The following is a 914,886-nucleotide window of genomic DNA, read 5'->3' as shown; positions in this document are numbered from 1 at the left end:
CGCCAGCAGATGGCCGAGCGTCCGGTGCAGGGCGAGGTAGCGCCAGCTGAAGAAGTCCGGCCGCCGGAAAACCTGCGCGTCGTGAATCACGACGAGATGGTCGCGGTGGAGTACGGGGCCGGAATTGGCGAGACTGACGAGACGGGTGCCGGCCGCGGCGCGCGCCAGATCGATCTGGTCCCACGCGTGCCCCTGCAAAGATCCGATCTGCTTGATGGCAATGCGGCGAAGACCTGGAAGCGTCTGCGCATTCGGCGGCGCAAGGATTTGCCACTCTGCATCCAGCAGTTGCTGCGGAGCCTCTCCGCTCGCGAGCAAGCGGTCCATCGCCTTGACGATCTCGGCGGCGTAGCGCTGCACGCCCGTGAGCGATTGTGACAGGAACCTGCCGTTGATGGAGAGTTTCAAAGTCGATCTTTTTCTTTGCGGGTTCTTGCGCGAACAATGCCCGAAGACTGAGCATCAGGCGCCGAATATACGTCCTATGACGTCTAGCACATGTGGCGCTATCGTCCGAGCATCCTTGCAGGCGGATAGCATGCGATGGTGCATGACGCCATCATGTTTCCTACACATTTCGATGCGCTTGCATGGGCGGACTGATTTGATGATTGTCGTGACTGTCCAAACCTTGCCTCTCATGTCCTGGTCTGGCAATGCTCCGCGGAATGAACGAGATGACAACTTTGCGGCCAGTGATCGTTACCGGTGCTGCCGGCTTTATCGGAATGCATGTTTGTGAACGGCTGTTGGCACGTGGCGAGCAGGTCGTCGGCATCGATGCAATCACTCCGTATTACGATCCCGCGCTGAAGCGTGCGCGTCTCGCAACGCTCGAACACCATCCAGGGTTCAAATTCCACAAGATCGATCTCGCAGACTTCGCCGCCGTGACGCGCGTCTTCGACGAGGTCTCGCCCGATCGCGTCGTGCATCTGGCGGCGCAGCCCGGCGTGCGCGCGTCGATCGACGATCCCATCACCAGCATCCGGGCCAATTGTGACGGCTTTGTCACCGTGCTCGAAGCCGGCCGGCGCCATGGTCTGGCGCATCTCGTCTACGCCTCGTCGAGTTCGGTGTATGGCGCCAACCGCACCTTGCCGTATTCGACCGAGCATTCGGTGAACCATCCGGTCAGCCTTTACGCCGCAAGCAAGAAAGCCAACGAGCTGATGGCGCATACCTTTGCGCATGTTCACAAGCTGCCGGTGACCGGGCTTCGCTTCTTCACCGTCTACGGCCCGTGGGGCCGGCCCGACATGGCCGCCTATCTGTTCACGCGCGCGATCTTCGCGAATGAGCCGATCAGGATTTTCAATAAAGGCGACATGTGGCGCGACTTCACCTATGTCGACGACATCGTCGAAGGGGTGATCCGCACCCTCGATCGGCCCGCGGCGCCGAATCCCGCGTGGAATGCCGAGCGGCCGGAAAATTCGTCGAGCTATGCGCCGTATCGCGTCTACAACATCGGCAACAACAGGTCGGTCAACCTGATGGAGTTCGTCGAGACGCTCGAGAAGATCATCGGCAAGCCGGCGATCCGCCAGCTGTTGCCGATGCAGGCCGGCGACGTCCTGGAGACGCGCGCCGACATTTCCGCGCTCCAGCGCGACGTCGGCTTCTCGCCGTCCACGTCGATCGCGGATGGCCTCGGCCGCTTCGTCGAATGGTATCGGAAGTACCACGGCGTCTGATCCCGCGGGCGACGGCACCTGCGTGTCGCCCGGGAATGCCGGCTCTTAAGCCGGTTCTTGCGCTGGTTCTTGCGCTTTTGACCGCCGGCGGCCTTGTCAGCGGGCGCGAACGGTGGTTATCCCGTCCCTCTGAACCTCTTTGACCCCGAACCAGGCGCGGGCCCATGGCTGAGCGGATCGCTCTCATCACCGGCGTGACCGGTCAGGACGGCGCCTATCTCGCCGAATATTTGCTGTCGCTCGGCTATGTCGTGCACGGCGTCAAGCGGCGCTCGTCCTCGTTCAACACCGCGCGCGTCGATCACCTCTACCAGGACCCGCATGTCGGCAACGTGCCGTTCCTGATGCATTACGGCGACATGACGGATTCGACCAATTTGATCCGCCTGGTGCAGCAGATCCGGCCGACCGAGATCTACAATCTCGCAGCCCAAAGCCACGTCGCCGTCAGCTTCGAGAGCCCGGAATACACCGCCAACGCCGACGCCATCGGCGTGCTGCGCCTCCTGGAAGCGATCCGCATCCTCGGCATGGAGAAGGAGACGCGGTTCTACCAGGCCTCGACCTCCGAGCTCTACGGCCTGGTGCAGGAGATCCCGCAGAAGGAGACGACGCCGTTCTATCCGCGCTCGCCCTATGGCGTTGCAAAACTCTACGGCTACTGGATCACGGTGAACTACCGCGAAGCCTACGGCATGTTCGCTAGCAACGGCATCCTGTTCAACCATGAGAGCCCGATCCGCGGCGAGACCTTTGTGACCCGCAAGATCACTCGCGGCGTCGCGCGTATCGAGGTCGGGCTGGAACAGACGCTCTATCTCGGCAATCTCGAAGCCAAGCGCGACTGGGGCCATGCCAGGGACTATGTCGAGGGCATGCACAGGATCCTGCAGGCCGACAAGCCCGACGACTTCGTGCTTGCCACCGGCGAGATGCGCTCGGTGCGCGAGATGGTCGAGCTGTCCTTTGCGCATGTCGGCCGCCGCATCGCCTGGCGTGGCAAGGGCGTCGAGGAGACCGGCGTCGACGAGACGAGCGGTAAGACGGTGGTGAAGATCGATCCGACCTATTTCCGCCCGACCGAGGTCGATCTCCTCGTCGGCGACGCCAGCAAGGCGCGCGAGGTGCTCGGCTGGACGCCGAAGCGCAGCTTTGCCCAGCTCGTCGAGGAGATGATGATGAGCGACCTGGCGGAGGCAAAACGGGATGCGGCCAGTGGCAAACGCACCGTTTGAGCTGAGGGGCAAGAGCGTCTACGTCGCCGGCCATCGCGGCATGGTCGGAGCCGCGCTGGTGCGCCGGCTGGCGCGGGAGGACGTCAACCTCGTCACGGTCGACCGGCGCGAGGTCGATCTCTGCAACCAGGCCGCCGTGTTCGACTGGTTCGCCAGGACGCGGCCGCAAGTGATCTTCCTCGCCGCGGCCAAGGTCGGCGGCATCGTCGCCAACAACACGCTGCGTGCCGAGTTCATCTACGACAACATCGCGATTGCCGCGAACGTGATCCAGGCCGCGCATCTCAACGGCGCCGAGAAGCTGATGTTTCTGGGCTCGTCCTGCATCTATCCGAAGCTGGCGCCGCAGCCCTTGCGCGAGGATTCCGTGCTATCAGGCCCGCTGGAGCCGACCAATGAGCCCTATGCGATTGCCAAGATCGCCGGCATCAAGATGGCGGAGGCCTATCGCAGCCAGTATGGCAGCGACTTCATCAGCGTGATGCCGACCAATCTGTACGGCCCCGGCGACAATTATCACCCTGAATTGAGCCACGTCGTCGCCGCCCTGATCCGCCGCTTCCACGAGGCGAAGGTTTCGGAAGCAAAGAGCGTCATCGTGTGGGGCACCGGCACGCCGCGGCGCGAGTTCCTCTATGTCGACGACATGGCGGATGCCTGCGTGCACCTAATGAAGACCTATTCGAGCGCGGAGCTGGTCAACATCGGCACCGGCGAGGACATCACCATCGCCGAGTTCGCGCGCGTCGTGGCCGCCATCGTCGGCTACAGCGGCGAGATCAGTTTCGACACCTCGCGTCCCGACGGAACGCCGCGCAAGCTGCTCGACGTCAGCCGGCTCGCCAAGCTCGGCTGGCGCGCGACGACCTCGCTCGAGGACGGCGTGAGACGCGCTTACGCGGCGTATCTCTCGCATACGTAGAATGCAACCAATGCATGTCGCGTATTTCAGGAGATGACCGCAACGCCTGTCACGCGCGGCGGTTAAGGTTTATTCGGTTCGCGAAGCAACCTGCCCTAATGTTGGGCGTGCGGCCGGATACAGAAATGGTCTAGGGTGTTCAGTGGAACATCCGTCTTCAACGGAAAGAGTTTTTCATGCGAATCGCGATGATCGGAACGGGCTATGTGGGACTGGTGTCCGGAGCCTGCTTTGCGGATTTCGGTCACGACGTCACCTGCGTCGACAAGGACGAGAAGAAGATCGCGGCGCTTCATCGCGGCGAGATTCCGATCTACGAGCCCGGCCTCGACGAGCTGGTCGCGACCAATGTGAAGGCCAAGCGGCTCGACTTCACCACCGATTTGTCGAAGCCGGTCGCGGACGCCGATGCCGTCTTCATCGCGGTCGGCACGCCCTCGCGCCGCGGCGACGGTCACGCCGATCTGTCCTATGTCTACGCCGCCGCGCGCGAGATCGCGCAGTCGCTGTCGGGCTTCACCGTCGTCGTGACCAAGTCCACCGTCCCGGTCGGCACCGGCGATGAGGTCGAGCGCATCATCCGCGAGACCAACCCTGCGGCCGACGTCGTCGTCGCCTCCAACCCCGAATTCCTGCGCGAGGGCGCTGCGATCCGCGACTTCAAGTATCCCGATCGCGTCGTCGTCGGCACCTCCGACGAGCGCGGCCGCAAGGTGATGGGCGACGTCTATCGCCCGCTGTCGCTGAACCAGGCTCCGCTGATGTTCACGGCGCGCCGCACCGCCGAGATGATCAAATACGCCGCGAACGCCTTCCTCGCGACCAAGATCACCTTCATCAACGAGATCGCGGACCTGTCGGAAAAGGTCGGCGCCAACGTGCAGGAGGTCGCGCGCGGCATCGGCCTCGACAACCGCATCGGCACCAAGTTCCTGCATGCGGGGCCCGGCTTCGGCGGCTCCTGCTTCCCGAAGGACACCAAGGCGCTGATCAAGATCGCGCAGGACTATGACGTGAGCCTGCGCATCGTCGAATCCGTGCTGGCCGTCAACGAGAACCGCAAGCGCGCGATGGCGCGCAAGGTCAGCCAGGCGCTCGGCGGTAGCTTGCGCGGCAAGACCATCGCCGTGCTCGGCCTCACCTTCAAGCCCGACACCGACGACATGCGCGATGCGCCGTCGATCCCGCTCGTCACCGGCCTGATCGACATGGGCGCGACGGTCAAGGCTTTCGATCCCGTCGGCATGGAGCAGGCCAAGGGCGAGCTGCCGAACATCACCTATTGCGAGGACGCCTATTCCTGCGCGCAAGGCGCCGATGCGCTCGTCATCGTCACCGAATGGGTGCAGTTCCGCGCGCTCGATCTCGGCCGGCTGAAGGCGGCCATGACCCAGCCCGTCGTGGTCGATCTCCGCAACATCTACCCGCCCGAAGAGATGCAAGCCGCCGGCTTCACCTACGAGAGCATCGGGCGATCGTCCCAGGCCTAAGCCAGTCGTTTGAAGTTCGGGTTCGCCCGCCTCATCCTGGGGCGGGCGAAATCGTTTCTGATGCGTTATGATCCGGTCGCATCAGGTCGCCGCGTTTGGCCTCGTTGCCGCGATGGAGATTGTCATGACCGACGACACGCACACGATCCGCAGTGGCGGGCTCACCGCGACCATCAAGGCACACGGCGCCGAGCTGTGCTCGTTGAAGAACGGCAGCGGTGTCGAATTTGTCTGGCAGGCAGGGCCGGCCTGGCCACGCCACGCGCCGCTGCTGTTTCCGATCGTCGGGCGTCTCGCCAATGACGAAATGCGGCACCGGGGCAAGACCTACCGGATGACCCAGCACGGTTTTGCGCGCGACAGCCGGTTCGCGTGGGTAGAGCGCGGCGAGAACCGTTGCACCCTGGCGCTCGAAGACAGCGAGACAACGCGCGCGCTCTATCCGTTCGCATTTCGCCTGACCGCCACCTATGCGATCGACGACGCTGGTCTCGATCTCTCGCTCACGGTCGTGAACACTGGCAAGGAGACATTGCCGGTGTCGCTCGGTGGCCATCCCGCCTTCAACTGGCCGCTTCAGCCTGGAATGTCGAAGGAGAGCTACGCGCTGACGTTCACGAACGAGGAGCCGTCTCCGGTTCGCCGTGTCGAGGGCGGACTCCTGCTCGCGGCAACGGATCCGAGCCCCGTCAGAGGCACCGTGCTTCCTTTGTCGGAATCCCTGTTCACCAATGACGCCGTCATCCTCGACCCCGTCAACAGCCATGCGGTCCGCTATGCGGCCGGGCAAGGGGGCGGGCCCTGGCTCAAAATGTCATGGCGCGGCTTTCGCGAGCTCGGCGTCTGGTCGAAACCGACAGGCGCGCCGTTCCTCTGCATCGAGCCGTGGCGCGGCTATGCCAGTCCCGTCGGTTTCGAAGGCGAGTTCAGCGACAAGCCTGGTCTGATGCACATCGCGGCCGGCGCGAACGAAGAACTGTCGTACCGGATCGAGGTTGGATCGTCCTGAAACCGGACGGCGCATCGCGCAGTCCTCAGACCTCGATTCGCGTGAGATCCTCGCCGAGCACGACGGGACCCGAATAGTCCTTCCTGACGTCCGCGAGCAACGCATCCAGCATGGCATCGTCGGTGCGCGGACGGTGATGGGTCAGCGCAAGCTTCTTGACGCCGGCCTTGGCTGCGATCTTGCCGACCGTATCGCCGCAGGCGATCGTGTATTTCGCGAGCCGGCGGAGATGGTCGTTGTTGATTTCAGGTGTTGCGAGAAAGCAGCACTGCACCAGTAGGTCGGCTCCTTCAGCCAGCCGCTCGAGACCGGGGCAGGGGACCGTGTCGCCGGAGATCGCGATGACCTTGCCCTCGGCTTCGAAGCGGAAGCCGAGACACATCCAGCGCGCGAGAAACGCCGGCGACATGTCGAGACCGTCGCCATGTGAGACGAGCTCGGCGCTGATCTTCCAGCGACCGGTGTCGAGGACGGGGCCGGGAATGATGTCCGTCGCGACGACCGGCTTCCATCCGCCAAAGGTCGGCTCGCCCTGATCCCGCCAAGCGATGTCCTTGTCGTAGACCTGTGTGATCAGCGTGTTGACGAGCCGTTCGGTATCGGGCGGACCGTAGATGCGCAGATCGTCCTTGCGCCCATGCATCCACGAATTCAGCATCACATCATAGAGGTCGCCGATGTGGTCGAAGTGGTGATGGGTGAGAAAGACCGTGTCGATGGCGCCGAGCGGCACGCCGGCTTTGTGGAGCTGCACCATGACGCCGCGGCCCGCGTCGAACAGGATATTCTCCTCGCCGAGCCTGATCAGCGTGGTCGTCGCCATGCGGCGCGGGTCCGGGCGTGGGCCGCCGGTGCCGAGCAGTATGACTTCCATGGCGCCTACTCCAGCGTGAAGCCGGTCGATCTGATCACGCCGCCCCAGCGTGTCTGAAGATCGCTCGTGGCGTACTTTAGATTCGAAGGCGTCAGCTAGACAAGTCGCGCGTCAGTGCAGACCGGCCACAGTGGCCGCGATGGTTGGCCGGATCGTTGACCGGTCCGATCCCGCGGACGTCAGGCGATGCGCAAAATCCTGCGCGCGCCGCTCGACCAGATGCCAGGTGGCGCGTGCGACGAGATAGCTGAGCGCGGCGGTGACGGCATAGGCGATCAGCAGCGAGACCAGTCCGTCCGTAAGCGGCCAGATCTGGCGCAGGCCGTAGATCACCGCGAAGTGCGACAGGTACATCGAATAGGAGTTGCGGCCGAGCGCCTCGATCGGCCGGCAGCGGATCGCGAGGCGGATGCAACCTGCAACCAGCGCGCCGAGCACGAGGTTGATCATCAAATAGTTGAATTCATGCGAGCCGGTCGCGCGGTCGGCGATGAAGGACAGCGCGATGAAGGCGGCAAAGATCGCGGCATCCGACTTCGCAAAGCCGTCGCGCAGCGAGAAGAACAGCGCGCAGCCCACGAGGAAGACCGGCAACTGGTTCAGGAAGCTGATGTGCAATGCGTTCCACACGAACGCTTCGTGGCCGGGACCATAATAGGCCGAGAACAGTGCGAAGGCCCACGGCTTGAACAGGCAGACATTGACGAGATGCAGCGCGATCGCGAGCGCAAGATAGAGGTGGCGGCGAGATCCGAAGGCCGTGATCACGAAGGGGAACACGAGATAGAACGTCATTTCCGCCGCGATCGACCAGTCGCCCGGCACGACGCTGTTGACGCTGTCCGGCCAGAAGCCGTGCAGGAATGTCGCGGTCAGGATCACCTGGAGCGGTCCGATGCCGTTGGGCGCGTTGTAGCTGGGACCCGTGCCGTTGACGGCGAGGTAAACCGGGATCGCGAGCCAGAACAGCGGCGCGATGCGCAGGAAGCGCCGGATGTAGAATTTGCGCGTCGGGTCGGTTTCGGTGCGCTGCGTCCACATCAGGCACATCGTCATGGCGCTGACGAAGTAGAACACGTTGACGCCGGTCCAGCCGCACATGAAGGCGAAGTCGAGGGCGTGGATCTTTGAAGGAAAGGATTGTGAGACGTGGATCGCCATCACGCCGACGATGGCGAGGCCGCGCAGGACGTCGAGCGTGTGAGAACGGCCGAAAGGCGTTGCACCTTGCTCGGTTCGTTCGGCGGCCAACCGGGCCTGCCCCTGCATCACGCCTGCTCCGTGGTTTCGCATCTGCAAGCGGAGACCATAGAGGCGCGGCCGGCTGTTTCGAAGCCGAAGCCTTTCTTTACGTTAACCAGCGGTTGAGTCTGATGCCGAATGTACGGGATCGGCGGTGTCGAGGGGGCTGGTCGTCGCTCGCACGCGCCACGCCGGCATGATGATGCGCGCGATGAGAATTGTGGGGCAATTCATACTTAATACGCCAATACCATGACCAATATTGTTCGGGCAGCACAACACGCCTAGTATTCCAGCAGGCAATCTCGGGGGCTCGAATAAGTCGTGAATGTTCGTTCACAGGACAGTGCGCTGCGCGACGACTTGAACTTTCAAGCCGCGCCACAAGCACACAGGACATCCAACAACGTGGTTGATTCCGCACGTCAGGAATTGAGGCCTGCCGGCCGCGAACGGCTGATCGTCGTCGAAGACGATCCCGTGACGCGGACGATGCTGGTCGGCTATTTCAGCGAGAACAATTTCGACGTGGTCGGCGCCGGCTCCTGCGCGGAATGCCGCCAGGCGCTGCGCTCGCGCACCGATCTCGTCTTCCTCGACGTGCAGTTGCCTGACGGCGACGGCTTCGAGCTCGCCAAGGAGATCCAGGCGACCAGCAACGCGGGCATCATCTTCGTGACGCGCCGCGACACCGACGTCGATCGTATCCTCGGCCTCGAGATCGCCGGCGACCATTACGTCACCAAGCCGATCAATCTGCGCGACCTGCTCGCGCGCGCGCGCAGCGTGCTGCGGCGGCGCTCGATCGACCGCAAGGCCGCGCGCAACCACAATTCGATCGCCTTCGGCGACTGGATCATCGACCTGACCCGGCGCGAGCTGCTCGGCAGCGACGGCAAGCCGGTGGCGTTGACGCGCGCCGAGTTCGATCTGCTCGCGGCGCTGGTCGGCGCCGACGGCCGGCCGCTCAGCCGCGACTATCTGATCGAGGTCGTCAGCAACCGCCAGGCCGAGGTCGATATCCGGACGGTCGACGCGCTGGTGGCGCGGCTGCGCCGCAAGCTCGTCGGCAGCGGCACGCCCGTGATCGCGACCGTCACCGGCGTCGGCTACAAGCTCGCGCTCAGCGAGCGGCTCTAGCCTTATCCGTCGAAAGATCCGATCACCCTCGCGCCTATCGCGCGCGGGCGCTCTGATCCGTCGATGTCCTTTGCGTCGCCCCGGCCAGCTGGTCATCGACCGCATACAGCGTGCAGGTCGGCGACCATTTCATGCAGGCGCTAAGCGAATCGCGCCGGGCGTCGTCGGCGGTCGTGCGGCCCGAACGCCAGCCGTAACCGCCGTTCGGCGACACCGCAAAAGCCTTGTGCGGCATGGTGCTGGCGAGATAGCGGGAGAATTCGGCGCGCGCGGCCTCGTTGAGCTGGCCCGGCGGCGGCAGCGGATCGGGAAGGCTCAGGATGTCATGGCCGAGCCCGCGCTCGCGCAGGAAGGCGTCGAGATAGGGCGTCCATTGCGGGCGGCCCACCACCGAATAGAGATAGTGGCCGTCATCGCCGTAAGGCGGCGCCGCAATGAATTTCGCGTGACCGCCATTGCCGCGAAATCCGTCATAGAGGCGGCGCGCGAGATCGGGACCGAAGAACGAATCGTTGGCCGCATAGACCCACAGCATCGGCACGCGCGAGGTTTTGCCGAACGTGGCGAACGCCTGCACCAGCCCGTCCTTGTTGCAGACGTCGTCGTCATCGCGCGAGCCGCGGCCGCCGGCAAAGCTGATCGCGGCGACGAGACCACTCGGTGCCTGCGCGGTCAGCGCGACGGTGGCAAGCCCGCCGGCGGAATGGCCGGCCGCGATCATGCCCGATGTCGTGACGTCGGCCCTGCGCCCCATCGCATCGATCGCCGCGCGCAAATCCGCGATCGCAACCGCCGCCGCCGGCAGATAGGTGGCATTCGCGCAAACGCCGACGCTGTCGACGCGCCCGCCGGGCGAGGTGCCATATCCGCGCCGCATCACGATCAGCGCGGCAAAGCCGCGCCGGGCATATTCGAGCGCGATCCCGTAATATTTGTGCGCCGACATGGTCGCGCGGTCGTCGAAACTGCGCGGCGAGCCGTGGTTGAGCAGCGCGAGCGGATAGCGCTTCGTTCCGGCCGGCCGGACGAGAAAGGCCTCCAGCCCCTGCGGCCCGGCCTCCGCCATCGGAATGCGCAGGTCTTCCGTGTAGAACTCCGCGGCCGTCGCATTGGTCACGATGCCAGCGGTCGCAAGCCAGGCCATCAGCACAACCAAGAGCCTGTGAAACAGCGTCATGCCCCGACTCGAAAAAGCCCCGATTTGAAAGACCATAGCATGATCTCAGGAACGGCCAGCCAACCGCGCGTGTTGTGCCCTTGGCGGGGGCCCGGCCGATGCTATGGTAATCCACAAACTCTGCACGACAGGACGAGGATATTTCAGTGGCTGATGTTGACCCCGCGGCGGGCAAGCTGGTCTCGCCGGACGCGCTCACCAATGTTCCGCGGCTGGTGACGGCCTATTTCGCCGGCAAGCCCGATGTCGGCGATCCCACGCAGCGGGTGGCGTTCGGAACCTCCGGCCATCGCGGCACATCGTTCAAGAACAGCTTCAACGAGGGCCACATCCTCGCGACCACGCAGGCAATTTGTGACTACAGGACAGAAAAGGGCCTGACCGGTCCGCTCTTCATCGGCATCGACACCCACGCGCTGGCCGAGCCGGCGCTGGTCAGCGCCGTCGAGGTGTTCGCCGCCAACGGCGTCGACATCATGATCGACAAGGACGGCGGCTACAGCCCGACGCCTGTCATCTCGCACGCGATCCTGACCTACAACAAGGGCCGCGCTAGCGGCCTTGCCGACGGCGTCGTCGTCACGCCCTCGCACAATCCCCCCGAGGACGGCGGCTACAAATACAATCCCCCGCATGGCGGCCCGGCCGACACCGACGCGACCTCCGTGGTCGAGAAGCGCGCCAACGCCTATCTCGCCGACGGCCTGAAGGGCGTGAAGCGCATCGACTACGCCAAGGCGCGCAAATCCGCGAACGTGCACGCCTACGACTTCATCACGCCCTACGTCGCCGATCTCGGCAATGTCGTCGATCTCGATCTGGTTAAATCCGCCGGAATCAATATCGGCATCGATCCGCTCGGCGGCGCCGCCGTGCATTATTGGCATCCGATCATCGAGCGCTACGGCCTGAAGGCCACCGTCGTGAACGAGGCGATCGATCCGACCTTCCGCTTCATGACCGTCGACTGGGACGGCAAGATCCGCATGGATTGTTCCTCGCCTTACGCGATGGCGAGCCTGATCGCGATGCGCGACCGCTTCGACGTCGCCTTTGCCAACGACACCGATGCCGACCGCCACGGCATCGTGACGCGCACCGGCGGCCTGATGAATCCGAACCATTACCTTGCGACCGCGATCTCCTATCTGTTCGCGAACCGCCCGAACTGGGGCAGGGATGCCGCGATCGGCAAGACCGTGGTGTCGAGCTCGATCATCGACCGCGTCGCCACGAAGCTCGGCCGCAGGCTGGTCGAGACGCCGGTCGGCTTCAAATGGTTCGTCGACGGCCTCCTCACGGGCGGATTCGGCTTCGGCGGGGAGGAGAGTGCAGGGGCCTCGTTCCTGCGCCGCGACGGCGGGGTGTGGACCACCGACAAGGACGGCATCATCCTCGGCCTGCTCGCAGCCGAGATCATGGCGAAGACCGGCCGCGATCCCAGCCAGCTCTTCAACGACCTCACTGCCGAGCTCGGGGTGCCGCACTATGCGCGCATCGACGTCGCCGCCACTGCGCCCCAGAAGAACATCCTCAAGTCCGTCACGCCCGAGCAGCTCGGCCTCAAGGACCTCGCCGGCGATCCCGTCCGCGCCACGCTGGGCAAGGCGCCGGGCAACGGCCAGCCGTTCGGCGGCATCAAGGTCGAAACCGATTTCGGCTGGTTCGCCGCAAGGCCGTCGGGCACCGAGGACGTCTACAAGATCTACGCGGAAAGCTTCCGCAGCACCGAGCACCTGAAGCGGATTCAGGAAGAGGCCCAGGCAGGGCTGAAGAAGGTGTTCGGGGCGTAGGGCGCCGAGCCCAGGACGACTCTTCGGTTGCTGCTCCGAGGAAGTGTTTGCCGCATTCTCCGCTGTCATCACCCGCGAAAGCGGGTGATCCAGTACGCCGCGGCCGTGCCGTGATGCGGAGGAGCTGCGGCGTACTGGATTCCCCGCCTTCGCGGGGAATGACTTCCGGTATAGTTGTATACATAACCAAGATAATAGGTATCCAAATACGCCATATTTAGCCTTGAACGATTCTACCTCTCCGCTATTGTATACATAACGTATTCATAAGCGCTTGGGAGAGCGACCCGTGACAAAACCCTTTCCGATGAACGCCTGGTACGCCGCGGCCTGGGACGCCGACGTCAAGCCGGCGCTGTTGCCGCGGACGATCTGCGGCAAGCATGTCGTGATGTACCGCAAGGCCGACGGCTCGGTGGCCGCGCTGGAGGATGCCTGCTGGCACCGCCTGGTGCCGCTGTCCAAGGGCCGGCTGGAAGGCGACACCGTCGTCTGCGGCTATCACGGCCTGAAATACAATGCGCAGGGGCGCTGTACCTTCATGCCCTCGCAGGAGACCATCAATCCGTCGGCCTGTGTCCGCGCCTATCCCGTGGTCGAGCGTCATCGCTACATCTGGCTCTGGATGGGAGACCCTGCGCTCGCCGATCCCGCGCTCGTCCCTGACATGCACTGGAATCACGATCCGGCCTGGGCCGGCGACGGCAAGACCATCCGCGTCAATTGCGACTACCGCCTCGTGCTCGACAATCTCATGGACCTCACCCACGAGACCTTTGTGCACGGCTCGTCGATCGGCAACGATGCGGTCGCCGAGGCGCCGTTCGACGTCACCCATGGCGAGAAGACGGTGACGGTGACGCGCTGGATGCGCGGCATCGAGGCGCCGCCGTTCTGGGCCAAGCAGCTCGGCAAGCCCGGCCTCGTCGACCGCTGGCAGATCATCCGCTTCGAAGCCCCGTGCACGATCGCGATCGATGTCGGCGTGGCGCCGACAGGTACCGGCGCGCCCGAAGGCGACCGCTCGCAGGGCGTCAACGGTTTCGTGCTCAACACCATCACGCCGGAGACCGAGAAGACCTGCCACTATTTCTGGGCCTTCGTGCGCAACTATCAGATCGGCGAGCAGCGCATCACCACCGAGATCCGCGAAGGCGTCTCCGGCATCTTCCACGAGGACGAACTGATCCTCGAGGCGCAGCAGCGCGCCATGGACGAGAACCCCGATCGGATCTTCTACAACCTCAACATCGATGCCGGTGCGATGTGGACGCGCAAGCTGATCGACAGGATGGTGGCGAAGGAAAGCGCGCCGCAGCAGCTCCAGGCCGCGGAGTAGGCCAGGTGAAAGCAGCGCCCGAGCGAGAGGTCGACCGCTCCGTCTCGCAGACCGTGAAGGCGCAGCTCGCGCTGCGCGACCAGATCCTGTCGGGTCGCTTACGGCCCGGCGAGCGCATCTCCGAGCTGCAGGCGGTGGAGACGACCGGCGCCTCGCGCACGCCGGTGCGCATGGCGCTGGTGCGGCTCGAGGAGGAAGGCCTGCTGGAGGCGATTCCCTCAGGCGGCTTCATGGTGAAGGCGTTTTCCGAGCGCGACATCTCCGATTCCATCGAGCTGCGCGGCACGCTCGAAGGGCTCGCCGCGCGCTTCGCAGCCGAGCGCGGCGTTTCCGCGCGCGAGCTCGAGCCGCTGAAGGAGTGCCTTGCCGCAATTGACGAATTGCTGCGCCAGGTGCCGATCTCGGTCGACGCGTTCTCATCCTATGTCACGCTGAACGCGCGCTTCCACGCACTGCTCACGGAATTGTCGCGCAGCCCGCCGCTGATCCGGCAGATCGACCGCGCTTCGGCGCTGCCGTTCGCCTCGCCAAGCGGTTTCGTGATGGCGCAATCGGCGCTGCCCGAGGCGCAGCAGATTCTGATCATCGGGCAGGAGCACCATCGCGTCGTGATCGACGCCATCGAGAACCGCGAAGGCGCCCGCGCCGAGGCCGTGATGCGCGAGCACGCGCGCCTCGCAGTGCGAAACCTGCGGCTTGCGCTGCGCAACCGCACCCATCTCGACCTCTTGCCGGCGCTCGCGCTGATCAGGACCGCAACCGACTAGGGCAATCGCCATGCGCTTCATCGAAACCTGGATTCCGGCAACGCTGGTCGCGACGCGCGATCTTGCGCCGGGCATCCGCGAATTCTTGATCCTGCCGGATCAGTTCGACGGCACGGCCTATCCGGTCGGCAGCCACATCAATATCAGCGTGACCATCGACGGCCTGCCGGAGACGCGATCCTATTCGCTGGTCGGTGAGGCGTCCTCGCGCGGATTCAGGATCGCGGTGCGCCGCGCCGAGGATTCCCGCGGCGGCTCGCGCTACATGTGGCAGCTCACCCCCGGGGCTCGGCTCGACATCACCCGGCCGGCTTCGCTGCTCGCAGTCGACTGGACGCGCGAAAACTATTGCCTGATCGCTGGCGGCATCGGTATCACGCCGATCCTTGGCGCCGCACAGGCGCTGGCGCGTCGCGGCGTTGATGTCACGCTGCATTATGCCGTGCGCTCGCGCACCGATGCCGCCTATCTCGACGATCTCGCCAAAATGCTCGGTGAGCGCCTGCTCGTTCACGCGAGCGACGAGGGCCGGCGACTCGACCTCGATGCGCTGTTCGGATCATTGCCGCAAGGTGCGCTGGCGCTGTTCTGTGGCCCGATGAGGATGCTGGATGCCGCGCGCCACGCCTGGATCGGCGCCGGCCATCCGCTTCCCGATCTCCGCTACGAGACCTTCGGCTCCAGCGGCACGCTGCCGACCGAGACGTTTCGCGTGCGCCTGAAGGGGACCGATGTCGAGCTCGAAATCCCGCGCGAGCGCTCGATGCTTGATGTGCTCAATGCCAGCGGACACGACGTGATGTACGATTGCAAGCGCGGCGAATGCGGCCTGTGCGCGATCGACGTGGTCGAGGTCGACGGCGAGATCGATCATCGCGACGTCTTCTTCAGCGATCACCAGAAGCAAAGCAACCAGAAGATCTGCGCCTGCGTCTCCCGCGCCCGCGGTACCATCACCGTGGACACGCTGCTCCGGGAAGATGCGGTCTGACCGGAGCTGGAAGGCGTACTCGGAAACCGCGATCAGCCTGAAGGCTCGCGCATCCGCCCTACTTTCGGAGCGGGCGGGTGCAGGTCGTCCTGGCGAGGCAGCTAAGGGCGGTGACGAAGCGGGCTTTGCAGCGTCAATGGGCCGGCAAGAGCGCTTCGTGCGGTCCACCAATCATGATAGGTTTGCTCTCGGCAATAGATGCGTTCAGCCGGTCTTGGACAGCAAGGGTGGAGGTTCTGCCATGAAATCCAATTCTGTCTCGCTGGCAGTCGATGCGTTCGCCACAGGGCGAGCTGACGCGCTGATTTTAATCGGCCGCATTCTCCTCGCGTGGGTATTCGTCGGAAGCGCGTATGGAGCAATATCCAACTTCAGCGGCTCTGTGGGGTATTTCAGGTCCCTGAATCTTCCAGCACCCGAGCTGTTCACGATGACGAACATCGTACTGGAAGTATTGATATCCGTTGGTTTGATATTGGGCGTCGGTACGCGCTACTGCGCAATTCTGACGTTTGTGTTCGTATTGGCGGCAACGGCTATTGCGCACCGCTACTGGGAGTATCCCGCGGGTGCGCAGCAGATCGGTCAATACAACCACTTCCTGAAGAATGTCTCGATCATGGGAGGCGCGATGTTGATCTTCGTCACCGGGGCGGGCCGGTTCAGTTTCGATCGGGCATCGTAGCCGAGATCACTTCAAGTCGGGCTTGAAAGCTTCCTCTATCGCGCGGCGGATGCTCTTTGAGAGCTGTTTCAGGGTCTTGCTCACGAGGGCGAAGAGAAGCATCAACCATGTCGCAAGCGCGGCACACCACAGCACGACTTCAAATATCTCAGGCATGATGATGCCCCTCAAAAATAATTACTTTGAAATGAGGCAAGTGTTGCTTAATGGGGCCGACACGGCAAGCCGTCTTGAGAGTGGTAGCGCGCCGAAACACTCGGAAACGCTCTCAAAACAGCGGACAGCCTTAGGTCAGGGATGCAGACCAACCCTATGACCGCGAAGACTGGCGCGGGATGCAGAACTGCCTGGCAGTGATTCATTTGCAAAGGGTGGCTTGAAGAAATTCTGCCCTGCGCGAGTCTGCTTCACCCCTGGAAGCGGACCGCCTCACATTTGCGAGTATTTCCCTACGCCGCGTAAGTCGCCCGCTGCTTTTTCGTGTTCAACAGCGCCAGAACGCCATCGGCCGACACCGGCCGGCTGATCAGATAGCCCTGCGCTTCGTCGCAACCGAACTGGCGCAGAAACTCGAGCTGGTCGGCGGTCTCGACGCCTTCCGCAACCACGCCGATGCGCAGGTCGCGCGCCAGCGAGATCACAGACTTCACGATCGCGGCGCAGTCGGGCTGCACCAGCATGTCGCGGATGAAGGACTGGTCGATCTTGATACGGCTGAACGGCAGCTTGCGCAGATAGGTGAGCGAGGAGAAGCCGGTGCCGAAATCGTCTAGCGCCACCGTGATGCCAAGCTCGAGCAGCGCGTTCAGGATTGACGCCGCGGAGCCGTATTTCGACAGCAGCATCGATTCCGTGATCTCGACCTCGAGCCGGTGCGGGGCGACCTTCGCGTCCGCGAGCGCCTGCACGATGGTCTGGAGGATGCCGGTGCTGTGAAACTGCGCGGCGGAGAAGTTCACGGCGACCCTGATGTCCTCCGGCCAGTCCGAAAGCGTCGCGCAGGCACGCCGGATCACCCATTCGCCGATCTCGTGGATCAGCCCGGTCTCCTCGGCGATCGGGATGAATTCGCTCGGCGGCACCAGTCCGCGCCGGGGATGCTGCCAGCGCAGCAGCGCCTCGAAGCCGGTGATGCGGTTCTCGCCGAGATCGAGGAACGGCTGGAACACCAGGAACAGCTCGTCTCTGGCGATGGCGCCTTCGAGGTCCGCTTGCAGCGCCTTGCGATCGCGTGACACCCTGTCATCGGCTTCCTCGAAGAAGCAGACCGTGCCGGGACCTGCTTTCTTGGCGCGATACAGCGCCGCGTCGGCATTCTTCATGATGTCGAGCTGCGTGGTGCCGTCGCGCGGCGCCAGCACGATGCCGACGCTGGTCGCGCCGGCGATCTGGCGGCCCTCGATCTGGAACGGTTCGTCGAAGGCCGCGACGAAGCGTTCGGCGATCTCGAGCGCATCCTCCGGCCGTGCCAGATTGGCCATCACCAGCGCGAACTCGTCGCCGCCAATTCGCGCGACGTGCTCGGCCGCGCGCGTGCAGCGTTGCAGCCGGCCTGCGACCTGGATCAGGAATTCGTCGCCGGCGGGGTGGCCGAACTTGTCGTTGACTTCCTTGAAGCGGTCGAGGTCGAGCAGGAGCACCGCGAATTCCTCGCCGGACAGGGCCATCCGCCGGAGCGCGGCTTCGAGCGTCTCGTTGAAGGCGAAGCGGTTGGGCAACAGCGTGAGGGGATCCTGCCGGACCGTGCGCTCGGCCTCGATCTGCCGGATCACGCGCCGCGCGAAAGCGAATGAATTGACGAACACCGCACGCAGCAGCACGCTGCCGTAAACCACCACCAGGATGGCCATCAGCACATAGGCGGGATCGCCGTCGCGGCCGAGGCAGATGGCGATGCCGACGAAGATGGGGCTCGTGAAAGCGATGGCCGCAATCGGGATCGTGGCGAAGGCTAGTGCGCCGCCGGCCAGCATCCCCGAGCAAAGGCAGGTGATGACGAGCTGGCCGCCGGTCGCGGCATTCGCGAAGAAGGCGACCGGGACGATGCCCCAGGCAACGCCGAGCACGAAGGCGTTGCGCACCAGCCGATGCATCGCCCGACGCGAAACGAATTGCGGTTTTGTGATCCGGCGCGAGGCGTGGGATTGCAGGCCGAACGCGATCGCGGCGCCGGCCACGATCGCGGCCCAGGCCAACGCAAACTTCCAGTCCGGCGAATGCCAGAGCGCGATGGCGAGTACGGCCGCGTTGCAGGCATTGGCAAGCATGATGCCGACGGAGTAGCCGAGCACCAGTGACATCTGATCGGCGCGGATATGTCCGGCGACGGCTTCGTCGGTTGCAGGACCGCCAAAGGCCGACAGATCGCCGGCGAACAGCCGCGCGAAATAGCTGGTCGTTTGAGTCCGCATTCCAGGGCCTAGCAGCATGGGCCGTTTGTCCGGCTCGATCAGGAGGATTCGCTGCAAACCTTTGACGAAATATGAATTATCCCCGCTGGCCACGATCGCCATGGCCACTTCTGCGTGTTCAAGCGAGGGTATCGATAACAAATCGATACAAATGCGGCGCCCCGCGTTACGGTTGTAACAGTGGGCCGATCGCAGAACGCGCTCGGCCTTCATGGTTCGAGACGCGCCGCAAGGCTGCGCTCCTCACCATGAGGGTCTAAGATGTTGCCGCGGAGCAGGCCTCATCCTGAGCAGCCCGCTGAAGGCGGGCGTCTCGAAGGATGGCCGCGAGGAGGCTGCCAGCCCGCTCTGTTGCCAAATGTGCCGAACGTCACCGCCCGAGCTGCTTCGGATCATAATAGAACCGTTCTTCGATCAGCTGATCGCCCTGCCAGGTCTGCCACGCGATCTCATCCAGCGTTCGGACGACGCCTTCGGCATTGGTGAAGCTGAACCGCCAGCGTGTCGCGACGTGATCGCCCTCGATCAGGCTCGGCCCGATGCGGACGGCCTTGACCTTCCTGGAGGCCGCGAGCACGCCGCGCTCCTTGGCGACGAGCTTGTCGCGGCCGACTGTCGGGGCGGCGTTGTTCTCATAGGTCGCGGCATCGGACGTGTAGTACTGCTCGATCGCTTCGACAAACTCCCCATCCTCCAACCGCTTCGCAAAAGCTTCGACGACGTCACGGCTCGGCATGGCGCACCTCACGATTAAAACAGACTGATAGTCGGTAAATACCGACCGGTAGTCGAAAAGTCAACTGGCCGGGTGCGACGAATTGGACTAGACGGGAGCGATGGCAAAGCAGGCGGAGCGGCGGGCGGCGACATCCGAGGCGATCCTGACGGAGGCGCGGCGCCTGTTCGGGACGCAGGGCTTTGCCGCGACCACCGTGGACGACATCGCGGCGGCCGCGGGCGTTGCCAAGGGCGCGGTCTATCATCACTTCAAGACCAAGGAGGTGGTGTTCGAAGCGGTGTTCGATTCTGTCTCGCGCGATCTCGTCGCCGAGATCGACCGCACCGCGCGCGCCGAGAAGGACGTGCTCGCCGCGATGGTCGCCGGCACGCAGCATTACTTTGCGGCGACCGCCAAGGGCCCGACAGGTCAGATCATCCTGCGCGACGGCCCGGCCGTGCTCGGCTGGGAGCGCTGGCGGGAGATCGACGCGCAGCATTTTGGCGGTAAGATGCCGCGCGCGCTGTCGGTGGCGATGGAGGCCGGCCTCATCGCAAAGCAACCGGTCGAGCCGCTGGCGCGGCTGCTGCTCGGCGCGGTGACGGAGGCGGCGGTCGCCTGCGCCGGGCGCACGGATATCGCAAGGGCAGGGGCGGAATATGCCCGTGCGTTCAAGTCACTGGTCGAGGCGCTGCGTCTACGCGCATGATTGTGCTAGTGACGAACCGGAAACGCCCACACCAACAAAAAGAACAGTAGCGCATGAACGCAAATTCCTCCCTCGCGCCGTCCGATCCTGAGTTCGACTACATCATCGTCGGCGCCGGCTCCGCTGGCTGCGTGCTCGCCAACAGGCTGTCTGCGAACGGCAAGCACAGCGTGCTGCTGCTCGAGGCGGGACCTAAGGATTCCAACATCTGGATCCACGTGCCGCTCGGCTACGGAAAACTGTTCAAGGAGAAGACGGTCAACTGGATGTATCAGACCGAACCGGAGCCCGAATTGAAGGGGCGCCAGGTGTTCCAGCCGCGCGGCAAGACGCTGGGCGGATCGAGCTCGATCAACGGCCTGCTTTATGTCCGCGGCCAGCACGAGGATTACGATCGCTGGCGCCAGCACGGCAATGCCGGCTGGGGCTATGACGACGTGCTGCCCTATTTCAAGAAAGCCGAGAACCAGGCGCGTGGCGCCGATCAATATCACGGCAGCGGCGGCCCGCTGCCGGTGTCCAACATGGTCGTGACCGATCCGCTGTCGAAGGCCTTCATGGATGCCGCGGTCGAGACCGGTCTGCCCTACAACCCCGATTTCAACGGCGCCACGCAGGAGGGCGTCGGCCTGTTCCAGACCACGACGCGCAACGGCCGCCGTGCCTCGACGGCGGTGGCCTATCTTGGACCCGCGAAGACGCGCAGCAATCTCAAGGTCGAGACCGAGGCGCTCGGCCAGCGCGTGCTGTTCGAGGCACGCCGCGCGGTCGGCGTCGAATACCGGCAAGGCACAACCGTGCGCCGGGCCCGCGCGCGCAAAGAGGTCGTGCTGTCGAGCGGCGCCTACAACTCGCCGCAGCTCCTTCAGCTCTCCGGCGTCGGCCCTGCCGATCTCTTGCGCAAGCACGGCATCGATGTCGTGCTGGACGCGCCGGGCGTCGGCCACGATCTCCAGGACCACATGCAGGTCCGCATCGTGATGCGCTGCTCGCAGAAGATCACGCTCAACGACACCGTCAATAATCCGTTTCGCCGCACGTTGGCCGGCGCGCGCTATGCGCTGTTCCGGAAGGGCTGGCTGACCATCGCGGCCGGCACCGCGGGCGCGTTCTTCAAGACCAATCCTCGCCTCGCTTCGCCCGACATCCAGGTGCACTTTCTGCCGTTCTCGACCGACAAGATGGGGGAGAAGCTGCATGATTTTTCCGGGTTCACGGCGTCGGTGTGCCAGCTCCGGCCCGAAAGCCGCGGGACCTTGCGCATCAAAAGCGCGGATTCGACCGCGCCGCCGGAGATCCGCATCAACTACATGTCGACCGAGACCGATCGCACCACCAATGTCGAAGGCCTGAAGATCTTGCGCAAGATCCTGAATGCGCCGGCGCTGAAGCCGTTCGTGGTCAGCGAGTACGATCCTGGCGCAAAGGTATCCACGGATGGAGAGCTGCTCGATTATTGCCGCGAGCGCGGCAGCACCATCTACCATCCGACCTCGACCTGTCGTATGGGCAATGACGCGCTGGCGGTGGTGGACCAGCGGCTGAAGGTGAGGGGGCTCGAAGGCCTTCGCATCGTCGACGGTTCGATCATGCCGGACCTCGTGTCGGGGAATACCAACGCGCCGATCATCATGATCGCCGAAAAGGCCTCCGACATGATATTGGAGGATGCGCGATAAACATTGCGCTGAAAGGACATTCGACTTGGCTACGCGACTGAAGATCGGCACACGCAAGAGCGCGATGGCGCTGGCGCAGACGGAAGAGATCGCGCGCCGCCTGACCGCCGCCATGCCCGATCTCGATGTCGAGATCGTCAAGTTCGACACCACGGGCGATCTCGACCAGACCGGCAAGCTGCTGCCGCATGGCGGCAAGGGCGGCGCCTTCGTGGCGCAGATCCGCGCTGCCGTGCTCTCCGGCGAATTGCAGGCCGCGATGCATTCGCTGAAGGACATGCCTGGCAACGAGGACACGCCCGGCCTCGTCATCGGCGCTACGCTATCGCGCGATCCCCCGAGTGACGCACTGGTGCTGCGCGATGGGGTGACGCTGGAAGCGCTGCGCCAGTCGCGCGGCAAGGGTTTCAAGATCGGCACCAACGCCGTGCGTCGCGCCGCCTATGCGCGGCGGCTGTTTCCCGATGTCGAAGTGATCCACTTCCGCGGCGCCGCTGACACCCGCGTGCGAAAACTCGACAATGGCGAGAAGCAGAAGTTGCCGGATGGCGGCGCGGTTGGTCCCGCCGATGCGCTGATCATGGCGCGTTCCGGTCTTGACCGCGTCGGCCTCTCGCACCGTATCGCCTATGAATTCTCCGCGGCGGAGATGCTGCCCGCGGCAGGGCAGGGCATCGTCGCCGTGGAATGTGCCGCGCAGGACTGGCAGACGCGGCAGATCCTGGCATCGATCGACGATCCCTCTGCGCACGCTTCTGCCGATGCCGAGCGCGAGGTGCTGTGGGTGCTCAACGGCCATTGCAATTCGCCGGTGGCGGGTTTTTCGACCATCGCAGGCGATCAGATGTCGCTGACGGCGTCCGTGCTCGACCTCTCCGGCAACACCATCATCGAAGCCTCGCACACGGGCCCCGCCAACCGCCCGCGCGAGCTCGGCCGTGCGGTGGGACTGGAGCTGCTGACGAAGGGCGCCGCCGAGATCATCGAGCGCAGCCGGCCGCGCTAAATTTTGAGAGCGCAGTACGTACAGCATCCGTCATTGCGAGCGTAGCGAAGCAATCCAGGCTGTCACCGCCGAGAGATTCTGGATTGCTTCGCTGCGCTCGCAATGACGGCGCGGAGCCTCAGCCCCGCACGCGCTTCAGCATCTGCTCGACATGGGCGATCGGCGTCTCCGGCTGGATGCCGTGGCCGAGATTGAAGATGAAGCGCCCTTGCGCAAAGTTCGCCAGCACGTTGTCCACAGCGCGATCGAGCGCAGCGCCGCCTGTGATCAGCACCAGCGGATCGAGATTGCCCTGCACGGCGACGCGGCTCTGCACGCGCTCGCGGACGAAGGCCGGCTCGGCAGTCCAGTCGATGCTGACGGCATTCACGCCGGTCGCCTCGACGTAACCGGGCAGTTGCGCGCCGGCGCCGCGCGGAAAACCGATGATCTTCGAATCGGGCACTTTTGCGCGCACGCCTTCGACGATGCGCCGGGTCGGCTCGACCGACCAGCGCGCGAACTCGGCCGGCGGCAGCACGCCGGCCCAGGTGTCGAAGATCTGCAACGCATCGGCACCGGCCGCGAGTTGCGCCAGCAGATATTCGATCGAGTTCTCCACGAGCACGTCGATGATTTTCGCAAACGCCTCCGGATGCCGGTAGGCCATCATCCGTGCCGGCGCCTGGTCGGGCGTGCCCTGGCCTGCGACCATGTAGGTCGCCACCGTCCACGGCGCTCCGCAGAAGCCGATCAGTGCGGTCTTGGGATCGAGCGCACCGCGCACGAGCCTGAGCGCTTCGAACACCGGTTTGAGCTTGCTGAAGTCGGCGTGCGCGGCGAGTGTCGCGACTTTTGCGGGATCATCCAGCGGCTCCAGCCGCGGACCCTCGCCAACCTCGAACCGCACGGAACGGCCGAGCGCATAGGGGATCACCAGGATGTCCGAGAAGATGATCGCCGCATCGAAGCCGAACCTGCGGATCGGCTGCAGCGTCACTTCGGCGGCAAGCTCCGGGTTGAAGCAGAGATCGAGGAAGCCGCCGGCCTTGGCTCGCACCTCGCGATATTCCGGCAGATAACGCCCGGCCTGCCGCATCATCCACATGGGCGGGGTAGCCTGGCGCTGGCCGGAGAGCACGTCGATGAAGGGCTTTGTCGCAGACTGGGGCACGGACGGTCCTATCAAGATTGAGGTTCCTGATACACTGCCGGAAGCCGGAGCGGAACAGTGGAACCAGCGCAAATGCACCGCGTTGACCTCCCAATCGAGGAGGACTCCATGGCTGAGACATTCAATCCCGCGCCGCACGACAAGCACGCTGATGATCTTGGCAAGGCGCTGGCCGCCGATCGCCATACCAGGCTTGAAGCCGGGCTGGAGGACAGTTTCCCTGCGTCCGATCCGGTCAGCGCTGCGCAGCCGACACCGTCGAAGGCCGATGCGGACGCCGACAGTCCCTCGCTCTGGGACAAGGTTAAGTCGATCTTCAGCTAAGGCCGACGTTCAGCGAGCGCCGGGGCGCTCGGTTTCCGATAGGGTCGCTAACGCATTGTTAGCGATCCAGCGACGCTCCAGTCCGTAGGAGTACGGGAAAACCCGCATAACGCTGCGAATGTCCTCAAGCGTTTCAGGGTTCAATAACAGAAGCGGTGGAAGTTCCGGCGATCGGAGATTTCTGCCGCATGACCGTCGCCTCACAAAGAGCCGGATGGAGCCGCCTGCCGTTGCGCGCGGCGGCGTTCGTCGTGCTCACTTGTGCGACCATCCTCGGCGTCAGCGGCTGGCGTGAATGGGCCGCGCGCGATGCCGTGCTCAAGGGCGCCGAGACCGAGATGGCGAATGTTGCGCGCTCGCTGACGCAGCATGCGGAGGACAGCCTCGACCTGCTGGATTCCGGCGTCGTCGGCGTCGTCAGCCGGCTGGAGATGGACGGCGCCGAACCCGCCACGATCGCCAAGCTCAGGAACCTCTTGGAGGCGCGCAAGAAGGCGATCGCGCGCATTCACAGCCTCGCCATTATCGACGACCAGGGCAACTGGCTGACCTCGCCGGGCACGATCGGCTCGACGCTCAGCGACGACGCTTTCTTCCGTCATCACCAGCTGTCCTCGAAACGGGAGCCTCATGTCGGCCATCCGGTGCGGAGCCAGCTCGATGGCGAATGGGTCGTCACCCTGTCGCGCCGCTTCAACAAGCAGGACGGCAGCTTCGGCGGCGTCGTGCTTGCGACCATCAGCGCGAACTATCTCGCGCATTTCTACGAGCAGTTCGAGCTCGGCCGCAACAGCTCCGTGGCGCTCGTGCATGGCGACGGCATGATCATCGCGCGCAATCCAAGCAACGACAGGTTCGTCGGCCGCAGCGTCGCCGACACCCCGCTATTCCGCGACGCGAGCCTGCAGCAGCCGGGCGGCGCATACCATTTCAGGTCGCCGCTGGACGGCGCCGAGCGCGTCAGCTTCTTCAAGCGCTCTGGCCGTTATCCGCTCGTCCTGCTTGCCATGGTCGACAAGGCCGAGCTGCTGGCGCCCTGGCGAGCCGCGGCGATCTCTCGCATGCTCTACGTGCTCGCGCTGGTCGTGCTGATCGCGGTCATCGGCGCGGTGCTGGTGCGGCAGTTGCAGCGGGGCCAGCGCATGGCCGCGGCCCTGGTCGAGAAAGAGGCGCATTTCCGCCTGCTCGCGGAAGGCTCCAGCGACATGGTGACCCGCATCGGGCTCGACGAGCGGCTGCGCTATGTCTCGCCCTCGTCGGTTCGCGTCGTCGGCTGGCGGCCCAATCAGCTGATCGGAACGCCGGCGCTCGCCGGCATCCATGCGGATGATCGGCCGCAGGTCCAGGCGCTCGTCGATGCCATGAAGCGTGGCGAAAAGGACGAGGCGCGCGTCACCTATCGCAACGCGCACCGGCAAAACTCGGAAGTCTGGCTCGAATCGACCATGCGGGTGACGCGCAAGGAAAACGGCAGCGTCGACGGGGTGGTCGCGATCTCGCGCGACATCACCGAGCAGAAGAAGCTGGAGACCAGGCTCGAGACGCTCGCGATCGAGGACAGCCTCACCGGGCTCGCCAACCGCCGCCGCTTCGACGAACGGTTGAAGGAGGAATGGGCGCGCGCCTATCGCGACCGCTCCAGCCTCGCTTTGCTGATGATCGACGTCGATCACTTCAAGGCCTACAACGACGAATACGGCCACCCCGCAGGCGATGCCTGTCTGCGCGTGGTGGCGAAGGTCATCGCGGCCGAGATGCAGCGCGCCGGAGATCTGGCTGCGCGCTACGGCGGTGAGGAATTCGCCATGCTGCTGCCGAACACCGATGCCGCCGGCTGCGCGCGGATCGGCGAGCGGATCCGCCGGGCGATCCGCGAGGCGGGCCTCGTCCACAGCACCAATCACGCGTCGGGCTGCGTCACCGCTTCGCTCGGCGGCGCGGCCTGCCGGCCCGCGCTGGAACGCACCGCCGGCGTGGGCTCGCTCGTCGAGGCAGCCGATCAGGCGCTCTATGCGGCGAAGCAGGGTGGGCGCGACCGCCTGATGATGTCGGTCGAGGTGGCGAGCCTGCTGCCGAAAGCGTCAGGGCTGTAGCTCATCATCCTCAATAATGCGGCGGGGGCTCGTTGGCGGGGCCCGGCGCATTCGTCTCGGCTTCCTGAAGTCGCTCGCCGAGCTCTGCGATCTTCCGCGTCAGCGCGTCGATCTGCTTCCACTGCGCGGTGATCGTCTGGTTGAGTGTCTCGATCGTATCGTCCTGATAGGCGATGCGCGTCTCCAGCGTGTCGATGCGTTCGCCCAGCGTCTTGATGTCACTCGTCACGGTCGTGCCCCAATTCCTGTTCGCGTAGGCCCCGTTCGCGCAAGCCATGACCGAGTGCGACGCGCTCGTCGAATACAAAACATTCGCCGCGCCAGCGGCTCTGCGCCTCCGGCACCTCTTCGAGATATTTGAGGATACCGCCCTTGAGGTGATAGACCTCGGCAAAGCCGCGCGCGAGCAGATGCGCGCTCGCCTTCTCGCAGCGGATGCCGCCGGTGCAGAACATCGCGATCCTGCGGTGCTTTGCCGGATCGAGCTGCTCGGCGGCAAAATCCTTGAACTGGCCAAAGCTCTTGATCTCGGGATCGACCGCACCCTCGAACGTGCCCATCGCCACCTCGAAGGCATTGCGGGTGTCGAGCACCAGCGTGTCGGGTGCTGCGATCAGCGCGTTCCATTCGGCGGCCTCGACGTACGTGCCGACCTGGCGCGTTGGATCGGCGGCCTCGTCGCCGAGCGTGACGATCTCCTTCTTCAGCCGCACCTTGAGCCGGCCGAACGGCATCGCCTCGGCGGTCGAGAATTTCAGCTCGAGATTGTTCAGCCGGCCGCCGAACAGGGCGCCGTGCGCGAGCTCGTGGACGAAGGCGTCGATCGCCTCGGGCGCACCCGCAATCGTGCCGTTGATACCTTCCTGGGCGAGCAGCACGCTGCCCTTGAGCGCGAGGCCCGCGCAGAACGCGCGCAACGGCTCGCGTAGCTCGCGGTAATCGGGCAGGGCGGCGAATTGGTAAAAGGCGGCGACCTTGTGGATCATGGCGGCTCGTTTAGCAGGCGGCCGCCGCCCAGAAAACCCGCATGGCCCCGGACGGCAAAAGGTCTATACGCCCAGCGGATGGCAGCTATTTCGCTGGTATGCCAGCATTGCCCCGGCGGGCTGGAATGTGTCATGTAGGCCCGGTTTTTCCGAGACGGCGCGCCCTCCGCGTCGACCGCCCAAGAGAGCCCCCCAAGAGAGCCCTGAGAGAGCAAAACTTCGATGAGAAACTTCCATTTCCCCGGCAGGTCCACGGTCCACGCCACCAACGCGATGGTCGCGACCTCGCATCCGCAGGCCTCCCTGGCCGCGATCGAGGTGCTGCGCGAGGGCGGTACGGCGGTGGACGCGGCGGTGGCGGGTTCGGCGCTGCTCGGCGTGATCGAGCCGCAATCGACCGGCATCGGCGGCGACTGCTTTGCGCTGATCCAGCCGCGCGGCGAGGGCAAGATCATCGCCTATAACGGCTCCGGCCGGGCCCCGAAGGCGGCGAACGCCGACTGGTATCTCGAGCGCAAGATCAATTCCGTGCCGCTGACCTCGGCGCATGCGGTCTCGATCCCCGGCGTGATCGACGCCTTCGCGACCGTGCTGCGCGATCACGGCAAGTTCGGCTTCGACCGCCTGCTCCAGCCCGCGATCAAGGCGGCGGAAGAGGGTTACGTCGTCGCCCCGCGCATCGCCTTCGACTGGAAGAACCAGTTCGAGAAGCTGAAGGGTGGCACCAACACGGTGCGTTACCTGTTGCCGGGTGGCAAGCCGCCGGTCGCCGGCGACATCATCCGCCAGGCCGAACTCGGCAAGACGCTGCGCGCGATCGCCAAGGACGGCCGCGACGCCTTCTACAAGGGCGCGATCGCGGAGGATATGGTCGAGACCCTGCGCGGGATCGGCGGCCTGCACACGCTCGACGATTTCGCCGCCCACACCACCGAGACGACGACGCCGATCGGCACCAACTACAAGGGTTACGACGTCTGGCAGTGCCCGCCGAACGGCCCGGGCGTCACCGCGCTCTTGATGCTCAACATCCTGTCGCGGTTCGACCTGACCAAGTACGCGCCGCTCAGCATCGAGCGCTTCCATCTCGAAGCCGAAGCCGCGCGCATCGCCTACATGAACCGCGAGATGCATGTCGCCGACCCTGAGCATATGAAGATCGACGTCGCCGAAATGCTCGCGAAGGGCTTTGCCGACGAGTACATCAGCAAGATCCGCATGGACGGCATGCTCGACCTGCCGAACGTCGCGCCGCCGATGAATCCCTCGACCATCTACATCACGGTCGTGGACAAGGACCGCAACGTCTGCTCGTTCATCAATTCGATCGCGCATTCCTTCGGCTCGGCGATCGTCTCGAACAAGACCGGCGTGCTGTTCCAGAACCGCGCCGGTGGGTTCCGCATCCAGCCCGGCCATCCCAATTGCATCGCCGGCGGCAAGCGTCCGCTTCACACGATCATGCCGAGCCTGCTCACCAAGGGCGGCCGCTCCGTGATGCCGTTCGCGGTGATGGGCGGACAATATCAGCCGGTCGGCCAGACTCACGTGGTGACCAACATCCTCGACTATGGCTGCGACGTGCAGGAGGCGATCGACATGCCGCGCGGTCTGCACTACGAGGGCCAGTACCAGCTGGAGGACAGCGTGCCTGCCGATATCGTCGAAGGCCTGAAGAAGCTCGGCCACAAGACCACCAGCGTGGTCGGCCCGCTCGGCGGCGCGCAGGCGATCTGGATCGACTGGGACAAGGGCACGCTCACCGGCGGTTCCGATCCGCGCAAGGACGGCTGCGCACTGGGCTATTAAGGGCCGAGGGCTGGAAACGATTGCTTCGTTGCGCTAGACACCTTCCGCCTCAAACGGAAGGTCTCTTATGCAGCGTTTCCAGCGCGCACTCTTCGCCATCATGTCGGCACTTGCGATCACCGTGATCGGCAGCGTGTCGACATTCGTTTCCACCACGGCCTCGGCCCAGACCGCAGGAAAACCCATGACCACAGCTTCAGGCTTGCAGACCATTGATAACGTTGTCGGCACCGGTGCCTCGCCGAAACCCGGCCAGATCTGCGTGATGCATTACACCGGCTGGCTCTACGAGAACGGCCAGAAGGGCAAGAAATTCGACTCGTCGGTCGACCGCAACGAGCCGTTCGAGTTTCCGATCGGCAAGGGCCGTGTCATCGCCGGCTGGGACGAGGGCGTTGCCACGATGAAGGTCGGCGGCAAGCGCACGCTGATCATCCCGCCGCAGCTCGGCTATGGCGCGCGCGGCGCCGGCGGCGTGATCCCGCCGAACGCGACTTTGATGTTCGACGTGGAATTGCTCGCGGTGAAGTGAACCTACGTCGTCATGCCCGGGCTTGTCCCGGGCATCCACGTTCTTTCCTTCGTGCAGCCAAGACGTGGATGGCCGGGACAAGCCCGGCCATGACGGATAGAGATCAGCGCAAAACAAAAAGACCGGCCTCGCGGCCGGTCTCTTCGCTTTCAGATTGACGCGCGTCACTCCGCCGCGCGCTTTGCCGCAGCCGCGGCGCGATCGATTGCTTCCTTCGCGGCGTCCTTGGCGTCGCCCATGGCCTGCTGGCCCTTGCCCTTCACTTCCTGGACCACGCCTTCGCCCTTCAGGCGATCGGAACCGGTGGCTTCACCGATGCCCTGCTTGGCCTTGCCGATGGCCTCGTTGGCGGTGCCCTTGATCTTGTCGCTCGTGCTACCCATGAAACTCTCCTTCCAGTTGGCTCGCGAAAACAACGCCTGCCGACTACGAGAGTTCCGATTTTGGGTATGGCTTGATAGGCCCGCTTTGGTTAGCTTGCCGCGCACGGAACCAACAGAAAGCAAGTCCCATGACCGGCCATGACCACACGCATTCCCACCATGACCACGATCATGACGATCGCTGGAAACATGACGGTGTGCGCGTCATTCCCGGCAATCAGCTCGATACCAATGTGCCGTCGACGGCCGGCATGGACCGCGCGGCCGCGATCAATTTCGCGCGCGTCGGCGCGCAGAAATTGTGGGCGGGCACGGTCAGCATCAAGCCGGACGCCAAGACCGGTGCGCATCACCACGGCCATCTCGAAAGCGTCATCTACGTGGTGAAGGGCAAGGCGCGGATGCGCTGGGGCGAGAGCCTGCAATTCACCGCGGAGGCCGGCCCCGGCGATTTCATTTTCGTCCCGCCTTACGTGCCGCATCAGGAGATCAACGCCAGCCGGGACGAGGTGCTGGAATGCGTGCTGGTGCGCAGCGACGGCGAGGCGGTCGCGATCAACCTCGACATCGAGCCGGTCGAGAAGCCCGAGACCGTGCTGTGGATCGACCCCGTGCACCGGGATCCCAACGAGAAGAAGTAAGGGCCTGAAAGCCTGCTGGTTCTGTGCGACAGAACCACGCAGGCACGGCCTTCAAAAAATATTCGGAAGCCGTGTCGGATGGCCGTCGGGCCATCCGTCCTTGGGCAGAACCCCGCCCAAGGAGCCTCCGATGCCCAAAATGATCTTCGTCAATCTGCCGGTGACCGACCTCAAGCGCGCGACGGCCTTTTACGAGGCGGTCGGTGCGGTCAGGAACCCGCAATTCAGCGACGAGACGGCGAGCTGCATGGTCTTCTCCGAGACCATCTTCGCCATGCTCCTGACCCACGACAAATTCCGCAAGTTCACGCCGAAGCCGATCGCGGATGCCAAGACCTCCAACCAGGTGCTGCTCTGCCTCTCGGCCGACAGCCGCGTCGAGGTCGATGACGTCGTCGGCAAGGCCGAGGCCGCGGGCGGTGTGGCCGATCCCAGCCCGAAGGACGAATACAGCTTCATGTACGGCCGCAGCTTCGAGGATCCGGATGGTCATATGTGGGGCGTGAACTGGATGGACATGGCGGCCTTCGCCGCGCAGTCCGACATGGCGAACGCCTGACCGAAGCCAACGAATATCGACCATCCCAAGAGGAGCATTCACGATGTCCAAGCTCGTGCCCTGCATGTGGTTCAACGGCGATGCCGAGGAAGCCGCGAAGTTCTACGTGTCGCTCGTTCCGAACTCGGAAATCACGCACGTCCAGCGCAACGTTTCGGACGGCCCGTCCGGCAAGACAGGCTCGGTGCTCGTCGTCGAGTTCACGGTGGCCGGGCAGCCCCTGGTCGCGCTCAACGGCGGCATGAAGGTGGAATATACCCACGCAATCTCGCTGATGATCCATTGCGACGATCAAGCTCAGGTCGACAGCGTCTGGAGCGCGTTCCTTGCTCATGGCGGCAAGGAGCAGCAGTGCGGCTGGATCAGCGATCGCTGGGGCGTATCCTGGCAGGTGGTGCCGAAGGTGATGTTCGAATTCCTGTCGAGCCCAGACAAGGCTGCGGCTGCGCGCGCGATGCAAGCCATGATGAAGATGGTCAAGCTCGATGTGGAAGTGCTGCGTCGCGCGTTCGAGGGCAAGTCGGCAGCGTGACGTCAACACAGGTGCTGTAGGGTGGGCAAAGGCGCAAAGCGCCGTGCCCACCATTCATCGACGATTGAGAGAGTTGGTGGGCACGCTCCGCTTTGCCCACCCTACGAAACCTTGCCTAGAGGCCTCAGTAATTAATCCGCAGCCCCACGCCGCCATGGATGGTGTTCCCCACCGGCTGCGGGCCCAGCGTGCCGTTGGCGAACAGGTCGACGATCCAGCCCTTCTGCACGCGGAAGCCGAGGCGGCCGCCATATTCGAACCAGCCCTGGTTGCCCATGGTCGGCACCACCAGGCCGTCGCCGGTCACGGTGGCGACGATGCCGCCATGGCTGGCGAAGGACTGCACCCAGCCGCCATTGATGTTGGTCTCGATGTTGCTGCCGAAGAGGTGCGTCCACTGGCCGCCGATCTTGACCAGGCTGGTGCGGTCGGTGCCGGTCGCAATGGAGGCGTCGAACGGATTGAACGCCACGGCGCTGTCCGAATAGCCGGAGACGCGCTGCCAGAGCTGCCAGACTTCGATCGAGGCCGCGAATTCGTCGCGCGGGGACACGCGGCTCATCCAGCCGGCACGGCCATAGACGGCGTAATTCGACGCGTTGGTCGAGCCCGTGACGCTCACCGGCCCGAGGCTGGTGTTGTAGTTGCGGGTGTAGCGCGCCTTCTCCCACGGCGTCAGGATGGTGCCGACGTCGAAGAACGGGCGCGACGAGCCCCAGTCGGTGAAGTCATAGCGCAGAGCGAACGCTCCGATCGGCGCGCTGGTGATATTGTAGCCGCCCTCGCTGTATTGCGTGTAGGCGATGCCGGCGAGCAGAGACAGGTTGTTGGTCAGCTCCTTGCGGCCGTGAATGCCGGCCGAGAACGAGCCGGCGGAGCCGAATGCGCTGATGCAGTCGCTGCAATTGACCTGCTCGTTGACGCCGAGCAGCACCGTGCCGAGCACCCGGTTGGTGATCATCTGGTTGAAGCGCTGGTTGGCGAGGCCGCCGATCGAATTGCCGCTGGAGTCCGCGCCGGTCGGGCCCGAAGGTGGAGGCGGTGGATACGGGCTCGGCGAGGACGACGGATAGGGGCTCGGCGAAGGCGAGGGGGGCGGTGTGGGTGTCGGCGACGGCGACGGCGACGGTGAATAGGTCGGTGACGGTGAGGGCGTCGGCCCACCGCATCCGGACTCGCAAGTCGCCTGCGCTGCCGCCGGTCGCGCATTGAACGCGAAGAACGCAAACGCAGCGGTTGCGGTCAGCGCGGCGGCGAGGACGAGGCGTCTGACGTCGAGTTTCGCCATCATCACCGCCCGCACAGCATGCCGTCGTCGTGGACGGCAGGCGTGATGGTCGGCGAGGCGTCCGCATACTGGTTGACCGAGCACAGCCCGGCGCTTGCGGCGCAATTGGCGGCAAAGGTCCAGGGCGGCGTGTTGGTCTTGGTGATGCTGACCTTGCCGCCGGCCGAGGTGATGATTGCAGTGTCGCCGGGCTGGGTGAGCTGCACGCACTGGGAGTTCGTCGTGCAGACGCTGGCGGCTCCGTCCTGGAGCACGACGACGGAGCGGCCGCGCTGGGAGAGGATGTCGAGCGTGGTGCCGCGCACGCCGATGGTCGCGAGCGGGGTGGTGATCTTGTAAGCGGTCTTCTCCGAATGGCCGGTGACGAAACGGAATGCGCCTGTGGTCATGCGGATCGCGACGTCGCGATAGCTGTGCTCGTCGTTGAAGACGGTGCGGTCGAGCTTCAGCGTGGCGCTCGGGCCAAGCGAGAGGTTGGTGCTGTCGGCCATGACGAAGCGCGCGGCGCTGTCGGCGCCGGTGCGCACGGTCTCGTCGCGCAGCATGCTGTCGCCGACACTGATCGGCGTCGTGGTCGTGGCCACGCGCACCACGTCGTTCTGGATCACGACGGCTTCGCCGACGCGCGTCTGCGCCTGCGCGCAGTGCGCCGCGCACAACGCGGCCGACAACAGAGTGGGGAAAAGCCAGAAACGCAAATTCATTTCGCAACCGATCGATATGTCCCTGATCGTACCGGATCGTGCGCGCTTCTGATGTGGCGAAATTATCACAAGCGGTGCTGGACGTGCGTTATGCTTAGTGACAGTTGCGGCAGAATGCGTTCAATGAAAAGTGCCGTCTTTGTTTTTCTCCGCGGTGAAGCAGATTTGCCACGCAAAATAGCCCCACAGCAGCCGTTCGAATTGCCCGCGGTTCCGAAGGTGTCGCAGAGCGCAGTGATCGCTGTCGCGATTTTCCTGGTCGCGCATCTCGCGCTGCTGATCGGCCTGACGGCGCCGGAGAAGTTCGTCTTCGACGAGGTGCATTACGTGCCGGCGGCACGGCAGATGCTGGCACCCACGATGTCGCAACCGATGCTCAATCCGATGCATCCGCCGCTGGCCAAGGAGCTGATCGCGGCATCGATCGCCGCCTTCGGCGACAATGCGCTGGGCTGGCGCTATCCGTCGACCTTGTTCGGCGCGCTGGCGATCGTCGCGATCTATCTGTGCGGGCTCGCGCTGTTCTCCGCGCAAGGGCCCGCGATCGCCGCCGCGGCGATCGCGGGCTTCAACCAGATGCTTTACGTGCAGGCGCGCATCGCCATGCTCGACATTTACGCGCTCGGGTTCGGCCTGCTCGCGATTGCCGCCTTCATGCACGGCTTTCGAAGAGAGCGCCCGCATGCGTTGTTCGCGCTCGCGGGCGCCTTGTTTGGCCTCGCGGCGGCTTGCAAATGGAGCGGCCTGTTTCCGCTCGGCATCTGCATCGTGATGGTTGCGGTGATCCGGCTGATGCAGGGCTGGCGCACGCTGTTCGCCGGCGCGACGCCGAGCGACTGGTATCGGCCCGATCTCTGGCCCGATCTTCGCGTGCAGCATGTCGCGCTCTGTTTTGCCGTGCTGCCGGCGCTGACATATCTTGCCGCTTTCGTGCCGCTCTACGGAGCGTCGCTGCCGGATCTGATCGAGGCGCAGCGCCGGATATTCGCCGACAACACTACGACCGCGATCGCCGGCCATACCTATATGAGCGCGTGGCCATCCTGGCCGCTGCTCGCGCGCCCGGTGTGGTTCCTGTTCGACAAGACCTCGGAGAACAATGTCTCCGCGATCGTCTTCCTCGGCAATCCGCTGGTCGCGTGGCCGGCGCTGCTCGCGCTCGCCGTCGTGCTGCGCGACTTTATCGTCGCGCGGCGCTGGGACGCGTTCCTGATCGCGGCGTTCTATTTCGGCTCGTGGCTCGCCTGGGCTTTGCTGCCGCGCACGCTCGGCTTCCTCTACTATTATCTGCCGGCCGCAACGGTGGCGTCGCTTGCGCTGGTCTATGTGCTGCGACGAGAGGGGCTGCCGCGCTGGCTGCTGTGGGCCTATGTCGGGGTCGCGGCGATCGGCTTTGCGGTGATGCTGCCGATCTCGGCGGCCTTCATCGGCACGTCCATGCAGACGTTCAACCGGTTGATGCTGTTCCAGAGCTGGATATGAAAGCGCCGCCTGTCACGATCGTGGCAGGCGGCGTGTTTCACGCGGCGATGACTTGAATTTCACTTGGACAATTTTACTTGGACGCCGTCGTCTTGGCTTCCATGTTCACGACCTGGACGCGGCGGTTGATCGGGTCGGCGCCGTTGGCGGTGTCCTTCAGCTTGGTCTTGCCATAGCCGACGGTGACGAGATCTGTGCCGTTGAGACCATAGTTCTGCACCAGGTACTTCTTGATGGTGTCGGCGCGCCGTTCGGAGAGCCCTTGATTGTACTCCTCGCCGCCGATCGCATCGGTGTGGCCGGCGACCACGAAGGTCGAGCCCTTCAGCGACGGATCGGACAGCGCCTTGCCGAGCGCCTGCACCGACGGCACCGACGTCTTGGCGATGTCGGCCGAGTTGTAGTCGAACTGGATCTCCAGATCGATCTTCGGCTTGGTCGCGGCGAGCTCGGCGATCTGCTCGCGCTCGCCCGTCGAGAGCGACCGGGTCGAGCGGTTGCGCACCGTGTTCAGGAACGTCGATTCCTTGGCCTGCACCGCCGGATCGGCCTGCGGACCGACGGACAGGCCGCGGGTCGCCGGCTTGGGCTTCAGCGCATCCAGAATCTGGTTGGCGGAGACGTTATCGCCGGCGAAAGCCAGGCCCGCCGTCATCGACAGCGCGGCCGTGAGGGTAATCGCCTTCAGTCCAAAAAACTTATCAAAACGGGTCATTGTCGAATCCTCGCTGTTACGCCTGATGGCGATTTGATGTTGCGAGCGTAGGGAAGGTTCAACAGCCTCGATGTGATGCGGGTCACATTCCAGACGACCGAAATGACCCGTGCATCCTCGCGCCGGCGCCGATCGGAATCCATGGCATGTCGGGCCAGCGGCGGTGCCCTGCCACCGGGAAGAAGCGCCGTCTCATTCGGCATCGACAGCTGAACCGGCTGGACTCGCAGCCCGCGCAGGTACAATCTTTTGGCCATTGTTCGTCACCAGCCGTATTGCCCGCTGCGTCAGCAGCCCAAAAAGCGACCGTCGCAGCGACTCTCAGCTCGGTTCGAGCAGCAGAAATCCCCGAGTGATCCAGATCACAGTGCGTCGTTGTGAATTGGATCAGATTGCTCTCATCGGATCGGCTCAGGTCGAACCGAGAGCAGCGAGGAAGTTTGGATCAGGGGAGAATGATCATGCGCTTCTTGATCGCAGCAATTTCAATCGCAGTATTTCTCGTCAGCGGCAACGCGGCCTTCGCGGACAAGCGCGTCGCCTTCGTGGTCGGCAACGCCGCCTACAAGAACGTCCCGCAGCTTCCCAACCCCGCGATCGACTCCAAGGCGATGGCCAGGGTGCTGCGCAATGTCGGCTTCGACGTCGTCGAGGGCGCCAACCTCACCCGCGATGCCATGACCGCGAAGCTGCTGGAGTTCGGCAAGAAGAGCGAAGGCGCCGACGTCGCGGTGTTCTTCTATGCCGGCCACGGGATTGCCGTGAACGGCGTCAACTACCTGTTGCCGGTCGACGCCGACCTGAAATCCGAGATGGACGTCAAGCTGGGCGCGGCGATCAATGTCGACCTCACGCTCGATCAGACCATGTCGGACGCGAAGGTGAAGCTCGTGTTCCTGGACGCCTGCCGCGACAATCCGTTCGCGGCAAAGATCCGCTCGGCCAAGGCCACCCGCTCCGTCAACGTCCAGACCGGTCTTGCCGAGATGAAGTCGGGCGAGGGCACGCTGATTGCCTTTGCCACCGGCCCCGGCCAGACCGCGCTCGACGGCGAGGCCGGCACCAACAGCCCGTTCACCCGCGCGCTCGTCGCCAACATTGCCCAGCCCGGGATCGAGATCCAGCAGGCGATGACCAAGGTCCGTGCCCAGGTCAGTGACGAGACCAGCAAGGGGCAATTGCCCTGGGGGCACACCAACCTCACGGGCAACGTCTATCTCAATCCGGTTGGTGTGCCGGCCGCGGCCACGACCGATCCGTCGAACGCACCGGTGTCGGCCGCGAGCAAGCAAGGCTCCGACGTCGAGCTCGAGTTCTGGCGCTCGATCAGGGACTCCAACAAGGTCGAGGAACTCAACGCCTATCTCACCAGCTATCCCAACGGCACGTTCAAATCGATCGCACTCGCCCGCATCGCGGCGTTGCAGGATGGTCCATCCATCACCACCCGCAATCTCTCGGCCGGGATCGATCCCGCGACCTTTACGGAAGAAGCCAACCAGGTGTCTGAAGACCAGATCGGTCTGGACAAGAACCAGCGCCGCGACGTGCAGCGCCGCCTCACCGGGCTCGGCTTCGACGTCAAGGCGACGGGCAAGTTCGACGATGAGACCCGTTCCGTGATGAGGCGGTGGCAGGCTGCCCGTGGCTATCCTGCGACTGGTTATCTCAACAAGCTCCAGCACAAGGCCCTGCTGTCGGAGATTGTCTCGACCCGCGCGGCCTCCTCCGAGCAGGCAGACGACGAGCCCGCGCGTCGCCGGTCCTCCGGCGGTGGCGGCCGGCGCCATTACGGCGGTGGCGGTGCCGGTCCGCCAGGCGGCCCCGGCGGTCTGTTCGGCGGTATGATGGGCGGGTTGTTCGGCCGCCGCTGAGCCGGCAGGCAAGCAACAGGCGGCCCGGTTCGGGCCGCCAATTTGTTCCGGAAACCCTTGCTCACCGATCGTCGCAAAGCCGTCGCGTGATGGCCCGCGTGCGAACAAGAATTCGGCCAGTTGGGCGCCTAGCAGGACTCCGCGTCCAACAACCGCCGAGGAAGGGAGCCGAGTTCAGTCCAGTGCCCAGGCCGAGTGATTACCAGTTCTATCGTGGCGGGCCGCAGGATCGGACAGTCTTTCTGAGCTCAATGCCCATCTATGTCGGTGCGGCGATGATCGCGGTGGCGATCCTGCTGTCCACGCTGATCACCGGGCTGAGCAGCCGTTATGTCGGCCTCGACGGTCCGAACGACGAGAACATGTGGCTGGTCGACCGCCTCACCGGCAGCGTCTATCGCTGCCAGGCGGAGGGGCGTGGCAAAGCGTCCTGCGAGCCCGATGTCGCCACAGGCAGCGTCGGTGACCGGCCCAAGGTGCAAAAGAACGGCAATTGAGGCCTTGCACCCTCGCAGCGCAGCCATGGCCAACACCGATATCAGCAACGGCAAGATGAAGAGCGCTTGCACGCATTACATGAAGGCGCAGAAGGCCATGTCGATGAAGTGAGGCGCGCACGGTTCGGCCGCGCTGTCAGCAGTTGGCAGCGCGGCTTTTTCTTGAGAAAGCTTCTTTGGCGTCTCTCTTTTTCCTGGCGCGAATCCGGCTACATTGCCTCCTGCAATGTCACGCGCGCCCAAACCCTTTCCGATCCCCACGACACAGGCCCGGCAGATCTGGCTGCATGCCCAGCGGCTGGACGAGCGCGCGCCGTTCGGGGAGGGGGCGCGCGCGGTGGCGGATGCGATCGACCATCTCGGTTATGTGCAGATCGACACCATCAACGTCATCGAGCGCAGCCACCACCACATCCTGTTCAGCCGCATTCCGTCCTACCGGCGTGCCGATCTGCGCCAGGCCCAGAGCGTCGACAGGAGCGTGTTCGAATACTGGACCCATGCGCTGTCCTACGTGCCAGCGAACGATTTTCGCTTCTTCCTGCCGGCGATGCGCGAGCACCGGCGCGAGGGGCACAAATGGTACGCCTCGGTCAAGCCGGCCGATACGCGCAAGGTGATGCGGCTCCTGCGTGCCGGTCCGCTGACGATCCGCGACATCGAGGACGACGTGCTCACCGAGAAGGAGCATCTCTGGCAGAGCCGAAAACCCTCGAAGCGGGCTTTGCAGCTCGCCTTCTACACCGGCGTCGCGACCGTCAGCGCGCGCCAGGGTATGCTCAAGACCTACGAGCTGATGACGCGGCACTTCGGCTGGGACAAGCTGCCGAGGCCGGCGTCAGCGAGAGACATCACGGCCTATCTGCTCGACCGCGCGCTGCGGTCGCAGGGCGTGGTCAGCCTGGATTCGATCTGCCACCTCGATGCGCCGAGCAAGAAGGCGATCGCTCAGCTGGTCGCCTCGCGCGTGCGCCGCGGCGAGCTCGTGCCCGTTGCGATCGAGGGCGCCGGCAAGCAGGAGCATTGGGCCGCGCCCGCGGCGCTGGAGCCGGGTGAGGGCGCCGCGCCCGATCTCGTTCACATCCTCTCGCCGTTCGATCCCCTGATCATCCAGCGCAAGCGCACCAATCTGTTCTTCGGCTACAACCATCTGTTCGAAGCCTATGTGCCGAAGGCCAAGCGCAAGCTTGGCTATTTCGCGTTGCCCGTGCTGGTGGGCGACGAGATCGTCGCGGCGCTTGACCTCAAGACCGATAGGCAGGTGAAGAAGCTGTTGATGCAGAAATGGACCTGGGTCGGGCAGGGGAAGAAGACGGCGGGGCGCAAGGAGCTGAAGCGCGTGATCGAGGAGGAGCTCGATCGCTTTGAGCGGTTTCAATTGGCGGAGTGAAGCGCGCTCGCCACGGCTTCGGTCTCGTAGGGTGGGCAAAGCGACTTGTCCGCCGTAGCTCGAAGAGCGAAGGCGGAAGCGTGCCCACCATCGTGGTCCGCGAAGGAGAATGGTGGGCACGGCGCTAACGCGCCTTTGCCCACCCTACAAGACCATCGACCCAAACGCCAAACGCAATCCCCACCCCATACGCCACCAGATTCCACAGCGAGAAGATCCGTCCTAACAGCAGCGCGCCCGCGGTGGTGAGCCGAAACGCATCGAGCCAGGGCGCATGCACCAGCCGGGAGAACTCGACGACGATCGCGATCGCCACGGCGATGGCTGCAAGTCGGCTCCGTGACATCCCCGGCAGCAACACCCCGACCAGCAGAAACACCATCGTCGCCCATAGCAGCGAGCCGCCATACTTCACCACGAAGGCGGGAAGCCCGAGCGGAAAGCCGTACCAACGCAACGACAGCCCGCAGGCGATGACCGCAAGAGCAAGGCCGGCGCGGATCAGTGATGTCTGTAGCGGCGCAACAGGTTTATCCGGTTGCGCCCCGTGCATTGCTCGCTCCATTGACTCTTTGCCCGCGATGCTCAAAACCGCAACCAGCCCATAAGAGCAACAACCCCGGGGGGAAAGCCATGAGCCAGACCACGACCTATGCCGGTTCCGCCGGCTCAGCCAAGTCGGAAATCGAGACCTCGACGATCCGCGCCATCTCCTGGCGCCTGATTCCGTTCCTGGTGCTGGCCTACTTCTTCTCCTATCTCGACCGCGTCAATCTCGGCTTCGCCGCGCTGACCATGAACGCGGAGCTGAAGTTCACGCCGCTGATCTTCTCCTGGGGCGCGGGCATCTTCTTCATCGGCTATTTCATTTTCGAGGTGCCGAGCAATCTGGCGCTGGAGAAGTTCGGCGCGAGCCGCTGGATCGCCCGCATCATGGTGACCTGGGGCATCATCTCGGCGCTGATGGCGCTGGTCAGCGGGGTGACGAGCTTCTACGTGCTGCGCTTCCTGCTCGGCGTCGCCGAGGCCGGCTTCTTCCCCGGCATCATCCTCTATCTCACCTATTGGTACCCGGCCGAGTATCGCGCCCGCTTCCTCGCGGCCTTCGCCATCGCTGTCCCGGTCTCCACCGTGATCGGTGCGCCGGTCTCGGGCCTGCTGCTCGGGCTCGACGGTGCGATGGGGTTGAAGGGCTGGCAGTGGTTGTTCATCATCGAAGGCATCCCCTCGGTGTTGCTGGGCATCGTCACCTGGTTCTATCTCACCGACAGGCCGGAGAAGGCGGACTGGCTCTCGGCCGATCAGAAGGCCTGGCTCAAGTCCAGGCTCGATTCGGAAATCGCGGCCAAGCAGACGGTGAAGCATCTGTCGCTCGGCGAGGCGCTGTCGTCGCCGAAGGTGATCATGCTGAGCCTCGTCTATTTCGGCTTCGTCGGCGCGCTCTATGGCATGCAGTTCTGGCTGCCGCAGATCGTCAAGGCGTTCGGCCTCACCAACGCCCAGACCGGCTTTGTCACCGCGATCCCGTATCTGTTCGGCACCATCGCCATGATCCTGTGGGCGCGGCATTCCGATGCGACGCGCGAGCGCGTGATGCATGTCGGCGCGCCGCTGCTGCTCACCGCCGTCGCGCTTGCCGTCTCCTCCTATCTCACCGATCCCACCATGACGATGGTGGTGCTCACTGTGGCGGCGATCGGCGTGTTCTGCTGCTTCGGCGTGTTCTGGACCCTGCCGACCGCCTGGCTCTCCGGCACGGCGGCGGCCGGCGCCATCGCGCTGATCAACTCGATCGGCAATCTCGCCGGCTTCGGCGGGCCGTACCTGATCGGCTGGGTCAAGGAAGCCACCGGCCAGACCTCGACCGGCTTGCTGGTGCTGGCGGTCCTGCCCCTGATCGCCGGCATTTTGGTTTTTGTCGGTGGCCACGAGAGCAAGCACGAGTTCGCCGGGCAGGGGCGGTAGAGCAGCACTCACCGCTGCGTAGCCCGGATGGAGCGAAGCGAAATCCGGGGCGCTCCGAGCTACAGCCTGCAGGCCCCGGATTGCGCTCCGCTCCATCCGGGCTACGGGCTCTCGTAGGGTGGGCAAAGGCGCGATTCGCGCCGTGCCCACCATTTTCCTGATTCCGGCAGGCATCGTGGGCACGCTCCGCTTTGCCCACCCTACGATCGCACCCTCCCGGCAACCGCCATCCAAATCCTTACCACCCCTTAACGATCACGCTTTCCTGATAACTGACGATTATTGACTTTTATCAGTGATTAGTCGACATTCCTCTCATTGCAGTCGCGGGAGTGTCCTCCGATGTTCGTTCGGTCAGTTTTGTCCAGCTATTCCAAGCTCTTGGCGGGTGTGTCGCTGGCCCTCATGGCCGCTGCGCTGGCCGGGTGCAATGACACCGTCGCTGAAAAGGCCGAGCCGCCGCGGCCGGTTCTGGTGGCAACAGCTCATTATGATGCCGAAACGCCCGAGCGCAGCTTCGTCGGCACCGTCAGGCCCCGGATCGAGAGCGATCTCGGTTTCCGGGTTGCCGGCAAGGTTGCCAAGCGCTTGGTCGAGGTCGGCCAGACCGTCGAAATCGGCCAGCCGCTCGCGACCCTCGATGAGGTCGATCTGAAGCTCCAGGCCGAGCAGTCCGTCGCCGAGCAGACCGCCGCGACCGGCGTGCTGGCCCAGGCCGCCGCTGCCGAGCAGCGCGCCAAGGATCTGAAGGCCAAGGGTTGGACTACGGATGCGGCGATGGATTCGAGCCGCGCCGCCGCCGACGAGGCCCGCGCGCGTCTGGACCGGGCCGTGCGCTCAGTCGAGCTGACCAAGAATTCTCTTTCCTACGCGACGCTCAACGCCGACGCCCGTGGCGTCGTCACCGCAACGCTGATCGAGCCCGGCCAGGTGGTTGCCGCAGGCCAGACTTCGATCCGTGTCGCCCGCTTTGCCGAGAAGGAAGCGGTCGTCGCGATCCCTGAGACGCTGGTCGGACGTGCCAAGTCGGGCGCCGCCAGCGTCACTCTTTGGTCGGAGCCGGACAAGAAATATGCGGCCAAGCTGCGCGAGATCGCGCCGACGGCCGATCCGTCGACGCGCACCTATCTTGCAAAGTTCTCGCTGCCCGAGGCCGACGACAAGGTTTCGCTCGGCATGACCGCGACGCTGACGCTGTCGGATGCCGCGACCGAGCGCGTCGCGCGGCTGCCGCTGTCGGCGCTGTTCAACGAAGGCGGCAAGCCCTCCTTCTATGTCGTCGACGACAATGGCGCCGTCACGCTCAAGCCGGTCGTGGTGAAGTCCTACGAGAGCAACGACGTCATCATCACCAGCGGTGTCGAAGAGGGCGCCAAGATCGTGGCGCTCGGCGTGCAGAAGCTCGATCCGAGCCAGCGGGTGCGGATCGTCTCGTCGCTGTCTTTCTAGAGTTTACGAGTCACGTCGTGTGAGGTGAGTTTCGGCCCAAGCGCAAATGCCGGGGCTGAAGCGGCGAAGCGATCCAGAACCTGCCCAGCCCCCTGGATTGCTTCGCTGCCTCGCGACGACGGTTTGAACAGAGTGGCTGTGGTTTTTTTGCAATTGGACCATCTTTGGAGAGTGCGATGAAGCGCTTCAACCTTTCGGCCTGGGCCGTCAGCCATCCGACGCTGGTCCTGTTCCTGATGATCATACTCGGCGTCGCCGGCTTCTTCTCCTATCAGAAGCTCGGGCGAGCCGAGGATCCGTTCTTCACGGTGAAGGTGGTCAACGTCTCCGTGATCTGGCCGGGCGCGACCGCGCAGGAGATGCAGACGCAGGTCGCCGATCCCATCGAGAAGAAGATCCAGGAGCTGCCTTACTTCGAGAAGGTGCAGACCTATTCCAAGCCGGCCTTCACCGCGCTCCAGGTGACCTTCCGCGATTCCACGCCGCCGAAGGACGTGCCGTATCTGTTTTATCTGCTGCGCAAGAAGCTCGCCGACGTGCAGGGCCAGTTGCCGTCGGGCATTCTGGGACCCGTCGTCAACGACGAGTTCTCCGACGTCGATTCCATCCTCTACATGATGACCGGCGACGGCGCCGACTATGCCCAGCTCAAGAAGGTCTCGGAAGGCTTCCGCCAGCGCCTGTTGAAGGTGCCGGGTGTGACCAAGGTCGACGTCTACGGCAACCAGGACGAGCGCATCTTCGTCGAATTCTCGCACGCCAAGCTCGCCACTCTCGGCATCACGCCGCAGGCGCTGTTCGATTCGCTCGCCAAGCAGAACAACGTGACTCCGGCCGGCACGGTCGAGACCTCGTCGCAGCGCGTGCCGCTGCGCGTCACCGGCGCGCTCGATGGCGCCAAGGCCGTCGCCGAGACGCCGGTCGAGAGCAACGGCCGCGTGTTCCGTTTAGGCGATATCGCCACCGTCACCCACGGCTATGTCGACCCGCCGAGCTTCATCGTGCGCCAGGAAGGCAAGGCCGCGATCGGCATCGGTGTCGTCACCGCCAAGGGCGCCAACATCCTCGATCTCGGCAAGGAGGTCGAGAAGGCCACCGCCGAGTTCATGAAGGCGGTGCCGCAGGGCATCGACGTCAAGCTCATCGCCGACCAGCCCAAGGTGGTCGAGCACGCCGTCGGCGAGTTCGTGCACTCCTTCATGGAAGCCCTCGTCATCGTGCTGTTCGTCTCGTTCCTGGCACTCGGCTGGCGCACCGGCATCGTGGTCGCGCTGTCGGTGCCGCTGGTGCTCGGTATCGTCTTCGTCGTCATGAACATGATGTCGCTCGATCTGCACCGCATCACGCTCGGTGCGCTGATCATCGCGCTCGGCCTGCTGGTGGATGACGCCATCATCGCGGTCGAGATGATGGTGGTGAAGATGGAGCAGGGCTGGGACCGTTTTCGCGCGGCCTCCTTTGCCTGGGAATCCACTGCGTTTCCGATGCTCACGGGAACGCTGGTCACGGCCGCTGGCTTCCTCCCCATCGGCTTTGCCAATTCCGCGGTCGGCGAATATGCCGGCAGCATCTTCTGGATCGTGGCGATCGCGCTGGTCGCCTCCTGGTTCGTGGCGGTGATCTTCACGCCTTATATCGGCGTCATGCTGCTGCCCAACATCAAGGTGCACCACAATCACGATCCGCACGCGGTCTACGAGACCCGCATGTACCGCGGCCTGCGCGCCATCGTGCAATGGTGCGTCAACCACCGCATCACCGTGGTGGCCGCGACCGTCGGCGTCTTCATCGCCTCGATCGTCGGCTTCGGCCATGTCCAGCAGCAGTTCTTCCCGCTGTCGGAGCGGCCCGAGCTGTTCCTCCAGCTTCGCCTGCCCGAGGGCACCGCTTTCAACGTCACCGAGAAGGCGGTGAAGAAGGCCGAGACGCTGCTCAAGGACGACAAGGACATCGAGACCTATACGTCCTATGTCGGCCAGGGCTCGCCGCGCTTCTGGCTCGGCCTCAATCCGCAGCTTCCCAACGAGGCGTTTGCCGAGATCGTCATCGTCGCCAAGGGCGTCGAGGCGCGCGAGCGCATCAAGGCCAAGATCGAGAACGCGGCTGCGGAGGGCATGCTGACAGAGGCGCGCGTGCGCGTCGACCGCTTCAACTTCGGTCCGCCGGTCGGATTCCCCGTCCAGTTCCGCGTGATCGGCCCCGACGCCAACAAGGTGCGCGAGATCGCCTATCAGGTCCGCGACGTCATGCGGCAGAACAAGAGCGTCAAGGACGTCCAGCTCGACTGGAACGAGCAGTCGCCCTACCTCAAGCTCGTCGTCGACCAGGATCGTGCCCGCGCCATGGGCCTGACGCCGCAGGACGTCTCGCAGGCGCTGTCGATGCTGATCTCGGGTGCGCAGGTTACCACCATTCGCGACGGCATCGAGAAGGTGGCCGTGGTCGCTCGTGCGGTCCCGTCCGAACGACTCGATCTCGGCGGCGTCGGCGATCTGACCATCACCTCGAAGAACGGCGTCGCCGTGCCGCTCCAGCAGATCGCCAAGATCGAGTATGCCCATGAGGAGCCGATCATGTGGCGGCGTAACCGCGACATGGCGATCACCGTGCGCTCCGACGTCGTCGACGGCGTGCAGGCGCCCGACGTCACCAGCCAGATCACGCCGAAGCTGAAGGCGATCAAGGACAATCTCGAGCCGGCCTACCGTATCGAACCGGGTGGGGCGTTCGAGGAATCCGCCAAGGGCAACGCCTCGATCTTCATCCTCTTCCCGCTGATGGTCATGGTGATGCTGACGCTGCTGATGTTCCAGCTTCAGAGCTTCTCGCGCCTGATCCTGGTGTTCCTCACCGCGCCGCTCGGCATCGTCGGTGCCTCGTTCGGCCTCAACGTCGCCAATGCCCCGTTCGGCTTTGTGGCGCTGCTCGGCCTGATCGCACTCGCCGGCATGATCATGCGCAACACGGTCATCCTGGTCGACCAGATCGAGACCGACGTTTCCCACGGCCTGACCCGCCGCGAGGCGATCGTGGAGGCAACCGTCCGCCGCGCCCGGCCGGTGGTGCTGACGGCGCTCGCCGCGATCCTGGCCATGATCCCGCTGTCGCGCTCGGCCTTCTGGGGCCCGATGGCGATCACGATCATGGGAGGCCTGTTCGTCGCGACCTTCCTGACGCTGCTGTACCTGCCGGGCCTCTACGCCCTGTGGTTCAGGAAGAGCCTGGACGAGGCGGGCACCCCCGAGCAGCCTGCCGCGCCGCAGCATGGGAGCGATGACCAGCACGCAATTCCGCTTGCTGAAGCGGCTGAATAAATGAGAAGACTGCTGATGGACGAGTCCTGACACATGACACTGGTTGCGGAACATATCGAAGGCGACACCCGGGATCGTATCCTCGAGGTGGCCGAGCGGCTGTTTCGCCAGATCGGGTACCAGAAGACCACGGTCGGGGACATCGCCAAGGAGCTCAGGATGAGCCCCGCCAATGTCTATCGCTTCTTCGAATCGAAGAAGGCGATCCACCAGTCGGTGGCGCGGGCCTTGATGGGCGAGGTCGAGATCGAAGCGCAGCGGATCGTGGCGAGGCCTGGTCCGGTGCTCCCGCGCTTCCGCGAGCTGCTCACCACCATCCACCGCATGAACACCGAGCGCTATGTCGGTGATAACAAGCTGCATGAGATGGTCGAGATCGCGATGCAGGAGGACTGGGACGTCTGCGTCGCCCATATGGAGTGCATTGCCGGCGTCATCGGCCAGGTGATCGCGCAAGGTACCGCGTCCGGCGAGTTCGAGGCGCCGGACCTGCAACTGGCCTCGATGTGCGCCTGCACCGCGATGATGCGCTTCTTCCACCCCCAGATGATCGCCCAGTGCGCTACCAAGCCGGGCCCGACCATCGACCAGATGATCGATTTCGTCATCGCCGGTCTGTCGCCGCGCCACTGACGGGCGCTGGAATTTCCCCTATAAGCAGGCCGACGTAGCCTGGATCAGGGGAAGACCTCGCCGTGACCGACAAAGACCTCTATTTCTACGAGCCCTCCAAGGGCCACGGCCTCAAGCACGATCCCTTCAACGCCATCATCGCGCCGCGGCCGATCGGCTGGATCTCCTCCCGCGACACCAAGGGCCACGTCAACCTCGCGCCCTACAGCTTCTTCAACGCCTTTTGCTACGTGCCGCCGATCATCGGGTTTTCCTCCACCAACTGGAAGGACACGGTGTCGAACATGGAGCAGACCGGCGAGTTCGTCTGGAATCTGACGACCATGGATCTCGCCAAGCACATGAACGCGACCGCCGCGCATGTCGGCCCCGAGGTCGACGAGTTCAAGCTCGCAGGGCTGACCGCCGTCCCCGGCAAGCTCGTCAACGTGCCGCGCGTGGCCGAGAGCCCGGCTGCCTTCGAGTGCAAGGTGTCCGACATCGTCCGCCTCAAGGGCGCCGATGGCAAGGAGGCCGATGCCTGGCTGACGCTGGGCGAGGTCGTCGCCGTCCATATCGACAAGGCCATGATCAAGGACGGCGTCTACCAGACCGCCGCCGCCCGCCCCATCGTCCGCGCCGGCCGTCGCGGCGACTACTTCGAGATCAAGCCGGAAAACATGTTCGAGATGGTGCGGCCGGACTGATCTGATCCGGGTTAAGCCACTCTCTCCGCATCGTCATTCCGGGGCGCGCCGTTAGGCGCGAGCCCGGAATCCATACTCCCGATGGTGGTTATGGATTCCGGGCTCGACGCTTGCGCGTCGCCCCGGAATGACGACAGGGCATTCAGCCCGATTCCCCTCCCCGGAACTGCCCCCACGCCCCGGCCGTTATGGCCCCCGGGGCGGCCGCCCGGCCGCGTCAATTCGCGTCTTTTTGCTCGCGAAGTGTTCACTTACCCCGGCCACTTTCCGCTAAAATGCCGATAACCGCGCCGATGCATGAGGTCAGCCATGAGCTTCCGCCGCGACACCATCACAAAGCCGATCTTCTCCTGGGCGCGCGGCGTGCTGCCAGCGATGTCCGACACCGAGCGCGAGGCGCTGGAGGCCGGTGACGTCTGGTGGGATGCCGATCTCTTCACCGGCAACCCGGATTGGTCGAAGCTGCTGGAGGTGCCTCAGGCGACGCTCACCCCCGAGGAGCAGGCCTTCCTCAACGGCCCGGTCGACGCGCTCTGCGCCATGCTCGACGAGTGGAAGATCTTCTGGGAATGGCGCGACCTGCCGCAGGAGGTCTGGCATTTCGTCAAGCGCGAAAAATTCTTCGGCATGATCATTCCGAAGGAGTTTGGCGGCCTCGGCTTCTCGCCGTATGCGCATTCGGAAGTGGTGCGCAAGATCTCGACCCGCTCGATTGCGGCGGCCGTCACCGTGATGGTGCCGAACTCGCTCGGGCCCGGCGAGCTTCTGATGCGCTTCGGCACGAAAGAGCAGCAGGAGCGCTGGTTGCCGCGCCTCGCCGACGGCCGCGACATTCCGTGCTTCGGCCTGACTAGCCCCGAAGCCGGCTCCGACGCCGCCTCGATGGTCGACACCGGCATCATCTGCAAGGGCGATTTCGAGGGCCGCGAGGTCATTGGCCTAAGGCTCAACTGGCACAAGCGCTACATCACGCTCGGCCCGGTCGCGACGCTGCTCGGGCTCGCCTTCAAGGCCTACGATCCTGATCATCTCGTGGGCAGCCAGGAAGAGCTTGGCATCACTGTCGCGCTGATCCCGACCAATCTGCCCGGCGTCAAGATCGGCCATCGTCATCTGCCGTCGATGCAAGTGTTCCAGAATGGCCCGAACTGGGGCCGCGACGTCTTCATCCCGCTCGACTACGTCATCGGCGGCAAGGAGAGACTCGGGCAGGGCTGGAAGATGCTGATGACGGCGCTTGCCGCCGGCCGCGGCATCTCGCTGCCGTCGCTATCGGCGGCCGGTGCCGCCTATGCCGCCCGCACCACCGGCGCGTATGCCCGCATCCGCGAGCAGTTCGGCATCTCCATCTCCAAATTCGAGGGCGTCGAGGAGCCGCTCGCGCGCATCGTCGCCACCGCCTACCAGCTCGACGCGGCACGCCGGCTGACCTGCGCGGCGCTGAATGCCGGCATCCATCCCGCCGTCATCTCCGGCATCATGAAGCTGCACGCGACCGAGCGGATGCGCACCGCGGTCGACGACGCCATGGACATCCATGGCGGCAAGGCCGTGATCGACGGTCCGCAAAACTATCTCGGCAATCTGCACCGCGCCGTGCCTGTTGGTATCACGGTCGAGGGCGCCAACATCCTGACCCGCAACCTTATCGTGTTCGGGCAGGGCGCGATCCGCGCGCATCCCTATCTGCTCGACGAGATGAACGCGCTTGCGGACACGAATCGCGAGCGCGGGCTCGCCGCGTTCGACAAAGCGTTCTGGAAACATGTCAGCCATAGCTTCCAGACGCTGTTGCGTGCGTTCGGCCGCAGCTGGAGCTTCGGCGCCTTCGCGCTTGCGCCGGATGCGGGCGATGCAACGCCATTCTACCGCCAGCTCGCGCGCTACTCTGCGGCCTTTGCGCTCTGCGCCGACATGGCGCTGCTCACGCTCGGCGGCGCGCTCAAGCGCAAGGAGATGCTGTCGGCGAGGTTCGGCGACATCCTCTCCGAGCTCTATCTGCTCTCCGCCGCGCTGAAACGCTGGCAGGACGAGGGCCGGCAGAAGGAGGATTTTGCTGCGCTGGAATGGTGCATGGCGACCGGCTTCAAGACCATCGAGAACCGGCTTGCCGAGATCCTCGCCAATCTGCCCAACCGTTTTGTCGCTGTTATCCTCAAGCTCGTGGTCCAGCCCTTCGGCGCGCGGGTGCTCGGCCCGTCTGACCGTGTCGTGCACCAATGCGCAAGTCTCGTGCTGGAGCCATCGGCCGCGCGCGAGCGTCTCACGCCGGATCTCGCCCATGTCGACGACGACGGCGGCTTTGCCCGGCTGGAGCGCGCGTTCAAGCTCGTTGCGGGCACCGATGCGATCGCCAAGCGCATGCGGGCCGCGCACATCCGCGACTGGAAGGATGGCGTCGCCAAGGGCGTGATCACGCAGGCCGAAGGCGAGCAGCTTGCGGCCGCTCATGAAGCCGTCACAAAAGTGATCGAGGTCGATGATTTTGCGCCCGAAGCGCTGTCGCCGATTTACAAGAAAACCGGAGATGTGCATCAGTTCTTCCAGGAACTCGGTGAACAGAGGGCGGCGAGCTGATGGCACGACCGGTTTTCATCGTCGACGGCAGCCGGACGCCGTTTCTCAAAGCGCGTTCGGGGCCGGGGCCGTTCACGCCGGTTGATCTCGCCGTGCAATGCGGCCGGCCGCTGCTGGCGCGTCAGCCGTTTTCACCCGATGATTTCGACCAGGTCATCCTCGGCTGCGTCAACGTGATCGCGGACGAGATGAACCCGGCCCGCGTCGCCGCGCTCCGGCTCGGCATGGGCGAGGACATGGTCGCCTTCACCGTGCAGATCAATTGCGGCTCCGGCATGCAGTCGATCGACACGGCCTACCGCTACATCCGCGAGGGTCATGCCGACATGGTCCTCGCCGGCGGCACCGAGGCGCTGAGCCACGCGCCGCTGGTCTGGCCGAACTCCGGTGTGCGCTGGTTCGCCGGCCTTGCCACCGCCAAGGGCGTGGCCGCGAAGCTCGCTGCCGCCTTCAAGCTGCGGCCGCGCTATCTCAAGCCGATCATCGGCCTCGAGCGCGGGCTCACCGATCCCATCACCGACTTGAACATGGGCCAGACCGCCGAGGTCGTCGGCCATCTCTTCGGCATCACGCGGGCACAGTCCGACGCCTATGCCGCCGAGAGTCATCGCCGGCTCGCGCATGCGCAGGCCGAAGGTTTTCTCAAGGGCGAGGTCGAGACAGCGTTCTCCCGCGACGGAAAATTCTTCGACCATGACGACGGCGTGCGGCCGGACTCGACGGCCGAGACGCTCGCAAAGCTGCGGCCGGTGTTCGAGCGCCCGTGGGGCCAGGTCACCGCCGGCAATTCGTCGCAGATCACCGACGGCGCCTCCTGGGTGATCCTCGCCTCCGACGCGGCGGTCGCAAAGCACAGACTGACGCCGAAGGCTGTCATCGTCGACAGCCACTGGGCCGCGCTCGATCCCAGCATCATGGGACTGGGACCCGTGATGTCCGCGACGCCGCTGCTTCAACGCAATGACCTCACCGTCAAGGACGTCGAGACCTGGGAGCTGAACGAGGCCTTCGCGACGCAGGTGCTCGGCTGTCTCGCCGCCTGGAACGACGACAAATTCTGTCGCGAGATCCTGGGCCTCGACGGCGCGGCCGGCGAGATCGACCGTGACAGGCTCAACGTCGATGGCGGCGCCATCTCGCTCGGCCATCCCGTCGGCACCTCCGGCAACCGCATCGTGCTGCATCTCGTCAACGCGATGAAGCGGCTCGGCACGCGCCGCGGCGTCGCGACCGAATGTATCGGCGGCGGGCTCGGCGGCGCCATGCTGATCGAGGCGGTGTGACCATGGATTCCAGGATCATGACCGCGCTCGGCGACCGCGTGCTGGAGCTTGGGCCCAGGCCCGCGACCGACAGCCCCTACAAGCACTTCAAGCTGACGCGCGATGCCGACGGCGTCGCCTGGCTGCTGTTCAACCGCGCAGATGCCAGCGCCAACACGCTGTCCGCGGACGTGATGGAGGAGTTCGATGCCGTGCTCGCGGCGATCGAGACCGAGCGTCCCGCGGGCCTCGTGATCCGCTCGGCAAAGCCGTCCGGCTTCATTGCCGGCGCCGACGTCAACGAATTCCGCGGTGCCAGCGATCCCGAGATGGTCGAGACACGCATCCGCGCGGCGCATGCCGTGGTCGATCACCTGGAAGCCTTGAGGTTGCCGACGGTCGCGGTCATCCATGGCTTCTGTCTCGGCGGCGGGCTGGAGGTCGCGCTGGCCTGCCAGTCGCGCATTGCGATCGACGGCGCGCGCTTCGGCTTCCCGGAGGTGATGCTCGGCCTGCATCCCGGCCTCGGGGGCACCGCGCGCTTCACCGCGCTGGTGAATCCGACGCAGTCGATGGCGCTGATGCTGACCGGCCGCACCATCGATGCGCGCCGCGCCAGATCGCTCGGCCTCGTCGATACCGTGACGCAGGAGCGGCACGTCCGCAACGCGGTGAAGGATGCACTGTTCGGCCGTCTGAAGCGGGCGCGTCCGGACCTTCTGACTCACGCGGCCAATTTCGGTCCCGTGCGCGGGCTGCTGGCCAGGCGCATGCGCTCGGAGGCGGCGAAGGCCGCGCCCCGCGAGCATTATCCGGCGCCTTACGCGCTGATCGATCTCTGGGAGACCCATGGCGGCAGCAAGGCCGCGATGCTGAAGGCCGAGCAAGCCTCGTTCGCCAGGCTGATGGTGACGCCGACCGCGCAGAATTTGATCCGCGTGTTCTTCCTGCGTGAGCAGATGAAGAAGACGGCCGGCGGCGGCAATTCGGTCAAACATGTTCACGTCATCGGCGCCGGCGCCATGGGCGGTGATATCGCGGCCTGGTGTGCGGGGCAGGGGCTGCGCGTCTCGCTCGCGGACATGAAGGCGGAGCCGGTCGCCGGCGCGTTGAAGCGCGCCGCTGAGCTTTACGGCAAGATCATCCGCAAGCCGACCGAGGTGCGCGACGCGCTGGATCGTCTGATCCCCGACATGGACGGCGAGGGTGTCCGCAACGCCGATCTCATCATCGAGGCGGTGCCGGAAAAGCTCGAGCTGAAGCAGAAGGTCTATGCGGGCCTCGAGCCGAAGATGAAGCCGGGCGCGATCCTTGCGACCAACACGTCGAGCATTCCGCTCCAGGATCTGCGCACCACGCTGGCGCGGCCCGATCGTCTCGTCGGCCTGCACTTCTTCAACCCGGTGTCGCGGCTGCAGCTGGTCGAAGTCGTCAGCCATGACGGCAACGACGCGCAGGTGCTGAAGGAGGCGCTCGCCTTCGTCGGCGCGATCGACCGTCTGCCGCTCTCCGTGAAGAGCTCGCCCGGGTTCCTCGTCAACCGTGCGCTGACGCCCTACATGCTGGAGGCGATGGTGATGCTGGATGAGAGGATCGACCAGCGCCTGATCGACGCGGCGGCCGAGCAGTTCGGCATGCCGATGGGGCCGATCGAGCTCGCCGACCAGGTCGGGCTCGACATCTGCCTCGACGTCGGCGACATGCTACGGACCAAGTTCGGCGATCTGCTCCCGCCGACGCCGGCCTGGCTGCGCGAGAAGGTCGCCAAGGGCGAGCTTGGCCGCAAGACGGGCAAGGGTTTTTACACCTGGAAGGACGGCAAGGCGGAGAAGGCGCCGTTGTCCGAGACCGGCCCGCGCGTCACCGACCAGATGATCGACCGCCTGGTGCTGCCGATGTCCAATGTCTGCGTCGCGGCACTCCGCGAAGGTATCGTCGACGATGCCGATGCGGTCGACGGCGCCATGATCTTCGGCACCGGATATGCACCGTTCCGCGGCGGTCCGCTGAACTACGCGCGCATGCGCGGCGTGGAAAATGTCGTATCCACCCTGCGCGCGCTGGCCGAGCGATTCGGCGGGCGCTTTGCGCCCGATCCGGGCTGGGACAATTTTAGGTGAGACCGACATGACCGAAACGTCCGACACCGAGCCGCGCGGCGATCTCTGCATTCGCACGCTGGCAATGCCCGCCGACACCAACGCCAACGGCGACATCTTCGGCGGTTGGCTGCTCAGCCAGATGGATGTCGGCGGCGGCGTGTTCGCATCAAAGCTCGCGCGGTCGCGTACGGTCACCGTGGCGATCGAGGCGATGAATTTTCGCAAAGCGGTCTATGTCGGCGATCTCGTTTCGGTCTACGCCAATCTCGTCCGCGTGGGCCGCACCTCGATGACCGTGCATCTCGAAGCCTGGGCGCTGCGGCGCAGGGAGCTCCAGCCGATCCTCGTCACCGACGGTCATTTCACCTACGTCTCGATCGATGATGACGGCCGTCCGCAAGCGATCCAGCGCAACGATCCGCCGATCGCGACGTAATCGCGCGCGACGCTCTGCCCTATCTCACGCAAACTTGCGGCACGCCAAACGCGGCGCGACTGAGTCACCGCGTCGCGGCTTCGCCAAGAACAAGTCATAAAACGGATGAGGTCCCGGCGTACTCAATTGCGTGTCGATTCGGGGTGGAAACGGCCTCAAATGCTCAGGAACCTTTGGGCAGGATTGCCGTTATTTGCCCGCACTGAGGAATCTACGGACCATGCCGGACAGCTACATTATTGAAGTCGACTCGCAAACCGCAGGTATCGTCGTTCGTTCTCAGGGAGGCTATTGTTTCTTCGCCTCGTCGCACCGCTTCAATCGCCTTGAAGGCCAGCTCTTCCGCAACGCACGCGAAGCCGAGCGTGCCGCGCGCAAGCTGGTTAACGGCGATGTGAAGGAAGCGGCGTAGGCGCCTTCCGCTGGTGATTTCTGACGCGCAAAGCGTGGTCGGAATTTTTTGCAGCCCTTGATGCCGCTGCCTTTTCCTTCTCCCTTCATGTCCGCCGAAGCCTTGGCGAAGGCGGATGTGGGAGAAAGTGGCGCGAAGCGCCGGATGAGGGGTTGTTTCCGCGAATTCAATCGTGAGAGGGTCGCCCGCGAGGGCAACCCCTCATCCGTCTCGCCGCTGTCGCCATAGCCGATGCAAAGCATCGGCGTTCTCAAGAACGGCGGCCGAAGGCCGCCTATGCCACCCTCTCCCACAGGGGGAGGGGGTAAGAGCGTCGATCACAACTTCGTCGCGGAGCGTGACAACAGCTTCCAATCGTCGCCCTGCTTCAGCCAGTTCATCAGGATATGAAGGCTGTTTGCCACTTTCTGTCCGCCGGTCATCATCTCGGCCAGCCAATGGAAGCGCACGATCGCGACGGGGCCGACGATCTTGATGGTCGGGTCCTTGTACGTAATCGACAGGAACTCCGTCTTGCCGTCGGTGGCGTTGGCGATAAAGGCCGCCTTATCCTCGAGGAAGCCGCTGGAATGGCTGTAGCTCAGATCGTCCGCGCACAGCGCGCGGAGGGCCTTCGGATCGGCCGCGATCTGGGCGAGGCGAAATGCCTCGACGTTTCTTGCCACCGCCTCGTGGTCCGTCGTGGCAGCATGGTCGCGATTCAGTGTCATCATATCCTCCGTCCTTGATCTTGCGCCCACTGTTGCAGCCGCACTTGATTGTGTCGAGCGCCAGGTCGCAATCGTCGTCGCAATACGCTGCATTGCGCCAGGCGGCGCGATTTCTGACGCGCAAAGCGTGGTCGGAATTTTTTGCAGCCCTTGATACCGCTGCCTTTTCCTTCTCCCCTCATGTCCGCCGAAGCCTTGGCGAAGGCGGATGTGGGAGAAGGTGCATAGGCCGCCTTCGGCGGCCTATGCTAAGAGAACGCCGAAGCAAAGCTTCGGCTATAGCGTCGGATGAGGGGAGCCTGAATCTGCGAATTCAATTGTGAGAGGTCTGCTCGCGGAGGGACTCACCCGTCTCGCCGCTACGCCGCGAGCCACCCTCTCCCACAGGGGGAGAGGGAAAGAATCGCAATCACAACTTCGTCGCAGCCCGCGACAGCAGCTTCCAATCGTCGCCCTGCTTCTGCCAGTTCATCAGGATGTGAAGATTGGTCGACACTTTTTTCCCATCGGCCGCCATCTCCTGTTCCCCCATCCAGTGGAAGCGCACGATCGCGGCGGGGCCGACGACCTTGATGGTCGGGTCCTTGTACTCGATCGACAGGAATTTTGATTTGCCGTCGGTGGCGTTGGTGACGAAGGTCGCCTTGTCCTCGACCTTGCCGTTGGAATGGCTGTAGCTCACCTCGTCGGCGCAGAGCGCGCCGAGCGCCTTGGGATCGGCCGCGATCTGGGCAAGGCGGAAGGCCTCGACCTTTTTCGCCACGGCTTCCTCATCCGCCGCGGCCGCCAACGCCGGTGCTGTGAGAGCAAGCGCGGAGACGGCAAGGGTTGAGACGGCAAGAGTCGAGAGAGCCAGATCGCGTCGGTTGATCGTCATCGTTTCCTCCTTTTTGGTCTTGCGCGGAGTGTTGCAGTCGCGCGCGACTTTGTCGAGTGTCGCGTGGCGGTCATGTCGATGCGTCATTGCGCGATCAGGGCTGCATTGATACGTGTTTCGCATTGATGCATCGTGCATTCGGGAAAGTACGGAAATGATCGAGGCCAAAGGGCAGGCGCGGGGGCAAGTGACGGGCAGGGCGCTGCTGTTCGACATCGACGGCACGCTGGCCAACACCGACCCGCTGCACCTCAAGGCGTTCAACCAGGTGCTTGGGCCGCTGGGCCATGTGTTCGATCACGCGCGCTTTTCGAGGGAGCTGCAAGGCTTCGCCAATGCGTCGATCGGCGAGCGCTTTCTGCCCGACGAAACCGTGGAACGGCGCGCCGTGATCCTCGGAGAGAAGGAGGTCGTCTTCCGCACACTTGTCGCCGGACAGATCGAGCCGCTTCCGGGTCTGATGGCGCTGCTCGACCGCGCGGATGCCGCCGGCATTCCCATGGTCGCCGTGACCAACGCGCCGCGTCTGAATGCCGAGCTGTTGCTCTCCGGTCTCGGCATCACGCACCGCTTCAGGGCGCTTGTGATCGGCGACGAGCTGCCGCACGGCAAGCCGCACCCGCTGCCCTATCAGGAGGGGCTGCGTTTCGTCGGCGGCAGCGCGACGGCTTCGATCGCGTTCGAGGATTCCCGCTCCGGCGTGCAGTCGGCGACGGCCGCCGGCATTCCGACCATCGGCATCCGGACGAGCCTCAGCCATGCCGACCTTGTTGGCGCCGGCGCGGTTGCCTCCGCCAGCGCGTTCGACGATCCGGAACTGCTCGCGCGTCTCGCCGCCGCGATGGCATGGTGAGAGGCTTTGTCCGTTAACCGTGATCGCTGAGCGCATTGACCGAACGTGCGAACCGCCGCACCATGCGCTTTCCTGATTTGAGGCCATCGCCGTGACCGGATTGACCCATCGCCAAGCCGAAATCCTCAACATCGCGCGCGCCTCGGGGCGCGTCATGGTCGAGGAGCTCGCGCGCCGGTTCGAGGTCTCGGCGCAGACGATCCGCAAGGATCTCAACGATCTCTGCGAGCGCCGCTCGCTGACCCGTATCCACGGCGGCGCCATCATCGCCTCCGGCGTCGAAAACCTCGCCTACGAGGCGAGGCGGTTCGTCGCCGCCGACGAAAAGAAGGCGATCGGTGCCGCGGCCGCCTCGCTGATCCCGAACGGCTGCTCGCTCTTCATCAATATCGGCACCACGACCGAGGAGGTGGCGAGCGCGTTGACCTCGCACGAGGACCTCCTCGTCATCACCAACAATCTCAACGTCGCGATGCTGCTCTATCGCCATCCCCGCATCGAGGTGGTGGTCGCCGGCGGCACGGTGCGGCGCGCCGACGGTGCCGTGGTCGGCTCGACCGCGACGCAGCTCATCGGCCAGTTCAAGGTCGACTACGCCATCATCGGGGCGTCCGCGATCGACGAGGAGGGCGCGCTGCTCGACTTCGACTATCGCGAGGTGCAGGTGGCGCAAGCCATCATCGCCAATGCCCGCAGCGTCATGCTGGTTGCCGACTCCACCAAGCTGCGCCGCAGCGCGCCGGTGCGCATCGCCCATATCACCCAGATCCAGACCTTCGTGACTGACCAGGAACTGCCCGAGCGCCTCGCCACCATCTGCCACAGCAAGGGCATCGAGGTGATGGCGGCAATGCCGAAGGATGCGGCGGATATCGATGATGCGCAGGCCGAAGCGCAGGATGCCGCGCCCGAAGCCGCGCCGGTGGTCCGGCTGAGATAGCGGCTTAGGCGTCGCTCCATGGGTCGAGCAGCGGAACGCCGAAGGCCGCAAAATCTTTCACATTGCGTGTGACGAGCGTGAGATCGTTGGCGAGCGCGGTGGCCGCAAAGAAGCCGTCCATCACGGACAACGCAACGCCATTGCGACGGCTCTGCGCCATCAGGTCGCCCCAGCGCTCGGCGACCACGTGGTCGATCGGCAGGATGCGCTGCGCGAACCGAGCCGGCAGGTCGTGGGCGAGCCAAGCGGCCAGCGCGGCGCGCCGACGGCCATCATCCAGCAGGGCGATACCGCGGCGAAGCTCGGCGATCGAGGCAGCGCTGATGAACGCGCGATCCTCATCGACCGTATCGAGCCATGCCAAGACTTTCGCGGAAGGCGCCGGCCGCTGAACCTCCGACAGCACGTTGGTGTCGAGGAGCAGGTTCACGGCATCTCGTCGCGCGGTTCGTCCTGCACCCGTTCAAGTTCGAGGTCGGCACCGCGCAGCGGCGAAGCTAGCAGGAATTCAGCTAGCGTGCCTTTGCGTGCCGTCTTTCGCGCCCATTCATCCGCGGAAACGACCACCGCATTGGGCCTGCCGTGTCGGGTGATGATCTGGGGGCCAGTTTGGGCGCGATCGACCACCTCGGACAGGCGTGCCTTGGCATTGGCGAGCGTCCACGTGTCAGTCGGGGGCGAATCGGGGGCGGTGCTGCGGTCTGTCATGCCGAATATAACTAATGTGACTATTATGACTATATTGGCTCTACGTGACTATTCAAGATCGTATTGCGGTTTCGATTGGCGTCCGAACTGCCCATTTCCACGGCTGATTGCCCACCAGAAAGTTCCTCTTTCACTTCCTTTCGCCTCTCTTTCATCTTGCTTTCGCTTTTCGGTGTGATCTAATCAAAAACGAAAGTAGTCGCTCGAAGGAACGAGCGGTCGCCGGGGGATGCGTCTATTGGAGCGTATTTTCGACCTCGCCATTATCGGAGGCGGTGTTAACGGCTGCGGCATCGCGCGCGACGCGGTGGGCCGGGGCAACACGGTTTTCCTGTGCGAAATGAACGATCTGGCGAGCGGGACCTCGTCCTGGTCGACCAAGCTGGTGCATGGCGGCCTGCGCTATCTCGAATATTACGAGTTTCGCCTGGTCCGCGAGGCGCTGATCGAGCGCGAGATCCTTTGGGGCATCGCGCCCCATATCATCCGTCCCCTGCGTTTCGTTTTGCCGCATCACGCCGGCCTGCGTCCGGCCTGGCTGCTGCGCCTCGGCCTCTTCCTCTATGACCATATCGGCGGCCGTCATCTATTGCCGGCGACGCGTTCGGTCGATCTCAGGCGAGACGAGGTTGGCCGTCCGCTGATCCCGAACCGCTACAGCCGCGCGTTCGAATATTCCGACTGCTTCGTCGACGACGCCCGTCTCGTCGTGCTCAACGCGCGCGATGCCGCGGACAAGGGCGCCGAGATCCGCACCCGCACCCGCGCGACGGATATCAAGCAGTCCGGCGGCATCTGGACCGTCAGCATGGTCAACACGCTGACCGGCGAGCGTTCGCAGGTCCAGGCCCGCGCGGTGGTCAATGCCGGCGGCCCCTGGGTCGAGGATGTGCTCGGCCGCGGCGCCGGCGTGAACGCGAAAGCCAAGGTGCGCCTGGTGCAGGGCTCGCACATCGTGGTCAAAAAGCTCTACGACCACGACCGCGCCTACATGTTCCAGAACGCGGACGGCCGCATCATCTTCGTGATTCCGTACCAGGACGATTTCACGCTGATCGGCACCACCGATCGCGATTATGACGGCGATCCCGCCAAGGTGAAGGCGACGCCCGAAGAGATCGAGTACCTTTGCGCCGCCGCGAGCGAGTATCTTGCCAAGCCGGTGACTTCAGCTGACGTGGTCTGGACCTATTCCGGCGTGCGACCGCTTTATGACGACGGCGCCAGCGAAGCCAAGGCCGCGACGCGCGATTACGTGTTCGAGCTCGACACACCCGGCGGCGTGCCGCTGCTCTCGATCTATGGCGGCAAGATTACGACCTACCGCCGGCTCGCCGAAGAGGCGCTGGAACGGCTCGCACCCTATCTTCGCAGTGCGAAAGCGCGCGAAGGCTGGACCGGCAAATGGCCGCTGCCCGGCGGCGACATGGGCGTGTCCGACGTCGACGGCCTGATCGCCGAACTCCAGCGCGGCTATCCCTTCCTCAGCCATGAGCATGCGCGGCGCCTCGCGCGCGCCTATGGTACCCGCGCCATCAAGCTGCTTGGCGATGCCAAGTCGGCCGCCGATCTCGGCCAGGCCTTCGGCGCGACACTGACCGAACGCGAGGTCCGCTACCTCATGGCCAATGAATGGGCGGTCACGGCGGAAGACATCGTCTGGCGCCGCTCCAAACTTGGCCTGCGACTATCTGCCGACGAGGTTGCCGCATTGAACGACTGGATTGCAACCCACGCTGTGCCGCAAAGTCCCCTGCTGGAAGCGGGAGGACGCCCATGACCGTGACGCTCGATCATGTGACCCGGACCGTCGAGGGGATACCGCACATCCGCGACGTCTCGCTGACGCTCGAGAGCGGCACGCTCAACGTGCTGCTGGGGCCGACGCTGTCAGGCAAGACCTCGATCATGCGGCTGCTCGCCGGCCTCGACAAGCCGACGACGGGCAAGGTGCTGGTCAACGGCAAGGACGTCACCGGCGTCGACGTGCGCAAGCGTTCGGTCGCGATGGTCTATCAGCAGTTCATCAACTACCCCTCGCTCACGGTCTACGAGAACATCGCTTCACCCTTGCGCGTGCAGGGCAAGCCGCGCGAAGAGATCGAGAAGCGCGTGGCGGAAGCCGCGCGGCTGCTCCGGCTCGAGCCGTTCCTGAAACGCACGCCGCTCCAGCTCTCCGGCGGCCAGCAGCAGCGCACCGCGATGGCGCGCGCGCTGGTGAAGGGCGCCGATCTCGTGCTGCTCGACGAACCGCTCGCCAATCTCGACTACAAGCTGCGCGAGGAGCTTCGTACCGAGCTGCCGCGCATCTTCGAGGCGTCCGGCGCGATCTTCGTCTATGCCACGACCGAGCCGACCGAAGCGCTGCTGCTTGGCGGCAACACGGTCTGCATGTGGGAGGGGCAGGCGCTCCAGATCGGCGAGACGCCGAACGTCTACCGCCGTCCGCAGACGCTGCGTGTCGCCCAGGTGTTCTCCGATCCGCCGCTCAACCTCGTCGGCATCGAGAAGAAGAACGGCTCTGTGCAATATGCGGGCGGCATCGCCGCGCCGGCCTCCGGTCTCTATTCATCGCTCGCCGACGGCGCCTATCGCGTCGGCTTCCGCGCCCATCAGCTCGCCCTCGCCAACGGCGAGACCGACCGCCACGCCTTCCATGCCACGGTGACGGTGACCGAGATCACCGGTTCGGAGAGTTTCGTGCACCTGACCCGCGACGGATCGAACTGGGTGGCAGTGCTGCACGGCGTGCACGAGTTCGAGCCTGGCCAGACCATCGATGCCGTGCTCGATCCCAATGATGTCTTCGTCTTCGACGCGGCCGACCGTCTGGTCGCCGCGCCGAGCTCGTAAGGGGGAGATGCGACATGGCCCGCATTGACCTCGTCGATCTCGCCCACTCTTACGGCGGCAATGATGCGCCGCAGGAAAGCTTTGCGCTGAAGCCGGTGACCATGACCTGGCGGCAGGGCGGTGCTTACGCGCTGCTCGGCCCGTCCGGCTGCGGCAAGACCACGCTGCTCAACGTCATCTCCGGCATCATCACGCCGTCGCGGGGGAAAATCCTGTTCGACGGCCAGGACATCACACCGCTGTCAACCCAGAAGCGCAACATCGCCCAGGTGTTCCAGTTTCCGGTGATCTACGACACCATGACGGTGGGGCAGAACCTGGCGTTTCCGCTGAAGAACCGCGGCGTGCCAAAGGCCGAGATCGACAAGCGCGTCGCCGAGATCGGCCGCCTGCTCGACCTTGAGCCCTATCTCAATCGCAAGGCGACGCGCCTCACGGCGGATGCCAAGCAAAAGATCTCGCTCGGCCGCGGCCTGGTCCGCTCCGACGTCGCCGCCGTGCTGTTCGACGAGCCGCTGACCGTGATCGATCCCGAGCTGAAATGGCAGCTCCGTTCCAAGCTGAAGGCGCTGCATCGCGAGCTCGACCTGACGATGATCTACGTCACCCACGACCAGACCGAGGCGTTGACCTTCGCCGACACCGTCGTCGTCATGCATGACGGCCGCGTGGTGCAGAGCGGCACGCCCGCCGAGCTGTTCGACAAGCCGGCGCACACGTTCGTGGGCTATTTCATCGGCTCGCCCGGCATGAACATCCTGCCGGCCGAGGTGAAGGGTCGCGAGGCGCGCATCGGCGGCAATGTCATCGCGCTCAACCGCAGCTATGACAACCTGCCTGCCGGCGCCAAGATCGAGATCGGCGTGCGTCCGGAGTTCGTCGATGCCGTCGCGCCCGCACCCGGATTGCTCAGTGCGAAGATCGACCGCATCGACGACCTCGGCCGCATCCGCTTCGCACGCGTCCGCATCGGCGAGGCCAAGATCGCGGCGCGCGCGCCGGCGGGCTTCACCAGCGCGGACGGTACCGCCGGGCTGAAATTCGATCCGGCGCACGTCCACGTCTATGCCGACAGCCTTCTGGTGGAGGGAGCCGCCTGATGGACAAGACCGTCAACCAAAAAGCCTGGTTCCTGGTGCTGCCGGTGTTCCTGGTCGTGGCCTTCTCGGCGGTGCTGCCGCTGATGACGGTCGTGAACTATTCGATGCAGGACACCTTCGGCAACAACCAGTTCTTCTGGAACGGCGTCGGCTGGTTCAAGGAGCTGCTCGATCCCTCGACCGATCTCGGCGGCCGATTCCTCGCCTCGCTCGGTCGCAATCTGTTCTTCTCGATGGTGATCCTCGCGATCGAGGTGCCGCTCGGCATTGTCGTCGCGCTGTCGATGCCGCGTCAGGGCTGGACGGTGGCGGCCTGCCTCGTCATCCTCGCGCTGCCGCTGCTGATTCCGTGGAACGTGGTCGGCACGATCTGGCAGATCTTCGGCCGGCCCGACATCGGTCTGATGGGCTATGTGCTCAATGCGATCGGCATCGACTACAACTACGTCTCCAACGCCGTCGATGCCTGGGTTACCGTCATCGTGATGGACGTCTGGCACTGGACCAGCCTGGTCGCGCTGCTGTGCTACGCCGGCCTGAAGTCGATCCCCGAGGCCTATTACCAGGCAGCTCAGATCGACGGCGCCTCGCGCTGGGCCGTGTTCAAGGCGATCCAGCTGCCGAAGATGAACCGCGTGCTCCTGATTGCCGTGCTGCTGCGCTTCATGGACTCGTTCATGATCTACACCGAGCCGTTCGTGGTGACGGGTGGCGGACCCGGCAACTCGACGACCTTCGTGTCGATCGAACTCGTCAAGATTGCGCTCGGCCAGTTCGACCTCGGCAAGGCCGCGGCGCTCTCGCTGGTCTATAATCTGATCATCCTGATCGTCTGCTGGATCTTCTATACCGTCATGACCAATGCCGGCGCCGAACGCAAAGTCCAGGCCGAGACCGAGCCGGCGACGGAGCCCAAGCCTTCGGCCGTGCTCAAGCCCGTGACTGCACTCAAGCCAAAGGAAGGAGTGGCCTGATGCACTCAATTCCCGGCCGCCGCGTCATCATGGCGCTGTTTCTGATCTTCCTGTTGTTGCCGATCTACTGGCTCGTCAACATGAGCTTCAAGACCAACGCAGAAATCGTCTCGACGATGACGCTGTGGCCGCATTCCCCGACGCTGCAGCATTACAAGCGCATCTTCACCGACGAGAGCTGGTACTCCGGCTACATCAACTCGCTCAAATACGTTGTCCTCAACACCATCATCTCGATCTCGGTGGCGCTGCCCGCGGCCTACGCGTTCTCGCGCTACCGCTTCCTCGGCGACAAGCACCTGTTCTTTTGGCTGCTGTCGAACCGCATGGCCCCGGCGGCAGTCTATGCGCTGCCGTTCTTCAACCTCTATTCGGCGATCGGCCTGTTCGATACGCCGTGGGCGGTCGCGCTCGCGCATTGCATCTTCAACGTTCCGCTGGCGGTGTGGATCCTCGAAGGCTTCGTCTCCGGCGTGCCGCGCGAGATCGACGAGACCGCCTTCCTCGACGGCTATTCTTTTCCGCGCTTCTTCATCAGGATCCTGGTGCCGCTGATCGCGAGCGGCATCGGCGTCGCCGCCTTCTTCTGCTTCATGTTTTCCTGGGTCGAGCTCCTGCTCGCGCGGACGCTGACCTCGGTGCAGGCAAAACCGATCGCGGCGATCATGACGCGTACGGTGTCGGCTGCGGGCATGGACTGGGGCCTGCTGGCCGCGGCCGGCGTGCTTACCATCATCCCGGGCGCCCTCGTGATCTGGTTCGTCCGCAATTACATCGCGAGCGGTTTCGCGCTCGGTCGGGTCTAGGGAGGCATCGATGGAATCTATTGCATGGATGGCCTGGACGCTGCCGACCGCGATCTTCTTCGTGGCGCTCGCCTGCACCCTCGCGGTCATGACGTACCTCGCCGCGGTCAATCCGGAAGCCGAGCGCGTCGGCGTGCTCAGCATTCCGACGACGCGGGGCGACCGCCTCTTCATCTCCCTGATCACGGCGGCCGTCATCCACCTTCTGTGGATTGCCTTCGCCGGCACCGATACACTCGCCACCCTGCCGATCGGCGAGGAAGGTTTTGAGATTTCGAGCCTCTGGCTCGCAAGTGGAATTTCGCTGGCCACGGCCGTGCTCATTTTTCGCACGGTCTGAAGCTCGCGAAGGGACGGCCAGATCCGGGGGCAACCCGGGCCTGTATAAAATTTTGTCGCTGCAACGGAGGAACAACATGCGACAGTTTAGGAGAAGGAAAGGTCCATTGACCAAGAATAGCTTTCTGACCATGTCCAGCGTCGCCGCCATCGTTGCGGTGTCGTTCGCCGTCTCGGCGCCGGTCCGCGCCGCCGACGACGCCGCGATCCAGAAGTGGATTGCGGAATTCCAGCCCTCGACGCTGTCGAAGGACGAGCAGAAGAAGGAGCTGGAGTGGTTCGCCAAGGCCGCCGAGCCCTTCAAGGGCATGGAGATCAACGTCGTCTCCGAGACCATCGCGACCCACGAATACGAGTCGCAGACGCTGGCAAAGGCGTTCTCCGAGCTCACCGGCATCAAGCTCAAGCACGACATCATCCAGGAAGGTGACGTCGTCGAGAAGCTGCAGACCCAGATGCAGTCCGGCAAGAACGTCTATGACGGCTGGATCAACGATTCCGATCTGATCGGCACGCACTTCCGCTACGGCCAGACCATCGCACTGTCGGACTACATGACCGGCGAGGGCAAGGACGTCACCGATCCCCAGCTCGACGTCAACGACTTCATCGGCAAGTCGTTCGGCACCGCGCCGGACGGCAAGCTCTATCAGCTGCCCGACCAGCAGTTCGCGAACCTCTATTGGTTCCGCTACGACTGGTTCACCAACCCGGACTACAAAGCCAAGTTCAAGGCCAAGTATGGCTACGAGCTCGGCGTGCCCGTGAACTGGTCCGCTTATGAAGACATCGCCGAGTTCTTCACGAACGACATCAAGGAGATCAACGGCGTCAAGGTCTACGGCCATATGGACTATGGCAAGAAGGACCCGTCGCTCGGATGGCGTTTCACCGACGCCTGGCTGTCGATGGCCGGCAACGGTGACAAGGGCATTCCGAACGGTCTGCCGGTCGACGAATGGGGCATCCGCATGGAAGGCTGCCGTCCGGTCGGCTCCTCGGTCGATCGCGGTGGCGACACCAACGGTCCGGCCGCGGTCTACTCGATCACGAAGTATCTGGAGTGGATGAAGAAGTATGCCCCGCCGCAGGCTCAGGGCATGACCTTCTCCGAATCCGGTCCCGTGCCGGCGCAGGGCAACATCGCCCAGCAGATGTTCTGGTACACCGCCTTCACCGCCGACATGGTGAAGCCCGGCATCGCCGTGATGAACGCGGACGGTACGCCGAAGTGGCGTATGGCTCCGTCGCCGCACGGCTCGTACTGGAAGGAAGGCATGAAGCTCGGCTACCAGGACGCCGGCTCGCTCACGCTGTTGAAGTCGACCCCGGCTGACCGCCGCAAGGCGGCCTGGCTCTATCTCCAGTTCATCGTCTCCAAGACGGTGTCGCTGAAGAAGAGCCATGTCGGTCTCACCTTCATTCGTGAATCCGACATCTGGGACAAGTCGTTCACCGAGCGTGCGCCGAAGCTCGGCGGCCTGATCGAGTTCTACCGCTCGCCCGCGCGCGTGCAGTGGACCCCGACCGGCAACAACGTGCCTGACTATCCGAAGCTCGCGCAGCTCTGGTGGCAGAACATCGGCGATGCGTCGTCCGGTGCGAAGACGCCGCAAGCTGCGATGGATGCACTCGCGGCCGCTCAGGACTCCGTCATGGAGCGCCTCGAGAAGTCCGGCGTGCAGGGCGCCTGCGGTCCGAAGCTGCACAAGAAGGAGACCGCCGAGTTCTGGTACGCCAAGGCCCAGAAGGACGGCACCATCGCGCCGCAGCGCAAGCTCGCCAACGAGAAGCCGAAGGGTGAGACGGTCGACTACGACACGCTGATCAAGTCGTGGCCGGCATCCCCGCCCAAGCGCGCGGAAGCGAAGTAAGCGGCACGTAGCGTCATCAAACACGAAAGGCCGGGAGCGATCCCGGCCTTTTTTCTGGCGGATGTCGAGAATGGCGATTGTGCCGACTACACACTCGCTGTCATCGCCCGACTTGATCGGGCGATCCAGTATTCCAGAGTCGTTCGTGAAGAACTGGCGGCGGCGCCCGGCTCAAGCGGTGTTTCGAGCCGGGACGGTCTCGAAGAAGGCTCGGATGATGACACGCAAGAGCTCTGCGAGCCATCGCAGCAGCAGACCGAAGTTATAGCCGGCGGCGGCGAGAACAGTGTTGATGCGGTCGCCGAGGCGTCCCTTGAGATAATTTCTGTCCATGCGGTGCTCGGCCTTGACGTGGCCGATGACAGGCTCGACAGCCGCGCGACGCTTCATCTCGCGACGGATGGAAGCTGTGACGCGGCGGACCTGACCCGAGATCCAGACCCTGAACCGATGCGGGTGGTTGTGACCGCGATATCCTTTGTCGACGTGGATACGGCGAGTCTCCACCCCGGTGAGCTTCTCCATGTCGGCGATTACGGGACCGAGCGTGTGCCCATCGAAGGGATTGCCATGCAGGGCCTTGGCATGGAGCACGAACTGGCCGCCCTTCGGAGACGTCACAGGGGTGGCGATGCTGACCTTGCAGCCGAACTCGTAGGGCGCGCGGGCCTTACCTTTGCCGATGCACTCAACCTCCGGAGCATGTAACGCATAGACCTTCGGACCGCGCTGATGCTGATCCTGGCTGCGCACCTGCTGCGCTAAACCGAGCAACGGGCCGAAGCGAGCTTCCAGCACCGTATCGCCATCAATCTTGCGGCGGATGTCGCGGATGATCCGGCCAAGCCGTGTCCGCAGGAACTTGAGCTGCCGCCGGGCGCGTTTGAACTGGTGGGCGTGGGTATAGCGGCCGGTCATGATGGCGGCGCGCTTGGCCAGGCGCAGATAGCTCTGGCGTAGCGGCACACGGTTGCGCTTGGCGAGCCCTACCAGCTTGGTGATTGCTCGATGCAGCAGCCGCGCGTCGGTCGGATGTGCAACCGCCTTGGGCTGCACTGTGGTATCGACGACCACCCGTTCCAGGTCCTTGGGACCGATGGCGCCGGTCTTGTGCGCCACTGAAAGACTTTCCTGGATCAGGGCGACGAGCTGTTCCTCGCCGAGCCGCTGCCGCCAGCGTGTCATCGACGATCGATCGAACGGCAGACGGTGGCAGAAGCTCAATTCGCCGCAGAAGTATTGGTAATAGGGGTTCTCGATCCAGCGAGCGCACAGCACCTCATCTGACAGGTTGTGCATGTGCTTCAAAATGAACAGGCCGGCGACTAGCCGCGTCGGCAAGCCCGGCTGGCCCGACCCTGCTTGGCACACTGAACTGAAGCGCTCATTCAGGATGTTCCAGTCGATCAGCGCTGCCAACCGCACCAGCGGATGACCCATGTCGATGATCTGATCAAGCGCCGGAAGCAACAGGTCTTTCTGGCGATCATCCCTCGGCTTGCTCATCGCATTCCCCAATGTCGACGACGCCGTCAGGGAATCACGAATCGCCCAAAAGCAAAATCCTAAAACGCAAGAAAGCGAGGTCCAACACCCCGCTTTCCTGCAAAATCGAATACTACATCAAGACAAATTCTGCTTATTTCTCAGATCAATCCGCATTCTTCACGGACGACTCCAGAAACGGTCGTGATTGAACCGAAGAGCCGCGGCGTACTGGATGCCCCGCCTTCGCGGGGCATGACAGCGTCATGTGTGGAGAGGAAATTACTCCGCCGGCTCGGTCGCGAGCGTCGGATAATCCGTGTAGCCCTTCGCGCCGCCGCCGTAGAACGTGTTCTTGTCCCAATCGTTCAGCGCCGCGCCCGTCTTCAGCCGCTCGACGAGGTCGGGGTTGGAGATGAACGGCTTGCCGAAGGCGATGAGATCGGCAGCGTTCGCGTCCAGCACCTTGGTGGCGAGGTCGAAGTCGTAGCCGTTGTTGGCGATGTAGGCGCCGGTGAAGCGCTTGCGCAGGCCCGCATAGTCGAACGGGGCGATGTCGCGTGGGCCGCCGGTGGCGCCTTCGACCACGTGCAGATAGACGAGCTTGAGTGCGTTGAGGCCGTCGACGATGTGATCGAACAAGGCCTGCGGATTGGAGTCGGAGAGGTCGTTGGCCGGCGTCACCGGCGAGATGCGGATGCCGGTGCGGTCGGCGCCGGCCTCGGCGGCAACGGCCTTGGAGACCTCGAGCATCAGCCGCACGCGGTTTTCGATGGAGCCGCCGTAAGCATCGGTGCGCTTGTTGGCGCCGTCCCTCGCGAACTGGTCGAGCAGATAGCCGTTGGCGCCGTGGATCTCGACGCCGTCGAAACCGGCCTCGATCGCATTCTTCGTGGCGCGCTTGAAGTCGTCGATGATACCGGGAATTTCAGACAGCTCGAGCGCGCGGGGCTCGGAGACGTCGGCGAAGGTGCCGTTGACGAAGGTCTTGCCCTTGGCGCGGATCGCGCTCGGCGCCACCGGGGCTGCGCCATTGGCCTGGAGATCGACATGCGAGATGCGGCCGACATGCCAGAGCTGGATGAAGATCTTGCCGCCGCGCTCATGCACGCGGTCGGTGACCTTGCGCCAGCCGGCGACCTGGTCCTCGCTGTAGATACCGGGCGTGTCCTGGTAGCCCTGGCCCTGCTGTGAGATCTGGCTCGCTTCGGTGACCAGGAGACCCGCGGAGGCGCGCTGGCCGTAATAATCGGCGGCAAGCGGGCTCGGCACGAACGTGCCGGGCGCGGCACGGTTGCGCGTCAGCGGCGCCATCACGAGGCGGTTGGCCAGCGTGATCGGGCCGAGCTTGTAGGTCTCTAGCAATTTGGTCGGACGGCTCATGGGAATGCTTCCAGGCGGTGACAGATCACGAACACTTGTGCATCGCGACATCAGGCGCAAGGGAGGAGCCATACGGAAAGTGCAGGCGAGCTACGCGGCCTGGTCCGCGTAGCATGATTCATGTGCAATCCCGGCCATGACAGCGGATTTGCGCTGCCACGGCCCGCGATCTCTCAGTTCGCGCCGAGGAAATCGCGCTTGCCGATCTCGACGCCGTTGTGACGCATGATGCCGTGAGCGGTGGTGGCGTGGAAATAGAAGTTCGGCAGCGAGACCCCGCTGAAGAACTGCTGGCCCTTGAGCGTCATGGTCCGGTCCGGGCCCGCCGGGAAGGTCACGTCCTTGGTGTCGGCGCCTTCGAACTGCTCCGGCTTGTACGATTTCACGTAGTCGATCGTCTTGGCGAGCCGCTGCTTCAGCTCCTCAAACGTCTTTTCCGTGTCGGGCATCGAAGGCACCTCGCTATGGGTCAGCCTGGCGCAGCCCTTGGCGGCGAAATCGCTGGCGAGCTGGATCTGCTTCGACAGCGGCAGCATGTCCGGGAAGAGGCGCGAGCCGAGCAGGACGCCCGGGTCGATCTTTTTGGCCGCGCAATGCGCCTCGGCTTTCGTGAGCAGACCGGTCAGGCTGTTCAGCATTTGCAAGTACGCGGGGACGACGGCGTCGTGAAAGGACATGTGATGCTCGCTTGTGAATGGGAGATCTCAGGAGAAACCTGAGCCACTCACATGGGAGCATCACGGAAAATTACAATCGCGAGAGCGGCTTGTGCGGTGCGAAAATTCTACCGGATCATCCCCGCCGGCTGCGCCTGGGCCGTACCGCCGCGCATCCGCGCGAGCAGCTCGGCGGTCGGCCAGGAATCGGCGGGCAGGCCGTATTTGATCTGCATCGCCTTCACGGCGGCACGGCTCTGCTGGCCCAGCACGCCGTCGACCTTGCCGACGTTGAAGCCGGCCTGGACCAGGAGCTGCTGCAATTGCTTGAGCTCGTTGAACGGCAGTTGCGCGACCGGTTGGGCCGGCTTGCGCATCGGAGCCGCGCCCGCGATGCGCGTGGCGAGATAACCCGCGGTGGTCGAATAGATCAGCGAATTATTCCACTCGGTGTAGGCCGCGAAATTCGCATACGCCATGAAGGCAGGTCCGTTGCGCCCCATCGGCAGCAGCACGGACGAAGCGAGATTGTCGTTCGGCAGCGGACGGCCGTCGGGATAGGTGACCCCCAACTGCGCCCATTTCGAGCGCGGCTGCTGCACCGTGAGGTCGGTCTGATCCCAGGGCAGGTTTTGCGGCACCTTGATCTCTTCGAGCCACGGCTCGCCGCGCCGCCACTTCAATCCGTTGGCGATGTAGTTCGCGGTCGAGCCGATCACGTCGTCCTCGCTGCGCAAGAGATCGCGCCGTCCGTCGCCGTCATAGTCGACGGCGTAGTTGACGTAATGCACGGGCAGGAATTGCGTCTGCCCGAGCTCGCCGGCCCAGGAGCCGACCATCTCGTCGGGTGTGAGATCACCACGGTCGATGATCTTCAGCGCGGCGATGGTCTCGTTCACGAACATCTCCGAGCGCCGGCAGTCATAGGCCAGCGACACCAGCGATTTCAGCGTCGGCAGATTGCCCATGTTGACGCCGAAATCGCTCTCGAGGCCCCAGAACGCAGCGATCACCGCCGGCGGCACGCCGTATTCCTTTTCGGCGCGCGCGAACGCAGCCGCGTGGCTCTTGATGTGCTGCTGGCCGTTCTGCATGCGATAGGGCGCGGCCATGCGGCCGGCAAATTCGGTGAAGAGCTGGCCGAACACGCGCTGGCCGCGGTCGCGATTGACGATGCCCTGGTCGTAGACGAGGTAGGGCGAGGCTTCCGATATCGTCCGCTGCGACACGCCGGCGGTAACGGCCTGCTTTTTCACGTCGGCCAGGAAGCGATCGAAGCTCGCGCCATTGTGGCACGAAGCCGCGCGCGGCGACGGGGTTGCGGCTTTGGGCGCGATGGGCTTGGCGGGTGGTGGCGCGAACTGGGCGGAGGCGGGGAGGGCGAAGGCGAGCAGAGCGGCGGCCGCGATCGCAAATCGGGTCTGGAGCATGAGCTTTCCGGCGGGGAGAAGGGCGCGTGTGGAATCTTGCTAAAGCTTAAGTGAATTGAGCGCCTCAAACCATCCCTTCGTCATGGCCGGGCTTGTCCCAGCCATCCACGCCTTTCGGGGCTTGTGTAGAGGAAGAACGTGGATGCCCGGGCCTTCGCCGCGCCGAAGCGGCTTCGGCCGCGCAGGCGGGACAAGCCCGGGCATGACGGAAATGCAATGTTGGGCATAGCCGCGGCCCCGCGACGCACCTTGAAACCTTGCACCCGGGCCGGGGTCATCCCTACCTGAATGGCGCCGGCCAGAGGTTTGCCCGCGGCCGCCCTGGGAGACGGCCATGAACTATCTTCGTACCGCAATGCTGCTCGCCGGCCTCACCGCCCTGTTCATGGGCGTCGGCTATCTGATCGGCGGCGCCGCCGGCGCCATGATCGCGCTCGTCATTGCCGCCGCGACCAATCTCTTCACCTACTGGAACTCCGACCGCATGGTGCTCCGCATGTACGGCGCCCATGAGGTCGACCGCGCCAGCGCGCCGGAGCTGGTCGGGCTCGTCGCCGAGCTTGCGGGCCGCGCCTCGCTGCCGATGCCGCGTGTGTTCGTGATGGACGAGGCGCAGCCCAACGCGTTCGCGACCGGGCGCAACCCGCAGAATGCCGCGGTCGCCGTCACCACCGGCCTTGTGCATCAGCTCAGCCGCGAGGAACTTGCCGGCGTGATCGCGCACGAGCTCGCGCATATCAAGCATCACGACACGCTGCTGATGACTGTTACCGCGACCATTGCCGGCGCGATCTCGATGCTGGCGCAGTTCGGCATGTTCTTCGGCGGCCATCGCGACAACAACGGCCCCGGCATCGTCGGCTCGATCCTGATGATGATCCTCGCCCCGATCGGCGCCATGCTGGTGCAGATGGCGATCAGCCGCACCCGCGAATATGCCGCGGACAATCTCGGCGCGCGCATTGCGGGCCAGCCGATGTGGCTGGCGTCGGCGCTGCTGAAGATCGAAGGCGCCGCGCACCAGGTCCCGAACTACGATGCCGAGAGAAACCCCGCGACCGCGCACATGTTCATCATCAACCCGCTGTCGGGCCATGGTGTGGACAATCTGTTCGCCACCCATCCTTCGACGCAGAACCGTATCGCGGCGCTCCAGCAGCTCGCGGCCGAGCTCGGCGCGCAGGCATCTCCGTCGGTCGGCGCCAACGAAAACTATCCGCCGCGGAGCCCGTGGGGGCAGTCGTCCTCACGCGGCCCTTCACCCGGTCCTTCCCGTGGCCCTTGGGGCTGATGCGGAACCGGCCGGAATCGCGCCCGGCTTTGTGACCGGCTTTTGTGACCTGGCGCACACAGGATGGTCCCGGCCGGTGTTAACACCATGGCGAGACTGTTCCTTCGAAAGGGGATGCGTGGCCGGTCCTCTGCCTGCCACGGTCGAAGATGACCAAAGCTGCGGTACCATTGTTGATCGTCCTGGGCGTGCTCATTGGCCTGTCCACGCACACGGTCGTCAATTGCGGGGACGAGGACGAGCCCGACATCTGCTCGGCGGTGATCGGATTCTCGCCGCTGCGGGGATCGCTGATCGCGTTCGCCTATGAAGGGCGCGGACGGATCGCGTTGCGCCACGGCGACTGGCGGCGGGCGATCGCGGATTTCGACGAGGCCATCCACCTCAATCCCAACCGCGCCTCGCTGTATCGCGACCGGGCGCAGGCGCGCCGGCAGAACGGCGACCTGGAGCTTGCCATCGAGGATTACGACGAGGCGATCGCGCATGATCCCAGGCACGCCGCGCCCTATCACCAACGCGGTCTCGCGCTCGCCGCCACCGGCGATCTCGATCGCGCCATCCTGAGCTACAACACGGCGGTCCGTCTCGACCCGTCGGATGCGCAGGCCCGCCTCGACCGTGGCCTCGCATTCCTCGCCCGCGGCCAGGCCGACGACGCCCGCGCCGATTTCGAAGCTGCTCTCGCGCTGCCGGCCGGCAAGGACGGCCGCACTCGCGACGCGGCCCGCGCCAAGCTCGCCGAGCTCGCGAGCGCCGAGCCGAACCAGGCCCCCGCGCCGAGGCGGTGAGATATCTAGAGCCGCATTCGCCGCTGCAACCCTCTCCCCTTGCGGGAGAGGGTGGCTCGCCGCGATAGCGGCGAGACGGGTGAGGGGTATCTCTCCACGATTGATCCTCTCGCAGACGAGTACGCGGCTAGAACCCCTCATCCGGCGCCATAGCCGAAGCTTCGCTTCGGCGTTCTTAAGAACGGCGGCCGAAGGCCGCCTATGCCACCTTCTCCCACAAGGGGCCTGTTGCGTTATCGGCTCTTGAGGCTGAAGACGTCAGGAGCGAGTGCCCTGGTCCCGGCAATTGCCTGGCAAGATCTGTAGTTGTCGCCCTGAGCGGGCAGCTCACGCGGCGATCGTGGCCCACCGCCTCATGTTGAAGGCGATCGAGGCGAGCAGGACTTGCCCGGTCGCCTTGATCAGACCGACGTAGCGGATGCAGGTCAGCCGCATGCGGCGTTTGAGAGTAGCGAAGGTGGTCTCGACCTGGGCTCGTCGACGCGCGATGAGGAGGTTGTAGCGTTTGAGCCTGGGCGGCAGTTCCGGGTGATGTCTGTTGGGCCGACGAGCGATGCGGGGCTTCTTGCCTTCCGCCTTCAGCCGGGCCCGTCGGGCATGGGTGTCGTAAGCCGCATCGGCCCAGACCACGGCTTCATCGCCGCGGATCAAAGCGTCCGCCGGTGTCGTATCGTTGACGTTAGCGGGTGTGGTCAACACCGCGCGGATCAAGCCGGATCCTTCGTCGACACCGACATGGGCCTTGTAGCCGAAGGTCGAGCCGCTTTTGCCCTGCCGTTTGGCAAACCGGGCATCAGGATCGTTTGAGGGGCGATCCTCCTTGGGCGGAGCCGAGACTGCCTGGATCAAGGTCGCATCCAGCATCGTGCCGCGCTTGAGGATCACGCCGGCATTCTCAAGCTGACGATCCAGTTCGCCAAACAGCTTCTCCAGCAGGCCTTGTTCAACGAGCTGGTTCCGGAAGCGGTTCAGGACCGTGTGGTCGGGCGTCGCATCCTCAAGGCTCAAACCGACGAAGCGCTTGAACGACAACCGGTCGCCCAGCGCTTCCTCGAGTTCGCGCTCCGAAAGACCATACAGCGACTGCAACAGCACAGCACGAAACAGCACCAGCACCGGATAGCCTGGTCGACCGGGCCCCCCTTCATCCCGCAAATGGCCGATCAGCTTCTCGAACCGGTACCACTTGACCAGGCCAGCCAGCCGATCCAGCGCCGCATTGGCGCCGGCTCCCTTCGGCATCAGCGCTTCCACAAAGCTCGGCTGTCCCGTCCGCTTGACCGCCATCGCTACCCTCCAAGGCTTTGCCCTAGGGAATCACAATTGACGAATTACGCAACAGGCCCACAAGGGGAGAAGGAAGAAAGTGCGCGCTTACTTCGCCTTCTTGGCTTTGGCCTTCTTCGCCTTTTTCACCGGCTTCTCCTTCGTCTTCTTCTCCACCTTCGCCGGGATCGGCGTGCTGGCGACGAGGCGCATCGAGCGGGCGTAGCTGTCGGCGACGTTGTCGGCGGACATCTGGAGGCGCTTGGCGGCGGCGGTGGCCTGCTCCATCGTGGCCTTGGCCATCATCTTGAAGCGGTCGCCGGTCTCCTTGCCCTTGGCCTTGGCCGCAAGGCCGTTGAAGCGATCCCGGCGCTCCTTGGCGCGGGTCAAAAGGCCCGTATGCAGCTGTCTGGCCAGTTGCCGGATCACGACATCCAGGTCGGCGTCCGCCATGTTGTTCTATCCTCTTAAAACGGTATCGATGCGGGCGGGACTATGCAGATCGGGCCCCGCCTTGGCAATTCCCGGCGGCGCGTCATCCGCAGCTTCCGGTTACCAAACCAAAAAAGCCGCGCATTTTTGCGCGGCTTTCTGGGGTGGCTTGGCGCAGACGCCTTATTTCAGCGAGGCAACCGGACCGCTCGCCGGTGCTGGATCGGGGTCGAAGCCGAACACGCCGACCAGATATTTGTAATAGTCCGGCATCTTCTCCTTGAGCGCCTCGCGCGACTTCGGGTCGTGGAATTCACTTTTGCCGGCCAGGAAGATGCTGGCTGTCACGGCAAAGAATTCCATGGGATTCTTCATCGCATAGGATTCCTTGGGTAACATATCCTTGGACTTGGCAAGGGCGTAATAGCCGATCACGCCCTTGTTGGCGTAGCCGTCCGGCAGCAGCCGCGCGTGATAGGCGTGCAGCAGCTCGTGCAGCAGCACGGCTTCCTTCTCGTAGCGCATCATGTCCGGCCGCAGCATGATCACGCCGAGGCCCGAATCGACCGCGAGGTCGACGGCGTTCGGATTGGTCCAGCGCTGCTTGTCGGGGTCCCAGACCGTCAGCGTCCGGGGTGCGGTGCGCTGGATGTCCGGCGTGACCCGGCCGTAGCATGCGGTCGCGGCGCCTTCGTCGAGGCAGGCCAGCTCGCTCGCGACGATCGGAACGGTATGGAAGAAGCGCAGCACGCGCGGCGACAGGCCGGAAGCTTCGACGACGTCGATCTGCTGCTTCAGATTGTCGGTGAGCTTGTCGACGTCCTTGCGCTCGGAATTCTCCGTCAGGTCGAACATGTAGCCGCGGTAGCTCTGGAAGCCCGGCGGCAGCGCCTGCGCTGCCCCGGCCGACGCGTCGAGCGATCCGGCATGGGATGGATTGGCGAAGAGCGCGCCCACAACGGTCGCGGTCAGCAGCAGCGCAACGCGCATGATGAACCCCCTGATGTCACTTCACCCGGCAGAATAGGCCGCCGCCGTTTGCGAAAAGTGAGTGGGGCGAGACTAAGGCACCGATGTTGAGGCGTGCTTAACCGTTGGTTGCAGATCGCGGGAATGGATTAGTGCCGGGTTAACCAAGCGTGGATTGGTCGCGCGCTTCGGCGTAGGATCGAAGCCGGGCACATGCCCGACAGCAATAGCCGGAGGAGGATGCCATGTATGCCGCCATCCGTCAGGCCAAGGCGAAAAGCGGGAGCGCCGAAGAGCTGGCGCGCCGCATCAAGGACGGCGCCGTTCCGATCATCAGCGACGTCGACGGTTTCCGTGCCTATTACGTCGTCTATGCCGGCGACGACACGGTCACCGCGATCTCCATCTTCGACAAGTTCGAGCAGGCGGAGGAGGCGAACCGGCGCGCGATCGCCTGGATCGAGAAGGATCTGGGGCCGCTGCTTGCAGGGCATGCGAGCGCCGCAGCCGGGCCGGTGATCGTGCATACGCTGGCGTAGGTGTTAGGCGGGTCAGTCGGGCCACATCTTCCGCTGTCATCGCCCGCGAAGGCGGGCGATCCAGTACTCCGTGACAGCAGTGATGGAGCCGATGGGCCGCGGCGTACTGGATGCCCCGCCTTCGCGGGGCATGACACCGGAGCCCCCTCACAGCTCCCGTGCATTCGAGAACGCGAAACTCGACACCCGCCTTGTCGTCTCATCCAAAATCAGCGTGCGCGTGATCGGCGGCTCGGCGCGCTGGGCGCAGTTTTCGCGTTCGCAGAGGCGGCAGTTGACGCCGATCGGCGTGCCCTCCGTTTTCTCCAAATCCAGGCCGGAGGCGTAGACGAGGCGGGCGGCGTGACGGATCTCGCAGCCGAGGCCGATGGCGAAGCGCGGCTGCGGCAGCGGATGCGGCGCGACGGGGCGTCGCACCATCTGCGCGATCGAGAAATAGCGCGTGCCGTCGGAGAGCTCGATCACCTGCTTCAACAGGCGATCCGGCGTGTCGAAAGTCGAGTGCACGTTCCACAACGGACAGGTGCCGCCGAATTTCGAGAACGGGAACGTGCCGGAGGAGAAGCGTTTCGACACGTTGCCGGCATTGTCGACGCGCAGCAGGAAGAACGGAATGCCGCGCGCGTTCGGCCGTTGCAGCGTGGTGAGGCGATGGCAGACCTGCTCGAAGCCGGAATTGAAGCGCTGCGCCAGCACGTGGATGTCGTAGTTCAAGGCCTCCGCCGCGGCGAGGAAGGCCGGGTATGGCATCATCACGGCCGCCGCAAAATAGTTGGCGAGCGTGATGCGGAACAGGCGGCGTGGCGCGTCGTCGAGCGGGCCGGCGCGGCCGATGATGGTCTCCAGGGCTTGCGCGCATTCGCCCAGGCCGAGCTGGAAGGCGAGCTGGAACGCGCGGCCGGGCGGATCGACCAGCTCGGAGATCAGGAGCTGGCGGCGATGGCGGTCGAAACGCCTGAGCGTCTCGCGCATCACGTCGACCGGCATGATGCGGGTCTGGATCGAATGCTTTTCGCGCAGGCGTGCGGCGAGCGCGGCATAGAGCCCTTCGGCCGGCACGTTCAGTTCGTCGCGAAGCGTCTCCGCGGCCTGTTCCAGCTCCGGAAAATAATTGCGGTTGGCCTCGATCAGCTCGCGCACGCGCTCGACGGGATTGGCCTCATAGCGCGTGCCGACGTCGCGGTCGGCCATGTGCGCCGCGGCCAAGGTCTCGCCCTGGCGGGCCTCGGCATAGGCGGCATAGAGCCGTTGCAGCGCATGGGTGACGCCGGGACAGAGTTCGGCAAGGTCGCGCAGTTCCTGCTTGGGAACGTCGATCTGGCGGAACAGCGGATCGGAGAAGATCTCGTTCAGCTCGGCGAAGAAGCGGTCCTCGTCGGCGGTCGCGAGGTCGCGCAGGTCGAGGTCATAGGTCTCGGCCAGCCGCAGCAGGATCTGCGCCGTCACCGGGCGCTGGTTGCGCTCGATCAGGTTGACATAGCTCGGCGAGATCCCGAGCCCCTCGGCGATCTGGGTCTGCGACAGCCCCAATTGCTGCCGGATCCGCCGGAAGCGCGGGCCGACGAACAGCTTTTTCCCCGAGACGGCGGGCATTTTCAGATCTCCCAAGGGTACGAGAAGCGCATCAAGGACAGGCTTATTGACCTATATTCTTTACAAGATTTACAAAATAACATCTATTACATGTTCTGATGTTACATGACATCACCATTCGAATACAAGGCCCCTGTACGAACTTCGCTTTCTGGCGTTTAGCTCATGACACGCATTTCGCAATGCACTGTCAAAAATGTCGATGACAAGTTGAGTTGTCATCAGCGAAAGGATCGAGCAGATGAATTACCAGCCCCGTGGCATCAACGCCCTGCAGAGCCCGGCCTCGTATCAGAGCGAGATCGAGGCAGCCCAGGCGCTCCTCAAGACCCAGCCGACCTGGAACGGGGTGTCCGCCGAGGCCGTCGCGCGCATGCGCCTGCAGAACCGCTTCAAGACCGGTCTGGACATCGCCCGCTACACCGCGGCGCTGATGCGGACCGACATGGCGGCCTATGACAACGATCCGACCAAGTACACGCAGTCACTGGGCTGCTGGCACGGTTTCATCGCCCAGCAGAAGCTGATCTCGGTCAAGAAGCACTTCGGCGGCAAGACCGATCGCACCTATCTGTACCTGTCCGGCTGGATGATCGCGGCGCTGCGCTCCGAATTCGGCCCGCTGCCCGACCAGTCGATGCACGAGAAGACCTCGGTGCCCGCGCTGATCGAAGAGCTCTATACCTTCCTGCGCCAGGCCGACTCGCGTGAGCTGAACGACATCTTCCGCAGCCTCGATAAGGCGCGCAAGGAAGGCGACAAGACCAGGGAGAAGGAGCTGATCGAGAAGATCGACAACTTCCAGACCCATGTCGTGCCCGTCATCGCCGACATCGACGCGGGCTTCGGCAACGCGGAGGCGACCTATCTGCTCGCCAAGAAGATGATCGAAGCGGGCGCCTGCGCGCTCCAGATCGAGAACCAGGTCTCGGACGAGAAGCAGTGCGGTCACCAGGACGGCAAGGTCACCGTGCCGCACGAGGTGTTCCTGGCGAAGATCCGCGCCTGCCGCCACGCCTTCCTCGAGCTCGGCATCGAAGACGGTGTCGTCGTGACCCGTACCGACTCGCTCGGCGCCGGCCTGACGCAGCAGATTGCCGTCAGCCACAAGCCCGGCGACCTCGGCGATCAGTACAACAGCTTCCTCGATTGCGAGGAAATCACGCCGGAGAACGCCCGCAACGGTGATGTCATCATCAACCGCAACGGCAAGATGATGCGTCCGAAGCGGCTGCCTTCCAATCTCTACCAGTTCCGTCCCGGTACTGGCGAAGACCGCTGCGTGCTCGACAGCATCACCTCGCTGCAGAACGGCGCCGACCTGCTCTGGATCGAGACCGAGAAGCCGCATATCGAGCAAATCGCCAAGATGGTCGATCGGATCCGCAAGGTGGTTCCGAACGCGAAGCTGGCCTACAACAACTCGCCGTCGTTCAACTGGACGCTCAACTTCCGTTGGCAGGTCTACGACGCGATGAAGGAAGCCGGCCAGGACGTCAGCAAGTACAACCGTGCCGAGCTGATGAAGCCGGAATACGACGACACGCCGCTGGCGAAGGAAGCCGACGAGCGCATCCGCACCTTCCAGGCCGACTCAGCCAAGCGTGCCGGCATCTTCCATCACCTGATCACGTTGCCGACCTACCACACGGCGGCGCTCTCGACCGACAATCTGGCGAAGGAATATTTCGGCGACCAGGGCATGCTCGGCTACGTGAAGAACGTGCAGCGCGCCGAGATCCGCCAGGGTATCGCCTGCGCCAAGCATCAGAACATGGCCGGCTCCGACATCGGCGACGACCACAAGGAATACTTCGCCGGCGAGGCTGCCCTGAAGGCGGGCGGCGCCCACAACACGATGAACCAGTTCGGCTAACGCACCACGCTATCCAAGAGGAGACTGACAATGACCAAAGGCAGCAATTTCTGGGTGATCGGCGGCGAGTTCGGTTCGATGAACTTCCACAAGCTCGTGGAAGGCTCCGCCCAGGTGCAGGGTCCGTTCAAGACCCGCAAGGAAGCCGAGGATGCCTGGCGCTCGGTCTCGGAAGAGAACCGCCACAAGGCCGGCGTCCGCTTCTCGATCGTGGAAGAGCCGTCGCGGGTCTCGGCCTGACGGCTGCCTGACTAATTAAGAAGACGTCCAAGGACGGAGGGTCCCATCCGGCGCAAGCCGGGTGGGATCGTCTGTTTTTGGTACAGGTCAATCGGCTGTGGGCGCCGTAAGTCTCTGGAATTGTGAGCCCTTTGCGGACCGTTTGGTTGCTGATAGGTTAATGGCGGAAAGTCGAGGACGAGGCCGACAATGTCAGAGCCTGAGACCAGCGGGACCCATCCCAGCCAGCCGCGCCCGGTGCGGCTGCGCGACGCGCTGCTGCGCGCACGGATCGAGGCCGCCGACCGGACCGGTGTGGTCGTCGATTTGCGCGACGCGGAGGTGGCGCGGCTGGAGATCCTCAACGACGCGCTCGATCCCCTGTTCGCGCAGGTGCCTGACCAGATCGACCTGTTCGATCGCGGCATCAGCCAGGGCGATACGCCCAGACTCTGGATCGATGTCGTCGCACACATCATGATGGGGCGCGACAAGCGGATGTACCGCTTCGTCCAGGACACCCGCTTCGGCCGTATCGTGCTCGCCGAATCGCACGACACCGCAGCGATCGTCGAAGCCGTGACGGACTACGTCGCCCGCCGCATGATCGAGCGCGAGCACGCCATGGTGGTGCCATCAGAGCCGAAGCCCGCGGCCGCCGAGCCGCCGCGCCGCTCGCGCCTCTGGCCGTTCGTGTTCGGATTCATTTTCGGCGCGGCCGCCTTGTTCGGCCTCGCCGTGCTGGCGGCCCTGCGGAGCTGGTGAGACGCTCGCCGTCGTCATTGCGAGCGCAGCGAAGCAATCCAGGAATCTTTCCGCGGAGAAGCTCTGGATTTCTTCGCTCGCAATGACGGCGAACTAGATCAACCTTGCCTGCTTGATCTGCCGGATCTGAAATCCGGATCCGAGGCCCCGCACGGTCTGCTCGCAGCGCCAGCCGGAATTGTCTTTCTCGATCGTGAACAGGTTATACGCTGCCGCCGGGTAACGCCCGTGGGCGAGCGCGGAGGCCGACGGCACGCCGACCGCGGGGATGTTGCCGTTGGGGCCTTCGAACCACATGGTCGAATGAATGTGGTCGTGCCCGTGCAGGATCAGCTCGACGCCGTGACGCTTGATCAGTGCCAGCAGCGCGGCCGCATCGGTCATCCGTTTCTGGCGCGCGCCGGACTTCAGGGGATGATGCACCAGCAGCACGCGGAAGGCGTCCTCGGCGGCGAGGCGGTCGAGGACCGCTTCGAGGGACGCGAGCTGATCGCGGCCGAGCGTGCCCGTCGCCATCAGCGGCAGGGTCGGCACCGCCGTGGACAGGCTGATCAGCGCGAGCGGCCCGCGCCGGCGTACGCCCGGAAAGCCGACACTGCCGTCATCGCCAGTGAGATAAGGCGCAAACGTCTCGCCGAAGCGGTGAGAGGTGGCGCGGACATAGGCATCGTGATTGCCGGGAATGGTGGTGACGCGGTCGGGCGGACCGACGCCGTCGAGCCAGGCGCGCGCCGGCGCGAACTCCGCCTCCAGTGCCAGATTGACGAGATCGCCGGTGACCGCGATGTGGTCGGGCGTCTGCGCCTGGACGTCGGCGACAAGCGCGTCGAGCACCTCGCGGCGCTGGTATTTGTGGCGGTTGCGCGTCCAGTTGACGTAGCCGAGCGCGCGCTTGCCCGCGAGCTCGATCAGCCGTGGCTTCGGCAACGGCGGCAGATGCGGGTCGGACAGATGGGCGAGCGTGAAGGGGGCCATGGCGCGCGATTGCCTCGCTATTCGTCCGCTGTAATGGCAAGGTCGCGAGAACTGTGCAAGCGGGGCCCGGACCGGGGCCTCATGGCAGTTTTCTTGGGAGTTTTCTTGGAAGCCTGATGGGGGATCGTCTGAACAGCGTCCGACGGACATTCGAACCGCTGCTGCGGCGAATCTTCCACGCCTATTTCCTGCTTGTCCGCGGCATGACGCTCGGCGTCCGCGCCGTGGTGCTGGATTCCGAGAACCGGGTGTTCCTGGTCAGGCACAGCTACATCACCGGCTGGTATCTGCCCGGCGGCGGCGTCGATCTCGGCGAGACCATGGAGCAGGCGATGCGGCGCGAGCTCAAGGAGGAAGGGGACATCGATCTCACCGGTGACGCGGTGCTGCACGGCATCTTCCTCAACAGCCACGTCTCCCGCCGCGACCACGTCGCGGTCTATGTGGTCAGGCAGTTCAAGCAGGATCGCGTCCCTGAGCCCAACCACGAGATCGTCGAATGCGGGTTCTTCGCGATCAATGCGCTGCCCGAGGGCACCACACACGGCACGCGGCAAAGGCTCGCGGAAGTGCTGGACGGCAAGCCGCCGACCGCGACTTGGCGTTGAAGCGATCCGGCCGAATCCTCAAGCCCGAACCGGCTGCCCGATCCCCAGCAAGTTACCTTCGCTGTCGCGGAACCAGGCACCTCGCTCGCCAGTACCCTTGCTCGGATAGTTGCCCGTGATCTCCGCAATTCCATCGACGGTCTTCAAGCCGGGCAAATCATAGTCCTCGAACGCCACGCCGCGTGTGCGAAGTTCGCGCACGGTTGCCTCGATATCCTCGACTTCCCACCCCATTTGCGTGTGCGTGCCGGATTGCGTCCCGGCCGAGACGAATATCGCAAACTCGCCGGCCGCGCAGACGTAGCGCAGCCCACCCTCGCGCTGCTCGACCGGCTCGAGCCCGAGCTTTTCCGAATAGAACGCCCGCGCGCGGTCGAGGTCTTTGGCTGGAAGCCGGGTTGCCACCTTCGCGTTCTTCAGCATGCCCGCTCTCCCTGTCTTTGCCTCGCGACGACGCTGGATTTCCTCGGCTACGCGCTCATGACTCGACGCCCCGACGGCCCTCCTTCGCCTGCAGCTCCAGCACCAGCAGGCTCTGCTCCTGGATCAGCGCGCAGTTCTGCCGCTCAAGCCGGTGCAGTCGCGCCGTCATGTTGTGCATGAACGCGAACACCACCAGGAACAGGGCGCCGAACATCACGACGAACGGAAACACGACGCCGGTCAGATGGCTGACGAGATAGGCCAGTGTCGGAAACAGCGTGAAGCCCGCGGGGATGATCGCCACCATGGACAGCATCAGGAAGTCGTAGAGATCGAACTTGCCTTGCATCGTCTTGCGCAGCAGCACCAGCATGTAGATCAGCGCAAAGGCGGAGACGACGACGACCGTCTCCGGACTTGGAAGGGCATCTGTCACGGCTGCCTCCTCAGAATGTTCGACGAGATGATGAGACCACAAATCGGAACGGGGACGCTCGGCGTCATGACGCCCTCACGAGGCGCGCGAGCAGGATATAACCGAGCACCCGGATCATGTAGCTCGCCGACTTCAATCCGTCGATCGAGCTGACGCCGGTCTCGCGCGCCCGCATCTCGACCGGAACTTCGCTGACCGTGAGGCCTGCGCGCATGGCCCAGGCCAGCGAGATCGGCTCCGGAAAATCCGTCGGATACGCTTTTGCGAAGAAGGCGATGGCGGAACGGTCGAGCAATCGCATGCCGCTGGTCGGATCGGTGATGCGGCCGCCGCTGAACAGGCCGTTGAGCGCAAGCACGATCAGCCTGATGCCGGCGCGCCGCATGCGCGTGGAGCAGAAACCGGCATGGTCGATGAAGCGGCTTCCGATGGTGATGTTGGTCGGGTCGTTGCGATAGGCCTCCAGAAGCGTCTCGATGGCGCGCGGATCATGCTGCCCGTCGCCGTCGATCTGGATGCAGAAATCAAAATCCTGACGCGCCGCGTATTTGATGCCGGTCTGCACGGCGCCGCCGATGCCGAGATTCTGCGCGAGGCGGGCGACCGGCGAGCGGCAGCTTGCCACCGCGGATGTCGCGTCCGACGAGCCGTCGTCGACGACCAGGGTGTGGTAGCCGCGGCCGGTTGCTGCGATCTCGCTCAGGAGACCGCCGACCGAGGCCTCCTCGTTGAAGCAGGGAATGATGATGAGGACTCGCGACGAGCCCTGCTGCGGTGCGGCAGCACCGCTGCGGCACGTGTCAGTTGAACCCAAGCCCAGTCCCGTATCGGCCACGTCTGCCTCACCTCCAGAATCCCCACTTTGCTATACTTGCCGGTGCTTTTCCTGTACAGGCGGCGGGCCATTTCAAGCTGCGGGGGCCGCCCGGCGAATGCCGATGAGAGCTGTCAAAGTATTTTTTTCAATTGTGTTTCTGGCAATTCTGGCCAGCAACATCAGGCTGACCTCGCATTGGAGCGAGAGCCGCGGCGTCTATGACGACATCTGCTATCTCAGGCAGGCGCATCTGTTCCAGCGCTTCGGCTGGCAAGGGCTCGACACCAGCCTCGCCCGTGAAACCGACGGCTATCTCGCGGCCAAGTTGCGAAGTATCGATTTTCCGAACTGGAACGAACCGACGCGGGCACCCTGCCACACCCAGACTGCCGACGGCAGCAAATGGGTGATGACGCCGCCGCCGGGCACGGGCTTCGTGCTGGCGCTGTTCCCGGAGGGGTTCCAGGTCGTTCCGCTCTATATGCTGGCCAACGCGATCGTCGCTGGCCTTGCGCTGTTCGGCATGTGGCGGGCGCAGGAGAAGGTCGGCTTGACGCTCGCCGCGTTGCTCGGCGCGCTCTCGATCTACTTCATGATCAATCCGACCAAGGCGAGCTATTCGATGGCGCCGACCATGGTCGTCTGCGCGCTGGCGGGTCTGTTCACCGCAAGACTGTTCGTCGATGAAGGCCGGCGCCGCCTGCTGATGGTCGCTGCCGTCGGCGTGCTGCTCGGCCTGTCCGCGAGCTTTCGGATCGCCAACGTGGTTCTGTCGGCCGGCTATTTCCTGTTCTTCGGATTGTCGTTCCTGATCTGGCGTACCCGCGAGACGTTCGTTTCAGGACTCGCGCTCGGCCTTTCGTTCCTCGTCGGGCTGTTGCCGGTGTTCGCGGCGAACCTGGTCAACTCAGGCAATCCGCTGGTCTCGGCCTATGGCGGCCAGGATACGGCCCCGCGGAGTCTCGACCCGGCCGTGCTGTTGGCCTATCTCCGCGACACGCAGTTCCCGTTGATCGTGATCGCCTGCGTCGGGACCGCGCTGTTGTGGCGCTTCGCCGGCCATGGCGGCGTCAGGAAACTCGCGTTGCTGGTGGCGGGCAATCTCGCGCTGAATCTGGCGTTCTTTGCCACGCATCCGGTCTTCACGCAGTACTATGTCATCCCGATCCTGATGCTGTCGCTCTGGACGCTGCTGTTCGCGGCCGTCCTCAGCCGCGGTCCGGCACAGGGTTTTATCGCCCACGAGGCCGATGGACCGCGGCCGTCTGAGATGTTATCCCGCATCTCGCATTGACGCGTTTTCCTGACGCGAACCTGAAACCACTTCGCTCGAAGACGCATGCCGACATGACCGATCTCTCGCTCACCATCCTTCCGGAAGCCGCCGGCGACGCCCAGGCGATCGAACGGCTGCACGAGCGCACCTTCGGCCCCGGCCGTTTCGTGCTCAGCGCTTACCGCATTCGCGAGCACGTCGACCATCTGCTCGATGTGTCCTTCACGGCCCGCATCGGCACGCTGCTGGTCGGCTCGGTCAGGCAATTGCCGGTGCTGGTCGGCGAGACGCAGGCCCTGCTGCTCGGGCCGCTCACCGTCGAGCCGCCGTTCCGCGACCGCGGCATCGGCCGTCTCCTGATGGAGCGCGCGCTGAAGGACGCCAAGGAGAAGGGGCACCGTCTGGTGCTGCTGGTCGGCGACGAGCCCTATTACAGCCGTGTCGGCTTCAAGCCGGTGCCGAAGGGCCGCGTCACCATGCCGGGCCCGGTCGACGCCGCGCGCATCCTGGTGTTCGAGCTCGTCGACGGCGCTTTCGAGGGCGTGTCGGGGCAGGTAACGCCCGACTGGAGCAAGGCGCGAGGCTAGGGCTACGATACCTCTTGCGGAGTATCCATGATGCAGGTGCGGCCCGCTGATGCCGGTGAAGTCGATCATATCGCTCAGCTGTGGCACGATGCCTGGCATGGGTCGCATGCCTCGCTTGCGCCGCCAGAACTGGTCCGCCTTCGCACGCTCCCGAATTTTCGCGATCGGCTGGCGGTCATGCTTCCCGACATCCGCGTCGTCGGCCCGGCCGGCGCGCCGCTCGGCTTCTGCGCAGTCAGGGCTGACGAATTGTATCAGCTCTTCGTATCGCCGAAGGCGCACGGCGCGGGCGTGGCCGCGGCGCTGATCTCCGACGCAGAGGCCCGCCTTGCCGCGCGCGGCGTGGAGCTGGCGTGGCTCGCCTGCGCCGTCGGCAACGCGCGCGCTGCGCGGTTCTACGAGAAGAGCGGTTGGCGCAACGCCGGCACCTTCGTGATGATGACGGACACCTCGAACGGGCCGTTCCCCGTCGATCAGTGGCGCTTCGAGAAGCGGCTGACGCGCAGCCCGTAGCCCGGAATTCGCTCCGCTCCATCCGGGCTACGGCTCACTCAACGCGCCTGTGCCGGGGCCCGCAGGCCCCGACTGAGTCGCGACTAGAACTTGAAGTTGGCGAACGCCCGCACGCCGATGCCGGGCATCAGAACCTCGTCCTTGGTGTAGGACACCGAGTTGCGGATGTTTTCGTTGAGGAGATTGTTGCCGACGATGCCGGCCGTCATCTCGCGCGCGCCGAACAGACGCGGATCGAGCTTGGTCCTGTAGCTGACCTCGGCCTTCAGCAGATTGTAGCCCGGCGTTGGCGTCTCCGCGATCACGGCGACGTTGTTCTGCGCGAAAGCGTGCAACAGGTTGACGCGCATCAGCCAGTTGTCGTCGCGCCAGAACACGCCGCCGCCTATCCGCAGCGGCGGAATGCGCGGCACGTTGGTGCCGTCGGTGAAGGTGGCGCGCACCACGTCGAACTGGTTCTCGATGCCCCAGATGCCGCCCTGGAATGCGCCGACGTCGAGCTGCGACTGGAATTCGCCGCCGCGGAAATTGGCATTGCGTTGCGAATAGACGGCCTGGTTCAACTCGGCGCCCGGCGTGCCGCAGGACGCAAAACTGTCGTCGCACATCACGCCGGTGAGGCGGCGAAAGATGAAATTGTCGAAATGCGTGTAGTAGACGGTCGCCTCGAACCGGAACGGCCCCGTCGCCTTGCGCAGTCCAACCTCGACCGACTCAGCGGTCTCGATCGTGAGGTTCGGATTGCCGATGTCGAACGTCGCGGTCGCATCATGCGCACCGCGCGAGAACAGTTCGGCCGGCTTCGGCGCGCGCTCGACATATTGTGCGGTGATGCTGCCGACCATGCCGCCCGGCAGGTCCTGCAACAGGCCGATGCTGCCGCTCTTCGGCGTGAAGGACGGATTGCGTGCGATGCCCACCTGCGGCGTGCCGTCGGGTAGATAATCCGGCGGGAAGTTCGGCGTCGTGCCGTGCAGCTCGACATGCTCGATGCGGCCGGCGATCTGGGCTCGCGTCGCGTCCGTGAACTTGAACTCGTTGAAGGCGTAAGCGGCAACGCGGGTGTTGTTGTTGGGGTCCCACAGGCCGTTGAACAGCGTACCGGGATTGTCAGGGCTCGGCGCGGTCAATTCCTGATGGCCGACCTGAAAGCCCAGCGCCGTCGTCACCTCGGCGAAGCGCGCGTTGAACGGCATCAACTGCACCTCGGTGCGGATCTCCTGCTCCTTGTTGGTGAAGGTCTGCCGCACACCGTCGGTGTTGGGATCGGCGGGATCGGCAAGGCCGATCTCGTTGTGTCGATAATCCGTGGCGCCAGCCCAGAAGCGAATGGTGTCGATCGCGGCGGCATCGGGCCGGTACTCGCCCTTGACGTTGATCTTGGTCTGGTGCGCGTCGATCCGGGTGTTGTGGTCGGCGCCGTCGATGCCGGGGATATGGTAGAGCGAGTCGTTCTGCGTGATCGACGCGCCGATATAGCCGCCCTGGAAGAAGTAGGAGCCGCCGATCGAGGCGCCGTCCGTGCGCGACGCCGAATTGGGCTGGCGCCCGTTTGTGATGGTCCGGGTCTGGTCGGTCAAATAGGGGTAGCTCGGGATGCCGTAATCCGTCGTGTTGCGGCCGTAGACGTCGGCATGGAACGCGAAATTGCCGGCGCCGGTGTCGAGCAGCACGCCGCTCTCGACACCGCGATCGACCGAGCTGAACGCGGAACGTGTCTCGGCCGTGACGCAGGGCGATGTCCCGGCGGTTGCGAGTGGCGCCTTCACCGGCATGCCATAACTCTGGAACGGCTGGGCACCGCAGGTTGGCAGCGCGTCCGGAATCCGGTTGTTGGTCGCGCTGACGACGCCGCCGATCGAGGTCGAGCCGTAGCGCAAGGCGGCCGGCCCGCGCACCACTTCGACCTGGTTGGTCGCGAGCGTATCGATCGGGACGAAGTGATCCTCGCCGAGATCGGATGCGCCGTTCGCATTGGTGCCGTTCTCGACGATGCCGACGCGGTTGACGTCGAGGCCCCGGATGATCGGCCGGCTGGAGGCGCCGGGCGCAAAGCTCGAGCCGGTGATGCCCGGCTTGGAGAACAGCAGATCGCCGAGCTGGCCGCCGCCCTCGCGGCGGATCTCCTCGTTCGGCACCACGGTGACGGTGGCGAACTGGTTGGTCACGATCGGCAGCACGCCCTGCTGGGGCGTGGCGGCCGTCGCTGGCGCCGCCGGCGTTGCTTCCGCCGTGCGTTGCTGGCCGCGCGACCGTCCGGTGCGCGCGACATGGACCGGGCTGCGGGTCGGCACCACCCTGCGCACGATCGGGCTCGGCGCTGTCACGGTGACGGCGGGGATCTCGGTCGACGATTTATCTTGCGCAGTCTGTTGTACCGGCTCTTGGGCGAGCGCCGATGTGGCGGCGGCGCCGAGCAGGAGCAGGCTTGCTCCACCCAGACGCTGCGCGCGTCGCAATTCAAATGACATAGTCCTGATTCCAGTCAGGCGCCGTCCGCAAGATTTGGTGCTGATCGGAGGCGGCCTGCCGTCGCAGCGCGACGGAATTCGACTTCAGCTTCTCCCGTGCGTTCGCCTGAAAGCGGCGAGCCGGGCGTGATCAAGTGATGTCTGGAGTCAGGACGCGGGAGGGGCGCGGGGCTGGAACGCCGTGCCGGCCGATTTCAGATGGACGAACTCGGCATCGGTGGTGAGCTGAAGCAGCTCGATCGCCTGCGGCAGCAGGAGCACAGGCGGCGTCGCGGATACGACGGTGCCCGCCATCGCGACGACGGCGCAGATCGCGCAATTGTCCTCGCCCGGCTGCTCCCGGTCAGGGCCGGCGGGCGATTGCTTCTGGACCGCGGCGCGGTCACTCGAAGCGATACTCTTGCCGTTGTCGGTCTGCTGAAGCGAGGACAGGGCGAGGGGGGTGGCCTGGGCGAACCAATGGCTGTGGCCGAACGTCAACGCGAACTGCACCAGCATCGCGAACAACGCGAGCCGGGCGCCGTGCCTGATATTCGACCGGAACCACTTCATCTGGAAAAGCCACCCCACATCGCGAGGATCAATTCCCCTGATCTCGTGATGTTATAATGTAACATCGCAGCATCGATCAGCGGATGTCAACAGCGAGCGGACCAACGCGCGCAGGCAGCCGAACCGATGTGTCGTTCGGGCAACTAGAGCGCGATGGGTTGAAGTTGAATCGAGTTGGGCCAACAGCGGGCTCTGTCCGTTCCCTCCCCCCTTGCGGGGGAGGGGCAGGGAGAGGGGTGCCGCACGGGGACTCTTTCCGTCGCGCAATCATACGCGATGCATCGCTAACAATCGGCACCTTTTGCTGGGCCACCCCTCTCCCTAGCCCTCCCCCGCAAGGGGGGAGGGAACGCACCGCCGTCGCGGTGCTAGGCGAGTCTCATCTCGCTTCGGGAGTTCAGCGCCCTTCGCGGACCCAGGTCGCGGCAAACGCGCCGAGCAGCAGCAGCAGGCCGATCAGGCCGGCGAAGATCGGTAGCACCCCGACGCCCTTCACGACGCTGGCGTCGCGCATCCGCACGCCCATCCAGCCATCGCCAGCGAAGACGCTCGCCGAACGCACCGGCACGATACGCGGCAGCTCGACGCTGGTGCCGTCGACCACGCGCACGGCATTGCCGCCGGTCGCCTGCGTCAGCGGCTTCAGGGTTTCGGTCGTCGAGGTGACTTCCGAAAACTCCTTCGGATTGGTCGGACCGACATTGATCAGCGCCTTCAGCGTGCCGTCGGTCGCCTGCCACAGGCCGAGCTCGCTGGCCGGCAGGCTGGCGCGCCACTCGCCGGGATCGGCAGGCGCGAGCGTCAGGTCCTGCGACACGCCCGACGGCGAGGTCACGCTGACCGGCTGGACGCTGTCCGACATGGTCTGGCGTACCACGACGAGGTCCTTGCCCTGCACCTGGAGGCGCAGTGCCTCTTCATCGAGGTCAGGCTGCTTCATCAGCCAGTGCGACATCCGCCGCAAGAGATCGAGATGCGGGCCGCCGCCTTCATAGCCGCGCGCCCACAGCCAGATATGGTCGGAGAGCAAGAGCGCGACGCGGCCCTCGCCGAAGCGCGAGAGGAACAGGAGCGGCTTGCCGTCGACGCCCGTCATCACCGGCGGGTTGACCGCATTGCGGGTGTCGACGGTGCGGAAGAACCGGCTCCAGCGCGGCGGTTCGCTCGCGGAGCCTTCGAGGCCGCGCGTGACCGGATGGCGTTTGCCGATCTCCGACAGATGCGCATAGAACGGCTTTTCGGTCACGCCGACGGGTTCTGCCGGCAGCACCGAATCCAGCGGCGTGCGCCAGATGCTGGTGTTGGAAGCATAGTCCGGGCCGGCCGAGACCAGCACCGCGCCGCCCGCGCGGACATAGCGCGCGATGTTGTCGAAATAGGCGATCGGCAGCACGCCCTGGCGGGCATAGCGGTCGAAGATGATCAGCTGGAATTCGTTGATCTTCTGCTGGAACAGCTCGCGGGTCGGAAACGCGATCAGCGACAGCTCGTTGATCGGCGTGCCGTCCTGCTTCTCCGGCGGACGCAGAATGGTGAAGTGCACGAGGTCGACGCTGGCGTCGGACTTCAGCAGGTTGCGCCAGGTGCGCTCGCCGGAATGCGGCTCGCCCGAGACCAGCAGCACGCGCAGCTTGTCGCGCACGCCGTCGATGGCGACGACGGCGCGGTTGTTCACCGGCGTCAGCTCTTTCTCGAGCGGCGAGGCCTCGATCTCGACGATGTTCGGCCCGGCATGCTTGATGTCGACGTCGACGCTTGCGCTCTGGCCGCTTCCCAGCGTGCGCTCGCCCAGGACCTCGCCGTCCCTGCGGATCGTGACCTTGGCGCGCTCGCCGGTGACGCCCTGGTCGTCGAGGCGATAGGTGATGGTCTGGGTCTGCCCGACGATGCCGAAGCGCGGCGCCGCCGTGATCGCGATGCGGCGGTCGCGCTCGTCCTTCTGCCCGGTGATCAGTGCGTGCACCGGCGCCTGGAAGCCGAGCCCGGCGGTGTTGGCCGGGATGTCGTGGACCCGGCCGTCGGTGATCAGGAACGCGCCGGCGACACGGTCGACCGGCACGTCCGACAGCGCGGTGGCCAGCGCTCCGAACAGTTTTGTGCCGTCGGTCTCGCCATCGGCCTGTCCGGCGTCGACGACGCGGACCTCGAGGCCCTTGATCTTCTTCAGGCTGTCGACCAGCGCTTCCTGCGCTTGCGCGGCCTCGCGATTGCGGTTGCCGAAATTCTGGCTCGGGCTCTTGTCGACCACGATGGCGGCGACCGAGGTGAGCGGATCGCGGTCCTCGCGGGTGAAGGAGGGATTGGCGAGCGCCAGCAGGAACAGCGCCAGCGCGGCCACGCGCACGGCTGCACCGCGCGCACGCGCCACCAGCAGCACGAGCGCAACGACCACGATCGCGGCGAGCGCGAGCCACAGGACGATCGTGGGAACAAGCGGCGTGAACGCAATGCCGTAATTCATGTCGATCCTATTGCCCCAGCCGTTCGATCAGGGCCGGTGCGTGCACCTGGTCGGCCTTGTAGTTGCCGGTCAGGGTGTACATCACGATGTTGGCGCCGGCGCGGTAGGCGAATTCGCGCTGGCGGGCGTCGCCGCCGGACATCGGCAGCATGAACTGACCGTCGAGCCGCTGCGCCCAGGCGCCGGCCAGATCGTTCGAGGTGATGATGATGGGCGAGACGCCGTCGCCGCCGCGGGCCGGCCGCTGCGCGCTGTCGTCGTCCTCATCGCGCGGCAAGGCCTCGACCCAGGTCTGGCCGGTGCTGAAACGGCCCGGGAAGTCGCGCAGCAGATAAAAAGTCTTGGTCAGCACGTGCTCGCGCGGCACCGGTTCGAGCTCAGGCACGTCGAGCGACGACAGGATCTCGCGCAGCGTCTGCATGCCCGGGGTCTGTGCGGCGCCGTTCTCGCCGGGCGGCGCTTCGATCGCGTCGCGGGTGTCGAACAGAACGGTGCCGCCCTGCTTCATGTAGGCGTCGATCTTGTTGATGGCATCCTGCGGCGGCTTGGGCGCGCCCGGCACGATCGGCCAGTAGATCAGCGGGAAGAAGGCGAGCTCGTCGCGTCCGGGATCGATGCCGACGGGATCGCCGGCTTCCAGCGCGGTGCGCTGCGCAAGGAATTGCGTCAGACCGGACATGCCGGCCTTGACGATGGAATCGACGTCGGCATTGCCGGTGACGACATAGGCGAGGCGGGTTTGCGACACCGCCTTCATGGCGAACTCGTCGGACGCGCCATCGGCGCGCGACGGCGCGGGCGCAAGCGACACCAGGCCTGCAAGCGCCAGCCCGACGACGATCATGGCTGTCGCGGCGCGCCGGCGCAGCAGCGCGGCGATCCCGCCGCCGAGCACCGCGACGATGATGGCGTCGATCAGGAACAGTGCGAGCGCCGTCGACAGCAGCCAGCCGCGCAGGTCGCGCGGCTCGGCATTGGTGTAGGTCGCGTGCCGGGCGCGCAGGCCTGCGGTGTTCAGCGCGGCGATGCGGTCGGAAGCGGCGAGCGTGTTCACGGCGAGCGGTCCTTCTGCCGGACCATAGAAGCCGGGCGGATGATCAGGCGTAGCGCGGTCGCGATAATCCGCAGGCAGCGGCTTTGCGGTGGCCGGTGGCGGGCCGAACGCGCCGAAGCCGTCGAGGATGTGCAGCGGCGCCACCGTCTCGGTGCTCGCCTCGGCCGCGACCCCGGGCCCGGGCTTGGCGGTGTAGCCGGACATGTCGACGACCCGGCGCAGCATTTCGACGAAGGTGCCCGACATCGGCAGGTCAGACCAGCGCATGTCAGCGCTGACGTGGAACAGGCTGACCAGGCCCTTGCCGCGATGCTCGCCGGTGACGAGCGGCGTGCCGTCTTCCAGCGAGGCCCAGCTCTTGGTGGCGAGCACCGCGTCGGGCTCGGCCAGGACCTGGCGGTTCACGGTGACGTCCTTGGGGACGGCGACGCGGGCAAATGGGCCGTTCGCCGCGAAGGCGGCGAGATGCTGCGGCTTCTCCCAGGTCAGGCTGCCGCCGAGCGTGCGGCCGCCCTTGCGCAGCTTGACCGGCACGAGATCGTCCTCGGCCTGCGCGAGCCTTGGACCGGCGAAGCGCACCAGCACGCCGCCCTGGTCGATCCAGGCGTTGAGGCGCTCGCGGATTTCAGGAGCGACGGTGCCGACATCGGCGAGGATGATCATCGGCAGCTTCTGGTCGAGGAATTGGGTGATGCCCTGCTGCGGCGAGCCCCGGTCGGCGAGCCGCACGTCGGCGAACGGCGCCAGCGCACGGGTCAGGTAGAAGGTCGGCGCCAGCAGCGGCTGCGCGGTCTCGCTGGTCGTGCCGGTGACGATGCCGATGGCGCGGCGGCGCCACCGCTTGTCGAGCAGCTGCACCGCGCCGGCCGAACGCTCGCCCGATATATCGAGCCGCGTGATGTCGTTGCGCAGCTCGACCGGCAGGTCGAACGAGGCTTCGGTTTCCTTGTCCTGCGGGCCGAACGAATAACGCGCTTCGCCGATCGGTGAGGACTTCTGGTCCAGCGCGCGCACGGTGCCGACGGCGATGCCGCTGTCGGTGCGCAGCACCTTCACCGTCATCTTGGCGGCGGCGTTCTCGGCGGCGACGAGCGCCAGCGGGGAGGACGTGCCGCCCTCGAACACCGTCAAGCTGCGATCTCCGATGGTCTTGCCCAGGCCCTGCACGAAATCCTCGCCACGGCCGGTATCGACGCCATCTGACAGCCAGGCGATCTCGCAGTCGCCGGTGGCCTTCAGGAAGCGGTCGATGGCGGTCAGGGTTTCAACGCGATCGATCGAGTAGGGCTTTGGCGCGAGCTGGCGCAGTGCGACGCGCGCCGCACCCGCCGGCATCAGGGTGATGTCGCGGTTCGGCTCGGACAGCGGCACCAGCGCGATTGCGCGGCGGTCGTTGTCGGCATTGGCGATCAGCTCGTCGGCGGCCCTGACCCTGACATCCCAGTGCGATGCGGCGCTCCAGCCGTCGTCGAACATGATCATCAGCGGCGCCTTGCTGCCGGCGGCGCCTGTTTGCGGATTCCAGATCGGGCCGGCGGCGGCGAAAATGACGAGCGCCGCAGCCAGGAGCCGCAGCGCGGTCAGCCACCACGGCGTCCGCGAGGGCGTCTCTTCGCGAGGTGCGATGTCGAACAGCAGGCGCGTCGGCGGAAACTCGATGCGGCGCGGCCGCGGCGGCATCACGCGCAGCAGCCACCACAGCACGGGCAGGCTGACGAGGCCGATCAGGAGCAGCGGTTCGGTGAAGGCGAGCGGCAATCCCATCATGCGGCCGGCCCCACCTTGATCGTCGTGGTGCGGGTGCCCGATTTGCTCACCTGCATGCCGGCATGCAGGAACAGCAAGAGCTCGGCGGCGGAGCGGTCGGTCGCATGGGTCGTGAACAGCCAGTTGAGTCTGCTGGTCTCGGCGCGGATCTGGTCGCGGTGCAGCGCGAGCCGCGCGGTGTAGTCCTGCGCCCAGCTCTCGGCGCGGCCCGCCGTGATCACGCCGAAGCCCTCGGGCTCGACGAACTCGACGCGGCCGGAATAAGGGAACGACTCTTCGGCGGGATCGACCACCTGCACCATCGTGCCATGCGCGCCGGAGCCGGACAGGCCCGCGAGCGTGGATTTGATCTCCGCGATCGGCGACCAGAAATCCGACAGCACGATGATCTCGGCGAGCGCGGAAGGCACGAAGGACGGCGGCAGGCTCAGCCGGTCGGCATCGTCATGCAGCATCGCCTGCGCCATCTTGTCGATGACGCTGCGGCTCGCGGTCGGCGCCATCAGTCCGGGAATGCCGACGCGTTCGCCGCCCGAGACCAGCAGCTCGGCCAGCGCGAAGGCGACGATCAGCGTCCGCTCGAGCTTGGATTCGCGCGCGGTCTTGGAGGCGAACGCCATCGAGGGCGAGCGATCGGGCCAGATCCAGACCGTGTGCGAGGCTTCCCATTCAAGCTCGCGCACATAGAGATGGTCGTCGCGCGCCGAGCGGCGCCAGTCGACGTTCTGCGCCGGCTCGCCGGAGACGAAGCGGCGGTATTGCCAGAAATTTTCACCGGAACCGGCGCGGCGCCTTCCGTGCAGGCCGTGGATGACGTTGGCGGCGATACGGCGGGCTTCGAGCACCAGGCGCGGCAGCGAAGCGGCGAGCGTACGGCTTTCGCCATCGGCACGTCGGATCGCGATGATCTCCTTCGCTGTGTGCCCGTTGTCTGCGGCCATCAACCGATCCGAGCCTTCAATTGTTTGATCACGTCCGGAATCGTGCGGCCTTCGGCGCGCGCCTGGAACGTCAGCGCCATGCGGTGCTTCAATATGGGCTCGGCGAGGTCGAGCACGTCGTCGATCGAGGGCGCCAGGCGTCCGTCGATCAGCGCGCGTGCGCGCACGGCGAGCATCAAGGATTGGCTGGCGCGCGGGCCGGGACCCCAGGCGATGAACTTGCCGGTCTCGCCGCTCTCCTCGCCCGGACGGGCCGAGCGGACCAGCGACAGGATCGCCTCCACCACGGAATCGCCGACCGGCAGACGGCGGATCAGCCGCTGCGCAGTGATCAGCGCATCTGCGTTCATCGATCCCTTCGCCAGCGTCTCCTCGGCACCCGTGGTCTCGAACAGGATGCGGCGCTCGGCGTCGCGATCGGGATAGTCGACGTCGATCTCCATCAGGAAGCGGTCGAGCTGGGCTTCCGGCAGCGGATAGGTGCCTTCCTGCTCGAGCGGGTTTTGCGTGGCGAGCACGTGGAACGGCTTCGGCAGGTCGTGACGCGCGCCGGCGACGGTGATGTGCTGCTCCTGCATCGCCTGGAGCAGCGCCGACTGCGTGCGCGGGCTGGCGCGGTTGATCTCGTCGGCCATCAGCAGCTGCGCGAACACGGGACCGGAGATGAAGCGGAAGGAGCGCTTGCCGGCGGTGCTCTCGTCGAGCACTTCGGCGCCGAGAATGTCCGACGGCATCAAATCGGGCGTGAATTGGATGCGCTTGGCGTCGAGGCCCAGCGTGATGCCGAGCGTCTCGACCAGCTTGGTCTTGGCGAGGCCGGGCACGCCGATCAGCAGCGCATGACCGCCGGAGAGGATGGTGACGAGCGTGTTCTCGATCACCCGATCCTGGCCGAAGATGACGGACGCGATTGCGTCTTTCGCCGCGCGAATCTGGCTCGACACCTGCTCGGCCGAACGGACGATTCCGTCTTCCAGTTTCTCGACACTTTCCGCCATCCGTCAGCTCCTTAAAGTCCGCCACGCGGCCTGCTTGCGTCGTCAGATCATCACAAGTCGCACATGGGCCCTATGCTAGACTTGCAGGAAGGCCATGTATTCGTTGAATTAACCTATCCCCACCTTATCGGCTTAGGGATATGTAGGGCATCACGAAGTGGCGACCTCCACACCGGGTTAATCCGGTGTGGAACCGCGCACCCGGGTACAACGTAAAACCTGCACCAATCGTGCCAACAGACAAAGTCAGGGCAAACCATGGCGAACCAAGGGCAGAGCGCCGATCGAGGTCTTGAGGGGCTGACTGCCGCCGCCAAAAGTGCCGCCGATGCCGAAGGCGCCAAGAAGGGCCTGCCGCCGGTGCATCTGTGGAATCCGCCGTTTTGCGGCGATCTCGACATCCGAATCGCTTCTGACGGTACTTGGTTCTACATGGGCACGCCGATCGGACGACACGCCCTGGTCCGCCTGTTCTCGACCATCCTGAAGCGCGAGGGCGGCAAGCATTTCCTCGTCACGCCCGTGGAGAAGGTCGGCATCCGCGTCGACGACGCGCCGTTCATGGCGGTCGAGATGCAGCAGGACGGCGAGGACAACCATCGCGTGCTCCGCTTCCGCACCAATGTCGACGACTGGGTCACCTGCGATGCCGCGCACCGGCTGCGCTTCGAGCAGGCCAGGGAGGGCGGGCTGACACCATACCTGCATGTCCGCGCCGATCTCTGGGCCAAGGTTACCCGCGCGCTCTACTACGATCTGGTTGACATGGGTGAGGAGCGGATGGTCGATGGCCAGCCGATGTTCGGCGTCGAGTCGGCCGGCGAATTCTTCGCCATGGCCGACGCGGAGCAGGTGAGGGCCGCACTTTGAACAAGCCTATCCTGAAGAGCGGTCCGGTCGTGATCGGCGCGGCCGATTTCTTCGCCCGATCCCGGGCGAGGCTCGGCTTCGACGTGCCGCCCGGCCTCTACGATCCGAACGTCATCCCCGCCTCGGGCGATCCCGGCACCGACAAGATGCTCGAGATCGTCGCGCGCGAGCAGCCGGTGCGGCCGGCTGCGGTCCTGATCGCCGTGGTCGACCGTCCCGAGCCGACCATCCTGCTGACGCAGCGCTCGGCGCATCTCAACGACCACGCCGGCCAGATCGCTTTCCCCGGCGGCAAGATCGACGCGACCGACGCCTCGCCGCTCGATGCGGCTTTGCGCGAGGCCGAGGAGGAGGTCGGCCTGTCCAGAGACTTCGTCGAGCCGATCGGCTATCTCGATCTCTACGGCACCGCTTTCGGCTTCCGCATCCTGCCGACGGTCGCCAAGGTGCGGCCCGGCTTCGAGCTCGCCATCAACCATTCGGAGGTTGATGATGCCTTCGAGGTGCCGCTATCCTTCCTGATGAACCCGGTGAACCACCAGGTGCACAGCAAGGAATTCCGCGGCATGGAGCGCTTTTACTACGCGATGCCGTTCGCGGAACGCTACATCTGGGGTGCGACGGCCGGAATGTTGCGTGTGCTGTATGAGCGGATCTACTCATCATGATCCGGCCGGTTCTGACCGAGATCGGAATTTTCCTCATCCCCTTTGCCGTCTATGCGCTGTTCCTGGCCGCCACCCGCTCCGGCCTGTTCGCGCGATCGTCCTGGCCGGTCACCGTCGTCGCGCGCCTTGTCCTGGCCGCGCTCGTGCTTGTCATCGCGGGGCTGATCGGCTTCGCGCATTTCTCCGGCGCCGCACCGGACTCGACCTACGTTCCCGCCCATATCGAGAACGGCAGGCTCGTGCCGGGCGTGGAAAAATAGGGGCTGGACCATGAGCGCAGAGCCGTTACTCGCCAATGCGCCCTGGCTGACCTCTGGCGGGACGGCGCGCGTCCTGACGCTGCTCAACGGCAACGGCGAGGAAGCGCGCGTGGTCGGCGGCGCCGTGCGCAATGCGTTGCTCGGTCTCGTGCCCGGCGACATCGACATCGCGACCACGGCGCGGCCCGACGAGGTGATGCGGCGCGCCAAGGCTGCCGGCATCAAGAGCGTGCCGACCGGCATCGACCACGGCACCATCACGCTGGTCATCGACGGCACGCCTTACGAAGTCACGACGCTGCGCGAGGACACCGAGACCTTCGGCCGCAAGGCCAAGGTCGCGTTCGGCCGCGACTGGGTGAAGGACGCCGAGCGCCGCGACTTCACCATGAATGGACTTTCGGCCGATGCGATGGGCGTCGTCTACGACTATGTCGGCGGGATCGCGGATGCGGCCGCGCGACGCGTGCGCTTCATCGGCGATCCCGACCAGCGCATCGCCGAGGATTTCCTGCGCATCCTGCGCTTCTTCCGCATCCACGCCGCCTTCGGGGCCGGCGAGCCCGACCGCGACGGCTATCTCGCCTGCATCCGCGGCCGCGCGGGTCTTGCGAGCCTGTCGGCCGAGCGGGTGCGCATGGAGATGCTGAAGCTGCTGGTCGCTCACGGTGCCTCTGACGCTGCGGTCGCGATGGCGGATGGCGGGTTGCTGCAAGCGCTGAGCGGAGGCGTCGTCTATACCGGGCCGCTGTCGGCCATGATCGCGATCGAGGGCGAGCTTGGCTTGCCGGCAAGCAGCACGCGGCGGCTCGCCGCGCTGACGGTCGCCGTGACCGAAGATGCCAAGCGCGTCGCCACGCGCTTGCGGCTCTCCAATGTAGAAAGCAAGGCGCTGGATTCGATGGGGCATCGCTGGTGGCGCTTCGCCACCAAGGACGAGGCCAATGCGCGACGGTTGCTCTACCGGCTCGGCGCGGAGCGCTATCACGATCGCGTGTTGCTCGGCTGGGCGCGGGCCGGCGGCGACGTCGGATCGTCGCGCTGGCGTGCGCTCGCCGAGCTGCCGCAGCGCTGGATTGCGCCGAAATTTCCGCTTCGCGCCGCCGACTTCATCGCCCGCGGCATGGCGGAAGGACCCGCGCTCGGGCATGTGCTGACGCTTGCCGAGGACGCTTGGCTTGCGGCGGATTTTCCCCTAGAGGAAGCCGCGCTCGCTTCCATCGCCGATCAAGCAGCGGCACGCGTCAGCCGCGATGAGAGAACGTGACCATCGTCTCAGGCTTCGCCGACATCTCGATCCTTCAGCTCCTGCTGGTCGCGTTGATGGCGTTGTTTGCTTCGATCATCGGTGGTCTCGCCGGCTACGGCACCGGCGCGCTGATGCCGCTCGTGCTGGTGCCGCTGGTCGGCGCCGAGCCCGTGGTGCCGATCATCGCGATCTCCGCGATCTTCACCAATTCGAGCCGTGCGCTCGCCTATCTGCGCTATGCCGACCGCCGCCGCGCGCTGATCGTGCTCGCCTGTGCGGCGCTGACGACCGCGCTCGGCGCCTACGGCTACACGCGGCTGACCAATGCGGGCGCCGCGCTCGTGATCGGCTCCATGCTGATCCTCAGCGTGCCGCTGCGCCGCGTGCTCCGCCGCCGCCAGGTCAGGATCGGCGACACCGGCCTTGCGGCCGGCTCGGTCGGCTATGGCGTGCTGGTCGGCGGCACCTCCGGCTCCGGCGTGATCCTGCTCTCGCTGCTGATGGCCGCAGGTCTCGAAGGCGCCGCCGTGATCGCGACCGACGCGATGATCTCGCTCGGCACCGGCCTCATCAAGATCTCGGTGTTCGGGCTGGCCGGCGCCGTCACCGCACAGGTGCTCGCCTTCGCGCTGCTGATCGGCGCGATTGCGATCCCCGGCGCATTCCTCGCAAAGGCTTTTGTCGAACGCATGCCGGTGCATATCCACACGGCGATCCTCGATGTCGCTGTCATCACCGGCGGGCTGGTGATGATCTCGGCGGCGGCAAGGTCGCTGATCGCATAGATGACTCCGGTCCGATTGGCGTTCGCGATGTCCTTTCAAGGACGGACATTCCGTCCCGATGCTTGCACGCCACCAAATGCTAGCCGAAACGGCCGATCCTGACTGCCGAGGGTTGAAAAGATTTCCGCCGATGACGGCCGTCGGCCGGTGGGCCAAGCAGGACGCTTTCTTACAACTGCAATCGGGCATGTCAGGACTGAAATGCTTCAGTAGCACCGTCGAGGCAGGTTTGAGACTTCATATCAACGGAAGCGGGCGCAGGCATGCGCACGCATCGTGGTCTCGACATGCACGGAGGAAGGTGAGGCATGGGACGATCCAACACAGAGTGCCAATGGCCTGAAAAAAAGTCGAGCAATCGGTCCAGGATTCAGATTGCCTTCCGGGAGATCAGTGCTGTTCTTGTTCTCTTTCCTGCTCTCCTGGGTCTTTCTCTCCCTTCCAGTGCATGGGCGCAGAGTGGGACCGAGGCGAAGCCGGACCGCATCAAGGCGAATATCTCGAGAGTCGACAGCGACTTCATTGAAGCCAATACGAAGAGATCCAGGGATTGGCCGACCGTCGGCCTCGACTACGCCGAAACGCGGTTCAGCAAGCTCAATCAGATCAACACTGACAACGTCAGGGATCTCGGGCTCGTCTGGAGTTACAATCTGGAATCATCGCGCGGCATCGAGGCAACGCCCCTCGTCGTCGACGGCATCATGTATCAGTCGGCCCCCTGGAATGTGGTCCATGCCATTGACGTGCGGACCGGAATAAAAATCTGGTCGTTCGATCCGGGTGTTGACCGGTCAAAGACCTATCGCGGGTGCTGCGACGCTGTCAGCCGTGGCCTCGCACTCTACAAGGGCAAGGTCTTCGAAGCCGCCTATGACGGGCGCCTGATCGCGCTCGATGCAGCGACCGGGGCCAAGATCTGGGAAACGGACACGCTGATCGATCACGATCATTCCTACACGATCACCGGCGCGCCGCGCGTCTTCAACGGCAAGGTCGTGATCGGCCAGAGCGGTGCCGAATATGGTGTGCGCGGCTACGTCACGGCCTACGACAGCGAGACCGGTCATCAGCTCTGGCGCTGGTTCACCGTGCCCGGCGATCCATCGAAGCCATTTGAAGACGCCTCGATGGAAGCCGCGGCGAAGACCTGGGATCCCTCAGGGAAGTATTGGATCAACGGCGGCGGTGGCGCGCCATGGGACTCGATCACGTTCGATCCCGATCTGAACATGGTCTATGTCGGCACTGGCAACGGCGGCCCTTGGAATCGCAAGCTTCGCAGTCCGTCGGGTGGCGACAATCTCTATCTGGGCTCGATCGTCGCGCTCAACGCCGACACGGGCCGGTATATCTGGCACTATCAGGAGACGCCCGGCGACAATTGGGACTATACATCGACCCAGCCGATGATCCTGGCCGACATCAAGATCGACGTTGTGCCGCGCAAGGTGATCCTGCACGCGCCGAAAAACGGCTTCTTCTTCGTCATCGATCGCACCAACGGCAAGTTCATCTCGGCGAAGAATTTTGTCGATGTGAATTGGGCGACGGGATACGACGCCAACGGACGGCCGATTGAGCTGCCGGCGGCGCGCGACGCAGATCAATACGAGTCGATTCCGGGACCGGACGGGGCTCACAATTGGCAGCCGATGTCGTTCAATCCGCTGACCGGCCTCGTCTACCTTCCGGCGCAGCACATCCCGGTCAATCTGTCGCCGGAAAAGTCGTTCGCGCAGAATGCTGCTGCGCCGGGCAAGCTCGGCGGCTTGCTGGGCGGGAATATCGGTTTCGTTTTCAACCCTCCGAAGTCGGCCCCATTCGGACGTCTGCTCGCCTGGGATCCGGTGCATCAAAAGGAAGTCTGGCGCGTCGAGCACGTGTCGCCGTGGAACGGCGGGACGCTGACCACCGCCGGCAACCTGGTTTTCCAGGGGACGGCGGATGGCCGCTTCGTCGCTTATGATGCAGCAAACGGAACCAAGCTGTGGGAAATGCCGACCGGCACCGGCGCGGTGGCGGCCGCCGCAACCTACATGGTCGACGACAGGCAATACATCTCGATTGCTGTCGGCTGGGGCGGATCCTACGGCCTGACGCACCGCGCGACCGAGTACCAGAACCCGGGAACGATCTACACATACGCACTCGGCGGCACGGCGAAGCTGCCAGCGTTCGTCAAATATCAGACCGAAGGTCTGCTGCAGGGCGTGAAGTATGATCCGAAGGACATCAGGGAAGGCGGCGAGATCTATGTCGCGGCAGCCTGCGTCGCCTGCCACGGCGTGCCTGGCGTCGGCCGCGGCGGCAACATCATCAATCTCGGCTACGCCAGCGCCGAAGAGATCACCAATCTGAGGCATATCCTCTTCCACGGTCCATTCCGCGACCAGGGCATGCCGGATTTCAGCGGCAAGTTGACGGAAGGGGACGTCGGGAAACTCCAGGCCTTCATACAGGGAACTGTTGACGCCATCAGACCGAAGAGCAGGTGATGAGTCAGCAGGCGCTGCGGCGGCGAGCGGCCCGTTCGACCGTGGCCGCTCATCACGCGCCTTTGTCGATCTTCACCCAGAGCGCACTGCCGAGCGTCGATGAGTTCCTGGCCGCGTAGGCCCATGCCGGCAAGCGCAATGGTGCAAGCGCAAGTGCGATCACGGCCTGCCCAATCCGCTGCGCTTTGCTTCGCGGCAGGCCGCGCACGAACTCACTGACGCTGCCCGGTTTCTCTGCACTGCGCAAAAAGCTGTCCACGATGTCTTCCCTGAGAAACTTCAGGAGATTGAATGGTTCCCGCTCGCAAATGCTCAATTGCAGGCCGTGTCGTCGACATACCGCGTCAAACGCGTCCTTCGTCCAGCGGCCAATGTGGTTCGGCGGCATGTCGATGAGCGATCCGTGGCCCTCCATGTAGTGCGTTCGGATATCATTCGGCACGGCGATGAAGACAGAGCCTTGCGCCTTGAGAAGGTATTTCAATCGCGCGAAGACGTCATCCACCCGGTCCATGTGCTCGAACACCTGAAACATGAAGATGATGTCGAAGGCCTCCTTCATCGGAGTGAAGCCATCCTCCCGAAGGTCGACCGAAAAGGTCTTGTAGCCTTTCGATCGCAAGGCCTGTTGCGCTGCTTCGTTGTAATCGACCGCGTAAATATCGGACGCGCGAAAGAGTTTGTCCTTGATGTGATCGAGAAAATAGCCAAACCCGGCCCCGACATCGATCGCCGTTTTTCCGGCAGTGCCGAGGCCGCTCAGCTCCTCGATCGTCCTCTCATACTCCCATTTCATGGTTGGATAGGAAGGGTGCGGCGCGGCCAGGTTATAAAACTCGGCGCCGCCCGCGACGAACGGATCTGCAAATCCGAATCCGCAATCCGCGCATTTGCGGATATCGCAGGTGTCGCGGCCCCAGAGCAGCGACAGGTGGCTTATTAACTTTCGAGAGCGATCCGGATACTGGCGCGGACTGACGAAGGATCGAGAGGCCTGATCTGCGGTCACTTCAAACAGTTTGGCAGTTGATCCACTGCCGCATGCTGGACAGGTGCTCATCTCTCCCGACCTCATTCAGGCCTTTCGGTGGAAAGTGGTTGCGACCAATTGTCTCGTCATCATTCAAATGAAGGTTGGCGGAGCGCGAGGTCCGGGGCAGTGGACAGCACAGGCGAGGCAGGCCGCTCGCGGCGCGAAGGCGCCTTCGGCTGCGCCGATTTCCTACTGCCAGAATCTGTCACTGGCCTGCGCTAGGTCTTCTTTCAGGGCATTTTTACTGAAAGGAAGACGATGAAAACCCAGAGCAACGGCCAGGCGCTGCAGATCGCCAAGACCTACATCGAGGCCATCGCCAGCAGGAGCGTGGATACGATTACTTCCGTGTCGGCGGACGACGTTGTTTGCACGTCGCCACGCGGGCGGATCGCCGGCATGCAGAAGTTTCGCGAATTCCACGAGGGTTTCGCCCGCATGATCAAGAAGGTCACGGTTCTCGCCGTCTACGGCGACGATGATCAGGCTGTCGTCGTTTACAGCGCGGACACCCATCCGGTTGCCAACGCCGTCGTCGCGGAACTCCTCAAGGTGAAGAACGGCAAGATCGCGTCGACCGAAGTGATCTACGACGCGACTCCGTTCGCCGCCTACACGGCGACCGTCCAACCGCACTAAGGCACGATCGACCATGAAACGGATTCAATATTACAGCTACGGCGGCCCTGAAACGATGAAGCTCGAAGCCTTCGAGCTGAAGGCTCCGGGGACCGGCGAAGTCGCGGTCAAGGTCGAGTTCGCCGCCATCAATCCCATCGATTGGAAGGTGCGCAATGGCTATCTCAAAATGGTGACGGGGAAGAAATTTCCGCGTGCCATGGGCAGCGATTTTTCCGGCATCGTGACCGCTGTCGGCGCTGGTGTCACGCGCTTCAAGATTGGCGATCCCGTATTCGGCATGGCGCAGATAAAGCATGGCGGCGCGCTTGGGGAAGCCGTCATCGCTCCCCAAACCTTCGTCGCCAGGAGGCCGGATTCAGTCTCGTTCGAGGACGCGGCTTGCCTGGCTACGCCGGGGGTCACCGCATGGAACGGCCTCGTGGACAAGGCTGCCCTGAAATCCGGCAGCCAGGTGTTCATCAACGGCTGCACCGGCGCTGTCGGCGAGGCCACGGTGCAGCTCGCAAAGATGTTCGGGGCGACCGTCGCGGGGACATGCAGTGCGCAGGCGATGCAGCGAGCCCGTGACTTGGACGTCCAGCCTCTCTTCGATTATCGGGCCACCGATCTGTCGAAGATCCGTGAACGCTTCGACGTAGTGTATGACACGGCGGGAACGATGGCGGTTGCTGCCGGGGTTGGCCTGCTTCGCGAAGGCGGCGTGTATCTCGATATCAATCCAGCGCCAATCAAGTTCATCCGTGCGATCTTCAACCGGAAACTCAAGCCGATCGTCTGCACCGCGCGGGCTGATATCCTTGACGGCCTTGCCGTCGCTTCGGCGAATGGAAAGCTGCGCTTGCCAGTTGCTGAGACCGTGCGTCTGAACGATGCGATCCCGCTCATCGCGGCGCTTGAAGCCGGGCACATGCTCGCCGGAAAGGCTCTGGTAGCGATGTAAATGCCGTCTGGGCCAGTAAAGCCCCGCCGCCCGTCGCCCGCGACGCCTACTGCCATTTTTTGGCAGGATTCGTGCTAGACTTGGTCTATGTCGAAGAGCCAACGATTATTCGACCTCATGCAGATCTTGCGGCGGCACCGCACCCCGGTGTCGGGCAACGACCTTGCGGCTGAGGCGGGTGTGTCGTTGCGAACGATTTATCGCGACATCGCCGACTTGCAGGGCTTGGGCGCACAAATCGACGGTGAGCCTGGCTTTGGCTATGTCTTGCAACCCGGCTTCCTCCTTCCTCCCCTGATGTTCTCGGAACAGGAAATCCAAGCCTTGGCGCTGGGCGCCCAATGGGTATCTCGCCAGACTGATGATGAGTTCGCGCTGGCGGCGCGTGACGCGCTCGCTAAAATTGGCGCGGTCCTTCCCTCGGAGCTGCAACACAAGCTGGACGACAGTGCCTTTCACGTAGGGCGCAGACCGAAGCAACCCGAAGCCGTCGACCTTCGCGTCGTGCGGCAAGCCATGCGCGACCAACACAAGCTTTCCATTGTGTATCGCGACCCGCAAGGCGCGAAGACCACGCGGATCATCTGGCCAATTGGCGTCGGCTTTTTCGATTCCCGGCGCATCATTGCCGGCTGGTGCGAAATGCGAAAGGACTTCCGCTCATTCCGGGCGGATCGGATAGAAAAGATCAAGCTCAGGACGGAACGCTATCCCGGTCGCCGTCGCGATCTCGTCAAGCAATGGCGGGCTCAAGTCGACGCGGAACGTCGCAAGACTCTCGGCTGATCTCACCACCGGGTCCGACGCCATGCCGACGAGCTATCACCTGCTGGTGCGCTTCACCATCGCCGGCGTGAGGGCCGCCTGACGCCTTCCGGGGTTAGAGCGGGCGCCGAAAATTACCGCGCCCGCTAGGCTCGAACCTTAATTTGTGACGGGCGCCGCCTTGCGGACCAACACTTCGTTGCCCGCCCGGCTGATTTCAAGCGCACGTGGCTGCTGGGACGTTGAGAGAACAACGCTTTGGCCTGGCGCAAGAACAGAGACTACGCGGATTGGCGTTCCCGTCTCGCCCTGAGCAAGGGTCGTCACGACGTGGAACCCATCGCGCTCAACGGTGTAATAGGCGACGCCGGACACCCCGCCGAGATCGATGCTCTTTGTCTGAATTGGCCTGAGGCTATCTGCATGAGCGGTTCCAAAAGCGGCTAAGGCTAGTGTGGCGGCTAAAAGGCTACTGCGGATTGACATGTTGATCTCCTTTAGCTGGGCGGTGGGCCACGCCCTCCGTTCCCTTGCCACATAAGATGGGCGGCCTATGCTCATTGATCAAACAGATTGGATCGATGATGGGTATCGATGCCGTCAATCTAAGCCATCTCGACCTAAACCTACTGGTTCACCTCGATGCCTTGCTTCGCGAACGTAGCGTCACGCGAGCTGCGGGCCGTGTAGGCATTGGTCAGTCGGCGATGAGCCACAACCTCGCCCGCCTGCGTGACCTGTTCGGCGACGAGCTTCTGACGCGAGGGCCCGACGGCTTGCGCCTCACTCCTCGTGCAGTGATGCTGGTAGAGCCGGTGCGGGCTACGCTGTCTCAAATCCAAACGATTGTCTCACGCGACGACGCATTCGATCCAGCGACGGCAGAGCGGACCTTCAGGTTCGGACTCCCAGACAGCATGGAAATCCTGGTCCTTCCCGCTCTCCTCGCACGCCTGCGCGAGGTCGCGCCTGGCGTCCATCTGCGGCTCTACAACATCGACTCGTCGAGACTTCTGGATGATCTCGATGCCGACGAACTGGACCTCGCTATTGGCTATGACGTCTTTCCTCAGGGCCAGATCCACCACAAGCGGCGTCTGCTGTTCAATGAGAGCTATCTGTGCATGTTCAACAAGGAGATAACGGGCATCACCGACGCCCAAATCTCGCTCGAAGATTATGTGCGGTTACCTCATGTTCTCACGAGCCTGCGGCCGGGCCGGACTGTGCGCGGCGTGGTAGACGACGCCCTTGAGAAACTTGGATTGCGGCGGACGGTTGTCCTGACCACGCCTCGCTTCCTCACTGTCCCTGCCTTGGTGGCACGCGCACCTGTCGTCGTGACAATGCACGCGCGGCTCGCTCGGTTGTTCGCCACAGAACTCAAGCTTAGCCTGAGCCAGCCTCCGGTGGATTTGCAGGACGTAGCTGTTTCACTGCTCTGGCACGCTTCCTACGATCACGATCCATCTCATGCGTGGCTGCGTCAGATCTTGGTGGAATTGGTCTCCGAGCTTTGAGCTGGCCGCTACCCGGCGTGGAGCGGTGCCGACTCCACAGGCCGCATGTCGCCTTTTAGCCCCTTAGCAGACGTTCCAGCGCCCTGGGTCGATGCCGGCTTGTGACCCAAAGCAGAAATCGCCGTTGAAACCAATCATTGCCCGTAATCCATCGGCACCTCACGCTCATGTGTCCCCGGCGAGGCCACCAATTCTATTGAATTACGATCGTAATTTAATATTGTGACCGTAATGGCATCGAGCTGAGCCGCTGTTGGGCGGCGGCCGGGTGCCGCCAAACAGCTCCTAGCGAGGATTTCATGGACGACACGACCACGGCCTCACGCCACGTCGCATCGCGACAAACCACAGATGTCGACTCGCTTGGGCTCGCAACCGCTGCAGCAGCGATTCGCAACGGCGACATCACCTCGGAGGCCTACACCGCGGCGCTCTTACAGCGCGCCCGAGCGCTTGCCGAGCTGAACGCCTTCATCACTATCGACGAGGCCGGGGTGCTCGCGGCCGCGAGGGCCGCAGACAAATCGCGTGCGGCCGGATCGGCGGCCCCGCTCCTTGGCGTGCCGCTTGGGGTGAAGGACAGTTATTTGACGAAAGGGCTACCTACCAGCCTGGGCGTCGAAGGCCTCGCTCACTTCGTGCCGCGCGAAGATGCCGACGCTGTCCGGGCCATTAAGGGGGCAGGCGCCTTGGTCTTCGGCAAGAACAACCTCGTCGAGATGTCATACGGCTTGACTGGTCACAACGCACGTTATGGCCAGGTGAAGAATCCGCACGCACGAGATCGCGTGTCGGGCGGCTCCTCGAGCGGCTCCGCCGCATCCGTGGCCGCCGGCATCGTTCCCGCGTCCTTGGGCGGTGACACCGTTGGGTCCATCCGGGTACCCGCATCGTTCTGTGGGGTCGTGGGCTTCAAGCCAACCACTGGACGTTGGCCACGCGACGGCGTTGCGCCGATCTCCCATACGCTCGATACGACGGGCGTGTTCGCCCGAAACGTCGAGGACTGCATTTTGGTGGATCAGGTCGTGACCGGTGAACAAGCTGCGGAGTTCTCCAACGGCGGCTACGACCTGAAGGGAGTCCGGCTGGCCTTCGCGCCGCGACAGTTCCTGGATCTGGTGGACTCGGAAGTCGAGACCCGCTTCCGCGAGGTGGTTCGGCGCTTGCAGGACGCCGGCGCCGAGATCGTTGAAGTAGATCTTGGCGACGATTTCAATTCCCTCGTCCAAACCGCAACATGGGGCATCTTCGCTCATGAGACGATGGGCGAAATTTCGGAATTTCTTCGCCGCCATGACATTCCGACCACGTTCGAGGCCATTTATGAGGGCCTTAAGCCCCAACTTCGGCAGGCGTGGGGGCACATCGTGCTGCCGGGTGGCGCAGGTGCTACCTCGGCAGAGGCCTATCAGACTGCGCTCGACGTGAGCCGGCCGGAAATCCAGCGCCGACTCAACACGGCGTTCGTCTCTCATGGGGCGCTGGTCATTCTGCAACCGACCACGCCCTGCACGGCGCCTTTGATCGAGGAGCAGGCGACCGTCCATATCGGGGGGCAGGAAGTTAGCTACCTCGCTTTGGCGAACCGCACCGTGTCGGCAAGCAGCGTGGGGTTGCCCGGTGTCAGCCTTCCTGTTGGCTTGTCTCGCGCGGGGCTGCCGATTGGGCTTGAGCTGGATGCCCCCTTAGGGAGCGACCGAGGGCTTCTAAACCTTGCCCGCGGCATCGAGGGCATCTTGGGCGCAGAGTCGAGTGCGATCTAACGTCGTGATCGACCAGCATCCGTTTTCAGTCGGTTTGGCCGCGATGATGTCGATCCAGTGGCCTAGCAACTTGATCGCGACCTCCAAGCTTTGCTGGAAGCGGCCGCAGCGTAAGGGCTGCGGGATATTGGTGGAGAGGAGAGAAGATGCGCTTCGAGAAAGGTCATAAGGCGGCGACGCGACGGCAGATCATCGATGTGGCGTCGAAGTGCATGCGCCGGAACGGCATCTCCGCCACCGGGATCGCCGGGATCATGGACGAGGCCGGCCTGACCAAAGGCGCATTCTCTCCGCACTTCGAATCCAAAGATGCGCTCGTTCGCGAGGCGCTGGCGAGCGCGCTCGACGACCAGCAACATCGCCTCGATGAGGATCAGCGGAGCGGCCCGGACCTTGAGGGCGCGATCCGGAGATACCTGAACCGTGCTCACCTCGAAGACCCGACGGGCGGATGCCCCTCGGCGGCGTTGCTCCCCGAAATCGCCCGACAGCCCCTGTCCACAAGGAAAGATTACGAGAAGGGGCTGCGAAGCTACGTTGCGACATTGGCCGCACTGCTTCCTGACGCAGATGCATCAGCGAGCCGCCGCCGCGCGACCGCCATCTTCGGCCTCATGGTGGGCACCCTTCAGTTCGCGCGGGCCGTGCCCAACGCTGCGCAGGCGGAGCAGATCCTGGAAGGCGGCGTTGAGGCCGCCTTGCACTTGGCACGAGCTCCCTCTCGCTAGATTAGGAAGCCGGGAGAGGCAGTCCCTCGAGGTCCGCTTCACCAAACAGAGCAGACACGGCGTCGCATTGTCCGCCCCGAGCAGCGAAGGGCGTCGCCGGCTCCGAGCGCAACGATTGGGCGATCTGATTCGCGCATTCAATCGCGCTTTGATGCTGCGTTGGTTTTGCTTCATGATGATTGGCAGGCCGCCAGTGCGGCTCAATAAGGGGGGTGTTGAAATGAGGAAGTTTTCGCTTGTATTGCTGTCGACAGTCGCTCTCGGCCCGATCACAGCCCAGGCTGCGGATCTGGCGCCGGTCCGTATGTCGTCGAAGGCTCCCGCTCAGGTGGGCAACTGGACGGGATTCTATATCGGCGGCAACGTTGGTTATGGCTGGGGCAGCTACGGTGCGTCGAACGCCACCGGGACAATCGTGAACTCGAATGGCGGTTCGGGCATCTATGCCTTCAACCCCGTGTCCGGCAACGGTAATGGGGTCACCGCCGGCATCCAGGCCGGCTACAACTGGCAGATTGAGCAGACGGTGCTCGGCATCGAGGCTGATTGGCAGTATCTCAATTCAAAGGCCAGCACCGGCAACTCGGCTATTGCTGTTCCCGTCTTCATCGGCGGCAATTTCAGCGGCAGCACGTCCGTCAGCACCGATTGGTATGCGACCTTCCGTGGCCGAGTGGGTTATGCGTTTGGGCCGGCGTTGCTCTACGCGACCGGCGGTATTGCGTTGGCCGATACCAAGGTCAGTGCGAACGCTACGGGCAGTATCGTCACTGCCCTCTTCCCGCCAACCCTGGGACCGCTGGGCTCCATGAGCGCTTCTGACAGCGCCGTCCTGATCGGCTACGCGGTTGGCGGCGGTTTCGAATATGCTCTGGGGGCAGGGTGGTCGGTCAAGGGCGAGTATCTGCACATGGGTTTCGGCACGAAAGGCTACAACTTGACCGGCTCGCTTCAATCGCCGGCCGGGTTGACGGGCGTCATCGCGACTCACGTCGATATCAAGCCGAGCTTCGACATCGCCCGCGTTGGTGTGAACTATCGCTTCTGATCAGCGGATCTGAAGACGTGAAGAAAGGGAGACTTCAGGTCTCCCTTTCTCGCAATCGCAGGCCGCTTAGGCGTGCCTACTCGTCATCCTCGTCTTCGTCCTCATCCTCGTCGTGATCTTCCACTTCCAGGCGGTCGAGCGCGGCCAGCGGCAGTGTCTCGCGGAACAGATCGCCTTCCGAGCCCATCCAGAGGCAGAGGATGTCGTCGCCTTTCACCTCTGCGACGGTCAGCGGCTGGCCGCCGGATTTCAGCATCACGACGTCGCCGGTTTTCAGTTCCATGGATGGTCCTTTCGGGGTTGATCGACGAGAGGGGAGGCTAGCAAGCCGTCATGACAGGCCGATCACGGGCTATGGGACCCGTGAATTGGCTGCGGCTTGCACAGACTGCCGAAACGTCGATGGCAGAGGTTCGAGTGGGGGATCGCTCGAGGTCACCAGGGGCTATTCCGTCCCAGGCGCGGCGATGATGGCATCATGCGCCTGTTTTGCCCGACGCGTCAAATGATTTCGTAAAATCAGCAATGCATTGCGTTTGCGGCAAGCTGTTGAAATTGCAGCAGCCGGCTACTGTGCATGGGGTTGTTTTCGATGTTTTGTTTTCGCCTGGGTTACGGCTGGTCCGGCACGAGTTCGGTCAGCGAGCGGATGATGCGGTCGGGCTTGACGGCCGAGCCTTCGGGCAGGCCGTCGCCATGCACGTCGATCCAGATCGAGTAGATGCCGAGGCGCTGCGGCGTCACGACTTCCCATTCCAGATTGTCGCCGATCATCCAGGTGTCTTTCGCGGTGACGCCGAGCGCCTCCATCGCGTGCAGATAGGCGCGCTCCTCGGGCTTGCCGAAACCGTGCTCGCCCTCGATCTGGATGTGATCGAAGCGATGCGTGAGCTCGAAGCGCTCGACCTTGGCGCGCTGCATGTCGGCGGCGCCGTTGGTGACCAGCGCGAGTTTGACGCCGCGTGCCTTGAAAGAGTCGATCGCATCATGCGCACCGGGGAACACGAAGATCGCTTCTTCGCGATAGGTCGTGAAGCGGTTGGCGAGGCGATCGGCGAGATCGTCGGAGAGGGCGCGGTGGCCGTCGGCGGCGAGCGCGGCGAAGCCGCCCCGCACCGTGAGCCGCCGTGCCTCGCCAAGCTTCATCCGCCACGCGGCTTCCGCATTCGCCCAGAAGTTTCGTGCGAAGGCCAAAACTGCGGTCGCGACCTGCTGCGGCGGCAGCGGCGCGAGCTCGTCGGCAAATTCTTCTGCGATCGTATTCCAGGCGATCTCGGGCCGGCCGTAGGCCGAAAGGATGGTGTCGTCCATGTCGATCAGCATGGCGCGCGGCAGCGGAGGCATCGCGGTGCTCATGGCCATTTCACCTCCGGCGGCAGCGACGACAGGATGGAGTCCACGTTGCCGCCGGTCTTGAGCCCGAAGATGGTGCCGCGGTCGTAGAGCAGGTTGAATTCGACATAGCGTCCGCGCCGGATCAATTGCTCCTCGCGATCCTCAGCGGTCCAGGCGCTCGCGAAATTGCGCCTGACGATGTCAGGGTAGATTTTCTGGAAGGCGCGGCCGACATCCTGGGTGAAAGCGAGGTCGGCGTCCCAGTCGCCGCTGTCGTGCCAGTCGTAGAAGATGCCGCCGATGCCGCGCGCCTCTTTGCGGTGCGGCAGGTAGAAATACTCGTCGCACCATTTCTTGTACTTGTCGTAGTCGGCAACGCCGTTCGGGCCCGTGCAGGCCTCCTTCATCGCGGCGTGGAAGGCGAGCGTGTCGGGATCGTCCTGGGTGCGCCGGCGGTCGAGCACCGGCGTGAGATCGGCGCCGCCGCCGAACCAGGCTTTTGTGGTGACGACGAAGCGGGTGTTCATGTGCACGGCGGGCACGTGCGGATTGCGCAGATGCGCGATCAGCGAGATGCCGGAGGCCCAGAACTTGGGGTCGTCTGCCGCGCCGGGGATCTGGGCGCGAAACTCGGGCGCGAATTCGCCGTGCACCGTCGAGCAATGCACGCCGACCTTCTCGAACAGGCGGCCGGACATCATCGACATCACGCCGCCACCGCCGGGCGCGCCGGTATGATCGGTGCGCTGCCAGGGCGTGCGTTTGAAGCGGCCGGCATCGCCCGGATAAAGGCTTTGGGGGGCGTCATCCTCCAGCCGCTCGAAGCTCGCGCAGATGTCGTCGCGCAAAGCTTCGAACCAGGCGCGGGCGCGCGTCTTGCGGTCTTCGATTGTCGAGATGTCCATGTCCAATTCCAAAACCGGTCTCGTAGGGTGGGCAAAGGCGCTCTTGCGCCGTGCCCACCATATTCACTGTCGTCTTGATTGGTGGGCACGCTTCGCTTTGCCCACCCTACGAAGTCTAACCCTGCGGACCGTAATAGGTGCAGCTCTCGTTGCAACTGTCGCGGTGGATGCTGACGCGGGTGAGCTTGCCGATATGCTGGAGCCGCTCCCAGACGAAGCGCGAGAGGTTTTCCAGCGTCGGTGTGCCCAGCGCCTCGATCTTGTTGAGGTATTTGTGGTCGAGCGTGAGCCGCACGTCCTCGATGGCGCGCTGGACGAGGCCGAGATCGACCACCATGCCGGTCGCAGGGTCGGGCGTGCCGCGCAACGTCACCTCGGCGCGGAAGGAGTGGCCGTGGATCTCTTCGCTTGCGGCGCCAAAGGTCGTCCCCGACAATGAGTGCGCCGCCTCGAAGCGGAACGATTTCGTCAATTCCCACATCTGTTCGAAAACCAATCCTATCTGATGCCGAGCGATTTATGCGTCTGCACGCTCAGCCGCCATTGCGGATGGCGCAGGCAATAGTCGATCGCACGCACGGTGTTTTGGGCAACCTCGGGTCCGTCCATCGGTTGCAGCGAGAAGCGTTCGAAGGCGAGACCCTCGAAGGTCTCGGGCGCGGCGAGGGCCTGCGGATAGACCAGCTTCAGCTCGTGGCCGCGGCGCTGGACGAGCTCGCTGCCGCCCTTGGGGCTGACGCAGATCCAGTCGAGCCCCTCAGGCGCCACAATCGTGCCGTTGGTCTCGACGCCGATCTCGAAGCCGCGGGCGTGGAGGGCGTCGATCAGGGCGGCATCGACCTGGAGCAGCGGCTCGCCGCCGGTGAGCACCACGTAACGGTTGCTGTCGGTGGCAGCCGTCCATTGCGCGGCGACGGTGTTGGCGAGTTCCGCGGCCGAGGCATAGCGGCCGCCGAGCGTGCCGTCGGTGCCGACGAAGTCGGTGTCGCAGAATTTACAGGTCGCGGCCTCGCGGTCGGCCTCGCGGCCGCTCCAGAGGTTGCAGCCGGCAAAGCGGCAGAACACGGACGCGCGCCCGGCATGGGCGCCTTCGCCTTGCAGGGTCAGGAAGATTTCCTTGACCGCGTAACTCAATGATCTCTCCTCAACATCTCAAACTTACGGGTTCCGGAGCTGCCGCAGCGCCTCGCCTGCGGCCATCGCCGCGGTCATGGCGACATTGAGCGACCGCAGCCCCGCCGTGATCGGGATCACCAGCCGCGCGTCCGCAGCCTCGACCACCGCGTCGGTGACGCCGGCGCTCTCGCGCCCGAATAGCAGGATGTCCGACGTCTGGTAATGAAAATCGCGGTAATCGGTGGCGGCCTTGGTGGTGAACAGCAGCAGGCGGTAGCCCTGTGTCGCACGCCATTCCTCGAATTTCGACCAGGAGTCGTGGCGGGTCACGCTGACATGATCGAGGTAGTCCATTCCCGCCCGGCGGAACAAGCGGTCGGAGAACGGGAAGCCCGCCGGCTCGATGATGTGGGCGGCCATGCCCAGGCAGGCACAGAGCCTGAGAATCGTGCCGGTGTTCTGGGCGATGTCGGGTTGGAAAAGCGCGATCTGCATGGGCTGTATCGGGGTCGGTGCGGGCCGGAAATGTCTCAATAAAACATCGCTGGCTGCGGAATTCGTGCATTGCACGCCCCCACGCCGTTAGCGGGCTTGCGCTCGCCCGGCAAGGGTGCCAATAGAACGATTCTGGACTGCTGTTTTCGCCTTGTTTCGGTGGGGACAAGTGAAGTTCTGCCGCCGCGGGGGGCCGCGGGCGCCGGCACACTGTTTTGGGGACCTTGGGGGCTCCCGGAACGGTTCCGTCGGCAGCATAAGAAGAAAGGGTTGGAATCGTGACGACAGCGTCTTCGGCGGACCATCCGACACGCCGTGATTTCTTATTCGTTGCAACGGGGGCAGCTGCAGCAGTAGGGGGCGCAGCTGCGCTCTGGCCCTTCATCTCTCAAATGAATCCTGATGCGTCGACCATCGCCGCCGGTGCGCCGATCGAGGTCGATCTCAGCCCGGTCGCCGAGGGGCAGGACATCAAGGTGTTCTGGCGCGGCAAGCCGATCTACGTCAGCCACCGCACCAAGAAGCAGATCGACGAGGCGCGCGCCGTCAACGTGGCGAGCCTGCCCGATCCGCAGTCCGACGAGGCCCGGGTCAAGCCGGGCCACGAGCAGTGGCTGGTCGTGATCGGCATCTGCACCCATCTCGGCTGCATCCCGATCGCTCATGAGGGCAATTACGACGGGTTCTTCTGCCCCTGCCATGGTTCGCAGTACGATTCGTCCGGCCGCATCCGCCAGGGGCCCGCGCCCGCGAACCTGCCGGTGCCGCCGTACCAGTTCGTTTCCGACACCAAAATCCAGATCGGCTGAGCTTCGGGCCTTCGCCCGAAGCTTCGCGCCGTCTCGTCGTTATATTTCCTCAGGATCGCATCATGAGCGGACCATCCGACTACCAGCCGAGCAATCCGGCCCTGCAATGGATCGAGCGACGTCTGCCGATCATCGGTCTCGTCCATTCCTCCTTCGTCGTCTATCCCACCCCGCGCAACCTGAATTACTGGTGGACCTTCGGCGCCATCCTCTCCTTCATGCTGGGGATGCAGATCCTGACCGGCGTGGTCCTGGCGATGCACTACACGCCGCACGCCGATCTCGCCTTCAAGTCGGTCGAGCTGATCGTCCGTGACGTCAATTACGGCTGGCTGCTGCGCAACATGCATGCCTGCGGCGCGTCGATGTTCTTCTTCGCGGTCTACGTCCACATGCTGCGCGGTCTCTATTACGGCTCCTACAAGGAGCCGCGCGAGGTGTTGTGGATCCTCGGCGTCATCATCTACCTCCTGATGATGGCGACGGGCTTCATGGGCTACGTGCTGCCGTGGGGCCAGATGAGCTTCTGGGGCGCCACCGTCATCACCAATCTGTTCTCCGCCATTCCCTATGTCGGCGAGAGCATCGTGACGCTGTTGTGGGGCGGCTATTCGGTCGGCAACCCGACGCTGAACCGCTTCTTCTCGCTGCACTATCTGCTGCCGTTCCTGATCGCTGGCGTCGTCGTGCTCCACGTCTGGGCGCTGCATGTCGCCGGCCAGAACAATCCTGACGGCGTCGAGCCGAAGACGGAAAAGGACACGGTGCCGTTCACGCCGCACGCGACCATCAAGGACGGGTTCGGAGTCGCCTGCTTCCTGCTGCTCTACGCCTGGTTCATCTTCTACATGCCGAACTATCTCGGCGACGCCGACAACTACATCCCGGCGAACCCGGGCGTGACGCCGCCGCACATCGTGCCGGAATGGTATTACCTGCCGTTCTACGCGATCCTGCGTTCGATCCCGAACAAGCTCGCGGGCGTGATCGGGATGTTCTCGGCGATCATCATCCTGTGCTTCCTGCCCTGGCTCGATGCCGCCAAGACCAGGTCGTCGAAGTACCGGCCGCTGGCCAAGCAGTTCTTCTGGATCTTCGTCGCGGTCTGCATCCTGCTCGGCTATCTCGGCGCGCAGCCGCCGGAAGGCATCTACGTGATCGCCGGCCGGGTCCTGACGGTCTGCTACTTCGCCTACTTCCTGATCGTGCTGCCGCTGCTCTCGCGCATCGAGACGCCGCGGCCGGTGCCGAACTCGATCTCGGAGGCGATCCTGGCCAAGGGCGGCAAGGCGGTGGCTTCGGTCGCCATCGCGCTCGTTGCCGCCGGCGCGCTGTTCCTCGGCAGCCTTCAGGACGCTCGCGCCTCCGAAGGCAGCGACAGGCCGCCGGGCAACAAATGGTCGTTCTCCGGCCCTTTCGGTAAGTACGACCGCGGCGCGCTCCAGCGCGGCCTGCAGGTCTACAAGGAGGTCTGCTCGAGCTGCCATGGCCTGTCCTACATCGCCTTCCGCAACCTCGCGGAAGCCGGCGGCCCCGGCTATTCGGTGGCGCAGGCAGCGGCGTTTGCGTCCGACTACAAGGTCAAGGACGGCCCGAACGATGCGGGCGACATGTTCGAGCGCCCGGGCCGGCCGGCGGACTATTTCCCCTCGCCATTCCCGAACGAGCAGGCGGCCCGTGCGGCGAACGGCGGTGCGGCGCCGCCCGATTTGTCGCTGATCACCAAGGCGCGCTCCTACGGCCGCGGCTTCCCTTGGTTCATCTTCGACTTCTTCACCCAGTACCAGGAGCAGGGCCCGGACTATGTCGCGGCGGTGCTCCAGGGCTTTGAGGACAAGGTGCCTGAAGGCGTCACCATCCCCGAAGGCTCCTACTACAACAAGTACTTCCCGGGCCACGCCATCAAGATGCCGAAGCCGCTCAGCGACGGCCAGGTAACCTATGGCGACGGCTCGCCGACCACGGTCGCGCAATATTCCAAGGACGTCACCACGTTCCTGATGTGGACCGCCGAGCCCCACATGGAAGCGCGCAAGCGCCTCGGCTTCCAGGTGTTCGTGTTCCTGATCATCTTCGCGGGCCTGATGTACTTCACGAAGAAAAAGGTCTGGGCCGACTCCCACTGAGCGGATCGAGACGAAAATGAAGAGGCCCCCGCAAGGGGGCTTTTTTGTTGGACACGAGCGTGTGTTGTTTGGCGCGATTGCCTATCGCTCGCTCAAACGCCAAAATACCGCCAACCGCTCCCCCAGAAACTCATCGGAGGACACCATGGGAACCACCATCACCTTCAAGCGCCCGGACGGCAAGGACGCCTCGGGCTATCTCGCCAACGCCGCGCGCGGCAACGCGCCGGGCGTGGTCGTGATCCAGGAATGGTGGGGCCTGTCGGATCAGATCAAGGGCCTGTGCGACCGCTTTGCGCTCGCCGGCTTCGATGCGCTGGCGCCCGATCTCTACAAGGGCAAGGTGGTGCCGTATCACGACACGGACGCCGCCGGCAAAGAGATGAACTCGCTCGATTTCATGGACGCCACCACGCAGACCGTGCGCGGCGCCACGCAATATCTGTCGCGCAACGGCGCCAAGGTCGGGCTAACAGGCTTCTGCCTCGGCGGCGCCGTCACCATCATCGGCGCGACCAAGATTCCGGAGCTCGCGGCCGGCGTCGTCTTCTACGGCATCCCGCCCGAGCAGGCGGCCAAGCCCGCCGACGTCAAGATCCCGCTCCAGGCCCATTTCGCCAACAAGGACGACTGGTGCACGCCGCAACTGGTCGATGCCTTTGAAAGCGGCATGAAGGCCGCCGGCAAGTCGCTCGAGCTGTTCCGCTATGATGCCGAGCACGCTTTCGTCAACGAGCAGCGCCAAGCCGTGCACGACCGCGAAGCCGCCGAGCTCGCCTGGGGCAGGGCGACGGAGTTTTTCCGGAAGCATCTCGGCTGATCGCCTGGAGCTCGGACGGCGCCCGCCCACCCTTGACGCCGTCCCCGCGCCATGGTGAGTATCCGCCCCATGAGCACCGCCGTCCGCCCAGCCCGTCTTTGGTGGCGCACCTCCTAAAGAGGTGGCCGGTGCGATTTCATTTCTCAAAATCGTCGAAGGTCGCCACGCAGTGCGGCGGCCTGATCGTTTGTCCTGTGTGGCGTTTCCTCGGCAAGTTTCGTAAGAGGACGACATGAACAGGACAGTCTTTGCCCTCCCGGCTCGAAGCGACTACGTGACCCGCGGCGGTCTCGCGATCACGCGTGTGGCGGAGCAGTTCACTGGCGGCGCCAACAGGCTCGACGATCTCATCAACCTGCTCGACCGCCGCCGCGGCGTGGTGCTGTCCTCGGGCACGACCGTGCCCGGCCGCTACGAGAGCTTTGACCTCGGCTTCTCCGACCCGCCGCTCAAGCTCGAGACCACAGGCGTCAATTTCAAGCTGGAAGCGCTCAATGAACGCGGCCAGGTGCTGATCGCCTTCCTCGCAGACGTGCTGCACGAGCCCTGCGTCGTGATCTCCGAGAAGACCGCCACGCGGCTTGCCGGCCACATCATCCGCGGCGATGCGCCGGTCGAGGAAGACCAGCGCACGCGGCGCGCCAGCGTGATGTCGCTGGTGCGCGATCTCGTCGCCGCCTTCTCCGCCAACGATGACGGGCTGCTCGGCCTGTTCGGCGCCTTCGCCTACGACCTCGTGTTCCAGATCGAGGACCTCGTGCAGAAGCGCGCACGCGAGCAGGACCAGCGCGATATCGTGCTCTACGTCCCCGATCGCCTGCTCGCCTACGACCGTGCGACCGGCCGCGGCGTGGTGCTGAGTTACGATTTTGCGTGGAAGGGCAAGTCCACCGAAGGCCTGCCGCGCGAGACCGTCGAGAGCCCGTACCTGAAGACACCGCGCCAGGGCTTTGCCGATCACGCGCCTGGTGAATATCAGGCCACGGTCGAGACCGCGCGCGCGGCTTTCGCGCGCGGCGATCTGTTCGAGGCGGTGCCCGGACAACTCTTCGCCGAGCCCTGCGATCGCTCGCCGGCGGAAGTGTTCCAGCGCCTCTGCGTCATCAACCCGTCGCCCTACGGCGCGCTGATGAATCTCGGCGAGGGCGAGTTCCTCGTCTCCGCCTCGCCGGAAATGTTCGTGCGCTCCGACGGACGCCGCGTCGAGACCTGCCCGATATCAGGGACGATCGCGCGCGGCACCGATGCGATCGGCGATGCCGAGCAGATCCGCCAGCTCCTGAACTCGGAGAAGGACGAGTTCGAACTCAACATGTGCACCGACGTCGACCGCAACGACAAGGCGCGCGTCTGCGTGCCGGGCACGATCAAGGTCTTGGCGCGCCGCCAGATCGAGACCTACTCAAAACTGTTCCACACCGTCGATCACGTCGAGGGCATGCTGCGTCCCGGCTTCGACGCGCTCGATGCCTTCCTTACCCATGCCTGGGCGGTGACGGTGACGGGCGCGCCAAAACTCTGGGCGATGCAGTTCGTCGAGGATCACGAGCGTTCGCCGCGGCGCTGGTATGCCGGCGCGATCGGCGCGGTGAATTTCGACGGCAGCATCAACACCGGCCTCACCATCCGCACCATCCGCATGAAGGATGGTCTCGCCGAGGTGCGCGTCGGTGCCACCTGCCTGTTCGATTCCGATCCCGCGGCCGAAGACCGCGAGTGCCAGGTCAAGGCCGCAGCCCTGTTCCAGGCGCTGCGCGGCGATCCGCCAAAGCCGCTGTCGGCCTTCGCGCCCGATGCGACCGGCTCGGGCAAGCAGGTGCTGCTGATCGATCACGACGACAGCTTCGTGCACATGCTGGCCGATTATTTCCGCCAGGTCGGCGCCGACGTCACCGTGGTCCGCCATGTGCATGCGCTCGACATGCTCAAGCGGAAGAGGTGGGATTTGCTGGTGCTGTCACCCGGACCAGGCAGGCCCGAAGATTTCGGGATCAAGAAGACCATCGATGCGGCGCTGGAGAAGAAGCTGCCGGTGTTCGGCGTCTGTCTCGGCGTGCAGGCGATCGGCGAATATTTCGGCGGGGAGCTCGGTCAACTCACGCATCCCGCGCACGGCCGGCCCTCGCGGGTGCAGGTGCGCGGCGGCCGCCTGATGCGCAATTTGCCGAACGAGATCGTGATCGGCCGCTATCACTCGCTCTATGTCGAGCGCGACAGCATGCCCGAGGTGCTTGATGTCACCGCCAGCACCGAGGACGGTGTCGCCATGGCGCTCGAGCACAAGACGCTGCCGGTTGCCGGCGTGCAGTTCCATCCGGAATCGCTGATGTCGCTCAGCGGCGAGGTGGGCCTGAGGATTGTCGAGAATGCGTTCCGGCTGGATGCGCGCGTTGATTGAGAGGCACCAATGACCTTTGACCACGATCTGAAGGCGAGCGTCCGCACCATCGTCGACTATCCCAAGCCGGGGATCATGTTCCGCGACATCACCACGCTGCTCGCGGATGCGCGCGCGTTCCGCCGCGCGGTCGACGAGCTCGTCAATCCCTGGGCCGGCAACAAGATCGACAAGGTCGCCGGCATGGAGGCGCGCGGCTTCATCATCGGCGGCGCGGTGGCGCATCAGCTCTCCGCCGGCTTCGTGCCGATCCGCAAGAAAGGCAAGCTGCCGCACACCACCGTGCGCATTGCCTACTCGCTCGAATACGGCATCGACGAGATGGAGATGCATGTCGACGCGATCCAGCCCGGCGAGCGCGTCATCCTGGTCGACGATCTCATCGCCACCGGCGGCACCGCGGAAGGCGCGGTGAAGCTCCTCCGCCAAATCGGCGCCAATGTCGTCGCCGCCTGCTTCATTGTCGACCTCCCCGATCTCGGCGGCGCCGCCAAGCTGCGCGCGATGGACGTGCCGGTGCGAACGCTGATGACGTTCGAAGGGCATTGAGCCGCGTCGCCACCCCGGCGATCGTCAGATCGCCTCGGCCTTCAATGCGGACCGCCAATGCAGCATGCGCTCCTTCAGGAGCGCGTTCCTGACGTAGTCAGTCTCCTCATTTTCCAGCCGCTCGCATTCGCCGAACGTCAGGCCCGCCTCGCCATGCGCGTTCCACGCAGCCTGGAGGGTACGGCAGGTGTGGCTGCCCTGGCGGAGCGAGAACCAGATGCGGTTCTGGATGGTCTGCAGGTTCGGCGCCTGGCCGACCCAGGCCTCGCCCGATGCCGCGCAGCGGACGACGTAGATGCCCGCAATGGTCTTGCGCTCCTTGTAGGCGGCGATGGCTGCCTTCCGGTCGATGCTCACGGGGGTGGGACCTTGCTGAGAGGGATACCGATCTCCGCCTCAATAGGCGCGGTCAGCCCCGCAGTCAATATTATCCGGGTAAAATTATCGCCTCAGGAGCTTTGCAGGATCAGGCTGAGCTCGAGCTCGCGGAAGGCGAGGTAGTTCCGCCGGGTCCACTGGTGCAGCTCGGTGGAGGCGTCCTTCTCCTGGCGCAGATAGCCGGTGAAGGAGAAGTTGAGCCGGTCGATATAGGTCTTGAGGAAGCCGGGTAGCGCGGGCAGGCGGAACAGCCGCCCGGTCGCCATCGCGGCCGGCAGCTCGCCGCGCACGATGTGCTCATTGTCCACCGTGATCAGGTTCATCCGCGGGATCTGTCCGCGCAGCATCTCGTGGGCGCGGGCCGAGACGCGGTCGGTGTCGGCGACGAACAGGATCATCGGCGCGACGTGCCGGCGTGCGGCCTCCTTCAACAGGCCGATCTCGTCGGTCATCTTGAAGAACTCGTCGAAGGCGTGGAAGCCGAGGTCGATCACCTTGGCTAGGCCGTCATCGACGATGACGCGGTCCATCAGCTGCATCTTGCCGTAGGTGTCGATCACATCAGCCGTTTCGGTGACCTTCGGCAGATAGTCGAGCAGCGACGGTTCCTTCAGGTTGACGTCGAAGGCCGCGACGTCGCCGTTCTTGAGCAGCAAAAATTCGCTCAATAGCCGCGCCAGCAGCGTCTTGCCGACCTGCGGGCGGGGCGAGCAGATGATGTAAAGGGGCGTCGCGGGCATCGACAGCTATATCAGGCGAACTCACCGTCCAATCCAGCCGTATCCGCCCGGGCTCTGCAACTATTTTTCGCTGTTGCGGGTGGCGGGCTTCGAACCGACGATGTCGGTCAGCCGGATCCGGTCGAACTCGCTCCAGACATTCGCCAGCCAGTGGCGGACATAGCCGCGCAGCACGAAGGAATAGTTCGCGGCTTCGTCGTTGATGCCCTTGTTGGCGACGAATTTCAGGAACGGGACGGAGGACACTTCGACCTGCTCATAGGCCATTTCGTTGAGCTTGGGGATGGTCAGCTCGGTCGCGTCCTTGATGCGGTGGAAGTAGGAATTGTAGGTCGCCTGGTCCCACTGGAAGAACTGGGTGTCGTTGATGAAGTTCTTCACCAGGAAATATTTTGCGCCGCCCATGAAGCCTGCGGTCTCGGCGATTTCGTCGAGCGACGCGATCGAGGGGCCCAGGATGTGGAACACCGCGAAGGTGATCTGGCCGGCCTTGGCTGCGTCGAGGAAGCCGATGTCGCGCAGCGAGGCCAGCGCCGGCGAGAGCAGGCCGGCGCGGACGTCGATCACGGTCACCGACGGGCTCGCCGCGTTGAGCGTGTCGAAGATCTTCATCTGGTCCGAGGTCGTCATCATGTCGACGATCTCGGTGATCTCGGGGTGAAAGCGCTTCAGGGTTCCGCGCGGCGACTCCGTGTCGAAGGCGCGCGTCGGTACGTTGTTGGCGGAAAAATAATCGAGCAAGGTGCGCGACACCGTGGTCTTGCCCACCCCGCCCTTGTCCGCGCCCACCACAACCACTGCCGGCTTTGCCATTGCTGTCCCCTAACGCGCCCTCCGATTGCGCCTTGCAATCGGTCGGGCCCCAAATCGATGTCCCAAGTCTGCTGTTGGGCGCGAACATGGCAGAAACAAGGGAGAATTCAAATCCTCGGCCTCTGGTTGTGGCAATTTCCGAGGTTTTTCCCAATCGCAACGCAACCCTTCGCAAGTCGCTTAAAATCCCGCCCTTAACGACGGCCCCATGGACCCATCGGATTGCCGGCTGCAGTTCCGGAGGGGGCGGGCACGGGCGGTGGACCGGCCGAGCTGCCTGCATCGTCCCAAGGCCCCTGGCGCAACGGCGGCGGGCCGTCCTGCCGCTTCACCTGTGCCTCAGGCTCGTCCGCCTCGTCGGGCGGCGGCAGCGGGCCGGGATCATGGCCGCCGGCGAACTTGACCAGCGCGTCGACCCGGGACTGCACCGAGGGATGGGTCGCGAACAAATCGGCAAAGCCCTCGCGCGGATTGTCGACGCAGAGCTCCATCACCGCCGAAGTCGCGCCCGGCAGCTCGCCGCGGTTCTCGATCTTGCGCAGCGCCGAGATCATGGCGTCCGGATCTTTCGTCAGCTCGACGGAGCCTGCGTCGGCGAGATATTCGCGCGAACGCGACAGCGCGAGCTTCACCACCTGCGACAACAGCCACGCCACCACGATCAGCACGACCGCGATGATGATCACGATCACCGCGCCGCCGCCGGAGCTCTTGCTGTCGCTCGACGACGAGGACGATCGCGACGATGAGGACGAGCCCGACGACCACGAGCCGCCGGAGCCGGAGCTCCAGTTGAAGCTCGTGAACAGGCGGAAGAACAACTCGCCGAAGAAGCCGACCACGCCGGCGATGATGACGGCGACGACCATGAGCTGGACGTCGCCGTTCTTGATGTGGGTCAGCTCGTGGCCCAGCACCGCCTCGATCTCCTTGTCATCAAGCGCATTGAGGAGACCCGTGGTCACGGTGATCGAATATTGCCGCGGATTGAGGCCGGTCGCGAACGCGTTCAGCGCCGGGCTCTCCATGATCTTCAGCTTCGGCATGGTGATGCCGCGCGAGATGCAGAGGTTTTCGAGCAGATTGTAGAGTCGCGGCTCTTCCTGCCGGGTGACGTCGTGGCCGCCGGTCACGGCATCGATCATTGACTGGTGGAAGAAATAGGCGATGACGATCCAGACCGCCGCCGCGATCGTCGCGAACGGCGCGGCGACGATGAGGTCGTGGAAAGCGCGGCTCAGATAGTAGGCGACAGTGCCATTGCTGTTGATGACGACTTCCGCGACCAGCGCGCCGGCATAGACCAGCACGTAGACCAGCATGAACAGGCCGGCGAGCAGCAGCATCGAACGAAACTTGTTCGAGGCGATGTGCGTGTAGAGACCATACGCGGCCATGACGCGATGCCCTGCCGGCCTATCGGCTCAACTCAGAACTTCACCTGCGGAGTGGCCTCGACTTCGGTGCGGCTGGCGCCGAGATCGAAGAAGTCCTTCTTGGTGAAGCCGAACATGCCGGCGAACAGGGCGGCGGGCATCTGCTGGATGCCGGTGTTGTACTCCTGGACCGCGTTGTTGAAGAAGCGGCGGCTCGCCGCGATCTTGTTCTCGAGGTCGGAGAGCTCACTGGCGAGCTGCTGGAAGTTGGCGTTGGCCTTGAGGTCCGGATAGGCCTCCGACAGCGCGATCAGCCGGCCGAGCGCGCCGGAGAGCTGGTTCTCGGCGGCGGATACCTGTGCCGGTCCCTGCGCCGACATCGCCGAGTTGCGCGCCTTGATGACGTCGTCGAGCGTGCCACGCTCATGCGAAGCATAGCCCTTCACCGTCTCGACCAGGTTCGGGATCAGATCGTGGCGCTGCTTGAGCTGCACGTCGATGTCGGCAAAGGCCTGGCCGACGCGCTGGCCCAGCGCCACCAGCCGGTTGTAGGCGCTGAACGCCAGGAACACGAGGACGACGATGACGCCGAGAACGATCCAGCCGGTCGACATGGAGAACTCCTGAAGGGGGAAGCAGGCGGGCGCAGCCTAGACCAAATTGGCACAGGACGAGAGCCCGGCGCAGAGGAAGGTAAGACTTGGTCGAATGGGGAACCATCCGAGTTCAAGGCAAAAGCGTCCGACGAAGTTAACTTTCGGCAATGACCGCGTCGCCCCAGCGCCAGCGCCGGGCGCTTGCATAGCCGGCCTTGTCGCGCCGCGGGACCTTGGTGATAGCGAGGCCGCCCTCCGTGCAGAGCTTTGCGGTGATCTCGGCTTTGCCGACATCCGGCGGCGCCAGCACGCGCGCGGCACGTGTTGCGGGCGCTGTCCGGGTCAGGGCGGTGTAGATGAAGCGCTCGTCCTCGAACGGCACGTCGGCGCCCTTGATCTGCCGGTGCGCCTGCGAGCGCGGCAGGCGTTGGCTGAAATGGCACCAGTCGGGCGCTACGAGGGGGCAGGGTTTTTCGTGCGGGCAGGGCGCGGCGACGTAGGCACCTAGCGCGATCAGCTGCTGGCGCAGCGCGAGGATGCGCGCGTAGCCGGCCGGTGTGCCGGGCTCGATCACGACCAGCGCGTGGCGTGCTTTCGCCCACATCGTTTCCGAAAGCTTGCGCTGATCGGTCTCGCTGAGCTCGCCGATGACGTAGCTCGCGACGACGAGATCGGCTTGCGAGACCTCGGCGAGATTGGCACCGGCGTCGCCCGGCAGATAGCGGCAATCGGCGAGACGTGTGCTGTCATGCGCCAGTTCGAGCGCGAGACGGCTGAGGGTGGCGTTGGCGTCGAGCAGGGTAAAATCCTGCAGCGACGGAAAGGCCTCAGCAGCGGCCCAGCTCGCGGTGCCCGGGCCTGCGCCGACGTCGAGCAGGGTTTCCGGGGCGAGGTCCGGCGCCATCTCGGTCAGCGCATTCAGGCTGGCGGCCACGGCCGCATAGGTCGCTGGCATCCGCGCCAGCGCGTAGGCGAGCGCATCGGCCTCCGACTTGATGGTGCCGGAGGTGCCGCCTGCGCGATAGGCGGTCGAGATTTTTTGCGAGCGCTGTGCGGCGTCGGTGCGGGAGAAGCCCTGAAGCTTGCCGTCGAGGGCGGCTTTCAGTTCGGCGGGGAGGGTGGGTGAGATCATTTTCTCATCGTCATGCCCCGCGTAGGCGGGGCATCCAGTATTCCGAGACGGCGCCGTGAACCGAGAGGCCGCGGCGTACTGGATCATCCGCTTTCGCGGATGATGACGTCAATAGGTGTGGAACGACCGGAGGCTCACGCCACGTTCTGGTCGAGAATGTCCACCGCCTCTGACAGGCTCACCGACACCAGTTGCGAGACGCCGCGCTCGGCCATGGTGACGCCGAACAGCCGGTTCATCCGCGCCATCGTGATCGGGTTGTGTGTGATGATGATGAAGCGGGTGTCGGTCGAGCTGGTCATCTCGTGCAGCAGGTTGCAGTAGCGCTCGACGTTGTGGTCGTCGAGCGGTGCGTCGACTTCGTCCAGCACGCAGATCGGCGAGGGGTTGGTGAGGAACACCGCGAAGATCAGCGCCATCGCGGTCAGCGCCTGCTCGCCGCCCGAAAGCAGCGACAGCGTCTGCGGCTTCTTGCCCGGCGGCTTTGCGATGATCTCGAGACCGGCTTCGAGCGGGTCGTCGCTCTCGATCAGGTGCAGCGCGGCCTCGCCGCCGCCGAACAGCTCGACGAACAGGCGCTTGAAGTGGTTGTTGACGACCTCGAACGAGGTCAGGAGCCGCTCGCGCGCTTCCTTGTTGAGGCTCTGGATGCCCTGGCGCAGCCGCTTGATGGCTTCGACGAGGTCATCGCGCTCGGTGACGAGGCCGGTGTGCTGGGTCTCGACCTCGCGCAGCTCTTCCTCGGCGCGCAGGTTCACCGCACCCAGGCGCTCGCGGTCGCGGCGCATCTTTTCGAGGTCTTCCTCGATGTCGTGCAGCGGCGGCAGCTCGGCGCCGGGCTCGATCTCGGCGAGGCCGGCAACGGCCTGCGGCTCGACCTCCAGCATGTCGCGGATCTCGCGCTCGATGTCCTCGAGCCGGCGCCGTGCGCCTTCCATGCGCTCCTCGGCGCGGGCGGTTGCTTCGCGGGAGCTCGACAGCGCTTCGAGTGTCAGCTTGGCGACGCGATCGGTTTCGGCCATCGCGGTCTCGGCCGAGGCGAGCGCGTCGGCGGCCATGCGGCGGTCGTTTTCCGCGTATTCGATCTCGGTGATCAGCGCGCTGCGCTTCTCGGCGAACACGGCGGGCGCGTTTTCGAGATCGCTGCGCTCGATCGAGACCTCGGTGATGCGGGTCTGGATGGTGTCGATGTGTGAGGCCGCACTCTCCTTGCGGTTCTGCCACTCGGTGCGCTCGGCGAGGATCGCCTGCACGCGGCGGTCGGCGAGCTCCGCTTCGCGCGCCAGCGCCTGCGCCTCGGCGCGGACCTGGGCGGCCATGCGGCGATGGCCTTCGATGTCGCTGCGGACGGCGGCGAGACGGGTCTCCGTGTCCTCGCTCGACGGCAGCTCGGTGATGCCGGCCTCGGCATATTCGTACGCGGCCTCGGCCTCGGCGCGGTCGGCGGCGAGGCGGCTATGGGCTTCCGACAGCGTCGCCTTGCGCGCGGCGCGGCGGCTGATCTCGCGTTCGGCCGTCGCATGGCGCTCACGCGCGACGTTGAGCTCGCGCTGGGCGGCGCGCCAGGCCTCGCGGCTCGCACCTTCGGTGCTGGCGGCCATCTGCAGCTCGGACTCGGCGTTCTCCAGCGCCTGACGCTTGATCTGCGCGTCGATGCGGGCCTGCTCCAGCTCGTTCTCGATGTCGACGAGGCGGGCGCGCTCGGCGAGGCGCCGTGCCGCACCGGTCGGGGCGTGGGCCGCGGCGACAAAGCCGTCCCAGCGCCAGACGTCGCCTTCGGGCGAGACCAGCCGCTGGCCGGTCTTGAGCTGCGAGACCAGTTCGGCGCCCCGCTCGCGCGGCACCACGCCGATCTGCGCCAGGCGGCGCGCCAGCTCGGCGGGCGCCTGAACGTGGCTCGCGAGCGGCACGACGCCCTCGGGCAGCTCCGGATCGCCGTCGGTCACGCCGGCATTGGTCCAGCGCATCGGCGCGGACGGATCGACCGGCGCGTCGAGATCGTCGCCGAGCGCGGCACCGATCGCCTTCTCAAAGCCCTTGTCGACGGTGATGCCGTCGATGATCGGCGGCCACAGATTCTTGGTCTCGCCGTTGACGATCTTGGAGATCGTGCGCGCCTCGGTATCGAGGCGCTGCACGCGCTTGTCGGCTTCGACGAGCGGCGAGCGTGAGGATTCCAGCGTCTGGCGCGCGGCAACATGCGCAGCTTCGCTGGCCTGGGCCGCGGCTTCCGAAGCGGCAAGGGTCTGCTCCGCGTTCTCGACCGTTGCGGTCAGCTCGTCGAGATCGCCGAAGCCGCCGGTCTCGTCGGCAAGCTTCTGCTCCTCGGCCGCGACGTTCGAAATCTCCTGGTCGAGCCGGGCGAGCTTGTCGCGGTGGGTGCGGACATTGGCTTCGAGCTGGTTGCGCTTGGCGGTGAGGTCGGCAAGCGCCGTGGTGAGCTCGGCGAACTGGTGCTCGGTTTCGGTCAGCACCGCCTCGGCTTCGCCGACGCGCTCGTCGACGCCGGAGCGCTTCTCGACCCGCGACTTGATCTCTTCCTTCAGCTCGGCGTCTTCGGTGTCGAGCCGCTGGAGCGCGACGTCGGCGTCCATGGTCTGCTGCTGGGCGCGCGAGATGTCGCCCTCGAACTGGGCGAGGCGCCGCTCTAGCTCGGCGACGCGCTCCTTGGCGCGCTCTTCCTCGCGGTCGAGCAGTTCGCGTGCATTGGTCAGGCGCTGCAGCCCGGCCGCGGCGCGCGCTTCGGCATCGCGCAGCGCCGGCATTTCGGTGGCGCGGATCGCCTGGATGCGGGCGGCTTCGGCCTGGTGCTGGGTGCGCTCGGCCATTTCGCGAACCGCGAGATCATGGGTCTGGCCGGATTCGTTGACGTCGGCATGCGCGCCGATCCAGCGCAGGTGGAACAGCGTGGCTTCCGCCTTGCGGACCTTGGCCGCGACCTCGCGATAGCGCACGGCCTGGCGGGCCTGCTTCTTCAGGCCTTCCATCTGGCCGGCGAGCTGGCCGATCACGTCCTCGACGCGGGTGAGGTTGGTTTCGGCGGCTTTCAGCCGCAACTCGGCCTCGTGGCGGCGGGCGTGCAGGCCGGCGACGCCGGCAGCGTCTTCCAGCACGCGGCGGCGCTGCTCGGGCTTGGCCTGGATGATCTCGCCGATCTTGCCCTGGTGGACGAGGGCGGGCGAGCGCGCACCGGTGGCGGCGTCCGCGAACAGGATCTGCACGTCGCGCGCACGCACGTCGCGGCCGTTGATGCGATAGACCGAGCCCGCCTCGCGCTCGATGCGGCGGGAGATTTCGAGCAGCTGGCTGTCGTTCATCGCCGCCGGCGCGGTGCGATCGGTGTTGTCGATCGTCATCGTCACTTCGGCGTGGTTGCGCGCAGGACGGTTGCCGGAGCCGGCGAAGATCACCGCGTCCATGTCGGCCGCGCGCAGCGACTTGTACGAGGTTTCGCCCATCGCCCAGCGCAGCGCCTCGACGAGATTCGACTTGCCGCAGCCGTTGGGTCCGACCACGCCGGTCAGGCCGGGCTCGATGACGAAGTCGGTGGCCTCAACGAAGGACTTGAAGCCGTGAAGGCGCAGGCGGGTGATTTTCATAAGCACGCATCTCTGTTGGCAGGCGCGAATCCCCCTGCCGGGACAATACCATGGAAGGCAATGTCACTCTCTGGGTGAGTCGCGCGAGGCGCCTCATGCGGTCGGACAATGGCCGCGGTGCGCCGCGAGGGCAACCGGCGAAAACCGCTTTTCCCAAGGGATTTATGCCGGGAAAGATACGGCTTTCGAGATGCGAATCAGGCGTTGAGCGGGGAAAATCAGCTCTTCAGCAGCGGATTGATCTTCTTGGCGAATTCATCGAACGAGGCTTCGCCCTTGATCTTCTCGCCGTTGATGAAGAACGTCGGCGTCGAATCCACCTTCAGAACGTCGCTGGCGTACTTCTGGTCGGCGGCGATCTTGTCGAGCAGCGCCTGGTCCTTCAGGCAGGCCTCGACCTGCTGCTGGGTGAGGCCGGCCTGCTTGCCGATCCGCGTCAGGGTCTCGGTGGTGTTCTTCAGCACCCAATCGTTCTGCTGGCGGAACAGCATGTCGGTGACCGCGAAATATTTCGACGCGTCGTCCTTGGCGATGCAGCGCGACAGCATCGAGCCGGCGGCGGCCTTGATGTCGAGCGGGAACTCGCGGAAGATGTAACGCACCTTGCCGGTGTCGATGTATTCCGACTTGATCTTGGGGAACACCTGCTCGTTGAACGCCGCACAATGCGGGCAGGTCATCGAGGCATATTCGGTGATGGTGACGGGGGCGTCCTTGGCGCCGAGTGCCATGTCGGGCAGCGACACGGGCTTGGCCACATCGGCGGCCGACTGCGCCATCGCCTCGGAGATGAACCGCAGCGGCGACAGCCCGGCGAGCGCGGCAAGACCGGTCAGCGACAGCATCGTGTTGAAGGCGCGGCGGGTGATGATCAAGGTCGGCTCCCGGATTGGTGTGGTCTCGCCCCAAGGTTCTTATCAAAGTTCCCGTTCAGGCGGCCTGTCGCTAGCTTGAAACGTAGTTCGAGGCAATGGCGAGCGACAGGGACGGGTTCAGATTACCGGCGGAATGAGGCTCAATTTCGCTTGATGGCGGCCCCGAGCCGCGCCAGCGCTGTCTTCAATTCTTCATCTTCGATGTCCCCCAGGCTCTCCGCCACCTTGGCCACCGATTTGGGATCCGGCGGACCGGGCCGGACCGGCGGCCGGGCGCGCGACAGGGGGGCCTGGCGGAAGGCGAGCTTGCCGACCGCGCTCCAGCCGAAGAAGCGATTGACCCGCTCCAGGATCACGTCGGCGGAGTGCTGGATCTCCAGCGCCATCGGCCCCTCGACCCGCAGCACCAGGGTCGCCGGCTCCTGCGGCTGGCCCTCGACCGGCCGCGGCCATTGCATCTTCAAAGGCTCGGCATGGGCCGCAATCTCCGGCCCGGCAATCTGCGCCCATCGGGTCACCAGCTCGCGCGCCGCAAAACCCTGCTTGGCATAGGCCTCGGCAAAGACGTCGTTGAGCAGCAGCGACAGCGGCTTGGCGCTGATGGGACCGGGTCTGGGAGGGAATTTGGACATGGACCCTTATAGCACCTTGGAGCGCAGGCCTCACCATTGGGGAGCGTTCCGCGAAGAAAGACGTGGATGCCCGCGACGAGCGCGGCCATGACGTGGAGAGGCCGGCGCGTTGCCGCTACAGTGAGGGCATGAGCCCCAAATCGGCACTAATGGCCAAGTCGGAACCAATTCAGTCGGAGGCATCGGCTCGCCCAACGCTGTTGCTCGCCTGGTACGACCGCCATCGCCGCCGTCTGCCATGGCGCGCGATGCCCGGCGAGACCTCGGACCCTTACCGCGTCTGGCTATCGGAGATCATGCTCCAGCAGACCACCGTGAAAGCCGTCGGCCCCTATTTCGAAAAGTTCGTCGCGCGCTGGCCGGATGTCACGGCGCTGGGCCGGGCGTCGCAGGATGACGTGCTGCGGATGTGGGCCGGCCTCGGCTATTACTCCCGCGCGCGCAATCTCCATGCCTGCGCGGTGGCCGTGACGCGCGAGCACGGCGGTGTGTTTCCGGACACGGAAGAGGGGCTGCGCGCGCTGCCGGGCATCGGGCCCTATACGGCGGCCGCGATCGCCGCGATCGCGTTCGACCGCCGCACCATGCCTGTTGACGGCAACATCGAGCGCGTGGTGTCGCGCCTGTTCGCCGTCGAGGAGGAGCTGCCGCAGGCCAAGCCGCTGATCCAGCAACTGGCGGCGACGCTGCTTGCGGACGCTCGCGCCGGCGACGAGACGTCTCGTGCTGGCGACAGCGCGCAGGCGCTGATGGATCTGGGCGCCTCGATCTGCACGCCGAAGAAGCCGGCCTGCTCGCTCTGTCCGCTCAATGAGGATTGCACCGCGCGTGCGCTGGCGACGCAGGAAACGTTTCCGCGCAAGGCGCCGAAGAAGAGCGGAACGTTGCGGCGCGGGGCTGCCTTCGTCGTGACGCGCGGCGGCGAGCTGCTGGTCCGCTCGAGGCCCGAAAAAGGCCTCCTTGGCGGCATGACCGAGGTGCCGGGCTCGGACTGGCTGGCCGGCCAGGAGGACGCGACGGCGAAGCAGCAGGCACCGGACCTGAAGGGGCTGTCGCGCTGGCAGCGCAAGGTGGGCGTCGTCACCCACGTCTTCACGCATTTTCCGCTGGAGCTGGTGGTCTACACGGCGAAGGCCGAAGCGCGTACGCGCGCGCCCGAGGGCATGCGCTGGGTGCCGATCGCGACCCTCGCCGGTGAAGCGCTGCCCAACGTCATGCGCAAGGTGATCGCACACGCGCTGGACCCTTCAAGGGCCCCACCTTCCTGACAGCACGCTGGCAGCAGCGCTACGCTATCAGCGCCCGATACGGAGGCTGCCAATGGTCAAGACCGCACTCAACAACTTTCCAAGGCCGCCCTGCGCCGAGCTGCTCGGATGGCGCCTGCTCGATGCCCGTCCGGAGGAGGGCTGGATCAGGCTCGCCTTCGAGGGCAAGCCCGAGTTCTGCAATCCGGCGGGCTTCATCCAGGGCGGCATGCTCTCTGCCATGCTCGACGACACCATGGGGCCGGCCGTGCTGGTGATGAGCGAGGGCCGGCTCTACACCACCACGATCAGCATGACCGTGAATTTCCTCAGCCCCGCAAGGCCCGGCCCGATCATCGGTGAGGCCAGGGTGACGCAACTCGGCAAGACGATTGCGTTCGTCGAGGCGAAGCTGATGGCGGAAGACGGCACGGTGCTGGCGACGGCGAGCGCCAGCGAGCGGCTGCTGGAGGCGGCGAGGGTGGTGGGGAAATAGTCGAGCCGCGCATTCCTCTTCCCTTCTCCCCTTGCGGGAGAAGGTGGCATAGGCGGCCTTCGGGCCGCCGTTCTTAAGAGAACGCCGAAGCGAAGCTTCGGCTATGGCGCCGGATGAGGGGTTTCTCTCCGCGAACTCAAATGCGAGTTGGACTCGCGGAGACGGACCCCTCACCCAAGCGAGTGTATGTTTGCCAGTGGTGCTGCCCTCTCCCGCAAGGGGCGAGGGCACATTAATGCGCATCTCGCTTCTTGCGCGAGCTCACGCTCCCATCCGCTTTGCATCCGCGCTCACGATCGGCGGCTTCGCATTCAGCGCCTCGACCTGGAAGCCGGCGACGCGCTTGTAGTTTGCGGCGATGTCTTCCAACTCCTGCTGCGACAGCACGTCGGTGACGATGTCGTAGCCGTCGGGCGCGCGCTCCTCGACGAGCTGCATCACCTGCTCGGGGCCGTTCTTGCGGTTGAGCAGGACGAGGTCGGTGGTCGCAGGCCTCCGCTCGGCCTCATAGGCGAGCAGCGCCGCGGTCGTCGGGCCATGCGCCAGGATCTCGCGGGTGATGGTGCGGGCATCGAGGATCGCCTGCGAGGCGCCGTTCGAGCCGATCGGGTACATCGGATGCGCGGCGTCGCCCATCAGCGTGACGCGGCCGAAGGTCCATTGCGACACCGGATCGCGGTCGACCAGCGGATATTCGTAGGCGTGCGGGCAGTTCTTGATCAGGCCGGGCACGTCCAGCCAGTCGAACTGCCAGCTCTCGAACCAGGGCAGAAACTCCTCCAGGCGCGCCGTGCGGTTATAGTCCTCGCGCCGCCACTGATAGGTCGGCGGCATGTGGCGCTCGGCAACCCAGTTGATCAGATGGTTGCCCGCCGCATCGGGCGCCTTCGAAATCGGATAGCAGACGAATTTCAGGATCTCGTGCCCGGCCATGATCATGGTGCGGCCGGTGAGGAAGGCTTTTGACGGCGTGACGCCGCGCCAGAGGATGCGGCCATTCCAGATCGGTGGTCCCTCCTGCGGATAGAGCTTTTCTCGCACGGCGGAATGGATACCGTCGGCGGCGATCAGGATCGCGCCGTCGTAACTGCCGGCAGCCTTGCCGGTCGCCCTGTCGATGAAGTCGGCGCGCACGCCGTTTTCCGTCTCGGTCCAGCCGGTCAGATGGTGGCCGGTCAAGATATTCTCGCGGCCGAGCCGCTCGATCGCGGTGTCGAGCAGGAGCTGCTGGAGGGTGCCGCGATGGATCGAGAATTGCGGCCATTTGTAGCCGGCTTCCAGCCCGCGCGGCTCGCTCCAGATCGGCTTGCCGTGCTTGGAGAAATAGGCGAGTTCGCAGGTCCGCACGCCGCTGGCGTCCAGTCTGTCCATCAGCCCGAGCTCGATCAGCTCGCGCACGGCATGCGGCAGCACGTTGATGCCGACGCCGAGTGGCTTCAGCTCGGCGACGCTCTCGAACACTTTTACGGGAACGCCGATTCCGTGCAGGCTGAGCGCAAGCGTCAGCCCGCCGATGCCGCCACCGGCGATGAGTACCGTCATGACAAAACCCCTCCGATTGCGGGCGTCTTGGCACAGGCGGGCGGCGGTGGGCAACTGCGAAGAGCAAAAGCACGGAGAACGTCGTGCTATGGACCTTGGGGACGACAGCCGTTAACTTCCAGCTTTCCCATGAGGTCCGACATGTTCAAGCTCTACTACGCCACCGGCACCTGCGCGCTCGCCACTTACATCACCCTGGAAGAGGCCGGTGCCGACTACACGGCCGAGCGGCTGAGCTTCAAGACCAACCAGCAGAACAGCCCGGATTACCTCGCGATCAACCCGAAGGGCCGCGTGCCCGCGCTGGTGACCGATCGCGGCGTGCTGACCGAGACGCCCGCGATGCTGGCCTATGTCGCGCAGACCTTCCCCAAGGCGAAGCTCGCGCCGCTCGACGATCCCTTCGATTTCGCCCGGGTGCAGTCGTTCAACTCCTATCTCTGCTCGACCGTGCACATCAACCATGCCCACAAGATGCGCGGCGCGCGCTGGGCTGCCGAGGAGAGCTCGTTCGCCGACATGAAGGCGATGATTCCGAAGACCATGGGCGCCTGCTTCTCCCTGATCGAACAGAAGATGTTCAAGGGACCGTGGGTGATGGGCGAGCAGTACACGATCTGCGACCCCTATCTCTATACCCTGTCGACCTGGCTCGAAGGCGACAGCGTCGACATCAACGCCACGCCGAAGATCGCCGACCACTTCAAGCGCATGTCCGACCGTCCCGCCGTGCGCAAGGTGATGGACGCGCAGAAGGCGTAGGAACGTAGCTCTCGTAGGGTGGGTTAGACGAGCAGATGCGCGAAGCGTATCTGCTCGGCGTAACCCACCTCTGTTTGTCTCCGCAGATGCAAAAGTTGGTGGATTACGCCTTCGGCTAATCCACCCTACGATAGCTTGCGCTTGGCTTGCTCCAATTCACGTCCCGTCTCCAGCATCAGTCGCCGCAGCCAGATCGAGCCGGGGTCCATCTGCGCGCGGGTCGGATGGAACATGAACTGCTCGTCGATCCCGGGGTCGAGCGGCGGCGTCACCGTGACGAGGCCGAGCTGCTTCGACAGCGCGGCGATCAGCCGGCGCGGCACGAAGGCGACGAGGTCGGTGCGGGCGGCGACGTGCAGCGCTTCGAGATAGCCTGACACCACCAGCGAAATGTGTCGCTCGATGCCCTTGGTGCGCAGCCAGGTGTCGATCAAATCCTCGCTGCTGCCGCGGATGATCACGCCGACATGGCGTGCGGCCAGGAACGTCTCGCGCCGCTTCAGCTTCGCAGCCATGGGATGGCCGCGCCGCACCGCCAGCGCGTCGCTGTCGGTGTAGAGCAGCTGGCGGTGAAAACCCTTGAAGGCGTTGCCGATCGAGATCACGAGATCGATGGTGCGGGCGAATTCTGCGTGGAAGATCGTCGACCCTCGCCAAGGCACGACGTCGATGCGGACGTTGGGGGCGGCCTGGGTGACTTTCTCCATCAGGGGCGGCATCAGCAGCTCGACCGCGAGATCAGGCATCATCAGGCGGAATTGCCGCTCGCTGCGCGCGGCGTCGAAGTCGTCAGGTATGAACAGCCCGCGCACCTGGTCGAGCGCCTGGGCCAGCGGCGCGCGGAGCGCTTGCGCCCGCGGCGTCAGCTCCATGCGCGCGCCGGTGCGCACCAGCAACGGATCGCCGAAGATGTCGCGCAGGCGTTGCAACGCATGGCTCGTGGCCGGCTGCGACAGCCCGATCCGAAGCGCGGCCCGGCTGACATTGGCCTCGCGCAGCAGCGCGTCGAGCGCGGTCAGGAGATTGAGGTCAAGCGAATTCAAATTCATGAGGCGAATAGATATCATATCCACTATCGATTTGAAGAATTCTTATCCGGCAGGGATGATCTCCGTGTTGCCACCAAACGGAGATGCCGCCATGAGCGCGAGCGCCAACAAGAAACTGATGCAGGATATCTTTGCCGCCGCCGCCAGCCCCGATCCGGCCGCACGCGACCGGGCCCTGTTCACCGCAAGCCTTGCCGACGATGCCAGATGGGTCGTGACCGGCCAGTATTCCTGGTCCCGCACCTTCACCGGCAAGGAGGCGATCCTCAACGATCTGCACGGTTATGTGCGCACCCGCTTGCGCAACCGGACCCGCACCGTAGCTCACCGTTTCATCGCCGATGGCGACGTGGTCGTGGTGGAAGCCAAGGGCGACAACGTCACGCCCGAGGGCGTTCGTTATGACAACGACTACTGCCTGGTGTTTCGCCTCGAGGACGGGAAGATCAAGGAGATCCGGGAATATTGCGACTCGACCCTGACCGAGAGGGCGCTTGGTCCGTTTCCGCAGACGCCCGTGAGGGCCGCGAGCTGACCGGATTGAGGACCATCTCGTCCGCCGACCGGTGCCGTCGGCCCCGTTCGGCGATGGTCGTGTCGATCTGGCGCAGGCTGATAGCGATCGTCGTTGTCAGGCGCGAGCGGTCCCAGGCCCGGTACCAGCTCGCCGCCATGAGCGAACGGGAGCTTCAGGACTGCGGCATGACCTGGGCGGAGATCGCGTACGAACTGAGGAGACCGGTGCGACGGAGTTAGACGAACGGACGAGATCCAGCCGCCGCCTGCCTCCCATTTTATCGGAGCCGGCGGAACCTTCGGGTTCCGCCGGGCGTTTGCTCGGTTCGGGGGCAATCGCGCCCCCGGCATTGCACGCGTTTGGGAAATTCATGCTGGCTGGGGTTTCGGACGTTTCAACACAGGTGGGCCGCAGCTTTCCCGGACTCCGCGAACGATTGAGAGATGCGACTGCGAATGCGCACCGCGAGCTCGATGCGCAGCTTTCGTCGTTCGACCTCACGGTCTTGTCCGGTTACCGCCGTTTCCTGCAAGCCAGCGCCGGCGCACTTCTTCCGCTCGAAGCTGCGCTTGTGCAGGCTGGCGTCGCCACGATGTTTCCGGATTGGCTGGAGCGGGCGCGTAGCGCCGCAATCGCGGCCGATCTCGGGCAGCTCGGCAGCGCCGCGCAATCCACCGTATCCGTGCCGCCGCTGACGCGCAGTGGCATGCTCGGCACGTTGTATGTTCTGGAGGGCTCCCGTCTCGGCGCAAAGTTTCTGCTGAAGGCGGTCGCGGATGCGGGCGATCCGCGCATCGGCGAGGCCACCGCGTATCTCAGTCATGGCGCGGGCAAGCGGCTCTGGCAGAGCTTTCTGGCGCAGCTTCAAAACGAAGAGGATTGCGACGCGGACGAGACGATCGAATCGGCACGTGTCGCTTTCGCGGCCTTCGAGCAGGCGGCGGACCGCGCATGAACGAGGCGGTCAATCTCACCAATTGCGATCGCGAGCCGATCCACATTCCCGGCAGCGTCCAGCCGTTCGGCTTCCTGCTCACGGTGCTGTCGGATTTCACGATCTGCATGGCCTCCGACAATGTCGGCAGCTTTCTTGGGACTGACGTCGCCGACCTGCTGCAGCAGCCGCTGTCGCGCGTCATCTCGGAAGCCGCCGTCGAGACCATTCGCGGCCGCGTCGATCATCTCACCGGCCCGGATACGACCGAGCGCCTGTTCGGTGTCGAGCTCCAGGCGGGCAAGCCGCCTTACGATCTCTCCATCCACTTCTCCGGCGCCTATCTGGTCATCGAGGCAGAGCCCAGCGTCAACGAGCCCGGCGTCAATTCCGGCGAGCTCGTCCGCCTGATGCTGGAGCGAATCCGCAAGACGCGCGGCATGACCGAGCTCGCCCGCGAGGCGGCGCGCCAGCTCAAGGTCCTGACCGGCTTCGACCGCGTCATGGTCTATCAATTTCATCCGGACGGATCGGGCGAGGTGATCGCTGAAGCTGCGGAAGCCGGCCTCGAACGGTTTCTCGGCCTGCACTATCCGGCCTCCGACATCCCCAAGCAGGCCCGCATCCTTTATCAGCGCAACTGGCTGCGCATCATCGCCGATATCAATTCGAAACCAGCCGCGTTGTTTTCGACGGCAACGCACAATGCGGGGCTGCTCGATCTCTCCATGAGCGTGCTGCGCTCGGTCTCGCCGATTCACATCGAATATTTGCGCAACATGGGCGTCGGGGCCTCGATGTCGGTGTCGATCCTGCGCGACGGCAAGCTGTGGGGCCTGTTCGCCTGCCATCATTATTCGCCGCGCTACATCTCGTTCGAGAAGCGCACCGCGTCCGAGCTGTTCGGGCAGATGTTCTCCTGGATCGTGGAGGGGCGCGAGCGCGAGGGCAATGTCGCCTATGAGATGCGCGCTCACCAGGTGCAGGAGCGGTTGATCGAGACCGCGGCCTCGCACGAGCACAGCCGGCGCGCGATCGTCGACTTCCTCGGCGACTATCGCGGGATGATCGATTGCGACGGCGTGGCGGTATGGTCCGACAACAAGATCACGCTTCAGGGCCAGACGCCGACCGAGGACGAGGTGAAGGAGCTGGTCGCCTTCATCAACCGGACCTCGCCGGGACGGATTTTCGCCAGTGCCGAGATTGCCAAGGTCTATGCTGCCGGGCAGTCCTTTCGCGACCGCGCAGCCGGATTTCTCGCCATTCCGATCTCGCGGACTCCGCGCGATTGCCTGATCTTCTTCCGGCGCGAGGTCGTGCGCTCAGTGAACTGGGCCGGCGCGCCCGACAAGGTCTATGACGAGGGACCGAACGGACCGCGCCTGACGCCGCGCAAGAGCTTTGAGCTCTGGCAGGAAACGGTGGCGGGCCAGTCGAAACCTTGGTCCACGGCCGACATCCGCATCGCCGAGAGCCTGCGCGTCACGCTGCTCGAAGTGATCCTGCAACTGTCCGACCTTGCCGCCCGCGAGCGTCGCGGCGCGCAGGAGCGGCAGGAGTTGATGATCGCCGAGCTTAATCACCGCGTCCGCAACATTTTGAGCCTTGTCCGCGCGCTGGTCGCGCAGAGCAAGGACACTGCAACTTCGGTTGAGGAGTTTGCCGGCGTGCTCGGTGGCCGCATCCAGGCTTTGGCCCGCGCCCACGACCAGATCACCAATTTGAACTGGGCGCCGGTTGCGCTGCGCTCGCTGGTCGAGTCCGAGGCCGGCGCCTATCTCGGCGCGCGCGCCGGCCGCGTGAAGATGGGCGGGCCCGACGTCGCGCTCGATCCCAAGGCGTTCGCGACGCTGGCGCTGGTCGTGCACGAGATGATGACCAATTCCGCCAAATATGGCGCGCTGGCCGATTCCACCGGCAGCGTCGAGGTGGTGTGGCGCCTCGATCCATCTTCCAGCCTTGTCATCGAATGGAAGGAGAGCGGCGGGCCGCCGGTGCAGCCGCCGTCGCGCCGCGGCTTCGGGACCACCATCATCGAGCGTTCCGTCCCCTTCGACCTTAAGGGCGAAGCCGAAATCCGGTTCGACCTGCTCGGGGTGCAGGCCAAGTTCATCATCCCGCCCAATTTTGTCGAACTGGTGCCATCAATCGGAGGAGCCGCCATGCGCGTCGAGGAGCAGCAACCCGCCCGTCCGCGAATTTCCGAGACCGCGCTGATCGTCGAGGACAATCTGATCATCGCCATGGCGGCCGAAGTCATCCTGCTCGATCTCGGTGCCCGCCATGTCGACACTGCGGCGAGCGTCGACCAGGCGTTGCGCGCGATCGAGCGCACGCGTCCGGGCTTTGCGCTGCTCGATCTCAACCTCGGCAACGAGAGCAGCATCAAGGTGGCCGAGAAGCTGAAGGAGATCGGCGTGCCCTTCATGTTCGCGACCGGCTATGGCGAGCGCGCGCCGATCCCGGAAGAGCTGGCGTTCGCGCCGGTGGTCCAGAAGCCCTACACGCTGGAAGTCGTCGAGAACGCGCTCGGCAAATTGCAGGGGACGGTCGCTCTATAGACATCCATCCCGGCGACGCGTGCAGCGCTCTGCAAGCGGCTGCGGGCTTTGCACCGAAACCTGCGCAACTGCCGATAAAATCAGCAGGTCCTGTGCGGGCCGGCACACACATGCGCGAAAAATCGGAAGGTTCAATTAACGAGTGTCCCTCATTGTACCGCGGTGCAGCGTGGGTGCCGAAAAGCGACTCGCGGCTGCCGGGGGTGGCCGTGACGATTGCCGGGGTCGTTCGTCCGCCCGAATTCACATGCACCTGGGTGGACAGTGGGAATGCCGAACTTTCGTTTGCGGATCAGGGGACGCCTGTACGCGGGTTTCATGGCCTTGGTGGCGGTTGGTCTCGTGATGGCGGTGGTCGCCATCTGGAATTTGCGGTCCGTGCAGGACCAGGTCGCAAAGGCTTCGGCATTTTCGGACAGCACGGCGCGGGTCCTGGAGGTCTCGACCCATCTTCAGGCGATCCAGCGCGCCAATCTGCGCTACATCTACGACGCCAGCGAGCCCGCAATGAAGGAGGCCGCAGAGCGTGAAACCGCGGCGACCGAGCTGTTGAAGGTCGGGGCGCAGGGAACGCTCTCCGAGGAGCGGCGGAAGCTCTACAACGATCTGATCGCCGACATCGCGAAAATGCGAAGCCTGCGTGACAATCTCGGCGACGCCGTCAACGAGGCGCGGACCGGCAAGGCGACGCTGCTGCCGAGCGGTGACGAGCTGACTGTCAAGATGGGCAAGCTGGTCGATGTGGCGCGCGCAGCCGTCGACGAAGACACCGGGGCCCTCGTTGCGGACCTCGAATCCAGACTCCTGCTCGTCCAGATCGCGAACTGGCGTTTCCTGGCCCTGCGCGACAGCAAGGGGCCCGCCAACTTCAGAACCAATGTGGACAGGGCGTCGCAGCGCCTCTCGGCGCTCGAAAAGAGCCCGCAGGCGACCGAACTGCGTACGACGCTCGCGCCGGTGAAGACCTCGCTCGGAATCTACAAATCCGCGTTCGAGACGACGTCGGCCGCGATGCTGCAGGCCGACGAGATCTACCACAAGAGCCTCGCGCCCCTCATCGTCGACAGCATCGCCAAGCTCAAGGTCGCGGAAGCCGCCTTGAAGAAGGACTACAAGGAGTCGCGCAGCCAGGCCGAAGCCGTGATTGACGGCACGACCACCGTGCAGGCGATCGCGGGCGGCCTTGCCACCCTGTTCGGATTGATCGTCGCCTTCCTGATCGCCCGCAGCATCGTCGGTCCCCTGACGTCGATGACGCGAGCGATGGGGCTGCTGGCCGGCGGCAATCTCGAGGTCGGGATTCCCGGGCGCGGCAAGGCCGACGAGATCGGCGACATGGCCAAGGCGATCGAGGTGTTCAAGACCAACATGATCGACACCGAACGGCTGCGCACGGAGCAGACCGAGACCGAGGCGCGGCAGGCGGAGAGCCGCAAGGCCGACATGGTCCGGCTCGCCGACCAGTTCGAGCAGGCGGTCGGCGAGATCGTCGACACCGTGTCGTCGGCATCGAACGAGTTGGAGGCGTCGGCGGGCACCCTGACGACGACCGCGACGCGCGCGCAGAATCTGTCGACCGAGGTGGCGTCGGCGTCACAGGAGGCCACGGCCAATGTGCAGGCGGTGGCGTCCGCGACCGAGCAGCTGTCCTCCTCGGTCACCGAGATCGCCCGCCAGGTGCAGGAATCGGCCCGGATCGCCAACGAGGCGGTCGGGCAGGCAAGCAGGACCAATGAGCGCGTCGGCGAGCTGTCCAAGGCGGCCGCCCGCATCGGCGACGTGGTCGAGCTGATCAGCACGATTGCCGGCCAGACCAACCTCCTGGCGCTGAACGCCACCATCGAGGCCGCGCGCGCCGGCGAGGCCGGCCGCGGCTTTGCGGTGGTCGCCTCCGAGGTCAAGGCGCTGGCCGAGCAGACCGCGAAGGCGACCGGCGAGATCGGCCAGCAGATTTCGAGCATCCAGGCCGCGACCGAGCAGTCGGTCGGCTCCATCCGGGAGATCAGCGGCACGATCGAGCGGCTGTCGGAAATCTCGTCGGCGGTGGCCGCCGCCGTGGAAGAGCAGGGCGCGGCGACGAAGGACATCTCCCGCAACGTCCAGCAGGCCGCCCATGGCACGCAGCGCGTCTCGATCAATATCGGCGACGTCCAGCGCGGCGCCTCCGAGACCGGCTCGGCCTCCTCGCAGGTGCTCTCGGCGGCGCGCTCGCTGTCTTCAGACAGCAACCGGCTGAAACAGGAAGTCGCGAAGTTCCTGGACTCGGTCCACGCTGCCTGATCGGCGCCGACCCGCAAAAGCAAAAGGTCCACGCGCATGCGCGTGGACCTGCCATGGCGGCGTGGTGGGATGAGGACATCGCTCGCGCGCGCCACCGCTTGATGTCCGGAATACGGTGGTGTCTTCGTCGGCTTCTCCGTATTCGACACCGGTAAAATACAGCCGCAATTAACAATTGTTCCGCATTGTACGGCAGCGCAGCGCGATTCTCGCAGGCGTGGCTGCAATGATCAGTCGTTGCAATCGCGCCAAGGTCGTCGGCTGCTTCTGCTTTTCTGCTGCAATGGGTGGACAGTGATGCCGAGCTTGCGTTTGAGAATTCGGGGGCGTCTCTACGCCGGATTTTCGGTTCTCGTGGTCGTTGGTTTGATCATGGCCGCGGTTGCGGTCTGGAATTTGTGGGCCGTCCAGGGCCAGATGGCGCGGCTCTCCGCGCTCTCGGACAACACCGCCCGCGTGCAGGAAATCTCGATCAACCTCCAGGCGCTGCGGCGTGCCAATCTGCGTTACATCTATGACGCCAACGAGCCGGCCTTCAAGGAGGCTGCGGAGCGGGAGGCGGCGACGGCCGAGCTGTTGAGGGCCGCGGCCAAGTCGACGGTCTCCGAGGAGCGGCTCAAGATCTACAATGGCCTCGTCGGCGACGTCGACAAGATGAAGTCCCTGCGCGAGCGCATGGGCGCTGCCGTCAACGAGACGACGAAAGGCAAGGCCACTTTGCTCGCCGGCGGCGACGAGCTCACCGCCAACACCGGCAAGCTGGTCGAGGCCGCGGGTGCAACCGGCGACACCAGCGTGACCGCCCCCGTCGCCGATCTCGAATCCAAGATCCTCCTTGTTCGTGTCTCAAACTGGCGCTTCCTCGCCGTCCGGGACGCGAAGGGGCCGGCGACCTTCAGGACCAATGTCGATCGGGCGCAGCAAGCACTCAAGTCACTTGAGGGGGCCGGTCTCCCGGACGAGGTCAAGGCCGCGTTCGGGCCGATCAAGAGTTCACTTTCGACCTACAAGGGGGCTTTCGAGACGACATCCGCCGCAATCCTCCAGGCCGATGAAATCTACCGCAATGAGATCGCCCCCTTGATCAGCGATAGCGTCGACAGGCTCAAGGTGGCGGAGACCGGATTGAAGGCCGACTACCAGAAGTCGCGCGCGGCCGCCGATGGCGTCATTGCCAGCACGACCTGGATTCAGGAAGTCGCCGGCGGCCTTGCGGTCCTGTTCGGCGGCCTCGTCGCCTTCCTGATCGCGCGCAGCATCGTCGGACCGCTGACCACGATGACCCGGGCGATGGGAGCCCTCGCCGGTGGCGATCTCAAGGTTGAGATCCCCGGCCGCGGAAATCGCGACGAGATCGGCGAGATGGCCAAGGCGATCCAGGTGTTCAAGGAGAGCATGGTCGAGACCGACCGCCTGCGCCACGAGCAGGTCGAGGTCGAGGCGCGGCAGGCGGAGAGCCGCAAGGCCGACATGCGAAACCTGGCCAATCAGTTCGAACGAGCGGTGGGCGAGATCGTCGACACCGTGTCGTCGGCATCAAACGAGCTCGAGGCTTCCGCGGGCACCCTGACCACGACGGCCAGCCGCGCCCAGGATCTGTCGACGGAAGTCGCCAGCGCCTCCCAGGAAGCCTCGGCCAATGTGCAGGCCGTTGCCTCGGCGACCGAGGAACTGTCCTCCTCGGTCTCGGAGATCGCCCGCCAGGTGCAGGAATCCGCCCGCATCGCCAGCGAGGCTGTGGGTCAGGCAACGCGGACCAACGAACGGGTCGGTGAACTGTCCAAGGCCGCCGCCCGTATCGGCGACGTGGTCGAGCTGATCAGCACGATTGCCGGCCAGACCAATCTGCTGGCACTGAACGCGACGATCGAGGCGGCGCGTGCGGGCGAGGCCGGTCGCGGCTTTGCCGTGGTCGCCTCCGAGGTCAAGGCGCTGGCCGAGCAGACCGCGAAGGCCACGGGCGAGATCGCCCAGCAGGTCTCCGGCATCCAGGCCGCGACGGAGGAGTCGGTCGGCTCGATCCGGGAGATCAGCGGCACCATCGAGCGGCTGTCGGAGATCTCGTCGACGGTTGCGGCGGCCGTGGAAGAGCAGGGCGCTGCCACACAGGAAATCTCCCGCAACGTCCAGCAGGCCGCTCACGGCACGCAGCGCGTATCGACCAATATCGGCGACGTGCAGCGCGGAGCCTCCGAGACCGGCTCGGCCTCCTCGCAGGTGCTCTCGGCGGCGCGCTCGCTGTCTTCAGACAGCAATCGGCTGAAGCAGGAAGTCGCAAAATTCCTGAGCTCGGTCCACGCCGCCTGAGCCGCAAACGCAAAAGGCCACGCGCATGCGCGTGGCCTCCAAAAGCTGCGTCGCGCGATCAGGCGACCTTCGTCGTCATGTGCTTGAACATGTTGGCGCGCGCCTCGTCGTCCATCTCGGCCTTGAAGGTGAACTTGTCCTTCAGCGCGATCGCGCGCGCCGCCGCCGGCCGCGCCGAGATCTCGTCCACCAGCCGCTTCACGTTCGGATAGCGCGCAAAGGCATCGTCGCCGAGCTTGAACGGCACCATCCGCGCCCAGCCCCACAGCGCCATGTCGACGATCGAATAGCTGTCGCCGACCATGTAGCAGCGGCCTTCAAGGTGACCGTCGAGAATCTTGTAGTGGCGATCGGTCTCGTACTGGTAGCGGTTATGGGCGTAGTCGTGGTTCTGGTCCTTCGGCGCAAAATGCTTGAAGTGCACGGCCTGGCCCGAATACGGCCCGACGCCGGTGGCAATGAACATCAGCCATGACAGCGTCTCGCCGCGGACGTTGGCGGCGGGAAGGAACTTGCCGGTCTTCTCGGCGAGGTAGAGCAGGATGGCGTTCGAGTCGAACACGATGGTGCCGTTGTCGTCGATCGCCGGCACCTTGCCGTTCGGATTGATCTTCAGATAGTCCGGCGCGAACTGCTCGCCCGTGCGGGTGTCGATCTTGACCGGCTCGAACGCCAGGCCGGCCTCTTCCAGATAAAGCGCGACCTTGGTCGGGTTCGGCGAACCGTTGAAATAGAACTTGAGCATGTTTGTCTCCCCAATTCCCTTTTTAGAGAATGAATGCAGCGTCGCGGCCTTCTGTGCCTGAACATGGCCGGGGAGAGCAACCGGCGAGTTTGCCGGGCGGTGTCTGCGCGGTACGCAGATCAGCCTGCGTAACAAAGGCCGATCGCCGCCGTAATGACGATTCAAGTCCGGCTGAGCCGTTCCCGCAGGAATTCAATGAAGCGCTGCGTCTTGGCTGGCAGCAGGCGCGTCTCGGTGACTGCGTAGACGGTGACGGGCGAGCCCTGCCATTGCGGCATGATGCGACGCAGCCGGCCATCCGCCACTTCGTCGGCCACGATCTCTTGCGGAAGAAAGGCGATGCCCGTGTCGAGCGTTGCGAGGCGGCGGATCAGTCCCACGTTGTTGAGCCGAAAACGGCCGCCGACGTCGGTCTGCTCCATCTGCGTGCCCCTGTGTAACGTCCACGCACTCACCTTCGTCATGCACAAGCATTGATGACGGGTGAGGTCCGCCGGTTCATGCGGCTCGCCGTTGGTCTCGAGATAGCGCGGCGAGGCGTAGAGATATCCCGGCATACGGGCGAGCGGCCGCGCGATCATGTGGGATGGCTCTGATTCTCCGACGCGGATCGCCAGATCGAACGGCTCCGATACGAGATCGACACGTCGCGGCGTCAGGTCGAATTCGAAATCGATGTCGGGATATTGCCGCGCGAATTCGGCGATCAACGGTGCGAGGTAGGTGTTCGCGAAATCCACCGGCAGCGAGACGCGGAGCATGCCGCTCGGCTGCGCCAGCATCCCGTCCAGTTGCTCATGCGCCAGGCGCGCCTCGTCCACGATGCGCTTGCAGCGCTCGAAGTAGATCTGGCCGGCTTCGGTCAATTCGATCTTGCGGGTCGTCCGGTTCAACAGGCGAAGCCCGATCTCCTTCTCCAACAGATCGATCCGGCGCGACAGCGTCGAATTGGGCATGTCGAGGGTCTTGGCGGCGCGACGGAAGCTGCGGGCCTTCGCGACCTCCACGAACAGCGCCATATCGTTCAACAACGCCATTTCATTATTCCATCAGTGGATCAATCAGTTCCATTTTACGGCATTTATTCCATTGAGTGGAAGGTCTATCTGCCCTTTGCTGACATTGCAGGGCAAGCCATCCATGAAACGCGTAGAACTCGACAAGAACCTGAAGGTGAATCCGCCAGCGCTCGAAGGCCTCAGGCTCGCTGGATTGAATGTGGCGGTGATCGGCGGCACCGGCGGCATTGGCCGGGCGTTCAGCCGCCAATTGGCGGCCAAGGGGGCGCGTGTCCTCGTCGTCGGCCAGACGTTCCGCGATCAGAACGTGCCGGGCATCGCATTCATGCAGGCCGATCTGAGCCTGATGCGAGAAGCCAGGCGGATCGGCCGTGAGCTTCCCGCCGAGACGCTCGACATCGTCGTCTTCACGACCGGCATCATGGCGGGGCCCAGGCGTGAGGTGACGGCGGAAGGCATCGAACGCGATCTTGCCGTCAGCTATCTGAGCCGCTTCGTCATCCTGAACGCGATCGCCTCTCGTCTTGGAAGGGACAGGGCCACGGCCACATTCAAGTCTCGGATATTCGTCATGGGATTCCCCGGGACGGAGCAGAGGGCCGATGTCGCCGATCTGAATTCGGAGCGGCGCTACAAGCGGTTCGCAGCCCACTCGAACACCGTGGCGGGCAACGAAGTGCTCGTCCTCGAGGCCGCCAGGCGCTTTGCCGATGTCGATGTGTTCGGCCTTAATCCCGGCTTCGTGAAGACCGATATTCGCGCCAATCTGTTCGGGTCGCGTGCGCTCGTCTCGCTGATCAACTGGCTGACCAGCTTCATGATGGTCGAGCCGGACGCCTATGCCGAGCGACTGGTGCCGCTCCTGGTGTCGCCTGATCTCAACGGCCGCAGCGGTGTCATGCTCAACAACAAGGCTGAGGCGATCCTGCCGAGCCCTTCGTCTGCGGAGCGATCCTATGCGACGGCGCTCATGGATGCCTCCGATCGATTGATCGCCCGTCTGGCGCCGTGAGGCCGCGCCTCGACGCTCAACTGGAATAGAGCAGGCCGACGACGGCGATGACGATCATCCCGGCGCCGACAGCGTCCAGCCGCATCGCGAGCCGCGTTGCGGCGTGCATGCTGGAGGCCCGCGCCTTGCGCTCCGATCCGCGCGCGTAGCCGTGCACGATGACGTCGTGATTGAAATTGTCGTGGGCCTCGTTGCTGCTGGCCAGCCCGACGCAGACCACCAGCACGCCGAAGATGGCGAGGCCGAAAAAGCCGAGCAGGGCGATCAGGAACATCGGAAACATGCCGAGCAGGAAGATCGGCAGCAGCGGCACCAGCAGCAATGTCTCGGACTGTCGTCGCATGGGAGCCGGACCGGTCAGGACGGGGCTGATCGGTGAAATCTAGTCCTGGCTGTGGCGGCATTCAAGGAGCCGTAGGGTGGGCAAAGGCGCGAAGCGCCGTGCCCACCGCGTCGCTTGCGGCATATTCCAAGGTGGTGGGCACGCTTCGCTTTGCCCACCCTACGGGACCGCGGAGAAAACTACTCCGCCCCGATCCCCGCACGGATCTCGGCGCGGAACTCGTCGATCAGCTTGAGACCCTTCTTGGTCTCGACATGCCAGAAGGTCCAGCCGTTGCAGGCTTGCGCCCCTTGCGCCACGGCGCCGATGCGGTGGATCGAGCCGACCTTGTCGCCCAGCATGATGGCGCCGTCGGCGCGCACGAGTGCGCCGAGCTTCTTCTTGGCGTCGAACAGCTTCGTGCCGGGCATGATCATGCCGCGCTCGATCAGCTCGGAGAACGCGACCCGCGGCGCTTCGCGCGCGGTCATGAACGGAGCGAGGCTTTCCTCCGGCAGCGGCTCGACCGCGGCGATGCGCGCTTCGGCGGCCTTCGCGTAGGTCTTGTCGCGCTCGAAGCCGATATAGGAGCGGCCGAGACGTTTTGCGACCGCGCCGGTGGTGCCGGTGCCGTTGAAGGGATCGATCACGAGATCGCCGGGTTTCGACGACGACAGCAGCACGCGCGCGAGCAGGCCTTCCGGCTTCTGCGTCGGATGCACTTTCTTGCCGTCGGCGCCCTTGAGGCGCTCCTCGCCGGTGCAGAGCGGGATCAGCCAATCGGACCGTGCCTGCACGTCCTCGTTGGCGGCCTTCAGTGCCTCGTAGTTGAACGTGTAGCCCTTGGCCTTCTCGTCGCGCGCGGCCCAGATCATGGTCTCGTGCGCGTTGGTGAAGCGGCGGCCGCGGAAATTCGGCATCGGGTTCGACTTGCGCCAGACGATGTCGTTCAGGAGCCAGAAGCCGAGGTCCTGCATGATCGCGCCGACGCGGAAGATGTTGTGATAGGAGCCGATCACCCAGATCGTCGCCGACGGCTTCATCGCGCGGCGGGCGGCAAGCAGCCAGGCGCGGGTGAAATCGTCATAGGCGGAGAACGAATCGAACTTGTCCCAGTCGTCGTTGACGGCATCGACATGGGATTCGTCGGGGCGCTTCAGATCGCCCTTGAGCTGGAGATTGTAGGGCGGATCGGCGAACACGAGGTCGACCGAACCGGCCTGAAGCTTCGACATCTCGGCGACGCAATCACCGAGGATGATGCTGTGCGAAGCGGACTCAAAATTTGTGCGGGGCGCCCTTGCAGACGCCCCGCGACGCGACACTACCATGACTCAAGAACTCTGACTCAGGCGACGCTGTCGGCGACGCGGGACCAAACAACCGACTGACCGTTACAATGGAGCGGCAAAGTAAAAATCGACTTAACCCGCCGCTTTGGTGAGCAGCCCTCGCATCACGCATTGTGCGCGTTTCGCTCTGCGCATTCGTCGTGTTTTCCAGTGTATTTCGTATTTCTTCGCGTTGCGGGAGCAGTCAGGTCGCCAAATTTCTCTCGGAAAAAATTGCACGACCCCGGAAAAAATTGCTGGCATCGGCATGCTGTCGCACTAGGCAATAATTGCCGAGCGGGATATTGATTAACGCATTGGAAATTTTACGTGTGTGGCGCGTTGAGCTTTCGCGCTTATGCGCCCAAATGACGCCAATTGAGGACTGAGGGAAACCCGCCATGCGTTATGATGATTTCCGCCGCAGCGACGACATTGAGGATCGCCGCGACGGCGGTGGCGGCATGGGCGGCGGCGGAGGCGGGTTCGGCCTGCCGATGGGCGGCGGCGGTCTGGGCATCGGCACCATCATCGTGCTCGGCCTGGTCGGTTATGCCTTCGGCATCGATCCGCGCATCCTGATCGGCGGCGCCGAGATCCTCACCGGCGGCGGCCAGGCGCCTTCCTACCAGACCGATCGTCAGTCGACCTCCGCCAAGCGCGGCGCGCCGACCGACGAGATGGGCAGCATGATCTCCGGCATCCTCGGCGAGATCGACGACCGCTGGAGCGAAATCTTCCAGGCCAGCGGCCAGTCCTACACCGGTCCGAAGGTCGTGCTGTTCCGCAACGTCACCAATGGCGGCCGCTGCGGCCGGGCAGAGTCGGCGATGGGGCCGTTCTACTGTCCGCCGGATCGTACCATCTTCCTAGACACCAGTTTCTTCCGCGAGGTCGAGACGCGCTTCCGCGGCTGCTCCGGCAAGTCCGCCTGCAACTTCACCACCGCCTACATCATCGCGCATGAGGCCGGCCATCACATCCAGAACCTGCTCGGCATCATTCCGCGCGTGACGCGGCTGCAGCAGCAGGCCGGCAGCAAGGCCGAGGCCAATGCGCTCCAGGTGAAGGTCGAATTGCAGGCCGATTGCCTGTCCGGCGTCTGGGTCAATCGCGAGTCGAAAAAGCGTCCGAACTTCCTCGAGCCCGGCGACATCGACGCCGCGTTGACCACGGCGAGCGCGATCGGTGATGACACGCTGCAACGCCAGGCCACGGGACGCGTCGTGCCCGATTCCTTCACGCACGGCTCGGCGGCGCAACGCAAGCAGTGGTTCATGACCGGCTACCAGCAAGGGACCGTCCAGGCCTGCAACACGTTCGGCAGCGGGTCGTAGTCGCCAGGACTTCGTGCCCCAGACGCAGCGCAGCGCTTCTTCAGCGGTGCGCTGCAGAGCCGGGGCCCACAATGCCGGTCTCTCAGCTCTGGGTCCCGGCTCTGCGACGCACCGCTGACGCGCTGCATCGCGTCCGGGACACGAGAGGAAGGACCAATGGCCTCGATCGACGAGTCAAAACAATTCATCCCGCTCAACATCGCGGTGCTCACCGTCTCTGACACGCGCGCGCTCGCCGACGACAAGTCCGGCCAGACGCTGGCCGACCGCCTCACCGCGGCGGGCCATCATCTCGCCGCGCGCGAGATCGTCACCGACGACGTCGAGGCGATCCGCGCCGTCGTCCGCCGCTGGATTGCCGATGCCGGCATCGACGTCGTCATCACCACCGGCGGCACCGGTTTTACCGGACGCGACGTCACGCCGGAGGCGATCGAGCCACTGTTCGAGAAGCGCATGGACGGCTTCTCGATCGCCTTCCACATGCTCAGCCACGCCAAGATCGGCACGTCGACGATCCAGAGCCGCGCCACCGCCGGCGTCGCCGGCGCCACCTACATCTTCTGCCTGCCGGGCTCACCCGGCGCCTGTCGCGACGGCTGGGACGGCATCCTCGCGGCCCAGCTCGACTACCGCACGCGTCCCTGCAATTTCGTCGAGATCATGCCGCGCCTGGACGAGCATCTGCGAAGGGCAAAGGCGCAGGGCGCGACGGTGTGAGTGCGTTGCTTTGACGCTGCTTTGCTGAGCTAGGCGCGGACCTCTTCCCTTCTCCCCTTGTGGGAGAGGGTGGCTCGCCGCGGAGCGGCGAGACGGGTGAGGGGTCTCCATCCGCACGGACCGCTCGGAGACATACCCCTCACCCAAGCGAGTTCGTATCTACTGGCGTCGCTGCCCTCTCCCGCAAGGGGCGAGGGCACAATCATGCGCATCGCGCCCGCTGCGACAGCGATAGCGACTAGCTCTTCCGCCGCAGCGAGCCCCACACCACGCGCCACATAGTCCGGCACGCTTCCGCGTGCAGCCGTCGTGCGCGGCGCTTGTAGAGATCGACGAGCTCTCCCGTGATGAGCGCGTGCCGCCGCATCAGAGATCGCGCTCCCAGGTTTCGCCGGTGAGGTTCTGGCCAAAGCTGCGATGCGGCTCGGTGGCGGTCAGCTTGAAGCCGGCATCCTGATAGATTTTTCGCGCGGCGACCAAATTGCTCTGCGTCCACAGCGTCATCCGCCGATAGCCGCAGGCGCGGGCAAAGGAGACGCATTCGGCGACCAGCCGTTGGCCTAGCCCCTGTCCGCGTGCGGCCGGATCGAGCAGCAACAGGCGCAGCTTGGCGACGTCGTCGCTGGCCTTGACCAGAAATACCGAGCCGACCGGCCGGCCCTCGATGTCGGCGATCCAGCAGCGCTCGCGCGAGGCATCGTAGGAGGTCATGTATTTGGCGACGATCTCGGCCACCAGCGCCTCGAAGCCGGAGTCGAAACCGTATTCGCTGGCGTAGAGCGCGCCGTGGCTCTGCACCACCCAGCCCATGTCGCCCGGGCGGGGCTCGCGCAGGGTCGCGCGCGGGGATGGCGTCCGCGGCATAGCGAGCAGCCGCTCGATCGTCTCCATCGCACCGGTGAGCTTGCTGCGCTCCTCATCCGGCAGCGGCCGCAGCATCGCGGCGACGTCGTCCTGGGACGAGCGTTCGAGCCTGGCGAACGCCTGGCGGCCCTTCGCGGTCAGGCTCAACTGAACCTGCCGGCGGTCGCTCGGAAGCGGCTTGCGCGCGATCAGGCCGCTCTCGTCGAAGTTCTGCACGATGCGACTGAGATAGCCGGCGTCGAGCCCGAGCGCGATGCCGATCTCCTTGGCCGACTGCTCGCCACCATGGGCCAGCTCGTAGAGCACGCGCGCCTCGCTCAGCGAGAACGGGCTCTTCAGGAGCTGCTGGTCGAGCACGCCGAGCTTCTGGGTGTAGAAGCGGTTGAAGGCGCGAACCGCCTGGACCTGGTCGTCAGCGACCTGTTCGGTCGAAGCGGGGCAGGATGGCGACGGGCTGGATGACGAAAGGGCAGATGGCATGGGTCACCTCGATAATTGCCATTGTCAAACAATTATTTGACTTTGGCAAGTATTAGATCGGTGACGTCAGCCGACCATGACGATCCGGCTGCGCAGCATGGTCCGGGACGAGCGGCCGAGCCGCCGGAGCAGCCGCGCCTCGGAACGGCGGGCCTGGGGCGGGTAGCCGCCGATCCGGTCGTAATGATCGCGCGCGATCAAGAGTCCCTGATCGCCGAGGGGGCCGACCAGTTTGCGCACCACGGCCCAGAGGACGTCGCGAAACCCGGTATCGGCATAAGGCGACCGTGTGTAGCGGAACACCGCCGCGCGATCCCTGCCGCTGGTCGAGACAGCCTGGATGAACTGGGTGGTTTCCTCGATCCAGCCGGTCTCCAGCACGGCGCCGGCCGGGAGGAACATCAGCCAGGGCGAACGGGCCTGGAGCGCGCCGGCGGCAAGCGCGGCGCCCTGCGAGGATCCCTCGAAGCCGATGAAACGGCAGCCTGCAACGTCCGCCACGCGCTCGATGACGCCGTTGCGGGTGCCGTCGACCAGCAGCACTTCGCGGATGACGCCCGCGGCGGCGCCGGGCACCAGCGCGGCGAGGGTTGCGACCGCCGTCTGCTCGACGCCTTCGGTCGGTATGATGACGCTCAGCATGATTGAGGCTTCGATGTCTGCACTTCGGGAGAAGCGTAGCTTGTTATGAATGTGTCATAAACACGCGGCGTCGCCGAGTGCAACTTTTCGCCGGTGTTCCGGCATGCGATGGTAGATCGCCGCCGGTCTATCGCAGCCGAATATGTCGTGCGCGGGGTGGCCCTGTTGCCGAATGTTTCCGCGAATGTCGTTTCCGTGAGCTTCAAACGGGGGCTTTCTCTGCCGATATGATCGGGGCGAGGACGGCACGTTCCGCAAGGCTGCACCGGCAGTCTGACACAAACCTTGTGACGGGAAAAACGTGCAACGCTCGCCGCGCAAAGTGAGATAGTCCAGTGAACGCCGATCAACTTCCCGTTGGCACCACGCCAACATCGCCGAAGCCGGAGGCCGCGCCGACCCTGCGGATCCGCGCCGTGATGCTGGGCGAACGCATCAATCCGTCCGGGCTCGAGCTTGGCGCACCTGTCTCCTCGACGCCTGCTGCCTTCCGCGTCCATGCCGGGCTCGTCGTGATCTTCCGCTACGGCGTCGTGGTGCTGATCGGCCTCCTCCCTTCGGAGGAGAAGGTGCTGATCGACAGCCTGAAACCGCGGGTGACCGGCGAGCTCAGCCCTTTTGAAGAGGAGATCGCACAGGCGCAGCTCTGCAAGGATGAGAACGCCGAGGCGATCCAGCCCGGCGGGCCGATCTGCCTCGCCAAATTCTCCGACGATCGGCTGCTGATCGTTGCGGACGCGCTCGCCAAGAGCACCTCGCTCGCCCGCGACGAGCGCCGCGTCGCCGCGGTTTTCGACGTGATCGAGCCCTTCGCGCGGGGGCTCGCCGAGCAGGGCCGCACGCCGCCCCGGCGCAAGGGCATCCTGCAACTGATCGGCAATGCGCTTCTGGTCCAGCAGCGCGTCGCCGGCCGTGTCGCGGTGGCCGAGAAACCGGACGTGCTCTGGGAGAAGCCCGAGCTCGACCGCCTCTATGCCCGTCTCGAAGACGAGTACGAATTGAAGGAGCGCCTTGACACGCTTGAGCGCAAGCTCACCGCGGTCTCGGAAACCGCCAACGCGCTGACCGACATCATCGACACCCAGCGCTCGCTGCGTCTGGAAATCGCAGTCGTGGTGCTGATCGTGATCGAGGTCGTGATCGGGTGCATCCAGATCCTGTCGGGCACGCATTAGACCGGCCTGAGATCGGCCTGCACGCCACTGTGCGGGCGGGGAACCGTCGTTCATGTAGATGAACGTTGATCCAAATCAAAGGCACGAAGCTCCAGCGCACGAGACTTCGATCGGACCCGCGGTCAACGCGATGTGCAGCTGTCCGCGGCTTCCTCCCTCGAAGAAGGAGTACGCTGATGTTGCGTCAAGCTCTCATCGCTTCGGCAGCCGCAGCTATGCTGCTTGTCGCCTTCACTCCCGATGACGCATCTGCCCGCGGCGGTCGCGGCGGCGCCATGCGCGCAGGAGGTTTCCACGGCGGTGCCGTGCGGGCAGGAGGCTACCGCGGGGGCGCGGTCGCGGCGCGTGGATATCGGGGCGGTGCTGTCGCCGTGCGCGGCGGGCGTTACGGCTATCGGGGCGCTTATGCAGGGTATCGCGGATATCGTTACGGCGTCGGTGCGGCGGCAGTGGGGGCCGCGGCGATCGGCGCAGCTGCGACGGGGGCCTACTACCGCAGCGGCTGCGGCTATGACGCTTACGGAAACTATGTTTGCCCGGGCGGGTACTCTCCGTACTGAGCGGAGCGACGTAGTTGGCCCATGGTGCTCGAAGCGCTGGCGAAATCGTTTGCTTTGCGCACCATGGTCATTTCGACAGTGGCGCAGCAGCGCTGCGACAAGTCATGGCCCGACAAGTCATGGCCCGAGAAGTCATGGCCCGCTGAAATTCTCCCACGGGGGAGAAGGGAAAGATGCAGCGGTCGACCGGGCTTTCATTTCACTCGCAGCACAGCCGCGCAATGCCGAGCGATCGTCAGCTCCTCATTCGTCGGAATGACGAACACATTGACGGTGCTGCCACTGCTGCTGATCCGCTCGCGTGCCGCGTCATTCGCACCCGCGTCAATATGCACGCCGAGCCACCCGAGCCGCTCACCAATCGCGGTGCGGATTTCCTTCGCATGCTCGCCGATGCCGCCGGTGAAGACCAGACAGTCCAGCCCGCCCAGCGTGGTCGCCATCACCGCGACCTGCTGCGCCGCACGGAAGGTGAAGAGCTCGACCGCCTGCCGCGCCGCCGCCTCACGGCTCGCCAGCAGCGTGCGCATGTCGGCAGAGATGCCGGAGACGCCGAGCAGGCCTGACTCGTGATAGAGCAGGTGCTGGACATCCTCGACCGGCATCCTCTCGTGCTGTTGCAGATAGAGCAGCACGCCGGGATCGATCGTGCCGCTCCGGGTGCCCATCACGAGGCCATCGAGCGGCGTCAGCCCCATCGTGGTGTCGACGCTGCGGCCATCGCGCAAGGCGCACAGGCTGGCGCCATTGCCGAGATGCGCGATGATGGTGCGCTTGGCAATGAACTGCGGCGCGATTTTCGCGAGGCGCCCCGCGACATATTCGAACGAGAGGCCGTGAAAGCCGTAGCGCCGGATACCGCGCTCTTCATAGCGCCGCGGGATGGCGAAGCGGCTCGCGGGTGGAGCCATGCTGTGATGGAAGGCCGTATCGAAACAGGCGATCTGCGTCAGTTCAGGCCGGATCGTGCTGATGATGCCGACAGGTTCAAGGCAGCGCGGCTGGTGCAGCGGCGCCAGTGGCGTCAGTGCGTCCAGCTTTGCGTAGACGTCGTCAGTCAGCTCAACCGGGCCCGAATAATCCGGCCCGCCATGAACGATGCGGTGACCGACGGCGCGCAGGCGGTGGTCGGCAAAACGCTCCTCGATGAAGCCGAGCACGTCCGCGAACAGATGGCCGCTGTCCGCATCGGATGCTTCCCTCTGCGTCTCGAAAAGGTCTCCGCCCGCGGGGCTTTTCACCACGAGCCGCGGCTTCGCCTCTTGCTCGTCGAGCAGGCCCTTGCAGAGCAGGGCAGGCTCGGCCGCCGCGATGTCGAACAGGCCGAACTTGATGCTCGACGAGCCCGAGTTGAGGACGAGGACCGACACCGTCATGACGTCAACCCGTCTTGCCCGGCCAGACCCAGTCGCGGATTTCAGGCATGTCCTCGCCGTGTTCGCGCACATAGTGCGAATGTTCGATCAGTTTGTCGCGGAACTGCTGTTGCACCTGCGCGGCCCTGGTCGCCAGACCCGGCACGCGCGCGATCGCCTCGATCGCGAGGTGATAGCGGTCGAGCCCGTTGAGCACGACCATGTCGAACGGCGTCGTCGTGGTGCCTTCCTCGGCAAAGCCGCGCACATGCATTCCGGCATGGTTGGTGCGGTTATAGGTGAGACGGTGGATGAGATAGGGATAGCCGTGATAGGCGAAGACCACGGGCTTGTCTGATGTGAACAGGCTGTCGAAATCGCGGTCGGACAGGCCGTGCGGGTGCTGGTCTTTCGGCTGCAGCGTCATGAGGTCGACGACGTTGACGACGCGGATCTTCAGGTCGGGCAGCGCCTTGCGCAGCAGATCGACGGCGGCGAGCGTCTCCAGTGTCGGCACGTCGCCGGCGCAGGCCATCACGACGTCGGGCTCGCCATCCGCATCCTCCGTGCCGGCCCAGGTCCAGATGCCGATGCCGGCATCGCAATGCGTGGCGGCGTCCTGCATCGATAGCCATTGCGGGGCTGGCTGCTTGCCGGCAACGATCACGTTGATGCGGTCATAGGTGCGCAGGCAGTGATCGGCGATCCACAACAGCGTGTTGGCATCGGGCGGGAAGTAGATGCGGACGATGTCGGCCTTCTTGTTGGCGACGAGATCGACGAAGCCGGGATCCTGATGGCTGAAGCCGTTATGGTCCTGCCGCCAGACATGCGAGGTCAGGAGATAGTTCAGCGAGGCGATCGGTCGCCGCCAGGGCAGATGCCGCGTCACCTTCAGCCATTTGGCGTGCTGGTTGAACATGGAATCGACGATGTGGATGAAGGCCTCGTAGCAGGAGAACAAGCCGTGGCGGCCGGTGAGCAGATAACCCTCGAGCCAGCCCTGGCAGAGATGCTCGCTCAAAACCTCCATCACGCGGCCGTCTTGGGCGAGATGCACGTCGTAAGGCTCCGTCGGCTCCATCCAGACCCGTTCGGTCGCCTCGAACACGGCGTCGAGCCGGTTTGACGCGGTCTCGTCCGGACCCATGATGCGGAAGTTGCGCGCCTCGGCGTTGAGGCGGATGACGTCGCGCAAAAATTTGCCGAGCTCACGCGTCGCTTCGCCGGTGACGCCGCCGGGCTGCGGCACGTCCAACGCAAAACTGCGGAAGTCCGGCAGCTTCAACTCCTTCTTCAACAGGCCGCCATTGGCGTGCGGATTGGCGCCCATGCGCCTGTTACCTTCGGGCGCCAGAGCCTGGAGCTCGGGAATAAGCGCGCCGCTGCCGTCGAACAGCTTCTCGGGCTCGTAGCTGCGCATCCAGTCTTCGAGGATTTTCAGATGCGCCGGGTTCTCGCGACAGCCCGCAACGGGAACCTGATGTGCGCGCCAAAAGCCCTCGACCTTCTTGCCGTCGACCTCCTTCGGGCCGGTCCAGCCCTTCGGGCTGCGCAGCACGATCATCGGCCAGCGCGGCCGCTCGACGCTCTTGCGGCCGTCGCGGGCATGCTGCTGGATCGAGCGGATGCTGGCGAGCGCGACGTCGAGCGCATCCGCCATGGCCTGGTGCATCAATTCGGGATCGTCGCCCTCGACGAACAGCGGCTCGTGGCCGAACCCGCGGAACAGGTCGCGGATCTCCGCGTCGCGCATCCGTCCGAGCACGGACGGGTTCGCGATCTTGTAACCGTTGAGGTGCAGGATCGGCAGCACGGCGCCGTCATGGGCGGGATTCAGGAACTTGTTTGAGTGCCAGGACGCCGCGAGCGGGCCGGTTTCCGCCTCGCCATCGCCGACGACGCAGGCGACGATCAGGTCGGGATTGTCGAATGCGGCGCCATAGGCATGCACCAGCGCGTAGCCGAGCTCGCCGCCTTCGTGGATCGAGCCCGGCGTTTCCGGCGCCGCGTGGCTCGGAATGCCGCCGGGGAAGGAGAACTGCCTGAAAAGTTTTCGCAATCCGTCCGTATCGCGCGCGACGTCAGGATAGATCTCGCTGTAGCTGCCTTCGAGATAGGTGTTGGCCACCATGCCCGGGCCGCCGTGGCCGGGACCGCAGATATAGAGCACGCTGACATCGAGCGCGCGGATGACGCGGTTGAGATGGGCGTAGATGAAGTTCAAACCGGGCGTCGTGCCCCAATGTCCGAGCAAGCGCGGCTTGATGTGCTCCGGCCGCAACGGCTCGCGCAGCAGCGGATTGTCGAGCAGATAGATTTGCCCGACGGAGAGGTAGTTCGCGGCGCGCCAATAGCGATCGAGCAGATCGAGCTCGCTGCTCCCTGAGGCCGATTGTCGTTGATTTGTCATGTTCCTGCTGACTTTCACCCAGCGATCGTCACCAACTTTGTTCCGGTGCGATTGATCCCTGTCCGGCATCGAACAGGATCGCCGCGACCGGTGTGTTGCGTGAGGTCAAAGGACCGCGCCCGAAATTTGGGCGGCTACTGTGCATGGGGTTGTTTTTCAGTTTTTTGTTTGTGTTCTTGATTTGTTCCTTTGGCGTGCTATCTTGGCTTCATGAGTCCAGCATCCTCTCATGCTCTCAAGCACCCGCCGGTCACGGCGCCCTCCGAGCCGGCGGGTGCGGACTCTGATTTTCCCGAACTGGCGGTCGCCATCGACAAACAGCGCAGGCGAGGGCGGGGCGCCCAGTCCAATGCCAGCGGCCGCTTCGAGGCCGAGGCCCGCGTCGCCTTCGACGATGGCTGGCAGAGCCTGGAGGAGCTGCCGCCGTTCAAGACCACCGTTGGCGTCGACACCTCGCGCAAGGTGATCACCCGCAACGAATCCCCCGATATCGGCTTCGACCGCTCGATCAATCCCTATCGCGGCTGCGAGCACGGCTGTGTCTATTGCTTCGCGCGGCCGACGCACGCCTATCTCGGCCTGTCGCCGGGGCTCGACTTCGAGTCAAAGCTGTTTGCCAAGCCCGAGGCGCCTTCGCTGCTCGAGAAGGAGCTGGCCGCGACCGGCTACGAGCCGCGGATGATCGCGATCGGGACCAATACCGATCCGTATCAGCCGATCGAGCGCGAGCGTAAGATCATGCGCGGCATTCTCGAAGTGCTGGAGCGCGCCGGCCATCCGGTCGGCATCGTCACCAAGTCGGCGCTGGTCGTGCGCGACATCGACATTCTCGCGCGGATGGCCAAGCGCAACCTCGCCAAGGTCGCGATCTCGGTCACCTCGCTCGATCCAAAACTCGCGCGGACCATGGAGCCGCGCGCGGCGACGCCGCCGAAGCGGCTGGAGGCGCTGAAGCAGCTCTCGGAGGCCGGCATTCCGACCACCGTGATGGTCGCGCCCGTGATCCCCGCGCTGAACGATTCCGAGATCGAGCGCATTCTCGATGCCGCCGCCCATGCCGGCGTCAAGGAAGCCTCCTATGTGCTGCTGCGGCTGCCGCTGGAGGTGCGTGATCTCTTCCGCGAATGGCTGATGGCCAACTATCCGGACCGCTACCGCCACGTCTTCACCCTGATCCGCGACATGCGCGGCGGCCGCGATTACGACGCGAAATGGGGTGAGCGGATGAAGGGCACCGGACCGATGGCCTGGACCATCGGCCGCCGCTTCGAGATCGCCTGCGACAGGCTTGGGCTGAACAAGCGGCGCTCCAAGCTGACGACGGATCACTTTGCGAGGCCGAAGCGGAACGGCGATCAGCTCAGCCTGTTCTGACCGGGAAGCGAAAGAGGCGTAGCATGAGCCAGGAACTTGCCGCGCCGGTGCCGCGGCTCACCGTCATCACACTGGGTGTGAGCGACATTCGCGCCAGCATCGCCTTCTATGACGCGCTCGGCTTCTCGCGTCGGCTGAAGGGGACCGGCGAGGCCGTCGCCTTCTATGATACCGGTGGTCCGGTGCTGGCCCTGTTTCACTGGGATAAGCTCGCGGCCGATGCCAAGTTGCCGGACAATCCGAGGCCCGCGACCTTCCGCGGCATCACGCTCGCCTGGAACTGCGCCACGCGCGGCGAGGTCGATGCGGTTCTGGCCTTCGCCGTCGGCAAGGGCGCGGCACTGCTGAAAGCGGCGCATGAGACCGACTACGGCGGTTATTCCGGCTATTTCGCCGACCCCGACAGCCATCCCTGGGAGGTCGTGGTCGCGCCGGGCATCGAGGTCGGTGAGGACCGGCGGGTGCATCTGGCAGAGTAGGCGGCTGGTCTGAATAACGGGAATTGTCCGGGGTTCCCGGTTGCGCCGGCCGGGCCGCTTGCGCACGATCCCGGCCATGATTCGGGACAAGTCGACCAGGAAGCCGACCAAAGACGCGCCAGAGAAGGGCGCGTCGAAGAAGAATGCCGCCAAGAAGGCAGCGCTTGCGAAGGCGGCCAAGGGGGCGGCCGGTAGGCAGCGCGCCATCATCGCCGTCGCCTCGCCGAGCTTCCGCCGCGAGCGCGCGCTGATCAAGCGTGGCATCTGGCCGGTTGCCGGCTGCGACGAGGCCGGCCGCGGGCCTCTGGCTGGTCCCGTGGTGGCGGCCGCCGTGATTCTCGATCCCGACCGCATTCCGCGCGGCATTGACGATTCCAAGCGCCTGACGGCCGAGGAACGGGAAAGACTGTTCGACAAGATCTGCGCCACCGCGCAGGTGTCGGTCGCCGTCGCCTCGCGCTCCCGGATCGACCGCGACAACATCCTGCGTGCCTCGCTGTGGGCGTTGAAGCGCGCCGTGGTGGCGCTGCCCGACACGCCGCGTCATGTGTTTGTCGACGGCCGCGATCGGCTCGACACCGCCTGCGACTGCGAGGCCGTGATCGGCGGCGACGGCATCGTCCTGTCGATCGCCGCCGCCTCGATCATCGCCAAGGTAACGCGCGACCGGCTGATGTGCGCGCTGGCGCAGGACTGCCCCGGCTACGGTTTCGAGCAGCACAAGGGCTACGCCGTTCCCGAGCACCTCGACGCGCTCGACCGCCTCGGCCCCACCGTCCACCACCGCAGCTTCTTCGCCCCCGTCGCCGCCGCCCGCGCCAAGCACATGCCCTGGACGGTCGAGCCGGTGCGGGACTTGTTTGCGGTGACCGAGATGGACGTGCAGGTGGAAGCAAGCGTTGAAATTGATGCGCCAGCGGGCCTCTAGGGCAGACGGTCGTTGCCACAACGCGCAGCGCCCTTTATCAAAACAGATGTGAGCGAATAGGGCCGGCTGGACGGGTTGGCTGCATCTTTCGGACGTTGTATGCGGTTTACCTCCCTGGTCATCGAGCTCATTCGCGCCCGGCCGCGGCTGATCGTGTGGATCGCCGTGCTGCTCCAGGCCGCGATGTGGCTGTTCGTGGCGCTGGTGTTCTATCGCAGCCCGCCCGGCACCCTCGCGACCCTGCTCGCCTTCGGGCGCGAGTACCAGGTCGGTACTGATCTGGGCCCGCCGCTCCCGGTCTGGCTCGCCGACATCGCCTATCGCGCCGCCGGCGGCCACATGTTCGGCGTCTATGTCCTCGCCCAGCTCTGCGAGGTCGCGACCTTCATCGCGCTCTATCATCTCTCCCGCGCCGTGGTCGGCTCACAGCAGGCGGTGCTCGCCGTGCTGCTGACCATGACGGTGCTGGCCTTCTCCTCGCCGGCGCTCGACTTTGGCCCGCTGGTGCTGGCGCGGCCGCTCTGGGCGCTGCTGCTGTTGCATTCCTGGCAGATCATCGGCCAGCGCCGCGGCAATGCCTGGTTCGCCTGGTCGATCGAGGCGGGCCTCTTGCTGCTGACGACGCCCGCGGCGATCTTCCTTCTCCTCCTGCTCGTCGTCTTCGCGATCTCGACCGCCGGCGGACGCCGGACGCTACGCGCGCTCGATCCGCTGTTCGCGCTGATCGTCGTCGCCGTGCTGGCGCTGCCCTATGCGGTCTGGCTGATGCGCGCCGAGACGCTTGTCATGCCGACCCTGCCTGAAGTCGCCGCGCTGAACGCCCGCGCGCTGCACGCGGCCTGGCTGCTCGGCGGGCTCGTGCTTGGCGCGGCGGCGATCCCGGCGCTGACCTTTCTCAATAGCGGCCTGTTCGTCGCCAAGGGCGAGGAAGCGCCGATCATCTACCGGCCGCCGGTCGAGCCGCTCGCGCACAACTTCGTCTATTTCTTCGCGCTGGCGCCTGCGCTCGGCGCGGTCCTGATCTCCGGGCTGCTCGGGCTCGATGCCGTCGTCGGCGGTGCCGGTGTCGTACTGGTCATGTCGGGACTTGCCGTGGTCGTGACGGCCGGGGACCTCATCGCGATGCGCCGCGCGCGGGTGCTGCGGACGGTGTGGGCTGCCGCCGTCCTGGCGCCCGCAGCCGGCGTCGTGCTCGCCGTGCTGTTTCTGCCCTTGACCGGCGCCAACGAGATTGCGACCTCGATGCCGGCGCGCGCGATCTCGGATTTCTTCGACGAGAGCTTTGCCCGCCGCACCAATCATCGCCTGCGCGCGGTCGCCGGCGAGACCCAGCTCGCGAGCCTGATCACGCTGCATTCCGGCCGGCCGCATCTCTTCATCGATGCTCAGCCCGCGCGCACGCCGTGGATCAATCAGGCCAAATTCAGCGAGACCGGCGGCGTCGTGGTCTGGCGCGCCTCCGACACCGCCGGCACCCCGCCGCCGGAAATCCTCGCGCGCTTTCCCGGCATCGTTCCGGAAGTGCCGCGCGCGTTCGAATGGCTGGTGACTGGCCGCCAGCAGTTGCTGCGCATCGGCTGGGCCATCGTACGGCCGAAGGGGACGTAGCGACAAACGCTGAAATCGTAGGGTGGGCAAAGGCGCAAAGCGCCGTGCCCACCATCAAGTCTATCCGTCGTCGACCTAGTGATGGTGGGCACGCTTCGCTTTGCCCACCCTACGACAGCTCGCTATCCCGCCAGCACCTTCGCGATCGCGCGCAGATCCTGCCAGGCCAGCCGCTTGTACGACGGTGAGCGCAAGAGATAGGCCGGGTGGAACGTCGGCAGCGCGCGGATGGTGCGCCCACCCGTCTCGTAGTCGAACCAGCGGCCGCGGGTGCGCATGATGCCCTCGCGCGTCGACAGCAGCGTCTGCGTTGAGGGATTGCCGAGCGTCACCAGCACGTCGGGATTCACCAGCTCGATCTGGCGCTGGATGAAGGGCAGGCAGATCTGCGTTTCCTGCGGCGTCGGCGTGCGGTTGCCGGGCGGCCGCCAGGGAATCACGTTGGCGATGTAGGCGGTGGTGCGGTTGAGCCCGATCGCGCCGATCATGAGGTCGAGCAGCTTGCCGCTCCGCCCGACGAAGGGCAGCCCCTCGATGTCCTCGTCGCGGCCCGGCGCCTCGCCGACGAACATGATGCGCGCCTGCGGATTGCCGTCGGCGAACACCAGCCGCGTCGCGGTATGCTTCAGCGCGCAGCCTTCAAAATTCTGCATCAGCTCGCGCAGTGCCTCGAGCGTCGGCGCGGTACGCGCGGCCTCGCGTGCGGAGGCGATCGCAATGTCCGGCGCAGGTGCGGCCTCGCCGCGCATCACCGCGGGCGCGGCAACAGGCCGTGGTGCCTCGACCGGAGGTGCGGCGCGCGGGGCCGGCGGCGGAGCATCCAATTCCGCCAGGCGGTCGACAGGTTCCTCCGCGAGCGCGCAATCGACCCCGGCCTCCAGATAGAAGGCGAGAAGCTCTCGGACGGTGGGTGCGGGCTCGGGGATCATTTGGAAAGTCAGACTTTTACTATATCAGTTTGGGGTGCCTTGCATCCCAGTGGAACGCATTTCCGTGGTTGTCCTACCCGGAAAAATCGGAAACAAGGGGGCGCAAATGACGAGGAACCGTCTCAAGGGCTGAGATCAGATGAGCACCGAAGAACTTCCCCCGCGCGAATCCATGGAATTCGACGTCGTCATCGTCGGCGCCGGCCCGTCTGGCCTGGCGGCCGCGATCCGGCTGAAGCAGCTCAATGCCGATCTCAACGTCGTCGTGGTGGAGAAGGGCTCCGAGGTCGGTGCGCACATTCTCTCCGGCGCCGTGATCGATCCGGCCGGGCTCGACAAGCTGATCCCGGACTGGCGCGAGGATTCCGACTGTCCGCTGAAGACGCAGGTGAAGGACGACCGCTTCTACTGGATGACGGGAGGCGGCGCGATCAAGCTGCCGAACTTCATCATGCCGCCGCTGATGGACAATCATCACTGCTATATCGGCTCGCTCGGCAATGTCTGCCGCTGGCTGGCGCGCAAGGCCGAGGCGCTTGGCGTCGAGATCTATCCGGGCTTTGCCGCCGCTGAGGTGCTCTATGACGAGCAGGGCGCGGTGAAGGGCATCGCCACAGGCGACATGGGCATCGGCCGCGATGGCAAGCCGAAGGACTCCTTTACCCGCGGCATGGAACTGCTCGGCAAGTACACTCTGTTCGCCGAGGGCGCGCGCGGCAGCCTGACCAAGCAGCTGATCGCGAAGTTTGCACTGGATTCCAAGAGCGAGCCGGCGAAGTTCGGCATCGGCCTCAAGGAAGTCTGGCAGATCGATCCCGCCAAGCACCAGAAGGGCATGATCCAGCATTCGTTCGGCTGGCCGCTCGACCTGAAGACCGGCGGCGGCTCGTTCCTTTATCACTATGACGACAATCTCGTCGCCGTCGGCTTCGTCGTGCATCTCAACTACGACGATCCGTATCTGTCGCCGTTCGACGAGTTCCAGCGCTTCAAAACCCATCCCTCGATCCGCGGCACCTTCGAGGGCGCCAAGCGGCTCGCCTATGGCGCGCGCGCCATCACCGAAGGTGGCTATCAGTCGGTGCCGAAGCTGAGCTTCCCCGGCGGCGCGCTGGTCGGTTGTGCGGCGGGCTTCGTCAACGTGCCTCGCATCAAGGGCGTGCACAATGCGATGGGCACCGGCATGCTCGCCGCAGAGCATGTCGCGGCCGCGCTCGCTGCCGATCGCGCCAATGACGAGATCGTCGACTACGAGAACGCCTGGCGGTCCTCGGCGGTCGGCAAGGACCTGTTCCTGGTCCGCAACGTCAAGCCGCTATGGTCGAAGTTCGGCACCGTGCTCGGCGTCGCGCTCGGTGGCTTCGACATGTGGTGCAACACGCTGTTCGGTGGCTCGCTGTTCGGCACGCAGTCGCATGCGAAGCCCGATCGCGCCACGCTTGATCCGGCGAAGAGCCACGCGCCGAAGAACTACCCGAAGCCGGACGGCAAGATCTCGTTCGACAAGCTCTCGTCGGTGTTCCTGTCCAACACCAATCATGAGGAGGACCAGCCGGTCCATCTCAAGGTCGCCGACATGAACCTGCAGAAGACCTCGGAGCACGACGTCTTCGCCGGTCCCTCGAATCGCTATTGCCCGGCCGGGGTCTATGAGTGGGTCGAGGAAGGCGCGAGCCCGCGCTTCCAGATCAATGCCCAGAACTGCGTCCACTGCAAAACCTGCGACGTGAAGGACCCCAACGGCAACATCACCTGGGTTCCCCCGGAGGGCGGCGGCGGTCCGAACTACGAGGCCATGTAAGCTAGGCCATGCAAGCCGGGATCATTGGACCAAAGCGATCGAGCCGGGGCCAATGTGACGTGCCCCCGGCATTGTGACGCACGTTCGCGTGAGAACCGGCCCGGGGTAGCGGTCCGCGGCCACGATAAGGCCATACTGGCAGCGTCTTGGGGCGTAGTCGGCCGATTTGGGGCGTGCGGAGGGGATCGCATGCCCGAATCCTTGCGGTGAAGCGCCAAAAGCGGCATTGTCGGCCCGACGGTTCCGGGTCCCCATGCCACCGGCCGCGTTCGCATGCGATACGGCCTACTGCTGCAAACCCAGGCACTACAACTCAAGGCGAGCCCCTGATGTTCTCAAATCGTTTCAACCGCTGGACTGTTGCCGCCATCGCCCTCATGGGCACAGCGATCGCGACGGTCCCCGGCGCGGTCCTGGCGCAGACGCCGGACCATCCGTCCGACACGGCGGCGCAATTCCCGACCCGGAACGATCTGAAGTCGCTGACGACCTCCGGCAGCTATCTCGCCGCCCGCCACGCCAGCGTCGAGCGCGACGCGGCCTCGGCCGCCGCATTCTACCGCTCGGCGCTCCGCACCGATCCCAAGAACAACGAGCTGCTCGATCGCGCCTTCATCTCGTCGGTTGCCGACGGTGACATCGACGAGGCGGTCAAGCTCGCCGAGCGCGTCCTGACCATCGACAAGACCAACCGCGTCGCGCGTCTCGTCGTCGGGGTGCACGATCTCAAGATGAAGAAATACGCGACCGCGCAAACCAACATCAACCAGTCGATCCGCGGTCCGATCACCGATCTCGTCGCCACGCTGCTGTCGGGCTGGGCCGCCTATGGCGCGGGCGATGCCAAGGGCGGCGTCGCCACCATCGACAAGCTCGCCGGTCCGGAATGGTATCCGCTGTTCAAGGACCTCCATGCCGGCATGATCCTCGAGCTCTCCGGCAAGGAGAAGGACGCCGGCGTCCGCTTCGAGCGCGCCTACAAGCTCGACGATTCCATGCTGCGCGTCACCGAGGCCTATGCCCGCTGGCTGTCGCGCAACAAGGATTCCGCGGCCGCGACCACCGTCTACCTGGCTTTCGACAAGAAGCTCGCCCGCCATCCGCTGATCGTGGAAGGTCTGCGCGACACCAAGGCCGGCAAGAAGATGCCGCCGCTGGCCGACTCCGCGCAAGCTGGTGCCGCCGAAGCGCTCTACGGCATCGGTGCCACGCTGACCCGCCGCGGCGGCGAGGATCTGGCGCTGGTCTATCTTCAGCTCGCGCTCTATCTCCAGCCGACCCATCCGCTGGCGCTGCTCTCGCTCGCCGATCTCTATGAATCGGTGAAGCGGCCGCAGATGGCGATCAAGGTTTATGAGCGGGTGCCCGCGACCTCGCCGTTGAAGCGCAACGCGCAGATCCAGCTCGCCATCGATCTGGATTCCGCCGACCGCACCGACGAGGCGATCAAGATCCTCAAGGGCGTCACATCGGACGATTCCAAGGATCTCGAAGCCATCATGGCGCTCGGCAATATCGAGCGCGGCCGCAAGAAGTTCGGCGATTGCGGCGCGACCTATTCGCGGGGCATCGACGTGCTGCCGGCCGGCAACGACAAGGCCAACAGCGTCTGGTATTATTATCGCGGCATTTGCGAGGAGCGCTCCAAGGAGTGGAGCAAGGCCGAAGCCGACATGAAGAAGGCGCTCGAGCTCCAGCCCGACCAGCCGCATGTCCTCAACTATCTCGGCTATTCCTGGATCGACCAGGGCGTGAATCTCGACGAAGGCATGAAGATGATCAAGCGTGCCGTCGAGCAGCGTCCCGACGACGGCTACATCGTCGACTCCCTCGGCTGGGCCTATTACCGCATCGGCAATTACGAAGAGGCGGTGAAGAACCTCGAGCGCGCGATCGACCTCAAGCCCGAGGATCCCACCATCAACGATCACCTTGGTGATGCCTATTGGCGCGTCGGCCGTACGCTGGAAGCGAAATTCCAGTGGGCCCACGCCCGCGATCTCAAGCCCGAGCCGGAGGAGCTTCCGAAGATCGAGGCCAAGATCGCCAACGGTATGACCGACGATTCGAACTCTTCGGCCGCGCAGGCGGACAAGAAGAAGGACGACGGCAAGGGCGGCTAAGAGCGCGTTTGGGGGCTGATCGCCAATGTCGGCGTTGATTGAAGAAGGGCGCGCGAAGGTCAATCTGAGCCTTCGCGTCGTCGGCCGTCGTGCCGACGGCTATCATGATCTCGAAAGCGTGGTCGCGTTTGCCGACTGCGCGGACCAGCTGACGCTGGAGCCGGGCGGCGAGCTGAAGCTCGTCACCACCGGGCCGCTGGCCGCGGCCTGCGGCGATACCGCGGACAATCTCGTGGTCAAGGCGGCCAGGCTCCTGGCCGAGGCCGTGCCGAACCTGAAGCTCGGGGCCTTCGCGCTCGACAAGGTGCTTCCCGTCGCGGCCGGCATCGGCGGCGGCTCGGCCGATGCCGCGGCGGCACTGCGGCTGCTCGCACGTCTCAACAATCTCTCGCTCGACGATCCGCGCCTGCAGAAGGTTGCGCTCGCCACCGGCGCCGACGTGCCGGTGTGCCTGTTCTCGCGCGCCTGCGACATGACCGGCGTCGGCGAGCAGCTCCTGCCGCTGGCGCTGCCGAGCATGCCCTGCGTGATGGTCAATCCGCGCGTGCCTGTTGCCACCAAGGACGTGTTCCAGGCGCTGGGCCTGCGCAACGGCGAACTCTTGGTCGGCGCAACGTCCGTTCTCGACGCTCCGGCGTGGCCCGAAGAGGGTGAGTCGATCGCCGATTGGGTCGACGTTCTCGAAACCGTGGCCAACGATCTCGAAGCCCCTGCGCTGCGCATCGAGCCTGTGATCGGCGAGGTGCTGGAAGCCTTGCGTGACTCCGCCGGCGTCAAGCTGGCCCGCATGTCCGGCTCCGGCGCGACTTGCTTTGCGATCTATGGCGCAGCGAGCGATGCGCATGCCGGCGCGGAAAAGATCCGGCGCACCCACCCCGGTTGGTGGGTGCATGCGGGGACGTTGAGCTAGGTTTTTCCGGGCTACGATTCTGCCGTAGGGTGGGCAATGCGAAGCGTGCCCACCAAACTTATTCTCGCAATCTGGCTGCGTGGTGGGCACGGCGCCTTGCGCCTTTGCCCACGCTACGGCAGTGGAGCTAGCCGCCGTCTTCGGCGAGCCCGAGAAACCGCCGGATCTCACTCAACACCTCTTGCGGCTTGTCATGCTGTAGCCAGTGCCCCGCGCCGGCGATGGTCTCGATGCGTGCCTGCGGGAAATAGCGCTCCAGGCCTGCGGCCCTGGCACCCGCGAGAAAACTTTCTCCGGCATTCAGCAGCAGCGTCGGACTTGTGATGCGCGACCACAGCGCGACGTGATCGTCCGGCCAGAGCCGGTGCGGCGCAGAGGCGCGCTGGTAGGGATCGAACTTCCAGCTATAGGTGCCGTCCTCATTCCGCCGCGAGCCGTGCGTTGCAAGATGCAGCGCGAGGTCGCGGGCGAGGCGCTTGTTGTGAAGCACCATCTGCGCGGCCGCGTCTTCGAGGGTCGCATAGCGGCGCGGCGTGCGGTCGTGCAGCCTGTCGAGCTGGCTGACCCATTTGCTGATGCGCTCATGCGTCGGCGCTTTGGGGGTGTCCGGCAACATGGTGACGCCGTCGAGGACGACGAGCTTCGTGACCAGCTCTGGGAACGACCCCGAAAAGATCAGGCTCACCATGCCGCCCATGGAATGACCAATGAGAGTCACTTGAGGCGCTGCGATGCTGCGAATGAGCTGGGCGAGGTCGTAGACATACTCGGTCAGCGCGTAGCTGCCGCCCTTGGTCCAGTCGGAATCGCCATGGCCGCGCAGATCGGGCGCGAGCACGTGAAAGTGCGGCTGAAGCGAGCGGGCGATGGCGTCCCAGCTCCGGCAATGATCGCGGCCGCCATGGACCAGGATGGCGACGGGCGCGCCGTGATTGCCCCAATCGGCATAGTGCAGCCGCAGGCCGTGGGACTCGTATGTGCGACTTTGCGGGGCAAGCATCGGGCGCCGATCCTTCGAAATGCCGGACGAGATAGCAGCACGACTGGAGTAGCCTGCTGCCGCCCATTCCACAAGCAAGCCGCAGGTCACGGGCGCTTCGGCGGCGAGCTCGTGCCGCCTAGGCGGCGCATGGCGCGTCGGCGCTGCCGGGTCTTGCGCATCTTCGCGTCGTGACAGCGACGCGCGGTGCGCGACAACGACCTTGTCAGGAGGCGATAACGCGACCAGGACATCATCCTCATCGAACTCTCCATCGCAACAACCATGGGTGAGCCGCGAGCGATGGGTCGTTCGAATTCCACGCGTTACATCTTGGTCATTACGGGTTGGAAAGTGTTTCGGGGCGATGGCGACAATGTTGCGCGCACGCCGTCATCGCGAGCCGATCGCTTCATCGAAATCGTTCATCGGTATTAAACCTGCGTAAGGCGCCGAACGCAGGACGCACTCATCGCCTCCAACGGATGTTAGGAGGTGAACATCATGAAACTTGTATCTGCGTTTGTCGGCCTTGCCGCACTTGGCGGGGTCACGCTGTCGAGCGGGGCTGCGTCAGCAGCACCGATCGAGGTGCCGACCGGCTATGTCTGCAATGAATGGGGCCATTGCTGGCAACGCCACTACCATGGAGGCTACTACCATCCGCACTACTGGGGTGGTTACGGCTGGCACCATCATTGGGGTGACGGCTGGCGCTGGCATCATTGGGCTCGCTGGCACCGCTGGCATCATTGGCACCACTGGTGAAATCTGAGAAAGGGGCTGCGGCCCCTTTCTTTTTTCGGTGGATGCCCGTCGGGAATGACGCGAGCTAGCCCTGCACCGGCCGCCGCGCCAGCGCGAGCGAGAGGCCAAGGCCGGCGATGAAGACGCCCGAGCCCTGCGTGAGACGCCGCATCAGATGTGGCCTGCCAATCAGCTGCGTGCGCGTTGCAGTTGCCATCAGCACGACGACGACATCGGCGAGCGTGTTCAGGATCACCGAGATCGCGCCGAGCACGATGAATTGCAGCGTGGGGCTCGATCCCGCGGGATCGAGGAACTGCGGAATGAAGGCGAGGAAGAATGCGGCGGTCTTCGGGTTCAGCGCCTCGACCAGCACGCCGTCGCGGAACGCGCGCCTGTCGCCGACGGGCTCGTTCTCCAGCGAGAGCGCGCGGCCGGCGCTGCGGAAGGTCTTGATGCCGAGCCAGACCAGATAGAGCGCGCCGATGAATTTCACGACGGCAAACAGCTCCGCACTGGCAAGGATGATCGCGGAGACGCCGAGGCTGCCCGCGACGACATGAACCAGCCCGCCCAGCGCGGTGCCCGCGGTTGACGCAAAGCCGCTGGCGCGTCCTTCGGACAAGGTCCGTGCCGCGACGTAGAAGATGCCGGGGCCGGGAACGGCGGCAATGAGACACGCTGCGGCCAGGAACAGCCAGAAATTCGTTTCGATCATCCCGGTTTGGTAACGAAGCGTGCCGCGATTACAAGGCCTCTCGTTCAGCCCATCCGGCGGAAGATCACGCTGGCATTCACCCCGCCGAAGCCAAATCCGTTGGAGATGGCGTTGAGCATCGGCATCGGCCGCGCGCTGCCTGCGACGATGTCGATGCCATCAGCGCCGGGATCTGCGTTTTCGAAATTGCGCGTCGGCGGCGCGACCTGGTCGCGCAAGGCGAGGACGGTGAAGATCGCCTCGAGTCCGCCGGCAGCGCCGAGCAGATGGCCGGTGGCCGATTTCGTCGCGCTCACCGCGATGTTCCGGTTGCGGCCGAACAGCGCGGCGATCGCGCCGAGCTCGCTTTCGTCGCCGGCCGGCGTCGACGTCGCATGCGCGTTCAAATGTTGCAAATCCGCGGGCGCAAGCTTCGCCTGGCGGAGCGCGATCTCCATGGCACGGCGGGCGCCGTCGCCATCGGGCGGGCCCGACGTCATGTGATAGGCGTCCGCCGTCGTGCCGTAGCCCACGATTTCCGCAATCGGGGAGGCGCCGCGCGCCAGTGCATGCTCCAGCTCCTCGATCACCAGGATGCCCGCGCCTTCGCCCATGACAAAGCCGTCGCGGTCGCGATCGAACGGGCGCGAGGCGCGCGCGGGCTCGTCGTTGAATCCGCTCGACAGTGCGCGGGCCGCGGCAAAGCCGCCGATGCTGACGATATCGATGCAGGCCTCCGCGCCGCCGCAGATCGCGACATCGGCTTCGCCTGCACGGATCATGCGCGCGGCATCGCCGATCGCCTGGACGCCGGCGGCACAGGCCGTGACCGGTGTGCCCAGCGCGCCCTTGTAGCCGTATTTGATCGAGACGTGGCCGGCGGCGAGATTGGCGAGAAACGAGGGGATGGTGAAGGGCGAGAGCCGGCGCGCGCCGCGCTGCTCGGTGATGCGCACCGCCTCCGCCATTGCCGGGAAGCCGCCGACGCCGGAAGCGATGATCGTCGCGGTTCTCTCCAATGTCGCCGCGTCCTGCGGCGTCCATCTGGCCTGCGCGACCGCTTCTGCGGTGGCGAGCAGGGCGAACAGGATGAAGCGGTCCATCTTGCGCTGGTCTTTTGGCGCGGCAGCTTGCGCGGGGTCGAAGCCGCCTTCGGCATCGTCGGCCTTGTCGGGCACGAGACCGGCAATGCGCGCGGGCAGTGCCTGCGACCATTCCGGCAGAGGGCGCAGCCCACTCTGGCCGGCGAGCAGCCGGCGCCAGGACAGTTCAACACCGCAGCCGAGCGGCGACACCGCTCCCATTCCCGTCACGACGATACGACGCATGTCAGTCTCCAGCCGGCGCAACGGCCGGGTTCATGGCTTTGAGCGAGCCGAGCCGCTTGCGCATCCCGCGGCTGGCGCGGGGACCCGGGACGACGACCGCATTGGCGAGGGTGATCGGACGCATGTCGGCGGCATCGACCACGATCGGATCGAACGGGCGAGCGTCGCTCCGATTCGCCAGCATGATGGATTCGCCCTTGGGCGCGAGATGCCTGTTGCCCCAGGCCAGCAGTGCCACGACCACAGGGAAGAAATCCCGCGCCTTCTCCGTCAGCACATATTCGTACCGCGGCGGCCGTTCGTGATAGCGGCGGCGGATGAACATGCCGCTCTCGGTGAGATGGGCAAGGCGCCGCGACAGGATGTTCGGCGCGATGCCGAGGCTTTGCGAAAATTCGTCGAACTTCGTCGCGCCCTGGAAGGCATCCCGCAAGATCAGGATGCTCCACCATTCGCCGACCGTCTCCACGGCGCGGCCGACCGGGCATTCCAGGATGGAGGGGGATTTCGGCTGCATGGCGGGAGCGTAGGAGAGTGGCTTGCAAAATGCAAGTCACTGGGCAGGCGGCGGCAGGTAGAGTGAGCGGTGAGGATGCGGAGGCGGGGCTGGCGGTGAGGTGCGCAGCGGGCGAGCGGTGAGTATGTGAAAGCAGGCTGGTGGTGGGATTTAAGGTAGCCGCCGGATAGCCGCTATCGTGCCCCGGACGCAGCGCAGCGCCTCTTGGCGGTGCGCTGCAGAGCCGGGGCCCATGTTGCGGAGAGCCTTGCGTGTCGCTTCCCGGCTCCGCGCAGCAGCGTTTCCCGCTGGAGCGCGTCCGGGACAAGAGAGGGAATGCGCCGTTGCCTAGCTCTCCGTCGTTGCGAGCGCAGCGAAGTAATCCAGACTGTTCCCGCGGAGGGATTCTGGATTGCTTCGCTGCGCTCGCAATGACGACGTGGAAAGAGCGTCAGCCTTTGTCGCCTAGTGCGACCGGGCCAGACAGAACGCGACCACCTGCTCCAGCGCGCTCTTCATCGGTGAGGACGGGAACAGCGCCAGCGCGTCGACGGCCATGGCGCCGTAGTGCTGAGCGCGGCTGAGCGTGTCCTCGAGCGCGCGATGCTTGTTCATCAGGCCCAGGGCGTGGTCGAGGTCGGTGTCGCCGATCTCGCCGCGCTCCAGCGCGCGGATCCAGAAGGCGCGCTCGGTGTCGTTGCCGCGGCGGAAGGCGAGCACGACCGGCAGCGTGATCTTGCCCTCGCGGAAATCGTCGCCGGTGTTCTTGCCGAGCTTGGCGCTCTTGCCGCCATAGTCGAGCACGTCGTCGACGAGCTGGAAGGCGATGCCGAGATTCATGCCGACCGAGCGGCACGCGGTCTGCTCCGCCTTCGGGCGGTTGGCGATCACGGGGCCGACCTCGCAGGCGGCCGCAAACAGCTCGGCGGTCTTGCCGCGGATCACGGCGAGATATTCGTCCTCGGTGGTCGCGGTGTTCTTGGCGGCGGCAAGCTGCATCACCTCGCCCTCGGCGATGGTGGCGGCGGCCGCGGAGAGGATGTCGAGCGCGCGGAGCGAGCCGACCTCGACCATCATGCGGAACGCCTGGCCGAGCAGGAAGTCGCCGACCAGCACGCTCGCCTCATTGCCCCAGAGCATGCGCGCCGACAGCTTGCCGCGGCGCATCTCGCTCTCGTCGACCACGTCGTCGTGAAGGAGCGTCGCGGTATGCATGAACTCGACGCTTGCAGCGAGCTTGATGTGACCGTCGCCGGCGTAGCCGGCGAGGTTGGCCATGGCGAGCGTCAGCATGGGCCGCAGGCGCTTGCCGCCGGAGGAGATGAGGTGGTTGGCGACCTCCGGGATCATGGTGACATCCGACCCGGTCCGCGACAGGATCGTGGCGTTGACGCGCTCCATGTCACCAGCGACAAGGGCAACCAGCTGTTCGATCGACGCGCCGGGAGTTTCGAAAGGTACGATGACGGCCACGCCGGTCTCCAATATTTGCCCCGGAGGGGCTATTCTGATGCAAATACAATAGAAACTGGCAGCGGATGCGGCAAGTGCCGCGGAACCATTGACATTTGCCGCTTTAGCCCCTTTCAGGCAGGAGACCTGCGTTTTGCGTGAACTGGTTCGGACCAACGACATGGTGCTGGTGTCGGCGATCGGCGCGCTGCTCGACGGCGCCAACATCCATCATCTGGTGCTGGACCAGAACATGAGCATTATCGAGGGCTCGCTGGGTATCCTGCCGCGGCGGATCCTGGTCCATGAGGATGACGCCCAGGAGGCCAGGGAGCTCCTCACCGAGGCCGGCCTCAGTCATGAACTGCGCGGCGATGATTGACGTCGTCACAGACTTCACCGAGGACGCCTTTCTCGGCGGGCAATTGCGCTTGAAGCAGAAGCGGTCCGGCCACCGCGCCGGGCATGACGCCATCCTGCTCGCGGCGGCGACGGAAGCGCAGGCGGGCGACCGTGTCGTCGATCTGGGCGCCGGCATCGGCACCGCCGGGCTGGCGCTTGGCCGGCGCGTCGCGGGAATCAGCCTCAGCCAGGTCGAGATCGATCCGGAACTGGCGGAACTCGCGCGCGCCAATGCGGCGGCGAATGCGATCGCCGCGGAGACGATCGTGCTCGACGTTACGGCCGACGCACAGGCGTTTGCGGCTAATGGCCTCGCGCCCGACAGCGTCGACGTGGTGCTGATGAACCCACCCTTCAACGATCCCGCACGCCATCGCGGTTCGTCCGATCAGACGCGCCGCACCGCGCATGTTGCGAGCGAGGAGACGCTGAATGCATGGGTGCATGCGGCGCGGCGCATCCTCCGATCGGGTGGCGCGCTGACCTTGATCTGGCGCGCCGATGGAATCGAGGAGGTTTTGGCAGCGCTGTCACGTGGTTTTGGAAGCCTGTCGATCCTGCCGGTTCACGGCGAGGCAGGACGGCCCGCGATCCGCGTGCTGGTGCGCGCAATCAAAGGCGGCCGGGCTCCGACGCGGCTGCTGCCGGGCCTCATGCTCAACGACGAGTCAGGCGTGCCTAAAAATCAGGTGAGGGAGATTCTGGAAGGGAGGGCGTTCTTGCCGCTGGCGGAGCCGCGACGGCCTACTGCGGAAGCGATTCCGACTGCTGCTCTTGCGGGGTCGTCAGACGGATCGCCATGAACAGCGCACCGACCAGCAGCAACAGCAGATAGATTTTCATGGTGTTCTCCGCTGCCTCATTGCAGCTTCCTAACGGGGAATCTGCAAAACACGTTCCGGGCACTTCCAATGACAGTCGCGTGATAAGAAATGGTTAAGCAGAGGTAACGGCATGGCCGAACAATTGAACGATCGTGAGGGTTCCGGCCTGGCCGACAAGCTCATGCAATATCTGCCGGCGCGCTTCCGTCCCGGCACGGCGGTGGTGCCGGTGGTGCGGCTGTCCGGTGTGATCGGTGCGGTGACGCCGCTGCGCCCGGGCATGACGCTTGCGGGCGTCGCGCGGGTGCTGGAGCGGGCGTTTTCGTACCGGAACGCCAAGGCGGTGGCGCTGGTGATCAATTCGCCCGGCGGCTCGCCGGTGCAGTCGCGCCAGATCTATCTGCGCATCAAGCAGCTCGCGGCGGAGAAGAAGCTGCCCGTGCTGGTGTTCGTCGAGGACGTCGCGGCGTCCGGCGGCTACATGATCGCCTGCGCCGGCGACGAGATCATCTGCGATCCGTCTTCCATCCTGGGCTCGATCGGCGTGGTCGGCGGCAGTTTTGGTTTCCAGGAGGCGATCAGGCGGCTCGGCATCGAGCGGCGGCTCTACACGGCCGGCGCGCACAAGGCGATGCTCGATCCGTTCCTCCCGGAAAACCCCGACGACGTGGCGAAGCTGAAGGCGCTCCAGCGCGAGATCCACCAGATCTTCATCGCGCTGGTGAAGGAGAGCCGCGGCGCGCGGCTGAAAGGCGCCGACGACACCCTGTTCACCGGCGAATACTGGGCCGGCGAGAGTTCGATCGCGCTGGGGCTCGCTGACGGCATCGGCGATCTCCGCTCAACTCTTCGTGCCCGCTATGGCGAGAAGGTTCTCACCCCTGTGATTGCGCCGCCGACCGGTCTGCTCTCGGGCCTTTTGGGGCGGAAATCGCCCGGTGCGGGCCAGCTTTCGGCCATGGAATCAATGGCCGGCCTGCCGGACGAGTTGATCTCGGCGGTCGAGACGCGGGCGATTTGGGCGAAATTCGGGTTCTAGGCGACACCCTCCCGCGCCATTTGGTCCGGGCCGAGCCAATTGCGGCGCGGCCCGGTCTGCGCAAGAATGTCTGTGGGGGCTGAGCACTAGACAAGGATCGACCGATGCCGCCGTTTGTCGCTTTCGCGGGCGTCCTGGGCGGGCTTGCCGTGGTCCGCTGGGCCTACAAGACCGCTGTCCGGATCAACCATGAGCTGGAGGAGATGCGCCTGTCGCGCGTCGCTGAAGCCGCCCATGCCGGGGATATTCAGAAGCTGAAACGTGACCCCGTGACCGGAGCGTATCGGCCCGGCTAGGTAGCGCCACTCGCGTCATGCCCGGGCTTGTCCCGGGCATCCACGTTCTTCGTACCGCGACCAAGGTCGTGGATGGCCGGGACATAGGCGAGCGGAAGTGACGCCGTCCTTCGGACGGCTATGCCCGGCCATGACGGAGCACAGGGCCGCTTTCCAGGCCCCCTTTGCCTTGATTCCCATCCCCGCCGTCGATACGGTCCCGCGCGATTCAACCCCCCCGCGAGAGCCTGATCTGACGATGGACGCCTCATTGCCCGCCCATATGCGCCCGGAACGCTCGTTCCAGGGCTTTATCCTCGCGCTCCAGCGGTTCTGGGCCGAGCAGGGCTGCGTGATCCTGCAGCCCTACGACATGGAAATGGGCGCGGGCACCTTCCATCCGGCGACCACGCTGCGCGCGCTCGGGCCGAAGCCCTGGAACGCCGCCTATGTGCAGCCCTCGCGCCGGCCCAAGGACGGCCGCTACGGCGAGAATCCGAACCGGATGCAGCACTACTACCAGTTCCAGGTGATCATGAAGCCGTCGCCGCCGAATCTTCAGGAGCTGTACCTGAAGTCGCTCGCCGCGATCGGCATCGATTCCGCCGTGCACGACATCCGCTTCGTCGAGGACGATTGGGAGAGCCCGACGCTGGGTGCCTGGGGCTTAGGGTGGGAATGCTGGTGCGACGGCATGGAAGTCAGCCAGTTCACCTATTTCCAGCAGGTCGCGGGATTTGAGTGCGCGCCTGTTGCCGGCGAGCTCACCTATGGGCTCGAGCGCCTCGCGATGTATGTACAGGGCGTTGATCGCGTCTACGACCTCAACTTCAACGGCCGCGAGGGCGACGCCAAGGTGACCTATGGCGACGTGTTCCTGCAGGCCGAGCGTGAATATTCGAAGCACAATTTCGAAGTCGCCGACACCGCGATGCTGTTCGAGCAGTTCAAGATGGCGGAAGCCGCCTGCCGGAAGTACCTCGACGCCGGCTGGCAAAAAAACTCAGAGTCCGGCAAGCGCGAGGCGCACCTGATGGCGCTGCCGGCCTATGACCAGTGCATCAAGGCGAGCCATGTCTTCAACCTGCTCGACGCGCGCGGCGTGATCTCCGTGACCGAGCGGCAGAGCTACATTCTTCGCGTGCGCGAGCTGGCAAAGGCCTGCGGCGAGGCCTGGATCCATACTGAAGCGGGCGGAGCGGCCTGATGCCCGATCTTTTGCTTGAACTGTTCTCGGAAGAAATCCCCGCGCGCATGCAGGCCAAGGCGGCCGACGATCTGCGCCGCATGGTCACCGACAAGCTGGTCGCCGAGGGCCTCGTCTACGAGGGTGCGAAAGCGTTCGCGACGCCGCGCCGCCTTGCACTGACCGTGCATGGCATCCCCGCGCGTCAGCCTGACCTGAAGACCGAACGCCGCGGTCCGAAAATGGGCGCGCCCGATGCGGCCGTGCAGGGTTTTCTGAAGGCGACGGGTCTAAACTCGCTCGACGAAGCCAAGATCCAGCGCGACCCGAAGGGCGACTTCTACATCGCGCTGATCGAAAAGCCCGGCCGCGACGCGATCGACGTGCTCGCCGAGATTCTGCCGGTCATCATCCGCACCTTCCCCTGGCCGAAATCGATGCGCTGGGGCGCGCGCTCCGGAAAACCGGGATCGCTGAGCTGGGTGCGTCCGCTGCACGCGATCACCGCGACGTTCGGGCCCGAAACGGAAGATCCCGATGTCGTCAAATTCTCGATCGACGGCATCGAGACAGGCCAGACCACCTACGGTCATCGCTTCATGGCGCCGGCGGCGATCAACGTACGCCGCTTCGAGGACTACGAAGCGAAGCTGAAGGCCGCCAAAGTCATCCTCGATCCGCAGGCGCGCAAGGACATCATCTTCGCTGACGCCAAGGAGCTGACGTTCGCGCAAGGGTTTGAGCTGGTCGAGGATCAGGTGCTGCTCGACGAGGTTTCGGGCCTCGTCGAATGGCCCGTCGTCATGATGGGATCGTTCGAGCCGGAATATCTCGCGATCCCGGAAGAGGTGATCCGCGCCACCATCCGCAACAACCAGAAGTGCTTCGTCGTCAGGGATTCCAAGACGGGCAAGCTGACCAACAAGTTCGTCCTCACCGCCAATATCGAGGCGGCCGACGGCGGCAAGACTATCGTATCAGGCAACGAGCGCGTGATCCGTCCGCGCCTGTCGGATGCGAAGTTCTTCTATGAGACGGACCTGAAGACGAAGCTCGAGGATCGGCTGCCGAAGTTCGAGCAGATCGTGTTCCACGAGAAGCTCGGGACTCAGGCTGCGCGCATCAAACGCATCGAACGTCTCGCCGCCGAGATCGCGCCTTTGGTCGGTGCCGATGTCGCGAAGGCCACGCGTGCCGCGCATCTCGCCAAGGCCGATTTGCTGACCGAAGTCGTCGGTGAATTCCCGGAAGTGCAGGGCTTGATGGGCAAGTACTACGCGCTGGCCCAGGGCGAGGATGCCTCTGTCGCCGCCGCGTGCGAGGAGCACTACAAGCCGCAGGGCCCCGCGGATCGCGTACCCACCGATCCGGTCAGCGTTGCGGTCGCACTTGCAGACAAGATCGACACGCTCGTCGGCTTCTGGGCGATCGACGAGAAGCCGACCGGCAGCAAGGACCCGTATGCGCTGCGGCGCGCGGCGCTGGGCGTGATCAGGCTGATCGCTGAGAACAACCTGCGTCTGTCGCTCATGAAGGTGGCAGCATCTGCACTCGCGGGCCTGTCGGTGAAGTCGGCCGATACGGAGAAGCTTCCAAGCGATCTCCTCGCCTTCTTCGCCGATCGCCTGAAGGTCCAGCTGCGCGAGCAGGGCGCACGGCACGATCTCGTCGACGCCGTGTTCGCCCTCGGCGGCCAGGACGATCTCCTGATGATCGTCCGCCGCGTCGAGGCGCTCGGCAAGTTCCTCGAGAGCGATGACGGCAAGAACTTGCTCGCTGGTATCAAGCGCGCCAGCAACATCCTCGGCATCGAGGAGAAGAAGGACAAGCGCGCGTTCGACGGTGCGCCGGATGCTGCGCTCTATGGCCTCGATGAGGAGAAGGCGCTGGCGAAGGCGATCGGCGAGGTGCAGGCGGAAGCAAGCGCTGCCGTCGCCAGGGAAGACTTTGCCGCCGCGATGAGCGCGATGGCAAAGCTGCGTCCGCCGGTCGATGCGTTCTTCGAGAAGGTTCGCGTCAACGACGACGATCCGAAGGTGCGTGAAAACAGGCTGAAGCTGCTCAACGAGATCCGCAGCGCCACGCGTGCGGTCGCGGATTTCTCGAAGATTCAGGATTGAGGCGGGGCCACAACAACGGTGTCATTCCGGGGCGTGCGAAGCACGAGCCCGGAATCCATTGAGCCGCGCGTGACGTAGAGAAATGGATTCCGGGCTCGCGCGAAGTGGCGCGCCCCGGAATGACGACCACACAAAAAAGCCCCGCCCGGCGGGGGGAGAACCGGGCGGGGCCTGATGTCCGTACTTCGCGATGCGCGCCAGCCTGATTGAAGTGACACGCCGGACATCGAGTTGATCGGAAGCGTTTTCAAGCGAAGTGGATACCGGTTCGCGTGAAGAAAACGCGTTCAGACGAGAATCTAATCCATCACCTCGACGACGCGCCGCGAGCGCGGCTCGACCAGCACGGTTGCGCCGTTTACGACGGTGTAGCGGTAGGTGGTGGCGCCGAAACGTTGCGGCACGTCATAATAAGTGACGCCGCTTTCAGGTAAGGTGGCGCCGACCACCACGCGATCCGGGACACGGAAGGCCGGCACACGTTGCTCGACGACATATTCGCGGAATGCCGGCCTCTGTTCGACCGCAATCGTCGGGCCGCTGTCGACGACAACAGGCGCGCGGCCAACGGTGAGACCGGATTGCGCAGACGCTGCGATCGGCGAGCCGAGCGCGGCGCCAAGCGCAGCGAGGGCGAGAATCCTGTTCCGCATGGGCAACTCCTTCGAACTGATTTCAGCCGGCGCTACTGGCGCGACCGGTTGCCAATGCATGTCCCCTTCGCAATGTTCCGGGAAAAGCCCTGCCGCATCAGCGGCAATTTCGGGCAGTTTTCGCGAAGCCGGGAACCTGTTCGCGCCTTGTGCGTCTCTACCCGCGGAACCCGGTCCGGTATGATCCAGCCGCGATTCGCCTCACGTCACGGAAAGACAATTCATGCACATCACCGTCGCCCACATCTCGCCGCTTCTGTCGCTGCTTGCGGGCGTGCTCATCCTGATCATGCCGCGCCTTCTCAACCTGATCGTCGCGATCTTTCTCATCATAAATGGTGCGATCGGGCTCGGATTGTTGAAGTGGCTCCATCTCTAGGCCTTCATTTTCCGGAACTCTTCGACTTGCGCGGGCCTGCCCAAAGTGGTGTAAGGCGCGCGATTTCCCTTTCCTCTCGCAGGTTGTGTGCAAGCTATGGCCAAAGCCGCCTCGAAGCCCAATAAAACTCCAGCGAAAACGCCAGCGAAATCAAAGTCCTCCGCCGCGGCGAAAGCCGCGCCGGCGGCTCGCAAGGCGCTCGCCAAGAGCACCTTGAAGAGCGCCCCGAAGCCGGTCGCCAAGGCGGCTGTAAAGTCGGCTGCAAAGCCCGCTCCGAAGCCCGCGGCGAAGGCTGCGACCAAGTCGGCTGCGCCGAAGGTTGCCGTGAAGCCCGCCCCCAAAAAGGCCGCGCCCGCCAAGGCGGCGCCAGCCGCGGCCAAGGCCGGCAAATGGGTGTTCACGTTCGGCGACGGCAAAGCCGAGGGCCGGACGGAGATGCGCGACCTGCTTGGCGGCAAGGGCGCCAACCTCGCCGAGATGGCCAATCTCGGCCTTCCCGTGCCTCCCGGCTTCACCCTCCCGACCTCGGTCTGCACCTACTTCTACGCACACGACAAGTCCTATCCGAAGGAATTGCAGTCGCAGGTTGAGAAGGCGCTCGACCATGTCGGCAAGTTGACCGGCAAGGTGTTCGGCGACGTCAAGAACCCGCTGCTCGTCTCCGTGCGCTCCGGCGCGCGTGCCTCGATGCCGGGCATGATGGACACCGTGCTCAATCTCGGCCTCAACGACGAGACCGTGGAAGCGCTGTCGGAACTGTCGGGCGACCGTCGCTTCGCCTATGACAGCTATCGCCGCTTCATCACGATGTATTCGGACGTGGTGCTCGGCTTCGAGCATCATCACTTCGAGGAAATCCTCGACACCTTCAAAGACAGCCAGGGCTATTCGCTCGATACGGACCTCAGCGCCGAGGACTGGGTCGGGCTGGTCGGCAAGTACAAGGACGCGGTCGCGCGCGAGACCGGCAAGGATTTCCCGCAGGACCCGCACGACCAGCTCTGGGGCGCGATCGGCGCGGTGTTCTCATCCTGGATGAACGCGCGTGCGGTGACCTATCGCAGGCTGCACGACATTCCGGAATCCTGGGGCACCGCGGTCAACGTGCAGGCCATGGTGTTCGGCAATATGGGCGAGACGTCGGCGACCGGCGTTGCCTTCACCCGCAACCCCTCGACCGGCGAGAGCAAGCTCTACGGCGAATTCCTGATCAACGCGCAAGGCGAGGACGTGGTGGCGGGCATCCGCACGCCGCAGGACATCACCGAGGAAGCGCGCAAGGAATCCGGTTCCGACAAGGCGTCGATGGAAGCGGCGATGCCGGAAGCCTTCAAGGAGCTGACGCGGATCTACACGCTGCTCGAGAAGCACTACCGCGACATGCAGGACATGGAGTTCACGGTCGAGCAGGGCAAGCTGTGGATGCTCCAGACCCGCGGCGGCAAGCGCACCGCCAAGGCGGCGCTGCGCATCGCGGTCGAGCTCGCCAATGAAGGGCTGATCTCGAAGAAGGAAGCGGTGACGCGGATCGATCCCGCCTCGCTCGACCAGCTGCTGCATCCGACCATCGATCCCGACGCCAAGCGCGACGTGATCGCGACCGGCCTGCCGGCCTCGCCCGGTGCTGCCTCCGGCGAGATCGTGTTCTCCTCGGACGAGGCGGCCAAGCTCCAGGCCGACGGGCGCAAGGTGATCCTGGTCCGCATCGAGACCAGCCCGGAAGACATCCACGGCATGCACGCCGCCGAAGGCATCCTGACCACCCGCGGCGGCATGACCTCGCACGCGGCGGTGGTCGCGCGCGGCATGGGCAAGCCCTGCGTCTCCGGCTGCGGCACCATCCGCGTCGATTACGGCCGCGGCACCATGAGCATCGGCTCCCGCACCTTCAAGACCGGCGACGTCATCACCATCGACGGCTCGCTCGGCCAGGTGCTCGCCGGCCGCATGCCGATGATCGAGCCGGAGCTGTCCGGCGAGTTCGGCACGCTGATGAAATGGGCCGACCAGGTCCGCAAGATCGGCGTGCGCGTCAACGGCGACACGCCGGAGGATGCGCGCACCGCGATCAAGTTCGGCGCGGAAGGCATCGGCCTGTGCCGCACCGAGCACATGTTCTTCGAGGAGACGCGCATCCGCACGGTGCGCGAGATGATCCTCTCCGAGGACGAGCAGTCGCGCCGCGCCGCGCTGGCCAAGCTGCTGCCGATGCAGCGCGCCGACTTCGTCGAGCTGTTCGAGATCATGAAGGGCCTGCCCGTCACGATCCGACTTCTGGATCCTCCCCTCCATGAATTCCTGCCGCACACCCATGCCGAGGTCGAGGAAGTGGCGCGCGCCATGAACACCGACCCGCGGCGCCTGGCCGACCGTGCGCGCGAGCTCTCGGAGTTCAATCCGATGCTCGGCTTCCGCGGCTGCCGCATCGCAATCGCCTATCCTGAAATCGCCGAGATGCAAGCGCGTGCGATCTTCGAAGCCGCAGTCGAGGCCGAGAAGCGCACCGGCAAGGCCGTCGGCCTCGAGGTGATGGTGCCGCTGATCGCCACCAAGGCCGAGCTCGACCTCGTCAAGGCGCGCATCGATGCCACCGCGAAAGCCGTGATGCGCGACACCAACACCAAGATCGCCTACCAGGTCGGCACCATGATCGAGCTGCCGCGCGCCTGCCTGCTCGCGGCCGAGATCGCCGAGAGCGCGGAGTTCTTCTCGTTCGGCACCAACGACCTCACGCAGACCACCTACGGCATCAGCCGCGACGATGCCGCGAGCTTCCTCGGGACCTACGTGTCCAAGGGCATCCTCCCGGTCGATCCCTTCGTCGCGCTCGACCAGGAAGGCGTCGGCGAGCTCGTCAAGATCGGCGTCGCGCGCGGCCGCAAGACGCGCCCGAAGCTCAAGGTCGGCATCTGCGGCGAGCACGGCGGCGATCCCGCCTCCGTCGCCTTCTGCCACGATATCGGCCTCGACTACGTCTCCTGCTCACCCTACCGCGTGCCGATCGCCCGTCTCGCCGCGGCGCAGGCGGCGCTCGGCAAGGCGATCGCGAGCCAGGCGTAAGCCGATTTGAAATGTTGAATGCGAAGAGGCGGGGCTAGGCCCCGCCTCTTTCATTTGAGGCGACACTCCACCCACACTTCATTTGCGAGCGCCCACACTCACTGTCATCGCCCGGCTTGACCGGGCGATCCAGTACGCCGAGGCCGTTGTGGTTGAGCGGACAGGCCGCGGCGTACTGGATGCCCCGGTCAAGCCGGGGCATGACACCGATGAAGCGGACACACTGCGCAAAAACAACGGAACTCGTCACGCGTCCCGTAATGATACGCGCGCGCAAGAGTTCCTTCACCATTCGCGTTGACCGAATGTTTACCGCTTTACGAGAGGCGGCGTTTACCAACGTGCATCATTGCCCGTGAAAACACCTGCAATCGCTTGAGTGTGCCGCACGCGCAACGCCGATTAACGCCCCGGCAACCTAAATTGGATATTGACGATAAAGATCGAATTGTACGGACGTACTGCGGTTCGATTTTTCTGGCGTAAGCGTAGCGTGAGCGTGTCGATGTCAGTGTTGCGTAACCATCCGAAGGGCGCGCGGTTCGCGTCCTTCGGAATCGGTCTCTGCATCTTCGCATTGATGCCGAGAGAGACCGGCTATCAGGATATCGCGTCGTTGCTGGCGCGTCAGCCCGGCGTCGCCGAGCGCTGGCAGAAGCAGGTGTTTTCCGCCGCGTCCTCGATCCAGCTCGCCACCTACAGCTTTTCCCGTCCGATCGGCACGTCGCTTCCGCAGAGCGCGATGGTTCGCCTCGCGAGCCTCGATGGTCGCGACGTCACCGGCGCGATCGGCCGCAATCCTGCGCTTCAGACGCCGCCGCGCTACCAGGCCGCCGATTTTCCCAAGGTCGATCGCTCCATGAAGGGGGATCGCCTCGCAAGCGTCACACCCACGCAGGCTCCCGAGACGACCGCACCATCGGCCGCGCCGGCACAGCAAGATCCCGCGACATCGAACAGCTCGGTGTTCGGCGCCAAGACCGCCGCGTTGCCGCAAATCATGTCGCCGGAGTCCGCGGCGGCGCTCGATCCCGAGCTTCAGGAAGCGCTGCGTGCGCCGCCGCTGCCGCAATATGCCAATCCGCCACAAGCCAGCGACGCAGCGCGCGCGTTCGCGGTCCAGCCGCTCGAGGCGCTGAAGCGGGCGACCCTTCCGGACGCAGCGCCGCGCGATCCCTTCCGCGTCAAGACCTCGAACCTGTTTTTCGGGAGCTCCTCGCTCGGCGGCAATCTCGAGAGCATCGAGAGCTGGCAGCCCGGCGCCGAGCCGCTGATCGTGATGCCCGATCCTGATATGAAGGTGACGGCCGCGCTGTCGCCGCCGTCGGCCGAGATCGCCAGGGACATCGAAAGCGGCGAGAGCGTCGCGCCGAAGGGCGAGGTCAACGCCGACAACCAGCGCGCCAGATCGCCGGCGGAGCGGCTCGCGCTCGACGACAAGTCGCGCGCAAAGGCCGAGAAGTGTCTCGCCGAAGCCGTCTATTTCGAATCGCGCGGCGAGGCCGTGCGTGGCCAGATGGCGGTTGCGCAAGTCGTGATGAACCGCGTCTTCTCCGGCAAATATCCGGACACCGTGTGCGGCGCGGTCTATCAGAACAAGCACCGCCATTTGGCGTGTCAGTTCACATTCGCCTGCGACAACAATGCCGATGTGATCCGCGAGCCCGAGATGTGGGAGCGCGCGAAAAAGATTTCGAAGGCGATGCTCGACGGCCAGATCTGGCTGCCCGAAGTGGGCAAGTCCACGCACTACCACGCCTACTGGGTGCGTCCGTCCTGGGTCGCCGAGATGAAGAAGATGTACAAGACCGGCGTCCACACCTTCTATCGCCCGCGCGCCTGGGGCGACGGCAGCGAAGAACCGAGCTGGGGCACCCCGGCCCAGACCGCCGCGCTCTCCGCCGAGCTCGCCCAGGAAGCCAAGAGCTCCGCCGAGATGGGTGTGAGCGAGCGAAGGTAATCATTCACGGAAGTTCGTCATGCCCGGGCTTGTCCCGGGCATCCACGTTCTTTGTGTTGCGAGGCGAGGCGTGGACGGCCGGGACAAGCCCGGCCATGACGGTGTGGCTCACGCCTCGATATCCAGCGCGCAGTCGAAGTTCGGCGCTGAATGCGTCAGCGCGCCGGATGAGGCGTAGTCGACGCCGGTCGCCGCGATGGCCGCGATCGAGTCCAGCGTGACGCCGCCGGATGCCTCCAGCTGGAGGCATCCCTCGTTGAGCCTGACGGCCTCGCGCAGCGTCGCGAGGTCCATGTTGTCGAGCAGCACGGCATCGGCGAGCCCGGTGCCGAGCACCTCGCGGAGTTGCGCGAGCGTATCGACCTCGATCTCGATCTTGACGAGATGACCGGCATGGGCACGAGCGCGCTCCAGAACCGGGCGGATGCCGCCGGCGACCGCGATGTGGTTGTCCTTGATCAGGATCGCATCGTCGAGCCCGAAGCGGTGGTTGAAGCCGCCGCCGCAGCGCACGGCGTATTTCTCCAGCGCCCGCAATCCCGGCGTGGTTTTTCGCGTGCAGCAGATGCGCATTTTGGTGCCTTCGGTGCGCGCGACATAGTCCGCCGTGAGCGTCGCGACGCCCGAGAGGCGGCCGACGAAATTCAGCGCGGTCCGCTCCGCCGTGAGGATGGCGCGCGCCGGGCCCGTGATCGTCAGCACGTGCTGGCCGCGGGCAATCCGTGCGGCGTCGCGGACATGTGCGCGCACCTCGATGTCGGGTGAGAGCTTTTGCAGCGTCGCCAGCGCCAGCGGCAAGCCGGCGATCACGCCAGACTGGCGGGCGACCAGGATCGCCTGCGCCTTGGTCGTCTCCGGGATCGTTGCAAGCGAGGTGATGTCGCCGGCGCGGCCGAGATCCTCGTCGAGTGCGCGATGCACGGCCTCGTCGATCGCAAGCGGCGACAGGAAGGCGTCGGGATAGAGCAGTGACGTCGGGGTGATCATGGGGGACTCCATCAGGCGGTCATCGGTCGGGCGGTGCGTGGCAGCGGACGCTCGCTCAGGCTCTCCGCGATCTCACGTGCCTCCGTGAGCGTCGTCGTCGTTCTCTGTGCCAGCGCCGGGACATCGGCCGGATGGTCGGAGCGGAAATGCGCGCCGCGGCTCTCGCGCCGGCTCCAGGCGGAAGCTGCGACGAGCAGGGCTGACGCCGCCATGTTGCGGAGTGCGATGCTTGCGGGCCCGCGTTCGACTGCGGCGAAGCTGCGCACGGCCTCCGCAAGCCCGTCACTGTTGCGGATCACGCCGACATGCGCGCTCATCATCGTTCGCAACCGCTTCACGGTGGCAGCGTCCGGCGTGCCGCCACGCGATGTCACCAACGCATCGGGAAGGCGGGCAGGCGAGGGGATCGCGCGGCCGGCGATGTCGTCGGCGATGCGGGCGGCGTAGACCACGGCCTCCAGCAGCGAATTCGAGGCGAGCCGGTTGGCGCCGTGCGCGCCGGTGGACGACACTTCGCCGCCGGCCCAGAGCCCGTCGATCGAGCTGCGGCCGCGCTCGTCCACTGCGATGCCGCCCATGTGGTAATGCGCCGCCGGCGCGATCGGGATGGCCTGCGTGGCGGGATCGATGCCGGCCGCGATGCAGCTTGCATGCACGGTCGGGAATTTGTCGGCGAAGCGCGCACCGAGCGCCTGCCGGGCATCGAGAAAGGCACCGCGCCCGGCCGCGATTTCGGCGAATACGCCGCGGGCCACGATGTCGCGCGGAGCGAGCTCTGCGAGCGGATGGAGCGCCGTCATGAAACGCTCGCCATCGCCGTTGATCAGCGTTGCCCCTTCGCCGCGCAGCGCTTCGGTTGCGAGCGGCGCCGGATCGCGGCCGACCATGATGGCGGTCGGGTGGAACTGCACGAATTCAGGGTCGGCGATGACTGCGCCGGCGCGCGCGGCGATCGCAAGGCCGGAGCCGCTGGCCTCAGGCGGGTTGGTGGTGACGGCATAGAGATGGCCGAGGCCGCCGGTCGCCAGCACCACCGCGCGAGAGGCCAGCAGGAGCGGACGTGCAGCGGGATTGCCGGCCTCGCGCAATTTAAGGCCGGTGACGGCGCCGTCCTCGGTCAACAGCGCTTCGGCGACGAGCCCTTCGATCAGTCGGATCGACGGCGTGCGGCGTACGGCCTCGCTCAGTGCCGCGATGATCGCGGCTCCGGCCCCGTCGCCGCGCACATGCACGATGCGCCGCGCCGAATGCGCGGCCTCGCGGCCGACAGCGAGCTTGCCTTCGAGGTCGCGGTCGAACGGCACGCCATAGGCGAGTAGGTCATGAATGCGTGGCGCCGCCTCGCGCGCGATGCCGAGTGCGACCGCTTCATCGACAAGACCGCCGCCGACGGCGATGGTGTCAGCGGCGTGCGCCTCCGGGCTATCGCCTTCGGCCACGGCCGCAGCGATGCCGCCCTGCGCCCATGCGGACGACGCCCCTTGTCCGAGCGGGGCGGCCGAGATCAGCGTTACCGGCCGCGGCGCGAGCTTCAGTGCACAAAAGAGTCCGGCGAGGCCACCGCCGACGATGACGACGTCATCGGTGCTGCGGGTGAGATTGTGGATGTTGTCTTGCATGTTCTGCGCTCAATTCTTCAGATTGATCATCCGCTCGACCGAACGCCGCGCGCGTTTCGCGAGCGCGGGATCGATCGTGACCTGCTCGCCAAGCGTGAGCAGGCTGTCCAGAATGTTGGCGAGCGTGATACGCTTCATGTGCGGGCAGAGATTGCAGGGGCGGAGCATCTCCACGTCAGGCAGCTCGGCGCGGACATTGTCGGCCATCGAGCATTCCGTGATCATGACTAGCCGCCGTGGCCGCCGCTCGCGCACCCAGTTGATCATGTGCGCGGTCGAGCCGGTGAAATCGGCTTCCGCCAGCACGTCAGGCGGACATTCGGGATGCGCGATGATCTGCACGGACGGGTCGGCGTCGCGATAGGCGCGCAGCTCCTCGCCCGTAAAGCGCTCGTGCACCTCGCAGGCGCCCTTCCAGGCGATGATCTTCACGTCGGTCTTCGAGGCGACATACGTTGCAAGGTAGCGATCGGGCAGGAAGATCACGGTCGGTGCGTTCAGGCTCTCGACCACTTGCACCGCGTTCGACGAGGTGCAGCAGATGTCGACCTCGGCCTTCACCTCTGCGGAGGTGTTGACATAGGCGACGACAGGCACGCCGGGAAATTTTTCGCGGAGCAGGCGAACGTCCGCGCCCGTGATGCTGTCCGCGAGCGAGCAGCCGGCGCGGCTATCTGGGATCAGCACCGTCTTGTCCGGGTTGAGCAGCTTTGACGTCTCCGCCATGAAGTGCACGCCGCATTGCACGATGATGTCGGCCTTCACCTTGGTCGCTTCGACCGCGAGCTGCAGCGAGTCGCCGCCGATGTCGGCGACGCAATGAAAGATCTCCGGCGCCTGATAGTTGTGCGCGAGGATGACCGCGCCCCGGGCCTGCTTCAGCTCGTTGATCGCCTTGATCGTCGGCGCCATCAGCGGCCACTCGATCGGGGGGATCACGTGCTTCACGCGCTCATAGAGCGGTGCAGTGGCCCGCTCGACGTCCGCAGTCCATTCCAGTGAGGGCTTCGGCAGCGCGGGGCCGGTTCGCGCTGCTATGGCGCGCGGAGGGGCGGGGACTTGGCCCTGCGGCCGGTTGGCAAAGTCGTCGGGGCCGTAAATTCCAGTGATGGGCATCGAAGCCTCCCGTGAATGCTAATTATGCTCCATGTGAGTATATATAGGGTCTGAGAAATCCGGCCGAGAGGGCCGGTGGGTCTCGCTAGAGCTCACATATACTCAATCTGAGTAAATCAAAGATAACACGCGCCTGAGCAGGCCGCTAGCCCCAGCCGCACACATTCCCGTCAAATCGCGCCCGGCGCGTCGGGGAGGGCCGCGATGAAACGCAATGCTCCGGCGGCAGCCCTTCGTGGAACGCAATCATTTTTGACTTGGGATCTTCATGCATTTGCATTAAACGCCTGACTCGCGGTTGCCTATTCCGGATCCGCCAGCGACTGATGAGGAACCCATGTCCACTCAAGCGGGCGAACTCGGTCCGGTCTCGCGTTCCTCCACCTGGCGCACCCCGGCGATCATCATTCTCTGCGGTTGTGCCATTGGCATGCTCGGCTTCGGCCCGCGCTCGGCGCTCGGGTTCTTCGTGCAGCCGATGAGCCACGAATTCGCCTGGGGTCGCGACGTGTTCGGCCTCGCGATCGCTTTCCAGAATTTGCTGTGGGGATTGGGCCAGCCCCTTGCCGGCGCGGTCGCCGATCGCTTCGGCCTGTTCCGGGTGATGTGTGTCGGCGCGCTGCTTTACGCCGGCGGCCTGCTGCTGATGCGCTATTCCTCGACGCCGCTGTCGCTGAATCTCGGCGCGGGCGTGATGGTTGGCTTTGGTCTCGCCGGCTGCTCGTTCAACCTGGTGCTGTCGGCCTTCACCAAGCTGTTGCCGGCCGAGAAGCGCGGCCTCGCGCTCGGTGCCGGCACCGCGGCGGGCTCGTTCGGGCAGTTCCTGTTCGCGCCCATTGGCGTCGCGCTGATCGACAATTTCGGCTGGCAGCAGGCGCTCACCGTGTTCGGCTTCCTGATGCTGCTGATCATCCCGCTGTCGCTGGCGCTCTCGACGCCGCCGGTGGCAACCACGGCCAACACGGCGCCGGCGGATGAGCAGACCTTTACGAAAGCGCTCGCCGAAGCCTTCGGCCATCGCTCCTATGTGTTGCTGGTGCTCGGCTTCTTCACCTGCGGCTTCCAGCTCGCCTTCATCACCGTGCATCTGCCGGCGTTCCTGGTCGATCGCGGCATCTCGACGCAAACCGGCGGCTGGGTGATCGCGGCGATCGGCCTGTTCAACATCATGGGATCGCTGAGCGTCGGCTATCTCCAGAACTCGCTGCCGAAGCGCTACATCCTCTCCGCGATTTATTTCACGCGCGCGCTTGCGACGCTCGCCTTCATCTCGTTCCCGATCACGCCGTTCTCGGCGATCGCATTCGGTGCGGTCTCCGGTCTGACCTGGCTGTCGACGGTGCCGCCGACCTCGGCGCTGGTGGCGCTGATGTTCGGCACGCGCTGGCTCGCCACGCTCTATGGCTTCGCCTTCGTCAGCCATCAGGTCGGCGGCTTCCTCGGCGTCTGGCTCGGCGGCATCGTGTTCGAAAAGTTCGGTTCCTATACGCCGATCTGGTGGCTCTCGATCCTGTTCGGCGTGCTGTCCGCGCTGATCAATCTTCCGATCGTCGAGAAACCGGTTCAGCGAGCGGTTGCGCAGCCTGCCTGATCGGCTAAACATCCCCTGAAACAAGTCCAGGAGTTCAGTCGTGGCCACATTCAAGGCGATCCGGATCGACAAGGCGGACAAGGGCACCACCGCCGCACTCACGCAGTTCGACGACGCCGAACTGATGGACGGTGATGTCACGGTCGGCGTGGAATGGTCGACGCTGAACTACAAGGATGGCCTCGCGCTCACCGGCAAGGCGCCGGTGGTGCGTCGCTTCCCGATGATCGCCGGCATCGATTTCGCCGGCACGGTTGAAACCTCCTCCCATCCGCAATGGAAGGCGGGCGACAAGGTCGTCTGCACCGGCTGGGGCGTGGGCGAGACCCATCTCGGTGCCTATGCCGAGAAGGCGCGGGTCAAGGGCGACTGGCTGGTCGCCTTGCCGCAGGGCCTGTCGGCGCGCGACGCCATGGCGATCGGCACGGCCGGCTTCACCGCGATGCTGTCGGTGCTGGCGCTGGAGAAGCACGGCCTGTCGCCGAAGAGCGGCCCTGTGGTGGTGACGGGCGCGGCCGGCGGCGTCGGCTCGGTCGCCACCGCCGTGCTCTCGAAGCTCGGTTATCACGTCATCGCCTCGACCGGCCGCGCCTCGGAAGCCGACTATTTGAAAGAGATCGGTGCGGCCGAGATCATCGACCGCAATGAATTGTCGGCGGCGGCCAAGCCCCTCGCCAAGGAGCGCTGGGCGGGCGGCGTGGACAGCGTCGGCTCGACCACGCTCGCGAATCTCCTGTCGATGACGAAGTATGGCGGCGCAATCGCGGCGTGCGGCCTGGCGGCCGGCATGGACCTGCCGTCTTCTGTCGCACCCTTCATTTTGCGCGGGGTGTGCCTTCTCGGCATCGATTCCGTGATGTGCCCGATCGAGCCGCGGAAAGCCGCCTGGCAGCGTCTGGCCTCGGATCTGGATCGGACAAAACTATCTGAAATTACTCATGAAATTCCGATCGAGGAAGTTTCGGAATGGGGCGCGAAAATACTCGCCGGCCAGGTCCGCGGCCGCATCGTGGTAAAAATTGTCTAACGGCGTTCAGACTTTACCAACCAAGCTGCTTCAATGTTGCCTTGGTTAGTATGGTAAGCAGCGGGTAAAGAGATAAGGCATCGCCCGCGCTGGGGTTGGTTCGGAGTTGAGCATGCTTGCGCGTATTGTGTTGGGGGCTGTCACGGCGGCAGCGACGTTTGTGCCGGCCATTGCAGGAAGCATGAACGCCGACGAGGCGCGCCGCTTCGTTGCCGGCAAGGTGTTCGCGTTCACCTGCTTCGACGGTACCCGCGGCGCAGGCCGCATCCTCGACGACCTTGGCGCCGCCGGCGCGGTGCAGTTCTCGGGCGCAGGCCCGGTGAAGCATCTCCGCCTGCCCGGCAACACGCTCCAGATCCGCGGGCAGAACGTCTGCGCCTCGATCAAGGGCATTCCGTTCGAGCCCTGCTTCAACCTGGAAAAGACCGACGATCGCAGCTTCCGCGGCTCGGTGTCGGGCATGGGCTTCGCCTATTGCGACTTCCACCACCAGGGCGGCAATCAGATGCTGATGGCGCGCGCCGTGGCGCGTCCGCGTTCGCTGCGCTCTTCGGAGCGCACCGGTTCGGTCGCTGCGTCCAATACTGAAGTCGCCGCGCGCGTCGAGACGCCGCGTGTCGAGAGCAGCCGGCTCGAGCCGGTGAAGTCCGAAGCCAGATCGGAGCCCGCCAGGAACGACGCTCCGCTGGAATTGCGCCGCTCGACCCAGTGAGCTGGCTGCGCGGGACCGCCCGCGCATTTTGTCGTTGAAAATATTCATCGGTCACCAAGCCGCCGCGCCGTAGTCATACGGACGGCGGCTTTCATGCCTTGGTAGCGACTCGCGTCCCAGTTTGCGCAGGGCCGGGGGGTGCAAGGGTACTACGATGTCGCTGTATTTCTTTCGCATCAGCACCGGTCGTTATTCCGGCGCCGCCGACCAGCCGTACGAGTTCGAGGATCGCGCCGCCGCTTGGGCCGAGATGAGCGAGGTCTGCGCCAACCTGCTCGGCAGCATCGCGCGCAACCTGAAGCCGAACGCGAAGTGGAGCATGGAGCTGCTCGACGAGAACAAGAAGCCGGTCTTCCGCGTCAGCCTGGTCGGTGAGACCGTGTGCTGATGACCGCGAACGGGCAACCGTTAACGGACGCCAGCGCGTGCAAATCCGCGAGTTCCATTTCATTGCACGTGAAAAGTGTGCAACTGCAGTAGTTTAAGCACGATTTCAGTATTTCTACCCAGGCTGCCGCGGCCACCCTTAACGTTAATGAGTAACCTCGCGGTTAGCCTTCCCGGACTGTTCACGCGCGTCGGCGCGGCAATGCGTATCCGGGGATTATGTCGATGATGTTCATTCAGAACCTGCGAATTGGCACCAAGCTCGCTGTGACCTCGGCACTCACCATCGCGCTCGTCGCGCTGATGATCGTCCTCCAGATGAACGGCGACGCTGCGGTTCAGAAGCTCAGCAATGGGGCATCGGGGCAGCAGTCGATCGCGCAAAGCGCCGCGGAAGCCAAGGCGTCGGTCCGCGGGATGCAGATCGGCATTCGTGACATCCTGAGCTCCACGTCGCCGGCCGAGTTGCAGAAGGCCGTCACCTATTTCAACGATCGGCAGACCGCGGCCCTGAAATTCGCGGACGAGATGGCGAAGCTGTCGCGCTCGCCGGAGAATCACAAGCGGATCGACCGCCTGATCGTGTTGGTCGGCAATTTCAGCAAGGGGCAACAGCAGATCGAAGCGATCCGCAAGCAGGAGCTCGCCCTGAGCGCGAAGAAGGACGGTGAAGCCGCAGCGCCGCTCGCAAAGCTCGTGGCCGAGGTCGACCGCATCCGCAAGGAGATGCTGGCGCCGATCAACGAAGAGATCTCGGAGCTGACCAACGAGATCATCAACTTTGCCAAGCAGAAGAGTTCCGAAGCCCGCGCCGAAGCCGAAGCTGAGGCCGCGTCCGTCGCGCGGACCTCGTTCGTCGCCGGCGTGCTGGTCGCGCTGGTTTTGATCGGGGCGTGCATCTTCTCCGTCTTCAGCATTGCGCGGCCCATGCGCGCATTGACGGCGGCGATGGAGAAGCTCGCCGGCGGCGATTTCTCCGTGGTGCTGCCGGGCCTCGGCCGCAAGGACGAGGTCGGCGAAGTCGCCGGTGCCGTCGAGAAATTCAAGATCGTGTCCGAACAGAAGGCGCGAGAGGACGCGGAAGCCAAGTCGCGGCAGGATCAGCTCGCGGCCGAGCAGCGCAAGTCCGAGATGCGCAGGCTCGCCGACAGCTTCGAAGGCGCCGTCGGCGAGATCGTCGGTACGGTGTCGTCGGCTTCCACGGAGCTTGAAGCATCCGCCACCACGCTCACCTCGACCGCGGAGCGCACGCAGCAGCTCACCACCGTGGTCGCGGCGGCCTCCGAAGAGGCCTCCACCAACGTGCAGTCGGTGGCGTCGGCAACGGAGGAGCTGTCGTCGTCGATCACCGAGATCAGCCGCCAGGTGCAGGAATCTGCGCGCGTCGCCAGCGAGGCGGTCGGCCAGGCCCGCACCACGACCGACCGTGTCAGCGAGCTGTCGAAGGCGGCGACGCGGATCGGCGACGTCGTGGAGCTGATCAACACCATCGCCGGCCAGACCAACCTGCTGGCGCTCAACGCCACGATCGAGGCCGCGCGCGCCGGCGAAGCGGGCCGCGGTTTTGCCGTGGTCGCCTCCGAAGTCAAGGCGCTCGCCGAGCAGACCGCGAAGGCGACCGGCGAGATCGGCCAGCAGATCGCCAGCATTCAGGCCGCGACCGAGCATTCGGTCGGCGCCATCAGGGACATCAGCGACACCATCGAGAAGCTGTCGGAGATCTCCTCGGCGATCGCCGCTGCGGTCGAAGAGCAGGGCGCCGCGACGCAGGAAATCTCCCGCAACGTGCAGCAGGCGGCGGAAGGCACCCATCAAGTGTCGTCCAACATCACCGACGTGCAGCGCGGCGCGAGCGAGACCGGCTCGGCGTCCTCGCAGGTGTTGGCGGCGGCGCAGTCGCTGTCCGGCGACAGCAATCGCCTCAAGCTCGAGGTCGGCAAGTTCCTGGGTACCGTTCGCGCGGCCTGACCAAAACCGCAGGGAGAGCCTTGCTCCCTGCGCAACTCTCGGAACGCAAGAGCGGCGTCGATCGCGGTGAAAACTCCGTGTTTCTACGGCAAACGTGGTTAAGGGAAGCGGAATGGTTTTTGGACGAAGTTCATGGGAATTCAGCCGCTTGAGCGGCAACGTCCATGAAGGATTCCAGTCATGCATTTTCTCGGCCGCTTCCGCATCCTGAGCAAGATCCTCGGGATCGTCCTCCTGCTGTGCGGGATCGGCGCCGCGATCGCCTGGATCGGCGTCTCCGCCCTCAGCGATCTCAGCGAAAAGGCCGACGTGATGTCGACCGCGGCCAAGCGGGCCCTGCTCGCCGCGCGCGCCAACCAGAACGTCATCGCGCTGAACCGCGCTGAATTCCGCAGTGCGCTTGATCCGCGTGACGACAATCGCCTCGCCGCGCGTGATGTCATCAACGCCCAGCTCAAGCAGTATCAGGAGCGTTTCGACGAGGTCAGCCAGACCCCGGACGAGAAGGCCAAGACGCTGCTCCCGGGCGTGCGTGAGGCGTTCTCGGCCTACAAGAGCCAGATGGACACGACGCTCGCGGCCGTCGATGCCGAGAAGTCGGCGAAGCTCAGCGACAGCGCAGACAAGCTGCGCGACATCGCGATGAAGAGCAGGACCGCTGCGGAGAACCTTCAAGGCAAGATCCGCGAACTCGCCGATCGGCTGAATACGCGTGTCGAGGAGAAGAGCAAGGAAGCGCGCGAGCAGTATGAATCGACGTCACGCTTCCTGATCATCCTCGCAGGCCTCGGTGTCATCATCGGCGGCGCGTTGGGCTTCATCATCGGTCAGTACGGCATCGCGCGGCCGATCCGCATGATCGTCGGTGTGCTCCAGGAGCTTGCCTCCGGCCGCTATCAGGTCGAGATCGCCGGCCTTGATCGCAAGGACGAAGTCGGCGAAGTCGCCAAGACCGCGGAAGTGTTCCGGGAGAACGGCCTTGCCAAGATCCGGATGGAAGCCGAGCAGAAGGAGATGGAGCAGCGCAGCGCGGCGCAGCGTCGCCAGGACATGCTCCGGCTTGCCGACCAGTTTGAAACCGCCGTCGGCGAGGTGATCGAGACCGTGAGCTCGGCCTCGACCGAGCTCGAGGCTTCCGCGACGACGCTGACCTCGACCGCGGAGCACGCGCAGCAGCTTGCGACGGTGGTCGCTTCGGCCTCTGAGGAAGCCTCCACCAACGTGCAGTCGGTGGCCTCGGCGACCGAGGAGCTGTCGTCCTCGATCACCGAGATCAGCCGCCAGGTGCAGGAATCCGCGCGCGTGGCGAGCGAAGCCGTCGGCCAGGCCCGCACCACCACCGAACGTGTCAGCGAACTGTCGAAGGCGGCAACGCGGATTGGCGACGTCGTCGAGCTGATCAACACCATCGCCGGCCAGACTAACCTGCTGGCGCTCAACGCCACGATCGAGGCTGCGCGTGCAGGCGAAGCTGGCCGTGGCTTCGCCGTCGTCGCTTCCGAAGTGAAGGCGCTTGCCGAGCAGACCGCGAAGGCCACCGGCGAGATCGGCCAGCAGATTTCCGGCATCCAGTCTGCTACCCAGGAGTCGGTCGGCGCCATCAAGGACATCAGCGACACCATCGAACGGCTGTCGGAGATCTCTTCGGCGATCGCGGCGGCGGTGGAGGAGCAGGGCGCGGCGACGCAGGAGATCTCCCGCAACGTGCAGCAGGCGGCGGAAGGCACCCATCAAGTGTCGTCCAACATCACCGACGTGCAGCGCGGTGCGAGCGAGACCGGCTCGGCGTCGTCGCAGGTGCTTTCGGCTGCGCAGTCGCTGTCCGGCGACAGCAACCGCCTCAAGCTCGAGGTCGGCAAGTTCCTCACCACGGTGCGCGCCGCCTGAGGGCGGCCGTCCTCACCCCATCGTCCGCCGATTGCAACCGCCGCGCGAGGACGCGTGGCGGTTCGCATGCGTCCGCAGCCGATGCCGCGGTGAGAAGGTCTGCACGGTTAACCTTCCGGAAAACCGATGCAGTCATGATCTCGCAATATTCGGGTGCCGAGTCGCCCTCCCTGTATTGCGTATCGAACGTATCGGAGCACATTCAATGAGCGGCTTCTCCATTCGCCTCACCCACAAGGTCATGGCGATCGGACTCTTCGGCCTTGTCGGTCTCGTCGTCTTCGGCGCGATCTACGAGATCGGCAGCCTCTCTCAGGACGCCTCCCGCACCGTTGCCAACCGCGCCCGCGCGATCGCTGACCTGAACAAGCAGCTCACGATCGAGATGCTGGAGGCGCGCCGCAACGAGAAGAATTTTCAGCAGCGCCGCAACGAAAGCTACGCCAAGGCCCATGCCGAGCTGATGGGACCGATCAACCGCGATTTCGACGAGGTCGAGCGGTTGATGGCGGCCGGCGGTATGAGCGCGCTGTCCGACAAGACCAGGCAGGCGCATGACGGCTTCAAACGCTATGCCGAGGATTTCAAGGCGCTCGTCGTGGCCGAGACCAGACTCGGGCTGAACGAGACGCTTGGCCTGTCCGGCTCGCTCCGCGCCGCCGTGCACGACATCGAGGTGAAACTCAAGGAGATCGACGATCCCAGGACGACGAGCTGGATGCTGATGATGCGCCGGCACGAGAAGGACTTCATGCTGCGGCGCGACCCCAAATACATTGCCGAAGTGAAGAAGGCCGCGGTCGAATTCTCCAAGGCGATCGAGGTGGTCGCAGTCCCGATGGCAGTGATGAACGACATCACGGCCAAGCTCCAGAAATACCAGTCCGAGCTCGCGGCCTGGGCCGAGACCGCGCAGCAGAGCGCTACGCTGGACGCGAGCATGATGAAGACATTCCGCGAGCTCGAACCCTCCATGGTCGAGGTGCGGACCGCCGTCGACGCCATGTACAAGCAGGCGGACGCCGCGGAGGCCGCAACGCGCGATGCCGTGCGCATGTGGATGATGATCGCCTTCGCGCTCACCGTCGTCGTGCTCGCCGTGGTCGGCTTTGTCCTCGGGCGCTCGATCTCGAAGGCGCTGTCCGGCATGGTCGGTGCGATGACGCGGCTGGCGCGCGGCGAGCTTTCGATCTCCGTCCCCGGCGTCGGGCGCAAGGACGAGATCGGCGAGATGGCCGGTGCGGTCGAGGTGTTCAGGACCAACATGGCGGAGGCCGAGCGGCTGCGTGCGGAGCAGGCCGAGGCTGACGCGCGCGGGCGCGAACGGCGCAAGGCGGACATGCACCGCCTCGCCGACGGGTTTGAAGGCGCGGTCGGCGAGATCATCGACACGGTGTCGTCGGCGGCAACCGAGCTCGAGGCGTCCTCCAATACGCTGACCCAGGCCGCCGAGCGCGGCAACGGGCTCGCCACGGCGGTGGCGGCGGCCTCGGAGGAGGCGTCCGCGAACGTGCAGTCGGTGTCGTCCGCGAGCGAGGAGATGACCACATCGATCTCGGAGATCAGCCGCCAGGTGCAGGAATCGGCCCGCGTCGCCGACGTCGCGGTGGAGCAGGCCCAGCGCACCAACGCGCGCGTCGCGGAGCTGACCAAGGCGGCAGGGCGTATCGGCGACGTGGTCGAGCTGATCAACACGATCGCCAGCCAGACCAATCTGCTGGCGCTCAATGCCACGATCGAGGCGGCACGGGCGGGCGAGGCCGGCAAGGGCTTTGCGGTGGTTGCGACCGAAGTGAAGGCGCTCGCCGAGCAGACCGCGAAGGCCACCGGCGAGATCAGCCAGCACATCGGCGCGATCCAGACCGCGACGCAGGATTCGGTCGGTGCGATCAAGGAGATCGGCGACACCATCGCGCGGATGTCGGAAATTTCCTCGGCCATCGCCGCAGCGGTGGAGGAGCAGGGCGCCGCGACGCAGGAGATCTCCCGCAACATCCAGCATGCCGCGCACGGCACCTCGGAGGTCTCCGCCAATATCGGCAACGTTCAGCGCGGTGCAGGCGAGACCGGGGCTGCGTCGGCCCAGGTGCATTCGGCAGCACAATCGCTGTCTCAGGAGAGCAACCGGCTGAAGAGCGAGGTCGCGCGCTTCCTGGAGTCGGTCCGGGCGGCCTGAGGTCGTCAGTTGCTCCGTTCGAGCCGCGCATCGCGGTGCGCCGGTGTGGCGTCGCGCGATGTCTGCTGCACTGCAACTAATAATTGCGGAACATATAACGGCGGCGACAGCGAATTCCGTAGTTTCACGTAGGTTCCTGTTAACGCCTGTTTGCAACTATGAGCGCAATCTTACGGGATAAAAATCAGCCAGCATTGTTGAACTGACTTCCGCCCTGTCGTCCGTCGTGACGATGGCGGCGCAGGTGATTTGCGCGTTGCTAGGTCTCATCGGGATTTGCTGTGATGTCGAAGTTGTCGATCGTGTTCAAGCTTCTGACCGTGTTGTCGGTCCTCGTGCTGTCGCTCGCCGGCGTCGGCGTGATGGCGATCGGCACCATGCAGAGTATCAATTCCCACACCGTCGAGATCGCGGAGAGCTGGCTGCCGAGCGTGCGTGCGCTCGGCTCGCTTCGCGCCGACATCAACGAGCTGCGCGTCGCGCTGCGCCTGCACCTGATGCAGGACACCGCCGAGGGCAAGGAAGCCGCCGAGAAGCGCCTCGCCTCGCTGCAGGCGCGCATCGACCAGACCCGCAAGGTCTACGAGCCGCTGATCACCTCGGCCGAGGAGCGTTCGCTCTATGAGCAGTGGAGCAAGGCGTGGGCCGAGTACCTGAACGGGGTGCAGGACGTCATGGCGCTGTCGCGCAAGGGCGTCGGTCGCTTCCCGACCGATGCCAACGAGCTGTTGCAGACCAAGGTCGCGAAGATGGCCCAGGCCGCCGACCCGCTGCTCCAGAAGGGCATCGAGATGAACAACCGGGGCGCCGAGCTGGAGACGAAGCAGGCAGCCGACAGCTACGCCACGATCTTCCGCGTGCTGGTCGGCATCATCGTGTTCTCGGTCGTGATCGCGATCGGTGCCGCCTATTATCTCGTGCGTGACGTTTCTCGCGGCATTGCCTCGATCATCCATCCGATGCAGTCGCTTGGCGAAGGCGACCTCTCCGCCGAGGTGCCGCATCGCGGCGAGAAGACCGAGATCGGCTCGATGGCGGATGCGCTCCAGATCTTCAAGGAGGCGTTGATCGCCAAGAAGGCCGCCGACGAAGTCGCTGCTGCCGACGCCGAGGCCAAGATCGAACGCGGCCGCCGCGTCGACGCCATCACCCGCAAGTTCGAGGCCATGATCGGCGAGGTCGTCGGCACCGTGTCGTCGGCCTCGACCGAGCTCGAGGCCTCCGCGACCACGCTGAGCAGCACCGCGCAGCGCGGGCAGGAGCTTGCGACCGTGGTCGCTGCGGCGTCCGAGGAAGCCTCGACCAACGTCCAGGCGGTTGCGTCCGCCTCGGAGGAGCTGTCGTCCTCCATCACCGAGATCAGCCGCCGCGTGCAGGATTCGGCGCGGATGGCCGCGGAGGCCGTCGAGCAGGCCACGCGGACCAACGACCGCGTCAACGCGCTGTCGCAGGCGGCATCCCGCATCGGCGACGTGGTCGAGCTGATCAACACCATCGCCGGTCAGACCAACCTGCTGGCGCTCAACGCCACCATCGAGGCGGCGCGTGCCGGTGAAGCCGGCCGCGGCTTCGCGGTCGTCGCCTCCGAGGTCAAGGCGCTGGCCGAGCAGACCGCGAAAGCGACCGGCGAGATCGGGGCGCAGGTCTCCGGGATCCAGGCCGCGACGCAGGAGTCCGTCAGCGCCATCCAGGAGATCGGCGGCACCATCGAGCGGCTGTCCGAGGTGGCGGCGGCCATCGCAGCCGCCGTCGAGGAACAGGGCGCGGCCACGCAGGAGATCTCGCGCAACGTGCAGCAGGCTTCGGTCGGTACGCAGGAGGTCTCGATGAACATCACGGACGTGCAGCGTGGTGCGATCGAGACCGGCTCGGCGTCGACGGAGGTGCTGTCGGCGGCGAAATCGCTGGCGACCGACAGCACGCGGCTCAAAGTCGAGGTCGCGCAGTTCCTGGAGTCGGTCCGCGCGGCTTGATCCTCAAGTGCTCGCCTGCGGAGCCGGCGGCGGTGCGACCTGCCGCCGGAACAGGATGCGCTGGTAGAGCCAGCCGATCGCGACCAGCACGATGCCGAGGCACATGAACGACAGCGCGCGGTAGACGCCTGTCAGCGTCGACATGTCGATCACGAAGGCCTTCAGGATCGTCAGCGCGATCACCGCGGCCGACGCCAGCCGTGCCCGCTCGGAGTTGACGAGAATGCCGACGCCGAGCAGCACCACGCCGAAGCCGAGCCAGCCGATCGAATAGGTGTATTGCTCCGCGCCCGTGGTGGCGCCGTAGAGCAGGACCGGGCCGTGATAGAAGCGGCGGATCTCCAGCGTCAAATAGGTCAGCGCGAACACCAGCGCAGCGCCGGCAATCGTGTTCGCATAGGCGACGGGGCGATGTCCGGCCACCGCATAGGACAGCAGCAGCATCAGCACCGCCGGGAGAGCGTAGCCGAGCAGCAGCAGGTTGAAGACGAGACCGCCGACATCGACGCTGGAGAGCAGCCACGGATTCTCCAGGATCAGCAGGCCGAACACGCTGATGAGCCCGGCGATCGCGGTGAGCGCGATTGCGCCGACATTGTGAACGATGCTGTGGCTCCTCAGCCGCAGCCGCTCCAGCCCGATCGCCATGGCGAGCGCGACGCAGACTTGCAGGGCAAATTCGAGCAGTGAGGGCGGCGACGTCATGCGGCCGCCGGTGGCAAGATGCCGGATCTCCATGAAGGCGAGCAGCGCGGTGAACAGGATCGCGGCGGCCTCCACGATGCGCAGCGGCGGATCGTCGCCGCGGCGGCGCAGGAAGATGCTCGCGCCCCAGAACGAGGCCGCCGGCAGGCCGTAGCCCCACAACAGCCAGTTGAAGATCGGCGTGGTGCCGACGGCATCGCCGACGATGCGTGGATCATAGCCGATGCGCGCGGTAACGATCGCGGCAAAGATGGCGGCGAGCCGGCGCAGGACCGGGATCGGCCGCTGCAGCGAGATCCAGGCCGTGCCGAGCGACATCAGGGCCAGCGCGATGGTGAGCCAGCCCTTTTCGAGGGCGAAGGTCAGCGCCAGTGCCAATGCGCCGAGCGTGCCGGTCGCGAACAGCGCGACGGAGGTCGCAGCGCCCGGCCGATCTTCGCGGCGTGCCAGCGCTTCGGTCGCAGCGCCGAAGGCCGCGGCGAGCAGCACCGCGAGGATCGCGAACGGGATCGAGCGGTCGAGATGGGCGATGCGCGCGTAGAGCGCAACGAGGATCGCGGTCGGCGTCGCAACGGCTGCCGCCGACCACACCACCGGAATGACCGCCGAGCTCGAGCGGCCCTGCGCGAGAAAGCCCGCGATGCCGAAGCCGGCAGCGAAGATTGCGGCCATCACCAGATGCAGCGTCACCGCGCCGTCGATCGCTGTCGGTCCGACGCCGGGCATGGGGCCGCCCGGCAGCACCAGCATGTCGGGATTGGCGCGCACCGCCCATTCGGCGAACACGATGAAGACGGTCGCTGCGGCCGCGCCCAGCGCGCCGGTCGCCGCCGGCGCGCGCCAGGCGACGAACAGCGTCGCACCAACCAGAAGCGTGAAGGCGATCAGCGCAAGGTCCGCATGCGCGCTCGACAGCACGATCAGCATCGCGCCGAACAGATAGGCGCCGAGGGAGCTCGACGACACCGGCTCGATCTCGCCGTCCTCGATGGTCGGGCCGAACATGAAGCCGCAGACCACGAGCAAAGCGGCGAGCACGAAGCCCGCGATCGCATGGAAGGCGTGCGGCGCGACCTGCAGTTCGCTGGTATCGAGACCCGGGAAGATCCAGAGCACGGCGAAGGCGATGGTCGTCACCGCGAGCCAGCGCCACAGCCGGATGTGCGCGAGGCCGAAGCTCGCGGCGGTGACGATCGCAAGATAAACATAGAGCGCCCAATAATCCGGCTTGCCGCTGGAGACGAGGATCGGCGTCACGAACGCGCCGACCACGCCGAGGCCCGCGAGTGCGGGCCCATGCAACAGTGCCGCGGCGAGCGTGCCCATCGCGACGATGCCGAGCAGCACGAAAGCGGTGGCGGGCACGAGGAAGCCATAGAGCGCATAGGCGGCGTAGATGGTCGCGAACGCCACGGCCGTTCCGGCCGCGGTGAGGATCGCGGGGATGTTGGCGATCGGCAGCGCCGCGATGTTGGAGATGCTCTCCTTGCGTCGCGACCATTCGCCGGCGCCCAGCAGCGCGGCTGCGAACAGCCCGCCGAGGAACACGCGCACGCCGGGGCCGACGAGGCCCGCCTCGATCGAATAGCGCACCATGAAGAAGCCGCCGAGCGCGAGCGCGAGGCCGCCGATCCAGACCACCCAGCGCGTGCCGAGCCGTTCCTCGAAGCCGGGCGCCGGCGCGGGCAAAGGCGGCGGTGCGTAGGCCTCGGTGCTCGCCGCAAGCGGCGGCGGTGCATCGGCTTCAGTGCTCGCTGCGAGCGGCCGCGGTGAAACCTCTTCGGTGACGAGCGGAGGCGGTGCTGCCTCGACTTCGGGCGCGAGCGGCGGCGGCTCGGCGGCCGTCGTCGCGGGCGCCTCGGCCTGCACCTGCGTGGGCATCAGCGGCGGTGGCTGCACCTGCCGCTGCGCGTAAAACATCTCTTCGAGCGAGGCGAGCCGGCGGCGCAGCTCGGTCGCCTGGCTGGAGGCCTTGATCGCGATCAGGACAGCGATGATCGCAATGATCAGCGCAAAGACGTCAAACGGGCCGTCGAACATAAAGCCTCCAGGCAACCGGCGGGCAGGGGCCGGTCACGCAAATCCTAGGATCTAGCGCCGGGAGCGTACGCGCAAGCCCGGCGCGGGTCGTTCCTGGAGCACGTCGCGGCGGAAGCGGTAGAGCGCCGCCGGCCGTCCGCCGGTCTGTGTCGACATCACCCCGGTCGGTTCGACCAGGGCTTCGGTTTCGACCAGGCGGCGGAAATTTTGCTTGTGCAGGTGCCGGCCGGAGATCGCCTCCACCGTGTACTGCAGTTCAGTGAGTGTGAACTCCGCGGTCAAAAGTTCAAACACCACAGGACGATACTTCAGTTTCGCACGCAGCCGCGCGATCGCGGTCGCGAGAATCCGGCGGTGATCGAATCGCATCGAGGTGCCGAGCGCGGGAAGCTCCTTGCGCGCCAATGCCGCAGGGCGGCCGTCGCGCCGCGCCTCCTCGATCAGCCCGGCCTCGTACAAGAGCTCGTAGCGGTCGAGCACGCGCTCCTCGTCCCAGGGCGCGCCGTCGAGACCGAAATAGAACCGCACGCGATCCCGGCGCGGCAATGCGCGTGTGGTCTCCGGCGTCTCCTCCTCGGCCCATAGCGTCAGCGCCGGGATGATGTCACGGGCGATGATCGCGGGCGGCTCCTCGCGCCAGTCTTCCCAGGGGAGGAAGCGATACCATGGTTCGAAGCTCGCGCCGGTCGCTGCGAGCTCGCCGCCCACCGCGCGCGTCAGCGCGAGATAGCCGATCGACACCATATGCGCACCGGTGTCGCCGGCCTCGGCATGACGACCACGATCGCCGAACGTGTAGAGCTGCTCGACATAGCCGAGCCGCAAGCCCGCCTGTGCCTCGACCCAGGCGCGCAGGCCGATCTCGAACGTGCGATGGCTCGGCGCATCGAACGGCCCGAACGGCAGGCCCGCCAGCCCATCACTGCTGTGCGCGGTGAGGATCAGCGGCTCATGATCCTCGATCGCGACGATCGCCGCGGTCAGGCCGATCTCGATCGGCGTCAGCTGCGTGTCGCTCATGCGGCTGATGTCGCAGTTGTCATTCGAGCTCGATCACGAAGGGGCGGCCCTCGACCATCATCGCGCCCGGGCCCATCTCGTCGAGCGCGCGCAGCATGCGGCCGTTGCGCCCAAGCGCGCGGTCGGCAAGGCCGACGATGCGGCGGTTCGGCGAGGCTATCGGCGAGGCCGCGCGGATCTTCTTGGCGATCTCGATCTCGTCGCGATCCGGATTGAGGGCGCAGACGGCCGCGAACGCGCTCGCAGTGGAGCGGCTGATGCCGGCATAGCAATGCACCACCAGCGGCGCGCTGCGGTCCCAGCCGCGCACGAAATTCAGCACCTGGTCGATATGAGCTTCGGATGGTGCGGTGAAGCCGTCCATCTCCTCGGTGATGTCGTCCATCGACACTTTGAGATGGTTGGCCGGCAGCACCGACACCGGACGTGCCACCTGCTCGACATTGGCCATGACGGTCAGCACATGGCTGGCCCTGGTGAGGCGGACGGTTTCGGGAAGGGCGGCGAGGGAACAGACGTGGATCATGGCGGACCTTTTTGCCGCTGATTATAGCGAGCGCTCGTACGGTGGGCAAAGGCGCATCGCGCCGTGCCCACCGTTTCGCACCGCGCACATTGCGGCTAGTTTGGTGGGCGCGCTTCGCTTTGCCCACCCTACGAAGGGATGATGCTACGCGAACACCGCGTTGAACCGCTCCAGAAACTGCTTCTCGGCCCGCGCCGCGGTCCAGGGCGTGAGGTAGTCGCGCCGGACGCTGTCGGAGAGGCCGGGGTCCCTGCCGAACAGGCGCTTCGCCTCGCTTTCGCTGAAGCCGGCGAGCTCGGTTGCCTCCAGATAGGCCGCCCCGCGATCGGCGGCCTTGATGGCTTGCGTGATCTCCTCGGGCAGCGCCGGCGGCAGGCCGAAGCGGATGTGGATGGCGCCGAGCAGGCGCTTCTCCACCGCCTTGTAATGGCCGTCGAGCACGGCCTTGAACGGCGAGATCATGTCGCCGATCACGTATTCGGGCGCATCGTGCAGCAGCGCGGCCAGCCGCATGCGCTCGTCGACGCGCGGCATCTCGTGCCGCATCACGGTCTCCACCAGAAGCGTATGCTGCGCGACCGAGAAGATGTGCGCGCCGGTGGTCTGCCCGTTCCAGCGCGCCACGCGCGCGAGCCCATGCGCGATGTCGGCGATCTCGACATCGAGCGGAGAGGGATCGAGCAGATCGAGCCGCCGGCCCGACAACATGCGTTGCCAGGCGCGGGATGCCACGTCGCGTGCCGTTTTCTTCGCGGTCATTTGGCCTTGAGGCGCGGCTTGCGCTGCGTCTTGCCGCAGCTCGCGTGACAATGGCAGTCGACGAGATGGTCGTTGACCATGCCGGTCGCCTCCATGAAGGCGTAGACGATGGTCGGACCGACGAATTTGAAACCGCGCGAGGACAGTTCCTTGGAGATCTGCGTCGACAGCGGCGTCGAGGCCGGCACGCTCGCAGTGGTCTTGAAATTGTTGACCTTGGGCCGGCCGTCCATGAAGTCCCACAACAGCTTCGAGAAGCCCGGGCCCTTCTCCATGATGTCGAGATACGATTTCGCGCTCAGGATCGCGCCGTCGATCTTGGCGCGGTTGCGCACGATGCCGGCATCGTTCATCAGCGCGTGCACCTTCTTGTCGTTGTAGCGCGCGATCTTCTCCGGCTGAAAATCATCGAAGGCTTTGCGGAAATTGTCCCGCTTGCGCAGGATCGTGATCCAGGAGAGGCCGGCCTGGAAGCCGTCGAGGATCAGCTTTTCGTAGAGCGCACGGTCGTCATATTCCGGCACGCCCCATTCGGTGTCGTGATAGGCGACATAGAGCGGGTCTTCGCCGGGCCAGGGGCAGCGGGTCTTTCCGTCGGGATGCAGGCGGGGGGCTCGGCTCATGCGATGGGCTGCTTCAGGGGAATGCGGACGACGTCGGGTTCGGCGAGCCGCACGGCGAGGCCGCCGGCGGTGAGCGGCTGGCCGGCATCGAGCGCGTCCGCAACGCGGTCGATGCGCACCAGCGCGATGCCCTTGCCCTGGGCGGACGAGCCCATCGTGCCGACCGGCTTGTCGCCGGCCATAACACTGACGCCGGCCTCCGGCGAGAGGTCATCGAGCAGCACCTTGACGCTGCGGGTGCGCGCGGTGCCGCGATGCTGCATACGCGAGACGACCTCCTGGCCGACATAGCAGCCCTTGTCGAAATCGACGCCGGCGAGGCGGTCCATGTTGGTCTCGTGCGGGAACGCATCGCTGTACATGAAATCGAGCCCGCCGCGCGGCACGCCAAGCGCAATACGATGCGCCTCATAGGCGGAGGCATCGACCAGCTCGGCGCCGATGAGATCGGACAGCTTCTGCTTGAGATCTTCGGGGATCAGGATGCGAGTGCCGAGCGCATCATTGCGCGGATCGGCGAATGCAAGGTCCGGCTGCGCCGCAAGCTGGCCGTCCCAGGCCGCGAGCACACCGAGATCGAGGTTTTCCACCGTGACCTTGGCGCGCAGCTTGTAGAATTTCAGCTTGGTGGCGAGGCCCTCGGCCAGCGCCTTCGGACAGTCGATCAGGAACCCGCCGCCATGGCCTGCGGGCACCTCTGTGATCAGGAAATCCACGATGATCTTGCCCTGCGGCGTCAGCAGCGCACCGAATCGCCCCAGGCCCGGCTTCAGCCTGTCGAGATCGGTCGTGATCAGGCCGTTGAGGAAGTTGCGCGCATCCTCGCCCGCGACCTTGACCACGCTCCGGTCGGGAAGAAACGCTGATTTCATGTGAAAATCTCTTGCGACATGTTGCTCCGGAACGTAAGCCCGCAAGGCATAAACGACAAGACCTCAAGCCCCGCGCTTGGGGATGAGAGAGGCCTTCAGCCATGACCCAGCGCTTCGATGTGATCCTCAAAGGCGGCACCGTCGTCAACCAGGACGGCGAGGGTGTTCGCGATATCGGCATCACCAACGGCCGCATCGCGGAGCTGGGCCCGCTGTCGCAGGCCTCCGCCGCTGAGGTGATCGACTGCAAGGGCCTCCACATCCTGCCCGGCGTGATGGACACCCAGGTGCATTTCCGCGAGCCCGGGCTGGAGCAGAAGGAAGACCTCGAGACAGGGTCGCGCAGCGCCGTGATGGGCGGCGTCACCGCCGTGTTCGAGATGCCGAACACGTCGCCGTTGACCGTGACGGAGGCCACCTTCACCGACAAGGTGAAGCGTGCCCATCATCGCATGCATTGCGATTTCGCCTTCTTCATCGGCGGCACCCGCGAGAACGTGCAGGATCTGCCGGTGCTGGAGCGCGCGCCCGGCTGCGCGGGCGTCAAGGTGTTCATCGGCTCGTCGACCGGCGCGCTGCTGGTGGAGGACGACGAGAGCCTGCGCCGCATCTTCCAGGTGATCCGCCGCCGCGCCGCCTTCCACGCCGAAGACGAATACCGCCTCAACGACCGCAAGTCGTTGCGCATCGAGGGCGATCCGCGTTCGCATCCGGTCTGGCGCGACGAGACCGCGGCGCTGATGGCGACGCAGCGGCTGGTCAAGCTCGCGCACGAGACCGGCAAGCGCATCCACGTGCTGCACATCTCGACCAAGGAAGAGATCGAGTTCCTGCGCGACCACAAGGATGTCGCGTCCTGCGAGGCGACGCCGCATCATCTGACGCTGGTCGCACCCGAATGCTACGAGCGGCTCGGCACGCTGGCGCAGATGAACCCGCCGGTGCGCGGGGCCGATCACCGCGCCGGCATCTGGCGCGGCATCGAGCAGGGCATCATCGACGTGCTTGGCTCCGACCATGCCCCGCATACGCTGGAAGAGAAGTCGAAGACCTATCCGGCCTCGCCCTCCGGCATGACCGGAGTGCAGACGCTGGTGCCGCTCATGCTCGACCACGTCAACGCCGGCCGCCTGTCGCTGGCGCGCTTCGTCGATCTCACCAGCGCCGGCCCCGCGCGTCTCTACAACATGGCCTGCAAGGGCCGCATTGCCGCGGGCTACGACGCCGATTTCACGATCGTCGATCTCAAGCGCAGCGAGACCATTACCAACAAATGGGTGGCGTCGAAGGCCGGCTGGACCCCCTATGACGGCGTTCGCGTCACGGGCTGGCCCGTCGGCACCTTCATCCGCGGCCGCCGCGTGATGTGGCAGGGCGAACTGGTGACGGCCTCGCAGGGCGAGCCGGTGCGGTTCCTGGAGACGCTGAAGCAGTAAGGGGCATTCTTTAGCCTCGTCATTGCGAGGAGCGCAGCGACGAAGCAATCCAGAATCTCTCCGCGGAGGCAGTCTGGATTGCTTCGCTGCGCTCGCAATGACGAGGGGAGAGAGCTACAATCCCTCGACAGGGAGAGTAGTCCATGACCCAACCCCTCATCACCACTGTGCAACTCGCCGCGATTCTCGGCGATCCCAACCTCCGCCTCTACGACTGCACGACCTACAACGAGCCTGTCCCGCCCGGCAGCGACGTGCCGTATCGCGCTGTCCCGGGCGACAAGACGTTCGCGGCCGGCCACATCCCCGGCGCGGATTTCTTCGACCTGCAGGGCGAGTTCTCCGACACCTCCGCGCAACAGCTCTTCATGATGGCTGGCGTGCCCCAGCTAGAGGCCGCCTTCGGTCGCCACGGCGCTGACGCATCCAAGACCATCGTGCTCTACAGCATCGGCACCATGATGTGGTCGACGCGATTCTGGTGGATGCTGCGCTCGCTCGGTGTCGATGCACAGGTGCTCGACGGCGGGTTTGACAAATGGAAGGACGAGGGGCGGCCGGTCGAGACGGGCGCGCCGAAGGGCTATCCCGCCACCACCTTCAAGGCCGTGCCGCGCGCGGGCTTCTTCGTCGACAAGACCACCGTGAAGGCGCGGATCGGCGATCCCTCGACCGTGATCGTCAACGCGCTCGGGCCGCAATTTCATCAAGGCCTCGAGCCGAGCCGCTACGGCCGGCCCGGCCGCGTGCCCGGCAGCGTCAACGTGCCCGCGGCCACGCTCGCCCAGGCCGACAAGACACTGACGACGCTCGCCGATGCCGAAGCGAAATTCGCGGCCCAGGGCGTTACGCGCGACAAGAATGTGATCTGCTATTGCGGCGGCGGCATCTCGGCGACGATCGACCTGCTCATGCTGACACAACTCGGCTACGACAAGCTGACGCTGTACGATGCCTCCATGGGCGAATGGGCGAGGGATCCGGCACTGCCGATCGAGACGGACTAGAGGACTCTCTTACCCTCCCCCCTCCAGGGGAGGGTAAGGAAGGAGGGGGAGTGTAAGGAAGAAAGTCGGGAACCTTTATCGCGGGCCCGCATCCAATGTCCGGAACGAATGGAAACAGGTGACCACCATGCAGCGGACCGCAGCCGGCCTGTCCGCCGGCGCCAGAGCATCGGAAGCCGAACTGATCGACCGCGCGCGGGGCCGTGACGAGGCCGCGTTGCGCGAGATCATGCAGGCCAACAACCGCAGGCTCTACCGTCTTGCGCGCGGTATCCTGCGCAGCGACAGCGAAGCCGAGGACGTGGTGCAGGAAACCTATGTCCGGGCCTTTACCCATCTGGACGACTTTCGCGGCGAGTCCGGGCTGTCGACCTGGCTGTCGCGCATTGCCATCAACGAGGCGCTTGGCCGGGCGCGAAGCCGCAAGCCGCATGTCGAGCTCAGCGCTCTGCCGGAAGAGGCGCTCGACGCGCAGATCATAAAATTTCCCGTTTCTCCCGCAGGCGATCCGGAAAGGACCATGGCCCAACGTGAAATCCAGCGCGTCGTCGAACGCGCAATCGACGAACTGCCGGATGTCTTCCGCATGGTCTTCGTCGCGCGCGTCATGGAGGGGATGAACATCGAGGAGACCGCCGATCTGCTCGGCGTCAAGCCCGAGACCGTGAAGACGCGGCTGCACCGTGCGCGCACCATGCTGCGCGAGAACGTCGAGAAGGAGATCGGTCCGGTGGTGATGGATGCCTTCCCGTTCGCCGGGTGGCGCTGCGAGCGGCTGACCGTATCGGTGCTGAAGCGGCTCGGCAGCGGCGGCTGAAGTTTTTCGGGAACGTTTGCGCGAAAATCCCATCCAATGCCTGTGAAGCAACGCCGGCAAACCGTCCGGCAGCACAGGAGTTTCAAACATGTCCACCCGATGGAGCGCGGCGATCGCCGCGGCAATTCTGTTGTCGAGCCCCGCGCTGCTTCGGGGCGCCGGCGCAGCCGACAAGCCCACCGATCCGCAGATCGCTCACATCGCCTACACAGCGGGCGTGATCGACATCAACGCGGCCAAGCAGGCGCAGAAAAAGGCCAAGAACAAGGACGTCAAGGCGTTTGCCGAGGACATGCTGCGCGACCACGAGGCGGTCAACAAGCAGGCGCTGGCGCTGGTCAAGAAGCTGAACGTTACGCCTGAAGACAACGATACCAGCAAGGCGCTGTCGAAGCAGGCGAGCGACAAGCTGGCTGAGTTCGACAAGCTGAGCGGCGCGGCCTTCGACAAGGCCTATGTCGCGAACGAGGTCGCCTACCACAAGGCGGTCAACGGCGCGCTGGAAACCCAGCTCATCCCGTCCGCCGGCAATGCCGAGCTCAAGAGCCTGTTGCAGACCGGCCTGAAGATTTTTCAGGGCCATCAGCAGCACGCCGAGCATGTCGCGGCCGAGCTGAAATAGGGGGTGTGGGATGAAGCCGGGACACCTCGCTTCGATCGCGCTTGCGGTCGTCTTGCTGTCGATCGTCGTCCCGGCGCGCGCCGCGACCATTCAGATCACAATGGAAAATCTCGTGGTTTCACCGGCCGAAACGTCCGCGAAGGTCGGTGATACCATCGAATGGATCAACAAGGACGTGTTCGCGCACACCGCCACGGCGAAGAACGGCGATTTCGACGTAATGCTGCCACCGAAGAAGTCGGCAACGTTTGTTCTGAATAAGGCGGGAACAGTCGATTATTACTGCCGCTATCATCCCAACATGAAAGCGACGCTCAAGGTCGCGCCGTGAGGGAGGAGGGAGTGCATTCCCGATCGTAGTGGGAATATCTCCCGGTCATCGCGAGACTAATGCTAGTCCGGGGGAGGCGGCTTCCGTGCGATAAACGCAGCAGACTTCGCGAACCTGTTCGCCAGATCCCGTTCGCCAGGTCATTCATCCGTAGACTGGCCCCGCCCGTGTGGCGGGGTCATTTTTCGCAAGCAGCTTACTGCCTTGCGAGAGTGACCGAGAATTCGCCGTTGCGGATGCGGCCCGGAAAGCCCTCGACGAATTTCGCCACCGCATCCTCGCCGTAGGTGCCGACGAGCTCGGCGAATGCCGCAAACAGGCTCGCCTGCGCCAGGCAGTCGCCGTCGACGCCATCATGGCGCGCTTCGGCCCAGGCCTCGTTGAGATAGCTCAGCGCGGCCTGTTTCTGCTCGTGATCGGGCAGCGGCGCGCGGGCGGGGGCGTAGGACACTGAATGGCTCATGAAACTCGATCAGGGCTGGGGCGCGATCCACGGCGATGCGCTGTACGAAAGGTGTAGCACGCGTATTAACGCCCGCTAGGCCACATCTTTAGGAACGGTTAACGGCTGTGAACAAAGTCGATGACAGGGTTCCAGATGCGCGTTCGCGTTCATCTCTCGTCATTCCGGGACGCGCCGACAGGCGCGGGCCCGGAATCCATCGTGCGTCAGAGTTGGTGGCCCGATGGATTCTCAGATGCGCAATTGCGCATCGTAGCTCGCGCTTCGCGCGCCCCGGAATGACGGAAAGAGAAATCAGTTCGCGTAACGCGCGGTGAGATCACGCGAGATCTTCGAGCCTTCCTCGATATAGCGGCGGATCGCCACCGTCGCGGCCGGCGTGCAGCTCCGATAGGTCTGCTGGAAGCCGTTATAGCCGCGGTTGAAGCCGGCGATCATGCGGGTGCGGCGCTCGCCCGAGGGGGTTTCGGCATCGATCAGCGCCTGCATCTCGCTGCGCCATTTGTTGCCCTCGTTGGACCCGCAGATGCCGCGCAGATAGTGCAGGCCGCCCAAAATCTCCGCCAGCCGCTGCAAATCGGCGTCAAACGGCGCCGCCACGTCCTGGGCCCTCGTGGGCACGGAGGCGCAGGCGAGAATCAGGGCAAAAATGGCCAGAAATCGCGTGGACATCGGCGGGGTGTATGCCCCCTCGGGGCGGAGGACGCAAGACGGGGCAGTCAGGGCCCGATCAGCCGGGCGGCCGACAGGATGACCTCCTCCAGCCCCCCGGTCAGCTTGAGGTCGCCGAGGCTCGCCAGGGCGCCGGGGGCGATCCAGCGGTAATCGTCGAGCTCGTCGTTGAGAGCCGGCTCCTTGGCCACCCAGCGGGCGGCAAAGGACATGATCAGGTAATGGCCGGCGCCGGGGGCGGTCGGCAGCACCTCGCGCCAGCCGGCGAGGCCGATGATTTCGATGGCGAGCCCGGTCTCCTCGTCGACCTCGCGCGCCAGCGCCTGGTGCAGCGATTCGCCGAACTCGACCCGGCCGCCGGGCAGCGAATAGAACCCCTTGGCGGGCGAGCGGGCGCGGCGGGTCAGAAGCACCTTGCCGTCGCGGAAGATGGCGGCGCTGACCGCGATCTGGGGGTGGGTGGGCTGGATGACCGCAGGCATATCTTCAACGACCCTTCAACAGCCCTTGGCTCAATTCGCCATGATGGTGTCGACGTCGGCTTCCGCGCCGCCATTGATGATGCCGCCGCAGGCCGCGATCAGCGGCTTGACCCAGAGCGTGGCCTGCTCGGCGAGGCGGACGCGGGTCGTATCCTTCTCGACCTCGCGCATGGCCGAGCCGACCGCTGTCAGGATCGAGGTCATGGTATCAGTGATGTGGTCGAACTGGGCGCGCACGTTCGGATCGGCCTTCTCATAGGCTTCGATGGCCAGATCCCGTGCCTTGAAATTCGACGCGGTGAAATGCTCGGCATAGGACAGCGGCGACCAGGTCAAAAAATCTTCGGCGCATTCCGGCATGTCCGGGACCATTTCCAGCAGCATCACGGCTTCATTGAAATGGTTGAGATAGTCGGTGGCAAGCCCGGTTCGCGGGTTGATGTTGGCCACGCGCAGCCGCTCGGCCCAGGCGGCGGCCTCGGGGCCCGTCTGTACATGCGTCCGCGCGGGTTGGGAGGCCTTTGAGCTCATCTGCCGCAGTGTTAGCGTTCGGGGTTAAAACGACCTGAACGGACCCTATATAGATCGCCAAGGATGTGTGGACGCTTCGTCATAACTTCGGCCCCCGCGGCTTTACGGCAACTGTTCGGCTACATCGAGCAGCCGAATTTCCCGTCACGGTACAACGTCGCGCCGACACAACCGATTCCAGTCGTGCTGCTCGAGAACGGCGCGCGCCATTTCCGCTTGATGCGCTGGGGATTGTTGCCCAGCTGGGTCAAGGATCCCAAGGGATTTACGCTCCTGATCAACGCGCGCTCCGAGACGGTGCTGGAAAAGCCCGCCTTCAAGAACGCGATTCGGAGGCGCCGCGGCCTGATTCCCGCCGACGGCTATTATGAATGGAAGACGGAGGGCGGCCGCAAGCAACCCTTCTTCATCCACCGCGCCGATGGCGAGCCGCTCGGCTTCGCTGCGGTATTCGAGACCTGGGTCGGGCCGAACGGTGAGGAGCTCGACACCGTCGCGATCGTCACGGCGGCGGCGGGCGAGGATCTCGCCGCGCTGCATGACCGCGTGCCCGTCACCATCAGCCCGCGCGATTTCGAGCGCTGGCTCGACAGCCGCGGCGACGATGTCGATGCGGTGTTGCCGCTGATGTCCACCCCGCGCATCGGTGAATTCGCCTGGCACCCGGTCTCCACCCGCGTCAAACGCGTCGCCAATGACGACGATCAGCTCGTGTTGCCGATCAGCGCGGAGGAGATGGAGGCCGAGGCAGAGGCAGAGGCTGCGAAGCCGAAGAAGGTCGCGCGGAAGGTTGCTGCTAGCTCGTCAGATGACGGGCAGGGGTCGTTGTTCTAGGCGGCGGTGCCGTAGGGTGGGCAAAGCGAAGCGTGCCCACCATCGTGTTTCAAGCAAGTGGATAGACGGTGGGCACGGCGCGTTGCGCCTTTGCCCACCCTACGCGATCTACACGATCTCTTTTGCCCTGAGCGCCGCGATCTCCGCTGCATCAAATCCCAGCTCGCCCAGCACAGCATCCGTATCCGCACCCAATTCCGGCGCCATCCGGTCCAGCCGGCCGCCGCCATGGGCGAGCTTGAAGCCGCTGCCGGCAAAGCGCAGGCGGCCGTAGGGCGTATCCAGCTCCTGGATCGCGCCGCGGGCCTGGATTTGCGGATGATCGATGACCTCCTCGACCTTCCAGATGCTGGCGCAGGGCGCGCCGGCATCTTCCAGGATTGTCTCCCACTCGCGCGCAGGCCTGGCCGCCAGCGCCTCCTCGATGATGGCGCGCAATGCGCTCTCGTTCTCGTTGCGCGCGAACCAGTCGGTGAAGCGCGGGTCCGACAGCGTGTCCTCGCGGCCGAGCGCGGACATCAGCGCGCGGTACTGCTTCTCGTTGTTGACGGCGAGCAGGATGTGGCCGTCGCCGCATTTGAACAGATTTGCCGTGGTCCGACGGCTCACCGCCTGGTTACCCGACAGCTGCTGGCGATGGCCGGCGACCGACCAGTCCGCGATCTGCCCCGAGAGAAACGCCATCGTTGCCTCCAGCATCGAGACGTCAATGAGCTGTCCCTTGCCGGTGCGGTCGCGCTGATACAGCGCGCTCGACACGCCGAATGCGGCCGTGGCGCCCGAGAGCACGTCGCACACCGCAAAGCCCGCGCGCGTCGGCCCCGTCTCGGGATGGCCCGTGATCGCCATGATGCCCGACAGCGCCTGCATCTTGCCGTCATAGCCGGGCCGCAGGCGGTCCGGGCCGGTCTGGCCGAAGCCGGACACGGCGCAATAGATCAGTTTTGGATTGATCGCCGACAGCGCCTCATAGCCGATCCCGAGCTTGTCCATCACGCCCGGGCGAAAGTTCTCCATGACGACGTCGACTTGCATCACGAGCTTCTTCACGATCGCGATCGCATCGGGCTTTTGCAAATCGAGCGTCAGGCTGCGCTTGTTGCCGTTGATGGCCTGGAACGCCGGCGCCAGTCCGCGCTCGGCCCATTCGCGGCTGAGCGGCGTGCGGCGCATGTCCTCGCCCTCGCGCCGCTCGACCTTGATGACATCTGCCCCCAGCAGCGCGAGCTGGTAGCTCGCATAGGGGCCGGCCAGCACTTGCGTGAAGTCGAGAATCTTCACGCCCTCGAACGGTCGCGTCACGTCGCTCTCCCCATTGTTTGTTGTTGTCGGAGGACGTCAGGCGGCGCGGTTGCCGCGCGCGATCTCCTTCTGCTTGTCGAATTCGGCGCGGCGGCGCGCCAGCTCTTCGGGCGAGAGCTGCGCGACATTGTTGTAGTCGAGCTTCCAGGACGCGTCCTCGCTCCAGCGCAGCGGCGACTGCATCGTGGTCTGCGGCCCGCTCGCGCTTTCCAGCAGCGTCAGCGCGAGCTCGAGTGTTTGCGCCTGCGAGGCGACGTCGTGCGGCTTGCCCGCCGAATTGCCGAGCGGGAAGTCCGAGAACAAGAAGCGCGGCACGGCGGCATGCTCGATGATGTCCTTGGCGCAGCCCATCACCACGGTCGGAATGCCGTTGGCCTCGAGATGCCGCGCCACCAGTGCGGTGGTCTGATGGCAGACCGGGCAGTTCGGCACCAGCACGGCGACATCGACCTTGTCAGCGAGGCAGCGCGCCAGGATTTCCGGCGCGTCGGTGTCGAGCGTGACGCGATGGCTCCGGTTGGTCGGCGCGCCGAAGAAACGCTGGCTCACCTCGCCGATGCGGCCTGCGGCAGATGCCTTCAAGAGCTGCGGCAACGGAAACCAGGTGCCGTTGTCGGTCGCCGTGGTGTGCTTGCGGTCGTAGCCGATGTGCGAGATGCGCAGATCGTGCTGCTTCGAGGTGTCGCCGTCATAGACCTGGTAGAATTTCGCCCCGCCATTATACGCCGCGCCCGGGCCCTGGTCGCCCTTGGTGGGATCGTAAGGCGCGGCCGTGGTGATGATCGTCACGCGCGATTGCGCCAGCGGTTTTTTCAGCGGCTGGAACGGCGCCTCGGTGTAATGCGCCCAGCGATATGGCGTGGTGTAGCCGATCGCGGTGTAATATTCGCGCGTGCGCTGCATATAGGGGACGGGGGAGTCATAGTCGGGCGCAAAGCCGAATTCGTCGTCGCGCGAAGCGGACATGGGGCGCGTCTCCTGGTTCTTGGTTGGGACCAGACTAGAGATAGTTTTGGGGTAGCTCAACCGGGGCGGGGCGGCGCAGGGCAGAATTGCAGGCTTAGTGGAGCCGATTGCGCTGTCTTCCCCTCTCCCCTTGTGGGCCTGTTGCGTTATCGGCTCTTGAGGCTGAAGACGTCAGGAGCGAGTGCCCTGGTCCCGGCAATTGCCTGGCAAGATCTGTAGTTGTCGCCCTGAGCGGGCAGCTCACGCGGCGATCGTGGCCCACCGCCTCATGTTGAAGGCGATCGAGGCGAGCAGGACTTGCCCGGTCGCCTTGATCAGACCGACGTAGCGGATGCAGGTCAGCCGCATGCGGCGTTTGAGAGTAGCGAAGGTGGTCTCGACCTGGGCTCGTCGACGCGCGATGAGGAGGTTGTAGCGTTTGAGCCTGGGCGGCAGTTCCGGGTGATGTCTGTTGGGCCGACGAGCGATGCGGGGCTTCTTGCCTTCCGCCTTCAGCCGGGCCCGTCGGGCATGGGTGTCGTAAGCCGCATCGGCCCAGACCACGGCTTCATCGCCGCGGATCAAAGCGTCCGCCGGTGTCGTATCGTTGACGTTAGCGGGTGTGGTCAACACCGCGCGGATCAAGCCGGATCCTTCGTCGACACCGACATGGGCCTTGTAGCCGAAGGTCGAGCCGCTTTTGCCCTGCCGTTTGGCAAACCGGGCATCAGGATCGTTTGAGGGGCGATCCTCCTTGGGCGGAGCCGAGACTGCCTGGATCAAGGTCGCATCCAGCATCGTGCCGCGCTTGAGGATCACGCCGGCATTCTCAAGCTGACGATCCAGTTCGCCAAACAGCTTCTCCAGCAGGCCTTGTTCAACGAGCTGGTTCCGGAAGCGGTTCAGGACCGTGTGGTCGGGCGTCGCATCCTCAAGGCTCAAACCGACGAAGCGCTTGAACGACAACCGGTCGCCCAGCGCTTCCTCGAGTTCGCGCTCCGAAAGACCATACAGCGACTGCAACAGCACAGCACGAAACAGCACCAGCACCGGATAGCCTGGTCGACCGGGCCCCCCTTCATCCCGCAAATGGCCGATCAGCTTCTCGAACCGGTACCACTTGACCAGGCCAGCCAGCCGATCCAGCGCCGCATTGGCGCCGGCTCCCTTCGGCATCAGCGCTTCCACAAAGCTCGGCTGTCCCGTCCGCTTGACCGCCATCGCTACCCTCCAAGGCTTTGCCCTAGGGAATCACAATTGACGAATTACGCAACAGGCCCCTTGTGGGAGAGGGTGGCTCGCCGCGGAGCGGCGAGACGGGTGAGGGGTATCTTTCCGCGAGCCCGCTTTTTCTGAATTTGCGGACGCATACCCCTCATCCGGCGCTTCGCGCCACCTTCTCCCACAGGGGGAGAAGGAAGAAAGCGTAACTCACCTGAAAATATGCAGCGCCGCGTATTGCAGCAGCATGATCGCCTTGGCGTCGATGATGCGTCCATCCGCGATCATCGCCAAGGCCTCGTCGATCGAGAGCTCCAGCACCTCGATGTCCTCGCCCTCGTGCTCGAGGCCGCCGCCGTCGCTGACCCGCATCTCCGGCTCGTATTCGGCGACGAAGAAATGCAGCTTCTCGGTGATGGCGCCGGGGCTCATGAAGGCCTCGAACACCTTGTGGACGTGGTGCAGGCGATAGCCGGTCTCCTCCTCGGCCTCGGCGCGGATGCGCACCTCGGGGGAGGCATCGTCCAGCACGCCGGCGGCCGCTTCGATCAGGAGATCGTCGTAGCCGCGGATAAAGGCCGGCAGGCGGAACTGGCGCACCAGGATCACCGTACGCCGTGCGCGGTTATACGGCAGCACGGCGGCGGCGTTGTCGCGCTCATAGGTTTCCCGGTGCTGCGTCTGCCACTCGCCATTGGCGCGCTGGTACTCGAACGTCGTGGTCTTCAGCGTGGTCCAGCCGTCCGAGAGCACGCGGACGTCCTTGATGCGGACGCGGTCGGAAATGGTCATTGCTGTTTTCCAGCTACGTTGTGGAAGCGCGGCCGTCGAGCCACTTCTGGAACATCACCGAGGTCGATTCCTCGAAACCCAGCGACTGGTAGAACGCATTGGCTTGCGCGTTCTCGCGGCGGACCAGCAGTTGCAGCTTCAAAATGCCGGCCTGCCGCAGCCAGTCCTCGGCCGCGACCATGATGACGCGGCCATAACCGCGTTTGCGCCCATCGGGATCGACCGCGACGTAATAGACCCAGCCGCGATGGCCGTCATGGCCGACCATGGCGGTGGCGACGATCGCGCCGCCATCGCGGCCGATCAGCACGGTGGAATTGTCGCGCCGCCGCGCCAGCGCGATGTCGGCATGCGGATCGTTCCAAGGGCGCGTCAGGCCGCAGCGCTGCCACAGCGCGACGAGGGGCTCGACATCGGCGTCGGTGATCGCATCGATCGTAAGTGAGACGCTCACAGCACCTTCCCCGGATTCATGATGCCGAGCGGGTCGAGCATCGCCTTGATCGACCGCATCAGCTCGATCGCGGTCTTGTCCTTCACCTCGGGCAACTCGTCGCGCTTGAGCACGCCGATGCCGTGCTCGGCCGAGATCGAGCCGCCCATGCGCAGCACGATCTCGAACACGACCGCGTTCATCTCGTGCCAGCGCGCCAGGTAATCCGCGGTGTTGGCGCCGATGGGCTCGCTGACATTGTAGTGCAGATTGCCGTCGCCGAGATGGCCGAACGGCACCGGCCGTGCGCCGGGGATCAGTTTCACGACGGCGGCATTGGCTTCGTCGATGAAGGCGGGCACGGCGGCGACCGGAACGGAGATGTCATGCTTGATCGAGCCGCCCTCCGGCTTCTGCGCCGACGACATCTCCTCGCGCAGCTTCCAGAAGCCGTTGCGCTGGGTGAGGTTGGCCGCGATCACGGCGTCGTCGACGATCTCGTCTTCCATGGCGCGGGTCAGGATCGTCTCCAGCGGCGTGCGGGCATCGTCGCCGGGCGAGGACAATTCCATCAGCACGTACCAGGGATGTTTTGCTTCGAGCGGGTCGCGCACGTCGATGCCGTGGCGGACCGAGAAGTCGACCGCCATCTCCGACAGCAGCTCGAAGCTCGTCAGCGCGTTCGCGGCTTCGCCTTGCGCGATGGTCAGCAGCTTCAGCGCCGCCGCCGGCGATTTCAACCCGACGAAGGCGGTCTCGATCGCCCGCGGCTTCGGAAACAGCTTGAGCGTGGTCGCGGTGATGATGCCGAGCGTGCCTTCCGCGCCGATGAAGAGGTTGTGCAGATTGTAGCCGGTGTTGTCCTTCTTCAGCTTCGACAACACGTTGAGCACGCGACCGTCGGCGAGCACCACCTCGAGCCCCAGCGCCATCTCGCGCGCAACACCATAGGCGAGCGCGGCGGTGCCGCCGGCATTGGTCGAGAGATTGCCGCCGATGGTGCAGCTTCCTTCGGCGCCGAGCGAGAGCGGAAACAGCCGGTCCACGTCGGCCGCCTTCTGCTGCGCGACCTGGAGCACGACGCCGGCCTCGCAGGTCATGGTGTTGGAGGCAGTGTCGACCTCGCGGATCTTGTCGAGCCGGCGCAGCGACACCACCACTTCGCCGTTGTGCGGCGTCTGGCCGCCGACGAGCCCAGTGTTGCCGCCCTGCGGCACCAGCGCGATTCCGTGCGCGGAGGCGAGCTTGCAGATCGCCGAGACCTCCGCCGTCGAGCCCGGGCGCAGGACCAGCGGCGAGCGGCCGTGAAACAGGTTGCGCTCCTCGGTAACGTAGGCCTCGATGTCGGCCGCGTCGGTGATGGCATGTCGGTCGCCGACGATCTTGCGGAATTGTTCGATCAGCTCTGGCGCAAGCGGCGGGGTGGCAGATTTATTGACGTTCATGCTCTTGTCTCTTGTTCGCTCTTATCTCTTGCGCATGATCTTATCGGAAAACCGCTGCATACTTTTCCGGATCATGCGCTATCGGGCGACCGCGGCCCGGCGCAGCCGGTCGTTGATGGCCTCGCCAAGTCCTTCTTCCGGCACCGCCATCACCGCGATCGCTCGCGGGCTCTTCGCATCGAGGGCGCGAAGATAGCCGAACAGATTGGTGGCGGCTTCATCGAGATCAGCCGCGGGCGACAAATTCATGACGGCGGCGGCGGCCTCCAGGCCCGGCAGGCGATCGGGGCCGAACGCCAGCAGCGCTTCGCCAGCTGCCACATCGCGCGCATTGAGCCGCACGCTGGCGCGCGGCGCGTAATGCGAGGCCAGCATGCCCGGCGCCAGCGGCTGGCTGTCGTCGCTCTCGGCCTCTACGGGTGGCCGCGCCAGCGGCGCGCCGAGCACGGCCTCGATCCGCTCGCGCGACAGCCCGCCGGGGCGGAGCAGCATCGGGACGTCGAAACAGCCGACAATGGTCGATTCGACGCCGACCGTAACAGGCCCGCCGTCCACGATCAGGTCGATCCGCCCGGCAAGGTCGCTTTCGACATGGGCTGCCAGCGTCGGCGAGACATGGCCGGAGATGTTGGCGGACGGCGCCACCACGGCCCCGCCGAAGGCGCGCAGGATCGCCTCCGCCACCGGATGGGCAGGAATGCGGATCGCGACCGTGTCGAGCCCGGCGGTGGCCAACTCAGCCACCGGACAGTCATCCGTCTTCGGCACCACCAGCGTCAGGGGCCCCGGCCAGAACGCTTCCGCAAGCCTCAACGCACGCGCGTCGAAACGCCCGATCCGGCGCGCGGCGGCGAGATCGGCGACATGGGCGATCAGCGGGTTGAAGGCCGGCCGCCCCTTGGCGGCGTAAAGATGGGTGATCGCGGTGGCATTGGCGGCGTCCGCCCCGAGCCCGTAGACCGTCTCGGTCGGAAACGCGACCAGCCCGCCGGCGGCCAAAATCCGGGCGGCAGCTTCCGCGCCGGCCGCGCCGGCCGGTAAAATCAGCGTTTCAAGACCCGTTTTCACAGGGACAAAATTCCTCATGCCGGCCGCTTGCGGTGCGTCAAACCCGACGCTATAAGCCGCCTTCTTGTCGGAGTGTGGCTCAGCCCGGTAGAGCACTGCGTTCGGGACGCAGGGGTCGCAGGTTCGAATCCTGCCACTCCGACCATTCTTCCAAAAGTCGACGTTTTCCAGAGGCTTGGCGGACCGGCCGCCAGCGCCTCGGGAGCGCCTTTTTGCAACGATTTTCGGAGCGGGTCCACGGCCGATTTGGCCGGGCAGGGGCATCTGCCGCGGCGGCATGGCTCTACATTCGCCGGCCGATGGTCCAATGCTGGACAGTAGGTCAGTAGCCTACCGCCGCGCCACCAGCACGCCCACCAAGAACGCCACCATCAGTGCCGGCAGTGGCGCCTCGCGCACCATGCCGCGGACGATGTCCGGCCAGTGCTGGTCCGGGACGAGGCTTGGAGACCTGACTTCAGCCATCGGTGTCATGCCCCAGTCCGAGGCAAGTTCGGCGATCTCGCTCGAGGCCAAACGCACGCCGTCGCGGACGCGGAAGATGGCGGCGTCGGATCGCTCGCGCGGCGCGAGCGCCATCAGCGTCGCGACAGCAGTGCGCAACGTCATCTCACCAAAACCTTGCAGCCTCACCGATTCCTCGGGATCGGATGTCATGCAAAATCCCTCACAGCGCGAAGTGGTGCGCGATGGTGAATGCCGCCGTCGCGCACAGGACCAGCGTGGATACCGCGCCGGCCACCCCGCGCGCGAGATGGGCTCGCGTCAGGTGCCTGGTCATGATCTTGCTCCATGCTCTGCATGGCAATAGCGGCGAGGAAGGTTGGTTCCTCGCGCGTCGCTCGAATCGCCCGACGCTCTACTTCCGCAAGAGCTCGCTCAAGGCCGCCGTCGCCTCGGCGCAGCGGATGTCGTCGATCTCGCGCGACAGGCTGAGCGCGCTGGATCTCAGTTCTTCGAGCCTCCAGCTCGCCGGATGTTGGCTTTCGAGCTGACCGAGACGTTTGTTCAGGTCATCCAGTCTCGATTGGAGCTGCCCGATGCTGGCGGCCCCATTCACTTTCCAAACGCGCTGTGCACGCATCGTAGTTCCCCTGCTAGTCTCACGGCGTTGTGAGCGGGGTTCGTGGCTGGAATGGGAGTTTCTTTTGTCCGGCTTCAGACGGTGGGGAACCGTTGCAAAAGGGCAACGCGGGTTCCCGCGCGTTGACCGGCGCGGACAGAGCTATCGCCCATCGCCCGCGCCCTTCTGTAGATGCCGTCGCGTTGCCTAGTCGGGCCCGGCACGATCCGCGTCAGGCGGCGCTCGGCCACCCGGTTGATCGCTTTTCAATGCGGCTTTCCAGGATCGCGATGCTCACCTGGAGATTGTCGCGCCGGGCTCTCAGGTTCTGCGCGAGCATCGGGTAGGCGAGATTGTTTGGATCGGAGATCCCGGCCCTCCGCTCTTCCTCCAGAATGTCGGCGTCGAGCATCTGCGTGCGCCAACGCAGATCGGAGATCAGGACGTGGAGCTGTGTTGGGATGGTCGCTTCGAAACGGGACGTCGATTGCATAGGATCGCCTCACTATGAAACAGACCCACTGCGGGTCTGAGGGATTGGCGGACGAGCAGCAAGGAGAGTGCCAGCGCGCCGGCTGAGGGCGAAGGCCTGCCGGGCGGCCGAAGGGGTGACACTCTCCCCTTCGTCATTCCGGGGCGATGCGCAGCATCGAGCCCGGAATCCATCGGGCCGCAGTTGCGCGGCGACATGGGATCTCAGATGCGCAATTGCGCATCATAGCTCGCCGCTTCGCCGCGCTCCGGAATGACGGTGGCATGCCCGGGTGTTTCGCTTTGCTGTCAACCCAATCGCGCCAAATATTCCACTTTACCGAAATTCGGAAATGGCGTATGTGTAGCCCATCCCGGCTCATTCGGCTCGTAATGTTTGGCTGGCTATTCCCGAACGAAAATGTGGGACTTAACCTTCCATTCGCCGTTGGACTGGTGTTCGTAAAGCTTAACGGTGCTTCCGGACAGCTTGGTCGTTTCCTCGCCTTTGACCAAGGAAGCTTTGAAGCGGGAGGTCACGTATGTGTAGTTCCCCATTGGCAAAACCTCAACAAGTTCAAGCTTGTGATTTCTGACGCTCGTTCCCCTTTTGGCAAAGAAGTCGCGTATCGCAGTCGCACCCGAAACGGGCGGTGCGCCGGGCGGGATTAGACTGGCATCGGTGGCATACATTGGCAGCAAGGCATCGAAATTTGGATCGTTGATCGCTGCATCCCATTGCGCATTGAGTTTCGTCATGTCCTCAGTGAGCGGGTCCGCCCGCGCATGGCCGATAGTGACGAACAACAGCACCAGCAGCAGCGATAAGCTTTTGCTCATGACTTTGCCCTCTTTGATCTGATCGTGTCCGCCAGTCGGGCGCGCCTATGCGACGCGCACGCTGGTGATCTGTGAATGGCTGGTTCTGAAGATCGCGCCTGCCAATGGCACCAAGGCTGCAATTTGAAGAGAAGCGGAGAGTTCGGCGTTTCTCCGTTTTGTGGGCAGCAGCTTCCGGCAAGCAAAGAGCGTGACGGTGCGGGGAGGTTACACGGTTCTCGGAATCATGCCTACGGTTGTTTTGGGTCAGAAAGCCAGCGAATGTCGGCCCCGAACGCGGCATCGTCGATGGCTCGCACCGTGTCGTGGTGATGACGTGATGTCCGCAATGGCTGGCGGCGACCGTCGAAGGATGGGCGGTCCCTCCGCAATCGGTCGTCAGGGTTCTTCAGAGGGCAAAAAGAAACGCGGGGACCGCGCCACCGCACCTATTGAGAATATCTGGTGCGAGAAAATGCGTGGTTGCAGTTGCAGGGGACGCCGGAACGTTCGCTATGCGCCGATAGCGAGCAGCGAGCGCTTTGCAGCGAAATGACGCGATGGGCCCAAAGGCGACACTCAAGAAAAGCCGCCAAGCGAGGCGGACTTAGACCGGCGTCTCCCGGCGGACTGGCGGTAAGAGTGCCAACGCAATGTAGGGGAGTGGATAAAACAATCCGCCCCAGATGAACCAGGCGGCCCTAGAGCGTCCCCTCTGTTCGGCATAGTTCGCAGTATAGTGCCCGCACGCAGAGATGAGGCTGAGATAAAGGATTGCAGCAACAATTAACGGAAACATGGGCCGGCTCCGATCACTGCTACGAATAAACATAAGGGATTTGGGTCACGGGGCAATACACGCCCTCGTCAACGAATGAGTTCAAGACCGCATGGCAAGGTCCGGTTAGGCGCAATCGCGCCCAAGGTCGACCAGCAGCAAATCTGGATATGGTCCGCTCTGCCGCCGGAAGCGAAAGTGAGCTATCCCGCCGCGATGCAGCAGGAATGACGCTGATGACCGAAACCGTCGCGCCCGTCGCCAAGCCTGTTCCTCGACCGCGATCCAGAAGCGCCGAGACCGTCAGCGCGTCGGCGCTGGCGCAGCACCTCGATTGCAGCCGGACCTACATCGGCAAGCTCGAAGCCGAAGGCGTAATCCAGCGGTAAGGTGACGGCTTCCCGCTCGATCAGAGCCGCGTCGCTTATCTGCGATACCTGCGGCGCGAGCGGCGGCAATCGTCGCGCAGTGAAGCCGATGCTGCGCACGGCGCGGCAATGACAGCGTGTTTTCGAGAACGCTGCAATCTCCTCATGCTGTTGCCGAAAGGCAACTGATTTATTGTTTCTTCGTTGAACTGTTCCATTTTGCGTTTACGCCGCAACAAACAGTTTTAGATTTGCGGTCTCCGGGCTGGGGCGTGTTTTACGACAGCGAATTTTCGAACCCGGAGGCTTTTCGAAATGATTTTGGAATTCCTCGCAATTTTTTCTCTCGTTCAGTTCGCCAACATAATTTCGCGACTGATCGGTCAGCGGAATGACGTACTCTCCTACGTTTCAAGATCAGGTCCTCACCGGTAAGTGTGGCAAAAGCGGCATTGCTGGCACCGTTTTGATGGCATCTATCCTGCATGGTGCGCGACGTAGCGATCTTGCGACCCGGCGCGCCATCGAGCGTGTGTGTTCGAGGTGCGCACAGAGATTGCCAGGGTCTAACAGGAGATGGCCGACAAGTGAGGTGAGCCGCCACTGGATGACGACACATGATGACCGCCGCTCAAGTCGCGACACAGGTCCTACGTCGCCTCCGTTGTGCCGGCGTGCCGGCACGCCATCCACCGCAATCTGTAGCGGCGTGCTTGTCCATCGTAGGCCGGGCGGAGTTGTTTGCTATTTCTGCTCCCCGCGATACTCTGACAATCGGCTGGGGGCCTTAGAATGTTCGATGTGTATCTTAACACCAGGCGAGATCTGTTGGTTGTGCGAAATGGTTTGCCAATTCCGCTTCCCGACGCGTCAGGCAGATGGCATAAGAAGAAAAAAGTAGCGAGCGTCAGTGAGAACATTAAGCTCGCCGTTCAGCGACAAGGCTACTACCTGCGCAAGCTAACGGACTTTAAAAAGCGTTAGCCCGCGAACCGCATGTGCAACCTCTACAGCATCGCGACGAACCAAGCTGCGTCGCCGCACTGTTTCGCGTCGCCAACCGATACGTCGGCAACCTCGCACCGATGCCCGGCGTGTTTCCCGACTATCCTGCGCCGGTCGTCCGCAACACAGACGCAGGATGGTGTTGATGCGGTGGGGCATGCCGCCGCCACTTCGCACAGGCGTGCTGCCAGTCACGCCCCGCTGACCCCGGCCGTCGGGCAAAACACCGGGTCATTCCGATCTGCGCCGGTGTCAAGCTGCGCTTGCAAGAATATTCCACTTTACCGAAATTCGGAATTGGCGTATGTGCTGCCCATCCCGGCTCACCAAGAGGGGCGATCTTGTGTCGTCACTGTCGCGAGCCGGGTTGCGGTGGACGCGGCAGCGTTGGGCGCGAAAAGTGCGGGCAGGGCGGATTGCTCTCCGTGAGCCCAAAGCTTCGTGCCGGATGAGCGGCGCTGTCAGGTTCGTCTCGTCTGTAAGTTTCCGGCTCCGTCGACAGGGCTGGAAAAACTGCGGCAAAATGGCGGGCCGTGCGTACGGCAAAACCGTGTGGTCCTGGCCGTCGTTGCTACGGTCAAGTGCTTTGCGAATGCGGCAGTCGCGTCAACCGGCGCGGTGTCGGTGACTTTCGCAAGCGTGAGGGAGGCCAGAAGGAACTCGGCTCCCGGGAGAGCACGGCATAAGCCGTCCGACCATCGCGCAGGGAAGGCCGAGTGATCGGCACCACCTGTATGCTGCTGTGCGGTTTCCTTGCGCTACCTTTCGCGCAGCGGACCGCGGGTGCGAGGTCAGCACCCGGCCTTCCCTGCGCCCTCTTGGCTTCGAGGGTGGAACGACGAAGCAAAGCTCGGGCGAGATGCGCCGCGAGAAGGCGATGGTGCGTCTGCAGCACTCGCTGTCGTCGCCCGGCTTGACCGGGCGATCCAGCATTCCAGAGACGGCTGTGATTGAGCCGAGAGGCCGCGGCGTACTGGATTCCCCGCTTGCCGCCTACGCTAAAGCTTCGGCGGACAAGTCGCTACGCTCGCAATGACGATGGGGAGAGAGCGTGCCCTCCATCCACCCCCATTCACAGCCACGTGCCTTGATTCGGGAACAATCATTCCCTATTATCCCGCAATGCAAAAAGCCGCGCGCCGTCCCCAGCCTGCTGCTCGTCCACCCGGCCGTCCCCGGGAATTCGACATGGACACTGCGCTCGACCGCGCCGTACGCGTATTTTGCGAGCGGGGTTATCATGCCACCTCGATCGGCGACCTGACCGCCGCCATGCGGCTTGCCACCGGCAGCGTCTACAAGGCGTTTCGCGACAAGCAGGCCGTGTTCCTGGCCGCTTTCGAGCGCTATGCCGTGGTGCGCCGGGAGCAGACCCGCAGCGCGGCCGCGCGCGGCGCCAACGGTCGCGAGCGACTGCGCCATATGTTGCTGTCCTATGTCGAGCACTCCCAGGGGATCGAGGGCCGTCGCGGCTGCATCGTGGTCGGCGGCGCGGTCGAGCTCGCCGCGCTCGATCCGGACGTCCGCGCCCGCGTCAACGCCCAGCTCGAGACCAACGAGGCCTTCATCGCCGGCCTCATTCGCGAGGGCCAGGCCGATGGCTCGATTCCCGCCCATGTCGCGACCGACGACACCGCGCGGCTGATGATCTGCATCACGCAGGGAATGCGCGTCGTCGGCAAGGCGCGCCTGCCGCTCGACGGCGAGCGCCTGGTCGGCGTCGCGATGAAACTGCTCGCCTGAATTTGTGTCATATTAGGGAATGATCATTCCCGATATCTGGAGTCTGTTGGAATGACGATGAATGCCACGATCGAGACCGCACCCGGGCCGGATGCGGTGTCGCAACGACTGACCTTCGTGCTTGCCGCGGCCTGTGGCATGGTCGCCGCCAACATCTACTACGCCCAGCCGCTGATCGCGCCGATCAGCGCCGCGCTCGGCCTCTCGCATGCGGCGGCCGGGCTGATCGTCACCATGACGCAGATCGGCTACGGCGTGGGGCTTCTCTTCATCGTGCCGCTCGGCGACCTCGTCGAGAACCGCGCGCTGATCTGCTCCGTCATCACGCTCGGCGCCGCGGCGCTGCTGGCCGCCGCGTTCGCCACCCACGCGCTGCCGTTCCTGATCGCCGCGCTGTTTATCGGCCTCGGCTCGGTCGCCGTGCAGATCATCATTCCCTACGCGGCACACCTTGCGCCGGAAGCCATTCGCGGCCGCGTCGTCGGCAATGTCTCGACCGGATTGATGCTGGGCATCATGCTGGCGCGACCGGTGTCGAGCTTCGTCACGGCAGCACTGTCATGGCACGCGGTGTTCTTCATGTCCGCCGCGCTGATGATCGTGCTCGCGGCGGCGCTGTGGACGACGCTGCCGAAGCGCAAGCCGGTTGCGCGCATGCATTACGGCACGCTGCTGCTGTCGATGCCGCATCTGGCCCGGACCACGCCGCTGCTCCGGCGCCGCGCGCTCTATCAGGCGAGCCTGTTCGGTGCCTTCACCCTGTTCTGGACGGTGGCGCCACTCCAACTCGCCAGCGAATTCGGCTTCTCCCAGCGCGGCATCGCGCTGTTCGCGCTGGCCGGCGTCGCCGGCGTGTTCGCCGCCCCGATCGCGGGACGGCTCGCCGATCGCGGCCATAGCCGCATCGCGACGCTGGTCGCCATGCTGCTCGCGGCCGCCGGCTTCCTGGTGACTTATATCGGCGCGGCCGGCTCGATGCTGAATCTCGCCTGCCTGGTCGTGGCCGCGATCGCCATCGATATCGGTGTCCAGGGGAACGTCGTGCTCGGCTTCCGCGCCATCTTCGCGCTCGGGCATGAGCACCGCAGCCGCCTCAACGGCCTCTATATGGCGACGTTCTTCGCCGCCGGCGCTGCCGGCTCTGCGGTCGGCGCCTGGGCCTTCGCGCAAGGCGGCTGGACGCTGGCGTCGGCCATTGGCCTTGCTCTGCCCGTCGCCGGCTTGCTCTATGCGGCGACAGAGTAGCGGTACGATCGTGCCCGCGGCCGTTTACCAAGCCCTGGATACGTAGCCTAGCACCGTGCGATTTCCGTCTCGCGGTTTCCCTGCGGCTGTAGTACTTTGGTCGCAAGCGAGCCCGGTTAACGGGCGGCAGGGGGAGGCTGATGAGGCGTGCGGGACTGGTTGGCGTACCGCGAGTACGGCCATGGTCGTGGCAGGCGTTTCTGCTCGGATTTGTCGTCGTCGCCGTGTCGGCCGCGCTTCAAGGCGTCTGCGTCGCACTCGGCGCAAAGCTCTATTTCGCGGCGTTCCTGCCCAGCCTGTTCGTGCTCGGAATCGTCGCGGGCGCGCCGGCAGCGGCGTTCGCCGCGCTGCTCACCGTTCCGCTGGTGTGGTGGGCGTTCATCCCGCCGTTCTTCCAGTTCATGCCGCTCTCCAGCGCGGGCGCGGATTCCATCAACCTGTTCTGCCTGCTCGCGGTGCTCTTGATCGGCCTTGCCGATCTCTGCCGCGAGACGATGGCAATGATCAGCCGCGGTGGACTGAAGCCCTCGGGCGAGAGCACGGCAACGAATTCGCAATAAATCCGCTTCGCGCGGAAGCGGCGCGTTGCGCCGGCGCAACAGTCCGGCAACCATCCGCGAGCTTGGCGCGCGCCGCTAACTTTTCGAAAAAGATTTGGCCGCAATTTCTCCCCCGGGAATGACGAGGGAGTTTTTGAACATGAACGGTCACGCCATCTTTGAGAATGTGCGCCGCTATCGCGGCATCGCATCGCTCTATCGCCAGACCGCTGCATTCCGCCCGGGCCAGAGCTGGTCGCTTCTGGAGCAGGCGAGCGAATGGGAAGCGCGGGCGCTGTCGGAGCTGGAAGCCTATTTCGCCGCGCGCACGGATTACGCCGCCGTCCAGCGCGCTGCCTGATCGTTAACCATCACAGGTTTTTGTATCCATGACGAACGGCGCGAACGACACGCGATGGGACGCAGACGTTCGCGCCATAGCCGTCAGAACCGGTAGCTCGCCTGAACCCTCACGGTGCGGCCCTGGCCGGGCGAGATGTTGTTGTTGCCGTCGGCGGACGCCCAATAGCCGCGGTTGAAGATGTTCTCGACCGTGAGCTGCGCCCGCCAGTTGGCATCGATCGTGGCGTAGACGCCGGCATCGAAGCGCACGAAGCTCGGCAGTCTCACCGTGTCATCCGACGATGCAAAGGAATCGCCGAAATAGATGATGCCGAGCGCGGCCGCCCACATCGGCGTGAACTGGTACTTGTTCCACCAGGCGAACTGATTGTACGGCACGAGCTGCACGCGATTGCCCGGCACCACGGTCGCCGACGTCGCGCTGGTGATCTTCGCATCGGTATAGGCATAACCGAGCGTGGACTGCCATTGCTCGGTGACGTAGCCGACGAGGCTCGCCTCGAAGCCGCGCGTCAGCGTGCTGCCGGAGGGCAGGAAGAAGCCGGGATTGTTGCCATCCGCGATCGGTTGGTTGGTGCGGTTGAGGTTGTAGATCGCGGTCGAGAACAGCAGCCTCGGATTGATGTTCCACTTCATGCCGACCTCGGTGTTCTCGAACTTCTGCGGCTGCAGGATCAGCGTGCCGTCGTTGAGCGAGGAGAACTGGTCGCCGGAGGCGGGCAAATAGGAGATGCTGTAGGCGGTGTAGACCGACATCGTCTCCATCGGCTTGAGGAGGACGGCCGCTTGCGGCGAGACCAGATTGTCGGTGCGGTTGCGGTTGAGGTTGGTGTTCATGTCCAGCGCCGACATCTCGAAGCGGTCGAACCGCGTGCCCACGATGAGCTGGAGCGCGCGTGAGAATTCGATGGTGTCGCGCAGGTAGCCGGACTCGACGTTCAGCGCATATTTACTGTTCGAATCCGGTGTCGTGACGCCATCGGTGTTGGTGCCGGTGAAGTGGTGGACGAAGGTGACCGGTCCGAAATAGGTCGGAGCGAACGGGTTCTGCACGATCGTGTTGGTACCGTTCGGAAAGACGCCGGTGTTGCGGATGTCGACACCGGTTTGGCGGCCGAACTCGGTGCCGAAGCCCACGGTGTGCGCGATCGGCCCGGTCCAGCCCTTGTAGGTGAAGTCGGTCTGGTTGAAGAAATTGTCGCGGTTAGTCGTGTGCTGATAGGCGCCAAGGTTGACCGCGGTGTCGGCTGCGTTGACGGCACCGGCGAGCGGCCCGCCGGTGGGATAGACATTCTGGTAGAACTTCTGGTAGTCGGCCGCCATCGTGCCGTTGCGCACCGACAGTCCGTTCTGGAAGTCGTGCTCGATGATCGCCATGCCGGTCTGCACCGTGGCTTGCGCGGTATTGAGGCTGGGGCTGCCGAAGAACGTCTGGAGATTGCCGTTCGGCGCGAACGGCGTCGTCGGATTGAAGCGCGTGACGCCGCCGGGAAGGCCCTGCGAGGGATTGCCGCGATCGGCGGTGCGGCCGTCGTGGTAATATTCGTAGGACAGCTTGATCTTGGTGAAGTCGTCGGGCTTCAGCGTAACGGTCGGGTTGATGCCGTAGCGTTCGAGATGGTTGAAGTCGCGGAACGCATCGCTGCCCTCGTAGAACACGTTCAGCCGGGCTGCCACGTTGTCGTTGACGGCTTGGCCCGCGTCGAGCGTGACGCGCCGGTCGCCCCACGAGCCCGTCTGCCCCGTCGCCTGGTAGATGCGGGTGCCATCGGCCTCCTTGAGGGTGCGGTTGAGCACGCCGCCGCCGGCGCCGCGGCCGAAGGTCAGGGCGCTCGGGCCCTTCAGCACCTCGATGCTTTGCGCGTTGTACAGGTCGCGGAAATATTGCACGTCGTCACGAAAGCCGTTGACGAAGAAGTTGGCGCTGGAATCGACGCCGCGGATGACGAGCTCGTCGCGATTGCCTTCGCCCTGGTGGACGGCGACGCTCGGGACGTAGCGCGTGACATCGGTCAAGCCCTGATAATTCTGGTCGCGGATCTGCTGCTGGGTGATGACGGAAAGCGATTGCGGGATGTTGACGATCGGCGTGTTCGACTTGGTGGCGACGGAGGTGCTGTTGGCGAAATAGCCGACGGTGCCGGTGCGCGCGTCCTGCGATGGCATGAAGGGCTGTGGCGCGGCGGTCGTCCCCGGCCGCCGTGCCGTTTGCGTCCGGCGGCTCCGCGTGCCGCTCGACCGGCGTACGGCCGAAGCGGGATTGGTACGGCGCTGTGCTTCCGGCGCGGTCACGGTGACGGATGGAATCGTCACGCCTTGTGCGGGCGTGGATTGCGCAAAGGCCTGCGGACTTGCGAAGAACGCAGCTGACGTCATCAGCGCGGTCAACACGCCTCCGATACCCGAAAAATTGCGCTTGGACATGTAGCTTGCGGCAGACAAAAGCTCTCCCGCGGCGGCGATGTGGCTCATCGCGCCCTCCCTGACTCTTTCAAAACTCGCCCGGATTCCCCATTGCACGGCCGGATGCGGGGCAAGGAGCATCCGTGCACGCGAAGTCACTGTGTGCATGAACAAAGTGACCGTGCGGCCATTCCGCGCAGGATGATTTGAATCGTTCGAAACTTGTCGGGTTCCAGGCGGTCACATGTTTCGGCGCGCCGGCAGGATCCGTGGCGACTACGGAGTTATCTCGGCGCCCGCGTGTGCTAGCAACAGGCCGATCGAGATCTCCTGCGTCGGCCGGGCCAAGCGATGACCACCTTCAACCGCATCTTCACGACGGAGCGTCTGCTCCAGATCATCGTCGTTCTGGCCGCGACGATCGCGATGAAGCTGATGGGGTGAGTATCGGCGGGCTATTGTCCGCCGAACTCGGGCACGTCGGGCAAATAGTTCGAGCCCTCGGAGCCGAGGAAATCGAACATCGCCTGCGCCGGTGGCAGCAGCACCTTGTCGCTGCGGCGGATCACGTACCATTGCCGGACGATCGGAAGGCCCGCGACATCGAGCACGATGAGACGACCTTCGGCGAGCTCATGCGCCACCGTGTGGGCCGAGATGAAGGCGATGCCGAGCCCGGCGATGACGGCCTGCTTGATGGTCTCGTTGCTGCTCATCTCCATGCCGATGATCGGCTCGAGATCCGATCTCTGGAACATGCCTTCCATCAGCGTGCGCGTCCCTGATCCCGGCTCGCGGGTGAGGAAGGTCTCGTGCACGAGGTCGGTCAGGTTGAGGCCGGAATCCTTCCCCAGCCAGTGTCCCTTGCGCGCGACGATGATGTGCGGATTGCGCCCGAGCTGACGCACGTCGACGCTGACGTCGGCCGGTGGCCGACCCATCACGGCGAAATCGAGATCGTAGCCGTGCATGGCCTCGCGGATCTCCTCGCGATTGCCGATCGTGAGCTTGATCTCGATCTTCGGATGCCGCTTCGAGAACGCCGCGATCGCATGCGGCACGAAATATTTCGCGGTCGAGACCGCGCCGAGATGCACCGTGCCGCCGGTCCGTCCAGCGAGCAGATCGAGCGCGCCCTGGCAGTCCATGATCGCGGCCTCGACGCGTTCGGCGAGCGCCAGCACCTCCTTGCCTGCCTCCGTCAGCAGCATGCCGTCGCCGGTCCGCTGCACCAGCGGCAGGCCGGCGAGGTCCTGGAGCTGCCGGAGCTGCTGGGTGACGGCAGGCTGGGTCAGGCCGAGCTGGCTCGAGGCCGCGGTGACGCTGCCCTTCGCCGAGAGCGCCGCAAGCGAGCGCAGCTGCCGGATCGTCAGATGCCGGAGCTGGGCCGCCGCATGGCCGGGGCCATTATAAGAAAATTCTTTGGCGCTCATTATGAATAGAAATTTTCCTTATTAAGCCGCCCCTGTCAATCTCCTCGCGTTAGGACCGACCGCACCGACCTCCAGCGGGGAGGGAACTGGATGCGGCGCCCGCAAGGGGATGGACGCAGATGACCGGGCAACTCAGGTTGGACGACCACCTTCAACGGTATTCCGAGACGGCGCCGCATGCGCTGGCAGTGGCAGCCGCAGTCGACGCCATCGCAGCGGCGGCGATCGAGATCGCCGACCTCATTGCCACCGGCGATCTCGCGGACGCATCGGGCCTGACCACGGGCCGCAACAGCGACGGCGATCTCCAGCGCGATCTCGACGTCCAGGCGGATGCGATCCTGCGCCGCTGTCTCAGCAGACTGCCGATCGCAGCGCTCGCGTCGGAGGAGATGCGCGAGCCGCAAATCGGCGACCGCGAGGCAAAAATCTGCGTCGCGATCGATCCGCTCGACGGCTCCTCCAACATCGACATCAACATGACCGTCGGCACGATCTTCTCGATCCTGCCTGCCCCGGATGACCTGGCTCTCGCCTTCCATCAGCGCGGCTCGGCGCAGCTTGCTGCGGGGTTCGTCACCTATGGGCCGCAGACCTCACTGGTGCTCACGCTCGGCGACGGCGTCGACATCTTCACGCTCGACCGCAGGGCGGGCTGCTTCCGCCTCGCGCGCAACGCCGTGCAGATCTCCGAGACGTGCGAAGAATTCGCGATCAATGCGTCGAACCGCCGCCACTGGGATACGCCGGTCCGCGCCTTCGTCGACGAATGTCTTGCCGGCGTCGAAGGGCCCGCCAACCACAATTTCAACATGCGCTGGATCGGTTCGCTGGTTGCGGAGGCCTACCGAATCCTCACCCGCGGCGGCGTGTTCCTCTATCCCTCGGACGCGCGCCCCGGCTATGGCGACGGCCGCCTGCGCCTCACCTACGAGGCGCACCCGATGGCCATGATCATCGAACAGGCCGGCGGCTCCGCCACGACCGGGCGCGAGCGCATCCTCGAGCTATCGGCGCAGAGCCTGCACCAGCGCGTGCCGCTGATCATGGGCTCGAGCAACGAGGTGCAGCGCGTCGAGGAACTGCATTGCGATCCGCTGCTGGTCGCCAGCATCTCCGCACCGCTGTTCGCGCGGCGCGGCTTCTTCCGGCTGTGAGCGAGGCGACCCATGTCCAGGAAGCATCCGATCATCTCCATCACCGGCTCCTCCGGCGCCGGCACCACCTCGGTCAAGAAGACGTTCGAGCAGATCTTCTTCCGCGAGAAGGTCAACGCCGTCTACATCGAGGGCGACGCCTTCCATCGCTATGATCGTGCCGAGATGCGCACGCAGATGGCGCAGGAGGCCGAACGCGGCAACAAGCATTTCAGCCATTTCAGCCCCGAGACCAACCTGTTCGAGGAGCTGGAGCGTGCCTTCCGCGACTATGGCGAGACCGGCACCGCGACGACGCGGCACTATGTCCATGATGCCGAGGAGTCCGCACTGCACGGTACGGCGCCCGGGACCTTCACCGAGTGGGAGCGGCTGCCGGAAAACTCGGACCTGTTGTTCTACGAGGGCCTGCACGGCGCCGTCGTCACCGACAAGGTCAATGTCGCGCGCTACGCCGATCTCAAGATCGGCGTCGTGCCGGTCATCAATCTCGAATGGATCCAGAAGCTGCACCGCGACCGCAGCGCCCGCGGCTATTCGACCGAGGCCGTCACCGACACCATCCTGCGGCGGATGCCCGACTACATCCACTACATCTGCCCGCAATTCACCGAGACCGACATCAACTTCCAGCGCGTGCCGACGGTGGACACCTCCAATCCGTTCATCGCGCGCTGGATCCCGACGCCGGACGAATCGATGGTCGTGATCCGCTTCAAGAATCCGCGCGGCATCGACTTTCCCTATCTGCTGTCGATGCTTCCCCACAGCTGGATGTCCCGCGCGAACTCCATCGTGTGTCCCGGCGCGAAGCTCGATCTGGCGATGCAGCTGATCCTGACGCCGCTGATCATGCAGTTGATCGAGCGCAAGCGAAATCTGAAGTGAACAGGGAGAGAATTCGATGAACATCTCCGTCCACGCTGAAGCCGACATCACGGCAGTCACACACAACGATCTCGCCAATGCCGTCCGCTTCCTCGCGGTCGACGCGATCGAGACCTCGCAGTCCGGCCATCCCGGTCTGCCCATGGGCATGGCCGATGTCGCGACCGTGCTGTTCTCGCGGTTCCTCAAGTTCGACTCCGCGCACCCCAACTGGCCGGATCGCGACCGCTTCGTGCTGTCGGCGGGGCACGGTTCAATGCTGCTCTATGCGCTGCTGCATCTCACCGGCGGCGACGTCAGCCTGGACGACATCAAGGCGTTCCGGCAGTGGGGCTCGAAGACGCCGGGCCATCCGGAATACGGCCACACGCCGGGTGTCGAGACCACGACCGGCCCGCTGGGGCAGGGGATCGCGACCGCGGTCGGCATGGCGCTCGCCGAGCGCATGGCCAATGCACGGCACGGCGACGGCCTGGTCGATCACTTCACCTATGTGATCGCGGGCGACGGCTGCCTGATGGAAGGCATCAGCCAGGAGGCGATCTCGCTCGCCGGTCATCTCCAGCTCGGCCGGTTGATCGTGCTGTTCGACGACAACGGCATCTCCATCGACGGGCCGACCTCGCTGGCCACTTCCGATGATCAGCTCGCGCGCTTTGCGGCGTCCGGCTGGTCGGTCCGCCATGTCGACGGCCACGACTCCGAAGCGGTTGCGCAAGCGATTGCCGAAGAGCGTGAGAGCACAAAACCGTCGCTGATCGCCTGCCGCACCATCATCGGTTATGGCGCGCCGGACCGCCAGGGCACCGAGAAGGCGCATGGCGCGCCGCTCGGCACTGAGCAGACGGCAGCGGCGCGCCGGACGCTCGGCTGGGACTACCAGCCCTTCGTGGTACCGATCCCGATCCTCAAGGCATGGCGGATGATCGGACAGCGCGGGCAGGTCGAGCGTCTTGCCTGGCTCAACCGCTACGAAGGCGCGACGGCCGCGCAGCGTGAGCTGTTCATCGAGGGCAAGGCCGTTGCCCTGCCGGAGGCCTATGCCCAGGCCTCGGCGAAATTGCGCGAGCGCTTTGCCAGCGAGCGTCCGAAGCTGGCGACGAGGCAAGCCTCGCAACAGGTGCTCGACGGCATTGCCGGGACAATTCCCGGACTGGTCGGCGGCTCGGCGGACCTGACGCATTCGAACCTCACGCATGCCAAAGCGCAGACTCCGGTGGCGCGTGGTGCGTTCGCCGGCGGCTACATCCACTACGGAATTCGCGAGCACGGCATGGCCGCCGCGATGAATGGCCTCGCGTTGCATGGCGGATTCATCCCCTATGGCGGCACCTTTCTCGCCTTCTCCGACTACAGCCGGCCGGCGATCCGTCTTGCGGCGTTGATGCGGCTGCGCGTCATCCATGTGATGACCCACGACTCCATCGGTCTTGGCGAGGACGGTCCCACGCATCAGCCCGTCGAGCATCTCGCGGCGCTGCGCGTCATCCCGAATCTTCTGGTGTTCCGCCCCGCCGACGCGGTCGAGACGCTCGAAGCCTGGGACTGCGCGCTTGAGGCGGAAGATCGCCCCTCCGTGCTGTGTCTGTCGCGTCAGGCGCTGCCGACATTCCGCAGCGACGTGCGCGGCAGGAACCGTGTCGCGCGGGGCGCCTACCTCATCGTCTCGCCGGACGGCGGTCGCGACGTCACGTTGATGGCGACCGGCTCCGAAGTCTCGATCGCGCTGGAAGCCGCTCGCCTGCTCGCGACGGAACACATCCGCGCCGCCGTGGTCTCCGCGCCCTGCTTCGCGCTGTTCGAGGAACAGCCGGAGGACTACCGCGCCTGTGTGCTCGGCACCGCCCCGCGCGTCGGCATCGAGGCCGCCGTAGTCGGCGATTGGCATCGCTGGATCGGCACTGACGGCGAGTTCGTCGGCATGCGGGGCTTCGGCGCCTCTGCGCCGGCGCCCGTGCTCTACCGCGAATTCGGCATCACGCCGCAAAGCATTGCCGAAGCCGCCCGGCGGGCGATCACCCGCGCCGGCAAGCCATAACAGGAGGAATCTTCGTGGCCCGTATCACCCTTCGTCAGCTGCTCGATCACGCCGCCAACCACGGCTACGCGGTGCCGGCGTTCAACATCAACAACATGGAGCAGGGTATTGCGATCATGCAGGCCGCGGCCGAGGTCGATGCGCCCGTGATCATCCAGGCCTCGCGCGGCGCGCGCAGCTATGCCGGCGATCTCATGCTCTCGCACATGATCGACGCGCTGGAGCGGACCTATCCGGACATTCCGCTCTGCATGCACCAGGACCACGGCAATGACGAGGCGACCTGCGCCTCCGCCATCGCCCACGGCTTCACCTCGGTCATGATGGACGGCTCGCTCAAGGCCGACGCCAAGACCGCCGCCGATTACGACTACAATGTCGACATCACCCGCCGCGTCGTCGATCTCGCGCATTGGGTGGGCGCCTCCGTCGAAGGCGAGCTCGGCGTGCTCGGCTCGCTCGAGCATGGTGGCGGCGAGCAGGAGGACGGCCACGGCGTCGAGGGCAAGGTCAGCCACGACCAGCTCCTCACCGATCCCGACCAGGCCGTCGACTTCGTCCGCGCCACCAAGGTCGATGCGCTCGCGATCGCGATGGGCACGTCTCACGGCGCCTACAAGTTCAGCCGCAAGCCTGATGGCGACATCCTGGCGATGCGGGTTGTCGAGGAGATTCACCGCCGCCTGCCGAACACGCATCTCGTGATGCACGGCTCCTCTTCGGTGCCGCAGCCGCTCCAGGACATGTTCAACCAGTTCGGCGGCGAGATGCCGCAGACCTGGGGCGTGCCGGTCGAGGAGATCGTCCGCGGCATCAAGAGCGGCGTACGAAAGGTCAACATCGACACCGACTGTCGCCTGGCGATGACCGCGGTGTTCCGCAAGGTCGCCGCGCAAACGCGCTCCGAGTTCGATCCGCGCAAATTCCTCAAGCCTGCGATGGATGCGATGCGCGAGCTCTGCCGCGATCGCTTCGAGCAGTTCGGCACCGCGGGCCACGCCAGCAAGATCAAGGTCATTCCCTTGAGCGAGATGGCGCGGCGCTATCGCGCCGGCGAGCTCGATCCGCGCATCGGCGCCCGCGAGTCGGTCGCCGCCTAATCATTCAGAGAGAGAAGAGCAGGAGAGAGCCATGAATGCACACGCAGGAACCGTCCGGGGCAAAGAGCGCTATCGATCGGGCACGATGGAATACGCGCGCATGGGCTATTGGGAGCCCGACTACACGCCGAAGGACACCGATGTCATCGCGCTGTTCCGCGTGACGCCGCAGGAGGGCGTGGACCCCATCGAGGCGTCAGCGGCGGTTGCCGGCGAATCCTCGACCGCGACCTGGACGGTGGTGTGGACCGATCGCCTGACCGCTGCGGAGAAGTATCGCGCCAAGTGCTACCGTGTCGATCCGGTGCCCGGCACGCCGGGCTCGTACTTCGCCTACATCGCCTATGACCTCGACCTGTTCGAGCCCGGCTCGATCGCCAACCTGTCGGCCTCGATCATCGGCAACGTGTTCGGCTTCAAGCCGCTGAAGGCGCTGCGTCTGGAGGACATGCGCTTCCCGGTCGCCTATGTGAAGACGTTCCAGGGGCCGGCGACCGGCATCGTGGTCGAGCGTGAGCGGCTCGACAAGTTCGGCCGGCCGTTGCTGGGCGCGACGGTGAAGCCGAAGCTCGGCTTGTCCGGGCGCAACTATGGCCGCGTGGTTTACGAGGCGCTCAAGGGCGGGCTCGACTTCACCAAGGACGACGAGAACATCAACTCGCAGCCCTTCATGCATTGGCGTGACCGCTTCCTCTATTGCATGGAGGCCGTGAATCGCGCGCAGGCGGCGTCCGGCGAGGTGAAGGGCACCTACCTAAACATCACCGCGGGGACGATGGAGGACATGTACGAGCGCGCAGAGTTCGCGAAAGAGCTCGGGTCGTGCATCGTCATGATCGATCTCGTGATCGGCTACACCGCGATCCAGTCCATGGCGAAATGGGCACGGCGCAACGACATGATCCTGCATCTGCATCGCGCCGGTCACTCGACCTATACGCGGCAGAAGAGCCACGGCGTGTCGTTCCGCGTCATCGCGAAGTGGATGCGGCTCGCCGGCGTCGACCACATCCACGCCGGCACGGTGGTCGGCAAGCTCGAGGGCGATCCCAATACCACGCGCGGCTATTACGACGTCTGCCGCGAAGACTTCAACCCGACCAAGCTCGAGCACGGCCTGTTCTTCGACCAGCACTGGGCGAGCCTGAACAAGATGATGCCAGTCGCCTCCGGCGGCATCCATGCCGGCCAGATGCACCAGCTGCTCGATCTCCTTGGCGAGGACGTCGTGCTGCAATTCGGCGGCGGCACCATCGGCCATCCCATGGGCATTGCGGCTGGCGCGATCGCCAACCGCGTGGCGCTCGAAGCGATGATCCTCGCCCGCAACGAGGGGCGCGACTACGTCCATGAAGGTCCAGAGATCCTGGCCAGGGCGGCAGAGACCTGCACGCCGCTGAAGGCTGCGCTCGAGGTCTGGAAGGACGTCAGCTTCAACTATCAATCCACCGACACGCCGGACTTCGTGCCGACCGCGTTGGAAACCGTTTGAGGAGATGAGATATGAAACTGACCCAGGGCTGCTTCTCGTTCCTGCCTGATCTGACCGACGACCAGATCACGAAGCAGTTGCAATATTGCCTCGCCAATGGCTGGGCGGTGAATATCGAGTTCACCGACGATCCGCATCCCCGCAACACCTATTGGGAGATGTGGGGCCTGCCGATGTTCGACCTCCAGGACGCCGCCGGCGTGATGATGGAGCTCGCCGAGTGCCGCAGGGTCTACGGCGACCGCTACATCCGCATCAGTGGATTCGACTCCAGCCATGGCTGGGAATCGGTGCGGATCTCGTTCCTCGTCAACCGCCCGCCGCAGGAAGCCGAGTTCGACCTGGTGCGGCAGGAGGTCGGCGGACGTGCGATCCGCTACACCACCGTGCGCCGGCCGGCCGCGCACGCGTCGACCTAGTCATTCCTCTCCGCGCGGAGCACTCCCTGCTCCGTTTCCTTGGCGGACCACTGCTTCGCCGCTCCCCCCGCGGCGAAGCTCTTTTCTTCGAGGTGCCGATGCTTGATGTCCCTCATGCGACGACCGCTGAAACCAGCGAGACCAGCTTCGATCTCCGCAAGGAGGCCGAGGCGGCCGGAATCACTGACACGCTGCAACAGCTCGAGCAGGAGCTGATCGGCCTCCGGCCGGTCAAGAACCGCGTGCGTCAGATCGCGTCACTGCTGCTGATCGAGCGCATCCGCCAGCGTGCGGGACTGGCATCGTCGCCCCCGACACTGCACATGTCGTTCACCGGTAATCCGGGCACGGGCAAGACCACGGTGGCGCTGCGCATGGCAAAGATCCTGCACGGCCTCGGTTTCGTGCGGCGCGGGCAGGTGATCTCGGTGACGCGCGACGATCTCGTTGGCCAGTATATCGGCCATACCGCGCCGAAGACGAAGGAGATATTGAAGAAGGCGATGGGCGGCGTGTTGTTCATCGACGAGGCCTATTATCTGCACCGGCCTGACAACGAGCGCGATTACGGCCAGGAGGCGATCGAGATCCTGCTCCAGGTGATGGAGAACCAGCGCGAGGACCTCGTCGTGATCCTCGCCGGCTATGGCGAGCGGATGACGAGCTTCTTCGCCTCCAACCCGGGCTTCCGTTCGCGCATCGCCCATCACATCGACTTCCCGGACTATGCGGAAGCCGAGCTTCTCGTCATCGCCGAGCTGATGCTGAAGGAGCGTGGATACCGCTTCTCGGCGGCGGCGCGCGGGGCCTTCGAAAAATACATCGCACTGCGCCGGACCCAGCCCTTCTTCTCCAACGCGCGCTCGATCCGCAACGCGGTCGATCGTATCCGCCTCCGCCAGGCCGATCGCCTCGTCTCCGATCTCGACCGCATGCTCGATGTCGCCGATCTCGAAACGATCGATCCGACGGATGTCCTTGCGAGCCGCGTTTTCAGCGGTGGTGCGGACGCGCAGAGGAGTGCGAAGTCATGACGGGAGAAATCCTCATCGCGCCTTCGATCCTGGCCGCCGATTTCGCGCGCCTCGGCGAGGAGATCAGGGCTATTGATGCTGCCGGCGCCGACTGGATCCACTGCGACGTCATGGACGGACATTTCGTGCCGAACATCAGCTATGGCGCCGACGTCATCAAGGCGATCCGGCCGGCGACGGCGAAGATCTTTGACGTGCATCTGATGATCGCGCCTGTTGATCCCTATCTGGAGGCGTTCGCAAAGGCAGGCGCCGACGTCATCACGGTTCATGCCGAAGCCGGCCCGCATCTGGACCGCTCGCTCCAGGCCATCCGTGCGCTCGGCAAGAAGGCTGGCGTCAGCCTGTGTCCGGCTACACCGGAAGCCGCGATCGAATACGTGCTTGATCGTCTCGACCTCGTGCTGGTGATGACGGTCAATCCCGGCTTCGGCGGCCAGTCCTTCCTCGACTCCCAGATCGAGAAGATCAGGCGCATTCGAAGCATGATCGGCGACCGGCCGATCCGGCTCGAGGTCGATGGCGGCATCACGCGCGACAATGCCGCCGCTGTGGCTGCCGCGGGCGCCGACACCCTCGTGGCAGGATCGGCCGTGTTCCGCGGCAAGAGCAGCGCCGATTATGCGGGCAACATCGCCGCCATCCGCGCTGCTGCGGAGGCCGGCAGGGTTCCGAAGCTGCAACATGGTTCGGCGCAGACGATCCGGGCCGGCGAGACCGCGCTCACCCGGTAGAATACGGCATACCGGCGTGGCAGAGCCGGCGTCGCACTGGTTGTACCATGGCGTGCCATTCCGTCCGAGGTTCTACAGGGCACGCTGCACGGCGCAGCGGGCCTTCCTCGCGCTAGAGTTCTGCGCAGAAATGCAGGGCAATCTCATCGGGTGGCCGGAATCGATCGAACGGTATCTTGATCTGATCGGCATCTCCGTCGCGCGCCAGCGCTACGCCTGGCCAATGAGTTCCACGTGGGGTTCTCCGATAGGAACCAATGGAGGCCTGCGCGTTTCCCAGACGTTAACCCAGGTTGCGCGGGGCGCCTCGCACGCAGTAAATGTTTTGCATAACCGCCATCGGCCTGACGTAAATCAGGGCAATAAGCTCAGTGAATGCGAGGGAGGGTCTCATGGAGAACGTACGTCGCTACCGGGCGCTGGCGTCTCTCTGTCGTCAGCAGGCGGCCTATCGGCCGCTCCAGAACTGGCAACTCCTTGGGCAAGCCGAACATTTCGAATACCTCGCCGAGATTGCGCTGAAGGCGCATTTCGACGCGTGCAATGCGCAACCCGAGGACGACGCCATCGCCACCGCGCCATTTGAGACCCCCGCCGCGGCGTGAGCGCGTCGGTCCGTTGCGGATCATCTCTCGATCAATGCGACATCAGCGTCGGGACCGTCATGGCTTCCAGCATGGCGCGGGTGACGCCGCCGAGGAAGCGTTCCTGCAACCGCGAGTGGCCGTAGCCGCCCATGACCAGGAGATCGAGGCTCTCGTCGGCGGCCAGCGACAGGATGGTCGGCTGGATGTCGGAGCGCGCCGCCGACAGGCTGACGGTGCGGGTCGACAATCCGCGCCGGCCGAGGTGTCTTGCCAGATGGCTTGCTGAGACCTCGTCGGGAACCGCGTCGGCTTCGTTGATCGTGATGATCACGATCTCCTCGGCGCGGGCCAGGAAGGGAGCGGCGTCGCGCATCGCGCGAGCGGCGAGGCGGCTGCCATCCCAGCAGATGCCGATCCGGTTCGCCCTGAATGACCCACGAAAGGTGTAGGGCAGGAACAGCACCGGTCCGCCCGCCTGGAACAGGATCTCGCCGGGCATATCATTGTCGAATGAGCCTTGCGCCGGATCGGGCTGCAGCACGATGCTGAGATCGTGGAGCCGCGCCATCTCGCCGAGCGAGCCGGCTGCGTCCGCGGGGATTGCGCCGAGCGGGTGGCAGGTGCAGGAGATGCCGGCGTTCGTGGCTTCGCTCCGAAATATCGCCAACGCGGCCTCGGCACGCTCCACCGCGCGCTCGCGCTCCATCTCGAACACCGCCGCTACGGCGGCACCGCCATCCAGGACATAGGCAGTGCTGCTCGCGACGTACCCGACGGCGACCGCGTCGACGTGTGCGTTGAGTCTCGCCGCGAGCGAGATCGAGCCGTCGATCACCGCGCTCATCGGGCGCTCGGTCGGGATGTGGACGAGAATGTCTTTGTACATGGCGCGCCTCCGGTGGACATCATCCAGTGGCCGCAGTCTATCACGGCGCACGGGGCCTGCGTTGAGCCGCATCAAATGTGCAGCCCTGATTTTCGCGGCACCTTTGCCAAGATTTAATCGGACGGACGGGACGCCGTAAGGTGACGATGTCCATGTTGGTTGCAAGGCGACTTACCCAACATGGACATTTCGACATGAACGATCACGTCAATTCCGACACCACCACGTCCCGCAAGATCTTGAAGCCGCGCCGGCTTGCGCTGCTGGGCACCGTGGCCGCGCTTGGCGTGGCCGTGCTCGCTGCCTCTCCCGCCTCTTCGCAGTTCGGTCTGAATTCCTTCATCGGGCCGGCCCAGGCGGCGGAAGCCGCCGCGACGCCGCCGGGCTTCGGCGATCTCGTCAGCAAGGTCAAACCCGCCGTCATCTCGGTGCGGGTCAGGATCGACCAGGACAATGACAAGAGCGCGATGCTGCAACAGAACCGGATGGATTCGGACGAGGATTCGCCGTTCGACCAGTTTTCGCGGCAGTTCGGCTTCCGCGGCCCGGGTGGCATGAACGGCATGCCGCGCCAGCGCCACCAGATGATCACGGGCGAGGGTTCCGGCTTCTTCATCTCCGCCGACGGCTATGCCGTGACCAACAACCACGTCGTCGATCACGCCGAGTCGGTACAGGTGACCATGGATGACGGCACGAGCTACACCGCGAAGGTGGTAGGCACCGATCCGAAGACCGATCTCGCGCTGATCAAGGTCGATGGCAAGAGGGACTTTCCGTTCGTCAAATTCTCCGACCAGAAGCCGCGCATCGGCGACTGGGTGGTCGCGGTCGGCAACCCCTTCGGCCTCGGTGGCACCGTGACCGCCGGCATCGTCTCGGCCAATGGTCGCGACATCGGCAACGGTCCCTATGACGACTTCATCCAGATCGACGCGCCGATCAACAAGGGTAATTCCGGCGGTCCGGCCTTCGACATGAACGGCAACGTGATCGGCGTGAACACCGCGATCTTCTCACCCTCCGGCGGTTCGGTCGGTATCGGCTTCGACATTCCGGCTTCGACCGCGAAGCTCGTCGTCGCGCAGCTGAAGGACAAGGGCTCGGTCACCCGCGGCTGGCTCGGTGTGCAGGTGCAACCGGTGAGCGCCGAGATCGCCGACAGCCTCGGCCTCAAGGAGGCGCGCGGCGCGATCGTGGACAATCCGCAGGACGGCAGCCCCGCGGCGAAGGCCGGCATCGAGGCGGGCGACGTCATCACCGCCGTCAACGGTACCGCGATCAAGGACTCCCGCGATCTCGCCCGCACCATTGCCACCCTGGCGCCGGGCACGTCCGTGAAGCTCGACGTCTTCCACAAAGGCGCGAGCAAGACGGTGACACTCGCCCTCGGCGAGTTGCCGAACGAGCGGCAGGCCAAGGCCGGCGAGGGCAAGGCGCAGCCGAACACCGGCACGCCGCGCCTCGGTCTCAGCCTGGCGCCGGCAGGCGACGTCCAGGGCGCGGGCCAAAAGGGCGTGGTCGTGACCGAGGTCGATCCGCAGGGACCCGCCGCGCAGCGCGGCATCCAGACCGGCGACGTCATTCTCAATGTCGGTGGCAAGGCCGTTGCCAATGTCGGTGACGTCCGCTCCGAGCTGGCGCAGGCCAAATCGTCCGGCAAGAACAGCGTGCTGTTGCAGGTGAAGAGCCAGGAAGCGACGCGGTTCGTCGCGGTGCCGCTGGCCTAAGCCTCGCGCTTCCCGCGGCAAACTCAAAAGGCGGCCTGCGGGCCGCCTTTTTCGTGCGCGTCTGGAAGATTCCCACAGGTGCCGATAACATTCTCGTTAACGGCAGCGTTGATGACGGGTTCGTCCGAAAAAGCCGCGTTCGCTCGTCACAGTTCGGAATCACGTGTTGGGCTTTGGCGTCAATGAAGACGCCCAGGCGAATTGCAGGAGTGGAACTTCGAACGCCCGGCCTTCTTGTGGAACCGGTGGTTCGCATTTGATCGGTGCCGACATGGATCGATTGAAGCTCTCGCTGAGGTGTGCGCTGCTTGTGGCGCCGCTTGTCCTGACGACCGGAAGCGCCCTGGGGCGCGACGATGGCCGCTACGCCAACTCGCCCCTGAAACCCTGGTTCGACAGCTTGCGCAGCCATCTTGGGCCCTGCTGCTCGGATGCAGATGGCTTTGCTGTATCCGACCCCGATTGGGAATCGCACGATGGGCACTATCGCGTGCGGCTCGACGGGCAGTGGGTGGATGTGCCTGATGAGGCCGTCATCACCGAGCCAAACCGGGCTGGCCACACCATGGTATGGCCGGTGAAGACTGCGTTCGGGATTTCGATCCGCTGCTTCATGCCGGGCAGCATGATCTGACGCGGGTGGGCGTTACCGCTTGCTGGATTTGCGCTTCGAGGTCTTCTTCGTTGTCTTGGTCGTCTTCCTGGCCGTCTTCTTGGCTGTCTTCTTCTTGGACGTTTTCCGCTTCGACGCCTTCTTCGGGACTTTCTTGCCCTTCGCGCGCGCTTCCGACAGGCCGATTGCGATCGCCTGCTTGCGACTCTTCACGCGTCCGCCACGACCGCCGGGGCCGCTTTTCGCGGTGCCCTTCTTATAACCGCGCATCTCGCGCTCGACATCACTGCTGGCGCTGCGTGAGTAGCGGCGTTTCTTTGCCTTGCGTGCCATCAACTCTCTCCCTTGGCCCGGGAAAGAACCGCATCACTGACCCTACGTTCCAAATGCGCTGGCCGCGTTCCTCAGAAGGAGTTCGCCAACTCGATCTCGTCTTCCAGCGCTCGAATGCGGCGCGCAGCCTCAGTGGAGGACAGAGCCCGATCGTATTGAGTGGGCTGATAGGCTTCCTCGCTCAGACGCTTCAGCCTCAGCCCCTGCGCTCTCGTCATCTGCTCCGTGAGGAAAACCCTGGCGTCGTATTTACCCTGAACCTGCATCTGGCCTCTCCGTTCTCAAATCGTCACTTGACTATATGTTCTTATTTTGTTCTAACAAGCCATGGACAACAGAATTAATGAAATTCGACGCAAAATCAGCGCCTTGAGGCTCGAGATGGCCGACATCGAGGTGTCTGTGCGCGACCTCGTCGATCGCGACCGCGACTGCACAGAAAAGGCCCTGGCGCAGATGGATCTGCGCCGGAAAATCAACCTGCTGATCGGCGAATGGAAGGCGGCCGGTGGCGGCGATGTCTTGCCTGACGTCCGCGAGCGGGTCCGCCTTCGTCCTGCAACGACATCCGGTAGTCCGCTGCGCGTGATCGCGCGCCGCTGAGAATTTTGGGAGCGTGCGGTGGAAGAAGACCCGGACACGTACCGGATTCTAAAACTGCGCGCCGAAATTCTCGAACTCGGCTCCGCCATCCGGCAATTGCAGCGCGAGGGTCTCGACGATGCCGCAGCGCAGCTCCTGATCGCACGCAAACGTGCACGGCTGGAGCATCTCGTGAAGGCGAATGCCACGGGACGGCCGCTTTAGCGATGCGACGCTGGAAGGATTCCCAATCTAGCTCCAAACTCCAGCTCCAAAGCGAAAGGCCCCGCGTCGCCGCGAGGCCTTTGATTGTCGGCCGGAGCTCACTTGGTGTTGCTCATGCCGCCCTTGTTGTTCGTCATGGTGCCGCCTTGGTCGGAGCCGGGGCCAGAACCACCTTGACCGGAGGGATCAGCGCCCTTGGAGGACTTGGTGTTGGCACCCGTGGTCTGCGACGAGGACATAGCGGATCCATGCTTGGCCTTATGCGACTTGGCCTGCACGGCGAACGGAGCGGCGGCGAGGCCGGTTGCCAACATCACGGTAAGAGCGAGCTTGGTGGTTTTCATGCGCGGGAACTCCCTGAGTTGAATTGACGCAGGCAGCCAACCGCCATTTGCTGCAGGAGTTCCGAACGAAATCGCCCGGTGCGCGTCACGCGCGCTTCAAAATTCCTTGTCCTCGGCGAGGATGAACACGAGGCCCGTGAGCGTTGCGCCGATCGCGAACGTCGTCACCAGTGTGATGATGAAGACCATGCCGGCCGAATGTCCGCCGTGGTTCAACAAATTTGCGACGGCCGGATTGAACAGGACGAGGGCGAGACCGAAGACAAGGCCGAGGGCTGCGCCCATCATCGCATGCGTCATCAGCTTGATGACGCCGGTCGGAGAGATGAGGCTCGGCGACTTTTTCCCGCGCATGGAACCGCCTCGCGGTGTGGCATAAAACGCATGCGACGATTGCGGGTTCCATTGTCATGACGATTTTGTCATTCCCCGCTTCATCCGACGTTCATGGCGGTCTTGCGAGGATGAATGCCATCAACACGGGAACATTCGATATGGGTAAGGTCGTCTTTCTCTATCGCTCGCTGGCCTATCGCAACGCGGCTGCGGACATGCTGCGCAAGGCGCGCAGGCTGCCGCGCGGCGCCGAGCGGAGCGCAGCCCGCCGTTACGCGCGGGCGCTGCGCGAGCTTTCGCAAACGGAAGCCTGGCTGGAAGGACGTGTCGCTGACGAACCGCAGGCGATGCAGAGCATGAGGGTCGCCGCGACGCGCTAGATCATGATCGGTTCTGAGTGAATCAGGGCCGAAGCTCCAGATTCCTATCTTTACGCGCGAACCGGAGCCCACTTCGCTCGCAAACGCGCTAGCCTGAGGCCCGCTGAAGGGGTTCGGACGGAGCCACGTCGAACTTGCTCGCGGCCGGCGGCGCTACGGTCTTCCGCGTCAGCGGCACCTCAAGGCGGCACAACAGGCCTTCGGCACGCCAGTTGAATTCCGCCTGTCCGCCGAGTTGCGATTCCACACTGGCAAGCAGGCTCCGCGTGCCGAAGCCACGGGATTTCGGCGTCCTCACCAGCGGACCGCCGGTTTCGTCCCAGGTCAGTGTGAGGTGGTCGTCCTCGACCTGCCAGCCGATCGCAAGCCGCCCAGACCGCGTCGAGAGCGCGCCATATTTCGCCGAGTTGGTGAAAAGCTCATGCAGCGCCAGCGCCAGCGTCTGCGCTGTCGCCGGCGCCAGCTGAACTTCCGGACCGGCCAGCTTGATCTGGCCGCCGAGCGAGTAGGGCGCGAGCTCCTCGTCGATCAGCCTTGAGAGTTCGGCGCCCTGCCAGCTCGACAGCGACAGGATCGTGTGCACGCGCGCCAGCGCGTTGATGCGCCCCTCGACGGCGTTGACGTAAGCCTTGACCTCGTCGGCGCGGGTGAGGCGCACGATCGATTGCGCCAGCGCCAGCGCGTTCTTGGCTCGATGATCCACCTCGCGCGCCAGCAGGTTTTGTCTCTCTTCCGCGCGTTTGCGTTCGGTGATGTCCACGGTGACGCCGCTCACGCGCACCACGCGGCCGCCCTGGTCCACCGTCGCGGCTGCCGTGCCGACGCACCAGCGCACCTCGCCATCGGGCCGGCTGACGCGAAACTCGCCTTCATAGGCGTGCGCGCCGGTGTTGAACGCGGCAATCGCCTGGCCGAACTGGTCGACGTCATCAGGGTGCAGCAGCGCCTGGATGTTGGCTGAGGTGACGTTGAAGGTCTCCGGCGTCACGCCGAAGATGCGGTACTGGCCTTCGTCCCACATCCAGTCGCCGTTGACCCAGTCCCAGTCCCACGATCCCATCTTGCCGGCGGCGATCGCCATGCTGCGCCGCTCTTCGCTCTCGCGCAGCTTTGCGGTGGAATTCTCCAGCTCGGCCGTGCGTGCGCGAACGCGGTCTTCGAGCTCCTGGTTCAGCCGTTCGAGCTCGCGTGTCTTGCGGTAGAGTTCGGCGAACACCTTGATCTTGGCGCGCAGCACCTCCGGCACGACCGGCACCGGGACGTAGTCGACGGCACCCATCTCGTAGCCGCGTAAGCGGTCGATATCGCTGACCTGAATGGCCGAGATGAAGATCATCGCGGTCTTCTGGAAGCGCGGATGCTCGCGGATCATCGCGGCCAGCTCGAATCCGTCGAGCTCGGGCATGCAGACGTCGACCAGGATCACCGCGATCTCGGTCTTGAGCAGCACCTCCAGCGCCTCGCGGCCCGATGATGCGATCACGAGGTTCTCGCCGAGTTCCTTCAGGATCACCTCGTAGGCGAGCAGCTTGGCCGGCTGGTCGTCGACGAGGAGGATGTTGACCTTTTCGTGGTCCATTCGCGGATCCAAACTCAGCGGTGCAGCCACATGCGGATTGCAAGCAGCAATTGATCGGTGTTGACGGGTTTGGCGAGGTAGTCGGACGCACCGGCTTCCAGGCATTTCTCACGGTCGCCCTTCATCGCCTTGGCTGTCAGCGCGATGATCGGAAGGCGGGCGAAGGCCGGATTTTCGCGAATGACGCCGATGGTCTGATAGCCATCCATCTGCGGCATCATGATGTCCATCAGCACGATGGCGATCTCCGGATTGGATTCGACCAGCGTTACCGCCTCGCGGCCGGTCGTGGCCGTCAGCACCTTCATGCCCCGACGTTCCAAGACGCTCGACAGCGCGAAGATGTTGCGGGCGTCGTCGTCGACGAGCAGGGCGGTCTTGCCGATCAGGTCTTCGTCGGAACTGTTCAGCTTCTCCAGCATGCGCTGCTTCTCGACCGGCAGTTCCGTGATGACGCGATGCAGGAACAAGGCGGTCTCGTCGAGCAGGCGCTCCGGCGATTCCACGCCCTTGACCACGATGCTGCGCGCCATGGTGTGGAGTTCCGCATCTTCCTCCGCCGAGAGCTCGCGGCCGGTGAAGACCACCACCGGAACGTTCGACAGCGCCTCGTCGTTGCGGATCTGGTCCAGCACCTCGAAGCCGCTCATGTCGGGCAGCCGCAGGTCGAGCACCACGCAATCGCAGGGTGCCTCGCGCAGTGTCGAGAGCGCGCCGGCGCCGGTATCCGTCGTCACGATCTCGATGTCGTCGTGATGCAGCAACTCGCGGATCGAGAGCTGCTCGGCCTCGTTGTCCTCGACGATCAGGAGCCGCTTGCGCCGCGGCCGCGCATATTCCTTGATCTGCGTCAGCGCGGCTGAGACGCCCTCGGTCGTGGTCGGCTTGTTGACGAAGGAGAAGGCACCGCGGGCCAGCGCATGCTGGCGGTCCTCGTCGAGCGTGATGATCTGCACGGGGATGTGGCGGGTCAGCGGATTGTGCTTGAGCTGGCTCAGCACCGTCCAGCCCAGCATATCAGGCAGGAACACGTCGAGCGAAACGGCCCGCGGCTGATACTGCTTGGCGAGCTCCAGCGCCTCCGCGCCGCGCGCGGCGACCAGAACCTTGAAGCCCTTGTCACGGGCGAGATCGACCAGCACGCGGGCATAATGCGGATCGTCCTCGACGATGAGCAGGATGGTATCGCCGGGCGCGAGGTTGAGGCGGTCGTCGGCAATCTGCTCGATGACGCGCTGCTGTTCGGGCGCAGCCGCTTGCAACGCCGGTGGCTGACTGTACTGCTGCGGCGCGGGTGCACGCGGCGCGAGCGTCGGGCCGGAATATTTCAGCGGCAGATAGAGCGTGAAGGACGAGCCCTTGCCGGGCGCGCTGCGCAGATGGATCTCGCCGCCGAGCAGGCTCGCGAGCTCGCGGCTGATCGCAAGTCCGAGACCGGTGCCGCCGTATTTGCGGCTGGTGCCGGCGTCCGCCTGCTGGAACGCCTCGAAGATCAGCTTCTGCTTCTCGAGGGGAATGCCGATGCCGGTGTCCGTCACTTCGAACGCGATCACCGCCGGCGCTGAGTTCAGCACCGGATGATCCGTGCCCCAGCCGCCGACCGCGGCGACGACCTTCAGGCGCACCTCGCCTTCGGCGGTGAACTTGAAGGCGTTGGAAAGCAGGTTCTTGAGAACCTGCTGCAGGCGCTTGGAGTCGGTGACGATGCTGCGGGCCAGGTTCGGGTCGACGTCGATCTTGAACGACAGGTTGCGGTTTTCCGCCTCGTGCCGGAACGGCCGCCCGACGGTCTCGAGCAGGTTTGCAGTCAGAATCTCCTCGGCGTCGACCGTCACCGTGCCGGATTCGATCTTGGAGAGATCCAGGATGTCGCTGATGAGGTTGAGCAGGTCGGTGCCGGCGCCATGGATGGTGCGGGCGAACTCGACCTGCTTGGCCGAGAGGTTGCCATCCGGATTGTCGGTGAGCTGCTGTCCCAGGATCAGGATCGAGTTCAGCGGTGTGCGCAGCTCGTGGCTCATATTGGCGAGGAATTCGGACTTGTACTTCGAGGTCAGCGCGAGCTCGGTCGCCTTTTCCTCCAGTGCGCGGCGGGCCTGCTCGATTTCCTGGTTCTTGCGCTCGACCTCGACGTTGCGCTCGGCGAGCTGCTGCGCCTTCTGCTCGAGCTGGTCGTTGGTCTGCTGCAATTCGCGCTGCTGGGTCTGAAGCTCGCCGGCAAGCTGCTGCGACTGCTTGAGCAGGCCTTCGGTCTGCATCGTCGCCTCGATCGAGTTGAGCACGATGCCGATGGAGTCGGTAAGCTGCTCGAGGAATGTCATCTGCGAGGTCGTGAACGAGGTCAGCGAGGCGAGCTCGATCACCGCCTTGACCTGGCCTTCGAACAGCACCGGCAGCACGACGAGGTTCTTTGGCGCGACGCGGAACAGCGCCGAGTTGATCGGCACCACGTCGGGTGGAATGTCGGCAATGACGCGCGGCCGTCTGTCGAGGGCGCATTGGCCGATCAGGCCGTCGCCGAGCGGGAGCACGCGCTGATAGGGATAGACGCCGTCGCCGGCATAGGAGGCGAGCAACAGGAGCCGCGGACTATCCTCGTTCTCGACCTGGTAGATCACGCCGGTATGGGCGTTCACCAGGGGTGACAATTCGGTCAGCAGCAGCCGGCCGACGGTGGTGAGATCGCGCTGACCCTGGAGCATGTTGGTGAATTTGGCGAGGTTGGTCTTGAGCCAGTCCTGCTCTGTGTTCACGTCCGTCGTGAGACGGAGGTTCGTGATCATCGTGTTGATGTTGTCTTTCAGCTCGGCGACTTCGCCGCGGGCGTCGACCTGGATCGACCGCGTCAGGTCGCCCTTGGTCACGGCGGTCGCGACTTCCGCGATCGCGCGCACCTGCGAGGTGAGGTTGGCTGCGAGCAGGTTGACGTTGCCGGTGAGGTCCTTCCAGGTGCCGGCTGCACCCGGCACGTCGGCCTGGCCGCCGAGCCGTCCCTCGACGCCTACCTCGCGCGCCACCGACGTCACCTGATCGGCGAAGGTCGCGAGCGTCTCGGTCATGTTGTTGATGGTGTCGGCGAGCGCCGCGACCTCGCCCTTGGATTTCACAGTGAGATTTTGCTTCAAATCACCGTTCGCAACTGCGGTCACCACCTTGACGATGCCGCGGACCTGCTCGGTCAGGTTCGCCGCCATGAAGTTGACGGTGTCGGTGAGGTCCTTCCAGGTGCCGGCCACACCGGGCACCTGGGCCTGGCCGCCGAGTTCGCCTTCAGTGCCGACTTCACGCGCGACGCGGGTGACTTCGCCGGCAAACGCGTTGAGCTGGTCCACCATGGTGTTGATGGTGTTCTTCAGCTCGAGGATTTCGCCCTTCACGTCCACGGTGATCTTGCGGGACAAGTCGCCGCGCGCGACGGCGGTGGTGACCTCGGCGATGTTGCGGACCTGCGTCGTGAGGTTCGCGGCCAGCAGGTTGACGTTGTCGGTGAGATCCTTCCAGGTGCCGCCGACGCCGGGCACGACGGCTTGACCGCCGAGCCGGCCCTCGGTGCCGACCTCGCGCGCGACGCGCGTCACTTCGGCGGCGAAGGAGCGCAGCTGCTCCACCATCGTGTTCAAGGTGTCCTTGAGCAGCAAGATCTCGCCGCGCACGTCCACCGTGATCTTCTTCGACAGGTCGCCGCCGGCGATCGCGGTCGCGACCTCGGCGATGTTGCGGACCTGGGCCGTCAGGTTCGAGGCCATGAAGTTGACGTTGTCGGTGAGGTCCTTCCAGGTGCCGGCGACGCCGGACACCTCGGCCTGACCGCCGAGCTTGCCTTCGGTGCCGACCTCGCGCGCCACACGCGTGACCTCGCCGGCGAAGGCGTTGAGCTGGTCGACCATGGTGTTGATGGTGTTCTTGAGCTCGAGGATTTCGCCCTTCACGTCCACGGTGATCTTGCGGGACAAGTCGCCGCGCGCCACGGCGGTGGTCACTTCGGCGATGTTTCGGACCTGGGCGGTGAGGTTGCCCGCCATCGAGTTCACGCTGTCGGTCAAATCCTTCCAGGTGCCGGCGACGCCGGGCACGTTGGCCTGGCCGCCGAGGCGGCCTTCGGTGCCGACCTCGCGCGCCACGCGCGTCACCTCGCCCGCGAAGCGGTTGAGCTGGTCGACCATCGTGTTCAGCGTGTCCTTGAGCTGAAGGATCTCGCCGCGGACGTCCACCGTGATCTTGCGTGACAGGTCACCGCCGGCGATGGCGGTCGCGACCTCGGCGATGTTACGAACCTGTGCGGTGAGGTTGCCCGCCATCGAGTTCACGGAGTCGGTCAAGTCCTTCCAGGTGCCGGCGACGCCGGGCACGTCGGCCTGGCCGCCGAGCTTGCCGTCGGTGCCGACCTCGCGCGCGACGCGCGTGACTTCGCCGGCGAAGGCGTTGAGCTGGTCCACCATGGTGTTGAGCGTTTCCTTCAGCTGAAGGATTTCGCCCGACACATTCACGGTGATCTTCTTGGACAGGTCGCCCTTGGCGACCGCGGTCGCGACTTCGGCGATGTTGCGGACCTGACCGGTGAGGTTCGAGGCCATCGAGTTGACGGAATCGGTCAGGTCTTTCCAGGTGCCGCCGACGCCGCGCACGACGGCCTGACCGCCGAGCTTGCCTTCGGTGCCGACCTCGCGCGCGACGCGCGTGACTTCGCCGGCGAAGGCGTTGAGCTGGTCCACCATGGTGTTGATGGTGTCCTTCAGCTCCAGAATTTCGCCGCGCACGTCCACGGTGATCTTCTTCGACAAGTCGCCGCCGGCGACCGCCGTGGTCACCTCGGCGATATTGCGGACCTGCGCGGTCAGGTTCGACGCCATCGAGTTGACGCTTTCCGTCAGGTCCTTCCAGGTGCCGGCGACGCCGAGCACGTTGGCCTGGCCGCCGAGCCGTCCCTCGGTGCCGACTTCGCGCGCCACGCGCGTGACTTCGCCGGCGAAGGCATTGAGCTGGTCCACGCAGGTGTTGAGCGTTTCCTTCAACTGAAGGATCTCGCCCGAGACGTTCACCGTGATCTTCTTCGACAGGTCGCCGCCGGCGATCGCGGTCGCGACGTCGGCGATGTTGCGGACCTGCGCGGTCAGGTTCGACGCCATGAAGTTGACGTTGTCGGTGAGGTCCTTCCAGGTGCCGGCCACACCGGGCACCTGGGCCTGGCCGCCGAGCTTGCCCTCGGTGCCGACCTCGCGCGCCACGCGCGTCACTTCGGAGGCAAAAGAGTTGAGCTGGTCCACCATCGTGTTGATGGTGTCCTTCAGCTCCAGGATCTCGCCGCGCACGTCCACCGTGATCTTGCGCGACAGGTCGCCGCGCGCCACGGCGGTCGTCACGTTGGCGATGTTGCGGACCTGGGCGGTGAGGTTGCCGCACATCGCGTTCACGGAGTCGGTCAGGTCCTTCCAGGTGCCGGCGACGCCGGGCACGATCGCCTGTCCGCCGAGCTTGCCGTCGGTGCCGACCTCGCGCGCCACGCGCGTCACTTCGGAGGCGAAGGAGCGCAGCTGGTCCACCATCGTGTTGATGGCTTCCTTGAGCTGAAGGATCTCGCCGCGGACGTCGACGGTGATCTTCTTGGACAAGTCGCCGTTGGCGACCGCGATCGTCACCTCGGCGATGTTACGAACCTGGTTGGTCAGGTTGTTCGCCATCGAGTTGACGCTCTCGGTCAGATCCTTCCAGACGCCGGTCACTTCCGGCACCTGGGCCTGGCCGCCGAGTTTGCCTTCGGTGCCGACCTCGCGCGCCACGCGCGTCACCTCGGAGGTGAACACGCCGAGCTGCTTGATCATGGTGTTGACGATGGTCGCCGACTGCAGGAATTCACCGCGCAGCGGGCGGCCGTCGACGTCCAGCTTGACAGTCTGGAGCAGGTCGCCTTGCGCCACCGCAGCGACCGCGCGCGTCACTTCGCGCGTCGGCCACAGGAGGTCGTTGATCAGCGTGTTGACGGAGCCTTCCATGTCGGCCCAGGAGCCGCTGGCGAGGCCGAACTTCACGCGCTGGCGGGTCTTGCCCTCGCGCCCCACGACCTGACCGACCAGCTCGAGCTGCTGCGCCATGCGCTGGTTGGCGGCGATGATTTCATTAAAAGTGTCGGCGATCTTGCCGTCGATGCCGAGATAGTCCCCGCTCATCCGCACCGAAAAATCGCCGCTGCGCATCGCCTGCAAGGCGAGCAGCAATTCCGGCCGCGAATCCGGGTCCGACATACCATTGGTTTTTGGCTTTGGGACGCGACGACCGGAGCGTGATGCAGTTCCGGGATCGAGGTCGCTCATACTGATTCCCCCGCGGCGTCGGCCGAATCCAAGGCGTGACGCAGTTGTCAAAATAGACCGTCAGCCAAATTCGAAATCAAGCGCCAACGTTGCAGCGCTTGGAATTGGAACCTGCCGTGCTCAGCCCGGCCAAAATAACGGTGAGGAGTGACGATGGTTCCATCCCGTTCAGGAAAAAGCCGGCCGGCCGCTGCACCAGAGCTCCGAGCCGTCCTAGGAGAGGGGGCTGGCGCGCCCAGCGGGCGCGGGGCTGTGACTGGCGACCCTGCCGCAAGCTCCGCCACGTCACGCGCTGATTCGCTGACCACGGGGACCGCGACCAGCGGCCGGAGAGCCAGCAGCATCATCCGGAAGACAAATAGGGCTGCTATTTATCCGCCATGGTGCGCTCCGCATCTTTCACCTGCGTGCGCAGCATCGGCAATTGCTCGCGCGCGAAGGCGGCGAGCGCAGGATTGTCGGGCGCTTTCAGATAGCGCTCGAGCAGGTTGATGGCGGAGTCATATTCGGGGATTTGCGCGGCATAGAAGCTTCTGACGTAAGTCGGTCCATCCGCATTTTCGGGCTCGACGAGGCTTGCGCTCACTGACGTCGTCTTGCCGGCGTGCGGCTCCGCACCGATCGCGTCCTGAATCTGCTTCAGGGTTTTGTCGCGCTTGCCCGCCTCCTCGGCGCGCAGGGCCGCGAGATTCTTCACCTCCGCATTGCCTTTCAGGTCGGTGCTTTCCAGCAGGCCCTGCTGGAAACGGCTGAAGCTATAGAGGCCGGTGATGACATCGGTTGCGGTCGGCACGCGGTCGCCGGCCGTTCGCTCACCCATATTGTCGGCGAACGCCGAGGTGCTGATGAAAGCCAGGATGATCGCGACGAGAATCCTCATGCATCTCCAATGACCGATGGCGTGCGAAGTTCCCCCGGCGTTACGATCCGGTAAGGGCGATTGCGGAGCGAGAGTTCCGTTCCCACATCTTCTGTATGAAACAGTCTGACATCTTCAGGGATAACGCCGACAACTGCCTTCAGCTCGCCGAGCGCGCGGAAGGGCAGCCCACCCACAAACGCTATTTGCGCATGGCGGCTGCCTGGACGGCATTGGCGAACGAGCAGGACTGGCTGGACGGTGAAATCCCGCCCGTAAAGGTCCGCGTCCTCCGAACGCAGGATGCGTGAGCGCTCTCATCTCTGTGAATCTGCGTGTGAGACCGCTCACGGAATGCAAGCAACCAATCCAGGATCATCCACGAACGGTCGATCGCGTTGATTTCGATTCCAGAAGGAGGTTTTGCGATGGCTCCACGTCTGGCTCTTCTCTCGCTCATTCTCGCCTTTGGCGTCTCGGTCGCGTTCGCGACAGTGACGACGGTGCGGCAGGTGCATCTGGAGAATGCATCGGCGGCGATCCACGCCACGCATAGTTAGCGCTGCGGGCCTCGCGCGCCGGAACATTCGTTGTGCCGGCGCGTAAGCGCTTCAGGACATCTGGAGAGGCGAGAGGACATCATGGCGCATTCCGACCACGGCATCGTCAAGGACAAGCGGGCGGAAGATCAACCGCGCGACAAGCAGCGCGCGCAAGCCGTGCACAAGACGGATTCGAAGGGCTCGCCGTCGCGCGAAGCAACGCGCGATCCCAAGCTCAACGACAACACCAAGACACCGGGCTCCGGCGTGATGCCGGACGATTCCGGCGACGCGCCGACCGGCTAGTTCTCGCGAGGAACGAATCCCTTCGCGACGAGTCGACGGATTGCTTCCGGCTGTCATGCCCCCGGTGCGCCGGAAGCAATCTCCAAGGACGGCCCTGGCACGCCACTGTGCCGGGGTCGTTTTTGCTTGGGAGAGACTCAATCCTCGGTGTCGCCCTCGGGCTTCGCCGGCGCGTGTCCTTCGGGACCGCGACCAAAGACACCAAACTCGCTTGATTTGATGCCTGCCGACGGGTCGATGCTCGTCTCGATGCCCGCGGCTGCGAGCCCGAACTTGAGAAGCTCTCGGACCGCCGCAGCGCGCGTCGGCATGCGGTGCTTGAATCGGAAATCATCGACGGCGGCCAGCTCTTCCGGCGAGAGCATAACCTGGAGGCGCTCGGCGCGAAGGTCATTCATGGTCGATCACGCAAAGTGAGTAAGTTGAGTAGTTTGCTCAACGAACGAGTTTGGCGCGAGTTCCACAAGAGTCGGAAAAATCGTCAGATTAGTAAAAATAATCAGTGAAATCAATAAGTTATTATTGAAACAACTCTGGCGGTGGCGCATTCTTTCGGAAGAGAGGGAGAACAGGCCATGACGGAGGAAGTCAGGTTACCCCGTAAGCTTTCCGAAGAGCCCGAGGCGCCCAAACCGGTGCGTCCGAGCCATCAGAAGGTCATCGAGCAAGTCGAGCGCTGGGCCAACAGCTCGGGGCTGCAACCACCGAGGACGGAAGATGCGAAGACGATCTGAGCCCCACACGTTCGAACAACGTCTCAAGGCAGAGCAGCTGCGGCTCGAGCACGAACTGTCGTGCTTGCCGGATGGACAGCAGCGCGATTCTGTTATGGCGCGCATCGATCAGCTTCAGACTGCTGCCGCGATGCATGATTTCCTGATGCTACCGGAGGCCGCGGCCGCTCGCTGATCGCCCCTGGCGACCGTGCTCCGTGTCTGATGCGACCACCAGAACATGCGCCGGAACGTTCGCTCGCAGACCCGGTTGGTTCACACGTTGGCTGAGTGGAGAATTGGGATGCTGATGCAAGACGAGTTGGACCGCAGCGAGATGGGCAGGTTGATCGGCAGCGACAAGGTCGAGGGAACATCGGTCTATGGCGCCGATCGCAACAAGATCGGTTCGATCGAACGCGTGATGATCGACAAGGTCAGCGGAAAGGTCTCCTACGTCGTGCTCGGCTTCGGCGGTTTCTTGGGCCTCGGCAACGACCACTATCCGCTGCCTTGGCAGTCGCTGAAATACGATACGGAGCTCGGCGGCTATGTCACCGGGATTACCGCCAAGACGCTCGAAGGCGCGCCGAAATACGACGAACGAAGCGACTGGAACTGGGGTGACGACGCGGCAGTCCGCGGCATCAACTCGTATTACGGCGTTCCCTTCGCGTAAGCTCCCATGGAAAGCGAGCTCCGATGAGCAAGGAACGGCCCACCGACTGGATGCCCCGGTCGAGGCGGGGCACGACACCTTTTGCTTGGCGCCACTCTACCCCACCGCTTCCTTCCGCCCCGGCCCCGCATGCACATGCACCTGTTTCGCATGCAGTGGCTCACCGCATTCCGAGCAGACCATCACGGGGTCGAACTCCTTGCCGCAAGTCTTGTGCTGGTGCAGCAGCGGGCGGCCGCGCTCGTCGCCCATGTGGGTGTCGCCCCAATGCACCATCGCCATGATGATCGGGTAGAGGTCGAGGCCCTTCTGCGTCAGGATGTATTCGTAGCGCTTGGGCGCCTCGGAATAGGGGACGCGGCGCAGGATGCCGAACCGCACCAGCTTCTTCAGACGCTCCGAGAGCAGGTGCCGCGTGATCTGGAGCGAGGACTGAAATCCCTCGAACCGGCGCACGCGTAAAAAACATTCGCGCAGGATCAGCAGCGTCCAGCGGTCGCCGACCACGGCGATGGTGCGGGAGAGCGAGCAGGGCTCTTCATCCAGCGTGTCCCACTTCATGTAGCGATCTCCGGCAAAGGGTAGTAAGTCAGAAAAAGGAACTGACTTGAATGATCAGCGCTATTCTCGCTGCAGGCTACCATTCACCCCTGTAGTTTGACAGTTCTATTTTAGAACTATAGCCTCCGGCTCAATCACATGCCGTTCCCACAGGAGGAGGTGACCTTGCCCAAGCGAAACGCGACAGCCGCCGTGATCGGGGCCGGCGATTTCATCGGCTCCGAGATCGCCAAGAAATTTGCCGCGGAAGGTTTCACGGTCTTTGCCGGGCGCCGCAACGGCGACAAGCTGGCGCCGCTGGTGAAGGACATCGAGGCCGCCGGCGGCGAGATTCACGCGCGCTCGCTCGATGCACGCAAAGAGGAGGAGGTCATCTCCTTCCTCAATGACGCCGACCAGCATGCGCCGCTCGAAGTCTGCATCTTCAACGTCGGTGCCAACGTCAATTTCCCGATCCTCGACACCACCGAGCGCGTGTTCCGGAAGGTGTGGGAGATGGCCTGCTATTCCGGCTTCCTGGCCGGCAGAGAAGCGGCGCGGCTGATGCTGCCGCGCGGTGGCGGCAACATCTTCTTCACCGGTGCGACGGCGAGCTTGCGCGGCGGCAGCGGCTTTGCTGCCTTTGCCAGCGCAAAATTCGGACTGCGCGCAGTGGCGCAGGCGATGGCGCGCGAGCTCGGGCCGAACAACATCCACGTCGCCCATCTCATCATCGATTCCGGCGTCGACACCGAGTGGGTGCGGCAGCGCCGGCTCGAAGCGCTCGGGGCGAATGCGATTGATAATCCCGATCTTCTGATGCCGCCGTCATCTGTCGCGGATGCCTATTGGCAGCTCTATCAGCAGCCGAAGAGCGCCTGGACCTTCGAGATGGAGATCCGTCCCTTCGGAGAGAAATGGTGACCGCGGAGCAAGACTGCGGCTAGACTGATCCCAATACAAACTGAAATCCGGGAGGCCCCTACGTGAAGACCGCGATCACCGAACTGTTCGGCATCGAGCACCCGATCATTCAGGGTGGCATGCATTTCGTCGGCTTTGCCGAACTCGCCGCTGCCGTCTCCAATGCCGGAGGGCTCGGCATCATCACGGGTCTCACGCAGAAGACGCCGGAATTGCTCGCGAAGGAAATCGCGCGCTGCCGCGACATGACGGACAAGCCGTTCGGCGTGAACCTCACCTTCCTGCCGACCTTCGCGGCGCCGCCTTATCCGGAATACATCGCGGCCATCGTCGAAGGCGGCATCAAGGCGGTGGAGACGGCGGGGCGCAGCCCCGAACAATACATGCCTGCGCTGAAGGCCGCCGGCATCAAGGTGATCCACAAATGCACGTCCGTGCGCCACTCCCTGAAGGCCGAGCGCATCGGCTGCGACGCCGTCAGCGTCGACGGCTTTGAGTGCGGCGGCCATCCCGGCGAGGACGACATTCCCAACATGATCCTGCTGCCGCGCGCGGCGGAGGAATTGAAGATCCCGTTCGTCGCCTCCGGCGGGATGGCGGACGGGCGCAGCCTCGTCGCAGCGCTGTCGCTGGGTGCGGCCGGCATGAACATGGGCACGCGCTTCATCGCCACCAGGGAAGCACCGGTGCATCAGAACGTGAAGAACGCGCTTGTTGCGGCAACCGAGCTCGACACCCGCCTGATCATGCGCGCTCTGCGCAACACCGAGCGCGTGCTCAAGAACGCCAACGTCGATCGTCTGCTCGAGATCGAGCGCGAGAAGGGCGCCAAGCTGAGCATCGACGACATCCACGACCAGGTCGCGGGCGTCTATCCGAAGATCATGCTGGACGGCCAGATGGACGCGGGTGCCTGGAGCTGCGGCATGGTCGCAGGGCTGATCCACGACATCCCCTCCTGCAAGGAGCTCGTCGATCGCATCATGGATGAGGCGGAAGAGATCATCCGCAGCCGCCTGATGGGGTTCCTGGACGGGACGGGTGCGGCGCGAAAGGTCGCCTGACACCGCCAAACTTCTTAACCACGGCGGCACTTGGCCGCTGGAATTGCGCGTGACGCCTCCTAAATAGAGGTAAATTACCCCTTGAAATAAGTGATTTCAGGAGGCGTCCGTGGTCCTGAAGAGCGTTTCTTTTGCAGTTGCCGTTGCCCTCGTGCTCGCATGGGGCGGCATTGCGCGCGCTGACGACTACAAGCCCGACGAATATCTCGGTCTCGATCTCTCCAAGGCGGTGCTGTCGCCGAAGCGGCTTGGGCCCGAGACGCAGTTCGCCCCGGTCGCGTTGGAGGCGAAGGGTGGCAACGAGGCGCAGGCGCGCGGCGAACCCATCGACGTGCCGAAGAAAGTTGCCGCCGAGCGCGTGCACGTGACCGGGCCGAAGGTTGTTCATGCCAGGAGCGCCCAGCCGCGCGGCGCAGCGCGCACCAAGCTTGCACATCGTCGCGGCAATCCGCTGGACGCGCAGGCGATGGACACCCGCATCCAGACCTGGCCGTGCCGCACCGGCGGCATCTGCAACTGGAAGCACTAGCCGGATCTCTCGCGTCATCCGGGCGTCGCAAAACCGTAGGCGCGGAGTCAAGAAACCGTCAGGATAGGAGTCAAGGAGCGCAGGCACCTTCCGTCGTGATTCGACGAAGGTTTCCTGAATGGCAACGCTCCGCGCCTCGCGCGCATGGACCCGGCGGCAGTTCCTGGTCCGCTCGACTTCAAGCCTCGCCGTTGCCGCGCTCGGCACACTCGCAAAGCCATCCATCAGCCGCGCCGCCGATCGCCCGCAGATCGCGGGTGGCATTCAGTCCGGCGATGTCTCGGATGGCTCCGCCGTGATCTGGGCGCGCGCCGACCGGCCCGCGCGGATGCAGGTGGAATGCGCGACCGTCGAGAGTTTCAAGACGATCATGGCGTCAGCTTCGCGCGACGCGCTGCCCGATGCCGACTTCACCGCAAAACTGCTGCTGAACGATCTGCCGTCCGGGCAGGACATCTTCTATCGCGTGCGCTTCGACGACATCGCCACCGGCATTGCCGGCGAAAGCCGCGTCGGCCATTTCCGCACAGCGCCGGCCGCAGGGCAATCGATCTCGTTCGTGTGGTCAGGCGACGTCGCGGGGCAGGGCTGGGGCATCGACATCTCGCGCGGCGGCTATCGCAGCTATCGCACCATGCTCGACAATCGCCCGGACTTCTTCATCCACTCCGGCGATCACATCTACGCCGACTGCACGATTCCCTCTGAGCAGAAGCTGCCGAACGGCGAGACCTGGCGCAATCTGGTGACCGAGGAAAAAGCCGAGGCCGCGCACACGCTGGCGCAATTCCGCGGCAACTACAAATACAACCATCTCGACGAGCATTTTCGCGCGTTCCATGCGGAGGTGCCGATGTTCGCACAGTGGGACGACCACGAGGTCACCAACGACTGGTCGCCGACCGGCAGCTATGACGACGCCGGCTATGAGGACGACGGCACGCCGCGCCTGGTCGCGCGCGCCCGCCGTGCCTTCTTCGATTTCATGCCGATCCGCGACGTCGGCGCGCGACAGGGCCGCGTCTATCGCAAGATCGCTTACGGTCCGCTGCTCGACGTCTTCATGATCGACATGCGCAGCTACCGTGACGACAGTTGGAACAAGGGCGAGGACCATCGCGGCTGGATTCTCGGTGCCGAGCAGCTCGCCTGGCTGAAGCGGGAGCTTGCCGCTTCGCGTGCGACCTGGAAGGTGATCGCGGCCGACCTGCCGATCGGCCTCGTCAGTCTCGATGCCGTCGCGCTCGGCAATGGAGCGCCCGATCGGCGTGAGCATGAAATTGCCGACCTCCTCAGCTCCATCAAGCGCGCCGGCATCCGCAACATCGTCTGGCTCACCGCCGACATGCACTACACCGCCGCGCATTATTACGATCCGAACAAGGCGCAATTCCAGGATTTTGAGCCGTTCTGGGAGTTCGTCTCCGGCCCGCTCCATGCCGGCACCTGGGGTCCGGGCGAGCTCGACAATACGTTTGGCCCGGTCGCGATGTACCAGAACGGCTGCAGCGAGGCGCAGGGGGAGAACCTCGCGCCGTGCTTCGGCCTGCAGTTCTTCGGCAGGGTCGATATCGACGGTGCGAGCGGCGTGATGACCGTGACCTTGAAAGACGTCGACAACCGCGACCTCTGGTCGGTCGACATCGTGCCGCAGCCGCAGGCGCGCCCGGCCGTGGTCGCGCAGCATTCGTGAGTGGGCAACTCTCTCCGTCGTCATGGCCGGGCTTGACCCGGCCATCCACGCCCTGCTGCTCGGCCCTGAGAACGTCGATGCCCGGGCATAGGCGAGCGGAAGCGACGCCGTCCTTCGGACGGCTATGCCCGGGCATGACGGTGGGGACGGATCGCGCATCCCAGCACTAACCCGATCTTGATTGGCCGCCTCGCGTCTCCTGCGCTATAGTCTCCATTCCCGCCACTTCTTTTCCATCACCGAAGAGTCTGCCCTTGCGGCCCCACCGCGTGTTCGGCGGCTGAAATACGTCAGGAGTTAGCTCATGGATCATCTGAAGACACAGGGCATCAGCATGCCCAAGCTCGGCCTCGGCACTTTCCGCATGCAGGGCGATGCCTGCCGCGCGGCGGTGGAGAGCGCGCTGTCGATCGGCTATCGCCACATCGACACCGCCGAGATGTACGCCAATGAAGAGCCGATCGGTGCCGCGCTCGCCGCGGCCCGGCTGCCGCGCGGCGAGCTGCATGTCACGACCAAGGTCTGGCACGAGAATCTCAGCCCCGATGCGATCCGCCGCGCCTTCGACGCCAGCCTGACCAAGCTCCGGCTCGACCATGTCGATCTCTACCTCGTGCACTGGCCGTCGAAATCCGCGAACTGGGGCGCGGTGTTCGAGACCCTGATGAAGCTGAAGGAGGAAGGGCGTACGCGGGCGATCGGCGTTGCCAATTTCACCACGGCGCTGCTCAAGATCGCGGTCGAGGACATCAAGGCGCCGATCGCCTGCAACCAGATCGAATATCACGCCATGCTCGATCAATCGAAGGTGCTGGCCTATCTCAACGCCAAATCGATCCCGCTGGTCGCCTATTGCCCGCTCGCGCAAGGACGCATCGCGTCAGATCCGGCGTTGGCCGAGATCGGCGCCAGGCACAACGCGACCGCCGCGCAGGTCGCGCTGAAGTGGCTGCTCGACCAGAACGGTGTCGCTGCGATCCCGAAGGCCTCGCGCCGCGAGAGCCAGCAGGCCAATCTCGATGCGCTGAAGATCACGCTCGACGATGCCGACCGCAAGAAGATCGCGGCGTTGCCCAAGGACAGGCGTTGCGTCAATCCAGGCTTTGCGCCGGTGTGGGATTAAAACTCGACGCTGAACGCACCGCCCTTACCCTCTCCCCTTGCGGGAGAGGGTGGCTCGCCGCGTAGCGGCGAGACGGGTGAGGGGTCTCCATCCGCGAGTCCAATTCTCATTGAATGCGCTGAAGCAACCCCTCATCCGGCGCTTCGCGCCACCTTCTCCCACAAGGGGAGAAGGAAGAAAGAGCGCAAAGAAATGGCCCCGCGAGGGGCCATTTCCATGATGTGTTACGCATCAATCCCAATGGTGACGGTGACCGCGCTTGACCACGACGACCCGGTCGTGATGGTGCCAGCCGCGATGCCAGCCGTGGTCGCGATGCTCGCGCATTTCGGCGCGGGCGCCGTAGCCATGATGGTAGCCGTTCTTGATCACCACCGTTTCGGCATTCGCCATCGTCGGTGCAACGATCGCGAGCGCGCCGAGAGCCGCAACCACATAACCAAGCTTCTTCAAGATGTCCTCCTCCAATGCAATGCACATGAGAACGGCGCATGTGTGCGAACGTTCCGGAGGAACTGGAAGAGAATTCTGAATGGATGTTCAGACAGAGCACGATTCGGAAAAGTGCGAAGCGGCTTTCCGAGCGATCATGCTCAAACGTGATGCTCAATCGCAGCGTTGCTGTGAAGGTGTCGGCGCGCCTGTCGCGACGTATTTGCCGTCCCTGATCGTGTACACACCGCGCTCGCTGCGATTGTAGATCGCGCGCAGGCTGCCATCCTTCGCCAGCAGCAGCCCGAATTCACGCGCCTGGTGCAGCGAGGGGAAGTAAACCATCACATTGAGCAGGCCCTCGGCTTCGACCGTGGCGGACACCACTTCGTTCTCGTCCCTGGCCTCGCCGAAATCGCGCCGGTACATCACCCGGCCGTCCTTCCTGATCTCGTAAGTCAACAGCGAGCCCTTGTCGCGGTCCGGCCGGGCCGCGCAATCGACTGCCCACGAGCCCAGCAGGCCCCATTGCTCGACCGTCGCCGCAAGCGTCTCGGCGCCGGCCGCTGGCGTGAACGCAATCCACAGCATCGCCGCCGCGATCCAGCAGCCCAGACAACGCGTCATGTCCTGAAAAACCCCGCCTCGAACAAGTCCAAGTGTAGCATCCCGCGCGCGATCGTCCACGCGAGCTGGCAATCGCGCGCGAATTTGATCCGCGTCAATGAGGCCGGTCGTATCAAGGGTAGGATGGCGCTCCCGAAGGCGAAGTTGGTGAGACCGATGCTGAATCAAGTCGTGGATTTCGCGGGCGAGGTACTGCCGGGGAGCTGTGCCGTGCCGCCTTATTCCGAGACCGCGTTCCTGGCCGAGCTGGGCGAGCGCTTGAGGTCCTCGCGCGCGCGGTGCGAGATGTCGCGCCGGGAGCTGGCCCGCCGCTCCGGGATTTCCGAGCGCTACATCGCCCAGATCGAGGCCGGCAAGGGCAACGTCTCGATCGTGCTGCTGCTGCGGCTGGCCTCCGCGATCCACGGCAGCCAGCCTCAGGTGGCCTAGAGCGAGCCTTAGGCGCGCTTCTCCACGTTGGCGCTGCGGGCCGGCACGCCGAACTCCTTGCGGCAGACCTCGGCCAGCACGGCGACGCCCTCACGGATCTGCTGATGCGAGGGGCTCGCAAAGCACAGCCTGAGCCGCGAGGAGGAATGGGGCTTGTTGGTCGACCATTCCGGCCCCGGATTGATCGAGACTCCGGCGGCGAGCGCGGCCTGATAGAGTTTCAGCGTATCGACCTGGTCGGGCAGCTTGACCCACAGGAAGATGCCGCCCTTGGGCTCCTCGAACTCGGCCGCCGTCCCGAACTGCTCGTTCAGCGCCTCCATCAGCGTATCGAGCTTGGTGCGCAGCGCCTTCGTCAGTGCCGGTACGTGGGTCGAAAAGTGCGGCTTGCAATAGGCGGCCAGCACCATCTGCTCCAGCGCGCCTGAGCCTGCATCCGTCTTCAGCGCCAGCATCCGCGACATCACATCCCAGGGCGCGACGATGAAGCCGACGCGCAGCGCCGGTGCGATCGATTTCGAGAACGAGCCGATATGGATCACGCCGCCGTTCGGGCTCATCGCGTGGATCGCCGGCGGTCGCTGTCCCGACCAGACGAGATCGGCGTAGCAATCGTCCTCGAAGATGGGCACGCCATATTCGGCCGCGAGCCGTACCAGTTCAGCGCGGCGGCTCTCCGGCATGATGCTGCCGGTGGGATTCTGCACGGTCGGGATGGTGTAAATGTACTTGGGCCGGATGCCGCGGCTCTTCAAATCGGCCAGCGTCGAGGCCAGCACATCCATACGCATGCCGTCCTTGTCGAGGGGGATGCCGACGACGTTGACCCCGAGCCGCGCCAGGCGGGTCAACGAGCCCTGATAGCTGTCCTGCTCGAAGATCACGGTATCGCCGCGTGTCAGCAGCGTTGCGTTGACGAGGTCGAGCGCCTGGAGCGAGCCGGAGACGATCAGGAGGTCGTCGACGGTGCAGTTGATGCCGGCGTCGCGCTTCAGTTTTGTCACCAGGAATTCGCGCAAGGGCAAATAGCCCTGCGGCCCGTGCGCCAGGCCGTAGGTCGCGAGCGAGCGGCCTTCCTTTTGCAAGGCGGAATTGGTCGCCTCGATCAGGCCGTCGAGCGGCAACTGCTCGGAGTCGTTGTTGCCACCGACAAAACTGTACTTGGCGAGGCCCGTCCAGCGCGCGGAAGGGGCCGGCAGCCCTGCGGGAAACAGGGGCGCGAAATCGAAGCTGGACGTCATGGGAGCGTTCCTCGTTTTGTTCTTGTTGAGCGACCGGCCTTGCGCCGGCGTGCCTTACTTCTTGCCGGCCGTCCTCGTCGGACGGCCTCTACTTCTTTGTGGCCGTCCGGGTCGGACGGCCCTGGCTGATGAAAGCGTAATGCGCATTGGCGACGCCGCCAACCATCAAGGCCTCGACCACGGGCTCGGCGATCTCGCCTGTTGCGGCCCAGTCGACAAGGAAATTGGCCCCGGTCCCCCCGCGCACATCGTCGGTCGGAATGAAGATCGAGACGGTGGCCAGAGGCTTCAGCGCCACCTGGCCCTTCAGGTAGGTCTCGACCTGCTTGCCTGCGGTGTCGAAATAGGCGATGCGTTTGACGATCAGCGGCTGGGTCTCGGAGGCGTTGTGAACGCTCAGCGTCACCGAGAAGTCGACACGTAGTTTGCCCTGGCTCATCGCAACGCTGGAATAGGCGGGCACATAGAACCCGCCGGAGACGGCGAGTTCCTCCTTCGGCAGTGTGGTGAGCGAATCGGCAAAGTTTTGTTCGATATTGACCTTGGATTGCGCGGCTGCGGGCGCGGCAGAGGCGAGGGGACATAGCAGCATTGCTGCGAAAAGCCCTGCTCGCATGTGACGAATTGCTCGCTTGCCGCGCCGCAACCTGGCCCTAGGGTGCGGCAAAACGGACCAATTTGGTATGCACGAACTCATTCGCGACATCACTCTCTGTATTCTGTTTGCCTGGATGCTGGGCCTGCTCGCCCATTTCTCCCGGCAGCCGCTGATCCTGGCCTACCTTATCGCCGGCTTCTGCATAGGTCCATTCGGTGCCGGCTGGGTCAAATCGCAGGAATCGATCAGCGTCATCTCCGAGCTCGGCCTGATCTTCATGCTGTTCATGATCGGGCTCGAGATCGACCTGAAGAAAATCGTGCGGGCGGGAAAGGTGATCCTGTTCGCGGCGGGCGGCCAGCTCATCGGCGGCTGCCTGCTCGGGGTGCTGTTCTTCGTCGGCATCGGCTTGTCGCTCGGCGGTGGGCATTTCGATGCGGTCTATCTCTGCGTCGCCTGCGCGCTGTCGAGCACCGTGATCATCGTCAAGGTGCTCTACGAGAAGCGCGAGCTCGACACGCTGCCCGGCCGCATCACGCTCGGTGTGCTGGTGCTCCAGGACATCTTCGCCATCCTGTTCCTGGCGGTGCAGCCGAGCCTCGCCAATCTCGAGGTCAGCGTCATCCTGCTGTCGATCGGCCGTGTCGCGGTGCTGGTCGCTGCCGCACTGCTGGTCAGCCGCTATGTGCTGCCGCGCCTATTCCATCAGATTGCCCGTCGCCCCGAGTTGATCCTGCTTGGCGCGCTCGCCTGGTGCTTCCTCGTCGCCGAGACCGCGGAGCGGCTCTCACTGTCGCGCGAGATGGGTGCGCTGATCGCCGGCGTCTCGCTGTCGACCTTCCCTTACGCCCTCGACGTCACCGCCAAGGTCACCACGCTCCGCGACTTCTTCATCACGCTGTTCTTTGTCGCGCTCGGCATGACCATTCCCGTGCCGGGCCTCTCCGTGATCGGGCTTGCCTTGATGATCGCGGCGTTCACGGTGGTGAGCCGCCTCGTCACCACCTTCGCCCCGCTCTACCTGATGAAGCAGGGCCTGCGCGCCAGCCTGTTGCCGGCCCTTAACCTCGCGCAGATCTCCGAGTTCTCGCTGGTGGTGATCCAGACCGGCGTCGCCGACCATCATATCGCGGCCGAAACGGCGAATGCGGCCTCCTTTGCCTTCGTGGTGCTGGCGGTGCTCTCGACCTTCGTGATGACCCGCAGCGACGAGATCACCCGCTGGGCGATCGGCCCCCTGAAGCGGATCGGCCTGCGCGACCTCGACCATGGCAACGGCCACGCCGAGGAGGGGCACGAGGGCGGCCACGGCGAGGCCCGCCGCATCGTCATCCTCGGCTTTTTCCGTGCGGCGAGCGCGCTGCTGGCCGAGATCGAACGGCAGGCGCCGGTGCTGCTCGAGCAGATCACCGTGATCGACTTCAATCCCAATGTGTACAAGACGCTGCTGTCGCGCGGCCTGCACGTGATCTATGGTGACATCAGCAGCGCCGACACGCTGCTCCATGCCGGCGTCGGCAAGTCCGAGATGATCATCCTCAGCGTGCCGGACGCCCTTCTCAAGGGCGCCAGCAACGAGAAGCTGGTCCGCCACGTCCGTACCCTCAACCCGACCGCCATGATCGTGGCCACGGCCGATCTTTTGTCGGATGTGAGCGAGCTCTACGCGGCCGGCGCCAGCTACGTCACGGTGACCCGGCTCAGCGACGCTCATGAGCTGTTTACCGTGATCGAAGCGGCCCAGGCTGGCCTGCTGGCCGACAAGCGGGCCGAGCTCGATGTCCGGCTCGGCGAGCGGCGCGAAGTGCTGCCCTGAAGGCGGCGCGGCCGCTTTCCGTCCGGGCCGTGTGCGCCTATATCCCTGGTATCTTCGGTGCAAGCCTTAGACCCGCGGGCCGGCCCGCCATCAGGCATATGCGGTTGCGTCCAGGACACTAGCGCTTGGGGCCAAGTCCGGCTAAGGCGTCCGGCGAAGCCTCCCGGCCATAACCGATAGAGATTGGGAAATGCCCGATAACGTTCAGGAAGTCTTGCAGGCCTTTGCCCGGGGTGAGCTCGTGGTCGTCACCGACGACGAGGACCGCGAGGGCGAGGGCGATCTGATCGTCGCCGCCTCGCTCTGTACCGCCGAGAAGATGGCGTTCATCATCCGCCATACCTCCGGCATCGTCTGCGCGCCGGTGACCACCGAGGACGCGCGCCGCCTCCGGCTCGATCCGATGGTGGCCCACAACGATTCCGCGCACACCACCGCATTCACGGTCTCGATCGACTACAAGCCCGACGGCGGCACCGGCATCTCGGCCGAAGAGCGCGCCTCGTGCTGCCGCGCGCTGTCCAATCCCAATGTCGGCGCCAACGATTTTGCCCGCCCGGGCCACATCTTCCCGCTGATTGCCAAGGACGGCGGCGTGCTCTTGCGCTCCGGCCATACCGAGGCCGCGGTCGACCTGTGCAAGCTCTCCGGCCTGCCGCCGGTCGGCGTCATCAGCGAACTCATGAACGACGACGGCAGCGTGATGAAGGGCGAGCAGGTCGCCCGCTTTGCGGCCCAGCACAAGCTCAAGCATGTCACCATCGCCGACATGATCGCCTACCGCCAGGTGCGCGAGAAGCTGATCGAGCGGGTCTCGACCTTCGTCACCGACAGCCCGATCGGGCCGCTTCAGGGCTATGCCTACCGCTCGCCGTTCGATTCCATCGCCCACGTCGCGTTCGTCTATAACGGCGTCGGCGACGGCAAGAACGTGCTGACGCGCTTCCACAAGCCCAACATCGTCAAGGACATCTTCACCGGCCATAAGCGCATGGCGGCAGTGCTCGAGCACTTCAAGAAGTCCGGCCGTGGCGTCTTGGTTTACCTGCGTGACGGAGCCGCCGGTGTCCCCGTTGCCCCGCTACCCGATGAGAGCGCGAGCGAGGCGGACCGCAACCGCCAGTGGCGCGAGGTCGGTGTCGGCGCGCAGATCCTGCGCGATCTCGGCGTCACCTCGATCCGCCACCTCACCTCGTCGGTGCACGACTACAAGGGCCTGTCAGGCTTCGGCATCGAGATCGTTGCCAACGAGCAGCTTGAAAGCTAGCGCTGTCATTCCGGGGGCGCGCGCTGCGCATCCCCGGGGTCCACGCAGAGCCATCCATCTGCAACGCAATTGCACTTGTTGCCGCGGCGCTTTACTTTGTCGGGCAAATTTTGACGGAACCAGACGAAAGGACGTTTCATGAGCGTGCGCCCTCAGACCAAGGACAAGCCGGCTGCGGCTTCTTTCCAATGGGACGATCCGTTCCTGCTCGACGAGCAGCTCACCGAAGACGAGCGGATGGTGCGCGACACCGCGCGCGCCTATGCTCAGGACAAGCTGCTGCCGCGCGTCACCAAGGCGTATCTCGAGGAGAAGACCGACCGCGAGATCTTCAACGAGATGGGCGAGCTCGGCCTGATCGGCATTACGCTGCCTGAGGAATATGGCTGTGCCAATGCGAGCTACGTCGCCTACGGCCTCGTCGCGCGCGAGATCGAGCGGGTCGATTCCGGCTATCGTTCGATGAACTCGGTGCAGTCCTCGCTGGTGATGTACCCGATCTACGCCTATGGCGACGAGAACCAGCGCAAGAAGTACCTGCCGAAGCTCGCCAGCGGCGAGTGGGTCGGCTGCTTCGGTCTCACCGAGCCCGACGCCGGCTCCGATCCGGCCGGCATGAAGACCCGCGCCGAGAAGGTCTCGGATGGCTATCGCCTGACCGGCAGCAAGATGTGGATCTCGAACGCGCCGATCGCCGACGTGTTCGTGGTCTGGGCCAAGTCGGCCGAGCACGACAACCAGATCCGCGGCTTCGTGCTGGAAAAGGGCATGAAGGGCCTCTCCGCGCCGAAGATCGGCGGCAAGCTGTCCCTGCGCGCCTCGATCACCGGTGAGGTCGTGATGGACGGCGTCGTGGTTCCCGAGGACGCGCTGCTGCCCAACGTGTCCGGCCTCAAGGGCCCGTTCGGCTGCCTCAACCGCGCCCGCTACGGCATCTCCTGGGGCGCGCTCGGCGCCGCCGAGGACTGCATGCACCGCGCCCGCCAGTACACGCTCGACCGCAAGCAGTTCGGCAAGCCGCTCGCCGCGACCCAGCTCGTGCAGAAGAAGCTGGCGGACATGGAAACCGAGATCGCGCTGGGCCTCCAGGGTTCGCTTCGCGTCGGCCGTCTGATGGACGAGGGCAAGTTTGCCCCCGAGATGATCTCGATCATGAAGCGCAACAATTGCGGCAAGGCCCTCGATATCGCCCGCGTCGCGCGAGACATGCACGGTGGCAACGGCATCTCGGCCGAGTACCACGTGATGCGCCACGTCCATAACCTCGAGACCGTCAACACCTACGAGGGGACTCACGACGTCCACGCCCTGATCCTGGGACGTGCGATCACGGGCATCCAGGCGTTTTTCTAGTCGCAGCGTTCTTCGGCCGCGGCTAGTTTGCTCCGCTGTCATCGCCCGCGAAGGCGGGCGATCCAGTATCCCAGAGACCTCGCCTTCGCCTCAGGCGCCGCGGCGTACTGGATACCCCGCTTTCGCGGGGTATGACGGCGAGGGTTGGGGCTGCAGTGCACAGGAAGTCCCATGTCCGACAACGACGACATCCCGTTCAACCGCAACTTTCCGCTCAGGGCCGGTGTCGTCGAGGAAGTCCGTCCCGGCGTGCGGCGCGTGCTCTGTAACAATCCGAGCCCGTTCACCTTCACCGGCACGGTCAGCTACATCGTAGGCCAAGGCAACGTCGCGATCATCGATCCCGGTCCGAACGACGAGGCGCACGCGGCGGCGCTGCTCGATGCCGTCAGGGGCGAGACGGTGAGCCATATCTTCGTCACCCACACCCATCGCGACCATTCGCCGAACACCGCGCGGATCAAGCAGGCGACCGGCGCGCCCGTCTATGCCGAGGGCCCGCACCGTGCCTCGCGCCCGCGCTTCGAGAGCGAGAAGCACAATCCGGAGTCCGGCGCCGACCGCGATTTCGCGCCCGATATCAGGATCGCCCATGGCGACGTCGTCGAGGGTGCCGGCTGGCGTCTGGAGGCCGTGGCGACGCCCGGCCACACCGCCAATCATCTCGCCTTCGCCTGGCCCGAACGGAAATTCAACTTCGTCGGCGATCACGTGATGGGCTGGTCGACGTCGATCGTGGCGCCACCCGACGGCTCGATGATCGACTACATGGAGTCGCTCGACCGCCTCGTCGCGCGCGAGGAGGATCTGTATTTCTCCGGCCACGGCCCGGAGATCCCGGACGGCCAGCGCTTCGTGCGCTTCCTGATCCGCCACCGCAAGGCGCGCGAAGCCTCGATCCTGCACCGCCTGGCCAAGGGCGAGGCCGATATCCCGACCATGGTGCGCGCGATCTATATCGGCATCGATCCCAGGCTGACGACGGCCGCCGGCTATTCGGTCCTGGCGCATCTGGAAGATCTGGTCGCGCGCGGCGTGGTGGCGACGGATGGCGATCCCGTGATCGGCGGTACGTATCGAATGGCGGGGGCCTAGCTTCTCGTCATTCCGGGCTGGATGCTGCGCATCGTCCTGGAATGACAGCGGGGCTACTTCTTCACCGTCTTCGCCGGTGCCTTCGGTGGCGCGACCGGCGTCTTCTTCACCGGTTTCAGCGCGTCGGCGTCGGCGGCGGTGTTGAGATCGTCGATGAATTTTTTGACGCGCGCGGCGTTGCTGCCGAGATCACTGTCGAAATAGCGCGACGCCGAGCGGATATCGACGCGGGAATCGTCACCATCGGGCACGACCCGGATCGAGATGTCCTCGCGGAACCCCATGATCGGCGTCCGTGCCACCGCCTCGATGCGGCCGATACGGCGCGGTGGCTGCGGCTCGCGCTCGTCGATGACGAGCCATTTGCGCTTGATGACGAGCTGGCGCGCGATCGCATAGGCCCGATCGACCGGGATCTCCAGCTCGATCGGCTCGATGTCCGGGTAGAACTGGCGCTGCTGCTCGGCCGAATAGAGGCCGGCATAGACCGCGGTGTTGGTGCCATCGCCGGTGCGCAGGTGCGCGAGCGCGTCGAAGCGCGGCGGGTCGATCGGGTTGGTGGTGATGTCGTAGATCGGCGGCAGCTTGCGGTATTGCAGGGCGAGATAAGCGGGATAAGCGAGGATCGCGCCGTTGATGAGGAAGGCGAGCAGGATGCGCCCCATGCCGCGCGAGCCGTTCTGCCAGATCGCGGCAAAGCCCGCGAGCCCAAACAGGATCGAGAGGCCGGCGATCGCGAGCCCGCCGAAGAACGTCATCAGCGCCGGTTTCATCTCCAGGAAGTCGAAGCGGACGATGATGATCGAGACCACCACCGCCACCACCGCGAACACGGCCAGATTACGCGCCCAGCTCGCGAGGCTGGACACGGGCTCCGACTGATAGGGAGCGGAAAACCTGCGGGCCATCGGGTGAAGCTCTGCCGGGGTTTTGGGCGATGTCGGCCGATTTGGCGCGACGATGGGCCGTTGAGACCACGGCCCGGGGGCAAATTCAAGGGTTCCGCATGCGCCCAGACCGTCATGCCCGGGCATAGCCGTCCGAAGGACGGCGTCGCTTCCACTCGCCTATGCCCGGGCATCCACGTTCTCCGTGCCGCGGGGCAAGGCGTGGATGGCCGGGACAGGCCCGGCCATGTCGTTATGGAGGCTTCAATGCGTCGAGCGCTCACGCCCTCCAGGGGAGGGCGGTACCGAGGGTTACGCCGCCGCGTTCGGGAAACGGTAATCCTTGAACTGGTCGCGTAGTGCGGTCTTCAGGATCTTGCCGGTCGCGGTGTGCGGAATGCCTTCGACGAAGGCGACGTCGTCGGGCATCCACCATTTGGCGATCTTGCCGTCCATGAACTTCAGGATGTCCTCGCGGCTGGCCTGCTGGCCCTGCTTGAGCTGCACGATCAGCAGCGGCCGCTCGTCCCATTTGGGATGATAGATGCCGATGACGGCGGCCTCCGCCACGGCGGGATGGCCGACCGCGAGGTTTTCGAGGTCGATCGAGGAGATCCACTCGCCGCCGGACTTGATCACGTCCTTGGAGCGGTCGGTGATCCGCATGTAGCCGGCCTCGTCGATGGTCGCGACGTCACCGGTGTCGAAGAAGCCTTCCTCGTCGAGGATGTTGCTGTCGACACGGTAATAGGCCTTGGCAACGGCGGGGCCGGAGACCTTGAGACGGCCGAAGGTCTTGCCGTCCCAGGGCAGCTCCTTGCCGGCATCGTCGGTGATCTTCATCTCCACCGCAAAGGGCGCATAGCCCTGCATCTGAAGCACGTCGAGCCGCGCCTCACCGGTCGCATTCTGGAACGGCGGCTTCAGCGCCGCGACGCTGCCGATCGGGCTCATCTCGGTCATGCCCCAGGCGTGGCGCACGTTCGAGCCCATGTCGAGGAAGGCCTTGATCATCGAGCGCGGCATCGCCGAGCCGCCGCAGATCACCATCTTCAAAGCCGGCAGCTTCAGATTGTTGGCGGCCATGTGCTGCAGCAGCATCAGCCACACCGTGGGCACGCCCGCCGTGTGCGTCACCTTCTCGGTCGAGAGCAGCTCGTAGACGGAGGCGCCGTCGAGCTTGGCGCCGGGCATGACCAGCTTGGTGCCTTGCGAGGGGGCCGAGAAGGCGATGCCCCAGCTATTGGCATGGAACAGCGGCACCACCGGCAGCATTGTCTCGGACGCGCTGGTGCCGAGCGCATCGACATTGTTCGCCATCAGCGCGTGCAGCACGTTGGAGCGATGCGAATACAGGACACCCTTCGGATCGCCCGTGGTGCCGGATGTGTAGCACATCGCGGCGGCCGTGTTCTCGTCAAAGTCCTTCCATTCGAACTTGCCGTCGGCCTCCGCGATCCAGTCCTCGTAGGCGACCACGTTCTTCAGCGTGGTCTCAGGCAGATGCGCCTTGTCGGTGAGCACGACGTAGCGTTCCACGCTTGGCAGCTTGTCGGCGATCTTCTCCAGGACCGGAACGAAGGTGAGGTCGGTCATCACGATGCGGTCCTGCGCATGGTTGATGATCCAGGCGATCTGCTCGGGGAAAAGGCGGGGATTGACGGTATGGCAGATGGCGCCGATCCCCATGATGCCGTACCAGACCTCGAGATGGCGCCAGGTGTTCCAGGCGATCGTTGCGACACGGTCGCCGAGCTTGATGCCGTCTCGCTCCAGCACCTGCGAGACCTTGAGCGCCCGCTTGTGGATTTCGCCGTAGGTGGTGCGATGGATCGGTCCCTCGACCGATCGCGTAACGACCTCCTGCTTGCCATGAATCTTGGCGGCGTGTTCGATGATCCGGTGGCAGAGCAGGGGCCAATCTTGCATCAAACCAAGCATTCAGACATTCCTCCGAGGTGGGCTGGACTTTTTATAGCTCTCAGCGCTGGGCCAAAGAATTGTCATGAGTTTTAGCCTGCCGGACTTTCGCCGCAAATGGTCTTGTCGCGGCTATATGTCCGCAGGCGCGGCAATGGTTACCGCTGCGCTCGGGCTGTCGCTTGTGCTGGCGGAGCGGGCAGAAGCGCGAAAATATGCTACGCCGCTGGATATCTTCGGTCTTGGTACACCACGGCCGCGCGCGAAGGTGCACTCCGCCAGGATACCGCTACCAAAGCCCCGCCCGGAGGAGGCCCCCCAAGCAACGGACGAGGCCGCGCCGGAGGCAGAGGGGAAGCCTTCCGCAGACAAGCCGAGCGCGACCAAGCCCGTCGAGGCCGCGCCGCGGCCCGAGAAGCAGCTCTCGGTCTGCCGGCTCGCCTTGACCGAGGAGATCGCCGTCGCGCCGTCCATTCCCGATATTCGCGGCCCCGGCGCCTGCGGCGGCGAGGATCTGGTGCGGCTGGAGGCGATCGTGCTGCCGGACAAGCGCAAGGTGGCGGTCAAGCCGGCGGCGATCCTCCGCTGCACCATGGCCTCCGCGATCGCCGATTGGGTGCGCAAGGACATGGTGCCGCTGGCGGCGAGCCTCGGCTCGACCATCAGCGATCTCGACAATTTCGACAGTTTCGAATGCCGAGGCCGTAACCGCATCGCCGGCGCGATGCTGTCCGAGCACGGCAAGGCCAACGCGCTCGACGTCCGCGCCATCAAGCTCGCCAACGGGCGGTCGATCGGCCTGACCGACCGCGGCATGCCGCGCGATGTGCGCGAGCGCGTGCTGCATTCAGTCTGCGCGCGCTTTTCCACCGTGCTCGGTCCGGGCTCGGACTGGTATCACGAGGACCACATCCATCTCGACCTGGCGCAGCGGCGCAACGACTACCGGATCTGTCAGTGGAACGTCTGGGATCCCCTGCCGCAGGTCGCCCCGTTGCTGCCGGCGGGACGGCCCGAGGAGGCGCCGCCGCGCGAGGTCGCGGCCAGGCCTGAGGCCAAGGATGGGGCCAAGGACGGAGCTGATGACGAGCCGGCGCAGAAATCCCCTGCGCCGGCGGACAAGTCGGCCGCCGATGGCACCAAAGCCGAGCCGCACAAGCCGGCAACAAAAAAGCGCCGGTAAAACCGGCGCTTTTGAATGTCCGAGAGCAGGAGGCGATCAGTAGCTGCCCGCCTGGCCCGTCTGGCTGCCGCCGAGCGCGAGGCGCGAATTGTAGGGCGAGTCGCCATGCTTCGGCTCGAGCACCACGACGATGGTGCCGACCTTGACGCGGCCATAGAGGTCGATCGCGTCTTCGTTGGTTAGGCGGATGCAGCCCGACGAGATCGAGGCGCCGATATATTCCGGCTGGTTGGTGCCGTGAATGCGGAACAGCGTGTCCTTGCCGCCGGAGTAGAGATACATCGCGCGGGAGCCCATCGGATTGTCCGGACCCGGTGCAACGTAGGTCGGCACGCCCAGTCGCGAAATCTCGCCCGGGGTCGGATGCCAGGCCGGCCACTCGGTCATGCTGCCAACCTTGGCAATGCCCGACCAGGCCATGGCTTCTTCGCCGACGGTGATGCCGTAGCGGATCGCCTTGCCGCCATCCATGACCCAGTAGAGGTAATGGTTGTCGGAATCGACCACGATCGAGCCCGGCGATTCCTTGCGGTGGTAATCGACGATGGCGCGGCGGAACGGCTCGGCGACGGGGGTGTTCTCGTACCGGACCTTGGCGAGGAGTTCCTTGTCCTTCGGCTTGAAGGCCTTGGTGTCGGTCGCTTCAAAATGTGTGGCCTGCATGCAGCCCGACAGCATCAGGCCAGCGGCCAAAATACCCAGCATAACTTTCAGCGACGACATGATTTGATTCCAATCGACAACAACTAGCTTTCGCGGGGCTTGAGACGCGCCCAAACCACGACTCCGTTGGGCCCTATTATCGTTGAAATCTGCCACAATTCCAGCGTTTCGGACCTTTTCCCGCGCTGCAAGAGCCGAGCTGTGGCTTTTTTGCCGCAAGTTTTGCGCTCCTGTGCTGGTTTTTAGGCAAAGCACGCCCGACTGTCGATTCCGTGCCACGGTTGGGCCACGGCGCCGCCACAAATGCAAACGCTCCGTTAATGTGCTTGTCATCATGAACTTGTCAGAATCGCGCTAAGGGCTGTCAGTCTGTCGCAGGCCCCTGCTGGAGTTGTGCATGTTTTCTGTGTTCGTTCCCTCCGACTCCTCCCTCAAGAAAGCGGTTGTCGAAGACCTCGCGGCGGTTCCGGAGCATGCGGTGTGGATCGACCTGGTCAACCCGACCGCGGCTGAGGACAAGGCGGTGGAGCGGCTCTCCGGTATTGCGATCCCGACCCGGGAGGACATGCAGGAGATCGAGATCTCCAGCCGGCTCTATATCGAGAACAGCGCGCGCTACATGACGGCGACGCTGATGTGCCAGTCCGACACCGACATGCCCCGGACCACGGCTGTGACTTTCATTCTCGGCGATCATCGCCTGGTGACGGTGCGCTACGACCAGCCCAAGCCGTTTGCGCTGGTCGAGGCCAAGCTGGCCCGGTCCTGCACGCCCGCGATCACCGGCGAGATGGTGCTGATGGAACTGCTGGACGCCGTGATCGACCGCTGCGCCGACATCCTGGAGCGCTGCGGCGCCGAGATCGACCAGGTCTCGCACGACATCTTCGAGCCGGAGAGCGAGCGCCACGGCCACGCCAAGCAATATTCCCAGATCCTGATCTCGATCGGCCGCAAGGGCGATCTGACCTCGAAGGTTCGCGAAAGCCTGGTGTCGATCGGCCGCGTCGTCACCTTCCTCTCCGCGGTGGTGGAGGGCGTGAAATGGTCGAAGGACATGCGCGAGCAGCTCAAGACCATGCAGCGCGACGTCGCCTCGCTGACCGACCACGCCTCCTATCTCTCCAGCAAGATCACCTTCGTGCTCGACGCCATGCTCGGCGTCGTCAATCTCGAGCAGAACAACATCATCAAGCTGTTTTCGGTCATGGCCGTTGTCCTGATGCCGCCGACGCTGATCGCCTCGATCTACGGCATGAATTTCAAGGCGATGCCGGAACTCGAATGGGTCCACGGCTATCCGATGGCGCTGGTGATGATGCTCGCCGCCGCGATCGTCCCGTACTGGCTCTTCAAGTGGAAGAAGTGGCTTTGATACCTACCGAGACCTTACGCCGTTCAACGAGACACGGTGGTTGGTGTCGCAGAATAGAGCGGGATTGAGGCCGCGCCGTGATGTGTGCCCGCCGCCCCAATTCCTCCGGTAAAATTTGAGCGGTGGGCTGAACGTTTGCGCGAAACTTGTCTGCGATAAGCAGCATGTTAGCCGCGAGGAACAGCCATGGTTGAAAAACACATAACGTCGCCCCGCAACGTCATCGATCTGGCGAATTATCGTCAGGTCCTGGCGAGCGGCAAGGCGTTGTCGATGTCGGCGCGCATGTGCCGGCACTGTGGTGCTCCGCTGCTCGACGGTGAGAACGACGACGACTGCTCGACTGCGTTCAGCACGGCCGCTCCGCGGCTGCGCGATCGGTCGCGTCGGATTCGAGTCGATTGAGGAACGGAAGGGTAAAGGCGATCCAGGTCCTGCGGCGGCGTTGTCTGGATCGCCTTGCTTCCCGCCCTTCGAGCGGGAAAATCATCTAGCGCTTCACGATCTGGGCCGTCGAGACGACGGTCTCGGCGATGGCGCCGTCGCGACTGAAGGGAGCGAGATGCTGCCCGACGTCGCGCAGCATCGCGTCGGCATTTTCGCCAAGCGCTTCCGGCGATGACGACGAGTAGGTGAGGGTGCGGCGTGTCAGGTCCTGCACACTGATTGTGTGGCTGGTCTCAACCGTGACGAGCTCGGTGGGCTGAAAGGCGCTGCCGCGAAAGAACGCCGGCAAGTCGCGATGGGTGCGCGTGCCCATGCCTGCCTCCTCCCAGAGCTTGGCCGGTGACCAGCGGCGGCGGACGTCGTTGTAGCCATCGAGCCACGGGTTGCTGCCGTCGGTGGCCGAGAACGAGGCGCAGATCAGAATTGCCCCATCGCGCGCGACCAGTCGATCGAGCCGCGCAAGCGTCGGCTCACGATCCATCCAATGCAGCGCGCGGCCGATGGTCGCGACGTCGAATGCGCCGATGTCGGGGCTAAGCGTCTCGACCTTGCCTTCGATCAGCGTGAGTGCGTGGCCTGCGCTCGCAGCCGCGCGTCGCGCCGCATCGAGCATGGCAGGTTCAGGGTCGACGCCGACGATGCGGCCGACATAGGGGCCGAAGCCGAGCGCCAGGAGTCCGGGTCCGGTGCCGAGGTCTATCAGGCTGCTCTGTTTGGTAAGACCAAGCTTATGCGCGACGCTGCGAAAGAATTCGCTCGGGTAGGGCGGCCGCAAATGCTCGTAGAGTGACGCAGTGCTCGCGAACCGGCCCATGCTTCGCCTGCCTGGCCTTACACGTGCTGGCCGCCGTTGATGTGGATCTCGGCGCCGTTGACGTAAGAGCTGGTGTCCGTGCACAGCACGTAGATGATCTTGGCGACCTCGTCGGGCGTGCCGAGCCGGTGCATCGGGATCTGCTGGTCGACGATCTTCTCGGTGCCCGGCGACAGGATCGAGGTGTCGATCTCGCCCGGCGCGATAGCGTTGACGCGGACGCCGACGCGGCCGAAATCGGAGGCCATTTCGCGCGTCAGGGATGCAAGCGCGGCTTTCGATGTGGCATAGGCGGCGCCCGCAAAGGGGTGCACGCGCGAGCCCGCGATCGAGGTGACGTTCACGACCGAGCCCCTGGCCGCCTTCAACTCCTCGATCAATCCCCGCGCGATCATGATCGGCGCAAAGAAATTGACGTGGAAGACGTGCGTCCAGGTGTCGAGGTCGGTGTCGACCGAGCCAAGCCGCGAGCCGCCCGGACCCTTCGGCGAGATCGCGGCGTTGTTGACGAGCGCATGCAGCATGCCGCCTTCGAGCCGGTTGCGGATGTCGGTGATCGCGCGCGCGGTGTCCAGGGGGTTGCCGAGGTCGACCTGGATGTGGTCCTCGGGGCCGGCGTCCCACGGACAGTCCTCGGGGAAGGGATGCCGCGAGCAGGTGATGACGCGCCAGCCCGCCGACGAGAACCGGATCACGGTGGCGTGGCCGATGCCGCGGCTCGCTCCGGTCAGGAGCAGCGTGCGGCGCGGCGCATTGGACGAATGCGGCATGGACATCTTTCAGGTCGGCCTAAGCTCAGGGATACATCCGCGTCTTGGACCATGGCTGGCCGGCCGCGTCACGGCGAAATTCGATACGGTCGTGCAGGCGGAACGGGCGGTCGTGCCAGAACTCGATACGCGAGGGCGTGATGCGCCAGCCGCTCCAGCCCGGCGGCCGCGGCACCTCGCCGATGATGTGCTTGGCCGCGACCTTTGCGATGGCCTGTTCGAAGGCGAAGCGGCTTTCCAGCGCCTCGGACTGCTTGCTCGCCCAGGCGCCGATCTGCGCCTGCTTGGGACGGGTGGCGAAGTAAGCGTCTGCCTCGGCGTCGGTCACTGGCGTCACGTTGCCGCGGATGCGGACCTGACGGCGCAGCGACTTCCAGTGAAAAAGTAACGCCGCCTTAGGATTTGCGGCGAGTTCGCGGCCCTTCTGGCTCGCGATGTGGCTGTAGAAGACGAAACCGTCGGCATCGAAGCCCTTCATCAGCACCATGCGCACGTCTGGCAGCCCGTCGGGGTCGACGGTTGCGAGCGCCATGGCGTTCGGATCGTTCGGCTCGCTCTTGATCGCCTCGTTCAGCCAGGCCTCGAACAGCGCAAACGGTTCGTCGGCGGCGGTGAAATCACCGGATGTTAAGGGTGTCTGGTGTTTCATCGAGGTCGTGTCGGTCATGTCCGGAGTCCGAATTGCGTCCCGCGGCCCAAAACGCGTTGTTGTCCGCTACCGCCCTATATAGGGCATGGGGACGCGTTGGCCTATCGGCGATCCGGCCGTCCGGCTTTGTCATGACAATGATTCTGATCGGGCTCGGCTCCGGCGGCTGCAGCTTTTCCCGCAACGACACCAGTGCCTACGCCAAGGCCGACGACAGCGACCTGACCGGCTCGATCGCGCGGCCGGCAAAGGACGCCCCGCCGACCGACACCGATCTTGCCTTCGCCCGTAACGCCGCCTCCGACGTCCTGAGCAAGGGCGACAAGGATTCCAGCCAGCACTGGGAGAATCCGGAAACCGGAGCGCGTGGCTCGGTGACGCCGATCGCGCAGTCCTACGCCGCCGAGGACGGCCGCAAGTGCCGGGACTTCCTGGCGAGCTACGTCAATGGCAGCACCGAAAGCTGGCTCCAGGGCGCCGGCTGCCAAAGCAGCCGTGGCCGTTGGGAGATTCATACGCTAAAGCCGTGGCGGAGCTAGGAATCGGCTCTGCGGCTAGTTGCAAAAATGCCACTCGCCTCCCACATGACCAGCAGATGGGGCGGGGAGCCCTTTGAACAATTCGATTTCTCTTGAAGGAGACGTGACGGATGCGCGACCCCTATGAGGTCTTGGGGGTGCCGCGGAGCGCCAACGCTGCCGCGATCAAGAGCGCCTATCGCAAGCTTGCCAAGAAGCACCATCCCGACAGCAACAAGGATGACCCCAAGGCCGCCGAGCGCTTCTCCGAGATCAATTCGGCGAACGAGATCATCGGCGACGAGGACAAGCGCAAGCAGTTCGACCGCGGCGAGATCGACGCCGACGGCAAGCCGCGCTTCCAGGGTTTTCCGGGCGGCGGCGGGCCGCGCGGCCGTGCGGGTCCCGGCGGGTTCGAAAGCTATACGTTCCGCAGTGGCGGCGCGGGCCCGGGCCAGGGCGGCGGCGCGTTCGAGGACATCCTCAACAGCATGTTCGGCGGGACGCGTGGTGCGCGGCCCGGGGCCGGCGGCGCCGGGCAGTTCGAATTCGACACCGGCGGGATCGGCCTCGATCTCGACGTCAATGTCGCGATGTCAGTCTCGCTGGAAGAATCGGTCAAGGGTGGCGAGAAGCGCGTCCGGTTGCCGACGGGCAAGGAGCTCAACGTCAAGATTCCGGCCGGCGTCACCGAGGGCCAGCAGATCCGGTTGCGGGGGCAGGGCGAGAGCGCTCAGGGCCATCCGCCGGGCGATCTCCTGATCACGATCAGCATCGCGCCGCACCCGTACTTCAAGATCGAGGGCGCCGACCTCAGGATCGACCTGCCGGTCACGCTCTACGAGGCGGTGCTCGGCGGCAAGGTCCGCGTGCCGACCCTCGGCAATGCCGTGGAACTGTCGGTCCCGAAAAACACCTCCAGCGGCCGGACCTTCCGCCTCAAGGGCAAGGGATTGCCAAAAGCCGGCGGAACCGGGGATCTCTTCGTTACCATCAGGATTATGCTACCGGACGGGAACGACGCCGAGCTTGAGGCATTGATGGAGAAGTGGCGGGACCAACACCCCTACAATCCACGTAGCGGGCTTGGCTAAGGCATGATCCGGACCCGGGGGGCCGCGTGAGCGCGAGGCGTTCATTTGGCGTTCAGCGGCTTTCCGAAAAGATCATGCGCAGAGAAAACTGCTGAAGCGTGAGCCATCGCGCTTTAGGGCGAAGTCGCAACTGAAGGGGGTTCTCCCAGAAGTCCAGAGCATCTCTCGACAGATGATGCTCGTCATATGCCTGAGGCGTGAGAGCGCCTCTCGGCCCATGTGGTTCGACGTGTCGGCTGTCCGGCGGGGCAGTCGATAATAGGTGCGGCCTCGAGAGGGGGACCAGCGCGGTACCAAAAACCCCAATCGAGGCCGCCCGCGTCGATCGGCGGATCGAACGCTACTCATTTTCTCGTGAGCATCCGGTGCGATAATGAGACGCACCCATGTCTTGATTCCAAATTTTCAATGTCGGAATCGAGGCACCGCCTTCAAGCGGTTGCTCAGGTACCGTTTTTCTCGGCTTGGTCGTAGACCGCCTGCGCGACCTTGGTCAGGCGATCGCGATCGCTGCCGCCGCTGACGACGTAGCCGACGCCGCGCTCGGCCCAGAACAGTGCGCCGTCCTTGTCGGCTTTGGCGTAGCGCATCTGAGTCGCGCCGGTCTCGGTCTTGGCGGTGTAGATCGTGTACCGCTCGCCCGAGGCGCCCTCATACATCAGGAACGACGCCGGACCGTTCGGCCCCGGCAAGAGCCGGCCGCCGACGAGCTTCAACCCGCTCGCCTCCAGGTTCGGCGCGAACACGGTCCAGCCGCAGCGCCTGGTCAGCCAGGCCTGGAGATGGTCTCGCTCGTTGCCGCCGACCTCGACCGGGTGGCGAACCTCGACGACATAGAGGCGGTGGGCGTCGAGCGCGTCCGCTGTAAAGCTCTGGAAGGTCGAGGGGGCGTTGGCGGCGCCGTGCGCCACCCAGCCGGCGGTGCCGCCGGCCACGAAGGCGACCAGCACAGCCGCCGCGGCGCCATAGAACCATTGCCGGGGACGGCGCTCCAGCCGCTCGAGCTCCAGCCGGGCCGGCACCGGCTCCTGGACGACAGAGTCGTAACGCGCGTGCAGCATCTCGGCCATGGCGCGCCAGGACTGCACGCGTCCGGCATCGTCAGGGTGTGCGGCAAGCCAGGCCTCGACGTCGGCGCGGCGCTCGGCCGGCAGCTCGCCGTCGACATAGGCGTGCAGCTCGTCTTCGGTAATGGGAATATTATGGTCGTTCATATCGATCGTCTCTGGCTCTGCGGCCCAAAATGTCTTTCGCGGTTCAACTGCGCTGCTTCCCACTCCATGCAGGCGAAGCGACCCGCGCGATGCATCAACACTGCCATCACTTCACCCGCTTGAGCGCCGGGCGCTCACCTTCCAGCGATGCTTTAACGTGGGCTCTCGCCCGCGCCAGGCGCGACATCACGGTGCCGATCGGCACGCCCTGGATGTCGGCGACCTCGCGGTAGCTCATGCCCTCCAGCATCACCAGCAGAAGCACCGAGCGCTGCTCCTCGACCAGCGTCGCCAGCGCCTTCTCGATGTCGCGCCCTTCGGCCTCGGTCCCGCTGGCATCCGGATTGTTCTCCGTCAGCTGCGTGAATTGCGGGCGCCTTGCCAGCGAGCGCCGCCGGTTCTTGTTGAGGTTGGTCAGGATCGTATAGAGCCAGCTCCTGACATCGCCTCCGAGGAACAGGCGCTCCGAACGCAGCGCCCGCACCAGCGTATCCTGCACCAGGTCGTCGGCCGCATCCGCATCGCGCGTGAGCGCGCGGGCGTAGCGGCGCAACGCCGGGATCATGGCTTCCACACTCTGGCGAAACGCACTCATGCCGTCTTGACGTCCTGGTGTCCGGCGCGAGCGCCTCAATCATCATAACACCCGAACGGAACGGCTATTCCGGCGCTTGAAACAGCGTTAACGCCGCGTATTAGGACTGTACCGCGAAGGAGGGCTGGTGTACCTCCAGACCTCAACGAGAGCTCGACGGGACGCTCAAAAATGTCGCAGGATTCAGGTCTGATACAGGGACTGATGCAAGGCAAGCGCGGGGTGATCCTCGGCCTTGCCAACAACCGCTCGATCGCCTGGGGCATCGCCAAGGCATGCCACGCAGCCGGCGCCGAGCTTGCCTTCACCTATCAGGGCGATGCGCTCAAGAAGCGCGTCGAGCCGCTCGCCGCCGAGATCGGCGGTCTCGTGCTCGGCCATTGCGACGTCACCGATGCTGCCACCATCGACGCCGCCTTCGCAGTGCTGAAGGAGAAGTGGGGCAAGATCGACTTCCTGGTGCACGCGATCGCCTATGGCGAGCAGCTTGATGGCCGCTACGTCGACACCACGCCGGAGAATTTCTCCAAGTCGATGCTGATCTCCTGCTACTCGTTCACCGCCGTGGCGCAGCGCGCCGAGAAGCTGATGACCGATGGCGGCTCGCTCATCACGCTCAGCTATTACGGCGCCGAGAAGTGGATGCCGCACTACAACGTGATGGGCGTGGCGAAGGCTGCGCTGGAGGCCAGCGTGCGCTATCTCGCGGCCGATCTCGGCGAGAAGAACATCCGCGTCAACGCGATCTCGGCCGGCCCGATCAAGACGCTCGCGGCATCCGGCATCGGCGACTTCCGCTATATCCTGAAGTGGAACGAGAACAACGCGCCAATGCGGCGCAACGTCTCGATCGAAGACGTCGGCGGCAGCGCGCTGTATTTCCTCTCCGATCTCGCGCGCGGCGTCACCGGCGAGGTGCATCACGTCGATTCCGGCTATCACGTGCTCGGCATGAAGCGCCCGGACGCGCCGGACATCTCGTTCGGCGGCAAGGACTAGCTTATAAATCTGGAATGCCCGTGCCCACGATCTATTATCTTCGCCACGGTGAGACCGAGTGGAACGCGCTCGGGAGGCTTCAGGGCACCAAGGACGTTCCGCTGAACGCGCGTGGACGCGGTCAGGCCGTGCAGGCCGGCGGCGTGCTGGCGGATCTTTTCAAGCGCGACGGCAAGGACAAGGCGGCGTTACCCTATGTGTCGAGCCCGCTCGGGCGTGCACGCCAGACCATGGAACTCGCGCGCGGCAAGCTCGAACTGCCGCAGGCCGACTACGCGCTCGACGATCGCCTGCGCGAGATCGGCTACGGCAGCTGGGAAGGGCTGACGCTGGCCGAGAGCGAGGCGGCCGATCCGGACGTCTACGCCCGGCGCCTCGCCGACAAATGGACGGTCGGCCCCGCGGACGGGGAGACCTACGCCGATGTGCAGGTCCGCGTGCGGGCCTGGTACGACGAGCTCCGGACCGATACCGTTGCGGTCGCCCATGGCGGGACTTGCCGGGCCCTGATGGTTTCGCTCGGCCTTGAGACGCCGGCCAGCGCCGCCGAGCTCTATATCGAGCAGGGCGCCGTCTACGTCTTCCGCGACGGGCGGCTGGAGAAGTTTAGTTAGGCCGGTTCGCCGTCATCCACGGTGGCTATGGGTTTGACCCCCGGCCCCCCGCGCGTTACCACACGCCGGACCCGACCCAGCGAGCAGCGATGTCCTTCAACACTTTCGGCCACATGTTCCGCGTCACCACCTTCGGCGAGAGCCATGGGGTAGCGATCGGTTGCGTGGTCGACGGCTGTCCGCCCATGATCCCGCTCACCGAGGCCGATATCCAGCAGGATCTCGACCGCCGCCGGCCCGGCCAATCGCGCTTCACCACCCAGCGCCAGGAGCCGGACCAGGTCAAAATCCTGTCCGGCGTGATGGCGCATCCGGAGACCGGCGTGCAGGTGACGACGGGCACCCCGATCGGCCTGCTGATCGAGAACACCGATCAGCGCTCGAAGGACTATTCCGAGATCAAGGACAAGTTTCGTCCCGGCCACGCCGACTTCACCTACGAGGCCAAATACGGCCTGCGCGACTATCGCGGTGGCGGCCGCTCCTCGGCGCGCGAGACGGCAATGCGCGTCGCTGCGGGTGCGATCGCGCGAAAGGTGCTGCCCGACGTCAAGGTCCGCGGCGCGCTGGTGCAAATCGGCCCGCACAAGATCGACCGCGACAAATGGGACTGGGACGAGATTGCGAAAAATCCGTTCTTCTGTCCGGACAAGGACAAGGCCGCGTTCTTCGAGACCTATCTCGACGGCATCCGCAAGAGCGGCTCGTCGATCGGCGCGGTGATCGAGGTCGTCGCCGAAGGCGTGCCGGCAGGCCTTGGTGCCCCGATCTACGCAAAACTCGATTCTGATCTCGCGGGCGCGATGATGACCATCAACGCGGTGAAGGGCGTCGAGATCGGCGCCGGCTTTGGCGCGGCGGAGCTCACCGGCGAAGAGAACGCCGACGAGATGCGCACAGGCAATGATGGCACGCGCTTCCTCTCCAACCATGCCGGCGGCGTTCTGGGCGGCATCTCCACCGGACAGCCGGTGGTGGTGCGCTTCGCGGTGAAGCCGACCTCGTCGATCCTCCAGCCGCGCCTCACTGTCGATCGCAAGGGCGCCGACACCGAGATCTTCACCAAGGGCCGCCACGACCCCTGCGTCGGCATCCGCGCCGTGCCCGTCGGCGAGGCGATGATGGCCTGCGTGCTCGCCGATCATTTCATTCGGGATCGCGGGCAGGTCGGCCGGTAGGGCATTCGTGTCGCGGTACTAGCCCACCGCGCAGCTTGACGTCCCCACAACTTCGTCCGCAAATGCGGACATGCAAAACTCCGAGATCCAGCGCATCACCAACTGGCTGATCGACGGTGCGAGGTCGTCCGGGACCCCTTCCGAGATGATCGCCGAGGTCTGCGAGCATCTGGTCGCGGCCGGCCTGCCGCTGTCGCGGTTCGGCATCTTCATTCGCACGCTGCATCCGGAAATCTTCGGCCGCAACTTCATCTGGCGGCAGGGCCAGAAGGTCGAGATCGGCACCGTCGATTTCGAGATCCTGGAGACGCCCGAGTTCGCCCGGAGCCCACTCCGGATCGTGTTCGAGGAGGGGCTGGAGGTCCGGGGACGGATGGACGATCCGGACAGCAAGCGGTTTCCGTTCCTCGACGACATGCGCGCCGAAGGCGTGACCGACTACCTCGCGATGCCGATGCACTATCTCGACGGCTCGATCCATGCGACGAGCTGGGTCACGCGGCAGCCCGGCGGCTTCAGCGACGACGACATCGCGGCGATCCGGACCCTCGGGGCACCGCTTGCGCGCGTCAGCGAGATCATCAGCCTGCGCCGCACCGCCGAGATGCTGCTCGACACCTATGTCGGCAACCGTGCCGGCGCGCGCATCCTCGGCGGCCAGATCCGCCGCGGCCACAACGACACCATGCAGGCCGCGATCTGGCTCTCGGATCTGCGCGGGTTCACTGCGCTGTCGGACCGGCTGCCGGCCGAGACCGTGGTCGAGATCCTCAACCAGTATTTCGACTGCCAGGTCACCGCGATCCGGGGCCATGGCGGCGAGGTGCTGAAATTCATGGGCGACGGCCTGCTCGCGGTGTTCCCGATCGACGAATATGTCGGCGATGCCGCCCATGTCTGCACCCGCGTGCTGGAGGCCGCGCGCGAATCCCGCGCCAGCGTCGAGGCGCTCGCTTTCCCGGTCGGCGACATCGTCGAGCGCTTCCGCTTCGGCGTCGCGCTGCACGTCGGCAACATCCTCTACGGCAATATCGGCGGCGGCAACCGGCTCGACTTCACCTGCATCGGCCCCGCCGTCAATCTCGCGGCAAGGCTGGAGAAGATCACGGGCCGGCTGGGGCGGACCGTCGTGGTCTCGGAAGTCTTCGCGAACGCCTGCCGCCATGACTGGCGCGAGCTCGGCGAATTTCCGATCGCGGGATTTTCCAAGGCGCAGCGCGTGTATGGGCTTGCCGAAGAGACGCCGGTGGTGATGGCCTGAAAGTCGATGCATGATCCCGCATGTGAGACGATGGGTATGCTTGGCACTCTTCCTGTTTCTGGCAGCCTGCGGGTTCGTTCAGGACGACGCGATTGACGGTCCCTATCGTCTCGTCGCCGTCGACACGGATGACGACATGACGCTTTGCCGCTCCGTCGGCACGGATGGAACTTGCGTTGGCGACGGCCTCCCGGAGCCTACGGTCTTTCAGGCCGGCGCGAACGCCCAGTACATCGTGTTCGCTCGCCATCCATGGACATCGGGAAAGCGACCGGACCGCTCCGTCACGGAGTTTTACTACATCTCGCGAAAAGCAAACGAATGGGACGTTGCGGTGCGGGTTTTCGTGAGCGGCCCCTTCACTGAATCTGAATACCTGGAGGAGAAGCGGAGGCTGCAGCTTCCGGAGTTCAGCAAGGTCTTTGCCAGGTTGAAGTAGCTTGCGACCAGATCATCACAGCAGCCTCAGGCGTGGCTCGCGAGCAGCGAAGCCCTATTCCTCGGGCTCCGTCGTGAACAGCAGCGGATAGCCCTTGGCGCGGCCGGCGTCGGTGGCGCGGGTGGCCTTGGTTTCGGCGACGTCCCTGGTGAACACGGCGACCACGCAGGCGCCCAGCTTGTGCGCGGTGATCATGACCTTGTAGGCCTGATCCTCGGTCATGCGGAACTCGGCCTTGAGGATCATCGTGACGAATTCGCGTGGCGTGAAGTCGTCGTTGATCAGGATGACCTTGTGCAGCTTGGGCCGCTCGACCTTGGTCTTCGTCCTGGTTTTAGGCTTGGTAACGGTGTCGTTCATTCCGCCTCCCGGAAACGGCGGGCTCGGTTCAGCCGCGGTGCTCAGTGTGCGGTCCTCTCACCATATTGTAGGACCTGCACCTTCTCCAAGGTGATCAGGCCGCTCGACATCATGCCATCCAGGATGGGCAGGAATGCGTTGATGCTGTCCTCGCTGTCGACGATCTCGATCAGCAGCGGCAGGTCTTCCGACAGCCGTAGGATCTTCGAGGTGTGTAGCCGGCTCGACTTGCCGAACCCCATCGGGCCGCGCAGCACGGTGGCGCCCGCGAGATGCCGCTCGCGCGCCGTCATCACGATCGCTTCGTAAAGCGGCTTGCCGTCGAAATGGTCGCTCTCGCCGATGAAGATCCGGAGCGAAACAGCCTGATTGGGGATTTGCATGGTCAGCTCCTCGTCAAGCGGTTGTAGCGGCTTGCCATCATATGGCCGAGCCACACGGAGACCAGCCAGCAGATGACGGATGCCGCGATATAGGCGAGTGCCGTGTATTTCATGCCGCCGTGGAACAGGCGGAAGGTCTCCAGGCTGAAGGCCGAGAAGGTGGTGTAGCCGCCGCAAAACCCGGTCATGACGAATTGCCGGTGCTCGGGCCGCGCCAGCATGCGGCCGTCGGGGCCGGTCAGCGTTGCGTAGAAGCCGATGATGAGCGATCCCGTGGCATTGATGAACAGCGTCGCGACGGGGAAGCCCGGGCCGGTGTCGAGCACGAGGGAGACGAAGTAGCGCGCGAGGCCGCCAAGGACGCTGCCGAAGGAAACCCAGGCATAGAGCATCGTGCTGCGCCAGCGGTCGGTGGAGGAGGGAACGGTCATCCGCCTCTAGCCTCCAAGACCGTCAGCGAGGACAAAGCCGAAACTGACGGCGGCAAGGCAAAGCCCGACCGAGAGCGCGACATTGCCGAGCGCATGCATCGGCTCGCCGTTGCGCGCCAAGGTCAGCGTTTGCAGGCTGAACGAGGATACCGTGGTGTAGCAGCCGAGGAACCCGGTCACCGCGAACAGCCAGGGATTGGGGGAGGCGAAGATCGAGCCGGGATGGGTTGCCAGCGCGCCGAAAATGCCGATCAGGAAGGCGCCGGTGATGTTGATGGTCATGGTGCCCCAGGGAAAGGTCTCGCCCAGCCGCCGCGCGATCGCGCCCGAGACGAAATAGCGCGCGCAGCCGCCGAGAACGCTGCCGATCACGATTGCGATCACTCCGCTCAACACGACGAACGCCCCTCCATCATCATTTGTCCTCCGCTGCCAGACCATTGCCGACGGCGAGCAGCCCTGCGAGCGCGACCAGCGCGAAGCCGAGCCCGGCCAAAAACGTGCCTGCCGGACCGTAGGCATCCCACAGCGCGCCGGCGATCACGCTTGCTGCCAGCAAGGCCAGTCCGGTGAACAGGTTGAAATAGCCGAATGCGGTGCCGCGCAGGCTCGGCGGCGCGGCGTCGGCGACGAGGGCCGACAGCAGGCCTTGGGTCAATCCCATGTGCAGCCCCCACAGCACGACGCCGAGCGCGAGGCCCGCGAGGCTAGGCAGCAGCGCGAGCGCGAGGTCGGCGGCCGCGAGGAAGACGAGGCCGAGCGCGAGCAGGCCGGTCCGGTTGATCCGGTCCGACAGCACGCCGGCGGGATAGGCCGACAGCGCATAGACCACGTTCATCAGCACCAGCACCGCCGGCACCCACATCGCCGAGAGACCGATGTTCTGCGCGCGCAGGATCAAGAAGGCCTCGCTGAAACGCGCGAGCGTGAACACCACGCCGACCGAGACGACGCGCCAGTACACGGATCCGAGCTGCCGCATGGCGGAGGTGTTCAGCGGATTCTTCGTAGTCTCCCGGCTTGGGTCCGGCTCCGGCTCGCTCACCGCGAATGCGATCAGGCCGAAAGACAGGAAGGCCGGCAGCACCGCCACCCAGAAGACAAGGGCAAAATTATCTGCCGTCCACCACATCAGGCCGATCGCCACGAGCGGTCCGACGAATGCGCCGATGGTGTCGAGCGACTGCCGCAGGCCGAAGCTCGCGCCGCGCAGACCCGCAGGTGCGATATCGGCGATCAGCGCATCGCGCGGTGCGCCGCGAATACCCTTGCCGACGCGGTCGATGAAGCGCGCGGCAATCAGCCAACCGACGCTGGGGGCAAGCGGGAACAGCGGTTTTGTCAGCGCGGCTAGGCCGTAGCCGAGCGCCGCGAGGAGCTTGCGCCGGCCGAGCCAGTCGGACAATGCGCCGGAGAAGATCTTCGTGATCGAGGCGGTCGCCTCCGCAATGCCCTCGATGAAGCCGACCGTCAGCGTGGAGGCCCCGAGCACAGTGACGAGATAGACCGGCAGCAGCGCGTGGATCATCTCGGAGGAGACGTCCATCAGCATCGAGACGAAGCCGAGCACCCAGATCCCCCTGGGCAGCCCCGCACGCGCAGCATTCGGTGTCGTCGTCGTCACGCCCTGACCTTCGCCTTCAGGCAACAAAAAACCCGCCATCGGCGGGTTTGTCCATGCTCCCGCCAAAGGCCGAGGCTTTTGAGATTGCCCCTCCTCGAGCAGGAGTCATCAGCCCACTACGGTCACAGGCCGACGGGCGGTTGTCGGGGGACTCCATCCCCATCTGTACATCCAACCTAGCATGGAAATCGCACCGGACAAGTGGGCGGGGAACGTCTGTCTTCGGCTCGATGCTGCTGGACGCTCCGGAATGATGGCGTGAGCGATCGCGCATGTCCCCGTGGCGCAAGCGCGGCAACACGGCGGCAGCTTTGCGTGACGTGCGCATTCCCAACTCGCGAATTCCTAACTGGAATGTGAAGCGCAAGCGATCTTCGGACTTTGCGGCAAGGCGATTGCATGTCACCATCGCGTCATACGACGGGAGACTGCGATGCGCATGCTGTTCTCGATCGGGGCTGTGCTGGTGGCCGGCGTACTCGCCGGAGGGGATGTCGCGGGCATCGCGGCACCAGGGCCCAAATTTGAACCGAGCAAGAGTTCGCCACAACGGCTAGCGGCCGATCGGGACGCGCAGACGGTCGATGTCGAGCTGGTCCTCGCGGTCGACGTCTCCTACTCCATGGACATGGATGAACTCGCGATCCAGCGCGAAGGCTATGCGCAGGCGATCCAGTCGAAGGAATTCCTCCAGGCGCTGAAGCTCGGGCCGAATGGCCGGATCGCGGTGACTTACTTCGAATGGGCCGCTTCCAGCGATCAGAAGATCATCATCCCGTGGCGGCTGGTCGACGGACCGGAGACGGCGGACGCGGTCGCCGCCGAGATCTTGAAGACGCCGATCCGGCGCGCCTCGCGCACCTCGATCTCCGGGGCGATCACGTTCGCGATGCCGTTGTTCGACGAGGATCCCTATCGCGGCTTGCGCCGCGTGATCGACATTTCCGGTGACGGCCCCAACAACAATGGCGGCCCGGTCACGGCGGCGCGCGACGCCGCGCTCGAGAAGGGCATCGTCATCAACGGCCTGCCGATCATGGTCAAGGAGCCGTCCTATTCGACCATGGATATCGACAATCTCGACTACTATTACGAGGACTGCGTCATCGGCGGTCCCGGCTCCTTCGTCATCACGATCAAGGATCGCGAGAAGTTCAAGGAAGCGATCCGCACCAAGCTCCTGATGGAGGTCGCGGGCCGCATGCCGGAGCGCCCCGTGAGGCGCGTTGCCGACAAGGAGCCACGGGTCAGCTGCTTGATCGGCGAGAAGATCTGGTCGGACCGCTGGGGGCGCTGATCCGCACCACCCCGAATGAGACCTTTTGCCCTGTCCCGCCCGCGGTCGAATTTAACCACGCGTTAACTGCTGCGTGGCCCTAATCGGCCTGCTTCCGGTTGTTTCCGGATAAAGTTCTGACTTCGCCGTCCGGCGCGCGAACAGAAGCGGGTCTGTCAGACAAATCCGCCGAGCAATCCAATGGCCATCGTCACATCGAGCACCAGCCAGATTTCGCCCGCCAACGAGCGGGTGTATCACCAGAGCAGTCTGGTGGGTGACTGGAAGGGCAATTGGGCAGGCAACAACCAGGCCGTCGGCTTCAAGGTCGTGAACATCCGCGGGGCCAGGGCCCAGATCGAGTACACCCATAACGGGCACACCGAGCGCGGTATCGGCGAGGTCAATGGTGCAACGATAAGCTACGGCAACGTCACGGTCGGCACCAAGGACGGCAAGAACCTGGTGCTCCTGTTCTCCTCGGGCGTTGGCAAGCAGAGCGCGACTTTGCAGAAACAGGCGCCGGCAGGTTCCGACAGCATCCTCATGGGAAGCTGGGGCGGCTATTCCGCCGACATCGGCAAGAGCGCGAGCTTTCGCGTGCTGGCCATCAACGGCAAGGAGGCGACGGTCAGCGTCACCACCGACGGTATCACCCGCCAGGGCACCGGCTACGTCTACAGGAACGTCATCATGTTCGGGCAGTCGCAGATATCGACCGACAACGGACAAAACGGCAAGATCATCTATCAGGTCGGCTCCAAATCCTTCACTGTGCCGGTGACGAAATATCCGCCTGCGGATTCGTCGTCCTCGGTGGACAGGACGGCCTGAACGTCAGCCTCCCTGGGCGGCCGGCGGCCCCCTCACCATTTCGGCGCCCGCTTCTCCACGAACGCCCTCAAACCCTCCTGCGCTTCGTCCGACGTCGCGACATTGCAGAAATCGTCCACTGCACTTGCGATGCTGCGCCGGTAGTCGAGATCGATCTGGCGCATGAAGGCGGCGCGGCCCATCCGCAGCACGGCGGCCGACTTGCCGGCGAATTGCGCCGCGAGCTTGATCACCTCGGCGTCGAGCTCGGCATCGGCAACGACGCGGTTCACCACGCCGAGCTCGCGCGCCTCCGCGGCGGTGAAGACGCGGCCGGTGAACAGCAGCTCGAAAGCGCGATGACGTCCGACGATGCGCGGCAGATGCGCGTAGTGGATCGCGGGAATGACGCCGACGTCGATCTCGGGATAGCCGAACGTCGCGCTCTCGGTTGCCAGCACCACGTCGCAGGACACCGCCATGGTCATGCCGCCGCCGCGCGCCGCGCCTCCGACCGCGGCGATCGATGGCTTTCCGAGCCCATACTGGGCGTCGTAAAGGTCGATATAGAGCGCCTGGAGGAATTCGCGGATCTCGGCGCCGGATTTCCCCAGCAGGATGTCGAGGTCGAGGCCGGCCGAAAAGCGCTTGGCGATCGCGCTCGCCAGCACGACAACGCGTGCTTCCGGATCGTTCGCCGCGCGACGCAGGGCCGCGACCACCGCACGGATGACTTCGAGGCTCAGTGCATTGACAGGCGGGCGGCGCAGCGTGATGCGGGCGATGTTGCCTGCGCGTTCGTAGGCGACTGGATTGTCAGATGTCACCGGGTTCTCCATGCTTTCGGGAAACGTGCGGCATCGATCGCGGTGGTGGCGCGGTTATTTCGCGTCGAGCGGCGGCAGCGGCGGGACGCTGTCGTTCGGCGCTTCCGCCTTGTTCGGCGACAGCTTACGGTGCGGCTTGGGCCGTGCAAGACCTCCAGCGCGCATGTTAGACTGCGTGCATGAGATTGCTTGCCGGATGGAGGGACCAATGACCGACGAACACCCGATGATGGCCGGCTCCGCCACCGTCTTCGTCGTGTCCGACATCACAGCCAGCCTCGCCTATTACCGCGATGTGCTCGGCTTCGAGGTCACCTTCGAATACGGTCAGCCTCCGTCCTACGCCTGCCTCTGCCGCGACGAGGTCGGCCTGCATCTGCTTGCGGCGGGGGTAACGAAGCGGTTGCCCGGGCACGGCGGCATCTGCATCTTCGTCAGGGACGTCGATCAGGTCTATGCCGAACTATCGGGACGCGGTGCCAGGCTGCTCAACCGGCCGGAGGACCGCGACTATCGTATGCGCGATTTCGACGTCGTCGACGCCGACGGCAATCAGCTCACGTTCGGTATGGGAACGGACGACGCGGCCTGACATCGCCGGCCGCGCGCGTCCGCCGTTGCATCAGATCCGGGCCTCCAGGATCAGGTTGAAGGGTGTTTCGGCGGCGCGGCGGAAGCGCGACAGGCCGCCTTCGCTGGCGACCTTGCGCAGCCTTGCCTCGCCGGCTTGAGCGCCGAGCGCGAGGCCGACCTCCTGATCGAGCGAGGCCGGCGTGCAGATCATGGTCGATGCCGCATAGTAGACCCGCCCGACAGGATTGAGATTGTCTTCGAGGCGGTCGCCTGCGAACGGCTCGACCAGCATGCAGGTGCCGTCCTTGGCCATGGTCTCGCGCACGTGGCTGATGGCGCCGACGGGATCGCCCATGTCGTGCAGGCAATCGAAGAAGCAGACGAGATCGTAGCCCTCGGCCGGATAGGTCTTCGCCGAGTGAACCGCGAAGCTGACACGATCGCCCAGCTTCGCCTCAGTGGCCGCCTTTCGTGCGGCCGCGATCGAGCCCTCGTGATAGTCGAAGCCGTAGAAGCGGGAGTTCGGGAAGGCCTCCGCCATCAGCCGGGTCGAGACGCCGTGCCCGCAGCCGACATCGGCGACCTTGGCGCCGCGCTTCAGCTTGTCTACGACGCCTTCGAGCGCGGGCAGCCACTCCTGCACCAGATGATGCATGTAGCCGGTGCGGAAGAACCGGGCGGTGCCGCAGAACAGGCACTCGCTGCGACGATTCCAGCCGACGCCCTTGCCGGACTTGAATGCGTCCGTAATTTTCGGCTCGTCGAGGAACGCCGCGGCAATGACATTGCCGACCGCGCCGAGGAAGACCGGGCTGTCCTCATCGGCGAGCGCCAACGCCTGCTCCGGCAGCATCGAGAACTTGCCGGAAGTGGAGTCGTATTCGACGTAACCAGAAGCCGCCTGGCTCGCCAGCCACTCGCGGACGTAGCGTTCGTTCGTTCCGGTGGCGCTTGCGAGTTCGGCAGAGTTCATGGGTCCCTTGGCGGCGAGGGCGCGGTAGAGGCCGAGCTTGTCGCCCAGCAGGACCAGCGATGCGTTCATCGCCGCACCGACCTCGGTGATCATCTTGCCCATAAAGGCATTCAACCTGTCGGAATCGACCTCCATGACAGCCTCCATGTTGTGTCTGGCATTTTCAAAGGTCTGCGCAATTGCGTCTTGCCGGACTGCCCCGGCCGATCAGGATCGAGGCGACGGCTCGCGTTCGCGCGTCCTCTATGTGGGTCAATCCGTCGCGCAGGAGGTTCAACACGTCGGGATAACGTAATTTTGGAACTCGATGGCGCGACCACCGGCATCGCGTCACTGGTATTCGCGTGGTCCCCGGCGTATAATTTCCGCACTTTTTTGACGGTCACCTGAATGTTCAGCCTTGCACGTTCCTGCGGTCTCGCAACTCTCTTCGTGGTGCTCTGCCTCGGCGGAGCGCCGGCTCATGCGCAAGTCGCGCCGCTGCAATATTGGATCCCGGGCGGGCCTTTCGGCTTTGGCGGCAGCGCCGGCCAGAGCTCCGATGGCTACGGCAATTTTCCGAGCTTCAAGGGTGGCGATGCCAACGCGGGCTATGATTTTCGTCCCGGTTTCTTCGTCGGAAGCGAACGCGGCAACCTAGGCCTGGGCGGACTCAGCCAGCCTGCGCCGGCCGGCAATTTCAGCGCGCTCTCCTACGATGGCACGCAGTTCGGTTACAACTACAAGACCGCGGGCGGCATGCCCGTCACGTTCTTTGCCGGGTTCGACACGCTGAAATACAATGGCGGCATCGGCAGCTCGCTCGCCCCGCTCACCTCCGGCGCCTCGCCCGGCTACGGCGCTTTCGCGGGTGTCGAGTTCAAGCCGACCCCCAACCTCAGCCTGTCGTTCGGCGCCGGTTTCACCCAGCAGCAATCGGGACGCATGGACAGCGACATCAATTCGTCAATGCTGCCCGGCGAGTCACCGGCGTTGGGCGGCTTGCGGCGTTGAGCGCTCACACGTCCGTTTCGCCGCCCGCTTGACCGCGGCCGCGTTGGCCTACGACAAGCCGGCCACCAGCGGGCGTTGCAGGTGCTTCGCCATCAGCTCTGCCGCCTCGGCGTAACGCCGCGTTTCCAGAACCTCGAGCAGGCGCAAATGCTCGCGCACGTGCCGCCGCATACCGTCGCGGTCGGCGAAGCTGCGATAGGCGAACAGGCGTCTGATTGAATTCACGCGCCGGAGCGATTCAAGAAAGAAGGGATTGCCGGCGCCGCGAATGATCTCCTCATGGAATTCGCAACCGGAAAGAAAGACCTCGCCGATCGTCATCTTCTCGAGCTCGCCTTCGAACACGCGCAGCTGGCGCTCGCGCAAGCGTGCAATCACCTCCTGCGGCAGCGCAAAGCCGGGCTGGGCGATTGCCGCAGGTTCGATCACCGCGCGAAACGCCATGGCCTTGGCGTGAGCTTCGGGGTTCGAGACCGTCTCCGCGAAGCGCCAGCCATAGCCCGGCAGGCGTGCAATCCAGCCCTCGGCAGCGATCCGGTCAAGCAGCCGCTGCAACTCGGCCCGGCTGAGGCCATAGCGGCGCATCAGCTCCGCCTCGGTGACGTCAGCCGGCAGTCGGCTTGCGAGCACGTCGCCTGCGATGGACGTATAAACCTGTTCGCTGCGCCTGACCGCCGCGAGGGCTGGCTGGGCTGCGCCGCTGGTCGGATGCTTGGCCAGCACGAACCCGCGATGTGGCTCGCCGCGCGCGAGCCCTGCCGCTTCCAGAGCCTTGAGGCCGAGCCGGATCGGCGCGCGTGAAAGATCGAGCGCATCGGCAAGCCGCTGTTCGATCAAGCGATCGCCAGCCTTCATGCCTTCGCGTCGGGCGAGCGCCATGATCAGCCCGGCGAGGTGCTCAGCGCGCTCGGAACCGCCTTTGCTTGAAGCGGGCGGTCGGGAATTGTCGGAGGCGGTCATTGCAGTGCACGCGGATTTTGAGCTTGACAGATTGTCCCACGGATTGTTCTTTTACGCAATAATATACAATCGAACCAGGGAGAGCCTGATGGCGCATGCGCCGGATGTCCTGATTTGCGAGGTCGGCCCCCGCGATGGACTGCAAAACCTGGACGTGTTCGTTCCCACCGAAGCCAAATGCGCGCTGATTGATACGATCGCCGCCGCCGGCATGCGCGAGATCGACGCGGGATCCTTCGTGCCGCCGAAGGTCGTGCCGCAATTCGCCGATGTCGATGCGGTGATGGCGCACGCGCTCGCGCCCAGGACCGCGACCATCGGTGCACTTGTGCCGAACGTGAAGGGCGCCGAGCGCGCCATCGCCGCCGGTGTCGACGCCGTCTACTTCGTCATCTCCGCCAGCGAGACGCACAACCGCGCCAATGTGCGCCGCTCGATCGAAGAGCAGCTCGACGGGTTTCGCGCGGTCCGCGCCGCGATCGACGCCTCTCCGGCGGGCCGGCGGCCGCACCTGATGGGCGCGATCGCCACCTCCTTCGGCTGCTCGCTGGAGGGCGAGGTGAGCGAAGCGGCGGTGTGCCGGGTCGCGCGCGCCTTTGCCGAGGCCGGTGCCGACGAGATCGGGCTCGCCGACACCGTCGGCTACGCCACCCCGAAACTGGTCAGGCAGATCGTCGAAGCCGTCAGGCGTGAAGTCGGATTGCAGATGACGCTGCGGCTGCATCTGCACGACACGCTCGGTGCTGGCCTCGCCAATGCCGTCGCCGGCCTCGACGCCGGGATCCGGCGTTTCGACGCCGCGGTATCAGGACTTGGCGGCTGTCCGTTCGCGCCTGGTGCCCGTGGCAACATCGTCACCGAGGATCTCGTGTTCATGCTGGAACGCATGGGACTTTCGACCGGCATCGACCTCGATCGCCTGATGCAGACGCGCGAGATTCTGGCCCGCCATATCCCGGCAAAACATCTGACCGGGCACCTGCACGAGGCCGGAATTCCCAAGGTGCTGCGGAGGGCGGCATGACGGCGGCGGCGCCCGAGGCGGCAACGGAGCTCCGTCCGCTCGCCGGCCTTCGGGTCATCGAGTTCAGCCAGATGGTGATGGGGCCGAGCTGCGGCTTGATCCTCGCCGATCTCGGCGCCGACGTGATCAAGGTCGAGCCGCCCAAGGGCGACCGCACCCGCTACTTCAAGGGACCGGCTGCCGGCTTCTTCGCCACCTACAGCCGCAACAAGCGCAGCATCGCGCTGGATACGTCGACCGCGGAAGGCCAGACCATCGCGCGGCGGCTGATCGAGAGCAGCGACGTCCTGATCGAGAATTTCCGACCCGGCCTGCTGAAGCGGATCGGTCTCGACTACGAGTCGGTTGCCGCTTTTGCGCCACGCCTGATCTACTGCTCGCTCAAAGGCTATTTGCCCGGCCCCTACGAGAATCGCCTCGCGCTCGACGAGGTCGTGCAGATGATGGGCGGCCTTGCCTACATGACGGGCCTGCCGGACCGGCCGATGCGCGCCGGCGCCTCGGTCAACGACATCATGGGTGGCATGTTCGGCGTGATCGCGATCCAGGCTGCGCTGGCCGAGCGGCAGCGCACCGGCCGCGGTCGCTACATCCAGAGCGCGCTCTACGAGAACAACGTGTTCCTGATGGCGCAGGCCATGATGTGCGAGGTGGTCAGCGGCCAGCCCTCGATCCCCTATTCGATCAAGGACAGCCCCTGGCCGGTCTACGATCTCTTCGACACCAGGGACGGCTCGAAGCTGTTCGTCACCATCGTCGGTGAAGAGCAGTGGGAGGCGTTCTGCCGCGCCTTCGATCGCGAATCCTGGCTTGCCGATCCGCGCTTTGCGACGAGCAACGACCGCGTCGACCATCGCGGCTGGCTGATTCCGGAGATCGCGAAGATCTTCAAGCAATGGGACAAGGCCGATCTCGCGGCGCGCCTCGAGCAGCTCGATCTGCCCTACGCGCCGGTGAACAAGCCCGGCGATCTCTTCGACGACCCGCATCTGAACCAGTCGGGCGGGCTGACCAACATTCACCTGCCTGACGGCGGCGAGGCAAAAACGCCGCTGTTGCCGATCTCCATGGACGGCCGCCGGCTGCCCAACCGCTACGATCCGCCGCAGATCGGCGAGCAGACGCGCGAGATCCTGGGTGAGATCGGCGTTTCGTCGAGCGAAATCGAAACGCTGCGAAAGGCAGGAACCATTCGGATCGCGCCTGGGCCGTCCTGACGAACGGATCGATCAAACAAGAATCAACGGAGGAGCACATGAACATCACCAGGCGCCAGGCGCTGATCGCGGGCTCCACATTGGCCGGCGCGTCGATGCTGCCCGGGCAGCTCCGCGCCGAGACCAAGCAGGTATCGCTCGCCTTCGGGCCGGTGTCGCCGGTCTACGCCATCGGCATGATTGCCGAGCTGAAGGGTTACTTCAGGGACGAAGGTCTCGACTCCAAGCTCGTCACCGGTAACGCCGGCACGTTCGGCCGTCAGACGCTGGCGGCGGGACAAGCCGTGTTCGCGCATGGCGATGCCAGCCACCCGCTCCAGCTCAGTGCGCGCGGCAAGCCCTGCAAGATCCTGCTCGCGACGGAGATGGTGTGCTCCTACGCCAACATCGTGGTCCGGCAGGACCTTTACGACGGCGGTATCAATTCGGTCGAGAAGCTCGCGGAGCACAAACGGCCTGACGGCGCCAAGCCGATCGTCGCGGCCACCGCGATCGGGTCGGGCACCTGGGTGTTCGGCACCTATGTGTTCGAAACGCGCGGGCTCGGCGACAGGGTGAACTGGGTCGCCGGCGGCGGGCCCAACACGATGTTTCCGTCGCTGCAGACCAAGCAGTTCGACGCAATCATGGCGCCGCCAAGCTGGATCGTCGAGGTCGAGAAGAAGGGCTTTGGCAGGACGATCTACGACACCTCCAAGCCCGGCGTATTCGAGAAGGATTTCGGCGGAACGCTGCCCGTGCTGGTGATCTACACGCTCCAGGACACGATCGAGCAGGACAAGGCGACGGTGCAGGCCTATGTGAATGCGATCCACCGCGCGATGGCTTTCGTGAAGGCGACGCCGCTCGCGGACGTGCAGGCACTGGTCACGCCGAAATATTTCTCGGGCATCGACCCCGATGCGGTCAGCGCCGAGCTCGGCTTCGACAAATCGACCTGGGCCTATGACGGCGTCATCGACAAGTCCTCGTTCGAACGCGGAGCCAAGCCCTGGTACCGCAAGGGAACGGATATTCCCGAGACGAAATACGAGGATGTCGTCGACATGAGCTTCCTCCAGGCGGCCAGAGCGAAATACAAATGATCGCCGCGCCAAGCCCGGGATTCGCGCTCGCGCGAGACGAGGTTGAGAGAGCGGAGACGCGAACCCGCATCGCGGTGCGAGGTCTCGCCAAGCGCTTCAACGCGTCGGGCCGCGAGTTCGTGGCGGTCGATGACGTTTCCTTCGAGGTCAAGCAGGGCGAGTTCGTCGCGCTGCTCGGTCCGTCCGGCTGCGGCAAGAGCACCATTCTCAACATGGTCGCGGGGCTATTGCCGCGCTCAGGCGGACGCATCCTGATCGATGAGGACATGGTTGAGACCGGTAAGGTCAACCCCAGGGTCGGCTATGTCTTCCAGCGCGACACACTGTTTCCCTGGCGAACCGTGGAGCAGAACATCGGCTATGGGCTGGAGATCGCGGGGCTGCGAAGGACCGAGCGCGCCGGGCGCGTCGCTTCGGCCGTCGAGAAGGCCGGGCTCTCCAGCTTTGCACAAAGCTTCCCCAGCACGCTGTCCGGCGGCATGCGCCAGCGCGTCGCCTTGATGCGCACGCTGATCATGGAGCCCGAGATCCTGCTGATGGACGAGCCGTTCGGCGCGCTCGACACCCACACCAAGCTCGAGATGCACAAGACGCTGCTGGAGATATGGGAACGCGAGCGGCAGACCGTGCTGTTCGTGACCCACGATCTCGGCGAGGCCTTGACCTTGGCGAGCCGCATCATCCTGCTCTCGGCGCGGCCCGGGAGGCTCAAGGAAGATTTCGACGTCGCGATCCCGCGGCCGCGCGATCCCGTGGACGTCCGCGAGACCGCCGAATTCGGCCGCCTCTACTCTCACATCTGGCATTCCCTCGGCGAAGAATTCCGCCGCACCAGGGCCGAATGATCATGTCCAACAGCCGTAGCGCCGTCCTGTTCTGGCAAGTGGCCATTCTCGTGGTGGTTCTCGTCGTCTGGCAGTGGGGCTTCGAATGGAGCAAGGCGCTGTTGCCGAAGGCCTATGTGCCGAAAATCCTCGATCCGTATTTCGTCGCCAAGCCGTCGTTGATCTGGCAGAGCTTCCTGCGGCTCGGCTGCTTTGCCGATCCCGCCGGCTTCGCCGCCTGCATCAACGGCAACGACAACAATCTGTGGCTCGCCACGCTCGTCACGCTGAAGAACACCTGGTGGGGTTTTCTTTTCGGGTCCGCGAGCGGAATCGCGGCCGGCCTGGTCCTCGGCCGTTCGGACTTCCTGGCCCGCGTGTTCGGGCCCTATGTCGTGGCGCTCAACTCGATACCGCGCATCGCGCTGGTACCGCTCGTCATCCTGATCTTCGGCCTCGGCGATCTCTCCAAGATCGCCACTGCCTGGCTCGTCGTGTTCTTCGTGGTGTTCTTCAACACCTTCGAGGGAACGCGTGCGGTCGACCGCGACCAGATCGCCGCTGCCCGTCTGCTCGGCGCCAGCGAATTCATCGTGCTGCGCACGGTCGTGATCCCTTCCGCACTGGCCTGGGTGTTCGCGTCGCTGTTGCCGGCGGTGTCTTTTGCGCTGATCGGCGTCATCGTTGGTGAGTTCATCGGCGCCGAGCGCGGGCTCGGCAAGCTCATCATCGAAGCCGAGGCGCGCGCCAATGCCAGCGAGATGATGGTCGCCATCTTCGTCATGATGTTCGTCGGAATCCTGTTGGCGATCGCGGTGCGCTCGCTGCAGTCCTACTTGCTGCGATGGCAGCCGCAATTCGAACCGTCGGCATAGCAGTCTGGAAGGGTTCGGACGGTGAGCGGCAGGTAGCGCGTCAGCGCGTGAACCGCGCCACCAATTCCACATGCGGCGTGTGGCGGAACTGATCGACCGGGACAACGGTCTCGATCCTGTAGCCGCCGTCGATGAGGAGCCGGGCGTCGCGAGTGAAGGTTGCGGCGTTGCACGACACCGCGATCACGACGGGTACCTTGCTCGCAGCGAGTTTCAGCGCCTGCGCCTGCGCGCCCTGGCGCGGCGGGTCGAACACCACGGCGTCGAAGTCGCGCAGCTCCGGCGGCACCAGCGGGCGGCGGAACAGGTCGCGCGGTTCGGCCTTGATCGGTTTCAGCCCTGGTGTGCGCGCAGCCTTCACGAGCGCGGCGACGGCGCCGGCGTCGTTGTCATAGGCGGTGACGCGCGCCTTCTCGGCGAGCCTCAAGGCAAACGGGCCGACGCCGCAGAAGAGGTCGAGAACCTCCTTGGCCTTGCCGACACGCTCGGCGACGAGCGACGCCAGCGTCTCCTCGCCCGCGACCGTTGCCTGCAGGAACGAGCCCGGCGGCAGCGTCACCTCGGCGCGGCCCATCCGTACCGTCGGCGGCAAGCGTTGCAGCACCAGTTCGCCGTGCCGCGTCAGCCGCGCCAGCCGATGCAGCTCCGCAACGCGCGAGAGCGCCGTGACCAGCGCCGTCGGCAGCGGGCCGGAGCCGCGCACGTCGACATCGAGGCCGTTGGCGGTCGCGGTGACCTGGATGTCCAGCGAATTCGTCGCCGCCATTCTGGACATCAGGGATTCGGCAAGCGCCCAGGCGGCATCGAGCGCACCCTCGAGCCCGGGATCGAGGATCGGGCAGCGATGGATCGGGATGACGTCGTGCGAGCTCGCCGCCGAGAAGCCGACCTTGAGGACGTCATGCGTGCCGAACCGGCCGTGCAGCGTGACGCGCCGGCGCCCCGCGCCATGGGCATCGACCAGCGGCGCCACCTCGCAATCGATGCCGGCCTGCGCCAGCGTCTCGACCACGATGCCGCGCTTCCACGCGTGATAGGGCTCAGCCGCCCAGTGCTGGATGGCGCAGCCGCCGCAGACGCCGAAATGCGGACAGAACGGCTCGATGCGATCGGGGCTGGCGACATCGACCGCGAGCAGCTTGCGGCGGTCGGGATGGCTGCCGGCGACGTGGTCGACCTCGACGGTCTCGCCGCCAAGCGTGTAGGGCACATAGACGGCATCGCCCGCTGCGAGCGAGACGCCGTCGCCGCGATGGCCGACGTGATCGATCCTCACGCGCTCAACCACGGCGCGCGCCCAGGAAGAATTCGATATTGCCGTCACCGCCGGTGATCTGGGAGGGGAACACCTCGATGTCGGTGCAACCGAGCGAAGCGGCAAAGACCGCGATGTCGTCGCAGATCTCCTGATGCACGGCGGCGTCGCGGATGATGCCCTTCTTGTTGTGCTTCCTGTCAGCCTCGAATTGCGGCTTGATCAGTGCCAGTAGGCTCATCGGCGCGGCTGCCAGTGACAGCGCCACGGGCAGCACCGTCTTGAGCGAGATGAAGCTGACGTCGATGACGACGACGTCGGGCCGCGCCGGCAGCCGTTTGCCGTCATAGCTGCGGATGTCGGTCTCCTCCATCGACACGATTTTGGGATGGTCGCGCAGCGAGGGATGCAGCTGGCTGGTGCCGACATCGATGGCGAACACCAGGCTGGCGCCGTTCGCCAGCAGCACCTCGGTGAAACCGCCGGTGGAGGCGCCGACATCGAGGCAGACATGGTCCTCGATCTCGATGGGGTAGCGCTCCAGCGCGCCGGCCAGCTTGACGCCGCCGCGCGACACATAAGGATGCGCAGGCTCGGCCACGATCACCGCGTCCTCGGCGATCGTCTCCGAGGGTTTGGCGACCTGCTTGTCGTCGGCGGTGACGAGCCCGGCCTCGATCGCCGCGCGCGCCCGCGCCCGGCTCTCGAACAGGCCGCGCTCGACCAGCAGAACATCCGCACGCTTGCGGGCAGGGGACATCGGATCTCCGGAGGCGACTGAAGCGTCGAAGCGTCTATGTAGCGATCAATCGCGCGGCCGCCATCCGGACGCAAGCCTCGAACGCGGCCAGATCGTGCCAGACGTCGATCGGCATCTGCGCCGGCGTCACCAGCGGGCAGCCGTGCAGCTCCAGCGCATGGATCATCATGAGGTTGTCGACGAGGCCAAAATCCTCGACCGTCAGCCCCTGTGCATCGACCAGCCGTCCGTCCTCGGAGGTCACGTCCATGAAGCGGCCGACGCGGTCGGCATAGACGGCGCCGTCGTTGGAATAGGCCAGGCAAAACTTGCGGCGGCCGGCCATGTAGCCGAGCTCATAGACGGTGCCGGGGTCGGCGCCGGCACCGCGGAACGGGGTGAGGTTGGCGATGATGGCATCGGCTTCGTCCATCATCGCCTCGTTGCCGCAAAAGATCTGCCGCGAGGCGTCGGGCGAGGTGAGATCGATGGCGTTGTCGAGGGGATAGAGGCCGGTGAGCCCGTGCGCCGCGCAGATCGCAGCCTTTTGCCGGCCGATCTCAACCGCATCCGGCAGGAACACGTCGGGCCCTGCCAGATAGATTTTCATGAAGGTCGCGCTGGTTCGCGAAGGTCGAAGCTCGCCGTCAGGCGAGCTTGACCGTCTCGGTCTTGACGTCCTTGCCCAGCGCCTCGAACACCTTGGCGACGATGCCCTTGGCGTCGAGACCGGCACGGCCGTACATCGCGGCCGGCGTGTCGTGGTCCTGGAACACGTCGGGCAGCACCATCGAGCGGAACTTGACCATGCCGCCGTCGAGCGCGCCCTGATCGGTCAGGTACTGCGCGACATGCGAGCCGAAGCCGCCGACCGAGCCTTCCTCGATCGTGATCAGGATCTCGTGGTCGCGGGCGAGCTTGAGAACCAGCTCGGTGTCGAGCGGCTTCATGAAGCGCGCATCGGCGATCGAGGTGGAGAGGCCGTGGGCGGCGAGTTCGTCGGCCGCCTTCTCGCATTCGGCGAGGCGCGTACCGAAGGAGAGCAAGGCGATCTTGCTGCCTTGGCGAATCATGCGGCCCTTGCCGACCTCGAGCGGAACGCCGACTTCGGGCATCTCGATGCCGCGGCCTTCGCCGCGCGGATAGCGCAGCGAGCTCGGACGGTCGTCGATCGCGACCTGGGTCGCCACCATGTGCACGAGCTCGGCTTCGTCGGCTGCGGCCATGATCACCATGTTCGGCAGGCAGCCGAGATAGGCGTTGTCGAACGAGCCAGCATGCGTCGCGCCGTCGGCGCCGACGAGGCCGGCGCGGTCGATGGCGAAGCGGACGGGCAGGTTCTGGATCGCGACGTCATGCACGATCTGGTCGTAGCCGCGCTGCAGGAAGGTCGAGTAGATCGCGCAGAACGGCTTGTAGCCCTCGCTCGCAAGACCGGCGGCGAACGTCACCGCGTGCTGCTCGGCGATGCCGACGTCGAAGGTGCGGTCGGGGAAGGCCTTGTTGAAGATGTCGACGCCGGTGCCCGACGGCATCGCCGCGGTGATGGCGACGATCTTGTCGTCCTTCTGCGCTTCCTTGACGAGGCTCTGGCCGAACACGTTCTGGTAGGCCGGCGCATTCGGCTTGGCCTTGGCCTGGGTGCCGGTCGCGACGTCGAACTTGACGACCGCGTGATACTTGTCGGCGGAAGCTTCCGCCGGGCCGTAGCCCTTGCCCTTCTGGGTCACGACGTGGACCAAGATCGGGCCGGTCTCCATGTCGCGCACGTTCTTCAGCACGGGCAGCAGATGGTCGAGGTTATGACCGTCGATCGGGCCGACGTAATAGAAGCCGAGCTCCTCGAACAGCGTGCCGCCGTCCATCATGAAGCCGCGCGAATATTCCTCGACGCGGTTGGCGCGGTTGGCGATGATCTTGGGCAGGCGCTTGTTGATCTGCTTGGCCGCATCGCGCAGCGTGCGATAGGTCTTGCCGGAGTAGAGGCGCGACAGATAGGCGCTCATGGCGCCGACCGGCGGCGCGATCGACATGTCGTTGTCGTTGAGGATCACGATCAGGCGCGAGTTCATGGCGCCGGCGTTGTTCATGGCTTCATAGGCCATGCCGGCTGACATCGCGCCGTCACCGATGACGGCGATAACGTTGTTCTTGCCGCCGGAAAGGTCGCGCGCGACCGCCATGCCGAGGCCGGCGGAAATCGAGGTCGAGGAATGCGCCGCGCCGAACGGATCGTAATCGCTCTCGCTGCGCTTGGTGAAGCCGGACAGGCCGCCGCCGGTGCGCAGCGTGCGGATGCGGTCGCGCCGGCCGGTGAGGATCTTGTGCGGATAGGCCTGATGGCCGACGTCCCAGATCAGCCGGTCGCGCGGCGTGTCGAAGACATAATGGATCGCGGTGGTGAGCTCGACCACGCCGAGGCCGGCGCCGAAGTGACCGCCGGTCACCGAGACGGCATCGATGGTCTCTTGCCGCAGCTCGTCGGCGACCTGGCGAACCTGCTCGATCTTGAGCTTGCGCAGGTCATCCGGCGTATGGATGGTGTCGAGAAGCGGCGTTTTACTGTATGCGTTCACGGCGATTTCCAATTTGTCAGCGCCGGAAGATCGTTCCGGTGCGCGATGGGTTTGCACAATATCGGCGCAGCGCGAGTCCTTAAACCGTCGGAGCCACCTGCATGGGGCAGGGCCCCGTCTTCAAGCTTAGGTGAGCCTAGGTGCGCTCCGGTTCAGTCCCTGTGATCCCTGTCACTTAGATCGGCTTCGTCCGTCCCAGCCAATTTCATTAGCAGTTTGAAGCGCTTGTCGTCGGTAATTTGTGCCCACGCAAGGCTTGCAAAAAGCCACACTCCGCGCAGCTTTACACCAAAGCTTGGGCCAAAGCCAACCCGCAGGGTCGTTTAGGGGTATGCACCTGCAACCCGCGGGCCAGCTTGGTTAATCTTGGCGCCGGCGGATGGGTTCCAGTCTTGCCCGGTTCCTCGCCTGCATTTTGGGCGAGAGGAAGGCCGTTTTGGCCAGATTCGCGAGCCCGAGAGGCCCTGGCCGGGGGAACTCTTCGATGTCAGTGCCTGGCCGCCGAGGGCTGTAAGCCCAAACAGCGGCGTGCGATCATGAAAAACTGCAGATGGCCGATGCTTGAGGCGGGCGGCTTGAAACGGGGACCTTACTGCACGTCGAGCGGTGCGGTGCCGGTGGCCTGGCCGCTGGCATCGGTGGTGATCTTGTCGACGCGTGCCTCGGCTTGGCGCAGCAATTCCTCGCAGCGGCGCTTCAGCGCCTCGCCGCGCTCGTAGATCGTCACGGATTCCTCGAGCGGCACCTTGCCGTCCTCGAGCCGCTTCACGATGGTTTCGAGCTCCTCGATGGCGCGTTCGAAGGTGAGCCTGGAGACGTCGACTTGGGTATTTTCGGCCATATCCGTTTCCGATTGCCCGCTTCACGTGAGAAAAAGCGCAGTTTTGCGGGCGTAATGTGGCGGGTGCGTCAAGCGCCCATCAGGGCGCCGACATGCGCCGTAACAGATTCTTTCAATCCTTGCAGGTCATAGCCGCCCTCGAGCACCGAAACAATGCGGCCCCCTGCGGACTTGTCGGCAAGGTCCATCAGCTTGCGCGTGACCCACGTGTAGTCCTCCGCGCGCAAATTCAGCGAGGCCAGCGGATCGCGGTAATGCGCATCGAAGCCCGCGGAGATGACGAGAAGCTCGGGGCTGAATTTTTCGAGGCGCGGCAGGATCAGTTGCTCGAACGCGGCGCGGAATTCTGGTCCGCCGTCTTCGGAAGCGAGCGGCGCATTGACGATGGTGTCGTGGTCGCCGCGCTCGCCCTTCGCGCCGGTACCCGGAAACAGCGGCATCTGATGCGTCGAGCAGTACATCACGGTCTGATCGGACCAGAAGATGTCCTGCGTGCCGTTGCCGTGATGCACGTCGAAATCGACGATGGCGGCGCGCTGGATGCCGTATTTGCGCTGCGCATGACGCGCCGCGATCGCGGCATTGTCGAAGAAGCAGAAGCCCATCGGCTTGCCGATCTCGGCGTGATGTCCGGGCGGGCGCACCGCGACGAAGGCGTTGCGATGCTCGCCATTCATCACCGCTTCGGTCGCAGCCACCGCGCCGCCGACGCCGCGCATCACCGCTTCCCACGTGCCTGGTGACATCGAGGTGTCGCCGTCGATATAGACCTGACCGCTGGTCGGCGCGATGTGGCGCAGCTCGGTGACGTAGTGCTCGTTGTGGCAGAGCGTCACGAGATCGAGATCGCCTTCCGGTGCCAGGTCGCGCGCCAGGAACTGGAAGCGCTCCTGCGACAGCGCTTCCTCCACCGCCCGCAGGCGGTCGGGCCTTTCAGGATGTCCCGGGGGCGTGACGTGGTCGAGGCAGGCCTTGTGGGAGAGGAGAAGCGTGCTCATCAGGTCGGCCTCACAGGGAACGGGCTCTTGACGTCGCTTGGCGCATCCCGAGCCAAAACGCAAATGCAAAAAGCAATCTAAGCGCTTGGGCGGGAATGGCAAAGGGTGGTTCCGGACAAGTCCGTTTGATCCGGATCAATTCACGCGCAGGATGCGGGTGGGCGGCAGCGGACCGATCGGTCCGTGTGCCCTGAAGAAGGCGAACAGCGCGTCCGCGTCGTAGCCGCCATATTGCTGTGCTGTGCCTTGTTTGGCGGCCGTAAAACCGTCGCCGCCGACGGCGAGGTAATCGTTGACGGTGACGCGGTAGCCGCTTCCAGGCTCGATCGGCTTGCCGTTGAGCGTCATCTTCTCAAGGCTGATTCGCTCGCCGAACGGTTTCGTCGCATCCCAAGTGTAGCTGAACCCGTTCGAGACCTGGAGAATCCGCGGGCGCTTCGGATCGAGCCATTGCTGCTCCAGCATGTCCTTGAGCTGGCTGCCCGTGAGCGTCATCGTAACGAGGCGATTGCGGAACGGCTGGCTCGCGAACAGTTCGCCGAACGACACAGCGCCGTTCTCCTTCGGAACAATGTCGGTGCGGATGCCGCCGGGATTGGTGAGCGCGATGACAGCGCTGCCATCCTTGGCGTCCTTCGTCGCGGCGAGCTGCGCGTCCGCGATGACGTCGCCGAGCGCGCTCTCGCCGGCCTCGTTCGGCACGCGCGACAGCGTCTGCGTCACCGATCCGGCCGGGCGATTCGCAATCGGTGCCGACAGCTTGTCATAGGCTTCGATCAACGCGGTCTGTTCGGGATCCTTCGCCAGCGAGGCATTGGCGACGATGACGTTCTCGGCTTTGGCGCTGACGATGTCGCGGGTTACAGGATCGAGCTTGAGGTCTATCGCGGTGACCAGCGTGCCGTATTTGTCGCCGCTGGTGACGAGCCGCCCGTCGATGTCGCAGACATAGGCGCGGTGGGTGTGGCCGCTGACGACGACGTCGACGGCGCGGTCGAATTTCTTGACGATGTCGACGATCGGCCCCGTAATGGCGGGGCATTCATTGTAGTCGCCTGAGGGCTCACCGCCCTGGTGGATCAGCACCACGATTGCCTCGACGCCGCGCGCCTTCAGCTGCGGCACCAGCGCGTTCACCGTCTCGGCCTCGTCGCGGAATTCGAGCCCGGCAATGCCTGAGGGCGAGACGATGCCCGCGGTCTCCTTCAAGGTCAGTCCGATGAAGGCGACGGGGATGCCCTCGAACTCCCTGATCTCGTAGGGCGGCAGTACGCTCTTGCCGGTCGCGGTCTCGATGGTGGAAGCCGCGAGATAATGGAACTTGGCGCCCGTGAAGGGATGCGGCCCCTGGCAGCCGTCGACCGGATGACAGCCGCCGTTCTGCATCCGCAAGAGCTCGGTCTTGCCCTCGTCGAACTCGTGATTGCCGACCGAGGTGATCGCAAGCCCCATCATCGAGAGCGCCTCGACCGAGGGCTCGTCGTGAAACATTGCCGACAGGAACGGGCTCGCGCCGATCAGGTCGCCGGCGGCAACGAAGATCGTGTTTGTATGCCCCTCGCGCAGCTGCTTGACCAGCGTCGCCATGTACTCCGCGCCGCCGGCCACGACCATGACCTTCTTGCTTTTGTCTTCGGGATCATTGATCCGGATGCCGCCCGGCGGCGGACGCAGATTGCCGTGGAAATCGTTGATGGCGAGAATGCGCAGCTCGACCGGCGCCGCGGTTTGGGCCGAGGCGGGGAGGGCGATGGCGAGGGCGGCAAGGAGGAATAGGAAGGCGTATCGCATGGAACAAGTTTAGTCGTTCCCCGCGAAGATTTCACGAACGTTCTCGCTGTCATTCCGGGGCGCGCGTAGCGCGAGCCCGAAATCCATTCATCCACCAACTCTGCCGCACGATGGATTCCGGGCTCGCGACTTCGTCGCGCCCCGGAATGACGACCATTGGCTGGGCGCCGGCCGCCCCCTACCTCTTCTTCCGGTTTGCAAACGCCTTGAACGCGGCAATCGCCTCGTCCGACTTCAACCGCTCGCCGAACAGATGGGCCTCCTGGTCGATGCGGCGGGTGAGCTCCTCGGGCGCGGCGCGCAGCAGCTTGCGCGAGGCCGCGACCGCCTCGGCCGGCAGCCGGCAGATATCGCGCGCCACCTTGCGCGCCTCGACCTCGGTATGTCCCGGCGAGACCACGGTGTTGACGAAGCCTGCCGCGTGCGCCTCCGCGGCGGTGAAAGTCCGCCCCATCACCAGCATCGCGAAGGCGCGCTGGTAGCCCATCGTGTTCGGCATCAGGAGGCTGGCCGCGCCGACCGGAACGAGCCCGAGATGGATATAGGGCGCGGAGAAGGTCGCGGCGTTCGAGGCGAGCACATAGTCGCAATGAAACAGCATCACGGTGCCCATGCCGATCGAGGCGCCATCGACGGCCGCGATGATCGGCTTGACGTTGAGGGCGAGCGAATAGAGAAATTTTGCGCCGTCCGACAGCGTCTCGGAATTCGGTTCGGCCTGCATGAAGTCGTCGATGTCGTCGCCGGCGGTGAATACGCCGGAGCCGCCGGTGATGATCATGCAGCGGATGTCGGGATTGTTCTGCGCGGTGTCGATCGCGCGGCTCATCTCGCGATACATGTCCTGCGTGATCGCGTTCTTCTTGCTCGGGCGGCGCAGGGTGATGACGCGTGTTCCGCGCTCTTCGGTGACGACGATGTTGCCATTCGGCATGAGAGCCCCCTGCGGTCGCCGCGACGCTTGCCTTGGCGAGTCTCGCAAGCCTCAGCCTACATCATCTTGCAGGCGTGCCAATCCGCCCGCTCGACCTTTTCGAGAACGTCCCCGTGAGTTCGCCGCATGGCGCGCTGTCGTTTTTCTGATCGGGAACCGCACCGCACCGGATCATGCCGGTTGTATTGCTTCGCACATGCAGTTGCGCATTGCAACAAATGGCTACAATGTTTCATTTGAAAAACCGGGGGTTGTAGGGCACGATTGCCCAATGCCGGTTCCTTTGGCCGATTGTTCGTTTGATGATTGCCGCAACGGGCGTTGACGAATCCTCGCTGCGTTATCGCGGCTGGCGCGTCGTGCTGGCCTGTTTCCTGATGGCCTTCTTCATGTTCGGCTTCGGCCTCTATGGCCAGGGCGTCTATCTCGCCGAGCTCCAGCGCGCCCATGGCTGGCCGGGCACGCTGGTCTCCGCGGCGAGCACCTTCTCGTTTCTCCTCACCTCCGTGCTCGTCATCTTCACCGACGATCTGCTCGCCCGCATCGGGCTGCGCGCGCTGATCCTGAGCGGCCTGTCGGCGCTCGGCGCTTCGACCGTGCTGCTGGCGCTGATGCAGACGCCCTGGCAGCTTTATCTCGCCTATGCGCTGATGTCGGTCGGCTGGACCGGCATGGGCACCGTGGTGATCGCCACCGTGCTGAACGCCTGGTTCGAACGGCGCCGCGGGCTCGCGCTCAGCCTCGCCTTCAACGGCGCGACCTGCGGCGGCATCGTCCTCGTTCCGCTGTTGTTGTCGCTGACCGGCAGCATCGGCTTCCAGTCCGCCATGCTTGCCGCCACGATGGCGATGGTGGTGCTGGTGCTGCCGGTGGTCGTCATCTTCATCGGCTGGCCGACGCAGATATCGCCGGCATCGGGCGGCCGCTCGTCCGCTGGCATGGCCGCGCCGGCCCATTCCCGCAAGACGCTGCTCGCCAACGCGGCGTTCTGGACCATGGTGCTGCCGATCGCGATCGCGCTGCTGGCACAGATGGGATTCATCATCCACCAGGTGACGTTCCTCGAGCCGCTGATCGGGCGTTATGCCGCAGGCCTTGCGGTCACCATCATGGCGGCGATGGCGGTGGTCGGCCGCCTGTCGCTCGGCCTGTTCGTCGACCGGCTCGATCCGCGGCTCGCCTGTGCGGCGTCGATGACGAGCCAGGCGGTGGCGCTGTTCGTGCTTCTCCAAAGCACGAACCCGACCGTGCTGCTCGTCTGCTGCGCCGTCTACGGCTTCTCGATCGGCAACATGATCACGTTCCCACCCTTGATCATCCAGCGCGAGATCGGTGCTGCCGCCTTTGCCGCCGCAATGGGATTGGGCACGTCGATCAGCGGCGTCGTCAGCGCCTTCGGCCCCGGCATCATCGGCCTCGTGCGGAGTTTCACCGGCAACTACACGAGCGCGTTTGCGATCTGTGTGATGCTCGATCTCGTGGCGGCTGGAATCGTGCTGTGGCGGCCGGGCCGACGCGCGAAGCTTGCGGCGTCGTAGCCACCCTTACCCCAACAACACCGCATCCGCCGCCGCGACCGACTCCGCGCTCTCCGTCACCGTGCGCTCCAGCGCGCCGGCCTGCACCGTGATGTTCTCGGCGAAGAAGCGCGCGAGCGAGACGTAGCGCGCGGCGTCGGTGTTGCCGTCGGACTTGGCGGCGAGCGCCTCGGAGGCCAGCATGCAACCGCCGAGCGTCGAGCCGAACTGCTGGAGGTACGGCGTCGCGCCGGCGAGCGCCTCGTTCGGCGCGGAGGTCACGCGCTCCAGCAGCCACTTGCTGGTGCGCGTCAGCGCCTCCAGCGCCTCGCGCAGCTTGATACCTGTGGTGCCGAAAGCGGGATCGTTGGAGGCTTCGACCTGCTTCACGGTTGCCGAGAGCTCGTCGAGCAGCGCCCACACCGCAGCGCCGCCATTGGCCGCGAGCTTGCGGGTGACGAGATCGATCGCCTGGATGCCGTTGGTGCCCTCGTAGATCGCGGTGATGCGCGCATCGCGGTAGTGCTGCGCGGCGCCGGTCTCCTCAATGAAGCCCATGCCGCCGTGCACCTGCACGCCGAGATAGGCGACCTCGTTGCCGATATCGGTGGAATAGCCCTTGGCCATCGGCGTCAGCAGCGCCGCGCGTGCGGCGGCGTCCGCGCGGACCTTCGGATCCCTGGCGCGCGTGGAGACGTCGATCGCGACCGCGGTCGCATAGCAGATGGTGCGTGCGGCCGCTGTCTGCGCCCGCATCCGCATCAGCATGCGCTTGACGTCGGGATGCACGAAGATCGCGTCCGAACCGTCACCCGTCTTGCCGATGGCGCGGCCCTGCTTGCGCTCCTGCGCATAGGCCAGCGCCTGCTGGTAGGCGCGATCGGCGACGCCGACGCCCTCCAGCCCGACGCCGAGGCGGGCCTGGTTCATCATCGTGAACATGCAGCGCATGCCCTGGTTCTCTTCGCCGACGAGGAAGCCGATCGCGCCGCCATGATCGCCCATGGTCATGGTACAGGTCGGGGAAGCATGCATGCCGAGCTTGTGCTCGACGCCCGACGCATAGATGTCATTGCGCGCGCCGAGCGAGCCGTCGGCATTGACCATGAACTTCGGCACAAGGAACAGCGAGATCCCCTTGGTGCCGGCGGGCGCATCGGGCAGGCGCGCCAGCACGAAATGCACGATATTGTCGGTCATGTCGTGCTCGCCATAGGTGATGAATATCTTCGTCCCCTTAATGCGATAGGTGCCGTCGGCCTGCCGCTCGGCGCGGGTACGCAGCGCGCCGACGTCGGAGCCGGCCTGCGACTCGGTCAGCTGCATCGTGCCGGTCCATTCGCCGGAGACGAGCTTTTCCAGATAGATCTTTTTCAGCTCGTCGCTGCCATGCGCATCCAGCGCCTCCATTGCTGACGCCGTGAGCAGCGGGCAGAGGCCGAAGGCGACGTTGGAGGCGCTCCAGATCTCGGTACAGGCGGCGTTGATCGCGATCGGCAGGCCCTGGCCGCCGAAATCCTCGGGGCCGGAGACCGCGTTCCAGCCGCCCTCGGTCCAGCGCTTGTAGGCGTCCGGCCAGCCCGGCGCAGTCGTGACCTTGCCATCGCTGAGCTTGATGCCGTGCTCGTCGCCGACCTGGTTGAGCGGCGCCAGCACGTCGGTTGCGAACTTGCCGGCTTCCTCCAGCACGGCGCTCACGATGTCGCCGTCGAAATCGCCGTAATGGCCGGCCTCCACGGCAGCCTTGAGGCCGGCGCCATGGTTGAGCGACAGCAGCATGTCTGAGATCGGCGCGCGGTAGGTCATGGCTCACTCCCGTGGACAGGTATTGGCGCCGTATTCCCATGAAACGGGGGAGGTCTCAACTGCCCGAACGCCGGGACTGCGCCGGCCCGGAACGGCGCCGCCGCCGGGCTAATAATAAAGGGTGGCACGGCCAGCGCCGGCCCCGGTCCTGGACCTCAGGTATTTTGCCCTTCCAGGCGGTTGAAATGCCGCGCCGCTCCCTATAGACCGGCTGCGACCAGCGGGAATCTGCGGTAGCCGGTTCTTCCGCCCATTCCCTGGTCGCCTGTTGGGGCGTAGCCAAGCGGTAAGGCAGCGGATTTTGATTCCGCCATTCGGAGGTTCGATCCCTCCCGCCCCAGCCAATTGATATTGCTTACCAAATCGACGTCATCGTTGCCCCATTTGGAGAGCGGATGGCGCTGTCCGCTGGAGACGTTGCTGTTTTTGTTCGCCACCATTCACTCAGAACATCTTCCAGAAACTCGAGATCAGTTACCCGGACGGTGTTCGCGAATTCCGCACAACGATCGCGCGGGTCGCTGAAGATAAGCTGACCACCTGTAGGACTGAGCGCAGTACGAGTGACGGTCGTACCTTGTGAAAGGATCGTATCAACTGCCGCCGGGCTGAGCTCGTGAGTCATTTCAGCGGAGCCAACTAGCTGTTGGCTTGAGCCGATAGCGCGGGTGAGCCGAGAGGACTACCACTGAAAATTTATTGCAGCGACGATCAACAGCCCGAAGAAGATCACGAGGCTGGTCGCACTTAATTTTCGTGGGCAGTTGTAATCCGATTCCAGAGTAGCCATTTATGGTTTAGCGCAGCCGGATCGCTCTCAGAACCTATTCCCGTTGCGCAAACTTGATCGGACCCAACCATGATCGAGTTTCCGAATTTCAGTCGTTCATATGACCGAACGCGGCACGCCGTGCGTTTTTGGGGATACGATAGCGCGTTAGAGGCATCGTTCTTCATAGAGGAAGACGCGCTGAGGCGACTTGAACCGGGCGCTCACTCCAACAATGAATCGGATTTCCTGAGCGCATTCGATTCCAATCGTGATGTGATATGTGCCGCCGCTGCCAGGGTGTACGTCCGCGGCAGCAGGGGCTCTTACGATCTGGTCGCCGCCAATTTTTGAGACGAAGCCTCACGTCTTGATGGACGCGGAAGACTTCGTTTACGGCACGTGCTTCATTACGACTGCCAATCCAGAATAATCACAAAAGCCAGGGAGGATCGCATGAAATTCCGTCCGCTCCATGACCGCGTCGTGGTCAAGCGCATAGAGGCCGACGACAAGACAGCCGGTGGCATCATCATTCCGGACACCGCCAAGGAGAAGCCCTCCCAGGGCGAAGTCATCGCCGTCGGCCCCGGTGGCCGCGACGAAGCCGGCAAGCTGATCCCGATCGACCTGAAGGTCGGCGACCGCGTGCTGTTCGGCAAGTGGTCCGGCACTGAAGTCAAGATCGACGGCGTCGACCTGCTGATCGTGAAGGAAAGCGACATCATGGGCGTCCTCACTGATCTGCCGGCCGCCAAGAAGAAGGCCGCGTAAGCGCCAGCCGGTTTTCCTTACCCTGAGGATTCGGCGTAGCCGGGTTCTCGAAGGATGAGGCCCGCAATTCAAATCTCATCCCTCAAGAGCTCGCCAGTTGCGCGGCCTTTGGGATCTGACCAGTTGAAAACGGAGATCGCCATGTCAGCCAAAGAAGTCAAATTCGGCGTCGATGCCCGCGACCGCATGTTGCGCGGCGTCGAAATTCTCAATAACGCGGTGAAGGTCACGCTCGGTCCGAAGGGCCGCAACGTCGTGCTCGACAAGTCGTTCGGCGCTCCCCGCATCACCAAGGATGGCGTCACCGTCGCCAAGGAGATCGAGCTCGAAGAGAAGTTCGAGAACATGGGCGCACAGATGGTGCGCGAAGTCGCCTCCAAGTCAGCTGACGCGGCCGGCGATGGCACCACCACCGCCACCGTGCTCGCGGCTGCGATCGTGAAGGAAGGCGCCAAGGCGGTTGCCGCCGGCATGAACCCGATGGACCTCAAGCGCGGCATCGACTTGGCAGTGGACGCCGTCGTCGCCGACCTCGTCAAGAACTCCAAGAAGGTCACCTCGAACGAGGAGATCGCCCAGGTCGGCACCATCTCGGCCAACGGCGATGCGGAGATTGGCAAGTTCCTCTCCGACGCCATGAAGAAGGTCGGCAACGAGGGCGTCATTACGGTTGAAGAAGCCAAATCGCTCGAGACCGAGCTCGAAGTCGTCGAAGGCATGCAGTTCGACCGCGGCTACATCTCGCCCTACTTCGTCACCAACGCCGACAAGATGCGCGTTGAAATGGACGACGCCTATATCCTGATCTACGAGAAAAAGCTCTCCAGCCTGAACGAACTGCTGCCGCTCCTGGAAGCAGTCGTGCAGAGCGGCAAGCCGCTCGTTATCATCGCCGAAGACGTGGAAGGCGAGGCGCTTGCGACCCTGGTCGTCAACCGTCTGCGCGGCGGCCTGAAGGTCGCGGCCGTCAAGGCTCCGGGCTTCGGCGATCGCCGCAAGGCCATGCTGCAGGACATCGCGATCCTGGCCGGCGGCCAGGCGATCTCGGAAGATCTCGGCATCAAGCTCGAGAACGTCACGCTCAACATGCTCGGTCGCGCCAAGAAGGTGATGATCGACAAGGAGAACACCACGATCGTCAACGGCGCCGGCAAGAAGGCCGACATCGAGGCGCGCGTGGCCCAGATCAAGGCGCAGATCGAGGAGACCACCTCGGACTACGACCGTGAGAAACTCCAGGAGCGTCTCGCCAAGCTCGCAGGCGGCGTCGCGGTGATCCGCGTCGGCGGCGCGACCGAGGTCGAGGTGAAGGAGCGCAAGGATCGCGTTGATGACGCGATGCATGCGACCCGCGCGGCGGTCGAGGAAGGCATCGTCCCGGGCGGCGGCGTCGCCCTGCTCCGTGCCTCCGAGCATCTCAAGGGGCTGCGCACCAAGAACGACGACCAGAAGACCGGCGTCGAGATCGTGCGCAAGGCGCTGTCCGCGCCGGCTCGCCAGATCGCGATCAACGCCGGTGAAGACGGCTCGGTGATCGTCGGCAAGATCCTGGAAAAGGAACAGTACGCCTACGGCTTCGACTCGCAGACCGGTGAGTATGGCAACTTGGTCGCCAAGGGCATCATCGACCCGACCAAGGTGGTTCGCGTGGCGATCCAGAACGCGGCCTCGGTTGCGGCTCTCCTGATCACCACCGAAGCCATGGTGGCCGAGGTGCCGAAGAGGAACGCCGGCGGCGGCGCGCCTGCGGGTGGCGGCGGCATGGGAGGCATGGGCGGTATGGATTTCTAGGTCAAACCGCTCATGGCCGAACGGCAGACAAGGGAAGGGATGGCCGATTTCCAGGAGGCAGAAGCGACGATCTGCTCACAGGAAAGGGTCAGTTGAGAACCGCATGCGCACTCCGCAGTCCGGCAAACCCTTCCAGGGAAGCTTCTCCTCGTTTGCCGAGACGCCGAGGTGAGACTGCTGTTCTATCGCCCTCGACTGCGAACGGCCTTCCCAAGCGAAAAGCCCGGCCGCGAGGGCCGGGCTGATCGGTAATATATTCAAGTCAGGCAATGCAGGAATAAAGCGGGGAGAGGCGTCGCCGTCTGTTCGAAAAGGAACACCTGAACCGATTATTGGTACCGCCCGCGCTCAACTGCGAAAGGCGGAGAATCTCACAAAGGCCCTGCATTTCCAGGAGCATCAAGGGTGCAGATACTCGCCGTGGCGCGCTGGCATCAGACTGCAGCGAGCCGGCGCATCAAGCCATCCCGAAGGTATCCCTACGCGAGTGTAGTGAGCAATTTGGTACAGACGCCGATCCCTCGACGTGTCTAGCCTCCTTAACCGGTGAAGCTCAACATACCTCCAAATCAAGGCGAAAATCATGGAAATCTCCAGCGAGACGAAAGCTGCCGTGCGGCCGGCACTGTGGGGAGCCGCGGCCGGAGCAATTGCTCTGGCAATCGTGGGTTTCAGCTGGGGCGGCTGGGTGACGGGTGGGGCCGCCGAGACGCTCGCGAGGAATAGTGCTGCGACGGCTGTCGTCGCAGCTCTCACACTCATCTGCGTTGAGAAGTTTCAACAAGCCGCTGATGCCTCGGAAAACCTGGTCGCAATGAAGAAGACGACCTATGCGTGGGATCAGAGCAAGTTCGTCGAAAAAGGCGGTTGGGCCACGATGCCGGGAAGCACTGAGCCAAATTCAGCCGTTGCGAAAGCTTGCGCCGAATCGCTTGGTAGCAAGAAAGCTGTGGAGCTGCGCGGATAGTCAGGCAAGTCGCGCGGCGGAAATCTGCGCATAGACGCGCCGGCCCCTCGACACGTCTGCATCTTGCGCAGTGGAAGGGGGCTCCTGCAAAGCAGACCAGGCAGTCGTCGCCAGATGGTCAAGCATCAAATTCGTCGTATCTACTTTGAACGGAGAACTCGATGGGACGAAATCCCTGAAGCCCAGGTCGAGCCGAGCGCTTCCCCTCGTCATTTCAGTTCCCGATTTGCCGCACGCCACGCGGCCTTCCAACGGGTGAACATCCTTTCAATTGTGGTAGTATGATTGCGTGTTAATGGTCCAGCGAACGAGAGTCCTGCCTTGGTGAAAGCGGCGAAGGACTTTGATCCCAGAGCATTCCTTGCCAAGGTCGGGGCCGGGAAATCGATCTCGAAAGTTGGCAAAGGTCGGAGCGTGTTCGTGCAGGGAGATGCCGCGGACGCGGTATTCTACATTCAAGAGGGAAAGATCAAGCTCACGGTCGTTTCGGACCAAGGCAAGGAAGCCGTCGTTGGGATTTTGGAGCCCGGACAATTCTTTGGCGAGGGCTGCCTCAATGGTCATCCATTGCGTCTTGCCACGACTACGGCAATGGAGTCCTGTGTCATCACGAGAATATCGAAGACGGCGATGACTACGGCGCTCGAAGGCAAGCCGAAGTTCTCTCAATTGTTCATGGCGTATTTGCTCGCGCGCAATAGCCGGATTGAAGAAGACCTGATCGACCAACTCTTCAATTCGAGCGAGAAACGCTTGGCGCGCCTGCTGCTTCTGCTGGCGAACTTCGGCAAGGAAGCCAGCTCGCAGCCCATTGGCGTCAATATCAGCCAGGAAACGCTGGCCGAAATGATCGGTACGACCCGGTCACGGGTCAGCTTCTTCATGAACAAGTTCCGGAAGCTTGGCTTCATCAGCTACAATGGAAAGATCGAGGTCCATAGCTCGCTTCTGAACGCGGTTCTGCGCGACAAACCCGAGATAGACCGGAAGAACTGACCGCCGCGCGGCCAAACCGAGCGCCGGGCCAAACGCGGGACATTAGCCCACTCGAATAGCGGATCAGGGCGGCAGTTCGTCGCGGACCGAGCCTCCCTCGTTCTCCCATCGTGACAGAGCGGTTGCGCTCGATCTCGCATCGCCAGGCGTGTCCTTTTTCAAAGGCAGCTTGTTGCGACCGATTTCATTGTTGCGCCTGTGATCCGTCAAAAAGACGAAGCCGGCCCGCCAGGTGTTGAATTTACAGCTTCCCTCAGCGCTGGCCGAATCCTTAACGAGCTCGCCGGACGCGGTCGCTCTTGCGCGATGCTGCTGAGATTTGGACATATGCAGAGCCCTTTCGTTGGAAGTCTCCGCGCACTCCGGCCAATCTCGACGGTTGACCAAGGTGGACTTGAATGTGGGGATCGAAGCGATGAATAGCGAGCCCTCGGCATAAATAAGATTGCCAAAGGAGCGCACGGATCGCTTTGCCGTGCGTCCAATCGTGCCGCGCGGCAAAAGAGCCGCTGTAGCGGATTGTAGTCAGAAACAATTCACTGCCATCTTCGACGACATCGTAGTTGCGAGCGATGGAGTCGGCAGCAATTGGCGGCGAGGAGCACGCGCCCGGCAGCGTCCGACCAATCCCTCAGGCGCGGCAATGATGCTGACAGACAGAAACACCGTAATCGCGTCCCGGCGCTGGTTCGCACCCAAGCTTCTGATCTATCGACCAGTGGGATTCGCTGCCGGATGGTAAGACAAGCTGTCCTTGCTTCATTTGGAAATGGCGCAGTCCGCTGCCCGTTGAAGAGAGATCGGGCAGCGACGGCGGCACGGTGGGGCCGTTGGCGATTGATGATCAACTCGGCGTTCGCGGCTTGCTGCTGTTTGATGATGGGCCGCCTGATGCTTGCCGTTCCTTCGCTTCGTAATATTCGGCCGAGAACTTGATGGACCATCGCGCGAAGAACGAACGCAATTCCTGAGTGGGCTTCTCGACGCCCAAATGCTCTGCGACATGCGCCTCGCGCAACCATCGCACCGCCGATGTGAGACCGGCGATGCGCTCGAGCCTCTCAACCGCCGCGGTCCCGGCGATCTCTGCCTGCCGATAGCGAAGGCCGAATTTTCTGATCACATGCACGCGCTTGATGATGTCGTAGCCCTTGAAGACGAGCTGAACGAGTGGATGCTTTCTGGCCTGCGGCCAGGCTGCCGGATAGACCGGTAGCACCAGAAGCTTGCTCTTCGCGATGACCGTTGCGAGCGGATGCAGGAGTTGCATCCAGGCTGGCCAGGATGTGACCTTGGCAAACAATACCGCGTGCATCGCCGTTGCCGCACCGAAAGAGATCGGCAGCCAAAGGACCGCGCACAGGATCACGAGCAATGCGGCGTTCGGCGTGAGATGCCGGCATGTTCTGAACACCCATGCCATGCCGCCTTCAAAGGCATCATGCACAGCGTGTTCGAACGCCCGATAGCTGATCTTCCGCCGGAACCACAACCAGTTGCGCCGAATCGATCTACCCCACTGTCGACGCTTCGCGGCGGACAGGGGAAGGAAGCGCACCGCGCCATCGATGACGGTCAAGATGACATCGCCGACAAGTCTGGCCGCGAAGAGCGGCAGCCAGACAATCTGCATCGCAAAGGGGAAGGCGTAGTCGAGCATCCGCATCAAGATCGAAAGAACGAAACGCAGGATCTTGTTCGTGACGAGCGCGACAACAACAAGTGGGATGATAATCACATCGTCGAGCGCACCGCGAAAGCGGCTTTCCTCGGTCCATGCCGGGTGACGACCATCGGTCACGGTGCACCGTCCGGGCTGAGTGCCGGCTCAGACTAGCACATTGCGCGCTCGAGGGGGGCCTCAGGTGCCGGTCGTTAGGCGACACCGAGCACTCCGCATAAGGGACCAGTTCGCATGACCCGCGTTAACCCTGTCTCTGATCTTGTCCGGTCGCCGCGCCGGCTGGTTTAGTTCTGCCGCCAAGCCGCCTTATTGGATGTCTGCAATTGGTCTCCGGCTTTGAACGAGGCGTCTCGTTCGGGAAGCGTGAAATCAGATGAAGGCGGCTCTCATCCTCGTTGGCTTCAGTACACTCGCGGTGATGGAGCTTGAGACGGCGCCCCGCATGACCAAGCCCGTGAACGCGCCGCCTGTTCAGGCGACCGTCGGGTTACGCGTCTCAGCCGATACGCTGACGACGGCAGACCGGCTCGGGACCCCGCACATGCACATGCAATTTGAAGCGCCTCCGCAGCTGGTCTCCTTGAGCGAACCGATGCCTCCGCCGGATCAAACGGCGAATGTTGCGCCAGAGCCTTTGAAGATCATCGCGCCACACCAGCGCACCGCAAGCGGGAGAAAATTCGCGGTCATGCTGCCCAGACCTCGGCCCGTGCAGGAAACGTCCAAGGCATTTGCGAATGCCAAGCGCGCCAAGCCAGTCGCGGAGGTCAAGCCCTGCCGGTCAGGTGTCTTCGATGGCCTGTTCAAGGCATTGAACCTGTCAACGGGATGTCAGAGCTAGCCCTAAGATACCTCTCTATCAGCGATATCGTTTCCGCCACGCCGGGTTCACGCGGCCACGGTATCAATCGAGCGGCGTATCACCTGGCGCACCTCTGCATTCGACAGGAACAGGTCGTGGTTGATAACGCCCCAGCCTGCCTCGGACGCATCGACCACGCGCACCCCGAGCCCTTCGATGGCGGTCTTCTCGGCAGCGCCGACCCGTGTCATCCCACCAGCGAGTTGCCCCGACAACGCCAGCGCGCGGTCGTTCGTTGCGGCGATGACGGTGATCTTGCGCGAAAGCGGACCGATGCGGTTGATCGACGACGAGAACACGTCCATGTCGATGTCCGGCGCGGCGAACACCACGGCCCCGATCCTGCCCGCAACGGCGTCACCGGATCGCGCATAGAGCTGGCGCAGGCTTTCGAGCGTCAGCATGGTTCCCATGCTGTGCGCGACGATGTGGACGCGGCCGGCGCTTGAACTCGTCACGACGGATTGCAGCACGCGTTCGAAGCCATCGCGGGACCACATTGCGCTGTCGCGGTCATAGGCGTAGTCGAACAGTCCAGCCTTCGAGGGCCAGGAGAATACCATCGTCTGGCCGCGGAACCTGATGCCATCGGAGAGATGCGCGGCATCGAGCGCCGCTGTCTCGAACGTCTGCTTGAAGCCGTGCACGTAGATCAGGACGTCTGGTCCGCCGCCGGCCTGCGCGACAAGACTGCCGACATCGCCCGATACCGGCTCGATCCCATCAAGACGCCAATCGTCAAGTCCGGCTGCAGCCAGAGAAAAACGGCTGTCACCAGGCGCCACAAGCTTCGCTCGTGCGACGGTCATCGTAGAAGCCCGCTCCGGCCCAAACCACGGCTTCGACCGGCCGCCGTTCACTGGCTTGCGCGTGGTTACGACGAGCAACGTAGGGTCGACCGAGAGCGACGAAGCGTCGTACCGTGCGCCGGTAGCACCCAGGCTGGCGCATCCGCCCAACGCGACGACGCAGGCTGAGGACGCAAGCCCGCCAAGGAGCGCACGGCGGGACGCAGTCACTTCGTGTTGCACTAGACGTCGGATGATCACGCAGAACCTTTGGGAACTGCCCCCTGGAGGAGCCCGCCCCCTGCGCGCGTTCCTGAATGATGATGGCGGCGAGAATAAGGGCGGGGCGCGCCACGCCGCTTGTTCCAAATGCGGATTGAAATCGTCGAATAATCAAACAGGTTTTGGTTCCGCCATGCGGAGGTTCGATCCCTCACAGGCCTAGTCAGCTGGCAACCCGACGGATGCGCCGGGCTGCCAGCTGGATTCGGCCAACTCAGGACTTCGTGGGGCTGCGGACCGCCACGCCGGGATCGATCGTCTGCGACGGTAGGCGGCGTTCGGCGGGGCGCGCGACCAGCAGATAGAGAACCAGAGCGAGCAGCGACGTTGCCGCCATCACCGCCGTCATCGACAACGCGGTCCGCCCGTCGAAGCGAAGTGCGACCAATCCGCTCGATATTGCGCCGGCGGTCAGCTGAATGCTTCCGGCGGCAGCGCTGACGGCGCCCGCGATCTCCGGGAGACGCTGCATCGTCGCGCTCATCACGTTCGGCACGCTGAACCCGAAGCCGAGTGCGACCGCCATCAGCAGCGCAACCACGAGTGACGTGGGCATCCACCCGGCCAACGTCATCGCGAGCAGGGCGGTGCTGGCGGCGGCCGACAGCGTCAGCCCGGTTGCGAGCATGCGGGCGGACTCTACGCCGCGCCGGCCGAGCTGGCCGTCGAGAAAGGCGCCGACCATGACGGCCCCCGAGCATGCGCTGAAGATCAGGCCATATTGCTCCGGGCGCAGTCCGATGGCGCCGACGAAGAACAGCGAGGCGCCGGTGACGTAGGCAAACACGGTCGCGCCGCCCGCGGCGCCGACCAGGATGAAAGGCAACGACACCGGATGCGTCAGCACCTGGCGGTAGCTGTCGATGACGGCCGAAAGCCCCAGGCGGCCGGCGCGGTCGGTCGTCGCAGTCTCCGCGAAGCGAAACATCACCACGACCAGCAGCATGAGACCGATCCCCGCCTGGACGGCATAGATTGATCGCCAGCCGGCGATCGCCAGCAGGGCGGCTCCGGCCGTCGGTGCGATCACGGTCGCGACATTGACCGTGACCATGACGTTGGCGATCTTGCCTCGCGCGGCGTTGCCGTCGAAGAGATCGCGAATGATGGCAAAGGTCGTTGCGGTGGCGGCGGCGCCGATGCCCTGGACGAAGCGGCCCAGCAATAGAACCGGCAGCGAGGACGCTTTCGCGCAGGCAAGGCTTGCGGCGACGAACAGTACGAGGCCGAATGCCAGAATCGGCTTGCGGCCCAGGCGGTCGGAGATTGGTCCGTAGATCAGCGGCGCGGTGGCGAGGCTGAGCATGAAGGCGCTCATGGTCAGCCCGACATCCGACGCGCTCGCGTCGAGCGTCGCGCCGGTCGCTGCCAGCGCCGGCAGATTGATGTCGATGCCGGAATAGGGCACGGCCGCCAGAAAACCGAGCAGCAACGTGAAGGCGAAGGATGCGGGGTCGATTTGCATGGACGGTTATCCGGTTCCGGCTTGTTCGATGTGCATGAGGTGATGGAGGTGCGGTCGCCCGCCCTCCATCGTCGCGTTCGGCGATTACGCGCGCCGTTCGGCGCGCCGCCCCCGGCTTGCCGCCATCGCGCCGGTGTGCGAGCTCTCGTCGGCCACGAGCTCGCCGATGACCCGGAGGATTTCGGCCCGCGTGTCGATCCCGGCGAATTCGTCGGCGATCTGCGAGGCACGCGACTGGAAGCGGGATTGATCGAGCACCGTCCGCACCGCGTCGCGCAATGCCTTCGGTGTTGGCTCGTTGGTCGCGAGGTTGATGCCGACCCCGGACCATGCGACCCGCGCGTTGACGTCGGCCTTGTCTTCGGTCAGCCCCGCGGTGACCAGCGGGATGCCGAAGCTCATGGCCTGGTTGACGCTGCCATAGCCGCCGTTGGTGACGAGCACGTCGACGTTCGGCAGCAGCCATTCGAACGGCAGATAGCTGGCGATGCGCGCGTTCGACGGGATCTTGCCGGGGATGGCGTCAATCGGGCGGCCGCCTGCCGTCACGATCACCAGGATGTCTTCCTCGTCCGCGAGGGCCGCCAGCGTCGGGGCAACCAGCAGATTGAAATTGTGATTGGCCACCGTTCCCTGCGTCACCAGAACGATCTTGCGCGATCCGCCGAGCTCTTCGGCCCAGGACGGCGGCGGAACCTGGTTGGCGATGATCGGCGGGGTGCCGACGAAATGCACTGAGGGCGGAATCTCGCGAGGAAATTCGAAGCTTGGCACCGACAGTTGCAGATAGGCATCCCCGAGAGCGACCACGGAATGGAACATCGGCATCGCGATCGGCCCGACCCCGAGAGACTTCAACGCCCGGTTCAGGCGCATCGACACCGGCTGATCGACTGCCGCATCAAATTCCCGCGCCATGGCCGCGTAGCGATCGCGCTCCTCGTCGGTCTTTGCCGGCGGCAGACCGAGGAAATTGGGCCCGCCGTCCTCGCGCGCCCAATGCAGAAACGAGGTCCCGCAGAGCGCGATGGGAGGCCGCTGCGAGCGCGGTCCGAGCAGCATCGGCAGCACACCGAACAGCATGTCGTCGGCGACAATGATGTCGGCGGGGAATTGCCGCAGGATTTGCAGCAGCCCCTGGTGCTGGGCCGGAATGGCGTCGACGAAGATGCGCTCGCAAGCAACACGGAACCACTCCAGTCCCGGCGGAATGGTCTTGAGTTCGGGGAATCGCGAGAAGACGTCGTTCGGATCGAAGTCCGCGTCCTCGGGAAGGGGAAAGAACTTCACGCCGCTGGCTTCGACGCGGGCACGAAAGGCGGTGCCCGTCAGGAAAGCGATCTCGTGACCATCTCCACGCAGGATTTGCGTGATCGCCAGCATCGGATTGAGATGACCCGTCGCAGGTGTCGAAGCGATAAGAATCTTCATGTGAGTTGACCTCTTGATGATCGATGCACGGTCGCCCCAGAGCGTCCGGTCGAGTAAGAGGCAATTGAAGCGATCGCCGTTACGCCAAGACTTCCGGCGGCAGCGAAAATGGTTACGGCGGCAACGCATCGTGGCGCTGCCAAGGCCGGGCAAAAAAAGTTCGGTGCGAAACCGGTGACATCCTGCCAGCAGCGATAATGCTGGCACAGGATTACAATTGTAACGCGAGCGGCGGGCGATGAAACGGCACGGAAACACCGCGCTGTTAATCCGGCAGACCTCCGCATGGCACACCTTCGCAGATATTGGCGCGTTGGCGTCGGCCGAAATTCATTTTTGACGATCCGGATGTCGCGCGGCATCGGTCGCACCCAATTCATTGAGGACTGGCATGGAAAATATTGTCGCCCTGATTGCGATGGTTGCGTTCATCGCGTTTCTGGCCTGGCTGGGCGTTCGCGCCGCCCGGACGAAATCTGCTCTGGCGAAGTGGAGCGGCATGGTGCTGACGGCCGTGCTGGCCGTCTCAGTGTTCGGCGTCGCCGCTTTGACCGCGGTCGGTATCGTCCGGCAACACGCCCGTTCTGCACCGGTCCCGGATGTGAAGATCGAGGCGACACCGGACCAGATTGCCCGAGGCATGGCCGTGGCCGACGGCTTTTGTGCCGCATGTCACTCGCAGACCGGGACGCTGACCGGCGGCGGCGATGTGGCCAAGGATCTCCCGATTCCCATCGGCGCGTTCGTGCCGGCCAATCTCACGCCCGCCGGCGTCTTGAAGAATTGGTCCGATGCCGAGATCTTTCGAGCCATTCGCAACGGGATCGACGCGAGGGGGCGCTGGCTGGCGATCATGTCCTTCACCAATGCCGGCCGGCTCAGTGACGACGACACCAAGGCCGTGATCGCCTACATCCGCAGCCTGCCCGCGAGCGGTGCGCAGACCCCGGATCCGCCGGATCGCTTCAGCCTGCTGGGCATCGTGATGCTGGGCGCCGGACTGTTGCCGGATGCGAAGCCCGTCTTCACCGGCGTGATCACCGCGCCGCCGAAGGCGCCGACGGCGCTCTATGGCAAGTACCTGCTGTCCTATCAGGATTGCCGCGAATGCCACGGCAGGGATCTCGGCGGCGGCGTGCCGGGACAATTGCCGCCGCTCGGACCGGACCTCGGTATCGTCAAGAACTGGAGCCTTGCGCAATTCGTCGACACCATGCGCACAGGCGTTGATCCGAACGGGCATCGGCTCGGCGAGCAGATGCCGTGGCGGCCGATCGGGCGGATGGATGACGACGATCTCGCCGCGATCTACCAGTACCTGTTGGCTCTGCCGGGCTCCTGATGAGTCCGTGAAGCCCGCAAACGCCCGCGCCCTGCGGGGCCGGGCAACAGCCTGCGCAGCACATCGCAGTCGCTGAACGACAGCGCAGGCCGCAGGCTTCCTATCGCCCCAAAGTAGTAAGCGTTGGGATCACAATTATTCACGTATGCGACATCCGGTGGAATTAGCCGCAGAATTACCCTGTTGCGGCGTCATCACGGCATCATAGATAGGTTCAGTGTGTGCCGATGACCGCGGATATCCCGTTCTATTTTGAGCGATTCCAATTCGGACGACATCAATATCATTTCACCACAGCCGGACGTTGACGTTCGCAATTTTTAAGTACAGCTCACTCGGCGGACGGCGAATTTTGAGAGTATGGAATGCTTGCAGATATTGGCCACATCGTCGTCGTCGATGACGATCCGACGTTAAGGCAAATGGTGATCAAATATCTCGAGGAGCACAATATCCCGACAAGGGCGGCCTCCAACAGATCGGAATTGAACCACTATCTCGATGGCAGCCAGCCGAGCCTGATCATCCTCGACCTTCGGCTTGGTCAGGATGACGGTTTGGACCTGTTGAGGGAAATCCGGTCGCATTCCGACGTGCCGGTCATCATCACGACGGGCCATCGCCCCGACGAGATCGATCGCATCGTCGGGCTCGAGCTTGGCGCCGACGACTACATCATCAAGCCGTTCTCGTTGCGTGAGCTGCTGGCGCGCGTCCGCGCGGTGTTGCGGCGGCAGGAGATGGGACGGGCCGCGCGCGCCCGCGATCCCGAGCGCGGGGGCTATCGCTTCAGCGGCTGGAAGCTCGAACGCCGCAGCCGAAAGCTGACCGATCCCGACGAAGCGCCGGTGCCGTTGAGCAAGGGAGAATATGCGCTGCTGCTGGCCTTTCTCGAGGCGCCGCAGCGTGCCCTGACCCGCGAGCATCTGCTGCAGGCGACCCGCATCCATGAGGATATTTTCGATCGCAGCATCGACGTCCAGGTGCTGCGGCTGCGGCGCAAGCTGGAGACCGATCCGAGCGCGCCGCGCGTCATTCAGACCGAGCGCGGCGTCGGCTATGTCTTCGCGGTGCCGGTCGATCCGTTCTAGAAGCAATTGGCGGATTGCAATTGTAGCCAATTTGCCGATGGCGGTGACCTTGGCGTAACAGCGGGCCGTCAGATTGCCTCCCACCAACAGCGTGTGGGAGATTTACGATGGAGAAGTATTCTCACAGTGTGAGCCGCGTTGCCTTGCCGGGTCACATGGAACTCGACAGGGCGAACTGGGTCGCACGATCTGACGGTCGTGGCATGGTCCGTCTCGGTGCGATTGCCGCGAGGCATCGCGCGCCGGACATCGCTTCGCCACCGGACGTGCCGCCTGCCGGGCAGGATCAGCCCGTCACCACATTCTGGTGGGCGGTCTTCGCCTCCTTGATGGAAGGCTTTGCCCTTTACGGGGCGGCCTTGCATCCGACAGCAGCCGCGCCGGTTCAGGCGATGCTGGAGGCCACGAGAGATTGCCGGTCGCCCTCGGCGGGTCGCGAGCCCGCGGAGAAGCGCGGCAACGATGGAGCCGACAACAATGGGAATGACAATAATGGGAATATCGTCAGGCTCGATCGCGCCGAGCCACGCGATGCGCGACTGGAGCGGAGCTGGAATCGGCTGGGGTCGCTCGGCGCGACCCTCGGGACTCTGATGGACCTGCCTGCGCACTGGCGTCGGGAACGTGAGATCAGGAAGGCCGTCGCTGCGTTGATGGAGTTCGATGACCGGACCTTGCGGGACCTCGGGATTTCCGGCAGGTCGGACATCGAGCGGGTGGTGAGGTACTGCCGTGATTGCTGACACCATCGCCCGGAGCATGTGGCGGCCACCTTCGCGAAATCATCCAGCTTCGATCAAAATTCCTTGAGCAGCCGCGACAATTCTCGCTTCACCCCCACATTGCTGGGCGTGCAGCAGTTCGCCAGATTTCTCGGGGCCGGACGAGGTGCCGGCCTTCGACGTTGCGCGATCGTGATTTGCGCACTGGTGCCGTGCTCTCTGAAGGTCTCTCCGGCACCGTCGCAGTCGCCGTCTGCCTTCGTGTCGGTCCGCAAGGATGAGCCCATCACGCCCATTCCGGCACCGCCGGCAATCAATCCGCTGAAGGTCAAGCTCGGCGAACGACTGTTCTCCGATCGCAGGCTGTCGCACGACAATTCACGCAGTTGCGCATCGTGTCACGATATCGCGACGAACGGCGCGAGCCCGAGGCAGCACGATGTCGGCCCCGACGGGGCGGCGATCGCGCTCAACACGCTCACCGTCTTCAATGCGGCGCTCAGCTTTCGCTTCGGCTGGGAAGGAAAATTACGCAACATCGAAGCCGATACCAGGGCGTCGCTGGAAAGCCCGCGCACCATGGCGAGCAGCTCGGTCGAGATCGCAGAGAAGCTCAATGCCGATCCCGACATGCGCGAGAGCTTCTTCGCGGCTTACGGCCACCGCCCGGAGCGCGGCGATGTCGTCGACGCGCTCGCGAACTTCCAGCGCACGCTGGTCACGCCGGGCGGCAAGTTCGATCGCTGGCTGGCGGGTGACGCCGCGGCGCTGTCGGAGGACGAGCTGGGCGGCTACCAATTGTTCAAATCGCTGGGCTGCGCGTCCTGCCATCAGGGCGTCAATGTCGGCGGCAATCTGTTCCAGCGCCACGGCATATTCCACCCGCTCGCATCGCCCGAGCCGAAAATTCTGCGCGTGCCGAGCCTGCGCAACGTCGCGACCACGCCGCCGTATTTCCATGACGGCAGCGCGCCGACGCTCGATGACGCGGTTCGCAAGATGGCCTTTGCCCAATTGAACGCCACGTTGACGGAGAAGCAGGTCAAGGCGCTCGTCGCCTTTCTGAACAGTCTGACCGGCACCTATCGCGGCGCGACTGTCGGAGGCTCCCCATGAAATTTGCCCCCGCCGTGATCGGCGTAACCTGCGTGCTCGCCCTGCTGACCTGGCTGTTGTTGAACGGGCTGAACTTCAATTCGGTGCGTTACGACCGTCAGCTCCAGGCGCTTGGCGACTTCACCCGGTTCGAACGCGCGATGACCAGGGAAGTGCTGACCGCGCGCGTCGGCCTGTCGCGCAACTATGACAAGCTGGTGCAGATGACCGATGCCTATGACGACGCCCTGACGCGGCTGCGCGAAACGCCGGGTCTCAATGCCGAAGAGACCAGGGCCATCGATGTGCTGTCGGCACGCGCCCTCCGGCAGGAGGATCTGGTCGAACGGTTCAAGAGCCGCAACGCGCTGCTCCAGAACTCCTTTGCCTATTTCGGTCTGTTCAGCGACAAGTTGGCCGAGTCGGATCAGCGGGCGCTGGTCACCGCCGCCTCCGCATTGGCGGCGGCGATGCTGCGCCTGACGCTCGATACGTCGGACGTCGTGGCGCGTCAGGTCCAGGGTCGATTGGAAGAGCTGGCGCTCGTGCAAACGCCGCCGCAGGACATGGATTCGGTCCGCGCGTTGCTGATGCACGGGGAGATGCTGCATGACCTTCTGCCCGACATCGACACGATCGTGAAGACGCTCGTCGCCGAATCGAACAACCGCGAGCAGGATGCCGTATTGGCATTGATCACCAGGCGTCAGCTCGCCTCGCGGGCGTCGGCGCGCCGGGTACGCCTGTTGCAGTTCATGACGTCGCTGCTGCTGCTCTGCGGCGTGGTCTATTTCGGATTGCTATTGCACCGGCGCGCGGTCACGCTGCGCCGCCGAGCGGCGTTCGAGCACGTCATGGCCGGCATCTCGATGCGGTTCATCGATTCGAGCCGCGAGAGGATCACCGCTGACGTCGAGACCGCGCTGCAACAGCTCGCCGGATGCATCGGTGCGGATCGCGCCTATTTCGTCGGCGCGACCGGGACGACGACAAGCACCTATCGGTGGTCCCGCGACGGGATCGCATTCGAGCCGGGTTGGCCGGATCGCGCGCTGAGCCTCGCGCCACGCTTCGACAGTGGCGAAGGCGGTATCGTTTATATTCCCAAGGTCAAGGCCGCCCATCCCGACGACACGATGAACCTGCTCGAGGACGCTGGCGTCGGCGGCTGGCTGTGCGTGACGGCGGTCAGGGGACATCGCGATGAAATCCTCGGCTTCGATACCGTGCCGGCCGGGGCGCTCGCATACTGGTCCGAAGTCTCGTTGTTTCGCATGGCGTTCGACGCCATCGGCAACGCGATCCGCCGGGTCCGGCTCGAAGGCGAGAAGGAGCGCTTGCAGGCGAGCCTGCAACAGGCACGCCGCATGGAAACCCTCGGCACCTTTGCCAGCGGTATCGCCCATAACTTCAACAATATCGTCGGCGCGATCCTCGGCTATGCCGAGATCGCCGAAGCGCGAATCCGGTCGGGAGGCCGGCCGGCCGGCAGCCTTGCGGAGATTCGCCGTGCCGGCGAGCGGGCGCGCGAACTGGTCGAACAGATTCTCGGCTTCGGCCGCCGCGGCGAGGGCAGGCGGGAGCGTGTCTGTGTCAGGACCCTGATCGACGAAACCAGATCGCTGCTGGCGGCTTCGTTGCCTTCGCACGTCCAGTTCGAGGTGAATGAGTCGGCCGAAGAGGCCACCGTGATGGGCGAGCCCGCCCAGTTGCAGCAGGTGATCCTGAATCTTTGCAACAATGCGGCACAGGCGATGACGGAGCCGGGTTGCATCGAACTCGGCATCAAGGTGCGCGATCTTCAACAGCCATTGTCGATCGGACGCAGTGAGGTCGGCCCCGGCCGCTTCACCGTGATTTCGGTCACCGATCCGGGGCCGGGAATGGACGAGGCGACGCTGGAACGGATATTCGAGCCCTTCTTCACGACGCGTCCGGACGGCAACGGCATCGGGCTCGCAACCGTTCGCGAGATCGCGGAGCAATATGGCGGCGCCGTCGCCGTGCAGAGCGAGCCGGATGCGGGCACGCGCTTCGACGTCTGGCTGCCATCCGGCGATCCCGACGAGGCGGTGCCGGTTCAGCACAGCCCCGATCTTGCGTTCCGTGGCGCGGGCGAGACGGTGCTGGTGCTCGACACCGATCGCCGTCGCCTGTTGCGCCATGAGGAAATCCTCGCGGCGCTGGGTTATGAGCCGGTCGGGTTCACCAGGCTGGCGGAGGCGATCACTGCCTGCCGCACCGCGCAAACGCGCTTCGATGCGGCGCTGGTGTGTCACATGCCCGGAGGCTCCTCGATCGAGCTGGCTGCGGCATTGCACGCGGCAGCGCCGGCCTTGCCGATGATTCTGGCGAGCCCATCGACGCGCGAGCTGGCGGTGCCGTCGCTGGAGACGTCAGGGATCACCGAGCTCGTTCATCACCCGCTGATATCGGCGGAGCTCGCCGGCGTCCTGGCGCGGAGCGTCGCCTCGTCGGCCGCACGACGACGCGTGAGGCGGTCCGCCGCGGCGCGGTAGAGCGTTTTCGAGCGAAGCGGATACCGGCGCGCGCGAAGAAAGCGCGTCAAAACAGGAATCCAGAGCTGGCGCACGACAATCGGCGATCGCGGTTGCAATGGTAACGCGATGTCGCCGCGGGCGAAATGGTCGAGTAGCCGGGACCTCCTATCCATCGCATGCGCATCGTCGCAACGTCACCGCGATAGGAGAATGATGATGTCAATCAGACTTGGCGTGACCGTCGTCGCAGCTACGTTTCTGTTCGGATCGGTTTCCAGCCTCAGGGCTGCCGGAGGCGCAAGCGCGCCTGTGACCATGTCCTCGCCTGGCAGTGTGGACGCAATGAAGTTCGCGGACCTGTCCCGGCAGGCTCCCATCGGTCACCGGCAGCCGCGACGCAGCGACGTGCCCGGGTCGACGCAAGCCTCGCCCCAAGACGCGGAGCTGCAGCGGCTCGACAGGGAGATCGACCGCCGGCTGATCATCTGCCGTGGCTGCTGATGGCCGGCCGAGGTCACGGATGGCGCGCGCCGTAAGGCGCGCGTTCGCCATCTCCTATCCCTCGTATTGATCCGGCCCCATCGCCCAGAGCGACTGATCGTGGCCGAATGCGTAATTGCGGTTGTTGATCGCCGGATTGCGATTGACCATCGGCCGCATGAACATCGGATGGGTCGCGCTGCGGACCTCGTGCTCGACCGTGAAGAGATGCCTGCCGCTGTCGAGATCGACGATGTCGCAGAAGCGGTACTGGTATTGATTGTCCTCGCGCGAGATCAGGTCGCGCGCCAGCAGTTTGCGGTAAGGGCCGGAGAAGTCGGTGATGTACATCTGCACGTGGTGGCCGTCGTAGTCGCCTTGGGGCCGATCGGTCTCGCGGAACAACAGATGCTGGTCGCGGCCGGTCTTCACGGCGGCGACCTGGCCGTCGCCGTTTCGCAAGCTTGCGGGCATGCCCATGATCTCGGGGTAGAAGGCGCAAATCGCCTTCGTGGTGCCTTCCGGCACGTCGAACTCGACATAGGGAATGCCGAGCGCGATGCGGCCGAAGCGTGCGGCGTCCGGCTCGTAGCAGCGCAGTCGGTTGCCCCACGGACAGATCGCCTCGACATGATCGTTGTGCTCGGCGAATGCGAACGCCGTGCCCTCGAGCTTCTTCGCGACCGACGCGAGCCGCGCCAGCAGCGCCTCGCGGCCCTCGATGACCAGCCCGACATGGCCGCGCAGCACCTGCGGCCTGCCGCTCGGCAGGTGAAACTGGCTCCGTCCGGCATTGATCCACATGTTGGTGTCGGACACCATCAGGTAGGGATCACGGGTCAGTCCAAGCCCGGTCACGTAGAACAGCGTGGCGAGGCGCTGGTCGGGGACCTGGATGTTGACGTGCTCGAAATGGATCGCGTTGCCGAGATCTTCTGCGGATCGATCGAATTGTTGCGGCATGGATGTGCTCTGGCTGGGGGGACTGAGAGATCGATACTAGAGCAGAATTTCCGCCGGCCGAAACTGTTCGCCGATCACATCTTGAGGGCAGGGGCATGATGTCCGTTGCCGCCTTGCCGTGGCAGCCAGTCCCTGTAATCTGGCCAGAACATATGAATATGGGAAGGGATCGATGGGAGGAGTTTTGGAGGGCGTGCGCGTCCTCGATTTCGGGCGCTATATCGCAGGGCCCTATTGCGCGACCTTGCTGGCCGAATTCGGCGCCGAGGTCATCCGCGTGGAAAAGCGCGACGGCAGCGAGGATCGCTTCGTGGCGCCGGTCGGCGAGGGCGGCGAAGGCGCGCTGTTCCTGCAGGTCAACCGCAACAAGAAGTGCATCACGCTCGATCCGATGAAGCCGGAAGGGCAGGAGGTGATGCGCCGCCTGATCGCGACCGCGGACGTCGTCGTCGCCAATCTGCCGCCGCAGACCCTGCGCGCGATGAAGCTCGACTACGACTCGCTGAAGGCGATCAAGCCCGACATCATCCTGACGACCGCCACCGCGTTCGGCGGGCCGGGGCCATGGTCCGACCGCGTCGGCTTCGATGGCGTCGGCCAGGTCATGTCGGGCTCGGTGTACATGACCGGTGCTGGCGACCCGCCATATCGGGCCGCGGTGAACTGGGTCGATTTCGGCACGGCGCTGCATTGCGCGTTCGGGACGCTTGCAGCCCTGATCGAGCGCGGCAAATCCGGACGCGGGCAGATCGTCGAGGGCGCGCTGCTCGCCACCGCGCTGTCCTTCACCAATGCCACGCTGATCGAGCAGGCCGTCATCAATGTCAATCGCGTGCCGACGGGCAATCTCGGCCAGACTGCAGCACCGGCCGACATCTACCGCACCAAAGACGGCTGGGTGCTGTGCCAGGTCACGGGGCATCCGCTGTTCAAACGCTGGGCGAAGCTGATGGGTGAGGAGGACCAGTGGCTGAACGATCCGCGCTTTGCCGACGACATCAGCCGCGGCAATAACGGCCCCGTCATCAGCGCGCGGATGGCGCGCTGGTGCGCCGAGCGCACCACGCAGGAGGCTGTCGACACGCTGGGCAAGGCCATGATTCCGACCGGGCCCGTCCTCAGCCCGCAACAGGCGCTGGACCATCCGCATATTCGCGCCGCCGGCTTCATGCAGGATGTCGAGTATCCCGGCCTGCCGAAACGCGCACCCGTGGCCCGCGCTGCCGTCCGGCTGTCGGAAACGCCCGGCGAGATCGCATCGCGTCCGCCGACGCTCGGCGAGCATACCGACCTCGTCCTGACGGAGCTTGGCTACGACGTGGCTGCGATTGCGGCGCTTCGGCAGGGCGGGATCGTCTAGGAAGCGCGCGCGCCTCACGCTAGGAGATTTTCATTGAGGACTCCGGTGGTCGTCAATACCATGGCAAGGTATTGATCGATCAAGCGTTCGACCGACGTGGCGGGGATGGTGGCAGGTTCAAAGAGAGCGCGTGGAGGCAGCGGCCGCGTCAAGCTCGAGGAGGTCGCCCGCAAGGCCAATGTCTCGACCGCGACCGTCTCGCGCGCCTTCAACGAACCCGACAAGGTCTCCGAAGAGGTCAGGCAGCGGGTCAAGGACGCCGCACGCGCGCTGAACTGGATTCCCAATGCTGCGGGACGGGCGCTGGCCTCGCGCCGGACGCATATCGCCGGCGCCATCATCCCGACCCTGGACGACGAAATCTTCGCCCACCAGATCGGCGGCATGCAGACCGTCTTCAGCGAACGCGGCTTCACGCTGTTCCTGGGCTGCTCGAACTACGATCCGGACGAGGGCTTGCGGCAGGCCGAAGCGATGCTTGCGCGCGGCGTGGAAGCAATTGCCGTGGTCGGTGAAAATCATCCCCCCGAGCTCTTTGACGCGTTTAACTCGCGCGGCATTCCCTATGTCGTGACATACTCATACAACAAGCTGTCACCGCATCCGTGCATCGGCTTTGACAATCGCGCCGCGTTCAGCCGCATGACGGAGCATCTGCTGTCGCTCGGCCATCGCCGGTTTGCCGCCATCTTCCAGCCGGACACCAACAACGACCGCGTCAAGGAAAGGCTTCGCGGCGTCAGCGAAGCGCTCGCGGCCGCGGGTTTGGAAATTGCGGCGCAGGATCTGATGATGGGTCCCTCGACGCTGGAGTTCGGCGCGGCCAGCTTTGCCGGATTGATGACGCAAGCCGTCGACATCCGGCCGACCGCGATCGTTTGCGGCAACGACAATCTGGCGCTCGGTGCGTTGATGGCCGCGCGGGAATGCGGCCTCGACGCGCCCGGGGATTTTTCGATCACCGGCTTCGATGATCTTGCGATTTCATCGCGCTTTTCTCCGGGGCTTACGACGATGAAGGTCGACAATCAGGAGATCGGTGTCCTGGCGGCCAACGAGCTCCTCGCCGTGATCGCGGGCCGGCAAGCGCAGGCGCAGTCGCGCGAAGTCGTGCCTGTTCTGAAAATCCGCGACAGCGCAGGTCACGCGAGGGGCGCCTGATCCCGCAGAGAGCGGTCGTCTCTTCGATAGCGCGCCTGGTCCCGCCAAGAGGGCGGCTTCCCGCGCAAAAGGGCCGCTTGACTCCTCATATGTAAGCGCTTACATAGCCGCGTTTTAAACGCCATGAGCGCAACCGGCGGGCCCCTCGCCGGATGAGACGGAGAGGAAACGACAATGCGGAATAGCGTTTTGCGGTGGGCCAGAAACTGTTCGATGGCGGTTTCGCTGCTCTTGCCGATGATGGGAACGGCGAGCCCCGCGGCCGCCGAGGAGAAGCTCGTCGTTTGGTGGAACAAGGGCTACTACAAGGCCGAGGAAGACGCGCTGCTCGCCGTCATCAAGAAGTTCGAGGCCAAGACCGGGGTCAAGGTCGAGCTGTCGCAATATGCGACGCAGGACATGATGCCGAAGCTGGTGGCGGCGCTCGATGCCGGCAGTCCGCCCGACGTGACCTATGCGGACACCTACCATTTCCAGGGCGCCGGCAAGTGGGCCTCCGAGGGCAAGCTGGTCGATCTCGGCTCCGTGCTCGCACCGATCAAGGGCGAGTTCTCCCCGCAGTCGCTCGAAACGGTCATGCTGTACAACGACAAGACCAAGGCGAAGGCCTATTACGCCTTCCCGCTGAAGCAGGCGACGCTGCATCTGCATTATTGGAAGGACATGCTGGAGGAGGGAGGTCTCAAGGAGACCGACATCCCGAAGGACTGGAAGGGCTATTGGTCGTTCTGGTGTGACAAGGCGCAACCGGCCGTGCGCAAGGCGTCCGGCAAGCGAATCTACGGCGTCGGCCATCCGATGGGCGTCGACGCCACCGACAGCTTCATCTCGTTCCTGGTGTTCATGGACGCCTACAACGTCGTGCTGGTCGACGACAACGGCAAGCTCCTGGTCGACGATCCCAAGGTGAAGGCGGGCCTCGTCGCCGCCATGACGGACTATGTCGAGTTCGCCGCGAAAGGCTGCACGCCGCAATCGGCGACGAGCTGGAAGGATCCCGACAACAACGTCGCCTTCCACAACAAGACGACGATCATGACCCACAATTCGACGGTTTCGCTCCCCGGCAAATGGCTCGACGACGCCGGCAACGAGACGCTCACCGCCGAGCAGCGCGACGAAGCCAAGAAGAACTATAATGACCGCATCCGCACCATGGTCTGGCCCAACAAGCCGGATGGTACGCCGGTCCACACCCGCGCCTCCGTGGTGGTCGGCCTGATCTTCGAGCAGGCCAAGAACAAGGACCGCGCCAAGGAGTTCGTCTCGTTCCTGCTGCGCGACGAGAACCTCCAGCCCTATGTCGAAGGCGCGCTCGGCCGCTGGTTCCCGGTCAAGACGGCCGCACAGAAGTCCGCCTTCTGGGACGGCGACGTTCATCGCCGCGCCGTGCGCGACCAGTTCTTCGCCGGCGTCGGCGGCTACGAGATGAGCAAGAACTACAAGTTCACCACCCTCAACAACGAGAACGTCTGGATGAAGGCCGTGAACGCCATCGTCACCAACAAGGTGCCGGTCGACAAGGCCGTCGACGACATGATCGCACGCATCAAGGAAGTGGCCGGCAACTGATCGCCGGCCCGAACAGCTACGCTCACGCGTTGCAAGACGCGTGAGCGGCAGGCTCCTGCCTGTCAACAATTTCAACGCCTGGGAGCCGATTTGTGACCGCAACCATCAAGGGCATCATTCCGGTGATGCTGACGCCGTTCACCGAAGCCGACGCAATCGACTATGCGGGCCTCGAAAACCTCGTCGAATGGTACATTGCCAACGGCGCGGATGCGCTGTTCGCCGTGGCCCAGTCGAGCGAGATGCAGTTTTTGAGCCTCGAGGAGCGGGTCGCGCTGGCGCGCTTCGTCGTGCGGCAGGCGGCGGGCCGGGTGCCCGTCATCGCGTCAGGCCACGTCAGTGAATCCCGCGACGATCAAGTGACCGAGCTGACCTCCATCGCCGCGACCGGCGTGGACGGACTGGTGCTGGTGACGAACCGGTTCGATCCGAAGGGGCAGGGCGGCACCGTCTTCATGGATCATCTGCGCCATCTGCTCGATGCGCTGCCCGCCGATCTTCCGCTCGGCCTCTACGAATGTCCCGCGCCGTTCCGGCGGCTCATGTCCGACGACGAGCTGGCGTTCTGCGCCGAGAGCGGGCGCTTCGCGATCCTCAAGGACGTGTCCTGCGACCTCGAGACGGTGAAGCGTCGCGTGGCGCTGACGAAAAACTCCTCGCTCGCCATCGTCAACGCCAATGCGGCGATCGCCTTCGACGCCATCAGAAGCGGATCCGCCGGCTTCACCGGCGTGTTCACGAACTTCCATCCCGATCTCTACAAATGGCTGTTGACCGATAGCGCGCGGCATCCGGCGCTGGCGGACGATCTCTCCGTCTATCTCGCCCTCGCGGCGATGGCCGAGCCGATGGGATATCCCAAGCTGGCCAAGCTGTACCATCAGAGGCTCGGCACGTTCGCCTGCGCCCACAGCCGGACCATCGATTTCGACATCCGTGAGCGCTTCTGGGCGCTCGATGCACTGCTCGACAAGATCATGCAGGGGCAGGCGAGCTTCCGCGCAAGGATCGCGGCCACGCGCTGATCGCGGCTCTCGCAAATCTCGATGATATGGGGCGATCGTCGCGTGACTGCGGCAGAGCGGCACCATCTATCGGATGCGTACTGGGCTCGTGCCCTCACTCCGCGCTGCGCTTCCAGGCGCCGGTGCCCAGCTTGCCCGTGATCACCGCGAGTGTATCGCGGATCTCGTAGGCGCCGCCATCGCTATAACCCGAAAGGCCCCTTCGGGCTTGTAGGGTCCAGTGGCCATTTGCAGCAATCATCGTGCCTTCGTGCGGATGGGCCGAGCGCTGCGGCACGGCGTGGAATTTGTAAGTGCCGTCGTTCATGATCTGCCAGATCCAACGCGATTGTCCGCGGCGGCCCGGTACCATGATCTCCCAGGTGCCCACCAACGCAGGATCGATCGTCGATGACATCGACGCGCCTGACGGTGCCGGGGACGCGACAGCCGGAAGCGGGGCGACAGGTTCCGCTCCCTCGGCGCCGCCCTTTGGTTGCCCGGCCAGGTAAATCCCTTGCGAGACAGCGAGCCCTAGACGAACGGCTGCTGCTCGTTTCGGGTGGCTTCCATCACTTCGTCGCGGACGTTGCGGAACATGAACGTGACCTCGACGCCCGGTGTCTCGATGTTGCGAAGGAGCGCCGCTGCAAACGGACTGTTACGCGTGTCGCCGTCAAGCGCCGTGGTGCCGTCTCGTGCGGCATAAGCGACCAGAACGTTGCCGACGGGCTCGATGCGACCGAGCCCGCCGGTCGGCGTCCCCCGGGTGGCGAGCGTGCGGTTCATCCTGGCGGCAAATGGATTATTGCGGCAGGCGTCGAGGATGACGAGGCCAAGGCTCGTGGTATTGGAAACCTGCAACATCACGCTCTGCAGGCTGATGGCTTCGTTTGCCGCGTCCGTGTCCCGCTTCAGTTCTGCGTCGATCGGGATCAGCCAGTTTTCGCCATTGATCTCCATGCCATGGCCCGCGAAATACACGGTCGCCATATCGGCTCCGGCGGCGTCGCGCCCCAATGCGATCAGGCCGCGACGCATCTCGTCGAAGCTGGCATTGGTGACCAGACGGACCGAGAAGCCGAGCCGCTTCAGCGCTGCAGCTATGTCGCCGGCGTCGTTTGGCGGATTGAGCAGCGTGGGCACGTTCCTGTAGGCGCCGTTGCCGATCACCAGCGCGACGCGCCTGCCTTCCGCCGCGGCGCCGGTCGGCATCAGGCCTGCCGCGGCAGTCGCAAGGGTCAGTCCCGAAACAAATTCGCGTCGGTCCATTGGGATCTCGCTTGCTTGAACGAGATCCATCGTACAACAACCGATTTGGAGTAGCCACGGGTCGAACTCAGAGCGAGCTGCCGCCGCAGATGACGAGTTGCTGTCCAGTGATGGCGGCCGCTTCCGTCGAGAGCAGGAAGGCCACGGCGGCTGCGACTTCCTCCGGGCGGATGAAGCGGCCGATCGGCGGCAGCTTTGGCATGACATTGGCGCGCGAGGGATCCTTCAGCATCGGCGTCTCGGTTGCGGCGGGGGCAACGACGTTGACGGTGATGCCGCGAGGTGCGAGCTCGAGCGCCCAGGACCGCGCCAGCGCGACCAGCGCCGCCTTGGTCGCGGCATATTGCCCGCGGCCCGCGGCGCCCGATGCGGTGCGGCTGCCTATGAAGACGATGCGTCCGCCGTTCGGCAGGCGCGGCGCCAGCGCGTTGGCGAGGCGCCCGGCGACGTCGACATGCAGCCGCCACATCGCCGCGCCGTCGTCATGGTCGAGCGATCCGAGCGCACCGACCTTGAGCAGGCCCGCGGCATGAACCAGCGCGGTCGGCGTGAAGCCTGCCAAGGCGTCGGCAATGCTGTCGACATCATCGAGGTCGAGCGACAAATGATCGAACGCCGGATGGTCGAACGTCGCAAGGCGGCGGCTGATCCCGGTGACGCGCCAGCCGTCGCGCAGCAGCTGCTCGACGATCGCCGCACCAATCCCCGAGCTTGCGCCCGTCACTAGCGCGTGCGGCCTCTTGTCCATGCTCTCAGTCCCGGATGGCGCGCTTCACCCATGGCTCGGTCACGCGCACATATTTGATCGCGCGGCGATGGAAGGTGAAGGCCATGTGGATCGCCCCGTCGGCGGTCTCCTTGACCGAAGGATAGGACAGTTCGCGATTGGTCTGATCGCGTGAATTGTTGGTCATGCAAAGGCCGTCACCGGTCTCGACATTGCGCTTGCTCCACGTCCGCCCGCCGTCGGCGGAGACGGCCAGCGTCATCGGCGCCCGCGGCGCGCCCCAGAACGCGGTGCGTTCATCCGTTCTTTTGCCGTCGCCGGCGAGCACGGGCGGCAAATCGTCCTCGATCTCGTCATAGAGCGAGAGGCGGCGCCCGGTCGCATCCCTGGCGCTGGAATCGTTGAAGACCAGCGCGAGATGACCGTTGCCAAGTCGCGTGACCTGGATCGAGGAGTTGTTGTTGGGCAGCACGGTCTGGACCGGCGCCGACCAGGTGCGGCCGTGATCGGTGGACCGGCTCTGATAGATGTTGTCCGCCCAGCGGCTGCGGTAGAGGGCAATCAGCGAGCCGTCGTCGAGGCGCGCGATACACATATGCACGCAGCCGCGGCTGCCGGGGACGTCGACGTCGCGCCAGGTCGCGCCGGAATCGGACGAGATCTTCACCGCGCTGGTGTCCTCGTCGCCGTTCCATTTCCGTCCCGGGGTGCTGTGGCAATAGAACACCGGCAGCAGCCAGTCGCCATTGTCGAGCACGACGATCGGCTGCCGGATGAAGGTGCCGCGGCCGCGCTGCTCGGGAAACAGCGTCTCGATCGGGCCCCAGTTCTTGCCGTTGTCGCGGGAGAGGCGGCGGCGGATCAGCGCGGTGTCCTGGTTTCCCGCCAGCTGCGCCGTCCACATCAGCCACAGCGTGCCGTCAGGTGCGGGAAACAGCACCGGGTTCTGCTCCGAACGTCCGTTGTCGTCGGACAGCTTTTCGGCCGGAGACCACTGCGTCGCGCCGCGGGGCAGGCGCGAAAAATAGACCGAGATGTCCGACATGCCCTCCTGCGTGCCGCCGAACCAGACGCAGGCCAGATCGCCGTTCGCGAGCGGCATCAGATTGGCGGCGTGGTTCTGCACGCAAGGCGAGGGAATGAAAGCGTCGGACCGGTCGGGATCGCCGGCGGCCGGGCGAACGACGCCGTCGGCGGCGGTCCCGATGTCGGTGGTCACGATCTCGGTATCGATGATCATGTCGAAGTCCTTTCCATCAATGCATTTGGCTGCGACGTCGCGGCGGCGGCCGGAGCGCGGCCCATCACCAGGCGCTCGACCGCCATCACCACCAGCGGTGTCGCGGCCGCGACATACATGTTGTCGATACCGAAGGGGTTTCCGAGCATGTACCAGGCCGTCGTCGAGATCGCGGCGCCGATCAGGCCCGCGGTGGCGCCGCGGTTGCTGGCAAACAGCGGCAGATAGAATCCCATCATCGCGATGATGGTGATCGACAGGCGCAGCGCGCGCGTGAAGAACGACAGCTTGAGGATTTCCGGGATGAAGAAGACGAAGACCAGCGGTGCAATGCCGATCGCCACCGAGAACAGGCGGGTCATCTTCAGCTCCCGCTCGGGCGTCGGCTTCCAGTAGGGGACGTAGAAGTCGCGCACCACCAGCGAGGCGATCGCGAGCGCAACCGTGCAGACGCTGACGAAGATCGAGGCGACGAGCGAGGTGGTCACGAAAGCCGAGGCCAGCGGCGGCATCTTCTCCAAAAACACCGGCAGCGCGTAGAGGCTGTTCATGTCGGGATAGAGGAATTTCGCCGCGACGCCGATCAGGGCGAGCAGAAATCCGAGCGGCAGGCAGAACGCCGCCGCATAGAAGGTGGCCCTGCGCGCGTCATCAGCGCTCGGCGTCGAGGAGATCGCCTGCACGATGAACTGGGTCGAGAAGATCGCGCCGACGGTGCCGAAGGTCCAGGCGAAGATGGTCGCAAAGCCGATCTTGCCGTCCCAGCTGAAGTAATAGGCGGGCAGCTTGGCCTGGATCGGCGCGATGCCGCCGGTCAGCGACATCGCAACCGAGAATATGATGACGATACCGACGACCTTGATGGCGCTGTGCAGGATCGTCACCCAGGCGACGCCCTTCAGCCCGCCGAACACGTAGTAGAAGGTGCTGACCACGGCGATGATGCACATCGCAACGGGCATGCTGACATGCAGTGCGGTGGCGATCGCGGCTGCGCCGCTCACATAGTTGCCGACGTTCACGAGCAGCAGCGCGTAGATCATGATCACCGACACCGTGAGCATGGTCGACTTGCCGTATTTCTGCGCGATCGCCGCCGAGATGGTGTATTCGCCGGAACTGTAGAGCTTCTTCACCATCAGGAACCCGAACAGCAGGAAGCCGATCGAGGCGCCGAGCACGGCCCACCCCGCCGCGATGCCCGACTGGAACGCTTCCTGCGCCGTGCCGACGGTCGATTTGGCGCCGACGAATTCGGACATCATCAGCACGCCGACGACCACCGCCGGCATCGCGCGTGCGCCCGTCATGAACTGATCGCTGGTCCTGCTGCGCAGTTTGAACGTGAGCCAGGACGTGAAGGCGATGTAGGCGACGATCATTGCGACGATGAGCGTGCTGTCGCCATTGAGGATGGCTTGCATCGATGACGTTTCCTCTGGTGGCGCGGATGCGGTGTTGTGAGCCCGCTTGGTCCCGCTGCAGTTTGTTCGGAATGCGAACAATTGTTCTTTAATTTCATTATTCCTGCCCGCACGTCCCGCGTCAAGCGCGCGCAGCGGTGCGGTGCTGCAACGCGCCCGGTCGGGCAGTCATCGCCGCTGCATGTTCAAAGGGTTGCAGGCCAAAGAAAAAAGTGTCGGTGGGACAGTGCGGCGGGACGGTCGGCGCACGGCCGACGTCATGCGCAGGGAATCCGAGGTCCTGCCGTTCCGGGGTCAGTTCGACTTCAGCGCCACCTTGGCGACCTCGGCCATCCAGCTGGACGCGACGGGCAAAATCGCGTCGTTGAAATCGTAGCGCGGGCCGTGCAGCTCGGCGCCGTCGCGCAATTCACCGTTGCCGATCCAGGCGAAGGCGCCGGGGCACTGCTTGAGGAAGAAGGCAAAATCCTCGCCGGCCATGCTCGGCGCGAGATCGCGTCGCACCTCGGTCTGCACCCTCTCCGCGGCAAGGCGCGCCAGGCCCGCCTCGGCAGGCGTGTTGACCACCACGCCGACGCCCATGACGATTTCGGGCGTGACCTTGACGCCGAAGGTCGTTGCAATGCCTGCGCAGACCTCTCCGATCCGCGCCAGGATGACGTCCTTCACCGCGTCGCGATGATACCGCAGCGTGCCGCCGATGGTGACGCGTCCCGCGATCTGGTTGCGCGCCGTGCCGCCTTCGAGCGTACACAGCGAGAGCACGGCGGTGTCGAGCGGATCGATGCTGCGCGACACGACCGATTGCAGCGCCACGATCAGGTGTCCCGCCGCCATGACGGGATCGCGGGTCAGATGCGGCATGCCGGCATGTCCGGCATGGCCGTCGATGGTGATGCTGACGCGTCCGCCGGAAGCCATCACGACGCCGTCGTGGACCGCGATGGTGCCGGCTGCGAGCCCCGGCCAGTTGTGGAAGCCGAACACCCGCGTCATCGGAAAGCGGTCGAACAGGCCCGCCCCGACCATCGCGCGCGCGCCGCCAAGGCCTTCCTCGGCCGGCTGGAAGATGAAGTCGACGGTGCCGCTCCAGCCGGTGTCGGCCACCAGCAGCGCGGCCGCGCCGAGCAGCGAGGCGGTGTGCCCGTCATGACCGCAGGCATGCATCACGCCTGATGTCGTCGAGGCGTAGGGCAGGCCGGTGTCCTCGGTGATCGGCAGCGCATCCATGTCGGCGCGCAGGCCGACGCGGCCCTGCGCCGCCCCTCGCGTCAGCGTCGCAACGACGCCGTGGCCGCCGATGCCCGCTTCGAAGGGAATGCCGAGCTCGGTGAGCTTCTCCTGCACGAAGGCCGAGGTGGCCTTCTCGTGGAGGCCCAGTTCCGGGTGCGCATGCAGATGCCGGCGCCACTGGGTCAGTTTCTGGTGCAGCTCGGGGGGCAAGGCGGGGATCTTTCGTAAGGAGGGCCGGCTAATGCCAGCATAGCCGAATATTGAGCCGACCCGTCAAGCGCCTGCGAGTGTCTCGCGTGCAGCAACATCGTCATGGCCGGGCATAGCCGTCCGAAGGACGGCGTCGCTTCCGCTCGCCTATGACCCGGCCATCCACGTCTTGCTTCGGCCATGACGGATTGCCCTACGGCGAGAGCTTCGCCAGTCCTTTCCAGTCGAAGCTGATGCCATGGCCCGGCCGGTCCGGCGCCACGGCCTTGCCGTCCGCGAGCACCAGCGGGTGCTCGATATACTTGTCCAGCCCGAATCCATGCGCTTCCAGATACGAGCGGTTCGGACAGGCCGCGAGCAGATGCACCGTGATGTCGTGCGCGCCGTGGCTGGTGACCGGGAGATTGAACGCCTCCGCCAGCCGCGCGATCTTCATGAACGCACTCACGCCGCCGCAATTGGTGACGTCAGGCTCGGGATAGGATACCGCGCCCGCGACGATGTAGTTCTTGAACTCCCACAGCGAGCGCAGATTCTCGCCGGCCGCGATCGGCACGCCGCCGGCCTGCATGATGCGGGCATGGCCCGCGACGTCGTCGGGGATAACAGGCTCCTCGAGCCAGGTGAGGTCGTAGGGGACGAAGGCGCGGGCGGCGCGAATCGCGTCCTCGACCGTCCATTTCATGTTGGCGTCCGCCATCAGCGGAAAGCCGTCGCCGAGATGTTTGCGCATGGCCGCGACGCGCGCGACGTCGGATTTGAGATCGGGCCGGCCGACCTTCATCTTGATGGCGCGAAAGCCCTTGGCGAGATTGCCGTCGGTCTGCGCGAGCAGCGCCTCGACGGAGAGATCGAGGTCGATGCCGCCGGCATAGCAGGGCACGTGCGCATCGAAGCCGCCGAGCAGGCGGAACAGAGGCAATTTCGCGCGCCGCGCCTTCAGGTCCCACAACGCGATGTCGAGCGCGGACAGTGCCAGCACCGCCGGTCCGCCGCGCCCGCCATAATGCAGGCCCCACCAGACGTGATGCCAGATCGCCTCGGTGTCGTCGGCCTCGCGTCCTTCGACGAGTGGCGGGATCTCGCGTTTGAGGATGTCGGCAGTCGCCCCGCCATTGCGCCCGACCGTGTAGGTGTAGCCGACGCCCTCGGCGCCGTCGGCATCGCGGATGCGGCAGGTGATCAGCTCGAACGCCGCGATCTCGCCATGCGTCGAGTCCGACAGCGTGACGGGGAGGGGGATCCGGTAGAACCCGGTCTCGATTGTCGAGATGCGTGCCATGTTTCCTTCCTGCTTTTCCTTGCAGGCTAGGCCGACAGGCATCGGCGGGCAACCGCGGGCGATGCAGGGCAGTTCTGTAGGATGGGTAGAGCGAAGCGAAACCCATCATCTTCGTTACCGCGGCGATGGGTTTCGCTGCACTCTCCCCATCCTGCGGACGACTTCATGCGAAGAAACGACGCAGCTCCGCCGCAACGCGAATCGGGTCGCCTTCGTTGTCTGCCGCGATGTGTCCGGCGCCCTTGAATTCAACGCGCGTCGCGTTCGGCAGGATCGCGGCGAGAGCATCGAGAGCGGTGGCGAGATAGCCCTGGCTCCGATCGCCGCCAAGCAGCAGCGTTTCCGTGCTCAAGCTCCTGAAGCGGTCAAGGTCGCCGGCTTTCTCCGCAATCAGCTCGATGTCGTAGTGGACCGTGGGGATGAGCGTGGCCAGAGGCGGCCCGTTGCCAACGGCCGCGTTGGGACGGAGCCGCATCATCATGGCGAAGAACGATTTAAGGACAGGCGCAGGGAGCCTTGTCATGATCTCGTTGTCGCCGGTGCCTTTGAGCACGGCAACAAGGGCGCCCGGCAGATCCCCCTTCGCCAGGGCCGCCTCATAGCCAGCGGCCCAGTAGCGCGGCTGGACCCCGCCGAATTCGAGCGGCGGCTCGTAAAGCGTGAGGCGCGCGATCGCCGGATTGGCGAGCGCGGTGTGCATGGCAACCAAGGCCCCGGCGCTCAATGCAAACACATTTTGTGCGCCCGTCTCGGCGAGAAGCCGGCCGAGATCATCGATCTCGGTCGCCATGCAGTGGTCGGGCCGGAACGGTCCGCTCAGACCACGACCGCGCCGGTCCGGGATGAGAACGGTGAAGCGGTCGGCCAGCGCTGCGCCAAGGTCAGTAAAGCTCGCTGCGCTCTGCAGCGCGCCATGGAGCAGCACCAGTCCGGGGCCTGAGCCCAGTTGCCGATATCCAATGACGGTGCCGTCATTGGCGACAAATGATCTCTCTGAGCTCACGCGCGACGCGCCTCACCGCATCGTCGCGAGCTGCACGGCCAGCGCGCAGGCGCGGTCGTATTCGTCGAGGTTGATCCACTCGTCGATCGTGTGCGCCTCGTTCTGGCCGGCACCGAAGGTCACGGTGGGAACGCCGTGGCGGACCATCCAGTTGGCATCGAGGCCGCCATTGGCGGTGCGGACGTTCGGGGTGCCGCCGACCGCGGACACCGCCTCGACCGCGCGTTTGACGACGGGGAGATTGTCCTTCATGCGGAACGGAAAATAGTCGGTCTCGGCCTTGAACTTGATCTTGCCGGACTTGCCCTGCGCGTTCGTCACCTTCTTGGCGGCCTTCTCGAACGCGGCCTTGTAGGCCTTGGTGATCTCCTTGAAGAACTTTCCGTCGTGGCTGCGGCTCTCGCCGCGCACATGGACGTAGTCGGTGACGACGTTGGTGGCATCGCCCGCCGGGCGGCCCTCGCCGCCGGTGACGGGGCCGACATTGCTGGTGCCTTGGCTCTTGCCCTTCACGACCTTGCCGAACCAGCCGCTGGACTTCACGTCTGCAAGCGCGAGCGCCATGATCATGGTCGAGGAGATGCCGCGCTCCGGTGCAACGCCGGCATGCGAGGCGCGGCCGAAGATCTCAACATTCCAGCGGTCCGCGCCGACGGCGCCGATGATGACGTTGGAGGCCGAGCCGCCGTCATAGTTGAAGGCCATCGCCGGCGAGCCGAGCTCGTCCAGCTTGACGTGGCGCGCGCCGTAGAGCCCGCTCTCCTCGCGCACGCAGAACAGCAGCGTGATCGGGGGATGATCGAGCTTCTGCTTGGCGAGCTCGGCGGCCAGCGTCACCAGCACGCCGCAGCCGCAGCGGTTGTCGCCGCCGAGCGCGGTCTTGGCCTCGTTGACGATCTTGCGGCCGGATTTCTTCGGCTTGGCGCCGGCACACAGCGGCACGGTGTCCATGTGGGTCATGAACATGATGCGCGGCTGGTTGTGCAGCGCGCCGCGGCCGGGCAGGTCGACGATGAGGTTACCGGTCTCGGTCGGCACGGGAATGCGGGTGTTGGCGTCGTCGAGCCGGATCGCCTTGGACGGCACGCCGCTCTCCTTCAGCGCAGCGGTGAGCTCACGCCCGATCGCCGCCTCCTGTCCGGTGACGCCCTCGACGGAGAGGAAGCGCATGAGGCGATCGGTGGCGGCTTTGGTATCGACAGGCATGAGATGGTCCTTTGATGCACGGTACGCGTCAGCATCCTTCGCTGCGCCGTGTTTCGCAAGGCCTCTCGGACAGTCCGGTGAGTTTTAGGGCGGGGCAGGGACGACCGCATCAAAGCCACGGCGGCTGTTGGCGGCGGCGCGCCGAACACGACGCGCCGCCGACGCTTTCGGCACAAAAATCAGTATCGCGCGACGAGCGGGGCGACAGCCGTATTGAATCGCCAATTCACGCCGAGCATGACGGTTTGCATGTTCTGCCGGACGCTCGCCGGGAAGAAGGGAGTAGCACATCCGGGACTGCTGGTGCAGTTCAGGGTGTAGCCGTTCGTTCCAAAGTCGAAATAATTGTATTCGGCCTTCAACGACAGGTTTGGCAGCAGCGCATATTCGAGGCCGGCGCCGACGACGAATCCCGTCACATCGCGCGACCCCTTGAAATCAACCGAGAAGGCGGCGAAATCGGTCTGCGTCATCTGATAATTGAAGTGAGCGAAGGCGGCGCCGCCCTTGGCGTAAAACAGCACGCGATCGAAGGCGTAGCCGATGCGGCCGGTCGCGGTGGCGACGCGATCGAGCTGGGTCGTCAGCAGGAAGCCGGCGGCGCCGCCCGGAATCAGTGTCGTGCTGGTGTCCTTCATGTCGGCCCAATCGAACTGGCCTTCGAGGCCGACCACCAGGGAGCCGACCTGATAGTCGCAGCCCCCTTGCACGCCAGCGAGCCAGCCGCTGTTGTGATCGGCATTGAATGTTTGCCCGACGATGGGCTGCTGCTCGTTGACCCCGCGGCCACCGCCGCCATTGCCGCCGACATAGCAACCGGTCCAGGAGAACGCCGGGGCCGCAGGCGCCGCCTTGTACGGCATCGACACGTCCGCCGCCATGGCCGAGGTCAACGTCGAAACGGCCAGCGCAATGGCGCTGAAAAGGGTTTTGGTGGTCATGCGAGGATCTTCCTTCAACTAACGGCAATGGCGCCTGAGGCGCATCGTGCGTGTCGGCATCGCACAGGCCAGCGACTTCATCTGGTGAGTTGTCCGACTTCGCGATCCGGTCACAATATCCGGCGAGTCATGCGGCGGCTGTAACCACCGGGTCACAGTGGAAATAACGGCCACTGCAGGTTGCGACTTTTCACAGAGGCTGGCGCGACAGGACGAATCGGGAGCATCCCCTGCGCCACGCTGTTGTACGAGGCTGCTTCACGCAGTGCGCGTATAGGCCAGGAAGATCAGCGCGCCCAGAAGAAGCGCCGCCGCCATGAACAGCAGCACCGCCGGCAGCCCCGCGAACGCCGCCACCGCGCCCGTCATCGACTGCATCAGGGCGGCGCCGAGGAAGAAGGCGAGGTTGATCGCCGCGAGCGCCTTGCCCGCGGTTTGCGCATCGACCAGCTGCCGCGACATGCCGAACAGCAGCGGCTGGGCGGAGGTCGCAAGGCCGATGAGCACGAACAGCACGAGATCATATTGCGGCGGCATCACGGGCACGCCGAACAGCATCGAGACCGCATAATGCGGCGCCCCCAGCGCCATCAGCGCCAGCAGCAGCGCGCCGACCATATGCGTGCCCGCCACCAGCTCGCGGCGGCGACTGAGCCTGCGGTCGATCATGCCGATGCACAGGGGACCTGCGATCATAGCCAGCGTGAATGCGCCGAGCTGGTTGCCGGCCTCGACCCGCGTCAGTCCCTTGATCTCCATCAGCCAAGGTCCGCCCCACAGGCCGCGCAGCACCAGCGAGGTCGCAAGCGACACCAGCGCCAGCGCGATCAGGCCACGCAGGGGGCGCGAGAGCCCGAGCCGCAGCACCTCGATCATCTGCGACAGCGGCGAGGACTCGTCCTTGTGCTCGGCCGGTTGCCTCGGCACCAGCAAGAACACGGCGAGCGCGACGAGGACGCCGCCGAGCGCCGAGATCCAGAATCCGGCGCGCCAGCCGTAATGATCGACCACGAAGGCGAGCGGGCTCGACGACAGCAGCATGCCGATATTGCCGATCGAGAGGATCGCGCCGGACCATAGCCCGAACCGCGCCGCCGACAATTGCTTGGCCGCCAGCGTCATCGGGCACATCAGCATGCCCGACGTCGCGATGCCCAGCATCACCTGCCCGACCGCAAAGCTTTCCGGCCCCGTCGCGAATCCCGACGCGATGGCGCCGATCACGGTTCCCATAAGCAGGCTCAGCGACACCGGCCGCACGCCAAAGCGATCCATCGCCGCACCGACCGGGATCTGCGCGGCGGCAAAGGCAAAGGGATAGACCGAGGTGAGGCTCGCCAGCGCCTGCGGCTCGATGTGGAAATCCGCCGCCATCAGGTCGAGGCTGACGGCGGGAATCGTGCGCAGCAAGGTCGAGAGCATGTGCCCGCAGGCGAGCGCAAGCAGCGCAAAGATCAGCGCGCGGGTGCCATCTCCCGCGTTATCAGTAGCAACCGCACTCATCAGCGTCCCGTCCCGGCGAGGGTTTCGGCCGGGTTACACGATTGGCGGGACGGTGCCAATGGGGGAGGGCCGATCCGGTGCGCGATGCTTTGTGTCTTCCGGAGCCCCGCTGATCGAGCCATGCCCCGCGTCGATGCCGCTGAAATTGCGATTCGTCGTTACGTCGCCAGTTGATGACGGGCGCTGTTCAATTCCTGCATTCCGATTTATCGAAGCACAGGTTCGATTGCTCGAGCCTGGAAAAGTCCTCTGTTGCAATGAATACGAGAAGTCCGAGCAGAACCATTGCTGCGATGTTGGAACGCATGCTGGGGCGGTTCTCGACAGTGGCGCGATGGTGTTCGAACTTCGAGAGGTCCAGCATGCGCAAGATGTTGTCGGGCCGTGCATCATCAGCCGGATCTCGGCCGCCTCCCGATCGCGTTCGAAACGGTACGACATTTCCCGGTGGTTCGGTTGATCAGCCTTCATCCCGCGCCTCGTTCCCATCAAGCAGCGCTTGCTGAATTTCAATGATAGGGCCTGACTTGAGGCGAGCGGTCCTGAAATTCGCGATTGTTGGCGCAATTCAGCGTGATGCCGCGGTGACCTCTCACGTCTCTCCATTTCGTTTCTGTTTGTTTCTGCCTGTCCTTCGTTGGACGGCTTTGATCGAGCGACTGCGTTTTGCGACGAGCGAACATGAAAATTTGTACAGATTTTCGCACGCGATCGTCATTTTGACGCTGGGATTTTGTCCGCGATACTTCCAATCAGAGGCGGCGGTTTCACCTGCAATCAGTCGAGTCACCCGTAGGCAGGTACAAACAGTTAGAGGGCCATCAATTTGTCAACGCGACCGAAGCTCAGCGTTGCGCTGTTTGGAATCCTTGCAATAGCCGCGGTGGCCTATGGCGTGTGGTATGAGCTCCTCGGGGGCGTCAAGCCAGCCGCAGCGGCCGCCCAAAGCGCTGCCAGTCAGGCCGCGGCGAAGATTCCCGTCACCTCGTTCGTAGTGAAGAAGGCCGACTTTCCCGTGCGCGCCTACGGTCTCGGAGTCGTCTCGCCGTTCAAGACGGTGACGGTCAAGAGCCGCGTCGACGGTCAGATCATCAAGGTGTTCTTCAAACAGGGGCAGATGGTGAAGGAGGGCGATCCACTTCTGGAGATCGATCAACGCCCCTTTACCGCGGCTCTCGAGCAGGCGGTGGCGAAGAAGGCCCAGGACGAGGCCAATCTAAGGAACGACCGCTTGAACCTGGAGCGCTTTCAGAAGCTCGCGAAGCAGCAATTCGAGACCCAGCAAAATCTCGATACCCAGCAGGCCCTGGTCGATCAGATGATCGCGCAGGTGAAGGGCGACCAGGCCGCCATCGACAATGCGCAGACCAATCTCGGTTACACCTCGATCAAGGCGCCGATCAGCGGACGAACGGGTTTCCGGCTGGTTGACCCCGGCAACATCGTGCATGCCGCGGATACGACGGGGATCGTCACCATCGCCCAGCTGCAGCCGATCGCAGTGCAGTTCACGGAGCCTGAAGAGCAATTGCAGGCCATCGACAAGGCCTTTGACACCGGCGAGGTGCCGGTCGAGGCGCTGACCTCGGACGGAACCAGGACACTGTCGCAAGGCAGGCTCGTGGTCATGGACAATTCGGTGAACCAGGCCACCGGGACCATCAGCCTGAAAGCGCGCTTCGACAACAAGGACAATGCGCTGTGGCCCGGCCTGTCGGTGACCACGCGGATGCTGATCGATACGCGCAAGGACGTCATCGTCGTGCCGCAGGATGGCGTGCAGCACGGGCCGTCGGGTCTGTTCGCCTATGTGATAGGCGACAATGGCAAGGTCAGCGCGAGGCCGATCAAGGTCAGCCAGAGCGGCGATGCAAATGCCGTGGTCTCCGAAGGCCTGAACGTCGGAGACAGGATCGTGGTGGCCGGACAGTCACGCCTGTTCGATGGCGCACTGGTCGACGACAAGCCCCAGGCCGCGCCGACGGCGGATGCGAGCGCCAGCACTGCTCAGGCCAATAGCGGAACCAAGACCACCGGATCGGCTGACTGACATGGCTGGCGGTATCTCGGCTCCCTTCATTCGCCTCCCCATCGCGACGTCGCTGCTGATGGTCGGCATCGTCTTCGTCGGGATCATCGCCTATCCGCAATTGCCGGTGGCGCCGCTGCCGGAAGTCGACTTCCCCACCATCCAGGTCTCCGCCAACCTTCCCGGCGCGGATCCGGAAACGATGGCTTCTTCGGTGGCGCAACCGCTCGAATCGCAGTTTGCGCTCATTCCCGGCGTCTCGGAGATGACGTCGCAGAGCCAGACCAGCTCGACCCAGATCGTTCTGCAGTTCGATCTCTCGCGCAACATCGATGGCGCCGGCTCCGACGTGCTCGCCGCCATCAATGCCGCGAGCGGGCAATTGCCCAAGAACATGCCGACCCCGCCGACCTACAGAAAGGTCAATCCGGCCGACTCGCCCATTCTCACGCTCGGTGCCACCTCGACGACGCTGCCGATGACGCAGGTGTCCGACGAGACCTACACCAAGCTCGCGCAGGCGATCAGCCATATCAGCGGCGTCGGCCAGGTCAGTGTCGGTGGACAGCAGGCGCCGTCGATCCGTGTCCAGATCGATCCCGCCAAGCTGGTCGCCAAGGGCCTGTCGCTGGAGGATGTGCGCACCCCGCTCTCGGTGATCACCGTCAACAATCCCAAGGGAACCCTCAACGGCGACACGCGCACCTACACCGTCTATGCCAACGATCAGTTCACCAAGGCCGAGGCCTGGAACGACATCGTCATCGCCTATCGGAACGGCAGTCCCGTCCGTGTCGGCGACATCGGCCATGCCGTCAGTGCGCCGCTGGACAATACCCAGTACGGCTGGGTCGACGGCAAGCCCGGGGTGTTCCTGGTCATCTTCAAGCAGCCCGGCGCCAACGTCATCGACACCGTCGACAGCGTCATGAAGCAGCTGCCGCATCTGCAGGCCGGCATTTCGCCGGCCATCAAGGTCTCGGTGCTGTCGGACCGCACGCAGACGATCCGCGCGGCGGTGAAGGACGTGCAGTTCACGCTGCTGCTGACGATCGGCCTCGTCGTGATGGTGATCTTCGTCTTCCTGCGCAGCGTCTGGGCCACCATCATCCCGTCGATCACGGTTCCGCTCGCGCTGCTGGGCGCCTGCGCGCTGATGTGGATAGCCGGCTACAGCCTCGATAATCTGTCACTGATGGCCCTCACCATCGCGGTCGGCTTCGTGGTCGACGATGCCATCGTGATGCTGGAGAACATCACCCGCTACATCGAGGAGGGCGAGACGCCGATGGCCGCCGCGCTCAAGGGCGCCAGCGAAATCGGCTTCACGATCATCTCGATCTCCGTTTCGCTGATCGCGGTCTTGATTCCGCTATTGCTGATGAGCGGGATCATCGGCCGCCTGTTCCGCGAATTTTCGGTGACGCTCGCGATGACGATCGCCGTGTCGGCCCTGGTATCGCTGACGTTGACGCCGATGATGGCGTCGCGCTTCCTCAAATCGCACGACGAGGAGCATCACGGCAGGCTCTATATGCTCAGCGAGCGGATGTTCCAGGCCCTCGTGAACGGCTACGCGCGCGGCCTCGACCTCGTGCTGCGTTTCCGCTTCATCACCTTGATGGTGTTCTTCGCGACGATCGCGCTGACGGTCTATCTCTTCGTGATCATCCCCAAAGGGTTCTTTCCGCAGCAGGATACCGGGCTGATCACCGGAGTCGTCGAAACGTCGCAGGACGTGTCGATCGCCGATATGGCGAAGCACATGCAGGAGATCGGCGCGATCGTGCTGAAGGACCCTGCGATCGACCACATGGCGATGCGGATGGGCGGAAGCGGCAATACGCTCAACGACGGCACGATGTACATTACGTTGAAGCCGCGGGATGAACGCACCGACTCGGCCGACCAGGTCATCCGTCGTCTGCAGGTCCAGACGGCGAAGGTCCAGGGCGCGCGGCTCTATCTCCAGTCGGCGCAGGACGTTCGTGTCGGCGGCCGGGCCTCCCGGACGCAATTTCAGTTCACGCTGCAGTCGACCGACATGGACCAGCTCAACACATGGGCCCCGAAGCTGCTCGCGAAGATGAAGGAGATGCCCGAGCTTCGCGACGTCGCGTCCGACCAGCAGACGTCAGGCACCACGCTGACGCTGTCGATCGACCGCAATCAGGCCGCGCGTTTCGGGATCACGCCCGACGTGATCGACGCGACCCTGTATGACGCATTCGGGCAGCGGGAGATCGCGACATATTTCACCCAATTGTCGACCTACTATGTCGTCCTCGAGGTGCTGCCCTCGCTCCAGAAGAATCCGTCCACGCTGGAGCAGATCTACCTCCGCTCACCGACGACGGGGGGAGAGGTGCCATTGTCGGCGTTCACCAAGTGGACCACGGCTCCAGTGCGGCCGTTGGCCATCAATCACCAGGGCCAGTTTCCTGCGGTGACGATCTCCTTCAATCTCGCGCCCAACGTCGCGCTCGGCCAGGCGACGCAGGCGATCGACGCGATGGAACAGCAGATGAACGTGCCGGCCGCGATCACCTCGACTTTCGCAGGCACGGCGAAGGCATTCCAGGAGTCTCTCTCCTCTGTGCCTTTGCTGATCGTGGCGGCGCTGATCGTGGTCTATCTCATTCTCGGCGTGCTCTACGAGAGCTACATTCACCCCTTGACGATTCTGTCGACCCTGCCGTCGGCCGGTGTCGGTGCTCTGGCGACGCTCCTCATCTTCCATTTCGACTTCAGTTTGATCGGGTTGATCGGCCTCGTCCTGCTGATCGGCATCGTCAAGAAGAACGGCATCATGCTGGTCGACTTCGCGATCGCGGCGGAGCGGGATCAGGGCCTGTCGCCGGTTGAGGCCATTCGAAGGGCATGCCTTCTGCGCTTCCGTCCGATTCTGATGACCACGATGGCGGCGGTGCTCGGCGGCGTGCCGCTGATGCTCGGCCACGGCACCGGCTCGGAGCTGCGTCAACCGCTCGGCTACGCCATGGTCGGCGGTCTCTTGGTCAGCCAGGTCCTGACGCTCTTCACCACGCCGGTTGTCTATCTTTATCTGGACCGTGTCTCGCAATGGTTCAGTCCGAAACCACACGCAGGAAGCGATCCTCAGGAAGAGGACGTTGTCGACGACGGCGATCTGGACGTCGTCGAAAAGCTGGACCCGAAGAAATCAAGGGTCTTTGCGGCAGAATGACTGTTTGACATCCGCGCCGACGACGGCGAGCGCGGCGATCTGGCTCATGTATGCATGGCCAACGCGCGGCGGCTAACCATGCGCAAATTCGGACTGGTTGTACCTGATTTTCGTGATTGTCGGACCGTTTGACGATCAGCATTTCAGCTTCCGTCTGACAGTCTCCCCCTGCTTCACGCCACCGCCTGGGCAATGAAGTTGCGGACGATCTTCGAGGTCTCGCCACGCCGGAACGCCAGAGCCAAGCGCACGATTGGAGCGATCCCTTTGACCTCACGATAGGTGACGCCGGTTACATGAAGCTGGCGCATTGACGCCGGCACGAGCGAAAAGCCAAGCTCAGCTGCCACCAGGCTGACGACAGAGCTGATCTGCGGCGCGGACTGCCCGAGGGTGGGCTCGAAGCCCGCCCGCCGACAGGCCGCGATGACTGTGTCAACCCAGGCCGATCCGCGCGGCGTCAGAATGAGCGGATCCCCCTTCAGCCTGATAAGATCGATTTCAGTCGACTTCGCCACCGGATGGCTTGCGGGCAATACGACGAGCATCGGCTCGTTGGAGAGACGCCGAAACTGTAGATCGTCCTCGCCCTCATCGGGGCGCAGGAACACCGCGTCCCGCTCTCCTTCCCGAAGGCCCGCAAGGAGGCGGGATGTGCTTGCTTCCTCCAGCGTCAGATCCACATCGGGATAAGCTCGGCGAAACGATCGGATTGTCGAGGTAACAACGGGATTAAATGGTGCCGAGTTGGTAAAGCCCACCCGCAGCGAACCGATTTGACCCCGCGCAGCCCTCTGCGCGGCGCGAATGGAGCGCTCCGCCGGCCTTGTCCGACAAAGCGCTGTCAAAAAAGATTGATGGGCGAAATCGCTTGCAGCCAAGCCGAATACTAGACGATCGGTCTAATTTATGGCACCTCGGAAAAGCGCGGTGAAATCAGCTTTGGTTGGGGCTCGGTCGCTACCGAGCGCTGACTGGTTGATGAGGGAATCTTCAACAAACATCGTCCGACCATATCTTCATGGTTGGGTGGATTTCAGCATGAGAGGTCACGCATGTTTCGCAGTATCGCGCTTGGAATGATGATCACTCTCGCAATGGCTCTAACCGCGCCGGTGGCCATTGCGCAGCAAAAGCACCACGTCAGCTATGATACGCCGGCAACTCAGACGGTATACACCCAACAACACGTCATCGACGTTGGCGACATTCCGGGACATCAAGCTCGGCTCTTCGAAATTCGGCGGACCTATGGTGACGATGCCCCCCTTATCAACGGATCGAGGTTGAAGGAGCAGTGGACACGCGGCATGTCGGACTACATCGACAACAACGGTCCGGCTCTCATCTACAACGTTTGGATACTGGAGAACGGGGAGAAGTTTTTTGTCAGGACATCTCTGGTCGCTCAAAGCAGTGGAGATGGGAAACTTACGAACATGACATCGGGCGTCATTACCGGTGGCACGGGTAGCCTCGCCAGAATGCGTGGCATCATCAGCAGTCATGGCCCGTCCGAGCCGAAGGCCGGCACCAATGCAAATCAGACGGACATCGACTATTGGATGGAGTGAGAAGGCCTTCGCCATAGGCGATGGACCGGTGAAAAAGTTGCCGGTCCATCATGTCCGTTCTGATACGGCGTGTCGTGATCAAAAATGCTCGAAACCAGCCGCTATCCCCTATGGAGAATTCTCATGCCGCACCGTCGAAACGGGCGAATTGTGATGTTCTTGTTTTGCTTGTTCAGCCTGATCTCTACGGCGCGGCCAGTGAGCGCAGAAGTTACCCGGATCGAGTTCACGTCGAAGCAGCCTTACGGCACATTTCGCGCCGGCGACTATGTGATTTGGCAGGGCAAGATCCGCGGCGACCTATCGCCGCAAGAAGCCATCCCTGGGATCAACAAGGCGCCGCGCAATGAACGCGGGCGCGTCGACTACGCGGCGAAGGTCATTCTCATGATGCCGGCGGCTCCGCGCGGGGAAAACGGCGCGTTGCTGGTAGACGTACCCAACCGCGGGCAAGTCTGGGCCGAGGCGATCTACAACTCGCCACGCGACGTGCGGTTTCTCCCGGGCACGCTGGAGCAGGGCACCGGCTTTCTTCAAGACCATGGTTTCGCGGTTGCGGAGGTATTTTGGGAGCTTGGACAGAGTGCGGACCTGCCTTCGTTCGCTGACGCCGATGGCAAGACACGGTTCGTCGAGGGAGTGGGCTTTGCGATCGTCCGCGATGCCGCGGATTTCTTCGCGCATGCAGCTTCTGACAAGGGTGGAACGCCCAACCCGCTCAAGGGAGCGATCAACCGCGTGCTCGCGAGCGGCAGGTCGCAGGATGGACGATTCCTGAAGACCTTTCTCCTGAACGGCTTCAACATGATGGGCAACCGGCGCGTCTTCGACGGAATGCATGTGTTCGTCTCGGCCGCTGGCCTTCTACCGATCCTGCAGACGGGCCTTGGACCAATGTCGAGCGCCGAGGGGGCTCCAACATTCGACAACCCGGATTTTCCCGGCGTGAATGACGGACCGCTCACGATCGGGGAGATCACGGCCAAGGTCGAGGCGCGCGGCGAGGTGCCTCCGAGGATGATACTCGTGAGCTCCACCACGGACTACTATTCGCTGCGCGCTTCGCTTGGCCGCACGGGCGCGTCCGGAACCGCGGATCAGCCACTGCCCGCCAATGTGCGGATGTACGATATCGCGGGAGGCCCGCATATACCCGCCCCCAAGGCACCGGCCTGCACACTGACGCCAGGCCGCCTCGATTGGTCGCCGCTGTCGCGGGCCCTCCTGCTGCACCTTGATGCCTGGGTAAGCCGCGGCACCAAGCCGCCCGCCAGCGAGCTGATGTCGCTTGAAGCCGCGGGCGGCGAGCCACCTGCGCTGCGCGCCCCGACTCGGCTTTCCGCCGCAGTGATACAAGTGCCAAAGCGCGATCAGGACGGCAATGCGCTCGGCGGCGTGCGGCTGCCGGATGTCGCGGTGCCGACCGGCACCAATGGCGCCCAGAACCAGCCGCAGACATTCACCTGCATGCTGATCGGGTCCTTCTCGCCATTCGCAGCGACGAAAGCGGAACGAGAGCGTACCGGTGACGCCCGCCCGTCGATCGAAGAGCGCTATCACGGCCGCGACGATTACGTGAACCGGATCCGGATCGCCGCCCAGGATCTGCTAGCGCGTGGGTTTCTGCTGCCGGAAGACGCGGCAGTGATCGTTCAGGAAGCCGCGTCGACTAACCTGTTCGCGCCCGCACCAACGAATGCCGAGCCACGTTGAGTGAGCCAAGCCGGAGCCTAGGCCTACCACCGAACTGGTGGATGGAGTGAGAGGGTTTCCGCCACCTGCAGAACGCCGCATCACGGGCAGTTTGCTTCTTCTAGACGATCGGTCTATTACGATTTGCATGAGCAAGACGCTGCCTCGCCGCCGTCGCGGGCGACCTCCTAAGGAACTTGCCGGCACCAGCGCGACCCGTGACGCGCTTGTCCGTGCAGGTGTCGTTATGCTGACGGAGAAGGGCTATTCCGCGACGGGGATCGAGGAAGTCTTGCGGAGCGTCGACGTGCCAAAGGGGTCGTTCTACCACTACTTTCCGAGCAAAGAGGCATTTGGAGCGGAGCTGATCGACAGCTACGCTGGCTACTTTTCGCGAAAGCTCGACAGCTTCTTCCTGAACGAGCAGCATTCCCCGCTCGAAAGGCTCAGAAGTTTTACCGACGATGCTACGTCCGCCATGAAGCGCTTCCGTTATGCGCGAGGCTGTTTGGTGGGCAATCTTGGGCAGGAGATGAGCGTACTTCCACAATCATTTCGCCAGCAGCTGTTCGATGTGTTCATCGACTGGCAGCAGCGCACTGCCAAGTGCTTGAGAGCTGCCCAGGCTACTGGTGCAATCTCTTCCAACCAAGATTGCGACTGGCTTGCCGAGTTCTTCTGGATCGGTTGGGAGGGCGCGGTTCTTCGCGCCAAACTCGAACGCCGTTCCGAACCGCTTCATTCCTTCTCGAAGGGCTTTTTCAAGCTCCTCGGTGAATGAGTCGTTTTTCGTGTAGATGGCCGAAGGCACAATCCACCACACTATCTCCGCGCTATCATTTCAACCGACTTGATCAGCCGCTCGCGCTCGGCCGCGAGAGCCTGCCGATCTAGAGCATCCCGTTGAGCTGATCGATCTCATGCTCGTGGCAAACGGCGCTAAGGTTGCGATTCTTGGTTTTGCAAGTGCATCCCCGAGTTGATCTGAATAAATGTCGCCTTCTGGCCCATCGCGACCTCTTGCCTTGCCGCACGAACCTGGTCGCTATTGGGGCAACGCAGACGTAGCCTTCGCATCACGCCGCGGGGTTTATGGGCACACGGCCTAGCCCAGCTCCTGCAGCAGCTTCCGCGTCTCGCCCAGCAACGCCCGTATCGCCCTTCGTTCTGCGATCCGGTCCTGCGTGAATAGCCCATGCTTCCGCGCATTTTGATTTCCCTTCGGTGCGCCTGATCTCGCGGCGCTGCCATGCATGCGGCAGCGGGTCTTGCCGTGCACCGCCGGCGCGAGGCAGGCGCTGCCGCTGCGTGTCCTGGCGCCGCAGCGCGGACTCGCCAGCATCGCAGCCATGTTGCGGGGGTGATCGCCGCTCATGCGGTGGCACCTTGTGCGGCATCGACCAGTTCATGTTCGCCTTCGCCGGCTTCGCGAGGCGAGACCGATCCTGCTCCCATCGGCGTGTCCGCGACGCTTTGCTCCGTTACGATCATGCCCGTGTGCTGGACGGGGTGGCTCGCGATGGCTCCTGCGCCATCCTGCACCGTCAGACTCTCCACCGTGATCGCCCGCTCGCCATTGTTGCGGTACCGGTTGAGCGCCTCGACCTGGGCCGGAAAGATTCGCGCCAGCTTGGCGAGCGCGCGTGACGCGCTGTCCTGCCGCGGGATGTCGTCAGCGAAGGCGAGGCGATGGGCGCAGCGCATCGCCAGGACGTGAATGGAGACCATCTGTGCCGCCAGCATGGCCTCGATGGAGTCCCGCGGCGCGATGCTCTTCATCATCGAGATCATGAAGGCGAGATTGGCCTCGTCCGGCTTCTGCGCAGTCACGCTGGCCTTCACCAATTGCTTCAGGATGCCTTGCAACGCGTCACGGTCGACGGCACCGAGCGCGTCGGCTAGCAGCCGTTCGCCGGTTCTCGGGTCGGGATGATCGATGGCAATGCGCCGCCTGTAGAGTTTGACGCGCGGGCTCGCAGCCGGGTCGCTGCGATCGTTTGCCGCAACCGGCGGCGTGGTGTGGCGATCGGGGGATGTCGTCATGTGTCGTGTCCTTTACCGGCGCAGGTGCGCGAACGACCGCTCGCGTGCTGCGCGGCTACGAATTTTGAGATGTCGATGAGAGGCTTGCGCGCGATCGCGGCGAGTCGCCCGAGGAGCGGGCGGCCTGGACGCTGGCGATTGTTGCGATGATGCCATCATGCCGGTGTTTTGCCCGACGTGTCAAACTGCATTTCGTGGTATCCGAAGGTTCTTGTCCTGCGCAAGTCCTTGTCCTGACAGGGGCCGGCTACTGTGCATGGGGTTGTTTTCGCATTTTTTGTTTGGATGCGGCTCTCGCGTGCCGCACGACGGAATGCCGGCGTGCAAACGCGATTGCGAAATCCGGCGCGACCGCTAATCATGATCTCCAGAGGCGCCGCACCATGCAAAAGCGGCAGCGCGGGTCCGGGGAGAGAACGAATGCAACGAACGCTTCGCCTGCTGGCGATTGTCGCCGGATTGTGCGTGACGACCGAGGCTCTCGCGCAGAAATATCCGACGCGTCCGGTCAAGATCATGGTCGGCTTCAGCGCGGGCGGCCCGGTCGATGTGGTCGCGCGCATCGTCGGCGACCGGCTGAGCAACAAGCTCGGCCAACCCTTCGTGGTCGAGAACCGCGCCGGCGCCAACGGCATGATCGCAGCCGAGGGCGTGGCGCGCGCGGACGCGGACGGCTACACCATCCTCGCCTGTAACTCGTCCACGATCACGCTCAACAAGACGCTGTTCAAGGACGCCCGCTACGATCCGCAAGGCGATTTTGCGCCGCTCACCACCGTCATCTCGGCGCCGCTCGTTCTGGTGGTCAATCCCGAGAATCCCAAAACGGCCAACATCAACACCGTCGCCGATCTGGTCGCGGCGGCGAAGGCCGCGCCCGGCGCGCTCGCCTACGGCTCGGGCGGCAACGGCAACCTTGCCCATCTCGCCATGGAGCTGCTCAGCCAGAAGGCCGGCATCAAGCTGATTCACGTGCCCTATCGCGGCGGCGCGGCATCCGAGGTCGGCATCCTCGCGCAGGAGGTCCTGGCGGTGTTCGATCCCTTGTCCGCCGTCCCGCTGGTGAAGGCCGGCAAGCTGCGCGCGCTTGCGGTGTCATCGGCCGAGCGGCTGCCGGCGCTGCCTGACGTGCCGACCGTCGCGGAGGCCGGCTATCCCGGCTTCGATATCTCGTTCTGGGTCGGCTTCTTCATGCCGAAGGCCGTGCCCGCGCCGATCCGCGAGACGCTGCACCGTGAGATCGTCGCCGCCGCCAGGGATCCGGCGTTGCAGGAGCGCCTGGAGTCGCAAGGCGTCGTCAGCGTGCTCAGCCCGGCCGACTACGCCGCGAAGATCGCCAAGGAGACGACGGATCTTGCCGAGGTCGTCGCGGCCGCGAACATCAAGGCGGAGTAGGGGGCGTCACGCGAGAGGATCTGCTTGCGGTAGCGGATCAGGGCTCGCTCGATGCGAGGCGCACGGCGCGGGCCTTCGCGCCGGTCGTCTTCCTCGATGCGCCGACGGAATCCTCATTAAAGCAGCAGGGAAAACCGGCCGCGAAGCGGGCTTCGAGCTAGTCCTTGGGAAAATCCTTGCGCATCGCGATCTCGGCGGCGTCGCCGGGCGACAGCACCGTTTGCTCAAAAGCCGGCTGCGGCTTCGTCATGATGTCATAGAGCGAAATGCCCTTGATCGGCTTATCCATGAGCACGCGAACGCAGTCGGCGAGCGTGCCGTTGTAGACGAGATAGGGCGGACCCCGGTCCTTCTGTCTCTCGCCTTTCAGCGACGGCCACTTCTTCAGTTCGGCCGGCGCGTCATAGGCGATCGGCGATTCCTCTTTGAACATGCGCTTGGCCTCGGGCGGCGTGAAAAGCCCGAAAAGCCTAGGCTTGCCCGGTAAACGCTTGTTAAAGAATTAGTTCAAATCAGCCGGCAACGAAGGCGAGCAGGGTGCCGTTGGCCTTGGCCGGTGGCACGCAGATCGCGGCCCCGCTGCGCAACGCAGCCGGACCCAACGCCTTCTCGGTGGCTGCGAGATCGCCGCTGACGAGGACCAGGGCGGCGCCACCGCGCGCGGAAAGGCCGGTGAGCGGCACGCCGGGATAGCGTCTGCCGAGCTGGTCCAGCGTCAGATAGACGAAGTCGGCGCGGTCGCCGCCGGACGGCACGGCGACTGCACCGTCGGCTTCCGCCTTCGGTTCGCGGTCGATTAGGCGGCCGAGATGCGCCGCATCCTGCGCGGGCTCGGGCGTTGCGATCAGCGTCTGCCTGATCCGCTTCGCCGCATTGGCGTGCTTCATCAATTCAGGAATCCACACCGTCTCGCGGGTCTTGTGCTGGCAGGCGAAGATGCGCACGCCGCCGGGCGCCTCAGCGGTCGGCCACATGAAGGTGCGGAATTTTGCAGCCGAGATCGTGCCATCGGGCAGCGTCACCGGCCGTTCGAAATCGGTCGGGCCGATCGGCGTCAGGCCGCGCGCACGGATCTCCTCGGCGCCGGCTGCGCTGTCGATCGCCGTGAAGGCGATGCGCTCGATGCCCTCGCCGTGCCTGTCGACGAAGGCGCGGGCCGGTGCGTTGTGCTCAGTCGCCACCAGCACGCCGAGCAGCTCCATATAGTCGGGGTCGAACATGATGGTGTAGTTGCCGGTGCCCATATGCGCGCTGTGGGTGCCGCGCGGCGACAGGGTGAAACCGAGCTGCCTGTAGTTTTCGGCGGCCTTGTCGAGGTCCCGAACCATGACCACGGCGTGGTCGATACCGATGATGTTCTTGAGGGCCACTGTTCTTTCCCCGCAGCAAATGCAAATTTCGATCTGGACCGCGCCAGCGGCCGCTGGCCCTGTCTACGCCGGATAGGCGATCAAGTCATTTTCAAATCGGCGCTAGATGCGGAATTTCATTTCGCGAAATGCGGTATCGACGCGCGATGGCGTCACTGCGCCTGCTCGATATAGGCGGCGAGAATGGCGCGCTCCTCGCTGGTCATGTCGGTGATGTTGCCCGGCGGCATCGCATTGGACCACGCCGCCACGCGGCCGATCAGGCGGATGTTGCGATGGATGTGCTCGGGCGCGTCGAGCAAGATGCCTTTGGGCGCGGTCACGATGCCGGCCCAGACCGGCTCTGCCGCGTGGCACATGCTGCAACGGGACATCACGATCTCCTCGACATTGGCGCGCGTCGGCTGTGCCGACAGCGCGCCCGTCTTGACCTCGCGCGGGCCTGCGGCGGAGAGCAAGAGGATCGCAATCACGCCCAATGCGGCGACACCCCACACCCACCACGGCGATTTGTGCCCCGCGTGCCGCTCGTTGAAGAAGTGGCGGATCACGGGGCCGAGCGCCAGAATGATCGCGACGATGATCCAGTTGAAGCGCGTCGCGTAGAGCAGAGGATAGTGATTGCTGATCATCAGCACGACGACGGGCAAGGTCAGGTAGTTGTTGTGAACCGAGCGCTCCTTGCTGGCCTTGCCGAGCTTCGGATCGGGCGCCTGTCCCGCGATCAGGCTGGCCACGATCTTCTTCTGGTTCGGGATGATCAATGCGAACACGTTGGCGACCATGATGGTGCCGATGATCGCCCCAATCTGGTTGAAGGCGCCGCGCCCGCTCAGGACGTGGGTGAAGGCGTAAGTGAGCGCGACCAGGAACAGATAGCCGCCGATGGCAAAGGGCAGCTCGCGCTGCGCAAGCCCGGTGCGGCAGGCCGCCTCATAGAGCAGCCATGCCAGCGCCAGGCTGCAGAAGCTGAACAGCCCGGCCTGGATCGGTGTGAGGTCGAGAATCGACTTGTCGACCAGGAACAGGTCGGCATCGAGATAGTACACCACCACCATCAGCGCGAAGCCGGACAGCCAGGTGGTGTAGGCCTCCCATTTGAACCAGGTCAGCTCCTCCGGCATCTGGCTCGGAGCCACCAGATATTTCATGATCCGGTAGAAGCCGCCGCCATGGACCTGCCAGGCTTCGCCCTGCACGCCGTCCGGCAGGTCAGTCTTCGGCTTCAGGCTGAGATCGAGGGCGATGAAGTAGAAGGAACTGCCGATCCAGGCGATCGCCGCCACCACGTGCAGCCAGCGCAGCAGCAGGCTCGCCCATTCCGATATGATGGATCCCCACATGATCACCCCATCAATTGCGACCTGGATGCCGCAGCTTTGATGACCGCAACCGGCGGTCGCGCCCTTACAATGTGTCGCACCGATCTGCCGCATTTTCCAGTACGATGGGCCGTGGCCGATGCACATCGTGCGGGCATGAGCTGACGTGGGATTCGGCAGGTGTTTGAACTGCCGTAGAACATTTGCGGACCTATAAGCGTCGACGTTCAGGACGCGCAGGCTGGGAGGAAGACGACGTGAAAAGCAGGATTTCGTCCGCAGCAACGGCTGCGGGATTGCTGGTCGCGGTTGCTGCCAGCGCGCAGGCCGAGCCGGTTCTGCAAGGCAAGGACGCCTATGGCGATTGGCAGGCCGACAAGCCCGGCACGGTCAGGTTGATCCGGCCGCAGGACCTCGTCAGGCCCGGCGCGACACGGTCGGTTGCGAGCACCGCGCGTGTGGCGTCGCGACCGCCGGAGGCCACGCCACGTGTGACGGCGGGTTTCAAGATCGAGCTGTTCGCCGAAGGCTTGCGCGCGCCGCGCATTGTGAGGGTCGCGCCGAACGGCGATGTCTTCGTCGCGGAGACGCGGGCCGACGCCATCCGCGTGCTGCGCGCCGGGGATGGCGGCAAGGCCGCGACCAACGAGGTGTTTGCCAGCGGATTGAGACGGCCGTTCGGCATCGCCTTCTTTCCGAACGGCGACAATCCGCAATGGGTCTATATCGCCAACACCGACAGCGTCGTCCGGTTTCCCTATCAGGCCGGCGATCTCAAGGCGCGCGGCAGGGCGGAGACGATCGTGGCAAGCCTGCCGCAGGACGGCAGCCATTCCACCCGCGACATCGTCTTCACGCCCGACAACAAGCGCATGCTGGTCTCGGTCGGCTCGCTCAGCAACGTCGCCGAGGGCATGGGGACGCCGCCGGGCGGATTGGATGGCTGGTCGAAGACGCAGCCGCTCGGCGCGGCCTGGGCCAGTGAGCTCGAGCGCGCCACCGTGATGGCATTCACGCCTGACGGCAAGGACCGGAAGATTTATGCCACCGGCATCCGCAATTGCGTCGGTCTTGCGATCGAGCCGCAGAGCGGGCTGCCCTGGTGCTCGACCAATGAGCGCGACGGGCTCGGCGACGATCTCGTGCCCGATTACGTCACCAGCGTGAAGGAGGGCGCGTTCTACGGCTGGCCGTGGTTCTATATCGGCGGCAACGAAGATCCGCGCCACGCCGGCGCGCGGCCGGATCTCAAGGACAAGGTGACGGTGCCCGACGTGCTGATCCAGCCGCACTCGGCTTCGCTCGGCATGACTTTCTATCAGGGCACGCAGTTTCCGTCCGACTATCAAGGCGATGCCTTCGCCGCTGAGCACGGCTCCTGGAACCGCTCCAAGCGCACCGGCTACAAGGTGATCCGTATCAGGATGAAGGACGGCAAGCCCACCGGCGAGTACGAGGATTTCGTCACGGGGTTTGTCGTGAGTGACACGGAGGTCTGGGGAAGGCCGGTTGGTGTCGCCGTGGCGAAGGATGGATCGCTGCTGGTGTCGGAGGACGGCAATGGCACCATCTGGCGGGCGACGCGCGCACCGCAGTGACGCTGTTTCCCTCCCCCTCCAGGGGAGGGTAAGCAGCGCGCTCGAATTACCCCCGTCTCACACTCGCGCCACCGTCCACCGGCAGCGTCACGCCCGTGATGAAATTCGCTTCGTCCGACGCCAAAAACAGCGCGGCGTTCGCGACGTCCCAGCCGGTGCCCATCTTCTTGCGCAGCGGCACCTTGCTGTCGCGCTCGGCTTCGACCTCGGCGCGGGTCTTGTGCCACTCGCGGGCGCGGGTGTCGACGGCCATCGGCGTGTTCATCAGGCCGGGCAGGATGACGTTGGCACGGATGCCGTATTCGGCGTTCTGGTAGGCGAGCTGCTCGGTGAAGGCGATCATCGCCGACTTCGTCGCCTTGTAGGCGACGTAAGGATAGGTCGTAATCGCGGCCATCGAGGAGATGTTGATGATGGCGCCGCTTCCTTGCGCGCGCATGATCGGGATCACTTCCTTCGCGGCGAGAATGCAGCTCTTCAGATTGATGGCGACGACACGGTCGAACGCCTCCTCGGTGATTTGAAGCAGCTCGGCATCGCCCCCGGACAGGCTGACGCCGACATTGTTGTGCAGCACGTCGATGCGGCCCCAGCGCGCCTGCGCGTCCACGACCATCGCCTTGATGTCCGCGGATTTGGTCACGTCGGCCTTGAAGGCCGCAGCGGTGCCTTGCTCCGCTGCGATCAGATCGACGGTTTCCTGCGCCGATTCCAGGTGGTGGTCGACGCACAGCACTTTGGCACCCTCGCGCGCGAAGGTCAGCGCGGTGGCGCGGCCGTTGCCCATGCCTTCACCGGGGCTCTGGCCGGCGCCGACGACGATCGCGACCTTGTCCTTCAAGCGCATGTCACTTCACTCCCGGGATCGGGTACTGCTGGAGTACCTCTTTGTAATACGGTTCGTTGTCGATCTTCATGGTGGCGAGCGCCCGCACCACACCACAATAGAAGGCGATGGTGAGTACGAGGTCGACCATGTGCTCGTCGGAGAGATGCTGCCTGATCTCGGCGAAGGTGGCATCCGACATCGCGAGCTGGCGCACCATCTCGCGGGCGCCTTTCAGGATCGCTTTTGCGAGCGGCTCCAGCTTCGACGGCTTGCCCTCGGTCTCCGCCATCAGGCCTGTGATGTCCTCGTCGGTGACGCCAAACTCCTTGCCGATCTTCACATGGTGGGTGAATTCGTATTCCGACTTCTCCATCCAGCCGACCTGGAGGATCGCGAGCTCTCGCAGCCGCGGGTCGAGCTTGCTCTTGAAGCGAATATAGCTGCCGATGCCGTTGAAGGCGCGCGCCATCTCCGGCGAGTTGACCAGCAGCTTGTGCAGGTTCGTGTTGCGCTTGAGCATGTCGCGATATTCGGGCGCGACCTGGTCGGCCTCGAGATAGGGTAGGCGGGCCATCCGTGTTCCTTTCAGTGTTCCTGTGATTCACGTTCCGGCGCTTGCAGCGTCACGCCGCCGTCGACCACCAACACCTGGCCGGTGATGTAGCGTGCAAAGTTGCTGAGCAGGAATTTGACGGCGTGGCCGACATCCCAGCCGGTGCCTTCGGTCTTCAGCAGCGAGGCCCTGGCGCGGTTGGCGCGGGCCCGCTCGCTCATGCCGCGGGCATAGACCATCGGCGTGTACATCGGGCCGGGGCAGATGCAGTTGACGCGGATGTTGTCGCGGCCGTGATCGACAGCCATGGCGCGCGTCAGACCGATGATGGCGGCCTTCGATGTCGTGTAGGTCGTGAGCCCGCGCGGCCGCAGCGCCGAGATCGAGGAGATATTGACGATCGCGCCGCCCTTGGCGGTCTTGATCATCGCGGGGATCGCGTGCTTGGAGAGCAGGAACATCGTCTCGACGTTGACCTGCATGACACGGCGATACTGCTCGGGTGTCTCGTCGACCACGCTGCCACGGCTGCCGATGCCGACATTGTTGTCGAGGAAATCTAGCCGGCCCCAGCGGTCGAGTGTAGCTTCGACCAGTGTCTTGCAATCGGCTTCGCTGGTGACGTCGCCGCCATGCGCCGCTGCCGTGCCACCCTCGTCCCGGATCATCTCCACGGTGCGCTCGGCGAGCTTGAGGTCGCGATCGGCCACCAGCACTTTTGCTCCGGCGCGGGCCAACAGAATTGCTGCAGCGCGGCCGTTACCGATGCCGTCGCCAGCGGCGCCACCGCCGCTGATCAGCGCCACCTTGCCGGCGAGGCCGGCATCGTCCTCGGGGCCCTGCATGTCGTTTCATCCCAATTATTTTCGTGCAGATTAGCAATCGCCCTGACAGGAGAGAAGGCCGATGGTCCCGCGCAGATGTCATTGACATCGCATGGAATTGCATGCCGCCGGGCGGCACGGCGCGCGATTAAGCGGGCATGTCGCGGAACCGTTCTGCCGAGCTTGCGTTTGTTGCGGGGGCTTTTCCGCGCTAGGCTCTCGCCTGGGGTTTCCCAATCGTCAGTGGCTTGCCGATGAATCTGCTCGATCCACAAGGGCCGGTGGCTGTCGCCAACAGCACCATCCTGGTCGATTCCGTCTTCATCATGCTCGTGATCGTGGTGCCGACCATTTTCGCGATTTTGGCCTTTGCGTTCTGGTTTCGCGCGTCCAATCCGAGAGCACGTTACCAGCCTGACTTCGTCTATTCCGGCCGCGTCGAGATGGTGGTGTGGGCGATCCCCGCGCTCACCGTGATCCTGCTCGGCGGCGTCGCCTGGATCGGCTCGCACCAGCTCGATCCCGCCGCGCCCGTGCCGGGCACCGGCAGTCCAGTCCGCATCCAGGCGGTCTCGCTCGACTGGAAATGGCTCTTCATCTATCCGGACCAGCGCATCGCCACCGTCAACACGCTGACGGTGCCGGCCGGTGCCGAGCTGAATTTCCAGCTGACGTCGTCGAGCGTGATGAACGTGTTCTTCATCCCGCAGCTCGGCAGCATGATCTACACCATGAACGGCATGGTGACGAAGCTGAACCTGCGCGCCGACAATGAGGGCAAGTTGCAGGGCCTGTCGGCGCATTTCTCCGGCGACGGCTTTCCCGACATGATGTTCGACGTCAACGTGATCTCGCCGCTCGCCTTCCCAGACTGGGTCGCGACCACGGCGAAGACCGATGCCGTGCTGAACGAGGACAGCTACAAGAAGCTGATGCAGCAGGGCATCGAGAAGAACAGGCTGACCTTTCGCCTGGCGGATCCCCGTCTGTTCGACCTGATCGCAACCCAGCACATTCCGCCAGGGCCCGGCCCGGAGCTGCTCTCCGATGCCGGCAGGCCGCACAGTGGAGGCCACGATGCTCGGTAAGCTCGATTGGTCGGCGATCCCGTTCGACCAGCCGATACCCCTCATTGCGGGTGCCGTGGTGCTGGTCGCGATCCTCGGCGTGCTGATCTGGGTCGTCGTTAAGGGACATCTGCCGTATCTCTGGCACGAGTGGATCACCAGCGTCGACCACAAGCGCATTGGCGTCATGTATATCCTGCTGGCCTCGGTCATGCTGCTGCGCGGCGGCAGCGACGCCATCATGATGCGGCTCCAGCAGGCGGTCGCTTACCAGTCACAAGGCTATCTCCCGCCGGAGCACTACAACCAGATCTTCTCGGCGCACGGCACCATCATGATCTTCTTCACGGCGATGCCGTTCGTGATCGGGCTGATGAACCTGATCGTGCCGCTTCAACTCGGTGTGCGCGACGTTGCTTTCCCAACGCTGAATTCGGTCGGCTTCTGGCTGACAGCGACCGGCGCGCTGCTGGTCAATATCTCGCTCGTGGTCGGCGAGTTCGCGCGCACCGGCTGGCTGGCTTTTCCGCCGCTGTCGGAACTGTCCTATTCGCCGGGCGTCGGCGTCGACTACTACGCCTGGTCTCTCCAGATCTCCGGCGTCGGCACCCTGGTCGCCGGCATCAATCTCGTGACCACCGTGCTGAAGCTGCGCACCAAGGGAATGAACTATCTGCGCATGCCGATGTTCTGCTGGACCACGCTGGCCTCCAACCTGCTCATCGTCGCCGCCTTTCCGATCCTCACCGCCACGCTCGCGATGCTGCTGCTCGACCGTTACCTCGGCTTCCACTTCTTCACCAATGAAGCCGGCGGCAACGTCATGATGTTCATGAACCTGATCTGGGCCTGGGGGCACCCGGAGGTCTATATCCTCGTATTGCCGGCCTTCGGCATCTTCTCCGAGGTGGTGTCGACCTTCTCGGGCAAGGCGCTGTTCGGCTACCGCTCGATGGTGCTCGCGACCATGGCGATCTGCGTCATCTCCTTCATGGTCTGGCTGCACCATTTCTTCACGATGGGCGCTGGCCCCGACGTCAACGCCATCTTCGGCATCGCCAGCATGATCATTGCGATACCGACGGGGGTGAAGATCTACAATTGGCTTTTCACGATGTATGGCGGCCGCATCCGCTTTGCGACGCCGATGCTGTGGGCGGTCGGCTTCATGGTCACCTTCATCATCGGCGGATTGACGGGCGTGCTGGTCGCGGTGCCCCCGGCCGACTTCATGCTCCACAACAGCATGTTCCTGGTGGCGCACTTCCATAACGTCATCATCGGCGGCGTGCTGTTCGGCGCCTTCGCCGGCTTCGAATACTGGTTCCCGAAGGCGTTCGGCTTTCGTCTCGACGAGCGCTGGGGCAAGGCCGCGTTCTGGTTCACGTTCCTCGGCTTCTACGTCACCTTCATTCCGCTCTATATCGCCGGCATGCTCGGCATGACCCGGCGCATGCAGCACTACGACGTCGCGGCCTGGCGGCCATGGATGTTCGTGGCGGCCGCCGGCATGGCGGTGCTGACGATCGGCGTGATCTGCCAGATCGTGCAGCTCGTGGTCAGCATCCGCAACCGCGAGGCCCTGCGCGACCGCACCGGCGATCCCTGGGACGGGCGCTCGCTGGAATGGGCGACCTCGTCGCCGCCGCCCGTGTTCAACTTCGCCTTCTATCCGGATGTGCGCGGCGAGGATGCTTATTGGGATCAGAAGGCCCATGCCAAGCAGCAGCAGCTCGAGCATGATCGGCCGGAGTATCAGGATATCGAGATGCCCAGGAATTCACCGACCGGTTTCATCTGCGCGTTCTTCGCCACCATCATGGGCTTCGCGCTGATCTGGCACATCTGGTGGATGGTGATCCTGGGCGGCATCGGCGCATTCGCGACCTTCGTCGTGTTCGCCTGGCGCGATCATGACGAATACGTCATTCCGGCCGACGAGGTCGCAGCGATCGATCGTATCAATCTCGAGGAACGGCGCAGCCTCGTCAGCATGGCGGGAGCGCTCTGATGTCGATGACGGCGACAGCCGGCCGCGCGCATGCCGACCCCCACCACATCGGGCTCGTCGTCGAGCATCCAGGCCCGGCATCGAAGCGCATCGTGACCGCCTACGGCTTCTGGGTCTTCCTGCTCTCCGATATCGTAATGTTCTCCTGCTTCTTCGCGGCCTATGCGGTGCTGTCCGGCCAGACCGCGGGTGGCCCCAGCGGCTCGGAGATCTTCGAGCAGCGCAACGTCGCGATCGAGACGGTCTGCCTGCTGCTGTCGAGCTTCACCTGCGGCATGGCCAGCATTGCCGCCGACGTGCGCAACCGGTTCTGGTTCTATCTCGGCATGACCGTGACCTGCGTGCTCGGACTGATCTTTCTCACCATCGAGTTCCGCGAGTTCGCCGACCTCGTTGCACGCGGCTATGGCCCGTCGCGCAGTGCGTTCCTGACGTCGTTCTTCTCGCTGGTGGGCTGCCACGGCCTGCACGTCTCGGCCGGCATATTGTGGCTGCTCACCATGATGGCCCAGGTCTTTGCAAAAGGCTTTCGCGCCGACGTCCTGCGCCGGATGATGTGCTTTGCGCTGTTCTGGCATGCGCTCGACATCGTCTGGGTCGGGGTCTTCTCCGTCGTCTACCTGCTTGGGAGTGCCGTATGAGCGATCAGACGCATGTGCGGACCGGACACGATCTCGCACCGGGCGAGGAAGAGCAACACAGCGTCGGCGAGCGGGTGCTCGGCTACGTCGTTGGTCTCGGCCTCGCGCTGCTGCTCACGGCAACGTCATTCTTCATCGCCGGAACCGACCTGGTCTGGCAGCCATCCATCCCCGTCGCTCTGATCGTGCTGGCGATCGCGCAGATGGGCGTGCACCTCGTGTTCTTCCTGCACATCACGACGGGGCCTGACAACACCAACAACGTGCTGGCGCTCGCCTTCGGCCTTCTGGTCGTCTTCCTGGTCGTCGGCGGCACCGTCTGGATCATGGGGCATCTCAATGCGAACATGCCGCCGATGGACCAGATCATGCCGATGCGGAAATAGGGCGCACAAGAAAGAAGAGCCGCTTGTTGTGACAAGCGGCCCAAGTCTAGGGAGGAAACGCCCGAGCAAAGCAATCGGACCGAAGCCGGATTGCTGCCAAGGAACGCTCGCGCAAAGCGCTTGCGTACATATTAGATGTAGCAACCACCGAGAGAGTTCAATTCCGGATCAATACTGTCTCCGGCTACCGCTCACATGCTCGTGACGGGCTTCCTCATTTCGGTCGGCGGCAATTGTAGGCCTTGCGGAAGCCGGCGGCCTGCGCGTCGTCCTCCGAGCAGAACCAGCGGTCCGGCTTGGTGGTCGCGGGATAGCTCGGGCAGCCCCTTAAGTGATAGATGCCGATATTGCCGGTGACGCGTGCGCGCACGGCGAGCTTGCCCTTGATGCTGCAACTCGGCGGCATGGTCAGCTCCTCCGGAAACAGCGCCGCGCGGATTTCCTTGTCGCGGTCGGCGCGGCAGGCGGCGCCGAGCAGCGCGCCGTCCTTCTTGCCCATGCGGAATTCTTGCGGTGCAACAAAGCAGCCCTTCCAGATGCCGGCTGACGCGGTTTTGGCATCGGCCGCGGCAGCCTTGACGTTCGCCTTGATCGGCTCGCGGGCGATGGCATAGCCAAGCTTGACCAGCTGCTCGTTCAACGAGACCTTGTCGCCCTCGGCGGTGCAGATCGCCCGGTGCCGTTTGCCGAAGCTCTTTTCCGGCCCGACATCGTCACAGCGCACGCTGCGTTTGTTGATCAGCTTCGCCAGCTGGTCGCGGGCCTCGATGCCGCAGGTCCAGGGATCGGCGTGATCGTCGATGCAGACCTGGTCCAATTCGGGCGCGTCGACGCCGTCGAGGCGGTAGGTGACGTCGCCGAGCTGGATCGAATTGGCGTCCCGGACGGTCGCGGCCGCCGTCAGCGCGGAGGCCGGCCCGGACGAGGCCAGAAACCCGGACAGAGCGAGACACGAAACAAGCGCGAAGGCGCGGGCGGCGGCAAATGAATTCCTAAAGGACATAACGTCTCGCTATCGATTGCTCTGGCGCCTCGTTCCTAGCATCCGGAAGTCGCGATACCAATGGTCTGCGCCCTGCGAAGTGCGACATTCGCGTGCCAGCCTTTACTGACCGGCCGGTCTGCCCCTATCGTTCGGCACGATCAAAAACCTGCGTAGACCGGATCGCCCTTGAAGCGGCGAGGGCGGGAGGAAGAAAGTTCGATGAAAGACCCCGTGGACGTCCTGATCATCGGCGCCGGCGCTTCAGGCGCCGCGATCGCGTGGTCGCTGGCCGAGACCAAGATGCACATTCTCTGCCTGGAGCAGGGCGGCTGGATGAACCCAGCGGAATATCCCAGCACGGGCCGCGACTGGGAGGCCAAGTTCTACGGGGAGTGGTCGTCGAGCCCGAATGTCCGCGGCCGGCCCGAGGACTATCCGATCAACGACGACAATTCGCCGATCAAGGTCGTCAACTACAACGCGGTCGGCGGCTCGACGGTGATGTACACCGCGCACTGGCCGCGGCTGCATCCCTCCGATTTCAAGGTCAAGACGCTCGACGGCGTCGCCGATGACTGGCCGATCGACTACGACGCGCTGACGCCGTTCTTCGAAGAGAACGATCGCATCATGGGCACGTCAGGCTTGTCGGGCGATCCGCTGTCGCCGCTGACGCATCCGCCGATGCCGCAGCAGCCGATGGGATTGTCCGGCGCCATCATCGGCAAGGCCATGAACACGCTCGGCTGGCACTGGTGGCCGTCGGACACGACGGTCGCGACCACAGACTATGAGGGCCGCGCGCGCTGCATCAATCTCGGCCATTGCACGCCGGCCTGCGCCCAAGGTGCAAAATCCTCGACCGACATTACCTATTGGCCGCACGCGATCCGCGCCGGCGTCGAGCTTCGCACGCATTGCCGGGTGCGCGAGATCACCACCGACGAGAACGGCATGGCCTCGGGCGTGGTCTATTATGACAAGGACGGCGTCGAGCAGTTCCAGCCGGCGCATGTCGTCATCATCGCCTGCAACGGCGTCGGCACGCCCCGGCTGCTGCTCAACTCGGCATCCAACCGCTTCCCGCACGGTCTTGCCAATTCGTCGGGCCTCGTCGGCAAGAACCTGATGTTCCATCCCTATGCGCAGATCTACGGCTATGTGAAGGAGCCGACCGACAGCAACCGCGCGCCGCCGACCTGCCTGTGGAGCAAGGAATGGTATGACACCGACCTGTCGCGCGGTTTCGTACGCGGCTACGGCGTCCAGTTCGTGCGCGGGGCAGGGCCCGTGTTCGAGGCTGTCGTGAGCGAGCAGAGGGGCATTTTACCGTGGGGCGCGGATCATCACCGCGTCTTCCGCAAGCTCAATGGCCATCGGCTGGGATTCTCCGCGATCTGCGAGGACCTGCCGGAGGAGCACAATCGCGTCACGCTCGATCCTGTCCTGAAGGACAGCCACGGCATTCCCGCGCCGAGGATCGACTACACCATCAGCGAGAACAGCCGGAAGATGATGGAGCATGCGCTCGCGCGCGGCCGCGAGGTTCTGGAAATGGCGGGGGCGACCGACATCTGGGTCAACTCGCCGATCCCGTGGGGCGGCTGGCATCTGCTCGGCACCGTGCGGATGGGCACCGACCCCGAACGCTCCGTCGTCAACGAATGGGGCCGCACGCACGACGTGAAAAATCTCTTCATCGTCGACGGCAGCATCTTCGTCACCTCGGGCGGCGTCAATCCGACGTCCACCATCCAGGCCCTCGCGCTCTACATCGCCGACCAGATGAAGCAGCGCCTCGCAAACTTGTTCGACTGAGGCCGCCATGTCCGCAGACAATCAACTCACCCGCGCCCAACGCGATGACCTCCGTACCATCGCTGCGATGATCGTTCCCGCCAGCGACGAGTACAAGGTGCCCGGCGCCGACGACCCCGCGATCCAGGCCGATATTCTGACGACGCTGGGCCGCGACACCAAATTGGTGGCGGCGGCGCTGGACCATCTGGCCCGGCTCGCAGGGCAACCGTTCGCCGAGCTCGATGCCGCCAGGCGCGATGCGGTGGCGCAGGAGTTCCGCAGCTCCGGCGGCGGCGCCGCCGCAACGCTCGTCCGCGTCGTCCTGCAATGCTATTACCGCGACGACCGGGTGCTGCGCTCGCTCGGGATCGAGCTGCGCGCGCCGTTCCCCAAGGGTTACGTGCTCCCGGACGGCGACTGGTCGCTGCTCGACCCGGTTAAGGCGAGGGCGGGCACGCTGCGGCGCGCGCCCTAGCCACCTTGGTAGGTCAAGTCCTGACAGCCCAGCCTTGCGCCCCAGGCGGGTCCCTTGCGCTGGCAGGAACAGGCCACCATTTGTGTGAGCCTCAAGGACTCTTGCCATGCTGGATTTTACCTCAGACATCGTCGATGACGCCGCGTCATCGCGAGCGACAGCGTCTGCCCCGGTCGATGACCGAGCCCTGCTGGACGCCTATTCCAACGCCGTGATCGACGTGACCGACCGTGTCGGTCCCGCCGTCGTGCGCGTCGAGACCGGGCCAAAGGTGCCGAACGGTCGCGAGCGCGGCGGGCTCGGCTCCGGCATCGTGATCTCGCCGGACGGGCTCGTGCTCACCAACAGCCACGTGGTCGGTTCCTCCAGGGAGATCCGGCTGCGGGACGTCGAGGGTAACGTCGGTGAGGCCCGCGTACTCGGCGTCGATCCCGACACCGATCTGGCGCTGCTCCGCGCCAACGGCGTGCGCGACTTGCCCTATGCCGCGCTCGGCAACTCCAAGACCCTGCGCCGCGGCCAGCTCGTGATCGCGATCGGCAATCCGCTCGGCTTCGAATCGACCGTGACCGCCGGCGTGGTCTCGGCGCTGGGGCGCTCGATCCGCTCGGTGAGCGGGCGCACCATCGAGGACGTGATCCAGACCGATGCTGCGCTCAACCCCGGCAATTCCGGCGGTCCGCTGGTGTCGTCGAATGCCGAGGTGATCGGCATCAACACGGCCATCATCAACGGCGCGCAAGGCATCTGTTTCGCGGTCGCCAGCAACACCGCGCAGTTCGTGTTGTCGGAGATCATCCGCCACGGCTATGTCCGCCGCGCCTTTATCGGCGTCGCCGGGCAGACTGCACCGGTCCCGCGGCGGCACGCGGTACTGGCCGGCGTCGACAACAAGATGGGCGCGCTCTTGATGCAGATCGAGCCGGACGGACCGGCGGCGAAGGCGGGCCTGTTGCCCGGCGACGTCGTCATCAAGCTCGATGGTGTCGATATCAACGGCGTCGACGATCTGATCCGCGTGCTCGACCGCGACCGGATCGGCCGGCGGCTCGCCATGGACGTGCTGCGGCTCGGCCGCTTGCGGGCGATCGATATCGACCCGATCGAGCGCAAGCCGGCGCGCTAGCGTTGGTGCCTCCGGGCGAGGTATGACGGTGTCATGCCTCGTTCCCGGACCCTTGCCGCATGATGCCTGCGCATGAGATCTACGATGTCATTGTCGTCGGCGCCGGCGCCGGGGGCATGACGGCCGCGGCGGTGGCCGCCGCTGAAGGCTTGCGCGTGCTGGTGATCGAGAAGACGGCGTTCGTCGGCGGCACCACCGCCTGGTGCGACGGCATGGTTTGGATCCCCGCCAATCCCAAGATGAAGGATGTAGGGCTGTCCGACAGCATCACGGACGCGGTCCGGTATCTGTCGAGCACGGTGCCGGAGCCTGCCAATGCCGGCTTGCGCGCCGCCTTCCTCGCGCGCGGGCCGGAGGCGGTCGCCTATCTCGAAGCCAACACGGAAGTGCGCCTCCAGCCGGTGAAAGCCTGTCCGGACTGTTATCCGGAGCGACTGGGCGCGACATCAGGCGGGCGCGTGCTGGAGCCGGTCGCGTTCGACGGCACCCGGCTCGGCGCGCCTTTCGCGCGGCTGCGCGCGCCGCTGCCGGAGTTCACGCTGTTCGGCGGGATGATGGTCAACCGCCTCGACGTCCCGCATCTGCGGCGGGCCGGAAAATCGTTGCGTTCGACCCTGCGCGCGGCGCGGCTCGTTTCGGAATACGCGTTGCAGCGGCTGCGCAATCGGCGCGGCACGACGCTGCATCTCGGCAACGCGCTCGCGGCGCGGCTCTATGCCTCGCTGCTGGCGCGGCAGGTCGAGATTCTCTTCTGCGCCGATGTCGAGGACCTGTCGATGCAGGGCGATCGCGTCGGCGGCGTTGTCATCCGCCACGGCTCCCGTGACCGCCTGATCGCCGCGCGTCGCGGCGTGGTGGTTGCGACCGGCGGCTTTTCGCACGACGCTGTGTTGCGCAAACGCTTCTTCCCGGCCGCGGCTGGTTTCGTCTCGGCGGCCAGCACCGCTGGCACTGGCGACGGGCTCCGGCTTGCGGCCACGGCCGGTGCCGCGCTCAACACGGAGGCGACGAGTCCGGCCTATTGGGTGCCGGCCTCGCTGTTCCGTCGCGACGATGGCAGCCGAGGCGTTTTTCCGCATACGGTGACCGACCGCGCCAAGCCCGGCGTGATCGCCATCAACGCGGCCGGCCGTCGCTTCGTCAACGAGGCGCTGTCCCACCATGAGTTCGTGCTGGCGATGTTGCGCGACTGCAATGGCGAGCCGGACCGGCCGTTTTATCTCGTCTGCGACCGTCAGTTCCTGTGGAGCTACGGCCTCGGTCACATCAAGCCGTTTACGCTCAACCTCCGGCGCTATGTGGCGGGCGGCGAGTTGCTCAAGGCTCCCGACATCGCGCAGCTCGCGGCGAAGATCGGCGTCAATCCGTCCGTGCTCACGGCGACGATCGCAGGTTACAACGTTGATGCGAAGCAGGGCCGCGATCCCGAATTCGGTCGCGGCAGCACCATCTATCAGCGCCACCTCGGCGATGCCACCCACAAGCCCAATCCCTGTGTCGCACCGATCCTCCGCGCGCCGTTCTTCGCGATGCGTATCTATCCGGCCGATCTCGGCACGGCCATCGGCATGAAGGTGGATGCCCAGGCGCGCGTGCTGCGCGAGGACGGCACGCCGGTTGCGGGTCTGTACGCCTGCGGCAACGACATGGGGTCGATCATGAATGGGAATTATCCGGGACCGGGGATCACGCTCGGGCCGGCGCTGACGTTCGGGTATATCGCGGGGCGGCATCTGGCGGAGGGGAGTGTTGTGACGGCGACGTCTGCGGTTGCAGGGACTCCCGTCTAGCCATCTCCACCGCTGTCATTCCCCGCGACCCGGCTACGCCAAGGCTTCGCCGGGGTTGAGGTCCAGGGGCGCCGAAGCTTTAGCGTAGGCGGCAAGCGGGGAATCCAGTACGCCGCGGCCCATCCGTTCAATCACAGCCGCCTCGGAGTACTGGATCGCCCGGTCAAGCCGGGCGATGACGCTGAGTGTGTGGCGAGCTCGTCCCACAATCTCCGTCATTGCGAGCGCAGCGAAGCAATCCAGGCTGCCTCCGCGGAGGGACTCTGGATTGCTTCGTCGCTTCGCTCCTCGCAATGACGTGGAGAGAGTTTGCGTCCTAACCGCTACTCCGCCGCCGCCGCAAAGCGGCTGTTCTCCAGCTCGGCTTCCAGCCGGGCTGTCTCGGCCGCTGCGAGCTTGATGTTGGCTTCCTTGACGTGGCCGAAGCCGCGGATCGTCTCGGGCACGCGGGCGAGCCGCGCCAGCAGCGGGATCTGCTCCGCCTTCAGCCCGGCCATCCGCTGGTCGATCATGCCGAGATAATCCGCGACCAGCTTACGTTCGGTCCGGCGCTCCTCGGTGCGGCCGAACGGGTCGAACGCGCCGCCCCGCAGGAACTTCAGCTTGGCGAGAACGCGGAAGGCGTGGACCATCCAGCCGCCGAATTCCTTCTTCTGAAGGTGCCCGGTCGTCTTGTCGCGCTGCGCGAAGATCGGCGGGGCGAGGTGGTATTTCAGCGTGAAGTCGCCATCGAACTTCTCCGACACCTTCTTGGCAAAGCTGCCGTCGGTGTAGAGCCGCGCCACCTCGTACTCGTCCTTGTAGGCCATCAGCTTGAACAGGTTTTTCGCGACCGCCTCGGTCAACTCGGTGGAGGCGGGCGAGACTGTGCTCTCCGCCTTGCGCACCTTGGCGACGGCCGCGAGGTAACGGTCGGCGTAGGCAGTGTCCTGATAGCCGGTCAGAAACTCCGCGCGGGTCGCGATCACGTCGTCGAGCGACTTCGTCGGCGCGGAAGCGCGGCTCTTGAACTGCAGTACGCTGCGCACGCGCGACATGTCGTGGGCGGCCAGCCGTCCCCATGTGAAGGCGAGCTTGTTCATCTCGATCGCCGCGCCGTTGATCTCGATGGCGCGGAGGAGAGCCTCCAGCGACAGTGGGATCGCGCCCTTCTGGAAGGCGAAGCCGAGCATGAAGGGATTGGTCGCGATCGAGTCGCCCATCAGGGCTGAGGCAATGCCTGTCGCGTCGATGATGTCGAGGTTCGTGTCGCCGACGGCGTCACGCAGCACGGTCTGCATCGTGCCCATCTCGAAGTCGAGATCGGGGTTTTGCACGAAGCTCGCAGTCGGCTGCAGGTCGGCGTTGATGTAGGCCTTGGTCACGCCGCGCTCGGCGCGGCTGAGCGCGGAGGGACCTGCCGAGACGATCATGTCGCAGCCGAGGATGACGTCGGCGCCGCCGGTGGTGATGCGGACCGCGGAGATATCCTCCGGCCTCCGCGCGATGCGGACATGGCTCATCACCGCGCCGTTCTTCTGCGACAGGCCGGTGAAGTCGAGCGCCGAGCAGCCGCGGCCGTCGACATGGGCGGCCATGCCGAGCAGCGCGCCGATGGTGATGACGCCGGTGCCGCCGATGCCGGTGACGAGGATGTTGTACGGCGCCTCGAGCTCGCGGGCAGGAGGCAGCGGCAGGTCGGCGAACAACTGTCCGGAATCGACCGCCGACGTCTTCAACCGCTTCAGGCTGCCGCCATGCACGGTGACAAAGCTCGGGCAGAAACCTTCGACGCAGGAAAAGTCCTTGTTGCAGTTCGACTGGTCGATCTGTCGCTTGCGGCCGAACTCGGTCTCCAGCGGCTGCACCGAGACGCAGTTGGAGGCCTGCGAGCAATCGCCGCAGCCTTCGCAGACGAGCTCGTTGATGAAGGCACGCTTGGCGGGATCGGGATAGAGCCCGCGCTTGCGGCGGCGGCGCTTTTCGGCGGCGCAGGTCTGGTCGTAGATCACGACCGTGAGGCCCTTGATGTCACGCAGCTCGCGCTGCACGGCGTCGAGCTCGCGGCGGTGATGGATGGTCGCCCCCTGCGGGAAGTAGTTGCCTTCCGGATACTTCGTCGGATCGTCCGATACGATCGCGAGTCGCTTGACCCCCTCGGCCCAGACCTGGTGCGCAATCTGCGCGACGTTGAAGGCGCCTTCGGCCGGCTGGCCGCCGGTCATCGCGACGGCGTCGTTGTAGAGGATCTTGTAGGTGATGTTGATGCCCGCGGCCGATGCCGCGCGAAGGGCGAGAAGTCCGGAATGGGTGTAGGTGCCGTCGCCGAGATTCTGAAAAATGTGCTTCTCGGTGGTGAAGGGCGACTGGCCGATCCAGTTCACGCCCTCGGCACCCATATGCGAGATTAGATCGGTGCGGCGGGTCGGCATGCTCAGGGCCATGCCGTGGCAGCCGATGCCGGCCATGGCACGGCTGCCCTCGGGCACGCGCGTCGAGGAGTTGTGCGGGCAGCCCGAGCAGAAGAACGGCGTGCGCGCGAGCTTGATCTGCGTGCTTGATGTGACGGGATTGTCGAAGGCCTCGAGCCGGGCGAGGCGTTGCTCCAGCACCGGGCTGTGATGCCCGAGCTTGCGCAAGCGTGCCACCAGCGCCCCTGCGACAATGGTCGGCGTCAGCTCGCCCTCGCTCGGCAACAGCGGTGCTCCGCGCTCGTCGCGCTTGCCGGTGACGGTCGGGCGCCTGGACGCAGCGATATTGTAGAGGGTGCGCATCAGCTGGTCTTCGATGAAGCCGCGCTTCTCCTCGACCACGAGCACGTCCTGAAGACCTTCGGCGAAGCGCCTGGCGCCGCTTTCCTCCAGCGGCCAGGTCAGTGCGACCTTGTAGATGCGCAGGCCGAGGTCCTGCGCGTCCTTGTCGGTGATGCCCAAATCGGCCAGCGCCTGGCGCAGATCGAGATAGGCCTTGCCGGTCGCGAGAATGCCGAGCCGTGCCGGCTTGGAATCGAGCACGATGCGGTCGAGCTGGTTGGCGCGGGCAAAGGCTTGCACGGCGGCCATCTTCGGGCCGAACAGACGTCGCTCGGCCTCCAGCGGCGGATCGGGCCAGCGGATGTTGAGGCCGCCAGGCGGCATCTCGAAATCGTCTGGAAGTACGATCTTGATACGCTCAGGATCGCTGTCAATCGAGGCCGAACTCTCGACGGTCTCGCTGATCGCCTTGAAGCCGACCCAGCAGCCGGAGAAGCGCGACAGCGCAAAACCATAGAGGCCGAGGTCGAGATAATCCTGGAGCGTCGCCGGATTGATCACGGGGATCAGCGCCGCCGCGAACACCTGCTCGCTCTGATGCGCCAGCGTCGAGGACTGGCAGCCATGGTCGTCGCCGGCAAGCGCGAGCACGCCGCCATTGAGCGAGGTGCCGGCCGCATTCGCATGTTTGAGCGCGTCGACCGAGCGGTCGACGCCGGGGCCCTTGCCGTACCAGATGCCGAACACGCCATCGACCTTGGCGCCGGGGAACAGGCCGACCTGCTGGCTGCCCCAGACGGCGGTCGCAGCCAGGTCCTCGTTCAGGCCGGGGACGAAGGCGATGTCGTGCTGCTGGAGGTGCGACTTCGCGCGCCACAGCGCGTGGTCGTACATGCCGAGCGGGGAACCGCGATAGCCCGAGATGAAACCGCCTGTGTTGAGCCCCTGGAGCCGGTCGCGTTCGCGCTGCAACATGGGCAACCGAACCAGTGCCTGCGTGCCGGACAGGAAGATCCGCTTCGATTCGAGCCGGTATTTGTCGTCCAGCTCGACCTGCATCAGCGTCATTTCAGGAGTCCTCGTCTCTCGTTCGGCGTGGGGGTTTGCGCTGCGGGAGGGATAGCGGCGGCGCGACGCGAATTGTGACAGTCAAGAGCATGGGCCGGCGAAGTCAATACGGCTAGCCGCATCCGTGGCGCTCCTGCTAGTCATGGCTGCCTGTGGAGGACACCATGGCTGCAAACGCATTCGACACCGAGATTACAGAGACGGCCGAGGCGCTGATCGGGCCGTGGCGCCAGCCGCGCCAGATGCTGCACGCGCAAGTCTATGACGCGCACGCCTCGATCCACGACGATGCCACCGCGCAGAAGCTCGGCTTCAAGGGCGGCACCATCGAAGGCCCGACGCATTTCAGCCAGTTCGCCCCGCTCGGCGCGCGGCTGTGGGGGCAGGCCTGGTTCGAGAGCGGTTGCCTGTCCGCGCATTACCGCAACGCCTGCTTCGAAGGCGAGGAGGTGCAGGCGATGCTATCGAAGCCGCTGCCCGGCACGAGCCAGTGCCAGATCCAGATGGTCAAGCGCGACGGCACCGAGGTGCTGCGGGGCACGGCCTCGGTCGGCGAACCGCATGCGGCGACCGCGCTCGAGGCGCGCCTCACCGAGCTCAAGCCGCTCGCCGATCCCGTGATCCTGCGCGATGTGAAGGTGGCGCAGACGAGCAAACGGCAGGCGGTGCGGATGGCGTTCGACCAGAACATGGGCGACCTCTATCCGTTCTCCCTCAGGCAAAAGCTCGCCGTCATCACCGAGAACTCGCCGTGTTATTCCGGCGCCGACAATCCTTGGGGCAGAGCGATCATCCCGATGGAGATGCTGAGCGTGTTGTTCCAGTACCGCTCCAAGGACGACCCGCTGCCGGCCAAGGGGCCGGCGGTCGGCCTGTTCGCGGATCAGGAGATCAGGCTGATCAAGGGGCCGCTCTTCGTCGACGAAGAGTACGAAATCGAGCGTGAGGTTGTCGCACTCTCCGGCAGCCGCCGCACCGAGAGTGCCTGGATTAAAACGCGCGTGTTCGGCAAGACGGGCGCGGTGGTGGCCACCATGCTGCTCAACATGGCGACGCTGAAGGATTCGTATGCGCCGTATGAGATGGAGTATCGGCAGCTGTACGGCACGGGGCGGTAGCGCTACGGCCTCCGCCGTCATTCCGGGGCGCGCGCAGCGCGAACCCGGAATCCACTTTCCTCGCGTACTGCGGCCCGATGGATTCCGGGCTCGACGCTGTCGCGTCGCCACGGAATGACGGCGAGCGAGTCCGTCGCCGCCCGCTCATCCTTTAAGCAACTGCACGTCGCAAAGCCGTCGCACAGGGAATAAGCAGGCGCCGATCGCCGGCGTAACCTTCTGAGTACGCAGCAAATTCTCTCGCGGCCTGTGCCCCACCGCTATTGTACACAATGGCACGGCGTTTGCAGAACTCCTGGCAAAGAGAGTTCTCGCGGGGGCCTTGAGTCATGTTGAGCTCGACCAAGCCGACACTGGGCGTCATCAGCGCCGAGCCCGAGCCGATCAGGCTCGACTGGCCTGCCACCGCGCTTCTCATCATCGACATGCAGCGGGATTTCATGGAGCCGGGCGGCTTCGGCGAGACGTTGGGCAACGATGTCAGCCAGCTCGCGCGCGCGGTAAAGCCGATCGGCGCGGTGCTGAAGGCGGCACGTGACACCGGCATGCTGGTGATCCACACGCGCGAGGGGCATCTGCCTGATCTGTCCGACGCGCCGCCCGCAAAAGTCGAGCGCGGCGCCCCGTCCTTGCGCATCGGCGATCCCGGCCCGATGGGGCGCATTCTCATTCGCGGCGAGGCCGGCCACGACATCATTCCCGAGCTTTATCCGCTCGACAGCGAAGTCGTGATCGACAAACCCGGCAAGGGTGCGTTCTACGCCACCGAGCTCACGGACGTGCTGGAGAAATACGGCATTGAGAACTTGCTCGTCTGCGGCGTCACCACGGAAGTGTGCGTCAACACCACCGTGCGAGAGGCCAATGACCGCGGCTATCGCTGCGTCGTCATCTCCGACGGCTGCGCATCCTACTTCCCCGAATTTCACGAGATGGGCCTGAAGATGATCAAGGCCCAAGGCGGCATCTTCGGCTGGGTCGCGGACTCAGCCGCAGTCTTGGAGGCAATGAAGACTTCGACCACACAGGGGTAGCATCATGAGCACATTGACGGGGACGGCCGGCAAATCTGATCTGAGCAAGTCCGAGTTCAAGCCGGCACTATGGACATCGGGCGACTGGAACGCGTTCTTCGGCTTCGGCACCAACATCCTCGTCAACATGCTGGTGCTCACGGGCCTGCTGCGCTTCGTTTTGAAGATGCCTGATAGTCTCGTGTTCGGCCGCATCCTGCCCGCGCTCGGGCTGATGATGTGCCTCTCCACCTTCTACTATGCGTATCTCGCCTATCGGCTGGCGCAGAAGACGGGCCGCAACGATGTCTGCGCACTGCCCTCGGGCGTCAGCGTACCGCACATGTTCATCGTCACCTTCGTGATCATGCTGCCGATCACGATCAAGACCGGTGATCCGCTCAAGGGCTGGTCGGCTGGCCTCGTCTGGGTGTTCTTCCAGAGCTTTATCCTGATGATCGGGGGCTTCATCGCGCCGTTCATCCGCAAGATCACGCCGCGCGCGGCGTTGCTCGGCACGCTCGCCGGCGTCTCCGTCACCTTCATCTCGATGCGTCCGGCGTTAGAGATGTACATGACGCCGCAGATTGGTCTCGTCTGCTTCGCCATCATCCTGGTGAGCTGGTTCGGCGGCGTGAAATACTGGCGCGGCATTCCCGCGGGCCTCGTCGCGATCGCGGTCGGCATGGTCATCGCCTGGGGCTCAAACCTGTTCGGCCTCGGTCTCGGTGGGCTGAGCGTCAAGGGAGTCGGCGACGCTTTCGCGAACTTCGGCTTCTCGGTGCCGATCCCGGCGGTGGGCTACGTCTTCTCGGGCTTCGAATTCCTCGGCATCATCCTGGTTACCGCCATTCCCTTCGGCATCTACGACCTCGTCGAGGCCATGGACAATGTCGAGAGCGCGGAAGCGGCGGGCGACGAATATCCGACCACGCGGGTGCTCACCGCCGACGGCGTCGTCAGCCTGATCGGCTGCCTGATGGGCAACCCCTTCATCAACGCCGTCTATATCGGTCATCCCGGCTGGAAGGCGATGGGCGGCCGCATCGGCTATTCGGCTGCGACCGGCATCATGGTGGTGGTGCTGGCCTGGTTCGGCATCATCTCGGTGCTGCTGGCACTCGTGCCCGTCGTCGCGATCTCGCCGATCCTGCTCTATATCGGCATGCTGATCGGTGCGCAGGCGTTCCAGACCACGCCGGTCAAGCACGCGCCCGCGATCGTGCTGGCGCTGACGCCGCATCTTGCCGCCTGGGCCAAGCTCCAGATCGACACGATGCTCGGCTCGACCATGATGGCGGCGACCTCTGTCGGCGGTCTCGCCGCCGACAAGGCCGACGCGGTCAAGGCCGCGGCGATTGCCGCGCTGCCGCAGCAGGGCGTGTTCTATCACGGCTTGGAGGTGATGGGCGGCGGTTCCATCCTCGGCGGCCTCATCCTCGGTGCGATCGGTGTCTTCATCATCGAGCGCGACTTCGAGAAGGCCTCGGCCTTCGCGCTGGTCGGTGCCGTGCTCACCTACTTCGGCTTCATGCATGGCGAAGCCGTCGGTATCGGCGGCGGCTTCGGCGTCACGCCCGCGGTGGCGTTCGCCTACGCGGTGATGGCGGCGGGACTGTTCGCGGCCAGCAGGCTCGGCGCCACCGAGCATTATGCCACCCATCCGGAGATGCACGCCGCGCCGGCGGAGTAGGCATCGGAAAACATGAAACGCAGCCGGGCGATGTCGTGTCGCCCGGCTGCTTCATTTGCTACCCGCCCTTGACCGCGCCCGCGGTCAGCCCGGCCACGATCTGCCGCTGGGCGAACACTGTGAGCAGCAGCACCGGGAGGGCGACGATCAGCGCGGCGGCGGCGAGCGGGCCCCAGCTCAACTGGTCGAACGAGATCATGTTGTAGACGGCGACGGGCAGGGTGCGCGTCTCGCGCCCGGCCAGCACGATGCCGAACACAAAATTGTTCCAGGAGAAGATCACGGCGAGGATGAAGGCGACCGCGATCCCGGGCTTGGCGATCGGCAGGGCGACGTGCCGAAAGACCTGCCACCGCGTGGCGCCGTCGATCAGCGCGGCTTCCTCCAGCTCCAGCGGCGTGGTCTCGAAATAGCCGATCATGATCCAGATCACGATCGGCACCGTCACGACGAGATGGATGATGATCTGCGGCACCAGCGTGCCGAGCAATCCGAGCCACTGGAACAGCAGGAACAGCGGGATCAAATAGGACAGGCCGGGCGTGATGCGCGCGATCAGGATCACGATCGCGGATTTGTGCGCGGCCATGCGCGCGATGCCGTAGCCGGCGGGAACGCCGACGAGCAGGGCCAGCGTGGTCGCGCCGCCGGTGACGATCAGGCTGTTGACGAAATAGGTCAGGAAGCGGTTGGAAGCGAGCACGTCGGCATAGTTCTTCCAGGCGATGCGATCGGGGAAGAACACCGGCGGGTAGGCGGCATTGTCGACCTCGAACTTGAGCGATAGCGACGCCATCCAGAGGAAGAACAGGATCGCCGGCGACACGATGACGAACACCGACAGCCACAGACCGATCCTGCCAATGACCTGACGTAGGTTGATTCGACTTGGGTTGACTTGACTTGGGCTCATGCGCCGCTCGCAATTTCGGTCCACAGCATGCGCTGGCGGGCATAGAGCATCACGGCCGCGAGGGCGACGATGAGGAGGAAGAACACCACCGCGATCGCCGAGCCGTAGCCGAGGTCGTAATAGGTGAAGGCGACGCTGTAGAGATAGATGTTGATCGTCTCCGACGCCGAGCCCGGTCCTCCCTGCGTGATCGCGAAGATGATGTCGAAACTCTTCACGGCGTCGATCATGCGGATCATGCCGGCGATGAACAGGAACGGCATGATCAACGGCAGGGTGATGAAGCGGAACACCTGCCAGAAGCTGGCGCCGTCGATCTGCGCGCTTTCATAAGGCTCGGTCGGGATGGCGGCGAGGCCGCCGAGCACGATCAGCATGACCAGCGGCGTCCATTGCCAGGTCTCGACCAGCACGAGCGAGGGAATGACGGTCGCGGGGTGGAAGACCCAGAGCTGCGCAGGTATCCCGACCAGCGACAAGAGGTAGTTCAGCACGCCGAGCTGCGGGTGGAACATCATGGTCCAGACCAGCGCGATCGCGACGGGGGTCGCCATCATCGGCATGATGAAGATACCGCGCAGAAAGCCGCGGCCGGCGAATTTCTGGTGAAACACGACGGCCGCGAACGTGCCGAGGATCAGCGGCAGCAGCACCGACAGCAAAGTGTAGACCATGGTGTGGCCCACCGCCTCGATGAAGCGGGGATCGCTCGTCAGCCGCAGATAGTTGGAGAACCCGACGAAGGTGGTCGGTGAGCCGACCTTCCACTCGTTCAGGCTCATCCAGATCGTGAAGACCCACGGGAAGATGATGATCGCGAGCACGACGACCAGCGCCGGCACCACGAACGGCCAGTAGGACGGCGGCCGCAATTCCTTCTCCGGCGCGGCATCGGACCGTGCCGCGGCCGGAGTCGATTGTGTCAACGCACTCACGCTTTTTCGCTGCGCTCCAGGATCGGCCGGTACTGATCGTGAGCCTTCTTCAACTCGGTCGCGGGATCGGCGCCCGATAGTGTCGAGGTGAGGGCCGCGCCGACGAGATCGCGGAATTCGGCGACCGGGATCACGACGGGAAGGCCGAGCTTGCTGATCTTGGCGGAATCGATCACCGACTGCAGCCACTCCTTGGGCATCTTCACGCCGTTCTGGACCTCGGGATCGCCGAGGATCGAGTTGCGGAACGGGACGCCGCCGCCGGCCTGCAACAGCCGCGCGCCCTGCTGCTTCGAGACCGCCCACTGGCAGAGCAGATAGGCGGCTTCCTTGTTCTTGCTCGCCGCGGCAATGCCGATGCCGTCGCCATAGGTGGCCGAATATTGCCCCTTCGGTCCGGCCGGCACGACGGTGTAGCCGACCTTGCCGACGACGCGCGAGGCGGCGGGGTCCTCCAGTGGCGGCGCCCAGCCGACGCCGTCGATCCACATCGCCGAACGTCCTTGCGTGAACGAGGCCATCGACTCCATCCAGTTGAAGCCGGCGACGCCTGGCGGGGCGACCTTCGTGAGGAGCGTCTGGTAGAGCTTGGTCGCGGCTACAGCCTCTGGACCGTCGGTCAGGATGTTGCCCTTGGCGTCGAGGAATTCGCCGCCATAGTTGAGGAAGAAGTTGGTCCACAACGTCATGTTGGCGTTGCGTAGGCCCCGTCCGACAAAACCGTAGGTGCCTTCCTTGGTGTCGGTCAGTTTTTCGGCGGCCGCGACCATCTCGTCGAGGGTCTTGGGGACGGCGACGCCCTTCTTCTGGAACAGCTCCTTGTTGTAGTAGAGGATGAAGTAATCGACCGACCAGGGCAGCGACAGCATCTGGCCCTTGTCGTTCTTGGCGTATTGCAGGCCGGCGGCCGAGAAATCGCTCTCGACGAGATCGGGTGCCGTCAGCGTCGGATCCTTCATGAAGGGCGTCAGGTCGGCGAGCCAGCCCCCCTTTTCGAACTGCCGCTTCTGGACGTGATAGCTGAGATGGACGACGTCGAAGCTCGGCCGGCCCGAGGTCAGCTCGATCACCACTTTCTGGCGCTGCTGCTGCTCCGGGATCTGTTCGGATTCCACCTGGATGCCGGTGAGCTCGGTGAACTCCTTGATGTTTTTTTGCAGGTTGTCGCCGCGCGGACCCTTGGCGAGGATCACCTCCAGCTTGGTCCCGGCGTATTTCTTCCAGTTGACCTCGGCGCGTGCCGGTAGTCCGGTCAGGCTGAGCGCGCCAGCCGCGGCGGTCCCCGTCAACAGCGTGCGGCGCGAGATGTTATGGTTGGCCACGTCAAATCCCTCCCTCTGATTCATTTTCTTTGGGAGGGATACTAACGGCCGTGCCACGCCTGCCTAGTCCTAATCTGGGGACTCAGGGACGCACGGCAGGCGTCTCCATCGGCAGGCCGCGCGCCCGCGACATCAGGTAGAGTTCAAGCGCGACCAGCTCGGGCGCGCCGTAATCATAGGCCTGGGCGCGTACGCCGGTCATGCAACTGCGCAACCTTCGCTCGATCGACCCCAGCGTCTGCCACTCCAGGCGGTAGAGCGGATAGCCGGTCGGCTGCCCTTGCGTGATCGGCGCGCCCGCAAGACGCTTGTCGAAATTGTCGTCGTGGCAATTGGTGCAGGCGAGGTTGAGCTGGCCCTCGCGCCGCATGAAGAGGTCGCGGCCCTGCGCCACGAAAGGCTTCAGTTCCGGATCATCGCCAGCCGTGATCGCGACGCCACGGGACTGGTGTGCGACGAAGGCGGACAGCGCCAGGAGGTCGCGGCTCTCGTAGGGCAGCGCCGGCGCCTGCTGATGATTGGCACGGCAGAGGTTGATGCGCTGGTCGAGGGTGACGGGGCGCGCCAGCGCCTTGTCGAAGGCCGGATAGCGCGCCGCGATACCCTTCATGCTGGTCGTTGCATCGCCATGGCAGTCCGCACAGGCCTTGTCGGCGCTGCCGGCCTTCTTCGCCCAGAGCGCCTCGCCGTCGAGCACGAAAAGCATGCCCGGATTGGACGTGTCGTCATCCTGCATCGCGCGCGTGTCCGGCCCCATGAACGAATAGCCGGAGCGGCGCGCGTCCGGCGGAATTTCGCCGGCGAGCAGGGCAGGGGCCGCGGCCAACAATGTTGCCGCCGCTATCGCGCGCCAAAAGATCATTCGACCGTGATCGAGGCCGATGCGGTCGACGAATAGCCGTTGTCGCCGATCCATTCGAATTCGAACTTGCCGCTCTCCTTCGCGACCGTGAAGAAGGAGAGGTATGGGTTGGCCGCGATCGCCGGAAACAGGTCGGCGCGGAAAACTTCGGTGCCATTGTAGCGGCATGTAAAACTCGTGATGATGTCGCGCGGCACCAGCGCGCCGTCCGCGGTGTGGCGGAAGCCGGTCTCCATGATGTGCGAGGTCAGCGTGCGGATCTCGATGACATCGCCGCGTTTGGCCTTTGCCGGAACGTTGATGAGCGCGGCCATCAGTTCATCTCCTCGGTACAGGCGGCCAGCGTCACGACGATGTCGGCGGCGACCTGCCAGAACGTGTCATCGGACATGCGTGCGATTGCCACCACCTTCTGGGTGTCGGCCAGCCGCATGCGGGTCGAGACCTGGGCGCGGCCGGAGGAGGGGTTGAGATAGAAATTACCGATGTTCGGCTGCGGGTTCTTCTCGTTGAAGACGTGGATGCTCTTGACGTAATCGGTCGCCGTCATCGGGCTTGCGACGCTCACCGTCACCGGCACGGTGTTGCCGTTCTCGACCAGCGGCGGAATGTCGAGCTTGACTTTGCCGGTGTGAATCTGGGCTTCGCCGACGACGTTGCGGATCGCGGTGCTGAGCATCGCCGGCGTCGCTTCCAGCGGTCGCAACGTGACGATCGGGATCGTCCCGGCGACCGTCGCGCCGCCTGCAATACTCAGGAATTGTCGTCGCGTGGTTGGCATGAAGCTAGTTCCGAAGCGTTACAAGAAAGGCTACGATGTCTTCGATCTCCGCGGCGGATAATATCGGCTTGCCGGCAAAATTGCGCCCGACCCGGACCAGCCCGTCGTTGCGATAATAGGACGGCATGATGGTCTGCGGGTTGTAGCGCGATGCATCGACCAGCCGCAGCCGCAACTGGCCAGCCGACCACCAGTTCCCGGTGCCGGTGAGATCGGGTGCGAGGTCACCCTGGAACCGCGCCTCCGGGAACGGACCGGAATGGCAGAGGATGCAGGTCGTGGAACGCACCACCACCAGCGCGCGTCCGCGCGCGGGATCGGCCGGCGCGCCCGTGAGCGGCTCGGGGATGGTGTCACCGATGATTTTGTAGCGCACGAGCTCGTCGGCTCTTGCGCCGCAAGCCAGGGCAAGGCCGGCGGCGATCAGCGCCGCGATATGAAGGAATGCTCTAGCCAAAGGTGTCTGCCGTGATGGTTTGAAACCAGCGCTCGGCTTCAGCCGCCTCGCGGGCGCGGAGCTCGCGTGGTGCATCGACCGGGCTGGTCGCGCCGCCTTCGACCTCGGCAAAGATGTCACCCCTGGGCTGGTAGTTGCCGGCGAGCGAGAAGCCGTAGCCGGGCGCGGCGGTTGTATAGCAGACGCCGGTCAGCCGCGGCGTCTCCGGCGCGCGGCCCACGAACAGGTTGACGATGGCGGCGGCGCAGGCCTTGCCCTGTGCGCTCGCGGCCGAGGCCGATTTGGGAATGCCGCCGCCGAGGCAGGCATCGCCGATGACGTGGATGTTCGGGACGAGCTTCGACTCGAAGGTCACGGGATCGATCGGGCACCAGCCGGTCGCATCCGCCGCGCCCGCGATCTCGGCGATGCGGCCGGCGCGTTGCGGCGGGATGACGTTGGCGACATCAGGCGTGTAGTTGCCGAACTCGGTGATGATGGTCCTTGTCGAAGGATCGACCGAGGTGACGCGACCGCCCTGCGACAGCGCGATGCGCTCGATCATGTCGCCATAGAGCTCCTTCCACGCCTTCTCGAACAGCCGCTGCTGCGAAAAATTGTCCTTGGCATCGAGGACCAGCACCTTCGAGCGCGGCTTCTTCGTCTTCAGGTAATGCGCGATCAGGCTGGCGCGTTCGTAGGGCGCCGGCGGGCAGCGCGAGGGATTGGCCGGGATCGCGATGGCGACCGTGCCGCCGTCCGCCATTGCCTCCAGCTGCCTGCGCAGCAGCAGAGTCTGCGCCCCGGCCTTCCAGGCGTGCGGCATTTTTTCGGATGCCGCTTCGTCATAGCCGGGCAGGGCCTCGAAATGGAAGTCGATGCCAGGGGAGAGCACGAGACGGTCATAGGGCAGCGCGACGCCGTCGGTCGTCACGACGCTGCGCCGCTGCGGCTCGATTGTGGTCACGGCCTCGCCGATCACGGTGATGCCCTCGGCGGCGAGCTTGTCATAGTCGAATTGCTGCGCGTCGATCTCACGCAGGCCCGCAATCACCTCGTTGCTGAAGGGGCAGGAGGTGAAGACCGCGTTCGGTTCGATCAGGATGATTTGCAGGTTTTCCTGCGCGCGTTTCAGCGCGCGGGCGCAGGCCGCGCCGCCAAAGCCGCCGCCGACCACGACGATACGTGCTGCCGATTGCGCACGCAGGACCGATGGCCGCGCCAGCGTTGCGGCGGCCGCGGTGATGCCGAGCACGGCATTCCGCCGTGTCACCGGGCGCGTGGTCATCAGGATCATCCAGGCAAAAATGCCGCGGCGGCCGTTGCAGCCGCCGCGGCGTTTCTCAGGCGAAGGTGATGTTCTGGTCGCGCAGCGGCACCGAGCGGATGCGCTTGCCCGTCGCCGCGAAATAGGCGTTGAGCACCGCCGGCGCCGCGACGCCGATGGTTGGCTCGCCGACGCCGCCCCAGAACCCGCCGCTCGGCACCATCACCGATTCCACCTTCGGCATCTCGTTGATGCGCATCGAGTTGTAGGTGTCGAAGTTGGTTTGCTCGATCTTGCCGTCCTTGACGGTGCAGCCGCCGTAGAACAACGCGGACAGGCCATAGACGAAGGAGCCGGCGATCTGCCGCTCCACCTGCGCCGGATTGACGACGTAGCCGGGATCGGTGGAGGCGACGATGCGATGCACCTTGATCTTGTTGCCGTCGGTCACCGAGATTTCGGCGGCGCCGGCGACATAGCTGCCATAGCCCATGACCTGCGCAATGCCGCGATAGACGCCCTGCGGTGCCGGCTTGTCCCAGCCGATCTTCTCGGCCACGGCATTGAGCACCGCCAGATGCTTGGGATGATTGCCCATCAGCTTGCGGCGGAATTCGAGCGGGTCCTGGCCTGCGGCCTGGGCCAGCTCGTCCATGAAGCATTCCATGTAGATCGCGTTGTGATTGACGTTCACGCCGCGCCAGAAGCCGGGCGGAACGTGCGGGTTGCGCATCGCATGCTCGATCAGGAGGTTCGGCACCGAATAGCCGAACGCGGCTTCGCCGGACTGGGCGACGCCCTGGAATGCGGCCGGATCCATACCGTTCTGCAGCGCTTCGGGGCGCAGCGAGAACAGGATTGACTGCCCGGACAGGCGGTAGTGCAGCGCGACCAGATTGTTGTTGGCGTCGAACGCGCCGGTCATCTTGCACTGGGTGATCGGGTGATACCTGCCGTGCGCCATGTCTTCTTCGCGCGACCACAACAGCTTGATCGGCGTGCCCGGCATCTGCTTGGCGATCATGACCGCCTGGCGGACGTAGTCGGTCTGGCCGCGCCGGCCGAAGCCGCCGCCGGGCATCACCTTGTACATGTCGCACTTCTCAGCCGGCAGGCCGGAGGCCTCCAGCACCGCCGCGAAGACGGCCTCGCCGTTCTGCGTGCCGCACCAGACCTCGCATTTGTCGGCCGTGTAGAGCGCGGTGGCGTTCATCGGCTCCATCGTGGCGTGGTTCTGGTAAGGGTAGTTGTAGACCGCTTCGACCTTCTTCGCTGCGCCGGCAATCGCGGCTTTGACGTCGCCGTTCTTGTTGCCGACATAGGCCGGCTGCGAATCGTCGAGGCCCTCGGCCAGCCACTTCGCGATCGACTCGCTCGAGACCTTGGCATTCTCGCCCTCGTCCCAGACGATCGGCAGCGCTTCCAGCGCGGTCTTGGCGTGCCACCAGGTGTCGGCAACGACCGCAACCGCGGTGTCGCCGACCTTGACGACCTTCTTGACGCCTTTCATGCCGGTGATCTTGGCTTCGTCATAGCTCTTCAGCTTGCCGCCAAACACCGGGCAGTCCTTGATCGCGGCGTTCAGCATGCCCGGCAGCTTGACGTCGATGCCGTAGATCATCGTGCCGGTGGTCTTGTCGGCGGTATCGAGCCGCAACAGGCCCTTGCCTGCGATGGTCCAGTCCTTGGGATCCTTGAGCTTCACGTCGGCCGGCGGCGTCAGCTTGGCGGCGGCTTCGGCGACCTTGCCGTAAGTTGTCGTCTTGCCCGACGCCTTGTGGGTGATGACCCCCTTGGCGACGGTGCATTCGGAGGCCGGCACCTTCCACTCATTCGCGGCGGCCTCGATCAGCATCACGCGCGCGGTGGCGCCGCCCTTGCGGACATAGTCTTGCGAGCTGCGGATGCCGCGGCTGCCGCCGGTCGAGAAATCACCCCAGACGCGCTTGCGGGCGACGCTCTGGCCGGGAGTCGGGTATTCGGTCGTGACCTTCGACCAGTCGCATTCGAGTTCCTCGGCGACCAGCTGGGCGAGGCCGGTGAGCGAGCCCTGGCCCATCTCGGAGCGGGCGATGCGGATCACGACGGTGTCGTCGGGCCTGACCACGACCCAGGCGTTGACTTCCGGCGAGCCGTCGGCCGCGCGGACCGCGGCGGGGCCACCGAAGGGGAGATCGAGCCCGATGGCGAGGCCGGCGCCGACAGCGGCGGTGCCGATGACGAAGGCGCGACGGTTCATCTTGGGAGAAACATGCTTGTTCATGGGGCGGCTCCTCAGGCGCTGGCGATCGTGTGGATCGCTTCGCGCACCTGCTGGAAGGTGCCGCAGCGGCAGATATTGGTGATGGCTTCGTCGATATCGGCGTCGGTCGGCTTCGGCTTTTCGGCGAGGAGTGCGGCCACCGCCATGATCATGCCGCTCTGGCAATAGCCACATTGCGGAACGTCCTTGGCGATCCAGGCTGCCTGCACCTTGTGCAGCGTGTCGCCGGATGCGAGCCCCTCGATCGTGGTGATCTTCTTGCCTTCGGCCTCGCTGACCGAAATCCCGCAGGAACGGATGGCGACGCCGTCCATGTGAACGGTGCAGGCGCCGCATTGCGCAATGCCGCAGCCATATTTGGTGCCGGTCAGGCCGGCATTCTCACGGATCGCCCAGAGCAGCGGCGTATCCGGCTCGACGTCGAGCGTGAAGGTTTTTCCGTTGATTGTTAGGTTTGCCATCGCAAGTCCCCTGATTGGCCCAATCCACCGATCGGACTCAGGGCGCAATGTGTCTGGCAAATTGGAACTGTTCAAATCAATAGTCCGAGGGGTGGCCAACAGCGAGGCTGGCATGCGCGGGGAAGAATGTCGGGAGCGCGGTGTTGCGTTGTGAACGGCGGTGCAAATCCGCAGCCTTTGGTCGCATCGAATTCGTTTGACTATCTGAGGGTATTGTACAACCTTTGGTTTGATGGATCATTAGTCCATCCTAAGGGAGAATCGCCATGGGCCGCATCGTCACGATCGATCTCGAAAAAGTTCTCGCGTCAGGTAACGATCTCAAAGCCAAGTCACCGTCCGGACTCACTACCCACGCCGATCTGCTCAGCCTCGCCAGCGACGTCAGCAAGGACCCGGTCTCCTATCTGAGCAGCGTTGGCGTACAGCTCGACGACCAGACGGCGTCGATGCTGCGGAACAAGCTGGCCACGCGTAGCGGCGGCGTACAGGCCGGTACGATCCATATCGACATCCTCTGATCCCGCATCTGCAGATCACGATGGCCGGCTGACCGGTTCGCCGGGCAGCCGGGATATGGGGTCGTCGGCCATGGCGTTCGGCGCACAATTTTTATTCGATTTCCGCGCGGCCAGGGTGACGCCTACCAATCTCGTTCTGAACGTCACTCTGAAATGCCCGCTCAAATGTTCGCATTGCTGCTTTTCATCTGACATGTTTCACGGCGGGCACCTGTCCGCCGCGGACGTTCATCGTTGTATTCAGCAGGCCGCACAGATCCCGTCGATGGAGATCATCCATTTCGTCGGGGGTGATCCGATGCTGCATGCGGATATCGTTGCCGACGCCGTGGCACTGGCCGCGTCGCTGGGCTTGCGCGCGGGCATCACCACGAGCGCGTTCTGGGCCAAGTCGCCCGCGCGCGCAACGGCGGCTGTTCGGCAATTGCGCGCGGCCGGGCTCACCGAAATGACGTTGTCTTACGACGATCCCCACGCCGAGTTCGTGCCGCTGAATTTCATTGCCAACGCGGTCGCCGCTGCGCGCGAATGCGGCCTGCTGCTTCGGATCGCCGTGGTGGTCGAGGCGGGTTCGAAGATCACCGCCGCCAGCCTGCGCGCCGATCTCGGTCTTCAGGACGAGCCCGGCATCAACATCTATGAGACCGTCGCCAACTCGACCGGTCGCGGCGACGGCACGGACGAGGACACGCAGGCGGGCCGCGTTCACCACGCCTCCGCCTATCGCGGTCCCTGCGAGTCCGTTCTCCACACCGTCACGGTCGATCACGAGGGCGGCATCCGGCCCTGCTGCGGCGTGCTTCCCCATTACGACTCGCTGAAGGTGGGCCACATCGCGAAGGAAGGGATCGAAGCCGCGATGCAGGCGGCCGCGGACGATCCGCTCTACAGATGGATCAGGCTGGAGGGACCCGTCGCCATCCTCGCCGCAGTCACGGCCGCCGATCCCGTGCCGATGCGCGTTGAGGATTTCGACGGCATCTGCACCGCCTGCGACCGCATCTTCCGCTCGCCAGAGCTGCTGGCGCGCGTGCGCGAAGCCGCCGAGGCGCGCCACGGCCAGATCGAGACCTGCGAGATCCTGCTGGACGGACAAGCCGCATCTGCCAACCTCGTGGCCGCACAATGAGCGTCGATGTCCTCTTCTGCTCGGCGCCGGTGATGTCGGTGGTGCGGCCGTCGGCGGCGCTCGGCCTGTTGCAGGCCTTGCTGCGGCAGAAGGGCATTCGGGCCGAGACGCTCTATCTGAACCTGCTCTTCGCCGACCGCATCGGGCTCGATCTGAACGAGCAGCTTGCGGAGAAGTTGCCGAGCCATCTCCTCGCCGGCGATTGGCTGTTCGGCGATTGCCTGGGCACGCGGCCCGGACGGCCGCAGGCGCAGCGCCACCTCAGCGAGCTCAGCGCCGCCATAGAGCGCAAGGGGCTGGACCAGCTCTACGAGATCCGCCGCAACCTGATCCCGTCCTTCGTGGCGGAAGCGGCCGACCGGCTGCTCGAACGCACCCCCAAGATCATCGGCTTCACCTCGATGTTCGAGCAGACGGCCGCTTCGCTGGCGATCGCGGCCGCGGTCAAGGCGCGTGATCCGTCCGTCGTCGTCTGCTTCGGCGGCGCCAATTGCCATGGGCCGATGGGCGCGGTGCTGCTGAAGAACTTTGCGCAGATCGACTATGTCTTCAACGGCGAGGCCGATACCGTGTTCGGGCCGGCCGTCGAGGCAATCCTGCGCGGCGAAGAGCCTCGCGGCCTACCGGGATGCCTGTCCCGCGACCAGCCGGCTGCTGGCGCAGCAGCCGGTCCGACCGCGATGGATGCGCTGCCGATCCCCGACTACGCCGACTATTTCGCGCAACTGCCCTGGATGTCTGAAGCTGCGCGCGTGCGTCCCTCGATTCCGTTCGAGTCCTCGCGCGGCTGCTGGTGGGGGCAGAAGCACCATTGCACGTTCTGCGGCCTCAACGGCGAGGGCATGGCGTTCCGGGCCAAGTCGGCGCCGCGCGTGCTCAGCGAGATCGAGACCCTGCATGCGGAGTTCGGCATCGGCCGCTTTGCCGCGACCGACAACATCCTGGGCATGTCCCATATCGAGGGCGTGCTGGGCAGGCTCGCCGAACGCCCGGCGCACGGCTTTCGCTTCTTCTACGAGATCAAGGCCAATATGGACGAGGCGCAGCTCGAGAAGCTGGCGCTTGCCGGGACGGTCTGGTTGCAGCCCGGCATCGAGAGCCTGTCGGATCCGGTGCTGCATCTCATGCGCAAGGGTGTGAGCGCCTTGCTCAACCTGCGCCTGCTGCGCAATTGCCGCGAGCTCGGCGTCGGGCTGGTCTGGTCGATCCTGTACGGATTTCCCGGCGAGCCACGCGACGCCTACGACGCCGTCGCCAAGATGGTCCCGCTGCTCGAACACCTTCAGCCGCCGGTCGGCTGCGGCCGGATCCGGCTCGACCGGTTCAGCCCCAATTTCGAGCGCGCCGCCGAGATCGGATTCCGCAACGTCACGCCGATGCCGGCCTATGGCGCGATCTACGATGTCCCTGACGAGGATCTCTTCGATCTCGCTTATTTCTTCGAGGGCGACGCACCCGATGCCGCGCGCGAGCAGGATCTGGTGTCGCTCAAGGCCGCGAGTGCGGCCTGGCGTGCGCGCTGGTTCGATCAGCCCTTTGCGCCGCAATTGACGATGACGGCGGTCGGCACGGCGCATCTCGTCAGCGACACCCGGGCATGCGCGCTCCAGCCGTTCTATTGTCCGACACCGGCCGAGATCGCCGTGCTCAATCTGCTGCGCAATCCCTGCACGCGACTGAGCGTCATTGAACAGCTTGCCGATCGTTTGGATGCGGCATCAGTCGAGGCCGCACTGGATGCGATTCTGGCGCGACGGTTTGCGATCGAGATCGACGGCAGAGTGTTGTCGCTCGTCACCGAGGCCGGCCGCGAGATTTTTGACGCCGACGCCCGTGCCGAATTTCCGCTTGGATTCGTTTTGCCACGCGAGCGTATCGCCCCGCCGGAAGAAAACGGGTTGCACGTGGCCCTGATGAACGCCAGCGATGAACCGGCAGGCCTCGAACGGGTGCAGCCATGACCGTCGAAGTCCGCCCCCTCGGCGACAAGTGCAACATCAAGTGCCGCTACTGCTATCAGGAGGGCATCCGCACCGCCGGCAACGTGCCGACGCGTTACGATCTCGACGCGATCATGGCGACGCTGGACAGATTGGCGGAACCCTTCAGCCTGTTCGGCGGCGAGATCATGCTGACCCGCCGGCCCGATCTCGAACGCCTGATGCAGCTGGGCTTCGACCGCCATGGCGGCGTCGGCATGCAGACCAACGGCACGCTGATCGAGGAGCGCGACATCGAGCTCTTCAGGAAATACCACGTGCGCGTCGGCATCTCGATCGACGGGCCGGGACCGCTCAACGATGCTCGCTGGGCCGGCAGCCTGGCGGCGACGCGGCGTGCGACGGCGCGCATCGAGGCGGCGATCGAGACGCTGTGCCGGGAGGGCATGCCGCCAAACGTGATCGTGACGCTCAACCGGATGAATGCCGCGCCGGCTCGGCTCGGCGTGCTGTGCGAGTGGATCGGGTTTCTCGGTAGCCTCGGCGTGCGCAAGCTGCGCCTGCACCTGCTGGAGCAGGACGAAACGGAAGGGGGCGAGGGTCTCGCGCTCACCGCGCAGGAGAACCTTGCGGCCTTGAGGCGACTGCGCCGGCTCGAACAGGAGCTGCTGTCAGTCCAGTTCGACATCTTCGCCGAGATGGCCGCGATGCTTAGGGGCGATGACGCGCAGACCTCATGCGTCTTCCACGCCTGCGATCCCTATGCAACGCGCGCCGTGGTGGGCGTCGAGAGCGATGGCCGGCTCGGCAATTGCGGCCGCACCAACAAGGATGGCGTGACCCATCTGCGTGCCGGCCGCGAGGCCTTCGAGCGCCAGCTCTCGCTTTACCGGACGCCGCAGGCCGATGGCGGATGCGAGGGGTGCCGGTTCTTCCTGGCGTGCAAGGGCAATTGTCCGGGCACCGCGATCGACGGCGACTGGCGGATGCGCTCGATCGATTGCCCGGTGTGGTTCGGCCTGTTCGAGGACATCGAGACCGAGCTTCAGGCGAACGATGAGGTCGCGATCAGCCGGTTGGAGCGCCGGTCCGATCTCGAAGCGAAGATGATCGCCGCCTGGTCGATCGGCGACAATCCGACCCTGCATTCGTTGCTCCAGCAGGCGGACGCACCATGACGTCCGCCTGGCCGACCTGCTGGCTGACCTGGCCCCGTCCTCCGCTCGCGGCCGCGCCGCGGGAGCCAGCCGTCGCCAAGGCAGCGACTCAGCGCATCAGCTTCACCGGACCGCAGGCGCGCGCGCTCTGGCAGCCGCGTCTGGATCGCCTCAGGCATGCGGCGCTAGCGATCGAATTCGAGATGGTGCGCCGGAAGCGCATCCCGGCCACGCTGGTGTGGACTGGCTATGATGGCATCGACGCCCTGACCGAGCGGGCGCGCGCGATTGGCCTGGAGGCCAAGCCGGTCAAGGCGTCGCTTGGCTATGCCGTCGACTGGCCGCTTGAGGCATCGATCGCCGAACCGAAGCGGCTGCTCGACTATGCGTTCCTGATCGGCGCCGCGCCGCTCGACACATCGATCGCCGAGCCGGCGGCGGACGGCCAGGAGCAGGCGGCGATACGGTTCGGCTATCCCGCATGCTGCGCAAGATCCTGGGCGGACCATCTTCGGCGTGGCGGAAGCGATCCGTTGGCCGGCATCCTCGCGCGCGAGGAGAAAGCGGCCGTGCCTGCCCATGTCGCGCTCGCGGTTCTGGGACTGGGGCCGGTGAGACACGGGCCTTGTTCTGCGGACTGTTCCGCTACGCGCGATCGTTCGCGTGAGTTCATCGATCTCGGCCGCCAGCTGGGATTGGCCGCGGAAATGAGTTGGCTCGAAGAGATGGCGGATTGGACGGTGTGTGCGTCGTTTGTCAATGGCGTTGCCGAGATTGCGACGGCCACCTTCCGCTGCACATGGCTGTCCGATGAGGGCACACCGTCGCATCGGCGGCCTCGTCAACGCGCGGCGGCGACGCACCTGGACAAGCGAAAGGCCGCAGCGGTCGAGCCCGCGGACAGCGCCGATATCCTCACCGAACTCGGCGGCGGATTTGAAGCGGCCGGTTTCGAAAACCCCTTCGCCATGCGCTCGCGCTTCAGCACGGTGGTCTGGGAGCAGACCGCTGCGCTGCGCCGCGCGGGATCGGCCGTGCATGTCGGATGCGGCGATGGATTGCTGCTGGAATTGATCGCGCAGACGAGGCCAAAGCTGAGATTATACGGTGCCGAGGAAGATGCCGCGCTAGCTGAAGCCGCGCGCCGGCGCCTCGGTGCGTCATTGCCGGTACTCGGCGGGACCAGCATCGCGGCGATTGCGGCGCTGTCGCGTCTTGCACCTGATGGCGTCGACCTCGCTTTCGTCGATGCGGAACGGCTTGGCGGCCGCGAACCGCTTGCCGCTGTCCGCGCGATCGCGAAATCGGTGATCGTGATCGGCACCGACCGATCGCTGCACCGGCTTGGGGATATGGACACCCTTGCGGCATCGATGGGATTTGCCTTGCTGCCTGGACGCGCAGGGCGCGTCTCCGCGGCCCTCTCGACGACGAGTGGTCGTCCGCACTGACCGGTTCGAAGGAGAGATCGCCATGGACGCGACGTCGATTGACTGGGAACGCACGGCACGACCGCAGGCCGACGGCCACGATACCGCCGTCGCCCTCGGCCTGATCGACACCGAGCCGACGCCGTGGCGGCCGCTGCCGCCGCAGCGTCCCCCGGTGAACGGTGCGCCGGCCATTGCGGATGGCAGGGTTGCCCTGCGCACGGAGGATCCGCTGCTGCCGGCGCCGCGGTTTGTCCCCGACGCGCAAGCCATCCGGGCGCTGGAGCAGGCGCTGCACTACGTCCGCCGCTGGCCGCTCGCTGCGAAACAATGGCCTGATATCGTGCACACCATCCAGTGCTATCACGACACCGAGCAGCCGACCGAGGGGCCCGGTCGGCTCGGCTCGGCCAGCCACTCGGTCGACGCGCGGTTCGGCGTCATCGGCCTCACGGTCAATTGCCCGCTCGCGACCGCGCAGGCGATCGTCCATGAAATGGCCCATCACAAGCTGAGGGCATTCGGCGTCGCCAACGAGAATGCGATCCGGATCATCAGCAATCCGCAGGACGAGCTCTATCCCAGCCCGATCGTGGTCGACCGGCCGCGTCCAATGACCGCAGTGCTGCACGCACAATATTCGTTCATCCACGTCACCCAGCTCGACGTGCACATGCTGGAGCAGGAAGACGACCCGCAGGTTCGCAGCGACATCCGCGCGCTGCTCGCGCGCAATGCGTCGCGGATGGAGCAGGGGTTCGAGACGCTGCGGCAGCACGCCCGCACCGATGCGGCCGGCCGGGCGTTTCTCGGCGCGTTCTTCGCCTGGTGCAGCGACGTCCTGGCGAGCAGCCGGAAGATGCTTGCCAGCGAGCGCGGCTGATTGCCCGCTCTGCCCAGGACCGGGTTCCAGCCCTAAACGCCAGATACGCGGTTTGAGACGACTTTCGGCTGTGATTGCCGGTTCCAGGCCCCGTCGGCGCTGCATTGCGGCGACAGTTTGTCCTTTTTACCGGGGTGCAAGACGAACGCGCTCTGGTACACTGGGACGAAGCAAAAAGGGATTCCATGAACGTACCGCAGCGTTGCAACGTATTGATGCTCTATCCGCTGTTCTTGGCGGAGTCGTTCTGGAGCTTTGGCGAATCCTGCGAGCTGATGGGTGTGAAGCGACCCGCGGCCCCCCTCGGCCTGATCACGGTGGCCGCGATGCTGCCGAAGGACTGGACGGTCCGGCTGATCGACTGCAACACCCAGCCCCTTGGTGACGAGGATCTCGCCTGGGCCGATGTCGTGTTCACCGGCGGCATGCTGCCGCAGCAGGCCGATACGCTGCGCCTGATCGAACTCTGCCGCGCCGCCGGCAAGCCGGTGGTCGTCGGCGGACCCGATCCGACGTCGAGCCCCCATGTCTACGAACGGGCCGACTTCCGGGTGCTCGGCGAGGCCGAAAGCGTCATCGACGAGTTCATCGCGGCCTGGGAAAGCGGGGCCCGCGCCGGCGTCTTCACTGCGCCGAAATTCCAGGCCGACGTAACAAAGACGCCGGTGCCACGCTTCGATCTCCTGAAGTTCGAGGACTATCTCTACCTCGGTGTGCAATATTCGCGTGGCTGTCCGTTCACCTGCGAGTTCTGCGACATCATCGAGCTCTACGGCCGTGTGCCGCGCACCAAGACGGTCGAGCAGATGTTTGTCGAGCTCGAGACGCTCTACCGGATGGGCTACCGCGGCCATCTCGACTTCGTCGACGACAATTTCATCGGCAACAAGAAGTCGCTGCGGCAGTTCCTGCCCCAGCTCGCCGAATGGCAGCGCGCGCACGGCTATCCCTTCGAATTGTCCACCGAGGCCTCGGTCAACCTGGCCGACGATCCCGAGCTATTGGAGCTGATGGGCGCGGCCAATTTCTTCGGCATCTTCGTTGGCATCGAAAGTCCGGACCCTGCAACGCTGGTCGCGATGCGGAAGAAGCAGAACACGCGGCGCAACATCGCCGAGAGCATCCACAAGATCTATGCCGCCGGCATGCTCGTCACCGCGGGTTTCATCGTCGGCTTCGACACCGAGAAGGTCTCGATGGCGGAAGCGATGATCGATTTCATCGAGGAGGCCGCGATTCCCGTCGCCATGGTCGGCCTGCTCTATGCGTTGCCGAACACGCAGCTCACGCGCCGACTCGAGCGTGAAGGCCGGCTGCATCCGGGCCACGATCTGGCGCCGACCATCGGCGCCGATCAGTGCACGGACGGCATCAACTTCGATCCGGTCCGCCCGTTGCGCGACATCCTGACGGACTACAAGCGGGTGCTGGAGCACATCTACAGCCCCGCCGCCTACGCAGGACGCGTCGACCGCCTGATGACGCTGCTCGACCGATCCAGGCAGCGCCCCGAGCTCGCCGAGGGCGACATCCGCTCGCGGGTCGGGGCGATGGAGACGGTGCACCGCGTTGTCACCGCCCTTCCCGAAGCGCGCGGGCCGCTGTGGCAGACCTTCATGAACTGCGCCAAGCGCGACACGTCATCGGCACGGATCGCGGTGCAGATGATTGCCGCCTATGCGCATCTCGGGCCGTTCTCGCGCAAGGTCATCGAAGCCATCGACGGGCGCCTCGCTGCGCTCGATGACGAGACGGTCATCCCGACCGCTGCGACGCTCGACACCACCGCAGCCCGGCACCTGGCCTGAAGGCTTACTTCACCGCCAGCCGCAGGAAGCTCATCACGCTGCCGAGCGCGGCAAAGCCGGCGCCGAGGGCCAGCGCGACGGTTGCGCCGTCGTGGCCGGCAAGCGCAAAGCAGAGGGCGGCTAGCGCCGCGCCCGTGGTCTGGCCCGTCAGGCGTGCGGTCGCGACGATGCCGGAGGCGCTGCCGCTGCGGTGCGGCGGCGCGCTCGACATCACCGCCTTCATGTTCGGTGCCTGGAAAAAGCCGAACCCCATGCCGCAGATCACCATCCGCCAGATGATGTCGGGAATGGCAGGATTGGACGGGAGCATCGCGAGCAATGCCATGCCGAGGCCGAGCAGCACGAGCCCGATGCCGCCGAGCAGGCCGACCGCGTGCCGGTCGGAGAGGCGCCCTGCGATCGGCGCCATGATGCCGACCACCAGCGGCCAGGGTGTCATGAAGAAGCCGGTCTCGACCTGCGAACGCCCGAGCACGTCCTCGAAATAGAACGGCAGCGAGACGAAGGCGAGGCCCTGCACGGCGAACGAGCACACCGCGGTCGCTGCCGACAGCGCGAACATCGGCCGGCTGAACAGGTCGATCGGCAGCATCGGCGCGGGATGGTCGGCATGCCGGCGCGTCAGGATGAAGCCGAGTGCGAGGGCCGTGATCAGCTCGATGCCCACGACAACAGGCGACAGATTGTGCGCGGCGCTGCCGATTCCCGTGATGAACAGGCCGAGGCAGGCGGACGCAAGGACTGCGCCGAGGAAGTCGAAGCCATGATCGGCGCGCGGCGTCTTCGGCAGCATTGCAAAGCCGATCCCGATCGCGACGAGGCCGAAAGGAATGTTGACGGCGAACAGCCAGGGCCATGGGCCGACTGCGAGAATGGCGGAGGCGATCGATGGACCGATGGTGAAGGCGGTCGCGACCACGAGCGCGTTGTGGCCAAAACCGCGGCCGAGCATCCGGCCGGGATAGACGAAGCGCACCAGCGCCGTATTGACGCTCATGATGCCGCTGGCCCCCAGGCCCTGCAGCGTGCGCGCGACCAGCAGGCTGTCCAGCGACCACGCCACCGCGCAGAACAGCGAGGCGATGGTGAACAGGATCAGGCCGCCGAGATAGATCCGCTGGTGCCCGACGATCTCGCCGAGCGCACCGAGCGGCAGCAAAGTGGCCACCAGCGCGATCTGGTAGACATTGACCACCCAGACCGATTGCTCCGGCGTGACGTGCAAATCGGCGGCAATGGCTGGCAGCGCGATATTCGCGATCGCGGTGTCGAGGGAGGCCATCGCCAGCGCGGTGAAGATGGCGGCGATCGCCCAGCGCCGCTGCGTGGCCGGAAGGCCGTCGGCAATGGGATGATCGGGCTCGCGCGCGGCGGCAGGTAACGTGATTGTCATTGCCTGGCGCGTTGCTCCGGCGGCGTGGTGAAAGGGGACTTTCGGCATGTACTACGCCGAAGGCCGCTTCCACAGGCATATGCTTGCATGCTGTGTATGCGCGAAGGTGAGGCGATGCGGCCGGCGGCTGGCGTATGATTGCGCCAGCTGCTGCAATCTTGGGGGATCACCATGCAAATCGTCGTTCTGCCCGGTGACGGCATCGGACCGGAGATCACGGCCGCGACATCGGGCGTGCTGCGTGCGGCCTCCGAGCGCTTCCAGCTCAATCTGCGGCTCGAGGAGCACGCGGTCGGGCATGCGAGCCTGAAGCTATCAGGCACGACGGTACGCCCCGAGCTGCTCGACATCGTCCGCGCCGCCGACGGCCTGATCCTGGGGCCAACCGCGACCTTTGACTTCAAGGACGAGGCGCATGGCGAGATCAACCCGTCCAGGCACTTTCGCAAGAGTCTCGACCTCTACGCCAATGTCCGGCCCGCGCGCACCTATGCGGGGCGGCCCGGCCGGCTCGGCGAGTTCGACCTCGTCGTCGTGCGCGAGAACACCGAAGGGTTTTACGCCGACCGCAACATGGAGCAGGGCAATGGCGAGATGCTGGTCACGCCTGACGTCGTGATCTCGCTGCGCCGGATCACGCGCCTCTGCTGCGAGCGTATCGCGCACGCCGCCTGTCGTCTGGCGATGAAGCGGCGGAAGCATCTGACCATCGTGCACAAGGCCAATGTGCTGAAACTCGGCGACGGCATGTTCCTCGACATCTGCCGCACGGCGGCGAAGGGCTATCCCGGCCTCGAAGTCGACGACATCCTGGTCGACGCCATGATGGCGCATGTCGTGCGCAACCCCGATCGCTTCGACGTCATCGTCGCCACCAACATGTTCGGCGACATCCTGTCCGATCTCACGGCCGAGCTCTCCGGCAGCCTCGGTCTCGGCGGCTCGCTGAATGTCGGTGATCGCTTCGCCATGGCGCAGGCCGCGCACGGCTCGGCGCCTGACATCGCGGGGCAGGACGTTGCCAATCCGGTCTCGCTGATCCTGTCGACCGCGTTGCTGCTGGCCTGGCACGGCGAGAAGAGCGGCGCCGTCCGCTACGAGGAAGCGGCGCGTGCGATCGAAGCCGCGGTGGCGAAAGCGATCGGCGAGGGCAGAGCGACGCGCGACGTCGGCGGCAAGCTCGGCACCATCGCGGCAGGTGCTGCGATCGCGGAGATCTTGCAGGCGGAGTGAGCCATCGTCGCGGATGCCTGCGATTTTTTTGGGGGCCAACACAAAAACTCGAAAAACAACCCCATGCACAGTAGCAGGCTCCTTGATCGATAAGGGATTTTCGGAGCGCGTCGCGACGACCTTCGTGACAGTGATCACGTTGACCCGTCGGGCAAAACACTGGCATGATGCTATCGTGCCAGCGGTCGGGGACAAGGGCGCATTCTCATCATGCGCGACGTCCGTTTCCTGACGTCCAGTGGCCCGTCTCCTCTGGCCCGCTTGAGCCAGATCAAGACTCACCCCGCGGCGCCGCCGGACCTTTCCATCAACGCATCCATGGAAAGGGCGGCCCATATGACAACCCTGCTCAGGGAAATCCGGGATACACCTCTGCTCTGGATGCTGGTCTTCGTGCCCATCGTGCTGGTGGCGGACGCGGTCGCCCCGCATTCCCACACGCTGCTGTTCGTGCTCGCCGTGCTTGCGATCGTGCCGCTGGCGGCGCTGCTCAGCCACGCCACCGAAGCGGTCGCCGCCAGAACCGGCGATGCCGTGGGTGGACTGCTCAACGCAACGCTCGGCAATCTGACGGAGCTGATCATCGCCATCACGGCGCTGCGGGCAGGCGAGTACATGCTGGTGAAGGCCTCGATTGCCGGCGCCATCGTCACCAACGCGACATTCATGCTCGGCGCCTGCCTGCTGCTCGGCGGCCTGCGCTACCACGTGCAGGAGTACAACCGTGCCGGCGCGCGCCTGTCGTCCGGCCTGTTGCTGATGGCGACAGTCGCCCTGCTGGCCCCCTCGGCAGTCGCCGACCTCGAGCATTTGCCGCAGGACGGAGGCGTCATTCACAAGCTTAGCGTCGGCATTTCAGTCCTGCTGATCGCGGCTTACGCGCTTGGCCTGTGGTTCTCGCTCGGGACGCACAAGGAATTGTTCGCAAGCGCCGATCACGGCGAGCAGGAGGAAGCGCACTGGCCGATCGGGCTAGCCGTTGGGACGCTGCTGGCCGTCACCGTGCTGGTGGCGCTGGTGAGCGAGATCTTCGTGGAATCGGTGCAGAAGGCGGCGGAGACCTTCGGCATGAGTCCGGCTTTCGTCGGGTTCATCATCGTTTCGCTGGTTGGCGCCGCTGCCGAATTTGCAGTTGCCCTTGCCGCTGCGCGCAAGGACCGCCTCGACATGGTCGTCAGCATTGCGCTCGGCAGCGCCTCCCAGATCGCGCTGTTCGTTGCACCCGCGCTCGTGCTGCTCAGCTATGTCGTGGGACCGACGCCAATGAACCTTCAGTTCTGGCCTGGCGCCGTCACCATGGTGATGATCGCAACAGTCACGGCGACCTTCATCACCACCAGTGGACGCTCGGCATGGTTCGTCGGCGCCCTGATGATCTTCATTTATGCGGTGTTTGCGCTGACGCTGTATGTCGTCCCGCCGGCGGGCGAGGGATGAGGTGCACTCGCCCGCGGGCACAGGGGTGAATTGGCTCATCGGAGAATGGCGGCCCGTGGCGAGCCATCCTCCGAAGCGGCGAATACGTTTCCCGCTAGTAGGCCCAGTAGCTGCCGGTGGGCGGGCAATTGTCGCCGCCGTAGCCATAGCCGTAGTTGCCGCCGCCATAACCGTAATACGATGCGGCCGGGTAGCCATAGCCATAGGCGGGATAACCGCCAGAGTAGCCACCGTAGTACCCGCCATAGCCGCCGTAATAGGCGCTCCGCGCGATTGCGCCGCCGACGACCGCGCCGGCGACCACACCGTAACCGAGGCCGCGATAGCCGTAGCCGCGATAACCCCAGCCGCCGCGGTAGCCCCAGCCGACGCCGCGATAGCCGTAGCCGCCGCCGCGCCAGCCGCCGACCCAGCGCACTTCGGTGGTGGTCTGATCGACCATCGATTTCATCGTCGAAAGATGCGTCGGGATCGGCCCGGCCTGAGCGATTGTGCCTGATAGCAGGGCGCCGGCTCCGGCGAGAACGAAGGTACGCAGGGAATTCGAGGATGTCATGATCGATCATCTCCTTGGCTTACGGGCGGCGCTTTCTGCGCGGCCGTACCCATTCCGGGATGGCAATGCCGCGGCGGGTTTGATCCAGATCAAGCGTCGACGGCGTATCCGGCCTGGACCTCGACGGGATCAATGTGCGATGCCGTCGGTAAGCACGCGCAGGCTCGTGGCGGGCGACTACTTCAAGTCGACCGTATCTTCCGCGATGATTTCTTCGTCGAATCCGGTCGTCCGCAACACGCGTACCGCGGCACGTTTGGCGCCGGCGAACTGATTGCGATCGACGTCCACCTCCGGGGTGGGACGACTCACTGCGATCGTGTCCCACGTCGACTTGTTGTCCGGCTTGACCTGGACCGAGTAGGTTACGCCGGCGACGGGCTGCAAACCGCCGAGTTGGTCGATCCTCAATGGCCGCCGGCTGGCTGCTGCAGCCCCGGCAAGCTCAAGTCCGAAGGTGGCGCCTGCGGTCGGCCCGGAGGGTGCCGCCCCGGCCTCGTACCGGCTGATCTCCTTCCCCTTGAGCTGGAGGCTTACCGACTTCATGCCGCTCACCCGCGGAAGGTCCGCCTGAATCAGACCGACTTCGTTCGGCCGGTCGGGTTCAGCAGATGACCGGCGGATCACGACTGGCTCACGGTAGACTTCCTTGCCGGTGCCGTCGTAGGCTACGAGTTCCACGTCCTTGTCGGTGGCGGCGTCCGACGCGATGGTGGAGACCGACGGGTTCACATACATGATCTTGCCGTCACCAGCGGTCTTGTTGATGGTGGCGACGACGTGAACGAATGATCCGGTCTTGATTTCGGTCTTCATCGGATCCTCCTAGGCGACCGGCGGACCGAGGGCGTCCTCTTCCAAAAGCCGGGTCATTATCGCCTGGTAAGTGTACGCCGATAGCCACTGGTTGTCTGCATAGGTCATCACGTCGTGATATGTGAGCCCCGGCAACGCAGCGGCCGGCAGGCCGAGTTCGTGATCCCCGGTGTCGACACCGACATATTTGTTGTCCGGCTTGCTGATACAGCCGTTCTCATAAGGGAATGTCGGATCGCTCGCGTCCTGCGCGGCGGGGGGAAATCCCGGATGAAACCGGCCGAACGTATGTCCGAGTTCGTGAGCACCGTACCAGTCGGCGTACGACGCGTCGCGATCGCCGGCAAATCCGTTCGGCACGCCCGCGGGTCCGGAAGCGACGGTGTCCGGCTGGGGCGTGCCCGGAATCGCGAACGCCTTTCCTCGCATGAAGTTGTTGGACGCGTTATCGTCGACGAGACCGTAATAGTGCGTGCGCGGGTCGACGCCGCTGCTCACCTCGCGGCTTCGCAGCGCGGCGATCTGGGCATTGGCGAGATCGACCGTCGAGTCGTCGAACGGTGCGGCAAAATCCGCGTCCACCACCATGTGGGACCATTCGAGCGCGGCGACAGGATAGGCGCGATTGAGAAACGACCTGAGATACGAAAAGTGGACCGCAGCGGGTGTGACGGTCGTCGTGCCCGCTTTGTATCGAAGGCCGATCACCCGGATGCGCAGCGGCGGCGCCGCCGCGAATGTGACGGGCGCGATGTTGAACGCCGCCGCCGGAAGGTCGCCGCCTCCGGGCTGAAAGATGCGGCTGATGCGCAAGTTGAGTGTGCCCGCGCCGATGGCCGCGGCCGGCAGGCGGAAGTTCAGGCTCTTGTCGATGTCTTCCCGCTGTTCGCGGAGACTGAAGGGCGAGCCCGGGTCTACCCGAAGCGAGTTGAGGGCCGGGAGGAACGTGTCGCCTCCGCCGCTCCGGCTCCACGCAATTTCCGCGGTGATCTGACCGGGCTGCGACACCGAAGTCGGCTCAAGATAGAGGCGAACGAGCGTCGCCTTATCGGCGACCAGCGGCACCGAATTCGTCACGTCCTGAACGCACTGGACGATCTCGACGCCGCGCACCTGCACGCCGGTCTGCGGCTGAGCGAGGCCGAGCGGGCGGCGCTTGCGAGGTTTGAGTCTGGGAACGCCCGAGCCGCGATGCACGCACATCATGCACATGGTGTTGTTCCGGCTTTGATGACCCGTAACGCGAGCTTCGCTTTGTCGCGTGGACTTTAGGTCTACATTGATACTATACTACTCGCTATAATTGAACAAAGCCAACCCTGCGGATCGGTCATTTGGACGCAGCGCGGTTGACATAGCCTGTTGTCGGAGCCGGTTGCGAAAGGCCCCCGCACAGCAAGTTCTGCGGCGAATTATTTGCGCGGAGGACGTTCGATGCTGCATCGCTTTCAGTCGCGTGGGCTCGGCGCGGCAGCTGCTCCGCAGAGCACCGCGCCGCCACGTTCGGAGTTCGAGCCGATCGAGGACATCCGCGCCTCGTTCATCGACAAATTCCAGAGGCGGCGGATCGAGGCCGGCGAGAAGCCCGCCGCCCTGAGGCGCAGCCTGAACGGACAGCCGATCGACGAGCCGGACCATCCGCGCTGATGGCCTCGCGGCAAGTCTCGTGCGACGCCTCCGTTTTTGGACAATCCCTTTTGATATCGAGGTCAGACGATGATCGATCCAAACGCAATTGCAGCGTTGAAAGTCTATCCGCCCATCGGCGTCGCCCGCGTTGGCAACGCGCAAGGCGCCGGCGACTACGTCATCGGCCCCGAGATGATCGGCGGTGCGTCGACCTTGCCCGGCACGACGCCGGAACAGCCGGCTCGCTTTGTCGAGGACTTTCGCACCGCGAACGGAGAGATCAAGCGGCAAGCCGCGCGCTTCCGCATCTACGCCCACATGAAGGACGGCAGCGTGCAGGAGGTGACCGCTGCATCCGCGAAGATCGAGTGGCGCGTCTGCATCGCAAACCTCAAGGCCGGCTGGTACGAGTTCAACCAGGCAATGGACCTCGGCCCGCTGAGCCAGAACGCGTTGCAGCGAAATCGCGAGCTGGTTTTGCCGGACGCCAGGTGGAAGCTCGACATCACGCCAACCCCGCGAAGCATCGCGGGGCAGGGGGCTGGCCCGATCAGGCTGGACGATGGCGCGTTCTGGGCTTCGCCGGTCTATCTCGGCGAGCTTCGTACCGATGAGGAGGGGCGGCTGATCTTCCTCGGCGGCAATGGAGTTTCGCGGCCTTTCCGCAAAGGGACCCGGCCCCTGACTTTCGCCAACAATCCAGGTTGGCACGATGACGTCAGCGACGGGCCGGTGCGGGCGCAAGTGACATTTGCGGGGCATGCACCGATCGATGCGGAGCCCGGCTATGTCTGCGTTACGCCGCCGAATTACGCGCCGGGGCTGTTCGGTCTCGTCACGATGGACGACGTGGTGCGGGAAGTGTTCTACGACAAGGGCTGGATTCCACGACCGGTCAAGACCTCGTTCGTCAACGACGTGCAACCAATCTTTCAGCGCCTGACCGGACTGCAATGGGTCAACCACGGGCTCTTCGTCGTTCATGGTTTTGGCTCGCCGCTCGACGCGCAGAATGCGCAAGTCCTCGCCAAGCTCAACGACGCGTCTGCTGCGAATGCGGCGTGGCGCGCGGCCGTGCTGGCGTTGTTTCGCGATCCAGGCGCGAGCGGCGCACTGATCGAAGATCAGATAGCGCAGGTGTTCGGCGATGCGGTCGACCAATTCTTCGAAGGTCCGCCGAAGCCTTCGAATTCGCTGCTTGCCGTGACGAAGACCCAGTACGCGCACCTCAAGCGCTGGGCTGCTGGAACATTCGACGCCGACGGGCCGTCGCACCAGCCGCCGCAGGCGCAGGACTTCGATGCCCTGCCTCCCGAGGTCCAGGTCAAGCATCTCGAGCGCGCATCCTTGCACGATTGTCTCGGCGGCCCATTCCATCCCGCGATGGAGATGACATGGGTGATGCGGATTCCGCTGATGTGGGCATCGGCGTATCGGCTGAAGGTCCTGGCCGGTGAGCAACCAGCGCGGCAGGACTTCGGGGGTACTCTCACTCCGGCGGTCTGCACCGGCGCGAATGGTCCGCACGATGGTGTCGCAGCCGGCTGCCTCACCCGCTTCCTTGGCGTGCCGTGGCAGACTGATCATACCTCGTGCAATTCGGCGGCCGACTACTTCCCGTCGACGTTCCTGTCGATGCCGACGTTCTGGGGACCGCGTGCCCCGGATCAGGTTCTGGCAGACGGAAACTATCTGCGTGCGGCCGCCATCGCGCCTCTCGGCCAGGCGACGCAACAGCAGACCTTCAAGCACCTGATGAACCGGGTCGACTGGTTGCGCGACATCCGCGGCAACGATTACTATGACCGCCTGTCGAACATGATTGCGGAATGGTCCGAGCTCGGCATGGTGTTGCCGGTGAAGAACGCGCCTGCATCTCTGCCGGTGCAGGATCTGCGGGTCGAGCAGGGACGCCGCGACAGCAGCGGGCCGATCGATGTCACGGCCGATCCGAAGTACCACGCGGCCGAAGACATGGAGAGCCTTTTCTTGCCGCAGACGACGGCAGGCCTGGCGCAGCGGCGCGGTGCACGCAAGACGGCTCCCCCGCCGAAGCGGACCTATCGCCCGGGCGAGATCTGACCTTGGACGTGCTGCGCACCGACTGTCTCGTGGTCGGCGCGGGGCCTGCCGGCTTGACCGCCGCACGCCTGCTGGCCCTTAGGGGCCGCACGGTCATTGTCGCAGATTCCGGCGTCACGCCGACGACGCGGCTTGAGCTGCTTGCTCCGGCCTCGCTCGTCACTGTCGCGGCGGTGGGACTTGAACATCTGCTCGACGATCCGGCGATCGCCCGAGCCTGTCTCGGGATTCGACGAACACACCGTTCGGGCGCGTCGGACTACGAGGACTTTCTGCGTCATCCCTGCCGCGTCGGGTATGTGGTCGATCGCGGCCGTTTCGACCAGCGCCTTCGCGACGAGGCTGTCGCCGTCGGGGTTACATTTTACGGGCTGCGCGCAATCGGCGTCACGCCGGACCGCGGCGTTATCTGTCGTGCGAGCGATAGCGCTCGGACGAAGCTCGTCCTTGCGGAGATCGTTGTCGATGCAACGGGGCGCGCCGCCGCGATTGCGCGGCGCCGGGGCGCGCGCGTGGCCGCCCGGGATCGCATGGTCGCCGAACTGGTCGAGGATGCGGCTGACGGCGCGACGGCCGGTTCCGCATCGTGGCTCGAATACAGCAGCGATGGACCGACCTGGTCTTACCGCATCAGTGGGCCGCGAGGGCGTGTGCAGACTTGGCGCATTCGCAGATCCGGCACACCGGCTGGAGATGCGCTGCTCAGCGTGGACGCGTCGGCTTGCCTCCTCTCGGAGGCCGCGGGCGAAGGTTGGATTGCAGTGGGCGATGCGGCGATGGCGTCGATCCGATTGCCTCTCAGGGGCTGTTCAACGCATTGTCGTCCGCTTTGGTCGCGACGGGTGCGCTGTTGTCGGCTGATCGGCTGAGCCCGACCTCGGCGCGATTGTATTCCGACGCGGTCGCCACAACATTCCTTCACTGCGAAGCAGGCCGTATCAGCGTCTATGGCACCATGCCTCCGGCGCCGCAGTCATGGGCCGATCCGGCAAAAACGATCGCGCAATGAAGCATGATTTCGCAGGCCGATCGGGCTCCGAAGCCCGCTCCACGCTTTTCGGGATGATCCTCTAACCCTGCAGCCGGGGAACGAGACGTGTCGCGTTCCGATGGCCGATCGCATCGAGATCGTCTGTCGAGAGGCCAAGCTTCTGCAACTGCGCGAACTGGCCAAGGCTGAAGTACGGATAGTCGCTGCCATAGGTGATCTGCGAGGCGGGCACGAGCTTGAGCAGCGCGGCCATGGACGGCGCGAAAGTCGCATTCGCGGTGTCGTAGTGAAGCCGGCGTAGTTCGCCTTCGATTCCGTCCGGCGCAAACTCCTTCAGGTCGGGCCGCGCCCCATAGAATGAATTGATGCGCCCGGCCATCATCGGTATCGTGCCGCCGGCGTGCGAGAATAGCCATTTGATGTCGCGGTGGCGGGCGAATGCGCCGCTGAGCAGAAGGCTCGTCACGGTCCGTGTGGTGTCGTGCGGGACTTCGATCACCGCCGGGAACGTGCCGACACTGAGCGCGCTACAGCAACTCGCGACCAGCGGATGCACATAAACGACCGCCTTGCGACGGTTCAGCTCCTCGAACACCGGCCTGTAAGCGGCATTGCCGAGCCATTTGTCGCCGTAGCTGCTTTGCAGCCCGATCCCGTCCGCCTTCAGCGTGTCGAACGCATATTCGATCTCCCTGAGCGTGGCATCGACGTCCTGCATCGACAAGGTCGCGAACAGGCCGAAATGGCCCGGATGGTCGCGCATCATGTCCGCCGCGTACTCGTTGCAGGCGCGCGCGAGCCGGCCGGCTTCCGCCGGCCCGAGGTCGAACCACACGCCTGGCGTGGAGGCGACCGACAGGATGCCTGTGCGTATGCCATTGCGGTCCATGTCCTCGACGAGCTTCTCGCGGGTCCAGGCCACCTGGCCGGGAAAGTGCGGCTGCTTGCGTGCGTCTTCGTAGCCAAGCCAGAGCTTTTGATACTCAGGCGGATAGAAATGAAGGTGAGTATCGATCAGCGCCGGCTTGGTCTGTCCGTGCACCGCAACGGCGGGGACGGCCGCGGCCAGGCCAAGTGCACCAACGCCCGCGAGGAAGCCGCGGCGCGACGAGGGCGGGCCGTAGCAGGTGGGGCAGGCGTGATGCCCTCGAGATTTTTGATCCCATTTGTTCATGTTGCACGTCTCCCGTGACGAACTGGCAAAGCCAAGGCCTGTGGTGCTTCTATCGGCAGAACGTTTCGTCCCTCCGCTGTCTGTGGTGCGGCCGCAGCGGGGCAATGATTGTTGGGGATTGGAATACGCCGATTTTTCGTCGCCGAACGATGCCTCGCGTCACGCCTGTGCATCGCCGCAACTTTGTGTGAACGCCTCTCCAATTCTCCCGCGAGATGCTCCCTGATGTCGCGAGGTTGACCCGTCGGGCGAAACACTGGCAAAATGCGATGGCGGCGAAGATTTGCGATGACCGCAATCACTTTCAGTGAGTGGATCGATGAAGTCTGACAGGGATGGCATCAACCTCGCGGCCAAGCCAAGCGGAACGGGTTGCGCGGAATGCTCGGCTGCTGGCGGATGGTGGTTTCATCTTCGCAGATGTGTCGAATGCGGTCACATCGGCTGCTGTGATACGTCACCCAATCAGCATGCAACGAAGCATAACGCGGCGACGGGTCACCCGATCATCACGAGCTTCGAGCCGGGCGAACGGTGGTTTTACGACTATCGCACGGGACAGCCCTTCGCGGGCCCGAAGCTGCAAGGCCCGCACGCGCATCCGTTGGACCAGCCGGTGCCCGGGCCGGACGGCGCGGTGCCTCCGGACTGGCAATCGCTGCTGCATGAATAGGTCGCAGCCTCTGGCAACTGGTCCATAGCAGACGAGCGCGTTTAGCAGCGGGGCTGCTTCCGGGCATCGCGCGTGAACTCACGGGCGGACGTCTTGCGCGAACTCTCGGCACCCGTGAATCCCCCATTGGAACCCTCACTGGTGTCCGTGACGCCGGATCAGCGACATTGCAAATGCAACGCGATCCTCGCGAAGATGAAATTCTCACGCAACGTAGCATCGAGATATTGCCCTCCCGACGTTCTGCAGGAGCCTCATTGCGCGTGAGGACTACAGATCGTTTGCATCGATCGCCGCCGCCTCAGCCGGGCCTTCGCGGATATCGAAAGGAGAACGCCTGTGCAGCCTGCTCTCGACCATCCTGCTCCACGCCATATTGTTCTATGCCTTCACCACCGACCGACATCGAGGTCACGAGAAGGGATGACGGCACCCTGATATTGCGATCGCGGATTATGCTCGCTGGAGTGAGCGGGACGATTTGCGCATACCTTCCCCACTGGGCTCAGGAAACGCCGGACCGCGTCTTTCTCGCGCAACGAACCCGCGACAATGCATGGCAGTCGATCAGCTATGGCGAATTCTGGTCTCGAGTGCGCTCGGTCGGGCAGGCGCTGATTGATCGGGGTGGCGCAGCGGGCGATACGCTGGCCATCCTGTCCGGCAATTCGATCGAGAATGCGGTGATCCAGTTCGCCGCGATGTCGATCGGTCTGCAGGTTGCGCCGATCTCGCCAAGCTACAGTCTTCTGCCAGGTGGCCTCAGCCGCATCGAAGACATCGCGAAGGTCCTCACGCCGAAGTTTGTGTTTGCCCAGAAGGCGGATCCCTTCGTGCAAGCCCGTGCCATCCCCGGCTTTGCGCAGGCCGAATGGATAACGGCGGAAGAGGCGGCGGATACCACGCCGCTGTCGGAGCTATCCGCCGCGACACCGGGTCACGCGTTTGAGGCGGCGTTCGCAGCACTCGGACCGGAGACCGTCGGCAAAATCCTGTTCACGTCGGGATCGACCGGCTCTCCCAAGGGAGTGATCAATACCCATCGCATGATGTCGAGCGTGCTGCAGATGGCCGCTCAGGTCACGCCGGTCTCGCAGCCCCTGGTTCAGATCGAATGGCTGCCCTGGCATCATACCATGGGTTGCAACGTCATACTGAATGGGATTCTGAAGAACGGCGGCTCTCTCTATATCGACGATGGCCGACCGACGCCCGAAGCGTTTCATCGAACAATCGCCAATCTGCACGACGTCTCTCCGACGGCCTCATTCAATGTCCCAACCGGTTACGCGTTGTTATGCGCCGCGCTCGGCGAGGATCCAGACCTGAGGCGGAAGTTCTTCCATCGCATCGACAGAATGATTTTCGGGGGCGCGGCGATCCCGGCGGCCGTAATGGCAACGCTTCAGGAATATGCAATCGAAGTCCGCGGCGAGCGAGTTCCGATTTTGGCCGGATACGGCGCCACGGAAGCCGGGCCGACCATCTGCGTGTCTTATCGACCGTGCGAAGCGCCGGGAGAGATCGGCTTGCCGGCACCCGGCATCGAACTCAAGCTGGTTCCGGCGATGGACGGTTACGAGGCGCGGGTCCGTGGCCCGAACGTCATGCCCGGTTATCTCGGATTACCCGAATTGTCTGCGGCGGCATTCGACGAAGAGGGCTTCTATCGGGTAGGCGACGCGGTCTCGTTCATCGATCCCGCCGATCTCTGCCGCGGCCTGAGGTTTTCCGGGCGTCTCTCGGAGAATTTCAAAATGATGACAGGCACGTGGGTGCTCGTCGGCGAGCTGCGTGCCGCCATCCTGGACCGGATGGGCGGCGTGCTGCAGGATCTGGTCATCGGAGGCGAGGGCCGCGATTCTCTCGTCGCGCTGGTATGGCTCAATCCGGACCGTGCAAGGCGACATGCTAACGGCGCAGCAGGCGCGGATTCCGGTGACACCCTTTCATTGGATTCCGGCGTTCGCGCATACGTCCATCGGGTCTTGACCGAGCATAACCTAGCGGCAGCGACCAACGCGCGGATATCGGCCGTTGCCATCCAGATCCAGCCGCTGTCGCTCGCGGCAGGCGAGACAACGGACAAGGGCTACATCAATCAGCGCGGGGTCCTGAAGAACCGTTCCGCCATTCTCGACAGTCTCTATAGCGGAGCAGCCTCGCCGCACATCATCCGGCTTGCCTCTCATCCACGCGCGTTGTCGACGGCAGGAAATGCAGTCACGTCGACTGATGCATGACCAGAGAGCCCGGCCGCCGACCTTCCGAGCGTGTTTCTTAAAGGGACCGCCTCTGCGTCATTGACGGCGGCGACGCCAGTAGATTTGGACGAGTGTGCGGCGAACGCCGCAACCCCAACGCGCCGCCGCGGCGATGCCGCAGCCGGCCCTGCCTTTCATTCAACCCGCGAAGCCCAAATTCTCACCATTGGCCTCGGCTTGCTCATTTCGGCGGCTTGGAATATGTATAGACATGCGGTCCATCATCGCGGCCGCAACATCACGTCAGTCAACACCGAGGTCGGCCCCGATGTGATCCTGATGGACGAGCCGTTCGGCGCTCTCGATGCCCAGACCCGTATGGTGATGCAAAGCGATCTCCAGACGTTGTCGATGGAAGCCGGCGCCACCGCTAGGTCCAAAGTCAGAGCGCAAAATAGACGGTCATCGCTGTAACGATCAGGCCCAGCACAACGGCGAGCACCAGTTCTGTCTTGATGCCGCCGGCGGAATGAGATTGTGCGTCGTCAATCATTCGGCCAGTCCTGATGAAGCGAAAGAGCGAAATCACGATGATTGCGATCCCGATCGCGATCAGCGCGAGGCCGTCATAGTGACTGAACGCTCCCGTGAAGCGATCGAATTGCAGTCGGGACCCGATCTCCGTCCTGTTGGCTTCAGCGATAGTTCGGACGAAGAGGTTGAATTTCTCGACGACAAAGCCAAACGCGATGATTGCGATGCCCGTCCTGACCCAGGCGAGAAAAGTCCGCTCGTTTGCCGCGTGGTCTGAGTATCTCTCAATCATCGAGACCTCTCTGGTTGCTGTCGATGGGGTTCGTCGCGCGCTATTCCCGCAGGAGCGGAGCGGCGGGGCGCAATGTATGCGAAGCCAGGGCAAGCCCTCAGAACTGATACCGCCGCAGCCCCCCATCCACCGGGATCACCGTCCCCGTGATGTACCGCGCCACCGGCGACGCCAAAAACACCGCGAGCGCTGCCAGATCCTCCGGCTCGCCCCAATAGCCGACCGGGATTTCTTCTTCGGCAAAGCGCTCGCGATAACCCGGCGGATAGTTGCGGCGGATCTGTTCGCTCATGATGCGGCCGGGCGGGATGCAGTTGATGGTGATGCCGTGCTCGCCGATCTCGCGCGACAGGCCCTTGGCCCAGGCGTGCACGGCGGCCTTGGCGGCGAAGGCGGCGTTGAGTCCCTCCGGCTCGGACTTGCCGGTGATGTTGACGATGCGGCCCCATTTGCGTTCGATCATCTGCGGCAGCAGCGCATGCGCGATGCGGCGGTAGCTGGTGAAGTTCAGCGCGATCGCCTCGTCCCATTTGCTGTCGGGCGCATCGACGGGAAGGGGGCGGCTGCCGCCGGCATTGTTGATGAGGATGTCGACATGGCCGAGCTCCTTTTGCGCAAAGGCCGCGATGTTCTCCGCGGCGTCCTTCGCCATCACGTCCTGCTCGAACGACGTGATCAGGCCGGAGCCGACTTCCTTCACCAGCTCGGCAAGGAGATCAGTGCGCCGCGCCACGCCGACGACGCGGACGCCTTCGGCAGCCAGGCCCTTGGCGATGGCGCGGCCGATGCCGATGCTCGCTCCTGTCACGACTGCGGTTTTCGATTTGAGCCCGAGGTCCATGGTCACACGCTCTCTTGTTTGCTTTTTGCTTCTTGTCGTTCGTTTCCTGCCCGTCCCGCCGGCTTCGCGAATTGCCTGAGCGGGACGAGCAGTGGTAACCAAGAGCCTCGACGAAGGAAACACGAAAAAGAAAAGGCGTTGAGCAATGGTCTGGGATCCGCAGCAATACCTGAAATTCTCCGGCCATCGGCTTCGGCCCGCCGTCGACCTCTTGATGCGGATTCCGGATTTCGCCCCGCGCGCGATCGCCGATCTCGGGGCAGGGGCCGGCAACGTGACAAAACTGATCAAGGAGCGCTGGCCGGACGCGACCGTGACCGGTGTCGAGGGCTCGGCCGAGATGGTGGCCGCCGGCCGCAAGGCGGCGCCGGATGTGGAATGGTCGCACGAGGATCTCGGCCATTGGCGCCCCGCCAGGCAATACGATTTGATCTATTCCAATGCCGCACTGCACTGGCTGCCCAATCATGCGGCGCTGTTTCCGTCGGTCATGGAGAAGGTGACGCCCGGCGGCATGCTTGCGGTGCAGATGCCGCGCAACTTCCTCGCGCCATCGCATGTGCTGATCGGCGAGACGGCGCTGAACGGTCCGTGGCGGTCAAAGGTAGAGCATCTCGTTACCCCGCCGCCGGTCGAAGGGCCGGCCTTCTATCATGATTTGCTCGCGCCGCTTTCCCAGAACGTTGACATCTGGGAGACCGAATATCTGCAGGTGCTCGAAGGCGACAATCCCGTGAAGGAATGGACCAAGGGGACCTGGCTGACGCGCTATCTCGACATCCTGCAGGGCGACGAGAAGGCCGCGTTCGAGGCCGCCTATAGCGAGCGGGTGGCGAAGGCCTATCCGAAGAATGCGGCGGGGCAGACGCTGTTTCCGTTCCGGCGTCTGTTCATGGTCGCCCAGCGCAAGGGCTGATCGCACTGCCGCAATGCGACATAAACCGTTCGCAACCCGGGACTGGAAGCGGGTCCCGGGTTGCGCGGACAACAGCCATCAAGCTAGCTTGCCTGCGGCAAATTGGGCTTAGGTCTAGTTGTTCGGGTGGTGGATTGCTGCCACTACTGGGCTGCAAACCGGGCTGCAAAACAAAAAGAACCCGGTTTTAGAGGTTGTTGGGAGGTTACTTCATGCGCAAGCTGCTTCTTGCGGTCGCCGCCGCAGCTATTCTTGTGACCCCAGCGGTGGCACAGGCCCAGAGCCCGATCGTCATCAAGTTCAGCCACGTCGTCGCCAACGACACCCCGAAGGGCAAGGGCGCGCTGAAGTTCAAGGAACTCGCCGAGAAGTACACCGACGGCAAGGTCAAGATCGAAGTCTATCCGAACTCCTCGCTCTACAAGGACAAGGAGGAGATCGAGGCGCTTCAGCTCGGTTCGGTGCAGATGCTGGCGCCCTCGACTGCGAAATTCGCGCCGCTCGGCATCAAGGAGTTCGAGGCGCTCGATCTGCCCTGGCTGTTCAAGGACGACGAGACCTATTCCAGCGCGATGAAGGGCACGATCGGCAAATGGCTGTTCCAGAAGCTCGAGGCCAAGGGCATCACGGGGCTCGCCTATTGGGACAACGGCTTCCACATGGTGTCGTCGAACCGCGCGTTGATGAAGCCTGAGGATTTCAAGGGCCTGAAATTCCGCATCTCCGGATCGAAGATCGCCGACCAGTATTTCCGCCTGATGGGCTCGATCCCGCAGATCATGGCGTTCTCCGAAGTCTACCAGGCGCTCCAGACCGGCGTGGTCGACGGCTGCGAAAACACCGCGTCGAACTACCTGACCCAGAAGTTCTACGAGGTGCAGAAGGACATCACAGTGTCCTATCACGCGCATCTGCAATATGCGGTCATCGTCAACTCGAAATTCTGGTCCGGCCTGCCGCCCGACATCCGCACCCAGCTCGAGAAGGCGATGGTGGATGCAACCGAGTACACCAACCAGATCGCGCACCAGGAGAACGAGGACGCGCTGGCCGAGATCAAGAAGGCGGGCAAGACCAAGCTGCATTATCTGACTGACGCCGACCGCAAGGCGTGGCAGGAATCGATGCGGCCGACTTATACATGGGCAAAGGGTCGGGTCGGGCAGGAGGTGCTCGATCTCGTCGCCAAGGAACTCGACGTCAAGATGAACTGACGCGTTTTCCGCAAGGACAATACGAACGGTCGGGAGTGTGCGCACTTCCGGCCGTTTCGCATCGATAGGGGGACTTTGATTTGCTTCGCGTGCTCAATCAGGCGCTCAACCATCTCGAAGAATGGCTGATCGCGACGCTCATCGCGGCTGCAACCGGGTTGATCTTCATCGCCGTGGTGCACCGTTACGGCGCAGGCGAATCGATCGTCCTCTCCAGATGGGCGGCTGCGCACGGGATGAACTGGCTCGCGACGCTGTCGATGGCGGTGTTCACCTTCCTGTCCGAGCTCGACCTGTCCTGGGCGCAGGAACTCTGCATCTACATGTTCATCTGGATGGCGAAGTTCGGCGCAGCCTATGGCGTGCGCACCGGCATCCATGTCGGCGTCGACCTGCTCGTCAACCGCCTGCCCGAACATTCGCGCAAGCACGTGATCCTGTTCTCGCTGCTGTGCGGCGCGCTGTTCACGGGCATGATCGCGGCCTTCGGCGCCTCCTTCGTCGCCGAGATGTTCAAGACCGGCCAGCAGTCCAATGATTTGGAAGCGCCGATGTGGTTCGTCTATCTGGCGATCCCGCTCGGCTCGGGCCTGATGTGCTTCCGCTTCCTCCAGGTCTCGTGGTCCTACTACTGGACCGGCCATCTGCCGCATCATGACGAGAGTCATGTCGAGGGCGTGGAGGCCGACGTCTCGCCCGCGCTGCATCCGCAGCCCGCCGGCGCGGCGACCAGGGCGGCCGCGCGAAAAGTGTCGCCGCTCGGCGTCATCCTGATCATGGCGCCGATCCTGATCTTCGCGATGTGTCTCGCCGAGAAGTTCGGCGTTGTGGTGCTGCCGCACTGGATGCGTGCCGCGACCGTGTTCGCGCTGCTGATCGCGCTGATGCTGACCGGCATCCCGGTCTCGATCGCGCTCGGCCTCACCGTGATGACGTTCCTGTTCACGCTGACCACAGTGCCGATCGAAGCCGTCTCGATGAAGCTCTTCACGGGCATCGAGGGGTTCGAGATCATGGCGATCCCGTTCTTCATCCTCGCCGGCAATTTCCTCACCCATGGCGGCGTCGCGCGCCGCATGATCAATTTCGCGACCTCGCTGATCGGCCACTGGCACGGCGGTCTCGGCCTTGCCGGCATCGTCGCCTGCGCGATGTTCGCGCTGGTCTGCGGCTCGAGCGTCGCGACCGTTGCCGCGATCGGCGCGATCGTGCTGCCGGAGATGGTCCGCCACGGCTATCCCATGCATTTCGGCGCCGGCATCATCACCGTTGCCGGCTCGCTCGGCATCCTGATGCTGCCGTCGATACCGAAGATCGTCTATGCGGTCTCCACCAATACCTCGATCGGCGCGCTGTTCGTCGCGGGCCTGCTGCCGGGCATCATGCTGACGACGATGCTCTGCATCGTCACCTGGTGGCTCGCACGCAAGCGCGACTATCCACGCCTGCCGAAGGCGAGCTGGGGCGAGACCGTCCGCACCTTCCGCGAGAGCATCTGGGGATTGATGCTGGTCGTCATCATCATCGGCGGCATCTACAGCGGCCTGTTCACCGCCACCGAGGCGGCCGCGATGGCTGCGGTCTACTCCTTTGTCATCGCGGTGTTTGTCTACAAGGCGATCAAGATCGTGGACGTGCCGCGGGTGCTGCTGCGCGCCGCCAACACCAGCGCGATGCTGCTCTACATCGTCACCAACGCGGTGCTGTTCTCCTTCGTGCTCTCCAACGAGAACCTGCCGGCGACCTTGGCCGACTGGATCGCGGCGCAGAACCTCGGCTGGGTCGGCTTCCTCTTGGTCGTCAACATCCTCTTACTGCTCGCCGGCAACTTCATGGAGCCGAACTCGATCATCCTGATCATGGCGCCGATCCTGGCGCCGGCGGCCAAGAAGCTCGGCATCGACCTCGTGCATTTCGGCATCGTGATGGACGTCAACATGGAGGTCGGCCTCTGCCATCCGCCTGTCGGGTTAAATCTCTACGTCGCCTCGATGATAGCGCGCATGCGAATAACCGAGCTCGCGGTCGCCGTGTTGCCGTGGCTCATCACCATGCTCGGCTTCCTCGTCATCGTGACCTACTGGCCCGATCTGACGCTGTGGCTGCCGCGGGTGCTGGGGATGCATTAGCCTATGCACGACCGGGACATGGCTAACGCGCGGTAAACCCGCACACTCAAATGCCATCGCTGTGCTGGGAACCCATTTTACGGGTCTGCGGTAGAAGCATGCCAGCGGATGGGGCTGGCATGTTCTTCAACAGAATGGAATCCGGACGGGCGTCGATTTCGGACGCCGTCTATATGGAAGTCATCACGGGCCTTCACGGCACGACGATGCCCACCATTCTTGCGGCCGCCTGCCAGGCGATGGTCGGTGCGATCACGACCTATGAGACCGGCGACATCGTGACGGCCGGCCTGACGGTTGCCGGTGTGGTGGTGGCCATTGTCCGCCTGTTCGAGATATTCGCTTTCCGTCGCCGCCTCTCATGTCCGCCGCAGCTCGGTCGGGCCGAGGCCGCGCGCTGGGAGCGGCGCTATGTTGCCGGCACCGTTGCAACGGCATCCGTGCTCGGCGTGTTTGCCGCGCGCAGCATCGTGCTGGGTGATGCACTCTGTTCCGTGATGGCGATTGGCATCGGCTTCGGCTTTGGCGCCGGCGTGGTGGCGCGGCTGGCGCTGCGTCCCGTCGCGGCGCTGCTCGATCTCGTCGCAATCGCAGCGCCTGCTGCGATCGTGACCTTCATGCAACCCGATCTGCGCCATGTCGGGCTCGGGCTCCTCATCCTGATGTATGTGGCCGCGAGCTTCGAGATGGTGCGGCTGAGCTTCAATGCCTCGATCAACCAGATCACGCTCAAGCGGCAGTTCGAGCAGCTCTCGCGCCTGGACCCGATGACCGGCGCGTCCAATCGTTCGGTGCTGGCCACGGACCTGCCGCAGATGCTGGCGGCCGGGATGATTGCCGTCCATACGCTCGACCTCGACCGCTTCAAGGAGGCGAACGACCGGTTCGGCCATCCCGTCGGTGACGCACTGCTGAAGCAGGTCGCCGGGCGGCTCAAGGCGCTCGCCGCGCAGGATGACCTCGTGGTCCGGATGGGCGGCGACGAGTTCGTCCTGGTGCAGCGTGCGGCGGCTGATGCGGAAGCGATGGCGCAGCGCATCGTGCAGTCGATCAGCGCGCCCTATGATATCGACGGACAAATGATCGAGCTCGGCGTCAGCGTCGGCGTCGCCGTCGCGCCGGACGACGGGCGCACTGCCGAGGCGCTGTTGTCGCGCTCCGACAAGGCGCTATATCGGGCCAAGCAGGAACGCGGCGGCTATGTGCTGGCGCGGGATTTGCGGATGGCGGATGCGACCGCATCGGGCCAGACCTTGGCGGAAGAGCTCGCTGCGTAAGCCACGCGGACGGTGCACCCTCTCCCCTTGTGGGAGAGGGTGGCTCGCCGCGCAGCGGCGAGGCGGGTGAGGGGTTTCTCTCCGCACAAACAGTCTTGCGGGCGGAGATATACCCCTCATCCGGCGCTTCGCGCCACCTCTCCCACAAGGGGAGAAGGGAAGAGGCATCTCGCTCGATTTCGGCAGTCTCCTCCGATAGCAATCACCCGCGAGATGCGGTTAGATGTTCGCACAGGCCGGGAGGAAACAAGAATGACCAGCAACGAGCCGAAGGACGCAACACCCTCCGTCACCGCGCAGCATGATGCGATGCTGAATGCGCTGCCGTTTTCCGACACGCGGGATTTCGACGATGCCGCACGTGGCTTCCTTGGTACGATCGAGAATGCGGAGATCGCCAACCCGCAGGGGCGGACGGTGTGGAGCCTGAAGCCCTATGGCTTCCTCTCCAGCGAGACGGCGCCGCCGACCGTCAATCCGAGCTTGTGGCGACAGGCGCGGCTCAACATGCATCACGGCCTGTTCGAGGTGGTGCCCGGCGTCTACCAGGTGCGCGGGCTCGACATCGCCAACATGACGCTGATCGAGGGCGACAGCGGCGTCATCGTCGTGGACACGCTGACGTCGATCGAGGGCGCACGTGCCGCGCTCGATCTCTATTACAGGCATCGTGGCCAGAAGCCGGTGGCCGCCGTCATTTTCACCCACACCCATACCGACCATTGGGGTGGCGCGCGCGGCGTGCTGGAGGAGGACGCGCTGGCAACCGGCGCCGTGCCGATCATCGCGCCGAACCTGTTCATGGAGCATGCCGTCTCCGAGAACATCATCGCGGGGCCGGCGATGCTGCGGCGGGCACAATACCAGTTCGGGCCGTTCCTCGCCAAAGGCGTGCGGGGGCAGGTCGACAACGGGCTCGGCAAGTCGATGGCGGCGGGCGCCGTGGCACTGCTGCGTCCGACCGACCTGATCATGGCGACCGGCGACAGGCGCGTGATCGACGGCGTCGAATTCGAATTCCAGATGGCGCCGAACAGCGAAGCGCCGGCGGAGATGCACTTCTTCATCCCGCGCTACAGACTGTTGAACCTCGCCGAGAACTGTACGCACAATTTCCACAATCTGCTGCCGTTCCGCGGCGCCGACGTGCGCGATGCGCTGGCGTGGTCGAAGTACCTCAACGAGGCCTTGCGGCTCTGGGACGGCAAGGCCGAGGCGATGTGCGGCCAGCATCACTGGCCGGTGTGGGGGCGCGAGCGGATCGGCACGATGATCCGCCAGCAGCGCGATCTCTACAAGTTCGCGCATGACCAGACCATCCGCCTGATGAACCACGGCCTCACCGCCGCCGAGATCGCCGAGACGATCCAGTTGCCGAAGAGCCTGGAGGGCGCCTGGCACGGCCGCGGCTATTACGGCCACATCCGGCACAACGTGAAGGCGATCTACCAGAAATATCTCGGCTGGTACGATGCCAACCCGGTCAATCTCGATCCGCTGCCGCCGGTGGAATCCGGCAAGAAGTATGTCGAGTACATGGGCGGCGCCGAGGCCATCCTCGCGCGCGCACGCAAGGACTTCGACAAAGGCGAGTTCCGCTTTGTCGCGCAGGCGCTCGGCCATCTCGTCTTCGCGGAGCCGGAGAATGAAGCGGCGCGTCTGTTGCTCGCGGATACGCTCGAGCAGCTCGGTTATGCCGCCGAGAGCTCGACCTGGCGCAACGCCTATCTGTTCGGCGCGCAGGAGCTGCGTCAGGGCATGCCCAAGACCCCGCCGCGTCCGCCAATGCCGCGCGAGACGCTGGCCGCGCTACGCACCGAGCAGCTCTGGGACGTGCTCGGCATTCGGCTCAACGGCCCCAAGGCCGAGGGCAAGCACATCGTGCTGAATTGGAGCTTTTCCGATACCGGCGAGATCTTCGTGCTCAACCTGGAGAATTGCGCGCTGACTTATACGGAGGGCGTGCAGGCGGAAGGCGCGGACGCCAGTTTCACGCTCGCGCGCGCAACGCTCGATGAGGTCATCGCGAAACTGACGAGCTTTCCGGAAGCGGTCGCCGCCGGCAAGATCAAGCTCGCGGGCAACCCGATGCGGCTTGCCGAGCTGATGGGCCTGATGGACGAATTCCCGCGCATGTTCGAGATCGTCGAGCCGAAGCGGGCGGTGGTGAGTTAGGGCGCCGCCGCCGCCACGTTCTTGCTGGCATCGCCCTCCGCACGCTCGCTGTCATCGCCCGGCTTGACCGGGCGATGACAGTATTCCTGAGACCGCAGTGCTTGAGCCGAGAAGTCGCGGAGTACTGGATGCCCCGGTCAAGCCGGGGCATGACAGTGTGTCGTGAGGTGAAAGCGGCCCTTACTCCGCGCTGCTCACCAGCTTGATCCGCGGCGCCTGCGCTTCCGTCAGGCTGCGATAGGCCGCGAGATAATCCAGCGCCATCCGCCGCGCCGTGAAGCGCTTCTCGAACTGCTTGCGGATGGCCGCGCGATCGAGTTGCGGCAGGCGCTTGACGACGCCGGCAGCGCTGATGATGTCCTCGACCACGAAGCCGGTGAGGCCCTCATCGATGATCTCGGGCACCGAGCCGCGGTTGAAAGCGACGACCGGTGTGCCGCAGGCCATGGCTTCGATCATCACGAGGCCAAACGGCTCCGGCCAGTCGATCGGCAGCAGGAGGCCGAGCGCGCCGCTCAGGAAGTCGGATTTCTCGTGGTCACCGATCTCGCCGATGAAGTCGACCAGCGGATTGTTCTGGATCATCGGCTTGATCAGCTCGTCGTAATAGTCCTGGTCGGCGCGATCGACCTTGGCCGCGATCTTCAGCGGGATGCCGCAATGCATCGCGATCTTGATGGCGCGGTCGACGCCCTTCTCGGGCGCGATGCGGCCGAGCACGGCGAGATATTCCTGCTTCGCCGGCTTCGGCGTCAGCAAGTTCTCCGGCAGGCCGTGGTGGATCGTCGTCACCCAGTTCGCCTGCGGCACCGGCCTGCGCTGCGCGTTCGAGATCGAGATGACAGGCATTTTCGAGAAGGTGTTGAACACGGGCTGATGCTCCGGCAGGTCGAGCCGGCCGTGCAGCGTGGTCACGAACGGGGTCGGCTGCCGGTGGAACAGGGACCACGGATAGTAATCGAGATGGAAGTGGAGGAAGTCGAACTCCTCGTCGTCACATTTCTGCCGCACGCGCTCCAGGAGCACCATATGCAGCGCGTTGGGATCGCGCACGGAACCGTCGAGACGAAGCGCCCGCGGCCAAAGTGCGTCGAGCTTCGCCGACGTCTGCGAGTCGCCGCTGGCGAACAGGGTTACATCGTGTCCAAGGGCAACCAACTCCTCCGTCAACCAGTGCACCACCCGCTCGGTGCCGCCATACAGCTTGGGTGGAACAGCCTCAGTCAACGGAGCTACCTGCGCGATGCGCATCTCGCCATCTCCTCTGTGATCATAGAAGTTAAACCCCCGCCGTGTCTCGGCACCGGCATGCCAGACGAGGGAACGTTCTCGCAATTGCGAAGTTCCTTCAACGAACGTTACTTCTTCGACACACTTCAGTCGGCCGCGATGCTGCCATCTCCTCTTCTCACATCGTCCGCATCCGCATGTCGTGATGGCCCGGCCCGGGAACCGAGGCGAAGCGGTCGATGTTCAATCGGCTAATAGAAAAATCGAAATCAATACGACGGGGTCGCAGTCACATGGATCATCTTTCTGGTTACGCGCGCAGGCCATTTGCCTTTGTCTTGCGCTATCTGCGACGACGGCCGGCATCGCATCTCGTGATCCTGACCGCTGTCGTTGCAGCCGTTGCCTGTTCCGTGGGCACGCAGTACGGCGTCAAATCCCTGGTCGACAGCCTGTCCGCTGGAACTTCGCACGGTGGCAGCGTATGGCTGGCATTCATTTTACTCATGTCGCTGATCGCGGCGGACAATTTCCTGTGGCGGATCGCGAGCTGGACCGCGAGCTTCACCTTCGTTCGTGTCACGGGTGATTTACGCCGTGACATATTTCGTCATCTGACCGGACACGCGCCGAGCTATTTCTCGGATCGCATGCCGGGCATGCTGACGAGCCGTATCACCGCGACCTCAAACGCGGTGTTCACGGTCGAGAACATGTTCGTCTGGAATGTGTTGCCGCCGTGCATCGCCACAATTGCGGCCATCGGGCTGATTGGAACCGTCAGTCCCTATATGGCACTCGGCCTGATCGTGGTCGCGGGCGGTATGGTGATAGCGATGTTCCATCTGGCCGCGGCCGGCAAGCCGCTGCATGACGACTTTGCCGACAAGGCCGCCGTCGTCGACGGCGAGATGATCGATGTCATCAGCAACATGCCGCTGGTCCGCGCCTTCTGCGGCATCAGCCATGAGCACGAGCGGTTCGACGCGACGGTGAACCGGGAACTGACCGCGCGCGGCCGTAGCCTGCGTTATCTGGAAAAGCTGCGGCTCACGCATGCCGGCATAACGGTCGTCCTGACGGTGGCGCTGATGGCCTGGGCAATCACGCTCTGGCAGCAGGGCGAGGCGACCACCGGCGATGTCGTGCTGGTCTGTACGCTCGGCCTCTCCATTCTCAACGCGACGCGCGACCTCGCGGTGGCGCTGGTCGATGTCACCCAGCACGTCGCGCGCCTGACCGAGGCGATCGCGACCCTGCTCATGCCGCATGAATTGCGCGATCATCCCGAGGCCGAGCCGCTGATGAAGAGCGGCGCCGCGATCGCATACAACAACGTCACCTTCGGCTATCCCGGTGGCGAGAAGATTTTTGAACGGTTCAGCCTGCGGCTTCAGCCCGGCCAGCGCGTCGGCCTGGTCGGCCAGTCGGGCGGAGGGAAATCGACCCTGTTCACGTTGCTGCAGCGGTTCTACGATGTCGATGAAGGCAGCGTGACCATCGACGGCCAGGATATTTCCAAGGTGACCCAGCTAAGCCTGCGTGAAGCCATCTCGGTCGTGCCGCAGGATATATCGTTGTTCCATCGCTCGATCCGCGAGAACATCCGCTACGGCCGTCCGAACGCGACCGACGACGAGGTGCTGCGCGCGGCGATCGCGGCGCGCTGCGATTTCATCGATAGCCTGCCGGAGGGCCTCGACACCATGGTCGGCGACCGCGGCGTGAAAATGTCCGGCGGCCAGCGCCAGCGCATCGCGATCGCGCGGGCCTTCCTGAAGGACGCGCCGATCCTGCTGCTCGATGAGGCCACCGCCGCGCTCGACAGCGAATCCGAGGAGGCGATCCGCGAGGCGCTGTTGCGCCTGATGCGCGGCCGCACCGTGATCGCGATCGCGCACCGGCTGGCGACGCTGCGCAATTTCGATCGCGTCCTGGTGCTGAAGAATGGCAAGATCATCGAGGACGGCGCGCCCGACCGCCTGATGCAGGGCCACGGTCCCTACCGTGAGCTGGTGACGCAGGAGATGAGCCGGCTGGCGAAGTTCGCCGCGTAAGTCCAACAGTTGCGTTTGCGTTGGTCGCGTTCGAAAAATAGGCCGCAGGGGAGCAGCTCATGGCAGCCGAAGCCGTAACCCAGATCATCTCGGTAGCGCAGACGGAGGAGGCCGTCGCGGAGCAGGCGTTCTACATTCCGATGACGGGGCCCGCCGCGCGGCCCCGTCGGTCGCTCAAGCACGACGACACCTTCATCGTGCTGGACAGCCATGGCGATATCGGCGCCTCCGCGGGCGGGCCGGACGGCCTGTTCAACCACGACACGCGCTATCTGGCGCGGCTGGAGCTCGTGCTGGACGACCTCCAGCCGCTGCTGCTCGGCTCGAATCTGCGCGACGACAATTCGGCCCTGACCGTCGATCTCACCAATCCCGATATCTATCGGCAGGGCCGCATCGTGCTCCAGAAGGACCTGCTGCACATCGTGCGCACGATCTTCCTGTGGCGCGGCACGGCCTATCAGCGCATCGGCGTGCAGAACCATGGCGACCGTCGCGCCAGCCTGGAGCTGACGCTGCTGTTCGACTGCGATTTTGCCGATCTGTTCGAGGTGCGCGGCGAGCGGCGCCCGCACCGCGGGACCGGCACCAGCAAGTTGCTCGGGCCGACCGACGTGCTGTTCCACTATCGCGGCCTTGACGATGCCGTGCGTACCACCGGCCTGCATTTCGACCCGCGTCCGACGCGGCTGTCGGTGAATGCCGCGACCTGGCAGCTCGATCTGGACCCGCACCAGTCGAAATCCCTGTTCGTGGCGGTGTCCTGCAACCGGCCGATCGCGGAGAAGCCCGCGCGCTTTTTCAGGGGCCTGCTCGCCCATCGCCGCGAGATGCGCCGGTCGACGATGGGCATGGCCAACATCGAGACGTCGAACAACATCTTCAACCAGGTGCTGTGCCAGGCCATGGCCGACCTCAACATGCTGATGACGGAGACGCCGCAGGGGCGTTATCCCTATGCCGGCATTCCCTGGTACTCGACGACGTTCGGCCGCGACGGCCTGATCACCGCGCTCCAGATGCTGTGGATCGATCCGCGGGTCGCGAAGGGCGTGCTGCGGCGGCTCGCGCATTTTCAGGCAGAGACGGTCGATCCGCTGAACGATGCGGCGCCCGGAAAAATCCTGCACGAGATGCGTGGCGGCGAGATGGCTGCGCTCCGCGAGGTGCCGTTCGCGCAATATTACGGCAGCGTGGATTCGACCGCCTTGTTCGTGCTGCTCGCCGGAAGCTATTTCGAGCGCACCGGCGACGAAAAGACCCTGACCGAGCTGTGGCCGGCGATCGAGGCGGGGCTGGCCTGGATCGACGGCCCGGGCGACCCCGACAGGGACGGCTTCGTCGAATACCAGCGCGCCACCGAAAAGGGCCTCGCCAACCAGGGCTGGAAAGACTCTTATGACGCGATCTTCCATGCCGATGGCCAGCTTGCGGAAGGCAATCTCGCCCTTGCCGAGGTGCAGGGCTACGTCTTTGCTGCCAAGCAGCTCGCCGCACGTTGTGCGCTGCGGCTCGGCAAGCCGGACCTCGCCAGAAAGCTCGAGACCGAGGCCAAGGCGCTGGCCGAGCGGTTCGAGAAGGCATTCTGGTGCGAGGAGCTCGGTACCTATGCGCTCGCGCTCGACGGCAGGAAGCGGCCCTGCAAGGTGCGGACGTCCAATGCCGGGCAGGTGCTGTTCAGCGGCATGATCCGCGAGGACCGCGCACGTCTCGTCGCCGCCGATCTGATGGCGCCGCACTTCTTCTCGGGCTGGGGCATCCGCACGGTCGCGCAAGGCGAGGTGCGCTACAATCCGATGTCCTATCATGACGGCTCGATCTGGCCGCACGACAATGCGCTGATCGCGCTCGGGCTCGCGCGCTACGGGCTCAAGCATTCGGTGGCACATCTCTTCAAGGGTTTGTTCGACGCGGCGACCTACATGGACCTGCGGCGGCTGCCCGAATTGTTCTGCGGCTTCCGGCGCGAGAAGCGGCGCGGCCCGACGCTCTATCCGGTCGCCTGCGCGCCGCAGGCCTGGGCCAGCGCGACGCCATTCACGCTGCTGGAGGCCGCGCTCGGCATCGAGTTCGACGTCGCGCGCGGCGAGATTCGCCTGCGCAATCCGCATCTGCCGGCGTTCCTGAACGAGGTGATCCTGCGCGATCTGCGCCTGGGCAGTTCCAGCGTGGATCTGCGCGTCAGCCGTCACGGCGACGACGTCGCGCTGGAGGTCTTGCGCACGCGCGGCCAGATCCAGGTCTCGATCGTGCTGGCGCGCTAGCGGCGCGCCGGGAGGAGGGTTCATGCGTACCGCCGGATGGTTGGTTCTGAGCGCGGCGATCGTCGCGGGATTGACGGTCGCCGCATCGCGTGCCGCGGAGGAGCCGCCCGCGGGCCCAACGACGCCCCCCAGCGAAGCGAACGCGCCGGCCACGGTGCAGCCGCCGGCTTCAACCGTGCCGGTCACGCCGAAGGACGCCGCTCCGCCGCCGTCCGTGACCATCATCGGTGCGAGCGACGCCCATGGCGTGCTCGGCCGTGACGTGCGCAGCGCCGCCGACGAGGATATGGGCCGCATTGTCGACATCATCGTCGACCGCGCCGGCCGTGTGCGCGCCGCCGTGATTGATTTCGGCGGTTTCCTCGGCGTCGGCAGCCGCAAGATCGTGGTGGACTGGAACGCGATGCGGTTCGGCAAGATTGCCAACAAGAAGGACAGCATCACGCTGGAATTGACCAAGGCGCAGGTCGCAGCCGCGCCGGAATACAAGGAAGACACGCCGATGGTGGTGCTCGGCGCGTCCGGCAGCCTGCAGCCGCTGCAAGCGATTCAGTGAGGCGCGGGGAGGGATGGCCGCCGGTGCTGTTGTCGAGGAAGCGGAACCACGCAGATCGCGATAGCCGCGTTGAACGGTACAAGGTTGCCGCGCCGCCGCCTGCGGGCCTTCCGGCGCCGTCGCGCCAGAGCCTGCGCGGCCTCGACTGGTTCATCTTCTTCCTCGCCGACGTTCAGACCGGGTTCGGTCCCTTCATCGCGGTCTACCTCACGACGCAGAAATGGACTCAGGTCGAGATCGGCCTCGTGCTGTCGATCGGTGGCATCGTCGCGCTGATCGGACAGATGCCCGGTGGCGCGATCATCGATGCCGCGAAGTCCGAGCGGCTGGTCGCAGCGCTTGCGATAGCGACCATCGGCTTCTGCGCGCTCGCCTATGCGGCGATGCCGATCTTCCCCGTGGTGGTTGCTGCGGCCACGCTGCATGCGGCGGCGAGCTGCGTGCTGGGGCCGGCGATCGCGGCGATCAGCCTCGGCCTGGTCGGTCCGCTTGCGATCGGCGAACGGCTCGGCCGCAATGCGCGCTTTGCGTCCCTCGGCAACGGCGTCGCCGCCGCCGTGATGGGCACGGCCGGCTATCTCCTGTCGAGCCGCTCGGTGTTCCTCGTCACCTTCCTGCTCGCGATTCCGACCCTGATCGCGCTGTCGCGCATCCGCGAGGAGGAAGTCGACATCGCGCGCTGTCACGGCGAGATGCCGCGCGAGGCGCCGGTTCCAGGCGACACCAATCTCTGGCACCTGATCCGGCAACGCCCGCTCATCGTCTTCGCGCTGAGCGTGCTGCTGCTGCAATTGGCGAACGCCGCGATGATGCCGCTGATGGCGAGCGCGGTGACGGCGCGGTCGAGCCAGTGGGCAACCGTGCTCGTCGCCTTCTGCATCGTCGTGCCGCAGGCGATTGTGGCGCTGCTGTCGCCGACGGTCGGGCGCAAGGCCCAGCTCTGGGGCCGGCGCCCGCTGCTGCTGATCGGATTCGCTGCGCTGACGATCCGGGGCCTTCTGTTTGCGACCGTGCGCGATCCCTATCTGCTGGTCGCGGTGCAGGTGTTCGACGGCATCACGGCGGCGGTGTTCGCGGTGATGATCCCGCTGATCGTGGCCGACGTCGCCTTCGGCAGCGGCCATTTCAATCTGGCGCAAGGCATTGTCGGGACGGCGACCGGCATCGGGGCGTCCTTGAGCACGGCGCTTGGCGGCTATGTCAGCGACAAGTTCGGCAATGCCACCGCCTTCATCGGGCTGTCCGGCGTCGCCGCGACCGGGCTTTTGCTGATCCTCTTTGTGATGCCGGAAACCCGGCGCACCGGCATGATCGCGCCGAAAAGAATGGCCGGCTGAACGAATTCAGCCGGCCAAATTGGGTGGGGAAGACAGAAATCAGGCGTCGAGATTGTGCAGGCGCTGGCGGTTGCGCAGCACGATCTGGCGGGCGCCGGAAAATCCCAAAATGCCCTGGGCGTGAAGCTGCGACAGCGCGCGCGACACGGTCTCCAGCGTGAGGCCGAGATAGTCGCCGATGTCGCGGCGGCACATCGGCAGTGCCATCATGCCGGCTACCGCAAGGCGGCGGTCCATCTCGAGCAGGAAGGTTGCAACGCGCTCCATCGCGGTCTTGCGTCCGAGCAGCAGCATGTGGTCCTCGGCGTGACGTAGTTCGCCGGCGGTCATGGCCCAGAGCTTGCGCGCGACCTGCACATCGGTGCCGGCGGCCTTCTCCAGGCTCGCGCGCTTCACCAGGCGCACGGTCGTGTCGATGATGGCTTCAGCGGCGAGGCGGTGGCTGGGACCGGATTCGAGGCCGAACACGTCACCGGGAAGATGGAAGGAGCCGATCTGGCGGCGGCCGTCGGAGAGCAGCTTGTAGCTGCGCACCGCGCCGGTGATGACCTGGTAGACATATTCGGCCGGCTCGTCCTCGCCGTAGATCTCCTCGTCCTTGCGGTAGGAGAACTCCGTGGCGACGAGGCCGGCGATCGCGCCGAACTGGTCGGAGACGGGATGGGCAGGGGCAATCTTGGCACGAACTTGGGTGTTGATCGCCTGGGTGTTGAGTGTCTCGGTCAGCATCTGCGCCATCTCCGTTGTGATGACGCTTTGGTACGCGGGTTCGGGCGCTTCGAAAATTTCGCGAGATATCTTAAGGGAGGTTACCTACGTAGAACCCCGTAGGTCAGTTGCCGCGGCCGCCCTGGATGGCGTGGCGGATGGACTTGACCAGGGTTTCGTCGAGAAGCGGCTTCAAAATCACGTCCTTGACGCCTGCGGCTGCCGCCCGGGCCGAGATATTCCCATCGGGATAGCCGGTGATCAGGATCACGGGCGTGCCCTCGTCGGACTGGCGCAACCGGCCGGCCAGCTCGATGCCGTTGATGTCGGGCATCTTGTAGTCGATCACGTAACAGTCCGCGCCGGGCGCGCCGCTGGCATTCAGCAGGGCCGTGGCATTCCTGAAGGTCCGCACGGCAAAGCCGTCGGTTTCCAGCAGGAATTGCAGGGATCCCAGCACGGCGGCATCATCGTCGACCACGTAGACGGTGGGCTTTGCGGATGACGTCACTGGAAGCCGCTGATGGTGCGAGCCGACCTCGATCATCCCATCTGGCTAGCACGGCCCGGGAGAATGATTTTGACTTGCCTCAATCCGATTTGCCTCAATCCTTCAACATCCCGGCGCGCATCGCTAGCCGGACCAGCTCCGAGAGGCTATTGGCCTGCATCTTGGTCATGACGTTGGCCCGGTAGACCTCGATGGTGCGGGGGCTGATGTCGTATTCACGGGCGATCAGCTTGTTGGAGAGGCCCGCGATCAGCCCTTCCATGACCTGGCGCTCGCGCGGGCTGAGGGAGGCGACGCGGGCGGCGATGTCCTGCGAGATCGCCTCGTTCTTCGCCGCCGGCTCGGCCTGGCGGATCGCCGTCTCGATCATGGTGGTGAGGCGGTCGTCCTCGAACGGCTTCTCGAGAAAGTCGACCGCCCCCAACTTCATCGCCTCGACCGCGAGCGGCACGTCGCCATGGCCGGTCATGATCAGGATCGGGAACGGGCTTTGCTGCGCCTTCATCCGCTTCAACAGCTCGATCCCGTCGATACCAGGCATGCGCACGTCCGAGACGACGCAGCCGAAGGCAAGGCCGGGCAGGACATCGAGGAAGGCTTGCGCATCGTCAAACAGGGTGACGCCGAAGCCGGAGGAATCCAGCAGGAAGTTCAGCGAGTCCCGCATCGCCTCGTCGTCATCGATGACGTAGACATGTCCCTTGGTCGTCATGGATCAATTCTCATCGGCTGCCGGGAGAGTGAAGCGGAATGTCGCGCCGCCCGATGGGTTGCTCTCGGCCCACATGCGTCCGCCGTGAGCCTCGATGATCGAGCGGCTGATGGACAGTCCCACGCCCATGCCGGTTTCCTTGGTGGTAAAGAAGGTCTGGAACAGGTTGGGAATGACGTCGCCCTGAAATCCGGAGCCGGTGTCGGACACTTCGACCTCGATCATGTCGTCATCGACGCGGGTGTTGGCGACGACGAGCTCGCGCTGCGGCGACTGCGCCATCGCTTCCAGCGCGTTGCGGAACAGATTGACCAGCACCTGCTGGATCTGCACGCGGTCGGCGAGCACGAGATCGGCGTCGGGATCGAGGCTGAAGCGGAGCTGCACGTTCTGCTCGCGCGCGCCGGCAAGCCCGAGCGCGCCGGCCTCCTCGATCAGCTTGGACAGGCTCTCGACCCGCTTCTCGGACTCGCCGCGGGAGACGAAGTCGCGCAGGCGGCGGATGATCTGGCCGGCGCGCAAGGCCTGCTCCGCGGCGCGATCCATCGCACTTTCGATCTTCGGCGTGTTGGGGTCGGTGCTGCCGGCCAGCAGCCGCCGCGATCCCTTCATGTAATTGCTGATCGCCGCCAGCGGCTGGTTGATCTCGTGGGCCAGCGCCGAGGCCATCTCGCCCATCGCGGTCAGCCGCGAGACGTGGACGAGCTCGGACTGCAATTCCTGGAGCCGCGCCTGGGTCTGCTGGTGCTCGGTGAGGTCGCGGACGAAGCCGGTGAAATAGGGCTCGCCGCCGGACTGCATCTCGCCGATCGACAGGTGCATCGGAAAGGTCGTGCCGTCGCGGCGCTTGCCGGTCACGATGCGGCCGATGCCGATGATGTGCGGATCGTTCGTGCTGCGATAGCGCGCGATGTAGCTGTCGTGGCGGGTGCGGTCGGGCTCCGGCATCAGGATGCTGACGTTCTGGCCGATCGCCTCCTGCTCGGACCAGCCGAACAGGCGCTCGGCGGCGGTGCTGAACAGTTGCATGATGCCGCGACCGTCGATGACGATCATGGCGTCGGGAATGGTGTGAAGGATCGAGCGGAGGTGGGTCTCACGCGTGCGCAGGGCTTCCTCGACCTGCTTCTCCTCGTCGATATCGAGGAAGATGCCGCTGAGATGGCGAGCGACGCCGGATTCGTCTCGGATCAAGCCGGCGCGGGCCCTGATCCATTTGCCGCGGCCGGAATTGGCGGAAATCCTGAAGGAGACGTCGAAACCGCCGCCATGCTCGGAGACCTGCTTGATCGCGTTCTCGATGCGCGCGCGGTCACCGGGCTCGAGGCGCGACAGGAAGAGGTCGTAGCTTGCCGGCTGGCCCCGCTCGATACCGAGCAGCGTCCTCGCGGTTTCCGACCACTCCAGCTCGCGCGTCGTGAGGTCGAGATCCCAGGTGCCGACGCCGAATCCCTCGATCCGGACCCGGAAATGCTCGCCGCGACTGTCGTCTGGCGGATGCGTTACGCGGGTCGGCGACAATCGATGACTCCCATCTTCGCGCGGCGGGCGTGGTGCCGCGAACATGACCGCAATTTCGCCCATGGACCGGCCCGAGGCAAGTTCGGATGTCTGATTCCATTGGCGGATTTCCCGCAAGGTCGCGCCCGGCGATTTGATCTACCTCATCCTGCCCCGTCACGGCGAGGCTAGATTTCGCGCCAGTTCATAGCTGTGCGGAGAATCCCAATGACTTACGCGACCGTGATGGTCAGCCTGGCGCTCGATCAGTCCAACGAGGCGCGCCTTCAGGTCGCGGGCGAGCTCGCCGAGCGATTCGAGGCGGCCATTATCGGGGTTGCCGCAGGGCAGTTCGCGCCGCCGCTCTATTTCACCGACGGCGCTGAAGCCCAGAGCCTGATCGATCAGGAGGAAGCCTCGATCAGGAAGCGCCTTGCCGATCTGGAGGCGCAATTCCGCGCCGCCACCAAGGCGCGCGGCGGCCGCGTGGAGTGGCGCGGCGCGATGGATTTTCCGGCGCGATTCGTGCTGGCGCAGGCACGATGTGCCGACATCATCGTCAGCGGCGGCCACAGCCCGGCCTTCTCCGACGCGTTCGCGCTCGCGAGCCCCAAGGACCTGGTGATGCAGGCCGGCCGCCCGCTTCTCGTCGTTCCCGATAAGGTCAACTGGCTCGACCTGCGCAGCGTGCTGGTGGCGTGGAAGGACACGCCGGAGGCGCGGCGCGCGGTGGCGGATGCGCTGCCGATGCTGCGCAAGGCGAGGGACGTCACCATCGTCGAAATCCCGGAGCGCGATGACGACCGTTCGGCGGTGATGGCCGGCGTCACCGACGTTGCCGCCTGGCTCGCCCGTCACGGCGTTACCGCGAGCGCACGCGTCTCGGAGGCCGTGCGGAACGCAACCGCTGCCGCGCAGTTGGAGCAGGTCGCCGGCGACCTTGGGGCCGGCCTGATCGTGGCGGGCGCTTATGGTCATTCGCGCTTTCGCGAGCTGATCCTCGGCGGCGTCACCGAATATCTGGTCACCCAATCCGCCCGCAGCGTGCTGCTGTCGCACTGACGGCCGCCCGGCCCAAAAGCTAATCGAGGAGGACGCGCCGTGTACAAATTTCTTGAAGAGACCGTCGACAGCTACATGACGCGCAACGTCACGACGGTGCGGCGCGACCACGACCTGCTCGCGCTCAGCGAGATGTTCGAGCGTGATGATTTCAATTCCTATCCGGTCGAGGACGACGGGCAGGTGGTCGGCATCGTTACCAAGTTCGACATCCTGAAGTGTTTCGCGTTCTCGCCGAGCCAGATGCTGCCGCACTATCGCGACCTGATGAGCCGCAGGATCGGCGACGTCATGACGCCCGAGTTCATCTATGTCAGCCCCGACACGCGGCTGACGCGCGTGCTCCAGATCATGGTCGAGCACCGCATCAGGAGCATCATCGTGCTCGACGGCGCCGAGAAGCTGGTCGGAATCATCGCCCGCGAGGACGTCATCAAGGCGCTCAAGGCGACGGCGCAGGAGTGACTTCTTCCTTCTCCCCTCATGTCCGCCGAAGCCTTGGCGAAGGCGGATGTGGGAGAAGGTGGCGCGAAGCGCCGGATGAGGGGTTCTCTCCACCGAAAGACTCTCCGTGCGGAGCCAACCCCTCACCCAAGTGAGTGCGCGGCACCGTCCTCGCTGCCCTCTCCCACAAGGGGAGAGGGCACTTCAACTGACGGGCGCCGCGTCACTCACCCGAATAGAAATCCACCTGTCTTGATTTCAATCAATTCGCCGCGAGGTCGAATGTGGTTTCTGGCGGCGTGTTCTTTCAGAGAGAATCCGCATGAGCCAGCCCTCCATCTCCAAATCCATGACCATCGGTGAAAGCGGCCTGGCTATCGTGTTCGCAGTCACCGCCTTCCTTTGCGTGATCGCCTCAGCCAAGGCGCTCGATTCGGCCTTTGCCTTCCATGCCGCGCTCAGCGCAGCGGCGAGCTTGGCTGTGGTCTTTGGCATCATCAACCGCTACTTCGATCGTCCGGCGGCGCTGCCGCCGACGGAGATCAACGGCCGCCCCAACTACAATATGGGTCCGATCAAGTTCACCGCCGTCATGGCGATGTTCTGGGGCATTGCCGGCTTCCTCGTCGGCCTCATCATCGCCTCGCAGCTGGCGTGGCCCGCACTGAACTTCGATCTGCCCTGGACCAGCTTCGGCCGGCTTCGTCCGCTGCACACCTCCGCGGTGATCTTCGCCTTCGGCGGCAACGTGCTGATCGGCACGTCGCTCTATGTCGTGCAGAAGTCCTGCCGGGTGCGCCTTGCGGGCGACCTCGCGCCATGGTTCGTCGTGATCGGCTACAATTTCTTCATCCTGATCGCCGGCACCGGTTATCTGCTCGGTGTCACCCAGTCGAAGGAATATGCCGAGCCGGAATGGTATGCCGACCTCTGGCTCACCATCGTCTGGGTCGCCTATCTGCTGGTCTTCCTTGCCACGATCATCAAGCGCAAGGAGCCGCACATCTTCGTCGCGAACTGGTTCTATCTCGCCTTCATCGTGACGATCGCGGTCCTGCATCTCGGCAACAATCCCGCGCTCCCCGTCTCGGTGTTCGGCTCGAAATCCTATGTCGCCTGGGGCGGCATCCAGGACGCCATGTTCCAGTGGTGGTACGGCCACAACGCAGTCGGCTTCTTCCTGACCGCCGGCTTCCTCGCCATCATGTACTACTTCATCCCGAAGCGCGCGGAGCGGCCGATCTATTCCTACCGGCTGTCGATCATCCACTTCTGGGCGCTGATCTTCCTCTACATCTGGGCCGGCCCGCACCATTTGCACTACACGGCGCTGCCTGACTGGACGCAGACGCTCGGCATGACCTTCTCGATCATGCTGTGGATGCCCTCCTGGGGCGGCATGATCAACGGCCTGATGACGCTGTCGGGCGCCTGGGACAAGCTGCGCACCGATCCCGTGCTGCGCATGCTCGTCGTCTCCGTCGCCTTCTACGGCATGTCGACCTTCGAAGGCCCGATGATGTCGATCAAGGTGGTCAACTCGCTCAGCCACTACACCGACTGGACCATCGGCCACGTGCATTCCGGCGCGCTCGGCTGGGTCGGCTTCGTCTCGTTCGGTGCGCTGTACTGCCTGGTGCCGTGGGTGTGGAATCGCAAGGGCCTCTACAGTCTGAAGCTCGTCAACTGGCACTTCTGGATCGCCACCCTCGGCATCGTCCTCTACATCTCGGCGATGTGGGTGTCCGGCATCCTGCAGGGCCTGATGTGGCGCGCCTACACCTCGCTCGGCTTCCTCGAATATTCCTTCATCGAGAGCGTCGAGGCGATGCATCCCTTCTACATCATCCGCGCCGCCGGCGGCGGCCTGTTCCTGATCGGGGCGCTGATCATGGCCTACAATCTCTGGATGACCGTTCGCGTCGGCGAAGTGGAAGTCCAGATGCCCGTCGCGCTTCAGCCGGCGGAATGAGGAGCCTTCCATGTCGTTCTGGACACGCCATCAAATCTTCGAAAAGAACTCGATCGTCCTGATCGTCGGCATCTTGCTGGTGATCGCGATCGGCGGTCTCGTCGAGATCACTCCGCTGTTCTACCTCAAGAGCACGATCGAGGCGGTCGACGGCGTCAGGCCCTACACGCCGCTGGAGCTTGCGGGCCGCAACGTCTATGTCCGCGAAGGCTGCTATCTCTGCCATTCGCAGATGATCCGCCCGCTGCGCGACGAGGTCGAGCGCTACGGCCACTTCTCGCTCGCCGCCGAGAGCATGTACGACCACCCGTTCCAGTGGGGCTCGAAGCGTACCGGTCCGGACCTCGCCCGCGTCGGCGCCAAATATTCCGACGACTGGCACGTCACCCATCTGACCAACCCGCGCGCGATCGTGCCGCAGTCGGTGATGCCGGGCTATCCGTTCCTGAGCCAGACCGAGGTCGATCCCGATACGATCGCCGACCACATGAAGACGCTCAAGGCCATCGGCACGCCCTACACCGGCGACCAGATCGCGAACGCAGGCGCCGATCTGAAGGCCCAGGCCGATCCCGACAATGCCGGCTCCGACGCCTTCGGCAAGCGCTACGCCAAGGCCGTCGTGCGCAATTTCGACGGCAAGGCCGGCACGCCGACCGAGATGGACGCGCTGATCGCGTACCTGCAGATGCTCGGCACGCTGGTCGACTTCAAGCTCTACAACGAGAAAGCCAATCTTCGCTGAGAAGGCATCACCGATGAAAGCCATCCTGACACTCGACAATCTCGCGTCTGGTCTGGTGACCACGATCTGGACGCCGGTGTTCGTCGCGATCTTTCTCGCGATCATCGCCTACGCATTATGGCCCCGCAACAAGGCCGCTTTCGACGAAGCGGCGCGCCTGCCGTTGCGGGAGGAGTAAGAGATCATGACCGACCATCATAGCGACATCGATTCCGTCACCGGCAAGTCCACGACCGGACATGAGTGGGACGGCATCAAGGAGCTCAACACGCCGCTGCCGCGCTGGTGGGTGATCTCATTCTACCTCACCATCGTCTGGGCGATCGGCTACTGGATCGTCTATCCGGCCTGGCCGCTGATCTCCAGCAATACCACGGGCCTGTTCGGCTATTCCTCGCGTGCCGACGTCGCGGTCGAGCTCGCCAACCTCGAGAAGGTCCGGGGTGACAAGATGGCGGCGCTGGGCGCCGCTTCGCTCGCCGACATCGAGAAGGACCCGGCCTTGCTGGCGCTTGCGCGGGCCAAGGGCAAGACCGTGTTCGGCGACAATTGCGCGCCATGCCACGGCTCCGGCGGCGCCGGCGCAAAGGGCTTTCCGAATCTCAACGACGACGACTGGCTGTGGGGCGGCACGCTCGACCAGATCATGCAGACCATCCAGTTCGGCGCGCGTTCCGGCCATGCCAAGGCGCATGAGGGCCAGATGCTCGCCTTCGGCAAGGACGGCGTGCTGAAGGGCGACGAGATCGTCACGGTCGCCAATTACGTGCGGTCGCTGTCGGGCCTCTCGACCCGCAAGGGCTTTGATGCTGCCAAGGGCGAGAAGATCTTTGCGGAGAATTGCGTCGCCTGCCACGGTGACGGCGGCAAGGGCAACCCGGAGATGGGCGCCCCGAACCTGACCGACAAGATCTGGCTCTACGGCTCGGACGAAGCGAGCCTGGTCGAGACCATCAGCCTGGGCCGCGCCGGTGTGATGCCGGCCTGGGAAGGGCGGCTCGATCCCGCCACCATCAAGGCGATGGCGGTCTACGTCCACTCGCTGGGCGGTGGAAAATAGCCTGCTCGCGACATGCGGGGGCGAACATAAAGTGCCCCCGCTTGAGCTGGATCAACTGACGCGCTCGCGTCGGGTCTAGGTTTAATCGCACCTTTTCGAGAAGCTTCTTGGCGATGAACAAGACCGTGAACCCGAACGACCTCACATCGAACGATGACAACGGGCCGCTCTACGTAGCCCAGAAGAAGGTGTATCCCCAGAGCGTCTCCGGTACGTTCCGCCGGATCAAATGGGGCCTGATGGCGTTCTGCCTCGGCGTCTACTACTTCCTCCCGTTCGTGCGCTGGAATCGCGGCATCGGTGCTCCCAGCCAGGCGGTGCTGATCGATCTTCCCAACAGCCGCTTCTACTTCTTCTTCATCGAGCTGTGGCCGCAGGAGATCTACTACTTCACCGGCCTGCTGATCGTCGCCGCGGTGGCGTTGTTCCTGATGAACTCGGTCGGTGGCCGCATCTGGTGCGGCTATCTCTGTCCGCAGACGGTGTGGACCGATCTGTTCTACGCGGTCGAGCGGCTGGTCGAGGGCGACCGGCGCGAGCGGATGAAGAAGGACAAGTCGTCCGATCCGATGAAGCTGGAGCGCATCTCCGAGATCGTGCTCAAGCATTCGATCTGGCTCCTGATCGCCTGGTGGACCGGCGGCGCCTGGGTGCTCTATTTCAACGACGCGCCGACGCTGGTGAAGGAGCTCGTCACGTTCCAGGCGCCGATGATCGCCTATATCTGGATCGGCATCCTGACCGCGACGACCTACGTCCTGGCCGGCTTCATGCGCGAGCAGGTCTGCACCTATATGTGCCCGTGGCCGCGCATCCAGGCCGCGCTCACCGACGAATGGGCGCTCAACGTCACCTATCGCTACGACCGCGGCGAGAAGCGCACTTCGGTGAAGAAGGCGATCGAGCTGCGCGCGCTCGGCGAACACGTCGGCGACTGCGTCGACTGCTATCAATGCGTCGCGGTCTGCCCGACCGGCATCGACATCCGCAACGGGCCGCAGCTCGAATGCATCCAGTGCGGGCTCTGCATCGACGCCTGCGACAACGTGATGACCAAGATCGGCCGGCCGAAGCGGCTGATCGGCTACGACAACGACATCAACATCCAGCGCCGCCAGGAAGGCAAGGCGCCGCTCTACCGCATCGTCCGGGCCCGCACCGTCGCCTACAGCGCGATCATCGCGGCGGTTGGCGGCATCATGATCTACACGCTCGCGACCCGCAGCCTGCTCGACGTCAACGTGCTGCACGACCGCAACCCGGTCGCGGTCAGGCTCAGCGATGGCTCGATCCGCAATGCCTATACGGTGCGGCTCTTGAACAAGAGCGGCTATGACCGCGTCATCGCGATCGACGCGAACGGTCCGGCCAACCTGACCACGCACGTCGTCGGCATTGATTCCGTGACGCCGGATAGGCCGATGATCGTGATCCCGCGCGACTCCACCAGCGAGCTGCGCCTGCTGGTCACTGCGCCGGCGGAGAGCAATCCGGAAAAGTCGGTTCCCGTTCGCTTCCACGTCACCGACATCGGGCTCGGTGAGGTCGCCACCGCCACCGACAACTTCGTCTCGCCCTAGGATCAGGAGACTGCCATGGCCACCAAGCCGCTGACCGGAACAAAAGTGTTCCTGATGCTGGTCGCCTTCTTCGGGCTCGTGATCGGCGTGAACGTGACCATGATGAAGCTCGCGATCGCGACGCTGCCCGGCACCGACGTCGACAGCCCCTATGCCGCGGGCCTCACCTATGACCGCGAGATCTCGGCAGCACAGGACCAGGCCGCGCGCAACTGGAAGGTCAACGCCCATATCGAGCGCCGCGCCGATGGCGCTGCCTCGCTTCAGGTCGAGGCGCGCGATGCGAGCGGCCAGCCGATGAGCGGGTTGAAATTCGGCGGACGCCTGGAGCGGCCGACCGACAAGCGCGCCGATCTCGCAGTCGAGCTGTCGGAAGCCGGCATCGGCATCTATCGCGGCAATGCCGCGTCGGTTGCGCCGGGCCAGTGGGATCTCGTGATCGAAGGCGCGGCGCGGGGAACACGCGTGTTCATGTCGCGCAACCGCGTGATCCTGAACTGAGGGAATTCGTCATGCAGGTCACGCGGGATTTTTCGCATTACGTCCGGGCCGCGGGCGAGGGTATCAAGCACATCGATCTCGCGGTCGAGGGCGTTCACTGCGCCGGCTGCATGGCCAAGATCGAGCGCGGACTGTCGGCCATCCCCGACGTCACGCTGGCGCGCGTGAACCTCACCGACCGCCGCGTCGCGCTGGAATGGAAGCAGGGCACGCTCGACCCGGCCCGCTTCATCGATCGGCTGGAAGAGCTCGGCTACAAGGCCTATCCTTACGAGACCGAGAGCGCGGAAGCGACGGAAGTGGCGGAATCCCGCTTCCTGCTGCGCTGCCTCGGCGTCGCCGCGTTCGCCACCATGAACGTGATGATGCTGTCGATCCCGGTCTGGTCCGGCAACGTCTCCGACATGCTGCCGGAGCAGCGCGATTTCTTCCACTGGCTGTCGGCGCTGATCGCGCTGCCGGCGGCAGCCTATGCCGGCCAGCCGTTCTTCCGCTCGGCCTGGCGCGCGCTGTCGGCCAAGACCACCAACATGGACGTGCCGATCTCGATCGGGGTGTGCCTTGCGCTCGGCATGTCCGTGGTCGAGACCATCCATCACGCCGAGCACGCCTATTTCGACGCGGCGATCATGCTGCTCACGTTTCTTTTGGTCGGCCGCGTCCTCGACCAGAACATGCGGCGGCGGACCCGCGCGGTCGCCGGCAATCTCGCCGCGCTGAAGGCGGAGACCGCGGCCAAGTTCGTCGGGCCCGACGAGATTTCGCAGGTGCCGGTCGCGGCGATCCATCCCGGCGACATCGTGCTGCTCCGGCCCGGCGAGCGTTGCGCCGTCGACGGCACCGTGATCGAGGGGCGTTCCGAGATCGACCAGAGCCTGATCACCGGCGAGACGCTGTATGTCACGGCGGAGCAGGGCACGGCGGTCTATGCGGGCTCCATGAACATCTCCGGCACGCTGCGGGTGCGGGTCTCGGCTGCGTCGGAGGCGACGCTGCTCGCCGAGATCACGCGGCTGCTCGACAACGCGCTGCAGGCACGCTCGCGCTACATGCGGCTCGCAGATCGCGCCTCGCGGCTCTACGCGCCAGTCGTGCATGCGACCGCGCTGATCACCATTTTGGGCTGGGTCATCGCGGGCGCCGGCTGGCACGATGCGATCGTGACCGGCGTGGCCGTGCTGATCATCACCTGTCCCTGCGCGCTCGGGCTCGCGATCCCGACCGTGCAGACGGTGGCCTCGGGCGCGATGTTCAAAGCTGGCGTGCTGCTCAATTCCGGCGACGCCATCGAGCGGCTCGCCGAGGCCGACCACGTCATCTTCGACAAGACCGGCACGCTGACGCTGCCCGATCTCGAAGTGATGAACGCGGCCGATATTCCCGCCGACATTTTTGCACTTGCCGGGCGGCTCGCGCTGTCGAGCCACCATCCCGTTGCCGCCGCCGTCGCGCAGGCCGCCGGTGCAAGGTCGCCGATCGTTGGCGCGGTCGAGGAGGCCGGGCAGGGCGTGCGCGCTGTGGTGGACGGTGTCGAGCTTCGCCTTGGCCGTCCGTTATTCTGCGGCGCCGAAGCGCTGGTCGGCAGCGCCACGCTCGATCCCGAGGCCTCTATCGTGGCTTTCAGCAAAGGGACTGAAAAGTTCATCCTCTCGGTGCGCCAGGGCCTGCGGCCGGACGCGCAGGCCGTGATCGCGGCGCTGAAGGCGCGCAATATCGGCATCGAGATTCTCTCCGGCGACCGCGAGCCCGCGGTGATCGCGGCGGCCCATGCGCTGGGCATCGCCGAATGGCGCGCCGGTGTCACGCCGGCCGACAAGATCGCACGGATCGAGGAACTGAAGCGGCGCGGCGCAAAAGTGCTGATGGTCGGCGACGGCATGAACGACGCGCCGTCGCTGGCGGCGGCCCATGTCTCGATGTCGCCGATCTCGGCCGCGCATCTCAGCCAGGCGACCGCCGATCTCGTCTTCCTCGGCCGGCCGCTGGCGCCTGTCGTCGCCGCGATCGACTCCGCGCGCAAGGCGCTGCATCTGATGCGGCAGAACCTCTGGCTGGCGATCGGCTATAACGTTCTCGCAGTTCCGGTCGCGATCAGCGGCGTGGTGACGCCCCTGATCGCGGCGGCGGCCATGAGCGGATCCTCGATCCTGGTGATGCTGAATTCGTTGCGCGCGCGCGGAGCTGCGCGGGAGATCGTGTGATGGAAATCCTGGTCATCCTGGTGCCGCTGGCGCTGATGCTCGGCGGTGCGGGTCTCGTCGCCTTCCTCTGGTCGCTGCGGAGCGGCCAATATGACGATCTCGACGGCGCGGCGTGGCGGGCTATCGCCGACGACGAGCCGCCGCAGGACGCCCCGGTCAAGCGTTAACGCTCCGTTGGTTCCGCGCTGCCCTTTTCGGACATGGTCGCTGGACGGCCGGCGGTCGCCGGGCGTAACAATGCCGGAAGATTTTGCGTAGAAGCGACGGGGCAGGCTCTCCGGAGCAGGAGCGTGACGAGCATGCAGAAAAATGTCGGAGTGTGCGGGCCTAACGATCTGCCGGGACAGGTCGTGCTGGTGCTGCAAGGCGGCGGTGCGCTCGGCTCCTATCAGGCGGGCGTCTATCAGGCCCTGCACGAGGCCGGGATCGAGCCGGACTGGGTCATCGGCACCTCGATCGGCGCCATCAACGGGAGCCTGATCGCCGGTAATGCGCCGGAAAACAGGCTCGCGCGCCTGAAGGAGTTCTGGAAGCGGATGGAGCAGAATCCGGTCTGGGCTCTGGGCGGCGCCTTTCCCGACTTCAGCGAGAAGCTCGCCTATTTGTCGACTGTCACCAACGGCATTCCCGGCTTCTTCCGGCCCACCCCGCTGGCGCATGCGGGAGATTCCTTTCCGCTCGGCGCCGATCATGCCGGCTTCTATTCGACTGCACCGCTGGAGAAGACGCTGAGCGAGCTGGTCGATTTCGATCTGGCCAATCGCTGCGCGCCGCGACTGACGGTCGGTGCGGCTCATGTCGGCACCAGCGAAATGCGCTATTTCGACAGCCGCGACGGCGAGCTGACGGTGAAGCATGTCATGGCTTCGGGCGCGCTGCCGCCCGCGTTCCCGGCGGTGCGGATCGATGGCGAGCTGTATTGGGACGGCGGCATCCTGTCGAACACGCCGACGGAGGCCGTATTCGACGACAACCCACGCAGGGATTCGCTGATCTTCTCCGTGCATCTATGGAATCCCGTCGGCGCCGAGCCGATCACGATGGCGGAGGTCTTGAACCGCCACAAGGACGTGCAGTACTCCAGCCGCATCGCGAGCCAGATCGTGCGGCAGCAGCAGGCCCATCGCCTGCGCCATGTCATCAACCAGCTTGCCGCGCGGTTGCCCGAGACCGAGCGCAACGATCCCGCGGTGAGGGAGTTGGTGAGCTACGGCTGTCCGACCCGCATGCATGTGGTGCGACTGCTGGCGCCCCAGCTCGATCGCGAAACCCATACCAAGGATATCGACTTCAGTCCGTCAGGCATTACGCGGCGCTGGCATGCTGGCTATGTTCACACGAAATCAGTGCTCGCGCGAAAGCCGTGGATCGGCGAATTCGATCCGCTCGCCGGCGTGGTGCTGCACGAGCATATGGACGAGATGCCGATGGCGGCGGAGTAGGGCCGCGTCCGCTTTCATCGAATTGCCACAGGCCCTGCGGATTGTCGGTCGTCGTCCGCTTTTGAGAGGCCTTGCAGTTGGTATCCGGGAACGATCTGGAATTGGCCCTCGATCAGGTCCGCGCTGACGCGGCGGGACCGGTTGCGGGCGTGTTCGGCCCTGACACGGTGACCTGGCAGATCGACCGGGAGGCCGTCATCTTTCTTGGCGCCGGCCGTGCGCTGTTGTTGCAGCTGGCGCATCCCTGGGTCGCTGCCGCCATCGCGGAGCATTCGCGGACCCTTGCCGATCCGATCGGTCGCTTCCATCGTACCTTCGACATTGTCTTTGCGATGGTGTTCGGCTCGCTCGACCGGGCGCAGTTGTCGTCCCGGCAATTGCATCGGCGCCACAGCATGATCGTCGGCGCGATGCCCGAGGCCGTCGGTCCGTTCGCTGCAGGCTCGCGCTACTGCGCCAATGACATTCCGTCGCTGCGCTGGGTTCATGCGACGCTGGTCGAGACCGCGGTGATGGCACATGACCTGGTCCTTCCGCCGCTCTCGGCGGAGGAGCGCGAGCGCTACTGGAGCGAGAGCCGGATGTTCGGCGCCTTGTTCGGATTGACGGCCGACGATTTGCCCGCGGACTGGTCCGGCTTTGCGGCCTACACCGCGGCGATGGCGCAGTCGGATACGCTGACCGTCAGCCCGGCGGCGCGCGAGATCGCCGCGCAGATCCTTGGCGGCGCCCGTCCGTGGTTGCGACCACCGCGATGGTATCGCGCGCTCACGGCGAGCTTGTTGCCGGAGCGCCTGCGAGCGGGCTTCGGGTTTGAATTCGACGAGCGCGACAAGCGGGCAGCCGACAATGCGCTGAGATGGATCAGGCGCGTCTATCCCAAACTGCCAGACCGGCTGCGCTATGTCGGTCCCTACCAGGAAGCGCAGGCGCGGCTGCGGGGCGAGCCGCAGCCCGACTGGATGACCCGGTGTCTCAATCGCGCCTGGATCGGGCGGCCGCAAATGGATGTGCGCGGGAAGGGGTGAGGTTCTCAGCTCTTGGAGTGACGGGCGATAGAGTGGCGCGCCTCTCTCCACATCGTCATTGCGAGCGCAGCGAAGCAATCCAGACTGTCGCCGCGGAGACAGTCTGGATTGCTTCGTCGCTTCGCTCCTCGCAATGACGGGGAGGTCGCCTCACACCGACGCCAGCCTCCTATACAGCGCGCTATAACTGCCGGCCGAGATGCTCCAGGAGAACGAACGTCCCATCGCGCTGCGACGCATGGAGTCGAGCTGGTCATGCGCCACGAAAGCTGAGAAGGCGCGGCGGACGCCGCCGAGGAAGGACGCGCGCGAGGGCTGCGAGAACAGAAAGCCGGTCTCGCCGTCGGTGATGGTTTCGGCCAAGCCGCCGGTCTGGTGACCGATCGGGAGTGAGCCGAAGCGCTGGGCGTACATCTGGCTGAGCCCGCACGGTTCGAAGCGCGACGGCATCAATGTGAAATCGCTGCCCGCGAAGATGCGCCGCGCCTGGGCGTCGTTGAAGCCGATCGTGACCCCGATCGCGTCGGGGCGGCGGCGATGCGCGTCGATCAGCGCCTGCTCGAGCGCCGGCTCGCCGGAGCCGGTGACCACGATCTGCCCGCCGGCATCGATGATCTCGTCGGCGGCCGACAGCACGAGGTCGATGCCCTTCTGGTGCACGAGGCGTGCGACGATCGCGAACATCGGCCCGCGCGAGACCGCCAGGCCAAACTGCTTGCGGATATAATCCGCATTGGCCTTCTTGCCGACCCAGTCGCCGGCGCCGAACTGCTGGGCCAGCTGGGAGCAGGAGCGCGGGTCCCAGCTCTCGTCGATGCCGTTGAGGATGCCGGTGAGCTCGGCCGCGTCGGAGCGGACACGAAGCAGGCCTTCGAGGCCGCAGCCGAATTCCTCCGTCGTGATCTCGCGTGCATAGGTGCCGCTCACGGTAGTGAGGTGCGAGGCATAGACCAGCCCGGCCTTGAGGAAGGAGAGCTGGTCGTAGAATTCGACGCCGTCGATATGGAAGGAACTCTCGGGGACGCCGATCCGCCGCAGCGAGTCCTTCGGGAAGAGTCCCTGGTAGGCGAGGTTGTGGATGGTCAGGATCGACGGCAGCCTGGCCCCGCGCCACGCGAGGTAGGCCGGCACGAGCGAGGCCTGCCAGTCATTGGCATGGACCAGGTCTGCTGCCCAATTCTTGTCCAGCTTGCCCATGGCCAGCTCAGCGGCAGCCGAGGCAAAGCGCGCGAAGCGGATGTCGTTGTCCGGCCAGTCGCGTCCGGACTCGTCGCCATAGGGATTGCCGGGCCGGTCGTAGAGTTGTGAGCACAACAGCACATAGACCGGCAGCCCGTCCTTGGTCGCAGCCCGCCCGAGCGAGCAGGCCGGCATCTCCGCAAACGCCGGGCAGCGGCCAACGATCTGAATATGCGTGAGTTGTTCGATGATGTCGCGGTAGCCGGGCAACATGACCCGGATATCGGCGAGAGGGCGAAGCGCCCTGGGAAGTGCAGCGGAAACGGCGCCGAGTCCGCCAACGCGGACGAAATCGTCCATCTCGGTTGTGACGAACAAGACCCTCAAGAACAGCTGCCCTCTTCCGATCCCGTCTGTTGCTATGCAAGAACGGGTCCAGTTGTCCTGGAATTCCCAAGCCCGCCCGTGAGACGCGTCCGTTCGGTAAAGACTTTCCTACGCACCCGCCGCCCTCTAGGGTCGGCGCATCAACAAGAGAGAACTTCGATAGTTCCTAAGAGGCCGAGGGGCGCAGCAGGCATGCCGTTAGCAGATAAGCATGAGGGGACGACGACAAAGGCCTTCGCGGGCCTCAGGGTCCTGGATTTTTCGACCACCATCGCCGGCCCCCACTGTGCGCGGATGCTTGCCGACATGGGCGCCGAGGTCATCAAGATCGAGACCGACGGCGGCGAGACGATGCGCACCCGGCCGCCGCTGCGCAAGGGGTGCAGCACCGTATTCGGCCAGCTCAACGTCGGCAAGAAAAGCGTCGTGCTCGATCTCAAGTCCGAGGAGGGCAAGGAGGCGGTGCGCCGGCTCGCCGCGACCGCCGATATCCTGGTCGAGAACTTTCGCCCCGGCGTGATGCACCGGCTGCGGCTGGACTATGACCGCCTGCGCCCGGTCAATCCCAAGCTGATCTATTGCTCGATCTCGGGCTACGGCCAGACCGGTCCCTTGGCCGAGCTGCCGGCCTACGCGCCGGTAATCCATGCGGCCTCCGGCTACGACATGGCGCATCTCGCCTATCAGCCCGGCCGCAGCCGGCCGGATTATTGCGGCATCTACCATGCCGACGTCGTCACCGGCACTTACGGTTTCGGCGCGATTGCGTCGGCGCTCTATCAGCGCACGGTGACCGGGCAGGGCCAGCACATCGACGTCTCGATGCTGGAATCGATGCTGACCTTGACGGTGGTCGAGCTGCAGAGCTCGCAATTCGCGGTGAAGCCACCGCCGCGCCCGATGTTCGGGCCGACCGAGACGGCCAATGGCTATGTCATGATCACGGTCGCGAGCGAGAAGACGTTTCAGTGCCTGATGGGTGTGATCGGCCGTCCCGAATGGATTTCCGATCCGCGCTTCTCCACCTACGCCGCGCGCCGCGAGAACTGGGCCGACATGATGGACGGCGTCGAGGCCTGGTCGCGGCCGCTCACGACCGACGCGTGTCTTGTCGCGCTTGGCGCGGCTGGTGTGCCGGCCTCGGCCTATCGCACCGCGTCCGAGGCGCTGGCCGATCCGCAACTCGCGCACCGGCAGGCGCTCTCGTCCGTCGAGGACGAGGGTGGCTCGTTCCAGGTGCTCAATCTGCCGTTCCGGATGTCGGGCGCCGACACCACGCCCGCCAAGACGATGGCCGTGCTCGGCGAGCACACGGACGAATTGTGCGAGGAGATCGGCCTCGCCGGCGATGCGCCAATTCCGTCAGGCAAAACGGCTGCGACAAACTGAGCGCATCGCAGCACCACTACAGCGTTTGATCACTCGCGTGTTCCTCTTGCCGTGGCGAACATTTATCGCCAATCTCGCCCGAGTCATTCAACGATCCGAAACATCGGACGAGGGATCCCGGGAGGAACCATGACGAACCTTGCTGCCGCGGCGCGCAAGCACGCGCCGATTTTCCTTGTTGCGGCATTTGCTCTCCTTCCGCCGGCTGAGCCGGCACAGGCGCAGAAGGCGGGCGGCAGCATCACCGTCGGTCAGGAGCTGGAGATTACGGGCTTCGATCCGCTCAAGGTCGGGGTCTACGACACCTCGACCTTCACCGCTGCGGCCGCGATCTTCGATACGCTCACCACGCTCGACGACAAGGGCGAGGCCGCGCCCAAGCTGGCAGTGTCCTGGACCCATTCCGACGATTACAAGACCTGGACCTTCAAGCTGCGCCAGGGCGTGAAATTCCACGACGGCACGCCGTTCAATGCGCAAGCCTTCAAGGAGAACTTCGATCGGCAGAAGGACCCCGCCAACAAGTGCCGCTGCGCCTTCTACATCACCAACGTTAGGGAGGTGCAGGCGCCCGACGAATATACTGTCGTCTACAATCTCACCGATCCTTCCGTGAATTTGCCGGCGACGAACACCATCCAGAGCCAGAACAACGTCGTGCATTCGCCGACGGCGTGGAAGACCAAGGGCGACGACTACAATCGCAATCCCGTCGGCACCGGTCCCTACATCCTGAAATCATGGACGGCCGGCGATCGCATGGTTCTGGAGAAGAACCCGGGCTACTGGGACAAGGGCCGTCCCTATCTCGACCGCATCATCCTGAAGCCGCTGCCCGACGCCCAGTCGCGTTTCGCCTCGCTGCAATCGGGCGAGGCCGACATCATCTGGGACGACGAGAACGACGCTGACAACATCATGAAGGCGCAGAAGGACTCCAAGCTCACCGTGCACACCTATAAAGGCTCGGGCGCGCAGGTCTATGCCTTCAACACCAAGGTGGCGCCGTTCGACGACGTCCGCGTGCGGCAGGCGCTGGTGATGGCGATCGACCGCCCGAAGATGTCGCAGGCGATCAGCAACGGCCTGAGCCGGCCCGCGACCAATCCCTACGGCGACGGCTCCTGGGTCAAGTGCAAGGACGACGGCGCGCTGCCGTTCGACGTCGAGAAGGCCAAGGCGCTGATCAAGGAGTATGGCAAGCCGGTCGAATTCAAGACGATGGTGACTGCGACGCCCCGCGGCCGCATGATCGGCCAGGTGCTCCAGCAATTCTGGAAGCGCGCCGGCGCCAACATGGAGATCGAGCAGGTCGACCAGGCCACCATCCCGCCGCGCGCCTTCATGCGTCAGTTCCAGCTCATACCCTGGCGCATCGTCGACCTCGCCGATCCCGATCCGCAGATGTATGCGAACTTCCGCAGCGGCAGCCCGCTGGCGCTGGCCAACTTCGCCGATCCGGAGCTCGATCGGCTGCTCGACCACTCCCGCGTCACCGCCGATCCCGCCGCGCGTATCGAGGACTATTGCGCGATCAGCCGCCTGATCAACAAGGAGGCAATCTGGTTCTGGACCTTCCAGAACACCTATTACGCGCTGTCGAGCGCCAAGCTGAAGGGCTTTCCGAAAATCTACAACGGCGTGATCGACGTCTCGACCACCTGGCTGGAATGACCGCGCGATGCTGAACTTCGTCGTGCGGCGGCTCCTTGCCATCCTGCCGGTGCTGCTCGCCGTCTCGCTGCTCACCTTCCTGATCGCCGCGTTGCTGCCGGGCGACCTTGCCTATGTCATCCTCGGCGATCAGGCGACGCCGGAGAATGTCGCGGCGCTGCGCCGTGACATGGGGCTCGACCAGCCGCTGTGGTGGCGTTACCTGAGCTGGCTCGGCCATGTCCTTCAGGGCGATCTCGGCCGCTCCTTCCGCACCGGGCAGACGGTGTTGCAGGCGGTGGCCGAGCGCATTCCGGTCTCGCTCGAGCTGATGCTGATGGCCGAATTCATCGGGCTCCTGATCGGCGTTCCGCTCGCGATCGCCTGCGCTGCGCGCGCCGGTGGCGCCTTCGACCGCTTCATGACCGGCAGCGCCTTCGCCATGCTGTCGATGCCGTCCTTCCTGATGGCAATTTTGTTGATCTATCTGTTCGCGGTCGAGTTGCGCTGGCTGCCGGCGACCGGCTATGTGCCGTTCACCGAGGAGCCGCTGTCGAACCTGCGCTTCTTCGTGCTGCCGGCGCTGACGCTGGCGCTGGCGGAATGGCCTGGAATCATGCGGGTGCTGCGCTCCGACATGATCGCGACCTTGCAGGAGGACTATATCGCGCTCGCCAAGGCGAAAGGCCTCAAGCCCGCGCGCATCCTGTTTGTGCATGCGCTCAAGCCATCGTCGCTGACCCTGGTGACGGTGACGGGCATCAACATCGGTCGCCTGCTGGGCGGCACGCTGATCGTGGAATCGATCTTCGCGCTGCCGGGCATCGGCCGCTTGCTGGTTGGCGCGATCTACACCCGCGATCTCGTCATCCTCCAGGGCGTGGTGCTGCTGGTCGCCTGCGGCTTCGTCCTCGTCAATTTCATCGTCGACATGCTCTACGCCGTGCTCGATCCCAGGATCCGCCATGGCCACGCTTGAGCTGTCGATGCAGGACGAGGCGGTCTCCGAGCCGGTTCGGCGCCGGCGCAAGCTCGGCATTCTGTTCTGGTCGGCAAGTGCCTGGCTCGCGATTGTCCTGACGCTCGCGATTCTCGCGCCGGTGCTGCCGCTGCAGAATCCTGTAGACATGGACATGCTGGAGCGCCGTGCGGCGTTCTCCGGGGAACACTGGCTCGGCACCGACGGGCTCGGCCGCGACGAATTCGCCCGCCTGATCTTTGGCGCGCGGGTGTCGCTGACGGTGGGGCTGATCGCGCCGATGATCGGCCTTGCGCTCGGCGGCGCGCTTGGTCTCCTCGCCGGCTATTTCCGCGGCCGGTTCGAGACGCTGGTGGTCGGCAGCATGGACGTGCTGCTGGCGTTTCCACCGCTGATCTTCGCGCTCGCGGTGACCGCCTATCTCGGCCAGTCGATTCCCAATCTCACCCTGATCCTCGGTGTGCTCGGCATTCCCGCCTTCATGCGGGTAGCGCGCGCGGCCACGCTGACGCTCGCGCGGCGCGAGTTCGTGATCGCTGCCGAGGCGCTCGGCGCCAGCCATGCGCGCATCCTGCTGCGCGAGCTGCTGCCGAACGTGATCCTGCCGCTGCTGGCCTTCTTCCTGCTCGGCGTCGCCGTCACTATTGTGGTCGAGGGCGCGCTGTCCTTCCTCGGGCTCGGCGTGCCACCGCCGATGGCGAGCTGGGGCAGCATGATCGGCGAGGGGCGCGACAGCCTCGACGTCGCGCCGCGGCTGGCCTTCCTGCCGGCAACGGCGCTGTTCTTGACCGTGCTGGCCTTCAACCTGGTCGGCGACACCTTGCGGGCGCTGACCGACCCGCGTCAGGGGGCGCTGTGAGCGCGCCGCTTCTGACCATCGAGGACGTGGCGGTCGAACTGCCGACCCCCCGCGGCAATTTGCGCGCTGTGGATCATGTCGATCTGTCGCTGGAGGCGGGCCGCACGCTCGGCATCGTCGGCGAATCCGGCTGCGGCAAGACCATGCTGTCGCGCGCGGTGCTTCAGCTCTTGCCGAAGAAGGCGAAGCTGACCGGGCGCGTGATGTTCGACGGCCAGGACCTGGTGCGGCTCGATGCCGAAAGCCTGCGGCGCCTGCGCGGGCGCGACCTCGCGGTCGTGTTCCAGGACCCCATGACCTCGCTCAACCCGGTGCTGACCATCGGCACCCAGCTGATGGAGACGATCCAGGAGCATCTCGAACTGGATGCGCCGGCGGCGCGGAAGCGCAGCATCGAGCTGCTCGCCGCCGTCGGCATTCCGGCGCCGGAGCAGCGGCTCGCGCAATATCCGCATCAATGTTCCGGCGGCATGCGCCAGCGCATCGCGATTGCGATCGCGCTGTCCTGCGAGCCGAAACTGTTGATCGCGGACGAGCCGACCACGGCGCTCGACGTCACGATCCAGGCGCAGATCCTCGATCTGCTGGCGCGCGAGCAGCGCCGCCGCCACATGGCGATGATCATCATCACCCACGATCTCGGCGTCGTCGCCGGCCGCGCCGACGAGGTCGCGGTGATGTATGCGGGCAGGGTGGTCGAGCGCGCGCCGACGCAGGCGTTGTTCAAGCGCATGCACATGCCCTATACCGAGGCGCTGCTGGCGGCGATCCCGAAGCTGGAGACCGCGCCGCATACGCCGTTGCCCGCCATCTCCGGCCGTCCGCCCGATCCGACCCGGCCACTTAAAGGCTGCTCGTTTGCGCCACGCTGCCGCTATGCCGCAGGGCGCTGTCACGAGGCCAAGCCCGAATTGAAGGGCGCGGAGATGCCGGGGCATCTCTATGCCTGCTTCAACCCCATCCAGATGACGGAGGGGATTGACGCATGATGCAGTTTGCCATGCCCGCCGAGCCGCTCCTGAACGTCGACAATCTCGTCGTCGAATATGGTCTCGGCAACAAGACGGTGCACGCGGTCTCCGGCGTCAGCCTCCAGGTCGCGCGCGGCGAGACGCTGGGCCTGGTCGGCGAATCCGGCTGCGGCAAGTCGACGCTGGGGCGCGCGGTGCTGCAATTGCGCCGCGCCAAATCCGGCCGCGTGCTGTTCGACGGCGAGGACCTCACCGCGATGGAAGGCGAGGCGCTGCGCAAGATGCGCCGCCGCGTGCAATTGATCTTCCAGGACCCGATCGCCTCGCTCAATCCGCGCCGGCGCATCGGCGATATCGTCGCCGAGCCGCTCATCATCGCCGGCGTCAAGGATGCCGCCGAACGCAAGCGGCGCGTTCACGAGGTGTTGTCCGCGGTCGGGCTCGATCCTGACATCGTGGCGGGCCGCCTGCCGCACGAATTCTCCGGCGGCCAGTGCCAGCGCATCTGCATCGCACGATCGCTGGTGCTCAACCCCGAATTCATCGTCTGCGACGAGCCGGTCTCGGCGCTCGACGTCTCCATCCGCGCGCAGATCCTCAATCTGCTCGAGGAGATGAAAGCGCGCTTCGGCCTGACGCTGCTGTTCATCGCGCATGATCTCGCGGTGGTGAAAGCGGTCAGCGACCGCGTCGCGGTGATGTATCTCGGCCGCCTCTGCGAGGTCGGGCCGTCGGAGCAATTGTTCGCAAGGCCCGCGCATCCCTACACGGACCTGTTGTTGCAGGCGATCCCGGTGCCCGATCCGGACGTGCGTCCCGTCGAGAGTGTGGCGACCGGCGAGCCACCATCGCCGATTGCGCCGCCGTCCGGCTGCCGCTTCCGCACCCGCTGCCCGCGGGCCGACCAGCGGTGCAGCGCGGAGATACCGGAGTTGCGCGAGGTCGCACCCGGCCAGTTCGCGGCTTGCCACCATCCGCTGGCCTAAACTAGAGCCCCGTTCCGATGTGATCGGAACGGGGCTCTAGATTCTCGTTTTGACGCGTTTTCTTTACGCGAACCGGTATCCACTTCGCTCGAAAACGCTGTAAGACGGCTCCCGGATTTGTTTCGCCCCGCCGGTCATGGCATGGTGGCGACGACAAGAAGTATGCCGGGAGGACGCCGATGAAGAGTTTCAAGGTCGCCGATTTCAAGGCGCCGCTGCAGGAGTTCGACGAGGCCACGCCGCAGCCGTCGGGCACGCAGGTGCTGATCAAGGTGAAGGCCGCTGGCGTCTGCCACAGCGACCTCCACATCTGGGAAGGTGGCTACGATCTCGGCCACGGCCGCAAGCCGCTGTCGCTGAAGGACCGCGGCATCAATCTGCCGCTGACCATGGGCCATGAGACGGTCGGCGAAATCGCAGCCTTCGGCCCCGACGTGAAGCCGACCGACCAGAGCGATCTCAGGCTCGGCGATGTCGGCCTCGTCTATCCCTGGATCGGCTGCGGCAAGTGCGCCACGTGCCTGGCCGGTGACGAGAACATGTGCCTGACGCCGCGCTCGCTCGGCGTCTATTGCGACGGCGGCTATTCCGACCACATGCTGGTGCCGCATCCGCGCTATCTGCTCAACCTGAAGGGGCTCGATCCCGCCTCGGCGGCGCCCTACGCCTGCTCTGGCGTCACCACCTACAGCGCGCTGAAGAAGGTCGAGCAGCATTTTGACACGCCGATCGTGATGTTCGGCGCCGGCGGCCTTGGCCTGATGGCGCTGTCGCTGCTGAAGGCAATGGGCGGAAGAGGCGCGATCATGGTCGACATCGACGCCAGGAAGCGCGAGGCCGCGGAAAAGGCCGGTGCGCTCGCGACCGTCGATCCCAAGGCGCCGGACGCGCTGGAGCAGCTTGCCAAAAAGGCGGGCGGGCCGATCCGCGCCGTGATTGATCTCGTCGGCAACGCCGCGACCACGCAACTCGGCTTCGATTGCCTGACCAAGGGCGGCAAGCTCGTCATCGTCGGCCTGTTCGGCGGCGGCGCGACCTGGGCGCTGCCGCTGATCCCGATCAAGGCGGTGACGATCCAGGGCAGCTATGTCGGCAATTTGCGCGAGACCCAGGAGTTGCTCGACCTCGTGCGCGCGAAGAACGTGCCGCCGATCCCGGTGACGCGCCAGCCGCTCAACAAGGCCAACGACGCGCTGGTGCAATTGCAGCAGGGCGCGGTGGTCGGTCGCACGGTGCTGACGCCGTAATAAACGCTCTCTCCTCCGTCATTGCGAGCGAAGCGAAGCAATCCAGAAATCCCTCGGCGGACACAGTCTGGATTGCTTCGTCGCTTCGCTCCTCGCAATGACGTCCTTGGCTCGTCCTTCCTAAGGTCTCTCAAATGTCCGCAAACAACGCCTTCCACATTGCCGTGCTCGCCGGTGACGGCATCGGTCCCGAAGTCATGGCACCGGCCATCGAAGTCCTGCGCAAGATCGAGGCGAAGTCCGGCCTGAGCTTCCGCTTCACCGAGGCGCCCGCCGGCGCCAACAATTATCTCGCGACCGGCAAGTCGATGCCGGATTCCACTATCAAGCTCTGCGAGGAGGCCGACGCGATCCTGCTCGGCGCTTGCGGCCTGCCGTCGGTCCGCTACCCCGATAATACCGAGATCGCGCCACAGATCGAGCTGCGGTTCATCTTCGATCTCTATGCCGGCGTGCGCCCGGCGCGGCTCATTCCGGGCGTGCCGAGCCCGATCGTCGGCGCCGACCAGCGCGGCATCGATCTCGTCGTGATCCGCGAATCCACCGAAGGCCTGTTCGCCTCGATGGGCAAGGGCATCGTCACCCATGAGGACGCGCGCGAGACCATGGTGATCACGCGCAAGACCTCCGAGCGCCTGTTCGAGTTCTCGTTTCGGCTCGCCGAGCGGCGCAAGGCGCGCGGCAAGCCGGGGATGCTGACCTGCGTCGACAAGGCGAACGTGTTCAAGGCCTTTGCATTCTTCCGCGGCATCTTCGACGAGATCGAGAAGAAGCATCCGAACGTGAAGACCGACCGGCTCTATGTCGATGCCTGCTCGGCGATGCTGGTGAAGCGTCCCTGGGATTTCGATGTGATGGTGATGGAGAACATGTTCGGCGACATCGTCTCCGACATCACCGCGAGCCTGATCGGCGGCCTCGGCATGGCGCCGTCCGCCGATATCGGCGACAAATATGCCGTGTTCCAGCCCTGCCACGGCACCGCACCAGACATCATGGGGCAGGGCAAGGCCAATCCGACCGGCATGATCCTGTCGGCGGCGATGATGCTGGACTGGCTCGCCGACAAGCACGGCGTCGAGAGCGCGGCGGAAGCCGGCGAGCAGATCGAGCGTGCAGTGGATCAGATCTACGCCGGCGGCATCAAGCCGATGGAGTTCGGCGGCAGCAATGGCACGGCTGACATTACGAAAGCGGTGCTCGCTGCGCTGTAGTTACCGCAGGCGGTCGATATCGGAGGAGCCGGAAGTCAATGAGCAATCCGGTTCCCGAGCACTATCGGCACCTCAGGACCTTCGCCTTCGGCGACAATCCTGCGCTCGCGGATGAATTGGTCGAACTCGTCGTCAAGGGCGTCAAGACCGCGACTTGCAGCACGGAGGACGAACCGAACACGTCCACGCCCGGTGAACTCTGGGTCGTGCTTGACGGACGGGGAGAACCGCGCTGCGTCATCGAATCCGTCGAGATCACCTATCGGCGCTTCAATGACGTCGATGCCGCGTTTGCGCACGATGAGGGCGAAGGCGATCGAAGCCTCGCCTATTGGCGCAGCGCCCATCGGACCTATTTCGGCCGGCTCGGGCGATTCAGCGAGGACATGATGCTGATGTGCGAGCGCTTTCGCCTGATCGAGGTGTTTGGTGATCAGAAGCTGACGCCCGCGCCTTGCTGAGCCCGGACGCCGAGGCTACTTGCCCGTAAACTGCGGCTTGCGCTTTTCCATGAAGGCCTGCCGGCCCTCGCGAAAATCCGCGCTGTCCATGCAGGCGTGACCGATCGCCCTGATTGCCTCCAGGTCGCGCTGGCTCTCGTCCTTCAACACCTGCGCGATGGTGATCTTGGCGGCCTTGATCGCGAGTGGGGCGTTCTCGGAGATGGTCTGCGCGATCGTCATCGTCTCACCCCACAACTCGTCGATCGGGAACAAGCGCTCGACGAGGCCAATGCGCAGCGCCTCGGCGGAATCGATCCGCATGCCCGTGTACATCAGAAGCCGTGCCCAGGACGGACCGACCAGCGACACCAGATGCTTCAAGCCGTCATAGCCGTAGGCGATGCCGAGTTTTGCCGCGGGAATGCCGAACTGACTGCCATGCGCGGCGAGGCGGATGTCGGCGAGCATCGCGACCTGCATGCCGCCGCCGAGGCAAAAGCCCTCGATGCAGGCGATGGTCGGCTTGGGATAGTCGGCGAGCAGCGCGCGCTGTGCGGCGCTGCGCCTGGCATATTCCTCGGACGCCGCCGCGTTGTGGCGGGTCTTCTCGAACTGGCTGATGTCGGCCCCGGAGACGAATGCCTTGCCGCCGGCGCCGCGCAGGATCACGACGCGCACCGTCTCGTCATCGCGCAGGCTCGTCAGCGCCTCGCCAAATCCCTCCCACATCTCCAGCGACATTGCGTTGCGCTTGTCGGGATTGTTGAAGGTGATCACGCCGACGCCGTCGATGACCTGCTTGAGGATCTTGCCGTCGGCATGGGGTGTTTCGGTCGTGCTGGAAATGTCAGGCATTGCGCGCTCGCTGTCGTAGGCCGGGCGCAATGTGCGGCCGGGGCGCGGCCCGGGTCAACCGCGACGAGGGACGCGGCTTTGCATCCGCCTGTGCCGCGATTGCATGGCGCGAGAAGCGGTTATACCTTGAGCATGATCTTTTCGGAAAACCGCTGCACACTTTTCCGGATCATGCTCTACTGCGTTGCGTGCATGTGCGCGGTCAGGGGATGGCTGCCTGCATTGCTGAAGAACGCCGCCTCTTCGGCGGTGGCCTCCAGCAACTGCTCGTCCTGATCATAGACGTCGTTGCGGAACTGGACGGTCTGGTCCTTGGTCATCCATGCGGTGAGGTAGATCCAGGCCACCGGCACCTTCTTCGCCATGGCGACCTCGAGGTGCTGGCCGCTCGCAATCTCCGTATCGATCGCGGCGCGGCTCCATTTCGGCTGGTCCTTCAGCAGCCAGGCGGCGAGATCGCGCACATTGTCGACGCGCGAGCAGCCATGGGAATCGAAGCGGTAGTCGTCGCTGAACAGATTGCGCTGGTTGGTGTCGTGCATATAGACCGAATAGGAATTCGGCATGTCGATCTTCACCGCGCCGAGCGCGTTGAAGGTGCCGTTGTGCTGGCGCACGGTGAAGTTCGGCGTGTGCGTGCCCGACCAGTCGACCGAATGCGGGTCGATCGGATTGTCGTGGGCGTCGAGCACCTCCATGTGCATGCGCGACAAATAGGTCGGATCCTTGCGCATATGCGCCGAGATCTCGGTCTTGGCGATCGAGGACGGCACCGTCCAGGTCGGATTGAGCACGACGCTGGTGATCTGGGCCGTCAGGGTCGGCGAGGGCTTTTCGGTCTTGCCGACGATCACGCGATAGCGCCGTACCACCACATCGTTCTCGACCGCTTCGGCAAACGCGGCGGGGATGTTGACCACGACATAGCGCTGGCCGAAGCCGAAATTCATGTTCTCGAGCCGCTGGAGCGAAGCCTCCAGCTGCCGGATGCGCTTCTGCACGGAGACGTTCATCGCCGCGACCGTGCGCGGCGTCACCGTGCCGGTCGGCGCCAGGCCATGGCGGGCCTGGAAGCGCTTCACGGCGTCGGCGAGATCCTGATCGAAAGCGCCACTGGCCTTGTCGGCGGCGAGATCGCCGGAGACGATCAGACGCTTGCGCAACAGCTCGTCGCTGGCGCCCTGGACGCCGAGGGCGAACTTCGCATCGGCAGGGATGGCTGGCCAGCCGCCGCGTACGGCAAGATCGGAGTAGCTGAGCGCGGCATCCTTGATGCGCTGGGCCGAGCCCTCGTCATAGGTTGGCTCGTGCGTCAGCGCGAGCGCCGCGGCGGCTCTCCGCCGTCGAAGCGGGTGCGGCAGCCTTCGGCGCGGCAGCATGGGCCGGGTTCGCCGCTGCGGGCACCGTACCGGCCGCCGTTGCCGGCCTCGGGTTTGCCTGTCCCGTGGTTTCGGTTTGCGCCAGCGCGGAAGCGCTCGCGAGCACGCCGACGGCAACGATCATCGCATGGCGTTTCGACATGTGTCCCATTTTCCCCACGAGGACGAGGCCCGGACGGGCGCTCGCATTGGCAATTCCCGCTCGCCGCGCTGCGTGCGCCGATTCGCAAAAATCGGCGGGAAGCTAGAGCCCCGGAGTTGAGGTCCCATTAAGCACGGCAGTCGAAAGCCCGCGCGTTCGCGGCGGGGCGTCTCGATTGGGTCGCAGCAGGGGCGGGATGGGTTCGCGAAATCCGCGGCGATGGCGGGCAAAATTGCCGGGAAACCCGCAGCAAGAAATCCGCAAGAAAAAAGGGCGGCTTGGCCGCCCCGAAAGGAGAGCCGCGCGCAAGCGCGCGGACTGGGTCTCGTTCAATCCGGCCGCGCCCCCGTGACGCGGCGGATTGAACATCGGCCGTAAAGGTCGGAGCCCGATCGGCTCAGGCCTCGTTCGCTGCGATCGATTCCATCAGCGAGACGAGCTGACGCTGCACCGTCTGGTCCTTGATCTTGCTGTAGGCGCGCAGCAGGCGGAGGCTGAAGGCGGAATCGAGGAACAGCAGGCTCTCGACTTCGCGCGCCTTGTTGTCGCCGTCATAGAAGAAGGTCACGGGCACATCGAGGGCGGTGGCGATCTGCTGAAGCCGAGCCGCGCCGACGCGATTGACGCCCTTCTCGTATTTCTGGACCTGCTGGAAGCTCACGCCGAGCTTCTCGCCGAGCTCGGCCTGCGAGATCTTCATCTCGACGCGCCGCAGACGGATCCGCTTGCCAAGCTCAATGTCCGGCTTGCCGGCGCTGCGCTGCTTCATTCTTTTCGCCGCTGCTTTCATACTCTCACCTTTGTTCTTCGGTTGAAAATCCCCCGAAGAGCTGGGTCAGGGGTTCGCCCATATACTCGTCCTTGAATTCATGCGGATGCACGAACTCTTCCTTAAACCACGGGAATCGCGCCGGATTGAAAGCCTCGATCAGCCAGTCAATCATGTGCCGAACACGTGGAATCCGGCCGCTACCAGGGTGGTAGGACAACCAGATATCCAGCGGCCTGTTCAGCTCGACCTCCAGTGGAATCAACTTCCCGCCAAGCGCAATGGCGTAGCTCGGGAATACGCCGATGCCGGCGCCATTCGCGACCGCCCAATAATTGGCGCTTGAGACGTTGGTCTTCATGACCAGCAGGTCACGTTCCGGAACGCCTGGGAAGAAGCTCTCGAAGGTTTCCTTGGCGGCAAGCTGGTCGGCGAATTGCAGCACCAGGCGGTGCTTGATCAATTCGAGCGCCGAGCGCGGCGTGCCGTGTTTTTCAAGGTATTTTTCCGAAGCCCAGAACATCAGGTGCATGCGGCCGAGCCGCACCAGCTTGACGTCGAGCGCGGAGGGACGCGACAGATGGATGGCGACGTCGGCCTCGTGACGAGAGACATCGGCCGAGCGCATCGCGCAATGCAGGTCGACCAGGATCTTCGGATAGGCCTGCTGGAATTCGACCAGCCGCGGGGCGAGCCAGAACGTCCCGAGACCCTCGGTGACGGCCACGCGAACTTCGCCGGACAGGGCGTTGGCCGTCGAATCGCTGGTGCGCAGCACGTCGAAGGCGGCCGCCTCCATGCGCTCGACTGCGGAGACCACCAGTGCACCTTCATCGGTCAGATGCGTGCCGTGGACGTCGCGGGTGAACAGGGTGGTGCCGGTCTGGCGCTCGAAATCATCAATCCGGCGGCGGACGGCGTTGATCGACAGCGACAGGCGTTCAGACGCCGAGCGAAAACTGCCGCATCGAACGACTTCCAGGAATATGCGGGCCGCATCCCAATCGGAGAGGCCGCTGATGTTGATCTTTGGGCGTTCCTCCTGTGGAACGCCCCTTTCCGCCAAGGAGTGCATACAAGTCCCTTCGGGTTGCTAAACTGGCAGAATTGGGCGCAAACCACAACCACTGCGGGTTGGGGAACGGCGACTTTTGAACGCCATCGTTACTGCCTCGTGGGCGGTATCCGAGTGTTACCAAGGCTGAGAATCGAATCGGCCGACCAACGTTGGAATGAGGGGTGTGGCGTGAGTTCCGTTGCGAGCCCTGAAATGGCTGCAGGATTGTCGGCGTTTTCCGTCACGGAAGTCCTTGCGCGCGAGCTGTCGCCGCGCGGAATGGGTCGATCATCCAGTGCCGCGCGTTCGACTCCCGGCCACGACGATAATGGCGTCCCGCGCAGCGGGTCGATGTTCGCGGGAGCCACGGTTTCCCGGCAAAATCATACTGAAATCATGTTCGGAGGCGTCGGCGCCTCGTGTTATTCTCGGTATCCCATGGGGGCCGAGGGGATTTCCACAAACACGTCTCGCAGGCCGAACTAACGGAAAGAACGCCGGTGTCGCATTCAGACGAACAGTTGCAGTCGGTGCTGGAAACGCTTGAGGAGTGCCGCAAGGTTCTCAACGAGAGCAATAACCGCGAGTCGGCCGAGCTGCTGTCCATCGTCATCCTCGACGTGCGGATGAAGCTCAAAGGAATTGACAGTGCCGATCTCAAGGCGCTGTGCGACGAAATGTTGCGGAGCGCTGGAAGCGAACCGCAGCCCCCCTCCAAGCAGACGCAGGACCAGCCCCGGCGTCCGCTGCTCCGCGTGGTGAAGTAGCCGCGCCGCCGAGTCTCGCTTTTTGGCGAGGTTTGTGCGCGTCCCGATGCCGCATCTGTGATCGCAGACGGCATCGGGAGGAGCCTGGTTTCGTGCGCCTCTGTTGTGCGCATTCCCCGGCATCGGCTACACCAGAGCCGGTTCGGCTCCCGCCCGCGCGCATTCCCGGTGCGCGGCCAAAGAGCCTGAGATGGCTCCGACTGCATCATGCAAAATGTCTCGATCCCGGCGGCCCTGATTGCCGGCCTCGTCAGCTTCCTCTCTCCCTGCGTTCTGCCCCTGGTTCCGCCCTATCTGATCTATCTCACGGGCGCCACGATCGAGCATGTCGAGAACAAGGAGCCGGCCTCGGCGTCCAAGCGCGCCATCATGATGTCGGCGCTCCTGTTCGTGCTCGGCTTCTCCACGGTGTTCGTGGCGCTCGGCGCCAGCGCTTCGCTGATCGGCGGGCTGATTCGTGCCTGGTCGGCCGAGCTGTCGATCCTCGCCGGCATCGTCATCATCATCATGGGCCTGCACTTCCTGGGACTGACGCGGATCGGCCTTTTGATGCGCGAGGGGCGCCTGACCGCGCCCAAGCCTGTCGGCCTGTGGGGCGCCTATGTGATGGGCCTCGCCTTCGCCTTCGGCTGGACGCCCTGCATCGGCCCGATCCTCGCCGCGATCCTCTCGATCGCCGCGGCGGAGGCGACGGTGACGAAGGGGGCGGGCCTGCTCGCAGTCTATTCGGCCGGCCTCGGCATTCCCTTCCTGATCGCCGCCCTGATGATCGAGCAGTTCTCGAAGCTGTTCGCGCGCATGAAGGGCCAGCTCGTCAATGTCGAGCGCGCCATGGGCGTCCTGATGGTGATCACTGGCATCGGCTTCCTCACCGGCACGGTCTCGAATGTCAGCATCTGGCTGCTCGAGACGTTTCCGGCGCTGCAGACGATCGGTTAGCTCACGCTGTCGGCACGGCAGTCAGGTCAAACCGGACATGCGCGACGATGCCGGTCGCGCCACTCCGGTTCTGATGCATCAGCCTGAAGCCGTGCCGGTCGGCGGTGGATTTGGCGATCGCAAGACCAAGCCCGGTCCCCTCGACGCCCTGGGGCGCAGCCCTGAAGAAGCGGTCGTAGATGAACGGCATTGCATCCTCGGGAATGCCTGGGCCGTCATCGACGATCTCCAGCGCGCAAATCTTGCCGTCATTGACGACCCTGAGTTCCACGGAGCCGCCTGAACCTGAATAGCGAATGGCGTTGTCCAGCAGGATGGCGATGAGCTTGGCGATCGCGTTGCGATCGCCGAGGAACCTGCACGGTGTCTCCGCCGTCATCGCGAGCTGGACGTTGCGCGCCTCAGCCAGCGGATAGAAGTCGGCCAGCAACGATGTCGCGAGCGCGGCAAGATCGACGTCGTCGCGCTTCCGGATCGAGGCGCCTTCCGTTCTGGCCATTTCGAGCAACTGGCTCGCCAGATGCGATGCGCGCCGCACGCCGTCCCGAAGTTCGTCGGCAAGCTCGCGAGTCTGTCCGGACAGTTCTGCGGCGATCAGGTTTTCCGCCTGAATCTGGAGCGCGGCCAGAGGTGTCCTCAGTTCGTGCGCCGCGTCCGCCACGAAGCGGCGCTGCGCGTCGAGTGCCGACCGGTGACGATCGACGAGCTTGTCGATGGCAACGATCAGCGGAGCCACTTCCGCCGGTACGCCCACCGGACGCAGGGGCTCCTGCGCATCGACGCTGCGCTGGCCGATTTCGGCCGACAGCCGTTGCAGACCGCTCATCGTGCGGCTGATCGACCAACCCAGAACGGCCCAGACCAGCGGGATGGCGAGCAGCAGCGGAAGCGCGGCGCCTGTCGCCGCGTGCAGCGCGATCTCGTGCCTGGCGCTCCACGCTTGCGCGATCTGGATATCGTGCTGCGCGTGGCTCCAGCGATAGACGCGCCAATCCTGCCCGTCGGCGGTCACGTCGGACAATCCCGGCACTGATTGCCAGGGAATATCGATCGGAGGACCCGCCCGATGCACCAGCGCGCCGGAGCGATCCCAGATGCGGACGACCAACTGATCCTCGTCTTCGCTTTCGAGCAGCGGACCCGCACCGTTGCGGTCGCCTGGACCGACATTGACGGCGATCTCCTGCAACTGCGCGTCGAGGAACTTGTTCATCTCATAGGCGACAAGGCCGAACGATGTTGCCGTTGCCAGGAGGCCGATGGCGGCCAGCAACAGCGTCGCACGCGTGATGATCGTCTTGCGAAGAGAGCTCATGATCCGGACTTCGTGACCATCCACCCGGCACCGCGGATGTTCCGGATGACGTCCTTGCCATACCGCTTGCGCAAGCCGTGGATGACGACGTCAACGGCGTTGCTCTGCACCTCGTCGCCCCAGCCGTAGATCCGGCTCTCGATCTGGCCTCGCGACAGAATGGTTCCGGGACGCTCCATCAGGGCGTACATCACCGAGAACTCCCGCGCGGAAAGCGTCGATTGGATGCCGCGGAAGGTCGCCACATGGGTCGATGGATCGAGCGTGATCTCCTTGCTGCTCATCAGCGAATTGGAGCGGTCGTTGACCCTGCGCATGACCGCGCGGATGCGCGCGAGCAGGGCGCGCAACTCGAACGGCTTGACGATGAAGTCGTCGGCGCCGAGATCGAGTCCCGCGACCATGTCCTCGACCCGGTCGCGGGCCGTGATCACCAGGATGGGCGAAGCCTTCCTGCTGCGCGCAGCCTTGAGAATCTCGAAGCCAGTCATGCCGGGCAGTCCGATATCGAGCAGCGTGATCGCGTGCTCGGCGCGTTGTAGCGCGGCGTAGCCGTCCTGTCCGTCGCGGGTCCAGTCCACGGTCATTCCGTTTCGCTTCAATCCGCGGACGAGCGCCTTGCCGAACATCAGATCGTCTTCGATCAGCAGGAGGCGCATTGATTCAGGGAAAATCGCTGTGTTGGAGTGGTGGCGCGTCGCAGCACCAAGCGCCACATTCGACACCGCGGCCAAATGGTCAACCGCCTGCGCCTCAATTTAGAACTCTTACAAATTTGGGCGTGAGCGGAGAGAGGCTCGACCTATTCTAAATCCGATCTAATCCTCATCTAATTCTTCGCATTGCAGATGCGCCCCGGTTCGGGACCGCGAAGCCGTCTTTCAGAGCGGCACGCGAAATTTTTGGGGCGTTGCAGATGGAATTGGGTTGTTGGGCTGGCCGCAAGGCGTTGCGTGGTTTTCTGCTGTCGACGACGGCAGCGCTGTCATTCAGTGGTGGGCTGACGATGCAGGCCGGCCCGGCCTCTGCGCAGCAGGGGCAGGCGGCGGGAGCCTTGCCGTCAGTCGTCGTTTCAGCCCCGCAGCAGCGCGCCCGCCGGGCGCAGACCGCGACCACCTCGCGCGCAGCGCGATCGAATCGTCGGACGGCCACCGTCGCACCGGTCGAGAAGAAGCCGCCGAGCGTCAACAATCAGGACGCGCGTACCGGCCAGAAGGGCTATATCACGCGGAGCGTGACCAGCGCGACGAAGACCAATACGGCTCTCCTCAACGTGCCGCAGTCGGTGACGGTGCTGACGAAGGATTTCATCAGGGACCAGGCCTTCACCTCGATCGGCGAGGCGACCCGTTATGTGCCCGGCGTGATCTATCACCAGGGCGAATCGCATCGCGACGACCTCGTCATCCGCGGCCAGCGCAGCAACGCCGACTTCTACACCAACGGCATCCGCGACGACGTCCAGTATTTTCGCGACTTCTACAACATTCAGCGGCTCGAGGTCCTGAAGGGGCCGAACGCGATGATCTTCGGCCGCGGCGGCGGCGGTGGCGTCGTCAACCGCGTACTCAAGGAGGCCGACGGTACGACCATTCGCGAGGTGACGGTCGGCGGCAATTCCTATCCCGGCGCCCGCGTGACCACCGACGTCGGCCAGGCGATCAACGAGAACTGGGCCTTCCGCCTCAACGCGATGTACGAAAACACGCAGAGCTATCGCGATTTCGTCAACCTCGAACGCTGGGCGATCAATCCTACCGCGACCTTTGCGCCGAACGACACCACGACGGTCAAGCTGAGCTACGAGCATCTGCACGACCGGCGTACCGTCGATCGCGGCATCCCTTCGCAGATCCGCCCCGGAAACGCCTTCCCGCGCTATCCCTACGATACGTCGCCGTCTGCGTTCTTCGGCAACCCCAACCTCAACTATGCGCTCGCCGATGTGGATATCGGAACCGCTGTCGTCGAGCACGATTTCGAGAACGGGTGGACGATCAAGAATTCGTCGCAGATCGCCAACTACGACAAGTTCTACCAGAACATCTATCCGGGCGGAGGAGCCAATTCCGGTGCCGTCAATGCCGCCGGAACCTCGAGCAATCTGCAAGCATACAACAACGAGACCGACCGGACGAATTACTTCAACCAGACCGATCTCACCTACAAATTCGGGACGGGCCCAATTCGTCACACCGTCGTCTTCGGCGCCGAGTTGGGCCGTCAGAACGGCCTGAACTACCGGCAGAGCGGGCTCTTCAATGGCGTATCGTCGACCATCACGATCGATCCGAGGAATCCGACGTCGTACGTTCCGGTCACTTTCGCCAATAACGGGGGGACCGATGCCAACAACACCTACAAGCTCAATCTCGGCGCCGTCTACGTCCAGGACCAGGTCGAGATCACGCGCTATCTGGAGCTGATCGGCGGCCTGCGGTTCGATCACTTCGACCTGACGTCGCGAGACCGCCGCACATTCGTCGAGCTCAACCGGGTCGATGATCTGGTGTCGCCACGCGTCGGTGTCCTGTTCAAGCCGCTCGAAAACCTGTCGATCTACGGCAGCTACAGCATCTCGTATCTGCCGAGCGCCGGCGACCAGTTCAGCGCTCTGACACCGGGCCTGGCCATCGCAGCGCCCGAGAAGTTCGTGAACAAGGAAGTCGGGCTCAAATACGACATCTTCCCGAGCCTGCAGTTCGCTACGGCGATCTACGAACTGGACCGGACCAATCAGCGCTTTGCCGATCCCAACAATGCGGGATTCTTCATCCTGAGCGGAGCCACCAAGACCCGCGGCCTCGAAGCGTCTCTGACAGGCTACGTGACGGACGCCTGGCAGATCACGGGCGGCTACGCTTACACGGATGCGCGGATCACCAGCAACAACTCCGCGACCATTGTCGCCGGCAACCGCGTGGGACTTGTGCCGTACAATACCTTTTCCCTCTGGAACAGGTATCAGTTCACGGAGCAGTGGGCCGCGGGCCTCGGTGTGATCCACTACTCGAACTTCTTCGCATCGTCCGACGACACCGTGCTGATTCCGGAGTTCACGCGGGTGGACGCCGCCGTGTTCTTCAGGCTCAACGAGACCTGGCGCGCCCAGCTCAACATCGAAAATCTCCTCGACCGGAAGTACTATTCGACCGCGGACGGGAATAACAACATCACGCCGGGGTCTCCACGTGTGTTCAGATTGTCAGCCACGGCGAACTTCTGATGGTGTTGAGATGACACGCGCGAGTGGCCGGGCTGAAGGCAGATCGACGGCACGCAAGAGCAATCGCGCCGCACAGGCGGCGCGACAGCGCTGCTTCGTGCTGGAGATCAACCAGAGACCGGTTCTGGCGTTCTCGGCCAGCTCACTGCGATCCGCCCGGGCGCGCGTGCAGGAAGCCTGGTTCGTCGAGGAATTGGAGAGCATGTGTTCAGGTGGGCGTCCTCTCCTGTGCCCGGATCATGTCCGACACGTCAGGCTCGCGCTTCCGGCGGAGATTGCCGCGGTGGAACTCGGACGCGGCCTCGATGAGGCGCGCGGCGAGGACGCCAAATATGGCTTCGCGTTTCTCGTTCCGATCGACGTGCCGCCGAATTAACGGCGTCGACCGCTTTTTCTATTGAACCGCGAAGCGCGCGAGCGCCTCGCGGTCGATATCGATACCTAGCCCCGGTCTGTCAGGCACCCGCACGAAACCCTTCTCGTGCTCGATCGGCTCCTTCAAAATCGCCTGCCGGATCGGATGCTCGGTGCGGTCGAACTCGAGCATCGGTTCGATCGGCGCAAGCGAGGTCGGCGTGTGTGACGGCAGCACGGCGAGGAGCTGGAGCGAGGCCGCGATCGCGATCCCGGTGCCCCAGACATGCGGATTGTAGCGGATGCCGAACGCCTCGCTCATGTCGGCGATCTTCTTGCATTCGGAGAGGCCACCCGCGGCGCAGGTGTCGGGCTGGGCGATGTCCAGCGCATGCGATGCGAACAGGTCGCGAAAACCGAAACGGGTGAATTCGCATTCGCCGCCGGCGATGGGAATCGTCAGCGCGGATCGTACCGCGCGATATCCCGCGACATCCTCCGGCGGCACCGGCTCCTCGAACCAGCCGATGTCGTAGCGCTCAATCATGCGGCCGAGCCGGATCGCCGCCACTGCGTCATAGGCGTGGTTCGCATCGACCATCAGCGCGACATCCAGGCCGATCGCCTCGCGCACCGCGCGGGTGACCGCGGCGTCCTCGGCGATGCCGAAGCCGACCTTCAGCTTCACGGCGCGGAAACCCTCCGCGGCGTAGCCGGCCGCTTCCTCCGGCAGGTATTTGAGCGGATCGCCTGATTTGCGCCGGTAGAGCCCGGTCGCATAGGCCGCTATCTCCTTGCGCGCGGCGCCGCCGAGAAGCTGATGCGCTGGCACGCCGAAATGCTTGCCCTTGATGTCCCACAACGCGATATCGATGCCGCTCAGGCCCTGGATCACGACGCCCTTCTGGCCGTGATCGCGCAAGCGTGCGTAGACCATCTGCCACAGCACGTCGGTGCGCAGCGGATCCTCGCCGATCAGCAAGGGCGCGATGCTCTGCACCACCGCCGCCGTCATCCGCGCCGGCCCGTAGCATTCGCCCCAGCCGGTCAGGCCGTCATCCGTCTCGATCTCGACCAGCATCGCGGTGCGCGTGTCGTACCAGGCGCGCGAATAGGCGAAGGGCTGCGAGAGCTTTGCTTCGAGGATGTGCGTGCGCACCTTGGTGATCTTCATCGCCGATGTTCCTTCAATCCGTTCACCGCGCCTCGTCCAGCACGCACGTCACCGTGCAGACGACGCCGCGCGGCAGGAAGTCGACGGTCGCCTCGCCGCCGAGCTGGTCGCGCGCGCTGCGCTCGATCAGGCGCGATCCGAAACCGCGCTGCACCGGCTCCGTCACCGGCGGTCCGCCGATCTCGCTCCAGATCAGCCGCAGCCGGGGCTTCGGCGTGTCGGCGATGACCTCCCATTCCAGCGTGACCCGGCCGGTCTCGTTCGACAGCGCGCCGTATTTCGCGGCGTTGGTGGCGATCTCGTGCACGATCATCGACAGCACCACGGCGAGCCGCGGCGACAGCGGCACGGTGGGGCCGGCCATGCGGATGCGATCGGGATTGCTCAGCAGGAACGGCTGGAGCACGCGCGCGATCACGTCCCTCAGCTCCGAGCCCGCCCATTTCTCCTGGCTCAGGAGATTATGCGCCTCGGCGAGCGCACCGAGCCGTCCCTCGAACTTGGTCCGCTCGTCCCGGCTTGAACTTCGGAAGGTCTGCACTGCGATCGCCTGCATCAAGGCCAGCGTGTTCTTGACGCGATGGTTGAGCTCCTCGATCAGCAGATTGTGCAGCATCTCGCCGCGCGCGATCGTGGTCGCCATCCGCACCGCGAAGGTCAGGCCGGTCAGCAGCAGGATGCCGCCGATCAGGCTGGTGATCGCGATGTCGCGCCAGAGCGGGACGATCAGCGATCTCTCGGCGACACCGGCCACGACCGTCCAGCCGGTCAGCCGCGATCTCGTATAGGCGGAGGACAGCGCGACGCCGTCGAGCGAAACGGTGGAGAGGGTCGCCTCCGGCGTCCGGGCCATCGCATCGTTCAGTGCGCCGGAGGCCTGCTTGCCGAACGTCTCGGCCGGATTGGGCGCGCGCGCGAACACGCGACCCTTGGTGTCCAGCAGCGACACCGTCCACTGATCGTTCGGCCGCTGCTGCTCGACCAGTTTCTGGAATGTCGCGATCGGCGGGCTGAAGGAGAGCGCGTAGACGACCTCATCGTTGCGCAGCACGGGAACCTCGACGGTCACGATCGGCCGGTTCTTGGTCGAGCCGGTGAACAGGTCGGAATATTGCGGTGACTTGCTCGCAAATACCCGCTCGACGATCTCGCGATTGTTGCGGGGTGGCAGGTTTGTCGTTTCACTCGTGACGGTCGAGAACAGCTGGTGCCCGCTCCCGTCCGCCACCAGCAGGACGCTGTCCTCGCCATATTGGCTGATGAACCCGGTTGCCAGCCGGCGGAAGTCGTCGAAGTCGCCGCTTTGCAGGGCGTTGCTGAGCGCCAGCACCTGCAAGCCGCCGGTCATCCGCTGCACTTCGGAATCGAGCACGAGGCGCATGCTTCGCACCGTCTCCAGCACGCGTCGTGTCGCGTCGCTGCGGTCCTGGCGATAGTTGGAATAGGCAATACCGACCGCAAAGACGATCAGCGGCAACATCGTTCCCGTGACCAGAAGAGCGAGCCGGACCGGCAGAGTGAGCTTTGACAAACGCGGGCGTCCCGGTTCCAGCGCAGCGGCGCCGGATTATGATTTTGGGGAGACCATACGGGTGAGACTTCCACCGCGCCACGATTTTCGCGTCCGGCGAGCACGTCAGGGAGAGATTTTGCAGCGCGGTCGCGGGCGTCAAGTCGCGCACCGAGGCTGAAAGCGGCATGAAGACCGTCAGGTCTGCACGTCCAACTGAGGAGGATGACGCAGTTCTGATTTTGTGGGCCGTGCCCGCCGTTCTGGTGCTCGGCGGCGGAATTTATCTGGTCGGCCATATGCACTACAACGACGGGCCCTCGCGATCGATCGCGAGGGCCCGTTCTTGTTGAGACGCAGCTCAGAGATTGCTCTCGGTGATCGCCGCATAGACCATGCTGCGCAGTTCGCGCCGGAGCGGATAGGCGCTCGACGGCAGCACCTGCGTCATGAAGATGGTGATCAGCTCTTCGGCCGGGTCGATCCAGAACGAGGTCGTGGCCGCACCGCCCCAATTATATTCGCCCGGGCTGCCGGCGATCAGCGTCTCCGCCGGCCGCATGGTCACGGCGAAGCCGAGGCCGAAGCCGATGCCGTTATAGGTGGCTTCCGAAAACAGCGAGCGCGACACCTCCGGCAGCGCGCGGCCGCCTGGAATGTGGTTGCTCGTCATCAGCGCCAGCGTCTTCGGCCCGAGCAGGCGGACGCCGCCCAGCTCGCCGCCATTGAGCAGCGCGCGGCAGAAGGTGAGATAGTCGGCGACCGTCGAGCATAGTCCGCCGCCGCCCGAGATGAACGAGGGCGGCGACAGGAACGAGCTCTTGGTCGGGTCGTCCTGGAGCGTCAGGCCCTCGCGGCGCTGGCCGGCATGGAAGGTCATGCCGCCACCCGGGTCGGCGGAGTAGCAGGCGGCGAAGCGATGCGCCTTGGCGGCCGGCACGTGAAAATCAGTGTCGGTCATGCCGAGCGGATCGAGGATGCGCGTTTTAAGGAACTGCTCGAAGGGAATCCCGGAGATTTTTCCGACGAGATAGCCGAGCACGTCGGTCGCCACCGAGTAGTTCCAGGATTCGCCCGGCGAGAACTCCAGCGGAATTTTTGCCAGCGCCTCGATCATGCTCTGCAGCGTGCCTGACTTCTCGACCTCGCCGATCTTTTCGGTGCGATAGGCGGCATCGACGTTGGAACGCTGCTGGAAGCCGTAGGTGAGACCGGCGGTGTGCCGCAGCAGGTCGACGATCAGCATCGGCCGGGACGGCGGCCGGGTCAGGAAGGCCGGCGCGGTGCCGGCGACGAACACGCCGAGATCCTTCCATTCCGGAATGTATTTGGCGACGGGCTCGTCGATCGCCACGAGGCCTTGCTCGACCAGCATCATGAAGGCGACGCTGGTGAGCGGCTTGGTCATGGAATAGATGCGGTAAATGGTGTCGTCCTTGACCGGCGCCTTGCGCTCGACGTCGGCAAAGCCCTGCACCGAGCTGTGGGCGACCTTGCCGCGGCGATAGACCAGCAGGTGCGTGCCCGGGAAGCGGCCGGCATCGATGTAGCGGCTCTTCAGATGCGCATCGACGCGGTCGAGCGCGGCCTTGGACATGCCCACGGATTCGGGCGAGGCGGGGGTAGGGGCGAGCATCAGTTCCTCCGGGGCGTTTTGTCGGAAAGTTGATAGCGAAATGCCGGCCCCATTCCAAGCCGGTTGCGCTTAACGCGGCCGGGCCTGCTGGTGTAGGCTGCACTGTGGAACGCCTCCAAGGAGCCCATCCGGGCCAACGAGAAAATTCAGGGCAAACGCACCATGACCCAGTTCAACGAGACCGAACTCACCGAAGCCGTCGTCAAGAGCTTCGACAATACGCCTGATGCGCGGGCAAAATTCCTGCTCCAGGAATTGGTGAAGTCGCTGCACGATTACGTGAGCAAGACCGGTCTCACCTTCGAGGAATGGGAATACGCCATCGATTTCCTGACCCGCACCGGCCACAAATGCACCGACACAAGGCAGGAATTCATCCTGCTCTCCGACGTGCTCGGGGTCTCCATGCTGGTCGACGCCGTCAACCACAGGGATCGCGAGGGCGCCACCCAGACCACGGTGCTCGGCCCGTTCTATGTCGGCGAGCACAAGGTCACCGCGCACGGCACCGACATCTCGCCGAACAATCAGACCGGCGAACGGATGTTCGTGCAGAGCCGCGTCACCGACCTCAAGGGCAAGCCGCTTGCGGGCGTTCCCGTCGACGTCTGGCATGCCGACGATGACGGCTTCTACGATTCACAAAAACCGAACTACGACGAGGTCGGTGCCTCGGCGCGGGCGCGCTTCATCACCGACGCCGACGGCCGCTTCTTCTTCCGCACCATTTTGCCGTGCAGCTATCCGATCCCGACCGATGGCCCTGTCGGCGAGATGATCACGCAGACCAAGCGCCATCCGATGCGCCCCGCTCATGTGCACTTCCTCGTCAATGCGAAAGGCTATGAGCCGCTGATCACCCACGTCTTCATGGACGGCGACAAATATCTCGATTCCGACGTGGTGTTCGGCGTCAAGGACGACCTCGTCGCCAAGGTCGAGCCGCGCAACGACCCTGAGATGCCCGACGGCGCCAAGGCAAACGGGCAGTGGCACCTGATGACCTACGAATTCCACCTCAAGCCCGGCGGCGGCATGGCGCCGAAGCCGCTGGGGGTGAAGGCTGCGGAGCCGGCGTGAGGAATTCTCGCTAGAGCGCGCTTCTAGACCGCTCGGTAGTCAGGGCGCGTGCGACGTCCGCTGTGCTTCTGGTAGCTGCGCAACAGCGGACCTCACTGGATGTCCGAGTTGGGCCAACAACAAACATACTGCGAACATAAAGAAGACGCGAGGCGAGCCGGCCTTAACGCCCCCGGAGCGTCCCGATCAAGCAGGACGGATACCGCCTGTTCGTGCAGCGCGTGGGTTCACATGCCACTCCCTCCGCCACCGCCGCCGCCACCACCAGCTTGTCTGGACGCTTCGAGATTTCTGTCTAAACGACTGGGTTCATTAGGCGCGTAACCGAAAGCTCCCGGATAGCCCTTCTTCGATCCCATTGTTTGTAGCTCATGCAGCGGAGCGTAGCCGGGGACGCCCGGGTGATGTCTCTTAGAGATCTTATGCTGCAGACCAAGTGCTTTGCCTGGTACACCCTGCGCAAGCGCGGCTGGTGCGGCGGCGATGAGAGCGGCGGCACAAAGTGCGATGATCGTTGTCTTCACTTTTCGGTCCTCCCTCCTTGAAACAAAAGAGCCCGCGTAGCGGATTCAACGCCGTCACGACGGCATAGTCGAGCGCAAAAACGTCTAGCCGCAATCAACCTTTAAACCCGGCTAATCGCGCGATGTTTGGGCTATTTGGCCGATGTCGCATATGGGTCACCAGCGGCAATGCTCTGGCGAACGATAATGGTTCCACTTGGCCGCTAGAAGTGGACGTCTGCGCCCTATCGCCCGTGCAGCAGCGCCAGCAGCACGACGACTGCGCAAGCAAGCGCTGCCGTGGTCAGCTTCCAGAACATCAGCGGGCTGCGCTCCAAGAGCGGCGTGATCCGTGTGTCGAGATAGGCCGGATTGGGCGTGCGAAGCTCGAAGACGAATTCGGACAGATCCTCGTGCCGCTTGTAGGGATCCGGATGGAGCGCGCGCCTGAGCGCGCCGTCGACCCAGGCCGGCACGTTGCGATCGTCGCCGGCCGGGCGATATTGAAGTCTCCGCACGTCTGCCTTGCGCCGGATCCTGGCGATCTGGGTGCCATAGGGAAGCGTTCCCGTCAGCATCTGGTAGCAGATCACGGCCAGCGAAAACATGTCGGAGCGCGGCGAGCCGCCTTGCCCCAGAAAGTACTCCGGCGCCGTGTACTGGACCGTTCCCAGGATGTCGTCGGCCTCGTCTCGCGGCGCGGCTTCCGCGACGCCCGCGACCCTGACCGACCCGAAGTCGATGATCTTCGCGGTGCCCGTCTTGTCGATCAGGATGTTATCGGGCCTGAGGTCCTGATGCAGCATTTCCATGCGGTGGAAGGCGCGCAGCCCCGCGGCGATCTGCTCGACCAGCCCACGGACGGTTTCGAGATCGGGGCGCGGATTGTCGGTCATCCACTGCTTCAGCGTCTGCCCTTCGACGAATTCGGTCGCGACGTAGAGATAACTGCGCCGTCTCGACTGTGACAGCGGCTTCAGCACGTGCGGGCTGTCGATCCGGCGCGCGATCCACTCCTCCATCAGGAAGCGCTTGAGATAGGCGGCGTTGTCGCGCAGATCAATCGACGGCAGCTTGAGCGCGACCGGCGCCTCGGTCTCCACATCGACGGCGAGATAGATATGACTGCGGCTGCTGCCGTGGATTTCCCGGATGATCCTGTAGCCGTCGAAGATCGCGCGCGGCTCCGGCAGCGGCGGAAGCGGCAACTGTGACGTCTGATTGAAGATGCCGGCCGGCTCGCGCTGCGGCACCGCGTCGATGCGCAGGATCTGGACGGTGATGTTGTCGTCGCTGCCGCGCCGGTAGGCTTCCTCGACGATCGCCTTTGCCGCCCCGTCGAGCTCGGCTGCGTGCTCGCCGAGTGCGCTGGTGATGAAGCGCTGGTCGACGAATTCATAGGCACCGTCGGTCGCCAGGATAAAGGTATCGCCGGCCTCGATCTCGAAAGCCTGGTAGTCGATCTCGATCTGCGGATTGATGCCGAGCGCGCGGCCGAGATAGGTCTGCTCCGACGACACGATGATACGGTGATCGTCGGTCAGCTGCTCGAGCGCCTTGCCGGCGACGCGGTAGACGCGACAGTCGCCGACGTGGAAGATGTGCGCCGTGGTCGCCTTGATGACCATGGCGGTCAGGGTGCAGACATAGCCCTTGTCGCGGTCATAGGCATATTGGCTCTTGCGCGTCTGCGCGTGCAGCCAGGAATTGGTCGCGTCCAGCACGCGGCGGGCGGAGGTCTTCACCGTCCAGGATTCCGACGTGCAGTAATAGTCCATCAGGAAGCTCTTGACCGCCGACTCGCTGGCGATCTGGCTCACCGTGCTGCTCGAGATGCCGTCGGCGAGAACGGCCGCGATGCCCTTCAGGCTGAGCAGAGGCTCTTCCGGAATCAGGACGCCGTGAAAATCCTGATTGACGGGCTTGCGCCCCTTGTCGGAGTGCTGGCCGACAGAGATCAGGAGTCCGCGGGTCATCGTCATCACCAGGCGAAGGGAGCCTCACCCTGGTCGGGCGAGGCTCCTCTGTCGAGACGTATCAGGCCGCAACGCGGGTCGGCGCAGCCTTGCCGGCCTGGCGCTTCGGCTTGGTCATGACGTGGGTGGCATAGAGGGTCATGCCGGTGAAGGCGAGGCCGCCGACGAGGTTGCCGAGCACGGTCGGGATCTCGTTCCAGATCAGATAATCCATGATCGAGAATTTGGCATGGAGCATCAGGCCCGACGGGAACAGGAACATGTTCACGACGGAATGTTCGAACACCATGTAGAAGAACAGCATGATGGGCATCCACATCGCGATGACCTTGCCGGGGACCGAGGTCGAGATCATGGCGCCGACGACGCCGGTCGAGACCATCCAGTTGCACAGCATGCCGCGCATGAACAGCGTCGCCATGCCGGCCGCGCCGTGCGCGGCATAGCCGAGCGTTCGGCCTTCGCCGATGTTTCCAATCGCCGCTCCGACCTTGTCGGGGTCTTGCGTGAAGCCGAACGTCGTCACGAAGGCCATCATGAAGGCGACGGTGAAGGCGCCGGCGAAGTTGCCGACGAAGACGAGGCCCCAGTTGCGCAGCACGCCGCCAAGCGTGACGCCGGGACGCTTGTCGATCAGGGCGAGCGGCGAGAGCACGAACACGCCGGTGAGCAGATCGAAGCCGAGCAGGTACAGCATGATGAAGCCGACGGGAAACAGTATCGCGCCGATCAGCGGCTGGCCGGTGTTCACGTTGATGGTGATGGCGAACCATGCGCCGAGTGCGAGGATGGCGCCGGCCATGAAGGCGCGGATGGCAGTATCCCGGGTGGACATGAAGATCTTGGACTCGCCCGCATCCACCATCTTGGTGACGAATTCCGAAGGCGCGAGATACGACATCAATGGTTCCTTTTGCTTCGTAAGTGAGATCGACACGCCCGAGAGAGCGCAGCTGAACATCATTGGCCGTGCGGACAGCTCTGCCGCGCACGAGGGCTATGGAAGGTCTGGAAGCCTTGGGAATCGCGTCACGAGGACTGAGCCGGGAGGGCCGCGAAGCAGTTGAGCTTCCGGGATGCAGCCGCCAGAGGCTGCAACAATGCGGCAAGCCGCAGTCTTCGTTGACGTCGGTGAAGAAGCAAGTTGCGTGCCGTGTGGGTGTGTTGGAAAAGGCTAGCGATATCAATCAGATGCCGCACGCGTTCAGCTGACTTTTGCGGACGCGCGGCCTTTTGCTTGGGCGGCTGCATAAGATTTGTGCGGCGCACAAGGAATGAGCAATCCGCAAAATCCGCGTGCGCAGCAGGCCTGCGACAGTCTGGCGCGGCGTCAATAACCCATTCATTTTTCGACATTTTTCGGAGTGGCGGGCTTGGCATGAAGCTTGAATCATTCAAGCCGACGCCATTGAAGCCGTCCCGCGAGACTTCTCATCCGATTTGCCGACGCCACCAGACGGGGGTCTCCCCCGCCATGCGTTCGCATGCGCCTGTTTCTGGCGTCACGGACGGACGGGCCACTCGCGCGCACTGACGCCATCAATTCTGCAACGATGCAAAGGACGACACTGCCTATGACCAAGCGCACCCGCCAGCCCTCGGGCCTGAGCCGCCGTCAATTGTTGAAGGCCGCCGGCAGCACCGCCGCTCTTCTCGCCGCCGCCAAGCTGAATTTCCCCGCCGGCGCCTTCGCGCAGGACGCAGGCCCCGAGGTCAAGGGCGCCAAGCTCGGCTTCATCGCGTTGAGCGATGCCGGTCCGCTCTTCGTCGCCAAGGACAAGGGCCTGTTCGCCAAATTCGGCGTGCCCGACACCGACGTGCAGAAGCAGGCCTCATGGGGCACCACGCGCGACAATCTCGTGCTCGGCTCGGAGGGGAACGGCATCGACGGCGCGCACATCCTGACCCCGATGCCGTATCTGATTTCCGCCGGCAAGGTGACGCAGAACAACCAGCCGACCCCGATGTACATCCTGGCGCGGCTCAATCTCGATGCGCAGTGCATCTCGGTCGCCAAGGAATATGCCGACCTCAAGGTCGGTGCCGACGCGTCGGTGCTGAAGGCGGCGTTCGAGAAGAAGAAGGCCGATGGCAAGTCGGCCAAGGTCGCGATGACCTTCCCGGGCGGCACGCATGACCTCTGGGTCCGCTATTGGCTCGCCGCCGGCGGCATCGATCCCGACAAGGACGTCGAGACCATCACCGTGCCGCCGCCGCAGATGGTGGCGAACATGAAGGTCGGCACCATGGACGCGTTCTGCGTCGGCGAGCCCTGGCCCGGGCAGCTCGTGCATCAGGGCATCGGCTACACCGCCGTCAACACCGGCGAGATCTGGAGCAAGCATCCCGAAAAGTCGCTCGGCATGCGCGCGGCCTGGGTCGACAAGAACCCGAAGGCTGCCAAGGCAATCCTGATGGCCGTGATGGAGGCGCAGCAATGGGCCGACAAGATGGAGAACAAGGAAGAGCTCGCGACCATCATGGCGAAACGGCAGTGGATCAACTGCCCGGTCGAGGACATCGCCGATCGCGCCAAGGGCAAGTTCGACTACGGCAATGCCGGCAAGGTGGTCGAGAACTCACCGCATATCATGAAGTACTGGCGCGACTTCGCCTCCTATCCGTTCCAGAGCCATGATCTCTGGTTCATGACCGAGGACATCCGGTGGGGCAAATATGAAGCTTCCTTCGACAGCAAGGCCCTGATCGGCAAGGTCAACCGCGAAGACATGTGGCGCGATGCGGCCAAGACCCTCGGTGTCGCAGCCTCGGAGATTCCAGCCTCCACCTCGCGCGGCAAGGAGACCTTCTTCGACGGCAAGGTGTTCGATCCCGAAAATCCGGCTGCCTATCTGAAATCGCTCGCGATCAAGCGCGTCGAAGTCTGATGGAACCCGCGGCCGCCGTCAGGCGGCCGCGTCGTCCTTTGAAGCCGGAGAGGGATTTTCAATGAACATGCCTGCCACGAAGATTGAGGTTGAGACTGCGACGCCTGCGGGTGCTTCCGCGCCGGTCGTCGCGATGACGCTCAAGCGTCCGCCGCGCAGAGAGGCCTACGCGCGTATGGCGAGGGAGACCGCCGTGCGCGTGATTCCGCCGCTGGTCGTGATCGCGCTGCTGACGCTGGTGTGGGAGCTGGTGTGCCGCCGCGCCGGCTCGGCGCTGCCGCCGCCGTCAAAGGTGTTCAGGGACACCAAGGAACTGATCTTCGATCCGTTCTTCGATCATGGTGGCATCGACAAGGGCCTGTTCTGGCATCTCTCTGCAAGCCTTCAGCGCGTCGCGCTCGGCTATTCGTTGTCGGCGATCGCCGGCATCGCGCTCGGCGTGCTGGTCGGGCAGTCGGTCTGGGCGATGCGCGGGCTCGATCCGCTGTTCCAGGTGCTGCGCACCATCCCGCCGCTGGCCTGGCTGCCGCTGTCGCTCGCTGCGTTCCGCGACGGCCAGCCATCGGCGATCTTCGTCATCTTCATCACCTCGATCTGGCCGATCATCATCAACACCGCGGTCGGTATCCGCAACATCCCGCAGGACTACCGCAACGTCGCCGCGGTGGTACAGCTCAATCCGCTCGAGTTCTTCGGCAAGATCATGATCCCGGCGGCGGCGCCCTACATTTTCACGGGCCTTCGCATCGGCATCGGCCTGTCCTGGCTCGCCATCATCGCAGCCGAAATGCTGATCGGCGGCGTCGGCATCGGTTTCTTCATCTGGGACGCCTGGAATTCCTCGCATATCAGCGAGATCATCCTTGCGCTGTTCTATGTCGGCATCGTCGGCTTCGTGCTCGATCGCCTGATCGCGGGTCTCGGCAAGATCGTCACCCGCGGCACGGCGCAGAACTGAGGGAGAAGGGCACATGACAGCCTATCTGAAGCTCGACCATATCGACAAGGTCTTTACCCGCGGTGCCGCCAGCACGGAGGTGCTGAAGGACATCAATCTCACGATCGAGAAGGGCGAATACGTCTCGATCATCGGCCATTCCGGCTGCGGCAAGTCGACCCTGCTCAACATCATCGCAGGCCTGACCGGCGCCACCACCGGCGGCGTGCTGCTCGAGAACCGCGAGGTCAACTCGCCGGGGCCCGATCGCGCGGTGGTGTTCCAGAACCACAGCCTGCTGCCGTGGCTGACCGTCTACGAGAACGTCAAGCTCGGCGTCGACAAGGTCTTTGCCAGGACCAAGTCCCGCGCCGAACGCGACGCCTGGGTCATGCATAATCTCAACCTGGTGCAGATGGCCCACGCCAGGGACAAGCGTCCTTCGGAAGTCTCCGGCGGCATGAAGCAGCGCGTGGGCATCGCCCGTGCGCTGGCGATGGAACCGAAGGTGCTGCTGCTCGACGAGCCGTTCGGCGCGCTCGACGCGCTGACCCGCGCGCATCTGCAGGACTCGGTGATGGCGCTGCATCAGAAGCTCGGCAACACCATCCTGATGATCACCCACGACGTCGACGAGGCGGTGCTGCTATCCGATCGCATCGTCATGATGACGAACGGGCCGAGCGCGCGCATCGGCGAGGTGCTGGAGGTGCCGCTCGCACGTCCCCGCAAGCGGCTCGATCTTGCGACCAACTCCACCTATTTGAAGTGCCGCCACCGCGTGCTCGAGTTCCTCTACGAGCGTCATCGATTCGTCGAGGCCGCGTAAACCAAGGTTTAACGTGGATGATAAACGCGCCTAAATAATCGACACCTCGCTCAATCCTTGTGCGCCGCACAAGGATTGAGCGAATCGCAAAATTTGCGAGCGAAATACACCTGGAAGAATTTCGGGCAATGCGAACAAGCCCCTGAATTCCCTGTATTTCCCGAACGCGCGCAATTGGCACGGAAATTGAAATACCTTTTCCGACGCCAACGACGACGTCCCTCAACATCATCAATCAGCATCGTGAACTCGCCACCGGGGCATGGCCTCGGCGCGCGCCTCCGCGTGGAGGCTGAGCCTGCAACGACGCAGCGGTGAGCCTAGAAGGGATTATCAATGACGACGAATCCGACTCGAAATCCGACGTGGATTTCTGATTGGCGCCCCGAAGACGAGGCGTTCTGGAATGCGGGCGGCAAAGTGATCGCCCGGCGTAACCTGATCTGGTCGATCGTGGCCGAGCATATCGGCTTCTCGGTGTGGCTGATCTGGAGCATCGTCACCACCAAGCTGCCGCAGGCGGGCTTCCACTACACCACCGACCAGCTGTTCCAGCTCGTCGCGGTGCCCGGGCTGATCGGCGCATTGATGCGCTTCCCCTATACGTTCGCGGTCACGACCTTCGGCGGCCGCAACTGGACCATTTTCAGCGCGGCTGTCCTGTTCATCCCGACGCTGTCGCTCGCCTATTTCGTCGGCCAGCCCGACACCCCGTTCTGGCTGATGCTGCTGATCGCATCGACCGCGGGTCTCGGTGGCGGCAATTTCGCCTCCAGCATGACCAACATCTCCTTCTTCTTCCCTGACCGGATGAAGGGATGGGCGCTGGGGCTGAACGCGGCCGGCGGCAATATCGGCGTCTCCAGCGTGCAGCTCTTGACCCCGATCCTGATGACGCTCGCGGTCATCAACCTGTTCCAGGCGTCCCCCGTCGACGGCATCTTCCTCCAGAACGCCGGCCTGATGTGGGTGCTGCCGATCGCGATCGCGGTGTTCGGCGCGGTGTTCTTCATGAACAACCTGACCACGGCCAAGTCGTCGATCAAGAACCAGCTTGCGGTGGTCAAGCGCAAGCACACCTGGATCATGGCGTATCTCTATATCGGAACATTCGGATCCTTCATCGGCTACTCGGCGGCGTTCCCGCTGCTGATCAAGACGCAGTTTCCGGCGATCTCGATCTCGATCGCGTTCCTCGGGCCGCTGGTCGGTTCGCTGTCGCGACCGCTCGGCGGCTTGCTCGCCGACAAGATCGGCGGCTCCATCCTCACCTTCTGGAATTTCATCGCGATGGCGGGCGCCACCGTCGGCGTGCTCTACTTCGTCGGGCACAAGGACTTCACCGGCTTCCTTGCGATGTTCCTGATCCTGTTCGTGACGACGGGCATCGGCAACGGCTCGACCTACCGCATGATCCCCTCGATCTTCCGCGAGCAGAACCTGTTCAGGGTGCGTGGCAAGGGCGATGCGGCGCGCGCGGCGGCGTTGAAGACCGCGAGCATCGAGAGCGGTGCGGCGGTCGGCTTCATCGGCGCGATCGGCGCGGTCGGCGGCTATCTGATCCCGACCGGTTTCGGCAAGTCGATCGCCATGACCGGTGGTCCCTCGCTCGCGCTCGCGATCTACCTCGCTTTCTACGCCTCCTGCCTCGGACTGACCTGGTGGTTCTACCTGCGTCGCAGCCCGCAGGGTGAGGGCGCGTCAAGCCTCGCGGAAGCGCGAGTCTGAGTTTGGCACGAATGTCGCTTCTCCCCGTACGCGGGGAGAAGACTCTCTGATGACGTTTGACCCATGAACCTTGTTCGCAACGGCGCGGACAAAGGCAGACCGAAACAGACAGGAGAACATCATGACTTCAGAACAGATTGCCCTCGTCCAGCAGAGCTTTTCCAAGGTCGCGCCGATTTCAGAGGCGGCCGCGGTGCTGTTCTACGATCGCCTGTTCGAGGTGGCGCCGTCCGTGCGCGCGATGTTTCCCGAGGACATGACCGAGCAGCGCAAGAAGCTGATGGGCATGCTCGCGGCCGTCGTCGGCGGCCTGTCGAAGCTCGAGACGATTCTTCCCGCGGCCTCGGCGCTCGCCAAGCGTCACGTCGCCTATGGCGCCAAGGCCGAGCACTATCCGGTGGTCGGCGCGACCTTGCTCTGGACCCTCGAGAAGGGCCTCGGCGAGGCCTGGACGCCCGAACTCGCCACGGCCTGGACCGACGCTTACGGCGTCCTGTCCGGCTACATGATTTCCGAGGCCTATGGCGCACAGGCGCAGGCCGCCGAATAGGAGATGCCTTGTGAGTGAACCGCTGGTCATCGTCGGTAACGGTATGGCGGCCGCGCGTCTGGTCGACGAGCTCGCCAAGACCTCGCTCGGCCGCTACGCGGTCGCGGTGATCGGCGAAGAGCCGCGGCTCGCTTACAATCGCGTGCTGCTCTCCTCCGTGCTGGCCGGCGAGACCGGCTCGCACGAGATCGAGCTGAGGCCGGCGGACTGGTGGCGCCATCGCGGCGTCACCGTGCGCTACGGCTATCGCGTCACCGAGATCGACACCGGCCGCCGTGAGCTCAAGATCGAAGGTGAAGAGAGCGTCGAATATTCCAAGCTCGTGCTCGCCACCGGCTCGACGCCGCTGCGGCTCAACGTGCCGGGCGCCGATCTCACCGGGGTGCACACCTTTCGCGATACGCGCGACGTCGATCTGCTGCTGACGCTCGCTGCGGCGAAGAAGCGTGTCGTCGTGGTCGGCGGTGGCCTGCTCGGACTCGAAGCGGCCTATGGCCTTGCGAAAGCCGGCGCGCCGGTGACGCTGCTGCACCTGATGGACCGGCTGATGGAGCGCCAGCTCGATCTGCCGGCGGCCGACCTGCTGAAGACGCTGGTCGAGCGCAAGGGCATCCGCATCCTGCTTAACGCCTCCACCGCCCGCATTCACGGCGAGGGCCATGTCGAAGCCGTCGAGCTCGCCGACGGCACGCGCATCGAGGCGGATGCCGTGATCTTCGCCGCCGGCATCAGGCCGAATGTGGCGCTTGCCAAAGAGGCGGGCATCGCGGTCAACCGTGGCATCGTCGTCAACGACGAGATGCAGACGGCCTCGCCCGACATCTACGCGCTCGGCGAATGTGCCGAGCATCGCGGCACCTGCTACGGCCTGGTCGAGCCCGCTTACGAGCAGGCGCGCGTGCTGGCGCGGCATCTCGCCGGCCGTCCCGCCGCCTATCAGGGCAGCGTGGTCTCGACCAATCTGAAGGTCTCCGGCGTCAGCGTCTTCTCCGCCGGCGACTTCATGGGTGGGGACGGCAGCGAGAGCCTGGTGCTGTCAGACCGCAGGCGCGGCACCTACAAGAAGCTCGTCATCGCCGACGGCCGGCTCACCGGCGCGGTGCTGATCGGCGATACCGTCGATGCGCTCTGGTATCTCGAGCTGATCCGCAATCGCGACAAGGTGACGGCGATCCGCACCGACATGATGTTCGGCCGCGCGCTGGCGCGTCCTTCCAAGGCGGCTTGATAAGGCAGCTCGATATGACGGCGATCGATCCCACGCTCCGCGCCACCAAGACGACCTGTCCCTATTGCGGCGTCGGCTGCGGCGTGCTGGCGACGCCCGACGGCAACGGTGGCGCGGCGATCGCGGGCGACCCGGATCATCCCGCCAATTTCGGCCGGCTGTGCTCGAAGGGCTCCGCGCTCGGCGAGACCGTCGGGCTGGAGAGCCGGCTGCTCTATCCGATGATCCGCTGCAAGGGCGTGCTGGAGCGTGTCGCCTGGAGCGACGCGCTCGATCACGTCGCCCATCGCATGCAGCACATCGTGGCGCGCGACGGCGCCGATGCGGTCGCGTTCTATCTCTCGGGCCAGCTCCTGACCGAGGACTATTACGTCGCCAACAAGCTGATGAAGGGCTTTGTCGGCACGGCCAATGTCGACACCAATTCGCGGCTCTGCATGTCGTCCTCGGTCGCCGGCCATCGCCGCGCCTTCGGTGCGGACACCGTGCCCGGCTGCTACGAGGATCTCGACCAGGCTGACTTGCTCGTGTTCGTCGGCTCGAACGCGGCCTGGTGCCATCCCGTGCTGTTCCAGCGCATGCTGAAGAACCGGCAGGAACGCAGCGCGCGCATGATCGTGATCGATCCGCGCCGGACCGACACGGCCAGCGACGTCGACCTGTTCCTCGGCCTCAAGCCCGGCACCGACACCGCGCTGTTCTCCGGCCTGTTCGTCCATCTCGCCGACAATGGCGCGCTGGACCAGGATTACATCGCGCAGAACACGTCGGGCTTCGATGACGCGCTGACGCGCGCGCGCAACATCGCCGGCAGTGTCTCCGCGACCGCACTGGCGACGGGTCTGTCCGAACAGGACGTCGCCACCTTCTTCAAGATGTTCCGCGACACCGAGCGAGTCGTCACGCTCTATTCGCAGGGCGTCAACCAGTCGGCGCAGGGCACCGACAAGGTCAACGCGATCCTGAACTGCCATCTTGCCACGGGACGCATCGGCAAGCCGGGCGCCTCGCCGTTCTCGCTCACCGGCCAGCCCAACGCGATGGGCGGCCGCGAGGTCGGCGGCCTTGCCAACCAGCTCGCCGCGCATATGAACTTCACGCCGCCCGACATCGACCGTGTCAGGCGGTTCTGGAAGGCGCCGCGCATCGCCACCCATGAAGGGTTGAAGGCGGTGCAGCTGTTCGAGGCGATCAACCGCGGCGAGGTCAAGGCGCTCTGGGTGATGGGCACCAACCCGGCGGTGTCATTGCCGGACGCGGACGTCGTACGTGAAGCGCTGAAGAAGCTCGAGCTGTTCGTGGTGTCCGAGAACGTGCTCTCCAACGACACCGTCGAGGCCGGCCCGCATGTGCTGCTGCCGGCGCTGGCCTGGGGCGAGAAGTCGGGCACGGTGACCAACTCCGAACGCCGCATCTCGCGCCAGCGCTCGTTCCTGCCGGCGCCGGGCGAGGCGCGGCCGGACTGGTGGATTCTGAGCGAGACCGCAAAGCGGCTCGGCTTCGGCGACAGCTTCAACTACAAATCCGCCGCTGATATTTTCCGCGAGCACGCGGCGCTTTCGGCGTTCGAGAACGATGGCAGCCGCGATTTCGACATCGGCGCGCTGACCGCGCTCTCGGACGAGGCCTTCGACGCCTTGAAGCCGGTGCAATGGCCGGCGCGCGAAGGCGAGGCGGCCGGCGAGCGCTTCTTCGCGAACGGCGGCTTCTTCACCAATGACGGCAAAGGCCGCTTCGTCGCGCCGGAGGTGCCGTCGCTGCGCGGCGAAACCGGCCCGTCGCGCCCGCTGCGGCTCAACACCGGACGTATCCGCGACCAGTGGCACACCATGACGCGCACGGGGCTCAGCCAGCGTCTCGGCGCGCATCTGCCGGAGCCGTTCGTCGAGATCCACCCGGATGATGCCAGCAAACACGGCATCGCGCATGACGGCTACGCCCGCATCACCACCGATTACGGCCAGTGCATCCTGAAGGTCGTCGTCAGCGACCGTCAGCAGCGCGGCACGCTGTTCGCGCCGATCCACTGGAGTGCGATGAGCGCCTCGCACGGCCGCGTCGGGGCGCTCGTGCAGTCCTTCACCGATCCGTTCTCGGGCCAGCCGGAGTCGAAAGCCACGCCGGCGGCGATCTCGCCTTATGAATACGTCTTCCGCGGCTTTGCGCTGTCGCGCAAGCAGCTCGATCTGCCGCCGAACCTGATGTGGACCCGTGTCACGGTTTCGGGCGGCTTCGGCTATCTCTTCGCCGACAATGCGGATCTGTCGCGCTGGCCGGCCTGGCTCGACGGTGTCGCCGGCGAGGATGTCGCCGACTATCGCGACTTCGGCGGCGGCGTTTATCGCGCGGCCTCGTTCGCGGGCGACCGCATCGAGACCTGCCTATTCGTCGGCCCCGCGCATGATGCCGGCGACTGGGAGGTGGTGAAGAGCCTGTTCGTGGCCGATCACGTCACCGACGAGCAGCGCCGCATGCTGCTGTCAGGCAAATCGACGGAGGGCGCGGCCTCGACCGGCCCCATCGTCTGCGCCTGCTTCGGCGTCGGCCGCGGCACCATCTGCGACACCATCGCGAGCGGCGCGCGCACGGCGGCCGAGATCGGCGCCAAGCTCAAGGCCGGCACCAATTGCGGGTCATGTATCCCCGAGCTGAAGCAGTTGATCGCGACGACGGAAGTGGCGCCGGCGAAGCAGGCGAAGGTCGCGGCGGCTGCGGGGTAGGGGATCTCTCCAGACTGGGAGACTGTCTCGTGCCCCGGACGCTGCGCAGCACGAAGTGATGCGCTGCAGAGCCGGGGCCCATCTCACAGCAGAGTGTTTGGCCTTTCTGGGTCCCGGCTCTGCGCAGCAGCGTTTCACGCTGCAGCGCGTCCGGGACACGAGAGTGACGTGGACGCAGCCATGTCCTTCGCCCAATCGACGCGCCAACGATTGTGCCCTATGTTGCCGCGATCCCCCTCCACATGCACAAAAACAACAATGATGTACCTGGAAACGCCGCCGCGCCTGATCGAAACCAAGATCTTCTCCGCCATGCCCGACCATTTCCGCCGCAAGGGCGTGCGGACCGATTGGGCCGATGCCAACCGGCCGGGTGTGCCGACCGATAGTTTCATCGAAGGGCCGTCGTTCGACAAAGACGGCAACCTCCATATCGTCGACATTCCCTTCGGCCGCATCTTCCGCATCGCGCCTGATGGCGCGTGGTCGCTCGTGATCGAATATGAGGGCTGGCCGAACGGATTGAAGATCGCGGCCGACGGCCGCATCCTCGTGGCCGACTACATGCACGGCATCATGGAACTCGACGCCGGGGCAGGGCGCATCAGGCCCATCCTGACCGCGCGCAATTCGGAATCGTTCCGTGGCTGCAACGATCTGCATCTCGCCTCCAACGGCGACATCTTGTTCACCGATCAGGGCCAGACCGGCCTGCACGACGCAAGCGGGCGTGTCTATCGCCTGACGCCGAGCGGCCGGCTCGATTGCCTGCTCGACACCGGCATCAGCCCGAACGGCCTGGTGCTCGACCCCAGCGAAACGGTGCTGTTCGTCGCCATGACCCGCGACAATGCGGTGTGGCGGTTGCCGTTCATGAAGGACGGCAGCGTGTCGAAGGTCGGCCGCTTCTGCTCGCTGTTCGGCACCAGCGGTCCTGATGGCATGACCATGGACGCGGCCGGTCGCCTGTTCGTCGGCCACGCTTCGCTCGGCCACGTCTTCGTGTTCGCGCCGAACGGAGAGCTGATCGCGCGGATCAAGTCGTGCGCGGGTCCGAGCTGCACCAATGTCGCCATCGGTGGCGCCAAGAAAGATCGGCTCTATATCACGGAGTCAGGGACCGGCAGCGTGCTGGTTGCGGATATCAGCGGACTGTGAGCTTTGACATGAACACAAAACCCTTCGGCAAGACCGGCGCGAACGTCTCCGTCATCGGGCAGGGCACCTGGTATCTCGACCATGGCGACCGCAAGCGCGCGATCGCGGCGCTTCAGCGCGGGCTCGATCTCGGCATGACCCACATCGACACCGCCGAGATGTACGGCGATGCCGAGCTCGTCATCGCCGATGCGATCGCAGGCCGCCGCGATGAAGTGTTCCTGGTTTCAAAGGTGCTGCCGAGCAACGCCTCGCGCGGCGGCACCATCACGGCGTGCGAACGCTCGCTGAAGCGGCTGAAGACCGATCGTCTCGACTGCTATCTGCTGCACTGGCGCGGTTCCTATCCGCTCGAAGACACGGTTGCCGCGTTCGAAGAGTTGGTGAAGGCCGGCAAGATCAAATCCTGGGGCGTCTCCAATTTCGACGCCGACGATCTCGACGAAATTCTCGACGTCTCCGGCGAAGGCCGCATCGCGTGCAATCAAGTGCTCTATCATCTCAAGGAGCGCGCGATCGAGCATGCGGTGATCCCGTGGTGCGAGAAGCGTGGCGTCGCTGTCGTCGCATACTCTCCGTTCGGCCACGACGATTTTCCCGCAAGCAACAGCAAGGGAGGCGCGGTGCTGGCACGTATCGCGGAGGCGCGTCGTATGACACCGCGGCAGGTCGCGCTGAGCTTCCTTACCCGTGCGACTACGGTGTTCGCGATCCCGAAGGCCTCGTCCGCGGAACATGCCGGCGAGAATGCGGCGGCCGGCGATCTCGTGCTGACGAAAGAGGAGATTTCGGCGCTCGATGCGGCGTTTCCGCGCGGTCCGAAGCCGCGCAGCCTACCCATGTTGTAGTGCACAAACGCCTATTATTAATGGAGTATTGACGCGCGGGGTCGTCAGCGCATATCGGCATCCTGTTTTCGGAAGTTGTGAAAGCGGCGCATTTGTCGTTTTTTACGATCGTTCCCGAATCGTCGTTTTCCCAGGTTCCAGCCGTGACACCGCCGCCCGCCGTAGCCGCAAGGCTCGACAGTATTCCCATGCCCGTGCCGGAGAAGAAGCAGGAGGTTCGCCGCGCGCCTGCGCGCGTCGATCATCCCTTCAAGGGCATCGCGCTGGTGCTGTTGTCGACGGTATTCCTCGGTTGTTCCGACGTCACCGCAAAGTATCTGTCGACGAGCCTGCCGTCGATCGAGATCACCTGGATCCGTTTCGTCACATTCGCGCTGATGTTCACGCCGGTGATGCTGCCGGGCTCGCCGCTGCATGCGATGCGCACCGATCGCCTCGGCCTGCAATTGATGCGCGGCGTCGCGCTGCTCGGCTCCTCGCTGTTCTTCATCACCGGTCTCCGTTTCCTCCCCATCGCGGAAGCCTCGGCCACCGGCTTCGTCTCGCCGCTGTTCGTCACCGCGCTGTCGATCATCTTCCTGAGCGAGACGGTCGGCATGCGCCGCTGGATCGCGACCGCGATCGGTCTCATCGGCGTGATGATCATCCTGCGTCCGGGCTCCAATGCGTTCCACGCCGCCGCGTTCTTCCCGATCATCTCGGCATTCTGCTGGGCTGCTGCGCTGATCCTGACGCGCATGATGAGCGGGCGCGAAGCCGTCCTCACCACCATGGCCTATTCGGCGCTCACGGGCGTTGCGATCCTCAGCCTGATGGTGCCGTTCGTCTGGGTGACGCCGAGCTGGACCGCGATCGGGCTCGGCATCGTGATCGGCGTCGCGTCCACCGTGGGCCAGTGGATCATCGTGCTGGCCTATCGCTACGGCGATGCCTCGGTGCTGGCGCCGTTCTCGTACACGCAGTTGCTGTGGGTCAGCATTCTGGGCTTCTTCCTGTTCGGCGAAGTGCCTGACGTCTGGACCGTCACTGGTGCTGCCTTCATCGTCGCCAGCGGTCTCTACATCGCCCATCGCGAGCGCATCCGCCGCGCCCAGCTGCTGGTGCTGGAAGAGCGTTCCCCGAACCCCTGACGCAAGTTCGCGCGTCCCGCTTCGTGCTATCAACGGCTCCAACAACACGGGAGGAGCCGGATGCGCGCTGCGATTTTCAGGAACGGTGAGATTGTCGTCGACCGGATGGCCGAGCCAAAGCCAGGTAACGGTCAGGTGCTGGTCAGGACGCTTGCCTGCGGCATCTGCGGCTCCGACCTTCATGCCCGCCAGCATGCCCCCCGCATGGTGGAGATGGCGAAGAAGACCGGCCGCAAGCCGATGGACCTCGCCCGCGACGTCGTGTTCGGCCATGAGTTCTGCTGTGAGATCGTCGATTACGGTCCCGGAACCGCGCGCAAGCTCAAGCCCGGCACCCGCGTCTGTTCGCTCCCAGCGCTCGTGACGCCGCAAGGCATCGAGGGCATCGGCTATTCCAACGACAATATCGGCGGCTATGCCGAGGCGATGCTGCTCAGCGAGCCCCTGCTGCTTGAGGTGCCCAACGGTCTCGCGTCCGAACATGCGGCGCTGACCGAGCCGCTCGCCGTCGGTGTCCACGCCGTGGCGAAAGCCAACATCCGGGGCGGCGAGGTACCGCTCGTGATCGGCTGCGGCCCGGTCGGGCTCGCGGTGATCGCAGCGCTGAGGATCAAGGGCCTGCATCCGATCGTCGCCGCCGACTATTCGCCGGCGCGGCGTGCACTGGCCGCAAAGCTGGGGGCCGATATCGTCGTCGATCCCAGGGTGACGCAGCCCTACGCGACCTGGGCCGAGCACGCGCAGATGTCGGAGGCCGAGAAGGCGGCGCGCCCGCCGTTGCAGGCCATGCTGCCGGCACTGAAGCCCGCAATCATCTTCGAATGTGTCGGCGTGCCCGGCCTGTTGCAACAGGTGTTCGAGGGCGCCCCGCGTGATGCGCGCATCGTGGTGGTCGGCGTCTGCATGGAGACCGACAGGAGCGAACCCATGCTCGGCATCATGAAGGAGCTCAATGTCCAATATGTGCTCGGCTACACGCCGGATGAGTTCGCAGCGTCACTGCGCCTGATCGCAGAAGGGCAGGTGGATGCGGCCGCGATGGTCACCGCCGAGGTCGGCCTCGACGGCGTCGCAAAGGCGTTCGCTGATCTCGCCAATCCTGAGGCGCACACCAAGATCATCGTGCAGCCGTGGAAATAGGGAACGGCTGAAGCACGCCGCCATCGGGTTTCGCGGCGACGTCGGCATCGCTCATCTGGGCGATCACGGCCCGGCGGTCGACGATCGCCTGATGGAATTGCGCCAGCACGAGACCGAAGGCGGTGAGGTCGCCGTCTTCGATGGCGCCGTCCTCGTGACAGGCCAGCGTCTCGCGCAGTATGTCGTCGGCTGCGCTCTGCATGGCGGCGAGATCGTCGAGCGACGTCGCCTCCCGCACGCTGGAGATCGCCGTCAGCAACCTGTCGCGATGCAGCGCGTTCTCGCTGCGCTCCTCGCGCCGTAGATAGTGCCGCAGCCACGCGGCCACCGAGCCGAAGCCCGAGAGCAGCAGCACTGCGCCCCAGATGTAGTCGCTGTACTTGTCCATGAAGCTGCGCTCGTTGCCGTCGATAAAGGCGGCAGCTCCTGGATGGGCCGGCAGCGCGGCGTCCTTGTCGGTGTCAGGCTTCTGGATGTGACTGGCGCCGGGTAAGTCCTTCACGAGCGACTGACGGACCGTAAACAGCTCGCGGGTGAAGGCAGCGACCGTGTCCTCGGACAGTGAAGCGGGCGCGACGATCAGATGATTGACGGCGATGGTGTCGATCTTGTCGTCCGGCCGCTGCGGCGTCGTGGAAAATGCGCTCGCGGGAATTTCCTCGGATTCGTAGAGCGGGTGCCGCTCGGCGATGGCGTCGGAGACGTCGACGGACAGGAACTTGGGCTCGCCGCGCAGGCGTGCGGTGGTGGCGATCGTGCTTGCGATCGCCTTGTCGCCGAGTGCGCCCACCATCATGAAGGCGTCGAGCGTTGAGTCCTGGGCCATCTCGGAGATGCGGTCGATACTGAACTGTGCGATCGTGACCTTCTGCGGGTTGACGCCTGACTCGGCGAGGATGACACGAAGCAGATTGAGATTGGCATCGCCAAGGCCGACGACACCGATGCGGCGCCCCGTGAGGGGGGCGATCTCCATGATCTTCGGCCTGGCGGCGCCCTTGCGCGCCGCTGGCGCCCACAACACCACGAAATTCCGCCGCAGGATCGCCACCGAATTGGTGTCGGCCGGCATGGCGAAGTCGCCGCGAGCCACCGCGAGGTCGGCCTTGCCGGCGCCGAGCAGATTGAGGCTTTGCAGTGTGCCGTCGGTCTCGATCGGCACGAGCCGCACCGCGCCACCCCTGGCGTCGAACGCCTTCGCCACCGCCGCAATCAGCGCCTGGTCGTCACTGCCGGCCGGCCCGACCGCGATGCGTAGCGTCGCCGGCTGCCAGAGCCAATAGGCGAGGGCAAGAACGACGGTGAGCACCGAGAGCACGCTTTCGAGCGCGAGCCACGGGCCAAAGCGATTCCGGCGGCGAGACGACGCGTCTCTCCTCACGCTCAGATCGCTCGGCACGGGCATCTCGCTTTCCTCATCGGCAAGCTCGCCCGACGGCAGGCGCGGCGGGTGCCGTCAGTATTTCGAAGGCACGTACATCTCCGGCGGAATCGGGCCGCGGTGATAGTCGGGATTACGGACGCGCGGCGGCAGCACCACGGGCACGCGGGCGACCTCCGGGTACGGCATCTGGCTGAGCAGATGCGCGATGCAGTTGAGGCGGGCGCGCTTCTTGTCGACGGCGTCGACGATCCACCACGGCGAATCCGGCAGATGCGTGTGCTCCAGCATCGTCTCCTTGGCCTTGGTGTACGCCTCCCAGCGGCTGCGCGCCTCGACGTCCATCGGGCTCAGCTTCCATTGCTTCAGCGGATCCCTGATGCGCATGCTGAAGCGGAACTGCTGCTCGTCGTCGGTGATCGAGAACCAGTATTTGACGAGAGTGATACCGGAGCGGATCAGCATCCGCTCGAACTCCGGCACCGTCTTGAAGAACTCCTGGTATTGCTCCTCGGTGCAGAAGCCCATCACGCGCTCGACGCCGGCGCGGTTGTACCAGCTGCGGTCGAACAGCACGATCTCGCCGCCGGCCGGCAAATGCGACACGTAGCGCTGGAAGTACCATTGCGTGCGTTCGCGCTCGCTTGGTGCCGGAAGCGCCGCGACACGGCAGATGCGGGGATTGAGCCGCTGGGTGATGCGCTTGATGACGCCGCCCTTGCCGGCGGAGTCGCGGCCCTCGAACAGCACCACGACCTTCTTCTTCTCGCTCTGCACCCAGTCCTGGAGCTTGACCAGCTCGCCCTGGAGCCGCAGCAGTTCCCGGAAATAGAGCCTGCGATCAACCGTCGGGCGGAGCGCGTCGGTCTCGTCCAGCAGCTCGTCGAGCCTGCTGTCATCGAGCTCCATCTCCAGCTCTTCGTCGAGATCGTCGGTCATTTCCCGGATGATGCGCTCGCGTTTGGCCATTTCAGGGGTGCGGTCGGATGCGGTCATGGGTCCTTCTTTCGGCAGGGTGCCTGTCGCCCGTGACCATCGGCGGGGTTTATTGCGCCCATGTGACACCGGTTCCGAAATAGCCCGGCGGGGCCGTCAGACCGGCAGGGCGATCGAATATTTGACCTGGCTGAGCGCGAAGCTCGACTCGATCGAGGCAATGCCGTCCAGCCGGGTCAGCTTGGTCTTCAGGAAGGTCTCGTAGGAGGCGAGGTCGGCCGCCACCACGCGCAGGAGATAGTCGCGGTTGCCGGTCATCAGATAGCACTCCAGCACCTCGTCCCATTTCGAGATCGCGCGGGCGAAACGATTCAGATCCTCCTCCTTCTGCCGCGCCAACTTGATCGAGATGAAGACGCTGACATGCAGCCCCAGCGCCTTCTGGTCGACGGTCGCGATGTAGCGGCTGATGACGCCGCGCTCCTCCAGCAGCTTGACCCGGCGATGGCAGGGCGACACCGAGAGCCCGACCTTGTCGGCGAGTTCCTGCATTGTCAGCCGGCTGTCGTTCTGGAGCAAAGCGAGGATTTTCCGGTCGATGGCGTCGAGGTCTGGCATTGGGATGAAACCTGTCTGAAGTGCTGATCCATTGGTAAAGTATCCCAATATTTGGAGGTATGGCGCGAAAAATTGAGAAGTTTGGCGCCGCCCGCGGGCGTATCATCGTCCAACCTGTTTCCGGGAGCCATTGCGATGCCCGTTGATACCGCCCGTCTGGACACATTGACCGCGCTGGCCCGCAAGGCGCTGTGGCTGTCGTCATGGACCATCCATCACGCCAACCACATCCGCGCCAACGCGGACGGGCTCAAGGTCGGGGGACACCAAGCCTCGTCTGCCTCGCTCGCGACCATCATGTCGGCGCTGTATTTCAGCGTGTTGCGCCCTGAGGATCGCGTTGCGGTGAAGCCGCATGCGAGCCCGGTGTTCCACGCCATCCAGTATCTGTTCGGCCGGCAGACTCGCGAGAAGCTGGAGAACTTTCGCGGCTTCAAGGGCGCGCAGTCCTATCCCTCGCGCACCAAGGATGTCGACGACGTCGATTTCTCGACTGGGTCGGTCGGCCTCGGCGTCGCGCAGACGCTGTTCGCATCGCTGGTGCAGGACTACGTCAAGGCGCATGGCTGGATGAAGGATCGCCGCGAAGGGCGGATGATTGCCCTCGTCGGCGATGCCGAGATGGACGAGGGCAACATTTTCGAAGCGCTCGCCGAAGGCTGGAAGCACGGCCTGCGCAACACCTGGTGGGTGGTCGACTATAACAGGCAGTCGCTCGACGCCGTTGTGCGCGAGGGGCTCTGGGAAAAGTTTGAGACCATGTTCCGCAATTTCGGCTGGGACGTGGTGATCGTGAAATATGGCCGCCTGATGCGCGAGGCCTTCGCCGAGCCCGGCGGCGAGGCGCTTAAAGCTTGGATCGACAATTGCCCGAACGCGCTCTACGCGGCTCTGTGCTTCCAGGGCGGCGCCGCCTTCCGCAAGCATCTGCACGACGAGATCGGCGACCAGGGCCCGATCACCAAGCTGATCGACAGGCGCAGCGACGAGGAGCTGCTGGCGCTGATGTCGAACCTCGGCGGCCACGACATGGCGAGCATGCTGGAGGCGTTCGAGTCGATCGATCACGATCGCCCGGTCTGCTTCATCGCCTACACCATCAAGGGCGTCGGCCTGCCGTTCCAGGGCCACAAGGACAACCACGCCGGCCTGATGACGGTCACGCAGATGGAGAAATATCGCGAGAGCCAGAACATTCGTGCGGGCCATGAATGGGACAAGTACGAGGGCCTCGCGCAGGACGCCGCCGAGCTCGACGCCTTCCTCGCGCGCGTGCCGTTCAACCAGGACGGCCGCCGGCTGACCGCGCCCGTGGTCGGGGTGCCCCAGCAACTCGCGTTCAAGCCGTCGCCGCAGATGTCGACCCAGCAGGGCTTTGGCCTCGTGCTGAACGAGATCGCGCGCGACGACAGCGAGCTGGCGAGGCGCATCGTCACGACCTCGCCCGACGTCACGGTCTCGACCAATCTCGGTCCGTGGGTGAACCGGCGCGGCCTGTTCGCGCGCGGCGAGAAGGCGGATTTATTCCGCAGCGAGAAAATTCCCTCCACGTTCAATTGGGACTTCTCGCCCAAGGGGCAGCATCTCGAGCTCGGCATCGCCGAGATGAACCTGTTCATCATGCTCTCGGCGCTCGGTCTGTCGCACCAGATCAACGGCGAGCGGCTTTTGCCGGTCGGCACGCTCTACGATCCCTTCATCGAGCGCGGCCTCGATGCATTGAACTACGCCTGCTACCAGGATGCGCGCTTCATGGTGGCCGCGACGCCCTCGGGCATCACGCTGGCGCCTGAAGGCGGTGCGCACCAGTCGATCGCGACGCCGTTGATCGGCATGGCGCAGGACGGGCTCGCCTCGTTCGAGCCGGCTTTCGTCGACGAGCTCGCCGTGATCATGGCGTGGGGCTTCAATCACATGCAGCGCGATCCGGGCGAGGGCGGCTCGGTCTATTTGCGGCTCTCGACGCGCAGCATCGAGCAGGCGCAGCGGATCATGACGCCGGAGCTTGCGCAGGGCATCACCGACGGCGCCTATTGGCTGCGCAAGCCGGGGCCCAATGCCGAACTCGTGATCGCCTATACCGGCGCGGTCGCGCCCGAAGCGATCGAGGCGACCGGCTTCATCGGCGAGAGCCGCCGTGACATCGGTCTGCTCGCGATCACCTCGGCGGATCGCCTGCATGCGGGTTGGACCGCTGCGCGGAAATTGCGGCGCGATCGGCGGGGTGTGCAGCATCTCAGCCACATCGAAAAGCTGCTCGCGCCGCTGCCGCGCGACTGCGGCATCGTGACCGTGATCGACGGCCATCCCTCCGCGCTCGGCTGGCTCGGCAGCGTCCGCGGTCATCGCGTCGAGGCACTCGGCGTCGAGCAGTTCGGCCAGACCGGCACCATCGCGGACCTCTACCGCCATTACGGCATCGATGCGAACGCCATCATCGATGCGGCCGAAAGCCTCACCACCGGCGCACCGGTGCTGCACCGGAAGATGGCGGTGTAGTTGAGGTAACTGCCCTGTCATTCCGGGGCGACGCGTAGCGTCGAGCCCGGAATCCATACTCCCGATCGTGGTTATGGATTCCGGGCCCGCGCCAAGTAGCGCGTCCCGGAATGACACCTGAGGGAGCCTTGCCTCGTTCCCGCCATCGGCTCATATATCCTCCGTCCGCAGCAACGCTGGCCCCGCATATGGCGGGTTCAATTGCCGGCGCTTTCGTGCAAGGATGCCTGCCGAAACGCCCCCTCCAAGCCCCCAAGAAGAGGTTAACGATGGTCAATCGCATGCAATTCTACATCGACGGCGCCTGGGTCGATCCCGCCGTCAAGAAGTCCACCGCCGTGGTCAATCCCGCGACGGAAGAGGCGATGTACGAGGTTGCGCTGGGCTCCAAGGCTGACGTCGACAAGGCCGTCACTGCTGCCAAGCGCGCCTTTGCAACCTTCTCCCAGACCAGCCGCGAGGAGCGCGTCGCGCTGCTCACGAAAGTCATCGAGATCTACAAGGGCCGCCTCAAGGAGATCGGCGCCGCCGTCTCCGACGAGATGGGCGCGCCGCTGCCGATGGCGGAGAAGCTCCAGGCCGGCGCCGGCCTCGGCCACCTCATGACCACGCTCGACGTGCTCAAGAACTATCATTTCGAGGAACCGGTCGGCACCGCCATGGTGCTGCGCGAGCCGGTCGGCGTGGTCGGCATGATCACGCCCTGGAACTGGCCACTGAACCAGATCGCCTGCAAGGTTGCGCCTGCGCTCGCCGCCGGCTGCACTATGATCCTGAAGCCGTCGGAGTTCACCCCAACCTCGGCGTTGATCTTCGCGGAAATCCTCCATGAAGCCGGCGTGCCGAAGGGCGTGTTCAACCTCGTCAACGGCCTCGGCCCCGAGGTCGGCGCCGCTATGAGCGAGCATCCTGACATCGACATGATCTCGTTCACCGGCTCGACCCGCGCCGGCATCGATGTGGCCAAGCGCGCCGCGCCGACCGTGAAGCGCGTCAGCCAGGAGCTCGGCGGCAAGTCGCCGAACGTCATCCTCGAAGGCGCCGACCTGACCAAGGCGGTGACCGGCGGCGTGATGCACATGTTCAACAACTCCGGCCAGTCCTGCAACGCACCCTCGCGCATGATCGTGCCGCTGTCGAAGATGAAGGAAGTCGCCGCGATCGCGAAGGCTGTCGCCGATAAGACCAAGGCCGGTGATCCCCGCGCTGAAGGCACTACCATTGGTCCGGTCGTCAACCGCGGCCAGTGGGACAAGATCCAGGGCCTGATCAAGAAGGGCATCGACGAGGGCGCAACGCTCGTTGCCGGCGGCCCGGGCCTGCCCGAAGGCGTCAACAAGGGCTTCTACGTCCGTCCAACCATCTTCGCCGACGTCACCCCCGACATGACGATCGCCCGTGAAGAGATCTTCGGACCGGTGCTCACCATCATCGGCGCCAAGGACGAAGCCGAGGCCGTGCACATCGCCAACGACACGCCCTATGGTCTCGCGGGTTACGTCTCGGGCGCTTCGGTTGAGGACGCCAAGCGCGTGGGTCGCCAGATCCGCGCCGGCAACGTCAATCTCCAGGGCGTGCCCAACGACCGCACCGCGCCGTTCGGCGGCTACAAGCAGTCGGGCAACGGCCGCGAGTGGGGCAAGTACGGCCTCGAGGACTTCCTCGAAGTGAAGGCCGTTGCGGGCTTCAACGCGGCGTAAGTTTTTTCGCCTGAACAAGCATGACGCCGGAGCGGGAAACCGCTCCGGCGTTTTTCGTTTTGCTCCGTCGTCATTGCGAGGAGCGCAGCGACGAAGCAATCCAGGCTGTCTCCGCGAAAACAGTCTGGATTGCTTCGCTTCGCTCGCAATGACGGAGGAGGGACCTCGTTGGGTGGGCAAAGGAGCGTAGCGACGTGCCCACCATTCCGCGACGAACAAGAAGCGGTGGGCACGCTTTCGCTTTGCCCACCCTACGAGACCGTCTCTGCGGAACGCCTATCCCCCGACCGCGCCTTGCGTGTTCACATACAGCGCGTAGATCGACTGGCTTGCCGCCATGAACAGGCGGTTGCGCTTGACGCCGCCGAAGCAGAGATTGGCGCAGCGCTCGGGCAGCGCGATGCGGCCGATCATGACGCCGTCGGGCGCGAATACGACGACGCCGTCGAGCTCGGGATCGCCCATACCCCAGCCGCACCAGAGATTGCCGTCGATGTCGCAGCGCATGCCGTCGGGCGTGCCCGGGCCGGCATCGATGTGGACGCGCTTGTTGGAGATCGTGGTGCCGTCGGGCGAGACGTCATAGGCGAGGATTTTTCGGTTCGGCACGCCGCGCGATTCCACGACATACAGAATCTTCTCGTCGGGCGAGAAGCACAGCCCGTTCGGACCGAGCACGCCTTCGGCGACGATGGTCGCCTTGCCCGTTGCAGGATCGAGCCGATAGACGTTCGGCTCGATCTCGGGCTCCGCCTTGTAGCCCTCGTAATTGCCAAGCAGGCCGAAGGTCGGATCGGTGAACCAGATCGAGCCGTCGGACTTCACCACCACGTCGTTCGGCGAGTTCAGCCGCTTGCCGCCGAACGAATCCATCAGCACGGTGATGCTGCCGTCATATTCGGTGCGCACCACGCGGCGGCCGCCATGCTCGCAGGTGACGAGCCGGCCCTGACGATCCCTGGTGTTGCCGTTGGCGAAATTCGAGGGCTTTCGGAAGACCGAAACGGTTCCGGTCTCCTCCTCCCATTTGATGATGCGCTGGTTCGGGATGTCGCTGCACAGGAGATAGCGTCCGTCGCCGAACCACACCGGACCCTCGGCCCAGCGCAGGCCGGTCGCCAGCCGCTCCACTGCCGACAGCTTTAGCCAGTATTTTTCGAAGCGGGGGTCCAGTGCTTTTATCGCCGGATCGGGGTAATAGGTCGCCGGCCGCCAGCCTTGAGTGTGGGGCGATGCATCGTTCATGTGCAGGTCTCTTTGTTGCGTTCCCTCTGTCCAAGTCTGCTAGCATCAGTTATCTACGGCCGCAAATCGGTCACCACAGGCGAGGGAAGACATGCCGCGTATTTTGATGACGGGAGCTTCGGGCGGAATCGGCACGAGCCTGCGAAAGCTGCTGCCGCCGATCTATCCGGATCTCCTGCTCTCCGACATCAAGCCGCCCGCCGATCTCGGCGCGAACGAACAATTCAAAGCGGCGGATCTCGCCGATCTCGCGCAGTGCGAGGCGATCTGCGATGGCGTCGACGGCATCATCCATTTCGGCGGCTATTCGGTCGAAGGCACCTGGGACCAAATCCTCCAGGCCAACATCATCGGCGGCTACAATTTGTTCGAGGCCGCGTACCGCAAGGGCGTCAAGCGCGTGGTGTTCGCCTCGTCCAACCACGCGGTCGGCTTCTACCCCCGCCATCACAAGATCGGGACCGACGTCACCCCGCGCCCCGACGGGCGTTATGGCGTCAGCAAGGTGTTCGGCGAGGCCGTCGGTGCGCTCTACGCCGACAAGCACGGCCTGAAGGTGACCTGCCTGCGCATCGGCAATTTCGGCGACATGCCGCTCGACCAGCGCCGGCTCTCGATCTGGCTGAAACCCGACGACCTCGTGCAGCTCTGCCGCATCGGGCTCGAACATCCCGACATCCATTTCGAGGTCTTCTACGGCGCCTCCCTCAACGAGCGCGCCTGGTGGGACAACCACCGCGCCTACGAATTCGGCTATCGCCCGACGGGGCGCGCCGAGGATTTCCGCGAGCACGCGATGGCCGAGCAGACCAAGCTGAAGCCGGATCCGGTCGGCGACCACTACCAGGGCGGCGCGTTCTGCAGCAACGAGTTCGACGGCGACACGAGCCGGATCATTGATTGGAATAAGCGCTGAAATGCCATACCCCCTCTCCACAGTTATGAGGTGAGGGGGCCTCTCCGCGGCACTCGTGCCGGCATGCAGCCTAGTCCATGCCTTCATCGGGAATGTTCAAGACGGTGCCACACGCTTTGCAATGCACCGCGTCGACATCGTGGCGCTGCAGGGCGCAAACCGGACAGGGGAAGCGTACCTTGGAGGGCGCGAGCAGTGCCTTGGCGAGATTCAGGAAAAGGGTCACGCCAAAGATCATGATGACGACGGTGATCAGGCGGCCGACGGTCCCTGGCAAGGTGATGTCGCCGAAGCCGGTCGTGGTCAGTGCGGTGACCGTGAAGTAGAGCGCGTCGGCATAGTTGGCGATCTGATGATTGTGAGACTTCTGCGTCTCGTAGACGATCCCGGTCATCACGAAAATGAACACGCCGAGGTTCACGACGGCAAAGACGACTTCCTCGTTTCGCCGGAAGAAGGGGCTGTCGACCCGGAGCCGCGCCACCATCTGGTAGTCGCGCAGCAGCCGCAATGTTCGAAATGCGCGCAGGAAGCCGCCGGCCTCTCCGGCGAGCGGCGCAAGGAACGAGATGATGACGACGATGTCAGTCCAGGTCGAAAGTCGCGCCAGGTCATGCAGCGGTTGACGGCTGATGATCATCCGTGCGGCGAAATCCGCAAGGATCAGCACGCCGAACACGACATCGAGCGACTCGATGGCCCTGTTGCGAGGCAGGAACGAGGTCGCGATGATGAACAGAACCGTGACGATGTCCAGCGCGAGCAGGGCGTATCGGAATTTTATGCAGCCGAACGTGTCGCCTTCGTAAAGTTGCCGGATCCTGCCCTTCAGGGCCTCGAATGGGACGGCGACGGCGTCGAGCGGCCCATGTCCCTTCGTACTGTTGCGATAAAATGCCATGGTCAGCGACCGCCGCGCATCTCGGTAGCCTATGCTTCCGAAGGATCGAGCATTTCGCCGATCTTGTTGACGGCGACATTGATCGACATGCCCAGGTAATCGCCGGGTTCGCCGAACCACGAGCCAGTCAGCGGCACGGCCTGGCCCGGATGCCGCGCAATGGCCACCGGAATGAGGTCGAAGCCAGCGCTCAAACTGTTGGTTGGATCGTAATCCAGCCAGCCGGCGCCGGGCAGGAATACCTGCACCCATGCGTGGGTCGCGCCGGAGCCGGTCATGCCCACGGCGCCGCCATCGAGCGCCGCATCATAGAGATAACCGCTGACGAAGCGCGCGGCAAAGCCGAGCCGGCGCAACGTCTCGATCATCAGCCAGGCGAAGTCCCGGCAGGTGCCCGATTTCGTGCGCAGCGTTTCGCCGGGTGACTGTGTGCCTTCGGCATCTCTGCCGCAATAGCTGAAGTCGCTGCGAAACTTGCCGAGCATTCGGCGCAGCACGTCGGCGGTCCGATCCTGATCGCCGGCAACGAAGCTCTTGGTCCACGCCGCATGGCTGCCGTCTGCATCGTCGGCATGCGGGCGCAGGTAACCGGCAAGGTCGGTCCATTCGTCCGGGGTGTACTGCACGGGGACCTCCTCGGCCCGGAGGTCCAGCGGAAATGTCTCCAGACCCTTGATGCCAAAATAGACGCCACGAACCCTGAACGTGAATGTCAGCTCGCTGCCGGGTTCGCTGAAGTCCATCACCGTGACGGCATTGGAGCGGGAGTCGGTTACCCAATGCACCTTTGATGGCAGGCTGGTAGCAGCGGACCAGCGAAGCAGCCGGGTCGAGGCGCCGCGCCGCGGCAGGAACATCGCCCGGTGCGTGCCGAACCTCACCGGCTTTGCATAGCGGTAGGTCGTGGTGTGCGTGATCTCGCCTATGATCGCCATGCATCGATCCGCTTCGCGTTGCGGGGCTCGTTGAGCACCTTCCGCACAAGAAAGAGCAGGGACCAGCTTTCGGCTCGGCCGCTGCTGCCCATTGATCTAGATCAACGTCGTTCCCGGGATCGTCTGGCCCATCAAGCGATCACGCATTCCTTCAGACGTTGATGTGCAAACCGACCGAATGGAGCGATGGACATGGGTATCCTTTGGACGATCATCATTGGATTTATCGTCGGCGTGGTCGCGAAATTCATCATGCCCGGCGACAAATCCGAGCCCACGGGGTTCATCCTGACGACGGTTTTGGGGATCGTCGGTGCGTTCGTCGCGACGTGGCTCGGTCAGGCCGTGGGATGGTATAAGTTCGGGGAGGGCGCCGGCTTCATCGGCAGCGTGGTCGGCGCCATCATTCTCCTCTTCCTGTACGGGCTTGTTATGGGTCGTCAGGGCCGCGCCTGATCGACCCGAATGATCTTGCTGCGCATGAAAATCAAATTGTCAGTCGTCGCGATGCTCGCGACGATCGTACCGGGAGTCATGTCAGGATCGGCGCGAGCCGCAGCCCTCAGCGATGCCGAGGCGACGTTCCTTGACCAGCTCGTCACCGCATCGGTGGTGCTGGAGCAGCGATGCGACGGTTACGAGGTCGACGGCGCCGGCGGCGTTCAACTCGGCGCCCGGCTTCTCGGCAGCCCTGAGGCGGCGATGGCCATGATCGACGCCTATGCTGCAGCCATCAAGGCCCGCGACGGCGAGACCTACGATCCCGGTAAATTCCGCCCCGAGGTGCGTGAGGCGGCCGGCAAAACGTTCAGGCGCGTCCGGACGGACTTGATCAAGAACCCGACAAGGGGCTGCGCTGACTACGGCGATGCCAGCGTGGACCGCGGTTTGCTGAGGCGGTACTGAACGCGAACAAGCTCTGATTGAGAAGGACCTGTCACTCGCGTCATGCTATCGTCTGTTCCGGGACGTGCATTGCCGTCCCAGGCAACAAGAACAGGGAGGATGGCTATGAAGACGTTAGCGATGTCAGCGTTGATCCTTGCTACCTTGTCGATCGCGCCGGTGAGCGCCGCACCGATCGGTCCCGCGGCTCACCTGAACCCAAACCAAGGTCCGGGATGCTCGCTCTCCGGCGGCGCGGTTGCGAATTGCAAGAACGTCCTCAACTTCAAGTCCTACTACGAGTGCCGCAGTAACCGCATGGAGCGAGGCTGGACGGGCGTTGAGAGCGGCTACTACTGCCGGGCTCTCGACCTCAAATAAGAGCGCGGGTCAGTTCAGAATTTTGGGAGGCCGCCTGCGTTGGCGGCCTCTTCTATCGCGATGAGTGTCAGGCACGCATCCCGATCGCCGGACGAAATGGCGGGCCGTCCCAGGGCTGCGGTGCGGCGGCATAGCGGTCGAAGCGCATTGTGTGGCTGGCGAGCCCCTGGCTCAACACGCGCAGGCTGTTCGCATAGCCGAACATCGCTATGAGCGGTACCGTCGCATCGATCGCGACCGTGTCATCGTCGACGACCCTGGAGTGGGCGGTCCCACGCCGTGATGTCAGGTCGTCAACGATCGATTGTGCGAACGGCGTCGGTGTCACCACTTCGACCTTCATGATCGGCTCAAGCAAGACCGATTCTGCCGTTTGCAGCGCCCTGCGGAACGCGGCATTAGCCGCGATCTCGAAGGCGAGCGGTGAAGAATCGACGTCGTGATACTTGCCGTCGATCAGCTGGACCCTGACGTTCACCACCGGAAAGCCCGCAATCACGCCGCAGGCCAGTACGCTTTCGAGCCCTTTCTCGATCCCGGGCATATATTTGTTCGGTAGCGCATCCACACCAGTCTTGCGTTCAAGCTGGTATCCCGTGCCAGGCTCATTCGGCTCGATGGCAAGCTTGACGGCGGCAAACTCCCCCTTGGGCCCGTAGATCTTTTTGTGAGTGTATTCCGCCTCCGCACGTTTGGTCGGATGCTCGAGAAATGCCACCTGCAGGGCACCAATATTGACGGCTATTCCAGAGGTCCGGTTGAGGGCGTCGATCGCGCTCTCGATGCGGGTTTCGCTCGTTCCCTTCAGGATGATCTGAGCAGAGTCTTGATCGACCGACACGGCGAGCGCTCCGTCCTTGGCGGTGAGCTTCAAGAGCGCAGCAACGAGCTTCTCATGATCGGCCCTGGACTTCGCTTCGATGGCGACGTCAACAAGCAGGGGTGGCGTGCTCACATCATGCGGCATTGTAAGACCTGTAGCGTTGCCTTGGTCTAGCGTCAGCTCTCCTCACCCGCAATCCTCGCCAGATAATCCGACTTGCTGAACTGCATGTGATCCACACACAGCTGCGCCAACGCCCAGCTGTCGCGGCCCTTCAACAGCTCGATCATCAGCTCGTGTTGGCGCCGCGATTGCGCAAGTCCCTCGCGGTCGGCGAGGTTCTTGGCGCGCATCGGCAGCGTCAGGCTCATGTAGTCCTGGAGCGACCGCACCAGATAGGGATTGCCGCAGGCCGAGAACAGCGCGAGGTGAAAGGCGTCGTTGGCCTCGTGGATGCCGCGCAGATCCTGCACATCGGCCTTCGCGCAATATTGCCGTTGCAGTGCGGTCAGCTCGTCGATCAGGCCTTGCGGTGCGGGCAGGGGGATCATCAGCGCGGCCTGCCGGGTCAGCATCTCGCGGACCTCGTAGATCTGCCGGACTTCCTCGGCCGAGTAGAACCGCACGGTGGCGCCGACGTTCTTCTCGCGGCGGACGATGCCGCGGCGCTCGGCATCGACCAAGGCCTGCCGCACGAAGTGCCGGGAGGTGCCGTAGCGCGACATCAGCGCGTCTTCGGTGAGGCGCGCGCCCGGCGGCAGGCGGCCGAAGATGATGTCCTCTTCCAGCCGCGCGACGACATCGTCCGGATCGTCGCGCCGGACCGGCATGGCGTCTGCGGTGCGGATGTCGGACATGCCCTCAGCCTCCGGCTCATGCCGGTCCGCCTTGTGGAGCAGGGAGAACCCGGATTGTCAATAATTTGTGTCGGAAGGCGGTGTCTGGGGCAGAAAGCGCGACGATCTGGCCCAATCTTATTGACAATCAGGGGGCAGGCTGTAGCACAATGGCAAGCGAGAAGGAGCGGTATGATGACGAGTGGTTTGCGCAAGGGTCTGACGAGCTATGGCGATGCCGGCTTCTCGCTGTTCCTGCGCAAGGCGTTCATCAAGGCCATGGGCTATTCCGACGACGCGCTGGAGCGCCCGATCGTCGGCATCACCAACACCTATAGCGACTACAATCCCTGCCACGGCAACGTCCCCCAGATCATCGAGGCCGCCAAGCGCGGCGTGATGCTGTCGGGCGCGATGCCGTTCGTGTTTCCGACCATTTCGATCGCCGAGAGCTTTGCGCATCCGACCTCGATGTATCTGCGCAATCTGATGGCGATGGACACCGAGGAGATGATCCGGGCCCAGCCGATGGATTCGGTGATCGTGATCGGCGGCTGCGACAAGACCCTTCCTGCGCAGGTTATGGCCGCGATCAGTGCTGATTTGCCGACCGTCGTCATTCCCGTCGGTCCCATGGTGGTCGGCCATCACAAGGGCGAGGTGCTCGGTGCCTGCACCGATTGCCGCCGTCTCTGGGGCAAGTATCGCGCCGGCGAAATGGATGATGCCGAGATCGAGGAGGTCAATGGCCGCCTCGCGCCGTCGGTCGGCACCTGCATGGTGATGGGCACGGCCTCGACCATGGCCTGCATGATCGAAGCCATGGGTCTGTCGCTGCCGATGAGCGCGACGATTCCCGCGCCGCATGCCGAACGCTTTCGCCTTGCCGAAGCGAGCGGCAGGGTTGCCGCCGAGATGGCCAAGACCAAGGGGCCGAAGCCGAGCGAATTGCTGACGCCGGCGTCTTTCAAGAATGCGCAGGTCGTGCTCCAGGCGATCGGCGGCTCGACCAACGGCCTGATCCATTTGACGGCGATGGCGCACCGCTCGCCCCACCGCCTCGATCTCGAGGTGTTCGACCGGATTGGCCGCGAAGTGCCGGTGCTGGTCGACCTCAAGCCGTCGGGCGAACACTACATGGAGCATTTCCACCACGCCGGTGGCGTGCCGAAATTGCTGGCGCAGCTCGGCGATCTCGTCGATCTCGACGCGAAGACCATCAGCGGCCAGACGCTGCGCGATGTCGTCGCGAATGCGGAGGACGTGCCTGGCCAGGATGCGATCCGTCCGCGCGACAATCCAATCAAGAAGGAAGGGGGCCTTGCCGTCCTGCACGGCAATCTCGCCCCGCGCGGTGCCGTCATCAAGCAGTCGGCCGCGAGCCCCAAGCTGTTGCAGCACACCGGGCGCGCGGTGGTGTTCGAATCCGTCGAGGACATGACCTTGCGGGTCGACCATCCCGATCTCGACGTGAACTCCGACGACGTGCTGGTGCTGCGCAATGCCGGCCCCAAGGGCGCGCCGGGCATGCCGGAGGCGGGTTATCTGCCGATCCCGAAGAAGCTCGCGCGCGGCGGCACCAAGGATATGGTGCGCATTTCGGATGCGCGCATGAGCGGCACCGCGTTCGGCACCATCGTGCTTCACATCACGCCGGAATCCGCCGTCGGCGGACCGCTCGCGCTGGTGAAGAACGGCGACATGATCCGGCTGGATGTTGCCAAGCGCAGCATCGAGCTGCTGGTCGATGCCGCCGAGCTGGAGCGTCGGCGCACCGCATTGAAGCCGGCGGCAGCACCCGATGAGGCGCGGCGCGGCTACGCCTGGCTGTTCAACGAGACCATCATGCAGGCCGACGAGGGCTGCGACTTCGATTTCATGCAGAGGACTGGGAAGCAGACTGAGAAGGGGTGACGAACCACCCGAACGAGCGCTCAGACCGCACAAGCGGCGGGCGATAAAACAGGGGGAAACGATGATTGCACGATCCATGCGTGGGTTGGTGGCCATGGCCGCCGTACTTTTCGTCACCGGGGCCGGGGCACAGGAGGTGAAGCATTATCGCTTTGCCTACGATCAGCCGCGCAACACCGGCTATTCCATCGCGGGCGACCTCTTTGCCGACAAGCTCAAGGAATTGAGCAAGGGCACCATGATCATCGACCAGTATCCGGGCGCGCAGCTCGGGCAGGAGCCGCAGGTGCTCCAGCTCGTGAAGGCCGGCGACATCGAATTCGCCATCATCTCCTCGGCCAACACCGCGACGATTTCGCCGCAGGCCGGCGTGATGTCGCTGCACTTCCTGTTCCGCGACGAGAACCACGTGGTCAAGGGGCTGGCCGATCCCCGCGTGTTCGAAGCGCTCAAGACCATGATCGACGAGACCACGCAGGGCCTGCACGTGATTGCGACCGGTTCGCAAGGTGTGCGCCACATGTACTCCAAGAAGGAGATCCACAATGTCGGCGACATCAAGGGGCTGAAGATCCGCGTCCAGGCGACCGCGACCGAGGACATGATGTTCCCGGCCTACGGCGCCCAGACCGTGCACATGCCGTTCGGCAGCGTCTACACCAGCTTGCAAACCGGCGTCGTCGACGTCGCCGAGAACAGCATCAATGTCTACCTCGTCAACAAGCACTACGAGGTCGCCCCGGTCCTCAACATCACCGAGCACGAGGCCAACAACGCGCTGGTGTTCGTCTCCGACAAGCTCTGGCAGAGCCTATCGGCGGAGCAGAAGGGGTGGGTGCAGGCGGCGGCCAACGAGGTCAGCACGAAAGAGCCGCAGAAGGCGTTCGACCTCGAGCGCACCGCGGCCGACAAGCTGAAGAAGATGGGCGTGAAGATCGTCGACAACGTCGACAAGAAGAGCTTCACGGTGATCGCCGACCCCTATCTCGACAAGCTCGCCAAGGAGCTCGGCCCGCATGCCGAGAAGATCAAGAATTTGATCCGGTCGGTGAACTAGTTACAGCAAAGTCGTCATGCCCGGGCAGAAGCGCGAAGCGCGCCTTCGCGCCAAATGTCCCGGGCATCCACGTTCTTCCTTCGAGCCCGCACCAAGTGCGTGGATGACCGGGACAAGCCCGGCCATGACGGAAAGCTGCAGCCGGGAGCAACAATGTCCATCGCCGACAAACTGCTGGTGCAACGGCAACGCCACCTGAAATGGCGCTGGCTCGACTGGCTCGAGCTTGCGCTGATGGTCCTCTGCGGCGTGCTCTGCTTCGGCTTCTCGCTGTCGGTCACCGCCGACATCGTCACACGCACCATCGGCCACCCCTGGCTGTGGCTCCAGGAAGTCACCTCGACGCTGTTCATCTATGCGATCTTCGTCGGGACCGCGGTCGCGACCCGGCGCAACGATCACCTCTATCTCACCGCGATCTCCGAAGCGATGCACGGCACGGCGCGGCTGATCGTCGAAGTGATCATTCGTCTCGTCGTGCTCGGCGTCGCCTTCTGCCTGATCTGGTACGGCTATCAGAACTATCTTCGCGGCTTCGGCAGCTTTCGCTTGCCGTCGGGCACTCCGATCGCCTCGCTCTATGCGATCATCCCGCTGTCCGGCGTGCTGATCGGCCTGTTCACCATCGAGCAGCTCGTCAACGGCTTGCGCAACGGCTTTGACCATCACGAGCCGCCCGAAGAGGACGGAGCGCCCGTCATCACGGACGTGCAGATGAGGGCGCAGCCGTGAGCGCACCCGTTGTCCTGGCGTTGATGTCGATCTGCTTCCTGTCGTTCGGCTATCTCGGCGTGCCCGTGCCGTTCTCGCTGATGGCCGGCGTGTTCATTGGTGCGCTCCTCTCCGATGTCTCGCTGGCCGCGATCATCCAGAAGATATTTGACGGCGTGGACTCCGAGGCGTTGCTGGCAATCCCGTTCTTCCTGCTGGTCGGCGAGCTCATGAGCTCGGCCAACGTGGTGGTACGAATAGCCAACCTGTCAGTATCGCTGGTCGGACACATCAGGGGCGGGCTGTCGCAGGTCGTCGTTGTCTTCAGCATGTTCTTCTCGGAAATGTCGGGCTCGACCACTGCCGACGTCGCCGTGATGAGCCGTGCGCTGGGCGGCCCGATGAAACGCGAGGGCTACGAGCCCGCCTTCATTGCGGCGATCATCGCGTCCGCTTCGACCATCGCTGCACTGGTGCCGCCGAGCATTACGGCGGTGGTCTATGGCGCGGTCGGCAACGTCTCGATCGCCGGCCTGTTCATGGCGGGGGTGGTGCCCGGGCTGATGATCGGCTTCGGGTTGATGATCTATTGCTACTTCTTCGGCCCTTCCGGCCTGCGCAAGCCGCGCGCGCCGCTGCGGCAGGTGGTGTTCGCCGCGGGTGACGCCGCCCTGCCGCTGATGATCCCTGTCATTTTGCTCGGCGGCATCCTCACCGGCTGGTTCACGCCGACGGAAGCCGGCGTCGTTGCGGTGGTCTGGATTGTCGTCGTCGTGATCCCCGCGCTGAACCGCGGGCATATCAAAAAGATCCCATATGATTTCTGCCTTGCAGGCTTGATCTTCTCGCTGCCGCTGATCACGATCGGCGCTGCCAATGCCTTCGGCTGGATGCTCGCTTACTTACGCGGTGCGAGTTACATCGCCGACATGATCACCTCGATTGCCGGCAACGATCCGCATCTGATCATGCTGCTGATGGTGCTGCTCTTCACTGTGGTCGGTGACTTCATCGAGCCGGTGCCGACCATCATCATCTTCATGCCGCTGGTCAACGCGCTGACCGAGGCCGGCGACATCAACGCCGTGCACATGGGCGTGGTGCTGATCGCCACGCTCGCCTTTGGCCTGATCACGCCGCCATACGGCCTGGTGCTGCTGATGGCCTCGAAATTCGTCGGCATCAGTTTTGCCAAGGCCTTACGCGCCGCCTTGCCGATCTATGTGGTGTTCCTGGCCACGATCGCGTTCGCGATCTATTTCCCGAGCGTGGTGCTGTGGCTGCCGCAGAAAGTGCTGCCGGAATCGGTCGGCTGCTTCAAGTCGCTGGCGGGGACAGGCTACATCTGTCCTAAGTGACGAGCTACTCGACGCGCCATTGCCCGCCTTCACGGAGGTAGCGAAACGGCGTGCCGTGGCTGTTCTTGAAATAGCTGCCGCACAGTGACTTCGCAATTCCCTGCATCACCGCGTCGTGGCAGACGAACAGGAAATCGTCGTCAGGATGACGGTCGAGCCATGCGGAGACGCAAGCCAGCGACCGTTCCGTCATGGCGTCCCAGTTTTCGCCGTCGGCGGGGAGGATCGAGACGAGGCCCGTCGCCGAGTTGACGCCGTGCTTGATCATGAGGTCGCGGACGGGGAGGCCCTCAAAGCTTCCGAAATCGAACTCGATGATGCCGTCATCGATCGAGAGCGGCACCGAGATGGCGTCTGCGATGATCTCGGCCGTTCGTGCCGCGCGCACCAGCGGGCTCGCGACGATTCGGCTGATGCCGATCCCGCGCAACATGTCCGCGGCCTCGTGCGCCTGCGCAAGGCCGTCCGCGTTCAGCGGGTTGTCGGTTCGTCCCTGAAACAGCCCCTGCCTATTCCAGTCGGTCGCGCCGTGGCGCAGGCCGCAGAACGAGCGCGCCGGTGCCGGCACGCTCACTTGCCCTTGCTCGTGAATTTCTTCACGGCGGCGCGGAAATCCTCCGTATTCATCGCCATGATGATCTTGTGCTCCTCGGCATCGAGCTGCTGCTTCACCGGCGTGGTCGCGGCCTGGTAGACCAGCGACTTGGTGCCGGCGATCGCCGCCGGCGGATTCTGCGCCAGGCGCTCGGCGAGTTTTCGCGTGGCCGCCTTCAACTCCGCGGCGGGGACGACCTTCGCAACCAGGCCCCATTCATAGGCCTGCTGCGCGGTAAAATTGTCCTCCGACAGGAAGATCTGGAGCGCACGTCTCGATCCGACCGTACCGACGATCCCGACCGTCGAGCCGCCGTCCGGCGATACCCCGATCTTGGCATAGGCCGGCGTGAACTTGGCATCCTCCGCGGCGATGCAGAGATCGGTGACGAAGGCGAGGCCCATGCCGGCGCCGGCCGCCGAGCCGTGCACGCTGGACAGCGAGATCTTTGGCATGCGCCGGATGATCTCGATGAAGGCGTGATAATGCTTCAGCAGCTCGCCAACGACCGGCGTGACCGTGCCGGTTTCGGCCGCAGCGCCGATCGTCTGCAGATCGCCGCCGGCCGAGAAGGCGCGGCCTTCTCCTTCGAGCACGACGACCCTGATGTCGTCGGCGCCTTCGAGATAGGCCGCGAGCTGTTCGAGCTTCTGCGCGATTGCAAGGTTGACCGAGTTGAACGCGGCGGGGCGGTTGAGCGTGATGGTTGCGATCGGGCCGTCGATCCGCAGCAGGGCGGGATCGTCGGGTTTGGAGACGGGAGCTGGCATCTGGAATATCCCCGGCATGAGGTCGTTGCTGCAACTAAATCGCAGAAGGTCGGGGGTGACAATCCCCGCATGCCGCTCTTGCGCAGGACGGAATGATGGGCTCAAATGGGCCGCCTTCGTTTAGGAACGGACACGAGCGCCGGCTCCTCCTGGGCAAGCCAAGCCAATATCAGCGAGAGAGGAGACGACATGGGTGACGCTCGTGTCTCCGGAAATGGGCTGTTCCAATGACGGGTGGTCCGGTGATCATTGTCGGAGCCGGCCATGGCGGCTACCAGGTCGCGGCATCCCTGCGCCAGGCGGGCTTTTCCGACCGCGTCTGCCTGATCAACGACGAGGCGCATCTGCCCTATCAGCGGCCGCCGCTGTCCAAGGCCTATATCAAGGGCTCGGCCGGGCCGGAGAGCCTGATGTTCCGGCCGGAGAAATTCTACCAGGATCAGAAGATCGAGCTGATCGCAGGCCGCGCAGTGTCGATCGATCGCGCCGGCCACAAGGTGCATCTCGCATCCGGCGAGACGCTGCCTTACGGCCACCTCGTGCTGGCCACGGGCGCGCGCAACCGGCTGCTTGATTTGCCGAATGCGAATTTGCCCGACGTGAAATACTTACGCATCCTCGACGACAGCGAGGCGCTGCGGAAGATCATGCCGTCGAAGAAGCGCGCGGTGATCATCGGCGCCGGCTTCATCGGCCTGGAATTCGCGGCCACCGCGCGGATCAAGGGGCTCGAGGTCGACGTGCTCGAACTCGCCCCGCGCGTGATGGCGCGCGCGGTGACGGCGGAGGTCTCGGAGTATTTTCAGGCGCGGCATCGCGAGGCCGGCATCCGCATTCACCTCGGTGTGCAGGCAACCTCGATCGAGGCTGAGGGCGGCAAGGTCACCGGCGTTTCCTTGAGCGATGGAAGGCATCTGCCGGCCGACCTCGTCGTGGTCGGTGTCGGCGTGCTGCCGAACATCGAGCTTGCGGCGGAGGCGGGGCTTGCCGTCGCCGCCGGCATCATCGTCGACGAATATCTCTCGACGTCCGATCCTGGCATCTCCGCGATCGGCGACTGCGCGCTGTTCGCCAGTCCGCGCTTCGGCGGATCGCAGCGGCTGGAATCGGTGCAGAACGCCACCGATCACGCCCGCTGCCTCGCGGCGCGGCTGACCGGCGACCGCAAGGCCTACGACAGTCATCCCTGGTTCTGGAGCGACCAGGGCGACGACAAGCTCCAGATGGCGGGGCTGACCACCGGCTACGACCGCGTCGTGCTGCGTGGCGATCCCGAGAAGAAAGCGTTCTCGGCGTTCTGCTACAAGGGCGACAGACTGCTCGGCATCGAGTCGGTCAACCGTGCCGGCGACCACATGTTCGGCCGACGCCTGTTCGGACTGGAGCGCTCGATCACGCCGGAGCAGGCCGCGGACGAAGGCTTCGACCTGAAGAGCGCGCTGGCCTGATCAGCTGGCCTTGACGACCGCGGCGACTTCCGCGGCCGTCGGCATCGACGGCCCGGCGCCCATCCGCTGCACGCTGATCGAGGCGGCCGCGTTGGCGAAGGCGAGCGCGGCACGCAAGGACACGCCCTTCGCCAGCTGCGCCGCGAGCGCGCCGACGAAGCAATCGCCGGCGCCGGTGGTGTCGACCGCTTTCACCACGCGGCCGGGCACCGCGAATTCCTCGCGGCCGGCGAGCGCGAGCACGCCCCGCTTGCCGAGCGTCACGCAGATGATCTGGTCCTCGCGTGCCTGAAGTTGTCGCGCGACGTCGATGATTGTTGCGGCCTCGTCGCCGTCGGAGAGCTCCACGCCTGCGAGGAAGCCGAGCTCGGTCTCGTTCAGCACGAGGATGTCGACGAGCGCCAGCAGCTCGGCGGACATCTTTTGCGCCGGTGCCGGGTTGAGCAGCGTCGTGGCGCCGGTGCTACGGGCGCGCTGGAAGAAGGCGGCAATCGTCGGCAGCGGAATCTCGAACTGGCTGACGGCCACATCGCCCTTCGCCAGCGGAACGTTCGCGACATCGTCGGCGCTGACCAGCGCATTACTGCCGGGGATGACGACGATGGTGTTGTCGGAGGCCGCCACCGTGATGATCGCGGTGCCGCTATGCGTGTCGGCGTCCCGAACAGAGCCGAGCTCGATGCCCTGCGCACCGAGGAACATCCGCAACTCAGCGCCAAATGAATCCTTGCCAAGCCGGCCGATCAGCGTGGTCTTCACGCCGAGTCGCGACGCCGCGACGGCCTGGTTTGCACCTTTGCCGCCAGGAAAATACAGCACCTGCCGGCCGGCGACGGTCTCGCCGACTTTGGGGTGGCGATCGGCGGTCGCCACCACATCCATGTTGATGCTGCCGGCGATAAAGACGCGCCCCATGATATGCCCTTACAAAACCCTAGACCCTGACTTCGAACTCGTGCCTGACTTTGGCGATGTCCACAAGGGTCGGCAGCCCGGCCTCGTTGCCGAGGCGCTGGATCTTGAAGGTCGAGGCGGCGCGGGCAAAATCAAAATGCTCGCGCCAGCTTTTGCCGGGATGGGCGAGGTAGGAATAGACATAGGCGCCGTGGAAGACGTCGCCGGCGCCGTTGGTGTCGATCACGCGCTCGCGCGGGATCGGCATCGCCGGCATGACCTCGACCGCACCCGTTTCATTGTACCAGAGCAGACCCTTCTCACCCATGGTGACGCCGCCGATCTTGCAGCCGCGGCTCTTGAGGTAGTCGAGCATCTTCTCGGGCGTCAGGTCCATCTGCTCGCATAGGCGTTCGGCGACGATGGCGACGTCGATGAATGCGAGCAGCTCATGCGTGTTGGTGCGCAGGCCGCCGCCGTCGAGCGAGGTCAGGATGCCGGCCTCGCGGCAGACTTTTGCATAGTGGATCGCGGCATCGGGCTGATGGCCGTCGATGTGCAGGGCGCGGCAGCCGCCGAGATTGAGCATGGGGAACGGATGGATGTGCTCGTCGTCGCGGCAGCGGACGATGGCGCGCTTGCCGTCCTTGGGCATGATGAAGGACAGCGAGGACTGGTTCACCTTCCGCCCGTGCAGCGAGATCGCGTATTTCGCGCACATGTCCTGGAACATCCGCCCCAGCCAGTCATTGGCCGCCGTGGCGATGAGATCGGGCACGATGCCGAGCTTGGCGCAGCAGAACGCCGCCGTGACCGCGTTGCCGCCGAAGGAGACCGCGTAGTCGGTTGCCACGTGCTTTTCGTCGCCGGTCGGCATGTGGTCGGTGATGAAGACGACGTCGATATAGGTCTGACCGATAAAGAGAGCCTGCATTGGTTGTCCGTGATGCGCTGGGTGGTCCCGGCCGGCGGGCTTACTCTAACACCGGTTCCGCTCTGGGGACGCTGAAATTATTCGCAAATCTGCCGCCCGAGCGCTTGAGGTCGGCATGGGGCCGGAATACGACCATCACCGGTCCATGCCAAGCCCGGACAAACGCCGTCCTTCGGAATATGGTTCCAGGTCGATCAAAGGGGGGAATGATGATCACCGGCCTCGATCACATCGTTGCCCTGGTGAGCGATATCGGTGCGGCGGCGGCGTATCAGACGCTGCTCGGGCGCGCGCCGGCCTGGCAGAATTCCGGCGAGGGCGCCGATCGCGTGCTGTTCACGCTTGCGAACGTGACGATCGAGCTGATGGCGCCGAGCGGCTTTAACGTTGCGGCGGACCGGATCCGCGCGCTGCTCGACGACCGCGAGGGCGTGCTCGCCAGCCTGTGCTTTCGTGTCGCAGACATGGGCAAGATGCACCGGCGGCTGGAGCGGGTGGCCTTGAGGCCTGATCCGGTCGCCGAGGTCGAAAGCAGCGACGTCGCGAGCGGCGCAGTCCTGCACTGGAAACGCACGCGTGCCGCGACCGAATTGACGCGCGGCGTGCGCATGTTCTTCCTCGAGCTCGCCGAGGAGCGGCCGCTGTCGACTGCGACCGACATCGCGCCGATCGATGGGCTCGACCACGTCGTGGTCACCACCGAGGATTCCGACCGCGCCGCTGCGCTCTATGGCGCGCGGCTCGGCCTTGATCTCGCACTGGACCGCTCGCACCAGGATTGGGGCCAGCTGATGTTCTTCCGCTGCGGCGACCTCATCGTCGAAGTGGTGCGCCGCCCCGTGGCGGGCGGGGATTCCGTGCATGACCGTCTCTGGGGCCTGAGCTGGCGGGTCGCCGACATCGACGCCACGCGCGCCCGCCTGCTCGCCGCCGGCCTCGACGTCACCGAGGTGCGCAACGGCCGCAAGCCGGGCACGCGGATCATGACGGTGCGGAATGGGACCTGCGGGATCCAGACGGTGCTGCTGGAGCGCTCGCCGAAGCCGGCGGATTGAGGGGGCGGCCTCCCGTTCGTCATTGCGAGGAGCTCTTGCGACGAAGCAATCCAGGCTGTCTTCGCGGTGGCAGTCTGGATTGCTTCGCTGCGCTCGCAATGACGAAACTATGCGGCGGGCCTCGCGCATGATAAATGCGATCTGGACGATCACCCAGCGGGCACCCGGTTTGGCGAAAGCAACGGCAAAGCGAACTCTGAAATGGCAGCGCGACCCCGAGGGGATGCGGCTGCGCATTCTCGAGGCTGCCAAGCAGGAATTCTCCACCCACGGGCTCGCGGGCGCGCGTGTCGACCGCATCGCGGCGAAGGCCGGCGCCAACAAGCGCATGCTCTACTATCACGTCGGCAACAAGGACGAGCTCTATCTCGCGGTGCTCGAAGGCGCCTATGACAAGATCCGCAGCGAGGAGCGGGGGCTGGATCTCGAGCATCTCGATCCGCCCGAAGCGATCCGGCGCCTGATCGAGTTCACCTGGAACTACTTCCTGCGCAACCCGGAATTCCTGTCGCTGCTCCAGACCGAGAACCTCGCGCGCGCAAAGCACCTCAAGCGCTCGACCAAGGTCAAGTCGATGCACTCGCCCTTCGTCGAGATGATCCGCACCGTGGTGCTGCGCGGCGTCGACAGCGGCGACTTCCAGGTCGCGGTCGATCCGGTGCAGCTCTACATCTCGATCGCGGGGCTCTGCTTCTTCTATCTCTCCAATTCGGCCACGTTGAGCGTGATCTTCGGCCGCGACCTGCTGGACAAGAAAGCCAAGGACGAACGGCTTTCGCACATGGTCGGCCTCGTGCTGGCCGCGCTGACGGGCCGATCGACCGCGCTGTTCGAGATCGCCAAGGCGCCGAAGTCGCGCAGCGCGGTCGCGCAGACGGTTTAGCGGCCTAGTCCGCGCGTTGGCGGACCAATCGTCCGTCGTTTCCTCAATCTCCGCCGTCATTGCCCGCGAAGGCGGGCAATCCAGTATTCCAGAGACGGTTGAGATTGAACCGAGAAGCCGCGGCGTACTGGATTCCCCGCCTTCGCGGGGAATGACACCGAGGGTGAGGCGGTCTCGTGCCCCGGACGTAGCGCAGCAGCACGTCCGGGACACGAGAGGAGGCCAGGAACCGGCACAAAACGTCACAGGGAAAGCTCTGGACAGTATTTATCCAACGAGTTAATTTCTCCCCCGAACGAAGAAGAATGCCGGGAGTGAGACGTGGCTGAGTTGAAGCCGCAAGGTGCGGTATCCAAGATGCTGAATGCGGCCTGGGTCCGGCCGTTTTTGTTCCTGGTTTTCATCGTCGTCGCCTGGGACCTCGCAATCCGGCTGTTCAAAATTCCCGCCTATCAGATCCCGGCGCCGGCCGACGTCGTCGCGGTGCTGCGCACCGAATGGCCGGAACTGCTGCGCCAGTCCTGGCCGACCACCTATGCCACCGTCTGCGGCTTCCTGCTGTCGGCGCTGTTCGGCATTCCCGTCGCGATGCTGATCGCGGGCTCGAAGACGGTGGAGAGCTATGTCTATCCGCTGCTGGTGTTCTCGCAATCCGTGCCGAAGATCGCGATCGCGCCGCTGTTCGTGGTCTGGTTTGGCTTCGGCATCATTCCCAAAGTGATTTCAGCCTTCCTGCTCGGTTTCTTCCCGGTGGTGGTCTCCGCCGTGCAGGGCTTCAAATCGGTCGATCCTGATATGGTCGATCTCGCCCGCGCCATGCAGGGCAGCCGGTTCCGGGTTTTCCTCGCGGTGAACCTGCCGCATGCGCTGCCGGCGATCTTCTCAGGCCTCAAAGTGTCGGTGACGCTTGCCGTGGTCGGCGCCGTCGTCGGCGAGTTCGTCGGCTCCAATTCCGGCATCGGCTACGTGATGCAGCGCTCGATCGGCACGTTCGATCTGCCGACGATGTTCGCGGCGCTGGTGATCCTGGCGCTGCTCGGCGTGATCCTGTTCTGGATCGTGGACCGGATCGAGAAGCTGGTCATTCCCTGGCATGTCAGCCAGCGTGAAGACGTGATTTTCGCCTCGTAACAAAAACTAAGGCAACGAACGGCCATCAACGGCCGACGCAACAAGGGCAAGGGAGAGAAACGATGAAGCGGTGGATAGGAGCTGTCTCGGCTGCGCTGATGGTGTTTGCGGCGATGCCCGCGCAGGCCGCCGACAAGGTCGTGCTGATGCTGAACTGGTACGTCTATGGCGAGCACGCGCCGTTCTATTACGGCAAAGCCAAGGGCATTTACGCGGCCGAAGGCATCGACCTCGAAATCCAGGAAGGCCGCGGCTCGGCTGCGACCACGCAGGCCGTGGCCGCCAAGACCGCCGATTTCGGCTATGTCGACGTCCCCACCATGATGCGCGCCGCGATCAAGGGCGCACCTGTCGTCGCGACCGGCGTGCTGCTCCAGACCAGCCCGATGTCCGCCATGGGCTTTGCCGACAAGAACATCAAGAAGCCGGAGGACATCAAGGGCAAGACGGTGGCGATCACGCCGGCCGATTCCATGACCCAGATCTGGCCGCTGTTCCTGAAGAAGACCGGCCTGAAGGAAAGCGACTTCCAGACCGTTGCCGGCGACGGCCAGACCAAGCTCAACGCCGTCATCAACGGCCAGGCCGATCTGTTGCTCGGCTACGTCATGGACCAGTCGATGAAGATCAAGGACGCCACCGGCAAGGACGTCTATCCGATCAAGTTCGCTGACTACGGCATCAACATGGTCTCCTCGGGCATCATCGCCAACGCCGACTATGTGAAGGCCAATGCCGATCTCGTCCGCCGTTTCATGTCGGCGACGACCAAGGCGGTCGAAGCCGCCGAGAAGGAGCCGAAAGCGGCTGCGCAATCGATCCTCGATGCCAACCCCAAGGGCGGCAAGATCGACACCCTGACGCAGGGCTTTGAGCTGACCATTCCGCTCTACCGGACCGCGGAGACCAAGAGCAAGCGGCCGTTCCAGGTCACCGACCAGAACATGACGGACTCCGTCAATCTGATGGTCGAATATGGCGGACTGGATGCCAAGGCCAAGGAGAACCCGAAGGCCTTCTACACCAACGATTATCTGCCGAAGAGCGGATCGTGAAGCAAGCCGCAGTCGTGAGCGAAATCGTGCAGCACGCCGCGCATCTGAGACTGGTGAGCGACCGGGCTGCCGGCGATGCGTCGGGCATCAAACTGTCCGGCGTGTCGAAAACCTACCGGACGCGCGACGGCGACGTGCCGTCGCTGCGTCCGCTCGACTTCCACATCAATGACGGCGAGTTCTTCGTCGTGGTCGGCCCAAGCGGCTGCGGCAAGTCCACGCTACTCAAGCTGATCTCGGGGTTGCTGCCGCCGACATCAGGCGAGGTCCTGGTCGAGGGTGAGAAGGTGACGAAGCCGCACGGCAATGTCGGCATCGTCTTCCAGAACGCGCTGCTGCTGCCCTGGCGCAACATCCTCGCGAACGTGATGCTGCCGATCGACATGAAGCGGCTGCCGCGACAACACTATCTCGATCGCGCCAAGGCGCTGTTGAAGCTGGTCGGCCTCGAAGGTTTCGAGAAGAAGCTGCCCTGGCAGCTCTCGGGCGGCATGCAGCAGCGCGCCTCGATCTGTCGCGCGTTGGTGCACGATCCCAAGATCATGCTGATGGACGAGCCGTTCGGCGCACTCGACGCGTTGACGCGCGAGCGCATGAATGTCGAGCTGATGCGGATCCAGCGCGAGACTAGGAAGACGGTGCTCCTGATCACGCATTCGATTCCCGAGGCCGTGTTCCTCGCCGACCGCGTGCTGGTCATGACCGAGCGGCCCGGCGCGATCGCGGCGATCTACGACGTGCCGCTGCCGCGCCCGCGCTCGCTCGATGTAATGGCCGATCCTGTCTTCACCGAGCTCGTGCAACGCATCCGCAGGCATTTTTTCTCGCAAGGTTCGCTGGATTAAAGTCATGGCGCCGCGCCTGAAGCTGCGAGACATCGCGTTCTTTGAACGTCCCGTGCATTTTGCGCGGCCGTTCCGCTTTGGCGCGATCACCATCAATGCAACGCCGCAGCTGTTCGTGCGGGTCGAGATCGAGGTCGAGGGCAGCGGGAATGCGGTCGGCGCCAGTGCCGAGCTGCTGGTGCCAAAATGGTTCGACAAGCGGCCGGAGCTGTCGCCGGCGCAGACGGTCGACGGCCTGCGGCGTTCGCTGGAAATTGCGCGGGGCCTTTATCTTGCGCGGACTGGATTCTTGACGGCGTTCGATCTGCATGCCTCGTGCATCGGTGCCCAGGTCGCGACTTGTGCAAAGAAGAATATTCCAGCGCTTGCGGCGGCTTATGGCCCGGCGGAGATCGACAAGGCGATCCTCGACGCACTGCTCCGCGCAGGCGAGACCAACTTTTTCGACGGGATGGCCGGCAACATTGCCGGCATCGATGCACGGCTTTCGCCGGACCTCAAGGAAGCGGACCTCACGGCGTTTCTCGCCGGCCGGAAGCCGCTGCCGCGCGTTGCCATCAGGCACACCGTGGGCCTCGACGATACCGTCGAAGGTGAGGGCGGTGTTGCCGATGCACGCGAGAACGCCGGTGCGTATTACTTCAAGCTGAAACTGTCGGGCGATCCCGCTGCCGATGCAGGACGGCTGGCGCGGATCGGCAAGGAGCTCGACACGCTCGGGCGCGACTACAAGGTGACGCTCGACGCGAACGAGCAGTACGCCGATCTTGCCGCACTACAGGCACTGATGGATCGGCTTGATCGTGATTCCGCGCTGCGCCCGATCGCCTCGCGCTTGCTCTATGTCGAACAGCCGATGCCGCGAGACATCACCCGGCAATGCCCGCTCGGCTCGCTCGCCGCGCACGGCTTCATCATCGACGAGGCCGACGATTCCTACGATGCCTTCCCGGCGGCGCGTGCGCGCGGCTATTGCGGCATTTCCTCGAAGTCCTGCAAGGGCCTCTACAAATCCATCGTCAACGCGACGCGCGCGTCGAAATGGAGCGCGGGCGGCGCGCGGTTCTTCGTGACGGGCGAGGACCTGACCTGCCAGGCCGGCCTTGCCGTGCAGCAGGATCTCGCGCTCGGCGCCTTCATCGGCGTCACCCATGCGGAGCGCAACGGCCATCACTATGTCGACGGATTTGGCGAGACGCCGACCGCTGAAGCGCAGGCTTTCGCGCTCGCGCATCCCGATCTCTACGCCGATGCCGGGCAGGGCATCCGCCTCTCCATTCAAAACGGCGATCTCCTGACGGGATCGCTCCATGCAACGGGCTTTGCGACGTCGGTCCATCCGGACTGGTCGGCGCTCCGCCCGCTCGAACAGCCAAAATCACCTTGGGAGTAATTGGCATGACCACCCAACGCCTCGGCCTCATCATGAACGGCGTTACCGGCCGCATGGGTCTCAACCAGCATCTGATCCGCTCGATCGTCGCGATTCGCGAGCAGGGCGGCGTCCGGCTGAAGAACGGCGACCGCGTGATGCCCGATCCGATCCTGGTCGGCCGCAGCGCCGACAAGGTCGAAGCCCTCGCCAAGCGCTACAACATCACGCGCTGGACCACCGATCTCGATGCTGCGCTCGCGGACAAGAACGACACCATGTTCTTCGACGCCGCGACCACGCAGGCGCGGCCCGGTCTGCTGACCCAGGCCATCAACGCCGGCAAGCACGTCTATTGCGAGAAGCCGATCGCGACGAATTTCGAGGAGGCGCTCGAGGTCGTCAAGCTCGCCAACGCAAAGGGCGTCAAGCATGGCACGGTGCAGGACAAGCTGTTCCTGCCGGGCCTGAAGAAGATCGCCTTCCTGCGCGACTCCGGCTTCTTCGGCCGCATCCTCTCGGTGCGCGGCGAATTCGGCTATTGGGTGTTCGAAGGCGGCTGGCAGGAGGCGCAGCGGCCGTCCTGGAACTACCGCGACGAGGACGGCGGCGGCATCATCCTCGACATGGTCTGCCACTGGCGCTACGTGCTCGACAACCTGTTCGGCAACGTCCAGAGCGTGGTCTGCATCGGCAACACCGACATCCCCGAGCGTTTTGACGAGCAGGGCAAGAAGTACAAGGCGACCGCGGATGATTCCGCCTACGCGACCTTCCAGCTCGAGGGCGGCGTCATCGCGCACATCAACATGTCCTGGGTGACGCGCGTCTATCGCGACGACCTCGTCACCTTCCAGGTCGACGGCACACACGGCTCGGCGGTCGCGGGCCTGTCGGATTGCATGATCCAGGCGCGGCAGGCAACGCCCCGGCCGGTGTGGAATCCCGACGAGAAGCGGCTGCACGACTTCTACGGCGACTGGCAGAAGCTGCCTGACAACGTCACCTACGACAACGGCTTCAAGGAGCAGTGGGAGATGTTCATCCGCCACGTCTACGAGGACGCGCCCTACAAGTTCACGCTGCTCGAAGGCGTCAAGGGCGTGCAACTCGCCGAATGCGCGCTGAAGAGCTGGAAGGAGCGGCGCTGGATCGACGTCGCCCCGATCGAGGCCTGAGGTCAGTTGGATAAGCCGCGATGTTTACCAAGCCGTCATTGCGAGCGAAGCGAAGCAATCCAGAGTCCCTCCGCGGCGACGGTCTGGATTGCTTCGTCGCTTCGCTCCTCGCAATGACGGGGAGAGGTCTGAAATCATGAACAAACCCGTCCAACCAATGTCGTCATTGTCGCTCAAGCTCCCGAAAGCGGATCGTTCGATCGAGACCTACCGGCTCGCGGCGTCGCGAACGTTCCCCGCGAAGCTCGAAGGACCTTTGAACCGCATCGCGTTCTCGGCCGTGCACACGGTTGTCGATCCCTTTGCGGACAACGATCCCTGGCTCTCGGCTGCCATCGACTGGGACAAGACCATCGCCTTCCGCGAGCATGTCTGGGACCTCGGCCTCGGCGTCGCCGAAGCCATGGACACCGCGCAGCGTGGGATGGGGCTGGACTGGCCGACCTCGCTGGAGCTGATCACACGTTCGGTCGGTGCCGCCAAGCGGCGCAATGCGCTGGTGTTCTCCGGCGCAGGTACGGATCATCTTGCGGTCGAGGATGCCAAGAGCCTCGACGACGTCATTCGCGCCTATGAGGAGCAGCTCTCGGCCGTCGAGAAGGTCGGCGGCCGCATCATCCTGATGGCGTCGCGTGCTCTCGCAAAACTCGGCCGCAGCGCCGACGATTACGCCAAGGTCTACAACCGCGTGCTGTCGCAGGTCCGCGAGCCCGTGATCATCCACTGGCTCGGCGATATGTTCGATCCCGCTCTGACCGGATATTGGGGCACCAAGGACCTGGACAAGGCGATGGACGTTGCGGTGGCCATCATCAACAACAACGCGGCCAAGGTTGACGGCGTCAAGGTTTCGCTACTCGACAAGCAGCGCGAGATCGACATGCGCAGGCGCCTGGACAAGCGCATCAAGATGTACACCGGCGACGATTTCAACTACGCGGAGCTAATCGCCGGCGACGACCAGGGCTTTTCGCACGCACTGCTCGGCATCTTCGATGCCATCGCGCCGGCTGCCTCTTATGCGTTGTCACGCCTCGCGGCAGGCGACGAGGCCGGCTTCCACGACGTGCTGGGGCCGACCGTGCCGCTGTCGCGTCATATCTTCAAGGCGCCGACGCGCTTCTACAAGACCGGCGTGGTGTTCATGGCCTATCTCAACGGCCACCAGGATCATTTCACCATGGTCGGGGGACAGGAGAGCGCGCGCTCGATGCTGCATCTGGCCGAGCTGTTCCGCCTCGCCGATCAGGCCGGGCTGCTGGCCAACCCCGAACTGGCGACCCGTCGCATGAAAACAGTGCTGGCCTCTCACGGGCTGGACTCCTGATGCGCGATTTTTCGTCCGACCATCGCTGGCTGTCGCTCAACACGGCGACGGTCCGCAAGCAGGGTGACCTCGTCGAGATCATCGACGCCTGTGCGAAGCATGGCATCCGCGCCATCGACCCCTGGCGCGATCAGGTCGCTGCCGTCGGTCTCGACCGCGCCGCACGCGCGGTGCGCGACGCCGGCCTCGAGCTGTCGGGCTATTGCCGCGGCGGCATGTTCACCTCGGACGCATCGCGTCGCGGCGAAGTGCGCGACGACAACCGCCGCTGCGTCGACGAAGCCAAGGCGCTGGGCGCGCCCTGCATCGTTCTCGTCGTCGGCGGTCTGCCGCAATATTCGCGGCCGGGCAGCGAGGCGTCCAAGGACATCGTCGCAGCGCGCGGTCAGGTCGAGGAGGCTCTCGCCGAGATGCTCGACTATGCCAGACAGGCAAAGCTGCCGCTGGCGATCGAGCCCTTGCATCCGGCCTACGCTGCCGACCGCGCCTGCGTGAACACGACGAAACAGGCGCTCGACATCTGCGATCGGCTCGACCCGGGCCGCAGCGGCATGCTTGGCGTCGCGCTCGACGTCTATCACATCTGGTGGGATCCGGAGCTGATGGCCCAGATCGCGCGTGCCGGCAAGGATCGCCTGCTGGCCTTCCATGTCTGCGACTGGCTGGTGCCGACCAGGGACATCCTCAACGACCGCGGCATGATGGGCGACGGCGTGATCGACATCAAATCGGCGCGCGCCGCTGTCGAAGCGCAAGGCTATGCCGGTTATTCGGAGATCGAGATCTTCTCCAACGACTGGTGGAGCAAGCCGATGGACGAGGTGCTGCGCACGTGCATTACGCGGCACAGGACGGTGGTCTAGCTCCCACGCGCGCTGTCCTCACGGGCTTGCGACTTGTTGCCGCGTGTTGAAGCGCGCCTTCCCCTTCACGGCACCGAAGCGGCGGGCTCGCTCAGCGAGCCGGTTGGAGTACCACCAACGAGAGGTGGACAGCCGTCAGCTTTCAGGCAGAATGATATCATCCCGATGCCGCAGCCTCGCCACGGTCTGCGCCAGATCGGATGCGGTAATCAGTGGCATCAACGATCGGCAGGCACGGCGGATGTACCCACGCCTGATGATCTTGAATGGCCCCGGCGCGCAATCGTCGGGGCCATTGTTGTGATCGGCGGGGCAAGGCTAGCGACTTTTGCCGGAGGCCCCGGCGTGTTCCAGCCCCAGGCCCGTTCTATTGCGGCAATAAGGAAAGACCGCCCGAAGGCGGTCTTGCAGTCCAATGTGCCGGGCCAAAATAGTTTCGGGATCAAACCTTGTCCGGCCCGGTCTAATCGCCAGCTAACCACTATCCCGGGAAGGCCGCTGACAATTAAGATTTCAGTCCTGAAATGGAATGCACCAGCGACTTGGGAACCCGTCGTCCGACGCGAGTCTTGTTGCGTGCCTGCGTACAGCGCTGGCCGAAGGGGCTACGGCGCTGAGAACTTCGACTAGCTCTCAGGCTGGAGCTGCTCACGTCGGTGAAAAGTCAGACGATTGCGCTATCATCGATTGACCGTCAAACACCGGACTATCACTCGTCAATTCAATCTGCGAAATTGTGACAACATAAGTGCGCTTGTAAACAAGCTGGCGCGAAGGGAGGTTCGCAGTGGAGGCAGTGGAGAGAGTGCAGCGCTTGCGTGCGATGAGTTCGCTGTGCCGCCAACAGGCCGCGTACAACAGCATGAACAAATGGAAGCTGCTCGCAGAAGCAGAATACTGGGACCACCTGGCCGATCTTGAGTTGTCTGCTCACTCCCAGCAATGCAGCGCCATCAGCTCGGATGAGAAAGAGCGGCCTCAAGCGATCCCAACCGCGACTGACGCTGGACCGAAGACGATTTCCGTCGCGTGAGGTCAAGGCGAGGCGGTTGTTTGCATTCCGTGCCACCGCATTTCTCACAGAGAGAAGCGGCCCGGACACGTATGTTCTGGCCGAACTGTGGAGCAGGGCGATGATGGCACCCCGCGTCGCTCGGCCGCTGCGCACATTGCAACGAGGGAATGCGACGCTGCTGCCGTCACGGGCCTGCGAGCTGTTGCAGCGTGTTGAAGCGCGCCTTCTGCTCGCTGCTCAGCGTGGCATAGAACTCGTCCAGGGCGGGCTCGACCAGCTTGGCGGCCTGAAGCATGGCCTCGAGCCGGTGCTGCATCGCCTCTAGTCGTCCGACCGGCGTCAGCGGTACATCGTTCGGACAGGCCGCCTGTAGGCCCTCAACGCCCTTCGCCGTCGCCTCGCCGAGGCGGTCGAGCGCTTCCTTCTGCTTGCCCGCGGGGTGGAGGACAGCCTCGATCCTCTGGATCGGCAACTGGGTCAGGCCGGACTTCGGATCGCCGCAGCCTTCGGCACTGGCTTCCTGGGCATTGGCTTCCTGCTGCCGAGGCGAGCGGTCGCCGATTTTGGGGCCGAGCGCGTTGAAGCGGGCCTGCTGCTCGTCACTGAGCGAGTTGTAAAAAGTCTCCAGTGCCGGTCGCACGATCTTGACAGCATCCAGTGTCGCGCTGACGCGGTTCATCATCGCCCGCAAGCGGCCAGGCGGCGTCAGTGCATATGTCTCTGCGCAGGAGTCCTTGAAAACACCGGCGGCGTTGGCCGCCGCGGTCTTCAACGCGTCGAGCAGCGCGCGTTGCTCCGCCGTCGGCCGCACTGCCCGCGTGATATCGTCAAGCGGCCAAGCGGTGACGCCCTTGTCCGGTGTGCCGCACAATTGCTGCAGCGTTTGCGGGCTCACGCTGGCGCGCTGGCGCGCGCGGGTGCCGCCGCCGGCTTGCGGATAGTCATTCGGGTTGGTGCTGGCATAGGCGGAATAGGGGCTGTCATCGCCCCAGAACATGGTGTCGACGAAGTCGTCATACGCGTACGCCCAATAGCCGGGCTCGTAGGCATAGGACCAGAACGTGTAGTCAAAAATGTCGGAATAGGCGTAAGGCCAGAACACGGGCCCAAGCCATGCCACGAACACCGCGGGATGGCGGTGTCGCCAGGCCTGCCGGGGAGCCCAGCCGCTGTGGCGGGCGACGAGGGCCGCCTGGGTTTGTCCGGCCGCCCGCTCGCGGAAGTGCGCGGCAAACCGCCCGCGCGCGGCGGCCGCCGCTGCAACTGATGCAGCGGGGGCCTGCAGCCCCAGCCTCTGCTGGCGCGCCAGATCGATTTGCTGCGCCCGTTGCTCGTGCTGCAGCAGACGGTTCTGCGCCTGCAGCGCGCGTTCTTGTGCGCGTTGCGCGCGTGCGCCGTCCGGCTTTTGCGACTGCAACGTCTGCACACGCTGCTGGAGGCGATCGATGCGGGTCTGGCGCTCCGCGGTCTGGCGCGACAGCATCTCGCGCTGTCCCTGCTCGACGTGCTGCTCACGCTGTTGTACGCGCTGCTCGCGCTCCAGCAGCCTATTCTGCGACTGCAGCAATCGCTGCTGCTCGCGTTGCGCTCCCGCGCCTTCCGGCTTTTGCGACTGCAATGTCTGCACACGCTGTTGCAAGCGGTCGATGCGGCCCTGGCGTTCCGAGGCTTGGCGCGACAGCGTCTCGCGCGGCCGTTCCGGCCGCTCGCTCACGGCCGGCGGCGCGCTGGGGTGTGAGGGGGCGGCAATATGCGGCGTCGGCGGCGGTGCCATCGCCGGACGTTGCGGAGCTGCCGGCGCGCGATGGAATTCAGGTCGCGGTGCCGCCACGTGCGGGGCAGCTCGCTGCGGTGGTGCCGCGAAGTGCGGGGCCGGGCGCGGTGGCGGTGAGGCCATGCGAGGCGCCGGACTCGGCGCCATGGCCGGTCGCTGCGGCATGGCCGGAGGATGAAATGCCGGCGCAGCGGGACGCGCCATCGCAGGTGGCGCCGCCGGTCGGGCCATCGCAGGCGGCGCTGCCGGTCGGGCAGCCGCTCCCGGCGGCCCACCCCGACCATGATGGTCCTGGGCGGACGCACCGACGCTCGCCGTGAGCATCGACACACCGACCAAAAACGCCGAAAGGCACACGGCACGCGGAAGCATGATCGCAACTCCACGCTCGTCCCAGTCGCCCGGAACCGTTCAACGCGCAGGTGGCGAAATCGTTCGTTGTTGACTGCCCGCGGCCTTGCGGTCTTCCGACGCAGGCAGAGCTCAGGCGAAATCCTGCGTCAGGGTGGCAGCGATTCTCTCCAAGGCCCAATCAACCTGGTCACTGGTAATCACCAGCGGCGGGGCGAAGCGGATCGTGTGCTCGTGGGTATCCTTGGCGAGGATGCCTTCGGTCTGCAGAGCCTCACAGTAGCGGCGCGCACGGCCGGCTTCAGGGTTGAGCTCGACCGCCAGCATCAGCCCGCGTCCGCGCACGTCGCGCACCGTGTTGGCGCGGATGCTTCTGAGGCCTTTCAGGAAGCGCTCACCTTGCACCGCAGCGTTCTCGATCATCCCTTCCTCGACGAGAACGCGGAGCGCCGCCCGCGCCACCGCGCAGGCGAGCGGATTGCCACCGAATGTTGAGCCATGCTGACCTGGTTTCAGCGTGCCGAGGACCTCGTTGTTGGAAAGCACGGCCGAGACGGGATAGAAACCGCCGGACAAAGCTTTGCCGAGCAGCGTCACATCCGCCTCGATGCCCTCGTGCTGTTCCGCAAGCAGCTTGCCGGTGCGGCCGAGTCCAGTCTGGATCTCGTCGAGGATCAGCATCACGTCGTGCGCCGTGCAGAGCTCGCGCACCCCCGTGAAATAGCCTGCCGGTGGAATGATGACTCCGGCTTCGCCCTGGATGGGTTCGACCAGGAAGGCGACGGTGTTCGGCGTGATTGCGTCTTCCAGCGCGGCGAGATCGCCGAAGGGAATGATTTTGAAGCCCGGCGCAAAGGGGCCGAAATGTTCGCGCGTGGCCGCGTCGGTCGAGAAGCCGACGATGCCGAGGGTGCGTCCATGGAAATTGTTGGCGCAGACGATGATCTCGGCTTGCCCGTCGGGCACCCCCTTCACCTCATAGCCCCATTTGCGCACGGACTTGATCGCGCTCTCAACGGCTTCGGCTCCGCTGTTCATCGGCAGCACCTTGTGAGAGCCGGTGAGTTCCGCGATCTCCTCGTAGAAGGGAGCGAGCTGGTCGTTGTGGAATGCACGCGAGGTCAGGGTCAATCGGCCGGCCTGCTCGACCATGGCGGCCAGGATTTTCGGGTGGCAATGGCCCTGGTTGACCGCCGAATAGGCGGAGAGGCAATCCAGATATCGGTTGCCCTGGGTGTCCCAAACGAAAACGCCTTCGCCGCGCGACAGGACAACGCCAAGCGGCTCGTAATTGCGGGCGCCGAAGCGCGCCTCCCTCGAGATGAAATCAGCGACTGGCGGACTACTCATTCGTCACTCCAGCTCACGTGTCTTACGCATTCTAACAGATAATGCGTCGCTCGTTCGAAACGATGCCCGCGGGCCTCAACCTATAGAGCAGGGCACGCTCAGGAAGCCGCGGAACCGCACCCGTCCGCCCCGCACCGGATGGCCGCTCACGGCATAGTTCGGGAAGCGCGCCAGGAAGCGCGAGATCGCAATCGCGCCTTCGAGTCGCGCCAGCGCCATGCCGGCGCATTGATGCGCGCCGGTGGCGAAGGCGAGATGCCGGTTCGGCGTGCGCGCGATGTCAAAGCGTTCGGGCTCCGGAAACTGGGCGGGATCGCGGTTGGCCGCCCCGATGCACAGCGTCACCGACGTGCCGGCGTCGAGCATGACGCCGCCGAGCTCGATCTTCTCTGTCGTCATGCGGTTGCCGAGCTGGTTCGAGCTCTCGTAGCGCAGCATCTCCTCGACGGCAGTCTTGATCATGTCGGAGTTTTCGATCAGCCGCTGCTTCTGGTCCGGATTCCGGTGCAGCGCGACGAGGCCGTTGCCGATCAGATTGGTGGTGGTCTCGTGCCCGGCGTTGAGCAGGAAGATGCAGTTGTGCAGCAGCTCCTTCTCCGTCAGCCGCTCGCCGTTTTCCTCGCCGTTGCCTTCTCCCTGGATCAGGCGCGTCAGCACGTCACGCTCGGGATTGCCGGGCTTTTGGCGCCTGCGCGCGACCAGGGTTTCGAGATAGGCGAGGAAGTCCTTTACCGCCTTGTTGCCGCGCGCAGCCACTTCGGGCGACACCACCGGCTCGAGTGCACCGAGGATCGCCAGCGACCAGTCGCGCAGCGGCTCGCGTTCGTCGTGGGGAACGTCGAGCAGATTGCCGATCACTTCGATGGGGATCGACGCGGCGAAGTCGTCGATCAGCTCGCAAGCCCCCTTGGCGGCGATGGCATCGAGCAGGCCGTCGACCAGCTTGACGATATCGGGCTCCATCCCCGCGATCGCGCGCGGCGACAGCGCGCCCATGATCAGGCGGCGCACGCGGGTGTGGGCGGGCGGGTCGTTGAAGACGAGGCTCGTGGTGTGGTGCTCGTAAAGCGGGGTGTCGCCGTATTTCGGCGCGAACTCGCGCTTCTTGTCCGAACTGAACGACTTTGTGTTCTTGTAGGTGGTGACGAGATCGTCATAGCGGGTCAGGAACACAGTGCCGTTGGGGAGGCGCTTGACCGGCTCGTTTTCCCGCAGTGCACGATAAGTCGGGTAGGGATCGTCGTAGAATTCGGGTGTCAGCTTCTCCAGATCGAAATTGGCCGCCAGTTCTTTCGCACTTGCGTTCATCGCCGCCATACTCGCCGGTTGAGACCGATATGCTGTTTTCGCTCTTTCGAGCGGCTCGGCTCACCGTCTACAGTCGTGTCGTGATTTGCAAGCCGACCGGACAGGAAAATGCACGCCCGCGCTGACGCTGCCGACACGGCCCCGAATTGGCCCGACGATATTTTCGCGACATTGCAACGCTTCGACGTCCGGCAGGCGCCTTACGTGCCCGACGCCGGCCATTCGAAGTTGATTCAGCGCGTGCTGGCCTCAACCACGATGCGCGGCATTCCGCTGACGACGGAGGAGGAGGGCGTCGCGCTCCTGGCCGGGGCCTGGACCGGCGGACAGCGCGGCGTGCTTCTGATGCAGTCGAGCGGGGTCGGCAATTGCATCAACATGCTGTCGCTGATCCCGATCCTGCGCTTTCCGTTCCTGACGCTCGTGACCATGCGCGGCGAGTGGGGCGAGTTCAATCCATGGCAGGTGCCGATGGGATCGACCACGCATTGCGTGTTCGAGCTCTCTGGCGTCCAGGTGCTGCGCGCGTCCAATGCGGCCGAGGTGCCGGCCGTGCTGGAGGCGGCCGCAGCGCAGGCCTACAACGCGCTCACGCCCACCGCCGTCCTGCTGTCGCAGCGCCTGATCGGCGCCAAGGTTTTCACCAAATGAGCAAGGCCAATCTCCTCGACCGCCGCCAGGTGGTGTCTACCCTGCTTGCGAACCGCAAGAACGTCGTCGCAATCGGCGGCCTCGGGGCCTCCACCAACGACATGTGTGCCGCTGGCGACCACGCGCGCAACTTCTACCTCTGGGGCGGCATGGGCGGCGCGGCGATGATCGGGCTTGGTCTGGCGCTGGCGCAACCAAAACTGCCGGTGCTGGTCATCACCGGCGACGGCGAGATGCTGATGGGGATGGGGAGCCTTGCCACCATCGGCCTGCAGAAGCCGTCCAACCTCTCGATCGTGGTGCTCGACAACGAGGCCTATGGCGAGACCGGTGGCCAGACCAGCCACACCTCCGCAGCTGCCGACCTCGTCGGCGTCGCCAGGGCCTGCGGCATCGGGGACGCCCGCGCGATCTCGACCATGGCCGAGGTCGAGGCCTTCGCCAAAGCCGTCCACAACGTCTCGGCGGGGCCGCGATTTGCCAATGTGAAGATCGATAGCGCCAGCCTGGACCGGATTCTCCCAGTCCGGGACGGGACTTACATCGTCAACCGGATCCGTGGCGATCTCGGCTTCCAGCCGATCTAGCCCTGCTTGGCTCCGTCCTGAGCAACGTTCCGGGCCCTCCGGGCGGGGAAGTGTGACCATTTTCCAACAAGTTTGCACCCACGTAGGTTGCGTCGCAGCATTCTGCTTGACTTTTGCGTGGGTGAGTGCTTACTCACTAACATGAGCTCACTGCGAATGACGAGCGACCTGAGGCGTCAATTGATCCTCGGTGCCGCAAAACGCTGCTTTGCCCGACACGGCTATACCGGCACCACGACCAAGAGCGTGGCGGCCGCCGCTGCCATTTCCGAGGCGCTGCTGTTCAAGCATTTTCCGTCCAAGGCGGCGCTCTACGCCGAGATCCTCAGCGACGAGTGCGAAGCCGATCCGGCACTGACGGACCTGCTCGAGCGGGAGCCCTCGACGGCCACGCTGGTCGAGTTGATCCGCGGCATGGTCCAGCATTTCCTCCACATCGCCGACGGGCCCGATCAGGAGGAGGCGCAGCGCCTGCGACTGATGGCCACCAGCCATCTGGATGACGGCGAATTCGCCCGTCTGCTATATGCCAAGATCGAGAAGCTGATCGGGGCGGTCTTCCTCGCCTCGCTCGAGCGCGCGGTTGCCAGCGGTGACGCGCGGCCGTTCAGCGGCGATCCGCTCAACCTGTTCTGGTTCGCGCATCATTCGGTGATGATGGCTGCGCTGACCAGGCTGCCGGCCACGCCCTGCCTCGTCTACGGCAAGGCGAACGATCTGGAGCGGCAGCTCTGTGAGTTTCTCCTGAGGGGTATCGGACTTAACGACGCCGCAATTGCTTCGCATTTGGGCCGCGATCAGGCCGCGGATGCGGGCAAGACGGCGATTGCAGAAAGCGCATGACATGAACATCGTAACCGAACACAAGATTTCGGGCGAACCGATCGACACCAAGGCTCCCAAGCGTCCGGTCAGGCCGGTGCTGTGGTTCATCATCGTCGGCACGCTCCTGGGCGTGCTCGTTGGCGGCCTCGTCTGGTTCAATTACTTCCGCGGCCAGATGATCAAGCAGTTCTTCGCCAACAACAAGCCGCCGCCGACCGCGGTCAGCGCGGCCGAGGCGAAGTCCGAGGTGGTGCCGAACCTGCTCACCGCAGTCGGTGGCCTTGCCGCCGTGCACCAGGTCGACGTCAGCGCCGACGTCAACGGCCGCGTCACCGAGATCAAGTTCGAGCCGGGTACGCATGTCGATTCCGGCACGCCACTGGTGCAGTTCTTCGACATGCCGGAGCAGGGCGACCTCGCCAACTACAAGGCGCAGGCAACCGTCGCACAGCTCTCGCTCGACCGCGCCAAGCAGCTGGCATCGCGCCAGTTCGGCCCGCAGGCGACCGTCGATAACGCGCAGGCCGCCTACGATCAGGCGCTGGCCGGCATCGCCAAGACCGAGGCGGTGATCTCGCAGAAGCTGGTGCGTGCGCCGTTCTCCGGCGATCTCGGCGTCCGCAAGGTCGAAGTCGGCCAGTACCTGACGGCCGGCACGGCGATCGTCTCGCTGACCGATCTGTCGGAGCTGTGGGCCAACTTCACGGTGACCGAAAAGGACTCGGGCAACCTCAAGGTCGGCCAGCCGGTCCGGCTCAAGGTCGACGCCTACCCCGGCCGCACCTTCGATGCCAAGATCACCACGATCGAGCCGCAGGTCGCGGCCGACACCCGCAACATCCGCGTGCAGGCGACGGTCGCCAATCCGGAGAAGATCCTGAAGCCGGGCATGTTCGTGACCACGACGGTGGTGCTGCCGGCGAAGCCGGCCGTGATCACCGTGCCGGAAACGGCGGTCGATTACACGCTGTACGGCGACTCCGTGTTCGTGATCACCGAGAAGAAGGAAGAGGACGGCAAGACCAGCCTCTCCGCAGTGCGCACGTTCGTGCAGACCGGCAGCCGGGTCGACGGTCGCGTCGAAATCATCAAGGGCGTGAAGGTGGGCGACAAGGTCGTCGCTGTCGGCCAGCTCAAGCTGCAATCGGGCGCCCCAGTTGCGATCTCGACCGATCCGGCGCCGCAGATCCCGGCGCAGCCGCCGCGCTACTGATCCAATACATCCAGGTGATCCGGCCTCGCCGGGTCACTTTTCTTGAGACAAAGAAATCGAGATCGCCGCGATGCGCTTTACCGATATTTTCATCAAGCGACCGGTCCTGTCGGTCGTCGTCAGTCTGCTGATCCTGCTGATCGGCCTGCGCGCGGCGATGGTGCTGCCGATCCGGCAATATCCGAAGCTGTCGAACACGGTCATCAACATCACGACCGTCTATCCCGGCGCGTCCGCAGACCTGATCCAGGGCTTCATCACGACGCCGATCGAGCAGGCGGTCGCCTCGGCCGAAGGCGTCGACTACATGACCTCGTCCTCGGTGCTCGGCACCTCGACGATCCAGGTCTACATCAAGCTGAACTTCGATCCGAACCAGGCGCTCACCGAGGTGCTCGCCAAGACCAACTCGGTCAAGTACCTGATTCCAAAGGAATCCAACGACCCGATCGTCACCAAGACCACCGGCCAGACCACGGCCGTGATGTATCTCGGCTTCTCCTCCGAAGAGCTGTCGGGCTCGGCGATATCAGACTATCTGACGCGTGTGGTGCAGCCGGTGCTGTCGACGGTCGACGGCGTGGCCTCGGCCGACATTCTGGGCGGCCAGACCTTTGCGATGCGGCTGTGGCTCGATCCCATGAAGATGGCCGGCCGCAACGTGTCGCCGGCCGATGTCGCCGCCGCGATCGCCGCCAACAACTTCCAGTCCGCAGCGGGGCAGACCAAGGGCTATCTGATCGTTTCCAACATCTCGACGAACACCAGCCTGACTGACGTCAACCAGTTCAGGAAGATGATCGTCAAGGCCAAGGACGGCGGCTTTGTGCGGATGGAGGACATCGCCACAGTCGAACTCGCCGCCCAAAGCACGGATGCCAGCGTCGCCTTCAATGGCGAGCATGCGATCTTCATTGGCGTGAACGCGACGCCGCAGGGCAACCCGCTGACGCTGGTCAAGGGCGTGCGCGCACTGTTCCCCGAACTCGAGCGCAATCTTCCGCCGTCGATGAAGATGAAGGTCGCCTACGACTCGACCAAGTTCATCCAGTCTTCGATCGACGAGGTGGAGAAGACGCTGGGTGAAGCCGTGATCATCGTGATCGTGGTCATCTTCCTGTTCCTGGCCTCGCTCCGTTCGGTCATCATTCCCGTCGTCACCATTCCGCTGTCGATGATCGGCGTCTGCACCTTGATGCTGGCGTTGGGTTTCAGCTTCAACCTTCTGACCCTGCTCGCGATGGTGCTCGCGATCGGCCTCGTGGTCGACGACGCCATTGTCGTGGTGGAGAACATCCATCGCCATCTGGAGGAGGGGAAGACGCCGGTTCAGTCGGCGCTGGAAGGCGCGCGCGAAATCGTTGGGCCGGTCATCTCCATGACCATCACGCTCGCGGCGGTGTACGCGCCGATCGGCTTCCTCGGCGGCCTGACCGGTTCGCTGTTCCGCGAATTCGCCTTTACGCTCGCGGGCTCGGTGATCGTGTCAGGTGTGATCGCGCTGACGCTGTCGCCGATGATGTGCTCTATTCTGCTCAAGAATACCGAAGAGGGCCGCTTCGCCAAGCTGGTCAACAAGGTGTTCGGCGCTTTGACGCGCTGGTATGGGCGCAGGCTCGACCGCTCGCTCGATTACAAGGCGATCACCGGTCTGTTCGCGGTGACGATCCTCGGGCTGGTCGGCTTCCTCTACATGCACACCTCGAAAGAGCTGGCGCCTGAGGAGGACCAGGGCATCGTGTTCGCGGTGACCAAGGCGCCGAAATACGCCAACATCGACTATGTCGATTTCTACGGCGAGAAGCTCGACGAGAAATTCCAGAAGTTCCCCGAAACCGATCTGCGCTTCGTGCTGAACGGCATCAACGGCCCGCAGGGCGGCATCGCCGGCATGCTGCTGAAGTCGTGGGACGAGCGCAAGCGCTCGTCGATCCAGTTGAAGCCGCTGGTGCAGGCCGAGCTTTCCAAGATCGAGGGCGTGCAGGCTTTCGCGTTCAACCTGCCGCCGTTGCCGGGTGGCCCCGGCGGTCTGCCGGTTCAGATGGTGATCAATTCCACCGCGGGCTTCCAGACGGTCTATGAGCAGATGGAGAAGCTGAAGGACGCCGCGCGCAAGAGCGGCATGTTCATCGTCTCCGACAGCGACCTCGCCTACAACCAGCCGAACGTGGAGGTCACGATCGACCGCACCAAGGCGCAGGATCTCGGCGTTAACATGCAGAACCTCGGCTCTACGCTCGCGGTGCTGCTCGGTGGCAACTACATCAACCGCTTCAATCTGGAGGGCCGGTCCTACCAGGTGATCCCACAGGTGCCGCGCAGCAGCCGGCTCTCGCCGGAATCGCTCGGCGGCTATTATGTGACGACCAACACGGGCCAGCAGCTCCCGCTGTCGACCGTGGTCTCGGTCAGGACCAAGACTGATCCGAATTCGCTGACGCATTACAATCAGCTCAATTCGGCGACGTTCTCGGCTGTGCCGATGCCCGGCGTGACGGTCGGATCGGCGGTCGACTTCCTCGAAGGCGAGGCCAAGAAGCTGCCGGCCGGCTTCAGCCACGATTATCTCGCGGACTCCAGGCAATACGTGCAGGAGGGCAACCAGCTTGCGATCACCTTCGGTTTTGCGCTGATCATCATCTTCCTGGTGCTGGCGGCGCAGTTCGAGAGCCTGCGTGACCCGTTCGTGATCATGATCTCGGTGCCGATGGCGATCGTGGGTGCGCTGATCCCGCTGTTCTTTGGCATGGCGACCATGAACATCTACACCCAGGTCGGTCTGCTGACCCTGGTCGGCCTGATCACCAAGCACGGCATCCTGATGGTGGAGTTCGCCAACGAGCTCCAGGTCAACGAGCGGCTCGACCGCCGCTCGGCCATCGAGATGTCGGCCCGCATTCGTCTGCGGCCGATCCTGATGACCACGGCCGCGATGGTGACCGGCCTGATCCCGCTCCTGACTGCGTCCGGCGCGGGCGCGGCCAGCCGCTTCTCGATCGGCCTCGTGGTGGTCGCCGGCATGTCGATCGGTACGCTGTTCACGCTGTTCGTGCTGCCCGCAGTCTACGTCGTGCTGGCAACCGACCACCGCGCGGCGGCCGATTCCGAGCGGAACAAGGAGGTCAACGATCTCGACCTCAATTCCAAGGCGCTGCGACCGACCTGAGCCGCAGGTCAGCGAACCAGAGGGCGGCAGCGGCATCCGTTGCCGCCCTTTTCATTTGCCCCGCAGCCTGCGGACGCCGTCAGGCTTAGGGGGAGCCCTTTCCGCGTTGGCGAGAGACAAGTTCCGGCCTTCTTGCTAGATTCGCCGGGATGAGCATCTCCCTCCACCCCGACACCCCGCAAGCCAGGACGGCGCCGAGCGCGGCCGCGGCTGGCGTCGTGCCCGGCGAGGCGGCGGGGCGCGGGATCAGGACCCGGCTTTTCACCAAATATGTCGCGCTCTTCGTGGCCGTCGTCGCCATTGCGCTGCTGGCCAACGGGCTGTTCGAGGTCTTCTTCTATTATCGCGAGCACAAGGCCGCGCTGATCCGGGTCCAGCATGAGCAGGCGGAGGCGGCGGCGGCCAAGATCGGCCAGTTCGTCAAGGAGATCGAGAGCCAGCTAGGCTGGACCACGCAGCTGCCCTGGTCGGCGGGCTCGATCGAGCAGCGCCGGTTCGACGCACAACGGCTGCTGCGCCAGGTGCCCGCGGTCACAGAGCTCGCCCAGGTGGATGCGACCGGCAAGGAGCGCTTGCGGGTCTCGCGGCTGGCCATGGACGCGATCGACAGCGGGATCGACCTGTCGGCCGACCCGAAGTTCACCGAGGCGGTCGCGCACAAGGTCTATTACGGCCCGGTCTATTTCCGCAGGGAGTCCGAGCCCTACATGACGCTCGCGCTGGCCGGCGCGCGCAAGGATGCCGGCGTCAGCATCGCGGAGGTCAATCTCAAGCTGATCTGGGACGTCGTGTCCCAGATCAAGGTCGGCGAACACGGGCACGCCTATGTGGTCGGCCCGGAGGGACGCCTGATCGCGCATCCCGACATCAGCCTGGTGCTGCGCAACACCGACATGTCGGGCCTCGCGCAGGTGCGCGCCGCGCAGGCTGGAGGCGGCACCCTGTCCGACGCGCTCCCCGAAGCGCGCAATATCCAGGGGCAGAAGGTGCTGACCACATCGGCCCCGATCGAGCCGCTGCATTGGACCATGCTCGTCGAGCTGCCGGTCGAGGAGGCCTATGCGGCGCTCTATGCTTCGCTGCAGCGGCTGGCGATCGTGTTGCTCGCAGCGTCGATCTTCGCGGTGCTCGCCGGGATTTTTCTCGCACGCCGCATGGTCGGACCGATCCAGGCCCTGCGCAGCGGCGCCGAGCGGATCGGCGGCGGCGATTTCTCGCAGCGCATCTCGATCAAGACCGGCGACGAGCTCGAAGGACTCGCCGACCAGTTCAACGACATGGGCGCGCGATTGCAGGAATCCTATGCGGATTTGGAAAACAAGGTCGAGCGGCGGACGGCTGAATTGTCCGAAACGCTCGAGCAACAGACGGCGACTTCTGAGGTGCTGGAGGTCATCAGTTCCTCTCCGGGCGAACTCGCTCCCGTGTTCTACAAAATGCTCGAAAATGCGACGCGGGTCTGTGGCGCAAGTTTCGGCGTCATGAATCTCTGGGACGGTGAAAGCTTCACGATTGCGGCGGATTACAATGTGCCGGCTGCGTTCGCTGCTTCGCGAAAAGATGTGGAAATCCGACCTCGTCCGAACAGCGCGCTCGCCGAGGTCGTCAGGACACGTGAGGTCGTCCACGTTCACGATGTGCGAAACACACCTGCCTATCTTGCTGGTGGGCCTGCCGTTCGCGCGATCTCAGACGTCGCCGGCGCCCGTACGATCGTCATCGTGCCGATGCTGAAGGAGAACGAGCTGATTGGCACGATCGCGGTCTATCGCAAGGAGGTCCGTCCGTTCGCCGACAAGCAGATCGCACTGGTTGAGAATTTCACCAAACAGGCTGTGATTGCGATCGAGAACGCTCGACTGCTCAAGCAGCTTCGTGAGCGTACCACGGAGCTGTCGCAGTCGCTCGACAATCTGCGTACCGCGCAGGATCGCCTGATCCAGACCGAGAAGCTCGCCTCCCTCGGCCAGCTCACGGCGGGGATCGCCCACGAGATCAAGAACCCGCTCAATTTCGTCAACAATTTCTCCTCGGTCTCGACCGAGCTGATCGATGAACTCAACCAGGCCCTGCAATCGGCTTCGCTCGACGGCAAGACGAAGGAGGAGGTCGACGAGCTGACCGGCATGCTCAAGAGCAATCTCGAGAAGGTGGTGCAGCACGGCAAGCGCGCCGATTCCATCGTCAGGAACATGCTGCTGCATTCGCGCGCGGGTTCCGGCGAGCATCGTCCCAGCGATATCAATGCCATCGTCGAGGAAAGCCTCAATCTCGCCTATCACGGCGCGCGCGCGGAACGGCCCGCCTTCAACGTCACGCTCGAGCGCGAGTTCGATCCCGGGGCCGGGATGGTCGATGTCTATCCGCAGGAGATCGCGCGCGTCTTGCTCAATTTGATCTCGAACGGCTTCTATGCTGCGGCCAAGCGCAAGGAGAGCGCGACGGACGGCTTCGAGCCCACCTTGAACGCGGCCACCAAAAACCTCGGCGACAAGGTCGAGATCCGGATCCGCGACAACGGCACAGGGATTCCGCCCGAGGTGAAGGCGAAACTGTTCAATCCGTTCTTCACCACCAAGCCGGCCGGCGAGGGCACCGGGCTTGGCCTGTCCATGAGTCATGACATCGTCGTGAAACAGCACGGCGGCACGATCGACGTGAACACCACACCCGGTGTATTCACCGAATTCATCATCACGTTGCCGCGCCAGATGGCGGCGGACGATACTCCCGGAGGCAAGAATTGAACGTTTACATCCTGGTCGTCGATGACGAGCCCGACGTCGAGGCGCTGTTCCGGCAGCAGTTCCGGCGTGACCTGCGCGCCGGACGCTTCCAGATGGAATTCGCGCCGTCCGCGTCCGATGCGCTCAGGCTCGCCTCCGAGGTGCGCGACCCCTCGTTGATCCTGATCCTGTCCGACATCAACATGCCCGGCATGAGCGGGCTCGACATGCTGCCCAAGGTGCGCGCCGAGCATCCGGACGTTCCCGTCATCATGATCACGGCCTATGGTGACGCCGAGACGCGCCGGAAGGCGATCGAGCGTGGCGCCATCGGGCTCCTCACCAAGCCGATCGATTTTGCGCTGCTGCGGCAGGAGATCGACACGAGGCTCGAGCAAGCCGCATGACTTCGACCATCCTCTTCGTCGATGACGAGCCAGACCTCGAGGCGCTGATCCTGCAAAAGTTTCGCAGGCAGATCCGCGACGGGCTCGTCGACATCATGTTTGCACGCGACGGCGTCGAGGCGCTGGAATCCCTCGAGCAGAACCCGCATGTCGACATGGTGGTCTCCGACATCAACATGCCGCGGATGGATGGGCTGTCGCTGCTGGCGAAGCTCCAGGAGGCCGAGGACAAGAAGTCGACCATCATCGTCTCGGCCTATGGCGACATGAGCAACATCCGCACCGCCATGAACCGCGGCGCGTTCGACTTCCTCACCAAACCGATCGACTTCGCCGACCTGGAAGCCACGATCGAGAAGACCATTCGCCATATCGAGATGCTGCGCGAGGTACGGCGCCGTCAGATGGAGGCGGAGCGGGCCCATGCCGCGCTATCGCGCCATTTCTCGCCCGAGCTCGCCAAGCGTCTGGTGGCTGGCGGCGAGGGTGAGGGGATCGAGGTGCAGTGGCGCGATGTCGCCACCATCTTCACCGATATCACCGGGTTCACCTCCCTGGTCGAGAGCGCGCCGCCCGAGACGCTGGGCGCGCTCCTCAACGAATATGTTGGCGGGATGACCGAAACCATCTTCGCGCATGAGGGGACGGTCGCAAAAATCATCGGCGATGCGATCCAGGTGCTCTTCAATGCGCCCGGCGATCAGCCGGACTATGCGACGCGTGCGGTCGCCTGCGCCCATGACCTCGATGCCTGGGCGCAGGATTTCTGCGCGCGCCAGAGGGCCGTGGGCGTGAACTTCGGCACCACCCGCATCGGCATTCACGCCGGGCCGGCTCTGGTCGGCAATTTCGGAGGCAACCGCTTCTTCGACTACACCGCGTATGGAGACACCATCAACATCGCGGCGCGACTGGAGGCCGCCAACAAGCATCTGGGAACACGCATCTGCGCCAGTGCCAGCGTCGCCAAGGCGGCCGAGCATTTTCAAGGCCGTCCCGTGGGTGATCTGATGCTGCGCGGACGCAGCGAACCGCTGCGCGCGTTCGAACCGTTGCTGCAGGAAAAATTCGAAGCGCCAAGGACGGCGCAATATTCCGAGGCTTTTGCCAAGATGGAAGCCGGCGACGTCGCGGCGATGCCGGCCTTTGCCGCGCTGGTCGGGATCCACGCCGACGATTCCCTGGCCGGCTTTCACCTGAAGCGCCTGCTCAACGGCGCCAAGGGTGTCCGCATGAAACTGGAATAGGAGTTCGACATGATTGGTGATTTCTCCGCCGGCAACTATCGTTTCATTCCGTCCGTGTTCCAGTATTCGGCGGGTGCCGCCGCTGACGACGGCTACGAGATCGAGCGGGTTCGGTTCGACCGCCTGGTGCCGCTGGCCGAGGGATTTGCGCTCGCGGCGAAGTATATCCAGGAAGCAGGCCGGCCGCTGACGGCGTTCTGTGCCTGCGAGTTGCGCTCACCGGCGGCCTTCAGCGAGGACGGCTTTCGCGCATTCAACCTGCACTATGTGAAGACGCTGTCCGAATGGGGCATCTTCGACGGCACCACCAATCCGGTGGCGCGCAGCAATGTCTGTCCGGAGATCGATCCGCCGTCCGAGCCGTCGTTCTATGCCTTCTCCTTCACGCGTCCGACGACATCGAAGGCGCCAAGTTTCGTGATCGCCGGTGGCGCCGAGACGCGCGAGGGCGGCGGGACCTATGTCGAGCGCACCGTGCGCTACCGCGACCTCAGTCCGGAGGGGCTGCGCGAAAAGGTGCGCTTCACCACCACGTCGCAGATGGAAAACCGGATGACGGCCTTCGGCTTCGGCTGGAAGGACACCACCGGCGTGCAGGCCTATTCCGTGCACGATTTCCACCACGCGCTGGTCGACGAACTGGTCCGCCGCGGCGCGTTGCGCTCCGGCCTGACCTGGCATTTTGCCCGTCCGCCAGTGGTCGATCTCGAATACGAGATGGATTGTCGCCGCGTGATGCGCGAGACCGTGATCTAGCGCTGACGCGGGTCGAGCGCGTCGCGCAGGCCGTCGCCGAGCAGGTTCAGCGACAGCACCACGAGGAAGATCGCAAGGCCCGGCCAGATCGCCATCCACGGCGCCTGGGTCAGGAAGCGCTGCGCCGCGTTGAGCATGCTGCCCCAGGACGGTGCGGGCGGCTGCTGGCCGAGGCCGAGGAACGACAGCGCGGCTTCGGCGATGATGGCGGCGGCGATCGACAGCGTCGCCTGCACCAATAGCGCGGGAAGGATGTTCGGCAGGATGTGCGAGAAGGCAATGCGCCACGGCGGATTGCCGAGCGCGCGCGCCGCCTCGACATAGTCTTCGGCCTTGACGCTCAAGACCTGCCCGCGCGTCAGACGGATGAAGATCGGCGTGGCCGAGATGCCGATTGCGATCATGGCATTGCCGAGGCTGGGACCGAGGAAGGCGGCCAGCGCAATCGCCAGGATCAGGAACGGGCAGGCCAACATTGCATCGGTGATCCGGCTGATCAGCGCGTCAACAAATCCGCCGCGATAGCCGGCGAGGAGGCCAAGAGGGACACCGATCCCGAGCGCGATCGCGACCGAGATCAGACCCGCCATCAGCGAGGCCCGCGCGCCGTAGATGACGCGGCTCAGGATGTCGCGGCCGAGATCGTCGGTGCCGAACCAGTGAGCGGCGGTGGGCGGCTTGCGCACCAGGCTCCAGCTCGTCGCAATGGGATCATAGGGCACGACCAGCGGCGCAAGGGCCGCAAGCAGGATGAAGGCCGTGATCACGACAAGCCCGAAGACCGCAGCCTTGCGCTTGAACAGGCGCCGCCGCGCACGGCGCGCCGGGCTGTCCAGCTCGTAGGCCTGGGAGGCGGGACTGGCTGGCAGTGCGGCGTCGGTCATCGTCTAACCTCGCAGCCGCGGATTGACGAGGACATAGGCGACGTCGGCAACGAGATTCAGTGTGATGTAGACTGTGGCCGTCACCAGCACCACGCCCTGCACCACCGCATAGTCACGGTTGAAGACGGCATCCACGATCAGCTTGCCGAAGCCGGGAATGGAGAAGATCTGCTCGGTCAGCACCGCGCCCGACAACAGCGTGCCGAGCTCGAGCGCACCGAGGGTGATGATCGGCGTGAGCGCGTTGCGCATCGCATGCTTGAGGATCACCGAGCGCTCGGAGAGACCTTTCGCGCGCGCGGTGCGGACATAGTCGCTCTCCAGAACCTGGAGCATGGCGCTGCGCGTGTGCCGCATCAGGACCGCCGAAATTGCGTTGCCGAGCACGAAGGCCGGCATGATGGTGGCTGCCAGGCTCGCGCGCCAGTCCTCGGTCAGCGGCACGTAGCCTGAGGCCGGCAGCCAGCCCAGGTGAATCGAGAACAGGAAGATCATGAGGATTCCGAGCCAGAAATTCGGCGTCGAGATACCCCACAGCGCGAACAGGTTGGCACCATAGTCCCAAACCGTGCCCTTCTTCACCGCGGAGATGATGCCGGCGGGAATGCCGATGAGGAACGCGATCAGGATCGCCATCGAGCCGAGCTGGAGCGTCACCGGCAGCTTCTGTGCGATCAGCTCGCGCACCGGCATCTTGTTGCGCAACGACTCGCCGAAATTGCCTGAGAGAACGCCCTTGAGCCAATAGACGTACTGCACGGGGATCGGCTGATCCAGCTTGTACTGCTGGCGGATCTGTTCGATCACGGCGGGATCGCGCTCCTCGCCGGCCATCACCAGCGCGGGATCGCCCGGCAGCAATTGCTGGAGCGAGAAGATCAGCACCGACACGAAGAACAGTGTCGGCACGATCTGCGCGATTCGGTGGGCGAGGAAGTTCAGCATGGCTCCACGCGCGTCCCAACCGCTGCCGTGATCACTTGAACTTCAATCCGACCACACGCACCAGCCCATCGGGCATCTGCCTGTAGCCGTCGAGCTTCTTCGTGTGCGCGATCAGCAGTGTGCGGTGGTAGATGTAGATGATCGGAAAATCGTCAAGCAGGATCTTGGTCAGCTTTTCGTAGATCGCCTTGCGCTCCTCGACGTCGGACGTCATGCGTCCATCTTCCATCAGCTTGTCGGCCTCGGGGTTCGAATACACGCCGTCGTTTTGCGGCGCCTTGCTGCGCATGAAGATGTAGGAATTGCCGTCGGGATCGATGCGGCCGCTCCAGTTGATCTGGAAGATCTGGAACTCGCCGGCTTGAGCCTGCTTGAAGGTCGTCGCGAATTCGACCGCGCGGATCTTGATGTCAAAACCCGCTTCCGCGGCCATGGACTGGACGACCTGGGCGACGGCTTCGTTCTCCGCGCCCTTGGGGATCATGTAATCCACCGTCACCGGCGTGGTGACGCCGGCTTCCTTCAGCAGCGCCTTGGCCTTCGCGATGTCGCGACCGCGAACCGGGAACGCTTTCTGGTAATAGGGATGCTTCGGGCTGACCCACTGATTTCCAGGCGTGAACTCGCCGTTGAAGACGACCTGGTTGAGCGCTTCGCGGTCGATCGAGAGATCGAGTGCCTGGCGGACCTTCGCCGACTGGCTCAGCGGCCCCTTGGTTTTGTCGTTTCCGATATTGACGGTCAGGCCGAGATAGCCGAGCTCCGGCGCGGTCGACAGCACGAGGCGGGAATCGGCGCGCACGTCCTTGATGTCGGTGGCGAGCACGCGCTCGATCAGATCGAGCCCGCCGGACTTGAGGTTGGCAAGGCGCACCGTCGCGTCGACAATCGGCAGGAACACGACGCGGTCGATATGGATGTTGTCCTTGTTCCAGTAGTCGGCAAACTTCTCGAACACCATGCGGTCCTGCTGGACGCGCTCGACGAATTTGTAGGGACCGGCGCAGACCGGATGCAGGCCGAACTTGTCGCCGGCTTCCTTCGCCGCCTTCGGCGAGACCATCATGCCGGAGCGGTCGGTGAGCTGGGCGATCAGCGGCGAGTAGGGCGTCTTCAGCACCAGCTTGATGGTCAGCGGATCGACCACCTCGACATGGTCGACGCTGGCAAGCTCGGACTTCCGGAACGAGGTCGGCAGCGTCATGTGACGCTCGATCGAGAATTTTGCGGCTTCGGCGTCCAGCGGCTCGCCGTCGTGGAATTTTACGTTGGGCCGGAGCTTGATCGTCATCTCCTTGCCGTCGGCCGAGGTCTCGTAGGACAGCGCGAGCTGCGGCACGATGTTGAGCTTCTCGTCGATGTCGAACAGCTTGTCGCAGAAGGCGGAGAAGACGATGCGGCCGACATAGGTGCGGCCGATGCTGGGATCGAGGATGTCGGGGTCTTCGGCGATGCCGATGCGAAGCGTGGTCTGAGCCTGGGCTGCGCCCGCGAGCGACGTCAGCACAGCCGACGCCAGGATTGTCAAACGCATGAAACTCATCGCTCTCAACCTCTGTTTTGCGGCTATGCCGGGTCCGTTCCCAATGAACTAACCCCGCTGCCGCGGACTGCTTCCGGGCCGCCGCTGAAGGCGGCGACCAATTTTTCAAGGACCGGCGAAAAGCCGCCGTCGGACGGGACGATCGCCGCGGAGGACGGCAGTTCCGACGTTCGGTGACAGGCCGTTGCATGTCCGATGCCATCCGGCACCAGCTGCGGCATTTCACTGCGGCAGCGGTCGACGACGTAGGGGCAGCGGGTGTGGAAGCGGCATCCCGGCGGCGGGTTGAGCGCGCTCGGGATCTCTCCCTGCAGCACAATCCGGCTGCGCTTTGCCCGCGGTTTAGGCATGGGGATCGCGGACAGCAGCGCACGGCTGTAGGGATGGCGGGGTGCCGCGAACAGGGCGTCCGCCTCGGCAGTCTCGACGATCTGGCCGAGATTCATCACGGCGACATGGTCGGCGATGTGCTTGACCACAGCCAGATCGTGCGAGACGAAGATGTAGGCCAGCCCAAGCCGGTCCTGCAGCTCGCGCAGGAGGTTGAGGATCTGCGAGCGGATCGAGACGTCCAGCGCCGAGACCGGCTCATCGCAGATGATCAGTTTTGGTTCGACCGCGAGCGCGCGGGCGATGGCGATGCGCTGGCGCTGGCCGCCGGAGAATTCGTGCGGATAACGCCGCTCGAGCCGCGGCTCGAGGCCGACCAGTCGCAGGATTTCCGCGACGCGCTCGCGCCGTTGCGCCGGCGGTACCAGATCGTGCAGCGCCAGCGGCTCGGCGAGAATCTGGCCGACCGTCATGCGCGGATTGAGCGAGGCGTAGGGGTCCTGGAAGATGATCTGTGCTTCGCGGCGGAAGGCGCGGAGCGCCCCGGCGTCCAGCGAGAGCAGGTCACGGCCGGCGAAACGCACCGTGCCTGCATCCGGCTCGATCAGCCGCAGCACCAGGCGACTGACGGTGGATTTGCCGCAACCGGATTCGCCGACCAGGGCCAGCGTCTTGCCGGCGTCGAGAGAGAAGCTGACGCCATCGACCGCTTTGACATGCCCCAGTGCCCGGCCGAACAGCGAGCGCCCGGCGACAAAATGCTTGACCAGGCCTTCGACCTCGAGAAGCGCCATCACGACACCAGAAGTTCGAGCGGCGCGCGGATGCAGCGCGAGAGGTGGCCGGGGCTGACTTCGACCAGCGGTGGCGGCGCCTTGGTGCAGGCGTCCAGCACGAAGGGGCAGCGCGCGGCGAAACGGCAGCCAGCGGGTGGCTGCGCCATGTTCGGCACCATGCCCTCGATCGTGGCCAGTTGCTCGGCGCGATGATCGAGCCGCGGGATCGAGCCCAGCAGGCCGACGGTGTAGGGATGCTGCGGCATGGCGAACAGCTCGTCGACCGGCGCGCGCTCGACGATCTCGCCGGCATACATCACCGCGACCTCGTCGCAGACTTCGGCGACGACACCGAGATCGTGGGTGATCAGGATGATAGCGGCGCCGCTCGCCGCCTTCAGTTCGCGCATCAGCTCCAAAATCTGCGCCTGCAGGGTGACGTCGAGCGCGGTGGTCGGCTCGTCTGCGATCAGCAGCCGCGGGTCGCAGGCCAGCGCCATCGCGATCATCACGCGCTGGCGCATGCCGCCGGAGAGCTTGTGCGGATATTCGTCGATCCGCCGCTCGGGCGAGGGGATGTGAACGCGCCGCAGCAGCTCGATGGCCCGCTCGCGCGCGCTGCGCCGGGAGCCGCCGCGATGGCGCAGAATGGTCTCGATGATCTGGTCGCCGATGGTGAAGCTCGGGTTGAGCGACGTCATCGGCTCCTGAAAAATCATCGCCAGCCGGTTGCCGCGGAGGTCGCGCAGCGTCTGGTCAGGAGTCTTCAGCAGGTCGAAGCCGTCGAAGCGGATTACGCCGGAGATCTCCGCGCTTTGCTTCGGCAAAAGCCCCATGATCGCCAGCGACGTCACGCTCTTGCCGCAACCGGATTCGCCGACGAGGCCGAGCGTCGCGCCATTGGCGACGCTGAGATCGACGCTGTCGACGGCGTGGGTCACGCGGCCGTCGTCGCCGTGGAAGCGGATGCGCAGATCCTTGATCTCGATGAGAGGACTTGCGCTCATGATTGCCTTGCTCGGCTCGCAGCAATGCTGGCGTCGATGACGCTGCGATCGGTGTTGCCTGCCGGGTTCTGCCGCGTCGGCATGGAAGAGCGGAAATGCACCCAGAGTTCCTGACTGACGCGCTCCAGCCGTTCGAGTTCGCCCAGCGGATCGAGATGATCGTCGGCGCGAATGTCCAGCGCCGGCCATTCCTCCTCGCCGTGGATCAGGAGCGCAGCGGATTGCTTGCCGCGCTTGTCGCCGCCGGCGGCCTCGCCCGCGCGCATGGCGGCGAGCAGGCGGCGCGGGAAGGGCAGGCTGTCATTGGCGATATAGGTCTTCGCGGTCTCGTCGAGCACGTCGGCGCCGGCAAGCATGTTGCCGGCGATCGAGAAGCCGCTGCCGGCGATGTGCCCGCACCAGTCGACGCAGTCGCGCCCGGTATGCGCGGCGATCGCGCCGCTGGCGTCCATGATGTGGATCTGGCGGCTCTCGCGGCCGTCGTCGGTCGCGAGCTGGGTGGCGAGAACGTTATGCGCATTCAGGCCCTCGCGCAGCAGCTTGACGCCGTCGATGCCGTAATAGGGATTGACGAAGGCCTGGGTCGCGATGGCGCCGAGACCGGCCGCGATGTAGGGCACGCGCGCTCCGACGGCGAAGAAGCGGGTAGCTACAGCGATGCCGAACTGGCCGGTGGCAGGGTCTCGCGCGATGATCGACCAGGTCATGTGCTGCCTTCAGCGCCCTGCGGCGTAGCCCTGCATGCCACGCGGGTTGGCGGCGGCGCGGCGGCGCACCCCGACGCGCGAGGCCGCGGTGAGGCGACCTTCCGACCAGTCGGGGCCGACCTCGACAATGTGTCCGCGCTCGCGAAGGTTCTCGATCGTCGCCTTCGGCACGCGGTTCTCGACCACGAGCACGCCGGGGCGCGCGGTGCGCGGCCAGAACGAGATCGGGAAGTGCTCGGAGTGCCAGGCCGGCGCGTCGATCGCTTCCTGCAGATTGAGGTTGCAATGGACGTGCCGCAGGAAAAACTGCGTGATCCACTGATCCTGCTGGTCGCCGCCGGGCGAGCCCCAGGCCAGATACGGCTCGCCGTCGCGTAGCGCCATGGTCGGCGACAGCGTCGTGCGCGGCCGCTTGCCCGGCGCAAGCGCGGCGGGATGGTCTTCCTCCAGCCAGAACATCTGCGCGCGGCTGCCGAGGCAGAAGCCGAGCTCCGGAATGATCGGCGAGGATTGCAGCCAGCCGCCCGATGGCGTCGAGGACACCATGTTGCCGGCCTTGTCGATGATGTCGAAATGCACGGTGTCGCCGCGCACCTCGCCGAAGCGCCCGACTGTCGGCTCGCCCGCGCCAAGCGCGCCGACCGCCTCACGCTGCCCCTCGGCGCGGCGCAGCTTGACCACGCCGCCAAAACCTTCGACCGAACCGGGGAGGAAGTCGAGCGATGCCTTCTCTGAGATCAGTTTGCGACGTTCGTCGTTATAGGCATCCGACAGCAGCGTCGCGATCGGGATCTCGCTGAATTTGGGATCGCCGTAGAATTTTTCGCGGTCGGCAAACGCGAGCTTGGCGCATTCGATCTGGAGGTGGATGAATTCCGGCCCGGTCGGATCTAGCCCGTCGAGCGCAAAGCCCTTGAGCAGCGCGAGCTGCTGGAGCGTCACCGGACCCTGGCTCCAGACGCCTGCCTTGCAGACGGTGTAGCGGCCATAGTCGTAGGTCAGCGGTGCCTCGATCGTCGGCTGCCAGCGCGCCATGTCGTCGGCCGAGAGCACGCCGCGATGCGGCGAGCCGCTGACATCCATCACTTCCTGGGTGCGGCAGAACTTGTCGATGGCTTCCGCAACGAAACCTTGCGACCAGGCCTTTCGCGCGCGCTCGATCTCGGCGTCGCGGTCGCCGCCGCCGCTCTCGGCTTCGCTGAGAATGCGGGCGTAGGTCGCAGCCAGCGTCTTGTTGGTGAAGAGCGTGCCGGGCCTCGGCACTTCGCCATTGGGCAGATAGACCGCCGCCGAGGTCGGCCAATGCTTGCGGAACAGTTGCTCGACGGTCTGGATCGTGGCGCAGGCGCGCTCGACCAGCGGATAGCCGTCGCGCGCGTAGGAGATGGCCGGCTCCAGCACGTCGCGCACGCGCATCGTGCCGTAGTCGCGCAGCAGCATCATCCAGGATTCGAACGTGCCGGGGACGCAGGCCGCGAGCAGGCCGGTGCCCGGCACCATGTCGAGGCCTTCGCTCTTGTAATGCGCGATGGTGGCGCGCGCCGGCGCCGGGCCCTGGCCGCAGATCACCTCGGTGCGTGCGCGTTTGACGTCATGCACGATGATGGGCACGTCTCCGCCGGGGCCGTTCAAATGCGGTTCGACGATCTGGAGCGTGAACGCTGTGGCGACGCCGGCGTCGAAGGCATTGCCGCCCTTTTCCAGGATGGCCATGCCGACCGCGGTCGCGATCCAGTGTGTGGTGGCGACGACCCCGAATGTGCCCTCGATCTCGGGGCGCGTCGTGAAGGGATCGGGATTGACGTTGCTGGCCATGGGATTTCGCTACCTTATTTGTCGCGCGCGCAATTGATCACAGGCAATGCCGTGCCGCCAATGCGCAGGCCGCATGGCACGCGCGCGTCACGCCGGGACCGGCGCGGTGTTCACCGCATGGCAGGCGACGCCGGCGATCAGTTCCGGGGCTTCCTTGCGGCAGAGATCGAACGCCAGCGGGCAGCGCGGATTGAAGGCGCAGCCGGGCGGCGGATTGATCGGATTCGGGATCTCGCCCTTCACTGGAATACGCTGGCGGCCCGACATTGCGAGATCGGGCACGGCGCCCAGCAGCATCTTGGTGTAGGGCATGCGCGGTCGGGCGAACAGCTCGCGTCCCTCCGCGATCTCGACGATGCGGCCGAGATACATCACGCCGACGCGGCTCGCCATGTGGCGGACCACGGCGAGGTTGTGGCTGATGAACATGTAGGTCAGGCCGAACTTGTCCTGGAGGTCGCGCATCAGGTTCAGGATCTGCGCCTGCACGGAGACGTCGAGCGCCGAGGTCGGCTCGTCGCAAACGATGAACTCCGCATCGGAGGCGAGCGCTCGCGCGATCGCGATGCGCTGGCGCTGGCCGCCGGAGAATTCGTGTGGAAATTTCAACCGGTCGTCGGGATGCAGCCCGACAAGGCTGAGCAGTTCGCCGACGCGCGCCTGGATGTCGCGCTCGCCCTGGATCAGGTCGAAGGCGCGGATCGGCTCGGAGATGATGGCATCGACCCGGAAGCGCGGGTTCAGGCTCGCATAGGGGTCTTGAAAGATCATCTGGATGCGGCGGCGCAGTTTTCGCCGCGCCTGCGCCTGCCGTGGATCGGTCATCGAGATGCCGTCGATCAGCACGTTGCCGGAACTCGGCGGCAACAGGCCGACGACCATCCGCGCCACCGTGGTCTTGCCCGAGCCGGACTCGCCGACCAGAGCAAAGGTCTCGCCCTTCCTGATGTCGAAGCTAACGTGATCGACAGCCTTGAGATATTCGAGATGCCCGCCTTCGAGCACGCGGTTGAGCCAGGGTTTTGAGACGTCGAAGACGCGGCGCAGATTTGTGGCCTGGACGAAGGGCGTGCTCATGCCGCGCTCTCCGCAGGCACGGTGTCGTAGAGATGGCAGGCAACGGACTGTGTGCCGCGCGATAGTGGCTCCGGCCGTTCAACCCGGCAACGATCGAAGGCGAAGGCGCAGCGCGGATTGAACGAGCAGCCGCGCGGGATCGCCGACAGGCGCGGCATGGAGCCGGGGATCTGCACCAGGCGCTTGTCGTCCCCGGCAAGCGTCGGGATCGCGCCCATCAGGCCCTTGGCGTAAGGGTGCAGCGGATTCCTGACGACGTCCTGTACCGGGCCGATCTCGGCGACGCGGCCGGCATACATCACCGCGACGCGGTCGGAGGTCTCCGCGATCACGCCCATGTCGTGCGTCACCAGCATCACGGCGGTGCCGTGGTCGCGGCCGAGCCGCTTGATCAGCGAGATGATCTGCGCCTGCACGGAGACGTCGAGCGCGGTGGTTGGCTCGTCCGCGATGATCAACTCGGGCTCGGCGCAGATCGCCAGCGCAATCACAACGCGCTGGCGCATGCCGCCGGAGAATTCGTGGGGATAGCCGTCGATGCGCTTTTCCGGCGCGGGAATACCGACCTCGGCGAGCAGGTCGATGGCGCGGCGGCGGGCGGCCGTCTCGGACAGGTTCAGGTGGGTTTTGATCGTCTCGATGATCTGGTCGCCGACGCGGTACAGCGGATTGAGCGAGGTGAGGGGATCCTGGAAGATCATGCCGATCCGTTTTCCCCGGATGCGGCGTATCTGCTCGGCGGGCAAATTGTCGATGCGCTGGCCGGCGAGACGAATCTCGCCGCCGGCGATGCGACCGGGCGGATCGATCAGGCCGATCACCGCCAGGCCGGTGACGGACTTGCCGGCGCCGGATTCGCCGACCACGCCGAGCACCTCGCCCTTGGCGATGTCGAACGAGACGCCGTCGATCGCGCGCAGCGTGCCGCGGCGAGAGGCGAACTCGACCTGAAGATTGCGCACGGAGAGAACGGGTTCGGTCATGGGCGAGGCGTTTTCATCGAAGCTTTGCTCATCGAAGTTTCGGGTTGAGCGCGTCGCGCAGCCAGTCGCCGAGCAGGTTGATCGACAGGATCAGCGCGGCGAGCGCAAGCCCGGGGAAGGCGACGATCCACCATTCGCCCGCGAACAGATAGTTGTTGCCGATGCGGATCAGCGTCCCGAGCGACGGCATGGTGTCGGGCAGGCCGACACCGAGGAAGGACAGGGTCGCCTCGGTGATGATGGCAAGCGCGAGGTTGATGGTGGCGATGACCAGGATCGGTCCCATCGTGTTGGGCAGTACGTGTCGCAGCATGATCTTTGGCGCGGGCAGGCCGATCAGCTGCGCTGCGGCCACGTAATCCTTGTTCTTCTCGACCATCACGGAACCGCGCACCGTCCGGGCATATCCGACCCAGAAACTAAGCCCGATCGAGATCACCAGCACCACCAGCATGCTGTTGGCATCCAGCCGGTTGCCGAGGATCGATTTCGCGATGCCGTTGATCAGCAGCGCGATCAGAATGGCGGGGAAGGTCAGCTGCACGTCGGCGATCCGCATGATCACGCCGTCGACCGCGCCCCCGAAATAGCCGGCGGTCAGGCCGAGTGCGATTCCGAGCGCGCCGGCGAAGACCACGCCGGCGACGCCGACGGCGAGCGAGATGCGCAAGCCATAGAGGATGGCGGAGAACACGTCGCGGCCCTGCTCGTCGGTGCCGAGCAGGAACGGGCTCTGGCCGTCGGCGGTCCAGAGCGGTGAGATCCGCGAGTTCATCAATTGCAGCTGCGCCGGATCGAACGGGTTCTGCACCGCGAGTGCCGATGCAAAGATCGCGAGCAGGAAGAACAGCACGGTAATGGCCGCCGCCACCATGGTCAGCTTGGAGCGGCGGAACGAATAGAAAATGTCGCTGTCGAGCGCGCGGCTGAGCCAGCTGCGGGCGGCATGCGTCGGCAGCGTGCTCTGCTTGTCGGAATTTGAGGCGACTACGTCGGACATGGAGGCTGCCTCATGCGGCGCGGCCGATGGTCGAGCGCAGGCGCGGATCGACCACGGTGTAGAGGATGTCGACCACCAGATTGATGGTGACGAAAATCAGAGAGACCATCAGCAGGTAGGCGGCCATAATCGGGATATCGACGTTTTGCACGGCCTGCACGAACAGAAGTCCCATGCCGGGCCATTGGAATACGGTTTCGGTGATGATCGAAAATGCAATAACCGAGCCAAACTGTAGTCCGGCCACCGTGATGACGGGAATGAGCGTGTTCTTCAGTGCGTGGCCGAAATGGATGGCACGGGTGGTCAGCCCGCGGGCCCGAGCGAAGCGAATATAGTCGGTCCGAAGCACTTCCAGCATTTCCGCGCGCACCAGCCGCATGATCAGGGTCATCTGGAACAGGCCGAGCGTGATCGAGGGCATGATCAGCGCCTTCAGGCCCGACAGCGTGAGCAGCCCCGTCGTCCACCAGCCGAGCTTGACCACCTCGCCGCGACCGAACGAGGGCAACCAGCCCAATGTCACCGCGAACAGATAGATCAGGAGAATGCCGATCAGGAAAGTCGGCAACGAGATGCCGATCAGCGAAACCGCCTGGAATAATTTGGCGAGCACGGTGTCGCGTTTGAGCGCCGAATAGACGCCCATCAGGATGCCGAACACCATTGCGAATACGGTCGCGCAGATCGCCAGTTCCAGCGTCGCGGGCATGCGCTCCATCAACAGCGTAGAGACCGGCTGACGGAACTGATAGGAGACGCCGAATTTGAACTGCGCGGCGTTGCCGAAATAGCGGACGAACTGCACCGGCACGGGATCATCGAGGCCGAGCGATTTGCGCACGGCTTCGCGTTCGGCCGCCGACGTATCGATCGAGACGATCTGGTTGACCGGGTCGCCGGCGAAGCGGAACATCGAGAACGCGATGATGCCGACGGCGAACATGACGCCGATGGCCTGAAGGGCGCGGCGAAGAGTGAAAGCGAGCATGCCTTCCACTATCCTTGGGTGTGCGTTTGGCTGACGTCTTTGTCAGCCGGAAAAGGAAAGGTCCCGGAAGCCTGACGCTGCCGGGACCTCGTGTTCAACTGTCGCTATTCCTTCTTGGTCGCCCAGTGGAACATGACCAGATTGTCGGCGCGCTGCGGCAGGTTGACCTTCTTTGATACGCCCCAGGCCAGCGCCTGCTGGTGCAGCGGGATGTAGGACCAGTCCTTGTTGCCGATTTCGTAGGCCTGCTTGATCAGCTGGTTGCGCTTGGCGGTGTCGGTTTCGACCAGCACCTTGTCGGTGATGGCGTCGAACTCCTTGTTGCAGTAACCGCCGAGATTGGCTTCGCCGCGCGAGGATTTGGCATCGTCGCGGCAGCCCATGATGTCAAAGAGCACGTTGTGGGAATCCATCGTGCTCGGCGTCCAGCCCAGCATGTAGAACGAGGTCTGGTAGCCGCCTTGCTTCAACACCTTGGCGAAGTATTGCGCCTTGGGCTGCGCCAGCAGATTGATCTTGACGCCGATGCGGGCGAGCATGCCGACGACGGCCTGGCAGATCGCGGCGTCGTTGACGTAGCGATCGTTCGGGCAATCCATGGTGACCTCGAAGCCGTCGGGGTAGCCGGCCTCGGTCAGGAGCTTCTTGGCGCCTTCAGGGTCGAATTTCGGCCGGGTGAACTCCTTGGACAGCAGGAACAATTCCGGAGCGATCATCAACGCCGACGGCGTCGACAGCCCGCGCATCACGCGCGTCTTGATCAGCTCGATGTCGATCGCCTTGTAGAAGGCCTCGCGGACGCGGATGTCCTTGAATGGGTTCTTGCCCTTGATGCTGGAGTAGAGCAACTCGTCGCGGACTTGATCGAAGCCGATGAAGATGGTGCGCAGCTCCGCCCCCTTCAGCACCTGGGCGTTCGGGCTCGAATCGACGCGGGAGATGTCCTGGATCGGCACCGGCTCGATGACGTCGACTTCGCCCGACAGCAGCGCGGCGACGCGGGTGGCGTCGGAGGCGATCGGGGTGAAGATGATCTCCTTCAGGTTACCTTCGACCTTGCCCCAGTAATTGGGATTGGCCTTGAACACCGTCTTCACGCCGGGCTGGTGGCTCTCGATGATGAAGGGACCGGTGCCGTTTTCGTGGAGCGAGGCGTAGCTCGGCGTGGTCGCCGCCACCGGCGTCGGGTCGACGACGTTGTTCTCCTCGGCCCATTTCTTGTCCATGATGTACCAGACATCCCACGCGTTATGCAGGATGGGATTGGGCGAGGGCAGGACGAAATCGACGGTGTAGTCGTCGACCTTGATCACCTTGACGTCCGGAGCAAGGCGGGTCTGCATGTTGGACCCCTTCTTGCGGACGCGATCGGCCGAGAACAGCACGTCGTCGGCGGTGAAGGGATCGCCGTTGTGGAATTTCACGCCTTTGCGCAAATGGAAGCGCCAGCGGGTCGGCTCCGGGGTTTCCCAGCTTTCCGCCAGCGCCGGAATGATCTTGAGGTCCTTGTCGCGCGCGGTGAGGCCTTGATAGACGTGACCGAGATGGGCGTGAGTGGTGCTCTCGTTGAGGGTATAGGGATCTAGCGACTTCAGGTCACCCTGGTTGGCATAACGTAGCGTCTGGCTCGACGCCGACGAGACCGTCAACGCAAACGTACCGGCGAGCGTCGCCGCAAACAGAGTTCGACCGACTGACATTCTTGACCCTCTCCACTCTGCCGCGCCGTGATTTTTGATTGTTCGGCGGGCGTCCCAATCCATGTTGCCCAGAGTCCACGACCCGTGCAAGCGCCATTCCAGCAAGGAACGCGCCAAGTTGCGCCGCTGTGCAGCAATGCTGGCCGACAATCTGGCGGCGAGGGGTTCGCGGGCGATATTCGACTTTCGATCGGTGAAGTCCCCGGCCGCGGGGCCCTCGTGCCCCGCCGGGCGCCGAGGAAGCGGGCTCATGGCGGGCGCGATTTCATTGACCATATCCGCCGATCGCGGAAGCAAGGCCGGCCGCCAGCCTCAGGTCGCTTGCGTTGCACACCGTCTCGCGGCGATACTGCGACAGGCCGCTCGAATCTCATCTGGAGGGGACATGAAAGTTAACATCGAAATTGACTGCACCCCCCTTGAAGCCCGCCAGTTCTTCGGACTACCCGACGTGATGCCGATGCAGACCGCCGTGATGGACAAGTTGCAACAGCAGATGATGTCCAATATCGACAAGGTCTCGCCGGAATCGCTGATCCAGAGCTGGTTCACCTTCGATCCCAAGATCGCCGAGCGGTTTCAGGACATGTTCGTCACCATGGCCGGTCTCGGCAGCCCGCGCAGCGGCGACAAGAAGAAATAAATGTCGCCCGGGCCGGACGAGCCGCAGGGGTCGGGCCGGCTTCGTCCGCCGAGCCTCGGCCTGCTGCTGGCCGAAGCCCGTGGACTTTTCGAATTCAACGCCAGCGTAATGCTGTCGCCGCTCCTGATGCGCGCGCCCAGGGGCGACGGCCATCCGGTGCTGGCGCTGCCGGGCTTTCTTGCCAGCGATCTTTCGATGGCGCCGATGCGGCGCTATCTCAGCGAGCTCGGCTATGAGGCGCATGCCTGGCGGATGGGGCGCAATCTCGGTGGGCTGGAACGGATGAGGGAAGCCCTGCGCAAGCGCCTTGCCGAAATCCACGCCACGAGCGGACGCAAGGTCAGCCTGGTCGGTTGGAGTCTCGGCGGCGTCTATGCCCGCGATCTCGCGCTCCAGGCGCCCGAGATGGTCCGTTACGTCGTCACGCTCGGCAGCCCGTTTGCCAACGACGTGCGGGCGACCAACGCCACGCGGCTGTACGAAGCGCTGACCGGCGAGCGTGTCGAGGATTTCGCCGAACTGCGCGAGGCGATCGCCGGCGATCTGCCGGTGCCGGCGACGTCGATCTATTCGCGCGCCGACGGTGTCGTGAACTGGCGAACCTGTTTGTTGCGTCCCTCCGACCGCGCCGAGAACATCGAGGTGCACCTGGCGAGCCATATCGGGCTCGGCGTGAACCCCGCGGCGCTGTGGGCCGTGGCGGACCGCCTGGCGCAACCGGAGGGGGAATTCTGGCCGTTCGACCGGGCAGGGCCGTTTGCCATTGCATATGCCCCGCCGGAACGGGCAGTATCGGCCTGACGAGAAGCGCCGGCAAAGGCGCCCGTCGAAACGAGCGGAGGGAACTATGGCTGACGGTAAGAAGCTGTCGTCGCTGGACGCATCATTTCTCTATCTGGAAACGCCGGAGATGCCGATGCATGTCGGCAGCATGGCGATCTTTCGCCTGCCTGACGACTACAAGGGCGACTTCTTCGAAGACTTCAAGGCGATGATCGTCTCGCGCCTGCACATCGCACCGATCCTGAAGGCACGGCTGGAGAAGGCGCCGCTCGATATCGATCATCCCTCCTGGGTCGAGGACGACCAGTTCGACATCGACCGCCACATCTTCCGCGCCAGCCTGCCGCAGCCGCGCGACCGCGCCACGCTCGAACGCATCGTCGGCTGGATGCACGCCAAGCTCTTGAACCGCGCCCGGCCGCTCTGGGAGTTCTACGTGTTCGAGGGCATGAAGGACAACGAGGTCGGGCTCTATTCCAAGATGCACCATGCCGCCATCGACGGCGGCGCCGGGGCGGCGCTGACCAACATGATCTACGATATCTCGCCCACCCCCCGGAAGGTCGATCCGCCGACGGCGGGCAGCAAGCCCGGACAGGAGCCGCGCGACATCGCCGCCAACCTGCTCGATTCCTATCAGCAGCTCTTCACCCAGCCGCTCGATGCCTCGGCCGCCGCGAAGAACCTGCAATTGCCGCGCACGGGCAAGAGCGACATCGGCTCGATCCTGTTCGACAATGCGATGTATCAGATCGAGAGCGCGGTGCGCTTCGCCGGCAACATCCCGACCATGGTCAAGAGCGTCTCCGACGTGCTCGGCAAAATCTCCGATCCGAAATCCCGGGAAAGCCTCGCCAGCATGGTGTCGCCGCCGACCATGCTGAACAAGACGATTTCCTCGGAACGCAGCTTTGCCGGCGTCTCGATCTCGCTGTCGCGTTCAAAGGCGCTCGCCAAGCAGGCCGGCGGCAAGCTCAACGACGTGGTGCTGGCGCTCGCCTCCGGCGTGGTCCGGCGCTACCTCCAGCAATATGGCACGCTGCCGGCGAAATCGCTGACCGCCGCCGTGCCGATCTCGCTGCGCGAGGAAGGCAACACCGAGGCCAACAACCAGGTGTTCGGCATGATCTGCTCGATCGCGACCAATATCGACGATCCCAAGGCGCGGCTGGAGGCGATCATCGCGCAGTCGACCAAGTCCAAGGAGATGTCGCATCCGTTGCGGGCCCTGATGCCGCAGATTTCCAACATCTCGATGCTGGGTGCGCCGATGATGGTGCAGGTTCTGGCGCTGCTCTACAGCCGCTCGAACCTGTCGGATGTGCTGCCGCCGGCGGCCAACATCACGGTGTCCAACGTGCCGGGGCCGCGGCAGACGCTCTATGCCGCCGGCGCGGAGCTGTTGCACATCTTCCCGGTGTCGATCTCGACGCATGGACAGGCGCTCAACATCACCGTGCAGAGCTATCGCGACCAGCTCGACTTCGGCTTCATCGTCGGCGCCAACATCATTCCGCACGTGCAGGTGATGTGCGACATGCTGCCGGAGGAGTTCGCCGCGCTGGAGGCGGCCTACGCGCCGCCGGCGGCCGACGTCAAGGGCGCCGCAGAGTAGGAATATTGCGATGATTGAGATGCCACCGCTCAAGTTCGTGCAGACGAACGGAATCCGCATGGGCTACTACGAGGCGGGCCCGGTCAGCGACAAGCCGCCGATGGTGCTGTGCCACGGTTGGCCGGAACTCGCCTTCTCCTGGCGTCACCAGATCAAGGCGCTAAGCGAGGCCGGCATCCGGGTGATCGCGCCGGACCAGCGCGGCTATGGCGCGACCGACCGGCCCGAGCCGGTCGAGGCCTACGACATCGAACATCTGACCGGCGACCTCGTTGGGCTCCTCGATCATCTCCAGATCGACAAGGCCATCTTCGTCGGTCACGACTGGGGCGGCTTCATCGTCTGGCAGATGCCGCTGCGGCACATCGACCGGGTTGCGGGGGTGGTCGGCATCAACACGCCTCACACCAACCGTGCCTGGGCCGATCCGATCGAGCTGCTGCGCGCTCGCTTCGGCGACAAGATGTACATCGTGCAGTTTCAGGATCCGGCGCGTGAACCCGACAGGATCTTCGGCAGTCGCGTCGAGCAGACATTCGATGCGTTCATGCGCAAGCCGGCGCCGCGCCCGCCCGATGCGCCGGCTGAGGAAGTGATTGCCGGCGTGGGCGCTTCGCCGCGGGTCAATCTGGCGTTTCCGCAGATGATTGCGGCTTACGACGCGAAGCACGATCCGCGCACGCCGATCCTGTCGCCGGAAGAGAAAAAGGTGTTCGTCGACAATTTCACCAGAACGGGCTTCACCGGCGGCATCAACTGGTACCGCAACATGTCGCGCAACTGGACGCGCGCCGAAGGGCTCGATCATACGGTGCGGGTGCCGTCGCTGATGATCATGGCCGAGAACGACGCGGTGTTGCCGCCGTCTTCCGCCGATGGCATGGACAAGCTGATTCCCGATCTCGAAAAATACCTGGTCCGCGACAGCGGCCATTGGACGCAGCAGGAGAAGCCGGAAGAGGTCAGCGCCAAGCTGATCGAATGGCGTAGAAGGCGGTTTGGTTAGCGCTCGTCGTTGCGAACGCGTCATTGCGAGGAGCGAAGCGACGAAGCAATCCAGACTGCCTCCGCGGATATATTCTGGATTGCTTCGCTTCGCTCGCAATGACGACATTGAGGCAGGGGGACTACATTTCGATGTCATCCAAGAACCGTCTGGACCCGATTCCGCAGCCGCCGACCAAGCCGGTGGTCGGCAACATGCTGTCGCTGGATTCGGCCGCGCCGGTGCAGCACCTGACCCGGCTTGCCAAGGAGCTCGGGCCGATCTTCTGGCTCGACATGATGGGTTCGCCGATCGTCGTCGTCTCCGGCCATGATCTCGTCGACGAGCTGTCCGACGAGAAGCGCTTCGACAAGACGGTGCGCGGTGCGCTGCGCCGCGTGCGCGCGGTCGGCGGCGACGGCCTTTTCACGGCCGACACCAGGGAGCCGAACTGGAGCAAGGCGCACAACATCCTGCTTCAGCCGTTCGGCAACCGCGCCATGCAGTCCTATCACCCGAGCATGGTCGATATCGCCGAGCAGCTCGTCAACAAATGGGAACGGCTCAACGCCGACGACGAGATCGACGTCGTCCATGACATGACCGCGCTGACGCTGGACACAATCGGCCTGTGCGGCTTCGAGTACCGCTTCAATTCCTTCTATCGACGCGACTACCATCCCTTCGTCGAGTCGCTGGTGCGCTCGCTCGAAACCATCATGATGACGCGCGGCCTGCCGTTCGAGCAGCTCTGGATGCAGAAGCGCCGGAAGACGCTCGCCGAAGACGTCGCCTTCATGAACAAGATGGTCGACGAGATCATCGCCGAGCGCCGCAAGAGCGCCGAAGGGATCGACGACAAGAAGGACATGCTCGCCGCGATGATGACCGGCGTCGACCGTTCGACCGGCGAGCAGCTTGACGACATCAACATCCGCTACCAGATCAACACGTTCCTGATCGCGGGGCACGAGACCACCAGTGGCCTGCTGTCCTACACGCTCTACGCTCTGCTCAAGCACCCGGACATTCTCAAGAAGGCCTATGACGAGGTCGACCGCGTCTTCGGCCCCGACGTCAACGCGAAGCCGACCTACCAGCAGGTGACGCAGCTCACCTACATCACGCAGATCCTCAAGGAAGCTCTGCGGCTGTGGCCGCCGGCGCCGGCCTATGGCATCTCGCCGCTGAACGACGAGACTATCGGCGGCGGCCAGTACAGGCTTAGGAAGGGCACCTTCATCACCATCCTGGTGACGGCGCTGCATCGCGATCCCTCGGTCTGGGGTCCGAATCCGGACGCCTTCGATCCCGAGAATTTCAGCCGCGAGGCGGAGGCCAAGCGGCCGATCAACGCCTGGAAGCCGTTCGGCAATGGCCAGCGCGCCTGCATCGGCCGCGGTTTTGCGATGCACGAGGCGGCACTCGCGCTCGGCATGATCCTCCAGCGCTTCAAGCTGATCGACCATCAGCGCTATCAGATGCATCTGAAGGAAACGCTGACGATGAAGCCGGAAGGCTTCAAGATCAAGGTACGTCCGCGCGCCGATCGCGAGCGCGGCGCCTATGGCGGTCCTGTCGCAGCTGCGTCCTCGGGGCCGCGGGCGCCTCGTCAGCCGACGACGCGGCCCGGCCACAATACGCCGATGCTGGTGCTGTACGGCTCCAATCTCGGCACGGCCGAGGAGCTCGCGACGCGCATGGCCGACCTTGCCGAGATCAACGGCTTTGCCGTGCATCTCGGGCCGCTCGACGATTACGTCGGCAAGCTGCCGCAGGAGGGTGGCGTGCTGATCATCTGCGCCTCCTATAACGGCGCGCCCCCTGACAATGCGACGCAATTCGTCAAATGGCTCGGCGACGATCTGCCGAAGGATGCCTTTGCCAATGTGCGCTACGCTGTGTTCGGCTGCGGCAACAGCGATTGGGCGGCGACCTATCAATCGGTGCCGCGCTTCATCGACGAGCAATTGTCGAAGCATGGTGCGCGCGCGGTCTATCCGCGCGGCGAAGGCGATGCGCGCAGCGATCTCGACGGCCAGTTCCAGAAATGGTTCCCTGCGGCCGCGCAGGTCGCCACCAAGGAATTCGGCATCGACTGGAATTTCACCCGCACCGCGGAGGACGATCCGCTCTATGCGATCGAGCCTGTCGCAGTAACCGCCGTCAACACCATCGTCGCGCAGGGCGGTGCTGTCGCGATGAAGGTGCTGGTCAATGACGAGCTTCAGAACAAGTCCAGCGCCAATCCGTCCGAGCGTTCGACGCGCCATATCGAGGTGCAGCTGCCGTCCAACATCACCTACCGCGTCGGCGATCATCTGAGTGTGGTCCCGCGCAATGATCCGACGCTGGTGGATTCGGTTGCCCGTCGCTTCGGCTTCCTGCCGGCGGACCAGATCAGGCTTCAGGTCGCCGAAGGCCGCCGCGCGCAGCTGCCGGTCGGCAATGCCGTCTCGGTCGGACGCCTGCTCAGCGAGTTCGTCGAGCTGCAGCAGGTGGCGACACGGAAGCAGATCCAGATCATGGCAGAGCACACCCGCTGCCCGGTCACCAAGCCTAAGCTGCTGGCCTTCGTTGGCGAGGAGGCCGAGCCGCTCGAGCGCTATCGCACCGAGATTCTGGCCGGGCGCAAATCGGTGTTCGACATGCTGCTCGAATATCCGGCCTGCGAGTTGCCGTTCCACGTTTACCTGGAAATGCTCTCGCTGCTGGCGCCGCGCTACTATTCGATCTCGTCGTCGCCGTCGGTCGACCCGGCGCGATGCAGCGTCACGGTCGGCGTGGTCGAAGGGCCGGCCGCCTCCGGGCGCGGTGTCTACAAAGGCATCTGCTCGAATTATCTCTCCAACCGGCGTGCGGGCGATGCGATCTATGCCACCGTGCGCGAGACCAAGGCCGGCTTCCGGCTCCCGGATGAGTCATCGGTGCCGATCATCATGATCGGCCCGGGCACCGGGCTTGCGCCGTTCCGCGGCTTCCTCCAGGAGCGCGCTGCGCGCAAGGCGAAAGGCGCCGCCCTCGGTCCGGCCATGCTGTTCTTCGGCTGCCGCCATCCCGACCAGGATTTTCTCTACGCGGAGGAGCTGAAGGGGCTGGCGGCAAGCGGCATCACCGAGCTCTTCACGGCATTCTCGCGTGCAGATGGACCGAAGACCTATGTGCAGCACATGCTTGCCGCGCAGAAGGACAGGGTCTGGCCGCTGATCGAGCAGGGCGCGATCATTTATGTCTGCGGCGATGGCGGCAAGATGGAGCCCGACGTGAAGGCCGCGCTCGTTGCGATCCATCGCGAGAAGAGCGGCAGCGATGCCGCCACAGCTGTGCGCTGGATCGAGGAGATGGGCGCGAAGAACCGCTATGTGCTGGACGTCTGGGCGGGAGGGTGATTGTTCGTCCGATCGTGCTAAAGCTTTCCCATGATTCCCTGGGAAAAGATCGACACCGCAAAAATCCCCGGCTCCGACGAGGAGCTCCGCCTGATGCGGCGCGGCAAGGAGTTCTCCATCAAGCTCGGCACCAACGAGCTGATGAACAACCGCCTGTCGGGCTCTGAGGCGGCGCTCGCGACACTGGCGGCGAAGCAGATCGAGAAGGTCGCAAAGCCCGTTGTCCTCATCGGAGGCCTCGGGATGGGCTTTACGCTGCGCGCGGCGCTGACTGTGCTCGGGAGCAAGGCGAAGATCGTGGTCTCCGAGCTCGTGCCGGCGGTGGTCGCCTGGGCGCGCGGCCCGATGGCCGAGGTCTTTGGCGACAGTCTCGATGATGTCAGGGTGAAGATCCGGGAAACCGATGTCGGCGAGATCATCCGCGCGCAGCGGTCGGCCTTCGACGCCATTCTGCTCGACGTCGACAACGGGCCGGAGGGGCTGACCCGGAAGGGCAATAACGCACTCTACAATGCGAGCGGGTTGAAAGCGGCGAAGGTGGCGCTGCGGCCGGGCGGCGTGCTCGCCGTCTGGTCGTCGGGACCCAACCCGGCCTTCACCAAGCGCCTCGGCAGCGCCGGCTTCGATGTGAACGAAGTCAATGTCCGGGCCACCGGACGAGGCGGCGGCGCGCGCCATGTAATCTGGATTGCGCGGAAGAGCTAGGCGGCGATTTGTAGCCCGGATGGAGCGAAGCGAAATCCGGGGCGGTCGATCCGCAAAGAGTGGTCCCGGATTACGCTGCGCTTCATCCGGGCTACGGCTCTAGAACATCGTATTGTTGTTCGCCGGATTTTCCGGGATGTCCTGAACAACGTCCCAGTGTTCGACGATCTTGCCGTTTTCCAGCTTGAAGATATCCACGATCGCGCGGCCCCTGCTGCCGGGCTCGCGAACGGAGTGGACATGCAGGATGACGAAGTCGCCGTCGACGAATGAGCGCTTGATCTCGCTGTGCGAGCTCGGGAACTTTTCGCGCAGGAAGCCGATGAACTTGCGAAAACCGTCCGGACCATCGGGCGCGTTCGGATTGTGCTGGACATAACGGTTGCCGACATAGGCGAGGGCGGCGTCGGCGTCCTTTTGGTTAAGGCCCTTCTCGTAGAAGGCCAGCACGGCGGCGCGGTTGGCTTCTTCCTGCGCGCTGGCGGCCAGCGCAGCGCCGTTGCTGAGGGACAGCATGAGAATGGAAGCCGCAATCATTGCGACGGGCCGGACGATGAGATGCATGTGAACTCCGAGAGGCCGCAGCCTCTGTCTTGCGATTGAGGGAGGCCTGTATAGCTTTCGCGCCGGCTCACGTTAAGAGAGTAACCGGAAGCTCACATGGTCACCGCGAGGAGACCGGTCGCGTTTACGCCGCCTGCGCCGCCGCCCCATGAGCGTGCTTGTCGATGGCGCGGATGATGTCGGGCCAGAAGCGCATCGGCAGCGCATGGCCCATGCCGTCGATCATCAACAGCTTTGCGCCGGGAATCGACTCTGCGGTGTCCTTGCCGCCTTCGGGCCGCACCAGCGGATCGACGGTGCCGTGAATGACCAGCGTCGGTGTTTTCACGCCATGCAGCCGCTCCTTGCGGCTGCCGGAGGCGAGTACGGCGCGGAGCTGCCGGCCGACGCCGGCCGGATTGAGGCCGCGTGCGAACACGCGCTCGGCACGATCGGGGTCGAGCGCTTCCTCTTCCGGAAAGGACCCGGCGCGCAGCACCTTCCAGGTCTCGCCGAAGCGGACGATGAACTCCTCCTTGCTTTGCGGCGGCGGAGCCATCAGCATCGCGGAGGCCTCGCGTGTCGGCGGTGGCACGCGCGGATTGCCTGTCGTCGACATGATCGAGGTGAGCGAGCGCACGCGCTCTGGAAACGACAGCGTCACCTCCTGCGCGATCATGCCACCCATCGAGGCGCCAACCAGATGCGCCGACTTGATGCCGAGCGCATCCATCAGGCCGACCGTGTCCTTCGCCATGTCGATCAGCTTGTAGGTCGCGGCGACGGGAATCTTGAGAAAGCGCAGCTTCAGCAGCTCGAGCGGCGTCAGGCGTTTGCCGCCCGTCAGATGGCTCGACTTGCCGATGTCGCGATTGTCGAAGCGGATCACGCGAAAGCCATGCACGGCGAGCTGCTCGCAGAACGCATCGTCCCAGTGGATCATCTGCGCCCCGAGCCCCATGATCAGCAGTAGCGGCTCGGCATTGTCGTTGCCGAAGATCTCGTAGCAGATGTCGATGCCGTTGGCGCGGATGCTCTGGGGCGGCTGATGGGTGGTCACGGGCGCGTTCCCTCCTGCTGATCGATGCTGTATCGCACGGTTTGCCGCCGCAAAGAAGCCGTGTGCGCCGCACCGCGCGACCTGCCGGTTGACCGCTCCCTCGCAACGGTGTGGTATGGCGAAAAAAGAAGGGCATCGCAGCTCTCGATATCAGGAGGACGCCGATGACCGACAAGACCAATGACCCCGTCGCCATGTGGCAGAAGATGGTTGGTGAGATGGAGAAGGGGTTCAACTCCTTCGCCAACCAGGCCATGTCGTCGCCCGAGTTTTCACAGGCGATGAACCGCGCGGGAGGGGTTGCTGCAGGTGCTCAGAAGCAACTCGGCGAGCTCATGGAAAAATATCTGGTCTCCATGAACCTGCCCAGCCGCGATCAGGTCACTGGCCTTGCCGAAAGGTTGCAAGCCATCGAAGGCCAGATCGGTGAGATCAAGTGGATGCTGAGCCAGATGGCGGCACGTTCCGGCGTATCTCAGGGCTCCGATACGGCATTGCGACCGCCGCGCACCAGGCGCCCGCCGTCCGAGGGCGGAGAGCAGACATGAATGCAGCCACCGGACTAGATCTCGCATCGATCCCGGATCGCATCCAGTCCGAGGTGCAGCGCGCCATCCAGCGCAGCATCAAGGGCGTCGAATATTTCTCGACTTCGGGCCCTTCGCTCGGCTCGACGCCGAAGGACGTGCTGCATTCGCGCGGCACCATGAGCCTCTATCACTACAGGCCGATGTCCGACGAGATCTACCGCGTACCGGTCTTGATCGTGATGGCGACCACCAATCGTGGCTACATCCTCGATCTCGTGCCTGGTCAGAGCTTCATCGAGTTCCTGCTCAAGCGCGGCTACGACGTCTACATGCTGGACTGGAGCGCGCCGCGGCCGGAGGAGAAGAGCCTGCGCATGGAGGACTACGTCCTCGACTTCATCCCGGATTGTGTCCGCCGCGTGCAGGCGGATTCCGGCGAGCAGGACGTCTCGGTGATCGGCTATTGCTTCGGCGGCGTGCTGTCGCTGCTCTACGGCTCGATCCACAAGGACGGGCCGATGAAGAATTTGATCTGCTTCACCACCCCGATCGACTTTCGCGAGATGAAGCTGTTCTCCAATTTCTCCGACCGCCGCTATTTCGACGTCGACCGCCTCGTCGACAGCGTCGGCAACGTGCCGCCGGAGATGATCCTGTCCTCGTTCGAGATGCTGCGCCCGGCCTCGCGCACGGCGAGCCAGATCCAGCTTTGGGAAAACATCTGGAACGATGAGTTCGTGAAATCGTATCGCATGTTCGACCGCTGGGCGACCGACACGCTGCCGCTTGCGGGCGAGTATTTCCGCACGATCACCAAGGATCTGATGTGGGACAACAAACTGTTCAACGACACTATGTCGGTCGGCGGCCGCGCGGCGAAGCTCGAAGACATCAAGGTGCCGTTCCTGCATGCGGTCGCCGAGCACGATCACATCGTGCCGTATGACGCCGCAAAACACCTGATCGCGAAGATCGGATCCGATGACAAGGAAGAGGTGATGCTGAAGGGCGGTCACGTCTCGCTTGTCGCCGGCGCCAACGCTGTGAAACGGCTGTGGCCGAAACTGGATTCCTGGCTGGGGAAGAGATCGACATGAGTGAGCAGCGTTCCTATCCGCGTCAGGTCAAGACCGACGCTGGCGATATCGAGATCCGCCTGATGTCGCCTGCGGACGAGGCCGCGATGCTGGCCTTCGGCAAGGGCCTGCCGACCCATGATCTGTTGTTCCTGCCGCGCAACATCAGCGAGCCGAAGGTGCTCTCGGCCTGGGTCAAGGAGATCGAGCGCGGCGCGATTACCAGCCTGCTCGCGGTCAGGGACGCCAAGGTCGTCGGCTGCGGCACGCTGGTGCGCGATCCGCATTCCTGGTCGCCCCATGTCGGCGAGATCCGGATGGTTGTTTCCCTCGACGTGCGCGGGAAGGGGGTCGGGCGGGCGCTCTCGCAGGAGACCTTTGCGCTCGCGCTCGGCGCCGGCCTGGAAAAGCTTTCGGTCCAGATGACGGTCGACCAGCAGGCGGCGATCGCCTTGTTCGAGAGCCTCGGCTTCAAGGCCGAGGCGCTGCTGCGGGACCATGTCCGGGACGTCGACGGCAAGACCCACGACATTGTCGTGCTCGGGCACAATATTGCGCAGGTGCAGGCCCAAATGGAGGCCTATGGGCTGCCGGGTGCCGTCCAGCATTAGGGGCGGCCGGCTCGTTATCCGGAACCCGTCTGGCCAGGGAGGCGGCAAATTGCCTTCCATTAAGGCTTTTCACGATTTCGTGATATCGCAGTGCAATACGAATATTGCATCGCACCATTAATTATGTCATACAAGCCGTGCCCCGGGCCAATGAGGACGGGGTGAGCCCATAGCTCAACCCAATGAGGATGGAGAGAACCCCATGACCACCGAAACCAACACTGCCTTCGAGGGCTTCAAGGACGCTTTCAAGAACATCCAGAACCTGGAAGTTCCCGAGGCCGCTCGCGATTTCGTCAAGAAGTCCGCCAACACCGCCAAGGACCGTGCTGCCGAGGTGTTCGCTGGCTCCGAGCGCGTGACCGCCGCCGTCGAGAACGCGGTGACCGAGTCCGTCACCGAGGCCGGCAAGATCAGCCGCAACATCCAGCAGGCGATCTATGAAGACGCCGAGGCGTTCTTCTCGGGCATCGACAAGCTCGCGTCCGCCAAGTCGGTCAGCGAAGCCGTCGAGATCCAGTCGAGCCTGCTCCGCGCCCGCGGCGAAGTCTTCGTCTCGCGCGCCAAGGCGACCGCCGACTATGTCGGCAAGCTCGCTGCCAACGGTGCGAAGTCCGCTCAGGACAACTTTGCCAAGGTCTACACCAAGACCGCTTGATACGGCACCCTGAGTACAAACTGAAATTTGAGGCCCGCTTCGGCGGGCCTTTGTTTTTTGCGCTGCCGTCATTGCGAGCGAAGCGAAGCAATCCAGTCCGTCTCCGTGGAAAGACTCTGGATTGCTTCGCTTCGCTCGCAATGACGAGTAGGGTGATGCAGTGATGACCCCGCCCGCTACCTTCTCCTTCGACACCCCCGGTGACGCCGAACGCGCGGCGGAGCTTCGCCGCGTCAAAGCACTGGCGACGCTGGTGCTGGCCTCGACGCTTGCCCTGTTCGTCGTTGCGAAATGGCTTCTGCCAGTGCATCCCGTGTTCGGCTTCATCGCGGCCTTCGCAGAAGCTGCGACCATCGGCGGGCTCGCCGACTGGTACGCGGTGGTCGCGCTGTTCAAGCGGCCGCTCGGCCTGCCGATCCCGCACACCGCGATCATCCAGAGCAATCAGGCCCGCATCGCCGACAAGCTCGGCGAGTTCATCCAGGTGCATTTCCTCGAGGCCCGCCCCGTCGAGGCCAAGCTGAGGGAGATCGATTTCGGCTCCTTCGTCGCCGACTGGCTGCGCGACCGCAAGCGCAGCGATGATCTCGCGCGTTTCGCGCTGCGCCTGCTGCCGGAGGCCGTCTCCGCGACGGAAAGCTCGGGTCTGATGACCTTCATCATTCGCCGCATGTCCTCGCAGCTCCAGGCGATCGACCTTGCGCCGCTCGCGGCCGGCACGCTGCGCGGCTTCGTCGCGGAAGGGCGGCATCAGATCCTGTTCGATGATCTCCTGCGCGTGATGCACGAGACGCTGAATCAGACCGAGACGATGGCGATGATCCGCGAGAAGGTGCGCGCGGAGTTGCCGACCCTGCTCAGGCTCTATCGCGCCGACAAGTTTCTGGTGAACAAGATCGTGGCGTCCGCCACGGCTTTTTTCAACGAGGTGCGCAGCGATCCCAAACATCCGTTTCGCGGCGAATTCGATCGCATGGTGCTGGGCTTCGTCGACCGGCTCGGCACCGATCAGGCCTATATCGACCGCATCGACGGATTGAAGCGCGATCTGCTCGCCCGGCCCGAGCTTGCCGATCTCGCCCGCACCGTCTGGGCCAACACGCGCTCCTTCATCGAGCGCAGCGCGAGCGGCGAGACGCAGGTGCTGCAGCATCATCTCGCCGGGATGTTCGTCGCCGCGGGCGAGGCGCTCGCCGGCGATGCCGAGCTCCGCGGCGAGATCAACAAGGGTCTGGTGGCGGTGCTGCGCAGCTTCGTTGCGGATCAGAAGAGCGGCGTCTCGACCTTCATTTCCGACCAGGTCAAGGCGTGGGATATGGCGCAGCTGATTTCGCTGATTGAAATCAACATCGGCCGCGACCTGCAATACATCCGCTTCAATGGCTCGCTGATCGGCGGGCTCGCAGGTCTTGCTCTCTACTCCGTAGAATTCCTGCTTCGGTGGTTGTGACTTTTGCGTCACGGACGCTGGCATTCACGCGCGGGCCTATTGTCGCCTTAGGTTTCACCCGCTTGAATGTCGGGCATCGGCCGCCTAGCTGATTCATGCTGCGTTGCGGAACGTTCGAGAAGCCGGAGTGTTGGAATTCATACCCATTTGCCGGCATCGCAACCGGTAGCCTTTTCAGCAATTCTGCCCAGGGGACCATTGATGACTGCTACTGCCCAGACGCTGCGTCCGCCGTCCCGCACCTTGATGTTCCTGGAAGGGCGCGCGATCCACGAGTTCGGCGCATTCCTCGGCGCACTGCCGCTGCTGAGCCTTGCGCCCCGCGGCGATGGGCATCCGGTGCTGGTGTTCCCGGGCCTCGTGGCCTCCGACGCGTCGACGCGCGCGCTGCGCTCGTTTCTGACCAGCAAGGGCTACGCGGCAAGCGGCTGGCGCCAGGGCCGCAACTACGGCCTGCGCGAGGGCGTGCAGCATGCGATGGTCGATCTCGTGCAGGAGCTCAGCGACAAGCATGGCCGCAAGATCAGTCTGGTCGGCTGGAGCCTCGGCGGCCTCTATGCGCGCCAGCTCGCCAAGATGATGCCGGCGCGCGTGCGCCAGGTGATCACGCTCGGCAGCCCCTTCGCGGGCGATCCCCGTTCGACCAATGCCTGGCGCGTCTATGAATGGGCGAGCGGCCGGAAGTCCGACGAGGTCGATCCGCAGTTCGGCGGCGAGCTCGCCGTCCCGCCGCCGGTGCCGACCACCGCCGTCTTCAGCCGCACCGACGGCGTCTGCGCCTGGCAGGGCTGTATGGAGAAGACGGGCGCGCAGACCGAGAGCATCGAGGTCGAGAGCAGCCATTGCGGCATGGGCCATCATCCCGCAGCCGTCTATGCGGTCGCCGACCGCCTCGCGCAGAAGGAAGGCCAGTGGCGGCCGTTCGACCGCAGCGGCTGGCGCAGCATGATCTATCCCGATCCGCATCGGTAAGCGCGGCCTGCATGGTTCGAGACGCGCGGCTTTGCCGCGCTCCTCACCATGAGGACTGAGAGCTAGTGACGCCGCGCGAAAGCGATCAGACCTCATCCTGAGGAGGCGCGAAGCGCCGTCTCGAAGGATCGAGCCCGGCTCTCGCTTTGATTGTCGCCCCCGTCCATTGTCGCGCCCGCACCAAACGCGCTATGCCTCGCGCATGGCGCATCCATTGTCCCGCATCATCGACCAGCTCAAGCGTGAGCCGTCACGCACGGGCTCCATCGTCATCACCGTGTTTGGCGACGCCATCGTGCCGCGCGGCGGCTCGGTGTGGCTCGGCACGCTGTTGGAGTTCTTCGAGAGTCTGGACATCGATGCCGGCGTGGTGCGCACCGCGATGTCGCGCCTTGCTGCCGATGGCTGGCTGATGCGCGAAAAGGTTGGCCGTAACAGTTTTTATCGCCTGGCCGACAAGGGAAGTCAGACCTTCGAGGCCGCCACGCGCCACATCTACGATCCGCCATCGTCGGACTGGACCGGGCGCTTCGAGCTGCTCCTGATCGGCAACGGCGAGGATCGCGACGTCTCGCGCGAAGCGCTGCGCAACGCCGGCTTCGGCAGTCCGCTGCCCGGCGTGTGGGTCGCGCCATCAGGCGTGCCGGTGCCGGACGAGGCTGCCGGGGCGATCCGTCTCGAAGTCTCGGCTGAAGATGACAGCGGGCGCCGTCTGCTCAGCGCGAGCTGGCCGCTGGACCGCACCGCCGACGCCTATCTGAAGTTCATGAAGACGTTCGAGCCGCTCCGTGCCGCTATCGCGCGCGGTGCGGATCTGTCCGAGGCCGACGCCTTCACCGCGCGGATCCTGCTGATCCACTACTACCGCCGCGTCGTGTTGCGCGATCCGCTGCTGCCCGAGAGCCTGCTGCCCGGCGACTGGCCTGGCAGGGCAGCACGTGAAGTCTGCCGCGAGGTCTATCGCGCGCTGCTTGCGCCGTCGGAACAATGGCTTGATAGCCATGGAACCAATGAGAAGGGGCCACTGCCGCCGGCTCGAAAGCTCCTGGAGCGGAGGTTCGAGGTCTGATTTATATGTTACAGAAATATATTGCATGAAGTAATTTTTGTTATATATTGCCTCCCAATAAACGGGAGGATGCGCATGTATACCCAGGCGCTGAATACGGCCGAGACCGACGACCGCGGTCTCGAGGATGCGGCGAAGGCTGCGCAGTTCCAGGCCCGCATCGATGCCGAGGAGCGCATCGAGCCGAACGACTGGATGCCGGCGGCCTATCGCAAGACGCTCACCCGCCAGATCTCCCAGCACGCCCATTCCGAAATCGTTGGCATGCTGCCTGAGGGCAACTGGATCACGCGCGCGCCGACCTTGCGCCGCAAGGCGGCGCTGCTGGCCAAGGTGCAGGACGAGTGCGGCCACGGACTCTATCTCTACGCCGCCGCCGAAACGCTCGGCACCTCGCGCGAAGAGCTGGTCGACGCCATGCTTGCCGGCAAGGCCAAATATTCCTCGATCTTCAACTATCCGACGCTGACCTGGGCCGATATCGGCACCATCGGCTGGCTGGTCGACGGCGCCGCGATCATGAACCAGATCCCGCTGTGTCGTTGCTCCTACGGCCCGTACGCACGCGCGATGATCCGCGTCTGCAAGGAGGAATCGTTCCACCAGCGCCAGGGCTACGAGATCATGCTGACGCTGTGCCGCGGCTCGGATGAGCAGAAGGCGATGGCGCAGGATGCGCTGAACCGCTGGTGGTGGCCGGTGCTGATGATGTTCGGTCCGCCCGATGCGACGAGCCAGCACAGCGACACATCGACGAAGTGGAAGATCAAGCGCTTCTCCAATGACGAGCTGCGCCAGAAGTTCGTCGATGCCACCGTGCCGCAGGCGCAATATCTCGGCCTCACCATTCCCGATCCCGGCATGACGCAGGACGCCGAAGGCCACTGGCGCTACAGCGAGATCGACTGGACCGAATTCAAGCAGGTGCTGGCCGGTAACGGCCCCTGCAACCGCGATCGGCTCGCCGCGCGTCGCAAGGCGCACGATGAGGGCGCCTGGGTGCGTGAGGCGGCAGCTAGCTATGCCGCAAAGCGGGCGCGGCGTCAGACCGCACAAGCCGCGGAATAAGGAGATCACGATGGCCACGCCAAACACGCCGCTGTGGGAAGTCTTCATTCGCAGCCGCAACGGGCTCGCGCACAAGCATGTCGGCTCGCTGCATGCGAACGATGCCACCATGGCCCTGCAGGCCGCGCGCGACATTTACACCCGGCGCGGCGAGGGGCTGTCGATCTGGGTCGTGCCGTCGACCGCGATCACCGCGAGCGATCCGGCCGAGAAGGGCATGATGTTCGAGCCGGCGGAATCGAAGATCTACCGGCATCCGACGTTCTACGAGGTGCCGGAAGAAGTGGGGCACATGTGATGCTTGTGGCCAACATCCAGGTCGCGGAAACACCGCTGGTGCTCTACGCGCTGCGCCGCGCCGACGATGCGCTGATTATCGGTCATCGGTTGTCGGAATGGTGCGGACATGCGCCGATGCTGGAAGAGGACATGGCGCTCTCCAACATCGCGCTCGATCTCATCGGCCAGGCGCGTGAACTCTACACCTACGCAGCCAAAACCGAAGGCAAGGACAACAACGAGGACAAGCTCGCCTATTTGCGCGACGTCAGGCAGTACCGCAACCTGCTGCTGGTCGAACAGCCGAATGGCGACTTTGCCCAGACCCTGGTGCGGCAGTTCTTCTATTCTGCCTTCGCCGACCTCTATTGGCGCGCGATGATGAATTCGCGCGATACGACGCTCGCGGCCATTGCCGCCAAGTCCGAGAAGGAGACCGCTTATCATCTGCGCCACGCCTCCGAATGGATCATTCGGCTCGGCGATGGCACCGGTGAGAGTCACGCCAGGGCGCAGGCCGCGATCGATCACCTCTGGGCCTTCACCGGTGAGATGTTCGCCGTCGATGACGGAGAGCGCGCCCTGATCCATGCCGGTATCGCGATTGATCCCGGGACCTTGCGCGGTCGCTGGCTGAAGACGCTCTCCGATGTCGTCAGCGAAGCAACACTCACACTGCCGCAGAATGACTGGATGCAGCAGGGCGGCCGCGTGGGCCGCCACAGCGAGCATCTCGGTCATCTCCTGTCCGAGCTTCAGTCGATGCAGCGTACTTTTCCGGGGCTGACATGGTGACAGTGCTGGACCGCGACAGTGAGCTGCGCCGGCGCGCCTGGGACGCCGCGGCGGGCGTCGTTGACCCCGAAATCCCGGTGCTGACCATCGCCGATCTCGGCGTGCTGCGCGATGTCGTGCTCGACGGCGATCATGTCGAGGTCGCGATCACCCCGACCTATTCGGGCTGCCCGGCCATGAACATGATTGCGTTCGAAATCGAGCTTGCGTTGGAGCGCGCCGGTTTTCGCCAGCCAAAAGTCCGCACCGTGCTGTCGCCGGCCTGGACCACCGACTGGATGAGCGAGGAGGGCCGCCGCAAGCTGCACGCCTACGGCATCGCGCCACCGCAGGCGTCAAGCTCCCGCCGCGCGCTGTTCGGCGAGCAGGCCATCGCGTGCCCGAAATGCGGCTCTGACAAGACCGAGCTGCTGTCCGAATTCGGCTCGACCTCCTGCAAGGCGCTGTGGCGCTGCAAGGCCTGCCGCGAACCCTTCGATTATTTCAAGTGTCATTGATCATGTCCGCAGCCGCACCGCGCTTTCATCGCCTGACCGTCAACGACCTCCGCCGCGAGGCGGCCGATGCCGTATCGATGACCTTTGCGGTCCCCGGCGAACTCGCGGGCGACTACGCTTTCGCGCCCGGCCAGTACCTCACGCTCCGCACCATGCTCGATGGCGAGGAAGTCCGGCGCTCCTATTCGATCTGCTCGGGTCCTGACGATGGCGAGATCCGCATTGCCGTGAAGAAGATTGACGGCGGAGCATTTTCGAACTGGGCGGCGGATGAACTCAAATGCGGCGACGAGCTCGACGTCATGACGCCGACCGGGCGCTTCGGCGTGATCCCGCCGGCAGATAGCGGACGCATCCATGTCGGCTTTGCCGCGGGCTCCGGCATCACACCGATCCTGTCGATCGTCAAGGGCGTGCTTGCGCGCGAGCCGCACAGCCGCTTCTTCCTGTTCTACGGCAACCGCGCCACCGACAACATCATGTTCCTGGAGGCACTCGAGGAGCTGAAGGACCGCTTCATCGATCGCCTCTCGATCTTCCACGTCATCTCCGGCGAGGAGCAGGACATCCCGATCCTGCATGGCCGGCTGGACGGCAATAAGGTGAGAGTGCTGCTGCGTTCCCTGGTGCCGGCCGCGAGTGTCGATCATGTCTTCATCTGTGGTCCCCTTGGCATGAGCGAGGAGATCGAGGTGACTTGCAGGGATCTCGGCATCGCGGAAGAGCGCATCCACGTCGAGCGCTTCGTCTCCGAATTCGGCGGCAAACCGCGACCGAAGAAGATCGTTGCACCCGACGCGCCGCCGAAGGCGATCGCCTCGCTGATCATCGACGGCAAGCGCCGCGACGTGCCGGTTGCCGAGGACGAGGCGATCCTCGATGCCGCGCTGCGCGCCGGCGTCGATCTGCCCTTCGCCTGCAAGGGTGGCATGTGCTCGACCTGCCGCGCCAAGCTGGTCGAGGGCGAGGCGCCGATGGACATCAACTATTCACTGGAGCCCTGGGAATTGAAGGCCGGCTTCGTCCTGACCTGCCAGGCCAAGCCGTCGTCGGAGCGGGTCGTGGTCGATTACGATCACGTTTGACAGTTATGGCCGGGCAGCAGAGCATTGTGGCCAAACATTTGGCCGGGAGAAGCGCGTGAACGTCAAAGCCAACCTGTCGCCCGAGGATATTGCCCGCGCCTGCGCCGACGCGATGTGGGCCGAGGATGATGCCTCCAAGGGTCTCGGCATGGAGATCGTCGAGATTGGTCCGGGCTTTGCGACGCTGGCGATGAATGTGCGGCCGGAGATGGTCAACGGCCAGCGCATCGCCCATGGCGGCTTCATCTTCACGCTCGCCGATTCCGCCTTCGCGTTTGCCTGCAATTCGCACAATGAACGTGTCGTGGCGGCACAGGGCCAGATCACCTTCATCAAGCCGGGCAAGCTTGGTGACCGCCTCGTTGCAAGGGCGCGCGAGGTCAGCCGTGGCGGACGCTCAGGCATCTACGACGTGCGCGTGACAGCCGGCGACACCGTCATCGCGGAATTCCGGGGGCATTCGCGTGTCATTCCCGGCACGTGGCTGCCGACGCAAGATCAATAAAAAGAACCAACCAATAAAAAGAACCAACCAATGTGGGGAAACGAGGATGGCTCTGACGAGGCTCAAGGAAGGTGGCAACGCCTATCGTGCCGAGATGGACGCGCATGAGCGCGCCTCACGTGACGAGATCATGGTGCTGCAAAAGCAGCGGCTGGCCTGGTCGCTGAAGCACGCCTACGACAACGTCGCGCATTACCGCCAGGCCTTCGACAAGGCCGGCGTGCATCCGTCCGACTTTCGCGAACTCTCCGATCTCGCGAAATTCCCGTTCACCGTGAAGACGGATCTGCGCGACAATTATCCCTTCAACATGTTCGCCGTGCCGCGCGAAAAGCTGGTGCGCGTGCATGCGTCGTCCGGCACCACGGGCAAGCCGATCGTGGTGGGCTATACGCAACGCGACATCGACACCTGGTCGGAGGTGATGGCACGCTCGATTCGCGCCGCCGGCGGCCGCACGGGCATGATCATCCACAACGCCTATGGTTATGGCCTGTTTACCGGCGGATTGGGCGTGCACTACGGCGCCGAAAAACTTGGTTGCACCGTGGTGCCGATCTCCGGCGGCATGACCGAGCGGCAGGTGCAGCTCATCAACGACTTCCGACCCGACATCATCACGGTGACGCCGAGCTACATGCTGGCGATCCTCGACGAGTTCAAGCGCCAGAAGCTCGACCCGCGCCAGTGCTCGCTCAAGGTCGGAATCTTCGGCGCCGAGCCCTGGACCAACGCGATGCGCGGCGAGATCGAGGACGCCTTCGACATGGACGCGACCGACATCTATGGCCTCTCGGAGGTGATCGGTCCAGGCGTTGCGCAGGAATGCATCGAGACCAAGGACGGCCTGCACATCTGGGAGGACCATTTTTATCCCGAGGTGATCGACCCGGAGACTGGCGCAGTGCTGCCGGACGGCGAGAAGGGTGAGCTGGTCTTCACCTCGCTGACCAAGGAAGCCTTCCCGGTGATCCGCTATCGCACCCGTGACCTGACGCGGCTGCTGCCGGGCACGGCGCGGCCGGGCATGCGGCGGATGGAGAAGGTGACGGGCCGCTCCGACGACATGATCATCCTGCGCGGCGTCAATCTGTTCCCGACCCAGATCGAGGAGGTGTTGCTTGCGACCGACTGGTGCGGCGGGCATTTCATTCTTGAACTCACCCGCGAAGGCCGCATGGACGAGCTGACCATCATTGCCGAGGCGCGGCCGGAAAGCTGGGACGGCCGGGGGTTGGTCGATCATGCCGATCGCATTTCGACCCACATCAAGAACACGATCGGGGTCAGCTCCAACGTGCGGGTGGTCGCGCCGGCCACGTTGGAGCGCTCGCTCGGCAAAGCCAAACGCCTCTACGACAAGCGGCCGAAGGATTAGCCGTCGCTCCTCATGGTGAGGAGCGCCAAAGGCGCGCCTCGAACCATGAAGGCCTGGATGCTGCAGCGCGGGCCCACATCCTTCGAGACGCCGCTCGCGCGGCTCCTCAGGATGAGGGGAGGCGGTTGACTTGACCGGTCCCAAAGGCGACAAGGCCCGCGAGAAATCGTGGGTCTTTCGATGTCATCAGCCGATCGCAAAACCGTCGAAGCGCACTGCGTCCGCCTCGATGCCAAGGCCGATAATGCTGCGGCGATCGCGCCGCTGATCGAGCGTCATATGCTCACGCGCGGTCCGAAGGACCTCCTGATCGAGATCAAGGCCGCCGCCGTCAACCCCTCCGATGTGAAGGCCGCGACCGGGCTGATGCCCTATGCGGTCTTCCCCCGCACGCCCGGCCGCGATTATGCCGGCGTGGTGATTGACGGGCCGGCCGATACGATCGGCCGCGAGGTGTTCGGCTCCTCCGGCGATCTCGGCATCCGCCGCGACGGCACCCATGCCAGCCATCTCGTCGTCGAAGCCGACGCCGTGGTGGAGAAGCCGAAGACGGTGTCCTGGGAGGAGGCCGCCGGCGTCGGCGTGCCCTTCGTCACCGCGATGGAAGGCTTTCGCCGCGCCGGCGTTCCAAAGCCCGGCGAAACCGTGCTGGTGTTCGGCGTCAACGGCAAGGTCGGTCAGGCCGCGGTCCAGATCGCGACGTGGCAGGGCGCGCGCGTCATCGGCGTGGTGCGCAAGGCGGAAGCCTATGAGGGCCATGCCAACGCAGCCATCGAGGTGATTGACGCCTCGGCGACCGATGCCGCCACGCGCGTGCGCGAACTGACCGGCGGCAAGGGGGCCGACATCGTCTTCAACACGGTCGGCGATCCCTATTTCCAGGCCGCGCACAAATCGCTCGGATTGCGCGGCCGCCAGATCCTGATCGCCGCGATCGACCGCATCGTGCAGTTCAACATCCTCGAATTCTACCGCGGGCAACACACCTATGTCGGCATCGACACGCTCGGGCTGTCCTCGGCCGCGACCGGCGCGGTGCTGCGCGACCTCGGCCCCGGCTTTGCGAGCGGGCACCTGAAACCGTTTCCGATCAAGGCGAATGCCGTCTATCCGCTGGAGCGCGCCAAGGAGGCCTATGTCGCGGTCGCCGGTTCGTCGCGGGATCGCGTGATCCTGAAGCCTTGATCATGGACTCGTCCATCCAACTCGTCATCCTTGCCGGCCTCGTCATCGGGCTCATCTATGGCGCCGTGGGCCTGCTCAGCGGCTTCTGCCTGATGAGCAGCATGCGCGGCTGGCTGGTCGAAGGAGACGGGCGGCTGGTGCGAACCTTTGCGATGGCGATTGCTGTTGCGGTTGCTGCGAGCCAATTCCTTGCCGGTAGCGGCATGGTCGATCTCGGCAAGTCGATCTATCTGCAACAATCCTTTTCAGTGCCGGTGCTGTTCCTCGGCGGCCTGTTGTTCGGCTACGGCATGGTGTTGTCGAACGGCTGCGGCTCGCGGGCGCTGGTGCTGCTCGGCCGCGGCAATCTCCGCTCTTTCGTCGTCGTGATCGTGCTCGCCATCGCCGCGCAGATGACGCTCAAGGGCCTGATCGCGCCGGCGCGCATCGCGCTGCTTCAGGCCTCGCAAACGACCGTCAACGCCAATTCGCTGCCGTCACTGTTGGCGACATTCGGCCCCGGCGAAGCGGCATCGCGCGCGCTGGGCGCTGCCGTAATCGTCGTTGCGCTGATCCTGTTTGCGTTCGCGCACCCGGCGTTCCGGCGTTCGCCCGGCCAGATTGCAGCCGGTGTCGTCGTTGGCCTCCTGGTCGCCAGCGGCTGGTTCGTCACCGGCTATCTCGGCGCCGACGATTTCAATCCGGTCCCGGTGACCTCGCTCACCTTCGTCGCGCCGATTGCCGATAGCCTGCAATACGCCATGCTCTCGACCGGTCTGACGCTCAACTTCGGCATTGCTACCGTGGCCGGCGTTCTCGCCGGCAGCCTTGTCACCGCGCTCGCCACAGGCCGTTTCCACCTCGAAGGTTATTCCTCGCCGCGCCACATGCTGCGGTCTGCCGGCGGCGCCGCGCTGATGGGGATCGGCGGCGTGATGGCGTTCGGCTGCTCGATCGGGCAGGGGCTCACCGGCGTATCGACGCTCGCTCTGGGCTCGTTCGTCGCGGTCGCCGGCATCCTGCTCGGCACGACGGCCGGCCTGCGCGGCGCACTGCGGGTTCAGCCGCTCGCGGTGGCCTGACCGCGCAGCAGCCGGTCGCCCAGCGTCGCAAGACCGATGCCGGTGACGATCAGTCCGGCCGCGACGGCAAGGCTCATGTCGATCGGCTCGCCCAGCAGGATCGCCGCGCTGGCGATGCCAACGAGCGGCGTCCCGGTGGTGCCGAGCGACGTCGTCAGGGCCGAGATGCTCTTGTTGACCATCGACATCGCCCAATAGGCCAGCGCCGTTCCGATCAGGCCGGAATACAGGAAAAGCAGCACGAGCTTCCACGACCATTCCGCGTGCGGCGGGCCCTCCATGATAACAGCCGATCCCGTCAGTACGATCGTCGCCACGAGCACCTGCCAGAGCAGGAGCTGGAGCGGCGATGCAATCCAGCGATGCGCGCTCATATAGATGATGTTCGCGGCCCAGGACATCGCGGCCAGGACGACCATGCCGGCCCCGAGCAGGACGTTGGTATTGGTCCAATCGATCGACGTGGGGTTCAGGATCACGGCAAGGCCGATCAGCCCGAGCAAGGCGCCGGCGAGCTTGGGCGCCGTCAGCGTATCCTTCCCCAGCAAGGGCGCGGCGATCGCGACCCAGAGCGGCGTGGTGTAGCCGAGCACGATCGCCTTGCTTGCGGGCAGGAAGCGCACACCGGCCGCAACCAGAACCGAGAACACCGTCATGTGCAGCAGCGCGACGCTGAGGATCACCGGAATGTCGCGCCGCTCCGGGATCATCAGATTGTTGCTCAGCCCGAGGATCACGAACAATCCGGCCAGCGCGATCCAGCTCCGGATCGCCGAAGTCCATAGTGGCGGAAGGAACTGGACGAGTTGCTTCGTCACCGACCAGTTCACGCCCCAGGCCAGCACGACGATCAGGAACAGGCCGACGGCCGCGCGGGAGGAGAGGGAGTTCATCGCAAAATCCTTGAAGCAGTCCAGTCCGGCGGATAGCATCCGGAGTGGCACCTGAAAAAGTGCCAGATCGGAAAGGAATAAGGTGCCAGTTTCGGAAGGTGTGATCTCCGCCCTGATCGAGCTGAAGCGGACCGACGACGAGGGGCTGACGGCGCAGCTGACGAGCCAGCTGCGAAACCTGATCGCGACCGGTCGGCTCGGCAAAGGCCGCGCGCTGCCGTCGAGCCGCCGGCTCGCGAGCGACCTCGGCGTCTCGCGCAACACCGTTACTTATGCCTTCGAGCAGCTCGCCGCCGAGGGATATCTCGAGGCGTCGCACGGTCGTCGTCCCATGGTCACGGTCGACGGCGGCCGTAACGAAGGGACGGGCGCGGTCGCACCGAGCGTCCGCTCGGGCAAGCCGCGGCTCTCGCCCTGGGCGTCGAAGCTCAAGCAGACCGACTGGCCGATGTCCTATCAGGCGCCGCTAAAACCCCTGCGTCCGGGGCATGGAGATGCGCGGGAGTTTCCACACGAAGTGTGGGCCCGCTGCCTGCGCCGCAGCGCGGTGCGCGCAGCCAAGCGTGAGCTTGGACCGGTCAACCGGACGCGCCTGCGCCGGGCGCTGGCGCATTATCTGGCCGCCAGCAGGGGCGTCCGCGCCGCCGCGGACCAGATCCTGATCCTGCCGAGCGCGCAGGCCGCGCTGACCCTGATTGCGGCTGCGCTCATCACGCCCGGCGACGATGTCTGGGTCGAGGACCCCGGCTATCCCGGCGCTGCGGCGGCCTTCCGCGCCTCCGGCGCGCGCGTGATGGGGATGAAGCTGGATGAGCAGGGCATGCAGCGGATGCCGGGCATGACCGCGCCAAAGCTCATCTTCATGACGCCCTCGCATCAGCATCCGACCGGGCGGCTGATGTCGCTCGCGCGCCGCACCGAATTCCTGGGCATGAGCAGGCCAGGCGAGACCTGGATCGTCGAAGACGATTACGACGGCGAATTCCACTATGACAGCCGGCCGGTGCCGGCCTTGCAGGGGTTAGACGCCCATGGCCGCGTGTTCTATGTCGGAACGTTTTCGAAGGCGATGACGTCGGATATCCGGCTCGGCTATGTCGTCGCGCCACCAGGGCTGGTCGGCACCCTCGAGATCGCACAGCGGCACATCGGGCTGATCGCCTCCAGCCACATCCAGGAAGCGCTGGCGGAGTTCATCGCCGACGGGCATTTTCTCGCGCATCTGCGCCGGATGCGGCGGCTCTATCACGCGCGCCGCGATCACCTCGTCGAGGGACTGGAGTGCCATCTGGGCGAAGTTCTGTCCGCCGAAGTGCCGTCGGGCGGCATCCAGCTGGTCGCCCGCCTCAAGCGCGGTCGCGCCGATCAGGCGGCGGTACAACGGCTGGTCGAGGCAGGCGTCGAAACGCGGGCCCTGTCCAGCCTGGCGCTCGGCCGTCCACGCGACCATGGCCTGCTGCTCGGCTTCGCGGCCTGGCGCGAGAATGAGATCAGCGCGGCGGTGCGGACGATGGCGTCGTGCTTCTAGAGCATGATCCGGAAAAGTGTGAAGCGGTTTTCTGAAAAGATCATGCTTAAACAATAACGCGCTAGTCCACGGCCTTCGTCACGATGCGGATCTCCGAGGTCAGCGTCCGGTGCACCGGACATTTGTCGGCGATCTCCATCAACTTCTTGCGCTGCTCCGCGTCGAGCGCGCCGTCGATCGCGATGTCGCGCTCGATCTGGTCGAGCATGCCATCGCGCGTCTCGCACTCCGCGCAGTCCTTGGCGTAGATTTTCGAATGCTTCAGCGTGACCGTGACGCGATCGAGCGGCAGCGATTTGCGATCGGCATAGAGGCGCATGGTCATGGAGGTGCAGGCACCCAGCCCGGCGAGCAGGAAGTCGTAAGGGCCGGGGCCGGCATCCTCGCCGCCGGCCGCGACCGGCTCGTCAGCCACCAGGTGATGCGGGCCGACGGTGATGGCCTGGTTGAACTTGCTCTTGCGGGTTTCCTGCACCACCACTTTGCGCGGCTCTTCCGCGAGATCCATCGCCTTCGCGGGCTTCGCGGTGTCGATGTAGCGGCTGGCCCAGGCCGCGATCACGTCGGCCGCGTAGAGGGCGTCGGCCGGCTTGGTCAGGAGATGATCGGCGTGGTCGAGCGAGACGAAGCTCTTGGGGTGTCTTGCCGCAACGAAAATCTTGGTCGCATTGTCGATGCCGACGGTGTCGTCGACAGGTGACTGCATCACCAGCAGCGCCTTGTGCAGGCCGGTGATGTCCTTCATCAGTTCTTGCTCGGCGATGTCGTCGAGGAATTCGCGCTTGATCCGGAACGGGCGCCCCGCGAGCGAGACCTCGACTTCGCCCTGCGCGCGGATGCTGTCGAGATGCTCGCTGAACAGACCGGTGACGTGAGCGGGATCGGACGGCGCCGCGATGGTCACGACAGCCTTGGCTTCCGGAATCCTTCCGGCCGCGGCGAGGATCGCGGCACCGCCGAGGCTGTGGCCGATCAGGATCGATGGCGCCGTGCGGAGCTGGCGCAGATGATCGGCGGCGCGCACGAGGTCGGCGACGTTGGAGGTGAACGTCGAATTGGCAAAATCGCCTTCGCTGGAGCCGAGCCCGGTGAAGTCGAAGCGCAGCACCGCAATGCCCGTGGCGGCGAGCGCGACCGAGATGCGTTTTGCTGCCAGCGTGTCCTTGCCGCAGGTGAAGCAGTGCGCGAACAGCGCGTAGGCCGCGGGCTCGCCATCGGGCAGTTCCAGCGCGGCGGCTAGTTGATGGCCACCTTCGCCGGTGAATTGAAAGCGTTCGGTCGGCATGGGTTTCCCCCGTCCTTGCTTGAACTTAATCGCTTGAATAACGCTGCTCGGCCCAGGGATCGCCGCGGTTATGATAGCCGCGGACTTCCCAGAAGCCCGGCGCGTCCTCGGTCAGGAACTCGATGGCCTGGAGCCATTTGGCGCTCTTCCAGAAATACAGATGCGGCACGACGAGCCGTACCGGGCCGCCGTGCTCTTCGGTCAGCGGCTGACCCGACCAGCTGTGGGCGAGCAGCGCGTCTTCGGCGGCAAAGTCTTCCAGCGTCAGGTTGGTGGTGTAGCCGTCATGGGAATGCAAGACAACGAAGCGCGCGTCCTCGCGCGGCCGGCAGGCTGCCAGCAGTTCGCGCGTGGCGAGCCCTTCCCATTGATTGTCGTAGCGCGACCAGGTCGTCACGCAGTGAATGTCGGAGGTGAACTGCGCCTGCTTCTGCGCTGCGAATTCGGCAAACGTCCAGAATACGGGGGTCTCGATCGCACCGTAGACGTCGAGCCGCCAGCGCTCGCGCGAAACCGGCGGCACGACTCCGAGATCGAGCACCGGCCAGTCCTTGGTGAGATGCTGGCCCGGCGGCAGCCGCTGATCCTCCGGTCGCGTAACGCGGCCGGTGAGGAAGCGGCCTTCGCGCGCCCATTTCTCCTTGGTGCGCGTCAGCTTGCTGTCGGGCGGCTCGTTGTCGTCGGCCATGAGCTACTCGTGGCGGTGCATCGCGGAGGCGTGCTTGGTGTCACGCATGGTGGAATAGATGATCAGCGACAAACAGATGACGCCGGCGAGATAGTAGTAGAACCACTCCTCATGCCCGATGCTCTTGAAATAGAGCGCGATCGCCGGCGCCGTACCGCCGAAGATCGAGACCGTGATGGCGTAGGGCAGGCCGACACCGAGGGCGCGGACATTGGTCGGGAACAGCTCGGCCTTCACCACGGCGTTGATCGAGGTGTAACCGGCGACGAACAACCAGGCGCAGCAGATCAGGATGAAGGCCATGAAAGGCGACTTGGTCTCCTTCAGCGTCATCAGCAGCGGCACGGTCGCGAGCGTACCCGCGACGCCGAAGAAGATCAGCAATGGCTTGCGCCCGATCTTGTCGGAGATCGCGCCGTAGATCGGCTGCAGGATCGTCGCGAAGATCAGCGTGCCGAAAATCACGAAAGTGGTCTGGTCCTCGGTCAGGCCGACCGAGAGCTTGACGAACGTCTGCATGTAGGTGGTGAAGGTGTAGAACGCCGCGGTGCCGCCGGCCGTGAGGCCCACTACCAGCAGCAACTCGCGCGGGTAGCGTAGCAGATTGGCCAGCGAGCCGGTCGGCTTCACCACCTTCTTGGCTTCCTCGAAGGCCTCAGTCTCGTGCAGATTGCGCCGCATCACCGCGGCAAAGATCGCCAGCGCCGCGCCGATCGCAAACGGGATGCGCCAGCCCCAGGCCCTCAGCTCCTCCGGCGTGAGGAAGACCTTTTGCAGGAGCAGCAGCACGATGATCGCGGTGAGCTGGCCGCCGATCAACGTGACGTATTGAAAGCTCGAATAGAAGCCGCGATGCTTGGGATCGGCAACCTCGCTGAGATAGGTTGCGCTGGCACCATATTCGCCGCCGAGGCTCAGGCCTTCGATGACGCGGGCGAGCGCCAGGATCACCGGCGCGGCGAAACCGATGGTCGCATAGGTCGGCGTCAGCGCGATGATCAGCGAGCCGAAGCACATGAAGACGACGGATAACGTCAGCGAGATACGCCGGCCGAAATGATCCGCGATGTAGCCGAACAGCCAGCCGCCCAAGGGGCGCATCAGGAAGGTCGCCGCGAACACCACGGCGACGTTCAATTGCTGGACGACGGGGTCGTTGCCGGGGAAGAAGGCCGGAGCGAAATAGAGCGCGAACGCCGTATAGGCGTAAAAATCGTACCACTCGACGAGATTGCCGATCGAGCCGATGAAGATCGCCTTGATCCGCCGTTTGGCGTCGGCGATGTCGATGTCGATATCGATGTGATCAGAGGCCGGTAGGGTTGCTTGCTCTGTCACGTCCGGCCTCTCTCCGTTGGTCTTGGAAAGGCCTACATCGCCTTTCCGAACAGAAATGGCAACTGGCGGGGGCCTCTCACCGTGCCCTGTGACCAGGTCACCGTGCCTGCCGGATCGAGGGAGAAGTCCGGGATCCGCTTCAGCCATTCCTCCAGCGCAACCTGCATCTCCATGCGTGCAAGGTTGGAACCGACGCAGCGGTGGATGCCGAGGCCGAAGGCGGCATGGCGATTCTCCCGGCGGTCGATCACGACTTTGTCAGCGTCCGGAAACATCTTGGGGTCGCGGTTGGCGGCCGGGAACGACAGCAGCACCATGTTGCCCGCCTTGACCGGGCAGCCCGAGATCGTGGTCTCCTTGACCACCTCGCGGGCCATGGTCACCGGCGAATAGGCCCGCAGCAGCTCCTCCACGGCGATCGGGATCAGCCCGGGCTCGGCGATCAGCCGTTCGCGGTCGGCCGGCGTCCGGGCGAGATGCCAGAGCGAGGAGCCGATCGCACTCCAGGTGGTGTCGATGCCGGCGATCAGGAGCAGCCGCAGCGAACCCAGCACATGGGACTCTTCCAGCGGCTGGCCTTCCTTGTCCTTGGCGTTCATCAAATAGGAAATCAGGTCGTCGGTCGGCTTCGATCTGCGCTCCTCGATATGCGTCCTGAAATAGGCGCTCATCTCCTGCACGGCCTGGAGCAGCTTGTTCTCGTCCTTGATGCCGAGCTCGAGGATCATGTGGATCCAGTCGATGAACAGATCGCTGTCGCTCTCGGGAATGCCGAGCATATGGGCGATGGCCTGAACCGGGATATATTTGCTGTAGCGCGCTGCGGCATCGACCTTGCCATCGGCGATGAACCCGTCGATCAGCTCGTTGCAGATCGCGCGCATCCGCGGTTCCAGCTTCTTCATCGCGTCCGGCGTGAAAGGCGGCAACAGCAATTGCTTGGCTGGCTTGTGCACGGGCGGGTCGGAGGTGATCGGCGGAGCGGCGTTCCTGGCGACTTCGGGCCGAACGTCACGGACGATGATGCGGCGCGAGGAGAAATGCTCGGTGTCGTTGGCGATCTCGCGCACCGCCTCATAAGTCGTCGGCATGTAGCAGCCGAGGAAGCGCTTTGTATGCACCACCGGGCTCGCGGAGCGAAGCTCCTCCCAGATCGAGAACGGATCCTCCGTCCATTGCGGATCGGTGTGGTCGAAATCGTTGACCCAGTCGGTGACGGGCGGGTGGGCGACAGGCTGGCTGACGTCGGACATGGCAGGAAATCCCTCAGGGCTCGTGTTCGCTAAAAGCACGCAAGCGGGCAGGGGCCGCGCTACTCCTCGATCACATCGATTGCGATTTCCGGGCAATTGGATTTGGCAAGCCAAGCCTTGTCTTCGAGGCCGGGCGGCACGGTGCCGTCCCCGGCCTCATGGGCGTTGCCGTATTCGTCGAGCTCGAACAGCTCCGGCGCGAGCGCCTTGCAGCGCGCGTGGCCCTGGCATTTATCGGGATCGACGTGAACCCTCAGTCGCTCTGTCATGGCGGCTTCCTCGGTCGTGTGCGCGGGACGAAGGCCGCGCGTTCCTCATGTCAATTTTATCGGCGGCATTTGTCGCCGCTTTAAGTTATATCCTATTACATTCGCGGCGGGCTTCCCCTGTCAAGGGCAAACTTATAGGCTTGACGCAACATGCGTTCACAACTCGTCCGTAAGCCGGAGAATACCTACCACCATGGCGATCTCCGTGACGCCTTGATCAAGGCTGCGCTGCGCGAGGCGGAGCAGGGCGGTGCCGAGGCGATCAGCATCAAGGCGCTTGCCAAACAGCTCGGCGTCTCGCAGCCGGCGCCGTATCGGCATTTTGCCGACCGTGATGCGCTGCTAACTGCGGTGACGGCGGAGGCGTTCCGGCAGCTCAGTGCACTTCTGCGCGAGGCGATGGCGAAGCCGTCGAAGCAATCGAAACTGTCGCGGCTGGCGCAGGCGACGCTCGATTTCGGTCTGCGCCGCAACGGCATCTATCGCCTGATGTTCGCTTCCCGCACCGTGTCATGCGCGGCGAAGGGCAGCGAGCTGCACGACGCCACGCGCGAGACTTTTGCGCTGGTGATCGAAGCCCTCGAGGCACCGGCGGTCGGCTTCTTGCGCGAACGGCAAGCCCTCAAGATCTGGGCGGCGTTGCATGGCGTCGTGATGCTGGCCGAGCAGGGCCTGTTCACCGGCGAGGCCGCGCATGCCACGCGCGAGGAACTGGTCGAGGACTTTGTGAACGAAACGAAGGCCGCGCTTGCTGCTGCGATCAAGGATGCGCGTCGTCGGAAAAAGGCCGGCGCCTAGGCCTTCGCTTTCAGCAGCCTCATCAACTTGTCGACCGCGCTGTCCGGGGTCGTCACGACCGGGCGGCCGGTGGCTTCGGCGACCAGCGGAGCGGTTGCCGCGATGCTGAATTGCGCGAGCGCAATGACGTCGCAATCGCGCAAGTCCTTTGAAGCCTCGACAATCAGCCTGTCGTGCGTGGCGCGATCGCCGCGATCGAGCGCCGCCAGCGCGCCCTCAGCGAGTTTCGGCACGACCTGGGCGGAGGCCGGAAACTCCGGTGGCATCGAGGCCAGTGTCGGCGGGAAGGTCGAGAGCAGGCCAATGCGCTTGCCCATGGTCACGGCCTGCTCGATCATCGCCTCGTTCGGCTTCAGCACGGGCATCGGCGCATGTGCGCGCGCGACGGCCTTGATGCAGGGGCCGAAGGCCGAGCAGGTGAACAGGATTCCGTTCGCTCCCGTAGCTGCCGCATAGTCGCCGAGCGCGAGGAAGCGCTCGGTCATGGCATCGTTGAGCACGCCGTCGCGGGCCAGATCCGCCGACAGGCTGTCGTCGAGCAGGTTCATCAGCCGCGCCTCCGGCCACGCCTTCGCGAACGCGGCCTCGATCGGCGCGATGGAATGCTTGAGGGCGTGGATCAGGGCGATGCGCATCGGTGTCTCTTCTCCCTCTCCCCGTTCTTACGGGGAGAGGGGCGGGGTGAGGGGCTCTATCCACGTTGAAGGTGAGGGATGAATTCGCGGAGGCTCCCCCTCACCCGACCGCTGCGCGGTCGACCTCTCCCCGCAGGCGGGGAGAGGTGAAGCACCGTTTACTTAAACGGCACCGCGTACATCAAGCCGCCCTTGCTCCAGAGGCCGTTGAGGCCGCGGTCGAGCTTGAGCGGGCTCGCCTTGCCGACATTGCGCTCGTAGATCTCGCCGTAATTGCCGGTGGCCTTGATCACCGTCACCAGCCATTTGTTGTCGAGACCGAGCCGCGAGCCGAGGTCGCCGGAGGCACCCAGCAGGCGCTGGACCGCCGGCGTCTGTGACTTCGCCATCTCGTCGACATTGCCTTGCGTGACACCGAGTTCCTCGGCCTCGATCAGGCCGTAATGCAACCAGGTGATGATGTCGCTCCAGACTTCGTCACCGTTGCGGGTGAACGGCCCGAGCGGCTCCTTGCTGATGGTCTGCGGCAGCACGACGTAGTCGGCCGGATTCGGCGCCGCGGTCGTCACGGCGCCGGCGAGCGCGGAGGCATCCTGGGTCATGGCATCGCAGCGGCCGCCGAAGAAGGTCTGGTACATGGTGTCGACACGGTCGAATACCAGTGGCTTCCAGTCGATGCCGTTAGCGCGGCCGTAATCGCCGAGCGTGACCTCATGCGTGGTGCCCTGCGCGACGCAGACAGTCGCACCCTTCAAATCCTTGATCTCCTTCACGCCGAGGTCCTTCTTCACGACAAAGCCCTGGCCGTCGTAGAAGTTGACCGGACCCTGGCGGAGGCCCAGCGTCACGCCACGCAGATAGGTCTGGGTCGAGTTGCGGTAGAGTACGTCGATCTCGCCCGATTGCAGCGCGGTGAAGCGGTTCTGCGCGGTCAGCGAGACGTAGCGCACCTTGCTGGCGTCGCCGAGCACGCCGGCCGCGAGCGCGCGGCAATAATCGACGTCGAGACCCTTGTAATTGCCCTGCGAGTCCGGCGCGGAGAAACCGGCAAAGCCGGCGCTGACGCCGCAGATCAGCGTGCCGCGGCTCTTCACCGTGTCGAGCGTCGCCGCCGACGCGGCAACCGTCGATGCCGCGAGCATGCCGGCTACGATAACCACTTTCCTCATCATATGACTCTCCCCTCAGTGATTGACACTACGCAACACGTTGTCGACGGCGGTGCCGAGCTTGTCGACGATCAGATCGATCTCGGCAGCCGAAGCGATATAGGGCGGCGCCAGCAGCACATGGTCGCCACGGACGCCGTCCACGGTACCGCCACCGGGATAGCAGCTGAGCCCGTTGGCGAAGGCTTCCGCCTTGATCTTCTGGTTCAGCTTGAGCGCCGGATCGAACGAGGTGCGTCCGGCGCGATCGGCGACGAGCTCGATCGCCCAGAACAGGCCGCGGCCCCTGATATCGCCGACATGGCGGTGATTGCCGAAGCGCTCGGTCAGCCGCTGCTCGAGCTGTTTGCCGCGCTCCTTGACGCGGTCGAGCAGGCGGTCCTCGCGGATCACATCCTGCACCGCGAGCGCGGCCGCGCAGGCGAGGGGATGCGCCAGATAGGTGTGGCCATGCTGGAACGCGCCGGAGCCCGCGCGGATGGTGTCGATGATCTTGCCGCTCGCGAGCATCGCGCCGATCGGCTGGTAGCCGCCGCCGAGGCCCTTTGCGATCGCCTGGATATCAGGAGCAATGCCCTCCTGCTCCCAGGCGTGCGTCGTGCCGGTGCGGCCCATGCCGCTCATGACTTCGTCGAGGATGAGGAGGGCGCCATGCCGGTCGCAGATCTCACGCACCGCCTTGAAGTAGCCGTCCGGTGCCGTCACCGCACCGGCGGTGGCGCCGACAACAGGCTCTGCGAGGAACGCCGCAACGGTGTCCGGTCCAAGCCGCTGAAACTCGGCTTCGAGCTCCGCGGCCAGTCGCGCCACGAACTGCGCATCGGATTCGCCCTCGTGCTTCTCGTGATAGGCAAAGGCCGGCGTCACATGGCTGAAGGCGCCGGACAGCAGGGGCGCATAGGGCGCGCGCCGCCAGGCATTGCCACCGGCGGCGAGCGCGCCGAGCGTGTTGCCGTGATAGCTCTGCCGCCGCGCAATGAAGTGCTGCCGCTGCGGCTCGCCGCCTTCGATGAAATATTGCCGCGCCAGCTTGATGCTGGCTTCGATCGCCTCCGATCCGCCGCTGACGAAATAGGCGTAGGCGAGACCGCCGGGTTCATGCCCGACCAGCGTCTCGGCCAGCACCTCGGCCGGCTCGGAGGAGAAGAAGGCGGTGTGCGCATAGGCCAGCGTCGAGGCTTGTTTTGTCATCGCCGCGATCACGCGCGGATGCTGATGGCCGAGGCAGGAGACGGCTGCGCCGCCGGAGGCGTCGATCACGCGCCGCCCGCCCTCGGCGAAAAGATAGACGCCTTCGCCGCCGATCGCCTTGGGCGGCGTTTCGCGCAACGAACGGTGCAGCACGCGGCTGGTGCGAGCGGCCATGGGTCAACCTTTCTCTGGGACGTAAGTGGAGGCCGCGGCGAGCCGCGCCTCGGTGGTTTCCAGGCGCTTCTTGGCGGCCGTGCCACCGAGCGAGAATGTGACCGCCGCGAGCGATTGCGCAATCGCGATGGCACCCGTGAGACTCGGGAAGAAGCCGGGGGACGAGGCCGCCTCGAACAGCAGCACGTGGTCGGCGCCTTCGGCCATCGGCGCCGAGAGGCTGTCCGCGATCGCGATCAGCGCTGCGCCGGCACGATGGGCGGCCTGCGCAACACGGACGCTCGCATGCGTGTAGGGCAGGAAGCCGATGACGATGACGGCTTCGCCGGGACGAAAGGCGCCGAGATCGAGATCGTCGGGGCCGGATGCACCGACGAGTTGCACCTGTTCGGGACGGAACAGCCGGAGCTCGTAGTTCAAGAGCTCCGCGACGCCCCGGCAGCTTCGGTAGCCGGCAATCCAGATCCGCTTGGCGTCGTGCAGCGCGCGGGCTGCATCCGCAATCGGCTGGGCCGGAATGCGCAGAAGGCCGGCGCCCTCGGCCTCGAGCTTGTCGGTGACGAGCGCGACATCGGCGTTCGGGCCGTGACGGCGGCTCTTGGCGCGGCCGGAGAAAGGTGAGATCTGCGATGGCCGCCGCGCTTCGGTGAGCGCCGCGCGCAACTGGTCCCAGCCGGAATAGCCGATGGCCTTGGCAAGCCGCGTGAATGCGGCCGGGTCGGCGCCGGCCTCGGCGGCGAGATCGCGCATCGAACGGGTGGTGGCGTCGTAGTCATTGGCGGCAACGAAGCGGCCGACCTCCTGCAGGCGCAGGGGGAGCGATGGCAACGCAATGCGCAGTTCGCTCAAGGGCGAGGATTTCGCGGGCTCGGCCATGAAACATTTGTTGCACGATTTTCAGATTGGTGCAACAGTTGACGTGCGCCGCCGGAAATCGTTGCTCTTGAGAAGGGTTTTTGTGCTGTGACTTCAGACAGTCCGAGACCGCCGCCCCGCCGTCGCTTCTTCGGCGGATTTGGGCGCCGAGAGCTGCAAGGCCTGTTCTGGCAGGTGCTCGTCGTCGGGATCGTGCTTGGGGTTGTCGCCTTCCTCTGGTCCAACACCGTCACCAATCTCTCGGCCCGCCGCATCACCACCGGCTTCGCTTTCCTCGGCCGCGAAGCCGGCATGCCGATCGCCGACAGCCTGCTCGCCTATAATCCGAGAGACACGTACCTGTGGGCCTTCGTCGTCGGCATCGCCAACACCTTGCGCGTCGCCGTGATCGGCATCGTGCTCGCGACGATCCTGGGCACGCTGATCGGCATTTCGCGTCTCTCCGCCAACTGGCTGTTGTCGCGGCTCGCCGCCGTCTATGTCGAAACGCTCCGCGACATCCCGCTGCTGCTTCAGCTCCTGTTCTGGTACGTCTTGATGCAGGCACTGCCGGCCGCGCGCGCGGCCTGGCGGCCGGTCGAGGGCGTATTTCTGTCCAATCGCGGCCTGATCCTGCCGGCAATCCCGCTGGGCTCGCCGCAGCTCTGGGTGCTCGGTACAGCCGTGCTCGGGCTTGCCGTGTTCTATCTCATCAGGCGATGGCTGATCGCGCAGCAGATGCGCGACGGCAAGCCGCGGCCGGCGTGGCCCTTTGCGGTTGGCCTCATCGTCGCGCTGCCGGCGGCAATGTCCGTGGCGCTTGGTGTGTCCTGGAAGATCGAATGGCCGGAGCTGCGCGGCTTCAACTTCGTCGGCGGGCTGACGCTCGCGCCGGAGTATTTCGCGCTGCTGATCGCGCTCGTGACCTATACCTCGGCCTTCATTGCCGAGATCGTGCGCAGCGGCATCCAGTCCGTGCCGCGCGGACAATGGGATGCCGCCAATGCGCTCGGCTTGCGCCGCAGCTTCATGCTGCGCCAGATCATCCTGCCGCAGGCGCTGCGCGTCATCGTACCGCCGATGACGAGCCAGTATCTCAACCTGACCAAGAACTCCTCGCTCGCGGTTGCGATCGGCTACCAAGACGTAGTGTCTGTCGCCAATACCACGCTGAACCAGACCGGGCAGGCGATCGAGGCCATCGCGCTGATCATGGCGGTGTTCCTGACCATCAGCCTCGGCATCAGCTTCTTCATGAACTGGTACAATTCGCGCATCGCGCTGGTGGAGCGCTGATCATGACGGCGATCACCGACATTCCGGACGCCCCGCGCGCTGCCCGCCGCCCGCAGATGGGCAATCCGGTGCTGCGCTGGCTGCGCACCAATTTGTTCTCGTCGATTCCCAACGCCGTTCTTTCGGTCGTGCTGCTGGCGATCCTCGCCAAGGGCATCTTCAGCTTCGTGCAGTGGGGCATCGCGAATGCCGTGTGGCTCACGCCGGCAAACGACTCCAGCGCCTGCCGCGCCGCGCGCGGCCTCGGTGCCTGCTGGGCGATCATCCCCGAAAAATATCGCTTCATCCTGTTCGGCACCTATCCGTTCGACGAGCAGTGGCGGCCGGCGCTGTCGGTGGTGCTGTTCATCGCGCTGTTCTATCTCTCCACCCGCCGCGCCCTGTGGCGGCGCGAGCTGGCCTATATCTGGATCGGCGCGCTCGCGTTGATCAGCGTACTGATGTGGGGCGGCGTGTTCGGGCTCTCCTTTGTGTCGCAGGACCGTTGGGGCGGATTGCCGGTGACGCTGATCCTGGCGACGTTTGGTCTCGCGTTCGGCTTCCCGCTCGGAATCCTGGTCGCACTCGGCCGGCGCTCAAAGCTGCCGGCGATCCGCTCGCTCTCGGTGCTCTATGTCGAGCTGATCCGCGGCGTGCCGCTGGTGAGTCTGTTGTTCATGGCGAGCGTGATGTTTCCGCTGTTCATGCCGAGTGGATTCAACATCGACAAGCTGTTGCGCGCGCAGATCGCCATCATCCTGTTCGCGGGCGCCTACCTTGCCGAAGTCATCCGTGGCGGCCTCCAGGCCGTGCCGCGCGGGCAATATGAGGCCGCCGATGCGCTGGGGCTGTCCTACTGGCGCAAGCATCGCCTGATCGTCCTGCCGCAGGCGATCCGCCACGTCATCCCGCCGCTGGTCAACACCTTCATCGCTTTCTTCAAGGACACCAGCCTGGTCCTGATCATCGGCATCTTTGACCTGCTGACGACGGCCAAGACCGCGATCATCGATCCCGCCTGGCAGCAATTCTCGGTCGAGGTCTACATCTTCGTTGCCGCGATCTACTTTGTGTTTTGCTTTGCGATGTCGCGGTACAGTCGCGGCCTGGAGGCGAATACCGCCTCGAGGTGAGCGGCTTTCCCCGCCGCGGGAGCGGGCCAGAAGCGCTGGAAGCCCATACTGGAGCGCGAAATGCTTATGCCGCGCCTATATCGCGTGCCTGGATTCAAACTGGCAATCCTACGCGGCGAGATCCATCTGCAATTTGCTGGTGGCACTCACAAGAGGCACGTCACATCATGATGAAATCAGTTCTCGCAGCGTCGGCCATGCTGGTCGCGCTTTGCTCCGCCGCCTCTGCCCACGAGGCAATGAATCACTCGCACATGGCTTCGGCGGCCACCGCCCAGATGTCGGAAACGCATCCGAACTCCTTCGCCTTCGCCGCTCCAACGGATGAGGCCGGATACGATGCGCATCGGTATCACGGCGGGCCGAAAGCGAACGACTAAGGTCTGACCGGCGCACGGCGGGGGACGGCCAAGCCTCCGCCGTGCGGCCCGCGTCAGGCCTTCACCTTGGGATCGATCGGCGTGGAGCCGCGCAGACCCAGAATATCTTCCAATACCTTCGCGCCGGCGATCACCTGCGCATCCGCGCGCGGGGCACCGACGACCTGTACGCCGACCGGGAGGCCAGACGCCGTGAAGCCGCAGGGCAGCGACAGCGACGGGCAGCAGGCGAGCGTGATAGCGTAGACGATGCCGAGCCATTCGACATAGTTCTCGAACTTCTTGCCGGCGCATTCGGCGACATAGCGGTGCTCGATCGGGAAGGGCGGCACGATCGTGGTTGGCGTCAACAGCAGGTCGTAGTTTTTGAAGAACTCGATCGCGCGCGCGGTCATGCCGACGCGTTGCGCCTCGGCGCGCGCGAGCTGCTCGACGGTGAGCTTGAGGCCTTCCTCGATGTTCCAGATCACCTCGGGCTTCAGGAGGTCGCGCTTGGTCCGCAGCAGATTGGCCTTGGTGATCGCGAAATCGAAGGCGCGCAGGACGTGGAAGCATTCATGCGCCTCGCGCCAGTCCGGATGCGCTTCCTCCACGATCGCGCCGGCCTCCGCAAAGCGTTCCGCGGCCTTGCGCGTGATCGCCTTGACCTCTGGATCGACCGGCGTGATGCCGAGATCGGGCGAATAGGCGATGCGCTTCGGCTTCTTGCCTGACTGCGCCGCCGACAGGAACGAGGTCGCAGGCGCCGGCAGCGACAGCGGGTCGTCCGCATAGTCGCCGCTCATGGCATCCAACAGCAGCGCAAGATCCTCGACGTTGCGCGCCATCGGCCCCACCACGCCGAGATTGCGGTCGATCGCCGATTTGGGCGTATGCGCGACGCGGCCGATGCTCGGCCGCATGCCAACCACGCCGCAGAAGGCCGCGGGGCTGCGCAAGCTGCCGCCCATGTCGGAGCCCTGGGCGAGCCAGGCCATGCCGGTGGCCAGCGCCACCGCCGCGCCGCCGGAGGAGCCGGCCGCAGACTTCGTCGTATCCCAGGGATTGAGCGTCGCGCCGAACACTTCGTTGAACGTGTTGGCGCCAGCGCCGAATTCCGGTGTGTTCGACTTGGCGTAGACGACCGCGCCATTGCCTTCGAGGTTCTCGACCATGAGATCGGACTGCTTGGGCACATTGTCCTTGAAGATCGGCGAACCCTGCGTATTCAGCACGCCCGCGACATCGGTCAGGTCCTTGATCGGTACCGGCAGGCCCGCGAGCAGCCCGCGCGCGCCGGCCGGCTTCTGCATCAGCGCCTTGGCGTTGTCCCGCGCGCGATCGAAGCATAGCGTCGGCAGTGCGTTGACCTTGCCGTCGACCTCACCGACGCGCTTCTCCAGCACATCCAGAAGCTCGAGCGGCGAGACGTCGCCGGATCGCAGCTTGTCGACGACGGTGCAGGCCGTTTCTCGGATCAGGTCTTGAGACAACTATTTTACTCCTGTGCTTATTCATTCGTCGTTGCGAGCGCAGCGAAGCAATCAGAACTGCCACAGCGGATGCATTTCTGGATTGCTTCGCTGCGCTCGCAATGACGGGAAAAAACTAACCCCAGCCCGCGCTGATGCCGCCATCCACGGTATAGATGACCCCCGACGTATATCCGGCGCGATCAGACGCCAGGAACGCCATGAGATCGCCGATCTCGCGCGCATGCGCGGGCCGGCCGAGCGGCAGGCTCTTCTGGAATTCCTTGTAACGGCTCTCATCGCCGAACTGGTGCTTTGCCCGCGTCTTGAGCAGGGTGACGTGGCGATCAGTGCCGACCGGGCCGGGATTGATGCCGACCACGCGGATGTTGTCGGCAAGGCTCTTGCCGCCGAGCGCGCGGGTGAAGGCCATCAATGCGGCGTTGCCGGCGCTGCCGCAGATGTAATTGGCGTCGAATTTTTCGCCGGCCGCGCCGATGTCATTGACGATGACGCCGCCGCCCTTCGCCTTCATCTGCGCGTAGATCTGCCGCGTCAGGTTGACGTAGCCGAACACTTTCAATTCCCAGGCGTGCCGCCAGGTCGCCTCGTCGATCTTGTCGATCGAGCCGCCGGGGATGTCGCCGGCATTGTTGACGAGCACGTCGATATCGGCGGCTTCCGTCGCGAGCCGCGCCAAATCCTCGGCCTTGCGCAGGTCCACGATGCTCGTCGCGGCATCGATCTGGTGCGCGGAGCGCAGACGGTCCGCCAGCGCCTTGAGCTGGTCGCCGCTGCGGGCGGCGAGCAGGAGGTTTGCGCCCTCCTCGGCAAACGCCTCGGCGGCGGCTGCGCCAATGCCTTTGGACGCGCCCGTGATCAGGACGCGCTTGCCACGCAGATGCAGATCCATGAAGGGTACTCGCTCGGTGGGAACATCAGGATCAAACCAGTAGGCGCTCGGCCGCGCCACGGTCAACATTGCAGTGCAGCGTTGCACTGCTGCCGAGTTTGGTCCATTGCAGTGCGGTCAAAAAGGCGGCGGCTGCCGGACCAACCAAGGACGTTCTCGATGAGCAAGAAACAGTACCGGATTGCAGTCATTCCCGGCGACGGCATCGGCAAGGAAGTGATGCCCGAGGGCCTGCGCGTTCTCGAGGCAGCGGCGAAGAAGCACGGGGTGTCCCTGCATTTCGACCATTTCGACTTCTCGTCCTGGGACTATTACGAGAAGCACGGCCAGATGATGCCCGACGACTGGAAGGAAAAGATCGGCAAGCATGACGCGATCTATTTCGGCGCCGTCGGCTGGCCGGCCAAGATTCCGGATCACGTCTCGCTGTGGGGTTCGCTGATCAAGTTTCGCCGCGAGTTCGACCAATACGTGAATTTGCGCCCGGTGCGGCTGATGCCCGGCGTGCCGTCGCCGCTGGCGAACCGCAAGCCCGGCGACATCGATTTCTGGGTGGTGCGCGAGAACACCGAAGGTGAATATTCCTCCGTCGGCGGCCGCATGTTCCCGGACACCGACCGCGAGTTCGTGACGCAGCAGACGGTGATGACCCGCATCGGCGTCGACCGCATCCTGAAATTCGCTTTCGAGCTCGCGCAGTCGCGGCCGAAGAAGCACCTGACCTCGGCGACCAAGTCGAACGGCATCTCCATCACCATGCCCTATTGGGACGAGCGCGTGGAGGCGATGGCGAAGAAGTTTCCGGGCGTGAAGTGGGACAAGTACCACATCGACATCCTGACCGCGAACTTCGTGCTGCATCCGGACTGGTTCGACGTCGTGGTCGGCTCGAATCTGTTCGGCGACATCCTCTCCGATCTCGGCCCGGCCTGCACCGGCACCATCGGCATCGCGCCATCAGGCAACATCAATCCCGAGGGCGATTTCCCCTCGGTGTTCGAGCCGGTGCACGGCTCGGCACCCGACATCGCGGGGCAGGGCATCGCCAACCCGATCGGCGCGATCTGGTCCGGCGCGATGATGCTCGAGCACCTCGGCGAGAAGGAAGCCGGCAAGTCGATCGTCGATGCGATCGAGCGCACGCTCGCCGAACGCACGCTCCGCACCAAGGATCTCGGCGGCAACGCCGACACCACCGCCTGCGGCAAGGCGGTTGCGGATATGGTGGATTGAGGCGGCAGATCTTCCCCTCTCCCCTTGTGGGAGAGGGTGGCTCGCCGCGTCGCGGCGAGGCGGGTGAGGGGTCTGTCTCCGCAGAGACGGGCCTCCCGTCCGAGAAGTTTTTCTTCGCGGAGAGAACCCCTCATCCGGCGCTTCGCGCCACCTTCTCCCACAACGGGAGAAGGGAAGGGCAGCGGTGTTTTTGGCGCACCCTAGACATACGATTTCCGCGTTGGATCGAAGATCGGCGGATAGTCGTTCTCGTCGAGTAGATCGAGAAACGGATCGAGCCCCCTGGACTTGATCAGCCCGAGCTCCTGATGCGAGATCAGGTTCACGGTCAGGATCTCCACGGGATCGCTCGCGATCTCCAGCGCCTCGGCGATCTGCTTATCGGGGCCGATGATCGGTGTGAGAAACAGGAACGTCTGGAAGTCCGTTCCTGCAACCGGCGGACACGGCAGCGCGACGTGATGACCAAAACCGAACCAGGTCGTGTCGATGAACGGCAGATTGGCGAGCCAGCGCAGATTGGCGCAAACCTCCTCTGTCGGCTCCCGGACATACCACATCAGCTCGGCACGTGGCTTTGCGTCGCCATGCACCCCCGGCATTCGCTGTTCGCTCATGCCGTTGGTCAGAAGCACATAACCTTCGTCAGATCCCTCTTCGCACACCGGCACGAAATCGCGGCCAAAGGCGTGGATGTCGATGCGGCGCTCCGCGCTGTCGGTGAAGCTGTGCTCGGGCTCGCCCAGCTCGCTTTCATAGATCGCGAGCCGGTGCCGGTAGAAGTCGGTTTCGGGTAACGGCTCGCTCGAGCCGGACATGAGCTTTGCAAGACGGGAGAACATGTGAACCTCGAGGGCGGATGTGGACCGGGATATCCGCGTTGTCGCGAGACGACGCGGGCCGGTTCAAATCCGTTCCACGAGTGCGGTGATGCTTCGCTTTAGTCCAGACCTCGTTGCGCGATAGTGCACTTGGCCGGGCTATTCTCAGCGATGCGCTTCGTTCCCGACTAGCCCGCGATCTTCTCGATCGCCGCCTGATCCAGCCCGAACTTCGTCCCGGCCTCCAGGATTTCCTGCCAGGTGGTCGGGTCGACCGGAATGCCTTCGGCCAGACGCTTCTTCCTGGTCTCGCGCTCGGGATCGCCGGCGATCTTCACCTTGTCGACGCCGGGAGCGGGCGGCGAGCCGGTGTGCCAGGCAACAAAACTCTCGACCTCGCTCGCAAGGTTGTCGCCGGTGCCGAGCTTGTTCGGGTCGATGACGATCGAGAGCATGCCGTTGAGGACGTTGTACTTGCCGTCGGACGGGCCCTTGACCACCTGCCCGCCGGAGAGCGCGCCGCCGAGGATTTCGCACACCAGTGCGAGGCCGGAGCCCTTGTGCTCGCCGAACGGCAGGATGGCGCCGTGCGGCGGGATCACGGTGTAGCGCGGGTTGGTGGTCGGCTTGCCTTCATTATCGATGATGGTGCCAGGCTCGAGTTCGACGCCCTTGTTGTGGGCGACGCGGGTCTTGCCCTGCGCGATCCTGCTGGTGGCGAAGTCGAGCACGATCGGGTCCTTGCCCCTGCGCGGGATGCCGACGCAGAACGGGTTGGTGCCGTGGCGCGCATCGCTGCCGCCCCACGGCGCCACGATCGGGCGCGAGATCACGTTGACGAAGTGGATCGAGACCAGCCCGTGGTCGATGCACTGCTCGGCCCAATGGCCGATGCGGCCGATGTGGTGCGAGTTGGAGAGGCCGACGAGACACACGCCGTTGCGCTTGGCGCGCTCTGCCGCCAGCTCCATCGCTTCATGGCCGATCACCTGGCCATAGCCGGTGAGGCCGTCGAGGGTGAGAAGCGGGCCGGTGTCGAGCACGACCTTGACGTGCGCGTTCACGGCGAGGCCGCCCGTGGTGACGCTCTGGACATAGCGCGGGATCATGCCGACGCCGTGCGAGTCATGTCCTCTAAGATTGGCCTCGACGAGGTTGGTGGACACGAGCTCGGCTTCGCGGTCCGTAGACCCGCCCGCCTTGACGATGGCACGGACGACGTTGGTGAGCGGCTCTGCCTTGATGGTGCGATAGTCGGCCATTGTTGTTGCTTTTATCCCTTCACGATCCGGCGGCAATGGACCCATGCCGCTTCAATCAGGTTCTCGCTCGCTTCCGGCGTGCGGAAGGCCGAATGCGCCGACAGCGTCACGTTCGGCAGTCTTGTCAGCGGATGGTCGCCGGGCAGGGGCTCGATGTTGAAGACGTCGAGGCCGGCATGGCGGATATGCCCCGACTTCAGCGCGTCGATCATCGCCTGCTCGTCGACGACCGCGGCACGCGCGGTGTTGATCAGGATGACACCGGGCTTCATCGCAGAAATCTTCTCGCGCGTGATCATGCCGCGGGTCTCGTCGTTGAGCAGCAGATGGAGCGACACGACGTCGCTTCTCGCCAGCAGCGTGTCGAGATCGGTGAACTCGACGCCAGGATGGCTCTTTGGCGATCGGTTCCAGGCGATCACCTTCATGCCTGAGCCGACCGCAATGCGTGCGACTTCCGCGGCGATGCCGCCGAAGCCGATCAGGCCGAGCGTCTTGCCGGTGAGCTGCATGCCATCCTCGCGCAGCCAGTTGCCGCCGCGCATCTCGCGATCCATCATCGCGATGACGCGGGCGGAGGCCCACATCAGCGCAATCGCGGATTCGGCGACGGCGGTGTCGCCATAGCCCTTGATCAGGTGCACGGAGATGCCGAGCTCGGCGAGTTCTTCCGGATTCATGTAGCTGCGCGCGCCGGTGCCGAGGAACACGACGTGCTTCAGCCCCGCGCATTTCTTCGCGACCTCGGTCGGCAGCGCGGTGTGATCGACGATGGCGATCTCGGCACCATCGAGGACTTCAGGATATTGCTCCGGCTTGATGTCGGGATCCCTGTGGATCCGCACCTTGGGGTCGCCGGGCTTCTCCAGCCGCTCCATGATCACGGCGAGGGCTTCGTTGGCGTCGACGAAAACTCCGCGCATGGCTCTCTCCGATCAGGACGCGACGCCGGCGATCGCCAGCACGGTATGCATCAGCACGTTGGTGCCCGCGGCGCAGTCGGGCTGCGTGGCGTCTTCCAGCTCGTTGTGGCTGATGCCGTCCTTGCAGGGCACGAACACCATCGCCGCCGGCATGACGGTGTTGAGGTTGCAGGCATCGTGGCCGGCGCCGGAGGTGATGCGGCGGGAGGAATAGCCGAGCGTCTTCGCTGCGTTCTCGACCGCCGCGATCAGCTTGGGATCGAAATGCGTCGGCGGCTTGCGCCAGACCAGGTCGATCTTGACCTCGACCTTGCGGCGCGCGGCGATCTCGGCAGTGGCGGCGCGCAGATCGCGATCGAGCGCGTCCATGATGGCGCCATCCGCGCTGCGGCAGTCCATGGTGAAGGCGATCTCGCCGGGAATGACGTTGCGCGAGGGGTTTGCGATCACGGCCTCGCCGATGGTGCCGACTGCTTTCGGCCCGTGCTTCTTCGCGATGGCCTCCATCGCCAGCACGATTTCGGAGAGCGTCGCGAGCGCATCGCGCCGCAGCGGCATCGGCGTCGATCCGGCATGGCTCTCGAAGCCGGAAATCTTGCCGTCGTACCAGAGCACGCCCTGGCCGGAATCGACCACGCCGATGGTCTTGCCTTCGGCCTCGAGGATCGGACCCTGCTCGATGTGCAGCTCGACGAAGCAGCCGAGCTTCTGGAAGCCGACCGGCTTGTCGCCGCGATAGCCGATGCTGTCGAGCGCCTGGCTGACGGTCGTGCCGTCGATATCCTTGCGCGACAGGATGTCGTCGGTGGTGAAATCGCCGACGTAAGCGGCGGACGCCATCATCGCCGGTGCGAAGCGCGAGCCTTCCTCGTTGGTCCAGTTGACGACGCAGATCGGCGCTTCGGTTTCGATGCCTGCGTCGTTCAGCGTGCGGATCACTTCCAGCGCGCCGAGCGTCCCCAGAATGCCGTCATACTTGCCGCCGGTCGGCTGGGTATCGAGATGCGAGCCGATGCCGACGGGCAGCTTCGACATGTCGCGGCCCTTGCGCAGGCCGAACTGTGAGCCGAGCGCATCGGCGTGCACCTCGAGGCCGGCGTCCTCGCAGGCCTTGCGGAACCAGTCGCGCACTTGCTTGTCTTCGCTGCTCAGCGTCAGCCGCCGCACGCCGCCCTTGGCCGTCCCGCCAAACTGCGCGGTCTCGTGGATGGAGCCCCAGAGGCGGGCGGAATCGATCTGCAGATTGGTGGCGGCTCGGCTCATGCGGTCGGTCTCTCGGTTGTCCGGCGCCTTTTTCAATGACGCGCCGGCGCGGACTCGTCAACCGCGAGGCTGCTCTGCGCAATCTGCCGTGCGAGCTCGGCGACGCGCTCCACCGCGACGACGTCAGGCGAGGCGAGCCAGCTCGCCGTGAATGTCAGCGGCGCTATGGCGAGATCGGTTTTGAGCAGTTGCAACCGCCCGTCGGCGAGCTCGTTCTCGACGATGGCGTCGGGGATCACGGCGATGCCGAGCCCTTCGACCGCCATGTGGATGACCGTCGCCAGCGATGCGGACGCATGCAGCCGGATCGGCGGCAGTTCCGGCCGGTCGAAGACTTCGCGCACGACCTCGTAAGGCCTGGTCTTGCGCGGGAAGGTGATGATCGGAAACCGCGCGAGGTCGGCGCGCGTCACCGGGCCGTTGCCGAGCCCGAGCGAGGGGCTTGCGAGAAAGCCGATCGGATAATCCGCGAGCACGCGATTGTGGACGCCCGAGGCCGACAGCGGCCCCACCACGAAGGCAAGCTCGATCTCCTGCGCGAGCAGGCGCGCAGTGAGGTTCGGCGTGATGTCGACCTCGATCTCCAGTGACAGGTTCGGATAGACTTCGTTCATGCTCTTGACGAGCCGCGGCAGCCAGGTGTGCACGATGGTCTCGGCGACGCCGAGGCGCATCACGCCGCGCATCGCCGAGCGGTCGCCGATCTCGGCGATCATCGCCGCCCTCAGACCGATCAACTTCTCCGCATAGACCATCATCTGCCGGCCGCTCGGCGTCGGCGAAGCAACGCGATGATCGCGGTTGAGGAGCTTTACGCCCATCTCGCGCTCGAGCTGGGCGATGCGCTGGGAGATCGCCGGCTGGGTCGTATTGAGCCGTGCTGCGGCGCCGCGAAAGCTGCCGAGCTTCACAACCCAAAGGAAGGTTTCGATCGACCTGAAGTCCAGCATGAGAAGGATTTTCCCGATCGATAAATCTAATTTATCAAGATCGATTAGAAAGGAAGATTAGACTTTATAGCATGCTTGGTGTTGGCTGTCTTTGTCGAGTTTATAGGCAGGTCGATCAAATGACTGTTTTGGTGGCAGCGCAGCAAACTGAAACGCCCGACACGCTCCCGAGCCGCCAGGCGCGGCTCGCCTATCGCGGCGGCCAGGTCGGATCTACTGCCGGCGTCGCCCCCGGCTTCGTCCAGGGCAATCTGGCGATCCTGCCGGCCGAATACGCCAGCGCCTTTCACCGCTTCTGCCAGCTCAATCCGAAACCGTGCCCGATCATCGGCATGTCCGACGTCGGCAGCCCGCACATCCCCGCGCTCGGCGCCGATCTCGACATCCGCACCGACGTGCCGCGCTACCGCATCTGGCGCGACGGCGAGGTGGTCGACGAGCCGACTGACGTGACCAAGCATTGGCGCGACGATCTCGTGACCTTCGTGCTCGGCTGCTCGTTCTCGTTCGAAGAGGCGTTGCTCGACGAGGGCATGCCGATCCGTCACATCGAGCAGAACGTGCGCGTGCCGATGTACCGCACCAACATCGCCTGCGGCGAGGCCGGTCCGTTCGCCGGTCCCATGGTGGTGTCGATGCGTCCGTTCAAGCCGGCCGATGCGATCCGCGCGGTGCAGATCACCTCGCGTTATCCCGCCGTGCACGGTGCCCCCGTGCATCTCGGCCATCCGCATTTGATCGGCATCAAGGATCTCGCCAAGCCGGATTACGGCGATCCCGTGCCCGTCGCCGACGACGAGATCCCGGTGTTCTGGGCCTGCGGCGTGACGCCGCAATCGGTGATCAACGCCGCCAGGTTGCCGTTCGCGATCACGCATTCGCCCGGCCTGATGCTGGTGACGGATCTGAAGAACCGGAACATGGCCGTGATTTAGTAGGCAGCGTTTGCTGCTTCTTCGGGCTTTACCGCGTCCATCAATCGCTCCATTCGATCAGTCGAAATTTAGTGACAGGGGACTTTGCCATGACGATCTCTCGCCGCGACGTGCTGCTTGGTGCCACAGCCACTGCCGCGCTGGTGCCGCTCGCTGCACGCGCCCAGACCTCCGAGGTCGTGATCGGCGTGATCTATCCGTTCTCCGGCGGCAGCGCGCAGCAGGGCGTCGACGCGCAGAAGGCCTATGAGACCGCGCTCGAGGTCATCAACAAGGACACCGATTTCGATCTGCCGCTGGCCAAGGGCGAGGGTCTGCCGGGCCTCGGCGGCGCAAAAGTCCGCCTCGTGTTCGCCGACCACCAGGCCGATCCGCAAAAGGGCCGCGCCGAGGCCGAGCGCCTGATCACGCAGGAGAAGGTCTCCGCGATCATCGGCACCTATCAAAGCGCGGTCGCCGTCACCGTCAGCCAGATCTGCGAACGCTACCAGATCCCGTTCGTCTCCGCCGACAACTCCTCGCCGAGCCTGCATCGCCGCGGCCTCAAATATTACTTCCGCGCTGCCCCGCATGACGAGATGTACTCGGCTGCGATGTTCGACTTCTTCGATGCCTTGAAGAAGAAGGGCACCAAGATCGAGACGCTGTCGCTGTTCCACGAGGACACCATCTTCGGCACCGATTCCGGCAACGCCCAGGCCAAGATCGCCGGAGAACGCGGTTACAAGATCGTCTCCGACATCAAGTATCGCGCCAATTCGCCGTCGCTGTCGGCCGAAGTGCAGCAGCTCAAGAGCGCCAATGCCGACGTGCTGATGCCCTCGAGCTACACCACCGACGGCATCCTGCTGGTCAAGACCATGGGCGAGCTCGGCTACAAGCCGAACGCGATCGTGGCGCAGGACGCCGGCTTCTCGGAGAAGGCGCTCTATGATGCCGTCGGCGACAAGCTCGAAGGCGTGATCTCGCGCGGCACCTTCTCGCTCGATCTCGCGCAGAAGCGTCCCATGGTCGGCAAGATCAACGAGATGTTCAAGGCGCGCTCGGGTAAGGACTTCAACGACCTGACCTCGCGCCAGTTCATGGGCCTGATCATCCTGGCCGACGCCGTCAACCGCGCCAAGTCGGCCGACGGCGAGAAGATCCGCGATGCACTGGCCGCGACCGACATCCCGGGCGAGCAGACCATCATGCCCTGGAAGCGCGTCAAGTTCGACGAGGCCGGCCAGAACAACGACGCCGACCCGGTGCTGCTGCAATATATCGGCGGCAAGTTCGTCACCATCTTCCCGCCGCAGGCCGCGATCGCCGAAGCGACCTGGCCGATGAAGTAAGATTGGGAAGCGGGAGCTCGGACGTAGCTCCCGCCCTCATCCTGAGGAGCGGGCGTAGCCCGCGTCTCGAAGGACGAGGGCTGGGCCATCCTTCGAGACGCGCGCTGGTGCGCGCTCCTCAGGATGAGGATCTATTTCGGGGGACGACTTTTGACAGCTCAAGCCATTATCCAGAGTCTCGCGAGCGGCCTTCTGATGGGCCTGCTCTACGGACTGATCGCGGTCGGCCTCGCGCTGATTTTCGGCCTGATGGACGTCACGAACTTCGCCCATGGCGAATTCCTGATGCTCGCGATGTACCTGTCCTTCTTTCTGTTCGCGTTCTTCGCGATCGATCCCCTGCTGTCGGCCCCATTGGTCGCAGCGGCGATGTTCGTGTTCGGAGCGGTGGTCTATCTACTCCTTGTACGCTTCGCCATGCGGGCCAAGGCCAATGCCGGCATGGTGCAGATCTTCACGACTTTCGGCCTTGCGATCGTGATGCGCGGCCTCGCGCAGTACTTCTTCACGCCGGACTATCGCAGCATTCCACAGTCCTGGCTTGGCGGTAAAACCATCTCGGTCGCCGGCATCTTCCTGCCCGAGCCGCAGCTCATCGGTGCGCTGGTCTCGATCGCGGCCTTCGCCGGGCTCTACCTCTTCATCAACCGCACCGACTTCGGCCGCGCGCTGGAAGCCACCCGCGAGGATCCCGGCGCCGTCGCGCTCGTCGGCATCGACAAGAACCGCGTGTTCGCGTTCGGCTGGGGCCTCGGCGCCGCGCTGGTCGGTCTCGCCGGTGCGATCATGGCGGTGTTCTTCTACATCTATCCCGATGTCGGCGCGTCGTTCGCGCTGATCGCCTACGTGACCGTGGCGCTCGGCGGCTTCGGCAGCGTGTTCGGCGCCTTCGCCGGCGGCATCATTGTCGGCCTGGTCGAAGCGGTGACCGCGCTGGTGTTGCCGCCATCGCTGAAGTCCGTCGGCATCTATGCCGTCTATCTCCTCGTCGTCTTCATCCGGCCGCGCGGCCTGTTCGGGTCGATGTGATGGACAAGGCTTTTGCAGCGCGGCGCCGCCGCGACCTCATCATCGCCGCAGTGCTGGCCGGGCTCGCAGCGCTGGCTCCGCTGTTGATCAAGGATGTTTACGTCCAGAACATCCTGATCCTGACCCTGATGTATGCGGCGCTGTCGCAGAGCTGGAACATCCTGTCCGGCTATTGCGGGCAGATCTCGCTGGGACACGCGCTCTATTTCGGCATCGGCGCCTACACCACCGAGCTGCTGTTCACCAAGTTCGGCGTGCTGCCCTGGTTCGGCATGCTCGCCGGCGGCGTGATTGCGGCGATCATCGCAATGGGGCTCGGCTATCCCTTCTTCCGCCTGCGCGGCCATTACTTCGTGATCGCGACCATCGTCATCGCCGAGATCGGACTGCTCTTGTTCCAGAACTGGGAATGGGCGGGGGCTGCGATGGGAATCACCGTTCCCGTGCGCGGCGACAGCTGGCTGAAATTCCAGTTCATGCGCAGCAAGCTGCCGTACTTCTATTTCGCGCTGGTGCTGTGCAGCCTCGCCTGGTTCGTCACCTGGTGGCTGGAGGACTCCAAATGGGGCTTTTGGTGGCGCGCGGTGAAGGACAATCCGGAAGCGGCCGAGAGCCTCGGCGTCGTCGTGTTCAACTCCAAGATGGGCGCGGCCGCGGTCTCCGCCTTCCTCGTCGCCATCGGCGGTGCCTTCTATGCGCAGTTTCTCGCCTATATCGACCCCGAAAGCGTGATGGGCTTCCAGTTCTCGCTGCTGATGGCGCTGCCGGCCGTGCTCGGCGGCATCGGCACCCTCTGGGGGCCTGTGCTTGGGGCTGCCATCCTGATCCCGATGACGGAGCTGACGCGCTCTTATATCGGTGGCTCAGGCCGTGGCGTTGACCTCATCGTCTACGGCGCCCTGATCGTCGCGATCTCGCTGGCCCTGCCGCGCGGCTTGGTGAGCCTGTTCTCCCGTTCGAAAGCAAGAGGAGCCACGCGATGACTGCGCTCCTTGAAACCCGCGGCGTCTGGCAGCGGTTCGGCGGCCTCGTCGCCAACAGCGATGTCTCGATCTCGGTCGGCCGCGGCGAGATCGTCGGTCTGATCGGGCCGAACGGTGCCGGCAAGTCGACGCTGTTCAATCTCATCGCCGGCGTCTTGCCGCCGACGCAAGGGTCGATCTGGTTCGACGGCGAGGATGTCACGAACATGCCGGCGGCCGAGCGCTGCCAGCGTGGCGTCGGGCGCACCTTCCAGGTGGTCAAGAGCTTTGAGACCATGACTGTTATCGACAACGTCATTGTCGGTGCTCTCGTGCGCAACACCGTGATGCGCGAGGCACGCCGCAAGGCGCATGAGGTGCTCGAATTCACCGGCCTTGCCGCGCGCGCCGACGTGCTCGCGAGCGACCTCGTGCCGGCCGAGAAACGCCGCCTCGAAGTCGCCCGTGCGCTGGCGACCGAACCAAAGCTGCTGCTGCTGGACGAGGTCCTCACCGGCCTGACGCCGACCGAAGCGCAGACCGGCGTCGCGCTGGTGCGCAAGGTGCGCGATGCCGGCATCACCGTGTTGATGGTCGAGCATGTCATGGAGATCGTGATGCCGCTGGTCGACCGCGCCATCGTGCTCGACCTCGGCAAGGTGCTGGTCGAGGGTAAGCCTTCCGACGTCGTCCGCGATCCCAAGGTGATCAGCGCATATCTGGGAGATCGTCATGCTGTCGGTGCATGAAGTCACGACCGCCTATCAGGGTCTGGTCGCGATCTCCGCGGTCTCGATCGAGGTCCAGAAGGGCGAGATCGTCTGCGTTGCCGGCGCCAATGGCGCGGGCAAGTCGACGCTGCTCAAATCCATCGCCGGCGCCGAGCGTCCGCGCTCGGGCACGGTGACGTTCGACGGCAAGCGCCTCGACGGCATGGCGCAGCATCATATCACCGCCACCGGCATCGCCTATGTGCCGGAGAACCGCCGCCTGTTCCCGCGCCTGTCGGTGCGCGACAATCTGCGCCTCGGCAGCTATCTGTACCGCGGCGACGCCGACCGCGAGGGGCCGCTCAATCTCGTGTTCACGCTGTTCCCGCGTCTCCAGGAACGTTTGGAGCAGCGCGCCGAGACGCTGTCCGGCGGTGAGCAGCAGATGCTCGCGATCGGCCGCGCGCTGATGACGCGCCCGCGGCTGTTGATGCTGGACGAGCCCTCGCAAGGCATCATGCCGAAGCTGGTCGACGAAATCTTCCAGGCGGTACTGCGCATCCGCGACGCCGGCATGACCGTGCTGATCGTCGAGCAGCGCATGGCCGAGTGCCTGGAGATCGCCGACCGCGCCTACATCCTGCAAACCGGCCGCGTGCTGATGCAGGGCCCGGCCGCGGAGATCAGGGGGAACCCGGACGTACGGAAGGCGTATCTGGGGCTGTAGCTGCAAATTGTTGGGCGCGCGCGTCCCACACTCTCGGTGTCATCGCCCGACTTGATCGGGCGATCCAGTATTCCAGAGACGTCAGAGAGATACGGATAAGCTGCGGCGTACTGGATTCCCCGCCTTCGCGGGGAATGACAGCGTTGCGCGGGGCGGTCCTGCCCGACTCTCGACCGCACGAAGCCTAATGCTCGTGCCCATGCTCCGGCAGCGCCACCCCGAACACCTTCACCAGATCCTTCACCTGCTCCGGCGACAGATACCGCGGGTTCATCCCGCGCAGCAGCAGGTACAGCTTCGCCGTCTCCTCCAGCTCCTCCGTCGCGAACACCGCGGCCTCCAGCGTGTCGCCGGCGACCACCGGGCCGTGATTGGCGAGCAGCACGGATGAATATTTGCCCGCCAGTCCCTTGATCGCATCCGCAACCGCGGGATCGCCGGGGCGGTAATAGGGCACAAGCGCGGTGGCGCCGCATTTCATCAGATAATAAGCCGTCATCGGCGGCAGCGCGGCGCGCGGGTCGATCTCGGGCAGCATCGAGAGCGCGACCGAATGGGTGGAGTGCAGATGCACGATCGCCCGCGCGCTTTCGCGCGTGTCGTAGAGCGCGGTGTGCAGCGGAACTTCCTTGGTCGGCGCATCGCCCGAGAGGAGGCGCCCCCGTGCGTCCAGCCGTGACAGTCGCGCCGGGTCGAGGAAGCCGAGCGAGGCGTTGGTGGGGGTGACGAGCCAACCCCCGTCGTGCATCTTGACGCTGATATTGCCGGAAGAGCCCGGCGTCAGCCCGCGCTCGAACAAGGACCGTCCGAAGCGGCAGATATCCTCACGCAGCCGGGTCTCGTTGCTCATAGCCGTCATGCCCGCTTGTCTCACGCTTTGGCAGCGCGGCCAAGCCGTGTTATTCGGATCAGTGAGCCGCCGCAAAGGGCGGCCGTCCAGGAAACGTTCGCAAGGGTCAGTTGCATGTCCGCCTCCACGTCACAAAATCAGCGTATCGCCGTCATCGGGCTCGGCTCGATGGGGTTCGGCATGGCAACCTCGCTGAAGCGCGCCGGTCATGCCGTGACCGGCTGCGACGTCTCGGCTGACGCGGTGGCGCGTTTCGTGAAGGACGGTGGCGCGGGCGCCAGCACGCCGGCGGAAGCGGCCAAGGGCGCCGACATCGTCGTCAGTGTCGTCGTCAATGCCGCGCAGACCGAGACCATCCTGTTCGGCAAGGATGGCGCCGCCGAGACCCTGCCGAAGGACAGCGTCTTCCTGTCCTCCGCCACCATGGACCCGGATGTGGCCCGTCGCCTCGCGAAGCAGTTGGAGGCGACCGGCCGTCACTATCTGGATGCGCCGATCTCCGGCGGCGCGCAGCGCGCGGCCCAAGGCGAGCTGACGATCCTTGCCTCCGGCAGTCCCGCTGCCTTTGCGAAGGCACGGCCGGCGCTCGATGCCATGGCGGCAAAACTGTACGAGCTCGGCGATGCCGCAGGGCAGGGCGCCGCCTTCAAAATGATCAACCAGTTGCTCGCCGGCGTGCATATCGCCGCCGCCAGCGAAGCGATGGCGTTCGCCGCCAAGCAGGGTCTCGACATCCGCAAGGTCTATGAGGTGATCACGGCCTCCGCGGGCAATTCTTGGATGTTCGAGAATCGCATGCCGCACGTGCTCGACGGCGATTACACGCCGCGCAGCGCGGTCGAGATCTTCGTCAAGGACCTCGGCATCATCCAGGACATGGCGCGCAGCGCCCGCTTCCCGGTGCCGGTCTCGGCCGCCGCGCTCCAGATGTTCCTGATGACATCAGCTGCCGGCATGGGCCGCGATGACGACGCCTCGGTGGCGCGCATGTATGCGCAGGTCACCGGCGTAAAACTTCCCGGCGACAAGTAGAGCCAAGAGGATTCCGATGCCCCGTTTCGCCGCCAACCTCTCGATGATGTTCACCGAGGTGCCGTTCCTCGACCGTTTCGACGCCGCTGCGCAAGCGGGCTTCACCGCGGTCGAATTCCTCTTTCCCTACGAGCATCCGGCCGAGGTGGTCGGCGAGCGGCTCAAGCGCAACGGTTTGACGCAGGCGCTGTTCAACCTGCCGCCGGGCGACTGGAACGCCGGCGAGAAGGGCTTTGCGGCGCTGCCGGCGCGATTCTCCGATCTCAAGGCGAGCCTGGAGACCGCGTTGCCTTACGCCAAGGCGACCGGTGTCAAGCGGCTGCACTTGATGGCCGGCATTGCCAACCGCGGCGAGCGCGTCGCGATCGAGGCGTTCTACAAGTCGGTGGCGTGGGCTGCGGAGTTCTTTGCTCCGCACGGCATCGACATCGTGCTCGAGCCGATCAATGCGCGCAATGTGCCCGGCTACTTCCTCAACGATTTCGGCTTCGCGCGCGACCTGATCCAGGAGCTGAGACTGGCGAACCTGAAGCTCCAGTTCGACATCTATCACTGCCAGATCATCCACGGCGACGTCACGATGCGCCTGCGCGAGATGATGCCGATCATCGGGCATATCCAGATCGCCAGTGTCCCCTCGCGCAACGAGCCCGACGGCGAGGAGCTGAATTATCCGTTCCTGTTCACCGAGCTCGACCGGCTCGGCTATACCGGCTTCGTCGGCTGCGAATACAATCCGCGCGGCAAGACCACCGATGGCCTCGCCTGGTTCAAGCCTTATGCGGGAGTGAAGCCGTGACGCTCGCACTGGGTTGCGTCGCCGACGACTATACCGGCGCCTCCGATCTCGCCAACACGTTGACGCGCGCGGGCCTGCGTACCGTGCAGACCATCGGCGTGCCCGCGGACGATCTCACGCTGCCCGAGGTCGACGCCGTCGTGGTGTCGCTGAAGAGCCGCTCGATCGAGGCAGGCCTTGCCGTGTCGCGTTCGCGTGCGGCGGAGAAATGGCTGCGTGACCGCGGGGCGCGCCATGTGCTGTTCAAGATCTGCTCGACCTTCGATTCCACCGATGCGGGCAATATCGGCCCGGTGATGGACGCGCTGCGCGCCGATAGCGGCGAGGCCGTCGTGCTGGTGACGCCGGCCTTCCCGGAGACCGGTCGCACGGTCTATCAGGGCAATCTGTTCGTCGGCGCCGTGCCGCTGAACGAGAGTCCGCTCAAGGACCATCCGCTCAACCCGATGCGCGATTCCAACCTGGTGCGCGTGCTGGCACGCCAGAGCAAGACGCAGGTGGGTCTCGTCGACCTCGCGACCGTCACCCGCGGCGCGGAGGCCGTGCGGGCTCGGCTTGCCGAATTGTCAGGCAAGGGCACCGGTGCCGCGATCATCGATGCCGTGTTCGACCGCGACCTCGAGACCATCGGCCTCGTCGCTGCCCAGCATCAGCTGTCGGTCGGCGCCTCCGGCATCGGCCTCGGACTGGCGCGGGCTCTGGTCTCGACGGGCAAGGTCAAGTCGGCCGCTGGCAGCGGCGGGGCGGACGCCGCCGTCGGCGGACCGGCGGCCTGCCTCGCCGGAAGCTGCTCGCAGGCGACGCTTCAGCAGATCGCCAATGCCGAACGCGTCATGGCGGTGCTCCATCTCGATCAGGACCGTATTCTTACGGGAGCGGACGAAGTGCAGCGCGCGATCGCCTGGGCCAAGCCGCGTTTAGCCGACGGTCCGGTCCTGATCGCGTCGAGCGCGACACCGGATCAGGTCGCCGCCTTGCAGGCGCGCCGCGGCCGCGATGCAGCCGGTCACGCCATCGAGCAGGCGATGGCCGACATTGCGGAAAACCTAGTCAAATCAGGCGTCCGGCGGCTGGTCGTGGCTGGCGGCGAGACCTCCGGCGCCGTCGTCGATCGCCTCGGGATTCCCGGCTTTCTGGTCGGCGCTGAGATCGCTGCGGGCGTCCCGGTGCTGCGCGCCGTCGGCGCTGAAGCAGGCGATATGTTGCTCGCGCTGAAGTCCGGAAATTTCGGCGGGCCGGAATTCTTCGCGGACGCGCTTGGGCTCATGCGCTGAGCGCAGGGCGTTCTTAGCTGCCTGTTCATTTCTTTCAGGCTCCGTACTCGAACGGAGTCGTAGTTAACATCTGCTCAGTCGCTCTGTTGTCTGATGTCGGCGTCGCTCCTTTTGGTTGATTGTTAAGACCTCCCGGACGCGCGCCCGCGCCAGCACAACGAGACCCGATTATGTTCGCCACCATTTCCATTCGCGCCAAGATCATCAGTGTCGTGGCGTTCCTGCTGGTCGCGATGACCGGCATGGGCCTGCTCGCCGTCACGAAGATGCGGTCGATGAACGCCAACACCACCGACATCACCACGAGCTGGCTGCCCAGCGTCCGGGTGCTCGGCGAACTCCGCGCTAGCGTCATCACCTACCGCAACGTCGTTCGCCAGCACATGCTGTCCGAGACCCTCGAGGAGAAGCTCGCCAACGAAAAGACGGCCGGCACCGTCATCGAGGCGCTCGCCAAGTCCCGCAAGGCCTACGAGCCGATGATCACCTCACCCGAGGAGCGCCGGCTGTACAACGAATGGGCCAAGCTCTGGGACGATTACAAGAAGGGCACCGAAGACGTCATGGCGCTGTCGCGCAAGGAGGCCGGCAAGGTCCCGCATGACGCCCAGGAGCTGAACACCAAGACGGTCAACAAGATCGGCCTTGCGTCGGATGAGGTCCTGATGAAGGACATCGATCTCAACACCAAGGGCGGCGACCAGGCTGCCCAGGATGCCGCCGACAGCTATTTCTATGCCTTCATGCTGGTCTCGATCATCCTCGGCGCCGCCGTGATCATCGGCATCGGCGTCAGCTTCTACCTGGTCCAGGACGTCTCCGCCGGCATCAACTCGATCATCCAACCGATGCAGGCGCTCGGCAAGGGCGACCTCTCCGCCGAAGTCCCGCATCGCGGCGAGAAGACCGAGATCGGCGCCATGGCCGACGTGCTCCAGATCTTCAAGGAAGCCTTGATCGCCAAGAAAGCCGCCGACGAGGCCGCCGCCGCCGATGCCGAAGCCAAGATCGAGCGCGGCCGCCGCGTCGACGGCATCACCCGCGATTTCGAAACGATGATCGGCGAGATCGTCCAGACCGTGTCGTCGGCCTCGACCCAGCTCGAGGCCTCCGCCTCGACGCTGACTTCGACTGCCGACCGCTCCCAGCGGATGGCGACTACGGTCGCCGCGGCCTCGGAGGAAGCCTCGACCAACGTGCAGTCGGTGGCCTCGGCCACCGAGGAGATGGCCTCGTCGGTCGGCGAGATCAGCCGTCAGGTGCAGGAATCAGCGCGGATGGCGGGCGACGCCGTCGGCCAGGCCCGTGCCACCACCGAGCGCGTCAGCGAGCTGTCCAAGGCGGCTTCTCGCATCGGCGACGTCGTCGAGCTGATCAACACCATCGCGGGCCAGACCAACCTCTTGGCGCTGAACGCCACCATCGAGGCGGCGCGTGCCGGTGAAGCCGGCCGCGGCTTCGCGGTGGTCGCCTCCGAGGTGAAGGCGCTCGCCGAGCAGACCGCCAAGGCGACCGGCGAGATCGGCCAGCAGATCTCCGGCATCCAGGCGGCGACCAACGACTCGGTCGGCGCCATCAAGGAGATCTCCTCGACCATCGAGCGTCTCTCCGAAATCTCCTCGGCGATTGCGGCTGCGGTGGAAGAGCAGGGCGCAGCGACCCAGGAGATCGCCCGCAACGTGCAGCAGGCGGCGCAGGGCACCCAGCAGGTCTCCTCCAACATCACCGACGTGCAGCGCGGCGCGACCGAGACCGGCACGGCCTCCTCGCAGGTGCTGTCGGCAGCGCAGATGCTGTCCAACGACTCGAGCCGCCTCAAGACCGAGGTCAGCAAGTTCCTGACCAACGTCCGCGCGGCCTAAGCCGGGACACGCTCGCAGTTCTGAAGGCGGCGCCTGCGGGCGCCGCTCTTTTACGTGGGGGTGAGCCGCTTTCGTAATCTTCCGGCCGCAGGCTGCATATCTGGAATGCGATTTCGCAGTGCGATAGCAGGGAAGTGACCGGACGGGGCGGCGCTGTCGTTGGCCATTTCCACGGTGTTCGGGTAAATCAGCCCTAGGAACCCGTGGGGCGTGTTCCCTGTCCCCGATTTGGAATTGCCTGACCAATGATTGCTCTGGTCCGTATTGCCCTGAGCCGACCCTACACGTTTGTCGTGCTCGCGCTTCTGCTCCTGATCATCGGGCCGCTCGCGGCCCTGCGGACGCCGACCGACATCTTCCCGGACATCCGCATCCCCGTGATCGGCGTGGTCTGGCAGTACACCGGCCTGCCGCCGGACCAGATGTCCGGCCGCATCACCACGCCGTTCCAGCGCGCGCTGACGACGACCGTCAACGACATCGAGCATATTACAGCTAACTCCTATAACGGCTTTGGCATCATCAAGATCTTCTTCCAGCCGAACGTCGACATCCGCACCGCCAACGCGCAGGTCACCGCGATCTCGCAGACGCTGCTGAAGCAGATGCCGCCGGGCGCAACGCCGCCCCTGATCCTGAACTACTCCGCCTCGACCGTGCCGATCATCCAGGTGGCGCTGTCGGGCGATGGCCTGACCGAGCAGAACCTCGCCGATATCGGCATCAATAATCTGCGCACCCCGCTGGTCACGGTGCCCGGCGCGGCGATCCCGTATCCGTTCGGTGGCAAGCAGCGCCAAATCCAGATCGACCTCGATCCTACCGCGCTCCAGGCCCGTGGCCTGTCGGGCCAGGACGTCGCCAACGCGCTCGCAGCCCAAAACCTGATCACGCCGGTCGGCACCCAGAAGATCGGCCAGTTCGAATACAACATCCAGCTCAACAACTCGCCGCTGAAGATCGACGAGCTCGGCAATCTGCCGATCAGGACCGTCAACGGCGCGATGGTCTATGTGCGCGACGTCGCGACCGTGCGTGACGGCAATCCGCCGCAGACCAACATCGTCCACGTCGACGGCAACCGCTCGGTGCTGATGATGGTGCTGAAGGCGGGCGCGACCTCGACGCTCGATATCATCGCCGGCATCAAGCAGAAGGTTATCGACGTCAAGGACCAGCTGCCGGACGCGCTGAAGATCGGCTTCATCGGCGACCAGTCGGTGTTCGTCCGCGGTGCGATTCAAGGCGTCGCGATCGAAGGCGTGATCGCGGCGCTGCTGACCAGCGTCATGATCCTGCTGTTCCTCGGCAGCTGGCGCTCCACGGTCATCATCGCGGTCTCGATCCCGCTCTCGGTGCTCGGCGCCATCATCATGCTGTCGGCGATCGGCGAGACGCTCAACATCATGACGCTCGGCGGCCTTGCGCTCGCGGTCGGCATCCTCGTCGACGATGCCACCGTGACCATCGAGAACATCAACTACCATCTGGAGCAGGGCAAGCCGGTCGAGCAGTCGATCCTCGACGGCGCCAATCAGATCGTGACGCCGGCCTTCGTCTCGCTGCTATGTATCTGCATCGTGTTCGTGCCGATGTTCTTCCTCTCCGGCGTCGCCCGCTTCCTGTTCGTGCCCATGGCCGAAGCCGTGATGTTCGCGATGATCTGGTCGTTCATCCTGTCGCGCACGCTGGTGCCGACCATGGCGAACTATTTGCTGCAGGCGCACGTCCATCACGAGGGCGCGCCGCCGAAGTCGCGCAATCCGCTGGTGTGGTTCCAGCGCGGTTTCGAGAAGCGGTTCGAGCGCATCCGCGGCGGCTACCATAATCTGCTGGGACTGGCGCTGGTGCACCGCGCGGTGTTCGTGATCGGCTTCCTCTGCGTGGTCGGCGCGTCCTTCGCGCTGGTGCCGTTCCTCGGGCGCAACTTCTTCCCGGCGGTCGATGCCGGCAATATCCTGATGCATGTCCGCACCCAGGTCGGCACCCGCGTGGAGGAGACGGCCAACCAGCTCGCCGACGTCCAGAAGGCGATCCGCAAGCTGATCCCCGGCGAAATCGAGACGCTGACCGACAACATCGGCATGCCGATCTCCGGCATCAACATGACCTACAACAACACGGGCGTGATCGGCCCGCAGGACGGCGACATCCAGATCAAGCTGAAAGAGGGCCACAAGCCGACGGAAGAGCACGTGCGCGTGCTGCGCGAGCAGCTGCCGCGCCTGTTCCCCGGCGTCAGCTTCGCATTCCTGCCGGCCGACATCGTCAGCCAGATCCTGAACTTCGGCGCGCCGGCGCCGATCGACCTGCAAATCCGTGGTGCCAATATCGGCGCCAACTTTGCCTACGCCAACAATTTGCTGGCGAGGGTTCGCAAGATCCCGGGCGTTGCCGATGCGCGCATCCAGCAGTCGCCGAACAACCCAACCTTCAACATCGATGTCGACCGCACCCGCGCGCAATATGTCGGCCTGACCGAGCGCGACGTCACCAACAGCCTCGTGGTCAATCTCGCCGGCTCCTCGCAGGTGGCGCCGACCTACTACCTCAATCCGGACAACGGCGTGTCCTACTCGATCGTGATGCAGACGCCGCAATACCAGATCGACTCGCTCAGCGCGCTCCAGACGCTGCCGATCACGGCCACCGGCAATTCCCAATCGCCGATCCTCGGCGGCATCGCCGACATCAAGCGCTCGACCTCGAGCGCGGTGGTGTCGCAATACGACATCCAGTCGCTGGTGCAGATCTTTGCCACGACCTCGGGCCGCGATCTCGGCGCGGTCGCCGCCGACATCCGCCAGGTGATCGCCGACACCGCCAAGGACGTGCCGAAGGGCTCCTCCGTGGTGCTGCTCGGCCAGGTGCAGACCATGAACAGCGCCTTCACCGGATTGCTGTTCGGCCTGCTCGGTGCCGTCGTGCTGATCTACTTCCTGATCGTCGTGAACTTCCAGTCCTGGTCCGATCCGTTCGTGATCATCACGGCGCTGCCGGCCGCGCTCGCCGGTATCGTCTGGATGCTGTTCATGACCGAGACGACGCTGTCGGTGCCGGCGCTCACCGGCGCGATCATGTGCATGGGCGTTGCCACCGCCAACAGCGTGCTGGTGATCTCCTTCGCCCGCGAGCGCTACGAGGAGCTCGGTGACCCCATCGCCGCTGCACTCGAGGCCGGGTTCGTCCGGTTCCGCCCGGTGCTGATGACCGCGCTCGCCATGATCATCGGCATGGCGCCGATGGCCCTGGGGCTCGGGGAGGGCGGCGAGCAGAATGCGCCGCTTGGCCGCGCCGTGATCGGCGGCCTGATCTTTGCAACTTTCGCCACGCTGATGTTTGTTCCCGTGGTGTTCAGTATGGTACACAAGAAACAAGGCGCCAAAGCCGCCGCCCCATTGGAGACTCCGCATGTCGCCCACTGAACCCCGCTCCCCGGTGTCGCACCGGAAACTGGGCATCTTCGGCGTGGTGGCGCTGATTGCGGCAGGCCTCGTCGTGGGTACCGGCATTCGTGCCCGCGAGGAGCAGGGCTCCAAGCTGAAGGAATGGACCGACGATCAGGCCGTTCCCAGCGTTGCGGTGACCCTGCCGAACGCAAAATCCCTCAACGGCACCATCGACCTGCCGGGTCGGCTCGAAGCTTATTACCGCGCGCCTATCTTCGCACGCGTCTCCGGCTATCTGAAGAGCTGGAGCGTCGACATGGGCGCGCGCGTCAAGGCGGGGCAGGTGATCGCCGAGATCGAGGCGCCCGACCTCGACCAGCAACTGCTTCAGGCCCGCGCCGACCTCGCCAGCCAGCAGGCCAGTGCCAGGCTCTCGGAAGCAACGCTCAACCGGCGCAAGACGCTGGTCGCCTCCAACTTCGTCTCCGCGCAGGAGATCGACGAGCGCACCGCCGATCTCTCCAATAAGAACGCGGCCGTCCACTCAGGCCAGGCAAATGTCGAACGGCTTGAAGCGCTGGCCGGCTACAAGAAGATCACGGTGCCGTTCGATGGCGTGGTCACGGCGCGCGATACCGACGTCGGCGCGTTGATCAATGCCGGCGGCGGCTCCGGCCCGGCGATGTTCGTGGTCTCCGACATCACCAAGCTGCGCGTTTACGTCAACGTTCCCCAGAACTACGTGCCTGCGATCAAGATCGGCGCCAAGGCCACCATGGTCATGCCGGAATACCCGAACCGGACATTCCAGGCGACGGTCGAGGCGTCTTCGCAGGCCGTCGACGTCGCCTCAGGAACCACCCGCATGCAGCTTCGGCTCGACAATTCCAACGGCGAGTTGATGCCCGGCGGCTATGCCAGCGTGAAGCTCAACCTTCAGCGCGACACCGCGCCGCTGAGCATTCCCGCCAGTGCCCTGATCTTCAACGGCAGCGGTCTGCGTGTTGCGACCGTCGGTCCCGACGACAAGGTGCAGTTCAAGACCGTGACCATCGCACGCGATCTCGGCAAGGAGATTGAACTCGCCTCGGGCATCGCACCCGACGACCGCGTCATCACTGCCCCGCCGGATGGCCTTTCCGACGGCGACCAGGTTCGCGTCGCCGGCGGTGCCAAGGGCAAGCCGGCGACGGCGTCGGAGAAGCAGGCGCCGAAGGGCTAGGTTGATCTCGTAGGGTGGGCAAAGCGAAGCGTGCCCACCGTCTTCACGTGATTGGAAGAAGAATGGTGGGCACGGCGCAAGAGCGCCTTTGCCCACTCTACGAAAGCTACGTCACCCGCCACTCCGGCACGTCATCCGCGGCCATCGCGATCTCGCCGAGCGAACCCACCGGCGTGCGATCCATGTTCAGCAAGTGCGCCAGAGTCGCCGTATCGCTGGCCGCGATGCGCCCCAGCGTACGTCGATCATCTTCCGTCCGCAGCATCACCACGCCGTGTTCGACCTCGCCGCCGCGGCCATAGAGCACCGTGAAACTCTCGACCTTGCCCCTGCCTGAGACCTCCGTGACGAACTCGGGCACCGCGCGCTTGTTGCGGTCGGCCTCTGCCTGCACGCTCGTCTCCTGCGCCAGCGCCTCACGCGGCGTCTTCGACACCACCAATGCGTGGTGCTTGGTGACGAAGCCGCCCTGGCCGTAGAGCAGCCCGAGCTTGGCACCATCGCGCACACGCCGCAGCATCGCGCAGGCCGCGTGCGTCATGTAGGTGTTGAGCGGCGCGCCGAAGAAGGTGAGGCCACCGGTCACGGTCGGCTGCACGTCGGCCCCGAGGCCCAGCGTCCGCCGCGCCATCTTGGGCACGCAGGGGAAGCAGCTATAGAGCTCGATCGCGTCGAATTTCTTGCCGTCGCCGCCGGCGAGATCCATCGCCGCCTTCAGCACCGCATTCTGCGGATGGCTTTCATGGAACTGATCGCGCAGGAGGTAATCGCGCGGCTCTTCGGCCGAGGCGCCGCCAAGCGGGTAGACCAGCTTGTCCTCGGCGATGCCGGCCGCGCGCGCCTTGGCGAGGTTGGTGAGCAGCAGCGCGCCGCCCATGTTGACGCTGGGGTTGGCGACCATGAGCTTGTTGTAGGGCCAGGCGATCAGCCGGTTGTCCGCCGTCGGCGTCGTGATCTCGTCCGGCGCATAGCGCCGCTTCAGCCAGGCGTTGGGATTTTCGGCGGCGGCCTCGGAGTAGCGCGACCACAGCGTGCCGGACTCTGCCATGGCTTCACGCGGCGTCTGGCCCCAATGGGCGGAGGAGGCGGACTCATAGAATGGATAAACCGTGACGGGACGGAACACGCCGAGCTTCACCGCCAGCGGCTTCTGGAATGCCGCCCCACGCTTGGGCTCCTCGACGTCGTGGGCGAACGGCGTCCAGGGTAGCTTGACCCCGGCGCGCTCCGCCTTGGTCGCGGTCGACTGCGCCTCCGCGCCGCAGACAGCCGCCACCGTGCATTCGCCGCGCGCAATGCGTTTTGCCGCCTCGTGGATGTAGCGGATCGGGCTCTCGCCGCCGACGGGGCCGTAATAGCAATGCGCCGGCGCAATGCCGAGCCGCTGCGCCAAAAGCTTTTCCGGATCGCGATAGCGCCAGCTCAGGAAGTTGACGACGTCGAGCGACTGCACCTCGCCAAGCAGTTTTGCGCCGGCGTCCTGTTCGGCCCGCCGTAGCGCCTGTTCGAGCAGATCGAGCGGCTCGAGGCCGTCGGTGATCTCCTTGGGTCGGTCGACGATCTCGCCGATGCCGACGATGACGGGGATGAGGTCTTCCGGGATAGAGGTCTTGGTCATTTCTTCTTGGTTCACTTTCTGGGTCTTCGGCACGCCGTCGCCCTTCGAGGGCCGCTGAAGAAGCGGCCACCTCAGGGTGACGGCTACGGATGAAGCGTCATCCTGAGGTGCGAGCCGAGCGACGCTTGCGGCGCTTGGCGAGCCTCGAAGGATGAGCCACGGACTCTATTCCGGCCACAGGCAATTACTCCGCCACCAGCGCATTCATGTGCTCGACGGCCTCGGCAAACTCTTCCTTGAACTCCTGCACCACCGCGCCCGCCGACTTCACGCTGTCGATCAGGCCGACGCCCTGGCCGACGAAATAGCTGACGAGGTCGCGCGCTTTTGCGTTGCCGCTCGCCGCCGCGCGATCGATCGCGTTGAAGGCGTCGCGGCTGATGACGCTTTGCAGCGGCATCGGCAGCGCGCCCGGGCTTTCCGGCGCGCGGTCCCAGGCATCGGTCCAGACCGAGCGGAGCTGGCGTGCTGGCTTGCCGGTGCGCCCCTTCGAACGGATCGCGTCGCGCGAGGACGCCGTGATCATCTTCTCGCGGAAGATCGCCGTGGTCTCGGCCTCGACGGTGGCGAGCCACACCGAGCCGGTCCAGGCGCCGGCCGCGCCCATCGCCATGCAGGCGGCCATCTGCCGTCCCGTCATGATGCCGCCGGCCGCGAGCACCGGCACGTCGCGGATATTCTTGATCGCCTTGATCACCTCCGGCACCAGCACCAGGGTGGAGACCTCGCCGCAATGGCCGCCGGCCTCGGTGCCCTGCACCACGAGAATGTCGACGCCGGCGGCGACCTGGCGCAACGCATGCTCCTTGGCGCCGACGAGGGCGGCAACCGGCACGCCGTGCTTCCTGCCCATCTCGATCATCGCCTTCGGCGGCACGCCCAGCGCGTTGGCGATCAATCGGATCGGATGGTTGAAGGAGACCTCGAGCAGCTGAAGTGCGGTCTTCGCGTCGAACGGTTGCGGCTGGTTGTCGGCCACATCACTTGTCGTCAACTCGATGTCGTATTTCTTCAGGAGGTCGCGCGTGTAGGCGCGGTGCTCCTGCGGCACGCGCGCCTCCAGGCTCTTCCAGGTGACGTCCTTCTCGCCTGCGGTCGAGATATTCTCGGGGATCAGCACGTCGATGCCGTAGGGCTTGCCGTCGACATGCTCGTCAATCCATTTCAGCTCGCGCTCGAGCGTGTCGGGCGTGTGCACGGTGGCACCCAACACGCCGAAGCCGCCGGCACGGCTGACGGCGGCAACGACGTCGCGGCAATGGCTGAAGGCGAGCAGTGGGAACTCGATGCCCAGCATGTCGCAGATCGGCGATTTCATGGCTCTCTCCCGGCAGCCGTCGCGTTGCTGTTGTTGCTTTGCTTGAGCGAAGGCGCTTCGACGCTAGCCCATCGTCGCTAGCGATGCCAATCCGGATTTGGCCGCGCATCTTGCGTGCAGACGCCACGCGGCGGATGAGCCATTCCGCTGCACAAAATAAACAGACCGGAGCCCGCCGATTTGCCTCTTGCGCTTTTGTGGGTCTGTGAGAATGCTGGCGCAAACAAAGAGAAAACAGCGAGGGAGCGCCAACCGATGTCGCAAGCGCAAGCGAGTCCGGCCCGAACCGTGAAGGCCTACGACGTGGTCGTCGTCGGCGCGGGCTTTGCCGGCATGTACATGCTGCACCGCCTGCGCGGTCTTGGCTTCTCGGCGCGCGTCTATGAGCAGGGCGGTGGCGTCGGCGGCACCTGGTACTGGAATCGCTATCCCGGCGCGCGCTGCGATGTCGAGAGCATGCAGTATTCCTACTCGTTCTCGGAAGAGCTTCAGCAGGAATGGGACTGGAGCGAGCGCTACGCGCCGCAGCCGGAGATCCTGAACTACGCCAACCACGTTGCCGACCGTTTTGATCTTCGCCGCGACATCCAGTTCGACACCCGCGTCGAGCGCGCGGCGTTCGACGCGCGGGCGAAGTGCTGGTCGGTGACGACGTCCGACGGCAAGACGGTTGAGGCGCAGTTCATCGTGCTCGCGACCGGCTGCCTCTCGAACGCGCGCAAGCCCGACATCAAGGGCCTCGAGAGCTTCAAGGGACCGGTCTACCACACTGGCAGTTGGCCGCATGAAGACGTCGACTTCACGGGCTTGCGCGTCGGCTTGATCGGGACGGGATCGTCTGGCATCCAATCGACGCCCGTCATCGCCGAACAAGCAAGACATCTCACCGTGTTTCAGCGCACGGCGAATTTTTCGATTCCCGCGCGCAACGCCGCGCTGACCGACGAAGAGCGCAACAACGTCCGCAAAACCTATCCGGAGATCCGCCGCTTCGCCCGCGAAATCGCACGCAACGGCATTTTCGCCGAGCAACCCGATCGCGGCGCACTCGACGACAGCGATGAGACCAGGAATGGCAAATATTCGGCGCGCTGGGAGCGCGGCGGGCTCACCTTCATGTATGTCTACAACAATCTCGGCCTCGAGCGATCGGCGAACGATACCGCGGCGAACTTCGTGCGCGGCAAGATCGCCGAGATCGTGAAGGACCCCGAAACCGCGAAGCTGTTGCAGCCGAACAGCCATCCGATCGGCACCAAGCGCATCTGCATCGATACGGATTATTTCGCGACCTTCAACCGGCCGAACGTCTCGCTGGTCGACATCAAGACCAATCCAATCGAGGAGGTCACCGCGAATGCCGTGCGTGTCGCAGGCAAGGACCACGAGGTCGATGCGCTGGTGATGGCGACGGGGTTCGATGCCATGACTGGCTCGGTCGCGAAGATCGACATCAGTGGCCCGGGCGGACGGACGCTGAACGAGAAGTGGGCGGAAGGCCCGAAGACCTATCTCGGGCTGATGAGCGCGGGCTTTCCGAACCTCTTCATCATCACCGGCCCCGGCAGCCCGTCGGTGCTCTCGAACATGATCGTCTCGATCGAGCAGCATGTCGACTGGATCGCCGATTGCCTCGTTCACATGCGCAGGCAGGGTGTTGCCACCATGGAGGCAAGCGGGGAGGCCGAGGACAAGTGGGTCGCCCATGTCAACGAGGTCGCCCACGGCACGCTCTATCCGCAGGCCAATTCCTGGTACATGGGCGCCAACATTCCAGGCAAGCCGCGCATCTTCATGCCCTATATCGGCGGCGTCGGCGTCTACCGCCGGATCTGCGACGAGGTCGCGGCGAAGGGATATGAGGGGTTTTTGCTGGAGAGGGCCGAGCAGGGGCTGACTGCGGCCGCGTCCTGAGCCTCGCTCCGATCGTCATTCCGGGGCGCCGTAGAGCGGCGGGCCCGGAACGACGGCGGGGAAGTGGCCTGCCATGACGAAACGTAGAGTTGCCCCGCCCGGCAATGCATTTCTGCGCCCTTGCCATCGGCCATTCGCGGGCTAATTAATGCAGGCGCATCTTTTCGCCGGAGCCCCCGCATGACCGACGCCCCCGCCTACGTACCGCCCAAAGTCTGGATCTGGAACAAGGAGAACGGCGGGCAGTTCGCCAGCATCAACCGCCCCATTGCCGGCGCGACCCACGACAAGGAGCTGCCGGTCGGCAAGCATCCCTTCCAGCTCTATTCGCTGGCGACGCCGAACGGCGTGAAGGTCACGGTGATGCTGGAGGAACTGCTGGCGCTCGGCCACAAGGGCGCCGAATACGACGCCTGGCTGATCAGGATCGGCAATGGCGACCAGTTCGGCAGCGGCTTTGTCGACATCAACCCGAACTCGAAAATTCCCGCGCTAGTGGACCGCTCCGGTCCCGAGCCGATCCGGGTGTTCGAATCCGGCTCGATCCTGGTCTACCTCGCCGAGAAGTTCGGCGCCTTCCTGCCGAAGGATATCAAGAGTCGCACCGAAGCGATGTCCTGGCTGTTCTGGCAGATGGGCAGCGCGCCATATCTCGGCGGCGGTTTTGGTCACTTCTACGCCTACGCGCCGACCAAGATCGAATACGCCATCGACCGTTTTGCGATGGAGGTCAAGCGCCAGCTCGACGTGCTCGACCGGCGCCTCGCCGACAACGAGTACCTCGCGGGCAATGAGTACACCATCGCCGACATCGCGGTGTGGCCCTGGTATGGCGCGCTCGCCAAGGGGCTGGTCTATGGCGCCGGCGAATTCCTGTCGGTGCAGGACTACAAGCACGTGCAGCGCTGGACCGATCAGATCGCCAAGCGCCCGGCCGTCAAGCGCGGCCGCATGGTCAACCGCGTCTCCGGCGATCCCGCCAGCCAGCTCCACGAGCGGCACGACGCCGGCGATTTCGACACCAAGACGCAGGACAAGATCGGCGAGCCGGCGGCGACGTAAACGGTGCTCGCTTCACCTCGCCCCGCTTGCGGGGAGAGGTCGAATTCGATCGAAGATCGAATTCGGGTGAGGGGGACTCTCCGCGAGTCCAACTCACACTGTTTTCTCGGAAGCAGCCCCTCACCCCAGCCCTCTCCCCGTAAGAACGGGGCGAGGGAGCGCGATGGCGCGGCCTACTTCCTCTTCGCCCCCTCCGCGGCCGGAAACACCACGCGATCATCCGTGCGGCAGTAGCGGTCGGCGAACATGCGGCCGATCGGGTGATAGCGGTCCATGTGCACCCGCATCGCCTTGTCGTCCCAGAGCTCGTCGCGGATATGGAAGTGGATGCCTTCGCCCATGATCAGCCGGCGATCGTCGTTGACGTCGATCATCTTCCAGAGCTTGCACTCCATCGCCCAGGGCGTGTCGGCGAGCCGCGGCACGGCGATCTTCGCCGACGGTGCGAGCTTCAGCCCGAGATAGTCAGGCTCGCCCACTTCAGGGGGAAAATCTCCGCTGCTCTCGTGCATGGCCTTCGCCAGCGGCTCGTCGGCGAGGTTGACCACGAACTCGCCGGTGCGCTGGATGTTGAGAAACGTGTCCTTGTCCTGGCCGTTGGGCTTCCGGTTCGCCGCGAACATGCACAGCGGCGGATCTTCGCAGAAGGCGTTGAAGAAGCTGAACGGCGCGGCGTTGACGACGCCGGTCGGCCCGACCGAGGTCACCCACGCGATCGGCCGTGGCAGGATGAAGGACGTCAGCACCTTGTAGCGCTCGCGTGGCGTCAGGTCGCTGGCGGCGTATTCCATGGTGGCTCCGTAGGAGTGAAACTCTCGTAGGGTGGGCAAAGCGAAGCGTGCCCACCACTTCTTGCGAAGCCGCGATGGTGGGCACGGCGCGCGAAGAGCGCGCCTTTGCCCACCCTACGGCTCTTCCCGAGCGGGGAGAGGCCAGAGACTTTTACGCCATGCTCAACTCGTGGCGTCCCACCACCATCCAGTGCACCTCGTCCGGACCGTCGGCGAAGCGCAGATGGCGGACGTCCTGGTACATCTCCGCGAGCGGGGTCCAGTGCGAGATGCCGGTGGCGCCGTGCATCTGGATCGACTGGTCGATGATCTTGCAGGCGCGCTCCGGCACCATGGCCTTGACCATGGACACCCAGACGCGGGCCTCCTTGTTGCCGAGCACGTCCATCGCCTTGGCGGCCTTCAGCACCATCAGCCGCATCGCCTCGATCTCGCAGCGCGCCTGCGCGATGATCTGCATGTTGCCGCCGAGATGGGCGATCTTCTTGCCGAAGGCCTCGCGGGTGAGGCCACGCTGAACCATCAGATCCAGCGCCTTCTCGGCCTTGCCGATGGTGCGCATGCAGTGATGGATGCGGCCCGGGCCGAGGCGGAGCTGCGAGATCTCGAAGCCGCGGCCTTCGCCGAGCAGCATGTTCTCCTTGGGCACGCGGACGTTGTTGAAGCGCATGTGCATGTGGCCGCGCGGGGCGTGGTCCTGGCCGAACACGTACATGGGCCCGAGCACCTCGACGCCGGGCGTGTCGCGCGGCACCAGGATCTGCGACTGCTGCTTGCTCGGCGCCGCATCCGGATTGGTCTTCACCATCACGATGAGGATCTTGCAGCGGGGATCGCCGACGCCGGAGATGTAATATTTCTCGCCGTTGATGACCCATTCGTCGCCGACGAGCTTTGCGGTCGTCGAAATGTTCTTGGCGTCGGAGGAGGCGACGTTCGGCTCGGTCATGACATAGGCCGAACGGATCTCGCCGTTCATCAGCGGCTTCAGCCACTTCTCCTTCTGCTCCTTGGTGCCGACGCGCTCCAGCACTTCCATGTTGCCGGTGTCCGGCGCCGAGCAGTTCATCGTCTCGGAGGCCAGCGGGCTCTTGCCGAGCTCGGAGGCGATATAGGCGTAGTCGAGATTCTTCAGGCCCTGACCGGTCTCGTCGTCGGGCAGGAAGAAATTCCAGAGGCCTTCCTTCTTGGCCTTGTTCTTGGCGACCTCGAGCACCTCGAGCTGTTTCGGCGTAAAGCTCCAGCGATCCTGCTTGCCTTCGCCGGCCTTGGCGAATTCGATCGACATAGGCTCGACGGTGTCGCGGATGAATTTCCTGACGTGATCGTAGAGCGGCCGGACCTGGTCCGACATGCGAAGATCGTTGAGCTCGTCGCCGGGATTGAGGGTGTAGTTGGTGGTGCGGGGTATGTAGGCGTGCTTTGTCATTGTTCCTCCCGGGGTCACTGAGATCGCGTTGGGCCGCAGAATAGTCGCAGCGCGGCCAAAGCGCGAGCGCGCATTTTTTCAGGCGACCCATGCCATGCGATGGAATATCGCGAGAGTGTTTGAAATGTTGTTTGAACGGCGTGAGGAGGCAGGTGCGGGCCGCACTCACTGTTGTCATCGCCCGGCTTGACCGGGCGATCCAGTACTCCGTGACGTCAGCGATTTACGGAGAAGCCGCGGCGTACTGGATTCCCCGCTCCAGTGCGCAATTGCGCACAAGGCGGGGAATGACACCGTCCTGGAGCAATCAGTTCGGCAGCCGATGCATCGCGCAGATCTTGTTGCCGTCGAGGTCGCGCAAATAAGCGATGTAGAGCTTGTTCCCTGCGCCCTCGCGGATGCCGGGTGGATTCTCGATCGGCGTTCCGCCGGCGGCGACGCCGGTGGCGTGCCACTTGTCGACCTGCTCAGGCGAGTTGGCGGCAAAGCCGATGGTGCTGCCATTCGCACACGTGGCGGCCTCGCCGTTGATCGGCTTCGTCACCGAGAACACGCCGGTCTTGGTGATGTAGAAGATGCGATGGCCGTCGACCCTGGCCGGGCGCACCTCGAGCGTGCCGAGCAGCTGGTCGTAGAACGCCTTGGCCTTGTCCAGGTCGTTGGTGCCGATCATGATGTGTGAGAACATTTGCCCATTCCCCTCAGAGTTTGTAGCCCGGATGGAGCGCAGCGAAATCCGGGTCTTGCTTGTTTTTGAAAATCCCGGATTACGCTTCGCTCCATCCGGGCTACGAGATTCAAAACGCCGTATAGCCGCCGTCGATCACGAACGTATCCGCGGTGTGATACGACGACGCCTTGCTCATCAGATACACCGCGATGCCGCCGAAATCGCTGGCCTCGCCGAAGCGCCGCATCGGAATGCGCGGCATCACATTGGCGACGAACTTCTCGTTGGCCATGATGCCCGCGGTCATGTCGCTCTTGATCCAGCCGGGCAGGATCGCGTTCGCGGTGACGCCGTGACGCGCCAGCTCGACGCCGAGCGCGCGCACCAGCGCGTTGATCGCGGCCTTGGTCGCGGCATAGTGCTCATTGCGCGCAGTGCCGAAGATCGAGGCGAGGCTCGATGTCGCGACCAGCCGGCCGAAGGGATCGCCGGCATTGGCGCGCTCGGTCATGTGTTTTGCGGCGGCCTGGAAAGCGTGGAACACGCCGTCCAGATTGGTCGCAAACATCGTGCGCCACTCTTCCTCGGTGCGCTCGATGAAGGAGCGCCGGCCGCCGCCGCCGATACCGGCATTGGCAAAGCAGCCGTCGACCCGGCCGAAAATGTCGAGCGTCGCCTTCATCGCGGCATTGACCGAAGCCGGATCGGTGACGTCGCAGACGCGGGTGTCGACCTTGCCGGAGAGGCCCGTCATGCTCGCGGCAGCAGCCTTGTTCTTGTCAGGATTGCGGCCCCAGATCAAGACGTTGCAGCCCTGGCCGGCGAGCGCCTGCGCGATGCCGAGCCCGATACCGCCATTTCCGCCGGTGATCACGGCGACGCGGCCGCTGAGGTCGAAAAGGTTCATGGCGCGTTTCCTGTTTTTGGCACGGGCGCGCGCCAGCCTGTGCGCGCAAGATTGTGCGATACGACGACAAGGTATGTTCGGACCACCATGGACAAGGCCGCGACAAAAATCAAATATGCGCCCCGGCAAAACTAATTCCGGTCTGCGAAACATCGCTAGTACCAACTGACGAGGAAACCATGCAGTTCAAACACGTCACGCTCGATTTCGATGGCTCGGTCGCGATCCTCCGGCTCGACCATCAGGAGGTGATGAACGCGGTCTCCATGGACATGCTGGGCGGCCTCTCCGATGCCCTCGACGCGATCGAGGAGAAGAAGGGCGAGGTGCGCTGCGTGGTGCTGACTGGCGCGGGGCGGGCGTTCTGCACCGGCGCGAATCTGCAAGGGCGCAACAACCAGTCGAAGAAGACCAAGGCCGGCCTGACGCTCGAGACCGGCTTTCATCCCTTCCTGCGCCGCATCCGCAATCTGCATTGCCCGATCGTCACTGCCGTCAACGGCCCGGCCGCCGGCGCCGGCATGAGCTTCGCGCTGCTCGGCGACATGATTTTGTGCGCGCGGTCCTCTTACTTTCTTCAAGCCTTCCGCCGCATCGGCCTGGTGCCGGATTGCGGCTCGACCTGGCTGCTGCCGCGCCTGATCGGCCGGGCGCGTTCGGTCGAATTGTCGCTGATGGGCGAGCGCCTGCCGGCCGAGAAGGCGCTGGAATGGGGCCTCGTCAACCGCGTCTATGACGACGGCGTGCTGATGGAGGAGGCGATGAAGCTCGCGCGCGATCTCGCCAGCGGCCCGACGGTCGCGCTGTCGCTGATCCGCAAGCTCTACTGGGACAGCCCCGAAAATTCGTTCGAGGATCAGCTCAATCTCGAATTCCAGTGCCAGCTGCGTGCCGGCGACACGGACGATTTCCGTGAAGGCGTTGGCGCGTTCCTGGAGAAGCGCCCGGCGCAGTTCAAAGGCAAATGATCGAGGCCGAGCTCTCCCGCAGCGTCGCGCGCTGGTGCGAAGGGGCGACTGGCGTCACCGGCGCGGCAAAACTGTCCGGCGGCGCCAGCCAGGAAACCTGGCGCTTCGACATCGAGCATCCCGATGGGCCGATCGGCGCGATCCTGCGCCGCTCGCCGAAGGGCTATGGCGCCGCGCCGACGCGCGCGGCAGGTCTCGCCGCCGAAGCCCAGTTGATGCAGCTTGCCTATGAGGCGGGCGTGCCGTCGCCGCGCGTGATGCATGTGTTGACGCCCGACGAAAATCTCGGCACCGGCTTCATCATGCAGCGGGTCGAGGGCGAGACCATCGCCCGTAAGATTCTTCGCGATGATGAGTACGCGGCGGCGCGGCCGCGTCTCGCGCGGCAGATCGGCGGCGTGCTCGCCGGCCTGCACAAACTGCCACAGGACAAGCTGCCCGAGCTGCGCAGCCGGTCCGCGACCCAGGAGATCGGCGAGTTCGAGCGCGACTATCGCAGCCTGAACTGGCCAAAGCCCGTGTTCGAGCTGGCGCTGCGCTGGCTGCGCGACCATGATCCCGGCCCCTCGGCCGAGACCACGCTGGTGCACGGCGATTTCCGCAACGGCAATCTCATCATCGGCGCCGACGGCGTCCGCGCCGTGCTCGACTGGGAGCTCGCCCATCTCGGCGATCCCATGGAGGATCTCGGCTGGGTCTGCGTCAACTCCTGGCGCTTTGGTGAGATCGACAAGCCGGTGGGCGGTTTTGGCACACGCGAGGAATTGTTCGCCGGCTATGAGGCCGCGGGCCGCAAATGCGATCCTGCGCGCGTCAAATTCTGGGAAGTGATGGGCACGCTGCGCTGGGGCATCATGTGCGGCGGCATGATGCAGCGGTTCCGCGAGGGGCCGGATCATTCGATGGAACGCGCCATGATCGGCCGCCGCGCCAGCGAGACCGAGATCGATCTGTTGCGGCTGCTGGCGCCGCGCGGGAGCTGACACATGCAGGACGAACCGACACCGACCGAGCTGACCAAGGCGGTCGCCGATTTCCTCGGCAACGACATCACGCCGCTGATCTCCGGCCATCAGGCCTTCAAGCTGCGCGTCGCCATCAACATCCTCGACCTCGTGACGCGGCAGCTGACGCAGGAGGAGAGGAGCGACGCGAAGGAGGTGGAGCGGCTGCGCGCGCTGCTCGGCATGGACGGCCCGGTGGCCGATCTCAACCGCGCGCTCGCCGATCGCATCGCCAAGGGTGAGATTGATCTGGCAACGCCGGGGCTCGCCGAGCATCTCTGGCAGACCACAATGGATAAGCTAGCGGTCGACCAGCCGAACTATGCCTCATACAAGCGGGAGCTGGGGCGAGGCGGGTAGACGGTGCCATATTCTCCGCTGTCATCGCCCGCCTAGTGCGCAATTGCGCACAGGGGGGGCGATCCAGTATTCCAGAGACGGCAATGAGATGCGTTGAAGCCGCGGCGTACTGGATGCCCCGGTCAAGCCGGGGCATGACACCTGTGGTGTTGGGGCATCCGTCGTCGTGACGAGGAGAGCGGCGCTCTACTTCCCCACCCATTTCGGCGGCCGCTTCTCCGAGAATGCCTTCGGGCCCTCGATATAATCCTGCGAGGCCACCATCGCCTTCACCGCTGGATATTCCCGCTGCTCCTCGATCGCCTGCTCCAGCGAGACGGCGAGGCCCTTCTGGATGGTCTGCTTCGACGCCCGGATCGACATCGGCGAGTTCTTGGTGATCATCTCCGCCCAGCGCAGCGCGCCCGACAGGGCCTCACCCTGCGGCACCACCTCGTTGACGAAGCCGAGCTCATGGCCCTCCTTGGCGCTGACATGGCGCGCAGTGAGGATCATGCCCATGGCACGCTTGAGCCCGATCTGGCGCGGCAGCCGGTGCAGGCCGCCGGCGAGTGCGGCAAGGCCGACGCGCGGCTCGGGCAGGGCGAAGGTCGCATTCTCCGAGGCGATGATCAGGTCGCAGGCGAGCGCGATCTCGAAGCCGCCGCCCATGGCGACGCCGTTGACCGCGGCGATGATCGGCTTGTCGCAATCGAAGCGCGAGGTAAGGCCGGCAAAGCCGCCCTTGTCCCAGCCGCGCTTTCCGCCCGCCGCCTGCCACTTCAAATCGTTGCCGGCGCAGAACGCCTTGTCGCCGGCGCCGGTGACGATCGCGACCCACTGCTCGGGATCGGCTGAGAAATCGTCAAACACCTTCTGGAGCTCGAAATGCGCGTCGGTGTGCAGCGCGTTGTAGACCTCGGGCCGCGACAGCGTAACGATCGTGATCGGCCCCTTGCGTTCCACCTTTGAGAATTTCAGATCCATCGCGCGCTCCCGCATTTTCTCGTGAAGGAATATTGGCGTCATACTAGCGCGTGCCAGCGCCGCGACACCATCGAATTGCGCGGGCGCGCCTTGCGCCCGTCACACGCCTTGCCTTGCTTGACTTGCGCGCGCACTTCTCACCTTAATCGCGCGAAGCAAAAGCGCGGTTAGCGCCTTAACGCAAAACGACAAAACTACTCCGGGAGAGAGCCGTGGATTTCTCATTGCCTGCCGATCTCGTCGCCTATCTCGGAGAGCTCGATCGATTCATCGAACGCGAGATCAAGCCGCTCGAACAGGCCGACGACAACATCCGCTTCTTCGACCATCGCCGCGAATGGGCGCGCACCGATTTCGACAATGGCGGCCTGCCGCGCCATGAGTGGGAAGCGCTGCTGCGCAAGGCCAAGGATCTCGCGGACGCCGCCGGCCATCTGCGCTTTCCGGTGCCGAAGCAATATGGCGGCAAGGACGGCTCCAACCTCTGGATGGCTGTGATCCGCGAGCACTTTGCCGCCAAGGGTCTCGGCCTGCACAACGATCTTCAGAACGAGCACTCCATCGTCGGCAATTTTCCCGTTGTCACCATGCTCGATCGCTATGGCCGCGACGACCAGAAGGCGATGATCGACGGCTCGATCAGGGGCAAGTACCGCATCACCTTTGGATTGACGGAGCCGCATCACGGCTCGGACGCGACGCACATGGAGACGCGCGCGGTGCCCGCGACCCGCGACAACGTCAAGGGCTGGATCATCAACGGCGAGAAGATGTGGACGACCGGCATGCACGTCGCCACGCATTGCGCGCTGTTCGCGCGCACCTCGGGCAATGACGGCGATGCCCGCGGCATCACCTGCTTCCTGGTGCCGGCCAAGAGCCATGGCGTGAAGGTCGAGGAGTACATGTGGACCTTCAACATGCCGACCGACCATCCGCGCGTCAGCTTTACGGACGTGTTCGTGCCTGAGGATGCGCTGTTCGGCGAAGTCGGCCGCGGCCTGTCGCTGGCGCAGTGCTTTGTCCACCAGAACCGCATCCGCCAGGCGGCAAGCTCGCTCGGCGCCGCCGTCTACTGCATCAACGAGAGTGTGAAGTACGCGCGCGAGCGAAAGCCGTTCGGCAAGGCGCTCGCCGAGAACCAGGCGATCCAGTTTCCGCTGGTCGAGCTCGCGACCCAAGCCGAGATGCTGCGCCTGTTGATCCGCAAGACAGCCTGGGAGATGGACCAGCTCAATGAGGAGCAGATCGAGCGCACGCTCTCCGACCGCGTCTCCATGTGCAACTACTGGGCAAACCGCCTCTGCTGCGAATCCGCCGACCGTGCCATGCAGGTCCACGGCGGCATGGGCTATTCACGCCACAAGCCGTTCGAGCACATCTACCGCCACCACCGCCGCTATCGCATCACGGAGGGGAGTGAGGAGATCCAGATGCGGAAGGTGGCGGGGTTCTTGTTCGGGTATATGGGGCCGGGGAAGCATTAGAGAGACGCTGCGATCTCTCCCCGAGTCGTCCCCGCGAATGCGGGGAGGACCCATAACCCCAGGGAGTAGTTTGAGGCGAGACGGCAACTCCGTGTCTTCGCCAAACTCCACCCTGTGGTTATGGGTCCCGGGCTCGCGCTGCGCGCGCCCCGGGACGACGACGCGGATAGAGCGGGGCTAATTCACCCGTCGGTCCTTCCCTACCCAATACGGCTCCCTCAGCTGCCGCCGCAAGATCTTGCCTGACGGATTCCGCGGCAGCGCCGGCAAGAACTCCACGCTCTTCGGTGTCTTGAATCCAGCGATACGTTCGCGGGTGAAGTTGATGATGTCGGTGGCGGTCGCCTGCTTGCCGGGCTTCATCACCACGACGGCCTTCACGGCTTCGCCCCATTTGTCGTCGGGCACGCCGATCACGGCGGCCTCGGCGACGTCAGGATGATCGCACAGCGCGCTCTCGACCTCGGCCGGGTAGATGTTCTCGCCGCCGGAGATGATCATGTCCTTGATGCGGTCGTGGATGTAGAGATAGCCGTCCTCGTCCATGTAGCCGGCGTCGCCCGTGCGCAGCCAGCCATCGCCGCGCAGGGTCGAGGCGGTCGCCTCCGGTAAATTCCAATAGCCGGCCATGTTGGAGCCCGAGCGCGTCGCGATCTCGCCGACCTCGCGCGGCGGCAGCGGTTTGCCGTCCGCATCCAGAATCGCGATCTCGACGCCCGGCAGCGCCTTGCCGGCCGAGCGCATCCGCTCGAGGCCCTCGACGTGGTCCTCCGGCGGCAGCGCGACGATGGTGCCTGTCGTCTCGGTCATGCCGTACATCTGCACGAAGCCGCATTTGAAGATCTCGATGCATTCCTTCAGCAGCGCCGCCGGAATGGGCGAGGCGCCATACAGCATGTATTTCAGGCGCGAGAAATCGACCGTCTTCGCGCGCGGCTGCCGTACCACGAACTGCATCGCCGCCGGCACCATGAACAGCTTGGTGATGCCCGACTGCTCGAAGAAATCCAGCACCTTGGTCGGATCGAACTCGCGCGCGATCACGCCGCGGGCGCCGTGATAGAGTCCCATCACGCCCCAGCCGGAGCCGCCGATGTGGAAGATCGGCATCGCCACCAGCGACACGTCGTCGGTCGACCACCGGTTCCACTCCGGCTTGTCCTCGGCATTGCCTGTTTGTACGAGGTTGAGGAAGTTCGCATGCGACAGCATCGCGCCTTTCGGCTTGCCTGTCGTGCCCGACGTGTAGAGCTGGATCGCGATGTCCTTCGTGTCGATCGGCACCTTCGGGTCGTCGCCGCTTTGCGCATCGCGCCAGGCCGTAAAATCCTGCCATTCCGGCGCGCCGCCTTCAGTGGTGATGACGGTGCGCACGCCAGGCAGCTGGTCCTTGATCTGGCGGACCTGCGCGATGAACTCCGGCCCGACGAACAGCACCGGCGCCTTGCAATCCGCGACGATGAACGCGATCTCGGGCCCGGCAAGCCGCCAGTTCACCGGCGCCATCACCACACCGGCCTTCATCGCGCCCATCAGCAGCTCGAAATAGAGATCGCTGTTCTTGCCGAGATAGGCGATGCGGTCGCCGCGTCTGACACCCATCGCGATCAACGCGTTGGCGACCTTGTTGGTCTTGACGTCAAACCCGGCAAAGCTGGTGAGGCGGCCCTCGAACTCGTAGGCGGTCGCGTTGCCGCGGCTGGTCGCGCGCTCGCGCACCATGTCGGCGAGATTCGCCAATGGCTGTGTGGTGGACATGTCTCTCCCGTGGCGTCTTGTTTTTATGTCTGGGAGTGTGGCGTCATCCGCGGGTGAAGACAAGATGGGAGAGGCCCCGCTGTCGTCCCGGACAAGCGAAGCGCCGATCCGGCAACTGTTATGTCGGCTTGACGTTCAGGTAGGGCTTCCTGTCGCGCATCATGGCGTTGAGGACCGTCAGCAGCTTCCTGGCGACGGCAATGAGGGCGAGTTTGGCTGGTTTGCCGGCCTGTCGCAATCGTACGTAAAAGACCTTGAACGGATCGGCCCGGCGGCCCGCGTTGAGAGCAGCCATGTAAAGGGCATCACGGACGCGCTTTCGGCCCCCGGCGATCTTACGTTTGCCACGGTAAGCCCCGCTGTCGACGTTGAAGGGAGCCAGGCCGGCTAGCGCTGCCACCTGCTTCGGTCCCACTTTTCCGAGTTCCGGCATCTGCGCGATCAGTTGCATGCAGGTTACGGGACCCACGCCAGGAAGTGAACGTATCAACTGCGCATCGCCCGAGATCTCCGGCTCGGTCTTGATCAGCGTGCTGATGTCGGCCTCGATCTCGGCGATCTCGCCGTCGAGGACCTCGATGAGACGGCCGATACGATCGGCCATGGCACGGTCGTCGGCCTCGCTGCGCCGGTTCTTCTCCTGCGCACGCATGAGGACCAGCTGATCCCGCCGTTTTGCGAGCCTCGCCAAGGCATTGCGGGCGGGATTGGCAATTTGCTCGGTGGCTGGCTTCAGGGCCCGCGCAAAGGCCGCCAGCATCCTCGCATCGATCGGGTCGGTCTTGGCGAGCTGGCCGCTGGCGCGCGCAAAGTCGCGAGCCCGGGCCGGGTTGATCCGCGCGAAGCGGATACCGGCCTGACCCAGCGCCTCGCGAAGTTCGAGATCATAGACACCCGTTGCCTCGAAGACGACCAGCACGTCGCATCGCCAACGCGCCACGATCTGTGTGATGGCCTGCGGCGCGTTGGCGATGCGCTCCGGCACACCCAAGCCCTCATCGAAGATATCGAGATGTTGTTTGGAGACGTCGATTCCGACGTAACGAAGGGGTATGATCACGGTGCCTGTCCCTGTGATGCGAGGTCTGTTGCCGCAGCCTCGTGCAACTGTTCAGGTTGATAGATGGAACGGGCGGGAGACCGGGCCGGATCACGGCGTCAAGCGCCAAGGACCCAACGGCTTCCCGCCCACTCCATCATGACAGGCTTCCAAGACACAGGGACCCAAAGCCACAGGGAGGAGTGTGGCGCGAGATCGGGTTGTGAGTCTTCGCCAAACCTCATCCTGGGGTTATGGGTCCCGGGCTCGCGCTATGCGCGCCCCGGGACGACAGCGGTGGGTGCATCACCCCCGCTTCGCCCGGTCCTTCTCGTTCTGCGCCATGATGCTCTCGCGCGCGGTTTTCCAGTCGTCGTCGCTCCAGTCGCGGAGCTGGTAGAAATTGCCGCCCATCGCCAGCGCCTGCGCGCCGTCCATCGCGATGGTCTCGCCGCTGATCCAGTCGCAGCCGCCGGAGATCAGGAACACCGCGAGGTTCTGCAATTCCTCCATGGTGCCGACGCGGCCCATCGGGTTCATCGCCTTGGTGCGCGCGCCGGCTTCGTCGCCGGGCTTGATGCGCTTGCTCATGCCCTCGGTCGGGATCTCGCCCGGCGCGATCGTGTTGAGGCGGATGCCGTAGCGGCCCCATTCGGTCGCGAGCGACATCGTCATGGCGTGGATCGCCGACTTGCTCATCGCGGACGGCACCACGTAAGGCGAGCCGTTGCGCACCCAGGTCGTGGTGATGGAAACGACATTGCCGGGCTGCTTCAAGGCGATCCAGCGCTTGCCGACCGCATGGGTCACATAGAACGTGCCGTGCATCACGATGTTGGCGACGGCATCGAAGCCGCGGGGCGAGAGCTCTTCGCTGCGCGAGATGAAATTGCCGGCCGCGTTGTTGATGAGATCGGTGAGGGGAGCGTCACGAAAGATGGTCTCGATCATCTCTTCGACCGCGAGCGCGTTGCGGATGTCGACGCCGTGGCTGGTGACGCGGCCACCATACTCAGCCATCAGCTCGGTCGCGGTCTCGTCGCACACGATCTTGCGCCGGCCGCAGATGTGCACCTCTGCTCCAAGCTGGAGGAAGCGCGCCGCCATCGACTTGCCGAGCCCGGTGCCGCCACCGGTGACAAGGATGTTCCGGCCGGCCAGAAGATTTTCCTTGAACATGGCTGTTTCCTCCGCAGGCATTGTCAGTTAATTGGTCGATTGACTAAATCCGGCCGCCGGCTTCCTGTAAAGCGGCACTGAACAAGAACAGGGGAGAATTCATCCATGGAAGAGCGCGTCTCGATCTCGATCTCGGAAGGCGTCGCCGACGTGCGCCTGGTGCGCGCGGACAAGATGAATGCGCTCGATCAGGCGATGTTCGAAGCCCTTGTTGCCGCAACCGACCGGCTTTCGAAGGAAAAGGGCGTGCGTGTCGTCGTGCTCTCGGGCGAAGGCCGCGCCTTCTGCGCCGGTCTCGACATGGGGCGTTTTGCCGCCATGAAGGAGACAGGCGGCAACGGAATTCCGGGTGGCGAAAATCGCGATCTCACCAAACGTACGCATGGCCAGGCGAACTTTCCGCAACAGGCGGTATGGGGCTGGCGCCAGCTTCCGGTTCCCGTGATCGCGGCCGTGCACGGCGTCGCTTTCGGCGGTGGGTTCCAGCTCTCGCTCGGTGCCGACATGCGCTTTCTCTCACCGGATGCGCGGATGTCGGTGATGGAGATCAAATGGGGCCTCGTGCCCGACATGGCCGGCACGCCGATCCTGGCCTCGCTCGTGCGCGACGACATCCTGCGCGATCTCACCTACACCGGCCGCATCTTCTCCGCACAGGAGGCGATGAGCTACGGCCTCGCGACGCGCATCTGCGACGACCCGCGCGCCACGGCTCTCGAAGTCGCGCGCGAAATCGCCGGCAAGAGCCCCGATGCGATCCGCGCCGCCAAGCGCCTGCTCAACAATCTCTCGGTCGATCCGGGCCCGGCGCTGCTCGCCGAGTCGGTCGAGCAGCAGAAGCTGATCGGCAGTGCGAACCAGACCGAAGCGGTGCGCTCCAATCTGGAGAAGCGCGAGGCGAGGTATGTAGACTGACAGGCTCTCCGTCATGGCCGGGCAGAAGCGCGAAGCGCGTCTTCGCGCTAGATGTCCCGGCCATCCACGTTCTTGGTCAGAAGCGGCAAGCAAGAACGTGGATCACCGGGACAAGCCCGGTGATGACGACTAACTGGCAACGTCGCTAAACAACAAAGAAAAACAAAAATGAGCGAAACGTCCCCATTCCTCGGCATCGTCTCCGGCGAGCGCCGCCGCACCCATGCCGAAGTCGCCAACCGCGCTGATCGCATCGCGAGCGGCCTCGCCAAAATCGGCGTCAAGCAGGGCGATTGCGTCTGCATGCTGATGCGCAACGATATCGCCTTCCTCGAAGCCGCCTACGCCGCGATGCGGCTCGGGGCCTATGGCGTGCCGATCAACTGGCACTTCAAGCCGGAGGAGATCAACTACATCCTCGGGGATACCGGCACGTCCGTGCTGATTGGACATGCCGACATGCTGCACGCCCTGCGCGATGCCATTCCGAAAGGCGTCACCGTGCTCAGCGTGCCGACCCCGCTGGAGATCCTGTCCAACTACAAGATCGACCCCGATCACCTGAAGACGCCGGACTTCGCGATCGATTTCGAATCCTGGCTCGCACAGTACCCGCCCTACGACGGCCCGGTCGTGCCGCAGCCCATGAACATGATCTACACGTCAGGGACGACCGGCCATCCAAAGGGCGTGCGGCGCAATGCGCCCACGCCGGAACAGGCGGCGGCCGGCGAGCGCATGCGTGCGATGATCTATGGGCTCAAGCCCGGCGCCCGCGCGATCCTGCCGGGCCCGCTCTATCACTCCGCGCCGAACTCGTTCGGCATCCGCGCCGGCAAGCTCGGCGGCGCACTGGTGCTGATGCCACGGTTCGAGGCCGAAGAATTTCTGGACCTGATCGAACGATACAAGATCGACACCATCTTCATGGTCCCGACCATGTTCATTCGCCTGATGAAGCTGCCTGAGGCGGTGCGCAGGAAGTATGATGTCTCCTCGCTCCGCCACATCATCCACGCCGCCGCGCCATGTCCGGCCGACGTCAAGCGCGCGATGATCGAGTGGTGGGGGCCGGTGATCTACGAATTCTACGGCTCGACTGAATCCAGCGCCGTCACCTTCGCGACCCCCGAGGATGCGCTCAAAAAGCCCGGCACCGTCGGCAGGATTTCGCCGGGCGCCGAGCTGCGCTTCATCGGCGACGACGGCCGCGTGCTGGGCGTGGGCGAGATCGGCGAGATCTATTCCCGCATGGCCGAAATGGCTGACTTCACTTACCACAACAAGCCGGAGAAGCGCGCCGAGATCGACCGCGACGGCTTCATCACCTCCGGCGACGTCGGCTATATCGACGAGGACGGCTACGTCTTCATCTGCGACCGCAAGCGCGACATGGTGATCTCAGGCGGCGTCAACATCTATCCGGCCGAGATCGAATCCGTGCTCCACGCCGTGCCCGGCGTGCATGATTGCGCCGTGTTCGGCATCCCCGATGCCGAGTTCGGCGAGGCGCTGATGGCGGTGGTCGAGCCGCAACCAGGTGTCACGCTCGATGCCGGCGATATCCGCACCCGGCTCAAGGGCTCGCTCGCCGACTACAAGGTGCCCAAGCACATCGAGATCCGCACGAGCCTGCCGCGCGAAGACTCCGGAAAAATATTCAAGCGCCGCCTGCGTGATCCCTATTGGGAGCAGGCGGGGCGGAAGATTTGAAAGCCTTGTAGCCCGGATGGAGCGAAGCGCAATCCGGGGCGGTGCTCGCGTCAGAAAGACCCCGGATTTCGCTTCGCTCCATCCGGGCTACGAACACAGGAACGAATGATCATGACCGACGCCGCAAACGAAGTCCTCTATGAGGTCGCCGACCACATCGCGGTGATCACGCTGAATGCGCCGGAGCGCATGAACACGATCTCCGGCCCGATGCTGAACGATCTGGCGCGGCTGCTGACCGAGGCCAATGAGGACCGCAACGTCCGGGTCGTGATCCTCACCGGCAAGGGGCGGGCATTCTGCGCCGGCCTCGATTTGCGCAAGGAGCGCGACGGCAATGGCCTCAGCGCCGCGTCTTCGCCGACCACGATCAATCTGCGCAACACGCCGCCGACCGTGCTTCAGGCGATGGACAAGCCGACCATCTGCGCCGTCAACGGCGGCGCCGCTGGTTACGGCATGGACACCGCGCTCGGCTGCGATATCCGCATCATGGCGGAGTCCTCGAAGCTTGCGGCGGCCTTCGTCAAGCGCGGCGTCGTGCCGGAATCCGGCGGCACCTGGCTGCTGCCTCGGATGCTCGGCTGGGCCAAGGCTTCCGAGCTGATCTTCACCGGCCGGACGCTCAGCGCCCGCGAGTGTCTGGAATGGGGCCTCGCCAACGAGGTCGTGCCGGATGCCGACTTGATGGGCCGCGCCCGCGCCATCGCCCGCGAAATCGCAGCCAACGCGCCGCTCGCGGTGCAGGCCTCCAAGCGCATGATGCGGATGGGCCTCAACGAGAACTTCTCCGATCACGTTCACCACGTCTACCTCCAGCTTCTGCCGCTGTTCAAGACACAGGACATGGCCGAGGGCATGAAGGCGTTCATGGAGAAGCGTGAGCCGAAGTTCGAGGGGCGGTAGGCGCCGCCTGATCGCGCACGCTGGAGTAGCAATCAGTAATCGGCTCGGCTAGGTTGACGTTCCCACGCCAACCGCTTGCGATCGCCGATGCCCTCATACCGCGCCAGCTTCTTCGAAGTTCCTCATGCGGCCCTTTACGCGCTAATGACGGTGACCGTCCTGGCGTCGGGATTCTGCTTCATCCAGGCAGGCAGTCCGGCGGCGCCGGCAGAGTTGCTGTATCGCTATGGCGGCATGTATTCGGGCGCAATCGCGCGGCATGAGTACTGGCGCCTGCTCGCCTATGGCTTCCTGCATGTCAACTTCGTCCACCTCACCATGAACATGTTGTGCCTCGTGCTGTGGGGCGGACATCTCGAGCGGCGAGTGGGACCGGCCTATTTCCTCATCATCTATCTCTGCGCGATGGTGTTCGGCGCCGTCATCGGCAATGGCATCCATTCCACGCCCTATTTGACCGTCGGCGCGTCCGGCGCCACGTCGGGCATTTTGGGTGCGCTGCTCTGCCTGTGGATCCTCGGCAAGCTCGACGTCAGGTTCGACTTCTTCGCCATCAACATCGGATTGAACATCGCGTTTGCGCTCGGCAATTCGCGGATCGACTGGGGCGTCCATCTCGGCGGCTTTGCGGCCGGATTGATCGCCTGCGCATTGCTGGACCTCATCGAGAAGGCGAATCCTTACGCGCTTCGTTGCAAATTTCCCGAAGCCGTGAAGGTCAATCTCACTCTGTTGGCCTGTGTTGCTGCTGCGTGGGCTTGGAGCGGTCAGGCCATCGCCGCCGGGATTTCCGGATGGGGCCTGGCCATCGTTGTCGTGGTCGCATGCTGTGCGGTCGTGAAGGTGGTTGATCTCGTCCTCTCCATGAAGAAGGGTCTTGCGATCGTCGTGGTCGCCCTGGCTGGAGCGAATGCTGTCACCGTCCTGCTGTGCGGTTTGGCTCTGGCATCTTCTTGCAGTCCGCGCTGGCCAACCGGGTCCGCTCCACTCGATAATCTTCTCGTCATATTCTGTCCCAATCCTGTTCTGATCTCGGGGCTGGCCGCGATCGGTGCCGCCGCGGTGACGCTGTGGCTCTGCGCAAGGGAAATTTCGCGCGGGATCGAGGATGTCGGATTTGTCGGCACATCGCTGCGTGCCGAACGCAGCCGGCGTCATGGACTATGACCGCGGAGGTCGTGCTATAAGAGGGCTCATTGACCCCGGATCATCCCAAGGTTCCTAAATCTAATGGCCCCCGTTTCCATTCTGCTCAACGTGATCTGGATTCTCATCGGCGGTGCCTGGATGGCATTCGGCTGGCTGGTGGCTTCCGTCATCATGGCCATTACCATCATCGGCCTTCCCTGGGCGCGGGCGGCGTTCAACATCGCGGTCTACGCCCTGCTGCCGTTCGGCTCGCGCGCGGTCAACCGCGACGAGGTCACCGGTATGGGCGATATCGGCACCGGCCCGCTCGGGGTGATCGGGAACATTATCTGGTTCGTGCTGGCCGGCTGGTGGCTGGCACTCGGCCACGTGCTGACAGCCGTGATCTTCGCCGTCACCATCATCGGCATTCCCTTTGCCTGGGCCCATCTGAAGCTCGCGGGGATCGCGCTCTGGCCGATCGGCAAGGTGATCGTGCCGGCCTAGCCGCAAGGAGTGATCGCCCCTTTCAGTGTGCGCCGCCCCCAACTTCATCTTGCGCTGCGGCAAAAAACTTGCACACTCGGCGGAGCCGGGCAGCGAAGCGAGCTCGAACAAGGAAGCGAGCCATGTCCCTCCAGACCGTGCCACCCGACGCCATCGACAACCGCGCGAACCGCGCTGAGGACGCCCAGGCGCTGGAGGCAGATGCGCGGCTGCGTGACGACATCCGCCTGCTCGGGCGTATCCTGGGCGACACCGTGCGCGACCAGGAAGGTGCTGAGTTGTTCGACCTGGTCGAGCGCATTCGCCAGACCTCGATCCGGTTCCACCGCGACGAGGACCGGCTCGCCCGTCGCGAGCTCGAGCAGATCCTCGACAGCATGTCGACCTCCGAGACGGTGCGGATCGTCCGCGCCTTCAGCTATTTCTCCCACCTCGCCAACATCGCCGAGGACCAGAACAACATTCGCCAGATGCGCGCCCGCAGTGCCGCCCAGAGCTCTGGTTCCGGCGTGCTGGCGGAGACGCTGGCCCATGCCAGGGACGCCGGGATCAGCTCCGATGTGCTGCGCAATTTCTTCAAGACCGCGCTGGTCAGCCCGGTCCTGACCGCGCACCCGACCGAGGTCCGCCGCAAGAGCACCATGGACCGCGAGATGGAGGTCGCCAGCCTGCTGGACCGCCGCGAGCGTGTAGCGCTCACCGCGGACGAGGCCGCTGCCAGCGACGAGCAGCTTCGCCGCGAGGTGCTGACGCTGTGGCAGACCAATCTCTTGCGCCGGACCAAGCTCACCGTGCTCGACGAGGTCGCCAACGGCCTGTCGTTCTACGATTACACCTTCCTGCGCGAGGTGCCGCGGCTGGTCAACGTGCTCGAAGACCGACTGGAGGAGGCTGGCGAGGCGGCTGCAAGCGAGCTCGCCTCGTTCCTGCGCATGGGCAGCTGGATCGGCGGCGACCGCGACGGCAATCCCTTCGTCACCGCCGACGTGATGCGCGGGACGCTGCGGCTGCAGTCGAGCCGGGTGATGCAATTCTATCTCAACGAGCTGCATGTGCTCGGCTCGGAGCTGTCGATCGCGGCGCACCTCGCCGACGTCTCCGAGGAGCTGCGGACGCTGGCGGAACGCTCGCCCGACACCTCGCCGCACCGGAGCGGCGAGCCTTATCGTCTCGCGGTCTCCGGCATCTATGCGCGCCTGACGGCGACGGCCGAAAAGCTCGAGGTCGAGATCACGCGCCGGCCGGTCGGCAAGGGCAGGCCCTACGAGACCGTCAGGGAGCTGCAGGCCGATCTCGATGTGCTGCACCGTTCGCTGATCTCCAACAATGCCCGCGTCATCGCCCGCGGCCGGCTGCGGCTGCTGCGGCGTGCGGTGGATTGCTTCGGCTTCCATCTGGCGCGGCTCGACATCCGCCAGAATTCTGCTGTGCACGAACGTACCATCGCCGAGCTGATGGACGCCGCCAATCCCGGCATGTCCTATCTCGCGCTGGGCGAGGACGCGCGCATCTCGCTGCTCACCAATGAATTGCGCAGCACGCGCTCGCTGGTCTCGCCATTCGTCAAATACAGCGACGAGACCATGGGCGAGCTCAACGTCTTCCATTCCGCCGCGGAGGCGCATGCGAAGTTCGGCTCGGACGCCATTCCCCAATGCATCATCTCGATGTGCAAGGGCATGTCCGACATGCTCGAGGTGGCCGTGCTGCTCAAGGAGGTCGGCCTCGTTCATCCCTCCGGGCGCAGCGCCATCAACATTGTGCCGCTGTTCGAAACCATCGAGGATTTGCAGGCCTCCAGCGCCATCATGGATCGCATGCTGTCGCTGCACGATTACCGCCGCCTCGTCGACAGCCGCGGCAGCGTGCAGGAGGTCATGCTCGGCTATTCCGACTCGAACAAGGATGGCGGCTTCGTCACCTCGGGCTGGGAGCTCTACAAGGCCGAAATCGGCCTCGTCGACGTGTTCGAGCGCCACAGCGTGCGACTGCGCCTGTTCCACGGTCGCGGCGGCTCGGTCGGCCGCGGCGGCGGCCCGAGCTATGACGCCATCATCGCCCAGCCCGGCGGCGCGGTGAACGGGCAGATCCGCATCACCGAGCAGGGCGAGATCATCTCGTCGAAATATTCCAACGCCGAAGTCGGCCGCAACAATCTGGAGATCCTCGCTGCCGCGACGCTGGAGGCGAGCCTGCTGCATCCGCGCCAGAGCGCGCCGCGCCGCGAATATCTCACCGCGATGGACGAGCTTTCAAATTTGGCTTTCAAGGCCTATCGCGGCCTCGTCTACGAGACCGACGGTTTCGTCGATTACTTCTGGGCCTCCACCGTCATCAACGAGATCGCGACGCTGAACATCGGCAGCCGTCCCGCCTCGCGCAAGAAGACTCGGGCGATCGAGGATCTGCGCGCCATTCCGTGGGTGTTCTCCTGGGCGCAGTGCCGCCTGATGCTGCCCGGCTGGTACGGCTTTGGCAGCGCGGTCGAGCAGTGGATCGCGGAGCATCCCGACAAGGGCATGCCGTTCCTGAAGGAGCTCTACAGGGAATGGCCGTTCTTCCGCATGCTGCTGTCGAACATGGACATGGTGCTGGCGAAAAGCTCGATCGCGATCGCCTCGCGCTATGCCGAGCTCGTGCCGGACGAAGCCTTGCGCGAAAAAATCTTCGGCCGGATCCGCCGCGAATGGCATTCCTGCATCGAGACGCTGCTCGACATCATGGGCCAGGACCGGCTGCTCCAGGGCAACCCGCTGCTGGAGCGCTCGGTGCGCCACCGCTTCCCCTATCTCGATCCGCTCAACCACGTGCAGGTCGAGCTGCTCAAGGAGCATCGCGCGCAGAACCCGGACGAGCAGGTGCTGCGCGGGATTCAGCTCACGATCAACGGCATTTCGGCCGGATTGCGGAATACGGGGTAGTAGGGCGAGTAGCGAACAGAAGGCGTGCCGCTGCCGACTATTCGCTACTCACCATTCGCTATTCGTTGATGTTCACGGCTTTAGTGCGCCCTGCACACCGGTGTACACAGCATAGAGCGATGTCGAGCCACAGATATAGAGTCTGTTTCGCTGCTGCCCGCCGAAGCTCAGGTTGGCGACGGTTTCCGGGATGTGAATTTTGCCAAGCAGTTGGCCGTTGGCCGTATAGCAGCGCACGCCGTCTTCGTTCGGATCGCCCCAGCCCACCGAACACCAGACCCGTCCTTCGGTGTCACAGCGGACGCCGTCGGTGATGCTTGGCTTTGGCATCTCGGCGAAGACCTTGCTGTTCGACACTTTCCCCGCCGCCACGTCGAGGTCGAACACGCGGATATGCGATGGGTTGTCCGGTCCGTCCGTGAACCCGGTCTCGCAGATGTAGAGCTTCTTCTCGTCGGGCGAGATGGTGATCCCGTTGGGCTCCACAAAATCGTCGATGACGACCTTGACGTCGCCGGTTTTCGGGTCGACGCGGTAGACGTTCTTCTTCTCCTGCTCGGGGTCGGCCTTGATGCCCTCATAGAAGCCACCGATGCCGTAGGCCGGATCGGTGAACCAGATCGCGCCATCGGCGGTAACGACCGCATCGTTCGGCGAGTTCAGTCGTTTGCCATTGAATTTGTCGGCAATAATGGTGATCGAGCCGTCGAGTTCGGTGCGCGTCACACGCCGCCCGCTATGCTCGCACGTGATCAGGCGTCCTTCGCGATCGATCGTGTTGCCGTTCGAGTTCATCGAGGGTTGACGGTAGACGCTGGTATGACCGTCATCCTCCGAGAAGCGCATGATGCGATTGTTGGGGATGTCGCTGAACAGCAGATATCGTCCGGCTGCAAAATACACGGGACCTTCGGCCCATCGGAAGCCGGTTGCAACACGCTCGACCGCCATGGTGCCGGCGAAGGCCGGGAAGTCGGCAGGCCCGAACGTTGGCGGCCCCTTCTTCGCGGATTCCAGACGGGAGTCCGGGTAGCGGCTGCCGGGAAGCGGTCCCAAGGGCAACGGGGCCGTCGATATCGTCGGAGTGCCGGTCTGGCCGAACGGCGTGACGGAGGCCGCCAGGGCTGCGTTCATGGTGACGCCCGTCGCGGCTACTGCAGCCGCCGCGCCCTTCAAGAGGGTGCGGCGCCCGAGGCAAGGCTCGTCAGTATCGGCAGAATTGGTCAGTGATTTTGTCATAGTCGCCTCCCGTTTTTTGTTGGAAGGAAACCATTCGCCCGCAATCGGGCGTAATGCGGGCGATCTCCGGCCGGACAACCGGAGATCGCAATGCAACAATAGCTGGGAGAACGGCTAGACGGGATCCCAGGGGAAGATGTCGGCCGAACGGTCGAGCTTGTAGAACGAGCCCTTCAGTGCCGGCATGCCGTGTTCCGCGATCGTTTGCGGCGTCCAGCCCTCGCTGCGATGAACCGAGCGCAGCGGGCGGTTCTGGCTGAACAGGAACAGCTCGTTCATGCGTGCGCCGAAGATCTGCCCGGAGACGTCCTTGGCGGCATCGGAGAGCAGATAGGCGCAGATCGGCGCGATCTTCTCCGGTCCCATTTGCTTGATCTTCTCGACGCGCGCCTTCTCGGCTTCGGTCTCGGTCGGGATGGTGCCGATCATGCGGGTCCAGGCGAACGGCGAGACGCAGTTGGAGCGGACGTTGAAGCGGCCCATGTCGAGCGCGATCGACTTTGACAGGCCGATGATGCCGAGCTTGGCCGCGGCGTAGTTGGCTTGGCCAAAATTGCCGATCAGGCCGGAGGTCGAGGTGAAGTGCACGAAGGAGCCGCTCTCCTGCTCGCGAAAGATCCGCGCCGCGGCGTGGCTGACGTAGAACGAGCCCATCAGGTGAACCTTGATGACGGCCTCGAACGCTTCCACGCTCATCTTGTGGAAGATCATGTCACGCAAGATGCCGGCATTGTTGACGACGCCGTCGAGCTTGCCGAAATGATCGGTCGCGGTCTTCACGATCTTGCTGGCGGGGACAGCCTCCGCCACCGACTCGAAATTGGGCACCGCGATGCCGCCGCGCTTCTTGATCTCGTCGACCACCTCCTCGGCGGGCGAAGCGCTGGAACCGGCGCCGTCGGCGGCAACACCGGGGTCGTTGACGACGACCTTGGCGCCCTCCGCCGCGCAGAGCAGCGCGATCTCGCGCCCGATGCCGCGGCCCGCGCCGGTGACGATGATGACCTTGTCTTGAAGTGATTTGCTCATGTGGGTTCTCCGCTAGCCGTTCCAATTTCCGCCGTCATTCCGGGATGCGCCGCAAGGCGCAGGCCCGGAATCCATACTCCCGATCGTGGTTATGGATTCCGGGCTCGTCGCTGACGCGACGCCCCGGAATGACAGTCGTTACCTCTCGTTCGTAAACACGATCGTGCCTGATGCCGCGAACATGCCGCCGACGCCGTGGCACACCGAAATCTTCGCATTCGGCACCTGGGCCGGGGCAATCCCGCGCATCTGGCGTACGCTCTCCTGGAGTGCGTACATGCCGTACATGCCCGAATGCATGTAGGACAGGCCGCCACCATTGGTGTTGAGCGGCAGCTTGCCGCCGGGGCGCGTGTTGCCATCCGCGATGAATTGGCCGGTTTCCTCGTGCGGCATGAAGCCGAGGTCGCCAAGGCCGAACAGCGGCAGATGCGCAAACGCATCGTAGATCATGAGATGGTCGACATCCCGGTGCGCGATGCCGGCTTCCTTAAAGGCGAGGGGGCCGGCAGTCTTGAACGCGCGCGAGGAGTTGAACGTTTCCATCTGGCTGACCATCGGCGTCTCCACGCTCTCGCCGGTGCCCATGATGTAGACGGGCTTCCTCGGAAAATCCTTGGCGCGGTCGGCCGAGGTCAGGATCAGCGCGCCGCCGCCGTCAGTGACGAGGCAGCACTGGAGCAGCCGGAACGGATAGGCGATCATGCGCGAGTTGAGGACATCAGCGACCGTGATCGGGTCCTTCATCATCGCGCGGGGATTTTTGGCCGCCCATTCCCGCTGCACCACCGCCACCGAGGCGAGCTGCTCATGCGTGATGCCGTAGGTCTTCATGAAGCGCAGCACGGGGATCGGGAACATGCTGGGTGGCCCGTAGATGCCGTAGGGCGCCTCGAACTGTCCTTGCAGGCTGTCGGCGGGGATCGAGCGCGGCGCCTTGCCGATCATCGACTTGCCGCTCTCGGCATGGGTGATCAGCACGGTCTTGCAGAGACCGGCCTCGATCGCCGCGGCGGCATGGCGAACATGCAGCATGAAGGAGCAGCCGCCGACCGAGGTGCCGTCCACCCAGGTAGGCTTGATGCCGAGATAATGGCAGACCTGCTGCGGCGTTTCGACCGCGGTGGCAAAGCCGTCGATGTCGGAGAGTTTCAGCCCGGCATCCGCGATGGCGTTGAGCGCCGCATCCGCGTGGAGCTGGAGCTGCGACATATTGGGGATGACACCGAGCTCGGTGGTCTCGGCCGCGCCGACGACGGCAACCTGGTTGCTGCGCATGGCCTATCCCTTCGCCGGACGGAACACGGGGAGGGTGATCTTGTCGTCGAGCGCCTGGAAGGCGACTTCGAGCTTCATGTCGAGCTCCAGCGCCTCCGGCGTCTGCGGACAGTCGATGATGTTGCTCATCATCCGCGGTCCTTCGGCAAGCTCGACCACCGCGATCGCATAAGGCGGTGTGAAGCCGGGAGCGGCGGGACGATGATTGATCACGTAGCTGTAGAGGAAACCGTTGCCACTCGCCTTGAAGATGCTGACCTTGCGCGAGGCGCAGGACGGGCAGAACGGGCGCGGCGGGAAATAGACATGCGCGCAGGCGTCGCAGCGCTGCAAACGCAATTCGCCCGCTTTCGTGCCGTCCCAGAAATGCTGGGTCTCCGGCGTCGGTTTCGGGCGCGCGCGCTGCGGTTCGGCCATGTCGGAAAACCCTCCCAAAGGCAATTCTTGCTAATGCCTGGGCTTCACGCCTGGCTGTTTCGATCTTGATGCGACAATCGACCATCGCGCGTCAACGGTCCAGCAATGCGCATGCATGCCATCATGCGCACAATGCTTGTGTCGAACCGAGGCGGCGCTATAGATTGCGCGCGCAATATTCCGTGAGACAGACATGCCCGATTTTCCGACACTGGCGAAACTCGCCGACGACCTCGAAAGCGGCCGCACGACCTCCCGCAAGCTGGTCGAGGCATGCCTCGCCAGGATCGCCGACCCGGCCGGCGAGGGCCAACGCACATTCATCCACGTCGACAAGGACGCCGCGCTCGCAACCGCGGATGCGATGGACGGCTTGCGCAAGGCCAAGGCGGCGCCGTCGCGCTATGCCGGTATCCCGGTCTCGATCAAGGATCTCTTCGACATCAAGGGCCAGGTCACGCGCGCCGGCTCCCGCGCGCTCGACGATTCTGCGCCGGCCGATCAGGACGCCGCGACGGTGGCGCGGCTGCGCAAGGCCGGCTTCGTCGTGATCGGGCGGACCAACATGACCGAGTTCGCCTATTCCGGCATCGGCATCAATCCGCATTACGGCACGCCGAAGGGCGCCTGGAACCGAGCCGAGGGACACGTGCCCGGCGGCTCGTCCTCGGGCGCCGCGGTGTCCGTGCTCGACGGCATGGCGCATGGCGCGCTCGGCACCGACACCGGCGGCTCCTGCCGGATTCCGGCCGCCTTCAACGGCATCGTCGGCTACAAGCCGACGCAGCGCCGCGTGCCGCTGGACGGCTCCGTGCCGCTGTCCTTCTCGCTCGACAGCATCGGGCCGCTGGCGCGGTCGGTCAGCTGCTGTGCCATTCTCGATGCCGTGCTCGCGAACGAGCCGATCGTCCCGCTGAAGCCGCGGCCGGTAAAGGGCATGCGGCTCGCAGTGCCGACCACGATTGCGCTCGACGATCTCGATGCGGACGTGGCCTCGACGTTCGAGCGCGCGCTCAAGAGCCTCGCCGATCACGGTGCGATCATCGAGCGGATCGAGATGGCCGAATTTCACGACATCGGCCCGATGAACGCCAAGGGCGGCTTTGCGGCGTCCGAAAGCTATGCCTGGCATCGCTACCTCATTACGGCCAAGGGCGACGTCTACGACCCCAGGGTCTCCGTGCGCATCATGCGCGGCGAGGCGCAGAGCGCTGCCGATTACATCGATCTCCTCAACGAGCGCCGCTCGCTGATCGTGCGCGTCAATGCGCGCGTCGCGCCCTATGACGCGCTGGTGCTGCCCACCACCGCCAACACGCCGCCGAAGATTTCCGATCTCGCCGATGACAAGGCGTTCACCAGGGAAAACCTGCGGGCGCTGCGCAATTGCACCCTCATCAACATGATCGACGGCTGCGCCATCTCGCTGCCCGCGCATCGCGAGGGTGACGTTCCTGTCGGCCTGATGCTGGCGGGCGCGGGCGGATCTGACCGTCGTATTTTCGAGCTTGCTGCCGGCATGGAGGCCGTAATTCGTGTTTGACCTGACTTTCACCGTTGACGCCCAGGACACCACCACGCCGCTGACATTGGCGATCGACCAGATGGTCATTGCGGGCTGGACCGGCCGCGATCCCGTCGCGCGCGACAAGCACATCGCCGAGCTGCAAGAGATGGGCATCGCCCCGCCGGCCTCGACGCCGATCTACTACCGCGCCTCGGCGCGCCGGCTGACCCAGGAAGACGGCATCGAATGCTGTGGCGGCGATTCCTCCGGCGAGGTCGAATTCGTGCTGATCGGCTGGCAGGGCCGCATCTTCGTCGGCTGCGGCTCCGACCATACCGACCGCAAGGTCGAGGCCTACAACGTCACGGTCTCCAAGCAGATGTGCGACAAGCCGGTCGCATCCACGCTCTGGGAGCTCGAGGACGTCATCGGTCATTGGGACAGGATGATCCTGCGCTCCTACGCCACCATCAAGGGCGAGCGCGTGCTCTACCAGGAGGGCACGCTGGACGCGATGCTGCCGGTCGCCGACCTCATCGCGCGCGGCTTTGAGGGTGGCAAGTTCCCCGACGGCTGCGCCATGTTCGGCGGCACCTTTGCTGCCAAGGGCGGCATCCGCCCGGCGGACCGGTTCGAGTTCGAGCTCGAGGATCCGGTGCTGAAACGGACGATCAAGCACGGGTACGACGTGACGACGCTGCCGGTGCGAGGCTGATACCCCTCCGCCGTCATTGCGAGGAGCCCTTGCGACGAAGCAATCCAGGATCCCTCTGCGGAAAGACTCTGGATTGCTTCGCTGCGCTCGCAATGACGAGGAGATAGTCGGGAATCGGGTGGCAAAGGGCGGGCCGGTCTTGCGAAGGTGGCAGTCATGACAGCAACGGCACGCAAATCACCCCCTAAGCCCTCAGTCGACCTCGCCACCCACGTCGACGCCCTCGACTGGCCTCAAATCACCGTCGAGCTCGATGCCCAGGGCAGCGCCGTCCTGAAGGATCTGCTGACGCCGGACCAATGCCGCGCCATCGCCGCGCTCTATCCCGATGATGCGGGCTTCCGCAGCCGCATCGTCATGGGCCGCCACGGGTTTGGCCGTGGCGAGTACAAATATTTCTCCTACCCGCTGCCCGATCTGATCGCGGAGCTCCGCCCGGCGCTCTATGCGCATCTTCAGGGCGTTGCCAATCGTTGGAACGAGGCGATGGGGATCGACATCCGTTATCCAGCCGCGCATGCGGCGTTCCTCAAGCGCTGCCACGAGGCAGGCCAGGCGCGGCCGACGCCGCTGCTGCTGCAGTACGAGACCGGCGATTTCAACTGCCTGCACCAGGATCTCTATGGCGAGCACGTGTTTCCGCTCCAGGTCGCGATCCTCTTGTCCGAGCCGGGACGCGATTTTACCGGCGGTGAGTTCGTGCTGACCGAGCAGCGCCCGCGCATGCAGTCGCGCGCCGAGGTCGTGCCGCTGGCGCAGGGCGACGCTGTGGCCTTTGCCGTGCATCACCGCCCGGTGCAGGGGACACGCGGCACCTACCGCGTTAATCTCCGCCATGGCGTCAGCCGGATCAGGTCAGGCCAGCGTCATACGCTGGGTGTGATCTTCCATGATGCCAAATGAGCGCTGCGATTGACGGGTGATCTGTTCGACACGGCCGCCGAGGCACAGCCGTCGCGTGAGGAGATCGCCGACGGCGCCGTGTTGCTGCGCGGATTCGTCAGGCCGATCGAGAGCGAGCTGATCGCCGCCGTGCGCGCGATCGTGGCGCAGTCGCCGTTCCGCCGCATGACCACGCCCGGCGGCCACCTGATGTCGGTGGCGATGACCAATTGCGGCGAGCGCGGCTGGATCACCGATCACACCGGCTATCGCTATGATCCGATCGATCCGCGAACCGGCGCGCCATGGCCCCAGATGCCGACGGTGCTTCGCGACCTGGCTCGAGGCGCGGCGGAGCAGGGCGGGTTCACCGACTTTGCGCCCGACGCCTGCCTCGTCAATCGCTACGAACCCGGCACGCGGCTGTCGCTGCATCAGGACAAGGACGAGCTGGACTATTCGGCCCCGATCGTCTCGGTCTCGCTCGGGCTGCCCGCGACCTTCCTGTTTGGCGGCCTGGCGCGCAGCGACAAGTCACGCCGCTTCCGGCTCGTCCATGGCGACGTCGTGGTCTGGGGCGGGCCGAGCCGACTCGCCTATCACGGCGTCGCGCCGCTCGCCGATGGCGAGCACGCCCTGCTCGGGCGGCAGCGGATCAATCTGACGTTCCGCAGGACGCGGTGAATCAAGCAGAGTGCTTGCTCGCAGGAAATCGGCTAGACTTGGGGCTACCCGAGTACGAAAGTCGAGGGGCCCATGCAGCAAATACCGGGATGGCTGAGCACGGCGCTGATCGGTGCTGTGATTGCAGCCTTGGGGTATGTCTCGAAGCTTGCGATCGAAAGTGCTCTTCAATGGAGGGCGGCCCGTACTGCGCGGCGCGCTCAGCTTGTTCACCTGCTATCCCTGCTGCTGGCGACGAGGAAGGCCTTCATTATACAGAACGCGCTGGCACGGCGGCTCTGCGACGAAATCACTCGTGCTCATCCGGAGCTAGATGGGTCGTATGACAACGTTCTTGCCCACGGATATCTCTCTTTGGACGACCGACAGAAGTTAGAGCATGGCGTCATCCGCAATTATACGAGCAACTGTTTGTACCCACTGAACTTGCAAATCATCGATTGGCTTTCGAAGGACGATTATTTCAAAGGCGGAGGCAGACAACAACAGGCCAAAGAGCTCTCAGTAAGATTGCAGACGCTTTTTGCTCATTTGGTATTGTGGCGCGCCAAGTACGAGTTTTGGATACCTTCCAGGCCGGAGCGCGCCATCGTATACATGGCTGACGAGGATGCTCACGGCATAAGTTTTCCCACCGGTATCGAGGACCTGATTTCTCGCGTGGCCGATGACATGATCGGCTCGCCGGGCGAGGCGGCGACTGGGAAGAGCCCGTGAGAAGCTCTACGGCTTCGGCGGATGAATGAACGCCCACGGGCTGACTTCCGAATCCCGCGTCACTTCCACCGAAATCAGATATGGCCCGTCATGGGCCAGCGCCTTTTCCATCGCCGCCTTGAACTGGTCCGGCGCGGTGACACGCGCGGCCGCCACACCAAAGGACTCCGCGAGCTTGACGAAATCCGGATTGACCAGATCGGACGCGACCACGCGGCCGTTAAAGCGCTCGCGCTGGTCGCGGCGGACATTGCCATAGGCGTTGTTGTTGAACACCAGCGTCACCACGCCGATGTTGAACTGCACGGCGGTGGCAAGCTCCTGCACGCCGAACATGAAGCCGCCGTCGCCGGTGATCGCCACCACGGGCTTGTCGGGATTGGCCACCTTGGCACCAAGCGCGGTCGGGAAGCCCGAGCCGAGCGTTCCCTGATAGCCTGACGTGATGAAGGTGCGCGGCTCGTAGATCGGAAAGCCGTACCAGGACGCGAAACCGAACTGCGACAATTCGTCGGTGACAATCGCGTTCGCCGGCAGCACCTCGCGCAGGATGTTGAGATAGGCCATCTGCGGCTGGATGCTCTGGATCTCTGCCAGCGCGGTCGCGGTGGCCTCGCGGATCGCGGCGCGGCGGCCGGCGGTCTTGCCGTAGCCGGCCTTGCTGACCGCTTGGATCAGATCGGCGGTCGCGGTCTTGGCATCGGCGACGATGGCGGTGTCGGAGATGAAGCGCCGCATCTCGACGGGATCGATGTCGATGCGGATGCTCTTCAATCCGTCGGGACGATACGGCCAGCGCGACATGGTTGGCAGCTCCAGCCGCGAGCCGATGCCGATCATGAGATCGGTCTTCGGCCATAGCTTGTAGGCGGCAGCCATCGTGAGCCCCAGCTCATGCGCGTTGGAGACGATGCCGCGCCCGCTGCGGAAGGCGACGACGGGTGCATCGATCATCTCGGCGAGCTCGAGGATTTCGTCGCGCGCCTCGATCGCGCCGCTGCCGACAAAGATCATCGGCGCCTTGCTGCTCCTGATCACCGCGGCCGCCTGGGTGATCAGATCAGGATCGGGCAGTGGCGCGGGCAGCGGCTCCAGCACCTTCGCGGCACAGGTGTCCGCGCGCTGGGTGAAGACGTCCCAGGGCATCTCGACCGAGGCGGGGCCGCGACGGCCGGACGTCATTTCCTGGAAGGCGCGCGACACGGTGGTCGGCGCGTTGCCGGGCGTTTCAATCCGATCCGCCCACTTCACATAGGTGCGCAAGGTCGCGAGCTGGTCCGGCATCTCGTGCAGATGGCCGCGGCCCTTGCCGAGAAATTGCGTCGGCACCTGGCCGGTGACGCACAGCACCGGCTCGTTGCAGCCGTAGGCGGTCAGCAGCGCCGCACTCGCGTTGAGCACGCCGGGGCCGGGCACCACGCTGAACACACCGGGCTTGCCGCTGGAGCGCGCATAGCCGAACGCCATGTAGCCGCAGGCCTGCTCGTGCCGCGCGCCGATCACCTTGAGCTGGGCCTGGTGGAAGGCGTCGAACAGGCCGTAGACCTGCGCGCCGGGCAGGCCGAACACGGTGTCGACGCCGTGGGCGACAAGGCCGCTTACGATCGCTTCGCCGCCGGTGAGGGTGGTCATTGCACTATTCCATTTCGATTGTTGTCAGGCTTCGTCGACGACGCCATTCCGTAGCATGCCGATGCCTTCGGCTTCGACCTCGATGACATCGCCGGGCGTCAGATAGCGCGGCGGATCGAACCGCGCACCGGCACCTGTCGGCGTGCCCGTCACAATGATGTCACCGGGGACCAGCGTCGCGAAGGTCGAGATATAGCTGATGAGATAGCGGAACGGGAACATCAGCCGGCTGGTCCGGTCCTCCTGCCTGAGCTCGCCGTTGACATGCGTGGTCAGACGAATGTCGGCGATCTGCGATTCCCGCGTGTAGGGCACGAGCCACGGGCCGAGGCTGCCGCTGGAATCAAAATTCTTGCCCTGCGTGACATTGAACTTGGCGTGGCGCAGCCAGTCGCGCACCGAGCCTTCGTTGCAGAGCGTGAGCGCCGCGATGTGGTCGAGCGCGGCACTTTCCGCGATGTGCCGGCCGGCCTTGCCGATCACAAGCACGATCTCGCCTTCGTAGTCGAGCTGCGCTGACGCGCGCGGGCGCACCAGCGGCGTCTCGTGGCCGACGAAGGAGCGGGGCGAGCGCATGAACATGCTCGGATATTTCGGCGCCTCCTGGCCGTCCTTGTACTCGGCATTGCGGTCGGGATAGTTGACGCCGATGCAGATGATCTTTTCCGGCGCGGGCACGGGCGGCAGCCAGGTGATGTCGCCGAGCGCATGGTCTGGCGTCAGGCTGGCTGCCTCCTCGGCAAGGCCCACGAGCTTTCCGGCGGCGATCACTTCGCGCAGCGTCGGATAGTCTTTTGCGTGGCGTGCGGAGAGATCGACGATGCCGCCCTCAAGGACGGCGCCGTACTTGGTTTCACCCTTGACGGAATAGGTGGCGAGGCGAGGGAGCTTCATTGGTGACTCTTCACTTCCTGTCGTCCCGGCGAACGCCGGGACCCATACCGCGGAATCTATCGATTGGATGAGGTAGGAGTACCGAACAACGGGTCTTCACCAAACTCCTCCCTGTGGTTATGGGTCCCTGCTCCCGTGCGCAATTGCGCACTAGGCAGGGACGACGAAGAGAGAGGCTTTGCCTGTCATCGGCATTAATCCGCCACCAGCACGTCGGCGACGAACTTCGGCTCACGCACGGCCTGCCCGCTGAACGGCGAGCCCTGCTCGAACCAGGACCGCGGCGCCGGCGCGCCCCACAGCGTCTGGCGGCGCGGATCGCGCAGCGACCAGCGCAGCGGCTCGTGGTCGTGATCGCCGGTGAAGTAGTCGCTGGTGTAGAGTTCGAGGCGGTGCCCGTCGGGGTCGCGCACGTAGAGGAAGAACGCATTCGAGATGCCGTGGCGTCCCGGGCCGCGCTCGATGTTCTTGACGAAGCCTTGCGAGGCCATCACGTCGCAGAGATGGATGATGTTCATCGCCGTCGGCGTCCAGTAGGCGAAGTGGTGCAGGCGAGGGCCCTTGCCGTTGGTGATGGCGAAGTCGTGGACATTGCCCTTGCGATGCATCCAGGCAGCCGCAATGCGCCCGTTCGGTCCGTCCTCCTCGGCATATTCGGTGAGGCGGAAGCCGAGCCGCGCGTAGAACTCGACGGTGTCCTGCACCTCGGCGGCGAAGACGTTGAAATGATCGAGCCGCTGTGGATGGCATCCCCTGTAGAGATCGTAGCGGCGAAGCAGATGCGGGCGCCGGTCCATCGCGGCGTAGAGCTCGATCTGGAAGCCGAAGGGGTCGGTGAATTGCAGCGTGCGGCCCTGGAAGGGCTGGTCGACGAAGGCGTAAGAGAGACCGTTCTCCGAAAGGAAGGAGGCGGCCTTGTCGAGGTCTTTGTCGTTGCCGACTTTGAAGCCGAGCCGGGCGCAGGCGGGCACCGCCGCCTTGCGCAGCACCAGCGAGTGATGCTGGTGCTCCTCGGCTGCGCGCAGATAGACGACCTTGTCGTCGGCATCCTCGACATGCAGGCCGACGGTGGTCTCGTAGAATTCGCGGCTGAGCTTCAGGTCAGTCACGTCGAGCACGACGTGGCTGGAGCGGATGATGTTGAACGGCGGTTCGAAGATGTGTTGCGGTACGGGCATCGGCGTTTCCCCTCGGTCTTCTGTCATTCCGGGGCGGCTCGCAGAGCCGAGCCCGGAATCCATCGCGCAGCAGAGTTGGTGGATGAATGGATTCCGGGCTCGCGCTCCGCGCGCCCCGGAATGACAATCAAATTCCCAGTTTCTGAATCTTGTGCGTGCCCCGCGCCAGCGAGACGTGCTTGGTTTCCATGTAGAAGTCGAACGAGTAGTCGCCGCCATCGCGGCCGATGCCTGAGGCCTTCATGCCGCCGAACGGCGTCGGCAGATGGCGGACGTTTTCCGAGTTCAGCCAGATCATGCCGGCCTCCAGCGCGTCGGCAACGCGCAGTGCGCGGCCGACGTCGTTGGTCCAGACATAGCCGGTCAGGCCGTAGCGGGTGTCGTTAGCGATCTCGATGGCGTCGGCCTCGTCCTTGAAGGGCAGCACGGTGAGGAAGGGGCCGAACACTTCCTCTTGCGCCACGCGCATCTTGCCGGTTGCGCCGGTCACCAGTGTCGGCTCGACGTAATGTCCGCCGCCCGGGCCGTCATAGGCCTTGCCGCCGACTGCGATCGTCGCGCCGTCCTGCCGCGCGACGTCGAAATAGGAGCACACTTTGGCCAGGTGCCGCTCGTGGATCAGCGGCCCGATCTCGGTGGCGGGATCGAGCGGATGGCCGACCTTGAGTGCCTTCACGCGCGCGGTCAGCTTCTCGATGAATGTCTCGGCAATGTCTTGCTGGATCAGCAGACGGCTCGACGACGTGCAGCGCTCGCCGTTGAGCGAGTAGATCATGAACACGACGGCATCGAGCGCGCGGTCGAGATCGGCGTCGTCGAACACGATCACCGGGTTCTTGCCGCCGAGCTCGAAATGCACGCGCTTCAAGGTCGGCGCGCCCTGAACCATGATCGCCGATCCCGTCGCGCTCTCGCCGACGAAGCCGATCGCCTTGATCGCGGGATGCTCGGTCAGGGCCTTGCCGGCCTCCTCGCCAAAACCGTGCACGGTGTTGAGCACGCCGTCGGGAACGCCGGCTTCCTTGACGAGCCTTGCCAGAACGGCGGCCGTCACCGGCGACCATTCGGCCGGCTTGTGCACGACGGTGCAGCCCGCGGCCAGTGCCGGCGCGATCTTCCAGGTCGAGAGCATGAACGGCGTGTTCCACGGCGTGATCACGCCGACCGGGCCGATCGGCACGCGGGTCGAGACGTTCCAGTGCTCGTCGCTCGGCGTGTTCTGGCCATCGCGCGCCTCGGCGCATTTGTCGGCGAAGAAGCGAAAATTCTCGGCGGCGCGGATCGCGGCCTTGGCCATGAAGCGATAGGCTTGGCCGGTGTCGATGCATTCGAGCACCGCGATGTCTTCGGCATTGTCCTCGATCGCGTCGGCGACGCGGTGCAGCAGCTTCTTCCGCATCGCCGGTCCCATGTCGCGCCAGGACTTGAAGGCCAGCGCAGCGGCGGTGGCTGCGGCGTCGATGTCCTCGGCGTTGCCGCGTGCGACGCTCGCGAGCGTGGCGCCATCGACCGGCGACTTCGTCTCGAATGTCTCACCGGAGATCGAGGCGACGATCTTGCCGTCGATCATGTGGCCGATGCCGTCGGCCCGCAGCTTCTTCAGCAGCGGTGCTGCGCGGTCGCGATTGGCCTGGAACACATCGGCTTTCGGCGTGGGCTTATCCATGGGCAGCCTCCACTTTCAGGGCGTCGTGGATGTTGTTGCGCTTCCAGCTGGTGTCCTTGTCGTTGATCTGCATGTCGAACGACAGGGCGAACTTGCTGGCGGCGAAGACGGGATCGAGATGTTTTGAAAGCGCCTGGAAGACGTGCTCGCCGGCTTTCTGACGCGTGGGAAGGTCGCGGCCTTCGCCGATGCGCAGGACCATGTCGAGAAAGCTGTAGTCCTGCCGCGCGTCCGCGATCGCGTAGTGCTCGCACCTGACAGCGCGGACGCGGATGCCGCCGAGCGGGAAGATGCCGGTCTCGACTGCCGCCTTCCGCACCACCTCGCAGACGGCGCCGATGTCGAGGCGGCCGTCGAGATTGGCCGAATATTCGATGGTGAAATGCGGCATCGCGGTTTCACTCCCTGTTTTTTTGTTCGTCTAAGCGAAGTAGCAGCTCACCGAGCCGTAGGCGCCATAATCGGCCTGAATTGTGTCGCCCTTGCGGGTCTCGATCGGACGGATGAAGGAGCCGGCGAGCACGACCTGCCCGGGCTCGAGCGCAAGGCCGAGCGGCGCGATCTTGTTGGCGAGCCAGGCCACCGCAGTCGCGGGATGATTGAGCACGCCGGCGGCAAGGCCCGTCTCCTCGAGCTGGCCGTTCCTGAAGCAGAGCGCGCCGATCCAGCGCAGGTCGGCGTCCAGCGGGCGGATCGGCCGTCCGCCGAGCACGATGCCGGCATTCGCCGCGTTGTCGGCGATGGTGTCAAAAATCTTTCGCGTCGCCTTGGTCTTGGGATCGACGCGCTCGATGCGCGTGTCCAGGATTTCCAGCGCCGGCACGACGAAGTCGGTGGCGTTGAGCACGTCGAACATCGTGCAGTCCGGCCCCGCGAGGCGCTTGCTCATGACGAAGGCGAGCTCGGCCTCGACGCGCGTGGCGATGAAGCGCTCGGTCGGGACAAGGCCGCCATCGGCAAAGAACATGTCGTCGAGCAGCACGCCTGAATCCGGCTCGTCGATATTGAGCGCGCTCTGCATCGCCTTCGAGGTCAAGCCGATCTTGTGGCCTTTGACGGTGCGGCCCTCCGCGAGCTTGAGGTCGACCCAGGCCTTTTGAATCGCGTAGGCGTCAGCGATGGTAATGCCTGGAAAATCCTGCGAGAGCTGCCGGATCTGGGTGCGGGTCTTCTCCGCCTGATGCAGACGGTTCGCGCAAGCTTGGATATCGTCGTTGGAAAGCGCCATCTGTGATCTTACAAATCGTGGTGCCCGGAGATACTTAACATGTTAAGTGAATGCGTCAAACACAATTTGGGTTTGCTGCACTGCAAACATTTTGCGGCTTGAAAGGACGACATGGCGAAGAGACCGGCTGATCCCGCGAACGGAAGTGAGCCCGCCGCACGGCAGGTGCCGATGCGCGACTTCTCGCGCTCGCTGCCGATGTCGCTGCTCAGGGCGCGTGAAGCGGTGATGCGGCAATTTCGTCCCAAGCTGCGCGAGCACGGCCTGACCGAGCAGCAATGGCGCATCCTCCGCGCACTGGCAGCCATCGAGGCCGCGGAGGTGACAGAGCTCGCGCGCACGGCATTTCTCCTCGGCCCGAGCCTGTCGCGCATCCTGCGCGATCTCGAGGCGCGCAATCTGATCGAGCGCAAGACCGCGAAGGCGGACCAGCGCCGCAGCATGGTCTCGATCTCGAAGGAGGGCGTGAAGCTGATGGCCGCGGTCGCCCCATCCTCGGAAGCGATCTACGCCGAGATCACGCAACGCTTCGGCGCGCGCAAGCTCGCCGAGTTGCAGGAGATGCTCGGTCAGTTGGAATCGTGTCTCGCTTCCACGGGCGCGAGTGACGTCACGGATGAAACGTAACGGCAAATTTGCATGATCACTTTCCAACTACGCATGACTGTCATCATTGCATAATGCGTGGGCAGCGCGATCGCCACGAAATGCGTGAAAATGCCGTGAGAAATCGCTGAGAATAGACAGCCGTCGCGGGTGTTGATCACTATTGGGTGCGCGCTCTGCGCAGTTAGTCGATGTTGGCGCAATATCAATTTACTCGTATCGGCAGAATTCGTAAGTAGCATCCGGTTCTGTATTCAGCGATAGAGCCAAGACCAAGAAGGGCCGACAAGGATGCCCGGCCCCAGGGAGGAATGAATGAGACTGACGAGACGCGACTTCGCGGCCGGAATTGCTGCCGGCATTGCCGCGCCATACCTCATCAAGAGCGCGCATGCGCAAGGCGCCACCATCAAGATCGGCATGTGCGCGCCCGTCACCGGTCCCGCCGCTGAATCCGGCGGTTACGCCATCAAGGGCGCCAAGCTCGCGCTCGAAGCTGTGAACAAAGCCGGCGGTATCCTGGGAAAACAAGGCGAGTTGATCGTCGAGGACGACCAGACCACCAATCCCGGCATCGTGCTCGCTTTCTCCAAGCTCGCCGCGCAGTCCGACATCGTCGGGTTCCTCGGCTCGATCCGTTCGACCCAGGTGCACGCGATGGCGCCCGACGTGATCAAGCTTGGCAAGCCCGTGATGATCGGCGGCACCGATCCTAACCTCACCCACATGGGCAATCAGTGGCTGTTCCGCTGCCGCCCCAATGACAGCTATTCCGGTCGCGTCATCGCCGAATACGGCGTCAATACGCTCGGCAAGAAAAAGTGGGCCGTGCTGCACTCGACCGACGCTTTTGGCACCGCCGGCGGCAAGGCGTTGACCGCCGCGCTCGAAAAGCTCGGTGCCCCCTCGGTGCTCGACCAAGGCTACGCCAACCAGAGCCAGGACTTCACCCCGGTCGTGCTCGCGATCAAGCAGTTCGGCGCCGACATCCTCGGTTCCTACTTCACGTTCGAGAACGATCTCGGCATCTTCGCCCGCCAGCTCCGTCAGCTCGGCGTCAACATCCCGTGGGTCGGCTCGCCTTCGATCGTCAACATCACCGCGCTGAAGCTCGCAGGTCCCGCGCTCTACAACACGTATGGCGTGGCGGACTATGCCGAGGATTCCAGTGAAGGTTCGAAGGCATTCGGCAAGATCTACCGCGATGCGGTCAAGGTCGCGCCCGACAACCAGAGCTCCTGGACCTTCGACGCCATCAGCGTCTTGTCGGCGGCCATCAACAAGGCCGGCACGACCGATCCGGCCAAGGTCCGCGAAGCCATCCTCGCGATCAAGAAGTTCCCGGGTGCCGAGGGCGAATACAATTTCGACCAGAACGGCGATGGTCTCCACGGCTACAACATCGTGAAGAACGAGAAGGGCAGCATCGTCTTCGACAAGCACATCGAGTTCAACGACTGACGTTGAAACGGCCTCCCCGATTTCGATCGGGGAGGTCGAACCGTCTTTCGGCGAACGCATCCGACCTCCAACAGAAGCTTGTCATGGATCTCGCCCTACAACTCCTTTTTACCGGCATCGGTATCGGCGCCGTCTACGCGCTCGTCGCGCTTGGCTTCGTGCTGATCTTCCGTGCCACCAACGTGGTGAATTTTGCCCAGGGCGAATTCTCCATGGTCGCGGCCTATCTGATGGTCGTCGCGGTCGAAGCCGGTCTGCCCTATTGGGCGGCCTTCATCGTCGCGCTGCTCGGCATGGCGCTGCTCGGTGTCATCTTCAATCTCGGCGTCTATTATCCGCTGCGTCACCGCACCTATCTGCCTGTGATCATCGCCACCATCGGCGCCTCGATCCTGCTCGCCAATTCCGTGCTCGCGATCTACGGTCCGCAGCCGCAGGTGCTGGAAGGCTGGTTTGAAACGCCCGGCATTCAAGTCGGCCCGGTCTATCTCGACAGCCAGTATCTCCTGATCATCGGCGTCACCATCTGCCTCGTGATCTTCAATTTCTGGTTCTTCGAGAAGACGCTGCTCGGCAAGAAGCTGCAGGCGACCTCGCAGGACAAGGAAATGGCCTCGCTGCTCGGCATTTCCGTCTCCACCATGATCATGATCACCTTCATCTATTCGGCGGTGCTTGGCGGCCTTGCCGGCATCCTCGTCGCACCCGTGCTGTTCGTCTCGATCCAGATGGGCTCGACGATCGCGCTGAAGGCGTTCGCGGCCACCATCATCGGCGGCTTCGGCGACGTTGCCGGCGCCATCATCGGCGGTCTTGCGCTCGGCGTGATCGAGACCTTTGGTGCGGCCTATATCTCGGTGCCCTACAAGGACGGCTTCGCCTTCCTGGTGCTGGTCGCCTTCCTGATCTTCCGGCCGCAAGGCATCTTCGGCGAACGCGTGGCGGAAAAGGCATGAGCGCACCCAGCGACAACATGCCGATTCCGGCGCCCGCCATCCGTTCGAAACCGCTCGTGATCCGGCACCTGCCGTACTTCATCGGCGCGGCGATCCTGGTCGCGCTCGCGGCCAACATGCGCTTCGACGGATACGTCCATAACATCCTGCTGCAGGCCACCACGTTCTCGATCGCGGTGTTCGGCCTCTCCGTCGTGCTCGGCCTGTGCGGCCAGATCAATCTGGCGCAGGCGGCGTTCTTCGGGCTCGGCGCCTATGCGGTCGGCATGGGCACGACGGATCTGCAGCTCAGCTTCTGGCTGTGTCTCGTCGGCGGCTGCGTGATCTCGCTGCTCGCGGGCGCGTTCCTCGGCATGTCCACGCTGCGGCTCGGCGGCCATTATCTTGCGATGGTGACGATCTCGTTCCAGCAGATCGTCACGCTGGTGATGATCAACGCGATCTGGCTCACGCGCGGTCCCGACGGCGTCCCCAACATTAAGCGTCCCGACCTGTTCCAGTCGTCGCAGAGCTATCTCGCCTTCTGCGTGGCGATGCTGGCGATCGTCGGCTACCTGGTCTGGCATCTCTCCGACACCAAGCTCGGCCGCGCCATGCGCGCCGTGCGCGACAACGAGCTTGCGGCCGGCGTCAACGGCATCGACGTCTTCCGCACCAAGATCTACGCCTTCGCGCTCTGTGCGCTGCTCGGCGGGCTCGCGGGCGGATTGTTTGCCGGCGGCTTCGCCTATGTCAGCCCCGATCAGTTCTCCTTTGCAGAATCGATCGTGTTCCTGACCATGTCGCTGCTCGGCGGCGTGGCCTCGCCGATCGGTTCTGCCATCGGCACGGGTCTCTTGATCCTGATCCCGGAATGGCTGCGCTTCCTCAAGAGCGTGCCGGGCCTGTATCTCGCGATCTACGGCCTGTTCGTGATCCTGATCATCCGCTTCATGCCCGACGGCATCTGGGGCTTTGTTGCGGACGCCTTCACGCGCTGGCGCGCCAAGATCAAGGCGCCGCCGGCAGCGGCTGCCCTGCAATTGAAGCCGGCGACGATCGGCGGCGACACGGTGCTGGAAGTCACCGGCCTGTCGAAGCATTTCGGCGGTCTCAAGGCCGTCGACGGCGTCGACATCGCCGTGAAGCGCGGCGGCGTGCATGCGCTGATCGGGCCGAACGGCTCGGGCAAGACCACGACGCTCAACGTGCTCTCGGGTCTCTATGAAGCGACAGCCGGCAGGATCGTGCTCGACGGCACCGACATCACCCACATGCCGCCGCATCAGCGCACGGCGTCTGGTCTCGGCCGCACGTTCCAGAACATTCGCCTGTTCCGTTCGATGACGGCGCTGGAGAATGTCGAGATCGGCGCCGAGCGGCCCGGCAACACCATGGTCGGGAAGGGCGACGACGCCCTGACCGAGCGGGCGATGGAGGCGCTGACCTTCGTCGGGCTCGGCAGCCGGGCCAACGAGCTGATCTCGAGCTTCTCCTACGGCCATCAGCGGCTGATCGAGATTGCCCGTGCGCTGGCCTCGAACCCGACGCTGCTGCTGCTCGACGAGCCCGCTGCCGGCCTCAACTCAACCGAGAAGCTGGAACTGCACGAGCTGCTCAAGCGCATCGCGGCGCAGGGCCTGACGATCCTGATCATCGATCACGACATGACGCTGGTCTCGGAAGCGGCCCAGCACATCACCGTGCTCAACTTCGGACGCCGTATCGCGGACGGCGAATCCCTGGCCGTGCTGCGTCATCCCGACGTCGTCTCCGCCTATCTCGGGAGCGAATGATGCCGTTGCTCGAAATCCGCAATCTGGTGGTGCGCTACGGCGAGATCGAAGCGCTGCGCGGGGTGACCTGCGCGGTGGAGCAGGGGCAGGTGGTGACGCTGCTCGGGGCCAACGGCGCTGGCAAGTCCACTACGCTGCGCGCCATCTCCGGCCTCGCCAAGCCGACCTCCGGCGACATCCTGTTCGACGGCAAGTCGATCGCAGGTCTTGGTCCGGAAGCGATCGTCCGCATGGGCATCTCGCACGTGCCGGAAGGCCGCAGGGTCTTCCCGGGTCTCACCGTGAAAGAGAACATCATGCTCGGCGCGTCCAATCGCCGCGCGCCGACCTCGGAGATCTCGCGGGAGGCGGACGCGATGTTCGACCTGTTCCCTGACATCCGGAAGTTCACCAACGCACTCGGCTGGACGCTGTCCGGCGGCCAGTTGCAGATGGTGGCGGTTGCGCGCGGCTTGATGGCCAAGCCGCGGCTGTTATTGCTCGACGAGCCCTCGCTTGGTCTTGCGCCCGTCATCGTGCAGGCCGTGTTCAAGATCATCTCGGAGATCCGGCGCAACACGACGGTGCTGCTCGTCGAGCAGAACGCGCGCATGGGCCTGTCGGTGGCCGATTACGGCTATGTGCTCGAAACCGGCCGCATCGTGCTCGGCGGCAAGCCCGACGCGCTCTGGGGCAACGAAGCGATCCGCGCCGCCTATCTCGGCGGCCATGCCAAGGTGAATGCTTAACCGGGGAGTTTCTTGATGGTCACGATCCAGGTCCAGAACCTCATCGACTTCGTCGGCGAGGTGTTTGGTCACGCAGACTCCTCGCCGGAGGAAGCGAAGCGGATCGCGACCTATCTCACCACGGCCAATCTCACCGGCCATGACAGCCACGGCGTGATCCGCGTGCCCGTCTACATCCGCTGGAAGAAGACGGGTTTCGTGGTCCCGAACCAGAACGCAGAGGTGGTTGTCGACACGCCTTCGCTCGCGGTGGTCGACGGCAAGTTCGGCTATGGCCAGACCGTGACGCCGCAGGCGGTCCGGATCGGCATCGAGAAATGCAAGAAGGCGGGCCTTGCCGCGGTTGCGCTGCGCAATGCCGGTCATATCGGCCGCGTCGGCGACTGGGCCGAGATGGCTGCCGCCGAAGGGTTGGTCTCGGTGCATTTCGTCAATGCGGCCGGCTCGCTGCTGGTGGCGCCGTTCGGCGGCGTCGAGAAGCGGCTCTCCACCGCGCCTTACTGCGTCGGCATCCCGCGCGAGGGGCAGGATCCGATCGTGCTGGATTTCGCCACCTCGGTCGTCGCCGAAGGCAAGGTGCTGGTCGCGAGCCGCGGCGGCAAGAAGCTGCCGAAGGGCGCACTGGTCGATGCCGACGGGACCCTGAGCGAGGACCCGACCGTGCTCTACGGGCCCTTCACGCCGGAAGGGCCGCGCGATCACACCAAGGGCACCGGCGCGATCCGTGCCTTCGGCGACCACAAAGGCTCGGGTCTGGCCTTCATGTGCGAGCTGCTCGGCGGCGCGCTGACCGGAACCGGGGCCACCTCGGGCGGGCGGCGCTTTGCCAACGGCATGCTGGCGTTCTATGTCGATCCGAAGGTGATTGATACCTCCCATGTGTTCGACGCAGAGGTATCGCGCTATACGGACTTCATCCGTGCCACCAAGCCGATGGCAGGGGTCGATCAGGTGCTGATTCCCGGCGATCCCGAGCGGAAAACCCGGGCCGAGCGCACCAAGAACGGCATCCCCTTGCCGGATGACACCTGGGCGGCAATAGTGAACACCGCCCGCGAGGTCGGCGTCAGCGAAGTCAGCATCCAGCGGGCGACCGCATAGGCCTTGCGTCATTGCGAGCGTAGCGCGGAGCCCCGGTTCGCGGTAACAGCAGAGCCGTGCTGTCGCGGCGCTCGTCATGGTGACGAAGGTCCAAACAACGGTCCAAGCAACAAAAGAAGGAAGGCAACGTGGCGAACAAGGTCAAGGAAATCTGGAAGTCGGGCAAGGCCGTGGTCAACGCGTGGCTCGCAATTCCCTCCGGCTTCTCCGCCGAGATGATCGCGCAATGCGGCTTCGACAGCGTCACCGTCGACATGCAGCACGGCGTGCAGGACTATCTCTCGATGGTGCAGTGCTTCCAGGCCATGGACAAGCATCCCGTGACCCCGATGGTCCGCGTGCCCTGGAACGAGCCCGGCATCATCGGCAAGGTGCTCGACGGCGGCGCCTATGGCGTGATCTGCCCGATGGTCAACACGGCGCAGGAGGCCAAGAACCTCGTTTCCTATTCCAAGTATCCGCCGCAGGGCGTCCGCTCCAACGGCCCGATCCGCGCCGGCATGTACGGCACCGCGGGCTCCTACCAGAAGACCGCGAATGCCGACACCATCCTGCTGCCGATGATGGAGACCAGGACCGCGGTCGAGAACATGGAAGCGATCCTCGACGTCGAGGGCATCGATGGCGTCTATATCGGCCCGTCCGATCTCGGCTTCTCCTACGGCCTCGAGCCCAAGCTCGACCGCACCGAGCCGGAGATTCTCGCGATCTACGACAAGATCATCAAGGAATGCGCCAAGCGCGGTCTCAACCCGGGCATCCATTGCAGCGGTGCGGAAGGCGCAGCGCGTGCGATCAACATGGGCTTCAAGCTGGTGACGTTGTCCAACGAAGTCGGCCTGATGACGACCTACGCCAAGATGCAGGTCAACGCGACCCGCAAGGATTCGGCCGGGAAGGCCTGATCTCGTGTCCCGGACGCGATGCGGCGCCTAGCGCCGCTTCGCAGAGCCGGGACCCAGTTGCTTGCGAAAGAAACGACACATGGGGCCCCGGCTCAGCAGCGCACCGTTTCACGCTGCGCTGCGTCCGGGGCACGATAGTTTTGATACAGGAGACCTGCCATGACCATCAGCCCCGTCATTCGCCTCCATCCCGATGATGGCGTGCTGATCGCGCGCGCGAGCCTGCCGCCGGGAACATTGGTTGCCGACGGCGTGACCACGGTCGAGCGCATTCCCTCCGGCCACAAGGTCGCGATCAAGCCGATCGCAGTGGGCGAGCCGGTCAGGCGCTACGGACAGATCATCGGCTTTGCGACGGTGCCGATCGCGCCGGGCCAGCACGTGCATACGCAGAACTGCGGCATGGGCGATTTTTCCAAGGACTATGCCTATTGCGCCGACGTCAAGCCGACGCCGAACTTCGATCTGCCGGCAACCTTCGAGGGCATCCGCCGCCCGGATGGCCGCGTCGCCACGCGCAACTATATCGGCATCCTCACCTCGGTGAATTGCAGCGCGCATGTCGCAAGCCTCGTCGCCGACGTCTTCAAGAAGAATCCGTTCACCGGCGACAATCCGCTCGCCGACTTCCCCAATGTCGACGGCGTGGTCGCGCTGACCCATAAGACCGGCTGCGGCATGACGCAGAACGAGCCCTTGGCGCTGCTCCGCCGCACGCTCGGTGGCTATGCGCGTCACGTCAATTTCTCCCACGTCATCGTGCTTGGGCTGGGCTGCGAGGTGAACCAGATCGGCGGCCTGATGGAGGAGCAGAAGCTCGCCGGCCGCCTGCGCGCGATGGACATCCAGGAGGTCGGCGGCACCCGCAAGACTGTCGAAGCGGGTATTGCCTTCGTGCGTGAAGCTCTCGCGGACTCCAACAAGGTCAAGCGCGAATCCGTGCCCGTCAGCGAACTCACCGTGGCCCTGCAATGCGGCGGCTCGGACGGCTATTCCGGCGTATCCGCGAATCCGGCGCTTGGGGCTGCCAGCGATCTCATCGTCCGTCACGGCGGCACCGTGATCCTGTCCGAGACGCCGGAGACCTATGGCGCCGAGCATCTGCTCACGCGCCGCGCCGTCAGCCGCGAGGTCGGCGAGAAGCTGGTCGATCTCATGCGCTGGTGGGACGCGTATACCGAGCGCGAGGGCGCCGAGATGAACGCCAATCCGAGCCCCGGCAACAAGGCCGGCGGCCTCACCACCATTTTGGAGAAATCGCTCGGCGCGATGGCCAAGGCCGGCACCACCAATCTCGTCGACGTGCTGCGCTATGCCGAGCCCATCACCAAGAAGGGTTTCATCTTCATGGACACGCCCGGCTACGATCCGGTCGCGGCGACCGGCCAGGTCGCCGGCGGTGCCAATCTGGTCTGCTTCACCACCGGCCGCGGCAGCGTGTTCGGCTGCAAGCCGGCGCCCTCGATCAAGCTTGCCACCAACACGCCCATGTACAAGCGCATGGAGGAGGACATGGACGTCAATTGCGGCACCATCCTCGAAGGCGAGGAGAGCGTCGAGCAATGCGGCCAGCGCATCTTCGAGCTCATCCTGAAGACGGCGTCCGGACAGCCGACCAAGAGCGAGAGCTTCGATTTCGGCGGTGCCGAATTCGCGCCCTGGGTGCTCGGGGCGACTATGTGAGGCTACGCGGCAGTTACGGAATGGTGACCGACAACGCCCGGAAGTAGCTTGCCGGAACATGGTCGCGCACGAAGCCGGGCAGTACGTCGGATTGGTCGAGCGTCCGCGGGTCGATGTTGCGGAGTTCCTCGATGCTTGGGATCTTCAGGTGGAAATTGCCTCCGGTAAGAAGGGTACCAAGCCCGACTAGGTTGAAGCTGGGGTCGTTTCCCTCTTTCGACGCCGGCACCTGACCTGCGAAGGTCGAGCCAGACGCGCAACGCAGCATTCGGCCGACGTGGCGGAAGTTGCCTCGCAGGCTGGGTGGAACGGCCGGGACGATGTCGTTACCGTTGACGAGCCGGAACGTGCTTTCGCTGAGAGGCTCGTAGGCTTCAAAGAAATCCTGACCGCCGGTTCGCGGCCCGCCAAACGTGTAAATGGCGGTTGCCCGTAGGCCAGCATCCAACGCCCGCAGTGCTGAGATATTTGCCAAGGCGCCGCCCATGCTGTGTCCAGTAAAGAAGAGCGGCTGTCCGGCGCCGCCACTCCTGATCGCGACTTCGATGTCTGATCGGACTGCATCGACGGCTTCGGCAAATCCCTTGTGAAGAACATTTTGACTTGGTGCGAGGGTGAAGTCGGTGATCCAATCCTTGATACTGAGCGGATCGGTGCCGGAGAGTGTGACGAAAGTCGCGCCGCGTCCGACGGCGACAATGAAGCGGGCTTTTGGCGGTACCAAACCTGTAGCGGGAGTGTCGGCACCGAAGCCGCGCATCTCTAGCCCCAGTGCCGTCAGGATATTGTCTACCTTGTCGCGGTCGTCGGTCTCGTAGGCGAGCTGCGACAACCACATCATGGCTTGCGCGTTTTCCGGTGTGAAACCTGGAGTGACAGTGAAACCATCGAGCGCGTCGGCGCGATAGGAAGCCCGCGGGAATCTGACCAGAAAGCTCATCGGAAACATCTCCTCTTTCAGGCCGCGCCACGCGTCGAGACGTTGCGCGGCAACCATTACGAACGGGAGAGTCCATCATGCGCAAAGCGGCGCGTCGGGCGCGGCTTGTGCAGGCAATGGTTCATTCGATCATAGGTAGATCACTTCGGCAAGTGTAACTCGCAATTCAGCCCGCGGCGTAGGCAACCCGTGCCCGTTGTTAGTGCTTGATCCCACCCGGAACCGGTGTTCTGCTCAAAAAAGCTGCTGGAGCACCGCACCCCGTGTCGATCTACGTCGCATTACACCACGTCACGCACTACAAATACGACCGCCCGATCGATCTTGGCCCGCAGACCATCCGCCTGCGGCCGGCGCCGCATACGCGCACGCCGGTTCTGAGCTATTCGCTCAAGGTCACTCCGGCCAATCATTTCGTGAACTGGCAGCAGGATCCGCAGGGCAATTGGCTCGCGCGCTACGTCTTTCCGGAGAAGACGACCGAGCTGAAATTCGAGGTCGATTTCACGGCGCAGATGACCGTGGTCAACCCGTTCGACTTCTTCGTCGAGCCTTATGCCGACAGCTTTCCGTTCGAGTATTCGAAGGATCTGAAGACCGAGCTCGCGCCGTATCTCGAGACCATCAAGCCCGATCGCCTGTTCGCAAAATTTCTCGACGCGATCCCGCCTGAAGCCCCGAACACCGTCAACTTCCTGGTCGATCTCAATCGCGAGCTTCAAAAGCACGTCCGTTACATCATCCGCATGGAGCCCGGCGTGCAGACTCCGGAGGAGACGCTCTCCTCCGGTGCCGGATCGTGCCGCGACTCCGCCTGGCTCCTGATCCAGACCTTCCGTCATCTCGGTCTCGCGGCCCGTTTCGTCTCCGGTTATCTCATTCAGATACGCCCCGACATCGATCCGATCGAGGGACCGCCAGAGGTCGAGAACGATTTTACCGACCTGCATGCCTGGGCCGAAGTCTATTTGCCCGGCGCGGGCTGGATCGGCTTCGACGCGACCTCGGGTATGCTCGCGGGCGAGGGGCACATCCCGGTTGCGGCCACGCCGCACTATCGTTCGGCGGCGCCGATCTCCGGCGGCGCCGGCTTTGCCGAGGTCGAGTTCGAGTTCGACATGAGCGTGAAGCGCATCCGCGAGGCGCCGCGCATTACAAAGCCGTTCTCCGACGAATCCTGGACGCGGCTCAATGACCTCGGCGAGCAGGTCGACGGCGATCTCGCCGCGCAGGATGTCCGGCTGACCATGGGCGGCGAGCCGACCTTCGTCTCCGTCGACGATCTGGAAGCGGCGGAATGGAACACCGAGGCCGTCGGCCCGACCAAGCGCGCGCTCGCCGACGATCTGATCCGCCGCTTGCACACGCGCTTCGGGCCGGGTGGCCTGCTGCACTTCGGCGAGGGCAAATGGTATCCCGGTGAAAGCCTGCCGCGCTGGGCCTTTGGCCTGTACTGGCGCAAGGACGGCGTACCGATCTGGAAGAATGCCGATCTGATCGCCAGGATCGAGAATCCGCGGCGCGCCGAGGTCAAGGACGCCCAGGAATTCGTGGAGGGCGCGGCGGCGCGGCTCGGACTTGATCCCGGCTACGTCATCCCAGCCTATGAGGACACCGCGTACTGGCTCCAGAAGGAAGCCGAGCTTCCCCTCAACGTCGATCCGTCCGACTCCAAATTATCCGATCCCGAAGCCCGCGCGCGGATGGCGCGCGTGTTCGACGAGGGCCTCAACACGCCGCGTGGCTTCGTGCTGCCGGTGCAACGCTGGAACGCGCCGCCGCGCTGGCGCAGCGAGCGCTGGCAACTCCGGCGCAATCATCTGTTCCTGATGCCGGGCGATTCACCGCTGGGCTTGCGCCTGCCGATCGGCTCGCTCGGCTACATCCCGCCCAACCAATATCCTTACATCGTCGAGCAGGATCCGTTGGAGCCGCGGGGCAAGCTGCCGGTGTTCACCCTCGCCGCGCGCCCGGAATCGCCGCCGCAGGTCGCGCCCGAGCATCTCAACACGTCCGTCCCCGTCCGCACCGCGATGTCGGTCGAAGTCCGCGACGGCGTGCTCTGCGCCTTCATGCCGCCGGTGGAGCGCATCGAGGATTATCTCGAGCTGGTCGCGGCCCTCGAAGCGACCGCCGAGGAGATGCAGATCCAGGTTCACGTCGAAGGCTATCCGCCGCCGTTCGATCCGCGCATCGAGGTGATCAAGGTGACGCCCGACCCTGGTGTCATCGAGGTCAACATCCAGCCGGCCAAGAGCTGGCGCGAGGCGGTCGACATCACCGTCGGGCTCTATGAGGACGCCGGCAAGACACGCCTCGGCGCCAACCGCTTCCTGGTCGACGGCCGCCACACTGGCACCGGTGGCGGCAACCACGTCGTGGTCGGCGGCTCCAGCCCGCAGGACTCGCCGTTCCTGCGCCGGCCTGATCTCTTGAAGAGCCTCGTGCTGTACTGGCAGCGGCATCCGTCACTGTCCTATTTCTTCTCCGGCCTGTTCATCGGCCCGACCAGCCAGGCGCCGCGCATCGACGAAGCCCGGCACGACAGCATCTACGAGCTCGAGATCGCGCTCTCGCACGTGCCGCCACCGGGCTACCAGACGCCGCTGTGGCTGGTGGACCGGCTGTTCCGGCACCTGCTCGTCGACATCACCGGCAACACCCACCGCGCCGAGATCTGCATCGACAAGCTCTATTCGCCCGATGGCACCACTGGCCGGCTCGGCCTCGTCGAATTCCGCGCGCTCGAAATGCCGCCCGATCCGCGCATGTCGCTGGCGCAGCAGTTGCTGATCCGCGCGCTGATCGCAAAATTCTGGCGCGAGCCGCAACAAGGCAAGTTCGTGCGCTGGGGCACTGCGCTGCATGATCGCTTCATGCTGCCTCACTTCATCTGGCAGGATTTTCTTGACGTGCTTTCTGAGTTGAAGCAGTCCGGCTATCCCTTTGAGCCGGAATGGTATCTGGCCCAGCTCGAATTCCGTTTCCCCGCCTTCGGCCGCGTCCATCATGGCGGCGTGACGCTGGAATTGCGTCAGGCGCTGGAGCCCTGGCACGTGCTGGGCGAGGAGGGCTCGGCCGGCGGCACGGTGCGCTACGTCGACAGTTCGGTCGAACGACTTCAAGTGAAAGCTGAGGGCTTTGTCGAGGGCCGCCACATCGTGACCTGCAACGGCCGCCGCCTGCCGATGACCTCGACCGGTCGCTCGGGCGAAGCCGTGGCCGGCGTCCGCTTCAAGGCCTGGCAGCCGGCCTCCGGCCTGCACCCGACCATCCCCGTTCACGCGCCCCTGACCTTCGACCTGATCGACACCTGGAACGGCCGCTCGCTGGGCGGCTGCGTCTATCACGTCGCCCATCCCGGCGGGCGCAGCTACGACACCAAGCCCGTCAACACCTACGAGGCCGAGGCGCGGCGGCTGGCGCGCTTTCAGGACCACGGCCATACGCCGGGTCCGATGCAGCCCCCGCCCGAGGAACGCACAAATGAGTTTCCGCTGACCCTCGACTTGCGGACCCCGCTCCTGCAATGAGAATGATGGTGGGGCAGGGAGAGGCGCATGGGCGAGGGCGCAGCCGAGCAGGACGACAAGACGGGTAAGGCGCGAGGTCAGCGCGAAGGCCAGCGCCGCCTCGCGCAATGGGTCCGCGACTATAGCCGCCTGCCCGGCATCCCCGACGAGTTCCTGGGGCCCGACGGCGCCCCCCGCGCGGTCTGGAGCCGCTTCTTCGACGCCTTCGGCGCGCTCGCGCCGGACGAGATCGAACGGCGGTTCGGCATGGCCGACCGCCATTTGCGCGAGGCCGGCGTCACCTACCGTGCGCCCGGCGACAGCGCCGATCGGCCGTGGTCGATCAGCCATCTGCCGCTGCTGATCGACGAGGCCGACTGGAAGCAGCTGTCCGCCGGCATCACCCAGCGCGCCGAGCTGCTCGAGCTCGTGCTGCGCGACATCTATGGCGAGGGGCGGCTGGTCGCGGAAGGCGCGCTGCCGGCCGCCGCGATCGCCGGCAGTCCCGAATATCTCCGTCCCGTCTGTGGCGTGCCGCCGCCGGGCGGGCGCTATCTCTCGCTCTATGCCGCCGATGTCGGCCGCGGACCCGACGGGCGCTGGTGGGTGCTCGGCGACCGCACGCAGGCGCCCTCAGGCGCGGGCTATGCGCTGGAGAACCGCCTGGTGCTCTCGCGCGCCTTCTCCGATCTCTACAAGTCGATGAACGTGCCGCGCGTCGCGCCGTTCTTCGAGGCGTTTCGCGACAGCCTGCGTGCGCGCGCCGATCGCGACGAGCCGCGCATCGGCGTGCTCACGCCGGGCAGCTTCAGCGAGACCTATTTCGAGCACGCAACCCTGGCGCGCTATCTCGGCTTTCTGCTGGTCGAGGGCGACGATCTCGCCGTCAGCGACAACCGTATCCACATCCGCACCGTCGCCGGCCTCAAGCGGCTCGACGTGCTCTTGCGCCGGGTCGATTCCAACTCGCTCGATCCGCTCGAGCTCGATGCCTCCTCGCATCTCGGCGTGGCCGGCCTGATCGACGTGCTGCGCAAGGACGGCGTCGTCGTCGCCAACATGCCGGGCTCGGGCGTGCTGGAGGCGCGCGCGCTGCTCGGCTTCCTGCCGGCCCTGAGCCGCCGCCTGCTCGGGCAAGAGCTCAAGATGCCGCATATCGCGACCTGGTGGTGCGGCCAGCGCAACGCGCGCGACGAGGTGTTGTCACGGCTCGACGAGGTCGCGATCGAGGGCGCCTATCGCCGCGGCGTTCCCGGCTTCGACAGCAATGGCCCGGTGCTCGCGAGTGAGCTCGACGCCGTCGGGCGCCAGCGTCTCGTCGACGCCATCAGCGCGCGCGGCATGGACTATGTCGGCCAGGAGATGGTGCGGCTTTCGACCATGCCGGTGTGGGAGCAGGGCCAGCTCACGCCGCGTCCCTTCGTGCTGCGCGTGTTCGCGGCCGCGACGGCCGACGGCTGGGCTATCATGCCCGGCGGCTTCTGCCGGATCGCCGAGCAGGCGGACGCGCGCGCGGTGTCGATGGGCGACGGCGCGCGCGCCGCCGACGTCTGGGTGGTCTCGGACAAGAAGGTCTCGATCGCGACGCTGCTGCCCGCGACCGACAAGGTGCGGATCCGCCGCATCGCCGGCGTGCTGCCGAGCCGCGCCGCGGACAATCTGTTCTGGCTCGGCCGCTATCTCGAACGCGCCGAGGCAACGCTGCGGCTGGTGCGCGCGCTGGGTTCGCCGAGCGGGCCCAACAAGGGCACCGCTGCCTCGCTGCAATCGGCCGACCGCATCCAGCGCCTGCTGGTGGCGTGGGGCGCGATCTCGCAGGCCTCGCGCACGGCGCCGGGGCGCATCGTCGCCGAAGCACTGCAGAGCCCGGAGCGTTTCGGCTCGGCGCTGTCGCTGGTGCGCGCGGCGCAGCGCACGGCGACATCCTTGCGCGAGCGGCTGTCGCCCGACGCCTGGCAGGTCATCACCGAGATGGCCGATCGCCTCGCCTACGAGGTCGAGGACGACGACGACGTGCTGAGTGCGGCCGAACTGACCTTGCAGGAGCTTGCGAGCTTGGCGGGGCTGGCGCAGGAGAACATGAACCGCGCCGCCGGCTGGCGCTTCCTCGATATCGGCCGCCGCACCGAGCGCGCCATCAACACCACGCGCTTCGCGCGCCAGTTCGCCTATGACGAGGCCTGCGACGAGGACCTCGATATCCTGCTGACGCTGGTGGATTCCCAGATCACCTACCGCTCGCGCTATCTGCTGGCGCCGATCCTGGCGCCGGTGCGCGATCTCGCCGTGCTCGACAGCTACAATCCGCGTTCGGTCGCGTTCCAGGTGACGACGCTGAACGAGCACATCGCTTCGCTCCCGAGCCTGAAGGAGCACGGCCTGATCGAGCAGCCGCAGCGGCTCGCGGTGGCGGTGCAGTCCATGCTGGCCACCGCGGAAGCCGAGAAGCTCGAGGTCAAGACCCTGTTCTCGCTGGAGCAGGACCTGCTCAGCCTCGCCGAGGCGATCGGGCTGCACTACTTCCCGCACGGCCCCAATGCGAGCCGGCCGGAAAAGCTGACGGGGCTGGCGTGATCTACGACATCCGTCACGTCACGACTTACGAATACGAGAGTCCGGTCAGCTTTGCCCGCTGCACGCTGCGGCTGGAGCCGAAGAGCGGCGACGGTCAGGAGCTGATCTCGCACAGGGTCGAGATCCGGCCGCGCCCGTCCGAGCGCCACGTCCGCCGCGACTTCTTCGGCACGCTCACCGAGAGCGTCGTGATCGAAACCGCGCACCGAAACTTGCGCATCGACTCGCGCTCGCGCGTGTCCGTCTCGCGCAAATCGCCGGCGCGCGATGCCGTCAGCCCGCCCTGGGAAAGCATCCGCGACATCGCGTTTGAAGCAACGAGCCTCGGGCCGTCCTCGCCGGTCGGCTACGTCTTCGCGAGCCCGCTGGTGCCGGTGCTGCACCCCGTCAGCGCCTATGCGGCCACGAGCTTTGCGCCAGGCGCAGGGATCCTCGCCGGTGCGACCGATCTCATGCATCGCATCCGCACCGAATTCCGCTACGATCCGAAGGCGACGGTGATCTCGACGCCGCTTGGCGAGGTCTTCGACAAGCGCCACGGCGTTTGCCAGGACTTTGCCCATGTGATGATCGCAGGGCTACGCGGGCTCGGCCTTCCGGCTGCCTATGTCAGCGGCTATCTCCGTACCATTCCGCCGCCGGGCCAGCCGCGTTTGCAGGGCGCCGATGCCACCCATGCCTGGGTGTCGCTGTGGTGTGGGGCTGAGCTTGGCTGGGTCGATTTCGATCCGACCAATGATTTGCTGGTCGCCAACGATCACATCGTGCTCGCGGTCGGCCGCGACTTTTCCGACGTCTCGCCGGTCGACGGCATCATCGTCGGCTCGCCGAAGCAGAAGCTCGGCGTCGCCGTGGACGTGCTGCTGGTGGAATAAAAGCGGTCTTGACGGGCCCGGCCAGGCTGTGTCGCGCCCCGACTGCAACCGTGATGTCGCAGGGCACAACAGCAACATATTTCCGTAAATTCGTCCCGGCGTTTGGTCACTTGGCCCAAGATGGGCTATGCTGGCCGTTGCGTCGAAGACACGAAATGAGACGTCGGGAGCTGGCGTGGGACACCACCGACGAGCGGGGCTGCATCCATGATGACGTTACCGAGACTGGCGGCTGAATCCCTGGAGAAAGTGCTGGGCTCGTTCATGCGTCGCAGGTACGGCGAGTCTCCCGCGAACATCGTCGAGAGCGCGACGCGCACCGCGATGGAGTGCATTGGCAACAGCGACGCGCTCTACCACAATGTCGAGCACACGATGCTGGTGACCCTGGCGGGCCATTCCATCCTCAGCGGCCGATATCTCCACACCCACCTCGAGGCCGCGGATTACGTCCACATCCTGATCGCGTGCCTCGCCCACGACATCGGCTATGCCCGGGGCCTGTTCGAGGAGGATGACAATGACGGCTTCGTGATCGACGCGGCGGGCACCAAGGTTTCATTGCCGCGCGGCGCCTCGGATGCCAGCCTGATGATGTATCATGTCGACCGGTCGAAGCTCTATGTCATGCGGCGGCTGCAGCATATCCCGGGGCTGGACCCGGAACGCATCGCCAGCGCCATCGAGGGCACTCGCTTCCCGGCCCGCGAAGGCCAGGAGTACGACGACGAAGCCTCGATCCTGCGTGCCGCCGATTTCATCGGCCAGCTCGGCGATCCCAACTATCTGCGCAAGGCCAACGCGCTCTATTACGAATTCGAAGAGGTCGGCATCAATCGCCAGCTCGGCTACGACTCGCCCGCCGACATCGTGAACCGCTATCCACAATTCTACTGGAACAGCGTCGCACCGCACATTCAGACCGAGATCGGCTACCTCAACAAGACCGAGATCGGCCGGCAGTGGATCGCCAATCTCTACAGCAACGTGTTCCGCGCCGAACGCGAGATCTCGCTGTCTGGCCCGCAGAAATAGCCCCCGTAGCCCGCATGGAGCGAAGCGGAATGCGGGGACGCCTGTATCCGCGAATCCCGGATTGCGCTGCGCTCCATCCAGGCTACGGCCTCTCAACTCCGTGAGCAAATCATGCAACAAAAAACCATCGCCACGGATATCCTCGACATCGCCTATCTCGAATACGGCGCACCGGATGGCTGGCCCTGCATCATGGGCCACGGCTTTCCCTACGATGTGAACGCCTATGCCGAGACCGCGCCGCTGATCGCGGAAGCCGGCGCGCGGGTGCTTGTGCCCTGGCTGCGCGGCTACGGGCCGACGCGGTTCCGGTCCGCAGCGACGCTGCGCTCCGGTGAGCAGGCGGCGCTCGGCGCCGATCTGCTGGCTTTCATGGATGCGCTTCGCATCGAACGCGCGGTCGTCGGCGGTTACGATTGGGGCGGACGCGCGGCCTGCGTGGTCTCGGTGCTGCATCCCGAGCGCGTGATCGCCCTCGTCTCCGGCAATTCCTACAACATCCAGAACATCGCGCGTGCGATGGAGCCGGCTTCGCCACCGGAGGAGGCGGCGCTCTGGTATCAATATCTCTTCCACAACGAGCGCGGCCGCCGCGCGCTGGAGCGCAACCGGCGCGGCTTTGCGCGCCAGCTCTGGGCGATGTGGTCGCCGAAATGGGGCTTCGACGACGCGACGTTCGAAACGAGTGCGGTGGCGTTCGACAATCCTGATTTCGTCGATGTCGTGATCCACTCCTACCGTCATCGCTATGGGCTGGTCGAAGGCGATCCCGCCTATGCCGCGATCGAGGCCAAGCTCGCCGCGCAGCCGCCGGTCCGTGTCCCGACGATCGCGGTCGACGGCGACAGCGACGGCGTCAATCCCGGCACCGCCCATCATGCGCCCAAATTCGAAGGCGTGTTCGAACGGCGTGTCTTCGCTGGAGCCGGCCACAACCTGCCGCAGGAGCGGCCTGCCGAATGGGCGCGCGCTGTGCTCGACGTGCGGAAAGCAGCCTCGTAAAGCCCGGCTTTCCCGCCCCGCCGCCCGGTCGCCCGATTTTTCGCGACTTCGGGAACCTTTTCCGATTGCAGCCGTCCAAGCTGAGGGACCGCCAGATGTGCGCGGCCCATTGCAGGGAGGCTATTGATGAATTCACATGCGCGCAGGTTGGAGGGCGTCGCGGTGGCGCAGCTGCCGGGCGAACGGCCTGGCAGGGCCGAGGTCGAGCAGGCGGTCCGGACCATGATCCGCTGGGCGGGCGACGATCCCGCCCGCGACGGCCTGCACGACACGCCGGACCGGGTTGCGCGCGCCTTCGCAGAGTATTTTTCCGGCTATGCGCAGGATCCGACCGAAATCCTGCAAAAGACCTTTGAGGAGATCGAAGGCTATGACGAGATGATCGTCCTGCGCGGCGTTCGCTTCGAAAGCCATTGCGAGCACCACATGGCGCCGATCGTGGGCCGCGCCTGGGTCGCCTATATCCCGCAGGGCCGCGTCGTCGGCATCAGCAAGCTCGCGCGGGTGGTGGATATCTACGCAAAACGCCTCCAGATCCAGGAGAAGATGACCGCGCAGATCGCCAATACGATCAACGATGTGTTGAAGCCGGAAGGCGTCGGCGTCATCATCAAGGCGACGCATCATTGCATGACCACGCGTGGCGCGCACAAGCCTGGGACCGATCTCGTCACCAGCCGCATGCTGGGCGTGTTCCGTGACAACGCGTTGACGCGCCAGGAGCTGTTGGGGCTGGCCAATTCGGACGCGTGATCCGCGCGGGCCGAGCTGAAGGAGACGACACCATGACCGAGCACAAGACGCCGAGCGGGCCGGACCTCACCAGGGGCGTGTTGCTAACCGCGTTCGAGGACGGCAAGCTGCTCGGCCATGTCGGCGAGGAAGATGTGCTACTGGTAGCCGCAGATGGCGAGGTCTTCGCGATCGAGCCGTCCTGCAGCCACTATCACGGTCCGCTCGCCGAAGGGCTGGTCGTGGGCGACACGATCCGCTGCCCCTGGCATCACGCCTGCTTCTCCTTGCGCACGGGCGAAGCCACCCGCCCGCCGGCGCTGAACGCGCTGGCGGTCTGGGAGGTCACGCGCGACCAGGACAGGATCTCGGTTCAGCGCAAGCGCGAGATGCCGCAGCCTGCAGCGTCACATCGCAGCGCGCCGACGCCGGAAAAATTCGTCATCGTCGGCGGTGGTGCGGCCGGCTTTGCGGCCGCCGAGACGCTTCGGCGCGAGGGCTTTGCCGGCGCCATCACCATGCTGAGCGATGATGGCGCGATGCCGGTCGACCGGCCGAACCTCTCCAAGGATTACCTCGCCGGCAGTGCACCCGAGGATTGGCTGCCGCTTCGGGGCGAGGACTATTATCAGGACGCGGGCATCGATCTCAGGCTCAACACGAACGTCGCAGCGATCGATCCGAAGGCGCGCACCATCACGCTCGGCAATGGCGACAAGCTGCCGTTCGACCGGCTGCTGCTCGCGACCGGCGCCGAGCCGGTCAAATTGCAGATTCCGGGCGCGGACCAGCCACACGTGCACACCTTGCGCACCGTTGCCGACAGCCGCGCCATCATCAAGGCGGCGGGTAGCGCGAAGCGCGCGCTGGTGATCGGCGCCAGCTTCATTGGCCTCGAAGTCGCGGCCTCCTTGCGAGCGCGCAAGCTGGAGGTGCATGTGGTTGCCCCCGAGAAGCGGCCGATGCAGCGTGTGCTCGGCCCCGAGATGGGCGACTTCGTCCGCGCGCTGCATGAAGAGAACGGCGTCCACTTTCACCTCGAGGACACCGTGGAAAAACTCGAGGGCAAACGCGCCACGCTGAAGAGCGGCAGCGTGATCGAGGCCGATCTGGTCGTGGTCGGGATCGGCGTCAGGCCGCGCCTTGCGCTCGCCGAGCAGGCGGGGCTCGCCATCGATCGCGGCGTCAGCGTGAACGAATATCTCGAGACCAGCGCATCGGGCATCTTCGCGGCCGGCGACATCGCGCGCTGGCCCGATCCCCATTCGGGCCAGAACATCCGCGTCGAGCACTGGGTGGTGGCGGAGCGGCAGGGCCAGGCCGCGGCGCGCAACATGCTCGGCAGGCGCGAACGCTTCGACGCCGTGCCGTTCTTCTGGTCGCAGCACTATGACGTTCCGATCAACTATGTCGGCCATGCCGAGAGCTTCGACGACATCGCGACCGACGGCAGCATCGACGGCAGGGATTGCCTGCTGAAGTACCGCAAGGGCGGGCGCGTGCTGGCGGTTGCTTCGATCTATCGCGATCTCGATAGTCTCAAGGCCGAGCTCGACATGGAGCGCTCGCGCGCGTGAGGCGCCCCGTCCGCTCTTGACTTAAGTCAATGGGGGCTCCCGCGGGGGCTGCTCTACTAGCTGTTGTCCCAGCGCGGCTCGTGCTATCCTGAGATGTGCCTTGGGACTTCGCATGCAGGAGTAGCCGTCATGACAAGTGCTTCGGATACGTCTCCAAACTTGGGTCTTGGGTCCGGCATTGCTGCGCTGCACGCCAAGTGGGGCTGGATCGTCGCCCTCGGCGTCGTCTATCTCATCACCGGCTTCATCGCGCTCGGCAGCATGATGATGGCGACGGTGGCGAGCGTGCTCGTGGTTGGTGTGATGATGATCATCGCCGGGGTCACCGAGGTGATCGGCGCGTTCCAGATGAAGAGCTGGGGCAAGTTCCTGATCTGGGCCTTGCTCGGCGTGCTCTATATCGTCGCGGGCTTCCTGACCTTCGAGAACCCGTTGTTCGCCGCGGTGCTGCTTACCTTGTTCCTCGGCGCGTCGCTGCTGGCCTCGGGCGCCGTCAGGCTGTTTCTCGCCTTCAGCATGAAAAGGGAAAGCCCGTGGGTGTGGGTGGCACTGTCTGCGGTCATCACCCTGCTGCTCGGGCTCTTGATCCTGGCGCGCTGGCCGGTCAACAGCGTCTATATCCTCGGCCTGTTCCTCGGCATCGACCTGATCATGGCCGGCGCCGGCTGGGTCAGTCTGGGCTTTAGCCTGCGGCGGCGCCATTAAGGCTTGATCCGGAGAAGGACCGTGGTCGCCCAAGAGCGCGATGACGGTTCATCCAGATTTCATCGCGCGTCGGGCGACGCTGAGGGATTGTCATGCGCTGGTTTCATCTTGCCGTGATCGTGTTTTTCGCCGCAGCGACCATCGTCTTCGCCGTGCAGAATCTCGACACGGTCACGATCTCCTTCTTCAAGATGAATCTCAGTCTGCCGCTCGCGCTCCAAACCCTCGTTGTCTATCTCGTTGGAGCCGCGACCGGCGGCAGCCTGTTCGCCCTGCTGCGGCGTTCATACGCAGGTTCCAAACGAGACGTCGAATGAACCAGCAACTCGACGCAAGACCATCTTGCGGAACTCCGCTGATCTGACGTGCTGGCAAAAAGCAGCACGCCGCGCGGTCGCCTCGCGTGGACGATCATCACCGGGGAGAAACCATGAGAGCCGCTTTGGTCCTGGCCGCAGCGCTAGCTGCCGCCTGCCTGTCCACGCCCGTCTCCGCGCAAAAGTCCTACGGTCCCGGCGTCAGTGACACCGAGATCAAGATCGGCAACACCATGCCCTATAGCGGCCCCGCATCGCCGCTCGGCATCACCGGCAGGGTGATCTCCGCTTATTTCGATGAGGTGAACGAGAAGGGCGGCGTCAACGGCCGCAAGCTCAACCTGTTGTCGCTCGACGACGCCTTCTCGCCGCCGAAGACCATGGAAGCCGCGCGACGTTTGGTCGAGGGCGACGGCGTCGCCTTCATCTTCGCGACCATGGGCACGGCGCCGAGCTCGGCGATCGCAAAATACCTCAACAGCAACAAGGTGCCGCAGCTGTTCCTGATCAGCTCGGCCTCGAAGTGGAACGATCCCGCCAACATGCCGTGGTCGATGGCGCTGCCCTGGGCGCCGAACTACACCAGCGAGGCCGCGATCGACGTCGCTTACGCCCGCGCCAAGAACCCGAACGCGCGTTTCGCGGTGCTCTATCAGAACGATGACGCCGGCAAGGAATATTTTCGCGGTGTCAAGGAAGCGCTTGGTGCCGACGCCGACAAGGCGCTCGCGATGGCCTCGAGCTTCGAGGTCACCGATCCCACCGTCGATTCCCAGGTGCTGACGCTGGCCAACACCAAGGCTGATGTCTTCATGATCTATTCGGTGACGCCGCGCGCCTGCGCGCAGGCGATCCGCAAGGCCCATGAGGTCGGCTGGCAGCCGACGCGCTTCCTCGCCTCCGGCTGCGCCAACAAGGCGACCGTCATGGTCCCTGCGGGCCTCGATGCCGGCAAGGGCGTGCTGTCGCTCGGCTCGCTCAAGCCGTTTGTCGAGCAGCCGAAGGACGACCCGTCGATGACGGCCTATATCGACTTCATGAAGAAGCGCCTGCCCAATGCCGACATCAACAATGTCGCCGGCCTCTACGGCTACACCGTCGCCGAGGCACTGGTCGTCCTGCTCAAGCAGTGCAAGGACAATCTGACGCGCGAGAACATCATGGCGCAGGCGGCGAACCTCAAGAACGTGCCGCTGTCGCTCTTGATGCCCGGCATCACCCTCAACACCACACCGCAGGATTTCCGCCCGATCAAGGACGGCTATATGCTCCAGTTCGACGGCAACGACTGGATCGTGGCGAGCGAGCTCTTGCGCGGGACGTGAGGGGGCGTTCTCTCCGCGAACTCGGAATCGTAGGGTGGGCAAAGGCGCACTTGCGCCGTGCCCACCACCGATCCAACACCGAAACAGAAACGTGGGCACGCTTCCGCCTTCGCTCTTCGAGCTACGGCGGACAAGTCGCTTTGCCCACCCTACGACACCGCTAGCAAAGCGGCCACACAGACGGTGCACCCTCTCCCCTTGTGGGAGAGGGTGGATGCGCGAAGCGCAGCCGGGTGAGGGGTGTCTCTCCTCACGACTGCTTGTGCGAGTGGATACAACCCCTCATCCGGCGCTTCGCGCCACCTTCTCCCACAAGGGGAGAAGGGAAGAGCTAAGCGCAGCGAACAGGAGACCACCATGGACTTTCAACACTCCGCCCGTTCGCTGGAGCTGCAGGAACGCGTTCGCCAGTTCATGCTTGCGCATGTCGAGCCGGTCGAGGAGCTCTATTACGAGCAGGTCAAGCCGGAGGCCGCGCGCTACAAGACGCCGCAGGTCCTCCAGGACCTGAAGCGGCTGGCACGCGAGCAGGGGCTCTGGAACCTGTTCCTGTCAGGCGAGCACGGCCAAGACCCTGACAACACTGGCCTCACCAATCTCGAATATGCGCCGGTGAAGGAGATCATGGGCCGCATCCTCTGGGCGCCTGAAATCTTCAACTGCTCGGCCCCTGATGTCGGCAACATGGAGGTGCTGGCGAACTACGGCACGCCGGCGCAGCAGGAGCGCTGGCTGAAGCCGCTGCTGGAGGGGCGCATCCGCTCCGGCTTCTCGATGACGGAGCCGCAGGTCGCCTCCAGCGACGCCACCAACATCCAGTGCGAGATCAAGCGCGACGGCGGCGACTACGTCATCAACGGCCGCAAATGGTTCACGTCAGGCGCGATGAATGAGGATTGCGAGATCCTGATCGTGATGGGCAAGACCGCGCCCGACGATCCCGACCGCCATCGCCAGCAATCCATGATCCTGGTGCCCAAGGCGACGCCCGGCGTGCGCATCGTCCGCGACATGCTGACCTACGGCTACGACGACGCGCCGGTCGGCCATCCCGAGATCGTCTACGAGAATGTCCGTGTGCCGGCCGAGAACATCCTGCTCGGCGAGGGCCGCGGCTTCGAGATCGCGCAAGGCCGGCTCGGCCCCGGCCGCATCCATCACTGCATGCGCTTGATCGGCTGCGCCCAGCGTGCGCTGGAATTGATGTGCCAGCGCTCGGTGTCGCGCACAGCCTTCGGCAAGCCGCTCGCAGACCAGGGTTCGGTGCGCGAGGACATTGCGCACTCCTTCTGCGAGATCGCGCAGGCGCGGCTCCTCACGCTGCAGGCCGCCGACAAGATGGACCGCGAAGGCAACAAGGCCGCGCGCGACCTGATCGCCGCCGCCAAGATCGTGGTGCCCAGCATGGCCGCTCGCGTCATCGACCGCGCCATCCAGATCCACGGCGCCGCCGGCGTCTCGCAGGACACCTTCCTCGCCCGCGCCTACGTCTATGCCCGCTTCATCCGCATTGGCGACGGCCCCGACCAGGTGCACCTTGCCGCGGTCGGCAAGGAGCTGATCAAGCGCGGCGGAGTGATGGGGTAGGGCCTGACCCTCTCCAGGAGCGCGTGCACCTTGATGTGGGATGAACGCTCATAGCGGCGCGCAGGATGCCGCGCGCAACCCCGGCGTCTCGCCATTCGACCTGACATTTAACCATGAAACGGCACTGTTTCAGGTCGTTACCGTATTGTTTCAGATCATTGTAGCACAATAGTAACGACTCTCGATTGAAAGTGGCGCTGAGTACGCGCAGCGGCAGGTTCGCGCACGGGTGAGAGAGAACAGACCGCTTCCGTTCGAGGAGAGGGCCTTTGCCGGCGTCAAAAGAGGCGGTCACGCCCCTGGCCATGTCAGGAAGCACGTTTAGCATGAGCTACCGCTGGATCATCGTGTCGGCGATCCTGCTGATGGCCTTGCTCGTTCAAATGCCTGTCGTTCTCAACGCGGATTTGAGCTGCCTGCTGACCGAAGGCGAGAAAGTTCTCGATGGCGGAAAGCTCGGCGTCGACGTCTTCGAACTGAATCCGCCGCTGTCGGTCTATTTGTACATGCCGGCGTTGCAGCTTGCGCGCATCACCGGCATTGCCCCCGAGATCATCGTGATCATCCTGGTGATGATCGAGATCGTTGCCGCACTCGTCATCATCGATCGTGCCGCTGCGGCGGCAAAGCTGGAAGCCGACGAGAGGAGCATTACGGCGTGCGTGCTAGCATTCCTGTTCGCAATTTTTCCCAGCGCCGTATTCGGACAGCGTGAACACATCGCCGTCATTGCGATGACGCCTTTCGTCGCCATCGCTGCGATCCGCTGGCGCGGGCTTGCGCCCGGACCGGTTGCGATCCTGGCGGGACTGGGTGCCGGGTTGGGCATGAGCCTGAAGCCCTACCTTACCCTCGTGGTCGGCCTGCCGATCATCCTCTGCGTCCTCCGTCAACGCTCCATCAAACCCTTGTTCACACCCGAAGCGTGTGCGGCCGCTGCTGTCGTGATCGGCTATGGAGCGGTGCTCGCCATCTTCTTTCCGGCTTATCTGTTGACCTTTGCCCCGATGGTTACTGCCGCTTATGTGCCATTGAGGATGGATTTCGGCGATCTGCTTTTTTTCCCGGCCGTTATGCTGGTCGCTTCCGTCGGCCTCGTGCGCCTGTTGGCGCCGCAGGACTTCAAATGGGAAGGCGGCGCAACGCCGTGGCTGGCCGCAGCGGTTGGCGGAGCGGCGAGTTTCATCATCCAGGGTAAGGGCTGGACCTACACGGCATTTGCGCTTTGCATGTTTGCGAGTGCCGCGCCATTGCTGCAGGCTCGCACGAAGACGTTGCGCCTGCCTGTCATGATCTGCGCCCTTGCTGCGATTGTGTGCATCGGCTCCCGTTTGTCCCTTCAGGTGCGGCCGTTCCCGCCACTGGAGGGGCGTATCCTGGCCCTTGCAAAGCATCCGCGGCTGATCACGATCGGCGATCACGTCGCTCTCGGGCATCCGCTCGTCCGTCAGATCAATGCGACCTGGGCGGGCAACACGTGTGGGCAGGCGTTGGCGGCCGGCTCAATGCTCCAACAGAAGAGCTCGCAACTGCCTGAGGGTGAGCGAGCGAAACTGGACGGCATCATCAATTTCGAGCGGCGGCTGCTGTTGGCGGACCTGCGGGCCGGTCGGCCGAATGTGATTCTCGTGGATACCTATCTGCTGAGCTCAATGCCGTTCGATTGGCTGGCCTGGGCCAATTCGGATCCCGACCTCAAGGCGGAGTTGAGCCGTTATCGTGAAGTCGCGGATGCCGACGGCCGCGTTCGCATCTTGGTCGATCCATCCGGCTCGGAATGATAGTCCCGTCTCGCTCGATGTGAGCTGTCGATGGCAGTGCTTGCCGGGCTGCAGTGGCTAATAGCCGCTTTCGTTTGCTTGGCCGCTTATTCGTGGTGGCCGACGTCACGTCCCTAAGGGGCCGGTCCAACGCAATTCGGGTGTGCAATGGCGAGACTCATCACGCTTGCTGGTTTGCCGGGGGTCGGCAAGTCAAGCATTGCCCGGGTTCTGGCGCGGCGTACCGGAGCCGCCTGGCTGCGGATCGATTCGATGGATCAAGCGATCTGGGCATCCGGTACTGCACCGGCTGATCTGCTGGACTGGACCTATCGCGCCGCTCAGGCCGTCGCGACAGACAACCTCGCCCTCGGCCTGGACGTGATTGCCGACTGCGTCAATGATTGCGAGGAGGCGCGGGAAGGCTGGCAAATCGCTGCGCGAAAGGCTGGCGCCGAGATCGCCTGGATCGAGGTGGCGTGCAGCGATGCAGACGAGCACCGACGCAGGATTGAGACGAGATCGACCGACATTGCCGGGCTGTCGTTGCCCGGCTGGAATGCGGTCGCCGGCCGAGCGTACGCTCCGTGGGAGCGCGATCATTTTACGGTCGACACAGCACGGCGCAGTCTCGAGCAGTGCGTGGAAGAAGCGCTCGGCCTGCTTGACCGTCGGTAGCCGCTTCTGGCGCCTCCTTCCGCAAACACAAGTCTACTGAAGCTGACCCAGCTCATCCATGGCGCCTGACGCCGCCACGATGACATCATGCCAGTGTTTTGCCCGACGAGTCAAAGCGATTTCGTAAAATCAGTAGTCATCCGAGCGCGAAGCCAAGCCATTGATATCGCTGGCCCCGGCTACTGTGCATGGGGTTGTTTTTCAGTTTTGGTTCTGGCAGGCCTGCCGCCGGCCTCATGGCGCCGCGGTGCGCCGGATCATTTCGCCTTCATCATCCCGCTTTGGCGATACGGCTGTCGGCCGCTCCCGAACGCAGGTTCTGGAAGAACTTTTCCACCTCGCGCGACAGCGTGTCCGCCGTCTCCGTGAGGCTGCTCGCCGCCGTCAGCACGGAGGCTGCCGCCGTGTCCGTCTCGCCGATGGCGTCGCGCAGCGAGGTGATGTTGGCGACCAGGGTCTCGTTGCCCTGCGCGGCCGATTGGGCGTTGGACGAGATCTCGCGCGTGGCGGTGTCCTGCTGGCCGATGGCGCCGGCGATTGCCGAGGTGACGTCGCTGATCTCGCGCACGGCGCCGCCGATCTCGCGCACGGCATCGACCGCGTTGCGGGTGGACGCCTGGATCATCGAGACGTTCTCGCCGATCTCGGCGGTCGCCTTGGCGGTCTGACCCGCCAGCGCCTTCACTTCGTGCGCAACGACGGCAAAGCCGCGGCCGGCGTCACCGGCGCGCGCGGCTTCGATGGTGGCGTTGAGCGCGAGCAGATTGGTCTGCTCGGCGATGGCCTGGATCAGGTTGAGCACGCCGTCGATGCGCTGGGTGGCGGCCGCGAGGCTTTCGATCTCGGAGATCGACTTCTCGGTGCGCTGACCGGTCTGCTCGACCGCGCTTGCGGACTGCCGGACCTGGCGGCCGATCTCCACCACCGACGCCGACAGCTCCTCGGCTGCGCCTGCCACCGCGGTGACGTTGTGCGAGGCCTGCTCGGTGGCGTTCGCCGCGGTGCCGGCGCGGCTGTTGGCATCCGCTGTGACGCGGGTGATCGTCTGCGCGGTCTCGCGCATGACAGAGGCGTTGTCGCTGAGGCCGCGCATGATCGCGCCGATCGCCTCGCGAAACGCGTCGACGGATTGCTCGATGTGGCGGGCGCGCTGCTCGCGCGCGGCGGAGTCCTGCGAGACCTGCGAGGCGAGATTGCGGTTGCGGCCCATCGCGTCCTGGAAGATCTGGATGGCGCGTGCCAGCGCGCCGATCTCGTCGGCGCGGTCAGAGTGCGGTACCACGACATTCTCGGCGCCGTCCGCGACCTGCTCGATGGTCGCGGTGATGGCGGAGAGGGGACGGGCGATCGAGCGGGCGATGATGACGATGCCGATCACGACGAGGGCCAGCGCGACGCCGCCGAGGCAGGTCAGCACGAAGGAGAGGGTGCGATTGGTCTCGGTCTCTTGCGCGATCTGTCTGGCGCGTTCGGCATAGACCTTGTACAGTGCCTCGAGATCCTTGTTCAGCGCCGAGCGCACGGCGCGATTGGCGTCGTTGTCGCCCCATTCGCGGCCCGCGGCCGCATTGATCTCGACGCCGCGGCGCACCAGCTCCTTGCGGAACTCGACGAACTGCTCGATGCGCTTCTTGAACGTGGCGAACTGCTCGGCATCGTCGGCTTTGACGATGGTCTCCCAGCGCTTCACGACGTCGAGGATCTGGGCGTTGAACTTGAGCAGGCCTTCGCCGTATTTCTTCACGACGGCCGGTTCGGTCGACATGTAGACGCCGCGCGATTCCATCACGACCGCGTAGACCAGCGAGTTGACTCGCTCGACATTGAGCGCGGCGGCGTTCGCCGTCTCGATCGCGCTCGTCAACTCGGCGCTGCGGCGGCTGTTGTAGTCGGACAGCGTCGCGATCGCCGCCGTGAGCAGCGCGAACAGCGCGAAGATCGCGTAGAGCTTGGTCGCAAGCGTGAAACGGCCTGCCACCCCCGTGGCATTCCCAGATCGGTCGGTTGTCATGCTTTTCAGAGGCCCCAATGGCCGGCAGTGGCCGGAGAGCGCGGTCGTATAAAATTGATGCAAAACTATGCAGAATGAAGATGGACGCCGTCTTAACGCCGTGGCCCGGCCCCTTCGTCCTTAGTCGAAAGAAAGGTAAGATATTTCAGTGTCTTGATCTGGGTATAGTTTGGGATCGCGCTGATGTCGGCCACTGGCCGATGAACCCCGGAGGGGCCTTTGGTCTACCGCCACACCATCGACGCCACGACCTACACGTTCCCGGACCTGCGCGACCTGCTCGCCAAGGCGACGCCGCCGCGCTCCGGCGACCGGCTGGCCGGAATTGCCGCGGCAAGTGCCGCGCAGATGATCGCGGCGCGGATGGCGCTCGCCGACGTCCCGCTCGGGCAGTTCTTGCAGGAAGCTGTCATCCCGTACGAAGCCGACGAGGTCACCCGCCTCGTCATCGACAGCCACGATGCCAGAGCATTCGCGCCGGTGGCTTCGCTGACGGTCGGCGCCTTTCGCGACTGGCTGCTGTCGGACGCGGCGACATCCGAGGTTTTGCGCAGGCTGGCAGGCGGCATCACCCCGGAAATGGCGGCCGCGGTCTCAAAGCTGATGCGCAACCAGGACCTGATCCTGGCGGCGCGGAAATGCGAGGTCACCACCGCCTTTCGCAACACCATTGGCCTGAAGGGGCGGATGAGCACGCGGCTTCAGCCCAACCATCCCTTCGACGACGCCAGGGGCATCACCGCCTCGATCCTCGACGGCATCCTGTTAGGGGCCGGCGATGCCTGCATCGGCATCAATCCGGCGAGCGACGATCCCGCTGTCATTGCGCAATTGCTGCGGCTGCTGGACGAGATCATCGCGCGGCTGAAGATCCCGACGCAAGCTTGCGTGCTGACCCATGTCACGACGACGCTGTCGCTGATCGGGCAGGGCGTGCCGGTCGACCTCGTCTTCCAGTCGGTCGCCGGCACCGAGGCCGCCAATCGCAGCTTTGGCGTCGATCTCGCGCTCCTGAAGGAGGCGCAGCAGGCCGGCCTCTCGCAGAAGCGCGGCACGGTCGGCGAGAACGTGATGTATTTCGAGACCGGCCAGGGCTCGGCGCTGTCGGCGGGCGCCCATCACGGCGTCGACCAGCAGACCTGCGAGGCGCGGGCCTATGCGGTCGCCCGCGCCTTTGCGCCATTGCTGGTCAACAGCGTGGTCGGCTTCATCGGCCCGGAATATCTCTACGACGGCAAGGAAATCATCCGTGCCGGGCTGGAGGATCATTTTTGTGGCAAGCTGCTCGGCCTGCCGCTCGGGATCGACATCTGCTACACCAACCACGCCGAGGCGGACCAGGACGACATGGACAATCTGCTGACGCTGCTGGCGGCCGCCGGTGTCACCTTCATTATGGGTGTCCCCGGGGCCGACGACGTCATGCTGAACTACCAGTCGACGTCTTTTCACGACGCGCTCTATGTCCGCGACGTCTTCGGCCTGCGCCGCGCGCCGGAATTCGACGACTGGCTGGTGCAGTCGGGGATCGCGGGCGCCGATTTCCGTCTTGCCGGCGACGCAGGCCTGCTGCCCGATTTTGCCTCACGGCTGATCGCGTGACGCGGCGGGAGCGCCCGGCGGCTTGAGGAAACCATTGGTCCCTCTCGGAATTATGGTCCTGCCACAATATTGAGAAATTCCGGCGACAGCATTACGCTATGTGTCTGGCTGGCAATTTCCGCAGCTATGTCGACCGTGGCGGGGGAGCTTTGATGCGAGCTGAAAGTAACGGTACGGCCCGGCGGATTCTGTGCGTGTTTCCCCGGTACACCTCGTCGTTCGGGACGTTCGAGCATTCCTATCCATTGACCGACGGCGTCTGCGCCTTCATGCCCCCGCAGGGGCTCTTGCTGCTCGCGGCCTATCTGCCCGAGGAGTGGGAGGTCAAATTCGTCGACGAGAATCTCCGTCGCGCGACCAACGAAGAGTTCGCGTGGGCGGAGGCGGTCTTCGTCAGTGGCATGCACATCCAGCGCCAGCAGATGAACGACATCTGCCGCCGCGCCCATGAGTTCGATCTCCCGGTCGCGCTCGGCGGTCCTTCCGTCAGCGCCTGCCCGGACTATTATCCGTCCTTCGACTATCTCCATGTCGGCGAACTCGGCGACGCCACCAATCGGCTGATCGAGATTTTGGCGCGCGACACGTCGCGTCCCGGGGAGCAGGTGGTGCTCACCACCAAGGACCGCGTGCCGATGACGGAGTTTCCGATCCCGGCCTACGAACTCGCCGACGTGAAGAAATACTTCCTCGGCAGCATCCAATATTCCAGCGGCTGCCCCTATCAGTGCGAGTTCTGCGACATCCCCGGCCTCTACGGCCGCAATCCGCGCCTCAAGTCGCCCGAGCAGATCATCGCCGAGCTCGACCGCCTGCGCGAATGCGGGATGACCGACACGGTCTATTTCGTCGACGACAATTTCATCGGCAACCGCAAGGCGGCGATGGACCTGCTGCCGCATCTGATCGAATGGCAGAAGCGGACCGGCTATGTGGTGCGGCTCGCCTGCGAGGCGACGCTCAACATCGCCAAGCGGCCCGAGATCCTCGAAAAGATGCGCGAGGCCTATTTCATCACCATCTTCTGCGGCATCGAGACGCCCGATCCCGACGCGCTGAAGGCGATGCACAAGGACCACAACATGATGGTCCCGATCCTCGAGGGCGTGCAAACGATCAACTCCTACGGCATGGAGGTCGTGTCCGGCATCATCATGGGGCTCGACACCGACAAGCCGAACACCTCGGAGGCGCTGCTGGCCTTCGTCGAGGAGTCCCGGATTCCGCTGCTCACGATCAACCTGCTCCAGGCGCTGCCGAAGACGCCGCTGTGGGACCGTCTGGAGCGCGAGGGACGCCTGATCGAGGATGACGGTCGCGATTCCAACGTCGACTTCCTGTTGCCCTATGATGAGGTCGTCGCATCCTGGAAGCACGCCATGGGCGTCGCCTACGAGCCCGAGAAGGTCTACGCGCGCTTCCAGTATCAATGCGACAACGTCTATGTGCACCGCCTGAAGATGCCGACGCCGGACGAGATGAAGACCTGGCCCAACATCCGGCGCGGTCTCGTGATGCTGCGCAACATCTTCTGGAAGGTCGGTGTGCTCGGCGACTACAGGCGCGTGTTCTGGAAGTTTGCGCTCGGGCGCATCAAGCGCGGCGACCTCGAAGGGCTGATCGGCTGCACCTTGATCGCGCACCATCTGATTACGTTTGCGCGCGCGGCGTCCAGCGGCAGGCAAAACGCCTCGAACTATTCGATCCGCCTGCGCGAGGCCTCCGTTCCCGCCGAATGACGCGACATGTCTGATCCGGCCGTCCCGCGCCGCCCGACCCTCGATCTGCGGTCGCTGACGCCTGCGCGCGTCGCGCTCGGCCGCAGCGGCGCGAGCGTGCCGACAAGGGCCTTGCTGGATTTCACGCTGGACCATGCCCGCGCCCGCGATGCCGTGCATGCAGTCTTCGACGCGCCGCGTCTGGTCGCAGATCTCCGCGCGCTTGGCCTTATCGTCACCGAGGCGCGGAGCCAGGCGGTCGACCGCAGGGATTATTTGCGGCGGCCGGATCTGGGACGACAGCTCGATGCCGGTTCAGCGGAGCTTTTGGCGCGAAGTGCCTCGGAGCCGTGCCAGCTCGCCATCGTGATCGGCGACGGCCTGTCGTCGGCCGCGGTCCACGCCCATGCGGTGGCGCTGGTGTCTCACCTGCTGCCGCTGCTTGCGGAAGGGAACGACGTCGCGATTGGACATTTCGTTGTCGCCTCAGGCGCGCGCGTCGCGCTCGGCGACGAGATCGGCGCCATTCTCGGTGCGCGCATGGTGGTGACGCTGATCGGCGAGCGGCCGGGCCTGTCCGCGCCCGACAGCCTCGGCGCCTATCTGACCTTCGCACCGAAGCCGGGCCGCACCGATGCCGAGCGCAATTGCGTCTCGAACGTCCACAAGGCCGGGTTGAGCCATGACGAGGCCGCCTTCAAAATCGCCTGGCTTGTTCGCGAGGGGCTGGCGCGGGAGGCCACCGGCGTGGCGCTGAAAGACGAGAGCGGCGATCCTCCCGCTCGAATCGGGACGATCCGGCCGGAATGACCGGTATCAAGGGTCGAAATCGCCGCATGTTGATCCAATTTGTGCGCTTGCGCGCGCTTGCGAGAGGGCGTTTGGACCTGCTAAACCCCTCGCGGCGATTTTCCGCGCATTTTCAAAGGGCAAGCCTCCCATCTGTATGGCATTTTCAAGCCGTTCGCGGGACGCAATAAGCTCACAGACCCGAGCCGATTAGGAACTGGACAAGGCATGCTCGAAAAGCACCGCGAGAATGAGGTTCATGTCGACAAGGTCGAGCAGGGACCGACGTCCTCGATCGCCTTCGGGCTCGAGCGCATCGGGCTGATCGCCGTCCGGGCGCCGATCGTCTCCTGCATCGTTCTGCTCGCCCTGATCGTCGGTGCCGTGTTCGGCATTCACCGGATCAAGATCGACGATTCGCTGTCCCAGCTGTTCCGGTCCAACACGCCGGAATTCCGCCAGTATGAAGCGGTGACAAAGAAGTTCCCGGCTGAGGAATTCGACGTCCTCGTCGTGGTCGAAGGCAAGACCCTCCTGGCGCGGAATAACCTCGAGAAGCTGCGCGACTTCGTCACCGACATGCAGCTGGTCGAAGGCACGCGCGGCCTGGTCTCGCTGTTCTCGGCGCGGCAGGCGCCGGCGCCGGGCAGGCTGCCGGCGGCGCTGTTCCCGCCCGAACTGCCCGAGGGCGCGGCCTATGACAAGTTCGTCGAGACCGTCAAGAACAACGAGATCATCCGCGGCAAGCTGTTGTCGGACGACGGCACGCTGGCGCTGATCGTGCTCTCGCTCGATCCGGAGGTGGTCGCCTCCAGCAAGCTGACCAAGACCGTCGGCGACATCCGTGCGCTGATGAAGGAAGACCTCGGCAATACCGGCCTCAACGTGCAGCTCTCCGGCGTGCCGGTGATGCAGCTTGAGATCCGCAACGCGGTCGAGCGTGACGGGCTGACCTACAACATCCTCGGCATCCTCGCCGGCTGCGTTATCGCCATCATCTTCTTCCGCAAGATCTCGTTCATGGTCGCGGCGGCGTTCCCGCCGATGATTGCGATCCTGCTGGCGCTCGGTGCGCTCGGCTGGGCCAATTTCAATCTCAACATGTTCCTGAACGTGATGACGCCGCTCATCATGGTGATCAGCTTCTCGGACTCGATGCAGTTGACGTTCGCCGCGCGCGACCGGCTGATCGCGGGCCAGGACAAGTTCACCGCGTTCAAGAACGCCGTGCTGGTGGTGGGCCCGGCCTGCGTGCTGACGCACGGCACCGCCGGCATTTCCTTCATCGCGCTCCAGTTCTCCGACTCCGACCTGATCCGCAAGTTCGGCGAGGCGGGCCTCGCCGCCACCATCATCGCGCTGGTCGCGGTGCTGTCGCTGGTGCCGGTGTTCGGCGTGCTGCTGGTGCGCAATGAGAAAGTCTTTGCTTCCAAGTTCCAGAGCGCGGATGCCGGCGTGCAGGCGCTGCGCAATTTCTGCTACTGGATCGCGGTCCGCATGGTGGGCCGTCCCGGCCTGTTCAGCCTGATTGCAGTGTTGTTCGTCGCGGGCCTCGGCGTCATCTACGCCAATCTGGAACCGCGCTACCGGCTCGCGGATCAGGTGCCGGACAAGCGCCAGGCCGTCGCCGCCAGCGACCGGCTCGATGCCAAGCTCACCGGTGCCAATCCGGTCAACGTGCTGGTCCAGTTCCCCAAGGGTGAGACGCTCTACTCGCCGGAGACGCTCCAGACCATCGCGGACGTGCATGCGACCGTCGAGAAGGCGGCCGGTGTCGGCAACGTCTGGTCGCTCGAGACCCTGCGCCGCTGGCTCGCAGACAAGGCCGGCAGCGCCGACGTCGCGACGCTGAAGGAATATGTCAACGTCATCCCCGAGCATCTGGTCCGGCGCTTCATCGACGCCGAGCAGGACGCCGTCGTGGTCGCAGGCCGCGTGCCGGACAAGGATTCCAGCCAGCTGCTACCGATCGTCGACAAGCTCGATTCCGAACTTGACGCCGTCCGCAAGAAGCATCCGGGCTACGAGATCGCGGTAACGGGTCTTGCCGCGATTGCCGCGCGCAACTCGGCCGGCATGATCGAGAAGCTCAACCGCGGGCTCACTGTCGAATTCGCGCTCGTCGCGATCTTCATCGGCCTTGCCTTCCGCTCCTGGGTCGTGATGTTCGCCTGTATCCTGCCGGGCATCTTCCCGGTGGTGATGTCGGGAACGGTGCTGTGGGCGATGGGCGAGGGGCTGCAATTTGCCAGTGTCGTGGCGCTGACCGTTTCGTTCGGCCTGGGCTTGAGCGCGACGATCCACTTCCTCAATCGCCTCAGGCTGGAGAGCAAGCCGGGCGTCGGTTCGGCGCTCGCGGTGGAGCGCGCGACGGTGCTGGTCGGCCCGGCGTTGATCCTGACCACGCTGGTGCTGGCCTGCGGTCTCGTCGTCACCGTGTTCTCCGACCTGCCGTCGCTGCGGCTGTTCGGCTGGCTCAGCGCCTTCTCGATGGTGATGGCCCTCGTCGCCGACCTCTTCATCCTGCGGCCGACGGCGATGTGGCTGATCAACCTGCACGCCAAGCTTCAGGGCCCTGACAAGCCGGCGATCTGAGCGGGCGGCATACGCCGCCCTTTGCTCACGCCTCGACCCGGACGATCCCGTACGGATTGAACTTGAAATCGTCCTCGGCGTAGTCCTGCTCCCGCGAGAGCGTAAGCTTGCGATCGCGTAGCGTCGCTTCGATGCCACTCTCGGCCATCGCGTTGGCAAGCTCCTCCATGAGCATCACCGCCGACCATTCGTTGCCGCGCGATTTCGCGACATAGATCTCCGGCAAGCCGACGAGGTGATAGCCGACGGTCTCGTAATAGCGATCGCCGCCGAGCGGACGCTTGGCGAAAGCAAGACGACACGCCTTGGCGACGGCGAGGGTCATGCCAAGGCCCTGACTGGTCTTTGCGCCCTTGCGGGCCTGATCGCCGAGACTGCGCCACCGCTCGAGGCCGTGGGCAATGCCGGCGCTTTCGCCCTTCACGGCGGTGGCACCGGCTTCGATCATCTCCTCGACGATGCGCAAGGCCGCGGCCGAAAAGGCGACTGCCTTCTGCTGCTCCAGCGGCGGGCTCAGCAAATAGAGCACCGCTTTGTGGCTGGCCACGGTCGCTTCGTCCGCGGCAGACCAGGCTTTCGGGAAGACGCGGTCCCAGCACACGCCGAACGACCGCTCCATGTGCGGATCGGGTTTGGCTTGCGAATAGGTGCGGTCGATCTCGAAGTTGAAATCCGCGATTGTCTTGGCCACCGCCTTCGACGGGTGCAGCAGGCTCTCGTCCTTGCCGAGGAAGCAGAGCACGTGACGCGGTTTTACCGACGAAGGCTGCATGCTCGTACCCTGCTGGTCATTGGCGAAGGCGCGGCTGGTTACGAAGAGCCCGGCGGCCTTGAGCAGATGTCTGCGAATTGGGTCCATGTCCGCAACAATGTCAGCAAAAAGCCCCCGGCTCGCGAGAACCGGGGGCGTGTTCCTTATCCGCTGGGAAGGGCGTCAGCCCTTCGTCATCGTGATGTTGACGCCGCGGATCTCGCCCTTCGAGCTGATCTGCACCGTCTGCTTGGTGCCGTTGGTGCGCAGCGACAGGTTGGCGGCGAAGCCGTTGGCTTCGACGAACACCTCGATCTGGCCGCCGCCGGCGGTGCCCTGGAGATTGCCGAAGATGTTGCGGTTGGTCTCGCTCCAGTTGCCGGAGATTCGCTCGCCCTGGCTCGTCACGTCGCTGGTGAGGTCGAACTTGTAGCTGTCGGACGCGCAGTGAAGGGCCTGCTTGAGGCTGAGACCGGTGCCGGCGACCTTGTAGTCGGCCTTGCAGCGGATGCGCTCGGTGCTGCCATCGGACAGCGACACCGTGCCGGTGCCGCTCCACGCACCGTCGAAACCTGCAAACGGTCCGGACGACTGAGCATGGCTTGCCGAGACTGAGAAGAGCAGCGCAGCCCCGATGCCGGCCGCCTTGATTGCCTGTCCAGATCGCCCAAAGAATTGCATTTTGAATATCCCGTTTTCGAGCGACGTTCGCTTAGGATGAACGTCTCGCCACATCGAAAGTTTAGTGTTCCGAGGCTGTGTCTGGTTCAAAGTCTGACAGCCGGGGACGGCGGTTCACGACGCCCTCGCGCCAGGTCAGGCTGCGCGATTCTCTCTGTTTCGGTGTGTTTCTGGCGGGAAAAGCAGGGCGGAGAGATGCAGCTCTGCAACAGGTACGCATCAAAACGCGGTGTGCCAGAATTATGACGTAGTATCAAACTCTTACATCTGCCAATGAAGAGCGAGGGAAGACCTAATTTGGTGGCTGTGGCGCCAATTTGGCCGCATTTGCCAGTGCTTGTGCCTTCTCCGAGGCCGCACGTTCCGCGGCGACTTGCCATCAGAACAATCCATTCCGGTCGTCCGCCCTGTGCTGTCCGGGATTGGTGCGATTCTGCCGTCAGAATGAAGGAATACAATGCGTAAGCTTCTCGTCGCTCTCACCCTGCTGTCGGCATCCCTTTCGACGGCGGCATTCGCCCAGGCAGGACGCGGCACGGACGCGGAACAGAAGGCCTGCACGCGCGATGTGCAGAAGTTCTGCCGTCCGGTCATCGACCAGGGCGATTTCACCATCCTGGCCTGCCTCAAGGAGAACCGGGCCAAGATCTCGCAGGCCTGCGACCAGGTCCTGAAGACCCACAACCAGTAAGCTCGGCCACTGGCCTACCAAGGGCGGCCCCGGGGCCGCCTTTTCGGGCCGGATCCGGAAGGGCAGCCATCGAGAGACAGGATTGGTTTTGCGGCCGTATTCCCCTATATGGGGGCCGCGGCGGCATCGCCGGCATGAGCCCGCGCGAGCGAAAAAGCCCTTCCTGTCCAAACGATTGTAAACCAGCCCTCGATGACCTCTGCGAGCGAATTGCGATCCGGCAAGGGTGACCGCGACGAGAATTTTCCCGTCGCGTCCTGGATCATTCATCCGCGCCATCGCGCGCTGATCCTGGCGTACTACAATTTCGTCCGCACCGCCGACGACATCGCCGATCACGCGACGCTGCCGCCCGACCAGAAGCTCGCTTATCTCGACCTGCTCGAGGCGGAACTGCTCGGCGAGGGCGACACCCAGGCCGAAGCCGTCATTCTGCGGCGGGCGCTGGCCGAGCGAGGCATGGCGCCGCGCCACGCGCTCGACGTGCTCATCGCGTTCCGCATGGACGTCACCAAGCTGCGCTACGAGAACTGGGACGAGGTCATCCACTATTGCCGCTACTCGGCGATGCCGGTCGGCCGTTTCATGCTCGACGTCCACGGCGAGAGCACGTCGACATGGGCGGCCTCGGACGCGCTCTGCGCAGGTCTTCAGATCAACAACCACCTCCAGGATTGCGGCAAGGATTTTCGCGAGCTCAATCGCGTCTATCTGCCGCGCGACGCGCTGGCCGCGAGTGGCGCCTCGGTCGAGCAGCTCGGGCTGACGCAGTCGCCGCCGGCGATGCTGGCCTGCCTTCAGGCGCTCGCCGTGCGCAACGCAGCCCTGCTCGACGAGGGCCGGTCGCTCAGCGCGGAGATCCGCGATTTCCGCCTCGGCGTCGACGTCGCGGTGATCCAGGCCTATGCCGATCGCATCGTGCGCCTGTTGAAGGTGCGCGATCCCCTGCGCGAGCGCGTGCATCTGAACAAGTTCGAGCTTCTCACTTTCAGCCTCGCCGGCATGATCGGCGAAGTCGGCCGCCGCGCGATCGGGCGCAAGGCCATTTCCAGACCGGGGACTGCACATGACGCTTGAGGCGACCTCGCCCAGCGCCAATTACGGCTCGACCGCATCGAACAGCTCCTTCTACGCTGCGATGCGCATCCTGCCGCATGACCAGCGCGAAGCGATGTTCCAGATCTACAGCTTCTGCCGCCAGGTCGACGACATCGCCGATTCCGACGGCCCGCGCGACGAGCGGCTCGCCGCGCTTCAGGAGTGGCGCAACGACATCGACGCGCTCTATCAGGGCCATCCGCCGCCGCGGCTGAAGGACTACGTCGCCTCGGTGAAGACCTTCGGCCTCAAGCGCGAGGATTTCCTTGCGATCGTCGACGGCATGGAGATGGACGTGCCGCAGGACATCCGCGCGCCCGACATGACGACGCTCGATCTCTACTGCGATCGCGTCGCCAGCGCCGTGGGGCGGCTGTCGGTGCGGGTGTTCGGCCTGCCCGAGGAAGACGGCATCCAGCTCGCCTACCATCTCGGCCGCGCGCTCCAGCTCACCAACATCCTGCGCGACATCGACGAGGACGCTGGCCTCGGCCGGCTCTATCTGCCGCGCGAGGCGCTGCTGCATGCCGGCATCACCTCCAACGACCCGAACCGCGTGATCACCGAGCGCGCGCTGCCGAAGGTCTGCCAGCCGCTGACGCAGCGTGCGAAGGCGCATTTCGAGAAGTCTGACGAGATCATGAACCGCAACAAGCGCCGCGCCGTGCGCGCGCCGCGGATCATGTCGAAATACTACCATTCCATTCTGGACCTCCTGATCGCACGCGGCTTCAACGCGCCGCGCGAGCCGGTGCGTGTGTCGAAGGTCGCGCGCATCCTGATCCTGCTCCGTTACGCTTTCATCTGATGCAAAAGACAGCTCACATCATCGGTGCTGGAATTTCCGGCCTCTCCGCCGCCGTGCGGCTCGCCAATGCCGGCTTCAAGGTCGCCGTGCACGAGGCGACGCACCAGGCCGGCGGCCGCTGCCGTTCCTATTTCGACGGCGCCACCAATCTCACCATCGACAACGGCAATCATCTGCTGCTGTCGGGCAACAGCCATGCGCGCGCCTATGCCCGCTCGATCGGCACCGAGGCGGGCCTCGTCGGCCCCGAGCGCGCGCAGTTTCCGTTCGTCGACATCAAGACCGGGCAGCGCTGGCAGATCGATCTCGGCGATGGCCGGCTGCCGACCTGGGTGCTCGACGAGAGCCGCCGCGTTCCCGACACCGGGCTCAGCGATTATCTCAAGCTGGCGCCGCTGATCTGGGCGTCGGAGGAGACGCTGGTCGGCAAGTCCATTCCCTGCGAAGGCATCCTGTATCAGCGGCTGGTGCAGCCGCTGCTGCTTGCGGCGCTCAACGTCGATCCGCCCGAGGGCTCGGCCGGGCTTGCCGGCGCGATCGTGCGCGAGACGCTGCTTGCCGGCGGACAGGCGTGCCGGCCGCTGATTGCGCGCGACGGCTTGAGCGCCGTGCTGATCGAGCCTGCCGTCAAGTTCTTGCAGGAGCGCGGCCACACCGTTCAGCTCGGCCATGAGCTGCGTTCGTTTACGACCGGTGACGGCAAGGCCAGCGCGCTGAATTTCGGCGGCGAGGATGTGATCCAGCTCGGTGAGGGCGATGTCGTCGTGATGGCAGTGCCGCCGCGTGCCGCTGCGAGCCTGCTGCCCGGGCTGAAGACGCCGACCGAATTCCGCGCCATCGTGAACGCGCATTTCCGCTTTGAACCGCCGCCGGGCTCGGCGCCGATCCTCGGCGTGATCGGCGGCGTCGTGGAATGGCTGTTCGCGTTCCCGAACCGGCTCTCCGTGACCATCAGCAATGGCGACCGCCTGGTCGACATGCCGCGCGAGGAACTCGCGCAGGCGATCTGGAACGACGTCTGCAAGGCGGGCGGGGTCTCCGGCGAGCTGCCCCCCTGGCAGATCGTGCGCGAGCGCCGTGCCACATTTGCGGCCACGCCGGCCCAGAATGCCCTGCGTCCGGGGCCGGCCACTGCGCTGAAAAACCTGTTTCTTGCCGGCGACTGGACTGCTACGGGATTGCCTGCAACCATCGAGGGATCGGTGCGGTCCGGTGATCGCGCCGCCGATCTGGTTTTGGCCGCAAAGCGGCCCTGACGGGCAAAGTCCCGGTCAATTTCAATCGACTATCGGAGCAATCGAGCGACATGGATTCCGTGAACGCGACCAGCCGCGAAGCCTTGGAATCGGGCGTCCTGGAATCGAGCATTGCGTCGGCGACGCAAGGCGTTCTCGGCTTCCAGCAATCCGACGGCCATTGGGTGTTCGAGCTCGAGGCCGACTGCACCATTCCGGCCGAATACATCCTGCTGCGCCATTATCTCGCAGAGCCCGTGGACGCCGTGCTCGAGGCCAAGCTCGGCAATTATCTCCGCCGCGTGCAGGGCGCCCATGGCGGCTGGCCGCTCGTGCATGACGGCGAGTTCGACATGAGCGCGAGCGTGAAGTCCTACTTCGCGCTCAAGATGATCGGTGATTCCGTCGACGCCCCGCACATGGTGCGTGCGCGCGAGGCGATCCATGCCCGCGGCGGCGCGATCAACAGCAACGTCTTCACGCGCTTCCTGCTTGCGATGTTCGGCGTGGTGACCTGGCGCGCGGTGCCGGTGCTGCCGATCGAGATCGTGCTGTTGCCGTTCTGGTCGCCGTTCCACCTCAACAAGATTTCCTACTGGGCGCGCACCACCATGGTGCCGCTGATGGTTCTCGCCGCGCTGAAGCCGCTGGCGAAGAATCCGAAGGGCGTCGGGATCGACGAGCTGTTTCTCCAGGATCCGCGCTCGATCGGCATGACCGCGAAGGCGCCGCACCAGAGCATGGCCTGGTTCGTGCTATTCCGCGCGCTCGACGGCATTCTGCGCGTGATCGAGCCGATGTTTCCGAAGAGCCTGCGGCAGCGCGCGATCGATACGGCGCTCGCCTTCACCGAGGAGCGGCTCAACGGCGAGGACGGCATGGGCGCGATCTATCCGCCCATGGCCAACATCGTCATGATGTATGACGCGCTCGGCAAGGACGAGAATTATCCGCCGCGAGCGGTCACGCGCCGCGGCATCGACAAGCTGCTCGTGTTCAACGGCGACGAGGCCTATTGCCAGCCCTGCGTCTCGCCGGTGTGGGACACGACGCTGACCGCCCACGCGCTGCTCGAAGCCGGCGGTGACATAGCCCTGCCTGCGGCCAAGCAGGGCCTCGACTGGCTGATCCCGAAGCAGGAGCTCGAGGTGAAGGGCGACTGGGCGGTGAAGCGGCCCGACGTGCGCCCGGGCGGCTGGGCCTTCCAGTACAACAATGCCTATTATCCCGATCTCGATGACACCGCGGTGGTGGTGATGTCGATGGACCGCATGCGACGCGAGCACGGTGCGACCGGCTATGACGCCGCAATCGACCGCGGCCGGGAGTGGATCGAGGGCATGCAGAGCGACGACGGCGGCTGGGCCGCCTTCGACGTCAACAACCTCGAATACTATCTGAACAACATCCCGTTCTCGGACCATGGCGCGCTGCTCGATCCGCCGACCGAGGACGTCACCGCGCGCTGCATCTCCATGCTGGCCCAGCTCGGCGAGACCGAGAAGACCAGCAAGCATGTCGCCGACGGGGTCGCCTACCTCAGGAAGACCCAGCACCCGGAAGGGTCCTGGTACGGCCGCTGGGGCATGAACTTCATCTACGGAACCTGGTCGGTGCTCTGTGCCCTCAACATGGCCGGCGTCCGCCATAACGACCCGATGATTCGGAAAGCCGCCGACTGGCTGGCCTCGATCCAGAACAAGGACGGCGGCTGGGGCGAGGCCGCCGTCAGCTACCGTCTCGACTACAAGGGCTGGGAGGCGTCTCCCTCGACCGCCTCGCAAACGGCATGGGCCTTGCTTGCCCTGATGGCTGCTGGCGAGGTTGATCACCCGGCCGTCGCCCGCGGGGTGGAGTACCTGATTGCAACACAGAACAAAAAAGGACTGTGGGACGAGCAGCGGTACACCGCCACAGGCTTTCCTCGTGTATTCTATCTGCGTTATCACGGTTACCCGAAGTTCTTCCCGCTGTGGGCGTTGGCGCGGTATCGGAACTTGCGGAACACCAACAGCAGGGTGGTAGGGGTCGGGATGTGACTTTGGGGACGGGGGACTATCTGACCGTGGGTAATGCCATCGACCCGCGGCCGATATTGATCGTGACTGGACTGGTTCAGGAGGCCCGTATCGCGGCTGGGCCCGGAATGGCGGTCATTTGCTCGTCGAGCAGCCCGACCCAGTTGCGGGCGCTTCTGACGGTGGTGGATCCCGAGACGATTCGCGGCGTGATCTCGTTCGGCGTGGCCGGCGGGCTCGACCCGACGCTGCGCTCCGGCGACGTCGTGCTGGCGACCGAGGTGCTCTCCGGCGATACCCGCTGGGCCGCGGGCCTGTCGCTCGGCGACGACCTGATCGACCGCCTGACGTCGGGCCGCCGCCGCGTGGTGCGCGGCAGCCTTGCCGGCGCCGAGGAGGTGGTTACGAAGCGGTCCTGCAAGGCGGCGCTGCATTCGGAAACCGGCGCCTCCGCCGTCGACATGGAGAGCCACATCGCGGCCGCCTACGCCGCCGAGGCGGGGCTGCCCTTTGCCGCGGTCCGCGTCATCAGCGATCCCGCCCATCGCGCGCTGCCGGCGCTCGCCCGCGCCGCCATCAAGCCGAACGGCCAGATCGATCTCGCCGCCGTTCTGCGCGGCATCGTGCGCAATCCGACCACGCTGCATGCGCTGGTCTCGACCGGCATCGACTTCAACCGCGCGCTGCGTAGCTTGCGCGGCTGCCGCGACTATTTGATCGGCACCGAGCTCGTCGACAGCGAGGCCCTGGTCTCCAAGGCGGCCTGACCTCTTGATACGATAAAGCAAAGGGCCCGGTCGCCATTGGCGACCGGGCCTTTTGCGTTTTGGTGCCTGCTCACTCGGTCGCTTCCATGCGGTTTCGATCCACGACCCACAGCGTCCGTCGCATCATGCCCTCGACAATTGCCGCCGACTCGCTTGGACGCAGATAGATCGCCGTCGCACGACGCTCGTTCCGGACACGCTGGGCTCGATCGTCGGTTTGCTGGATTCAGCGCGATCAGCCTGACGAAGGTCGGCAATCTGCCTTATGGCACGAGTGGCCGCGCAGGGCCGTTTGGCTTCACGGGGCAGCGGATCTGCCTCCGGTCGCCTCGGGGCGTTCGTGCCGAAGATGAAAAGGCCCGGTCGCGGTGGCGACCGGGCCTTCTTTGTTCGTACCGACTTGCGTGCTTACGCGGCGGTCGACGCCTTCCGCGCCGCCTTCTCCTGCGCCGCGGCCGCCTCGTCCTTGCGGATCTCCGACAGGCGCTTCTGCACTTCCGCCGAGAAGATGTACTGCGCCGGACGCTGCTTGGTCATGTCGATCTCGGGCGCCATCGGGCCCGTGGTCCTGATGCCGCGCAGCGACACCCACATCGCCTTCAGCGGGTGGCTGATGGCAGCGGTCGCAGCCGTCGGCTCGTAGCCGCAATGGGCCATACAGTCGGCGCACTTCTCGTACTTGCCGGTGCCGTAGGTTTCCCAATCGGTGGTGTCCATCAGCTCCTTGAAGGTCTTGGCATAGCCTTCACCGAGCAGATAGCAGGGCTTCTGCCAGCCGAAGATGTTGCGCGCGGGCATGCCCCACGGCGTGCACTCGTATTCCTGGTTGCCGGCGAGGAAGTCCAGGAACAGGCCGGAATGCATGAAGTTCCACTTCTTGCCCTTGCCCATCGCGAAGACGTCGCGGAACAGCTTCTTGGTCTTGGTGCGGTTGAGGAAGTGCTCCTGGTCCGGCGCACGCTCATACGCATAGCCCGGCGACATCGAGACGCCGACACCGAGCTCGACGGTGAGGTCGAGGAATTTCGCGATCTCCTCGGCCGGATGGCCGTCGAAGATGGTGGCGTTGACGTTGACGGTGAAGCCGCGCGCCTTGGCCGCCTTGATCGCGGAGACGGCGCGGTCGAACACGCCCTTCTGCGACACAGCCTTGTCGTGATGGTCCTTCAGGCCGTCGAGATGCACCGAGAAGAACAGGTACGGGGAGGGCGTGAACAGGTCGAGCTTCTTCTCGAGCAGCAGCGCGTTGGTGCAGAGCGAGACGAACTTCTTGCGTTCGACCAGGCCGCGCACGATCTCGCCGATCTCCTTGTGGATCAGCGGCTCGCCGCCGGGAATGGCGACCATCGGCGCGCCGCACTCGTCGGCCGCGTCCCAGCACTCCTGGGCGGTCATGCGGCGGTTGAGGATCGCATCCGGATAATCGATCTTGCCGCAGCCGACGCAGGCGAGGTTGCAGCGGAACAGCGGCTCCAGCATCAGCACGAGCGGATAGCGCTTGCGGCCAAGCAGTTTCTGCTTGAGCAAATAGCCGCCGATACGCATTTCCTTGAAGAAGGGGATAGCCATTACAAGTTTCTTTCTGGGCTAGGAATTCGGGTGGGTCAGCTCGCAGCCAGTTCGGCCGGAAGCCGGAATTCGATGTTTTCCTCGCGGCCCGGCAGCACCGAGACCTTGACTGGTCCGATCCGCCGCATCGCTTCGATCACGTCATCCACGAGTACCTCAGGCGCCGAAGCGCCGGCCGTGACGCCGACGGTCTTGGCATCTTTCAACCACTCCGGATTGAGCGCGCTGCCGTCGGCAATCAAATAACTCGCGACGCCGGCCTCAGTGCCGATTTCGCGGAGCCGGTTCGAGTTCGAGCTATTGGCAGCGCCCACCACCAAGATCACGTCGACCAGCTTGCTCAAGTCCCTTACCGCAGATTGGCGGTTCTGTGTCGCATAGCAGATATCCCGGATATCCGGGCCTTGAATATCTGTAAAGCGGGCCTGGAGGGCCGCAATAATGTCCTTGGTGTCGTCGACCGACAGGGTGGTCTGGGTGATGTAGGCCACTGGCGTATCCGCCTGCAGCGTCAAGGCCTTAACCTCTTCAACGCTTTGGACAAGCAGCACCGGGGCGGGAACCTGGCCCATCGTGCCCTCGACCTCGGGGTGGCCGGCATGGCCGATCAGGATCAGGGTGCGGCCCCTGGAGATGTAGCGTTTCCCCTGATTGTGAACTTTCGTGACCAGGGGGCAGGTGGCATTGAGCACCGGAAGGTCGCGCGCGGCAGCCTCTTCCTCGACGCTGCGGGCGACGCCATGGGCACTGAAAACGGTCACGGCTTTCGGCGGAACCTCGGACAGTTCCTCGACGAAGATCGCGCCCTTGTTCTTCAGGCTCTCGACCACGTACTTGTTGTGCACGATCTCGTGGCGCACGTAGACGGGCGGGCCGTACTTCTCCAGCGCCCGTTCCACGATCTCGATCGCACGCACCACGCCCGCGCAAAAGCCGCGCGGCTGCGCTAGATAAACTTCCATAGGACGCCCATCACGCAATTTGCACCAATCCGCTTCTCAAGTCCCCGGCGGCACTTCGATACTGTCCAATGAGTTGCAATAACCGCACCATTGGTTTCGCGCACGCGGTAACCGCCCACCCTATCTGGGCCCCGGCGCATGGAGGCACAGCACTTTGTGTCAAAAAATCGGCAAAAAGGAAAGACCGGATGAAACCCTGGTTCCGTTACCGTGCGCATCCGCGGTATTATAATAGGGCATGCGCTCTGAGCAAAATGGCGACATTTGTGCTCACCGCTTCGCCACTTTCCCGCCTCAAGTCACCGGCTATACCGACCGCCCCGCATGATTTTGCCTAGGTCTGTCGCCGTTTACCTCGAACCTTCGTGCGGCGAGAACCACTCAAAACAGCAATAGGTTTCGCCGGGGAACTCCGATAAACAGCGGGCGTTTCCGGCAAGCTGTTAACCGCAGAAAGAAAAGATGCTGCAAAGCGTAGTCGTTGCCATCGTCAGGGCCTGCACCCGGTTTGCCTCCCTCGTCGTCGTTCTCGGGCTCCTGCTTTCGGTCGGGGCGGGCTATTACACGTCTAAGCATTTCGCCATCAACACCGACATCAATTCGCTGATTGCCCAGAATTTGGACTGGCGCCAGCGCGACCAGCAATTCGACCGTGCCTTCGACCGCGACGCGACGATTCTCGCGGTCGTCGAGGCCAGGACGCCGGAGATGGCGACCGCGGCGGCGGATGCGCTCTTCGCCAAGCTGAAGGACAACAAGACCGACTTCCAGTCGATGCAGCAGCTCGGCACCGGCGAGTTCTTTGAGAAGAACGGCTTGCTGTTCCTGCCGACCGAAGAGGTCGGCAAGATCACCAGCCAGTTCGAATCCGCAGCGCCCCTGGTCGAGATCATGGCCGGTGATCCCTCGATCCGCGGCCTGACCGGCGCGCTGGAGACGGGACTTGCCGGCGTCAAGCGCGGCCAGGTCAAGCTCGACAATACCGCGCGGCCCTTCAATCAGATCGCGCAGACCGTCGAGACCGTGCTCAACAAGGGCAAAGCGAGCTTCTCCTGGCGTGAGCTCGTCAGCGACGAGCCGCTGACGGATTCCGATAAGCGCGCCTTCATCGAGTTCAAGCCGATCCTGGACTACAACGCGCTGGAGCCCGGCAAGGGCGCCACCGACGCGATCCGCAAGGCGGCAGTTGATCTGGATTTTGCGAACAAGTACCAGGCACGAGTGCGACTGACCGGTCCCGTCCCGATCGCCAACGAGGAATACGCCACCGTCCAGGAGGGCGCCGTCGTCAACGGCGTCGGGACTGTGCTGGTCGTGCTGCTCATCCTGTGGATGGCGCTGCACTCGTCGAAGATCATTTTCGCGGTGTTCGTCAATCTCTTCGTCGGCCTTGCGCTGACGACCGCTGCCGGCCTGATGATGGTCGGCTCGTTCAATTTGCTGTCGATCGCGTTCGCCGTGCTGTTCGTGGGACTGGGCGTCGATTTTGGTATCCAGTACAGCGTCCGCTACCGCTCGGAGCGCTACAAGCACAACGATCTCTCCGGCGCGCTGGTGCTTGCCGCCAAGCGCTCCGCGGTGCCGCTGTCGCTGGCGGCAATGGCGACCGCCGCCGGCTTCCTCTGTTTCCTGCCCACCGATTACAAGGGCATCTCCGAGCTCGGCCAGATCGCCGGCGTCGGCATGCTGGTGGCGTTCCTCTCCAGCATCACCGTACTGCCCGCAATGCTAAAGCTGTTGAACCCGCCCGGTGAGCAGGAGCCCGTCGGTTATGCCTTCCTGGCGCCGCTCGATTACTTTCTGGAGAAGCACCGTGTGCTGGTCGTGGGCGGCACGTTGCTGCTGGCGCTCGCCGGCCTGCCGCTGCTCTACTTCCTGAAGTTCGACTTCAACCCGATGAACCTGCGCAACCCGAAGGCCGAGTCGATCGCGACCTTCCTCGATTTGCGCAAGGATCCGAACACCGGCGCCAATGCCATCAACGTGATGACCACGTCCGAGGAGCAGGCGAGGCAGGTCGAGGCGAAGCTGGAGAAGGTGCCGGAGGTGCTGCGCGTGATGTCGCTCGACAGCTTCGTGCCGACCGACCAGGCGCCAAAGCTGAAGCTGCTCGCGCAGGGCGCCAAGGTGCTCAACCCCGCGCTCAATCCTGACCAGGTCGACGCTGCGCCAACGGACAAGGAAAACGTCGAGGCGTTGAAATCCTCGGTCGACAATCTGCGCCGGACCGCCGGTGACACGAAGGGCCCGGGCGCCGTCGCCTCGCGCCGGCTGGCGGACGCGCTCGAAAAGCTCGCCAATGGCGACGAGGCCACGCGGAACACGGCGCAGGACGTGTTCGTCACGCCGCTGAAGATCGCGTTCGGCCAGCTCAGGAACGCGATGCAGGCCGGGCCGGTCACCCTGGCCTCACTGCCCCCCGAGCTCGTCAGCGCCTGGAAGAGCAAGGACGGGATCATCCGCGTCGAGGCGCAGCCGAAGGGCGATCCCAACGACAACGACACGCTGCGCAAATTTGCGGCGGCGGTGCTCGCGGCCGAGCCGACCGCGATCGGCGGGCCGGTCTCGATCCTGAAATCCGGTGACACCGTGGTGAAGGCGTTCATCCACGCCGGCATCTACGCGCTGCTGGTGATCGGCCTGTTGCTTTGGATCACGCTGCGGCGGTTCGTCGACGTGCTGATGACGCTGGTGCCGCTGCTGGTCGCCGGCGCGGTGACGCTCGAAATCTGCGTGTTGATCGGGCTGCCGCTCAACTTCGCCAACATCGTCGCGTTCCCGCTGCTGCTCGGCGTCGGCGTCGCCTTCAAGATCTATTATGTCGTGGCCTGGCGCTCGGGCAGGACAAACCTGCTCCAGACCAGCCTGACACGCGCGATCTTTTTCAGCGCGCTGACGACGGCGACCGCGTTCGGTAGCCTGTGGCTGTCGAGCCACCCCGGAACGTCCAGCATGGGCAAGCTACTCGCACTCTCGCTGGTGACGACGCTTGCCGCAGTGCTGCTGTTCCAGCCGGCCCTAATGGGCAAACCCCGCAATCTCAGGGAGTAGGCAGATGTCGCCGACCGGGTCGGCGGCGTTCTTCTGACCGGGCTTGGCGGTGGTAGCGGTCTTCTGGGCTGCGGGGGCAGGGGCCGGCGCTGTGGCGCTGGCGCCGGTCGTGCCGCCTGTTGTCGGGCCGCCTGTGGTGCCGCCGTTGTTGCCTTGGGCTTTCGGCGCCGCGCCGGTGGGCTTCGGTGCGCCCTTGGCCATGGCGTTGGCGGTGCTCAAAGGAATCGGCGGGGCGACGCGGGTCCAGGTCTCGCCGCCGCAGAGGAAGCCCATCACGCAGCCCTTGATTTCGAGCTGGTCGGTGCCGACGGTCGTGATGGTTGCGCTGTAGAGCTGGCCGTCCTTGGCGTTGTAGACCTGCCCTTCCCACTGATCGACGCCGGGCTTCTTCTTCATGTCGATCAGGGTCGCCATGCCCAGCGTCGGCCTGGTCTTTTTCGACGGATCCGGATTGTATTCATCGCGGCCGCCGGGCTGTTTTTCCCAGGAAACCGCGCCCCACATGCTGCCATTGCATTGGGCGACACGAATGTTGGCGACGGCGTCGGCGACCCGCCAGTCGCCGGTGGGATCGGCGGCGAGCGCGGGTGTCAGGCAGGTGTAACCACCAGCCAGTATTAGTCCGGTGTAAAGGGCTAAACGCATGATAGTTCCTTGGCAGTGCAACATGGTTTAAAGCTGTGCTTGCGAAGATGGTCCGAAAAAGGGCAAAAGGCCGCACAGACCGTTTTCGGTAACGGTCCCTTTTCAGTTGACGAGCCGGCCCTCAAGCGAAGTATGTAGCGGATGCACAGCCCAAATCCAGACATGTCTCAGCTATTCGCGGACCGTCAGGCCCAGCGCAGCACCCTGCATAATCGGTATCTGAACGAGCAGTTCGTTCGGGTTCTCAAGACCATCGGCTACGATGTCGGCTTCCAGAAGGGGCAGGGGCAGTACCTCTACGATCGCGAGGGGGCGCGCTATCTCGACCTGTTGTCCGGCTTTGGCGTGTTCGCGATCGGGCGCAATCACCCTGTCATGCGCGAGGCGCTCAAGAGCGTGCTCGATGCCGACCTGCCCAATCTGGTCCAGTTCGACGTCTCGGTGCTTGCCGGCGTGCTCGCCGAGCGGCTGCTGAAATACGTCCCCTATCTCGACAAGGCGTTCTTCGCCAATTCCGGCGCCGAATGCGTCGAAGCCGCGATCAAATTCGCCCGCGGCGCCACCGGCCGTCCCGGCATCGTCTATTGCGCCCACGGCTATCATGGCCTGACCTACGGCGCGCTGTCGCTAACGGGTGATTCGAACTTCCGTACCGGCTTCGAGCCGCTGCTGCCCGGCTGCACCTCGATTCCGTTCAACGACCTCGCCGCGCTCGAAAAGGCGCTGGCCTCGCGCGAGGTTGCGGCCTTCGTCGTCGAGCCGATCCAGGGCAAGGGCGTCAACATGCCCACCGACGAGTTCCTGCCGGGCGCTGCCGCGCTCTGCAAGAAATACGGCACGCTGTTCGTCGCCGACGAGATCCAGACCGGCATGGGCCGCACCGGCCGCTTCCTGGCGGTCGAGCACTGGAACGTCGAGCCCGACATGGTGCTGCTGTCGAAGTCGCTGTCCGGCGGCCACGTGCCGGTCGGCGCCGTGCTGACGCGCAAGAGCATCTTCGACAAGATCTTCAACCAGATGGACCGCGCCGTGGTGCACGGCTCCACCTTCTCCAAGAACGATCTGGCGATGGCCGCGGGCATCGCGACGCTCGACGTCATGGAGTCCGAGAAGCTGATCGAGTCCGCCGCCAAGCGCGGCGCCGAGCTGCGCCTCGCGCTGACGCGCATGGTGCCAGGCTACGAGCTGATGAAGGAAGTGCGCGGCAAGGGCCTGATGATCGGCGTCGAGTTCGGCCCGCCGAAGTCGCTGCGGCTGCGGGCGTCCTGGAACGTGCTGGAAGCTGCCAACAAGGGCCTGTTCTGCCAGCTCATCACCGTGCCGCTGTTCAAGGACCACAAGATCCTCACGCAAGTCGCCGGTCACGGCAGCCACACCATCAAGCTGCTGCCGCCGCTCACCATCACCGAGGAAGATTGCGGCTGGATCGAGCGCGCCTTCGACGACGTCATCGCCGGCAGCCACAAGGTCCCCGGCGCGATCTGGTCGCTCGGCAAGACGCTGGTGGACAACGCGGTGCGGCGGTCGGCGTAAATTCGCCGATCTATCTCAGCGGTCGTCATTGCGAGCGAAGCGAAGCAATCCAGTATCCCTCTGCGGATGCGGGCTGGATTGCTTCGCTCCGCCAGCTACCCCTCCACATTCGCCTTCATCGCCGCCTCGAACTTGTCGACGAATTCGGCGAGCTCGTCGGCGCCGATATCGCTGACGGCCCAGAAGTTCAGGCCGCGATTGCCCCAGCGGCGGCAGTTGAAGCCCTGCATGGTCTCGGTCTTCGGCGCGCGATATTCCGCGTTCGATGTCTGCGATACGAACAAATTGATCACGTGCTGCCGGCGCTTGTAAACGACGGCGCCGATGGCGCGGGCGTCGATATAGTCGAGCCGGCCGCCGACCAGCGTGAAGCCTTGCGCGGTGAGATCGATCACGGGCGGGGCGACGTCGAGCTTGCCGTTGAACCACGGCTTCACGGTGTGCTGGTCGGTGGAGACCACGTCGATGAGATGGCCGGCCTGAAGCGAGCGCAGATGCGCGGAGACGACCTCCGACAGGATGCGCTGCTGGTCGTCCTGGCGCAGCACCACGGCGACGACGCCGGAGGCGGCGAGCGCGGAGACGGCCGAGCCCATCGCAAAGCCGCGCAGCACGGAGCGGCGGGTCGGTTGCCGGCGCTGCGGCTGCGGCAGCGCGGCTTCGATCCGGGCGCGCAGGCTAGCCGGCGCGGCATAGCGCAAATCGGTGTCGGCGAGCACGCGCTGCATCTCGCGTTGTGCGGCAAACTCCGCGGCGCAGTCCGGGCAACTGGCAATGTGGGCTTCGACCTCGCGCGCGTGGCCGGCATCGAGCTCGTTGTCGAGCAGCGCGTGAAGCAGGATTTTTGCTTCGTCGCAGGTCATCTCGAGTGCTCCTCTTCCGCCGTCCAGGCCGCGCGCAGCATGGCGCGGGCGCGGGCGAGGCGGGACATCACGGTGCCGACGGGGGCGCCGACGGCCTCGGCGATTTCACGATAGGACAGGTTGTTGATCTCCCGCAGCACGAATGTTTCCTTGAACGGTTCGGCGAGCGCGTCGATCAACTTGCGGATGGCGCCGGCATCGCGGCTGCGCAGCACCTCGGTCTCGGGGCTCGCCTCGCTCTCCTGCCAGATCGGCGTCTGCTCGGCGGCGCCGGGCGTATCCTCGATCGCGCTGGGCCTGTGCGCGCGCCGCGCGTATTCTGCGTTGCAGACGTTGCGCAGGATCGCGAACAGCCAGGGCTTCATCGCCGGCCCGCGATAGCTGTCAAAATGCTTCAGCGCGCGCAAATAGCACTCCTGCACCGCATCCTCGGCGTCGGAGGCATCGCGCAGCAGATAGCGCGCGAGCGTGTAGACGTCGTCGAGATAGGGCAGCGCGGCTTCACGGAAGCGCTGCGCCTTCTGCAAATCGTCGTTGGCGGGCATCGCTCCTCGCTTTGCCTCTTGTTCTGCGCGTCGCGTTGTTTCGTCCCTGTTTGTTTCGTCTCCGTGTGTGACGGAAGGCACACGAGCCCGGCCGGCGTGGGACCACCGGCCGGGCAAGACGTTGATGCCTTGGTTTGAGACGTTACTCAACCTTGATCATCCCCGTCATGTGCGGGTGCAACGAACAAAAATATTTGTAGTCGCCCGCATTGGTGAAGGTGAACGAGAACTTGTCGTCGGTGTCCAGGGCCTTGGACCTGAACTTGCCGGCCGACACCACGGTGTGCGGGATGTCGTCCCGGTTGGTCCAGGTCACGGTGGTGCCGAGCTTGATCTTCAACTCGGCCGGCTGGAAAACGAAATTGTCGATATGCACTTCCATGTCGTCGGCACGGGCCGTCGTTGCGGGCAACAGGATGGCCGCGACCACGGCGACACCGAAGTCGCGGCGATTGAGTGTTTTCATTGTCAGCTTCCGTTCAGCCTTTTTCCGTTCAATCTTGGATCAACCCTGCAGCGGCGTGTCGATGATCGCGAGCCGCTGCTCGTTCTGCTTGAAGTTGATGCTGGCGACGCCGAGCATGCCGCGCAGCTTTGCGTCCTCGACCTTCATCGGTCCGGGCGAGGGCGCGGTCCCCGGCGCGGGCTGCGGGAACGCAGTCGAGCGCGCGGTGTGGAAAGTGACGTTGCCCTCGACCTTCTGCATCACCTGATGGATATGTCCGTTCAGCACGGTGACGGAGCCGAAGCCCTTGACGTATTCGAGCGCGCGACCGCCGTCCTCGGTGCCCCAGCCCCATTCGGGATAGACCGTCCAGAGCGGGATATGCGCGAACAGCACGATCGGTGTCGATTTCGACTTGCCGCGCAGATCGTCCTCGAGCCAGGCGAGTTGCTCGGCGCCGAGATTGCCGAGACCGCCGCCCTTGAGGTCGACGACGTTGACGAGGCCGATGAAGTGTACGCCGCCGGCGTCGAACGAATACCAGCCTGCACCCTTGGTGCCGCGGCCGTAACGCTCGCGATAGAATTTCACCTCCTCGTCGAGAAAGTCATGCTCGCCAGGCACGTAGTGCACGTCGAGCTTGCTCTGCGAGATGATGCGGTCGGCATTGTCGAACTCGGCGGCCTTCGACAGGTGCGTGATGTCGCCGGTGTGGATCATGAAGGAGGGTTTTGCCGGCATTGCGTTGATCTTGTTGATGGCCTCCTCCAGCGTGCCGAGCGCGTTGGGGTTTGCCGGCTTGTCGAAGCCGACATGGCTGTCGCTGATCTGGAGGAAGGTCATGCCGGGCGCGGCTGCCGTGGCGGCCTGCGCGGAATCGATGATGCCGAGCGAGCGCGGCACGCCGCCCGTGATGGTCCAGAGCACCCCGGTGCCGGCCCAGGTCATGCATTCCAGCACCTTGCGGCGGCTGACGCCGTCCCCGTGATCGTGTCCGCTCATCGCACGTCTCCACTTCGCCCGGAATTGGGCTTCGGGGAGGTGATTGGGGGCGGAGGAGACTTATTCCCGGATGCGATGACGTTTTCGTGAGGTGGTAGGGTCTCGTGTCCCGGACGCGGTGCAGCGCCCAAGAGCGGGTTCACGCGCGTCTTCGACGCGTTATGGCGGTGCGCCGCAGAGCCGGGACCCACGCGGCTCGGATTGTCTGGGCCGGGCTCTGCGGAGCAGCGTTGCACGCTGCAGCGCGTCCGGGGCGCGAGACTTATTTCGCGAATTCCCGCACGGCCTCCACCACGCGTTCCGGCACTTCCTGCGCCACGCAGTGCCCGGCGCCCTCGAAGACCAGTGTGCTGACGCGCGGAATCAGCGACACGGCGCGTCGCGCCATCTCCTTGTAGATCGGCCCCGACTTCGCGGCGGTGGTGACGCGCACCGGGCAGTCGATCTCGGTGAGCGAGACAAACGGATTGCCGCGGGCATCGCCGACATAGACCTGCTCCATCGCCTCGTAGATCGGACGCAGGATTGCGAATTCGATCTCGGGCGTGCAGCAAAGCCGAACCCGGCCATTCTCCAGCGGCACGAAGCCGTGGCGCACATAGGCCCGCAGCGATGGTTCGGTCCAATCGGCAAACGCCGGCGCTGTGCGGTAGCGCTCGAACACGGTGTCGGCACTGTCGAATTCGGCCCGCCGGCGCAGCGTGCCCTGGACGCGGGTGAGCGAGTCTTCGCTCAAGCCTCCGGGCCGCGCCGCGCGCGGGTCCATCACGGTCGGCTCCATCACGAACAGGCGCGTGAAGCGTCCTGGCCGAAGTTTCGTCGCGAGCAGGAGATCGGTCGCGCCGGCGCTGTGGCCGATGCCGTAGACGTCGCGCAGATCGAGCGCATCGATCACCCGGCGGACATCCTCGGCATAATCAAGGAAATGATAGGCATCGGGCTTGTGGCTCGCGCCGTGGCCGCGGCGGTCGAGCGCGTAAACGGTGCAGGTCGATGCAAGCTCGCGCGCGACCTCGTCCCAGACGTCGGCGACGAAACCGGTGCCGTGCACGAGCAGCGCGGGCGGCCTCCCGCTCTCGCCCCATTGCAGCATCGCGATCTGCGCGTCAGTGGGGCCAATGGAGAAGCGATGTGGATTGATCATGGGGACGGGACGCTACTTCGCGTCCTCCAAAATCATCGTCGCGCCCTTCTCGGCGATCATCGCTGTCGGCGTATTGGTATTGCCTGACGTTATCGTCGGCATGATCGACGCGTCGATAATGCGCAGGCCGCTCAGGCCGTAGAAACGCAGCCGCTCGTCCACCACCGCCATCGGATCATTCGCCGCGCCCATCTTTGCGGTGCCGACGGGATGGAAGATGGTGGTGCCGATGTCGCCGGCGGCCTTGGCGAGCGAGGCATCGTCGTCGCCGACGGTGGGACCGGGCAGATATTCGCTCGGGCGATATTTCGCGAGCGCCTTCTGCCGCATCAGTCGCCGCGTGGTCCGGATGGCGTCGGCGCCGACCTGGCGGTCGTCGTCGGTCGACAGATAGTTCGGCGCGATGATCGGCTTCTCGTCCAAGCTCGCCGAGCGCAGCCGCACCGTGCCGCGCGAGGTCGGCTGCAGATTGCAGGCGCTCACGGTGATCGCGGGGAAGCAGTGCAGGGGATCGCCGAACTTGTCGAGCGACAGCGGCTGCACGTGGAACTGGATGTTGGCGCGGGCGCGCGTCGCGTCGGAGCGGGTGAAGATGCCGAGCTGCGACGGCGCCATGGTCAGCGGTCCGCGGCGGCGGAAGGCGTAGTCGAGCCCCATCAGGCCACGGCGGAACAGATTGTAGTAGGTCTCGTTCAGCGTGCGCACACCCTCGACCTTGTAGATCGCGCGCTGCTGGAGATGGTCCTGAAGGTTGCGGCCGACGCCGGGCTTGTCCATCACGATGTCGATGCCGAGCGGCGACAGCCAGTCGGCGGGACCGATGCCGGAGCGATGCAGCACCTGCACTGAGCCGATGGAGCCTGCCGAGAGGATCACCTCGCGCTTCGCGCGCGCCTCGATGACCTCGCCATTCTGGATGAAGCGTACGCCGACGGCGCGGCCCTGCTCGATGATGAGACGATCGACCAGCACGTTCTTCTCGAGCCGCAGATTTTGGCGGTTCAGTGCGGGCTTGAGGAAGCCGCGCGCGGACGACCAGCGCCGACCGCGCTTCTGGTTGACGTGGAAATAGCTGGTGCCTTCGTTGTCGCCGGTGTTGAAATCCGGAATGCGCTTGATGCCCATCTCCTCGGCGGCGTCGCCCACGGCGTCGAGAACGGCCCATGACAGCCGCGGCGCCTCGATGCGCCAGCCGCCGCCGGCGCCGTGATGCTCGCTCGCGCCGAGGAAGTGATCTTCGAGTTTCTTGAACAGCGGCAGCACGTCGTCATAACCCCAGCCGGTCATGCCGAGCTGGCGCCAGTGGTCGTAATCAGCGGCCTGTCCGCGCATCGAGATCATGGCGTTGATCGCCGAAGAGCCGCCGATCACCTTGCCGCGGGGATAGGCCAGCGAGCGGCCATTGAGACCGGGCTCGGCCTCGGTCTTGAACATCCAGTCCGAACGCGGATTGCCGATCGCGAAGAGATAGCCGACCGGAATGTGGAACCAGATCCAGTTGTCGTCGCCGCCGGCTTCGAGAATGAGGACGCGATTCCCTGATACGGCCGAGAGGCGGTTGGCGATGATGCAGCCGGCCGTGCCGGCCCCGACGACAATGTAGTCAAACTCACCTTCGAGCCGCCTCGGCATTCTGCTTCCACCCAAACAGGCGTCATGCCCAGGCTCGTCCCGGGCATCCACGCGCTTTCCGTCCTAATAGTCAGACGTGGATGGCCAAGACAAGCTGGTGACAGGCCCGGCCATGACGAGAGCACAGGGGACCCTCGATCCACGGGAGTTAGGTGGACTGGTGCTTGCATGGTAGACAGTCCTGTATTCCCAACAAGGCTTGAGACCCTCCATGCCCATCGTGAACCGAGTCGCCGACCTCCAACCCGATATTCAGGCATGGCGCCGGGACATCCACCAGCATCCGGAGCTGCTGTACGACGTTCACCGCACCGCAGCATTCGTTGCGGACCGGCTGCGCGAGTTCGGCTGCGACGAGGTCGTGACCGGCCTCGGGCAGACCGGCGTGGTCGGCGTGATCAAGGGCAGCAAGCCGGCCGGCGATGGGCTCAAGGTGATCGGCATGCGTGCCGACATGGACGCGCTGCCCGTCGACGAGCAGACCAACCTGCCTTACGCCTCCAAGACTCCGGGCAAGATGCACGCCTGTGGCCATGACGGCCACACCGCGATGCTGCTCGGTGCGGCCCGCTACCTTGCCGAGACCCGCAACTTCGCCGGCGATGCTGTCGTAATCTTCCAGCCTGCCGAGGAAGGCGGCGCCGGCGGCGCGGCCATGGTCAAGGACGGCCTGATGGAGCGTTTCGGCATCGAGCAGGTCTACGGCATGCACAACGGCCCGGGCATTCCGATCGGCTCGTTCGCAATCCGGCCGGGCCCGATCATGGCGGCGACCGACGAGGTCGACATCATGATCGAGGGCCTCGGCGGCCACGCCGCGCGTCCGCACAAATGCGTCGATTCCGTGCTGGTCGGCGCGCAGGTGATCACCGCGCTGCAGTCAATCGTCGCCCGCAGCGTCGATCCCCTGGAATCGGCCGTGATCTCGATCTGCGAATTTCACGCCGGCAACGCCCGCAACGTCATTCCGCAGACCGCAACGCTGAGGGGCACCATCCGCACGTTGTCGCCGGAGGTGCGCAAGCTGGTCGAGAAGCGCGTGCACGAGGTGGTGGCGGGCGTGGCGCAGATCACCGGCGCCAAGATCGACCTGCACTACAAGCGCAACTACCCTGTCGTGAACAACCACGCTGCGGAGACCGAGGTGGCGCGGCGCATCGCCAGGAACGTTGCCGGCGAGGCCAATGTGCACGAGATGCCGCCGCTGATGGGCGGCGAGGATTTCGCCTACATGCTGGAAGCGCGGCCCGGCGCGTTCATCTTCTGCGGCAACGGCGACAGCGCCGGCCTGCATCACCCAGCCTACAATTTCAACGACGAGGCGATCGTGTTCGGCACGTCCTATTGGGTCAAGCTGGTCGAGGAATCGCTCGCGGCGTCTTAACGCCGCCCCCCGAACCACAAACGAAAAGGGCCCGTGCATCGCACGGGCCCTTTGTCTTTGAGGCGCGTGATCGGCTTCAGAAGATCCGCGAGAAGATCACATACAGCGTGGCCGACAGCGCGATCGCGCAGGGCAGCGTCAGCACCCAGGCCATCAGCAGGTTGCGGATGGTCGCCATCTGCAGGCCCGAGCCGTTCGCGGCCATGGTGCCGGCGACACCCGACGACAGCACGTGGGTGGTCGAGACCGGCAGGCCGAACACGTCGGCGGCGCCGATCGTGGCGGCGGCGACCAGCTCGGCGGAGGCGCCCTGTGCGTAGGTGAGATGGGTCTTGCCGATCTTCTCACCGACGGTGACGACGATGCGCTTCCAGCCGACCATGGTGCCGAGGCCGAGCGCGATGGCGACGGCGACCTTCACCCAGGTCGGGATGAACTTCGTGGCGCTATCGAGGCCGCCCTTGTAGGCGTTCAAGGTCGCGACCTCTTCCTTGTTGAGGTCGTTTTCCTTGTCCTTCATCAGGAAGCGGATCGCTTCCGAGGTCAGGTACATGTCGTTACGGGTGTTGCCGACCACTTCCGCCGGTACCTTGTTGAGCGAGCCGTACTTCGCGACCTGGTCGCCGACATCCTTCACCAGCACCGACAGCGAGGGGTAGGTGCCTTCGCTGATGTGGTGCGAGGTGATGTACTGCGTCACCGCAGGACGAGGATCGCCGATGATCGAGTGACCGGCGCCCTTGGCCGCGATCACCTTGGAGGCGGCCTCCGAGACCTTCTGGAACTGGGCGACCTGGCTCTCCGGCAGCGCGCGGTTGAGCGCGTAAGCGGTCGGCACGGTGCCGATCAGGATCAGCATGATCAGGCCCATGCCCTTCTGGCCGTCGTTCGAGCCGTGGGCGAAGCTGACGCCGGTGCAGGTTGCGATCAGCAGGCCGCGGATCCAGAGCGGCGGCGCCTTGTTGCCTTCGGGCGCGGCATAGAGCGCAGGGTTGCGCACGATGAACTTGAGCAGCAGCAGCAGCACGGCGGCGCAGATGAAACCGAACAGCGGCGACAGCAGCAGCGCGTAGCCGATCTCGGTGGCCTTGCTCCAGTCGACGCCCGAGGTGCCGTCGCGGCCGCGCATGACGGCATTGGCGATGCCGACGCCGATGATCGAGCCGATCAGCGTGTGCGAGGAGGAGGCGGGCAGGCCGAAATACCAGGTACCGAGGTTCCAGATGATCGCGGCGATCAAGAGTGCGAACACCATGGCGAAGCCGGCGCTGGAGCCGACCTGGAGGATCAGCTCGACCGGCAGCAGCGAGACGATGCCGAACGCGACCGCGCCGGAGGACAGCAGCACGCCGAGGAAGTTGAAGAAGCCCGACCACATCACCGCGAATTCAGCCGGCAGCGAATGGGTGTAGATCACGGTCGCCACCGCGTTGGCGGTGTCGTGGAAGCCGTTGACGAATTCGAAGCCGAGCGCGATCAGCAGCGCGACGAACAAGAGGATGTAGGGCAGGAAGGTCGTCACCTTCGTGCCGGTCGCGTTGACGTCGACATAGATGCTGTAGGCAACGAACAGCAGGCCTGCGGCAAGGATGCCGAAGAACAGGATCATCGTGAGCGGGTTAAAACCCTTGTCGAGATTTGGCCTGGAAGCCGGCTGGACGGGCGTCGGATCGCCTACCGCACGGTCGAATGCAACGTCTGTCATTTTTGGACGCCCCTTAACTAATTTGAAGGGGCTATTGTCCGCGATGGATTTGAAGGCTGGATGACAACTGCGTCCTAAAGTCGCTTTCCCACCAGTATTCGCCAGTATTTAGGCGGCGCGTGGGGCTTTCTTCTGCAAACTGGCGGCAATCTTCAGGTCTTCGACAAAGCGCTGATATTCCAGCACTTTGGCTTCCGGATCAGGCAGCCGCAACAGATAGGACGGGTGCACCGTCACCAGTGCCTTGCGTCCCTCGGGCATATCTATGAGCCGGCCACGGGTCTTGCCGATCGGGGTGATCTTGCCGAACACGCTCTGCGCGGCGGTGGCGCCCATTGCCACGATGAGCTCGGGCTGGATTGCCGAAACTTCCCGCTCGTACCATTGCCGGCACGCCCGGATCTCCGGCGTCGCCGGCTTCTGGTGCAGACGGATCTTTCCGCGCGGCACGAATTTGAAGTGCTTGACCGCGTTGGTGACGTAGACCTTGTTGCGGTCGACGCCGGCTTCCTGAAGCGCACGGTCGAGCATCTGGCCGGCCGGGCCGATGAAGGGGTGGCCGGCGAGGTCTTCCTTGTCGCCGGGCTGCTCGCCGACCAGCATGATGGTCGCGTCTTTCGGGCCCTCGCCGAACACGGTCTGCGTCGCGTCCTTGTAGAGCGGGCAGGCGCGGCAGTGCGCGGCCTCCTCGCGGAGCGCTTCGAGATCGTCGGCAGCCAGCTTGCGTGGCATCGGAGCCTCCGGCCGCTTCTGGGGCTTGTGCGGATCGGTTGCGGCATTGGCGATCATGGCGCCGGTCATGCGCTCGGCGTCCTCGATCAAGGGCTTAATGATCGACGCCTCGGGCAGGTTCCTCCAGTATTTCTTCGGCATCTCCGTCTGCATCGCCTTCACCTTCAGCCGCGCCGGGTTGAAGATGCTGGCGTAGTAGCGCCGCCAGGTTTCCTCGAGCCGGTCTTCGCCGGGTGCTTCGCTCTTGCTCACGCCCGACGTGAACGAGAGCGCGTGGCCATCCCAATGCGCACACAGATCGGGTGTCAGGATCGACCATGGCATGTCGGCGAAGCGCTTGGCAAAGAACGGCGCGGCAAGCTCGACGATGTAATGCTCCGGCTCGAACCAGGCGACGTAATGCGCCGCGCGCTCGCGGCCGATCTCGCGGAAGCGCACGAAGGCATGCATCTTGTGCTCGTCGCGATGGACTGCTCTTGCCATGGCGGTGACTTGCGCGACATCAGGATTGGTCGCGACCTCGATGAGATCGTGATTGTCCTTCAATCGCCAGAGCAGGCGATAGAGGATCGCAAAGCGCTCGCCGTCGCGATGCAGGATCGCGGCCTTGGCGAGATCGACGAATTTTGCCGAGACGTTAAAGGTGCTGTCGTTCACCTCAAATATCGGAGACGGGGAGGGCGGTGCAAACAGCTCGGCTTCGCCGCCTTGTACGGTCCAGGTGACATCGGTTGGCTGCACATGATGCAGCACGAGGCTACGCGCGGCTTTGCGCCAGCCGTCGAAATCGGTTTCGGTGTCGAGGGTGATGTACTGCATCAGAAGCCAAACCCCAATTGTGTTGCCTTCGGCTTGAACCGTTCGATCAGCCGCGCCTCGTCGAGGCGATGCGGCGCGGGCCGGTGATCGCTGAGGACGATGAATGGCAGCGCCTTGTTGCGGGGCACATGCAGCCGCGCGAGATCGGAGAGGCGGATCGTGGTGGTGCGCCGCGTCGCGATGATGCGTTCGACCGCCTTGGTGCCGAAGCCCGGCACGCGCAACAGCTCCTCGCGGCTGGCGCGGTTGACGTCGAGCGGGAAGCGGTCGCGATGGCGCAGCGCCCAGGCGAGCTTCGGATCGATGTCGAGCGGCAGCATCGCGCTGTCGTCAACGATCTCCGCAACGTCGAAACCGTAGAACCGCATCAGCCAGTCGGCCTGGTAAAGCCGGTGCTCGCGCAGCAGCGGCGGCTGTACCAGAGGCAAAGCGCGGCTGGCATCGGGGATCGGGCTGAAGGCGGAGTAATAGACGCGCCGCAGCCGGTAGGAGCCATAGAGATTGGAGCTGGTGTGCAGGATGGTGTGATCAGAGGCCGCGTCGGCGCCGACGATCATCTGTGTGCTCTGTCCGGCGGGCGCGAAGCGCTGCGGCCTGGCCTTCGTCTTTGTGCTGCGGTTTTCCTCGGCCTCGTCGAGCTTCAGCCGCAGCCGGCCCATGGTGCGGCGGATCGCGCGCACATCCTTTTCCGGTGCGTATTGCTGCAGGCTCGTCTCCTCAGGCATCTCGATGTTGATGGAGAGGCGATCTGCATATTTGCCGGCTTCCGCGATCAGCGCGTCGTCGGCCTCGGGAATGGTCTTGAGATGGATGTAGCCGCGGAAGTGATGCTCCTCGCGCAGTTTGCGCGCGACGCTGACCACCTGCTCCATGGTGTAGTCGGGGCTGCGGATGATGCCGGAGGAGAGAAACAGGCCCTCGATGTAATTGCGCCGGTAGAAGTCGAGCGTGAGCTTGACCACTTCGTCGATGGTGAAGCGGGCACGCGGCACGTTGGAGGAGGCGCGGTTGACGCAATAAAGGCAGTCGTAATTGCAGGCGTTGGTCAGGAGCACTTTGAGCAGCGAGATGCAGCGTCCGTCCGGCGCGTAGGAATGGCAGATGCCCATGCCCGGCGCGGTCGAGCCCATGCCCTTGCCATCGCTGGAATCCCGCTTCTCGGTGCCGCTGGAGGCGCACGACGCGTCGTATTTGGCGGCATCAGCCAGAATCTCCAGCTTGCGTTGTACGTCCATCGTGGAATCCCTTTGATTCAGCTTACGAATCCGGATGAGCACCAATTCGATTGACTCCCCGGCCGCTGTTAGCTTTATATTAGAACATATCATGAACAAATGAGCCAGCCGTAGGTTCTTATTTTTGAGAACCTCGGCAATCACCTCTGAAGGAGCGGCGTATATGAGCGGCGCACGGATGAACGCGCTTGCGACCTTGCGCGGCCAGATCGAGCGCATCGAGACGGCGGAGGTCGTGCATCAGCACGATCGCGTCGCGCTCGGCCACGACGAGGTCGACAGCGCGCTGAAGGGCGGGCTCGCGCGCGCGGTGATCCACGAGGTGTTTTGCGAGGGCCGGCAGGGAACCGCCGCGACGGGTTTTGTCATGGGGCTTGCGGGGCGTGTCTCGCGGCGCCGGCCGCTGCTGTGGGTGCGGCAGGATTTTTCGGAACTCGAGACCGGCGCGCTGTCGATGAGCGGGCTTGCCGAGATCGGTCTCGATCCGCGCCGCGTGGTGATGGTGCGCGCCGCCGATGTCGAGAGCGCGTTGCGGACCTCGGCCGATGCGCTCGCCTGCGACGCGCTTGGCGCCGTTGTGCTCGAGCTCTGGGGTGAGACGCGGCAGTTCGATCTCGTGGCGAGCCGCAAGCTGACACTGGCCGCGCAAGGCTCCGGTGTCACCGGCCTGATGTTGCGGATGGCCGCGCAGCCGCTGCCCTCGACCGCGGAGACGCGGTGGATGTTGCGCGCGGCGCATTCGCCGCCGGGCCCGGCATGGAGCTCCTGGGGCGCGCCGCGCTTCGATGCCGAACTCTTGCGCAATCGTCATGGCCCGTGCGGCCGGTGGATCATGGAATGGAAATGTGATGAGTGCCAGTTCTCTGAACCGTCGACGTATCCTCAGCCTGTGGCTGCCGCGCCTGCCCATCGATCGGATTCAGCGGTTCTTCGGCGCGCTGGGTAAGACCAATGATCCGAGCATCGTTGTCATCAAGGACAACAATGCGCTGGTGATCCATGCGCTGGACGAAGCCGCCGAGCGCCTCGGCTTGCACATCGGCCAGCCCCTGGCCAATGCACGGGCGATGTGTCCGGACTTGAAAGTGTTCGACGCCGATGTCGTGGCCGATGCGAAGACGCTCAGCGACGTCGCCGACTGGTGCGACCGCTTCACGCCGCTGGTGGCGCTCGATCCGCCGTACGGGCTGTTTCTGGACATCACCGGCTGCGCGCATCTGTTCGGCGGCGAGGCTGCGTTGTTGCAGACCTTCGTCCGCGCGCTCGCCCGTCAGGGTTTTGCCGTCAGCGCGGCGATCGCCGGCACCTCGGTCTGTGCGCGCACGCTGACGCGGCAGGCCTCCGGCACCATCGTCGCCGATGGCGGGGAGGCGGCGGCGATCAGCCGGCTGCCGGTATCCGCGCTTGGTGCGGGCGAGGCCATCACCACTGGTCTGCGCCGCGCCGGCCTGAAAACCATCGGCGATGTCGCCTCGCGCGAGCCGCATGAGATCACGGCGCGGTTCGGCGCGCGGTTCTCCACGCTGCTCGCGCATGCGCAGGGGCATGGCGATGCCCCGATCAATCCGCGCAAACCGCTGCCGGATTATATCGTGGAGAAGCGCTTTGCCGAACCGATCGCCACCGACACCATGATCGCGCTGACGCTGTCGCGGCTCGCCGACACGCTGATCGCGTCCATGGAGAAGCAGGGCAAGGGCGCGCGGCGCCTGGAAGCCGCCTTCTTTCGTACCGACGGCGTGGTGCGCGCGATCATGGTCGAGACCGGGCGGCCGGTGACGCAAAGCAAAGTCATCGACCGGCTGTTTCGCGAACGTCTCGATGCGCTCGCCGATCCGCTGGATCCCGGCTTTGGTTTCGACATGGTGCGGCTGTCGGCGAGCCGCACCGAGATCGTGGTGCAGGAGCAGCGCGATCTCGACGCCCATGTCCATGACAATGACGAGCTCGCCGCGCTGATCGACCGCATCGCCGCGCGCATCGGCGGAAAGCGCGTCGTCGTGCATTTGCCTGAGGATACCCATATCCCCGAATGTGCGGTGCTGGCCGCGCCTGCCCAGCACCATCTCGCCGTGGCCATGCAGGCCGAATGGCCGGCGCGCGCCGAGAGCGAGCCGCCGCTGCGCCCCCTGCGGCTGTTCGACAGACCGGAGCCGATCAAGGTGCCGTTCGCGACCGTGCCGGACGGCCCGCCGCATCAGTTCACCTGGCGGCGTGCGCTGCATGCGGTGGTGCGGGTGGAAGGGCCCGAGCGCATCGCGATGGAATGGTGGCGGCAGGACGGCAAGCAATTGACGCGGGATTATTTCCGCATCGAGGATGCCGAAGGCCTGCGCTTCTGGATCTTTCGCGACGGTCTTTACGAAGGAGAGGTGTTCGACGACGAAGGCAAACCCATTCCCCCCAACTGGTATGTGCACGGTCTCTTCGCATGACCACGCCCGCTTATGCCGAGATCGGCATCACCACCAACTTCTCCTTCCTGCGCGGCGGCTCGGATCCGCGCGCCTATGTGCATCAGGCGAGCATCCTCGGCATTCCCGTGATCGGCATTGCCGACCACAACACGCTCGCCGGCGTGGTGCGCGCCTACAAGGAGCTCGACAATGACAAGGTGCTGCACAAGCCGAAATTGCTGATCGGCGCGCGCATCGTCTTCATCGACGGCACGCCCGACATTTTTGTCTATCCGCGCGACCGCGCCGCCTATGGCCGGCTGTGCCAGCTCCTCACCAGAGGCAAGCGCGGCGACGACATCACGCGGATCGAGAAGGGCGAATGCCATCTCTCTTTTGCCGACCTTCTTGAGTTTTCCGAGGGCCAGCTCCTGATCCTGACGCTGCCGCATCGCTTCGAGCCCGCGCAGGCGCTGGATGTTCTCGCCAAGCTTAAGGACAGCCGCGCCGAGGGCGTGTGGCTGGCGGCGAGCCTGGTCTATCGCGGCGACGACCGCCGCCGCCTGGCGCGGCTCGATGATCTCGCCGCCAAAGCAAACGTGCCGCTGCTCGCGACCAACGAGGTGCTCTATCACGATCCCGGCCGCCGTCCGCTCCAGGACGTGCTCACCTGCATCCGGGAAAAAACCACGATCGAGGCGGTCGGAAGGAAGCTCGAAGCCAACGCCGAGCGCTTCCTGAAGACGCCACGCGAAATGTCGCGGCTGTTCCGCGATTTTCCCGAGGCGATCGCGGAGACCATGCGCTTTGCGGGCAAGATCGATTTCACGCTCGACCAGCTCAAATACCAGTATCCGGACGAACCGGTGCCGCGGGGCAAGACCGCGCAAGAGCATCTGGAGGATCTGACCTGGGCCGGCGTCGACAAATATTTCGGCGGCAAGATCGATGACAAGCTGCGCACGACCCTGAAGAAAGAGCTCGCGCTGATCGCCGAGCTGAAATACGCGCACTACTTCCTCACCGTGCACGACATCGTACATTATGCGCGCAGCCAGAACATCCTGTGCCAGGGGCGGGGATCGGCGGCGAACTCAGCGGTCTGCTACGTGCTCGGCATCACCTCGGTCAATCCGACCAGCGTCGATCTCCTGTTCGAGCGCTTCATCTCCAAGGAGCGGCTGGAGCCGCCTGACATCGACGTCGATTTCGAGCATTCGCGGCGCGAGGAGGTGATGCAATATGTCTATCGCCGCTACGGCCGCCACCGCGCCGCGATCATCGCCACCGTGATCCATTACCGTCCACGCAGCGCCATTCGCGACGTCGGCAAGGCGCTGGGCCTGACCGAGGACGTCACCGCCGCGCTCGCCGACACCGTCTGGGGAAGCTGGGGCAAGGGCCTCAACGACATGCAGGTCAGGCAGGCCGGGCTCGATCCCAGCAATCCCATGATCAACCTCGCGGTCGAGCTTGCGACCGAGCTGATCGAATTCCCGCGTCATCTCTCCCAGCATGTCGGCGGCTATGTGCTCACCCAGGACCGGCTCGACACCTATGTGCCGATCGGCAACGCCGCGATGGACGAACGCACCTTCATCGAGTGGGACAAGGACGACGTCGACGCGCTCAACATGATGAAGGTCGACGTGCTCGCGCTGGGCATGCTGACCTGCATCCGGAAATGTTTTGATTTGATCGACCACCACAAGGGCAAGCGCTGGGTTCTGGCGAGTGTCCCTCAGGACGATCCCAAGGTTTACGACATGCTGTGTGCTGGGGAATCCCTCGGCGTGTTCCAGGTCGAGAGCCGCGCCCAGATGAACATGTTGCCGCGGTTGAAGCCGCGGACCTTCTACGACCTTGTCATCGAAGTCGCGATCGTGCGGCCCGGACCGATCCAGGGCGACATGGTGCATCCGTATCTGCGACGGCGGAACGGCCAGGAAAAGGTGAGTTATCCCTCGCCATCACCCGAACACGGTCCCGCGGACGAACTCTACAAGGTGCTGCACAAGACGAAAGGCGTGCCCTTGTTCCAGGAGCAAGCCATGCGCATCGCGATCGAGGCGGCAAAATTCACCTCCGAGGAGGCTAACGGCCTGCGCCGCTCGATGGCGACCTTCCGCAATGTCGGCACCATCGGCCAGTACGAGGAGAAGCTGATCGGCAACATGGTCGCGCGCGGCTACGATCCCAACTTCGCCAGAAGCTGCTTTGACCAGATCAAGGGCTTTGGCTCCTACGGTTTTCCAGAGAGCCATGCCGCGAGCTTTGCTCAGCTCGTCTACATCTCGTCATGGCTGAAATATCATCACCCCGATGTGTTCTGTTGCGGCCTGTTGAACTCGCAGCCCATGGGCTTTTACGCGCCCGCGCAGATCGTCGGCGACGCCCGCAAGAATGGCGTCGAGGTGCGCGACATCGACGTGTCCTGCAGTTTTGCGCAGAATACGCTGGAGAATATGGACGACGGATATTGCGCCGTGCGTCTGGGTTTTCGCCAGATCGACGGCTTCCACTGGCTCGATCCGGATGAGGAGGAGCTTAAGAGGCAGCAGGCTGAGCGGCAGGGCAAGGTCTATGTCACTCAGGAAGACTGGGCCGACCGCATTATCAAGGCTCGCGACCGCCAGCGGTTCACCTCGCTCGAAGACTTCGCCCGCGACACCGGCCTGCCCAAGCGTGCGCTGATCCTGCTCGCGGATGCCGACGCCTTCCGCTCGCTCGGCCTCGACCGCCGCGAGGCGCTGTGGCAGGTGCGGCGGCTGCCCGACGACGTGCCGCTGCCGCTGTTCGAGGCCGCGACCGCGCGCGAGCAGCCGGACGAGCATGCAAAACCGTTGCCGGAGATGCCGCTGGCCGAGCAGGTGGTCGCGGACTACCAGACTATCCGGTTATCGCTGAAGGGCCATCCGATGGAGTTTTTGCGCGAGATGTTTTCGCGCGAGCGTGTCGTGGCCTGCAGGGACATCAGCCATGAGAACGAGCGGCGCCGCGTCCGCTGCGCCGGCGTGGTGCTGGTGCGGCAGCGGCCGGGCAGCGCCAGCGGCGTCGTGTTCATGACGCTGGAGGACGAGACCGGCATCGCCAATGTCGTGGTGTGGCCCAAGATCATGGAGCAGTACCGCAAGGAAGTGATGGGCGCACGCCTCATCCTGGTCGAGGGCTATATCCAGAGCAGCCCCGAAAAGGTGACGCATCTCATCGCCCAGCGCATGGTCGACCGCTCGCACGATCTGGTCGGCCTCGCCAACGACGCGCTGAGCCGCAAGCATCCGGTGCCGGCAGGCGCCGACCTGATCGAGCCCCTCAACGACGATCCCCGGGCCCACGCGGATATGCCGGCGCAAAAAATCCGCCACCCCCGCAACGTCCGCATCCTGCCGCCATCGCGGGATTTCCATTGAAGATGTGACGCAGAATGCTGCCACACCGTCATTGCGAGCGCAGCGAAGCAATCCAGACTGCCGCCCGTGGAAAGACTCTGGATTGCTTCGCTGCGCTCGCAATGACGAGCTTGTTGAGCCGGGCCGTGTCATACTCTCGGTGTCATACCCTGCGAAAGCGGGGTATCCAGTACGCTGCGGCTTCTCGGTTCTAGCCGCGCTGTCTCTGGAATACTGGATCGCCCGATCAAGTCGGGCGATGACAGAGTGCCCGCTCTAAAAATTCACCCGGTTCGAGATCGCGCCGTCCACGACGAGATTGGAGCCCGTGGTGAACCCCGACACCGGGCTTGCCAGAAACACCGCCGCGCTTGCGATCTCCTGCGGCGTTGCCATGCGGCCCGTCGGGTTGCGCTTCATCGCGTCGTTGTAGCGCTCCGGCATGTTCTGCTCGATCATGTTCCAGACGCCGCCCTTGAAATAGACCGTGCCGGGCGACACCACGTTGACGCGGATCTTCTTCTTTGCGTATTGCCGCGCCAATCCCTTGGCCATGTGGATCAGCGCCGCCTTGATCGGGCCGTAGGAGCTGGCGAGATCGGCCTGCGCCGCCGAGATCGAGGAGATGATGACGAAGGCGGCATCGCCGCTTTTCTCGCCGCTGGCCTCGAGGAACGGCCGCGCGGCGTCGAACGCATGCACGGCGCCGAGCACGTCGAGCCGGAAGTTCTGTTCCCAGGACGCCGCATCGTGGCCCTGCGCCATCGCGCCGGCATTGGCGAACAGCAGGTCGACGCCGCCGAGCTCCTTTGCAGCAGTCTCGATCCAGGATTTCAGCGCCGCGCCGTCGGTGACGTCGACCGGTCCGCCGCTGGCACGGATTCCGCTTGCCTTGAGTTCAGTGACGGTCGCCGCAACCTGATCGGCGTTGCGCGCGCACACCGCGACGTTGGCGCCTTCGCCGGCCAGTGTCGCCGCAATCGCCCGCCCGATGCCGCGCGTGCCGCCGAGGACGATGGCGTTTTTTGCTTTGAGACCGAGATCCATTGTTTGGTTTTCCTTTTTGTTGGTGCAAAGAGTGTAGCCGTTTCAGGAGACATGCTGAACTCTCCAATTCGTCCTTGCGAGCGTAGCGAAGCAATCCAGGAATGCATCCGCAGAGACAGTCTGGATTGCTTCGTCGCAAGGGCTCCTCGCAATGACGACGCGGAGAGGCGGTCCTCTCACTCCGGTGCCGCCCCCACCGGCGGGCCGCCGGGCGGGCGGTGCAGGAAGGTCAGCGAGACGTAGGCGCCGGCCCACGAGCCGATCGCCGCGAAAGCGACATAGAACGGGTTTTCGGTGTAGCTGATCACGGCGTAGGAGGAGAGCAGGTACCAGACCGCGCTCCAGTTCGCCGCCGGCACGCGCTTGCGCGCGATCACGGCCGAGGTGAACATGACATAGACTGCGTCGGTGGCCGCCGTTGCGATGAACACGGCGCCTGCGGTGAGGGGATCTACGGCGGCCATTGCATTCCTTTCTGCGATCATGACATGGTCGCGAAAACTACAGCATGATCCGGAAAATGCGCAGCGGATTTACGAAAAGATCATGCTCAAATCTGAAAGGGAGAGAAGCGGTCATGCAAAGCCCCGCCGATATTCTTAGGGATCTCTGGACCTCCATCGGCGGCGACAAGGCCGCGCTCGAGCGCGTGCGGCTGACCGGCGAGGAGCCGCAAATTCCGTCCTCGTTTCGCGTCGCCGTCGCCGGACAGACGACGATCGCAGCCGCCGGTCTTGCCGCCGCCGAAATCCGGAGACTGCGCAGCGGTGAGACGCAGGACGTCTCCGTCGACATGCGCCACGCCGTCGCCGAATGCCGTTCGGAGCGCTATTTGCGCCTCGACGATAAGCCGCCGCCGCCAGCCTGGGACGCCATCGCCGGTGTCTACAAGACCGGCGACAACCGCTTCGTCCGCTGCCACACCAATTTCCCGCATCATCGCGACGCCGTCTGCAACGTGCTCGGCTGCGAGCCCGAGCGCGACAAGGTTCAGGCCGCGTTGATGCAATGGAAGGGCGAGGATTTTGAAACTGCGGCCTATGCCGCGGGCGGCGTCGTCGCCCTGATGCGTTCCTACGACGAATGGTCCGCGCTGCCGCAGGCGCGCGCGCTCGCCGAACTGCCGTTGGTCTCGATCGAGAAGATCGGCGAGGCCCCACCCAAGCCATGGCCGCAGGGATTGTCGAACGGCGATCGTCCGCTTTCCGGCCTGCGCGTGCTCGATCTCTCGCGCGTCATCGCGGGCCCCGTTGCCGGCCGCACGCTCGCCGCGCACGGCGCGGATGTGCTGCTCGTCTCGGGGCCGGAGCTGCCGGCCATTCCCTGGCTCACCATCGACACCGGCCGCGGCAAGCTCACCACGTTGGTCGAGTTGAAGAGCGAGGCGGGCAGGGCGCAGTTGCGCGAGCTGTTGAAGGGCGCCGACATCTTCTCGCAAGGCTATCGTCCGCGCGCGCTTGCAGCCCTCGGGTTCGCGCCGGAGGATGCAGCGAACATCAATCCCGGCATCGTCTATGTCACGCTGTCGGCCTATGGCCATGCCGGCCCCTGGGCGGAGCGGCGCGGTTTTGATTCACTGGTGCAGACCACGACGGGCTTCAACCACGCCGAGGGGCAGGCCGCGGGCATCGACGGTCCGAAGGAATTGCCGGCGCAGATGCTCGACCATGCCACCGGCTATCTGATGGCGTTCGGCGCGATGATGGCCAAGGCACGCCAGGCCCGCGAGGGCGGGAGCTGGCACGTGCGCGTGTCGCTGGCGCAGACCGGACGCTGGCTGTGGAATCTCGGCCGGCTCGATGGCGGCCTGGACACCCCGGATCTTACGGGCGAGGCCGTACATGCTGCATTCATCGAGTCCATGCCATCTGGCTTCGGCACGTTGAAGGCGGTGCGCCATTCCGCGCTGCTGTCGACCACGCCGGCGCGATGGAGCCGCCCGGCGATGCCGCTCGGCAGTCATCCGCCACAATGGCCGGCGCGAAACTGACGTGAAGCTGACGCGATGCAATATTTTAACGCAAACGGAAAGGTGGCTGGCGTTTTTTAGGTTGTTTGAAATCCCAATTCAGCACTATTAGCGCGACCGATAAGGCAGGCGTCTGCCGAGATCGTCGCAGACTTGACCGGGCCCCATGGTAGTTGAAAATACCAAGCGATTGCAGGTGTTTACAAAACAACGGGTGATCACATCCGTAGTTTTACTGGCACTCGCCTGCGCCGGTGCCTATGGCTTCCTGCGTGCGGGGGCCAAGGAAAAGAGCCACTCCGAGGTCTCCAGCCAGTCGCGCAGGAATGCGCAGAATTTCACGCCGACGCCGTCCGAGTGGGCGACGCTGACGATCGAGCCGGTCAAGGCCAAGACCTTCCGGGCCGAATATGTCACCGAGGGCAAGGTCGCGGTCGACGAGGATCGCTCGACGCCGGTGTTCTCGCCCTATGCGGGCCGGGTGACCAAGCTGCTCGCCAAGCCGGGCGAGATGCTGAAGCAAGGTCAACCGCTGTTCACGATCGAGGCCGCCGACACCGTGCAGGCCCAGAACGATTTCATCGCGGCGATGACCTCGCAGAACAAGGCGAAGTCTGCGATCGATCTTGCCGACATCCAGTTCAGGCGCGCCAAGGACCTCTATGAGGGCCGCGCCATTCCGCTGAAGGACTATCAGCAGGCCGAAACGACCCAGGTCCAGGCGCAGAACGACGTGCGCTCCTCGGGGACGGCGCTGGAAGCCGCGCGCAACAAGCTGCGCATCCTCGGCTTCACCGACGAGACCATCAAGGCATTCCAGGACAAGGGCGTCATCGATCGGGAGATCACGATCTACTCGCCGATCTCCGGCACCGTCGTGCAGCGAAAGATCGGCCCGGGCCAATACGTCAATTCCGGCGCTAGCGATCCGGTGTTCGTGATCGGCGACCTCTCGACGGTCTGGCTCACCGCCTTCGTGCGCGAGAGCGATGCGGCCGCGGTGTGCATCGGGCAGGACATCAGCGTCAACGTGATGGCGCTGCCGGGCCACCCCCTGACCGCCAAGATCAACTACGTCGCCGCCGCCATCGATCCCACCACCCGCCGCCTGCTGGTTCGCGCGACCATCGACAACAAGGACGGCCTGCTCAAGCCGGAAATGTTCGCCAACGTCACGATCTATTCGGCCGGCGACCGTGCCGCGCCGGCGGTGCCGAAGCAGGCGCTGATCTATGAGGCCGACAAGGTCCGCATCTGGGTCGCGCGCGAGGACAAGTCGGTCGAGCTTCGCCAGATCAAGACCGGCCTCATCAATGGCAATTTCGTCGAGATCACCAGCAATCTGAAGCCAGGCGAGCAGGTCGTCACCAAGGGCAGCCTGTTCATCGACCGCGCGGCGTCCGGTAGCTGATCGACGACCCAAGAAAATTGAAGACCTGAATGGATCGTCTCGTCGCCCTTGCCGTCAACCGGCGCTTCCTGATGGTCGGGATGTTCTTCGCCGTGCTGATCGGCGGCCTGATCGCGTTCAACCAGCTCAACATCGAGGCCTATCCCGATCCGACGCCGCCGATGGTCGACATCGTGACGCAGAGCCCGGGCCTGTCGGCGGAAGAGATCGAGCGCTACATCACGATTCCAATCGAGACCCAGGTCGCGGGTCTGAAGAACCTCACGACGATCCGCACCATCTCGCTCTACGGCCTCTCCGACATCAAACTGCAGTTCTCCTTCGCCTACACCTATGACGAGGCGCAGCAGCAGGTCTTGAACCGGCTGGCGCAGCTCGCGCCGCTGCCGGGCAATGTGCAGCCGCAGATCTCGCCGCTCAGCCCGATCGGCGAAATCTTCCGTTACCGCCTCGTCGGCCCGCCGAACTACAGCGTGCTCGACCTCAAGACCATCCAGGACTGGATCCTCCAGCGCCGCTTCCGCGCCGTACCCGGGGTCATCGACGTCACCGGCTGGGGCGGCAAGAGCAAGACCTACGAGCTCCAGGTCGACTTCAACAAGCTCGTCGCCAACGGCCTGACGCTGCCGCAATTGCTCCAGGCGGTCAGCAATTCCAACGTCAATGTCGGCGGCAACACCGTCAATATCGGCCAGCAATCGGCCGTGGTACGCGGCGTCGGCCTGATCCGTTCGATCGACGACCTCGCCAACACCATGGTCTCGCAGACCAACGGCAATCCGGTGTTGGTCAAGGACGTCGCCACCGTCACTGTCGGCCAAAAACCCCGTCTCGGCATTGCCGGCATCGACGATTCCGACGACATCGTGCAGGGCATCGTCCTGATGCGCCGCGGTGAGCAAAGCTCGCCAACCATCAAGCGCGTCCACCAGCTCGTTCAAACCATCAACAACTCCAGCATCCTGCCGCCCGGCGTGCGCATCGAGCGCATCTACGATCGCGGGGACCTGATCGAACTCACCACCCACACCGTGTTGCACAACATGGTGGTCGGCATCCTGCTCATCGTACTGTTGCAGTGGATGTTCCTCGGCGATCTCCGCAGCGCGCTGATCGTCGGCGCCACCATTCCGTTCGCGCTGTTCTTCGCCGTGATCATCCTGGTGCTACGCGGGGAATCCGCGAATCTGCTGTCGGTCGGCGCGATCGATTTCGGCCTCATCGTCGACGCCACCGTCATCATGGTGGAAGCGATCTTCCGCCGCCTGACGCAGACCACGCCGGTGTCGGAATCCGAGCAGATGTCGCCCGAGACGCTGTTCGGCATGAAGAGCCACGCCATCCTCAGCGCCGCCGCCGACGTGTCGCGCTCGATCTTCTTTGCCGCCGCCATCATCATCGCGGCGTTCCTGCCGTTGTTCACGCTGTCCGGCGTCGAGGGCAACATCTTCGGGCCGATGGCGCGCACCTATGCCTATGCGCTCGCCGGCGGGCTGCTCGCGACCTTCACGGTTACCCCGGCGCTGTCCGCGATCATTCTGCCTGCGCATCTCGAGGAGACCGAGACGAGGGTCATGCGGATCCTGCACCGGATCTACATGCCGGTGCTGAATTGGGCCGTCGCCAACCGCGGCATCATGCTCGGCGGCGCGGTCGGTCTCGTGCTGATGACGGTGGCGCTCAGCCGCCTGCTCGGCCTCGAATTCCTGCCCAAGCTGGAAGAGGGCAATCTCTGGATCCGCGCCACGCTGCCGCCGACCATCTCGCTCCAGGAAGGCAACACCTACGTCAACGAGATGCGCAAGCTGATCCGTGCCCGGCCCGAGGTGGAATCCGTGGTGTCGCAGCATGGCCGCCCCGATGACGGCACCGACGCGGCCGGCTTCTTCAACGCCGAGTTCTTCGCCCCCCTCAAGCCCGCGAGCCAATGGCCGGGGACGCACGACAAGGAAGAGTTGACCGCGCAGCTATTGAAGCAGCTCGACGATCGCTTCCCAGGCGTCGAATTCAACTTCTCGCAATATCTCCAGGACAACGTCTCCGAAGCCGTCTCGGGCGTGAAAGGCGAGAACTCCATCAAGCTGTTCGGCAGCGATCTCCAGGCGCTCACCGACACCGCCAACAAGATCAAGTCGGTGCTGGCGACCGTGCAAGGCGTCACCGACCTCGCGGTGTTCACCTCGCTCGGGCAGCCGACCATTCAGATTGACATCGACCGTGCCAAGGCCGCGCGCTATGGGCTCGCGCCGGGCGACATCAACGCCACCATCAAGGTCGCGATCGGCGGCGATACCGCGGGCGATCTCTACGAGCCGGGCTCCGATCGTCACTTCCCGATCATCGTCCGCCTCGCGCCGGAATATCGCAGGAGCGCCGAGGCGATCCAGAATTTGCGCATCGGCGCGCCTGGCCCCAACGGCACCGTCACGCAGATTCCCCTGAGCGAGGTCGCCACCATCAGCCTCGTCTCCGGTGCCGCCTACATCTATCGCGAGCAGCAGGAACGCTATCTGCCGATCAAGTTCTCGGTGCGCGAGCGCGACCTCGGCAGCGCGATCCGCGAGGCGCAACAGAAGGTCGCCGAGCAGGTGCAGCTGCCGCCCGGCGCGCACATGGACTGGGTCGGCGAGTTCGGCAATCTCCAGGACGCCATCCGCCGGCTGTCGATCGTGGTGCCGATCTCGCTGGCGCTGATCGGCGTGCTGCTCTGGTTCAATTTCGGCTCGATGACCGACACGCTGCTCGCCATGAGCGTGATTCCGATGGCGATCTTCGGCGGCGTGCTCGGTCTCTTGATCACCGGCACCGCCTTCAGCGTCTCCGCCGCGATCGGATTCATCGCGCTGTTCGGCATTGCGGTCATGGACGGCATCATCATCCTGTCGCAGTTCAACCAGCTCATCGAAGAAGGCATGGACCGCGTGAGCGCGGTGATACGCACCGGCGAGTTGCAGCTCCGGCCGGTGCTGATGACCTGCGTCGTTGCCGGCGTCGGCCTGCTGCCGGCGGCGCTGTCGGAAGGCATCGGCTCGCAAGTGCAGAAGCCGCTCGCCGTCGTCGTCGTCACCGGCATGATGCTCGCGCCGGTCGTGATCCTCGTGACCTTGCCGGTCCTGATCTCCTTCTTCTCCCGCCGCGCGCGCTGATCGCGCGCCGTCGCCGCGCCTCAGAATCCGTAGAGACGCGCGGGATTGTCGACCAGGATCTTCTTGCGCACCTCCGCATCCGGCGCCCACACCGGAAGCTGGTTGAGGAGCCGGCCGTCTTCGATCTGATAGAAGGGCGCGATGTCGGTGGGCTTGCGTCCCTCGACGGGGCTGGAATCCGGATGCGGCCAGTCGGTGCCCCAGACGATGCGGTCCGGGTTCGCCGCGATCAGCGCCCGGGCATAGGGCACCATGTCCTGATAGTCGGGCGCGAGGTTCGACGAGCGATAGGCTCCCGAGATCTTCACATAGGCCTTACCGGATTTGACGAGCGCGATCAGGTCGGAGAATCCCGGCTGCTCCAGTCCGAGCGACGCCTCGAGGCCGCCGAAATGGTCGAACACAGCCGGCACAGGCGAAGCCAGCACGAGCTCCTTGATCGCCGAGATCATCGGCAGCGTGGTGTAGAGCTGCACGTGCCAGCCGCGTGCCTTCATGCGCTCGACGGCGGCGGTGAAGCGCGCGCGGCCGACATTCGGATCGCTGACGCCGCCGGTGGCGAGATTGATGCGACTGCCGCGAAAACCGTCCGCCTGCATCGCGTCGAGCTGGGCTTCCGTGGTCTTGTCGTCGATCACGGCCACTCCGCGTGCGGTCGCGCCGCGCGCCTTCATGCCGAACAAGGTGGAGGAATTGTCGGTGCCATAGACGCTCGGCGTCACGATCACGACGCGCTCGATATGCAGCGCCTTGTGCAGCGCCGCCATTTCCTCGGGGCTTGCCGGTTCCGGCGTATAGACGCGCCCCGCGAAGAACGGAAACTTTTCGACGTCACCATGGATGTGCGTGTGGCAATCGCAGGCAAGGGCCGGAACGTCGAAATCGACCGGCGTCGCGGGCTGCGCCGCACGGGCGTGAGCTTTGTTGGTCATGGCTACTCCGGCGGCAAGGGAGGCAAGCAGGACGCTGCGTCGGTTGAGCATGGTTCTCTCCCTGCTTCGTTATTTTTGAGGTGGGACCGGAACAATATCACATCAGCCGGGTAGCCGCTCCGCTTCACTGCATAGCTGCTCGACAAGATCCGCAAGCCGGCGTGAGCCGTCGATGCGCACGACCGGGCAGGGCAGGCCCGCGAGCCAGGCTTCATCTTTTGTGAGACTGCGGCCCTCGCGATCGCCGGCTTCGTAGCGCGAGGCCCATTCGACGAACGACTCCGTCTCCTCGTGACGCCAGCCGCCCTGTGCGACGGCATCAGCTCCGAAATGCGTAGCCTCGCGGCCACGCAGGCGCTGCAAGCGAAGCTCGCGCGGTGTCGTCACAAAGACGACAAGATCGAAGAACGGGACGAGTTCGTCGCCCCAGCCGGTGACGGTTCCGCTCAGCACCCAGTCGAGACGCGGCAGAAACATCTCGCGCATCAGGCGCAGGCGCTCCGCGGCAGGGCGCGTCGTCTGGTGGGGCGGCACGGTCGGCAGCCAGAAATAATCGTCGCTGTCGTGATGCGGCAGCGCAAGCCGGCCGGCGAGCGCGCGACCGAGCGTCGTCACGCCGGAGCCCGAAGCTCCCATCAGATGGATGCGGCGGCTCTTCATCGGCATCAGGCCAGACGATTTGAAACTACTGCCCCGACGGCGTGCGCAGGCCGTGCCAGGCGTCGCGGACCTGCTGGTAATGCACCTCGGGCAGATAGTCCGGCGTGTTGAGGCTGAGCGTCTTGACGTCGAGATGGCCGACGGCGCTGAGCAGCGTGTAGGAGGCGATGACGCGGTCGCGCAGTGCGCCGATCAGGCGGGCCTTGGCCTGGATCAAATCGGCCTGCGAGTTCAGCACGTCCACCGTCGTGCGCTGCCCGCCGGCGGCCTCGCGCTGCACGCCCTGGAGCGCGACGGTCGCCGCCTTCACCTCTGATTCGGAAGCGGAGACCGTGATCTTGGCGCCCTCATTGGCGACCCAGGCGCTGGTCGCCGCCGTGCGCGCCTGGTTGCGGACCTGGTCGAGCACGAGCCGGCTCTGCGCCGTGATCTCCTTGGCCTGTCGGGTCTGTGCGGCGGCCTGGCCGCCGTCGTAGATCGGCGCGGTGACGTTGGCGACGATCGAGGCCTGGTCTTCGGCGATGGTGCTCAGCGTCGGGTCGTTGCTGCGGCTCTTGCTGGCACTGCCCTGGAGACTGGCGCTCGGCAGCAGCGCGCCCTCGGCGACGCGGATGTTGGTCGAGGCGACATCGACGTCGAAGCCCGCCGCCATCACCGCTGGATGCTGGCGGATCGCCGTCGTCAGCGCATCCTCGCGGCTCTTCGGCAGATAGCGGTCGACGACTTCGGCGGGCCGAAGCTGCGATGGCGCATTGCCGATCACCTGCGCGTAGACCGCCTGGCTCACCGCCAGCGCGACTTCCGCGGCGTTGAGGTCGGCGAGCCCCCGGCTGAGCCGCGCCTCGGCCTGGGCGCTGTCGGTCGGCGTGACGTCGCCGGCGTTGAGGCGGCGTTGGGTGACGGCGAGCGTCTCGCGCAGGAACGCGACGTTGGAGCGTTGCGCCTCGACCAGTGACTGGTTGGCCAGCACGTTGGTGTAGGCGGTGACCGCGTCGAGCAGCACGCCTTGGCCGACATTGCGCAGCGCCTCGCGGCCGGACTGCACCTGAAGTTCCGCAGCGCGGACGCTGTTGGCGGTGCGGAACCCGTTGAACAGGGTCTGCGTCACGGTGACGCCGATGATCCACGGCTTCAGATTGGCGGTCTGGATCGTGTTGTCGGGCAGCAGATTGCGCACCGATTGCAGGCCGGCGCTGAGGCTTGCCACGATCTGCGGCCGGTAGCCGGCGAGGGCCTGCGGCACGTTTTCATCCGTGGCGCGTTGCCGCGCGCGCTCGGCATTGAGCTGCGGGTTGGTCTGGTAGGCCTTGGCGAGCGCCTCCGGCAGGGCTTCCGCCCATGCGGCGGAGGGCAGGGCGCAACAGAGCGCCAGCGTGGTCCATGTCGCAAGCACAGGACCCACGCCCGATCGATGCCGCGTCATCACGCGACCAACTCTGGCGGCACGCCCAATCATGTAATCCTGCTAAACCCCGGCTGTCCGCCCCCGCCGACGGTGGCCTCTTAACTGTTTAACCAGCCGGGGTCCCGCAGGCAAACTGCCGCGGGGAAAACCCCCATCTATTCCGTGCTTGTTGCAGGTGCGTCACAGGGTTTCTGCACCAGAGCGGCGAAGCCTTACACCAGCCTGACCGCTCGCGGGCATTACCGGTTCTTGTTGACAGGCTTGCGCTTCTCGATGAACGCCGCCATGCCCTCGGAGCGGTCCTCCAGCGCGAAGGTCGCGTGAAACAGGTTGCGCTCGACGCTCATGCCTTCGGCGAGCGTGGTCTCGAAGGCGCGGTTGACCGCTTCCTTGGCCATGGCGACGGCGGGCCGCGACATCGATGCGATCTTTTCGGCGGCTTCCATGACCTCGTCCATGAGCTTGTCGGCGGGCACGATGCGGCTGACGAGGCCTGAGCGCTCTGCTTCCGCCGCATCCATCATGCGGCCGGTGAGGCAGAGGTCCATCGCCTTCGACTTGCCGATCGCGCGGGTCAGGCGCTGGGTGCCGCCGATGCCGGGAATGGTGCCGAGCGTGATTTCGGGCTGCCCGAACCTGGCGGTGTCGGCGGCGATGATGAAGTCGCACATCATGGCGAGCTCGCAGCCGCCGCCGAGCGCATAGCCCGCAACCGCGGCGATGGTCGGCTTGCGGCAGCGCGCGACGCGATCGCCGCCGATCGCGGCGAAATCCTCGGAGAACATGTCGATGAAGCCTTTCGGCTGCATCTCCTTGATGTCGGCGCCGGCGGCAAAGGCCTTCTCGCTGCCGGTCACGACGATGCAGCCGATGGCGTCATCGGCCTCGAGATCGTCGACGGCCGCGGCGATCTCGCGGAAGACGCCGAAGGAGAGCGCATTGAGCATCTTCGGCCGGTTCAGCTTGATGATGCCGACCGCGCCTTTGCTCTCGACGATGATGTGTTCGAACGTGCTCATGCTCCACCCACGCGTTTGATTGGGCGGGCAATGTGCCCGCTGGCGCGGTGGGCTTCAAGGGCCGAAAAGCTGTCGGAACGAGGCCGTCCGGAACGCGCGGCGAGACGCGCGTTCCGGACGAGGTCCCTCACCCCAAAATCAGGCCAAAAACCAGGCCAAGCATCAAGCGAAGAACATGCGTGCGGCAGACGCCAGCGTCAGCAGCGTGCCGACGCCGATGAAGATCTTGCCGATCAGCGAGCTCTGGTCCCAGGCCGAGCTGTGGCTGCTCGCCATCACCGGCGCCGGCCGCGCGTCGGTTGCGGCGATCACCGCCTTCTGTGCCGGCGGGTCCTGTTGGAGGGCGCGGTCGATGTCGTTGAGCTGATCGGGCGCCACCACCTGAGCCTCGTCATTCGGCGCGGTGGTATTATCGGCTGCAGCCTGAACGTTGTCGTTGGCGCGGCCGGTCAACGCGGAGGCCGCGGCAGCCGTCGGCGTATCGGCTGCGGCGATCTGCGCGTTGGCGTTGGCGACTGCCGGCGGCATCTGGCTCAAGGCCGGCACGTCGTTTTCGGCCTTCGCCGCGCCGTCCTTCTTGTCGGCCTTGTCGTCGGATTTCTGCGCCGTCTTGCCGCTGTCGCGGTGGCGCGATGCATGGCGCCGCTGCTTGCTCGGCTTGACTGCGTCGGCCTGGTTGCCCGCGCTGTCCGATTGGCTGCTTGCGGCTGAACTCGGTGCCGCCTGTGCAGCGGCTCCGACCAGCACGAAAAGGCCGGCAAGAAGAATCAGTGCGGCGCGCCCGCTGGCTTTCATCATGTTGACGATCTCCCCAATTCCGCCTGTCCCGGGACCGAACAGAGCCCCTGGGGCGTGACCACAGCGGGGCAAAAAATGGGAATCTTCGGGCTATCCCGGGCAAAAGCGGGGCAAACCGCCGCCTCGCAACCGGCCGCCGGATGCGGACGGGACCGATCGGTGTTATGAGCCGTCGCGGGTTTCGACGGCCGCATCGCGTGGCGAGGCACGGCGCAGATCACGAAGTCGTGATCTTTCTGGTGCCGGCGTAACAAACTGAAAGAGCTGCCGAATTGCATGGTGAGGGCGCGTGCGCGGACGTGAGGACGAGTGGACCGGCCTGATGCGGTCGGCCATGGCAGGCGATGATGCGGCGTATCATCGCCTGTTGAAGGCGGTCACGCCTGTGCTGCGCGCTGCCGCGAGGCGGGGTCTGGCGCGGGCCGGGCAGCCTCCCGACCAGGCCGAGGATATCGTGCAGGAGATTTTGTTGGCGGTGCATCTGAAGCGGCACACCTGGGACAGCGAAGCCCCCTTCGCCCCGTGGCTGTTTGCGATCGGGCGCAACAAGCTGATCGATGCGCTCCGGCGGCGGGGCCGGCGGGTCTTCGTCAACATCGACGATTTCGCCGAGACGCTGCCGGGCGAGGCACCGCAGGAGACGGCCTCGGCGGCCGAGGTCGCAACGCAGCTCGACACGCTGCCGCAGCGCCAGCGCGACGTGCTGCAGTCGATCGCCGTCGACAGCGCTTCGATCAAGGACACGGCGTCAAAGTTTTCGATGAGCGAAGGTGCGGTGCGGGTCGCGCTGCATCGCGGACTTGCGGCGCTGACTGCCAAACTGCGGGACCACTAGTCATGGATACCGATCAACTCATTCGCTCGCTCGCGGCCGACAACGCCCATCGCGCGCCGCGCGTCGGTGCCGTGCTGACGATGGCGCTGCTGGTGGCGGCGCCGTTCTCGATCCTGATCTTCGCCAGCTTCCTTGGCGTGCGGCCCGACGTGATGACCGCGATGCATAATCCGTTCTTCGACACGAAGTTCGCGGTCACGCTGTCGCTTGCGATTCCCGCGATCATCGTCAGCCTGCATCTGTCGCGGCCCGAAGCCTTGATGCGCGGCTGGGGCTGGCTGCTGCTGCTTCCCGTCGGCCTGCTTGCGGTTGCGATCGGCGGCGAGACCATGATGGCCCCGGCGATGCCGATGACGATGCGGCTGGTGGGCAAGAACTCCCGGGTGTGCATGCTCGCGATCCCCGCGATGTCGCTGCCGCTGCTTGCGGGCGCGCTGTTCGGCCTGCGCCACGGCGCGCCGTCGCATCCTGCACTCGCCGGCGCGCTCGCCGGCCTGCTGTCGGCCGGCCTTGCCGCAACGCTCTACGCCTCGCACTGCACCGACGACTCGCCGCTGTTCGTCGCGACCTGGTACACGATCGCGACGGCACTCGTGACCGCGATCGGCGCCTACGCGGGTTCGAAAGTTTTGCGCTACTAGCGGCGGCGGCCTCACGCCGCCGGCGTCGTGCCCTGCTGCATGCGGTGGAAGCGCAGCACCTGCTGCGCGGTCGATGAGCGCAGGGCCTCGTAGGCATCGCGCAGCGTCAGCATGTCGGTCTTCGAGCCGCCCGAGAGCTTTTCGCGCATCGCGATGATCGCGCGGACGCTCGACCATTGCATGCCCGCGACCTTGGCGAGAACCATCACGCCCTCGTTGCGGCTCTCGATCATCATGTTCTCGGCGGTCTCGACCGCGACGCCCGCGAGTGCTGCGAGCCCCGCATTTGTCTCGTCGAACTTGCCCTGCTCGGCGAAGCTGGTGACCTGAAACTCGTTGAGACGACCGTCCTCGTGCAGCGATCTCACCAGCGCGCGCGCCATTTCGGTCTGCCTGGTCATGGCGGCGGCGCGGACCCGATGGGTCGCTTCCTGGACCACGCTGGACACTTCGTCCGCGAGCTCCGGATGCGCGGTCTCGAGCTTCCTGCGCACGCTCAGGGACGCCTTGGCGATCAGCTTCAGGTAGTGATGGCGCGGCAGGTCGGGCCGCAGGCCGATGCAGGTGGCGAGGTCATCGTCGCGTTCGGCGCGCGTGACGAGGTCGGTAAAACTTCCCTCGGAGAGCTGCGCGCCCGGATTGCTGACGGTCGATTGCACGACGTCTTCGTTGCCGCGCGCCACCAGCACGTCGGTCAGCGCTTCCGACAGCACCCGCCGCAGCGAGATCGCCTTGAGATGCGCCTGGCCCCTGGTGCGCGCGATCTCGATCAGGGTCGCCTCGTCCAGCCGTTCCGATTTCGAGAGCACGGGGCCGGAGACCTCGATCACCTCGTCGAGCGCGAGGGTGCGGATGATCCTGGGCGGCGCGGCCGCGATCGGCGCGAGACGGTTGGCGAGCAGCGCTCTCGCCGAGGTCTCGATCTGCTCGATCAGGCACTGGAACACGTCGTCGAACACCCTGATGTGCTCGTCGGAATAATCCACCGCATTGTTGATGAAGAGATCGGTGACGCGGCGCAGGGCCTCGACCCGGCGCGCGACGGTGCCGTGCGAGAGCGCGGTCTGCAATTCATCAAGCAGGTTCTCGGATGGTTTGTCGGATTTCGATCTCATGGCCCTGTCCTGGAGCGTTCGGTCCGGCTGCGGCTTCTGCGCAGCCAGGAAAAAATGGATTAGTCAGCTCGTTGCAATACGGTTGCGCCCTTGCGCCTTGGCGGAATAAAGCGCGCTGTCGGCGCGTGCGAGAAACGTGTCGGCAGTATCGTTGTCGCGCAGCGTCACGACGCCCGCGGAAATCGTCACCCGCATGCCGGGGGAAAATGCGCTCCAGTCGAGATCGGCGACGATGCCGCGCAGCCGCTCGAGCATGCGCCCAGCTGCGCCGCCGTCGGTGCCCGGCAGCAGCAGCAGAAATTCCTCGCCGCCATAGCGGCCGAAAAAGTCGGCCGGGCGGATATTTGCAAAAATGGTGATGGCGAAGGTGCGCAGCACCTCGTCGCCGACGGGGTGGCCGTGGGCGTCGTTGATGCGCTTGAACCAGTCGAGGTCGATCAGCGCGATGGCGCAAGGTGCGGACGCCTGCTGCGACTTTTCGACCTCTGCATCGAGCAGCCGCATGATGCAGCGGCGGTTGTAGGAGCCGGTGAGCTCGTCGAGCTCGGCGAGCTCCTCGATGCGCTGATAGGCGGCCTTCAGCTCGATGCTGCGCCGGTACAGGACCTTTCGCAGTGTGGCACCGAACAGGCCGAGGAAGGCGCACTGGCCGATCACCAGGACGAAGCACAGCATCGAGGCGGTCCGCTGGAGCTTCGTGGCGACTGGCATGCCGATCGGCAGGTCGGAGGCGAGGAAGACGGCCGCGAGGCAGGTCGTCGCGATCGCCCAGGTGAACATCGCCTGCGCCGAGGTCATGCGCAGCGTGCCGAAGGCGAAGATCAGGAACAGCACGCTGATGAAGGCGATGCCGAGGGTCGGCACCGACACCAGGAAGATGAACTGCAGCGCCATGTGCGCCGAGATCTGGAAGACGGTGAGATAATGGTCGCTGTGTCTGTCGCCGACGCCGGCTTCCGACATCACGACGAAGATGCCGATGATCATCAGGCCGCCGACCCAGAACAGCGACGGAACGTTCATCGGGACGACGCCGTCATGGGCATAGATCAGCAGCACGAAGGCGCCGAGCGAGTAGCTTGCGACCTGGCCGACATACATCTGCCGGCGTTGCCGGACCCGGCGTGCTCGTACCTCGGGCGCAGCCGCGTCGGGCATGAGAACGAGATCCGCGACCTCAGCGGCATTCCTCTCCGGTAAGGTCGTCGCGGCCGTGCTCATTGTCCCGCCAAGGGTGAATGTCGCCCAAAAATCTACGCGGCAAGCCTTTAGGTTTGGTATCCTTCGAAATCGAATCCAAACGGTGCAGCGCGCAACAGGGTGACAGCGGCCGGCGGGGAAATTTGCCGGCGATTAGGCATCGTTGGCGACGGGGTCGAGCCAAAGCAGGGCTTGGTGAGACATACGTCGTGCAGGGCTGCTATGGTTCCATCATGTCGGGCCGTCCGCGCCGGACGGCATTGCGCAGGGAATTCTTCATTACTATGTTACCGTTATCGAGCGAGCCGGCCAACCGCCGCGGGTGGCAAAAGGAAAATTCGCGTATGTGGGGTAGATCACACAGACCCCCGTGTGACTGCGGTAGGCTGAAGAATTTCGCCCCGCCCGTCGAACCGTCCGCCGCGCCGACCCGACCAACTTTGCGAGACGGGCATTGAGCGTGACACAGGCGGCTTCGGACGAGGTCCTCATCGCCAGGATCGCTCAAGGTGACCGGCTCGCCATGCAGGTGCTGTACGGGCGGCACCATGTCAGGGTCTACAGGTTCGGGCTAAGGCTCGTGCGGGACGAGCAGGCGGCGGAAGACCTCATCAGCGAGGTGTTTCTCGACGTCTGGCGTCAAGCCGGCAAGTTCGAGGGTCGATCCGCCGTTTCCACCTGGCTGCTGGCAATCACCCGATTCAAGGCCCTGTCTGCGCTCCGGCGCAGGAAGGACGTTGGGTTGGACGACGAAGCTGCCAACGCGATCGAGGATTCGTCTGACGATCCGGAAATCGCGGTGCAGAAAAAGGATACCAGTGAAGCGTTGCGGGAGTGTCTGACGGGCCTCTCGCCGGACCATCGGGAAATCGTCGATCTCGTCTACTACCACGAGAAATCCGTGGAAGAAGTGGCCGAAATCGTCGGTATTCCGGAGAACACTGTGAAGACGCGCTTGTTCTATGCGCGCAAGAAACTGGCCGAACTGCTGAAGGCAGCCGGCGTTGAGCGAGGCTGGCCATGATGGCATTGAGCAAAAAGATGCTGGAGCAAGAGCCCAGTGAAATTGAACTGCTGCTGCCCTGGCACGCCGCCGGCACGCTGAACACGCGTGACGCTCGCCGCGTCGAGGAAGCGCTGGCGCGTGATCCGGCGCTTGCAAAGCAATATGCCGCGATCCGCGGCGAGTACGAAGAGACCATCCATCTGAACGAGAGCTTGGGGGCTCCGTCGGCGCGGGCGATGCAGAAGCTGTTCGCCGCGATCGACGCCGAGCCGGCGCGGCCGGTCGGTTCGCTGCCGCTCTCGGCGCGCATCGCGACCTTCTTCTCGAGCCTGTCGCCGCGTACGCTGGCCTGGTCGGCGAGCCTGGGTGCCATCGCGCTGCTGCTCCAGGCCGGCATCATCGGCGCCGTGCTGATAAAGACCCAGCCCGCGACCTTCGAGACCGCTTCGCTGTCGGTCGGCGCGCCGATCACGCGTGAGCTTGGAGCTCCACCTGCGCGCGCGCTGGTGCGCTTCACGCCCGAGGCGCGCGTCGCCGACATCACCGCGCTGCTCGACAGCTACCAGGCTTCGATCATCGGCGATGCCAAGGGCGGCATGTTCCGTCTCCAGTTCGACAAGGCGATGGGCCGGGACGAGCTCGCCTCGCTGCTCGGCAGGATGTCGCGCGAGAAGTTCGTCAACCTCGCCGTCGCGGCGCCGTAAGGCGCCGCTGCACCGATGACGCGCAAGTCCGAGAGTAAGTCGCGAGCCGGGGCCTACGCTTCATCGGTCGGAGCTGCACTCCTGCTCGCCGGTCTCGGCGTCGAGGTTGCGCAGGCGCAGGCGATCATGCGCACGCCGACGATCAGCGTCCCCACGCGCACCCCGACCATCTCTCCCAGCATCGCCGCGCGCGTCAGCCCCGGTGTTGGTGCGCGGGCTGTCGGCGTCGGCCCCGGCCCGCGTTCTATCCCTGCTATCCCGCGTACCACCACCACGGCGCGGATGCGACCGACCCCAGTGCTGCCCTATGCGCGCTATTCGCCGAACCTCTATCCGGCCTGCACCGCCCCCTATCGCGACGCCGACGGCGAATGCCTGGCGCAGCCGGGCGCGGGCGGCGATGGCGCGGGAAAATCGGGCAAGAAGAGCGCCGGGAAGGGGCGGGGCAACAGCACGCCGGCCGCCGTCGACTTGCGCACCTTCGCCAACGAATTCGTGGCCGAGATCGACGGCGCGCTGTCGGCGACTGAAGCCGACGAGCTTGCGCGTCGCCACGGCTTGACGCGTGTCTCATCCGAGAATTTCCCGCTGATCGGGGCGACGTTCGGCCTGTTCCGCATCACGGACGGCAGGCCTTCCGAGACGGTGCGGCGTGAGTTCGCCGCCGACGGCAGCGTGCGCTCGCTCCAGCCGAACTTCCGCTACGTGCTCCAGGATCAGAAATCGTCAGTGCCGACCGAGGGCGATCCCGCGCAATACGCGCTGGCCAGGCTTCGCCTGCCGCAGGCGCATACGCTGGCGCACGGTGCCAACGTGACGGTTGCCGTGATCGACTCCGGCATCGACGCCCAACATCCCGAGCTCGCCCACTCCATCGCCGACAACTTTGATGCGCTCGGCAGCGCCGAGGGCCCGCATGTCCATGGCACCGGCATTGCCGGCGCCATCGTGGCGCATGCCAAGCTGATGGGCAGCGCGCCCGAGGCGCGCATCATCGCCATCCGCGCCTTTGGCGGCTCGACGGGTGGAGCCCAGAGCTCGTCCTACATCGTCCTGCGCTCACTGAATTACGCCGCCGAGCACGGCGCGCAGATCGTCAATATGAGCTTTGCCGGTCCGAAGGATGCCGTGATCGAGCGCGCCATCGCGGCGACCGCCGCCCGCGGGCTGGTGCTGATCGCGGCAGCCGGCAATGCCGGCGCGAAATCGCCGCCGCTCTATCCAGCCGCCAATCCCAACGTGATCGCGGTCAGCGCGACCGACCAGCAGGACAAGCTGTTCTCGGCGTCCAACCGCGGCAATTACATCGCGCTGGCCGCGCCCGGCGTCGACATCTTCCTGCCGGCGCCCGACGGCAAGTACCAGATGACCTCGGGGACCTCGTTCTCGGCCGCCTATATCTCCGGCGTCGCCGCGCTGCTGCTCGAGCGCAATTACACGCTCAAGCCGGAGGCGCTGCGCATGACGCTGGCGAAGACCGCGCGCGACCTCGGCTCACCCGGCCGTGATGATCTGTTCGGCGACGGTGAGGCCGACGCGTTTGCCGCAGTGATGGCCGTTCCCGCCGACAGCGCGACGCCTGTTGCGGCTGCGTCCGGTACAACAAAACGTGAAGATGCCGAGAAGCGTCGCGACGAGCCTGGCATCCGCGCGATCGAACAACCTTCGCTGTCGAGCGCAGACGATAAATCCACGATTTCTCAGGCGGATAGGCCGGCGACGCGATAGCGGCTGCGACAACTTTGCGCGCCGTGCGAGGGCCAAGAAATCGAACGCCGCATTGAACGTTCAGCCGGCTGCCACGACCAAATTATGTGGGAGCGGTCATCCCTCCCCATAAGTCATATCAGGCGCGAGCGCCCATCCACCCCAAGCGCCCATATGGCTCGACCCGTCCGGTTGTCCCCCCGGACGGGTCTTTTCTTTTCAGGCGTCTGATTTCTTGAATCGCTCGGCACGATCAGCTTCTGGTTGAGCGAACGTGGCGGCGCCCCTTGTCGGCGTCCGGGAGTCGCCCCGCAGGCCGGTTATGCTTGTGCGAAGCTTGACTCGAAAACACAGCAATTGTCCGCACGACTACGGTGATTGACGACGACCGGCGTGTCGTTGCTGGACAAGTCAAAACTTTTCCACAAAATATTCATGTCGCGTCTAAATTGATTCGTGTGCGTTGCGTCGCGTCCGTATTTTTCTCCCAACGGGCTGGTTTATGACACATCGCCAAGAGGCTGTTCGCGACGTGGCGCGTGGCCGCGACATTGCGGCACGCTGGTGCGCTCTCGCCGAGCAGCGGCTGGAACATCTCTCCGAAATGTTCGAGACCGGACGCTGGCGCCGCTATCACTCCGAGCTCGCATTCCTCGAAAACATCCAGGAAGCCAAGCGCGCCGTCCAGACCTGGCGCGCGCTCGCGACCGGTAGTGACGTGGCCGCGGCGGCCGCGAGTGTCTCGCCCGTATTCGGCTGGTCGCCGGCGACCATGCCCCGCGTGTTTCCGCGCGACCAGCAGGCCCAGACCGTGCAGCCGAAGGCCGTCCACATCGCCGCGGAGACCGCCGTCCCGGTCAGGCTCGCGCCCAAGCCGGAGGTCCTTGCCGAAATCACCGAAGCCCCGCTCGCGCCGCGAGCGACGCCTGCTACGGTGGCATTGTTCACTGCGCCCGCCGCTGTCGCGCCGCTCAAGGCTCCCGCTGCGCGGGCGCCGCTCACCGCACCCGCCGTGAGGTCGCCGGTTGCCGCGCCTGCCGCAATGGCGGCGTTCACCACGCCTGCCGTGAAGGCGGCGTTCGCCGCACCTGCCGTGAAGGCGCCGCCCGCCACACCTGCTGTAATGGCAACGCTTCTGCCGCAGTTCGCCCCGCCCGCCGCCGAAATTGTCGCCGCTCCCGAGCGCGTCGTCGAATTCACCTTCAGCCTCGACGGCCTGCAAGCGAAGTACCCGCTGCTGAGGAACGCGTTCTAGCGTTTGGGCTCCGGGATGAGGGCGGCAGCTACCGCCGCACCGCATTGCCGCCGACCACCAGCTGCGCAAAGCGCTGTGCGCCGTCGGCCGACAGATCCGACGTCACTGCACGGGCGTGATCGAGCCCAACCACGGCGCCGCGCGGGGTTTCCGAGATCATGTTGTTGTTGACGAGCGCGGTGCCTGCGCCGGACACCACGGAGACGCCGACGCCGGCCAGCGCCTTGCGGATCACATTGCCCGTGATCGCGACGTCGCGCAGATATTTGCCCCAGCCGGCGACGATGCCATAGGACGGCGCGTTCTCGATCACATTGCCGGTCACGGAGCTGTCAGCCTCGATGTAGATGCCCACACCGGCATCGTCGTCGGGGGCGGTGCCGATCGGCCGCTTCGGGATCAGATTGCGGATGATGTTGCCCTGGACCACCGCGATGCGGCCGCCTTCGTTGAAATTGCAGACCGAGACGCCGACGGCGGCACCATCGACCGTGTTGTTGGCGATCATCGCGGCCTCGAACGCGAACTCCGAATAGAGCGCGACCTCGCGCACGTCGCTGACGCTGTTGCCTGATATGTGGATGTTCGACGCCGAATTGCCGCGCACCGCCGAGTAATCGCAGTTCCTGATGCGATTGCCGCGCACGATCACGTTGCCGGCGCGAAACGCGTTGATGGCGTTGCCGTACTGGCCCGAGCCGCCGGGGCCGGCCTTGATGTCCTCGATGCGGTTGTCAGTGACCAGCGTGCCGTCGTCGCCGATTGCGGTGCGCAGGATCTCGATGCCGTTGTCGTTGGTGCCGATGATGGTGTTGCGGGACACGCTGAGGCCCTTGGCGTCGAACGAGACGACTGCCGTCACCGCGATGTTGGTGAAGATGTTGCCCGAGATGTCGCCGGACACCTGCTCGAGCCAGATGCCGCTGCCGCCGGAGCCGGTGATCTCGCAATCGGTGATGCGGACGTCACGCCCGCCGAGGACATGGATCAGTCCGCGCCGCGTCGGCAGCGGGATGCCGCCGCCGTCGAAGATGAGGCCGGTCAGGCCGATCGAGTCCGACCCGTCGCTCTGGATCGCTGCGGCCCCGCCGGTGAAGATGATTTTTGTCGCGCCGCGCACGCCGATCAGCTGGGCGCCATTCGGCAACCGCAGCAATCCGCTGCGGTAGATGCCGGGTGGCAGCGCCAGCGGCATCTGTGCCCGCGCAGCGTCGTCGATGGCGCGCTGGAGCACGCGGGTCTGGTCCTCGCTGCTGCCGGGCCGCACGCCGTATTGCGTGGCATCGCGGCCGAGCAGGGACGTCAGCGGCGCCGCGCGCGCGGCGTCGGCCGGCATGGCGAGGGCGCCCGCGATGCCTGCGGTCGAAGCTCCGATGAGATGACGGCGATTGAGGTCCATGACGCATCCTTCGGCGGACGCGGGAGGTCCGCGACCGACTAGGTAGCGCAGGGTGGCTGGGGCGGTGAGGATTGTTCGCGGTAGGGTTAAATGTTTACCGCAAAGACGGTGCCGTAGGGTGGGCAAAGCGACTTGTCCGCCGTAGCTCGAAGAGCGAAGGCGGAAGCGTGCCCACCATTGTTACACGAATGCGGATGTATGGTGGGCACGGCGCGACGCGCCTTTGCCACCCTACGAAATCTGAGTGTTCCGCTGCTTCCTTGCCAGCCCCACCAGCTCCATCAGCATCGCTTCCCCCGCGTCCACCAGCTCCTCCAGCGTAATCCGGGCTGCGCCCTTGCGCCGCACCGCGCCGCTGCGGGCGAGCAGGGGAATGTGGATGAACGCCGCAAGCTGCGGTCCGCCCGCCCTCACATTCTCGATCGCGCGCCAGCTGAGATAGTTGCAGAGATAGGCGCCGGCATCGCGCGAGGCGCGCGCGTCGATGCCGGTGAGGCGCGCGGCGCGCAGCAGTCTTGCCGTGTGCGGACCGAACGTCATCGCGTCCGCATGGCCGGCGATCCCGCGCTTGCTGGAGCGGGTGTTGGCGGCATCGGGCCAGAGCATGGTGACGGCATTGCGTGCGCGGGTCTCGATGCGGAGGTAAGGCGTACGCGAGGCGAGGCCGAACATCAGCAGCGCGTCGGGCTGTTCCTTCGCGAGCACATCAGGCAATTGCCGGTCGACCGCGGCATAGGTGACCGGGAAGATGTGGCTCGCGAGCGCGACATCGTCGAGCGCCGGACGGCGCAATTGCGCCAGCCGCGCCACCAGTGGCTGGGTCGGGTTATAGGGCGCGCCGGGAAACGGTCCGAAGCCGGTGAGGAGAATGCGGAGCTTTTCGCTCATTGCAGCAACTCCAGAATCTGCTCGGCGGCGAGTGCCGGCGTGAGATGGCCTTCGGCCACCTCAGCCTCGATCTTCCTGACCTTGGTCCGCACCGACGCCTCGCTGCGCAGCCGCGCCAGCATGCGCTGCTCCAGCATCGACCACATCCATTTCACCTGCTGCTCGCGCCGCCGTGCGGCGAAATCACCGGACGCGTTCATCGCCTTGCGGTGATCCAGAACCTTCTGCCAGAGTTTTGCGATCCCGTCGCCGGTCAGCGCCGAATAGGTCTCGACCGGCGGGTGCCAATGCTCGGATCGCGGCGCCAAAATATGCAGCGCGCCGCGATAGTCGGCGGCGGTGATGTTGGCGCGCTTGAGATTGTCGCCGTCAGCCTTGTTGATCGCGATCATGTCGGCGAGCTCGACCAGGCCCTTCTTAATGCCTTGCAGCTCGTCGCCGCCGCCCGGCAGCATCAGCGCGAGGAAGAAGTCGGTCATGTCACAAACTGCGGTCTCGGACTGGCCGATGCCGACGGTCTCGACCAGCACGACGTCGAAGCCGGCGGCCTCGCACAACAGCATGGCCTCGCGCGTCTTGGCGGCGACGCCGCCGAGCGTGCCTGACGATGGCGAGGGACGGATGAAGGCGTCATTGGAGGCCGACAGCCGCGCCATCCGCGTCTTGTCGCCGAGGATCGAGCCGCCGCTGCGCGCCGAGGACGGATCGACCGCGAGTACCGCGACCTTGTTTCCCTGCTCGATGAGATACGTCCCGAGCACGTCGATGGTGGTGGACTTGCCGACGCCGGGCGAGCCGGTGATGCCGACGCGAACCGCCTTGCCGGTGTCGGGCAGCAGCATCTGCACCAGCTCGCGCGCCAGCGCCTGATGGTCGCCGCGCCGGCTTTCCACCAGCGTGATCGCGCGGGCGAGGGCTGCGCGACTGCCGGAGCGCAAGTCGCGGGCGAGGGTTTTGATGTCCAGCGAGGCCTTCTTCTCAGTCATGCCCTGCTTTACAACGCCCCGGCGGGGCAGGCGAGGGCCGCTCGCCCGATATCACCGAGTCGTTGCCGCCGCTGTCTGCACCGGCTTCACCTTGCGCCAGACCCACACCAGCACCGGCCAGAGCAGCGCGCCGATCGCCATGGCGGCGAGGATCGCCGCGACGGGCCGCTCGAAGAACGGCAGGATGCTGCCGTCCGACTTGATCAGCGAGGTCACGAAAGCCTGCTCGACCATGGTGCCCATGACGATGCCGAGCACCATCGCGGCCACCGGATAGCCGTTCGCCTCCATGACATAGCCGATGATGCCGAAGGCGGCGACGGTGACGACGCCGAACATGTTGTTGCCGATCGCGAATGAGCCGACCGCACAGCACAGCATGATGATCGGCATGATGGCGGAGCGCGGTGCCAGCAGGATGTAGGCGGCGATCCGGATCATGGCGATGCCGAGCGGGATCATCAGGATGTTCGCGATGATGAACATCAGATAGATCGCGTACATGCTCGACGCCTTCTCGGTGAACAGCGTCGGGCCGGGATTGAGGCCCTTCATGTAGAGCACGCCGATCGCGATCGCGGCGATGGTGTCGCCGGGGATGCCGAACAGCAGCGAGGGCACCCAGCCCGAGGCGATGCTGGCATTGTTGCTCGCGCCGGCCTCGACCAGGCCCTCGACGTGGCCGGTGCCGAATTTCTCCGGCTCCTTGGAGAAGCGTTTCGACATCGCATAGGAGACCCAGGCGGCCATGTCGGCGCCGGCGCCGGGCAGCACGCCGATGATGATGCCGATGATGTTTCCACGCGTCATCTGCCAGTGATATTTCTTGGTCAGCTTCCACTGGCCGGCCATGATGCTTCCGAATTTTCGCCGCGGCAGCGGCGGCGGCTCGGGCGTCAGCATCGCGCGCATCACCTGCGCCACCGCGAACACGCCGACCAGCGCCGGGATCGGCTCGATGCCGCCGAACAAATCGGTGATGCCGAAGGTGAAGCGCGGCACGCCGCCCGGATTCTCGATACCGATGCAGGACACCAGCAAGCCGAGGAACATGCCCGCGATCGCCTTCACCGGCGAGGAGCGCGCAACCAAAGTGGCGCACATCAGGCCGAGCAGCGCCAGCCAGAAATATTCGAAGGTCGAGAACGAGAGCGCGATCTCGGCGAGCGGCGGCGCCAGGATCATCAGCGACAGCACACCGGCAATGCCGCCGACGGCGGAGAACCAGACGCCGGCCCCCAGCGCCAGCTCAGCCTGGCCCTTGCGCGTCATGGCGTAGGCCTCGTCGGCATAGGCTGCCGAGGCGGGGGTGCCGGGAATGCGCAGCAGCGCGCCGGGGATGTCGCCCGAGAAGATCGCCATCGAGGAGGCTGCGACAATGGTTGCGATCGCCGCGATCGGCGAGAGGTAGAAGGTGACGGGGACGAGCAGGGCGGTCGCCATCGTCGCCGACAGGCCCGGCAGCGAACCGATGACGAGGCCGTACACGGAGGCTGCGAACATCGCGATGATGACCTCCCAGGTGGAGATCAGCGCGAATGCTTCAATGAGGGTCTTGAGCATGGGATCACCAGGGCGTCGGCAACAGGCCAGCGGGGAGCGGCACGCGCAGCAGCTTGCCGAAGATGAGGTGGATGGCGAACGGCGACAGCGCCGCGAGCGGCAGTGCCAGCTTCCACTTCGCCCCGAGCGCGGTCGAGGTGACGTAGACCATGATCGCCGCGGTGATGATGAAGCCGAGCCGGTCGGCGGCGGCGACGTAGAACAGCAGCAGCGCCGGCGGCAGCAGGGCGCGCAGGCCGTAGAGCTTGCCCTGCGGCGGCGGTGCGGCCGCCACCTGGCCGTCCTCGAGCGGGACCAGCTCTTCCTCCTCCTCGAAGGAATGGCCGATGCCGAACACGATCGCGAGCCCGCACAGCGCGAGCCCGATGCCGATCACGAGCGGAAATACGTTGGGGCCGACCGGCTGCCCCGGCACCGGCGGCAGGATCCAGCCGCCATAGGCAGCCGCCGCGCCGAGCACGACGAGAAACGATCCCGTGACGGAGTCGGGAAGACGCATGTGAGAATCCTATGCGAGGTATTCTCCCTCTCCCCGCGCGCGGGGAGAGGGTTGGGGTGAGGGGGGCTCTCCGCGGGGGAGGTGAGAATTGGACTCGTAGAGAGTCCCCCTCACCCGAAACCCGCGCTTCGCGCGAATTCCGGCCTCTCCCCGCAAGCGGGGGGAGGCGATCAGAGCATCGCAGGTCCGGATCACGCCTTGCTCAGGCCGGCGGCCTTCATCGCCTCGCCCATCTGGGCGTCGCCCTTGTCCATGAAGCTTGCGAACTGACCGGCATCGCCCCACACCGTACCGAAGCCGCGGTTGCTCATGAAGTCCTTGAACTCGGCGGAGTCGTAGACCTTCTTCAGCGCTGCGGTGAGCTTCGTTGCGATCTCCGGCGGCAGGTTCTTCGGTGCGCCGATGCCGCGCCAGGCGCCGGTTGCGTAGTCGATGCCCATCGCCTCCTTCAGCGTCGGCACGTCCTTGAAGATCGGGTTGCGCGCCGGCGCCATGATGGCAAGGCTCCTTGCCTTGCCCGCCTCGATGATGGCGCGCGCCTCCGGCACCGAGCACGTCGTGAGGTCGAGGCCGCCGGCGGCGAGATCCTGCATCGCGGGCGCAGCGCCATTCGACGGCACCCAGGCGACCTGGTTGGCGGGCAGGCCCATCGCCTGCATCCAGCCGACCAGCGCGAGATGCCAGATGCCGCCCTGACCGGTGCCCGACGCCTTGAACTTGCCGGGAGGCGCCGCCTTGATGGCTTCGGCGAGCTCCTTGACGGTCTTGTAGGGCGAGGAGGAGGAGACCTGGATGCCGGGCGGGTCCTCGTTCATCAGCGCCAGCGGCGTGTAGCTCTTCGGCGTCAGCTCGGTGAGGCCCTGCCAGTGCATCATCGAGATTTCGACGGTGAGCATGCCGATCGTGTAGCCGTCCGGCTGCGCGGTCGCGATCGCGCTATGGCCGACCACGCCTGAACCGCCGGTGCGGTTGACGACGTTGAAGGGCTGGCCGAGATCCTTTTCCAGGAGGGCTGCGACAATGCGCGCAGTCGCGTCGGTGCCGCCACCGGCGCTCCAGGGCACGATCACGGTGACCGGCCGGGCCGGATACGCCTGTGCGCGTGCGGGTGTGAGACCGAATGCGGCGGATGCGGCAATCGCGGCGGAAGAGGCCGCAAAAGTGCGGCGCGAAATCTTGGACATCAATGCCTCCCAGCGGCGCCCGTGACACCGGGCGCTCTTGTCAATGAAGGCATTCTAGTCGGCTTTGCGGCGCCGCGGCAAGGTAGCGCTACCACAGCGTTGTGAGCAATGTGTCGCTGCTCAAAACATCATCACTGCGGCTCCGCCGCGTCGCCCTTCGGTCGCGCACCGCCGAAGATACGCATGCCTTCCGCCGTGAGATAGGTCTTCAGCGTTTCCCACGTCACGAAGGCGACATATTCGCCCTCGGCGTAGGGGCCGACCGCGTAAGGCGGATAGTGGAAGGTGAGCCCGGAACTCTTGCCCGTTTCGGTTGACGGCGCGAGCGTCACCGCGCCGATCTTGAGCAGGCTCGGCTCGACGCTCTTGAACCACTCGTCGGTCGCGGTCTCGCTGGTGTCGCGCTTCTTCTTCTCGACTCTCAGCGAAGCGATCACGGCCTTCACCATCGCCTTCATAGTTGCCCCGTTGTCGGTGGTCTCGGTGAAGAACGGGCGGATCGAGATGCGCTTGCCCTCGCTCTTGTCCCACAGGATCGTGTTCACGTCCGAGTTGGGATGGGCGCCATGAGTGTCCATGTAGTCGTTGCGCAGGACGCTGACATAGCGATCTGCAACAACGGAGCGGATCGCATATTTGCGCTCGAAATCCCAGCCGCCGTCCTTGAAGAACTGCGGATCTTCCTTGCGCGAGGCGGCGGCCTCGGCCGCGTTCTTGTCGAGCCACTTCCTGCCTTCGGCCAGGCAATCCGCCGCGAGCGCCGCATCCGCCTTGATCCTGTCGTCGAGGAAGACGCGGGCGTCGATGCTCTTGGTCTTGATGATGGCGTCGGGCTTGGGGTCCGCGGCGAGGGCGGAGATCACGCACGTTGCGCTAAGCGCCATGGCGACGCTCAAACCGATCATGAACTTCAATGGGAGTGCTCCTTACGTGAGCGTCAGAATATTTCGAGGATGTGGTCTGCGATCTGCTGCGCAGAGTGGGGGGAGGCGGAGCGCCGGACAGTCGCCTGCGCCTGCAAGCCGGTCGCATCCTCGATGATCTGCTCGACGTCGATCAGGTTGAGCAGCGAGAAAGAGGCCTCCGGTTCGACCTCGACCAGGACATCGATGTCGCTGTGCGGGTGATAATCGTCGCCGTCCCGCGTGCCGAGGATGGCGAGCTTCGAGACGCCCTTGGCTTTGATGGCATCAGCGTTCTGGCGTATCGCAGCGATGACCTCATCACGTGTCATGGAGACAATCCGGCCGGTGATACGGCCAGCGTACCATCTACTCCGCCGCCTCGCTATGCCCGAGCCGGGCATTCAGCTTGCGGATCAGCTCCTCGGCGGCTTCCGCGATCACCGTGCCCGGCGGGAAGATGGCTTCGGCGCCGGCCGCATAGAGCGCGTCGTAATCCTGCGGCGGCACCACGCCGCCGATGATGATCATGATGTCGTCGCGGCCCTGTTTCTTCAGCGCGGCCTTGAGTTCAGGCACTGCGGTGAGATGGGCGGCGGCGAGCGAGGAGACGCCGAGGATGTGCACGTCGTTCTCGACCGCCTGCCGCGCAGCTTCATCGGCAGTTGCAAACAGCGGCCCGATGTCGACGTCGAAGCCGATGTCGGCGAAGGCCGAGGCAATCACCTTCTGGCCGCGGTCGTGGCCATCCTGGCCGATCTTGGCGACCAGGATGCGCGGCCGGCGGCCTTCCGCCTCCTCGAAGGCGTCGATCAGCGCCTGAACCTTCTCGACCTGGTTACCCATGCTGGACGCCTCCCGCTTGTAGACGCCGGTGATGGACCTGATCTCGGCGCGGTGCCGGCCGAACACCTTTTCCATCGCGTCCGAGATTTCGCCGACGGTCGCCTTCGCCCGTGCTGCGTCGATCGCGAGCGCGAGCAGATTGCCGTTGCCTTCGCCGGCCGAGCGCGTCAGCGCGGCAAGCGCCGCGTCGACGTCGGTCTGGTTGCGCTCGGATTTCAGCCGCGTCAGCTTGTCGATCTGGAGGCGGCGGACATTGGTGTTGTCGACCTTGAGGATGTCGATGGGAGCCTCATCCGTCGGCTTGTACTTGTTGACGCCGATCACCGCCTGCTTGCCGGCATCGATCCGGGCTTGCGTCTTGGCCGAGGCCTCCTCGATGCGCAGCTTGGGCACGCCGGCCTCGATCGCCTTGGCCATGCCGCCGAGCTCCTCGACCTCCTGGATGTGGCTCCAGGCCTTCGCCGCGAGGTCGCGCGTCAGCCGCTCGACATAATACGAGCCGCCCCAGGGATCGATGATGCGGGTGGTGCCGCTCTCCTGCTGCAGGAACAGCTGGGTGTTGCGGGCGATGCGGGCCGAGAAGTCGGTCGGCAGCGCTAAGGCCTCGTCGAGCGCGTTGGTGTGCAGCGACTGGGTGTGGCCCTGGGTGGCCGCCATCGCCTCCACCGTCGTGCGCATCACATTGTTGAACACGTCCTGTGCGGTCAAAGACCAGCCCGAAGTCTGGCAATGCGTGCGCAGCGACAGCGAGCGCGGGTCTTTCGGGTTAAAGGGCTTCAGCAGCTTCGCCCAGAGCAGGCGCGCGGCGCGCATCTTGGCGACTTCCATGAAGAAGTTCATGCCGATCGCCCAGAAGAACGACAGGCGCGGCGCGAAGCGGTCGACGTCGAGGCCCGCGGCAAGACCGGCGCGCAGATATTCGACGCCGTCGGCGAGCGTATAGGCGAGCTCGAGGTCCTGCGTCGCGCCGGCCTCCTGCATGTGATAGCCGGAGATCGAGATCGAATTGTATTTCGGCATCTTCGTGGAGGTATAGGCGAAGATGTCCGAAATGATCCGCATCGAGGGCGCGGGCGGATAGATATAGGTGTTGCGCACCATGAACTCTTTCAGAATGTCGTTCTGAATGGTGCCCGAGAGCTTTTCCGGCGGCACGCCCTGTTCGCCGGCGGCGGCGACATAGAGCGCGAGGATCGGCAGCACCGCGCCGTTCATGGTCATCGACACGCTCATCTGGTCGAGCGGAATGCCTGCGAACAGCGTGCGCATGTCGTAGATGGAATCGATGGCAACACCGGCCATGCCGACGTCGCCGCCGACGCGCGGATGGTCGCTGTCATAGCCGCGATGGGTGGCGAGGTCGAAGGCGACCGAGAGGCCCTTCTGTCCGGCCGCGAGGTTGCGGCGGTAGAATGCGTTGGAATCCTCCGCCGTGGAGAAGCCGGCATATTGCCGGACGGTCCAGGGCTGATTGACATACATGGTCGGGTAGGGGCCGCGCAGGTACGGCGCGATGCCCGGATAGGTCTCGAGGAAATCGAGCCCGGCGAGATCGGCCTCGCCATAGGCGGGCTTCACCAGAATGCCCTCGGGCGTCAGCCACGGCTCGGCGCTGCCTGACGGCGCGGCGGTAGCGATGCGCTCGAAGGCGACGTCGGCGAAATCAGGAATGCGGCTCATGGTTTCAACCATATCATTAGACGCTCAATCATGATCCGGATGCTGATGGCTGACGATGGTCGCCATCTTCTCCGGTCCGTAATTCTGTTGCGTGGTCTGGCTCGGCAAATTGGAGATTCCGACCACCCAGCCGAGCCGGGATTCGGATCCGTATTGGCGCGTCGGCACCAGCTGGTCGGGGCGGTCAAAGGCGCCGGTCATGATCTCGATCCGGTCGCCGTCGATGCGGCCAAAGCTCAGCGGCGTGCCGCAGGCGGCGCAATAGCCGCGATCAGCGATCGAGGAGGAGCGGAAGAACGCCGGCTGCCCCTTGCTCCAGGCGAAGTCCGTCCGGTTGATGTCGGCGAAGGACGCGAACGGCGCGCCGCTCGCCTTCTGGCACATACGGCAATGGCAGATCGAAACCCTGTTGGGGGTTGCCGAAATCGCAAAGCGCACCGCGCCGCATTGGCAACCGCCGGTGAAAACTGGTTTGCCCGCCTCGCTCATGCCTGCTCCATCCGTCGGTAGGCGTCTTGCAGTGTCGCAAGCGCATCGCCTCCGGCGAAGACAAAACCCGTGACGCCGGCCGCACGGAGTGCCGCCTCGGCATCGGTCGGACGGCCTGCCAGATAGATATGTCGCGCGCCCGCCGTTTGCAGGGCCTTCGCCGCGGCGTCGGCGTGTTCCGGATAGACCTTGTCGCTGGAACAAAGACAGGCGAGCTCGGCGCCGGAGGCCTTGAATGCGGCGGCCAATTTGGCCGGATCGGCAAAGCCCTCGCTGTCGACGGCCTGGATGCCGCCGGCCTCGAACAAGCTCTTGGCAAAGGTCGCCCGCGCCGTGAAATCGGCGGGCGTGCCGAGATTGGCCAGAAACACCTTTGGCCGCGCACCGCGCGCCTTCAGCGCCGCATCGGATTTGTCGCGCAACGCCTCGAACGGTTCCGCCAGCCGGATCGGCGGCAGCGCATCGAACTTGTATTTCTGCTCGCCGTAGGGAGCGAGCTTGACCGGCGTCGCCGTCAGCACCGCCGTCTCGCGCTCATGCAGGTTGGGAAACTCGCTGGCGCCTGTCAGCACGTCGCGGCGCTTTGCGATGTTGGCGTCGCGGGCCTTTCGCGCGGCCGCGACCTTGCTTTGGAACAGGCCTTGCTGAAGCGCGGCGAAGGCGCCGCCGGCTTTCTCGCTGTCCTGGAACAGCGCCCAGGCGGCGTCGCAAAGCTGCGCCGTCAATGTCTCGATGCCGCCCGCGCCGGCGGCGGGATCGCTGACCTTGGCGAGGTTGCTTTCTTCCAGAAGCAGGGCTTGCGTATTGCGCGCCACGCGCCGCGCGAATGGATCAGGTAGCCCGAGCGCCAGCGTATGCGGCAGCACGGTGATCGCATTGGCGCCGGCGAGCCCGGCCGCGAATGTCGCGATGGTCGCGCGCAGCATGTTCACGTAAGGGTCACGCTGGGTCAGCATGCGCCAGGCCGTATCGGCGGCAATGAACAGCGGCTTCGGCGTCAGCCCGCACGCCGTCTCGATGCGCGCCCACAGCAGCCGCAGTGCGCGGAATTTTGCCATGGTCAAAAACTGGTCGGCATCCGCAGAGAGCCGCGCATAGATCATGTCCTGCGCCTGCTCCAGTGGAACGCCGGCGCCCTCGATCGCGCGCAGATAGGCGACGCCGCAGGCCAGCACGAACGCGAGCTCCTGCACCTCGGAGCCGCCGGCATCGTGGATCACGCGCCCGTCGGCGGACGCGAACGGTCCCTTGAAGCCGAGCGCGGCGAGCCCCTTGATGGCGCCAGTGACGGCCGGAACGATCTCGTCCCATGTGTAGGGGCTGTGACCCCACACCGCGCCGGCCGCAAGCGGATCGAGCCCGAAGCGGATGTTGCAGGCGGCGGGATCGAGGCCGTTGCTCTTCACATATTCCGCGACATGGATCGCCGCCATCCGCGATTGCGGACCGATCTGGAGCTCGATGCCGATGCCGGCATCGAGATGAATATCCTTGAAAACCTTGGCGACCGCATCGGCCGAAGGTTCCAGCCCGAACCCGTGAGCGCCACTGCCGCCGGCGAACACCAGCGCGAGCCCCGTCGCGCCATTTTCGAGATCGGTCAGCGCCTGCGCATTCGCGAGCGCCGCATCGGGATGGTCGATCCGCTGCATGATCTGCCACGGCGCGGCGGCAGGCCGTCCCACCACGGGCGCAACGCCCCGGGCGCGCGGATAGAGAGGGTCGATCTTGAGGCCGTCATAAGTCTTGCCGACCAGCTTCTCGAACGGCGCGCCCTTCAGCACGCCGTCGACCAGCTTGCGCCAGTCGTTGACCGTGGCCTTGGGGAAATCCGCCGCCAGCGGCAGGTCGTCAGTCACGGAGGTCATACGGCCAAGGGCTCCCAAAAATCTTGTTGTTCGCGGGCGAAATTGCCACGGCCGGCCGTCGCTGCAAACGGTTGTTTTTGGTTAACCGGTATCCGGAAGCCGCTCAATGCCTTGCGTCGAGGCGCTGGCAAGCCCGTCACGCACACGAATGCCTGAGATCACGCGGTCGGGCGCGATTTCGGCCAGCGGCACCAGCACGAAGGCGCGCTCGAACAAGCGCGGATGCGGCAAGGTCAGGTCGGGTTTCTGCAAGCTGACATCGTCATAGGCGATCATGTCGAGATCGAGCGTGCGCGGGCCCCATTGCCTCTCCTTGTTCCGTGTGCGGCCGAATTTCTGCTCGACCTTATGCATCACGAACAAGAGCGCATGCGGATCGAGGCTGGTTTCGATCTCGACGCAGGCATTGATGAAGGGATCCTGGTCCTCGTCACCCCAGGGCGGCGTCGCATAGTCCGAGGAGCGCGCGATCAGCGCAGCTTGCGCCATGCCGCAGATGTGCGAGATCGCCTTCCGGAACGTCGCGCGGACATCGCCGACATTGCCGCCGAGTGCGATCAGCACGCTCGCCATCTTACGGATGCCGCGAGCGCGTCAGCATGATGCCGACGTCGTCGAAGATTGCGGCGATCGGCGCATGCGGCTTGTGCACGGTGATCTTCACGGCGCGGATGCGCGGGAAGTGCGACAGGATGGCATCGGCGACCGCGCCGGCCGCTCGCTCCAGCAGCTTGTAATTTGTATTCTTGAACGCCGCCGTCGTGGTCGCCACGACTTCGGCGTAGGACACGGTGTCGGCGAGCCGGTCGCTACGCGACGGCTCCGACAAATCGGTATAGAGCTCGAGATCGATGACGAAGCGCTGGCCGACTTCGGTCTCGTGATCCATCACGCCGTGGCGGGCGTGGATCGACAGGCCGGTGACGAAGATCGTATCGGTCATTGCTTGCTCTCGATTGCATTCGCGACCCGCAGGGCCTGCAAGGTCTCGGCGACGTCATGGGTGCGGATGATCTTGGCGCCGTGCTGTGCGGCGATCAGATGCGCGGCGATCGAGCCGGCGAGCCGTTCCTTCGGCTCCGAGGGCGACACCGAGGCGATGAAGCGCTTGCGCGAAGCGCCGACCAGGATCGGCAGGCCGAACGTGTCGAATTCGCGCAGCCGCGCCAGCGCGGTCATGCTCTGCTCGGCCGTCTTGCCGAAGCCGATGCCGGGATCGAGCACAATCTTGTCGCGCGCGATGCCGGCCTTGGCGGCGATATCGAGCGAGCGCAGGAAGAACGCTTTCATGTCCGCGACGATGTCGATGGCGGAATCGACGGCCTCGCGGTTGTGCATGACGATGACGGGGACGCCGCGCGCGGCGATAAGCTGTGCCATGCCAGTGTCGCGCTGCAGGCCCCAGACGTCGTTGGCGATCGCAGCGCCCTGGTCGAGCGCAAAGGCCACCACCTCAGCCTTCATGCTGTCGATCGACACGGGAACGCCCAACGCCACCACGCCTGACAGCACCGGCTTCAGCCGGGCCAGCTCGTCCGCCGCCGTCACCGGCCGGGCGCCCGTGTAGGGCCGGGTGGACTCGGCACCGATGTCGATGATGTCGACGCCGGCCTCGATCATCGCCCGCACCCGCGCAAGCGCCAGCTCGGGCGCGATGAACTCACCGCCATCGGAGAAGGAATCCGGGGTGACGTTGAGCACGCCCATCACTGCCGGAATCGGCCGCTCCAGCAGCGTCCGCAGCACGTCGGGCCCGGCCGAGCCGGCCGGCGGGACGGATGGGGAGGGCGAGGCATTCATGCGGCCCGCTTTAGCGGTCGGGGAGGGGGGATTCAAGGTGGGATTGGGGGCGAATGTCGATGTGTTCGCGGAGCATCGATCGCCTCCGCTGTCATCGCCCGCGAAAGCGGGCAATCCAGTATTCCGAGGCCGTGCGGTGATATGGAGGAGCCGCTGCGTACTGGATACCCCGCCTTCGCGGGGTATGACACCGAGAGCTAACGCGGCAGGTCGTATGCCGAGGGAGATGCCCTAATACGTAATCTTCGGCGGCAGCTTCTTCGCCTTGGCGATGATGTCGCCGACCGATTTTTCCGAGGGCAGGATGCGGACGAGCTTCTTCTTCACGTTGGCTTCCCGCATGCTCTGGGCCAGCCGTGCCGGATTCCGATAGGCGAGCTCGCGCACGGTGGTGACGCCGGCGGCGCGGACGAGGCCGACCTTGGCCCGGCCCATCCCGGGAATGCGCATGTAGTCGGAGACGTTGGCCCATTCCAGCAACTGCTGCTCGCTGATGCCGGTCTTGGCGGCGAGCGCCTTGCGACCCTTCACGGTCGAGGCCGCCTCGAGCAGCGCGTCGGTCGTGCGGATTCCTTGCGCCTTCAATTTGTTGGCGGCAAAGGCTGGCAGGCCCTCAATCTCGGAGATCGGATATGTCATGATACTCGATATGAAAAGCGTCGCTCAGGCGAACTGGCTGAGGCCCGGCGTCCCCGCGATGATCTTGCCCATCTGATCCGCTCCGATTTTGTCTCGGCCGTAGCGGAAAAGTTCACGGGCAACGTTCTGAATCTCGGACATGCCAAGTCCCAGGCCCATCAGGCGCGTGCCGACGGCCATCAGGCCGCCGCCCATCAGCCGCGACAGTCCGCCGCCGCTCCTGGACGCTTCTATCGCCGCTTCTGCACCGGGAATCTGATCGATCAGCGCTTCGACGTTCTCGGAAGGACCTTCGCTGCGGAGGAAGCCCAGGATAATGCCGACGGTCTTTTCAGCCACAGCACCATCTATGCTGGCGTTCGACGCCAGCCGCCCGATCAGCTCGTCCATAAGGCCCGCCCCTCAGCCGGTTTGCATGCCCGAGTATTGCTTCCGAAATGATCTTGATCCGGAGCGATGTGAAATACAAGCGATGAACGTACGCAAGGTTCCGATTCACTCTCGAAGGCGCGAAAAGTGTTGCAACGATGCAAGAGCGGAGATGGATTCAGCGAAAAATTGCCGCGGTGCGAACGCGTCATTCCTACTTTCGGCTGATGTCGGCGGTATGTTTCCGACAATGTCGCATGCTCGGGGCGCGTTGAACGGTTTTAATCCGCACGCGACATGCGTTAAACTACGGAGCAGGTGCATTCGAGTTTCAATAGGCGAAACACGGCAGAGAGATCAGAGAGAAGCATGACCGCACAGGACAGCAAGCTCGGCGACACCGACGACAAGATCTTCGTCGGCAAGGGAGACGAGCAGGCATGGCTGACGCTGGCGCTTGCCAATCGCCACGGCCTCGTCACGGGTGCAACCGGGACCGGTAAGACGGTATCGCTGCAAGTCATGGCGGAAGGATTTGCGCGCGCCGGCGTTCCGGTCTTCGCATCCGACATCAAAGGCGACCTCTCCGGCATCTCCGAGGTCGGCGAGGCCAGGGATTTCATTGTCAAGCGTGCCACCGAGATGGGGCTGACGTTCCAGCCCGACCAGTTCTCGACAGTGTTCTGGGACGTGTTCGGCGAACAGGGCCATCCGGTGCGGGCGACCGTCACGGAGATGGGGCCGCTTCTGCTTGCGCGCATGCTCGACCTGAACGACGTGCAGGAAGGCGTGCTCAACGTCGCCTTCCGCGTCGCCGACGACAACGGGCTGACCCTCATCGACATGAAGGATCTGCGCGCGCTGCTCGATGCCATCGTGCCGGATGCCGGCAAGAAGGGGGCGGACGCCGAGGAAGGCCCGCTTGCCGACATCAAGAAGGAGGCTCAGGGTTTTGGCAACGTCACCAAGGCCACCGTCGGCACCATCCAGCGCCAGCTTCTGGTGCTGGAAAACCAGGGCGGCACCAAATTCTTCGGCGAGCCGGCGCTGACGCTGAAGGACTTCCTGAAGACCGACCGCGACGGCCGCGGCATGGTCAACATCCTTGTTGCCGACAAGCTGCTGCAGAGTCCACGGCTTTACGCGACATTCCTGCTGTGGATGCTGTCAGAATTGTTCGAGGAGCTGCCCGAGGCCGGCGACCTGCCGAAGCCGAAGCTGGTGTTCTTCTTCGACGAGGCACATCTGTTGTTCAACGACGCGCCGAAGGCGCTGATGGACAAGATCGAGCAGGTGGTGCGTTTGATCCGATCCAAGGGCGTCGGCGTCTATTTCGTGACGCAAAACCCCGTCGACGTGCCCGACCGTGTGCTCGGGCAATTGGGCAACCGTGTCCAGCATGCGCTGCGTGCCTTCACCCCGCGCGACCAGAAGGCGGTCGCCGCCGCGGCCCAGACCTTCCGGCCCAACCCGAAGCTCGACACCGCCAAGGTGATCATGGAGCTCGGCAAGGGCGAGGCGCTGGTGTCCTTCCTCGAAGGCAACGGCACGCCGACGATGGTCGAGCGTGTCATGATCCGGCCGCCATCGGCCCGCATCGGATCGATCACGCCGGAAGAGCGCAAGGCGATCATGGATGCGAGCCCGGTGAAGGGCAAATACGACACCGCTGTCGATGCCGAATCCGCCTACGAGATGATCCAGAAGCGGATTGCCGGCACGGCTGCGACTGCCGATGCCGGTGCGGCCGACGGAGGTGGCGGCGGCATCCTCGGCCAGATCGGCTCGATGGTCGGCACCATCTTCGGCACCAACGTCAAGCGCGGCCGCCTGTCGGCGGGCCAGGTCATTGCGCGCGACGTGACGCGATCGGTCACCAACCAGGTGATCGGGGGGATGGCGGCCAATCTCGGCAAGTCGGTCGCCGGCCAGCTCGGTGGCTCGATCGGCCGCACCCTGGTGCGAGGCGCGCTCGGCGGGCTGCTGCGAAGGTAGGCAGGGAAGCCGGATTTGAGGCACTAAAGCCTCCACTGCGTCAAGCCCGGGCATGACGAAATCTCGCGAGTATTTGGATGCGATTGCCCCGCACGCCGGGCGAGGCCGAACACCATAAATTCAGGTGAGGGGGGTTCTCCAAGCGTCCGTCGGTCTGCTACGTGCTATTTGTTTCCGACGGGACATAATGTGACATCACCGAATCTATCAGACAAACTCGGCCCGCACAGAGCCTTGTCGCTGCGCGCGCCGCTCGATCTGCTCTTCCTGTTCTGCTGCGTCCTCCTGACCGCCGACGTGCTCGTTCCCGAGATCTTCGGCCACGGCAAGACCAAGGATTATGGGCTGTGGTACTGGGCCGGGCAGCAGGTGCTGCACGGTGGATCGCTCTATCCCGACGAGATCGGCGAGTATTTCGAATTCATTTATCCACCGCTGCCGGCGATCCTGCTGGCGATCCCGAGCTGGTTCGGCAAGATCCCGCTCTATGTCGTGCTGTCGATCCTGAACGTGGTGGCATGGTGGTACACGGGCAACTTCTCCAATGCCATGACGGGATCGGGCCGCAGGCCCGGCCCGTGGCTCGAAGCGCTGCCGGCCATCGTCACCGTGACCTTCGTGTTCGACATGTTCGACCTCGGCCAGCCGAACCTCGTCCTGCTGGCGATGATGCTGTGGGGCTTCTGGTTGTTGCAGCGTCAGCGGTCCTGGCTCGCGGGCTTCCTGTTCGCGCTCGCTACCGCCATCAAGGTGTTTCCGATCGCGGTGCTGCCCTATCTGATCTGGCGCAGGAAGTGGGCGGCCACCGTCGCGACGGTCGCTTTCACCGGCATCCTTCTTTATGTCGTGCCGGCACCGATCCGCGGCTTCGAGCGCAACGCGGCCGAGCTCAAGACCTGGTACCAGGGCATGGTCGGCACGAGCTCGGAAAAGGGCTTTGGCCAGCGCGACGAGCAGAACTGGTCGTGGGTCAACCAGTCCCTCATTGCCGTCACGCACCGTCTGGTCCGGCCGATCAACTACAATCAGGAAGATCCCAGCAAGTCACCGCGCACGATGAATGTCATCGACGTCGACTACAAGACGGCGAACTTGATCGTGCTGGCGTTGTCGGCGTTGCTCGGGCTCGGCTTCCTCGCGGTGATGCCGTCGCAAGCGCGGCGAACGGCGCGCTCGGATGCGGAGGAGCTCGGCATCCTGTTCTGCCTGATGACGGTGGCATCGCCGCTGGCGCGGCAATACTACTTCATGTGGCTGTTCTTCCCGATGACGGTGCTGATGCATCGCGCCGCTTTCGACGCGCGACCGGGCGTGCGGCTGGGAACCTGGCTCGCGCTGGGCGCTGCCGGCATCCTCATGCTGCTGTCGCTGCCGTGGTTTCCCAATGTCATCCAGGCCTGGGGCAATAACCTTGTCGCGACCGCCATTCTTGCAGGTAGCCTCGCATGGCACATCCGGCATCCGCCGGTTGCGGCTGGCTCCGAGGCGGCGGCGGCGCTAAAACCCGGTACCTCTTGAGACTCACAAGTCAGGAATACGACCATGGCCAATGCGCAGCTTCAATCGGTGCTCGATCACATTGACAAGGATTTCGACAACAGCCTGGAGCGTCTGTTCTCGCTGTTGCGGATCAAGTCGATCTCTGCGGATCCGGCCTTTGCCGCCGACTGCAAGGCTGCGGCCGAGCATCTCGCCAAGGACATCGCGAGCCTCGGTGTCGCCACTGAAGTCCGCCCGACCGCCGGCCATCCCGCCATCGTCGGCAAGACCGGGGCGGGCGGACGGCCGCATGTGATTTTCTACGGCCATTACGACGTGCAGCCGGTCGATCCGCTCGATCTCTGGCACCGTCCGCCGTTCGAGCCTGTCGTCACCGACCATGCCGACGGCCGCAAGATCATCGTCGCGCGCGGCGCCGAGGACGACAAGGGCCAGGTCATGACCTTCGTCGAGGCTTGTCGCGCCTGGAAGAAAGTGACGGGCTCGCTGCCGATCGACATCACCTTCCTGATCGAAGGCGAGGAGGAGGTCGGCTCGAAGAACTTTGTCCCTTTCATCGAGGCCAACAAGGACGAATTCAAAGCGGACTACGTGCTGGTCTGCGACACCGGCATGTGGGACCGCAACACGCCCGCGATCACGACGTCGCTGCGCGGCCTGCTCTATGAAGAGCTGAAGATCACCGCCGCCAATCGCGATCTGCATTCCGGCGTGTTCGGCGGCAGCGCGATGAACCCGATCCGGGTGCTGACGAAAATCCTGGGCGGCCTGTTCGACGACGACAACCGCATCACCATCCCCGGCTTCTATGACGGCGTGAAGGATCTGCCGCCTGATATCCTGGAGCAGTGGAAGAAGCTCAACCTCACGCCGGAGATGTTCCTCAAGCCGATCGGTCTGTCGATCCCCGCCGGCGAGAAGGGCCGGCTGCTGATCGAGCAGGCCTCCTCGCGTCCGACCTGCGACGTCAACGGCATCTGGGGCGGCTATATCGGCGAAGGCTCCAAGACGGTGATCCCGTCGCATGCCTCGGCCAAGGTCTCGTTCCGCCTGGTCGAAGGGCAGGACCCCCAGAAGATCCGCAAGGCTTTTCGCGACTACGTGACGGCGCGTATCCCCGGCGACTGCAAGGTCGAGTTCGGCGATCACTCCGCCGCGCCCGCGGTGGCGCTCGACTGGAACATGAAACCGCTCGCGGCCGCCAGCAAGGCGCTGACCGAGGAGTGGGGCAAGGAGACCGTGCTGATGGGCTCGGGCGCCTCGATCCCGATCGTCGCCGATTTCAAGCGGACGCTTGGGCTCGACTCGCTGCTGGTCGGCTTCGGATTGGACGACGACAACATCCATTCGCCGAACGAGAAATACGACCTCCGCAGTTTCCAGAAGGGTATCCGCTCCTGGGCGCGGATCCTCGCGGCGCTCGCGGACGTGAAATAGGCGCGGTGCCGTAGGGTGGGCAAAGGCGGTGCCCACCATCTCTCCGCGATCGCGATGGAAGAGGTGGGCACGCTTCCGCCTTCGCTCTTCGAGCTACGGCGGACAAGTCGCTTTGCCGACCCTACGAAGACTCTCTCCTCGTCATTGCGAGCGTAGCGAAGCAACCCAGAATCCCTCCACGGGCACAGTCTGGATTGCTTCGTCGCTTCGCTCCTCGCAATGACGGCGGGGCCAAATAAAAACGCCGCCCGGAATTGGGCGGCGTTTCATTCCGAAACGTGTAGAGGGTGTTGAGACCTACCCTACACGAAATCCAGAAAATCTCAAGACCGGTAGCCCGGCAGCTCGCGGTCGAGCTTGCGCAGCAGCGGCGGCCAGACCAGGTTGGTGGCGCGCAGCTCGGCGCGGTCGCGGTTGGCGAGCAGCTCGGTGTTCTTCTCGATCGCAATCTCCTCGACCGGATAGACCGGCGTGCCCAGCGCGCGCGTGCGCACCTGCATCGAGCAGGCGCGCTCGAGGTGGTACATGCGCTCGAACGCGGAGGCGACCGAGCGGCCGACCGTCAGCGTGCCGTGGTTACGCAGCAGCATGTGGTTGTGGTCGCCGAGGTCCTTCTGCAGCCGCGGCCGCTCGTCGTGGTCGAGTGCGATGCCCTCATAGTCGTGATAGGCGAGGTCGTGGGTGACGAGCTGGGCGGTCTGGTTGAGCGGCAGCAGCCCTTCCGCGCTGCTCGACACCGCGGTGCCGTCGAGCGTGTGGAGATGCAGCACGCAGATTGCGTCCTCGCGCACCTCGTGGATCGCCGAATGGATGGTGAAGCCGGCCGGGTTGATGCTGTACTCGCTCTCGGAGAGCTGGTTGCCGTGCAGGTCGACCTTGACGAGGCTCGATGCCGTGATCTCGTCGAACATCAGCCCGTAGGGGTTGATGAGGAAGTGATGGTCGGGGCCGGGCACGCGCGCCGAAATGTGGGTGTCGACCAGATCGTCCCAGCCATACAGCGAGACGAGGCGGTAGCAGGCGGCGAGATTGACCCGTTGCTGCCACTCCGCCTCCGTCATGTTCGACGGCACTTCCTTCAGGCGCGCTTCCGCTGGCGACATGGCTTATCTCTCCGAACATCGTTGTTGCGGGGAGGGAGCGTAGTCGCGGGTGAGGCTGGCGGCAAGGCGGTCAAATCGCAGCAGCCACGCGTAGCCCGCATGGAGCGCAACGTAATGCGGGGGCCGCTGTCCCCGGATTTCGCTTCGCTCCATCCGGGCTACAAGGGAGAAGAATTTTACGGCGCCGGGATCGACAGCAGGCTGGAAATGCTGCGGCCGCGGATGTCGTAGACGCGGGCGAACACCACGTCGTCGCGCTTGATCTCGACCATCACGGGCGCAGTGAGGCCCTTGCAGTAGAACTCGCCGAGCGTCATCGCGAAATCGGCCGCGTTGGAATCCCAGCCGATGGTGAAGTCGGGCCCGAGCGCGACCTGGGCCGGGCGCTGCGGACCGCACACCGCGACCTTCCATTTGCGGTTGCCCGGCGCCACTTCCTGCCGCTCGACGATCTGCTCGCGCAATTCGTCCGAGGCCTGCTTCAGCGCAAGGCCCCAATAGTCCAGCATGAAGCGGTCGTCGGCGCCGCGCACGGTGCCGGCGATGTGGTTGAAGTGCGTGTACTGATAGGGATGCAGCCGGATCATCTCGGCCAGCGAGAGCGCGAGGCCGAAGCAGAAGGTCGCGAGCACGACGGGCTGCCAGGTGCGGTGGTTGGTGCGCAGGCGCTCCATGGCCCAGGCAAAGGCGACGCCGCCGAGCACCGCCATCGGCGGGATCACGAAGACGAAGTGGCGGATGCCGTTGTACAGCGCCGGCCGCTTCACCATCGCGATCGCGAGCGGCAGGGTCGCCGCCAGCGTCAGCATCAGGAGGATGGTCTTGCGGCGCGCCGGAACCTCGCGGCGCGGCAGCATCGCGAAGGTGCTGACCACGGCGCCGCCCATCAGCACCAGCATGACCTCGGGAAGCTGCAGCGCGAACAGCGTCGGCAGATAGGACCAGGGCATGTCGGGCACGGACACAATCGCGCCGTCGAACATCTCCTTCCAGGGCTTCTCGAAGAAATGCGAGAAATAGGTCAGGGCCTCGAAGGGATTGCCGGGCTCCATGATCGACCACGGCCAGATCAGGCCCATCACGAGATAGCCGAACACGAGGCCGGGCAGCAGCACGTAGACGACATGGGCGAAGCGGCGGGCTGCTTCGCGGGCGCCTTCGGTGCGCAGCTCCTCCAGGAACAGCGGCATGAAGCCGATCATGGCGTAGACCAGCGCGAGGCCGCCGAGGACGCGGCAGCCGAGCGAGAGGCCGGCACCCAGGCCGACAATCAGGATCGTGCGCGGCGACGGCTGCGGATATTCCTCGGCGAGGCGGACGAGGCCCAGCATCAGGATGATCATGGCCACCGCGAAGGGCGCATCCTTCGGGTTCATGAACATGTGGCCATAGAAGATCGGGCAGAGCGCGAGCAGCAGGAGTGCGGCAAGACCGGCAAGGGGCCCGCCGATGCGGCGGCCGAGCCGCCACGTCACCGCAAGCCCGATCACGCCGACCGTGGCGCCGAGCAGGCGTCGCGTCTCGAACAGCTCGAGCGGAATGACCTTGTGCAGGAGAGCCGCGACCATGTCGAAGCCGCCGCCATACATGTAGAGATTCGCGAAGGAGAGCGCCGCGGTGTCCCTGAAGCCGGAACCGAACATGCGCAGCAGCAGGTCGGCATATTCAGCGTGGGTGTAATCGTCCCAGCCGAGCCCGTAGTCGCGGAAGGTCAAGCCTGCAATGACGGCGACCGCAGCCAGCACCAGCATGGCGAGATCGTCGCAAGTCCGTTCAACCGAGCGCCGCAGAGGCGTGTCGATCGCCGAAGTCGTGATGGATGTCATGGCTATTGGTGACCCGGAATCCCCTCTTGGCCCTGCTGGTGCCCGCGGGCCACTTCCCCGGAATCCCTATAGCGCAGTTCCATTACCAAGTAATTGGGCATTATGGCTAAAATCCTGATGCGACGCAGCAAATCCAGACAGTTGAGAGCAAGTTAGAAGTAGCGGGCCGTAGCTGAAGGGAATGTGAATAAGTCCCTGATATCCTTCCCTTTAGGAACGCAGGCTCTAATTCGCCGTTGGCGTGGAACACCGTATGACGGTATCGTGGCGCAACGGGTGTCGCGCACGGCTGCGCGACCAGGGGTGAGTTCGATGAGCTTGGCATTGTTGATTGTGGGGATTTTCGCCGTCCTGGCGGGCCTCCTTACGATCCTGTTCGGCTTCACCGTTAGGGAGGCCAGCCTCGGCAGCACCCTCATAATCTCCGGCACCATTGGCGTCTGCTCCGGAATGTTACTGGCCGGCCTCTACGTCGTGGTCGTGGAACTGAAGGGCATCGCCCGCCGGTTGGCCGGATCGGCCGCGCCGGGCGAGGTTCGGGTCAGGCCCGTGCTGCCAGGCCTCGCGGTGCCTGGCGTGCCAGTGTCCGAGCCGTTCCCGGCATCGGCGACGAAAACCGAGCCACCACCGGCCGCGGGTCTGCCGCCGTGGCAGAGCGAGGCCGCCGCGCGCGAGCGTCCGCGCGCCGAACCGCCGCCGGAGCCGGAAGCTCCGACACCGCCTGCGGCTCCGGAAGCGCCGCGCCGCCGCAACCTGTTGTTCGCATCGTCCTCCCGCAAGGAGCGCGAGCGCGCGGAGGCGAAGGCGACAGAGAGCTTGCCGCCGCAGCCTCATGACGAGCCCACGGAACCGGCCGGCCCGGAGAGTCAGCCGGCGAGCTTCGACGATGCCTGGCCGAGGCCGGACCGTATGCGGCCACCGGAACCGCCGGCCGCCGGGCGTCGCCCGCCGCCGCGCTCGCCGTCGATCTTTACCGAGCCCGGCCCGCCGCCTCCGCCCGAACCGACGCCGGTCGAGCAGGCGCCCGTGACCGTGCTCAAATCGGGTATCGTCGACGGCATGGCCTATTCGCTCTATTCCGATGGCTCGATCGAAGCGCAGATGCCGGAAGGCATGATGCGCTTCGCCTCGATCGACGAACTGCGCGCCCATCTCGACCAGCGGTCCTGAGGCCGCTGCGTCCAAGTAGAGCGCCATCGTTCTTGTCACTTCGTCAGTAATCAGCTCATATTCGTCAGTCGTCTTATTTCGGCCGAATGTATTGTTGACACGAAATACTTCGGCGTCGTCAATCCGGCGAGACGCAAGGTCAGGGAGAGGTCGGGCCCATGTCGGATAACGGGGCTAAGAATTTCATCGAGCTAACGGCGAGCATCGTGTCCGCCTATGTCGGCAACAATCCGACGCCGGCGGCCGATATCCCGAACCTGATCAGCCAGGTGCATGGCGCCTTGGTGCGCGTCTCGTCAGGCCGCACCGAGACCGCGCCGCTCGAGCCGGCCAAACCGGCGGTGTCGCTGAAGAAGTCGATCGCGCCGGACTATCTGGTCTGTCTGGAAGACGGCAAGCGCTTCAAGTCGCTGAAGCGCCATCTGCGCACCCAGTACAACATGACGCCGGAGCAATATCGCGAGAAATGGGGCCTGCCGGCCGACTATCCCATGGTCGCGCCGAACTACGCGGTGGCGCGCTCGCAACTGGCAAAGCAGATGGGACTGGGACAGCAGCAGCGGAAGCGGAAGTAACCGCTTCAGGTGGCTTCCGCGAGCGCCTCTTTCGCGTCGGTCTTGATGCGCTCGACCATCGAGCGCAGGCCGTTGGAACGCTGCGGCGTCAGATGATCGCGAAAGCCGAACTCGTTGAACACCGCGATCGCGTCGGTCGCAAGGATCTGCTGCGGCGTGCGGCCGGAGTAAAGCGAGAGCACGATCGCGACCAGCCCGCGCACGATGTGGGCGTCACTGTCGCCGCGATATTTCAGGATCGGGGCGCCGCCATCGCGATCGACCAGCTTCTGGAGCCAGACCTGGCTGACGCAGCCATTCACCTTGTTCTCGGCCGAATGCTCGGATTCGGGCATCGGTTCCAGGGTGCGGCCGAGCTCGATGACGTACCGGTAGCGGTCGTCCCACTCGTCCAGAAGCTCGAAATTGTCCCTGATTTCGTCGATCGTCGTCATGCTGGCCCAATGTTTCCGTTCAGGCCAATATAAGGATGCGAGGAGGCGAAATCGATAGGGTTTGGGCGCTAATTCGCCGGCGCCGCCGCAGGGCCGCGCCATTCCAGCGCGAGGTCGTCCTGGCTCAGGGTGTCGCGCGGCGCCTCGCCCGAGGCGGCATCGCCTTCGCCGGCCAGCGCGATCGAGCCGGTATGATCGGGCGCCTTCTTGTCGGTCTTCTCGAGCTGCTCTTTCTTGTCGTTGATGATCTGGTAGATCTTCTTCGCGCCGTCCTGGGCGCGCTGGCCGATGATGGTCGCGGCCTGGCCGCCGACCTCGCAGGCCGCCGGCTGGCGCTTGCAGAACTGGGTCACGTCGGAGACGGCCGCGGTCGCAGCCTGCACCGCATCGGCGGCGCCGATCTGCGGCAGCTTCTCCGATTCGGGCGTCTTGTCCCGCGGCAGGAGCACCAGCACCAGCCCGAGCCAGAATGTGATGCGGAGCAGAAAGCGCATCTTATCGACCTGTATGTTAGATCCCGCCGCGGCGATGCCCGCGAGGCGCCGGACCTAGCAACTCTCGATAAATCGCAAGTGATTGCCTTCCGCTTAATTCGCGGAAAATCTGCGCAAGAATCTTCCCGAACCGCCACGTCGTAAATTTTCGATTGACGCCGGAGCCCCGTGATTCCGCCGGCGCCGCTTGTCCACCAATTCGAAACCATGCGGGGACTGGTGAAACCCTGTGTTCACCATCCCCGATGATGACGTGGTCAAATCGCTTAAAAATCTCCGCGATGACACAGTGTCCGGCGGCGGGCCGCATTGCCTTAGCACTCGTTTAAGGTCGCTCTGACACGGTGGCTCAACGATAAGGAGGCGTTCCGGCACGTCTTCTCGACGAGTGGGCCGAAGCGCGAGACCCGTGACAGTTTTGAGTATCATCCGCGATTGTCTCGATGCACTGCTGCATCCCTCCGCGCGTTACGACGCGCTGACGCGAGCGCGCCATCGTGCCTTCATGGCGCCGCGGCTGCTCGGCAGCCTGGCCGCGTTTGCCGCATTCCCGGTCTATCTCGCCACGCGCGGTGCGCCGAGCGCGATCGAGGTCGCCGCCTTCGCGTGGCTGATCGCCCCCATTCTCCTGTCATGGTTCCTGTCGCGCACCGGCCGCTATGAAGGCGCCCATGTGCTGTCGTCGCTGGCGCTCGCCGGCCTGATCATGGCGGTTGCCGGCACCACCGGCGGCATCGAATCATTCGCCGCGATCTGGCTGGTCGTGGTTCCCCTGGAAGCCGCGTTGTCGGCCTCGCGCCGCGTCGCGGCCTTCGCCTCCCTGCTTGCGCTGTCCTGCGCCGGCGTCCTGATCCTTGCCGGCCAGCTCGGCTGGCTGCCGGCCGGAGACGCCAGCTCCGCACAACGCGGCGTGCTGATGGCGTTCGGCGTCGCCTCGGCGACGCTCTATGCCGCGGGCCTCGCCTTCGGCGCGGAATCGCTCGCGCGCACCAGCGTTGCGCTGCTGTTGCGCGAGGAAGAGCGCTATCGCCTGCTGGCGCGCAACATGAGCGACGTGATCTCGCGGCATCGGCGCAACGGCGCGGTGCAGTTCATCTCGCCGGCGGTGGAAGCCATGCTCGGCATGCCTGTCGCGCAGCTGCTCGGCCACGGCCTGTTCGACCGCGTCCATGTCGCCGATCGTCCGGCCTATCTCACCGCGCTCTCCGATGCCGCGCGCGGCGACGTGCGCAGCGTCGAGTTCCGACTGCGGCGGGAGCCGGCCGGATCGGAGCGTGGCCAGGTCGATTTCATCTGGGTCGAGATGCGCTGCCGGCCGCTCGACCAGGATATCGGCCGCCAGGATATTGACGGTGACGCCACGCGCGAGGCGGAAGTCGTCGGCGTGATGCGCGACGTTACCGATCGCAAGCTCGCGGAGCAGGCGCTCGATCAGGCACGCAGCGCCGCGGAAACGGCCGATGCCGCCAAGACGCGCTTCCTCGCCACCATGAGCCACGAGCTGCGCACGCCGCTCAACGCCATCATCGGTTTCTCCGAGATGATCGCGCAGGAGCAGACCCTGATGCTGGGTGCGGCCCAGCGCAAGGAATATGCCCAGCTCATCAACGATTCCGGCCAGCATCTGCTGTCGGTCGTCAACGGCATCCTCGACATGTCGAAGATGGAATCGGGCAATTTCGAGATTGCGTCGGAACCGTTCGCGCCGCGCGCATCTCTGATGCATTGCTGCAATCTGCTGGCGCTGAAGGCGCGGGAGAACGGCATCGACCTCATCACCGATGCGCCGCAGGACCTGCCTGTCATGACCGGCGATCCGCGCGCCTTCAAGCAGATCGTGCTCAATCTCGTCGCCAACGCCATCAAGTTCACCGAGCGCGGTGGTCAGGTCACCGTATCGGCCGCGGTGTCCGGATCGCAGCTCGCGCTGCGCATCAGCGACACCGGTGTCGGCATTGCGGCGGATGATCTCAAGCGCATCGGCGCGCCGTTCTTCCAGGCCGGAAAGACTTATCAGCGCCGTCACGAAGGCACGGGTCTCGGGCTTTCGATCGTCAAGAGTCTGGTGGCGTTGCATCTCGGCGAATTGACTGTACAAAGCAGGCTCGGCGAGGGCACCTCCGTCACCGTCAGATTGCCGCTCGTCTACACGCCGCCGCAGGCCAAGACGTCCGATAGAATGGCGGCCGAGAGCAAGATCGCGACGCTGACACCGGTGCCGCGCCAGGAGCTTCAGGACCAATCTCACGACCAACCCGCTCTGGTGAAGAAAAGTGCCTAAGAAGTCTGCCAAGGACGAAGCCGCTCCGCGCCGCCGTGGCGCCAAGGCCGCGGTCATCGATGTCGAGACCGAGCGCAATCTTGCGATGCGCATCCTGCTGCACAGTCCCAAGGACACGCTGGCCGGTCTCGTCGGCGTCGCCGCAGTCAGCGCGATCGTTGCGAATGCGCTGTTCCTTCAGACCGGCCGGCATCCGGCGCCGATGTTCGGCACCGTGATCAATCTTCCCGCGCCGTCGTCCGTGCCGCTGTCGAACCCCTTGCCGCGTCCGCGCCCCGTCGGCGCGGATACCTCGCCGCTGGAGCCGAGAGCGACGGAATTCCGCGCCGAGCCCAAGCCTGTCGAGCGCGCCGCCGAGAAGGCCCCCGAGAAGCCGGTCGAGGCGACGGCATCGACGCCGCGCGCGGGCGATCCGATGACCAATCTGGTCAAGCAAACGACGTCGGCGCCGCCGCAATCCGTCGCCATCGCGCGTCCGCCGGCGCCGATTCCCGTCGCGCAGAGTCCGGCCGCGCGGCGTATCGCCGGCGTGCAGCGCGCGCTGTCCGAATACGGCTATGGCAATTTGAAGATCACGGGCACGATGGGCGCAGAGACGCAGTCCGCGATCCAGAAATTCGAGCGCGAGCACAAGATGCAGGTGACGGGTCAGGTCTCCGACCGCCTGCTGCGCGAGCTCGGAGCCGCGATCGGCCACCCCGTCGAATAAGCGTCATTGTTGTGCGAAGGCTGGTGCTGATTGCAGCACTGGCCTATCGTGCTCTTCATGCGTTTGAAATCAAACATTTGGGTTTCCGCCTACCTGCGCCGGTGCCAGACCGAAGGCGTGTTCGGGGCGGTGCGTCGTCGCGGTGCCGAGGAGGCGGGCGCGGTATTCGTGAAGGTGTCGCTGCTCGACGGCAACGCGATGCTGTACGTACCGGCGCCGCAGACCGTCTATGACGACGGCCGGCCGGTCGATCGCTTCTTCGTGCCACTTGCCGCGCAGCCGATGCCTGAGCCAGCGGTCGAGGAGCGCCTCACCAAGGAAATCCGCTTCGATCCGGACGCCTGGATCGTCGAGACCGAGGACCGCAAAGGTCGTCACTTCCTCGAATTGGCGAAGACCTAGCGGTCCGATCCGTCGGTGCCCGTCCGCACCGCGGGCGCGGAGCCCGGCTGCACGCCCGGCCGGGTCTGATTGGCGCCCGCACGCGCGCGCTGGCGTTCGCTCTCATGCAGCGACGACTGGTATTTTGCGCGCGTGACTGCGAGCGTCGAGCCGCGCCAGGCCGCCAGCATCACCAGCGCGGAGCGGTCGCTGAGCCGGTCGTAGAGCCGTGACAACCGGTACACCGCATCGACCGACGTGCCGATCTCCGGCTTGAAGAACAGGAGGATGCGCTGGAAGTTCGGGCTCGGCATGTCGAGCGCGCGCGCGGCGACCGCGAGCGCTTCGCCGCCGGCATCGTCGACGATCTGCGCTGCGACGCGCGAGGGCAGGATCAGGCTGTCGCCGAGCTCGTAGGTGAAATTCTCGACATCGTTGGCGATTGCCGCCATCTCCAGGATCTGGATCGCGCGCTTGGCACGCACGGTCGGAATCCGCGGCGCGGCCCTCAGCGGGGTCTGCCCCAGATTGTGCAGGACCAGCGCGCGCTGGGTCGCATCGGCGCGGAAGAACATCTCGTGGATCTCGGCCGCTTCCTTCGGCTGCATCGCCATGTTGGCGGCCATGCGCAACTCGGCGTCGGTCGGCGTGCGAGCAGGCGAAGCCGCCTGCTGCGAGCTGCGAATTTCGCGCGCGAGCGGAACCCTGCGGCCTTCCTGGGTCGCGACCAGCCCGAGTTTCTGCAGGACCGGGACGGGCGTCTGCGGATAGATCGCAAGCTTCGCCTTGACGGCCGCGCGCGTCGCATCGTCGACCTGGTCGATCAGCCGCGTCGCAAGCTCGATGAACTGGCGCTGCTCGTCGTCGCTGTGGGTGGGCGCCTGGACATAGAGGTCCGTCAGCACGCGCAGCAGCGTCGGGCGAACATCAACGCCTTCGCGACGGGAGAGGCTCATCAGCCCGTCGAATCCGGGAAACAGCGACTTGGTCATGGAGAGATACGCGACCTGGAAGAGATACTCGTCCGCGAGCCTAACGCAGGTTCCTTTAAAGGCTCGTTAAGGAAAACGAGGCGTGAAGTCGACCCCATCATTTCAGGTGTTGTCGTCCCGCAACGGGACGCGGGAGGCCGCCCGTGAAGTTACGGTCCGGCAGGCGCGTTTACACCCCGTTAACCATGAACTGATCTTAATGAACGCACGTTGCACCAGCGCGCTCGGTCGCGCGGCAATTGATAGAGAGCTGATATGGGGACCATTATCGAATTTCCGGCCGGTCGCCGGGCAGGCTCGTCGGGGGATGCCACGCCGCGTACGGAAACGGGAACGATTCTGATCCTCCCCGTGATCCGCATCGAGCGCCAGACGGAAGAAACCAGCGGCGATCGCGGGCCGGAGCAGGGCACAGCACCGGGGCGCCGTCGTCGTCGCCGCTAGCGTCCGGCTTTTGCAATGCCGGATGCCATCCGCCAGATTCGGCCTGTCGTAACGGCCGTCCTGCTCGCACTCGTCGGTGCGACGCTCGGCGCGTGCAGCGGCGGCGATTTCGGCCGCACCCGCGCTGACATGCGCAGCGACGACATGCATCGCTGGCTCGGGGCCGAGGCCACCGGCAGCGTTGGCCTGAAGTCGTCACAATTCCAGCTCACCGACGCGGAGCGCCAGCTTCGCGATCTTGCCTATCCCATGATCGAGCCGCCGCTGTCGCGGCCCGCCTGGAAGAGCGTATTCGGCGACTACAAGGCGCTGCCGTCGCCCTGGCAGCAGAAGGTCGTGTTCGACCGCACTATGTATGGGCGCACGCTGATCGACGAGCCGCATCGCTCGCATTCCTCGCGCTATGCGCAGCTGATCGAGGACGTGCGCAACGACATCACCCGTTTCGAGCCGTTCTTCGGCTCCGCGATCCGCGTCATCGATCTCGACAGGAAGCGCGATGCGACCATGGCGCGCGTCTCCGAGCTCTCGCCAAGGGAGAGGGAGGATGCGGTCGCGCGCATGCGGGAGAACTCGCTGATCATCCAGTGGGTGCAGCTGTGCCTCGAGCAGCGCGTCTCGTCCTATCGCTGGGCGCTGGAGCGTCTGGTGATCCAGGCGCCCGACGGCATGGCCGCCGATGCCGACCGCCTGATCGGCGAACTCGCAGCCCAGACCGCCAATCCGCCGGTTGCGGCCCAGCCGCCCTATGGCCGCGCAGTCATCTCGAAGGGCTAGGACTTCCTGCGTTTGTTGCGCCGTGGGCCGGTCGGATCCGGCTTGCGCCGCTGCTTCTGAAGTTTCCCGACAAAATCCTTCAGCGCATCCGCCAGCGGCTCTGAGGCGCGGTAGGCAAGCCCGACCTCGCGTTTGACCCTGACCTCGATCTCGCGCACCGCGACATCGGGATTGCCGCGCGCCACGCCTTCCGGGACGATCGCAATGCCGACGCCGGCCGCGACCAGCGCCATCGCCCAATCCTCCGATTGCGCGATCGCCGCGGTCTGCCTTCGTTGTGAACTCCGGCCGAAGAATTCGCTTTGCTCGCAATGGCAGCGGTCGATCAGGGGGACGCCGGCGAGATCGGCAGCCCGCAGCTTCTCCTTCAGCGTCAGCGGATGCGAGGGCGGAAGTGCGGCGACATAGCGCTCGCTCCACAGCGCGACGAAATGCTCGTCGGCGCGGAGCATGCTCTTTGAGATGATCCGCGCATCGGCGCCTTCGTCGCTGCCGACGAGGCGGAGCGCGATGTCGGTGCGCGCCGTCAGCGGCTTCAGCAGCGCGATCGTTCGGGGTATGTCGAGCGTGCGCATCAGTCCCAGCGTGACGGTGGTCTTCGTATTCGGCTTCCTGAAGAGGCTGCGTGCGGCGTCCGCCTCGTCGATGATGCGGCGGGCCAGCGCATGAAACTGCTCGGCCGAGGCGGTCGGCGCGACGCCCTTCTTGTGCCGGATGAACAGCGTGGTGCCGAGTTCGGCCTCCAGATGGGTGATCGCGGTCGAGATCGACGGCTGCGACACGAAGCAAGCGCGTGCCGCCGCGGTCAGTTTGCGCTCGCGATACACGGCGGCGAAGTAGCGAAGCTCGCGGATGTCCATAGGTTATGCCTAGAGATAGTATCAATATTCAATATTTTACTTATGGATTGCCCGGTGGCAAGCAGCGCCCTGCTCACAACAGGCAGGGAAGCGCCATGAAGATCCACCACCTCAACACCGGCACGATGTGCCCCATGGGCCGCCGCCTTGTGAACGGCACCGGCGGCCTGTTCCAGCGCGCCCGCCTGGTCTGCCATTGCCTGCTGGTCGAGACGAGGGACGGACTCGCTCTGGTCGACACCGGCATCGGTCTCGGCGATATCGCAACGCCCAATCGGCTGGGTGGCCGATGGCTGCGCCAGACCGCGCCGAGGCTGGACCCGGCGGAGACGGCGGTCGAGCAGGTGAAGGCGCTCGGCTACTCACCCGGCGATGTGCGCCACGTGCTCCTGACGCATCTCGACCGCGACCACGCCGGCGGCGTGCCGGACTTTCCCCATGCCGCGATCCACGTCCACCGCGCCGAATACGACATGGCGGTGCTACGCAAGCTCGCGCCGCCCGAAGGGCGCTATGTCACGGGGCAGTGGAGCCATGGGCCGGGCTGGACCTTCTATGGCGAGGCCGGCCAGGACTGGTTCGGCTTCAAGGGCGTGCGCGCGCTCGGCGACAAGGAAGCCGACATCCTGATGATCCCGCTCGCCGGCCACACGCTCGGCCATTGCGGCATCGCGGTGCGATCAGGTGACAAATGGCTGTTGCATGCCGGCGACAGCTATTTCCACCACGCCCAGCTCGACCCATCGCCGCGCGTGCCGTTGATGCTGGGTTATTTCCAGCGCCGCGGCGACATGGATCGCAAGATGCGGATCGCCAACCAGGCGCGGCTGCGCGCGCTGAAGCTCAACCACGGCGACCGCGTGAGCATCGTCAATAGCCACGATCCCGTCGCCTATGAAAGCTGCCGCTGCGCTGCGCATTAGGGTGTCGAAGCCAGGCCGCCGGTTATACGCCCGAACGCACTGCTTGAGTCCGGAGCAGGCGGTGCTTCACCGTTCGGGCGATTGCCGCCGGCGCGTCGTCGGGAATCGCGAAGCATGAGCTCGCGTTGATTTCGCACAGGACGTAGGTGTCGGTGCCGGCGGCGTCGCGGGGCCCGTACAGGAAGTCGGCGTCCCAGATCACCGGCAGCGACGGCTCGTCGATGCCGAGCGTGCCCATCAGCTGCGGCGTCCATTCGTCCTCCATCGCTCTTCGGAGCGCCTGGAATTGCGAAGCAGCGGGTCCGTGCATGATCCGTGGGCCCGGCTGAGCCTCGGGTGCGTCGGGGCCTTCCGGCGGCGGCGGGATCAGGGCCTTGATCAATTGATGCCCGAAGCCCGCGACCTTGGCGCCGCTCATGTAGCAGCGGATCATGCCGTCGGGTAGGCGGGGTTGGAACGCCTGGTCGATGATGCAGCCGCCCCATCCGAAATACGGTTCGCAGCGGGCGAGCAAGGCATCGAGCGGAATGTCCTCGGGTAGACTGCCGCGTTGGGCATGCAGCACGCGAACCATGGCGTCCACGTTGGGCAGGGCCTCCACCTTCCACACCCCCTGGCCACCATTGCCGCGATTTTGCTTGAGCACGCGCGGACCATTCGCCTGAAGGCGCGAAGGAAATTCGGCGCGGAAGCTTGCGGCGGTGTCATAGCGGTGCGTGTCGGCTCCCCAGCCGAGGTGACGCGTTCGGTAGAGCACGTCCTTGACGCCCATCTTCAGGATCACGTCGGGATGGGCGCTTACCCACGGCCCTTGCGCCGCAACGTCGCGAAGCAGCGGGTCGAGGGCCTCGCGCGTCTTGCCTTGATGGATCGGATCGACCCAGACGAGCACGCCATCGACGGCGAGCAGTTGATCGCGCGCGGCGTCGGCGAAAATCTCGTCGTAGATCACCGGCCGGGCTTCGATGCCGACCGCGGCGAGTGCTTCGAAAACGCGAACGAAGCGGCTGTTTTGCGCCGTCGCGTCCCGGCGCGCGGCTGCATCGCCGCGGGAGAGGATGGCAACGGTATGGCGGAGAGGAGGGTGGCGTTCGGTATCCATGCGCAAGCTCCACGAATGGCGTGCTGCGCAGAGCTTGGACCGAGGTCTCACGGGGAGTCTGCTTCGTCCCCACGCCGATGAATGTACGTGAAATCGTCCGGTCGTTGCAAGATGGTGCTTGTGCGGTTCCATCTAGACGGCGAACGCTTCGCGCGCGCCGCTACGGTGGCGGAGGATAGCGGTCGAATGTCGGCAGTTCGTGCGCGCGCTCCATCCATCGAAGGCGCTCTGCGACCTGGATGTGCATCGTCGCCGGTACGGCATCGGGATCGTCGTAGGTCGCGCTCTGGACGTCGATGACCCCGGGCAACATGTCGGCATTGACATAAAACAGGCCGGTTCCGCAGTCGCCGCAAAAGTGCCGCCGGGCATTTTCCGAGGAGTGATACACCTTGGGCTCGCCCTTGGTCACCTTGACGGCATCGTCCGCGTACATCGTCCAGCCGACGACGGGAGCGCCCGCGTGAAGCCTGCAATCGCGGCAGTGACACAGCGCGTGCACGATCGCTTCGCCCTCGACCTGATAGCGGATCGCGCCGCAGTGACAACCGCCGGTGATGGTGCTCATGCGTTCCTCCCGATGGAAGACAGGTCTCGTTGATCGATAGCTCTCGAGACCTGCGGCTTCAACGGCGCAATCGATTTGCGATTGCGTCCTACTGTCGCGTGACAACTCCTGCCACGGCGCGGGCGAGGTGATCCGCGACTACCACTTGAACGAAGCCGCGATCTCGTAGCTGCGCGGCGCGCCCAGGATGATCTGGTCGGTGTAACCCGGATCGCCCCAGGCCGCGTAGGGCTTGTTGGTCAGGTTCCTCACGCGAAAGCTGATCCGGGTCTGGTCGACGCCCGGGAAATAGGCTTTTGGAATATCGACGAACGCGTATGCGTCGAAGATCGTGTAGGCGTCCATCGTGACCAGATTGTCCTGGAAGTTGAAGCGGTCGCCGACGTGACGGACGAGGCCGCCGATCTCGACCGGCAGCTTCGTGTCGAAGCGATAGGAGGCGCCGGCGTTGGCGATGAAGTTGGGAACGTTGGGCGGCGTCTTGCCCGAATAGGACTGGAAGTCGCCATTGCCGTCGACATAGGTGAAGTCGATGAAGCGCGACTGCACGAAGGCGACGTTGCCCCATAGTTTCAGGCCCGCGACCGGATTGACCGCGGCGGCGATCTCGACGCCCTTGGAGGCCATCTTGCCGGCGACGTTGAAGAGGATGCCGCTTTCGGGGACGTAGACGTTCTTGCGCTCGATGTCGAAGGCCGAGAACGTGGCCTCCGCGCGCCTGTCGGCCGACAGCAGCTTCACGCCGGTCTCGTAGGTCCGCGACGTCGTGAGCAGCAGCGGCGTCGTGGGCCTGAGGATGAAGATGTTCGCCACCGTCGGGTCGGCTGCCGTCGCGTACTGGCTGTAAAGCATCACGCCGGGCGCGATGTCCCAGGTGTAGCCGATGCGTCCGGTGACCGGATTGAACGTCTTCGAGAAAGGATAGTTGGCTTTCAGGAGGCCATTCTCGTCGAAGCGGGTCCGCGACAGCTCGATATTCTCAAAACGGATGCCGCCGATCAGCGCAAAGGTCGAGGTCAGCTTGAGCCGGTCCTCGAACGACAGCGAGGCGGTGTCGAGATGGGTGTAGATCTTCTCGTCGCTGCGCGGGCCGTAGAGGCCGCGGTCCGGATTGAGGAGGTCGACGTAGTCATTGAAGAACAGCGTGTCCTGCGAGACGTTGAACTGGTTGCTGCTCGCCGCCACGGTGGCGACGAAGCGATTGTCCATTCCGCCGAGATTGGAATTGACGGTGAGGTCGGTGATGTTGCCGTAGAGCCGCTGCGCGTGATCGAGCGCCAGGCGCTCGCGGTAGATGCTCTGCGCGCCTGCGAAATTGCCTACGGTCTGGTCAAACGACGAGATCTCGTTGTTGAACCAGTGCCGGTGGGCGTCATAGCCATAGACCAGGCTCTTCAGCGAGATGTTGTTGGTGATGTCCCATTGAAAGCCGCTGCGCAGCCAGAGCTCGTTGGCGCCGCTGTGATTGTCGAGCACGTTGTAGTTCGTGGTCAGCGTGCGCGCGTCGATGGTGACCGGGACCGGCGTGCCGCCGCCGAGGTAATAGTTGCTCCAGAGGCCGGAGACGACGCCATACGTCGGCACGATGCCCGGCGCGTTCGCCGGCACCAGCGGCGTCCCCCAGTAGAAGCGGTCGTTGTCCTGCCTGTATTCGGTCGCGCCCCAGATCCTCAGGTTCTCGTTGACGCGATAGTTCAGCTGGCCCGAGACGTTGCTGAGCTTCGAATAGGTGTCGTCGATAAAGCCCTTGTTGTTGAAATGGCTGATGTCGAAGCGGTAGTCGAGGCCGTTGATCAGCGTGCTGCCGCCCGATCCGTAACCGGCGCGATAGCCGTTGAAGGAATCGTAGGAAGTGAAGGCGTCGTTGACGATTGGTCCGGTGTGCGGCGCCTTGTTCACGTAGTTGATGGCGCCGCCGGTCGCACCGAGGCCCGCCACCAGCGAGTCCGGTCCCTTGATGATCTCGACCTGCTGGAGACCAGCCACGTCCATGGGACGGCCGGTCATGGTCGACGGCCCGATCGGGATTCCGTTGTAGAGCGTGGAGATCTGGTCGCCGGAAAAGCCACGCATCGAGAAGATGGCGGGCGCGCCGGGCGCATCGCCGCCGGTGACGCCGACTGCAGCCTTGGCGACGTCGGTCGTGGTCCGGATGCCCAGGTTCTGCATCGTCTGTTGACCGATGACCTCGACGGTCGCCGGCATCTCGCGCGCCGTGATGCCGAGCCGGGAGCCGACGTCGGTGACGGCTGCCGTATTGAGCGGCGTCTGTACCGGCCCGCTCGGAGCTTGCGCGGCCGGAACGGCGATAGCAGGGGCGCCACGATTGCGTCCCGCGGCGCGCCGGGCCGCGCGCTGCTTCTGAGTGCCGGGGCTGACGGCAGGAGCCTGTCGCGGCGCAGGCGGCGACACGATCACCGGGCCGACCTCCCGGGAGCGGTTGTCCTGCGCCGCGCTTTGCGCGAGCGCCGCGGACGACAAGGACACCGACGAGAGCAGAGTAATCAGGAAAGCACGCGATAACGCTGGCCTTGCGCCAGCACGGAAATGAAGATTTTGCACGACAACGCTCTGCGGCGACGCAAACAAACCGTCACCGCGGTTGCCTTAGTCATCCACCTTCGCCCCAGGCGGCGGATGCACCGGCTACTTGTCCGACATCAGGGCACCCCGCCCAATGCGTTCGCGCGTGACCATGGCTGGTAGCAGGTTTCCTGGCTCGCGGGTCATCGCCTTCGACCACCTTCCCAGAGGCCCAAGCGGGGCTCCAGTGGTTCGTTTGGTCGTCGGCTATCCGCCTACAGTTGCGGGGGCAGCCGCGGAATTGCCCACTGAGGTGGACGCACCGCATTCCCTTGAAGAGTCCTTGCGGACACTACCGATCACGAAACTGGCATCAGGGGATGAGCGCGTCAACATCCGCGCGGGCTGCTGGACGGGCCGGTCGGTCGATGGTGGCCTTGTGTTGCTGTTTTGCACGATAGTCCGAAGGACCGCGTCGAAACGTCCAACCCGGCCTCCGGACGAGCCTGGGTAACGAACGCTTGACCACGATCAATAACTGCCTTTGGTGTCCGAGTATGCTACTGAGGCCGAGTTCCGGCCCGACAAGGTAAGTCGATATTGATGCAGTTCGTCCGTACCATCCTGGCAGTCGCCATCGCCATATCCTTGGCGATGCTGCCGGTTGGCGCGTCCGCGGCGAACCTCGCAATGTCGTCGGATGGCATGCAGACGGCCATGCACATGAGCGGCGACGCCGACATGTCGATGGACGATTGTTGTCCCGACATGAAGGGAACGGGCTCCCATAGCGGCGGCTACAAGTGCGGGATGGGCTTCTGCTGCGTCGGTGGGATCATCGCGCTCGGTGATGTCAGGCCCGTGGCGTTCGAACGTCTCGCCGTCATGGCCAGCACGATGGCTATTCCCCCGGATCAGGTCGTTTCCTTCCGCGGCGGCAGTCCTCCTTTCCGACCTCCTCGAATCTGATCTCGCAAAGCCCGAGACGCGAGCGGCGTGCCTGCTCGCGACGACGACTGACGTGCGCGCTTCACGCGCCACGGCGAAAGATCAATTCATGAGGACAGGACAATGCTTTCCAAAATCAGCACCGCGGCTCTCGCCGCCACCCTTTCGCTTGCCGCTTCCGCCGCGATGGCGGGCGCGGGCGACTACGCCTTCGAGCCCGTCACTCCGCAGATGAAGAAGGGCGAAGACGTCACGCTCGCCGTTCGCCTGACGAACAAGCAGACCGGCAAGCCGATACCGGACGCAGTCATCTTCAAAAGCCGCCTCGACATGGCCCCGGACGGGATGGCCGAGATGGAATCGGCGGTCGCGCCGCTGCCGTCCAGGGAGCCGGGTGTGTACGCCTTCAAGACGGACCTGCCGATGGCTGGACGCTACCAGATGACGCTGTCCGTGAAGGTGCAGGGCGAACCGGAGACCGTCACCGGCAAGGTGATCGTCACGGCGGTCAAGTGAGCGTTCGGGCGCTGCCCGGCGGCGCCCGACATTCCCCTTTTTCCTTCACACGGACGCGCGCTCCCGGGCGCGCGGATACACCATATGAAAACGCTGCGTCTCCTGACGGCTCTTGCGCTGGGCGGTGGCCTGGTCCTGGCCGGCTACTACTGGCATTCGAACGGTGCGGGCTGGCTCGCTGAGGCCGACATATCATCGGCTGCGGCTGGCGCGGAGCGAACGCCGCTTTACTACCGCGATCCAAGCGGTGCGCCGCTCTGGTCTGCGGGTCAGAAGAAGGACGACCGCGGGCGGGACTATGTGCCGGTCTACGACGACGATGGAGCGGCCGTCGCGCCGGCGCTACCGAAGGCGCAAGCGGCTTCGCCGCGAAAAATCCTCTACTACCGCAATCCGATGGGGCTGCCCGACACGTCGCCCGTCCCAAAGAAGGATCCGATGGGGATGGACTATGTCGCCGTTTACGAAGGCGACGACACCGACGACGGCACGGTGAAGCTGTCGCCCGGCAAGATCCAGCGCGCGGGCGTGAAGTCCGAGCCCGTCGCGCGGCGCCCGATCCGGGTCTCGGTGAAGGCGCCCGGCACGATCCAGCTCGATGAACGCCGCGTGTCGGTGATCGCGATGCGCGCCGAGAGCTTCGTGCAGAAGGTCGCCGACGTGACGACCGGCACGCGCGTGAAGGCCGGCCAGCCGCTGATGGAAATCTACAGTTCGGCGGTGGCGTCCGCGGCGGCGGAATATCTCGCGACGATCACCTCCAGGACGGTCGGCGGTGTCGAGATGTACGGCCGCGGCTCGCGGCAGCGGCTGGTCAATCTCGACGTTCCCGAGTCCGTCATCGCGGAGATGGACAAGACGCACACCGCGCCCGTGGCCATACGCTGGTCTGCGTCGCGCGACGGGGTCGTGCTCGAACGCAACGCGATCGAAGGCATGCGGGCCAATCCCGGCGACGTCCTGTTCCGGATCGCGGACACCTCGGTGGTCTGGGCGCTGGTCGACGTGGCCGAGCGCGATCTCGGCAACATCGCGGTGGGGCAGTCAGTCGCGGTGCGCGCGCGCAGTTTCCCCGGCCGAACCTTCACCGGGACAATCGCCGTCGTCTATCCGCAGGTGAACCGCGACACGCGAACCGTTCGCATCAGGATCGAGCTTGCCAATCCGGACGCGGTGCTGCTGCCCGACATGTACGTCGATGCCGATATCGACACGGCCGATGCCGCGCCCGTCCTGGCGATACAGGACAGCGCGGTGCTCGACACCGGCAGCCGGCAGGCCGTCCTCGTCGACAAGGGGGAAGGGCGTTTCGAACCGCGGGAAGTCAAGCTCGGCCGTCGCGGCGGCGGCTATGTCGAGGTGCGCCATGGTCTCGCGGACGGCGAGGCGGTGGTGACCTCCGCCAACTTCCTGATCGATGCGGAAAGCAACCTGAAGGCGGCGCTGAAGGGGTTTGGCGAGGCGGCATCCCAGGCCACCGACGCCGGCCCTGGCAATGCAACGGGAGATCACAAATGATCGCCCGCATCATCGCCTGGTCGGCGCGCAATCTGCTGCTCGTGCTGTTCGGGACCGGCTTCGCGGCCGCCGCCGGCCTCTATGCCCTGGTTCACCTTCCGCTGGATGCGATCCCGGATCTCTCGGATACGCAGGTCATCGTCTACACCGAGTATCCCGGCCAGGCGCCGCAGGTGATCGAGGATCAGGTCACCTATCCGCTGACGACGGCGATGCTCACGGTGCCGAAATCGAAGGTCGTACGCGGCTTCTCGTTCTTCGGCGTTTCCTTCGTCTACGTGATCTTCGAGGACGGCACCGACATCTATTGGGCGAGGTCGCGCGTCATGGAATTCCTGAACGGCGCGGCGTCCAGGCTTCCCGCCGGCGTCACCCCGACCATCGGACCCGACGCGACCGGCGTCGGCTGGGTCTACCAATACGCCGTGGTATCGAAGGAATTGAACCTGGCGGACACGCGCACGATCCAGGACTGGAATCTGAAATTCGCGCTGGCCAAGGCCGAAGGCGTCGCCGAGGTCGCCAGCGTCGGCGGCTTCGTCAAGCAGTACAACGTGGTCCTCGACCCGCAGCGGATGCGCGACCGCGGCATCAGCATGCAGAAAATACGTGAGGCGATCCGCGCCAGCAACGCCGACGTCGGCGGCCGCACCGTCGAGCTCTCCGAGTTCGAATACGTCATCCGCGGCAAGGGCTACATCAAGAGCATCAACGATCTCGGCAACATCGTGCTGAAGACGAGCAACGGCACGCCGGTGTTGTTGCGGGACGTCGCCAGCGTCGAGCTCGGGCCCGACGAGCGGCGCGGCATCGCCGAATTGAATGGCGAGGGCGAGGTTGCGAGCGGCATCGTGCTGCAGCGGTTCGGCGTCAATGCCCTCGACGTCATCGAAAACGTCAAGAAGCGCTTCAGGGAGATCGCGAGCAGCCTGCCGAAATCGGTCGAGATCGTGCCGGTCTACGACCGGTCGAACCTGATCTACGCGGCCATCGATACCCTCAAGCATACCCTGTTCGAGGAGAGCATCGTCGTCGGGCTCGTCTGCATCGTGTTCCTTCTGCATGTCCGCAGCGCACTCGTCGCGATCCTGATGTTGCCGGTCGGCGTGTTGATGGCGTTTGGCGCCATGAAGCTGCTCGGGCTGGGGTCGAACATCATGAGCCTCGGCGGTATCGCGATTGCGATCGGCGCCATGGTGGACGCCGCCATCGTCATGATCGAGAACGCACACAAGCACCTGGAACGGGCGAGGCCCGATCAGTCGCGCGTGCAGGTTCTGATCGACGCGGCATCCGAAGTCGGCCCCGCGCTCTTCTTCAGCCTGTTGATCATCACCGTGTCGTTCATGCCGATCTTCACGCTGGAATCGCAGGAGGGCCGATTGTTCAGCCCGCTGGCGTTCACGAAGACCTTCTCGATGGCCGCCGCGGCGTTGCTGTCCGTCACCCTGGTGCCGGCGCTGATGGTGATCTTCGTCCGCGGCAGGATCGTCCCCGAGAGCAGGAACGTCATCAATCGCGTCCTGATCTGGATCTACCGTCCCGTGATCAAGGGGGTTCTGCGCGCCAAGACGCTGGTCATCCTGGCTTCGCTCGTCGTGCTTGCGGTGACGATCTGGCCGGCGCGCCAGCTTGGCACCGAGTTCATGCCGGCGCTGAACGAGGGAACGCTGCTCTACATGCCAACGACGCTGCCCGGCATTTCGGTCACCAAGGCGGCCGAGCTGATGCAGATGCAGGACCGCATCATCAAGTCGTTTCCGGAGGTCGCTTCGGTCTACGGCAAGGCGGGACGAGCCGCTACTGCGACCGATCCCGCTCCGACCGAGATGTTTGAGACGATCGTCAACCTGAAGCCGAAGGAGCAGTGGCGTTCCGGCGTAACCGTCGACAGTCTCATCGCCGAGATGGACAAGGCGTTGCAGTTTCCGGGTGTCTCCAATGCCTGGACCATGCCGATCAAGGCACGTATCGACATGCTCTCGACCGGAATCCGCACGCCGGTCGGCGTCAAGGTCATGGGCAATGACCTCGCCGAGATCGACCAACTCGCGAAGCAGATCGAACGCGTCATCAAGACCGTACCCGGCACCTCGTCGGCCTACGCCGAGCGCGGCATCGGCGGCTATTATCTCGAGATCGTTCCCGACCGTGAGGCGCTCGCCCGTTACGGCATCCTGATCCAGGACGTCCAGGACACCATCGCGGCCGCGCTCGGCGGTCAGACGGTCACGACGACCGTGGAGGGACGGCAGCGGTTCACCGTGAACATGCGCTATCCGCGCGACCTTCGCGACAACCCCAAGGCCATCGCCAGCGACATCCTGGTGCCGATGCCGTCGGGCGGCGCCGTGCCGCTCGGCGAGGTGGCGAAGGTCGAGCCCGCGCGCGGGCCGACGTCGATCCGGACGGAGAACGGCCAGCTTGCGACCTACATTTACGTCGACATCCGGGATCGCGACATCGGAAGCTACGTCGCTGACGCGCAACGCGCCGTGACGGAGAGCATCCGGTTTCCCGCCGGCACCTACGTCGTGTGGAGCGGCCAGTACGAATATCTGCAGCGCGCCGCCGCCCGTCTGAAGATCGTCGTGCCCGTGACGCTCACGATCATCTTCCTGCTGCTGTACCTGAACTTCCGGGCGATGACCGAGACCCTGATCGTGATGCTGTCACTGCCGTTCGCGCTGGTCGGCGGCATCTGGATGATGTGGTGGCTCGGCTTCAACCTGTCCGTCGCCGTCGCGGTCGGCTTCATCGCGCTCGCAGGCGTCGCCGCCGAGACGGGTGTCGTCATGCTGATCTACCTTGACCATGCGCTGGCCGAGGTGAAAGCCAGGTGCAGCGCCGAAGGGAGGCCACTGACGCGCCGGGATCTCCACGACGCCATCATGGTGGGCGCGGTCGAGCGCGTGCGGCCCAAGATGATGACGGTGGTTGCCATCATGGCCGGTCTGCTGCCGATCATGTGGAGCACCGGGGCCGGATCGGAGATCATGCAGCGCATTGCGGTGCCGATGATCGGCGGCATGACGTCATCGACACTGCTGACGCTGGTCGTGATCCCCGCAATTTTCGGCTTGGTGAAGGGACGGGGGCTTCCATCGGGCGAGCGATCGGCTCCTGCCGACGAATGGACCGTGCGCGCGTCGCAAGCCGCCGAATAGGCGGGCCAGCGGAGATCGTCTTTCATGGCGACCGCCGCTCCGGCGTGAAAAAAACCGCGGCGGATTTCGACTGAGGAGCGTTAGGGGCGGTGAGTTGCCTGGCGCGCTTCGACCACCTCGCCATCTTCCTTCGTGAACCGGCCGACCGGATTGTCGAGGAGATCGACGACGGCTTCGGAAGGGCGGCACAAGCGCGTGCCCTTCGAGGTCACGACGATCGGGCGGTTGATGAGAATGGGATGCGCGAGCATCTGGTCGATCAACTGGTCGTCGGTCCATTTGGGGTCGGCGAGGCCGAGTTCCTTGTACGGCGTGCCCTTCTCGCGCAGCAATGCGCGAACCGGAATGCCCATCGCTGCAATCAGCTGCTTGAGCGTCTCGCGCGATGGCGGGGTCTTGAGATATTCGATGACAGTGGGCTCCGCGCCGCTCTGCCGGATCATCGCCAGCGTGTTGCGCGAGGTGCCGCAATCGGGGTTGTGGTAGATCGTAACGTTCATCGGGTCGTCTCCGCAATTGGGACAGGGCCGCGCGACTTCGACTGTCCGAGCAGCCAGTTCATCAACAGCATGCCGGCGAATGCTCCGCAGAGCTCCGCAAGGATGAATCCGGGCAGGTCGGTCGGACGAATGCCCGAGAACGTGTTCGTCAGCGACCGCGCGATGGCCACCGCCGGATTTGCAAACGACGTGGAGGCCGTGAACCAATAGGCTGCCGTGATGTAGAGGCCCACCAGCCAGGGAACCGCGGTCCGCTGAAATCGGATGCCGGCCAGGATCGTCGCGACCAGACCGAAGGCGGCGACCGCTTCGGCGAACCATTGCGGCCCGCCCGTTCGAACCTTCGTCGAGAGATCGAGCAGGGGAAGTCCGAACATCAGATGCGCGGCCATCGTTCCCGCGATGCCGCCGGCGATCTGCGCGACCGCGTAGAGCACGGCTTCGTTGACCGGAAGCTCGCGCTTGCCGGCGAAGACGAGGGTCACCGCGGGATTGAAATGCGCGCCGGAGATCGGACCGAGCACGGTGATCAGGACAACCAGAATGGCTCCGGTCGGCAGGGTATTGCACAGAAGCGCCAGCGCCACGTCCTTGGTCAGCGTCTCGGCCATGATGCCGGAGCCGACGACGGTGGCGACGAGAATGCCGGTGCCGAGCGCTTCGGCTGCGAGGCGCCGTGGAAGATCGAAATTGTCCATCAGCCGGCCTTCGGCGTTGAATGTGTTGCGCCCTGGGAGCGTCCGATCTCGCGCAGCTTGGTGCCGAGGGAGAGCTTGTCGATGCTCCTGAGCGGCAGGCTCACAAAGGTGTCGATCCGATTCTTGAGGTAGCGGAATGCGGTGACGAACGCTGCCTGTTTCTCCAGATCGGTACCTTCGGCTGCGGCGGGGTCCTCGATACCCCAATGTGCGGTCATCGGCTGTCCCGGCCAGATGGGGCAGGATTCACCGGCCGCATCGTCACAAACGGTGAAGACGAAATCCATCACCGGCGCATCGGAAGCGGCGAACTCCAGCCAGCTCTTCGAGCGCATTCCGTCGGCGGGGTAGTCCATGCTTTCCAGCGTGCGCAGCGCGAGCGGGTGGACCGTCCCTTTCGGGGTGCTGCCGGCGGAGAAGGACTGAAAGCGGGCGGCTCCGTCCTTGCGAAGGATCGACTCGGCGAGGACCGAGCGCGCCGAATTGCCGGTGCACAGGAACAAAACATTGTACATCTGGTCAGGCACGGCTTCGCTCCTTTCGCTTTGGCGAGCAGCAGGCTTGAAGGCTCTCGACGACCGGTTCGCAAACCTCGGGCCGGCCGCCGCAGCAATCCCGAAGCAGGAAAACCGCGACGTCCCTGAACTCCGCAAGGTTGGCGCGATAGACGATCGAACGGCTGTGTCGCTCGGAGGTGACGAGGCGGGCACGCGTCAGGATCGAGAGATGAGCCGAAAGCGTATTCGGGGGGACTTCCAGCAGACGTGCGAGGTCGCCGGCCGCAAGGCCATCGGGCTCGTGTCGGACCAGCGTCCGGAAGGCCTCCAGACGGGTCGATTGTGACAGGGCAGCGAGCGCGAGGACTGCTTCTTCAGTTTCCATATATCCAGATTTATAGAAATGATGATAAAGCGTCAATTGAATTTCCGAACTGGGCGCGTTTAGAATGCATCCTGTCTTGCGATCGAGGAAAGCCGGCAATGCAAACCCAATCGGTCATTACGTGTCCGGTCTGTCATCACGCGTCAGCCGAAACCATGCCGACCGACGCCTGTCAGTTCTTCTACGATTGCAAGGGATGCGGGACCCGGCTCAAGCCGACGAGCGGCGATTGCTGCGTCTTCTGTTCGTACGGATCGGTCCCTTGTCCGCCGATCCAGCAGAACGGAAAGTGCTGCTGAAGCCGCCCCGCCGGGGGGCGGTCTCTCCCATATTTCCAATATTCTAGAAATATGGTTGACGGCGAGGGCGGATCGGCGCATCTTATGGTCATGAAGATCGACGACGCAGCAGCACGCTTGGAAGCCCTGGGTAACCGGACACGGCTTCAGATCTATCGGGCCCTGGTCCGCGCTGGCCGATCGGGCATGCCCGTCGGCCGCTTGCAGGACAAGCTGAAGATCCCGGCATCGACGCTATCTCATCACATCAAGTCTCTGGTTGCGGTCGGGCTGATTAGTCAGGTCCGCGAATCCACGACCCTGGTCTGCCACGCGAACTACGACGGGATGCGGGGCCTGGTGGATTTCCTGGTGTCGGAGTGCTGTGCGGACGAAACCGAATGCAAGGATGCCAAGACGGCGGCCTGATTTTTTTGTGCCGAATTATTCGATGATTCTAGAACAATCGGAGTAGCGAAATGAGCGGCGGAAAGACAGTTGCCATTATCGGGGCAGGACCGGTCGGCCTGGCTGCGGCCGCGCACGTGCTCGAGCGCGGCATGTCTCCCATTGTGCTCGAGGCCGGACCCGAAGCCGGACACGCCGTCCGCCAGTGGCAGCAGGTCCAGCTCTTCTCGCCGTGGGAGTACAATGTCGACAAGGCCGCCGCGCGCTTGCTTGCACCGACGGGATGGAATTCGCCGGACCCGCAATCCTATCCGACCGGCGGCGAACTGCTCGATCGATACCTGACGCCGCTTGCGACGCGAACGTCGCTGCGCGATGTGATCCGGACCTCCAGCCGCGTCTCGGCCATCAGCCGCGTCGGCTTCGACAAGGCGAAGACCAGGGGGCGCGAGCAGGCGCCTTTTGAAATCCGCTACCAGAACGGCAGGGGGCCCGAGGTTCTGCGTGCAGATGCCGTGATCGATACCTCAGGCACATGGTTCTCCCCCAATCCGGCCGGCCGCAATGGCTTGCCGGCGATCGGCGAGCCCGAATACGGCGACCGTGTCGCCTATGGCATGCCGGATGTCCGGGGTGTCGCTCGTTCCAGATATGCTGGCAAGACCGTTGCTGTCTTGGGCGCGGGCCACTCCGCGGTTGGTACTCTCATTGATCTCGTGTATCTCGCCGGCGAAGTGCCGGGTACGCAGCCTGTCTGGCTGTTGCGCGGCGCCGATCCCGCGAAGGCTTTTGGCGGCGGCCGTAACGATAAACTCGCGGCACGCGGCGAACTCGGCAGTGCCTTCGCCGCACTTGTGGCCTCCGGGAAGATCAAGGTCGAAACCGAATTCGGCGTCACGCACCTCTCGGACTCCGAAGGTCGCCTCAAGATCGCGGCAGGGTCCTGTTGCGGTGGGCGAAGCGTGGTCGTGGACGAACTGATCGTGTCGACGGGTTTCCGTCCAGACTTCTCCTTTCTGTCTGAACTGCGTCTGCGGCTCGATCCCGCCATCGAGGCACCGGTCGCTCTGGCGCCGCTGATCGATCCCAACGAGCATAGCTGCGGGACGGTGCGTCCACACGGCGCGCGCGAGCTCGCGCATGATGAAGCGGGCTTCTTCATGGCTGGCATGAAGTCCTACGGCCGCGCTCCGACCTTCCTGATGATGACGGGTTATGAGCAGGTTCGCTCGATTGCGGCCGATCTCGCTGGCGACAAGGAGGCGGCGGCGAGGGTGGAGCTTGTGCTGCCGGAGACCGGCGTCTGCACACGTGGCGGTGTCGAGGCCGCCGGGACCGCATCGGGATGTTGCGGCGGGCCGGCGAAGGAGGATTTGTCCGCCTGCTGTTCTGCCGACGAAACAGCCAAGAAGGCCGGCGGTTCGGGGTGTGGTTGTTCATGAAGCGAGTTCTCGCGGGCCAAGCCCGAGGCCCGCTCGGCGTCGTCGCCGCGCTCGGCACCGCGCAAACGGTTGCATGGGCGTCGAGCTATTATCTCCCGGCCATCCTGGCTGCGCCGATTGCGCGCGATCTCGGTCTCGCGCCGACTTACGTGTTCGGCGCGCTGTCGGGAGCGCTCGTCATCTCTGGCCTGCTCGGCCCGCGCGTGGGGCATGCCATCGATACGTTTGGCGGGCGCAGCCTGCTCGCAATCTCGAACCTCGTGTTTGTGGCAGGCTTGCTCCTGCTGTCCGTGGCCCATGGCATGGCGGTGCTGATTGCGGCCTGGGCGCTGCTGGGGATCGGCATGGGGATGGGCCTCTATGAGGCGGCCTTTGCGACGCTTGCGCGCATCTACGGTACCAATGCACGACGAACCATCACCGGCATCACGCTGATCGCCGGTTTCGCCAGCACGCTCGGCTGGCCCCTCACGACCTGGCTCGCGTCGGAGTACGGCTGGCGCGTCGCCTGTCAGATATGGGCGGCGATCCATATCGCTGTTGCGTTGCCGCTCAATCTCTCGCTGCCGCGCGCCGTCCCATTGGACCAGCAGGCTCGACCGGGGCCGGGTGCAATCCAGCAATCCGGACGCCAGAGCGAGACCTTCGCGATGGTGCTGCTGGCTTACATGTTCGCGGCAGCTAGCTTCGTCAGTTCGGGCATCTCGGCCATTCTGCCGACCATGCTGGTTGCGTTCGGCGCGACACCGGCTCAGGCCCTGCTCGCGGGCGCGCTGGTCGGGCCTGCACAAGTCGGCGCGCGTCTGCTGGAAGCAGGATGGCTCGCCCGGTTTCACCCGCTGCTGTCGGCGAGGCTGGCCATGCTGATGAATCCGATCGGCGTCGTTGCGCTGGTGATGGGCGGACCCTTGCTCGCGTCGACCTTCACGGTGCTGTACGGAGCGGGCAACGGCATCATCACCATTGCCCGTGGGACGCTTCCATTGGCGCTGTTTGGGCCGGCCGGATTCGGCAAGCGGGTCGGCATGATCTCGCTGCCTTCTAGACTGACGGGTGCCGCCGCGCCGCTCGCACTGGGGCTGATGGTGGAGCACTTCGGCAGCAGTGCGCTGTGGATCAGCGCGCTCGTCTCGGTCTCGGCCTTCTTCGCTCTCTTGCTGCTTCGTACGGAGCGGGCAAACTCAGCGCCGCTTCAGGTGGGAGAACAAAATTCGTAAGCTCGGCGGCCGGTCTCTGATTGCGGTGATGTGCATAGGGCAGGTCGGCAACCTGTTGCCGCATGTGACGTTGTCCGCAAATCTGGCGCAGCACCTGATGCCTGAGTGGGGACTGTCGGCGGCCGAAGGCGGCTTGATGGCAAGCGGTTATGCATTCGGCTACATGCTCGCGGTGCCCGTGCTGACGACGTTGACCGACCGGATCGACGCGCGGATTGTCCTGCTCTGGGGCTCGATCGTCAGCGGGCTCGCGACCGCAGCGTTCGGAATCTTCGCGCAAGGGTTCTGGTCGGCGACCGCGATCTGGTCCCTTGCAGGACTTGGTTTTGCCGGCGCCTACATGCCGGGATTGAAGGCGCTGACGGACCGGCTTCCCGCCGGCGACACCTCGCGCGCCGTTACTCTCTATACGTCGAGCTTCTCCGTCGGCGTCGGCCTCTCGTTCCTGGTCGCGCAACTGATCGCCGACCGCTGGGGTTGGCGGATCGCCTTCCTCGTCACTGGCTTCGGCCCCGTCGCCATGGTCATCGCGTGCCTTCTGATGCGGGAGCAGCGGCCCGCGCCGAAGGCGGGGCGTCTGCTCAACTTCGCGCCCGTCTTCGCCAACCGCGAGGCGCTCGGTTACATCCTCGGCTACGGCGCGCACTGCTTCGAGCTTTACGGCATCCGCACCTGGCTGGTCGGGTTCTGGACGTTCGTCGTTGCGCACCAGGGCGCGCCGTCTTGGTTGAGTCCCGTCGTGCTGAGCTTCTGCTTCGCGGTGATCTCGATGCCCGCAAGCATCCTCGGCAACGAGGCCGCGCTGAAATTCGGCCGCCATCGGGCGATCACGGTCGTCATGATCGCATCGGCCTGTGTCGCACTTATCATCGGGCTCAGCGCGACGGCGCCGGCATGGGTGCTCGCACTGCTGCTGCTCGCCTATGGCCTGACCGTGCCCGCCGATTCAGGTGCGTTGACTGCCGGCATGTCTGCCGCTGCGATTTCCGAACATCGCGGCGCGACCCTGGCCTTGCATTCGACGGTCGGCTTCGGTCTGTCGGCGGTCGGAGCCTGGGGAACCGGCGCCGCGCTCGACGCCGCCGGCGGCCCACAGAGCGCGACCGGCCTGGCTGCTGGCGTTCGTCGTTCTTGCGGCCGGCATTGCGCTCGGTCCGTTCGCGCTGCTCTGGGCGCGGATGGATCGAACGCATCACGGCTGAGCCAGCTCTACTCGTGCCGCCATATCTCCACGGCTGAGATGACCAGGATCGCAGCCAATCCCGGCAAAAGAATCGAATTCGGGACAACGCCGAGCAGCAAGCCGCCGATGAATGTACCGACGATCGATCCGATCGCCATTGCAAGCATGAACTGCCAGTTGGCGCGGAGCACTGAAAAATTCTGATCGCGGCTATAGCGCGCGAAGCCCACCAGCATCGTCGGAAGGCTTACCGCGAGTGAGAGGCTGCCTGCCAGCTTGACGTCCGCGCCGAACAGCAGGATCAGGGTGGGGATCAGGAACTCTCCACCGGCAACGCCGAGCAACGACGCCACGATGCCAATCACGAAGCCTGCCGCTACGCCCGCGATAATCAGGTACATGCCAGTCAGCGCCGGGGCGGGTGCTGCCGCAGTGCTGTGTGCGAACAGAAGCACACCTGCGATCAGCAGCAACAAGACGGCTATGACCTTGTAGAGCGTTTCGGACTTGAGGCGCGTCGCCCAGGATGCTCCGGCATAGGCGCCAACAAGGCTGCCCGCCAGCAGATTCAGGATGACCGGCCAATGCGCATATATTTCGGCAAAGGGAACGGCGCGGGCACGAAATGGCAGCGCGCTGGCCACCACGATCAGGCTCGTCGCCTTGTTGAGGACCACGGCTTCAAGACCGCGAAACCTGAACAAGCTGATGAGTAGCGGCAGACGAAATTCGGCGCCCCCGAGGCCGATGAGGCCGCCCAAGGTACCGATGATTGCGCCCGAGCCGAACGCGGCGGAATTGTTTCGCATGGTCACGACGGAAAAAATGCGCTGGTGCGCGAAACTAGACTTGCCCGTAATCCGTCGTGGCGGGGAGCTTCACACCTGCTTACGGCAGGGCGTGGGGCTGAAGAACAGGCTAGTCTAGAATCTTGGGCGTTGCAAACTTACGTCCAATCGGCTTCGAGCGGCAGGAGACGATGACGATCCTTCGATCATGGCTCGCTTTGCTCCGACATGAAAAAAACCGCGACGGATTGCTCCGCGCGGGTGTTACGAACTTTAGATGCTGCCGGTATGCCGGTCTTTTGCTCGACGTGCCAAAGGTTCCAAACCGTCGGCGCAATCCTCGTGACGTGCCTCCGATGACTTCTGCATTCCCCGACTTAAGCAGGTTGACAGTTCGGCCATCCGGGTTTTAATTCGCCGCTACGGGGATGTGCGATCTCCCCGTGAGGCGACATGCCCAAGTATCGCGTCCTTAATCACCAAGGGCGCAGCATGTCAGCATCATACATCCCCATTTCTTCCGGCAGATTATCTAGACTGATCGGCACGGCGAATACGCCGGCGCTTATCGATGCGCGCATTGACGGGGACGTCTCAGCCGACCCCCGCCTGATACCCGGCGCCGGGCGACGCTCGCGCGACGTCCAGGATTGGGCCTCCCGCTTGATGGACCGATGCGATCGATCTCGGGGCGTGATTAGCCGCAGCTGCTTCAAGACCTAGGAGCACATCAATGAGAAACACACTCTTCGCGTTCATCGGTCTCGGCGCCTGCCTCCTTGGCTCGGTCTCGACGGCTCAAGCGCAGAACATCGACTGGCAGAAGGTTGACGAGACGCTGGGCCGCAAGCCCGCCGTTTCGGACGACGTCCACCGCTACGGCTTTCCCCGCAGCGATCTCTCCGTGACGCTGGACGGGGTGACGATCAAGCCGGCGCTGGCGCTCGGCGGCTGGGTTGCGTTCAAGCCTGGGCACGGCGGCGCCATGGTCATGGGCGACCTCGTGCTGCTCGAAACCGAGATCAATCCTGTGATGGCGAAGATGATCGCGAACGGCCTCGAGATCACGGCCATCCACAATCATCTGCTGCGCGCGAGTCCGGCGACGTTCTACATGCATGTTGCCGGGCACGGGGACCCGGTCAAGCTCGCCGCTGCGATCCACGATGCACTCGCCGAAAGCAAGACTCCATTGACCGTCGCAGCGCCGGCGAGCCCGCCGCCGGCCGTGGACCTCGACACCGCGAAGCTCGACCAGATTATCGGCAGCAAGGGACAGGCCAACGGAGGCGTCTACCAATTCAACGTGAAGCGACGTGATCCGATCACGCAAGACGGCATGCCATTGACCCCCGTCGCTCCAATGGGCGTTGCGATCGGTATCAACTTCCAGCCGACCGAGGGCGGGAAGGCGGCCATCACGGGCGACTTCGTACTGACGGGCAACGAGGTCAACCCTGTCATTCTGGCGCTGCGCGCGCACGGCATCGAGGTGACCGCGCTGCATAGCCACATGCTGGATGAGCAGCCGCGGCTTTTCTTCATGCACTTCTGGGCGAACGACGATGCTGTGAAGCTCGCCGAAGGCTTGCGCGCGGCCTTGGACAAGACTGCCAGCACGAAGAGTTGAGCCAAAGATCGAGGGAGGAGACGCCCGATGCGTTACGAACCCAAGCCGATGCCGTTCGATCCAAAGTCGATCAGCGGCATCTCCGAAAAGGTGCTCGTCAGCCACTACGAGAACAACTACGGCGGAGCCGTGAAGCGGCTCAACGCGATTGGCGCTCAGCTCGCAGAGCTCGATTTCGCCAAGGCGCCGAACTTTCTCATCAACGGCCTGAAGCGCGAGGAGTTGATCGCAACGAACTCGATGATCCTGCACGAGATCTACTTCGACGGTCTTGGTGGATCCGAGAGGCCGAGCGGCGCTCTCGCCGATGCGATTGCGCGCGACTTTGGCAGCATCGAGCGCTGGCGTACGGAATTCGCAGCCATGGGCAAGGCCGAAGGCGGCGGCTCGGGGTGGGTGATCCTTGCCTATTCACCCCGTGACGGGTGGCTCATCAATCAATGGGCCGCAGATCATACCACAACGCTCGCCGGCGGTCGGCCGGTGCTGGTGCTCGACATGTATGAGCACGCCTATCACATGGATTTCGGCGCTGCCGCCGCCCGCTATGTCGACGTCTACATGGAGGCCATTCGCTGGGAGAACGCCGCCAAATTGTACGATCGATACGCCGGGGAATCCTGAAAGAGGCGGGAGGGGGATAGGACGCCGAGGTATTGCCAAACGAGCGATCGACTGCGGGGACCCGCGACCTCCCCATCAGATGGATATCCATCCAAGTGCTCGCCTGCATTGTTCTTGGGGAGACGAGCTATGGAAGGACCTGTCTTCGCTCTCTTCGCTCTTGCCGCGCTCGCTGGCGGCTTCGTCAGCGGCTTTTCCGGATTCGCCATGGGCCTCGTGGTGTCGGGCGTATGGCTGCACATCATCACGCCGATGCAGACCGCTACCTTGATCGCGGGCTACGGCTTGCTCACGCAGGGCTACGGCATCTTCAAGCTGCGACGTCTCCTCGACCTTCGGAAGGCTTGGCCGCTCGCGCTCGGAACTGTCATCGGCATCCCGATCGGCGTCAGCATTCTCGCTTACCTGAACCCCAGCTACCTCCGATTTGGTGTGGGGGTCCTGCTGGTGCTCTACGCAATCTACGGCCTGACGAAGCCCGTATTCGCTCCGGTAAAGATCGGAGTCGGGGCCGATATCGCCATTGGCGTCTCCAACGGCTTGCTTGGCGGCCTGACAGGGCTCGGCGGCGTCATCTCGACGATTTCCTGCCAATGGCGTGGCTGGCCCAAGGACGTGCAGCGCGCGGTATTTCAGCCGGTGTTGTTCGTGGCGTTCGTTGTCATCTCGAGCTCTCAGGCCGTAGCCGGTACCATTACCAGGGAGACGCTGGTGCTCTATGCGCTCGGCGTTCCCTTCATGGTCGCCGGCCTTTGGTCCGGTTTCAAATTGTTCGGCAAGATCAACGATGAGAACTTCCGCAGGACCGTGCTGGCGCTTCTGCTGCTCGCGGGATTGTCGCTGATCGCATCGGTGCTGTCGTTCGGACTGCGTTGATATCAGCCGAATCCCCGGCGGCTTACCACCTCGGACTATTCTCCGCGGACGAGAAAATCGCCGGAAAGAGGCCTTATCGCCGCCTCGCTGCCTTTGGTGTTCCGGTGACGGATTTAAGCAGGCGCAGGTCGCTCGACGCCTCCGCGAGCAGCCAGTCACGAAATGTCGCAATCTTCGGAAGTGACGCGGTCGCCTTGGGGCAGACGATCCAATAGCTCTTCGACAATGGCACCGACTCCGGGAAGGGCAGCGCCAGCCGTCCATTGATCAGGTCCCAGGCGCCTAATGTCGTGCGGGCCAGGGCGATGCCCTGGCCGTTGATTGCGGCATCGATGACCATGCTGGCGCGATTGAGCACCGGACCATGCGTGACATCGGCGTCGTCAATGCCGACGCCACGTAGCCAATCTGCCCAGTCGGATCTGCTGTCGAGGTGGATCAGGGGAAATCTCAGGATATCCGCGACCCCGCCGATGCGGCGGCGTCCCGACAGCAGCTTGGGACTGCATACGGCGAAGAGCCGTTCCGTGCAGAGCCTTGTGGCATCGAGGCCCGGCCAGTTTCCATCGCCATGGCGGACCGCAAGATCGACCTCCTCACGCGCAAAATCGACGTGATGCATCGTTGCCGAGACGCGGAGATCGATTCCCGAATGCGCTTCCGCGAAATGGCCGAGGCGATGCACCAGCCATTTGGCGGCAAAATCCGGGGACGTGCTGACCGTGAGCACGCCTGCGTTCTGTCGCTGCAACAGCCGCTCCGTTCCGGTGGCAATTCGATCCAGCGCATCGCGTATCACCGCGAGATAGTCGCGGCCCGCTTCCGTGATGATCAGGCGCTGGCGCTCGCGGCTGAACAGCTTGATGGCGAGCTCCGTTTCCAACGCCTTGACCTGATGGCTCACCGCACCTTGCGTGACGCACAGCTCTTCGGCGGCCCGCGTGAAGCTCTCGTGGCGGGCTGCGGCTTCGAAGGCCTTTAGTGCGTTCAGCGGTGGCAAACGCGGGCGCATGACGCACCTTCCTGAGGGACTTCATGAGAAAAATTGGGGCTGGCCCGAGAAACGATGCTTTGCGGACTTTGCCCTGCCGGCCCTATGCAGGCGGCCACGACACGAAATCATGGGATTTGGAGGCAATAAATGTCAATACCTATTGCCGATCGCGGTTTTCCGGCGCGAGTTCGACGCAGCGCGACGGCTGCGGATCATAAGCAAAATTCATGGCAGGCGTTGATCGGCGGATGGCTTGCCCGCATCGAGCGGGTAAATCAGCGCGACGATCTTCGCGCGATTGCCGACAATCCCCATCTCCTTGCCGATCTCGGGCTCACTCGGGAAGAGGCCTTGGAGCAAGCGAACAAGCCGTTCTGGCGCTGATCGAGCCCGATCGACGGCAAGCGAACCGGGAGGAGAAAAGATGTCCGAGACCATCGTTTACGGCTTTCCCCGCAGCACGTTCGTCAACATCGTGCGGCTCGTCCTCACCCACAAGGACGTGGCCTACCGCTTCGAGGACCTCGAGCCCGTGATGGGCAGGAGCGAGCATCTCGCGCTCCATCCGTTCAACCGCGTTCCGATCTTCCGGCACGGCGACTTCACCGTCTACGAGACGCGCGCCATCGTCGGCTACATCGACGAGGTGTTCGCGGGAGCACGGCTGACGCCGCAGAACCCGCACGCGCGGGCTCGCATGAATCAATGGATCGGTGTCGTCGATTCCTACGTCTATCCCTACATGATCTACCATGTGACCCACGAGCGGCTGGTGTTTCCCGAGCTCGGGATTGCATCCGACGAGAAGGTGGTGGCGCACGCACTGCCGAAGGTCGAGAACGCACTCGTGGCCATCGAGCGCGAGCTCGCCGATGGTCGGGACTACCTCCTCGGTCCAGAACTCTCGATCGCGGATTTCTACCTGTTGCCAAGCACCTTTGCGTTCAGCCTGACGGAGGAAGGCAAGGCCATGTACCCGAAATATCCGGCGTTCTGTCTATGGCGGGAGCGCATGGAGAGCCTGCCGACGACGCAGAAGCTGCGCGCGATCCTGCCGCCGCGCGCGCCCATTGCGCATGCCCGCGAGTGGGCGCACTCGCACCGCCCGAGATATTGAGCTAGGTGGACTGACACTGGGGGCAGGGACTTTCCGCCAGGTACCCGACGCAGTGGATTGCGTTTTCGAGCGGCGGGGGACGACGGTGATCCTTAGATCACGGCAACCTGTGCTACGACATGAAAAAAACGCGGCGGATTGCTCCGCCGCGGGTGTTACGAACTTTCGATGTTGCCATCATGCCAGTGTTTTGCCCGACGTGTCAAAGGCGGCCAAAATGGTCTCGCCGCTGAGGTCGCGCTGCTGCTGATCGGTCGTTCAGATTAGCTAACAGTTTCAACGCCCCCGCTACTGTGCATGGGGTTGTTTTTCAGTTCTTGTTTTGAGGGCGCCGAAATGGCCGCGTTTCAGCGCCGCCCGCGCGGCGCTTCCGCCTTGGCCGGCGCTTCTGTCTGCGGCGCGCAGGTCGCAGCCTGAAGCGAGTTTTGCGCCTGCTGCATCAGGCCGGGCTCGGCGGCGAGCGCCTTCATCACGATCAGGCCGGTGGTAGCAGGGGAATCGATGATCAGGCGGTCGGCCGCGGTGATCTCTTCGTCCTCGGGCAGCTCGTTATGCTGCGGCTCGGTCATGAGGTCGAGCTCGATCACCTTCTTGCCGGCGGAGCGGTCGTTGATGGCGTAATAGGCGATCTCGTTGCGGGTGTAGAACGACACCGAGGTGTAGGCCTGGCTCACCGGCACCGTAAGCTTGAGCGGCCCGCCGGTGAGATCATAGCGGCAGATCGCGATCGCGAAGGCCGGGTCCATGAACGGCATCGGCGAATTGTTGGGATCGGCGAGGGGAAGCTGCGTCACGGCGTTGAGCTTCGTCATCGGCGTCAGCCGCGAATAGGCGTCCTGTGTCGCGATCCGCGGCAGCGCCAGCACGCTGACGAGATGGACCACGAGGCCCAGCACCACGCCCGCGACGATGGTGAACATCAGGCGGATCATGAGCAGCCCACCGTCTTGATCGTGGGCATCGGCGCATCGCGCTGGGTGCGCGTCGCAACGCCGACAGGGGTGTCGTAGAGGCGCAGCATCAGCGCGTAACGCTCGATGCCGCCGGTCGGCAGCCAGTTGCCGGCGCGCGAGCGCGAGGCGATGCGGATCTCGAACGTCCCGTCGGACTGCCGCACGATCTCCTGGCTGGTGAAGCCATAGCGCTGCAGCGAATTGGCGACGAGGTGGCCCTTGCGGTCGTACAGCGTCAGCGTCCAGAACCGCGCCGGCGGCGTCACGCCGGAGACGACGACGTCGCAGCGGCCGTCGAGCGCCTTCTTCTTCTCGTCGGCGGTCGCCGTGAAGGCGACGCCGTCACCGGTGCCGATCGGCAGCTCGCCATTGCGCACGATGGTGGCGCGCGAATAGGGATCGACGTCGGCGGTGCCGGTGCGCGGGCGGGCGGTCCAGGGGCCGATGGTCAGCGCGCCGATCTCGGTGCCGCGCGTCGTCGTCATCCAGGTCGCGCCGACGCCGACCACGCTCGCGAGCAGAAGGGCCGTCAATGTGATCAGGATCAGCCGCACGGGTTTCGATCAGTTCTTGCGCGGGACGGATGCATTCGCATTCTCTTCCGCATAGTTCTGCGGGAAGGCGAGCGCGCTCGTCGACGAGGCCGGCTTGGCCAGCTTGTCGTCGTCGGCAGCCGCCTTGGTCGCGGTCCTGGCGGCGTCATCGAGCAGCTTCTCGACGCGCACCAGCACGTCGGCGCCGCGCTTGGTCAGCACGGGCGGCGGGCCGGGCTTGGTCTCCAGCACCTTCGGTGCCGCATTGGCCTGCGCTGCCATCGGCTGCGGCGGCAGCTTCTGGCCCATGCCGATGCCGGGGATTTCCCGGACCTCGACGCCCTGATGCGCGGTGACCATGATGTCGTGCCAGGTCTGCGCCGGCAGCGAGCCGCCGGTCATGCGGTTGGTCGGCGAATAGTCGTCATTGCCGTACCACACCGCGCAGGTGAAATTGCCGGTGTATCCGACGAACCAGGCGTCGCGATACGCATTGGTCGTGCCGGTCTTGCCGGCGGTCGGAATGCCGTCGAGCGCGGCGCGGCGCGCGGTGCCTTCGCTGACGACGTGGCTCATCATGCCGGCCATGTCGGCGGCAACGGAGGCCGGGATCGCCTGTCGCGGCTTCGGACCGTCGCGGTCCCAGCGCCAGACCGGATCACCGGCACCGGTGCGCACTTCCAGCACCGAATGCGGCGTCACCGCCTTGCCGCGGTTGGGGAAGGTGGCGTAGGCGACGGCGTGCTCGATCACGGTGACTTCGTCCGAGCCGATCGGCAGCGACGGCGTGTCGGGCAGCGGTGCCTTGAGGCCGAAGCGGCGGGCGACCTCGACGATCTTGGCGCGGCCGAGCTTGGCCGGGTTCGGCGCCTTCGGCTGTTCCTTCTGGCCGATGGCAATGGACAGCTTGACGGGCACGACGTTGATCGAGCGCGTGATCGCCTGCGTCAGCGTCACCGAGCCGGAATAGGAATGGCCATAGTTCTGCGGACACCAATTGCCGATGCAGACCGGACCGTCGACCACGATCGAGTTCGGCGTGAAGCCGTTGAGGAGCGCGGTGGTGTAGACGTAAGGCTTGAACGACGAGCCTGGCTGGCGATAGGCGTCGGTGGCGCGGTTGAACTGGCTCGCGCCGTAGTCGCGGCCGCCGACCATGGCGCGGATGCCGCCGTCGAGGTCGGAGACGACGGTCGCGGCCTGGGTCGCGTGATAATCGCGGCCAAACTGGCGCAGCTGGTTCTCGATGGCGTCTTCCGCGGCCTTCTGCACGTTGGTGTCGATCGCGAGGCGCACCACGAAGACGCGCTCGGTGTACGACTTCGGGAAGGTGTCGACCAGCTTGCGCATCTCGTCGAAGGCGTAGTCGAGATAGTAGTTCGGCGAGGCCTCGTCGCGGCGATCGACCGCGAAGGCCGGGTTGCGGCGGGCGCCGAACACCTGGCCCTCGGTCATGAAGCCGGCATCGACGAGATTGTCGAGCACGACGTTGGCGCGGGCACGCGCCGCGGGCAGGTTGATGTGGGGTGCGTATTTGGTCGGCGCCTTGAACAGGCCGGCGAGCATCGCGGCTTCTGCCAGCGTCACGTCGCGCGCGGATTTGTTGAAGTAGAAGTGGGCTGCGCCGTCGACGCCGAAGGTGCCGCCGCCCATATAGGCGCGGTCGAGATAGAGCTTGAGAATCTCGTTCTTGGTCAGGCGCCATTCCAGCCAGACCGCGAGGAAGGCCTCGTTGACCTTGCGCTCGATGGTGCGCTCGTTGCTCAAGAACAGGTTCTTGGCGAGCTGCTGGGTGATCGAGGAGCCGCCCTGGCGGACGCCGCCGGCCTGGGCGTTGGTGACGAGCGCGCGCGCGGTGCCGGCGATGTCGATGCCGAAATGCTCGTAGAAGCGGCGGTCTTCGGTGGCGAGCGTCGCCTTGATCAGCACGTCCGGAAAGTCTTCCAGCGGGATCGAGTCGTTGTGCTTGATGCCGCGGCTGCCGATCGGGTTGCCGTAGCGATCGAGGAACGACACCGCGAGGTCGGACTTCTTCAGCCAGTCCTCGTCCGCGGTCTCGCGGAAGGCGGGGATGGCCAGGGTGAGCATCACCACCAGGCCGCCGAGGCCCAGTGTCGCGGCCTCCGACAGCGGCTCGATGAACACCCAGCGCTTCCACCGCCCGACATAGAAGCGGTCCATGAAGGTCGAGTAGCGCTCGTAGAGCTCGCGGATGCCCTTGGCGGAGGAGAACAGCGAGGAATCGATGCGCGCGTCGAGGTCCAGAAAGAAATTCCGGATGCGGCTCTTCCAGTTGGATGGTGTGTTCTGGACCACCTAGAACCCTTGAGGCTCGGTTCGACAGCGTTCAGGCACCCGGCCGGGCGGCACCGAGACGTCTTGAGGGAATGTTACGGCAAACCCAAGGCGCCGGTTTCGCGTCCGAGGGGACTTGCTGTTCCTTCTAGCCGAGCAGGGCCCATAAACCAATGGTCAGGCTCGCGATTTTGAACAACAGGCCTAATTGACCCCGGTTCATTACGGGCCTCAATTGGGCGTTGCTTGCAGCGTCCCGGCCGCACGCCGTAGATGAACGAGCCGTAGCTCTTTCGAACCCTTGTTGAGGCGCATGACCGCAGCTCCCAAACGACCTTCAGGCCAGGAAGGATTCTTCTGGAAAACCAAGACGTTGGAAGAGCTGTCGACGGCCGAATGGGAGAGCCTGTGCGACGGTTGCGGCCGCTGCTGCCTGAACAAGCTCGAGGACGAGGATACCGGCGATATCTATTTCACCCATGTCGGCTGCAAGCTGCTCGATGCCGGGACCTGCGGCTGCAAGGACTATCGGAATCGCTCCGCCAAGGTTCCCGATTGCGTCCGCCTGACCCCGGCCAATGTCCGCACCCTGAACTGGCTGCCGCCGAGCTGCGGCTACAAGCTGGTCGCCGAAGGGCGCGACCTCTATTGGTGGCATCCGCTGGTCTCGGGCGATCCCAACACCGTTCATGAAGCCGGCGTCTCCGTCCGCGGCCGGGTCGAGGGCAGCGAGGAGGAGATCCCGGACGAGGAGCTCGAGGACCACATCGTGCAATGGCCGGCGCAGCTGCCGAAACGGGCACGCCTGAAGCGACGTCCGAAGGACTGACCCGCCTGCGACGTCGAATCACGTCATCGCGATGACCCCGCGGCGGGATGCACCCATGCGCCGCGGTGCCTGCCTGAGAAGAACTTTCCTCTCTACATTGCCTGCATAGAACGAATCCTCCGCGGCGTTTGCGCCTCCTCACGGCTTCCGATCGAGATGAACAAGTTCGACCGGCAGAGCAGTTCTGCCGACATTCAGGCTTTGCCTGACGACATTGCCGAAGAGCTGTCCCGCCTTCCCAGCGAGGTCTTGAGCGTCGACGACGCGCCTTCGCTCGCGCCGCCGGCGCCGTTGTCGCAGGACGAGGTCCGGACCATCGTGATCAGCCTGATGCTGACGATGTTCCTGGCTGCGCTCGACCAGACCATCGTCGCGACCGCGCTGCCGACCATCGGGCGCCAGTTTAACGACGTCTCCAACCTCTCCTGGGTCATCACCGCCTATCTGCTCGCCTCGACCGCGGTCGCACCGGTGTTCGGGACGCTGAGCGATATCTACGGCCGCCGCGTGATGATCATCATTTCGCTCAGCCTGTTCGTCGCCGGCTCCGTGCTGTGCGCGATCGCGCCGAACATGCCGATGCTGATCCTGGCGCGCGGCCTTCAGGGCCTCGGCGGCGGCGGCATCATGCCGGTCGTGCAGACCGTGATCTCCGACGTCGTCTCCCCGCGCGAGCGCGGCCAGTACCAGGCCTATTTCTCCAGCGTCTGGATGGTCGGCGGCATTTTGGGCCCGGTCATCGGCGGCGTGTTCGCCGAGCATCTGCACTGGTCGATGATCTTCTGGATCAATCTCCCGCTCGCGGCCGCCGCCATCGCGATGCTGCTGCCGAAGATGAAGAAGATCCCGGTGTTCCACCGCAAGCGCAAGGTCGACTGGCTCGGCGGCGTGCTGCTGATGGCCTCTGCGGTCGTCTTCATGCTGGTGCTGACCTGGGGCGGCACGCGTTATCCGTGGCTCTCGCCGACGGTGCTTGCGATGGTGGGCGGCGCTGTCGCGCTCGCGGTCACCTTCGTGTGGCACGCGCGGCGGGCCGACGAGCCGTTCCTGCCGTTGAAGCTATTGACGGGTTCGGTGGCGCCTTTCGCCATGACGGCCGGTGGCTGCGGGCTCGGTGCGATCACGGGCCTCACCGTGCAGCTGCCGCTCTATTACGAGTCGGTCTACCATCTCAGCGCCAGCGAGGCGGGGCTCGCATTGATTCCGCTCGCGGCGGTCTCGACCTGCGGCGCGGCGATTGCCGGCCGCACCATGGCGCGCGCAAAACACTACAAGCGCGTTGCCATCATCGGCACGTCCTGGGCCGCGCTGTGTGGCCTCGCGCTCACGGTCACCACCTTGCCGCTGTGGGGCTTGCTGATGCTGATGGCCGCGTTTGCGCTCGGCCTCGGCACGACCTTTCCGGTCTGCGTGGTCTCGCTGCAGAATTCGGTCGCGCGCCCGCAAGTCGGCACCATCACCGGCGCGATGAACTTCTTCCGCTCGCTGATGTCCTCGTTCACGGTCGCAGCGTTCGCGGCGATCCTGCTGATCGCGCTCGGCACCGACGTTCCGCTGGCCGGCGAGCATCACGCCGCGGGTGCCATCGCAATTCCCGCCGACGACATGCGCCACGCCTTCCGCTACGTCTTCGGCGCCGCCACCGCGCTGATGACCACCGCCGCGCTCTGCCTGATCATGATGGAGGAGCGGCCACTCGCCGGCCCCTCCGTCACGCAGCAGGTGGAGATGGCGGAGTAGGGGTTAGCCGCCGCGATCGGGATCGTCGTCGGCATCACCTGCGCTCGTCTTTCGCGCCTTCGCCGCGAGCTGTTCCTTGAGCTTCGCGAGTGCTTCGGCGGACCAATCATTCACATCTGTCACCGCAACCCAGGCATCGACGTAATGCTCGGGCGCGTAGACATGGCCAAAGCCCATCGGCGTCGCGGTCGCGACCGCCATGTCGAGGGCGAGCTGCAGCATCGTCACGACAGGATACCATCGCAGCTCCGGCGACACGTCCGGCCCGCGCGGTGCATTCATCCAGTCCGGCGCCTGATAGGCGTCGCGGTAGGCGAAGAAGGTGATCGCGTCGCTGGCATATTGCAGATAGACGACGCGCATCGGCCCCCAGGGCGTATCCGGCGGCACCGTCGGTCCATTCTGGTTCATGAAGCGGACGAGGCGGCCGTCGCGGAATTCCGGGAGCCAGGCCGGCGATCCCGGATTGCGGTTCGCAGTGACCGAGCGCCAGATGCGGCTCTCGAATGGCGCCCCGCTCCACAGCGCGCCGCCAATGGGATCCCCGATCGTCTCGAACAGCTCCGCGGATTTCTCCGAGTTCATGGCGCCGAGGCTCAGTCCGTGCAAATACAGCATCGGCCGCTTGTCCTTCGGCAGCGTCGTCCAGTAGCCGTAGATCTCCGCGAACAACGCGCGCGACGCCTCTGCGCCGTATTCGGGCTGAAACAGCAGCGACAGCGGGCTGTTGAGATAGGAGTACTGCATCGCGACGCTCGCGACATCGCCATGGTGGAGATATTCGACCGTATCCATCGCGGCCGGATCGATCCAGCCAGTGCCGGTCGGCGTGATGACGATCAGGATTTTGCGGTCGAAGCCGTGCTGGCGCTTGAGCTCCTCGAGCGCGAGCCTGGCGCGCGCTTGCGCGGTGTTGCGGCTGCCGAGCCCCACATAGACGCGCACGGGATTCTGCGCGGGCCTTTCCGTGACGGCGCTGATCTCGGCTGCGGTCGGGCTTGAGGCGATGAACCGGCGCCCCATGCGCCCGAGCTCCGTCCACTTCACCAGCGATGCCGGGCTTCCCGTCCGGTCGGCTGCGGTTGGCTGCGGCCGCTCCGGCTCGAACAGAACATCGAGTTCGCGGAAGGAGGAATCGAGTGCGTTGAACGCCGTGCGGATCAGGACATTGCTGGCGATCGACCAGAACAGCAGGGCTGCGACGAGCACGCCGATCACGTTCGCGACCTTCCGCGGAACGAGGCGTCGTGTGCGCGCGGCGAGAAAGCGGGCGACAAGCGCGAACAGCCGCCCCAGCGCCAATAGCACGACGAACGTGATCAGGGCGATGGCGCAGACCTTGAGCGGATGGGCGGTCTCCACCGGCGCCATCTTCATCACGGTGCGGATCGAGTTCTGCCATTCGGCGGTGCGCGCGAGGGCGAGGATGACGACGAGCAAGCACCCGACTGCGACAAGCGCATTCGCAACTGATCTTGCGCGCGCCGAAGGCTCGGGCAGTTCGAGATAGTGCCACAGCCGGCGCCACAGGATTCCGGCGAAATAGCCGATCGCAAAGCAACCGCCGGCGAGGGCGCCTTGCGTGAGATAGCTGCGCGGGATCAGCGTCGGCGTCAGCGCGGCAGCGAAGAACAGCGCACCCAGCATGAGGCCGACGCCGGACAGCGACAGCAATTGTCGCCGAATGAACCGAGCTGGATTCATGAAAGCACCTCCCGAGCCACGCTATCCTCCGGTCGTGTCCGGAAAGCTGCTCTTTCGCGGCAACAGGATCGTGAACTCCGTGAACGCGCCGGGCTCTGTCGTGACGTCGATCGTGCCGCCGTGCTGCTTCACGATGATGTCGTGGCTCATCGACAGCCCGAGACCGGTACCTTCGCCGGCCGGCTTGGTGGTGAAGAACGGATTAAACATCTTCGCCTTCACGTCTTCCGGAATGCCGGTGCCGTTGTCGCGGATGCGGATCTCGATGCTGTCGCCGCGGTCGCGGGTCGCGGCGATCACCACCGGCTCGTAACCGGCGGCGCCGCTGCCCATCTGGCGCCTGGTCACCGCATAGAACCCGTTCGAGATCAGGTTCAAGAGCACCCGGGAAATCTCCTGCGGAAACACCTCCGCCGAACCTGCCGCCGGGTCGAGCTCGCTCTTCAGCGTCACGTCGAAGAGCGGCTTCTCGGCACGCGCGCCGTGATAGGCGAGGTTGAGACTCTCCTCGACCAGCGCGTTGATGTCGCTGAGCCGATGCTCGCCGCCGCCCTCGCGCGAATGCAGCAGCATGTTCTTGACGATGGAATCGGCGCGCCTTCCGTGCTGCACGACCTTTCCAAGATTGTCCCTCAGCAGCCCGGTCAGCTCGTCCACCTCCGCGCGCAGATCGTCGGCGAGCGGGACGGGCGCAAGCACCTCGTTCAGCTCGTCGGTCAGCTCGGCCGAGAGCGAGGCGAAATTGTTGACGAAGTTGAGCGGGTTCTTGATCTCGTGCGCGATGCCGGCGGTGAGCTGGCCGAGCGAGGCCAGCTTTTCGGTCTGGACCAGACGGTCTTGCGCCGCGCGCAAATCGTCGAGCGATCTGGCGAGCTCCCGCGTGCGGTCCTGCACTTCGTTGAACAGGCGGGTGTTCTCGACCGCGATCACGGCCTGGTCGGCAAAGGTCTTGAGCAGGCTGATCGCCTTGTCCGGGAAAGGGCCGGCCTCGCGGCGCGTCACGCCGATGGTTCCGATCGCAATGCCATCGCGCAACATCGGAATCACGAGGATGCTGCGATAGCCGCGCGTCCGCGCCAGCTCCCGCATGGCCTCCGTGAGGTCGGGCTCGTTCTGCATGTCGCTACGGAAGGCGTAGTCACCACTCGTCGCCACCCGGCTGTGAATGCCGGATGCCGCAAGCGGCGCCGGGAACGAGCTACGCAGCTCCGCGTTGCCGGCCTCGTTGTCGGTGGTGAAGGCGGCCAGATGCAGCATGCCGTTGATGACGCGGGTGACGGTGGAGGAATGTCCGCCGACCAGCGCCTTGGCACTGTCGGAGATGGCCTGGAACACCGGCGTGACGTCGGCGGGCGAGGCCGCGATCACCTTGAGGATGTCCGCGGTCGCGGTCTGCCGCTCCAGCGCTTCCCGGGTGGCGTTGAACAGGCTGACATTCTTGACCGCGATCACCGCCTGGTCGGCGAAAGTCTGCAGCAGCCGCACATGATGCTCGGCGAATGCGCCGGTCGTCCGCCGCGTGGCGATGATGACGCCTTTGGCCTCGCCCTCGCTCATCAGCGGCGTGAACAGCATGCTGCGAAAGCCGCGGGCGCGCGCGATGTCGCGTGCCGCCGGCTCGAGCTCGGTATCCGGCAGCTGCGCCGATTCACCATGGGCCGTGAGCTGGTACGCCGGGAACTGCGCGAACGGCACCGGAAACGAGGCCTGGAGCACGCGGTCGCCGGCCGGATCGCCCGGCGTGAATGCCACGAGGTGCGCGGCGCCGTCGACATAGCGCAGCACCGCGGTGGAGAAGCCGCCGATCAGCCGGTTGGCGTTGGCGGCGACGGCGTCGAACACCGGCTGCACGTCGGAGGGCGAACTCGCCAGCACTTTCAGAATGTCGGCGGTCGCGGTCTGCCGTTCCAGTGATTCCCGCGTCTCGTTGAACAGGCGCGCGTTCTCGATCGCGATCGCGGCCTGGTCGGCAAAGCTCTGTTGCAGCGCCATCTCATCATCGGTGAAGGGCGCGAGGCGGTCGCGGTAGACGATTAACGCGCCGATCGCCTTGCCTTCAAGCCGCAGCGGCGAGCCGGACATCGAACGCGTGCCGGCGGCGCGAGCGTGAGGCATGCCGGGCCAGTCGGCGATGGCCGGATCGACATTGTCGAGATCGGGAACATGAACCTGCCGGTTCTCGGCCACGATGGTGCCGGGCATGTTGCGGCCGCCGATCTTGAGCTGGGCGAGCGGCACGCCGGCGCCGACGCGCATGGAGCTGTCGCCGACCCGGATCACCCTGGACCACCCGTCGCCTTCCGCAATGTGAATGGTGGCGCTCGGCGCGCCGAACAGATGCATGGTCGCTTCCGCGATCTGTTGCAGCGAGCTCTCCGCATCGCCCGAGGAGTTGGCGATGGTGCGCAGGATCTCCATGCTGGCGTTCTGGCGGTCGCGCGCAATGGCAAGCTCGGCTCGCAGGCGGGCATTCTCGCCCGCTTGGGATCGCAATTGCCGTTCGAGCTCGGCGGCCTTGTCCTGGGGAGGCGCGGTCATTGATAATCCGGCTAAGCGCCGCGACGTACGCGGTACCAAGCCCGATTATCACATCTCCTGCGGCCGGAGCCAGCGCCGTGCCCCCGCCTTGGTGCAAACGGCTCACGTGCCCGGCCGCGACACCTCGGTCTCCTTGCTGGTGATGAACTCCAGCAGCACCGGCACGCCTTCCTTCGTCTTCTGGATGCCGCGCTTGATCGCGGGGATGATGTCCTCCGGCCGCGTCACCCGCTCGCCATGGCCGCCAAAGGCGCGCGCCATTGCGGCATAGTCGCCGGAGATGTCGGTCGAGCGATATTTCTCGGTCGAGATCGGCATCACCTTCAGTTCGATCGCCATCGAGAAATTGTTCAGCAGGATCGACATGATCGGGATGCGCTCGCGCACCGCGGTCTCGAAATCCATGCCGGTGAAACCGATGGCCGCGTCGCCCCAGACATTGATGCAGAGCTTGTCGGGCTTTGCGAGTTTTGCGCCCATCGCGAGCCCAAGGCCGTAGCCGAGCTGCGTCGTCTTGCCCCAGCCGAGATAGGTGAGGGGCTCGACCGCCTTCCAGAACGGCGAGAGCTGGTCGCGCGGACTGCCGGCATCGTGGGTGATGATGGTGTTCTTGATATCGACGGTGTGCTGGAGGTCCCAGAGCACGCGATAGGGGCTGAGCGGCGCGTCATTGCTGGTGAGTTTTGGCATCCATTTCGCCAGCCACTCCTTGTGCGAAGCGGCGATCTCGGCCGCGACCGCTGATGCATCGCGATCCTTCGTGACGGTCTTGCCGATCTCCTCCAGCAGCGCATCGAGCACGAGGCCGGCATCGCCGACGAGGCCGACCTTGGCTTCCACATCCTTGTTGAGATGGTTCGGATCGAGCGTGGAGTGGATGATGGTCTTGCCCTTCGGCATCGCGACGCCGAAACTGGTTTCCGTGAACGAGCAGCCGATGCCGAAGATGACGTCGGCCTCAGCGAGGAATTTGGGGACCGCGCGCGGCACCGCGAGGCCGCCCGAGCCGAGCGATAGCGGATGCGTTTCCGGGAACGATGATTTGCCCCCTAAACTGGTGGTGACGGGAATGGCGAGCCGCTCGGCGAGCCGCTTCAATTGCGGCCAGGCCTGCGCGTAGTGCACGCCCTGGCCGGCATAGATCACGGGACGCTTCGCGTTGACGAGCAGAGCTGCTGCCTCCTTCACATGAACAGGATCGGCGCCGTAGCGCGTGCGCAGCACCGGCGTGTAGTTCAGCGGCTCCGGCACCTCCTCGTTCCACATGTCGGCGGGGATCTCGACGATGACGGGCCCGCCGCGGCCGTTCTTGAGCTTGGTGAAGGCACGGCGAAAAATGTTGGTGACCTCCGCAGCCAGGATGATCGGCTCGGACGATTTCGAAAACGCCTTCATCGCCTCGCTGGAATTGAAGTTCGGCTCGATATGCGCAAGCCTGCGCTGATAGCCCATCGGCAGCACCAGCACGGGCACGGATTCGCCGTAGCATTGCGCAACGCCGCCCATCGCGTTTTCGGCGCCCGGCCCGTGCTGCATGCAGAACGCGCCGATCGATCGCCCCGACGTCACCCGCGAGATCGCGTCCGCCATGTGCACCCCGACGCGCTCCTGCCGCACCATCACCGGCCGGATCTCGGCCTTGGCCGCGTGCTCGATCAGATGGTTGACCGGATAGCCGCAGAGGATCTCGATCCCCTCGCGCTTCATGATTTCCGCAATGGCGGTGCCGAGCTTCATGGCGTCTCTCTCCTCAGGCTTGGCCGGTTGCTCCGGCCGATTGGGGAGAGAGGATCAGGAATTTGCAGGAGGGTAAAGCACGGGTGGGCGACGGGCGCGGTAGGTCAGCCATGCAGCGAGCTGCCGTAGCCTGGATAGGGCGACTTGTCCGCCGTAGCTCGAAGAGCGAAGGCGGAAGCGCAATCCGGGCTACAAACGTCCTACTTGCAGTTTTTGCAGATCGTCAGCTTTCGTTTCAGCGCCTCGTCTTCCTGATCGACCGATGACTGGCCGCCGAGGCCATTTGTATCGGGATTGGACGTGGAATTGGACTTGGCGCCCTTTGCTGCGCGTGACCTCACGGGCGGCGTCACCTGGCTTGAGGCGTCATTGTCGTCGACGGTGCCTACGCTGAAGCCATCGTAGTCGGCGGCCGGATTAGGCATCGGCGGAGGCCCGCCGATCACAGGGGGCGAAGCCTCCCTGCCGGATGTCGCCGGCGGAATTCTGGAAGTTTTGGCGCTCGCGCGCGGTGGCGATGCATTGGGCGGGGCAAGCGAAACCGGAGGCGCGACCGAAGTCTGTCCTCTCGCGCTGTCGTGCGACCAGGCGCCGACAAACATGAGGCTGAGAGCCAAGACCGTCGCGCTTCTCATCCGAATCCTTCAAATCGCTCTGGCCCAATGATTGAGCATGGCCCGTCGAACCACGCCGGGCCGAAGACTATCAGGACTCAAAAGGCCGTCAAAGCGCGGGAGCGCGAGGATGTGGTTGCTTGAAGGACGTTGCGTAGCGTCCGGGACACGATTTTGAGTGCTTTACGGGCCACCCACCGTCATTGCGAGCGCAGCGAGGTAATCCAGAATTCCTCCGCGGGAGGACTCTGGATTGCTTCGCTGCGCTCGCAATGACGAGATCGCGGAAGGAGCATGCGCCGACGGCCGCACCCGAGCCGGCGCGTGCAGGGACGTCGCCTCAGGCCAGGGCGGCCGTTACGAGGCGGCCGTTACTTCAGCGACGAGCTGATCGAGTTGAACTTGTTGTTGAGGAGCTGGCTGCCCGTGTTGTTCACGACGGTCACGATCGCCAGCGCAATGCCGGCGGCAATCAGGCCGTATTCGATGGCGGTTGCGCCAGTCTCATCGGCAAGGAAAGACCTAAGCAAAGTCATTGCCAACTCCTCTTCATCCGATCCAATGTGTGGCAGCGTCGTTTTCGGACTGGTAAATAGATCGAATAGATTTTTCTGCGCGACGGAAGAATGAAGCCCGGGCGGCCGCGCCTCCGTCACATACGATGGCATCCATTAAATTAAGGTTCCATCGATCCATCCAAATGGATTCAAATCGACCGCCCTCCGCAAGGACGCGCGGAAGCCGCGGTGTCTGTCAGGGCGTGATGGTCGGGCCCGGTGCGGCGGGGAGGCGGCGCTTCAGCACGGTCGCGAGACGGCCGACGAAGTCCTTCATCGTGCCCGGCTGCGGCTGCGGCCGCGGCGCGGTGCTCGCCGCCTGCTCGTGATCAGGCGCGTCGTTCACGATGCTGATGTAGTTCTTTCTGACGTCCTGCTGCACGGGGGCACGCGAACCTTGGCTCGATCGGAGCCGGAACCATGCTGCGCATAAGGGGAACCAACGGTTAATTTTGTCGCCCGTAGGAATACCCTGTCGTGCTGGACACGAGGGCGCCGATTAACGGTTTGTTGAGCCTGTTCGTCACGGTCGGCACGGATGCCTGCCCGGGATGACTACCAGGGACGACAACCAAGGCGCTCATCGGCCGCGGCCGTCCGCATTCAGCGCCCGCAACATCGCGATGCGGGCGAACATTACCCAGCCGCCGCCTGTCTCGGCTGCGTTGATCAAGGTCTCGATGGCGGTCTGCCAGTGCGTCTCGTGCTGCAAGTCTTCAGGCAGCTGCATGATGTAGTCCGCCGCGTCTTGCAGCGTCAGCAGCTTGCGCTTGTGGCTTACGCGAACAGGATCGTCGAACGCCGTCGACCAGGGCATGTCAGGCCGGCCGATCGGCGAGGGGAGACATCACGGCGCGATGGCAGACGCGGATTGCGTCTAACCGGCCTTCTTCGCCCGCGCCGGCGCGCGCACCGGCTTGTCGGCCTTCTTGGGCGGCGCTTCCTTGGCTGCTGCAGTCTTGCCGCCCTTGCCGGTGATCGGCAGCAGCATCTCGCGCTGGCCCTCGACGCGCTTCTTCGGCTTCTTGCCCTTGACGGTCTCCCTGACGGGCTCCTTGGCGGCCTTGGCCGCGGGCGCCATGTCCTTCTCGCTGGCGATGCTCTTCTTCAGCGCGTCCATCAGGTTGATGACGTTGCCGCCGGTCTTCGGCGCGGCCTTCGCCGCGATCGGTGCACCGCTGCGCTTCTTGTTGATGAGGTCGATCAGCGCCGTCTCGTAATGGTCCTCGAACAGCTCGGGCTCGAACGCGCCGGATTTCTTTTCGACGATGTGCTTGGCAAGGTCGAGCATGTCCCTGGTCAGCTTCACGTCCTGGATGTCGTCGAAATATTCCTTCTCGCTGCGGACCTCGTAGGGATAGCGGAGCAGCGTGCCCATCAGGCCGCTCTCGAGCGGCTCCAGCGCGATGATGTGCTCGCGGTTGGTCAGCACGACGCGGCCGATCGCGACCTTGTCCATGCTGCGGATGGTCTCGCGGATCACCGCGAAGGCGTCGTGGCCGACCTTGCCGTCAGGCACGAGATAGTAAGGGCGGATCAAATAGCGGCTGTCGATATCGGTCTTCGGCACGAACTCGTCGATCTCGATCGTGTGCGTGGAGTCCAGCGCGATGTCGTCGAGTTCGTCCTTGGTGACCTCGATATAGGTGTCGGTGTCGACCTTGTAGCCCTTGACGATGTCCTCGGAGGTCACCTCGTCGCCGGTCTCGGCGTCGACCTTGAGGTACTTGATCCGGTGGCCGGTCTTGCGGTTGATCTGGTTGAACGAGACCTTCTCGGTATCCGAAGTGGCCGGATACAGCGCGACCGGGCAGGTCACGAGCGACAGACGCAGAAAACCCTTCCAATTGGCGCGGGGGGCCATGGGCTACTCCAAACGCAACGGGGACAGAGGACGAGGATACCATCGGGGAACAACGAATCATAGCAAGGCGGATTGCGGAATCTTGCAACTGCGTTAACCGGCCGCCCGGCGCGCGGTTGCAGCCCGATGCAGCGGCAAAAACCGGAACATCATATCCAATCACGCGTTGGCTCAAGACATCAGGCCGCGAGGAGGTCGCGACCACCGCAGCCGACATCCAGAGATTGAGGGCATTATGGCAGCCACGCGAGAGCACGATCAGATCGTCGAAACCGCCACCGAGGCGCGTCAGGGCGAACCCGGGCCGTCAGTGGCGGCGCTGCTTACCATCTCGACCGGGCTCGCGATCCTGATCCTTGCCGTCATCTGGTTCGTGTTCTTCCGGACCTGACGGCCGATCGACGGGACGGTTCGGACCTTCCGACTCGCCGCGTAACGCGGCACATTGCGCCCGCCACGCCCGCCGGCTCGTCCGGTGGCTGCCTGGCGGGCGCCGTCGCGTCGGCGCTTGAGAAGCTCTATATGACCAAAAAGTAACGCGGCCGGTTCCCCGTGTTCATATTCAGTTCACGCCGGAATTGCTCATCTCTGGCGATCGATTGTGCAGTCTATTTCTGGAGAGAAGCGTGCGCCTGCTTGTTGTTGAGGACGACCCCGATCTCAATCGGCAGCTCACCAAGGCGCTGACCGACGCCGGCTACGTCGTCGACCGTGCCTTCGACGGCGAGGAGGGGCATTATCTCGGCGATAATGAGCCCTACGATGCCGTTGTGCTCGACATCGGCCTGCCGAAGAAGGACGGCATCTCGGTGCTGGAAGCCTGGCGCCGCAACGGCCGCACCATGCCGGTCCTGATCCTCACCGCGCGTGACCGCTGGAGCGACAAGGTCCAGGGGTTCGATGCCGGCGCCGACGATTACGTGCCGAAGCCGTTCCATCTGGAGGAGGTGCTGGCGCGCATCCGCGCGCTGCTGCGCCGCTCCACCGGCCATGCCCAGAGCGAATTGAGTTGCGGCCCCGTCACGCTCGACACCAGGACCGGGCGGGTCAGCGTCTCCGGCAATCCCGTCAAGATGACCTCGCACGAATATCGGCTTCTGGCCTACCTGATGCACCATTCGGGGCGCGTCGTGTCCCGCACCGAGCTGGTCGAGCACCTCTACGACCAGGACTTCGACCGCGACTCCAACACCATCGAGGTTTTCGTCGGCCGCATCCGCAAGAAGCTCGACGTCGACATCATCCAGACCGTCCGCGGCCTCGGCTATCTCCTGACCCCGCCGCCTGCTCCCGGCGCTTGAGGCGTCAGGACTTGACGGCCGGCCGAACAGGGGCCTTGGTCCGGTCATGACGTCCGACGCCCCGCCCCCCTGCGCCTGCCGGGATCCTTCCGATGGCCGCTAGCTCGCTTGCCAATCGCCTGTTCCTGTCGGCGACGGCGTGGCTCGTGGTGATCCTGGCCATCACCGGGGTGGTGCTGTCGTCGGTCTACAAGAGCGCCACCGAGCGCGCCTTCGACCGCCGGCTCAATCTCTATCTGCGCACCCTCATCGCCGAGGTCGCAACCCCCGACGAGCCGCCGGATCGTCAGTTCCAGTCGCTCGGCGAGCCCCTGTTCGAGCTGCCGCTGTCGGGCTGGTACTGGCAGATCACGCGGACCGATACCGAGAAGCCGGAGGTGCGCTCGTCGCGCTCGCTCTGGGACAAGAAGCTGCCGAAGCTGGAGGAGCAGGGCACCGAGCTCACCGCCGCCGGCATTCGCCTCGCCTATGTCGACGGGCCGGAGGGACAGAATCTCCGCATGGTGGAGCGGCCGGTCGATCTCGGCGCGGACGGCAAATATCTGGTCAGCGTCGCCGGCGACGACACCGAGATTTTCGACGAGACGCGGAGCTTCGACTACTACCTCGGCGGCACCTTCACCGCGCTCGGCATCGTGCTGCTGCTGACCACGGTGTTCCAGGTGAGGTTCGGTCTTGCGCCGCTCAAGCGCATCTCGGAATCTATCGCCGACATCCGCTCGGGGCGGGCGGAGCGGCTCGAAGGTGAATTCCCGGTCGAGATCGCGCCGTTGGCGCGCGAGACCAACGCGCTGATCGATGCCAATCGCGAGATCGTCGAGCGCGCGCGCACCCATGTCGGCAATCTCGCCCATGCGATCAAGACGCCGCTCTCGGTGATCGTGAATGAGGCCGGCACGCACGCCACCGAGCCGTTCGCAGCCAAGGTGATGGAGCAGGCGGACGTGATGCGCGACCAGCTCGCCCATCATCTGGAGCGCGCGCGCATCGCGGCGCGCGTCTCGGTGGTGGCGACCGTGACGGAGGTCGCGCCCGTCATCGAGGCGCTGCGGCGGACCATGGAGAAGATCCATCGCGATCGCGACATCGTGGTCGAGGCCAAGGCCGATCCGTCCGCAAAATTTCGCGGCGAGCGGCAAGATCTGGAGGAGATGGTCGGCAATCTCGTCGACAATGCCTGCAAATGGGCGGCCTCGCAGGTCTTCATCGAGGTTCTGGTGGAAGCGCCGCACCAGACGGGCGCCGGCCCGCGCCTGCGGATCATCGTCGACGACGATGGCCGCGGCCTGTCGGAGGCCGAGCGCGCCCAGGTCTCCCGGCGCGGCCAGCGGCTCGACGAGTCCAAGCCCGGCTCGGGGCTCGGCCTGTCCATCGTGACCGACCTCGCCGCGCTCTATGGCGGCAGCCTCTCGCTCGCGGGCGCCCCGACCGGTGGCCTGCGGGCGGAGCTGGTCCTCCCCGGAATATAATCCTTTGTTCCGGCACGACTATTTGGCTGGTCCGGTACCGATCCGGACCAAACCGGAGCTATTTCGGAGCGACTTCCTAAACGGCTTCTTAAGTGGGCCCCATCTATGATCGCGCAGGACGCATCCCACGTCTGCCATTTTATCGTGCATCACCCGGGCGCATGAGCCAGACATCGATCGAGCGGCTGAGGGAATATCTCGCGCAGCTCCCGCCGCAGTCGCAGGCGCTGCTGATGCGGGAGTTCGAGCGCGCGCTCGAGCGCGGCCAGGACACGGCGGTGGCGACGCTCGTGCTAGAGCAGCTGCGCAAGATCGTCCGCAAGACCGAAGTCGACGAGGCTGCGCCGCCGCGCACGGACGATCTGTCGCGGCTGTTGTTCCAGGTGCTGGAACCGTTCCTGGTCGAGACGGGCGCCCCTGTCAGGGTCGGCCAGATCCGTCGCTCCTCATTGCATCCGATCTGGCAATGGCTCGGCCGCGATGGCGCCCCCGACAAGGTCAACGAATTCGAGGCGGCGCTGGCGCGCATGCCGGCTTCAGACAGTGCAGGGCAGGTCGAAGCCCTCGCGGCGAGGCTCCAGGCCGTGGCCGCGGATGCCATCTTCGGGTTGACGGGTCCCGGCGGCGGCGACAAGTCGCGCGCGCTCGCCCGTGTCGGCCCGCCCAACGTGATCGAGGACCTCTATTCGATCGGAGCGGTGCTTCAGGTCCGGGAAGCCATCGCTACGCTGAACGAGAAGCTGCCGCGCTTCCTGCGTACCTTCGGCGAAGCCCAGATCGCATCTGTGACGTCCACACTCAACATCCCCGCGCTCCAGACGCCGCAGATGCTGGCCTTCGCGCTGTCGATGGTCGTGCAGCGGATGACCGCGCCGTGGCAGATCATCCGCCTCGCCATCAAGATTGCCGCGTCCGACGACGAGATCCGCGTCGCGGCCACGCCCTACGGTGTGGCCGTCACGATCGCCCTGCATGATTTGTCCTGCGTTGCCGCGATCCTGCGCATGGACATCAAGCGCGGCCATTTCGAGAACGTCGCCGACAATCTCAAGGCGCTGCATGACGGCGTGCGCGGTCTTCGCACGGAGCTCGATCTGCGCAACGATTCCGTCTGGGGCAAGCAGCTGACCTCGATCCGGGCCGACATCTCCAATGCGCTGCAATCGGAGATCGACAGCGTTCCCGGCCGCGTTCGCCGCATCCTGCGCCAGCGCGCCGAGAAGGACATTCCGCCGGGGGCGCGGATCGACAGCACCGAGGTCGAGGAAACCGCGGCGCTGATCGATTTCGTCGCGACCTGCCGCAACTACGCGAGCGAGCTTGCGATCAACGAGGTGACGTTGCGCACCTATTCCGATCTCCAGCAATATGTCGAACGCTCGACCGAGCAGTTGGTGCAGTCGCTGCGAGCGGCCGATCACAAGGTCCGCACCTATCGGCAGCAGCAGGTGCAGGCCGCGATCCGCTTCTGCCAGGTGCTGTTCGGCGATGATTACGCGTCGCTGATGAGCCGCGCCGCAGAGAACGCGGCCACGGGCGAGCGCAAATCGTCGCGGGCAAGCTGATCAAGCGCATTTTTTTGTGATCACAATTTGTGGTTGACGGTGCCGGTGGCGGGCCCTACGGTCGCCGTGCAAGATTTTGGAATTTCTATCTGTGGGCGCATGAAACCCCTTATCAGCTCCATCGAAATTGAAAACCGCGTCATTGTCGCCAAATACCAAAGGCTGATGGTTGGCGCGAAGGTGGTGCTGATCGAGAAGGCAAGCGGCCGCCAACTGCCTGAGACCGTCACCAGGGTCGCATCGACCGTTCCCGTCGGGGCGTTGCGCATCAGATTGCCTGAAGCAATCGAGCCGGGAACATACTTCCTGAGGGCCTTCAACGGGCACGGCGAGGACGCCGCTCAAAGCGCGGACTTCGAGATCCGTTAAGCCGTTGGATTTTCACAGTTTCGGGACTGTGTGCGGTCGCGCCGAATTGACAATTGTCAATTGCCGCATCGTCCGGCCGTGGTGTAAAGCCACCTATGGGCGCGGTTCGCGCGCCGCCGGAAGCTTGCCTGATGACGCTATGGTTCGTGTTCGCGCTGATGACGGTCGCGGCGATTTTCGCCGTGCTTCTGCCGCTCGGCCGCAGCGGACGCGCGCAAAATCAGGGGAGCGAGGTCGCGGTTTACAAGGACCAGCTGGCCGAGATCGAGCGTGATCTCGCCGCAGGACTGATCGCCGCGCCGGAAGCCGAGGCCGCACGTGTCGAGATCAGCCGCAGGCTGCTTGCCGCGGCCGGGAGCGAGCCTGTATCGGAACCGACATCGAGCCTCAAATGGCGCCGCGCGGCGGCTGTGCTGGCGCTTGCCGGCCTGCCGCTCATTGCGATCGGCGTCTACATGCCGCTCGGCTCGCCCAGGCTCCAGGACTTTCCCCTGGCGCAGCGGGAGCGCGGGGCCGGGTCCGGCATGGCGCTCGAGAATCTCGTCGTGCAGGTCGAGCAGCATCTGGAAAAGAATCCGACCGACGGGCGCGGCTGGAACGTGCTCGCGCCGGTGCTGGTGCGGCTCGGCCGCTTCGACGATGCGGTGCGCGCCTATCGCAACTCGCTTACCTACAATGGCGAGAGTTCGGAGCGCCGGGCCGATCTAGGCGAGGCGATCGCGGCTGCTGCCGGCGGCGTGGTGACTGCCGAGGCCAAGACCGAATTCGAGCGCGCGCATGGCCTGAACGCGGACGATCCCAAGGCGAACTATTTCCTCGGGCTTGCCGCCGAGCAGGATGGCCGCAAGGACGATGCCGCCAACATCTGGCGCGCACTGCTGGCGAAAGCGCCGGCGGATGCGCCGTGGCGCCCTCTGGTGCAGACCTCGCTGGCGCGGGTCGGCGGCGGTGGCGCTACGATGCCGGCGCTGTCTGACGAGACGATCGCAGCCTCCAAGGACATGAACGAGGGCGATCGCAACGCGATGGTGCGCGGCATGGTCGAACGCCTGGCCACCCGGCTGAAGCAGAACGGCGATGATGTCGAGGGTTGGCTGCGCCTGGTGCGCGCCTATCTCGTGATGGGCGATCGTGACAGGGCAATGGGCGCTTCGACCGACGCCCGACAGGCTGTCGCCAACGATGCCGCGCGGCTGCGCCAGCTCAACGAAGGCCTCAAGACTCTCGGGCTCGACGGATGACGATGTCGGGACGAGGCGAGCGGAGAACGGATACGCGATGACGCGCAAGCAGCGACGTATGACCATCATCGGCGGCTCCCTCGCGGTGCTCGCGCTTGCAGCCGCGCTGGTGCTCAACGCTCTGCGCGACTCCATCGTGTTCTTCTCGACGCCGACGATGGTCGCCGAAAAGCACGTCGAGCCCGGCAAGCGGTTTCGTCTCGGCGGCCTAGTGCAGCCCGGCTCGCTCCAGCGCGGCGATAATCTCGCCGTGACCTTCGAGGTTGCCGATGGCGGCGCCAAGCTGCCGGTCGCCTACAAGGGCATCCTGCCCGACCTGTTCCGTGAAGGGCAGGGCGTGGTGGCCGAAGGCGCGCTCGACGCCAATGGCGTGTTCAAGGCCGACACCGTGCTTGCCAAGCACGACGAGACCTACATGCCCAAGGAAGTCGCCGATGCCCTGAAGAAGCAGGGGCATTGGAAGGACGATTACGGCGCCAAGGCTTCTGATAGCGTCAAACCCGCGGCGACGACCGCGCAGGGCAACTCGCAGGGAGCAGTGCGTTGATCGCGGAATCCGGACACTACGCGCTGGTGCTGGCCCTCGGCCTGGCGCTGATCCAGTCCATCGTGCCGCTGATCGGTGCGCGTCTGCGCGATGCCGCGCTGATGAACGTGGCGCGCTCCGCCGCGCTGGCGCAACTCCTGTTCGTCGGTGCGTCGTTCATCGCGCTCGTGATGCTTCACGTGAACTCGGATTTCTCCGTCGCCAACGTCTACGAGAACTCCCATTCGATGAAGCCGCTGATCTACAAGATCACCGGCGTGTGGGGGAACCATGAAGGCTCGATGCTGCTGTGGGTGTCGATCCTGGCGCTGTTCGGCGGAATGGTCGCCGCCTTCGGTAACAATCTGCCGCTGTCGCTGCGCGCGCATGTGCTGGCCGTGCAGGCCTGGATCGCCAGCGCCTTCTATCTCTTCATCCTGGTGACATCGAACCCGTTCCTGCGCATCGCCAATCCGCCGATCGAGGGACGCGATCTCAATCCGGTGCTCCAGGACATCGGCCTCGCCGTGCATCCGCCGATGCTCTATCTCGGCTATGTCGGCTTCTCGATCTCGTTCTCCTTCGCCATCGCGGCGCTGATGGAGGGGCGGATCGACGCGGCCTGGGCGCGCTGGGTGCGGCCGTGGACGCTGGTGGCCTGGATCTTCCTGACCCTCGGCATCGCGATGGGGTCGTACTGGGCCTATTACGAGCTCGGCTGGGGCGGCTGGTGGTTCTGGGATCCGGTCGAGAACGCCTCGCTGATGCCGTGGCTCGCCGGCACGGCGCTGCTGCACTCGGCGCTGGTGATGGAGAAGCGCAACGCGCTGAAGGTCTGGACCATCCTGCTGTCGATCCTGACCTTCTCGCTGTCGCTGCTCGGCACCTTCCTGGTGCGTTCGGGCGTCATCACCTCCGTGCACGCTTTTGCCACCGATCCGACGCGCGGCGTGTTCATTCTGCTGATCCTCTGCCTGTTCATCGGCGGCAGCCTCTCGCTGTTTGCAGCGCGCGCGACCTCGTTGAAGCAGGGCGGCCTGTTCGCGCCGATCTCGCGCGAGGGCGCGCTGGTGTTGAACAATCTTCTGCTCAGCGTGGCCTGCGCGGTCGTGCTGTTCGGCACGCTCTATCCGCTGGCGACGGAAGCGCTCGACTTCAAGATATCGGTCGGCGCGCCCTTCTACAATCTCACCTTCGCCCCGCTATTCGCGTTGCTGCTGCTCGCGGTGCCGTTCGGGCCGATGCTGGCGTGGAAGCGCGGCGATCTGCTCGGCGTCACCCAGCGGCTGCTTGCGGCGGGCGTTGCCGCGCTCGTTGTGATCGCCATCGTCTGGGCCTGGACCCGTGGTGGCAGTGCGCTGGCACCATTGGCAATTGGGCTTGGAGTCTTCGTCATCGCCGGTGCCGTGACCGATCTGTCCGAACGGACCGGTTTGTTCCGCCTGCCGTTCGCAACGACGCTGCACCGGGCCCGCGGCCTGCCGCGTTCGGCCTGGGGTTCTGTGTTTGCCCATGCGGGCCTCGGCGTCGCGCTGATCGGGATCGTCTGCGAGACCACCTGGAACAGCGAGTATATCGCGACCATGAAGCAGAACGACGTTGCACACGTCGCCGGCTATGATCTCAAGCTCGACGGCCTGTCCCAGCGTCAGGGGCCGAACTTCCGCGAGATGATCGCCGAGTTCAACGTCAGCCGCGACGGTGAGAAGATCAGCGTCATGACGCCGTCCAAGCGCAACTTCACGACGCGCGGGTCCTCGACCACCGAGGCCGCATTGCTGACGCGCGGCGCGAGCCAGCTCTACGTTTCCCTCGGCGACGCGACTGCCGATGGCGCCATTGCGGTGCGCATCTATCACAAGCCGCTGGTGCTGCTGATCTGGTGGGGACCGGTGCTCATGGCCTTTGGCGGCATGCTGTCGCTGTCCGACCGGCGCCTGCGGGTCGGCGCACCGAAGCCGGCGCGGGCCAAGCAGCGCCTTCAGCCGGCGGAGTGATCCGATGCGGCGGATGATGGTCACGATCGTTGCGCTCATGCTGCTGGCTTTGCCCGCCGCCCACGCCGTGCAGCCCGACGAGATCATGTCGGATCCCGTGAAGGAGGCACGCGCCCGCGACTTGTCGCGCGAGCTGCGCTGCATGGTCTGCCAGAACCAGTCGATCGACGATTCCGACGCGCCGCTGGCGCGCGATTTGCGGCTGCTGGTGCGCGAGCGGATCGCTGCCGGCGACAGCAATTCGCAGGTGCTCGACTTCCTGGTCGCGCGCTATGGCGAGTTCGTGCTGCTCAAGCCGCGCTTCGAGCGGCAGACCATGCTGTTGTGGCTGCTCGCGCCGCTGCTGCTGATCAGCGGCGGCCTGGCGCTCTGGCTGCAAATCCGCCGGCGCGCGCGAAGCGGTGCAGACCTACCAGCTCCGCCGCTCACTGCGGATGAAGAGTCGCAGCTCGCCGCCTTGATGTCGGACGAGACGAAGTCGTCCTAGGCTAGGTAATGATACGTAGGCCGTCTGCCACAGCGTGTTTCATGCTCTGTTGACCTTTGTCTGGAAGCTTGTCGCGAAATTCAATTCCAGATTTTTGAGTCCTCAGCGATGTTCACGAACAGCAATCTGACGATCCGCTTCCTGATCGGCGCCGTCGTCGCTGCATTATTGTTCCTGCTGGGCATCGGCGGCGGCACCGGCTTCGTCGCGGTGCTCTACCTCAACAACGAGATCACCAGCCTGTCGTCGGATTTCGCCGCGCTGAGCGGCCCCGCGCGCGAGCATGCAATGCTGATCTACCAGCAGGCGCAGGCGGCATTCTCCTATTTCCTGATCGCCTGCGGCGTGATCACGGTGGTCGCTGTCGCGATCTGCCTCACTACCTGGTTCGCTGTGCGCAACGGCATCCTCAATCCGCTGGCGGCGATTGTGCACGCCATGCGTGAGGTCGCCGATCAGAAATTCGAGACGCCTGTTCCGGGCCTCGGCGTTACCAACGAGATCGGCCTGCTCGCCGGTGCACTGGAAGTGTTCAAGACAAACGGCTTGGAGCGGCGGCGCCTCACCGAGCAGCAATTACACGAAGCGCAGCATCAGGCCGAGCGGTCGAAATTCCTGGACGCCCGGATCAAGCGCTTCAACGATCTCGTTGCCAGCGTGGTCGACAGCGTGGCGTCCTCGGCCGCGCACCTGAAGAGCAATGCCGAAACGCTGTCACGGACGGCCAACGACACCAGCTCCAAGGCCAATGCGGTCGCGAGCGCGGCGAACCACGCCAGCGCCAGCGTGCAGATCGTCGCGGGCTCGGCCGAGGAGATGACGAACTCGATCGGCACGATCAGCCGCCGCGTCACCGACGCGACGCAGCGTGCCGAAGGCGCGGCGACGCAGGCCGAGAAGAGCCGCGACACCATCCACACGCTGTCGGATGCCGCCGACAAGATCGGCGAGGTCGTGCAGCTCGTGCAGGCGATCGCCTCGCAGACCAACCTGCTGGCGCTCAACGCCACCATCGAGGCGGCGCGGGCAGGGGACGCCGGCAAGGGTTTTGCCGTGGTTGCCTCCGAAGTGAAGAGCCTCGCGCACCAGACCAGCAAGGCGACGGAGGAGATCACCTCGCACGTCGCCAGCATCCAGGGCATCACCGCGGAGACGCGCGGCGCGATCGACGGCATCTCGAAGACGCTGTCGGAGATCTCGTCGATCATGTCGGGCATCGAGGTCGACACCGCCCAGCAGCGCAACGCCACGCAGGACATCACCCGCAGCGCGCAGGATGCCGCGCATGGAACGCTGGACGTCTCCAACCACATCGTCCAGATCACCTCGACGTCGGCGGAGACCGGCCGCATGGCGGCCGAAGCGCGCGATTCCGCCGTCGATCTGTCGCAGCAGGCCGAAACCCTGAAGCGTGAAGTCGACGAATTCATCGTCAGCGTGAGGGCGAGCTGATCTCGCCAAAGGCGTGGTCTACGCTCGTCAGGGGAACTCGATTAAGTTCCTGTAAGGCCACGACTTTCGGCGTGCGATAAACTGCCGCAACGGCGCGACCCTTCATTACAAAAGTTTAACCCCGCCGCCAGCGCACGGTAAGGCGGGAGCCCCCATCTTCATGTCCGTAACGTGCTGCCATCCGGCACCGAAAGAATTCAAGGCCTTGGAGATTCCTGCATGACCGACCGTCCCGACCTCACGAACCTTCCGTCCTACCGGCCGCCCCGCCGGTCGGTTTTCTCCGCGCGCAGGATCGCGCTGATGGCTTCGGTCGTCGCTGGCCTCGGGATTGCCGTCCACGGCTTCAGCCCGTCGACCTCGCCGAGCGAGCTGTTCTCCAGCCCGGCGCATGCGCAGGTCAACAACGAGGTCCGGAAGGTTGAGCGTCCGGTCGGATTCGCCGACATCGTCGAGCGCGTGAAACCGTCGGTGATCTCGGTGAAGGTCAATATCAAGGAGAAGACCGCGAGCAACGACGATGGCGATGATTCCTCCTCGCCGTTCCAGCCGGGCTCGCCGATGGAGCGCTTCTTCCGCCGCTTCGGCGGTCCGGATGGTTTCCCGGGCCAGAAGGGTGGCCGCGGCCGCGTTGTGCAGGGCCAGGGCTCCGGCTTCTTCATCTCCGCCGACGGTTTTGCCGTGACCAACAACCACGTGGTCGACGGCGCCGACAAGGTCGAGGTCACGACCGACGACGGCAAGACCTATACAGCCAAGGTGATCGGCACCGACCAGCGCACTGACCTCGCCCTCATCAAGGTCGAGGGCAGCTCGAACTTCCCGTTCGCCAAGCTCGCCGACAGCAAGCCGCGGATCGGCGACTGGGTGCTCGCGGTCGGCAATCCCTTCGGCCTCGGCGGTACCGTGACTGCGGGCATCGTGTCGGCCAGCGGCCGCGACATCGGCAACGGTCCCTATGACGATTTCATCCAGATCGATGCGCCCGTGAACAAGGGCAATTCCGGTGGTCCCGCTTTCGACACCAACGGCGAGGTGATGGGCGTCAATACCGCGATCTACTCGCCCTCCGGCGGCAGCGTCGGCATCGCGTTCTCGATTCCCGCGAGCACCGTGAAGAGCGTGGTGGCCCAGCTCAAGGACAAGGGCTCGGTCAGCCGCGGCTGGATCGGCGTCCAGATCCAGCCTGTCACCTCCGACATCGCCGACAGCCTCGGCATGAAGAAGGCCGAAGGCGCGCTGGTTGCTGAGCCGCAGGCGAACGGTCCGGCGGCCAAGGCCGGCATCGAGTCCGGTGACGTGATCACCTCGGTCAACGGTGAATCCGTCAAGGATGCCCGTGAGCTTGCCCGCACCATCGGCGGCATGGCGCCCGGCGCGACCGTGAAGCTCAACGTGCTGCACAAGGGCCAGGACAAGGTCGTGAACCTCACCCTCGGCCAGCTGCCGAACACGATCGAGGCCAAGGCCGACACCGACAAGGATAGCGGCAAGGGTGCGAGCCGTGGCACCGACGTGCCCAAGCTCGGCATGACCGTCGCGCCCGCCGACTCAGTGGCTGGCGCCGGCAAGGAAGGTGTCGTGGTCACCGAAGTCGATCCGAAGAGCGCCGCGGCCGAACGCGGCTTCAAGGAAGGCGACGTCATTCTCGAAGTCGGCGGCAAGAGCGTGAGCACCGCCGGCGAAGTCCGCGACGCCATCAACACGGCGCGGACCGACAACAAGAACAGCGTCCTGATGCGCGTGAAGAGCGGCGGCCAGTCGCGCTTCGTCGCCGTGCCCATCGCCAAGGGCTAAGCCTTCAGGAGGTCTACGAGATGAGGGGTGTCGCCGGCATCAGTCGCCCCCGCCGCCGACGCCCTTCGGGGGAGCAGCGTAAGGCCCGCTCCCCCAGCCTACCTTCCGGTGGAATTACGCCCCCCTCCGTCGGAAGGCCTAGGGCGGTGAGGTCCCCCCAGCTTCACCGCCCGCCTTTTTGCCTACCCAAGTCCCGTTTGCTTGGCTTGCATGCGATTGCCGCTCGCGCCATGTTCAGAGAAGGTTGACCCCCTTGACCGCCGCCGAACGCACGATGCGCCTCCTCATCATCGAAGACGACCGCGAATCCGCCGACTATCTCGTGAAGGCGTTTCGTGAAGTCGGACACATTGCCGACCACGCCGCCGACGGTGAGGAAGGCCTCGCCATGGCCGAGAGCGGCGATTACGACGTGCTGGTGGTCGACCGCATGCTGCCCAAGCGTGACGGCCTGTCCCTGATCGGCGCGTTGCGCGACAAGGGCGACTCGTCGCCGGTGCTGATTCTCTCCGCGCTCGGGCAGGTCGACGATCGCATCAAGGGTCTGCGCGCCGGCGGCGACGACTATCTGCCGAAGCCTTATTCCTTTGCCGAGCTGCTGGCCCGGGTCGAAGTGCTGTCACGGCGCCGCGGCGGTCCGGCCGAGGACACGCTCTACCGCGTCGGCGATCTCGAGCTCGACCGGCTGTCCCATCGCGTCGCCCGCGGCAAGGACGAGCTGACGCTCCAGCCGCGCGAATTCCGCCTGCTCGAATACCTCATGAAGCATGCCGGCCAGGTGGTGACGCGCACCATGCTGCTGGAGAACGTCTGGGACTACCATTTCGATCCGCAGACCAACGTGATCGACGTGCACATTTCGCGGCTGCGCTCCAAGATCGACAAGGGTTTTGAGCGGCCGCTGCTGCACACGATCCGCGGCGCCGGATACATGATCCGGGATGGGATACGTTAAAGCTTTGGATACTCTTCAATACGCAAGGCACTGAGCCAGAAGAATTTTGAAGCTTCCCCGGAAACGGCGGGGTCGATGAGAAATTCAGCGGTCGCGGCTTTGCGAGCCGCCGCGCATCAAGAGCGTGGTCAGGATTAGATGAAGGACGACTGCCGGCCACAGAAGGACGCCGCTCAATCCACCTGCGAAACCGAGGTAGGCCAAATATAGGGTGATGGCTCCGTTGTAGATCAACATGCCCGGCAGTGGCGGCCACCCCGGCCAACAGGCGATCCCCAAGGCAATCAGCGCAATGCCGGCGACACGCGCGACCGGCGTTGCGACACCGGAAAGCTGCTCGCCCAGCAACAACTGGCCAACCAGCGACGGCGCGATCAACAGCGCCAATCCCGTTGCAGCTTCGCTGATGGCGGCGAACGCCAATGCGCCTTTCATTTCTTCCCAACGTTCGCGGGTGGCTTTTGAGACTTCGACTCTTCAATGGGATCCGGCTCCGGCGCCGGCATAGGTCCAAGTTCTGCCTTGGCTTGCGCCGGGTCCTTCAACTCAGGTCCGAGCTTGAACGTCAGCTTGTTGATCTTGCCCGTGAACTTGAACGGAGGATCGTAGCGATACTCGAGCATCGCGACCCCGGTGCGGGTGTCCTGGCCGACGTCGAAGGTCTCGTCCTCGGGGAACGTGATCGGCGTACCGTGTTCTATGGATTTCCGGTCTACTTCTTTGCCATCCACTGAAAGTACGCCTGTACCGCCCTTGCCCAATCCCGGCCCATCCGACTTGAAGTCGAAGACGATGGTGTGCTTGCCCGCGCTCAACTCCGGTCCCGACCAGACCGTGCGCTTGAGGTTGAGCAGGTTGTAGAGGAACACGGGCTTACCCCGCCGAAGGCCCGCCACACCCTTGCTCAGAAGCAGCCCGTAGCCGCCGAAACGTCCGCCTTCGGTGACGATCATCCCTTCAGCGCCGCCGTTGGGAATCTCAACCTCGGCGGTGATGGCATAGGACTTGTTGAGGATGCTCGGCGCGGCGCTAGCCGGCACACCGGTCAGTTCGCCCGAATAGGTGAATACCGTCTGCCCGGCCGTTAGGCTTGGGCGCGGCGTATTCCAACGCGCGAGCGTCGTGTTATCGAGCGGGAGCACGTTGTACTTCTTCGCCTCGACATCAAAGACGGCTTGCAGCTCCTTGACCTTCTCCGGCATTTTGGCGGCCAGATCATTGAACTGGGTGGGGTCTTCCTGGACGTTATAGAGCTCCCACTTGTATCCCGTGATCACATCGGGCGGGGGCGCGCTGCTTAGCTCCCATGGAAGCGTGATCGGCGTCGTGGCCGCCACCCACCCATCGTGATAGATGGAGCGATTGCCGAGCATCTCGAAATATTGGGTCGTGTGCGTCGTCTTGGCATTGGCGTTCGCCTTGTCCCATGTGTACGCCATACTCACCCCTTCCATGGGGCTCTGTTTGATACCGTCGATCGTGTCAGGTTGCGAAATGCCGGTTGCTTCGAGGATGGTCGGAGCAATATCGATGACGTGATGGAATTGGCGACGGATACCTCCCACATCGTTGATATGGCCAGGCCAGGACATGGCGACGCCTTGGGCGGTCCCGCCAAAATGCGACGGCACTTGCTTGACCCACTTGAATGGAGTGTCCATCGCCCACGCCCAGGGCGCGGCAAAATGCGGGAAAGTCTTGTCCGAGCCCCAGAACGGATACCAGAGGTACTGAGCCTTCACCGGCACCGGGACACCATTGAAGGTCGTGAACTCGTTGGGCGTACCGTTGATCATGCCTTCGGCACTCGCGCCGTTGTCGCCGCCGATATAGATAATCAACGTGTTGTTGAGCTCTCCGAGGTCTTCGACGGCTTGAATGACGCGGCCGATCTCATGGTCGGTGTAGGCAAGGTAGGCGCCATAGACATCTGCCTGCTTGATGAAGAGCTTCTTCTCCAACTCGCCGATAGAATCCCATTGCGGCAATTCCTTCGGCCATGGCGTCAGCTTGGCGTGGTCGGGCATGATGCCCAACCGCTTCTGGTTGGCGAAGATCGTCTCCCGCAGCTTGTTCCAGCCTTGGTCGAACAGGTGCATGTCGCTGATCTTCTTGATCCAGTCCGGCGTCGGATGATGCGGCGCATGCGTGCCGCCGGGCACGTAATAAACGAAGAACGGCTTGTCGGGCGCGATCTCCTTGAGCTGTTTCACGTGCTGGATGGCTTCGTCGGCCATCGCGGTCGTCAGGTTCCAGCTGGGATTGTCCTGGAATGGATAAATCGCTGTGGTGTTGCGGAACAGATTCGGTTGCCACTGACTGGCATCGCCGCCGACAAAACCATAGAAATACTCGAAGCCCATGCCATTGGGCCATTGATTGAATGGCCCCGCCTGGCTCGATTGATATGAGGGCGTGTTATGGTTCTTGCCGAACCACGAGGTGGCGTACCCGTTCGCCTTCAGGGTGGTGCCGATGGTGCCCTTCTCGATCGGAATGATCGAGTCGTAACCTGGGAACCCCGTCGATATTTCGCCGACGACTCCGAAGCCGACCGAATGATGATTGCGGCCGGTGATGAGCGCCGCCCGCGTCGGTGAGCACAGCGAGGTGGAATGAAAATTGGTGTAGCGCAGGCCCTGCGCAGCGATACGATCCATCGCGGGCGTGGGGACAACGCCGCCGAAGGTGCTCGGCGCTCCGAAACCCTGGTCGTCGGTCATGATGAGCAACACATTGGGCGCGCCCTTCGGCGGTACGACACGCGGTGCCCACCACGCCTTCGACTCCGAGGCTCTCTCGTTGATGACCCCTCCGAATTCTGGAGGCGGCGGCGGAAGCAGCTTGCCGTCAATTGTCGTCGTGGCTGCGGGCGAGTCTGGGGTACCCGTGACCTGCTGAGCCGACGCGGAGATGCAACCGAGGGCGAGAACACTTGCTGTGGTCGCAAGGGTGCGGCAACGGATTTTCATATTCCGACCTCCCGCAGTCCATTTGGCGGGTTGAGGCTGTCACCGCTAACCGATACCTGCTTGATTTAGGTCAAATGTGCCGGTTGGGCTGGGCCAGAGATCCCGATACCATTCCGCCGGATTCGCCGCCGTCTCACCGCTCCCGCAAGCTCTCCTGCCCATACCGGATCAGCGGCGACACCAGATAGCTGATGATCTTCCTTGTGCCGGTCTTGATCTCGACGGTTACGGCCATGCCGGGCGCGAGGTTGACGGTGCGGCCGTCGATGTCCATTTGCGAGCGGTCGAGCGAGACGCGGGCGGAGTAAACCAGCTCCTGGCCCTTGGGTTCACTGGATGATGTGTCGGTGCCGGCCGGCGTGTCGCCGGGCTTTTCCGGCGGTTTCTGGCGGACGATGGCGTCCTGGGAGACGCTGAGCACCTTGCCCTGGCGCAGGCCGTAGCGGGTGAAGCTGAAGGTGTCGACCTTGATCGCGGCGTCCTCGCCGGGGTTGACGAAGCCGATGTCGCGGTTCGAGATCATCGCCTCGATCTCGAGGCCACCGCTGGTGGGCACCACCACCATCAGCGTCTGAGCCGGCGTCACCACGCCGCCGACCGAGTGCACGGCGAGCTGCTGGACGATGCCGTCCTCCTGCGCGGCAAGGCGGAGCAGGCTGGTGCGCTGCTCGGCCTTGACGATGTCCTGGCGCAGGCCAGCCGCCTTCTGCTCGGCTTTCGCAAGCTCGTCGAACAGGCCGCGCTGATATTCCGCCTCGGTGCGCCGCAGCGTCTCCTCGATGCCTCCAACGGCGGCATCCGCCTCGGCATAGTGGCTCTTCTGGACCAGCAATTCCTGCTGTTGCGCGACCAGGTCCTGCGTTTCCGTGAGGTATTGCAGTTTGGAGCCGAACTCGCGGTCGACGAGATATTTTCGTACATCGACCCGCTGCTGCATGATGGGAATGAGCGCGCTGATCTTGCCGATCGTGGCCTCGCTGGTCGAACGCTCCGCTTTCTTCTGCGTGCCCTGCCATTCGAGCGAGGTGATCTTGGACGCCTGCTCGGCGGCCTGCGAGGCCAGGAAACGCTTTGCGGTGCGGATCTGATCGGAGGTCGCGCGCGCGGGCGCGATGAATTTGGCTGGATCGCCGCCGGCAAGCGCGGCGTGCAGACGTGCGATGTCGAGCTCGCTCGCCAGCAGATCGCTCTGGAGATGGCCGAGCTCGGCCTGACTCATGGTGGGATCGAGCTCGATCAGGAGGTCGCCGGCCTTGACGCGCTGACCGTCCTGCACGTGGATGGCGCGCACGACCGCGGTCTCGAACGGCTGGATCACCTTGGTGCGGCCGTCGGGGACGATCTTACCGGTCGCGGTCGCGATGATGTCGACCGTGCCGATGCTGGCCCACACCAGCGCGATCAGAAACACCGCCGAGATCGACGCGGAGATGGCGCGGCCGATCGGCGAAGGCGGGGTCTCGACGATCTCGAGCGCCGCGGGGAGGAACGCCAGCTCGTCGCGCGTGCGCGTCGGGCTGCGCAGCGAGGCCATCATCGCCTTAGCCGACTTCATGGATGCCTGCCTGGACACGATGCAGCGTGGCGTAGCGGCCGCCGCTGCGGATCAGCTGGTCGTGCGAACCGTCCTCGACGATACGGCCACGCTCCACGGTGATGATGCGGTCCGCGGTACGCACGGTCGACAGACGGTGGGCGATGATCAGAACGGTACGGCCCGCCGTGATCTCGCGCATGTTGTGCTGGATGATGCGCTCGCTTTCATAGTCGAGCGCGCTCGTTGCTTCGTCGAAGATGAGAACGCGCGGATTGGTCGTCAGCGCGCGTGCGATCGCGATGCGCTGGCGCTGGCCGCCGGACAGCGTGCTGCCGCGCTCGCCGATGACGGTGTCGTAGCCATCCTGGAGTTCGAGGATGAAATCGTGTGCGCCGGCGAGCTTTGCCGCGGCCACGACGCGCTCCATCGGCAGCGCGGGGTCGGCCAGCGCAATGTTGTCGCGCACCGAGCGGTTGAACAGCATGTTCTCCTGCAGCACGACGCCGACCTGCCGGCGCAGCCAGGTCGGGTCGACCGCCGCAAGGTCGTTGCCGTCGACCAGCACGCGGCCGCTCTCGGGGAGATAGAGCCGCTGGATCAGTTTTCCGAGCGTGCTCTTGCCGGAGCCGGAGGTGCCGACGATGCCGACGATCTGGCCGGCCGGAATCTTCAGGGTGATGTCGCTCAGGATCTGCGGTCCGTCGACGCGATAGCGGAAGCCGACATGCTCGAAGGTGATGTCGCCACGGATGGCAGGCAACGCCGCGCGCCCCGGGCGATGGGTCGGCTCGGGCACGGTGTTGAGGATGTCGCCGAGCCGCTCGACCGACAGCCGCGCCTGGTGGAAATCCTGCCAGAGCTGGGCGAGCCGCAGCACCGGTGCGGTGACACGTCCCGACAGCATGTTGAAGGCGACGAGCTCGCCGACCGTGAGGTTACCGTCGATGACCAGCTTGGCGCCGAAATAGAGCAGGATCGCCATGTTGATCTTGCTGACGAACTGAACGGCCTGGCTTGCAACATTGCCGAGATTGACCACGCGAAAGCTCGAGGCGACGTAGCCGGCAAGCTGCTCTTCCCAGCGCTTCTGCATCTGCGGCTCGACCGCCATCGCCTTCAAGGTCTCGACGCCGGTGACGCTCTCGACAAGGAACGACTGGTTCTCCGCGCCGCGCTTGAACTTCTCGTCGAGACGGTAGCGGAACAGCGGCGTGGCGCCGGCCGAGATGACGATGTAGAGCGGGAACGACGCCAGCACGATCGCGGTCAGCAGCGGCGAGTAGAACGCCATCAGGCCGAGGAAGACGAAGGTGAAGAACAGGTCGATCACCAGCGTCAGCGCCGAGCCGGTGATGAAGTTGCGCAAATTCTCCAGCTCGCGCACCCGCGCGACGGTGTCGCCGACCCGCCGCGCCTGGAAATAGGACAGCGGCAGCGCCAGCAGGTGGTGGAACAGCCGCGCGCCGAGCTCGACGTCGATGCGGTTGGTCGTGTGCGAGAACAGGTAGGTGCGGAGCGCGCCGAGCACGACCTCGAAGATCGAGATCGCGACGATGCCTGCGACCAGCACATCCAGCGTGCCGAGGCTGCGATGCACCAGCACCTTGTCGATCACCACCTGGAAGAACAGCGGCGACACCAGCGCGAAGATCTGGAGGAAGAACGAGGCGAGCAGCACTTCGCCGAGCAGGCCGCGATAGCGGTTGACCGCGCCCATGAACCAGGTGATGTCGAAGCGCCGCGACAGATCGGCGAGGCCGGCGCGCTTGGTCATCAGCACGATGCGGCCGTCCCAGAGCACCTCGAACTGCGCCTTGGTCAGCATCTGCGGCCGCGGCGAGCCCGGATATTGCACGATGGCCTTGCCGTCGCCGGCCTTGCCCAGGATCAGGAAGCCGCCGTCGCGCAAGGGGACGATGGCGGGCAGCGGCGTCTTGTCGAGCCGGTCCCAGCTCGTCTTCACCACGCGCGCCTTGATGTTGAACTGCCTGGTACAGCGCAGCATCTCGGTGGTGCCGATCACGGTGACGCCGAGCTGATGGCGGAGCTGCTCCGGCTCGGCGGGCACACCGAGGAATTGGAGCATCATGACGAGCGCGGTCAGGCCGGGGTCGGCCGGCGGCTTCGGCACGGCCTGCACCGGCGGCTCCTTCGGCTGCTCTTTGGCGGCCGGGTCGCGTGAAATGGTCTCGTTCGGGCTCATTGGAAGCAAATATCCGCGGTCATCGGGTCCGGACGATTTCACGGACGGGGGTCCCGCCGGTCGGCAGGGCGGCCGATAGCTAACGCGGCTATGTTACGGTTTGATAACTATGTCGGACCGCTCACATAACGGTCGGATTTGGCGTTCTGCGGCGGGATGCGGGACGGCGGGAGGCAAGTTGACCTCCCGCCGCGATCGCATGACGCACCGGGGCGGGACCCCGGTGCGCAGATCGTATTGGCCGATCAGCCGTGGCTGGCCAGCGTGGGCTGCTGCTGCGTCGTGTCCGAAGGCACGAGGCTGCTCTCGCCGGCGTCCGGGACGATGCTCGCCGACTGCTGCACCAGCAGGGACAGCGAGATCGCCGATCCGCCGTGGCCGTCGTCGGTGACGTTGAGCTCGGTGCCGGACTGAACGCCCGCGAACTGGTAGGTGTGGCTGCCCGAGTTCGTGGCGAGCGTCAGTGTCGTACCGTCGAAGGTGAACGACGAGACCGACGTGTTGAGCAGGTCGATCGTGTCGCCGAGTTCGAAGTTCGACACCGTGCCGGTCAGGCCGGAAGCGTTCTCGAGCGTCAACGTTGCAGCCGAGCCGGCGAAGTCGACGCCGTTCTGGACGCCTCCGGCGAAGACATGCTCGACCCCGCCCGCAAGGTGGGTGTTGTCGGCGGTGCCTGCGACGTCGAGTTCGCCGCTGTTGAGCGTCGTGTTGGACGCCGTTCCGATCACGAACCCGACTCCGCCGTTGATCGTCGTGGACGCGGCCGAGCCGCCGGCGTCGACATAGAGCAGGCCGCCGCCGTTGACCGTCGTCGCCGTCACCGATCCGCCCGCGCCAATGTACGAATTGCCGCCGTTCTCGATCACGGTGTTCGCGGCGATGCCGCCGTCCAGCACCTGCTGGTTGCCGCTGAGGTTCGTGCCGGAGACGGTGGCATGGTAGACGTCCTGGAAGCCGCCAGCCGCAACGATCGTGCCGGTCGCGCTGCCGCCGTGGTAGACGTGCTGCGCGCCGCCGTTCTTGACGGTCACACCGGTCGCGACGCCGCCGCCCAGCGAGTTGCCGCCACCGACCGAGCCGCCGGTTGCCGTGCCGTCGACATACTGGAAGCCGCCGTCGATCACGGTGTCGCTGGCCGACCCGCCGGCATCGATGTATTGGAAGCCGCCGGTTTTGACCAGCGTGCCGGCGCTGGTGCCGCCATCGCCGACATACTGGTAGCCGCCGCTATAGACCGTGGTGTCGATGGCCGTTCCGCCCGCCAGCACCTGCTGGTTGCCGCTGAGGCTGACGTTGGTGACGGTCGAGTTCGAGTAGACGTCCTGGTAGCCGCCGGCCTCGACGGTCGAACCGTTCGCGCTGCCGCCGAAGTAGACGTGCTGCTGGCCGCCCGCGTGAACAATGGTATCGTTCGCGGTGCCGTAGTCGTACTGCACGCCGCCGCTACGGATGTCGGTATGCTCAGTGGTCGCGCCGTTGAGGACGTCGACGACGCCGCCATTGCCGATCGTGATCTGGCCGGAGACGTTACCGCCGGTGACGACATCGAGAGTGCCGTCACCGAGCACGACATAGCCCTGCGAGGTCGTCGATGCGCCCGTGACCGAAACCGCGCCGGTCGAGACCAGCGTCGGCGCCGCGAAGACGGTCGAGGTGCCGGCGTTGCCGGCTGCATCGATGGTCTTGGCGGTCAGGTTGTTGGCGCCTTCCACCAGCGTCAGGCCGGCGAGGCTCCAGGAGCCGTTGGCGCCAGCCGTGGTGGTGCCGACCAGGGTCGCACCGTCGTAGACCGAGACCAGAAGGCCGGCTTCGGTGGTGCCGCTCACCGTGAAGGTGGGCAGGTTGGCAGTGTCGAGCGTCACGCCGGTGACGCCGACGGCCGGGGCAACCGTGTCCACGGTCACGTTGATCGCGGAGGCGGCATCGCTCACGGCGCCGGTCGTATCGGTGACCTTCGCAGTGATGGCGTGGGCCGCGTTGCCGAGCACGCCGGTCTGGATGTCGACGTAGCCGCGCGCGATGTCGGCTAGCGAGAGCGTGACTGCCGAGCCGATCGCGGTCTGGCCGTCGAACAGCTGCACGACGTCGCCGGCAAAGTTGCTGCCGGTTGCGATGCGGACCGTCAGGTTGGTGTCGTTGGTGCTGGCGCCGTTGGCGAGCGCGCCGCTGTTGGGCGAGACGTCATCGGTGACCGACACGATGGTCGGTGCGGTCGGGGCGTTCGAGAGGTTGAAGACCTGCGCGGTGATGCCGTAGGAGGAGTTGTCACCAAGCGTCTGGCTGAAGTCCTGCCAGCTGATGACGAAGCCGCCATTGGCGAGCGCCGAGACGGTCGGATAGTACTGATAGCTGTTGGTCTGCGAGTTGACGATGTACTCGCCGCCGATCTTGTTGCCGGCCGTATCATAGACCTGCGCCTTGATGCCGGAGCCGCTGCCGTCGGCAGTTCCTTCGTCCGACCAGGTCACGACGAAGCCGCCGCCGGTCAGTGCGGTGATGCTCGAAAAGCCCTGGTTGCCGCCGGTCTGGGTGTTGACCTGGAATTCCGAGCCGACCTTGCTGCCGCCAGCCGTGAAGACCTGCGCGCGGATTTCGCCGCTGGTGTCCTCGAAGCTGATGACGAAATTGCCGTTGGCAAGACCGGTCACGCCGGCAACCATGCGGCTGTTGTAATAAGCGGTATCGACGGTGAATTCGGAGCCGACCTTGGTCGCGCCGCTCGCACCCGGGTGGAACACCTGGCCGCGGACTTCCCAATTGCCGGTGCGGAAATCGTTCCAGGTGACGACGAAGTCGCCGTTGCTGAGCGTTGCTATCGAGGCGCGCTCCTGATCGAAGTTGGCGCTGGTGGAGTTGACGAGGAATTCGGAGCCGACCTTGGCGCCGTTCGCGTCATAGACCTGGGCCTTGATGTCGGGCGCGACGCTGCCCTGGTTGGTCCAGGCGACGACGAAGCCGCCATTGGGCAGGCCGGTGATGGCGGGCGTATTCTGGTTGTTGGCGGTGACGGAGTTGATGAGGAATTCGCCGCCGACCGGGGCGCCGTTCGCGCCGTAGATCTGGGCCTTGATGTCGCCGCTCGTGGAGTTCTGGTCCTGCCAGGAGACGACGAAGCCGCCGTTGCTGAGGCCGGTCACGACCGGGGAGGCCTGCGAGCCGTTGGTCTGGGTGTTGACGAGGAATTCGCCGCCGACCTTGCTGCCGTCGGCCGCATAGAGCTGGGCATGGACGGCGGAGCCGCTGGCGTCGCCGAGCGTGCTGCTGCCGCTGGTGGAGCCGGCGAGGCCGTCCTGCCAGGTGACGACGAAGCCGCCATTGGTGAGGCCGGTAATGGAGGGATACCACTGGCTGCCAGCCGTCTGGCTATTGACCTGAAATTCGGTACCTATTTTTACGACGGTGGTCATAACATACCTCAAGTGATGCTAAAGAAGCGCTGAAGGGCTGAATTCCGCGCTGCGACCGCCTGTTGCGGAGGCATGCGCCGAACCTGCACGGGCTCTAAACGATCTATTTATGATATTTTATGATACATTTTTGCGCGGTATGCGGCATTTTGTCCGGAATAACGTTATATCAATGATATGAGGAGGTTCCGCGGGTGCAGCCGAGGCGGGTGCTCCAAATGGTATGCAATCTGGCGCTGGGCATGCCTCCCGCATAGGCAGGCGTGACTGGAGCCGTGTCGCACGGCCCGCGTTGCGGATGAACGTGCTCGCGCGCTGCCCCTCGATGGCGCGCGACCTGTTGCGTCTGAGATTTGATGAGCGAAGAGTGGCGAGGCTTGCGCCGATGGCCTTGGCCGGAGCAGGGCTCGACAGCCGAGGAAGCTGTACCGGGACTTGTCCCGGTACAGCAACGTCGTCTCAGGTCAGCTCTGGGCGTGAACGAGCGAGGCGCTCTCGGGATCAGAGCTTTGCTGCGTGATCGCGCCTTCGCCAGCATCCGGGACCAGGCTCGCCGAGAACTGCGAGAGCAGCGACAGCGACACGGACGTGCCGCCATGGCCGTCGGAGGCGACGTTCAACGCGGTGCCGGCCTCGACGCCTGCGAACTGATAGGCGAGGGAGCCATTGCCGGTGATCAGCGTGAGCGTCGCGCCATCGAATTCGTACGAGCTCACAGCGAGGTTGCGGAAGTCGATGACGTCGCCGACCTCGAAATTCGAGATCGTGCCGGTCAGGCCGGACGCGTCCTCGAGATAGAGCGTCGAAGCCGTGCCTGCGAAATCGACGCCGTTCTGGACGCCGCCGGCATAGACGTATTCGGCGCCGCCGGCGAGATGCGTGTTGCTCGCCGTGCCCGCGACATCGAACTCACCACTGTTGACAGTCGCGTTCGAGGCGGTGCCCGCCACGAAGACGAAGCCGCCGTTGACCGTCGTGGAGGCCGCCGAACCGCCAACGTCCACATACTGTAGGCCGCCGGCGTTGACCGTCGTTCCCGTCGCCGAAGCGCCGGAGCCGATATATTCGCTGCCACCGGACAGGACCACCGTGTCGGTCGAACTGCCGGTGCCGAGAACCTGAAGGCCGCCGCTGACCTGGCTGCTCTGCACGGTGCCGCTGTTGACCTGCTGGAAGCCGCCGGCCTGCACGGTCGTCGTGATCGCGGTGCCGTCCAGCACGATGTGCTGAATGCCCCCGCTGTTGACGGTGGTGTTGTTGGTCGTTCCGGCGACTTCCTGGACGCCGCCGCCGAACACGACGGTGTCGTTGCCGGTGCCGAGCACGTATTGATTGCCGCCATTGTTGATCGCGGTGCCATTGGCGGTGCCGTCGGTGCCGACATATTGCAGGCCGCCCGACGAGACGATGGTGCCATTGGTGGTGCCGCCGGCCGCCACGAACTCGTTACCGCCGTTGACGATGACCGTCGCATAGGTCACGCCGCCGACATGCACCTGCTGGAAGCCGGCGAGCGTCGTTCCGGTGACGGTGGCGTTCATGACGTCCTGGTAACCGCCGGCGCTGATCACGACGTTACTGGCGGTGCCGCCATAGACGTGCTGGGTGCCGCCGTTGGAGATGACGACGCCGTTGGCCGTGCCGTAATTGTACTGCACACCGCCGGCGATGGTCGAGTTGTTGGCGGTGCCGCCGGCCTCGATCATGATGACAGTGCCGGGGCCGACCGCGGTCGCGCCGGACACGACGCCGCCGCTGGCGACGTCGAGCGTGCCCGAGACGACGATGTAGGTCGTGGTGGTGGGGGCGGAGATCGTTGTCGTGCCGCCAAATACAACTTGAGTGGTCATTGATGCCTCAAATGAGCGCTAATGGGGATGGTCGCGATGATGATACAACTCGGAATGGGAATCATTCCGTAGCTAATGATATATTTTGTATCATAACGCGCGAATAATGTTATAGTGATGTTCAGAACAAGAAGGTGCGGCGAAACGTCGGACGTCTTGCGAGGTCATGCGGACTGTTGCGCATGACCGGCGACCGCGCGGCGCGCCGTGGCCGAGAGGCTGGTCTTCAGGGTCGCTCTACGGGGAATTAACGCTCGACGGGAAAAGCCGGCGGCTTCGGTTGCTCGGAGCCAAAGGCCACCCAGACGTTCGGGTCGGTGGCGCTTTGCCGCGACAGGTAGCGGTATTTGGTCTCGTACCAGAACAGGATTTCCGGGGTCTGGTTGTCGAGGATCATCTCGCCGCGGTCGGAGCGGACGGTGAGTACGGCGTGACGACCTTTGGCCGGACCCGGCTCCTCGACCGTTGTGATCAGGAGCGATCCCTGCGGCCAGCCCAGCTTAGCGAGCATCTTGCGCTTGAGCAGGACGATGTCCTCGCAATCGCCGCGATCGAGCGGAAGCGTCCAGCGTTCGGCCTTGCCGTAAAGCGCGTCATCGCTGGTCCAGGCGACGCGATCATTGACGTATTTGTTCGTCTCGTAGAGCTGCTGAAGCAGTTCGGGCGTGAGCACGACGTCCCGGGCCTGATCAGCGCCGGGCCGGCAGTCCTCGGCATTCTCGGCGCAGAACTGTTGCCAGCCGGACGGTGCCTTGGTCGCAGCGCCGATCGCAGCAAACAGGGTGGGGCGGGCCAGGAAAGCATGGGCCGGCAGCGCCATCGACAGGCAGGCCGCGGCAAGGCCGGCGGCCGCCAGCGTCGTCAGTCTCTGCTTTGCGTTGCGATTTCCCGCCATGTCGTGCCCCGACGCTCCCTGTGCAGGGGACGTTGGCAGAGACAGCTCGCGATCCGACTAAGCTATTGCTTCAAATTGTACCGATCCGCGCGATGTCGGCCGGGCCGGCGGCGGTGATGGTATGATTTTCGTTAAGGCAGGCGTTACGCCGTCACATCATCGATATGACGGCATTCCGCCGCGGCTTGCGGCCCCCGCCGTCGATCAGAACGGCGACTCCCCGGGCCAGCGCAGCGCGTGCCATTGGCCGGCCGCGATCTGGCCGCGGCTCATCTTCGAGGCGACCGCATTGCGCAGCTTTGCAAAATTCTCGCGCGTTTTCCTCGGTGCATGCGCAGCCGCGAGGTTCAGCCATTTGTAGGCGGCGACGTCGTCCTGCGGCACGCCCTGGCCCTTGTCGTAGGCGAGGCCGAGCAGATATTGCGACGTGGTGTCGCCTTGCTCGGCGGCCAGCCTGTACCAGTAGCCGGCGGCGTCATAGGCCTGCGGCAGGCCTTGTCCCGTCGCGTACATGAAGCCGACCATCCCTTGCGCGCGGGCATTGCCGCGCTCGGCCTGCGGCAACAGCAGACGGGCAGCGGTATTGTAGTCGCCGCGGTTGAAGGCGCCGGTTCCAGCGCCGAGGGAATCTGCGTGGGCGATGCTTGTCGAGGCAAGTCCCAGCACGATGGCGGCAATCAAGAGTCTGCTGGACCTGATCATGTGAACCGCTCCTCGGGCAATTTGTACTGGCTCAGCGGTAGGTCGTCGGCGCGGGCCTCGGCCCGATCGCGTTGATCGTACCGCGCAGCTTGGTGCGCAGCTCCTCGGCAACGAAATGAGCATCGGCGCCGTCGCGGATGATCTGCGGCCGGATGAAGATGATAAGCTCGGTGCGCTTGACCTGCTTGTCCGTCTGTCCGAACACGGCTTCGCCGAGGCCGGGAATCTGGTCGAGGCCCGGAATGCCCGCGCGGCTCTTGGTCTGGGTGTCGCTGATCAGGCCCGCCAGCAGGACCGTCTGTCCGCTGGCGACCGCGACCGAGCTGCGCACCTTGCGGGTCGACACCGTCGGCGTCAGCGAGTTGGTCGACGTCGAGGACGACCCTGACGACGAGTTGCTGACCGGATTGGAGATCTCCTGCTCGACATCGAGCCTGACATTGCCGTTGGCATTGATCCGCGGCACCACGCGCAGAATGATGCCGGTGCTGCGGTAGTCGGTCGTGTTGGCGATGGTGTTGTTGCCGGTCAGCACGGTTGCGCTTCCGGTCTGGATCGGGATCTCGTCGCCGACCTGGAGGGTCGCGACCTGGTTATCGATCACGACCACGGACGGGTTCGACAGCACCTTGACGTCGGTGATCGCATGCAGCGCGTTGAGCACGGCGCGCGGCGTCTGCGCCGAGCCGACCAGGAAGTTGAAGCCGGGGATGGCGCGCTGGAGCACGACATCGGCTGCCGCCGCGGCGACCGACGTTGCGCCGTTAAAGCCCACCGAGCCGGTGTTGGGCTTCAGGCCGACATCGCGGCTCATGATGTAGGACTGGATACCGTACTGGAGATCGTCGGTCAGCGTCACCTCGGCGATGGTGGCGTCGATGGCGACCTGGAGCTGCGGCTGGTCGATCTCCTTGATGGTCTGCTCGATGATCCGGTACTGTTCCTGGCTCGCATAGATCAATAGCGTGTTGTTGACACTGTCGGCAGTGATGCGGACACCGTCGAGAACGTTGCCGGGACCTGTGCCGCCGCGGCCTGAATTCTGTCCTGTGGAGGAGTTGTCGAACAGGCTGCCGCCGCCTTGCGAAGCGGATGATGAACCGTAGGCGGCCTGATTGCCGGTGGACGCGTCGGAAGCACCCGCGCTTGCGGCGCGTCCGCCTGAATTCGAGCCAAAGCCGCTGCTCGACTGATTGGGCGAGGCCGACAGGCGGCTGAGCGCAGAGCCGCCGCTCGAGCTCGAGGCGAGGCCGGATCCTGGTGCGACCTGTCCGCCGGGGCTGTCGAGCTGAGAGGCGGACGAGCCGGAAGAGCTGCTCGAACCGAAGACGTCGTTGAGCACCCGCGCGATCTGCCGGGCGTCGCCGAACTTCACGCGGTAGACGTGGACCGCGGAGCGGCCTGTATTGGTGGTGTCGAGGCGGCGGATCCAGGTCTCGACACGGTTCAACAGCTCCGGCTTCCGTGTCACCGCGAGCACCGCGTTCATCCGGGCGATCGACTGGAATTTAATCACGTTCTGCGTCATGCCGCCTTCGCCGGAATCGACAATTTTTTCGAGCTCGGCGATGATCGGTCCCGGATTGCTGTTCTGCACCGGGAAGATGCCGACCGATTGTCCCTTCAAGAAGTCCGCATCGAAGCTCAGCACGAGATCGACCGCGTTGCGGCGCTCGCTGCCGGAGCCCTGGATCAGGATCAGGTTGCGGCTGGTGTCGGCGCGGATCATGCCCTGCTTGGTGGCAAAACTGTCGACCAGCTTGATGACGGTCTGCGCCGAGACATATTGCAGCGGCACGATCGTTATACCGTAACCCGGTGTCATGCGATCGGAGGCGTCCGCACCGCCGACGCCGACCGCGTCGCCCTGCGGCATCAACCGGTAGCCGGTATCGTCCCGCACCAGCGCGACGCCGCCGATCCGCAGCGCGTTTTCGAGCGCGAAGACGACGTCTGATTTGGGGATCGGGCGGCCCGAGGAGAGGCTGATATTACCCTGGACGCGCGGATCGATGACGTAGCCGACGCCGAGGATGTCGCCGAGCACGATCTTGGCGACGGACGCGACCGGCGAATTGTCGAAGTTGAGCTCGAACCGGTCGGTGCTGACCGCCGCTTGCTGCGAGGAGGTGGCGGTTGGCGCATCGTCGCTGGCAACCGCAGCGTAGATCGCGGTCTTGGCGCGGGGGCCGGTCGAGAGCTCGCGCTGCGGCAACTGGTTCGGATAGCGCGGCAACAGGTCAACCGAGCGGACCTTGTCGAAGACATCCGGATCCTTGGTGTCGGCATCGGCGATGCCGCTCACCGTGTTGCACGATCCGAGCAATACGCAGATGGCAGCGCATTGGACAACCAAGCCGATCCGGAATGTTGCTCGGCTCACTGGACTGCCTCACTCACGCGCCGCCCGCTGTTGTTCCCGTCGAGGCGGGGCGGGCCGAATGCGGCTTGCTTAACCCTCTCGTATGACAGTCGTGTGTTACGAATTCTGTTAGCCTTGCGCCCGTCGCGCGAGCTTGTTGTGAGAATGTGATGCGACGGAAAATTGCGCAGGGACATCAAGGACGTTCTGTTCGATCATGTTGTGACTGGCCGGGGACGATATTGCGATCGATCATGCCGTCACATTTCCAATCGGAAAACTAAGGTAAACGGCCCGCTCGCCGCTCTGCGGCCGTCAGAGTGACTACGGTAGACGTTCATGGCCTCCCCGAATGCGCACGAGTTCGTCGCTCGTTTCAGCCAGAAGGTTGGCCTGAAGCCGGACGCGGACAAGCTCGGCAGGCCGAATGGGTCCCGCCCCGCCGAAGGTGGTCTGCGTAAGCTGTGGGAAATGAGTGAATTGTCGGCGAGCGAATTCGCCGACGAGGTGTCGCTGTTCTTCGAGCTTCCGCGCGTCACGCTTCAGGAGATGATGGCGACGGAATCCCGCGCGCAGCAGTTTTCGCGCCGGTTCCTGCGCGAAATGGCGGTGTTCCCGTGTCAGCCCGCTGGCGGATCGCCAGTGCTTGTGCTGGCCGACCCCACGGACCGGGCCTCGATACAGGCGGCTGCAATCGTGCTTGGCACGGCGCCGACCATCAAGGTTGCCTCGTTCGAGGATATCGCCACCGTGCTCGACCAGCGTCTCGGCGAGGAGGAGAGCGCGAGCGCCGAAACCGCCGTCAATGCCACAGCGCAGGATGACGACATCGACAATCTGCGCGACCTCGCCAGCGGCGCGCCGGTCGTTCGCGCCGTCAACGACATGTTCGAGACCGCCGTCGAGCTGCGCGCCAGCGATATCCATATCGAGCCCGGCCGCACCTCGCTGGTGATACGGATGCGCGTCGACGGGCTGCTGCGCAATGTCGCGACACCGAACGGCGTGCCCCCGGCGGCGGTGATCTCGCGCATCAAGATCCTGGCGGGACTGAACATCGCCGAGCGCCGGTTGCCGCAGGACGGCGGCGCGCGGGTGCGGGCGGCGCGCTCGGAGATCGACGTGCGCGTCGCGATCATGCCGACGCAGCATGGCGAGTCCGCCGTCATCCGCCTGCTGCCGCGGGACCGCGCTCTGCTGTCGATCGACAAGCTCGGCTTCCTGGCCGGCGACCAGGGCAAATTGCGGCGCATGCTGGCACTGCCGCACGGCATGATCATCGTCACCGGCCCGACCGGCAGCGGCAAGACCACGACGCTCGCGACCGTGCTGTCGCTGCTCAACGAGCCGACCCGAAAGATCCTGACCATCGAGGATCCCGTCGAATACGAGATCCCCGGCATCTCCCAGTCGCAGGCCAAGCCCTCGATCGGCCTGACCTTCGCCACCGCGCTGCGCTCCTTTGTGCGCCAGGACCCCGACGTCATCATGGTCGGCGAAGTCCGCGACTCCGAGACCGCTCATGTCGCGATCCACGCAGCGCTCACCGGCCATCTCGTGCTGACCACGCTGCACACCGAGACGGCGGCGGCCGCCGTGCCGCGCCTGCTTGATCTCGGCGTCGAGGCGTTCCTGCTGCGCTCGACCTTGCGCGCGGTGATCGCGCAGCGCCTGGTCCGCCAGCTCTGTGACCGCTGCAAGAGCAGTCGGCCGCTGACCCATGCCGACGTCGAGGCCGATCCGCGTTACACGGCGGTCGGTCTGTCCGTCGGCAATGTCATCTTCGAACCCGTCGGCTGCGAGCGCTGCGGCAATGTCGGTTATCGCGGCCGTATCGGCGTGTTCGAGGTGCTCGAGATGAACGAGGAAGTCCGCGCGCTGGTCGAGGAACAGTCCGACTGGGAATCCATCGACAAGGTGGCCATCCGCAACGGCATGACGACCATGATCGAGGATGGCCTCGCCAAATGCCTGTCGGGCATGACCTCGGCGGCGGAGATCCTGCGCGTAACCACCGTGCGGTGACGAGATGCCGAACTTTCGCTATCGTGCGCTGACGCAGAAGGGAGAGGTGGTCTCCGGCTCGATCACGGCGGCCAACCTCGCCGAAGTGTCCCAACGCATCGAATATCTCGGCCTAGTCGCGATCGATGCCGGGCCCGAGGAGGAAGCCAAGGGCTGGTCGCTCTCGCTGGCGTCGTTGACGTTGTCGAAGCCGGGGCCCGCGGATGTCACGATCTTCACGCGCGACCTTGCTCTGCTCCTGAAGGCCGGTGCCCGGCTGAATGATGCGCTCGAACTGCTCGCAGGCGACATGGACGTCAGCCGGCTGCGTCCGGTCGTCAATACCATCAAGACCGCGATCATGTCCGGCGAGAGCTTTGCCGAAGCGCTTGCGCGCGAGCCGACGCTGTTTCCGCCCATGTATGTCGCCCTGGTCAGAGTCGGCGAGATGTCGGGCACGCTGGACCACATTCTGGAGACGATCGGGACTGAGCGCACGCGCGCGGAGGCTCTGCGCCGCAAGGTGACCGGCGCCCTGCAATATCCCGCCTTCGTCCTGCTCGCGGCCGGCGGCGTATTGATATTCTTCGTCACGTTCGTGCTTCCGCAGTTTTCGGCGGTGTTGCGCGACTTCAACGCCAAGACCGATCCCGTCATCGAGGTGTTCCTGACGCTGTCGGACATCCTGCGCGGTCACGGCTTCGAGGTCGGCGCTGTGGTTGCGATCGCCGTCATCGGCGGCTGGCTGGCGTGGCGCAGGCCATCGGTCCGCGCCAGCATCGTGACGCAGATCGCGCGGCTGCCTGTGATCTCGACCGTGGTCGAATTCCATCGCGCCGCGCTGTTCTCGCGCAATCTCGGCATCTTGCTCGGCAGCGGCGTGACGCTGACGGCGACGCTTCGCATCCTGATCGACATCATGAATGCGACCGGCAACGTGCAGGCCTGGGCGGCGATGGCCGACCGCGTGCGCCATGGCGGCAGGCTCGCCGAGGCGCTGGCCGCTTCGGCCGTGCTGCCGCCCGTCGCGGTGCGGATGCTGCGGCTTGGCGAGGAGACCGGGCAGTTGCCGACGCTGTCGGGCCGGGTCGCGGAGTTCTACGAGGAGAAGCTGCAGCGGCAGCTCGATCGCGTCGTCGCCATCATCGGGCCTGCCGCGATCATCCTCATCAGCGTCGTGGTCGGGGGCCTGATCGTGTCGGTCATGACGGCGCTGTTGTCAGTGACGCAAGTTGTCGGTTGAGAAGGGGAGGGTTCGCATGATCCGCGTTTCCAAGAAGGGGCTGTTCCCTGCGCCGAGGCGGCGGCGCCGGCGTCGCGGCGAGGAAGGCTTTACGCTGGTGGAGATGCTGGTCGTCATCACCATCATCGGCATGATCATGGCGCTGGTCGGCCCGCGAGTGCTGAACTATCTCAGCGAATCCCGCGTCAAGGCGGCCAAGATACAGATCCAGAGTTTCAGCAGCGCGCTCGACCTGTTCTACCTCGACGCCGGACGCTTCCCGACCAGCTCGGAAGGACTGGGCGCCCTCGCGCATGCCGTGAGCGGCGTGGCGTCCTGGAATGGCCCGTATTTGAAGGGCGGCAACGTTCCCAACGACCCATGGGGCAATCCTTATGTCTACAAGCAGCCGGCGGAACGCGCGCCCTACGAAATTCGCTCGCTCGGCTCCGACGGACAGGAAGGCGGGACGGGAACGTCGACTGATCTCGTCTCCGGAGCGAACTGATACGGGCGAGGCCGGCTTCACGCTGCTCGAAATGGTCTGCGTGCTGGCCATCGTCGCGATGCTCGCGGCCGTGCTGCTGCCGCGCTTTCCGTCGCAGACCTCGCGGCCGCGGCTCGAGGCTTATGCGATCGAGGTTGCGGCCCTGCTCAAGGCCGACCGCAACGCCGCGCTGTCGCGCTACGGCGCGGTCAGCGCCGTTGTGGACGCGCGGGCGCGTACCGTGAGGTCGGGGTCGGGCCCCTGGATCATCCAGGTGCCGCAGGACGTGGTGTTCGACGCGCTGCTGCCGCAACGATGCAACGGCCGGCCGGCGTTCTCTACCATCAGTTTTTTTGCCAGCGGCATGTCATGCGGCGGCACGATCCGCCTGACACGTCTCGGCAACGCCGTCGAGGTGCGCGTGAACTGGCTGACGGGAGGCGTGGACATTGTCGCGCAGGAAGTCCTCTAGCCGCCGGCGCGAAGCCGGCTTCACCATGATCGAGGCCGTCGTGGCGCTCGCGCTGGTGACGATCGTGCTCGCCGCGATCGGAACGTTGGTCGCGACCAATTCGCGCGGCGCCTGGAAGCTCGAGCAGCATGCCGCCCTCGTCAATGCGGCGCGCGTGGTGGTGTCCACCTTGCCGCGCGCCGGAGCGCCGATGCTTGATGATCTGCGCGGACGGGTCGCCGGCCACCGCTGGCAGATGCGTATGACGCCATTCCTCGATGATGTGCCTGTCGTGCCGGAGTCGCGGTTCGTTCCGCAGCGCGTCGAATTGCGCGTGCAGGCGCCGGGCGGGGCGATGGTGTCGTTCGAAACGATCCGCTTGCAGAGCAGGGGCGGGAGCTGATGACCGACGCCCGGCAATGGCGCGCCGAAGACGGCTTCACGCTGTTCGAAGCCCTGGTTGCGCTGGCACTGATGGGCCTGATCATGGGCGCGCTGGCCTCGGTCACCGGGCAATGGCTGCCGAGCTGGAATCGCGGCATCATCCGTGCCCAGCGCAATGAGCAGGTCGCGGTCGCTCTCGACCGGCTCACGGCCGATCTGGCGGCGGCCGACTACGTGACGCGGTCGGACAATCTGCCGTTGTTTCGCGGCGGGGAGCAGGCCGTGATGTTCGTCCGCTCCGTGCTCGGCCCGAATGGTCGGCCGGGGCTGGAGATCGTGCGGATCTCCGAGATCAACGACAGAAACGGTCCGGCACTGGTGCGCATGCGCGCGCCGTTCGTGCTGCTGAAGGCGGGAGATCCCAGGGCAGACCAGATTCCGTTCGTCGATCCCGTCGTGCTGCTGCGGCTGCCATATCGCATCAGCTTCGCCTATGCCGGCCTTGACGGCAAATGGGGCAGCCGCTGGCTCAACTCCGGCGAACTGCCGATGTCGGTCCGCTTCGACATCAGGGATGTCGAGCGCGGAACCGTGATTTCGAGCGCCGCGCGGATCCATGTCGAGACAAGCGCGCCGCGGCCGGATCCGTCGACCGAGCAGGAGGCGACGCAGACGCAACCCGGTAACGGGCCGACGCAATGACCAATCCGGCCGCTCGACTGAGACGCAAGCTTGCGGCGCAGGACGGGTTCATCGTCGTCGCCACCCTGTGGCTGCTCGCGGGATTGGCCGCGCTTGCGACCGTCGCTTCGGTCTACATCGCGCAATCGGCCAATGCGCTCTCGGCGCTGGACGCGGCGACGCAATGGGAGATGCTGGGTTCGGCGGGTGTCGAGCTCGCCGCCTACCAATTGTCGGCGCCTGCGACGATGCGGCGTCCGACCCATGGCGGCTTCGGCTTCCGCCTGGCGGATGCCTCCGTGCGGGTCGAGTACATGTCGGAATCGGCACGGATCAATCTCAATATGGCGCCGCGTGCGATGATCGCGGGACTGTTCAGGGCGCTCGGCGCGCCGGCGGAAGCAGCCGACGAATATGCCGCGCGCGTCGTCGCCTGGCGGCGCACGCCGAGACCGGACGGGCGGGATACGGAGCCGGCGGCCTATGCTGCGGCGGACCTCGCTTACGTGCCGCGGCAAGCGCCATTCGCCAGCGCCGATGAGCTGTGGCTGGTGCTCGGCCTGCCGGTCGAGCTGATCGAGCGTGCGTTGCCTTTCGTGACCGTCTACAGCGGTATGGCGGAGGTCAACGTGCTCGATGGCGCGCCGGAGGTGATCGCGGCATTGCCGGACATGACGACGGCCAGGCTCGACGCCTTCCTCAATCAGCGCGCGGACCTGCCGCCCGACAATCCAGAGTTCGTCATCGGCGCGCTCGGCGGGCGGCAGCCGGGCGCCACGATATCGGCGAGCGACGCCTATCGGGTGCGCATACGGATCACGCTGCGGGACGGCCGGCAACGAACGCCCGAGGCGGTGATCCGGATTCCGGGACCGGGCGAGAAGGAGGCCTTCCGCGTACTGGCGTGGACCGACGAGGTTGATCCGGATCGAGGAGGGCGGCCGAGGCCGCGGGAGAGCCGATGAGTATTCCCAGTCAAATCGCCGCCGCGCTGTCGCTGTGGATCGACAGCGTTGCGCGCACGGCGAGCGCGCGGCTCGAACGAGCGCGCGGTGCGCGGCAGATCGCGATCAGCGAGGACGAGGAGGGCGCTCTGACGCTGCGCCTTGCCTCGACGACGAGCAAGGATGCCGATCTGCCGCACAGTCGCATCAACGTCGTCGACGGCATGATCAGCGAACCGTTGTCGGACGAATGGTCCGCGGCGATGAAGGGTGCGATGGTCGACCTCGCGCTTCAGCCATCGCGCTTCGTATTTCGTCCGCTGGAGTTGCCGGGACGTGCAGTCGAGTTTCTCGACGGCATCATTCGTGCCCAGATCGATCGGCTGACACCCTGGAGCCCGGCGGAAGCGGTGTTTCACTGGACGCCGCCGCGGGCGATCGCCGACGACCAGGTCGAGTTGACGGTGGTCGCGACGGCGCGCGCGGCGGTGACATCGTTGTCGCAAGCTCTCCTCGATGCAGGCGCGGCCGCCGTCGAGATCTCGACCTCTGCGCCCGGGATGGAGCGGGTCGCCGTCTATCATCAGCGCGTCGGCGGGCAAACCGGCTCGAGCCGGCTCCGCTTTGCGTTGATCGCAGTCCTCGCGACGACCGGCGTGCTGGCGATGCTGTCGGTCGGGCTCGGCGGGATCGCCACCGATTCCTACGATGCCCAGCTGCAGCAGACCCAGCGCAGGATCGCCGAGCGCCGCGCGCTCGCGCGCGGCGGGCAGGGCGGCCAGGGCAGCTCGCCCCTCGAAATCCTGGCGCGCCGCAAGCAGACGATGCCGTCGGCCGTGATGGTGCTGGAAGAGCTGTCCGGCCTCTTGCCCGACCACACCTACGCGACCGAGCTGAGGATCGAGGGCGACAAGCTCCAGATCACGGGTCTGACCAGCGACGCCCCGTCGCTGATCCAGATCCTGGAGCAGTCACCGCATTTCGCCAGCGCAGGCTTCTTCGCACCGACGACGCGCGCCGCCAACGAGGCGGGCGAGCGCTTCCACATCGAGACCAGGATCAAGCCGCAATTCGGGCCGGGCACATGATCAGCATGCAGAAGTTCGAAGGATATCTCACGCGCTTACCGGTCGCAGCGGTCGCGGCCTATGTGGCGCTGGTGGTGCTGTTCGCGTTCACGACAGTGCAGACCGTGATCGAGATCCTGGGTAGCCGCGATGCTGCGGCGTCAGCGGCAGAGATCCTTCAGACGCTCGAGGCCCGGCGTGCTACGCCGCCGCCCGCCGTCCGGGCCGATATCAGCGTTCCCACGGGCTCGGCGTTCCTCGAAGGACAGACGGCCTCGGTCGCAAGCGCCGTGCTGCTCCAGCGGGTGCTCGCGGCGACCAAGCGGGTGAACGGCAACACACTGTCGTCACAGGTCGATGTCCAGGGACCGCTCGCCAAATCCGGCTTCGTCTCGGCGACTTTCAACATCGAGCTCGCTTCCGCATCTCTTCAGCCGCTCCTCTATGACCTGGAGGCCGGCATGCCCTTTCTGTTCATCGATGGTCTGGTCGTCCAGGCCGCCTCGGGCAGCGCCGACAACAGTAAGTTGCGCCTGGTCCTCGGCATCTCGGCGCAGCGACAGAACGCGAAGTGAACGAAGCGACCTCGGGTGGAGGCGAAATCAGCTCGCGATCGTTGCGCGGTGGGCGCTCACGCAATTGCTGCGCGACCGGATACCGGCTTCATTTCAGGTTTGAACAGCAGCAACAGGAGCGAGACCCCGAACGCGTCGCCGAGACTGAACAACTGGGGTTGGAAGAAGGCCCCAAACGCCAGGGCGACCAATCCGCCCAAGCGGGCACAGGCAAAGCGGCGTTGCTGCCGATCCTTCCCCGTTGATCGCACCGCCTCGGCGTGTGCAGCGGCAATGACGCAACCGATAAAGAGGATTATCAATCCGCCCCCGACGATTCCGAATTCCACCAGCGTCTTCAGGTAGCCATTGTGCCCGGCCTCAAAGGCTGATGCGCGCTTGAATCCGATGCCGAGCGGATGATCCATGATCGTCGCCAGGGCCGCGTACCAGTATTCATCCCTTCCTGTGAATCCTGAAGACAGATCTCGACTTGAATCGTCAAGCGCGAGAAAGGTGGCAATCTGCGGCCAAAGGAATATGCACAACAGCAACGCAACGATCGCCGCGGCAACCTTCCACGGGCGCAGGGAATTGAAGGTTAAGTCATGCACGACAAGCGCGGAAATGCAGCCGATCAAGGCGTACCGCGAGCTGACGAGAGCGGCCATCGAGAAGCACAGGATTCTGACGACGATACCCGTTTTCCCAGCGTGAAACTGCGACAGAATGAAGCCTGCGAGTAACGGTGCGGAAAAGAGATTTGGTTGAATACCCCCGACATTGCGGCCTTGCGGTAATCCCAGGACGGCCAGCGCGGAGATGCCGAACAGACAAAATATGATGGATGCCACCTTCATGCAGGTTTCGATGTCGTCCGGTGGCAGCGTCCATACGACAGACAGCATCAAAGCAGTCAGCATGAGCAGAATGGTGTAAAAAACGCCAACGAACGTCGCCGCCTCGTCATCGTGCAATTGTAGGACAACAGACAGGTAGATGATGCCAATGATCGCGACCTGGGCGAGGCTCAATCGCCCCAGGCTGGCGAACGCCCGCGAAGCGTGCATCAAGGACACCGTCGTGATGAACAGCGCGATTCCGGTAATCTGTCCGATCAGAACCGTGCCGCCCAGGGCAAACGAAGTTGGAACGTCCGCGAAGTCCGGGTTCAGGTCAATCATGGGGAAGGAAAGGAGGCCGCACCACGCCCAGAAAGACCCGATAACTGCAATCGTTGAAGGGCTGCGAGCGCGGAAAATTGCGGCAGCACCAGCGGTCAATCGGTGCTTGCCCGGGTTGGTCGTCGATCGATCGACGAAAGATGCTGGCAGGTTCAAGGAAATCGTCCCTCTTGCGGGTGCGCTTGTCAGACGGTGGTTCCCGGCACCCGGACGTGGTCCGGCGGCAATCCCGCCATGTGCCGCTCCATCATGGCCGCGTATGCCGTCTCCAGATCACGCGTGTATTGCTCCGTGTCGTACAAAGGTGTCGTCAGTCGATCGCGGGCCAGCTTCGCTCTCAGCGCCGCGAGCCTGGCGGGATCGTTCGCCAGTTCGATCGCCAATTGTTCGTAGGCCGCCGGCGTCGTCGTGATCAGTGCGGGCAGGCGGATCGCATTGAGCAAGCTCGCCCCGACACGCGCCGCGAATGTTTCGCCGAGGCAGGTCACGACCAGAAGTCCGGTCCAGAGCGCATCGCTGGCGGTCGTATGAGCGCCGTACGGAACTGTATCGAGGAAAAGGTCCGCGCAACGATGCCGCGCTAGGTGCGCGGAGGTGGGGAGCCGTTGGGCGAAAACCAGACGGCGCGGCGCCACGCCCCTTGCCTGCGCCTCTCGACGCAAATTGTCCGCAGCCGTTGGATTGTCCTCGAACAGCCACAACACGCTGTTCTCCACCGCGGCGAGAATCCGCATCCAGGATGAGAAAACGTCGGGCGTGATCTTGTAGTTGTCGTTGAAGCAGCAGAAGACGAAAGCGTCATCCGGAAGGCCGTGCTCGGCGCGGACAGGCATCAGATCCGCAATTGCACGGTCGCGATCGTTTGCCTGATAGCTTTCGGGAAGCCAGGCGATTTTCTCCACGTAGCAATCGTAATCGTGCTCGGGAATCACGTTTCGGTCTGCGACGATGTAGTCGATGAAGCCTGCACCGATGGTGCCGGGAAAGCCGAGATAATTGACCTGGATCGGCGCGGGACGCATGGCGAAGATGCCGGTGCGTGCATCCTGGGTATATCCTTTCAAATCGACGAGGATGTCCACTTCCAGAGCCCTGACAAGCTCGGCGATTTGAGCGTCACTTTGCGGTTTGGCGTCGACAAAGCGCTCGAACGCGGCTTCGATCCGCCGGCGCATGTCCGAGCCGTCGTTTGGGCCGACCGAGATCGCGGTGACTTCAAAGCGCGTCCTGTCGTGATGTTCGAAGACGCCCGCCATCAGCTGCGAGGTCGCGTGCTGATGAAAATCGGCCGAGAGATAGCCGATGCGGACACGGTCGTGATTGTAGCGCTCGCCGCGCCAGACCGGCGACCTCTGGAGACGAAAGTTGTTCTCGGCCCATGTGCGCGCGCATTGGAGCTGCTCGGCCGATGTGGACGGAATCGCGACGAACATGAACGGTGAGACGAGCTTCCCGCTTCGGACCGATGACCTTACCGAGGCACAACCACTCTCGAAATCCGTCCAATCGCATTGATGCAACTTGACGCGCAAACAGGCGGCGGCCACGGCGGACTGATCCGGATTGAGGTCGAGAGCCCTGTTCCAGGCGACTAAGGCGTCGTCGTAACGTTTCTCGAGGTAGGCGACCTGACCCTTCGCCAGCCAGGCGCTCACCAGGCCGGGATTCAGGACTGTGGCGCGGTCGAGAGCCGCCGCCGCATCGTGGTGACGGCCAAGGGACAGCAACACAGTCCCGCGCCCGAGCCAGGCCTCGGCGAAAGCGGCATCCGCAGCGATGGCGCGATCGAACGCGACCTCCGCATCGCGCTGACGGCCCGATCGAAGGAGAATATTGCCGTGCCCGGACCAGGCCGATGCGAGTTGCGGCCCGATGGCGAGTGCACGGTCGTAGGCTACCGCGGCGTCCTCGAGGCGACCGAGATCGAGGAGAGCGTTGCCCCGGCCAACCCATGCTTCGGGGAGGTCGGGTTGCAGCTTCAATGTGTGGTCTGCGGCCGCCAAAGCTTCATCGCGCCGGCCCAACTGGATCAGGGCGTAGCAGCGGCCGAGTGCCGCTGCCGCAAGATCGGGCCGCAGCGTGAGGGCGTTGTCATAGGCCGCGAGCGCGTCGTCGTAACGGCAGGTGGCGAAATGGATCGTTCCCTTGTCGAGATGAGCCTCCGCGAGCCGTGGGTTCAACTGCAATGCCTGGTCATACGAGGCGAGGGCCGGTTCATATTGGCGCGACTTCGCCAGCGCCGAACCCAGCATGAAGTGGGCTGGAAAATGCCGGGGGTGATGCGCCAACAGGCGTGTCAGTTGCTCGATGGCTTCGGGATGGCGGCTCAGAGCCAACAGCCCGGCCGAGCTTCCATGTAGAAGTCCCAGGCTGGTCGGCGCGAATTGTAGTCCGTGCTGGCACAGCCGAACCAACTCGTCATGCTCGCCGGCCCGGTGGAGCACGGCCGCGTAGTTCTCAATGAACTCCAAATTGACCGGCTTCGACTGCAACGATCGTGTCATCAGCAGTTTTGCGCGATCAATATTTCCCGCCGCTGCCTCGGCCACGCCCAGGAAATGCACGGCGTGAAGATTACTGGGATTGGCATCGATGATGCGTCGATACAGTTTGGCGGCGGCGGCGATGTCCCCCTTGTCATGCAAGGACAGCGCCCGATCCAATATCCGTCGCTCGTCACGCATCGCTCGAACCGCACATTGCCTCAAAGGCCCGATGGCCGGGACGAACTCCCGCTCTGCTTGACCCGACCCCACTCCTTACGTTCCGAATTGCACAAGACTGTGACATCGGCGGCTGTAGCGGCGAGCTATGCGATGATCCGCGAGCTGTCGTCGGACCGGTTATGCGAGGTATCAATTAGTGTAACATTGGTCTACATCGGCGCTGCCAGCCGTAGGTTCAGGTCACGACGCCCGCCCCGGAAAACATCATGCTTGATACAAGTGTCGCGAGCCCCAACGCCTCGGATGGAACGCGGAGCCCTGCGGCGTCTCGATACCGGCTTGCACAAATGCGCGCCGCCGGTTGGGTGAGAGCCGTCCACGGCCAATGGAGGCAGATTGCCAATATCGGGCTGCTGGTCGTCGGGTTCGGCCTCGGTCAAGGGGCGATATTCATTGTCCAGACCGTGCTCGTGGCCGCAGGTGAGTACGAGCTTCTCGCAGCATTCGGCACGCATTATTCCTTTGCCATTCTGGGCATCGTCCTCGTTGACGCCGGTGCGAGTACGACACTCGCCCGGGCAGTCGCCCGCTTGCCGAGCGGCCGAGAGGCACGCGGCGAGGTGTGGCGGACATTCTGCGAGACGAGCGCGATAAGGATCACGGTGGCCTTGATCGTCGGTGCCGCTGCAGCCCTGTATGTCTGGCGATTCTCGACTGACGAGTTTTCGCGATGGTACGTCGCCCTTGCGCTCCCCGGATTGCTGCTGTGGGCCGTCAACGGGGTTGGTCTGCTCGACGGCCTGAGACTGAGTGGCATCAGCGGAATCACGGGATCGGTGGCTTACCTGGTCACCGCCGCCGGCCTCGCCTTGGCGGCCCACAAGTCGGCTGCCGCAGCAGGCGCGATCCTGGGCGGCGCCTTTTCCATAGGCTATCTCGTGACGTTGATCGCGCAATGGACGACGCTGGCGCGCAAGGGCTGGTACCCGCGATTTCACAGGGTGACACGTGCGGGCCTGACAAGGGCACTGACGGACGGCTGTGCCCTGTCGTTCCAGATCTTGCCGGGGCAGGTCAACATGCGCGTTCAGTTGGTATTGAGCACGGTCTATCTCGGCGCCGAGACGACCGCCCTTTTCGTGTACGCCAAGCAGATCGTGACGGCATCGACCCAGATCGTAGGGTTCGTGCTGAGGGTGGAATTCCCAAGCCTCGTCGAGAAACTGTCAGCAGCCGGAAAGCAGAGCCTCGGCAATATGCTCGGGGCGCAGAGAATGGCGCTCTATTGCGCGGCGACGTTTGCAGTCGGGGTTACCGTCGTCGCCGGCATCGCTGCGCAGGTGCCGGATTTTGGCTTGCACCGGGCTGCGATTGTCATCGCCGGCTTCGCGCCGACGATATTCACGATGTCGCTGTTGCTGATGATGATGCAGGCCCTGGCGGCGACGGGCGCGTATGGCCTCGCCGCCGGGGCTCTGGCGATCGGCTCGGTGGCGGGAATGCTGGTCAGTTACATGCTGGTTTCCATGCTTGGCGTCTATGCTTTCGTGGCGGGAGAGGTCGTATTGAATCTGGTTGGACTCTATGTCGGATATCGTTATCTGCGCCGCTGAGGGACGAGCCGGGACGGCCGAGCCCCGATCTTGTCGTCCTGTGATATCAGCTCAAGTCGGCCGGTTTCGGCACCGTCGCGATGGGGGGAGCGGAGACTGGCTTGGCTGCAGGCCCCCATGGCAACCGGAATGACAAAGGCCTCAGGAAATTTTCGGCAGCCTCGACGATGATCCTCTTCTTCGCCAGGACCTTCGATTCGACCAGATGCCAGGACAACGCCGCGAACACCAAGCTGAGGACATAAGCCATGGCAAAGCTGAGCAGCCAGTTCCTGTTCTCCGGAAAGAGGTGGACGAGGAGCTGCTGTACCGGCAGTCCATACAGGTACACTCCGTAGGAATAGTCGCCCGTCCGATTGACGAACGTCTCGCGGAAGTTGGAAAGCCCGACGAAGACGGTGGCGTAGGCGATCGGGATCATCGCCAGATATTGCAGCGCTCCTCCCCAGAGCAGGGCGTAGGAAAGCACGACCGACAGAGCGAAAAGGTCAGCTCGCAGCGGAACCTTGTCCTTGAGCTCGAACAAGGACACGCCGATCAAGAACGCGAGGACGAGAGTCTCGATTTGCACTCTCCCGTCACCCGTAGACCAGTCCGCCGGCGCATGAATTCCCAAGGCCTGCATTCCCAGCAGGCAGATGAACGTCGCCACGGTGACGAGCGGAACGGTCCGGCGCAGGTGTGCGAGCTGCAGGACGAGCACGGTAGCGAGGATTGCGTAGCAGTACATCTCCGCCGGAATGGTCCAGAGCTGCAGATTCACGACACGCGGCACAGGGTTGTTAAGAAAGACACCAGGCAGATAATATTGGATATCGCCGATGATATTGAGAGGATATGCCCGAAACAGAGGATCACTGAAATACGCGGCCAAGGTGAAGCTGGTCACGAGCGGACCGAGCACCAGCATTGCGAGAAGCGACTCGACACAAAGCGCCGGGATAATACGCAGCACTCTCAGCAACAGAAAGCCGATTGTCGTCTTTGAACGATGCAGACTTCCTGAAACAAGGAATCCGCTAAGGGCGAAGAAAGCCGGCACCACTGCCCAGAGAATTGGCTGGTAGATCGGGGGCTGCGCCACGGAAAACATGCCGACGCGGACCGTCGAGTCAACCAGCGACTTGAAGGTCTGGACATCTGCGCCCAGCGTAAACGTCTTGCTATGGATGAAGAGGACGGCCGTAGAGAGAAGTATCCTGAGGTAGTCGAAGCCTGTTGAATGACCCTCAACGGACTCCATCCGAGCGGAGATGCTTTCTCCCTTGGGCAGCGCGGAAGTCATCGGTACTGATCCCCGTCCAGTCTTGCTAGTGTTCAGAGCCGACGCCCCTGGCTCGCGGACGCAAGGGCTCTCTTGAGGGCGGCCACCCTGACGTCTCTGGCCGGCGGCGGCTGCCCGTCGCGACATGTTCGATCGAGCGAACCGGCGTCGCCAATGGCGCGGTGCGCGGAGCAGGTGTGGCGGTCCGTTGCGGAAGGGACATGAATTCGTGTTCGAGCGAACGGATGATCGAGATGCGATCCCATTTCTGTTCGGCGCGTGCGCGCGCGACGGCGCCGAGGCGATCTCGCAGTGCTTCGTCTTCGGCCAGAATCGTGACAGCCGCAGCAAGCGCGCCGGCGTCGCCTGGAGCGATGACGAGGCCAGCACCTTCCACCTCGGACGCGATCCCCGTACCAGGCTCGGTCATCGCGATGAGCGGTCGGCCGGATGCGAGCATGCCGGCCAGCTTGGACGGCAGAACCAGGTCGGATATCTCGGCCTTTTGCGGCAAGAGCTGAATGTCGGCGGTGCTGAGCAGCTCCGAGACCCGATCGAGCGGCTGGAGATCAAGGAAGCGGACGTTGTGCAGACCGGCAGCCATTTGAACCAATGCCGGTTTGACCGGGCCATTTCCGCAGAGAACGAATTTCACCGAGGGCTGGCTGTCCTTCAATGCTGCGGCAGCTTCGATGATCAGCTCCAGCCCCTGCTTGTTCGACATGGCTCCCGAGTAGAGCGCCACGATATCGGTCGGCGCCAGCTGCAGTTCCGAGCGGAGCTGCGTTTGATTGCTTCCCGGCACGACGATGCTCGTATCGATCCAGTTCCGGAACTCACGCAATCTGGTAGGCACGATACCCTTGTGCTCGAGGCGGCGTACCATCTGTATCGAGATGGTCGAAACGCGGTCGAATGAACGCAGTATCCACCGTTCGACCGTACGCATCAGCTTGCGCGTGACGCCGCTGCGGAGCAGCCCGACCTCGAAGGCTGCGTCGACTTCGAGGTCCTGAACATGGACCCAGGAGGATGCGCCGGTCATCCTGGCGGCCAATGCCGCCATGGGCGCGGAAAGCAGGGATGGCGCCACCACGAAGACGATATCGGGGCGCCACCAGAACGCGCTCGACAGAACGGGGACGGCCGCCGAAAGCATGAAGGAGGCGTGGTGAAGCAGTCGCTTGAGACCCGAGGGCCGGCTTGGCACGTAGATCGGCGCCCGAATGACGTCCACATCGTTCAGACGTTGATGGCGATACCATCTCGAACGATATCCCGGTGGGATGCTCCAGTCGGGGTAATAGGGCGGGGCCGTGACGACGCGAACCTCGTGTCCCCAACTGGCGAGACTCTCGCAGAATTCGGTGTTGTATTTCGCCACGCCGATCAGATCGGGAGCATAATTTATCCCTATCACCAACACCCGCATGACCGTCCTCATTTTCGGTCCAAGCGAAAGGCTTCGACCGGCCGCGACAAATCCCAGCCCGCCGAGCCGGTTATGGGTTCGGTCGTGGCGCCTGCAGGCCGGAGCGTGTCTTGGGGGTGAAGCCGAGTCCGAGATGATCCTGGATAGGATCGATCTCGGCGAGCATCCTCCTGCGTATTGTTATGCCTGATATCATTTCTTGTGTGACGTTATCGTAATAACGATACGACAAGTAACAAGTAGCGGCGCGGCGCGGCGATCCCGAGAATTGGATCGATCGGTGCAACACACGGCGATCGGAAGCCTGGCTCCGTGCGGGCGGCAAATCGAGATCGGGCCGGGGCGCGGATCGCGGCGGCGAAGCCGGGCGTCGCAGGTGCTGCGAGGCAGCACCATCACTGCCGGCTACGGCGTCTCGGCAATCTGGATCACGCGTTCCAGATGACGAAAGATCGCGACATGCCAGGGCCAGGCCATCGGCAACTTCAGACGTCGATCCGGTCGCCTGAACCGTACCAAATACCGGGTTCTCGGGTCACGAGCGCGGGGAGGCTTGCACCGCACGCACGACATCGATCAATGCCGTCGCCATCCGGTCAACACTGAACCGATCCGCGAACAGGTCGTGGGTCCGTCGGCCCATGGTTGCCCGGTCTTCCGGAGACATGGCTAGCCATGCGCGCAGGTTTTGAAGTGTGCCCGCCAGCGAATCTTCGGCGACAAGACCAGCGCCGGCCGCTTGAACCTCGCGCCATATATTGACCTTGTCGGAAATCAGCACGGACAGGCCGCAACCGAGGGCCTCGGCGACCGAGATGCCGAAGTTCTCTTGATGGGAGGGCAGCACGAAGGCCTCGCTGCTGTGGAACGCGCCCCATTTGGCGTCGCCCTGCAACATCCCGGGCCATGAGATGCGATCGGCCACGCCCAAGGCGCGGGTCCGGGCCTTGAGCTGACTGACCCAGCCGGTCTGGTCCGGCCCGGCCATCAGCAGATGCAGGCGAGGCTCCTCGGCCGCAACGTGGGCGAACGCCTCGACAAGCAGATCGCAGCCCTTCTTGGCGTGCAGCCGCCCGAGAAAGAGCAGCACCCGCTTGCCGCGCAACTCGGGATGGGCGGCAAGGAAAGCCTCTCGTAGCGGGCGCGCGTCCTGCGGCGGCAATCGCGTGCCGTAGGACACCACGACCTCCTGCGCCCGGTAGGGCCAAAACGAGCGGCGCGCAAGCAACCGCTCATCCTCGCTCGTGAACAGCACAGCCGCAGCGTCGCGCAGAACCCGGTATTCGGCCCAAGGCCAGTAGAGGCACTTCTTCAGATGTTTGAGCGGATAGTTCTGCTTGAACCACGGATCAAGCATGCCGTGCGTGAACACGACGTAGGGCTGCCTCAGCTCGCGCATGACCTGCCAAACGGCAAAGCTGTGGTACTGCCAGATACCGTTCACAATGACTGCGTCATAACCGCCGGCGTGGGCGCGCAGCCATGGCTGGAGCGACGTCGAGAAATGATAGCCGCCACGCGGCGGCCCGAGTGCATGCACGGGTAACGGAAAGGATTCCAGATGAGGCGCCCTGGGATCATCCAGACACGCTACTTCAACCTGGTGACCCATCTCCAGCAGTCGCAAGCCGCGCTGGCGTACGCCCTCGATGGGCCCGCCATTGCTGGGATCGGCGGAGGAAATGACGTGAAGCAGCCTCACTGGTGTCTCCTCAGGCTGCGGCAAAATGTCGATACAGCGTCATCGCCCAGTCGCGATGCCGCGTGACGCCGCTGCTCGCGCCGGGATTGAGCCACTGATGGATCGGCACCGCAAAGCCGGTCTTGGGCCGGTTCAACACGCCTTCCGGCAATTCGGGCGCGACGCGCCTGACGATGGTGCGCTTTTCGCTGTTCGCGTCGAAATCCGGAAGCTCCACGAAGTGTTGCAGCAGTTGCAGATCGACCAGGGGCACGCGGATCTCGAGCGAATGCGCCATACCCGCCCAGTCGGCGTCGCGCAGCAACTGGTTGCGCATGTACCACTGCATCTCGAGAGCGGAGACCGCCAGCCGGTCGCTCTCCAGACCCTCGGTGCTGGCATCGAGGCGGTTCATGGTCGCGAGCTCCTCCAGGCCATCTCTGGCCATGGCCGGGTCCATCAGCTGCGCGAGCTCCCACGGCATGTGGAGTGCTCGCCGTAACAGATACGCCCCCGACAGGCTGTGGCCGTATTCGGCGAGTCCCGCATATTTGGGCGACGGCAGTGCCGAGGCGAAAGGTTGGGCCAGATGCCGCAGCAGTAGCCCGGTTCGTTCGCCGACCGGTGCGCGCCGCATCAGGCTCACCAGGCGCGGTACCTGCCGGAAGCTCGGGTAAGATCCGAACAGCTCGTCGCCGCCGAGCCCCGAGATCGCAACTTTCAGGCCCTGCGCGGCCGCAGCCTTGGAGACGAACCAGACGTTGATGCCGTCGATCGAGGGTTGATCCATCGCGTCGATCAAATGCTGCCGGTCGCACTCGAAGTCGCGGGCTGAAATCCGATGCAGCGCATGCTTTGCGTGGAGCAGGCCGGCGACTTCGTCGGCCAGTCCAGCCTCGTCGTTGGGGCCGTCGGCATACTCGTTGAAGCCCAAGGTCAGCGTGCGCAACTCGCCGGCGCTCGCCGCACAGGCCGCGAGCATGGTTGAATCCAACCCCGCCGAAAGGAACACGCCAACAGGCACGTCCGCCACCATGTGCGCGGCGACGCTGTCCCTGACCGCTGCGGCGATCTGATCGAGCGCGTCGTCGGTGCGGGCGCCGGAGGCCGTGGGCAGGCGACCCAACGCATCCACGATGCTTGCAAACCGGACCGGCCGTCCGGCGCCCGCGGCGCTGAAGCGCTGCCAGTGCCCAGGCGGCAGCGCGCGGATGCCGCGGTACAGGGTGTATGGCTCGGGTACTGAGCCCCACAGCAGGAAGCCGGCGTGGCCCGCCGGTTCGGGCCTCCGGTCCACCGGGGCCTGCAGCAACGGCTTGACCTGGGACGCGAAGCGAATGGTGGCGCCGTCGTCGGCCACGTACAGAGGCTTGATGCCGAACGGGTCCCGGGCCAGCAGCAACTCGCGCCGACTCGCGTCCCAGAGTGCAAAGGCATACATGCCGCGAAGGTCGGAGAACATCTCTTCGCCGCGCTGGGCGTAGAGCTTGAGCAACACTTCGGTGTCCGATTGAGTTCGCGTCGCGACGCCGTCGTGGTTCAACCGGGCGCGCAACTGCTGGTGATTGTAGATTTCGCCGTTGAAGCAGATCCAATTGCCGGTTTCGGGATCAAGCATGGGCTGCGCGCCGCCCTCGCTCAGGTCGATGATGGCCAGGCGGCGATGTCCGAAGCCGACGCGCCCGTCGGCGGCCATCCACAGGCCGGCGCCGTCCGGACCGCGCGCGAGCATCGCGTCACGCACGCGCAGCAGCTCGGCTTTGTCGATGAGGGGCGCCTCGGCACGGTATGCGAAGGCGCCAGCAATTCCACACATGGTTCAGCTTTCGGTCAGCGAGGAATGTTGTCATGCACGATGATAATTGTGCGACGGTGCGTTACGGCGCCTTGAATCATCCTCCCTGCGCAGGCCCTCGCGCAATGTGACGGGGAAGCCCGGACCAGCGGCCGGTTTATCTACTCAATGTTACCGTCTTCGGCAATGCGCTGCACGTATTGAGTGCTGCGACCGCGATATCGTCAAACTGTAATGTTCGTTTGATAGGACCTCGGCTGAAACATAACAGAATGATAACAGGGCTGCATGTTCTTCGTTCCCGAACGCACCACGCCGGCGCACGCGCGCTTGCAGTTCGGGCACGGCGAACGGCCCGTCACCACCGCCGGCACCCGATCATCCCAATGCTCTGTCCCGTGAGTTCCGTCGGATATGTACAAGCCTCGCCGGCGCCAACTCTCTGACCGGATTTCACTGGCCTCAGAGATATCGGAACGAGCTACAGCCACGGTCCGCTCGCCTCTGCCATCTCCGGAGGCCGCATCGGCCGTGAATGCAGAAGAGCCGGCCGCGATCGCCGCTCCGTGGTTCAAATCCGTCGTCGTCTTCGGGCTGTTGTTCGGCGCGGTCTGGCTCTCGCTGTACACCGCCTACGCCATGCTGCCTTTTATCAGGCCGGGCTCGGTCGTCATTGCGTACGCAAAATTGGATACTCTTGTGAAGGGCCGGATGTTCGATCCGCAGGACCGCAATCGGGTGATGGTCTTCGGCAACAGCAAGCTTCTCTCCGCGTTGCGTCCATCCGACCTGGATGCGGCCGTCGGGTCCGGCTTCCGATCGTATAACCTTGGCCTGCCCGGCGAAGTTCACTTCCTACCGATTCTGGAAGCCGCGTTGGAAGCCGGCAACGTTCCCACGCACGTGCTGTTGACGATCCCTTGGGACGACAAGGGCGCATCCGATAATTTTGCTGATATCCTGCGCAACGATAATTTGTTGGCAAGCACGCTGTTTCCTTTTCGCAATTTGCCCCGTGAAGCAGCGCTGTTCGCTTTTCAGAATCTGGATCGACTGTCCGACGCGCGCCGCGATGTGGAGATCCAGCGCGCTGCAATGCTCCGCGATCGGGGCTGGTACTTCATCAAGTCGCAGAGCCATTACCCGGGCGATCGCCTTCCGGATGACTACGCCCTGCCGACCGATCATCCCACACGTATTGAGCTACGGATGATCCCTGAAAAGTCTCACTCTCGTAATCACCTCGAACGGCTGGCGAGCCAGTATGGCTTCCAGATCATCATTGTTCCGGGCTTCTTCCGCACTGGCGAGGCTGCTCCGCTGCCAGCCGCTGACGACGCCAGGTCGATGATGATCTCGGATCGGCCCCTCATTCGGGTGTTCGGGCCGGACTATTTCATGTATCCGCCAGCGCTCTTTGCCGATCCGCAGCACATGAATCCGGCCGGGGCGCGCGCCTACACGGCCGATCTGGCCAAATTGCTGAAGGCCACCGGAGCATTCGACTGATGCTCTTCAACTCTTTCGAATTTCTGGCGTTCTTCGTAACGTTCCTGGTGGTGTTCTTCTCGTTGCCGGGGCGAACCCAGCCGCTGGTGCTGCTGATCGCCAGCTACATATTCTACATGAGCTGGCGCCCTTCCTTCGGACTTCTGCTCGGATTGACGACGATCGTGGACTACACGACCGCACTCATGATGGCGCGGGCTCGGACCGATGGCGGACGCAAGGCGGCGCTGACCATCGCGCTGTCGATCAATCTGGGCGTACTCGGAACGGTCAAATATCTGGACTTCCTGATTTCGAACGTGCTCGGCGTGGTCGGGCTATTCGGGTATGTGGTGCCGGACTATGCCCTTGGTCTGGTGCTCCCGCTGGGCATTTCGTTCTACACGTTTCAGTCGGTCGGCTATACGCTCGACGTGTACAATCGCAGGGTTGCTGCTGAGCGTGACTTTATCACCTACGCCCAATATGTGAGCTTCTTTCCGCAGCTGATCGCCGGTCCGATCGAGCGCGCGGCGCACATGCTGCCGCAGTTCCGGATCACGCATCGGCTTTCCTACAAAAATGTCACCGCCGGCCTGTTGCTCGTCGGCTATGGCCTGTTCAAGAAGATGTGCATCGCCGACGTGGTCGCGTCGGTGGTGAACGGGATCTACGCCAATCCGGCGCAGTATTCCGGCAGTTATCAACTGCTCGCGGCGGTGCTCTTCGCCCTCCAGATCTATTGCGATTTTTCGGGGTACTCGGACATTGCGCGTGGCGTGGCACGCATCATGGGCTTCGACCTCATGATCAATTTCGGGCAACCTTATTTCGCCACCAGCCTGAACGAGTTCTGGCGCCGTTGGCATATCTCCTTGTCGACCTGGTTCCGCGATTATCTGTTCATTCCGCTCGGAGGAAGCCGCGGCAACGAAGGCTCCACCGCGCGCAATCTCATCATCGTGTTCGCGGTCAGTGGTATCTGGCACGGTGCAGCGTGGAACTTCGTCGCTTGGGGCACGCTGCATGGAGTCTGCCTGGTTGTCGAACGAGCCTTTATCAGGCTTGCGAAACCGGAAGCATGGCTCGGCGAGTCGGCTCGTCTGCTGCTCGGTTGGGCCTGGATGCTAGCCGTCGTGCTCGTGGGATGGGTCTTCTTCCGGTCGACGAGCGTCGCCAATGCGATCGTCGCCCTGCGGAGCCTGGGCGACTTCGGTCCCATCTCCTATTTCACCCTGAAGATGCTGGATCTCGCGAGCGGCGAACTGGTGATGCTCGCCGTCTCGCTCGCACTGCTGTTCGTGATCGACTTCCACCTGTCGTTTCGGCCGCAGCGCCTTCGTGATCTGTGGGAGGTGCGCTGGCTGCCAACGGCTGCCGGTGTCGCGCTGGCTTATTACATCGTGCTGTTCGGCATTTTTGGACATGCCGAATTCATCTACTTCCAGTTCTGACCGCGGCCGACGCCCGGCCGCGAAGGTTGGGCGTGAGTATCCTGACCCGAACAACGAAAAGGGGGGCGTCGCAACCGCCCCAATTCACGGCGTCAGCGGCCTACGCGTCCGACAACAGCTTGGCATGCTCGCCTTTCACCACCAGGTACCTGCCAAGGCAGATGGCGTCGAGACCGGTGCGAAGGAAGCAGCTCATGGCCTGTTCGGGTGTGTCGACGATCGGTTCGTTCTCATTGAAGCTGGTATTGAGCACGATCGGTATCCCGGACAGTTCGCCGAAGCTGTGGATCAAGTCGTAGTAGAGCGGATTGGTGTCCCGCGCGATGCTTTGCAGCCGTCCGGTGCCATCGACATGGGTGATGGCGGGAAGTCTTTCACGCCATTCCGGGCGAAGCTTGACGACATGCATCATGAAGGGACTGAATACATCCTGTTCAAAATAGGTCGATACCGCCGGCTGCAAGATGGTCGGAGCAAACGGGCGGAAGCCTTCCCTTCGCTTGATCTTGGCGTTGATGACATCCTTCATGTTGGCGCGGGTCGGGTCGGCGAGAATGGAGCGATTGCCGAGAGCGCGCGGGCCCCATTCGGATCGCCCCTGGTACCAGCCAACCACCAGCCCGGCGTGTAACAGGGATGCGACCGCCTTCGGAACGTTGCCGGGCGATAGTTCGCGCATGGGAGTTTTGGCCGATTCTGCTGCGCGCCGCATCGTCTCATCCGAGTGAGCCGGCCCCCAGTAGGAATGCGTCATATGGAATCGTTCTCGTCCGCCCGCGACATTGTGCCATGTCCACAGGCCCGCACCGAGACACAGACCGTCGTCCGATGAAGCCGGCTGCATATATGCCTGCTGGAAGGGCGTGTCGCGCAACAGGCGCGCGTTCATGACGCCGTTGAGTGCGCAACCTCCGGCATAAACGACCTGCTTGCTTGGGACCAGATCGTGCAGCTTGTTGAAGCAATGCACCGCCACTTCCTCGAAGCGGACCTGACAGGAGCGGGCGATGTCCTTGTCCCGTTGCGTCAGCTCCTGGCCGCGCTGGCGCGGTGAACCGAATTTCTCGATCCATTTGTCGGTGAACAAGCGCAGCATTTCCACGTGATTTCGCTCGTCCATCTTTCCGCTTTCGCCGCCGCGGTGCATGCCAAAGAAGCCATCGGCGAGTTTGAACCAGCCATCGGGCCGCGTTTGGACGAGTTCTCGCATCGTGTCCGCATAGCTGTCGACGCCGTATGGCGCGAGCCCCATGACCTTGTACTCTTCGCCATATTCGGCGAAGCCGATGAACTGACAGCATGCCGTGTAGAAGAAGCCCAGGCTGTTCGGAAGGTTGACGCGGTCGAGCACGTCGATCCGTGTACCCTCGCAGCGCGCCGCCATCGCGCTGGTGAAATCGCCGCTGCCGTCATAGGAGAAACCGGCCGTCAGCCCGTCGAACGGCGAGCAGTAGTAGGAGCTCGCAATGTGGGACAGATGATGCTCCACGTTGACGACTTTGGCCTTGACCATGTCCGGGGCCTGCCCGGACGCCTCGGCGACCTGCTCGCTGATGCTCAGCTCGTCCTTGGCCCGCCGGATATGCTCGAGCGCCGCTTTGCCGCCCGAAAGCGGATTGCGCAATACATACGAGACCTGGGCCGCGCGATTCTGCGACGGATCGCGCGCGACCGCGATGAAATCCAGATCCTTCGACGATATGCCGCCCATGGCGAGAACCGATTGGATCGCCTGCTGCGGGAAGGATGGATCATGCTTGATGCGTTTACCGAAGCGCTCCTCAGCCGAAGCTGCGACCACCTTGCCATCGATGATGAGCGCCGCGGAGGCATCGGGATGGTTGAGGTTGAGGCCGAGAATTGCGGTCATCGGTACAGTCTTTCAGGTTGTGAAGCGGCTGCCGGAGAGGAATTCCGTTCGGCCACAGCGGGAGATCGCAGCCAGAGCAGAGGTTTAACTAACAACGGAACTTATCATTACCGTGACTGATCGAGAGGGAGCGCGAGGCAGGGGCGTTAGCTCGCAGTGCTATTTCTGGATACGCCGTTCTTCGACGTTCCTTCGACTGAGCCACCACGCGACGCCGCGATCAATCATCAGACCGACCCGTGATGGTCCCATGGTGTTTCCTTCGACGACCACGTCACGAACGCCGGGCGAGGTCGCGGCAAAGCCTTTGATTTCGATGTGGGCGTCCTGATCGAGGCGATTGCCTCGAACGATCACCGCCTGCACCATTGGCGGCCGACCTGGAGCCTTTGCGGTCTGGTTCGCCTGGACAAGAATTGAAGCCTCATTGGAGAAAATGCTCCGTTCGGGTCCGGCCCGGTAGACGTTTCCCTCGAGTATGTGATTGTCGAGGATCTGAATCCGCCAGCCGGGCTGGAAACTATCGTAGGCCAGTCCGAAGACGGCAAAGCCGCTGGTCCTGTTGGATCGATTGCCGGAGATGACATGCCCCAGCGCCGTCCCGTACGTCTGCGCGGCGACGCCCGTATCCTCGAAGTCATTGTCGATGACCAGATAGTTCTGCTGCGCCTGCGTAATCGTGATCTCCGAATTCGAGTCCAGCGTCACCTCGAGCGGTCGATCGAGCGCCACCGACATGTCGGACGGCTTTTTCTCGAATGCTTTGACCCTGGCGTATTGGCCGGCACCGCGTCCGTTGACCACCATGACGGCGGCGCCGGTCCAGTCCGTGCCGGCCGGATACGGATTCGCTGCATCCAGCAGCGACAACCGATCCGGACCTGCGCTGTTCGCGTGTCCGAAATAGAATCCGCCTGGCCCGTCCGACGTCATGGCTTCCCGATCCCAGCCATAAATGGCCTTGAACGTATTGCCGCCGACGAAAATATTCTCGGATGCGCTGACCCACTTTGACAGCGTCGATATTCCTCCGCCCGTCCCCTGGAGATCGGCGGCAGTGACCGTATTGCCTTCAAAGACGACCTGACGCGATCCTACGATCGAGTAGGAGCCATAGCGGCCGTTGGTCAGGATATTGCGGGCCACAATCGCGTTGGTTGCCTTGAAGAGCCGAAGCGAATGTCCGGATCCGAGAATGTCGCAATCGGATACTTCGATCCTGTTTCCGCTCAATCGAATGGTGTCGGGAGATCCATCGGGATAAATCCGGCGGAAGTCGTTCATTTGCTGCAGGGTGGCTTCAGCCTCCATGAGACCCCGGAAGGCCGAACCGCGAATGCGGACATGTCGGATGGCGATATCGGCCGCGTCAGGAATCGGGGCGTCGCCGAACTGAAAGCCCCCCGCGATGATGTGCGGGTGGTTCGATGCGTAGATTGTGAGGTCTTCGACCGAGAACTGCGACCTTCCCTGTATCAGTGCGGCCGGAAGCGTTGCCAGACTAGGCCAGACCAAATTGACCAGATCGATGCGTTCACCCTGCAATTTGACGCGAGGTGGAATGACGATCATGTCCGAGATCAGATAGCGCCCGCGCGGGAAGTACACGGTCCCGCCTCCGGCCTGGCTCGCAGCTTCGATGGCGGCCTTGACGGCGCGAGTACAATCAAACTTGCCGTCGCCGTTCGCGCCAAATGCCCGTACATCGAAGGATTGCACCGCGTTCGCCTCGAGAGAGCGCACGACGATGCTGCCCACATCGACCCATTCGGCGTCGCCGCCGTCTCCGTTGGAGAGGCGCAGCCTGTAGCGGCCGGGTGAAACCTGATCAGGGATGCGAAACGCACCGCGCCACAGGTCGCCTTTGGTCAAAACGGCTTTCGTAGGTGCATTCCCGGCATCGGGCAGCAGCAACAATTGTGCACGGCTTGACTGGCGAACGATGTTGCGACCGAACACCTGGAGCCAGCCCGAAGGCGAGACCTCGTCGCCGAGGTTTCCCTGCGTCCAATAGATTGTTGGCAGGTTGATGCGGCCAATGAGAGTGCCCTGGGGGTGGGTCAGGCTGAAGCGGTAGATCCCGGGCGTGAACTGCTCCGGGATCGTGAATTTAAGGGAGAGGGGATTGGCCTGCAGAATCGGAACGGAGGTTTCCTGTCCGCTCTCGCGGGAGGGGCCGTCGCCAATTCGGGCAACCGTCACAGATGTAATCTTGTCGAGCTCGGCGCCGGTGACGAGCACTGTTTCGTCCGGACCGACGGGATCGTTGAACCAGAACATCGCGGACTGTGCGGTTGCCTCCGCCATCCAAAGCAACTGAAACAGGGCAACGATGGCCGCGGCACTACGCGTCATGTACCGTGCTCATTGAAAATCATTCTGGCGTTCGAGCGCATGTTGATCAGAGCTCGATGACGAGGCCGGTCAGGCGTCGCAGCTCCGCGCGCATTTCCGCCGGATCTTTCAGATGAGAGATGGCGGCTTCCAGCTCTTCCACCTTTGCGCCGACAAGGAAGCGATACCAGAGACCCTGCAATCCGTGATAGACAAGGCCTTCCTTGCCGTCGAGAAAACCGAGCTGGAAAATCAAGCGAAACAGGAAATAGGCCGGCGCGCTGATTTGATAAGGGATACGGTTGTACAGCCGTTCCTTGATCCAGCGCTTGATGGCTGCCTGGCGCGAGCCTTCCTCCGATATCAGATCAACATCGCGCCCGAACAGACGATGACGCTCGTTGATCACGTCGATTGCCTCGCGTGTGGCGTATTTGTTGTGCTTGTCGGTGAAGAACGTCAGGTCGTTGAGATTGTGATCGGCGAACCCGCCATCGAATGTAACAGTCTGGCCGCCCCACAGAATCATGTGCTCATCCATCCAGCGGTCTTCGATGCGGCCGTGGCCGCGGCGCCAGATCCGCAAGAGGAGGAGCGGGTAGCGGCCACCATGGCGAATCCAGCGACCAAGGAAGATGTGCTTGCGCTTGAGGTTGATTCCGACGACCTCGTTGCTCAGGCGCGGCAGTTCATCGCGAATTCTGGCGCCGAGATCGGCTTCGATGATTTCGTCGGCATCGAGCCGCATGATCCACGAGGCGGTGATCGGGGCATTCTCGAGCGCCCACTGAAACTGCTTCGCGTAGTTGACGAACCGGTTCTGCAATACGGTCGCGCCTTGAGCGCGCGCCAACTCGACCGTTCGATCGCTTGAGAAGCTGTCGACAACAAAAACCTCGGTTGCAATCTTGGCAACCGAGGCGAGAGCCCGCAAGATGTGGCGCTCTTCGTTGTGCGTCAGGATGATGACGGCAAGGCCCATCGCTTACTCACTGCCGGGATATCGCGGGGTTGGCAGGCAGGGCAGGGGCGCTACCTGACTTTGGCGCCTTCCTTGTCTGCTTTATGAATCTGGTCCATGCGCTCGATCTTCGCCTCGGCGCGTACTTTATCCACGAGCTCGATCTGCGCTGCAGAGGCGACCATCGCTGCCAGGCGATCACGGATCTTGTCGTAATCGGCCGGTTTACGTGGACGCGTATCCTCGAGCTTGAGGATATGCCAGCCAACTGCAGTCTTGAACGGCTGCGAAACCTCGCCCTTTTTCAGCTTGATCGCCACGTCGGCGTATTCCTTGCCCATCTCGCCGCGCTGCCGCCAATCGTAGTCGCCGCCCCTTGCTTTGGTGACGGGGTCCTCGGACACGTCGGCGACTACGGCCGTGAAGTCCTCGCCCTTGTTGATCCGATCCATCGCCGCCTTGGCTTTCTGTTCGGCCGCCTTGATCGCGGCATCGTCCGCGGGCGGAGCGATCATGAAGACAAGGTGGCGCAGATGCAGTTCGGGCTCGGTTGTCACCCCATTGAGCACGACCTCCTGATACGCCTTGCGCATGGCCTCCTCGCTCACCGCCTGCTGACCAACGACAGTCAGAAGATGGTTGGTGAGGCCCTGATTGCGCGCGAAAATGGCGCGGCGCTGAAGATCGGCCGGGTCTTCTATGTGCCGATCGGTCGCCACCTTTGCGAGCAGCACGGCGTCGGTCACCATCTTCAGGAGGGTTTCGCGCCTCTCGATGGGGTCCTGAACAAGCAGATTTCGGCCGATGACTTCGTCCGCCAGCTCCAGATCGCTCTCATGGATCGGGCTTCCGTTGACGACGGCGACAACAGGATCGGCCGACGGCGATTGACCAAATGCCGGTGCTCCGGCGCCGAGCATGACGGCCAGCCAGACGGTAGCTAAGCCGGCGCGTGCCGTCATTGCACGGTAAGGCATGCGGAAACCGGGCAGAGCGTTCATTTCGTAGATCCTTCTTGCTTGCTGGTCTTATCCGCGCAGCACTCACACGATGGCGAACGATATGGTTATGATACGAGGCATCATGTGCGGCGCGGCCGGATTGCCGGGGTGCTTTTTAACGATGCGACATTAACGGTGATGTGATGTCGACAAGACAGGTCTGTGAAAGCGCGCCGGCGGCGTCACCGCCGGCATTTGCTCGCAGCGCGTCGTCAAGAGATGATCGTCGGATGTTCGCGCTTCAAGCTTCAGGATGTGTGAGAGGCATCCGATCCGACGGCGTCCACATATTTTACGATTGGCGTTTGATGCGTGGATAACATTTGGCGAGGGCGAGAATTCCATGCTTCTGCTCGTGAAATCCTGAGCTTGTTGTCAGGTCGGCACGAAGATCGATCTCATTGTAGATGAGATGAGTATCATAATTCACAAAACAACAATCAAAGTCTCACATACCGCCGATAGCGTCCGCCTCGCTCCGGGGCCCGGCTGCTGATCGTAGCAGGCTTGGGGTATCCAAACAGGGAGACTGAGGTTATGCGAAACTTGAAGACTTTACTCTTGGGATCGGTTGCGTTCGCTGCGATGGGCGTTGCTTCCGAGTCTGCTCAGGCGCAGTCGGTTGCGTTTGGCGCGGGCGCGACGTTCCCGCAGGTTGTCTATCGGCAGTTGATGGACTGCATCTACACCCAGGCGCAGGGCAGCCCCGGCAAGCCGGGTCCGATGGCCAAGGCTGCGAGCTGCGGTAGCTTCAACACCAGCGGCATCGGCGGCGCGATTCTCTATGCCGGTACCGGTTCGGGCAACGGCAAGACCGTGCTGCGCACCAACGACAAGACCCAGATCGGAACGCCTTCCTCTTCCGCTCCCGCCTACACCAGCAGCAACTTCGGCATCAACAACATCTCCGACTATGATGGCGTGCAGTTCATCGGCAGCGACGACGTCGTCAACGCCGCCGACATGACCGCCTGGAACACGGGCGGCGCCAGCAGCGCGCAGTCGAAGTTCGGCAATCTCATCCAGATTCCGGCGGTCATCGGCGCCGTTGCGTTTGGATTGAACGGCAAGGATGGTGCCGGCGCTACCCTGAACATTCTGCCGGCGACCCCGGCTGGCGGCAGCAGCGGCCTCAACCTGTCGCGTAACGCGTTCTGCGGCATCGCGTCGGGCCACATCACCAAGTGGAACAACGCGATCCTGACCACGCTCAACGGTGGCACGCTCGGCACCGGCAACATCACCTTCGTGCATCGTCAGGACGGCAGCGGCACCACCTTCCTGCTCTCCAACGCGCTGGTTGAGCAGTGCCGTTATGAGTTCGGACCGAACAGCGAAAGCGATGCGACCGTCGTGTCGTACGCTTTCCCCTGGACCGATCGTTCGCAGGCCTGCACCACTCCGCTGCTCGCGCGCGGTGCGAACCAGCTGAACTGGCCGGATCAGTTCCCGACCGACCAGTGCGGCAACGCCGTGACCAGCCCCGGCACGTTCGCCAACGCCTCGGGCAGCGGCGCCCTCGTCACCCTCGTCACCTCGACGAACGGTGCGATCGGCTACGCCTCCCAGGACTTCTGGCTGCCTGTCAAGGCCGGTGGCCTGAAGACCGCCAACCTCCAGTCGCAGTGGGACATCACCGGCGCGACCGGCAAGTTCCAGCCGCCGACCTTCCAGGGTGCCCAGAAGGCGATGGCGACCGCCATCCCGCAGTTCGACAGCGTCAGCCGCGCGAACCCGCTGACCTGGAGCTTGCAGGGTGTCAATCCGAATCCGGTGGTTTCCGGTTCGTATCCGATCTCCGGCTTCTCCTGGTTCGAAATCTACCAGTGCTATCAGACGCACGCGAACAGCAACAACGCGTTCATCTGGTTCAAGACCTTCCTCGACTACGTCTACGGCAGCGGCTCGAACGCCATCATGAACGACAACGGCTTCGCTCAGGTTCCGGCGGTGTGGCAGGGCGAAATCTACACGCTCCTCAACGACCCGACCAACGGTCTGAACGCCAGCGGCTGCACCGGCAAGGTCGGCGCTTACTGATCGCTATCAGGTCTCAGCCTGATCGACGATCGACAACACTTTGCACCCGGCTCGCGCCGGGTGCATTTTTTTGAAGCGCGCCCGGCTTTGATCCAACATCGTGCCGCCAGTAGATGTGATGGCGGCGGACGATAGGGCGCGCGCATTGATCTCCCCTCCCCATGCCCTGCGATTTCGCGGACCGGCTTGGCGCATCGGTTCCCTGCTCGCAAATGTCACATGATTGATATTCATGACGGTTATCGCTCGGGTCCGATCAGGGACGGTCAGCGCCATGTCGATGCGCCTATTTATTGCTTTGCTCGCTGGCGTCCTTGCCGGGGGAAGCGTCCAGGCGTTTGCCGTCAGCGCGCCCGGTTCGATGGATTCTCCCCCCGCCGAGTCACGCGACGATCTGTTTGCCAGGAAGCCGGCCGGCCCGGCTCCAGCTCCCGCCGTCGTGCCGGCGCCCGCGACTGTCGAACGGCCGCCGGCGCCTGCACCGGCACAACGCGCGCTCAGCGACAACCCGCTGTGGGCTATCCCGCTCGGGCGTTTGACGGCCAGCCGTGAGCGGCCGTTGTTTGCGCCGACGCGACGGCCGCCGGCGCCTGCACCGGTTGCCGTGTCGGCGCCCGTGCAGGTAGCTCCGCCGCCGCCGGCCGAACCCGAGAGGCCGCAGCTCTCTCTGCTGGGCACCATCGTCGGCAGCGAAAAGATCGGCTTGTTCATTGATTCCGCCAGCAAGTCCGTGGTCCGGCTGAAAGCAGGCGAAAACCACAAAGGATGGACCCTTCGGGCGGTCGAGCGGCGCCAGGTGGAGTTCGCAAGAGGACTCGATATTACCGTGCTGGACATCCCGTCGCCCGACATGAAGGCCGGTGCGGTTCCGGGCGGGCCAGTGCTTGCGGGGCCGCCGCCCGTGCCGGTCGCCATGCCGGTCCCGCCGCCGCGAAGTGGGCCGACCCCGGCTTCCGACGTCCATCCTGGCGCCAGCAAGAACCTGACGATCAACAAGAGCGCGCAGCCGGCAAATTTCAAGCTGCCGCCGGGTCTGCTTAGCCCGTTTGCCAACCAGGGCCAGCGCTAGGGCAGCCCAATCTCGTCATGCTTTAGGGCCATTCTGGCCGGGCCGCCGCAGCTCGCATCGACGCGATATCGCGTTGATAACAAAAAATAACATAATTAATCGCACGCTTTTCTGCTGAAATTGAAGCTATTTTGCCGCGCCTCGGCCGGCGGAACGTGATGTCGCAGATGCACATAGTGCTTCAATGCTACAAATCTGACATATGAATGTTAGTAAACGAAAAGTAAATGCGAGGCGCGAATGCGCGTGCATCAGCGGCGTGCTCGACTGGAACTTGTAATCAGAAAGTGCCGCAGCGTGCCCCATCGCGATATCCTTGTTTCTCCCCCCGGGATGCGGCGTGCGTTTGAACGGACGCTGCTCTGCGGCGTCAGCCTGCTGGCGCTGTCGGTCGCGGGCGGCTTCGGCCATGCGCGCAGCCTCACGCCCGGCGCCAGCACGGTGGTGCCGACGGCGGCCGCGCAGCAGGCGGCGATTTTGGCCGCGCAGCAGGCTGCCGGCGCAGCGACCCAGGCCCAGACCTCGCTTGCCCGCGCGGCAGCAGCGCTTGCCGCCGCGCGCAAGCTCCAGTCGGATGCTGCCGCCGCCGCCCAGGCCGCGGCGTCGTCCGTCCCGAATGGATTGACCCCGGGCGGATTGATGCCGTTCGGCGGCACCGCGGGCGATCCATTGGCGGGCATCAAGGCCGATGCCTCCAAATGGCTCGGCGCGAATTTGCCGAAGCAGACGACGAGCGGCTCGAAGGTCTCGGTCGATATCCAGCAGACCCAGAAGAAGAGCATTCTTTACTGGGACATGTTCAACGTCGGTACCAACACCACGGTCAATTTCAGGCAGTCCGCGTCCGACTGGATCGCGCTGAACCGGGTGCAGGATCCCAGCGCCTCGCCGAGCCGCATTCTTGGCCAGATCAATGCCATCGGCGGCGTCTACCTGATCAACCGCAACGGCATCATCTTCGGCGCCGGCTCGCAGGTCAACGTTCACACGCTGATCGCGTCCAGCCTCGATGTCGGCAAGCTCGGCAGCGATCTGGCGGCGCGCGACCAGTTTTTTCTCAACAACGGCATCGCCGATCTCAACTCGTTCTCGATCTACGACAAGGACGGCGGCGCGGCGACCAAGCTGATCGCCGGCGACATCAAGGTCGAGCGCGGCGCGTCCATCACCGGCAATATCCTCTCAGACCAGGTTTCGCTTGGCTCGCCCGGCTCGGTCTATCTGTTCGGCGCCAACGTCTACAATTCCGGATCCATCACGGCGCAGGGTGGCGAGGTCGCGATGGTCGCGGCGCGAACGATCGATGTCGTTCCGAACGGCTATTCGGCGCTTCCCGACAGTGTGCTGGGCAAGGATGACAAGGGAAACACCATCAAGTTCCGCGGCACCGAATTCAGGCTGTCGCAGTTTGCGTCGTCGTACTACGACGTAGCGGGAGATCCATTTAAACCCTTTGGCTATCCAACTGGTGCTGCGGGCACCTATCTGGCTGGCACTGGTGCGGTCAAACATGACGGTGTGATCGACGCCTCTCGCGGCATCGTGGTGATGAACGGCGATACGGTTGCGATCGGCAATCCCACAGATGCGAGCGGTCACGCTCTGGCCGACAGCGCCGGAAAACTGATCCAGGGCGTAATCTCGGTCGATACAAGTATCGACCGCAACAGCTTCGTGCTTCTCCGCGCGGCGACCAGCGTCACCATGAACGGCGTGATCTCGAGCCTTCCGGTCGACGACGGCGCGGCGGGACTGGCGAGCACGCAGAGCTTCGGGCCGGCCTATATCGAGATGTCGGCGCAAACCAACGTCACGGTCGGATCGAACGGGCTGATCTCGGCGCCATCGGCGCAGGTGTCGCTCAACGCGAAGCTCTTTCCGACGGGCGACGTACCAAACCTTTTCCAGCAGGGCAGGGTCGGCACGAGCGGAGGCAACGAAGGCGGCGTCCTTTCCAACTCGAACGCTGCGCAGAGCGTCCTGCTTTCGCCGGGTGCAACGGTCGACGTCGCCGGGCTCCAGAACGTCGAGCTGCCGGCGAGCTACAACATCATCTCGTTCCAGCCGCGCGCCGAGTTCGCCGACATGCCCTTGCAGCGCAACGGCGCGCTGTACGGCCAGACGATGTATATCGACATCCGCAACACCGGCACCCGCAGCGACGGCACCACATGGGTGGGAACGCCGCTCGCGGACGCCAGCGGCTATGTCGCCAAGGTCCCGCGCAGCATCTACCAGCTGATGACCGTCGGCGGCAGCGTGTCGCTGACGACGGACCTCTCCACCAGCAACGGTGCTGCCAGCGTCAAGACCGACGGCTCGATCATGAATGTCGCGGGCGGCAGCGTGAAGTTCCTGCCCGGCATGGTGAACACGACGCGTCTGATCGGCAGCGACGGCCGCATCTACAGCGTGACCAACGCCGACCCGAACATGACCTATCTCGGGATCGCGGGCCAGTTCATCGTCAAGCATGCGCGCTGGGGCGTCACGGAAACCTGGTCCACGCCAACCCAGATCTATTCGGCAGGCTTCACCGAGGGGCATGACGCCGGACGCGTAAGCGTCGTGACCGTCAATCCGGCGCTGCTCGGGACGATGTATTTCGGCTCGACAGCCGGCGAGCGGCAGATCAGCGGTGGGCAGTTGCCGTTGCAGGGCTCACTCGAGCTGACGACACCGTCGAGCGTGCAGATCGGCGCGACGGCATCAGCCAATTTCACGACGCAAAGCACCTATACGACGAATTTGTCGGCCGACATCCTGTCGGGTTACGGCCTCAGCTCGCTGAAGGTGACGGCGAACGATTTTGTGTTGTCGGGTGGCAGTGCGCTCAATCTCGCAGCCGGCGGCAGCCTGTCCGTCACGGCGGGTGGTGCGATTGACATTGCCGGATCGGTGTCGGCGGCTGGAGGCAACGTTAGCCTCGTTACCGACCGGGATTCTGTCAGCAGCAGTTTCACCACGTCGCTTTTCAAGGCGCCCAAGGACTCTTCGGGCAAGTCGATTGCCGCGAATGTCTTCGTCGAGGGCACAATCGACGTCAGCGGCCGGTTTGTTAATGACACCGGGCGCACGGCTGGTGTTGATGCGACCGGCCCGGCCTTTATCAACGGCGGCAGCATCTCAATCGCCACCGGCAAAAGCAGCGAAGGCGAAGGGACAGCCGGCATCCGAGACACGACAGGAAGCATATTGCTGGCTGCGGGCAGCGTTCTTGATGTATCGAGTGGTGGCTATGTCTCGTCACAAGGCAAAGCTAAAATCGTCGCCACCGGCGTGATGGCGGGCAAGGGTGGTAATATTTCACTCGCCATCTATCAAGGCGCGGCATGGGTAGGTCCAAGTACCCCCGGTCCGGAAAGGCCCAGCCCAGTTGCTGGAAATCCAATCGCCGTACTTCAGCTCGACGGCGCCTTGCGCGGCTACGGCTTCGAGAACAACGGCAGCCTGAGGCTCGCCGGTGCGGACACCATCCGGATCGGCGGTAAGCTTCAGGATGGTGAGACTTCGTCGATTCGTATCAACGGGAGCGCGACCACGCTGCCGGAGTCGCTGCTGACCGGCGGCGGCTTCGGCTCCTACATTATCGAGTCGGTGAAGGACGATTGGTCGGTGAAGGGCGATGGGTCCATCGTGGACGCCAACATCATCGTCTCGGCCAGTACTAGCCTGACTTTCCAGCAGAAAAATCTGTCGAGCCTTGCCGACTACACGGCAATGTCGACCGGCACCAAGCTCGGGCAGCAGGCCGCGCCGCAACTGGCGCTGCTACCGGACGACCAGCGCAAGGCCGTCGATCTCACGCTGAAGGCCGACAACATCAAGCTTGATACGGGCTCGAAGATCGTCACCGATCCCAAGGCGAAAATCACTATGGCTGCGGTCACCGGCGACCGTCGCGGGGCCACGTCAACTGATCCAAAGTTAATCGTTCCGAAACCGAGCACTCCGGATTGGAACGTGCCGGCGACGTCCGTCGAGCTGCGTGGCACGATCATCGACCATGGCGGCTCCGTCTTCATCAACTCGCTGGCGACGCATCTTTCGTCCGACGCGAAGATCGACCTGTCCGGGACATTCGTCGCCAATTCCCTGTTCGGAGCGGTCAACGGTCCAAGGACGAGCGGCAGCTACATCGCCGGCGGCACGTTTGCGGTGGAAGGTGGAGCGATTACTACGGTCAACACCTACACAGACCCGACAGATACCAACAAGAACAAGTTCTATTTCGCTTATGGCGCTCCTGGCTCCGCTGGCACTCCGCAGCAAAGCTACCTTGTCGCCGATGCGGGGGCGCTGGTTGACGTCTCCGGCGCGGCCGGCAATATCCAGGTGGCAGGCGCGCGCGGCGCGACCACGTCGCAATGGTCCTGGAGCGACGCCGGCACAGTGAGCGCAGACGTCAGCGGATTTTCCTGGGGCGGCAGCTTCGCCGCGGCCGGTGGCCGTTATGTCGCCGCCGATGGCACCGTGCATGCTGACTCGCGCGCCAATGGCGGGACCATCCTGCTCGGCGGCGGCAACATATCCCTGCAGCAGGGCGCCGCCGGCGTCATCAGCGCGCCGACGACGCTCACCGTTTCGGCCGATCAGCTCGCGCCGTTCGACAACGTCTATCTCTACGCAGCCGCAGCTGTGGGCGGTGCCGCGCGCATCTTCACCGACCTGCCCGGCACCACCCACGGCGACAGCGATCCGTCATGGAAAGCGCTCACGATTTCCAGTTCGCTGAACTGGACCGTGACCAACCGTCTGCACATTGCGGCAGGTGACATCAACGCGCCGGGATCCGGCTCGATCGATGCACGCATTGCGGCGCCCTATGTCGTGCTCACCGGCTTCTCCAGTAATAAGCCGGTGGCCGGCACCAGCACATTGACGGTGAATGCACAGACGATCGATCTGGAGAGTGGAAGACCGTCCAATTTCAAACCGGGCGACGCTCAGCCGGGCCTCGACTTCTCGGGCTTCAGCCAGATCAACCTGATTGCGAGCGGCGACCTCCGCCTCGGCACGCTCAAGGTTGTGAACGGTCTCAAGACCAATGGAAACGACACCAGCGCGACGGCGGAGCAGTCGAGTTTCACCGGCAAGCTGGTCTCGGCCGGCGATCTCCTGCTCTCCGCCCAGCGAATCTATCCGGTCTCCGCCGTTAACTTCACGATCGAGACGCCGGGGAACGTAAAGTTCGCCGCGCCCGCCAACAGCTACACCGGGATTCCGCTATCGGCCGGCGGCGGCATCACCGTGTATGCCGGGACCATCGAGCAAGCGGGCAATCTGTTCGCGCCGCTCGGCAAGATCGCGCTCGGCAATACCGACAGCGCAGTGTCCAAGATCATCACGCAGTCGGTGGTGCTGGAGCCCGGGAGCCTCACCTCGGTGTCGTTGGCCGACACGACCGTTCCCTACGGTGCGACGTCCGACGGCACCAACTGGTACTACAACGCCAACCTCAATCCGCTGGCGCAACCGCCTTCGAAGGGTTTGATCCTGGCCGGATCGAACGTAACGCGCGCCGATGGCTCGACGATCGACCTGCGCGGCGGCGGCGATATCCAGGCCATGGAATGGATTGCGGGCAAGGGCGGCTCGCGCGATAGCCTGACCACGACGCCTTCCGGCCAGACCGTCTACGCGCTGTTGCCGTCGCAGACCGATCCGATCGCTGCGTATGACATCCATTTTGCGACCGCGCGCAGTGCCGATGCGGGCAAGACCATCACCGCCGGCGACACCGTGCCGCTGGCCGGCACCCGGATCACGATCGACGGCGGCAACGGCATCCCGGCGGGGACCTATACGCTTTATCCAGCGCACTATGCGACGCTGCCGGGCGCTATGCGTGTCGTCGTCTATTCCAGCGACAACACCGGCAAGAACATTGCCACGGGAACCAAACTGCCTGATGGCACCGTTCTGGTGACCGGTCATTACACGCAGTCGACCGCGCCCGGAAAGCAGTCGTCCGGCCAGACGGTGTTCGCGGTGCAGACAAGCTCGGTCTGGCAGCAATACAGCGAGTACAGCTTCAACGGCGCCAACGCCTATTATGCCCAACTGGCGGCCAAGAACAATGTCACGGCGCCGCGGCTGCCGATGGATGCGGGCCGGCTGTCGATCTCCGCGCTGCGGTCGATCGTGCTGAACGGCATGGCGCTGACGCAGCCGGGGCAGGACAGCAGCGGCAATATTGGCCGCGGCAGTGAGCTCGACATCAGCGCTCCCAAGCTGGCCGTGCTCGGTCATGCCGGATACGTCAACAACGACATTCCGCCCGGCTATGTCGGCGTCGACCTCACCCAGCTCAACGGCTTCGAGAGCATTCTCATCGGCGGCAGCCGCAACGATAGCCCCGCGGCTACGCTGATCACGCCGACCGCCAGCAATGTCGTCGTGGATACCCGGGGCGAGACGTTCAGCGCGCCCGAGATACTGCTCGTGGCCCAGCAGGTCGGCCAATGGCAGGAAGTCAAGCAAACGGTGACGGTCGGTTCGCAGTCCGTGCTGCTGGATCTTCCGGTCTATGTGCCGGAGGCCGGTAGCGGCACGGTGACGATCAATTCCGGCAGCATCATCAAAACCACGGGCGTCGTTCACGCCGGGCCCGGGCGCAATTACATCGTGGTATCGGACGGGCAGGCGCCCGTCACGGCCCAGAGCCTCGCCGCAGCCTTGGACGGGACGCTCTCCGGAACGGAGATCGTGGGTGCCAATCTTGCAAAACTCCTTGACCCCAACAGCCTCGCTCGGCTGGCTCTCAGTTATTACGCCAACGGCGGCGCGCAACAGCCGGGGCGGGGCGCATTGTTCGTGGCGAGCAACGACCCGACGCTGCAAGTGAGGGGACCGAGCGCGACCGGAGTTTCGGCGCCGGCGCTCACGATCAAATTCAAGGATGTCGCGACCGCATCGGCCACGCTGCCGGCCGGGCCGGTGACCGGAAGCCTGACATTGGCGGGCGGTGACACCAGCAACAGCGGAAAGGTGGCGATCGCTGACGGCGTCAAGATCTCGACGAATACGCTGACACTGCAAGCCACCGCATCCAACAATGCGATCGCCCTCAATACGACGGACCTGCACGCCAATCTGGTCAACCTGATCGCGCCGAGCATCGGCGTCGGAGCCGCCACGGCGGTTGCCGGCAAGAGCCTGGTGCTGCCGGCCAACAGCACTCAGTTCGCCGACGTGCAGACATTGGCCCTGCGCGCGCTGTCTGGTCCGGTTACGGTCTATGGCGATTTCAATTCCGGCGCGCGCAGCCTGTCGCTGGATGCCACCGGCATCGCGCTCGGCAGCGAGGTGCTCAATCCCGGCACCAGCCTGAATCTGCGCGCGGGAACGGTGCTGGCGTTTTCCTCCTCCGCAACGGTCCAGTTCAGCGTCGGCGTCACCGTCACATCCGCCGCCGGCGTCGCCACGACCTACGCCGCCAACACCCAGATCGCGCTCGATCCCAACAGCAAGGTCAGTGTCGCATCCACCGGCACGATGACCGTGGCGGGTTCGGGTGGCGCCACCCTGACACGCGACGGTCTGATCTCGGCGAGCAACAACATCACGCTCAAGAACACCGGGGCCAGCCCGCCCGTCAGCGCTCCGGCGGCAAACGGCAACAGCCTCGAACTGGCCGCAAAGGAGATCGACCTGGGCAGCGGCCGGGTCAATGGGAATGTCGTCAACGGCAACTTCACCATTGCCGGTTTCTCCAAGGTCAAATGGTCGGCCGACGACAGCGTGGTCGTCAAAGGCCCCGGCACGATGACGCTCGGTGCGAACGGCGACAAGACCGACCTCACCGTCAGCACGCCGCGCATTCTTGTCGCCGGCGCAACCGCGGGGACCCCCCAAGGTTTTGCCCTGACGGCGTCGGGCGACATCTCCATCGTCGATCCGGTGACGCGCGGCTCGGCCGCAGCTGCGCCTGCCGACAGCGACGAGACCGGCGGCATTCTCACGGTCACGGCGTCCAACATTGCCGTCGGCAGCACCATTCAGGCGCAGGCCGGCACGATTACGCTCGGTGCGATCGCGGGGAACGTCACCCTCAATTCGGGTGCGTATCTCTCGGCGCGCGGCTACAAGAAGACGCTGGTCGACGTCGACACGTATCTGTCGGGCGGCAAGGTCGTGCTTTATGCCGACATCGGGGCGAACGCCACGGGCGATGGCCAGGTCATCACCGACGCCAGCAGCACCATCGACGTCGCGACGACGAGCGGTGGTCAAGGCTATGGCGGGACGATCGAGGTGGACGCGCTCCGCGGTAGCGCGACGCTCGCCGGCCGGCTGCTCGGCACCGGCGGGCCCGGTCTCGGCGGCCGGTTCAAGCTCGATACCAAGGGTGCGGCCGACCTGACCGCATTGGCGGACAATCTGCTCGCAGGCGGCCTCACCGGCGGGATCGACATCCACACCCGCACCGGCAATCTCGAATTGACTGCAGGGCACACGCTGAAGGCCAACGCCATCACGCTGACCGCCGACGACACCGCCTGGGACAGCGGCGATGCAAGCAATCAGTTCGGCCAGGTCAAGATTCGCGGTCGCATCGATGCCACCGGCTATGGCGGCAGCACGCTCGACGGCACCGGGCAGGCCGGCGGAAAGGTCGCGCTCTACGGCGCCAATTCGGTGTTCCTCGCAAGCAGCGGCGTGATCGACGCCTCGACCACGCACACCGACGAGCGCGGCGGCGACGTCACCATCGGCATCGGCTGGGACGCCAAATCAAAAATCTGGCTGCAACAGGGTACGCAGATCAACGTCTCCGGCGGCACCAAGGGCGGCCTGAGCGGCGGCACCGTGACGTTCCGCGCCCCACTGGATGGCAACAACGACGTCAAGATTGCCGCGATCAGCAATGTCGCCAACCCATCGGGCGCGCATGGCACAAACTTCTACGCCGACGGCGACAAGACCTTCGACGCGCTTGCCGTGATCGATGCCACGAACAACGTCAACGACCGCTCAAAGGTCAGCATCGTCGGCGCGCGCTCGGTCGCCGTGAACGGCTTCATCGCGTTCGACACCACCGCCGGCCGCTACGGCATCGACGGGTCGAGCCTCGGCTGGTTCGGGACGATCGACCCGGCCGGCTGGTACAAGGGAGTGGACCAGAACGGAAATCTGATCCCTGCCACGGACGGAACCTGGACCAACGTTACGGGATTTCAGCTTGATAAGACGATAAGCGGTGGAACGGGGCTTCCCAGCGTGCCGACGTCCGTCGCGGTCAAAAACAGCGCAGGAATCCAAATCGCGACCATCAATGTGTCCGGCGGGATAGATACTTTTCTGCCGAACACGACGACGCTGTCGCAATACTTCGGTCAGAGCGATATTCCCATCACATTCCCGCCGCCAGCTACGCCTGGAGGCAGGATTGCCCAGGGCCGCGTGTCGTTCAGTGCAAGCGGAGACGCTACGGTCACCATCACGGATGCTGGTACCGGTTACCTTACGCGAGTTACGAGCGTTCAAATCGGCAATGTCACGGACGTGCCGGCTGCGACCGGATTGTTCGGTCGTGTGCTGTCAACCGTCAAGATCGTTTCAGCATCCTTGTCGCTCGCGCCTGGCTCCACCGGCTACGATGGCACCTCGCTATCCGTTTCCCTCGGCGTCAGCGGTAACAACGGCCAAGCGACAGCGACATTCACAAAAGTATCGAACATGTCGGGCTCGACCACCTTGGTCAATGGCAGCCTGCAGTTCGTGCCAACCACAAACGACTACATTCCACTGACGTCGAGCGGCGTTTACGCGGCGTTCGATCCGGCCAACCAGGGCAAGCCGGGCGTTGCCTCCTTTACCGGCGGCGCCGGCACGGGCAATGCCTTCTTCGGCGACACGGTCTCCCAGATCACCAAGGGGACGTGGAGCTATAACGGGCAGAGCTACGGCTTCACCAACCTGTTCACGCGCCTTTCTCCATTGGTCAACAGCCTCGGCGCGGACGTCGTGCACGTGCAGCCGGGCGTCGACCTGGTGAACTCCAAGGGCGACATCACCGTCAGCAGCAACTGGAATCTGGCGGCGGGCGTGGTCGATCGCGGCAAACCATCGCCGACCATCTTCAATCCCGCTTCGGACTATATAGATTTCACCTACCGTCTCGCAACGCCCTGGGGCGGTCTGGACGCCGGCGTGCTTTCGCTGCGCGCTGCCGGAAACATCAACGTCAACGCCTCGATTTCGGACGGCTTCTTCCAGTTCGCGAACTATCTCGACCCGGTCTACGCGGGCAAGGTCAACGACTATTTCGCGTCAAATAGCGGTTTACGCGCGATCGATTTCAATTCGATCTATTTGAACGACCCTACCAGCAATACGCTTCTGATCGCGCCCTACAGGGCCGGGGACGTCGGCAACGGCATCAGCCCGACTTCGCAGGATCTTGCGAGTGCTGACCTGTTCCCGCACAAATTGCTGGTTTGCACGATCGATTGCAGCCAGGCGAACATCAAGGCGGTGACGGCGCCATCGTCCTGGTCCTACATGCTGACCGCGGGCGCCGATGTGTCGAGCGCCAATCCGACTGCCAGAGTCCCGCTTGCGAACGACAAGGGCGACGTGATCGTCGACAAGCACGCAAGCTACGACCAAAAGGTGGTGGGAAGTACCGCCCCTGTTTCTGTCAATATTCCGACCATGATCCGGACAGGCACCGGCAGCATTACTGTCGCGGCCGCTCGCGATGTGATCATGAAGGACACCGACGCGCCCGGCGTGATCTATGCAGCCGGCGTCAATACGGAAACTTACGCCAATCCGTACAGCCCGAGCCTCGCCGTCAACGATCCAAACGGCTTCTTCGAGCCCCGCCTCATGGCGTACGGCAACGCGGCTGCCACCGCCGCGCCTGAGCTCTACTACGGACCGCCAACCGCGGCGGCCTTCCCTGAAAAGGGCGGGGACGTCGTCATCGACGCGCAGCGCGATGTCGTAGGCGGCACCAAGGTAGTCGCAATAAAGGATGCGAACGGCAACACGGTCTACAAGAAAGTGCCTCAGTACTATCAGCCTTGGCTGCTATCCAGTTCCGGTGTGACGCCCAGCGCCGGTGCTTCGATCCTCGGAGCCGGTGTCTTCGCGCCGGTTGGAACGCAGATCGCCTCGCAAACCGCGTGGTGGATCCAGTATGGCAGCTTCCAACAAGGCTTCCTGAGCGCAGGCGGAAATGTGAGCGTTCTCGCCGGGCGCAATATGCTCGATGTGTCGGTGTCGGCTCCGACGACTGGGCGCGTCACCGGCGGCCTGTCGGCGAACAGCACGCCAGTGACCCATCTCTACGGCGGCGGGAACATGGTCGTGCGCGCCGGCCGCGACATCCGGGGCGGCTCGTTCTACGAGGGATCCGGCCACGCCAGCATCGTCGCGGGCGGCGACATCGGCCAGAACGATTATGTCTACAGGTACGCGAACAGCACGCTCAAGCTTCCGAACCTTCCGCTGCTCGCTGTCGATACCGGCCAGATCACGATGACGGCAAACGGCTCGATCGCGATGGCGGGTGTCGTCAACCCGGCTGCGCTGCACGCCCAGCAACCGAGCAAGGCGAATCCCCTGGAGCCGAAGCCCGACCCGACGCTACCACTGTATTTCGATGCCTACGGCTCCGCTAGCAAGGTTCGGTTGGTGGCGCAGTCGGGCGACGTGACGATCGCGATCGCGCCCACCGCGATCTCCATCAATCCCGCCAACAGCCTGAATGTTCAGGCAGCTCCGGCGACTTATCCTGCGAGCTTCGAGGCCATCGCGTTGCAGGGCAATCTGATAACGACCGGGATCAGCAACATCCTGAATCAGAATGCTTCGGGTGCTTCGGCTGCGGTTCCAGCGCCGGGCATCGTGCTCAGCCCATCCGAGCACGGCACTTTCAATTTGTTGGCGCAGGGCAGCATCGACCTCACGTTCGGTTACCCGCAGACATCGACGTCGCAATCGATCTCACGCCCGCTCATTTCCGCCGGGCCGTCTCTGATCGACGCTGCGTTCGATCCGTTCCGTCCCAATAGCGGCAATGACGAGTCGTCCAGCCGTGCGATCCTTGCGCATGAGAACGATGTAGCCGACGGTCTCGACACGACCGCCCGCATTTACGCCGCGACCGGCGATATCAAGGCAACGGGAAGCTACGGCAAGAGGACCACCAGTTCGACTGAAAATGTCTATCAGCGCATCGAGATCAATCGCCCGACCAGCATCTATGCGGGGCGCGACATCGTCGATCTCAACATCATCGTGCAGAACATCCATACCAGCGACGTCAGCACGATCGCAGCCGGCCGGAACATCACTTACACCGGCTTTAACAATGGCGGTGGCTTGCAGGTGGCCGGACCCGGCTTCCTCGTGGTTCAGGCCGGCGGCGATATTGGCCCGTTCCTCCCGGCCGCGTTTGACAATGCGACCCAGGCTCCGGTTCAGGAGGGCATCGTGTCGGTGGGCAATTCCAGCCCGACGCCGGTCGGAAACATCTATATTTCGGAAAAAACGGGAGGCGGTTCGGTCGGCATCTACAACCAGTCGCTGCTCGGCCCGGCGAATAATCCGCGGCGCAATGCGACGCTGACGGACGCTGCCGGCACCAAGCAGGGCGCCGACATCATCACGATGTTCGGCACCAAGTTCGGTGTCGATTACGCCGCCGTGGCGGCTTCCTATATCGATCCGGCGAATGCCAGCAGCGTCAAACATAACTATGTGTCCGAGCTGCGCTCCTTCTTGAGCCGGATCGGCAAGCCGGCAAGCGACAGTGACTCCGATGCCAGCGTGTTCGCGGCCTTCCAGGCCTTGCCCACCGACCTCCAGCACGTCTTTATCGACCAGGTATTCTTTGCCGAGCTCAAAGCGGTCGGCATCGGCCAGAAGGATGGCACGTCGTCGGACACCCAGCGCGGCTACCGCATGATCGAGACGATGTTCCCGGCGAGACTGGGCTACACGGCAAACGTGCTCGGCAGCGGGAGCAACGGCGCCAGCCAGCTGGTCAAGACTGGCGACATGAACCTGCTGCATGCCACGGTTCAGACCCAGCTCGGCGGCGATATCTCGATGTTCGGCCCGGGTGGCAATATCATCGTCGGCTCGCTTGCGGCCGAACCCAACTCGGCGCTGAAGCTGCGGGATATCGGCATCCTCACCCTTGGTGGCGGCGCGATCAACACCTTCACAGACCAAAGTGTGCTGGTGAATTCGAGCCGCGTGCTCACGACCCAGGGCGGCGACATCCTGATGTGGAGCTCCAACGGCAATCTCGATGCCGGCCGCGGCTCCAAGACGACCTTGTCGGCACCGGCGCTGCAGGTGTTGTATGATCAGGATGATTACCAGTCGATCGATCTTGGCGGCTTCGTGACCGGCGCGGGTATCGGCACGCTGCAGGCGTCGTCGCAAGCAGCTGCGTCCCAGCTTTATCTTCTCGCACCGCGCGGCACGATCGATTTCGGCACCGCCGGCGTGCGCGCCTCGGGCAGCGCAGTCTTCGTCGCCCCCGTCATCGCCAACGCCAGCAATTTCCAGGTGCAGGGGAGCACGACCGGAATTCCGACCGTATCCGTTCCCAATATCGGCGCGCTCACGGCAGGCTCGAATACGGCCGGCGCGGCCGCCAAGTCGGCGGAAACGCCAACCGCAACCGGGGCCCGCAGACAGGGTTCGATCTTCATCGTCGAGGTGATCGGCTATGGCGGCGGCGACGGTCAGGATGACCAGGCGACTGACAAGAAGGAGTCCGATACGACGCCATCGGGGAACGACAAGCAGTGATGGTCTGCGCGTTCAACTCGAGATTGATCGGCTTGCGGGATCGCGGTCGACAGCTCCGTGTCGCCGTCATCCATCACGATTGAGCGAGACGCCGGACAAGCTGAGCACACCCGCCACCGAATGAACGCTTTTCGTTCAGAAATCTGACTTCTTGTTTAGGATTGGTCACAGCAACGATAAGAAACAGACCTACAAGGTCGGCAACAGGCTTCTGGGAGACGGGCAGTGGGCTGCTGTCCGTCCCATTTTGGAGACGGCCTGTCTGTAATTTTGTTTTTGGGGGTTGAAATGCGCGCGACGAATCCGACCGAACCGGTCTGCTCCGAGTCCGCGCTGCCTAGATTGAAGGCCAACGTCTACGATCTTGGTCTGAAACAGGACGAGGACGGCCGGCTTCGCCGCATCAGAGATCTCGAGCACGAGAATGCATTGTTGATGCGTATGGTCTCCGAAACCCAGATCGAGCTCGCGCGCCTGCGCGAGCTGTTGTCCTCGAACTGATGTGATCCGGGGCTTTTCGGCCGCCGGGCGCCGCGTCTTCGCCGATTTGAGCAATCGATGCACCCGAGCGACAGTTGCGGGGCGTTGAAACGTTCGGTTGACCGATTCCGTCGGGTTCATCGGCCGCGCGCGAAACGCGCGGCGGCGTCCGCGGGATTTGTCCCTGAAGTCTCGTCGGATGCCGTGCTCGTTTTCGCAGATGCGTTGCGCCGAGCGTCTACTCAGCAGGAACCGCACATCACCTGCGCCCGCGGCGCGGGAGGCATGCTCCGCCGCGAGGCGTCCCGCAAGCCGGTCCAGGTGTGCGTCAGCTTGGTGTGAAACGAACGGTCATGCGATTTTCGAAGTTCTTGTTGATCGCATGCTGCCTGATCTCGTCGGCCGTGCTCGGCGGCTGTGGGTTCATTCCGATGTCAGGACCGGCAAGCCTCGACATCAGGAACGAGAACACGACGGTGCTGCCCTTTGCCGTGGTCAAGCTCAATCCCGAGGTCCTGCAGGTGCTCGAGAAATACGAGCCAAACGGACTATCCGGAAATCTTGCGGACACGCGTCCGCCCTCGAGCATCAAGTTCGGCATAGGCGACGTCATCAGCGTCACGATCTTCGAGGCCGCGGCGGGCGGGCTCTATGTGCCGCTGGAAGCCGGCGTGCGCCCGGGTAATTTCGTGAATCTGCCCGATCAGGCCGTCGACAACGACGGGAACATCACGGTGCCCTATGCCGGCCGGATCCGCGCCGCGGGCCGCACCAATGTGCAGGTTCAGGAAGACATTCTTGCGCAGATCAAGAAACGCGCGATCGACCCGCAGGTCGTGGTGACATCCAGCCAGCAGCGCTCCTCGCTCGTCAGCGTGTTCGGCGAGGTCAGGACGCCGGTGCGTTTCCCCATGCCGTCGGCTGGCGCGCAGGACCGCATCACCGACGCGATCACGCGGGCGGGCGGCATCAGCGGCGCCGGCTGGGAGACGTGGGTCGTGCTGGAGCGCGGCGGAAAGCGCGCCACGGTGCCGTTCGGCAATCTGGTCTATTTCCCGGCTAGCAACGCCTTCGTGCAGCCTGGAGACCGCCTTTATCTCTACCGTGAGCCGATGAAATTCATCGCGTTCGGCGCCACCGGCCAGCAGGGCGAGTTCAATTTCGATGCCTGGCGGATCAACCTGACGCAAGCGGTCGCGAAGGCGCGCGGCCTGCTCGACCTCCAGGCCGATCCGGCATCGGTCTTCCTGTATCGCCGCGAGCCGCGCGAGGTGGCGCAGCGCCTCGGCGTCGACTGCTCCAGGTTCGACGGCGATTCCGTGCCGATCGTCTTCAACGTCAACTTCCAGGATCCGGCCGGATATTTCATCGCCACCAAGCTATCGATGCGTCCGTTCGACGTGCTCTACGCCGCCAACGCGGCGCAAGTGGATGTCACGAAGGTTCTGACCTTCATCAACACGGCGCTCGTGACCGCAGAGAGCGGAGTGAGCCTCGTCAACAACATCCGCTTCCCGGGGCCGACATCCTCGACGACCACCGTCCTGCAGTGAAGCCGGGCCGGGCATTCTGATGATGGAGGCGGAGGAGGCATCTTGACGGCGGGTCCGCAAATGTTATTCATCGTGCAGGATCCGATCCGACGATATCAAATTATGTTAATGCTCGCCCGCGGCCCGGCCAACGAACCTGCCGGCTGGTGGAGGAACAGGGCTATGAGCCGAGCTTTGCATTGGTCCGCGCGTACGGGGGGCCGCGCTCTCGCGGCCGGTCTCGTCGCGCTCGCGGCGGCGGGAGGTGCGGGGGCGCAATCCGCCAATCAGGGCAATCCACCGGTAGAGCGGCAGGGCACAATCATCGGCGGGCAGGGGACGAAGCCCACATACGAGCGCTGCGTCGATGTGCAGATCGGAAACGAGAGCGCGTTCGGTTGCATCAATCAGCAGCTCAAGCGCGAGGTCAACAAGGTCAATCCTTCGCTCAACCTGCCACCGGTCGACGCGCGCTCGTCCGATGTCCGTGTCGGCAACCCGAACGAGGCGGCCGTTCGCCAGCAATATGGCTCAAATTACGGTCGTTCGGCCGTTCCCTTTCGGCCATCCGCTCCCACCATCGTGCCGCCGCACCGCTGATGCCTAGATCCACTTCACACCTGCAAGCCAGTCGAAGCATACGCCGGTCGTGGCGGGTCGCGACGCTGTGCCTGCTGATCGTCGCGAGCGGCGAGGGGCGCGCCCAGGAGCACGACGAGCGCAGCAAGGCCGAAATCGGCCGCGTCGCGGCTTCCGTGGACGATGCGGATGATGGCGCAGTGGAGCCTTTGGCGCTCGAGCCGTTTGCGCCGCGCCCGCTTACCGCCGCCGATTTTCCTCCCGCAAATCCGCTGCTTGCCAATTTCACGTACCGCACGAGCGCCATGTTCGGCCGCGACTGGCGCGCCGGCCGTGCCGAGTACCGGCAACTGGTCGAGCGCGAAGCGCTGGCTTTCGGCCTGCCGCCCGCGCTGGTCGATGCGGTGATGGCGGTCGAGAGCCGATACAATCCCGCCGTGGTCGGCATGGACGGCGAAGTCGGGTTGATGCAGGTGATGCTGCCGACTGCACGGATGATGGGTTTTACCGGGACGCCGGCTGAGCTGGCTTCGCCCGAGGTCAACGTGCATTACGGCGTCCGCTATCTCGCCGGTGCCTGGCGCCGGGCCAACGGCGATCTCTGCACCGCTACGATGAAATATCGCGCTGGCCATGGCGAGACGCGATTCTCGTATCTGTCGGTCGAGTATTGCACACGCGTCCGCGCGCATCTGGCCGCCAACGGCGTCGCCGTCACCGGCTCCGTTCCACCACCGACGTTCGGACGGACTTCGGCAAGCAGCGCGCCCGCACGTGGTCGCGTCCTGACGGGCGGGAGCACGATCAATTTCGCTGCTCTGAACACGCGCCTGCGCAGCGTAGCCGACCGCAAGACGCCGTCTGATTTGCATTGACAGGCTGCAGGAGCAGGAACCTGCGGCTCGCAGGTCAGGCCTGAGGCATTAGGTGCGCGCTTTGCCCTTCGATGCGCGCCGCCGCCGGCTTGCCGGCGCGGGACGGCCGGTTGCAAGCGCCTGGCCGATGGCGCGCCAGCACTTTACCGCATCGCGGAAAGCATTTTCATGGGCGGAACTTCGCCCGCGCCAGTCCATAAGCTGTTCGGCATCTGCAAGCGTCGCCTCGCCCGACTTGAGGCGCATGATCCATGAAAGGGCTTCACGGATTAAGGGATCCAAGTGATCGACCTGATGGCTTCGCTTCGTCACGATCCAGCGCTTTCCCGCACACGCCGGGCGTGAGCGGATGCTCGCGATCGGCATATCTATGTACGTAAGACGAAGCTGGACGCTGAAAACCGAATTTGGTCCGCACGGGACGTTTGAGACGATCAGCGCAATGCTCGACTGCCTGCTTGAGGTCGGTCTCGACAGTGCGGACGGTGACGCCGAGAAGGGCCGCGATCTCTCGGTTCGGCATGCCGTCGATGCGCGAGAGCATCAGCACGCGTCGGCGGCGCTCGGGAAGCTCGGCGATTGCGTGCCTGAGCAGATTGACCTCGGAGCGATCCTCGATCACGCGCGCGGCGTCGGGCCGGTCGTCGGGAATTTCGAGCAGGGCATCGACCTCGTCGACGGTGAGGCGGCGCTTCTCGGCGCGGCGGCGGTCCGCAGCGATATTGAGCGCGATGCGGAATAAATAAGCCTTCGGGCTGCGCACCGGCCCAAGCTCGCGCATGCCTTCGAGACGAAGGTAGGTTTCGTTGAGCGCTTCCGAAGCAAGGTCCGAGGAGCCCAGTCGGCGCGTCAACCTGCGATCGAAGTCGACATACTCTGCGAGCAGAAGCGTCCGCAAGCTGCTGATGCTGTCGATGGTCATGCTACGCCCCACTTCACTCAGTCCCCAATTTGTGGCCGGACGGTAGTAAGGCCGCACAACGGTAATGTGACGAATTGTTATCGAGTAACAGGCATCGAGTGATAGTGGCGTTATGTTGCGTGAAATCATCACACGAACGATCGAGCGGTGTCGCGAGCATCGTAAAAAAGTTTTCGCTGCGCCTGCGCGCGCAACGTCTATCGGATAAGGCCCTCGCAGACCGGCGTCTCGGTCGGTTTCGGGCTGTCCGAAGGACGCTGCG

At 64.6% G+C, this 914,886-nt stretch carries 810 protein-coding genes, 2 tRNA genes, 4 pseudogenes and 2 riboswitches (1 of these 818 only partly in view); of the genes and pseudogenes, 460 read left to right on the top strand and 356 right to left on the bottom strand.

Annotated elements, in window-relative coordinates:
• A protein-coding gene (locus AB7290_RS34580; protein WP_085402129.1) for a glycosyltransferase family 4 protein crosses the window boundary here: on the bottom strand, positions 1-408 show its beginning. It extends 708 nt beyond the left edge of the window; only the first 408 of its 1,116 coding nucleotides appear in the window; the start codon lies at positions 406-408; the stop codon falls past the left edge of the window.
• 269 nt (positions 409-677) lie between these two features.
• Here AB7290_RS34580 and AB7290_RS34575 point away from each other — a divergent pair, with 269 nt between their 5' ends.
• From AB7290_RS34575 to AB7290_RS34555, 5 genes are all read left to right on the top strand, one after another.
• Entirely contained in the window at positions 678-1,697 is a 1,020-nt protein-coding gene (locus AB7290_RS34575; protein WP_038960118.1) for an NAD-dependent epimerase, read from the top strand.
• A gap of 164 nt (positions 1,698-1,861) precedes the next feature.
• Positions 1,862-2,932: a GDP-mannose 4,6-dehydratase gene (gmd, locus tag AB7290_RS34570; protein WP_354113356.1), complete on the top strand. Its 1,071-nt coding sequence runs from the start codon at positions 1,862-1,864 to the stop codon at positions 2,930-2,932.
• Positions 2,913-3,854 (top strand): GDP-L-fucose synthase, encoded by a 942-nt coding sequence (fcl, locus tag AB7290_RS34565; protein ID WP_439034216.1) that lies wholly within the window; start codon positions 2,913-2,915, stop codon positions 3,852-3,854. Before gmd ends, fcl begins: the two co-directional genes overlap by 20 nt.
• Before the next feature lie 176 nt (positions 3,855-4,030).
• Entirely contained in the window at positions 4,031-5,344 is a 1,314-nt protein-coding gene (locus AB7290_RS34560) for a UDP-glucose dehydrogenase family protein (protein ID WP_166084326.1), read from the top strand.
• A gap of 124 nt (positions 5,345-5,468) precedes the next feature.
• On the top strand, positions 5,469-6,353 hold the full coding sequence (locus tag AB7290_RS34555) for an aldose 1-epimerase family protein (RefSeq protein WP_085399131.1): 885 nt from the start codon (positions 5,469-5,471) through the stop codon (positions 6,351-6,353).
• A 25-nt stretch (positions 6,354-6,378) separates the two neighbouring features.
• Here the strand turns inward: AB7290_RS34555 and AB7290_RS34550 are convergent, their stop codons facing one another.
• Together AB7290_RS34550 and AB7290_RS34545 are read right to left on the bottom strand one after the other, a co-directional pair.
• A complete protein-coding gene (locus AB7290_RS34550; protein WP_085399125.1) occupies positions 6,379-7,227 on the bottom strand; it encodes an MBL fold metallo-hydrolase in 849 nt (282 codons plus the stop codon).
• A 111-nt stretch (positions 7,228-7,338) separates the two neighbouring features.
• Entirely contained in the window at positions 7,339-8,496 is a 1,158-nt protein-coding gene (locus tag AB7290_RS34545; RefSeq protein WP_085399124.1) for an acyltransferase family protein, read from the bottom strand.
• Between the two features lie 297 nt (positions 8,497-8,793).
• Here AB7290_RS34545 and AB7290_RS34540 point away from each other — a divergent pair, with 297 nt between their 5' ends.
• Entirely contained in the window at positions 8,794-9,609 is an 816-nt protein-coding gene (locus AB7290_RS34540) for a response regulator transcription factor (RefSeq protein ID WP_063979731.1), read from the top strand.
• Between the two features lie 34 nt (positions 9,610-9,643).
• Here the strand turns inward: AB7290_RS34540 and AB7290_RS34535 are convergent, their stop codons facing one another.
• Positions 9,644-10,786 carry an alpha/beta hydrolase family protein gene (locus AB7290_RS34535; RefSeq protein WP_085399123.1) on the bottom strand — a complete coding sequence of 381 codons (1,143 nt, stop codon included), beginning with the start codon at positions 10,784-10,786 and terminating at the stop codon, positions 9,644-9,646.
• Positions 10,787-10,932: 146 nt separating this feature from the next.
• Here AB7290_RS34535 and pgm point away from each other — a divergent pair, with 146 nt between their 5' ends.
• From pgm to AB7290_RS34510, 5 genes are all read left to right on the top strand, one after another.
• On the top strand, positions 10,933-12,579 hold the full coding sequence (gene pgm, locus AB7290_RS34530) for a phosphoglucomutase (alpha-D-glucose-1,6-bisphosphate-dependent) (protein ID WP_085399122.1): 1,647 nt from the start codon (positions 10,933-10,935) through the stop codon (positions 12,577-12,579).
• Between the two features lie 289 nt (positions 12,580-12,868).
• The gene (locus AB7290_RS34525) at positions 12,869-13,918 is read left to right on the top strand and encodes an aromatic ring-hydroxylating dioxygenase subunit alpha (protein WP_187387662.1); all 1,050 of its coding nucleotides are present in this window, start codon (positions 12,869-12,871) and stop codon (positions 13,916-13,918) included.
• 5 nt (positions 13,919-13,923) lie between these two features.
• Positions 13,924-14,685 (top strand): GntR family transcriptional regulator, encoded by a 762-nt coding sequence (locus AB7290_RS34520; RefSeq protein WP_028148569.1) that lies wholly within the window; start codon positions 13,924-13,926, stop codon positions 14,683-14,685.
• A 10-nt stretch (positions 14,686-14,695) separates the two neighbouring features.
• A complete protein-coding gene (locus AB7290_RS34515) occupies positions 14,696-15,676 on the top strand; it encodes a PDR/VanB family oxidoreductase (RefSeq protein WP_085399121.1) in 981 nt (326 codons plus the stop codon).
• A 241-nt stretch (positions 15,677-15,917) separates the two neighbouring features.
• Positions 15,918-16,361, top strand: coding sequence for a DoxX family protein (locus AB7290_RS34510; protein ID WP_071917677.1), 444 nt, complete (start codon positions 15,918-15,920; stop codon positions 16,359-16,361).
• 6 nt (positions 16,362-16,367) lie between these two features.
• On the opposite strand, the gene AB7290_RS34505 is transcribed toward AB7290_RS34510, so the two are convergent.
• The 3 genes from AB7290_RS34505 to AB7290_RS34495 form a co-directional block, all read right to left on the bottom strand.
• The gene (locus AB7290_RS34505; protein ID WP_166084486.1) at positions 16,368-16,517 is read right to left on the bottom strand and encodes a hypothetical protein; all 150 of its coding nucleotides are present in this window, start codon (positions 16,515-16,517) and stop codon (positions 16,368-16,370) included.
• Between the two features lie 293 nt (positions 16,518-16,810).
• Positions 16,811-18,772 carry a putative bifunctional diguanylate cyclase/phosphodiesterase gene (locus tag AB7290_RS34500; protein ID WP_085399130.1) on the bottom strand — a complete coding sequence of 654 codons (1,962 nt, stop codon included), beginning with the start codon at positions 18,770-18,772 and terminating at the stop codon, positions 16,811-16,813.
• A 370-nt stretch (positions 18,773-19,142) separates the two neighbouring features.
• Entirely contained in the window at positions 19,143-19,508 is a 366-nt protein-coding gene (locus AB7290_RS34495) for a nuclear transport factor 2 family protein (protein ID WP_085399120.1), read from the bottom strand.
• Positions 19,509-19,608: 100 nt separating this feature from the next.
• On the opposite strand from AB7290_RS34495, the gene AB7290_RS34490 reads away from it, so the two are divergent.
• The 3 genes from AB7290_RS34490 to hemC are packed head-to-tail and all read left to right on the top strand — an operon-like array spanning position 19,609 to position 22,884.
• Complete coding sequence (locus AB7290_RS34490; RefSeq protein ID WP_085399119.1) at positions 19,609-20,199, top strand: TetR/AcrR family transcriptional regulator; 591 nt, start codon at positions 19,609-19,611, stop codon at positions 20,197-20,199.
• A 53-nt stretch (positions 20,200-20,252) separates the two neighbouring features.
• Complete coding sequence (locus tag AB7290_RS34485; protein ID WP_441254240.1) at positions 20,253-21,878, top strand: GMC family oxidoreductase; 1,626 nt, start codon at positions 20,253-20,255, stop codon at positions 21,876-21,878.
• Positions 21,879-21,903: 25 nt separating this feature from the next.
• Positions 21,904-22,884: a hydroxymethylbilane synthase gene (hemC, locus tag AB7290_RS34480; protein WP_085399117.1), complete on the top strand. Its 981-nt coding sequence runs from the start codon at positions 21,904-21,906 to the stop codon at positions 22,882-22,884.
• A 118-nt stretch (positions 22,885-23,002) separates the two neighbouring features.
• On the opposite strand, the gene hemE is transcribed toward hemC, so the two are convergent.
• Positions 23,003-24,037: a uroporphyrinogen decarboxylase gene (gene hemE / locus AB7290_RS34475; protein ID WP_085399116.1), complete on the bottom strand. Its 1,035-nt coding sequence runs from the start codon at positions 24,035-24,037 to the stop codon at positions 23,003-23,005.
• 108 nt (positions 24,038-24,145) lie between these two features.
• On the opposite strand from hemE, the gene AB7290_RS34470 reads away from it, so the two are divergent.
• A complete protein-coding gene (locus tag AB7290_RS34470; protein ID WP_071917675.1) occupies positions 24,146-24,361 on the top strand; it encodes a hypothetical protein in 216 nt (71 codons plus the stop codon).
• A 188-nt stretch (positions 24,362-24,549) separates the two neighbouring features.
• A complete protein-coding gene (locus AB7290_RS34465; RefSeq protein WP_085399129.1) occupies positions 24,550-26,454 on the top strand; it encodes a diguanylate cyclase domain-containing protein in 1,905 nt (634 codons plus the stop codon).
• A 10-nt stretch (positions 26,455-26,464) separates the two neighbouring features.
• On the opposite strand, the gene AB7290_RS34460 is transcribed toward AB7290_RS34465, so the two are convergent.
• Both AB7290_RS34460 and trhO read right to left on the bottom strand, forming a co-directional pair.
• Positions 26,465-26,683: a SlyX family protein gene (locus tag AB7290_RS34460; protein WP_063985210.1), complete on the bottom strand. Its 219-nt coding sequence runs from the start codon at positions 26,681-26,683 to the stop codon at positions 26,465-26,467.
• A complete protein-coding gene (trhO, locus tag AB7290_RS34455) occupies positions 26,673-27,440 on the bottom strand; it encodes an oxygen-dependent tRNA uridine(34) hydroxylase TrhO (protein ID WP_085399115.1) in 768 nt (255 codons plus the stop codon). The genes AB7290_RS34460 and trhO overlap by 11 nt, the downstream gene beginning before the upstream one ends.
• A gap of 222 nt (positions 27,441-27,662) precedes the next feature.
• On the opposite strand from trhO, the gene ggt reads away from it, so the two are divergent.
• The gene (gene ggt / locus AB7290_RS34450) at positions 27,663-29,249 is read left to right on the top strand and encodes a gamma-glutamyltransferase (protein WP_085399114.1); all 1,587 of its coding nucleotides are present in this window, start codon (positions 27,663-27,665) and stop codon (positions 29,247-29,249) included.
• 33 nt (positions 29,250-29,282) lie between these two features.
• On the opposite strand, the gene AB7290_RS34445 is transcribed toward ggt, so the two are convergent.
• The gene (locus AB7290_RS34445; protein WP_245343969.1) at positions 29,283-29,435 is read right to left on the bottom strand and encodes a hypothetical protein; all 153 of its coding nucleotides are present in this window, start codon (positions 29,433-29,435) and stop codon (positions 29,283-29,285) included.
• On the opposite strand from AB7290_RS34445, the gene AB7290_RS34440 reads away from it, so the two are divergent.
• On the top strand, positions 29,371-29,781 hold the full coding sequence (locus AB7290_RS34440) for an FKBP-type peptidyl-prolyl cis-trans isomerase (protein WP_245343968.1): 411 nt from the start codon (positions 29,371-29,373) through the stop codon (positions 29,779-29,781). The genes AB7290_RS34445 and AB7290_RS34440 overlap by 65 nt on opposite strands.
• A 164-nt stretch (positions 29,782-29,945) precedes the next feature.
• Here AB7290_RS34440 and AB7290_RS34435 read toward each other — a convergent pair whose 3' ends face one another.
• Positions 29,946-30,164, bottom strand: a complete 219-nt coding sequence (locus tag AB7290_RS34435) for a CsbD family protein (protein ID WP_028148583.1) — start codon at positions 30,162-30,164, stop codon at positions 29,946-29,948.
• Positions 30,165-30,292: 128 nt separating this feature from the next.
• On the opposite strand from AB7290_RS34435, the gene AB7290_RS34430 reads away from it, so the two are divergent.
• The 3 genes from AB7290_RS34430 to AB7290_RS34420 all read left to right on the top strand — a co-directional run bounded on the left by AB7290_RS34430 (position 30,293) and on the right by AB7290_RS34420 (position 31,896).
• A complete protein-coding gene (locus tag AB7290_RS34430) occupies positions 30,293-30,805 on the top strand; it encodes a cupin domain-containing protein (protein WP_028148584.1) in 513 nt (170 codons plus the stop codon).
• Between the two features lie 130 nt (positions 30,806-30,935).
• Complete coding sequence (locus AB7290_RS34425) at positions 30,936-31,364, top strand: VOC family protein (protein ID WP_085399112.1); 429 nt, start codon at positions 30,936-30,938, stop codon at positions 31,362-31,364.
• A gap of 43 nt (positions 31,365-31,407) precedes the next feature.
• Positions 31,408-31,896: a VOC family protein gene (locus tag AB7290_RS34420; RefSeq protein ID WP_071916231.1), complete on the top strand. Its 489-nt coding sequence runs from the start codon at positions 31,408-31,410 to the stop codon at positions 31,894-31,896.
• 124 nt (positions 31,897-32,020) lie between these two features.
• Here AB7290_RS34420 and AB7290_RS34415 read toward each other — a convergent pair whose 3' ends face one another.
• Positions 32,021-33,184 carry a hypothetical protein gene (locus tag AB7290_RS34415; RefSeq protein WP_085399128.1) on the bottom strand — a complete coding sequence of 388 codons (1,164 nt, stop codon included), beginning with the start codon at positions 33,182-33,184 and terminating at the stop codon, positions 32,021-32,023.
• 2 nt (positions 33,185-33,186) lie between these two features.
• Positions 33,187-33,888, bottom strand: a complete 702-nt coding sequence (locus AB7290_RS34410; protein WP_085399111.1) for a FecR family protein — start codon at positions 33,886-33,888, stop codon at positions 33,187-33,189.
• 51 nt (positions 33,889-33,939) lie between these two features.
• Between AB7290_RS34410 and AB7290_RS34405 the strand changes: the two genes are divergently transcribed.
• Positions 33,940-35,370 (top strand): phospholipid carrier-dependent glycosyltransferase, encoded by a 1,431-nt coding sequence (locus AB7290_RS34405; protein WP_094183871.1) that lies wholly within the window; start codon positions 33,940-33,942, stop codon positions 35,368-35,370.
• 73 nt (positions 35,371-35,443) lie between these two features.
• On the opposite strand, the gene AB7290_RS34400 is transcribed toward AB7290_RS34405, so the two are convergent.
• Entirely contained in the window at positions 35,444-36,085 is a 642-nt protein-coding gene (locus tag AB7290_RS34400) for an OmpA family protein (RefSeq protein ID WP_354078963.1), read from the bottom strand.
• A gap of 461 nt (positions 36,086-36,546) precedes the next feature.
• Between AB7290_RS34400 and AB7290_RS34395 the strand changes: the two genes are divergently transcribed.
• The 3 genes from AB7290_RS34395 to AB7290_RS34385 all read left to right on the top strand — a co-directional run bounded on the left by AB7290_RS34395 (position 36,547) and on the right by AB7290_RS34385 (position 39,846).
• Positions 36,547-37,959 carry a caspase family protein gene (locus AB7290_RS34395; RefSeq protein WP_085399127.1) on the top strand — a complete coding sequence of 471 codons (1,413 nt, stop codon included), beginning with the start codon at positions 36,547-36,549 and terminating at the stop codon, positions 37,957-37,959.
• A 251-nt stretch (positions 37,960-38,210) separates the two neighbouring features.
• On the top strand, positions 38,211-38,456 hold the full coding sequence (locus AB7290_RS34390) for a hypothetical protein (RefSeq protein ID WP_085399108.1): 246 nt from the start codon (positions 38,211-38,213) through the stop codon (positions 38,454-38,456).
• Positions 38,457-38,682: 226 nt separating this feature from the next.
• The gene (locus tag AB7290_RS34385; protein WP_085399107.1) at positions 38,683-39,846 is read left to right on the top strand and encodes a winged helix-turn-helix domain-containing protein; all 1,164 of its coding nucleotides are present in this window, start codon (positions 38,683-38,685) and stop codon (positions 39,844-39,846) included.
• A gap of 124 nt (positions 39,847-39,970) precedes the next feature.
• On the opposite strand, the gene AB7290_RS34380 is transcribed toward AB7290_RS34385, so the two are convergent.
• A complete protein-coding gene (locus AB7290_RS34380; protein ID WP_085399106.1) occupies positions 39,971-40,399 on the bottom strand; it encodes a ribosomal maturation YjgA family protein in 429 nt (142 codons plus the stop codon).
• Between the two features lie 80 nt (positions 40,400-40,479).
• On the opposite strand from AB7290_RS34380, the gene AB7290_RS34375 reads away from it, so the two are divergent.
• The 10 genes from AB7290_RS34375 to AB7290_RS34330 all read left to right on the top strand — a co-directional run bounded on the left by AB7290_RS34375 (position 40,480) and on the right by AB7290_RS34330 (position 54,682).
• Positions 40,480-41,811, top strand: coding sequence for an MFS transporter (locus AB7290_RS34375; RefSeq protein ID WP_085399105.1), 1,332 nt, complete (start codon positions 40,480-40,482; stop codon positions 41,809-41,811).
• Positions 41,812-42,153: 342 nt separating this feature from the next.
• Positions 42,154-43,260: an efflux RND transporter periplasmic adaptor subunit gene (locus tag AB7290_RS34370; protein ID WP_028148596.1), complete on the top strand. Its 1,107-nt coding sequence runs from the start codon at positions 42,154-42,156 to the stop codon at positions 43,258-43,260.
• 176 nt (positions 43,261-43,436) lie between these two features.
• Complete coding sequence (locus tag AB7290_RS34365) at positions 43,437-46,574, top strand: efflux RND transporter permease subunit (protein WP_085399104.1); 3,138 nt, start codon at positions 43,437-43,439, stop codon at positions 46,572-46,574.
• A 33-nt stretch (positions 46,575-46,607) separates the two neighbouring features.
• The gene (locus tag AB7290_RS34360) at positions 46,608-47,207 is read left to right on the top strand and encodes a TetR/AcrR family transcriptional regulator (RefSeq protein WP_063985197.1); all 600 of its coding nucleotides are present in this window, start codon (positions 46,608-46,610) and stop codon (positions 47,205-47,207) included.
• Between the two features lie 62 nt (positions 47,208-47,269).
• Entirely contained in the window at positions 47,270-47,893 is a 624-nt protein-coding gene (locus AB7290_RS34355) for a flavin reductase family protein (protein WP_085399103.1), read from the top strand.
• A gap of 309 nt (positions 47,894-48,202) precedes the next feature.
• A complete protein-coding gene (locus tag AB7290_RS34350; RefSeq protein ID WP_085398539.1) occupies positions 48,203-50,470 on the top strand; it encodes an acyl-CoA dehydrogenase in 2,268 nt (755 codons plus the stop codon).
• Positions 50,470-51,753 (top strand): acetyl-CoA C-acetyltransferase, encoded by a 1,284-nt coding sequence (locus AB7290_RS34345; RefSeq protein ID WP_085398538.1) that lies wholly within the window; start codon positions 50,470-50,472, stop codon positions 51,751-51,753. Before AB7290_RS34350 ends, AB7290_RS34345 begins: the two co-directional genes overlap by 1 nt.
• A gap of 2 nt (positions 51,754-51,755) precedes the next feature.
• Positions 51,756-53,852 carry a 3-hydroxyacyl-CoA dehydrogenase NAD-binding domain-containing protein gene (locus AB7290_RS34340; RefSeq protein ID WP_085398537.1) on the top strand — a complete coding sequence of 699 codons (2,097 nt, stop codon included), beginning with the start codon at positions 51,756-51,758 and terminating at the stop codon, positions 53,850-53,852.
• A gap of 7 nt (positions 53,853-53,859) precedes the next feature.
• The gene (locus AB7290_RS34335) at positions 53,860-54,270 is read left to right on the top strand and encodes an acyl-CoA thioesterase (protein ID WP_085398536.1); all 411 of its coding nucleotides are present in this window, start codon (positions 53,860-53,862) and stop codon (positions 54,268-54,270) included.
• A 220-nt stretch (positions 54,271-54,490) separates the two neighbouring features.
• Positions 54,491-54,682: a hypothetical protein gene (locus AB7290_RS34330; RefSeq protein ID WP_028134810.1), complete on the top strand. Its 192-nt coding sequence runs from the start codon at positions 54,491-54,493 to the stop codon at positions 54,680-54,682.
• Positions 54,683-54,999: 317 nt separating this feature from the next.
• Here AB7290_RS34330 and AB7290_RS34325 read toward each other — a convergent pair whose 3' ends face one another.
• Both AB7290_RS34325 and AB7290_RS34320 read right to left on the bottom strand, forming a co-directional pair.
• On the bottom strand, positions 55,000-55,395 hold the full coding sequence (locus tag AB7290_RS34325) for a nuclear transport factor 2 family protein (RefSeq protein ID WP_094183814.1): 396 nt from the start codon (positions 55,393-55,395) through the stop codon (positions 55,000-55,002).
• Positions 55,396-55,801: 406 nt separating this feature from the next.
• A complete protein-coding gene (locus AB7290_RS34320) occupies positions 55,802-56,269 on the bottom strand; it encodes a nuclear transport factor 2 family protein (protein ID WP_085398540.1) in 468 nt (155 codons plus the stop codon).
• Positions 56,270-56,423: 154 nt separating this feature from the next.
• Between AB7290_RS34320 and AB7290_RS34315 the strand changes: the two genes are divergently transcribed.
• Together AB7290_RS34315 and AB7290_RS34310 are read left to right on the top strand one after the other, a co-directional pair.
• Positions 56,424-57,122 carry an HAD family hydrolase gene (locus tag AB7290_RS34315; protein WP_085398535.1) on the top strand — a complete coding sequence of 233 codons (699 nt, stop codon included), beginning with the start codon at positions 56,424-56,426 and terminating at the stop codon, positions 57,120-57,122.
• Positions 57,123-57,213: 91 nt separating this feature from the next.
• Complete coding sequence (locus AB7290_RS34310) at positions 57,214-58,062, top strand: DeoR/GlpR family DNA-binding transcription regulator (RefSeq protein WP_063985191.1); 849 nt, start codon at positions 57,214-57,216, stop codon at positions 58,060-58,062.
• Between the two features lie 4 nt (positions 58,063-58,066).
• Here AB7290_RS34310 and AB7290_RS34305 read toward each other — a convergent pair whose 3' ends face one another.
• Positions 58,067-58,492, bottom strand: a complete 426-nt coding sequence (locus AB7290_RS34305; protein WP_085398534.1) for a type II toxin-antitoxin system VapC family toxin — start codon at positions 58,490-58,492, stop codon at positions 58,067-58,069.
• The gene (locus tag AB7290_RS34300) at positions 58,489-58,770 is read right to left on the bottom strand and encodes a type II toxin-antitoxin system Phd/YefM family antitoxin (RefSeq protein WP_028148610.1); all 282 of its coding nucleotides are present in this window, start codon (positions 58,768-58,770) and stop codon (positions 58,489-58,491) included. The genes AB7290_RS34305 and AB7290_RS34300 overlap by 4 nt, the downstream gene beginning before the upstream one ends.
• 229 nt (positions 58,771-58,999) lie before the next feature.
• On the opposite strand from AB7290_RS34300, the gene glpD reads away from it, so the two are divergent.
• The 7 genes from glpD (at position 59,000) to AB7290_RS34265 (ending at position 66,716) form a co-directional block, all read left to right on the top strand.
• Positions 59,000-60,550, top strand: a complete 1,551-nt coding sequence (glpD, locus tag AB7290_RS34295) for a glycerol-3-phosphate dehydrogenase (protein ID WP_085398533.1) — start codon at positions 59,000-59,002, stop codon at positions 60,548-60,550.
• Complete coding sequence (locus AB7290_RS34290) at positions 60,547-61,623, top strand: ABC transporter ATP-binding protein (RefSeq protein WP_085398532.1); 1,077 nt, start codon at positions 60,547-60,549, stop codon at positions 61,621-61,623. Before glpD ends, AB7290_RS34290 begins: the two co-directional genes overlap by 4 nt.
• Positions 61,624-61,637: 14 nt before the next feature.
• Positions 61,638-62,723 carry an ABC transporter ATP-binding protein gene (locus tag AB7290_RS34285; RefSeq protein WP_085398531.1) on the top strand — a complete coding sequence of 362 codons (1,086 nt, stop codon included), beginning with the start codon at positions 61,638-61,640 and terminating at the stop codon, positions 62,721-62,723.
• Positions 62,723-63,697 (top strand): carbohydrate ABC transporter permease, encoded by a 975-nt coding sequence (locus AB7290_RS34280; protein ID WP_085398530.1) that lies wholly within the window; start codon positions 62,723-62,725, stop codon positions 63,695-63,697. Before AB7290_RS34285 ends, AB7290_RS34280 begins: the two co-directional genes overlap by 1 nt.
• A complete protein-coding gene (locus AB7290_RS34275) occupies positions 63,697-64,503 on the top strand; it encodes a carbohydrate ABC transporter permease (protein WP_085398529.1) in 807 nt (268 codons plus the stop codon). Before AB7290_RS34280 ends, AB7290_RS34275 begins: the two co-directional genes overlap by 1 nt.
• Positions 64,504-64,513: 10 nt before the next feature.
• On the top strand, positions 64,514-64,843 hold the full coding sequence (locus AB7290_RS34270) for a DUF2160 domain-containing protein (RefSeq protein ID WP_085398528.1): 330 nt from the start codon (positions 64,514-64,516) through the stop codon (positions 64,841-64,843).
• A 130-nt stretch (positions 64,844-64,973) separates the two neighbouring features.
• Positions 64,974-66,716: an ABC transporter substrate-binding protein gene (locus AB7290_RS34265; RefSeq protein ID WP_085398527.1), complete on the top strand. Its 1,743-nt coding sequence runs from the start codon at positions 64,974-64,976 to the stop codon at positions 66,714-66,716.
• A gap of 171 nt (positions 66,717-66,887) precedes the next feature.
• On the opposite strand, the gene AB7290_RS34260 is transcribed toward AB7290_RS34265, so the two are convergent.
• From AB7290_RS34260 to AB7290_RS34245, 4 genes are all read right to left on the bottom strand, one after another.
• Positions 66,888-68,222: an IS5 family transposase gene (locus tag AB7290_RS34260; protein WP_085398139.1), complete on the bottom strand. Its 1,335-nt coding sequence runs from the start codon at positions 68,220-68,222 to the stop codon at positions 66,888-66,890.
• 261 nt (positions 68,223-68,483) lie between these two features.
• Complete coding sequence (locus tag AB7290_RS34255; protein WP_085398224.1) at positions 68,484-69,584, bottom strand: alkene reductase; 1,101 nt, start codon at positions 69,582-69,584, stop codon at positions 68,484-68,486.
• Between the two features lie 173 nt (positions 69,585-69,757).
• A complete protein-coding gene (locus AB7290_RS34250) occupies positions 69,758-70,261 on the bottom strand; it encodes a DUF1993 domain-containing protein (protein ID WP_063985181.1) in 504 nt (167 codons plus the stop codon).
• A gap of 107 nt (positions 70,262-70,368) precedes the next feature.
• Entirely contained in the window at positions 70,369-71,670 is a 1,302-nt protein-coding gene (locus AB7290_RS34245) for a lytic murein transglycosylase (RefSeq protein ID WP_085398223.1), read from the bottom strand.
• Between the two features lie 334 nt (positions 71,671-72,004).
• Between AB7290_RS34245 and htpX the strand changes: the two genes are divergently transcribed.
• Complete coding sequence (htpX, locus tag AB7290_RS34240) at positions 72,005-72,961, top strand: zinc metalloprotease HtpX (protein WP_085398222.1); 957 nt, start codon at positions 72,005-72,007, stop codon at positions 72,959-72,961.
• 149 nt (positions 72,962-73,110) lie between these two features.
• Entirely contained in the window at positions 73,111-73,752 is a 642-nt protein-coding gene (locus tag AB7290_RS34235) for a tetratricopeptide repeat protein (protein ID WP_028158277.1), read from the top strand.
• 327 nt (positions 73,753-74,079) lie between these two features.
• On the opposite strand, the gene AB7290_RS34230 is transcribed toward AB7290_RS34235, so the two are convergent.
• The 3 genes from AB7290_RS34230 to AB7290_RS34220 form a co-directional block, all read right to left on the bottom strand.
• A complete protein-coding gene (locus AB7290_RS34230) occupies positions 74,080-75,039 on the bottom strand; it encodes an IS5 family transposase (RefSeq protein ID WP_085398127.1) in 960 nt (319 codons plus the stop codon).
• A gap of 87 nt (positions 75,040-75,126) precedes the next feature.
• Positions 75,127-75,471: a hypothetical protein gene (locus tag AB7290_RS34225; RefSeq protein WP_085402493.1), complete on the bottom strand. Its 345-nt coding sequence runs from the start codon at positions 75,469-75,471 to the stop codon at positions 75,127-75,129.
• A gap of 162 nt (positions 75,472-75,633) precedes the next feature.
• Positions 75,634-76,440 (bottom strand): hypothetical protein, encoded by an 807-nt coding sequence (locus AB7290_RS34220; RefSeq protein ID WP_085402494.1) that lies wholly within the window; start codon positions 76,438-76,440, stop codon positions 75,634-75,636.
• A 224-nt stretch (positions 76,441-76,664) separates the two neighbouring features.
• Between AB7290_RS34220 and AB7290_RS34215 the strand changes: the two genes are divergently transcribed.
• A complete protein-coding gene (locus AB7290_RS34215) occupies positions 76,665-76,958 on the top strand; it encodes an antibiotic biosynthesis monooxygenase (RefSeq protein WP_014497428.1) in 294 nt (97 codons plus the stop codon).
• Positions 76,959-77,105: 147 nt separating this feature from the next.
• On the opposite strand, the gene AB7290_RS34210 is transcribed toward AB7290_RS34215, so the two are convergent.
• Entirely contained in the window at positions 77,106-78,551 is a 1,446-nt protein-coding gene (locus AB7290_RS34210; RefSeq protein WP_071916200.1) for a helix-turn-helix domain-containing protein, read from the bottom strand.
• Positions 78,552-78,792: 241 nt separating this feature from the next.
• Here AB7290_RS34210 and AB7290_RS34205 point away from each other — a divergent pair, with 241 nt between their 5' ends.
• The 3 genes from AB7290_RS34205 to AB7290_RS34195 all read left to right on the top strand — a co-directional run bounded on the left by AB7290_RS34205 (position 78,793) and on the right by AB7290_RS34195 (position 81,411).
• Positions 78,793-80,427 (top strand): isocitrate lyase, encoded by a 1,635-nt coding sequence (locus tag AB7290_RS34205; RefSeq protein ID WP_085402495.1) that lies wholly within the window; start codon positions 78,793-78,795, stop codon positions 80,425-80,427.
• Between the two features lie 30 nt (positions 80,428-80,457).
• Positions 80,458-80,667, top strand: a complete 210-nt coding sequence (locus AB7290_RS34200) for a DUF4170 domain-containing protein (protein WP_008137787.1) — start codon at positions 80,458-80,460, stop codon at positions 80,665-80,667.
• A 189-nt stretch (positions 80,668-80,856) separates the two neighbouring features.
• Entirely contained in the window at positions 80,857-81,411 is a 555-nt protein-coding gene (locus AB7290_RS34195; protein ID WP_085402496.1) for a hypothetical protein, read from the top strand.
• 93 nt (positions 81,412-81,504) lie between these two features.
• On the opposite strand, the gene AB7290_RS34190 is transcribed toward AB7290_RS34195, so the two are convergent.
• On the bottom strand, positions 81,505-82,386 hold the full coding sequence (locus tag AB7290_RS34190) for a metallophosphoesterase family protein (protein ID WP_071916197.1): 882 nt from the start codon (positions 82,384-82,386) through the stop codon (positions 81,505-81,507).
• A 116-nt stretch (positions 82,387-82,502) separates the two neighbouring features.
• Between AB7290_RS34190 and AB7290_RS34185 the strand changes: the two genes are divergently transcribed.
• Positions 82,503-82,994, top strand: coding sequence for an NUDIX domain-containing protein (locus AB7290_RS34185; RefSeq protein WP_085402497.1), 492 nt, complete (start codon positions 82,503-82,505; stop codon positions 82,992-82,994).
• A gap of 18 nt (positions 82,995-83,012) precedes the next feature.
• On the opposite strand, the gene AB7290_RS34180 is transcribed toward AB7290_RS34185, so the two are convergent.
• The 3 genes from AB7290_RS34180 to AB7290_RS34170 form a co-directional block, all read right to left on the bottom strand.
• Positions 83,013-83,417: a VOC family protein gene (locus tag AB7290_RS34180; protein ID WP_085402498.1), complete on the bottom strand. Its 405-nt coding sequence runs from the start codon at positions 83,415-83,417 to the stop codon at positions 83,013-83,015.
• 55 nt (positions 83,418-83,472) lie between these two features.
• Positions 83,473-83,853, bottom strand: coding sequence for a DUF2304 domain-containing protein (locus tag AB7290_RS34175; protein ID WP_085402499.1), 381 nt, complete (start codon positions 83,851-83,853; stop codon positions 83,473-83,475).
• 64 nt (positions 83,854-83,917) lie between these two features.
• Positions 83,918-84,667 carry a glycosyltransferase family 2 protein gene (locus AB7290_RS34170; protein ID WP_354080068.1) on the bottom strand — a complete coding sequence of 250 codons (750 nt, stop codon included), beginning with the start codon at positions 84,665-84,667 and terminating at the stop codon, positions 83,918-83,920.
• 124 nt (positions 84,668-84,791) lie between these two features.
• On the opposite strand from AB7290_RS34170, the gene AB7290_RS34165 reads away from it, so the two are divergent.
• The 3 genes from AB7290_RS34165 to AB7290_RS34155 are packed head-to-tail and all read left to right on the top strand — an operon-like array spanning position 84,792 to position 87,046.
• Positions 84,792-85,964: a hypothetical protein gene (locus tag AB7290_RS34165; RefSeq protein ID WP_245344171.1), complete on the top strand. Its 1,173-nt coding sequence runs from the start codon at positions 84,792-84,794 to the stop codon at positions 85,962-85,964.
• Positions 85,965-86,017: 53 nt separating this feature from the next.
• Positions 86,018-86,533 (top strand): GNAT family N-acetyltransferase, encoded by a 516-nt coding sequence (locus AB7290_RS34160; protein WP_085402583.1) that lies wholly within the window; start codon positions 86,018-86,020, stop codon positions 86,531-86,533.
• Between the two features lie 30 nt (positions 86,534-86,563).
• Positions 86,564-87,046, top strand: a complete 483-nt coding sequence (locus AB7290_RS34155; RefSeq protein ID WP_085402584.1) for a GNAT family N-acetyltransferase — start codon at positions 86,564-86,566, stop codon at positions 87,044-87,046.
• Positions 87,047-87,129: 83 nt separating this feature from the next.
• Here AB7290_RS34155 and AB7290_RS34150 read toward each other — a convergent pair whose 3' ends face one another.
• From AB7290_RS34150 to AB7290_RS34125, 6 genes are all read right to left on the bottom strand, one after another.
• Positions 87,130-89,517 carry a TonB-dependent receptor gene (locus tag AB7290_RS34150; protein WP_085402502.1) on the bottom strand — a complete coding sequence of 796 codons (2,388 nt, stop codon included), beginning with the start codon at positions 89,515-89,517 and terminating at the stop codon, positions 87,130-87,132.
• A gap of 147 nt (positions 89,518-89,664) precedes the next feature.
• Positions 89,665-90,069 (bottom strand): DUF2946 domain-containing protein, encoded by a 405-nt coding sequence (locus tag AB7290_RS34145; protein WP_085402503.1) that lies wholly within the window; start codon positions 90,067-90,069, stop codon positions 89,665-89,667.
• Positions 90,070-90,466: 397 nt separating this feature from the next.
• A complete protein-coding gene (locus AB7290_RS34140) occupies positions 90,467-92,530 on the bottom strand; it encodes a hypothetical protein (protein WP_085402504.1) in 2,064 nt (687 codons plus the stop codon).
• 7 nt (positions 92,531-92,537) lie between these two features.
• Positions 92,538-95,351, bottom strand: coding sequence for a DUF4159 domain-containing protein (locus tag AB7290_RS34135; RefSeq protein ID WP_085402505.1), 2,814 nt, complete (start codon positions 95,349-95,351; stop codon positions 92,538-92,540).
• Positions 95,348-96,292 carry a DUF58 domain-containing protein gene (locus AB7290_RS34130; RefSeq protein WP_063985164.1) on the bottom strand — a complete coding sequence of 315 codons (945 nt, stop codon included), beginning with the start codon at positions 96,290-96,292 and terminating at the stop codon, positions 95,348-95,350. Before AB7290_RS34130 ends, AB7290_RS34135 begins: the two co-directional genes overlap by 4 nt.
• Complete coding sequence (locus AB7290_RS34125; protein ID WP_071916189.1) at positions 96,292-97,290, bottom strand: AAA family ATPase; 999 nt, start codon at positions 97,288-97,290, stop codon at positions 96,292-96,294. Before AB7290_RS34125 ends, AB7290_RS34130 begins: the two co-directional genes overlap by 1 nt.
• A gap of 258 nt (positions 97,291-97,548) precedes the next feature.
• Between AB7290_RS34125 and AB7290_RS34120 the strand changes: the two genes are divergently transcribed.
• The 6 genes from AB7290_RS34120 to AB7290_RS34095 all read left to right on the top strand — a co-directional run bounded on the left by AB7290_RS34120 (position 97,549) and on the right by AB7290_RS34095 (position 103,620).
• Entirely contained in the window at positions 97,549-98,160 is a 612-nt protein-coding gene (locus AB7290_RS34120; protein ID WP_085402506.1) for a DUF1285 domain-containing protein, read from the top strand.
• Complete coding sequence (locus AB7290_RS34115; RefSeq protein ID WP_085402507.1) at positions 98,157-98,828, top strand: CoA pyrophosphatase; 672 nt, start codon at positions 98,157-98,159, stop codon at positions 98,826-98,828. The genes AB7290_RS34120 and AB7290_RS34115 overlap by 4 nt, the downstream gene beginning before the upstream one ends.
• Positions 98,825-99,088, top strand: coding sequence for a DUF6111 family protein (locus AB7290_RS34110; protein WP_014497409.1), 264 nt, complete (start codon positions 98,825-98,827; stop codon positions 99,086-99,088). The genes AB7290_RS34115 and AB7290_RS34110 overlap by 4 nt, the downstream gene beginning before the upstream one ends.
• Before the next feature lie 10 nt (positions 99,089-99,098).
• On the top strand, positions 99,099-100,355 hold the full coding sequence (locus AB7290_RS34105) for a CCA tRNA nucleotidyltransferase (protein ID WP_085402508.1): 1,257 nt from the start codon (positions 99,099-99,101) through the stop codon (positions 100,353-100,355).
• Positions 100,352-101,122: a sulfite exporter TauE/SafE family protein gene (locus AB7290_RS34100; protein ID WP_028158256.1), complete on the top strand. Its 771-nt coding sequence runs from the start codon at positions 100,352-100,354 to the stop codon at positions 101,120-101,122. The genes AB7290_RS34105 and AB7290_RS34100 overlap by 4 nt, the downstream gene beginning before the upstream one ends.
• A 308-nt stretch (positions 101,123-101,430) precedes the next feature.
• Positions 101,431-103,620, top strand: coding sequence for a PQQ-dependent dehydrogenase, methanol/ethanol family (locus AB7290_RS34095; protein ID WP_085402509.1), 2,190 nt, complete (start codon positions 101,431-101,433; stop codon positions 103,618-103,620).
• A gap of 52 nt (positions 103,621-103,672) precedes the next feature.
• Here the strand turns inward: AB7290_RS34095 and AB7290_RS34090 are convergent, their stop codons facing one another.
• A complete protein-coding gene (locus tag AB7290_RS34090; RefSeq protein ID WP_161495872.1) occupies positions 103,673-104,680 on the bottom strand; it encodes a class I SAM-dependent methyltransferase in 1,008 nt (335 codons plus the stop codon).
• Positions 104,681-104,911: 231 nt separating this feature from the next.
• On the opposite strand from AB7290_RS34090, the gene AB7290_RS34085 reads away from it, so the two are divergent.
• From AB7290_RS34085 to AB7290_RS34075, 3 genes are all read left to right on the top strand, one after another.
• The gene (locus tag AB7290_RS34085; protein WP_085402511.1) at positions 104,912-105,292 is read left to right on the top strand and encodes a nuclear transport factor 2 family protein; all 381 of its coding nucleotides are present in this window, start codon (positions 104,912-104,914) and stop codon (positions 105,290-105,292) included.
• Positions 105,293-105,305: 13 nt separating this feature from the next.
• Positions 105,306-106,235 carry an NAD(P)-dependent alcohol dehydrogenase gene (locus tag AB7290_RS34080; RefSeq protein ID WP_085402512.1) on the top strand — a complete coding sequence of 310 codons (930 nt, stop codon included), beginning with the start codon at positions 105,306-105,308 and terminating at the stop codon, positions 106,233-106,235.
• Positions 106,236-106,322: 87 nt separating this feature from the next.
• Complete coding sequence (locus AB7290_RS34075) at positions 106,323-107,021, top strand: helix-turn-helix transcriptional regulator (protein ID WP_085402513.1); 699 nt, start codon at positions 106,323-106,325, stop codon at positions 107,019-107,021.
• 138 nt (positions 107,022-107,159) lie between these two features.
• On the opposite strand, the gene AB7290_RS34070 is transcribed toward AB7290_RS34075, so the two are convergent.
• Positions 107,160-107,486: a hypothetical protein gene (locus AB7290_RS34070; protein ID WP_085402585.1), complete on the bottom strand. Its 327-nt coding sequence runs from the start codon at positions 107,484-107,486 to the stop codon at positions 107,160-107,162.
• A 98-nt stretch (positions 107,487-107,584) separates the two neighbouring features.
• Here AB7290_RS34070 and AB7290_RS34065 point away from each other — a divergent pair, with 98 nt between their 5' ends.
• From AB7290_RS34065 to AB7290_RS34050, 4 genes are all read left to right on the top strand, one after another.
• Positions 107,585-108,520: a LysR family transcriptional regulator gene (locus tag AB7290_RS34065; RefSeq protein ID WP_063986632.1), complete on the top strand. Its 936-nt coding sequence runs from the start codon at positions 107,585-107,587 to the stop codon at positions 108,518-108,520.
• 299 nt (positions 108,521-108,819) lie between these two features.
• Complete coding sequence (locus AB7290_RS34060) at positions 108,820-110,286, top strand: amidase family protein (protein ID WP_085402514.1); 1,467 nt, start codon at positions 108,820-108,822, stop codon at positions 110,284-110,286.
• A 146-nt stretch (positions 110,287-110,432) separates the two neighbouring features.
• The gene (locus AB7290_RS34055) at positions 110,433-111,014 is read left to right on the top strand and encodes a TetR/AcrR family transcriptional regulator (RefSeq protein WP_085402515.1); all 582 of its coding nucleotides are present in this window, start codon (positions 110,433-110,435) and stop codon (positions 111,012-111,014) included.
• A 115-nt stretch (positions 111,015-111,129) separates the two neighbouring features.
• Positions 111,130-112,062 carry an outer membrane protein gene (locus AB7290_RS34050; RefSeq protein ID WP_085402516.1) on the top strand — a complete coding sequence of 311 codons (933 nt, stop codon included), beginning with the start codon at positions 111,130-111,132 and terminating at the stop codon, positions 112,060-112,062.
• 76 nt (positions 112,063-112,138) lie between these two features.
• Here the strand turns inward: AB7290_RS34050 and AB7290_RS34045 are convergent, their stop codons facing one another.
• The 6 genes from AB7290_RS34045 to AB7290_RS34020 all read right to left on the bottom strand — a co-directional run bounded on the left by AB7290_RS34045 (position 112,139) and on the right by AB7290_RS34020 (position 115,913).
• Positions 112,139-112,345, bottom strand: coding sequence for a YodC family protein (locus tag AB7290_RS34045; RefSeq protein ID WP_028153663.1), 207 nt, complete (start codon positions 112,343-112,345; stop codon positions 112,139-112,141).
• 329 nt (positions 112,346-112,674) lie between these two features.
• A complete protein-coding gene (locus AB7290_RS34040; RefSeq protein ID WP_094184197.1) occupies positions 112,675-113,424 on the bottom strand; it encodes an HAD family hydrolase in 750 nt (249 codons plus the stop codon).
• Positions 113,415-114,302, bottom strand: coding sequence for an oxygen-dependent coproporphyrinogen oxidase (hemF, locus tag AB7290_RS34035; RefSeq protein ID WP_085402517.1), 888 nt, complete (start codon positions 114,300-114,302; stop codon positions 113,415-113,417). The genes AB7290_RS34040 and hemF overlap by 10 nt, the downstream gene beginning before the upstream one ends.
• A 115-nt stretch (positions 114,303-114,417) precedes the next feature.
• The gene (locus AB7290_RS34030) at positions 114,418-114,783 is read right to left on the bottom strand and encodes a 6-pyruvoyl trahydropterin synthase family protein (RefSeq protein ID WP_028153666.1); all 366 of its coding nucleotides are present in this window, start codon (positions 114,781-114,783) and stop codon (positions 114,418-114,420) included.
• A 17-nt stretch (positions 114,784-114,800) separates the two neighbouring features.
• The gene (gene queE / locus AB7290_RS34025; RefSeq protein ID WP_085402518.1) at positions 114,801-115,436 is read right to left on the bottom strand and encodes a 7-carboxy-7-deazaguanine synthase; all 636 of its coding nucleotides are present in this window, start codon (positions 115,434-115,436) and stop codon (positions 114,801-114,803) included.
• A 24-nt stretch (positions 115,437-115,460) separates the two neighbouring features.
• Positions 115,461-115,913 (bottom strand): tRNA (cytidine(34)-2'-O)-methyltransferase, encoded by a 453-nt coding sequence (locus AB7290_RS34020; RefSeq protein WP_085402519.1) that lies wholly within the window; start codon positions 115,911-115,913, stop codon positions 115,461-115,463.
• Positions 115,914-116,191: 278 nt separating this feature from the next.
• On the opposite strand from AB7290_RS34020, the gene petA reads away from it, so the two are divergent.
• From petA to AB7290_RS33995, 5 genes are all read left to right on the top strand, one after another.
• Positions 116,192-116,722 (top strand): ubiquinol-cytochrome c reductase iron-sulfur subunit, encoded by a 531-nt coding sequence (petA, locus tag AB7290_RS34015; protein WP_063985148.1) that lies wholly within the window; start codon positions 116,192-116,194, stop codon positions 116,720-116,722.
• A gap of 62 nt (positions 116,723-116,784) precedes the next feature.
• Positions 116,785-118,848, top strand: a complete 2,064-nt coding sequence (gene fbcH / locus AB7290_RS34010) for a cytochrome b/c1 (RefSeq protein WP_071916174.1) — start codon at positions 116,785-116,787, stop codon at positions 118,846-118,848.
• A 145-nt stretch (positions 118,849-118,993) separates the two neighbouring features.
• Complete coding sequence (locus AB7290_RS34005) at positions 118,994-119,668, top strand: dienelactone hydrolase family protein (protein ID WP_085402587.1); 675 nt, start codon at positions 118,994-118,996, stop codon at positions 119,666-119,668.
• Positions 119,669-119,900: 232 nt separating this feature from the next.
• The gene (locus AB7290_RS34000; RefSeq protein WP_085402520.1) at positions 119,901-122,066 is read left to right on the top strand and encodes an anthranilate synthase component I; all 2,166 of its coding nucleotides are present in this window, start codon (positions 119,901-119,903) and stop codon (positions 122,064-122,066) included.
• Positions 122,067-122,075: 9 nt separating this feature from the next.
• Positions 122,076-122,615, top strand: a complete 540-nt coding sequence (locus AB7290_RS33995; RefSeq protein WP_038943444.1) for an adenine phosphoribosyltransferase — start codon at positions 122,076-122,078, stop codon at positions 122,613-122,615.
• 24 nt (positions 122,616-122,639) lie between these two features.
• On the opposite strand, the gene AB7290_RS33990 is transcribed toward AB7290_RS33995, so the two are convergent.
• The 9 genes from AB7290_RS33990 to AB7290_RS33950 all read right to left on the bottom strand — a co-directional run bounded on the left by AB7290_RS33990 (position 122,640) and on the right by AB7290_RS33950 (position 132,756).
• Entirely contained in the window at positions 122,640-122,972 is a 333-nt protein-coding gene (locus AB7290_RS33990) for a GIY-YIG nuclease family protein (RefSeq protein WP_085402521.1), read from the bottom strand.
• 92 nt (positions 122,973-123,064) lie between these two features.
• Positions 123,065-123,733 carry a hypothetical protein gene (locus AB7290_RS33985; RefSeq protein WP_085402522.1) on the bottom strand — a complete coding sequence of 223 codons (669 nt, stop codon included), beginning with the start codon at positions 123,731-123,733 and terminating at the stop codon, positions 123,065-123,067.
• 60 nt (positions 123,734-123,793) lie between these two features.
• Positions 123,794-124,546, bottom strand: coding sequence for a hypothetical protein (locus AB7290_RS33980; protein WP_085402523.1), 753 nt, complete (start codon positions 124,544-124,546; stop codon positions 123,794-123,796).
• Positions 124,547-124,740: 194 nt separating this feature from the next.
• Positions 124,741-125,943, bottom strand: coding sequence for a M48 family metalloprotease (locus AB7290_RS33975; RefSeq protein WP_085402524.1), 1,203 nt, complete (start codon positions 125,941-125,943; stop codon positions 124,741-124,743).
• A gap of 32 nt (positions 125,944-125,975) precedes the next feature.
• Complete coding sequence (locus AB7290_RS33970; RefSeq protein ID WP_014497379.1) at positions 125,976-126,536, bottom strand: LemA family protein; 561 nt, start codon at positions 126,534-126,536, stop codon at positions 125,976-125,978.
• A gap of 136 nt (positions 126,537-126,672) precedes the next feature.
• Positions 126,673-127,650, bottom strand: coding sequence for a small ribosomal subunit Rsm22 family protein (locus AB7290_RS33965; protein WP_085402525.1), 978 nt, complete (start codon positions 127,648-127,650; stop codon positions 126,673-126,675).
• Positions 127,651-127,784: 134 nt separating this feature from the next.
• Positions 127,785-131,249: a chromosome segregation protein SMC gene (gene smc, locus AB7290_RS33960; protein ID WP_085402526.1), complete on the bottom strand. Its 3,465-nt coding sequence runs from the start codon at positions 131,247-131,249 to the stop codon at positions 127,785-127,787.
• 218 nt (positions 131,250-131,467) lie between these two features.
• Positions 131,468-132,124, bottom strand: coding sequence for a DsbA family protein (locus AB7290_RS33955; RefSeq protein ID WP_085402527.1), 657 nt, complete (start codon positions 132,122-132,124; stop codon positions 131,468-131,470).
• 140 nt (positions 132,125-132,264) lie between these two features.
• Positions 132,265-132,756: a DUF721 domain-containing protein gene (locus tag AB7290_RS33950; protein ID WP_028150718.1), complete on the bottom strand. Its 492-nt coding sequence runs from the start codon at positions 132,754-132,756 to the stop codon at positions 132,265-132,267.
• 128 nt (positions 132,757-132,884) lie between these two features.
• Between AB7290_RS33950 and mutY the strand changes: the two genes are divergently transcribed.
• Together mutY and AB7290_RS33940 are read left to right on the top strand one after the other, a co-directional pair.
• Positions 132,885-134,024, top strand: coding sequence for an A/G-specific adenine glycosylase (gene mutY / locus AB7290_RS33945; protein ID WP_085402588.1), 1,140 nt, complete (start codon positions 132,885-132,887; stop codon positions 134,022-134,024).
• Between the two features lie 52 nt (positions 134,025-134,076).
• The gene (locus AB7290_RS33940; protein ID WP_085402528.1) at positions 134,077-134,499 is read left to right on the top strand and encodes a PaaI family thioesterase; all 423 of its coding nucleotides are present in this window, start codon (positions 134,077-134,079) and stop codon (positions 134,497-134,499) included.
• Positions 134,500-134,760: 261 nt separating this feature from the next.
• On the opposite strand, the gene AB7290_RS33935 is transcribed toward AB7290_RS33940, so the two are convergent.
• Positions 134,761-136,041: a flavin-dependent oxidoreductase gene (locus AB7290_RS33935; RefSeq protein ID WP_085402529.1), complete on the bottom strand. Its 1,281-nt coding sequence runs from the start codon at positions 136,039-136,041 to the stop codon at positions 134,761-134,763.
• 141 nt (positions 136,042-136,182) lie between these two features.
• Here AB7290_RS33935 and AB7290_RS33930 point away from each other — a divergent pair, with 141 nt between their 5' ends.
• Positions 136,183-136,803 (top strand): glutathione S-transferase family protein, encoded by a 621-nt coding sequence (locus AB7290_RS33930; RefSeq protein ID WP_085402530.1) that lies wholly within the window; start codon positions 136,183-136,185, stop codon positions 136,801-136,803.
• 125 nt (positions 136,804-136,928) lie between these two features.
• Here the strand turns inward: AB7290_RS33930 and AB7290_RS33925 are convergent, their stop codons facing one another.
• Positions 136,929-137,852 (bottom strand): LysR family transcriptional regulator, encoded by a 924-nt coding sequence (locus AB7290_RS33925; protein ID WP_085402531.1) that lies wholly within the window; start codon positions 137,850-137,852, stop codon positions 136,929-136,931.
• Positions 137,853-137,943: 91 nt separating this feature from the next.
• On the opposite strand from AB7290_RS33925, the gene AB7290_RS33920 reads away from it, so the two are divergent.
• From AB7290_RS33920 to AB7290_RS33895, 6 genes are all read left to right on the top strand, one after another.
• Complete coding sequence (locus AB7290_RS33920; protein WP_085402589.1) at positions 137,944-138,387, top strand: nuclear transport factor 2 family protein; 444 nt, start codon at positions 137,944-137,946, stop codon at positions 138,385-138,387.
• Between the two features lie 53 nt (positions 138,388-138,440).
• A complete protein-coding gene (locus AB7290_RS33915) occupies positions 138,441-138,608 on the top strand; it encodes a DUF1127 domain-containing protein (protein WP_085402532.1) in 168 nt (55 codons plus the stop codon).
• 131 nt (positions 138,609-138,739) lie between these two features.
• Positions 138,740-139,324, top strand: a complete 585-nt coding sequence (locus tag AB7290_RS33910) for a biliverdin-producing heme oxygenase (protein ID WP_085402533.1) — start codon at positions 138,740-138,742, stop codon at positions 139,322-139,324.
• Positions 139,321-141,867 (top strand): HWE histidine kinase domain-containing protein, encoded by a 2,547-nt coding sequence (locus tag AB7290_RS33905; protein ID WP_085402534.1) that lies wholly within the window; start codon positions 139,321-139,323, stop codon positions 141,865-141,867. Before AB7290_RS33910 ends, AB7290_RS33905 begins: the two co-directional genes overlap by 4 nt.
• A 270-nt stretch (positions 141,868-142,137) precedes the next feature.
• Entirely contained in the window at positions 142,138-144,147 is a 2,010-nt protein-coding gene (locus AB7290_RS33900) for a HAMP domain-containing methyl-accepting chemotaxis protein (RefSeq protein WP_085402535.1), read from the top strand.
• 297 nt (positions 144,148-144,444) lie between these two features.
• Positions 144,445-146,454 (top strand): methyl-accepting chemotaxis protein, encoded by a 2,010-nt coding sequence (locus tag AB7290_RS33895; protein WP_071916158.1) that lies wholly within the window; start codon positions 144,445-144,447, stop codon positions 146,452-146,454.
• Positions 146,455-146,512: 58 nt separating this feature from the next.
• Here the strand turns inward: AB7290_RS33895 and AB7290_RS33890 are convergent, their stop codons facing one another.
• Both AB7290_RS33890 and AB7290_RS33885 read right to left on the bottom strand, forming a co-directional pair.
• Entirely contained in the window at positions 146,513-147,199 is a 687-nt protein-coding gene (locus tag AB7290_RS33890; protein WP_085402536.1) for a glutathione S-transferase family protein, read from the bottom strand.
• 161 nt (positions 147,200-147,360) lie between these two features.
• Positions 147,361-148,236, bottom strand: a complete 876-nt coding sequence (locus AB7290_RS33885; protein WP_085402537.1) for a LysR family transcriptional regulator — start codon at positions 148,234-148,236, stop codon at positions 147,361-147,363.
• 103 nt (positions 148,237-148,339) lie between these two features.
• Here AB7290_RS33885 and AB7290_RS33880 point away from each other — a divergent pair, with 103 nt between their 5' ends.
• A complete protein-coding gene (locus AB7290_RS33880) occupies positions 148,340-149,230 on the top strand; it encodes an SDR family NAD(P)-dependent oxidoreductase (protein WP_085402538.1) in 891 nt (296 codons plus the stop codon).
• Between the two features lie 16 nt (positions 149,231-149,246).
• Here the strand turns inward: AB7290_RS33880 and AB7290_RS33875 are convergent, their stop codons facing one another.
• Both AB7290_RS33875 and AB7290_RS33870 read right to left on the bottom strand, forming a co-directional pair.
• Entirely contained in the window at positions 149,247-149,573 is a 327-nt protein-coding gene (locus AB7290_RS33875) for a hypothetical protein (protein ID WP_028158214.1), read from the bottom strand.
• Positions 149,574-149,752: 179 nt separating this feature from the next.
• Positions 149,753-150,883 (bottom strand): site-specific DNA-methyltransferase, encoded by a 1,131-nt coding sequence (locus tag AB7290_RS33870; protein WP_071916153.1) that lies wholly within the window; start codon positions 150,881-150,883, stop codon positions 149,753-149,755.
• A gap of 401 nt (positions 150,884-151,284) precedes the next feature.
• Here AB7290_RS33870 and ypfJ point away from each other — a divergent pair, with 401 nt between their 5' ends.
• Both ypfJ and moaB read left to right on the top strand, forming a co-directional pair.
• On the top strand, positions 151,285-152,220 hold the full coding sequence (gene ypfJ / locus AB7290_RS33865) for a KPN_02809 family neutral zinc metallopeptidase (RefSeq protein WP_063985124.1): 936 nt from the start codon (positions 151,285-151,287) through the stop codon (positions 152,218-152,220).
• A 156-nt stretch (positions 152,221-152,376) separates the two neighbouring features.
• Positions 152,377-152,940: a molybdenum cofactor biosynthesis protein B gene (gene moaB / locus AB7290_RS33860; RefSeq protein WP_085402539.1), complete on the top strand. Its 564-nt coding sequence runs from the start codon at positions 152,377-152,379 to the stop codon at positions 152,938-152,940.
• A gap of 238 nt (positions 152,941-153,178) precedes the next feature.
• Here the strand turns inward: moaB and AB7290_RS33855 are convergent, their stop codons facing one another.
• From AB7290_RS33855 to AB7290_RS33845, 3 genes are all read right to left on the bottom strand, one after another.
• On the bottom strand, positions 153,179-153,307 hold the full coding sequence (locus AB7290_RS33855) for a hypothetical protein (RefSeq protein WP_275552127.1): 129 nt from the start codon (positions 153,305-153,307) through the stop codon (positions 153,179-153,181).
• Positions 153,307-154,284 (bottom strand): bifunctional helix-turn-helix transcriptional regulator/GNAT family N-acetyltransferase, encoded by a 978-nt coding sequence (locus tag AB7290_RS33850; RefSeq protein ID WP_085402540.1) that lies wholly within the window; start codon positions 154,282-154,284, stop codon positions 153,307-153,309. The genes AB7290_RS33855 and AB7290_RS33850 overlap by 1 nt, the downstream gene beginning before the upstream one ends.
• A gap of 66 nt (positions 154,285-154,350) precedes the next feature.
• On the bottom strand, positions 154,351-154,926 hold the full coding sequence (locus AB7290_RS33845; RefSeq protein WP_085402541.1) for a glycosyl transferase: 576 nt from the start codon (positions 154,924-154,926) through the stop codon (positions 154,351-154,353).
• Positions 154,927-155,261: 335 nt separating this feature from the next.
• Here AB7290_RS33845 and AB7290_RS33840 point away from each other — a divergent pair, with 335 nt between their 5' ends.
• Both AB7290_RS33840 and AB7290_RS33835 read left to right on the top strand, forming a co-directional pair.
• Positions 155,262-156,101 carry an RMD1 family protein gene (locus AB7290_RS33840; protein ID WP_085402542.1) on the top strand — a complete coding sequence of 280 codons (840 nt, stop codon included), beginning with the start codon at positions 155,262-155,264 and terminating at the stop codon, positions 156,099-156,101.
• Positions 156,102-156,277: 176 nt separating this feature from the next.
• A complete protein-coding gene (locus tag AB7290_RS33835) occupies positions 156,278-156,661 on the top strand; it encodes a hypothetical protein (RefSeq protein WP_071916148.1) in 384 nt (127 codons plus the stop codon).
• Between the two features lie 194 nt (positions 156,662-156,855).
• Here AB7290_RS33835 and AB7290_RS33830 read toward each other — a convergent pair whose 3' ends face one another.
• Together AB7290_RS33830 and AB7290_RS33825 are read right to left on the bottom strand one after the other, a co-directional pair.
• On the bottom strand, positions 156,856-158,037 hold the full coding sequence (locus tag AB7290_RS33830; RefSeq protein WP_135215914.1) for an acetate/propionate family kinase: 1,182 nt from the start codon (positions 158,035-158,037) through the stop codon (positions 156,856-156,858).
• A 4-nt stretch (positions 158,038-158,041) separates the two neighbouring features.
• A complete protein-coding gene (locus AB7290_RS33825; protein ID WP_167768195.1) occupies positions 158,042-160,429 on the bottom strand; it encodes a phosphoketolase family protein in 2,388 nt (795 codons plus the stop codon).
• 210 nt (positions 160,430-160,639) lie between these two features.
• On the opposite strand from AB7290_RS33825, the gene AB7290_RS33820 reads away from it, so the two are divergent.
• The 4 genes from AB7290_RS33820 (at position 160,640) to AB7290_RS33805 (ending at position 164,818) form a co-directional block, all read left to right on the top strand.
• Positions 160,640-161,803, top strand: a complete 1,164-nt coding sequence (locus AB7290_RS33820; RefSeq protein WP_085402545.1) for a PA0069 family radical SAM protein — start codon at positions 160,640-160,642, stop codon at positions 161,801-161,803.
• Between the two features lie 23 nt (positions 161,804-161,826).
• The gene (locus AB7290_RS33815; protein WP_085402546.1) at positions 161,827-162,282 is read left to right on the top strand and encodes a VOC family protein; all 456 of its coding nucleotides are present in this window, start codon (positions 161,827-161,829) and stop codon (positions 162,280-162,282) included.
• 76 nt (positions 162,283-162,358) lie between these two features.
• A complete protein-coding gene (locus AB7290_RS33810) occupies positions 162,359-163,210 on the top strand; it encodes a ribonuclease HII (protein ID WP_085402590.1) in 852 nt (283 codons plus the stop codon).
• Between the two features lie 99 nt (positions 163,211-163,309).
• Positions 163,310-164,818 (top strand): glycosyltransferase family 39 protein, encoded by a 1,509-nt coding sequence (locus AB7290_RS33805; protein WP_085402547.1) that lies wholly within the window; start codon positions 163,310-163,312, stop codon positions 164,816-164,818.
• A gap of 122 nt (positions 164,819-164,940) precedes the next feature.
• Here the strand turns inward: AB7290_RS33805 and AB7290_RS33800 are convergent, their stop codons facing one another.
• Positions 164,941-165,747: a uracil-DNA glycosylase gene (locus AB7290_RS33800; RefSeq protein WP_071916142.1), complete on the bottom strand. Its 807-nt coding sequence runs from the start codon at positions 165,745-165,747 to the stop codon at positions 164,941-164,943.
• 139 nt (positions 165,748-165,886) lie between these two features.
• Here AB7290_RS33800 and AB7290_RS33795 point away from each other — a divergent pair, with 139 nt between their 5' ends.
• The 3 genes from AB7290_RS33795 (at position 165,887) to AB7290_RS33785 (ending at position 170,581) form a co-directional block, all read left to right on the top strand.
• Positions 165,887-167,548 carry an electron transfer flavoprotein-ubiquinone oxidoreductase gene (locus AB7290_RS33795; RefSeq protein ID WP_085402548.1) on the top strand — a complete coding sequence of 554 codons (1,662 nt, stop codon included), beginning with the start codon at positions 165,887-165,889 and terminating at the stop codon, positions 167,546-167,548.
• A 329-nt stretch (positions 167,549-167,877) separates the two neighbouring features.
• Entirely contained in the window at positions 167,878-169,671 is a 1,794-nt protein-coding gene (locus AB7290_RS33790) for a tetratricopeptide repeat protein (protein ID WP_094184200.1), read from the top strand.
• 25 nt (positions 169,672-169,696) lie between these two features.
• Positions 169,697-170,581 carry a 4-(cytidine 5'-diphospho)-2-C-methyl-D-erythritol kinase gene (locus AB7290_RS33785; RefSeq protein ID WP_085402549.1) on the top strand — a complete coding sequence of 295 codons (885 nt, stop codon included), beginning with the start codon at positions 169,697-169,699 and terminating at the stop codon, positions 170,579-170,581.
• A 127-nt stretch (positions 170,582-170,708) separates the two neighbouring features.
• On the opposite strand, the gene AB7290_RS33780 is transcribed toward AB7290_RS33785, so the two are convergent.
• Positions 170,709-171,581, bottom strand: a complete 873-nt coding sequence (locus tag AB7290_RS33780; RefSeq protein ID WP_085402550.1) for an alpha/beta fold hydrolase — start codon at positions 171,579-171,581, stop codon at positions 170,709-170,711.
• A gap of 483 nt (positions 171,582-172,064) precedes the next feature.
• Here AB7290_RS33780 and AB7290_RS33775 point away from each other — a divergent pair, with 483 nt between their 5' ends.
• The gene (locus AB7290_RS33775; RefSeq protein ID WP_085402592.1) at positions 172,065-172,328 is read left to right on the top strand and encodes a hypothetical protein; all 264 of its coding nucleotides are present in this window, start codon (positions 172,065-172,067) and stop codon (positions 172,326-172,328) included.
• A 64-nt stretch (positions 172,329-172,392) separates the two neighbouring features.
• Here AB7290_RS33775 and AB7290_RS33770 read toward each other — a convergent pair whose 3' ends face one another.
• The 4 genes from AB7290_RS33770 to AB7290_RS33755 all read right to left on the bottom strand — a co-directional run bounded on the left by AB7290_RS33770 (position 172,393) and on the right by AB7290_RS33755 (position 176,301).
• Entirely contained in the window at positions 172,393-173,025 is a 633-nt protein-coding gene (locus AB7290_RS33770; RefSeq protein ID WP_135215917.1) for a LysE family translocator, read from the bottom strand.
• Between the two features lie 44 nt (positions 173,026-173,069).
• Positions 173,070-174,332 (bottom strand): beta-ketoacyl-ACP synthase II, encoded by a 1,263-nt coding sequence (gene fabF, locus AB7290_RS33765; RefSeq protein ID WP_135215918.1) that lies wholly within the window; start codon positions 174,330-174,332, stop codon positions 173,070-173,072.
• Position 174,333: 1 nt separating this feature from the next.
• The gene (locus AB7290_RS33760) at positions 174,334-174,849 is read right to left on the bottom strand and encodes a winged helix-turn-helix transcriptional regulator (RefSeq protein WP_085402554.1); all 516 of its coding nucleotides are present in this window, start codon (positions 174,847-174,849) and stop codon (positions 174,334-174,336) included.
• Between the two features lie 444 nt (positions 174,850-175,293).
• Positions 175,294-176,301, bottom strand: coding sequence for a polyprenyl synthetase family protein (locus AB7290_RS33755; protein WP_085402593.1), 1,008 nt, complete (start codon positions 176,299-176,301; stop codon positions 175,294-175,296).
• A 133-nt stretch (positions 176,302-176,434) separates the two neighbouring features.
• On the opposite strand from AB7290_RS33755, the gene AB7290_RS33750 reads away from it, so the two are divergent.
• From AB7290_RS33750 to glyS, 6 genes are all read left to right on the top strand, one after another.
• Positions 176,435-176,662, top strand: a complete 228-nt coding sequence (locus AB7290_RS33750) for a putative signal transducing protein (protein WP_014497336.1) — start codon at positions 176,435-176,437, stop codon at positions 176,660-176,662.
• Positions 176,655-177,485 (top strand): tRNA1(Val) (adenine(37)-N6)-methyltransferase, encoded by an 831-nt coding sequence (locus AB7290_RS33745; RefSeq protein ID WP_135215919.1) that lies wholly within the window; start codon positions 176,655-176,657, stop codon positions 177,483-177,485. Before AB7290_RS33750 ends, AB7290_RS33745 begins: the two co-directional genes overlap by 8 nt.
• 151 nt (positions 177,486-177,636) lie before the next feature.
• Positions 177,637-178,545, top strand: a complete 909-nt coding sequence (locus AB7290_RS33740; protein ID WP_085402555.1) for a S49 family peptidase — start codon at positions 177,637-177,639, stop codon at positions 178,543-178,545.
• A gap of 104 nt (positions 178,546-178,649) precedes the next feature.
• Complete coding sequence (locus AB7290_RS33735; RefSeq protein WP_071916131.1) at positions 178,650-178,841, top strand: hypothetical protein; 192 nt, start codon at positions 178,650-178,652, stop codon at positions 178,839-178,841.
• Positions 178,842-179,079: 238 nt separating this feature from the next.
• Complete coding sequence (locus AB7290_RS33730) at positions 179,080-180,027, top strand: glycine--tRNA ligase subunit alpha (protein ID WP_028153882.1); 948 nt, start codon at positions 179,080-179,082, stop codon at positions 180,025-180,027.
• The gene (gene glyS / locus AB7290_RS33725) at positions 180,027-182,126 is read left to right on the top strand and encodes a glycine--tRNA ligase subunit beta (RefSeq protein ID WP_085402556.1); all 2,100 of its coding nucleotides are present in this window, start codon (positions 180,027-180,029) and stop codon (positions 182,124-182,126) included. Before AB7290_RS33730 ends, glyS begins: the two co-directional genes overlap by 1 nt.
• Positions 182,127-182,425: 299 nt before the next feature.
• Here glyS and AB7290_RS33720 read toward each other — a convergent pair whose 3' ends face one another.
• Positions 182,426-182,779 carry a DUF1236 domain-containing protein gene (locus tag AB7290_RS33720; RefSeq protein WP_038944551.1) on the bottom strand — a complete coding sequence of 118 codons (354 nt, stop codon included), beginning with the start codon at positions 182,777-182,779 and terminating at the stop codon, positions 182,426-182,428.
• A gap of 223 nt (positions 182,780-183,002) precedes the next feature.
• On the opposite strand from AB7290_RS33720, the gene AB7290_RS33715 reads away from it, so the two are divergent.
• The 3 genes from AB7290_RS33715 (at position 183,003) to AB7290_RS33705 (ending at position 188,178) form a co-directional block, all read left to right on the top strand.
• A complete protein-coding gene (locus AB7290_RS33715) occupies positions 183,003-183,158 on the top strand; it encodes a DUF3096 domain-containing protein (RefSeq protein WP_014497329.1) in 156 nt (51 codons plus the stop codon).
• Between the two features lie 96 nt (positions 183,159-183,254).
• A complete protein-coding gene (gene ppdK / locus AB7290_RS33710; RefSeq protein WP_085402557.1) occupies positions 183,255-186,218 on the top strand; it encodes a pyruvate, phosphate dikinase in 2,964 nt (987 codons plus the stop codon).
• 505 nt (positions 186,219-186,723) lie between these two features.
• Positions 186,724-188,178 (top strand): cell wall hydrolase, encoded by a 1,455-nt coding sequence (locus AB7290_RS33705; RefSeq protein WP_085402559.1) that lies wholly within the window; start codon positions 186,724-186,726, stop codon positions 188,176-188,178.
• Between the two features lie 108 nt (positions 188,179-188,286).
• Here AB7290_RS33705 and nadC read toward each other — a convergent pair whose 3' ends face one another.
• Genes nadC through nadA form a run of 3 tightly spaced genes read right to left on the bottom strand, consistent with a single transcriptional unit; the run spans position 188,287 to position 191,900 of the window.
• The gene (gene nadC / locus AB7290_RS33700; RefSeq protein ID WP_085402560.1) at positions 188,287-189,165 is read right to left on the bottom strand and encodes a carboxylating nicotinate-nucleotide diphosphorylase; all 879 of its coding nucleotides are present in this window, start codon (positions 189,163-189,165) and stop codon (positions 188,287-188,289) included.
• Between the two features lie 11 nt (positions 189,166-189,176).
• A complete protein-coding gene (locus AB7290_RS33695; protein WP_135215920.1) occupies positions 189,177-190,784 on the bottom strand; it encodes an L-aspartate oxidase in 1,608 nt (535 codons plus the stop codon).
• A 9-nt stretch (positions 190,785-190,793) separates the two neighbouring features.
• Positions 190,794-191,900, bottom strand: a complete 1,107-nt coding sequence (gene nadA / locus AB7290_RS33690) for a quinolinate synthase NadA (protein ID WP_085402562.1) — start codon at positions 191,898-191,900, stop codon at positions 190,794-190,796.
• A 337-nt stretch (positions 191,901-192,237) separates the two neighbouring features.
• Between nadA and AB7290_RS33685 the strand changes: the two genes are divergently transcribed.
• From AB7290_RS33685 to AB7290_RS33650, 8 genes are all read left to right on the top strand, one after another.
• A complete protein-coding gene (locus AB7290_RS33685; RefSeq protein WP_135215921.1) occupies positions 192,238-193,491 on the top strand; it encodes an MFS transporter in 1,254 nt (417 codons plus the stop codon).
• Between the two features lie 40 nt (positions 193,492-193,531).
• Positions 193,532-194,518: an acrylyl-CoA reductase (NADPH) gene (gene acuI / locus AB7290_RS33680; protein WP_085402564.1), complete on the top strand. Its 987-nt coding sequence runs from the start codon at positions 193,532-193,534 to the stop codon at positions 194,516-194,518.
• Between the two features lie 112 nt (positions 194,519-194,630).
• On the top strand, positions 194,631-195,230 hold the full coding sequence (locus AB7290_RS33675) for a hypothetical protein (protein ID WP_085402565.1): 600 nt from the start codon (positions 194,631-194,633) through the stop codon (positions 195,228-195,230).
• 154 nt (positions 195,231-195,384) lie between these two features.
• On the top strand, positions 195,385-195,618 hold the full coding sequence (locus tag AB7290_RS33670; protein ID WP_028152150.1) for a DUF6894 family protein: 234 nt from the start codon (positions 195,385-195,387) through the stop codon (positions 195,616-195,618).
• A 224-nt stretch (positions 195,619-195,842) separates the two neighbouring features.
• Complete coding sequence (locus AB7290_RS33665; RefSeq protein ID WP_085402595.1) at positions 195,843-197,585, top strand: methyl-accepting chemotaxis protein; 1,743 nt, start codon at positions 195,843-195,845, stop codon at positions 197,583-197,585.
• A 180-nt stretch (positions 197,586-197,765) separates the two neighbouring features.
• Positions 197,766-199,472 carry a methyl-accepting chemotaxis protein gene (locus AB7290_RS33660; RefSeq protein ID WP_085402566.1) on the top strand — a complete coding sequence of 569 codons (1,707 nt, stop codon included), beginning with the start codon at positions 197,766-197,768 and terminating at the stop codon, positions 199,470-199,472.
• A 205-nt stretch (positions 199,473-199,677) separates the two neighbouring features.
• On the top strand, positions 199,678-201,648 hold the full coding sequence (locus AB7290_RS33655) for a methyl-accepting chemotaxis protein (protein ID WP_085402568.1): 1,971 nt from the start codon (positions 199,678-199,680) through the stop codon (positions 201,646-201,648).
• 284 nt (positions 201,649-201,932) lie between these two features.
• Entirely contained in the window at positions 201,933-203,621 is a 1,689-nt protein-coding gene (locus AB7290_RS33650) for a methyl-accepting chemotaxis protein (RefSeq protein WP_085402569.1), read from the top strand.
• A gap of 3 nt (positions 203,622-203,624) precedes the next feature.
• Here AB7290_RS33650 and AB7290_RS33645 read toward each other — a convergent pair whose 3' ends face one another.
• The 6 genes from AB7290_RS33645 to ygfZ all read right to left on the bottom strand — a co-directional run bounded on the left by AB7290_RS33645 (position 203,625) and on the right by ygfZ (position 210,166).
• Positions 203,625-206,366 (bottom strand): DUF2339 domain-containing protein, encoded by a 2,742-nt coding sequence (locus tag AB7290_RS33645; protein WP_085402570.1) that lies wholly within the window; start codon positions 206,364-206,366, stop codon positions 203,625-203,627.
• Between the two features lie 51 nt (positions 206,367-206,417).
• Positions 206,418-207,386: an NUDIX hydrolase gene (locus tag AB7290_RS33640; protein ID WP_085402571.1), complete on the bottom strand. Its 969-nt coding sequence runs from the start codon at positions 207,384-207,386 to the stop codon at positions 206,418-206,420.
• 19 nt (positions 207,387-207,405) lie between these two features.
• Positions 207,406-207,912: a tyrosine phosphatase family protein gene (locus AB7290_RS33635; protein WP_028152156.1), complete on the bottom strand. Its 507-nt coding sequence runs from the start codon at positions 207,910-207,912 to the stop codon at positions 207,406-207,408.
• Between the two features lie 144 nt (positions 207,913-208,056).
• Positions 208,057-208,671: a YfbR-like 5'-deoxynucleotidase gene (locus tag AB7290_RS33630; RefSeq protein WP_085402572.1), complete on the bottom strand. Its 615-nt coding sequence runs from the start codon at positions 208,669-208,671 to the stop codon at positions 208,057-208,059.
• On the bottom strand, positions 208,668-209,294 hold the full coding sequence (locus AB7290_RS33625) for a DNA-3-methyladenine glycosylase I (protein WP_063985089.1): 627 nt from the start codon (positions 209,292-209,294) through the stop codon (positions 208,668-208,670). Before AB7290_RS33625 ends, AB7290_RS33630 begins: the two co-directional genes overlap by 4 nt.
• Positions 209,291-210,166 carry a CAF17-like 4Fe-4S cluster assembly/insertion protein YgfZ gene (ygfZ, locus tag AB7290_RS33620; protein ID WP_085402573.1) on the bottom strand — a complete coding sequence of 292 codons (876 nt, stop codon included), beginning with the start codon at positions 210,164-210,166 and terminating at the stop codon, positions 209,291-209,293. Before ygfZ ends, AB7290_RS33625 begins: the two co-directional genes overlap by 4 nt.
• A gap of 101 nt (positions 210,167-210,267) precedes the next feature.
• Here ygfZ and AB7290_RS33615 point away from each other — a divergent pair, with 101 nt between their 5' ends.
• From AB7290_RS33615 to AB7290_RS33595, 5 genes are all read left to right on the top strand, one after another.
• Positions 210,268-211,602, top strand: a complete 1,335-nt coding sequence (locus AB7290_RS33615) for a dihydroorotase (protein ID WP_085402574.1) — start codon at positions 210,268-210,270, stop codon at positions 211,600-211,602.
• A 143-nt stretch (positions 211,603-211,745) separates the two neighbouring features.
• Complete coding sequence (locus tag AB7290_RS33610; RefSeq protein ID WP_085402575.1) at positions 211,746-212,609, top strand: sulfurtransferase; 864 nt, start codon at positions 211,746-211,748, stop codon at positions 212,607-212,609.
• Positions 212,610-212,736: 127 nt separating this feature from the next.
• Positions 212,737-213,426, top strand: coding sequence for an RNA polymerase sigma factor (locus AB7290_RS33605; protein WP_085402576.1), 690 nt, complete (start codon positions 212,737-212,739; stop codon positions 213,424-213,426).
• A gap of 88 nt (positions 213,427-213,514) precedes the next feature.
• Positions 213,515-214,048, top strand: coding sequence for a DUF4142 domain-containing protein (locus AB7290_RS33600; protein WP_085402577.1), 534 nt, complete (start codon positions 213,515-213,517; stop codon positions 214,046-214,048).
• Between the two features lie 10 nt (positions 214,049-214,058).
• A complete protein-coding gene (locus tag AB7290_RS33595; RefSeq protein ID WP_085402578.1) occupies positions 214,059-214,379 on the top strand; it encodes a cupredoxin domain-containing protein in 321 nt (106 codons plus the stop codon).
• A gap of 196 nt (positions 214,380-214,575) precedes the next feature.
• Here AB7290_RS33595 and AB7290_RS33590 read toward each other — a convergent pair whose 3' ends face one another.
• From AB7290_RS33590 to AB7290_RS33575, 4 genes are all read right to left on the bottom strand, one after another.
• Complete coding sequence (locus tag AB7290_RS33590; protein WP_014497305.1) at positions 214,576-214,842, bottom strand: hypothetical protein; 267 nt, start codon at positions 214,840-214,842, stop codon at positions 214,576-214,578.
• 294 nt (positions 214,843-215,136) lie between these two features.
• Positions 215,137-215,514: a TIGR02301 family protein gene (locus AB7290_RS33585; RefSeq protein WP_011085347.1), complete on the bottom strand. Its 378-nt coding sequence runs from the start codon at positions 215,512-215,514 to the stop codon at positions 215,137-215,139.
• Between the two features lie 47 nt (positions 215,515-215,561).
• A complete protein-coding gene (locus tag AB7290_RS33580) occupies positions 215,562-215,996 on the bottom strand; it encodes an NUDIX hydrolase (protein ID WP_085402579.1) in 435 nt (144 codons plus the stop codon).
• Positions 215,997-216,026: 30 nt separating this feature from the next.
• Positions 216,027-216,527 carry a hypothetical protein gene (locus AB7290_RS33575; RefSeq protein WP_028152167.1) on the bottom strand — a complete coding sequence of 167 codons (501 nt, stop codon included), beginning with the start codon at positions 216,525-216,527 and terminating at the stop codon, positions 216,027-216,029.
• Between the two features lie 63 nt (positions 216,528-216,590).
• Between AB7290_RS33575 and AB7290_RS33570 the strand changes: the two genes are divergently transcribed.
• A complete protein-coding gene (locus AB7290_RS33570) occupies positions 216,591-217,361 on the top strand; it encodes an SOS response-associated peptidase (protein WP_085402580.1) in 771 nt (256 codons plus the stop codon).
• A gap of 108 nt (positions 217,362-217,469) precedes the next feature.
• On the opposite strand, the gene AB7290_RS33565 is transcribed toward AB7290_RS33570, so the two are convergent.
• From AB7290_RS33565 to AB7290_RS33535, 7 genes are all read right to left on the bottom strand, one after another.
• Positions 217,470-218,663 carry a CaiB/BaiF CoA transferase family protein gene (locus AB7290_RS33565; protein ID WP_085402581.1) on the bottom strand — a complete coding sequence of 398 codons (1,194 nt, stop codon included), beginning with the start codon at positions 218,661-218,663 and terminating at the stop codon, positions 217,470-217,472.
• Positions 218,664-218,699: 36 nt separating this feature from the next.
• The gene (locus tag AB7290_RS33560; RefSeq protein ID WP_085402582.1) at positions 218,700-219,629 is read right to left on the bottom strand and encodes a glycine reductase; all 930 of its coding nucleotides are present in this window, start codon (positions 219,627-219,629) and stop codon (positions 218,700-218,702) included.
• A 240-nt stretch (positions 219,630-219,869) separates the two neighbouring features.
• Positions 219,870-220,829: an IS5 family transposase gene (locus tag AB7290_RS33555; protein ID WP_085398127.1), complete on the bottom strand. Its 960-nt coding sequence runs from the start codon at positions 220,827-220,829 to the stop codon at positions 219,870-219,872.
• A gap of 210 nt (positions 220,830-221,039) precedes the next feature.
• A complete protein-coding gene (locus AB7290_RS33550; protein ID WP_085398461.1) occupies positions 221,040-221,621 on the bottom strand; it encodes an NUDIX domain-containing protein in 582 nt (193 codons plus the stop codon).
• Between the two features lie 13 nt (positions 221,622-221,634).
• On the bottom strand, positions 221,635-222,075 hold the full coding sequence (locus AB7290_RS33545) for a GNAT family acetyltransferase (RefSeq protein ID WP_085398460.1): 441 nt from the start codon (positions 222,073-222,075) through the stop codon (positions 221,635-221,637).
• Positions 222,072-223,499: an FAD-binding oxidoreductase gene (locus AB7290_RS33540; RefSeq protein ID WP_085398459.1), complete on the bottom strand. Its 1,428-nt coding sequence runs from the start codon at positions 223,497-223,499 to the stop codon at positions 222,072-222,074. Before AB7290_RS33540 ends, AB7290_RS33545 begins: the two co-directional genes overlap by 4 nt.
• Before the next feature lie 78 nt (positions 223,500-223,577).
• Complete coding sequence (locus AB7290_RS33535) at positions 223,578-224,567, bottom strand: L-threonylcarbamoyladenylate synthase (protein WP_161495726.1); 990 nt, start codon at positions 224,565-224,567, stop codon at positions 223,578-223,580.
• Between the two features lie 68 nt (positions 224,568-224,635).
• Here AB7290_RS33535 and AB7290_RS33530 point away from each other — a divergent pair.
• Positions 224,636-224,712: transfer RNA gene (locus tag AB7290_RS33530), tRNA-Pro, on the top strand.
• Between the two features lie 185 nt (positions 224,713-224,897).
• On the opposite strand, the gene AB7290_RS33525 is transcribed toward AB7290_RS33530, so the two are convergent.
• Positions 224,898-225,224 (bottom strand): hypothetical protein, encoded by a 327-nt coding sequence (locus AB7290_RS33525; RefSeq protein WP_028154397.1) that lies wholly within the window; start codon positions 225,222-225,224, stop codon positions 224,898-224,900.
• Between the two features lie 122 nt (positions 225,225-225,346).
• Between AB7290_RS33525 and AB7290_RS33520 the strand changes: the two genes are divergently transcribed.
• Positions 225,347-225,562 (top strand): hypothetical protein, encoded by a 216-nt coding sequence (locus AB7290_RS33520; RefSeq protein ID WP_038945415.1) that lies wholly within the window; start codon positions 225,347-225,349, stop codon positions 225,560-225,562.
• A 300-nt stretch (positions 225,563-225,862) separates the two neighbouring features.
• Here AB7290_RS33520 and AB7290_RS33515 read toward each other — a convergent pair whose 3' ends face one another.
• Entirely contained in the window at positions 225,863-226,042 is a 180-nt protein-coding gene (locus tag AB7290_RS33515; RefSeq protein ID WP_409363863.1) for a hypothetical protein, read from the bottom strand.
• 464 nt (positions 226,043-226,506) lie between these two features.
• On the bottom strand, positions 226,507-226,941 hold the full coding sequence (locus AB7290_RS33510) for a YybH family protein (protein ID WP_085398213.1): 435 nt from the start codon (positions 226,939-226,941) through the stop codon (positions 226,507-226,509).
• A 984-nt stretch (positions 226,942-227,925) separates the two neighbouring features.
• On the opposite strand from AB7290_RS33510, the gene AB7290_RS33505 reads away from it, so the two are divergent.
• The 6 genes and pseudogenes from AB7290_RS33505 to AB7290_RS33480 all read left to right on the top strand — a co-directional run bounded on the left by AB7290_RS33505 (position 227,926) and on the right by AB7290_RS33480 (position 232,959).
• Entirely contained in the window at positions 227,926-228,087 is a 162-nt protein-coding gene (locus AB7290_RS33505; RefSeq protein ID WP_161495712.1) for a hypothetical protein, read from the top strand.
• A gap of 975 nt (positions 228,088-229,062) precedes the next feature.
• Positions 229,063-229,267, top strand: a pseudogene (locus AB7290_RS33500) (SOS response-associated peptidase); the annotation flags it as partial.
• A 926-nt stretch (positions 229,268-230,193) separates the two neighbouring features.
• Positions 230,194-230,814, top strand: a complete 621-nt coding sequence (locus AB7290_RS33495) for a TetR/AcrR family transcriptional regulator (protein ID WP_085401326.1) — start codon at positions 230,194-230,196, stop codon at positions 230,812-230,814.
• A 51-nt stretch (positions 230,815-230,865) separates the two neighbouring features.
• Positions 230,866-232,059 carry an MFS transporter gene (locus tag AB7290_RS33490; protein WP_085401325.1) on the top strand — a complete coding sequence of 398 codons (1,194 nt, stop codon included), beginning with the start codon at positions 230,866-230,868 and terminating at the stop codon, positions 232,057-232,059.
• Between the two features lie 140 nt (positions 232,060-232,199).
• The gene (locus AB7290_RS33485) at positions 232,200-232,619 is read left to right on the top strand and encodes a DUF4118 domain-containing protein (protein ID WP_085401324.1); all 420 of its coding nucleotides are present in this window, start codon (positions 232,200-232,202) and stop codon (positions 232,617-232,619) included.
• A gap of 139 nt (positions 232,620-232,758) precedes the next feature.
• A complete protein-coding gene (locus tag AB7290_RS33480; protein WP_244623442.1) occupies positions 232,759-232,959 on the top strand; it encodes a hypothetical protein in 201 nt (66 codons plus the stop codon).
• Between the two features lie 83 nt (positions 232,960-233,042).
• Here the strand turns inward: AB7290_RS33480 and AB7290_RS33475 are convergent, their stop codons facing one another.
• Together AB7290_RS33475 and AB7290_RS33470 are read right to left on the bottom strand one after the other, a co-directional pair.
• A complete protein-coding gene (locus AB7290_RS33475; RefSeq protein WP_085401323.1) occupies positions 233,043-235,433 on the bottom strand; it encodes a TonB-dependent receptor in 2,391 nt (796 codons plus the stop codon).
• Positions 235,434-235,819: 386 nt separating this feature from the next.
• A complete protein-coding gene (locus AB7290_RS33470) occupies positions 235,820-236,797 on the bottom strand; it encodes a LysR family transcriptional regulator (protein WP_028148254.1) in 978 nt (325 codons plus the stop codon).
• Between the two features lie 119 nt (positions 236,798-236,916).
• Here AB7290_RS33470 and AB7290_RS33465 point away from each other — a divergent pair, with 119 nt between their 5' ends.
• The 9 genes from AB7290_RS33465 to AB7290_RS33425 all read left to right on the top strand — a co-directional run bounded on the left by AB7290_RS33465 (position 236,917) and on the right by AB7290_RS33425 (position 246,264).
• The gene (locus AB7290_RS33465) at positions 236,917-237,954 is read left to right on the top strand and encodes a class 1 fructose-bisphosphatase (RefSeq protein ID WP_085401322.1); all 1,038 of its coding nucleotides are present in this window, start codon (positions 236,917-236,919) and stop codon (positions 237,952-237,954) included.
• 12 nt (positions 237,955-237,966) lie between these two features.
• A complete protein-coding gene (locus AB7290_RS33460) occupies positions 237,967-238,842 on the top strand; it encodes a phosphoribulokinase (protein WP_063984965.1) in 876 nt (291 codons plus the stop codon).
• Positions 238,843-238,858: 16 nt separating this feature from the next.
• The gene (gene tkt, locus AB7290_RS33455) at positions 238,859-240,880 is read left to right on the top strand and encodes a transketolase (protein ID WP_085401321.1); all 2,022 of its coding nucleotides are present in this window, start codon (positions 238,859-238,861) and stop codon (positions 240,878-240,880) included.
• Between the two features lie 14 nt (positions 240,881-240,894).
• Positions 240,895-241,980 (top strand): class II fructose-bisphosphate aldolase, encoded by a 1,086-nt coding sequence (fba, locus tag AB7290_RS33450; RefSeq protein ID WP_063984963.1) that lies wholly within the window; start codon positions 240,895-240,897, stop codon positions 241,978-241,980.
• 31 nt (positions 241,981-242,011) lie between these two features.
• Positions 242,012-243,472 (top strand): form I ribulose bisphosphate carboxylase large subunit, encoded by a 1,461-nt coding sequence (locus AB7290_RS33445; RefSeq protein WP_085401320.1) that lies wholly within the window; start codon positions 242,012-242,014, stop codon positions 243,470-243,472.
• Between the two features lie 11 nt (positions 243,473-243,483).
• A complete protein-coding gene (locus AB7290_RS33440) occupies positions 243,484-243,891 on the top strand; it encodes a ribulose bisphosphate carboxylase small subunit (protein ID WP_085401319.1) in 408 nt (135 codons plus the stop codon).
• 98 nt (positions 243,892-243,989) lie between these two features.
• The gene (cbbX, locus tag AB7290_RS33435) at positions 243,990-244,925 is read left to right on the top strand and encodes a CbbX protein (RefSeq protein ID WP_085401318.1); all 936 of its coding nucleotides are present in this window, start codon (positions 243,990-243,992) and stop codon (positions 244,923-244,925) included.
• Positions 244,922-245,659 (top strand): ribulose-phosphate 3-epimerase, encoded by a 738-nt coding sequence (gene rpe / locus AB7290_RS33430; RefSeq protein ID WP_085401317.1) that lies wholly within the window; start codon positions 244,922-244,924, stop codon positions 245,657-245,659. Before cbbX ends, rpe begins: the two co-directional genes overlap by 4 nt.
• 392 nt (positions 245,660-246,051) lie before the next feature.
• Positions 246,052-246,264, top strand: coding sequence for a hypothetical protein (locus tag AB7290_RS33425; protein ID WP_028148245.1), 213 nt, complete (start codon positions 246,052-246,054; stop codon positions 246,262-246,264).
• A 31-nt stretch (positions 246,265-246,295) separates the two neighbouring features.
• Here the strand turns inward: AB7290_RS33425 and AB7290_RS33420 are convergent, their stop codons facing one another.
• On the bottom strand, positions 246,296-247,132 hold the full coding sequence (locus AB7290_RS33420; RefSeq protein ID WP_085401316.1) for a universal stress protein: 837 nt from the start codon (positions 247,130-247,132) through the stop codon (positions 246,296-246,298).
• Positions 247,133-247,326: 194 nt separating this feature from the next.
• Here AB7290_RS33420 and AB7290_RS33415 point away from each other — a divergent pair, with 194 nt between their 5' ends.
• Complete coding sequence (locus tag AB7290_RS33415) at positions 247,327-248,862, top strand: Do family serine endopeptidase (RefSeq protein ID WP_063984957.1); 1,536 nt, start codon at positions 247,327-247,329, stop codon at positions 248,860-248,862.
• A 271-nt stretch (positions 248,863-249,133) separates the two neighbouring features.
• Positions 249,134-249,496: a hypothetical protein gene (locus AB7290_RS33410; protein WP_028148242.1), complete on the top strand. Its 363-nt coding sequence runs from the start codon at positions 249,134-249,136 to the stop codon at positions 249,494-249,496.
• Positions 249,497-249,508: 12 nt separating this feature from the next.
• On the opposite strand, the gene AB7290_RS33405 is transcribed toward AB7290_RS33410, so the two are convergent.
• Complete coding sequence (locus AB7290_RS33405) at positions 249,509-249,808, bottom strand: DUF6496 domain-containing protein (RefSeq protein WP_085401315.1); 300 nt, start codon at positions 249,806-249,808, stop codon at positions 249,509-249,511.
• Between the two features lie 71 nt (positions 249,809-249,879).
• Positions 249,880-250,074, bottom strand: coding sequence for a DUF3072 domain-containing protein (locus tag AB7290_RS33400; protein WP_028148240.1), 195 nt, complete (start codon positions 250,072-250,074; stop codon positions 249,880-249,882).
• A 115-nt stretch (positions 250,075-250,189) separates the two neighbouring features.
• Between AB7290_RS33400 and AB7290_RS33395 the strand changes: the two genes are divergently transcribed.
• Both AB7290_RS33395 and AB7290_RS33390 read left to right on the top strand, forming a co-directional pair.
• Positions 250,190-250,411: a hypothetical protein gene (locus AB7290_RS33395; protein WP_038958668.1), complete on the top strand. Its 222-nt coding sequence runs from the start codon at positions 250,190-250,192 to the stop codon at positions 250,409-250,411.
• Positions 250,412-250,429: 18 nt separating this feature from the next.
• Entirely contained in the window at positions 250,430-250,615 is a 186-nt protein-coding gene (locus tag AB7290_RS33390; protein ID WP_085401314.1) for a hypothetical protein, read from the top strand.
• 98 nt (positions 250,616-250,713) lie between these two features.
• Here the strand turns inward: AB7290_RS33390 and AB7290_RS33385 are convergent, their stop codons facing one another.
• Positions 250,714-250,959: a hypothetical protein gene (locus AB7290_RS33385; protein ID WP_063984953.1), complete on the bottom strand. Its 246-nt coding sequence runs from the start codon at positions 250,957-250,959 to the stop codon at positions 250,714-250,716.
• A 96-nt stretch (positions 250,960-251,055) separates the two neighbouring features.
• On the bottom strand, positions 251,056-251,313 hold the full coding sequence (locus AB7290_RS33380; RefSeq protein WP_085401313.1) for a hypothetical protein: 258 nt from the start codon (positions 251,311-251,313) through the stop codon (positions 251,056-251,058).
• 56 nt (positions 251,314-251,369) lie between these two features.
• On the opposite strand from AB7290_RS33380, the gene AB7290_RS33375 reads away from it, so the two are divergent.
• Entirely contained in the window at positions 251,370-251,675 is a 306-nt protein-coding gene (locus AB7290_RS33375; RefSeq protein WP_245344073.1) for a hypothetical protein, read from the top strand.
• Positions 251,676-251,763: 88 nt separating this feature from the next.
• Here the strand turns inward: AB7290_RS33375 and AB7290_RS33370 are convergent, their stop codons facing one another.
• The 3 genes from AB7290_RS33370 to AB7290_RS33360 form a co-directional block, all read right to left on the bottom strand.
• Positions 251,764-253,254: an HWE histidine kinase domain-containing protein gene (locus AB7290_RS33370; RefSeq protein ID WP_085401332.1), complete on the bottom strand. Its 1,491-nt coding sequence runs from the start codon at positions 253,252-253,254 to the stop codon at positions 251,764-251,766.
• 14 nt (positions 253,255-253,268) lie between these two features.
• A complete protein-coding gene (locus AB7290_RS33365; protein WP_441254239.1) occupies positions 253,269-259,562 on the bottom strand; it encodes a HAMP domain-containing protein in 6,294 nt (2,097 codons plus the stop codon).
• A gap of 367 nt (positions 259,563-259,929) precedes the next feature.
• Complete coding sequence (locus AB7290_RS33360) at positions 259,930-260,442, bottom strand: DUF4142 domain-containing protein (protein ID WP_085401311.1); 513 nt, start codon at positions 260,440-260,442, stop codon at positions 259,930-259,932.
• Positions 260,443-260,537: 95 nt separating this feature from the next.
• Here AB7290_RS33360 and AB7290_RS33355 point away from each other — a divergent pair, with 95 nt between their 5' ends.
• The 3 genes from AB7290_RS33355 to AB7290_RS33345 all read left to right on the top strand — a co-directional run bounded on the left by AB7290_RS33355 (position 260,538) and on the right by AB7290_RS33345 (position 261,269).
• Entirely contained in the window at positions 260,538-260,732 is a 195-nt protein-coding gene (locus tag AB7290_RS33355) for a hypothetical protein (RefSeq protein ID WP_085401310.1), read from the top strand.
• Between the two features lie 117 nt (positions 260,733-260,849).
• Positions 260,850-260,981: a hypothetical protein gene (locus AB7290_RS33350; RefSeq protein WP_256376429.1), complete on the top strand. Its 132-nt coding sequence runs from the start codon at positions 260,850-260,852 to the stop codon at positions 260,979-260,981.
• Positions 260,982-261,062: 81 nt separating this feature from the next.
• Complete coding sequence (locus AB7290_RS33345; protein ID WP_028148231.1) at positions 261,063-261,269, top strand: hypothetical protein; 207 nt, start codon at positions 261,063-261,065, stop codon at positions 261,267-261,269.
• Positions 261,270-261,406: 137 nt separating this feature from the next.
• Here the strand turns inward: AB7290_RS33345 and AB7290_RS33340 are convergent, their stop codons facing one another.
• Entirely contained in the window at positions 261,407-261,667 is a 261-nt protein-coding gene (locus AB7290_RS33340) for a hypothetical protein (protein ID WP_028148230.1), read from the bottom strand.
• Between the two features lie 177 nt (positions 261,668-261,844).
• Between AB7290_RS33340 and AB7290_RS33335 the strand changes: the two genes are divergently transcribed.
• Together AB7290_RS33335 and AB7290_RS33330 are read left to right on the top strand one after the other, a co-directional pair.
• On the top strand, positions 261,845-262,003 hold the full coding sequence (locus AB7290_RS33335) for a hypothetical protein (RefSeq protein ID WP_166350489.1): 159 nt from the start codon (positions 261,845-261,847) through the stop codon (positions 262,001-262,003).
• Positions 262,004-262,286: 283 nt separating this feature from the next.
• On the top strand, positions 262,287-262,661 hold the full coding sequence (locus AB7290_RS33330; protein WP_085401308.1) for a PRC-barrel domain-containing protein: 375 nt from the start codon (positions 262,287-262,289) through the stop codon (positions 262,659-262,661).
• Between the two features lie 96 nt (positions 262,662-262,757).
• Here the strand turns inward: AB7290_RS33330 and AB7290_RS33325 are convergent, their stop codons facing one another.
• On the bottom strand, positions 262,758-263,222 hold the full coding sequence (locus tag AB7290_RS33325) for a winged helix-turn-helix transcriptional regulator (protein WP_085401307.1): 465 nt from the start codon (positions 263,220-263,222) through the stop codon (positions 262,758-262,760).
• 165 nt (positions 263,223-263,387) lie between these two features.
• Between AB7290_RS33325 and AB7290_RS33320 the strand changes: the two genes are divergently transcribed.
• From AB7290_RS33320 to AB7290_RS33300, 5 genes are all read left to right on the top strand, one after another.
• Positions 263,388-264,125, top strand: a complete 738-nt coding sequence (locus tag AB7290_RS33320; RefSeq protein ID WP_085401331.1) for an SDR family oxidoreductase — start codon at positions 263,388-263,390, stop codon at positions 264,123-264,125.
• 62 nt (positions 264,126-264,187) lie between these two features.
• Positions 264,188-265,189 (top strand): NAD(P)H-dependent flavin oxidoreductase, encoded by a 1,002-nt coding sequence (locus tag AB7290_RS33315; protein WP_085401306.1) that lies wholly within the window; start codon positions 264,188-264,190, stop codon positions 265,187-265,189.
• 109 nt (positions 265,190-265,298) lie between these two features.
• Entirely contained in the window at positions 265,299-265,718 is a 420-nt protein-coding gene (locus tag AB7290_RS33310) for a hypothetical protein (RefSeq protein ID WP_085401305.1), read from the top strand.
• Between the two features lie 118 nt (positions 265,719-265,836).
• Positions 265,837-267,411 carry an alkaline phosphatase D family protein gene (locus AB7290_RS33305; RefSeq protein WP_085401304.1) on the top strand — a complete coding sequence of 525 codons (1,575 nt, stop codon included), beginning with the start codon at positions 265,837-265,839 and terminating at the stop codon, positions 267,409-267,411.
• A gap of 304 nt (positions 267,412-267,715) precedes the next feature.
• Complete coding sequence (locus tag AB7290_RS33300) at positions 267,716-268,534, top strand: aldo/keto reductase (RefSeq protein WP_085401303.1); 819 nt, start codon at positions 267,716-267,718, stop codon at positions 268,532-268,534.
• Positions 268,535-268,765: 231 nt separating this feature from the next.
• Here the strand turns inward: AB7290_RS33300 and AB7290_RS33295 are convergent, their stop codons facing one another.
• A complete protein-coding gene (locus tag AB7290_RS33295; RefSeq protein WP_071917652.1) occupies positions 268,766-268,987 on the bottom strand; it encodes a hypothetical protein in 222 nt (73 codons plus the stop codon).
• Positions 268,988-269,140: 153 nt separating this feature from the next.
• Positions 269,141-269,593: a hypothetical protein gene (locus AB7290_RS33290; RefSeq protein WP_085401302.1), complete on the bottom strand. Its 453-nt coding sequence runs from the start codon at positions 269,591-269,593 to the stop codon at positions 269,141-269,143.
• Between the two features lie 156 nt (positions 269,594-269,749).
• Between AB7290_RS33290 and AB7290_RS33285 the strand changes: the two genes are divergently transcribed.
• The gene (locus AB7290_RS33285; protein WP_135216540.1) at positions 269,750-270,022 is read left to right on the top strand and encodes a helix-turn-helix domain-containing protein; all 273 of its coding nucleotides are present in this window, start codon (positions 269,750-269,752) and stop codon (positions 270,020-270,022) included.
• An 8-nt stretch (positions 270,023-270,030) separates the two neighbouring features.
• Here AB7290_RS33285 and AB7290_RS33280 read toward each other — a convergent pair whose 3' ends face one another.
• Together AB7290_RS33280 and AB7290_RS33275 are read right to left on the bottom strand one after the other, a co-directional pair.
• Positions 270,031-271,263 carry an aminotransferase-like domain-containing protein gene (locus AB7290_RS33280; RefSeq protein WP_028158083.1) on the bottom strand — a complete coding sequence of 411 codons (1,233 nt, stop codon included), beginning with the start codon at positions 271,261-271,263 and terminating at the stop codon, positions 270,031-270,033.
• 88 nt (positions 271,264-271,351) lie between these two features.
• Positions 271,352-271,879: a DUF3124 domain-containing protein gene (locus AB7290_RS33275; protein ID WP_085401301.1), complete on the bottom strand. Its 528-nt coding sequence runs from the start codon at positions 271,877-271,879 to the stop codon at positions 271,352-271,354.
• Between the two features lie 67 nt (positions 271,880-271,946).
• On the opposite strand from AB7290_RS33275, the gene AB7290_RS33270 reads away from it, so the two are divergent.
• The 4 genes from AB7290_RS33270 to AB7290_RS33255 all read left to right on the top strand — a co-directional run bounded on the left by AB7290_RS33270 (position 271,947) and on the right by AB7290_RS33255 (position 277,392).
• Positions 271,947-273,677 carry a cation:proton antiporter gene (locus AB7290_RS33270; RefSeq protein WP_085401300.1) on the top strand — a complete coding sequence of 577 codons (1,731 nt, stop codon included), beginning with the start codon at positions 271,947-271,949 and terminating at the stop codon, positions 273,675-273,677.
• A gap of 190 nt (positions 273,678-273,867) precedes the next feature.
• Positions 273,868-274,944 carry a 3,4-dihydroxy-2-butanone-4-phosphate synthase gene (gene ribB / locus AB7290_RS33265; RefSeq protein WP_028148219.1) on the top strand — a complete coding sequence of 359 codons (1,077 nt, stop codon included), beginning with the start codon at positions 273,868-273,870 and terminating at the stop codon, positions 274,942-274,944.
• 138 nt (positions 274,945-275,082) lie between these two features.
• On the top strand, positions 275,083-276,297 hold the full coding sequence (locus AB7290_RS33260) for an acyl-CoA dehydrogenase (protein WP_028148218.1): 1,215 nt from the start codon (positions 275,083-275,085) through the stop codon (positions 276,295-276,297).
• Positions 276,298-276,468: 171 nt separating this feature from the next.
• Positions 276,469-277,392 (top strand): MBL fold metallo-hydrolase, encoded by a 924-nt coding sequence (locus AB7290_RS33255; protein ID WP_085401298.1) that lies wholly within the window; start codon positions 276,469-276,471, stop codon positions 277,390-277,392.
• A 53-nt stretch (positions 277,393-277,445) separates the two neighbouring features.
• On the opposite strand, the gene AB7290_RS33250 is transcribed toward AB7290_RS33255, so the two are convergent.
• Entirely contained in the window at positions 277,446-278,300 is an 855-nt protein-coding gene (locus AB7290_RS33250; RefSeq protein ID WP_028148216.1) for a DUF1499 domain-containing protein, read from the bottom strand.
• A 291-nt stretch (positions 278,301-278,591) separates the two neighbouring features.
• A complete protein-coding gene (locus AB7290_RS33245; protein ID WP_063984935.1) occupies positions 278,592-280,220 on the bottom strand; it encodes a fatty-acid--CoA ligase in 1,629 nt (542 codons plus the stop codon).
• 64 nt (positions 280,221-280,284) lie between these two features.
• Here AB7290_RS33245 and AB7290_RS33240 point away from each other — a divergent pair, with 64 nt between their 5' ends.
• Entirely contained in the window at positions 280,285-281,382 is a 1,098-nt protein-coding gene (locus tag AB7290_RS33240) for an extensin family protein (RefSeq protein WP_441254238.1), read from the top strand.
• A 36-nt stretch (positions 281,383-281,418) separates the two neighbouring features.
• Here the strand turns inward: AB7290_RS33240 and AB7290_RS33235 are convergent, their stop codons facing one another.
• Positions 281,419-282,105 carry a L,D-transpeptidase gene (locus tag AB7290_RS33235; protein ID WP_063984933.1) on the bottom strand — a complete coding sequence of 229 codons (687 nt, stop codon included), beginning with the start codon at positions 282,103-282,105 and terminating at the stop codon, positions 281,419-281,421.
• A gap of 337 nt (positions 282,106-282,442) precedes the next feature.
• On the opposite strand from AB7290_RS33235, the gene AB7290_RS33230 reads away from it, so the two are divergent.
• Positions 282,443-283,420, top strand: a complete 978-nt coding sequence (locus AB7290_RS33230) for a magnesium transporter CorA family protein (protein ID WP_085401296.1) — start codon at positions 282,443-282,445, stop codon at positions 283,418-283,420.
• 490 nt (positions 283,421-283,910) lie between these two features.
• Here AB7290_RS33230 and AB7290_RS33225 read toward each other — a convergent pair whose 3' ends face one another.
• Genes AB7290_RS33225 through pdxH form a run of 3 tightly spaced genes read right to left on the bottom strand, consistent with a single transcriptional unit; the run spans position 283,911 to position 286,118 of the window.
• Entirely contained in the window at positions 283,911-284,681 is a 771-nt protein-coding gene (locus tag AB7290_RS33225) for a class I SAM-dependent methyltransferase (RefSeq protein WP_085401294.1), read from the bottom strand.
• Between the two features lie 17 nt (positions 284,682-284,698).
• On the bottom strand, positions 284,699-285,451 hold the full coding sequence (locus AB7290_RS33220; RefSeq protein ID WP_063984930.1) for an SDR family NAD(P)-dependent oxidoreductase: 753 nt from the start codon (positions 285,449-285,451) through the stop codon (positions 284,699-284,701).
• A 25-nt stretch (positions 285,452-285,476) separates the two neighbouring features.
• Positions 285,477-286,118 carry a pyridoxamine 5'-phosphate oxidase gene (pdxH, locus tag AB7290_RS33215; RefSeq protein WP_085401293.1) on the bottom strand — a complete coding sequence of 214 codons (642 nt, stop codon included), beginning with the start codon at positions 286,116-286,118 and terminating at the stop codon, positions 285,477-285,479.
• A 113-nt stretch (positions 286,119-286,231) separates the two neighbouring features.
• Between pdxH and AB7290_RS33210 the strand changes: the two genes are divergently transcribed.
• Both AB7290_RS33210 and AB7290_RS33205 read left to right on the top strand, forming a co-directional pair.
• Entirely contained in the window at positions 286,232-286,639 is a 408-nt protein-coding gene (locus tag AB7290_RS33210) for an RT0821/Lpp0805 family surface protein (RefSeq protein ID WP_028158074.1), read from the top strand.
• Positions 286,640-286,749: 110 nt separating this feature from the next.
• The gene (locus AB7290_RS33205; RefSeq protein WP_085401292.1) at positions 286,750-287,712 is read left to right on the top strand and encodes a DnaJ C-terminal domain-containing protein; all 963 of its coding nucleotides are present in this window, start codon (positions 286,750-286,752) and stop codon (positions 287,710-287,712) included.
• 443 nt (positions 287,713-288,155) lie between these two features.
• Here the strand turns inward: AB7290_RS33205 and AB7290_RS33200 are convergent, their stop codons facing one another.
• Both AB7290_RS33200 and AB7290_RS33195 read right to left on the bottom strand, forming a co-directional pair.
• Positions 288,156-288,926, bottom strand: coding sequence for an anti-sigma factor family protein (locus tag AB7290_RS33200; RefSeq protein ID WP_085401291.1), 771 nt, complete (start codon positions 288,924-288,926; stop codon positions 288,156-288,158).
• Positions 288,927-289,032: 106 nt separating this feature from the next.
• Entirely contained in the window at positions 289,033-289,521 is a 489-nt protein-coding gene (locus AB7290_RS33195) for a sigma-70 family RNA polymerase sigma factor (RefSeq protein WP_014497222.1), read from the bottom strand.
• A 171-nt stretch (positions 289,522-289,692) separates the two neighbouring features.
• On the opposite strand from AB7290_RS33195, the gene fabI reads away from it, so the two are divergent.
• The 5 genes from fabI (at position 289,693) to AB7290_RS33170 (ending at position 294,012) form a co-directional block, all read left to right on the top strand.
• On the top strand, positions 289,693-290,520 hold the full coding sequence (fabI, locus tag AB7290_RS33190) for an enoyl-ACP reductase FabI (RefSeq protein WP_085401290.1): 828 nt from the start codon (positions 289,693-289,695) through the stop codon (positions 290,518-290,520).
• Between the two features lie 14 nt (positions 290,521-290,534).
• Complete coding sequence (locus tag AB7290_RS33185; RefSeq protein WP_028148204.1) at positions 290,535-291,134, top strand: histidine phosphatase family protein; 600 nt, start codon at positions 290,535-290,537, stop codon at positions 291,132-291,134.
• 89 nt (positions 291,135-291,223) lie between these two features.
• A complete protein-coding gene (gene aroC, locus AB7290_RS33180; RefSeq protein ID WP_071916063.1) occupies positions 291,224-292,312 on the top strand; it encodes a chorismate synthase in 1,089 nt (362 codons plus the stop codon).
• A 70-nt stretch (positions 292,313-292,382) separates the two neighbouring features.
• Positions 292,383-293,573, top strand: coding sequence for an adenylate/guanylate cyclase domain-containing protein (locus AB7290_RS33175; RefSeq protein ID WP_085401289.1), 1,191 nt, complete (start codon positions 292,383-292,385; stop codon positions 293,571-293,573).
• Between the two features lie 40 nt (positions 293,574-293,613).
• Positions 293,614-294,012 carry a hypothetical protein gene (locus AB7290_RS33170; protein ID WP_085401288.1) on the top strand — a complete coding sequence of 133 codons (399 nt, stop codon included), beginning with the start codon at positions 293,614-293,616 and terminating at the stop codon, positions 294,010-294,012.
• Between the two features lie 54 nt (positions 294,013-294,066).
• On the opposite strand, the gene clpS is transcribed toward AB7290_RS33170, so the two are convergent.
• From clpS to AB7290_RS33145, 5 genes are read right to left on the bottom strand one after another with little or no spacing between them, the layout of a single operon-like run.
• The gene (clpS, locus tag AB7290_RS33165) at positions 294,067-294,372 is read right to left on the bottom strand and encodes an ATP-dependent Clp protease adapter ClpS (RefSeq protein WP_014497217.1); all 306 of its coding nucleotides are present in this window, start codon (positions 294,370-294,372) and stop codon (positions 294,067-294,069) included.
• Between the two features lie 41 nt (positions 294,373-294,413).
• On the bottom strand, positions 294,414-294,755 hold the full coding sequence (locus tag AB7290_RS33160) for a DUF190 domain-containing protein (RefSeq protein WP_085401287.1): 342 nt from the start codon (positions 294,753-294,755) through the stop codon (positions 294,414-294,416).
• Between the two features lie 2 nt (positions 294,756-294,757).
• Entirely contained in the window at positions 294,758-295,186 is a 429-nt protein-coding gene (gene crcB / locus AB7290_RS33155; RefSeq protein WP_085401286.1) for a fluoride efflux transporter CrcB, read from the bottom strand.
• Positions 295,187-295,192: 6 nt separating this feature from the next.
• Entirely contained in the window at positions 295,193-295,627 is a 435-nt protein-coding gene (gene crcB / locus AB7290_RS33150) for a fluoride efflux transporter CrcB (protein WP_085401285.1), read from the bottom strand.
• Positions 295,602-296,849, bottom strand: a complete 1,248-nt coding sequence (locus AB7290_RS33145) for an MFS transporter (RefSeq protein WP_244623381.1) — start codon at positions 296,847-296,849, stop codon at positions 295,602-295,604. The genes crcB (AB7290_RS33150) and AB7290_RS33145 overlap by 26 nt, the downstream gene beginning before the upstream one ends.
• A gap of 53 nt (positions 296,850-296,902) precedes the next feature.
• Positions 296,903-296,980, bottom strand: a riboswitch (Fluoride riboswitch).
• 263 nt (positions 296,981-297,243) lie between these two features.
• On the opposite strand from AB7290_RS33145, the gene AB7290_RS33140 reads away from it, so the two are divergent.
• Complete coding sequence (locus tag AB7290_RS33140) at positions 297,244-298,107, top strand: DUF1194 domain-containing protein (RefSeq protein ID WP_085401284.1); 864 nt, start codon at positions 297,244-297,246, stop codon at positions 298,105-298,107.
• 180 nt (positions 298,108-298,287) lie between these two features.
• Positions 298,288-298,920, top strand: coding sequence for a hypothetical protein (locus tag AB7290_RS33135; protein ID WP_071916058.1), 633 nt, complete (start codon positions 298,288-298,290; stop codon positions 298,918-298,920).
• Positions 298,921-298,952: 32 nt separating this feature from the next.
• Here AB7290_RS33135 and AB7290_RS33130 read toward each other — a convergent pair whose 3' ends face one another.
• Positions 298,953-299,726, bottom strand: coding sequence for an enoyl-CoA hydratase/isomerase family protein (locus tag AB7290_RS33130; protein ID WP_085401329.1), 774 nt, complete (start codon positions 299,724-299,726; stop codon positions 298,953-298,955).
• A gap of 208 nt (positions 299,727-299,934) precedes the next feature.
• Between AB7290_RS33130 and AB7290_RS33125 the strand changes: the two genes are divergently transcribed.
• Positions 299,935-300,318 (top strand): bleomycin resistance protein, encoded by a 384-nt coding sequence (locus AB7290_RS33125; RefSeq protein ID WP_085401283.1) that lies wholly within the window; start codon positions 299,935-299,937, stop codon positions 300,316-300,318.
• Between the two features lie 30 nt (positions 300,319-300,348).
• Here AB7290_RS33125 and AB7290_RS33120 read toward each other — a convergent pair whose 3' ends face one another.
• On the bottom strand, positions 300,349-301,407 hold the full coding sequence (locus AB7290_RS33120) for a class I SAM-dependent methyltransferase (protein ID WP_085401328.1): 1,059 nt from the start codon (positions 301,405-301,407) through the stop codon (positions 300,349-300,351).
• A gap of 255 nt (positions 301,408-301,662) precedes the next feature.
• Between AB7290_RS33120 and AB7290_RS33115 the strand changes: the two genes are divergently transcribed.
• Positions 301,663-302,265 carry a hypothetical protein gene (locus AB7290_RS33115; RefSeq protein WP_085401282.1) on the top strand — a complete coding sequence of 201 codons (603 nt, stop codon included), beginning with the start codon at positions 301,663-301,665 and terminating at the stop codon, positions 302,263-302,265.
• Positions 302,266-302,313: 48 nt separating this feature from the next.
• Here AB7290_RS33115 and AB7290_RS33110 read toward each other — a convergent pair whose 3' ends face one another.
• Positions 302,314-303,144 carry a GntR family transcriptional regulator gene (locus AB7290_RS33110; protein WP_071917648.1) on the bottom strand — a complete coding sequence of 277 codons (831 nt, stop codon included), beginning with the start codon at positions 303,142-303,144 and terminating at the stop codon, positions 302,314-302,316.
• A gap of 169 nt (positions 303,145-303,313) precedes the next feature.
• Between AB7290_RS33110 and AB7290_RS33105 the strand changes: the two genes are divergently transcribed.
• From AB7290_RS33105 to AB7290_RS33085, 5 genes are read left to right on the top strand one after another with little or no spacing between them, the layout of a single operon-like run.
• Positions 303,314-304,249 (top strand): hydroxymethylglutaryl-CoA lyase, encoded by a 936-nt coding sequence (locus tag AB7290_RS33105; RefSeq protein WP_441254237.1) that lies wholly within the window; start codon positions 303,314-303,316, stop codon positions 304,247-304,249.
• Entirely contained in the window at positions 304,246-305,466 is a 1,221-nt protein-coding gene (locus tag AB7290_RS33100) for a CaiB/BaiF CoA transferase family protein (RefSeq protein WP_085401281.1), read from the top strand. The genes AB7290_RS33105 and AB7290_RS33100 overlap by 4 nt, the downstream gene beginning before the upstream one ends.
• Positions 305,467-305,504: 38 nt before the next feature.
• Positions 305,505-306,551, top strand: coding sequence for an ABC transporter substrate-binding protein (locus AB7290_RS33095; protein WP_085401280.1), 1,047 nt, complete (start codon positions 305,505-305,507; stop codon positions 306,549-306,551).
• Positions 306,548-307,396 carry an ABC transporter ATP-binding protein gene (locus AB7290_RS33090; RefSeq protein ID WP_085401279.1) on the top strand — a complete coding sequence of 283 codons (849 nt, stop codon included), beginning with the start codon at positions 306,548-306,550 and terminating at the stop codon, positions 307,394-307,396. Before AB7290_RS33095 ends, AB7290_RS33090 begins: the two co-directional genes overlap by 4 nt.
• A gap of 2 nt (positions 307,397-307,398) precedes the next feature.
• Positions 307,399-308,250 carry an ABC transporter permease gene (locus AB7290_RS33085; protein ID WP_166353707.1) on the top strand — a complete coding sequence of 284 codons (852 nt, stop codon included), beginning with the start codon at positions 307,399-307,401 and terminating at the stop codon, positions 308,248-308,250.
• A 40-nt stretch (positions 308,251-308,290) separates the two neighbouring features.
• Here AB7290_RS33085 and AB7290_RS33080 read toward each other — a convergent pair whose 3' ends face one another.
• The 8 genes from AB7290_RS33080 to AB7290_RS33045 all read right to left on the bottom strand — a co-directional run bounded on the left by AB7290_RS33080 (position 308,291) and on the right by AB7290_RS33045 (position 317,384).
• Complete coding sequence (locus AB7290_RS33080) at positions 308,291-309,538, bottom strand: class I SAM-dependent RNA methyltransferase (protein ID WP_441254236.1); 1,248 nt, start codon at positions 309,536-309,538, stop codon at positions 308,291-308,293.
• Positions 309,531-310,265, bottom strand: a complete 735-nt coding sequence (locus tag AB7290_RS33075; protein WP_085401276.1) for a TlyA family RNA methyltransferase — start codon at positions 310,263-310,265, stop codon at positions 309,531-309,533. Before AB7290_RS33075 ends, AB7290_RS33080 begins: the two co-directional genes overlap by 8 nt.
• Before the next feature lie 34 nt (positions 310,266-310,299).
• Positions 310,300-310,854, bottom strand: a complete 555-nt coding sequence (locus tag AB7290_RS33070) for a nucleoside 2-deoxyribosyltransferase (RefSeq protein ID WP_085401275.1) — start codon at positions 310,852-310,854, stop codon at positions 310,300-310,302.
• Positions 310,855-310,891: 37 nt separating this feature from the next.
• Positions 310,892-312,820 carry a 1-deoxy-D-xylulose-5-phosphate synthase gene (gene dxs, locus AB7290_RS33065; protein ID WP_028148183.1) on the bottom strand — a complete coding sequence of 643 codons (1,929 nt, stop codon included), beginning with the start codon at positions 312,818-312,820 and terminating at the stop codon, positions 310,892-310,894.
• Positions 312,821-313,409: 589 nt separating this feature from the next.
• A complete protein-coding gene (locus AB7290_RS33060) occupies positions 313,410-313,661 on the bottom strand; it encodes an exodeoxyribonuclease VII small subunit (RefSeq protein WP_008132970.1) in 252 nt (83 codons plus the stop codon).
• 68 nt (positions 313,662-313,729) lie between these two features.
• Positions 313,730-314,659 carry a histone deacetylase family protein gene (locus AB7290_RS33055; RefSeq protein WP_085401274.1) on the bottom strand — a complete coding sequence of 310 codons (930 nt, stop codon included), beginning with the start codon at positions 314,657-314,659 and terminating at the stop codon, positions 313,730-313,732.
• Positions 314,660-314,794: 135 nt separating this feature from the next.
• Complete coding sequence (locus tag AB7290_RS33050) at positions 314,795-316,450, bottom strand: bifunctional metallophosphatase/5'-nucleotidase (RefSeq protein ID WP_085401273.1); 1,656 nt, start codon at positions 316,448-316,450, stop codon at positions 314,795-314,797.
• A gap of 178 nt (positions 316,451-316,628) precedes the next feature.
• Entirely contained in the window at positions 316,629-317,384 is a 756-nt protein-coding gene (locus AB7290_RS33045) for an enoyl-CoA hydratase-related protein (protein ID WP_028148179.1), read from the bottom strand.
• A 302-nt stretch (positions 317,385-317,686) separates the two neighbouring features.
• Between AB7290_RS33045 and AB7290_RS33040 the strand changes: the two genes are divergently transcribed.
• Complete coding sequence (locus tag AB7290_RS33040) at positions 317,687-318,922, top strand: MFS transporter (RefSeq protein WP_085401272.1); 1,236 nt, start codon at positions 317,687-317,689, stop codon at positions 318,920-318,922.
• Between the two features lie 6 nt (positions 318,923-318,928).
• Here AB7290_RS33040 and AB7290_RS33035 read toward each other — a convergent pair whose 3' ends face one another.
• Positions 318,929-320,707 carry an acyl-CoA dehydrogenase gene (locus AB7290_RS33035; protein ID WP_085401271.1) on the bottom strand — a complete coding sequence of 593 codons (1,779 nt, stop codon included), beginning with the start codon at positions 320,705-320,707 and terminating at the stop codon, positions 318,929-318,931.
• 269 nt (positions 320,708-320,976) lie between these two features.
• Here AB7290_RS33035 and AB7290_RS33030 point away from each other — a divergent pair.
• The 6 genes from AB7290_RS33030 to AB7290_RS33005 all read left to right on the top strand — a co-directional run bounded on the left by AB7290_RS33030 (position 320,977) and on the right by AB7290_RS33005 (position 326,004).
• Positions 320,977-321,051, top strand: a tRNA-Gln gene (locus tag AB7290_RS33030).
• A 515-nt stretch (positions 321,052-321,566) separates the two neighbouring features.
• Complete coding sequence (locus AB7290_RS33025; RefSeq protein WP_063984906.1) at positions 321,567-321,830, top strand: DUF1488 domain-containing protein; 264 nt, start codon at positions 321,567-321,569, stop codon at positions 321,828-321,830.
• A gap of 102 nt (positions 321,831-321,932) precedes the next feature.
• Entirely contained in the window at positions 321,933-322,250 is a 318-nt protein-coding gene (locus AB7290_RS33020; protein ID WP_063984905.1) for a co-chaperone GroES, read from the top strand.
• 141 nt (positions 322,251-322,391) lie between these two features.
• On the top strand, positions 322,392-324,041 hold the full coding sequence (groL, locus tag AB7290_RS33015; protein WP_071917644.1) for a chaperonin GroEL: 1,650 nt from the start codon (positions 322,392-322,394) through the stop codon (positions 324,039-324,041).
• 583 nt (positions 324,042-324,624) lie between these two features.
• Complete coding sequence (locus AB7290_RS33010) at positions 324,625-325,008, top strand: hypothetical protein (RefSeq protein ID WP_085404543.1); 384 nt, start codon at positions 324,625-324,627, stop codon at positions 325,006-325,008.
• Between the two features lie 321 nt (positions 325,009-325,329).
• Positions 325,330-326,004 (top strand): Crp/Fnr family transcriptional regulator, encoded by a 675-nt coding sequence (locus AB7290_RS33005; RefSeq protein WP_063984903.1) that lies wholly within the window; start codon positions 325,330-325,332, stop codon positions 326,002-326,004.
• A gap of 63 nt (positions 326,005-326,067) precedes the next feature.
• On the opposite strand, the gene AB7290_RS33000 is transcribed toward AB7290_RS33005, so the two are convergent.
• Positions 326,068-326,466 carry a hypothetical protein gene (locus AB7290_RS33000; RefSeq protein ID WP_144030843.1) on the bottom strand — a complete coding sequence of 133 codons (399 nt, stop codon included), beginning with the start codon at positions 326,464-326,466 and terminating at the stop codon, positions 326,068-326,070.
• Between the two features lie 382 nt (positions 326,467-326,848).
• Positions 326,849-327,805, bottom strand: a complete 957-nt coding sequence (locus AB7290_RS32995) for a hypothetical protein (RefSeq protein WP_085404541.1) — start codon at positions 327,803-327,805, stop codon at positions 326,849-326,851.
• 256 nt (positions 327,806-328,061) lie between these two features.
• Between AB7290_RS32995 and AB7290_RS32990 the strand changes: the two genes are divergently transcribed.
• Positions 328,062-328,529 carry a hypothetical protein gene (locus tag AB7290_RS32990; protein ID WP_085404540.1) on the top strand — a complete coding sequence of 156 codons (468 nt, stop codon included), beginning with the start codon at positions 328,062-328,064 and terminating at the stop codon, positions 328,527-328,529.
• Positions 328,530-328,576: 47 nt separating this feature from the next.
• Here the strand turns inward: AB7290_RS32990 and AB7290_RS32985 are convergent, their stop codons facing one another.
• The 3 genes from AB7290_RS32985 to AB7290_RS32975 all read right to left on the bottom strand — a co-directional run bounded on the left by AB7290_RS32985 (position 328,577) and on the right by AB7290_RS32975 (position 332,516).
• Positions 328,577-329,599 (bottom strand): alpha/beta hydrolase, encoded by a 1,023-nt coding sequence (locus AB7290_RS32985; protein ID WP_085404539.1) that lies wholly within the window; start codon positions 329,597-329,599, stop codon positions 328,577-328,579.
• Between the two features lie 235 nt (positions 329,600-329,834).
• On the bottom strand, positions 329,835-331,085 hold the full coding sequence (locus AB7290_RS32980) for a multidrug effflux MFS transporter (protein ID WP_085404538.1): 1,251 nt from the start codon (positions 331,083-331,085) through the stop codon (positions 329,835-329,837).
• An 84-nt stretch (positions 331,086-331,169) separates the two neighbouring features.
• A complete protein-coding gene (locus tag AB7290_RS32975) occupies positions 331,170-332,516 on the bottom strand; it encodes a glycosyltransferase (RefSeq protein ID WP_085404537.1) in 1,347 nt (448 codons plus the stop codon).
• 391 nt (positions 332,517-332,907) lie between these two features.
• On the opposite strand from AB7290_RS32975, the gene AB7290_RS32970 reads away from it, so the two are divergent.
• The 6 genes from AB7290_RS32970 to AB7290_RS32945 all read left to right on the top strand — a co-directional run bounded on the left by AB7290_RS32970 (position 332,908) and on the right by AB7290_RS32945 (position 339,768).
• The gene (locus AB7290_RS32970) at positions 332,908-333,858 is read left to right on the top strand and encodes a c-type cytochrome (RefSeq protein WP_085404536.1); all 951 of its coding nucleotides are present in this window, start codon (positions 332,908-332,910) and stop codon (positions 333,856-333,858) included.
• A 365-nt stretch (positions 333,859-334,223) separates the two neighbouring features.
• Positions 334,224-334,949 carry a response regulator gene (locus AB7290_RS32965; protein ID WP_085404535.1) on the top strand — a complete coding sequence of 242 codons (726 nt, stop codon included), beginning with the start codon at positions 334,224-334,226 and terminating at the stop codon, positions 334,947-334,949.
• A gap of 107 nt (positions 334,950-335,056) precedes the next feature.
• Positions 335,057-335,692: a DUF1127 domain-containing protein gene (locus AB7290_RS32960; RefSeq protein WP_085404534.1), complete on the top strand. Its 636-nt coding sequence runs from the start codon at positions 335,057-335,059 to the stop codon at positions 335,690-335,692.
• A gap of 186 nt (positions 335,693-335,878) precedes the next feature.
• The gene (locus AB7290_RS32955) at positions 335,879-336,787 is read left to right on the top strand and encodes a cytochrome-c peroxidase (protein ID WP_234678505.1); all 909 of its coding nucleotides are present in this window, start codon (positions 335,879-335,881) and stop codon (positions 336,785-336,787) included.
• Positions 336,784-339,285, top strand: a complete 2,502-nt coding sequence (locus tag AB7290_RS32950; RefSeq protein WP_085404533.1) for a two-component system VirA-like sensor kinase — start codon at positions 336,784-336,786, stop codon at positions 339,283-339,285. The genes AB7290_RS32955 and AB7290_RS32950 overlap by 4 nt, the downstream gene beginning before the upstream one ends.
• Before the next feature lie 198 nt (positions 339,286-339,483).
• A complete protein-coding gene (locus tag AB7290_RS32945) occupies positions 339,484-339,768 on the top strand; it encodes a hypothetical protein (RefSeq protein ID WP_135215059.1) in 285 nt (94 codons plus the stop codon).
• Positions 339,769-339,822: 54 nt separating this feature from the next.
• Here AB7290_RS32945 and AB7290_RS32940 read toward each other — a convergent pair whose 3' ends face one another.
• Positions 339,823-340,710: a VOC family protein gene (locus AB7290_RS32940; RefSeq protein ID WP_085404532.1), complete on the bottom strand. Its 888-nt coding sequence runs from the start codon at positions 340,708-340,710 to the stop codon at positions 339,823-339,825.
• Positions 340,711-340,882: 172 nt separating this feature from the next.
• On the opposite strand from AB7290_RS32940, the gene AB7290_RS32935 reads away from it, so the two are divergent.
• From AB7290_RS32935 to AB7290_RS32920, 4 genes are all read left to right on the top strand, one after another.
• Complete coding sequence (locus tag AB7290_RS32935) at positions 340,883-342,070, top strand: CaiB/BaiF CoA transferase family protein (protein ID WP_085404531.1); 1,188 nt, start codon at positions 340,883-340,885, stop codon at positions 342,068-342,070.
• Positions 342,071-342,175: 105 nt separating this feature from the next.
• On the top strand, positions 342,176-343,231 hold the full coding sequence (locus tag AB7290_RS32930) for a LacI family DNA-binding transcriptional regulator (RefSeq protein ID WP_085404530.1): 1,056 nt from the start codon (positions 342,176-342,178) through the stop codon (positions 343,229-343,231).
• A gap of 213 nt (positions 343,232-343,444) precedes the next feature.
• Positions 343,445-344,803, top strand: coding sequence for an ABC transporter substrate-binding protein (locus tag AB7290_RS32925; protein WP_085404529.1), 1,359 nt, complete (start codon positions 343,445-343,447; stop codon positions 344,801-344,803).
• A gap of 92 nt (positions 344,804-344,895) precedes the next feature.
• A complete protein-coding gene (locus tag AB7290_RS32920; protein WP_085404528.1) occupies positions 344,896-345,828 on the top strand; it encodes a dihydrodipicolinate synthase family protein in 933 nt (310 codons plus the stop codon).
• A 94-nt stretch (positions 345,829-345,922) separates the two neighbouring features.
• On the opposite strand, the gene AB7290_RS32915 is transcribed toward AB7290_RS32920, so the two are convergent.
• The 11 genes from AB7290_RS32915 to AB7290_RS32865 all read right to left on the bottom strand — a co-directional run bounded on the left by AB7290_RS32915 (position 345,923) and on the right by AB7290_RS32865 (position 357,848).
• The gene (locus AB7290_RS32915; protein ID WP_085404527.1) at positions 345,923-346,225 is read right to left on the bottom strand and encodes a hypothetical protein; all 303 of its coding nucleotides are present in this window, start codon (positions 346,223-346,225) and stop codon (positions 345,923-345,925) included.
• A 116-nt stretch (positions 346,226-346,341) separates the two neighbouring features.
• On the bottom strand, positions 346,342-347,079 hold the full coding sequence (locus AB7290_RS32910; RefSeq protein WP_161495920.1) for a caspase family protein: 738 nt from the start codon (positions 347,077-347,079) through the stop codon (positions 346,342-346,344).
• 67 nt (positions 347,080-347,146) lie between these two features.
• Positions 347,147-347,827, bottom strand: a complete 681-nt coding sequence (locus tag AB7290_RS32905) for an SDR family NAD(P)-dependent oxidoreductase (protein WP_085404525.1) — start codon at positions 347,825-347,827, stop codon at positions 347,147-347,149.
• Between the two features lie 4 nt (positions 347,828-347,831).
• Positions 347,832-349,046, bottom strand: a complete 1,215-nt coding sequence (locus tag AB7290_RS32900) for a sialidase family protein (protein ID WP_135215060.1) — start codon at positions 349,044-349,046, stop codon at positions 347,832-347,834.
• Positions 349,043-350,470 (bottom strand): sodium:solute symporter family protein, encoded by a 1,428-nt coding sequence (locus tag AB7290_RS32895; RefSeq protein ID WP_135215061.1) that lies wholly within the window; start codon positions 350,468-350,470, stop codon positions 349,043-349,045. Before AB7290_RS32895 ends, AB7290_RS32900 begins: the two co-directional genes overlap by 4 nt.
• Before the next feature lie 294 nt (positions 350,471-350,764).
• Positions 350,765-351,913 carry an amidohydrolase gene (locus AB7290_RS32890; protein ID WP_085404523.1) on the bottom strand — a complete coding sequence of 383 codons (1,149 nt, stop codon included), beginning with the start codon at positions 351,911-351,913 and terminating at the stop codon, positions 350,765-350,767.
• Positions 351,914-352,106: 193 nt separating this feature from the next.
• A complete protein-coding gene (locus AB7290_RS32885) occupies positions 352,107-353,195 on the bottom strand; it encodes a mandelate racemase/muconate lactonizing enzyme family protein (RefSeq protein WP_085404563.1) in 1,089 nt (362 codons plus the stop codon).
• Positions 353,196-353,358: 163 nt separating this feature from the next.
• Positions 353,359-354,120 (bottom strand): alpha/beta fold hydrolase, encoded by a 762-nt coding sequence (locus AB7290_RS32880; RefSeq protein WP_201266257.1) that lies wholly within the window; start codon positions 354,118-354,120, stop codon positions 353,359-353,361.
• 90 nt (positions 354,121-354,210) lie between these two features.
• Positions 354,211-355,404 (bottom strand): M20/M25/M40 family metallo-hydrolase, encoded by a 1,194-nt coding sequence (locus tag AB7290_RS32875; protein WP_085404521.1) that lies wholly within the window; start codon positions 355,402-355,404, stop codon positions 354,211-354,213.
• Between the two features lie 179 nt (positions 355,405-355,583).
• Positions 355,584-356,345 carry an outer membrane protein gene (locus AB7290_RS32870; protein WP_085404520.1) on the bottom strand — a complete coding sequence of 254 codons (762 nt, stop codon included), beginning with the start codon at positions 356,343-356,345 and terminating at the stop codon, positions 355,584-355,586.
• A gap of 258 nt (positions 356,346-356,603) precedes the next feature.
• Positions 356,604-357,848 (bottom strand): MFS transporter, encoded by a 1,245-nt coding sequence (locus AB7290_RS32865; RefSeq protein WP_085404519.1) that lies wholly within the window; start codon positions 357,846-357,848, stop codon positions 356,604-356,606.
• A gap of 826 nt (positions 357,849-358,674) precedes the next feature.
• Here AB7290_RS32865 and AB7290_RS32860 point away from each other — a divergent pair.
• On the top strand, positions 358,675-359,898 hold the full coding sequence (locus AB7290_RS32860; protein ID WP_085404518.1) for an efflux RND transporter periplasmic adaptor subunit: 1,224 nt from the start codon (positions 358,675-358,677) through the stop codon (positions 359,896-359,898).
• A 1-nt stretch (position 359,899) separates the two neighbouring features.
• Positions 359,900-363,082: an efflux RND transporter permease subunit gene (locus AB7290_RS32855; RefSeq protein ID WP_085404517.1), complete on the top strand. Its 3,183-nt coding sequence runs from the start codon at positions 359,900-359,902 to the stop codon at positions 363,080-363,082.
• 173 nt (positions 363,083-363,255) lie between these two features.
• Here the strand turns inward: AB7290_RS32855 and AB7290_RS32850 are convergent, their stop codons facing one another.
• A complete protein-coding gene (locus tag AB7290_RS32850) occupies positions 363,256-363,930 on the bottom strand; it encodes a LysR substrate-binding domain-containing protein (RefSeq protein WP_275552113.1) in 675 nt (224 codons plus the stop codon).
• A gap of 207 nt (positions 363,931-364,137) precedes the next feature.
• Here AB7290_RS32850 and AB7290_RS32845 point away from each other — a divergent pair, with 207 nt between their 5' ends.
• The 3 genes from AB7290_RS32845 (at position 364,138) to acuR (ending at position 367,129) form a co-directional block, all read left to right on the top strand.
• Positions 364,138-364,656, top strand: coding sequence for a hypothetical protein (locus AB7290_RS32845; protein ID WP_085404515.1), 519 nt, complete (start codon positions 364,138-364,140; stop codon positions 364,654-364,656).
• A gap of 123 nt (positions 364,657-364,779) precedes the next feature.
• Positions 364,780-366,369 (top strand): alpha/beta hydrolase domain-containing protein, encoded by a 1,590-nt coding sequence (locus AB7290_RS32840; protein WP_354075362.1) that lies wholly within the window; start codon positions 364,780-364,782, stop codon positions 366,367-366,369.
• A 127-nt stretch (positions 366,370-366,496) separates the two neighbouring features.
• Complete coding sequence (gene acuR / locus AB7290_RS32835) at positions 366,497-367,129, top strand: acrylate utilization transcriptional regulator AcuR (protein WP_085404513.1); 633 nt, start codon at positions 366,497-366,499, stop codon at positions 367,127-367,129.
• Positions 367,130-367,453: 324 nt separating this feature from the next.
• Here acuR and AB7290_RS32830 read toward each other — a convergent pair whose 3' ends face one another.
• Both AB7290_RS32830 and AB7290_RS32825 read right to left on the bottom strand, forming a co-directional pair.
• On the bottom strand, positions 367,454-367,723 hold the full coding sequence (locus AB7290_RS32830) for an HGGxSTG domain-containing protein (protein ID WP_085404512.1): 270 nt from the start codon (positions 367,721-367,723) through the stop codon (positions 367,454-367,456).
• The gene (locus tag AB7290_RS32825; RefSeq protein ID WP_085404511.1) at positions 367,720-368,391 is read right to left on the bottom strand and encodes a hypothetical protein; all 672 of its coding nucleotides are present in this window, start codon (positions 368,389-368,391) and stop codon (positions 367,720-367,722) included. Before AB7290_RS32825 ends, AB7290_RS32830 begins: the two co-directional genes overlap by 4 nt.
• 420 nt (positions 368,392-368,811) lie before the next feature.
• Here AB7290_RS32825 and AB7290_RS32820 point away from each other — a divergent pair, with 420 nt between their 5' ends.
• Positions 368,812-369,786 (top strand): Bug family tripartite tricarboxylate transporter substrate binding protein, encoded by a 975-nt coding sequence (locus AB7290_RS32820; protein WP_085404510.1) that lies wholly within the window; start codon positions 368,812-368,814, stop codon positions 369,784-369,786.
• Positions 369,787-369,943: 157 nt separating this feature from the next.
• Here the strand turns inward: AB7290_RS32820 and AB7290_RS32815 are convergent, their stop codons facing one another.
• The 3 genes from AB7290_RS32815 to AB7290_RS32805 all read right to left on the bottom strand — a co-directional run bounded on the left by AB7290_RS32815 (position 369,944) and on the right by AB7290_RS32805 (position 372,499).
• Positions 369,944-370,219 (bottom strand): hypothetical protein, encoded by a 276-nt coding sequence (locus AB7290_RS32815; protein ID WP_085404509.1) that lies wholly within the window; start codon positions 370,217-370,219, stop codon positions 369,944-369,946.
• 79 nt (positions 370,220-370,298) lie between these two features.
• Positions 370,299-371,156, bottom strand: a complete 858-nt coding sequence (locus AB7290_RS32810; RefSeq protein ID WP_085404508.1) for a VOC family protein — start codon at positions 371,154-371,156, stop codon at positions 370,299-370,301.
• Positions 371,157-371,308: 152 nt separating this feature from the next.
• Positions 371,309-372,499, bottom strand: a complete 1,191-nt coding sequence (locus AB7290_RS32805) for a urate hydroxylase PuuD (protein ID WP_085404562.1) — start codon at positions 372,497-372,499, stop codon at positions 371,309-371,311.
• Between the two features lie 236 nt (positions 372,500-372,735).
• On the opposite strand from AB7290_RS32805, the gene AB7290_RS32800 reads away from it, so the two are divergent.
• Entirely contained in the window at positions 372,736-374,076 is a 1,341-nt protein-coding gene (locus AB7290_RS32800) for a PQQ-dependent sugar dehydrogenase (protein ID WP_441254235.1), read from the top strand.
• Positions 374,077-374,122: 46 nt separating this feature from the next.
• Here AB7290_RS32800 and AB7290_RS32795 read toward each other — a convergent pair whose 3' ends face one another.
• The 3 genes from AB7290_RS32795 to AB7290_RS32785 are packed head-to-tail and all read right to left on the bottom strand — an operon-like array spanning position 374,123 to position 376,303.
• Positions 374,123-374,923 carry an SDR family NAD(P)-dependent oxidoreductase gene (locus AB7290_RS32795; RefSeq protein ID WP_085404507.1) on the bottom strand — a complete coding sequence of 267 codons (801 nt, stop codon included), beginning with the start codon at positions 374,921-374,923 and terminating at the stop codon, positions 374,123-374,125.
• Between the two features lies 1 nt (position 374,924).
• Entirely contained in the window at positions 374,925-375,479 is a 555-nt protein-coding gene (locus AB7290_RS32790) for a carboxymuconolactone decarboxylase family protein (protein WP_085404506.1), read from the bottom strand.
• An 11-nt stretch (positions 375,480-375,490) separates the two neighbouring features.
• Positions 375,491-376,303: an SDR family NAD(P)-dependent oxidoreductase gene (locus tag AB7290_RS32785; RefSeq protein ID WP_085404505.1), complete on the bottom strand. Its 813-nt coding sequence runs from the start codon at positions 376,301-376,303 to the stop codon at positions 375,491-375,493.
• Between the two features lie 233 nt (positions 376,304-376,536).
• Between AB7290_RS32785 and AB7290_RS32780 the strand changes: the two genes are divergently transcribed.
• Genes AB7290_RS32780 through cyoD form a run of 4 tightly spaced genes read left to right on the top strand, consistent with a single transcriptional unit; the run spans position 376,537 to position 380,387 of the window.
• Complete coding sequence (locus AB7290_RS32780; protein ID WP_085404504.1) at positions 376,537-377,370, top strand: cytochrome ubiquinol oxidase subunit II; 834 nt, start codon at positions 376,537-376,539, stop codon at positions 377,368-377,370.
• A complete protein-coding gene (gene cyoB / locus AB7290_RS32775) occupies positions 377,360-379,360 on the top strand; it encodes a cytochrome o ubiquinol oxidase subunit I (protein ID WP_085404561.1) in 2,001 nt (666 codons plus the stop codon). Before AB7290_RS32780 ends, cyoB begins: the two co-directional genes overlap by 11 nt.
• Positions 379,360-380,001, top strand: a complete 642-nt coding sequence (locus tag AB7290_RS32770) for a cytochrome (ubi)quinol oxidase subunit III (protein WP_028150138.1) — start codon at positions 379,360-379,362, stop codon at positions 379,999-380,001. Before cyoB ends, AB7290_RS32770 begins: the two co-directional genes overlap by 1 nt.
• Complete coding sequence (cyoD, locus tag AB7290_RS32765; protein ID WP_028150137.1) at positions 379,998-380,387, top strand: cytochrome o ubiquinol oxidase subunit IV; 390 nt, start codon at positions 379,998-380,000, stop codon at positions 380,385-380,387. The genes AB7290_RS32770 and cyoD overlap by 4 nt, the downstream gene beginning before the upstream one ends.
• 214 nt (positions 380,388-380,601) lie before the next feature.
• On the opposite strand, the gene AB7290_RS32760 is transcribed toward cyoD, so the two are convergent.
• Entirely contained in the window at positions 380,602-381,390 is a 789-nt protein-coding gene (locus AB7290_RS32760) for a thermonuclease family protein (RefSeq protein ID WP_085404503.1), read from the bottom strand.
• 201 nt (positions 381,391-381,591) lie between these two features.
• On the opposite strand from AB7290_RS32760, the gene AB7290_RS32755 reads away from it, so the two are divergent.
• From AB7290_RS32755 to AB7290_RS32740, 4 genes are all read left to right on the top strand, one after another.
• A complete protein-coding gene (locus tag AB7290_RS32755; RefSeq protein WP_085404502.1) occupies positions 381,592-383,190 on the top strand; it encodes a GMC family oxidoreductase in 1,599 nt (532 codons plus the stop codon).
• Between the two features lie 7 nt (positions 383,191-383,197).
• Complete coding sequence (locus AB7290_RS32750; RefSeq protein WP_135215065.1) at positions 383,198-383,647, top strand: hypothetical protein; 450 nt, start codon at positions 383,198-383,200, stop codon at positions 383,645-383,647.
• Between the two features lie 106 nt (positions 383,648-383,753).
• Positions 383,754-384,773, top strand: a complete 1,020-nt coding sequence (locus AB7290_RS32745; protein ID WP_071916003.1) for a S1C family serine protease — start codon at positions 383,754-383,756, stop codon at positions 384,771-384,773.
• Between the two features lie 59 nt (positions 384,774-384,832).
• The gene (locus AB7290_RS32740; protein ID WP_085404500.1) at positions 384,833-386,563 is read left to right on the top strand and encodes an FAD-dependent oxidoreductase; all 1,731 of its coding nucleotides are present in this window, start codon (positions 384,833-384,835) and stop codon (positions 386,561-386,563) included.
• A 323-nt stretch (positions 386,564-386,886) separates the two neighbouring features.
• Here the strand turns inward: AB7290_RS32740 and AB7290_RS32735 are convergent, their stop codons facing one another.
• Positions 386,887-390,363, bottom strand: a complete 3,477-nt coding sequence (locus AB7290_RS32735; RefSeq protein WP_085404498.1) for an indolepyruvate ferredoxin oxidoreductase family protein — start codon at positions 390,361-390,363, stop codon at positions 386,887-386,889.
• A 164-nt stretch (positions 390,364-390,527) separates the two neighbouring features.
• On the opposite strand from AB7290_RS32735, the gene AB7290_RS32730 reads away from it, so the two are divergent.
• The 3 genes from AB7290_RS32730 to AB7290_RS32720 all read left to right on the top strand — a co-directional run bounded on the left by AB7290_RS32730 (position 390,528) and on the right by AB7290_RS32720 (position 394,187).
• Positions 390,528-391,481 carry a hypothetical protein gene (locus tag AB7290_RS32730; RefSeq protein WP_085404560.1) on the top strand — a complete coding sequence of 318 codons (954 nt, stop codon included), beginning with the start codon at positions 390,528-390,530 and terminating at the stop codon, positions 391,479-391,481.
• 329 nt (positions 391,482-391,810) lie between these two features.
• Positions 391,811-392,515 carry a cysteine hydrolase family protein gene (locus tag AB7290_RS32725; protein ID WP_085404497.1) on the top strand — a complete coding sequence of 235 codons (705 nt, stop codon included), beginning with the start codon at positions 391,811-391,813 and terminating at the stop codon, positions 392,513-392,515.
• A gap of 4 nt (positions 392,516-392,519) precedes the next feature.
• Positions 392,520-394,187 carry a regulator gene (locus AB7290_RS32720; protein ID WP_085404496.1) on the top strand — a complete coding sequence of 556 codons (1,668 nt, stop codon included), beginning with the start codon at positions 392,520-392,522 and terminating at the stop codon, positions 394,185-394,187.
• A gap of 58 nt (positions 394,188-394,245) precedes the next feature.
• Here the strand turns inward: AB7290_RS32720 and AB7290_RS32715 are convergent, their stop codons facing one another.
• Genes AB7290_RS32715 through AB7290_RS32670 form a run of 10 tightly spaced genes read right to left on the bottom strand, consistent with a single transcriptional unit; the run spans position 394,246 to position 403,427 of the window.
• The gene (locus tag AB7290_RS32715) at positions 394,246-395,100 is read right to left on the bottom strand and encodes a carbohydrate ABC transporter permease (RefSeq protein WP_441254234.1); all 855 of its coding nucleotides are present in this window, start codon (positions 395,098-395,100) and stop codon (positions 394,246-394,248) included.
• Entirely contained in the window at positions 395,097-396,035 is a 939-nt protein-coding gene (locus tag AB7290_RS32710; protein ID WP_085404495.1) for a carbohydrate ABC transporter permease, read from the bottom strand. Before AB7290_RS32710 ends, AB7290_RS32715 begins: the two co-directional genes overlap by 4 nt.
• Positions 396,032-397,381 (bottom strand): ABC transporter substrate-binding protein, encoded by a 1,350-nt coding sequence (locus AB7290_RS32705; protein ID WP_071915996.1) that lies wholly within the window; start codon positions 397,379-397,381, stop codon positions 396,032-396,034. Before AB7290_RS32705 ends, AB7290_RS32710 begins: the two co-directional genes overlap by 4 nt.
• 58 nt (positions 397,382-397,439) lie before the next feature.
• Entirely contained in the window at positions 397,440-398,219 is a 780-nt protein-coding gene (gene soxA, locus AB7290_RS32700) for a sulfur oxidation c-type cytochrome SoxA (protein ID WP_085404494.1), read from the bottom strand.
• Positions 398,216-398,533 carry a thiosulfate oxidation carrier complex protein SoxZ gene (gene soxZ / locus AB7290_RS32695; RefSeq protein WP_014497100.1) on the bottom strand — a complete coding sequence of 106 codons (318 nt, stop codon included), beginning with the start codon at positions 398,531-398,533 and terminating at the stop codon, positions 398,216-398,218. Before soxZ ends, soxA begins: the two co-directional genes overlap by 4 nt.
• Complete coding sequence (locus AB7290_RS32690) at positions 398,533-399,000, bottom strand: SoxY-related AACIE arm protein (RefSeq protein WP_085404493.1); 468 nt, start codon at positions 398,998-399,000, stop codon at positions 398,533-398,535. Before AB7290_RS32690 ends, soxZ begins: the two co-directional genes overlap by 1 nt.
• Positions 399,001-399,004: 4 nt before the next feature.
• Positions 399,005-399,457, bottom strand: coding sequence for a sulfur oxidation c-type cytochrome SoxX (gene soxX / locus AB7290_RS32685; RefSeq protein ID WP_085404492.1), 453 nt, complete (start codon positions 399,455-399,457; stop codon positions 399,005-399,007).
• Positions 399,450-400,733 carry an NAD(P)/FAD-dependent oxidoreductase gene (locus AB7290_RS32680; protein ID WP_193560891.1) on the bottom strand — a complete coding sequence of 428 codons (1,284 nt, stop codon included), beginning with the start codon at positions 400,731-400,733 and terminating at the stop codon, positions 399,450-399,452. Before AB7290_RS32680 ends, soxX begins: the two co-directional genes overlap by 8 nt.
• 46 nt (positions 400,734-400,779) lie before the next feature.
• Positions 400,780-402,966 carry a xanthine dehydrogenase family protein molybdopterin-binding subunit gene (locus AB7290_RS32675; protein WP_085404491.1) on the bottom strand — a complete coding sequence of 729 codons (2,187 nt, stop codon included), beginning with the start codon at positions 402,964-402,966 and terminating at the stop codon, positions 400,780-400,782.
• Between the two features lie 11 nt (positions 402,967-402,977).
• Complete coding sequence (locus AB7290_RS32670) at positions 402,978-403,427, bottom strand: (2Fe-2S)-binding protein (RefSeq protein WP_028156974.1); 450 nt, start codon at positions 403,425-403,427, stop codon at positions 402,978-402,980.
• Positions 403,428-403,693: 266 nt separating this feature from the next.
• On the opposite strand from AB7290_RS32670, the gene AB7290_RS32665 reads away from it, so the two are divergent.
• The 7 genes from AB7290_RS32665 to AB7290_RS32635 all read left to right on the top strand — a co-directional run bounded on the left by AB7290_RS32665 (position 403,694) and on the right by AB7290_RS32635 (position 412,295).
• Positions 403,694-403,948, top strand: coding sequence for a hypothetical protein (locus AB7290_RS32665; RefSeq protein ID WP_028150121.1), 255 nt, complete (start codon positions 403,694-403,696; stop codon positions 403,946-403,948).
• 55 nt (positions 403,949-404,003) lie between these two features.
• The gene (locus AB7290_RS32660; RefSeq protein ID WP_349642921.1) at positions 404,004-405,077 is read left to right on the top strand and encodes a radical SAM/SPASM domain-containing protein; all 1,074 of its coding nucleotides are present in this window, start codon (positions 404,004-404,006) and stop codon (positions 405,075-405,077) included.
• Positions 405,074-407,038: a RiPP maturation radical SAM C-methyltransferase gene (locus AB7290_RS32655; RefSeq protein ID WP_244623184.1), complete on the top strand. Its 1,965-nt coding sequence runs from the start codon at positions 405,074-405,076 to the stop codon at positions 407,036-407,038. The genes AB7290_RS32660 and AB7290_RS32655 overlap by 4 nt, the downstream gene beginning before the upstream one ends.
• On the top strand, positions 407,035-408,195 hold the full coding sequence (locus AB7290_RS32650) for a radical SAM protein (RefSeq protein ID WP_085404488.1): 1,161 nt from the start codon (positions 407,035-407,037) through the stop codon (positions 408,193-408,195). Before AB7290_RS32655 ends, AB7290_RS32650 begins: the two co-directional genes overlap by 4 nt.
• Entirely contained in the window at positions 408,192-409,625 is a 1,434-nt protein-coding gene (locus tag AB7290_RS32645) for a hypothetical protein (RefSeq protein WP_085404487.1), read from the top strand. Before AB7290_RS32650 ends, AB7290_RS32645 begins: the two co-directional genes overlap by 4 nt.
• A gap of 22 nt (positions 409,626-409,647) precedes the next feature.
• Positions 409,648-410,487 (top strand): aKG-HExxH-type peptide beta-hydroxylase, encoded by an 840-nt coding sequence (locus AB7290_RS32640; protein ID WP_085404486.1) that lies wholly within the window; start codon positions 409,648-409,650, stop codon positions 410,485-410,487.
• A 185-nt stretch (positions 410,488-410,672) separates the two neighbouring features.
• The gene (locus tag AB7290_RS32635) at positions 410,673-412,295 is read left to right on the top strand and encodes a B12-binding domain-containing radical SAM protein (protein ID WP_085404485.1); all 1,623 of its coding nucleotides are present in this window, start codon (positions 410,673-410,675) and stop codon (positions 412,293-412,295) included.
• A gap of 4 nt (positions 412,296-412,299) precedes the next feature.
• Here the strand turns inward: AB7290_RS32635 and AB7290_RS32630 are convergent, their stop codons facing one another.
• Entirely contained in the window at positions 412,300-413,688 is a 1,389-nt protein-coding gene (locus AB7290_RS32630; RefSeq protein ID WP_085404484.1) for an MFS transporter, read from the bottom strand.
• Between the two features lie 171 nt (positions 413,689-413,859).
• Between AB7290_RS32630 and AB7290_RS32625 the strand changes: the two genes are divergently transcribed.
• Both AB7290_RS32625 and cax read left to right on the top strand, forming a co-directional pair.
• A complete protein-coding gene (locus AB7290_RS32625; protein ID WP_085404483.1) occupies positions 413,860-414,921 on the top strand; it encodes an isocitrate/isopropylmalate dehydrogenase family protein in 1,062 nt (353 codons plus the stop codon).
• A gap of 336 nt (positions 414,922-415,257) precedes the next feature.
• A complete protein-coding gene (cax, locus tag AB7290_RS32620; protein ID WP_085404482.1) occupies positions 415,258-416,358 on the top strand; it encodes a calcium/proton exchanger in 1,101 nt (366 codons plus the stop codon).
• 94 nt (positions 416,359-416,452) lie between these two features.
• Here the strand turns inward: cax and AB7290_RS32615 are convergent, their stop codons facing one another.
• The 3 genes from AB7290_RS32615 to AB7290_RS32605 form a co-directional block, all read right to left on the bottom strand.
• A complete protein-coding gene (locus AB7290_RS32615) occupies positions 416,453-416,914 on the bottom strand; it encodes a hypothetical protein (RefSeq protein ID WP_085404481.1) in 462 nt (153 codons plus the stop codon).
• Between the two features lie 177 nt (positions 416,915-417,091).
• The gene (locus AB7290_RS32610) at positions 417,092-417,730 is read right to left on the bottom strand and encodes a hypothetical protein (RefSeq protein WP_085404480.1); all 639 of its coding nucleotides are present in this window, start codon (positions 417,728-417,730) and stop codon (positions 417,092-417,094) included.
• 9 nt (positions 417,731-417,739) lie between these two features.
• Entirely contained in the window at positions 417,740-418,942 is a 1,203-nt protein-coding gene (locus AB7290_RS32605) for a hypothetical protein (RefSeq protein ID WP_205124604.1), read from the bottom strand.
• A gap of 222 nt (positions 418,943-419,164) precedes the next feature.
• On the opposite strand from AB7290_RS32605, the gene AB7290_RS32600 reads away from it, so the two are divergent.
• The 3 genes from AB7290_RS32600 (at position 419,165) to AB7290_RS32590 (ending at position 422,310) form a co-directional block, all read left to right on the top strand.
• Complete coding sequence (locus tag AB7290_RS32600) at positions 419,165-419,377, top strand: hypothetical protein (RefSeq protein WP_085404479.1); 213 nt, start codon at positions 419,165-419,167, stop codon at positions 419,375-419,377.
• A 69-nt stretch (positions 419,378-419,446) separates the two neighbouring features.
• Positions 419,447-421,441 (top strand): LodA/GoxA family CTQ-dependent oxidase, encoded by a 1,995-nt coding sequence (locus AB7290_RS32595; protein WP_441254233.1) that lies wholly within the window; start codon positions 419,447-419,449, stop codon positions 421,439-421,441.
• 8 nt (positions 421,442-421,449) lie between these two features.
• Positions 421,450-422,310: an NAD(P)/FAD-dependent oxidoreductase gene (locus AB7290_RS32590; protein ID WP_245344245.1), complete on the top strand. Its 861-nt coding sequence runs from the start codon at positions 421,450-421,452 to the stop codon at positions 422,308-422,310.
• Between the two features lie 201 nt (positions 422,311-422,511).
• Here the strand turns inward: AB7290_RS32590 and AB7290_RS32585 are convergent, their stop codons facing one another.
• Positions 422,512-423,606, bottom strand: coding sequence for an amidohydrolase family protein (locus AB7290_RS32585; protein WP_085404476.1), 1,095 nt, complete (start codon positions 423,604-423,606; stop codon positions 422,512-422,514).
• 319 nt (positions 423,607-423,925) lie between these two features.
• On the opposite strand from AB7290_RS32585, the gene AB7290_RS32580 reads away from it, so the two are divergent.
• The 3 genes from AB7290_RS32580 to AB7290_RS32570 all read left to right on the top strand — a co-directional run bounded on the left by AB7290_RS32580 (position 423,926) and on the right by AB7290_RS32570 (position 426,957).
• Positions 423,926-424,279 carry a UBP-type zinc finger domain-containing protein gene (locus AB7290_RS32580; RefSeq protein ID WP_085404475.1) on the top strand — a complete coding sequence of 118 codons (354 nt, stop codon included), beginning with the start codon at positions 423,926-423,928 and terminating at the stop codon, positions 424,277-424,279.
• Positions 424,280-424,746: 467 nt separating this feature from the next.
• Positions 424,747-426,522, top strand: a complete 1,776-nt coding sequence (locus AB7290_RS32575) for an AMP-binding protein (RefSeq protein ID WP_245344242.1) — start codon at positions 424,747-424,749, stop codon at positions 426,520-426,522.
• 60 nt (positions 426,523-426,582) lie between these two features.
• Positions 426,583-426,957, top strand: a complete 375-nt coding sequence (locus AB7290_RS32570) for a hypothetical protein (RefSeq protein ID WP_135215070.1) — start codon at positions 426,583-426,585, stop codon at positions 426,955-426,957.
• Here AB7290_RS32570 and AB7290_RS32565 read toward each other — a convergent pair.
• Positions 426,926-427,309, bottom strand: a complete 384-nt coding sequence (locus AB7290_RS32565) for a YidH family protein (protein ID WP_028150113.1) — start codon at positions 427,307-427,309, stop codon at positions 426,926-426,928. The two genes, AB7290_RS32570 and AB7290_RS32565, sit on opposite strands and share 32 nt — an antisense overlap.
• A gap of 97 nt (positions 427,310-427,406) precedes the next feature.
• A complete protein-coding gene (locus AB7290_RS32560) occupies positions 427,407-428,150 on the bottom strand; it encodes an SDR family NAD(P)-dependent oxidoreductase (RefSeq protein ID WP_085404556.1) in 744 nt (247 codons plus the stop codon).
• Between the two features lie 145 nt (positions 428,151-428,295).
• On the opposite strand from AB7290_RS32560, the gene AB7290_RS32555 reads away from it, so the two are divergent.
• From AB7290_RS32555 to AB7290_RS32530, 6 genes and pseudogenes are all read left to right on the top strand, one after another.
• Positions 428,296-429,066, top strand: coding sequence for a methyltransferase domain-containing protein (locus tag AB7290_RS32555; protein ID WP_085404472.1), 771 nt, complete (start codon positions 428,296-428,298; stop codon positions 429,064-429,066).
• A 212-nt stretch (positions 429,067-429,278) separates the two neighbouring features.
• On the top strand, positions 429,279-430,280 hold the full coding sequence (locus AB7290_RS32550; protein ID WP_085404471.1) for a DctP family TRAP transporter solute-binding subunit: 1,002 nt from the start codon (positions 429,279-429,281) through the stop codon (positions 430,278-430,280).
• Between the two features lie 236 nt (positions 430,281-430,516).
• Positions 430,517-430,885, top strand: a pseudogene (locus AB7290_RS32545) (TRAP transporter small permease); the annotation flags it as partial.
• 240 nt (positions 430,886-431,125) lie between these two features.
• Complete coding sequence (locus AB7290_RS32540; RefSeq protein ID WP_321576422.1) at positions 431,126-432,409, top strand: TRAP transporter large permease; 1,284 nt, start codon at positions 431,126-431,128, stop codon at positions 432,407-432,409.
• 119 nt (positions 432,410-432,528) lie between these two features.
• Positions 432,529-433,686 carry a GGDEF domain-containing protein gene (locus AB7290_RS32535; RefSeq protein WP_085404470.1) on the top strand — a complete coding sequence of 386 codons (1,158 nt, stop codon included), beginning with the start codon at positions 432,529-432,531 and terminating at the stop codon, positions 433,684-433,686.
• A gap of 252 nt (positions 433,687-433,938) precedes the next feature.
• A complete protein-coding gene (locus tag AB7290_RS32530; RefSeq protein ID WP_085404469.1) occupies positions 433,939-435,861 on the top strand; it encodes an alkyl/aryl-sulfatase in 1,923 nt (640 codons plus the stop codon).
• Between the two features lie 180 nt (positions 435,862-436,041).
• Here the strand turns inward: AB7290_RS32530 and AB7290_RS32525 are convergent, their stop codons facing one another.
• Complete coding sequence (locus AB7290_RS32525; protein ID WP_085404468.1) at positions 436,042-437,112, bottom strand: glycosyltransferase family 4 protein; 1,071 nt, start codon at positions 437,110-437,112, stop codon at positions 436,042-436,044.
• Between the two features lie 272 nt (positions 437,113-437,384).
• Here AB7290_RS32525 and AB7290_RS32520 point away from each other — a divergent pair, with 272 nt between their 5' ends.
• Genes AB7290_RS32520 through AB7290_RS32505 form a run of 4 tightly spaced genes read left to right on the top strand, consistent with a single transcriptional unit; the run spans position 437,385 to position 443,305 of the window.
• Positions 437,385-439,148 (top strand): ABC transporter ATP-binding protein, encoded by a 1,764-nt coding sequence (locus tag AB7290_RS32520; protein ID WP_085404467.1) that lies wholly within the window; start codon positions 437,385-437,387, stop codon positions 439,146-439,148.
• Positions 439,149-439,207: 59 nt separating this feature from the next.
• Positions 439,208-441,412, top strand: a complete 2,205-nt coding sequence (locus AB7290_RS32515) for an amylo-alpha-1,6-glucosidase (RefSeq protein WP_085404466.1) — start codon at positions 439,208-439,210, stop codon at positions 441,410-441,412.
• Between the two features lie 22 nt (positions 441,413-441,434).
• Positions 441,435-441,968 carry a PRC-barrel domain-containing protein gene (locus AB7290_RS32510; RefSeq protein WP_085404465.1) on the top strand — a complete coding sequence of 178 codons (534 nt, stop codon included), beginning with the start codon at positions 441,435-441,437 and terminating at the stop codon, positions 441,966-441,968.
• A 23-nt stretch (positions 441,969-441,991) separates the two neighbouring features.
• Positions 441,992-443,305, top strand: coding sequence for an MFS transporter (locus AB7290_RS32505; RefSeq protein ID WP_085404464.1), 1,314 nt, complete (start codon positions 441,992-441,994; stop codon positions 443,303-443,305).
• Positions 443,306-443,344: 39 nt separating this feature from the next.
• On the opposite strand, the gene AB7290_RS32500 is transcribed toward AB7290_RS32505, so the two are convergent.
• From AB7290_RS32500 to fixL, 4 genes are all read right to left on the bottom strand, one after another.
• Positions 443,345-444,034, bottom strand: a complete 690-nt coding sequence (locus AB7290_RS32500; RefSeq protein WP_085404555.1) for a helix-turn-helix domain-containing protein — start codon at positions 444,032-444,034, stop codon at positions 443,345-443,347.
• A gap of 103 nt (positions 444,035-444,137) precedes the next feature.
• Positions 444,138-444,560, bottom strand: a complete 423-nt coding sequence (locus AB7290_RS32495; protein WP_085404463.1) for a response regulator — start codon at positions 444,558-444,560, stop codon at positions 444,138-444,140.
• Between the two features lie 58 nt (positions 444,561-444,618).
• Positions 444,619-445,236, bottom strand: coding sequence for a response regulator FixJ (gene fixJ, locus AB7290_RS32490; RefSeq protein WP_028150099.1), 618 nt, complete (start codon positions 445,234-445,236; stop codon positions 444,619-444,621).
• A 3-nt stretch (positions 445,237-445,239) separates the two neighbouring features.
• Positions 445,240-446,757 (bottom strand): sensor protein FixL, encoded by a 1,518-nt coding sequence (gene fixL / locus AB7290_RS32485; RefSeq protein WP_085404554.1) that lies wholly within the window; start codon positions 446,755-446,757, stop codon positions 445,240-445,242.
• Positions 446,758-446,964: 207 nt separating this feature from the next.
• Here fixL and AB7290_RS32480 point away from each other — a divergent pair, with 207 nt between their 5' ends.
• From AB7290_RS32480 to AB7290_RS32425, 12 genes are all read left to right on the top strand, one after another.
• Positions 446,965-447,798, top strand: coding sequence for a universal stress protein (locus tag AB7290_RS32480; RefSeq protein ID WP_085404462.1), 834 nt, complete (start codon positions 446,965-446,967; stop codon positions 447,796-447,798).
• A 39-nt stretch (positions 447,799-447,837) separates the two neighbouring features.
• Positions 447,838-448,263, top strand: coding sequence for a CBS domain-containing protein (locus tag AB7290_RS32475; protein ID WP_085404461.1), 426 nt, complete (start codon positions 447,838-447,840; stop codon positions 448,261-448,263).
• Positions 448,264-448,564: 301 nt separating this feature from the next.
• Positions 448,565-450,214, top strand: a complete 1,650-nt coding sequence (gene ccoN / locus AB7290_RS32470; protein ID WP_085404460.1) for a cytochrome-c oxidase, cbb3-type subunit I — start codon at positions 448,565-448,567, stop codon at positions 450,212-450,214.
• 10 nt (positions 450,215-450,224) lie between these two features.
• Positions 450,225-450,959, top strand: coding sequence for a cytochrome-c oxidase, cbb3-type subunit II (gene ccoO / locus AB7290_RS32465; RefSeq protein WP_085404459.1), 735 nt, complete (start codon positions 450,225-450,227; stop codon positions 450,957-450,959).
• A 13-nt stretch (positions 450,960-450,972) separates the two neighbouring features.
• Complete coding sequence (locus AB7290_RS32460) at positions 450,973-451,137, top strand: CcoQ/FixQ family Cbb3-type cytochrome c oxidase assembly chaperone (protein ID WP_014497064.1); 165 nt, start codon at positions 450,973-450,975, stop codon at positions 451,135-451,137.
• A gap of 6 nt (positions 451,138-451,143) precedes the next feature.
• Positions 451,144-452,019 carry a cytochrome-c oxidase, cbb3-type subunit III gene (gene ccoP, locus AB7290_RS32455; protein ID WP_085404458.1) on the top strand — a complete coding sequence of 292 codons (876 nt, stop codon included), beginning with the start codon at positions 451,144-451,146 and terminating at the stop codon, positions 452,017-452,019.
• Between the two features lie 113 nt (positions 452,020-452,132).
• Positions 452,133-453,599: a cytochrome c oxidase accessory protein CcoG gene (gene ccoG, locus AB7290_RS32450; protein WP_085404457.1), complete on the top strand. Its 1,467-nt coding sequence runs from the start codon at positions 452,133-452,135 to the stop codon at positions 453,597-453,599.
• 15 nt (positions 453,600-453,614) lie between these two features.
• Positions 453,615-454,100, top strand: coding sequence for a FixH family protein (locus AB7290_RS32445; RefSeq protein WP_085404456.1), 486 nt, complete (start codon positions 453,615-453,617; stop codon positions 454,098-454,100).
• 11 nt (positions 454,101-454,111) lie between these two features.
• Positions 454,112-456,301, top strand: coding sequence for a cation-translocating P-type ATPase (locus AB7290_RS32440; protein WP_085404455.1), 2,190 nt, complete (start codon positions 454,112-454,114; stop codon positions 456,299-456,301).
• Positions 456,301-456,468 (top strand): cbb3-type cytochrome oxidase assembly protein CcoS, encoded by a 168-nt coding sequence (gene ccoS / locus AB7290_RS32435; protein ID WP_014497059.1) that lies wholly within the window; start codon positions 456,301-456,303, stop codon positions 456,466-456,468. The genes AB7290_RS32440 and ccoS overlap by 1 nt, the downstream gene beginning before the upstream one ends.
• Before the next feature lie 132 nt (positions 456,469-456,600).
• Entirely contained in the window at positions 456,601-457,743 is a 1,143-nt protein-coding gene (locus AB7290_RS32430) for a patatin-like phospholipase family protein (protein WP_085404454.1), read from the top strand.
• A 77-nt stretch (positions 457,744-457,820) separates the two neighbouring features.
• Positions 457,821-458,771, top strand: a complete 951-nt coding sequence (locus tag AB7290_RS32425) for an oxygenase MpaB family protein (protein ID WP_085404453.1) — start codon at positions 457,821-457,823, stop codon at positions 458,769-458,771.
• 150 nt (positions 458,772-458,921) lie between these two features.
• Here the strand turns inward: AB7290_RS32425 and glgA are convergent, their stop codons facing one another.
• The gene (glgA, locus tag AB7290_RS32420) at positions 458,922-460,337 is read right to left on the bottom strand and encodes a glycogen synthase GlgA (RefSeq protein WP_085404452.1); all 1,416 of its coding nucleotides are present in this window, start codon (positions 460,335-460,337) and stop codon (positions 458,922-458,924) included.
• Between the two features lie 192 nt (positions 460,338-460,529).
• Here glgA and AB7290_RS32415 point away from each other — a divergent pair, with 192 nt between their 5' ends.
• The 9 genes from AB7290_RS32415 (at position 460,530) to AB7290_RS32375 (ending at position 470,096) form a co-directional block, all read left to right on the top strand.
• Positions 460,530-461,726, top strand: a complete 1,197-nt coding sequence (locus tag AB7290_RS32415; protein ID WP_085404451.1) for a CaiB/BaiF CoA transferase family protein — start codon at positions 460,530-460,532, stop codon at positions 461,724-461,726.
• A gap of 129 nt (positions 461,727-461,855) precedes the next feature.
• The gene (locus tag AB7290_RS32410; protein WP_085404450.1) at positions 461,856-463,400 is read left to right on the top strand and encodes an ABC transporter substrate-binding protein; all 1,545 of its coding nucleotides are present in this window, start codon (positions 461,856-461,858) and stop codon (positions 463,398-463,400) included.
• A gap of 7 nt (positions 463,401-463,407) precedes the next feature.
• Positions 463,408-464,358: an ABC transporter permease gene (locus AB7290_RS32405; RefSeq protein WP_071915956.1), complete on the top strand. Its 951-nt coding sequence runs from the start codon at positions 463,408-463,410 to the stop codon at positions 464,356-464,358.
• Complete coding sequence (locus AB7290_RS32400) at positions 464,345-465,217, top strand: ABC transporter permease (protein ID WP_085404449.1); 873 nt, start codon at positions 464,345-464,347, stop codon at positions 465,215-465,217. Before AB7290_RS32405 ends, AB7290_RS32400 begins: the two co-directional genes overlap by 14 nt.
• Positions 465,214-466,206, top strand: coding sequence for an ABC transporter ATP-binding protein (locus tag AB7290_RS32395; RefSeq protein WP_085404448.1), 993 nt, complete (start codon positions 465,214-465,216; stop codon positions 466,204-466,206). Before AB7290_RS32400 ends, AB7290_RS32395 begins: the two co-directional genes overlap by 4 nt.
• A complete protein-coding gene (locus AB7290_RS32390; RefSeq protein ID WP_085404447.1) occupies positions 466,203-467,174 on the top strand; it encodes an ABC transporter ATP-binding protein in 972 nt (323 codons plus the stop codon). The genes AB7290_RS32395 and AB7290_RS32390 overlap by 4 nt, the downstream gene beginning before the upstream one ends.
• Before the next feature lie 179 nt (positions 467,175-467,353).
• The gene (locus AB7290_RS32385; protein WP_085404446.1) at positions 467,354-468,421 is read left to right on the top strand and encodes an alcohol dehydrogenase; all 1,068 of its coding nucleotides are present in this window, start codon (positions 467,354-467,356) and stop codon (positions 468,419-468,421) included.
• Between the two features lie 134 nt (positions 468,422-468,555).
• Entirely contained in the window at positions 468,556-469,635 is a 1,080-nt protein-coding gene (locus AB7290_RS32380) for an isocitrate/isopropylmalate dehydrogenase family protein (protein WP_085404445.1), read from the top strand.
• Positions 469,636-469,673: 38 nt separating this feature from the next.
• Entirely contained in the window at positions 469,674-470,096 is a 423-nt protein-coding gene (locus tag AB7290_RS32375) for an ASCH domain-containing protein (RefSeq protein ID WP_085404444.1), read from the top strand.
• 15 nt (positions 470,097-470,111) lie between these two features.
• Here AB7290_RS32375 and AB7290_RS32370 read toward each other — a convergent pair whose 3' ends face one another.
• From AB7290_RS32370 to AB7290_RS32355, 4 genes are all read right to left on the bottom strand, one after another.
• On the bottom strand, positions 470,112-470,933 hold the full coding sequence (locus AB7290_RS32370) for an enoyl-CoA hydratase (RefSeq protein ID WP_085404443.1): 822 nt from the start codon (positions 470,931-470,933) through the stop codon (positions 470,112-470,114).
• 176 nt (positions 470,934-471,109) lie between these two features.
• A complete protein-coding gene (locus AB7290_RS32365) occupies positions 471,110-472,312 on the bottom strand; it encodes a L,D-transpeptidase family protein (protein ID WP_245344241.1) in 1,203 nt (400 codons plus the stop codon).
• Between the two features lie 539 nt (positions 472,313-472,851).
• Entirely contained in the window at positions 472,852-473,223 is a 372-nt protein-coding gene (locus tag AB7290_RS32360) for a helix-turn-helix domain-containing protein (RefSeq protein ID WP_014497036.1), read from the bottom strand.
• Positions 473,224-473,248: 25 nt separating this feature from the next.
• Complete coding sequence (locus tag AB7290_RS32355) at positions 473,249-474,298, bottom strand: LysR family transcriptional regulator (protein WP_038943246.1); 1,050 nt, start codon at positions 474,296-474,298, stop codon at positions 473,249-473,251.
• A gap of 482 nt (positions 474,299-474,780) precedes the next feature.
• Between AB7290_RS32355 and AB7290_RS32350 the strand changes: the two genes are divergently transcribed.
• On the top strand, positions 474,781-475,047 hold the full coding sequence (locus AB7290_RS32350; RefSeq protein ID WP_028152051.1) for a hypothetical protein: 267 nt from the start codon (positions 474,781-474,783) through the stop codon (positions 475,045-475,047).
• A gap of 207 nt (positions 475,048-475,254) precedes the next feature.
• Complete coding sequence (locus tag AB7290_RS32345) at positions 475,255-475,986, top strand: cytochrome c biogenesis CcdA family protein (RefSeq protein WP_085404442.1); 732 nt, start codon at positions 475,255-475,257, stop codon at positions 475,984-475,986.
• Position 475,987: 1 nt separating this feature from the next.
• Here the strand turns inward: AB7290_RS32345 and AB7290_RS32340 are convergent, their stop codons facing one another.
• Both AB7290_RS32340 and AB7290_RS32335 read right to left on the bottom strand, forming a co-directional pair.
• On the bottom strand, positions 475,988-477,301 hold the full coding sequence (locus tag AB7290_RS32340; RefSeq protein ID WP_085404441.1) for an ATP-binding protein: 1,314 nt from the start codon (positions 477,299-477,301) through the stop codon (positions 475,988-475,990).
• On the bottom strand, positions 477,298-477,960 hold the full coding sequence (locus tag AB7290_RS32335; protein ID WP_085404440.1) for a response regulator transcription factor: 663 nt from the start codon (positions 477,958-477,960) through the stop codon (positions 477,298-477,300). Before AB7290_RS32335 ends, AB7290_RS32340 begins: the two co-directional genes overlap by 4 nt.
• Before the next feature lie 257 nt (positions 477,961-478,217).
• Here AB7290_RS32335 and AB7290_RS32330 point away from each other — a divergent pair, with 257 nt between their 5' ends.
• Complete coding sequence (locus tag AB7290_RS32330; protein ID WP_094184428.1) at positions 478,218-480,527, top strand: TonB-dependent receptor; 2,310 nt, start codon at positions 478,218-478,220, stop codon at positions 480,525-480,527.
• 97 nt (positions 480,528-480,624) lie between these two features.
• Complete coding sequence (locus AB7290_RS32325) at positions 480,625-480,903, top strand: hypothetical protein (protein WP_135215078.1); 279 nt, start codon at positions 480,625-480,627, stop codon at positions 480,901-480,903.
• Between the two features lie 18 nt (positions 480,904-480,921).
• Here AB7290_RS32325 and AB7290_RS32320 read toward each other — a convergent pair whose 3' ends face one another.
• The 3 genes from AB7290_RS32320 to AB7290_RS32310 form a co-directional block, all read right to left on the bottom strand.
• The gene (locus AB7290_RS32320) at positions 480,922-482,055 is read right to left on the bottom strand and encodes a mandelate racemase/muconate lactonizing enzyme family protein (protein WP_085404438.1); all 1,134 of its coding nucleotides are present in this window, start codon (positions 482,053-482,055) and stop codon (positions 480,922-480,924) included.
• Between the two features lie 22 nt (positions 482,056-482,077).
• Positions 482,078-483,535, bottom strand: a complete 1,458-nt coding sequence (locus tag AB7290_RS32315) for a sensor histidine kinase (protein WP_441254561.1) — start codon at positions 483,533-483,535, stop codon at positions 482,078-482,080.
• A 391-nt stretch (positions 483,536-483,926) separates the two neighbouring features.
• Positions 483,927-485,201 (bottom strand): serine hydrolase domain-containing protein, encoded by a 1,275-nt coding sequence (locus tag AB7290_RS32310; protein WP_085404436.1) that lies wholly within the window; start codon positions 485,199-485,201, stop codon positions 483,927-483,929.
• Between the two features lie 162 nt (positions 485,202-485,363).
• Between AB7290_RS32310 and AB7290_RS32305 the strand changes: the two genes are divergently transcribed.
• Entirely contained in the window at positions 485,364-486,281 is a 918-nt protein-coding gene (locus AB7290_RS32305; RefSeq protein WP_085404435.1) for an intradiol ring-cleavage dioxygenase, read from the top strand.
• Positions 486,282-487,029: 748 nt separating this feature from the next.
• Here the strand turns inward: AB7290_RS32305 and AB7290_RS32300 are convergent.
• On the bottom strand, positions 487,030-488,766 hold the full coding sequence (locus AB7290_RS32300; RefSeq protein ID WP_167768251.1) for a bifunctional protein-serine/threonine kinase/phosphatase: 1,737 nt from the start codon (positions 488,764-488,766) through the stop codon (positions 487,030-487,032).
• 55 nt (positions 488,767-488,821) lie between these two features.
• Complete coding sequence (locus AB7290_RS32295; RefSeq protein ID WP_028146778.1) at positions 488,822-489,661, bottom strand: formate/nitrite transporter family protein; 840 nt, start codon at positions 489,659-489,661, stop codon at positions 488,822-488,824.
• A 673-nt stretch (positions 489,662-490,334) separates the two neighbouring features.
• On the opposite strand from AB7290_RS32295, the gene AB7290_RS32290 reads away from it, so the two are divergent.
• The 11 genes from AB7290_RS32290 to AB7290_RS32240 all read left to right on the top strand — a co-directional run bounded on the left by AB7290_RS32290 (position 490,335) and on the right by AB7290_RS32240 (position 503,916).
• Entirely contained in the window at positions 490,335-491,648 is a 1,314-nt protein-coding gene (locus AB7290_RS32290) for a CmpA/NrtA family ABC transporter substrate-binding protein (RefSeq protein WP_085404433.1), read from the top strand.
• 61 nt (positions 491,649-491,709) lie between these two features.
• Complete coding sequence (gene ntrB, locus AB7290_RS32285; RefSeq protein ID WP_441254232.1) at positions 491,710-492,606, top strand: nitrate ABC transporter permease; 897 nt, start codon at positions 491,710-491,712, stop codon at positions 492,604-492,606.
• Between the two features lie 13 nt (positions 492,607-492,619).
• Complete coding sequence (locus tag AB7290_RS32280) at positions 492,620-493,414, top strand: ABC transporter ATP-binding protein (protein ID WP_085404431.1); 795 nt, start codon at positions 492,620-492,622, stop codon at positions 493,412-493,414.
• 336 nt (positions 493,415-493,750) lie between these two features.
• Positions 493,751-495,142 carry an MFS transporter gene (locus AB7290_RS32275; RefSeq protein WP_085404430.1) on the top strand — a complete coding sequence of 464 codons (1,392 nt, stop codon included), beginning with the start codon at positions 493,751-493,753 and terminating at the stop codon, positions 495,140-495,142.
• Between the two features lie 121 nt (positions 495,143-495,263).
• Positions 495,264-495,692 carry a globin family protein gene (locus tag AB7290_RS32270; protein WP_014497011.1) on the top strand — a complete coding sequence of 143 codons (429 nt, stop codon included), beginning with the start codon at positions 495,264-495,266 and terminating at the stop codon, positions 495,690-495,692.
• A gap of 10 nt (positions 495,693-495,702) precedes the next feature.
• Positions 495,703-496,920: an NAD(P)/FAD-dependent oxidoreductase gene (locus AB7290_RS32265; protein WP_167768250.1), complete on the top strand. Its 1,218-nt coding sequence runs from the start codon at positions 495,703-495,705 to the stop codon at positions 496,918-496,920.
• 14 nt (positions 496,921-496,934) lie between these two features.
• Positions 496,935-499,640 carry a nitrate reductase gene (locus AB7290_RS32260; protein WP_085404428.1) on the top strand — a complete coding sequence of 902 codons (2,706 nt, stop codon included), beginning with the start codon at positions 496,935-496,937 and terminating at the stop codon, positions 499,638-499,640.
• Between the two features lie 261 nt (positions 499,641-499,901).
• A complete protein-coding gene (locus AB7290_RS32255; RefSeq protein ID WP_085404427.1) occupies positions 499,902-500,798 on the top strand; it encodes an SMP-30/gluconolactonase/LRE family protein in 897 nt (298 codons plus the stop codon).
• Positions 500,799-500,806: 8 nt separating this feature from the next.
• Entirely contained in the window at positions 500,807-501,646 is an 840-nt protein-coding gene (locus tag AB7290_RS32250) for an aldo/keto reductase (protein ID WP_085404426.1), read from the top strand.
• A gap of 188 nt (positions 501,647-501,834) precedes the next feature.
• Positions 501,835-502,776: a DMT family transporter gene (locus AB7290_RS32245; protein ID WP_085404425.1), complete on the top strand. Its 942-nt coding sequence runs from the start codon at positions 501,835-501,837 to the stop codon at positions 502,774-502,776.
• A gap of 60 nt (positions 502,777-502,836) precedes the next feature.
• The gene (locus tag AB7290_RS32240) at positions 502,837-503,916 is read left to right on the top strand and encodes a zinc-binding dehydrogenase (protein ID WP_085404424.1); all 1,080 of its coding nucleotides are present in this window, start codon (positions 502,837-502,839) and stop codon (positions 503,914-503,916) included.
• On the opposite strand, the gene AB7290_RS32235 is transcribed toward AB7290_RS32240, so the two are convergent.
• From AB7290_RS32235 to AB7290_RS32225, 3 genes are all read right to left on the bottom strand, one after another.
• Positions 503,894-505,321, bottom strand: a complete 1,428-nt coding sequence (locus tag AB7290_RS32235; RefSeq protein ID WP_085404423.1) for a TAXI family TRAP transporter solute-binding subunit — start codon at positions 505,319-505,321, stop codon at positions 503,894-503,896. The genes AB7290_RS32240 and AB7290_RS32235 overlap by 23 nt on opposite strands.
• 51 nt (positions 505,322-505,372) lie before the next feature.
• Positions 505,373-506,293 carry a polyphosphate kinase 2 gene (gene ppk2, locus AB7290_RS32230; RefSeq protein WP_441254231.1) on the bottom strand — a complete coding sequence of 307 codons (921 nt, stop codon included), beginning with the start codon at positions 506,291-506,293 and terminating at the stop codon, positions 505,373-505,375.
• Positions 506,294-506,389: 96 nt separating this feature from the next.
• A complete protein-coding gene (locus tag AB7290_RS32225; protein WP_014497003.1) occupies positions 506,390-506,851 on the bottom strand; it encodes an Lrp/AsnC family transcriptional regulator in 462 nt (153 codons plus the stop codon).
• Between the two features lie 135 nt (positions 506,852-506,986).
• On the opposite strand from AB7290_RS32225, the gene AB7290_RS32220 reads away from it, so the two are divergent.
• Positions 506,987-509,350, top strand: coding sequence for a transketolase (locus tag AB7290_RS32220; RefSeq protein WP_135216300.1), 2,364 nt, complete (start codon positions 506,987-506,989; stop codon positions 509,348-509,350).
• Between the two features lie 269 nt (positions 509,351-509,619).
• Positions 509,620-511,050, top strand: coding sequence for an aldehyde dehydrogenase family protein (locus AB7290_RS32215; protein WP_085404420.1), 1,431 nt, complete (start codon positions 509,620-509,622; stop codon positions 511,048-511,050).
• Between the two features lie 276 nt (positions 511,051-511,326).
• On the opposite strand, the gene AB7290_RS32210 is transcribed toward AB7290_RS32215, so the two are convergent.
• Entirely contained in the window at positions 511,327-512,295 is a 969-nt protein-coding gene (locus AB7290_RS32210) for an SMP-30/gluconolactonase/LRE family protein (protein WP_085404419.1), read from the bottom strand.
• A gap of 91 nt (positions 512,296-512,386) precedes the next feature.
• Here AB7290_RS32210 and AB7290_RS32205 point away from each other — a divergent pair, with 91 nt between their 5' ends.
• Positions 512,387-513,211, top strand: coding sequence for an NAD-dependent epimerase/dehydratase family protein (locus tag AB7290_RS32205; RefSeq protein WP_085404418.1), 825 nt, complete (start codon positions 512,387-512,389; stop codon positions 513,209-513,211).
• 70 nt (positions 513,212-513,281) lie between these two features.
• On the opposite strand, the gene AB7290_RS32200 is transcribed toward AB7290_RS32205, so the two are convergent.
• Positions 513,282-514,112, bottom strand: a complete 831-nt coding sequence (locus AB7290_RS32200) for a potassium channel family protein (RefSeq protein ID WP_193560925.1) — start codon at positions 514,110-514,112, stop codon at positions 513,282-513,284.
• A gap of 29 nt (positions 514,113-514,141) precedes the next feature.
• The gene (locus AB7290_RS32195) at positions 514,142-515,047 is read right to left on the bottom strand and encodes a transglutaminase family protein (RefSeq protein ID WP_085404417.1); all 906 of its coding nucleotides are present in this window, start codon (positions 515,045-515,047) and stop codon (positions 514,142-514,144) included.
• A gap of 192 nt (positions 515,048-515,239) precedes the next feature.
• Here AB7290_RS32195 and AB7290_RS32190 point away from each other — a divergent pair, with 192 nt between their 5' ends.
• The 3 genes from AB7290_RS32190 (at position 515,240) to AB7290_RS32180 (ending at position 516,313) form a co-directional block, all read left to right on the top strand.
• Positions 515,240-515,503, top strand: coding sequence for a GlsB/YeaQ/YmgE family stress response membrane protein (locus AB7290_RS32190; protein WP_028146794.1), 264 nt, complete (start codon positions 515,240-515,242; stop codon positions 515,501-515,503).
• Between the two features lie 24 nt (positions 515,504-515,527).
• Complete coding sequence (locus AB7290_RS32185) at positions 515,528-515,953, top strand: hypothetical protein (RefSeq protein WP_085404551.1); 426 nt, start codon at positions 515,528-515,530, stop codon at positions 515,951-515,953.
• A 105-nt stretch (positions 515,954-516,058) separates the two neighbouring features.
• On the top strand, positions 516,059-516,313 hold the full coding sequence (locus AB7290_RS32180; protein WP_135216299.1) for a hypothetical protein: 255 nt from the start codon (positions 516,059-516,061) through the stop codon (positions 516,311-516,313).
• A gap of 67 nt (positions 516,314-516,380) precedes the next feature.
• On the opposite strand, the gene AB7290_RS32175 is transcribed toward AB7290_RS32180, so the two are convergent.
• Both AB7290_RS32175 and AB7290_RS32170 read right to left on the bottom strand, forming a co-directional pair.
• Positions 516,381-517,280, bottom strand: coding sequence for a hypothetical protein (locus AB7290_RS32175; RefSeq protein ID WP_085404415.1), 900 nt, complete (start codon positions 517,278-517,280; stop codon positions 516,381-516,383).
• Positions 517,281-517,312: 32 nt separating this feature from the next.
• Positions 517,313-517,993: a GntR family transcriptional regulator gene (locus AB7290_RS32170; RefSeq protein WP_085404414.1), complete on the bottom strand. Its 681-nt coding sequence runs from the start codon at positions 517,991-517,993 to the stop codon at positions 517,313-517,315.
• 174 nt (positions 517,994-518,167) lie between these two features.
• Between AB7290_RS32170 and AB7290_RS32165 the strand changes: the two genes are divergently transcribed.
• The 4 genes from AB7290_RS32165 (at position 518,168) to AB7290_RS32150 (ending at position 523,012) form a co-directional block, all read left to right on the top strand.
• The gene (locus AB7290_RS32165; protein WP_085404550.1) at positions 518,168-519,886 is read left to right on the top strand and encodes an IlvD/Edd family dehydratase; all 1,719 of its coding nucleotides are present in this window, start codon (positions 518,168-518,170) and stop codon (positions 519,884-519,886) included.
• Positions 519,887-519,947: 61 nt separating this feature from the next.
• Entirely contained in the window at positions 519,948-520,943 is a 996-nt protein-coding gene (locus tag AB7290_RS32160; protein ID WP_063984777.1) for a TRAP transporter substrate-binding protein, read from the top strand.
• A 153-nt stretch (positions 520,944-521,096) separates the two neighbouring features.
• Positions 521,097-521,675, top strand: a complete 579-nt coding sequence (locus AB7290_RS32155) for a TRAP transporter small permease (RefSeq protein ID WP_085404413.1) — start codon at positions 521,097-521,099, stop codon at positions 521,673-521,675.
• Positions 521,672-523,012, top strand: coding sequence for a TRAP transporter large permease (locus AB7290_RS32150; RefSeq protein WP_085404412.1), 1,341 nt, complete (start codon positions 521,672-521,674; stop codon positions 523,010-523,012). The genes AB7290_RS32155 and AB7290_RS32150 overlap by 4 nt, the downstream gene beginning before the upstream one ends.
• A gap of 4 nt (positions 523,013-523,016) precedes the next feature.
• Here the strand turns inward: AB7290_RS32150 and AB7290_RS32145 are convergent, their stop codons facing one another.
• The gene (locus AB7290_RS32145; RefSeq protein WP_085404411.1) at positions 523,017-523,586 is read right to left on the bottom strand and encodes a histidine phosphatase family protein; all 570 of its coding nucleotides are present in this window, start codon (positions 523,584-523,586) and stop codon (positions 523,017-523,019) included.
• A complete protein-coding gene (locus tag AB7290_RS32140; RefSeq protein WP_085404549.1) occupies positions 523,583-524,377 on the bottom strand; it encodes an enoyl-CoA hydratase/isomerase family protein in 795 nt (264 codons plus the stop codon). The genes AB7290_RS32145 and AB7290_RS32140 overlap by 4 nt, the downstream gene beginning before the upstream one ends.
• A 227-nt stretch (positions 524,378-524,604) precedes the next feature.
• Between AB7290_RS32140 and AB7290_RS32135 the strand changes: the two genes are divergently transcribed.
• Positions 524,605-525,825, top strand: a complete 1,221-nt coding sequence (locus AB7290_RS32135; RefSeq protein ID WP_085404410.1) for an NAD(P)/FAD-dependent oxidoreductase — start codon at positions 524,605-524,607, stop codon at positions 525,823-525,825.
• On the opposite strand, the gene AB7290_RS32130 is transcribed toward AB7290_RS32135, so the two are convergent.
• Positions 525,826-526,740 carry a ribokinase gene (locus AB7290_RS32130; RefSeq protein WP_085404409.1) on the bottom strand — a complete coding sequence of 305 codons (915 nt, stop codon included), beginning with the start codon at positions 526,738-526,740 and terminating at the stop codon, positions 525,826-525,828. It abuts the gene before it with no gap.
• 19 nt (positions 526,741-526,759) lie between these two features.
• Positions 526,760-527,653, bottom strand: a complete 894-nt coding sequence (locus AB7290_RS32125) for a sugar kinase (protein ID WP_014496984.1) — start codon at positions 527,651-527,653, stop codon at positions 526,760-526,762.
• Positions 527,654-527,862: 209 nt separating this feature from the next.
• Here AB7290_RS32125 and AB7290_RS32120 point away from each other — a divergent pair, with 209 nt between their 5' ends.
• The 10 genes from AB7290_RS32120 (at position 527,863) to AB7290_RS32075 (ending at position 538,395) form a co-directional block, all read left to right on the top strand.
• Positions 527,863-528,708, top strand: coding sequence for a VOC family protein (locus AB7290_RS32120; protein WP_085404548.1), 846 nt, complete (start codon positions 527,863-527,865; stop codon positions 528,706-528,708).
• Positions 528,709-528,835: 127 nt separating this feature from the next.
• The gene (locus AB7290_RS32115) at positions 528,836-529,591 is read left to right on the top strand and encodes a TetR/AcrR family transcriptional regulator (RefSeq protein WP_193560924.1); all 756 of its coding nucleotides are present in this window, start codon (positions 528,836-528,838) and stop codon (positions 529,589-529,591) included.
• A gap of 321 nt (positions 529,592-529,912) precedes the next feature.
• On the top strand, positions 529,913-530,722 hold the full coding sequence (locus tag AB7290_RS32110) for an ABC transporter permease (protein ID WP_071915912.1): 810 nt from the start codon (positions 529,913-529,915) through the stop codon (positions 530,720-530,722).
• A gap of 62 nt (positions 530,723-530,784) precedes the next feature.
• On the top strand, positions 530,785-531,777 hold the full coding sequence (locus AB7290_RS32105; protein ID WP_085404408.1) for an ABC transporter substrate-binding protein: 993 nt from the start codon (positions 530,785-530,787) through the stop codon (positions 531,775-531,777).
• Positions 531,774-532,622 carry an ABC transporter ATP-binding protein gene (locus AB7290_RS32100; RefSeq protein ID WP_085404407.1) on the top strand — a complete coding sequence of 283 codons (849 nt, stop codon included), beginning with the start codon at positions 531,774-531,776 and terminating at the stop codon, positions 532,620-532,622. The genes AB7290_RS32105 and AB7290_RS32100 overlap by 4 nt, the downstream gene beginning before the upstream one ends.
• Positions 532,623-532,626: 4 nt before the next feature.
• Complete coding sequence (locus AB7290_RS32095; protein ID WP_085404406.1) at positions 532,627-534,015, top strand: hypothetical protein; 1,389 nt, start codon at positions 532,627-532,629, stop codon at positions 534,013-534,015.
• 5 nt (positions 534,016-534,020) lie between these two features.
• On the top strand, positions 534,021-535,172 hold the full coding sequence (locus AB7290_RS32090; protein WP_085404405.1) for a Gfo/Idh/MocA family protein: 1,152 nt from the start codon (positions 534,021-534,023) through the stop codon (positions 535,170-535,172).
• Positions 535,173-535,308: 136 nt separating this feature from the next.
• A complete protein-coding gene (locus tag AB7290_RS32085) occupies positions 535,309-536,499 on the top strand; it encodes a dihydrodipicolinate synthase family protein (protein WP_085404404.1) in 1,191 nt (396 codons plus the stop codon).
• Positions 536,499-537,362, top strand: a complete 864-nt coding sequence (locus tag AB7290_RS32080; RefSeq protein WP_085404403.1) for a sugar phosphate isomerase/epimerase family protein — start codon at positions 536,499-536,501, stop codon at positions 537,360-537,362. Before AB7290_RS32085 ends, AB7290_RS32080 begins: the two co-directional genes overlap by 1 nt.
• 787 nt (positions 537,363-538,149) lie before the next feature.
• Positions 538,150-538,395, top strand: a complete 246-nt coding sequence (locus tag AB7290_RS32075) for a hypothetical protein (protein ID WP_343287559.1) — start codon at positions 538,150-538,152, stop codon at positions 538,393-538,395.
• 166 nt (positions 538,396-538,561) lie between these two features.
• On the opposite strand, the gene AB7290_RS32070 is transcribed toward AB7290_RS32075, so the two are convergent.
• The 3 genes from AB7290_RS32070 to AB7290_RS32060 all read right to left on the bottom strand — a co-directional run bounded on the left by AB7290_RS32070 (position 538,562) and on the right by AB7290_RS32060 (position 543,160).
• Positions 538,562-540,091 carry a Spy/CpxP family protein refolding chaperone gene (locus AB7290_RS32070; protein WP_244623357.1) on the bottom strand — a complete coding sequence of 510 codons (1,530 nt, stop codon included), beginning with the start codon at positions 540,089-540,091 and terminating at the stop codon, positions 538,562-538,564.
• Positions 540,092-540,634: 543 nt separating this feature from the next.
• Positions 540,635-541,852: an ornithine--oxo-acid transaminase gene (gene rocD / locus AB7290_RS32065; RefSeq protein ID WP_085404402.1), complete on the bottom strand. Its 1,218-nt coding sequence runs from the start codon at positions 541,850-541,852 to the stop codon at positions 540,635-540,637.
• Between the two features lie 75 nt (positions 541,853-541,927).
• Positions 541,928-543,160: a cytochrome P450 gene (locus AB7290_RS32060; RefSeq protein ID WP_014496967.1), complete on the bottom strand. Its 1,233-nt coding sequence runs from the start codon at positions 543,158-543,160 to the stop codon at positions 541,928-541,930.
• Positions 543,161-543,268: 108 nt separating this feature from the next.
• Here AB7290_RS32060 and AB7290_RS32055 point away from each other — a divergent pair, with 108 nt between their 5' ends.
• The 9 genes from AB7290_RS32055 (at position 543,269) to cnbZ (ending at position 554,738) form a co-directional block, all read left to right on the top strand.
• Complete coding sequence (locus AB7290_RS32055; RefSeq protein ID WP_085404401.1) at positions 543,269-543,811, top strand: phosphonopyruvate decarboxylase; 543 nt, start codon at positions 543,269-543,271, stop codon at positions 543,809-543,811.
• Positions 543,808-544,398, top strand: a complete 591-nt coding sequence (locus AB7290_RS32050; RefSeq protein WP_085404400.1) for a thiamine pyrophosphate-dependent enzyme — start codon at positions 543,808-543,810, stop codon at positions 544,396-544,398. Before AB7290_RS32055 ends, AB7290_RS32050 begins: the two co-directional genes overlap by 4 nt.
• A gap of 141 nt (positions 544,399-544,539) precedes the next feature.
• Positions 544,540-545,241: a TetR/AcrR family transcriptional regulator gene (locus AB7290_RS32045; RefSeq protein WP_085404399.1), complete on the top strand. Its 702-nt coding sequence runs from the start codon at positions 544,540-544,542 to the stop codon at positions 545,239-545,241.
• 1 nt (position 545,242) lies between these two features.
• Positions 545,243-546,436 (top strand): efflux RND transporter periplasmic adaptor subunit, encoded by a 1,194-nt coding sequence (locus tag AB7290_RS32040; RefSeq protein ID WP_085404398.1) that lies wholly within the window; start codon positions 545,243-545,245, stop codon positions 546,434-546,436.
• 70 nt (positions 546,437-546,506) lie between these two features.
• A complete protein-coding gene (locus AB7290_RS32035) occupies positions 546,507-549,602 on the top strand; it encodes a MexW/MexI family multidrug efflux RND transporter permease subunit (protein ID WP_071915899.1) in 3,096 nt (1,031 codons plus the stop codon).
• A gap of 149 nt (positions 549,603-549,751) precedes the next feature.
• Positions 549,752-552,349 carry a sensor histidine kinase gene (locus AB7290_RS32030; RefSeq protein WP_085404397.1) on the top strand — a complete coding sequence of 866 codons (2,598 nt, stop codon included), beginning with the start codon at positions 549,752-549,754 and terminating at the stop codon, positions 552,347-552,349.
• Positions 552,346-552,735, top strand: a complete 390-nt coding sequence (locus AB7290_RS32025; protein ID WP_014496960.1) for a response regulator — start codon at positions 552,346-552,348, stop codon at positions 552,733-552,735. The genes AB7290_RS32030 and AB7290_RS32025 overlap by 4 nt, the downstream gene beginning before the upstream one ends.
• On the top strand, positions 552,732-553,982 hold the full coding sequence (locus AB7290_RS32020) for an adenylate/guanylate cyclase domain-containing protein (RefSeq protein ID WP_085404396.1): 1,251 nt from the start codon (positions 552,732-552,734) through the stop codon (positions 553,980-553,982). Before AB7290_RS32025 ends, AB7290_RS32020 begins: the two co-directional genes overlap by 4 nt.
• A 9-nt stretch (positions 553,983-553,991) precedes the next feature.
• Complete coding sequence (gene cnbZ / locus AB7290_RS32015) at positions 553,992-554,738, top strand: 2-amino-5-chloromuconate deaminase CnbZ (protein WP_085404395.1); 747 nt, start codon at positions 553,992-553,994, stop codon at positions 554,736-554,738.
• Here cnbZ and AB7290_RS32010 read toward each other — a convergent pair.
• The 12 genes from AB7290_RS32010 to AB7290_RS31955 all read right to left on the bottom strand — a co-directional run bounded on the left by AB7290_RS32010 (position 554,735) and on the right by AB7290_RS31955 (position 568,496).
• Positions 554,735-555,622 carry an ABC transporter permease gene (locus AB7290_RS32010; protein WP_085404394.1) on the bottom strand — a complete coding sequence of 296 codons (888 nt, stop codon included), beginning with the start codon at positions 555,620-555,622 and terminating at the stop codon, positions 554,735-554,737. The two genes, cnbZ and AB7290_RS32010, sit on opposite strands and share 4 nt — an antisense overlap.
• Positions 555,623-555,625: 3 nt before the next feature.
• Positions 555,626-556,567, bottom strand: coding sequence for an ABC transporter permease (locus AB7290_RS32005; protein WP_071915894.1), 942 nt, complete (start codon positions 556,565-556,567; stop codon positions 555,626-555,628).
• A gap of 31 nt (positions 556,568-556,598) precedes the next feature.
• Complete coding sequence (locus AB7290_RS32000) at positions 556,599-558,110, bottom strand: ABC transporter substrate-binding protein (protein ID WP_085404393.1); 1,512 nt, start codon at positions 558,108-558,110, stop codon at positions 556,599-556,601.
• A 23-nt stretch (positions 558,111-558,133) separates the two neighbouring features.
• Positions 558,134-559,234: an ABC transporter ATP-binding protein gene (locus tag AB7290_RS31995; RefSeq protein ID WP_085404392.1), complete on the bottom strand. Its 1,101-nt coding sequence runs from the start codon at positions 559,232-559,234 to the stop codon at positions 558,134-558,136.
• Positions 559,234-560,223: an ABC transporter ATP-binding protein gene (locus AB7290_RS31990; protein WP_135215964.1), complete on the bottom strand. Its 990-nt coding sequence runs from the start codon at positions 560,221-560,223 to the stop codon at positions 559,234-559,236. The genes AB7290_RS31995 and AB7290_RS31990 overlap by 1 nt, the downstream gene beginning before the upstream one ends.
• Positions 560,220-560,930 (bottom strand): DUF1028 domain-containing protein, encoded by a 711-nt coding sequence (locus tag AB7290_RS31985; protein ID WP_085404390.1) that lies wholly within the window; start codon positions 560,928-560,930, stop codon positions 560,220-560,222. Before AB7290_RS31985 ends, AB7290_RS31990 begins: the two co-directional genes overlap by 4 nt.
• Before the next feature lie 9 nt (positions 560,931-560,939).
• The gene (locus AB7290_RS31980) at positions 560,940-562,745 is read right to left on the bottom strand and encodes a gamma-glutamyltransferase family protein (RefSeq protein ID WP_085404389.1); all 1,806 of its coding nucleotides are present in this window, start codon (positions 562,743-562,745) and stop codon (positions 560,940-560,942) included.
• 87 nt (positions 562,746-562,832) lie between these two features.
• Positions 562,833-563,822: an ABC transporter ATP-binding protein gene (locus AB7290_RS31975; RefSeq protein ID WP_085404388.1), complete on the bottom strand. Its 990-nt coding sequence runs from the start codon at positions 563,820-563,822 to the stop codon at positions 562,833-562,835.
• Positions 563,819-564,805, bottom strand: a complete 987-nt coding sequence (locus AB7290_RS31970) for an ABC transporter ATP-binding protein (protein WP_085404387.1) — start codon at positions 564,803-564,805, stop codon at positions 563,819-563,821. Before AB7290_RS31970 ends, AB7290_RS31975 begins: the two co-directional genes overlap by 4 nt.
• A gap of 28 nt (positions 564,806-564,833) precedes the next feature.
• Entirely contained in the window at positions 564,834-565,805 is a 972-nt protein-coding gene (locus tag AB7290_RS31965; protein ID WP_085404386.1) for an ABC transporter permease, read from the bottom strand.
• A gap of 10 nt (positions 565,806-565,815) precedes the next feature.
• On the bottom strand, positions 565,816-566,796 hold the full coding sequence (locus AB7290_RS31960) for an ABC transporter permease (protein ID WP_063984746.1): 981 nt from the start codon (positions 566,794-566,796) through the stop codon (positions 565,816-565,818).
• Between the two features lie 104 nt (positions 566,797-566,900).
• On the bottom strand, positions 566,901-568,496 hold the full coding sequence (locus AB7290_RS31955) for an ABC transporter substrate-binding protein (protein ID WP_085404385.1): 1,596 nt from the start codon (positions 568,494-568,496) through the stop codon (positions 566,901-566,903).
• Positions 568,497-568,881: 385 nt separating this feature from the next.
• Between AB7290_RS31955 and AB7290_RS31950 the strand changes: the two genes are divergently transcribed.
• The 6 genes from AB7290_RS31950 to AB7290_RS31925 all read left to right on the top strand — a co-directional run bounded on the left by AB7290_RS31950 (position 568,882) and on the right by AB7290_RS31925 (position 576,616).
• Entirely contained in the window at positions 568,882-569,139 is a 258-nt protein-coding gene (locus AB7290_RS31950) for a DUF6489 family protein (protein WP_071915885.1), read from the top strand.
• Positions 569,140-569,940, top strand: coding sequence for an esterase/lipase family protein (locus AB7290_RS31945; protein WP_085404384.1), 801 nt, complete (start codon positions 569,140-569,142; stop codon positions 569,938-569,940).
• 46 nt (positions 569,941-569,986) lie between these two features.
• A complete protein-coding gene (locus AB7290_RS31940; protein WP_028157105.1) occupies positions 569,987-571,537 on the top strand; it encodes a WS/DGAT/MGAT family O-acyltransferase in 1,551 nt (516 codons plus the stop codon).
• 10 nt (positions 571,538-571,547) lie between these two features.
• Entirely contained in the window at positions 571,548-572,543 is a 996-nt protein-coding gene (locus AB7290_RS31935) for an alpha/beta fold hydrolase (protein ID WP_028146842.1), read from the top strand.
• A 131-nt stretch (positions 572,544-572,674) separates the two neighbouring features.
• Complete coding sequence (locus tag AB7290_RS31930; protein ID WP_085404382.1) at positions 572,675-575,911, top strand: bifunctional cytochrome P450/NADPH--P450 reductase; 3,237 nt, start codon at positions 572,675-572,677, stop codon at positions 575,909-575,911.
• Between the two features lie 30 nt (positions 575,912-575,941).
• Complete coding sequence (locus AB7290_RS31925; protein WP_085404381.1) at positions 575,942-576,616, top strand: spermidine synthase; 675 nt, start codon at positions 575,942-575,944, stop codon at positions 576,614-576,616.
• Between the two features lie 99 nt (positions 576,617-576,715).
• On the opposite strand, the gene AB7290_RS31920 is transcribed toward AB7290_RS31925, so the two are convergent.
• Both AB7290_RS31920 and AB7290_RS31915 read right to left on the bottom strand, forming a co-directional pair.
• Entirely contained in the window at positions 576,716-577,180 is a 465-nt protein-coding gene (locus AB7290_RS31920; RefSeq protein WP_085404380.1) for a nuclear transport factor 2 family protein, read from the bottom strand.
• Between the two features lie 124 nt (positions 577,181-577,304).
• A complete protein-coding gene (locus AB7290_RS31915; RefSeq protein ID WP_085404379.1) occupies positions 577,305-578,219 on the bottom strand; it encodes an alpha/beta fold hydrolase in 915 nt (304 codons plus the stop codon).
• Positions 578,220-578,383: 164 nt separating this feature from the next.
• Between AB7290_RS31915 and AB7290_RS31910 the strand changes: the two genes are divergently transcribed.
• The 16 genes from AB7290_RS31910 to AB7290_RS31835 all read left to right on the top strand — a co-directional run bounded on the left by AB7290_RS31910 (position 578,384) and on the right by AB7290_RS31835 (position 592,438).
• Positions 578,384-578,767 carry a hypothetical protein gene (locus tag AB7290_RS31910; RefSeq protein ID WP_085404378.1) on the top strand — a complete coding sequence of 128 codons (384 nt, stop codon included), beginning with the start codon at positions 578,384-578,386 and terminating at the stop codon, positions 578,765-578,767.
• Complete coding sequence (locus AB7290_RS31905; protein ID WP_085404377.1) at positions 578,764-579,846, top strand: PHA/PHB synthase family protein; 1,083 nt, start codon at positions 578,764-578,766, stop codon at positions 579,844-579,846. Before AB7290_RS31910 ends, AB7290_RS31905 begins: the two co-directional genes overlap by 4 nt.
• Positions 579,843-580,436: a GNAT family N-acetyltransferase gene (locus AB7290_RS31900; protein WP_063984735.1), complete on the top strand. Its 594-nt coding sequence runs from the start codon at positions 579,843-579,845 to the stop codon at positions 580,434-580,436. Before AB7290_RS31905 ends, AB7290_RS31900 begins: the two co-directional genes overlap by 4 nt.
• A 202-nt stretch (positions 580,437-580,638) precedes the next feature.
• Positions 580,639-581,094 carry a phasin gene (locus tag AB7290_RS31895; protein WP_085403967.1) on the top strand — a complete coding sequence of 152 codons (456 nt, stop codon included), beginning with the start codon at positions 580,639-580,641 and terminating at the stop codon, positions 581,092-581,094.
• A gap of 163 nt (positions 581,095-581,257) precedes the next feature.
• Positions 581,258-582,544 (top strand): DUF445 domain-containing protein, encoded by a 1,287-nt coding sequence (locus AB7290_RS31890; protein WP_085403966.1) that lies wholly within the window; start codon positions 581,258-581,260, stop codon positions 582,542-582,544.
• 201 nt (positions 582,545-582,745) lie between these two features.
• Positions 582,746-583,516: an esterase/lipase family protein gene (locus AB7290_RS31885; protein WP_085403965.1), complete on the top strand. Its 771-nt coding sequence runs from the start codon at positions 582,746-582,748 to the stop codon at positions 583,514-583,516.
• 202 nt (positions 583,517-583,718) lie between these two features.
• Positions 583,719-584,585: a phenylacetic acid degradation operon negative regulatory protein PaaX gene (gene paaX, locus AB7290_RS31880; RefSeq protein WP_085403975.1), complete on the top strand. Its 867-nt coding sequence runs from the start codon at positions 583,719-583,721 to the stop codon at positions 584,583-584,585.
• A 75-nt stretch (positions 584,586-584,660) separates the two neighbouring features.
• A complete protein-coding gene (paaA, locus tag AB7290_RS31875) occupies positions 584,661-585,653 on the top strand; it encodes a 1,2-phenylacetyl-CoA epoxidase subunit PaaA (RefSeq protein WP_085403974.1) in 993 nt (330 codons plus the stop codon).
• A gap of 10 nt (positions 585,654-585,663) precedes the next feature.
• Positions 585,664-585,951 (top strand): 1,2-phenylacetyl-CoA epoxidase subunit PaaB, encoded by a 288-nt coding sequence (gene paaB, locus AB7290_RS31870; RefSeq protein ID WP_014496929.1) that lies wholly within the window; start codon positions 585,664-585,666, stop codon positions 585,949-585,951.
• On the top strand, positions 585,951-586,727 hold the full coding sequence (gene paaC, locus AB7290_RS31865) for a 1,2-phenylacetyl-CoA epoxidase subunit PaaC (protein WP_085403964.1): 777 nt from the start codon (positions 585,951-585,953) through the stop codon (positions 586,725-586,727). Before paaB ends, paaC begins: the two co-directional genes overlap by 1 nt.
• On the top strand, positions 586,721-587,224 hold the full coding sequence (gene paaD, locus AB7290_RS31860; protein WP_085403963.1) for a 1,2-phenylacetyl-CoA epoxidase subunit PaaD: 504 nt from the start codon (positions 586,721-586,723) through the stop codon (positions 587,222-587,224). The genes paaC and paaD overlap by 7 nt, the downstream gene beginning before the upstream one ends.
• A gap of 2 nt (positions 587,225-587,226) precedes the next feature.
• On the top strand, positions 587,227-588,309 hold the full coding sequence (gene paaE, locus AB7290_RS31855; protein ID WP_085403962.1) for a 1,2-phenylacetyl-CoA epoxidase subunit PaaE: 1,083 nt from the start codon (positions 587,227-587,229) through the stop codon (positions 588,307-588,309).
• 55 nt (positions 588,310-588,364) lie between these two features.
• Positions 588,365-588,814, top strand: coding sequence for a hydroxyphenylacetyl-CoA thioesterase PaaI (gene paaI / locus AB7290_RS31850; protein ID WP_085403961.1), 450 nt, complete (start codon positions 588,365-588,367; stop codon positions 588,812-588,814).
• 46 nt (positions 588,815-588,860) lie between these two features.
• On the top strand, positions 588,861-590,192 hold the full coding sequence (gene paaK / locus AB7290_RS31845; RefSeq protein WP_085403960.1) for a phenylacetate--CoA ligase PaaK: 1,332 nt from the start codon (positions 588,861-588,863) through the stop codon (positions 590,190-590,192).
• A gap of 180 nt (positions 590,193-590,372) precedes the next feature.
• Positions 590,373-591,377, top strand: coding sequence for a quinone oxidoreductase family protein (locus AB7290_RS31840; protein ID WP_085403959.1), 1,005 nt, complete (start codon positions 590,373-590,375; stop codon positions 591,375-591,377).
• A 2-nt stretch (positions 591,378-591,379) separates the two neighbouring features.
• A complete protein-coding gene (locus tag AB7290_RS31835; protein ID WP_085403958.1) occupies positions 591,380-592,438 on the top strand; it encodes a YeeE/YedE family protein in 1,059 nt (352 codons plus the stop codon).
• Here the strand turns inward: AB7290_RS31835 and AB7290_RS31830 are convergent.
• Positions 592,417-593,331, bottom strand: a complete 915-nt coding sequence (locus AB7290_RS31830) for a DMT family transporter (protein ID WP_085403973.1) — start codon at positions 593,329-593,331, stop codon at positions 592,417-592,419. The genes AB7290_RS31835 and AB7290_RS31830 overlap by 22 nt on opposite strands.
• Positions 593,332-593,413: 82 nt before the next feature.
• Here AB7290_RS31830 and pdxR point away from each other — a divergent pair, with 82 nt between their 5' ends.
• Positions 593,414-594,859, top strand: a complete 1,446-nt coding sequence (gene pdxR / locus AB7290_RS31825; RefSeq protein WP_085403957.1) for a MocR-like pyridoxine biosynthesis transcription factor PdxR — start codon at positions 593,414-593,416, stop codon at positions 594,857-594,859.
• 61 nt (positions 594,860-594,920) lie between these two features.
• Here the strand turns inward: pdxR and AB7290_RS31820 are convergent, their stop codons facing one another.
• From AB7290_RS31820 to AB7290_RS31800, 5 genes are read right to left on the bottom strand one after another with little or no spacing between them, the layout of a single operon-like run.
• Entirely contained in the window at positions 594,921-596,144 is a 1,224-nt protein-coding gene (locus AB7290_RS31820; protein WP_085403956.1) for a bifunctional alpha/beta hydrolase/OsmC family protein, read from the bottom strand.
• A gap of 25 nt (positions 596,145-596,169) precedes the next feature.
• Positions 596,170-596,832 (bottom strand): sulfite oxidase-like oxidoreductase, encoded by a 663-nt coding sequence (locus AB7290_RS31815; RefSeq protein WP_085403955.1) that lies wholly within the window; start codon positions 596,830-596,832, stop codon positions 596,170-596,172.
• 3 nt (positions 596,833-596,835) lie between these two features.
• Positions 596,836-598,170, bottom strand: coding sequence for an MFS transporter (locus AB7290_RS31810; RefSeq protein ID WP_085403954.1), 1,335 nt, complete (start codon positions 598,168-598,170; stop codon positions 596,836-596,838).
• Between the two features lie 32 nt (positions 598,171-598,202).
• Complete coding sequence (locus tag AB7290_RS31805) at positions 598,203-599,423, bottom strand: cytochrome P450 (RefSeq protein WP_085403953.1); 1,221 nt, start codon at positions 599,421-599,423, stop codon at positions 598,203-598,205.
• Between the two features lie 59 nt (positions 599,424-599,482).
• On the bottom strand, positions 599,483-599,692 hold the full coding sequence (locus AB7290_RS31800; RefSeq protein ID WP_007607931.1) for a ferredoxin: 210 nt from the start codon (positions 599,690-599,692) through the stop codon (positions 599,483-599,485).
• Between the two features lie 150 nt (positions 599,693-599,842).
• On the opposite strand from AB7290_RS31800, the gene AB7290_RS31795 reads away from it, so the two are divergent.
• A complete protein-coding gene (locus tag AB7290_RS31795; RefSeq protein ID WP_063984718.1) occupies positions 599,843-600,490 on the top strand; it encodes a TetR/AcrR family transcriptional regulator in 648 nt (215 codons plus the stop codon).
• Here AB7290_RS31795 and AB7290_RS31790 read toward each other — a convergent pair.
• The 4 genes from AB7290_RS31790 to AB7290_RS31775 all read right to left on the bottom strand — a co-directional run bounded on the left by AB7290_RS31790 (position 600,487) and on the right by AB7290_RS31775 (position 604,535).
• Positions 600,487-601,125, bottom strand: coding sequence for an aspartate/glutamate racemase family protein (locus AB7290_RS31790; protein ID WP_085403952.1), 639 nt, complete (start codon positions 601,123-601,125; stop codon positions 600,487-600,489). The genes AB7290_RS31795 and AB7290_RS31790 overlap by 4 nt on opposite strands.
• A 158-nt stretch (positions 601,126-601,283) precedes the next feature.
• Entirely contained in the window at positions 601,284-602,297 is a 1,014-nt protein-coding gene (locus tag AB7290_RS31785; protein ID WP_063984716.1) for an amino acid ABC transporter substrate-binding protein, read from the bottom strand.
• 12 nt (positions 602,298-602,309) lie between these two features.
• Positions 602,310-603,659 (bottom strand): aspartate aminotransferase family protein, encoded by a 1,350-nt coding sequence (locus AB7290_RS31780; RefSeq protein WP_085403951.1) that lies wholly within the window; start codon positions 603,657-603,659, stop codon positions 602,310-602,312.
• A 3-nt stretch (positions 603,660-603,662) separates the two neighbouring features.
• Positions 603,663-604,535, bottom strand: a complete 873-nt coding sequence (locus AB7290_RS31775) for a MurR/RpiR family transcriptional regulator (protein WP_135215962.1) — start codon at positions 604,533-604,535, stop codon at positions 603,663-603,665.
• Positions 604,536-604,622: 87 nt separating this feature from the next.
• Between AB7290_RS31775 and AB7290_RS31770 the strand changes: the two genes are divergently transcribed.
• The 3 genes from AB7290_RS31770 to AB7290_RS31760 all read left to right on the top strand — a co-directional run bounded on the left by AB7290_RS31770 (position 604,623) and on the right by AB7290_RS31760 (position 607,302).
• On the top strand, positions 604,623-605,810 hold the full coding sequence (locus AB7290_RS31770; RefSeq protein WP_085403949.1) for an amino acid ABC transporter permease: 1,188 nt from the start codon (positions 604,623-604,625) through the stop codon (positions 605,808-605,810).
• A gap of 2 nt (positions 605,811-605,812) precedes the next feature.
• Complete coding sequence (locus AB7290_RS31765) at positions 605,813-606,922, top strand: amino acid ABC transporter permease (RefSeq protein ID WP_085403948.1); 1,110 nt, start codon at positions 605,813-605,815, stop codon at positions 606,920-606,922.
• A gap of 197 nt (positions 606,923-607,119) precedes the next feature.
• Positions 607,120-607,302 (top strand): hypothetical protein, encoded by a 183-nt coding sequence (locus AB7290_RS31760; protein WP_135215961.1) that lies wholly within the window; start codon positions 607,120-607,122, stop codon positions 607,300-607,302.
• 53 nt (positions 607,303-607,355) lie between these two features.
• Here the strand turns inward: AB7290_RS31760 and AB7290_RS31755 are convergent, their stop codons facing one another.
• Positions 607,356-608,774: an amidase gene (locus AB7290_RS31755; RefSeq protein WP_135215960.1), complete on the bottom strand. Its 1,419-nt coding sequence runs from the start codon at positions 608,772-608,774 to the stop codon at positions 607,356-607,358.
• 115 nt (positions 608,775-608,889) lie between these two features.
• Positions 608,890-609,666, bottom strand: a complete 777-nt coding sequence (locus AB7290_RS31750) for an SDR family oxidoreductase (RefSeq protein ID WP_085403946.1) — start codon at positions 609,664-609,666, stop codon at positions 608,890-608,892.
• Between the two features lie 159 nt (positions 609,667-609,825).
• On the opposite strand from AB7290_RS31750, the gene AB7290_RS31745 reads away from it, so the two are divergent.
• Positions 609,826-610,899, top strand: a complete 1,074-nt coding sequence (locus AB7290_RS31745; protein WP_063984708.1) for a tartrate dehydrogenase — start codon at positions 609,826-609,828, stop codon at positions 610,897-610,899.
• A 200-nt stretch (positions 610,900-611,099) separates the two neighbouring features.
• On the opposite strand, the gene AB7290_RS31740 is transcribed toward AB7290_RS31745, so the two are convergent.
• The 5 genes from AB7290_RS31740 to AB7290_RS31720 all read right to left on the bottom strand — a co-directional run bounded on the left by AB7290_RS31740 (position 611,100) and on the right by AB7290_RS31720 (position 616,118).
• Entirely contained in the window at positions 611,100-611,741 is a 642-nt protein-coding gene (locus AB7290_RS31740) for a suppressor of fused domain protein (RefSeq protein ID WP_071915765.1), read from the bottom strand.
• Positions 611,742-611,908: 167 nt separating this feature from the next.
• A complete protein-coding gene (locus AB7290_RS31735; protein ID WP_071915764.1) occupies positions 611,909-612,982 on the bottom strand; it encodes a malate/lactate/ureidoglycolate dehydrogenase in 1,074 nt (357 codons plus the stop codon).
• Positions 612,983-612,993: 11 nt separating this feature from the next.
• Positions 612,994-613,905 (bottom strand): NAD(P)-dependent oxidoreductase, encoded by a 912-nt coding sequence (locus AB7290_RS31730; RefSeq protein WP_085403945.1) that lies wholly within the window; start codon positions 613,903-613,905, stop codon positions 612,994-612,996.
• A 12-nt stretch (positions 613,906-613,917) separates the two neighbouring features.
• On the bottom strand, positions 613,918-615,168 hold the full coding sequence (locus AB7290_RS31725; RefSeq protein WP_085403944.1) for a Zn-dependent hydrolase: 1,251 nt from the start codon (positions 615,166-615,168) through the stop codon (positions 613,918-613,920).
• A 32-nt stretch (positions 615,169-615,200) separates the two neighbouring features.
• Positions 615,201-616,118: a LysR family transcriptional regulator gene (locus AB7290_RS31720; protein ID WP_085403943.1), complete on the bottom strand. Its 918-nt coding sequence runs from the start codon at positions 616,116-616,118 to the stop codon at positions 615,201-615,203.
• 119 nt (positions 616,119-616,237) lie between these two features.
• Here AB7290_RS31720 and AB7290_RS31715 point away from each other — a divergent pair, with 119 nt between their 5' ends.
• The 6 genes from AB7290_RS31715 to AB7290_RS31690 all read left to right on the top strand — a co-directional run bounded on the left by AB7290_RS31715 (position 616,238) and on the right by AB7290_RS31690 (position 621,815).
• Positions 616,238-617,053: a putative hydro-lyase gene (locus AB7290_RS31715; RefSeq protein ID WP_071915761.1), complete on the top strand. Its 816-nt coding sequence runs from the start codon at positions 616,238-616,240 to the stop codon at positions 617,051-617,053.
• Positions 617,054-617,142: 89 nt separating this feature from the next.
• Entirely contained in the window at positions 617,143-618,387 is a 1,245-nt protein-coding gene (locus AB7290_RS31710; protein WP_085403942.1) for an ABC transporter substrate-binding protein, read from the top strand.
• A 150-nt stretch (positions 618,388-618,537) separates the two neighbouring features.
• Entirely contained in the window at positions 618,538-619,416 is an 879-nt protein-coding gene (locus AB7290_RS31705) for a branched-chain amino acid ABC transporter permease (protein WP_085403941.1), read from the top strand.
• Positions 619,416-620,399, top strand: a complete 984-nt coding sequence (locus AB7290_RS31700) for a branched-chain amino acid ABC transporter permease (protein ID WP_063984699.1) — start codon at positions 619,416-619,418, stop codon at positions 620,397-620,399. Before AB7290_RS31705 ends, AB7290_RS31700 begins: the two co-directional genes overlap by 1 nt.
• Positions 620,396-621,127, top strand: coding sequence for an ABC transporter ATP-binding protein (locus tag AB7290_RS31695; protein ID WP_028146884.1), 732 nt, complete (start codon positions 620,396-620,398; stop codon positions 621,125-621,127). The genes AB7290_RS31700 and AB7290_RS31695 overlap by 4 nt, the downstream gene beginning before the upstream one ends.
• Complete coding sequence (locus tag AB7290_RS31690) at positions 621,111-621,815, top strand: ABC transporter ATP-binding protein (RefSeq protein WP_085403940.1); 705 nt, start codon at positions 621,111-621,113, stop codon at positions 621,813-621,815. The genes AB7290_RS31695 and AB7290_RS31690 overlap by 17 nt, the downstream gene beginning before the upstream one ends.
• A 184-nt stretch (positions 621,816-621,999) precedes the next feature.
• On the opposite strand, the gene otnC is transcribed toward AB7290_RS31690, so the two are convergent.
• Entirely contained in the window at positions 622,000-622,674 is a 675-nt protein-coding gene (gene otnC / locus AB7290_RS31685; RefSeq protein ID WP_028146885.1) for a 3-oxo-tetronate 4-phosphate decarboxylase, read from the bottom strand.
• Positions 622,675-622,779: 105 nt separating this feature from the next.
• Here otnC and ltnD point away from each other — a divergent pair, with 105 nt between their 5' ends.
• The 6 genes from ltnD (at position 622,780) to AB7290_RS31655 (ending at position 632,243) form a co-directional block, all read left to right on the top strand.
• Positions 622,780-623,697: an L-threonate dehydrogenase gene (gene ltnD, locus AB7290_RS31680; RefSeq protein WP_014496893.1), complete on the top strand. Its 918-nt coding sequence runs from the start codon at positions 622,780-622,782 to the stop codon at positions 623,695-623,697.
• Positions 623,698-623,713: 16 nt separating this feature from the next.
• Positions 623,714-624,496 (top strand): 2-oxo-tetronate isomerase, encoded by a 783-nt coding sequence (gene otnI / locus AB7290_RS31675; RefSeq protein ID WP_085403939.1) that lies wholly within the window; start codon positions 623,714-623,716, stop codon positions 624,494-624,496.
• A complete protein-coding gene (otnK, locus tag AB7290_RS31670) occupies positions 624,493-625,770 on the top strand; it encodes a 3-oxo-tetronate kinase (protein WP_085403938.1) in 1,278 nt (425 codons plus the stop codon). The genes otnI and otnK overlap by 4 nt, the downstream gene beginning before the upstream one ends.
• A 170-nt stretch (positions 625,771-625,940) precedes the next feature.
• Complete coding sequence (locus AB7290_RS31665; protein WP_063984694.1) at positions 625,941-627,632, top strand: methyl-accepting chemotaxis protein; 1,692 nt, start codon at positions 625,941-625,943, stop codon at positions 627,630-627,632.
• A 245-nt stretch (positions 627,633-627,877) separates the two neighbouring features.
• On the top strand, positions 627,878-631,057 hold the full coding sequence (locus tag AB7290_RS31660) for an efflux RND transporter permease subunit (RefSeq protein WP_085403937.1): 3,180 nt from the start codon (positions 627,878-627,880) through the stop codon (positions 631,055-631,057).
• Positions 631,044-632,243 carry an efflux RND transporter periplasmic adaptor subunit gene (locus tag AB7290_RS31655; RefSeq protein WP_085403936.1) on the top strand — a complete coding sequence of 400 codons (1,200 nt, stop codon included), beginning with the start codon at positions 631,044-631,046 and terminating at the stop codon, positions 632,241-632,243. The genes AB7290_RS31660 and AB7290_RS31655 overlap by 14 nt, the downstream gene beginning before the upstream one ends.
• Positions 632,244-632,349: 106 nt before the next feature.
• Here the strand turns inward: AB7290_RS31655 and AB7290_RS31650 are convergent, their stop codons facing one another.
• A complete protein-coding gene (locus tag AB7290_RS31650; RefSeq protein WP_085403972.1) occupies positions 632,350-633,861 on the bottom strand; it encodes an acetyl-CoA acetyltransferase in 1,512 nt (503 codons plus the stop codon).
• Positions 633,862-634,045: 184 nt separating this feature from the next.
• Positions 634,046-635,179: a nitronate monooxygenase gene (locus AB7290_RS31645; protein ID WP_085403935.1), complete on the bottom strand. Its 1,134-nt coding sequence runs from the start codon at positions 635,177-635,179 to the stop codon at positions 634,046-634,048.
• A gap of 255 nt (positions 635,180-635,434) precedes the next feature.
• On the opposite strand from AB7290_RS31645, the gene AB7290_RS31640 reads away from it, so the two are divergent.
• A complete protein-coding gene (locus AB7290_RS31640; RefSeq protein ID WP_135215958.1) occupies positions 635,435-637,093 on the top strand; it encodes a flavin-containing monooxygenase in 1,659 nt (552 codons plus the stop codon).
• Positions 637,094-637,273: 180 nt separating this feature from the next.
• Positions 637,274-638,155 (top strand): glutathione-dependent disulfide-bond oxidoreductase, encoded by an 882-nt coding sequence (gene yghU, locus AB7290_RS31635; RefSeq protein WP_085403934.1) that lies wholly within the window; start codon positions 637,274-637,276, stop codon positions 638,153-638,155.
• Positions 638,156-638,328: 173 nt separating this feature from the next.
• On the opposite strand, the gene AB7290_RS31630 is transcribed toward yghU, so the two are convergent.
• The 4 genes from AB7290_RS31630 to AB7290_RS31615 form a co-directional block, all read right to left on the bottom strand.
• Entirely contained in the window at positions 638,329-638,946 is a 618-nt protein-coding gene (locus AB7290_RS31630; protein ID WP_085403933.1) for a flavin reductase family protein, read from the bottom strand.
• Between the two features lie 151 nt (positions 638,947-639,097).
• A complete protein-coding gene (locus AB7290_RS31625) occupies positions 639,098-640,375 on the bottom strand; it encodes an acyl-CoA dehydrogenase family protein (protein ID WP_014496881.1) in 1,278 nt (425 codons plus the stop codon).
• A gap of 307 nt (positions 640,376-640,682) precedes the next feature.
• Entirely contained in the window at positions 640,683-641,063 is a 381-nt protein-coding gene (locus AB7290_RS31620) for a VOC family protein (RefSeq protein ID WP_028146897.1), read from the bottom strand.
• A gap of 109 nt (positions 641,064-641,172) precedes the next feature.
• Positions 641,173-641,952, bottom strand: a complete 780-nt coding sequence (locus AB7290_RS31615; protein ID WP_085403932.1) for an SDR family NAD(P)-dependent oxidoreductase — start codon at positions 641,950-641,952, stop codon at positions 641,173-641,175.
• A 179-nt stretch (positions 641,953-642,131) separates the two neighbouring features.
• On the opposite strand from AB7290_RS31615, the gene AB7290_RS31610 reads away from it, so the two are divergent.
• From AB7290_RS31610 to AB7290_RS31600, 3 genes are read left to right on the top strand one after another with little or no spacing between them, the layout of a single operon-like run.
• Positions 642,132-642,920, top strand: coding sequence for an enoyl-CoA hydratase/isomerase (locus AB7290_RS31610; protein WP_028146899.1), 789 nt, complete (start codon positions 642,132-642,134; stop codon positions 642,918-642,920).
• A complete protein-coding gene (locus AB7290_RS31605) occupies positions 642,917-643,903 on the top strand; it encodes a phosphotransferase family protein (RefSeq protein WP_085403931.1) in 987 nt (328 codons plus the stop codon). Before AB7290_RS31610 ends, AB7290_RS31605 begins: the two co-directional genes overlap by 4 nt.
• A 3-nt stretch (positions 643,904-643,906) precedes the next feature.
• Complete coding sequence (locus AB7290_RS31600; protein ID WP_085403930.1) at positions 643,907-644,284, top strand: DUF6285 domain-containing protein; 378 nt, start codon at positions 643,907-643,909, stop codon at positions 644,282-644,284.
• A 186-nt stretch (positions 644,285-644,470) separates the two neighbouring features.
• Here AB7290_RS31600 and AB7290_RS31595 read toward each other — a convergent pair whose 3' ends face one another.
• Positions 644,471-645,250 carry an enoyl-CoA hydratase-related protein gene (locus tag AB7290_RS31595; RefSeq protein WP_085403929.1) on the bottom strand — a complete coding sequence of 260 codons (780 nt, stop codon included), beginning with the start codon at positions 645,248-645,250 and terminating at the stop codon, positions 644,471-644,473.
• Positions 645,251-645,462: 212 nt separating this feature from the next.
• Between AB7290_RS31595 and AB7290_RS31590 the strand changes: the two genes are divergently transcribed.
• Complete coding sequence (locus tag AB7290_RS31590; RefSeq protein ID WP_085403928.1) at positions 645,463-646,737, top strand: acyl-CoA dehydrogenase family protein; 1,275 nt, start codon at positions 645,463-645,465, stop codon at positions 646,735-646,737.
• 177 nt (positions 646,738-646,914) lie between these two features.
• On the opposite strand, the gene AB7290_RS31585 is transcribed toward AB7290_RS31590, so the two are convergent.
• The 3 genes from AB7290_RS31585 to AB7290_RS31575 all read right to left on the bottom strand — a co-directional run bounded on the left by AB7290_RS31585 (position 646,915) and on the right by AB7290_RS31575 (position 650,713).
• Positions 646,915-648,495 carry a fatty acid--CoA ligase gene (locus AB7290_RS31585; protein ID WP_085403927.1) on the bottom strand — a complete coding sequence of 527 codons (1,581 nt, stop codon included), beginning with the start codon at positions 648,493-648,495 and terminating at the stop codon, positions 646,915-646,917.
• 118 nt (positions 648,496-648,613) lie between these two features.
• Positions 648,614-649,555, bottom strand: a complete 942-nt coding sequence (locus tag AB7290_RS31580) for an IS110 family transposase (protein ID WP_085403926.1) — start codon at positions 649,553-649,555, stop codon at positions 648,614-648,616.
• Between the two features lie 285 nt (positions 649,556-649,840).
• Positions 649,841-650,713 (bottom strand): SDR family oxidoreductase, encoded by an 873-nt coding sequence (locus AB7290_RS31575; RefSeq protein WP_063986558.1) that lies wholly within the window; start codon positions 650,711-650,713, stop codon positions 649,841-649,843.
• 105 nt (positions 650,714-650,818) lie between these two features.
• Between AB7290_RS31575 and AB7290_RS31570 the strand changes: the two genes are divergently transcribed.
• From AB7290_RS31570 to ppc, 6 genes are all read left to right on the top strand, one after another.
• On the top strand, positions 650,819-651,628 hold the full coding sequence (locus tag AB7290_RS31570) for a crotonase/enoyl-CoA hydratase family protein (RefSeq protein ID WP_085403925.1): 810 nt from the start codon (positions 650,819-650,821) through the stop codon (positions 651,626-651,628).
• Between the two features lie 168 nt (positions 651,629-651,796).
• Positions 651,797-653,341, top strand: coding sequence for an acyl-CoA synthetase (locus tag AB7290_RS31565; protein ID WP_085403924.1), 1,545 nt, complete (start codon positions 651,797-651,799; stop codon positions 653,339-653,341).
• 111 nt (positions 653,342-653,452) lie between these two features.
• Entirely contained in the window at positions 653,453-654,247 is a 795-nt protein-coding gene (locus tag AB7290_RS31560; protein WP_085403971.1) for an enoyl-CoA hydratase/isomerase family protein, read from the top strand.
• 87 nt (positions 654,248-654,334) lie between these two features.
• Entirely contained in the window at positions 654,335-655,414 is a 1,080-nt protein-coding gene (locus AB7290_RS31555) for a rhomboid family intramembrane serine protease (RefSeq protein WP_085403923.1), read from the top strand.
• A gap of 63 nt (positions 655,415-655,477) precedes the next feature.
• Positions 655,478-655,882, top strand: coding sequence for a YccF domain-containing protein (locus tag AB7290_RS31550; protein ID WP_071915736.1), 405 nt, complete (start codon positions 655,478-655,480; stop codon positions 655,880-655,882).
• Between the two features lie 122 nt (positions 655,883-656,004).
• The gene (ppc, locus tag AB7290_RS31545) at positions 656,005-658,803 is read left to right on the top strand and encodes a phosphoenolpyruvate carboxylase (protein ID WP_085403922.1); all 2,799 of its coding nucleotides are present in this window, start codon (positions 656,005-656,007) and stop codon (positions 658,801-658,803) included.
• Between the two features lie 72 nt (positions 658,804-658,875).
• Here ppc and AB7290_RS31540 read toward each other — a convergent pair whose 3' ends face one another.
• From AB7290_RS31540 to AB7290_RS31525, 4 genes are all read right to left on the bottom strand, one after another.
• The gene (locus tag AB7290_RS31540) at positions 658,876-660,042 is read right to left on the bottom strand and encodes an SMP-30/gluconolactonase/LRE family protein (protein WP_085403921.1); all 1,167 of its coding nucleotides are present in this window, start codon (positions 660,040-660,042) and stop codon (positions 658,876-658,878) included.
• Between the two features lie 114 nt (positions 660,043-660,156).
• Positions 660,157-661,071, bottom strand: coding sequence for an SDR family oxidoreductase (locus AB7290_RS31535; protein WP_085403920.1), 915 nt, complete (start codon positions 661,069-661,071; stop codon positions 660,157-660,159).
• Positions 661,072-661,209: 138 nt separating this feature from the next.
• The gene (locus AB7290_RS31530) at positions 661,210-662,349 is read right to left on the bottom strand and encodes a thiolase C-terminal domain-containing protein (protein WP_085403919.1); all 1,140 of its coding nucleotides are present in this window, start codon (positions 662,347-662,349) and stop codon (positions 661,210-661,212) included.
• 3 nt (positions 662,350-662,352) lie between these two features.
• On the bottom strand, positions 662,353-662,766 hold the full coding sequence (locus tag AB7290_RS31525) for a Zn-ribbon domain-containing OB-fold protein (protein ID WP_085403918.1): 414 nt from the start codon (positions 662,764-662,766) through the stop codon (positions 662,353-662,355).
• 193 nt (positions 662,767-662,959) lie between these two features.
• Between AB7290_RS31525 and AB7290_RS31520 the strand changes: the two genes are divergently transcribed.
• The 5 genes from AB7290_RS31520 (at position 662,960) to AB7290_RS31500 (ending at position 667,271) form a co-directional block, all read left to right on the top strand.
• Positions 662,960-664,309, top strand: coding sequence for an amidase (locus tag AB7290_RS31520; protein ID WP_085403917.1), 1,350 nt, complete (start codon positions 662,960-662,962; stop codon positions 664,307-664,309).
• Positions 664,302-664,988, top strand: coding sequence for a DUF2848 domain-containing protein (locus AB7290_RS31515; RefSeq protein ID WP_085403916.1), 687 nt, complete (start codon positions 664,302-664,304; stop codon positions 664,986-664,988). Before AB7290_RS31520 ends, AB7290_RS31515 begins: the two co-directional genes overlap by 8 nt.
• Positions 664,989-665,144: 156 nt before the next feature.
• The gene (locus AB7290_RS31510; protein ID WP_085403915.1) at positions 665,145-665,891 is read left to right on the top strand and encodes a 2OG-Fe(II) oxygenase; all 747 of its coding nucleotides are present in this window, start codon (positions 665,145-665,147) and stop codon (positions 665,889-665,891) included.
• A gap of 9 nt (positions 665,892-665,900) precedes the next feature.
• Positions 665,901-666,554 (top strand): DNA oxidative demethylase AlkB, encoded by a 654-nt coding sequence (alkB, locus tag AB7290_RS31505; RefSeq protein WP_085403914.1) that lies wholly within the window; start codon positions 665,901-665,903, stop codon positions 666,552-666,554.
• Between the two features lie 72 nt (positions 666,555-666,626).
• Complete coding sequence (locus tag AB7290_RS31500) at positions 666,627-667,271, top strand: hypothetical protein (protein ID WP_028146918.1); 645 nt, start codon at positions 666,627-666,629, stop codon at positions 667,269-667,271.
• Between the two features lie 6 nt (positions 667,272-667,277).
• On the opposite strand, the gene AB7290_RS31495 is transcribed toward AB7290_RS31500, so the two are convergent.
• The 6 genes from AB7290_RS31495 to hpaH all read right to left on the bottom strand — a co-directional run bounded on the left by AB7290_RS31495 (position 667,278) and on the right by hpaH (position 673,869).
• Positions 667,278-668,903, bottom strand: a complete 1,626-nt coding sequence (locus tag AB7290_RS31495) for a thiamine pyrophosphate-dependent enzyme (protein ID WP_085403913.1) — start codon at positions 668,901-668,903, stop codon at positions 667,278-667,280.
• Positions 668,904-668,927: 24 nt separating this feature from the next.
• A complete protein-coding gene (locus AB7290_RS31490) occupies positions 668,928-669,797 on the bottom strand; it encodes a fumarylacetoacetate hydrolase family protein (RefSeq protein WP_085403912.1) in 870 nt (289 codons plus the stop codon).
• A gap of 194 nt (positions 669,798-669,991) precedes the next feature.
• Positions 669,992-670,975: a 3,4-dihydroxyphenylacetate 2,3-dioxygenase gene (gene hpaD / locus AB7290_RS31485; protein ID WP_085403911.1), complete on the bottom strand. Its 984-nt coding sequence runs from the start codon at positions 670,973-670,975 to the stop codon at positions 669,992-669,994.
• 127 nt (positions 670,976-671,102) lie between these two features.
• Entirely contained in the window at positions 671,103-672,641 is a 1,539-nt protein-coding gene (hpaE, locus tag AB7290_RS31480) for a 5-carboxymethyl-2-hydroxymuconate semialdehyde dehydrogenase (protein WP_085403910.1), read from the bottom strand.
• Positions 672,634-673,032, bottom strand: coding sequence for a 5-carboxymethyl-2-hydroxymuconate Delta-isomerase (locus tag AB7290_RS31475; protein ID WP_085403909.1), 399 nt, complete (start codon positions 673,030-673,032; stop codon positions 672,634-672,636). The genes hpaE and AB7290_RS31475 overlap by 8 nt, the downstream gene beginning before the upstream one ends.
• A 30-nt stretch (positions 673,033-673,062) precedes the next feature.
• Positions 673,063-673,869, bottom strand: coding sequence for a 2-oxo-hept-4-ene-1,7-dioate hydratase (gene hpaH / locus AB7290_RS31470; RefSeq protein ID WP_085403908.1), 807 nt, complete (start codon positions 673,867-673,869; stop codon positions 673,063-673,065).
• A 111-nt stretch (positions 673,870-673,980) separates the two neighbouring features.
• On the opposite strand from hpaH, the gene hpaR reads away from it, so the two are divergent.
• The 8 genes from hpaR (at position 673,981) to AB7290_RS31430 (ending at position 683,084) form a co-directional block, all read left to right on the top strand.
• Positions 673,981-674,496 (top strand): homoprotocatechuate degradation operon regulator HpaR, encoded by a 516-nt coding sequence (hpaR, locus tag AB7290_RS31465; RefSeq protein WP_085403907.1) that lies wholly within the window; start codon positions 673,981-673,983, stop codon positions 674,494-674,496.
• Between the two features lie 294 nt (positions 674,497-674,790).
• Positions 674,791-675,936 (top strand): ABC transporter substrate-binding protein, encoded by a 1,146-nt coding sequence (locus AB7290_RS31460; RefSeq protein WP_441254230.1) that lies wholly within the window; start codon positions 674,791-674,793, stop codon positions 675,934-675,936.
• Between the two features lie 83 nt (positions 675,937-676,019).
• Entirely contained in the window at positions 676,020-676,892 is an 873-nt protein-coding gene (locus AB7290_RS31455; RefSeq protein ID WP_071915720.1) for a branched-chain amino acid ABC transporter permease, read from the top strand.
• Entirely contained in the window at positions 676,889-678,667 is a 1,779-nt protein-coding gene (locus AB7290_RS31450; protein WP_085403905.1) for a branched-chain amino acid ABC transporter ATP-binding protein/permease, read from the top strand. The genes AB7290_RS31455 and AB7290_RS31450 overlap by 4 nt, the downstream gene beginning before the upstream one ends.
• Positions 678,667-679,395 carry an ABC transporter ATP-binding protein gene (locus AB7290_RS31445; protein WP_063986556.1) on the top strand — a complete coding sequence of 243 codons (729 nt, stop codon included), beginning with the start codon at positions 678,667-678,669 and terminating at the stop codon, positions 679,393-679,395. The genes AB7290_RS31450 and AB7290_RS31445 overlap by 1 nt, the downstream gene beginning before the upstream one ends.
• 15 nt (positions 679,396-679,410) lie before the next feature.
• Positions 679,411-680,496 (top strand): malate/lactate/ureidoglycolate dehydrogenase, encoded by a 1,086-nt coding sequence (locus AB7290_RS31440; RefSeq protein ID WP_085403904.1) that lies wholly within the window; start codon positions 679,411-679,413, stop codon positions 680,494-680,496.
• Between the two features lie 128 nt (positions 680,497-680,624).
• Positions 680,625-681,401, top strand: coding sequence for an HpcH/HpaI aldolase family protein (locus AB7290_RS31435; RefSeq protein ID WP_028157190.1), 777 nt, complete (start codon positions 680,625-680,627; stop codon positions 681,399-681,401).
• 159 nt (positions 681,402-681,560) lie between these two features.
• Complete coding sequence (locus AB7290_RS31430) at positions 681,561-683,084, top strand: UxaA family hydrolase (RefSeq protein ID WP_071915717.1); 1,524 nt, start codon at positions 681,561-681,563, stop codon at positions 683,082-683,084.
• A 13-nt stretch (positions 683,085-683,097) separates the two neighbouring features.
• Here AB7290_RS31430 and AB7290_RS31425 read toward each other — a convergent pair whose 3' ends face one another.
• Positions 683,098-684,024, bottom strand: coding sequence for a lipase family protein (locus AB7290_RS31425; protein ID WP_161495909.1), 927 nt, complete (start codon positions 684,022-684,024; stop codon positions 683,098-683,100).
• Between the two features lie 263 nt (positions 684,025-684,287).
• Here AB7290_RS31425 and AB7290_RS31420 point away from each other — a divergent pair, with 263 nt between their 5' ends.
• The 13 genes from AB7290_RS31420 to AB7290_RS31360 all read left to right on the top strand — a co-directional run bounded on the left by AB7290_RS31420 (position 684,288) and on the right by AB7290_RS31360 (position 701,703).
• Positions 684,288-687,557, top strand: coding sequence for a transglutaminase family protein (locus AB7290_RS31420; protein ID WP_354075227.1), 3,270 nt, complete (start codon positions 684,288-684,290; stop codon positions 687,555-687,557).
• Between the two features lie 27 nt (positions 687,558-687,584).
• On the top strand, positions 687,585-690,110 hold the full coding sequence (locus AB7290_RS31415; protein WP_085403901.1) for a circularly permuted type 2 ATP-grasp protein: 2,526 nt from the start codon (positions 687,585-687,587) through the stop codon (positions 690,108-690,110).
• The gene (locus AB7290_RS31410; RefSeq protein ID WP_085403900.1) at positions 690,107-690,985 is read left to right on the top strand and encodes a transglutaminase family protein; all 879 of its coding nucleotides are present in this window, start codon (positions 690,107-690,109) and stop codon (positions 690,983-690,985) included. The genes AB7290_RS31415 and AB7290_RS31410 overlap by 4 nt, the downstream gene beginning before the upstream one ends.
• A gap of 207 nt (positions 690,986-691,192) precedes the next feature.
• On the top strand, positions 691,193-692,020 hold the full coding sequence (locus AB7290_RS31405; protein ID WP_085403899.1) for a metal-dependent phosphohydrolase: 828 nt from the start codon (positions 691,193-691,195) through the stop codon (positions 692,018-692,020).
• A 111-nt stretch (positions 692,021-692,131) separates the two neighbouring features.
• Positions 692,132-693,022: an alpha/beta fold hydrolase gene (locus AB7290_RS31400; RefSeq protein ID WP_085403898.1), complete on the top strand. Its 891-nt coding sequence runs from the start codon at positions 692,132-692,134 to the stop codon at positions 693,020-693,022.
• A 126-nt stretch (positions 693,023-693,148) separates the two neighbouring features.
• A complete protein-coding gene (gene folE, locus AB7290_RS31395) occupies positions 693,149-693,775 on the top strand; it encodes a GTP cyclohydrolase I FolE (RefSeq protein ID WP_071915711.1) in 627 nt (208 codons plus the stop codon).
• A gap of 32 nt (positions 693,776-693,807) precedes the next feature.
• Positions 693,808-695,331 carry an FAD-dependent oxidoreductase gene (locus AB7290_RS31390; protein ID WP_085403897.1) on the top strand — a complete coding sequence of 508 codons (1,524 nt, stop codon included), beginning with the start codon at positions 693,808-693,810 and terminating at the stop codon, positions 695,329-695,331.
• Between the two features lie 129 nt (positions 695,332-695,460).
• A complete protein-coding gene (locus AB7290_RS31385; RefSeq protein ID WP_014496836.1) occupies positions 695,461-696,036 on the top strand; it encodes an HdeD family acid-resistance protein in 576 nt (191 codons plus the stop codon).
• 92 nt (positions 696,037-696,128) lie between these two features.
• The gene (locus AB7290_RS31380) at positions 696,129-696,353 is read left to right on the top strand and encodes a hypothetical protein (RefSeq protein WP_014496835.1); all 225 of its coding nucleotides are present in this window, start codon (positions 696,129-696,131) and stop codon (positions 696,351-696,353) included.
• A 113-nt stretch (positions 696,354-696,466) separates the two neighbouring features.
• Positions 696,467-697,678 (top strand): ABC transporter substrate-binding protein, encoded by a 1,212-nt coding sequence (locus AB7290_RS31375; protein WP_041955751.1) that lies wholly within the window; start codon positions 696,467-696,469, stop codon positions 697,676-697,678.
• 357 nt (positions 697,679-698,035) lie between these two features.
• A complete protein-coding gene (locus AB7290_RS31370; protein ID WP_085403896.1) occupies positions 698,036-699,265 on the top strand; it encodes an acyl-CoA dehydrogenase family protein in 1,230 nt (409 codons plus the stop codon).
• 326 nt (positions 699,266-699,591) lie between these two features.
• On the top strand, positions 699,592-701,046 hold the full coding sequence (locus tag AB7290_RS31365) for a hypothetical protein (RefSeq protein WP_085403895.1): 1,455 nt from the start codon (positions 699,592-699,594) through the stop codon (positions 701,044-701,046).
• A 147-nt stretch (positions 701,047-701,193) separates the two neighbouring features.
• Positions 701,194-701,703 carry an AAA family ATPase gene (locus tag AB7290_RS31360; protein WP_085403894.1) on the top strand — a complete coding sequence of 170 codons (510 nt, stop codon included), beginning with the start codon at positions 701,194-701,196 and terminating at the stop codon, positions 701,701-701,703.
• A 271-nt stretch (positions 701,704-701,974) separates the two neighbouring features.
• Here AB7290_RS31360 and AB7290_RS31355 read toward each other — a convergent pair whose 3' ends face one another.
• The gene (locus AB7290_RS31355) at positions 701,975-703,714 is read right to left on the bottom strand and encodes a methyl-accepting chemotaxis protein (protein WP_085403893.1); all 1,740 of its coding nucleotides are present in this window, start codon (positions 703,712-703,714) and stop codon (positions 701,975-701,977) included.
• Between the two features lie 219 nt (positions 703,715-703,933).
• On the opposite strand from AB7290_RS31355, the gene AB7290_RS31350 reads away from it, so the two are divergent.
• From AB7290_RS31350 to AB7290_RS31335, 4 genes are all read left to right on the top strand, one after another.
• Positions 703,934-705,316 (top strand): ethanolamine ammonia-lyase subunit EutB, encoded by a 1,383-nt coding sequence (locus tag AB7290_RS31350; RefSeq protein WP_085403892.1) that lies wholly within the window; start codon positions 703,934-703,936, stop codon positions 705,314-705,316.
• Between the two features lie 152 nt (positions 705,317-705,468).
• The gene (locus AB7290_RS31345) at positions 705,469-707,055 is read left to right on the top strand and encodes a B12-binding domain-containing radical SAM protein (RefSeq protein ID WP_085403891.1); all 1,587 of its coding nucleotides are present in this window, start codon (positions 705,469-705,471) and stop codon (positions 707,053-707,055) included.
• 6 nt (positions 707,056-707,061) lie between these two features.
• A complete protein-coding gene (gene eutC, locus AB7290_RS31340; RefSeq protein WP_085403890.1) occupies positions 707,062-707,844 on the top strand; it encodes an ethanolamine ammonia-lyase subunit EutC in 783 nt (260 codons plus the stop codon).
• A 207-nt stretch (positions 707,845-708,051) separates the two neighbouring features.
• Positions 708,052-710,418 carry an efflux RND transporter permease subunit gene (locus tag AB7290_RS31335; protein ID WP_071915703.1) on the top strand — a complete coding sequence of 789 codons (2,367 nt, stop codon included), beginning with the start codon at positions 708,052-708,054 and terminating at the stop codon, positions 710,416-710,418.
• A gap of 25 nt (positions 710,419-710,443) precedes the next feature.
• Here the strand turns inward: AB7290_RS31335 and AB7290_RS31330 are convergent, their stop codons facing one another.
• Both AB7290_RS31330 and AB7290_RS31325 read right to left on the bottom strand, forming a co-directional pair.
• Positions 710,444-711,277: a hypothetical protein gene (locus AB7290_RS31330; protein ID WP_085403889.1), complete on the bottom strand. Its 834-nt coding sequence runs from the start codon at positions 711,275-711,277 to the stop codon at positions 710,444-710,446.
• A 75-nt stretch (positions 711,278-711,352) separates the two neighbouring features.
• Positions 711,353-711,850 carry a hypothetical protein gene (locus AB7290_RS31325; protein ID WP_028146949.1) on the bottom strand — a complete coding sequence of 166 codons (498 nt, stop codon included), beginning with the start codon at positions 711,848-711,850 and terminating at the stop codon, positions 711,353-711,355.
• Positions 711,851-712,307: 457 nt separating this feature from the next.
• Here AB7290_RS31325 and AB7290_RS31320 point away from each other — a divergent pair, with 457 nt between their 5' ends.
• The 6 genes from AB7290_RS31320 (at position 712,308) to AB7290_RS31295 (ending at position 718,467) form a co-directional block, all read left to right on the top strand.
• Positions 712,308-712,541 (top strand): hypothetical protein, encoded by a 234-nt coding sequence (locus tag AB7290_RS31320; RefSeq protein WP_028143219.1) that lies wholly within the window; start codon positions 712,308-712,310, stop codon positions 712,539-712,541.
• A gap of 192 nt (positions 712,542-712,733) precedes the next feature.
• Complete coding sequence (hpnC, locus tag AB7290_RS31315) at positions 712,734-713,618, top strand: squalene synthase HpnC (RefSeq protein ID WP_014496822.1); 885 nt, start codon at positions 712,734-712,736, stop codon at positions 713,616-713,618.
• Positions 713,608-714,447 carry a presqualene diphosphate synthase HpnD gene (gene hpnD, locus AB7290_RS31310; protein ID WP_071915699.1) on the top strand — a complete coding sequence of 280 codons (840 nt, stop codon included), beginning with the start codon at positions 713,608-713,610 and terminating at the stop codon, positions 714,445-714,447. Before hpnC ends, hpnD begins: the two co-directional genes overlap by 11 nt.
• Positions 714,447-715,703 (top strand): hydroxysqualene dehydroxylase HpnE, encoded by a 1,257-nt coding sequence (gene hpnE, locus AB7290_RS31305; protein WP_085403887.1) that lies wholly within the window; start codon positions 714,447-714,449, stop codon positions 715,701-715,703. The genes hpnD and hpnE overlap by 1 nt, the downstream gene beginning before the upstream one ends.
• A gap of 50 nt (positions 715,704-715,753) precedes the next feature.
• Positions 715,754-717,721, top strand: a complete 1,968-nt coding sequence (gene shc / locus AB7290_RS31300; protein ID WP_085403886.1) for a squalene--hopene cyclase — start codon at positions 715,754-715,756, stop codon at positions 717,719-717,721.
• A complete protein-coding gene (locus AB7290_RS31295) occupies positions 717,718-718,467 on the top strand; it encodes a phosphorylase (RefSeq protein ID WP_063984634.1) in 750 nt (249 codons plus the stop codon). The genes shc and AB7290_RS31295 overlap by 4 nt, the downstream gene beginning before the upstream one ends.
• A gap of 408 nt (positions 718,468-718,875) precedes the next feature.
• Here AB7290_RS31295 and hpnH read toward each other — a convergent pair whose 3' ends face one another.
• Both hpnH and ispH read right to left on the bottom strand, forming a co-directional pair.
• On the bottom strand, positions 718,876-720,036 hold the full coding sequence (gene hpnH / locus AB7290_RS31290) for an adenosyl-hopene transferase HpnH (RefSeq protein WP_063984632.1): 1,161 nt from the start codon (positions 720,034-720,036) through the stop codon (positions 718,876-718,878).
• Positions 720,037-720,071: 35 nt separating this feature from the next.
• The gene (gene ispH / locus AB7290_RS31285) at positions 720,072-720,998 is read right to left on the bottom strand and encodes a 4-hydroxy-3-methylbut-2-enyl diphosphate reductase (protein WP_063984631.1); all 927 of its coding nucleotides are present in this window, start codon (positions 720,996-720,998) and stop codon (positions 720,072-720,074) included.
• 462 nt (positions 720,999-721,460) lie between these two features.
• On the opposite strand from ispH, the gene AB7290_RS31280 reads away from it, so the two are divergent.
• Positions 721,461-724,049, top strand: coding sequence for an MMPL family transporter (locus AB7290_RS31280; protein WP_085403885.1), 2,589 nt, complete (start codon positions 721,461-721,463; stop codon positions 724,047-724,049).
• On the opposite strand, the gene AB7290_RS31275 is transcribed toward AB7290_RS31280, so the two are convergent.
• Positions 724,017-724,694: a DUF2147 domain-containing protein gene (locus AB7290_RS31275; RefSeq protein WP_085403884.1), complete on the bottom strand. Its 678-nt coding sequence runs from the start codon at positions 724,692-724,694 to the stop codon at positions 724,017-724,019. The genes AB7290_RS31280 and AB7290_RS31275 overlap by 33 nt on opposite strands.
• Positions 724,695-724,835: 141 nt before the next feature.
• Here AB7290_RS31275 and hpnO point away from each other — a divergent pair, with 141 nt between their 5' ends.
• Positions 724,836-726,227: an aminobacteriohopanetriol synthase HpnO gene (gene hpnO, locus AB7290_RS31270; protein WP_028146959.1), complete on the top strand. Its 1,392-nt coding sequence runs from the start codon at positions 724,836-724,838 to the stop codon at positions 726,225-726,227.
• Between the two features lie 95 nt (positions 726,228-726,322).
• Here hpnO and AB7290_RS31265 read toward each other — a convergent pair whose 3' ends face one another.
• The 6 genes from AB7290_RS31265 to AB7290_RS31240 all read right to left on the bottom strand — a co-directional run bounded on the left by AB7290_RS31265 (position 726,323) and on the right by AB7290_RS31240 (position 731,858).
• On the bottom strand, positions 726,323-727,090 hold the full coding sequence (locus AB7290_RS31265; RefSeq protein ID WP_085403883.1) for an anti-sigma factor family protein: 768 nt from the start codon (positions 727,088-727,090) through the stop codon (positions 726,323-726,325).
• On the bottom strand, positions 727,087-727,635 hold the full coding sequence (locus AB7290_RS31260) for a sigma-70 family RNA polymerase sigma factor (RefSeq protein ID WP_028146963.1): 549 nt from the start codon (positions 727,633-727,635) through the stop codon (positions 727,087-727,089). The genes AB7290_RS31265 and AB7290_RS31260 overlap by 4 nt, the downstream gene beginning before the upstream one ends.
• Positions 727,636-727,777: 142 nt before the next feature.
• Positions 727,778-728,101: a cupredoxin domain-containing protein gene (locus AB7290_RS31255; RefSeq protein WP_028146964.1), complete on the bottom strand. Its 324-nt coding sequence runs from the start codon at positions 728,099-728,101 to the stop codon at positions 727,778-727,780.
• A 39-nt stretch (positions 728,102-728,140) separates the two neighbouring features.
• The gene (locus tag AB7290_RS31250; RefSeq protein ID WP_085403881.1) at positions 728,141-729,082 is read right to left on the bottom strand and encodes a metallophosphoesterase family protein; all 942 of its coding nucleotides are present in this window, start codon (positions 729,080-729,082) and stop codon (positions 728,141-728,143) included.
• A gap of 262 nt (positions 729,083-729,344) precedes the next feature.
• Positions 729,345-730,226 (bottom strand): alpha/beta fold hydrolase, encoded by an 882-nt coding sequence (locus AB7290_RS31245; protein ID WP_441254229.1) that lies wholly within the window; start codon positions 730,224-730,226, stop codon positions 729,345-729,347.
• A 12-nt stretch (positions 730,227-730,238) separates the two neighbouring features.
• A complete protein-coding gene (locus tag AB7290_RS31240) occupies positions 730,239-731,858 on the bottom strand; it encodes a GMC family oxidoreductase (RefSeq protein WP_085403879.1) in 1,620 nt (539 codons plus the stop codon).
• Positions 731,859-732,069: 211 nt separating this feature from the next.
• Here AB7290_RS31240 and AB7290_RS31235 point away from each other — a divergent pair, with 211 nt between their 5' ends.
• Entirely contained in the window at positions 732,070-733,242 is a 1,173-nt protein-coding gene (locus tag AB7290_RS31235; RefSeq protein ID WP_085403878.1) for a M20 aminoacylase family protein, read from the top strand.
• A 76-nt stretch (positions 733,243-733,318) separates the two neighbouring features.
• Here AB7290_RS31235 and AB7290_RS31230 read toward each other — a convergent pair whose 3' ends face one another.
• The 3 genes from AB7290_RS31230 to AB7290_RS31220 form a co-directional block, all read right to left on the bottom strand.
• Positions 733,319-734,947: an inorganic phosphate transporter gene (locus AB7290_RS31230; protein ID WP_028146969.1), complete on the bottom strand. Its 1,629-nt coding sequence runs from the start codon at positions 734,945-734,947 to the stop codon at positions 733,319-733,321.
• 108 nt (positions 734,948-735,055) lie between these two features.
• Complete coding sequence (locus AB7290_RS31225) at positions 735,056-736,498, bottom strand: UdgX family uracil-DNA binding protein (protein WP_085403877.1); 1,443 nt, start codon at positions 736,496-736,498, stop codon at positions 735,056-735,058.
• On the bottom strand, positions 736,498-737,733 hold the full coding sequence (locus AB7290_RS31220) for a putative DNA modification/repair radical SAM protein (protein ID WP_085403876.1): 1,236 nt from the start codon (positions 737,731-737,733) through the stop codon (positions 736,498-736,500). The genes AB7290_RS31225 and AB7290_RS31220 overlap by 1 nt, the downstream gene beginning before the upstream one ends.
• Before the next feature lie 163 nt (positions 737,734-737,896).
• On the opposite strand from AB7290_RS31220, the gene AB7290_RS31215 reads away from it, so the two are divergent.
• From AB7290_RS31215 to AB7290_RS31205, 3 genes are read left to right on the top strand one after another with little or no spacing between them, the layout of a single operon-like run.
• Complete coding sequence (locus tag AB7290_RS31215) at positions 737,897-738,679, top strand: ImuA family protein (protein ID WP_085403875.1); 783 nt, start codon at positions 737,897-737,899, stop codon at positions 738,677-738,679.
• Positions 738,582-740,168 carry a Y-family DNA polymerase gene (locus AB7290_RS31210; protein WP_085403874.1) on the top strand — a complete coding sequence of 529 codons (1,587 nt, stop codon included), beginning with the start codon at positions 738,582-738,584 and terminating at the stop codon, positions 740,166-740,168. The genes AB7290_RS31215 and AB7290_RS31210 overlap by 98 nt, the downstream gene beginning before the upstream one ends.
• Positions 740,165-743,539, top strand: coding sequence for an error-prone DNA polymerase (locus AB7290_RS31205; RefSeq protein WP_085403873.1), 3,375 nt, complete (start codon positions 740,165-740,167; stop codon positions 743,537-743,539). Before AB7290_RS31210 ends, AB7290_RS31205 begins: the two co-directional genes overlap by 4 nt.
• A gap of 255 nt (positions 743,540-743,794) precedes the next feature.
• Here AB7290_RS31205 and AB7290_RS31200 read toward each other — a convergent pair whose 3' ends face one another.
• Together AB7290_RS31200 and AB7290_RS31195 are read right to left on the bottom strand one after the other, a co-directional pair.
• Positions 743,795-744,565 carry an SDR family NAD(P)-dependent oxidoreductase gene (locus AB7290_RS31200; RefSeq protein ID WP_085403872.1) on the bottom strand — a complete coding sequence of 257 codons (771 nt, stop codon included), beginning with the start codon at positions 744,563-744,565 and terminating at the stop codon, positions 743,795-743,797.
• A 176-nt stretch (positions 744,566-744,741) separates the two neighbouring features.
• Entirely contained in the window at positions 744,742-745,029 is a 288-nt protein-coding gene (locus AB7290_RS31195) for a hypothetical protein (protein WP_085403970.1), read from the bottom strand.
• 113 nt (positions 745,030-745,142) lie between these two features.
• On the opposite strand from AB7290_RS31195, the gene AB7290_RS31190 reads away from it, so the two are divergent.
• From AB7290_RS31190 to AB7290_RS31180, 3 genes are all read left to right on the top strand, one after another.
• Positions 745,143-746,555: a CoA transferase gene (locus AB7290_RS31190; protein WP_085403871.1), complete on the top strand. Its 1,413-nt coding sequence runs from the start codon at positions 745,143-745,145 to the stop codon at positions 746,553-746,555.
• Positions 746,556-746,700: 145 nt separating this feature from the next.
• On the top strand, positions 746,701-747,945 hold the full coding sequence (locus AB7290_RS31185; RefSeq protein WP_085403870.1) for an efflux RND transporter periplasmic adaptor subunit: 1,245 nt from the start codon (positions 746,701-746,703) through the stop codon (positions 747,943-747,945).
• Between the two features lie 29 nt (positions 747,946-747,974).
• On the top strand, positions 747,975-751,091 hold the full coding sequence (locus tag AB7290_RS31180; protein ID WP_063984613.1) for an efflux RND transporter permease subunit: 3,117 nt from the start codon (positions 747,975-747,977) through the stop codon (positions 751,089-751,091).
• Between the two features lie 20 nt (positions 751,092-751,111).
• Here AB7290_RS31180 and AB7290_RS31175 read toward each other — a convergent pair whose 3' ends face one another.
• The 5 genes from AB7290_RS31175 to AB7290_RS31155 all read right to left on the bottom strand — a co-directional run bounded on the left by AB7290_RS31175 (position 751,112) and on the right by AB7290_RS31155 (position 755,905).
• On the bottom strand, positions 751,112-752,074 hold the full coding sequence (locus tag AB7290_RS31175) for an amidohydrolase family protein (RefSeq protein WP_085403869.1): 963 nt from the start codon (positions 752,072-752,074) through the stop codon (positions 751,112-751,114).
• A gap of 51 nt (positions 752,075-752,125) precedes the next feature.
• Positions 752,126-752,683: a hypothetical protein gene (locus AB7290_RS31170; protein ID WP_085403969.1), complete on the bottom strand. Its 558-nt coding sequence runs from the start codon at positions 752,681-752,683 to the stop codon at positions 752,126-752,128.
• Between the two features lie 25 nt (positions 752,684-752,708).
• Entirely contained in the window at positions 752,709-754,139 is a 1,431-nt protein-coding gene (locus tag AB7290_RS31165) for a TolC family outer membrane protein (RefSeq protein WP_094184354.1), read from the bottom strand.
• 188 nt (positions 754,140-754,327) lie between these two features.
• Entirely contained in the window at positions 754,328-755,107 is a 780-nt protein-coding gene (locus AB7290_RS31160; protein WP_085403867.1) for an enoyl-CoA hydratase, read from the bottom strand.
• 162 nt (positions 755,108-755,269) lie between these two features.
• Complete coding sequence (locus tag AB7290_RS31155) at positions 755,270-755,905, bottom strand: hypothetical protein (RefSeq protein ID WP_085403866.1); 636 nt, start codon at positions 755,903-755,905, stop codon at positions 755,270-755,272.
• A gap of 289 nt (positions 755,906-756,194) precedes the next feature.
• On the opposite strand from AB7290_RS31155, the gene AB7290_RS31150 reads away from it, so the two are divergent.
• Together AB7290_RS31150 and AB7290_RS31145 are read left to right on the top strand one after the other, a co-directional pair.
• Positions 756,195-756,740 (top strand): sigma-70 family RNA polymerase sigma factor, encoded by a 546-nt coding sequence (locus AB7290_RS31150; protein WP_028146986.1) that lies wholly within the window; start codon positions 756,195-756,197, stop codon positions 756,738-756,740.
• A gap of 2 nt (positions 756,741-756,742) precedes the next feature.
• Positions 756,743-757,381 carry an NrsF family protein gene (locus AB7290_RS31145; protein WP_085403865.1) on the top strand — a complete coding sequence of 213 codons (639 nt, stop codon included), beginning with the start codon at positions 756,743-756,745 and terminating at the stop codon, positions 757,379-757,381.
• Positions 757,382-757,392: 11 nt separating this feature from the next.
• Here the strand turns inward: AB7290_RS31145 and AB7290_RS31140 are convergent, their stop codons facing one another.
• Positions 757,393-758,496 (bottom strand): DUF2336 domain-containing protein, encoded by a 1,104-nt coding sequence (locus tag AB7290_RS31140; protein ID WP_085403864.1) that lies wholly within the window; start codon positions 758,494-758,496, stop codon positions 757,393-757,395.
• Positions 758,497-758,559: 63 nt separating this feature from the next.
• Entirely contained in the window at positions 758,560-759,717 is a 1,158-nt protein-coding gene (locus tag AB7290_RS31135) for a GGDEF domain-containing protein (protein ID WP_085403863.1), read from the bottom strand.
• Between the two features lie 433 nt (positions 759,718-760,150).
• On the opposite strand from AB7290_RS31135, the gene AB7290_RS31130 reads away from it, so the two are divergent.
• The 4 genes from AB7290_RS31130 (at position 760,151) to AB7290_RS31115 (ending at position 764,368) form a co-directional block, all read left to right on the top strand.
• Complete coding sequence (locus AB7290_RS31130; protein ID WP_008140099.1) at positions 760,151-760,720, top strand: sigma-70 family RNA polymerase sigma factor; 570 nt, start codon at positions 760,151-760,153, stop codon at positions 760,718-760,720.
• Entirely contained in the window at positions 760,717-761,406 is a 690-nt protein-coding gene (locus tag AB7290_RS31125; protein ID WP_085403862.1) for a hypothetical protein, read from the top strand. The genes AB7290_RS31130 and AB7290_RS31125 overlap by 4 nt, the downstream gene beginning before the upstream one ends.
• Positions 761,407-761,421: 15 nt before the next feature.
• On the top strand, positions 761,422-763,134 hold the full coding sequence (locus AB7290_RS31120) for a S8 family serine peptidase (protein WP_085403861.1): 1,713 nt from the start codon (positions 761,422-761,424) through the stop codon (positions 763,132-763,134).
• Between the two features lie 481 nt (positions 763,135-763,615).
• Positions 763,616-764,368 (top strand): TIGR03809 family protein, encoded by a 753-nt coding sequence (locus AB7290_RS31115; RefSeq protein ID WP_094184353.1) that lies wholly within the window; start codon positions 763,616-763,618, stop codon positions 764,366-764,368.
• A gap of 28 nt (positions 764,369-764,396) precedes the next feature.
• Here the strand turns inward: AB7290_RS31115 and AB7290_RS31110 are convergent, their stop codons facing one another.
• The 16 genes from AB7290_RS31110 to AB7290_RS31035 all read right to left on the bottom strand — a co-directional run bounded on the left by AB7290_RS31110 (position 764,397) and on the right by AB7290_RS31035 (position 779,501).
• Positions 764,397-765,767, bottom strand: coding sequence for a TIGR03808 family TAT-translocated repetitive protein (locus tag AB7290_RS31110; protein ID WP_063984604.1), 1,371 nt, complete (start codon positions 765,765-765,767; stop codon positions 764,397-764,399).
• 231 nt (positions 765,768-765,998) lie between these two features.
• Complete coding sequence (locus AB7290_RS31105) at positions 765,999-766,655, bottom strand: pyroglutamyl-peptidase I (RefSeq protein ID WP_085403860.1); 657 nt, start codon at positions 766,653-766,655, stop codon at positions 765,999-766,001.
• Complete coding sequence (gene meaB, locus AB7290_RS31100) at positions 766,652-767,641, bottom strand: methylmalonyl Co-A mutase-associated GTPase MeaB (RefSeq protein ID WP_085403859.1); 990 nt, start codon at positions 767,639-767,641, stop codon at positions 766,652-766,654. The genes AB7290_RS31105 and meaB overlap by 4 nt, the downstream gene beginning before the upstream one ends.
• 51 nt (positions 767,642-767,692) lie before the next feature.
• Positions 767,693-769,204, bottom strand: a complete 1,512-nt coding sequence (locus AB7290_RS31095; RefSeq protein WP_085403858.1) for a tripartite tricarboxylate transporter permease — start codon at positions 769,202-769,204, stop codon at positions 767,693-767,695.
• A gap of 4 nt (positions 769,205-769,208) precedes the next feature.
• Complete coding sequence (locus tag AB7290_RS31090) at positions 769,209-769,703, bottom strand: tripartite tricarboxylate transporter TctB family protein (protein WP_039151132.1); 495 nt, start codon at positions 769,701-769,703, stop codon at positions 769,209-769,211.
• A gap of 191 nt (positions 769,704-769,894) precedes the next feature.
• Positions 769,895-770,887 (bottom strand): tripartite tricarboxylate transporter substrate binding protein, encoded by a 993-nt coding sequence (locus AB7290_RS31085; protein ID WP_085402696.1) that lies wholly within the window; start codon positions 770,885-770,887, stop codon positions 769,895-769,897.
• A gap of 131 nt (positions 770,888-771,018) precedes the next feature.
• Positions 771,019-771,792 (bottom strand): RsiV family protein, encoded by a 774-nt coding sequence (locus tag AB7290_RS31080; RefSeq protein ID WP_085402697.1) that lies wholly within the window; start codon positions 771,790-771,792, stop codon positions 771,019-771,021.
• Between the two features lie 32 nt (positions 771,793-771,824).
• Positions 771,825-772,121 carry a nucleotidyltransferase family protein gene (locus AB7290_RS31075; RefSeq protein ID WP_085402698.1) on the bottom strand — a complete coding sequence of 99 codons (297 nt, stop codon included), beginning with the start codon at positions 772,119-772,121 and terminating at the stop codon, positions 771,825-771,827.
• Between the two features lie 37 nt (positions 772,122-772,158).
• Complete coding sequence (scpA, locus tag AB7290_RS31070; protein ID WP_085402784.1) at positions 772,159-774,315, bottom strand: methylmalonyl-CoA mutase; 2,157 nt, start codon at positions 774,313-774,315, stop codon at positions 772,159-772,161.
• Between the two features lie 24 nt (positions 774,316-774,339).
• A complete protein-coding gene (locus AB7290_RS31065; protein ID WP_085402699.1) occupies positions 774,340-774,804 on the bottom strand; it encodes a GFA family protein in 465 nt (154 codons plus the stop codon).
• Entirely contained in the window at positions 774,801-776,672 is a 1,872-nt protein-coding gene (locus AB7290_RS31060; protein ID WP_085402700.1) for a methylmalonyl-CoA mutase family protein, read from the bottom strand. The genes AB7290_RS31065 and AB7290_RS31060 overlap by 4 nt, the downstream gene beginning before the upstream one ends.
• Positions 776,673-776,753: 81 nt before the next feature.
• Positions 776,754-777,245, bottom strand: a complete 492-nt coding sequence (folK, locus tag AB7290_RS31055) for a 2-amino-4-hydroxy-6-hydroxymethyldihydropteridine diphosphokinase (protein WP_085402701.1) — start codon at positions 777,243-777,245, stop codon at positions 776,754-776,756.
• Position 777,246: 1 nt separating this feature from the next.
• Entirely contained in the window at positions 777,247-777,615 is a 369-nt protein-coding gene (folB, locus tag AB7290_RS31050; protein ID WP_008553485.1) for a dihydroneopterin aldolase, read from the bottom strand.
• On the bottom strand, positions 777,612-778,472 hold the full coding sequence (folP, locus tag AB7290_RS31045; protein ID WP_085402702.1) for a dihydropteroate synthase: 861 nt from the start codon (positions 778,470-778,472) through the stop codon (positions 777,612-777,614). The genes folB and folP overlap by 4 nt, the downstream gene beginning before the upstream one ends.
• A gap of 231 nt (positions 778,473-778,703) precedes the next feature.
• Positions 778,704-779,111, bottom strand: a complete 408-nt coding sequence (locus AB7290_RS31040) for a DUF4332 domain-containing protein (RefSeq protein WP_071915663.1) — start codon at positions 779,109-779,111, stop codon at positions 778,704-778,706.
• Positions 779,112-779,135: 24 nt separating this feature from the next.
• Entirely contained in the window at positions 779,136-779,501 is a 366-nt protein-coding gene (locus AB7290_RS31035; RefSeq protein WP_063984593.1) for a hypothetical protein, read from the bottom strand.
• Positions 779,502-779,849: 348 nt separating this feature from the next.
• Between AB7290_RS31035 and AB7290_RS31030 the strand changes: the two genes are divergently transcribed.
• The 3 genes from AB7290_RS31030 (at position 779,850) to AB7290_RS31020 (ending at position 784,412) form a co-directional block, all read left to right on the top strand.
• On the top strand, positions 779,850-781,475 hold the full coding sequence (locus AB7290_RS31030) for a helicase HerA-like domain-containing protein (protein ID WP_085402703.1): 1,626 nt from the start codon (positions 779,850-779,852) through the stop codon (positions 781,473-781,475).
• Between the two features lie 234 nt (positions 781,476-781,709).
• Positions 781,710-782,993, top strand: coding sequence for a glycosyltransferase family 87 protein (locus AB7290_RS31025; RefSeq protein ID WP_201266209.1), 1,284 nt, complete (start codon positions 781,710-781,712; stop codon positions 782,991-782,993).
• 24 nt (positions 782,994-783,017) lie between these two features.
• A complete protein-coding gene (locus AB7290_RS31020; RefSeq protein WP_085402705.1) occupies positions 783,018-784,412 on the top strand; it encodes a M20/M25/M40 family metallo-hydrolase in 1,395 nt (464 codons plus the stop codon).
• Positions 784,413-784,735: 323 nt separating this feature from the next.
• Here AB7290_RS31020 and AB7290_RS31015 read toward each other — a convergent pair whose 3' ends face one another.
• Positions 784,736-785,515 (bottom strand): class II aldolase/adducin family protein, encoded by a 780-nt coding sequence (locus AB7290_RS31015; RefSeq protein WP_028153549.1) that lies wholly within the window; start codon positions 785,513-785,515, stop codon positions 784,736-784,738.
• A 176-nt stretch (positions 785,516-785,691) separates the two neighbouring features.
• On the bottom strand, positions 785,692-787,341 hold the full coding sequence (locus AB7290_RS31010) for a glycosyltransferase family 39 protein (RefSeq protein ID WP_085402706.1): 1,650 nt from the start codon (positions 787,339-787,341) through the stop codon (positions 785,692-785,694).
• Positions 787,342-787,653: 312 nt separating this feature from the next.
• Here AB7290_RS31010 and AB7290_RS31005 point away from each other — a divergent pair, with 312 nt between their 5' ends.
• Together AB7290_RS31005 and AB7290_RS31000 are read left to right on the top strand one after the other, a co-directional pair.
• A complete protein-coding gene (locus AB7290_RS31005; RefSeq protein ID WP_085402707.1) occupies positions 787,654-788,511 on the top strand; it encodes a hypothetical protein in 858 nt (285 codons plus the stop codon).
• 158 nt (positions 788,512-788,669) lie between these two features.
• Positions 788,670-789,086 carry a MucR family transcriptional regulator gene (locus tag AB7290_RS31000; RefSeq protein WP_063984587.1) on the top strand — a complete coding sequence of 139 codons (417 nt, stop codon included), beginning with the start codon at positions 788,670-788,672 and terminating at the stop codon, positions 789,084-789,086.
• Between the two features lie 5 nt (positions 789,087-789,091).
• On the opposite strand, the gene AB7290_RS30995 is transcribed toward AB7290_RS31000, so the two are convergent.
• Positions 789,092-789,520 carry a SufE family protein gene (locus AB7290_RS30995; RefSeq protein ID WP_028149946.1) on the bottom strand — a complete coding sequence of 143 codons (429 nt, stop codon included), beginning with the start codon at positions 789,518-789,520 and terminating at the stop codon, positions 789,092-789,094.
• A 68-nt stretch (positions 789,521-789,588) separates the two neighbouring features.
• Positions 789,589-790,014, bottom strand: a complete 426-nt coding sequence (locus tag AB7290_RS30990; RefSeq protein WP_063984586.1) for a DUF5330 domain-containing protein — start codon at positions 790,012-790,014, stop codon at positions 789,589-789,591.
• 409 nt (positions 790,015-790,423) lie between these two features.
• Between AB7290_RS30990 and AB7290_RS30985 the strand changes: the two genes are divergently transcribed.
• Genes AB7290_RS30985 through AB7290_RS30975 form a run of 3 tightly spaced genes read left to right on the top strand, consistent with a single transcriptional unit; the run spans position 790,424 to position 793,406 of the window.
• Positions 790,424-792,295, top strand: a complete 1,872-nt coding sequence (locus AB7290_RS30985) for a PAS domain-containing sensor histidine kinase (protein WP_085402708.1) — start codon at positions 790,424-790,426, stop codon at positions 792,293-792,295.
• Positions 792,288-793,004 carry a peptidoglycan-binding domain-containing protein gene (locus AB7290_RS30980; protein WP_085402709.1) on the top strand — a complete coding sequence of 239 codons (717 nt, stop codon included), beginning with the start codon at positions 792,288-792,290 and terminating at the stop codon, positions 793,002-793,004. Before AB7290_RS30985 ends, AB7290_RS30980 begins: the two co-directional genes overlap by 8 nt.
• 57 nt (positions 793,005-793,061) lie before the next feature.
• Positions 793,062-793,406: a DUF1491 family protein gene (locus AB7290_RS30975; protein WP_063986550.1), complete on the top strand. Its 345-nt coding sequence runs from the start codon at positions 793,062-793,064 to the stop codon at positions 793,404-793,406.
• On the opposite strand, the gene AB7290_RS30970 is transcribed toward AB7290_RS30975, so the two are convergent.
• Positions 793,403-794,377, bottom strand: coding sequence for a DUF2336 domain-containing protein (locus AB7290_RS30970; protein ID WP_085402710.1), 975 nt, complete (start codon positions 794,375-794,377; stop codon positions 793,403-793,405). The two genes, AB7290_RS30975 and AB7290_RS30970, sit on opposite strands and share 4 nt — an antisense overlap.
• A gap of 255 nt (positions 794,378-794,632) precedes the next feature.
• Between AB7290_RS30970 and AB7290_RS30965 the strand changes: the two genes are divergently transcribed.
• Both AB7290_RS30965 and AB7290_RS30960 read left to right on the top strand, forming a co-directional pair.
• Entirely contained in the window at positions 794,633-794,821 is a 189-nt protein-coding gene (locus AB7290_RS30965) for a hypothetical protein (protein WP_014496746.1), read from the top strand.
• A gap of 15 nt (positions 794,822-794,836) precedes the next feature.
• On the top strand, positions 794,837-795,598 hold the full coding sequence (locus tag AB7290_RS30960; RefSeq protein WP_085402711.1) for a hypothetical protein: 762 nt from the start codon (positions 794,837-794,839) through the stop codon (positions 795,596-795,598).
• Here the strand turns inward: AB7290_RS30960 and AB7290_RS30955 are convergent.
• The gene (locus tag AB7290_RS30955) at positions 795,595-796,458 is read right to left on the bottom strand and encodes a LysR family transcriptional regulator (RefSeq protein ID WP_085402712.1); all 864 of its coding nucleotides are present in this window, start codon (positions 796,456-796,458) and stop codon (positions 795,595-795,597) included. The two genes, AB7290_RS30960 and AB7290_RS30955, sit on opposite strands and share 4 nt — an antisense overlap.
• Positions 796,459-796,553: 95 nt before the next feature.
• Between AB7290_RS30955 and AB7290_RS30950 the strand changes: the two genes are divergently transcribed.
• The gene (locus tag AB7290_RS30950; RefSeq protein WP_085402713.1) at positions 796,554-797,381 is read left to right on the top strand and encodes an MBL fold metallo-hydrolase; all 828 of its coding nucleotides are present in this window, start codon (positions 796,554-796,556) and stop codon (positions 797,379-797,381) included.
• A gap of 22 nt (positions 797,382-797,403) precedes the next feature.
• On the opposite strand, the gene AB7290_RS30945 is transcribed toward AB7290_RS30950, so the two are convergent.
• From AB7290_RS30945 to AB7290_RS30935, 3 genes are all read right to left on the bottom strand, one after another.
• Positions 797,404-798,483, bottom strand: a complete 1,080-nt coding sequence (locus AB7290_RS30945; protein ID WP_085402714.1) for a Cj0069 family protein — start codon at positions 798,481-798,483, stop codon at positions 797,404-797,406.
• 160 nt (positions 798,484-798,643) lie between these two features.
• Positions 798,644-799,051 (bottom strand): GFA family protein, encoded by a 408-nt coding sequence (locus tag AB7290_RS30940; RefSeq protein ID WP_085402715.1) that lies wholly within the window; start codon positions 799,049-799,051, stop codon positions 798,644-798,646.
• 138 nt (positions 799,052-799,189) lie between these two features.
• Positions 799,190-801,538, bottom strand: a complete 2,349-nt coding sequence (locus tag AB7290_RS30935; protein ID WP_245344173.1) for a TonB-dependent receptor — start codon at positions 801,536-801,538, stop codon at positions 799,190-799,192.
• 200 nt (positions 801,539-801,738) lie between these two features.
• A riboswitch (cobalamin riboswitch) is annotated at positions 801,739-801,946 on the bottom strand.
• A 231-nt stretch (positions 801,947-802,177) separates the two neighbouring features.
• Here AB7290_RS30935 and AB7290_RS30930 point away from each other — a divergent pair.
• The 4 genes from AB7290_RS30930 (at position 802,178) to AB7290_RS30915 (ending at position 807,723) form a co-directional block, all read left to right on the top strand.
• A complete protein-coding gene (locus AB7290_RS30930; RefSeq protein ID WP_085402716.1) occupies positions 802,178-802,543 on the top strand; it encodes a hypothetical protein in 366 nt (121 codons plus the stop codon).
• Positions 802,544-802,645: 102 nt separating this feature from the next.
• Positions 802,646-803,038 carry a FixH family protein gene (locus AB7290_RS30925; protein ID WP_085402717.1) on the top strand — a complete coding sequence of 131 codons (393 nt, stop codon included), beginning with the start codon at positions 802,646-802,648 and terminating at the stop codon, positions 803,036-803,038.
• Between the two features lie 84 nt (positions 803,039-803,122).
• Complete coding sequence (locus AB7290_RS30920) at positions 803,123-804,556, top strand: efflux RND transporter periplasmic adaptor subunit (RefSeq protein WP_085402718.1); 1,434 nt, start codon at positions 803,123-803,125, stop codon at positions 804,554-804,556.
• Complete coding sequence (locus AB7290_RS30915; RefSeq protein ID WP_085402719.1) at positions 804,553-807,723, top strand: efflux RND transporter permease subunit; 3,171 nt, start codon at positions 804,553-804,555, stop codon at positions 807,721-807,723. The genes AB7290_RS30920 and AB7290_RS30915 overlap by 4 nt, the downstream gene beginning before the upstream one ends.
• Positions 807,724-807,803: 80 nt before the next feature.
• On the opposite strand, the gene arsC is transcribed toward AB7290_RS30915, so the two are convergent.
• Genes arsC through AB7290_RS30895 form a run of 4 tightly spaced genes read right to left on the bottom strand, consistent with a single transcriptional unit; the run spans position 807,804 to position 809,803 of the window.
• Positions 807,804-808,223, bottom strand: a complete 420-nt coding sequence (gene arsC, locus AB7290_RS30910) for an arsenate reductase (glutaredoxin) (protein WP_071915639.1) — start codon at positions 808,221-808,223, stop codon at positions 807,804-807,806.
• Positions 808,220-808,921: an aquaporin gene (locus tag AB7290_RS30905; RefSeq protein ID WP_085402720.1), complete on the bottom strand. Its 702-nt coding sequence runs from the start codon at positions 808,919-808,921 to the stop codon at positions 808,220-808,222. The genes arsC and AB7290_RS30905 overlap by 4 nt, the downstream gene beginning before the upstream one ends.
• Positions 808,921-809,448, bottom strand: a complete 528-nt coding sequence (locus AB7290_RS30900; RefSeq protein WP_085402721.1) for an arsenate reductase ArsC — start codon at positions 809,446-809,448, stop codon at positions 808,921-808,923. Before AB7290_RS30900 ends, AB7290_RS30905 begins: the two co-directional genes overlap by 1 nt.
• The gene (locus tag AB7290_RS30895; protein WP_063984569.1) at positions 809,441-809,803 is read right to left on the bottom strand and encodes an ArsR/SmtB family transcription factor; all 363 of its coding nucleotides are present in this window, start codon (positions 809,801-809,803) and stop codon (positions 809,441-809,443) included. Before AB7290_RS30895 ends, AB7290_RS30900 begins: the two co-directional genes overlap by 8 nt.
• A 98-nt stretch (positions 809,804-809,901) precedes the next feature.
• Here AB7290_RS30895 and AB7290_RS30890 point away from each other — a divergent pair, with 98 nt between their 5' ends.
• The 5 genes and pseudogenes from AB7290_RS30890 (at position 809,902) to AB7290_RS30870 (ending at position 814,350) form a co-directional block, all read left to right on the top strand.
• Positions 809,902-810,102 (top strand): GDCCVxC domain-containing (seleno)protein, encoded by a 201-nt coding sequence (locus tag AB7290_RS30890; protein ID WP_080586512.1) that lies wholly within the window; start codon positions 809,902-809,904, stop codon positions 810,100-810,102.
• 90 nt (positions 810,103-810,192) lie between these two features.
• The gene (locus tag AB7290_RS30885; protein ID WP_085402786.1) at positions 810,193-810,510 is read left to right on the top strand and encodes an ArsR/SmtB family transcription factor; all 318 of its coding nucleotides are present in this window, start codon (positions 810,193-810,195) and stop codon (positions 810,508-810,510) included.
• Between the two features lie 50 nt (positions 810,511-810,560).
• Positions 810,561-811,931: an NAD(P)-binding domain-containing protein gene (locus tag AB7290_RS30880; RefSeq protein ID WP_085402722.1), complete on the top strand. Its 1,371-nt coding sequence runs from the start codon at positions 810,561-810,563 to the stop codon at positions 811,929-811,931.
• A complete protein-coding gene (locus tag AB7290_RS30875) occupies positions 811,928-813,148 on the top strand; it encodes an MFS transporter (protein ID WP_167768055.1) in 1,221 nt (406 codons plus the stop codon). Before AB7290_RS30880 ends, AB7290_RS30875 begins: the two co-directional genes overlap by 4 nt.
• A gap of 28 nt (positions 813,149-813,176) precedes the next feature.
• Positions 813,177-814,350 (top strand): annotated as a pseudogene (locus tag AB7290_RS30870) (MFS transporter).
• Positions 814,351-814,357: 7 nt separating this feature from the next.
• On the opposite strand, the gene AB7290_RS30865 reads toward AB7290_RS30870, so the two are convergent.
• Entirely contained in the window at positions 814,358-815,140 is a 783-nt protein-coding gene (locus tag AB7290_RS30865) for a sulfite exporter TauE/SafE family protein (protein ID WP_049831723.1), read from the bottom strand.
• Positions 815,141-815,852: 712 nt separating this feature from the next.
• Between AB7290_RS30865 and AB7290_RS30860 the strand changes: the two genes are divergently transcribed.
• From AB7290_RS30860 to AB7290_RS30850, 3 genes are all read left to right on the top strand, one after another.
• Positions 815,853-816,749 carry a DUF1259 domain-containing protein gene (locus AB7290_RS30860; RefSeq protein ID WP_085402723.1) on the top strand — a complete coding sequence of 299 codons (897 nt, stop codon included), beginning with the start codon at positions 815,853-815,855 and terminating at the stop codon, positions 816,747-816,749.
• 27 nt (positions 816,750-816,776) lie between these two features.
• Positions 816,777-817,373: a superoxide dismutase gene (locus tag AB7290_RS30855; RefSeq protein ID WP_085402724.1), complete on the top strand. Its 597-nt coding sequence runs from the start codon at positions 816,777-816,779 to the stop codon at positions 817,371-817,373.
• 129 nt (positions 817,374-817,502) lie between these two features.
• Positions 817,503-818,249, top strand: coding sequence for a sulfite exporter TauE/SafE family protein (locus AB7290_RS30850; protein ID WP_085402725.1), 747 nt, complete (start codon positions 817,503-817,505; stop codon positions 818,247-818,249).
• Positions 818,250-818,322: 73 nt separating this feature from the next.
• On the opposite strand, the gene AB7290_RS30845 is transcribed toward AB7290_RS30850, so the two are convergent.
• Both AB7290_RS30845 and AB7290_RS30840 read right to left on the bottom strand, forming a co-directional pair.
• Positions 818,323-819,261: a transcriptional regulator GcvA gene (locus tag AB7290_RS30845; protein ID WP_085402726.1), complete on the bottom strand. Its 939-nt coding sequence runs from the start codon at positions 819,259-819,261 to the stop codon at positions 818,323-818,325.
• 207 nt (positions 819,262-819,468) lie between these two features.
• On the bottom strand, positions 819,469-819,681 hold the full coding sequence (locus tag AB7290_RS30840; protein ID WP_161495875.1) for a hypothetical protein: 213 nt from the start codon (positions 819,679-819,681) through the stop codon (positions 819,469-819,471).
• Between AB7290_RS30840 and AB7290_RS30835 the strand changes: the two genes are divergently transcribed.
• Positions 819,668-820,360, top strand: a complete 693-nt coding sequence (locus tag AB7290_RS30835; protein ID WP_085402727.1) for a glutathione S-transferase family protein — start codon at positions 819,668-819,670, stop codon at positions 820,358-820,360. The two genes, AB7290_RS30840 and AB7290_RS30835, sit on opposite strands and share 14 nt — an antisense overlap.
• Before the next feature lie 347 nt (positions 820,361-820,707).
• On the opposite strand, the gene AB7290_RS30830 is transcribed toward AB7290_RS30835, so the two are convergent.
• Genes AB7290_RS30830 through AB7290_RS30820 form a run of 3 tightly spaced genes read right to left on the bottom strand, consistent with a single transcriptional unit; the run spans position 820,708 to position 824,162 of the window.
• Entirely contained in the window at positions 820,708-821,292 is a 585-nt protein-coding gene (locus tag AB7290_RS30830) for a DUF1254 domain-containing protein (RefSeq protein WP_063984559.1), read from the bottom strand.
• Positions 821,289-821,867, bottom strand: coding sequence for a DUF1214 domain-containing protein (locus AB7290_RS30825; RefSeq protein WP_028149914.1), 579 nt, complete (start codon positions 821,865-821,867; stop codon positions 821,289-821,291). The genes AB7290_RS30830 and AB7290_RS30825 overlap by 4 nt, the downstream gene beginning before the upstream one ends.
• A 9-nt stretch (positions 821,868-821,876) precedes the next feature.
• On the bottom strand, positions 821,877-824,162 hold the full coding sequence (locus AB7290_RS30820) for a transglycosylase domain-containing protein (protein ID WP_135214850.1): 2,286 nt from the start codon (positions 824,160-824,162) through the stop codon (positions 821,877-821,879).
• 292 nt (positions 824,163-824,454) lie between these two features.
• Between AB7290_RS30820 and AB7290_RS30815 the strand changes: the two genes are divergently transcribed.
• A complete protein-coding gene (locus AB7290_RS30815) occupies positions 824,455-824,970 on the top strand; it encodes a YcgN family cysteine cluster protein (RefSeq protein ID WP_085402729.1) in 516 nt (171 codons plus the stop codon).
• Between the two features lie 156 nt (positions 824,971-825,126).
• A complete protein-coding gene (locus AB7290_RS30810) occupies positions 825,127-826,710 on the top strand; it encodes an MDR family MFS transporter (protein WP_085402730.1) in 1,584 nt (527 codons plus the stop codon).
• Between the two features lie 3 nt (positions 826,711-826,713).
• On the opposite strand, the gene AB7290_RS30805 is transcribed toward AB7290_RS30810, so the two are convergent.
• The 8 genes and pseudogenes from AB7290_RS30805 to ku all read right to left on the bottom strand — a co-directional run bounded on the left by AB7290_RS30805 (position 826,714) and on the right by ku (position 835,724).
• The gene (locus AB7290_RS30805; RefSeq protein ID WP_085402731.1) at positions 826,714-828,414 is read right to left on the bottom strand and encodes an alpha/beta hydrolase; all 1,701 of its coding nucleotides are present in this window, start codon (positions 828,412-828,414) and stop codon (positions 826,714-826,716) included.
• A 21-nt stretch (positions 828,415-828,435) separates the two neighbouring features.
• The gene (locus tag AB7290_RS30800) at positions 828,436-830,952 is read right to left on the bottom strand and encodes a GAF domain-containing protein (RefSeq protein WP_085402732.1); all 2,517 of its coding nucleotides are present in this window, start codon (positions 830,950-830,952) and stop codon (positions 828,436-828,438) included.
• 102 nt (positions 830,953-831,054) lie between these two features.
• Positions 831,055-832,698: pseudogene (locus AB7290_RS30795) on the bottom strand (thiamine pyrophosphate-requiring protein); the annotation flags it as partial.
• Positions 832,699-832,889: 191 nt separating this feature from the next.
• A complete protein-coding gene (locus AB7290_RS30790; protein ID WP_085402734.1) occupies positions 832,890-833,324 on the bottom strand; it encodes a hypothetical protein in 435 nt (144 codons plus the stop codon).
• Positions 833,325-833,674: 350 nt separating this feature from the next.
• Entirely contained in the window at positions 833,675-833,839 is a 165-nt protein-coding gene (locus AB7290_RS30785) for a Flp family type IVb pilin (RefSeq protein WP_014496710.1), read from the bottom strand.
• Positions 833,840-834,056: 217 nt separating this feature from the next.
• On the bottom strand, positions 834,057-834,242 hold the full coding sequence (locus tag AB7290_RS30780; protein WP_085402735.1) for a hypothetical protein: 186 nt from the start codon (positions 834,240-834,242) through the stop codon (positions 834,057-834,059).
• 198 nt (positions 834,243-834,440) lie between these two features.
• Positions 834,441-834,677 (bottom strand): hypothetical protein, encoded by a 237-nt coding sequence (locus AB7290_RS30775; RefSeq protein WP_085402736.1) that lies wholly within the window; start codon positions 834,675-834,677, stop codon positions 834,441-834,443.
• Positions 834,678-834,737: 60 nt separating this feature from the next.
• Positions 834,738-835,724: a non-homologous end joining protein Ku gene (gene ku, locus AB7290_RS30770; protein ID WP_085402737.1), complete on the bottom strand. Its 987-nt coding sequence runs from the start codon at positions 835,722-835,724 to the stop codon at positions 834,738-834,740.
• A gap of 235 nt (positions 835,725-835,959) precedes the next feature.
• On the opposite strand from ku, the gene AB7290_RS30765 reads away from it, so the two are divergent.
• The 12 genes from AB7290_RS30765 to AB7290_RS30710 all read left to right on the top strand — a co-directional run bounded on the left by AB7290_RS30765 (position 835,960) and on the right by AB7290_RS30710 (position 848,883).
• Positions 835,960-836,115 carry a hypothetical protein gene (locus AB7290_RS30765; protein ID WP_166351390.1) on the top strand — a complete coding sequence of 52 codons (156 nt, stop codon included), beginning with the start codon at positions 835,960-835,962 and terminating at the stop codon, positions 836,113-836,115.
• A gap of 235 nt (positions 836,116-836,350) precedes the next feature.
• Positions 836,351-837,025: a response regulator transcription factor gene (locus AB7290_RS30760; RefSeq protein WP_014496705.1), complete on the top strand. Its 675-nt coding sequence runs from the start codon at positions 836,351-836,353 to the stop codon at positions 837,023-837,025.
• Positions 837,026-837,117: 92 nt separating this feature from the next.
• The gene (locus AB7290_RS30755; RefSeq protein ID WP_085402738.1) at positions 837,118-838,494 is read left to right on the top strand and encodes a sensor histidine kinase; all 1,377 of its coding nucleotides are present in this window, start codon (positions 837,118-837,120) and stop codon (positions 838,492-838,494) included.
• Between the two features lie 161 nt (positions 838,495-838,655).
• Complete coding sequence (locus tag AB7290_RS30750) at positions 838,656-840,059, top strand: hypothetical protein (protein WP_085402739.1); 1,404 nt, start codon at positions 838,656-838,658, stop codon at positions 840,057-840,059.
• Between the two features lie 99 nt (positions 840,060-840,158).
• Positions 840,159-840,428 (top strand): hypothetical protein, encoded by a 270-nt coding sequence (locus AB7290_RS30745; protein ID WP_085402740.1) that lies wholly within the window; start codon positions 840,159-840,161, stop codon positions 840,426-840,428.
• 131 nt (positions 840,429-840,559) lie between these two features.
• Complete coding sequence (gene ccmI, locus AB7290_RS30740; RefSeq protein ID WP_085402787.1) at positions 840,560-841,669, top strand: c-type cytochrome biogenesis protein CcmI; 1,110 nt, start codon at positions 840,560-840,562, stop codon at positions 841,667-841,669.
• A 37-nt stretch (positions 841,670-841,706) separates the two neighbouring features.
• On the top strand, positions 841,707-842,216 hold the full coding sequence (gene ccmE / locus AB7290_RS30735; RefSeq protein WP_085402741.1) for a cytochrome c maturation protein CcmE: 510 nt from the start codon (positions 841,707-841,709) through the stop codon (positions 842,214-842,216).
• Positions 842,213-844,192, top strand: coding sequence for a heme lyase CcmF/NrfE family subunit (locus tag AB7290_RS30730; protein ID WP_085402742.1), 1,980 nt, complete (start codon positions 842,213-842,215; stop codon positions 844,190-844,192). The genes ccmE and AB7290_RS30730 overlap by 4 nt, the downstream gene beginning before the upstream one ends.
• 4 nt (positions 844,193-844,196) lie before the next feature.
• Positions 844,197-844,679: a cytochrome c-type biogenesis protein gene (locus AB7290_RS30725; RefSeq protein WP_135214846.1), complete on the top strand. Its 483-nt coding sequence runs from the start codon at positions 844,197-844,199 to the stop codon at positions 844,677-844,679.
• A 108-nt stretch (positions 844,680-844,787) separates the two neighbouring features.
• Entirely contained in the window at positions 844,788-846,131 is a 1,344-nt protein-coding gene (locus AB7290_RS30720) for a methyl-accepting chemotaxis protein (RefSeq protein ID WP_085402744.1), read from the top strand.
• A gap of 219 nt (positions 846,132-846,350) precedes the next feature.
• Complete coding sequence (locus AB7290_RS30715) at positions 846,351-847,928, top strand: Do family serine endopeptidase (protein WP_028149896.1); 1,578 nt, start codon at positions 846,351-846,353, stop codon at positions 847,926-847,928.
• A gap of 274 nt (positions 847,929-848,202) precedes the next feature.
• Entirely contained in the window at positions 848,203-848,883 is a 681-nt protein-coding gene (locus tag AB7290_RS30710) for a response regulator transcription factor (protein ID WP_063986547.1), read from the top strand.
• 84 nt (positions 848,884-848,967) lie between these two features.
• Here AB7290_RS30710 and AB7290_RS30705 read toward each other — a convergent pair whose 3' ends face one another.
• The 9 genes from AB7290_RS30705 to gspD form a co-directional block, all read right to left on the bottom strand.
• Positions 848,968-849,318 (bottom strand): hypothetical protein, encoded by a 351-nt coding sequence (locus AB7290_RS30705; protein WP_085402745.1) that lies wholly within the window; start codon positions 849,316-849,318, stop codon positions 848,968-848,970.
• Complete coding sequence (locus AB7290_RS30700; RefSeq protein WP_441254228.1) at positions 849,315-851,855, bottom strand: arylsulfatase; 2,541 nt, start codon at positions 851,853-851,855, stop codon at positions 849,315-849,317. The genes AB7290_RS30705 and AB7290_RS30700 overlap by 4 nt, the downstream gene beginning before the upstream one ends.
• Before the next feature lie 133 nt (positions 851,856-851,988).
• Entirely contained in the window at positions 851,989-853,410 is a 1,422-nt protein-coding gene (locus tag AB7290_RS30695; protein ID WP_085402747.1) for an HlyD family type I secretion periplasmic adaptor subunit, read from the bottom strand.
• The gene (locus AB7290_RS30690; RefSeq protein WP_085402748.1) at positions 853,397-855,595 is read right to left on the bottom strand and encodes a type I secretion system permease/ATPase; all 2,199 of its coding nucleotides are present in this window, start codon (positions 855,593-855,595) and stop codon (positions 853,397-853,399) included. Before AB7290_RS30690 ends, AB7290_RS30695 begins: the two co-directional genes overlap by 14 nt.
• A gap of 245 nt (positions 855,596-855,840) precedes the next feature.
• The gene (locus AB7290_RS30685; RefSeq protein ID WP_354112444.1) at positions 855,841-859,002 is read right to left on the bottom strand and encodes an AIDA repeat-containing protein; all 3,162 of its coding nucleotides are present in this window, start codon (positions 859,000-859,002) and stop codon (positions 855,841-855,843) included.
• 464 nt (positions 859,003-859,466) lie between these two features.
• Positions 859,467-860,852 (bottom strand): AIDA repeat-containing protein, encoded by a 1,386-nt coding sequence (locus AB7290_RS30680; RefSeq protein ID WP_085402750.1) that lies wholly within the window; start codon positions 860,850-860,852, stop codon positions 859,467-859,469.
• A 247-nt stretch (positions 860,853-861,099) separates the two neighbouring features.
• Complete coding sequence (locus AB7290_RS30675) at positions 861,100-861,747, bottom strand: transglutaminase-like cysteine peptidase (protein ID WP_071915607.1); 648 nt, start codon at positions 861,745-861,747, stop codon at positions 861,100-861,102.
• Positions 861,748-861,951: 204 nt separating this feature from the next.
• Positions 861,952-862,449, bottom strand: coding sequence for a tetratricopeptide repeat protein (locus tag AB7290_RS30670; RefSeq protein WP_085402751.1), 498 nt, complete (start codon positions 862,447-862,449; stop codon positions 861,952-861,954).
• Positions 862,450-862,480: 31 nt separating this feature from the next.
• On the bottom strand, positions 862,481-864,754 hold the full coding sequence (gene gspD / locus AB7290_RS30665; protein WP_245344174.1) for a type II secretion system secretin GspD: 2,274 nt from the start codon (positions 864,752-864,754) through the stop codon (positions 862,481-862,483).
• Between the two features lie 396 nt (positions 864,755-865,150).
• Here gspD and AB7290_RS30660 point away from each other — a divergent pair, with 396 nt between their 5' ends.
• Genes AB7290_RS30660 through gspM form a run of 9 tightly spaced genes read left to right on the top strand, consistent with a single transcriptional unit; the run spans position 865,151 to position 872,626 of the window.
• Complete coding sequence (locus AB7290_RS30660; protein WP_085402753.1) at positions 865,151-866,836, top strand: GspE/PulE family protein; 1,686 nt, start codon at positions 865,151-865,153, stop codon at positions 866,834-866,836.
• A 4-nt stretch (positions 866,837-866,840) separates the two neighbouring features.
• Positions 866,841-868,058: a type II secretion system F family protein gene (locus AB7290_RS30655; protein ID WP_085402754.1), complete on the top strand. Its 1,218-nt coding sequence runs from the start codon at positions 866,841-866,843 to the stop codon at positions 868,056-868,058.
• A gap of 16 nt (positions 868,059-868,074) precedes the next feature.
• Positions 868,075-868,545 (top strand): type II secretion system major pseudopilin GspG, encoded by a 471-nt coding sequence (gspG, locus tag AB7290_RS30650; RefSeq protein ID WP_085402755.1) that lies wholly within the window; start codon positions 868,075-868,077, stop codon positions 868,543-868,545.
• Positions 868,523-868,996 (top strand): prepilin-type N-terminal cleavage/methylation domain-containing protein, encoded by a 474-nt coding sequence (locus tag AB7290_RS30645; RefSeq protein ID WP_256461638.1) that lies wholly within the window; start codon positions 868,523-868,525, stop codon positions 868,994-868,996. The genes gspG and AB7290_RS30645 overlap by 23 nt, the downstream gene beginning before the upstream one ends.
• A complete protein-coding gene (locus AB7290_RS30640; RefSeq protein WP_085402756.1) occupies positions 868,974-869,378 on the top strand; it encodes a prepilin-type N-terminal cleavage/methylation domain-containing protein in 405 nt (134 codons plus the stop codon). The genes AB7290_RS30645 and AB7290_RS30640 overlap by 23 nt, the downstream gene beginning before the upstream one ends.
• The gene (locus tag AB7290_RS30635; RefSeq protein ID WP_085402757.1) at positions 869,378-870,061 is read left to right on the top strand and encodes a PulJ/GspJ family protein; all 684 of its coding nucleotides are present in this window, start codon (positions 869,378-869,380) and stop codon (positions 870,059-870,061) included. The genes AB7290_RS30640 and AB7290_RS30635 overlap by 1 nt, the downstream gene beginning before the upstream one ends.
• The gene (locus AB7290_RS30630) at positions 870,058-871,005 is read left to right on the top strand and encodes a general secretion pathway protein GspK (protein ID WP_085402758.1); all 948 of its coding nucleotides are present in this window, start codon (positions 870,058-870,060) and stop codon (positions 871,003-871,005) included. The genes AB7290_RS30635 and AB7290_RS30630 overlap by 4 nt, the downstream gene beginning before the upstream one ends.
• Entirely contained in the window at positions 871,002-872,072 is a 1,071-nt protein-coding gene (locus AB7290_RS30625) for a PilN domain-containing protein (protein ID WP_085402759.1), read from the top strand. The genes AB7290_RS30630 and AB7290_RS30625 overlap by 4 nt, the downstream gene beginning before the upstream one ends.
• Positions 872,069-872,626 carry a type II secretion system protein GspM gene (gspM, locus tag AB7290_RS30620; protein WP_245344176.1) on the top strand — a complete coding sequence of 186 codons (558 nt, stop codon included), beginning with the start codon at positions 872,069-872,071 and terminating at the stop codon, positions 872,624-872,626. Before AB7290_RS30625 ends, gspM begins: the two co-directional genes overlap by 4 nt.
• 56 nt (positions 872,627-872,682) lie before the next feature.
• Here gspM and AB7290_RS30615 read toward each other — a convergent pair whose 3' ends face one another.
• Together AB7290_RS30615 and AB7290_RS30610 are read right to left on the bottom strand one after the other, a co-directional pair.
• Positions 872,683-873,945, bottom strand: a complete 1,263-nt coding sequence (locus AB7290_RS30615; RefSeq protein ID WP_144030800.1) for an O-antigen ligase family protein — start codon at positions 873,943-873,945, stop codon at positions 872,683-872,685.
• Positions 873,946-873,974: 29 nt separating this feature from the next.
• On the bottom strand, positions 873,975-876,473 hold the full coding sequence (locus tag AB7290_RS30610) for a tetratricopeptide repeat protein (protein WP_085402761.1): 2,499 nt from the start codon (positions 876,471-876,473) through the stop codon (positions 873,975-873,977).
• A gap of 329 nt (positions 876,474-876,802) precedes the next feature.
• Here AB7290_RS30610 and AB7290_RS30605 point away from each other — a divergent pair, with 329 nt between their 5' ends.
• Entirely contained in the window at positions 876,803-878,068 is a 1,266-nt protein-coding gene (locus AB7290_RS30605; RefSeq protein ID WP_085402762.1) for an oligosaccharide flippase family protein, read from the top strand.
• 46 nt (positions 878,069-878,114) lie between these two features.
• Here AB7290_RS30605 and AB7290_RS30600 read toward each other — a convergent pair whose 3' ends face one another.
• From AB7290_RS30600 to asnB, 4 genes are all read right to left on the bottom strand, one after another.
• Positions 878,115-879,353, bottom strand: a complete 1,239-nt coding sequence (locus AB7290_RS30600) for an acyltransferase family protein (RefSeq protein ID WP_441254227.1) — start codon at positions 879,351-879,353, stop codon at positions 878,115-878,117.
• A gap of 25 nt (positions 879,354-879,378) precedes the next feature.
• The gene (locus AB7290_RS30595; protein ID WP_085402790.1) at positions 879,379-880,764 is read right to left on the bottom strand and encodes a glycosyltransferase WbuB; all 1,386 of its coding nucleotides are present in this window, start codon (positions 880,762-880,764) and stop codon (positions 879,379-879,381) included.
• Between the two features lie 535 nt (positions 880,765-881,299).
• Entirely contained in the window at positions 881,300-882,466 is a 1,167-nt protein-coding gene (locus AB7290_RS30590) for a glycosyltransferase (protein WP_085402764.1), read from the bottom strand.
• 10 nt (positions 882,467-882,476) lie between these two features.
• Complete coding sequence (gene asnB, locus AB7290_RS30585) at positions 882,477-884,261, bottom strand: asparagine synthase (glutamine-hydrolyzing) (RefSeq protein ID WP_085402765.1); 1,785 nt, start codon at positions 884,259-884,261, stop codon at positions 882,477-882,479.
• A gap of 510 nt (positions 884,262-884,771) precedes the next feature.
• Here asnB and AB7290_RS30580 point away from each other — a divergent pair.
• Together AB7290_RS30580 and AB7290_RS30575 are read left to right on the top strand one after the other, a co-directional pair.
• Positions 884,772-885,749, top strand: a complete 978-nt coding sequence (locus AB7290_RS30580; RefSeq protein ID WP_085402766.1) for a hypothetical protein — start codon at positions 884,772-884,774, stop codon at positions 885,747-885,749.
• Between the two features lie 47 nt (positions 885,750-885,796).
• Positions 885,797-887,182, top strand: coding sequence for an MBOAT family O-acyltransferase (locus AB7290_RS30575; protein ID WP_354075151.1), 1,386 nt, complete (start codon positions 885,797-885,799; stop codon positions 887,180-887,182).
• Between the two features lie 100 nt (positions 887,183-887,282).
• Here the strand turns inward: AB7290_RS30575 and AB7290_RS30570 are convergent, their stop codons facing one another.
• The 4 genes from AB7290_RS30570 to AB7290_RS30555 all read right to left on the bottom strand — a co-directional run bounded on the left by AB7290_RS30570 (position 887,283) and on the right by AB7290_RS30555 (position 893,348).
• Positions 887,283-889,052 carry a carbamoyltransferase family protein gene (locus AB7290_RS30570; RefSeq protein ID WP_085402768.1) on the bottom strand — a complete coding sequence of 590 codons (1,770 nt, stop codon included), beginning with the start codon at positions 889,050-889,052 and terminating at the stop codon, positions 887,283-887,285.
• A 159-nt stretch (positions 889,053-889,211) separates the two neighbouring features.
• A complete protein-coding gene (locus AB7290_RS30565) occupies positions 889,212-891,407 on the bottom strand; it encodes a glycosyl hydrolase family 28-related protein (RefSeq protein ID WP_144030801.1) in 2,196 nt (731 codons plus the stop codon).
• Positions 891,408-891,453: 46 nt separating this feature from the next.
• Positions 891,454-892,368, bottom strand: a complete 915-nt coding sequence (locus AB7290_RS30560) for a glycosyltransferase family 2 protein (protein ID WP_085402769.1) — start codon at positions 892,366-892,368, stop codon at positions 891,454-891,456.
• Positions 892,369-892,418: 50 nt separating this feature from the next.
• Positions 892,419-893,348: a peptidylprolyl isomerase gene (locus AB7290_RS30555; RefSeq protein ID WP_085402770.1), complete on the bottom strand. Its 930-nt coding sequence runs from the start codon at positions 893,346-893,348 to the stop codon at positions 892,419-892,421.
• Positions 893,349-893,885: 537 nt separating this feature from the next.
• Between AB7290_RS30555 and AB7290_RS30550 the strand changes: the two genes are divergently transcribed.
• On the top strand, positions 893,886-895,388 hold the full coding sequence (locus AB7290_RS30550) for a substrate-binding domain-containing protein (protein ID WP_071915583.1): 1,503 nt from the start codon (positions 893,886-893,888) through the stop codon (positions 895,386-895,388).
• A 6-nt stretch (positions 895,389-895,394) separates the two neighbouring features.
• Here AB7290_RS30550 and AB7290_RS30545 read toward each other — a convergent pair whose 3' ends face one another.
• On the bottom strand, positions 895,395-895,664 hold the full coding sequence (locus AB7290_RS30545; RefSeq protein WP_085402771.1) for a hypothetical protein: 270 nt from the start codon (positions 895,662-895,664) through the stop codon (positions 895,395-895,397).
• A gap of 85 nt (positions 895,665-895,749) precedes the next feature.
• Between AB7290_RS30545 and AB7290_RS30540 the strand changes: the two genes are divergently transcribed.
• The 6 genes from AB7290_RS30540 to AB7290_RS30515 all read left to right on the top strand — a co-directional run bounded on the left by AB7290_RS30540 (position 895,750) and on the right by AB7290_RS30515 (position 913,702).
• Positions 895,750-896,457 (top strand): hypothetical protein, encoded by a 708-nt coding sequence (locus AB7290_RS30540; RefSeq protein WP_441254226.1) that lies wholly within the window; start codon positions 895,750-895,752, stop codon positions 896,455-896,457.
• 333 nt (positions 896,458-896,790) lie between these two features.
• Positions 896,791-910,236, top strand: a complete 13,446-nt coding sequence (locus tag AB7290_RS30535) for a filamentous haemagglutinin family protein (RefSeq protein WP_354075144.1) — start codon at positions 896,791-896,793, stop codon at positions 910,234-910,236.
• 288 nt (positions 910,237-910,524) lie between these two features.
• On the top strand, positions 910,525-910,737 hold the full coding sequence (locus tag AB7290_RS30530; protein WP_071915580.1) for a hypothetical protein: 213 nt from the start codon (positions 910,525-910,527) through the stop codon (positions 910,735-910,737).
• Between the two features lie 332 nt (positions 910,738-911,069).
• Positions 911,070-912,269 carry a polysaccharide biosynthesis/export family protein gene (locus AB7290_RS30525; protein WP_223153637.1) on the top strand — a complete coding sequence of 400 codons (1,200 nt, stop codon included), beginning with the start codon at positions 911,070-911,072 and terminating at the stop codon, positions 912,267-912,269.
• Between the two features lie 60 nt (positions 912,270-912,329).
• The gene (locus tag AB7290_RS30520) at positions 912,330-912,848 is read left to right on the top strand and encodes a hypothetical protein (protein ID WP_354114732.1); all 519 of its coding nucleotides are present in this window, start codon (positions 912,330-912,332) and stop codon (positions 912,846-912,848) included.
• A complete protein-coding gene (locus tag AB7290_RS30515; RefSeq protein WP_085402774.1) occupies positions 912,848-913,702 on the top strand; it encodes a lytic transglycosylase domain-containing protein in 855 nt (284 codons plus the stop codon). Before AB7290_RS30520 ends, AB7290_RS30515 begins: the two co-directional genes overlap by 1 nt.
• 48 nt (positions 913,703-913,750) lie before the next feature.
• Here the strand turns inward: AB7290_RS30515 and AB7290_RS30510 are convergent, their stop codons facing one another.
• Together AB7290_RS30510 and AB7290_RS30505 are read right to left on the bottom strand one after the other, a co-directional pair.
• Positions 913,751-913,984: a FecR/PupR family sigma factor regulator gene (locus AB7290_RS30510; protein ID WP_354114731.1), complete on the bottom strand. Its 234-nt coding sequence runs from the start codon at positions 913,982-913,984 to the stop codon at positions 913,751-913,753.
• Positions 913,965-914,753 carry an RNA polymerase sigma factor gene (locus AB7290_RS30505; protein ID WP_434057409.1) on the bottom strand — a complete coding sequence of 263 codons (789 nt, stop codon included), beginning with the start codon at positions 914,751-914,753 and terminating at the stop codon, positions 913,965-913,967. Before AB7290_RS30505 ends, AB7290_RS30510 begins: the two co-directional genes overlap by 20 nt.
• Positions 914,754-914,886: the final 133 nt, after the last annotated feature.

This window comes from Bradyrhizobium sp. 613_E4_N2_2 (assembly GCF_052075995.1).
Taxonomy (GTDB): domain Bacteria; phylum Pseudomonadota; class Alphaproteobacteria; order Rhizobiales; family Xanthobacteraceae; genus Bradyrhizobium; species Bradyrhizobium barranii.
This window is presented reverse-complemented; position numbering and strand designations above follow the sequence as displayed.

Excerpts from the sequence above, each read along its gene's own strand:
- AB7290_RS34575 (WP_038960118.1), top strand. The coding sequence starts at position 678 with ATGACAACTTTGCGGCCAGTGATCGTTACCGGTGCTGCCGGCTTTATC.
- gmd (WP_354113356.1), top strand. The coding sequence starts at position 1,862 with ATGGCTGAGCGGATCGCTCTCATCACCGGCGTGACCGGTCAGGACGGC.
- AB7290_RS34560 (WP_166084326.1), top strand. The coding sequence starts at position 4,031 with ATGCGAATCGCGATGATCGGAACGGGCTATGTGGGACTGGTGTCCGGA.
- AB7290_RS34555 (WP_085399131.1), top strand. The coding sequence starts at position 5,469 with ATGACCGACGACACGCACACGATCCGCAGTGGCGGGCTCACCGCGACC.
- AB7290_RS34550 (WP_085399125.1), bottom strand. The coding sequence starts at position 7,227 with ATGGAAGTCATACTGCTCGGCACCGGCGGCCCACGCCCGGACCCGCGC.
- AB7290_RS34545 (WP_085399124.1), bottom strand. The coding sequence starts at position 8,496 with ATGCAGGGGCAGGCCCGGTTGGCCGCCGAACGAACCGAGCAAGGTGCA.
- AB7290_RS34535 (WP_085399123.1), bottom strand. The coding sequence starts at position 10,786 with ATGACGCTGTTTCACAGGCTCTTGGTTGTGCTGATGGCCTGGCTTGCG.
- AB7290_RS34515 (WP_085399121.1), top strand. The coding sequence starts at position 14,696 with ATGCGCTTCATCGAAACCTGGATTCCGGCAACGCTGGTCGCGACGCGC.
- AB7290_RS34510 (WP_071917677.1), top strand. The coding sequence starts at position 15,918 with ATGAAATCCAATTCTGTCTCGCTGGCAGTCGATGCGTTCGCCACAGGG.
- AB7290_RS34505 (WP_166084486.1), bottom strand. The coding sequence starts at position 16,517 with ATGCCTGAGATATTTGAAGTCGTGCTGTGGTGTGCCGCGCTTGCGACA.
- AB7290_RS34500 (WP_085399130.1), bottom strand. The coding sequence starts at position 18,772 with ATGCGGACTCAAACGACCAGCTATTTCGCGCGGCTGTTCGCCGGCGAT.
- AB7290_RS34495 (WP_085399120.1), bottom strand. The coding sequence starts at position 19,508 with ATGCCGAGCCGTGACGTCGTCGAAGCTTTTGCGAAGCGGTTGGAGGAT.
- AB7290_RS34490 (WP_085399119.1), top strand. The coding sequence starts at position 19,609 with ATGGCAAAGCAGGCGGAGCGGCGGGCGGCGACATCCGAGGCGATCCTG.
- AB7290_RS34485 (WP_441254240.1), top strand. The coding sequence starts at position 20,253 with ATGAACGCAAATTCCTCCCTCGCGCCGTCCGATCCTGAGTTCGACTAC.
- AB7290_RS34470 (WP_071917675.1), top strand. The coding sequence starts at position 24,146 with ATGGCTGAGACATTCAATCCCGCGCCGCACGACAAGCACGCTGATGAT.
- AB7290_RS34465 (WP_085399129.1), top strand. The coding sequence starts at position 24,550 with ATGACCGTCGCCTCACAAAGAGCCGGATGGAGCCGCCTGCCGTTGCGC.
- trhO (WP_085399115.1), bottom strand. The coding sequence starts at position 27,440 with ATGATCCACAAGGTCGCCGCCTTTTACCAATTCGCCGCCCTGCCCGAT.
- ggt (WP_085399114.1), top strand. The coding sequence starts at position 27,663 with ATGAGAAACTTCCATTTCCCCGGCAGGTCCACGGTCCACGCCACCAAC.
- AB7290_RS34445 (WP_245343969.1), bottom strand. The coding sequence starts at position 29,435 with ATGGGTTTTCCTGCGGTCTGGGCCGAGGCCGTGGTGGAAACGAATGTC.
- AB7290_RS34435 (WP_028148583.1), bottom strand. The coding sequence starts at position 30,164 with ATGGGTAGCACGAGCGACAAGATCAAGGGCACCGCCAACGAGGCCATC.
- AB7290_RS34430 (WP_028148584.1), top strand. The coding sequence starts at position 30,293 with ATGACCGGCCATGACCACACGCATTCCCACCATGACCACGATCATGAC.
- AB7290_RS34425 (WP_085399112.1), top strand. The coding sequence starts at position 30,936 with ATGCCCAAAATGATCTTCGTCAATCTGCCGGTGACCGACCTCAAGCGC.
- AB7290_RS34420 (WP_071916231.1), top strand. The coding sequence starts at position 31,408 with ATGTCCAAGCTCGTGCCCTGCATGTGGTTCAACGGCGATGCCGAGGAA.
- AB7290_RS34415 (WP_085399128.1), bottom strand. The coding sequence starts at position 33,184 with ATGGCGAAACTCGACGTCAGACGCCTCGTCCTCGCCGCCGCGCTGACC.
- AB7290_RS34410 (WP_085399111.1), bottom strand. The coding sequence starts at position 33,888 with ATGAATTTGCGTTTCTGGCTTTTCCCCACTCTGTTGTCGGCCGCGTTG.
- AB7290_RS34405 (WP_094183871.1), top strand. The coding sequence starts at position 33,940 with ATGTGGCGAAATTATCACAAGCGGTGCTGGACGTGCGTTATGCTTAGT.
- AB7290_RS34400 (WP_354078963.1), bottom strand. The coding sequence starts at position 36,085 with ATGACCCGTTTTGATAAGTTTTTTGGACTGAAGGCGATTACCCTCACG.
- AB7290_RS34395 (WP_085399127.1), top strand. The coding sequence starts at position 36,547 with ATGCGCTTCTTGATCGCAGCAATTTCAATCGCAGTATTTCTCGTCAGC.
- AB7290_RS34390 (WP_085399108.1), top strand. The coding sequence starts at position 38,211 with ATGCCCATCTATGTCGGTGCGGCGATGATCGCGGTGGCGATCCTGCTG.
- AB7290_RS34385 (WP_085399107.1), top strand. The coding sequence starts at position 38,683 with ATGTCACGCGCGCCCAAACCCTTTCCGATCCCCACGACACAGGCCCGG.
- AB7290_RS34380 (WP_085399106.1), bottom strand. The coding sequence starts at position 40,399 with ATGCACGGGGCGCAACCGGATAAACCTGTTGCGCCGCTACAGACATCA.
- AB7290_RS34375 (WP_085399105.1), top strand. The coding sequence starts at position 40,480 with ATGAGCCAGACCACGACCTATGCCGGTTCCGCCGGCTCAGCCAAGTCG.
- AB7290_RS34370 (WP_028148596.1), top strand. The coding sequence starts at position 42,154 with ATGTTCGTTCGGTCAGTTTTGTCCAGCTATTCCAAGCTCTTGGCGGGT.
- AB7290_RS34365 (WP_085399104.1), top strand. The coding sequence starts at position 43,437 with ATGAAGCGCTTCAACCTTTCGGCCTGGGCCGTCAGCCATCCGACGCTG.
- AB7290_RS34360 (WP_063985197.1), top strand. The coding sequence starts at position 46,608 with ATGACACTGGTTGCGGAACATATCGAAGGCGACACCCGGGATCGTATC.
- AB7290_RS34350 (WP_085398539.1), top strand. The coding sequence starts at position 48,203 with ATGAGCTTCCGCCGCGACACCATCACAAAGCCGATCTTCTCCTGGGCG.
- AB7290_RS34345 (WP_085398538.1), top strand. The coding sequence starts at position 50,470 with ATGGCACGACCGGTTTTCATCGTCGACGGCAGCCGGACGCCGTTTCTC.
- AB7290_RS34340 (WP_085398537.1), top strand. The coding sequence starts at position 51,756 with ATGGATTCCAGGATCATGACCGCGCTCGGCGACCGCGTGCTGGAGCTT.
- AB7290_RS34335 (WP_085398536.1), top strand. The coding sequence starts at position 53,860 with ATGACCGAAACGTCCGACACCGAGCCGCGCGGCGATCTCTGCATTCGC.
- AB7290_RS34330 (WP_028134810.1), top strand. The coding sequence starts at position 54,491 with ATGCCGGACAGCTACATTATTGAAGTCGACTCGCAAACCGCAGGTATC.
- AB7290_RS34325 (WP_094183814.1), bottom strand. The coding sequence starts at position 55,395 with ATGATGACACTGAATCGCGACCATGCTGCCACGACGGACCACGAGGCG.
- AB7290_RS34320 (WP_085398540.1), bottom strand. The coding sequence starts at position 56,269 with ATGACGATCAACCGACGCGATCTGGCTCTCTCGACTCTTGCCGTCTCA.
- AB7290_RS34315 (WP_085398535.1), top strand. The coding sequence starts at position 56,424 with ATGATCGAGGCCAAAGGGCAGGCGCGGGGGCAAGTGACGGGCAGGGCG.
- AB7290_RS34300 (WP_028148610.1), bottom strand. The coding sequence starts at position 58,770 with ATGACAGACCGCAGCACCGCCCCCGATTCGCCCCCGACTGACACGTGG.
- glpD (WP_085398533.1), top strand. The coding sequence starts at position 59,000 with ATGCGTCTATTGGAGCGTATTTTCGACCTCGCCATTATCGGAGGCGGT.
- AB7290_RS34290 (WP_085398532.1), top strand. The coding sequence starts at position 60,547 with ATGACCGTGACGCTCGATCATGTGACCCGGACCGTCGAGGGGATACCG.
- AB7290_RS34285 (WP_085398531.1), top strand. The coding sequence starts at position 61,638 with ATGGCCCGCATTGACCTCGTCGATCTCGCCCACTCTTACGGCGGCAAT.
- AB7290_RS34280 (WP_085398530.1), top strand. The coding sequence starts at position 62,723 with ATGGACAAGACCGTCAACCAAAAAGCCTGGTTCCTGGTGCTGCCGGTG.
- AB7290_RS34275 (WP_085398529.1), top strand. The coding sequence starts at position 63,697 with ATGCACTCAATTCCCGGCCGCCGCGTCATCATGGCGCTGTTTCTGATC.
- AB7290_RS34270 (WP_085398528.1), top strand. The coding sequence starts at position 64,514 with ATGGAATCTATTGCATGGATGGCCTGGACGCTGCCGACCGCGATCTTC.
- AB7290_RS34265 (WP_085398527.1), top strand. The coding sequence starts at position 64,974 with ATGTCCAGCGTCGCCGCCATCGTTGCGGTGTCGTTCGCCGTCTCGGCG.
- AB7290_RS34260 (WP_085398139.1), bottom strand. The coding sequence starts at position 68,222 with ATGAGCAAGCCGAGGGATGATCGCCAGAAAGACCTGTTGCTTCCGGCG.
- AB7290_RS34255 (WP_085398224.1), bottom strand. The coding sequence starts at position 69,584 with ATGAGCCGTCCGACCAAATTGCTAGAGACCTACAAGCTCGGCCCGATC.
- AB7290_RS34250 (WP_063985181.1), bottom strand. The coding sequence starts at position 70,261 with ATGTCCTTTCACGACGCCGTCGTCCCCGCGTACTTGCAAATGCTGAAC.
- AB7290_RS34245 (WP_085398223.1), bottom strand. The coding sequence starts at position 71,670 with ATGCTCCAGACCCGATTTGCGATCGCGGCCGCCGCTCTGCTCGCCTTC.
- htpX (WP_085398222.1), top strand. The coding sequence starts at position 72,005 with ATGAACTATCTTCGTACCGCAATGCTGCTCGCCGGCCTCACCGCCCTG.
- AB7290_RS34235 (WP_028158277.1), top strand. The coding sequence starts at position 73,111 with ATGACCAAAGCTGCGGTACCATTGTTGATCGTCCTGGGCGTGCTCATT.
- AB7290_RS34230 (WP_085398127.1), bottom strand. The coding sequence starts at position 75,039 with ATGGCGGTCAAGCGGACGGGACAGCCGAGCTTTGTGGAAGCGCTGATG.
- AB7290_RS34225 (WP_085402493.1), bottom strand. The coding sequence starts at position 75,471 with ATGGCGGACGCCGACCTGGATGTCGTGATCCGGCAACTGGCCAGACAG.
- AB7290_RS34220 (WP_085402494.1), bottom strand. The coding sequence starts at position 76,440 with ATGCGCGTTGCGCTGCTGCTGACCGCGACCGTTGTGGGCGCGCTCTTC.
- AB7290_RS34215 (WP_014497428.1), top strand. The coding sequence starts at position 76,665 with ATGTATGCCGCCATCCGTCAGGCCAAGGCGAAAAGCGGGAGCGCCGAA.
- AB7290_RS34210 (WP_071916200.1), bottom strand. The coding sequence starts at position 78,551 with ATGCCCGCCGTCTCGGGGAAAAAGCTGTTCGTCGGCCCGCGCTTCCGG.
- AB7290_RS34205 (WP_085402495.1), top strand. The coding sequence starts at position 78,793 with ATGAATTACCAGCCCCGTGGCATCAACGCCCTGCAGAGCCCGGCCTCG.
- AB7290_RS34200 (WP_008137787.1), top strand. The coding sequence starts at position 80,458 with ATGACCAAAGGCAGCAATTTCTGGGTGATCGGCGGCGAGTTCGGTTCG.
- AB7290_RS34195 (WP_085402496.1), top strand. The coding sequence starts at position 80,857 with ATGTCAGAGCCTGAGACCAGCGGGACCCATCCCAGCCAGCCGCGCCCG.
- AB7290_RS34190 (WP_071916197.1), bottom strand. The coding sequence starts at position 82,386 with ATGGCCCCCTTCACGCTCGCCCATCTGTCCGACCCGCATCTGCCGCCG.
- AB7290_RS34185 (WP_085402497.1), top strand. The coding sequence starts at position 82,503 with ATGGGGGATCGTCTGAACAGCGTCCGACGGACATTCGAACCGCTGCTG.
- AB7290_RS34180 (WP_085402498.1), bottom strand. The coding sequence starts at position 83,417 with ATGCTGAAGAACGCGAAGGTGGCAACCCGGCTTCCAGCCAAAGACCTC.
- AB7290_RS34165 (WP_245344171.1), top strand. The coding sequence starts at position 84,792 with ATGAGAGCTGTCAAAGTATTTTTTTCAATTGTGTTTCTGGCAATTCTG.
- AB7290_RS34160 (WP_085402583.1), top strand. The coding sequence starts at position 86,018 with ATGACCGATCTCTCGCTCACCATCCTTCCGGAAGCCGCCGGCGACGCC.
- AB7290_RS34155 (WP_085402584.1), top strand. The coding sequence starts at position 86,564 with ATGCAGGTGCGGCCCGCTGATGCCGGTGAAGTCGATCATATCGCTCAG.
- AB7290_RS34150 (WP_085402502.1), bottom strand. The coding sequence starts at position 89,517 with ATGTCATTTGAATTGCGACGCGCGCAGCGTCTGGGTGGAGCAAGCCTG.
- AB7290_RS34145 (WP_085402503.1), bottom strand. The coding sequence starts at position 90,069 with ATGAAGTGGTTCCGGTCGAATATCAGGCACGGCGCCCGGCTCGCGTTG.
- AB7290_RS34140 (WP_085402504.1), bottom strand. The coding sequence starts at position 92,530 with ATGAATTACGGCATTGCGTTCACGCCGCTTGTTCCCACGATCGTCCTG.
- AB7290_RS34135 (WP_085402505.1), bottom strand. The coding sequence starts at position 95,351 with ATGATGGGATTGCCGCTCGCCTTCACCGAACCGCTGCTCCTGATCGGC.
- AB7290_RS34130 (WP_063985164.1), bottom strand. The coding sequence starts at position 96,292 with ATGGCCGCAGACAACGGGCACACAGCGAAGGAGATCATCGCGATCCGA.
- AB7290_RS34125 (WP_071916189.1), bottom strand. The coding sequence starts at position 97,290 with ATGGCGGAAAGTGTCGAGAAACTGGAAGACGGAATCGTCCGTTCGGCC.
- AB7290_RS34120 (WP_085402506.1), top strand. The coding sequence starts at position 97,549 with ATGGCGAACCAAGGGCAGAGCGCCGATCGAGGTCTTGAGGGGCTGACT.
- AB7290_RS34110 (WP_014497409.1), top strand. The coding sequence starts at position 98,825 with ATGATCCGGCCGGTTCTGACCGAGATCGGAATTTTCCTCATCCCCTTT.
- AB7290_RS34105 (WP_085402508.1), top strand. The coding sequence starts at position 99,099 with ATGAGCGCAGAGCCGTTACTCGCCAATGCGCCCTGGCTGACCTCTGGC.
- AB7290_RS34095 (WP_085402509.1), top strand. The coding sequence starts at position 101,431 with ATGGGACGATCCAACACAGAGTGCCAATGGCCTGAAAAAAAGTCGAGC.
- AB7290_RS34090 (WP_161495872.1), bottom strand. The coding sequence starts at position 104,680 with ATGAGCACCTGTCCAGCATGCGGCAGTGGATCAACTGCCAAACTGTTT.
- AB7290_RS34085 (WP_085402511.1), top strand. The coding sequence starts at position 104,912 with ATGAAAACCCAGAGCAACGGCCAGGCGCTGCAGATCGCCAAGACCTAC.
- AB7290_RS34080 (WP_085402512.1), top strand. The coding sequence starts at position 105,306 with ATGAAACGGATTCAATATTACAGCTACGGCGGCCCTGAAACGATGAAG.
- AB7290_RS34075 (WP_085402513.1), top strand. The coding sequence starts at position 106,323 with ATGTCGAAGAGCCAACGATTATTCGACCTCATGCAGATCTTGCGGCGG.
- AB7290_RS34070 (WP_085402585.1), bottom strand. The coding sequence starts at position 107,486 with ATGTCAATCCGCAGTAGCCTTTTAGCCGCCACACTAGCCTTAGCCGCT.
- AB7290_RS34065 (WP_063986632.1), top strand. The coding sequence starts at position 107,585 with ATGGGTATCGATGCCGTCAATCTAAGCCATCTCGACCTAAACCTACTG.
- AB7290_RS34060 (WP_085402514.1), top strand. The coding sequence starts at position 108,820 with ATGGACGACACGACCACGGCCTCACGCCACGTCGCATCGCGACAAACC.
- AB7290_RS34055 (WP_085402515.1), top strand. The coding sequence starts at position 110,433 with ATGCGCTTCGAGAAAGGTCATAAGGCGGCGACGCGACGGCAGATCATC.
- AB7290_RS34045 (WP_028153663.1), bottom strand. The coding sequence starts at position 112,345 with ATGGAACTGAAAACCGGCGACGTCGTGATGCTGAAATCCGGCGGCCAG.
- AB7290_RS34040 (WP_094184197.1), bottom strand. The coding sequence starts at position 113,424 with ATGGCCATGAGCACCGCGATGCCTCCGCTGCCGCGCGCCATGCTGATC.
- hemF (WP_085402517.1), bottom strand. The coding sequence starts at position 114,302 with ATGGACATCTCGACAATCGAAGACCGCAAGACGCGCGCCCGCGCCTGG.
- AB7290_RS34030 (WP_028153666.1), bottom strand. The coding sequence starts at position 114,783 with ATGTGGGAATTGACGAAATCGTTCCGCTTCGAGGCGGCGCACTCATTG.
- AB7290_RS34020 (WP_085402519.1), bottom strand. The coding sequence starts at position 115,913 with ATGCAGATCGCGCTTTTCCAACCCGACATCGCCCAGAACACCGGCACG.
- fbcH (WP_071916174.1), top strand. The coding sequence starts at position 116,785 with ATGAGCGGACCATCCGACTACCAGCCGAGCAATCCGGCCCTGCAATGG.
- AB7290_RS34005 (WP_085402587.1), top strand. The coding sequence starts at position 118,994 with ATGGGAACCACCATCACCTTCAAGCGCCCGGACGGCAAGGACGCCTCG.
- AB7290_RS34000 (WP_085402520.1), top strand. The coding sequence starts at position 119,901 with ATGAACAGGACAGTCTTTGCCCTCCCGGCTCGAAGCGACTACGTGACC.
- AB7290_RS33995 (WP_038943444.1), top strand. The coding sequence starts at position 122,076 with ATGACCTTTGACCACGATCTGAAGGCGAGCGTCCGCACCATCGTCGAC.
- AB7290_RS33985 (WP_085402522.1), bottom strand. The coding sequence starts at position 123,733 with ATGCCCGCGACGCCCCTTTACATCATCTGCTCGCCCCGCCCGCAGGTC.
- AB7290_RS33980 (WP_085402523.1), bottom strand. The coding sequence starts at position 124,546 with ATGGCAAAGCCGGCAGTGGTTGTGGTGGGCGCGGACAAGGGCGGGGTG.
- AB7290_RS33975 (WP_085402524.1), bottom strand. The coding sequence starts at position 125,943 with ATGGCCGCGTATGGTCTCTACACGCACATCGCCTCGAACAAGTTTCGT.
- AB7290_RS33970 (WP_014497379.1), bottom strand. The coding sequence starts at position 126,536 with ATGTCGACCGGCTGGATCGTTCTCGGCGTCATCGTCGTCCTCGTGTTC.
- AB7290_RS33965 (WP_085402525.1), bottom strand. The coding sequence starts at position 127,650 with ATGATCTCACCCACCCTCCCCGCCGAACTGAAAGCCGCCCTCGACGGC.
- smc (WP_085402526.1), bottom strand. The coding sequence starts at position 131,249 with ATGAAAATCACCCGCCTGCGCCTTCACGGCTTCAAGTCCTTCGTTGAG.
- AB7290_RS33950 (WP_028150718.1), bottom strand. The coding sequence starts at position 132,756 with ATGTCCAAATTCCCTCCCAGACCCGGTCCCATCAGCGCCAAGCCGCTG.
- mutY (WP_085402588.1), top strand. The coding sequence starts at position 132,885 with ATGAGCCCCAAATCGGCACTAATGGCCAAGTCGGAACCAATTCAGTCG.
- AB7290_RS33940 (WP_085402528.1), top strand. The coding sequence starts at position 134,077 with ATGGTCAAGACCGCACTCAACAACTTTCCAAGGCCGCCCTGCGCCGAG.
- AB7290_RS33935 (WP_085402529.1), bottom strand. The coding sequence starts at position 136,041 with ATGACGGTACTCATCGCCGGTGGCGGCATCGGCGGGCTGACGCTTGCG.
- AB7290_RS33930 (WP_085402530.1), top strand. The coding sequence starts at position 136,183 with ATGTTCAAGCTCTACTACGCCACCGGCACCTGCGCGCTCGCCACTTAC.
- AB7290_RS33925 (WP_085402531.1), bottom strand. The coding sequence starts at position 137,852 with ATGAATTTGAATTCGCTTGACCTCAATCTCCTGACCGCGCTCGACGCG.
- AB7290_RS33920 (WP_085402589.1), top strand. The coding sequence starts at position 137,944 with ATGAGCGCGAGCGCCAACAAGAAACTGATGCAGGATATCTTTGCCGCC.
- AB7290_RS33915 (WP_085402532.1), top strand. The coding sequence starts at position 138,441 with ATGGTCGTGTCGATCTGGCGCAGGCTGATAGCGATCGTCGTTGTCAGG.
- AB7290_RS33910 (WP_085402533.1), top strand. The coding sequence starts at position 138,740 with ATGCTGGCTGGGGTTTCGGACGTTTCAACACAGGTGGGCCGCAGCTTT.
- AB7290_RS33905 (WP_085402534.1), top strand. The coding sequence starts at position 139,321 with ATGAACGAGGCGGTCAATCTCACCAATTGCGATCGCGAGCCGATCCAC.
- AB7290_RS33900 (WP_085402535.1), top strand. The coding sequence starts at position 142,138 with ATGCCGAACTTTCGTTTGCGGATCAGGGGACGCCTGTACGCGGGTTTC.
- AB7290_RS33895 (WP_071916158.1), top strand. The coding sequence starts at position 144,445 with ATGCCGAGCTTGCGTTTGAGAATTCGGGGGCGTCTCTACGCCGGATTT.
- AB7290_RS33890 (WP_085402536.1), bottom strand. The coding sequence starts at position 147,199 with ATGCTCAAGTTCTATTTCAACGGTTCGCCGAACCCGACCAAGGTCGCG.
- AB7290_RS33885 (WP_085402537.1), bottom strand. The coding sequence starts at position 148,236 with ATGGCGTTGTTGAACGATATGGCGCTGTTCGTGGAGGTCGCGAAGGCC.
- AB7290_RS33880 (WP_085402538.1), top strand. The coding sequence starts at position 148,340 with ATGAAACGCGTAGAACTCGACAAGAACCTGAAGGTGAATCCGCCAGCG.
- AB7290_RS33875 (WP_028158214.1), bottom strand. The coding sequence starts at position 149,573 with ATGCGACGACAGTCCGAGACATTGCTGCTGGTGCCGCTGCTGCCGATC.
- AB7290_RS33870 (WP_071916153.1), bottom strand. The coding sequence starts at position 150,883 with ATGGTAGTGTCGCGTCGCGGGGCGTCTGCAAGGGCGCCCCGCACAAAT.
- ypfJ (WP_063985124.1), top strand. The coding sequence starts at position 151,285 with ATGCGTTATGATGATTTCCGCCGCAGCGACGACATTGAGGATCGCCGC.
- moaB (WP_085402539.1), top strand. The coding sequence starts at position 152,377 with ATGGCCTCGATCGACGAGTCAAAACAATTCATCCCGCTCAACATCGCG.
- AB7290_RS33855 (WP_275552127.1), bottom strand. The coding sequence starts at position 153,307 with ATGCGGCGGCACGCGCTCATCACGGGAGAGCTCGTCGATCTCTACAAG.
- AB7290_RS33850 (WP_085402540.1), bottom strand. The coding sequence starts at position 154,284 with ATGCCATCTGCCCTTTCGTCATCCAGCCCGTCGCCATCCTGCCCCGCT.
- AB7290_RS33845 (WP_085402541.1), bottom strand. The coding sequence starts at position 154,926 with ATGCTGAGCGTCATCATACCGACCGAAGGCGTCGAGCAGACGGCGGTC.
- AB7290_RS33835 (WP_071916148.1), top strand. The coding sequence starts at position 156,278 with ATGTTGCGTCAAGCTCTCATCGCTTCGGCAGCCGCAGCTATGCTGCTT.
- AB7290_RS33830 (WP_135215914.1), bottom strand. The coding sequence starts at position 158,037 with ATGACGGTGTCGGTCCTCGTCCTCAACTCGGGCTCGTCGAGCATCAAG.
- AB7290_RS33825 (WP_167768195.1), bottom strand. The coding sequence starts at position 160,429 with ATGACAAATCAACGACAATCGGCCTCAGGGAGCAGCGAGCTCGATCTG.
- AB7290_RS33820 (WP_085402545.1), top strand. The coding sequence starts at position 160,640 with ATGAGTCCAGCATCCTCTCATGCTCTCAAGCACCCGCCGGTCACGGCG.
- AB7290_RS33815 (WP_085402546.1), top strand. The coding sequence starts at position 161,827 with ATGAGCCAGGAACTTGCCGCGCCGGTGCCGCGGCTCACCGTCATCACA.
- AB7290_RS33810 (WP_085402590.1), top strand. The coding sequence starts at position 162,359 with ATGATTCGGGACAAGTCGACCAGGAAGCCGACCAAAGACGCGCCAGAG.
- AB7290_RS33805 (WP_085402547.1), top strand. The coding sequence starts at position 163,310 with ATGCGGTTTACCTCCCTGGTCATCGAGCTCATTCGCGCCCGGCCGCGG.
- AB7290_RS33800 (WP_071916142.1), bottom strand. The coding sequence starts at position 165,747 with ATGATCCCCGAGCCCGCACCCACCGTCCGAGAGCTTCTCGCCTTCTAT.
- AB7290_RS33795 (WP_085402548.1), top strand. The coding sequence starts at position 165,887 with ATGAGCACCGAAGAACTTCCCCCGCGCGAATCCATGGAATTCGACGTC.
- AB7290_RS33790 (WP_094184200.1), top strand. The coding sequence starts at position 167,878 with ATGTTCTCAAATCGTTTCAACCGCTGGACTGTTGCCGCCATCGCCCTC.
- AB7290_RS33785 (WP_085402549.1), top strand. The coding sequence starts at position 169,697 with ATGTCGGCGTTGATTGAAGAAGGGCGCGCGAAGGTCAATCTGAGCCTT.
- AB7290_RS33780 (WP_085402550.1), bottom strand. The coding sequence starts at position 171,581 with ATGCTTGCCCCGCAAAGTCGCACATACGAGTCCCACGGCCTGCGGCTG.
- AB7290_RS33775 (WP_085402592.1), top strand. The coding sequence starts at position 172,065 with ATGAAACTTGTATCTGCGTTTGTCGGCCTTGCCGCACTTGGCGGGGTC.
- AB7290_RS33770 (WP_135215917.1), bottom strand. The coding sequence starts at position 173,025 with ATGATCGAAACGAATTTCTGGCTGTTCCTGGCCGCAGCGTGTCTCATT.
- fabF (WP_135215918.1), bottom strand. The coding sequence starts at position 174,332 with ATGCGTCGTATCGTCGTGACGGGAATGGGAGCGGTGTCGCCGCTCGGC.
- AB7290_RS33760 (WP_085402554.1), bottom strand. The coding sequence starts at position 174,849 with ATGCAGCCGAAATCCCCCTCCATCCTGGAATGCCCGGTCGGCCGCGCC.
- AB7290_RS33745 (WP_135215919.1), top strand. The coding sequence starts at position 176,655 with ATGATTGACGTCGTCACAGACTTCACCGAGGACGCCTTTCTCGGCGGG.
- AB7290_RS33740 (WP_085402555.1), top strand. The coding sequence starts at position 177,637 with ATGGCCGAACAATTGAACGATCGTGAGGGTTCCGGCCTGGCCGACAAG.
- AB7290_RS33735 (WP_071916131.1), top strand. The coding sequence starts at position 178,650 with ATGCCGCCGTTTGTCGCTTTCGCGGGCGTCCTGGGCGGGCTTGCCGTG.
- AB7290_RS33730 (WP_028153882.1), top strand. The coding sequence starts at position 179,080 with ATGGACGCCTCATTGCCCGCCCATATGCGCCCGGAACGCTCGTTCCAG.
- glyS (WP_085402556.1), top strand. The coding sequence starts at position 180,027 with ATGCCCGATCTTTTGCTTGAACTGTTCTCGGAAGAAATCCCCGCGCGC.
- AB7290_RS33720 (WP_038944551.1), bottom strand. The coding sequence starts at position 182,779 with ATGCGGAACAGGATTCTCGCCCTCGCTGCGCTTGGCGCCGCGCTCGGC.
- AB7290_RS33715 (WP_014497329.1), top strand. The coding sequence starts at position 183,003 with ATGCACATCACCGTCGCCCACATCTCGCCGCTTCTGTCGCTGCTTGCG.
- ppdK (WP_085402557.1), top strand. The coding sequence starts at position 183,255 with ATGGCCAAAGCCGCCTCGAAGCCCAATAAAACTCCAGCGAAAACGCCA.
- AB7290_RS33705 (WP_085402559.1), top strand. The coding sequence starts at position 186,724 with ATGTCAGTGTTGCGTAACCATCCGAAGGGCGCGCGGTTCGCGTCCTTC.
- nadC (WP_085402560.1), bottom strand. The coding sequence starts at position 189,165 with ATGATCACCCCGACGTCACTGCTCTATCCCGACGCCTTCCTGTCGCCG.
- AB7290_RS33695 (WP_135215920.1), bottom strand. The coding sequence starts at position 190,784 with ATGCAAGACAACATCCACAATCTCACCCGCAGCACCGATGACGTCGTC.
- nadA (WP_085402562.1), bottom strand. The coding sequence starts at position 191,900 with ATGCCCATCACTGGAATTTACGGCCCCGACGACTTTGCCAACCGGCCG.
- AB7290_RS33685 (WP_135215921.1), top strand. The coding sequence starts at position 192,238 with ATGTCCACTCAAGCGGGCGAACTCGGTCCGGTCTCGCGTTCCTCCACC.
- AB7290_RS33675 (WP_085402565.1), top strand. The coding sequence starts at position 194,631 with ATGCTTGCGCGTATTGTGTTGGGGGCTGTCACGGCGGCAGCGACGTTT.
- AB7290_RS33670 (WP_028152150.1), top strand. The coding sequence starts at position 195,385 with ATGTCGCTGTATTTCTTTCGCATCAGCACCGGTCGTTATTCCGGCGCC.
- AB7290_RS33665 (WP_085402595.1), top strand. The coding sequence starts at position 195,843 with ATGATGTTCATTCAGAACCTGCGAATTGGCACCAAGCTCGCTGTGACC.
- AB7290_RS33660 (WP_085402566.1), top strand. The coding sequence starts at position 197,766 with ATGCATTTTCTCGGCCGCTTCCGCATCCTGAGCAAGATCCTCGGGATC.
- AB7290_RS33655 (WP_085402568.1), top strand. The coding sequence starts at position 199,678 with ATGAGCGGCTTCTCCATTCGCCTCACCCACAAGGTCATGGCGATCGGA.
- AB7290_RS33650 (WP_085402569.1), top strand. The coding sequence starts at position 201,933 with ATGTCGAAGTTGTCGATCGTGTTCAAGCTTCTGACCGTGTTGTCGGTC.
- AB7290_RS33645 (WP_085402570.1), bottom strand. The coding sequence starts at position 206,366 with ATGTTCGACGGCCCGTTTGACGTCTTTGCGCTGATCATTGCGATCATC.
- AB7290_RS33640 (WP_085402571.1), bottom strand. The coding sequence starts at position 207,386 with ATGAGCGACACGCAGCTGACGCCGATCGAGATCGGCCTGACCGCGGCG.
- AB7290_RS33635 (WP_028152156.1), bottom strand. The coding sequence starts at position 207,912 with ATGATCCACGTCTGTTCCCTCGCCGCCCTTCCCGAAACCGTCCGCCTC.
- AB7290_RS33630 (WP_085402572.1), bottom strand. The coding sequence starts at position 208,671 with ATGACCGCGAAGAAAACGGCACGCGACGTGGCATCCCGCGCCTGGCAA.
- AB7290_RS33625 (WP_063985089.1), bottom strand. The coding sequence starts at position 209,294 with ATGAGCCGAGCCCCCCGCCTGCATCCCGACGGAAAGACCCGCTGCCCC.
- ygfZ (WP_085402573.1), bottom strand. The coding sequence starts at position 210,166 with ATGAAATCAGCGTTTCTTCCCGACCGGAGCGTGGTCAAGGTCGCGGGC.
- AB7290_RS33615 (WP_085402574.1), top strand. The coding sequence starts at position 210,268 with ATGACCCAGCGCTTCGATGTGATCCTCAAAGGCGGCACCGTCGTCAAC.
- AB7290_RS33610 (WP_085402575.1), top strand. The coding sequence starts at position 211,746 with ATGACCCAACCCCTCATCACCACTGTGCAACTCGCCGCGATTCTCGGC.
- AB7290_RS33605 (WP_085402576.1), top strand. The coding sequence starts at position 212,737 with ATGCAGCGGACCGCAGCCGGCCTGTCCGCCGGCGCCAGAGCATCGGAA.
- AB7290_RS33600 (WP_085402577.1), top strand. The coding sequence starts at position 213,515 with ATGTCCACCCGATGGAGCGCGGCGATCGCCGCGGCAATTCTGTTGTCG.
- AB7290_RS33595 (WP_085402578.1), top strand. The coding sequence starts at position 214,059 with ATGAAGCCGGGACACCTCGCTTCGATCGCGCTTGCGGTCGTCTTGCTG.
- AB7290_RS33590 (WP_014497305.1), bottom strand. The coding sequence starts at position 214,842 with ATGAGCCATTCAGTGTCCTACGCCCCCGCCCGCGCGCCGCTGCCCGAT.
- AB7290_RS33585 (WP_011085347.1), bottom strand. The coding sequence starts at position 215,514 with ATGTCCACGCGATTTCTGGCCATTTTTGCCCTGATTCTCGCCTGCGCC.
- AB7290_RS33580 (WP_085402579.1), bottom strand. The coding sequence starts at position 215,996 with ATGCCTGCGGTCATCCAGCCCACCCACCCCCAGATCGCGGTCAGCGCC.
- AB7290_RS33575 (WP_028152167.1), bottom strand. The coding sequence starts at position 216,527 with ATGAGCTCAAAGGCCTCCCAACCCGCGCGGACGCATGTACAGACGGGC.
- AB7290_RS33570 (WP_085402580.1), top strand. The coding sequence starts at position 216,591 with ATGTGTGGACGCTTCGTCATAACTTCGGCCCCCGCGGCTTTACGGCAA.
- AB7290_RS33560 (WP_085402582.1), bottom strand. The coding sequence starts at position 219,629 with ATGTCCGCTTCGCGCGACGACGAATTCGGCTTTGCGCCCGACTATGAC.
- AB7290_RS33555 (WP_085398127.1), bottom strand. The coding sequence starts at position 220,829 with ATGGCGGTCAAGCGGACGGGACAGCCGAGCTTTGTGGAAGCGCTGATG.
- AB7290_RS33550 (WP_085398461.1), bottom strand. The coding sequence starts at position 221,621 with ATGACCATTTCCGACCGCGTCCGCATCAAGGACGTCCGCGTGCTCTCG.
- AB7290_RS33540 (WP_085398459.1), bottom strand. The coding sequence starts at position 223,499 with ATGAACGTCAATAAATCTGCCACCCCGCCGCTTGCGCCAGAGCTGATC.
- AB7290_RS33525 (WP_028154397.1), bottom strand. The coding sequence starts at position 225,224 with ATGACATCCGATCCCGAGGAATCGGTGAGGCTGCAAGGTTTTGGTGAG.
- AB7290_RS33520 (WP_038945415.1), top strand. The coding sequence starts at position 225,347 with ATGATCTTGCTCCATGCTCTGCATGGCAATAGCGGCGAGGAAGGTTGG.
- AB7290_RS33515 (WP_409363863.1), bottom strand. The coding sequence starts at position 226,042 with ATGCTCGACGCCGACATTCTGGAGGAAGAGCGGAGGGCCGGGATCTCC.
- AB7290_RS33510 (WP_085398213.1), bottom strand. The coding sequence starts at position 226,941 with ATGAGCAAAAGCTTATCGCTGCTGCTGGTGCTGTTGTTCGTCACTATC.
- AB7290_RS33505 (WP_161495712.1), top strand. The coding sequence starts at position 227,926 with ATGACGCTGATGACCGAAACCGTCGCGCCCGTCGCCAAGCCTGTTCCT.
- AB7290_RS33495 (WP_085401326.1), top strand. The coding sequence starts at position 230,194 with ATGCAAAAAGCCGCGCGCCGTCCCCAGCCTGCTGCTCGTCCACCCGGC.
- AB7290_RS33490 (WP_085401325.1), top strand. The coding sequence starts at position 230,866 with ATGACGATGAATGCCACGATCGAGACCGCACCCGGGCCGGATGCGGTG.
- AB7290_RS33485 (WP_085401324.1), top strand. The coding sequence starts at position 232,200 with ATGAGGCGTGCGGGACTGGTTGGCGTACCGCGAGTACGGCCATGGTCG.
- AB7290_RS33480 (WP_244623442.1), top strand. The coding sequence starts at position 232,759 with ATGAACGGTCACGCCATCTTTGAGAATGTGCGCCGCTATCGCGGCATC.
- AB7290_RS33475 (WP_085401323.1), bottom strand. The coding sequence starts at position 235,433 with ATGAGCCACATCGCCGCCGCGGGAGAGCTTTTGTCTGCCGCAAGCTAC.
- AB7290_RS33470 (WP_028148254.1), bottom strand. The coding sequence starts at position 236,797 with ATGAGCGCCAAAGAATTTTCTTATAATGGCCCCGGCCATGCGGCGGCC.
- AB7290_RS33465 (WP_085401322.1), top strand. The coding sequence starts at position 236,917 with ATGACCGGGCAACTCAGGTTGGACGACCACCTTCAACGGTATTCCGAG.
- AB7290_RS33460 (WP_063984965.1), top strand. The coding sequence starts at position 237,967 with ATGTCCAGGAAGCATCCGATCATCTCCATCACCGGCTCCTCCGGCGCC.
- tkt (WP_085401321.1), top strand. The coding sequence starts at position 238,859 with ATGAACATCTCCGTCCACGCTGAAGCCGACATCACGGCAGTCACACAC.
- AB7290_RS33445 (WP_085401320.1), top strand. The coding sequence starts at position 242,012 with ATGAATGCACACGCAGGAACCGTCCGGGGCAAAGAGCGCTATCGATCG.
- AB7290_RS33440 (WP_085401319.1), top strand. The coding sequence starts at position 243,484 with ATGAAACTGACCCAGGGCTGCTTCTCGTTCCTGCCTGATCTGACCGAC.
- cbbX (WP_085401318.1), top strand. The coding sequence starts at position 243,990 with ATGCTTGATGTCCCTCATGCGACGACCGCTGAAACCAGCGAGACCAGC.
- rpe (WP_085401317.1), top strand. The coding sequence starts at position 244,922 with ATGACGGGAGAAATCCTCATCGCGCCTTCGATCCTGGCCGCCGATTTC.
- AB7290_RS33425 (WP_028148245.1), top strand. The coding sequence starts at position 246,052 with ATGGAGAACGTACGTCGCTACCGGGCGCTGGCGTCTCTCTGTCGTCAG.
- AB7290_RS33420 (WP_085401316.1), bottom strand. The coding sequence starts at position 247,132 with ATGTACAAAGACATTCTCGTCCACATCCCGACCGAGCGCCCGATGAGC.
- AB7290_RS33415 (WP_063984957.1), top strand. The coding sequence starts at position 247,327 with ATGAACGATCACGTCAATTCCGACACCACCACGTCCCGCAAGATCTTG.
- AB7290_RS33410 (WP_028148242.1), top strand. The coding sequence starts at position 249,134 with ATGGATCGATTGAAGCTCTCGCTGAGGTGTGCGCTGCTTGTGGCGCCG.
- AB7290_RS33405 (WP_085401315.1), bottom strand. The coding sequence starts at position 249,808 with ATGGCACGCAAGGCAAAGAAACGCCGCTACTCACGCAGCGCCAGCAGT.
- AB7290_RS33400 (WP_028148240.1), bottom strand. The coding sequence starts at position 250,074 with ATGCAGGTTCAGGGTAAATACGACGCCAGGGTTTTCCTCACGGAGCAG.
- AB7290_RS33395 (WP_038958668.1), top strand. The coding sequence starts at position 250,190 with ATGGCCGACATCGAGGTGTCTGTGCGCGACCTCGTCGATCGCGACCGC.
- AB7290_RS33385 (WP_063984953.1), bottom strand. The coding sequence starts at position 250,959 with ATGAAAACCACCAAGCTCGCTCTTACCGTGATGTTGGCAACCGGCCTC.
- AB7290_RS33380 (WP_085401313.1), bottom strand. The coding sequence starts at position 251,313 with ATGCGCGGGAAAAAGTCGCCGAGCCTCATCTCTCCGACCGGCGTCATC.
- AB7290_RS33375 (WP_245344073.1), top strand. The coding sequence starts at position 251,370 with ATGACGATTTTGTCATTCCCCGCTTCATCCGACGTTCATGGCGGTCTT.
- AB7290_RS33370 (WP_085401332.1), bottom strand. The coding sequence starts at position 253,254 with ATGGACCACGAAAAGGTCAACATCCTCCTCGTCGACGACCAGCCGGCC.
- AB7290_RS33365 (WP_441254239.1), bottom strand. The coding sequence starts at position 259,562 with ATGAGCGACCTCGATCCCGGAACTGCATCACGCTCCGGTCGTCGCGTC.
- AB7290_RS33360 (WP_085401311.1), bottom strand. The coding sequence starts at position 260,442 with ATGAGGATTCTCGTCGCGATCATCCTGGCTTTCATCAGCACCTCGGCG.
- AB7290_RS33355 (WP_085401310.1), top strand. The coding sequence starts at position 260,538 with ATGAAACAGTCTGACATCTTCAGGGATAACGCCGACAACTGCCTTCAG.
- AB7290_RS33350 (WP_256376429.1), top strand. The coding sequence starts at position 260,850 with ATGGCTCCACGTCTGGCTCTTCTCTCGCTCATTCTCGCCTTTGGCGTC.
- AB7290_RS33345 (WP_028148231.1), top strand. The coding sequence starts at position 261,063 with ATGGCGCATTCCGACCACGGCATCGTCAAGGACAAGCGGGCGGAAGAT.
- AB7290_RS33340 (WP_028148230.1), bottom strand. The coding sequence starts at position 261,667 with ATGAATGACCTTCGCGCCGAGCGCCTCCAGGTTATGCTCTCGCCGGAA.
- AB7290_RS33335 (WP_166350489.1), top strand. The coding sequence starts at position 261,845 with ATGACGGAGGAAGTCAGGTTACCCCGTAAGCTTTCCGAAGAGCCCGAG.
- AB7290_RS33330 (WP_085401308.1), top strand. The coding sequence starts at position 262,287 with ATGCTGATGCAAGACGAGTTGGACCGCAGCGAGATGGGCAGGTTGATC.
- AB7290_RS33325 (WP_085401307.1), bottom strand. The coding sequence starts at position 263,222 with ATGAAGTGGGACACGCTGGATGAAGAGCCCTGCTCGCTCTCCCGCACC.
- AB7290_RS33305 (WP_085401304.1), top strand. The coding sequence starts at position 265,837 with ATGGCAACGCTCCGCGCCTCGCGCGCATGGACCCGGCGGCAGTTCCTG.
- AB7290_RS33300 (WP_085401303.1), top strand. The coding sequence starts at position 267,716 with ATGGATCATCTGAAGACACAGGGCATCAGCATGCCCAAGCTCGGCCTC.
- AB7290_RS33290 (WP_085401302.1), bottom strand. The coding sequence starts at position 269,593 with ATGACGCGTTGTCTGGGCTGCTGGATCGCGGCGGCGATGCTGTGGATT.
- AB7290_RS33285 (WP_135216540.1), top strand. The coding sequence starts at position 269,750 with ATGCTGAATCAAGTCGTGGATTTCGCGGGCGAGGTACTGCCGGGGAGC.
- AB7290_RS33280 (WP_028158083.1), bottom strand. The coding sequence starts at position 271,263 with ATGACGTCCAGCTTCGATTTCGCGCCCCTGTTTCCCGCAGGGCTGCCG.
- AB7290_RS33275 (WP_085401301.1), bottom strand. The coding sequence starts at position 271,879 with ATGCGAGCAGGGCTTTTCGCAGCAATGCTGCTATGTCCCCTCGCCTCT.
- AB7290_RS33270 (WP_085401300.1), top strand. The coding sequence starts at position 271,947 with ATGCACGAACTCATTCGCGACATCACTCTCTGTATTCTGTTTGCCTGG.
- ribB (WP_028148219.1), top strand. The coding sequence starts at position 273,868 with ATGCCCGATAACGTTCAGGAAGTCTTGCAGGCCTTTGCCCGGGGTGAG.
- AB7290_RS33260 (WP_028148218.1), top strand. The coding sequence starts at position 275,083 with ATGAGCGTGCGCCCTCAGACCAAGGACAAGCCGGCTGCGGCTTCTTTC.
- AB7290_RS33255 (WP_085401298.1), top strand. The coding sequence starts at position 276,469 with ATGTCCGACAACGACGACATCCCGTTCAACCGCAACTTTCCGCTCAGG.
- AB7290_RS33250 (WP_028148216.1), bottom strand. The coding sequence starts at position 278,300 with ATGGCCCGCAGGTTTTCCGCTCCCTATCAGTCGGAGCCCGTGTCCAGC.
- AB7290_RS33245 (WP_063984935.1), bottom strand. The coding sequence starts at position 280,220 with ATGCTTGGTTTGATGCAAGATTGGCCCCTGCTCTGCCACCGGATCATC.
- AB7290_RS33240 (WP_441254238.1), top strand. The coding sequence starts at position 280,285 with ATGAGTTTTAGCCTGCCGGACTTTCGCCGCAAATGGTCTTGTCGCGGC.
- AB7290_RS33235 (WP_063984933.1), bottom strand. The coding sequence starts at position 282,105 with ATGTCGTCGCTGAAAGTTATGCTGGGTATTTTGGCCGCTGGCCTGATG.
- AB7290_RS33230 (WP_085401296.1), top strand. The coding sequence starts at position 282,443 with ATGTTTTCTGTGTTCGTTCCCTCCGACTCCTCCCTCAAGAAAGCGGTT.
- AB7290_RS33225 (WP_085401294.1), bottom strand. The coding sequence starts at position 284,681 with ATGGGCCGGTTCGCGAGCACTGCGTCACTCTACGAGCATTTGCGGCCG.
- AB7290_RS33220 (WP_063984930.1), bottom strand. The coding sequence starts at position 285,451 with ATGCCGCATTCGTCCAATGCGCCGCGCCGCACGCTGCTCCTGACCGGA.
- pdxH (WP_085401293.1), bottom strand. The coding sequence starts at position 286,118 with ATGACCGACACGACCTCGATGAAACACCAGACACCCTTAACATCCGGT.
- AB7290_RS33210 (WP_028158074.1), top strand. The coding sequence starts at position 286,232 with ATGACAATGATTCTGATCGGGCTCGGCTCCGGCGGCTGCAGCTTTTCC.
- AB7290_RS33205 (WP_085401292.1), top strand. The coding sequence starts at position 286,750 with ATGCGCGACCCCTATGAGGTCTTGGGGGTGCCGCGGAGCGCCAACGCT.
- AB7290_RS33200 (WP_085401291.1), bottom strand. The coding sequence starts at position 288,926 with ATGAACGACCATAATATTCCCATTACCGAAGACGAGCTGCACGCCTAT.
- AB7290_RS33195 (WP_014497222.1), bottom strand. The coding sequence starts at position 289,521 with ATGAGTGCGTTTCGCCAGAGTGTGGAAGCCATGATCCCGGCGTTGCGC.
- fabI (WP_085401290.1), top strand. The coding sequence starts at position 289,693 with ATGTCGCAGGATTCAGGTCTGATACAGGGACTGATGCAAGGCAAGCGC.
- AB7290_RS33185 (WP_028148204.1), top strand. The coding sequence starts at position 290,535 with ATGCCCGTGCCCACGATCTATTATCTTCGCCACGGTGAGACCGAGTGG.
- aroC (WP_071916063.1), top strand. The coding sequence starts at position 291,224 with ATGTCCTTCAACACTTTCGGCCACATGTTCCGCGTCACCACCTTCGGC.
- AB7290_RS33175 (WP_085401289.1), top strand. The coding sequence starts at position 292,383 with ATGCAAAACTCCGAGATCCAGCGCATCACCAACTGGCTGATCGACGGT.
- clpS (WP_014497217.1), bottom strand. The coding sequence starts at position 294,372 with ATGAACGACACCGTTACCAAGCCTAAAACCAGGACGAAGACCAAGGTC.
- AB7290_RS33160 (WP_085401287.1), bottom strand. The coding sequence starts at position 294,755 with ATGCAAATCCCCAATCAGGCTGTTTCGCTCCGGATCTTCATCGGCGAG.
- crcB (WP_085401286.1), bottom strand. The coding sequence starts at position 295,186 with ATGACCGTTCCCTCCTCCACCGACCGCTGGCGCAGCACGATGCTCTAT.
- crcB (WP_085401285.1), bottom strand. The coding sequence starts at position 295,627 with ATGGTCTGGCAGCGGAGGACAAATGATGATGGAGGGGCGTTCGTCGTG.
- AB7290_RS33145 (WP_244623381.1), bottom strand. The coding sequence starts at position 296,849 with ATGGCGGGTTTTTTGTTGCCTGAAGGCGAAGGTCAGGGCGTGACGACG.
- AB7290_RS33140 (WP_085401284.1), top strand. The coding sequence starts at position 297,244 with ATGCGCATGCTGTTCTCGATCGGGGCTGTGCTGGTGGCCGGCGTACTC.
- AB7290_RS33135 (WP_071916058.1), top strand. The coding sequence starts at position 298,288 with ATGGCCATCGTCACATCGAGCACCAGCCAGATTTCGCCCGCCAACGAG.
- AB7290_RS33125 (WP_085401283.1), top strand. The coding sequence starts at position 299,935 with ATGACCGACGAACACCCGATGATGGCCGGCTCCGCCACCGTCTTCGTC.
- AB7290_RS33120 (WP_085401328.1), bottom strand. The coding sequence starts at position 301,407 with ATGGAGGTCGATTCCGACAGGTTGAATGCCTTTATGGGCAAGATGATC.
- AB7290_RS33115 (WP_085401282.1), top strand. The coding sequence starts at position 301,663 with ATGTTCAGCCTTGCACGTTCCTGCGGTCTCGCAACTCTCTTCGTGGTG.
- AB7290_RS33110 (WP_071917648.1), bottom strand. The coding sequence starts at position 303,144 with ATGGCGCTCGCCCGACGCGAAGGCATGAAGGCTGGCGATCGCTTGATC.
- AB7290_RS33105 (WP_441254237.1), top strand. The coding sequence starts at position 303,314 with ATGGCGCATGCGCCGGATGTCCTGATTTGCGAGGTCGGCCCCCGCGAT.
- AB7290_RS33100 (WP_085401281.1), top strand. The coding sequence starts at position 304,246 with ATGACGGCGGCGGCGCCCGAGGCGGCAACGGAGCTCCGTCCGCTCGCC.
- AB7290_RS33095 (WP_085401280.1), top strand. The coding sequence starts at position 305,505 with ATGAACATCACCAGGCGCCAGGCGCTGATCGCGGGCTCCACATTGGCC.
- AB7290_RS33090 (WP_085401279.1), top strand. The coding sequence starts at position 306,548 with ATGATCGCCGCGCCAAGCCCGGGATTCGCGCTCGCGCGAGACGAGGTT.
- AB7290_RS33085 (WP_166353707.1), top strand. The coding sequence starts at position 307,399 with ATGTCCAACAGCCGTAGCGCCGTCCTGTTCTGGCAAGTGGCCATTCTC.
- AB7290_RS33075 (WP_085401276.1), bottom strand. The coding sequence starts at position 310,265 with ATGTCCCCTGCCCGCAAGCGTGCGGATGTTCTGCTGGTCGAGCGCGGC.
- AB7290_RS33070 (WP_085401275.1), bottom strand. The coding sequence starts at position 310,854 with ATGAAAATCTATCTGGCAGGGCCCGACGTGTTCCTGCCGGATGCGGTT.
- AB7290_RS33060 (WP_008132970.1), bottom strand. The coding sequence starts at position 313,661 with ATGGCCGAAAATACCCAAGTCGACGTCTCCAGGCTCACCTTCGAACGC.
- AB7290_RS33055 (WP_085401274.1), bottom strand. The coding sequence starts at position 314,659 with ATGAGCACGCTTCTCCTCTCCCACAAGGCCTGCCTCGACCACGTCACG.
- AB7290_RS33050 (WP_085401273.1), bottom strand. The coding sequence starts at position 316,450 with ATGCGATACGCCTTCCTATTCCTCCTTGCCGCCCTCGCCATCGCCCTC.
- AB7290_RS33045 (WP_028148179.1), bottom strand. The coding sequence starts at position 317,384 with ATGCCGAATGGCAACATCGTCGTCACCGAAGAGCGCGGAACACGCGTC.
- AB7290_RS33040 (WP_085401272.1), top strand. The coding sequence starts at position 317,687 with ATGATTGCCGCAACGGGCGTTGACGAATCCTCGCTGCGTTATCGCGGC.
- AB7290_RS33035 (WP_085401271.1), bottom strand. The coding sequence starts at position 320,707 with ATGACCTACCGCGCGCCGATCTCAGACATGCTGCTGTCGCTCAACCAT.
- AB7290_RS33025 (WP_063984906.1), top strand. The coding sequence starts at position 321,567 with ATGATCGAGTTTCCGAATTTCAGTCGTTCATATGACCGAACGCGGCAC.
- AB7290_RS33020 (WP_063984905.1), top strand. The coding sequence starts at position 321,933 with ATGAAATTCCGTCCGCTCCATGACCGCGTCGTGGTCAAGCGCATAGAG.
- groL (WP_071917644.1), top strand. The coding sequence starts at position 322,392 with ATGTCAGCCAAAGAAGTCAAATTCGGCGTCGATGCCCGCGACCGCATG.
- AB7290_RS33010 (WP_085404543.1), top strand. The coding sequence starts at position 324,625 with ATGGAAATCTCCAGCGAGACGAAAGCTGCCGTGCGGCCGGCACTGTGG.
- AB7290_RS32990 (WP_085404540.1), top strand. The coding sequence starts at position 328,062 with ATGAAGGCGGCTCTCATCCTCGTTGGCTTCAGTACACTCGCGGTGATG.
- AB7290_RS32980 (WP_085404538.1), bottom strand. The coding sequence starts at position 331,085 with ATGCAAATCGACCCCGCATCCTTCGCCTTCACGTTGCTGCTCGGTTTT.
- AB7290_RS32975 (WP_085404537.1), bottom strand. The coding sequence starts at position 332,516 with ATGAAGATTCTTATCGCTTCGACACCTGCGACGGGTCATCTCAATCCG.
- AB7290_RS32970 (WP_085404536.1), top strand. The coding sequence starts at position 332,908 with ATGGAAAATATTGTCGCCCTGATTGCGATGGTTGCGTTCATCGCGTTT.
- AB7290_RS32965 (WP_085404535.1), top strand. The coding sequence starts at position 334,224 with ATGCTTGCAGATATTGGCCACATCGTCGTCGTCGATGACGATCCGACG.
- AB7290_RS32960 (WP_085404534.1), top strand. The coding sequence starts at position 335,057 with ATGGAGAAGTATTCTCACAGTGTGAGCCGCGTTGCCTTGCCGGGTCAC.
- AB7290_RS32950 (WP_085404533.1), top strand. The coding sequence starts at position 336,784 with ATGAAATTTGCCCCCGCCGTGATCGGCGTAACCTGCGTGCTCGCCCTG.
- AB7290_RS32945 (WP_135215059.1), top strand. The coding sequence starts at position 339,484 with ATGTCAATCAGACTTGGCGTGACCGTCGTCGCAGCTACGTTTCTGTTC.
- AB7290_RS32940 (WP_085404532.1), bottom strand. The coding sequence starts at position 340,710 with ATGCCGCAACAATTCGATCGATCCGCAGAAGATCTCGGCAACGCGATC.
- AB7290_RS32935 (WP_085404531.1), top strand. The coding sequence starts at position 340,883 with ATGGGAGGAGTTTTGGAGGGCGTGCGCGTCCTCGATTTCGGGCGCTAT.
- AB7290_RS32930 (WP_085404530.1), top strand. The coding sequence starts at position 342,176 with ATGGTGGCAGGTTCAAAGAGAGCGCGTGGAGGCAGCGGCCGCGTCAAG.
- AB7290_RS32925 (WP_085404529.1), top strand. The coding sequence starts at position 343,445 with ATGGCGGTTTCGCTGCTCTTGCCGATGATGGGAACGGCGAGCCCCGCG.
- AB7290_RS32915 (WP_085404527.1), bottom strand. The coding sequence starts at position 346,225 with ATGTCATCGACGATCGATCCTGCGTTGGTGGGCACCTGGGAGATCATG.
- AB7290_RS32910 (WP_161495920.1), bottom strand. The coding sequence starts at position 347,079 with ATGGACCGACGCGAATTTGTTTCGGGACTGACCCTTGCGACTGCCGCG.
- AB7290_RS32905 (WP_085404525.1), bottom strand. The coding sequence starts at position 347,827 with ATGGACAAGAGGCCGCACGCGCTAGTGACGGGCGCAAGCTCGGGGATT.
- AB7290_RS32900 (WP_135215060.1), bottom strand. The coding sequence starts at position 349,046 with ATGATCATCGATACCGAGATCGTGACCACCGACATCGGGACCGCCGCC.
- AB7290_RS32895 (WP_135215061.1), bottom strand. The coding sequence starts at position 350,470 with ATGCAAGCCATCCTCAATGGCGACAGCACGCTCATCGTCGCAATGATC.
- AB7290_RS32885 (WP_085404563.1), bottom strand. The coding sequence starts at position 353,195 with ATGGCACGCATCTCGACAATCGAGACCGGGTTCTACCGGATCCCCCTC.
- AB7290_RS32875 (WP_085404521.1), bottom strand. The coding sequence starts at position 355,404 with ATGCCTGTCGATACCAAAGCCGCCACCGATCGCCTCATGCGCTTCCTC.
- AB7290_RS32870 (WP_085404520.1), bottom strand. The coding sequence starts at position 356,345 with ATGACCACCAAAACCCTTTTCAGCGCCATTGCGCTGGCCGTTTCGACG.
- AB7290_RS32865 (WP_085404519.1), bottom strand. The coding sequence starts at position 357,848 with ATGAGTGCGGTTGCTACTGATAACGCGGGAGATGGCACCCGCGCGCTG.
- AB7290_RS32855 (WP_085404517.1), top strand. The coding sequence starts at position 359,900 with ATGGCTGGCGGTATCTCGGCTCCCTTCATTCGCCTCCCCATCGCGACG.
- AB7290_RS32845 (WP_085404515.1), top strand. The coding sequence starts at position 364,138 with ATGTTTCGCAGTATCGCGCTTGGAATGATGATCACTCTCGCAATGGCT.
- AB7290_RS32840 (WP_354075362.1), top strand. The coding sequence starts at position 364,780 with ATGCCGCACCGTCGAAACGGGCGAATTGTGATGTTCTTGTTTTGCTTG.
- acuR (WP_085404513.1), top strand. The coding sequence starts at position 366,497 with ATGAGCAAGACGCTGCCTCGCCGCCGTCGCGGGCGACCTCCTAAGGAA.
- AB7290_RS32830 (WP_085404512.1), bottom strand. The coding sequence starts at position 367,723 with ATGAGCGGCGATCACCCCCGCAACATGGCTGCGATGCTGGCGAGTCCG.
- AB7290_RS32825 (WP_085404511.1), bottom strand. The coding sequence starts at position 368,391 with ATGACGACATCCCCCGATCGCCACACCACGCCGCCGGTTGCGGCAAAC.
- AB7290_RS32820 (WP_085404510.1), top strand. The coding sequence starts at position 368,812 with ATGCAACGAACGCTTCGCCTGCTGGCGATTGTCGCCGGATTGTGCGTG.
- AB7290_RS32815 (WP_085404509.1), bottom strand. The coding sequence starts at position 370,219 with ATGTTCAAAGAGGAATCGCCGATCGCCTATGACGCGCCGGCCGAACTG.
- AB7290_RS32805 (WP_085404562.1), bottom strand. The coding sequence starts at position 372,499 with ATGTGGGGATCCATCATATCGGAATGGGCGAGCCTGCTGCTGCGCTGG.
- AB7290_RS32795 (WP_085404507.1), bottom strand. The coding sequence starts at position 374,923 with ATGCGCTTGAAGGACAAGGTCGCGATCGTCGTCGGCGCCGGCCAGAGC.
- AB7290_RS32790 (WP_085404506.1), bottom strand. The coding sequence starts at position 375,479 with ATGGCCCGCCTACCCTATCTCGAGGCCGACCAGGTCGCGCCCGAATAT.
- AB7290_RS32785 (WP_085404505.1), bottom strand. The coding sequence starts at position 376,303 with ATGCAGGGCCCCGAGGACGATGCCGGCCTCGCCGGCAAGGTGGCGCTG.
- AB7290_RS32780 (WP_085404504.1), top strand. The coding sequence starts at position 376,537 with ATGAATCTGCTCGATCCACAAGGGCCGGTGGCTGTCGCCAACAGCACC.
- cyoB (WP_085404561.1), top strand. The coding sequence starts at position 377,360 with ATGCTCGGTAAGCTCGATTGGTCGGCGATCCCGTTCGACCAGCCGATA.
- AB7290_RS32770 (WP_028150138.1), top strand. The coding sequence starts at position 379,360 with ATGTCGATGACGGCGACAGCCGGCCGCGCGCATGCCGACCCCCACCAC.
- cyoD (WP_028150137.1), top strand. The coding sequence starts at position 379,998 with ATGAGCGATCAGACGCATGTGCGGACCGGACACGATCTCGCACCGGGC.
- AB7290_RS32760 (WP_085404503.1), bottom strand. The coding sequence starts at position 381,390 with ATGTCCTTTAGGAATTCATTTGCCGCCGCCCGCGCCTTCGCGCTTGTT.
- AB7290_RS32755 (WP_085404502.1), top strand. The coding sequence starts at position 381,592 with ATGAAAGACCCCGTGGACGTCCTGATCATCGGCGCCGGCGCTTCAGGC.
- AB7290_RS32750 (WP_135215065.1), top strand. The coding sequence starts at position 383,198 with ATGTCCGCAGACAATCAACTCACCCGCGCCCAACGCGATGACCTCCGT.
- AB7290_RS32745 (WP_071916003.1), top strand. The coding sequence starts at position 383,754 with ATGCTGGATTTTACCTCAGACATCGTCGATGACGCCGCGTCATCGCGA.
- AB7290_RS32740 (WP_085404500.1), top strand. The coding sequence starts at position 384,833 with ATGATGCCTGCGCATGAGATCTACGATGTCATTGTCGTCGGCGCCGGC.
- AB7290_RS32735 (WP_085404498.1), bottom strand. The coding sequence starts at position 390,363 with ATGACGCTGATGCAGGTCGAGCTGGACGACAAATACCGGCTCGAATCG.
- AB7290_RS32730 (WP_085404560.1), top strand. The coding sequence starts at position 390,528 with ATGGCTGCAAACGCATTCGACACCGAGATTACAGAGACGGCCGAGGCG.
- AB7290_RS32725 (WP_085404497.1), top strand. The coding sequence starts at position 391,811 with ATGTTGAGCTCGACCAAGCCGACACTGGGCGTCATCAGCGCCGAGCCC.
- AB7290_RS32720 (WP_085404496.1), top strand. The coding sequence starts at position 392,520 with ATGAGCACATTGACGGGGACGGCCGGCAAATCTGATCTGAGCAAGTCC.
- AB7290_RS32715 (WP_441254234.1), bottom strand. The coding sequence starts at position 395,100 with ATGAGCCCAAGTCAAGTCAACCCAAGTCGAATCAACCTACGTCAGGTC.
- AB7290_RS32705 (WP_071915996.1), bottom strand. The coding sequence starts at position 397,381 with ATGAATCAGAGGGAGGGATTTGACGTGGCCAACCATAACATCTCGCGC.
- soxA (WP_085404494.1), bottom strand. The coding sequence starts at position 398,219 with ATGATCTTTTGGCGCGCGATAGCGGCGGCAACATTGTTGGCCGCGGCC.
- soxZ (WP_014497100.1), bottom strand. The coding sequence starts at position 398,533 with ATGGCCGCGCTCATCAACGTTCCGGCAAAGGCCAAACGCGGCGATGTC.
- AB7290_RS32690 (WP_085404493.1), bottom strand. The coding sequence starts at position 399,000 with ATGCCAACCACGCGACGACAATTCCTGAGTATTGCAGGCGGCGCGACG.
- AB7290_RS32680 (WP_193560891.1), bottom strand. The coding sequence starts at position 400,733 with ATGATCCTGATGACCACGCGCCCGGTGACACGGCGGAATGCCGTGCTC.
- AB7290_RS32675 (WP_085404491.1), bottom strand. The coding sequence starts at position 402,966 with ATGAACAAGCATGTTTCTCCCAAGATGAACCGTCGCGCCTTCGTCATC.
- AB7290_RS32670 (WP_028156974.1), bottom strand. The coding sequence starts at position 403,427 with ATGGCAAACCTAACAATCAACGGAAAAACCTTCACGCTCGACGTCGAG.
- AB7290_RS32665 (WP_028150121.1), top strand. The coding sequence starts at position 403,694 with ATGGGCCGCATCGTCACGATCGATCTCGAAAAAGTTCTCGCGTCAGGT.
- AB7290_RS32660 (WP_349642921.1), top strand. The coding sequence starts at position 404,004 with ATGGGGTCGTCGGCCATGGCGTTCGGCGCACAATTTTTATTCGATTTC.
- AB7290_RS32655 (WP_244623184.1), top strand. The coding sequence starts at position 405,074 with ATGAGCGTCGATGTCCTCTTCTGCTCGGCGCCGGTGATGTCGGTGGTG.
- AB7290_RS32650 (WP_085404488.1), top strand. The coding sequence starts at position 407,035 with ATGACCGTCGAAGTCCGCCCCCTCGGCGACAAGTGCAACATCAAGTGC.
- AB7290_RS32645 (WP_085404487.1), top strand. The coding sequence starts at position 408,192 with ATGACGTCCGCCTGGCCGACCTGCTGGCTGACCTGGCCCCGTCCTCCG.
- AB7290_RS32640 (WP_085404486.1), top strand. The coding sequence starts at position 409,648 with ATGGACGCGACGTCGATTGACTGGGAACGCACGGCACGACCGCAGGCC.
- AB7290_RS32635 (WP_085404485.1), top strand. The coding sequence starts at position 410,673 with ATGAACGTACCGCAGCGTTGCAACGTATTGATGCTCTATCCGCTGTTC.
- AB7290_RS32630 (WP_085404484.1), bottom strand. The coding sequence starts at position 413,688 with ATGACAATCACGTTACCTGCCGCCGCGCGCGAGCCCGATCATCCCATT.
- AB7290_RS32625 (WP_085404483.1), top strand. The coding sequence starts at position 413,860 with ATGCAAATCGTCGTTCTGCCCGGTGACGGCATCGGACCGGAGATCACG.
- cax (WP_085404482.1), top strand. The coding sequence starts at position 415,258 with ATGACAACCCTGCTCAGGGAAATCCGGGATACACCTCTGCTCTGGATG.
- AB7290_RS32615 (WP_085404481.1), bottom strand. The coding sequence starts at position 416,914 with ATGACATCCTCGAATTCCCTGCGTACCTTCGTTCTCGCCGGAGCCGGC.
- AB7290_RS32610 (WP_085404480.1), bottom strand. The coding sequence starts at position 417,730 with ATGAAGACCGAAATCAAGACCGGATCATTCGTTCACGTCGTCGCCACC.
- AB7290_RS32605 (WP_205124604.1), bottom strand. The coding sequence starts at position 418,942 with ATGTGCATGATGTGCGTGCATCGCGGCTCGGGCGTTCCCAGACTCAAA.
- AB7290_RS32600 (WP_085404479.1), top strand. The coding sequence starts at position 419,165 with ATGCTGCATCGCTTTCAGTCGCGTGGGCTCGGCGCGGCAGCTGCTCCG.
- AB7290_RS32595 (WP_441254233.1), top strand. The coding sequence starts at position 419,447 with ATGATCGATCCAAACGCAATTGCAGCGTTGAAAGTCTATCCGCCCATC.
- AB7290_RS32585 (WP_085404476.1), bottom strand. The coding sequence starts at position 423,606 with ATGAACAAATGGGATCAAAAATCTCGAGGGCATCACGCCTGCCCCACC.
- AB7290_RS32580 (WP_085404475.1), top strand. The coding sequence starts at position 423,926 with ATGAAGTCTGACAGGGATGGCATCAACCTCGCGGCCAAGCCAAGCGGA.
- AB7290_RS32565 (WP_028150113.1), bottom strand. The coding sequence starts at position 427,309 with ATGATTGAGAGATACTCAGACCACGCGGCAAACGAGCGGACTTTTCTC.
- AB7290_RS32560 (WP_085404556.1), bottom strand. The coding sequence starts at position 428,150 with ATGGACCTCGGGCTCAAATCGAAAACCGCAGTCGTGACAGGAGCGAGC.
- AB7290_RS32555 (WP_085404472.1), top strand. The coding sequence starts at position 428,296 with ATGGTCTGGGATCCGCAGCAATACCTGAAATTCTCCGGCCATCGGCTT.
- AB7290_RS32550 (WP_085404471.1), top strand. The coding sequence starts at position 429,279 with ATGCGCAAGCTGCTTCTTGCGGTCGCCGCCGCAGCTATTCTTGTGACC.
- AB7290_RS32540 (WP_321576422.1), top strand. The coding sequence starts at position 431,126 with ATGCGTGCCGCGACCGTGTTCGCGCTGCTGATCGCGCTGATGCTGACC.
- AB7290_RS32535 (WP_085404470.1), top strand. The coding sequence starts at position 432,529 with ATGTTCTTCAACAGAATGGAATCCGGACGGGCGTCGATTTCGGACGCC.
- AB7290_RS32530 (WP_085404469.1), top strand. The coding sequence starts at position 433,939 with ATGACCAGCAACGAGCCGAAGGACGCAACACCCTCCGTCACCGCGCAG.
- AB7290_RS32525 (WP_085404468.1), bottom strand. The coding sequence starts at position 437,112 with ATGCGCATCGCGCAGGTAGCTCCGTTGACTGAGGCTGTTCCACCCAAG.
- AB7290_RS32520 (WP_085404467.1), top strand. The coding sequence starts at position 437,385 with ATGGATCATCTTTCTGGTTACGCGCGCAGGCCATTTGCCTTTGTCTTG.
- AB7290_RS32515 (WP_085404466.1), top strand. The coding sequence starts at position 439,208 with ATGGCAGCCGAAGCCGTAACCCAGATCATCTCGGTAGCGCAGACGGAG.
- AB7290_RS32510 (WP_085404465.1), top strand. The coding sequence starts at position 441,435 with ATGCGTACCGCCGGATGGTTGGTTCTGAGCGCGGCGATCGTCGCGGGA.
- AB7290_RS32500 (WP_085404555.1), bottom strand. The coding sequence starts at position 444,034 with ATGCTGACCGAGACACTCAACACCCAGGCGATCAACACCCAAGTTCGT.
- AB7290_RS32495 (WP_085404463.1), bottom strand. The coding sequence starts at position 444,560 with ATGATCGAGGTCGGCTCGCACCATCAGCGGCTTCCAGTGACGTCATCC.
- fixJ (WP_028150099.1), bottom strand. The coding sequence starts at position 445,236 with ATGACGACCAAGGGACATGTCTACGTCATCGATGACGACGAGGCGATG.
- AB7290_RS32480 (WP_085404462.1), top strand. The coding sequence starts at position 446,965 with ATGACTTACGCGACCGTGATGGTCAGCCTGGCGCTCGATCAGTCCAAC.
- ccoN (WP_085404460.1), top strand. The coding sequence starts at position 448,565 with ATGAGCCAGCCCTCCATCTCCAAATCCATGACCATCGGTGAAAGCGGC.
- ccoO (WP_085404459.1), top strand. The coding sequence starts at position 450,225 with ATGTCGTTCTGGACACGCCATCAAATCTTCGAAAAGAACTCGATCGTC.
- AB7290_RS32460 (WP_014497064.1), top strand. The coding sequence starts at position 450,973 with ATGAAAGCCATCCTGACACTCGACAATCTCGCGTCTGGTCTGGTGACC.
- ccoP (WP_085404458.1), top strand. The coding sequence starts at position 451,144 with ATGACCGACCATCATAGCGACATCGATTCCGTCACCGGCAAGTCCACG.
- ccoG (WP_085404457.1), top strand. The coding sequence starts at position 452,133 with ATGAACAAGACCGTGAACCCGAACGACCTCACATCGAACGATGACAAC.
- AB7290_RS32445 (WP_085404456.1), top strand. The coding sequence starts at position 453,615 with ATGGCCACCAAGCCGCTGACCGGAACAAAAGTGTTCCTGATGCTGGTC.
- AB7290_RS32440 (WP_085404455.1), top strand. The coding sequence starts at position 454,112 with ATGCAGGTCACGCGGGATTTTTCGCATTACGTCCGGGCCGCGGGCGAG.
- ccoS (WP_014497059.1), top strand. The coding sequence starts at position 456,301 with ATGGAAATCCTGGTCATCCTGGTGCCGCTGGCGCTGATGCTCGGCGGT.
- AB7290_RS32430 (WP_085404454.1), top strand. The coding sequence starts at position 456,601 with ATGCAGAAAAATGTCGGAGTGTGCGGGCCTAACGATCTGCCGGGACAG.
- AB7290_RS32415 (WP_085404451.1), top strand. The coding sequence starts at position 460,530 with ATGCCGTTAGCAGATAAGCATGAGGGGACGACGACAAAGGCCTTCGCG.
- AB7290_RS32410 (WP_085404450.1), top strand. The coding sequence starts at position 461,856 with ATGACGAACCTTGCTGCCGCGGCGCGCAAGCACGCGCCGATTTTCCTT.
- AB7290_RS32405 (WP_071915956.1), top strand. The coding sequence starts at position 463,408 with ATGCTGAACTTCGTCGTGCGGCGGCTCCTTGCCATCCTGCCGGTGCTG.
- AB7290_RS32400 (WP_085404449.1), top strand. The coding sequence starts at position 464,345 with ATGGCCACGCTTGAGCTGTCGATGCAGGACGAGGCGGTCTCCGAGCCG.
- AB7290_RS32390 (WP_085404447.1), top strand. The coding sequence starts at position 466,203 with ATGATGCAGTTTGCCATGCCCGCCGAGCCGCTCCTGAACGTCGACAAT.
- AB7290_RS32385 (WP_085404446.1), top strand. The coding sequence starts at position 467,354 with ATGAAGAGTTTCAAGGTCGCCGATTTCAAGGCGCCGCTGCAGGAGTTC.
- AB7290_RS32380 (WP_085404445.1), top strand. The coding sequence starts at position 468,556 with ATGTCCGCAAACAACGCCTTCCACATTGCCGTGCTCGCCGGTGACGGC.
- AB7290_RS32375 (WP_085404444.1), top strand. The coding sequence starts at position 469,674 with ATGAGCAATCCGGTTCCCGAGCACTATCGGCACCTCAGGACCTTCGCC.
- AB7290_RS32370 (WP_085404443.1), bottom strand. The coding sequence starts at position 470,933 with ATGCCTGACATTTCCAGCACGACCGAAACACCCCATGCCGACGGCAAG.
- AB7290_RS32365 (WP_245344241.1), bottom strand. The coding sequence starts at position 472,312 with ATGCTGCCGCGCCGAAGGCTGCCGCACCCGCTTCGACGGCGGAGAGCC.
- AB7290_RS32360 (WP_014497036.1), bottom strand. The coding sequence starts at position 473,223 with ATGAAGCAGCGCAGCGCCGGCAAGCCGGACATTGAGCTTGGCAAGCGG.
- AB7290_RS32355 (WP_038943246.1), bottom strand. The coding sequence starts at position 474,298 with ATGCACTCCTTGGCGGAAAGGGGCGTTCCACAGGAGGAACGCCCAAAG.
- AB7290_RS32345 (WP_085404442.1), top strand. The coding sequence starts at position 475,255 with ATGCAAAATGTCTCGATCCCGGCGGCCCTGATTGCCGGCCTCGTCAGC.
- AB7290_RS32340 (WP_085404441.1), bottom strand. The coding sequence starts at position 477,301 with ATGAGCTCTCTTCGCAAGACGATCATCACGCGTGCGACGCTGTTGCTG.
- AB7290_RS32335 (WP_085404440.1), bottom strand. The coding sequence starts at position 477,960 with ATGCGCCTCCTGCTGATCGAAGACGATCTGATGTTCGGCAAGGCGCTC.
- AB7290_RS32330 (WP_094184428.1), top strand. The coding sequence starts at position 478,218 with ATGGAATTGGGTTGTTGGGCTGGCCGCAAGGCGTTGCGTGGTTTTCTG.
- AB7290_RS32320 (WP_085404438.1), bottom strand. The coding sequence starts at position 482,055 with ATGAAGATCACCAAGGTGCGCACGCACATCCTCGAAGCAAAGCTCTCG.
- AB7290_RS32315 (WP_441254561.1), bottom strand. The coding sequence starts at position 483,535 with ATGTTGCCGCTGATCGTCTTTGCGGTCGGTATTGCCTATTCCAACTAT.
- AB7290_RS32310 (WP_085404436.1), bottom strand. The coding sequence starts at position 485,201 with ATGCTCGCCCCTACCCCCGCCTCGCCCGAATCCGTGGGCATGTCCAAG.
- AB7290_RS32305 (WP_085404435.1), top strand. The coding sequence starts at position 485,364 with ATGACCCAGTTCAACGAGACCGAACTCACCGAAGCCGTCGTCAAGAGC.
- AB7290_RS32300 (WP_167768251.1), bottom strand. The coding sequence starts at position 488,766 with ATGACGATGACCCGCGGACTCCTGATCTCTGTCGGCCAGCACTCCGAC.
- AB7290_RS32295 (WP_028146778.1), bottom strand. The coding sequence starts at position 489,661 with ATGTCGTATCTCGCGCCTTCGGAATTCGTCACCAAGATGGTGGATGCG.
- AB7290_RS32290 (WP_085404433.1), top strand. The coding sequence starts at position 490,335 with ATGACCAAGCGCACCCGCCAGCCCTCGGGCCTGAGCCGCCGTCAATTG.
- ntrB (WP_441254232.1), top strand. The coding sequence starts at position 491,710 with ATGAACATGCCTGCCACGAAGATTGAGGTTGAGACTGCGACGCCTGCG.
- AB7290_RS32280 (WP_085404431.1), top strand. The coding sequence starts at position 492,620 with ATGACAGCCTATCTGAAGCTCGACCATATCGACAAGGTCTTTACCCGC.
- AB7290_RS32275 (WP_085404430.1), top strand. The coding sequence starts at position 493,751 with ATGACGACGAATCCGACTCGAAATCCGACGTGGATTTCTGATTGGCGC.
- AB7290_RS32270 (WP_014497011.1), top strand. The coding sequence starts at position 495,264 with ATGACTTCAGAACAGATTGCCCTCGTCCAGCAGAGCTTTTCCAAGGTC.
- AB7290_RS32260 (WP_085404428.1), top strand. The coding sequence starts at position 496,935 with ATGACGGCGATCGATCCCACGCTCCGCGCCACCAAGACGACCTGTCCC.
- AB7290_RS32255 (WP_085404427.1), top strand. The coding sequence starts at position 499,902 with ATGTACCTGGAAACGCCGCCGCGCCTGATCGAAACCAAGATCTTCTCC.
- AB7290_RS32250 (WP_085404426.1), top strand. The coding sequence starts at position 500,807 with ATGAACACAAAACCCTTCGGCAAGACCGGCGCGAACGTCTCCGTCATC.
- AB7290_RS32245 (WP_085404425.1), top strand. The coding sequence starts at position 501,835 with ATGCCCGTGCCGGAGAAGAAGCAGGAGGTTCGCCGCGCGCCTGCGCGC.
- AB7290_RS32240 (WP_085404424.1), top strand. The coding sequence starts at position 502,837 with ATGCGCGCTGCGATTTTCAGGAACGGTGAGATTGTCGTCGACCGGATG.
- AB7290_RS32235 (WP_085404423.1), bottom strand. The coding sequence starts at position 505,321 with ATGCCCGTGCCGAGCGATCTGAGCGTGAGGAGAGACGCGTCGTCTCGC.
- ppk2 (WP_441254231.1), bottom strand. The coding sequence starts at position 506,293 with ATGACCGCATCCGACCGCACCCCTGAAATGGCCAAACGCGAGCGCATC.
- AB7290_RS32225 (WP_014497003.1), bottom strand. The coding sequence starts at position 506,851 with ATGCCAGACCTCGACGCCATCGACCGGAAAATCCTCGCTTTGCTCCAG.
- AB7290_RS32220 (WP_135216300.1), top strand. The coding sequence starts at position 506,987 with ATGCCCGTTGATACCGCCCGTCTGGACACATTGACCGCGCTGGCCCGC.
- AB7290_RS32215 (WP_085404420.1), top strand. The coding sequence starts at position 509,620 with ATGGTCAATCGCATGCAATTCTACATCGACGGCGCCTGGGTCGATCCC.
- AB7290_RS32210 (WP_085404419.1), bottom strand. The coding sequence starts at position 512,295 with ATGAACGATGCATCGCCCCACACTCAAGGCTGGCGGCCGGCGACCTAT.
- AB7290_RS32205 (WP_085404418.1), top strand. The coding sequence starts at position 512,387 with ATGCCGCGTATTTTGATGACGGGAGCTTCGGGCGGAATCGGCACGAGC.
- AB7290_RS32200 (WP_193560925.1), bottom strand. The coding sequence starts at position 514,112 with ATGGCATTTTATCGCAACAGTACGAAGGGACATGGGCCGCTCGACGCC.
- AB7290_RS32195 (WP_085404417.1), bottom strand. The coding sequence starts at position 515,047 with ATGGCGATCATAGGCGAGATCACGCACACCACGACCTACCGCTATGCA.
- AB7290_RS32190 (WP_028146794.1), top strand. The coding sequence starts at position 515,240 with ATGGGTATCCTTTGGACGATCATCATTGGATTTATCGTCGGCGTGGTC.
- AB7290_RS32185 (WP_085404551.1), top strand. The coding sequence starts at position 515,528 with ATGAAAATCAAATTGTCAGTCGTCGCGATGCTCGCGACGATCGTACCG.
- AB7290_RS32180 (WP_135216299.1), top strand. The coding sequence starts at position 516,059 with ATGAAGACGTTAGCGATGTCAGCGTTGATCCTTGCTACCTTGTCGATC.
- AB7290_RS32175 (WP_085404415.1), bottom strand. The coding sequence starts at position 517,280 with ATGCCGCATGATGTGAGCACGCCACCCCTGCTTGTTGACGTCGCCATC.
- AB7290_RS32170 (WP_085404414.1), bottom strand. The coding sequence starts at position 517,993 with ATGTCCGACATCCGCACCGCAGACGCCATGCCGGTCCGGCGCGACGAT.
- AB7290_RS32165 (WP_085404550.1), top strand. The coding sequence starts at position 518,168 with ATGACGAGTGGTTTGCGCAAGGGTCTGACGAGCTATGGCGATGCCGGC.
- AB7290_RS32160 (WP_063984777.1), top strand. The coding sequence starts at position 519,948 with ATGATTGCACGATCCATGCGTGGGTTGGTGGCCATGGCCGCCGTACTT.
- AB7290_RS32155 (WP_085404413.1), top strand. The coding sequence starts at position 521,097 with ATGTCCATCGCCGACAAACTGCTGGTGCAACGGCAACGCCACCTGAAA.
- AB7290_RS32140 (WP_085404549.1), bottom strand. The coding sequence starts at position 524,377 with ATGCCAGCTCCCGTCTCCAAACCCGACGATCCCGCCCTGCTGCGGATC.
- AB7290_RS32135 (WP_085404410.1), top strand. The coding sequence starts at position 524,605 with ATGACGGGTGGTCCGGTGATCATTGTCGGAGCCGGCCATGGCGGCTAC.
- AB7290_RS32130 (WP_085404409.1), bottom strand. The coding sequence starts at position 526,740 with ATGGGGCGCGTCTTTATCGCCGGCAGCATCAACATGGATGTGGTGGCG.
- AB7290_RS32125 (WP_014496984.1), bottom strand. The coding sequence starts at position 527,653 with ATGCAGGCTCTCTTTATCGGTCAGACCTATATCGACGTCGTCTTCATC.
- AB7290_RS32120 (WP_085404548.1), top strand. The coding sequence starts at position 527,863 with ATGATCACCGGCCTCGATCACATCGTTGCCCTGGTGAGCGATATCGGT.
- AB7290_RS32115 (WP_193560924.1), top strand. The coding sequence starts at position 528,836 with ATGATAAATGCGATCTGGACGATCACCCAGCGGGCACCCGGTTTGGCG.
- AB7290_RS32105 (WP_085404408.1), top strand. The coding sequence starts at position 530,785 with ATGAAGCGGTGGATAGGAGCTGTCTCGGCTGCGCTGATGGTGTTTGCG.
- AB7290_RS32095 (WP_085404406.1), top strand. The coding sequence starts at position 532,627 with ATGGCGCCGCGCCTGAAGCTGCGAGACATCGCGTTCTTTGAACGTCCC.
- AB7290_RS32090 (WP_085404405.1), top strand. The coding sequence starts at position 534,021 with ATGACCACCCAACGCCTCGGCCTCATCATGAACGGCGTTACCGGCCGC.
- AB7290_RS32085 (WP_085404404.1), top strand. The coding sequence starts at position 535,309 with ATGAACAAACCCGTCCAACCAATGTCGTCATTGTCGCTCAAGCTCCCG.
- AB7290_RS32080 (WP_085404403.1), top strand. The coding sequence starts at position 536,499 with ATGCGCGATTTTTCGTCCGACCATCGCTGGCTGTCGCTCAACACGGCG.
- rocD (WP_085404402.1), bottom strand. The coding sequence starts at position 541,852 with ATGAGTAGTCCGCCAGTCGCTGATTTCATCTCGAGGGAGGCGCGCTTC.
- AB7290_RS32060 (WP_014496967.1), bottom strand. The coding sequence starts at position 543,160 with ATGAACGCAAGTGCGAAAGAACTGGCGGCCAATTTCGATCTGGAGAAG.
- AB7290_RS32055 (WP_085404401.1), top strand. The coding sequence starts at position 543,269 with ATGCACGCCCGCGCTGACGCTGCCGACACGGCCCCGAATTGGCCCGAC.
- AB7290_RS32050 (WP_085404400.1), top strand. The coding sequence starts at position 543,808 with ATGAGCAAGGCCAATCTCCTCGACCGCCGCCAGGTGGTGTCTACCCTG.
- AB7290_RS32045 (WP_085404399.1), top strand. The coding sequence starts at position 544,540 with ATGAGCTCACTGCGAATGACGAGCGACCTGAGGCGTCAATTGATCCTC.
- AB7290_RS32040 (WP_085404398.1), top strand. The coding sequence starts at position 545,243 with ATGAACATCGTAACCGAACACAAGATTTCGGGCGAACCGATCGACACC.
- AB7290_RS32035 (WP_071915899.1), top strand. The coding sequence starts at position 546,507 with ATGCGCTTTACCGATATTTTCATCAAGCGACCGGTCCTGTCGGTCGTC.
- AB7290_RS32030 (WP_085404397.1), top strand. The coding sequence starts at position 549,752 with ATGAGCATCTCCCTCCACCCCGACACCCCGCAAGCCAGGACGGCGCCG.
- AB7290_RS32020 (WP_085404396.1), top strand. The coding sequence starts at position 552,732 with ATGACTTCGACCATCCTCTTCGTCGATGACGAGCCAGACCTCGAGGCG.
- cnbZ (WP_085404395.1), top strand. The coding sequence starts at position 553,992 with ATGATTGGTGATTTCTCCGCCGGCAACTATCGTTTCATTCCGTCCGTG.
- AB7290_RS32010 (WP_085404394.1), bottom strand. The coding sequence starts at position 555,622 with ATGACCGACGCCGCACTGCCAGCCAGTCCCGCCTCCCAGGCCTACGAG.
- AB7290_RS32005 (WP_071915894.1), bottom strand. The coding sequence starts at position 556,567 with ATGCTGAACTTCCTCGCCCACCGAATCGCGCAGATCGTGCCGACACTG.
- AB7290_RS32000 (WP_085404393.1), bottom strand. The coding sequence starts at position 558,110 with ATGAGTTTCATGCGTTTGACAATCCTGGCGTCGGCTGTGCTGACGTCG.
- AB7290_RS31995 (WP_085404392.1), bottom strand. The coding sequence starts at position 559,234 with ATGGCGCTTCTCGAGGTCGAAGGCCTGGTCAAGCATTTTGTCGCCGGG.
- AB7290_RS31990 (WP_135215964.1), bottom strand. The coding sequence starts at position 560,223 with ATGAGCGCAAGTCCTCTCATCGAGATCAAGGATCTGCGCATCCGCTTC.
- AB7290_RS31985 (WP_085404390.1), bottom strand. The coding sequence starts at position 560,930 with ATGACCTGGTCGATCATCGCGCGAGACCCTGCCACCGGCCAGTTCGGC.
- AB7290_RS31980 (WP_085404389.1), bottom strand. The coding sequence starts at position 562,745 with ATGGCCAGCAACGTCAATCCCGATCCCTTCACGACGCGCCCCGAGATC.
- AB7290_RS31975 (WP_085404388.1), bottom strand. The coding sequence starts at position 563,822 with ATGAGCACGCCCTTCGTCCAGGCCACAAATCTGCGCCGCGTCTTCGAC.
- AB7290_RS31970 (WP_085404387.1), bottom strand. The coding sequence starts at position 564,805 with ATGACCGAACCCGTTCTCTCCGTGCGCAATCTTCAGGTCGAGTTCGCC.
- AB7290_RS31965 (WP_085404386.1), bottom strand. The coding sequence starts at position 565,805 with ATGTCCGACGTAGTCGCCTCAAATTCCGACAAGCAGAGCACGCTGCCG.
- AB7290_RS31960 (WP_063984746.1), bottom strand. The coding sequence starts at position 566,796 with ATGCTCGCTTTCACTCTTCGCCGCGCCCTTCAGGCCATCGGCGTCATG.
- AB7290_RS31955 (WP_085404385.1), bottom strand. The coding sequence starts at position 568,496 with ATGTCAGTCGGTCGAACTCTGTTTGCGGCGACGCTCGCCGGTACGTTT.
- AB7290_RS31950 (WP_071915885.1), top strand. The coding sequence starts at position 568,882 with ATGAAAGTTAACATCGAAATTGACTGCACCCCCCTTGAAGCCCGCCAG.
- AB7290_RS31945 (WP_085404384.1), top strand. The coding sequence starts at position 569,140 with ATGTCGCCCGGGCCGGACGAGCCGCAGGGGTCGGGCCGGCTTCGTCCG.
- AB7290_RS31940 (WP_028157105.1), top strand. The coding sequence starts at position 569,987 with ATGGCTGACGGTAAGAAGCTGTCGTCGCTGGACGCATCATTTCTCTAT.
- AB7290_RS31935 (WP_028146842.1), top strand. The coding sequence starts at position 571,548 with ATGATTGAGATGCCACCGCTCAAGTTCGTGCAGACGAACGGAATCCGC.
- AB7290_RS31930 (WP_085404382.1), top strand. The coding sequence starts at position 572,675 with ATGTCATCCAAGAACCGTCTGGACCCGATTCCGCAGCCGCCGACCAAG.
- AB7290_RS31925 (WP_085404381.1), top strand. The coding sequence starts at position 575,942 with ATGATTCCCTGGGAAAAGATCGACACCGCAAAAATCCCCGGCTCCGAC.
- AB7290_RS31920 (WP_085404380.1), bottom strand. The coding sequence starts at position 577,180 with ATGCATCTCATCGTCCGGCCCGTCGCAATGATTGCGGCTTCCATTCTC.
- AB7290_RS31910 (WP_085404378.1), top strand. The coding sequence starts at position 578,384 with ATGACCGACAAGACCAATGACCCCGTCGCCATGTGGCAGAAGATGGTT.
- AB7290_RS31905 (WP_085404377.1), top strand. The coding sequence starts at position 578,764 with ATGAATGCAGCCACCGGACTAGATCTCGCATCGATCCCGGATCGCATC.
- AB7290_RS31900 (WP_063984735.1), top strand. The coding sequence starts at position 579,843 with ATGAGTGAGCAGCGTTCCTATCCGCGTCAGGTCAAGACCGACGCTGGC.
- AB7290_RS31895 (WP_085403967.1), top strand. The coding sequence starts at position 580,639 with ATGACCACCGAAACCAACACTGCCTTCGAGGGCTTCAAGGACGCTTTC.
- AB7290_RS31890 (WP_085403966.1), top strand. The coding sequence starts at position 581,258 with ATGACCCCGCCCGCTACCTTCTCCTTCGACACCCCCGGTGACGCCGAA.
- AB7290_RS31885 (WP_085403965.1), top strand. The coding sequence starts at position 582,746 with ATGACTGCTACTGCCCAGACGCTGCGTCCGCCGTCCCGCACCTTGATG.
- paaX (WP_085403975.1), top strand. The coding sequence starts at position 583,719 with ATGGCGCATCCATTGTCCCGCATCATCGACCAGCTCAAGCGTGAGCCG.
- paaA (WP_085403974.1), top strand. The coding sequence starts at position 584,661 with ATGTATACCCAGGCGCTGAATACGGCCGAGACCGACGACCGCGGTCTC.
- paaB (WP_014496929.1), top strand. The coding sequence starts at position 585,664 with ATGGCCACGCCAAACACGCCGCTGTGGGAAGTCTTCATTCGCAGCCGC.
- paaC (WP_085403964.1), top strand. The coding sequence starts at position 585,951 with ATGCTTGTGGCCAACATCCAGGTCGCGGAAACACCGCTGGTGCTCTAC.
- paaD (WP_085403963.1), top strand. The coding sequence starts at position 586,721 with ATGGTGACAGTGCTGGACCGCGACAGTGAGCTGCGCCGGCGCGCCTGG.
- paaE (WP_085403962.1), top strand. The coding sequence starts at position 587,227 with ATGTCCGCAGCCGCACCGCGCTTTCATCGCCTGACCGTCAACGACCTC.
- paaK (WP_085403960.1), top strand. The coding sequence starts at position 588,861 with ATGGCTCTGACGAGGCTCAAGGAAGGTGGCAACGCCTATCGTGCCGAG.
- AB7290_RS31840 (WP_085403959.1), top strand. The coding sequence starts at position 590,373 with ATGTCATCAGCCGATCGCAAAACCGTCGAAGCGCACTGCGTCCGCCTC.
- AB7290_RS31835 (WP_085403958.1), top strand. The coding sequence starts at position 591,380 with ATGGACTCGTCCATCCAACTCGTCATCCTTGCCGGCCTCGTCATCGGG.
- AB7290_RS31830 (WP_085403973.1), bottom strand. The coding sequence starts at position 593,331 with ATGAACTCCCTCTCCTCCCGCGCGGCCGTCGGCCTGTTCCTGATCGTC.
- AB7290_RS31820 (WP_085403956.1), bottom strand. The coding sequence starts at position 596,144 with ATGCCGACCGAACGCTTTCAATTCACCGGCGAAGGTGGCCATCAACTA.
- AB7290_RS31815 (WP_085403955.1), bottom strand. The coding sequence starts at position 596,832 with ATGGCCGACGACAACGAGCCGCCCGACAGCAAGCTGACGCGCACCAAG.
- AB7290_RS31805 (WP_085403953.1), bottom strand. The coding sequence starts at position 599,423 with ATGTCCGACGTCAGCCAGCCTGTCGCCCACCCGCCCGTCACCGACTGG.
- AB7290_RS31800 (WP_007607931.1), bottom strand. The coding sequence starts at position 599,692 with ATGACAGAGCGACTGAGGGTTCACGTCGATCCCGATAAATGCCAGGGC.
- AB7290_RS31795 (WP_063984718.1), top strand. The coding sequence starts at position 599,843 with ATGCGTTCACAACTCGTCCGTAAGCCGGAGAATACCTACCACCATGGC.
- AB7290_RS31790 (WP_085403952.1), bottom strand. The coding sequence starts at position 601,125 with ATGCGCATCGCCCTGATCCACGCCCTCAAGCATTCCATCGCGCCGATC.
- AB7290_RS31785 (WP_063984716.1), bottom strand. The coding sequence starts at position 602,297 with ATGATGAGGAAAGTGGTTATCGTAGCCGGCATGCTCGCGGCATCGACG.
- AB7290_RS31780 (WP_085403951.1), bottom strand. The coding sequence starts at position 603,659 with ATGGCCGCTCGCACCAGCCGCGTGCTGCACCGTTCGTTGCGCGAAACG.
- AB7290_RS31775 (WP_135215962.1), bottom strand. The coding sequence starts at position 604,535 with ATGGCCGAGCCCGCGAAATCCTCGCCCTTGAGCGAACTGCGCATTGCG.
- AB7290_RS31765 (WP_085403948.1), top strand. The coding sequence starts at position 605,813 with ATGACGGCGATCACCGACATTCCGGACGCCCCGCGCGCTGCCCGCCGC.
- AB7290_RS31760 (WP_135215961.1), top strand. The coding sequence starts at position 607,120 with ATGCTGGTCGCGCTTTGCTCCGCCGCCTCTGCCCACGAGGCAATGAAT.
- AB7290_RS31750 (WP_085403946.1), bottom strand. The coding sequence starts at position 609,666 with ATGGATCTGCATCTGCGTGGCAAGCGCGTCCTGATCACGGGCGCGTCC.
- AB7290_RS31745 (WP_063984708.1), top strand. The coding sequence starts at position 609,826 with ATGAGCAAGAAACAGTACCGGATTGCAGTCATTCCCGGCGACGGCATC.
- AB7290_RS31740 (WP_071915765.1), bottom strand. The coding sequence starts at position 611,741 with ATGTTCTCCCGTCTTGCAAAGCTCATGTCCGGCTCGAGCGAGCCGTTA.
- AB7290_RS31735 (WP_071915764.1), bottom strand. The coding sequence starts at position 612,982 with ATGGCCGACTATCGCACCATCAAGGCAGAGCCGCTCACCAACGTCGTC.
- AB7290_RS31730 (WP_085403945.1), bottom strand. The coding sequence starts at position 613,905 with ATGCGCGGAGTTTTCGTCGACGCCAACGAAGCCCTCGCCGTGATCATG.
- AB7290_RS31725 (WP_085403944.1), bottom strand. The coding sequence starts at position 615,168 with ATGAGCCGAGCCGCCACCAATCTGCAGATCGATTCCGCCCGCCTCTGG.
- AB7290_RS31720 (WP_085403943.1), bottom strand. The coding sequence starts at position 616,118 with ATGCTGGACTTCAGGTCGATCGAAACCTTCCTTTGGGTTGTGAAGCTC.
- AB7290_RS31715 (WP_071915761.1), top strand. The coding sequence starts at position 616,238 with ATGACTGTTTTGGTGGCAGCGCAGCAAACTGAAACGCCCGACACGCTC.
- AB7290_RS31710 (WP_085403942.1), top strand. The coding sequence starts at position 617,143 with ATGACGATCTCTCGCCGCGACGTGCTGCTTGGTGCCACAGCCACTGCC.
- AB7290_RS31700 (WP_063984699.1), top strand. The coding sequence starts at position 619,416 with ATGGACAAGGCTTTTGCAGCGCGGCGCCGCCGCGACCTCATCATCGCC.
- AB7290_RS31695 (WP_028146884.1), top strand. The coding sequence starts at position 620,396 with ATGACTGCGCTCCTTGAAACCCGCGGCGTCTGGCAGCGGTTCGGCGGC.
- AB7290_RS31690 (WP_085403940.1), top strand. The coding sequence starts at position 621,111 with ATGCTGTCGGTGCATGAAGTCACGACCGCCTATCAGGGTCTGGTCGCG.
- otnC (WP_028146885.1), bottom strand. The coding sequence starts at position 622,674 with ATGACGGCTATGAGCAACGAGACCCGGCTGCGTGAGGATATCTGCCGC.
- ltnD (WP_014496893.1), top strand. The coding sequence starts at position 622,780 with ATGTCCGCCTCCACGTCACAAAATCAGCGTATCGCCGTCATCGGGCTC.
- otnI (WP_085403939.1), top strand. The coding sequence starts at position 623,714 with ATGCCCCGTTTCGCCGCCAACCTCTCGATGATGTTCACCGAGGTGCCG.
- AB7290_RS31665 (WP_063984694.1), top strand. The coding sequence starts at position 625,941 with ATGTTCGCCACCATTTCCATTCGCGCCAAGATCATCAGTGTCGTGGCG.
- AB7290_RS31660 (WP_085403937.1), top strand. The coding sequence starts at position 627,878 with ATGATTGCTCTGGTCCGTATTGCCCTGAGCCGACCCTACACGTTTGTC.
- AB7290_RS31655 (WP_085403936.1), top strand. The coding sequence starts at position 631,044 with ATGTCGCCCACTGAACCCCGCTCCCCGGTGTCGCACCGGAAACTGGGC.
- AB7290_RS31650 (WP_085403972.1), bottom strand. The coding sequence starts at position 633,861 with ATGACCAAGACCTCTATCCCGGAAGACCTCATCCCCGTCATCGTCGGC.
- AB7290_RS31645 (WP_085403935.1), bottom strand. The coding sequence starts at position 635,179 with ATGAAATCGCCGATCTGCGACATGCTGGGCATCGAGTTCCCACTGCTC.
- AB7290_RS31640 (WP_135215958.1), top strand. The coding sequence starts at position 635,435 with ATGTCGCAAGCGCAAGCGAGTCCGGCCCGAACCGTGAAGGCCTACGAC.
- yghU (WP_085403934.1), top strand. The coding sequence starts at position 637,274 with ATGACCGACGCCCCCGCCTACGTACCGCCCAAAGTCTGGATCTGGAAC.
- AB7290_RS31630 (WP_085403933.1), bottom strand. The coding sequence starts at position 638,946 with ATGGAATACGCCGCCAGCGACCTGACGCCACGCGAGCGCTACAAGGTG.
- AB7290_RS31625 (WP_014496881.1), bottom strand. The coding sequence starts at position 640,375 with ATGACAAAGCACGCCTACATACCCCGCACCACCAACTACACCCTCAAT.
- AB7290_RS31620 (WP_028146897.1), bottom strand. The coding sequence starts at position 641,063 with ATGTTCTCACACATCATGATCGGCACCAACGACCTGGACAAGGCCAAG.
- AB7290_RS31615 (WP_085403932.1), bottom strand. The coding sequence starts at position 641,952 with ATGAACCTTTTCGACCTCAGCGGCCGCGTCGCCGTGATCACCGGCGGA.
- AB7290_RS31610 (WP_028146899.1), top strand. The coding sequence starts at position 642,132 with ATGCAGTTCAAACACGTCACGCTCGATTTCGATGGCTCGGTCGCGATC.
- AB7290_RS31605 (WP_085403931.1), top strand. The coding sequence starts at position 642,917 with ATGATCGAGGCCGAGCTCTCCCGCAGCGTCGCGCGCTGGTGCGAAGGG.
- AB7290_RS31600 (WP_085403930.1), top strand. The coding sequence starts at position 643,907 with ATGCAGGACGAACCGACACCGACCGAGCTGACCAAGGCGGTCGCCGAT.
- AB7290_RS31595 (WP_085403929.1), bottom strand. The coding sequence starts at position 645,250 with ATGGATCTGAAATTCTCAAAGGTGGAACGCAAGGGGCCGATCACGATC.
- AB7290_RS31585 (WP_085403927.1), bottom strand. The coding sequence starts at position 648,495 with ATGTCCACCACACAGCCATTGGCGAATCTCGCCGACATGGTGCGCGAG.
- AB7290_RS31575 (WP_063986558.1), bottom strand. The coding sequence starts at position 650,713 with ATGTTCAAGGAAAATCTTCTGGCCGGCCGGAACATCCTTGTCACCGGT.
- AB7290_RS31570 (WP_085403925.1), top strand. The coding sequence starts at position 650,819 with ATGGAAGAGCGCGTCTCGATCTCGATCTCGGAAGGCGTCGCCGACGTG.
- AB7290_RS31565 (WP_085403924.1), top strand. The coding sequence starts at position 651,797 with ATGAGCGAAACGTCCCCATTCCTCGGCATCGTCTCCGGCGAGCGCCGC.
- AB7290_RS31560 (WP_085403971.1), top strand. The coding sequence starts at position 653,453 with ATGACCGACGCCGCAAACGAAGTCCTCTATGAGGTCGCCGACCACATC.
- AB7290_RS31555 (WP_085403923.1), top strand. The coding sequence starts at position 654,335 with ATGCCCTCATACCGCGCCAGCTTCTTCGAAGTTCCTCATGCGGCCCTT.
- AB7290_RS31550 (WP_071915736.1), top strand. The coding sequence starts at position 655,478 with ATGGCCCCCGTTTCCATTCTGCTCAACGTGATCTGGATTCTCATCGGC.
- ppc (WP_085403922.1), top strand. The coding sequence starts at position 656,005 with ATGTCCCTCCAGACCGTGCCACCCGACGCCATCGACAACCGCGCGAAC.
- AB7290_RS31540 (WP_085403921.1), bottom strand. The coding sequence starts at position 660,042 with ATGACAAAATCACTGACCAATTCTGCCGATACTGACGAGCCTTGCCTC.
- AB7290_RS31535 (WP_085403920.1), bottom strand. The coding sequence starts at position 661,071 with ATGAGCAAATCACTTCAAGACAAGGTCATCATCGTCACCGGCGCGGGC.
- AB7290_RS31530 (WP_085403919.1), bottom strand. The coding sequence starts at position 662,349 with ATGCGCAGCAACCAGGTTGCCGTCGTCGGCGCGGCCGAGACCACCGAG.
- AB7290_RS31525 (WP_085403918.1), bottom strand. The coding sequence starts at position 662,766 with ATGGCCGAACCGCAGCGCGCGCGCCCGAAACCGACGCCGGAGACCCAG.
- AB7290_RS31520 (WP_085403917.1), top strand. The coding sequence starts at position 662,960 with ATGCCCGATTTTCCGACACTGGCGAAACTCGCCGACGACCTCGAAAGC.
- AB7290_RS31510 (WP_085403915.1), top strand. The coding sequence starts at position 665,145 with ATGACAGCAACGGCACGCAAATCACCCCCTAAGCCCTCAGTCGACCTC.
- AB7290_RS31500 (WP_028146918.1), top strand. The coding sequence starts at position 666,627 with ATGCAGCAAATACCGGGATGGCTGAGCACGGCGCTGATCGGTGCTGTG.
- AB7290_RS31495 (WP_085403913.1), bottom strand. The coding sequence starts at position 668,903 with ATGACCACCCTCACCGGCGGCGAAGCGATCGTAAGCGGCCTTGTCGCC.
- AB7290_RS31490 (WP_085403912.1), bottom strand. The coding sequence starts at position 669,797 with ATGAAGCTCCCTCGCCTCGCCACCTATTCCGTCAAGGGTGAAACCAAG.
- hpaD (WP_085403911.1), bottom strand. The coding sequence starts at position 670,975 with ATGCCCGTACCGCAACACATCTTCGAACCGCCGTTCAACATCATCCGC.
- hpaE (WP_085403910.1), bottom strand. The coding sequence starts at position 672,641 with ATGGATAAGCCCACGCCGAAAGCCGATGTGTTCCAGGCCAATCGCGAC.
- AB7290_RS31475 (WP_085403909.1), bottom strand. The coding sequence starts at position 673,032 with ATGCCGCATTTCACCATCGAATATTCGGCCAATCTCGACGGCCGCCTC.
- hpaH (WP_085403908.1), bottom strand. The coding sequence starts at position 673,869 with ATGGCGCTTTCCAACGACGATATCCAAGCTTGCGCGAACCGTCTGCAT.
- hpaR (WP_085403907.1), top strand. The coding sequence starts at position 673,981 with ATGGCGAAGAGACCGGCTGATCCCGCGAACGGAAGTGAGCCCGCCGCA.
- AB7290_RS31460 (WP_441254230.1), top strand. The coding sequence starts at position 674,791 with ATGAGACTGACGAGACGCGACTTCGCGGCCGGAATTGCTGCCGGCATT.
- AB7290_RS31455 (WP_071915720.1), top strand. The coding sequence starts at position 676,020 with ATGGATCTCGCCCTACAACTCCTTTTTACCGGCATCGGTATCGGCGCC.
- AB7290_RS31450 (WP_085403905.1), top strand. The coding sequence starts at position 676,889 with ATGAGCGCACCCAGCGACAACATGCCGATTCCGGCGCCCGCCATCCGT.
- AB7290_RS31445 (WP_063986556.1), top strand. The coding sequence starts at position 678,667 with ATGCCGTTGCTCGAAATCCGCAATCTGGTGGTGCGCTACGGCGAGATC.
- AB7290_RS31440 (WP_085403904.1), top strand. The coding sequence starts at position 679,411 with ATGGTCACGATCCAGGTCCAGAACCTCATCGACTTCGTCGGCGAGGTG.
- AB7290_RS31430 (WP_071915717.1), top strand. The coding sequence starts at position 681,561 with ATGACCATCAGCCCCGTCATTCGCCTCCATCCCGATGATGGCGTGCTG.
- AB7290_RS31425 (WP_161495909.1), bottom strand. The coding sequence starts at position 684,024 with ATGAGCTTTCTGGTCAGATTCCCGCGGGCTTCCTATCGCGCCGACGCG.
- AB7290_RS31415 (WP_085403901.1), top strand. The coding sequence starts at position 687,585 with ATGGGCGAGGGCGCAGCCGAGCAGGACGACAAGACGGGTAAGGCGCGA.
- AB7290_RS31405 (WP_085403899.1), top strand. The coding sequence starts at position 691,193 with ATGATGACGTTACCGAGACTGGCGGCTGAATCCCTGGAGAAAGTGCTG.
- AB7290_RS31400 (WP_085403898.1), top strand. The coding sequence starts at position 692,132 with ATGCAACAAAAAACCATCGCCACGGATATCCTCGACATCGCCTATCTC.
- folE (WP_071915711.1), top strand. The coding sequence starts at position 693,149 with ATGAATTCACATGCGCGCAGGTTGGAGGGCGTCGCGGTGGCGCAGCTG.
- AB7290_RS31390 (WP_085403897.1), top strand. The coding sequence starts at position 693,808 with ATGACCGAGCACAAGACGCCGAGCGGGCCGGACCTCACCAGGGGCGTG.
- AB7290_RS31385 (WP_014496836.1), top strand. The coding sequence starts at position 695,461 with ATGACAAGTGCTTCGGATACGTCTCCAAACTTGGGTCTTGGGTCCGGC.
- AB7290_RS31380 (WP_014496835.1), top strand. The coding sequence starts at position 696,129 with ATGCGCTGGTTTCATCTTGCCGTGATCGTGTTTTTCGCCGCAGCGACC.
- AB7290_RS31375 (WP_041955751.1), top strand. The coding sequence starts at position 696,467 with ATGAGAGCCGCTTTGGTCCTGGCCGCAGCGCTAGCTGCCGCCTGCCTG.
- AB7290_RS31370 (WP_085403896.1), top strand. The coding sequence starts at position 698,036 with ATGGACTTTCAACACTCCGCCCGTTCGCTGGAGCTGCAGGAACGCGTT.
- AB7290_RS31365 (WP_085403895.1), top strand. The coding sequence starts at position 699,592 with ATGAGCTACCGCTGGATCATCGTGTCGGCGATCCTGCTGATGGCCTTG.
- AB7290_RS31360 (WP_085403894.1), top strand. The coding sequence starts at position 701,194 with ATGGCGAGACTCATCACGCTTGCTGGTTTGCCGGGGGTCGGCAAGTCA.
- AB7290_RS31355 (WP_085403893.1), bottom strand. The coding sequence starts at position 703,714 with ATGACAACCGACCGATCTGGGAATGCCACGGGGGTGGCAGGCCGTTTC.
- AB7290_RS31345 (WP_085403891.1), top strand. The coding sequence starts at position 705,469 with ATGCGAGCTGAAAGTAACGGTACGGCCCGGCGGATTCTGTGCGTGTTT.
- eutC (WP_085403890.1), top strand. The coding sequence starts at position 707,062 with ATGTCTGATCCGGCCGTCCCGCGCCGCCCGACCCTCGATCTGCGGTCG.
- AB7290_RS31335 (WP_071915703.1), top strand. The coding sequence starts at position 708,052 with ATGCTCGAAAAGCACCGCGAGAATGAGGTTCATGTCGACAAGGTCGAG.
- AB7290_RS31330 (WP_085403889.1), bottom strand. The coding sequence starts at position 711,277 with ATGGACCCAATTCGCAGACATCTGCTCAAGGCCGCCGGGCTCTTCGTA.
- AB7290_RS31325 (WP_028146949.1), bottom strand. The coding sequence starts at position 711,850 with ATGCAATTCTTTGGGCGATCTGGACAGGCAATCAAGGCGGCCGGCATC.
- AB7290_RS31320 (WP_028143219.1), top strand. The coding sequence starts at position 712,308 with ATGCGTAAGCTTCTCGTCGCTCTCACCCTGCTGTCGGCATCCCTTTCG.
- hpnC (WP_014496822.1), top strand. The coding sequence starts at position 712,734 with ATGACCTCTGCGAGCGAATTGCGATCCGGCAAGGGTGACCGCGACGAG.
- hpnD (WP_071915699.1), top strand. The coding sequence starts at position 713,608 with ATGACGCTTGAGGCGACCTCGCCCAGCGCCAATTACGGCTCGACCGCA.
- hpnE (WP_085403887.1), top strand. The coding sequence starts at position 714,447 with ATGCAAAAGACAGCTCACATCATCGGTGCTGGAATTTCCGGCCTCTCC.
- shc (WP_085403886.1), top strand. The coding sequence starts at position 715,754 with ATGGATTCCGTGAACGCGACCAGCCGCGAAGCCTTGGAATCGGGCGTC.
- hpnH (WP_063984632.1), bottom strand. The coding sequence starts at position 720,036 with ATGGCTATCCCCTTCTTCAAGGAAATGCGTATCGGCGGCTATTTGCTC.
- ispH (WP_063984631.1), bottom strand. The coding sequence starts at position 720,998 with ATGGAAGTTTATCTAGCGCAGCCGCGCGGCTTTTGCGCGGGCGTGGTG.
- AB7290_RS31280 (WP_085403885.1), top strand. The coding sequence starts at position 721,461 with ATGCTGCAAAGCGTAGTCGTTGCCATCGTCAGGGCCTGCACCCGGTTT.
- AB7290_RS31275 (WP_085403884.1), bottom strand. The coding sequence starts at position 724,694 with ATGCGTTTAGCCCTTTACACCGGACTAATACTGGCTGGTGGTTACACC.
- hpnO (WP_028146959.1), top strand. The coding sequence starts at position 724,836 with ATGCACAGCCCAAATCCAGACATGTCTCAGCTATTCGCGGACCGTCAG.
- AB7290_RS31265 (WP_085403883.1), bottom strand. The coding sequence starts at position 727,090 with ATGACCTGCGACGAAGCAAAAATCCTGCTTCACGCGCTGCTCGACAAC.
- AB7290_RS31260 (WP_028146963.1), bottom strand. The coding sequence starts at position 727,635 with ATGCCCGCCAACGACGATTTGCAGAAGGCGCAGCGCTTCCGTGAAGCC.
- AB7290_RS31255 (WP_028146964.1), bottom strand. The coding sequence starts at position 728,101 with ATGAAAACACTCAATCGCCGCGACTTCGGTGTCGCCGTGGTCGCGGCC.
- AB7290_RS31250 (WP_085403881.1), bottom strand. The coding sequence starts at position 729,082 with ATGAGCGGACACGATCACGGGGACGGCGTCAGCCGCCGCAAGGTGCTG.
- AB7290_RS31245 (WP_441254229.1), bottom strand. The coding sequence starts at position 730,226 with ATGATCAATCCACATCGCTTCTCCATTGGCCCCACTGACGCGCAGATC.
- AB7290_RS31240 (WP_085403879.1), bottom strand. The coding sequence starts at position 731,858 with ATGCCGAGGCGGCTCGAAGGTGAGTTTGACTACATTGTCGTCGGGGCC.
- AB7290_RS31235 (WP_085403878.1), top strand. The coding sequence starts at position 732,070 with ATGCCCATCGTGAACCGAGTCGCCGACCTCCAACCCGATATTCAGGCA.
- AB7290_RS31230 (WP_028146969.1), bottom strand. The coding sequence starts at position 734,947 with ATGACAGACGTTGCATTCGACCGTGCGGTAGGCGATCCGACGCCCGTC.
- AB7290_RS31225 (WP_085403877.1), bottom strand. The coding sequence starts at position 736,498 with ATGCAGTACATCACCCTCGACACCGAAACCGATTTCGACGGCTGGCGC.
- AB7290_RS31220 (WP_085403876.1), bottom strand. The coding sequence starts at position 737,733 with ATGGACGTACAACGCAAGCTGGAGATTCTGGCTGATGCCGCCAAATAC.
- AB7290_RS31215 (WP_085403875.1), top strand. The coding sequence starts at position 737,897 with ATGAGCGGCGCACGGATGAACGCGCTTGCGACCTTGCGCGGCCAGATC.
- AB7290_RS31210 (WP_085403874.1), top strand. The coding sequence starts at position 738,582 with ATGAGTGCCAGTTCTCTGAACCGTCGACGTATCCTCAGCCTGTGGCTG.
- AB7290_RS31205 (WP_085403873.1), top strand. The coding sequence starts at position 740,165 with ATGACCACGCCCGCTTATGCCGAGATCGGCATCACCACCAACTTCTCC.
- AB7290_RS31200 (WP_085403872.1), bottom strand. The coding sequence starts at position 744,565 with ATGGATCTCGGTCTCAAAGCAAAAAACGCCATCGTCCTCGGCGGCACG.
- AB7290_RS31195 (WP_085403970.1), bottom strand. The coding sequence starts at position 745,029 with ATGGCCGCCGTAGATCCCCTCACCGCAGGCGCCGTGTTCATCGCAACG.
- AB7290_RS31190 (WP_085403871.1), top strand. The coding sequence starts at position 745,143 with ATGCAAAGCCCCGCCGATATTCTTAGGGATCTCTGGACCTCCATCGGC.
- AB7290_RS31185 (WP_085403870.1), top strand. The coding sequence starts at position 746,701 with ATGGTAGTTGAAAATACCAAGCGATTGCAGGTGTTTACAAAACAACGG.
- AB7290_RS31180 (WP_063984613.1), top strand. The coding sequence starts at position 747,975 with ATGGATCGTCTCGTCGCCCTTGCCGTCAACCGGCGCTTCCTGATGGTC.
- AB7290_RS31175 (WP_085403869.1), bottom strand. The coding sequence starts at position 752,074 with ATGCTCAACCGACGCAGCGTCCTGCTTGCCTCCCTTGCCGCCGGAGTA.
- AB7290_RS31170 (WP_085403969.1), bottom strand. The coding sequence starts at position 752,683 with ATGAAGAGCCGCCGCATCCATCTGATGGGAGCTTCGGGCTCCGGCGTG.
- AB7290_RS31165 (WP_094184354.1), bottom strand. The coding sequence starts at position 754,139 with ATGATTGGGCGTGCCGCCAGAGTTGGTCGCGTGATGACGCGGCATCGA.
- AB7290_RS31160 (WP_085403867.1), bottom strand. The coding sequence starts at position 755,107 with ATGAGCACGTTCGAACACATCATCGTCGAGAGCAAAGGCGCGGTCGGC.
- AB7290_RS31155 (WP_085403866.1), bottom strand. The coding sequence starts at position 755,905 with ATGATGAAAGCCAGCGGGCGCGCCGCACTGATTCTTCTTGCCGGCCTT.
- AB7290_RS31145 (WP_085403865.1), top strand. The coding sequence starts at position 756,743 with ATGGATACCGATCAACTCATTCGCTCGCTCGCGGCCGACAACGCCCAT.
- AB7290_RS31140 (WP_085403864.1), bottom strand. The coding sequence starts at position 758,496 with ATGAGATCGAAATCCGACAAACCATCCGAGAACCTGCTTGATGAATTG.
- AB7290_RS31135 (WP_085403863.1), bottom strand. The coding sequence starts at position 759,717 with ATGAGCACGGCCGCGACGACCTTACCGGAGAGGAATGCCGCTGAGGTC.
- AB7290_RS31125 (WP_085403862.1), top strand. The coding sequence starts at position 760,717 with ATGATGGCATTGAGCAAAAAGATGCTGGAGCAAGAGCCCAGTGAAATT.
- AB7290_RS31120 (WP_085403861.1), top strand. The coding sequence starts at position 761,422 with ATGACGCGCAAGTCCGAGAGTAAGTCGCGAGCCGGGGCCTACGCTTCA.
- AB7290_RS31115 (WP_094184353.1), top strand. The coding sequence starts at position 763,616 with ATGACACATCGCCAAGAGGCTGTTCGCGACGTGGCGCGTGGCCGCGAC.
- AB7290_RS31110 (WP_063984604.1), bottom strand. The coding sequence starts at position 765,767 with ATGGACCTCAATCGCCGTCATCTCATCGGAGCTTCGACCGCAGGCATC.
- AB7290_RS31105 (WP_085403860.1), bottom strand. The coding sequence starts at position 766,655 with ATGAGCGAAAAGCTCCGCATTCTCCTCACCGGCTTCGGACCGTTTCCC.
- meaB (WP_085403859.1), bottom strand. The coding sequence starts at position 767,641 with ATGACTGAGAAGAAGGCCTCGCTGGACATCAAAACCCTCGCCCGCGAC.
- AB7290_RS31095 (WP_085403858.1), bottom strand. The coding sequence starts at position 769,204 with ATGCTCAAGACCCTCATTGAAGCATTCGCGCTGATCTCCACCTGGGAG.
- AB7290_RS31090 (WP_039151132.1), bottom strand. The coding sequence starts at position 769,703 with ATGCGTCTTCCCGACTCCGTCACGGGATCGTTTCTCGTCGTGCTCGGC.
- AB7290_RS31085 (WP_085402696.1), bottom strand. The coding sequence starts at position 770,887 with ATGTCCAAGATTTCGCGCCGCACTTTTGCGGCCTCTTCCGCCGCGATT.
- AB7290_RS31080 (WP_085402697.1), bottom strand. The coding sequence starts at position 771,792 with ATGATCGGTTTGAGCGTCGCCATGGCGCTTAGCGCAACGTGCGTGATC.
- AB7290_RS31075 (WP_085402698.1), bottom strand. The coding sequence starts at position 772,121 with ATGACACGTGATGAGGTCATCGCTGCGATACGCCAGAACGCTGATGCC.
- scpA (WP_085402784.1), bottom strand. The coding sequence starts at position 774,315 with ATGAGCCGCATTCCTGATTTCGCCGACGTCGCCTTCGAGCGCATCGCT.
- AB7290_RS31065 (WP_085402699.1), bottom strand. The coding sequence starts at position 774,804 with ATGAGCGAGGCGGGCAAACCAGTTTTCACCGGCGGTTGCCAATGCGGC.
- AB7290_RS31060 (WP_085402700.1), bottom strand. The coding sequence starts at position 776,672 with ATGACCTCCGTGACTGACGACCTGCCGCTGGCGGCGGATTTCCCCAAG.
- folK (WP_085402701.1), bottom strand. The coding sequence starts at position 777,245 with ATGGCGAGCGTGCTGATCGCACTCGGCGGCAATGTCGGCGATGTCCGC.
- folB (WP_008553485.1), bottom strand. The coding sequence starts at position 777,615 with ATGACCGATACGATCTTCGTCACCGGCCTGTCGATCCACGCCCGCCAC.
- folP (WP_085402702.1), bottom strand. The coding sequence starts at position 778,472 with ATGAATGCCTCGCCCTCCCCATCCGTCCCGCCGGCCGGCTCGGCCGGG.
- AB7290_RS31040 (WP_071915663.1), bottom strand. The coding sequence starts at position 779,111 with ATGACATATCCGATCTCCGAGATTGAGGGCCTGCCAGCCTTTGCCGCC.
- AB7290_RS31035 (WP_063984593.1), bottom strand. The coding sequence starts at position 779,501 with ATGGACGAGCTGATCGGGCGGCTGGCGTCGAACGCCAGCATAGATGGT.
- AB7290_RS31030 (WP_085402703.1), top strand. The coding sequence starts at position 779,850 with ATGACCGCACAGGACAGCAAGCTCGGCGACACCGACGACAAGATCTTC.
- AB7290_RS31020 (WP_085402705.1), top strand. The coding sequence starts at position 783,018 with ATGGCCAATGCGCAGCTTCAATCGGTGCTCGATCACATTGACAAGGAT.
- AB7290_RS31015 (WP_028153549.1), bottom strand. The coding sequence starts at position 785,515 with ATGTCGCCAGCGGAAGCGCGCCTGAAGGAAGTGCCGTCGAACATGACG.
- AB7290_RS31010 (WP_085402706.1), bottom strand. The coding sequence starts at position 787,341 with ATGACATCCATCACGACTTCGGCGATCGACACGCCTCTGCGGCGCTCG.
- AB7290_RS31005 (WP_085402707.1), top strand. The coding sequence starts at position 787,654 with ATGAGCTTGGCATTGTTGATTGTGGGGATTTTCGCCGTCCTGGCGGGC.
- AB7290_RS31000 (WP_063984587.1), top strand. The coding sequence starts at position 788,670 with ATGTCGGATAACGGGGCTAAGAATTTCATCGAGCTAACGGCGAGCATC.
- AB7290_RS30995 (WP_028149946.1), bottom strand. The coding sequence starts at position 789,520 with ATGACGACGATCGACGAAATCAGGGACAATTTCGAGCTTCTGGACGAG.
- AB7290_RS30990 (WP_063984586.1), bottom strand. The coding sequence starts at position 790,014 with ATGCGCTTTCTGCTCCGCATCACATTCTGGCTCGGGCTGGTGCTGGTG.
- AB7290_RS30975 (WP_063986550.1), top strand. The coding sequence starts at position 793,062 with ATGCGTTTGAAATCAAACATTTGGGTTTCCGCCTACCTGCGCCGGTGC.
- AB7290_RS30970 (WP_085402710.1), bottom strand. The coding sequence starts at position 794,377 with ATGACCAAGTCGCTGTTTCCCGGATTCGACGGGCTGATGAGCCTCTCC.
- AB7290_RS30965 (WP_014496746.1), top strand. The coding sequence starts at position 794,633 with ATGGGGACCATTATCGAATTTCCGGCCGGTCGCCGGGCAGGCTCGTCG.
- AB7290_RS30960 (WP_085402711.1), top strand. The coding sequence starts at position 794,837 with ATGCCGGATGCCATCCGCCAGATTCGGCCTGTCGTAACGGCCGTCCTG.
- AB7290_RS30955 (WP_085402712.1), bottom strand. The coding sequence starts at position 796,458 with ATGGACATCCGCGAGCTTCGCTACTTCGCCGCCGTGTATCGCGAGCGC.
- AB7290_RS30950 (WP_085402713.1), top strand. The coding sequence starts at position 796,554 with ATGAAGATCCACCACCTCAACACCGGCACGATGTGCCCCATGGGCCGC.
- AB7290_RS30945 (WP_085402714.1), bottom strand. The coding sequence starts at position 798,483 with ATGGATACCGAACGCCACCCTCCTCTCCGCCATACCGTTGCCATCCTC.
- AB7290_RS30940 (WP_085402715.1), bottom strand. The coding sequence starts at position 799,051 with ATGAGCACCATCACCGGCGGTTGTCACTGCGGCGCGATCCGCTATCAG.
- AB7290_RS30930 (WP_085402716.1), top strand. The coding sequence starts at position 802,178 with ATGCAGTTCGTCCGTACCATCCTGGCAGTCGCCATCGCCATATCCTTG.
- AB7290_RS30925 (WP_085402717.1), top strand. The coding sequence starts at position 802,646 with ATGCTTTCCAAAATCAGCACCGCGGCTCTCGCCGCCACCCTTTCGCTT.
- AB7290_RS30920 (WP_085402718.1), top strand. The coding sequence starts at position 803,123 with ATGAAAACGCTGCGTCTCCTGACGGCTCTTGCGCTGGGCGGTGGCCTG.
- AB7290_RS30915 (WP_085402719.1), top strand. The coding sequence starts at position 804,553 with ATGATCGCCCGCATCATCGCCTGGTCGGCGCGCAATCTGCTGCTCGTG.
- arsC (WP_071915639.1), bottom strand. The coding sequence starts at position 808,223 with ATGAACGTTACGATCTACCACAACCCCGATTGCGGCACCTCGCGCAAC.
- AB7290_RS30905 (WP_085402720.1), bottom strand. The coding sequence starts at position 808,921 with ATGGACAATTTCGATCTTCCACGGCGCCTCGCAGCCGAAGCGCTCGGC.
- AB7290_RS30895 (WP_063984569.1), bottom strand. The coding sequence starts at position 809,803 with ATGGAAACTGAAGAAGCAGTCCTCGCGCTCGCTGCCCTGTCACAATCG.
- AB7290_RS30890 (WP_080586512.1), top strand. The coding sequence starts at position 809,902 with ATGCAAACCCAATCGGTCATTACGTGTCCGGTCTGTCATCACGCGTCA.
- AB7290_RS30885 (WP_085402786.1), top strand. The coding sequence starts at position 810,193 with ATGAAGATCGACGACGCAGCAGCACGCTTGGAAGCCCTGGGTAACCGG.
- AB7290_RS30880 (WP_085402722.1), top strand. The coding sequence starts at position 810,561 with ATGAGCGGCGGAAAGACAGTTGCCATTATCGGGGCAGGACCGGTCGGC.
- AB7290_RS30875 (WP_167768055.1), top strand. The coding sequence starts at position 811,928 with ATGAAGCGAGTTCTCGCGGGCCAAGCCCGAGGCCCGCTCGGCGTCGTC.
- AB7290_RS30865 (WP_049831723.1), bottom strand. The coding sequence starts at position 815,140 with ATGCGAAACAATTCCGCCGCGTTCGGCTCGGGCGCAATCATCGGTACC.
- AB7290_RS30860 (WP_085402723.1), top strand. The coding sequence starts at position 815,853 with ATGAGAAACACACTCTTCGCGTTCATCGGTCTCGGCGCCTGCCTCCTT.
- AB7290_RS30855 (WP_085402724.1), top strand. The coding sequence starts at position 816,777 with ATGCGTTACGAACCCAAGCCGATGCCGTTCGATCCAAAGTCGATCAGC.
- AB7290_RS30850 (WP_085402725.1), top strand. The coding sequence starts at position 817,503 with ATGGAAGGACCTGTCTTCGCTCTCTTCGCTCTTGCCGCGCTCGCTGGC.
- AB7290_RS30845 (WP_085402726.1), bottom strand. The coding sequence starts at position 819,261 with ATGCGCCCGCGTTTGCCACCGCTGAACGCACTAAAGGCCTTCGAAGCC.
- AB7290_RS30835 (WP_085402727.1), top strand. The coding sequence starts at position 819,668 with ATGTCCGAGACCATCGTTTACGGCTTTCCCCGCAGCACGTTCGTCAAC.
- AB7290_RS30840 (WP_161495875.1), bottom strand. The coding sequence starts at position 819,681 with ATGGTCTCGGACATCTTTTCTCCTCCCGGTTCGCTTGCCGTCGATCGG.
- AB7290_RS30830 (WP_063984559.1), bottom strand. The coding sequence starts at position 821,292 with ATGATCCGCCTGATGTTCACCATCGTCGCGGGCGTGGTGCTGGGCCTC.
- AB7290_RS30815 (WP_085402729.1), top strand. The coding sequence starts at position 824,455 with ATGACCGCAGCTCCCAAACGACCTTCAGGCCAGGAAGGATTCTTCTGG.
- AB7290_RS30810 (WP_085402730.1), top strand. The coding sequence starts at position 825,127 with ATGAACAAGTTCGACCGGCAGAGCAGTTCTGCCGACATTCAGGCTTTG.
- AB7290_RS30805 (WP_085402731.1), bottom strand. The coding sequence starts at position 828,414 with ATGAATCCAGCTCGGTTCATTCGGCGACAATTGCTGTCGCTGTCCGGC.
- AB7290_RS30800 (WP_085402732.1), bottom strand. The coding sequence starts at position 830,952 with ATGACCGCGCCTCCCCAGGACAAGGCCGCCGAGCTCGAACGGCAATTG.
- AB7290_RS30790 (WP_085402734.1), bottom strand. The coding sequence starts at position 833,324 with ATGAGAAGCGCGACGGTCTTGGCTCTCAGCCTCATGTTTGTCGGCGCC.
- AB7290_RS30785 (WP_014496710.1), bottom strand. The coding sequence starts at position 833,839 with ATGACTTTGCTTAGGTCTTTCCTTGCCGATGAGACTGGCGCAACCGCC.
- AB7290_RS30775 (WP_085402736.1), bottom strand. The coding sequence starts at position 834,677 with ATGCCCTGGTCGACGGCGTTCGACGATCCTGTTCGCGTAAGCCACAAG.
- ku (WP_085402737.1), bottom strand. The coding sequence starts at position 835,724 with ATGGCCCCCCGCGCCAATTGGAAGGGTTTTCTGCGTCTGTCGCTCGTG.
- AB7290_RS30765 (WP_166351390.1), top strand. The coding sequence starts at position 835,960 with ATGGCAGCCACGCGAGAGCACGATCAGATCGTCGAAACCGCCACCGAG.
- AB7290_RS30755 (WP_085402738.1), top strand. The coding sequence starts at position 837,118 with ATGGCCGCTAGCTCGCTTGCCAATCGCCTGTTCCTGTCGGCGACGGCG.
- AB7290_RS30750 (WP_085402739.1), top strand. The coding sequence starts at position 838,656 with ATGAGCCAGACATCGATCGAGCGGCTGAGGGAATATCTCGCGCAGCTC.
- AB7290_RS30745 (WP_085402740.1), top strand. The coding sequence starts at position 840,159 with ATGAAACCCCTTATCAGCTCCATCGAAATTGAAAACCGCGTCATTGTC.
- ccmI (WP_085402787.1), top strand. The coding sequence starts at position 840,560 with ATGACGCTATGGTTCGTGTTCGCGCTGATGACGGTCGCGGCGATTTTC.
- ccmE (WP_085402741.1), top strand. The coding sequence starts at position 841,707 with ATGACGCGCAAGCAGCGACGTATGACCATCATCGGCGGCTCCCTCGCG.
- AB7290_RS30725 (WP_135214846.1), top strand. The coding sequence starts at position 844,197 with ATGCGGCGGATGATGGTCACGATCGTTGCGCTCATGCTGCTGGCTTTG.
- AB7290_RS30720 (WP_085402744.1), top strand. The coding sequence starts at position 844,788 with ATGTTCACGAACAGCAATCTGACGATCCGCTTCCTGATCGGCGCCGTC.
- AB7290_RS30715 (WP_028149896.1), top strand. The coding sequence starts at position 846,351 with ATGACCGACCGTCCCGACCTCACGAACCTTCCGTCCTACCGGCCGCCC.
- AB7290_RS30710 (WP_063986547.1), top strand. The coding sequence starts at position 848,203 with ATGCGCCTCCTCATCATCGAAGACGACCGCGAATCCGCCGACTATCTC.
- AB7290_RS30705 (WP_085402745.1), bottom strand. The coding sequence starts at position 849,318 with ATGAAAGGCGCATTGGCGTTCGCCGCCATCAGCGAAGCTGCAACGGGA.
- AB7290_RS30700 (WP_441254228.1), bottom strand. The coding sequence starts at position 851,855 with ATGAAAATCCGTTGCCGCACCCTTGCGACCACAGCAAGTGTTCTCGCC.
- AB7290_RS30695 (WP_085402747.1), bottom strand. The coding sequence starts at position 853,410 with ATGAAGTCGGCTAAGGCGATGATGGCCTCGCTGCGCAGCCCGACGCGC.
- AB7290_RS30690 (WP_085402748.1), bottom strand. The coding sequence starts at position 855,595 with ATGAGCCCGAACGAGACCATTTCACGCGACCCGGCCGCCAAAGAGCAG.
- AB7290_RS30685 (WP_354112444.1), bottom strand. The coding sequence starts at position 859,002 with ATGACCACCGTCGTAAAAATAGGTACCGAATTTCAGGTCAATAGCCAG.
- AB7290_RS30680 (WP_085402750.1), bottom strand. The coding sequence starts at position 860,852 with ATGACCACTCAAGTTGTATTTGGCGGCACGACAACGATCTCCGCCCCC.
- AB7290_RS30675 (WP_071915607.1), bottom strand. The coding sequence starts at position 861,747 with ATGGCGGGAAATCGCAACGCAAAGCAGAGACTGACGACGCTGGCGGCC.
- AB7290_RS30670 (WP_085402751.1), bottom strand. The coding sequence starts at position 862,449 with ATGATCAGGTCCAGCAGACTCTTGATTGCCGCCATCGTGCTGGGACTT.
- AB7290_RS30660 (WP_085402753.1), top strand. The coding sequence starts at position 865,151 with ATGGCCTCCCCGAATGCGCACGAGTTCGTCGCTCGTTTCAGCCAGAAG.
- AB7290_RS30655 (WP_085402754.1), top strand. The coding sequence starts at position 866,841 with ATGCCGAACTTTCGCTATCGTGCGCTGACGCAGAAGGGAGAGGTGGTC.
- gspG (WP_085402755.1), top strand. The coding sequence starts at position 868,075 with ATGATCCGCGTTTCCAAGAAGGGGCTGTTCCCTGCGCCGAGGCGGCGG.
- AB7290_RS30635 (WP_085402757.1), top strand. The coding sequence starts at position 869,378 with ATGACCGACGCCCGGCAATGGCGCGCCGAAGACGGCTTCACGCTGTTC.
- AB7290_RS30630 (WP_085402758.1), top strand. The coding sequence starts at position 870,058 with ATGACCAATCCGGCCGCTCGACTGAGACGCAAGCTTGCGGCGCAGGAC.
- AB7290_RS30625 (WP_085402759.1), top strand. The coding sequence starts at position 871,002 with ATGAGTATTCCCAGTCAAATCGCCGCCGCGCTGTCGCTGTGGATCGAC.
- gspM (WP_245344176.1), top strand. The coding sequence starts at position 872,069 with ATGATCAGCATGCAGAAGTTCGAAGGATATCTCACGCGCTTACCGGTC.
- AB7290_RS30610 (WP_085402761.1), bottom strand. The coding sequence starts at position 876,473 with ATGCGTGACGAGCGACGGATATTGGATCGGGCGCTGTCCTTGCATGAC.
- AB7290_RS30605 (WP_085402762.1), top strand. The coding sequence starts at position 876,803 with ATGCGCGCCGCCGGTTGGGTGAGAGCCGTCCACGGCCAATGGAGGCAG.
- AB7290_RS30600 (WP_441254227.1), bottom strand. The coding sequence starts at position 879,353 with ATGACTTCCGCGCTGCCCAAGGGAGAAAGCATCTCCGCTCGGATGGAG.
- AB7290_RS30595 (WP_085402790.1), bottom strand. The coding sequence starts at position 880,764 with ATGCGGGTGTTGGTGATAGGGATAAATTATGCTCCCGATCTGATCGGC.
- asnB (WP_085402765.1), bottom strand. The coding sequence starts at position 884,261 with ATGTGTGGAATTGCTGGCGCCTTCGCATACCGTGCCGAGGCGCCCCTC.
- AB7290_RS30570 (WP_085402768.1), bottom strand. The coding sequence starts at position 889,052 with ATGACCGCAATTCTCGGCCTCAACCTCAACCATCCCGATGCCTCCGCG.
- AB7290_RS30565 (WP_144030801.1), bottom strand. The coding sequence starts at position 891,407 with ATGACGCGTAGTGCCGCGGCCATCGTTGCCCTGTTTCAGTTGCTTTGG.
- AB7290_RS30560 (WP_085402769.1), bottom strand. The coding sequence starts at position 892,368 with ATGGGCCTTGCCGTCATCATCCTGACGCACAACGAAGAGCGCCACATC.
- AB7290_RS30555 (WP_085402770.1), bottom strand. The coding sequence starts at position 893,348 with ATGAACGCTCTGCCCGGTTTCCGCATGCCTTACCGTGCAATGACGGCA.
- AB7290_RS30550 (WP_071915583.1), top strand. The coding sequence starts at position 893,886 with ATGCGAAACTTGAAGACTTTACTCTTGGGATCGGTTGCGTTCGCTGCG.
- AB7290_RS30545 (WP_085402771.1), bottom strand. The coding sequence starts at position 895,664 with ATGGCGCTGACCGTCCCTGATCGGACCCGAGCGATAACCGTCATGAAT.
- AB7290_RS30540 (WP_441254226.1), top strand. The coding sequence starts at position 895,750 with ATGGATTCTCCCCCCGCCGAGTCACGCGACGATCTGTTTGCCAGGAAG.
- AB7290_RS30535 (WP_354075144.1), top strand. The coding sequence starts at position 896,791 with ATGCGGCGTGCGTTTGAACGGACGCTGCTCTGCGGCGTCAGCCTGCTG.
- AB7290_RS30530 (WP_071915580.1), top strand. The coding sequence starts at position 910,525 with ATGCGCGCGACGAATCCGACCGAACCGGTCTGCTCCGAGTCCGCGCTG.
- AB7290_RS30525 (WP_223153637.1), top strand. The coding sequence starts at position 911,070 with ATGCGATTTTCGAAGTTCTTGTTGATCGCATGCTGCCTGATCTCGTCG.
- AB7290_RS30520 (WP_354114732.1), top strand. The coding sequence starts at position 912,330 with ATGTTATTCATCGTGCAGGATCCGATCCGACGATATCAAATTATGTTA.
- AB7290_RS30515 (WP_085402774.1), top strand. The coding sequence starts at position 912,848 with ATGCCTAGATCCACTTCACACCTGCAAGCCAGTCGAAGCATACGCCGG.
- AB7290_RS30505 (WP_434057409.1), bottom strand. The coding sequence starts at position 914,753 with ATGATTTCACGCAACATAACGCCACTATCACTCGATGCCTGTTACTCG.